The sequence below is a fragment of the Paenibacillus sp. FSL R5-0378 genome (genome assembly GCF_038009285.1).
GTDB lineage: Bacteria > Bacillota > Bacilli > Paenibacillales > Paenibacillaceae > Paenibacillus_AQ > Paenibacillus_AQ favisporus.
The window spans coordinates 57,672-742,500 of record NZ_JBBPAY010000001.1 but is presented as its reverse complement, the minus strand read 5'-3'; the positions used below and the strand labels follow the sequence as shown (position 1 = coordinate 742,500).

The 684,829-nt window shown below is 54.8% G+C and carries 581 protein-coding genes, 10 tRNA genes, 1 rRNA gene, 1 other RNA gene, 4 pseudogenes and 5 riboswitches (2 of these 602 only partly in view); of the genes and pseudogenes, 426 read left to right on the top strand and 171 right to left on the bottom strand.

The annotated features are described in order from the left end of the window. The 27 genes from MKY74_RS03245 to trxB all read left to right on the top strand — a co-directional run. A 23S ribosomal RNA gene (locus MKY74_RS03245) occupies nucleotides 1-1,549 on the top strand (it extends 1,380 nt beyond the left edge of the window). Between the two features lie 109 nt (nucleotides 1,550-1,658). Beyond that, nucleotides 1,659-1,750, top strand: a tRNA-Ser gene (locus MKY74_RS03240). Between the two features lie 30 nt (nucleotides 1,751-1,780). Next, nucleotides 1,781-1,857, top strand: a tRNA-Met gene (locus MKY74_RS03235). A 9-nt stretch (nucleotides 1,858-1,866) separates the two neighbouring features. Beyond that, nucleotides 1,867-1,942 (top strand) — tRNA-Val (locus MKY74_RS03230). Between the two features lie 6 nt (nucleotides 1,943-1,948). Then, nucleotides 1,949-2,024: transfer RNA gene (locus MKY74_RS03225), tRNA-Thr, on the top strand. 11 nt (nucleotides 2,025-2,035) lie between these two features. Then, nucleotides 2,036-2,112, top strand: a tRNA-Asp gene (locus MKY74_RS03220). A 115-nt stretch (nucleotides 2,113-2,227) separates the two neighbouring features. After that, nucleotides 2,228-2,300, top strand: a tRNA-Phe gene (locus MKY74_RS03215). An 8-nt stretch (nucleotides 2,301-2,308) separates the two neighbouring features. Then, nucleotides 2,309-2,394: transfer RNA gene (locus MKY74_RS03210), tRNA-Tyr, on the top strand. A 7-nt stretch (nucleotides 2,395-2,401) separates the two neighbouring features. Further along, nucleotides 2,402-2,474 (top strand) — tRNA-Lys (locus MKY74_RS03205). 147 nt (nucleotides 2,475-2,621) lie between these two features. Further along, the gene (locus tag MKY74_RS03200) at nucleotides 2,622-3,773 is read left to right on the top strand and encodes a PucR family transcriptional regulator (protein ID WP_076173199.1); all 1,152 of its coding nucleotides are present in this window, start codon (nucleotides 2,622-2,624) and stop codon (nucleotides 3,771-3,773) included. Nucleotides 3,774-3,878: 105 nt separating this feature from the next. Beyond that, nucleotides 3,879-5,003: an ABC transporter ATP-binding protein gene (locus MKY74_RS03195; RefSeq protein WP_076173198.1), complete on the top strand. Its 1,125-nt coding sequence runs from the start codon at nucleotides 3,879-3,881 to the stop codon at nucleotides 5,001-5,003. Nucleotides 5,004-5,191: 188 nt separating this feature from the next. Continuing rightward, nucleotides 5,192-6,133: an HPr(Ser) kinase/phosphatase gene (hprK, locus tag MKY74_RS03190; RefSeq protein ID WP_076173197.1), complete on the top strand. Its 942-nt coding sequence runs from the start codon at nucleotides 5,192-5,194 to the stop codon at nucleotides 6,131-6,133. Nucleotides 6,134-6,145: 12 nt separating this feature from the next. Then, nucleotides 6,146-7,177 carry a prolipoprotein diacylglyceryl transferase gene (gene lgt, locus MKY74_RS03185; protein ID WP_076173196.1) on the top strand — a complete coding sequence of 344 codons (1,032 nt, stop codon included), beginning with the start codon at nucleotides 6,146-6,148 and terminating at the stop codon, nucleotides 7,175-7,177. A 7-nt stretch (nucleotides 7,178-7,184) separates the two neighbouring features. After that, nucleotides 7,185-7,826, top strand: a complete 642-nt coding sequence (gene ppaX, locus MKY74_RS03180; RefSeq protein ID WP_076173195.1) for a pyrophosphatase PpaX — start codon at nucleotides 7,185-7,187, stop codon at nucleotides 7,824-7,826. A 7-nt stretch (nucleotides 7,827-7,833) separates the two neighbouring features. Continuing rightward, complete coding sequence (locus MKY74_RS03175; RefSeq protein ID WP_076173194.1) at nucleotides 7,834-8,373, top strand: acyltransferase; 540 nt, start codon at nucleotides 7,834-7,836, stop codon at nucleotides 8,371-8,373. A gap of 206 nt (nucleotides 8,374-8,579) precedes the next feature. Further along, entirely contained in the window at nucleotides 8,580-9,773 is a 1,194-nt protein-coding gene (locus tag MKY74_RS03170; protein WP_076173193.1) for an ATP phosphoribosyltransferase regulatory subunit, read from the top strand. 77 nt (nucleotides 9,774-9,850) lie between these two features. After that, a complete protein-coding gene (gene hisG / locus MKY74_RS03165; RefSeq protein ID WP_076173192.1) occupies nucleotides 9,851-10,483 on the top strand; it encodes an ATP phosphoribosyltransferase in 633 nt (210 codons plus the stop codon). A 57-nt stretch (nucleotides 10,484-10,540) separates the two neighbouring features. Continuing rightward, a complete protein-coding gene (gene hisD / locus MKY74_RS03160) occupies nucleotides 10,541-11,836 on the top strand; it encodes a histidinol dehydrogenase (protein WP_076173191.1) in 1,296 nt (431 codons plus the stop codon). Between the two features lie 3 nt (nucleotides 11,837-11,839). Next, nucleotides 11,840-12,442: an imidazoleglycerol-phosphate dehydratase HisB gene (gene hisB, locus MKY74_RS03155; RefSeq protein WP_076173190.1), complete on the top strand. Its 603-nt coding sequence runs from the start codon at nucleotides 11,840-11,842 to the stop codon at nucleotides 12,440-12,442. Nucleotides 12,443-12,444: 2 nt separating this feature from the next. Next, entirely contained in the window at nucleotides 12,445-13,065 is a 621-nt protein-coding gene (gene hisH, locus MKY74_RS03150; protein ID WP_076173189.1) for an imidazole glycerol phosphate synthase subunit HisH, read from the top strand. Between the two features lie 44 nt (nucleotides 13,066-13,109). After that, nucleotides 13,110-13,850 carry a 1-(5-phosphoribosyl)-5-[(5-phosphoribosylamino)methylideneamino]imidazole-4-carboxamide isomerase gene (gene hisA / locus MKY74_RS03145; protein ID WP_076173188.1) on the top strand — a complete coding sequence of 247 codons (741 nt, stop codon included), beginning with the start codon at nucleotides 13,110-13,112 and terminating at the stop codon, nucleotides 13,848-13,850. Nucleotides 13,851-13,950: 100 nt separating this feature from the next. Next, entirely contained in the window at nucleotides 13,951-14,709 is a 759-nt protein-coding gene (gene hisF, locus MKY74_RS03140) for an imidazole glycerol phosphate synthase subunit HisF (protein ID WP_076173187.1), read from the top strand. Beyond that, nucleotides 14,706-15,407: a bifunctional phosphoribosyl-AMP cyclohydrolase/phosphoribosyl-ATP diphosphatase HisIE gene (gene hisIE / locus MKY74_RS03135; RefSeq protein ID WP_076173186.1), complete on the top strand. Its 702-nt coding sequence runs from the start codon at nucleotides 14,706-14,708 to the stop codon at nucleotides 15,405-15,407. The genes hisF and hisIE overlap by 4 nt, the downstream gene beginning before the upstream one ends. A gap of 12 nt (nucleotides 15,408-15,419) precedes the next feature. After that, nucleotides 15,420-16,244, top strand: a complete 825-nt coding sequence (gene hisJ / locus MKY74_RS03130; protein ID WP_076173185.1) for a histidinol-phosphatase HisJ — start codon at nucleotides 15,420-15,422, stop codon at nucleotides 16,242-16,244. 165 nt (nucleotides 16,245-16,409) lie between these two features. Next, nucleotides 16,410-17,357: a ribose-phosphate diphosphokinase gene (locus MKY74_RS03125; RefSeq protein WP_076173184.1), complete on the top strand. Its 948-nt coding sequence runs from the start codon at nucleotides 16,410-16,412 to the stop codon at nucleotides 17,355-17,357. 466 nt (nucleotides 17,358-17,823) lie between these two features. Then, nucleotides 17,824-19,551: a tetratricopeptide repeat protein gene (locus MKY74_RS03120; RefSeq protein ID WP_076173183.1), complete on the top strand. Its 1,728-nt coding sequence runs from the start codon at nucleotides 17,824-17,826 to the stop codon at nucleotides 19,549-19,551. 40 nt (nucleotides 19,552-19,591) lie between these two features. Then, a complete protein-coding gene (gene trxB, locus MKY74_RS03115; RefSeq protein WP_076173182.1) occupies nucleotides 19,592-20,539 on the top strand; it encodes a thioredoxin-disulfide reductase in 948 nt (315 codons plus the stop codon). A gap of 156 nt (nucleotides 20,540-20,695) precedes the next feature. Here trxB and MKY74_RS03110 read toward each other — a convergent pair whose 3' ends face one another. After that, entirely contained in the window at nucleotides 20,696-21,280 is a 585-nt protein-coding gene (locus tag MKY74_RS03110; RefSeq protein WP_076173181.1) for a LysE family transporter, read from the bottom strand. 119 nt (nucleotides 21,281-21,399) lie between these two features. On the opposite strand from MKY74_RS03110, the gene MKY74_RS03105 reads away from it, so the two are divergent. Next, nucleotides 21,400-21,954 carry a helix-turn-helix domain-containing protein gene (locus MKY74_RS03105; RefSeq protein WP_076173180.1) on the top strand — a complete coding sequence of 185 codons (555 nt, stop codon included), beginning with the start codon at nucleotides 21,400-21,402 and terminating at the stop codon, nucleotides 21,952-21,954. A 139-nt stretch (nucleotides 21,955-22,093) separates the two neighbouring features. On the opposite strand, the gene MKY74_RS03100 is transcribed toward MKY74_RS03105, so the two are convergent. From MKY74_RS03100 to MKY74_RS03085, 4 genes are read right to left on the bottom strand one after another with little or no spacing between them, the layout of a single operon-like run. Further along, nucleotides 22,094-22,696, bottom strand: coding sequence for a response regulator transcription factor (locus MKY74_RS03100; protein WP_076173179.1), 603 nt, complete (start codon nucleotides 22,694-22,696; stop codon nucleotides 22,094-22,096). Further along, nucleotides 22,693-23,829, bottom strand: coding sequence for a sensor histidine kinase (locus tag MKY74_RS03095; protein ID WP_076173178.1), 1,137 nt, complete (start codon nucleotides 23,827-23,829; stop codon nucleotides 22,693-22,695). Before MKY74_RS03095 ends, MKY74_RS03100 begins: the two co-directional genes overlap by 4 nt. Then, the gene (locus MKY74_RS03090) at nucleotides 23,829-24,566 is read right to left on the bottom strand and encodes an ABC transporter permease (RefSeq protein WP_076173177.1); all 738 of its coding nucleotides are present in this window, start codon (nucleotides 24,564-24,566) and stop codon (nucleotides 23,829-23,831) included. The genes MKY74_RS03095 and MKY74_RS03090 overlap by 1 nt, the downstream gene beginning before the upstream one ends. Next, nucleotides 24,566-25,519, bottom strand: a complete 954-nt coding sequence (locus MKY74_RS03085) for an ABC transporter ATP-binding protein (protein WP_076173176.1) — start codon at nucleotides 25,517-25,519, stop codon at nucleotides 24,566-24,568. Before MKY74_RS03085 ends, MKY74_RS03090 begins: the two co-directional genes overlap by 1 nt. 288 nt (nucleotides 25,520-25,807) lie before the next feature. On the opposite strand from MKY74_RS03085, the gene MKY74_RS03080 reads away from it, so the two are divergent. From MKY74_RS03080 to MKY74_RS03025, 12 genes are all read left to right on the top strand, one after another. Further along, on the top strand, nucleotides 25,808-26,758 hold the full coding sequence (locus tag MKY74_RS03080) for an ROK family glucokinase (RefSeq protein ID WP_076173175.1): 951 nt from the start codon (nucleotides 25,808-25,810) through the stop codon (nucleotides 26,756-26,758). A gap of 96 nt (nucleotides 26,759-26,854) precedes the next feature. Next, the gene (rapZ, locus tag MKY74_RS03075) at nucleotides 26,855-27,754 is read left to right on the top strand and encodes an RNase adapter RapZ (RefSeq protein WP_076173174.1); all 900 of its coding nucleotides are present in this window, start codon (nucleotides 26,855-26,857) and stop codon (nucleotides 27,752-27,754) included. A gap of 14 nt (nucleotides 27,755-27,768) precedes the next feature. Further along, nucleotides 27,769-28,755 carry a gluconeogenesis factor YvcK family protein gene (locus MKY74_RS03070; protein ID WP_076173173.1) on the top strand — a complete coding sequence of 329 codons (987 nt, stop codon included), beginning with the start codon at nucleotides 27,769-27,771 and terminating at the stop codon, nucleotides 28,753-28,755. A gap of 5 nt (nucleotides 28,756-28,760) precedes the next feature. Next, nucleotides 28,761-29,690, top strand: a complete 930-nt coding sequence (gene whiA / locus MKY74_RS03065; protein WP_076173172.1) for a DNA-binding protein WhiA — start codon at nucleotides 28,761-28,763, stop codon at nucleotides 29,688-29,690. A gap of 100 nt (nucleotides 29,691-29,790) precedes the next feature. Continuing rightward, the gene (locus MKY74_RS03060; RefSeq protein ID WP_076173171.1) at nucleotides 29,791-30,060 is read left to right on the top strand and encodes an HPr family phosphocarrier protein; all 270 of its coding nucleotides are present in this window, start codon (nucleotides 29,791-29,793) and stop codon (nucleotides 30,058-30,060) included. A gap of 242 nt (nucleotides 30,061-30,302) precedes the next feature. Continuing rightward, nucleotides 30,303-31,841 carry a methyl-accepting chemotaxis protein gene (locus tag MKY74_RS03055; RefSeq protein ID WP_076173170.1) on the top strand — a complete coding sequence of 513 codons (1,539 nt, stop codon included), beginning with the start codon at nucleotides 30,303-30,305 and terminating at the stop codon, nucleotides 31,839-31,841. A gap of 186 nt (nucleotides 31,842-32,027) precedes the next feature. Next, nucleotides 32,028-32,783 (top strand): SIMPL domain-containing protein, encoded by a 756-nt coding sequence (locus tag MKY74_RS03050; protein WP_076173169.1) that lies wholly within the window; start codon nucleotides 32,028-32,030, stop codon nucleotides 32,781-32,783. A 284-nt stretch (nucleotides 32,784-33,067) separates the two neighbouring features. Continuing rightward, nucleotides 33,068-34,042 (top strand): ABC transporter ATP-binding protein, encoded by a 975-nt coding sequence (locus MKY74_RS03045; RefSeq protein ID WP_279628491.1) that lies wholly within the window; start codon nucleotides 33,068-33,070, stop codon nucleotides 34,040-34,042. Continuing rightward, nucleotides 34,039-34,890, top strand: coding sequence for an ABC transporter permease (locus MKY74_RS03040; protein ID WP_076173167.1), 852 nt, complete (start codon nucleotides 34,039-34,041; stop codon nucleotides 34,888-34,890). Before MKY74_RS03045 ends, MKY74_RS03040 begins: the two co-directional genes overlap by 4 nt. Then, nucleotides 34,887-35,693, top strand: a complete 807-nt coding sequence (locus MKY74_RS03035; protein WP_076173166.1) for an ABC transporter permease — start codon at nucleotides 34,887-34,889, stop codon at nucleotides 35,691-35,693. The genes MKY74_RS03040 and MKY74_RS03035 overlap by 4 nt, the downstream gene beginning before the upstream one ends. A 99-nt stretch (nucleotides 35,694-35,792) precedes the next feature. Then, on the top strand, nucleotides 35,793-36,830 hold the full coding sequence (locus tag MKY74_RS03030) for a polyamine ABC transporter substrate-binding protein (RefSeq protein WP_373319031.1): 1,038 nt from the start codon (nucleotides 35,793-35,795) through the stop codon (nucleotides 36,828-36,830). Between the two features lie 324 nt (nucleotides 36,831-37,154). Continuing rightward, entirely contained in the window at nucleotides 37,155-38,258 is a 1,104-nt protein-coding gene (locus MKY74_RS03025) for a PdaC/SigV domain-containing protein (protein ID WP_076173163.1), read from the top strand. A gap of 154 nt (nucleotides 38,259-38,412) precedes the next feature. Here MKY74_RS03025 and MKY74_RS03020 read toward each other — a convergent pair whose 3' ends face one another. The 6 genes from MKY74_RS03020 to MKY74_RS02995 all read right to left on the bottom strand — a co-directional run bounded on the left by MKY74_RS03020 (nucleotide 38,413) and on the right by MKY74_RS02995 (nucleotide 44,849). Then, on the bottom strand, nucleotides 38,413-39,855 hold the full coding sequence (locus MKY74_RS03020; protein WP_208629360.1) for an MFS transporter: 1,443 nt from the start codon (nucleotides 39,853-39,855) through the stop codon (nucleotides 38,413-38,415). A 222-nt stretch (nucleotides 39,856-40,077) separates the two neighbouring features. Continuing rightward, complete coding sequence (gene nrdF / locus MKY74_RS03015; RefSeq protein WP_076173161.1) at nucleotides 40,078-41,034, bottom strand: class 1b ribonucleoside-diphosphate reductase subunit beta; 957 nt, start codon at nucleotides 41,032-41,034, stop codon at nucleotides 40,078-40,080. 78 nt (nucleotides 41,035-41,112) lie between these two features. Further along, the gene (nrdE, locus tag MKY74_RS03010; protein WP_076173160.1) at nucleotides 41,113-43,197 is read right to left on the bottom strand and encodes a class 1b ribonucleoside-diphosphate reductase subunit alpha; all 2,085 of its coding nucleotides are present in this window, start codon (nucleotides 43,195-43,197) and stop codon (nucleotides 41,113-41,115) included. Beyond that, nucleotides 43,184-43,543 (bottom strand): class Ib ribonucleoside-diphosphate reductase assembly flavoprotein NrdI, encoded by a 360-nt coding sequence (nrdI, locus tag MKY74_RS03005; RefSeq protein ID WP_076173159.1) that lies wholly within the window; start codon nucleotides 43,541-43,543, stop codon nucleotides 43,184-43,186. Before nrdI ends, nrdE begins: the two co-directional genes overlap by 14 nt. A 426-nt stretch (nucleotides 43,544-43,969) precedes the next feature. Beyond that, nucleotides 43,970-44,566 (bottom strand): ATP-dependent Clp endopeptidase proteolytic subunit ClpP, encoded by a 597-nt coding sequence (gene clpP, locus MKY74_RS03000; protein WP_076173158.1) that lies wholly within the window; start codon nucleotides 44,564-44,566, stop codon nucleotides 43,970-43,972. Nucleotides 44,567-44,774: 208 nt separating this feature from the next. Beyond that, a tRNA-Arg gene (locus tag MKY74_RS02995) sits at nucleotides 44,775-44,849 on the bottom strand. A 240-nt stretch (nucleotides 44,850-45,089) separates the two neighbouring features. On the opposite strand from MKY74_RS02995, the gene MKY74_RS02990 reads away from it, so the two are divergent. The 12 genes from MKY74_RS02990 to MKY74_RS02935 all read left to right on the top strand — a co-directional run bounded on the left by MKY74_RS02990 (nucleotide 45,090) and on the right by MKY74_RS02935 (nucleotide 58,025). Beyond that, nucleotides 45,090-46,127 (top strand): sugar-binding transcriptional regulator, encoded by a 1,038-nt coding sequence (locus MKY74_RS02990; RefSeq protein ID WP_076173157.1) that lies wholly within the window; start codon nucleotides 45,090-45,092, stop codon nucleotides 46,125-46,127. Nucleotides 46,128-46,206: 79 nt separating this feature from the next. Further along, nucleotides 46,207-47,217, top strand: coding sequence for a type I glyceraldehyde-3-phosphate dehydrogenase (gene gap, locus MKY74_RS02985; protein WP_076173156.1), 1,011 nt, complete (start codon nucleotides 46,207-46,209; stop codon nucleotides 47,215-47,217). 196 nt (nucleotides 47,218-47,413) lie between these two features. Continuing rightward, nucleotides 47,414-48,595, top strand: coding sequence for a phosphoglycerate kinase (locus MKY74_RS02980; protein ID WP_076173225.1), 1,182 nt, complete (start codon nucleotides 47,414-47,416; stop codon nucleotides 48,593-48,595). Nucleotides 48,596-48,658: 63 nt separating this feature from the next. Then, complete coding sequence (gene tpiA / locus MKY74_RS02975; protein ID WP_076173155.1) at nucleotides 48,659-49,411, top strand: triose-phosphate isomerase; 753 nt, start codon at nucleotides 48,659-48,661, stop codon at nucleotides 49,409-49,411. A 1-nt stretch (nucleotide 49,412) separates the two neighbouring features. Continuing rightward, on the top strand, nucleotides 49,413-50,957 hold the full coding sequence (gpmI, locus tag MKY74_RS02970) for a 2,3-bisphosphoglycerate-independent phosphoglycerate mutase (protein ID WP_076173154.1): 1,545 nt from the start codon (nucleotides 49,413-49,415) through the stop codon (nucleotides 50,955-50,957). Nucleotides 50,958-51,159: 202 nt separating this feature from the next. Then, nucleotides 51,160-52,446, top strand: a complete 1,287-nt coding sequence (gene eno / locus MKY74_RS02965; protein ID WP_076173153.1) for a phosphopyruvate hydratase — start codon at nucleotides 51,160-51,162, stop codon at nucleotides 52,444-52,446. Between the two features lie 345 nt (nucleotides 52,447-52,791). Further along, on the top strand, nucleotides 52,792-53,025 hold the full coding sequence (gene secG / locus MKY74_RS02960) for a preprotein translocase subunit SecG (RefSeq protein ID WP_076173152.1): 234 nt from the start codon (nucleotides 52,792-52,794) through the stop codon (nucleotides 53,023-53,025). A 210-nt stretch (nucleotides 53,026-53,235) separates the two neighbouring features. Beyond that, entirely contained in the window at nucleotides 53,236-55,851 is a 2,616-nt protein-coding gene (gene rnr / locus MKY74_RS02955) for a ribonuclease R (protein WP_076173151.1), read from the top strand. A gap of 234 nt (nucleotides 55,852-56,085) precedes the next feature. Next, nucleotides 56,086-56,568 carry an SsrA-binding protein SmpB gene (gene smpB / locus MKY74_RS02950; protein WP_076173150.1) on the top strand — a complete coding sequence of 161 codons (483 nt, stop codon included), beginning with the start codon at nucleotides 56,086-56,088 and terminating at the stop codon, nucleotides 56,566-56,568. Nucleotides 56,569-56,800: 232 nt separating this feature from the next. Next, nucleotides 56,801-57,167: a transfer-messenger RNA gene (gene ssrA, locus MKY74_RS02945) on the top strand. Nucleotides 57,168-57,532: 365 nt separating this feature from the next. Next, nucleotides 57,533-57,733, top strand: a complete 201-nt coding sequence (locus tag MKY74_RS02940) for a cold-shock protein (protein ID WP_076173149.1) — start codon at nucleotides 57,533-57,535, stop codon at nucleotides 57,731-57,733. 28 nt (nucleotides 57,734-57,761) lie between these two features. Next, nucleotides 57,762-58,025: a cold-shock protein gene (locus MKY74_RS02935; RefSeq protein WP_373309600.1), complete on the top strand. Its 264-nt coding sequence runs from the start codon at nucleotides 57,762-57,764 to the stop codon at nucleotides 58,023-58,025. 155 nt (nucleotides 58,026-58,180) lie between these two features. Here MKY74_RS02935 and MKY74_RS02930 read toward each other — a convergent pair whose 3' ends face one another. Further along, a complete protein-coding gene (locus tag MKY74_RS02930) occupies nucleotides 58,181-58,924 on the bottom strand; it encodes an NADPH-dependent oxidoreductase (protein ID WP_076173147.1) in 744 nt (247 codons plus the stop codon). 169 nt (nucleotides 58,925-59,093) lie between these two features. Here MKY74_RS02930 and MKY74_RS02925 point away from each other — a divergent pair, with 169 nt between their 5' ends. The 5 genes from MKY74_RS02925 to MKY74_RS02905 all read left to right on the top strand — a co-directional run bounded on the left by MKY74_RS02925 (nucleotide 59,094) and on the right by MKY74_RS02905 (nucleotide 69,237). Next, a complete protein-coding gene (locus MKY74_RS02925) occupies nucleotides 59,094-59,582 on the top strand; it encodes a MarR family transcriptional regulator (protein ID WP_076173146.1) in 489 nt (162 codons plus the stop codon). Nucleotides 59,583-59,976: 394 nt separating this feature from the next. Next, nucleotides 59,977-63,090, top strand: coding sequence for a hybrid sensor histidine kinase/response regulator (locus MKY74_RS02920; protein WP_167372898.1), 3,114 nt, complete (start codon nucleotides 59,977-59,979; stop codon nucleotides 63,088-63,090). After that, nucleotides 63,068-64,171: a response regulator gene (locus MKY74_RS02915; protein ID WP_076173144.1), complete on the top strand. Its 1,104-nt coding sequence runs from the start codon at nucleotides 63,068-63,070 to the stop codon at nucleotides 64,169-64,171. The genes MKY74_RS02920 and MKY74_RS02915 overlap by 23 nt, the downstream gene beginning before the upstream one ends. Before the next feature lie 190 nt (nucleotides 64,172-64,361). Next, entirely contained in the window at nucleotides 64,362-66,302 is a 1,941-nt protein-coding gene (locus MKY74_RS02910; RefSeq protein WP_076173143.1) for a dockerin type I domain-containing protein, read from the top strand. A 4-nt stretch (nucleotides 66,303-66,306) separates the two neighbouring features. Beyond that, nucleotides 66,307-69,237, top strand: a complete 2,931-nt coding sequence (locus MKY74_RS02905; RefSeq protein WP_076173142.1) for an InlB B-repeat-containing protein — start codon at nucleotides 66,307-66,309, stop codon at nucleotides 69,235-69,237. Between the two features lie 73 nt (nucleotides 69,238-69,310). Here MKY74_RS02905 and MKY74_RS02900 read toward each other — a convergent pair whose 3' ends face one another. Next, nucleotides 69,311-70,135 carry an AraC family transcriptional regulator gene (locus MKY74_RS02900; protein WP_076173141.1) on the bottom strand — a complete coding sequence of 275 codons (825 nt, stop codon included), beginning with the start codon at nucleotides 70,133-70,135 and terminating at the stop codon, nucleotides 69,311-69,313. A 363-nt stretch (nucleotides 70,136-70,498) separates the two neighbouring features. On the opposite strand from MKY74_RS02900, the gene MKY74_RS02895 reads away from it, so the two are divergent. The 6 genes from MKY74_RS02895 (at nucleotide 70,499) to MKY74_RS02870 (ending at nucleotide 79,911) form a co-directional block, all read left to right on the top strand. Beyond that, nucleotides 70,499-72,682, top strand: a complete 2,184-nt coding sequence (locus MKY74_RS02895; RefSeq protein WP_076173140.1) for an alpha-galactosidase — start codon at nucleotides 70,499-70,501, stop codon at nucleotides 72,680-72,682. A gap of 109 nt (nucleotides 72,683-72,791) precedes the next feature. Next, the gene (locus MKY74_RS02890) at nucleotides 72,792-74,573 is read left to right on the top strand and encodes a cache domain-containing sensor histidine kinase (RefSeq protein ID WP_076173139.1); all 1,782 of its coding nucleotides are present in this window, start codon (nucleotides 72,792-72,794) and stop codon (nucleotides 74,571-74,573) included. After that, the gene (locus tag MKY74_RS02885; RefSeq protein ID WP_076173138.1) at nucleotides 74,570-76,120 is read left to right on the top strand and encodes a response regulator transcription factor; all 1,551 of its coding nucleotides are present in this window, start codon (nucleotides 74,570-74,572) and stop codon (nucleotides 76,118-76,120) included. The genes MKY74_RS02890 and MKY74_RS02885 overlap by 4 nt, the downstream gene beginning before the upstream one ends. Before the next feature lie 85 nt (nucleotides 76,121-76,205). After that, on the top strand, nucleotides 76,206-77,171 hold the full coding sequence (locus MKY74_RS02880) for an ABC transporter permease (protein ID WP_076173137.1): 966 nt from the start codon (nucleotides 76,206-76,208) through the stop codon (nucleotides 77,169-77,171). A 10-nt stretch (nucleotides 77,172-77,181) separates the two neighbouring features. Then, entirely contained in the window at nucleotides 77,182-78,120 is a 939-nt protein-coding gene (locus tag MKY74_RS02875) for a carbohydrate ABC transporter permease (RefSeq protein WP_076173136.1), read from the top strand. Nucleotides 78,121-78,204: 84 nt separating this feature from the next. Then, nucleotides 78,205-79,911, top strand: coding sequence for an ABC transporter substrate-binding protein (locus tag MKY74_RS02870; protein ID WP_076173135.1), 1,707 nt, complete (start codon nucleotides 78,205-78,207; stop codon nucleotides 79,909-79,911). Nucleotides 79,912-80,027: 116 nt separating this feature from the next. Here MKY74_RS02870 and MKY74_RS02865 read toward each other — a convergent pair whose 3' ends face one another. Beyond that, nucleotides 80,028-80,264, bottom strand: a complete 237-nt coding sequence (locus MKY74_RS02865) for a hypothetical protein (protein WP_076173134.1) — start codon at nucleotides 80,262-80,264, stop codon at nucleotides 80,028-80,030. A 356-nt stretch (nucleotides 80,265-80,620) separates the two neighbouring features. Then, nucleotides 80,621-80,740, bottom strand: a complete 120-nt coding sequence (locus tag MKY74_RS02860; protein ID WP_208629353.1) for a YjcZ family sporulation protein — start codon at nucleotides 80,738-80,740, stop codon at nucleotides 80,621-80,623. 450 nt (nucleotides 80,741-81,190) lie between these two features. Between MKY74_RS02860 and MKY74_RS02855 the strand changes: the two genes are divergently transcribed. Then, nucleotides 81,191-82,081, top strand: coding sequence for a cation diffusion facilitator family transporter (locus MKY74_RS02855; protein ID WP_076173133.1), 891 nt, complete (start codon nucleotides 81,191-81,193; stop codon nucleotides 82,079-82,081). Nucleotides 82,082-82,103: 22 nt separating this feature from the next. Here the strand turns inward: MKY74_RS02855 and MKY74_RS02850 are convergent, their stop codons facing one another. Continuing rightward, complete coding sequence (locus tag MKY74_RS02850; RefSeq protein ID WP_076173132.1) at nucleotides 82,104-82,949, bottom strand: WYL domain-containing protein; 846 nt, start codon at nucleotides 82,947-82,949, stop codon at nucleotides 82,104-82,106. After that, complete coding sequence (locus MKY74_RS02845; protein ID WP_076173131.1) at nucleotides 82,936-84,243, bottom strand: helix-turn-helix transcriptional regulator; 1,308 nt, start codon at nucleotides 84,241-84,243, stop codon at nucleotides 82,936-82,938. The genes MKY74_RS02850 and MKY74_RS02845 overlap by 14 nt, the downstream gene beginning before the upstream one ends. A 232-nt stretch (nucleotides 84,244-84,475) precedes the next feature. Here MKY74_RS02845 and MKY74_RS02840 point away from each other — a divergent pair, with 232 nt between their 5' ends. After that, complete coding sequence (locus MKY74_RS02840; RefSeq protein WP_076173130.1) at nucleotides 84,476-85,741, top strand: class I SAM-dependent methyltransferase; 1,266 nt, start codon at nucleotides 84,476-84,478, stop codon at nucleotides 85,739-85,741. Between the two features lie 5 nt (nucleotides 85,742-85,746). After that, nucleotides 85,747-88,332, top strand: a complete 2,586-nt coding sequence (locus MKY74_RS02835) for a metallophosphoesterase (RefSeq protein WP_076173129.1) — start codon at nucleotides 85,747-85,749, stop codon at nucleotides 88,330-88,332. A 66-nt stretch (nucleotides 88,333-88,398) separates the two neighbouring features. On the opposite strand, the gene MKY74_RS02830 is transcribed toward MKY74_RS02835, so the two are convergent. After that, the gene (locus tag MKY74_RS02830; RefSeq protein ID WP_076173128.1) at nucleotides 88,399-88,728 is read right to left on the bottom strand and encodes an ArsR/SmtB family transcription factor; all 330 of its coding nucleotides are present in this window, start codon (nucleotides 88,726-88,728) and stop codon (nucleotides 88,399-88,401) included. A 252-nt stretch (nucleotides 88,729-88,980) separates the two neighbouring features. Here MKY74_RS02830 and MKY74_RS02825 point away from each other — a divergent pair, with 252 nt between their 5' ends. The 3 genes from MKY74_RS02825 (at nucleotide 88,981) to MKY74_RS02815 (ending at nucleotide 92,023) form a co-directional block, all read left to right on the top strand. After that, the gene (locus MKY74_RS02825; protein ID WP_076173127.1) at nucleotides 88,981-89,610 is read left to right on the top strand and encodes an HD domain-containing protein; all 630 of its coding nucleotides are present in this window, start codon (nucleotides 88,981-88,983) and stop codon (nucleotides 89,608-89,610) included. Between the two features lie 288 nt (nucleotides 89,611-89,898). Then, nucleotides 89,899-90,915 carry a phosphodiester glycosidase family protein gene (locus MKY74_RS02820; RefSeq protein WP_076173126.1) on the top strand — a complete coding sequence of 339 codons (1,017 nt, stop codon included), beginning with the start codon at nucleotides 89,899-89,901 and terminating at the stop codon, nucleotides 90,913-90,915. Nucleotides 90,916-90,946: 31 nt separating this feature from the next. After that, nucleotides 90,947-92,023: a bifunctional glycosyltransferase family 2/GtrA family protein gene (locus MKY74_RS02815; protein WP_076173224.1), complete on the top strand. Its 1,077-nt coding sequence runs from the start codon at nucleotides 90,947-90,949 to the stop codon at nucleotides 92,021-92,023. A 132-nt stretch (nucleotides 92,024-92,155) separates the two neighbouring features. Here the strand turns inward: MKY74_RS02815 and MKY74_RS02810 are convergent, their stop codons facing one another. Then, nucleotides 92,156-92,848 carry a hypothetical protein gene (locus tag MKY74_RS02810; protein ID WP_076173125.1) on the bottom strand — a complete coding sequence of 231 codons (693 nt, stop codon included), beginning with the start codon at nucleotides 92,846-92,848 and terminating at the stop codon, nucleotides 92,156-92,158. A gap of 291 nt (nucleotides 92,849-93,139) precedes the next feature. On the opposite strand from MKY74_RS02810, the gene MKY74_RS02805 reads away from it, so the two are divergent. Beyond that, on the top strand, nucleotides 93,140-93,925 hold the full coding sequence (locus MKY74_RS02805; RefSeq protein WP_076173124.1) for a hypothetical protein: 786 nt from the start codon (nucleotides 93,140-93,142) through the stop codon (nucleotides 93,923-93,925). Nucleotides 93,926-94,004: 79 nt separating this feature from the next. Here the strand turns inward: MKY74_RS02805 and MKY74_RS02800 are convergent, their stop codons facing one another. Beyond that, complete coding sequence (locus tag MKY74_RS02800; RefSeq protein WP_076173123.1) at nucleotides 94,005-98,057, bottom strand: endo-1,4-beta-xylanase; 4,053 nt, start codon at nucleotides 98,055-98,057, stop codon at nucleotides 94,005-94,007. Nucleotides 98,058-98,437: 380 nt separating this feature from the next. Here MKY74_RS02800 and MKY74_RS02795 point away from each other — a divergent pair, with 380 nt between their 5' ends. Further along, on the top strand, nucleotides 98,438-99,325 hold the full coding sequence (locus MKY74_RS02795; RefSeq protein WP_076173122.1) for an ADP-ribosylglycohydrolase family protein: 888 nt from the start codon (nucleotides 98,438-98,440) through the stop codon (nucleotides 99,323-99,325). Nucleotides 99,326-99,395: 70 nt separating this feature from the next. On the opposite strand, the gene MKY74_RS02790 is transcribed toward MKY74_RS02795, so the two are convergent. After that, a complete protein-coding gene (locus tag MKY74_RS02790; RefSeq protein ID WP_076173121.1) occupies nucleotides 99,396-100,550 on the bottom strand; it encodes an epoxide hydrolase family protein in 1,155 nt (384 codons plus the stop codon). A 147-nt stretch (nucleotides 100,551-100,697) separates the two neighbouring features. Between MKY74_RS02790 and MKY74_RS02785 the strand changes: the two genes are divergently transcribed. From MKY74_RS02785 to MKY74_RS02770, 4 genes are all read left to right on the top strand, one after another. After that, nucleotides 100,698-101,639 (top strand): helix-turn-helix transcriptional regulator, encoded by a 942-nt coding sequence (locus tag MKY74_RS02785; protein WP_076173120.1) that lies wholly within the window; start codon nucleotides 100,698-100,700, stop codon nucleotides 101,637-101,639. Between the two features lie 199 nt (nucleotides 101,640-101,838). After that, nucleotides 101,839-102,285, top strand: coding sequence for an Hsp20/alpha crystallin family protein (locus MKY74_RS02780; RefSeq protein WP_076173119.1), 447 nt, complete (start codon nucleotides 101,839-101,841; stop codon nucleotides 102,283-102,285). Nucleotides 102,286-102,650: 365 nt separating this feature from the next. Then, nucleotides 102,651-104,039: an FAD-dependent oxidoreductase gene (locus MKY74_RS02775; protein WP_076173118.1), complete on the top strand. Its 1,389-nt coding sequence runs from the start codon at nucleotides 102,651-102,653 to the stop codon at nucleotides 104,037-104,039. 357 nt (nucleotides 104,040-104,396) lie between these two features. Beyond that, nucleotides 104,397-104,873, top strand: a complete 477-nt coding sequence (locus tag MKY74_RS02770) for an SgcJ/EcaC family oxidoreductase (protein WP_244169343.1) — start codon at nucleotides 104,397-104,399, stop codon at nucleotides 104,871-104,873. 200 nt (nucleotides 104,874-105,073) lie between these two features. Here MKY74_RS02770 and MKY74_RS02765 read toward each other — a convergent pair whose 3' ends face one another. Genes MKY74_RS02765 through MKY74_RS02755 form a run of 3 tightly spaced genes read right to left on the bottom strand, consistent with a single transcriptional unit; the run spans nucleotide 105,074 to nucleotide 108,214 of the window. Beyond that, entirely contained in the window at nucleotides 105,074-106,378 is a 1,305-nt protein-coding gene (locus tag MKY74_RS02765; RefSeq protein WP_084204017.1) for an MFS transporter, read from the bottom strand. A gap of 55 nt (nucleotides 106,379-106,433) precedes the next feature. Continuing rightward, nucleotides 106,434-107,579: a cysteine desulfurase family protein gene (locus tag MKY74_RS02760; RefSeq protein WP_076173117.1), complete on the bottom strand. Its 1,146-nt coding sequence runs from the start codon at nucleotides 107,577-107,579 to the stop codon at nucleotides 106,434-106,436. Continuing rightward, a complete protein-coding gene (locus tag MKY74_RS02755) occupies nucleotides 107,552-108,214 on the bottom strand; it encodes an ArsR/SmtB family transcription factor (RefSeq protein ID WP_076173116.1) in 663 nt (220 codons plus the stop codon). The genes MKY74_RS02760 and MKY74_RS02755 overlap by 28 nt, the downstream gene beginning before the upstream one ends. 375 nt (nucleotides 108,215-108,589) lie before the next feature. Here MKY74_RS02755 and MKY74_RS02750 point away from each other — a divergent pair, with 375 nt between their 5' ends. From MKY74_RS02750 to MKY74_RS02720, 7 genes are all read left to right on the top strand, one after another. Further along, nucleotides 108,590-110,041 (top strand): amino acid ABC transporter substrate-binding protein/permease, encoded by a 1,452-nt coding sequence (locus tag MKY74_RS02750; protein ID WP_076173115.1) that lies wholly within the window; start codon nucleotides 108,590-108,592, stop codon nucleotides 110,039-110,041. Next, on the top strand, nucleotides 110,034-110,762 hold the full coding sequence (locus tag MKY74_RS02745) for an amino acid ABC transporter ATP-binding protein (RefSeq protein ID WP_076173114.1): 729 nt from the start codon (nucleotides 110,034-110,036) through the stop codon (nucleotides 110,760-110,762). Before MKY74_RS02750 ends, MKY74_RS02745 begins: the two co-directional genes overlap by 8 nt. Nucleotides 110,763-111,007: 245 nt before the next feature. Next, a complete protein-coding gene (locus tag MKY74_RS02740; RefSeq protein ID WP_144025470.1) occupies nucleotides 111,008-112,117 on the top strand; it encodes a hypothetical protein in 1,110 nt (369 codons plus the stop codon). A 280-nt stretch (nucleotides 112,118-112,397) separates the two neighbouring features. After that, nucleotides 112,398-112,727 carry a PadR family transcriptional regulator gene (locus tag MKY74_RS02735; RefSeq protein WP_076173111.1) on the top strand — a complete coding sequence of 110 codons (330 nt, stop codon included), beginning with the start codon at nucleotides 112,398-112,400 and terminating at the stop codon, nucleotides 112,725-112,727. Then, a complete protein-coding gene (locus tag MKY74_RS02730; RefSeq protein ID WP_076173110.1) occupies nucleotides 112,727-114,022 on the top strand; it encodes an FtsW/RodA/SpoVE family cell cycle protein in 1,296 nt (431 codons plus the stop codon). Before MKY74_RS02735 ends, MKY74_RS02730 begins: the two co-directional genes overlap by 1 nt. 129 nt (nucleotides 114,023-114,151) lie before the next feature. Further along, nucleotides 114,152-114,490 (top strand): PadR family transcriptional regulator, encoded by a 339-nt coding sequence (locus MKY74_RS02725; RefSeq protein WP_076173109.1) that lies wholly within the window; start codon nucleotides 114,152-114,154, stop codon nucleotides 114,488-114,490. After that, nucleotides 114,477-115,091: a DUF2812 domain-containing protein gene (locus tag MKY74_RS02720; protein WP_076173108.1), complete on the top strand. Its 615-nt coding sequence runs from the start codon at nucleotides 114,477-114,479 to the stop codon at nucleotides 115,089-115,091. The genes MKY74_RS02725 and MKY74_RS02720 overlap by 14 nt, the downstream gene beginning before the upstream one ends. Before the next feature lie 57 nt (nucleotides 115,092-115,148). Here MKY74_RS02720 and MKY74_RS02715 read toward each other — a convergent pair. Next, nucleotides 115,149-116,004: pseudogene (locus MKY74_RS02715) on the bottom strand (LysR family transcriptional regulator). 130 nt (nucleotides 116,005-116,134) lie between these two features. Between MKY74_RS02715 and MKY74_RS02710 the strand changes: the two are divergent. From MKY74_RS02710 to MKY74_RS02685, 6 genes are all read left to right on the top strand, one after another. Beyond that, a complete protein-coding gene (locus MKY74_RS02710; protein WP_076173107.1) occupies nucleotides 116,135-117,124 on the top strand; it encodes a zinc-binding dehydrogenase in 990 nt (329 codons plus the stop codon). Nucleotides 117,125-117,295: 171 nt separating this feature from the next. Continuing rightward, nucleotides 117,296-118,357: a D-alanine--D-serine ligase VanG gene (vanG, locus tag MKY74_RS02705; protein WP_076173106.1), complete on the top strand. Its 1,062-nt coding sequence runs from the start codon at nucleotides 117,296-117,298 to the stop codon at nucleotides 118,355-118,357. Next, on the top strand, nucleotides 118,354-119,178 hold the full coding sequence (locus MKY74_RS02700; RefSeq protein ID WP_076173105.1) for a D-alanyl-D-alanine carboxypeptidase family protein: 825 nt from the start codon (nucleotides 118,354-118,356) through the stop codon (nucleotides 119,176-119,178). The genes vanG and MKY74_RS02700 overlap by 4 nt, the downstream gene beginning before the upstream one ends. Continuing rightward, nucleotides 119,175-120,386: a serine racemase VanT catalytic subunit gene (vanT, locus tag MKY74_RS02695; RefSeq protein ID WP_244169342.1), complete on the top strand. Its 1,212-nt coding sequence runs from the start codon at nucleotides 119,175-119,177 to the stop codon at nucleotides 120,384-120,386. Before MKY74_RS02700 ends, vanT begins: the two co-directional genes overlap by 4 nt. A 140-nt stretch (nucleotides 120,387-120,526) precedes the next feature. Then, the gene (locus MKY74_RS02690; protein WP_076173104.1) at nucleotides 120,527-121,261 is read left to right on the top strand and encodes a WD40/YVTN/BNR-like repeat-containing protein; all 735 of its coding nucleotides are present in this window, start codon (nucleotides 120,527-120,529) and stop codon (nucleotides 121,259-121,261) included. 555 nt (nucleotides 121,262-121,816) lie between these two features. After that, complete coding sequence (locus MKY74_RS02685; protein ID WP_076173102.1) at nucleotides 121,817-123,208, top strand: MATE family efflux transporter; 1,392 nt, start codon at nucleotides 121,817-121,819, stop codon at nucleotides 123,206-123,208. Nucleotides 123,209-123,319: 111 nt separating this feature from the next. Here the strand turns inward: MKY74_RS02685 and MKY74_RS02680 are convergent, their stop codons facing one another. The 3 genes from MKY74_RS02680 to MKY74_RS02670 form a co-directional block, all read right to left on the bottom strand. Next, nucleotides 123,320-124,084: a DeoR/GlpR family DNA-binding transcription regulator gene (locus tag MKY74_RS02680; RefSeq protein WP_076173101.1), complete on the bottom strand. Its 765-nt coding sequence runs from the start codon at nucleotides 124,082-124,084 to the stop codon at nucleotides 123,320-123,322. 186 nt (nucleotides 124,085-124,270) lie between these two features. Continuing rightward, nucleotides 124,271-125,209: an NADP-dependent oxidoreductase gene (locus tag MKY74_RS02675; RefSeq protein WP_084204016.1), complete on the bottom strand. Its 939-nt coding sequence runs from the start codon at nucleotides 125,207-125,209 to the stop codon at nucleotides 124,271-124,273. Between the two features lie 19 nt (nucleotides 125,210-125,228). Then, nucleotides 125,229-126,611 (bottom strand): MFS transporter, encoded by a 1,383-nt coding sequence (locus MKY74_RS02670; protein WP_076173100.1) that lies wholly within the window; start codon nucleotides 126,609-126,611, stop codon nucleotides 125,229-125,231. A 159-nt stretch (nucleotides 126,612-126,770) separates the two neighbouring features. Between MKY74_RS02670 and MKY74_RS02665 the strand changes: the two genes are divergently transcribed. The 11 genes from MKY74_RS02665 to MKY74_RS02615 all read left to right on the top strand — a co-directional run bounded on the left by MKY74_RS02665 (nucleotide 126,771) and on the right by MKY74_RS02615 (nucleotide 136,767). Next, nucleotides 126,771-127,664 carry a LysR family transcriptional regulator gene (locus MKY74_RS02665; RefSeq protein WP_076173099.1) on the top strand — a complete coding sequence of 298 codons (894 nt, stop codon included), beginning with the start codon at nucleotides 126,771-126,773 and terminating at the stop codon, nucleotides 127,662-127,664. 216 nt (nucleotides 127,665-127,880) lie between these two features. Continuing rightward, nucleotides 127,881-128,630: an ABC transporter ATP-binding protein gene (locus MKY74_RS02660; RefSeq protein ID WP_076173219.1), complete on the top strand. Its 750-nt coding sequence runs from the start codon at nucleotides 127,881-127,883 to the stop codon at nucleotides 128,628-128,630. Then, complete coding sequence (locus MKY74_RS02655) at nucleotides 128,623-130,242, top strand: ABC transporter permease (protein ID WP_076173098.1); 1,620 nt, start codon at nucleotides 128,623-128,625, stop codon at nucleotides 130,240-130,242. The genes MKY74_RS02660 and MKY74_RS02655 overlap by 8 nt, the downstream gene beginning before the upstream one ends. Nucleotides 130,243-130,538: 296 nt before the next feature. Then, nucleotides 130,539-131,537, top strand: a complete 999-nt coding sequence (locus MKY74_RS02650) for an extracellular solute-binding protein (protein WP_076173097.1) — start codon at nucleotides 130,539-130,541, stop codon at nucleotides 131,535-131,537. A gap of 54 nt (nucleotides 131,538-131,591) precedes the next feature. Continuing rightward, nucleotides 131,592-132,689 (top strand): 2-aminoethylphosphonate--pyruvate transaminase, encoded by a 1,098-nt coding sequence (gene phnW, locus MKY74_RS02645; protein WP_076173096.1) that lies wholly within the window; start codon nucleotides 131,592-131,594, stop codon nucleotides 132,687-132,689. Beyond that, the gene (gene phnX, locus MKY74_RS02640; protein WP_076173095.1) at nucleotides 132,686-133,525 is read left to right on the top strand and encodes a phosphonoacetaldehyde hydrolase; all 840 of its coding nucleotides are present in this window, start codon (nucleotides 132,686-132,688) and stop codon (nucleotides 133,523-133,525) included. Before phnW ends, phnX begins: the two co-directional genes overlap by 4 nt. A gap of 131 nt (nucleotides 133,526-133,656) precedes the next feature. Next, entirely contained in the window at nucleotides 133,657-133,935 is a 279-nt protein-coding gene (locus MKY74_RS02635) for an ArsR/SmtB family transcription factor (RefSeq protein ID WP_076173094.1), read from the top strand. Between the two features lie 58 nt (nucleotides 133,936-133,993). Further along, a complete protein-coding gene (locus MKY74_RS02630) occupies nucleotides 133,994-134,377 on the top strand; it encodes a VOC family protein (RefSeq protein ID WP_076173093.1) in 384 nt (127 codons plus the stop codon). A 101-nt stretch (nucleotides 134,378-134,478) separates the two neighbouring features. Then, nucleotides 134,479-135,075 carry a LysE family translocator gene (locus MKY74_RS02625; RefSeq protein WP_076173092.1) on the top strand — a complete coding sequence of 199 codons (597 nt, stop codon included), beginning with the start codon at nucleotides 134,479-134,481 and terminating at the stop codon, nucleotides 135,073-135,075. Between the two features lie 7 nt (nucleotides 135,076-135,082). Further along, nucleotides 135,083-135,868 (top strand): AraC family transcriptional regulator, encoded by a 786-nt coding sequence (locus MKY74_RS02620; RefSeq protein ID WP_076173091.1) that lies wholly within the window; start codon nucleotides 135,083-135,085, stop codon nucleotides 135,866-135,868. Nucleotides 135,869-136,173: 305 nt separating this feature from the next. Further along, on the top strand, nucleotides 136,174-136,767 hold the full coding sequence (locus MKY74_RS02615; RefSeq protein WP_076173218.1) for a YdhK family protein: 594 nt from the start codon (nucleotides 136,174-136,176) through the stop codon (nucleotides 136,765-136,767). 211 nt (nucleotides 136,768-136,978) lie between these two features. Here MKY74_RS02615 and MKY74_RS02610 read toward each other — a convergent pair whose 3' ends face one another. After that, on the bottom strand, nucleotides 136,979-138,055 hold the full coding sequence (locus MKY74_RS02610; RefSeq protein WP_076173090.1) for an LCP family protein: 1,077 nt from the start codon (nucleotides 138,053-138,055) through the stop codon (nucleotides 136,979-136,981). A gap of 262 nt (nucleotides 138,056-138,317) precedes the next feature. On the opposite strand from MKY74_RS02610, the gene MKY74_RS02605 reads away from it, so the two are divergent. The 4 genes from MKY74_RS02605 (at nucleotide 138,318) to MKY74_RS02590 (ending at nucleotide 141,106) form a co-directional block, all read left to right on the top strand. Further along, complete coding sequence (locus MKY74_RS02605) at nucleotides 138,318-138,656, top strand: antibiotic biosynthesis monooxygenase family protein (RefSeq protein WP_076173089.1); 339 nt, start codon at nucleotides 138,318-138,320, stop codon at nucleotides 138,654-138,656. A gap of 196 nt (nucleotides 138,657-138,852) precedes the next feature. Further along, the gene (locus MKY74_RS02600) at nucleotides 138,853-139,428 is read left to right on the top strand and encodes an NADPH-dependent FMN reductase (protein WP_076173088.1); all 576 of its coding nucleotides are present in this window, start codon (nucleotides 138,853-138,855) and stop codon (nucleotides 139,426-139,428) included. Nucleotides 139,429-139,633: 205 nt separating this feature from the next. Continuing rightward, on the top strand, nucleotides 139,634-140,212 hold the full coding sequence (locus MKY74_RS02595; RefSeq protein ID WP_076173087.1) for a TetR/AcrR family transcriptional regulator: 579 nt from the start codon (nucleotides 139,634-139,636) through the stop codon (nucleotides 140,210-140,212). Nucleotides 140,213-140,287: 75 nt separating this feature from the next. Next, nucleotides 140,288-141,106: an SDR family oxidoreductase gene (locus MKY74_RS02590; protein WP_076173086.1), complete on the top strand. Its 819-nt coding sequence runs from the start codon at nucleotides 140,288-140,290 to the stop codon at nucleotides 141,104-141,106. Between the two features lie 190 nt (nucleotides 141,107-141,296). Here the strand turns inward: MKY74_RS02590 and MKY74_RS02585 are convergent, their stop codons facing one another. Beyond that, on the bottom strand, nucleotides 141,297-141,614 hold the full coding sequence (locus MKY74_RS02585; RefSeq protein ID WP_076173085.1) for a winged helix-turn-helix transcriptional regulator: 318 nt from the start codon (nucleotides 141,612-141,614) through the stop codon (nucleotides 141,297-141,299). A gap of 310 nt (nucleotides 141,615-141,924) precedes the next feature. On the opposite strand from MKY74_RS02585, the gene zwf reads away from it, so the two are divergent. The 6 genes from zwf (at nucleotide 141,925) to MKY74_RS02555 (ending at nucleotide 150,727) form a co-directional block, all read left to right on the top strand. Next, nucleotides 141,925-143,427, top strand: a complete 1,503-nt coding sequence (gene zwf, locus MKY74_RS02580; protein WP_076173217.1) for a glucose-6-phosphate dehydrogenase — start codon at nucleotides 141,925-141,927, stop codon at nucleotides 143,425-143,427. 76 nt (nucleotides 143,428-143,503) lie between these two features. Further along, on the top strand, nucleotides 143,504-144,397 hold the full coding sequence (gene gnd / locus MKY74_RS02575; protein ID WP_076173084.1) for a phosphogluconate dehydrogenase (NAD(+)-dependent, decarboxylating): 894 nt from the start codon (nucleotides 143,504-143,506) through the stop codon (nucleotides 144,395-144,397). A gap of 232 nt (nucleotides 144,398-144,629) precedes the next feature. Continuing rightward, nucleotides 144,630-145,295, top strand: a complete 666-nt coding sequence (gene fsa / locus MKY74_RS02570; protein WP_076173083.1) for a fructose-6-phosphate aldolase — start codon at nucleotides 144,630-144,632, stop codon at nucleotides 145,293-145,295. A gap of 328 nt (nucleotides 145,296-145,623) precedes the next feature. Beyond that, on the top strand, nucleotides 145,624-147,918 hold the full coding sequence (locus tag MKY74_RS02565) for an ABC transporter ATP-binding protein (protein ID WP_076173082.1): 2,295 nt from the start codon (nucleotides 145,624-145,626) through the stop codon (nucleotides 147,916-147,918). Continuing rightward, a complete protein-coding gene (locus MKY74_RS02560) occupies nucleotides 147,915-148,478 on the top strand; it encodes a DUF1854 domain-containing protein (RefSeq protein WP_084204013.1) in 564 nt (187 codons plus the stop codon). Before MKY74_RS02565 ends, MKY74_RS02560 begins: the two co-directional genes overlap by 4 nt. Before the next feature lie 41 nt (nucleotides 148,479-148,519). Then, nucleotides 148,520-150,727 (top strand): ABC transporter ATP-binding protein, encoded by a 2,208-nt coding sequence (locus MKY74_RS02555; protein ID WP_076173081.1) that lies wholly within the window; start codon nucleotides 148,520-148,522, stop codon nucleotides 150,725-150,727. Nucleotides 150,728-150,908: 181 nt separating this feature from the next. Here MKY74_RS02555 and MKY74_RS02550 read toward each other — a convergent pair whose 3' ends face one another. Further along, nucleotides 150,909-151,193, bottom strand: a complete 285-nt coding sequence (locus tag MKY74_RS02550; protein WP_076173080.1) for a hypothetical protein — start codon at nucleotides 151,191-151,193, stop codon at nucleotides 150,909-150,911. Nucleotides 151,194-151,438: 245 nt separating this feature from the next. On the opposite strand from MKY74_RS02550, the gene MKY74_RS02545 reads away from it, so the two are divergent. Next, on the top strand, nucleotides 151,439-152,761 hold the full coding sequence (locus MKY74_RS02545) for an MFS transporter (RefSeq protein ID WP_076173079.1): 1,323 nt from the start codon (nucleotides 151,439-151,441) through the stop codon (nucleotides 152,759-152,761). Further along, entirely contained in the window at nucleotides 152,733-153,647 is a 915-nt protein-coding gene (locus MKY74_RS02540) for a polysaccharide deacetylase family protein (protein ID WP_076173078.1), read from the top strand. Before MKY74_RS02545 ends, MKY74_RS02540 begins: the two co-directional genes overlap by 29 nt. Before the next feature lie 193 nt (nucleotides 153,648-153,840). Here MKY74_RS02540 and udk read toward each other — a convergent pair whose 3' ends face one another. After that, entirely contained in the window at nucleotides 153,841-154,476 is a 636-nt protein-coding gene (gene udk / locus MKY74_RS02535; protein ID WP_076173077.1) for a uridine kinase, read from the bottom strand. A 293-nt stretch (nucleotides 154,477-154,769) separates the two neighbouring features. Here udk and MKY74_RS02530 point away from each other — a divergent pair, with 293 nt between their 5' ends. Both MKY74_RS02530 and MKY74_RS02525 read left to right on the top strand, forming a co-directional pair. Further along, the gene (locus MKY74_RS02530; protein WP_076173215.1) at nucleotides 154,770-155,741 is read left to right on the top strand and encodes an acetylxylan esterase; all 972 of its coding nucleotides are present in this window, start codon (nucleotides 154,770-154,772) and stop codon (nucleotides 155,739-155,741) included. 466 nt (nucleotides 155,742-156,207) lie between these two features. Continuing rightward, nucleotides 156,208-159,597: an S-layer homology domain-containing protein gene (locus MKY74_RS02525; protein WP_076173076.1), complete on the top strand. Its 3,390-nt coding sequence runs from the start codon at nucleotides 156,208-156,210 to the stop codon at nucleotides 159,595-159,597. Nucleotides 159,598-159,674: 77 nt separating this feature from the next. Here MKY74_RS02525 and MKY74_RS02520 read toward each other — a convergent pair whose 3' ends face one another. Next, nucleotides 159,675-160,418 (bottom strand): MBL fold metallo-hydrolase, encoded by a 744-nt coding sequence (locus tag MKY74_RS02520; RefSeq protein WP_208629344.1) that lies wholly within the window; start codon nucleotides 160,416-160,418, stop codon nucleotides 159,675-159,677. Nucleotides 160,419-160,622: 204 nt separating this feature from the next. Next, a complete protein-coding gene (locus tag MKY74_RS02515) occupies nucleotides 160,623-161,591 on the bottom strand; it encodes a hypothetical protein (protein WP_076173075.1) in 969 nt (322 codons plus the stop codon). A 237-nt stretch (nucleotides 161,592-161,828) separates the two neighbouring features. On the opposite strand from MKY74_RS02515, the gene MKY74_RS02510 reads away from it, so the two are divergent. The 3 genes from MKY74_RS02510 (at nucleotide 161,829) to MKY74_RS02500 (ending at nucleotide 164,695) form a co-directional block, all read left to right on the top strand. After that, nucleotides 161,829-162,887 carry a fatty acid desaturase gene (locus tag MKY74_RS02510; RefSeq protein WP_076173074.1) on the top strand — a complete coding sequence of 353 codons (1,059 nt, stop codon included), beginning with the start codon at nucleotides 161,829-161,831 and terminating at the stop codon, nucleotides 162,885-162,887. A gap of 69 nt (nucleotides 162,888-162,956) precedes the next feature. Continuing rightward, the gene (locus MKY74_RS02505; protein ID WP_076173073.1) at nucleotides 162,957-164,099 is read left to right on the top strand and encodes a sensor histidine kinase; all 1,143 of its coding nucleotides are present in this window, start codon (nucleotides 162,957-162,959) and stop codon (nucleotides 164,097-164,099) included. Continuing rightward, nucleotides 164,096-164,695, top strand: coding sequence for a response regulator transcription factor (locus tag MKY74_RS02500; protein WP_076173072.1), 600 nt, complete (start codon nucleotides 164,096-164,098; stop codon nucleotides 164,693-164,695). Before MKY74_RS02505 ends, MKY74_RS02500 begins: the two co-directional genes overlap by 4 nt. 41 nt (nucleotides 164,696-164,736) lie before the next feature. Here the strand turns inward: MKY74_RS02500 and MKY74_RS02495 are convergent, their stop codons facing one another. Continuing rightward, complete coding sequence (locus MKY74_RS02495) at nucleotides 164,737-166,146, bottom strand: sensor histidine kinase (protein ID WP_076173071.1); 1,410 nt, start codon at nucleotides 166,144-166,146, stop codon at nucleotides 164,737-164,739. Further along, entirely contained in the window at nucleotides 166,124-166,861 is a 738-nt protein-coding gene (locus tag MKY74_RS02490; protein WP_076173070.1) for a response regulator transcription factor, read from the bottom strand. The genes MKY74_RS02495 and MKY74_RS02490 overlap by 23 nt, the downstream gene beginning before the upstream one ends. 164 nt (nucleotides 166,862-167,025) lie before the next feature. On the opposite strand from MKY74_RS02490, the gene MKY74_RS02485 reads away from it, so the two are divergent. From MKY74_RS02485 to MKY74_RS02465, 5 genes are all read left to right on the top strand, one after another. After that, the gene (locus MKY74_RS02485) at nucleotides 167,026-167,928 is read left to right on the top strand and encodes a hypothetical protein (protein WP_076173069.1); all 903 of its coding nucleotides are present in this window, start codon (nucleotides 167,026-167,028) and stop codon (nucleotides 167,926-167,928) included. A gap of 238 nt (nucleotides 167,929-168,166) precedes the next feature. After that, on the top strand, nucleotides 168,167-169,267 hold the full coding sequence (locus MKY74_RS02480; RefSeq protein WP_076173068.1) for a threonine aldolase family protein: 1,101 nt from the start codon (nucleotides 168,167-168,169) through the stop codon (nucleotides 169,265-169,267). Nucleotides 169,268-169,406: 139 nt separating this feature from the next. Further along, nucleotides 169,407-169,913: a DedA family protein gene (locus MKY74_RS02475; protein WP_076173067.1), complete on the top strand. Its 507-nt coding sequence runs from the start codon at nucleotides 169,407-169,409 to the stop codon at nucleotides 169,911-169,913. A 22-nt stretch (nucleotides 169,914-169,935) separates the two neighbouring features. Continuing rightward, nucleotides 169,936-170,607 carry a peptide-methionine (S)-S-oxide reductase MsrA gene (locus tag MKY74_RS02470; RefSeq protein ID WP_244169341.1) on the top strand — a complete coding sequence of 224 codons (672 nt, stop codon included), beginning with the start codon at nucleotides 169,936-169,938 and terminating at the stop codon, nucleotides 170,605-170,607. 323 nt (nucleotides 170,608-170,930) lie between these two features. Further along, the gene (locus tag MKY74_RS02465; RefSeq protein ID WP_341011553.1) at nucleotides 170,931-172,109 is read left to right on the top strand and encodes an MFS transporter; all 1,179 of its coding nucleotides are present in this window, start codon (nucleotides 170,931-170,933) and stop codon (nucleotides 172,107-172,109) included. A 136-nt stretch (nucleotides 172,110-172,245) separates the two neighbouring features. Here MKY74_RS02465 and MKY74_RS02460 read toward each other — a convergent pair whose 3' ends face one another. Next, complete coding sequence (locus MKY74_RS02460; protein WP_076173066.1) at nucleotides 172,246-172,536, bottom strand: transporter; 291 nt, start codon at nucleotides 172,534-172,536, stop codon at nucleotides 172,246-172,248. 46 nt (nucleotides 172,537-172,582) lie between these two features. After that, nucleotides 172,583-172,900 carry a hypothetical protein gene (locus MKY74_RS02455; RefSeq protein WP_076173065.1) on the bottom strand — a complete coding sequence of 106 codons (318 nt, stop codon included), beginning with the start codon at nucleotides 172,898-172,900 and terminating at the stop codon, nucleotides 172,583-172,585. A 352-nt stretch (nucleotides 172,901-173,252) separates the two neighbouring features. Here MKY74_RS02455 and MKY74_RS02450 point away from each other — a divergent pair, with 352 nt between their 5' ends. The 4 genes from MKY74_RS02450 to MKY74_RS02435 all read left to right on the top strand — a co-directional run bounded on the left by MKY74_RS02450 (nucleotide 173,253) and on the right by MKY74_RS02435 (nucleotide 177,426). Then, on the top strand, nucleotides 173,253-174,392 hold the full coding sequence (locus MKY74_RS02450) for a serine hydrolase domain-containing protein (RefSeq protein ID WP_076173064.1): 1,140 nt from the start codon (nucleotides 173,253-173,255) through the stop codon (nucleotides 174,390-174,392). A 70-nt stretch (nucleotides 174,393-174,462) separates the two neighbouring features. Continuing rightward, nucleotides 174,463-175,311 carry a MurR/RpiR family transcriptional regulator gene (locus MKY74_RS02445; protein WP_076173063.1) on the top strand — a complete coding sequence of 283 codons (849 nt, stop codon included), beginning with the start codon at nucleotides 174,463-174,465 and terminating at the stop codon, nucleotides 175,309-175,311. A 190-nt stretch (nucleotides 175,312-175,501) separates the two neighbouring features. Further along, entirely contained in the window at nucleotides 175,502-177,100 is a 1,599-nt protein-coding gene (locus MKY74_RS02440; protein WP_076173062.1) for an ATP-binding protein, read from the top strand. Between the two features lie 50 nt (nucleotides 177,101-177,150). Continuing rightward, on the top strand, nucleotides 177,151-177,426 hold the full coding sequence (locus MKY74_RS02435; RefSeq protein ID WP_076173061.1) for a hypothetical protein: 276 nt from the start codon (nucleotides 177,151-177,153) through the stop codon (nucleotides 177,424-177,426). Between the two features lie 14 nt (nucleotides 177,427-177,440). On the opposite strand, the gene MKY74_RS02430 is transcribed toward MKY74_RS02435, so the two are convergent. Together MKY74_RS02430 and MKY74_RS02425 are read right to left on the bottom strand one after the other, a co-directional pair. Continuing rightward, on the bottom strand, nucleotides 177,441-177,992 hold the full coding sequence (locus tag MKY74_RS02430) for a GNAT family N-acetyltransferase (protein ID WP_076173060.1): 552 nt from the start codon (nucleotides 177,990-177,992) through the stop codon (nucleotides 177,441-177,443). A 153-nt stretch (nucleotides 177,993-178,145) separates the two neighbouring features. Continuing rightward, a complete protein-coding gene (locus MKY74_RS02425) occupies nucleotides 178,146-178,580 on the bottom strand; it encodes an Lrp/AsnC family transcriptional regulator (RefSeq protein WP_144025469.1) in 435 nt (144 codons plus the stop codon). Nucleotides 178,581-178,745: 165 nt separating this feature from the next. On the opposite strand from MKY74_RS02425, the gene MKY74_RS02420 reads away from it, so the two are divergent. The 8 genes from MKY74_RS02420 (at nucleotide 178,746) to MKY74_RS02385 (ending at nucleotide 187,999) form a co-directional block, all read left to right on the top strand. Continuing rightward, a complete protein-coding gene (locus MKY74_RS02420; RefSeq protein ID WP_076173058.1) occupies nucleotides 178,746-179,198 on the top strand; it encodes a VOC family protein in 453 nt (150 codons plus the stop codon). A gap of 175 nt (nucleotides 179,199-179,373) precedes the next feature. Beyond that, entirely contained in the window at nucleotides 179,374-181,704 is a 2,331-nt protein-coding gene (locus MKY74_RS02415) for a helix-turn-helix domain-containing protein (RefSeq protein ID WP_076173057.1), read from the top strand. Nucleotides 181,705-181,926: 222 nt separating this feature from the next. Then, on the top strand, nucleotides 181,927-182,889 hold the full coding sequence (locus MKY74_RS02410) for an ABC transporter permease (protein WP_084204012.1): 963 nt from the start codon (nucleotides 181,927-181,929) through the stop codon (nucleotides 182,887-182,889). Between the two features lie 12 nt (nucleotides 182,890-182,901). Further along, nucleotides 182,902-183,801, top strand: coding sequence for a carbohydrate ABC transporter permease (locus MKY74_RS02405; RefSeq protein ID WP_076173056.1), 900 nt, complete (start codon nucleotides 182,902-182,904; stop codon nucleotides 183,799-183,801). A gap of 13 nt (nucleotides 183,802-183,814) precedes the next feature. After that, the gene (locus MKY74_RS02400; RefSeq protein WP_144025468.1) at nucleotides 183,815-185,488 is read left to right on the top strand and encodes an ABC transporter substrate-binding protein; all 1,674 of its coding nucleotides are present in this window, start codon (nucleotides 183,815-183,817) and stop codon (nucleotides 185,486-185,488) included. A 16-nt stretch (nucleotides 185,489-185,504) separates the two neighbouring features. After that, on the top strand, nucleotides 185,505-186,878 hold the full coding sequence (locus tag MKY74_RS02395; RefSeq protein WP_076173054.1) for an alpha-L-fucosidase: 1,374 nt from the start codon (nucleotides 185,505-185,507) through the stop codon (nucleotides 186,876-186,878). A 208-nt stretch (nucleotides 186,879-187,086) separates the two neighbouring features. Then, the gene (locus MKY74_RS02390; protein WP_076173053.1) at nucleotides 187,087-187,401 is read left to right on the top strand and encodes an ArsR/SmtB family transcription factor; all 315 of its coding nucleotides are present in this window, start codon (nucleotides 187,087-187,089) and stop codon (nucleotides 187,399-187,401) included. A gap of 103 nt (nucleotides 187,402-187,504) precedes the next feature. Beyond that, nucleotides 187,505-187,999 carry an SRPBCC family protein gene (locus MKY74_RS02385; protein ID WP_244169340.1) on the top strand — a complete coding sequence of 165 codons (495 nt, stop codon included), beginning with the start codon at nucleotides 187,505-187,507 and terminating at the stop codon, nucleotides 187,997-187,999. A 94-nt stretch (nucleotides 188,000-188,093) separates the two neighbouring features. Here MKY74_RS02385 and MKY74_RS02380 read toward each other — a convergent pair whose 3' ends face one another. Then, nucleotides 188,094-188,939, bottom strand: coding sequence for an AraC family transcriptional regulator (locus tag MKY74_RS02380; protein ID WP_084204011.1), 846 nt, complete (start codon nucleotides 188,937-188,939; stop codon nucleotides 188,094-188,096). Nucleotides 188,940-189,203: 264 nt separating this feature from the next. Between MKY74_RS02380 and MKY74_RS02375 the strand changes: the two genes are divergently transcribed. After that, nucleotides 189,204-190,502, top strand: coding sequence for an alpha-glucosidase/alpha-galactosidase (locus tag MKY74_RS02375; RefSeq protein WP_076173052.1), 1,299 nt, complete (start codon nucleotides 189,204-189,206; stop codon nucleotides 190,500-190,502). Between the two features lie 143 nt (nucleotides 190,503-190,645). Here MKY74_RS02375 and MKY74_RS02370 read toward each other — a convergent pair whose 3' ends face one another. After that, nucleotides 190,646-190,813 carry a hypothetical protein gene (locus MKY74_RS02370; RefSeq protein WP_163880096.1) on the bottom strand — a complete coding sequence of 56 codons (168 nt, stop codon included), beginning with the start codon at nucleotides 190,811-190,813 and terminating at the stop codon, nucleotides 190,646-190,648. Between the two features lie 282 nt (nucleotides 190,814-191,095). Between MKY74_RS02370 and MKY74_RS02365 the strand changes: the two genes are divergently transcribed. From MKY74_RS02365 to MKY74_RS02345, 5 genes are all read left to right on the top strand, one after another. Next, nucleotides 191,096-191,485, top strand: coding sequence for an RsiV family protein (locus tag MKY74_RS02365; RefSeq protein WP_076173051.1), 390 nt, complete (start codon nucleotides 191,096-191,098; stop codon nucleotides 191,483-191,485). Nucleotides 191,486-191,649: 164 nt separating this feature from the next. Continuing rightward, on the top strand, nucleotides 191,650-193,608 hold the full coding sequence (locus MKY74_RS02360) for an acyltransferase family protein (protein ID WP_167372897.1): 1,959 nt from the start codon (nucleotides 191,650-191,652) through the stop codon (nucleotides 193,606-193,608). Between the two features lie 119 nt (nucleotides 193,609-193,727). Then, complete coding sequence (locus MKY74_RS02355; protein WP_076173050.1) at nucleotides 193,728-194,234, top strand: RNA polymerase sigma factor; 507 nt, start codon at nucleotides 193,728-193,730, stop codon at nucleotides 194,232-194,234. A gap of 1 nt (nucleotide 194,235) precedes the next feature. Next, entirely contained in the window at nucleotides 194,236-195,126 is an 891-nt protein-coding gene (locus MKY74_RS02350) for a DUF3298 domain-containing protein (protein WP_076173049.1), read from the top strand. 457 nt (nucleotides 195,127-195,583) lie between these two features. Beyond that, entirely contained in the window at nucleotides 195,584-199,429 is a 3,846-nt protein-coding gene (locus tag MKY74_RS02345; RefSeq protein WP_244169339.1) for a discoidin domain-containing protein, read from the top strand. Between the two features lie 238 nt (nucleotides 199,430-199,667). On the opposite strand, the gene MKY74_RS02340 is transcribed toward MKY74_RS02345, so the two are convergent. Next, nucleotides 199,668-200,909, bottom strand: a complete 1,242-nt coding sequence (locus tag MKY74_RS02340) for an MFS transporter (RefSeq protein ID WP_076173048.1) — start codon at nucleotides 200,907-200,909, stop codon at nucleotides 199,668-199,670. Between the two features lie 116 nt (nucleotides 200,910-201,025). On the opposite strand from MKY74_RS02340, the gene MKY74_RS02335 reads away from it, so the two are divergent. The 5 genes from MKY74_RS02335 (at nucleotide 201,026) to MKY74_RS02315 (ending at nucleotide 206,112) form a co-directional block, all read left to right on the top strand. Further along, the gene (locus tag MKY74_RS02335; RefSeq protein WP_076173047.1) at nucleotides 201,026-201,835 is read left to right on the top strand and encodes an AraC family transcriptional regulator; all 810 of its coding nucleotides are present in this window, start codon (nucleotides 201,026-201,028) and stop codon (nucleotides 201,833-201,835) included. Between the two features lie 168 nt (nucleotides 201,836-202,003). Further along, nucleotides 202,004-202,786: a TrmB family transcriptional regulator gene (locus MKY74_RS02330; protein ID WP_076173046.1), complete on the top strand. Its 783-nt coding sequence runs from the start codon at nucleotides 202,004-202,006 to the stop codon at nucleotides 202,784-202,786. A 91-nt stretch (nucleotides 202,787-202,877) separates the two neighbouring features. Further along, on the top strand, nucleotides 202,878-203,678 hold the full coding sequence (locus MKY74_RS02325; RefSeq protein WP_076173045.1) for an inositol monophosphatase family protein: 801 nt from the start codon (nucleotides 202,878-202,880) through the stop codon (nucleotides 203,676-203,678). A 93-nt stretch (nucleotides 203,679-203,771) separates the two neighbouring features. Further along, the gene (locus tag MKY74_RS02320) at nucleotides 203,772-204,680 is read left to right on the top strand and encodes a phosphotransferase family protein (RefSeq protein WP_076173044.1); all 909 of its coding nucleotides are present in this window, start codon (nucleotides 203,772-203,774) and stop codon (nucleotides 204,678-204,680) included. Between the two features lie 202 nt (nucleotides 204,681-204,882). Then, the gene (locus tag MKY74_RS02315) at nucleotides 204,883-206,112 is read left to right on the top strand and encodes a glycosyl hydrolase family 8 (RefSeq protein ID WP_076173043.1); all 1,230 of its coding nucleotides are present in this window, start codon (nucleotides 204,883-204,885) and stop codon (nucleotides 206,110-206,112) included. Nucleotides 206,113-206,205: 93 nt separating this feature from the next. On the opposite strand, the gene MKY74_RS02310 is transcribed toward MKY74_RS02315, so the two are convergent. After that, nucleotides 206,206-206,610 (bottom strand): MerR family transcriptional regulator, encoded by a 405-nt coding sequence (locus tag MKY74_RS02310; RefSeq protein ID WP_076173042.1) that lies wholly within the window; start codon nucleotides 206,608-206,610, stop codon nucleotides 206,206-206,208. A gap of 97 nt (nucleotides 206,611-206,707) precedes the next feature. On the opposite strand from MKY74_RS02310, the gene MKY74_RS02305 reads away from it, so the two are divergent. Beyond that, nucleotides 206,708-207,709 carry an NADP-dependent oxidoreductase gene (locus MKY74_RS02305; protein WP_208629341.1) on the top strand — a complete coding sequence of 334 codons (1,002 nt, stop codon included), beginning with the start codon at nucleotides 206,708-206,710 and terminating at the stop codon, nucleotides 207,707-207,709. A 150-nt stretch (nucleotides 207,710-207,859) separates the two neighbouring features. On the opposite strand, the gene MKY74_RS02300 is transcribed toward MKY74_RS02305, so the two are convergent. Both MKY74_RS02300 and MKY74_RS02295 read right to left on the bottom strand, forming a co-directional pair. Further along, nucleotides 207,860-209,665: an ABC transporter ATP-binding protein gene (locus tag MKY74_RS02300; RefSeq protein WP_076173041.1), complete on the bottom strand. Its 1,806-nt coding sequence runs from the start codon at nucleotides 209,663-209,665 to the stop codon at nucleotides 207,860-207,862. Then, the gene (locus MKY74_RS02295; protein ID WP_076173040.1) at nucleotides 209,662-211,407 is read right to left on the bottom strand and encodes an ABC transporter ATP-binding protein; all 1,746 of its coding nucleotides are present in this window, start codon (nucleotides 211,405-211,407) and stop codon (nucleotides 209,662-209,664) included. The genes MKY74_RS02300 and MKY74_RS02295 overlap by 4 nt, the downstream gene beginning before the upstream one ends. 444 nt (nucleotides 211,408-211,851) lie before the next feature. Here MKY74_RS02295 and MKY74_RS02290 point away from each other — a divergent pair, with 444 nt between their 5' ends. From MKY74_RS02290 to MKY74_RS02275, 4 genes are all read left to right on the top strand, one after another. Beyond that, complete coding sequence (locus tag MKY74_RS02290) at nucleotides 211,852-212,820, top strand: ABC transporter ATP-binding protein (RefSeq protein ID WP_076173039.1); 969 nt, start codon at nucleotides 211,852-211,854, stop codon at nucleotides 212,818-212,820. After that, a complete protein-coding gene (locus MKY74_RS02285) occupies nucleotides 212,821-213,618 on the top strand; it encodes an ABC transporter permease (protein WP_076173038.1) in 798 nt (265 codons plus the stop codon). Between the two features lie 111 nt (nucleotides 213,619-213,729). Further along, entirely contained in the window at nucleotides 213,730-214,404 is a 675-nt protein-coding gene (locus MKY74_RS02280; RefSeq protein WP_076173037.1) for a response regulator transcription factor, read from the top strand. Next, entirely contained in the window at nucleotides 214,401-215,750 is a 1,350-nt protein-coding gene (locus MKY74_RS02275; protein ID WP_341011550.1) for a sensor histidine kinase, read from the top strand. Before MKY74_RS02280 ends, MKY74_RS02275 begins: the two co-directional genes overlap by 4 nt. On the opposite strand, the gene MKY74_RS02270 is transcribed toward MKY74_RS02275, so the two are convergent. From MKY74_RS02270 to MKY74_RS02255, 4 genes are all read right to left on the bottom strand, one after another. Then, complete coding sequence (locus tag MKY74_RS02270) at nucleotides 215,719-218,358, bottom strand: LuxR C-terminal-related transcriptional regulator (RefSeq protein WP_076173036.1); 2,640 nt, start codon at nucleotides 218,356-218,358, stop codon at nucleotides 215,719-215,721. The genes MKY74_RS02275 and MKY74_RS02270 overlap by 32 nt on opposite strands. 338 nt (nucleotides 218,359-218,696) lie before the next feature. Next, on the bottom strand, nucleotides 218,697-219,359 hold the full coding sequence (locus tag MKY74_RS02265) for a DUF2642 domain-containing protein (protein WP_076173035.1): 663 nt from the start codon (nucleotides 219,357-219,359) through the stop codon (nucleotides 218,697-218,699). Nucleotides 219,360-219,372: 13 nt separating this feature from the next. Beyond that, a complete protein-coding gene (locus tag MKY74_RS02260; RefSeq protein ID WP_076173034.1) occupies nucleotides 219,373-220,716 on the bottom strand; it encodes an arsenic transporter in 1,344 nt (447 codons plus the stop codon). A 205-nt stretch (nucleotides 220,717-220,921) separates the two neighbouring features. After that, a complete protein-coding gene (locus tag MKY74_RS02255; RefSeq protein WP_341011549.1) occupies nucleotides 220,922-221,788 on the bottom strand; it encodes a hypothetical protein in 867 nt (288 codons plus the stop codon). 324 nt (nucleotides 221,789-222,112) lie between these two features. Here MKY74_RS02255 and MKY74_RS02250 point away from each other — a divergent pair, with 324 nt between their 5' ends. After that, nucleotides 222,113-223,162, top strand: coding sequence for a CotH kinase family protein (locus MKY74_RS02250; protein WP_076173032.1), 1,050 nt, complete (start codon nucleotides 222,113-222,115; stop codon nucleotides 223,160-223,162). Nucleotides 223,163-223,249: 87 nt separating this feature from the next. Here MKY74_RS02250 and MKY74_RS02245 read toward each other — a convergent pair whose 3' ends face one another. The 4 genes from MKY74_RS02245 to MKY74_RS02230 form a co-directional block, all read right to left on the bottom strand. Continuing rightward, entirely contained in the window at nucleotides 223,250-225,184 is a 1,935-nt protein-coding gene (locus MKY74_RS02245; protein ID WP_076173031.1) for an ABC transporter permease, read from the bottom strand. Continuing rightward, a complete protein-coding gene (locus MKY74_RS02240; RefSeq protein WP_076173030.1) occupies nucleotides 225,159-225,932 on the bottom strand; it encodes an ABC transporter ATP-binding protein in 774 nt (257 codons plus the stop codon). The genes MKY74_RS02245 and MKY74_RS02240 overlap by 26 nt, the downstream gene beginning before the upstream one ends. Nucleotides 225,933-226,201: 269 nt before the next feature. Continuing rightward, a complete protein-coding gene (locus MKY74_RS02235; RefSeq protein WP_179232164.1) occupies nucleotides 226,202-227,206 on the bottom strand; it encodes a sensor histidine kinase in 1,005 nt (334 codons plus the stop codon). A gap of 2 nt (nucleotides 227,207-227,208) precedes the next feature. Continuing rightward, nucleotides 227,209-227,904 carry a response regulator transcription factor gene (locus MKY74_RS02230; protein WP_076173028.1) on the bottom strand — a complete coding sequence of 232 codons (696 nt, stop codon included), beginning with the start codon at nucleotides 227,902-227,904 and terminating at the stop codon, nucleotides 227,209-227,211. 260 nt (nucleotides 227,905-228,164) lie between these two features. Between MKY74_RS02230 and MKY74_RS02225 the strand changes: the two genes are divergently transcribed. From MKY74_RS02225 to MKY74_RS02175, 11 genes are all read left to right on the top strand, one after another. Beyond that, nucleotides 228,165-231,764, top strand: coding sequence for a copper amine oxidase N-terminal domain-containing protein (locus MKY74_RS02225; RefSeq protein ID WP_244169346.1), 3,600 nt, complete (start codon nucleotides 228,165-228,167; stop codon nucleotides 231,762-231,764). 285 nt (nucleotides 231,765-232,049) lie between these two features. Then, nucleotides 232,050-234,656 carry an exo-alpha-sialidase gene (locus MKY74_RS02220; RefSeq protein ID WP_076173026.1) on the top strand — a complete coding sequence of 869 codons (2,607 nt, stop codon included), beginning with the start codon at nucleotides 232,050-232,052 and terminating at the stop codon, nucleotides 234,654-234,656. A 306-nt stretch (nucleotides 234,657-234,962) separates the two neighbouring features. Further along, a complete protein-coding gene (locus MKY74_RS02215; protein WP_076173025.1) occupies nucleotides 234,963-235,928 on the top strand; it encodes a LacI family DNA-binding transcriptional regulator in 966 nt (321 codons plus the stop codon). Nucleotides 235,929-236,019: 91 nt separating this feature from the next. Beyond that, nucleotides 236,020-236,433 carry a YugN-like family protein gene (locus MKY74_RS02210; RefSeq protein WP_076173024.1) on the top strand — a complete coding sequence of 138 codons (414 nt, stop codon included), beginning with the start codon at nucleotides 236,020-236,022 and terminating at the stop codon, nucleotides 236,431-236,433. Nucleotides 236,434-236,630: 197 nt separating this feature from the next. Beyond that, entirely contained in the window at nucleotides 236,631-237,092 is a 462-nt protein-coding gene (locus tag MKY74_RS02205; RefSeq protein WP_076173204.1) for a hypothetical protein, read from the top strand. A gap of 343 nt (nucleotides 237,093-237,435) precedes the next feature. Then, nucleotides 237,436-239,121, top strand: coding sequence for a sensor histidine kinase (locus MKY74_RS02200; protein WP_306433696.1), 1,686 nt, complete (start codon nucleotides 237,436-237,438; stop codon nucleotides 239,119-239,121). Next, nucleotides 239,099-239,917, top strand: coding sequence for a response regulator transcription factor (locus MKY74_RS02195; protein ID WP_076173022.1), 819 nt, complete (start codon nucleotides 239,099-239,101; stop codon nucleotides 239,915-239,917). The genes MKY74_RS02200 and MKY74_RS02195 overlap by 23 nt, the downstream gene beginning before the upstream one ends. Before the next feature lie 148 nt (nucleotides 239,918-240,065). Continuing rightward, a complete protein-coding gene (locus MKY74_RS02190) occupies nucleotides 240,066-241,400 on the top strand; it encodes an ABC transporter substrate-binding protein (RefSeq protein ID WP_076173021.1) in 1,335 nt (444 codons plus the stop codon). A 194-nt stretch (nucleotides 241,401-241,594) separates the two neighbouring features. Beyond that, entirely contained in the window at nucleotides 241,595-242,473 is an 879-nt protein-coding gene (locus MKY74_RS02185) for a carbohydrate ABC transporter permease (protein ID WP_076173203.1), read from the top strand. A gap of 26 nt (nucleotides 242,474-242,499) precedes the next feature. Beyond that, nucleotides 242,500-243,333: a carbohydrate ABC transporter permease gene (locus MKY74_RS02180; protein ID WP_076173020.1), complete on the top strand. Its 834-nt coding sequence runs from the start codon at nucleotides 242,500-242,502 to the stop codon at nucleotides 243,331-243,333. Between the two features lie 414 nt (nucleotides 243,334-243,747). After that, nucleotides 243,748-245,031: a multidrug effflux MFS transporter gene (locus MKY74_RS02175; protein WP_076173019.1), complete on the top strand. Its 1,284-nt coding sequence runs from the start codon at nucleotides 243,748-243,750 to the stop codon at nucleotides 245,029-245,031. 239 nt (nucleotides 245,032-245,270) lie between these two features. Here MKY74_RS02175 and MKY74_RS02170 read toward each other — a convergent pair whose 3' ends face one another. The 6 genes from MKY74_RS02170 to MKY74_RS02145 form a co-directional block, all read right to left on the bottom strand. Next, nucleotides 245,271-246,596: a 6-phospho-beta-glucosidase gene (locus MKY74_RS02170; RefSeq protein WP_076173018.1), complete on the bottom strand. Its 1,326-nt coding sequence runs from the start codon at nucleotides 246,594-246,596 to the stop codon at nucleotides 245,271-245,273. Between the two features lie 12 nt (nucleotides 246,597-246,608). Continuing rightward, the gene (locus MKY74_RS02165; RefSeq protein ID WP_076173017.1) at nucleotides 246,609-247,598 is read right to left on the bottom strand and encodes an N-acetylglucosamine kinase; all 990 of its coding nucleotides are present in this window, start codon (nucleotides 247,596-247,598) and stop codon (nucleotides 246,609-246,611) included. A gap of 70 nt (nucleotides 247,599-247,668) precedes the next feature. Then, nucleotides 247,669-248,667, bottom strand: coding sequence for a LacI family DNA-binding transcriptional regulator (locus MKY74_RS02160; protein WP_076173016.1), 999 nt, complete (start codon nucleotides 248,665-248,667; stop codon nucleotides 247,669-247,671). A 269-nt stretch (nucleotides 248,668-248,936) separates the two neighbouring features. Continuing rightward, nucleotides 248,937-250,322, bottom strand: coding sequence for an ABC transporter substrate-binding protein (locus tag MKY74_RS02155; RefSeq protein ID WP_076173015.1), 1,386 nt, complete (start codon nucleotides 250,320-250,322; stop codon nucleotides 248,937-248,939). Between the two features lie 179 nt (nucleotides 250,323-250,501). Next, complete coding sequence (locus MKY74_RS02150; protein ID WP_076173014.1) at nucleotides 250,502-251,386, bottom strand: carbohydrate ABC transporter permease; 885 nt, start codon at nucleotides 251,384-251,386, stop codon at nucleotides 250,502-250,504. After that, the gene (locus MKY74_RS02145; protein ID WP_244169338.1) at nucleotides 251,387-252,277 is read right to left on the bottom strand and encodes a carbohydrate ABC transporter permease; all 891 of its coding nucleotides are present in this window, start codon (nucleotides 252,275-252,277) and stop codon (nucleotides 251,387-251,389) included. Between the two features lie 557 nt (nucleotides 252,278-252,834). Here MKY74_RS02145 and MKY74_RS02140 point away from each other — a divergent pair. The 3 genes from MKY74_RS02140 (at nucleotide 252,835) to MKY74_RS02130 (ending at nucleotide 256,256) form a co-directional block, all read left to right on the top strand. Next, nucleotides 252,835-253,782, top strand: coding sequence for a helix-turn-helix transcriptional regulator (locus MKY74_RS02140; RefSeq protein WP_076173012.1), 948 nt, complete (start codon nucleotides 252,835-252,837; stop codon nucleotides 253,780-253,782). 149 nt (nucleotides 253,783-253,931) lie between these two features. Beyond that, the gene (locus MKY74_RS02135; RefSeq protein WP_076173011.1) at nucleotides 253,932-255,341 is read left to right on the top strand and encodes an MATE family efflux transporter; all 1,410 of its coding nucleotides are present in this window, start codon (nucleotides 253,932-253,934) and stop codon (nucleotides 255,339-255,341) included. A gap of 189 nt (nucleotides 255,342-255,530) precedes the next feature. After that, the gene (locus tag MKY74_RS02130) at nucleotides 255,531-256,256 is read left to right on the top strand and encodes a DsbA family oxidoreductase (protein ID WP_076173010.1); all 726 of its coding nucleotides are present in this window, start codon (nucleotides 255,531-255,533) and stop codon (nucleotides 256,254-256,256) included. Between the two features lie 153 nt (nucleotides 256,257-256,409). Here MKY74_RS02130 and MKY74_RS02125 read toward each other — a convergent pair whose 3' ends face one another. Beyond that, nucleotides 256,410-257,465, bottom strand: coding sequence for a serine hydrolase domain-containing protein (locus MKY74_RS02125; RefSeq protein ID WP_076173009.1), 1,056 nt, complete (start codon nucleotides 257,463-257,465; stop codon nucleotides 256,410-256,412). 251 nt (nucleotides 257,466-257,716) lie between these two features. Between MKY74_RS02125 and MKY74_RS02120 the strand changes: the two genes are divergently transcribed. Continuing rightward, nucleotides 257,717-260,101 carry an Ig-like domain-containing protein gene (locus MKY74_RS02120; RefSeq protein WP_244169337.1) on the top strand — a complete coding sequence of 795 codons (2,385 nt, stop codon included), beginning with the start codon at nucleotides 257,717-257,719 and terminating at the stop codon, nucleotides 260,099-260,101. A 115-nt stretch (nucleotides 260,102-260,216) separates the two neighbouring features. Here MKY74_RS02120 and uvrA read toward each other — a convergent pair whose 3' ends face one another. From uvrA to MKY74_RS02100, 4 genes are all read right to left on the bottom strand, one after another. Continuing rightward, nucleotides 260,217-262,760, bottom strand: coding sequence for an excinuclease ABC subunit UvrA (gene uvrA / locus MKY74_RS02115; RefSeq protein WP_076173007.1), 2,544 nt, complete (start codon nucleotides 262,758-262,760; stop codon nucleotides 260,217-260,219). Between the two features lie 218 nt (nucleotides 262,761-262,978). Next, a complete protein-coding gene (locus MKY74_RS02110; RefSeq protein ID WP_076173006.1) occupies nucleotides 262,979-264,769 on the bottom strand; it encodes a hypothetical protein in 1,791 nt (596 codons plus the stop codon). 15 nt (nucleotides 264,770-264,784) lie between these two features. Beyond that, complete coding sequence (locus MKY74_RS02105) at nucleotides 264,785-265,720, bottom strand: hypothetical protein (RefSeq protein WP_076173005.1); 936 nt, start codon at nucleotides 265,718-265,720, stop codon at nucleotides 264,785-264,787. Next, nucleotides 265,713-265,862, bottom strand: a complete 150-nt coding sequence (locus tag MKY74_RS02100) for a hypothetical protein (protein WP_167372896.1) — start codon at nucleotides 265,860-265,862, stop codon at nucleotides 265,713-265,715. Before MKY74_RS02100 ends, MKY74_RS02105 begins: the two co-directional genes overlap by 8 nt. Nucleotides 265,863-266,204: 342 nt before the next feature. On the opposite strand from MKY74_RS02100, the gene MKY74_RS02095 reads away from it, so the two are divergent. The 7 genes from MKY74_RS02095 (at nucleotide 266,205) to MKY74_RS02065 (ending at nucleotide 281,810) form a co-directional block, all read left to right on the top strand. After that, the gene (locus MKY74_RS02095; protein ID WP_076173004.1) at nucleotides 266,205-267,989 is read left to right on the top strand and encodes a vWA domain-containing protein; all 1,785 of its coding nucleotides are present in this window, start codon (nucleotides 266,205-266,207) and stop codon (nucleotides 267,987-267,989) included. 42 nt (nucleotides 267,990-268,031) lie between these two features. After that, nucleotides 268,032-271,421, top strand: coding sequence for a tubulin-like doman-containing protein (locus MKY74_RS02090; protein ID WP_076173003.1), 3,390 nt, complete (start codon nucleotides 268,032-268,034; stop codon nucleotides 271,419-271,421). Nucleotides 271,422-271,424: 3 nt separating this feature from the next. Beyond that, nucleotides 271,425-273,911, top strand: a complete 2,487-nt coding sequence (locus tag MKY74_RS02085; RefSeq protein WP_076173002.1) for a transcription initiation factor TFIID — start codon at nucleotides 271,425-271,427, stop codon at nucleotides 273,909-273,911. Nucleotides 273,912-273,948: 37 nt separating this feature from the next. Further along, nucleotides 273,949-275,229, top strand: a complete 1,281-nt coding sequence (locus MKY74_RS02080) for a vWA domain-containing protein (protein ID WP_076173001.1) — start codon at nucleotides 273,949-273,951, stop codon at nucleotides 275,227-275,229. 19 nt (nucleotides 275,230-275,248) lie between these two features. Beyond that, the gene (locus MKY74_RS02075) at nucleotides 275,249-275,914 is read left to right on the top strand and encodes a beta-mannanase (RefSeq protein WP_076173000.1); all 666 of its coding nucleotides are present in this window, start codon (nucleotides 275,249-275,251) and stop codon (nucleotides 275,912-275,914) included. A gap of 1,373 nt (nucleotides 275,915-277,287) precedes the next feature. After that, on the top strand, nucleotides 277,288-278,547 hold the full coding sequence (locus MKY74_RS02070) for a hypothetical protein (protein WP_076172999.1): 1,260 nt from the start codon (nucleotides 277,288-277,290) through the stop codon (nucleotides 278,545-278,547). After that, the gene (locus MKY74_RS02065) at nucleotides 278,547-281,810 is read left to right on the top strand and encodes a GAP1-N2 domain-containing protein (protein ID WP_076172998.1); all 3,264 of its coding nucleotides are present in this window, start codon (nucleotides 278,547-278,549) and stop codon (nucleotides 281,808-281,810) included. Before MKY74_RS02070 ends, MKY74_RS02065 begins: the two co-directional genes overlap by 1 nt. Before the next feature lie 103 nt (nucleotides 281,811-281,913). On the opposite strand, the gene MKY74_RS02060 is transcribed toward MKY74_RS02065, so the two are convergent. Continuing rightward, nucleotides 281,914-282,321: a VOC family protein gene (locus tag MKY74_RS02060; protein WP_076172997.1), complete on the bottom strand. Its 408-nt coding sequence runs from the start codon at nucleotides 282,319-282,321 to the stop codon at nucleotides 281,914-281,916. A gap of 254 nt (nucleotides 282,322-282,575) precedes the next feature. Further along, nucleotides 282,576-282,675: riboswitch (purine riboswitch) on the top strand. 55 nt (nucleotides 282,676-282,730) lie between these two features. On the opposite strand from MKY74_RS02060, the gene MKY74_RS02055 reads away from it, so the two are divergent. The 20 genes from MKY74_RS02055 to MKY74_RS01960 all read left to right on the top strand — a co-directional run bounded on the left by MKY74_RS02055 (nucleotide 282,731) and on the right by MKY74_RS01960 (nucleotide 310,734). Then, nucleotides 282,731-284,167, top strand: a complete 1,437-nt coding sequence (locus MKY74_RS02055; protein WP_076172996.1) for an NAD(P)/FAD-dependent oxidoreductase — start codon at nucleotides 282,731-282,733, stop codon at nucleotides 284,165-284,167. Nucleotides 284,168-284,373: 206 nt separating this feature from the next. After that, nucleotides 284,374-285,897 (top strand): stalk domain-containing protein, encoded by a 1,524-nt coding sequence (locus MKY74_RS02050; RefSeq protein ID WP_076172995.1) that lies wholly within the window; start codon nucleotides 284,374-284,376, stop codon nucleotides 285,895-285,897. Nucleotides 285,898-286,026: 129 nt separating this feature from the next. Further along, nucleotides 286,027-288,240, top strand: coding sequence for a FecR family protein (locus MKY74_RS02045; protein WP_167372895.1), 2,214 nt, complete (start codon nucleotides 286,027-286,029; stop codon nucleotides 288,238-288,240). Nucleotides 288,241-288,501: 261 nt separating this feature from the next. Continuing rightward, nucleotides 288,502-290,187: a response regulator gene (locus MKY74_RS02040; RefSeq protein WP_244169344.1), complete on the top strand. Its 1,686-nt coding sequence runs from the start codon at nucleotides 288,502-288,504 to the stop codon at nucleotides 290,185-290,187. Next, a complete protein-coding gene (locus MKY74_RS02035; RefSeq protein ID WP_076172992.1) occupies nucleotides 290,184-291,980 on the top strand; it encodes a sensor histidine kinase in 1,797 nt (598 codons plus the stop codon). The genes MKY74_RS02040 and MKY74_RS02035 overlap by 4 nt, the downstream gene beginning before the upstream one ends. Before the next feature lie 95 nt (nucleotides 291,981-292,075). Further along, nucleotides 292,076-293,491, top strand: coding sequence for an ABC transporter substrate-binding protein (locus MKY74_RS02030; protein WP_076172991.1), 1,416 nt, complete (start codon nucleotides 292,076-292,078; stop codon nucleotides 293,489-293,491). Between the two features lie 16 nt (nucleotides 293,492-293,507). Next, nucleotides 293,508-294,455: a carbohydrate ABC transporter permease gene (locus tag MKY74_RS02025; RefSeq protein WP_373309604.1), complete on the top strand. Its 948-nt coding sequence runs from the start codon at nucleotides 293,508-293,510 to the stop codon at nucleotides 294,453-294,455. Continuing rightward, a complete protein-coding gene (locus tag MKY74_RS02020) occupies nucleotides 294,452-295,282 on the top strand; it encodes a carbohydrate ABC transporter permease (RefSeq protein ID WP_076172990.1) in 831 nt (276 codons plus the stop codon). The genes MKY74_RS02025 and MKY74_RS02020 overlap by 4 nt, the downstream gene beginning before the upstream one ends. 37 nt (nucleotides 295,283-295,319) lie before the next feature. Beyond that, nucleotides 295,320-297,152, top strand: a complete 1,833-nt coding sequence (locus tag MKY74_RS02015; protein WP_076172989.1) for a glycoside hydrolase family 127 protein — start codon at nucleotides 295,320-295,322, stop codon at nucleotides 297,150-297,152. Between the two features lie 354 nt (nucleotides 297,153-297,506). Next, nucleotides 297,507-298,130: a flavin reductase family protein gene (locus MKY74_RS02010; RefSeq protein ID WP_076172988.1), complete on the top strand. Its 624-nt coding sequence runs from the start codon at nucleotides 297,507-297,509 to the stop codon at nucleotides 298,128-298,130. A gap of 440 nt (nucleotides 298,131-298,570) precedes the next feature. Next, nucleotides 298,571-299,929, top strand: coding sequence for an FAD-dependent oxidoreductase (locus MKY74_RS02005; RefSeq protein ID WP_234489547.1), 1,359 nt, complete (start codon nucleotides 298,571-298,573; stop codon nucleotides 299,927-299,929). 79 nt (nucleotides 299,930-300,008) lie between these two features. Next, nucleotides 300,009-301,301, top strand: a complete 1,293-nt coding sequence (locus MKY74_RS02000) for a citrate transporter (RefSeq protein WP_244169336.1) — start codon at nucleotides 300,009-300,011, stop codon at nucleotides 301,299-301,301. A 90-nt stretch (nucleotides 301,302-301,391) separates the two neighbouring features. Further along, a complete protein-coding gene (locus MKY74_RS01995) occupies nucleotides 301,392-303,539 on the top strand; it encodes a hydantoinase/oxoprolinase family protein (protein WP_076172986.1) in 2,148 nt (715 codons plus the stop codon). 60 nt (nucleotides 303,540-303,599) lie between these two features. Next, a complete protein-coding gene (locus MKY74_RS01990) occupies nucleotides 303,600-304,391 on the top strand; it encodes a hypothetical protein (protein WP_208629339.1) in 792 nt (263 codons plus the stop codon). 101 nt (nucleotides 304,392-304,492) lie between these two features. Continuing rightward, a complete protein-coding gene (locus MKY74_RS01985; RefSeq protein ID WP_076172985.1) occupies nucleotides 304,493-305,353 on the top strand; it encodes a MurR/RpiR family transcriptional regulator in 861 nt (286 codons plus the stop codon). Nucleotides 305,354-305,575: 222 nt separating this feature from the next. Further along, nucleotides 305,576-306,601: a Gfo/Idh/MocA family protein gene (locus MKY74_RS01980; RefSeq protein WP_076172984.1), complete on the top strand. Its 1,026-nt coding sequence runs from the start codon at nucleotides 305,576-305,578 to the stop codon at nucleotides 306,599-306,601. 19 nt (nucleotides 306,602-306,620) lie between these two features. After that, the gene (locus MKY74_RS01975; RefSeq protein WP_076172983.1) at nucleotides 306,621-307,559 is read left to right on the top strand and encodes a Gfo/Idh/MocA family protein; all 939 of its coding nucleotides are present in this window, start codon (nucleotides 306,621-306,623) and stop codon (nucleotides 307,557-307,559) included. A 214-nt stretch (nucleotides 307,560-307,773) separates the two neighbouring features. Beyond that, on the top strand, nucleotides 307,774-308,664 hold the full coding sequence (locus tag MKY74_RS01970) for a sugar phosphate isomerase/epimerase family protein (RefSeq protein WP_076172982.1): 891 nt from the start codon (nucleotides 307,774-307,776) through the stop codon (nucleotides 308,662-308,664). A 38-nt stretch (nucleotides 308,665-308,702) separates the two neighbouring features. Further along, the gene (locus MKY74_RS01965; protein ID WP_076172981.1) at nucleotides 308,703-309,476 is read left to right on the top strand and encodes a glucosamine-6-phosphate deaminase; all 774 of its coding nucleotides are present in this window, start codon (nucleotides 308,703-308,705) and stop codon (nucleotides 309,474-309,476) included. Nucleotides 309,477-309,486: 10 nt separating this feature from the next. Then, complete coding sequence (locus tag MKY74_RS01960) at nucleotides 309,487-310,734, top strand: N-acetylglucosamine-6-phosphate deacetylase (protein WP_076173200.1); 1,248 nt, start codon at nucleotides 309,487-309,489, stop codon at nucleotides 310,732-310,734. 1,343 nt (nucleotides 310,735-312,077) lie between these two features. On the opposite strand, the gene MKY74_RS01955 is transcribed toward MKY74_RS01960, so the two are convergent. Continuing rightward, nucleotides 312,078-314,342: a helix-turn-helix domain-containing protein gene (locus MKY74_RS01955; RefSeq protein WP_076172612.1), complete on the bottom strand. Its 2,265-nt coding sequence runs from the start codon at nucleotides 314,340-314,342 to the stop codon at nucleotides 312,078-312,080. A gap of 403 nt (nucleotides 314,343-314,745) precedes the next feature. Between MKY74_RS01955 and MKY74_RS01950 the strand changes: the two genes are divergently transcribed. The 12 genes from MKY74_RS01950 to MKY74_RS01895 all read left to right on the top strand — a co-directional run bounded on the left by MKY74_RS01950 (nucleotide 314,746) and on the right by MKY74_RS01895 (nucleotide 325,610). After that, complete coding sequence (locus MKY74_RS01950; RefSeq protein ID WP_144025463.1) at nucleotides 314,746-315,660, top strand: ABC transporter permease; 915 nt, start codon at nucleotides 314,746-314,748, stop codon at nucleotides 315,658-315,660. Further along, nucleotides 315,654-316,544, top strand: a complete 891-nt coding sequence (locus MKY74_RS01945) for a carbohydrate ABC transporter permease (protein WP_076172615.1) — start codon at nucleotides 315,654-315,656, stop codon at nucleotides 316,542-316,544. The genes MKY74_RS01950 and MKY74_RS01945 overlap by 7 nt, the downstream gene beginning before the upstream one ends. Nucleotides 316,545-316,581: 37 nt before the next feature. Then, nucleotides 316,582-318,132 carry an extracellular solute-binding protein gene (locus MKY74_RS01940; protein ID WP_076172618.1) on the top strand — a complete coding sequence of 517 codons (1,551 nt, stop codon included), beginning with the start codon at nucleotides 316,582-316,584 and terminating at the stop codon, nucleotides 318,130-318,132. A 240-nt stretch (nucleotides 318,133-318,372) separates the two neighbouring features. Next, entirely contained in the window at nucleotides 318,373-318,717 is a 345-nt protein-coding gene (locus MKY74_RS01935; RefSeq protein ID WP_076172621.1) for a GIY-YIG nuclease family protein, read from the top strand. A 2-nt stretch (nucleotides 318,718-318,719) separates the two neighbouring features. Further along, nucleotides 318,720-319,199, top strand: a complete 480-nt coding sequence (locus tag MKY74_RS01930) for a DUF6530 family protein (protein ID WP_076172624.1) — start codon at nucleotides 318,720-318,722, stop codon at nucleotides 319,197-319,199. 155 nt (nucleotides 319,200-319,354) lie between these two features. Next, nucleotides 319,355-320,683 carry an MATE family efflux transporter gene (locus MKY74_RS01925; RefSeq protein WP_244169330.1) on the top strand — a complete coding sequence of 443 codons (1,329 nt, stop codon included), beginning with the start codon at nucleotides 319,355-319,357 and terminating at the stop codon, nucleotides 320,681-320,683. Nucleotides 320,684-320,734: 51 nt separating this feature from the next. Then, entirely contained in the window at nucleotides 320,735-321,118 is a 384-nt protein-coding gene (locus MKY74_RS01920) for a hypothetical protein (protein ID WP_076172626.1), read from the top strand. 186 nt (nucleotides 321,119-321,304) lie between these two features. Further along, nucleotides 321,305-321,700: a VOC family protein gene (locus MKY74_RS01915; protein ID WP_076172943.1), complete on the top strand. Its 396-nt coding sequence runs from the start codon at nucleotides 321,305-321,307 to the stop codon at nucleotides 321,698-321,700. A gap of 325 nt (nucleotides 321,701-322,025) precedes the next feature. Beyond that, nucleotides 322,026-323,402, top strand: a complete 1,377-nt coding sequence (locus tag MKY74_RS01910; RefSeq protein ID WP_076172944.1) for an FAD-dependent oxidoreductase — start codon at nucleotides 322,026-322,028, stop codon at nucleotides 323,400-323,402. 93 nt (nucleotides 323,403-323,495) lie between these two features. After that, nucleotides 323,496-324,533 (top strand): zinc-binding alcohol dehydrogenase family protein, encoded by a 1,038-nt coding sequence (locus MKY74_RS01905; protein WP_076172631.1) that lies wholly within the window; start codon nucleotides 323,496-323,498, stop codon nucleotides 324,531-324,533. Nucleotides 324,534-324,638: 105 nt separating this feature from the next. Further along, the gene (locus MKY74_RS01900; RefSeq protein ID WP_076172945.1) at nucleotides 324,639-325,082 is read left to right on the top strand and encodes a winged helix-turn-helix transcriptional regulator; all 444 of its coding nucleotides are present in this window, start codon (nucleotides 324,639-324,641) and stop codon (nucleotides 325,080-325,082) included. An 81-nt stretch (nucleotides 325,083-325,163) separates the two neighbouring features. Further along, nucleotides 325,164-325,610, top strand: a complete 447-nt coding sequence (locus MKY74_RS01895) for a Dps family protein (protein WP_076172633.1) — start codon at nucleotides 325,164-325,166, stop codon at nucleotides 325,608-325,610. Between the two features lie 18 nt (nucleotides 325,611-325,628). On the opposite strand, the gene MKY74_RS01890 is transcribed toward MKY74_RS01895, so the two are convergent. Beyond that, nucleotides 325,629-327,698, bottom strand: a complete 2,070-nt coding sequence (locus tag MKY74_RS01890) for a HelD family protein (RefSeq protein WP_076172636.1) — start codon at nucleotides 327,696-327,698, stop codon at nucleotides 325,629-325,631. A 170-nt stretch (nucleotides 327,699-327,868) separates the two neighbouring features. Then, nucleotides 327,869-328,876: a helix-turn-helix transcriptional regulator gene (locus tag MKY74_RS01885; protein ID WP_076172639.1), complete on the bottom strand. Its 1,008-nt coding sequence runs from the start codon at nucleotides 328,874-328,876 to the stop codon at nucleotides 327,869-327,871. A 130-nt stretch (nucleotides 328,877-329,006) separates the two neighbouring features. On the opposite strand from MKY74_RS01885, the gene MKY74_RS01880 reads away from it, so the two are divergent. After that, nucleotides 329,007-329,414, top strand: coding sequence for a nuclear transport factor 2 family protein (locus MKY74_RS01880; RefSeq protein WP_244169320.1), 408 nt, complete (start codon nucleotides 329,007-329,009; stop codon nucleotides 329,412-329,414). Between the two features lie 82 nt (nucleotides 329,415-329,496). Here MKY74_RS01880 and MKY74_RS01875 read toward each other — a convergent pair whose 3' ends face one another. Next, nucleotides 329,497-330,096: a TetR/AcrR family transcriptional regulator gene (locus MKY74_RS01875; RefSeq protein ID WP_076172642.1), complete on the bottom strand. Its 600-nt coding sequence runs from the start codon at nucleotides 330,094-330,096 to the stop codon at nucleotides 329,497-329,499. A gap of 164 nt (nucleotides 330,097-330,260) precedes the next feature. Here MKY74_RS01875 and MKY74_RS01870 point away from each other — a divergent pair, with 164 nt between their 5' ends. Continuing rightward, nucleotides 330,261-331,925 (top strand): MFS transporter, encoded by a 1,665-nt coding sequence (locus MKY74_RS01870; protein ID WP_076172644.1) that lies wholly within the window; start codon nucleotides 330,261-330,263, stop codon nucleotides 331,923-331,925. Between the two features lie 190 nt (nucleotides 331,926-332,115). Here the strand turns inward: MKY74_RS01870 and MKY74_RS01865 are convergent, their stop codons facing one another. Continuing rightward, nucleotides 332,116-333,369, bottom strand: a complete 1,254-nt coding sequence (locus MKY74_RS01865; protein WP_076172647.1) for a peptidase — start codon at nucleotides 333,367-333,369, stop codon at nucleotides 332,116-332,118. A 223-nt stretch (nucleotides 333,370-333,592) separates the two neighbouring features. Between MKY74_RS01865 and MKY74_RS01860 the strand changes: the two genes are divergently transcribed. Then, nucleotides 333,593-334,057, top strand: a complete 465-nt coding sequence (locus MKY74_RS01860; RefSeq protein WP_076172650.1) for a GlcG/HbpS family heme-binding protein — start codon at nucleotides 333,593-333,595, stop codon at nucleotides 334,055-334,057. Between the two features lie 104 nt (nucleotides 334,058-334,161). On the opposite strand, the gene MKY74_RS01855 is transcribed toward MKY74_RS01860, so the two are convergent. Beyond that, nucleotides 334,162-335,391 carry an aminopeptidase gene (locus MKY74_RS01855; protein ID WP_076172652.1) on the bottom strand — a complete coding sequence of 410 codons (1,230 nt, stop codon included), beginning with the start codon at nucleotides 335,389-335,391 and terminating at the stop codon, nucleotides 334,162-334,164. Between the two features lie 206 nt (nucleotides 335,392-335,597). Here MKY74_RS01855 and MKY74_RS01850 point away from each other — a divergent pair, with 206 nt between their 5' ends. The 5 genes from MKY74_RS01850 to MKY74_RS01830 all read left to right on the top strand — a co-directional run bounded on the left by MKY74_RS01850 (nucleotide 335,598) and on the right by MKY74_RS01830 (nucleotide 343,435). After that, a complete protein-coding gene (locus MKY74_RS01850; protein WP_076172654.1) occupies nucleotides 335,598-336,518 on the top strand; it encodes a DoxX-like family protein in 921 nt (306 codons plus the stop codon). Beyond that, the gene (locus MKY74_RS01845) at nucleotides 336,515-337,159 is read left to right on the top strand and encodes a DUF4166 domain-containing protein (protein WP_076172655.1); all 645 of its coding nucleotides are present in this window, start codon (nucleotides 336,515-336,517) and stop codon (nucleotides 337,157-337,159) included. Before MKY74_RS01850 ends, MKY74_RS01845 begins: the two co-directional genes overlap by 4 nt. Then, a complete protein-coding gene (locus MKY74_RS01840) occupies nucleotides 337,149-338,777 on the top strand; it encodes a YndJ family protein (protein ID WP_076172657.1) in 1,629 nt (542 codons plus the stop codon). The genes MKY74_RS01845 and MKY74_RS01840 overlap by 11 nt, the downstream gene beginning before the upstream one ends. A gap of 96 nt (nucleotides 338,778-338,873) precedes the next feature. Continuing rightward, nucleotides 338,874-339,998: a GntR family transcriptional regulator gene (locus tag MKY74_RS01835; protein WP_076172660.1), complete on the top strand. Its 1,125-nt coding sequence runs from the start codon at nucleotides 338,874-338,876 to the stop codon at nucleotides 339,996-339,998. 212 nt (nucleotides 339,999-340,210) lie between these two features. Beyond that, nucleotides 340,211-343,435, top strand: a complete 3,225-nt coding sequence (locus tag MKY74_RS01830) for an alpha-mannosidase (RefSeq protein WP_076172663.1) — start codon at nucleotides 340,211-340,213, stop codon at nucleotides 343,433-343,435. Between the two features lie 108 nt (nucleotides 343,436-343,543). Here the strand turns inward: MKY74_RS01830 and MKY74_RS01825 are convergent, their stop codons facing one another. The 4 genes from MKY74_RS01825 to MKY74_RS01810 form a co-directional block, all read right to left on the bottom strand. Next, the gene (locus MKY74_RS01825) at nucleotides 343,544-344,194 is read right to left on the bottom strand and encodes an amino acid ABC transporter permease (RefSeq protein WP_076172665.1); all 651 of its coding nucleotides are present in this window, start codon (nucleotides 344,192-344,194) and stop codon (nucleotides 343,544-343,546) included. Between the two features lie 36 nt (nucleotides 344,195-344,230). Then, nucleotides 344,231-344,896 carry an amino acid ABC transporter permease gene (locus MKY74_RS01820; protein ID WP_076172668.1) on the bottom strand — a complete coding sequence of 222 codons (666 nt, stop codon included), beginning with the start codon at nucleotides 344,894-344,896 and terminating at the stop codon, nucleotides 344,231-344,233. Nucleotides 344,897-344,968: 72 nt separating this feature from the next. Next, nucleotides 344,969-345,850, bottom strand: coding sequence for an ABC transporter substrate-binding protein (locus MKY74_RS01815; RefSeq protein WP_076172670.1), 882 nt, complete (start codon nucleotides 345,848-345,850; stop codon nucleotides 344,969-344,971). A 37-nt stretch (nucleotides 345,851-345,887) separates the two neighbouring features. Further along, entirely contained in the window at nucleotides 345,888-346,616 is a 729-nt protein-coding gene (locus MKY74_RS01810; RefSeq protein ID WP_076172673.1) for an amino acid ABC transporter ATP-binding protein, read from the bottom strand. A 558-nt stretch (nucleotides 346,617-347,174) separates the two neighbouring features. On the opposite strand from MKY74_RS01810, the gene MKY74_RS01805 reads away from it, so the two are divergent. Both MKY74_RS01805 and MKY74_RS01800 read left to right on the top strand, forming a co-directional pair. Beyond that, nucleotides 347,175-347,375, top strand: coding sequence for a cold-shock protein (locus MKY74_RS01805; protein ID WP_076172675.1), 201 nt, complete (start codon nucleotides 347,175-347,177; stop codon nucleotides 347,373-347,375). A 156-nt stretch (nucleotides 347,376-347,531) separates the two neighbouring features. After that, nucleotides 347,532-347,765: a cold-shock protein gene (locus tag MKY74_RS01800; RefSeq protein WP_076172678.1), complete on the top strand. Its 234-nt coding sequence runs from the start codon at nucleotides 347,532-347,534 to the stop codon at nucleotides 347,763-347,765. A gap of 190 nt (nucleotides 347,766-347,955) precedes the next feature. Here the strand turns inward: MKY74_RS01800 and MKY74_RS01795 are convergent, their stop codons facing one another. The 3 genes from MKY74_RS01795 to MKY74_RS01785 form a co-directional block, all read right to left on the bottom strand. Then, entirely contained in the window at nucleotides 347,956-348,999 is a 1,044-nt protein-coding gene (locus tag MKY74_RS01795; RefSeq protein WP_076172681.1) for an NAD(P)/FAD-dependent oxidoreductase, read from the bottom strand. Nucleotides 349,000-349,075: 76 nt separating this feature from the next. Beyond that, entirely contained in the window at nucleotides 349,076-350,113 is a 1,038-nt protein-coding gene (locus tag MKY74_RS01790; RefSeq protein WP_076172683.1) for a FecCD family ABC transporter permease, read from the bottom strand. Beyond that, nucleotides 350,113-351,162 carry a FecCD family ABC transporter permease gene (locus tag MKY74_RS01785; RefSeq protein ID WP_076172685.1) on the bottom strand — a complete coding sequence of 350 codons (1,050 nt, stop codon included), beginning with the start codon at nucleotides 351,160-351,162 and terminating at the stop codon, nucleotides 350,113-350,115. The genes MKY74_RS01790 and MKY74_RS01785 overlap by 1 nt, the downstream gene beginning before the upstream one ends. A 330-nt stretch (nucleotides 351,163-351,492) precedes the next feature. On the opposite strand from MKY74_RS01785, the gene MKY74_RS01780 reads away from it, so the two are divergent. After that, nucleotides 351,493-352,509: an ABC transporter substrate-binding protein gene (locus MKY74_RS01780; RefSeq protein WP_076172688.1), complete on the top strand. Its 1,017-nt coding sequence runs from the start codon at nucleotides 351,493-351,495 to the stop codon at nucleotides 352,507-352,509. Between the two features lie 161 nt (nucleotides 352,510-352,670). Here the strand turns inward: MKY74_RS01780 and MKY74_RS01775 are convergent, their stop codons facing one another. Both MKY74_RS01775 and MKY74_RS01770 read right to left on the bottom strand, forming a co-directional pair. After that, a complete protein-coding gene (locus tag MKY74_RS01775) occupies nucleotides 352,671-353,372 on the bottom strand; it encodes a YcnI family copper-binding membrane protein (RefSeq protein WP_076172691.1) in 702 nt (233 codons plus the stop codon). Nucleotides 353,373-353,431: 59 nt separating this feature from the next. Next, a complete protein-coding gene (locus MKY74_RS01770) occupies nucleotides 353,432-355,099 on the bottom strand; it encodes a copper resistance CopC/CopD family protein (RefSeq protein ID WP_084203973.1) in 1,668 nt (555 codons plus the stop codon). Between the two features lie 415 nt (nucleotides 355,100-355,514). On the opposite strand from MKY74_RS01770, the gene MKY74_RS01765 reads away from it, so the two are divergent. After that, on the top strand, nucleotides 355,515-355,685 hold the full coding sequence (locus tag MKY74_RS01765) for a hypothetical protein (protein ID WP_163880247.1): 171 nt from the start codon (nucleotides 355,515-355,517) through the stop codon (nucleotides 355,683-355,685). A gap of 153 nt (nucleotides 355,686-355,838) precedes the next feature. Here MKY74_RS01765 and MKY74_RS01760 read toward each other — a convergent pair whose 3' ends face one another. Next, nucleotides 355,839-357,722 carry a bifunctional diguanylate cyclase/phosphohydrolase gene (locus MKY74_RS01760; protein ID WP_076172694.1) on the bottom strand — a complete coding sequence of 628 codons (1,884 nt, stop codon included), beginning with the start codon at nucleotides 357,720-357,722 and terminating at the stop codon, nucleotides 355,839-355,841. Between the two features lie 218 nt (nucleotides 357,723-357,940). Here MKY74_RS01760 and MKY74_RS01755 point away from each other — a divergent pair, with 218 nt between their 5' ends. From MKY74_RS01755 to MKY74_RS01745, 3 genes are all read left to right on the top strand, one after another. Continuing rightward, entirely contained in the window at nucleotides 357,941-358,282 is a 342-nt protein-coding gene (locus MKY74_RS01755; RefSeq protein ID WP_076172948.1) for a metal-sensitive transcriptional regulator, read from the top strand. A 47-nt stretch (nucleotides 358,283-358,329) separates the two neighbouring features. After that, nucleotides 358,330-358,530: a copper ion binding protein gene (locus tag MKY74_RS01750; RefSeq protein ID WP_076172696.1), complete on the top strand. Its 201-nt coding sequence runs from the start codon at nucleotides 358,330-358,332 to the stop codon at nucleotides 358,528-358,530. 185 nt (nucleotides 358,531-358,715) lie between these two features. Next, complete coding sequence (locus MKY74_RS01745) at nucleotides 358,716-361,154, top strand: heavy metal translocating P-type ATPase (protein ID WP_076172697.1); 2,439 nt, start codon at nucleotides 358,716-358,718, stop codon at nucleotides 361,152-361,154. A gap of 188 nt (nucleotides 361,155-361,342) precedes the next feature. Here the strand turns inward: MKY74_RS01745 and MKY74_RS01740 are convergent, their stop codons facing one another. Further along, nucleotides 361,343-361,726, bottom strand: coding sequence for a MerR family transcriptional regulator (locus MKY74_RS01740; protein WP_076172698.1), 384 nt, complete (start codon nucleotides 361,724-361,726; stop codon nucleotides 361,343-361,345). A 325-nt stretch (nucleotides 361,727-362,051) separates the two neighbouring features. Here MKY74_RS01740 and MKY74_RS01735 point away from each other — a divergent pair, with 325 nt between their 5' ends. Continuing rightward, entirely contained in the window at nucleotides 362,052-363,092 is a 1,041-nt protein-coding gene (locus tag MKY74_RS01735) for an NAD(P)-dependent alcohol dehydrogenase (protein ID WP_076172699.1), read from the top strand. A 127-nt stretch (nucleotides 363,093-363,219) separates the two neighbouring features. Here the strand turns inward: MKY74_RS01735 and MKY74_RS01730 are convergent, their stop codons facing one another. Further along, a complete protein-coding gene (locus MKY74_RS01730) occupies nucleotides 363,220-363,840 on the bottom strand; it encodes a histidine phosphatase family protein (protein ID WP_076172700.1) in 621 nt (206 codons plus the stop codon). Between the two features lie 291 nt (nucleotides 363,841-364,131). On the opposite strand from MKY74_RS01730, the gene nfsA reads away from it, so the two are divergent. Then, nucleotides 364,132-364,875, top strand: a complete 744-nt coding sequence (gene nfsA, locus MKY74_RS01725) for an oxygen-insensitive NADPH nitroreductase (protein ID WP_076172701.1) — start codon at nucleotides 364,132-364,134, stop codon at nucleotides 364,873-364,875. A 258-nt stretch (nucleotides 364,876-365,133) separates the two neighbouring features. Next, complete coding sequence (locus MKY74_RS01720; RefSeq protein ID WP_076172702.1) at nucleotides 365,134-365,964, top strand: hypothetical protein; 831 nt, start codon at nucleotides 365,134-365,136, stop codon at nucleotides 365,962-365,964. Nucleotides 365,965-366,099: 135 nt separating this feature from the next. Here the strand turns inward: MKY74_RS01720 and MKY74_RS01715 are convergent, their stop codons facing one another. Together MKY74_RS01715 and MKY74_RS01710 are read right to left on the bottom strand one after the other, a co-directional pair. Then, on the bottom strand, nucleotides 366,100-366,549 hold the full coding sequence (locus MKY74_RS01715; RefSeq protein WP_076172703.1) for a nuclear transport factor 2 family protein: 450 nt from the start codon (nucleotides 366,547-366,549) through the stop codon (nucleotides 366,100-366,102). A gap of 52 nt (nucleotides 366,550-366,601) precedes the next feature. Then, complete coding sequence (locus MKY74_RS01710; RefSeq protein ID WP_244169321.1) at nucleotides 366,602-367,294, bottom strand: VOC family protein; 693 nt, start codon at nucleotides 367,292-367,294, stop codon at nucleotides 366,602-366,604. 106 nt (nucleotides 367,295-367,400) lie between these two features. Here MKY74_RS01710 and MKY74_RS01705 point away from each other — a divergent pair, with 106 nt between their 5' ends. Beyond that, complete coding sequence (locus tag MKY74_RS01705) at nucleotides 367,401-367,856, top strand: SRPBCC domain-containing protein (protein WP_244169322.1); 456 nt, start codon at nucleotides 367,401-367,403, stop codon at nucleotides 367,854-367,856. 78 nt (nucleotides 367,857-367,934) lie between these two features. On the opposite strand, the gene MKY74_RS01700 is transcribed toward MKY74_RS01705, so the two are convergent. The 9 genes from MKY74_RS01700 to MKY74_RS01660 all read right to left on the bottom strand — a co-directional run bounded on the left by MKY74_RS01700 (nucleotide 367,935) and on the right by MKY74_RS01660 (nucleotide 375,886). After that, a complete protein-coding gene (locus tag MKY74_RS01700; RefSeq protein WP_084203975.1) occupies nucleotides 367,935-368,834 on the bottom strand; it encodes a TatD family hydrolase in 900 nt (299 codons plus the stop codon). Further along, entirely contained in the window at nucleotides 368,831-369,643 is an 813-nt protein-coding gene (locus MKY74_RS01695) for an ABC transporter ATP-binding protein (protein WP_076172704.1), read from the bottom strand. Before MKY74_RS01695 ends, MKY74_RS01700 begins: the two co-directional genes overlap by 4 nt. Nucleotides 369,644-369,673: 30 nt before the next feature. Next, complete coding sequence (locus MKY74_RS01690) at nucleotides 369,674-370,432, bottom strand: ABC transporter permease (protein WP_076172705.1); 759 nt, start codon at nucleotides 370,430-370,432, stop codon at nucleotides 369,674-369,676. Then, complete coding sequence (locus tag MKY74_RS01685; RefSeq protein WP_076172706.1) at nucleotides 370,429-370,722, bottom strand: thiamine-binding protein; 294 nt, start codon at nucleotides 370,720-370,722, stop codon at nucleotides 370,429-370,431. The genes MKY74_RS01690 and MKY74_RS01685 overlap by 4 nt, the downstream gene beginning before the upstream one ends. A gap of 54 nt (nucleotides 370,723-370,776) precedes the next feature. Further along, nucleotides 370,777-371,826 (bottom strand): ABC transporter substrate-binding protein, encoded by a 1,050-nt coding sequence (locus MKY74_RS01680; protein WP_076172707.1) that lies wholly within the window; start codon nucleotides 371,824-371,826, stop codon nucleotides 370,777-370,779. Between the two features lie 217 nt (nucleotides 371,827-372,043). Further along, a riboswitch (TPP riboswitch) is annotated at nucleotides 372,044-372,156 on the bottom strand. A 74-nt stretch (nucleotides 372,157-372,230) separates the two neighbouring features. Next, nucleotides 372,231-372,617, bottom strand: a complete 387-nt coding sequence (locus MKY74_RS01675; protein ID WP_076172708.1) for a VOC family protein — start codon at nucleotides 372,615-372,617, stop codon at nucleotides 372,231-372,233. Nucleotides 372,618-373,152: 535 nt separating this feature from the next. Then, nucleotides 373,153-373,752 (bottom strand): CGNR zinc finger domain-containing protein, encoded by a 600-nt coding sequence (locus MKY74_RS01670; RefSeq protein WP_076172710.1) that lies wholly within the window; start codon nucleotides 373,750-373,752, stop codon nucleotides 373,153-373,155. Between the two features lie 13 nt (nucleotides 373,753-373,765). Beyond that, nucleotides 373,766-374,506, bottom strand: a complete 741-nt coding sequence (locus MKY74_RS01665; protein WP_076172711.1) for an MBL fold metallo-hydrolase — start codon at nucleotides 374,504-374,506, stop codon at nucleotides 373,766-373,768. 150 nt (nucleotides 374,507-374,656) lie between these two features. Beyond that, a complete protein-coding gene (locus tag MKY74_RS01660) occupies nucleotides 374,657-375,886 on the bottom strand; it encodes an MFS transporter (protein ID WP_076172712.1) in 1,230 nt (409 codons plus the stop codon). A 173-nt stretch (nucleotides 375,887-376,059) separates the two neighbouring features. Here MKY74_RS01660 and MKY74_RS01655 point away from each other — a divergent pair, with 173 nt between their 5' ends. Next, a complete protein-coding gene (locus MKY74_RS01655) occupies nucleotides 376,060-376,518 on the top strand; it encodes a pyridoxamine 5'-phosphate oxidase family protein (RefSeq protein ID WP_244169323.1) in 459 nt (152 codons plus the stop codon). Nucleotides 376,519-376,759: 241 nt separating this feature from the next. Further along, on the top strand, nucleotides 376,760-379,024 hold the full coding sequence (locus MKY74_RS01650) for a bifunctional 2',3'-cyclic-nucleotide 2'-phosphodiesterase/3'-nucleotidase (protein ID WP_076172714.1): 2,265 nt from the start codon (nucleotides 376,760-376,762) through the stop codon (nucleotides 379,022-379,024). Between the two features lie 178 nt (nucleotides 379,025-379,202). On the opposite strand, the gene MKY74_RS01645 is transcribed toward MKY74_RS01650, so the two are convergent. From MKY74_RS01645 to MKY74_RS01625, 5 genes are all read right to left on the bottom strand, one after another. Next, complete coding sequence (locus tag MKY74_RS01645) at nucleotides 379,203-380,594, bottom strand: MFS transporter (protein ID WP_076172715.1); 1,392 nt, start codon at nucleotides 380,592-380,594, stop codon at nucleotides 379,203-379,205. A 265-nt stretch (nucleotides 380,595-380,859) separates the two neighbouring features. Next, nucleotides 380,860-381,450: a TetR/AcrR family transcriptional regulator gene (locus tag MKY74_RS01640; RefSeq protein WP_076172716.1), complete on the bottom strand. Its 591-nt coding sequence runs from the start codon at nucleotides 381,448-381,450 to the stop codon at nucleotides 380,860-380,862. A gap of 252 nt (nucleotides 381,451-381,702) precedes the next feature. Then, the gene (locus MKY74_RS01635) at nucleotides 381,703-384,036 is read right to left on the bottom strand and encodes a glycoside hydrolase family 65 protein (protein WP_076172717.1); all 2,334 of its coding nucleotides are present in this window, start codon (nucleotides 384,034-384,036) and stop codon (nucleotides 381,703-381,705) included. 142 nt (nucleotides 384,037-384,178) lie between these two features. Next, nucleotides 384,179-384,850 (bottom strand): beta-phosphoglucomutase, encoded by a 672-nt coding sequence (gene pgmB / locus MKY74_RS01630; protein WP_076172718.1) that lies wholly within the window; start codon nucleotides 384,848-384,850, stop codon nucleotides 384,179-384,181. Between the two features lie 92 nt (nucleotides 384,851-384,942). Then, entirely contained in the window at nucleotides 384,943-385,980 is a 1,038-nt protein-coding gene (locus MKY74_RS01625) for a LacI family DNA-binding transcriptional regulator (RefSeq protein WP_076172719.1), read from the bottom strand. Between the two features lie 459 nt (nucleotides 385,981-386,439). On the opposite strand from MKY74_RS01625, the gene MKY74_RS01620 reads away from it, so the two are divergent. The 28 genes and pseudogenes from MKY74_RS01620 to MKY74_RS01485 form a co-directional block, all read left to right on the top strand. After that, nucleotides 386,440-388,197: an alpha-amylase family glycosyl hydrolase gene (locus MKY74_RS01620; RefSeq protein WP_244169324.1), complete on the top strand. Its 1,758-nt coding sequence runs from the start codon at nucleotides 386,440-386,442 to the stop codon at nucleotides 388,195-388,197. 522 nt (nucleotides 388,198-388,719) lie between these two features. Continuing rightward, nucleotides 388,720-390,042 carry a sugar ABC transporter substrate-binding protein gene (locus MKY74_RS01615; RefSeq protein ID WP_076172721.1) on the top strand — a complete coding sequence of 441 codons (1,323 nt, stop codon included), beginning with the start codon at nucleotides 388,720-388,722 and terminating at the stop codon, nucleotides 390,040-390,042. 230 nt (nucleotides 390,043-390,272) lie between these two features. Then, the gene (locus MKY74_RS01610; RefSeq protein WP_076172722.1) at nucleotides 390,273-391,574 is read left to right on the top strand and encodes a sugar ABC transporter permease; all 1,302 of its coding nucleotides are present in this window, start codon (nucleotides 390,273-390,275) and stop codon (nucleotides 391,572-391,574) included. Beyond that, on the top strand, nucleotides 391,571-392,416 hold the full coding sequence (locus tag MKY74_RS01605) for a sugar ABC transporter permease (RefSeq protein WP_076172723.1): 846 nt from the start codon (nucleotides 391,571-391,573) through the stop codon (nucleotides 392,414-392,416). Before MKY74_RS01610 ends, MKY74_RS01605 begins: the two co-directional genes overlap by 4 nt. A 280-nt stretch (nucleotides 392,417-392,696) precedes the next feature. Continuing rightward, on the top strand, nucleotides 392,697-392,903 hold the full coding sequence (locus tag MKY74_RS01600) for a hypothetical protein (protein ID WP_076172724.1): 207 nt from the start codon (nucleotides 392,697-392,699) through the stop codon (nucleotides 392,901-392,903). Nucleotides 392,904-393,174: 271 nt separating this feature from the next. Continuing rightward, complete coding sequence (locus tag MKY74_RS01595) at nucleotides 393,175-393,804, top strand: hypothetical protein (protein ID WP_084203976.1); 630 nt, start codon at nucleotides 393,175-393,177, stop codon at nucleotides 393,802-393,804. Further along, on the top strand, nucleotides 393,794-394,342 hold the full coding sequence (locus MKY74_RS01590; RefSeq protein WP_341011514.1) for an accessory gene regulator ArgB-like protein: 549 nt from the start codon (nucleotides 393,794-393,796) through the stop codon (nucleotides 394,340-394,342). Before MKY74_RS01595 ends, MKY74_RS01590 begins: the two co-directional genes overlap by 11 nt. After that, nucleotides 394,320-394,460 carry an AgrD family cyclic lactone autoinducer peptide gene (locus MKY74_RS01585; protein ID WP_076172725.1) on the top strand — a complete coding sequence of 47 codons (141 nt, stop codon included), beginning with the start codon at nucleotides 394,320-394,322 and terminating at the stop codon, nucleotides 394,458-394,460. The genes MKY74_RS01590 and MKY74_RS01585 overlap by 23 nt, the downstream gene beginning before the upstream one ends. Before the next feature lie 19 nt (nucleotides 394,461-394,479). Beyond that, the gene (locus MKY74_RS01580) at nucleotides 394,480-394,857 is read left to right on the top strand and encodes a hypothetical protein (RefSeq protein ID WP_076172955.1); all 378 of its coding nucleotides are present in this window, start codon (nucleotides 394,480-394,482) and stop codon (nucleotides 394,855-394,857) included. A 174-nt stretch (nucleotides 394,858-395,031) separates the two neighbouring features. Next, the gene (locus MKY74_RS01575) at nucleotides 395,032-395,658 is read left to right on the top strand and encodes a TetR/AcrR family transcriptional regulator (protein WP_244169331.1); all 627 of its coding nucleotides are present in this window, start codon (nucleotides 395,032-395,034) and stop codon (nucleotides 395,656-395,658) included. Nucleotides 395,659-395,691: 33 nt separating this feature from the next. Continuing rightward, on the top strand, nucleotides 395,692-396,555 hold the full coding sequence (locus tag MKY74_RS01570) for a transporter substrate-binding domain-containing protein (RefSeq protein WP_076172727.1): 864 nt from the start codon (nucleotides 395,692-395,694) through the stop codon (nucleotides 396,553-396,555). Nucleotides 396,556-396,590: 35 nt separating this feature from the next. After that, entirely contained in the window at nucleotides 396,591-397,235 is a 645-nt protein-coding gene (locus tag MKY74_RS01565) for an amino acid ABC transporter permease (RefSeq protein ID WP_076172728.1), read from the top strand. 13 nt (nucleotides 397,236-397,248) lie between these two features. After that, nucleotides 397,249-398,001, top strand: coding sequence for an amino acid ABC transporter ATP-binding protein (locus tag MKY74_RS01560; RefSeq protein WP_076172729.1), 753 nt, complete (start codon nucleotides 397,249-397,251; stop codon nucleotides 397,999-398,001). Nucleotides 398,002-398,086: 85 nt separating this feature from the next. After that, nucleotides 398,087-399,301 carry a M24 family metallopeptidase gene (locus MKY74_RS01555; protein ID WP_076172956.1) on the top strand — a complete coding sequence of 405 codons (1,215 nt, stop codon included), beginning with the start codon at nucleotides 398,087-398,089 and terminating at the stop codon, nucleotides 399,299-399,301. A 231-nt stretch (nucleotides 399,302-399,532) separates the two neighbouring features. Beyond that, a complete protein-coding gene (gene sda, locus MKY74_RS01550; protein ID WP_076172730.1) occupies nucleotides 399,533-399,739 on the top strand; it encodes a sporulation histidine kinase inhibitor Sda in 207 nt (68 codons plus the stop codon). A 321-nt stretch (nucleotides 399,740-400,060) separates the two neighbouring features. Further along, the gene (locus MKY74_RS01545) at nucleotides 400,061-400,762 is read left to right on the top strand and encodes a response regulator transcription factor (RefSeq protein WP_076172731.1); all 702 of its coding nucleotides are present in this window, start codon (nucleotides 400,061-400,063) and stop codon (nucleotides 400,760-400,762) included. After that, on the top strand, nucleotides 400,759-401,748 hold the full coding sequence (locus tag MKY74_RS01540) for a sensor histidine kinase (protein ID WP_076172732.1): 990 nt from the start codon (nucleotides 400,759-400,761) through the stop codon (nucleotides 401,746-401,748). The genes MKY74_RS01545 and MKY74_RS01540 overlap by 4 nt, the downstream gene beginning before the upstream one ends. Before the next feature lie 90 nt (nucleotides 401,749-401,838). After that, nucleotides 401,839-402,609, top strand: a complete 771-nt coding sequence (locus MKY74_RS01535) for an ABC transporter ATP-binding protein (RefSeq protein ID WP_076172733.1) — start codon at nucleotides 401,839-401,841, stop codon at nucleotides 402,607-402,609. Continuing rightward, nucleotides 402,584-404,533 (top strand): ABC transporter permease, encoded by a 1,950-nt coding sequence (locus MKY74_RS01530; protein ID WP_076172734.1) that lies wholly within the window; start codon nucleotides 402,584-402,586, stop codon nucleotides 404,531-404,533. The genes MKY74_RS01535 and MKY74_RS01530 overlap by 26 nt, the downstream gene beginning before the upstream one ends. Before the next feature lie 38 nt (nucleotides 404,534-404,571). Then, the gene (locus MKY74_RS01525; RefSeq protein WP_076172735.1) at nucleotides 404,572-405,192 is read left to right on the top strand and encodes a DedA family protein; all 621 of its coding nucleotides are present in this window, start codon (nucleotides 404,572-404,574) and stop codon (nucleotides 405,190-405,192) included. A gap of 31 nt (nucleotides 405,193-405,223) precedes the next feature. After that, entirely contained in the window at nucleotides 405,224-406,051 is an 828-nt protein-coding gene (locus MKY74_RS01520; RefSeq protein WP_179232162.1) for an undecaprenyl-diphosphate phosphatase, read from the top strand. Nucleotides 406,052-406,182: 131 nt separating this feature from the next. Beyond that, nucleotides 406,183-406,653, top strand: a complete 471-nt coding sequence (locus MKY74_RS01515; protein WP_076172737.1) for a helix-turn-helix domain-containing protein — start codon at nucleotides 406,183-406,185, stop codon at nucleotides 406,651-406,653. Beyond that, the gene (locus tag MKY74_RS01510; RefSeq protein ID WP_076172738.1) at nucleotides 406,643-407,281 is read left to right on the top strand and encodes a type II toxin-antitoxin system VapC family toxin; all 639 of its coding nucleotides are present in this window, start codon (nucleotides 406,643-406,645) and stop codon (nucleotides 407,279-407,281) included. The genes MKY74_RS01515 and MKY74_RS01510 overlap by 11 nt, the downstream gene beginning before the upstream one ends. Before the next feature lie 277 nt (nucleotides 407,282-407,558). Next, a complete protein-coding gene (locus MKY74_RS01505; RefSeq protein WP_076172739.1) occupies nucleotides 407,559-408,380 on the top strand; it encodes a response regulator transcription factor in 822 nt (273 codons plus the stop codon). Between the two features lie 12 nt (nucleotides 408,381-408,392). Beyond that, nucleotides 408,393-409,499: a sensor histidine kinase gene (locus MKY74_RS01500; RefSeq protein ID WP_076172740.1), complete on the top strand. Its 1,107-nt coding sequence runs from the start codon at nucleotides 408,393-408,395 to the stop codon at nucleotides 409,497-409,499. 188 nt (nucleotides 409,500-409,687) lie between these two features. After that, complete coding sequence (locus MKY74_RS01495; RefSeq protein ID WP_076172741.1) at nucleotides 409,688-410,623, top strand: ABC transporter ATP-binding protein; 936 nt, start codon at nucleotides 409,688-409,690, stop codon at nucleotides 410,621-410,623. Between the two features lie 97 nt (nucleotides 410,624-410,720). Continuing rightward, a pseudogene (locus tag MKY74_RS01490) lies at nucleotides 410,721-411,698 on the top strand (ABC transporter permease); the annotation flags it as partial. Between the two features lie 83 nt (nucleotides 411,699-411,781). Further along, nucleotides 411,782-411,874 (top strand): annotated as a pseudogene (locus tag MKY74_RS01485) (ABC transporter permease); the annotation flags it as partial. Between the two features lie 58 nt (nucleotides 411,875-411,932). Here MKY74_RS01485 and MKY74_RS01480 read toward each other — a convergent pair. After that, nucleotides 411,933-413,678: an alpha-glycosidase gene (locus MKY74_RS01480; RefSeq protein WP_076172742.1), complete on the bottom strand. Its 1,746-nt coding sequence runs from the start codon at nucleotides 413,676-413,678 to the stop codon at nucleotides 411,933-411,935. 291 nt (nucleotides 413,679-413,969) lie between these two features. On the opposite strand from MKY74_RS01480, the gene MKY74_RS01475 reads away from it, so the two are divergent. Then, nucleotides 413,970-414,644 (top strand): response regulator transcription factor, encoded by a 675-nt coding sequence (locus tag MKY74_RS01475; RefSeq protein WP_076172743.1) that lies wholly within the window; start codon nucleotides 413,970-413,972, stop codon nucleotides 414,642-414,644. Further along, a complete protein-coding gene (locus tag MKY74_RS01470) occupies nucleotides 414,641-416,071 on the top strand; it encodes a HAMP domain-containing sensor histidine kinase (RefSeq protein WP_076172744.1) in 1,431 nt (476 codons plus the stop codon). Before MKY74_RS01475 ends, MKY74_RS01470 begins: the two co-directional genes overlap by 4 nt. A gap of 110 nt (nucleotides 416,072-416,181) precedes the next feature. On the opposite strand, the gene MKY74_RS01465 is transcribed toward MKY74_RS01470, so the two are convergent. Continuing rightward, nucleotides 416,182-416,631 carry a GNAT family N-acetyltransferase gene (locus MKY74_RS01465; protein WP_179232077.1) on the bottom strand — a complete coding sequence of 150 codons (450 nt, stop codon included), beginning with the start codon at nucleotides 416,629-416,631 and terminating at the stop codon, nucleotides 416,182-416,184. A 148-nt stretch (nucleotides 416,632-416,779) separates the two neighbouring features. Here MKY74_RS01465 and MKY74_RS01460 point away from each other — a divergent pair, with 148 nt between their 5' ends. From MKY74_RS01460 to MKY74_RS01325, 28 genes are all read left to right on the top strand, one after another. Then, complete coding sequence (locus tag MKY74_RS01460; RefSeq protein ID WP_285855349.1) at nucleotides 416,780-417,700, top strand: ABC transporter ATP-binding protein; 921 nt, start codon at nucleotides 416,780-416,782, stop codon at nucleotides 417,698-417,700. After that, nucleotides 417,700-418,419 (top strand): ABC transporter permease, encoded by a 720-nt coding sequence (locus MKY74_RS01455; RefSeq protein WP_076172957.1) that lies wholly within the window; start codon nucleotides 417,700-417,702, stop codon nucleotides 418,417-418,419. The genes MKY74_RS01460 and MKY74_RS01455 overlap by 1 nt, the downstream gene beginning before the upstream one ends. 2 nt (nucleotides 418,420-418,421) lie before the next feature. Continuing rightward, nucleotides 418,422-419,165: an ABC transporter permease gene (locus MKY74_RS01450; protein ID WP_076172746.1), complete on the top strand. Its 744-nt coding sequence runs from the start codon at nucleotides 418,422-418,424 to the stop codon at nucleotides 419,163-419,165. Between the two features lie 218 nt (nucleotides 419,166-419,383). Next, nucleotides 419,384-420,565 carry a GntR family transcriptional regulator gene (locus tag MKY74_RS01445; RefSeq protein WP_244169325.1) on the top strand — a complete coding sequence of 394 codons (1,182 nt, stop codon included), beginning with the start codon at nucleotides 419,384-419,386 and terminating at the stop codon, nucleotides 420,563-420,565. 253 nt (nucleotides 420,566-420,818) lie between these two features. Further along, a complete protein-coding gene (locus MKY74_RS01440; RefSeq protein ID WP_244169332.1) occupies nucleotides 420,819-422,060 on the top strand; it encodes a glycoside hydrolase family 125 protein in 1,242 nt (413 codons plus the stop codon). Between the two features lie 274 nt (nucleotides 422,061-422,334). Beyond that, nucleotides 422,335-424,044, top strand: a complete 1,710-nt coding sequence (locus MKY74_RS01435) for a response regulator transcription factor (RefSeq protein WP_076172748.1) — start codon at nucleotides 422,335-422,337, stop codon at nucleotides 424,042-424,044. 15 nt (nucleotides 424,045-424,059) lie between these two features. Continuing rightward, nucleotides 424,060-425,865, top strand: a complete 1,806-nt coding sequence (locus MKY74_RS01430; protein ID WP_076172749.1) for a cache domain-containing sensor histidine kinase — start codon at nucleotides 424,060-424,062, stop codon at nucleotides 425,863-425,865. Nucleotides 425,866-425,928: 63 nt separating this feature from the next. Continuing rightward, nucleotides 425,929-427,341, top strand: coding sequence for an ABC transporter substrate-binding protein (locus tag MKY74_RS01425; protein ID WP_084203979.1), 1,413 nt, complete (start codon nucleotides 425,929-425,931; stop codon nucleotides 427,339-427,341). Between the two features lie 397 nt (nucleotides 427,342-427,738). Beyond that, a complete protein-coding gene (locus tag MKY74_RS01420) occupies nucleotides 427,739-429,157 on the top strand; it encodes an ABC transporter substrate-binding protein (protein ID WP_076172751.1) in 1,419 nt (472 codons plus the stop codon). A 159-nt stretch (nucleotides 429,158-429,316) separates the two neighbouring features. Continuing rightward, nucleotides 429,317-432,247, top strand: a complete 2,931-nt coding sequence (locus MKY74_RS01415; protein WP_076172752.1) for an extracellular solute-binding protein — start codon at nucleotides 429,317-429,319, stop codon at nucleotides 432,245-432,247. 21 nt (nucleotides 432,248-432,268) lie between these two features. Then, a complete protein-coding gene (locus MKY74_RS01410; RefSeq protein WP_076172753.1) occupies nucleotides 432,269-433,219 on the top strand; it encodes a carbohydrate ABC transporter permease in 951 nt (316 codons plus the stop codon). A gap of 20 nt (nucleotides 433,220-433,239) precedes the next feature. Beyond that, complete coding sequence (locus MKY74_RS01405) at nucleotides 433,240-434,097, top strand: carbohydrate ABC transporter permease (protein ID WP_076172960.1); 858 nt, start codon at nucleotides 433,240-433,242, stop codon at nucleotides 434,095-434,097. A gap of 9 nt (nucleotides 434,098-434,106) precedes the next feature. Beyond that, on the top strand, nucleotides 434,107-435,531 hold the full coding sequence (locus MKY74_RS01400) for an NHL repeat-containing protein (protein WP_076172754.1): 1,425 nt from the start codon (nucleotides 434,107-434,109) through the stop codon (nucleotides 435,529-435,531). Then, entirely contained in the window at nucleotides 435,528-436,175 is a 648-nt protein-coding gene (locus tag MKY74_RS01395) for a Yip1 family protein (RefSeq protein ID WP_076172755.1), read from the top strand. The genes MKY74_RS01400 and MKY74_RS01395 overlap by 4 nt, the downstream gene beginning before the upstream one ends. 10 nt (nucleotides 436,176-436,185) lie before the next feature. Continuing rightward, nucleotides 436,186-438,435, top strand: coding sequence for a DUF5696 domain-containing protein (locus MKY74_RS01390; protein WP_076172756.1), 2,250 nt, complete (start codon nucleotides 436,186-436,188; stop codon nucleotides 438,433-438,435). Next, nucleotides 438,432-439,301 (top strand): carbohydrate ABC transporter permease, encoded by an 870-nt coding sequence (locus MKY74_RS01385; RefSeq protein WP_076172757.1) that lies wholly within the window; start codon nucleotides 438,432-438,434, stop codon nucleotides 439,299-439,301. Before MKY74_RS01390 ends, MKY74_RS01385 begins: the two co-directional genes overlap by 4 nt. 27 nt (nucleotides 439,302-439,328) lie before the next feature. Further along, nucleotides 439,329-440,315 (top strand): carbohydrate ABC transporter permease, encoded by a 987-nt coding sequence (locus MKY74_RS01380; RefSeq protein ID WP_084203981.1) that lies wholly within the window; start codon nucleotides 439,329-439,331, stop codon nucleotides 440,313-440,315. Nucleotides 440,316-440,368: 53 nt separating this feature from the next. Beyond that, on the top strand, nucleotides 440,369-441,424 hold the full coding sequence (locus MKY74_RS01375; RefSeq protein WP_076172758.1) for a glycoside hydrolase family 76 protein: 1,056 nt from the start codon (nucleotides 440,369-440,371) through the stop codon (nucleotides 441,422-441,424). Between the two features lie 192 nt (nucleotides 441,425-441,616). Beyond that, nucleotides 441,617-442,636 (top strand): LacI family DNA-binding transcriptional regulator, encoded by a 1,020-nt coding sequence (locus MKY74_RS01370; RefSeq protein ID WP_076172759.1) that lies wholly within the window; start codon nucleotides 441,617-441,619, stop codon nucleotides 442,634-442,636. A 128-nt stretch (nucleotides 442,637-442,764) separates the two neighbouring features. Continuing rightward, on the top strand, nucleotides 442,765-443,754 hold the full coding sequence (locus tag MKY74_RS01365; RefSeq protein ID WP_179232075.1) for an ABC transporter permease: 990 nt from the start codon (nucleotides 442,765-442,767) through the stop codon (nucleotides 443,752-443,754). 23 nt (nucleotides 443,755-443,777) lie between these two features. After that, entirely contained in the window at nucleotides 443,778-444,662 is an 885-nt protein-coding gene (locus MKY74_RS01360; protein WP_076172760.1) for a carbohydrate ABC transporter permease, read from the top strand. A 72-nt stretch (nucleotides 444,663-444,734) separates the two neighbouring features. Beyond that, a complete protein-coding gene (locus tag MKY74_RS01355) occupies nucleotides 444,735-446,381 on the top strand; it encodes a sugar ABC transporter substrate-binding protein (RefSeq protein ID WP_076172761.1) in 1,647 nt (548 codons plus the stop codon). Between the two features lie 46 nt (nucleotides 446,382-446,427). Beyond that, entirely contained in the window at nucleotides 446,428-447,771 is a 1,344-nt protein-coding gene (locus MKY74_RS01350; protein WP_076172762.1) for a glycoside hydrolase family 30 protein, read from the top strand. Nucleotides 447,772-448,055: 284 nt separating this feature from the next. Beyond that, the gene (locus tag MKY74_RS01345; RefSeq protein WP_076172763.1) at nucleotides 448,056-449,033 is read left to right on the top strand and encodes an ABC transporter ATP-binding protein; all 978 of its coding nucleotides are present in this window, start codon (nucleotides 448,056-448,058) and stop codon (nucleotides 449,031-449,033) included. Beyond that, nucleotides 449,026-449,781, top strand: a complete 756-nt coding sequence (locus MKY74_RS01340; protein WP_076172764.1) for an ABC transporter permease — start codon at nucleotides 449,026-449,028, stop codon at nucleotides 449,779-449,781. Before MKY74_RS01345 ends, MKY74_RS01340 begins: the two co-directional genes overlap by 8 nt. 43 nt (nucleotides 449,782-449,824) lie before the next feature. Then, the gene (locus MKY74_RS01335) at nucleotides 449,825-450,241 is read left to right on the top strand and encodes a GntR family transcriptional regulator (protein WP_076172765.1); all 417 of its coding nucleotides are present in this window, start codon (nucleotides 449,825-449,827) and stop codon (nucleotides 450,239-450,241) included. Then, nucleotides 450,219-450,917, top strand: coding sequence for an ABC transporter ATP-binding protein (locus tag MKY74_RS01330; protein WP_076172766.1), 699 nt, complete (start codon nucleotides 450,219-450,221; stop codon nucleotides 450,915-450,917). The genes MKY74_RS01335 and MKY74_RS01330 overlap by 23 nt, the downstream gene beginning before the upstream one ends. After that, nucleotides 450,914-451,657, top strand: a complete 744-nt coding sequence (locus tag MKY74_RS01325) for a hypothetical protein (RefSeq protein WP_076172767.1) — start codon at nucleotides 450,914-450,916, stop codon at nucleotides 451,655-451,657. The genes MKY74_RS01330 and MKY74_RS01325 overlap by 4 nt, the downstream gene beginning before the upstream one ends. Before the next feature lie 532 nt (nucleotides 451,658-452,189). Here MKY74_RS01325 and MKY74_RS01320 read toward each other — a convergent pair. Further along, complete coding sequence (locus MKY74_RS01320) at nucleotides 452,190-452,714, bottom strand: YbhB/YbcL family Raf kinase inhibitor-like protein (RefSeq protein WP_076172768.1); 525 nt, start codon at nucleotides 452,712-452,714, stop codon at nucleotides 452,190-452,192. A gap of 171 nt (nucleotides 452,715-452,885) precedes the next feature. Here MKY74_RS01320 and MKY74_RS01315 point away from each other — a divergent pair, with 171 nt between their 5' ends. The 10 genes from MKY74_RS01315 (at nucleotide 452,886) to MKY74_RS01275 (ending at nucleotide 461,662) form a co-directional block, all read left to right on the top strand. Beyond that, entirely contained in the window at nucleotides 452,886-453,551 is a 666-nt protein-coding gene (locus MKY74_RS01315) for a GntR family transcriptional regulator (RefSeq protein ID WP_076172769.1), read from the top strand. 380 nt (nucleotides 453,552-453,931) lie between these two features. After that, nucleotides 453,932-454,789 (top strand): MurR/RpiR family transcriptional regulator, encoded by an 858-nt coding sequence (locus MKY74_RS01310; protein WP_076172770.1) that lies wholly within the window; start codon nucleotides 453,932-453,934, stop codon nucleotides 454,787-454,789. Nucleotides 454,790-455,262: 473 nt separating this feature from the next. Then, nucleotides 455,263-455,478 carry a hypothetical protein gene (locus MKY74_RS01305; RefSeq protein WP_076172771.1) on the top strand — a complete coding sequence of 72 codons (216 nt, stop codon included), beginning with the start codon at nucleotides 455,263-455,265 and terminating at the stop codon, nucleotides 455,476-455,478. A 29-nt stretch (nucleotides 455,479-455,507) separates the two neighbouring features. After that, complete coding sequence (locus MKY74_RS01300; protein WP_076172772.1) at nucleotides 455,508-456,203, top strand: hypothetical protein; 696 nt, start codon at nucleotides 455,508-455,510, stop codon at nucleotides 456,201-456,203. After that, nucleotides 456,200-457,393, top strand: a complete 1,194-nt coding sequence (locus MKY74_RS01295; RefSeq protein WP_076172773.1) for a glutathionylspermidine synthase family protein — start codon at nucleotides 456,200-456,202, stop codon at nucleotides 457,391-457,393. Before MKY74_RS01300 ends, MKY74_RS01295 begins: the two co-directional genes overlap by 4 nt. Further along, entirely contained in the window at nucleotides 457,394-458,023 is a 630-nt protein-coding gene (locus tag MKY74_RS01290; RefSeq protein ID WP_076172774.1) for a hypothetical protein, read from the top strand. Next, nucleotides 458,023-458,412: a DUF350 domain-containing protein gene (locus MKY74_RS01285; RefSeq protein ID WP_076172775.1), complete on the top strand. Its 390-nt coding sequence runs from the start codon at nucleotides 458,023-458,025 to the stop codon at nucleotides 458,410-458,412. The genes MKY74_RS01290 and MKY74_RS01285 overlap by 1 nt, the downstream gene beginning before the upstream one ends. Before the next feature lie 81 nt (nucleotides 458,413-458,493). Beyond that, entirely contained in the window at nucleotides 458,494-459,471 is a 978-nt protein-coding gene (locus MKY74_RS01280; protein WP_341011513.1) for a potassium channel family protein, read from the top strand. A gap of 224 nt (nucleotides 459,472-459,695) precedes the next feature. Further along, on the top strand, nucleotides 459,696-460,229 hold the full coding sequence (locus tag MKY74_RS35660; protein WP_076172776.1) for a YrpD family protein: 534 nt from the start codon (nucleotides 459,696-459,698) through the stop codon (nucleotides 460,227-460,229). Between the two features lie 107 nt (nucleotides 460,230-460,336). Continuing rightward, nucleotides 460,337-461,662 carry a stalk domain-containing protein gene (locus tag MKY74_RS01275; protein ID WP_076172777.1) on the top strand — a complete coding sequence of 442 codons (1,326 nt, stop codon included), beginning with the start codon at nucleotides 460,337-460,339 and terminating at the stop codon, nucleotides 461,660-461,662. 49 nt (nucleotides 461,663-461,711) lie between these two features. On the opposite strand, the pseudogene MKY74_RS01270 reads toward MKY74_RS01275, so the two are convergent. Then, nucleotides 461,712-461,949, bottom strand: a pseudogene (locus tag MKY74_RS01270) (JAB domain-containing protein); the annotation flags it as partial. A 584-nt stretch (nucleotides 461,950-462,533) separates the two neighbouring features. Between MKY74_RS01270 and MKY74_RS01265 the strand changes: the two are divergent. Beyond that, entirely contained in the window at nucleotides 462,534-463,046 is a 513-nt protein-coding gene (locus MKY74_RS01265; protein WP_076172778.1) for an NUDIX domain-containing protein, read from the top strand. Between the two features lie 82 nt (nucleotides 463,047-463,128). Here the strand turns inward: MKY74_RS01265 and MKY74_RS01260 are convergent, their stop codons facing one another. Continuing rightward, nucleotides 463,129-463,545 carry a GNAT family N-acetyltransferase gene (locus MKY74_RS01260; protein ID WP_076172779.1) on the bottom strand — a complete coding sequence of 139 codons (417 nt, stop codon included), beginning with the start codon at nucleotides 463,543-463,545 and terminating at the stop codon, nucleotides 463,129-463,131. 65 nt (nucleotides 463,546-463,610) lie between these two features. Here MKY74_RS01260 and MKY74_RS01255 point away from each other — a divergent pair, with 65 nt between their 5' ends. Both MKY74_RS01255 and MKY74_RS01250 read left to right on the top strand, forming a co-directional pair. Further along, the gene (locus MKY74_RS01255; protein ID WP_076172780.1) at nucleotides 463,611-464,030 is read left to right on the top strand and encodes a VOC family protein; all 420 of its coding nucleotides are present in this window, start codon (nucleotides 463,611-463,613) and stop codon (nucleotides 464,028-464,030) included. A gap of 97 nt (nucleotides 464,031-464,127) precedes the next feature. Then, entirely contained in the window at nucleotides 464,128-465,615 is a 1,488-nt protein-coding gene (locus MKY74_RS01250) for an amidase family protein (protein WP_076172781.1), read from the top strand. Between the two features lie 20 nt (nucleotides 465,616-465,635). Here the strand turns inward: MKY74_RS01250 and MKY74_RS01245 are convergent, their stop codons facing one another. Beyond that, nucleotides 465,636-465,911 (bottom strand): hypothetical protein, encoded by a 276-nt coding sequence (locus MKY74_RS01245; RefSeq protein WP_076172782.1) that lies wholly within the window; start codon nucleotides 465,909-465,911, stop codon nucleotides 465,636-465,638. A gap of 93 nt (nucleotides 465,912-466,004) precedes the next feature. Between MKY74_RS01245 and MKY74_RS01240 the strand changes: the two genes are divergently transcribed. Next, a complete protein-coding gene (locus MKY74_RS01240; protein ID WP_076172783.1) occupies nucleotides 466,005-466,457 on the top strand; it encodes a hypothetical protein in 453 nt (150 codons plus the stop codon). 4 nt (nucleotides 466,458-466,461) lie between these two features. On the opposite strand, the gene MKY74_RS01235 is transcribed toward MKY74_RS01240, so the two are convergent. Further along, nucleotides 466,462-467,415: an L-lactate dehydrogenase gene (locus MKY74_RS01235; RefSeq protein ID WP_076172784.1), complete on the bottom strand. Its 954-nt coding sequence runs from the start codon at nucleotides 467,413-467,415 to the stop codon at nucleotides 466,462-466,464. 45 nt (nucleotides 467,416-467,460) lie between these two features. After that, entirely contained in the window at nucleotides 467,461-467,733 is a 273-nt protein-coding gene (locus tag MKY74_RS01230; RefSeq protein WP_076172785.1) for a hypothetical protein, read from the bottom strand. A gap of 382 nt (nucleotides 467,734-468,115) precedes the next feature. Here MKY74_RS01230 and MKY74_RS01225 point away from each other — a divergent pair, with 382 nt between their 5' ends. Continuing rightward, the gene (locus MKY74_RS01225; protein ID WP_084203982.1) at nucleotides 468,116-469,990 is read left to right on the top strand and encodes an FUSC family protein; all 1,875 of its coding nucleotides are present in this window, start codon (nucleotides 468,116-468,118) and stop codon (nucleotides 469,988-469,990) included. 96 nt (nucleotides 469,991-470,086) lie between these two features. Here the strand turns inward: MKY74_RS01225 and MKY74_RS01220 are convergent, their stop codons facing one another. The 5 genes from MKY74_RS01220 to MKY74_RS01200 all read right to left on the bottom strand — a co-directional run bounded on the left by MKY74_RS01220 (nucleotide 470,087) and on the right by MKY74_RS01200 (nucleotide 474,121). Beyond that, the gene (locus MKY74_RS01220; RefSeq protein ID WP_076172787.1) at nucleotides 470,087-471,265 is read right to left on the bottom strand and encodes an NAD(P)/FAD-dependent oxidoreductase; all 1,179 of its coding nucleotides are present in this window, start codon (nucleotides 471,263-471,265) and stop codon (nucleotides 470,087-470,089) included. A gap of 39 nt (nucleotides 471,266-471,304) precedes the next feature. After that, nucleotides 471,305-471,736: a DUF1641 domain-containing protein gene (locus tag MKY74_RS01215; protein ID WP_076172788.1), complete on the bottom strand. Its 432-nt coding sequence runs from the start codon at nucleotides 471,734-471,736 to the stop codon at nucleotides 471,305-471,307. Nucleotides 471,737-472,186: 450 nt separating this feature from the next. Then, entirely contained in the window at nucleotides 472,187-472,705 is a 519-nt protein-coding gene (locus tag MKY74_RS01210) for a CcdC family protein (RefSeq protein ID WP_076172789.1), read from the bottom strand. A 124-nt stretch (nucleotides 472,706-472,829) separates the two neighbouring features. Beyond that, nucleotides 472,830-473,396: a TetR/AcrR family transcriptional regulator gene (locus MKY74_RS01205; RefSeq protein ID WP_076172790.1), complete on the bottom strand. Its 567-nt coding sequence runs from the start codon at nucleotides 473,394-473,396 to the stop codon at nucleotides 472,830-472,832. Then, complete coding sequence (locus MKY74_RS01200) at nucleotides 473,396-474,121, bottom strand: MBL fold metallo-hydrolase (RefSeq protein WP_076172791.1); 726 nt, start codon at nucleotides 474,119-474,121, stop codon at nucleotides 473,396-473,398. Before MKY74_RS01200 ends, MKY74_RS01205 begins: the two co-directional genes overlap by 1 nt. Before the next feature lie 598 nt (nucleotides 474,122-474,719). Between MKY74_RS01200 and MKY74_RS01195 the strand changes: the two genes are divergently transcribed. Then, complete coding sequence (locus MKY74_RS01195; protein WP_076172792.1) at nucleotides 474,720-475,316, top strand: RNA polymerase sigma factor; 597 nt, start codon at nucleotides 474,720-474,722, stop codon at nucleotides 475,314-475,316. Continuing rightward, a complete protein-coding gene (locus tag MKY74_RS01190) occupies nucleotides 475,273-476,904 on the top strand; it encodes a DUF4179 domain-containing protein (protein ID WP_144025459.1) in 1,632 nt (543 codons plus the stop codon). The genes MKY74_RS01195 and MKY74_RS01190 overlap by 44 nt, the downstream gene beginning before the upstream one ends. A 101-nt stretch (nucleotides 476,905-477,005) precedes the next feature. Here MKY74_RS01190 and MKY74_RS01185 read toward each other — a convergent pair whose 3' ends face one another. After that, nucleotides 477,006-477,974 carry a putative RNA methyltransferase gene (locus MKY74_RS01185; RefSeq protein ID WP_167372890.1) on the bottom strand — a complete coding sequence of 323 codons (969 nt, stop codon included), beginning with the start codon at nucleotides 477,972-477,974 and terminating at the stop codon, nucleotides 477,006-477,008. A gap of 444 nt (nucleotides 477,975-478,418) precedes the next feature. Between MKY74_RS01185 and MKY74_RS01180 the strand changes: the two genes are divergently transcribed. The 3 genes from MKY74_RS01180 (at nucleotide 478,419) to MKY74_RS01170 (ending at nucleotide 480,214) form a co-directional block, all read left to right on the top strand. Continuing rightward, nucleotides 478,419-478,856 carry an RrF2 family transcriptional regulator gene (locus MKY74_RS01180; RefSeq protein ID WP_076172795.1) on the top strand — a complete coding sequence of 146 codons (438 nt, stop codon included), beginning with the start codon at nucleotides 478,419-478,421 and terminating at the stop codon, nucleotides 478,854-478,856. Nucleotides 478,857-479,021: 165 nt separating this feature from the next. Beyond that, nucleotides 479,022-479,819 (top strand): N-acyl homoserine lactonase family protein, encoded by a 798-nt coding sequence (locus MKY74_RS01175; protein WP_076172964.1) that lies wholly within the window; start codon nucleotides 479,022-479,024, stop codon nucleotides 479,817-479,819. A gap of 116 nt (nucleotides 479,820-479,935) precedes the next feature. Next, nucleotides 479,936-480,214 carry a DUF2277 domain-containing protein gene (locus tag MKY74_RS01170; RefSeq protein ID WP_076172796.1) on the top strand — a complete coding sequence of 93 codons (279 nt, stop codon included), beginning with the start codon at nucleotides 479,936-479,938 and terminating at the stop codon, nucleotides 480,212-480,214. 272 nt (nucleotides 480,215-480,486) lie between these two features. On the opposite strand, the gene MKY74_RS01165 is transcribed toward MKY74_RS01170, so the two are convergent. After that, nucleotides 480,487-481,521 (bottom strand): anthranilate phosphoribosyltransferase, encoded by a 1,035-nt coding sequence (locus tag MKY74_RS01165; RefSeq protein ID WP_076172797.1) that lies wholly within the window; start codon nucleotides 481,519-481,521, stop codon nucleotides 480,487-480,489. Then, nucleotides 481,518-482,141: an ANTAR domain-containing response regulator gene (locus MKY74_RS01160; RefSeq protein WP_076172798.1), complete on the bottom strand. Its 624-nt coding sequence runs from the start codon at nucleotides 482,139-482,141 to the stop codon at nucleotides 481,518-481,520. Before MKY74_RS01160 ends, MKY74_RS01165 begins: the two co-directional genes overlap by 4 nt. Nucleotides 482,142-482,485: 344 nt before the next feature. Between MKY74_RS01160 and nirB the strand changes: the two genes are divergently transcribed. The 11 genes from nirB (at nucleotide 482,486) to MKY74_RS01105 (ending at nucleotide 492,760) form a co-directional block, all read left to right on the top strand. Further along, on the top strand, nucleotides 482,486-484,921 hold the full coding sequence (gene nirB / locus MKY74_RS01155) for a nitrite reductase large subunit NirB (protein WP_076172799.1): 2,436 nt from the start codon (nucleotides 482,486-482,488) through the stop codon (nucleotides 484,919-484,921). A 12-nt stretch (nucleotides 484,922-484,933) separates the two neighbouring features. Continuing rightward, nucleotides 484,934-485,251: a nitrite reductase small subunit NirD gene (gene nirD / locus MKY74_RS01150; RefSeq protein ID WP_076172800.1), complete on the top strand. Its 318-nt coding sequence runs from the start codon at nucleotides 484,934-484,936 to the stop codon at nucleotides 485,249-485,251. Nucleotides 485,252-485,274: 23 nt separating this feature from the next. After that, nucleotides 485,275-486,144, top strand: coding sequence for a formate/nitrite transporter family protein (locus tag MKY74_RS01145; RefSeq protein ID WP_076172801.1), 870 nt, complete (start codon nucleotides 485,275-485,277; stop codon nucleotides 486,142-486,144). Beyond that, nucleotides 486,141-486,908, top strand: coding sequence for a uroporphyrinogen-III C-methyltransferase (gene cobA, locus MKY74_RS01140; protein ID WP_076172802.1), 768 nt, complete (start codon nucleotides 486,141-486,143; stop codon nucleotides 486,906-486,908). Before MKY74_RS01145 ends, cobA begins: the two co-directional genes overlap by 4 nt. Nucleotides 486,909-487,206: 298 nt before the next feature. Further along, nucleotides 487,207-487,617: a DUF4395 domain-containing protein gene (locus MKY74_RS01135; protein WP_076172803.1), complete on the top strand. Its 411-nt coding sequence runs from the start codon at nucleotides 487,207-487,209 to the stop codon at nucleotides 487,615-487,617. A 216-nt stretch (nucleotides 487,618-487,833) separates the two neighbouring features. Further along, nucleotides 487,834-488,892 carry a lactonase family protein gene (locus tag MKY74_RS01130; protein WP_076172804.1) on the top strand — a complete coding sequence of 353 codons (1,059 nt, stop codon included), beginning with the start codon at nucleotides 487,834-487,836 and terminating at the stop codon, nucleotides 488,890-488,892. Between the two features lie 128 nt (nucleotides 488,893-489,020). Next, nucleotides 489,021-489,209 (top strand): hypothetical protein, encoded by a 189-nt coding sequence (locus tag MKY74_RS01125; protein WP_076172805.1) that lies wholly within the window; start codon nucleotides 489,021-489,023, stop codon nucleotides 489,207-489,209. 278 nt (nucleotides 489,210-489,487) lie between these two features. After that, on the top strand, nucleotides 489,488-490,606 hold the full coding sequence (locus MKY74_RS01120) for a sulfate ABC transporter substrate-binding protein (RefSeq protein ID WP_076172806.1): 1,119 nt from the start codon (nucleotides 489,488-489,490) through the stop codon (nucleotides 490,604-490,606). Nucleotides 490,607-490,647: 41 nt separating this feature from the next. Continuing rightward, nucleotides 490,648-491,481 carry a sulfate ABC transporter permease subunit CysT gene (cysT, locus tag MKY74_RS01115; protein WP_076172807.1) on the top strand — a complete coding sequence of 278 codons (834 nt, stop codon included), beginning with the start codon at nucleotides 490,648-490,650 and terminating at the stop codon, nucleotides 491,479-491,481. 74 nt (nucleotides 491,482-491,555) lie between these two features. Beyond that, on the top strand, nucleotides 491,556-492,416 hold the full coding sequence (cysW, locus tag MKY74_RS01110; RefSeq protein WP_076172808.1) for a sulfate ABC transporter permease subunit CysW: 861 nt from the start codon (nucleotides 491,556-491,558) through the stop codon (nucleotides 492,414-492,416). A 125-nt stretch (nucleotides 492,417-492,541) separates the two neighbouring features. Then, nucleotides 492,542-492,760 (top strand): YezD family protein, encoded by a 219-nt coding sequence (locus MKY74_RS01105; protein ID WP_076172809.1) that lies wholly within the window; start codon nucleotides 492,542-492,544, stop codon nucleotides 492,758-492,760. Between the two features lie 235 nt (nucleotides 492,761-492,995). Here MKY74_RS01105 and MKY74_RS01100 read toward each other — a convergent pair whose 3' ends face one another. Beyond that, nucleotides 492,996-493,859, bottom strand: coding sequence for a hypothetical protein (locus tag MKY74_RS01100; protein WP_076172810.1), 864 nt, complete (start codon nucleotides 493,857-493,859; stop codon nucleotides 492,996-492,998). A 416-nt stretch (nucleotides 493,860-494,275) separates the two neighbouring features. Then, entirely contained in the window at nucleotides 494,276-494,926 is a 651-nt protein-coding gene (locus MKY74_RS01095; protein ID WP_076172811.1) for an MgtC/SapB family protein, read from the bottom strand. 173 nt (nucleotides 494,927-495,099) lie between these two features. Between MKY74_RS01095 and MKY74_RS01090 the strand changes: the two genes are divergently transcribed. From MKY74_RS01090 to MKY74_RS01080, 3 genes are all read left to right on the top strand, one after another. After that, nucleotides 495,100-495,822, top strand: a complete 723-nt coding sequence (locus MKY74_RS01090) for a DUF421 domain-containing protein (RefSeq protein ID WP_076172812.1) — start codon at nucleotides 495,100-495,102, stop codon at nucleotides 495,820-495,822. A 79-nt stretch (nucleotides 495,823-495,901) separates the two neighbouring features. Further along, nucleotides 495,902-496,534, top strand: coding sequence for an NAD(P)-dependent oxidoreductase (locus MKY74_RS01085; protein ID WP_076172965.1), 633 nt, complete (start codon nucleotides 495,902-495,904; stop codon nucleotides 496,532-496,534). A 160-nt stretch (nucleotides 496,535-496,694) separates the two neighbouring features. Beyond that, nucleotides 496,695-498,323, top strand: a complete 1,629-nt coding sequence (locus MKY74_RS01080) for an NAD(P)H-hydrate dehydratase (RefSeq protein ID WP_084203984.1) — start codon at nucleotides 496,695-496,697, stop codon at nucleotides 498,321-498,323. 25 nt (nucleotides 498,324-498,348) lie between these two features. Here the strand turns inward: MKY74_RS01080 and MKY74_RS01075 are convergent, their stop codons facing one another. Continuing rightward, nucleotides 498,349-498,819, bottom strand: coding sequence for a hypothetical protein (locus MKY74_RS01075; RefSeq protein WP_076172813.1), 471 nt, complete (start codon nucleotides 498,817-498,819; stop codon nucleotides 498,349-498,351). A gap of 362 nt (nucleotides 498,820-499,181) precedes the next feature. Between MKY74_RS01075 and MKY74_RS01070 the strand changes: the two genes are divergently transcribed. The 8 genes from MKY74_RS01070 (at nucleotide 499,182) to MKY74_RS01035 (ending at nucleotide 512,171) form a co-directional block, all read left to right on the top strand. Then, nucleotides 499,182-500,117 carry a carbohydrate ABC transporter permease gene (locus MKY74_RS01070; RefSeq protein ID WP_076172814.1) on the top strand — a complete coding sequence of 312 codons (936 nt, stop codon included), beginning with the start codon at nucleotides 499,182-499,184 and terminating at the stop codon, nucleotides 500,115-500,117. A gap of 21 nt (nucleotides 500,118-500,138) precedes the next feature. Further along, complete coding sequence (locus tag MKY74_RS01065) at nucleotides 500,139-500,975, top strand: carbohydrate ABC transporter permease (RefSeq protein ID WP_076172815.1); 837 nt, start codon at nucleotides 500,139-500,141, stop codon at nucleotides 500,973-500,975. A 273-nt stretch (nucleotides 500,976-501,248) separates the two neighbouring features. Continuing rightward, nucleotides 501,249-502,640, top strand: a complete 1,392-nt coding sequence (locus MKY74_RS01060; RefSeq protein WP_076172816.1) for an ABC transporter substrate-binding protein — start codon at nucleotides 501,249-501,251, stop codon at nucleotides 502,638-502,640. 71 nt (nucleotides 502,641-502,711) lie between these two features. Then, entirely contained in the window at nucleotides 502,712-504,517 is a 1,806-nt protein-coding gene (locus MKY74_RS01055) for a sensor histidine kinase (protein WP_076172817.1), read from the top strand. Further along, complete coding sequence (locus tag MKY74_RS01050; RefSeq protein ID WP_076172818.1) at nucleotides 504,510-506,153, top strand: response regulator transcription factor; 1,644 nt, start codon at nucleotides 504,510-504,512, stop codon at nucleotides 506,151-506,153. Before MKY74_RS01055 ends, MKY74_RS01050 begins: the two co-directional genes overlap by 8 nt. 33 nt (nucleotides 506,154-506,186) lie before the next feature. Beyond that, nucleotides 506,187-508,046, top strand: a complete 1,860-nt coding sequence (locus MKY74_RS01045; RefSeq protein ID WP_341011512.1) for a heparinase II/III family protein — start codon at nucleotides 506,187-506,189, stop codon at nucleotides 508,044-508,046. Between the two features lie 2 nt (nucleotides 508,047-508,048). After that, the gene (locus tag MKY74_RS01040) at nucleotides 508,049-509,188 is read left to right on the top strand and encodes a glycoside hydrolase family 88 protein (protein ID WP_076172819.1); all 1,140 of its coding nucleotides are present in this window, start codon (nucleotides 508,049-508,051) and stop codon (nucleotides 509,186-509,188) included. 442 nt (nucleotides 509,189-509,630) lie between these two features. Further along, the gene (locus MKY74_RS01035) at nucleotides 509,631-512,171 is read left to right on the top strand and encodes a LamG-like jellyroll fold domain-containing protein (protein ID WP_076172820.1); all 2,541 of its coding nucleotides are present in this window, start codon (nucleotides 509,631-509,633) and stop codon (nucleotides 512,169-512,171) included. A 206-nt stretch (nucleotides 512,172-512,377) separates the two neighbouring features. Here MKY74_RS01035 and MKY74_RS01030 read toward each other — a convergent pair whose 3' ends face one another. Beyond that, nucleotides 512,378-512,884 carry a DUF1572 family protein gene (locus MKY74_RS01030; RefSeq protein ID WP_076172821.1) on the bottom strand — a complete coding sequence of 169 codons (507 nt, stop codon included), beginning with the start codon at nucleotides 512,882-512,884 and terminating at the stop codon, nucleotides 512,378-512,380. A gap of 166 nt (nucleotides 512,885-513,050) precedes the next feature. Beyond that, a complete protein-coding gene (gene serS / locus MKY74_RS01025; protein ID WP_076172822.1) occupies nucleotides 513,051-514,346 on the bottom strand; it encodes a serine--tRNA ligase in 1,296 nt (431 codons plus the stop codon). Here serS and MKY74_RS01020 point away from each other — a divergent pair. Then, nucleotides 514,336-514,512, top strand: a complete 177-nt coding sequence (locus tag MKY74_RS01020; RefSeq protein WP_167372891.1) for a hypothetical protein — start codon at nucleotides 514,336-514,338, stop codon at nucleotides 514,510-514,512. The genes serS and MKY74_RS01020 overlap by 11 nt on opposite strands. 174 nt (nucleotides 514,513-514,686) lie before the next feature. On the opposite strand, the gene MKY74_RS01015 is transcribed toward MKY74_RS01020, so the two are convergent. Further along, the gene (locus MKY74_RS01015) at nucleotides 514,687-515,157 is read right to left on the bottom strand and encodes a MarR family winged helix-turn-helix transcriptional regulator (RefSeq protein ID WP_076172823.1); all 471 of its coding nucleotides are present in this window, start codon (nucleotides 515,155-515,157) and stop codon (nucleotides 514,687-514,689) included. 154 nt (nucleotides 515,158-515,311) lie between these two features. Between MKY74_RS01015 and MKY74_RS01010 the strand changes: the two genes are divergently transcribed. Further along, nucleotides 515,312-515,476, top strand: a complete 165-nt coding sequence (locus MKY74_RS01010; RefSeq protein WP_076172824.1) for a DUF1328 domain-containing protein — start codon at nucleotides 515,312-515,314, stop codon at nucleotides 515,474-515,476. Between the two features lie 122 nt (nucleotides 515,477-515,598). On the opposite strand, the gene MKY74_RS01005 is transcribed toward MKY74_RS01010, so the two are convergent. From MKY74_RS01005 to MKY74_RS00995, 3 genes are all read right to left on the bottom strand, one after another. Beyond that, on the bottom strand, nucleotides 515,599-516,297 hold the full coding sequence (locus MKY74_RS01005) for a M50 family metallopeptidase (protein ID WP_076172968.1): 699 nt from the start codon (nucleotides 516,295-516,297) through the stop codon (nucleotides 515,599-515,601). Nucleotides 516,298-516,440: 143 nt separating this feature from the next. After that, complete coding sequence (locus tag MKY74_RS01000) at nucleotides 516,441-517,472, bottom strand: ribonucleotide-diphosphate reductase subunit beta (RefSeq protein ID WP_076172825.1); 1,032 nt, start codon at nucleotides 517,470-517,472, stop codon at nucleotides 516,441-516,443. A 510-nt stretch (nucleotides 517,473-517,982) separates the two neighbouring features. Next, nucleotides 517,983-520,316 (bottom strand): ribonucleoside-diphosphate reductase subunit alpha, encoded by a 2,334-nt coding sequence (locus tag MKY74_RS00995; protein ID WP_076172826.1) that lies wholly within the window; start codon nucleotides 520,314-520,316, stop codon nucleotides 517,983-517,985. Nucleotides 520,317-520,550: 234 nt separating this feature from the next. Continuing rightward, nucleotides 520,551-520,773, bottom strand: a riboswitch (cobalamin riboswitch). 288 nt (nucleotides 520,774-521,061) lie between these two features. On the opposite strand from MKY74_RS00995, the gene MKY74_RS00990 reads away from it, so the two are divergent. Then, entirely contained in the window at nucleotides 521,062-521,364 is a 303-nt protein-coding gene (locus MKY74_RS00990; protein ID WP_076172827.1) for an MTH1187 family thiamine-binding protein, read from the top strand. 81 nt (nucleotides 521,365-521,445) lie between these two features. After that, nucleotides 521,446-521,517, top strand: a tRNA-Thr gene (locus MKY74_RS00985). A 230-nt stretch (nucleotides 521,518-521,747) separates the two neighbouring features. On the opposite strand, the gene MKY74_RS00980 is transcribed toward MKY74_RS00985, so the two are convergent. Continuing rightward, a complete protein-coding gene (locus MKY74_RS00980) occupies nucleotides 521,748-522,635 on the bottom strand; it encodes a glycosyltransferase family 2 protein (RefSeq protein ID WP_076172828.1) in 888 nt (295 codons plus the stop codon). A 203-nt stretch (nucleotides 522,636-522,838) separates the two neighbouring features. Here MKY74_RS00980 and MKY74_RS00975 point away from each other — a divergent pair, with 203 nt between their 5' ends. From MKY74_RS00975 to MKY74_RS00945, 7 genes are all read left to right on the top strand, one after another. Then, on the top strand, nucleotides 522,839-522,949 hold the full coding sequence (locus MKY74_RS00975) for a sporulation protein YjcZ (RefSeq protein WP_076172829.1): 111 nt from the start codon (nucleotides 522,839-522,841) through the stop codon (nucleotides 522,947-522,949). A 231-nt stretch (nucleotides 522,950-523,180) separates the two neighbouring features. Then, on the top strand, nucleotides 523,181-523,603 hold the full coding sequence (locus tag MKY74_RS00970; RefSeq protein ID WP_076172830.1) for a CBS domain-containing protein: 423 nt from the start codon (nucleotides 523,181-523,183) through the stop codon (nucleotides 523,601-523,603). 137 nt (nucleotides 523,604-523,740) lie between these two features. Next, a riboswitch (Fluoride riboswitch) is annotated at nucleotides 523,741-523,801 on the top strand. 123 nt (nucleotides 523,802-523,924) lie between these two features. Beyond that, nucleotides 523,925-525,268 (top strand): voltage-gated chloride channel family protein, encoded by a 1,344-nt coding sequence (locus MKY74_RS00965; protein WP_432206617.1) that lies wholly within the window; start codon nucleotides 523,925-523,927, stop codon nucleotides 525,266-525,268. A gap of 131 nt (nucleotides 525,269-525,399) precedes the next feature. After that, on the top strand, nucleotides 525,400-525,846 hold the full coding sequence (locus tag MKY74_RS00960) for a spore coat protein (protein WP_076172970.1): 447 nt from the start codon (nucleotides 525,400-525,402) through the stop codon (nucleotides 525,844-525,846). 221 nt (nucleotides 525,847-526,067) lie between these two features. Beyond that, nucleotides 526,068-526,538 (top strand): DUF523 domain-containing protein, encoded by a 471-nt coding sequence (locus MKY74_RS00955; RefSeq protein ID WP_076172831.1) that lies wholly within the window; start codon nucleotides 526,068-526,070, stop codon nucleotides 526,536-526,538. An 87-nt stretch (nucleotides 526,539-526,625) separates the two neighbouring features. Continuing rightward, the gene (locus MKY74_RS00950; RefSeq protein ID WP_094599702.1) at nucleotides 526,626-526,853 is read left to right on the top strand and encodes a phage holin; all 228 of its coding nucleotides are present in this window, start codon (nucleotides 526,626-526,628) and stop codon (nucleotides 526,851-526,853) included. 210 nt (nucleotides 526,854-527,063) lie between these two features. Further along, complete coding sequence (locus MKY74_RS00945; protein ID WP_076172833.1) at nucleotides 527,064-527,711, top strand: pyroglutamyl-peptidase I; 648 nt, start codon at nucleotides 527,064-527,066, stop codon at nucleotides 527,709-527,711. A 71-nt stretch (nucleotides 527,712-527,782) separates the two neighbouring features. On the opposite strand, the gene MKY74_RS00940 is transcribed toward MKY74_RS00945, so the two are convergent. Continuing rightward, nucleotides 527,783-528,454, bottom strand: a complete 672-nt coding sequence (locus MKY74_RS00940) for a DUF6022 family protein (RefSeq protein WP_076172834.1) — start codon at nucleotides 528,452-528,454, stop codon at nucleotides 527,783-527,785. Between the two features lie 154 nt (nucleotides 528,455-528,608). Here MKY74_RS00940 and MKY74_RS00935 point away from each other — a divergent pair, with 154 nt between their 5' ends. Continuing rightward, nucleotides 528,609-529,319, top strand: coding sequence for a TetR/AcrR family transcriptional regulator (locus tag MKY74_RS00935; RefSeq protein WP_076172835.1), 711 nt, complete (start codon nucleotides 528,609-528,611; stop codon nucleotides 529,317-529,319). A 28-nt stretch (nucleotides 529,320-529,347) separates the two neighbouring features. On the opposite strand, the gene MKY74_RS00930 is transcribed toward MKY74_RS00935, so the two are convergent. Continuing rightward, nucleotides 529,348-530,037, bottom strand: coding sequence for a class I SAM-dependent methyltransferase (locus tag MKY74_RS00930; RefSeq protein WP_076172836.1), 690 nt, complete (start codon nucleotides 530,035-530,037; stop codon nucleotides 529,348-529,350). Between the two features lie 284 nt (nucleotides 530,038-530,321). Between MKY74_RS00930 and MKY74_RS00925 the strand changes: the two genes are divergently transcribed. Beyond that, nucleotides 530,322-530,414 carry a sporulation protein YjcZ gene (locus tag MKY74_RS00925; RefSeq protein ID WP_084203986.1) on the top strand — a complete coding sequence of 31 codons (93 nt, stop codon included), beginning with the start codon at nucleotides 530,322-530,324 and terminating at the stop codon, nucleotides 530,412-530,414. Nucleotides 530,415-530,758: 344 nt separating this feature from the next. Continuing rightward, nucleotides 530,759-532,213 (top strand): SulP family inorganic anion transporter, encoded by a 1,455-nt coding sequence (locus MKY74_RS00920; RefSeq protein WP_084203987.1) that lies wholly within the window; start codon nucleotides 530,759-530,761, stop codon nucleotides 532,211-532,213. A gap of 96 nt (nucleotides 532,214-532,309) precedes the next feature. Here the strand turns inward: MKY74_RS00920 and MKY74_RS00915 are convergent, their stop codons facing one another. Beyond that, nucleotides 532,310-532,861 carry a GNAT family N-acetyltransferase gene (locus MKY74_RS00915; protein WP_076172837.1) on the bottom strand — a complete coding sequence of 184 codons (552 nt, stop codon included), beginning with the start codon at nucleotides 532,859-532,861 and terminating at the stop codon, nucleotides 532,310-532,312. Nucleotides 532,862-533,053: 192 nt separating this feature from the next. Here MKY74_RS00915 and MKY74_RS00910 point away from each other — a divergent pair, with 192 nt between their 5' ends. Next, on the top strand, nucleotides 533,054-533,770 hold the full coding sequence (locus tag MKY74_RS00910; protein ID WP_076172838.1) for a glycoside hydrolase family 73 protein: 717 nt from the start codon (nucleotides 533,054-533,056) through the stop codon (nucleotides 533,768-533,770). Nucleotides 533,771-533,785: 15 nt separating this feature from the next. Here the strand turns inward: MKY74_RS00910 and MKY74_RS00905 are convergent, their stop codons facing one another. After that, complete coding sequence (locus MKY74_RS00905; RefSeq protein ID WP_076172839.1) at nucleotides 533,786-534,124, bottom strand: L,D-transpeptidase; 339 nt, start codon at nucleotides 534,122-534,124, stop codon at nucleotides 533,786-533,788. Nucleotides 534,125-534,216: 92 nt separating this feature from the next. On the opposite strand from MKY74_RS00905, the gene MKY74_RS00900 reads away from it, so the two are divergent. Beyond that, nucleotides 534,217-535,209 carry a polysaccharide deacetylase family protein gene (locus tag MKY74_RS00900; RefSeq protein ID WP_076172840.1) on the top strand — a complete coding sequence of 331 codons (993 nt, stop codon included), beginning with the start codon at nucleotides 534,217-534,219 and terminating at the stop codon, nucleotides 535,207-535,209. 594 nt (nucleotides 535,210-535,803) lie between these two features. Next, a complete protein-coding gene (locus tag MKY74_RS00895; protein WP_076172841.1) occupies nucleotides 535,804-537,348 on the top strand; it encodes an HD-GYP domain-containing protein in 1,545 nt (514 codons plus the stop codon). Between the two features lie 97 nt (nucleotides 537,349-537,445). On the opposite strand, the gene MKY74_RS00890 is transcribed toward MKY74_RS00895, so the two are convergent. From MKY74_RS00890 to MKY74_RS00870, 5 genes are all read right to left on the bottom strand, one after another. Continuing rightward, nucleotides 537,446-538,591 (bottom strand): ABC transporter permease, encoded by a 1,146-nt coding sequence (locus tag MKY74_RS00890; RefSeq protein WP_076172842.1) that lies wholly within the window; start codon nucleotides 538,589-538,591, stop codon nucleotides 537,446-537,448. A 95-nt stretch (nucleotides 538,592-538,686) separates the two neighbouring features. Beyond that, nucleotides 538,687-539,658 carry an ABC transporter ATP-binding protein gene (locus MKY74_RS00885; protein ID WP_244169326.1) on the bottom strand — a complete coding sequence of 324 codons (972 nt, stop codon included), beginning with the start codon at nucleotides 539,656-539,658 and terminating at the stop codon, nucleotides 538,687-538,689. Between the two features lie 216 nt (nucleotides 539,659-539,874). After that, nucleotides 539,875-540,645: an ABC transporter permease subunit gene (locus MKY74_RS00880; protein ID WP_084203988.1), complete on the bottom strand. Its 771-nt coding sequence runs from the start codon at nucleotides 540,643-540,645 to the stop codon at nucleotides 539,875-539,877. Continuing rightward, nucleotides 540,645-541,358, bottom strand: a complete 714-nt coding sequence (locus MKY74_RS00875; RefSeq protein WP_076172844.1) for an ABC transporter ATP-binding protein — start codon at nucleotides 541,356-541,358, stop codon at nucleotides 540,645-540,647. Before MKY74_RS00875 ends, MKY74_RS00880 begins: the two co-directional genes overlap by 1 nt. Further along, nucleotides 541,355-541,762, bottom strand: coding sequence for a GntR family transcriptional regulator (locus MKY74_RS00870; RefSeq protein WP_076172845.1), 408 nt, complete (start codon nucleotides 541,760-541,762; stop codon nucleotides 541,355-541,357). The genes MKY74_RS00875 and MKY74_RS00870 overlap by 4 nt, the downstream gene beginning before the upstream one ends. Nucleotides 541,763-542,060: 298 nt before the next feature. On the opposite strand from MKY74_RS00870, the gene MKY74_RS00865 reads away from it, so the two are divergent. The 3 genes from MKY74_RS00865 (at nucleotide 542,061) to MKY74_RS00855 (ending at nucleotide 544,676) form a co-directional block, all read left to right on the top strand. Continuing rightward, entirely contained in the window at nucleotides 542,061-542,264 is a 204-nt protein-coding gene (locus tag MKY74_RS00865) for a CsbD family protein (RefSeq protein WP_076172846.1), read from the top strand. Between the two features lie 345 nt (nucleotides 542,265-542,609). Continuing rightward, complete coding sequence (locus MKY74_RS00860; RefSeq protein WP_076172847.1) at nucleotides 542,610-544,115, top strand: sensor histidine kinase; 1,506 nt, start codon at nucleotides 542,610-542,612, stop codon at nucleotides 544,113-544,115. A gap of 180 nt (nucleotides 544,116-544,295) precedes the next feature. After that, nucleotides 544,296-544,676 carry a RidA family protein gene (locus tag MKY74_RS00855; RefSeq protein ID WP_076172848.1) on the top strand — a complete coding sequence of 127 codons (381 nt, stop codon included), beginning with the start codon at nucleotides 544,296-544,298 and terminating at the stop codon, nucleotides 544,674-544,676. A 218-nt stretch (nucleotides 544,677-544,894) separates the two neighbouring features. Here the strand turns inward: MKY74_RS00855 and MKY74_RS00850 are convergent, their stop codons facing one another. Then, the gene (locus MKY74_RS00850; RefSeq protein WP_076172849.1) at nucleotides 544,895-545,656 is read right to left on the bottom strand and encodes a tryptophan-rich sensory protein; all 762 of its coding nucleotides are present in this window, start codon (nucleotides 545,654-545,656) and stop codon (nucleotides 544,895-544,897) included. A 161-nt stretch (nucleotides 545,657-545,817) separates the two neighbouring features. Between MKY74_RS00850 and MKY74_RS00845 the strand changes: the two genes are divergently transcribed. The 3 genes from MKY74_RS00845 to MKY74_RS00835 all read left to right on the top strand — a co-directional run bounded on the left by MKY74_RS00845 (nucleotide 545,818) and on the right by MKY74_RS00835 (nucleotide 548,924). Next, the gene (locus MKY74_RS00845) at nucleotides 545,818-546,699 is read left to right on the top strand and encodes a carbohydrate ABC transporter permease (protein WP_076172850.1); all 882 of its coding nucleotides are present in this window, start codon (nucleotides 545,818-545,820) and stop codon (nucleotides 546,697-546,699) included. 110 nt (nucleotides 546,700-546,809) lie between these two features. Further along, entirely contained in the window at nucleotides 546,810-547,595 is a 786-nt protein-coding gene (locus MKY74_RS00840) for a carbohydrate ABC transporter permease (RefSeq protein ID WP_076172973.1), read from the top strand. Between the two features lie 57 nt (nucleotides 547,596-547,652). After that, nucleotides 547,653-548,924 (top strand): ABC transporter substrate-binding protein, encoded by a 1,272-nt coding sequence (locus MKY74_RS00835; protein WP_076172851.1) that lies wholly within the window; start codon nucleotides 547,653-547,655, stop codon nucleotides 548,922-548,924. A gap of 12 nt (nucleotides 548,925-548,936) precedes the next feature. Here the strand turns inward: MKY74_RS00835 and MKY74_RS00830 are convergent, their stop codons facing one another. Together MKY74_RS00830 and MKY74_RS00825 are read right to left on the bottom strand one after the other, a co-directional pair. Then, nucleotides 548,937-550,565, bottom strand: a complete 1,629-nt coding sequence (locus MKY74_RS00830) for a response regulator (RefSeq protein WP_076172852.1) — start codon at nucleotides 550,563-550,565, stop codon at nucleotides 548,937-548,939. Nucleotides 550,566-550,570: 5 nt separating this feature from the next. Further along, nucleotides 550,571-552,442, bottom strand: a complete 1,872-nt coding sequence (locus tag MKY74_RS00825; protein ID WP_076172853.1) for a cache domain-containing sensor histidine kinase — start codon at nucleotides 552,440-552,442, stop codon at nucleotides 550,571-550,573. A gap of 140 nt (nucleotides 552,443-552,582) precedes the next feature. Between MKY74_RS00825 and MKY74_RS00820 the strand changes: the two genes are divergently transcribed. The 7 genes from MKY74_RS00820 (at nucleotide 552,583) to MKY74_RS00790 (ending at nucleotide 563,482) form a co-directional block, all read left to right on the top strand. After that, entirely contained in the window at nucleotides 552,583-553,464 is an 882-nt protein-coding gene (locus MKY74_RS00820; RefSeq protein ID WP_076172854.1) for a carbohydrate ABC transporter permease, read from the top strand. Then, nucleotides 553,464-554,300 (top strand): carbohydrate ABC transporter permease, encoded by an 837-nt coding sequence (locus MKY74_RS00815; RefSeq protein WP_076172855.1) that lies wholly within the window; start codon nucleotides 553,464-553,466, stop codon nucleotides 554,298-554,300. Before MKY74_RS00820 ends, MKY74_RS00815 begins: the two co-directional genes overlap by 1 nt. A 171-nt stretch (nucleotides 554,301-554,471) precedes the next feature. Beyond that, nucleotides 554,472-555,758: an ABC transporter substrate-binding protein gene (locus MKY74_RS00810; RefSeq protein ID WP_076172856.1), complete on the top strand. Its 1,287-nt coding sequence runs from the start codon at nucleotides 554,472-554,474 to the stop codon at nucleotides 555,756-555,758. 87 nt (nucleotides 555,759-555,845) lie between these two features. After that, nucleotides 555,846-558,296: a glycoside hydrolase family 31 protein gene (locus MKY74_RS00805; RefSeq protein WP_076172857.1), complete on the top strand. Its 2,451-nt coding sequence runs from the start codon at nucleotides 555,846-555,848 to the stop codon at nucleotides 558,294-558,296. Between the two features lie 375 nt (nucleotides 558,297-558,671). Further along, nucleotides 558,672-561,764, top strand: a complete 3,093-nt coding sequence (locus MKY74_RS00800) for a DEAD/DEAH box helicase (RefSeq protein ID WP_076172858.1) — start codon at nucleotides 558,672-558,674, stop codon at nucleotides 561,762-561,764. Nucleotides 561,765-561,866: 102 nt separating this feature from the next. Further along, a complete protein-coding gene (locus MKY74_RS00795; protein ID WP_076172859.1) occupies nucleotides 561,867-562,643 on the top strand; it encodes a hypothetical protein in 777 nt (258 codons plus the stop codon). Further along, the gene (locus MKY74_RS00790; RefSeq protein ID WP_076172860.1) at nucleotides 562,640-563,482 is read left to right on the top strand and encodes a M15 family metallopeptidase; all 843 of its coding nucleotides are present in this window, start codon (nucleotides 562,640-562,642) and stop codon (nucleotides 563,480-563,482) included. Before MKY74_RS00795 ends, MKY74_RS00790 begins: the two co-directional genes overlap by 4 nt. A 138-nt stretch (nucleotides 563,483-563,620) precedes the next feature. Here the strand turns inward: MKY74_RS00790 and MKY74_RS00785 are convergent, their stop codons facing one another. The 3 genes from MKY74_RS00785 to MKY74_RS00775 all read right to left on the bottom strand — a co-directional run bounded on the left by MKY74_RS00785 (nucleotide 563,621) and on the right by MKY74_RS00775 (nucleotide 567,236). Next, nucleotides 563,621-564,361, bottom strand: coding sequence for a GTP pyrophosphokinase (locus tag MKY74_RS00785; protein WP_076172861.1), 741 nt, complete (start codon nucleotides 564,359-564,361; stop codon nucleotides 563,621-563,623). A 245-nt stretch (nucleotides 564,362-564,606) separates the two neighbouring features. Then, complete coding sequence (locus tag MKY74_RS00780) at nucleotides 564,607-564,975, bottom strand: hypothetical protein (RefSeq protein ID WP_076172862.1); 369 nt, start codon at nucleotides 564,973-564,975, stop codon at nucleotides 564,607-564,609. Nucleotides 564,976-565,109: 134 nt separating this feature from the next. Beyond that, entirely contained in the window at nucleotides 565,110-567,236 is a 2,127-nt protein-coding gene (locus tag MKY74_RS00775) for an ATP-dependent helicase (protein ID WP_076172863.1), read from the bottom strand. Nucleotides 567,237-567,540: 304 nt separating this feature from the next. Here MKY74_RS00775 and MKY74_RS00770 point away from each other — a divergent pair, with 304 nt between their 5' ends. Both MKY74_RS00770 and MKY74_RS00765 read left to right on the top strand, forming a co-directional pair. Continuing rightward, complete coding sequence (locus tag MKY74_RS00770; RefSeq protein ID WP_076172864.1) at nucleotides 567,541-568,341, top strand: zinc ribbon domain-containing protein; 801 nt, start codon at nucleotides 567,541-567,543, stop codon at nucleotides 568,339-568,341. An 86-nt stretch (nucleotides 568,342-568,427) separates the two neighbouring features. Continuing rightward, entirely contained in the window at nucleotides 568,428-569,288 is an 861-nt protein-coding gene (locus MKY74_RS00765) for a TrmB family transcriptional regulator (protein ID WP_076172865.1), read from the top strand. A gap of 138 nt (nucleotides 569,289-569,426) precedes the next feature. Here the strand turns inward: MKY74_RS00765 and MKY74_RS00760 are convergent, their stop codons facing one another. Continuing rightward, entirely contained in the window at nucleotides 569,427-570,062 is a 636-nt protein-coding gene (locus MKY74_RS00760) for an NUDIX hydrolase (RefSeq protein WP_076172866.1), read from the bottom strand. Nucleotides 570,063-570,196: 134 nt separating this feature from the next. Between MKY74_RS00760 and MKY74_RS00755 the strand changes: the two genes are divergently transcribed. After that, nucleotides 570,197-570,502: a hypothetical protein gene (locus tag MKY74_RS00755; protein WP_076172867.1), complete on the top strand. Its 306-nt coding sequence runs from the start codon at nucleotides 570,197-570,199 to the stop codon at nucleotides 570,500-570,502. A gap of 129 nt (nucleotides 570,503-570,631) precedes the next feature. On the opposite strand, the gene mscL is transcribed toward MKY74_RS00755, so the two are convergent. Beyond that, entirely contained in the window at nucleotides 570,632-571,123 is a 492-nt protein-coding gene (gene mscL / locus MKY74_RS00750) for a large conductance mechanosensitive channel protein MscL (protein WP_084203989.1), read from the bottom strand. Nucleotides 571,124-571,293: 170 nt separating this feature from the next. Beyond that, nucleotides 571,294-571,393: riboswitch (purine riboswitch) on the top strand. A gap of 127 nt (nucleotides 571,394-571,520) precedes the next feature. On the opposite strand from mscL, the gene MKY74_RS00745 reads away from it, so the two are divergent. Both MKY74_RS00745 and MKY74_RS00740 read left to right on the top strand, forming a co-directional pair. Beyond that, complete coding sequence (locus MKY74_RS00745; RefSeq protein WP_076172869.1) at nucleotides 571,521-572,099, top strand: xanthine phosphoribosyltransferase; 579 nt, start codon at nucleotides 571,521-571,523, stop codon at nucleotides 572,097-572,099. A gap of 38 nt (nucleotides 572,100-572,137) precedes the next feature. Next, nucleotides 572,138-573,496: a nucleobase:cation symporter-2 family protein gene (locus MKY74_RS00740; protein ID WP_076172870.1), complete on the top strand. Its 1,359-nt coding sequence runs from the start codon at nucleotides 572,138-572,140 to the stop codon at nucleotides 573,494-573,496. Nucleotides 573,497-573,638: 142 nt separating this feature from the next. On the opposite strand, the gene MKY74_RS00735 is transcribed toward MKY74_RS00740, so the two are convergent. The 4 genes from MKY74_RS00735 to MKY74_RS00720 form a co-directional block, all read right to left on the bottom strand. Beyond that, nucleotides 573,639-574,538 (bottom strand): diacylglycerol/lipid kinase family protein, encoded by a 900-nt coding sequence (locus MKY74_RS00735; RefSeq protein ID WP_076172871.1) that lies wholly within the window; start codon nucleotides 574,536-574,538, stop codon nucleotides 573,639-573,641. A gap of 141 nt (nucleotides 574,539-574,679) precedes the next feature. Then, on the bottom strand, nucleotides 574,680-575,018 hold the full coding sequence (locus MKY74_RS00730) for a DUF4870 domain-containing protein (protein WP_076172872.1): 339 nt from the start codon (nucleotides 575,016-575,018) through the stop codon (nucleotides 574,680-574,682). 171 nt (nucleotides 575,019-575,189) lie between these two features. After that, the gene (locus MKY74_RS00725) at nucleotides 575,190-575,483 is read right to left on the bottom strand and encodes a transposase (protein ID WP_076172873.1); all 294 of its coding nucleotides are present in this window, start codon (nucleotides 575,481-575,483) and stop codon (nucleotides 575,190-575,192) included. A 93-nt stretch (nucleotides 575,484-575,576) separates the two neighbouring features. After that, nucleotides 575,577-576,596 (bottom strand): serine hydrolase domain-containing protein, encoded by a 1,020-nt coding sequence (locus MKY74_RS00720; RefSeq protein ID WP_076172874.1) that lies wholly within the window; start codon nucleotides 576,594-576,596, stop codon nucleotides 575,577-575,579. 381 nt (nucleotides 576,597-576,977) lie between these two features. Here MKY74_RS00720 and MKY74_RS00715 point away from each other — a divergent pair, with 381 nt between their 5' ends. The 16 genes from MKY74_RS00715 (at nucleotide 576,978) to MKY74_RS00640 (ending at nucleotide 591,273) form a co-directional block, all read left to right on the top strand. Then, on the top strand, nucleotides 576,978-577,166 hold the full coding sequence (locus MKY74_RS00715; protein ID WP_036651115.1) for a hypothetical protein: 189 nt from the start codon (nucleotides 576,978-576,980) through the stop codon (nucleotides 577,164-577,166). A 222-nt stretch (nucleotides 577,167-577,388) separates the two neighbouring features. Continuing rightward, the gene (gene map / locus MKY74_RS00710) at nucleotides 577,389-578,141 is read left to right on the top strand and encodes a type I methionyl aminopeptidase (RefSeq protein WP_076172974.1); all 753 of its coding nucleotides are present in this window, start codon (nucleotides 577,389-577,391) and stop codon (nucleotides 578,139-578,141) included. 414 nt (nucleotides 578,142-578,555) lie between these two features. Continuing rightward, nucleotides 578,556-579,599: a cytochrome c oxidase subunit II gene (gene coxB, locus MKY74_RS00705; protein ID WP_076172876.1), complete on the top strand. Its 1,044-nt coding sequence runs from the start codon at nucleotides 578,556-578,558 to the stop codon at nucleotides 579,597-579,599. Between the two features lie 73 nt (nucleotides 579,600-579,672). Then, a complete protein-coding gene (gene ctaD, locus MKY74_RS00700) occupies nucleotides 579,673-581,523 on the top strand; it encodes a cytochrome c oxidase subunit I (protein WP_076172975.1) in 1,851 nt (616 codons plus the stop codon). Next, nucleotides 581,520-582,146, top strand: a complete 627-nt coding sequence (locus MKY74_RS00695) for a cytochrome (ubi)quinol oxidase subunit III (RefSeq protein ID WP_076172877.1) — start codon at nucleotides 581,520-581,522, stop codon at nucleotides 582,144-582,146. The genes ctaD and MKY74_RS00695 overlap by 4 nt, the downstream gene beginning before the upstream one ends. Nucleotides 582,147-582,150: 4 nt before the next feature. Then, on the top strand, nucleotides 582,151-582,471 hold the full coding sequence (locus MKY74_RS00690; RefSeq protein ID WP_076172878.1) for a cytochrome C oxidase subunit IV family protein: 321 nt from the start codon (nucleotides 582,151-582,153) through the stop codon (nucleotides 582,469-582,471). A gap of 98 nt (nucleotides 582,472-582,569) precedes the next feature. Then, on the top strand, nucleotides 582,570-583,484 hold the full coding sequence (gene ctaG, locus MKY74_RS00685) for a cytochrome c oxidase assembly factor CtaG (RefSeq protein WP_076172879.1): 915 nt from the start codon (nucleotides 582,570-582,572) through the stop codon (nucleotides 583,482-583,484). Nucleotides 583,485-583,512: 28 nt separating this feature from the next. Continuing rightward, entirely contained in the window at nucleotides 583,513-583,977 is a 465-nt protein-coding gene (locus MKY74_RS00680) for a DUF420 domain-containing protein (RefSeq protein ID WP_076172880.1), read from the top strand. Nucleotides 583,978-584,380: 403 nt separating this feature from the next. Further along, the gene (locus MKY74_RS00675; RefSeq protein WP_167372892.1) at nucleotides 584,381-585,325 is read left to right on the top strand and encodes a DUF4850 domain-containing protein; all 945 of its coding nucleotides are present in this window, start codon (nucleotides 584,381-584,383) and stop codon (nucleotides 585,323-585,325) included. Nucleotides 585,326-585,531: 206 nt separating this feature from the next. Continuing rightward, nucleotides 585,532-586,248: a hypothetical protein gene (locus MKY74_RS00670; RefSeq protein ID WP_144025460.1), complete on the top strand. Its 717-nt coding sequence runs from the start codon at nucleotides 585,532-585,534 to the stop codon at nucleotides 586,246-586,248. A gap of 52 nt (nucleotides 586,249-586,300) precedes the next feature. Next, nucleotides 586,301-586,711 carry a GntR family transcriptional regulator gene (locus tag MKY74_RS00665; protein WP_076172883.1) on the top strand — a complete coding sequence of 137 codons (411 nt, stop codon included), beginning with the start codon at nucleotides 586,301-586,303 and terminating at the stop codon, nucleotides 586,709-586,711. Continuing rightward, nucleotides 586,712-587,650, top strand: coding sequence for an ABC transporter ATP-binding protein (locus MKY74_RS00660; protein ID WP_076172884.1), 939 nt, complete (start codon nucleotides 586,712-586,714; stop codon nucleotides 587,648-587,650). Further along, nucleotides 587,628-588,530, top strand: a complete 903-nt coding sequence (locus tag MKY74_RS00655) for an ABC transporter ATP-binding protein (protein ID WP_076172885.1) — start codon at nucleotides 587,628-587,630, stop codon at nucleotides 588,528-588,530. The genes MKY74_RS00660 and MKY74_RS00655 overlap by 23 nt, the downstream gene beginning before the upstream one ends. Continuing rightward, complete coding sequence (locus MKY74_RS00650) at nucleotides 588,523-589,812, top strand: ABC transporter permease (RefSeq protein ID WP_076172886.1); 1,290 nt, start codon at nucleotides 588,523-588,525, stop codon at nucleotides 589,810-589,812. Before MKY74_RS00655 ends, MKY74_RS00650 begins: the two co-directional genes overlap by 8 nt. 34 nt (nucleotides 589,813-589,846) lie before the next feature. Next, on the top strand, nucleotides 589,847-590,029 hold the full coding sequence (locus tag MKY74_RS00645; RefSeq protein ID WP_076172887.1) for a hypothetical protein: 183 nt from the start codon (nucleotides 589,847-589,849) through the stop codon (nucleotides 590,027-590,029). Nucleotides 590,030-590,067: 38 nt separating this feature from the next. Then, nucleotides 590,068-591,273, top strand: coding sequence for a TraB/GumN family protein (locus tag MKY74_RS00640; RefSeq protein WP_076172888.1), 1,206 nt, complete (start codon nucleotides 590,068-590,070; stop codon nucleotides 591,271-591,273). Between the two features lie 126 nt (nucleotides 591,274-591,399). Here the strand turns inward: MKY74_RS00640 and MKY74_RS00635 are convergent, their stop codons facing one another. From MKY74_RS00635 to MKY74_RS00615, 5 genes are all read right to left on the bottom strand, one after another. Continuing rightward, entirely contained in the window at nucleotides 591,400-592,494 is a 1,095-nt protein-coding gene (locus tag MKY74_RS00635; RefSeq protein WP_076172889.1) for a sensor histidine kinase, read from the bottom strand. Further along, nucleotides 592,487-593,167 (bottom strand): response regulator transcription factor, encoded by a 681-nt coding sequence (locus MKY74_RS00630; protein ID WP_076172890.1) that lies wholly within the window; start codon nucleotides 593,165-593,167, stop codon nucleotides 592,487-592,489. The genes MKY74_RS00635 and MKY74_RS00630 overlap by 8 nt, the downstream gene beginning before the upstream one ends. Nucleotides 593,168-593,291: 124 nt before the next feature. Then, nucleotides 593,292-593,858, bottom strand: coding sequence for a class I SAM-dependent methyltransferase (locus tag MKY74_RS00625; protein WP_076172891.1), 567 nt, complete (start codon nucleotides 593,856-593,858; stop codon nucleotides 593,292-593,294). A gap of 155 nt (nucleotides 593,859-594,013) precedes the next feature. Further along, nucleotides 594,014-594,550, bottom strand: a complete 537-nt coding sequence (locus MKY74_RS00620) for a WD40/YVTN/BNR-like repeat-containing protein (protein ID WP_144025461.1) — start codon at nucleotides 594,548-594,550, stop codon at nucleotides 594,014-594,016. A gap of 9 nt (nucleotides 594,551-594,559) precedes the next feature. Then, complete coding sequence (locus MKY74_RS00615; RefSeq protein ID WP_076172893.1) at nucleotides 594,560-594,922, bottom strand: hypothetical protein; 363 nt, start codon at nucleotides 594,920-594,922, stop codon at nucleotides 594,560-594,562. A gap of 173 nt (nucleotides 594,923-595,095) precedes the next feature. On the opposite strand from MKY74_RS00615, the gene MKY74_RS00610 reads away from it, so the two are divergent. Then, a complete protein-coding gene (locus MKY74_RS00610; protein ID WP_076172894.1) occupies nucleotides 595,096-596,586 on the top strand; it encodes a glycoside hydrolase family 43 protein in 1,491 nt (496 codons plus the stop codon). 89 nt (nucleotides 596,587-596,675) lie between these two features. On the opposite strand, the gene MKY74_RS00605 is transcribed toward MKY74_RS00610, so the two are convergent. Then, on the bottom strand, nucleotides 596,676-597,815 hold the full coding sequence (locus tag MKY74_RS00605; RefSeq protein ID WP_076172895.1) for a GntR family transcriptional regulator: 1,140 nt from the start codon (nucleotides 597,813-597,815) through the stop codon (nucleotides 596,676-596,678). 433 nt (nucleotides 597,816-598,248) lie between these two features. Between MKY74_RS00605 and MKY74_RS00600 the strand changes: the two genes are divergently transcribed. The 21 genes from MKY74_RS00600 to MKY74_RS00500 all read left to right on the top strand — a co-directional run bounded on the left by MKY74_RS00600 (nucleotide 598,249) and on the right by MKY74_RS00500 (nucleotide 634,743). Further along, a complete protein-coding gene (locus MKY74_RS00600) occupies nucleotides 598,249-599,634 on the top strand; it encodes an ABC transporter substrate-binding protein (RefSeq protein ID WP_076172896.1) in 1,386 nt (461 codons plus the stop codon). A gap of 88 nt (nucleotides 599,635-599,722) precedes the next feature. Continuing rightward, complete coding sequence (locus tag MKY74_RS00595; RefSeq protein ID WP_076172897.1) at nucleotides 599,723-600,616, top strand: carbohydrate ABC transporter permease; 894 nt, start codon at nucleotides 599,723-599,725, stop codon at nucleotides 600,614-600,616. Between the two features lie 13 nt (nucleotides 600,617-600,629). After that, nucleotides 600,630-601,448, top strand: coding sequence for a carbohydrate ABC transporter permease (locus tag MKY74_RS00590; protein ID WP_076172898.1), 819 nt, complete (start codon nucleotides 600,630-600,632; stop codon nucleotides 601,446-601,448). A gap of 65 nt (nucleotides 601,449-601,513) precedes the next feature. Further along, entirely contained in the window at nucleotides 601,514-604,270 is a 2,757-nt protein-coding gene (locus MKY74_RS00585) for an alpha-mannosidase (protein WP_084203992.1), read from the top strand. A 30-nt stretch (nucleotides 604,271-604,300) separates the two neighbouring features. Continuing rightward, nucleotides 604,301-605,512: an enolase C-terminal domain-like protein gene (locus MKY74_RS00580; protein WP_076172900.1), complete on the top strand. Its 1,212-nt coding sequence runs from the start codon at nucleotides 604,301-604,303 to the stop codon at nucleotides 605,510-605,512. A gap of 26 nt (nucleotides 605,513-605,538) precedes the next feature. Then, complete coding sequence (locus MKY74_RS00575; protein WP_076172901.1) at nucleotides 605,539-606,399, top strand: NAD-dependent epimerase/dehydratase family protein; 861 nt, start codon at nucleotides 605,539-605,541, stop codon at nucleotides 606,397-606,399. A 210-nt stretch (nucleotides 606,400-606,609) separates the two neighbouring features. Beyond that, a complete protein-coding gene (locus tag MKY74_RS00570; protein ID WP_144025462.1) occupies nucleotides 606,610-612,198 on the top strand; it encodes a glycosyl hydrolase family 28-related protein in 5,589 nt (1,862 codons plus the stop codon). A 373-nt stretch (nucleotides 612,199-612,571) separates the two neighbouring features. After that, a complete protein-coding gene (locus MKY74_RS00565) occupies nucleotides 612,572-614,254 on the top strand; it encodes a carbohydrate-binding protein (protein ID WP_084203994.1) in 1,683 nt (560 codons plus the stop codon). A 254-nt stretch (nucleotides 614,255-614,508) separates the two neighbouring features. Beyond that, on the top strand, nucleotides 614,509-615,627 hold the full coding sequence (locus MKY74_RS00560) for an ABC transporter ATP-binding protein (RefSeq protein ID WP_076172904.1): 1,119 nt from the start codon (nucleotides 614,509-614,511) through the stop codon (nucleotides 615,625-615,627). Continuing rightward, nucleotides 615,624-618,578, top strand: a complete 2,955-nt coding sequence (locus MKY74_RS00555) for an extracellular solute-binding protein (protein ID WP_076172905.1) — start codon at nucleotides 615,624-615,626, stop codon at nucleotides 618,576-618,578. The genes MKY74_RS00560 and MKY74_RS00555 overlap by 4 nt, the downstream gene beginning before the upstream one ends. Beyond that, nucleotides 618,575-619,546: a carbohydrate ABC transporter permease gene (locus tag MKY74_RS00550; RefSeq protein WP_244169327.1), complete on the top strand. Its 972-nt coding sequence runs from the start codon at nucleotides 618,575-618,577 to the stop codon at nucleotides 619,544-619,546. Before MKY74_RS00555 ends, MKY74_RS00550 begins: the two co-directional genes overlap by 4 nt. A gap of 4 nt (nucleotides 619,547-619,550) precedes the next feature. Next, a complete protein-coding gene (locus MKY74_RS00545) occupies nucleotides 619,551-620,417 on the top strand; it encodes a carbohydrate ABC transporter permease (protein WP_076172906.1) in 867 nt (288 codons plus the stop codon). Nucleotides 620,418-620,443: 26 nt separating this feature from the next. Beyond that, nucleotides 620,444-622,459 (top strand): YIP1 family protein, encoded by a 2,016-nt coding sequence (locus MKY74_RS00540; RefSeq protein WP_076172907.1) that lies wholly within the window; start codon nucleotides 620,444-620,446, stop codon nucleotides 622,457-622,459. Between the two features lie 64 nt (nucleotides 622,460-622,523). Next, nucleotides 622,524-624,677 (top strand): DUF5696 domain-containing protein, encoded by a 2,154-nt coding sequence (locus MKY74_RS00535; protein ID WP_076172908.1) that lies wholly within the window; start codon nucleotides 622,524-622,526, stop codon nucleotides 624,675-624,677. Beyond that, on the top strand, nucleotides 624,674-625,570 hold the full coding sequence (locus MKY74_RS00530; RefSeq protein WP_143811899.1) for a carbohydrate ABC transporter permease: 897 nt from the start codon (nucleotides 624,674-624,676) through the stop codon (nucleotides 625,568-625,570). Before MKY74_RS00535 ends, MKY74_RS00530 begins: the two co-directional genes overlap by 4 nt. After that, on the top strand, nucleotides 625,567-626,544 hold the full coding sequence (locus MKY74_RS00525; RefSeq protein WP_076172909.1) for a carbohydrate ABC transporter permease: 978 nt from the start codon (nucleotides 625,567-625,569) through the stop codon (nucleotides 626,542-626,544). The genes MKY74_RS00530 and MKY74_RS00525 overlap by 4 nt, the downstream gene beginning before the upstream one ends. A 120-nt stretch (nucleotides 626,545-626,664) precedes the next feature. Continuing rightward, nucleotides 626,665-628,032, top strand: a complete 1,368-nt coding sequence (locus MKY74_RS00520) for an ABC transporter substrate-binding protein (protein ID WP_076172910.1) — start codon at nucleotides 626,665-626,667, stop codon at nucleotides 628,030-628,032. Nucleotides 628,033-628,296: 264 nt separating this feature from the next. Beyond that, nucleotides 628,297-629,850 carry an extracellular solute-binding protein gene (locus MKY74_RS00515; RefSeq protein ID WP_076172911.1) on the top strand — a complete coding sequence of 518 codons (1,554 nt, stop codon included), beginning with the start codon at nucleotides 628,297-628,299 and terminating at the stop codon, nucleotides 629,848-629,850. A gap of 18 nt (nucleotides 629,851-629,868) precedes the next feature. Next, nucleotides 629,869-631,506: a response regulator transcription factor gene (locus MKY74_RS00510; RefSeq protein WP_076172912.1), complete on the top strand. Its 1,638-nt coding sequence runs from the start codon at nucleotides 629,869-629,871 to the stop codon at nucleotides 631,504-631,506. Then, nucleotides 631,499-633,316, top strand: a complete 1,818-nt coding sequence (locus MKY74_RS00505) for a cache domain-containing sensor histidine kinase (RefSeq protein ID WP_076172913.1) — start codon at nucleotides 631,499-631,501, stop codon at nucleotides 633,314-633,316. The genes MKY74_RS00510 and MKY74_RS00505 overlap by 8 nt, the downstream gene beginning before the upstream one ends. Nucleotides 633,317-633,423: 107 nt before the next feature. Next, nucleotides 633,424-634,743 carry a family 43 glycosylhydrolase gene (locus MKY74_RS00500; RefSeq protein ID WP_076172914.1) on the top strand — a complete coding sequence of 440 codons (1,320 nt, stop codon included), beginning with the start codon at nucleotides 633,424-633,426 and terminating at the stop codon, nucleotides 634,741-634,743. Between the two features lie 131 nt (nucleotides 634,744-634,874). Here the strand turns inward: MKY74_RS00500 and MKY74_RS00495 are convergent, their stop codons facing one another. Together MKY74_RS00495 and MKY74_RS00490 are read right to left on the bottom strand one after the other, a co-directional pair. Then, nucleotides 634,875-635,969: a substrate-binding domain-containing protein gene (locus MKY74_RS00495; protein WP_167372893.1), complete on the bottom strand. Its 1,095-nt coding sequence runs from the start codon at nucleotides 635,967-635,969 to the stop codon at nucleotides 634,875-634,877. Nucleotides 635,970-636,077: 108 nt separating this feature from the next. Continuing rightward, nucleotides 636,078-636,956, bottom strand: coding sequence for an AraC family transcriptional regulator (locus MKY74_RS00490; RefSeq protein WP_076172916.1), 879 nt, complete (start codon nucleotides 636,954-636,956; stop codon nucleotides 636,078-636,080). A 140-nt stretch (nucleotides 636,957-637,096) separates the two neighbouring features. Here MKY74_RS00490 and MKY74_RS00485 point away from each other — a divergent pair, with 140 nt between their 5' ends. Next, entirely contained in the window at nucleotides 637,097-638,068 is a 972-nt protein-coding gene (locus MKY74_RS00485; RefSeq protein ID WP_076172917.1) for an alpha-L-fucosidase, read from the top strand. A 24-nt stretch (nucleotides 638,069-638,092) separates the two neighbouring features. Here the strand turns inward: MKY74_RS00485 and MKY74_RS00480 are convergent, their stop codons facing one another. Next, nucleotides 638,093-638,923 (bottom strand): helix-turn-helix domain-containing protein, encoded by an 831-nt coding sequence (locus tag MKY74_RS00480; RefSeq protein WP_076172918.1) that lies wholly within the window; start codon nucleotides 638,921-638,923, stop codon nucleotides 638,093-638,095. Nucleotides 638,924-639,078: 155 nt separating this feature from the next. Here MKY74_RS00480 and MKY74_RS00475 point away from each other — a divergent pair, with 155 nt between their 5' ends. Both MKY74_RS00475 and MKY74_RS00470 read left to right on the top strand, forming a co-directional pair. After that, nucleotides 639,079-639,834 carry a sugar phosphate isomerase/epimerase family protein gene (locus MKY74_RS00475; RefSeq protein WP_076172919.1) on the top strand — a complete coding sequence of 252 codons (756 nt, stop codon included), beginning with the start codon at nucleotides 639,079-639,081 and terminating at the stop codon, nucleotides 639,832-639,834. Between the two features lie 18 nt (nucleotides 639,835-639,852). Continuing rightward, a complete protein-coding gene (locus MKY74_RS00470; protein WP_076172920.1) occupies nucleotides 639,853-640,983 on the top strand; it encodes a Gfo/Idh/MocA family protein in 1,131 nt (376 codons plus the stop codon). Between the two features lie 197 nt (nucleotides 640,984-641,180). On the opposite strand, the gene MKY74_RS00465 is transcribed toward MKY74_RS00470, so the two are convergent. Further along, nucleotides 641,181-642,707, bottom strand: a complete 1,527-nt coding sequence (locus tag MKY74_RS00465) for an FAD-dependent monooxygenase (RefSeq protein WP_076172921.1) — start codon at nucleotides 642,705-642,707, stop codon at nucleotides 641,181-641,183. Nucleotides 642,708-643,031: 324 nt separating this feature from the next. On the opposite strand from MKY74_RS00465, the gene MKY74_RS00460 reads away from it, so the two are divergent. Continuing rightward, nucleotides 643,032-643,163: a hypothetical protein gene (locus MKY74_RS00460; RefSeq protein ID WP_256993005.1), complete on the top strand. Its 132-nt coding sequence runs from the start codon at nucleotides 643,032-643,034 to the stop codon at nucleotides 643,161-643,163. A gap of 741 nt (nucleotides 643,164-643,904) precedes the next feature. Here MKY74_RS00460 and MKY74_RS00455 read toward each other — a convergent pair. From MKY74_RS00455 to MKY74_RS00405, 11 genes are all read right to left on the bottom strand, one after another. Next, complete coding sequence (locus MKY74_RS00455; RefSeq protein ID WP_076172923.1) at nucleotides 643,905-644,978, bottom strand: phage baseplate protein; 1,074 nt, start codon at nucleotides 644,976-644,978, stop codon at nucleotides 643,905-643,907. A gap of 43 nt (nucleotides 644,979-645,021) precedes the next feature. Then, a complete protein-coding gene (locus MKY74_RS00450; RefSeq protein WP_076172924.1) occupies nucleotides 645,022-645,810 on the bottom strand; it encodes a glycerophosphodiester phosphodiesterase family protein in 789 nt (262 codons plus the stop codon). A gap of 42 nt (nucleotides 645,811-645,852) precedes the next feature. Then, on the bottom strand, nucleotides 645,853-647,187 hold the full coding sequence (locus MKY74_RS00445) for an ABC transporter substrate-binding protein (protein WP_076172925.1): 1,335 nt from the start codon (nucleotides 647,185-647,187) through the stop codon (nucleotides 645,853-645,855). A gap of 46 nt (nucleotides 647,188-647,233) precedes the next feature. After that, a complete protein-coding gene (locus MKY74_RS00440) occupies nucleotides 647,234-647,974 on the bottom strand; it encodes a carbohydrate ABC transporter permease (RefSeq protein ID WP_084204006.1) in 741 nt (246 codons plus the stop codon). Between the two features lie 187 nt (nucleotides 647,975-648,161). After that, nucleotides 648,162-649,040 (bottom strand): carbohydrate ABC transporter permease, encoded by an 879-nt coding sequence (locus MKY74_RS00435; protein ID WP_076172926.1) that lies wholly within the window; start codon nucleotides 649,038-649,040, stop codon nucleotides 648,162-648,164. Further along, nucleotides 649,037-650,086: an ABC transporter ATP-binding protein gene (locus MKY74_RS00430; RefSeq protein WP_076172927.1), complete on the bottom strand. Its 1,050-nt coding sequence runs from the start codon at nucleotides 650,084-650,086 to the stop codon at nucleotides 649,037-649,039. Before MKY74_RS00430 ends, MKY74_RS00435 begins: the two co-directional genes overlap by 4 nt. 166 nt (nucleotides 650,087-650,252) lie before the next feature. After that, nucleotides 650,253-651,341: an alcohol dehydrogenase catalytic domain-containing protein gene (locus MKY74_RS00425; RefSeq protein WP_244169328.1), complete on the bottom strand. Its 1,089-nt coding sequence runs from the start codon at nucleotides 651,339-651,341 to the stop codon at nucleotides 650,253-650,255. Between the two features lie 111 nt (nucleotides 651,342-651,452). Continuing rightward, nucleotides 651,453-652,214 (bottom strand): DeoR/GlpR family DNA-binding transcription regulator, encoded by a 762-nt coding sequence (locus tag MKY74_RS00420; RefSeq protein WP_076172929.1) that lies wholly within the window; start codon nucleotides 652,212-652,214, stop codon nucleotides 651,453-651,455. Between the two features lie 86 nt (nucleotides 652,215-652,300). Next, the gene (locus MKY74_RS00415) at nucleotides 652,301-653,029 is read right to left on the bottom strand and encodes an MgtC/SapB family protein (RefSeq protein WP_076172979.1); all 729 of its coding nucleotides are present in this window, start codon (nucleotides 653,027-653,029) and stop codon (nucleotides 652,301-652,303) included. Nucleotides 653,030-653,384: 355 nt separating this feature from the next. Then, the gene (locus tag MKY74_RS00410) at nucleotides 653,385-653,885 is read right to left on the bottom strand and encodes a hypothetical protein (RefSeq protein ID WP_076172930.1); all 501 of its coding nucleotides are present in this window, start codon (nucleotides 653,883-653,885) and stop codon (nucleotides 653,385-653,387) included. A gap of 5 nt (nucleotides 653,886-653,890) precedes the next feature. Then, nucleotides 653,891-654,577: a TetR/AcrR family transcriptional regulator gene (locus MKY74_RS00405; protein ID WP_084203998.1), complete on the bottom strand. Its 687-nt coding sequence runs from the start codon at nucleotides 654,575-654,577 to the stop codon at nucleotides 653,891-653,893. A 106-nt stretch (nucleotides 654,578-654,683) separates the two neighbouring features. On the opposite strand from MKY74_RS00405, the gene MKY74_RS00400 reads away from it, so the two are divergent. The 20 genes from MKY74_RS00400 (at nucleotide 654,684) to MKY74_RS00305 (ending at nucleotide 678,471) form a co-directional block, all read left to right on the top strand. Continuing rightward, nucleotides 654,684-654,980 (top strand): hypothetical protein, encoded by a 297-nt coding sequence (locus tag MKY74_RS00400; RefSeq protein WP_076172932.1) that lies wholly within the window; start codon nucleotides 654,684-654,686, stop codon nucleotides 654,978-654,980. Between the two features lie 314 nt (nucleotides 654,981-655,294). Continuing rightward, a complete protein-coding gene (locus MKY74_RS00395) occupies nucleotides 655,295-655,906 on the top strand; it encodes a VC0807 family protein (protein ID WP_076172933.1) in 612 nt (203 codons plus the stop codon). A gap of 68 nt (nucleotides 655,907-655,974) precedes the next feature. Next, the gene (locus MKY74_RS00390; RefSeq protein ID WP_244169329.1) at nucleotides 655,975-656,571 is read left to right on the top strand and encodes a TetR/AcrR family transcriptional regulator; all 597 of its coding nucleotides are present in this window, start codon (nucleotides 655,975-655,977) and stop codon (nucleotides 656,569-656,571) included. Nucleotides 656,572-656,730: 159 nt separating this feature from the next. Beyond that, entirely contained in the window at nucleotides 656,731-658,206 is a 1,476-nt protein-coding gene (locus MKY74_RS00385; protein WP_076172935.1) for a spore germination protein, read from the top strand. Continuing rightward, entirely contained in the window at nucleotides 658,199-659,281 is a 1,083-nt protein-coding gene (locus MKY74_RS00380) for a Ger(x)C family spore germination protein (RefSeq protein ID WP_076172936.1), read from the top strand. The genes MKY74_RS00385 and MKY74_RS00380 overlap by 8 nt, the downstream gene beginning before the upstream one ends. A gap of 19 nt (nucleotides 659,282-659,300) precedes the next feature. Further along, nucleotides 659,301-660,413 carry a GerAB/ArcD/ProY family transporter gene (locus MKY74_RS00375; RefSeq protein ID WP_076172937.1) on the top strand — a complete coding sequence of 371 codons (1,113 nt, stop codon included), beginning with the start codon at nucleotides 659,301-659,303 and terminating at the stop codon, nucleotides 660,411-660,413. 155 nt (nucleotides 660,414-660,568) lie between these two features. Beyond that, the gene (locus MKY74_RS00370; protein ID WP_076172980.1) at nucleotides 660,569-661,018 is read left to right on the top strand and encodes a Dps family protein; all 450 of its coding nucleotides are present in this window, start codon (nucleotides 660,569-660,571) and stop codon (nucleotides 661,016-661,018) included. Nucleotides 661,019-661,094: 76 nt separating this feature from the next. Beyond that, entirely contained in the window at nucleotides 661,095-661,514 is a 420-nt protein-coding gene (locus MKY74_RS00365; RefSeq protein WP_076172938.1) for a pyridoxamine 5'-phosphate oxidase family protein, read from the top strand. Between the two features lie 193 nt (nucleotides 661,515-661,707). Further along, nucleotides 661,708-662,661, top strand: coding sequence for a helix-turn-helix domain-containing protein (locus MKY74_RS00360; protein ID WP_076172939.1), 954 nt, complete (start codon nucleotides 661,708-661,710; stop codon nucleotides 662,659-662,661). Between the two features lie 1,216 nt (nucleotides 662,662-663,877). Next, entirely contained in the window at nucleotides 663,878-664,801 is a 924-nt protein-coding gene (locus tag MKY74_RS00355) for an ABC transporter permease (RefSeq protein ID WP_341013865.1), read from the top strand. A gap of 15 nt (nucleotides 664,802-664,816) precedes the next feature. Further along, on the top strand, nucleotides 664,817-665,725 hold the full coding sequence (locus tag MKY74_RS00350) for a carbohydrate ABC transporter permease (RefSeq protein ID WP_076173532.1): 909 nt from the start codon (nucleotides 664,817-664,819) through the stop codon (nucleotides 665,723-665,725). Nucleotides 665,726-665,766: 41 nt separating this feature from the next. Next, nucleotides 665,767-667,386 carry an extracellular solute-binding protein gene (locus MKY74_RS00345; RefSeq protein WP_076175986.1) on the top strand — a complete coding sequence of 540 codons (1,620 nt, stop codon included), beginning with the start codon at nucleotides 665,767-665,769 and terminating at the stop codon, nucleotides 667,384-667,386. 280 nt (nucleotides 667,387-667,666) lie between these two features. Beyond that, a complete protein-coding gene (locus MKY74_RS00340) occupies nucleotides 667,667-669,967 on the top strand; it encodes a glycoside hydrolase family 3 N-terminal domain-containing protein (protein ID WP_076175984.1) in 2,301 nt (766 codons plus the stop codon). A gap of 23 nt (nucleotides 669,968-669,990) precedes the next feature. Next, complete coding sequence (locus MKY74_RS00335) at nucleotides 669,991-670,158, top strand: hypothetical protein (RefSeq protein WP_167372935.1); 168 nt, start codon at nucleotides 669,991-669,993, stop codon at nucleotides 670,156-670,158. Nucleotides 670,159-670,368: 210 nt separating this feature from the next. After that, nucleotides 670,369-671,001 (top strand): TetR/AcrR family transcriptional regulator, encoded by a 633-nt coding sequence (locus MKY74_RS00330; RefSeq protein ID WP_084204210.1) that lies wholly within the window; start codon nucleotides 670,369-670,371, stop codon nucleotides 670,999-671,001. A 47-nt stretch (nucleotides 671,002-671,048) separates the two neighbouring features. Beyond that, the gene (locus tag MKY74_RS00325) at nucleotides 671,049-672,530 is read left to right on the top strand and encodes a DHA2 family efflux MFS transporter permease subunit (RefSeq protein ID WP_076175981.1); all 1,482 of its coding nucleotides are present in this window, start codon (nucleotides 671,049-671,051) and stop codon (nucleotides 672,528-672,530) included. Nucleotides 672,531-672,729: 199 nt separating this feature from the next. Next, nucleotides 672,730-673,293, top strand: a complete 564-nt coding sequence (locus MKY74_RS00320; protein ID WP_076175978.1) for an NADPH-dependent FMN reductase — start codon at nucleotides 672,730-672,732, stop codon at nucleotides 673,291-673,293. Nucleotides 673,294-673,767: 474 nt separating this feature from the next. Next, nucleotides 673,768-675,078, top strand: a complete 1,311-nt coding sequence (locus MKY74_RS00315) for a hemolysin family protein (RefSeq protein ID WP_076175976.1) — start codon at nucleotides 673,768-673,770, stop codon at nucleotides 675,076-675,078. Between the two features lie 2 nt (nucleotides 675,079-675,080). Beyond that, nucleotides 675,081-676,256: an AI-2E family transporter gene (locus MKY74_RS00310; protein WP_076175973.1), complete on the top strand. Its 1,176-nt coding sequence runs from the start codon at nucleotides 675,081-675,083 to the stop codon at nucleotides 676,254-676,256. 259 nt (nucleotides 676,257-676,515) lie between these two features. Further along, complete coding sequence (locus MKY74_RS00305) at nucleotides 676,516-678,471, top strand: ATP-dependent DNA helicase (protein ID WP_076175970.1); 1,956 nt, start codon at nucleotides 676,516-676,518, stop codon at nucleotides 678,469-678,471. Between the two features lie 157 nt (nucleotides 678,472-678,628). Here MKY74_RS00305 and MKY74_RS00300 read toward each other — a convergent pair whose 3' ends face one another. After that, nucleotides 678,629-679,900: a serpin family protein gene (locus MKY74_RS00300; protein ID WP_076175967.1), complete on the bottom strand. Its 1,272-nt coding sequence runs from the start codon at nucleotides 679,898-679,900 to the stop codon at nucleotides 678,629-678,631. A 244-nt stretch (nucleotides 679,901-680,144) separates the two neighbouring features. Here MKY74_RS00300 and MKY74_RS00295 point away from each other — a divergent pair, with 244 nt between their 5' ends. The 3 genes from MKY74_RS00295 to MKY74_RS00285 are packed head-to-tail and all read left to right on the top strand — an operon-like array spanning nucleotide 680,145 to nucleotide 682,595. Further along, a complete protein-coding gene (locus MKY74_RS00295) occupies nucleotides 680,145-680,618 on the top strand; it encodes a MarR family winged helix-turn-helix transcriptional regulator (protein WP_076175964.1) in 474 nt (157 codons plus the stop codon). Between the two features lie 3 nt (nucleotides 680,619-680,621). Then, a complete protein-coding gene (locus MKY74_RS00290) occupies nucleotides 680,622-682,058 on the top strand; it encodes an FAD-binding oxidoreductase (RefSeq protein ID WP_076175961.1) in 1,437 nt (478 codons plus the stop codon). Between the two features lie 3 nt (nucleotides 682,059-682,061). Further along, entirely contained in the window at nucleotides 682,062-682,595 is a 534-nt protein-coding gene (locus MKY74_RS00285) for an MFS transporter (protein ID WP_076175958.1), read from the top strand. Between the two features lie 3 nt (nucleotides 682,596-682,598). On the opposite strand, the gene MKY74_RS00280 is transcribed toward MKY74_RS00285, so the two are convergent. Beyond that, nucleotides 682,599-683,333, bottom strand: a complete 735-nt coding sequence (locus tag MKY74_RS00280; RefSeq protein WP_116234355.1) for a ZIP family metal transporter — start codon at nucleotides 683,331-683,333, stop codon at nucleotides 682,599-682,601. Nucleotides 683,334-683,573: 240 nt separating this feature from the next. Next, the gene (locus MKY74_RS00275; RefSeq protein WP_076175953.1) at nucleotides 683,574-684,329 is read right to left on the bottom strand and encodes a peptidylprolyl isomerase; all 756 of its coding nucleotides are present in this window, start codon (nucleotides 684,327-684,329) and stop codon (nucleotides 683,574-683,576) included. Nucleotides 684,330-684,519: 190 nt separating this feature from the next. Here MKY74_RS00275 and MKY74_RS00270 point away from each other — a divergent pair, with 190 nt between their 5' ends. Continuing rightward, nucleotides 684,520-684,829 carry the beginning of a hypothetical protein gene (locus tag MKY74_RS00270; RefSeq protein WP_076175951.1) on the top strand. The gene runs 620 nt beyond the window's last position, so only the first 310 of its 930 coding nucleotides appear in the window; the start codon lies at nucleotides 684,520-684,522; its stop codon lies off the right edge, out of view.

Sequence of the window (684,829 nt, the reverse complement as noted above, 5' to 3'; positions counted from 1 at the left end):
AGGGTAAGTCGGGACCTAAGGTGAGGCCGACAGGCGTAATCGAAGGACAACAGGTTGAAATTCCTGTACCACCGTAAACCGTTATGAGTGATGGGGTGACGCAGGAGGGTAGTGACGCGAGCTGATGGATGCTCGTCCAAGCAGTGAGGCTGGTGTGTAGGCAAATCCGCACACTTTAAGGCTGGGCTGTGACGGGGAGGGAAAATTATAGTACCGAAGGTCATGATCTCACACTGCCAAGAAAAGCCTCTAACCAGGTGAAGGTGCCCGTACCGCAAACCGACACAGGTAGGCGAGAAGAGAATTCTAAGGCGCGCGGAAGAACTCTCGTTAAGGAACTCGGCAAAATGACCCCGTAACTTCGGGAGAAGGGGTGCCCCGGTAGTGTGAATAGCACGAGGGGGCCGCAGTGAAAAGGCCCAAGCGACTGTTTAGCAAAAACACAGGTCTGTGCGAAGCCGCAAGGCGAAGTATACGGGCTGACGCCTGCCCGGTGCTGGAAGGTTAAGGGGAGCGGTTAGGGAGTAATCCCGAAGCTGTGAACCGAAGCCCCAGTAAACGGCGGCCGTAACTATAACGGTCCTAAGGTAGCGAAATTCCTTGTCAGGTAAATTCTGACCCGCACGAATGGCGTAACGACTTGGGCGCTGTCTCAACGAGAGATCCGGTGAAATTTTAATACCTGTGAAGATGCAGGTTACCCGCGACAAGACGGAAAGACCCCATGGAGCTTTACTGCAGCTTGATATTGGATTTGGGTACGATCTGTACAGGATAGGTGGGAGCCTTTGAAACCTGAGCGCCAGCTTGGGTGGAGGCGCCGTTGGGATACCACCCTGATCGTATCTAGGTTCTAACCTGGTACCGTGATCCGGTATGGGGACAGTGTCAGGTGGGCAGTTTGACTGGGGCGGTCGCCTCCTAAAGAGTAACGGAGGCGCCCCAAGGTTCCCTCAGAATGGTTGGAAATCATTCGAAGAGTGCAAAGGCAGAAGGGAGCTTGACTGCGAGACCTACAAGTCGAGCAGGGACGAAAGTCGGGCTTAGTGATCCGGTGGTACCGCATGGAAGGGCCATCGCTCAACGGATAAAAGCTACCCTGGGGATAACAGGCTTATCTCCCCCAAGAGTCCACATCGACGGGGAGGTTTGGCACCTCGATGTCGGCTCATCGCATCCTGGGGCTGAAGTAGGTCCCAAGGGTTGGGCTGTTCGCCCATTAAAGCGGTACGCGAGCTGGGTTCAGAACGTCGTGAGACAGTTCGGTCCCTATCTGTCGTGGGCGTAGGAAATTTGAGAGGAGCTGTCCTTAGTACGAGAGGACCGGGATGGACGTACCGCTGGTGCACCAGTTGTTCCGCCAGGAGCATGGCTGGGTAGCTACGTACGGACGGGATAAGCGCTGAAAGCATCTAAGCGTGAAGCCCCCCTCAAGATGAGATTTCCCAGTATGTAAGACCCCTTGTAGACGACGAGGTAGATAGGTTGGAGGTGGAAGTGCAGCAATGCATGGAGCTGACCAATACTAATCGGTCGAGGGCTTATCCAATAAATATAAAGCGCAGATTCGTTTCGTATCTAGTTTTCAGGGAGTCAAATTCCTGAATGTGTTTTGAAATTACTCTTGGCTATACATTTTGTATACCGAGGTTATGCTTGGAGAGATACCCAAGTGGCTATAAGGGGACCCTCTGCTAAGGGGTTAGACTGCGTAAGCGGTGCGAGGGTTCGAATCCCTCTCTCTCCGCCATTTGAATCACATCTTAGCAAGTTTTAGTATGGCGGCGTAGCTCAGCTGGCTAGAGCGTACGGTTCATACCCGTGAGGTCGGGGGTTCGATCCCCTCCGCCGCTACCATACATACCTGGAGGCTTAGCTCAGCTGGGAGAGCATCTGCCTTACAAGCAGAGGGTCGGGGGTTCGATCCCCTCAGCCTCCACCATCATATGCCGGTGTAGCTCAATTGGTAGAGCAACTGACTTGTAATCAGTAGGTTGGGGGTTCAAGTCCTCTCGCCGGCACCATCTAATAATGCGGGACCGTGGTGTAGAGGCCTAACATGCCTGCCTGTCACGCAGGAGACCGCGGGTTCGAATCCCGTCGGTCCCGCCATTATTATTTACTTCATCTATATGCTTGATATAGATTGAAGATGATGTATTGCATAGTGAATTTCCACAGCGTAAAGTGGGAAGATTAAGATCACCCGCTTTATTTTTGCATGTATGGCTCGGTAGCTCAGTCGGTAGAGCAGAGGACTGAAAATCCTCGTGTCGGCGGTTCGATTCCGTCCCGAGCCACCTTATATGGAGGCTTAGCGAAGTGGCCAAACGCAGCAGACTGTAAATCTGTTCTCGTACGAGTTCGGTGGTTCGAATCCATCAGCCTCCACCAGTTGTAAGAGCCATTAGCTCAGTTGGTAGAGCACCTGACTTTTAATCAGGGTGTCGAAGGTTCGAGTCCTTCATGGCTCATCACAAAGACCATTAACCTTTCGGTTGATGGTCTTTTTGTTTTCTTTTTGGCTGACGATCTGATGTGCATAAGAAGTGTGGTTTTCGATTTTATATAGGAATATGGTAAGATGATTAATAAAAATGACAAAGTGGTGGATGACATCAATGGTGGAGATGGAAACATTACGAAGCAAGCTGGAGCAGGTCGTAGGCGGAACGTTACATATCAAGGAGCTGAGCAAACAGCAGTCGGAGGCGGTTTATTTACCTGTTTCGGTATCCAGCAAGGCTTCTTCGAAGAAAGGGAAGCAGACCGAGCATAGAAGCCTCCAGGATGTGGTGATGGTGGAGGACAAGGTTTGGTTCCCGCTGTTTATCAAGAACGGGCGGGTACACGTAATTGAAGCCGGTTCTGAGCTGGTCAATGATGAAGTATCCCGCTTGATCGGTGTACTGCTGTCTGCGGTAAGAGAGCAAACGGGTGATGCTGTGGAAGCCCAGGGCGATGAGGAACGGGATCTCCTGAGACTCAGTCAATGGATTCAAGAGCAGCTCGACCTGGGACACGACGATGCCGAATTGCCTGACGATTTGGAACTAAAACGTCTGCTTTCCGCAGAGATGACTCCCTTTTTGCTGACTTGTGAGAGTATCCATGCCTCCGATGTTAAGGGGAGCCAGCTGAAAAAGCTGCTGCGCAGCTACTTCGATGGAGAGGTGGTGCTTGCTGCTCTCCGCGACAACGAATGGCTCATCTTGGCCAGAAAAGAACTGGTGGCCGGCAGTAATGACGAGAAAGAAGAGGATAACGGCGAATCGGAAACAGACATGCTCTCCGCGTTCTGTATGGGGCTCTATGAGCTGATTGCAAGCGAATGGGTTGGTGCTTTTCATCTATCCGCCGCGCCTTCGTTCATCCCCTTGAAGTCACTGCCGGGCACGGTAGGCATGCTTCGGGAAACTATTTTCTTGGGACGGACGTTTCATGTGTCGGAGCATGTCCACTTTCCATGGGAGCTGCTCCTTGAGCGTTTAATCTACAGCATCCCGATGGAGCAGCGCCGCCGCTTTCTCGAACAGGCAGGAGACCACGGCGTATTGTTCAGCGACAACGAGACGTTGTCGACACTGGAGACTTTCTTTCAGCTCGACTGCAATGTCAGCGAGACGGCGAAGCGACTATATATTCACCGGAACACTCTTTTATACCGGCTCGATAAGATCAAACAAGAGACTAATCTGGACGTTAGAAGCTTTGGGGACGCGGTTTTGGTGAAGCTGACGATGCTATTGTATAAAGTGACGAAAAGAAAATAGGTTTTTTGTGCAGATTGTGTATAGCCAGTCTGCGAGATGTTGGGTAATATATAACTATCATAATGTATTCGATTTCATAACTATACACTAAGGGGGCAAATTCACATGGCAGGTGTACGTTTAGAGCATATTTTCAAAAAGTATCCGGGTTCTGACAAAGCAACAGTTATGGATATCAACCTTGATATCAAGGATAAGGAGTTTCTGGTGTTGGTAGGTCCTTCCGGTTGCGGTAAATCTACGACGCTTCGTATGATCGCCGGTCTGGAAGAAATCTCTGACGGTAAACTTTACATTGGCGACCGTGTCGTGAACGATGTAGCTCCTAAAGACCGCGATATCGCGATGGTGTTCCAGTCCTACGCTTTGTATCCACACATGAACGTATACCAAAACATGGCCTTTGGTCTGAAGCTGCGTAAAGTGAAAAAGGATGAAATTGATAAACGTGTACGTGAAGCTGCGAAAATCCTCGATATCGAGCATTTGCTGGATCGTAAGCCAAAAGCTCTTTCCGGTGGTCAACGTCAGCGTGTTGCCTTGGGACGTGCGATCGTGCGTGATCCTCAAGTCTTCCTGATGGACGAACCGCTTTCCAACTTGGACGCTAAACTTCGTGGTCAGATGCGTGCGGAAATCACGAAACTGGTGAAACGCCTTGAAACCACTTGTATCTACGTAACACATGACCAGACGGAAGCCATGACGATGGGTGACCGTATCGTGGTTATGCAGGACGGCATTATTCAACAAGCCGCTTCTCCGGAAGAGCTGTACAACAATCCAAACAACCTGTTTGTTGCCGGCTTTATCGGATCGCCTACCATGAACTTTATTAACGGAACACTCAGCGAGTCCAACGGTTCTGTACGCTTCAAATCCCAAGGACTTGACGTAGAGGTTCCAGGTGGTAAAGCGCAAATCCTGAAGAGCAAAGGCTACATCGGCAAAGAAGTGATCATGGGCGTTCGTCCGGAAGATATTCATGAGGAGCCTGTATTCTTGGAAGCTTCTCCGAATACGATCTTCACGGCCCATGTAGACGTAACAGAAAACCTTGGTCACGAGATGCTCCTCTACCTGAGCGGATTAGGTAACGACACCGTTATCGCCCGTGTAGACGGACGTTCTACGACTCGTGAAGGCAACAGCGCTCGTTTGGCTGTCGACATGAACAAAATTCATATCTTCGACAAAGAGTCTGAGCTGAACGTATTGTTGGCTGACTAATTCCAGGCGGAATGCCTGAAGATGAAGAGCCGCCCTTTCGGGCGGCTCTTTTGTATTTACCAGCGAATAGGCGGCTGACATTGCATTCACGGGAAATATCATTTACGATGGGTACATTAGAAAATTCATGGTTTGACCGGCGGCAGTCGGCTGACAGAAGAGCCAGCTGATAGAAAGGGAGACGTGAAATGGCTAAGAAAGTAAGAGTATCTGAATTGGTCCAGCAATTTCAGCTGGAGGTCATTTCAGGGGAACACGGCCTAAGACGGGCCATCACGACAGACGATTTAAACAGACCGGGTCTGGAAATGGCAGGTTATTTTGAATATCATCCTGAGGAACGGGTGCAGCTGCTGGGACGAACGGAGCTGGCCTTTTTTGCCATGCTTACGGCAGAAGAACGGAAAGAGCGGATGGAGCGCCTGTGCAGCAGCGAGGAAACGCCTTGTATTGTTGTCACGAGAGGGCTGGAAGTGCCCGAGGAATTGATCCATTTTAGCCAGGAAAAGAACCTGCCCATCCTGCGGAGCAATATGGCGACGACCATCCTGTCCAGCCGGATTACCGGCTTTCTGGAGAGAAAGCTGGCGCCGACCACTACCATTCATGGCGTACTGTGTGACGTCTATGGGGTAGGCATGCTGATTACCGGCAGCAGCGGCATCGGGAAGAGTGAAACTGCACTGGAATTGGTCAAACGGGGCCACCGGCTGATCGCTGATGATGCGGTGGAAATCCGGCAGACCTCGGACTTTCAGCTGCACGGATCGGCTCCTGAGCTGATTCGCCATCTGCTGGAGATCCGCGGTGTCGGGATCATCAACGTCATGACCCTGTTCGGAGCCGGAGCAATCCGGAACAACAAACGAATTACGCTTGTCGTCAAGCTTGAGGCCTGGCAGCAGGATAAGCAGTACGACCGGCTCGGACTGGATGAAGAAACGACCAAAATCATCGATACCGACATTCCTCTCGTGACCATTCCGGTACGTCCGGGACGTAACCTTGCGGTCATCATCGAAGTGGCGGCCATGAATTACCGGCTGAAGCAAATGGGTCTGAATGCGGCCCTGCAGTTTACGAATAAGCTCACAGCCACCATTGCAGAAGATATGGACGATATGGACTAGGAGAGTGGATACATGGCTACATTGCTAATTAATCCGATCGCTTTCTCGATTGGATCCCTGTCAGTTCACTGGTACGGTCTGATCCTGGGCTTGGGGGCGCTGGTTGGCCTCCTCCTGGCCATCCGGGAAGGCAGAAGATTCGGCATTATGCCTGAATTTTTCATGGACTTGCTGCTGCTGGGAGTACCGTCGGCTATAATCGGGGCGCGGATCTATTTCGTGGCCTTCATGTGGGACGATTACAAGAACAACCTGCTGGACATTTTTAAAATATGGAACGGCGGGATTGCGATCTACGGTGCGCTGATCGGAGCGATCATTTGCGCCATCATCTATTTCCGTTACAGAGGGTACAACTTCTGGCGCATTGCCGACATTTGTGCACCCAGCCTGCTTACGGGGCAAATGATCGGTCGCTGGGGCAACTATGTGAACCAGGAAGCGTACGGCGGTCCGGTGAATGAGTTTTTCCTGCGGAACAATTTGCATTTGCCTGCTTTTATCGTAGACCAAATGAACGTCGAGGGCGTATACCACCATCCGACCTTCCTGTACGAATCATTATGGAGCCTGGTGGGCATCATCATTTTGTTTATTCTTCGTCGTCAAAAATTTTTGCGCGCGGCTGAATTGTTCCTTTCTTATTTTATTTGGTACTCGATCGGGCGGTTCTTTATAGAAGGACTGCGGACGGACAGCCTTGCTTTTAAGGGTCCGGAATGGCTGGCATCGATGGTTAACGGTTTGTGGAAACCGATGGAGTGGATGGGATTCGAGCATGGTGCGCTTGACCCGAATTACGGAAATGTCCGTATTTCCCAGCTCCTGGCCATCCTGATTATCGTCGTCGCCATTGTATTGATCATTGTGCGCCGTACAACCGGTCAGGCGAAGGAGCACTATCTGGATCCGATCGTCTCGACGAAAGCGCCGAAAGATACGGTGCCGGAAGCAACCGCGCTGGATCATGATACTAAAGTAGAACCCGTTGCTACCCCTGAGCACCGCGAGGAGAACGCCGTAGTGGAGGACAAAAAGGAGTAACGACAGCATGATAGATACCGTACTGTTTGATTTGGACGGAACGATTATTGATACGAATGAATTGATTATCAGCTCGTTTATGCATGTACTGGAGAAGCATGTGCCGACTCCCCTGACTCGGGAAGTGATCATTCCGAAAATGGGGATGACGCTGGAGCAGCAGCTCCAGTTTTTCTCGGGGAGCGAGGATGTGACCCATTTTCACCAGGCTTACAGAACGTATAACGACGCTCATCACGACGAGATGGTGCAGCCTTTTCCGCATGTGCTGGAGGTAATCAAGGAACTGGACCGGCGCGGCATTACGATGGGAGTTGTGACCACCAAAAACAAGCCGGGCACGTTCCGGGTGCTGGAGATGTTCGGGCTGGACAAGTATATGAAGGCGATTGTAACGGTGATGGACGTCGAGCATCCCAAACCGCATCCGGAGCCGGTGCTGATGGCCATCAGCCAGCTTGGAGCGGATCCGGCAGCAACGTTGATGGTCGGGGACAGCCCGGTGGATATTCAATCCGCCAAGGCTGCAGGCGCCCGGTCTGCCGGGGTCGCTTGGTCGCTGAAAGGCGAGAAGGTGCTCCGCGAGTATAATCCGGATTACATACTGCATGATATGACCGATTTATATTCCTTGGTGGAACAGGAGTAAGGCGATTGTGAGCAGAAACGTGACCCGTTACCCTGTCGAAGGCCCGAACGCGCTGTGGCAAATCTATAGAACGGTCAGCCCTTGGAAAGGGGTTAAAAATTTCATATGTATACAGGCGGCCCGGTACTGCCCGATTCTTCCGCTAAAGAATTGGATCTACCGTCACCTGCTGGGGATGAAGGTGGGGGAGCATGCTGCCTTTGGCCTGATGGTCATGGTGGACGTGTTCTTTCCGGAGAACATTACGATCGGGGACAATTCGGTGATCGGGTACAACACGACGATTCTCGCCCACGAATATCTGATTAAGGAATACCGGCTGGGACAAGTCCTGATCGGCAGCAATGTGCTGATCGGAGCGAATACGACCATTTTGCCGGGAGTCACGATTGGAGACGGCGCTGTCATTGCCGCCGGGTCCGTCGTGCACAAGAGCGTACCGGCGGGTGCCTTTGTCGGCGGAAACCCGCTGCGTGAGCTGAGACGTTCGGATTCGAAAACGGAGGAGGATGCGCATTCCTCGTCAGTGCCGGCATCGGATGAATAAAGGCAGTGGGCGCACATACGAAAACATTCAAAAGCTTGGATTTTGAATGTTTTTTTTGTATCAAGCCGAGGCAAGTGCACGGAAGTGAAACGTATGGCAATTGACGAATCTGCCTTTTCATGTTAATATAGCCATTATTCTTTACTTTGGTAGTATGGTAGCACTTTAATGCGATGAAGAAATATAACTGTTCGAGGTGATGGGACGTGACCAAGCCGAAAGGTTTTGAAAAGCCTTCAGGCGTCCGCGATTATGTGCCTTATGCGGTCTCCAAGCTGCGCCGGATCGAGCGCGACGTGCTTGACTGCATGAGCCGCTGGGGTTACCGGCAAATCATGACGCCGACGATGGAATATTACGATACGGTAGGCGTGGCAAGCTCCACGTCGGACCGCAAGCTGTTTAAATTGTTGAATAACCGGGGCACCACACTGGTGCTTCGTTCGGATATGACGGCTCCGATTGCCCGGGTAGTCTCGTCGCTGCTGAAGGAAGAGCCTCTGCCCATTCGGCTGTCTTACCACGCGAACGTGTTCCGGGCCATTGAGGAAGAAGCCGGACGGGAAGCGGAATTTTTTCAGACCGGTGTCGAGCTCGTCGGTGACGATTCACCCGAAGCGGATGCCGAGGTCGTGGCGCTGGCCATCGAATCTTTGAAGGCGGCAGGAGTGTCCTCTTTTAAAATTGCCATGGGTCACGTCGGGTTTCTCAACGGGTTGTTTGATGAAATCCTCCCGGGATCAACCGAAGCTCAGCAATCACTGAAAGAGGGCCTGCTCAGCCGCGACTTCGTCGGTTTCCGTAAAACGATCAGCGAGCTGGGTGTAACGGATGAACAGCGGAATTGGCTCGAAGGACTTCTCCGTCTGCGCGGAGGCCAGGAAATTTGCGATCAGGCGCTGGAGCTGAGCGGTCATCCGCTCGCAAGAGCATCCATCAGCCATTTGTGCAAAGTATGGGAGGTGCTGGAGGCGTACGGCGTGTCGGAGCACGTGCTTATCGATCTGACGATGATCGGAGACTTTTCCTACTATACAGGAATGACGTTTGAAGGCTACGCCTCCGAGCTTGGCTTCCCGGTCTGCAGCGGCGGACGATACAACAATCTGCTGAAGCAGTTTGGACGGGATGTTCCGGCGACGGGATTCGCGCTGAAAACGAACCGTATTCTGGATGGCGTCAACGGCGTGCAGGAAGCGGCTGTGCTGCCTGTTCTCGTCCGTTATGACGCAGCTCATCGCAAGGAAGGCCTGGCGGAGGCAGCGAGGCTTCGTGCGCAGGGACAATCGGTTGTTACGCTGTTGATCGACGGAGATCATACCGGCACGGATGCGCCGCAACCAGGGGCGACCAGCCAAGCTTATGGAGAGGTTATTACTTATGGCGGGAGTTTGGGGTAAAGGGAACCTGGGGCAGGTTTAGAGAAACATAAACAGCGAATTTAGATAGATGAACATGAGAAGCAGGAGGGAGAACGTTGGCAGAAACTTTAAAAGTGGCGATGCCGAAAGGGCGGATCTATAAAAAAGCGTCGGCATTGTTCCGTGAAGCCGGTCTTCCGATCCCGGAAGAGGTCGATGAGTCGCGCAAACTGGTCATTCCGCTGCCGGAGCTGGACATGGAATTCATTCTGGCCAAACCGGTGGATGTGCCGACCTTCGTGGAATACGGCGCCGCGGACATCGGCATCGTCGGCAAGGACGTACTGATGGAAGAAAATCGCGATGTCTACGAGCTGCTGGACTTAGGTATCGCCAGATGCCGGATGTCCGTGATCGGTCTGCCCGACTGGAAGCCGGGCATTCAGCAGCGCGTGGCAACGAAGTACCCGAACGTGGCGTCGCAGTACTTCCGCGAACAGGGGCAGCAGGTCGAGGTGATCAAGCTGAACGGCTCCATCGAGCTTGCGCCGTTAATCGGGCTTTCCGACCGGATTGTCGATATGGTGGAAACCGGGCAGACGCTGCGGGAAAACGGTTTGGTGGAAATGAACAGCATCTTTGAAATAACGAGCCGTCTGGTGGCCAACCGGGTGAGCTATCGGATGAAGAACGGGCAAATCCAGTCGCTCTGCGACCGGCTTCAGAAAGTGATTTCCGCTTCGGAATAGTTCGGGATAAAGCCAAGCGGAGTGGATGGCGAAGAGATAGCAGAGGGGGAGAATGGGATGAAAATCGTACCGGTTGAGGATTTTGATCTGCGGCGGGAGGTCGAGTACGGCACGCCGGAGCAAAATGCAGCCGCCAAGCGGATCGTGCAGGACGTAAAGCAGGAGGGCGATGCAGCGCTGCTCCGGTACACGGAAGAGCTCGACCGCACGAAGCTGACGGCATCGGGCCTGCGCGTGACCGAAGAGGAGCTGAAGGCGGCCTACACAAAGGTTGAGCCATCGTTCGTCGAAGCGATTTCGGCGGCGGCGCGCAATATTCGCGCGTTCCACGAGAGAGAGAAAAGAAACTCCTGGATGGATCTGCAGCCGGACGGCAGCATCTTGGGGCAAATCATTCGTCCGCTGAAGCGGGTCGGCGTCTATGTGCCGGGCGGGAAAGCGGCCTATCCGTCGTCCGTGCTGATGAATGTCATTCCGGCCCAGGTGGCGGGCGTTCCGGAGATCGTCATGGTGACGCCGCCGGCGACGGGCGGAAAAGAGGGCATCAACCCGTATATTCTGGTGGCGGCCGCGGAAGCCGGCGTCCATGAAATTTACCGGGTTGGCGGCGCCCAGGCCATCGCGGCACTGGCGTACGGTACGGAGACGATCGCGCCGGTGGATAAGATCTGCGGGCCGGGCAATATTTATGTCGCGCTGGCCAAGCGGGAAGTGTACGGTGCGGTCGACATCGACAGCATCGCCGGGCCGAGCGAAATCGTCGTGCTGGCCGACGAGCAGGCCGACCCCGAATTCGTGGCGGCCGACCTGTTGTCCCAGGCCGAGCATGACGAGATGGCGTCCGCGATTCTGGTGACGCCTTCGCGGCAGCTGGCGGACGCGGTCGCTGCCGAGGTGAAGCGGCAGCTGGAGAGCCTGCCCCGCCGGGATATCGCGGCGGCTTCGGTGGAGGGCTACGGAGCCATCATCGTGGTGGAGTCGCTGAAGGAAGGCATATCGGTCGTCAACCGGCTGGCGCCGGAGCACCTGGAGCTGATGGTCCAGGATCCGATGGCGATCGTTGGGCTGATCGAGAATGCCGGGGCGATTTTCCTCGGAGCATACAGCTCGGAGCCGGTAGGGGACTATTTTGCCGGGCCCAACCACATCATTCCGACAAACGGCACGGCCCGGTTTTCTTCGCCGGTCGATGTCGATGATTTTATTAAAAAGTCCAGCATGATCTACTACAGCAAGGAAGCGCTCCTGAAAAACGGCGAAGCGATTATGGAGCTGGCGCGCGGCGAGGGGCTGGAAGCGCATGCCCGGGCCATTGAGGTCCGGCTGAAACGCGAAATCGAAGGGAGAGACTAGAACATGACTAATCAAAGCAGCGAACGCCGTGCAAGCATCAGCCGCAAAACGAACGAGACCGACATTCAGCTGACGTTTGGCGTAGATGGCACCGGGGTATCCGAACTGGAAACGGATGTGCCTTTTCTGAACCATATGCTGGACCTGTTTACGAAGCACGGCCAGTTTGATTTGAAAGTGAAGGCCAAAGGCGATATCGAAATTGACGACCACCATACGGTGGAGGACATCGGCATCTGCCTCGGCCATACATTAAGGGAAGCCCTCGGCGATAAAAAGGGCATCAAGCGCTACGCGAACGTGTTTATTCCAATGGATGAGGCGCTCGCGCAGGTCGTGATCGACGTGAGCAATCGTCCCCATTTTGAATACCGGGCGGAGTATCCTTCCAGCCAAGTCGGAAGCTTCTCCACCGAAATGGTGCATGAGTTTCTGTGGAAGCTGGCGCTGGAGGCACGCATCACGCTGCATGTCATCGTTCATTACGGCCAGAACACGCACCACATGATCGAAGCGGTGTTCAAGGCGCTGGGGCGTGCGCTGGATGAGGCGACCAGCATTGATCCACGGGTTACGGGGGTTCCATCAACGAAGGGAGTGCTGTAACCGTGACGATCGCCATTGTGGATTACGGCATGGGCAACCTGCACAGCGTCAGCAAGGCCGTCGAACGTCTTGGCACCGAGGCGCTTGTGACGGGCGACCGCGAAGCCATTCTTGGGGCTGACGGCGTCATCCTGCCCGGCGTTGGCGCGTTTGGCGACGCGATGGAGCACCTGCGCGAAACCGGGCTTGACCGGGTAGTTCAAGAGGCCGCTGAGGGCGGCAAGCCGCTGCTCGGCATCTGCCTCGGCATGCAGCTGCTGTTTGGCAGCAGCGAGGAGCATGGCCATCACGAAGGGCTCAACATCTTGCCGGGTCGGGTGGTTCGCTTCCCTGACGGGGAGCTGAAGGTGCCGCACATGGGCTGGAACCGGCTGGACTTTGTGCAAAAGGAAAGTCCGCTCTTCAGCGGCCTTACGGAGGGCCATGTATACTTCGTCCACTCGTACCATGTGCTGCCGGACGAACCCGCCGATTTGCTGGCGGTAACGGATTACGGCCGTCCGGTGACCGCGATCGTGGGCCGGGGGTCGGTGTATGGCATGCAGTTTCATCCGGAGAAAAGCGGTGAGCTGGGCGTGCAGCTGCTGCGCAGCTTTTTGCGGCTGACGGGAGCGAAGGTCTAACGCCTTCTTGACCGGCGTGGAATAACAGGAAAGCGGGGAGAACGATGTCTTCATTTATCATTTATCCGGCCATCGATATTCGCGGAGGCAAGTGCGTACGGCTGGTTCAAGGGGATTACAATCAGGAAACGGTATATAACGACAGCCCGCTCGAGGCGGCCAAGGCTTGGGAAGCACAGGGCGGTGCGTATATTCATTTGGTGGATCTGGACGGCGCCAAGGCAGGACGCCCGGTGAACGACGAGGTCATTGGAGCCATTGCCAAAGGCGTTCAAGTTCCCGTTCAAGTCGGGGGCGGACTGCGCACCCTGGATGACGTGAAGCGCCTGCTTGGCCTTGGCGTGAGCCGGGTCATTATCGGCACGGCGGCGATCGAGGACCGCGCCTTTACTGAGGCGGTGCTCGGCACTTACGGAGACCGCGTGGCAATCGGAATCGATGCGCGGAACGGTTATGTGGCGACCCGCGGCTGGCTGGAGACATCGGAGGTTAAGGCAGAGGAACTGGCTAAAGAGCTGGCGGCCAAAGGAGCGGAAACATTCATCTTCACCGATATCTCCCGCGACGGCATGATGCAGGGGCCGAACATCGAGGCCATCGTGTCACTGGCCAAAGCCAGCGGACGCACCGTGATCGCTTCGGGCGGCGTGACGGTCACCGAGGACCTGCTGAACCTCAGCGGACACCGCGGCGACGGCGTGGGCGGAGCTATCGTCGGAAAGGCGTTGTACACGGGCAGCATTCAGCTTGCGGATGCGCTGCGGCGGATCGCTGAACAAGCATAAGTGTGAGGATAGAGAGAGCGGAAGCTCTCTTTTGCAGATATAAAGGGATAAACGGTAGTCAGACTACCATGTGAGCACGAAAAGAGAGGGAGCGAGGCCCATGCTGGCAAAACGAATCATTCCCTGCCTGGACGTTAAGGACGGCCGTGTGGTGAAGGGTGTTAATTTTGAAAATTTGCGGGACGCGGGCGATCCGGTGGAACTCGCGGCGCTGTACGACAAGGAAGGCGCGGATGAGCTGGTATTCCTGGACATTTCGGCGTCGGTGGAAGGACGCGCCACCATGGTGGAGGTCGTGCGGCAAACCGCAGGGGAAATCGCGATTCCGTTCACGGTAGGCGGCGGCATTTCCCATGTCGATGACATGAAGCGGATTCTGCGCGCAGGCGCGGACAAAATCGGCATCAACACGGCGGCCGTCCTGAATCCCCAGCTCGTAGCGGAAGGGGCGCGCCGGTTCGGCTCACAGTGTATCGTCGTGGCTGTAGACGCCAAGTATAACGAGGCTTGGGGCGAGTGGGAGGTCTACACGCACGGCGGACGGAAAGCCACTGGCATCCGGGCGCTGAACTGGGTGAAGGAAGCGGAAGCCCTCGGAGCGGGAGAGATTTTGCTGACGAGCATGGACGCTGACGGCACGAAGGACGGCTTTGACCTTCCTCTCACCGCGGCGGTCGCGGACGCTGTCCGGATTCCGGTGATCGCTTCAGGCGGAGCGGGGACGAAGGAGCATTTTGCCGAAGTCTTCACGCAGGGGAAGGCGGATGCGGGCTTGGCAGCTACCATTTTTCACTACAAGGAAATATCGATACCGGAATTAAAGCAGGACTTAAAGCAAAAAGGGGTTGAAATCCGATGAACAGCAACATACAGCAATTCTCCCTGGAGCAGGTGCAGGGGCAAATCCGTTATGACGAGGCCGGCCTCGTACCCGCTATTATTCAGGACGCCACGACGCGTAATGTGCTGATGATGGCTTATATGAACGAAGAATCGCTCAAGCGGTCGATCGAAACCGGGGAGACCTGGTTCTGGAGCCGCTCGCGGCAGGAGCTGTGGAACAAGGGAGCGACATCGGGCAACACTCAGCGCATTGTGTCCGCCAGCTATGACTGCGACGGGGATACGCTGCTGTTCCTGGTCCATCCGAAAGGTCCGGCATGCCATACCGGCGAGGAAACGTGCTTTTACCGCGGCATTGCCGTTCCGGGACAGGATCAATCCGCTGATGGCGTCGATGCGGCAGGCGAAGGAAGACACCGCTTTGCGGTGCTGGAGGAGCTCGAGCAGGTGATCGCGGAACGCGAGAAAGAGCGTCCGGAAGGCGCGTATACGACCTATCTTTTTGACAAAGGCGTCGATAAAATTCTGAAAAAGGTCGGCGAGGAAACCGCAGAGACGATCATCGCGGCCAAAAACAAGGACAATGACGAGCTGCGCCTTGAGGTCAGCGACCTGATCTATCACCTTCTGGTGCTGCTGCAGGAACGCAAGCTGCCCCTGGATGATATCATGGCCGAGCTGGACCGCCGCCACGAGCGTCCCCGCCGGGATTAGGGGGAAACCGCTATGTACATCGATTACCATACCCACCATGTCCGGTGCGGCCACGCCGTAGGCGAGCTTGAGGAATATGTGCGCCGCGCGGTTGACATCGGGCTGGGACAGATCGGTTTGTCCGACCATATGCCGCTGCTTCATGTGGACCCGGCTTCGTATTACCCGGAGATGGCGATGCCGATGGAGGAGCTTCCGCGATATGTGGAGGAGTGCCTGTCGTTGAAGGAGCGCTACCGCGGCCAAATCGACATTCGGGTCGGCCTGGAGGGCGACTACATCGAGGGTTATGAGGCGGAAATTGAGAAGATCGTAAACGCATACCCTTGGGATTACATTATTGGCTCGGTACACTTTTTGGGCGAATGGGACATTACGGACCACCGTCAGGTGCAAGGCTGGGAAGGCAAGGATGTCCTGAAGGTATACGAAACGTATTATGATGCGGTGAAAAAGGCGGCTGCCACCGGCTTTTACGACATTATGGGCCATCTGGACGTGATCAAGCGGTTCGGATACCATCCAGTCCCTGAGGCGACAAGGGAAGTAGAAGCGCTGGAAAACGCCGCCCTTGCCGCTGTCGCGGCCAGCGGGGTAGCAATGGAGCTGAATGCGTCGGGATTGTCCAAGCCCTGCGCGGAAATGTTCCCGTCCCGGCGCATGCTGGAGGAGGCATACCGGCTGGGCATTCCGCTCACGGTGGGCTCAGACGCTCATGATCCGCTCAAGCTGGGCGAGAATTTGGAAGCCGCCCGGAACATGCTCTGGGAGGTTGGCTTCCGCGAACTCGTTGTTTTCGAAGGGCGGAAGCGCAGCCGGATTCCGCTGGAGGTATAAGCAGGCTTGTAAGTGTACGGTTTGCTGCAGGCTCAGGGCCGTCTGAAGTGGCGCCGATGACAAGGACGGAAACATTTTTTCCGCCGGACTCATCGGCGCGATTTCATTCCGGGAGCGAACCGATGTATAATCTAAGTATAGAAGACGGGTTATCAGGAGGGTCGTATGCAACATAAGCTGCGTATTTTTTCCGGATCATCGAATCCTGTTCTAACTGAAAAAATTTGCGACATGCTGGGTGCGGAGCTGGGCAGCGTTAAGCTTTCCCGTTTCAAAAGCGGGGAAATCTATGTGAACTATGAGGAAAGCATCCGCAACTGCGACGTCTTCCTCGTGCAGTCCCTGTCTCACCCTATTAATGAACTGTTCGTCGAACTGCTGGTCATGATTGACGCGGCCAAGCGGGCTTCGGCCCGTACGGTGAACATTATCGTTCCTTACTACGGGTATGCCCGCCAGGAACGCAAGTCTGCACCGCGTGAACCGATTACGGCCAAAATGGTGGCGGACGTGCTGACGACGGCCGGGGCGAACCGGGTCATTACTGTTGATTTGCATGCACCTGCTATTCAGGGCTTTTTTAATATTCCCGTCGACCATCTCACGGCGCTGGACCTCATCAGCGCTCATTTGAAATCGCTTCAAATCGACCGGCCGGTCATCGTGTCGCCGGACGCCGGAAGGGCGTCCACCGCGGAGAAGCTGGCGAATCACCTCGATTCTCCGTTTGCGATCATGATCAAGAAGAGACCTGCGCATAACGAGTCCGTCATTACGCATGTTATCGGCGATGTGAAGGGACGGACGCCGATCATCATCGAGGACTTGATCGATACGGGATCAACGATCGTCAATGTGGTCGAGGGCCTGAAGGAGCGCGGGGCGTCCGAGGCGATTGTATGCGCCACGCACGGCCTGTTCTCAGGAGACGCGCTGCAGCGGCTCGATCATCCCCATATCCGGGAGATCGTGGTGACGGATTCGATCGCCATCCCGGAAGCGCGGCCGGAGAAGCTGCACATCTTGACGATTGCGCCGATGCTGGCGCGGGCTACACGGATTATTATCGAGGGCGGGTCGATCGCCACTTTATTCAAGGACGCCGGGGTATAGCTGCCCCGGGGTCTTTTTGCGCTTACGCGGGGGGATGAACGCGGTCTGTCTTCAATGAATTTACGTCGGTGTACATTTTTCTTTAGATATAAGAAAGGATTAGCTACGAAGAAACGGGCTCCCTTATATCGCAAGAGAAATTTCCGCTAAACGCGGTCTGGCTTCCTTGAATAAACCTCGATTGTAGATTTCTCTTTAGATATAAGAAAGTTTAAGCTTCAAAGATGCTGGCCCCCTTATATCGCAAGAAAAACTACCGCTAAACGTGGTCTGGCTCCTGAGAATTACGTCGATGGGTGTTTTTAGTTATAGTAGATTATGGCTTAGATGCCCCTTGCATCTTATGGTATACTGTTCTGGATAGATTGAACTTAAAGTTCGGCGTATGTACTCTCTGATTCCAGAGGGGCGAAGCGGTGGCTTCAGTTCGTTCTATCCAGCAATCAAGGAGGTGCCTTGCTTAGGAATGAACGATTATCATCTGCGGGCGGAGGACCTACACCAAAAAGTAATACCCATTCAAATGGATGCCAATTTCTTTTTTGAACGAGCGGTTCGGTCTCTGGACCGGCACCGATACGATAAGGCATTAAAATATTTTCGCAAAGCTGTTGAATATGAACCGGAAAATCCGGTGAATCATTGCAATATGGCGGGTATATTATCAGAGATGGGCGATTATGAAGGATCAAACGCCGTTCTTGCGCACATTTTGGAGCATGTGGATGCGACCATGACAGAGTGTTACTTCTATATGGCCAACAATTACGCCAACATGGAGAACTTTGAGGAAGCGGAACGCGCACTGGTCACGTATTTGGAGGAGGACCCGGCCGGGCAATTTTTGGACGAAGCGGAAGAAATGATGGAGCTGCTTCAGTATGAGCTGAAGCGGCCGACCAAGCTGAGCCGGATCAAGAGCCGCGGGGGCATCGTGGAGCACGAGCGCGCGCGGTCCCTGATGGAAGAAGGCAAGTTTGCCCAGGCGGCCGAGCTGCTGGAAGGCATCGTGAAGGAAGACCCCGACTTTCTTGCGGCGCGCAACAACCTGTCCCTTGCTTATTATTACATGGGCTTGTTCCGCAAAGCCAAGGAGACCATCGGCGAAGTACTGTCCCTGGAGCCGGGAAATTTGCACGGACTGTGCAACCTGGCGGTTTTTTACCAGCATGAAGGGGATACTGAAGCTTTAGATGGCATGATGAAGATGCTGGAGGTTACGGTTCCCTTTCATCAGGAACATGTATTCAAGCTTGCGACGACGATGGGTATTCTGGGCCGGCATGAAGCGGCCTACGGTCATTTCCGCCGGCTGTTGAAGGATGACGAGCTCAACGATGATCCGAGCCTCTACCATTACACAGCGGTCGCCGCTTATAATAGCGGCAGAAGCAAGGAGGCGGCCCGTTACTGGAGCACGGCCATGAAGCTGGACCCGGAATCGGGAATTCCCCGGTTTTATCTGGACCAGCTGAAGGAGGGCTTTGGCGGAAGCGTCAAGCTCAGCTATCAATATCATCTGCCCTTTGAAGAGCAGCTGAAGCGGTGGGAGAAGGACGGGGAAGGCATGTCCGAGGAGATCAAGAACAACCCGCTGATCCGGTCTTCCTTCTCCTGGGCGCTCCGGTACGGAGATTCTGGTACCAAGCTGCAGGTCATCCGGGCCTTGGCCTGGATTGCCGATGACGAAGTCAAGGAGACGCTGATGACCTTCCTCGAAGACCCGGACGTGCTGAGCGAGCTCAAAGCTGAAGCGCGTCGGGTGCTTCGGGATCTCGGGGTTGAGAGCTCCGAACTTCCTGGTACGGCCGTCGGGGCAGCGGTATACCGTGAAGTGGCTGCGGGTCTGCCCAAGTGGAACGGGACGCTGCAGTCCGTCGTCGACAAGGCTCTGAAGAGCATGGAGACGGTGGCCGACCGCGCACAGAAAAACCATGTGCAGCAACTATGGCACCAGTTTATCAATAAGCTGTATCCCGAGACACCACTCATCAGGCAGGCGGAGGGCTGGTCGGCGGCTCTGGAATACTTGACGGCCAAGAAGCACGGACGCGCCCTGACTTACCAGGAGGTGGCCCAGCGCTATGGCGTTTCGGTCTCCACGGTAAGCCGCAACGTCAAGCGGATCGACAGCGTATGTTCACTGGATGAAGAAAGCGATGATATTTTCCGGCCATTTACGGAGAATATCTAAATAGACCCATTCATTTCCGTTCGAAAAGGAGGCAATTCTCATGTACAAATCCATCGTTATCGGAACAGGACCTGCCGGCCTGACGGCCGCAATTTATCTGGCACGTGCCAACATGAAGCCGCTGGTTATCGAAGGCATGCAGCCCGGCGGACAGCTGACCACCACGACTGAGGTAGAGAACTTTCCGGGGTTCCCTGAGGGCATTATGGGCCCTGAGCTCATGGACAACATGCGCAAGCAGGCGGAACGCTTCGGCGCTGAGTTTAAAACCGGCTGGGTCAACAAAGTCGATTTCTCCAAACGCCCGTTCAAGCTATCCGTGGAAGGCATGGGAGAGATTGAGGCGGAATCCGTAATTATTTCCACAGGCGCCTCGGCCAAATACCTGGGCATTCCGGGCGAGCAGGAAAACGTCGGACGCGGAGTCAGCACATGTGCGACCTGCGACGGATTTTTCTTCCGCGGCAAAAAGATCGTCGTGATCGGCGGCGGGGACTCCGCGATGGAGGAAGCCAGCTTCCTGACCCGTTTCGGTTCCAGCGTTACGCTGGTTCACCGGAGAGAAGAGCTGAGAGCGTCCAAAATTATGCAGGACCGCGCCCGCGAGAACGAAAAGATCATCTGGTCGCTTAACCGTACGCCGCTTGAAATTGTGGCCGGTGAGCATGGCGTGAAGGGACTGAAGGTCCGCAACAATGAAACGAACGAAGAAGAGCTGATCGAAGCAGACGGCGTCTTCGTGGCGATCGGCCATACGCCGAACACTAAGTTCCTCGACGGTCAGATTACGACCGACGAAATTGGCTACATTCAGGTGAAGCCGGGAACGACCGAAACGAACATTCCAGGCGTATTCGCCTGCGGCGATGTGCAGGACGTGCGTTACCGCCAAGCGATTTCCGCTGCCGGTACCGGATGCATGGCCGCCATGGACTGCGAGAAGTTCTTGGAAGGCAGCATGGTGCATGACTGGAGCGAAACGCTGTAAAGCGGATCCATACGAACATAGAAAAGGAGCCGGGGACGGCTCCTTTTTACATAAGAATGGGGGAACGGGCCGCTACCTGATCCTGCCGAGGAGAGGTTTCCTCCTGTATGCGTGCTAATTTCTGTGGATGCTATGCAGGCAGGCCGGGCTCCACATTTACTCGACCAGGATGGAAACGGCGCTGTATGCGAGAAGCAGGCCCATCGCGACGTTAAACGGGGTCTGGTATGCTGACAGCCATCGCTGAAATATGGAGCCGAACATGCTCCAACAGAAGGTGCTTATCACGCTCAAGAGTGCCAGAAACAAAGAGAAGCCGATCAAGGCCAGATGGGAAGAATGGTACGGGAGAATAAAGGTGGATACGGCCGTTATGGCGTACAAAATGCCTTTGGGATTGATAAACTGAAGCAGCGCCGCCGTCAGAAAGCGGTTGTTTTTGTCCTCCCGGCTGCTCGCGGCCTTTTTGCGGTGGAACATGATTTTAACGGCGAGATACAGCATGTAGGCCGCTCCAAGAATCGTCATCCACCACCGGATGCCGGGAATGAGATTTTTGAGCAGCAGATTGCAGTAACTGCACAGCAGTGCAACGACAAAAAAGCCGGCGCCAACGCCCAGACAAAATCGGATCGTTCGTCGAAAACCGTACCGGTGAGCAAACAGCATCGCCATAAAGTTGTTGGGGCCTGGGGTAAAGGTGCTTACTACAATATAGACAAGAAACGAAAATACAGGCATCTTGGGTCTCCTCCATTTGTATGTTATAATGTCCGAAAATTACGCTATAACGTATTTATACTTCATATTGTACATTGTGATCGTTATATTGTACATAATCGATTGAAAGAGGTGTGCCCATGGAAGAAATCAATCTGATTATCGCGCGGAATTTGAAGAGCATCCGTGACAATAAAAAGCTCAGTCTGGAAAAAGTAGCCGAGCTCACCGGGGTCAGCAAGACGATGATCGGCCAAATCGAGAGGGGCGAATCGAGCCCGACAATCACAACCATTTGGAAAATCGCCAACGGTCTCAAAATTTCGTTCACGTCGCTGATTAACCAGCCCCAGCCCGACACCAAAGTGATTCAGAAAAGCGAGGTCCAGCAGCTATCTGAAGACAACGGCAAATACCGGGTCTATCCTTATTTCCCGTTTGATGAAGAGCGGCGTTTCGAGATGTATGCGGTTGAGATCGATAAAGGGGGATTTCTCGCTTCGGAATCGCATGGTGAGGGAACGGAGGAGTACATTACGGTGTACGAGGGGGAACTGACCATCCGCGTGAACAACAGCGAGCATACTATCGGGAGTGGCGACTCGATCCGGTTCAAGGCCGACCGGCCGCATACGTACCATAATTCCGGCGGCTCGCTGACGAGATTAAGCATGGTCATCTATTATCCGGCTTGAAGCTGGAGGAAGGTGACGCGGGCGCAAATCACTCGGTTCCGAAAAGAAGAACTCAAGCTTACACCTACGGCAAAAAGACCGGCTGCATGAGCCGGTCCCCGTTCGTCTTTTTATAAATAATGAGGCCTTTCAGTCCTTCCTAGAGCCAACCCTTCTGTTCGGCGATCCCGATCGCCTCGATCCGGTTCTTGGCCGACAATTTGTTCAGCGTTTCGGAAATGTAGTTCCGAACGGTGCCGTGCGACAGGTGCAGGGTTGCCGCAATTTCGTTCGCTGTCCTGCCTTCCGCAATCAGCCGTAAAATGTCGCGCTCCCGCGCGGTGAGCGGGTTTTCCTGGCGGAACGAGCCAAAGACGAGCTCGGGTGAGACCTCGCGGTGGCCGGCCATGACCCGCCGGATGGCTTCGGCCAGCTTCTCGCTCGGCTCATCCTTCAGCAAATATCCGCAGGCGCCTGCTTTCACGGCCCGTTCAAAATATCCCGGCCGGGCAAACGTCGTTAATATGATGATTTTACAAGCCGCCATCTGCGCCTTGAGCCTCTCGGCGACCTCAAGCCCGGTAATAACGGGCATTTCAATGTCCAATAGGCAGACGTCCGGCTGTAATGACAGGATCTGGTCCAAGGCTTCCTGGCCGTCGCCGGCTTGGCCCACCACTTCCATATCCTCCTCCATATCGAGCAGCGAAGCGAGAGCGCCTCGCAGCAGACGCTGGTCTTCAGCGATCAGAATACGGATCATGCCGTAACACTCTCCTTCCCTTTAATAATAATCGGTACGGTAATGATGAGCTCGGTCCCGCCGGAAGAGGCCAGCTTCAGCGTTCCGTCGATCAGCGCCAGCCGCTCGGACATGCCTTTCAGCCCATTGCCCTGGCTTGTAGACAGCCCGCTGTCCTCCAGACCGACGCCGTTGTCCCGAATGACCATCCGGACGTCGGAAGTTCCCTTCCGAATAGTAATGGCGCATGCCGTGGCCCGGCTGTGCTTGATGATATTGGTCACTGCTTCCTTCAGGCACATGCTGAGGATGTTTTGCGTCAGATCGGGAATTCCGGTCAGTCGCGTATCCCCCTCGGATTCCAAGGTGATGTCAGCGCTGTGCAAAATCGAGCGCACTTCTTCGATCTCTTCCGCCACCGTCAAGGTCCTCATATCGGAAACCAGCTCACGCACCTGTCTTAAAGCCGCCCGGGAGGTCTCTTCCATTTCACGAGCTTCCAGCCGTGCCTTCTCCGGATCCTTGTCCGTCAGCCGCTGGACCAGCTGGCTTTTTAAGGTGAGCAGGGACAGCGTATGTCCCAGCGTATCATGAAGGTCACGGGCAATACGCAGCCGCTCCTCCTTTTTGACCAAAATTTCAATCTGCTCCCGGGCTTCGTTCAGCTGCAGCTCCAACTGCTTTCGCAGATTCATGGAACGCATGCCGAAGGGGGTCATCAACATAATCATAATAAAGGGAACGAGCGTTAAGTAGTCCGATACGGTCAGATGGCGAATGTTCCCCAGGATCGGGAGCAGGATGGACGCCACGAAGGCGGCGAAGGCGATCCTGAATTTCCGGTCATCCTGATAATTGCCGATAAAGTTGGCGGTAAAAAAGCCCATAAACGAATAAAAAGGGAGGTAGAGCAAAGACAACGTCACAATAATAATCATCTGAACGGCAAGCCAGAAGGCTGTTAACCTTTCGGAGAAAAAGAGCTGACGATACGACACGATAAAGATCGCAATCATGGCGTAGCCAAGCACCATTTTGATGCCGCGCTCATAGGCCATATTAAACAGCGGAATGACCATATACACGAGCCATACATAGGGGGAAAACCCGAGTGCTCTTGGGAAAATTTCTGTTTTTCGACGTGCCAATGGCATTACACCGCTTCCTGTTTCTTTCGTATATAGGTGGATAATACCATAAACAAGATGAGATATCCCAGCAAAATCAATACCGGCTGCCAGCTGGGGGAATGACCCGCGGCTATATCCCAGGCTCCGCTTCCGAAGTTATAGGAAGGAAGCCACTTGCCGATGCTCTGCAGGATGGCCGGGAAGCTGTCGATCGGAAACCACATGCCGCCCACGATCGCCAGAATCATATACACCATGTTGCTGACACCGCTGGCAGTGTCGACCCTTTTCATCGTCCCGACCAGGGTGCCCAGGGCCAGGAAGGGGATGGAGGCGAGCCATATCCACAGGCCGCTGCCGACCCACTGGCCGGCTGACAAATGGACGCCGTTCATAAGAAAGCCTGCAGCAAAAATAACAACAATGGAGAACATATGCATAACCATCTGGCCAAACATTTTTCCAAAGAAATAAATGCTGGAGGGCAGCGGGGTAATCCGCATAAAGACCGACCACCCGTGCGTGCGCTCCTGGACCATGCGGATGCCCAGCGTCATGATCGCTGAACCCATCACGCTGAAGGAAGTCATCGACATCAGGTAACGTGCCTGCCATTCGGAGGCGCCTTCAATGCCGGCATTCACGAGGCGGGTAAAAATGAAGTAGAACACGATCGGCATCAGCAAAGACCAAAAGACGTAGTACGGATTGCGGATAATCCGCAGCATTTCGGCCCGGCACTGCATGAATAACATGTGCATTAGGAAACAGCCCCCTGTGTGTCGTCATTATGAATCATGATTTCAAAAGCGTCATCAAGCCGGCCCTGCTGGGTCCGGATATCGTGGACCGGAAGTTGGTATCGGAAAATCGCGGCCAGCACCGTATCGGTATTGTCCGCCGTGACGGTCCAGCGTCCTTCCTGGCAGGTGCAGTTATGGACACCGGGAACCGGGAGCAGGCGCTCGCGGATGTGCTGTTCGGTATCGGCACTCATCAGAGCGTGGCCTTCGAGCGACCTTGTATCGGTCGTGAAGGTCACGGAGCGGCTCGTCAGCTGGGCCGTGATCGCCTGCGGCGTGCCGTCGGCGGCAATTTTGCCGCGATTGAACAGGATCACGCGGTCCGCGGCGTCCTCGGCCTCCTGCAGGTAGTGCGTGGAGAAGAGGATGGTCTTGCCCCGGTCCGAGAGCACTCGGACCTGTTCCCAAAAGGAGCGGCGCGCGGGTGTATCCAGGCCGACGGTCGGCTCGTCGAAGAACAGCAGATCGGGATTGCCCGCCAGCGCCAGCGCGAACCCGAGCCTCCGTTTCTGGCCGCCGGACAGCTTCTCCGCCCGTTTGCCCAGGTCCTCCTCGGTGAACCCGGCCAGGGCAGCCAGCTCCTCCAGCCTCATCGGCCGGGGGTAATAGCTGCGGATCAGGGCCAGCACCTCGCGCACCTTCAGGCCGTCGATCACGCTGACATCCTGGAGCATCGCCCCGATGCGCTGCTTGACCTGCAGCTGCTTCGGGGTTTGCCCAAACAGCCGGACAGAGCCGCTCGTCGGCTCGAGAAGCCCCAGCATCATCGAGATCGTCGTCGTTTTCCCGGCGCCGTTGGGCCCCAGGACGGCCACGATGGATCCTTTATCAATCGTGAATGAAACGTCATCGACCGCCGCTTTGCTTCCAAAACGTTTCGTGACATGCTGCAGTTCGGCAATATGTTCCATTTTGTCATTTCCTCCTATTGATCAGGTGAATCCGTATTTGATTGATCTATCGTTATCATAGACGAGGGGGCATCCCTTCGTTAGTGGACTCTGTCATGGAATGGAGGTGACAATTGTCATGTTTTTTGGCAGGGTTTTCATATAGGGGGTAGGTCCGTCAAGCCTTCTGACAGAAGCGCTGGACCCACTTTCGGGTAAGGCCCGCTTCTCTTGACCGGAGAGAGGGCTTCAATTATAGTTGGTACAGTAGGAGCAAACTATTATTGAGGGAAAAAGGTGGCTTGTAACATGTCTGAGCAAATCTACGTCGGTGTCGACTTGGGCGGAACGACCATTAAAGTGGGCATCTGCAATCAAGCGGGACAGCTGATTCAAACGTATGAAGGTCCCACGGAAACAGATAAAGGCGTCGATACGGTTATCAACAATATTGAGAAATATGTGCGCCATATCGTGGAGCAGTCCCCTTACAGCTGGGATCAGCTGGCGGGCGTCGGGGCCGGAGTTGCCGGATTTACGAACGTCCGTGAAGGGATCATCATCCTCGCGCCGAACGTAGGTTTCCGGGATGTACCGATTCGTTCCATTCTGGAGCAGAAGATTGGCAAGCCGATCAAAATAGATAATGACGCGAATGTGGCGGCCCTGGGCGAGGCTTGGAGCGGCGCCGGACGCGGCATAGACAACTGCGTATGCTATACGCTCGGAACCGGCGTTGGCGGCGGCATCATCATTAACGGCCGAATCTATCAAGGCTTCTCCGGACTTGCCGGTGAGCTAGGACATATCTCCGTCGTGCCGGATCTGGAAGCCATTCAATGCGGATGCGGCAAAATGGGCTGCCTGGAGACCGTCTCTTCCGCAACGGGCATTATCCGTATGGCCAAAGACGCCGTTGAGCGCGGGGACCGCACTTCCCTGTCGATGGTTGAGAACATCGCGGCGAAGGAAGTCTTTGATGCAGCCAAAGCAGGCGACGAAGTGGCGCTGCGGATCGTGAACCGCGCCGCCTTCTACCTGGGCAAGTCCATGGCTGCGGTTGCGGCGATTCTGAATCCGGAAGTATTCATTATCGGCGGCGGCGTATCGAAGGCTGGAGACATCCTGTTTAACGAAGTCCGGGAAGTTTATGCGAAGCTGACGCCGGAACCGCTGCAGCGCGGGGTATCGATCCTTCCTGCCGAGCTCGGCAACGATGCGGGTATCGTCGGTGCGGCCGGTTTGCTGCTCCGTTCGTAAGGAGATCCTGCGAGGTCGCCCATGGGTTAAAATGAGGGGTGACCTGGGTATACCAAGTATTAACGGGCCCATATTCCATAAGGGAGGGGAAAGCTGATGCTGGAGGAGAATAATACTGCGTCGGCCATGGCCACCCTGATTATTATTACAGGCATGTCGGGGGCGGGTAAATCCTTGGCCGTACGAAGCTTGGAGGATTTGGGATTTTTCTGTGTGGATAATTTACCGCCGGTGCTCATTCCCAAATTTGCGGAACTGATTGAACAATCGAAGGGGAAAATCGCCAAGGTGGCGCTGGTCATCGACCTGCGCGGCCGGGAGTTCTTTACGGCCTTATCCGAATCATTGAATTATATTAAGGACCATTTCACGATTCATTGCGAAATTCTGTTCCTGGAGGCGACCGATTCGGTCCTCGTGCAGCGTTATAAGGAGACCCGCCGGCGGCATCCGCTTGCGCCGGAGGGCATGCCGCTGGACGGCATCCGGCTGGAGCGCAAAATGCTGGAGGAGCTCAAGAGCTCGGCTACAGTGGTGCTCGACACGAGCAATATGAAGCCGGGACAATTGAAGGACAAAATTATCTCGAGATTTTCCCACTTGGAAAGCAATACCCTTTCGGTCAACGTAACCTCATTCGGATTTAAGTACGGTATTCCGATCGATGCCGATCTGATCTTTGACGTCCGCTTTCTTCCGAATCCCCACTATGTGGATAGCCTGCGTCCACACACCGGTCAGGACAGCGATGTGTATGACTATGTCATGAAGTGGCCTGAAACCCAGGCTTTTCTGACGAAGCTGCTGGATATGCTGCATTTCTTGATTCCCCAATACCGTAAGGAAGGCAAGAGCCAGGTGATCATCGGCATCGGCTGTACCGGCGGGAAGCACCGCTCGGTGGCGATCGCCGAGTACCTGGGCAAAATGCTGGGAGCCAGCGAGACCGAGACGGTCTCCGTCAGCCATCGGGATTCCGAACGTGATCGGCATTAAAGAGAGTGGAAGTGATGACAGTGGCAGAACAAAGAAGTGACCGTCCGCGGATCGTCGTGATGGGCGGGGGCACCGGACTGTCGGTCATGCTCCGGGGACTGAAGGAAATGCCGCTAGACATCACGGCTGTCGTCACCGTAGCAGACGATGGAGGGAGTTCGGGCATCCTTCGCAGCGAGCTGCAGATGCCCCCTCCCGGGGACATCCGGAACGTCCTGACGGCACTGGCCGACGTGGAGCCGCTGCTGTCGGAAATGCTGAGATACCGGTTCTCCAGCGGCTCAGGCCTGGCCGGGCACAGCCTGGGGAACCTGATTTTGGCAGCGATGACCGACATCAGCGGCGATTTTGTAACGGCTGTGCGCGAGCTCAGCCGCGTTTTTGCCGTGCGGGGGCGGGTGCTTCCGGCGGCAGGCGAAGCCGTGATCCTAAACGCGGAGATGGAGGACGGCACCATTGTGACCGGTGAGTCGAAAATTCCGGAAGCCGGCGGCCGGATCAAGCGGGTGTTTCTGGAGCCGGCCCATGTCGAGCCGCTTCCGGAAGCGACCGAGGCCATCCGGGAGGCGGATGCCATCCTGATCGGCCCGGGAAGCCTATATACGAGCATTCTGCCGAATCTGCTCGTTCCGAAGCTGGCCGAAGCGGTCATGTCGTCGGACGCGATCAAGATTTTTGTGTGCAACGTTATGACACAGCCCGGGGAGACGGACGGCTACACCGTAAGCGACCATCTTCAGGCGGTATATGACCATGTCGGCAAGCATTTGTTCGATTATGTCATCGTGAACAGCGGCGAAATTCCGCCTCAGGTGCAGGACAAATATGCCGAGAAGGGCGCGAAGCCGGTGGAGCTCGATTACGACGAGGTCACCAGTCTTGGCTATAAGGTCATCGCCGATACGCTGGTCCTGTTCCGGACCTATCTGCGCCATGACGCCGACAAGCTGAGCCGGCATATTTACCAGCTGGTTCAAAATTGGATTAAACGAAAGAGGTGAGTCCCGTGTCGTTTGCGGCGCTGACTAAAAAAGAACTGACCATGATCGAAGCAGAGCCCTGCTGCGAAAAGGCTGAACTGTCGGCACTGATCCGGATGAACGGGGCCGTCCAGCTTTCCAATAAAAAGGTGATTCTGGATATATCGACAGAGAACGCAGCCATCGCAAGACGCATTTACACATTGATCAAAAAGCATTTCCAGGCGCATACCGAGCTTCTTGTGCGTAAAAAAATGCGTTTGAAGAAAAATAATGTGTACATCGTACGTATTCCTGCACAGGTTCAGGAAATACTGAAGGAGCTGAAGATTGTCTCCGAGGGCTTCCTGTTCACCTCGGATATCCATCCGGATCTGGTCCGCAAACCATGCTGCAAAGGGGCGTATTTACGCGGTGCCTTTATGGCAGGGGGCTCCGTGAACAATCCGGAAGGGTCGTCATACCATCTTGAAATCGCCTCGATGTATGAGGAGCACTGCCAGGCCCTTGTAGACCTCGCCAATGAATTTCATCTGAACGCCCGTTGTATAGAGCGCAAGAAGGGGTTCATACTGTATATTAAGGAAGGCGAGAAAATCATTGAATTTTTAAGCCTGATTGGGGCCCATCAGGCCTTGTTCAAATTCGAGGACGTACGGATCATGCGGGATATGCGGAATTCGGTCAACCGGATCGTGAACTGTGAAACCGCGAATTTGAACAAGACAATCGGGGCCGCCGTCCGGCAAATCGATAACATCAAACTGCTCCAGAAGGAAGTGGGCCTTGATAATCTGCCGGACAAACTTCGGGAAGTGGCCGAAGTGAGATTGGCCCATCCCGATATGAACCTGAAGGAAGTCGGTGAACTGCTGAAGGGCACCGTCAGCAAATCCGGCGTGAACCACCGGCTGCGCAAGATTGACGAAATGGCCGAGAAGATTCGTGGCGGCTGAGCCTTTTTTCTTCTAGTTTCCTTCATGGTATAATGGTATAATGTTATAAAATGTGTTGTGTGTGAGCTATACAGATTGATCTAATAGGGGGTAAGTTTCCATGACAAAGCACCCGGTAGTTGTCCGTTTGAAAACGGGTCTCCATGCCAGACCGGCAGCATTGTTCGTCCAAGAAGCGAATAAGTACTCGTCTGAAATTTTCGTGGAAAAAGATGATAAAAAGGTGAATGCCAAGAGTATCATGGGAATTATGAGCCTTGCCATTAGCTCGGGTACGGAAGTAAACATCAGTGCTGAAGGTGCGGACGCAGAACAGGCTGTAACCGCTTTAGTCAACTTGGTGGGCAAAGAAGAGCTTGAAAACCAATAATAAACAATTATAGAATGGGCCCTGCGGCTGTGAATGATGCGGCGCTGAGGCCATTTTCTGCACAAAGCAGTCCGTTTCTCCTTGGGGAGGGCGGGCTGTTTTTTGCTGTCTGGCGGGATCTGGGACGATTTGGCTCATATAAAAATAAATCTGCCGTCCGATATCATAGCTATAGCCGTTCATGCAAGCGGCGGCAGCGGGGAAGCCCGGATGCATTTATTTTGATAAAGAGGGGTCAACGTATGGGGAAATGGAACAGTACCACAACCAACACAGATGATGCTGAAGGATCGGGGAAACGACGGAGGCTGACGATCGCGGAGCGGGACGCAATGGGCAGAAACCGGATTCTGCTGATCGCGATTCTGATCTCCACGCTGATGGCTGTGTCCACGGTCAAGCTGGGAAGCCTCGATAATCTGACGAGTCTCAACAACTTAAGCTTCTTGATTGATTTGGTAGTTCTGCTGGTAATGGTGTACAGCCAAGTCCGGCGTAAGCTGATTCATCAGGCGGCCGTTATTGCCATTACGGGGGTGGCCCTGACGATCCTCATTCAGGCGTTGGATTCCACCAGCCCGAGCAGCTTGTTTTCCATATACTATTTGCTCGTGTTGGCGCTGATCACCTTGCGTATTATATTAACCTCGATCACGATGCTGTACGGCTTGGGGTTGATGCTCTACCTGTGCCTGCAAAAGGCTGATGAGGTTCAGCTCGGAACCGGTTCGAAGGACGGACCTTTAACGGTCATCATTATGTATGCGCTTGTATGCGTCATGGTGTTCCTGCTGCTGCGGGTGACCCGGTCCTTGATGAACAATATGAAAGCGGCAAGCGATCAGACCGAGCGGCTGCTGGCCGAGCAGAAGGAACAAAAGGAACACGTGCTGGGCAGCGTGGCTGCGGTGACCGGCAGCATCGACGACCTGACGCAGGCGGTCGAGGATAATACCGCCTCGTTCCAGCAGATGAACGTCGCCTTTCAGGAGATATCGGGCGGGGCATCATCCCAGGTGGATTCCACCTATGCCATTAACGAGTCCATTAAGCAGATGAACGAGATGATCAAGCAGATGTCCAGCTCGACGGATACGCTGCTGAGCCAGACAGGTACGGCTAACCGGCTGTCGGAATCCGGTAAGGACAAAGTGGAGCAGCTGAATGAAGCGATTATCGAATTCAAGGAAGAAATCGGCGCCATGTCGCAGGATATCCAGAGCTTGACCGGAAAGGTTCATGAAACGACGCAGTTCAGCCAGACCATTCAGGAGATTGCGAACCAGACCAACCTGCTGTCGCTGAACGCCAGCATCGAGGCGGCACGGGCAGGCGAGCATGGACAAGGTTTTGCCGTGGTCGCCAGGGAAATCCGCAAGCTGGCGGAGAATGCCTCGGACTCGGCGGAGAAAATTTCGCTCCAGCTTCACAGCTTCTCCGAGCTGATGAGCGACACCCTGATGCGGATGGATCAGGTTGCGGAGCGGATGCAGAAGAGCAGCGAGATGACGCATGAGACGTACGAAGCCTTTGAATCCATAAAAGAATCGGTGGCCGGACTGCTCCAGATTTCCGACGGGTACCGCGGATTGCTTCACGAAGTGGAGACGTTCTCGGGTTCCATTGACGAGTCCACTTCGCATCTCGCGTCGGTGAACGAGCAAACGTCGGCGACGCTGCAGGAATTGTCGGCCACATTGCAGTCCCTCCTCGGCAACAATGAGCAGAGCCTGGCCGGCATTAAGGAAGCGCAGAGCCACTTGAAATCGATCGTCAGCTGACCGTTTCATAGGCAAAAGATTATTTTTCTAACATGTGCAACATTTAACAGTCCCCTACGTCTAGTAGACAAATACAGTTGGAAGGTGAGGGCGGCTGCGCAGGCGGTTTGACCTACAGGCTGCGTCCGTGCTTGCACTTTCGGCTATATGGATACACTGGAAGTATATAAAGGGAGGCTGAAGGTAATGAAAACATGGCTGAAACCGGTAGGTTCCGTGCTGATCGCAGGAGCGCTCTTGGCTGGAGGTGCGGGCGTCACCGGACTGGGTGGCTCGACCACCGTCTATGCGGACCAGGATGTACAGCGCAATGTCATCAATGTTGTGGGCAAAGGTGAGATTTCGGTCAAGCCGGATATCGCATACTTGTCGATTGGTGTGGACTCGCAGGCGGCAACGGCACAAAGCGCGCAAAAGGCAACGGCAGACAAAATCCAAAAGATCACCGCGCTGCTGAAGACGACGTGGAAAATCGAAGACAAAGATATCAAGAGCACCACGTTCTATGTGCAGCCGAACTACACCTACAACGAGAAGGACGGACAAAAAGTGACGGGCTATACGGCCCACCATACGCTGCAGGTATCGTACCGCGACCTGTCCAAGGTTGGACAGCTGCTTGACGCCGCTTCCGGTGCGGGTGCCAACAACATTGAAAGCGTACAGTTCTCTGTTGAGAACCGTGACCAATATGAGTCACAAGTGATTGAGAAGGCAATGGCTAACGCTGATCTGAAAGCGGGCGCCATTGCCAAGGCCGCCAAGCGTCAGCTGGGAGTGGTTCTGGTCGTGAGCCAGGGCGATGCGCAGAACCCAATCATTTATGCCGAATCTTCCATGGCCAAAATGGCTGCGGACAGCAACGCCGGCAACGCCACGTCGGTGGAGCCTGGCGAAGTAAAAGTATCGACGCAGCTGAGCGTGCAGTACGAAATGAAATAAGCACGGGCTGATTTGGTCCGAGCCAAGCCGCCGTTTCGGGGACAGACGTCCCTTGAAGCGGCGGCTTTTTGCGCAGATGTGGGTCCCGATCCCCCCTTTTCCAGCGGGAAAACACAGAAAGGTATTGTACCAAGGGTCAAAAAACGTTATAGTGAATATGCGAAAATTTGTACATGCAGCAACAGTTTAAACAACTTCCGTTGAATCGTAACGGGGAAAAATAATTTACCGAAAAAGCCATACCCATGGATATGGCTTTTTTCTTAGTAATGGATAAGGGGTTGATGCATATGATTGAACTTGTCCAGATTGAGAAGCAATTTGAAGGACAAGTTGTCGTGCATCCGCTGTCACTGAACATTGAAGAAGGGGAATTCCTGACTCTGCTCGGGCCTAGCGGCTGCGGTAAGACGACCATACTACGCATGATTGCCGGATTCGAACAGCCGACTCACGGCGAGATTATCCTGGAAGGGCAGAACGTCACGAAGCTTCCGCCTAACCAGCGGGATTTGAACCTGGTGTTCCAGCACTACGCGCTGTTCCCGCATATGACCGTCGGAGACAATATCGCCTTCGGTTTGAAAATGAAAAAGCTGCCCCAGGCAGAGCAAAAAGCACGGGTTGCTGAAGCCGTCCAGATGACGCAGCTAACCGCGCTTACTTCGCGTTATCCGCATCAGCTGTCCGGCGGACAGCAGCAGCGGGTGGCCATCGCGAGGGCAATCGCGAACAAGCCCAAAGTGCTCCTGCTCGACGAGCCGCTGGGCGCGCTCGACCTGCAGCTGCGCAAGAGCCTGCAGTCTGAGCTGAAGCATCTGCAGCGCTCGCTGGGCATTACCTTTGTGTATGTCACGCACGACCAGGAGGAAGCAATGATGCTGTCCGACCGGATCGTGATCATGAACAGCGGCAAAGTCGAGCAGATCGGCACGCCGAAGGACATCTATGCCGCGCCGAAGACGCTTTTCGCCGCGACTTTCGTCGGGGAGAACAACATTTTCAGTTCCGGTTCGGAGCTGTTTGCCGTACGGCCGGAGAAGCTGCGTCCAAAACGGGAAACCGAAGGGGTCCGCAAGACCGGAGTCATTCAGGATGTGCTGTATCTTGGCAACGTTCATAAGCTAACCGTCCAGCTCGATGGCGAACCGATGATGGTGACGATCGCTCTGGACTTCGAAGATGAGATCGTTTGGAAGGTTGGGCAGCGGATCGGGGTGGACTGGAATCAGCGGGATGAGGTGGTCATCGGGGCATGAGACGATCCAAGCTGCTGATTACGCCGGTTCTGCTGTGGCTGGCGCTGTTTCTGCTCGTCCCGATGGTGATCGTCGTGGTCATGTCATTGATGAGCCGCGACACACTGGGCAATGTTGTCTTTCATTTCTCGCTGAACGGGTATAAAACCTTTTTCGACTCTCTGTATCTCGGCATCTATTGGGATACGTTAGTGCTGTCGGTGGTGACGACCGTCGTATGCTTGTTGGTCAGCTACCCGCTTGCTTATTTTATCGCCAATGCCTCTCCAAGGGTGCAGACCTGGGGACTGGTGCTCATCACGATTCCGTTCTGGATCAACTTCCTGATCCGGACGTACGCCTGGGTGCTGCTGCTGCGCACGCAGGGCGTGGTGAATACGCTGCTGATCCATTTTGGATGGATTCAGGAGCCGCTGCAAATGCTGTATACCAAAGGCGCGGTGCTGCTTGGCATGGTCTACAACTTCATTCCGTTCATGGTGCTGCCGATTTACGTCGCGCTGGAACAGATGGACAAGCGGCTGCTGGATGCGGCCAGCGACCTGGGGGCTACCCGCTGGAAAGCGTTCCGGCACATCACGCTGCCGCAGAGTAAGTCCGGGATTATGACCGGCTGCGTGCTCGTCTATGTCTCTACAACGGGGATGTTCGTCGTCACGGATATTCTCGGCGGTGCCAAGTCGACGATGATCAGCAACATCATCCAGCAGCAGTATCTGGGAGCGCGCAACTGGCCGTTTGGCTCGGCGCTGTCCGTGATTTTCGTCATCACGTCCCTCATTCTGATCCTGCTGTTTAACCGGGCGATGCAGTCCCGGGCGGACCGAGCGAAGGAGGGGAAAGCATGAAGAGAAAAAGTCATCCCCTGCTGGGGATTCACTCCGTGCTGATGATGATCTTTATTTATGTGCCGATCCTGCTGATTATTATTTATTCATTTAATAACACGAGGCTCAGCGGGGACTGGGAAGGGTTTACGTTCGACTGGTACGCCTCGCTGATGACCGATGACCACGTGCTTGAAGCGCTCATGAACAGCTTGACCGTCGGGATCGTATCCACGATCGTAGCGACGCTGCTTGGAACCGTGGGAGCTTTGTCTTTGCGAGGGCTTGGCCGGCGATGGAAGGGCAGCATGAACGGACTCATGTACCTGCCCGTCATTATTCCCGACATCATCATGGGGCTGTCGCTGCTGGTACTGTTCAACCAGATGCATGTTCCGCTGGGTAAAGCGACGGTCATTATCGCCCATATCACGTTCAGCATGTCTTACGTCTATGTCGTGGTGACGGCCCGCCTTGCGGGAATGGGCAAGCAGCTGGAGGAAGCGGCCGCCGACCTTGGCGCCACCCCTTGGCAGACGTTCCGCCATGTAACGTGGCCGCAAATTTTCCCGGGCGTCATCTCGGGGGCGCTGATCGCGTTTACGATGTCACTGGACGACTTTATGGTCAGCTTCTTCGTAGCCGGGCCAAGCTCGACTACGCTGCCGATTTATATTTACGGCCAGGTGAAGCGGGGAATCTCGCCGGAAATTAACGCACTCTGTACGCTGCTGATCGTGGTGAGCGTCGTGCTGATTTTGCTGGCGCAGTTTTTCCTCAACCGCGGCAAGGGCCAGAAGAAGCATAAAATGCTGCCGATTTAACGCAGCTGCAAGATATGGAACTGTTGATTGAACTTCAGGATATGGACTACACGCTATAAGGAGAAAGAGAGGAGATATGTTACTGTGAAAAGAAAGGGTATCGCCGGTCTCGTACTGGCTGGGGCACTCGCCCTCGTGTCGGTTGCATCCCTGGGAGGATGCTCATCTTCCAAGGAGACGCTTCATATTTACAGCTGGGCTGATAATTTTGACGAGCAGGTGCTCAAGGACTTCGAGAGTAAATTCAACGTCAAGGTTACGTATGACAACTATGCGAACAACGAGGATTTGCTGGCCAAAATCAAGGCGGGCGGCGGCGGATACGATCTGATCCAGCCTTCGGACTACATGGTCCGGACGATGATCGAGAACAATCTGCTGGAACCGCTGGACAAGAACAACATTCCGAACTTCGAGAACATTCAGGAATCGCTGAAGAACCCTGATTTTGACCCGGGCAATAAATACTCGATCGTATACACTTCCGGCGTAACGGGTATCGCGTATAACAAAAAGTACGTAAAGGACACCATCGACAGCTGGGAGGATCTGTGGGACCCGAAATACAAGGGCAAGGTCCTTCTGCTGGACGACAACCGCGAAGTGATTGGCATGGCCTTGAAGAAGCAGGGGCACTCGAACAGCTCCCAGGATGAAGGCGAGATCAAGTCGGCCGTGGACGACCTGAAGAAGCTGCTGCCGAGCGTTCTTGCTTTCGACACGGATACCATCAAGCAAAAGATGATTCAGGAGGAAGGCTGGATCGGAACGGTATGGTCCGGCGACGCGGCTTTTATCGCGAAGGACAATCCGGATGTGGAATATGTCGTGCCAAAAGAGGGCGGGACGATCTTCTCGGATAACTATGCGATCCCGAAAGGGGCCGAGCATAAAGAGCTTGCCGAGAAGTTTATCAACTACATGCTTGATCCGCAGGTCAGCGCAAAGAACTATGAATCGATCGGATACAGCGATCCGAACGCCAAAGCGATGGAGTTCCACAGCGAGGAATACCGGAACAACCATATGATCAACCTCTCCGAAGAAGAGCTGGGCCGGACGGAATGGCTCGGCGACGTAAAGGATACCCTGCAGCTCTATGACCGTTACTGGACAGAGCTGAAGAGCGGACGGTAGTAAGCAGAGGCCTTACAACGACCGCTAATATCGTTTAAGAGTAATTGCCCTGTTTCGGGATCCATGCTTAAGCTGGATTCCGGAACGGGGCATTATTTTTATGACGACATGATCGCAAGGCCCGTGGCCGATCGGATGAAGAAACACAAAGTTAACGTAAAGGTTAAGAGAGTTATACTTTTGGCTGGCGTAAACGACAATACTGTAACCCCGGTTGTAAACAAATCGGCGGAGCTCTTTTTTATAATAGGGAAGTGGTGAATTTGGGTAATAAATCATATGACTAGCACAAGCAGCAATGTTTGGAGAGGAGATTGGATAGGGATGAACAAGGGAATGAAATGGGGAGCCGCGGTGCTGGCCGCAGGCGTATTGATCGGAAATGCCGGCGTGTTTGGGGGATCGCAGGTGTCGGCTGCAGCCTCAAAGCCGGTCGTAAAGCTGGCTACGCAGCCGGGAGTGGCGTTGAAATATAACGGCAAGGTGTTATCGCTGCAGGGGAAACTGGTTGACGGGGTCACCATGATTCCGGTGTCCATTTTGCGCGATGCCGCCGGTCTGCCGCTGTCTTATAATCCGGGTATCAAGACGTACACCGTCGGATCCGGGGTAACGAAGCTGAACCTGGAGGTTTCCGACTACGGGGTCAGCGCTTATATCAACGGAAGCTATGTCGGGGACAATTCGAACAACTACGAGGGCAAATTAATCGACGGCAAGCTGTACGTCCCTTTCAAGCTGCTGAACGACTATATGGGCTTCCAGGGCGTGTATAACGCGTCTTCCAAGACGTTGAGCCTGTCCAAGCGTCAGATGAACCAGGTGGCAATCTCCACCGAACTCATCAAGGCGAGCGACGCCAATGCAACGATTCTGATCCGTTATCCTCAGTTAAGCGGGCTGGCTAACGCGGACGCCCAGGAGGCGATCAACAAAGTATTTAAAGACAAGGCGGAAGCGTTCGCCACAGAAGCCAAGGCCAAGGCGAAAAAGCGCGACGCGAAGGTGGAGCACCCGTATGAGTTCGACGGAACGTTCCTGGTTACTTATAACCGCCAAGGCGTCCTGAGCATCGTGACGGATTCTTATGAATACACAGGCGGAGCTCACGGGATGACGGCTCGCGAAGGGTTTACGTTCTCGCTGAAGGACGGCAAACAGCTGACACTGGACAGCCTGCTCCACAATTCGGCCGACGCCAAGACCAAGCTGGACAAACTACTGAAGCAAAAAGCGACCAAAGACGGCTTCACAGACGGCTTCAACGGGCTGAAAAAGGACGCGGACTTCTATGTGAAGGAAAGCGGATTGACGATCTTCTTCCAACAGTATGAAATCGGGCCGTATGCCGCCGGCTTCCCGACGTATACGTTCAACTTCAGCGACCTGCTGCCGAAGGGAACGGATCCGTTCGAAGCAGCGAAATAATGGAGCCGATGCAGCTGAGATGATGTAAGCGAGTCTGATGATATAGAACATTTATCCCAACGAGCGTCGGTCAACGATCCTCAAGCGGATACTTTAAGCAGCCAAACCCCCGTTAAACCTATAACGGGGGTTTTTGCTGCGTGGCGGCAGCCGGTCATATTTTTCGTTTGCGGGGCAAAAACAAGGCGACAAGCGCGCCAAGGAGAATGCCGAGCGCCGCCAGATAAATGGCTGTCCGATTCCCCTCAGCTAATGCTTGGCGAAAAGCTTCACCCGTCAGTTGATGCGTACCCGAGTTCGCGATGGCGATCAATATGGCAAGCCCGATGGCATTGCCGATGTTTAAGGTAGTCGAGGCCATCCCGGACGCGACGCCTTGGTCCTCGGGGGCTACGCCGTCTGAAGCCGTGATCCACATGGCAGTCCAGGTGATGCCCTGGCCGATCCCGGAAATTACAAGGCCCGGAACGATCATTAGGTAGCTGCTATCCGTGTACGCACCTAATGGAATCAGTATGGTTCCGACAATTCCGATGATCATGCCGATAAGCAGTGTGCTTCGCGCCTCCAAACGGGACGCCAGCCGCTCGCCGAGCTGGGTGCCCGCGGCAATTGCCAAGGAAGGGATAATGAAGGCAAGCCCGGTTTGCAGAGCACTGTATCCGTGCACATTTTGAAATAAGGTTGTCAGGAAGTAAGGTAAGGCACCAAACGTCCCCATGTAGATGAATGTAATGACCATGCTGGCAGCCAAGCTGCGGTTACGGAAAAGATGGATCGACATTAAAGGAGCGGTACTGCGTATTTCGATCAGGGCAAAGATCGACAAGAGGATCAGGGAAAGGGCAGCACAGATGATCATTTCCGTGGAGGCCCAGCCCAATTCGGGCCCCTGGACAAGAACATATACCAAGAGAGTGGCGCCTGCGGTTACCGTGGCGGCGCCGGGAATATCGAAATAGCGCTTTTGATTCCGCCGTTTATCACGGGGAATGACGAACGGCGCGGCTAGTGCAACGATTCCTGCTAATGGAACATTCACCAAAAAGACCGCTTCCCAGCCGAATGCATTGGTCAATACCCCGCCCAGGATCGAGCCAATCGTCAGGCCGCTGGCTCCGGCCCCGCCCCATACGGCAAGAGCGCGGTTTCGGCGCGGACCTTCCTCAAACAATCGGTTGATCAGCGATAACGTGGCCGGAAACAGGAACGCCGCTCCGATACCCTGGATGGCACGGGCTATAATGATGACGAGCGGGTCCCAAGCCAAGCCTCCCAATAGCGACGAAAGGGCGTAAAGGACCAACGCAAAAATAAACATTCGCTTTTGTCCCAGCATATCGGCAGCACGCCCTCCAAGAAGCAGGAAGCCTCCGCAGAAAACCGTGTAAGCACTGACCACCCATTGCAGGGACTGTTCCGAGAAGCCAAGGCCATGTCCGATCTCAGGCAATGCGACGAAAACGATATTGATGTCGAGCCCGTAAATCAGCTGTGCTAGAGCAAGCAGTGCCAAACTCCATCCCATGCCCCGCTGCTTGACGGAAGCCATTTCGGATGTAGAGCCGCTTAGCCGAGTTTGTTGATCAGTAGACATTCGTAGTTCACCCCTATAATTCAAATTATTTTGAAATGATTGGATCGGGAACATTATATTTCAAAATAATTTGAAATGTCAACAAGAGAATTGCACTGCTGTGGATACGACAATCCCAGAAAAAAAATCCCCTCTGAGCAAACGGCAGTGGGCTTTCCTGCACTTGCCTGCTCAAAGGGGATTTTGTTATGGAGCGGAGCTCCTTCTGTTACTTGCCTGAACTTATACGTCAAACACGAAGTCGTCGTCGGACAGCGGCTCGATGTTGATCGCGCGGACGTAGCCGTTGCCTTTTTTCGAGAAGAAATCATGCTGCTTGGTGTGGGTGCTGATGCCATTGAAGACGATCGGGTTGATCGGCTCTTCCGGGAAATGCGGCTCGAAGCCGAGATTCATCAGCGCTTTGTTGGCGTTATAGCGGACATAAGTTTTCACTTCCTCCTGCAGTCCGATCGGGCTGTACAGGTCATCCGTATATTTCACCTCGTTCTGATACAGCGTCTCAAGCAGCTCGTACAGCTCCCGGCGCAGCTCCTCCTGCTCTTCGAAAGAGAACTCCTGGAACAGCTCCTGGGCCAGCGTGCCGACGTACAGGCCGTGAATGCTCTCGTCGCGGATGATCAGGTCGATGATTTCGCCGCTGCTGGTCATTTTGCCCTGGCCGGCCAGGTAAAGCGGATAGAAGAAGCCGCTGTAGAACAGATAGCTTTCCAGGAAGACGGAGGCGGCCATCGCCTTGTAGAGATCGCGCTTGGATTGAATGTTCGCGTACCAGGATTCGATGCTCTTCGCTTTGAACTGCAGCTGCTCGTTGTCCTCCACCCAGCGGAAAATGGCGTCGATCTCCTCCGTCGAGGCGAGCGTGGTGAAAATGCTGCTGTACGATTTGGCGTGGATTTGCTCCATCATCGACATGAAGCCGAGCACGGCTTTGCGCTGCAGGCCTTCCACATGCTCCAAAATTTTCGGCATGCCGACGCCGCCCTGCAGCGTATCCAGCAGCGTCAGTCCGCCAAGAACATGCTTGTAGGCGGTGCGCTCCTCGTCGGTCATTTTGATCCAGTCCATTTTATCGTCGGACAAAGGGATTTCGTCGTCGGTCCAAAACTGCATGATGTTCTGCTGCCAGAACATGAGCGTAAAATCGTCATCGGGCCGGTTCCAGTTTACTGCTTTCATCAGACCATTGCTCCTTTTATAGAAGAAGGCGACAGGGGCTGTTCAAGCCCCCGCCGTCGCCTTGCGTAATATTCGAATTTAGACAGCGCAGCTGGTGCACTCTTCGATGGACAATTTTTTCGTCCGGGTGTAGTACAGCGATTTCAGCCCTTTCTGGGCGGCGTAAATATAGAAACGGGACAATTCCCGGGTCGATACGGTGCTGTTGACGTGCAGCACGGTGGAAATGCCTTGGTCCACATGCTGCTGGATTTCCGCGATCATGTCGATCAGGCGGAACTGGTCGATATTGTAGGCCGATTTATAATACCACTGCGTTTCCGCGCTGAGGAACGGCATCGGGTAATATGTCGTCGAGTTCGCGTAGGTACGCGTTTCGATATGCTCGACGATTGGCATGACGCTGGACGTCGCGTTCTGGATGTACGAGATGCTCTGCGTCGGCGCGATCGCCAGACGGTAGGCATGGTACAGTCCGTGCTTCTGCACAAGCGCCTTGAGCTGCGCCCAGTCCTCAGGGGACGGGATCTCGATGCCTTCAAACAGCTGCTTCACACGTTCCGATTGCGGCCGGAAGTCCTTTTCGAGGTAGCGGTCAAAATAGGTACCCTTCGCGTACTCGGACTTGTCGAAATCCCGGAACGTTTCGCCGCGATCGCGCGCGATTTCCATGCTTTGCTCCAGCGAGTAGTAGTTCATCATCATGAAAAAGGTGCTCGCAAACTCGCGCGCTTCCGCGCTCTCGTATGCGATTTTGTTCTTGGCCAGGTAACCGTTCAGGTTCATGGCTCCAAGGCCGACGGAGTGCAGCTCCTTGTTGGCGAGGCTCACGCCCGGCGCGTTCTCCACGCGGGAGTGATCGCTGACGACGGTAAGGGCCTCGATGCCGACACGGACCGATTCTTTGATTTTTCCCTGCTCCATTACGTTCACGATGTTCAGCGAGGCCAGGTTGCAGCTGATGTCCCGGCGAATTACATCAGCGACACCGTAGTCGTTGATTTCCGAAGTCTCCTGCAGCTGGAAAATTTCCGTGCACAGGTTGGACATTTTGATCTGGCCGACATCCTTCAGCGCATGCACCTTGTTGGCGTTCGATTTGTTCACGATGTACGGATAACCGGACTCGAGCTGGATCGAAGCGATTTTCGTCAGCATGTCACGGGCGCTCATGACGGTTTTTTTCGTTACCTGGTCATTGGCGAGCAGCTCGTCGTACATTTCGTCCATGTCCAGGTCGTCCAGATGCTTGCCGTAGGCTTTGTACACCGAGTAAGGGCCAAAGACCACAAGCGGCTTGTTTTGGGCGGCGAGCTCGTAAAATTTATTCGGCACAATCAGCCCGATCGACAGCGTCTTGATGCGCAGCTTCTCGTCGGCGTTGATTTTCTTCGAATCAAGGAACTCGATGACATCCCAGCCGAAAATGTTATAGTATCCGGCACCCGAGCCTTTACGCTGGCCCATTTGGTCGGCATAGGAGAACGCGTCCTCCATCAGCTTCAGCACCGGCATGATGCCTTTGGCCGCTCCGGCCACGCCTTTGATCGGTTCGCCGCGCCCACGCAGCTTGGACAAATTGACGGCAACGCCGCCGCCGATTTTGGACAGCTGCATACAGGTGCCGAGCACGTAGTTGATCGAATTGAGCGAATCGTCCATTTCCAGCAGGAAGCAGGAGACCAGCTCACCGCGGCGGCTTTTGCCGGCGTTGAGGAAGGTCGGGGTCGCTGGCTGCAGCCGCTGCTCGATCATCGCTTCGGCGATACGGAGCGCTTTACCGATATTCCCTTCGCCCAAGTACAGCGCCACGATGGCGACGCGGTCCGGATACTGCTCCAGGTACTGCTTCTTGTCGTTAGTTCTCATCGCATAGTCCTTGTAGAACTTCGAGATCGCCATGTAGGACTGGAATTGGAAGTCGCTGCTCCCCGTCAGGTTGAACACGGACTCGACTTCGTCGTAGGTATAATGCTCAAACACGTTCTCATAGTAGTCGTTGCTGATCAGGTAATCCAGCTTCTCGCGCAGGGAGCCGAACTTCATCGTATCGCGCTCCACTTCCTCCATAAAGGCGGCAACCGCCTCCCGGTCCTTTTCCAATTGAAAGTAACCGTCCAATCCGCGCTGCATAATTTCGTTGTTGAGTTCAATATGCTTCAATGCTCCGCACCCTCTCTTTGAAAATCTCTGTATCCCGCATCGTTCCCGAAAGCTCAAACTTGGTGATGACCGGCACATGGTACATCTCCGATATCGTATCCGCGCTCTTGGCGAAACGAGGCCCCCAGTTCCGGTTGCCGCTGGCCGACACGCCGCGAAGCATGCGGTTGTTCTTCGACAGGAAGTTGGACACTTTCTCGGGCACCTGCCCAAAACCTGTTGTATACGTTACGAGCACGTAAGGCTCATTCACCTGCTCCTGCTCTTCGATCGGAATGGCTCTCATGTTCAGCTTGTTGACAAAGCGTCTGACATTGCCGGTCTTGGAATCATAGACGATCAGCATGATCCTTCACTCCTGAATAATGTTCTCTGCCGTGGTCACGGGCGCAAAAAAAACGTCTATTGACGTCATTGTAGATAACCACACCACATATCGTGGTCGTTATTCTTGTGATCACAGAATGGTTCAGCTTCGCTGAAAATGAAACCCCTTAATCCTAGAACTACACTGAATAGACTGGGATAGAGGGAAAATATGTTATATATACTATGCCGATGGAAATCAATATGTAGATGATATTTGGCATGTAGTAAGAATAATGCATCAATATATTGATGTGGTCAAGCCTATGAGAATCATGTTCATGGGTGCGCTTGCAGCCTGCTTGACGCCTTGAAAAACAAAAAAACAGGGAGCCTCCCGGCGATCCGTAAGCGGATCGATTCGGGGAGATTCCCTGTTTTTCTTCGGTTCCAAAGCCGCGAATATTTACACGCCTTGGATTGGAGTGCTTTCCAGAACTTTATCGATCAGTCCGTATTCCTGCGCTTCAGCTGCGCTCATGAAGTAGTCACGGTCGGTGTCTTTCTCGATGCGCTCCAGCGGCTGTCCGGTACGTTCGGACAGGATGCGGTTCAAGGTGTCGCGCATTTTCAGAATGCGGCGGGCGCGGATTTCGATATCCGTAGCCTGGCCTTGCGCACCCCCGAGCGGCTGGTGGATCATGATCTCACTGTTCGGCAGGCCGAAGCGTTTGCCCTTGGCGCCGGCGTTCAGCAGGAACGCGCCCATGGAAGCGGCCAAGCCTACGCAGATAGTAGATACGTCCGGTTTGATGAACTGCATGGTATCGAAAATCGCCATACCGGCCGTAATGGATCCGCCGGGGCTGTTAATGTACAAATGGATGTCTTTCTCCGGATCTTCGGCTGCGAGGAACAGCAGCTGGGCGATGATAGAATTGGCGACCACGTCATTGACTTCGGTGCCCAGGAAAATGATGCGGTCTTTCAGCAAACGGGAATAGATGTCGTAAGCCCGTTCACCGCGGTTGCTTTGTTCGACGACCATAGGAATATAACTCACGTGGAAAACCTCCCTTAATTGGCTCAAAATAGGTCATTCTATACATACTGTTACCGTATTAACCACATGATAAACAATTTCAAACAAAAAGTCAAAGAAAGTCAAACTCAAGGTAAAAAAAATAGCCATCTGATTGGCTGTGGTACGTTTGGTTAAAAACATAACGTAGAACGGTTACCGTTCTGCGTTCTCTTCTATTGAAGAAAAATGGCGCGCCCGCGAGGAATTGAACCTCGATCTCAGGCTTCGGAGGCCTACGTCATATCCATTGGACCACGGGCGCAAAATTCAATAGCAAGAGTTATTATATGATAGCTTGCCTCAAAATGCAAGGGTTAAGTTATTAATTTTTTTGAATCAGGAAAATGCTGTATAGGAGGAAAGGGTGATGTGAATTATAGTCAGTGGACTACTTGCAACCAGCGCCATTATTGAGTAGAATAGTGGTGGGACTTAAAACGTTGACCCGGGACATTTTAGGGCCAGGGGAGAGAGGGAAGCGAAGTTGCAGGAGTGGAAAGAAATGCGGGATATATTAGAGATACAAAAGCAGCTTCTGCCTGATCTCGTGGACGTTCTCAAGACCAGATACACCATTCTTCATCAGATCATGCTGTCGGAGCTGATCGGCCGGAGAACGCTCGCTGCATCCCTGCATATGACCGAGCGGGTGCTGCGGGCCGAGACGGATCTTCTCAAGTCCCAGGGCCTGATTGAGATCGAGAGCTCTGGGATGAGGGTCAGTGAGGCGGGAAGCAAGCTGCTCGAACAGATGGAGCCGATGGTGAAAGTGCTGTTCGGCCTCAATGATCTTGGCGAGAAGATCCGCCAGACGTACGGCTTGCGCAAAGTCGTGGTCGTGCCCGGGGATTGCGAATCGTCGCCCCTCACGAAGCGTGACTTGGGACGCGCGGGTGCCAAAGCGCTGCTTGGCGTCATGAACCAAGGGGACACCGTAGCGGTGACTGGAGGCTCAACGCTCGCCGAAGTGGCGGAGCAGCTAACGCCGCAGGCGGCCGTACCGATGAAGAACAGCTGGTTCGTGCCAGCTAGGGGCGGACTTGGCGAAAGCGTGGAGTTTCAGGCGAATACGATCGCATCCACCATGGCCAAGCGCGTCGGCGCGCAGTACCGGCTGCTGCATGTGCCGGACCTCCTGAGCGATGAAGCGTATCAGTCGCTGGTGCAGGACCGCAACATCCAGGAGATCGTGCAGGCGATCAGGCACTGCCGCATCATCATGCACGGCATCGGGGACGCGATGGAGATGACCCGCCGCAGAAGGCTGGATCCCGCCGCTGTGGAGGAGATCCGGTCGGAAGGAGCCGTAGCCGAATCCTTTGGCTACTATTTCAATGAACAAGGCGTTGTCGTTCATAAAATGATGACTTTGGGGCTGCGGCTGGAGGACATTATGCGGACCGAGACCGTCATCGGCATTGCGGGCGGCCGAAGCAAGGCCAAAGCGATCCATGCGGTGCTCAAGTTCGGCCACGAGGACATTCTGGTGGTTGACGAAGCGGCCGCTATCGAGATCTGCCGGGAAATCGACGGCGAGTAAACAACATTCTTTTTGATGTCATGACAGGTATTTACCTGTTTTGAATAAATAAAATACGAACTTTTGGGAGGACTATTCAATGAGTGTAAAAGTAGGCATTAACGGTTTTGGACGTATCGGACGACTCGCTTTCCGCCGTATTCAAAATGTGGAAGGCATCGAAGTTGTAGCCATCAACGACCTTACTGACGCTAAGATGTTGGCCCATCTGCTCAAATATGATACAACGCAAGGCACTTTCAACGGAGACATCGAAGTTCACGACGGCTTCTTCAAAGTGAACGGCAAAGAAGTTAAGGTTCTGGCGAACCGTAACCCTGAAGAACTTCCTTGGGGCGATCTTGGCGTAGACATCGTTCTCGAGTGCACAGGCTTCTTCACAACGAAAGAAGCTGCTGAGAAACACCTGAAAGGCGGCGCTAAGAAAGTTGTAATCTCCGCTCCGGCTACAGGCGACATGAAGACGATCGTATACAACGTTAACCATGAGACACTGGACGGAACTGAGACAGTTATCTCCGGCGCATCTTGCACAACGAACTGCCTGGCTCCTATGGCCAAAACGCTGAACGACAAGTTCGGTATCGTTCAAGGCTTGATGACAACGATCCACGCTTACACTGGCGACCAAAACACCCTGGACGCTCCGCATCCAAAAGGTGACTTCCGTCGTGCGCGTGCAGCTGCAGAAAACATCATTCCTAACTCCACTGGCGCTGCAAAAGCGATTGGTCTGGTTCTTCCAGAACTGCAAGGCAAACTGGACGGTGCCGCTCAACGCGTACCTGTACCAACAGGTTCCCTGACTGAGCTCGTTACAGTTCTGAACACCAAAGTAACGGCTGACGAAGTGAACGCAGCAATGAAAGAAGCTTCCGATCCAGAAACTTACGGCTACACTGAAGACGAAATCGTATCTTCCGACATCAAAGGCATCACGTTCGGTTCGCTCTTCGACGCTACTCAAACGAAAGTGTTGACTGTTGGCGACCAACAGCTGGTTAAAACTGTTGCTTGGTACGACAACGAAATGTCTTACACTTCCCAATTGGTTCGCACATTGGCATACTTCGCTAAGATCGCTAAGTAATATCGGCCATCCCATAGCGAAAACATCCCGAGCGGAAACAGGCATCCTATGTTTCCGCTCTTTAAAATATAGAATGCATAAATTTTCAGCGGAGCTGAGCCATTCTATGAATGCAAGATAAATGTCCTAACATGCTGAACTACGGGGCTGAGGAGACTGTCCCGTTAAAAATATGGGTGCGGAGGGAAACAATACGATGAACAAGAAGTCTGTACGTGATGTAGAAGTAAACGGCAAGCGCGTATTCGTGCGCGTTGATTTTAACGTGCCATTGGAAGACGGCAAAATTACTGACGATACACGGATCCGTGAAACGCTGCCAACGATCAACTACCTGATCGAGCATGGCGCGAAAGTGATTCTGGCCAGCCACATGGGACGCCCGAAAGGCGAAGTGGTAGAATCCATGCGTCTGACACCTGCGGCAGAGCGCCTGTCCGAGCTGCTCGGCAAACCGGTTGCCAAGGCTGACGAAGCAGTTGGCGACGCGGTCAAAGCGCAAGTGGAGAAGCTGAACAACGGCGACGTGCTGCTGCTTGAAAATGTCCGCTTTTACCCTGGCGAAGAGAAAAACGATCCGGAACTTGCGAAGCAGTTCGCTGAGCTGGCTGACCTGTTCGTAAACGACGCGTTTGGCGCCGCTCACCGTGCGCATGCTTCGACCGAAGGTATCGCTCATTACCTGCCGGCTGTTTCCGGCCTGCTGATGGAGAAGGAACTTTCCGTACTCGGTAAAGCACTGTCCAATCCGGAGCGTCCTTTCACAGCGATCATCGGCGGTTCCAAGGTTAAGGATAAAATCGACGTGATCGACAACCTGCTGAACATCGCGGATAACGTACTGATCGGCGGCGGCCTGTCCTATACGTTCATGAAGGCACAGGGCTATGAAATCGGTCTGTCTTTGTGCGATAATGAAAAACTGGATGTCGCGCTCGGATTTATCCAAAAAGCGAAGGATCTCGGCAAAAACTTCCTGCTTCCGGTCGACATCGTCATCGCGGACGATTTCAGCGCCAATGCGAACGTGGACATCGTAGAAGTCGGCAACATCCCAGAGAAATGGGAAGGCGTGGATATCGGGCCGAAAACCCGTGCCAAATATGCGGAGATCATCAAGAACTCCAAGCTCGTGGTATGGAACGGACCGATGGGCGTATTTGAAATCGATCCTTTCTCCAACGGTACACGTGAAGTAGCAGAAGCCTGCGCCCAAACCGAAGGCTACACCATCATCGGCGGCGGCGATTCGGCGGCAGCGGCAGAGAAATTCCATCTGGCTGACAAAATGGATCACATCTCCACCGGCGGCGGCGCATCCCTCGAGTTCATGGAAGGCAAGGCTCTCCCTGGCGTCGTGGCACTGAACGACAAGTAAGCAAGAAGCGCTGAAAGAGCGCGGAACGTACGGACCCGTAAGGACAAAAAAGGAGTGAAAAGTGTGAGAACACCTATCATCGCCGGCAACTGGAAAATGTTCAAAACCGTTCCGGAAGCCAAAACGTTTATCGAAGAAGTCAAAGGCAAAGCTGAAGTTGAAGGCGTGGAGAGCGTCATCTGCGCTCCGTTCACGAACCTTCCCGCTTTGGTGGAAGCCGTGAAAGGCACATCGATCAAAATCGGTGCGCAAAACCTGCATTTTGAAGATAACGGTGCGTTCACCGGGGAAATCAGCGGCGTGATGCTGAAAGACCTTGGCGTAGACTACGTCATTATCGGGCACTCCGAGCGCCGGCAGTACTTTGCCGAAACCGACGAGACCGTGAACAAAAAGGTTCAAGCGGCATTCCGTCATGACCTGACTCCAATCGTGTGCGTCGGCGAGAAGCTGGAAGAGCGCGAAGCCGGCCAAACGAAGGACGTCTGCAAAGTACAGACGGAAGCAGCGTTCCAAGGCTTGTCCGCAGAACAGGCGGCTCAAGTCGTTATCGCTTACGAGCCAATCTGGGCAATCGGAACCGGCAAGTCCTCGACAGCACAGGACGCTAACGAAGTGATCTCTTATATCCGCAGCCTGGTTGAAGGCCTGTATGGCAAAGAGGTAGCGGATCAGGTCCGTATCCAGTACGGCGGCAGCGTGAAGCCGGAAAACGTTAAAGAATACATGGGCCAAAGCGACATCGACGGCGCGCTCGTTGGCGGTGCCAGCCTGCAGCCGGCTTCGTTCATCCAGCTCGTTGAGGGGGCGAAGTAAGATGACCGCACCTAGACCCGTAGCACTGATCATCATGGACGGATTCGGGCTGCGCAGCACGGACGAAGGCAACGCAGTAGCGCAGGCCAAGAAACCGAACTACGACCGATTGATGGCGAAGTATCCGAACACGACGCTGACCGCTTCCGGCGAAGCGGTAGGTCTGCCGGAAGGGCAAATGGGCAACTCCGAAGTCGGCCATTTGAACATCGGCGCAGGCCGCATCGTGTACCAGGATTTGACCCGGATTTCGAAATCGATTCGCGAAGGGGAGTTTTTCAACAACCCGACGCTGGTCGAAGCGGTGCAAGCTGCAAAGAATAACAACAAGAAGCTCCATCTGTACGGCCTCTTGTCCGACGGCGGGGTACATAGCCATATCGAGCATATGTTTGCTATGCTGGACCTTGCGAAAAAAGAAGGACTGGATGAGGTTTACATCCATGCCTTCCTGGACGGACGCGACGTGGCTCCGGATTCCGGCAAGAAGTTCATCCAGGATCTGCAAGCAAAGATCAAGGAAGTCGGCATCGGCAAAATCGCCACGGTACAAGGCCGATACTATGCGATGGACCGCGATAAGCGCTGGGAACGCGTAGAGAAGTCCTACCGTGCGATTGTTTACGGGGATGGACCGAAATACACTGATCCGCTGGTTGCCGTAACGGAATCCTACAACAAGTCGGTATTCGACGAGTTTGTGGAGCCGACCGTCATCGTTGACGAGCAGGGCAACCCGGTATCGCTGGTGGAAAGCGGAGACTCCGTTGTCTTCCTGAACTTCCGCCCGGACCGCGCGATCCAGCTGTCTCAGGTGTTCACGAACAAGGACTTCCGCGGATTCGACCGCGGGCCGAAGTTCCCGGAAAACCTCCATTTCGTCTGCCTGACGCTGTTCAGCGAAACGGTGGAAGGCTACGTAGCCTACGAGCCGAAGAACCTGGACAACACGCTGGGCGAAGTGCTGGTGCAGAATAACAAGAAGCAGCTGCGCATTGCCGAAACGGAAAAATATCCGCACGTTACCTTCTTCTTCAGCGGCGGACGCGACGTCGAGCTGCCTGGAGAAACGCGCATTCTGATCAATTCGCCGAAGGTCGCCACTTATGACCTGAAGCCGGAAATGAGCGCTTATGAAGTGGCGGACGCCTGCGTGAAGGAAATTGAAGCCGAGAAGCATGATGCGATCATTCTGAACTTTGCCAACCCGGATATGGTCGGACACTCCGGTATGCTGGAACCGACGATCAAAGCGGTTGAAGTCACCGACGAGTGCATGGGCAAAGTAGTGGACGCCGTTATTGCCAAAGGCGGGGTAGCGATTATTATCGCTGACCACGGAAACGCCGACATGGTATTTGACGAAGCAGGACGCCCATTCACTGCTCATACGACGAACCCAGTGCCGTTTATTTTGACCGATGAGAACGTAACGCTGCGCGAAGGTGGCATTCTGGCCGACGTGGCGCCGACGATTCTCGATCTGATGCAGCTTCCGAAGCCTGCCGAAATGACCGGCGAATCGATGATCGCAACCCGTAAATAAGCGGAAAATTCGATTCCGGTGATCCGATACGTTATAATGGCTGTAGAAGCTGACAAGCAATATAGAATGAACTCAAGAAGTTCGTGTTGCAGGGCTTGGATAAGGTCGTTACAACAGGGTTCTCCATTCGAGACTTGAGTTCAATCTATATCATGTGGTCTGAATAACCAATTACGAATGTGGAAAAGGAGATTAGCACAAAATGACTATTATTTCTGACGTGTACGCACGCGAAGTCCTCGACTCCCGCGGTAACCCTACGGTTGAAGTTGAAGTATATCTGGAATCCGGCGGCCATGGCCGCGCCATCGTACCATCCGGCGCATCCACAGGCGCTCACGAAGCTGTAGAGCTTCGCGACGGCGACAAAGACCGTTACCTCGGCAAAGGCGTTCTGAACGCGGTGAAGAACGTGAACGAAATCATCGCTCCTGAAGTGATCGGCATGGATGCGCTCGACCAGCTCGGCATCGACAAGCTGATGATCAAACTGGACGGAACACCTAACAAAGGCAAGCTGGGCGCTAACGCCATCCTGGCTGTATCCATGGCCGTAGCCCGCGCGGCTGCTGACGCTCTGGACCTTCCGCTGTACGTATACCTCGGCGGATTCAATGCTAAACAACTGCCTGTACCAATGATGAACATCGTCAACGGCGGCGCTCATGCCGACAACAACGTCGACGTTCAAGAATTTATGGTACTGCCGGTTGGCGCTCCTACGTTCAAGGAAGCTCTCCGTACAGGTGCAGAAATCTTCCACAGCCTGAAATCCGTTCTGAAGGGCAAAGGCCTGAACACAGCGGTAGGTGACGAAGGCGGCTTTGCTCCGAACTTCACGTCCAACGAAGACGCATTGTCCTCCATTATGGAAGCTATCGAAAAAGCCGGCTACAAGCCAGGCGTTGACGTATTCCTCGGTATGGACGTTGCTTCCACTGAATTCTACAAAGATGGCAAGTACCATCTTGAAGGCGAAGGCAAATCCTACACATCCAGTGAATTCGTTGAGCTGCTCGCTTCCTGGGTTGACAAATACCCGATCATTACGATCGAAGACGGCTGCTCCGAAGACGACTGGGAAGGTTGGAAACTCCTTACCGCGAAACTCGGCGACAAGATCCAGCTCGTTGGCGACGACTTGTTCGTAACGAACACCGAGCGTCTTGAGAAAGGTATCGAAGAAGGCATCGGTAACTCCATCCTGATCAAAGTAAACCAAATCGGTACGCTGACAGAAACGTTTGATGCGATCGAAATGGCGAAACGTGCAGGATACACAGCAGTTGTCTCCCACCGTTCCGGTGAGTCCGAAGACAGCACGATCGCTGACATTGCCGTGGCAACGAATGCCGGCCAAATCAAAACCGGTGCGCCGTCCCGTACGGACCGTATTGCGAAGTACAACCAATTGCTCCGCATCGAGGACGAATTGGGCGAACTGGCGCAGTACAACGGCCTGAAGTCGTTCTACAACCTGAAAAAATAAGGCTGTACAGCCTTAAGCAAAGAGCGTTCCGGGTAACTCCGGGGCGCTCTTTTTTTTAAACACAAAGTATAAGTTTTAGCGGAGTAAGTTTCCTTGTTATGGGGTCCCCGCAAAGTATTTGGAATAGGCATCGAAGCATAAGCCTCACTTTGTGGGGCTATTTTAGCTTGTGATTGATGCCATAAACAGCGGTGCAGTGCGGGTTTAGCTTGTGTTCGCAAATAGGCTATGATACAATAAGAATGCTGTTTGTGCACGCTGGGCTGCAGTCTAAGACCGGCATAACGGAATCGAAATTTTGACATTCATATAATTGAGATGTTAAGCCATTGGGAGGTGGAACAAATGGAAATCTTGTTGAAGGTGCTGCTCGTGATTTTCTCCATCGCGTTGATCGCGATTGTTCTTTTGCAAAAAGGGAAAAGCGCGGGTCTTTCCGGGGCCATCTCCGGTGGCGCGGAACATCTATTCGGTAAAACGAAAGCACGCGGCATGGATCTCGTGCTGCAGCGCGTGACGGTTGTCGTCGCGGCATGCTTTTTTATCCTGGCCATTGTGGTGGCCGTCGTCGTCAAGTAAAGAATAGCAGCACACCAAAACCTCCGCTCTTTTTCGATTGGAAGATGAGCGGAGGTTTTTTAGGTTGATTAAGGCTTACGGGCAGGGATGCAACCGATTAAATTCGTGTATACTAGGGTATGTGTATATTACTGGACAAATACAACAAACGAACGATTACATAGTCACTTGCGGAAGGCATTCCTGCAAGTCACCTGAGGTGATGAAACGATGATTACGGAACAGATGATACTTGATTTGATGCAGGATCCCGAATATAAACCGATGACGTATCAGGAACTGGAACAGCATTTCGCGATTGACGATGCGCTGGATTTCAAGGATTTTCTGAAAACGCTGAACGCGATGGAGGAGGCAGGGACCATCGTGCGGACCCGGTCGGAACGGTACGGCGTGCCGGAACGGCTGGACCTCCTGAAGGGCCGTCTGCAGGCCCATGCGAAAGGCTTTGCATTCCTGATCCCGGAAGACCGGGAGCATCCGGATGTATATATTGGAGCAAATGATATGAAGAGCGCCATGAACGGGGATACCGTTCTGGTGCGGGTTACGGCCAAGAGCCCGGCAGGCGGCAAGCTGGAAGGGGAAGTGGTGCGGATCGTCAACCGGGCCATTACCCAGATCGTCGGGGTCTTCCAAGGGCATGAAGCGTACGGCTTTGTGCTGCCTGACGATAAACGGATCAACCGGGATATTTTTATTCCGAAGGATGCCTTTAACGGGGCGGTCGACGGCGAGAAGGTCGTCGTCAAAATCGTCAATTATCCGGAGGGCCGATCCGCCGCGGAAGGCGAAGTGGTCGAGATTCTCGGGCATAAGGATGATCCGGGTGTTGATATCCTGTCCATTATCCGCAAGCATCAGCTGCCGGAAGCTTTTCCGGAAGAGGTGATGGCAGAGGCGGAGCAGGCACCGGATTCGATCACCGAGGAGGAAATCGTCCAGCAGGGACGGCGTGACCTTCGCGGCAAAACGATCGTCACGATCGACGGAGAGGATGCAAAAGACCTCGACGACGCGGTGAACGTCGAACGTCTGCCGAACGGCAACTTCCTTCTGGGCGTTCATATCGCCGACGTCAGCTACTATGTCCGCGAGAACTCGGAGCTCGATAAAGAGGCGTACAACCGCGGATGCAGCGTCTATTTGGTGGACCGGGTCATCCCGATGCTGCCGCACCGCCTGTCCAACGGCATCTGCTCGCTGAATCCGCAGGTGGACCGCCTGACAATGTCCTGCGAAATGGAATTCGACGAGCATATGAAGCTTGTGAGGCATGACATTTTCACCAGCGTGATCAAGACGAAGGAACGGATGACGTACAACAACGTCCGGAAGATCCTCAACGACGAGGATCCGGAAGTGACGGAGCGGTACAGCTATCTGGTCGACACCTTCAAGCTGATGAAGGAGCTGGCGCTGCGCCTGCGGGCGAGACGGATGAACCGCGGTGCGGTGGACTTCGACTTTGTGGAGTCCAAGGTGATCGTCGATGAGAACGGCAAGCCGGTCGATATCGTGAAGCGCGAGCGCTCGATCGCCGAGCAGATCATCGAGGAGTTCATGCTGGCGGCCAACGAAACAGTGGCCGAGCATTTCTACTGGATGAAGGTGCCTTTTCTGTACCGGATTCACGAAAATCCGGATCCGGAGAAGCTCCAGACGTTCATGGCGTTTGCGGCCAACTTCGGTCACCATGTGAAGGGCCGGGGCAACTCCGTGCATCCACGGGCACTCCAGAGCCTGCTGGAGGACATCCAGGGCACGAAGGAGCAAAAGGTCATCAGCACGGTCATGCTGCGCTCGATGAAGCAGGCGAAATACGATGCGGAAATGTCCGGACACTTTGGACTGGCCGCCGAATACTATTCGCACTTTACGTCTCCGATCCGCCGCTATCCGGACCTGGTCATTCACCGGGTGATCCGGGAAGTGCTGGAGAACAAGGGCGTCCTGCCGGAGAACCGGCTGGAGTACCTGGCTTCCCGGATGGCGGACATCGCCCAGCAGTCCTCCGAGCGTGAGCGTGTGGCGGTGGATGCGGAGCGCGACACGGACCAGCTGAAGAAGGCCGAATACATGCTCGACAAGGTCGGCGAGGAATTCGAAGGCATCATCAGCAGCGTGACGAGCTTCGGCATGTTCATCGAGCTCGAGAACACGGTCGAGGGCCTCATCCGGCTGAGCGCGCTGACGGACGATTACTACCATTTCGATGAGGCCTCCATGGCCCTCATCGGGGAGCGCACGTCACGCGTGTTCCGGATCGGCGACGAAGTGAAGATCCGTGTCGAGCGCGTGAACATGGACGATCACACCATCGACTTCGAGATGGTGGACATGAAGCCGCGCAGCGAAGGCCGGCGCGGCGGAAGCTTTGGCGGCCGTGGTGGCGGCCGCGTGGGCAGAGGCGCCGCCATCCGTGAAGGCGGCGAGAATGGCCGCGGCGGGCGTGGTGCGGCCCGTGGCGGCGGCAAGGGCGCGCGGCCGGGCAAGAGCGCCCGCGAAGGCGGCGCCGGCGCAGCGCAGCAGGGCGCCGCGCGGGAAGGCGGCCGCAGCGGCGAAGCCAAGCGGCCGGTGAGCTTCGGCTTTGGCTCCGGCAAGGGCGGCTACGGCGCCCCGGCGCCTGGCGGAAGCCAGAGCGGCAGTAAGCCGTCCAGCGGCCGCAAGAAGAAAACGTCGCGCAGCGGTATTTTTGTCGGGGACGGGGCGGCAGCCGCCCGTGAAGACAATGCCGGCAGCGGCGAGAGCGTCGTCCGCAAGCGCAAGAAGAAGGGTGCGGCCAAGAATGGCACAGCCGCCTTCGTGCGCAAGAAGAAAAAGTAGAAGGGTTCCTGGGCAGTATCTTTTAAATCAGGCTTCGCCTGAAATGGGCGCCACACCGTGCGCCTTTTCGCCGAAATCTTGATTTTGCCCAGCCCAGTTGATACAATGGATTTCTGGTATACCGGCCGGGTTTGCGGCCTCTAGACGCTCTCTTTAGGGCGCTTGAGCTGCTTCCCCTTGTGCTGTATACTGGAAGTCCATTGCTGTTATAGCAAGTGTGGGAGGAGTGATAGCATGGGTGGTAAGAAGAGTGACGGGAAGGTCCTGGCCCAGAACAAAAAAGCTTCCCATGATTACTTCATCGAGGATACGTACGAAGCCGGCATGGTGCTGACCGGGACCGAGATCAAGTCGATCCGGAACGGACGGGCCAATATCGGGGATGCGTTTGCAACGATCCGCAATGGGGAAATTCATATTCATAACATGCATATCAGCCCGTTTGAGCAGGGCAACCGCTATAATCCGACGGATCCGACGCGGACCCGCAAGCTGCTGATGCACAAGGAACAGATCCACAAGCTGCTGGGACAGACCAAGCAGGAAGGTTACACGATCGTTCCGCTTAAGGTGTATATCCGCAACGGCTATGCGAAGCTGCTGCTCGGCCTTGGCCGCGGTAAGAAGCAGTATGACAAGCGGGAATCGGCCGCTAAACGCGACGCGCAGCGCGACATTCAGCGGGCACTCCGCGAGAAGCAGAAGATCGCGCGTTAATTTGGGGTTATGTGAAGTTACAGGCAAGTTTCACCTGCGTTTCCTTCAACCTCTGTGTCATTTTGGCCGGAATGTGTGATATACTATGTATGTAAGAGGTTATGGCTTGACCGGCCTTTTACGTGACAAATGCTTCTGATCATCCTTTCTTCATGGAGGGGAAGGATGCTGGATAGATTGCTTCTTATGCTTCAACGTTCTAATCTAATCCAATAGAAGCCCTTTTTAATAAGGGGGCGTTCTTGGATTCGACGGGGATAGTTCGAGCATGAGTAGCGGGTAGTGGGGACGCGTCCACTTCATCAACGCTAAAGCCAATAATAACTGGCAAACAACAAACTTCTTACGCTGTAGCAGCTTAATAACCTGCACACGTGCTCTCGCTCTGCATCGCCCATGTGCCGGGATGAGGGCTCAACTTTAGTGGGATACGCTGTCTAGTCTCCGCCTGGGGCTAGCTGAAGAAGACAAACAGGCTGACCCTATCGGGATCCGGTGACGGGGAGCCTGGTAGGGTGACATCAAAACTGTCACTACACCCGTAGAAGCTTATGTGGCGTTATCTTCGGACAGGGGTTCGACTCCCCTCGCCTCCATAACGAGTATCGGAAAGGCGGCCCGTAATGGGTCGCTTTTTTGCATCTCTTTATTTATTGGGATGGCTCACCCAATGTCTCTTGATCAATATTTTTCTCCACTTTAATTGTGGTTTACTTAGTATACTACCCGGGGAAGATTATACAGTGTCATACTGCAGATAAGTTGAGTTCCAATAAAATGGAAGCAAAATTCAAAAAAACTTGTTATTCAACTTCAGTTGTGTTATAGTTAATTTATTGGAATTTCGACCTGAGATCACATATTGTAGAGGGTTAGATTTTGATGATGTAACCTTGTACAATATGTGATTTTTTTTGGAAACTCGAAGATCATGTAAAAAATAGAATTATGGAGGTAATGAACTATGCAACAAGGAACAGTAAAATGGTTTAATGCAGACAAAGGTTTTGGTTTTATCGAGGTTGAAGGCGGAGACGACGTATTTGTACACTTCAGTGCAATCGTGAGCGACGGCTTCAAATCGTTGGATGAAGGTCAAAAAGTTGAATTTAATGTAGTACAAGGCAACCGTGGCCCACAGGCCGAGAATGTTGTAAAACTGTAAGTTTGTAATCAGAAAGGTCCCGCACATCGTGTCGGGGCCTTTTTTACTTAGGACTCCAGGGGAGAAAGAGGGATGCTGCTTGTACTATTCACGGAAAAGACTGATGATCGATCTTCCTGAGGAAATGACAACGATATGGTCGTGCACCAATGAAAAGTGCAACGGATGGATGAGGGATAACTTTGTTTTTCTGATCCAACCGATTTGTGGCCAATGTAACTCCTTCATGGAGAAAAGTGAGAAAATGCTGCCTATTTTAGCCAATACAAGCCCAAATCAGACAAAGCATTAAATAAAGTGAGACCAAGCAATTCATCACGTTGGTCACCATCTATACGCGGAAAAAAGATGGCGCTGTGTTCCGATAGGGGCTCAACTCCCCCTCGTCGATCACGTAAATGAAATCCACAACCTCATGGGGTTGTGGATTTTGCATTTCAGACGAGCCTATTTCAAATCAAACCCTTTGCTCTTCACATACTGCGTATACCCGCCCAGCGGCAAATCCCGATCCAGCTTTGAGATGAATTTCCCGGACCAGCTGACCTTCTGCTTGTTGTTGGTTCGAACGCCATAATACTCTTCTATTTCCCGGTCATACTTATCGACTTGTACCTTAAGATCACGATCATACTGGTTTTCAAAAAATACGGCGGACCGTGGCAGGCGCGGCTTTTGTTCTGGGAATTCATCGGGGACGCCTACCGCAAGACCGACCAAAGGAATGACAAAGTCCGGAAGGTCCAACCATTCGTCCAGCTCAGGCAGAGCACTGTTAATCCCGCCGATAATAACGGCCCCGAGACCCATCGATTGAGCCGCCAAGTTGGCGTTTTGCAGAGCAAGCGCGGCACTTAGCACACTGGTTTGATAAAAATAGGAGTAGTTCAGGTTGCGGCTCATTTTGTCCTGGTAGTCCGGGCCGGCAGCCAGCATCATGCGGTGAAAATCGGCGCAAAAGATAAAAAAGTAGCCGCATTCATCAATCCATGGATTTTCCGAATGCAACGCGATTTTCTTGCGCAATTCCCGATCCGTGACGCCGATGATCGAGAACGGCTGCATATGTGCCGAGGATGGCGCCATTTGCGCCGCTTCGACGATGGCTTCGATTTGCTCGCCGGTTAACGGCGTATTTGTAAACTTGCGGATGGAGCGATGCTGGCGGATCAATTGAATAACCTCATTCATAAAAATTCCTCCCGAATCAATGTGATGTGATTTCTACAGAAGCTGCATGAAGACCACGTTCCAATCAAATGGTTTCCATGGAAACCACAATATCAAGGAAATGATACTTTGTCAAATGGTTTCTGTGGAAACCATGATATAATGAAAAGAAAAAAGGTAGGCTTGCCTTATGCCTGATATGAATGATGATTTGCTTCAGTTCAAAAACCGCATCGAAAAATCCATATACCAGATCCTCGTCAGCGAAGCCGAGGATGACAGCGACCGGCTCTGGCTCATGGAGCGCATTTCCGACGACCGGCTGAAAAAGCTGCTGCCCCGTCTATCCGTCTCAAGCCTGCACGTTCTGGACGTCATCTATGTGAATGATGGCATTAAAGGGATCGATATCGCCCGCGAGATGGGTTTAACAAAAGGCGCCGTCTCCAAAATCACCCGCAAATTGCTGGAGCAGGACCTGATACGAAAAAACCAGCTGCCGGACAACCTGAAAGAAATTTATTACTCTGTGACACCACTTGGCGCCGAACTGGCTGAGCTGCACCGGGTTTTTCACAAGGAGAAGGATCATAAAGCGATGGAACTGTTGGCTAGTTTCGACGAGGCATCGCTGGAAATCGTGGCAGACTTTCTGGAGAAGCTGGCCCGTCTGCGGTAGATGGCGTAATTCAAAGCTGGCAGGGAGTGGCTGTCGTTGAGCGTATCGATCAGTATTTTCCGAGGATTATAACTTTAAGCCGCCACGGATCGCTTCCAACTAAAAACCCAGCCTTTGGGGGCTGGGTCTATTTGTGTGCAACGTTTATATACAAAGAAGAAGTAAATCTATAATTGGCATTCTCATCCGTTTGATGAACACTAAAAAAATATTTAACTCTGTATAAAATAATACCTTGTCGTGCCATCCCGGACAGAGCATACTTTTGGCAATGCAAGCAAAGGCGCGGGACATATACAACAAAACCGTAGCGCCGTGGTATGATAACCTTAACCATACCAAATTGGAAATAAAAGGGTTATTTTTCTCCTACGACAGGAAGGAATTACAGCTTATGAAAAGGCAATTGTCAGGTCTGATCGCAATGGTGCTGGTTTTTACCGTCGCTACCTCGATCTTTATTTATGAGTGGCTTCACCCAAATGTCAACTACCCGGAGGCGCGGGAAGGCGTGCTGGACGCCAGAGACTGGGACTTTTCGCAGCAGGGGATCATTCCGCTTCGAGGGGAATGGGAATTTTACAAGGACCAACTGCTAACGCCCCAGGACTTCGCTGATCAGGGAGCGGACCAGCAAACGGAGCGTCGTTTTCTCCAGGTACCCGGAGGATGGAAGGGGAAAGTATCGGACGATGGGTACGGCACGGGAACGTACCGGCTGCGCCTGCTGGTAAGCGACCTTGGCGATTACAGCCTTCGGGCTAAAAAGATTCGGATGTCGAGCCACATTTACATGGACGGGCAAGAGCTTGGCGGTACCGGACAAACCGCCTTGTCTGCCACCGGCTTTGTGCCCAGCAATTTTCCGTTCTTCGGAACAGTTGAAGTGAAGGACCAAACGATCGAAGTTATCATCCAGGTGGCGAGCTACAACAATGTGCAAGGCGGACTTGTGCAGGCTCCTGAATTTGGACGGACAGCCGATGTGCTGACCCGCCGGGACAACGCCCGTATGGCCGATGTGATCGTCATTACGACACTTCTGGTTTTTGGTATTTACTTTGCGGGCATGTTTAGACAGTGGCGGCGGGAGCCGTATCTGATTTTCTTCAGCTTGTTCTGTTGGGCGCTGGGGATTTTTTTCAGCATCGATAACGAAATCGTTATGGCGAACCTGGTTCCTTCCATGTCCTATCTTTTGCTGCAGAAGCTGTTGTTCATCCTTCCTTACTTGGCCATTTTGTTCTTCATTCACTATGTGCGCCTTTATCTAAGTGACAGGAGCGGGCACTGGTTCAAGGGATTTCGCTGGGTTTCCTACGTATATCTGGCTCTGCTCAGCCTGCTCCCGAATGATCGTCTGCTGGTTCTGCTGTGGCCCGGTGTTTTATTGCAGGTTGTGGCTTTCGGTTTCATTTTCACCTCAATTTTTCGCAATCGCCATCATGGGGTGCGGATCTATTATATTTTGCTCGGCGCCTTCTTTTTGATCATTAGTTGGATCTTTGCCCAGACCCGTTATCAGCTGGCGCTGGATAGTCCCTATTACATTATCGTCACGCTGCTGCTGGTCGTGCTGTCGCAATCGTTCCTCATGACGGATCGGATTCGCGGAGCTTTCCTGCGGAGTGAACGTTTGGCTCAGCAGCTGCTGGTCCATGACCGGCAAAAGGATGAATTTTTGGCGAAAACATCACATGAGCTGCGTACGCCCTTGCACGGCATCATCAATCTGTCGGAGACGCTGCTGGAAAACAAGACGACACCGCTTGCAGCGGAGCACCGTGAGAACATCAGGCTGCTGCATCTGATCGGGCGGCGGCTTGCCGGACTGGTTAATGACATCCTTGATATGAACCGGATTCGGTACGGTCAGCTCGATGTGCAGCCGAAGCCGGTCGATCTGTACGTGTCGACTCGCTTTGTCATGGAAACGTTGTCGATTGCGCCCATCAAGAATGGCGTCCGGCTTGCGGACGAGCTGCCTCCCGCGCTCCCCCTTGTCCTGGCAGATGAGAACCGGCTGCGGCAGATTTTGCACAATCTGCTCGAGAACGGATTAAAGTACACCGATAGGGGAACCGTCTCGATCTCGGCCGAAAGGCGGGGGGAGCTGCTGGCTGTTTCAGTAAGCGATACGGGGAGGGGGATCCCGGAAGAAGTCATGGACGATTTGTTTCAACCGTTCTTCCAGCATGACGAGGAAGGCTCCCATTCGCGTGATGGCATCGGGCTGGGGCTTAGCATTTCGAAGCAGCTGGTCGAGCTGCAGGGTGGTCAGATGCAGGTGGAATCCGAAGTGGGCCGGGGATCCCGGTTCACGTTTACATTGCCAATTGCCTGGAGCGGAGAGCATGAAGCGGCAGCGGCGGCGGAAAACGCCACAGCCCAAGCATATGCAGGGGATCGGCAGTACCCGGAGTACGGGAGAGGGAGATACACAGTACAACGAGATGACAAAGAATCTCCGCTGCCTCCCCAATCTACGCCAAGCGGACAGAAGGAGTTGTTCCATGTTCTCATCGTCGACGATGAGCCTTCCAACCTGAAGGTGGCCACGGACGCGATCGGCTCCATGGGACATGCCTATACAACCGCGGCCGGCGGGGCAGAGGCAATGGAGGCCCTTCGGCAAAGAAAACCCGATCTGGTGCTGCTCGACTTGATGATGCCCGGCGTATCGGGGCTCGACATTTGCCGGGAAATCCGCTCTCTGCACGGGCTGGCCGAGCTTCCGGTACTGATGCTGACCGCCTCGGGGCAGACACGCGATACTCTGGCGGCCTTTGCGGCGGGGGCAAACGACATTTTGCATAAGCCTTTTGAACTGGCGGAGCTTCGGGCCCGGGCACAGTCGCTGCTGGCGATGAAAAGCTCCTCTGAGCGCGCGGTGCGCCGGGAGATGGACTTCTTGCAGGCACAAATTCCCCCGCATTTTCTGTACAACAGCCTGAATGCCTTGGTTGGGCTTAGCTACAAAAATGTGGAGAAGCTGCGGGAAACGATTCACCATTTAACCACCTACCTGCGCGCCAAGTTTACGTTCGTTTTTCACGGAGATGAAGTTCCGCTGGAGCGGGAATTGGAGCTGGTTCGCGCTTATCTGGCGATTGAGCAGCTTCGATTCGGTCAACGGTTGGCCGTACGCTATACGATCGACGAGAACGCCCACTGCCTCCTGCCCCCGCTCACCCTTCAGCCTATTGTTGAAAATGCCGTCCGCCACGGGATCGGGCAAAAGCCCGAGGGAGGGACCGTGGACATCATCATTCGCCCTGCGGACAGGGGCGTCGAAATCATCGTCGAAGATGACGGGGCTGGAATGGATGAAGGTACGGTAAGATTGCTGGAGCAAGGAAAGGCTGGAGGAATCGGCATCGGCAATGTGAACCGGCGGCTGCAAATGAGGTACGGGCGAAGTCTGGAAATTCACAGCCGCCCGGGCAAAGGAACGAGAATAACGATTTTTTTGACGGAGGAGCGTTATGTGGAGAGCCATTCTGATTGACGATGAGGAGATCGCGCTTGACGTCATGGATATTATGCTGAATAGGGTTGGCGGGGTGAAGGTCGTCGGCAGATTTCAACTGGCTGGCGAAGCGCTGGCACAATGCGGCGCCCTTCAGCCGGATTTAATCTTTCTGGATATCGAGATGCCTGGGGTGAGCGGGCTCGATGCTGCAGGAGAGCTGGCTGCGAGCTGTCCGGATGCGGAAATCGTCTTTGTCACAGCCCATGATCAATATGCGATCGATGCATATGACACCGAAGCCATCGGATATTTGCTGAAACCCGTCGCGGAGGACAAGCTTGTTAGGGTATTGTCCCGCTATGCGAATCGGCAAGCTAAAAAGAAAAACCGTAGCAGCGATAATTCTGTCGTAGGGTCGCCGAGTGCCGCCGGTTCGGCAGCTGAGCCGGGAAACCGTGCGGAAGATAAGCCGGCACTGTCGCTCAAAGTGCTGGGCAGTATGGAACTGTATGCTCCGGACGGCCGGCTGTTGACATGGCGCACCAAGAAAACAAAGGAATTGTTCGCATTTCTCTGGCATCACCGGAGGCAGCCGGTATACAAATACGCCATCCTGGAGTATTTATGGCCGGATGATCCGGCGGAGCGGGGGCAAAAGCTGCTGCATACCTCACTCTATTATTTGCGGAGCTTGTTTAAGTCGGTTGGATATGAAGCGGTTGTGAAGTACGGAGATGATCGGTACTGGATTGATGCGTCGTCTGTTCGCAGCGATCTGGAAGATCTGCTTGGGGGATTGGAGCAGGGAGTAGCTGGAGCCGGCATCAAGGACATCCTTCAGCTATATGCCGGCGACTATTTGGAGATGGAGTATTACGATTGGGCAAGCGCCTATCGGATCGAGCTTCGCACTACCCTGTTGTCAACGATGATTGCAGCCTTGGACCAGGCAGCGGATGAATCCCGCATGCTGATCCTCTGGAAGCTGATCGAAGTGGAGCCAAGCCAAGGGCACTATTATGATTTGTTGGCGGATGTGTTAAGCAGGGCTGGGGATCAGGCTGGCGTCCGCCGGGTGCATGCCATGAAGGAGCAGGTGCGTTTAGACGAAGGTTAGAACGATAGAGTAATCGCTAAAAATGTCGAAAAACGGTCTTCAGACATGGGTCTGGAGGCCGTTTTTTGTCGTTTTTTGGGAGTAATGTTGTGAAAATGTTGAGAGCAGCTTGTTACAATGGGACGCAGAGCAGGAGACCTCATGACCATGAGGTCCTGTATTATACAAATTCAGAAAGAGGGGGTCAGAAATGAACGGACAGAAGAGGAACAACACCACTGGCAGGGCGGTCATATCCGTCGTTATAAGCCTGATCATGTTGTTCGGGGCGATTCTCCAACTATTGGTGGTGCCGGGACAAGCTTCCGCCGCCCCGGGAGTCGTATGGGAACCGATCGATGGAGGTGGGCTCAGGGCGGATGCGAGTGCAAACTCCAGCTCGAGGGACCCGAGCATCGCGACTTGGAACAACCATTTGTATGCTGCGTGGCCGCATCAAAAGGGCGGCTTCGGGCAACCGGAAATAAGAGTTATGCAGTGGGACGGCAGCGATTGGTCGCCGGCTGATGACGGGAGCGGTCTGAACTTTGGATCCAACAGCAGTGCAAGCAATCCTTCTCTTGCAGTATACAAAGGCTGTTTGTACGCCATCTGGTCGGAAAGGACTTCATCATCGGTCCCCCAGATTAGAGTCAAGAAAAATTGTGGAGACGGAGGCGGATGGGTTTCGACAAGCGGAAACGATCCGGTAAGCGGCAGCGGCAGAGGTGAAATGCCGGTGCTCCTCGTTTATCACGACGATTTGTATGCGACTTGGATAGGTACTTCGGACGGGAGTCCGGGCCGAAAAATTCAAGTGAAAAAATTTGACGGCAGCGTCTGGACCAACGAAGCGGTGGATATGACGTTCGTTCCTAACGGAACGGTATTTGGGCCGCGGCTCGCAGTCTATCAAGACGAGCTTTATTTAACGTGGAGCGAGCAAATGGTGGACAGCCCATATTACTCTTATATTCCTGTCATGAAAAGAACGGTCAACAGTGCAGGAAAGGTCACTTGGGCGAACGTATCGGGGAACTCGGGGATTACGAATACGACGACATCGGCAGGAAGCCCGGTTCTGCAAGCCTATAACGGGCTGCTATACGCGGTATGGAGGGATAACAATCCTGCGCAGTTGAAGGTAAGCAGCTTCGATGGAAGCACCTGGAGCCCTGTCGGCAGCGGGAATTTGGATAAACCGGAGGGGGTTCAATCGCAAAGCCCGAATTTATTTGTATACAATCAGAAGCTGGTTGCCGTTTGGAACGATGTGAAGTCGCAAGGGTTCCAGTGGAAACAACGGGTCGAGGAATACGACGGCACGAATTGGAGCTCGGCGGACCAGGGACTGGCGGGCACGAATCTCGGCAACGTTACTTCTTTTGCCACATTGAACAATGCAATGTATCTGGCCTGGTCCGACGTCTCGAAAATTTATGTGTCTGAGCGTCGGGAGCCGCCCGCGGCCCCTACAGGATTACAAGCCGTTGCAGGAAATAAGGAAGCGGAGCTTAGCTGGAATTTGGGGAGCGGGGTTGCGAATTACAAGATTTATCAAGGTACCGCCAGTGGGGTGTACCGCCCCGATCCGATCGCGACGGTAGATGGCACGACCGGTCATTATAAAGTTCAGGGGCTTGAGGGTGGAAAGACCTACTACTTCGTCGTGACGGCCGTTAACGGTAATGGGGAGAGCTCCTTCTCGGTGGAAGCGAGCGCACAGCTTACAAAGCAGCTGGCGACGGTGAGCTACGTGCCTGGAGATCACGGCACGATTAGCCGCACGAGCGAGCAGGTAGAGATCGGCGGGCATCCGGCATCGGTACCAACGGTTACGCCTGATGAGGGGTACCATTTTGCAGGATGGAGCAGCGATGGTGGCATTACGAAGTTCAGCAGTCAAGAGATAGCGGCTTCGACTGTGACGGCTGATGTGACGTATACCGCGTATTACACGGCGTTTGTCATGGGAGACGCGGATGGTGACGGCAAGGTGACGGCTGCGGACGCGCTTCTGTTAAGCAAATATATCAAAGGCAAAATTACGCTCACGCCGGAGCAATTGCAGGCGCTCGACATGAACGGCGACGGAAAATGGGACGATGAGGATGTCAAAGCGATTCTTGCCGTCTCCGTAGGAAAGGGGTGATTCTATGCGTTGGAAAAAATGGGTTTCGACAATGATGGTGGCTGTTATGCTTCTGCCTTTCGGAACGATGGGCTATGCCGAATCGGATACAGCTTCGAACTCGATGAGAGTAAGCAGTGAAGAGGGGTATGCCGGAGAGTCTGTGGACGTTTCGGTGTTTTTGACACCGGAGGACTTGATCAATCAATACGATATTTCGATCGGTTTCGATGCGGCTTCACTCGAACTGGTGCCTGGGAACGAAGTTACGGATGAATTGGATGTCCCTTCAAATGGGGGAAGCTTTGAAACGGATTTCTCCAGCAATGGGACAATCCAGGTAAAAGCCAATCCGGTTTTGATTATGGATGAGACAAAGGCGCTCACCCTTCATTTTAAAATCAAGGATTCTGTAGAGCCTGGTGATTTGGACCTGACCGTGCTCAAGCACGATCTCTACGAAGGTAATGAGATTGCCTCCACAACGGTGGAACCGGGCAAAATCACCGTAAAGGCAGCGAGTGCTAAACACACCGTGACGTTCGATTCACAGGGAGGCAGCGCGGTTGAGCCAGCTACCGGTGTGGTCAGCGGCACGATGATCAGCGAACCCCCGGCCCCGACAAAGGAGGGTTTTACCTTTGCAGGCTGGTACAAAGATACGCTTGGGACCGATGCGTGGAACTTTGCGACGGATGTGGTGACGTCCGATATGATGCTGTACGCGAAATGGATACCGGCCGCACAGGAGCAATATACAGTGACGTTCGACTCGCAGGGAGGCAGCGTAATTGAGCCTGCGACAGGCGTGGTCAGCGGCACGAAGATCGCCGAACCGCCGGCCCCGACGAAGGCAGGTTACACGTTCGAAGGCTGGTATAAGGATGCGGCTGGGACAGACGGGTGGAAATTCGCAGAGGATGCGGTAACGTCCGATGTAACGCTGTACGCGAAGTGGATGCGGCACGCGGTGCAGATTCAGATCGGCTCGGTGGACGGAACGCCGGGGTCTACGGTGGACGTACCGGTCACGGTGGCCGACTCCACCTATGGAATAGCAGCTTACGGCGTACAGCTTGATTTTGACACGGAGGGATTGGAGGTAACTCGCGTTACAGGAAATGCGGGAGATTACTTCGACTCCAATTACGATAACGACTCAGGCTGGCTCAAAACGGCATGGGTAGACAGCGATGCGGGCGATACGCCGATCAAGGCCGGAGATAAGCTGTTTACCGTGAGCTTCAAAATTAAGAGCGGGTCAGAGCTAGGCGTTAAGAAACTGACGGTGCAAACTGGAGAGCCGACGCTTTTCTCGATCTTGGATGCATTCGGGGCTGAGATGGACAAAACGTTAACCCCTGGCAAGGTAACGGTCAAAGAGGGACCGGTGCAGCACACCGTGACGTTCGATTCACAGGGAGGCAGTGCAGTTTCCAGCATCACCAATGTGGACAGCGGCACGATGATCAGCGCTCCGCCAGCGCCGACGAGAGCGGGCTACACATTCGCAGGATGGTATAAAGAGGCAGCGGGAATCAACGCTTGGAACTTCGCTGCGGATACGGTCACGTCCGATATGACGCTGTATGCGAAGTGGACGAGCAATGGTTCAAACGGTTCGAACAACTCGAACAATTCGAATAGCTCGGGTACGCCATCCATTCCAAGCACGACGACCCCTGAGAAGCCAGCCGGTCTCCAAGTCATTGTCGACGGAGTCGTGAAAGACCAAATTGCTGCTGGTTCGACCACTAAGGAGAACGGCAAATCGGTACTGACGGCGACAATCGACCCATCTAAGCTGGCTGATCAGCTCAAGCAGGCGGCAGATAAGTCCACTGTAGTTATTCCCGTAACCGCCAGTGTGGACAAGGTATCGGTGGTTCTGACAGGTGAAGCGGTGAAGAGTATGGAAAACAAGCAAGCGGTGTTGGAGATACAGACGCCAAGCGGTACCTACAAACTGCCTGCCGGGCAAATCGCCATCGACAAGGTTTCCTCTAAACTGGGCGTACAGCTCAAGCTTTCAGATATTGTCGTTCATGTGGAGATTACCAAGAGCGGTGAGGCTGTGGCGGTTCTTGCTGAAACTGCAGCGGCCCAAGGAAATTTTGAGGTTGCGGCTCCGCCTGTCGCTTTTGATGTAACGGCTTCCTACAATGGTAAAACAGTAAGCGTCGAGCAGTTCAGCAGCTACGTGGAGCGCGAAATTCCGCTTCCCGCCGGCGTTGATCCGAGCAAGGTGACAACGGCAGCTGTGCTGAACACGAACGGAAGCGTACGTCACGTCCCTACCTATATCACGACTCGTGATGGGAAGCATTATGCGGTCGTGAATAGTTTGACCAATAGCGACTACTTCCTGATCTGGAATGCAAAAACATTCGCGGATGTGGAAGGGCATTGGTCGAAGCAGGCCGTAAATGACATGGCTTCTCGTATGATTGTCAAAGGTAGCGATGAGAACCATTATAATCCCGATGCGGTTATAACACGTGCGGAGCTCGCAGCCATCGTGGTCCGGGCGTTAGGCTTGTCCGACAACGGCAGCGGCACCACGTTCAGCGATGTCAATTCTGCTGATTGGTATGCTGGCGCTGTAGCCAAGTCTGTGGAATACGGCTTGATCGAAGGCTACGACAACCGGACGTTTGCTCCGAACCGGACGATTACCCGGCAGGAAGCGTTGGTGATCATGTCCCGGGCGATGAAGCTGGCGGGTCTTGAAGCCGACGGAATCGATGCGGAGTCCCTGCTGTCTTCGTTTGCAGACCGGACAGCGGTCGCTTCCTGGGCAAAGCCAGCCATGGCCGCAGCCGTGAAGAACGGCCTCGTGGAAGGATCTGCAGGGGGCTTGAACCCGATCGGCAACCTGACCCGAGCTGAAACTGCGGCGATTGTACAGCGGTTTTTGATCAAGGCCAACCTTATCGATAGCCGGAACGCCAACTAGTTAAGCTGGCGAAAAGGCTTAAAAAAACCAGCCTCTCCTCCTTATCACTTGGAAGGGAAGGCTGGTTTTGTCTTTATGTTAATGCAGTGGCAGACCGATAATGTTTCGGCGAGGCCCCCTTCACCTTTTTGAACATTTTGGAGAAGAGCAGCGGGTCGGTATAGCCGACCGAGCGGGCGATATCGCCGATTGAAAGATCTGTGTTTCCCAGCATTTTAGCCGCCATATCCATTCTGTAGCGAATCAGGTAATCCTGAATGCTTATGTTCATTTGCTGTTTGAATAACGAGCATAAATAGCTTCGATTAAGCCCAATCAAATGCGCGATGTCCTCAATAGTAATTTTTTGAGAAAAGTTCATTTCGATAAAATCGATCACTTGCTCCACGTAAACCTCAGCCCGGCTTTCCCTTTGAACGGTGGGCGTTTCCGGACCGGATTCCACTAGCAGAGATAACATCAAATACAGCAGCCCCGTTAGTCTGGTTTCCCGGGCTTTATGGCTTTGTCTCGACTGGGCCATCAATTGCAAATACTGATAGATCATATCATCTCGATCATAATGCAGAATTGGAGATGAAGGGGTTAGCCCTGCTTGCATAAGGAGGGGTTCAGCCAGCGTGCCGTTAAAACCAACCCAGCCGTATGACCAAGGGTTAACTTCGTCGGCTTGATAATAGGTAACGATATGGGGACAAATCAGAAACCCCTGTCCTTTTCGAAGGTGGTGCCTCACTCCCCCTACCTCAAAAATCCCCTCCCCTTTGAATATATAATGGAGCAAATAGTGAGTTCTTACGGCGGGCCCAAAATAATGACCGGATATACAATCCTCCATGCCAAACTGCGTCAGATGCAGCTCGGTGTGCTGTTTACTTCGCGGCAGATACTCTAACACAAGAAAATCCCATCCCCTTAAAAATAGAATAGCTATATAGATGAACTAAAGAAATAATTGTTAATGGCCTCTACTAAAACTTGTTCAATATACCTAGCATAATAACATAACCAGTGAGCACCATGCCATGTACGACCTATCGTATGATCATATATGATTTTTGTATATAAGCCTGTATTTCTGGAATCGTAGATCAATCCTAAAGCCATGTTTCAAAGATAGGTTGAATACAAAGATGCCGGAGCATTGCCCCGGATGGCGGAGATGTAATGGTTCATAGATACGGATATGGCACAAGCCATTTTCTAGACCATGCTACGATGCATGAAGTACCGATGGGCAGGAAAGAAGGGATGTTTACCAATGGGCGTAATCGTTCAAGAGCAAGCAGGGTTGTTTCATCTGCAGTCGTCCGGCATGAGCTATTTGATTCAGATCGTGGACGGTTATCCTGTACATGGATATTGGGGAGAGAGACTGAAGCATCGGGAAACGATGGGCGATCTCCTGATACACACTCCCGCGAGGGCCGGGCTTGACCGGCTGCCGCAGGAATACCCGCAGTACGGCAGCGGAGACTTCCGGAATCCGGCGTACCAGGCCGAACTGGAGGATGGGACGAGGATTACGGAGCTCAAGTACGACGGTTACCGGATCCTAAAGGGAAAGCCGCCATTAAGCGGACTTCCGGCCGTTTATACGGAGGACGAGTCCGAAGCAGAGACGCTCGAGCTGGTATTAAAAGATGCCTACTCGGGACTTAAGGTTGTCCTGCTTTATTCCATCTTCACGGCTCGCAATGTGATCATTCGGTCAGCTCGTTTGATCAACGAAGGGGACAAGAAGCTTCGGCTTCGCCGTGCCCTTAGTGCCAGCGTCGATTTCTCCGGTCATAGCGATTTGGAGATGGTGTACCTTTCCGGGGCGTGGGCCCGGGAAGGAAATATGAAGCGAAGACCGCTTGAACAAGGCGAAACCCGGATCGACAGCAAAAGGGGCATGAGCAGCCACCAGTTTAACCCTTTTGCGTCTCTGGTCACACCTGAAACGACGGAACGACATGGGGAAGCTTTTGGCTTTAGCTTGGTGTACAGCGGCGGATTTGAAGCAGGGGCGGAAGTAGATTCCTTCGGCTCCACAAGGTTTAGCATTGGCATGAACTCTTTTGATTTCGCGTGGCAGCTGAATCCGGGGGAGAGCTTCCAGACGCCGGAAGCGGTCATGGTGTACTCCGCGCAAGGATTGGGAGAGATGTCGCGGACGTATCACCGCCTGTACCGGACCCGGCTGTGCCGGGGGAAATACCGGGACGAAGAACGGCCGATCCTGGTCAATAACTGGGAGGCCACCTATTTCGACTTCAATGCGGACAAGCTGGTTTCGATTGCGGAAGAGGGGGCCAAGCTGGGCATTGAGCTGTTTGTCTTGGATGACGGCTGGTTTGGCAAACGGGATGCGGACAATTCGTCGCTGGGGGATTGGTACGAGGACCGCCGGAAGCTGCCGGACGGACTGGCGGATGTCGCGGAGCGCATCAACCGGCTGGGCCTGAAATTCGGGCTTTGGTTCGAACCCGAGATGATATCGCCGGACAGTGAGCTGTACCGGAAGCATCCGGACTGGTGCCTTCACGTCCCGGGGCGTAGACGCAGCGAAGCCAGGTGGCAGCTGGTGCTGGACTACACGCGCCAGGAAGTGAGGGATTACATCTATGACTCGCTCTCTGCGATTTTCTCCACCGTGCCGGTTGCTTACGTGAAATGGGACATGAACCGCGCTTTGACGGAAATCGGATCAGCTGCCCTGCCGCCGGAGCGCCAAGCTGAGACTGCTCACCGCTATGTTCTTGGGTTGTACGAGCTGCTTGAGCGCATCACCACTGATTTTCCGCATATTTTGTTCGAGAGCTGCTCCAGCGGCGGTGGACGCTTTGATCCCGGCATGCTGTATTACATGCCTCAAACCTGGACCAGCGATAATACCGATGCGGTGGAACGGCTGAAGATTCAGTACGGGACCAGCCTCGTCTACCCCGTAAGTGCCATCGGAGCGCATGTGTCGGCGGTTCCGAACCATCAGGTCGGGCGGATCACACCGCTTGATTTTCGCGGCAATGTCGCCATGTCGGGAAATTTCGGATATGAGCTGGATCTCACCAAATTTACCGATGACGAAAAGGAGACGGTCAAACGCCAAGTCGCCGCCTACAAGCAGATCCGCGGTTTGGTGCAGCAAGGCGACTTGTACCGTCTGAAAAGTCCGTTCGAAGGGAACGAGTCGGCGTGGATGTTCGTTTCGGAGGATCAAAGGGCTGCCTTGGTCTACGCTTTTCAAGTGATGGCCGTGCCGAACGCACCCCAGCGGACCTTGCGCCTGGACGGACTTGACCCAGAACTGGAATACGAAGTGGAGCCCGGAACCGGCGGGGAGATTTCGATCTTTGGGGGAGACCGGCTGATGCAGCTCGGTTTGCCCCTTGCCTACGAGCATAAAGATTATCAAAGCCGATGGTTTAGACTGCGGGCCCTCAAGCCTGGCAAGGCGTAACGATTGATCTGAGCCCGAAAGAGCATCCATGGATGGAGTTTAAGCCCCTTTTTTAAGCGAAAAGGGGCTTTTTGCGCGCAGCAGAGCAGATAACACGGGAGGTAGCGCCATGTTTTTTATCCGGATGATGAATGATATGAAAATAAGGAAGAAGCTGGCCGTTACGTTTATATCGGTGGCCGTTCTTCCCTTACTGCTGTGCGGCCTTTTTTTGACCGGAAAGCTGCGCGAAATCGTTATTGAAAACGCTTTTGTGCAGGTCTCTACCAATGTGGAGCGTGTTCGGAAACGTACGGAAGAGCTGATCAAGGTTCCGCTGGACATTTCGAACCGGCTGATGAATGACAATCGAATGAAAAGGGTAGCTGGCCAGAAATACAACAGCTACGTTGAGGTCATTCAGGCTTACCGTGACTATACGGATATCCGCGACTACCTCCAGCTGTACAAGGAGATATCGGGGATCCGCGTGTATGCCGAGAATCCGGGGGCACTCGATAACTGGGAGTTTATCCAGCCGGACCGAACGGTCACGGCCCAGGATTGGTACCAAGAAGCCTTGGCGCAGAAGGGGCTGGTCGGCTGGAATCTGATTCAAGATGAACGAAAGGGCTCCGATGATCTAAGTTTGATTCGTTCGTTTCCTTTGGATGCTTCCGGACGAAAAGGGGTATTGGTCATCAATGTGGACAAGCGCCGGTTAAGCTCCATTCTGGAGCAGGAGTCGTTCCCGACCCTGATCGTGGATAACCGGAACCGGATCGTCGCGACCAATGAAGCGGGAGCGTCAGGAAAGGCTCTGTCGGATATTTATGCCGATCCCAATATACTGTCTCTTCAGGAGGGAAGCTACAATGCGTCCATCAACGGGAAAGCGTCCAAGGTAGTCATCGCCAGTCTGCAACCGCAGGACAGTTGGAATGGCCTTCGCACGATTTCGATTTTTTCCGTTGCCGAGATCACCCGTGATGCCAATCAAGTCATCCGTCTCGGTGTGGTCGTCATTGCGGCCAGTCTGATTGCTGCCGCCCTGCTCATTTATGCCTCCGCATCCTTATTATCCAGAAGGCTCCTCCGGTTAAGCAGGCATATGTCCAAAGTCCGGTCGGGTTCATGGGAAACCTTTCTGCATATCGACGGGAAAGATGAAATTGGCCTGCTGTCCAAGCAATTTAATGCGCTGGTCAGAGAGGTGAACCACTTGTTCAATGAAGTCCAGGAAACGAACCGGCAGAAAAGCCTGGTGGAGAAAAGGCAAAACGAGATGAAATTTAAAATGCTGGCCAGCCAGATCAATCCCCATTTTCTCTTTAACTCGCTCGAATCGATCCGGATGGAGGCCCATATTCGAAAACAAGACGGCATCGCGGAGGCGGTGTGGCTGCTCAGCACGCTGCTGCGCAGCAGTTTGGAAACCGGCAGCGGCAAGATTCCGCTGGGCCAGGAGCTTGAGCGGGTGCGCTGCTATCTTGATATTCAAAAGTTCAGATATGAAGAACGCTTGCAGTATCGATTGACGGTTGATGCAGGCCGGGAAGGGATGCTGGTACCTCCATTGATTATCCAGCCTTTGGTGGAGAATGCCGTCGTTCATGGCCTGGATCACCGCGCGGAGGGAGTGTTTATTAGCGTGGAAGTGAAGGCATTCCAGAGGGGGGTTCAAGTCAAGGTGAGCGACAACGGTGCCGGCCTTTCGGCGGATCGTCTTCATCTCGTGCGGCAGGAGCTTGCATCACCGGCTGAGGACGAGGGGGAGCAGCGGATCGGCCTGCGCAACGTGAATGAACGGCTGGTCCTGCTGTACGGGGAATCCAGTGCTTTACGGATCGACAGCGAGCCTGGAGCTGGAACTTTGATCACATTTTTCATTCCAGGAGGTGATTCCCAATGATGAAGGTCATCATTGTGGATGATGAACCGAAGCTGCGCCAAGGCCTGCAAACCTTGATTCCGTGGGACAGTCTGGGTCTTACCGTGACGGCCACGGCGGCCAATGGTCAAGAAGCACTGGCCGTGATTGATCAGGAACGGCCGGATATCGCCATCGTCGATATTCGCATGCCGCTTATGGATGGATTGCAGCTGATGCAATCCGTATCATCCAGCGGACTTGAGCTGCAAGTGATCATACTGAGCGGTTATGCCGACTTCGAGTATGCCAAACAAGCGATTAAATACGGGGTAGCTGGGTATCTCCTCAAGCCGGTGGACATCAAAGAGATGATCCATACCTTAACGCGGGTCCGAGAGCGGATCGAAGAGGAACGCCTGAAGAAGGGGCCGCGCCAAATCGAAGGTGTAAACCAGGAATGGCTGCTCCAGAGCCTTCTCGTACCGCAGGATACTACCGAAGATCCCGCCAAGCTGCGAAGCATGGCACAAGCAGCCGGACTGCTGTGGAGCAGCTATGAAGTCGTGGCTGTATTCCTGAGCGGACCTGAAGCGACCCGCCCCGATGCGCTGCAGCAGCTTGCGGATGCGCTGAAGCCTGACATCGAGCGCAGGGGTACCGGAGCGGTCACGGTTATACCCCCTTACGTCATCCTGCTTCTCCAAGAGCCGCTGCGCGGCAGGCAGCGAAGAGAGCAGTTGTACCGGTTGCTGCGGAACACTTTGGGGAATTTCCGGTTCGTTGCAGCCACCGGGGGAGTGGTGCCGGTACCGGAAGAGCTGAACATTTCCTTTATAAAGGCCCAGGATGCGTTAAAACAGGCTTTCTTCAGCGAGAAGGGACGGCTGCTGGGTCCCCATCCTTCGCGCTATCCTTTACAGGAATTCCCGCGTCTTCCCGGCGGCAGTCCGGAAGAAATAATGGAGGAATTCATCTCCCGCCTCTATTACAGTCTGGATGCGGGAAATCAGACGATGATCCGGCCATTGCTGGACGAGGTGGCGGCCTTTTTTGTCATGCAGGAGGCAAATGAAGGATTTGTCAAAGAATCGTTTTTCTATTTATCCAATGCCGTCATTCATAAGCTGACTGCGGGTTCCCGCAAGGAATGGAAAGGGACAGAGGAAGCTTCGCGTTTTTTGAAGGGGATTTTCGAATATGAGCATCTGGCGGATCTTTTGGAAGAAACACGCTCTTTTCTTCTAGCATTAGCAGAGGATGCGGAACCGGAGGGAAAGGAAAGAGAGCTGAAGATCATGATCAACATCATTCACCGGCACTATGCCGACAACTTGAAACTGGATACGCTGGCCGGGATGCTGAACTACAGTACGGCCTATTTAGGCCAGCTCTTTAAGAATAAGACAGGGGAGTACTTCAACACATACCTCGACAAGGTCCGGATCCGCAAGGCAAAGGAGCTGCTGGAGCAGGGCATGAAGGTATACGAAGTGGCGGAACGCGTCGGCTACACGAGCGTGAACTATTTTCACAGCAAATTTAAAAAATACGAGGGCCGTTCACCTTCCGACTTTAAAAATCCATAATTTGTGGATGATTTTTACCGAAATCCGTTGTATTTGCCGTTTCTCCCCGCTGATTTATGATGGAAGCCAGGAGAGGGGAGGAAACATGAAAACGATAACATTAAAGACGGAAAACGCATACAAACAGACGATGCGGACCCGAAAAAGTGCGTGGAAGGTATTGAAAAACCAAAAATATCTGTATTACATGTCCATTCCGTTCGTTCTTTGGGTCTTTGTTTTCCAGTACCTGCCTTTATGGGGCTGGACAATGGCCTTCCAAAAATATAGACCTGGCGTAAGCTTTTTTGAACAGAAGTGGGTAGGCTTGGAGCATTTCCGTACCTTGTTCCAGGATGACCATTTCTACCAGGTACTTCGAAATACGCTGGCCATGAGCTTTATGGGCCTGATTGCAGGCTTTATTGTACCGGTCGTCTTCGCCATATTGCTTAACGAGGTTCGGCTTCAGGTGATGAAACGGTTCGTGCAGACGGTGTCTTATCTGCCGCACTTTGTTTCGTGGGTCGTTGCTGCAGGCATCGTTACCAAAATGCTGTCAACGGACGGGGGCGTCGTAAACAGTATACTCCTCAGCCTGAACATCATCGATCAGCCGATTCAGTTCATGGCCCAGGGTCATTGGTTTTGGTGGATCGTCACCAGCGCGGACATTTGGAAGGAAACCGGGTGGAACGCCATTATTTATCTGGCGGCCATTTCCGGCATTGGCCCTGAGCTCTATGAAGCTGCCCGTGTTGACGGTGCGAGCCGGCTAAGGCAAATGTGGCATATCACGCTGCCCGGGATCCGGCCGACAATCATCGTGCTTCTGATTATGTCCATCGGCCACCTGCTCGGCACAGGCTTCGAGAAACAGTTTCTGTTAGGCAATCACCTGGTCATCGATTACTCCGAAGTGCTTGACTTGTATGCGCTTAACTATGGTTTGGCCATGGGACGCTACTCCTTCGGGACGGCGATCAACATTTTCAACTCGGTGATCAGCCTGATCCTGTTGTTTGCGGCTAACGGTATTTTTAAGCGCTTCACCAACGAAAGCATTATGTAAGGAGGAAGACATGGGAACTGCCAATAGTACTGCGCCAGCCGGCCGCATGAAGAGCAAACTGAAGTCAAAATCACCGCAGGACCGAATTTTGGAAGCAATCGTGTATCTGTCCATGATCGTGGTGACCGTCCTGACGATTTACCCGTTCTTAAACGTGCTTGCGATCTCCTTCAACGATTCGGTGGATACCGTCAGAGGGGGGATTACGATCTGGCCAAGGCAATTTACGCTGAAAAATTACGATTTGATCTTTACTTACAGCGGCCTCATTACCGGATTCAAGATTTCCGTCCTGAGGACGGTCATTGGAACCATAGCGGGTCTGCTCAGCGGTTCAATGCTGGCTTACGCGCTGGCCCGCAGCGATTTCCAAGCAAGACGATGGATCTCCATGTTTCTGGCCATCACCATGTATGTCTCAGGCGGGATGATTCCGGGCTTTATCCTGTTGAAGGAACTGCATTTAATTAATACGTTTGCCGTTTACATTTTGCCGGGGCTCGTGAGCGCCTTTAACGTCTTCGTCATTCGTTCCTTCATTGACGGCCTGCCCTATGCGCTGCAGGAATCGGCGAAACTGGACGGCGCCAACGATTTTACGATTTACTGGCGCGTGATTCTTCCCCTTTGCAAGCCGGCGCTTGCGACCGTGGCGCTCTTTCTGGCGGTAGGGCAGTGGAATTCATGGTTTGACACCTATTTGTTCAATGGGTCCAACGAATCGTTGACGACTTTGCAGTATGAGCTGATGAAAATTTTGCAGAGCACGACGACGGGTGCTACCAATTCCCAGGACGCTGCCAATATGGCTCAGCGCATGGCACAGGTATCGCCGGAATCCGTCAAAATGGCGATTACCATTATCGTGACGGTACCGATTCTGGTCGTCTATCCTTTCTTGCAGAAATATTTTGTGAAGGGTATGACGCTTGGAGCGGTCAAAAGTTAAAGACAGATGCTGGTGTGTCCAGGCCTCATCGCCTGTTCCATACAAATTCATCATTATTCATTATGACTTGGGGGGTTAAGCTTCATGAAGTCAGGTAAAAAGAGATGGGCGGCGTCTGTACTGGCGCTGACTTTGACGGCAACGCTCGCAGCGTGCGGCGGAAACGGCGGCTCGTCTGCAGCTGAGACAGAGGGAAGTGCTGCATCCGGAACGAAAAGTGATGACCTGAAGCCCATCACATTCACTTATTTTTCGGAAGATTCCAGCACGAATTGGAACAACATGAAAGACGAGGTCGGCAAGGTGATCACGGAGAAAACAGGGGTCACCCTGGATGCGGAGTTCGCTGTCGGCGACCCGGTGCAGAAAATTTCATTGATTGCGGCCACCGGCAACTATCCGGATTTGATCGCAGCCAAAGCGGATGTCGGCAAACTTGTCGACGCCGGCGCCGTCATCGATCTCACCGATTTGATCGACAAGTACGCGCCGAACATTAAGAAAATGCTCGGAGACAAGCTTGTTCGGACGAAGTACAGCTTGGATGACCAGGCGATCTACGCGATCCCGACCTGGTCGGCTGTCGAGGAGAAGAAGTTTAAAGCCGACGGAGGCTTTGAGCTACAGCATCGCGTCGTCAAAGAAGCGGGATATCCGGAAATTCGCACAGTGAAGGATTTTGAAAAAGTCATTCAGGACTACATCACTAAGCATCCGACGGACGAAAACGGCAATAAAAATATCGGCTTGTCCCTGAATGCGGACGATTGGCATATGTACCAGGTGACCAACTTGGGATTCCAGACGACAGGAGGGCCGGATGACGGCGAGTATTACATCGATCAGGAAACACACCAGGCCACATACCATTTCCGCCGTCCGGAAGAAAAGGAGTTCTTCCGCTGGTTGAACCACATGAATTCCATCGGACTGCTTGATCCGGAAAGCTTCGTGCAGAAAACCGACCAATTTAAGGCGAAAGTAGCTTCGGGGCGGGTACTTGGCCTTGCCGATCCGGAATGGGATTATGGCGACGGACAAAATGCGCTGAAGGCGGCCGGCAAATTCGACCAGACTTACGGTCATTACCCGGTCACGATGAGCACGGAATACAAGGATACGAGCTTCTGGCCCGCCGGCTTTGACGGAGGATACGGCATCTCGATCTCCAGCAAATGCAAGGATCCGGTACGTGCGATCAAGTTCCTCGACTTTTTAGCATCGGAAGAAGGACAGATCCTGAATAACTGGGGCATTGAGGGCAAGCATTACACGATGGAAAACGGCAAACGCACGCTGATCCCGGAGGTGCAGGAGCGGGCGAACAATGACGGCGCAGCGTTCCAGAAAGAAGCGGGCCTCGGACTATACTGGAACTTGATGGTTCATTATGGTGACGGCATCAAGGATTCCACCGGTAACTACTTCACCCGCAATTACCCGGAACTGCTGACTGCGAACTACAGCGAGGCCGAGAAGGAGACCCTGAAGGCTTATAAAGCGGAGCATTGGAAGGACCTCTTCCCTAAGGAAGAAGACTTTAAGCAGAGAGCCTACGGAGCGGCATACACGATGTCCTTGCCTAACGACGATCCGGCCGTGATTCTGGGAGCCAAGATGAAGGACATTACGTGGAAACGTATCCCGGAAGCGGTCATGTCCAAGCCGGAAGACTTCGACAACATTTGGGACGCCTATATGGCGGAGCTGGAGAAGGCCGGAGTTAAAGAAATGGAAGAGGCTTATACCAAGCATATCAAGGACCGGATCGAGCTCTGGTCGACCAACTGAGTAGAGTAAGGCAAAGAATCACCCCGAAAATCGGGGTGATTCTAAGTGTACGTAAAGGTAGCCAGTATGTTAGTCGCCTTGTGAATATGGTGAGAGATTTTTTATCGCTTAGGGATTTAGATTAAAGCAATCGCGAGCAGCGTGAACAGGCTTAACGTCAAAATGGAGTTGCGAGCCCTGAATCCGAAGGGTTGGAAAGCGGAGGTCGTTACAGGTCCATCTCTTCGATCTGTCTCCAAGTACACATGATCACGATCCACTTTTACGATTCTTCCTTCGTGCACATAACCGTCTCTTGTTATAATGCGGACTCTCTGGCTCATGAATCGCGTGCAGCTATAATAGGCATCCATCTCATCATTCCTTTCTTTGACAAAGCATCATATGAACGCGTTGGACAAGGGGTCACGGCAGTTATACCAATGTATGAGGCCGATTCCGCTAGTTTACGAAATTTTGAGAAACGAACGTTAAAGTGCACCTTTAAACCTTTAAAAAAGATTCAGAAATAAAATAAACCCTGCAGCACAGAGCTGTCAGGGTTTAAAAATGTTATTTGTTTAGAGAAAGAAAGATCTAATGCCTTCAGATCACAACGGCGCGTCCATCTATGTTGTAATTATATTACAAAAATTAATTTGCACCTGTAATACAAAAAAACCCTGCTAGCAGGTAGCCAGCAGGGTTTTCGTCAATCCTGATATTTGGTTTACCAACAAAATGCTGCCAAAATAATTACCAACAGAATGAACAACACAAGGATAGCACCAACATTGTTGTGCAAGCCGTAACCGTACCCTGCGCCAACTCCTCCTACAACTCCACTCATCCCTTACTACCTCCTTGAGTTTAAAGTACAATGTATCTTATGATTTAATTAGGATTGGGTATGGGCAAAGCGGTAAATAGATAATCATATCTTATGGATAATGAGCATTTGGGGAAGGGCAAACCTCTCAAGGGCAAACACTCATTTTTAAGTTTCGGACTATAAATTTAGAATGAATCAAAAAAACGACCCTGCCAGCTAATAGCCAACAGGGAAGAGGCGAGCTTACCGATGGCCGAGGTCGTCAACCGAATTTCAGATACGTCTCCTTGATAGGGGGCTTTTTTTGTTATGTAAAAATATTTTTCACCCGTACAACTCTTTATGCCAAGTCATACTTTTTAGGGACACACAAAAACTGTTTCTCTGGACCCACACGGTATTTGTACGCTACTATTAAAACCTATCGTTTCAACACTGATGCTACTGAATGTGTAAGGAGTTAAAAACGTGAACCATGAAGACAAACAATCGACATTTGCCATTTGGCTCAGCTTCATAAGTAATATCGTGTTAACCGCTATTAAACTCGGTGTTGGATTCTTATCCAATAGTCCAGTGCTCATTGCAGACGGTGTCCATAATGCAGGAGACGTCGTCGCCACAGGCGCAGCCCTCAGCTCCATGCGAATCTCCAAACAGCCTCCGGATGAGGATCATCCCTATGGTCATGGGAAGGCAGAGGTGCTGGGGGCAGGGGTCGTGGCCATCATTTTAGCGCTGGCCGCTCTATATATGGCCTATCACTCCGTCATGGTGCTGTTCGAACCCCCGCACAAAACAACCGTCGTCGCGCTGGCAGCAGCGGCTTTTTCTTTGATTTTGAAGCAAATTCTCTATGTTTATACCATGGCTATCGGAAAACGTCACCGAAGCAGCGGGCTCATTGCCACAGCTTATGATCATCTTGCAGATGTCTATGCTTCCATTGCCGCGGTCATCGGCATCGCATTGGGCATGCTCGGCGATCATTACGATATCGCGATTCTCTCCTATGGCGATCCTATTGCCGGAATCGTCGTCGCTTATTTGGTGTTAAAGCTGGCGATTCATATGGGAAAATCCTCGGTCGATGTTTTGATGGAAAAAAACGTGGACTTGGAGAAAATGAACGAGCTTACGGAGTTAGTCAAAACGGTTCCGGAAGTAAAGCGTCTGGATCGCCTGCGTGCGAGGGACCACGGCCATTATATTATTGTTGATATTCGAGTTGGGGTGGCGGCTGAGCTCAGTGTTCAGGAAGGGCATGATATTTCCCGAAATATTAAACAAACGATCATGAAGCATTGCTCCGATGTCGGAGAGGTTATGGTTCATTTAAACCCATGGTATGAAGAGTAGTCCGCAAATAGCTAAACCCCGCTCACTGAGCGGGGTTTAACGTTTCCTCATCCTTATCCGTAACTTCCTCCACCACGCCGTACCGCTCCAGCGCCTTCACCGAAGCCTCCAGCATACGTCTCTTCACATACTCTCCTTCAAGCACCCGCACCCGTTTGCCCAGGAAGCGCAGCTTGGACAGCAGAAATTCCCTCTCATCGCCCATAACGCATACCTTGACCGTATAGGTATCGGTTTGCACGTCATACTGCACTTCTTTGTCAAAGCAGCACAGCGCATACAGAATGCGCGACATCTCCTGGTTATACTGCGGGATGATCTGGACGAGCACCTCGGCTTTGCGGTTCTCCAGCGTCTCGCTGATCCGCGTCAAAATATCGCTCACCCGCTCAAGCGGCAGCTCCTGCTCGGTGACAGAGAGAATGTTATCCAGCTTCGTGCTCATGAAGGCGCGATTGCGGATATGGTGCCACAGCAGATACCATTCCCGCTTTACCATGGAATACTCCAGCCGGTAGGGCACGCCCAGTTGGTTGGAGTAGACTTGCCCGCTTTTCAGGGCGTGGGTGACGCGGATACCGCTCCGGTTCATGATCAAGCGGCGCAAGGGCCGCAGGAGGGGGTGGTATACCTGCTTTTCCCGGCTCCGCGCTTTCTCGATCAGGTGAGCGTCGGTGTCCATCGCTTCATCTTCGGCCAGCAGAGCCGCCAGCTTCGCCAGCGTTTCGGGCGTAAATGCTTCGGAAGCGGCGGGATGCTCCAGCACGGTTTTCAGCCAAGCGCGTTCGTGGGCGGTGACCATGAAGGTGCCGGAATCGTCGAGCCGCGAGATGATCTGGTAGTTAAAAATCTTTTCAAACAGATTCATAATAGGCGCGTATCTCCTTCCATTCCGCGATCATTTCGCGGCGCAGCCGGATCGGCTCAAGCACCTCGCAGCTGGAACCGAAGCTCCGCAGCCACGGCTTGATTTCCGTCGTGCCGTTTACGGTAATCTCGTAGATGAAGGCTTCGTCGTCTTCATCGACGATTTGCCCCCACTGACCCTGCAGCAGCACCCGCTCTTTGATGAAATTCGGTCCGTCGCCGGGATTGTAAAATTTAGCCCGGACCGTAACCGGTGCGCCGGTGTCGATCAGCCAACTGTAGCGGAGCTTCTCCAGCAGTTCCTGCTGCCTCTCCGCAAACCAGACGGGATCCGCCTCATCTGCCTCCTCAAACTGCGTGATGCCTTCCATCCGGTATTTCCGGATGCCTTCCCGGCCATAGGACAGCAGATACCAGCGGCCGTACTGATGGTCGTACACGACCTTTAACGGCAGCGTCTGTTCCAGCTTGCCCTGCGTTTTCCGTTCAAACAGCGGGTTGGTATTCTGGGAGGCGTAGCTTTTTTCCGCTTTGGGCGAGAAGTACAGGAACCGGACCTTCCGGTGCTTGCGGATCGCATCCAGAATGGAGAACAAATGGGCTTCGTCCAAAATCCGCGAGTGGTAGTGATATTTATATAAAAAGGGCTCGACCGCATGCTTCTCCGCATGGCTTCGCATCAGCTGCTTCTTCAGTCCGTCCCGCAGCAGGTAGCCCTGAACGGAAGGAATTTGGGTGCCCGCCATGACGTCCACAAAATCGTACAAATCCAGCAGCTCATCTTCGGTCAGCTCCTGAACGAGCTCTCCGCGAATGGCGTACCGGTAAGGGCGCGCTCCGCCTATTTTGCGGATCACTCCTACCTCTTCCAGGTACTTCAGGTCCTTGCGGATCGTCTTCTCATCCGGGAGCGGGAGATGGGCGGCCATCGCGTTCGTGCAGCAGTCTAGCAGCTCCAGCGCCGTAAGGGACTGCGTACCAAGCGCCCCAAGCAGCAGGGACAGCCGCTTACTTTCTGACTCTTTCAGCGACTTGGCGCGGAACAGGAACAGCAGCATCGGGTCGGCCGAATCGTAGTAGTTGTAACGCAGCCCTTCGCTGAACTCCTTGCCCTGTTCCTCCGGCAACTGCTGGTACGTGGCCTGGACAATTTCCTTGAGGCGGCGGATCGTCTTATCGAACGTGTTCACGGAAATCCCCAGCCGCTTGGCGAACTGCTGCCGGTTATACGCCCCGCTCGTCAGCACCAGCAAGCGCAAAAACTGGATTTCTTTATCAAAGCTCTCTTTGGCCATCTGGCGGTTCTCCTTTTCCGTATCGATCTCATTCTATTGTAGCAGGCGAACCGGGTGGTTAACACGTGAACCTTACCATGAGCGTGCCGTGATCGTGTGAGCGGAAACACGAATGACGCCTGTTTCACCAGATTTCTATGCCGGGTCGTAATACTTGCGCCATGTTCGTGCGCACGAAAATAAGCGATGATGACAGCAAGGAATTGAAACCCGCAAGCAAGGAGAGTGCAGTATGGCGATCGTGCAAATCAAGTCCACGAACCCGCAGTTTTCATTTTTGATCAAAAAGAACCCGCATTCCGGCATGATTCTCCGCAGCATCCGCAAAGGGATGGCCTACGGCTGGTATTCGGATGAGCAGACGTTCAACGTCTATTTCAAAGACGCCGATAATGAAATTTCCTATAAGCAGCATGCCGACGAGCAGTTTGAATATTTGAACGTGTCGCGTTACAACACGCCGTTATTTCCGCTCAACGCGATCGGCGAGTTTTTCGCTCATCCGCTCAAGCACCATGACGAACGTGATACGGAGGGGTATGAGCATACGTTGATGATCGGCATGATTCATATCGAGCTCACGCGCTACATCGATTTTTTCGAAAAACATCTCAAAGACTTCACGTTTCAGATTACGCATCAGGCGCATAAGAGCTACTCGCTCACGGTGACGACGCAGCGCAGCCTTTATGAACTCCTTCACGCCGTGAGCGTGCTGTGCCTGTTCCTGTCCATGTTCGGCAACGAATACATCGACATTTCCGAGCATGTGCTGGACAAATACATCCGCAGCATCAACGTGATCGACGCGCCGTTTTACATCCGCAGCCTGTTCGTCCGAAATTTCCTGGCTTCCCGGGAGCGGTATAACAAGTACAAGGCGGAGCTTGAAGCGTCGGCCCGATACCGCATCCAATTTGCGTACGGAGGTACGGCGCTGCAGCGCCGAAATTACATCGGCAGCGTGCTGCCTTTCGATAAGTCCATTCTCGATGTCGGATGCGGTGAAGGCTTTTATGCGCTGCCGTTTGCCGGCAAAATCGAAGGAAGCTATTACGCGGTCGATATCGACGAAGAGAGCCTGGCGGCCCTGACCCGCAAAGCGGAGTCCCGGCAAATCGATAACATTGCGCCCTTCCACTCGGTGGAGCATTTTCTCGAGGACTACAACGGCGAACGGGTCGATGTGATCCTGACGGAAGTGATCGAGCATATGAGCAGAGAGGAGGCGGCGCAGCTGATTCGGCAGATTGTGGCCGGGGTCGATTTTGATCATTTGGTGATCACGACGCCGAACGCCGACTTTAACCATTATTACGAGCTGTCCGGCTTCCGCCATGACGACCATAAGTGGGAGATGGGGCAGGAGGAGTTCCAGACGTGGATGCTGGATGTGATTCAGGGGCTCGGACTGTCGCATGAATTCGCGGCGATCGGGGATGAGGTCGACCAGATCCAGACGACGCAGGGCGTTATTTTGAAGAAAGAGGGGGCTTAAAGCTCATGGAAATCCGCACAAAAATGCATACCATCTTCATGCTCGTCGGTTCCACGGAATGCGGCAAAACGACGTTTGCCCAAGATGTGCTGATTCCGGGACTGCGGTTTGAGGATGTGACATCGAAATTAAAAGCAAACATTCAATATCTGTCCTCCGACCGGATCCGCCAGGAGGTGCTCGGATATGATTACGATAAATACGATCAAGTGATGCTGGAGGCGAGCGAGCAGGCTTTTCACCTGCTGTTTGAGCGGCTGAAGATGGTTACGTCGTTTCCGGTTAATGCCGATTTCGTGGTGGTGGATACGACGGGGCTGGCGGAGGATTTTCGCGAAAAGGTGCGGGAGATCGCCCGCAGCAATCACTACAATCTTGAGATCATCGTCTTCGATTACCGGAAAAGGGAGGACTACTACGCATCGGAGCGCTCCAAACGGCTCATCACGAATCATATCAACCGCCTGAAAAAAGACGTGCTCGGCGCGCTGCCGCGCGATGGCTATGAGAAGATCCATAAGGTACGGGCCAAGGACTTTTACCGGCCTGAAGAAAGCACGGCCAATCCCGACTACCGCGTGATGATCGAGGATTTGGAGGCTTACCGGGAGACGGTTCTCCCGCATGGCCCGCAGTACATCATCGTGGGGGATGTCCATGAGTGCGTGGAAGAGCTGAAGGGTCTGCTGCTGAGCTACGGCTTCCGGATGGAGGCAGGCAAGCTGTTCGCAGGGGAGAAGCTAAGGTCTACGAAGGTCATCCTGGCTGGTGACTGGATCGATAAAGGCAAGCAGACGCGTGAAATTATCGAATTTCTGTACGAGAATCAGGAGCATTTCTTGTTCGTGATGGGGAATCACGAAAATTTCGTCTACAAATACCTGCGGGGCGAGATCCAGGGCGTGGATCAGGAGCTGCTGCAGACGTATTTTGATTCCACCGAGACACTGGCAAACGATGATGAGCTGCTCCGGAAATTTAATGAACTGGTGGAAAAGGCAAAGCCCTTTTACCGCTATGTAGGAACGGACGGCCCTTCCTACTATGTAACGCATGCACCCTGCAAGAAGAAATACATCGGCAAGTTGGACGCCCAATCGGCCCGCCATCAGCGCAATTTCCGCATCGACCGGGAGGCGCCGCTGGAGGAACAGCTGTCCTTCCTGAAGGATGAGGCGGTCGGAAACCACCCGTATCATATCTTCGGTCATGTGGCCGCCAAGCAGGCTTTCCGGATCCGCAACAAAATCCATCTCGACACCGGCGCTGTGCATGGAAACGGGCTGACGTCCGTGACGGTTTCGTTCAAACCGTTCATGAAGTCGCATAAGTCGCGCACATCCGTGCTGACCGAGGAACTTCCGGCGCTGTTCCAGGAAAAGCGGAAGGTATCCGTACAGGATTTGGGGGAGGACGATATCCGCAGGCTGCATTACTGTTCCCGGCATAAAATCAACTTCATTTCCGGTACGATGTCCCCGGCGGATAAAGATATGGAGAGAAATGAGCTGGAGTCGCTGAAACGGGGCTTGGACTATTTCAAGGAGAACGGTGTCCTGAAGGTGGCGCTGCAGCCCAAATATATGGGATCGCGCTGCAACATTTATTTGCATCTCGACGTAGAGCAGTGCTTCGCGGTAAGCCGCAACGGTTACAAGGTGAAGCAGGTGGATCTGACGGTAGTCTACCATCGGCTGCTGGCCAAGTTCGGCCCTTATATGCAGGAGCGGGGAATCCGCATGCTCATCCTGGACGGCGAGCTGATGCCGTGGAACGCCCTCGGCGAAGGGCTGATCCAGCGGCAGTTCAAGCCGATCGAGAAGGCGCTGGAGGGCGAGCTTTCCTTTTTGCAGGACCATGGTTTTGAAACCGCTCTGCAGTCATTGACCGAGCAGTATCAGGCCAGCGGCTTCGAGCAGGATCAATACCGCATGCCTAAAAAAGACCTAAGCGACAAATACGGCGCCAACGTGTACCAGAACTACAAGCATATGCACGAAATTGTGGAGACGTCCGTATCGTTGGCACAGCATACCGAAGCTTACGAAACGTACAAAAGACAGCTGGAGCTGTATGCGGAAGCAGGGGAGATGGAGTATAAACCGTTCGCCATCTTGAAAATCGTCTTTGAAAACGGCGGGGAGGAATTGCCGCAGTGGACGACATCGGAGATGTACGGCTTCTTGTCGGACGATGAATCGGTTTCACTTGATTTGTCCGAACCGGAGAGTTATGCAGAGGCGGAGCGGTTCTTTGCCAAGCTGACGACGGAGAAGCACATGGAAGGCGTCGTTATCAAGCCTGAGGCTTGGGACGGCCGGACGGTGCCGTACATGAAGGTGCGCAACCCGGACTACCTGTCCATTATTTACGGCTACGACTACCGATTCCCGCATAAGTACCGGAAGCTGCTGAAGCAGAAAAGCATCGCCCGCAAGCTGCGGACCTCGCAGAACGAATACCGGCATGGCCTCCGGATGCTCGGCGTGAAATACGACGAGATCGAACCGATGCATGCGGCGTACCAGGAAGCGGCTGCCAATCTGCTGTTTGAGGTGGCCCAGGAGCAAGAGATCGATCCACGGCTGTAGGCGTTCGATTCTCCCTCATGCAGATCCATGAGAAAGACCACCTCTACGGGTGGTCTTTTTAAAAACTCATTCTTCTTCCTCCTCTAAAAGTTGCTTCAAGCGCAGCATATTTGTACTCCAGAACTGGGTATAATAAGCCACCCAATCTTGAATTTCTTGGAGCGGGGAAGCGTTCAGCCTGAATCGCGTTTCTCTGCCGACTTTCCGGTCAACGACCAGTCCGGCCTCTTTCAGGATGGTCAAATGCTTGGATACCGCTGTCCGGCCCATCTGGAAATGTGGCGTCAGTTCATGAAGCGGGAGCTCCTCCGCCTCGGATAATAGACGAATCAGTTGGCGTCTGGTTGGATCTGCAACGGCGTCAAATACATCCCGGTTCTCATTGTTCTCGCTCACAGCACTCTCTCCTAAGCCTTATTGTCGTCTCATGATGTGACACCTTTTGGTGACAACTAGATTGTATGACACCATTTGGTGTCATGTCAATGTTCTGCAATATGAAGTTGGAGCGTCACCGGGGTATCCCGTGCATAACCATCCGCTGGTTCCAATAACTTCTTGCGTCACTTTACGGTCCTTTTACAAACCGAATGTATACTAGAAATACAGCAGTATATCAACCATTTTACACAAAGAAAGGGTGCAGCTATGGGAATTCATACGTACTTTCAATCGCTGAACGACCTCGAACGGATCATTCGTTGTCCCGGCAAGTTCAAATTTGAGGAGCACAGCGTTTCCGCCCATTCCTGGAAGGTTGTCCAGTACGCCAAAACGCTGGCTGACATTGAGGAAACCAACGGAGTCACGGTGGACTGGAAGAAGCTGTACGAAATTACCAGCAGCCATGATTACGGCGAGATTTTTATCGGGGATATCAAAACGCCCGTGAAGCACCACTCCCTCGAACTGCGTGCAATGCTTCAGCAAGTGGAGGAAGGCATGGTCGCTCATTTCATTGATGAGCATATTCCGTCTGAGTTTCAGCCGATTTTTCGCAGGCAACTGCGTGAAGGCAAGGACGATTCCGTCGAAGGCAGAATCCTGGAAGTAGCCGATAAACTGGATCAAATCTACGAGGCCTTTACAGAACTGCAGCGCGGAAACACGGAAAAAGAGTTCGTCGTCATGTACAGAGATGCTCTCATCAAAATTAAAGGAATCCAGCTTCATTGCGTCGACTACTTTTTGCAGCATATTCTCCCCGATTTAGTCAGCGAAGGGTCCAGATCCCCGATCGATATCGAGAAAATTACGAAAGAAGCCTTAGCGACATAAGTCATGATTTGCATCATTGGTTGTATCCTCCTGCCTTTCAATCTTTTTGAACCTCAGTTCATCCTCTCAAGCTTTACAGCTTCAATAGATTTTTCCTCTCTTTTTAAAAAAATATTTCCCTACATATACGCTTCGAACCAAGATGAGGCCATGCCGCTCTATGGCCACCTTCGTCAGATCCCCGCTTTTTGCACCATTCCATCAGCTTCATATCCCATTTAAGTTCCATTTAAATATTCGGGTTTACTCTAGGGCTATCCCATTACAGCCACAAGGAGTAAATCATCCATGAACAATAAGAAAAAGAAGTCCAAGCGCATTCTGCTCATCAGTCTCACGCTGTCCATTGCCACAGTCGGCGGCATCCTGTACGGGCTGGCCGACCGGTATTTGATCCCGCATGTGGAGGAGGTTGTTGCCCAGCCCAGCACGGCAGCAGCCGTATCGTCGACCGCTTCCGGCAGGCAGTCGGCGGGTACAACGAAAACAGCTGCTGCGAATACATCGACGAATACAGAATCTGCGGCATCCACGGCCCCGGCGGTAAACGCAACCTCTGACGATTGGAACTACAAGAGCGATAACGTCGATATTTCGATCAAGCAAGTGGAGACCGGTACAGGTGCAGATAAAATGACGTATTACGTCGCCGATGTTCAGCTGAAGAGCGCGTCCAACCTCCGGACAGCCTTCGCGAATAATTCCTTCGGCCGTAACATTACCGAGCATACCTCGGAGATCGCCTCCGCCAACAATGCCATTCTTGCCATCAACGGGGACTATTACGGGTTCCGGAATGACGGCGTCGTCATCCGTAACGGCACCTTATACCGTGATGAGCCTGCGCGTGACGGGCTGGCGCTGTTCGGTGACGGCACGATGAAATCGTATAACGAGGAGGAGGTTTCCGCCGAGGATTTGCTTGCCCAAGGGGTAACGAATACCTTTTCGTTTGGACCGGTTCTGGTGAAAGACGGCACCGCGGTGCAGGACTTCGATAACGTCAAAATCGATACCAACTTCGGCAACCGCACGATCGACGAGGCCAATCCGCGGACGGGGATCGGCATCATTTCGCCGAATCACTACGTGTTTGTCGTGGTGGACGGGCGGCAGCAGAATTACAGCCGGGGCGTGACGCTGAACGAGTTTGCGAATCTGTTTGAGGACCTGGGAGCAACCGAGGCCTACAACCTCGACGGCGGCGGTTCATCGACCATGTACTTTATGGGCCGGGTCGTCAACAGTCCTGGGGGCAAAGGCCAGGAGCGCGGCGTCAGCGACATTATTTATGTTGGCGAATAACGGACCGACGAAGCTGAAGGAGGCTACCGACATGACAACCGTATTGATTCCGGCCTATGAGCCTGACGAGAGACTGCTGCAGCTGATTGCTGACCTAAAAGCGGCTTGCCGCTGCGGGATCGTCGTGGTCGATGACGGCAGCGGTGAGGCCTATGGGGAGCTGTTTCATTCGGCTCGCCAGGCCGGCTGCATCGTGCTGACCCACGACCACAACCTTGGCAAAGGGCGGGCCTTGAAGACCGGCTTCGCCTTCCTGAAGAAGGCGGGTGAGACGGGAGGGATCGTCTGCGCGGACAGCGACGGACAGCACCTTCCGGCCGATATCGTCCGGATTGCCGCGGCGGTCGACGAGCATCCGGACCATATCGTGCTCGGCTGCCGGCATTTTACCGGCAGGGTACCGCTGCGAAGCCGGTTCGGCAACCAAGCGACACGCTTAGTTTACACCCTGACGACCGGCCGCTTCGTCATGGATACGCAGACCGGCCTTCGTGGCTTCTCGTCAGCGATGCTGGACTGGCTGTGCAGCATTCCGGGCGACCGTTTTGAGTATGAAATGAACATGCTGCTGCAGGCACGCGGAGACGGCTACCCGATCCATGAGGTGCCCATTGATACCGTCTATTTGGAAAAGAACAAGTCGTCTCATTTCCGCCCGGTTGCGGACTCCATCCGGATTTATGCCCCTATCCTAAAGTTTTGCTCTTCATCCGTACTCTCGGCGGGACTGGACTTTCTGCTGCTCTTCGTGCTTCAGTTCGTTACCGGCAGCCTGCTGGCCGCCGTAGTCGGTTCGCGGTTGTGCAGCGCCATATTCAATTACGCCATGAACCGGCGATATGTATTTGTGAAAAAGGACGCCCCCCGGCTGATCGAATCGGCTCCGAAATATTTTGCGCTGGTCGCGCTTATTATGGGATTAAATTACGGGTTGTTGATATTGTTCCACGAAATGGTGGGGATTCCGCTTTTCATCGCCAAGCTGCTCACCGAGGGCTCCTTGTTCGTGTTCAGCTACTGGTGCCAGCGCAAATTCGTGTTCCGTTCCCGGTCGCAAGCCGGGGGCAGGCCGCCCAAAGCTTATGTTAAGAGATATAAGAAAGTGTGAGCCTCGCGAAATTCAGGTTCCTCATATCGCAAGAGGTAGTTCCGCTAAATACGGGCCACCGGATTTCTATAAAAAAAGAGCGATCCAATGCGGACCGCTCTTTTTCGTCTATTTATGCTTTTTCGAACAGGTTTAGCTTTTATTAAATTCCTCGTTTAAACGGCTCACGTAATGTTCCAGCACGTAGTCCCTCACAAATTTTTCCTTAGCCTCGCTGTCCTCTTTCCTTTGAAACAGCACGTTCCTTTTCGTTCGTTCCGGCGCAGGCTTGTTAAGCCAGAGCTCCAAGGCCTCGCTCTCCAGCTGACGCTTCACCCTTCGTTCCGTTAGGTGATCCGCCTGTTTCCGGCTCTGGGCCTGAACCGTTGGGGACAAGGACGCCGCCGCTTCGGTCTGCTTCATAAGGAGCTCGGTAAGACGTTCGACTTTTTCCTGCTCACGCTGCAGCAGTTCGAGCAGATGCTGATTAAATTGCTCCTGGTTGTTAAAGCGATCGATCATGGATTTCTCCAATTCGGACAAGGCTTCGGCAAGATTATCGCTCACGCGCTCATCCTTATGGACGCTGGTATCGCTCACGGTCGTGATCGTGGATGACTGGCCCAGCAGCACCTCCTCGACCTGCTCCCCGTTCAGCCCCTTGGAGTATTCGTCACGGATCCGGGCCAGCGCGGGAATAGACGCGGAAGATATCAGATAACTTTTATGCTGCTTTTTCGTATGCAAGTGATGTCCGTGCCGGTCCATGTATCGCCTGATTGTTGGCTGAGGGATTTCAAGCTGTCCCGCCAAATCGGAAACTTTCAGCCATTGCTCATCGCTCATGTGCGCTCACTCTCCCATCATCATACGCTCATAGCTGATATATTCTGGACGCGGGGGGCTTTTTCCTTCGAGCGTGGAGCAATTAGCTCACTCAATCGTTCATGGCTCGGGTGGCTGGACTTCAAGAGCCGGATTATTCTGTCCTCGGCATTCCCGGGGCGTTACTTCTTACGACTAGCAGCGTTTATAGATTAGAGGTTACGATATTTTCAAATCATAACAACCATTTCTTAAATTATATGGAAAATAGAACGTATATCATGATGTGCATCAACTAGCGAAAGTGAGAGGATGGTCATTAACAAGCTCACATTATTTTCGGCTTCGATTTTAATGTTCGGTTTTCTTGTGGGGTGCAGCAAAGATCAGATGATAAACAGTCCCTCAACAGGTACGGAAGCAACAACAGAATCTCGGGTAACAACGAATTCACAACTAGAGAATCATATGAATACGGCGAATCCGTCACTGGATGCGAAATCTTGGTCTTCGGAGAACAAAGAGGTAAAGCTGACGCCGGTTAAGGAAGGGCAATATTCGTATGAATCTGTAGCCGTTGATGTGAATGGTGTGGACAAGGCATTCGACTGGAGCTTTTCGACGATTGAGGACCCGCGGATTTACTATACGGATGTTACGGGCGACGGGAAGGAAGAAGCGGTGATCATCCTTAATAAGGGAAAAGGGACGGGACTGAATATTGATGAATTACATGTACTGAATGGGACGGATCTCTCCGAAATCCAAGTGCAAAGCTACCAGGAGATTGTCGCCGGCCAGATCGAAACGGGGGTTACCCGGAAAAATGATCAGACTTTGTCCATTAAGATAAAGTCACAGGGAAAAGAACATCAATTTGAATATCAGGTTGCCGGTATAAACTTTAAACAGGACAAGCTTAGTTTTGGCGGCGTCGTCTATTATTGGATGAAGAATCAACAAATCGTCACCACGTTAGGTGTGAGCGTTGGCATTTCTCCGCAATACGTAGGCGATTTTCAGATCACCTATAAATTCGATCAAGCAGAAAATAAATTGATTGCAGATCAAATCAGATTTGAACCTGTTCACAGATAAGATGATCTGGGGTTAAAAAAGGAGACACCGGTCAACTAACCGGTGTCTCCTTTCCATTTCAAAACATGACTCCCCAATGCTACAACTTCCAAATCCGATACAAAATGACCGCCGCCTCAGCCCGGGTAAGCGGACCTTGCGGCGTAATCTTACCGTTACTGCCGGTAACGATGCCGGCTTTCACGAGCGCAGCCGCACTATCCTTGGCGTAGCCGGCAATGCTTGCGGCGTCGGCGTATGCGCTCAGGCTTCCGCTGCCCTCAACTGTTTTTCCGGCCGCTGTTAACGCGCGTGCAGTGAGCACCATCATCTCCTGGCGGGTGATCGGGCTGTCTGGCTTGAAGGTACGGTCTGGTAAACCAACCGCAATGCCCAGCTCATTGGCAGTGTTCAACTCGCTACGATTATAAGCGATTGGATCGACATCGCTGAATGCGGTTTTCGGGATGCCTGTACCTTGGAGCTCCAGCGCCCGAACCAGAAGGGCTACGAAGTCGGCCCTTTTGATTATCGCTTCAGGAGAGAAGCGGCCCTCGGACATTCCATGGATGACTCCGCGGGCGGCCATGGCGTCAATGGCTGGCTTGGCCCAAGGGACGTTTTGCAGGTCTGCGAAGGCCGTGGACGCATAGGCGACCGCATAAGTACTGAAATGGTTGGTGTGGAAAACCACCGTTCTGGTGGCGGCATCATAGCGGCCGTTAGGAATAGGGGTCGCCTGGCCCTGGCCGTCGACATACCAAACTACAATCTGATCCGGATGGCTTAATTCCTCAGCAGTCGGCTTGTATGGAATTTCCACCGTCACAGGCGCTGCAGGATTACTCCATTCCAAGGTTCTGCCGCCTGCTGCAAGGCTCAGCTCGATCACCGGACGGCTGCCGATCCGTTCACGATCGGCTGCGGTTAGGTTCAAATGGTCCGTCGAGGCGGTTCCGATGCGAACGGATACTTGCCCGGATAGATCTGTCTGATTGGACAGCATGCCGCTTGGAATTCGAAGAACAGCGGAACCCGTCTTCAGCAGCAGCTCGAAGGATTCTTTTCCACTAAGGCTTTGAGCCGGGAGCTGGACTTCAACGGAACCGGTACCGGGTGGGTTTGCCGCCTCGATCACGATTAGCTTCTTCCCATTGGCGGGTACGGCCGCTTGCTCCAGCGCCTTTTTCAGGTTGTCGGCAGAAATGGTACTCACGGCACGTCCGTCTTGGATTTTCGCTTCCGGCTTGATTGTAACGGCACCATCGGTGCTTATGGTAATCCCGGTTTGCGGGCTGCCGCCGCCGTTGCTGTTATTGCCGCTGCTGTTGCTGCCATTACCGCTTCCGCTATTGCCGCCGTTTCCGTTACTTCCGCCGTTACCACCGTTGTTTCCGCCACCGCCCTCGTTGCCCGAGCCATTGTCGCCCGGATTGGCGGGTTTGCCGGTGAGGGTCAGTACGCCGAACACGGATGGATCCTGGTAGCCGTTGCCGGTCGTGTCGTTCCAGGCGGCGACGCTTTGGCGGGCGCCGTCTTTCGCGTCATTGACCTGGGCGTCGAAACCAAGCTTCAACTGATTGGCTGGCGTTACTGTTTTGAGCGGAATTTTCATTTCTACCGTGTAGTTTGTGCCGGCTGCTTTGGTCGCCGACTCGAAGCCATCTGCGATCTTGGGCGGATTAAAGGAAGTTTCGTTATCAAAGTTAATGCGGAACTGCCCGTCGTCATCCTGGTAGAACGTAGTTTTTGCGTTGTTCTCGTCCAGGAAAACTTCGACGGAGTCCTGCTCCCATGCGTTCGCGCTGGATTTGTCCAGCTGTGTGTCGCTGACCTGGATCAGCACGTACAGGTTGTGGTCGTCCCAGAGCGCTTTGGCTGTGCCCGTCGCGCCCTGCCACGCCATCTGATAGCGGTTGACCGGCATGGCGGCCGCTTGGTTCCAAACCGCGTCGACCGTCCCGTCAATCACCGGCGTGCCGTACGCCGCGATAGATTGGTTGGCATTGCCCGACTCGGGCGGATGCTCCGTAATAAATTTGTCCGGATCAATGACGCCGTAGTATGCCGGCTTGGCTTGAAGATTTTTATCAAACAACAGCGGATTTGATGAAGCTCTCCAGCTTGTACCGTCGTCCATTCCCCAGAAGGTGACCCGGCTGATGTCGGCGGCATGGTCCTTGAATATCTTCATCAATTGCGCGTACAAGTAGCCTTGGGCGTTGGCCAGCTTCTCGGGGAGCTCGTAGTTGCTGCCGGCTTGGATGTCCAGCTCGCTGATGCTGACCTCGACCCCTAAGGAGATGAACTTCTCAAGGGAAAGCTTCACATTTTCCGGATTCGTGTTCACATTGTAGTGCCCCTGCATGCCGACACCGTCGACCAGCTTCTTGCCGGGATGTGCTTCGGCATATCTGTCGTTCATGGCTTTGACCATGTTATAAATGGCCTGGGCCTTATTCTGGTTGTCCTCGTTATAATCGTTGTAATACAGCTTGATATCCCAATCCGGATGATCGTCCAGCACTTCCCTGGCCGCAAGGAACGCCTGCTCGACATAGTCTGGCCCGATCGCGTTATACCAAGGGGATTTGCGCAGCGACGCTTCCCAATCAGCCGGATTTGGCGGGTTGTCGTTCATCGCTTCGTTGACGACGTCCCAGGAAATTACCTTGTCGCCGAAATGCTCCATGACGGTTCGAATATGGGTCCGCAGGTTGACCAGTGCTTCCTCGCGGCTCAGAGGGACCGTGTTACCCTGCGCGTCCTGAGCCGTATTCATCCACGCCGGCGACTGCTGATGCCATACCAGCACATGCCCGTGCATCTGCATGCCTGCAGCCCGAACTTTATCGACCATTGCATCGGCTGCGGTGAACGTGAAGCTGCCCTTCGTCGGCTGCAGCGCATCCGGCTTCATGGCGTTTCCCGCCGTGGCGACGTTGTGATGCATGGTTAACAGCTCCAGCCGTACGCCTTCCAGATCCTCCGCCGAGATGGCGTTTCCGATCAGAAAATCGTTTTGGTACGCGTTCTTGAGAGGGACCAGATCCTTCTGGATTTCGACTGGCGTTGAGCCGGTTTTCTCGAAGCTGATATCGTCGATATAAAAGGAGGCTTCCGCGTTACTCGAACTTTCCACGTAAAGGGTCAAGTATTCGCCACCCACGCTGTTGTAACGGTACGTTCCTTCAAATTGGACCCAGCCGTCATCGGTGCTGATCGTTTTCGGGGCCAGGGTCGCATAATTTGCGCTGCCATCGCTGCCGATCTGGGTGGACAGCTGAATCTGGGAGCTGGCGGGGTTGATTAGCTTGACCCAAGCGGATATTTTATACTCGGCGCCTTTATCCACGTATTTCTCCACACGCAGCGATGGTCCATGCCAGGTAGCGGTCCGTCCTTCCACTTTGAGGGCGTACGCACCGTCCGGTGTGTGGTTGGCTTCATCGGTGACGGTTAGCTTCTCCGTGCCGGATCGGCCTTCAAAGCCACCGGGGGTCTGATCCTCAAAAGTGATCGTGCTGAAAGGCAAGGCAGGATCTCTAGGCAGTTCTTCGTTTCCGCCCCCGCCGGAGTCAGCCTTTTCAGTGATGAGGATGTCGCCTAGGTAGAAGGGGACTGTAGCACCGGCGCTGTTGGATTGAACACGCAGTCGAGTATCGCCGCTGCTGGTATCCAAGGTGAATTCTTTGGTCAACGTAAAATCTTCCCCAGCTTTAAAAGCTGCGCCGGCCAGCCAACCGTAGCTTTTGTCAACGGTTTGAAGATACGCTTGGGCGTCGTCAGGAACGGTGGCTTCAGCGTCCACATATCCTTTAACGGTGATCGTGTAAGTTTTGCCGTTTTTGATTCCTAAGTCGGTGTAGTTGAAATCAGCCGCATCGTAATCGTGGGTACGGTTGTTTACATAAAGAGCGCCTCCATCCTCATTCCCGTCAAAAACTTTGCCAGACACATGTGCGAGGTTGGCGCCTCCCGATTGAACGGCTTTGCCAGTCCCGTTCGCAAAGGTTTCATGGTATACCACCGTTACCGTACCGGCATCCGGCGACTCTGCATCCGCGCTTACATCCGAGGCCAGCCAGCCCGATGGCATGATCAGAGCCGCAGCGATTACGGCCGAAAAGGCTTGTTTCATCCATTTACTCATTCATTGCACTCCCCCTGCGTCAAATGTTATTTATTAAGCGCTTACATTTTTGCTCGGCGAATCCTCCTTTCCCGCCAAGATGATACCATTCGCCTGAAACGCGCGTCTTACAGCAAATGAAAGGAGATATCGTGCTTTTTTTATATAATTCTGAGAGCAGAAGAAAAGGGGAATCACGCGAAGTTCGGTCGGCCGGGCCGCAGGAAGTTCGCTGCATCTATGGAATGGATGATGTAGAATATGCATAGGCAGATTCGGGCAGAGGTGGGGAATTATTGAGGATTTTCTATTCGCTTATCCCACTAGTCTGCACTTGCTATAATCATAACTAATAGAACAGACTTCTTTTCAAATATCTCATTAGAACGCGGGGTGTTGGCATGCAGGACCAAATGCTCGACCGCTTGAAGGGCGGCCTCTTCGGCGTGGCTGTAGGTGACGCGCTTGGCGGAACGACGGAGTTTATGAGTGTCCGGGAAGTAAAAGCCCAGTACGGCTATTTGACGGAGATCATCGGCGGCGGAGTATGGCAGCTTGAACCGGGGGAAGTAACCGACGATACGATGATGACGCTCTGCGTGGCGGAAGGGATTCTGGAAAATCCCGCGGAGCCGCTGGAGGCGATCGGGCGTCATTTTCTCGAATGGTATCAATCGCGGCCCAAGGACATCGGGAACATCATCCGGCATGTGTTTGAAAAATATGAGGGAGATTGGCTCGAAGCCGCTTTTATTGCTCACGCAGACATGGGTCAGAGCGGCGGGAACGGCTCCTTGATGCGATGCCTCCCGGCTGCGCTGGCTTACAACGACCCGGCTGAGGTTGAGCGGGTAACGATCATGCAATCACGCATGACGCATTACGATCCAAGGTGTGCGGAAGCTTGCGTTATTTATAATCGCATTGCCGATCGTCTATTGCGGGGTGAGGACCTAAGCGAAGCCATCTTGGCTGAGATCAAGGGCAGCGAGTATGAAGGAATGATCGAAGACGAACCGGACTGTCCTCCCAGCGGGTTTGTGGTTCATACGTTCCGTTGGGTGCTGCATATCCTGCTTCACGCGACCGACTTCAGCGATGCGGTGCAGCGGGCGGCCAACCTGGGCGGCGATTCCGATACAATCGGAGCGATCGCCGGCGGGTTGGCGGGCATCTATTACGGCTATGAGGGGATCCCGGCGAAGTACACGGATACCATTCTGGTCAAGGATCGGCTAGACCGGGTGGTCTCGCAGCTGTATGCGTTGAGGAATTCATCGTTATCTTAAAAAGAAGCCGCAGCAATAAAAGGGAAAGGGCACCACTCAGGTGCCACCCTACATCTATCCACTTTAACTGTTACAGTACATTCCGAAAAAACGTACGGATGTCCTTGATCATCAGATCCGGAGCGTCGATCGCGGCAAAATGCGTACCCCGCTCGAACTCGCTCCAATGCACGATGCGGTTGCCCTGCTCGGCAAAGTGGCGGATCGCCACATCGGATAACTGGAATACCGCGACACCTACAGGAGTTGGCGACATGTCTTTCGGAGCCCAGGCACCCGGGTCGTGTGCGCCTTCGTAATACATGCGCGTAGAGGAGTTTGCCGTTCCCGTCAGCCAGTACAGCATAAGGTTGGTGAGGAACGTATCGCGGTCCACAGCATCGACCGTATCGCCAAAACCGTTAAACAATTCGCAGGTCCAGGCCAGAAGTCCGGCCGGAGAGTCGTGAAGCCCGTAAGCGAGCGTCTGCGGTCTGGTGGACTGGATCATGTTAAACCCGAATCTTTCCTTCATAAAATGCCCCAATCGACCGACCCGCACCTTCTCGGTATCGGTCAGCGATGCAAATACGTCGTCTTCGATAGCCCCGAACGGTACAAAGCCCATGGTCGCTGCGTTCACATGTACCCCGATGACGCGGCCGGCGGCGATGCGGCCGATTTCCGGTGCGATCATGGCGCCCATATCCCCGCCCTGCACGCCGTACTGCTCGTAGCCGAGGAGCGTCATGAGCGTATCCAGCGCTTGGGCTGCCCGCGATGGGCTCCAGCCCGTATCGGTTGTCGGGCCCGAGAGGCCAAAACCCGGCAGCGAAGGGATGACCAGGTGAAAGGCATCTGCGGCATCGCCGCCGTACGATGTCGGATCGGTCAGCGGACCGACCAGCTCCAGGAATTCCACAGGGGAGCTGGGCCATCCGTGAATGAGCATGAGCGGCACTGCACCCGGCTCGGAGGAACGAATATCAATCGTCGTCATAAATTGAGGATAGCTGTTGAGGCGCTGTTCCTGCTTGGTCCAATCAAAGGAATGCTCCCAGTAAGCCGCCATGTCCTTCACAAGCGAGAGCGGTGCACCGTAATTCCAGCCAGCCCCCGGAAGCTCATCCGGCCAGCGGGTCATGCTCAAGCGCTGCTTGAGGTCCTGGAGCTCGGCCTGCGTCGTTTCCAAGCGGAAGGGGCGGATCGTACCTGGATTGGTTTGACTACTAGCGAACGTTTTCATTTTTAACATCCTCCTTGGGGGTTCTTATGTCTTTATTGTAGGCGCCCCACCTTGACAACAGTATGTCAGCGAGAAATGCATGGATAATGGATATAAAAAGTGATCTTTTTGTGAATCGCCATTTCTTTGACAAAGGAGAGGGGTAGCTTGAAAGTAGAACGGCTGCTTGGCATTACGATGATCCTGCTGAGCCGGCGCAGGGTGAACGCCCAGACCCTTGCCGATAAGTACGAGGTATCGCTGCGCACGATCTACCGCGATCTCGAGACGATTAACGCTGCGGGCATTCCGATTGTGTCCTATGCGGGAACGGACGGCGGATATGAAATTATGGAGAAGTACCGGATTGAGCGGCAGATTGTCACCCTGGAAGACCTGAAATCGATCCTCGTCGCCTTAAAAGGCGTACAAGCTTCCCTGGATGACCGGGAAATGGACGATCTGCTGACCAAAATCAAGGCGCTTGTCGCCAAATCCGAGCAGGACCAAATGGAGGATGAGGGTGAAACGCTCGTGTTTGACACCAACCTGTGGCATGGAGGAGGAATCAAGGACAAGTCAGTCCTCGTTTCGCTAAGGCAGGCGTCAAAGCACCGGTCGGTTGTGTCCTTCCTATACACCAATACGGAAGGGACGGCCGAGCAGCGCGAAGTTGAGCCCATCGGCCTGGCTTGGAAGGGGTACGCCTGGTATTTATACGCCTACTGCCGGACCCGTCAGGATTATCGGACGTTTCGGGTTTCCCGATTGAGCGGCTTAAAGGTTCATCTGGAACAATTTCCGTCCCGCGGCGTGCGCATGGAAGAACTGGATGCAAGGTGGGGCAACCAGGAGACCGGACCTGCCGTTTCACTCCTTCTGCGTTTTAAGCAGCGACTGAGAGTACGGGTGGAGGAGGCTTTTGGCGCTGAGAACGTCGAGATAGAAGCGGACGGATCGCTGCTGGTCCGGGCGAGTTACCCGGATAATCATTGGATGTACGGCATGCTGCTGAGCTATGGGCCGGATTTGCGGGTGCTTGAGCCGGCTTATGTAGCCGAGAGGATCCGGCAGATGGCGGTGCAAACGGTGGGGAATTACGAGGAATAAGGCAGAAAATTTACATACGATTATCCGAAGGTCAAATAAGGTCAAAATAATAATTTTTACGATAAATCCACCATAAAACGAGTCAAATCAGGCTAGAATCGCGTGTAATCAGCTGTCATCGTTTTTGTCTTTTCACACCCACAGGCATATAATAAAGTCGTAAGGTCAAACAAGGTCAAATGGAAAGGGGAAATAAAGCATGTTTGACTTGATTCCTTTTGAAAAACGCAGAGAAGATGCCTTTGGACCATTGGTGAAATCCTTTAACGAAGTGTTCAGCGACGATTGGTTTACATCTTTCAAAGGATCGTTCACGTCCTTTAAGACCGATATCCGAGAAACGGAGCAATCGTATCTGGTGGAGGCGGAGCTGCCTGGTTTTCAAAAAGAAGATATCGAGATCAGCTACGCTGAGCCTTACCTGACGATCAAAGCCGTTCGCAAGGAAGACCATCGCGTGGACAACCAAGACGAACAAGTCATCCGTAGAGAACGCCGCTATGGGGAATACACGCGCAGCTTCTACGTTCCCGATATTCATGCAGACGGAATTAACGCGTCCCTGAAAGACGGCGTACTGAACATGGAAATTCCAAAACAACCTAACCAACGCACCAAACGCATTCAAATTCGCGAAGACATCTAATCATATAGTAAATTGATATGAAGCATCCCGTAGCATCCCGGACGGGGTGCTTTTTGCTTTTATAATGCTTGCGGGATGACCGCATCAGAAGCTGTTCAAGGTAGTTTAGGCAACCAAAAATTATTTTGAGATTTTTTTCACAAACCCCTTGCAAAGGTGAAAGGGAAGGTGTATGATTAAGTCATAAAGAGGTTGTGATATAAATCACAATCAGATCAAGGCAGCTAAATCATCGGAAATATTTTTTTAAAGTATATTGTGCATTATTTCACAAATGAGCAGTGTCCTCCATTCCGCTGCTTATCCATTAAGTTATCCATTCCGTTTCACATTATCCATTTCATTTCCTATAAGGAGGAATTACCATGAAAGTCGCAGTCATTGGATGTACCCATGCCGGAACCGCCGCTGTGAAAAGCATTGCCATGCAGCACCCGGAAGCCCAAATTACGGTGTACGAACGCAACGATAACATTTCGTTCCTGTCGTGCGGCATCGCCCTTCACGTCGGAGGCGTCGTTAAGGACGCTGGCGGATTGTTCTACAGCAATCCGGAAGAACTGGCAGGGCTCGGCGCTGTGACCCGGATGCGGCACGAAGTGCTGGCCGTCGACACCAACGCCAAGACGCTGAATGTCCGCAACCTGGTGACCGGCGAAGAATTTACAGACAGCTATGATAAGCTGGTGGTCACCACAGGCTCGTGGCCGGTTATTCCGAAAATGGAAGGAATCGATCTGGACAATGTCCAGCTGTGCAAAAACTACGCTCACGCGCAGGAAATCATTGCCCGCGCCGCGGATGCAGAGCGCATCACCGTCATCGGCGCCGGGTATATCGGCATCGAGCTGGTCGAAGCGTTCCGCGAGCTTGGCAAGCAGGTCACTCTGATCGATAACATGGACCGTGTCATGGCCAAGTACCTTGACCGCGATCTGACCGACTTGGCCGAGCAGACGCTGAAGGACCGCGGCGTGCAGCTGGCGCTGGGCCGGACGGTGGAAGGCTTCCGCGGCAGCGAAGGCAAAGTGCGCGAGGTGGTCACCACAGACGGCACGTTTGAAGCCGATATGGTTGTGCTGTGCATCGGCTTCCGCCCCGGCACAGATCTGCTGAAGGCCCAGGTTGACATGCTGCCGAACGGCGCGATTATCGTTGACGACTATATGCGCACCAGCAACCCCGATGTGCTGGCCGCTGGCGACAGCTGCGCCGTACGCTACAATCCGACGGGAACGGCGATGTACATTCCGCTGGCCACCAATGCGGTGCGGATGGGCACGCTGGCCGGTATGAATTTAGTGCAGCCGACCGTGCGCTACCAGGGTACCCAGGGAACGTCGGCCATCCGGCTGTTTGACTGGAACATCGCTTCGACGGGCATGACCGAGGCCGGCGCACTTGCTGCAGGTTTGAATGTGAAAACTGTAACAATCCATGAAAACAACCGTCCGGAGTTCATGCCGACCTACGATGATGTCATGCTGAAGCTGGTCTTCGAAGCGGACGGCGGCCGGATCGTCGGGGCCCAGGTGATGTCGAAGGCGGATATGACCCAAGCGGCCAATACGCTGTCGGTATGCATCCAGAACCGGATGACGGTGCAGGAGCTGGCTTTTGTGGACTTCTTCTTCCAGCCGCATTACAACAAGCCATGGAATGTGCTGAATACGGCCGGACTGGCCGCCATGGAGGAAATGAAGAAGGAGCAGACGGCTCCGGAAGCTGCGGTCCAAACGAAATTAGCCGTGTAATGTAATCACCAGTCATTTAATGAATCATTCGAACCACGAGGAATTCCATTCCGGCGGGAAGCGGGATTGCCAGCCTGCTTCTTGCCAACACCATAACTATGCTTGATTCCGGCCCGAAGGGGCCGGGATTTTTTTTGCTTTTTCGCTGACGGAACGGGATGTGCTTTATTATTTTTTTTTTTAAAACCTAAGGTATCTATTGACAAATCACCTCCGGCCGCATATTATCTTAATTAATCAAGATATTATATAAATCAAGATAATTAATGTGTCCAGTTAATGTTAGCGAACCGTTTCTTGAATAGCAAAGAAATCCGCCTAATCAGGTGGCCATTCAATCAAAGGAGATGAAGGAAGATGAACATGAATACAAATCAGGCGCAAGACCGGAAGGAAATTGAGCAGCTGTTTGAAAAGCTGAAATGGGCTTGGGGAAAAGGGGATGGCGAGGCTTACGGGGCATGCTTTACCGACCAGGCCGACTACGTTACTTTTCAAGGCGAGCATCTGAAAGGAAGAAAGGCGATTGCCGATGTGCATCAGGAGCTGTGGAACGGCGTATTGAGAGGGTCTACGCTGGACGGGGAGATTGCAAAAATCGATTTTATTACGCCGGAGCTGGCGATCTTTCACGGACTGGGCGCCGTCAAAATGAGATGGCAGAAGCAGGCGCCAAAGAAACGTGACTCCATTAACACCAATGTGGTTGTAAAGCAAAACGGCGAATGGCGCATCGCCGCGTTTCAGAACAGCCGGATTTCCGGACCGGGTCTGATGCAAAAAATATTCACGAAAATGAGCTCGCGGCGGGCTGTTCAGCAGCAGCTCCGTTGAGACAAGAACAGGAGGATGGCCTGATCGGCGCATCAGCCTGGGAACGATTGAAGCATAGAAAGAACCCCTTTCGTCCTGCCCGGCTGCCGTTGCAGCAAACCGAAACAAACGAAAGGGGAATCTATTGTAATGATCACCTTAATACCCAAACCCGGCGCTTCCTAATTAAAGCCACGAGGGAGTATCGGTTGAAGATCGCATCAGGCTTTCTTTTTCCGCGACCAGACAATAACCGGAATTAGAAGCAGGGACAGGAATCCTCCGGCCAAAGAAAGTGCGGAGTAGCTGGATTGGGCCACAACCATGCCGGATAACGCTCCTCCCGAAGCCCCGGCTAAGGCAATGAGCACATCCACCGTGCCTTGGGTCTTTGCCCGAGTATGGGGAGGCGTCGCGTCGACAATGGCTGCCGTTCCGCTAATCAGGCCAAAGTTCCAGCCCAGCCCAAGAAGGGCAAGCGCAAGAACGAGAAATACCATCGATTCTCCGGGCGCGAGCCCAGCCAACAAGCCTGCCGCAAGCAGGGTGATTCCGGAAGCATAGGACATCAGAGTGTGTCCGTACTTATCGACTAGAACGCCGGTAATCAGCGAAGGCAGAAACATCGCAGCCACATGGATGCCGATGACGAGGCCAACCTCGCCCAGCCCGTGTCCGTGATGCTTCATGTGGACCGGTGTCATGGTCATAATGGCCACCATCACGATTTGGGTCAGCACCATCACCGTCGCACCGATCATGATTCCCGTTTTATTCATGGCCGCGTCTTTTACTCCGGTGCTCTGCGTGCCATTCAGGCTTTCATCTGCCCGCTGTGCCTCCGCCATGGCCTTGGCCACGATCAGCGGGTCTGGCCGAAGGAAGATGAGGAGGACGACGCCGGCTATAATAAATGCTGCAGCAGCCAGCATGAATGGACCCGAAAGCGCTGGGAAACCTATGGAAGTGGCAAACCGTCCCGTGATATTGACCAGATTCGGTCCGGCCACTGCACCGAATGTGGTGAAGACCATAGCGGCGCTGATCGCTTTAGCCCGCTGCGTTGGCAAGGCCAAATCCGTTCCGGCATATCGAGCCTGTAAGTTTGTAGCCGTTCCGGCGCCGTACACCAGCAAAGAAATAAAGAGAAGTGCCAGATTGCTTATAAGGGCTGCCAAAACGACGCCCAGCGCACCAAGCCCACCCGCCAGGAAGCCCGCTGCCAGCCCCGTCCGGCGCCCTAACCGCTGGGACAGACGGCCGACGATCAGGGCGGACGCTGCTGATCCTAACGTAATTAAGGCAGAAGGGACCCCGGCATAGCTGTCGGATCCAAGCATGTCTTGGGCAAGCAGCGCTCCTACCGTAACCCCTGCGGCAAAACCGGCCCCGCCGAAAATTTGCGAAATGATGACGATCAACATCGTCCTTTTATGGAGCTGCCGCTGCCTCTCAGGCGATTCAACGTACTGCCTTAGAGGTGCAGGGAGGGGATTCACCCTTTCTACAACCGTGGTCTCTGACATCTATTGTTCCTCCCTATATTAGACGAACCGATTCGTAAAAGATTTGCTGTTACCCTCACTGCAGACGGTCCTGGAATAAAGAAATAACGGTCTCCACTTCTTCTTTGGTGGTGTACCGGCCCAAGCTGAACCGGATCGCTCCCAGCCCTTCGTAATCGCTAAGGCCCATCGCCCGCAGCACCGGTGAAAGGGTTGTGCTTCCGGAGTGGCAGGCGGATCCGGTGGAAGCGGCGATTTCCGGAAAACGACCCAAAATCTCCTGCCCGCTCAGCCCAAGGAAGCTTACGTTGAGCGTGTTGGGCAGATGGTTGCCGGGATCGCCATTAAACCGGACCTGGTCTCCAAAGGCTTCCTTGAGCCCTTCCTTCAATGCCTCCCGGAGGTTTCGGATTTCACGGGAACCGACCTTCTGCGCTGCCAGTGCTGCGGCTTTGCCCAATCCGACGATATAAGGCACATTTTCCGTTCCTGCCCTCCGGCCGGATTCATGGCCTGCCCCATGCACAAACGGGGCGAGTGTCGTGCCTTCACGCACATACAGTGCGCCGATACCCTTGGGCGCGTACAGCTTATGACCGGCGATAGATAACAAATCGACGCCCAAGGCATCGACGTTCACCGGGATTTTGCCAAAAGACTGTGCAGCATCCGTATGCACCAGGATACCGTAGCGTTTGGCGATACTGGCCACCTCTTCAATGGGCTGAATCGTTCCGACCTCGCTGTTGGCGTGCATGACCGAAATGAGAATGGTATCCTCGCGGATGGCACGCTCGATATCTGCCGGTGACACCCGGCCCCAGTGATCAACGGGAACGTAGGTCACTTCCGCGCCCAGCGTTTCGAGGAAGGCACAGGGATTGAGAATCGCCGGATGCTCAATGGTTGTCGTGATGATATGTCTGCGGGGCTGGTTGGATGCAAAGTAAACCCCTTTTAAAGCGTGATTGTTGGCTTCGGTTCCTCCGCTGGTAAAAATCACCTCACTGGATTTCGCCCCAATCGCTGCGGCGATCCGGCTTCTGGCGTGCTCGATCGTTTCTTTGAGTGAAGCTGCCGCCCAATGCGAGGAAGAAGGATTGCCATAGTGATGCTCGAAAAACGGCAGCATTTCCTGGAGCACTTCCGGATCTAACGGAGTGCTGGCGTTATAGTCCAGATAAATGCGTTTCGTTACCTCTGTGCTTGAAATTCCCGCCATTCGTAAACTCCTTCCTCCACCCGGAATGCTGTAAAGCCCTCACGCTGCAATTTCTCAACCGCCTCGGCCGCTGCAACGCAGTAAGGTCCGCGGCAATATGCAGCAATTGGGGTTTCCTTGGGCAGACTTTGCATATATTGATAAAGCTCCTCCATCGGAACAGAGATCGCCCCGGGAATGTGTCCTGCTTCAAATTCATCGGCCGGGCGTACGTCCAGTAAAATCATGCCTTCGTCCATTTTGCGCAATACTTCATTTAAAGACAGGGTCTGAACATCCTCGCACTGACTCAGAAAGTCGTTTTTTACCCGGGTGATGTCGGCCAGCTGCGTTTCGCTCATTCGCCATAGAGCATTCAAAAAGCCCTCAATATGGGGACCAGCCAAGCAGTAGATGACATACGTCCCCCGCTTGCTATACTTCACCAGGTTGGCATCCAGTAAAATTTGGAGATGCCGCGATACGTTGGCTAGGCTCATTTCTGTGGCCTCGGCCAATTTTTCAACAGACTTGGGTCCTTGGGATAACAAATGCATGAGCTCGAGTCGTTTATCGCTGGACAAGCATTTCCCGATTCGGGCAAACTGCCGGTACAAGTCGTCTTTGAAAGCACGAACGGGAAAATCGTGGTCCATATCTATTCCCACCTTGCTATAATATTCAATGAATTGATTGAATTATAGTCGTGGTTAACTTTGACCGTCAAGATCATACTGATCTTATAGCTTGACTATATTTTGCGAAAGTTCTAATGATGGTTAGGCAAACTTGTCTCGAATGGGTAATGAATGATAGCTAACTTGCTTCCTTTATCTGCAGACTGTGTTAGTCTTAGTAGTAAATTTCTTGGTTAATGGTTAGATTGAACTAAAGTAAATGGTTGAAAATGTATTTTTAGGAATGATTGGTTTTTTGGTAAAATAGGATATTAGGTGGGAGAATACCTGCCACCAAAAAAGAAAAAGTATGAAGGGGACAACATTCGGCGTTGACCGAGAAGGGGAGGACACATGAAATCATCTTTTAAGGTATCATTATTTTCATTAGCGCTGCTGCTCCTCGTGGTGACCGGATGGTCCGGTTGGACGGGAAGCGCCGCAGCTGCGCCGGATTCCGGCAAAACCTATGTCATCGGTACCGACATTACGTTTGCTCCGTTTGAGTTTCAGGACGTCAGCGGCAAGTTTGTCGGGATCGATATGGATCTGATGGAGGCCATCGCCAAGGATCAGAATTTTAAGTATGAGATCAAGCCACTGGGCTTTAACGCAGCCGTTCAAGCGCTGGAGTCGAACCAGGTGGACGGCGTCATCGCAGGGATGAGCATTACCGACGAACGGAAGCAGAAATTCGACTTTTCCGAGTCCTATTTCGAATCCGGCGTGGTGATGGCCATCAGCAAGAACAATGACACCATCAAGAGCTATGAGGATTTAAAAGGGAAGAAAGTAGCCGTAAAGACAGGTACAGAAGGCTACAGCTTCGCTGAATCCATCGCCTCAAAATACGGGTTCACGATCGTCCCGTTCGACGATTCTATGCAAATGTACGACGATGTCAAAACAGGGAACTCCGTGGCCTGCTTTGATGATTATCCCGTACTGGCTTATGGCGTGAACCAGAACAACGGTCTCAAAATCGTAACCGAGAAGGAAGCAGGCGGCTCCTACGGCTTTGCAGTCGGCAAAGGCAAGAACCAGGAGCTGATGCAAAAGTTCAATACCGGCCTGACTAATCTCAAAGCCAGCGGGGAGTATGACCAGATTCTCGAGAAATATCTGGGTGAAAATGCGTCCGGGCCGGCAAATCAAAGCCGCTGGGGACTGATTAAGGATTCGCTGCCGCCGCTGCTAACTGGTCTGGGCAAGACGCTGCTGTACACAATCGTATCGCTGTTCTTCGCCTTTATCCTGGGGTTGATCTTCGGCTTTATGAAGGTGAGTCGCAATAAGTTCCTTCGCGGTTTGGCAACGGTATTCGTCGATGTCTTCCGCGGCATTCCGCTGATCGTCCTGGCTTTCTTTATTTACTTTGGTATTCCTCAGGCGTTCGGCTTCACGATGCCGCTATTCCTGGCGGCCATTCTGACGCTGACCCTGAATGCCGGCGCTTATGTAACGGAAATCATCCGGGGCGGTATTCAGTCAATCGACCGCGGCCAAATGGAAGCGGCCCGTTCGCTCGGTTTGCCGTACCGCAAGGCGATGATGAAGATCATCATCCCGCAGGCGATCCGCGTTATGATCCCGGCATTCATCAACCAGCTGGTCATTACGCTGAAAGATACGTCGATTCTGTCGGCGATCGGTCTCGTCGAGCTGACGCAGTCCGGCAAAATTATTATCGCCAGAACGTTCTCGTCATTTGATATTTGGCTGGTTGTAGCCATCATGTATTTGATTGTGATCACGATCTTAACGAAACTTTCAGGCTTCTTGGAAGGGAGATTGCGCCGTGGGTAAAATCAGGGTTGAAGGATTAAAGAAGAGCTTCGGCGCCAATCAGGTGCTGAAAGGAATCGATATGCAGGTCAAGGAAGGCGAAGTCGTATGCGTAATCGGTCCTTCCGGATCGGGGAAAAGTACGTTTCTGCGCTGCATCAATCGGCTTGAGGACATCACTGCAGGCCGTGTCATCGTTGATGACCAGGATCTGAACGATTCGAAGACGGACATCAACAAAGCGCGGGAAAATATTGGCATGGTGTTCCAGCATTTTAACCTGTTTCCGCATTTCAGCGTCCTCAAGAACATCATGTTCGCTCCGATGGAGCTTGGCAAAATGAACGCGAAGCAGGCGCGCGAAACGGCGATGCGCCTCCTGGAGCGCGTCGGACTCGCCGACAAGGCGGATGCGTTCCCGAGCCAGCTGTCGGGCGGGCAGAAGCAGCGGGTGGCGATCGCCCGTGCGCTCGCGATGAATCCCGACGTCATGCTGTTCGACGAGCCGACGTCGGCGCTCGACCCCGAGATGGTCGGCGAGGTGCTCGGCGTCATGAAGGATCTGGCCCGCGAAGGCATGACGATGATGATCGTCACGCATGAGATGGGCTTCGCCCGCGAGGTGGCGGACCGGGTCATCTTCATGGACGGCGGCTACATCGTTGAAGAAGGTCCGCCGGAGGAAGTGTTCGGCCGGCCGAAAAACGAGCGTACGATCAGCTTCCTGGAGAAGGTACTGTAAGCACGCTATAAGCTTGAGTGAAGCCGCGTACGTGATGAACCGTTATTCGGTGATCACAGCGGTTTGGATGAAAGCCCGGACGGGCAGCGTTAGCTGCTTGGCCGGGCTTTTTGCATTCGTCCCTGCACATATGTTGGCTGTAACCGCTGAAAACGAAACCGAAAGGTACAGCGTTGCGATGAAACATTTTCTCCAGTTAGAGCGTAGAAATATTCCAGGAAAATCCACTTACGTACAGGAGGACGATGATGGTAGAGCTTCGTGAGGAAGGCCAACTGAAATATTCCAACCAGCCGTCCCGGACGGCTAAAGCGTTGAACTGGGGACTCGTTGGATTGATGGGAGCACTCGTTCTTGGATTTATGGGGTACGGTGTTTTTTGGCTGATCAAGGGAGATTGGGTGGTAGGCAGCTTTATCACAGTGATTGGACTATTCTTGACGGGTATGCTGTGGCTGATCTTCAGAATCGTCCGGATGCCGCAAAAGGTGCTGCTCCGGCACGAACTCCGGGAGGAAGGCTATTATACATACGTTAAGCAAATCAAGACCGGCGAAGAGTCCGAGCATCTGGTGCCGTTCACTCAAATGCAGGAGGTGCTGATCGGCAGGACGACAAGGTACCAGCCCAAGGGGGAAGGCAGCATCGGGTTTTATGTGATCGGTGCCAACATCGTCATGAAATGGGTTGATGAAGAGGGTCATATCCAATATTCCGTTTTCGGATTAGAGAATCCCAATGAATTGGAGGCCTGGGTAACGGAGTTCCGAAAGCACGGGATTCCGGTGTACGGGACAGAGGCGAACGTGAAGTTTGTTAGGGCGGAGAACTACCAAACCGCGTATGCCGAGCTGCCGAAGGCCGAGTATGAGCCGGGTGCCAACCCGCTGCAGATCGGAAGCCGTGAGCGGAGAGATATCCCCGCGTGGATCAGCCCGGACATGAAGGCCAGAATGGAAGCAGAAGAAAAACGAAGGGATAAGCGGTTGTTCAGGCCTGTTTTTCTAGGCGTCGCCGCAATTAACTTGATTTTGGCCGCATCGTGGATGCCTTCCTGGCCCATTTTAGACGGCGCATTCGCGGACAATTCCGCGTCGACGGCCGTTACGCTGGTAAATGTCGTGCTGTTGGTGCTGACCGGCGCATACTGGCGCCAACGTGTCCGGTGGTACCGTTCACTGCTGGATTCGGTATTGGTGATTGCAGCGCAGTTCGCTGGTGCGGGCATCGCTGCGCTTATTGGAAATGCGCCCTCCGGGCTGCTTGACTCCATCGTGGTGGAGGGACTGCTTTTAGTGGGCATCAGTGTTGTTTTGTTTGTGATTTTTAGATTGGTGCGGTGGATAGTAAAATAACGAAGCCTCACCTTCGTTTGGTTTGGAGCGACAGGAAGGCTTGGGTTTGGGGTTAGAAATGGGGCACCGTTATACGAAACACGAGGTCTCAGCGGCGGCTGAGCTATGCCTCAATATGGCACCCTTCTTCAGTATCCACTGGAGGAGGGGGCTTTTTTTGATGCGGATTATTGCCTGCCTCGTTATTTTGTCCCCATCTATTGCCAATCCAAATGCTGTTCGATATACTCATATACATAGTATTACGATGTATTGTAAATCTAGGTATTAGGAGAAGATCATGGCGATTAATAAAGAGCTGCTCAAGGGCAGCACGGTCATTTTGCTGCTGACGGTGCTGAACAAGAAGGAAATGTACGGTTACGAATTAATCAAGGAAATCGAGAAGAGCTCTGAGGGCGTTTTTTCCATGAAAGAGGGAACTTTATATCCCATCCTGCACACACTGGAGTCGGAAGGCTGGCTGGAAGCTTACTGGAGCACACATGACGGCCGCAAACGGAAGTACTACCGGATAACCGACCAGGGCCGGAGTCAGCTGAAAGAAAAGCAGCAGGAATGGGTTCGTTTCCGCACGGCGGTTGATACGGTGATCGGGGAGGGGATTTGATGCGGGCTGTGGAAAAGGATGCGGCGGTTCAGGAGTTTCTTGACCGGGTATGCCGGCATATCCGCGTTAGATCCATGCATGCTGAAATCCGTGAGGAGCTGGGAAGTCATATTGCGGAACGGATGGACATGCTGGCATCCGAAGGAGTTGCTGAAGAGCATTGTGCGCAGGAAGCGATTAAGCTGATGGGCGATCCCGACGACATCGGACGAAGCCTTCACCGGGCGCATAAACCTGTGTTTGACTGGAAGCTTGTTGTTCTATTGGGGCTGCTGACGATTGTGGGGTTGTTCGGATTACTGAATGTGCAGATGTCTGGCCGAAGGATTTGGATGCTCGCTCAGTTTTTTGAGAAGAAGCTGTTTTATGTTGCGCTAGGTTTTGCCGGTCTGTTTATTTGTTATTTCCTGGACTACCGAAAGCTGAGGAAGTTTTCCGGAGTAATATTCTGCGGGACCATCGCCTTAATGGCTTTAACGTTGAAGGTAGGCATCACGACGAATGGGCAGACGACCAGTCTGGCGATCGGTTCCTTTGCCATTAATGTGATGGCTGCATCCATATTGCCATTGCTTATTGCGGCTTCAGGACTGACCTATAGGTTCCGGCGCAGCGATATTGTCGGCTGGATCAAGTTCGCGGCCCAAATGGTCGTTCCGGTCGTACTGTATTGGCAGAGCGGCTCCTTGCTGTACGGCTGCATTTATTTAGCGGGATTCGGAATTATTGCACTGAGGCACAACCGGTTTCCTCTGATGGCCGTTGGACTGCCGATCCTTTCTTTGTACATATATAAACTAACGCAAACCCCTTACCTTGTGGAGCGGCTGCACTCCTTTTTGAGCGAAAAGGATAAGGATTACCAGACCTTGCAGACGATCGGAGCGATCCGCTCGGCAGGGTGGACGGGCCACGGATTTGCGGCGGCGAACGAAACCCTCCCTTTTATCTATGACGAATCGATGTATCCGTATCTTATTTACTGTTTTGGATGGGGTGCCGGGATCGTCATCGGGCTGTTGGTCATTGGATTCATGATACGAATTTGGAAGATGAGCGTGTCCATTAGGGATGAATATGCCACCTGTATATTTTCCGCGTTCATCGTCGTATTTGGCATTCGGCTGTTGTGGCCGCTGCTTATGGCGTACGGTGTGGTGCCCATCGTGGGGCAGAGCCTGCCCTTTGTCGGCTATGGCGGGTTCACGCAGGTGATTGATTTTTGCGCCATGGGGCTGCTGTTATCGATCTATCGGCGCAAGCAGATGCTTCCCGCAAGGATGGAGACCGTTTGAAATTAAGGCCAAGCCCGATTCTTCCGGGTTTTGGCCTTTTCGCTATTGCAATATACAGTTAAACTGTATATAGTGTAAATATACAGTTGAACGATATAAAGTGTGACTGAACAAAAGGGAGGCACTTCATTGAGCAGAGATAAACATTTACCGCTGACCGAAACGGTATATTATATTTTGTTGGCGCTGCTGGAGCCGGCGCATGGTTACCTGATTATGCAGAAGGTGGAGGAGCTCAGCGCGGGGCAGGTCCGGATGGCGGCCGGCACGCTGTACGGGGCGGTGGACAATCTGCTGAAGCAGAAATTCATCCAGCCGGCCGCGAGCGAGGACAGCCGCCGAAAGGTGTATGTCATCACGGATCTAGGACGGGAAATGCTGAGACAGGATTACGAGCGGATGCGCCATATGATCGAAGTAACCAATATGCAGTGGGGCAAGGAGGAGTTGCTGCATGAAAAAATATAAATTTTTCACAAACTTGGACCAGGAAGAACAGTGGCTGAATGACATGGCCCGGCAGGGCTATACGCTTGTCCGAAAGTCCTTCGGCTATCAATTCGAGCGAAGCGTACCGGAGGAAGCCAACTACCGGATCGACTTCCGCACGTTCAAGAATCAGCGGGACTTTGAGGATTATGTTGCCCTGTTCGAGGATAGCGGCTGGACGCATGTCGCCGGCACGAAGGGGTCGGGGGCTCAATATTTCAAGCAGAACGGTGACCAGGGGAACGAGGATATTTTCTCCGATGCCGACTCCAAGGCGGCCCGGTATAAGCGGATTTCCGACATGTGGATGACGCTGTGCTGCTGCTTTATCCCGATTTTCGCGGCGCTGATTTCGACCGATGCCATTGATGCATCCGTCATCCTGAAGCCCCAATCGCTGTATTACACGCCGGGATTGTGGGAAATGAGCGGCCCAAGATTTTGGCAGGCGTTACTGTTCGAGACGCCGTTTGCGCTGTTCCGCGGGATCGTCTGGATGGTCATTCCGGTTATGATTATCGTCTACTCGGTTTTCGCCTACAAAGCCAAAAAGGAATACGACAAGTCCCAGCAGCAGTAATGCCGAATGGGAGCCAATAGGGAGGATGCTGCGCTTGCCGGCATCGTCCCTTTTTTTTCAGGCAGACGGCCCGGCGTATTTCTCCGGCTCCAGAAAAGCGCGAAGCGCGCTGCTCAGCGGTACATCCCGGCGATAGATAAAATAGACCACGACCTCGCGGTAGGACTCCGGCAGGGTCAAGGCTTCAATGTTTTTCTCGTTGGGGATCTGAACTGTGTTCGACCTTGGGAGGAGCGCTACGCCGAGGCCCGAAGCCACACCCCCAAGCACGGCTTCAAGCGAGCCGAACTCCATGATTTGCGGATGCTGAACTCCGGCTTCGGCCAGCAGGCGCTCCACTCTGGAGCGGTGGGTGCAGCCTGTCGATAAAATGAGCATCGGCTTCTGCAGCTGTTCTTGCAGGCTGGCCGCTCCGGCCTCGGAGAGCAGCACGAGCTCTTCATCGTAGGAAGGAATCTGCTTCAGCTGGGAATGCGGGACAGGGCCGTACACAAAAGCGCCGTCCAGCTCGCGGTCCAGCACCTGCTGCATGAGCACGCGGGAATTGCCCGTGGCGAGGGACAGACTGACATGAGGGTAGCGGGCGTAGTAAGCGGCCAGACGTCCCGGCAGATGAGCTGCCGCGGCCGATTCAATCGCCCCGATCCGCAGCGGCCCCCGCGGGGCATCCTCCGCCTGCACGGATTTCTCCGCTTCATCGAGCAAGTTCAGAATTTGACGCGCGTATTCAAGCAGGCGCTCGCCAGCCGGGGTCAGCTCCATCCCCCGGTTGCTCCGGAGTCTGCAATCCTTCCTCCAGCTGGCGAATCCGGCCGGTGACGTTGGAGGGAACATATTGCAGCCTTTGGGCCGCCCGTGTAATGCTTCCTTCCTCCGCTACAGCCCGGAATATACGCAAATCTCCACTTTCCATTCGGCTCACCATCCTGACTTCATTTTGACTGAACGCCATATTCACTACTAATCATTTTACATGCTCTAAAGCGGCCTATACAATGAATCCCAAAACGGCTTCACAGAGGCCGGAAAAGGGAGAGATTCAATTGAGAGCAGCTATTCATCATGGCCGGAGCGGTCTGGACGGACTGCGGGTCAGCGACGCGGAAACGAAGCAGCCGAGCCCTGGGGAGATCAGGGTCCGTGTAAAGACGGCCGGGCTCAATCACCGTGATCTGTTTCTGATGAAGGGACGCCGTGCGGCGGATGCACCGCTCATCCTGGGCTCCGACGGCGCAGGCGTCATCGATGCTGTAGGCGAGGGAGTAGCTGGTCTGACCGCAGGAACGGAGGTCATCATCCATCCGACGATCGGTTGGGATCGAACCGAAGCGGTACCGGTGGTGCCGCAAATCCTGGGCGGGCCTACGGACGGGACGTTTGCCGAGACGGTTGTCATCCCCGCGGACAATGCATTCCGGAAGCCGACATACCTGACCTGGGAGGAGGCGGGAGTATTGCCCTTATCCGCGCTCACGGCCTACCGGGCGCTGTTTACGAGGGCGCAAATCAAGGCTGGCGAGCACGTGCTCATCCCGGGCATTGGAGGCGGGGTTGCAACCTGCGCCATGCTCATGGCCCAAGCTGCGGGGGCTGTCGTCAGCGTCACTTCCCGAAGCGAGGCCAAGCTTGAAGAAGCGCGGCGTTATGCTGTGCGGGGAGCTTTTGCCAGCAATGGAGACTGGAACGAGGGGCTGCAAGGGGAGAAGGTGGACGTGATCCTCGACAGCATCGGTCCGGCCACCTTTTCCAAATACTTGGAGGTGATCAAGCCGAACGGCCGGATCGTGAGCTTCGGGGCGAGCTCCGGTGACACGGTGGAGGTCCCGCTAAGGGCGTTGTTTTTTCCGCAGCTGTCATGGATCGGTACGTCGATGGGAAGCCGAGAGGAGTTCGGAGAGATGCTTCGGTTCATGGAGGGGCACGCCATTCGGCCTCTGATCGACCGGATGTATCCGCTGGACGAAGCGCCGGCTGCGTTCCGGAGAATGACTGCCGGCGAGCAGTTTGGCAACATCGGGCTCTGCATCGGTTGAGCATGGATGCCCGTTCATGCCAGCGGGACCGGCTCTTTAATCTTTCTTTAGATTTCCTTTAATATTAATTACTGTTTGCTTAACATCCTCTCCCTATAATCAAAAGCATCTTAGGTTCACGCTCAGGCGCTCACGCGGAGTGGGCACCGGACCGGAAATGGGGAGAAAGAGATGCAGAAAAAAACGATCGCCGTGCTGTTTGGCGGCTGCTCAACGGAATATGAAGTCTCGCTGCAATCGGCGGCTTCCGTCATAGATCATTTGGACAAGGCTAAATATGAGCTGGTGCTCATCGGCATTACCCGGGAGGGAGCCTGGCTGAGGTACCACGGAGATCCGGAGGAGATCCGCAGGGACCGCTGGCATCAGCATCCGGGTTGCATCCCCGCGTTTCTGCCACCAAGCAGGGAAACGGGCGGAATCGTGGAGCTGGTCGGGACGGAATACCGATTGACGCCGGTGGACGTCGTATTCCCGGTTCTTCACGGCAAAAATGGGGAAGACGGCACACTGCAGGGGCTGCTGGAGCTGTCGGGCATACCTTTTGTCGGCTGCGGCACACTGTCTTCTGCCCTTTGTATGGACAAGGAGGTTGCCAGCAAGCTGGTCAAAGCGGCCGGAGTGGAAGTGGCGGGTTCGGTCACGGTCCTCGCAGGAGACGACTTGTATGCGGCCGCCAAATCGGCTGAGACGCTGGGCTATCCCGTCTACGTCAAACCGGCCAAGTCCGGTTCCTCTTTCGGTATTACGAAGGCGTACGACAGGCTGGCGCTGATGGACGGCATCCGTGAGGCGCTGCAGCATGACGACAAAGTGGTGGTCGAACAGAACATTGCCGGATTTGAAGTGGGCTGCGCGGTCCTGGGTCATCGGGAACCGTTCATCGGAGAAATCGACGAGATCGAGCTGCAGGGCGAGTTTTTTGACTATACGGAAAAATACCAGCTGATTTCGTCTAAGATCCATCTGCCTGCCCGGATTTCGGAAGAAACGGCGAACCGGGTCAAAGAGACCGCGCGCCGCATCTATCGGACGCTTGGCTGCCGCGGCCTGGCCCGGGTGGACATGTTCATTACCGAAGGGGAGCGGATCGTATTCAATGAGGTGAACACGATGCCAGGTTTCACGGCCGCCAGCCGCTATCCGAACATGATGCGGGCCAGCCACCTGCCGTACCCGGACCTGATGGACCGGCTGATCCAGCTGGCCGAAGCGATGGAGGTGGTTCGATGATCGGGGTTGTAGGCACGGAAGGCCGCGTGATTCACATCCAGCCGAGCATGGTGTACCGGGGACACCTGGTCCTCATTAACAGCGAGTATCCGCTCCGCCAGGCGCCTTATTCCAAGAGCCTCGCTCCCGTGGAATCACTCGCTCATGCCAGCACTCATGAGCGGGTGATGCGTCTGGAACGCAGCTGCCTGCAGCAGCTGGAGGCGCTGCTGGACGCCTGCGGGGGCCGGGGAGGTATCGGAGTGGTTAGCGGCTACCGCACCGCGATGGAGCAGCAGCGCATCTACGACCGGTCGCTGGTGGAGAACGGGGAGATTTTTACCGCGAGTTACGTGGCTCGTCCCGGAGAAAGTGAACACCAGACCGGGTTGGCGGCCGATGTGGGCGATAAGCACACGGGGGTCGACTATTTATGCCCTTCGTTTCCGGAGGGTGGCGTTTATGCCTCTTTCCGGAAGCTGGCAGCGGAGCATGGCTTCATCCAGCGTTACAAGCAGGGCAAAGAGCATCTGACGCACATTGCCTGCGAGCCTTGGCATTTTCGCTATGTGGGCGTGCCGCATGCCATCATCATGGAGCAGTATGGGATGTGCCTCGAGGAATACACGGACTACTTGAAGCAGTTCACCCTAGATGGTCCGCATCTGTTCAAAAAGGTGAAGGAACATCTTGTGGAGATGTACTATGTTCCTGTTCATGAAGAAGAGCAGGTGCTGACGATTAAGGTCCGCCCCGAAACGAGGGTGGAGTGCTCAGGGAACAATGTGGACGGCTGCATCATCACCGTCTTTCATGATTTGCGGAAGGGGCTGGTGGGTTGAGGGCGCATCGTCTTCGGGCAGAAACGTTCCCTGTGAGATGGGGATACTCGCTTACTTCTCCAGGCGAAAAGAGAGAAGCCCGGCCTTCCTTATCCCACCGGGCGTGGGCGGAAATCAGCCTGGATCACTTGCGGCATAACGCTGCAGAGCTTCAGCGGCTTCTCCCTTCCGGGTGCCGCCTGATGGCGGTGGTTAAAGCTAATGCATACGGACACGGTATTACGGAGATCGCGGGGCATTTGAACCGTTCGGGGATGGATAGCTTCGCTGTGGCGGAAATCGGGGAAGGGATCCTTTTGCGGGAACAAGGCATCCAGGGGGAGATTCTAATCCTTGGCTACACCGATCCAGAGAGGGCCGCCGATTTAGCCAAGTACCATATGACGCAGACGATGGTAAGTTTGGAATACGGGCAGGCCTTGGAGGCGCTCGGTATCGACCTGGAGGTACATGTCAAAATCGATACCGGCATGAACCGGCTCGGCGTGCCCCACCAGGATACGGGGTCGATTTTGCGGTGCTACGACTTTGTCAATCTTCGGGTGACGGGCATGTTCAGTCATTTGTCCATGTCGGACGGACTTGGACCGGAGGAGACCGAATTTACGCGCCGGCAGATCGCTCACTTTGATGGTGTGGTCGCGCAAATCAAGGAAGCGGGCATCGATCCAGGCCTTGTTCATCTTCAGAGCAGCTACGGCATGCTGAATTACCCTGAGCTGCGCTATGACCGGGCCCGGCCGGGGATCGCGCTGTACGGCCTGCTCAGCCAGGAGGGCGACACCGTGCGGTGCCAAGCCGAATTGCGGCCTGTGCTGGCGCTCAAGGCGACCGTGACGCAGGTGAAGGAGGTGCAGGCCGGCCAGCCGGTCGGCTACGGCCGCCGCTTCGTGCCGGAAAGCGATATCCGGATCGCCACGGTGTCCATCGGCTATGCCGACGGCGTTCCAAGGATGCTGTCGGACGGGGGTGGACAAGTCCTGATCCGCGGGCAGCGGGCCTCCATCATCGGCAGCATCTGCATGGATCAGCTGACCGTCGACGTCACTGGTGTCGACGGCGTAATGCTAGGGGACACCGTCACGCTGATCGGTCAAGATGGTGATGAGCAGATCACCGCCGGCGAGATCGCCGCACGCTGCCATACGGTCACCAACGAAATCGTGAGCCGGATTGGCAGCCGGGTGCAGCGCATATATGTTGAATAGCCGCTGGGGACGGCGGCTCAGGCTGCCGAGATCGTTCTCGACAGCCTGAATAAGTAATAGCGGCACTTGTTTTATTGTTGAGAGAAACAATCCGGGTATACTTGGCATCTATATAGTAAAACCGGATTGGGGTGTTCTTAATGAGGCGATCTGTTTATTTTATCTCAATCGTCATGCTATCTCTAATTTTTACAGGGTGTTCGGGTAACTCCAACGTTAAAGAGAATGCGAATACTCCTTCCACGTTTTTTATTTCGGAAAAAACGAATTCTCAGGGCCAAGATCCCCAGTCAACAAAAGAAGAAACTGCCATTACGGGAAACATAACTTGGAAGGCTCAGTATGAACCCATCGGAACGTTTGCAGTAAACATGGTTTTATCTCAATCCACAGATCAAGGTAAAACGTGGACTATCGTGACAAGCAGTGACCAGGAAGGCAGCACAATACCTGGCGGGGCAGAGTCCTTCACATTTACCGATGCAAATACCGGCTGGATTGTAACGAACACACCGGCTGAAGGGAAGGTTGGGGCTTATAAGTCAATCGATGGAGGTAAGTCGTGGTTCGATCTTAGCCTGCCTGTTCCAGGCCAGTTAAAAAGCTCAAACATAAAGGCCGTTCTCCCTTACTTTTTGAATAAAGACATATGTGTTATGATGACAACTCAAACGGACGAATCAGCAGAATCATCGAAAGGCCTATTCTACGTTTCTATGGATGGTGGAGTTGAGTGGAGCCCTATTTTTAATCAAAGAGAAGGAACGGTCAAAAGCCTACACTGGAGTAGAGATGAAAACAACAACTACAGTTTTTTCATGGGTAAAGGAAAGTGGGAGTTTACAGGATCTCAATGGTTAAGAAACAGCAAATAGCCGGTTAGTCGTTCTATTTAGCGTACATAAGTGCTGTAGTGCCGCTGGAGACAGCGGCTTTTTTGCGTTTATAGCTGTGGTCGGGGTTACCGCCGTTACTTCGTTGTATTTCGGCGTTTGAACTCTTTTATGATGAAGTTTTTTGCGGAGACGATCAGCATTTCAGGGATGAGAACGCACCCGATATATAGCAGGATGATGAACGGAAGGGAGGCCGTGAAAATAGCGAAGGTTTGTTCTTCCATTGGTGCTCTGATGACCAACCATAGAGGAATTGCGATCACCCAGTTTAAAAACACAGAAATTAACCGTTGACAGGGGCCACCCCCGGTGATAACCTCAACCAGAGGAAAAAAGCCAACCTGCTATACGATATGTAAGATTGATTAACGCGGCAGACCTTTGAGGAGCCGTTTTTTCATGACGTTATGTCCTTTGTGGACCCATAGATCCGCATACCTGGCAAGCCGACTCTTCTTTCCGAAGGGTTTTTTCATTTTATAAAAACGTGGGCATACTGCCAGATGCCTAATCCGACAAAAAGAAAGTGATCCCTTGTATCAGCTAAAGTTTAAGGCGAACACCGAGCGCCTGCTAGACAAACATCTTACCGGTGAGTCGATCGATTACCGGCAGATTATTTCCCTGTTCATTCCGATTCTGATCGACCAGGCGTTTATTATTTCGCTGAACATGGTCAACGCTGCCATGATCAGTTCGGCCGGAGTCGCCGCCATCAGTGCCGTCAATATGGTCGACTCGCTTAATATTTTTTTGGTCAGCGTCTTTATCGCCATGTCGACGGGCGGAACGGTCGTCGTCGCGCAGTATAAGGGCAGCGGCAACGACCTGATGGTTTCCAAAGCGGCGTCCAGCACCGTCTCCGCCTGCGCGATTCTGGCGCTGGCTCTCAGTCTGATCCTGGTCTTGTTCCACCAACCGCTGCTCAGCGTGCTGTTCGGAGCGGCTTCGCCGGAAGTCATGGACAATGCCAAAGTATATCTGCTCGGAGGCGGCGTGTCTTTTGTGGGGATCGCCATTACTGAAGCGGTGTGCGGGGCGCTGCGCGGGATCGGCAAATCGAGGGCTTCGCTCATGCTGTCCCTGTTCATGAACCTGACCTACGTCGCGCTGAATTTGGTGTTTATTAACCTGCTGCACATGGGCGCGCTTGGCATGACGATCGCGATCAACATTGCCCGGTACCTGGCGGCCGCCTGCGCGCTGTACTTTCTGGTGAAAAGGGACACCGATCTGCATTTCCAGCTCCGGTCCATCGTTCAGGTGAACCTGAAGATGCTCCGCAAAATCTTTTCCATCGGCATCCCGTTTGCAGCGGAGCAGATGTTCTTTAACGGCGGTAAAATGCTGACCCAGATTTTCATCGTCGGCCTTGGCACATATGCCATCGCCACCAATGCGATCAGCGGGTCGCTGGCAGGCGTCTCCCAAATTCCGGCGAACGCGCTCTCGCTCACGCTGGTGACGGTAGTGGGGCAGTGCATCGGTCGGAGAAACGTGGAGGACGCGCGCAAGTTCACCAAGACGTTCCTGTGGCTGGCGTCCTTCTCCTTCGTGCTGACGGGTGTGATCATGATGGCCTTGTTCCATCCGCTGGTCAGCCTGTTCCACCCGCCGAAAGAGATCGTCGGGGACATCTTCACGGTCCTGCTCATCAACCTGATCGCGCAAGTACCGCTTTGGGCTATCAGCTTTATTATGCCATCGGCGCTGCGGGCCGCGGGGGACTCCAAGTTCACCTCGCTGGTCTCCATGCTGTCGATGTGGCTGTTCCGGGTCATCCTGGGCTATGTGCTCGGCATTGTGCTGCATTGGGGAATCGTCGGCGTCTGGCTGGCGATGAACTGTGAGTGGGGCGTGCGCGGCACCGTCTTCCTGCTGCGTTTCATGGGCAAGAAGTGGTATCAGCACCGCTTGATCGATTGAATATATACGATATCCATTCCGAATTTTACGATAAAAATAGGACTTTCCCCGGCTTGCCAGCCGATCAGGGAAAGTCCTTTTGCGTTAGGCGGTTGCTCCGTTATTCGGCCGCTATTCGTCCGCAATAATAAGCTTCGTCTGCGTCTTTTTAAATTTGGCGGCATAGCTGCGGTCCACCAGGTTGTCTGTCACGATCGCATCGATTTTGTCCAGCGGCGCGATCGCAATGGTGACATCCCGGCCGAATTTGCTGCTGTCGGCGGCGACAAAAACCTCTTTGGACAGCTCGATCATCTTTTTGCGCGTGGTCGCTTCCTCCAGGTTGTAGTCGGAAATTCCCCGTTCGGTTGTGATGCCGCTGCAGCAAATAAACGCCTTGAGGACGTTCAGTTCATGAAAGTTGAAAATATACTCAAACGTTACGACCGACTGCTCGTCCTTACGGATTTTTCCCCCGATGATCATCAGTTCGATGTCGGTGTTCATCAGCTCGGTAATGACCGGGATGGAGTTGGTAATGACCGTCAACTTCTTCTTGTCCTTGATGTATTTGGCAATATGGTATGTCGTCGAGCCGCTGTCGATATAAATACAATCCCCGTCCTGAATGTATTCGCAGCATTTCCGGGCGATGGTTTCCTTCTCCTCCAGCCGGTCGATCATGCGCTCATCCATGGAAGGCTCGCCATACTTGGGCTCGGCCAGCTTGATGCCGCCATAGATTTTGACGATTTTCCCCTGATTGGCCAGCACATTGATGTCCCTGCGCAGCGTGTCCACGGAGATGCCCAGTTCTTCGGTCAGCTCGTTCATCTTCAGCACCTTGCGGACGTTCAGCAGATCGATGATTTTCTTTTGTCGCTCTAATGGCAGCATGTTTTTCACCTGTATTTATGACGTGGAAGCCTAGATATTCAAGTTAAGTCAATACCAGTGTACTGATTACACCTTGCAACTTCAATACCGTTTATACCTTGGAGCCACAGGTTTCTGTTGAGCATCCTGCCCGAAACTGCATGGTCTTGCTCCAGCTAAAAAAGGCCGTTGCCGGCCCTTCTGAATTCAATCCGCGACCCGAAGCACGATTCGTCCCCGTCCATGGCCGGTTTGGCATAGCTCGTGAGCCTGCCTGATCTCATGCAGTGGAAATTCCCTTCCGACCGGTGCCTTTATTTGTCCGTCCGCGATCAACTGTCCTATTTGCTGGAAAACGGTATCGGGTGCGAGCTCATTGCTGAACCGCGCAGTAATGCCCAATTGCTGAGCCCGCTCCGTGGAGGGGACGTCTACAAGCGAGAGCAAGGTTCCCCCGCGTTTCACGATGGACCAGGAGCGCTCCAGCGTGTCACTGCCAACCCCGTCCAGAACCAAGTCCACGTCGTGCACTCTGTCCTCAAATCGGGTTGTTCGATAATCGATGACGGTGTCGGCACCCAGCGATTTGACGTAATCAATGTGGTCCCCCGAACATGTGCCGATGACTTCGGCGCCTTTCCATTTGGCCAATTGAACGGCATACGACCCGACCCCTCCGGCCGCCGCATGAACCAGAACACGCTGGCCTGGCTGCAAATGGCCATGAGCGAACAGCGCCATCCATGCCGTGGTAGCACCTCCTGAGATGGTGGCTGCTTCGCGGAAGGAGAGATTTGGCGGCAAGCTTGCGAGGGTATCCACCGTTGTTGTGACGAACTCCGCGCATGCGCCTTGACTGGCTCTGCCGAATACCGCCTGACCTTTCCGAAATTTCGATACACGGGAACCGACATCGGCGACGACTCCCGCTACAGCTGAACCCGAGATGAAAGGAAGCTGCAGCGGGACATGCTCCTTCATCAGTCCTTGACGATACGCCCAATCCACAGGCAGTACGCCGACGGCATGAACATGAATCAAAACTTCCTCCGGTTTAGGAACCGGTACAGGCAGTTGTTCCAGTCTCAGCTCCTCCGGTCCTCCATACTGGTGAATACGAACAGCTTGCATCAGGTTTGAAGTCATTCTTCCATCTCCTTCGAAATCATTTTTGTGTGCTGGATATTGAGGATCCAATGGTTTTACGGGCTCGCATCAGAATAGAATAAAGTGCGACAACCACGACCAGGACGGTGAACAGCAGGGAAAACGCGTTGCTGTAGCTCATCGCTTGCTCGTGATAGAGCAGCGGATTCAGCTGAACGGGTGCTCCCCAATCAAGTACTTTGCCGATCAAAGAAGTAGAGACCGCTCCGATGATGAATGTCATCATGGTAAGAAAGCCCATCCCGATACCCATATGCTCCTGTGACAAAGTGAGGGAAACGCTGTTTGACGTAGCTACCTGGATAAAGGTCTGCCCCGTGCTGGCTAGAATCAGGAAGATCCATATATAGGCGGGCGGCATCCCGGGGAATACGGACAAGATGCCAAAGGAAACCAAGAGCGGAGCCGCAGCCAGATAGAAGAGAAAGCCATTTCCCCTTTCATCGGCGAGTTTCCCGCCTGTTCTTCCCAGCAAAGCGGATGCCATGGCTCCCGGAAACATGACAAAACCAATGAATGCGGGTGATACATGGCTTATGTTCGTGAGCAGCTGCGGCATAATGAAGGGCATTCCTGAACTCAGGCTCGCCGCTAACAAAGCAATCCCTACGCCCAGGACATAACGCCGATTATGAAATAAGGCGGGCTGAACAAATGGCTCCTCTGCGGACCGGATGCGAAGGATGAATAGAGCAAAGAAGACGAAGCCGGTACCAAAGAACAGCCATGAACTGTAAGTGATAGCAAGAAGGATTAACGCAATGGTACCTGCGAGCAGAAATCCGCCGATCCAATCCAGCTTGCTCCCTGTCCGCTCCGGTTCTTCCTGCAAATATTTGCGGAATACAGGCAGAACCAGCAGGATGAACAAAGAGAAACAAAAAAGCATACGCCAATGAAGCATACCTGTCACCAGACTAGCCGCTATAGGGCTAATGGCCGTCCCAAGAGCCAGCCCGCTTACCATGGTGCCAATGGCCCGGCCTCTGTTTTCCGGGGGAAAATATTTGGCCGGTATAATCATGGATACGGCGGGGATCACCGCTCCTCCGGCAGCCTGCAGCATCCGTCCAGCCACCATCATCCCGTAATGCTGTGCCAACAGCCCTAAGAGCGAGCCCGTGACCATAAGGATGAAGCCGAAAGTCAGCAAATCCTTCAGCCGGTAACGGTCTGCCAATTTACCGTAGGTCACTGAACCGATCGCATACATGATTCCATAGCCCGTGGTCATCCAGCTCACCTGTGAAGCCGTCAGCATAAATTCCTCGCGAATGGATGTGAGCACCACGTTAAAAATCGTTGCGTTCATGACCGATATGATCAAGGTGAAGTACATGATATGAAGCAGCTTATTGGCCGCATCCTTTTGACCCTCCATCTCCGTAAGTCCCCTTTCCTTTGCGTTCCATCGTGAAGATGGAGATTCATCCACATTATAAAGTTGATAAATGACCGTTAAAAATATAAATTGGTCATAAGTTCATAACTCTAAAGATATAAACTTGATTCGGTCCATCAGAATGGAAGGGTGGAATCCATGGAATTATTGCAATTGAAGTATTTTCAAACCGTCGCCCGGCTGGAACACATGACGAAGGCAGCCGAGGAATTGCATATCGCCCAGCCAGCCCTCAGCAAAACGATCGCCCGGCTGGAGCAGGATATAGGAGTTCCGCTATTTGACCGCCACAAACAAAAAATCCGCCTCAATTCGTATGGCAGATTGTTTTTGCAGCAGGTTGAGCCGGCCCTGACGATGCTGGAAGAGGGGAGACGCCAGGTTGTCGATCAGGCTGGGCTTGAGCAGGGACGTATTGTGTTGGCCACAACGAACCACAAGTGTGACGCGGAGTTTATCAGTTCATTTTTATCGGCGCACCCGAAGGTCAATCTTCGCCTTACCCAAACGACCTCGCACGAGGAGAAGATCGAGCTCCTTCTTGACGGCGAACTGGACTTTTGCATTACTTCACTGCCGATTGAACATGAGGAGATCGAAAGTATTGAATTTTTGCGGGAGGAGATTTTTCTGGCAGTACCCTCCGGGCATCCTTTATCGAATCGCACCCGTATCTGCTTAAGCGAGTTGGCCGGGGAACCCTTTATCGGTTTGGACAGGAAACACAGCTACCGGGTGTTAACCGATCAATTGTGTAAATCGGCGGGTTTTGAACCAAAGATTTCATGCGAGGTGGATGATACGACCGTCATGAGTGCTTTTGTCAAAGCGGGTATGGGGGTTGCCTTATTAACCGAGGCTGCGAAATTAAAAGAACCCTCCCTTGTTCTGCTTCCGATTGAGCAGCCTGTGTGCCAGCGCGCTTTTCTGTTGGCCTGGTCGAGACATCATTACCTATCCAAAGCGGCTCATACGTTTCGTGATTTCCTGATCCGCTATTATGCGGACTTCACAACAGAATTAGCACAGTAAGCCTTGGTCAAACGCCAAAGCGCCGAATCGGTACTCCAAAGTACTGGTTTGGCGCTTTTTTTACGTATATATGAGAAGCAATGAAGTCGATTTAGGATAAAGTTAGTCAAAATATAAGAACAACATATGCATAATTTACTTCGGTTTTACACAATGGACGATTTGGATTGACATTCGCTTTTTATACTGGGGTTGTGTTTATGGGAGGTGAGCCGTCTGCTCAAGCTGCAGCATATTCGTAAACAATTCGACGAAAAGGTAGTTTTGGAAGACATCAGTCTCGAGATCGGCACGGGCGAAATTGTATCGCTCCTCGGTCCGAGTGGAAGCGGGAAGACGACCCTTCTCGGCATTATTCTCGGGTTAACCGATATGGATCAAGGCGAGATCCTGTTTAATGGCAACGACATCAGCCGGGTGCCTATGAACAAGCGCGGATTCAATATCGTGTTTCAGGATTATGCCCTGTTCCCGAATTTGAACGCTTACGACAATATCGTATACGGGCTTCGCAACAAGAAGGGCATCAGCAAGGAGGAGGTTCAGGAAACGATCGATTTTCTGGAGCTCGGGCCCCATCTGAAAAAAAGAATCAGCGAGCTGTCCGGGGGCCAGAAGCAGCGGGTGGCTTTGGCCCGAACGCTGGTCACCAAGCCGAAAATCCTGCTGCTGGACGAGCCGCTCAGCGCCCTCGACGGGGTGATCAAGGAATCGATCAAGCAGCGGATTCAGTCGATCGCGCGGGAGTTCAAGCTTACGACGATCATTGTGACTCACGATCCGGAAGAGGCGCTGACCCTGTCGGACAAAATTCTGATTATCAACCAGGGCCAAATCGCCCAATACGGCACGCCGCAGGACATCATCCAGCAGCCGGCGGATGCTTTCGTGGAACAGTTTATTATCCGGCAGCTGCAGATTAAACGGCAGAACATTTACCAGCTTTTTGGTGCGGCCCATGCATAAAGTCAAACCTGAAATGCGGGTGATCTTCATCCTGATCGTGCTGCTGTTCGCCGTGTTTCTGTTCATCCCGCTGGTGGTGCTGCTCATTCGCTCTTTGGAAAATGATCAGGGCTTTACGCTCACAAACTATATCGATGTGTGGAGCAACCGGGACCTGACCCGCTCCATTCTGAACAGCGTCAAAGTATCGGCGCTGACCGCACTCATCACGACGGTGCTCGGCTTTATTCTCGCTTATGGTATTCACTGTACCAACGTGTATCGGCCCATCAAGGGCGCAGTAAGAATATTGGTCGCGCTCCCGATGCTCCTGCCCACGATTACCTACGGATTCGCCATCATGTACTCCTTCGGCAACCAGGGGCTGATCACCCGGATTACGGGACGGAACTGGTTTGAAATTTACGGATTCAACGGACTGCTGCTCGGCTATGTCATTTACACGCTGCCGCCGGCCTTTCTGCTGATCCACAATGCGTTCCGCTACGTGGACCGGAAGTTCATCATCGTGTCCAGGCTGATGGGGGACGGCACGCTGCGCAGCTTCAAAAATACGGTGCTGCGGCCGCTGGCGGGAGCGCTGGGCGGCGCGTTGATCCTGTCGTTTATTTTGAGCTTTACCGATTTCGGGATTCCGGCGTCGGTCGGCGGCACCTACGAGGTCGTTGCAGGACAATTGTACCAGGTGATGCTCGGCTCCATTCCGGATTTCAACCAGGGGGCGGTCGTTGCGATCGTCATGCTGATCCCGGCGGTGTTTGGCATCTGGCTGCTGCAGGCGCTGGAGAAGCTCAATTTCCACGTCGATAAAATGGCCGATACGCCGCTCCCCAAGCACCGCGTACGGGATACGAGCTTCGGGATCCTCTCCCTGGTGGTCGTGTTCGGCATGCTCTCTATCTTTGCGGTGATGTTTATCGCACCGTGGATGAATGGATATCCGTACGATCTCACGTTTACCTTCAAGCATGTGGCGAGTGTGCTGGAATCCGGAGATCTCACAGGGGTGTACAAGCATTCGCTGTGGGTTGCGCTGCTGACGTCCGTCTTCGGCACCCTGGCTGCTTATGCCGCAGCGCTGCTCAATGTGCGTACGAACCTGCGGTGGCGGGGAATCACGGATACCATTTCGATGATCACCAACACGGTGCCGGGCATGGTGCTGGGGATTTCGTACCTGCTGTTTCTGAACGGGAGCAGTCTGAAGGGGACGTTTACGATTCTCGTGCTGTGCAACATCGTCCATCTGTTCACGACGCCATACCTGATGGCCAAAAACGCCCTTTCCCGGATGAACCCGTCCTGGGAAACGACCGGGGAACTGCTCGGGGACAGCTGGCTGAGGACCGTCCGGCGGGTGGTGCTGCCGAATTCGGCCGCCACGGTGGTCGAAATGTTCGGGTACTTCTTCGTCAACGCGATGGTGACGATCAGCGGAATCATCTTTCTGGTATCGGCGCAGACGTCGGTGGTGGCGAGCAAAATCAAGGAACTGCAGCATTTTGCCAAGTTTAATGAAATTTTCGTGCTGTCCATGCTGATCTTCGCAACCAACCTGATGATCAAGGTGCTGTGCGAAGTACTGCAGAGAAGGAGGGCGGTGCGGCGGTGAGCCCGGGGGGTTGACCTTCGCCTAGCGGGATTAACTGCTGGTATTTCACGATTTCTTAGTATAGCTCTAGAAGGTTACATGGCTAGCTATGAGCACACAGACGTTTTTGCGCTGATATTGCTTTCAACTGTTTCCATCATCATTCACTCTTTTCGCCAAGCCCAGCGGAGGGGCCGAAATCGGTTTGGAGAAGCGCAGCGATCGGAAACCCGATTCGGACCCGGAGCGGCCTCAGAAGGCACGCAAGCAGCAAGCTAGCATTACCATCATTTTATTTGAAGCGAGGGAATTTACCCATGTCCAAGTCCAAAACGTTCAAAGGCCTTCTGCTCACCCTGCTGGCCATCAGCCTCGTATTCGCTCTGGTCGGATGCAGCAGCAGTAAAGCGGAGGAATCCAAGAAGGTCGTCATCTACACCAACGGTGATGAAGAAGCGGTAGCCGCCATGGAGACCGCGCTGAAGAATGTCGGCTACGACGGCAAATACGTGCTGCAGTCACTCGGCACTTCCGAGCTCGGCGGAAAGCTGATGGCGGAGGGAAGCGATATCGAGGCCGATCTCATCACGATGAGCTCGTATTTTATCGACAGCTCCCAGAGCAAGTACCACATGTACAAGGACCTGTCTTTTACCACGAACGCCATGGATTCCTATCCGTCCTACTATACGCCGATTCTGGCCAATACCGGATCGATCTTCGTGAATACCGAGGTACTGAAGCAAAAAGGATTGGAGAAGCCGGCATCGATCAAGGATTTGACGAAGCCGGAATACAAAGGCCTGGTATCGATTCCGAACATTATGGACTCCTCCACCGGCTGGCTGCTCGTACAGGCCGTCATCACGCAGTATGGAGAAGAGGAAGGCAAGCAGGTGCTGCACGATCTGATCGCGAACGTCGGCCCGCATCTGGAGAGCTCGGGCTCCGGCCCGATCAAGAAGGTTGAAGCCGGCGAAGTTGCCGCAGGCTTCGGACTGCGCCACCAGGCGGTCAAAGCCAAGGCTTCGGGCGCGCCGATCGACTATGTCGACCCGTCGGAAGGCAACTTCTCGCTGACCGAATCGATCGCGGTCGTCGATAAGAAGAACGCCACGACCGACCTCGCCATGAAAATGGCCGAGACGATCATCAAGGATGCGCGCAAGGACCTGATCACGAACTATCCGGTCGCCCTCTACCAAGGGGAGACGGTGGAAGACATCAACAAGCCGGCCAAATCGATGAAGTTCGCCAAACCGCTGACAGTGGAGCTCCTTGAGGAGCACCAGAAGTTTTTTAACGATGCCAAATAACATATGACGACGACCCAAGAATGAACCCAATACACCGCAGGGAGTGACTTACCCATGAACCAATACAAGCTGTTAACCCCCGGGCCGCTGACCACGACCCGTACGGTGAAAGAGGAAATGCTCCTGGACCGCTGCACCTGGGACGATGACTATAAATCGATCACGCAGCGGATCCGGTCCCAATTGCTCGGCATCGCCGGCGCCGATCCCGCGGAATACACCGCCGTGCTGATGCAGGGAAGCGGCACGTTTGCGGTCGAATCGGTCATGACCTCGGCCCTTTCCGACCAGGATAAGGTGCTGATCATCACGAATGGCGCCTACGGCGAGCGGATCGTCCAGATGGCGCGGTATATCGGCTTGAACTATGCGGAATATCGCATCGACTATGACCGGCATCCCGACGAATCGGAGCTTCGCGGCTTGCTTGAAGCCGATCCTTCCATTACCCATATCGCGATGGTTCACTGCGAGACGACGACGGGCATATTAAATCCGCTCGAAACCGTATCTGCGCTGTCCCAAGCCTACGGCAAAACGCTGATCATCGACGCCATGAGCAGCTTCGGCGGCATCGCCATCGATGTGCCAGGCCTCGGAATCGACTATTTGATCAGCAGCGCCAATAAATGCATTCAAGGCGTACCCGGCTTCGGGTTTGTCATTGCCAGACTGGAGAAGCTGAAGGAACTCCAAGGCACGGCGCGCAGCCTATCGCTGGATCTCTATGACCAATGGAAGGGCATGGACAAGGACGGCAAATGGCGGTTTACCTCGCCCACCCATGTCGTGGCGGCCTTTGCGAAGGCGCTTGACGAGCTGGCGGAGGAGGGCGGCGTAACGTCCCGGTTTGAACGCTACCGCCGGAACAACCGATTGCTGCGAGACCGGCTGGCCGGCATCGGGCTGTACGCCTATATCGAGGAAGCGAAGCAGTCGCCGATCATTACGACGTTTTTGTTCCCTGAGGGGCAGCATTTCAGCTTTGCCGACTTTTACGCCTATGTGAAAGAAAGGGGCTTCGTCATCTACCCCGGCAAGCTGACGGACGTCGATACATTCCGCATCGGTAACATCGGGGAGATCTATGAGGAAGACATCGAGCAGTTGTGCGGTATAATCGAGGAATATATGGGAGGGATGAAGCGATGAACCGGATCGAGGGCGTGATTTTGGATTGGGCCGGAACGGCCGTGGACTTCGGCTGCTTTGCGCCGGTGAACGTATTTGTCGATATTTTCAACCAAGCTGGCATTGAGGTTACGATGGAGGAAGCCAGAGCACCGATGGGCATGCTCAAAATCGACCACATCCGCGCCATGCTGTCTATGCCGAGGATTTCTACTCTCTGGAAGGACAAGTACGGACGGGATTTCAGCGAAGAGGATGTGCACCGACTGTACGCCGCGTTTGAGCCTGCGCTGATGGCCTCCCTGACCGAATATACGGATCCGATACCCGGCGTGATCGAGGCGGTGGAAGCGCTGCGGGCGGACGGACTGAAGATCGGCTCCACTACAGGGTATACACGTTCCATGATGGACGTCGTCACTCAGGGCGCACGGGAAAAGGGGTATTCTCCCGACCATCTCGTCACCCCCGACGAAACGGGATCTTACGGGAGACCGTATCCGTACATGATTTACCGCAACATGGAGCATCTAAAGCTGTCCGCATCCTGGAAGGTGGTCAAGGCCGGCGATACGGCCTCCGATATCCAGGAAGGCATACAGGCCGGTGTATGGTCGATCGGCGTCGTCATCGGCAGCTCGGAGATGGGCTTAAGCCAGGAGGAATACGACCGCTTGTCCGCGGCCGAGCGGGCCGAGGCGATTGAGCGCACGAGACGGGCGTTCCTGGCGAACGGGGCCGATTTTACGATCGATACGCTGGCCGAGCTGCCGGCCCTCATCGGAACGATCAACCAGATGTTGGCCAAAGGCGAACGTCCCGGCCAAGCACAGCGGCTGCAGACCGCAGAGCTGTAATAGCATACAGTGCAGCTGTTATCTAACCGCGCTTCGGCGCGGTTTTTATATTGGCTTGCCCTGTTGAGTTCATGCAACCTCACAGTTGCTTATTGTTGACATGCAACCTCGGGGTTGCTTATAATGGGTTTATGAATTGGGACAAAGACGCTATATTCAAAGCTCTTGCCGACCCGACTCGACGGCTTATGTTAGACGAGCTATCCGAGCGTAACGAGCTGACGTTGTATGAACTTACGGTACGTCTCATTATGAAGCATGAGCTCTCCATTTCGCGGCAGGCGATTGCCAAACATCTTGCTGCATTGGAAGAGGCAGGGCTCGTCATGACAGAAAAGAAGGGAAAATATCGAGTCATTATTTTCAACAACGAGCCGCTTAAACATTTGCTGGAGGGATGGGTAGAGTAATGTAAAGGTGCCGATTGTAACGAGAGCACCCACACCAATTTCAAAGGAGGCACAAAGGATGAAAATCGTTGTGACCAGTATATTTGTATCAGACCAGGACCGGGCACTTCAGTTTTATTCAGAAAAGCTGGGGTTTGTTAAAAAGGAGGACGTTCCCGTCGGTGAATACAGGTGGATCACGCTTGTCTCTCCGGACGAGCAGAACGGCACCGAGCTCTTGCTCGAACCGAATAACCATCCTGCTGCCAAGGAGTATCAAACGAAGATATTTGCTGATGGCATCCCGGCAGCGATGTTTGGTGTGGAGGATATTCATACCGAGTATAAGCGGCTGTTGGAAAACGGAGTGAAGTTTACGATGGAGCCGACCCCAATGGGCGATCTTACGATAGCCGTCTTCGACGATACATGCGGCAACCTGATTCAGATTGTGCAGAAGTAAAACAGGAGAGCGGCTGAAGAAGCCCCTGCAATAATGTACTATCCGCCTGCCGGCCCCGCACCCTATAATGCTAAAAAACGACGGTGTGAGGAGTATCCAACATGAACATTGCTTCTTTTCTGCTGTACTGTGTCATTGTTACCTTTACGCCGGGGCCATCGAATATCGTCATTTTGGCGGCGGTCCGGCAGAAGGGCTTCAGGCAGGCGGCCAAATATATTGCCGGGGCTTCTATCGCTTACTCTTTGCTGGTGGCCGCTTCGGTCGTGGTGAACCGGGAGCTGGCTACGGGGATGCCCGTCGTTCTTACGGTACTAAGGATCGCCGGCAGCTTGTTTATTCTGTACCTGGCATACCAGATTTACCGCATGGACGTGTCCAAGGCGGCGGCCAAGCAGACGGCGTCATTTATGTCGGGATTTTGGATGCAGTTTCTGAACCCGAAGGTGGTGCTGTTCACCATTACCGTCATTCCCATTTACGTCATGCCCTATTATTCTTCAGGTTGGGTCTTGGCCCTTTTTGTGGGATTGGTCTCGCTGATTGGCGTTGCCGCCTATTTTTCCTGGGGGCTGTTCGGCACGCTGCTCAAGGGTATTCTGCAAAAATACCAAAAAATCTCGAATATCGTTTTCGCCCTGCTTCTGGTATACTCGGCCGTAATGGTATCCGGGATCACAGATATCGCGAGGGGGTGAGCGGAGGATGGAACGGTTCGAGTATAAGCAGGCGGCGGGCATTACCGCGCTGTCGGCGAGCATTGCCGATTTTACGTATAAAAAGCACTGCCACGAGGAGTACGCGCTCGGCGTCACCCTCCGCGGCGTTCAGCAGTACGACCTGGAAGGGAGCCTGCAGTCCTCCCACCGCAGCGGTGTGATGCTGTTTCATCCTGAGCAGACGCATGACGGCTGGTCGCAGGAACGCTCCGGCATCGATTATGTCATGCTGTACATTCACCCGGATCAATTCCTGGAGGCTTTGGGGAAAAAGGAAGTGCTCCGCTTTTCCGACCCGATCGTGTACGACGCGGGGCTGCGGCGCAGCATTCTCGATCTGTCCACCGCCATTGCCGGCGGCCAATCCGAGGATGTATGCAGCGAGCTGCTGTTTCGGGTTGCAGGCCACTTTTCGCAGGACATTTTGCGGCCGATGGACATCAAGGCCCCGTCGTTCACCCGCAAAGCCAAGGAGCGGATCCACGAGAACCTGGAGCATGTGCTTCGCCTGGACGAAATCAGTGGAGAGTTCGGGATGTCCAAATACCAGTTCATCCGGGCATTTAAGGCCAATACCGGGCTCTCACCCTACCAGTACTTCCTGAACTGCCGTCTGGAGCGGGCCCGGCAGCTGATTGAAAAGCACCGGGACATTTACCTGGCGGTGAGCAGCTGCGGGTTTGTGGATCTGGCCCATTTGAACCGCCATTACAAGCATGTGTACGGCACGACGGCATTCGAGTTTTTGTCTTACTTGGAGGGGAAGCTCTGACCTCGTTAGATTCGTTCTAATAAGTTCGTTATACGGCATGTCATCCGAAAGGATGGCATGCTTTTTTGCGTTTTGCGTTGGGGACACCGGACTGGCTCCCGGATAGTGGCCCTGTCTGAAAGGAAGGTTCTTTCGTCATTTCCCATGGATCTTCGGATTGAACGGCTGCTTATTGGAGCGGAGTTTTTAAAAGAAAACGTTATGGGCACAATGGATGTCATGCAATGTTCATGATTATAGTATAGGGTACTAGGGTATATTAAAAGAGGACAGTCATTCTGAAGACGAAAAGGAGTGCTGACATGATGAAAAAACAATGGCTTATGCTCATCGCCGCGGCCATGCTGGTGCTTGGAGGGTGCCAAAATAATGACTCCGCGTCGGAGCCGGCATCCGTGACCCCGTCGCAGCACGAGCAGGCAGCGGATGATTCGGACAAGAACATGGACCAGATGGACGAGATGCATCATTCCGGTTCCGGGGAAGTTCCCGCAGGGGTGAAAGAAGCGGCGAATCCGGCTTTCAAAGTTGGAAGCCAAGCGATCATCGAGGCCGGCCACATGAAAGGGATGAAGGGCGCCAAGGCTACCATTGTCGGTGCCTATGACACAACGGCCTATGCTGTCTCCTACACGCCGACAACCGGCGGGCCCAAGGTGACGAACCACAAGTGGGTAATTCACGAGGAGATCGAGAACGCCGGGGCCGAGCCGTTCAAGCCAGGGGACGAGGTCGTTCTGGAGGCGGACCATATGCCGGGAATGAAGGGCGCCAAAGCGACGATCGATTCCGCCGAGAAAACGACGGTGTATATGGTGGATTATGAGCCAACGACGGGCGGCGATCCGGTCAAAAACCATATGTGGGTTACGGGAAGCGAGCTGTCGGCTGCCAAATAACCGTCCCGAATACCTCCTATACCATCCAGGGCCACAAACAAGTGGCCCTTTGTTATTTTCCAGGCCGATGCTCGTAGAAGAATTTCTATTACGGATTCATCGCCCTCCTCGCAATATTGGATAAGCATCGAAAATAAAAAAGCACCCTCTAAGGGTGCTCACGCAAATTTGGGTCGGATCCCCATCCCTACTTTCCGGAAAGGCTAATGAGTTACTCTCCGGAATATAAGCCGATACGGTTCCCGAGGGTCGACAGCCTCTTCGGCTTTTGGTCCAGCTCACCGGCCAAGACGGTCAGTGCTTCTTTGAGCTGCTGCTCATTCCAATACACATAGGGGCTTTTCCACTGGCCCTCGACGGTCTGCATCTGGATTTGGTCCGGTTTCATTTTTTTGTAATTGAGGAGCCAACGTTCCATGTTCTTCGCGGGAATGTCCGTCTGGACCTGTTCCCCGATAATGTCCAGCACCTGCCCCCATTGGCTGATGCCTTTAAATGAAGTGAGCTTGTCCAGGACCTGGTTCAGCACCTGCTGCTGACGCCGGTTCCGGTCAAAATCCGAAGACGGCGACGATCCGTCGTTGGACTTCCGGTAGCGGACGAAGTCGAGCGCCTGCTTGCCGTCCAGATGCTGCATACCCTTGCGCAGATTGATATCCGTGCCGTCCGCCGTATCTTTGTAGCGCATGTCCATGTCGACGTCAACATCGACGCCGCCGACGGCATCGATGATCTGCCGGAATCCTTCAAAGTTGATCATAACCATGTAATCGACCGGAATGTGGAACAAGTCGCCAAAGAACTCCTTCGTGTCGGCCATGGCCGCCTTTTTGTCCTTGATATAGTAATGGGCGTAATAGTAGTTGGCTTTGTGCGTCCCCAGCTGGGATTGGCTGATTTTTAAATCCCGGGGGATGGATATTAAGCTGGCCGATTTCTTTTCAGGATTCAGCGCCCCCAAAATCATCACGTCGGTATTGATCGTTCCCCCGCTGCCTTCGCGGTTGTCAATTCCGGCGAGCAGAAAAGTCATCGGCTTCATGTCGGCCTCGGTTACGCTTTCAACCGGCGGTTCGCTGACGGCCTCCCCTTGTTCCTGCTGCTGGGACTGGGGTGCGTAATATTCGGCGGCAGCCGATATTTTATGTAAGGTTGATATCGCTTTATGATGCAAAAATCCAAGGAATCCGCCTACTCCGATCAGCAGGAGCGCGATTACAGCCGTGATGCTGAGCATCCACTTGCGGAGCCGGCTCATTTTCTTCTTTTTTTTGGAACGTGGTTGCATAACATCCTCCAATCCTGTTCTATCAAAAAAAGCACTATACATATGTATACTATAATTATTACAAGCGAGCAACTTTACATAGGTTTCATTATACAATGTACAAAACTTAGCGTTGAATACAGGCGGCAATGGACCTTCAACTGAAAGATGATTCGTTCTCTTGACAATCGGCATATTCTGGAATAAGATGGTTCCATAAATGACAGTAAGTACTGACAGTCATGATTAGCTTGGCATTGTTTAAAATAAAGGAGGAATGGAAATGGGAGATGATAAAAAGGGCGGAAAACCGGTCGTGTGGGTCAATGCCTTTCAAGTGAAGCCGGGCAAGCTGGACGAATTCATGCGGATTCAATCTGAGGAGCTGCGTTCTTTTGCAGAACAGGACACCGTAAATGGAGCTCTTGGGAGCCGCCTTCTGCGCGCATCCCATCGGGACCGGGCCATAGCCATTGCATTGTTCGAGAGTGTAGAGGCCCACCAATCCTGGCTTAAACAGGCGGATTTCTCAGTGCATTATGACAAGATCAAGGATCTGATCGAAGGGGCGGAAGGCGATTATTATACGGTTGAGGCCGCCTACGGGGCAACCATTGAGTAAACAAGGCGAGAGCCGGGTGACGGGATGGCTGTGAGTGAGTACCTGTGAATGAAATATACCCTGAATGACAGTAAGTACTTACTGTAACCTATGAATAAACTGCTAATCTATTTATGAGCTACTAATCTATTTATGAGCTACTAATCTATTTATGAGCTACTAATCTATTTTGAATCATGGAAGGGGTTATGAAGTCATGATGAATATTGGAATTATTATTGGGAGTACCAGACCGGGACGCAACGGGGAGGCGATCGGCCGCTGGGTGCATGAAATCGCAAGCAGTCGGAGCGACGCCAGATTTGAACTGGTCGATATCGCGGATTACCGGCTGCCGCTGTTTGATGAGCCGATGTCCCCGATTATGGGGCAGTACTCCAAGGAACATACGGTGGCATGGTCGAAGAAAATCGCCGAGTTTGACGGCTTCGTGTTCGTGACTCCCGAATACAACAAATCCATACCCGGAGCACTGAAGAACGCCATCGATTTCCTGTACTATGAATGGAACAACAAGGCGGCAGGCATTGTGGCTTATGGCGGCGGCGGAGGCTCGCGTGCAGCGGAGGCGCTTCGATTGATCCTTGGCGAGCTGATGGTAGCTGATGTTCGCGCACAGGTGGGGCTGTCCCTGCATACCGATTTTGAAAATTACACGGTTCTGAAGCCGGGCGCCCATCAGGAAGCGGCGGTTCATGCCATGCTGGATCAGCTTGTGTCCTGGAGCGAGGCGCTTCACACCGTTCGGCAGAAGGAGAAAGCCCACGCCTAAAAGGGCTCTCCATGTTATACTCTTTATAGCCAATCCGGAGGATGATGCCGGGTTGGCTTTTTTTCTACTATATAATGCGGTTTGGAGCAGGGTGTCTATCCTCCGTTCGAGTGTCCCTTGACAAGACGACCAGGGATCGTTAAGATTAGAATGAACGTTCTATCGTGATTCAAATTTCGAAAGCAGGCTGGAGGCTAAACCGATCATGTTTGAGAAATATAACAAAGTTCAGCAGGCAGTGCTGGAAACGACGCTGCGTATTATTATCGAAAAAGAGCTGCAGGCGACGTCGATGGCGCTGATCGCCAAGGAATCGGGCGTGTCTACCGGAAGTATTTATCATTATTTTTCAAGTAAGGAAGAAATTATAAACGAATTGTATCGAGCGATCGTTCTATACAACGGAGAGTATGTAACACGGGGGATGGACGCCAAGGAACCGATCCGGACCCGTTTTAACCGCGCCTGGGAGAAAGTGTTTCAAGTCAGCCTTACACATCCGGAAGGTTTTCAGTTTATCGAACAGTATTCGTTCTCTCCGTATATTAACGATGCCGTCAAAAGGGAATCGTATGATGGCGGTTGGTGTAAGCCGATGGCGGCTCTGTACGCGAAAGCGATCGAATACCAGCTGTTCATTGAGCAGGAGCCGGCCATGATGGTGCAAATGCATTACGGCACGATGGCTTACCTGGTCAAAGGGCATTTGCAAAAGCATTTTACGCTGACGGATGAAGTGATTGAGACGGTCATTAACTCCTGTTGGAAGTCGGTTGCCAAATAACGCCGCACCATAGGTGTGGTTTTTTCAGTCTGCTAGAATGAACGTTCAATATAATAATCGAAAGGAGCTTATACAATGAGCAAAACGTTATTAATTACCGGAACCAGCTCGGGTCTGGGTAAATTAACGGCCATCCATTTTGCGAAAATGGGCTGGAATGTAGCGGCAACGATGCGCACGCCGGAAAAAGAAACGGAACTGACGGCATACAGCAACATTCAACTGTTCAAAATGGATGTGACGGATGTAGACCAGGTTCAAACCGCCGCGAAGCAGGCGATCGATGCCTTCGGCACCATCGACGTTGTCGTTAACAACGCCGGGATGGGCACTTACGGGGCGCTTGAGCTGGCCGAAGAAGAGGCGATTGACTGGCAGTTTGCCGTAAACACACGGGGACCGATTAATGTGATCCGGGCGTTGCTGCCGCATTTTCGGGCGAACGGGGGAGGGATGTTCATCAATATCAGCTCCTTCATGGGCGTGACAAGCGCGGTTCCGCTGGGGTCCTTGTATAACATGTCCAAGTTTGCCCTTGAGGGACTGACGGAGGGCCTCTATTACGAACTGAAACCGCTGAATATCGAACTGAGGCTTGTGGAGCAGGGAGGATCGTCGGGGAACAACTTTATGAACAATATGGTCTGGAGCACGAATCCCGACATTCACGACTACGATGAGCTCACGGCCCGGCTGAAGAAGCGGTTGGAACAGCCGGAGGGAGCCGACGCGGATGATCCTCAAACGATCGTGGATGTCATTTCGGATCTGGCCACCGGCAAGAACAGGCAGTTCCGTACGCTCGTGGGGAATGCGGCCCATGAATTGATGCGTCTCAGACAGTCCGTGCCGATTGAGGAATACTTGGAGACAATGCGAAAGACATTTTTGTAAAAATCGATCCCCCTGTTCAACGCATGCGGCATGTCATGTATAAACAAAACTGTACGGCTTTGTTCCAACCAGATTAGAATGAACATTCTATCGGTAACAGCGGCCATTTCATATCTAAAAAAGATCAACTCCGGTGGGGTTGATCTTTTTCCTTTTCGCAAATGATAAGACATGATGATACCGGCTCGGGTTAGAACCATTTCTCGGCCCATTCTTCCACAGCTTGAAGCGCTCTGCCGAGTTCGGTTCCCTTGCGTGTCAGAGAATACTCCGTACGGATCGGCCGCTCGGTAATGACATTGCGGATAATGATCCCGTTATCCTCCAGCTCTTTAATGCGTTCGTTGAGCATGCGTTTGCTGAGATCAGGGATGTATGCATGAATTTCGCTAAAACGCTTTGGTTCCTCCATTAGGGTATGAACAATCAGGCTGACCCACTTCTTTCCCGTAATCTGGTGTGCGAGCTCGACCTTTTCGCATAAAAGCCTGGCGCGTTTCTCATCCATAGTGCTGACCCCCCTGTGTGCACTGGTTACTTAATATTAACAAGTTATGATCTCTGTAAGGATTCCAAAAGATTCCCAAATCCAGCCGTCAATGGTCATACATTGCCATTATAATATCATAGAAAGCGCTGTCATCAAAGGGATTTTATTTCCGTTCATAATTTGGACAAGAATCTGTTGACTAATCGCTTAAATGGGTTTATGATTGCCAATGTGAATTCAACAGGTTATTAAAAGTAACCTTGTTGCAACGGATTTATCTGCCAGCATGCGCATGGTTTTTGGTGGGAATGGAATGGAGGAGTCATACGTGGACAACATGACATTTGTCTTGTTTGGAGGAACAGGGGACCTGGCAAAGAGAAAAATATACCCTGCACTCTACAATCTGTTTATAGATAAAAAGATGCCTGAAGCGTTCTCGATTATCGCCTTGGGCCGCAGAGAACAATCTAGTGCAGATTTTCAGCAAAACGTAGCGAAATCGCTGCAAACTTTTTCAAGAAGAACCGTAAACGATCCGGCCACTTTGGAAGCTTTTCTCCAAACGATCCGGTTTACCGTCCTTGATGCCAATCAAGTGGAGGATTACCATAAGCTGCGGAGCCTAGTAGAGTCGCGTGAACAGGAATTGAACATTCCTCAGAATCGCATGTTTTATCTCTCGGTGGCGCCGGAGTTTTTTGACGTGATCGCCTTAAATATTAAAGACAGCGGACTTGGTTCGACAAGCGGATGGAAACGTCTGATTATCGAAAAGCCTTTCGGACACGACCTGCAGTCTGCGCGCCATTTGAACGAGCAGCTCAGCAAAGCGTTTGATGAAAGCGAAGTGTACCGCATCGACCACTACCTCGGTAAGCCGATGGTGCAAAACCTGGAAATCCTCGAGTCTTCCAACCCGATTCTCAAAGCGCTGTGGTCCAACCATCACATTGCCAACGTCCAAATTACGGCAAGTGAGACCGTCGGCGTCGAAGAGAGAGCTGGATACTACGACAACTCGGGCGCAATCCGCGATATGGTGCAGAACCATTTGCTGCAAGTGCTGATGATGGTTAGTATGCGTCTTCCAGGCAGAGGCGATGCGAACGAAGTCCGTATGAAGAAGAAGAACGTTATGCAGTCCCTTCGTCCGCTGCAGAAGGAAGATATCGCGAAGAACGTGATTCGCGGCCAATATGCCGCCGGTCAAATGCAAGGGAAGCCAGTTCCCGGTTATCTCGATGAGCCTGGCGTTCCTGCGGGCTCGAAGAACGATACGTTTATCGCTACACGCCTCTGGATCGATAACTACTTCTGGAGCGACGTTCCGTTCTACATTCGCACAGGCAAGAGAATGAAGGAAAAATCTACGCGGATCGTCATTGAATTTAAGGAGCCGTTGAAGGGACAAAATACCACCAACGATCCGAATCTTCTCGTGATTGAAATCAATCCGAACGAAGGCATCTTTATGCAATTGAACAAAAAGAATCCGCGGAACGATTCCAAGCTGGAGCCGATGCGTATCCACTTCCATGAAAATGGAAAGGATGTACCGGAAGCATACGAAAACCTGATTTTCGATGCGGTTCGCGGGGATTCCACGTTCTTTGCCCATTGGGATGAAGTCGAATTGTCCTGGCAGTACGTGCAGCCGATTCTGGATGCTTTCGAGGAGGACAGCGTTCCGCTTCATCAGTATCCTGCAGGTTCGAACGGACCTGAAGCGTCTGACCAGCTGCTGGCCGAGGACGGCTTCAAATGGTGGCTGGATACAGAGCCTGAAGTTGTGAAAGAAGAAGAGAAGGTACTTGTGGGTCAATCTTGATCCAGGTTGTAAACCATACTGGTAAAGGTTTCAATAAACAAAAATAGAGAAAATGCATGGTGTGGAGGGAATTATAATGAAAGTCGGATTGATTGGATTAGGTAAAATGGGTTTGAATTTGGGACAAAATTTGATGGATCATAACCACAGCGTCGTTGCATTCGATTTGAACACAGCCGCTGTTGAAGACATGAAGAGCAAAGGCGCCGAAGGCGCTGCAAGCATCAAAGAGCTTGTGTCCAAGCTGGAAACGCCAAGAATCGTGTGGATCATGGTGCCTCACTCCGTTGTAGACTCGGTTCTTGACGAGCTGAAACCACTGTTGTCCAAAGGCGACATCGTAATCGAAGCCGGCAACTCGCACTACAAAGAGTCGATTGAAAGATACAATCAAATGAAGGAATTCGGCGTAAGCTACCTCGACGTAGGTACTTCAGGCGGTATGGAAGGCGCTCGTAACGGCGCTTGCTACATGGTCGGCGGAGATCAGGAAGCATGGGACATCGTTGAACCGATCTTCAAGGACACCGCTGTAGAGAACGGCTATCTGTATGCTGGCAAATCCGGCAGCGGCCACTTCCTGAAAATGGTGCATAACGGCGTCGAATACGGCTTTATGGCAGCTATCGGCGAAGGCTTTGAAGTATTGGAGAAGAGCGATTTCGATTTTGACTACGAAAAAGTGGCCCGCGTATGGAACAACGGCTCCGTTATCCGTTCCTGGCTGATGGAATTGACGGAAAAAGCCTTTGCCAAAGACGCGAACTTGGACGAAATTAAAGGAATTATGCAATCTTCCGGCGAAGGTAAATGGACTGTGGAAACAGCTCTTGATCTGCAGACCGCTACACCGGTTATCGCTTTGTCCCTGCTGATGCGTTACCGTTCCCTGGAGAACGATACGTTCACAGGTAAAGTAGTTGCCGCGCTCCGTAACGAATTTGGCGGCCATGCTGTAGTCAAGAACTAATCTAAATAAATAAGTTGAACTAATGAATAGGATGCAGGCAAGGGAGTAAAAGGATTCCGAAGAAGCGAAGCGTTCGTGTTTGGCTTTCGGATTTCTACCTTAAGTTGGTTCTGTACTATCAAGAAATCCGAAAACAAGAGCGATCGTAGGAACATTTTACGTACTTGCCCCATTATCCATTTTAATGGTTCAACTTATATAAAAGAAAAAAATAAGTGGAGGTAGTGAAATCATGAAATTTTTCATCGACACTGCAAACCTGGACGACATTAAAAAAGCATATAAAATCGGCGTACTTTCCGGCGTGACGACAAACCCTTCTCTGGTTGCCAAAGAAGGCGTGAAGTTCGAAGACCGCATCGAAGAAATTTTGAAGGCTGTTCCTGAAGTAGAATCCGTATCGGCAGAAGTTACTCCGGATGCGGAAACTGCAGAAGATATGATCGCACAAGCCGATGAACTGATCAAAATCAACGGCGGAGACAAGAACATCACGATCAAGCTGCCAATGACGCTGGCTGGTCTTGAAGCTTGCCGTTACCTGACGAAAAAAGGCGTAAAAACGAACGTAACCCTGATCTTCACCGTGAACCAGGCTCTGCTGGCTGCACGCGCAGGTGCAACGTATGTATCCCCATTCCTGGGCCGCCTGGACGACATCTCGGAAGACGGCGTGCTGCTCGTGGCCAAAATCGCTGAGCTGTTCCGCGTTCATAACCTGGACACTCAAATCATCGCTGCTTCGGTTCGCCATCCAGACCACGTAACCCGCGTAGCGATGGCCGGTGCGCATATTGCTACCGTTCCATTCAGCGTCATCGCTCAACTGGTAAAACACCCGCTGACAGATCAAGGCATCGAGAAATTTGCTGCCGACTGGAAAAACGCAACGAAGTAATATTCAGCAGAGCAGATGAATAAGTATATATTAGGATAAAAAGGCTTCCTTCCTGCCGGGCCGCGGCGGAGGGGGGCCTTTTTAGCTTATTGAAATGGATGTGCTCAATAGGCCTGCGCTAAAGGATCTGAATCAAAGCCGGTGCAAACTCCCGCTAGTATGAGGGAATTTAGCAATCGTGTAAACCGAAGGGAGCTGGTGTTGCCCAAAATTCAGTGTGTAAAATTTTTGTGATAAGTAAATTTTCCCTTTCTTGGGAGGGGTAAAGGGTGTATGATATTTCGTACCTAATAAGACGACTGAAAAGACAACAGAATTTGGAGGACTCATGGATACACTTCCAAAGGCAATCATGAACGCACTGGCGCAGCACGGCGTGGCAAGTGAAAGCGTGCTCTGCTGGCTGCTGTGCGACCGGGCCCTGGAGAACGGGTTCAGGGATACGTATGTACTTTTGACCCGTGAGGAGCTGTTGATCTTATCCCATGACCAGGCGCCAGCGCGGGAGAAGACATACAGCGGGTATGCGGCAAACAATCCATTGAAAGGGCTTTCCCCGGAAAAAGAGGCCGACTGGGAGCTGGAGGCGCTGAAGATTCGGGACATCGAATCGCTGAGCATCGTCAATCTGGTAGCCTCCGGCATGGTCGTCATCAAGGCACCGGAGGAGAGGGCCGTTGCCGCGTTCACGAACGGCGGCATGCGGAGCGCAGCCAGGCTGGCCAAAATTTTCGAGAAGCTGAAGAAAAGCGAAGAGCTCGGTCCGGAAGAGCTGCGGGACGACCAGGAGCGGGCCACATGCCCGAAGTGTGGTATGATCTACCCCGAAGAGGGGCGCCAAGTTTGCCCCAAATGTATGAAGAAGCACGCCGTCTTCGGCAGGCTGCTGTCCTTTGCGGGCAAGTATAAAGTTTCAATGTTCTGGATCGTGCTGTTTATGCTGCTGAACTCGGCGGCGGGATTGGTCATTCCTTATTTTCAAGGTACGCTGCTGTTCGACCAGGCCTTGGGCGGCAAAGGCACGTTCGCAGGCCAAATCGGGCTGGTCATCGCACTTATTATCGTGTTCCGGACGCTCTCGCTGTTGTTTGGGGTCATCTTCGGCGTCATCAACGCCAAGATGGCGGCGAATATTGCCTTTGACCTGAAGTCGAGCGTGTTCCATGCCATGCAGCGGCTTTCCTTAAGCTTCTTTGAGAAGAAGCAGACGGGGCAGCTGATGACCCGCATCAACAATGATGCGACCGAACTGCAGTATTTTTTCGTTGACGGCATTTCGTATTTCGTGGTCAATGCCATGAATATCATCGGAATCGTCACCGTTCTGCTGATCATGGATTGGAAGCTGACCCTGCTGTGCCTGCTTCCTCTCCCCTTCGTGTTCCTGCTCGTCCGCAAAGTATTTCCCAAGCTGTGGAGGCTGTCCATCAGGCGGCATAAGCGGGTCAGCGCGATGAATGCCATCATCAGCGACACGATCCGCGGCACGCGGGTGGTGAAGGCGTTCGGGAAGGAGCAGATGGAGAATGCCCGTTTTCAGCGGGCCAGCGGGGCTTTTTCCGATGCGGAGCAGTCCTTTAACAAAATGGGCGTAACCTTGTTTCCCGTATTGAACATTCTGACGCAAATTGGCGGCATTCTCATTTGGGGCTTTGGCGGCTGGAAAGTCATGCAGGGGGATTTTACGTTCGGTAAAGTCATGACCTTTATGAACTACATGCTCCTGCTGTACGGTCCGATCCAGTTTATGAACAATATTATGAACTGGTGGTCCTACTGTATGTCCGCGGCACAGCGGATTTTTGAAATCCATGACGCGGTGCCCGACGTGGTGGAAAAGCCGAACGCGATGCAGCTTACGGAAATGCAGGGCGAAATCCGCATATCGAACGTCACCTTCGGCTACGAGCCGAACAAGGCGATCCTGAAAGGGGTGTCGCTGCATGCAAGGCCCGGTCAAATGATCGGCGTCGTCGGGCATTCGGGGGCCGGGAAATCGACGCTGGTCAACCTGATTCCGAGGCTGTATGACGTCACTGAAGGAGAGATCCGGATCGACGGCATCCCGATCAAGGATGTGTCCATGGCGTCCCTCCGGACGCATATCGGCATAGTATCCCAGGACGTCTATGTCATGTCCGGAAGCATCGCGGAAAATATCGCCTATGCCGATCCGGACTGCACCTTGGCCGACCTGATTCACGCTGCCAAAGTGGCCGGCGCACACGACTTCATCGAGAAGCTGCCGGACGGCTACGATACCATTGTCGGGACCGGAGGGCATAACCTGTCCGGGGGCGAGAAGCAGCGGCTCAGCATTGCCCGGGCCATTTTGCATAATCCGAAAATACTGATTCTGGATGAGGCCACCGCCTCGCTCGATACGAAGACCGAGCTGCAAATCCAGGAGGCGCTCGATACGCTGATCAAGGGAAGAACGACGATTGCGATTGCGCACCGCTTGTCCACGTTAAGAAACGCCGACTATCTGGTCGTGCTGGAGCAAGGCAAGATCGTGGAGGAGGGGACGCATGAACAGCTGCTGGTGAAGGAAGGGGCTTATTACGACCTGGTCAAAAAGCATGACGAGGCGCTGAAGATGAATGAGGTGATTACGGCATGACGCTTAAGGATGTAAGTGTTAGCGAGATTCTCCGGCCCGAGGACGGCGGGACCAGCCCCGGCCTCGCGGAGGCGGCGCAAATCCGTTATTTGTCCCCGGACGATACGGTGTTTACCCTGACGGAAGGCCATATGCTGAACGTGAAGGCGGGGGGCAAGGAGCACGCCGGAGTGTACGTGCACTGCTCTTTTCCGCATACGAATAAGCGGATCTATCTATCGATTCGAACCGTCGAGAATGAGGAGATCGGGATGATCCGCTCCCTGGACGAGTTCCCGGAGGAAACGCAGCGGATGCTGGAGGAGCAGGTGGAGCTGCGGTATTTTGCCCCTGAAATCTCGAAGGTTCTCTCCGTCAAAGAGGAGTTCGGATATTCGTATTGGGATGCGGAAACCACCTCGGGGCGCTGCCGCTTCACGGTTCGCGGCGGCGGCGGGAGCGTCAAGCTGATGACCGCAAACCGGCTGCTGATCGTGGATGTGGACGGCAACCGGTTTATTATCCCGCATCTGGACCGACTGAGCGACAAGGAATACAAGATGGTTGAGGTATGCATGTAGGTTGAACTTCGACGCCTGTCGATACAAGGACGGAGGTATTCATGAACCTTAATTTTACACTGCCGGAGCGCGAGCTGGAGGCCGCCTCGCAGGCTGTGGGGGAGCATATCCGTTACTGCGTGCCTGTCGATTTGACGCTGGGCGGGCAGCGAACGGAAGGTTATTTCGTAATTGGAGAGCAGAGATGGGCCCTGCTGCTGGAGGGCCGTGTGGTCGACAGCCGTCTGATTACCGACGCGAAGGAATACAAGGTGGTGCCGCTGATCGGCAGTGCCGTGCTGGAGGGGGACGAGGCCGGCACCAAATTTATTCTTACGAGGCTGTCCATGAAGCACGCGGCGAGGTACGGTTATATCGCCCAGATTTTGAACGATCTGTCGAGGCAGCGGACAATCCGCATATACAACGATGAAGAGGAGCCGGTCTGCGCCAGCTGCGGCGGTTCGCTCATACCGGGAACGAGGGTGTGCCCGAAGTGCATGAACAAGGCAGCAGCCTTCAAGCGGCTGGTCTCAGTGGCGATGAATCACAAAAAAACGTTCGCGATCGGGCTTGCAGTGACATTGGCGGCTTCCGCCATATCGATGGCCGGCCCTTACTTTCAAAAGCTGCTGGTGAATTCCTCGCTGCAGCCACCTCCCGGCCAATCACCGAGCGTTCCCGTGTTCATCTGGGCCATTCTCGGTCTGCTCTTCGTCCTTGTCGGCGGAGAGGGGCTCGGCATCATCAAAGGGCGGATCATGGCGGGGGTCAGCTCGCAAATTGCGGCCGACCTGCGCAAGCTGGTCTATGAGCGGATTCAGAGCTTGTCCCTCGGATTTCTGACCACGCAGCGGGCTGGGGACATCATGAACCGGGTCACCTCGGATACGGACCGGATCCGCAATCTGGTTCAGGAGCTTTTTACGACGGCTGTCTTTCAGCTCATTATTCTCGTGTCCGCGAGCGTGCTGCTCTTCTCAGCCGATTGGCGCCTGGCTTGCGTTGTGCTGCTGCCGGCGCCGCTCGTCGCCTACATCCAGCGGTATATTTGGAAAGGCGTGCTGTGGAAGCTGTTCCGCAAGCAGTGGAGGGTGTACGACAAGGCGAACTCCTTCCTGCATGACGTGCTAAGCGGGATCCGCGTCGTCAAGGCGTTCGGCAAAGAGGAGCGCGAGGTGAAGCGGTTCAAACAGTACAATGCCGAGTTTGCTGCGGCGACTATCCAGACCGAGAAAGTATTCAGTATCCTGTCGCCGATCTCGAACTATTTGATCCAGATGGGGCAGTATCTCGTGCTCCTCATCGGATGCAATATGATTCTCGGCAAGCAGATGTCCCTTGGGGAGCTGGTGCAATTCAGCGGCTACGCAGGGATGATATACGGTCCGATTGCGTGGCTGATGTTTATGCCGCGATGGCTGTCTAATGCCATTATTTCGGTGGACCGCATCTTCTCGGTGATCGATGAGCAGCCGGAGGTAATGGACTCCGAGGCGTCCGTCAAGCATTCGATTCAGGGAACGATTACATTCCGGAATGTGATATTCGGCTACAAATCGTATGAGCCGGTGCTGAAGGAAATTAATGTGGAGATCAAGCCGGGGGAAATGATCGGCTTGGTTGGACATTCCGGGTCAGGGAAGTCGACGCTGATCAACCTCGTCTCCCGGTTCTATGACGTCAATGAAGGCGAGATCCTCATCGACGGAGTGGACATCCGCCGGATCGAGCAGGCGCATCTGCGCTCGCAGATCGGCGTCGTGCTGCAGGAGACATTTCTGTTCAGCGGCACGATCCTGGACAATATCCGGTACTCGAAGCCGGAAGCGACGTACGAGGAAGTGCTTGAGGCGGCGAAGATCGCCAATGCGCATGATTTTATCCTGCGCCTGCCGGATGGCTATGATACACGCCTGGAGGAGAACGGCGGCAACCTGTCCGGCGGAGAGCGGCAGCGGCTGGCGATTGCCCGGGCGGTGCTGAACGACCCGCGGATCTTGATCCTCGACGAGGCGACGGCCTCGCTCGATATCGATACGGAGAGCGCCATCCAGGAGGCGCTGCAGCGGGTCACGCGCAACCGGACGACGCTGGCAATCGCGCATCGCCTGTCTACGCTGCGGCATGCCGACCGGCTAATCGTTCTCGACAAGGGCGAGATCGCCGAAGTCGGCACGCACGCCGAGCTTGTGGCTAAAAGAGGGATCTACTACAACCTCATCACCGCGCAGCGCAACATGTCCAAGAAGGCCGAGGCGGTAGGGTAGACCGGCGGGGGATGGCTGCGCCGGGTGGCCTAGATCGATGGTTGTGAAAAATGTATAGTTGTTCATTGCACTCCGACTCTACTACGTAGAGCCGGAGTATTTTTTTGTTTTAGTACGGGATGTCTTGGCAATTGTGCTTATTGCGAATGTATCCGAATGATTAGGGATAACAGCTAGTTATCTAGCTTTGTTTCTCCTTCTTGAAGAGACCGATCAGCAAAAGAATCACCCCGGTCAAAAAGAACAGCGGGATCAGGAGCATCATGAGGCCGATGGCGGCGAACCCGTCATGGGCGATCCAGTCCCCGTATATCAACGCAACAAGCCACGAAAATACAAATGCGATCGGCAGCATCGTCGTGATTCCCCACACCATGTATTTTCTTTTCGCCGATTTCCCCCTGCTGAGCTCAAAGGCTAAGCTTAACGCAGCGAGTACGATGATCGCTCCGACGACTAATGCCATTGGTATCCCTCCTGGTAGTTCATTGTCATATTTTTTTGCTTGTCATAGGTGAACTGCATGGCGACAAAGCATAGGACGACCTGCTGGTCCAAATTATAGCTTATGAATAGAACGCTCTAACATCCGAAGGGTTGGTTAAAAAATGGTTTTTCACTGAATCACAAAGGTAAAATCATCCATTTGTTGAATAGTATTTCAGTAAGGCCTTAGGCCAGGAAGCCTATTCTCGTAGGGGAGGAATACACATGGCGCGCCGATGGGTAAATTCGCCGTACGCCTTTGCGCTGGGGATGTTTGCGATGATGGTTCCGAGTCAGGCATTCAGTTCGTTTTACAGCTATTTTTACGTGGAAAAGCTGGGACTCGGCGTCGGGCTCGCCACGCTCGCCAGAACCATTTTCCTGATCTGGGATGCGGTGAACAATCCGCTGTTCGGCTATTGGTCGGACCGGACCGAAACGCGCTACGGTCGGCGCAGGCCGTGGGTATTTGCCTCCATTCCGCTGTTTATGCTTACCTTCGTGTTGGTCTTCTCCCCGCCGGGAGGATTATCGCAAAACGGGCTGTTCACCTGGTTTCTGGTGACGCTGGTGCTGTATGAGGCGGTGGCGACCGTTCTGTGGGTCAACTACGGGGCGCTGTTTCCCGAGCTGTTCCGCGGCGACCGAATCCGGGCCAAAGCCTCCGCCATCCAGCAGGGCTATCAGGTGCTGGCTCTTCTCATCGCCACTGCCCTGACGCCTATCATTTACGCGGCGATCAACTTCTCCAATATGGCGATCGTGTATGCTTTCGTGTTCGGCATCTGCATGCTCATCTGCATGCTTAGCGTGCGGGAGCAGCGGGACCCTGGCAACGCGGAACCGATGAAGCTTGGAGCCGCCTTTAAGGAAACGCTCAGCAACAAGAAGTTTTGGATCTTCAACGTATCGAACTCGTTCGCCCAAACCGTAAACGGGCTGGTTAGCTCCATGATCCCGTTCTACGCCAAATACGTGCTGCGGATTTCGGAGGGCCAGGTGTCGATTCTGCTGGCGGCCGTGTTTGTATCGGTCATTCCGCTCGTGGGCGTATGGTACTGGATCGTCCGCCGGATGGACGGCGTGAAAGCCTGGCGGCTGTCGCTCATCCTGTACGGTCTGTCGGTCATTCCGCTCTGGTTCGGCTACAACCTGGTGAGCGGCGTGGCGGCCGGCATCGCGGTAGGTTTTGGTTTGGCCGGTTTCCTCGTTACGCCGGCGATGGTCAGCGGACGTATTATCGACGAGGATGCGGAGCGGACCGGACGGCGGCGCGAGGGCATTTATACGGCAGTCAGCGGGTTCATTACCCGGTCAAGCGGGCTGATTTCGGCGCTGGCTTTTTACGTGGTCGGCCTGATCTTTGGTTATGAAAGCGGTGACAATCCGGGATCGAATCCGGAAGCGACGTTTCGTTACCTGATCAGTGTCGTGCCGTTATGCTTATTGGTCATATCGGTTGTGATATCTTTTATGGCCCGGTTTGATTTTCATATGACGGGGAAAGGAGAGGTGAAGCATGGCCAAGAGGCTCATCATCAACTGTGACGATTTCGGACAGAGCCCGGCGATGAACCGGGCCATCATGCATCTGCTCGAGGAGGGCAAGGTCTCCTCGGCGACGATCATGGCGGTGGCGCCCGGTTTTGAAGAGGCGGCCGACTGGGCTGCGCGCCGGCAGCAGCCTAATGTGGGGCTGCACCTGACCCTGACGAGCGAGTTCGACGCCCTGCGCTGGAGCAGTCTGACCGGGCACCCGTCGCTGCATGACGCCGAAGGCAAGCAGTACCGGACGGTCAGGGAATTTGAGTTGGGCGCAGAGACGGGCGCCGTCGTGAAGGAGATCGATGCTCAGTACGAACGGGTCAAGCAGGCCGGCATCCGAATCAGCCATGTCGACAACCACATGGGCAGCCTGTACGGTATGGAGACGGGGCGCAGCCTGCTGCCCCAGACCTTTTGGAAAATTTCACGCTGGGGCCTGCCTTCCCGCTTTTTCCGCTACATCCACCCCGATGACCCGCTCCTTCGTTCGCTGAGCGGCATTGAACGCCCGGTAGCCAAAGCGGCGGCGCTGGCGGACACCTTCGGAGTGCCGATCCCCGACTATCTGCTGTCCCATCCCTTCGGATTAGTGGAAGGGGAAACGTATGACAGCTTCAAACGGTCGATCATCGCCAAGCTGTACGCCCTGCCGGAAGGGGTATCAGAGACCTACATTCATCCCGGTGCGGAGGATGCGTGGATGCTGGCTAACATTCCGCAGTGGGAGAAGCGGGTGTGGGAGTTCCGGCTGCCCTTTGATGACGACTTTGCGTACGGCTTGAAGGACGCCGGCGTGGAGCTGACCCATTACGGCTATGTCCATGAGCATCTGAGACGGCCGCGCTTCAGGTCGGCTTTCCGGCTGATCCGGGAGCTGACCCGGAAATAGGGCGGCGGATTAGAGGGCACGGCTGCCGGTTGTACGGAGAGGCTAAGGCCTCAATTTTTTGGCATAAATATGATCCTTTCGTGCATAGAAAACAGCCCTTCGCACATGATTGCGAAGGGCTGTATTGGCTTGTCCGGTTTATTGTTCGCTGCCCGCTGGGAATCAACGGTTCTATAAACCGCTCAAGCCGAGTTTAGATGTCCGACCAGTTCCGGTCGCCCGTCAGGAACTTCTCCGTCAGGATCGACAGCAGCTGAATGCCGACTTCGTTTTCCCCGCCTTCGGGAATGATGAGGTCGGCGTATTTTTTGGATGGCTCGATAAAGGCCTCGTGCATCGGCTTTACAGTCGCCAGGTACTGCTGGTGAATCGACTGGATGCTGCGTCCGCGTTCCTCAATGTCGCGCAGGACGCGGCGCAGAATGCGGACGTCCGGATCGGTGTCGACGAACACCTTGATGTCGAGCATCTCGCGCAGCTTCTCGTCCGAGAGGACGTGAAGGCCTTCGATGATGACGATATTGTTCGGCGTCAGCTCCACCTTGTCGACCGAGGAGCGGGCGTGAACCGTAAAGTCGTACACCGGCGCGTAAGCGGTTTGGCCTTCTTTTAACTGGCACAAATGCTCGATAAGTAGTTCATTATCAAAGGCGAACGGATGATCATAGTTGATCAGCTCCCGTTCCGCCAGGCTAAGATGAGGGTTGTCCTTGTAATAATTGTCCTGGGAAATGAAGGTGACCTTTCCCGAACCGAGACGATCGATGACCGAACGGGCCACCGTCGTTTTGCCGGAGCCAGTGCCGCCGGCGATACCAATAATAAGCATGACGAGTCGTGTACCCCCTAAATGAAATACCACCTGCAACTACAACCCAAGTATTGTAGCACAGCTGCCGCTTTTTTTCACCTTATCGGGGTTATGAGAAAAATGGTAAGGTAGTTGAGTGAGCAAGGCGAGCGCAAGTGGAAAAAACTTGTTATGGATGGGTTAGCAAACCATGTCGAGGATAGCTTCTTTTTGGTTGCAGGCACGGGCAGGAATTAAAACGGTAACGGGCGAATGTAAGTAAGATTAAAAATGACTAAATTGACTTTGTAAACAAAGAAAGGTTGATGATTGTGCCACTCGTAGATATGCCGCTGTCCCAGTTGAAGCAGTATGAAGGAAGAAATCCGAAGCCGGATGATTTTGATACATACTGGTCGCAGGCACTAGAAGAAATGCGGGCTGTTGATTCGCAGGTGGAACTCGTTCCAGCGGATTTTGAAGTGCCGTTTGCCGAATGCTTTTCGCTGTATTTCACCGGGGTGAACGGCGCGAGAATTCATGCCAAGTATGCCAGGCCAAAAGGGGCTGCCCAGCCTCACCCGGCCGTGCTGCAATTTCACGGTTATACGGGAGACAGCGGGGATTGGATGGATAAAATGGTCTACCCGGCGATGGGCTTCTCCATCGCGTCGCTGGACGTCCGCGGTCAAGGCGGCTTGTCCGAGGATAAAGGCGGTGTGGTCGGCAACACGCACCATGGACATATTATCCGCGGCCTGAGCGACAAGGACCCGCACAAGCTGCTTTTCCGTGATGTGTTCCTGGACACCGCACAGCTGGCGGCGATCGTGATGGGCTTCCCGGAAGTCGATGCAGACCGCGTGGGGGCGACGGGCTGGTCGCAGGGCGGAGCACTGACGATTGCGTGCGCCGCGCTGGAGCCGAGAATCAAGAAGGCGGCCCCGGTATATCCGTTCCTGAGCGATTATAAGCGGGTATGGGAAATGGATCTCAGCGTTCATGCGTACGAGGAACTCCGTACCTATTTCCGTAAGTTCGACCCGCAGCATCAGCGCGAAGATGAAATTTTCACCAAGCTTGGCTATATTGACATTCAGAACCTGGCTTCGCGCATTGAGGCCGACGTTATGGTTGGCGTAGGACTGATGGACACGATCTGCCCGCCATCGACCCAGTTCGCCGCCATTAACAAAATGAAGTCGCCTGTGAAGCTTGAAATCTATCCGGATTTCGGCCACGAAGGTCTCCCTGGCCTGAACGACAAGATCGTGCAGTTTATGAAGGGGCTCCAGCAGGAATAGTCGCGTATCATAGCCGCAGATGGTAGCGGTGGATTGATTGGCTAGCTCTTAGGCTGTAAAAGAGGCTGCGTTTCATTCCGGCGTTGCTGTAATCGGATGCATGGCATCGTTCGACAACCGGCTGTCATAGAGCGGATTTTTTGCACTCCTTTGTTTTTCTAACCTACATGCTCCTTAATCAAAGGCATTCCTTGAGGCTAAATATCGGCCAGGGAATGCCTTTTGGCGTCTGTTTAATGGTACCGGTTACGGAAATGGATAGTTTTTAGAATGGGGGTACGACCGGATAGAAAAAAATATCGAATTTTGGCGGCCCAGTTAACTTTCGTTAATTGTTGGTGCCTGTTTGCCTTGCTACGATAGGGATGCCTTTTTGATCCCGATTCAAAAGACCTAGACGGAAAGACTTATGCCGGCTTGGGGTTGGGACAATTTTCATATCTGAAAGAGCAAGGAGAGATAGGAAATGCACCGATTAAGAAAGCTAAGTCTGGGAGCCGTGCTTATGTTCGGCCTGCAGCAGCTGTACCCGGTGGCGGCATTTGCCGAAATTGCAGTGGAGCCGCAGGAGGACCCGTTTGTTTTTTATGTTAGCGACAACGATTATGGCGAGGGATACAAGCTGAGGGTTAGCTCCTATAGCGATCAGGAAGACCTTTTGCACGAGGAGACCAGCGAGAACCCTCCGAATGAGCCTTTCGTCATTTCCATTAATCCGTACGAAAATCCATGGATTCCGCACGTTGATCTGGATGACCCGCGTCCAATTACATTCCGGGTGGAGACGATTAAAATGAACGGCAGCGGTTCGGAAGGGGATGGAGCATCCCCTGAGGCCTCTGGCGGCACCGGCGGATCGAGCGGAGCGGATAGCGGCATTGAAGAGCCGGGCAACCCTAGCGGCGAAGTCGGCGACGGCACGACCGGGGGCACGAGCAGCGGCAATGAGGGAACTGTAGGCTCGGATTCCGGAGAAACCGGCGGCACTGGCGGAAGTGAAACCGGAGATGCGGGGCAAGGCGATCCGATTCCCGGGAACTCCGGGGAGCCTGGGGGTTTGCCTGGAATCGGTATCGAATCGATTAGCACCGATGTACCCCAAGAGGATAGCACAAGTGTGGCGGCGGCTCCCGGCAATGAAAACAGCGAAGAGGTTGTGGACAGCGTCGATTATACGTGGAGCCCAATGGCGACCGTCGAAGGGGATATCCCTGCTGCACCCGGATCGGTGGACGACCTGAGAGTGCTGGTGGCGAGCATAGACAGCCTCGGGACCTCCGTAGGCGAAGGCGATGAAGGATTTAAATACGATGAAGAAACACACATGGTCCATTATAAGGTAAACCTGCCGAAGGGCGGACCTTACCTTGTGGAGGCCTCAGTTGACGGTGACCCTTATGGATCGGCTCTGGTGAAGCCGGTTACCGGGGTGAACCGTTTCCCAAGTAAAACGCTGCTCGAGGGCAACCAGATCCATACTTACTTTGAAGTAGACGCTGATCCTCTTGTCCCGTACACCGTAGAACAACTGAATGGGATGGACGAGAGCTTGAATGCGGACGATGGACAGGCGGTCGATTTCGGCGGGCAAACCTACAATACGTCCAAGGAGGTCGAACTTCCGTTCGAATTTCCGTTTTATGGGGAGAAGCATGGCCAGATCTGGATCGATATCAACGGAGGAATTTATTTTGACAATTATTCCACTCCGGGTCCAGAGAATTATCCAGATGTAGATGCACCGCCTGCTCTGCAGGCCTATGTATCCGGTCTGAGGCTGAATCCTACCGACCCAAACTCCAAAATCCTAACGAAAACGATTGGGGAGGAAGGGGACCGGAAGTTTATCGTACAATGGAACAATATGTATTTTTATAACGCCGATGCCCCGATTACGTTCCAGGCGATTCTATTCGAAAATGGGGATGTGCAATATCAGTATCCGAACATCACGATAGAAAACGGCGAATACGATGACGGCGAGGCTTCAACGATCGGCATTCAAGCCGCTCGGGGCTTGTCCCTAAATTACCTCCTCTATTCGCATCGCATGTCCATGATCGAAAGCAACCAGGCGATTCGCTTCAGTCCGGTAACGGTCTCGGACGAGAATCCCTCCGATCCGGGTCCCGGCCAGTACACAGTGACCTACAACGGTAATGGCAGCACAGAAGGCGTAGTCCCTGTGGACGGGCAAGCTTATGGTACTGAGGATAGCGTAACCGTTCAGGGGAACGCCGGCGGCCTTAAGAAGGATGGGTACGATTTTGCCGGATGGAGCCGGCATTCGGACGGAAGCGGCACGCTGTATAAGGAAGGCGACACCATTTCGGTCGGCTCGGAAAATATAACGCTCTATGCGGTATGGGCGCCGGTAACTCCTCCGGGTGGCGGTGGCGATAACGGAAACGGCGGAGGAGGAGATAACGGCTCCGGTGGAGATGGCGGCTCCGGCGGAGGGGATCATGGCTCCGGCAATAACGGCGGATCTAACGGCGGTGGAAGTAACGGTGGCAGCAATAGCTCGGGCGGCAGCGGCGGATCGAATAACGGCGGCGGCAGCACTGGCGGCTCAACCACGCCAGCGTCTTCGGGAAATTCGGCTGCCAGCGTTCCTTCGCCGATCGTGGTGAACGGTAAGTCTTACGATGGTGTGCTTCAAACGACGACTTCTACCAATAACGGGCAGACGTCCGTAACGGCGGTCCTTGATTCGTCAAAGCTGCAGGCTATGCTGAGCCAGGCGGGACCGGGACAATCCGTCACCATTCCGGTCATGCAGGCGGCAAATACAACGACGGTGGGGCTGACAGCAGAATCGCTGAGGGCTCTGGAAAACGGCGCCAGTCAGCTGGTGATCCAAACCGCAAACGGAAGCTATCAGATTCCTGTTTCTGAGATCAGCACGTCAAGACTAACCCGGATTTTCCAAGCTTCAGGTGATGTTACGGGCATGAACGTCCAGATCACCATCGCCGGGTATGAAGCGGCAAAGGCAGCACAGCTGCAGGCAGCCGCCCAAAAGATGGGGCTTCAGCTGGTGACCGGACCGGTCGATTTCCGGATTGCCGCTTCGTTCCAGGGTCAAACCTTGAACGTTAGCCCGTACAGCACTTATGTGCAGCACGTCCTGCCGATTCCGGCAGCAGGTGAAGGTATGGTGTCCACGGGAGTCATGCTGGACGAGAACGGAACCGTGCATCCGGTGCCCACCCGGTTGACCGGAGAGAACGGCAGCCGCAGTGCGGTCATGAGCAGCGTAACAGGCGGTACGTTCGCCTTGGTTGGCTACAGCACAAGCTTCAGCGATGTAAGCGGGCATATCCAAGAAGTCGTACAAAACCTCGCGTCCCGCTTGATTCTGCAGGGAACGGGGGATGGCCGATTCAATCCTGACCATACGACTACCCGCGCAGAATTTACGGCCATTCTGGTCCGCGCGTTAGGGCTTGCCGGCGGAGGCCAATCAAGCAGCTATGCCGATGTGAAGCCGGGCGACTGGTATACAGAGGCCGTCACGCTCGCCCAAAGATACGGTATCGTGAACGGTTACAGCGACGGCACGTTCCGTCCCGGTCATACGATCACCCGTGAGGAGGCGCTGGTCATGTTCAACCGGGCCGGTAAGCTGGCCCGCCTGAAATCCGGTGCCGATCAGGAAGGCTTAAGCCAAGCATTGTCCGCATTTACAGACAGCCAGGCTGTGTCGGGCTGGGCGGCTCAGGCCGTGGCCGAAGCGGCTCAGAACGAGCTCTTGAACGGCTTTGGCGCTCAGCTGCAGCCGAAAAAAGAGATTACCCGAGCGGAAACGGCCGAGATCCTTCAGCGTTTGCTGGAGAAGTCAGGCCTCATCTGATCGTATAAACACTATAGAACATGCAGAAGCAGCTGCCGGGAATATTCCGGCAGCTTTTTTGTTCCAGCCGATGAGGCTCAGTCTATACCCACCAGCGCTTCAAGTTGAGCCCGAATGGCGCCGCGGGCGAATCCGCCGTGATAACAAATGACGTTCTCGATTTCGTAATTCAGATACCTCTGCAGCGAACGTACCGCCGCGTCCATATCCGGCGTAGAAGGGCGGTGAGGTCCCATCAGCTTGCCGTTAACGCTCAACATCGCATCCCCGGCAACCAGCGTTTGGCTCCGGTGCAGATACAGACTGAGGTGTCCCGGCGTATGTCCCGGTGTATAGATCACCTCGATTCCTCCGCAATAGGGCAGCACCTGCCCGTCTTCCAGCGTGTGATCAACTCTGCCCTTAGGCAGGTTGGCGATCAGGAAGGAGACAATCTGCGTGCGCTCACCTTCCGGCAAGCCTTCCAGCTGCCAGGCCATGTGCTCCATTGTGGCCTTCATTAATGGGAGCTCGCCTTCGATATACGGCTTCTCCAACGGGTGGGCGTATACGTTGATGCGGAATCCGGCTTCCTCCAGAATCTCCGGCAGGCTGCCGATATGATCGATATCCTGATGGGTCAGCAATATGGCCCGCAGTTGCTCTGCCGGAACGCCGTGCCGCTCCATTTCGTTCCGGATCTGCCCCCACTGGCCGGGCGTACCGGTATCGATCAGCACCGCGTCTTGTCCGTCCCAAACAAGCGTAGGGTGTAACGTCTGGGGGCCGCCAAATCCGTCAATCTGCAGTTCCAGCATGATTGCACCATGTTCAATGATCAAGGGAACACCTCCTTTATAGTCAGTTCATAGCGAATGGGCTGAGAAGATACATCTCCCTACCAGAATAACGATCCAAGCGGGCGTAAGGATACGTGAACAGCGTGCCGCTCGAAGAAAACTTTCCCGGACCAGGCAGCGAAGGGACCGGACCCCACATAAAAAAAGCGGCAAGGCCCATGGGCCTCCCGCTATACTCGCAAAACGTTAGGATTTTTTCTTGTCGGAGCCTCCAAAGTTCAGGCCGAGCTCGCCGTCATGGCTGCCGACATTGCCGCCGACCTTAAAGCTGACACCTTTACCGCCGCCAACTTGCGCCCCGGCATGAGCCCCGAGACCGTGATCGCCGCCCACATGCGCACCTGCGCTGACGCCGGCCCCTTGCCCGCCGCCAACCTGGCTGTTCACATAGGCACCGATGCCGTGATCTCCGCCAAGCTGGGCTTCCGTATTCAAGCCGATTCCCTGCTTGATGCCGACATGACCGTCGGCATGGACGCCAAGGCCGTACTTGCCACCCAATTGGGCGCCGGTATCGAAGCTGAGGCCGTGGCTGCCGCTTACCCCGGCTTCACCTTGCATGCCAAGTCCGTAAGATTCGCCGCCGACATGTGTGCCGGCTTGGGTGCTGACGCCGGTGCTGTCCATCTGGCCGCTGGCGCTAACTCCAACGCCGTGCTTGCCGCCGATTTCCATGGAGGTGTTCATCTGAATCCCTTTGGTGGATTCGGCTTTTTGCTCACCCTTTACGGCTTCGCTTTTCACTGGCTCCTCTTTCTTGGCCTTTTCCTTGACGGGTTCGCTTTTGGCCGCTTCACTTTTCACGGGAGCTTCCTTTACGGCCTCAGGTTTGACTGCCGTATTCTCGGGCTTTGCCAGCTCCGTTTTCTCGGTAGCAGGATTAATCTTGAATTTGTAGCCTTGGGGCGTAGGTTCAACCCGGTTCCAATCATAGGGGAACGGCTGTGGAGTGATAGGAGCAAACGGATAAGGATAGGAGTTGAGCTGCCCGTTTGTGTCGTATGCGTAGTACGTGCGATAAGGAACCGGATAAACGTACTGGGGCCACGTATAGGGAAGGGCGTATGGATAAGAGGATCGCTGGTTGTAAGCATAAGCATACGGGTCCACGCATGGCTGCCAGCACGGCCCGTACGGATGTCCATTCGTAATCATGGGGAACCTCCATATTTGAATTTAATACTATAACCTATTCACATGGAGCCCGAGGTGACACCCGCCTACGGGTCGTTTCTTCGCAAGAGGAGATGTACTATTTCATATGACGTTTGTCATACTCCCTACCTGATGTTCATGACTACTCGGTGACGGTCTGGTTTTCTATACTTAGGCTAGAAGACGTCCTCGGAAGCCCCGAGTATGACGGCATGCTTCATTCAGGGAGGAAGACAGATGAAAACACAAACCAAGGTCACCAATCTAAAAAAAGAAATGGCCCCCTATGAGAAAAGCAATACGAAATCGAGCATCATACAGGTCGTGACAACCTTAGGACCTCTGTTATTACTCTGGTACGCCGCATATTTAAGCTTATCCGTATCATATTGGATAACAATTCCTATAACCCTGATTGCTTCCGGATTCGCCATTCGGACCTTTATTATTTTTCACGACTGCTGTCACTATTCTTTCTTTCAGAATCGGCGGGCCAATGAAATCATCGGTATGATTACGGGGATTCTGACGCTTGTTCCGTACCAGCAGTGGAAGAACGAGCACTCCATTCATCATGCCACGAGCAGCAACCTGGATAAACGGGGGATCGGCGATATGTGGGTGATGACCGTGGATGAATATGCCGCGGCGTCATGGACGAGGAGACTCGCTTACCGTTTCTATCGCCACCCGGTTGTTATGCTCGGACTCGGGCCGATCTTCGTGTTTGTCATATCGTACCGTTTTAACCGTAAAGGAGCGAAGCGGAAGGAACGCATCAACACCCATGTGACGAATGCAGCGATTGTCGGTTTGTATGCAGTGATGTGCTGGGCGGTAGGCTGGGAGGCGTTCCTGATGGTACAGCTCCCGATTTTATTCGTATCCGGGATGCTGGGCATTTGGCTGTTTTACGTGCAGCATCAGTTTGAAGATTCCTACTTTGAAAATGAGGACGAATGGAGCTACGTAAAAGCTGCGGTGGAAGGAAGCTCGTACTACAAGCTGCCCAAGGTGCTGCAGTGGATCACAGGCAATATCGGTTTCCATCATGTCCACCATTTGAGCCCGAAGGTGCCCAATTACAATTTGGAGAAGGCGCATAATTCGACGCCGCCGCTTCAGAAGGCTACGACAATTACGCTTGCGACGAGCTTGGCCTCTCTTAAATTCCGGCTGTGGGATGAGGAGAACAAAACATTTGTCAGCTTTAAGCAGATCAAACTTGGTCGGCAGCAAACCGAGCGTGGAGCTAAACCGATCAAAGCCAGCAGAGCAAGCATACAAGGGGAATAGCGCTGTTATCCGGCGTTTATGATAAACTACAAGGAAAAACTATCGTTCGCACGTCGGGGGGCATCGGCCTTGCAGAAATGGTACCAAATTTTTCACAGGAGCACAGGACTGAGTCCTTATGTATGGGTCATCTTTTATATTTTCCCTTTTTACTTCATATTTCGTTCTTCGTCCACGGTTCATGTAGTGTTTGGCACCCTGATGATTCTGGCGTTTTTCGGCTGCTATGTGTTGTCGTTTGTATCCAAGGGCTGGTGGTTGTATTTTTGGACGTCCATTCAGATTCTGATATCCTTGGCCATGACCCTGATCTTCGGATATGTCTATTTCGCGCTCTTCGTTGCGTTCTTTATCGGAAATATTCATCACCGGGTTGGATTCGTTACGCTGTATACGATTCACCTCGTTACGACAATGGTTACGGTGAATTATGAATATGTGACGCAGGATCCCGTCATGATTACCCAAATCCCGTTCGTTCTGATCAGTCTGATCGCGGTGATTCTGCTGCCTGTCACCACATACTATCGGAACAAACGAGGGAAGCTTGAGGTACAGCTGGAGGATGCGAATAAGCGGATTTCCGAACTGGTGAAGCTGGAGGAACGTCAAAGGATTGCCCGCGACCTTCATGATACGCTCGGTCAGAAGCTGTCCCTTATCGGGCTGAAGAGCGATTTGGCCGGCAGATTAATCAGCACAGACCCGGCTCAAGCGCAGTCCGAGATCAACGATGTGCGTCAAACGGCAAGAAATGCTTTGAAAGAAGTGCGGGACTTGGTCACGCAGATGCGCGGCACGCGCCTCGAAGATGAGATGTTCCGCATCAAGCAGATCCTTAAGGCGGCCGAGATTGAATTTGTTATAGCAGGAGACCCGATACTCAGCAATACCTCGCTTCTGGTTGAAAATGTGCTGAGCATGTGCCTGAAAGAAGCGGTGACGAATGTAGTCAAACACAGCGGCGCCACCGTCTGCTCGATTGTCATCGAGTCGTCTGCAACCGAGCTGACGATGAAGATCATCGACAACGGGATTGGAATCCAGACGGACTCGGCCCTGGTCAGAGGAAGCGGTCTGCGCGGAATGAAAGAACGGCTGGAGTTCGTAAACGGCAGTATGGAAATCGCCGCGGGCATCGATCCGGGCACGAAGGTGATCATTAAAGTGCCGAACGCTGTTAAACACCCGGATAAGGAGGTCATCATATGATCCGAATCGTTATAGCCGAGGACCAACGAATGGTGCGGGGCGCGCTTGCCTCGCTGGTCAATCTGGAACACGATATGCAGGTTGTGGGCCAAGCGAGCAACGGCGAGGATGCCGTGAAGCTGGTTCAGCAGCTGAAGCCGGATGTTTGTATCATGGATATTGAAATGCCGGGAAAAAGCGGTCTGGAAGCGGCCGAGGAACTGAAAGGCAGCGGCTGCAAGGTGATGATTCTGACGACCTTTGCACGCTTTGGCTATTTCGAGCGGGCCATCAAGGCCGGGGCATATGGATACTTGTTAAAAGACAGCCCCAGCGAAGAATTGGCAAGTTCCATTCGGAGTATCATGGCGGGCAGACGGATTTATGCGACAGAGCTCGTCGACGATGCGTCCGGTGAGGAGAACCCGCTTACCCCACGGGAAAAGGACGTGCTCGGCCTCATTGCCGATGGCAAGAACACAAAGGAAATCTCCAGTCAATTGGATATCACGCAAGGAACGGTCCGGAACTACATTTCCGTCATTCTGGATAAGCTTCAAGTCACGAATCGGGTGGAAGCCATCACGCGTTTTAAAGAGAAGGGCTGGTTCAAATGATTCGATCCCGATGGCCCCTTGGCATGGATTTTGGATGAACCTTAAGGTTTACCGGGTCCGTTTCCAGGGGGCATTTTTGTATTGGACCCTGCAGCCGTTGGAGCTGCCGGAAAGCTCATCGAGATCACAGCCCCGCCTTCCTGCCGGTTGCTTGCGGCAATGATCCCGCCGCAACGCTCCACAATCGCCCGCGAGATCGCCAGCCCCAGGCCGGACTCCCCGTCCTTGCCCTTTACGAACCGATGGAAAAGAAAAGGGAGAAGCTTATCCGGAATGCCGGGCCCGTCGTCGCTGATGGTCATTTCGATCCGACCCTCCAAGACCTTGGCGTGTACATTCATTTGCTCAACGGCATAGCGGGCAGCGTTGGACATGACATTCAGCAGCGCCTGAAGCAGCTTGTCCCGGTCGGCCACGACCTCGAACGGCCCGGACGGCGGGGCGTAATCGATCTGCAGCCGGATCCCTTTCTTGACCAGCAGCGGATTCATGCGTTCCGAAGCTTCGGTGATCAGTTCCTTCAAGGACACAGCGTTCTTGCGGAATACGTCCTCTTCGCTGTCCAGTTTTGCGAGCAGGGTCATCTCCGTCACCAGCTTCTTGAGCCTGCCGCTTTCGCTGATGATGATATCGAGGCCTTTGCGGATGCGCTCACCTTCAAATACCCCGTCACGAATGCCTTCCGCATAACCCGCGATGGACATCAGCGGGGTTTTCAGCTCATGCGACGCGTTTTGGAAAAACTGCTTCTGCACATGGTTAAACCGGTCCAACTCCCCGGCCATGTCATACACGGACTCCGCTACGGAACCGATCTCGCCCCCAGCTCTGATGAAGCGAACCTCGGAAAACCGGCGCTCCTTGACCTTGATCAGCTCCTCCTGCAGGCTCATGAGCGGCCGGATCAGCTTCTTTGTAATAAACAAGCTGAACGCGACCATGAACGCGCCTCCGACGCCAAAAATGATCAGCAGCCGTTTCAGCAGCGCTTGTTCAATCGACTTGACCCGGCTCACCGGCGTGAGCAGGGTAAGCGTCCCCTGGGGCACGATGCTTACGGATGTGATAAACCTTTTGTCCGTCCCCTCTACAATGTCCTTGAAAGCCTGCTCGCCGGAGACGCCCTTCACGGCCTCGGCGATCCTCATGGCGGGATTCGGGGCGGTCACGGGCATGCTTTTTCCCTGGATATCCGTGAAAATGGCCGCAACTCCGCTGGTTTCCGCCATTTTAACCGGCAGGGCAGGGGCTGTGGACAGCTCCGCCGCAACGGTTTGAATGCTGTCGACCCGCAGCTTGGCGGATATGACGGCGCCCATGGCCTTCAGGTCCTCCTTCTGGGAGCCGATTAGGTGGTCCAGCAGGACGAAATGGATCACCACGGCCGTAACGGACAGGACCAGCAGCAGTGCGATCCCGAAGGCCAAATTAATCTGATGCACGAGCTTCATCGTGAATGTCGCCTCCCTCATGTCTTAACCGGTAGCCATGTCCCCAGATAGCTTCGATCGGCACATGTTCCAGCTTTTTACGCATCCGTTTGATCAAGTGGTCGACCGCCCGGTCGCTGCCGAAATAGTCGTCGCCCCAGACCCGGGTCAGCAGCTCATCCCGCGTGAAGGCTCGGTTCGGATGCTCGGCCAGCACCTGCAGCATCGCGAACTCCTTGCTGGTCATGTCCACTTCTTCCCCGTGCCAGAATACGCGCCGTTCGTCGGGGATCAGCTGCAGCCCGCCCGTTTCGATCCGGGCCGGATGGGACAGGCCCGCTGCGGCATCGCCGGATCCGCTCAGCTTGTACCAGCGCTGGAGCTGCCGTCTGATACGCGCGACGAGCTCGCGGGGGCTGAATGGCTTGACGAGGTAATCGTCGCTGCCCAGCTCCAGGCCCAATATTTTATCGACCTCGTTGTCTTTGGCCGAGATCATGATGATCGGCACTTCCGCCTCCTGCCGGATCCGCCGGCAAAATTCGTAGCCGTCCATGCCCGGAAGCATGATATCCAGGACCCACATGTCCGGCGGTGACGTCCGCCATAGATTCCAGGCTTCCTCGGCGCTGCCGAGGCCAATCGTGCGGTAGTTTTCTTTTTGTAAATACGCCTCGACAAGATCCCTTATATGTACATCATCATCGACCACGGCGATGACGTAACTGTTGTTCATCCCATGTACCTCCCGGATTGGAAATTCATCTCCAGTATATCAAGCGGGCGCCTGCGTATGGAGCTCTGCCATTGTTTTTCCATAATTTCTCCCGCGGGCTGCCACAATCGTTCCGTAGACTGGGACATGTAACACCATATCCGAATTAAAGGAGTGCTGAATCAATGATTCGAAACGCATGGTTTAAAAAGACGGTCGCCTCTGCGCTGCTCATGTCCGCCGTAGCGGCCCCGGCCGTAACAAATGCAGACGCGAGTGAACAGCCCAAGGTTCCTTCCGATGTTCCAGCCAAGGTAGCTGCGATACCGGCAATCAAGGGAGCGGTTATGAAATCCGCCATTGCAGATCCGGTCGAGCTGGCCCAAAAATATGCGCCGGACACCGTAGAGGACTGGAAGCAGACATTGGAGCAGTTCAAAAAGGTGGCAGGAGAAGGCCAACGCTTCTTCAGCATAATCAAAGCGGTTCCGGTGGAAGATGCAGCGAAAGTAAAAGCGGGCGAAGCTTCTCCGGTTACGGAGACGCTTCAGCCGGCAGCGGCAATTCCGGGGGAGAAGATCCGGATCGAAATCCTGGATAAGCTGAAGGACAAGGCGGCCGAGGTGCTGGGTCAGGCCAAGGATCTGGAGCTGGCCGATGTGCCGGGTCAGATCAAGGTGTTCGATAAAGCCGAGGTGCCAGGCCAGATCCTGGAATTGGACAAAGCTGAGGTATTGGGCCAGATCAAGGAGCTGGTGAAATCCGAAGCGGCGGAACAAGCCAAACCTGTGGATGAGGCCAAGGCGCTCAGACCTGCCAAGGTCATCATCTCCAAGCTGGGGGACCTGAAGGTAGAGGCGGCTAAGACTGAGCCGGCGGCGGCAGGCGACTCAGAGCATTCCAAAACTGTGAGCATTGCTGTCAGCAAGGAAGCAAGCGAGTCCGCCATTGCGTTTATGAAGGCCCACATCGCTTTGCATGACGCCGTGGAGTCCAAGGACGAGGCGGCCATCAAGGACGCGCTCGCCAAGCTGCTCGTTCAATACAAGGCGCAGATCAAGGAGCTTGAAGCGGCGGCTAAATCTTAATTGTTTCGTTGAGCAGTCCGTACAGACACATAGAGGAGATATGAAGGCAGTCCCTGTTTCCAGCCCCGGCTGGAGCTGGGACTGTTTGCGCGTGCAAAAAATTTTGCATCTCCCTTTCAAGATTTAGTATGCTAAAGACAGCAAACAACGATCGTTGTTGAACATGTCACGTGAACGCCCGGACGTAAGTAATGGTCCGGTTGCAATGCGCGAGTTGAAAGGGAGTCGGTCCGGACGAATGAATACGGGTAAAATATCATTGGCAGAAGCAGGCAAGCAGGCAGAATATGTACTGGGAGGGCACGGTCCCCGAAATCTGGAGGTGCTGAAGGAGGCCTTCCGGGAGGTGGACGGGTCCCTCGGTGGCGATGCCTACGGCAAAGGCAAGGTGATAGAGGATTTTCAGGACAAAATGGCGGCGTATTTGGGCAAGGAATCGGCTGTCTTTTTCCCGAGCGGGACGATGGCCCAGCAGATTGCGCTGCGGATCTGGTGCGATGAGAAGCAGGTGAAGAAGGTGGCATACCACCCGCTGTGCCACCTGGAAATCCACGAAGAGGACGGTTTAAAAGAGCTGCATCATATTGAACCGGTGCTTCTGGCGGACAAGGATCGCCTGATCCGGCTGGAGGACGTTGAGCGGATGACGGAGGACGTTTCCTGTCTCCTGCTGGAGCTGCCCCAGCGCGAAATCGGCGGTCAGCTGCCGGACTACGGCGAGCTCGAAGCGATTTCCGCCTATTGCCGTGAAAAGGGCATCCGCCTGCATCTCGATGGAGCGAGACTGTTCGAGGTTACGCCTTACTATGGAAAAACCGCCGCGGAAATCTGCTCGCTATTCGACAGTGTCTACGTTTCTTTTTATAAAGGCATCGGAGGCATTTCCGGTGCGATCTTGGCGGGAAGCCCGGATTTTACAGAGCGGTCCAAGGTATGGAAGAGACGGCACGGCGGGGATCTGTTCAGCCTGTATCCGTATGTAGTCAGCGCCGATTACTATTTTGACCGGCGGATTGGACGAATGGAGCAGTATTATGAGGATGCCAAAGAGCTTGCCGCGCTCTATAACGAATGCCACGGCGTCAGCACAAGGCCGGCCGTTCCCGTTTCGAATATGTTTCACGTCCATATTCAGCTTGGCAAAGAGCGGCTCGAAGCGCTCTTGGTGGATATCATCAGCGAAACAGGCATTCAATTGAATCATTATGTGAAAGATAACGGGGATTCGGAGTCCTCCTATGAAGTCAGCATCGGGGACATGTATGCCAAGGTGCCCAAAGAACGGATCAGGGACGCGTTCCGGGCGCTTGACCGGAAGCTGAAGGAAGAGCTGGGCTAAGAAAGGGTCAAACTGTTGAGGATGGGATTCTCAACGGACCGGAAGGCGGCATAAGTTAAAAGGGGGGCCTGTCTGGCAGCGTGCCTTCAGGGCTTCAGCATGGACTATTTTTGCTGGGTATGGGAGGAACCGAAAGAGTATGGATACGTTGATGGGACTCATTGAGCAGGTGGGTTATTTTGCGTTCTTTTTCGTATTGTGCTTAGGCGTTATTGGCCTCCCGCTTCCGAACGAGGTGGTGGTCATGATCGGCGGGGTGCTTGCCGGGACGGGGCATCTGGCACCGGTCTCTTCGTTTATCACGATTTACCTGGGGATCTGTTCAGGCTTGACCGTCGGCTTTGTCGTCAGCCGTCTGGCGGCAAGCCGCCTGCTCGACCGTTTGACCAGGTCCAAGCGGATGGCCAGGTATATCGATAAAGCGGAGCTGCTGAACCGGAAATACGGCAATATGGCCATGTGCATCAGCGTATTCCTGCCTGTTCTGCGAAACGTGACGCCGTATGCCGTCGGCATGAAAGGGATGGCTTACCGCCGTTTTGCCCTGGTCTCTTACACGACGGCGTTCGTGTGGACGCTGCTGTATTTTCTGATCGGCAGCACACTTGGCCTCCAGGTCGACGATATCAGTACGATGTTCGCCTAAATGTTGAAGGGGGGTGAAACCATTGCGCATACAGGATTCCGGATCCGATCATTCTCAAGAGTCAGGTGTTGCTCCGGAGATAGTGACGCTGGGGATGGGCTGTTTCTGGAGCCCGGAGGCATTGTTCGGCCACATGCCGGGGGTGATCCGGACGCGGGTTGGCTATGGAGGAGGAACGACATCAGACCCAACGTACCGCAACATGGGTGATCATACAGAGACGGTCGAGGTCGTGTATGACCCTGGCGTCATTTCCTTTTCCGACATGCTGAACGCGTTCTGGGACAATCATAACCCTTTTAATATTAACGATTACAAAGGCAGGCAGTATTTGTCGCTGCTCCTCTATCGCGGTGATGGACAGCTGAAGGCGATTCACCAGGTTCTGGCCCGGCGCGGGGAGCAGGGCAAAGGACGGCCGGATACGGAAATCGCTCCCCTTACGGCCTGGTACCCGGCGGAAGACCGCCACCAGAAATACTACTTGAAAAGGCATCCGGATGCGATCGAGCAGTTGAGCCGGCTCTATCCGACGCATGAGGAGCTGGTGAGTTCCACGCTGGCCGCCAGGCTGAACGGACTAGCCAAAGGATACACGAGCCTGGAGCGAATACAAAAAGAGATCCATACCTGGCCACTCGCGGAAGAGGAGCGAAGCCTGCAACTGGAAACGGCCAAGCGGATTAAATGGTGATATATAACGGACATAAAAAACCGAAGGAGGACAGGCTCCTTTGGTTTTTTTGTATAAACGTATGATTCACTTACAAATTGTTAGTTAGTCAAAATGGTAGGATTATCTCCAAATCATTTGCGTTCTTACGATTTGTTTGTACCTTTCATATAATTCAATCAAGCGAAAAGAACGGTGCACGTTGATGTGCCAGACGTGGCCCGGCGCTGTACCGGTCTTGCGCTCATTGATTCTATGAGTATCGGCTTCAGGGTGCACCAAGGCATGTGCCGGCCATGCCTTGGATCCACCGGCTGCCGGTCGTATATATGGAGGGTATGAACATGATCCAACGAATGAATCGGTTCTATATTTATTTACTGACGCTGGGCGTTTTCCTGACGGCCACTTCGGAGCTGATCGTCAGCGGCGTGCTCAGTGAGATCGCCGGTGATATGAACGTTTCCGTCGGTGCGGCGGGGCAGCTGATTACGGCGTATTCTTTAGCTTTTGCGATCGGCACGCCGGTCTTGATTTCGCTGACCTCCCGTCTCGGGAGAAAAAAGGTGATGCTGGGTTCGCTGCTGGTTTTCGCAGCCGGCTGTGGACTGTCCTTCGCCAGCACCCATTTTGTCCTGCTGATCGCGTCGCGCATCATTCTGGGCATCGGATCGGGCGTGTACCTGGTGGTCGTGTTCAGCGCCGCCGCCAAGCTCGTCCCGGCGGAGAAGGTCGGCAGCGCCATCGGCACCATTATTCTGGGCTTCAGCTTGGCCATGGTGCTGGGGGTCCCGCTTGGCATCGCCATTACCGGCTGGATCGGCTGGCGAATGATCTTCGTCCTGCTGGGAGCGCTGAGCCTGCTGATCATGGCGGCGATTTACCGGCTTCTCCCGGCCGTGGAAGGTGATGAGCCCGTCTCCTTGGGACGCCAGCTGCGCCTGCTGGGCAGCGGAGTTATCGTGAGTGCTCTGTTCATTACGCTGTTCCGGGAGACCGGGAATTCGGTGATGTATACCTATATGACCCCGTTTTTGCAAAGCGTACTTCACATGAACGCCGCAGGCGTGGCGGTGACCATGCTGGGCTTCGGCATCCTCGGGGTGATCGGCTCCCGTCTGGGAGGCTACGCCGTGGACCGGTGGGGGGCCGTACGTATTCTGCTGGCCGGTCTGCTCGTCCATGCCGCGGCCCTGGCGCTGCTGCCAGCGTTTTCCTCCTGGCTCGTTCCGGACCTCATTCTGATCGGCGTGATGATGTTTGCCATGTTTGTAACCGCGCCAGCCATTCAAACTTACTTTATCCAGCAGGCGCCGGAATCCTCCGATCTCGTACTCAGCTTGAATACGTCGGTGACGCATTTAGGCCTGGCGGCGGGGGCAGGCATGGGAGGAGCCGTGATCAGCGCCACCTCCACCGTGCTGTACAATCCTTGGGTCGCGGGTCCGGTGGTAGCGCTGGGCCTGGGAGCCGCTATCGTCTGCTTCTTTCTTGGCAGGAAGGCATACCGGAGGCTGGCGTGACGGTAGCGGCTGCGGCTGCCATCCTGAGCGTGTATGATCTATGCTGAGCGTGTATGACCCATGAAAAAGCGGCGGTACGCCGGGAGCGTCAGGGACGCTTTCCGGATACCGCCGCTTTGTCGTGCAGCAGGCGTTTCTAGAAGCAGGTGAACGATTGGATGGTTCTGAGGTCGAGCCCCGAGTACATCCAGAAAAATCCGTTCCAGCGGAATCCGGCAACGGAGGTCCGGCCGACGAAGATGGGATAGAACCAGAAGCCCGGACCGCGTACGGGCCAAATGAACGTATTGCGGAAAAGGCAGCCGGAGATCGCGCCGGGATCAACGGCGAGCGCCGATGCGCCGGTTTGTGCAGGCGTAAATTGCGGCGGCGGGGATGAAGGCGGCTGCACCTGGCCTTGAGGGCCGAAGGGAGGCATGAATGCCATGGGAATGACTCCTTTCTTTGCTCATTTGAGCATAGTTATGGCGAGCTTACGCTAATAAGCTGATGACTAGCAGTTCGTACAGGACCAGAGGCAGGATGGTTTGGTTAAAGAAAGGGGGGCGTCCGGGGATGAAAGCCCGGTGTCCGGATGACTGCGGAATTTGGATATACACGATACCCTTGTCGCAGTGCAAGAGGGTTCCTTCAAATACATCGCCGTCCAGCGTTTCGATCCGGACATGCTTATTGACATGTTGGCGGCACAGCTGCTTGAAGCGTTCCCGAGCTGAATGAAGCGTTTGGCTCATATGAGGCTCTGCCTGGTACAGCGTTTGGTGCTGATAGCTTGAATATTGCACACTCATGACGTTGACCTCCGTTTGGAATTGACCTGCTGCATCCTATGCAGATGCCTAGACGGAAGTGTCTTAAAATGAACGAAATGTCATAAACATCAGTAGGGACGGTCCTTAATGGCTGTGGATCAATGGATGCCGCTGAGTTTTTAAATAAAAATTTCTAAATATACCACTTGTGTTGAAATAAAATTTCGCAAGCGATATAATAGGCACCAGAAATGTTAACATCTCAAGGCAGCATACAGGGCTTTTCGGCTCATTCGCGTGGCGGTTGCGGATTGCACCGTCTGTTCGGAGCATTTGCGCCTTTGAGTCTGCCGACGACCCTGGAGGGAGCCGAAAATCGGGAGGGAATATCATGTACGCTGGTATAGCGGAAGGCGCCAAGGCGCTTGGCCTGGACCCCAAAGGGCTCGAGGCCGCCGGGCGTGCCATTGAGCGGGAGATGGCCGCTGGGGTAATACCCGGGGCGGTGCTGGCCGTCACCCGGCACGGGAAGGAATGGGTTTATGCAGCGGGGAGCGCAGACCCGAGTCCGGATCCGGATCATCCGCTCCCGGCCGGGCCGGATGTCCTGTATGATTGTGCTTCGCTGACCAAGGTGAGCGTCACGCTGCCGCTTGTGCTCGGACTGATCGATGACGGCGTCCTGACGCTTGGTACAAAGGCTGCCGCCTGGATCCCTGAGTTTACCGGTGAGGGGCGGGAAGAGGTGACGATCGGGCAGCTGCTCACCCATACCTCCGGTCTGCCGGCGGATCGAAATATCCACGCGCACGGCTGGACGCAGCCCCAAATGTGGGAGGCGGTCACCGGCGTGGCGCTGCAGCATCCGCCGGGTACGGCCGCCGTCTACAGCGATCTCGGCTTCCTCCTTCTCGGCCGGATCGTCGAGAAGGCGGCCGGCATGCCTCTGGACCAGGCAGCCAAGGAGCGCATTTGGGAGCCGCTCGGCATGGCCGGCGCCGTCTTCGCCCCGCCAGCCGGGCTGCGGGCGCGGACCGCCCCGACGGAATATGACCGCGGTGCCGGCGGTCATCTCCAGGGGGTGGTCCACGACGAGAAAGCCCGAGCCCTCGGCGGCGTCTGCGGGCACGCCGGCCTGTTCGCCACCGCCGGCGACCTGGCGCGCTATGCGCGGATGTGGCTGGCCGGCGGCGCCGTGCCGGAGCCGGCCGCGCCGGGCGGCCAGCCGCGGCGCGTCCTGTCGGCGGCGGCCGTGAGGGCCGCGACACGGACCCATACCGCCGGCATCGCCGGGGCGAACCGGGGGCTCGGCTGGGTCCTGAAAGGGGACCGCTGGGACGCCTCCGGCGACTGGATGGGCCCGCGCAGCTACGGGCACACCGGCTTTACCGGGACCAGCCTGTGGATGGAGCCCGATCTGGACCTGGCGGTGGTGCTGCTCACCAACCGGGTCTATTACGGCCGAAGCGGCAGCGTCGGCGTGCTGCGGGCGGCGGTGCACAACGCGATTACCGCCGCCGCCAGAGATTGATAACGATGCGAACGAGAACGAGCAGGGATGAGATCTGCTACGATACGATACGGGCAAAGGAGAGAGCATCATGAACGGGGGACTAGTCAGACTGCGAGAGATTTTGGACGACCTTACGCCCTCAGAGCGCAAAGTGGCTGAATACATTATCAGCTATCCGCACAGCATACTCGACATGTCCGTAGCGCAGCTGTCTGCGGAAAGCGGCGGCAGCCAGGCGGCGATCATCCGCTTGTGCAAATCCATGGGGGTGAAGGGATACCCGGAGCTGAAGCTGAAGGTGGCCGGGGACCTGAATCAGAACGAGGAGCGCTATGAGTACCGGGAGATTCGTCCGGGCGATTCCATGGAGCAAATTATCCAAACCGTGTCCGCCAACAACATTCAGTCGATCCGGGACACGGTAACGATTCTTGATCCGAAAACCGTGGACCTTGCGGTGGAGGCGTTAAGCCAAGCCTCCCGAATTTTTTTCTACGGCCTCGGGGCTTCCCATCTGATCGCGCAGGATGCGCATCACAAATTTTTGCGGATTAACAAGACAAGCCATTCCTTTACCGATCCGCATTTGGAGCTGACCTCGGCGGTCATGCTGAATCCGGGCGACGTGGCGGTCGGCATTTCGTATTCAGGCGAGACGGCCCACGTCATCGAATGCCTGAAGGAGGCGCGCGCCTGCGGAGCCAAGACCATTTCCATCACCAAGTACGGCAACAATGCCGTGTCGGCACAGGCCGATTATCCGCTCTACACGTCATCGACGGAGAACGAAATCCGCAGCGGCGCGATGTCGTCGCGGATGACCCAACTGAACGTCATCGATATTTTATATTTGGGCGTGGCCAGCCGGGAATACGATCAATCGGTCCGGTATTTGAAAAAAAGCCGGGAGATTATCAAGCGCCTGACAGGCCGTTGATCGAAAATGGCTTATCCTTATCCTAATACATCCTCTTTCCTGGGGCATTGACGGCTCTGCGGGAAGGGGATGATTTATTTTCAGGTAAAATCTTCATATTATGCGGACGCTTTCGTCCCAAAGGATGATAGAATAGAGGGAATTGAACGTCATCTTGGGATGGAATATCGGCATAAATGGGGTATAGGCAATGGATAAAGAGATAGACCAAATGGATGATCAGCAGATCATTGCAGCTTTTAACGCGCATTACGGGCAGAGGGGCCTCGATCCCGCCAAGTTTCCCGTTCTCAGCAAGCGCTACACCACAGAGGAACTGGAGGAACGGTTGTCCTTTTATAAGGAATATATTGATATCATTCTTTTTTTCGTCAACAAGTTTCTGTCGACCATTCAAGGGACCCCGATCCTGGTCACGGTGACCGACCAATGGGGATATCTGCTGGAATGCTACGGCGAGCCGATGTTTCTCGAGGCCATCGCGGAGCTGGGCATTATCAAGGGGGTCCGCTACAACGAGGAAACCGGCACGGGCTCGGTCCCGCTGTGCCTGCGGTTTAAGCGTCCGTTCCAGACTTTGGGCGAAGAGCATTTCTTCGAGGCGCTCCACGGCATGGCCTGCTACTCGGCCCCTTTCCACCGGGAGGACGGGGCGGTGCTTGGAACACTCTCTCTGATGACCGGGGTCGATTCGGCCCATCCGCACCTGCTGACCCTGCTGTGTACCATGGTTGATTCCGTTGAGCGGGAAATGCTGCTTCGCCGGAACAACGCCCACCTTCACACGTTGAACCAAGTGCTGCTGGAGGCGAATTATCAGGGAGTTGTCGTGACGGACGCCGTCGGCCGGATTATCGACATGAACGATCAATACTTGAGGATGCTCCGCTTAGACGGCGGGGACAAACATCTATACCTGGGCACGCCGGTGCTGGAGCATCGCCTGGTTTCCCCCTATTTCGAGCGGGTGCTGGCCAGACAGGAGGAATGCATTGGCGTAGAGCTGCAGGACACCCGGATGGACGCCGACAACTATTATATGCTGGACGTTCTGCCGGTTTTTGATATGGGCGGCAGCTTCTGCCGCATTATCGGCACCCTGCGGGATATTACGGAAATGAAGAGGACCGAGGAGGTGCTGCGGAATACGGAGAAGCTGGTATTCGCCGGCCAGCTTGCGGTCGGCATTGCGCACGAAATCCGCAATCCCCTGACTACCGTCAAAGGCCTTATTCAGCTGGCGGGACCGACCTCAGGACTGCGGCATTATGACCTGATTATGTCGGAGCTGGACCGGATGAACCTGATCGTCGGCGAGTTCCTCATTTTAGGCAAACCGCAGGAAATTCGCTTCCGGGAAGATTGGTGCATGACGATTCTGCAGGAGGTGCTGAGCCTGATCGAAATCGAGGCGGCAAAGAACAATGTCCGCATCCGGTGCACCTGCATCCGGGAGGAGAAAATTTCCTGCGACCGCAATCAGATCAAGCAGGTGTTTCTGAACATCCTGAAAAATGCCATTCAGGCGCTGCCCGGCGGGGGCCGGATCGACATCGTGCTCGAGGCAGACGGCGGTTACCAGCGGATCCGGTTCATGGACAACGGAATCGGCATGCCCGAAGAGGTGCTGGAGCGGATCGGGGAACCATTTCATACGACCAAGCTGGAAGGTTACGGTCTGGGCATGATGATCGTGAAGAAAATTATCGCTTCCCACCGTGGCATCCTGAACATTACAAGCGAGCCCGGCAAGGGAACGACCGTGGAAATGGGACTGCCAATCGGCTGATCGAACAGTCCCTGATTGAATAGAAATGGAGTTAAGCGAGGTGTCGCGAGATGAAGGCCATTTGGAGTCTTGTGGAAATCGTTAGAAACGTCGTGTATTTATTCCTTGGTTTATGCGTGTGCGGGTTTGCAGAAAAAAACCTGACGGCGAGAATCGACGGCAGAATGGATCTGATGCTGCTGGTGCTGCTTGCAGATCTGGTGCTGCTGTTCGTCTTCTACCGTCAGGTCATCGGTCCGAAAGCCAACAAACTTCCCGTTAGAACGAGGAATTATTTAATCATAGCTGCGGTGCTGATCCTCATTGCGGTTTATATGCTGAGTTGACATCCCGTTGACCGCTAGAACAGCAGGTACCAAAAAACAGCCGTTTCCTGCGAATGCTCTTTAAAGCCCCGGTATAGATAAGAATCAAAGCCTCCAATAACAAATCCGCAGCTTTCATAAAATTGGCACGCCCGCACGTTGTTGCTCTGCGTCTCCAGCATGAGGCCGGGCGTGTGGCCGGCTTTGGCCCAAAGCACCGCCTGCTCGATCAATTTCCGGCCGATGCCGTGTCCCCGGGCGTTCCGATCCACCCGAAGATCCTCGATATAAGCGTATCCGTTCCAATTTTTCGTCAGCATGATCCGGCCAACGGCCCGATCTCCCGCTATGGCCAGGTAGACGGCACGGTCCGGACGGCCGATGTACTCTGACAAATTTCCGCTGTCGCCCTGGTCCGCCTCGTCGGGGTAGCTTTTTTGATAACTGGGCACGACGGGTTTAACCGTATAACCGATCCCTTGGTCCGTAACGGACAGGACGAGCTCGGAATCTACCGTAAAGCTGCCGTCGATCTGAATGTGCTCCGGGCGGTCCCGGTCTGTCATTTCCCTGATCTGAATATCCATTTATCGTATCCTCCTGATTCGCGGTTGGATTTTGAACATAGGCCAAAATGTTACCGTGCAATCCGGAGGCGGGGCTCTGACTTAACGAAATACAAGCTGTGCCGTCATTACGGTTCTCCTCCTATTGGGCAGAATAAGGACACACCGGCTCTATCACAGCAAAATCCGGTGATCCAATATATTTTTCAGGCTGATATGCGATTTCGACGGGCCGAACCTTGCCAGGGCATCCTGGAAGTCGGCTACCTCGTCGACGGACCCCGTCTGGACGTGAATGAGATAGTTATACTCCCCGCTGATACGGAACAAACCCGTCACTTGCTTGGACTGCGTGCAAAATTCCACCAGCTCGCTGCACTGCTCGGTCTTCATCAGGATAAAAGAGGTCGTTCCCCGCTGCAGCTCCCGCAAATTCAGATCCGTGCTGTACCCTATGATCACACCCCGTTCCTCGAGCTTAACGATCCGCTCCTTCACGGAAGGCTGGGACATGGCAATCTGCTTGCTGATCTGGGCGATCGGCATTCGCGCTTCATGCTGCAGAAGCTTTAAAATTTTCAGGTCGATCTCGTCAACTGCTGTGCTCAAATTCGCCATCTCTCCTGTAACTTGATCTAAAGATAAGGTAAGCATACGAAAATAACTTATTTTATGCAAATCGGGAAGGACCAATTCCTTATTCCATGCATGTCGATCTCGAAAATGAATCTATAAAATAAAAACGGTACGAAAAACACAAAGGGAGAGATGGTTATGAGCGTGAAAGGACTGGCCCATGCGGCCATTCAGGCAGAGGATTATGAAGGAACGCTTGATTTTTATATCCGGGTTCTCGGGTTTACGGTCGGTCACTCATGGAGCTTGCCTGCGTTTAAAATTAAGACGGCCTCGATGCTGGTTTCGCCTGACGGGCGGACCTGCATTGAGGTGTTCGACAGCGGCGCCGAGGTTCCGGCCGAGGGGGATAAGGCGCCTTCGCGCGAGGAAGTGAAGCACGGCGCCCTGCTGCATCTGGCATTCTACGTGGATAACGTGGACGAGATGGTGGACAAGGCGCTCGCTCACGGGGCGCGAATTTATGTGGAGCCGGGGAATCTGGAGTTGGGTGAGCCGCCGCTTAGGGTCCGCAATGCGGTCCTGCACAGCCCGAACGGCGAAATTATCGAATTGATCGAGGAAGTGGATTTTAACGTGGGAACCCGCTGAGGTTCTGTGTAAAATGGAGGCAGCCGAAGGTTTCGGCTGCTTTTTTGTATGTCATATAACCTTACAAACTCGTTGATAAAAAATATGAAAGCACTTACAATATGGTTATTTAGACATGTTTCGCGTTGCGTTTTGTCGAATCGGCATCCCAGAATAAAGAGAGGAGAAGTGATCCATGCGATGGGCCAATGGATGGAAAATCCAGTACATTTTCGTTCGCTTCATGATCCCCTATTTCTTGTTCATGTTGTTTACCCTGCTTGCAGGGGCCTTGTTTTACAGGCAAACCTATGACGTGGTGAAAAAGGAAGTCACGCACAGCAACCTGCAGATGCTGGATCAGGTGAAAGAAACGGTCGACAGCCGCTTCAACGAGATTAACCGGATTTCCCTGCAGCTGCAAAGCGATCCGGCCGTTCAAAGCTTCCAGCAGGTAAAGGAACCGTTCCGGGACACGACGGCGTACAAAGTGTACCGGACGCAAAAAAGCCTCTACAGCTACAATGCAGCCAATGGATTTATTCTTAACTACTATCTGATCTTCAAAAATAGCGATTTGGCGCTATCCCCGGACTCCACTTATGAACTTCCCTCGTTCTATCGTTACATGTTCTCTGAACCCAGCAAGGATTACACGACCTGGAGGAACGATCTCCTTGGCCATTTCCGCAACCGGGAAATCATGTCGTCCGGATCCACGGTGTATCAAGGCAAGACGACGGATCTGCTGACCTATGTCCAGTCTCTCGGGTACCCCGGCCATATTCAGGGGGCGCTGATGATTCTGGTGGACAACCAGCGCCTGCAGTCGCTTCTTCGTGGAATCGATATATCCGACGGGGGCTGGGTATCCATCGTGGATGAGAAAGGACGCCTGGTTACATCCCTGTCAAGCGGCGGGATGGTGACCCGGCAAAGCCTGCCGCCGGGAGCGAAGTCCGGAGTGATCGAAGCTTCAGCGGCTACCGGCGGCATGATGATGACCTATACCACCTCGTCCTATAACGGATGGTCCTATGTCGTCGCCCAGCCGCCCCATGTCGTCCTGAGCAAAGTGCTGGCCATCAAGCATACAACCGTAACCATTCTTCTTGCCTTCCTGATTTTTGGCCTCATCCTTGCCTATCTGTTCGCTACGCGGAGCGGCAGGCCGATCGTGAACATCACATCTGCCCTGACGTCCCGGCTGAACGGCGGGGAATTGAAGCGGCCGAAGGATATGTACGGCTATATCCAGCACTCACTCGCGCGCCTGATCGACAACAACGACGAACTGCAGCAGGAAATCGAGCGGCAGGCTCCGCTGCTGCGGGAGTCGTTCTTCGGGCGCCTTCTTCAGGGTGAATACCTGATGGCCGAACACGTCAAATCCCTGCTGAAGCATCAAAACGCCGATATTCAGGGCAGCGGCTGCGCCGTCGGAATCGTTCAGTTTCACCGCGGCGGGCACCGGTTTCAGGAGGAGGAGCTGCGCGAGCTCGATATCGAACGCGTGCTCATCCAGGATATGCTGGGCCGGACACTGAAGGGCTGTCCCTTCACCTACCCGGTCGCCGAGGATAAAATCGCCGTCCTGTTCGTCAACGGACAAGGCGATCCCGGCGCCTTCCGGAAGACGGTGGAACGGGAGCTGCAGCAGCTGACGCTGGAAATCAGCCGCCACGGGCTCCAGGCAGGCTTCGCGATGGGAGGCTACCGCACCTCGCTCCTTGAAGTGCCGGAATCCTTTGAAGAAGCGAGGCAGGCGCTCACCCGGGTGCAGGAAGCCGGGCCCAGCCAGTCTGTCTGGTTCGAGGATCTGGCCCATGATCACCGTGGTTTTTATTTTCCGGCGGAATCGGAAAACCGCCTGATGAATTACATCAAAGCAGGCGAGACGGAGGAGGTCCGGAAGCTGCTCGCCTCCCTGTACCGGGAAAATTTCGAGGAGCGGCACCTTCCCTTGGCGATGCAGCAGCTGTTCGTTCTTGACCTGGTCGGCTGCCTGGTCAAAGTGCAGGATCAGCTGATGGTGAAGGAGCAGGCGGACATGAGGCAGCTGCTGCAGCAGCTCGGCACGGCCAATCACCCGAAGCAGGCGTTTGATAACGCTACGGAGAGATTCGCGGAAATTTCGGACGGCATCGATCAGCGCAAGAAGAGCCGCAACGTCCAATTGATCCGCGATACGGTGGACTACATTCATCACCAGTACGGACAGGCTGATCTCAGCCTGGATGCCGCGGCGGATCATCTGAATATATCCAAGGGGTATCTGTCGCAATTTTTCAAAGAGCAGACAGGGGTCAATTTTTCCGAATACGTTGAGAATCTCCGGATGGACAAAGCCAAGCAGCTGCTGTCCGAGACCAGGCTGCCAATCCGGGATATTGCGCAGCAGGTCGGGTACCACGCGTCCAGCACCTTCTGCCGGGCCTTCAAGCGCGGCAGCGGCATCAGCGCAACGGCGTACCGCGATATCGCACATAAGAAACCGGCTTCCCCTCTTCACCGTCAGGATGCATAAGCGTTTTTGGGCCAGGGATTTCCTGGCCTTTTCGCTTTCACGAGAATACCTCGCCAGCGGCCGGCTGCCTAAGGCAAATACGCCCGAATCTAACCAAATGTATACAAGCCGGGCAAAGGTCAACGGCCTTTCTGAACGAGGGTAAACCCGCCGGGGAACAGGCAATTTACACCTTGGGCGGTCCCGGTCTATGCTGGGTCCATTCAAGGGGGTGAAAGTGAAATGAGCTTGTCGGTGACCGAGCGAAAGACCAGGGCAGCGCGCAGGACGGGAAGGAGACCCGCCGTAAAGAAGCTGATCCACAGCTGGCAGTTATACGTGCTGATGGCGCTGCCGCTCCTGTATTTGATCATTTTCAAGTACGTACCCATGTATGGCGCACAAATCGCTTTCAAGAACTTTATTGTGACCAAAGGCATTTGGGGAAGTGAGTGGGTCGGGCTGAAGCACTTTGAGCGCTTTGTCCATTCGTACGACTTCTGGAGGATTTTGAAAAACACCCTGATCCTCAGCTTTTACAACCTGGCTGCGAGCTTTCCGTTTCCCATTCTGCTGGCGCTCGGCCTCAACTATTTGCGGGGGCGGGTATTCAAGCGGGCGGTGCAGATGGTCACGTATGCCCCGCATTTCATCTCGATCGTCGTCATCGTCGGGATTATCCGGGAGCTGCTCGACCCGAGAACGGGCATCGTCAACAAGCTGCTCGGCTTTATCGGTGTGGGGCCGGTCAATTTTATGGGCGAGATTTCAATGTTCTCTTCCATTTATGTCTGGTCGGATGTCTGGCAGCATGCGGGCTTTAACTGCATCATTTTCATTGCGGCGCTTGCGGCAATCGACCCTGCCCTGCATGAAGCGGCCGTGGTCGACGGGGCCAGCAAGCTGCGCCGGATGTGGCATATCGACCTGCCCGGCATCATGCCCATGGCGATCATCCTTCTGATCCTGAGCACCGGGCATGTGCTCGACGTCGGCTTTGAGAAGGTGCTCCTTCTCCAGAATCCTATTAACCTGAAGGCATCCGAAATTATCGACACGTACGTGTACAAGGTCGGTCTGACCTCGCAGGTGGCGAATTACTCGTACTCAACCGCCATCGGTTTGTTCAAGTCGGTCATTAACCTGGTGCTGCTCATCGTTGTCAACAAGATCGCTCAGCAGTCGAAGCAGGCAAGTCTGTGGTAAGGAGGGAAGCCCATGAACGGCACTTTGCGCAATGATTCCCGGGGGGACAAGGTGTTCTCGCTCGTGAACGGCGCCATCGTCACCCTGTTTTTTATCAGCGTGCTCTATCCGATCGTGTACATCGTCAGCGCGTCTTTCAGCGACTCCAATGCCGTCGTGTCCGGCAAGGTATGGTTGTGGCCGGTTCGTCCGACGCTGGAAGGCTATGGCGCCGTGTTCGACTACAAGATGGTATGGACCGGATTTAAAAACTCCGTCGTCTACACCGTGACAGGCACCGCCCTCAATGTCTTCCTGACGGTGCTGGCCGCTTATCCGCTGTCCCGTAAAGACTTGTACGGCAAAAACGTATTCATGATTCTGTTCATGTTCACGACAATGTTTACGGGGGGACTGATCCCCAGTTATCTGCTGGTGCGGGAGCTCGGTATGCTCGATACGATCTGGTCCATGATCATTCCGGGAGCGCTGACCGTATGGAATGTCATCATCGCCCGGACGTATTTTCAAATGTCCATACCGGACGAGCTGCTGGAGGCGGCACGGCTGGACGGATGCAATGACTTCCAGTTTTTGTGGAAGGTGGTCATCCGGCTGTCGGGACCCATTCTCGCCGTGATTACGCTGTATTATGCGTCGGCCAACTGGAACCAGTATTTTAACGCGATGATTTATTTGAAATCCCAGGATCACTACCCGCTGCAGCTCGTGCTTCGCGATATTCTGATCCAGAACGATGTCGACACGGCGATGTTGGCGGCTGATCCGCAGGATGCGGCCCGCAGGGAGGCACTCAAAATTTTACTGAAGTATTCCTTGATTGTGATTTCCATCTTTCCGCTTCTGGTCGTGTATCCTTTCGTTCAGAAATTTCTGGTAAAAGGCGTCATGATCGGCTCATTAAAGGGATAAGGAGATGATCGGTGTGAAAAGAAAGTTCCTGTCTTTGCTACTCATATCCGCTGTCATGATCGGCCTTCTCGGCGCATGCGGCAGCGGGGATTCGGGGCGCGCGCCGGCGGCGGAGCCGGATGCCGGTGAAGCGGTGAGCGATGCGGGCGTGTTCCCGATCGTGAACGACAAATTGACGCTCAAGGTCATGATCGGCGCCAATCCGGCCGTCGAAGATTTTAACACGAACGAATTCACCAAATACTTCGAGGAGAAAACGAATATTCATGTGGAGTGGGAAATCGCCACTGCCGAGAAGCTCAACCTGGCGCTGGCGAGCGGCGACCTGCCGGACGTCATCATGAGCATGAACGTCACGCCGGAGCAGCAGGCGCTGTACGGAGAACAGGGGGTCATTCTTCCTCTGAACGATTACATTGAGAAATACGGCCTGAATACGAAAAAAATGTTTGAGGAAAGTCCTCTGGTCAAACCGACGATCACTTCGGCCGACGGGAACATTTACGCCCTGCCGGCTCCGAACGAATGCTACCACTGTTCCATGCGACAGAAGCTGTGGATCTACGAACCGTGGCTGAAGGCGCTCAATCTGGAGATGCCGACCACGATCGATGAATTTTATAAGGTGCTGAAGGCGTTCAAGACCCAAGACCCGAATAAAAACGGGAAGGCCGACGAAATCCCGTTCTCGGGAGCGCCGCAAACGACGCAAAATTCGACCCTGACGACGAGTGTAGAAAACTTTCTGATGAACTCTTTCACGTATGCACCGTATACGCGGATGTATGTGAATGATGAAGGTAAAGTCGATGTTCCGTTCGTCAAGGACGGCTGGAAGGAAGGGCTGGCCTTCCTGCACAAGCTGTACGCCGAAGGCTTGATGGATCCGCAATCGCTGACCCGGGATCCCGCGCAGCTCGTTCAGCTGGGGGAAAATCCGGACGTGCCGATTCTGGGCGCCGCCTCCGGCCCCAATATGAGCGTGCTCACCCAACTAAGCGGTGCTAGTGGCCGGTGGAAGGATTATGTCGCCGTACCTCCGCTGAAAGGCCCGGAAGGGCTTCAGGTGACGCAGTACGATCCTTACCAGGTGGCTCCGGGGCAGTTCGTGATCACGAACAAGGCGAAAAATCCGGCGGCGGCCTTCCGCTTCGCGGACGCCCTGTACGACCGGGAAACGACGCTGCGCTCAACGATCGGGGAGCCGGATAAGGACTGGAGATGGGCCAAAGACGGCGAAATCGGCTTAAACGGCAAGCAGGCGGTCTATAAAGACATGTCCCAATTCGGGGTGACGCAGAACAAGCACTGGGCGCAGACCGGCATCGCCTACCGTCCGAATTCGCTGCGCCTCGGCGCCGTGGAGGACAAGGAGAACCCGCTGGAATCAATCCTGTACAACGAGACGAAGACCAAATACGAGCCCTATCGCGTCAAGGTGGAGACGGTGCTGCCGCCGCTCAATTTTACGGTGGACCAATCGCAGGAGCTGGCTGACCTGTCCAAGACGATCTTCGATTACACGAACGAAATGATGGCGCGGTTCATTATCGGCGACGCCGACCTCAACGCCCAGTGGAACGAGTACCAGTCGACGCTGAAGAGCATGGGGCTGGACCGGTACCTGGAGATCTATCAGGAAGCGTACGATGCCCGTAAATCCGTGGCATCCGACACCCAATCGTAAGGAGGAAACTTCGATCATGACCGCTATTCAATCGCAAGCCTTTACTGTTCCGGACAAGTGGAAGTGGTTTACCGAGAGCCGTTACGGGATGTTTATCCATTGGGGGCCTTACGCGCAGTACGGGCGCGGGGAACAGGTTCTGTTCCGTGAGCATTTGGACCACAAGGAGTATGCGGAGCAGGCCTGCGCATGGAACCCGGAGCATTACGATCCCGAATTGTGGGCCTATACGGCGAGAAAAGCGGGGTTTAAATATGCCTGCTTTACGACTCGGCACCACGACGGCTATTGCATGTGGGACAGCTCTTATACGGACTACTCCAGCGCCAAGCAGGCTCCGCAAAGAGATTTTGTCCGTGAATACACCGAGGCCTTCCGCAAGGAGGGGCTGAGGATCGGACTGTACTATTCGTGGATCGATTGGCGGCTGCCGGCGTATTTCGACGGCCCGGCCAAGGATCCGGAGGGGTGGGAGAAGGTCCGTGCCTATCTTCACGCCCAAGTCAAAGAGCTGCTGACGAACTACGGAAAGATCGACCACTTCTTCTTCGATGGGGTATGGCCGCGGAATGCGGACGATCTGCAAAGTGTGAGGCTGGTGGAGGAAATGCGGGCGCTGCAGCCGGATATTCTTATCAATAACCGGCTCGGTTATTCCGCCGCTCATGACGGGTATCGGGCCGACGGGGGCGTGGGTGCCGGCGATTCCGATACGCTCGGCGACTTCGGCACCCCGGAGCATGTGATCCATGCCGAGCAAAAGCGGCTGTGGGAGTCATGCCAGGTGACGACGTGGCGGCTCTGGAGCCATGTAATCGGCGAGCGGTGGCGTCCGGCGGACGTGCTGCTTGATATGCTCTGCGAAAGCGCCGAGAAAGGCGGCGGCCACGGGGGCAACCTGCTGCTCAACGTCGGTCCGACGGCGGACGGTCAGCTCCCGCCTGAATTCGTGGAGCGGGGGCTGGAGATCGGGCGATGGCTGGAGGTACACGGCGAGGCGGTGTACGGCACGGACGGAGGCTCTGTCACCGAGTTTATCACCCGCGGACGGCAGACGACCCGCGGCAATAACTTGTATTTGATCATCCGGTTCTGGGATGGCCGCCCGGACATGAGGCTGGCCGACTTGACCACCCGGGTGAAGGGCGTCACGCTCCTGACCACAGGGCAGGAGCTCGCGTTCCAACAGAACGGCGATGAGCTGTGGATTCATGGGCTGCCGCGGGAGGCGCCGACGCGGCTCTTCCCGGTGATCCGCGTGGAATGCGAAGGCAAGCCCGAGGCGAATCAATGGGGCAGGGAGCGGCTGTGGGAAGGCGATCCCGCCCGGGTAGCTGACTGGGCGCGCTTGCGGGGCACATCGGTATTCGCCGATGGTGCCGAGCGGTAGCTCAGCCGGATTTAACTAAAATGCAAACCCTGACCCTGTAACCTAGGGCCATCTCATACTAGGCAGCCGCATGCTTTCCCTGGGAGCTTATTTCCTGGACAGCATGTGCTGAGCCTTGGAGGGATGGCTCTTTTGTGGTGGAAGAACGATACAGCATTATTCTTTATATTCCTTTACATTTATATAACCAAAAGGTAATATAATAAGCATGAACACGGACAAACTGTTTGAAGCGTTATCCGAACCGAACCGGCGGAGCATTCTGGAATACTTGCGAGCGCGGGACCGTTCTGTGGGCGAGCTTGTGGAGCTGTCGTCCTTAAGCCAGCCGGGGGTGTCCAAGCATTTGCGGATTCTGCGGGAAGCGGGGCTTGTGACCGTCCGCAGCGATGCCCAGAAGCGGATGTACAGCCTGAACGCGAAGCCGCTGGAGCAGCTTGACGATTGGCTTGGGCCCTACCGCAGGTTCTGGTCCGACAAGCTGGACGACCTGGAGCGATTTCTCGACGAAGAAGAGCCCTGAGCAGGAAATACCTGTTTGCAGGGATATGGCAGAATTTAAGTTGGATTGGGTATCCTGACGTAATGACAAACTTTAAGGAGCATGCGAAAAAGGAGGATCAGCCGTGAATTCTAATGAATTGGCCGTGGTTGAGCAGGACGAGCAGGGAACCCGGGTGCGGTTCGTGCGGCATTTGAAGCATCCGGTGGAAAAGGTGTGGGCGGCGCTGACCGAGAACGACCAGCTGAAGCAGTGGTTTGCGGAGCTTCGCGTCGAAGATTTGCGTGAAGGCGGAGTCATCTCATTCGATATGCAGGACGGTACTTATGAAAAGTTCGAAATTTTGGAGCTGAAGCCCCTGTCGGTACTTGAGTATACCTGGGCGGAGGACCGCGTCCGGTTTGAGCTGTATCCCGAGCCGCAGGGCTGCCGCCTCGTCCTGATCGAGACGATCGTCCGAGTCACCGATCATACGCCTAAGGACGTTGCCGGATGGGATGTCTGCCTGGACGTTATCGAGGCGCTGCTCGACGGCCGAACCATAGCTTCCCGGAAGGACATCTGGGAAGGGAAATACGAGCAATACCGCAATCAGTTTGCGGAGCTGCGTCAGGGATAAGCCATGAGTGGCAGGCAGCCGAGATGTAGAGCCAAGGAGCCCCCAGTCTAATAGGACTGGAGGGCTTTTTTTGGCGTGGCGTTGGGAACGATCTTCAGCTGCCAGAAGGAATCTGCTGCTCCCGGTAGGATCGGGGCGAGCAGCCAATCGTTTTTTTGAACATTTTGGAGAACAGAAACGGATCCGTGTAGCCGACCGAGCGGGACACGTCGCTTACCGACAGCTCCAGGTTGTGCAGCAGCACGGCGGCGCGCTTCATCCGGTACTCCAGCAGGAACGCCTGCAGCGACACGCCGAACTGGTCCTTGAACAGGCCGGACAGGTATGTCCGGTCCAGCCCGACGGAACGGGCGATGTCCTGGATGCTGATCTTCTGGCTGTAGCTGCTCTCGATATAGCCGACGGCCTTGCGGACGTAGGCTTCCTTCGAGGTGGTAGGCCGCGGGGCTTCGCCGTTGTCACGGCAGTCCCGAATCAGCTCGCCCAGCAGCCCGTACAGGATGCCTTGGCTAAGCACGTCGCCGCCGGGCCCTTCCATCGCGGCGCGCAGCTGTCCGTAAAACCGCGGAAAGCCGCCATCCGGACCTGCCTCGTAGACTGGATGAGACGCATTCAGGTGGGCGCGCTGCAGGAGCGTCTTGGCCAGCACACCTTGAAAGCCGAACCATGTATACGTCCACGGATCCGACTCGTCGGCCGTGTATTGCACCAGCATATCCGGCACGATCAGGAAGCCCTGCCCCGCGCCGAGCCGGTAGGTGGTCCCGCCGGTGGTGAAAGTCCCCGTGCCGCTGTGCACATAGTGCAGGATGTAGGCATCCCGCAGTCCAGGTCCCCACGAATGGTTCGGCAGGCATTCCTCCATGCCGAAAAAGTGCAGGCGGAGATCGGTTTGGCCCTGCAAGGCGGGCATATAGTAATCGACATTGATCCGGGTCATTTGCGCTCTGAGTCCCTCCCGTCTGTCTCGCAAGAAAAACTTCCGCTAAACGCGGTCTGTCTTCTATGAAGGTACGTCGATAAACGTTTTTTTATATTATAACAGGTAAAACGGCTGTAAAACGAGATGAAAGCGAATTCTAAAATGGGATTATGACAGGTAATGCAGGGGTTTCTCCATGTTATTTCCAGGGCCGGGCCTATATATTTAGGTCATGCGACGGGCTTGAAGAAAGCCAACATTTACGGGAGGGATTGAATCAATATGGCCAAAATTACGTTTATCGGTGCAGGCAGTACGGTATTTGTAAAAAACGTGCTTGGAGACGTCATGTCAACTCCGGCGCTGCAGGGGTTTGAGCTGGCCCTTTTCGATATCGACATGGAGCGGCTGAACGATTCGGAACGGCTTCTGAACAGCATCAAGGAGACGCTGGGCAGCACATGCCAGATCAAGGCGTACACGGACCGTAAAGAGGCGCTGCGCGGCGCCAAATATGTCATTAACGCGATCCAGGTAGGCGGGTACGACCCTTGTACGATCACCGATTTTGAGGTGCCGAAGAAATACGGCCTGCGCCAAACGATTGCCGATTCTCTGGGCATCGGCGGGATTTTCCGCAACCTGCGCACGATTCCGGTCATGCTGGACTTTGCGAAGGATATTCAGGAAGTCTGTCCGGACGCCTGGTTCCTCAATTACACGAATCCGATGGCGGTGCTGACCAACGTCATGAACACCGTGGGCGGTGTGAAAACGGTCGGTCTGTGCCACAGCGTGCAGCACTGCGTATCCGACCTGTTCAGAACACTCGAAATGGATCCGACCGGCGTAGAATCCAAAATCGCGGGCATCAACCATATGGCCTGGCTGCTCGAGGTCAAGAAGGACGGGGTGGACCTGTACCCCGAAATCAAGCGCCGTGCCGCCGAGAAGCAGAAGGAAAAGCATCATGACATGGTGCGCTTCGAACTGATGCTGCGTTTTGGCTACTATGTTACGGAATCATCCGAGCATAATGCCGAATACCATCCTTATTTCATCAAACGAAATTATCCCGAACTCATCGAAAGATACAACATTCCGCTCGACGAATACCTGCGCCGCTGCGTTAACCAGATCAACGGATGGAAGGAAATGCGCGAGAAGCTGTTTGCGAGCGAAAGCATCGGGCACAGCCGTTCCAAGGAGTATGCATCCTACATCATGGAAGCGATGGAGACGAACCAGCCGTTCAAAATTGGCGGCAACGTCATGAACACCGGCCTGATCACGAACCTGCCGAAGGAAGCCTGCGTCGAAGTGCCATGCCTGGTGGATGCCTCCGGCGTGACTCCGACGTACGTGGGCGATCTGCCGCCGCAGCTGGCCGCGCTGAACCGGACGAACATCAATACGCAGCTGCTCACCGTGGAAGCGGCCGTCACCGGGAAAAAAGAGCACATTTACCATGCGGCCATGCTCGATCCGCATACGTCTGCGGAGCTGTCCATCGACGATATCGTGGCGCTGTGCGACGATCTCATCGAGGCGCACGGCAGCTGGCTGCCTGAATTCAAATAAAGGCGTCGCTGTGATGTAAAAAATGAACAGGCTTACCTCTCTCTGCTGCTTCATGGCAGAGACGGGTAAGCCCGTTTTTGCATTCCTTCCGGTAGTCCGGGTGGCCGTCAGGCCCGGCGTCTCCCACCAATTCGTTCCGTACATCAAAACAGCCATACCAGCAGGATGATCACGGCCACAATGGCTAGACCTATCAGCAGATTGACCAGGTTCCAGAGAAATCCGCGGCCGGCACCTTGATTTACCTTTTCATCGTGGCGCTTCTTGTGAACGTCGGGGTCATACTGTCCGGGAGGGTTGCGAAAATCCATAACCATTCTCCTTTCGGTTGGAGATGATCCGGCCCTTGTTAGTGCCTGGCTCAGGCGACGGGAAGGGATATCCGGCATTTTTTCAATCGGTTGTTATTTATTATAACGTTTCCGGATACCGTTTTGTTGGAAGATTTCCTAACTCCTGGGTTATTTGGTTGTGCGCGGTGTCCTATACTTTATGCTGCACAAACTTTTTGCCTCCCTTTCTGCGTCTAGCTTGTGTCTCGGCAAAGACACTTTAAGAGAGAAGAGGTTGAAAGATATGAAAAAGAAGAACATTTGGCACCGGATGGCGTTTCCTACTATTTGAAGTCGGATGGAACCGGCAGCCCGGCTGGGATGATCTCGCTTGAGGTCATTACTGAGGGCAGTACGGGCGGGACGGACATGCCCCGAATCGATACGTACAACGTGTCAAATTCGGCTGCAGCCTCGCGCGTAACGCTGTCGGGCCTCCTTGGGGAAGGTTACAAGGACCGGCTTGACGCGGACATTCTCGCCCATATGAAGAAAGAACCGGAGAATTACTTTCTGAAGGATTACAAAGGGACTCTTCAAGAGCAAACGTTCTATATCGAGAATGGTGAGCTGGTGATTGTGTTTCCGAAATACAGCATCGCACCGGGTTACGTCGGTTCGCCGGAATTCCGTTTCAACCTGAAAGGGTAATCCGTTCAAAAGTAATGTATAACCAGAGTTTAAAAGGCATCCCGGGAGCATCCGGAGGTGCCTTTTTTGGCTTTTGTATCTCCAATAAGTGGAAACAACTTTATCCGCCCGTTACAACGTCTTGCCTATACATCAAAGAAAACGAGGTTAGGGTGAATTTTCAAATGAACGACAACATCAGGCTGCGCAGAAGTATAAATTCACGGGGAACGGCTGGTGAAATGCCGGAAGCGGAGAAACGGTATATGCCCGGACTCGACGGGCTCAGGGCCGTATCCGTCCTTGCTGTGTTGGCGTATCACCTGAATGCGAAATGGGCGCAGGGAGGGCTGATCGGCGTTGGCATCTTTTTCGTCATCTCCGGTTATCTCATTACGGACCAGATCATTCAGGAGTGGAAAAGGGAGGGAAGGCTGAATCTGCTCCGCTTCTGGACACGCAGAGCCCGCAGATTGCTGCCTGCCATGCTGGCCATGCTATTGTTCGTTGCCCTATGGCTGTTACGGATTGAGCCCGGCAGACTGCAGGCTCTGCGGGGAGCTTTTCTATCATCACTATTTTATGTGAATAATTGGTGGCTCATCTATCATAAAGTATCCTACTTCGAAAGTTTTGGGCCGCCTTCGCCAATCGGGCATTTGTGGTCGCTGTCCATTGAAGAACAGTTCTACTTGATTTGGCCGCTGCTGCTGGTTATCGGTTTGAAGGTTTTTCCCCGACGCGGCAAATTGGCGCTTATCATTTTCGGGCTGGCTGCCATCTCTGCGCTCAGCATGGCGATCATCTATGTGCCGGGTACGGACCCAAGCCGGGTCTATTATGGCACGGATACCCGGGCTTTCGCGCTCTTGGTCGGAGCTGCTCTGGCTGTCGTATGGCCAAGCGGGGAGCTGAAGGGTCAGGTATCGTCACGATCTCGCGGCCTGCTGGATTTGATTGGAGTTGTGGGGCTTACCGTTCTTCTCATTCTCATCTGCCGGACAAATGAATATGATGACTTCCTTTACCGGGGAGGGTTCCTGGTCATATCGCTCCTGTCCGCGGTTGTCATCGCCGTGCTTGCCCATCCTGCCGGTCGGATTGGCCAGTGGATGGGCTGCAAGGGTCTGCGCTGGATCGGGGTCCGGTCTTACAGTCTGTATATTTGGCATTATCCAGTTATTATCCTGACAAACCCGAGTGTCCAGACGGAAGGGACAAGCCTGCCGCGCATCCTGCTCCAGCTGTCCGCCAGCTTTCTATTAGCGGCATGCTCCTATCAATATATCGAAGAGCCATTACGTAGAGGAGGATTCAGCGTGAAAAGAAATCGATCGTTTTTCGCCGGAAAGGGAGCTATTCGCCCCATCTTGCTAAGTGTCCTTATTCCCGTGATTCTGATAACGGCCGCCTGCAGTCACTACATATGGAACAAGCCTGAGCCGGCTGTGAAGGTCGTCGAAGCCGGGGGAACAATGGCCCAGCCGGTGGAGCATACATATGAGTCCGATGAAGAAAAGACGGATGAGAACAAGAATCAAAAGGCCGACAACGAGCCGATCTCGCCGAATAACTCGGCGGATAAGCCGCTTCCGGCCCCTGGGGCCAAAGAACAAAACGGGCAGCTGGCTGCAGCCGCAACCAAGACCACTGATCCGCTGGTGCCTTCCGGCAAAGGCGTTAGCGCCATCGGCGATTCCGTCATGCTGGACGCTGCGCCTTTCCTGGAAAAGATGCTTCCCGGTATCGTCGTAGACGGCAAGGTCGGCCGGCAAATGCGCCAGGCAGGGGATACGATCGACCGATTGAAAGCCCAGGGGCGGCTCGGCGACCGGATTATCATCGAGCTCGGCACCAACGGTCCTTTTAACAAAAAGCAATTAAGATCCCTGCTGAAGTCACTGGGCGCGGACAAGCGGATCCTGTTGGTGAATACACGTGTTCCGCGCCAGTGGCAGGATACCGTAAACAGGGACATAGCAGAAGTTGCCAATGAATTCGGCAATGCCGCAGTAGTAGACTGGTATTCGGCCAGCGAAGGCAAAGAGGGCTTCTTTTCCCGGGATGGCGTGCATTTGAACCGCAGCGGAGCGGAATTCTACGCTTTCCTGCTTGTAAAGGCCCTTACGGCATACAACGAATAATTTATGAATGCTGCCGCCAAAACTTTTTGCTTCCCTTCGCTCGTCTTGTTTCTGTGAAGCGATCAGAAGCAAAGCTGTCCGGGTCAGCCGGTGATTAAACATAAGAAGGGTAATACGACATGCTGAAAAGGAAAAAGGAAAACGTGCTGACGCAGTGCATTAAAGAGCATCAGGCGAATGTGTACAGGCTCGCGTTCAGTTACGTGAAAAATAAGGAGGATGCGCTGGATATCGTGCAGGACTCCATTTATAAAGCGATGACGCACATCGAAGGGTTAAAGGATCCCGACGCCGTCAAAAGCTGGTTCTACCGCATTGTGGTCCACACCGCACTGGACTTTCTACGCAGGAACAAAAGGGTTCAGGCGATGGACCATGAAATGATCGAGGTACATGCCCCAGGTGTGGAGGATGAGTATACGAATTTCGATTTGATGAGAGTGCTCGAGGAGCTGCCCGAGAAATACCGGACCGTGGTCGTGCTGAGATATTTGGAAGATATGAAAATCGATGAAGTAGCCGCGGTTCTAGGGGAAAATGTGAATACGATCAAGACGAGGCTGTACCAAGCGCTTCGGATCATGCGAATGAAGACAGGTGTTGAACCTTTAAAGGAGATTAAATGAGATGAACAACCATATGGAACGGCTGCGGACAGAGTATCAGAATACACCGGTTCCGGAAGAGCTGGATCGGATCGTGGATCAGGCGATAGCCAAATCTTTGCACAGCAGCAGACGCAAACGCGTTAAATATACATGGGCTGCCGGAGCTTGCGCGGTGGTGCTCCTTTTTCTGGTGACCATCAATGCCAGTCCGGCGGTGGCCAATGCGTTATCGGCCATCCCTGGCGTAGACCGGATCATCAAAGTGCTGACATGGAAGGAATATGCTGTCGACGAACCCGGGGGCTATCATGCCAACATCAAGGTACCGGCCGTCACCAATCTGGACAATCAGCCGCTGGAACAGGGGTTGAATGAAAAGTATTTGAAAGAAAACAAAGCGCTCTACGACAAGTTCATGGCGGAGATAGAAGCGTTGAAGCAGCAAGGCGGCGGCCACCTGGGCTTAGATGCCGGCTACAAGATCAAGACGGACAATAATGACATCCTGTCTATCGAACGTTATGTCGACGAAAGCAGAGGCTCGACGTCCGAGAAATTGGAGCTGGACACGATTGATAAAAAGAACGAAATTCTCATTACGCTGCCAATGCTGTTTAAAGACGATCGATACATTCAGTTGATCAGCGACAACATCAAGGAGCAAATGAAACAGCAGATGAAGACGGATGCGGACAAATTCTATTGGGTATCGGGGTCTGCGGAGGTTCTGCCGACCGACGAATTCCGGGCAATCCAAAAGGACCACAGCTTCTATATCAACAACGACGGCAAGCTCGTCATCGTGTTCAACAAATATGAAGTAGCGCCGGGATATATGGGCTCTCCCGAGTTCATCATTCCGACCGAGGTGATTTCAGACGCTTTGGTAAGCCGCAAGTATATCAAGTAATGCGAAGACCGGTAAAGGGACGCCTTTTACCGGTCTTTATGTTTCCCGTACGGTTGAATTCACCAAAATCATAGGAACAGACACAAAAAGCTTACAAACACGCATCGTCATACGTAAGATTTTTCCAGTATAGTGAATGCGTAACTTGACATCTCCTTCCCAGAAACACAAATCCGGCACCAAGGCCCGGCCACAGACCCAACCATTTGTAGCGGTGGACTCTGCAAGCAAATCAAAACCCCTTCGCATTCCAACTATTCGTCCCAGCCTGTCTGCCCATACCATCCCATCCCGAGAAGGGCATCCGAACAAACGCCAATATTCGTTCACGCTGCTAAGGAGGTGAGCTCCAGAAATTACCGGGTTCCCAGAAAAATGAAAGCGGTTTATTTTTAAAGACGGAGCAGTTCCTGTCGCAGGTAGTCCAGGTCCAAGTATCCCATTCAGGAGGATGATTATGACGGCTCACCATTTTCAGGCTTTACGGAAAACGGCGGCTCTGTATGCGCTGATCTTCGTGTTTCTCATTTCGCAGTTTTTTTATTCCCCGTCTTGGAGTTTTGCAGAACCCGCGGGGGTTGTACCTGCCTCCGGGAGCCAGCAGTCGGGCGGTAATGACACTTCGGATCCGGCCGGCGGTAAAGGCCAGGCTGATTCTCCGGGTGAGGCTGCAGGCTCCGCAGACGCGGGCAATCCGGCCGATGGAGCTGCGGATACGGCGGATGGAAGCTCCGCCGGCGGGCTGAAGTCCCCAGAGCCTGTAGCCGAGGCAGAGGGCGCCGCTGCGGCCGCCGAGCCGGGCAATTTGGCGGCGGGCAAGAGCATGAGCGCGAGCTCTTCTACCCAGACCTACGCGCCGACGAATGCGGGCGACTCCAATCAGGCTACATACTGGGAGAGCAATAACAACGCTTTTCCGCAGTGGCTTCAGGTTGACCTTGGCGGGTCCTACAATGTTAACCAGGTGATCCTGAAGCTTCCGGTCAGCGGCTGGGAGAAGAGAACCCAAACGTTGTCGGTCCAGGGCAGCGCGGACGGGGCAAACTTTACGAATTTGGCCGCCTCGCAGAGCTACACCTTCGATCGGGCCGGCAACAATACGGTGACGGTCAGCTTTACCGCGGCTGCTGCCAGATATGTCAGGCTGGTCTTTACGGCGAACACGGGCTGGCCTGCTGGGCAGATTTCCGAGTTTGAGGTGTACGGCTCCGCCGCTGGTGGCGACACGCAGGCCCCGTCCGCCCCGGGAAACCTGGCCTTTACCGAGCCGGCTTCCGGACAGATCAAGCTGACGTGGACCGCTTCCACGGACAATGTGGGCGTAACCGGATATGATATCTACGCGAATAACGCCTTGCGTGCGAGCGTTGCCGGCAGTGCTCTGACGTATACCGACAACCAGCCGGCATCGGCTACCGTCTCCTATTATGTCAAAGCCAAGGATGCGGCGGGCAACGTATCCGCCGCCAGCAACACCGTGACCCGAACCGGCACGGGCGGGGGTACAGGCACGAATCTGGCGCTGAACAAGCCGATCACCGCTTCCTCGAACGAATACATTTACGTGCCGGCCAATGCCAATGACGGCAGCCTGACCACCTATTGGGAAGGAGCAGCCAATGCGTACCCGAATACGCTGACGCTCAGCCTGGGCGCGAATGCGAATATTTCGTCCATCGTGCTGAAGCTGAATCCGGACAGCGCTTGGGGACCACGCACCCAAACGCTTCAGGTGCTGGGCCATGACCAGAATTCGACCAGCTTCACGAATTTGGTCTCCTCTGCGCAGTACAGCTTCAGCCCGGCGTCCGGCAACACCGTGACGATTCCGGTGACGGCTACCGCCAGCGATATCCAGCTGAAATTCACCGCCAACTCGGATTCGACCGGCGGCCAAGTGGCGGAGCTGCAGGTCATCGGAACGCCTGCTCCGAATCCGGACCTGACGATCACGGGCATGTCCTGGACGCCGGCATCTCCGGTAGAGACCGATACGGTCACGCTGACGTCCACGGTCAAAAACGTGGGGACGGCTTCCTCCGGAGCAACGACGGTGAACTTTTACCTCGGCACGACCAAAGTCGGTTCCGCACCGGTGGGCGCTTTGGCGGCAGGAGCTTCCACGAACGTAACCCTGTCCATTGGTGCCAAAGACGCCGGAAGCTACCAATTGACCTCCAAGGTGGATGAAGATAAGTCGGTCATTGAGCAAAACGAAGACAATAACGCCTTCACCAATCCATCCCCACTGGTGATTGCACCGGTATCGAGCTCCGATCTGGTAGCTTCTTCGGTGACCTGGACGCCGGGCAACCCTTCGGCCGGCAACACGGTGAACTTTACGGTGACGGTTAAAAATCAAGGAACGGCCGCCTCGGCGGGAGGCGCTCATCATATCAAGCTGACGTTAACCGATGCGACGACCGGCGCGGTGATCAAATCCTTGACGGGCTCGGTTAGCGGCGTCATCGCCAGCGGGGCTTCAGCTGCACCGGTCAGCTTAGGCAGCTGGACAGCGGCGAACGGAAAGTATAACGTCAAGACGGAAATCGCCGTTGACGGCAACGAACTGCCGGTGAAGCAGGGCAACAACGTCACAACACAGTCCTTCTTTGTCGGCCGCGGCGCGAACATGCCGTACGACATGTATGAGGCCGAAGACGGCGTTATTGGAGGTGGCGCGGCAATCGTCGGTCCGAACCGGAACATCGGCGACCTCGCCGGCGAGGCTTCGGGACGTAAAGCCGTGACGTTAAACAGCACGGGCAGCTACGTTGAGTTCACGACCAAAGCCAATACGAACACGCTGGTGACCCGGTTCTCCATTCCGGATGCACCCGGGGGCGGTGGTATCGATGCGACGCTGAACGTGTACGTCAACGGCACTTTCACCAAGACGATCAATCTGACGTCGCGCTACGCCTGGCTTTACGGAGACGAAGCGAACCCGAGCAACAGCCCGGGAGCCGGTGCGCCAAGGCATATTTATGACGAGGCCAATATCATGTTCGACAGCACCATCCCGAAAGGCAGCACAATCCGGCTCCAGAAGGATGCGGCCAATACGACGAACTATGCGATCGATTTCGTCAGCCTGGAGCAGGTTGCGCCGATTCCGAATCCGGATCCGGCCAAATACGCGGTGCCGGCCGGCTTCACGCATCAGGACGTGCAGAATGCGCTGGATAAAGTGCGAATGGATACGACAGGCAATCTGGTTGGAGTATACCTGCCGCCGGGAACGTATCAGACCTCGAACAAATTCCAGGTCTACGGCAAGCCAATTAAAATCGTCGGCGCCGGCCCATGGTATACACGCTTCGTGGCTCCGGCGAACCAATCCAACACAGATGTCGGATTTACGGCCAACTCCACGGCCAATGGCTCCACGTTCGCGAACTTTGCCTACTTCGGCAACTATACCTCACGAATCGACGGTCCGGGCAAGGTGTTTGACTTCTCGAACGTGGCGAACATGACAATCGACAACATCTGGACTGAGCATCAGGTGTGCATGTATTGGGGAGCCAACACCGATTACATGACGATTACCAATTCGCGCATCCGCAACACGTTTGCCGACGGCATCAACATGACCAACGGCAGCACGAACAATTTGGTGCGCAACGTCGAAGCGCGGGCTACCGGCGACGACAGCTTCGCGCTGTTCTCGGCGATCGACGCGGGCGGGGCGGACGAAAAGGACAACATCTATGAAAACCTGACTTCGCTCTTGACCTGGCGTGCCGCCGGCCTCGCCGTCTACGGCGGATACGGCAACACTTTCCGCAACATTTACATTGCCGATACGCTGTGCTACTCGGGCGTGACGATCAGCTCGCTGGACTTCGGCTACCCGATGAACGGCTTCGGAGCCTCACCAACGACCAATTTCGAGAATATATCGATCGTCCGGGCCGGCGGGCACTTCTGGGGCCAGCAGACCTTCCCGGCGATGTGGCTGTTCTCGGCATCGAAAGTGTTCCAGGGCATTCGGGTAAGCGACTTGGATATCGTGGACCCGACTTATCACGGCATTATGTTCCAGACCAACTATTTTAACGGACAGCCGCAAAATCCGATCAAGGACACCATCTTCACGAACGTTACGATATCCGGCGCACAGAAGAGCGGCGATGCATTTGACGCCAAGTCGGGCTTTGGGATCTGGGCCAACGAAATGCCTGAGCCCAATCAGGGGCCAGCGGTCGGCTCGGTGACCTTCAACAACCTGAAAATTGTGAACACCGCCACGCCGATCAAAAACAATACGTCGACCTTCACCATTAACGTGAATCCTTGATATCAACGCTATATCAGTTGAAAAGTTGAAATTGAAACATTTTACTCCTTGCTTGTATCGGTATTCTCTAGTTCAAGGTATATAGCCAGTAAAAAGGACGTACAGCCCCATCCCGTTTCTTTGGGAATGGGGCCGTACGTCCTTTGCTGATTTTGTTAAGTAATAAAGAGCATGTCAGTATCAGTGACTTTGCTTCCTTATATCGCAAGAAAAATCTCCGTTAAGTGCGTATATCACCTCATGCCGAAGCTGAGCTGCTGCTGGCTTTACCGGCTGCGCCCATGATCACCGAGTCTTTAGGCAGAAGCAGCGCGAACAGGCCGAGCAGCGGGAGAAAAGCGCATACCTGTGTCATCAGCGCTACCCCGTGTGAGTCCATCAGCCAGCCCATGATGACCGAACCCAAGCCGCCCATGCCGAAGGCCAGTCCGAAGAACAGCCCGGCAACGGTTCCCACGTGTCCCGGCAGCATCTCCTGTGCATACACGATAATGACCGAGAAGCCGGACATCAGGATCAGGCCAATGGCCGCGCAGAGGATCACCGACCCGATCGGCCCGGCATAGGGCAGCAGGAGGGAGAACGGGGACGTGCCAAGGATGGAGAACCAGATAATTTTTTGACGCCCGAACCGGTCCGCCAGCGGACCGCCCAGGAACGTCCCGGCCATGCCGGCGAACTGCAGGGCAAAAATACTCAGCTGCGCGCTGGTTAGCGGAAGGTGGTATTGATCCATGTAATAGAAGGCGTAATAACCGGTCATGCTGGCGAGATATACGAACTTGGAAAACAGCATGAGGATCAAGATCGCGAGCACATACACAATAAACCGCTTGCTGAACCGGCTAGGCTCCTGGCGATGGGTACGATTTGCGGTCCGGGCGGGACGGGTCTGCCGGCCGTACCAGCGACTGACGCCGAGCTGCAGCGCGATGCCGAGTCCGGCCAGCACGATAAACCATAGAAAACCGAGCTGCCCCTGCGGGCTGATGATGAACGCGGCCATCAGCGGAGCAAAAGCCTGGCCGGTGTTTCCCCCGACCTGGAATACGGACTGCGCCAGTCCTTTCCGCCGGTTCATGGCCAGGTGGGCGACCCGGGACGACTCGGGATGGAGCACCGAGGAACCGATCCCGATCAGGGCCGCCGACAGCAGCAGGTACCAAAACGATGGTGCCAGGGCTAAACCTGCCATACCGAGCAGGGTGAACAACATGCCAAGCGGAAGGAGCAGCGGCAGCGGGCGGCGGTCAGTATAGTACCCGATGGCCGGCTGCAGAATGGAAGCCGTAATATTGAGCGTGAAGGCAACCCAGCCGATCTCGGTATAGCTCAAGTGCATCTGCTGCTGAAAGAGCGGAAACACTGCGGGAACGACCGACTGCATCGCATCATTCAGCAGGTGGGCGCAGCTGACGCCGAGCAGAACGGCCAAAGCCGTATTTTTCGCCGTATCCACGGTCATTTCAGATTGTGACATTTCCCCACATCCTCTTTTTTTCTACCCATCATAGCGGATCGAACACGCAGCTGTCGCAGCGAAAATTGCCTTTTGGACAGAGCACGATATGCTATACTGAAGCGGGGTGAGGGTACATGAGAATGCAGATCGTAATGCCGCAGCTGGAGGTTCACCGCTTCTCCAGCCCGTTCGAAAATACACCGCATGCACACGACGATCAATTCCAAATCACGATTCCGCTTCAAGGGACCTGCCATTTTACGCATGAGCATAAACAGCTGGCGCTCCCTCCCGGCGAAGGAATTGTGCTGCAGCCTAGCGACCGGCATTCCTTCTACATCGGCGACGGCACGGGCGTGGTGGTGATCCGGATCCGGCCGGAGAGCCTGTACCCGGGTGATTCCTCGGTTTACAGTGAGCCCCGGCACAGAAAGCAGTTCGACGTGAGCCGGGTATCGAGGGTGTTTCGGCAATGGACAGCGGACATGATGGCTCTCGACATGGCTGATCCGCTCGTGGAGGAGGAGCTGGAAGCCCGGATGATCTGCGATCTGCGGGAGCTGATTTGGGAGGGGACCGTTCCGGCCAGCCCCAAGATGGCCCATGCTGCCGCCGACCGGCATCTGGCACAGGTGCTCGAATATGTGCATGCGCATTTCACGGAACAGTTGAGCGTCAGCAGCCTCGCAGCGATGGCGATGCAGAGCCGGTACCATTTTATCCGGTCGTTCAAGTCTCTGACGGGCGTGCCCCCGTATCAGTATGTGCTGCAGCTCCGGGTGAGGGAAGCGATGGAGCAGCTGAAGAAGTCCGCGGACACTGTCACCGTTATCAGTTTCAACCTTGGGTTCTCGAGCACGAGCCAATTTTTCCGGGCCTTTGCCAAAATGACCGGCATGACGCCGGAGCAGTACCGGAAATCGGAAGGACGCCGCTTGATCTAAAAAACTTAAATTGGAGCTGTGAAATCGAACCGTATCCGAGAGGGATGCGGTTTTTTGAGCTTATCATCGAGACGGATTCTCCGTAATATATCGATACACGCTTGACAAGATATATAAGTAGTATTATAAAATAACACTACAGTACTTTAGCGAAAGGAGGAGCTAAAAATGATCGAACAACTGCGAAGCCTCGGTCTTTCGGATCTGGAAGCGCGCATCTACCTCGTGCTGCACGAAGAGCCCCATTTGTCCGGTTATGAAGTGGCGAAAAGGGTATCGGTATCACGGACGAACGTCTATGCGGCGCTGCGGGTGCTGACCGACAAGGGCTTCTGCCGCTCCATCGAAGCGGATCCGGTGCTGTACGATGCCGTCCCGATCGGGCAGCTCATCCGCATGCTCAAGTCGCAGTTTGAGCAGACGGCGAAGGCGCTTGTGGAAGAGCTGGATGCGCCGCCGAAGGCGGCACCTGCCTTTTACACCTGGAAAGGGGAACAAGCGCTGCAGACCGCCATCCGCCGGCTGATTGCCAATGCGGATAGGAGTATTGTCGTTGACATTTGGTCGGAGGATGTCCACTGGGTGGAGGAAGCACTGATGGAAGCCCAGCAGCGCGGGATTAACGTCATTCTGATCACGATCGGCGAGGCGGGCACCGGGCTTTCGAACGTCATCGTACATCAGCGGAGCGAGGAGTGGGCGCAGGTAATCTCGCGTAAATTTTCCGTTCTGTGCGACGGCAGGGCAGCCCTGATCGGCAGCTTCGGCAAATCACTGAAGCTGTCTGCACTGGAGACAGACCACCCGTCGGTGATCGAGCTGCTGAACAATGCGTTCTTCCACGATGTCATCGCCGACCGGATTGAGCAGGACTTCGGCCGGGAGCTGGAAGAGAAATACGGACGTCACTACGAGCGGATAATCGGTCCATATCGCGGGATGCTGGAATAGGAGGCGTCCCCCTTTTTTCGGAGACTCATTAGTAGTATTCAAGAATACTATTAAAAAAGCAATTCTCATATCAAAAGGAGATGGATGAAAGATGAAAACAAATCTGAATGTTGAAGAAATTCGCACTGTTCTTGAAGGGACCGGCGGACAGCTGCTGGTCAAATACGGCCAGGGGCCCGCTCCGGCGGACCGGGAGGCGATGATCGCCCGGTTTGTGGAGGCGAACTCGTGGGCCGAGAAGAACATCCGAAGCATACTCGAATCCCGTTACCCGGATATTCCATGGTCGGAGGCCGAATTGGATGCGGATCAGCAGCGTGAGCCGGAGTTTGGCGGGACTTATTGGGTGCTTGATCCGGTGGATGGCGCGGTGCATCTGCATCAGGGTTTTGCCTTCTGGTCGACCTCACTCTGCCTGATCGAGGAGGGGCAGCCGGTTTTTGCGGCAGTGTATGATGCGAACCGGCGTGAATTTTTTCATGCGATGCGGGGAAAGGGTGCCTTTCTGAACGGGGAACGGATGGCCGTGGCGCAGAAAACCAAACTTGCCGACGCCCTGCTGGTCACTGCGCCGCCGAACAAGGTGGAGAAGGAGCCCGAGAACGTGCGGCTGACCGCCTGGAGTACCGGGAAGCTCCTGCCGGAGACGACTGCAATCCGTATGCTCGGTTCGGTTGCGCTCCAGATGGCTTATGTGGCCTGCGGGCGGATGGATGCTTATTGGGAGCACGGGCAGGAAGTTTACGACTGGATGGCCGGAGCTCTTCTGATTGAGGAGGCAGGCGGAATCGCAACCGATATGGACGGCGGGCCGTTTGGATGGGGTGCCTCCGGCGTTATTGCGGGGAGCCGGGAACTATGCAGGGGCATTACCGGGGTGCTGGGCTATTAATGCGCTGAGGCTATGCATACCTTTTTAGTACTTGAAGCGGGGGAACATGGCTGGTAGACTGCTTGTAATCTGGTAATTAAAGGAGGAAGCCTCATGACTATTGATCTTCTTGGTGCAGTCCGGTTTATAAACAGCCGTTTTGGCAGCCGGGCCAAGGATATTGCTCCGGTGGGTGCCGGAGACTGGTCAACGGCTTACGGATTCACGCTGGACGGCCAGGAAATGGTGATCCGTTTCGGCGCTCATGTGGAAGATTTTCAAAAAGATCAGGTCATGGGTTCACTCGCCCCGCCGATGGTACCCGTTCCTGAGGTTACCTTGATCGGAGAGACATCCGAAGGTTTTTATGCCGTATCGAGGCGGGTCCGTGGCGGACATCTGGATGAGCTTGATGCTGGGGAAATGCGGCTGATCCTTCCGGGGCTGATTGATGCGCTCTTGGGACTTCAACAGGTAGATACAGGAAGTATAAGCCATGGTGGAGAGTGGCGTCTTGGGGGCCGTCGCGCAAGCTGGAGTGAGGAGCTGCTGTCCGTGACCGGACCGAGGGACCGGCTTCCCGGCTGGCGGGAGCGGCTGGATTTATTCCCCGCGGAGTCCAAAATTTTTGATAGCGGTGTCTCGGCTTTACAGCGGCTCGCCCCCCGTCTTCCCGAGTATAGAGGTATCGCTCACTGCGACCTTTTGAACCGGAATGTATTGGTGGACCGCGGCGGGTTGACCGGCATCATCGATTGGGGAAATGCCATTTACGGCGATCCCTTGTATGACATGGCCTGGCTTTTATACTGGTGGCCTTGGTATCCGCAGTGGCAGGAGATCGATCTGCAGCAGGTTCTGAATGATGTTTGGGAGCGGCAGGGAGGCATTCCTTCGCAGATGGAGGAGCGGCTCCGCTGCTGTTTGCTCCACATTGGCTTAGACCATATCGCCTACTGCGCTTTTAGGCAGCGGACGGAGGATATGCGGCGTAATGCCGTGCAGCTGTTGGATTACATATAAAAATATATTTTACAAATAATTGGAAATCAGGTAGACTAATAGAGAAACTAATATTAAAGCGCTTTAACTTTCGGAGGGGGTGGGACTGCGTTAATCCTGTGATCTGCTGCCCGCGCCGATGGCGTCCCGGGCGGTTACAGCTGAGATGAACCGAGGCATAACCTGTTTCCTAATCTATGAAATTAAAGGAGCGTAATGGGTGATGAAAAGAAATAAGAGATTTTCATTAAGCGGCAAAGCCGTTCTGATTTGTTGTCTCGCTTTTCTGATGGTTCCCGCCGGATTTGCGCTGGCGGCGCCGAACAAGCCTTTCCCTCAGCATACGACTTACACCAGCGGCTCGATCAAGCCGAGTCATGTAACCCAGACCACGATGGACGATGCAGTCAAATCCAAATGGGACAGCTGGAAATCAGCTTACCTGAAGCCGGCCGGGACCGGCAAATATTATGTGAAGTACGATTCAAGCGGCGCGACGGTGTCCGAAGCGCATGGCTACGGCATGCTGCTGACCGTGCTGATGGCCGGATACGACAGCAGCGCGCAGACCTATTTTAACGGACTGTATAAGTACTACACCGAGCATCCCAGCGACAATAATCCGTACTTGATGGCATGGAAACAGAACAGCAGCTTTCAGAATGTTGAAGGAGCCGATTCCGCCACTGACGGGGATATGGACATCGCTTATTCGCTCCTGTTGGCGGACAAGCAGTGGGGCAGCAGCGGCACAGTGAACTACTTGCAGGCAGCCAAAAATATCATCAATGCCATTATGCAAAACGACGTGAACCAGACGCAATGGACCCTCCGGCTTGGCGATTGGGCTACCGACGGTTCCTACGCTACGGCGACCCGTCCTTCAGACTTCATGCTGAACCATCTGAAGGCGTTCCAGCAGGCGACCGGTGATACCCGGTGGACTAAGGTCATTGATAAAACCTACTCCATTATCAATTCGATTTATACAAATTACAGTGCATCGACGGGATTGCTGCCCGACTTTGTCGTCTACTCGGGAGGCGCGTACAAGCCAGCGCCGGCCGACTTCCTGGAAGATACGACCGACGGCTCCTACGCCTATAATTCCTGCCGTACGCCTTGGCGGATTACGACCGATTACCTGATGACCGGCGACAACCGGGCGCTGAATCAGCTGAACCAGATGAACAGCTGGATCAAAGGCAAGGTGAACAGCAACCCGGGCGCCGTCAAGGACGGATACAAGCTGAACGGAAGCGTCATCGGTTCGTATAACAGCGGCGCCTTTTTCGCCCCGTTCGGCGTCAGCGCCATGACTTCCTCGTCGAACCAAACCTGGCTGAACTCTGTGTGGACATATACGGCCGGAAGCTCAAGCGAAGGATACTATGAAGACAGCATCAAGCTGTTCTCGCTCCTTGTGATGTCCGGCAACTGGTGGGCGTATTGATTTCTGGGGGTATTCGGATTTTGTAGCGGTAAAATAATCAAATCAACTCCCAGTGCCCATTCGAGGCACACCGGTACGACAAAATGGCCTTTTCTATATTTTGTCGTCAAACATGGTTTCCGTTCTTAAGTTGTTCATCAATGAAATTTTGGCTTCCAACATGTCATTAAGAGTTCTGTGAATCTGCTCAAATTCGATCTGTTTCTGCTCGATCTCACGTATCTTTTCACGAAAGAGGTCAATGAGTTCCATTCCTTTTGATATCGTAAGCTTATCCACAGTATATTCTTGAAAGAGTTCTGTCATTTCGTCTAGAGAAAAGCCAACGCTCTGCAGCCTCTTAATGATCTTCAAATGTTCGACTGTCTCCTCTGAATAGTCACGATAGTTATTTTTCCCCCTAAGAACATAACGACTGTCTAACAAACCTACCTTCTCATAAAATCGAATGGTAGGGGCTGTCAAGCCTGTTTTTATTGCTAACTCATGGATTTTCAATGTAAATCCCCTCTAAATGATTTGCCTTCAAGTTAACTTCATAGTTTATGATTCCATTGTAACACAGACTACCAAGACAAAATGGAGGGAAATCGAAATGAGGAGTTTTGATTCGTCGAGTAGTGATGTGAACAATTCAACATCAACCCCTGCAACAATGCGCGCGGTCCGTTTACATCAATACGGTGAACCGGCAGAAGTACTGCGCTTGGAACAGGCTGCGATCCCTAGCCCCGGTCTCGGGCGTATTCGTGTGAAAGTGCACGCTTGCGGGCTAAATCCAGCCGACTGGGGAATATGCAAAGGTCTGTTTCCCGGTGATCTGCCTCGCGGCATTGGTCTGGATGTGTCTGGGATTGTGGATGCGGTCGGTGAGGGTGTCAATGATGTCGCGATCGGCGACGCCGTCCTAGGCATCGCCGACTACGCCGGTGCCTTGAGCGGTGGCGCGGCTGAACAAGCAATTCTGGACCATTGGGCACGTATCCCGGAAGGACTCGACTTCGTGCGGGCTGCGGCACTGCCGCTCGCAGTCGCAACATCCTATCGACACATTGAAGTGCTGGGGGTGAAGTCGGATCATACCCTCCTTGTGCACGGAGCCGGAACCATGCTAGGCATTGCCGCCGTCCAAATCGCCCTGATGCGAGGTGCCCGAGTGATCGCTACCGCCGGGGATAGCTACGCCGATCAGCTCCGCGCGATGGGAGCGGAGGTGACCTCGTACGGCGACGGAATGGTTGAGCGCGTAGCCGAGTTGGTCGGACAGCCGGTGGATATGGTTCTGGATACAGCACCGCCGAGTGGAGCACTGCCTGCTCTTATCCAAATCGTCGAAGGTGATCCTCGTCGTGTCTTAACCATTAGCGACTTCACCGCAGCCGCCGAGCTCGGTGTCCGCACCACCTTCACAGAGCTCTCCATGGATGAGGCTCAGAACTACGATGTTCTCGGCGAGTTCGCCCAGTACACAGCGGACGGCAAGTTCACTGTCCCTGTTGCTCGGACTTTCGCGCTCGATGAATGGCGCACAGCACTCGACATCAGCCTGAGTGGGCGCGCCCGCGGCAAGCTGGTCCTGCTGCCTACCGGTAACTAATGTAGTTCGAAATCTGAAATGGAAAATTATTCAATCCACCACAAATCGGAATAGTCTTCTTGGGGAAACCCGTCTATGGGTAAATAACATGAACAGCCCCGGCCGCAATTTGGCCGGGGCTGTTTGGCTATCCCCAAGTGATGAAGTGGTTCAGACCTTCACCGTCTCGTTTTTGCTGTCAGTTTGCTCACCCGACTCCGATGAATCCGTCGGTTCACCCTGCCACAGCAGCTGCATTTCCGTGCTGGACTCCAGCAGTTCGGCAAGGCTGCCTTCCGCTTCGATGCGGCCGTCCTTCATCACGATGATGTGGTCGGCCTGCGCCAGCGCTGCCCGGCGGTGGGACACGGCGATGCAGGTGACGTCGCGCTCCTCAAAGAGACCCTCCCACAGCTTCTTCTCCGTTTCGACGTCGAGCGCGCTCGACAGATCGTCGAAGATAAACAGGTCCGACTCGGTCATCATCATGCGTGCTGTGGCAGCGCGCTGGATCTGGCCGCCGGACAGCATAACGCCTCTCGGGCCGACGAAAGTATCGAGACCTTTCTCCAGGTCCTCGATATCCTTCTCCATGACGGCCAGCCGGATCGCCCGGGCGAGCGCGTCCGCCTCGGGCGGGCTGCCCTGGACGATGTTCTCCTGCAGCGTGTCGCTGAACAGCCGCGGAACCTGCGGCGTATAAGCGGACCGCGGCGGAACCAGGAACGCCGCCGGATCGATGTCGCGGCCGTTCCAGCGCACATCACCGCCCGATTTGGGCAGCAGGCCGAGCAGCGTGCGGACGAGGGTCGATTTGCCGGAACCGATCCGTCCGGTGATCACGACGAACTGGCCTCTTGTCACCGCAAAGTTCACATCAGTAATTCCGTTCTCCGAGCCCGGATAGGTGTAGGAAAGGTTCCGGATTTCCAGCGTTTGCAGCCGGTCGTCGGAGCTGCGCTCGACCACGGGCAGCTCGGGCGGTTCGCCGTAAAGGTACGTTTCGCTGAAATCCATGATCCGCTCCTGCTCCCCTGGCCGGAAGAGAACACTCATACGGTCGAGGGACACCTTAAGTCTTTTATGCTGAAAAACCATATATCCGAACAGAGAAATACTGAACGCAATATTGGTCATGTATGAGGTAAACAGGGCGAAATCGCCGACGGTAAACTGTCCGGCCTTCATCGCCGAGGCACACATGAGCAAAATAATACCGGTACAAATGCTGAGCACATGCTGATTGAGCGAGCGCATCCACTGCTTGAACAGGTTATCCTTCAGCGCCGCCTGCCGCCGCGATTCATTCAGTTCCACAAAGCGGCGGTGGACATGCTCCTCGGCCTGCCCCAGCTTCAGCGCCTGCACCGCGCCGAAAGACTCGGCAATGAAGCTGGTGATGCGCCCGGTGGCTTCGCGGTTCTGCTGGCCGTAGCGTCTCGCCCGGTTGCCGGACAGATTGTTCAGCAGCGTCACCGCAACCAGCGGCAGAATCGCGACCAGAGTGATCTGCCAGTTGATGCGGGCCATGATGACCAGGGAGATGATCGCAAACGCAAACCGTCCCCAGAAGTCGACCCAGGACTCCACGTATTCGACCACTTCATCCACGTCTTCGCGGAACCGGCTCACGGCTTCGCCCGGTGAAGCGGGGAGGTTGCGTCCGGGCCAGCGCATGATGCCTTTCAGCATATTCGTGCGGAGAATCGCCTGGATGTCGTAAATATAGGTGACCCATTTAAAAAAGGCCCAGAAGAAGACGCCGGTCCGGGATATGCGGACGATAGCGATAAAAATGAGCGGGGCGACGAGCCACAAATAGTTATGCGACTCGCCGGTCGCTCGGTCGAAAAACCACTGCATACCAAGGCCCAGCAGCAGCGGCATGGAATGGAACAGCCCCCACAAGAGGCCGTTCACAATAAACAGCGAGATGTTATACATAAACAGGCGCTGGATAAACCAGGTTACGGTCATGCCAAGTCCTCCTCTCGTCCGGTAATCAGCAGCTGGGCGTAGTGTGAGGTTGGGTCTTTCGCCAATACCTCCCGTTCCCCGAATTCAAGAATCCGGCCGTCGCCCAGCACCATAATGTGGTCGACCTGCTCCAGCGTGGAGAGCCGGTGTGCGATCACGATGCCCGTACAGTTCTGCATGAGCTGATCCACGGCAGACTGCAGCATCGCTTCGGTAGCGGCATCCAGCCGGGACGACGGCTCATCCAGAATCACCAGGCTCGGCTGGGTCAGAAAGACCCGTGTCAGGGCGAAAAGCTGCGCTTCCCCGGCGGACAGCGAGGCGCCGCCGGCCTTCAGGTGCGTATCCAGACCTTCCGGCTGCGAGTCGATCCATTGCTTGAGTCCGAGCCTTTCGGTCGTGCCCAGAATATAGTCGTCCGATATGCTGCCGTCAAACAGCGTCAGATTGTCCCGGAGCGTGCCGTCAAACAGCTGCACGTCCTGTGTAACCATGCCGACCCGGCGGTACAGCGCCTCGAGCTTCAGGTCGCGGATGTCTATGCCCCCCACCCGGACGGTGCCGCTGTTGATATTGTACAGGCGCAGCAGGACCCGGCTGAGGCTCGACTTGCCGCTTCCGGTACGTCCGATGATGCCCAGACGCTCGCCGGGCCGGACGGTAAACGTAATATCGTGGAGTACCGGCTTATCCGGGTTATAGCTGAAATGGACATGGTCGAATTCCAGACCAAGCGCTCCGTCAGGCAGCGCCGTTTGCGTTCCTTCCATGATCTCGGTGCGGCTCGCCAGCAGCTCCTGGGAGCGCAGCATGCCGGATTTGGCCTTTTGGAATTCCTGAACCTGATCCCCGAGCTGCTCGATCGGATCGTTCAGCATTTGGGTGTATTGATAGATCAGGAATAGCGTTCCGAGCGATATTTGGTCAGTCAGAAAATAATGAACACCGAGCATCAGCACCGCCGTCACGGCGATGGCGAACAGCACGACCGTTGTATTCCAGGGAATGACGCGCAGCATCCAGGCTTTGCGACCTTTGAGGAACACATTTCGCATAGAGCGGTAGAAGCGGTTCATGACGTACGGCACGTTGCCGTTCGCCTGAACGTCCTCAATGCCGGCGATCCGTTCCTCGATCAGGCCGAACAGGGCCGCGCTGGCACCGCGTTCATCTTTGGAGGAAGTGACGCCCAGATTGCGGATGAACACCATGGCCCCAATAGATGCCAAAGTGAACAGGGTCATGACCGAGGCAATCGGCCAATTGATCGTAAACATATAGCCGAGAATGCCGGCAAGAAGCACGAAGCTGCCGATGACTTTAATGATAAACATGGCGAAAAAGTTCGACATGTTGGTGACGTCCCCGTCGATCCGCTCAATCATTTCGCCCGGCGTTTTCAAGTTGTGAAACCGCATGTCGAGCCGCAGGCAGTGCTTCAGCAGGTCGCCGCGCAGCTGGTTGGTGGCGCGCCAGGACACGTCGTTGCCGAGATAGCTGATCGCCACGGTCAGGATCTGGTTCAGTACGGCAAAAACCAGGTAAATCCCTGCCAGCACGAGCAGGCTCGAGACGATGCCGTTCGCGGCGGCCGTGTCGATAAAGCGCTGCACGATCTGTGGATTGACCAGCTGCGCCCCGGTCGAGGCGAGCAGCAGAATAAGCAGCAGGAGCAGCCGTCCCCGGACCGGCTTCAAATACTTCAGCAGCCAGGACATCGACGGCTTTGCGGATTGTTGCATGGTAAAACCCCCAATTCCAAACGAAACCTTATGTATGGTGACTTGCTTTCGCCCGGCTTTCATAATTGACCGGATGCAAATAATATCCATCATACAATAATTTGGAAGTGTTTCAAGATAAAGTTTGACTAAATCCAAACTTTATCGGCGTTTTGTCTCAGGGTGGCTGCAAGGCTTGCAGTGCGTGCCATCCCCCTTGCCTTCAGGCGTAGCAGGCGGATTCATGCTGAAGAAACGAAGTGGTCCCCTTTATTCCCGGATTTCAACCTTCTACCCGTTCCATGGAAATCTGGGAATAACAGGGATCGGAAGCATGATCCGCATGCGGAGCCCCTCCAGTTCATATTGAGTTCACATTACAGGTTTAATCTTAGTACCGTTCACAAGCTCGGCACTGCTTGTTACAGGCCTGGCCGGTGACCCAGAATTAAGGGAGGTATGAAGATGGAACCCATCATTCGCGTAGAACAATTGCGAAAACAATATAAAAACAGCAAACGTCCGGCCGTGGACGGGATCAGTTTCGAGGTGGGGCGGGGCGAATTTTTCGCCTTCCTGGGCCCGAACGGGGCGGGGAAAACGACCACGATTTCGATCCTGACCACCACGCTGTCCAAAAGCGAAGGCACGGTTATGATCGCCGGCTATGACGTGGAGAAGGAAGCGGCGAAGGTACGCCGGAATGTCGGCATTATTTTTCAGAACCCGAGCCTGGACCTCGATTTGACGGCGGAAGAGAACATCCGCCTCCATGTCAGCATTTACGGCGTTTATGCCTATCGGCCGTTCTACAGCATGATGCCGAAGGAATACAAGCAGCGGATCGAGGAGCTGGCCGCCATTGTCGGCATTCACGACAATTTGTTCAAGAAGGTCAAGGGCTTCTCCGGTGGGATGAAGCGCAAGCTGGAAATCATGCGCAGCTTGATGCACAAGCCGCAAATTTTATTTTTGGATGAGCCGACGCAGGGGCTGGACGCCTCTGCCCGCCAATCGCTGTGGGCTTATCTGCAGAAGATCCGCAAGGAAGAAAACATTACGATTTTCCTGACGACACACTATTTGGAAGAAGCGGAGGAAGCCGACCGGGTATGCATGATCACGCACGGCAAAGTGGCGGTGCTCGGAACGCCGGAAGAGATCAAGCACAAGCTGCTGGGTGACAAAAGTATGCTGATCGATGCCGGCGACCGGAAGGCGCTGCGGGCGGAGCTGGAGGAGCTTCAGGTTTCTTTTACCGAAGAGGAGCAGTGCTTCCGGGTCCGTTTTCAGGATAAAACGCCGCAGTCCCTCGTAGCCCGTCTGCAAACACCATTAAGCCGGATGGAAGTGCACCAGCAGACGCTGGAGGAAGCCTATCTGAGCCTGGTGCAGCAGAGTCAGAACGACGAATCGAGAAAGGGGGCGGTCTAAATGCTCATGACCAAAGCGCAAAAGGAAAGCAACGCGGTCGTGGCGATCGCCGCACGGGAAATTACGAAGGGAATCAAAAATCCGGTACTGATGATCGTGAGCATCGTCTTTCCGATCATTTTCATCGGCATCTTCGGTGGAAGCCTGTCGCAGAACATGGCCGGCAATCTCGGCTACAATTATTTGCAGTTCATGATGATCGGCATGATCGTGAACAGCGTGTTCACGGGCCTTATCACGGGGATGAGCTCCCTGATCGAGGAAAGGAACCAGAATTTGACGCAGGAGCTGTATGTGTCCCCGATCTCCAGGTATTCTATTATCCTCGGTAAAATGATCGGTTCCAGCTTCACCAGCATCGTAGGGCTGATCGGCATTCTGATCGTTGCACTCCTGATGCATATTCCATTAGGCGGCATGCATATTGTATGGCTGTTTCTCATTACGCCGCTGTTCTGCCTGATCGGCGGATCGCTGGGTATTTTCTTCATCGGGTTTGTCCAAGACAGTAAGACGGCGGATATCGGTTCGATGCTGCTCGTCATGCCGCAGATGTTCCTGTCGGGAGCGATGATTCCGATCCAGCATTCCACCGGCATTCTCGGCTTTCTCGCCCATATTATGCCGATGACGTACTGCATCGATTTGGCCCGGGCGGTGTTTTATTCCGGGACGCCGGTCTACTCGCAGATCGTGCTGTACCATCCGGTGACAGATCTGCTCGTGATGGCCGGATTCTTCCTGGTCTTCACGATCGTCGGCACATTGATGTTTACGAGATCGGAACGGAATCGGTAAAATGCAGGTAGGACGAAAATGGCCCCTCCGGTTGGGGCATGGACGCACGGAACGCATGAGCGCGAACTTTCGCGTTCATTTCATATCTATTATAGAAAGGAGTGGGGCGACTTGGCTCATATACTGGTTGTCGACGACGATCCTCATATCCGGGAGCTCGTCAGCCATCTGCTGAAAAATGAGGGCTATACGATAGCGGAGGCGGCGAACGGAAATGAAGCCTTGGAGGCGATGGAGTCGTTCAAGGCCGATCTGGTCATCCTCGATATTATGATGCCGGGCATGGACGGCTGGGAGCTGTGCCGTGAGCTGGATGCAGCCTATGACATTCCGCTGCTGATGCTGACGGCCAAAGGTGAGACTTCGCAAAAGGTCAAAGGGTTTGAGCTCGGGACCGACGACTATCTCGTCAAACCGTTTGATCCGCTCGAGCTGACCGTCCGGGTGAAGGCGCTCCTCAAACGTTATAAAATATCGGCCTCGCAGGAAATTCAGTTTGGCGACGTGCGTCTGAACCGCAAAACGTACGAATGCTACGCAGGATCGGCTGCGCTGACGCTCCCGCTGAAGGAATTTGAGCTGCTGTTTTTGCTTGGCAGCTACCCGGGCAAGACGTTTTCCCGGGATCAAATCATTGAACATATTTGGGGCTATGACTATGAAGGTGACGAACGGACCGTCGATGTGCATATCAAGCGGCTGCGGGAACGGTTTGCCGACCAGCAGGACCGCTTTCAGATCCGCACGATCCGCGGCCTCGGCTACCGGCTTGAGGTGCTGTCATGAAGGAGCGGGAGCAGGGGCCGGTTGATGCGTTCCAGGCTGACGGTACCGATGCCCGTTCCGGGAACCTGGAGCGAAACGGGCCGGATCGTTACAGCACACAGCGGGAACGGATTCAGCGCCGCCGTCTGGATCGGGAGCAGAACGAAACGTGGCAGCGCATGAATCACGCGAGGGGGACGAAGCCGGAGGACCGGCAGGAGGCTCGCCGGCTCAAGAAGGAAGAGCGGAGAAGAAAGCGGAAGGAAATTGCGAAGCGGAGAGAGGATGAGATTCGGGGCATGGACGGTGAGCCGCTGAACTTTTGGCTGCGCGTCCGGATCATCTTTTTCATGATCCTTTTGCTGTCAGCGCTCGTCGTCTGCTGGACTGCGGCGTTCTATATAACTCACGGCCTTCGCTGGCACATATCCCCGCTCTTGCGGCAGCTGCTGAATTCCGTGCTGGGATTCTTCATTTTCGGCGTTTCCATCTCGATTATTTCGCGGTTTGCGAAGCGGAGACAGTCGGAGTTTTACCAATTGGTCATCGATGCGCTGAAGCGGATCTCCAAAGGCGACTTCAAAGTGGAAATTCCGGTGTTCGGAGAAAACGGCCACTGGGGCGGGATTGTGAAGGGGATCAACAACATGGCCGCCGACCTGAACAACCTGGAGCATATGCGCCAGGAGTTTATATCGAACGTGTCCCACGAGACTCAATCCCCGCTGACTTCGATCAGCGGCTTTGCCCGCGTCCTGCGCGAGGAGAACCTGAGCCCCGGCCAGCGGGACCATTACTTGAACATCATTGAGGAGGAGAGCGTACGGCTCTCCCGGCTGTCGGAGAACATGCTGCGCCTGGCGTCGCTGGATTCCGACAAGCATCCGTTTCACGCTGAACCGGTCCGGCTGGACAAACAGCTGCAGATGCTCGTTCTCGCCTGTGAGCCCCAGTGGCAGGGCAAGGACCTCGATATGTCTGTAGAGTTTGAACCCGTGACGATCGAGGCGGATCGGGATTTGCTCAGCCAGGTCTGGGTGAATCTGCTCCACAATGCGATTAAGTTTACGCCGGAGGGCGGAACGGTCCAGGTTTTTCTCGAGGAAAGCGGGCAGGAAGCCGTCGTGCGCGTCAGGGACTCGGGCATTGGCATTTCGGCCGAGGACCTCGAGCATATTTTTGAAAGATTCTATAAAGCGGATAAATCAAGAACCCGCTCCGGCGGGGGAAGCGGGCTGGGACTATCGATTATTCAGAAAATCGTGCAGATGCACGGCGGCAGCGTCTCGGTCCAAAGCGCTCCGGGAGAAGGCACGGAGATGACGGTCCGGCTGCCTAAGACAGCAGACCGAGCTGCCGGGCCGTAACGAGCGCCTGGGTTCGCGAGGATACGCCGAGCTTTTCGTACAGGCGGGATAAGTAGACCTTAATGGTCCCTTCCGACAGAGCCAGCTCGGCGGCCATCTCCTTATTGCTCGCCCCTTGGCCGATCAGCCGGAGCAGCTCGGATTCGCTGCGGCTCAGCGGCTCGGCCGAGGCCGCCGGAGCTGCAGCCGCAGTCGCCGTCTCCTGCATGGCCACGGGGAATAGCCTCAGAAGCGTACGGACATAATCCCCGGATACTTCCCCCGGGAGCCCGGCCCCAATGTCCTCATGGCTTCCACCGGACTCTCCGCGAATGACGGCCGCCTCATACCGGCCAAGCAGCGACATCATCGGCTTGCCCTCATCCACAAAACTCCGGATATACCCGTTCTTTTCTCCCAGGAACAGGGCGGTATGGAGGTGGCGGAGGGCGGCCGTTTTTTGCCCCAGCTGTTCCTTCAGCAGCGCCTGCAGGGTATGGTTCTCCACGATGCCGGAAACGAGCTGCTCGCGCTCCGATTGGGGCAGCAGGTGCTCCAGAATCCGCAGCGCCTCGTTCTCCTTCCGCTGCTTGCCAAGCAGGCGCACAAGCGTCATCATTTCATACTCCCGCTGAAAAGTCGGCTTGTCCTTGGCGGTCAGCCCCAGCCGGGCCATCAGCTTCCTGGCGGCCGGCATTTGTCCGTCTGCAAGATGCATGCGGACTTTGAATGCCGTCAGCAGATGGACCCAGGGCGTGCCCCAGCCGGCAGAAGATGAGAGCGGGGCATCCAGCACTTCGTCGATGACGTCATGCGCCAGAGCGGTCCGGTCGTCCGCAATGAGCAGACGGGCCTTCATGAGCAGCATGGGAACGAGCAGTCCCGGTACGTTTAATTTTTCGGTCAAAGCTGTCATCTCCTGGAGCATCTGGCGGCACTCGCCGAGACGGTTCCATTCATAATATCCTTCAACGAGCGACTGCTTTACATAGAGATGAATGAGCGACCCCTGCCAGCCATGGGCGGCGAGCACACCCATAAACAGCGTGCCGATTTTTTCCGTGTCCGCCGACAGAACTCCTTTTAGCCCCAGAGCGGTCCGTCTCACAAGAGGCTCTGTTTTGTTGTAGTTAAACATATAATAAGTCGGGTCAGCCGGGAGGATATCGTCCAGCATGGTCCCGATGAAGGCAAACCAATTCGTGAAGTCTCCGCTGGCGAACATCAGATTGGAACGGACGAACAGGATGCCGCTCTGCAGCTGCTTCAGCCGTTCGGATTCCTTCAGCATCCGGGTCGACGCCTCCAGTGATCCGAGTCTGGTTTCAGCCTGGCCGAAGTGCCCGGTGAGCACCAGTACGAACGCGTACAGGAGCGACAGCTCCATAGACAGCTCATAGGCTGGCGGGAAGCCCTCGAACCAGCGCAGCAGGACGGAAACTTCACCGCGCTCCAGCACGGCTGGAATATGCTGCTCGAGCAGGCGGCCCGCCTCGGCGTAATCACCGGCAGCCATGGCGTGGTCTACGGCTTCGTCCAGCAATCCGCGGGACGCAAAGCCCCGGCTTGCCAGCCGGTTCAGCCGCAACCACTCATCGGGCTGATGCCGCTTGAGGTGTTCCCGGACAAATCCGGCGAATAAATGATGGTAGCGGAACCATTCATGCTTCAGGTCCAGCGGGATGAGAAATAAATTGAACCGGCGGGCCGCGTCAAGCTTGTCCCCGCTGGCAGGGTCGCCCGTGAGCAGGCTGCATATGCCTGCATCCATCCGGTCGAGAACGGCCGTCGTCAGCACGAACGATCTCAAGTCGGCAGGAAGCTGCGCAAGTACCTCCTGAAAAAGGTAATCGGCCACATCCCGGTGGTCCCCATAGAACCCTTCGATCCATCGGTCCACGTCTTCCGCCGCTCTTAAAGAGAGCGAGGCCAGCTGCAGACCGGCTGCCCATCCCTCGGTCCGTTCCGCAATCCGGTCGATCTGCCGCGGGGTCAGCCGCATGATGCCGGACTTGTGGTAGAACTGCTCGGACTCGTCCCGGGTAAACTGGAGCCTGTCGGCGTCAATGACGATGCATTCCCGCTTGGAGAGCCATTTGGATGCAGGAAAAGGTACTTCCTTGCGGCTCGCGACCGTCACATGGAGGGTGGGGGGCATATAGTCGATCAGGTAAGACAAGCCGTTATGGATGCGGTCATCCTCTATCCAATGATAATCGTCCAATACGAGCTTTACAGGCTCGGACAGTCCATAAAGCTCATTCATTAACGCATCCAGGAAGGCGTCTGCCGACAGGGACGGCAGGGCATCGGCCAGTTCCAGCATTCGCAGGGCTGCCGGGGCCGGCAGGACTTCCGCCAATGCAAACGCCGCATAGCGCCAGAACCGGACCGGATCGTTGTCACGGCCGTCCAGCGCCAGCCAGGCGCAGTTGACGCCTTCGCTTCGGGCCCACTGCGTCAACAGGGTGGTTTTGCCTGAGCCGGCAGGGGCGTAAATCAAGGTGAGTCTGCCATGAACTCCACCCGACAGAGATTGAAGCAGTCGTTCCCTCTCGACCAAGCCATCCTTCGGAAAGGGCAGGGTGATTTTTGTTTTTAAGATGATTGCATCGGTCCGCGTGATCATTGTATCCTCCAAATTTCCGACAAAATGGATGCCTTTTCCGTACTTTTTCTCTCATTATATAAAAAAACGGCCGATCCGTTAACTTTCGTTAATCGCCAAAGGCCTGTTCTTCGGTTAAAATATGCGCAGATCGGAACGTGAGACGATGAGCCGGTCACCCCAATTAACCAAACAACGCCAATCTCCCCAAACAGGGTCCCTGCTCCTGGGTCCTAGATCCCCCTCCCCCACAACTCTGCCGCGAAGCTCCCCGGAAACCGGAAACGGTCCCCCTGCCGGATTCCGGCGTTATGCAAAAACAGCCAATCAGAGCATGCTCTGCATTGGCTGTTTTTTGGTTAGGGAAGATGAATGGATTTGATATGATCCGTGTGAAGAAGGATGGTTTGGCCTCCCGCCTCGATCAGCTCTATAATATGACTGTCTACTTTTTTGAGGAGCCCGGCTTTGAGGGGAGATTCACCCAAATCGAACACGACCAGACCATTCTGGAATTTTTCAAGCTGCTGTTCCAAGTTCCGCGATAGGGCCGGTGTTCCTGGCTGCACGGGAAAATGCGAATCGCTCAAATCATAGGGGGTCATATTCGGAGGGTACGGAGACAAATATTTTACATGGTGCAGCGGGATATAGATGGTATGGTGAACAGGGGAGTAGAAAAGGAAATAATCATTCATAATGCTGGTTACATACCCATGAATCGAGCTGGCACCGCCAAGATGGATTTCCGTAAATATGCCTCTTGCATTCATCAGCATCTTGCGAAAAGAAATATGGGCATGGTCAAGAACGGGCTCTTTGTTGTCTTGAGACGAATCCTCGGCCTCCTCCATGACCTTCATGTGCTGAAGATGGTGTACCGGCGTGTAAATATATTTGTTTTCCGAGTAGAGGACCAAAATATCGCTGCCGACATCAATGAGTTCACCGATGATCGGGATTTTATAGCCCGAGATCTTTAATTCTATTGTTTTTCCAAGTAGAGAACGGATGGACTCCATAGCTTGCCTCCTTTCATATGACATATTGAGTCCAGAGATAAAGGCTGGCGAGGCTGACGATTAGACCGACAGGTATCACAATGAACGTAACGCGCATATACTGCTTCCATGTGATATGAATTTTGCTGCTTCTTAACATGAACATCCATATCAAGGTCGCGAGGGTTCCGACGGGCGTCAACAGCGAACCGATGTCGCTTCCGATAATCGTTGCCATATAAGCGAGATGGACATGCTGCGGATCAAGTCCCATGCCGAGCACCGCTAAGGTTCCGATCATGACGGACGGCAGGTTATTCACGATATTGGACAACAGGGTCAGCAACAGTCCGAATGCGGCGATCAGGCTAGCTTCACCCATGCCGGCAAATGGTTGTAATCCGTTGATTAAAGCAGCGGTTAACCCGGCGTTATCCAGGCTTTTGACGATAATATAGATGCTGAAGGCGAACAGCAGGATATGCCAAGGCGTCTTCGTGACGATGTCCTTGATCCCTGTTTTGGTCCGATACCAGCGGACGAAGACGATGAGGGCAGCCCCGGTGATTGCGACATACTCGAGCGGTATACTCAAGCTTGCTGCTAGAAAGAAACCTGCCCGGAAGAGGACTACGATGCAGATGCTGACACGAAACAGCCACCAGTCGATTTGGGTTCTGGATTCGGTTGGCTGTTGAAGCGGGTGTATGTTAACTAATGAAAAATCACGGGCGGGGTTACGGGAGATGGTAACGGGTATCTGTTTGCGGAAATAAAGGTAGAGCAGCATGGCGATCGTTGCGATCCCGATCATGGAGGGGACGAACATAATTAGGGTATAGCTGTTCAGGTCCAGGCCTACGATATTAAGCGCGATGAGATTCGCGAGGTTGCTCACGCCGATCGGTGCGCTGGATGCCGTTGCGATGAGTGCGCCGGAAAGGAGGTACGGTATTTTTTGATGCGGCTTTAATTTCAGCATCGAGCAGATTTGAATAATGATGGGCGTTGTGATCAGGATACTGCCATCGTTATTAAAGAAAATCGTCATTAGGAAGCAGAGCAGGATCACGTACCAGAACAGTTTCCGGCCGGAACCGTTTACCCGTTCAATCAGGTTAAGAGCAACCCAGCGAAAAACACCGACGCTGTCCAGCACCAGGGACATCACGATTGTAGACAGAATCGTCACAGCGGCTCCGGAAACGATGTTGAAGATGGTGATCAGGTCCGTTAAAGGGACGACCCCGGCGGCGAGCAGAATAAATGCTCCGGCAGTGGTTGAAATGGATTCGTTGATTCCGCGGGGACGCCACATCAAGAAAATGACGGTGATGGCAAATACGCCGACTGTTAGCCACATTTGGTAGTCAGACATTTACTTTGACTCACCTCCCAGGGGGAGAACACTGGATACTGGCTGAATGACTGGATCTGCGGTCCGTGTAGCTTTTCCTGGACGAATCATCCAGTACAACGGGATTCCGGCAAGTAAAACTGCAATAAATACATACATGGTTTATTCCCCCCTTTGTGGATTGGATTCAACGCGAAGGGTCTATTTGGTTGATTGCAGTCATGGCTTATTTACCGATTTTGCGCTTGCGTACCGTACGTTTAATCGTTTTGGTCTTTCTCCAGGATCTGTTAGCCCATTCCATGGCCCCTCTTGTCAGATTGCCTTTGGTATGGTTGCCGCGGGTTTTGTTGCCACGGGTTTGATGGCCACGAGTTTGATTGCCACGAGTTTGGTTGCCACGAGTTTGGTTGCCGCGGGTTTGATTACCACGAGTTTGGTTGCCACGAGTTTGGTTGCCGCGGGTTTGATTACCACGAGTTTGGTTGCCGCGAGTTTTGTTACCTCTAGTTTGATTGCCGCGGGTTTGGTTGCCTTTGGTTTGGTTACCTTTGGTTTGGTTGCCTTTGGTTTGGTTACCTTTGGTTTGGTTGCCTTTGCTTTGGTTGCCTCCAGACTGATTGCCTTTAGATTGGTTTTTGTTACCGCCGCTCTTGTTCTTGTTTCCTCCACTGGTGTTCGAGCCGATGACCATAACGGATTTTACATGGAATATCGGAATACTGATGACTTCATCTTTTTTGGCTACCACCGTCAATGTGGATTGGTTCACATCCGCAACCACACCTTCGACTTTTTCAGGGCCGCCGCGGTTAATCTGTACGCGTTGGTAGCGGAGCGCGTGCAGCAATCCAGCGAAGTTTCCTGCCATAATCGGGTTCACCGTCATGGCTTTTGCCCCTCCGGATTTGCCTGTGCTGCTGATGCTTTTGATATGGGTGCTGTTGACATAGACGATGCCTTCTTTCGTCGCAACGGCCAGGTAACCGTTTTGTATCCCCACCAGAACACCTACGATCGAGTCTTTCCCGCCGCGATTGATTTTCACCTCGCTCCCAATGGAGTTCATTGTGTTAAGACCTGCTAACGACATACCAATTACCCCTTCCAAGATAGTTTGGATAGTCTCATGAAGGGCTTTATTTGTCCTTCGAGTCTATCTGTAATCTATTTATATGTGTCTTGCAAAAAAGGGGACTAGCCGAAAATACTAGATTATCCAAAATCAAACCGGAGTCTATCTTTCTATGTCTGCCGAATAGTTTTTACACTAGAAAGGCGTCAGCCCTTACGTGAACTGCCGGCGCCGCATAGGTTGAACAAAGCCTAAATAGGGCAAATGATCACGCCGTGTTCAGCCCCAGTGGGCCGGGCAGGCCGTAGATCAGGCGATTCAATCTAGAAGGGCGGTTACGGCATGGGTCTGCCTGTATACCGGATCGAGTTAAAGGATTCGGCGATGAAAAAGCTGGAGAGCAACATATGGTCCGATTCGTTTGTCAGTGGAACGATGAGTATGGATGGCCGGAGGACTCCGATTCGCATTCGTTACCGCGGGGGCCATACCCGTGAATATCCGAAAAAATCCTATGAGATTCGGACGGCCAAGGCGACGTACCACTTTAACGCGGAGCACGATGATCCGTCCCTGATGAGAAACGCCCTTTCATTTCATTATTTTAATGTGCTTGGCGTTCCCAGCCCCTCGACGAAACACTGCGTGCTTTATATGAATGGAAAGAAAGAAGGGGTGTATTTAAGAATCGAGGCGGTGAAGTCTGCTTTTTTCCGCAAAAGGGGGCTCCACGCACGAAGCATCATCTATGCGGTCAATGATAATGCTGACTTTGCCATGCCGGAAAAAAATGCGAAGTCGAGCAGATTGCTGTCAGGATACGCTTTCATTAAAGGCGGCGAAACGGACAGGAACCGCCTCAGCGACTTCATCCGCAGCATTAACCGAAAAAAAGGGACCGAGCTAAGCGATTATCTTCGGCAGCGACTGGATATGGACAATTACTTGCGCTGGTTATGCGGGGCTGTGCTGACCGGAAATTACGACGGGTTCCTCCAGAACTATACGATATTCGAATACGTCAAACGCAATAAGTATGGAATGATCCCTTGGGATTACGAGGGCACATGGGGCAGAAACTGCTATGGTAAAGCTGTAAACTCCGACCTGGTCAGGATTAAGGGATACAACGTGCTGACTGGAAAAGTGCTGGCTTACAAGGCGAACAGACAGAAGTATAAGCGAATCCTTGAGCGGGCACTGGAATCCACCTTTACCGTATCCCGCCTGATGCCTGTGGTCAGGAAAATGCACAGCGCCATTGCTCAGGATATCTATGATGACCCTAAATATAAGTGGGATGTTGGTATATTTGATACGGAACCGGATGTCATCAGGGAATATATTGAAGACCGGCGCCGGGATATCAAGAATGAAATGGAGCAGCTTTGAGCGAGCCGTGGCTCCCCCGGCTACATAACACAAGCCCTGGCACGCTTACACGTACCAGGGCTTGCTTCCCAGGGATTTGACCCCGCTTCAGATCATTTTCTGATGTAAATGATTTAAATAGCGCCAGCGCGTGATCCAATAATAAACGACCTGGATCGCCAGGAACGTGGCGAAGATGGCCAGCGTATGCGAAGCGACGGAGAAGTCGACCAGCTGCTGCAGGGCCAGAAAGGCGACGCTGCTGTGGATAACCGCCACCAGCATTGGCAGGAAGAACATCAGCAGCAGCTGCCTCGAGACGGTTCGCCCCAATTCCCTCCGGCTTAATCCCACCTTAGAGATCATCCGGTACTGCTCTTCGTCCCGGGCCAGGTCGGCATAGAGCCGGAAGTAGATGAAGCTCGCAGCAAAGGTGAAGAACACGATCCCGACGAGCCCGCTGACGATCAGCAGCAGGCCGTTTAACTGCCGGGACTCGACCCAGTCAATGACGAGCGCCTGGAAGTTGTAATTCATATTTCCCGACTCATCGACGTCATTATTAATGGTGTCGCGGAGCTCCTGCGCGATGCGCAGCGTGTGGTGCCAGTCCGGAACGACAAACTGCACAGAGACGATCTTGAGCAGATTGCCGGCGTTCATCTTCGCATAGTCTGCGTCGGACACGACATACACGTTGGTGGTATTGGGTACGACGATATGAGGCAGCGCTTTGAGCAGATGCAGGGTCATTTCCGAGCCTTCCTTCGTCAGGGTCAGGCGGTCCTGGGTTAATCCGTCCAGCTTGAACTCGCTGGTTTGCGTGACCGTCGAGGGCGTGGCGAACGCTTCCCCTTCACGAAGCGTCTCCTGCTCGTAACCGAGGGCCTGCGCCAGTCGGTTGTAATCGTCCAGCTTGATCAGCATGAACCCGTTATCCGAATAAGTCGGGATATAAGATACTTTGCGGTAGTCAAAACCCTCCCTCCGCAGCGTATCTTCAATCAGGCGGACATGCTTCTGCTCAAACGAATTTTTATGGTCCGAATCATTATATGAATCATACGTGAACGCATACGGGTTCTTCATCGAAGCGAGCCCGGGGTCGCCAATGGCCAGCGCGGTGCCGATCCCGGTAAAAGCGGTAGCGGAAATGACCGCAACCATGAAGAACATCACGGCGTTGTCCCGCAACCGGTAAATCAGCTCGGAAATCGTCAGCAGGTTTGTCCGCTTGAGGAAGATGCGGGGCCGCTTCTTCATCGCTCTCATCACGTACACGCTGAGCTGGGTGAACAGGAAGTACGTGCCGACGATGACCAGCGCCACGCCGCCGAGCAGCAGCAGGAATGAGAACATCCGGCGCAGCACGAACAGGAACACGCAGGCGTAGCCGAGTATGATCAGCAGCGCCGACAGAACGGACAGCAGGACCGATGCTTTCGGCTCAGGCTTGGGCTTATCCTCCGCTTTGATCAGCTCGATGAGCGTGCCCTTCCGGGTCATCACCGACGTGAAGGAAGCGACCAGCAGGAAAAGAAGCAGGTACGCCCCGGCCGTCAGCAGGATCGCTTTTCCCGGCAGGTAAAAGGGCAGCCCGTCGACGATCGCCAGCATCGAGGCGGAGATGAGCAGGATCAGCTTCGAGAACACGGCCCCGACGATGATCCCGGCGATAATGGCTGCAACACCGATGGCGATATTTTCAATAAAAAGCATCCGATTCAGCTGTTTGCGGGACATGCCGAGCAGGAGCAGAATGCCGAATTCCTTTTTGCGCAGCTTGATAAACGAAGATGCTGAATACAGCAGGAAAAAGAACGAGAAAATGAACACGATACATTGGGATACCCGCAGCCCCATCGTGCCGAGCATGCTCAGCGTTCCGCTGGAGGACACGATGTTTCCCTTCAGATCGGGATGAAAGAGCAGCAGGGCATAGATGAAGAAAATCATGACCGAAAAGGCGCTGCTCAGAAAATGGGCGACGTACGCGCGCTTGTTCCGGAAGACGTTATTAAAGGCGAACTGGCGAAAATTCATGTCCGTTCCCTCCCAGCAGCGACAGCACGTTGATGATCTTTTGGTAGAACGCCGCGCGGTTATCCCCGTCATGGATTTCGTTGTACAGCTGGCCGTCTTTGATAAAAATAACGCGGTGACAGTAGCTCGCCGCCACCGGATCGTGGGTGACGAGCAGCATCGTGGCCCCGTCCTCCTGATTGCGCTTCTCGAGAATTTCCATCACGTCGCGCGCTGCCTTGGAGTCCAAGTTGCCTGTCGGCTCGTCGGCCAGCAGCAGCTTGGGCCGGTGGATTAGCGCCCGCGCGATCGCGGTTCGCTGCGCCTGCCCTCCGGATATCTCGTAGGTTCGCTTATCCAGGATCGGGGTAATGCCAAGTTTCTCAGCTAGAGCGGCGACCCGTTCGTTCATTTCCTGCACGCCGACGCCATCCAGCGTTAACGGCAGTATAATGTTCTCCTTCACCGTCAGCGTATGAAGCAGATTGAACGACTGAAAGACGAAGCCCAGCTCCCGGCGGCGGAACAGTGCCAGCTGATCCTGGGACAGGCGGTACGGATCCTCTCCGCCGATGCGGATTTCGCCCGAGGTCGGGCGGTCGATGGTCGACACGATGTTCAGCAGGGTCGTTTTTCCGCTCCCGGACGGCCCCATAATGCCGACAAACTCGCCTTCCTGAATCGTTAAATCGATATTGGACAGAGCCTCGTAGGAAACCATGCCTTTATAAATTTTGCCTATATTTTTGGCGGATAAAATGTCCGTCATCCGAAGCACTCCTTCTCTTCAACCCGGACACCTGCTCGCGCGCGGGAGAGCGGCGGAACCGGCGGTCCGTTCAATTTTAGGGTCCCCGCAAGATCAGTGATGGCGCATCGATGTAAAGGGATGCTTTGCGGGGTTCATCTAGGTCCAGTGTAAGCGATGGAGCCCAAATCTCCTATGGATGGACCTTTCAGCAATCTTACACGGATGTAAGCTTGCGTCACCGCCTGCAGGCTTGTCTTGTCCGGACGCGCGGCAAAAAGGCGCCGGAATCAGCGATTCCGCACCTGTACCTGCGAGCGCTCAAAATGGAGACGGACCGCCGTCCCTTCCCCGGGCGCCGATTCGATGCGAATGCCGTGGCCCAGCTTGTCCACGACCTCTTTTACGAGATACAGCCCCATACCCGTAGATTCCTTGAACCTGCGGCCGTTCTCGCCCGTGTAGAAGGGACGGAAGACCCGCCCGAGGTCCGCCTTCGGAATGCCGACGCCCCGGTCCCGGATTTCCAGGGTCAAGGAACGGTCGTCTTCAGTCCTGGCGGAAACCGTAATTTTGCTGCCGGTGCCGGCGGCATATTTGATGGCGTTGGACAGCAGCTGCTCGAGCATGAACCGCATCCATTTGGCATCGGTTTGCACCATAACCCCGTCGTCCACCTGAACTTCCGGATACACATGATTGCGGATAAAATACCGCTTGAGCTCATGCACCGTTTCGTTTACGGCCTGCCTGAGCCCTACGGGCTCCACGCTGAAGTCCTGCTCGAAGGTTTCGAGACGGGACACGTACAGCACCATCTCCAGGCCGCGCCGGATGCGGTCGGTTTCCTCCGATATGCTGAGCAGACGCTCATCGTCTTCACCCTGCGTAATCATCTCGATGACGGATACCGGCGTCTTCATCTGATGCACCCACTGGTTCATGAAGGTCAGGTGCTCCTGCTGCTTGCGTTCCCAGGTCTGAAGCAGGTTCTGGTAATGCCGGTACTGCGTCTCCAGCAGATGGTTGAAGGCTTGGGACACTGGTGCGGTACCGCCTGCGGCGATCGACTCGTTTAAGGCTTCGAATGGACGGGATAAGCGCATGTACAGCAGCCGCTGGCTGAAGAAACGAAAGATGAGATATCCGGCAAAAATAAACAGGCCGAGAAAAATGCCATAGAGCGCCGTGAGCGGATGGTCGTATCCGTCAAACCAGAACACAGCCACAACGGCCAGCAGTTCCAGCATCGTGAAGATCAGCAGCGGAATATGATCGCGAATGAAGAGCTTCAACGTCATGCCTCATCCTTCCATGCCATATTGAGACGGTAGCCCGAGCCGCGCACCGTTTCCAGCGCCTCCCCGATGCCCAGCTCCGCCAGCCTTTTGCGGACACGGGTAATATTCACGCTCAAGGTGTTGTCGTCCACGAACGTGTCGTCCCACAGCTTCTCGAGGATCGTTTCCCGGGAGACCAGCCGCGGACTGCGTTCCAGCAGGGTTTCAATCAGAATCGTTTCCTTCCGGGTCAGGGAGATCCGCTTGTCCCCCAGCTTCAGCTCCATCCGTTCGGGATACAGGACAAGCCCGGCTTGTTCGACCGTCCGCTCACCGCCGGCGGCATAATCCCCATAGACGCGCCGGAGCTGGCTGCGAATTTTGGCCATCACAATTTCGTAGTGAAACGGCTTGGTGATATAATCGTCGCCGCCGTTCTCCAGGGCCATGACCTGATCCATCTTTTCGTTGCGGGCCGAAATAAAAACGATCGGGCAGGTCGACACCTGTCGGATCTGCCGGCACCAGTAGTAGCCGTCGAAGCTCGGCAGGTTGACATCCAGCAGCACGATATGGGGGGCGGCCGCCGTAAACTCATCCAGCACACGGTCGAAATCGTGAATGACGATGGCCTCGTCTCCGTATTTTTGGATATGGGACTGAAGCAGACCGGCGATCTTGGGATCGTCCTCGACGATCAATATTTTATACATATCCGAATTCTCCTTATGAAAGCAGTACTCGTGTTCCTATAATCGTTAACTCAGTATCATTATACACGTAAACCGCTGCGGGATTCAGGGCGCACAGGTTCTGGTCGGGAAACGGGGGATATCGAATAAGGGTCCGGAGATCCCATTGAAAAAATATTTTTTCGGAGCAGATAACTTTTTGCTGTCTTCCTCCGTCAGATATTACACAGTCAATAATTTCCATATCAGGAAAAGCAAAAGGAGGCGCGTTTGTGAAAAAAATGTGGTTAACGCTTATGGCCGCCGTGATGATCTTCTCGGTCGCCCTCGGCGCCAATCAGGGGCAGGCAGCGGCCGCAGCCAGTCAAATCTCGATTTATATTGACGGCCAGAAGCTGTACTCCCCTCAGGCTCCCATTATGGTGAAAGGCAGGGCCATGCTCCCGATGCGAGCCATTTTTGAGGCGCTCGACGCCACGATCGACTGGAACGCGAAGACGAAAACCGTCACCGCGAAACGGGATCAAACGACGATCGTGCTGAAGATCGGCTCTAAGTCTGCGATCGTCAACAACCGGACATTGTCCCTGGATGTACCCGGCCAGATCTACAAGGGCAGCACGATGGTGCCTGTCCGGTTCGTCAGCGAGGCGCTGGGTGAAAAGGTAGACTGGAATGCTTCTAACAAGACGGTAACGATCACGACATCCGGCGGACCGGTTAATGCCGTGGACTATGTTTCGGCCCGGACCATTTCCAAAAACGGCGACGGACGCGATGTGGAAGTCAGCTTCCCGAAAGTTTCGCCGGAGTCCGGCGTAAGCGAATACCGGGTGCTGATGGTCAAATCGGGCAATGCGTACAATTTCAATCTTGCTCAGGCGCTTTCGACCAGCAGCTACACCTCGATCCGCCCGGACGGGGATGACGTGTCGATTACCTTGTCGTCCCAGACCCGCGACGTGAACGGCGATTTGCTCCGGTCGGGGCAGTCCTACGCGGCGTTTGTTCTGACCGTGGGCAAACGCGGGAACAGCGCCCTGTCCGGCGTATCCCAGACAATCACGCTGTCTCAGGCCCCGACCCTTCCATCCGTTGGAGCGGTTTCGAACCTCAAAGTATCCGATGCGAGTGACTACGGGGACGGCCGAGACCTGTCCGTCAGCTTTACCAAGGCCCAAACCGAGAACAATATTACGAATTACCGCATCTATGTGGTCAAAACCAAGGATAAGAACAGCTTTGACCTGACCGCTGCCAACAAGGTGTCGTCCTCAAACTTCACAGTGGTGAACAAGGCTGGAACGACCTTGTCCGGCAATCTTTCTTCTTCGGCAAGGGATACCTCCGGCGAGCTGATCCGGAACGGGGTTCCTTACACGGTGTTTGTGATGTCCGTCAGCAATACCGGCAGTTACACGTCGCAGCTGTCCGCCGCTTCATCGTCCATTACGCTGGCTGCCAATGCGGTATCTGCACCGGTCATTACCCGCGTGGATGACATCAGCAATTATGGCGACGGCCGGGATCTGCGCGTGAACTTCAATAGGGTATCCGACGAGTCCCGTATCGGTTCTTACCGGATCTTTGTCGTGAAGGACAGCAAGGCAGGCAGCTTTAGCCTCTCGGCAGCGAACAATGTTCCGAGCGCTTATTACACGCAGGTGGGCAAAACCGGTTATAACATCAGCCAGGTGCTGTCTTCCGGAGCGCGTGACGTCGACGGATCGTTGATCGCGAACGGCGTTGTATACCGCGTGTTCGTCATGGCCGTGGGAACGGGAAGCTATTCCGGCAGCAATGCGCTGTCCTCGGCGTCTTCTTCCATCGTGCTCTACGGCAATGGTAATGTCGATGCGGCAAGCAATGTGAATGTCAGCGACATTAGCGATTACGGCGATGGCCGCGATCTGCGGGTTACCTTTAACCGGGCATCCGACGAGAGCCGCATTTCCGGCTACCGGATCATGGTCGTGAAGTCGAACCAGGCAGGAAGCTTCAATCTGTCCTGGGCGAACTCGGTGTCCAGCTCGAACTACACGACGGTAGACAAAACCGGATATAACATTACGAAGGTGCTGTCTTCCGGAGCAAGGGACGTGGACGGCGACTATATCCGCAATGGCACCAGCTACCGGGTGTTCGTTCTGTCGATCGGTTCCGGCGGCTACTCCGGCAGCAACGCGCTGTCTTCCTATTCCCCGGCGATTACGCTGGGCACCAACGGCTACGTAGGACCGGCAAGCAACGTGAGCGTATCTGACGTTTCAGACTACGGCGACGGCCGGGACCTTCTCGTGAACTTTAAGCGTGCCGACGACGAAAGATATATCAGCCAGTACCGCATTCTCGTCGTGAAAAATGGAGATGCCGGACGTTTTGATCTGAATGACGCCAGCGCGGTGCGCAGCTCGAACTACACAGCAGTCACGCCGAATGGTGCCAACATCAGCAAGGCCCTCGCTTCGGGAGCGCGGGATGTGGATGGGGACGCCATCCGGAACGGCATCTCCTATCGAGTATTTATTCTATCGGTAGGAACGGGCAGCTACGCCGGAACGAATGCTCTCTCCTCGTATTCGCCATCCATCACACTGTCGGGCAACGTGAAGGTCGACCCGGCAACGAATGTGAAGGCGGCGGATATCGGCGATAACGGCGATGGACGCGATCTGCAAGTGACTTTCAATCGTGCCAAGGACGAAAGCAACATTAAAGGTTACCGGATTCTCGTCGTCGAGGCGGATTCGGCTCGTTTCTTCGGCCTTTCCGATGCTGAAAGCGTGCCTAGCTCACGTTATACCGCAGTGGATAAAACGGGATCGGACTTAATCGGCGCGCTGAATGTAGGGGCCCGCGACGTCGATAATAATGCCATCAAAAATGGCCTCAGCTATAAGGTGTTCGTTCTGTCTGTAGGAGCGAACGGTACCAATGCGCTGTCTGAACCATCTGCGCCGATCACACTGTCCACGAAGTCTGCAAGTCCCGTAACGGATGTCAGCGTGTCGGACGTAGGAGATAGAAACAACGGCAGTGACCTGGAGGTTGCCTTTACCAAAGCGGCGGATGAGAGCAATGTTTACGGATACCGTGTCTTGGTCGTGCCTGCCGATAAAGCAGACGGACTTAAGGCGGAAGCAGCAGCAGAGATCCGGAATTATACGGAGGCACGGAAGGGAGAGAACTTTAAACAAACGCTCAGTCCGGATGCCAGAGACATCGACGATAAACTGATTGAGAACGGAAAATCTTATAAGGTGCTGGTCTTGTCTATGATGACCACGTCCGGTAAAGGAAGCGTCCTGTCGAAACCTTCCAATGAAATCACACTGCAGTCCAACCCGACCCTGGTGACTCGCGTCACCGCCTCGGAGCTAAAGGATGAAGAGGTCAAAGTTACCTTTGCGAAGGCTGCGGACGAAAGCAGCATCGATTATTACAAGGTGTTTGCCGTGCCGGTTGGATCGACCACGTTCATGACGGCGAAGTCCGCCAAGGAGGAACCGGACAGCTTTAAGAAGGTCGATAAGGCCAACAAGGGTTCTTACGAGACGGCTTTCCAGGCGGGCGACAAAGATATTTACGGTCAGGAGCTTGATAAGAATGCCAGCTACCTGGTATACGTCCTGTCCGTGTTGAAAGGGGACCAGGCTTCCAAAAGCGTGCTTTCCTCCGAAACAGGTTTTATGTTTGTGACGGCTTTTAACAACGAGGAGGATGCGAAGAAATACACCAAAAACCAGCTGGTGAGCGATCAGGGCAGCATTTATCAAGTGCTAAAGGACTCGCCGCAGGGAACGCCGGGTAAATCTGGTGACTATAAACTGCTGAAGAAGGCGGAAGCCAAAACAGCCGTCTCCAGCAAAACAAAGGGCTAAGAAGGGTTTCACGTAAACCTGCCGATCATCGGCCCGCAAAACGCAGCTCCTGGATTATGGATTCCAGGGGCTGTTTTGATTGCATATGTCTAATTTCCACATGAAAAATCATCCAATTATTAGGGTATTCTTACGGGATTCTTTGCCCGTACAATAAATTTACCCATCACTGGTAACCGCTTACATGAAGTGCTGCAGCTGCAGCAATCCGCATGTCAGTCATCATCGATTTTTCCGAAAACGCTTTCGAAAAACCAGACCATTTTATGATTGAGGAGGGCAATGATGTTCAAGAAGACGTTAAGCTTGGTTCTCGCCGCTTCCATCGCGCTGCCGCTGGCCGGTGCGGGGGGCCCGGTGTCCGCTGACAAGGCGTACCATGGTAAAGGACCCAAGGCACCTGTCCAAACGTACAGCTGGGACCGGGTCAAGGTTGTCGGCGGAGGTTTTGTTCCGGGGATTGTTTACAACCCGAGTGAGAAGGATCTGATCTACGCACGGACGGATATCGGAGGTGCCTACCGCTGGGACCCGGCCACGAAGACCTGGAAGCAGCTGCTGGATTTTGTCAGTGCAAAAGAATGGAACATGCTTGGCGTGGACACCCTGGCGACGGATCCGGTGGAAACAAACCGTTTGTACGTAGCGGCCGGAACCTACACTAACGACTGGACCGACATGAACGGCGTGCTGCTGCGCTCTACGGATAAAGGGGAGACGTGGCAGCGCACGGAGCTTCCTTTTAAACTCGGGGGAAATATGCCGGGAAGGTCGATGGGCGAGCGGTTGGCGATCGATCCGAACAATAACCGCATTCTTTACATGGGTACCCGCAGCGGTAACGGGTTGTGGCGCAGCACTGATTATGGAGTCACCTGGAGCAAAGTCGACAGCTTCAGCGCCGCCGGCAACGTGAAGGACTCAACCAATGATCTCGTCGGCGTCGTGTGGGTAACGTTTGATCCGTCGACGGGGAGCCAAGGGAAAACCACCCAGACCATTTACGTGGGAGTCGCCGATACCGAGCACAGCATCTATCGGAGCACCGACGGCGGTCAAACCTGGGAGCCGGTGCCGGGACAGCCTGACCAAGGATTCCTCCCGCACCATGGCGTGCTTTCGAAGAACGGGAGCCTCTACGTGACCTACACCAAGGAAGTGGGTCCGTATAACGGCGGTGAAGGCTCGGTGTGGAAATACGATACGTTAACCGGACAGTGGACCGATATCAGCCCGACCGGTGCGGGTTCTACGGATAGTCCGTACGGCGGCCTTGCCGTCGATGCGCAGCACCCGGATACGATCATGGTCGCCACGATGAACAAATGGTGGCCGGATGAATTCATCTACCGGAGTACGGACGGCGGCAAGACGTGGAAGCCGTTCTGGACGCTGGATTATGCCAAAGACCCGGTAAGGACGAACAATTATACTATTGACTACTCCCTGTCTCCGTGGCTGGATTGGGGCGAAAAAAAGAATCTGCCTGAACAGAATCCGAAGCTCGGCTGGATGATCGGCGACTTGGAGATCGATCCGTTTAATCCGGATCGGATCATGTACGGTACAGGTGCGACGCTGTACGGGTCGGAGAACGTGACTGCCTTGGACAAAGGAGAAAACGTCAATATCTCCGTCATGGCCGACGGGATCGAAGAGACGGCGATTCTCGGCTTGATCAGCCCGCCGAGCGGTGCCCATCTGCTGAGCGCCATGGGGGATATCGGCGGCTTCCGCCACGAGGATTTGACCAAGGCGCCGTCCATGATTACGAATCCGTATATCGGGACAAGCACGGACATCGACTATGCCGAACTGAACCCGGACATCGTCGTCCGCGTCGGCAACAGCGACGGGGCGAACCCGAGAATGGGCGTGTCGACGGATAACGGCAAGACGTGGAAGCCGGCGGCCAACGCCTGGACATCGGCATCCGACGATGCTACGCAGGGCGGCTATGTCGCAGTCGGTGCAGACGGCTCTTCCATCGTCTGGAGCCCATCCAACTCGGCCGCTCCGAAGCCGGTGAGCTATTCGCGCGACCTGGGCGCCACATGGACGGCCTCGTCCGGGGTTCCAAGCGGCGCGAGAGTAGCCTCGGACCGGGTGAATCCGAATAAGTTTTACGCGATTGCAGACGGCACGTTCTATGTCAGCCAGGACGGAGGCGTCTCCTTCACCAAGGCAGCCGCGGGCCTGCCGACCAACCTGACAAGCAACTTCAAAGCCGTACCTGGCGTGGAAGGAGACATCTGGGTGGCCGCTGCCGCGGATAACAAGAACCAGGACAGCCTTTTTGGATTATGGCATTCCACGGATTCGGGACGGACGTTTACGAAGCTGGGACAGATCCAGGAAGCGGCGGCCATCGGTTCCGGCAAAGCCGCTCCCGGCCAGAAATACATGGCGCTGTATGCCCATGCCACCATCAACAATGTGGACGGCATTTACCGCTCCGATGACGCGGGCAAGACGTGGACACGCATCAATGACGACCAGCACCAGTTCGGTTCGGCCAACGCGGCGATCACCGGGGATCCAAGGGTTTACGGCCGCGTATATTTGGCGACCAACGGCCTTGGCATTGTTCTTGGAGATATCGCCGGCAGCCCGGATACGGCGACACCGGTCATCACGGTAGACGACAAAGGCAAACCGCAAAACAACCGGAACTATGTGCTCTCCGGCCGCGTTAACGAGGCTCTACAGGATTCCGCGATCAGCGTTTCCTTAAATGGCGAAAAGCCTTTTACCATAAAAGTCGTGAACGGCAAGTTCAATCATAAGCTGACCTTGGCCAGCGGGAAAAACCGGATTGTGCTGGAAGCATCCGACCTGGCAGGGAACAAGGCAAGCCTTGAGGTTACGGTCGAGTACAACGCCAAGAAGTAATTTGAAAATGACGCTCGGGGATCCATCTCAAAAGAGGGACCTGCTGCCGTCCATGCGGCGAGGACTGCCCACGATCGGCATCCTGCCCCTTTCCAAAGCAGTATAAATGAGGGACCGGCCCGGGACAGCAAATCTGCTGCCCGGGCGGTCCTTTTCTTTTTCAAGAACAGATCAGCGCCTTTGGTAGAAATGAATTTCAGCCTGCATGAAAGCGCTGTTGTGCAGGGGAACGGGGCACCGGTGTCGAAACGATTCAAACAGAATGATAAAATAAAATGATAAGCCAAACGATTGGAGTGAGAAGCCGTGGCCAGCATTAAAGATATCGCCAAAAAAGCCGGCGTATCCATATCAACGGTATCCTACGCGCTGAACGGAAGCCCGAAGGTGACGGATGAGACCTGCGCCCGGATTTTGGCCATCGCCAAAGAACTGAATTATGTACCCAATGCGGCGGCACGAAGCCTGAAGAAAAAGGAGTCGAAAATTATCGGGGCCTTTCTGCCGGACTTTAGCGGCGGTTTCTACGGAGATCTGCTTCAGGGAATGAAGGGCACGCTGATCCAAAAAGGATACGATCTGGTCGTATGCAGCGGCCCCCAGTCGCACCGGCTGCTGGCCGAGAAGCTGTTTGACGGGGCGCTGATCCTCGACCACACGTTCTCGGACGAGCAGCTGCTGAACTTTGCCGAGCTCGGGCATCGGCTGGTGGTACTGGACCGGGAGCTGAAGCATCCGAATATCAATCACGTTCTTCTTGATAATAAAGCCGGGGCCAGCCTGGCGATGGAGTATCTGATCGACCTGGGACACCGGAAAATTTACGTGGTTACCGGTCCCGAGGGCTCTTACGACTCGAAGCAGCGTATGGCTGCGGTCAGACAAACGGTCGAACGAAACAGCGACGTGGAATGCATTGAAATTCCCGGTGACTTTAACCGCATGGGCGGCGAGCGGGCCGGCAAACAGATTGCCGCGGAATTCGCGGGTCCGGTGGCGGTCTTTTGCCTGAATGACGAAATGGCGATCGGCATGTATGACTATATATCCGAAACGGATTTGGAGATGGGCAAGGACATTCACATCATCGGTTTCGATAATATCGAGCTGTCCGAGTATATCCGCCCAAGGCTTGCGACGATCGATTATTCCAAGAAAAAGTGGGGTTCGCTCGCATCCGAGCAGCTGATCAAAATCATTGAAGGCAAGCCGGTCGAAAATGAGCGGATTTATGTGACTTTGGTCAAGGCAGAATCGGTTAAGCCGCGCTAATCAGTCCAATCCCGCCGGGCGGCGGCCGCTGAAGTATAAAGAAAGATATTCCTGCTCATCCTGAAGGTAAACCGACAGGGAGGATGCAGGAATGATCAATTTGGAGTCCAGACTCGAAAACGTGGAAGACGAATTCGTCAATATTGACAGCTACCTATGCAAGCATGATTTTTCGCTGGCCGGCAACTGGGATTACAAGCACGGCTATCTGGATAAGCGCCTTGACCAGGAAAGAATGGTGTGGCTGCGGATCCCTTTTCATGTAACCAAAGGCAACCTGGACGGCGAATGCGGCGGCTGCCGGGCGACCGTTAAGCTGGGACGACCTTTCGTATTCAAGTACGTATACAACACGGGAACTGACAAGCATGCCATGCCCCATCTGCTCGGCGCCTTATTCGACCAGTTTCAGGCACCGCTCGATCCTGACGCACATCTGGAGGACGAGTGGGTGCAGCGCGCAAGAAGCGTTCTGCAGGAAGTGGAGCTGGGGTACTTACCCTAAGGATTTCGCCGTAAATTAGAGCAGCTTGGTCAAATTCGTTTGGCCGGGCTGCTTTTTGTTTTGTACAGGAAAGCGGGGCGATAACGGTGGAGGATCGTCTGAGCTTACGTTGTTTCTTTTTATACAGCCATCGTTTGTTTCATAGAGTACAATAGGAGAACTACAGGGAAGAAAGGAGGTGTCAGTCAATGAAATACATGGAGACGGCGGAACTTCCGGACGAGCTGTACGAGCTGCTGGACGGCAGGGAGCTGATCACGAAGCAGCATGAGGCGATGATCCTGATGACCGTAACGGAGGAGGGCTGGCCGCATACGGCCATGATCAGTGTAGGCGAGATCGTCGCCCTGGACCGGGGGCAGGTCCGGCTGGCCATGTGGAACGGAACCGCGACGACCCGAAACATGATTCGTACGGGAAAAGCGACGCTCGTTCTGGTCTACTCCGGTAAGGCCTATTACGTAAAGCTTGCGCTGAGACTTCTGCCGGTGCTTCCCGCAGCCAAGCATCCACGGGAGCGTTTTGAGGCGGATATCCTATCCGTACGAGCGGACGTGGCCGCGTATGCAGATATTAGGTCCGGCATCCAGGTCGACTTTAAGGAGCCCGAAGCCGTGCTCACCCGCTGGTATGAAACGTTAGCCGAGCTGAGGTTGTAGAAAGGCAGCCGAATGCGGATAAAGGCGCTTCCGCGCATCCCCGGACTGGGCAGCTGCCTGGTCTGCGGATGCCGTATAACGCGGTTCAGCTATCATGAGTTTACGCCGGTAGGGCTTTTCTTCTGATCTTTCGTGCTTTGTTCGGAATTTATGCAACATGTCTTTGAAAGCGCAATCATTCGTATATACAATAACATTACGAAATTCACACTTGGAAAAAGAGGGTGATTCGCATATGAGATCCTGGCTCCTCACGCGCTTTCCCCCGCTACACTCGATTGTCGTGCAGCTCTTCCTCTTCTTTTTCTTCGGGATGACTCTTCCTGTCCTTATAGGAGGTTTTTTGTCCTACCACAAATCGTCCTTGATCGTTGAACAGCAGGTCAGCAAGGTGGCCGCGCTAACGATCGTGCAGGTCAGCGACAAGCTGAACATGTTTTTTAAGAAACTGGATGACTCCTCGATGATGGTATTAAACAGCAAAATCGTCCACAACATTTTGGAGCAAAGGCAGGGCGACAACGCCTATGAAACGACGCTCAAGGTGAAGGACGGTAAAGATATGCTGACCTCGATTATGATCAATTCACCGGAAATTCTCGATATTTATATTTTTGATGTCAAAGGCAAAAACTCGGTGCTCAGCGCAGACTCGCTCATGTCGATTCCGAATCAGTGGGATTCCGACTGGTACAAAGCCATTTTGAAGGCGAACGGCAATACCGTATGGTTTGGACTCTCCGAAACCTCATACCTGAAAAAGACCGGGATGGGCTTCCCGGTGTTTGGTCTCGGCAGGGCTATCCGCAGCTGGGAGACCGGCGAAATTATCGGCGTCATGTTTGTCGAGGTGATGGGGAACGTGCTGATCGATGAGCTGAACCGCGTTCAATTCGGCGATACGGGATACGTCTACATCGTCAACGACCGGAATCAGTATTTCTACCATCCCGACCCGGACGAGTACGGCCAAACGTCGAAGCTGCCGCTGCCGGCCCGGAAGACGCAGCTGCGCGAAGGGCGGCGCAACACACTGATGATTCCCGAGCTGCTCGACAACGACTGGCGCGTCGTCGGCGTCGTGCCGCTGGAGGAGATGACAGCCGATTCGGCCAGCATCCGCAACCTGACGGTGTTAATTACCCTCTGCTCGATCGTGCTGGCGATCGGCATGGGCTACTACGTTACACGCAGAATCGGAAATCCGCTCGTCAACTTGAGCCGCTTGATGCGCAAAGGGGAAGCCGGCGACCTGACCATCCGCAGCCGCAGCGTCGGACGCAACGAAATCGGCCAGCTTGGGCGCAGCTTTAACAAGATGATCGAACAGATCGAGCTGCTCATCGAGCGGATTGCCAAGGAGGAATCCGAGAAGAAGAAGGCCGAAATCCGGGCGCTTCGGTACCAGATCAATCCGCATTTTCTGTACAACACGCTGAATTCGATCCGCTGGCTGGCCAAGCTGAACCGTACGAACGATGTCGACCAGGCCGTCACCTCGCTCGTCCAGCTGCTCGAGGTCAGTATGGGGCGCAGCGGCGTCTTTATCCAGTTAGGCGAGGAGCTGGACCTGCTGCAGAAATACATGGTCATTCAAGGGTATCGGTATGACAATGCCATCACCCTGCTTATCGATTGTCCCGATGAGCTGAAGCAAATTCCGATTCCGCGCATGCTGCTGCAGCCGATCGTGGAGAACGCGGTCTTCCACGGCATCGCGCCCAAAGACGAACCGGGCACGATTGAGATCCGTGCACGGCAAGAGGGGGAGGAGATCATCGTCAGCATCGCCGACGACGGTGTAGGTATGAGCGAAGAGCGGCTGGCCCACATCTTCGCCGACGAGCGTGCCCATCATCACCGGGGGATGACCAACATCGGGCTGCGCCATGTACACCAAACGATTCGGCTGTATTACGGCAGCGGATACGGGGTCAGCGTGACCAGCGAGCTCATGCAGGGGACGGAGGTCACGATTACTTTTTCAAATTTAAAGGGGGATCAGGATGTACAAAGTGCTGTTGGTTGATGATGAAGCCATCGCAAGAATGGGGATTCGGTCTACTTTTGAATGGGAAGTCAACGGATTCGAGCTGGTGGGAGAAGCCTCCAACGGCCAGCGGGCGATGAAATGGGTCGAAAGCAAGGAGATCGACATTCTGATTACCGATATTGCCATGCCGGTCATGGATGGGCTTGAGCTGGCGCGCAGGACCAGGGAAATCTGTCCTTGGGTCAAGGTGCTCCTGCTCAGCTGCCACAGCGACTTCGAGTATGTCCGCGAGGGGATCCGGCTGGGTGCCTTTGACTATATTTTAAAGCCGATGCTGAGTGCGGAATCGCTGAAAACGGTGCTGTATGAAATGCGCCACAGCCTGCAGAAGGAGAAGGAGGATCACCGCATTCTGGAGCAGTACAAGGAAAAAAACAGCGCAGATCCGGCGGTTGCCGTGATGCCGCTGCCCCTCCCTGCGGATTGTCCGCCTCCGGATAAATCGCTGCACCAACGGATTGTCCAGCAGGCGGTCGAGTATATTTCGGAGCATTTTACAGAGTCGATCTCTCTGCAGCAGGTTGCCGACAAGGTGTGCGTCAGCCGCAACTACTTCAGTGAAATGTTCAAGCGGGTCACCGGACACAATTTCATCGATTACTTGATTACACTGCGGGTGAACCGGGCCAAGGAGCTTCTGCAAAATCCAACGCTGAAAGTATATGAGGTCGCGGAGATGTCCGGCTTCAATGATACCAAGCATTTCAGCAAGCAGTTCAAAAAGGTCGTCGGACTGACGCCGGCGGAATTCCAGGGCATGCCGCGCAGGTGAGGTGTCCAAAACACAGGAAAACATGACACGATTTCGGAAATATGTGCCGTTCAAAAGGCGAAGGGCGCCGTTTTATAATAATCACGTAAGCGTTTTCACACCAAGGTGCTAATCCGATGACTACTCTTTTGAATGGGGGAGTAAAGAAATGAAGAAGCTCAGAAAGTCCTTGCTAGCGGTAGTATTGTTGGCGTCGGTTGTGCTGCAGGCATGCGGATCGGGTGGCGGCAGCGGCGATAACCAGGGAGCGGTGGCGGAAGACGGCAAAGGCAGCGGGGAGAAGGTCAAGATTAAATGGGCGACCTGGGGAAATCCCGGAGAACTGACCCGCTTCCAGGAGTTTACGAAGGATTTCAACTCGAGGCATCCGGACATTGAGGCGGAGCTGATTCCGATTCCGGGGGAATACGACCAGAAAATTTTGACACAGCTGACGGGAGGAACCGCCCCTGACGTGTTTTATGCCGGCGATGGCTTCGTCGTGAAGCTGATTGAGAACAAGAGCATTGAGGAAATGACGCCGAGAATGACGGCGGCAGACAGCAAAATCAAACCGGACGACTACTTCGAAGGGCTGTGGGGCGCGGCCAAGCGTGACGGCAAAATCTACGGCGTGCCGGTCGACTGCAATCCGATGGTGCTGTGGTACAACAAGAAAGTGCTGAACGACGCGGGAATTACGGAGATGCCGGCCGACCTTCAGGCGAAGGGTCAATGGACCTGGGACGCGTTCAAAGGTATGGTGGAAAAAATCCGCGACTCGAAAAAGTACGGATACGTGCTGGATAACTCCTGGAACAGCTATTACAGCTGGGTAACGTCCAACGGCGGCAAAGTTTACGACGACAATGGCAAGTTCATCGGCTATGACGATCCAAAGTCGAAGGAAGCTTTTCAGTTCCTGTACGATAACGTGAAGGAGAAAAATATTACGTTTGCCGGTACGCTGCCGAAGGGGCAGGGCGGTGACGCCATGTTTATGTCCAACCAAGTCGGATTCGTCGGAGCCGGACGCTGGTATCTGCCGCTGTTCAAGAAAAACTCCAGCCTGGAGTATGATGTCGTGACCTGGCCGACGAACACCGGGAACAAGATTGAACCGGCCGGAATTCCGACGGCATTTCTGGTCATGAACAGCGCATCGAAGCATAAAGACGCCGCCTATACCTTCTACTCCGAATTCCTGAGCTCGGATGGACAGAAGTTCCGTCTGCAAGGCGGGGGTAATGCCGTTCCGTCCGTTCAAGGCGTGGATGACGTCGTTCTGGAAGGTAATCTGCCGGAGCATGCGCAGCTGTTCCTCGATGCCCGTGAGGTAGGTTATTCGCTGACGCCGTTCGAGGCCGGGATCCCAGGATTGAGCACGGATATTACTTCCAAGTTCGAGGCATTGTGGCTCAAGAACGGCGAGTTGGACGCATCGCTTAAAGACATCCAGGAAATGGCCAACAAAAAAATCGACGATTATAAAAACGGCAAATAACGAAGGTCCGGAGGGAAGGAGCGCAGGGCACAGCGCAGCGTTCCTTCCCTCTTTCCATGCCGGCCGGCGGCTGGCGGCCAGCGCTTCATAAGGCGTAATTCGCAAGAGGAAGGTGGATGTTTATGCAGAATCAGACGGCCGATCGAACGGCTTCTGCGCCGGCCTTGCAGCCGGACAACAAACGGAAGACCGCTATGACGAGCAAGACATCGGATGGCATATGGGGCTACGTCTTTATTTTCCCCCAATTGGTCGGACTGCTGCTGTTCTCCTTAATTCCCCTGATTTCGGCTTTCGTGCTCAGCATGATGAAATGGGACGGGATGGGGGAGAAGCAGTTTGTCGGACTGGATAACTTCATCAACACGTTCAAGGATGAGGATTTCCGGATCGCCGTGGTCAACACCCTGTATTATACGGTGCTAACCGTGCCTACGGGCATTATTCTGGCGATGCTCATCGCGGTGGGCCTGAACCGGGTACAAGGCAAGCTGATCTACAGACTCATTTATTTTATGCCGAACATTACGATGTCCGTGGCGGTCGCCGTCGTCTTTATGTGGCTGTTTAACGCCGATTTCGGGTTGATCAACCTGTATTTGAAGGAATGGTTCGGGATCGACGGTCCCCGCTGGCTGACCGACACGCGGTTTGTCATGCCGTCGATCGCCATGCTCAGCGTGTGGATGGGGCTTGGCGGGAATATGGTCTTGTTCCTGGCCGGGCTGCAGGGCATATCCGCCAGCTATTACGAAGCGGCACAGATTGACGGCGCCAGCAAATGGCAGCAGTTTGTCAATATAACCGTTCCGCTGCTGTCTCCGACGACCTTTTTCGTGACGATTATGACGATCATCGGTTCGTTTCAGGTGTTCGACCAGTCGTTCGTCATGACCTCCGGCGGGCCCGCGAAAGCGAGCTATACGATCGTGTTTCATATTTACGATTCGGCGTTCGTGGACTTTACGTTCGGGAAAAGCACGGCGACCGCAGTCATTTTGTTCATCATGATCTTGGCGCTGACGCTGTTCCAAATGAAAATGTCCAAACGCTGGGTCCATTACGAGGACTAGAATCGACCGGATAAGGAGGAGAACGCATGCAGACCAGAGGACTACGTTTGTCCACCGTCCTGCTTCACATTATATTGCTGATCGGCGCGTGCATTATGGCATTGCCGTTTGTTTGGATGCTGCTCAGCTCGCTCAAGGATCTGTCTCAAGTTTTTATCGTGCCGCCCAAATGGATTCCCGATCCGTTCGTGTGGTCCAATTTCAAAACCTCGTTAACGGCTTTGCCCTTCGGAAGGGCGTATTTCAACAGCTTCTATATCAACATCATCGTCGTTGCTTCGCAGCTGTTCACCTGCTCGATGGCGGCTTACGCGTTTGCCAAGATCCGCTTTCCTTTCCGGGAGCCCCTCTTCGTCCTGTTTCTGGCGACGATGATGGTGCCAGGGCAAGTCACGATCATTCCCCTGTACTTGATGATGAAAAGCATCGGCTGGCTCGACTCGCACTTGTCGATCATTGTGCCCGCCGCGCTGTTTAACGCCTTTGGCGTGTTCCTGCTGCGTCAGTTTTTCAGAGGCATTCCGAAGGAGATGGAGGAGGCCGCCATCGTGGACGGTGCCAACCGCTGGACGATTTATGCGCGGATCATGCTGCCCCTGGTGAAGCCGGCTTTGTCGGCGCTCGGCATTTTCACGTTCCTCGGCATGTGGAACAGCTTCTTCTATCCACTCATTTTCCTGAACACTCCCGAAAAATTCACCGTCCCGATGATGCTGAACCTGTACCGCGGCATGTATTCCACGGACTGGACGCTCATGATGGCCGGCGCCTCGATTGCGCTGATTCCGGTGCTGATTGTGTATATTATCGGCCAGCGGTATATCATCGAAGGCGTAACGCTATCCGGGATTAAGGGTTAATGGGTTGTGTTTATGTTTGGAGATAAGAAAGCATTAACTTCCCGGGCAAAACTTCTTTATTTCGCAGGTAAAAACTTCCGCTAAACGCGGTTGGTCTTCTTAGAAAAGATGTCGTTAAACGTGTTTGTTAGCAAGTCGCCGCAGCGTGGCCAAATTTCTTTGGCCAGGCTGTTTTTCTTTGTAGACGTAAGCTGCCAAAAAGGCGGGGTGAACGAGCGCCAAGGACATGGGGATAGCGGTATGGGGAGACGGTTGAAGGGGAGGGCATGCTTCTGGAAATATAGGCAAGCCGCTCATTTTGCGGGGGAAATATGATACTCTATACTTTAGTTCAATCTTTCTAGTGAAGAGAATTTACTTTATAAGGGCCATGCATCGGAGCAGGGAACACAGAGGAGGAACAAGATAGAACTTATGAATAAACGTTCACATACGGATGCGAAGGCAGGCGGCTCTGCGGCCGCAGCTGCTTCCGGACCGGGCGCGAACCGGGTCTGGATGATTATTGTGCTGGGGGCGCTGTCGGCCTTCGGTCCGTTTTCGCTTGATATGTATTTGCCGTCTTTGCCGGAAATGGCCAAGTCGATGCACACGACGGCCTCGCTGACCCAGCTCAGCTTGACGTCCTGCCTCATCGGGCTTGCGGTAGGCCAGCTGCTGGCGGGGCCAATCAGCGATGTGAGAGGACGCCGCACACCGCTGATGATCGGGATGGTGGTGTACGGGGTTTCGTCGCTGCTGTGCGCCTTCAGCCCGTCGATTGAGCTGCTGATTCTGCTGCGGTTTATCCAGGGCATTGCCGGCTCGGCGGGCATTGTCATTTCGAGAGCGATCGTCAGGGATATGTATTCCGGGAGCGAGCTGACCAAGTTTTTCTCCATGCTGATGCTGGTGAACGGGGCGGCGCCAATTCTGTCGCCGATCCTGGGCGGGCAGCTGCTTCAGGTGACTTCGTGGCGCGGCGTATTTATCGTGCTGACCGCCATCGGGGTCGCCATGCTGCTGGCCATCATGCTCGGGCTGCCGGAAACGCTGGCGCCCGGCAACCGCTCCGGCGGCGGGACGCTGGGCACGGTGAAGACGTTCGGCAAGCTGCTGCGGGACGGCAAGTTCATGGGCCTGGCGCTAAGCTCAGGCTTTATTTCGGCCGCGATGTTTGCGTACATTTCCGGCTCGCCGTTCGTGCTGCAGGAAATTTACGGAGTATCCCCGCAAATGTTCAGCGTGATCTTCGCGACGAACGGGCTCGGGATCATTATCGCGGGGCAGATCACCGGCCGGTTGGCCGGACGCGTCAGCGAGAGAAAGCTGCTCGTGACCGGCATTACCCTGGCGACGATCGGCGGCGTGCTGCTGCTGAGCCTGCTCGCCGCCGGGGCGGGCCTTGCGGCGATCCTGCCGCCGCTGTTCGTGGTCGTATCCTGCGTCGGCATCGTCGGAACCGCAGGTTCCTCGCTGGCTCTGCAGGATTACGGCCACTCCGCAGGCAGCGCCTCGGCGCTGCTCGGGCTGCTCTCCTACATCTTCGGCGGGATCGTCAGCCCGCTCGTAGGCATCGGAGGCAGCACCTCGGCCCTGCCGATGGGCATCGTCATCGCCTGCGCGGACGTCGGCGCCGTGCTGTGCTACGTGCTGCTGGTGCGCCGGCACACGCGTGCCAGCCAAGCCGGCTCGGCGGACGCCTCGGCAGGGCTGTGACGCCGGGATCGCTGCGGGGCATGGCTGGGAGGCGGCCACCGGGCCGCCTTCACTGCGTGCCGCTGCGCGGCGCGGACTGAAAAAAAACCTTAAACGGGAACGTGCCGTTCAAGGTTTTTTTGTGTGCTTTGCAGCGGAAGTAATGCAAATCTGCATTTATTTTGGGGGAAACGGAAAAGGGCTTTTCCGCAGACAGGCGTCACGATCATCCGCTCATCCCTTGAGACCATCCCTCTGCCTCAGGGATGAGCCGGTGTTTTCCCGAAAAACTGCGGCAAATATTCTTTGTTGGCCTCCAGCATCTCATCCAGCATCTTGATGGCTACTTCGACCGACGGCACAAGCGGGTGATGGGCCAGCGCTTGGATCGCCAGCCCGCGGTCACCGGTGACCGCGGCGTCGATGGCGAGCTGCTCATAGGTTTTGACGGCCTGGATCAGGCCGACGGCCATCCGCGGGATGCGCGTCACAGGCAGCGGGAGCGGCCCGTTGTTCGTTACGACGCAGTTGACCTCAATGCTGGCGTCCTCGGGCAGGAACGGCAGTGTCCCGCGGTTGGCCACATTCAGCGTCTGGATGTCATTGGTGCCGTTATAGAGCGACCGCATCAGGTTGACGGCGGCTTCGGAGTAAAAGGCGCCGCCGCGCTGTTCCAGCTGCTTCGGCTTCTCCTTCAGATCCGGGTCGCTGTACAGCTCGAACAGCTCCTCTTCGACCCGCTTCACGACCTCGGCGCGGTTGATGCCCTGATGGAAGGACTCGAGCTGCTCCTCCAGCATCGCGTCCGTCATGTAAAAATATTTTAAATAATAGGAAGGCAGGGCGCGCAGCGACTGCAGGAACTCGGGATTCCATTCGCGGGCCGGCACATTCGAAGCGCTGTAGCCGGCGGTATCGGCGAGCAGTTCATCGAGTTTGTCTTCGCCTTCGACATCGACGCGGGTGACCCAGTGAAGATGATTCAGACCCACAAACTCAGCGTAGACCCGGTCAGGAGCGACCTGGTATTTGGCGGAAGTTTGCTTGATCAGGCCGATGGGCGCGTTGCATAACCCAATGCTGCGAACGTTGGAATACTTCAGGATGGCTTCGGTGACCATGCCGGCCGGGTTGGTAAAGTTAAGCAGCCAGGCGTTTGGCGCCAGCTCCTCCATATCCCGGCAAATATCGAGCAGGACCGGGATCGTCCGCAGCGCCTTCATCATGCCGCCGGGACCGGTCGTTTCCTGACCGATGACCCCGTACTTGAGCGGAATCGATTCGTCGCGTCCCCGGGCATCCAGCATGCCTACGCGCATTTGGGTGCTGACGAAGTCGGCGCCCTCGATCGCTTTGCGGCGGTCGGTGGTCAGATGCACCTCAATCGGCAGCCCGGATTTCTCAACCATCCGCTTCGCCAGGCTGCCGACGATGTTCAGCTTCCGGAGACCTGGCTCGATATCGACGAGCCACAGCTCGCGGACCGGAAGCTCGCGGTGATGAAGGATAAACCCTTCCACCAGCTCCGGCGTATACGAGGAGCCCCCGCCGATTACAGCTATTTTCAACCCCTGCTTTGAAGTCATGATCCTTCACTCCTATCGGGTAGTTTGGTGAATATGTTCAAAATCGCGGAACAGCCGCATCTGCTCATAGACCTGTTCCGGAATCGTTAGACCGTCCGCCTCCATGGCCGCCCACACGGCGCCGACGACCGGCTCTGTCGCGAGCGTTACGACCGAGGCCGCTGGTGCAACGGCTCGGACGGCCTGCTCAATCGGGCCGCGGATCCATCCGCGGTCACCCCGCGTCAGCAGGCTGCCGGCAAGCACCACATCAAAGGCCTCGTTCTCCATACCGAGCCTGCGGATGACGGCAGCGGCCGATTTGCCGAGCTCCACACCTTGGCGGTTCAAAATTTCCAGCGCCACCGCATCCCGACCGGCAGCAGCTGCAAACAGCAGGCGTGCGGCGTCTACCGGCACGCTGCGCTGGTTGTCGTAGAAATCGTCGAACATTTCGCCGACGGTATCGTAGCCCAGCAGGGGCAACAGCAGCTCCGTCAGCTGCGTCGGCTGCTCGCGTCCGTCCCAGGCGCGGATGACGGAGCGGAACACCTCGATGTTCAAGGCTCCGCCTCCGCCAAAATCGCCGTACATGTAATCGAAGCCGCCGCACTGCACATGCTCGCCTTGCGGATTCCGGCCGGCGGCATTGGTGCCTGTGCCGCAGATGAGGGCGACCCCGTACGGCCGCTTCGTCCCGGCCCGGAGTCCGATGACGGTATCACAGTCGACCGAATAATCCGTGAAGCCCATATTTCGGATCATGGGATGCAGGATCCGGTAGTCCGGCTCACGGTCGGCTCCCGCCAGGCCGAAAAAGGTGTGGCGGATGTCCGCAAGCTGCAGCCCGGCGTCGGCGATGGCACCGAAAGCGGCGCTCCGGATGCTCTCGGCGGCCACGGCGGCGTCAATCTGGTGATTCCCGTTGCCGCTTTGGCCTTTGCCGAGCACTTGCCCCTGCTCGTCGGTGAGCAGGGCATAGGTTTTGGTGCCTCCCCCGTCGATTCCCAAATAGTAAGCCAATAGTCGTCACTCCTATATGATCAATTCATGCTTTTGCTGTACATGATGATCCGGAGCCGGGTAACTAATGTCAGGCTCGACGCCCAGGAACGGACGACTCCCGGACGATGAGCTCCGGATCGATTTTTAAGTTGGCTCCGCGCTTCATCGTACCGTCGATCCGCTTCAGCAGCATGTCGGCTGCGGCGATGCCGATCCGGTCTGCCGGCTGGCGTACCGTCGTCAGATACGGATGAAGCTGGGAGGATATTGTCTGGTCGTCATAGCCAACGACGGCTACCTGGCCGGGCACCTGAACGCCCGCTTCCATCAGCGCGTTCACCACGCCGAGGGCGATATTGTCGTCGCCGGCGAATACCGCTTGCGGAAGCTGCCCTTCCTTCAGCCACCGTACGGCCGTTTCGTAGCCGAACCGGATTTCAAAGTCTCCGTTTACGATTTCAAAGGGGGCAAGCCCCCGTTCTGACAGCGCCTGCATAAATCCGTCGCGTCTCTCCCGGGTGCTTCGGAACATCTCCTGTCCGCACAAATGGGCGATGGACGTATATCCGTTATCGAGCAGATGGCTTGCTGCCGCATAGCCGCCCTTGAAGTTGTCGATCGTCACCGAGAAATTGTCGTTTTCAGGCTTCTGATTGTCGATCAGTACGTATGGAATGCCGCGCTTTTTTAATTCCACGATATAGTTGTCTTCTTCCATGGGGGAGAGCAGAATGAGCCCGTCCACCCGGTCCTCCTGAATCAGGTAATGGCTCTCGTCCGAACCGATGCCCGTCGAAACCGAAATGGCCAGGTAGTAGCCGTGAAGCGCTAACACTTCGTTCAGCTCTTTGACAACGGCATCGAAGAAAGAATCCTGCAGGGTCGTTACAATAAGGCCGATGATGCCGGTTTTTCCGCGGGCAAGGCTCCGGGCGGCGGCGTTCGGGTGGTATCCCAGCTCTTTGATCGCATCGAGCACTTTCTGCCGGTTTTTTTCCCGGACGGTTTCGGCTCCGTTCAACACACGGGATACCGTTACAACGGACAGTCCTGATTTTTTGGCAACGTCAAAAATACTTACTTTCATCTCTCATTTCTCCTTGGGCAGATTTTTCCGAACCTATAAACTTATCCCTAGTATACATGGACGGAAGTCTGTCCGCGAAGCATGGGATGGCATAAACCGGATACCGCCCCGCAGAGGACGGCATCCGATCGCCGATACGCCGTAAAAAGGTATACCGAATTGAATTGAATCGAATATCTACATTATAAAATGATGGCCCGCTCCACCGAGGAGGACATTTTTACGATGGAAGGGGAAATTTCTCTATTTATGTTCCACAAACTTTCCGTTTACCGCTTGATGATCTCCTGCAGCTTCTTCTGAATCGTCGGCATAACCTCTTCCACCGTCTTATGCCCGCTTTCGATCGGCTGCATCTCGTTAATGAACATGTCGTTGATTTGCGAGTAGTTTGTGATCAGGTGGTTATAGGACTCGAAACCGTATTTAATGGCGCCTTCGTATACGTTCTTAATATCTTGCGGGTCGACGCCCTCAAAATGTTGGTAATAAGCTTCTGCTGCCTGCGTGTTCACTGGCGGGTTGCCTCCGCTGAGCTCGATGGATTTCTCCTGCACGTCGGCGGTGACCAGATACTTGATCCATTCAAAAGCTTCCTTCGGATGCTTGGAACCTTTCAGGATCATGAGCGGATCGACGTACAGCGTGCTGCGCACCTTGTCGTTGCCGCCCCAAGGCACAGCCGCTACGCCCACTTTGAACGGAAAATCGTTGGCCCCGGCCAGGTTCCATGAACCGCCGACGGACATGCCGATTTTGCCGGCGACGAAGGGATCACCGTTCTGACCGGCGACGCTCTTGCTCCACTCGGTCGTCGGGGAGACCTTCTCTTTGAAAATCAAACCGAACAGCTTGTTATACGCCGCCATCACTTCCGGTGAATCGAAATGGGTAGCGGATGGAACGCCGCCGTTGGTCCAGGTGTCTTCCGAATAAGGCTCGGCCCCGAAGTAGAGAGGGCGGTTATCGCGCTCAGCCCAGGTAAAGTCCACGCCGTACTGGGTTTTGGCGATGTCGTCCGAAATAACGGTCAGCTTCTTGGCGTCTTCGACCATTTTGTCGAACGTCCAGCTCTTGTCCTCATAATCGCTTGGCGGATAAGGCACCTTCGCCGCGTCGAACATATCCTTGTTGTAGAGCATCAGCGTGACATACATATTGACCGGAATGCCGTAAGTGCGGTCCTTTACCTTGTAGATACTCATCAGGTTGTCCGGAATGCCGTAATCTCCGGCCTTGAAGCCGTCCTCCTGGATGATGTCCGTCAGATCCAGCAGCATATCCTTGTTGTAGTATTCCGCAAATCCACCGTAGCCGTAATGGCTGGTGACGTCCGGGGACTTGCCGCCAGCGATCAGCGTCTGCAGCTTGCTGTCAAACTGCTCGTAAGGCGCTTTTTCGACCTTGACCTTAATATTCGGGTGCTTTGCTTCAAAGTCGGGAATCAGCTTCTCGACGAACGTGCGGTCCTCCGAGTCGATCGTGTAGTGGGTAATCGTCACTGTGCCGCCTTTATCGCCGCCTGCGGAGCTCTCGCCTCCGGAAACCACATCGCCCGCCGATTTGCCGCCGCTGCAGCCGGACAGCGCGGCGGCAACCAGCATTAGCGTCGTCAGAAGAAGGGCAAAACCTGATCTTTTCCTGTTCTTGTTCATGAACCGATACCTCCATTGCCTTCATGTAATGGGTGCTGCTGCTGTCTGAACTTGTTGAAGTAAAGGCCGGCTTGCTAGTCCTGTGGGGAAGGTGCTTGCAGCATGCCGGCTTCGACGGCGCCCCGGTGGCGCTTGAGGATGACTGCCGGGACGACGGGGCTTCCAATAGATCCGTGCCATTACTTGATCCCGGTGAGCACGATGCCCTCGACGAACCGCTTCTGGGCTATGGCGAACAGCGTCACGATCGGCAGCATGGCCAGCACGGAGGCGACCATCAGCAGGTGCCACGGCGGAATCCGGAAGCGGGATGACGTCAGGGATGCCATACCGACCGGCAGCGTGAATTTCTCGGTGGAGCTCAGGTACAGCACCGGCGTCAGCAGTTCGTTCCAGCTGTAGATGAAAGCGAAGATCGCTACGGTGGCGAGCGCCGGTCCCGAAAGCGGGAGGGCGATTTGGCGCCACATGCGAAACTCGCTGCAGCCGTCGATGCGCCCGGCGTCGAACAGCTCTTCAGGGAGCGTCGAGAAGAATTGGCGCAGCAGGAAGATGTTGTACGCTGAGCCGAAGAACGCCGGGACGATCAGCGGCAGGAACGTGTCGATCCAGTTCAGCTTCGAGAAGAGGATAAACTGGGGAATCATGATGGCCGGGTAGGGCAGCATCATCGTGCTCAGCATGAGCAGGAACCACGTGTTGCTCCCCTTGCCGCGGTATCTGGCAAAGCCGTAGGCCGCGAGCGCTGAGGAGAGCAGCGTTCCGATCACGGTAAGAACGCCGATAATCAGGCTGTTCATGTACATCGTGCCGAAGGAGAGTGTATCGAAAATCTCCTTGTAATTGCTCCACTGCCAGCTTTCCGGCAGAAAGGTCGGCGGAAACTTCAGCATTTCCTTCTTCGACTTCAGCGATGTCGATACCATGAAGAACAGGGGCAGCAGCATCAGAAAGGTGGTAACGACCAGCGCGATAAAGCTGACAATGCCTACGGGGTCAGTGCTGCGCCGCCGCTTGGGGGCGGCGTTGTCCGCGTGCGGGCCGGCGGCCGGAAGGGTACTCATCTAGCGTTTGCCTCCTTCGTAGTGAACGTATCGGTTCGACAGCTTCATCACGAGCGCGGTAAAAAGCATGACGACGACGAGCAGCACCCAGGCCAAGGCGGAGGAATAGCCGGCGCGGTACTCTTTAAAGGCGCTGGTGTACAGGTTGTAGACGTAGAACCAGGTAGAGTAGTTCGGGCCGCCCTGGGTCATGACAAAAGCCTGGGTAAACACCTGGAAGGAATCGATCATGCCCATAATCAGCTGGAACAGCAGTACAGGCGAGATCATCGGCAGGGTGACATGGAGAAAAACTTTGAAGCGTCCCGCCCCGTCCAGCTTGGCGGCTTCCACGAGGCTCGCCGGAACGCCCTGCAGTCCCGCCAGAAAGAGGATCATGCCCGAGCCCGCCGTCCAGAAGGACATAATCATCAAGGCGTATAGAGCCGTGTCCGGGTTCATGAGCCAGGCCGGACCTTTGATGCCGAACCAGGAGAGCATGTAGTTGAACAGCCCGATCTGCGGGTTGAAAATCCAGTACCAGAGCAGCGACATCGCCACGCCGGATACCATGCTCGGGAAATACATCGCGGTCCGGAAAAATCCGCGCAGCGGGATCTTCTGGTTCAGCAGCAGGGCGAATCCAAGGGCCAGCAGCAGCTGGATCGGCACGCTGATAAACGTATACCTCAGCGTCACGGTGACGGATTTCCAGAACAGATCATTGCCGAACATCTCCGCATAATTGGCCAGGCCGATAAACTGGGGCGGGTGAATGATGTCGTAGTCCGTGAAGCTGTAATAAAGCGAGGACAAGATGGGATACAGGGCAAAAACCAGAAAGCCGATGAGCCAGGGGGAAATAAACAGATACATGTACAGCGTCTGCCGCCTGCTTTCGCGATGGGTCACGGGTGCATCAACCTTTCTCACAAAGTTTATAAAAGTTTAAACGCTTTAACTTATGGGACAAATCAACCCCAAATATTTATCTATAGTAGCGGGGTATAATTTTAAAAGTTAAAGTGCTTTAACTTTAATCTCCTGCCTGTTGCCATTATCATAGTGGATGGTCTGCAAATAATCAATACTAAATTTCTGACTTGTAAGCGTTACCTGTTATAAAAGATTACATTCGACATGGAAATCTTCATGATTTCAAGCGAAAAATCGGGTTTGTGCCGGTTAGCGATGTGATTTTCGGATTGAGAAAAGACATGTTTCACTTTATTAGCCCTGCCCAAGACCACAGTCTCCACTGTTGCGCAGTAAAATGTTATGAAATATAACATTAATATAACGGGAACATGGGCAGCCTTTACATGATCCTGGCGGGGTACGAGGAATCGGGGATGTGCCGATGTTTTGGGCAGATTCCTATAGTCGTTTATAATAATGACAAGGTCTGTCACCGACCCTATTTGTTTCCGATGGTGTGTACCGCCAAATCCAGTAACGGGAGTGCCGACATGTCCAAATCGAAAAGACTGCTCGACCTGATGATGACGATTAACCGGATGCGCCGTTTTAAAGTCAAGGAGCTGGCCGACGAATTCGGGGTGTCCACCCGGACGATCCTAAGGGACCTGCAGGAGCTGAGCGAGCTCGGCGTCCCTTTATATTCGGAAGTGGGGCCGCATGGCGGCTACCAAGTACTGAAGGAACGGATCCTGCCCCCGATCGCCTTTACGGAGGAAGAGGCGGTGGCGATTTTTTTCGCGGTGCACGGTCTCCGGCACTATGTCCATATCCCGTTTGAGACGGAGAGCTCGTCCGCGCTCCAGAAATTCTACCACTACATGCCTGGGGATGTGCGCGACCGGATCGACCGGATGAAGAACCGGGTCGACTTTATTACCCCGTCCAGGCGGGCGGGTGCACCCCATTTGTCCGTGCTGCTGGACGGGGCCGTGAACCAGAAGGTACTGCGCATCGTTTACGAATCCCGCGGCAGCAGCTCGGTTCGGCAGATCCAGCCGATCGGCATCTATGCCAGCCAGGGACTGTGGTACTGCCCGGCGTACTGCTTCCAGCGGAAGGACTTCCGCCTGTTCCGCTGCGACCGGATTACGGATGCCGCCGAGGATACAACCGGCCTTGAAGCGGCCGACCTCAGCCATGTGCATCTTGGGAATCGGAAGTCATTTCACGGGGAGGACTCGGCGGAGCTTCGCTGCTATGTGGAGCTGACCCCGGAAGGCGTGGAACGGTGCGAGGGAGAATTGTGGCTGGAGTCCAAGCTGCATATCCGTGAGGATGGGACCGGCTGGGTGGACGGGATGATTCCGGAGCATGACCTTTCGTTTTACGCCCAATTTTTTATCGGCTTGGGAACGAATGCGACTGTGAAAGAGCCTCAGGCACTGGTCGGTCTGATCCGCGAAAAACTCGCTGAGCTGCTGTCCCGGTACGAATAATGGTCATTTTTGGGGAAGTAAGGGCTTACCAAAAAAAGAATATTAAATTTTCAGTATTTTTCTGTTAAATGTCATGTATTTTCATGAAAACTGTGCTAACATACCTTTGTTTCAAAGAATACGTTTGAAAGAAAGGTGAATTCTGACTCATGACCGCAACTGTTCAAGAGCCTTCTGCACGGTCAGAAAAACGGCTCAGTCTTGTCCGCCTCACCTGGCCTATATTTCTCGAATTGTTCCTGTTCATGCTGATGGGCAGTGTCGATACATTGATGCTCAGTTCGGTTTCCGACAATGCCGTCTCCGGCGTCGGCGCCGCCAACCAAATTATATCCATCGCCATCCTCGTGCTGGAGGTGATCGGCAGCGGGGCGGCGATCGTGGTGGCCCAGTACCTGGGCTCCAAAAAGCTCAGCGACGCGGCGCAGGTGACCGGAAATGCAATCACGCTGAACCTGGCCGTAGGGGTGCTCCTAAGCGTTATTTTTCTCGCCTTCGGCGGAATGATGCTGCGCCTGCTTAACGTCACCGGGGAAATTTACGGGTATGCCCAGTCCTATATCCAGATCGTTGGAGGCGGCATTTTCCTGCAGGCACTCATTAACGCCCTTGCCGCAACGATCCGGACCCACGGGTTCACCAAAGAAACGATGGTCGTGTCGCTTCTGATGAACATCATTCACGTGGCAGGGAACTACGCGCTGATCTTCGGGCATTTCGGCCTTCCGGCGCTGGGCGTACAGGGGGCGGCCATCTCGACGGTATTCAGCCGCCTGGTCTGCCTGCTGATCTTCTTCTGGCTGCTGTACCGGGTCATGGAAGTGCACGTGGAATGGCGTTATTACATCCGTCTGTCGAAGAAATTTGTGCTTAAAATTTTGAATGTCGGCATTCCGTCGGCTCTGGAAAGCATCGTATACCAAATGTGCCAGCTGACCTTCACGCTGTACGTCACCTACCTTGGGGCAGAAGCGATGGCCACCCGGCAGTATGCCGTGAACATCTCGATGTACATCTATTTGTTCAGCATGGCGATCGGCATGGGCACGGCCATTATGGTCGGCCATTACGTCGGTGAAAGACGCAACCAGGACGCCTACACCCGGGTGTTCCAGAGCGTGAAGTGGGCGCTGGCCGCGACAATCGTCATCGACTTGATCATTATTCTGTTCCGCGTTCCGCTGATGGGCTTATTTACGGACGATGCACTCATCATCAAAATGGGGGCGCAGGTCATCCTGCTCAGCATCGTGCTGGAGACCGGCCGCACTGTCAACATCGTCATCATCAACTCGCTGCGCGCTTCGGGGGACGCCAAGTTCCCGGTCTACATGGGGATGTTGTCTATGGTATGCATGTCTCTGCCGCTGGGATACTTCCTCATATTCAAGCTTCACATGGGTCTTGCCGGCGTGTGGCTCGCCATTGCCGCGGACGAATGGGCCCGTGCCGTCATCATGTATTTCCGCTGGCGGAGCCGGGCGTGGGAGAAGCATGCGCTGATCGAACCGCAGGACGGACCGGAGGCCGTGCCGGCAACAGTGCCGACAACCGGTTAACCGGGAGGTTAAGGAAGCTGGATATAACGGGAGATCGGCGCAGGCAGGTTGCGCGCTCCCGGTAATCGCGATATAATGTACCTGATGCAGTTACAGCTGAGTGACTGCTTTTCTTTTGACTCTTACTGTGATGGAAAAAGTATCAGTTTACCAACCAATGAACATCACCCGAAAAGGAGAGGTTTGCATATGAAAATCGAAGTATGGTCGGACTTTGCCTGTCCGTTCTGCTATATCGGCAAGCGCCGTTTTGAGGCTGCCCTCGAGCCGTTCGCGCACAAGGATGAAGTCGAGGTTGTGTTCCGAAGCTTCGAGCTGGACCCGGGCGCACCGAAAGACAACGATAAGGACATTCACAGCATCCTGGCCTCCAAGTACGGCATGAGCTGGGAGCAGGCCAAGGCGGCCAACGACAATATGACCGAGCAGGCCAAGACGGTGGGGCTCACGTACAATTTCGATACGCTGGTCCCAACCAATACGTTTGATGCGCATCGTCTGACGCAGTGGGCCGGGGAGTTCGGCAAGAAGTATGAGATGACGGAACGGCTGTTCAAGGCGTACTTCACCGATTCGGAACATTTGGGAGACCGTGCGGTATTGGCGCGCTTGGCCGGCGAAGTCGGGCTGGACGCCTCTGCGGCAGCCTCCATGCTGGAGAGCGATGCTTACACGAACGATGTCCGCAAGGACGAGGGAGATGCGGGACGACTCGGCATCAACGGGGTACCGTTCTTCGTCATCAACCAGAAATACGGCATTTCCGGCGCCCAGCCGACACAGGTGTTTGCCGAAGCGCTGGACAATATCTGGAAAGAAGAGCATCCGCTGACGCTGCTGGGGAACAGTGCTGACGGGGATGACCTCTCCTGCACGGACGGCTCCTGCCAGGTGCCGACGGATAAAAAGGCGTAAACACTGCGTTTGCCGCAAGTCGCCCGAAATTGAATAAAGGCTGTTAGCTGAAGAAAGGCTGCCTACAACCGGGCTTGCGAGCAATCCGGGAGGCAGCCTTTTTGGCTGTATATTTTATTAAGGATTTTTTACATGAGGATACGGTTAGACCGGTTAATAGACCGTTTTGGTCAGCTGCTTGAACAGCTGGAAGCCGATCTCGTCCACATGCCGTTTCTGCGGCCTCATCATGGACAGCATTTTCATCGCAAAGCTGCCGTTGTTGGACAGCACGACGACCGCCGTGTTTTTTTCCATGTGAAAGCCCAGGAAGCTGCTTGAGCCGTACGTACCGCCGTTATGCCAGTGAATCCGGTCGTGGTAGATGCCGGTTTTGACCATCCATCCGAGGCTGACGTCCTCGCCGCGTCGTACCCGGTGGCGGGGTTTCTGCCCGTCGCGAAGCGCGGCCGTGATTGGGGCGGAGCCCATGCCGACGTTCGCTTTGGCAAATTGGAGCAGATCATGCGCCGTGGAACGCAAGCCTCCCGCGCCGGCGAGAACGCCCAGATCCCAATGGGGAACCGGCTTGCCGTTGGCCGTATACACCGGGAGGAGACGGGACTGCTGCTCATCGTTCAGTTCAAAGAGCGTGTCCTCCATAAATAACGGTCCGCAGATCTCTTCCCGCATAAGCTGTTCCAGACTCCGGCCGGTGCAGCGGCTCAAGATAAGCCCAAGCAGGCCTACGCCCAAATTGGAATACTCGAAGCTTCCGCTCGACGAAGGTCTGGTTTTCAGCAGGTCCTGCAGCAGATGCTGCTCGGTGTAGTTTTGGTACGGGTTCAGTTTGTCGGTGACGGTCTGCTTGAGACCGGCCGGCAGCCGTGGAAGTCCGGAGGTATGCGTGGCGAGCTGTTCCAGCGTGATGGCGCCGACTTTGGCGTTAGAGGCGATTTCAGGTATGTATTGGCCTACGGTATCCTTGAGCTGCAGTTTGCCCTGACGCTGCAGGATACACAGAAGTGAGGTCGTAAAAACTTTCGTTACGGATGCGATTTCATAGATGGCTGATGCGTAATCGAAGCCCGGAGGTTGTCCCCAGCCGGTGTAAAAATGGTCCCCGTTCTCCAAAATGCCGATGGTGACGCTCAGCGGGTTTCTTTCCCCGTAATGCTCCTGCACCAGGTAGTTGGCTTCTTCAATGATTTCATGGTCAGGAATGATCATGCGCTTATGGCACCTCCTATCTTAATTAGACGCCATGACCCCCTTACAGGTTTCGCTAGAAGGTTTACCAATTAGAGGATTACCCCTTTTTAGCGTGCGTGACGCGCAAATTCTAGAATCAAACGGCGGTTTTTATCGAAAAAATGCAGAAAATCTCCAAAAAACTAACATTTTTGGCTGGACTGACCGATATGGGAGGTAGGGTCTTTTTTTGTTTCTACTCAAAATAAGGGAATTGGAGGGAATTTACATTGCGAATCAGATTAAAAAGGGTACTGGTCATGTCCCTGGTTATGGTGCTGTGCATGGCCTATGCCGGAACGACCTGGGCCGCCACGGCGGATTTAACCAAACTGGTTTTGTCCAAAAATGAGCTTACCCTTGAAATCGGCGATACGGCGAAAGTAACCGCGACGGGTGTATATTCGGATAATTCAACGGCAGATTTGACGGTAAAGGCGAGCTGGAGCAGCTCGAACAACGTAGTCGCCACCATATATAACGGTACCGTAACCGCGAAGAGCGAAGGTACGACAACAGTAACAGCCGTATTCGGGGACGTATCCGAATCGGTGTCGGTGACTGTAACGAAGAAGGTCAAGGCGCTTACGAAAGATGTGCAGAGCCTGGATTTGAAGCTGGGGGACAAGCCCCAGATCAAGCTGACCGCAACCTATACAGACAACAATACGGAGGAAGTTTCCGGCAAAGCAGACTGGTCGACGGATAACGCCAGCGTGGCGACGGTCGTGAACGGAACGGTGACGCCGGTGGGTCCGGGTACGGCTACGCTGACGGCGGTGTACGGCAAGCAGACCGTAACGATTCCGGTGAGCGTAGAAGTGGTGAAGCGGCTCGATGCGGACCCTGCGCAGGTGTCCATGCTGCTGAGCGAGAAGACGCCGGTGCAAGTGACGCTGAAAGCGACTTATCCGGACGGCACAACCAAGGATAACGTTGCGGCCGACGCTGAATGGACGTCGAGCAACGAAGGCGTGGCGGACGTCATCAAGGGGCAGATTACTCCTTACGGTCCGGGAACCGCGACGATTACGGCGAAGTACGGTACGAAAACGGCAACGATTCAGGTCGATGTCGACAAGACGATCCGCCTGAAAGCGGACAAGCAGGATATTTTCCTTCATGCAGGGGACTCCACCACACAGCCGATCAAGGTTGAAGCGGTGTATCCGGACAAGGATCCGGTGGATATTACAGGAGACGCTGTATGGTCTTCCAGCGACGAGAAGGTCGCTTATGTAAACAAAGGCGTTATCACGGCCATCGCGCCGGGTGCAGTGATCATTACCGCCAAATACGGGGACAAGAGCGTGGCCATTAATGTCGACGTTGACGTGCCGCGCCACCTCGATCTGGTCGAGAAGGTTGCACTGAGCCTGACAGGTGAGAAGACGAAGCAGCTGGACCTGATCGCTACCTATGCGAATGGGGAAACCGAGAAGGTTCAGAGCAAAGCCGTTTGGAAATCCAGCAATGAGGACGTCGTTTTTGTCAGCGGCGGGAATTTGACGGCTTTCAAAAAAGGGGAATCCAAAGTCAGCGCCACCTATGGCGGAGTGACGGTAACGACATCGGTAGCGGTCGACATGCCGCTCAGCATCTCGCTGCCGGTGAAGAAGCTGTCCCTGAAGGTGGACGCCACCTACCAGGCGAGCATCGTGCTGGATTACGGTGCGGACCGTCCGGCCGAGACGATCTCGTCCAAGGACAAGGTGGAATGGAGCACAAACAAAAAGGATATTGCCGACATCGATGAAAATGGGCTCATCACTGGCGTGGCGACAGGCACCGCGACGATTACGGCCAAGTACGAAGGCAAATCGTACACGATGACCGTGGAAGTCGGATTGGTCAGCGACCTGAAAGCGTCGGATACGCTCGTGATTATGTCCGCCGGTGACAAGAAGCAGCTGACCTTGACCGCGAAGGATGCGACGGGTACGGTGGTGGACGTGACCAAGGAAGCGTCCTGGAAGTCGAGCAGTTCCACGGTTGCCGGGGTAGACAATAATGGCCTGGTATCCGGTCTGAAGAGCGGGAAAGCCAACATTACCGCTGAGTACGGCGGACAGAAAGTAACGATCCCGGTGGAAGTTGACGTCATCTCCGCCATTGAGGCGAGCGAGACCGCAGTATCGCTGAAGACGGTAGGCAAAGCCAAGGATAAAACGGCCACCGTCAAGCTGGAAGTGACGTTCAGCGACGGCAGCACCAAGGATGTGACATCCAAGGCGGAATGGAAAACCGGAAACTATAAAGTAGCGTCGGTTAACGACGGTGTCATTACCGCCGCTGCTTACGGCAAAACAACCGTGACGGCCAAGTACGGCAACAAGACGGTCCGGATTCCGGTCGAAGTGGATACGCTGAAATATTTGCAGACTGACAAGGTGAGCGTGACGCTGAACGTCGGCGACAAGCTGACGCTGGCGGCCACGGCGACCTACATGGACGGAACCGATGTGGACGTCTCCAAGCCGGCCCTTTGGAAGTCTTCCAAAATTTTAACGGCGACGGTGAAGGACGGCCAGATCACGGCTAACGGCAAAGGCAAAGCGACGATCACGGTCAGCTTCGGCGGCAAATCGACCAAGGTGGTCGTGACGGTACAATAGACATAATCGGATCAAAGCGATCCGGATATTAAGAATCACCCATAGTCCATGTGACTGTGGGTGATTCTTTTTTGCTTGCGCAAGCTGCAGGAGCAATGGCGAGTGGGAAGCACGATCAGCGTGACAGATGCTCGGCCAGATAGCGGCCTGTATATGAGGCCTGAACGGCCGCCACATCTTCCGGCGTACCCTGCGCGACCAACTGCCCTCCGGCATCCCCGCCTTCGGGTCCGAAATCGGCGATCCAGTCGGATGCGGCGATCAGATCGAGATGGTGCTCGATCACCATGACCGTGTTGCCGGCGTCCACGAGCCGGTTCAACAGACGGCACAGATGCCGGACATCACTGGGATGAAGCCCGGTCGTGGGCTCATCCAGCAAGTACAAGGTATGCCCTCTGGCTTTTTTGCCAAGCTCCTTCGCCAGCTTGATCCGCTGGGCTTCTCCGCCAGACAGCGTCGTCGTGGGCTGCCCCAGCTGCAGGTAGCCGAGCCCCACTTCACCCAGCAGGTTCAGCATGTCGGTTATTACAGGCTCCTCAAAGAGGGCGGCATTCTCCAGGACGGTCAGGTTCAGAATGTCCGAAATGCTAAAGCCCTTGTACTGAACGGCAAGCACATTCTCTTTGAACCGTTTTCCCAGGCAAACGGGGCAGCGCACCTCCACATCCGGCAGAAAGTGCATATCCAGCTGCAGGGTGCCCATGCCGCGGCATTTCTCGCACCGGCCGCCCGGCGTGTTAAAGGAGAAGTGCTTGGGACTCAGCCGTTGTTTCCGGGCCTCGGGCAGCTCCGCGAATAAGCTGCGGATCGGGGTAAACAGGTCGGTATAGGTCGCGATATTGGATCGCGAAATCTTCCCGACCGGGGCTTGGTCAACGGCGATGACCTTGTCGATAAGCTCCAGGCCGGTGATGCGTCCGTATTGGCCTGGCATATCGCCGGACAAACGAAGATGGGATTTTGCCGCAGGTTCGAGGATATCGAAGAGAAGGGTGGATTTGCCCGAACCTGAAACTCCCGTCACTGTAATCAGGCATCCGAGCGGAAAGCTGACGGTCAGCTGCTTCAGGTTATGGGCGGAAGCCTGCTCGATCGTAAGCTTGCTGCCGCTGCCCGCTCTCCGCGTAACCGGAGGGTGGGCGATGTCCACCTCGCGCAAATACCGCCCGGTAGCGGATCCGGGGATTGCTTTCAACTGTTCGAGCGTTCCGGTGCCGACGACGGTCCCGCCTTCTTTTCCGGAGCCGGGGCCAATCTCGATCAGATGGTCCGCAGCCTTCATTACCTCGGTGTCATGTTCGATGACCAGCACGGTATTTCCCAAATCGCGGAGCCGCTTCAGCACCCGGATCAGCTTGTGGGTATCCCGCGGATGGAGACCGGCCGTTGGCTCGTCCAGTACGTACAATACGCCGGTGAGGCCCGATCCGAGCAGCGAAGCGAGCCGGAGCCGCTGGGCTTCCCCGCCGGACAACGTGCTCGCCTTCCGGTCCAGCGACAAATATTCGAGCCCGACGTCGATCAGCCGCTGGATGCGGTCCGCCAACCCGTTGAAAATAGGCTCCCATACAGCCAGGCTTTCGCCTGGAAGCTCCTGTTTCAACTGCTTGAGCCAGGCATAGAGCGGGAGAAGGGTGTAAGAAGCCGCCTCGATGATAGTCGTACCCTTAATGGTAACGAGCCGGCCCTCTCTCCCCAATCTCGATCCCTGGCAATCGGGGCAGATCTGCTTCATAAAATACGGATCCCACTTTTTAGAGCCCGATTCTTCCGGATCCCCGTCATGTTCCCTGTACTTGCGCAGCAAATGGGTGATCAAGCCTTCAAAATTGCCCTTCCCCACAGTTTTGGGGGGCTTAACGCCGGGGAAGTGGCGCTGGAACTGCTCACTGGCTGCGCCATAGAGCAGCATGTCGCGTGCGATCGCGCCATAATCGCGGATGGGCAGGTGCGGCTCGTACGGGAAGCCGTAATGTTTAGATGCCGCTAACAGAACGTCGGCATAGTATTCGCGAACCCAGCCATCCCAGAGCGTTACGCCTCCTTCCAAGATACTGCGGTCTTCCTGCAAAAGCCGGTCCACGGCAATATCGGTCACGATGCCGATCCCCGTGCAGGTCGCGCAGGCTCCTTCAGGCTTGTTGAAGGAGAAGTGGGCCATCGTCAGCTTCGGGATTGAGGCATGGCAGTGCGGGCAGGGCATATGCTTAGGCTCCTCAATCGTATCTTCCGATGGTTCAAGAACTTCTTCGGACACCGCTGGACTGTCTTCGAAGACGGGGTGAATGCTTTGACCGCAAGCTGGACATACCCGCACGCCGAGCTTGGCGTACAGCACACGCAGGTACGTATAGATCTCCGTAACGGTCCCGACGGTGGACCGGGGGTTCCTGTTGGTCACATGCTGGCTGACGCTGATGGAAGGGGAAAGGCCGCGGATGGAATCCACCCGTGGTTTGCTGATGAAATCCGTCACCATCCCCATGGACTCCATGTACTGCCGTTGGCATTCCTTTTGCAGCGTATCCATCGCGAGCGACGATTTGCCCGACCCGGACAAGCCCGTCAGCACGACCAGCCTGCGTTTGGGAATACGGAGCGAAATATTCTTCAGATTATGCTCCCGGGCCCCTTCGATTTCGATATATTCATCCACGAATCCATCCCTCTCTTTCGTTTTGCTATACGGTACACTGGATGGTTTTAGAATAATTCATATATACGACAAAAGATGACGTAATTGGAGGGATGGCATAGTAAAAAGGCCTCACGCCGAAGCGGAAGCCTTTTAATGTTCACGGACGTTCCTAATAACTATGCTGGAAACGATTCATGCACGATATTCTTTTTAAAATTGGTCTTTGGCCGTCGAATCTACTCCAGCCGTTCCACGTCTACGACCGGTACGTTCACAGGCTCGACGGTTTGATCGCCGTCCGGGTACATCTCCTCGGATTCGTTATAGGTTCCGATGACGGTCACGCTGCCCTCGGTGAATTGGAAATTGCCCCTCAGTTTGATATACGACCCTTCCATTTCCGCGAGCGCTTCGCCCTGGCCGCCTTGGACGATATAGATGGTAAAGCGAACCTTCTCTCCCGGATGCGACGGCAGATCGGTCGCTACGATATCCGTAAAGTCCTGCTGGAAGCCCGTAAACTCATAGGCGTCGCCGCGCCGCTCATATATCACCTCCGGTGCCGTGCCTCCGGCAGCGTCCATCCCGCCGGTCACGCTGTCTCCGCCAATCTCCGGATTCGTCACCAGGAGCGACTTGTCCGATTGAACGCTATAGCCGTCCGCGCTCAATTGGAACAGCTGGACCATGCCGTTCTCCCGGACTTCATAAGCGGCATACAGCGCCTTCCGGGTCGTTGAGTCCGCTTCGACGAGAATGACCGGCGTGCTGCCCGTGCTGAGCGACGGTTCGATGGAGACTTTCCGGATGGCAGCTCCCTGCGGGAAATCGTGGCTGCTGTAACCTTGCACCGTCTCATCGCTGTTCATCCGGGTGAAATAGACGGTGTTGCTGCCGTCCGCCCCGATGGCATAGGCTTTGCCGCCGAAGCGATCCGCTCCTCCGCTGACGAAGTCGTAGGAGGGGGAGGGATCGGCGCTCTGCAGCAGGCGGACCGGATCGTGAACCGTCCAGGCCAGCTGGGCCGCCTTGATCTTGTCTTCCGTATCCTCGTAGCCGGATAAGGCCTGGTAAATCGCGATCGCCTCTTCATACTTATGGTTCTTCACTTTGCGGTCTGCGCCCTTCAGCCAGGTGCCGATTTGCCGGGTGATGTAATCCTGGACGGCGGACTGCTTCATGCCGGCGCCGGCCATGTAGGCGGCGTACATCTTGGCGTGGGCGGCAAAGTTTGCCGCCTGGTCTCCCTGCACGTCCTTTGTGAGCAGCGTGCGGGTGAGGGAGTCGGCCTTTTCTTTTACCCAATTCGCCTTAAAGCTGCGGCTCTTGTATTCGGTCATCATGGACAGCGACCAGTCCAGCATGTTCTGATACTGCCCGGCACCCGCCATGCGGGCCATCAGAGCCTCGTCATACGATTGAAATTTTCCGCTTAACTGCTTGCTTTTGGCTACCGCACCGCCGTAAAATTCCGCCGGAATGGCCAGCAGATTCCATTTAAAGGCGTTGTCGTTAACGTCCCCCTGGGCCAACTGATCCTTCGCCTGCTGGTAAAAGAGGGATTGGAACTGCTTGAAATCCTTGGTCAGATCCTCCGAAATGCCGTACATCGCGGAGATCTTCGGATAGTAGGCGGCCAGCGGCTGGCTCGCAGCCATATACTCCTTCTTGGCGGCAACCAAGTCGGCGTATACATTCATAAGCCCGTCAAAATCCCGGTTTCTGGCAGCAGTTTCCGCGCGTTGATCTAAACGGGACAGCGACTGCCTCATGGAGGTGATCGGCTCAAGCTCTTTCAGCCGGGAGGCGATCAAATCTTCCTTATAGCGTATGGACCGGTTTGCGGCGGCTTTTTGGTACCATTCCTCTGCATTGATCAGATCTTTACGGTCGTAGTACTGACCCGCTGTGGCGACCCAATCGATCTTCCGGTTCATGTCATAACCCTTGACTCCGATCAGGACCAAAGCTGCGGCGCAGAGCAAAATATACAAATTACGCAGGGTTAGCGCGTTTTTCATCGTCATATCTTTATGGCCTCTTTATTCCCATTTTTGAAAATCCGGGTCCCAGCGGTACTTTTCATTATAAATGGCGGATACCTCGTCGCGTAAGCCGTCCCAGGACTGGTCCGGATTGCGCCGCACGATCTGGTACAGGCGCAAAAACCGCTCCCGCGGCAGACCGCGCGCGTAGCGCCGGATGAAATCAGGATACATATCCACGTACTTCTTCATCCGTACAGCGGCGCCGGCCGCAGCCGTCATAATGCTGGCACCCTGCTTCATTTGCAGGATGTAACGCTCATGAATGAGCAGATAACGAATGGCGCTGGCCTTGATCAGCTCGCGTTTGACCTTGGCGATTTCGCCGATATAAGCGGCCAGATCGGAATCGAAGTCCTCGATCAGCAGCGGCTCTAGCTCGAGATCCATGTCTTTGCGCAGCACGAACGACTGGAGCAGCACGATTTGCTGCAGCCGGATCCGGTCGTTATGCACGATGGTGGCAATCTCCCGCAGAATCTCGTACCCGATCTGCTCGTCATCCTTAATGGCGGCCGAGGCGGTCGACAGATTCAAATAGATGCCTTCCAGGATCAGGCGCTGGCTGCCGTGGAGCAGCTTGTCCAGCTGGCGGCGCGTCTCGGACGGCAGCATGCGCCGCTGGAGCAGCCACAGCAGCACCGTCAGCAGGAGGCCCCCGCCCAGGCAGACGGCAATCTGCAGGAATGTCTGGCTTAGCAGCACGGCCACCAGCGTCAGCAGAAGGGCGGAAAGCCTTTCCGTCTGCATCGACCGCTTGGCGTTAATCGCCGCCTGGTCCATGACTGGGATCAGCGCGTGACGGCCGCAGTTGGCGCAAGTGTCTTCCCACAGGACGGTAAAATGATGGCAATGTTTGCAAACTCTTAACTTTTGATAGGCATATCTCGTTCTATAATAAGGGCGCAGACGTACCGGCTTCTTTTTAACCATGGCGGTCTCCCGGGTTGGCAATGGTGAGCAGCGTTTCGTCCAGCTCTTCCGGAAGCGGCGCGTTCTTCTGACGTCTGAAATAATTGACGGATTTGATCAAAACAAAAAGAAACAAAACGGCGAGACATCCGTAAGCAATCATATCAATATTCCTTTCTATCGGATGGATAATTATGCAAGTTAATAGTTAGGTCCTAATGCCTACAATCCGCGGAGCTCCTGTAAACATTGAACTTTGGCAGGTATAATTATATCATAATGTTATAGATTGGGATATTTTAGCGCTCGGCATGGAAGTTTCTACTGAATATGGAATGAAACTAGAAACGTCGCTTCACGTTTTTTTATCGTTTCTTAAGGAATATTTAAGACTTTTTGCCTAGAGTTAATAATGGCACTCTTACGGCTTGGAAAGGTCGAATTTTGCGGAATACTGGCCTCGAATATTGGAAACCGAAGACTAATGTTGTGAAGGAGAAACGCTATGCATTTAAAAAATAAATGGACGCTGTGCCTGCTGGCGGGGGTGCTGCTGCTTGTGTCATGGTGCGGCTTCCTGCCCGCGGTATCGGCTGCCGGGCAGCCGTCATCCCAGATTGACGCTGTACTGGTGATGGATGCCAGTAATTCGATGAAGGCTAGCGATCCCAACCGGATCAGCGGCGAGGCGATGAAGATGTTCATCGACATGCTGTCCGCCCAAGGGGACAAGGTCGGAATCGTCTCCTATACGGACAAGATCCAGCGGGAGAAGGCGCTGCTTGAAATCCAGTCTGCGGCGGACAAGGAAGATCTGAAGCAGTTCATCGACCAGCTTGACCGCGGCGCCTATACCGACATTTCGGTCGGCGTGGATGAAGCGGTGAAGGTGCTGAAACAGGGCATGGACAAGAGCCACGAGCCGATGATCGTCGTCCTGGCGGACGGCAACAATGAGCTTGACCCGAAATCGGGCAAGACGGAGCAGCAGGCCGACCAGCAGCTGAGCGCCGCCGTGCAGGAGGCGAAGCAGGCAGGCATTCCGATCTATACGATCGGGCTGAATGCCGACGGCAAGCTGAACAAGGCCGCCCTGGCGGATCTGGCCAGCCAGACCGGGGCCAAATCGTTCTCCACCAGCTCGGCGGATGATTTGCCGCAAATTTTGAGCGAAATTTTCGCCAGCCACCAGAAGCTGAAGATCGTTCCGGTGCAGTCGATCACCGCGAACGGCAGCTATCAGGAAGTGACCATCAGCGTTCCGAATGCGAACGTGCTGGAAGCGAACATTTCGATGATGTCCGGAAGCCCGGTTGACGTGAAATTAACCGATCCTGCCGGGACGGCACAAACCATTCCTTCGGCGAACGTGCTGAGCTCCAAGTCGAAGACGTACTCCCTGATCAAGCTGCTGAAGCCTAAGCAGGGCGACTGGAAGCTCCAGGTGAAGGGCGTTCCGAAGGACAAAATCGACATCAATCTCGTCTTTAACTATGATTTGGACCTGACGATGGATCCGCTGCCGTCCAAATCGGTGAAGCCGGGTGACACGATAGAGATCAAGTCGTATCTGGTCAGCAGCGGCCAGAAGCTTCAGGATCAGGCGCTGTATGGCAGCATGGCCGCCAAGCTTCTGGTGAAGGACCTCGATACGGGCAAGACCGAGGAAGTTAAGCTGACGAACCAAGGAGACCATTTCGAGGGTTCTTATAAAATTACCGATAAGCACCAGTACGAACTGAAGGTGCGTGCGGAAGACCAAAGCTTCTACCGCGAAACCCAGCCGGTTACCGTCAGCGCCAAGCCGGCGGCTGCGGGCACGGGGGCCGGGACAGCTGCTTCAGGAGCGTCCAAGGATAAACCGTTCCCTACGATGCTCGTCGTGATCGGGGTTATTGCCCTTCTGATCATCGCGGCCGCGGCGTATTTCATTTTAAATGCCGTGAAGAAGGCGAATCGGGGCTTTGTCGGGCAGATGGTCATCGAGATCCGCGACGAGAACACCGGGGAGAAGACGTACCCGCAATATAAGAAGCTGACCTCATTCCGGGGCAAGTTCAACCTGCACCAGCTGCTGCAGCTGGCGCCGGAACTGAAGGAAACCGACAAGATCATGTTTACGCCGGGCAAGAACGACCGCCTGGTGCTGAAAAATGCTTCGCCTTGCACGATTGAGCGGTCCGGCCGCGTGCTGGATGCTTCCGCCGGCGTGGAGCTGAAGAGCGGAGACCGCCTGAGTGTGTCTCTGCAGCAGATTGACAAAACGATACAATTTGAATATTTGGTGTAACGGGTTATTCATATCCGTGCACCTTTTCCAGGAGGGGAATTTATGAAACCGGTCGTTAGAGAACATATACAGCAGCTGGACGTGTCGCTGGGAGGCGGTATCGTCAGCGAAAAAATCCGGGTGGATACGATTGACAACCCGATTCTGATCATCGGCCTCGGAGGCACCGGCATCGATGCGCTGCTGCGTCTGAAATACCAGATCAACCGGCGCTTTAAGCTGCCGGAGGATCCGCTCTCCAAGAAGAAAATGGACAAGCCGGACAACGTCGAGTTCCTGGCTTTTGAAACGAACGAGCAGGACCGGAACAAGCGCTACAAAGGCGTGGGCCTCGATCCGATCAACGAATTCGTGCTGCTGTCGAACGCCGAGATCGGCGGACTGCTGCAGAACCGCAGCATTTTGGAGCCGTACATTACGGACTGGCTGTCGCCCGAGCTCAGCATCACCGACGGCATGAACGGAGCGGCGGGCGTCCGCCAGGCGGGACGCTTGCTGCTCTTCACGAAGATTAACCAGGTCGTGCAGGCCATCGACAAGAAGATCAAGACGCTCTCTGTAGGCACCAACAAGAAGCTGATGGTGTTCCTGCTGACCGGCCTCTCCGGCGGTACCGGAAGCGGCTGCTTCCTGGACATCGCCTATATCGTCCGCGGCATTATCGAGCGCGACCATGGCTCCGCCGGGATCGACCGGGTCAACACGCTCGGTTATCTGTTCACGCCGGATATCAACCTGGCGAACAAGAGCCTTAGCGAACATACGCGTGAGTACATCAAGAAGAACGGTTATGCGGCCCTCAAAGAGCTCGACTACTGGATGAACGTGGATGCGCGCGGGGAGCGGTTCAAACAGCAGTACGGCAACATTCTGACGGTCAACTCGCCGCTGCCGCCGTTTAACCTGTGCCATCTGATTTCGGCGACCAACACGGAAGGCAAGCTGCTGGAAAATGCCTATGATTACTGCATGAACGTCACCGCCGAGAACATTACGAACTTCATGGCGAGCGAGGAAAAGCAATCGGGCGAAGAATTCGCCATTCACGACTATATCAGCAACATCCGCACGAATATCGCCCAAATGAACAAGGCGTATCCGGCCAACTACGATTACAACATCATCGGCGCCTCGTCGGCCGTGCTTCCGATTGAGGAAATGACGACGTTCCTGGCGTACCGCCTTTTCGGCAAAATGGAGACGATGTTCGAAAAAGCGCCGAATCAGGAAGACGTGGAGAAGTTCGCCCGCAAGCTTGGCGTCGATCTCGACACGATGGTGAAGACGTTTGAATCGCGCGTGCCGGAGCCGCTGCCCGGCTACCAGAACAGCGAGCGCTTGAGCTACACGAACGTTGTTAAAAATCAGGTCATCAACATGGACACCGAGCTGGAACAAAATTTCCTGGCGCGGGCCCGTGAGGAATATATCAAGGCGAAGAAGCAGCTGCCAGGCGAAATCGTGGCGCAGTTCAGCGACCAGATCCGCCGCATGTTCCTGCACCCGCAGCAAGGGCCGTTCTACGTGTCTCGCCTGATCTACACAGAGAAGGGGTTCAGCCTGCTCAAAATGCTGCTCTCCTATATTGAGACGCTGCGCGAGAACCTGACCCGCATTCCGCGGGATATCGAGGTGGCCCGGGAGCAGGCGGATGAGCGTCTGGGCGATGCAAAGAGCGCCTTCGTATCCAAAGAAAAGAAGAAAAACGTCTACATCGAGGCCAAAATCAACGAATATTGGCTGATGGCGGACGTAGAGCGTACCGAGCAGATGATCGAGTTCTACGAGGATCTGTATGATCTGCTGAACAAGGAAAACAACCGTATTTATAACGTATATACCGAAATTTTGAACGCGCTGAACTCCATTTTCGCCAAAAACGGAGACATTCTCCTGAACGGGGAGGAGCAGCAGGATCACAAGGGCAACAAAACTTACTACTGGAATCTGGTCAGCGTGCCCGACATCTCGAAGGTCATTAACCGCATGATGGAGCAGAAGGATGTTGACGATCTGATCCGCGACTTTGCGCAGGAGCTGCTGGACCATTCCAATCGCTGGATTCGCGAGCAGGAGATCGACGTGGTCAGCTCCATTTCGGAGTTTCTGACCGACAAGTTCGGCGACCTCATTACCCGCTCGATGGAAGACTTCCTGATCATGAAGTTCGGCCAGGAGGAGTCGATCGAGAAGTTTGTGGAGCGGAACATCGCCAGCAAGCTGGACGAAGAGGCCGTGCCGGTTTTCCACTTGAGCAACAGCGCAGGCAATCTGTACTTCCCGTCCTGGGGCTTTGTCTCCGTGCCGGTGCAGGCGCCGAGCATCCTGAAGGGGATCCGCAATTATCAGAACAATTCGGTGGGCAAATCGCATTTTACCGTCAAAGAGAGCGAAGTGAAGAACCGGATCTTCTGGCTGAATACGAAAAATGGCGTGCCGCTGTTTGTGTATACGCCGCTTAAGGTGTACGAAGAAAGCTACGAACGCACGATTCTGGACAAAGAAGGCATCGGCCGCCACCTGGTGCAGACCGATCGTGTGAACTGGACGTACCTGCCTTCGCCGATTCCGGAAAAATCGTGGGGCGAGACCTACGTAAACCCGCGGGTGCAGAGCTATAACGCCCGTGTCCGCACCGAATTCGACCAGGCGCTGCAGCTGAAGGTGGTTCAGCTGAAGGATGCCGACCAGAACACCAGCAACCGCTACGCGGTGGTGTTTACGAAGCCGTTTGACGTGGAGTTTGCGCTGCGCGCGTACGACATGCAGCTGAATGCCGCCAAGCCGAATCTTGGCGAAGTGAAGCGGGCGCTGACCGAGCTGAAGCGTTACTTGAGCGAGGGCCTGGAGCGGGAAGGATCGAAGGATATCTTTGGCTCGATCAATGAGGAGCTGGCCAAGGAGAACCTGATCCGTTCGCCGGAGCTCATCGCCCGGGTACGGGCCGAATTGGCCAAATATACAGCCATTGCCGCCAAGGCTGCCGAGCTGGAAGACATCATCAGCCAGCATCAGGATGAGGAGAAATGGCTGGACCAGTTTATCGAAGCGATGTACACCGGTACGATCTGCAAGAAGGGCGCCTTGTACGTCTACGACCGCGACCCGGAAGAAGAAGCATGGCAGCCGTTCGCCAATCTGCTGAAAAGCGTCAATTACGTCGAATACGAAGTGTTCAAGCATTTCCGCGGGCTGGATGAGAAAAGCCGCAGCACCCTGCTGCGCAAATCGTCCCGCCGGGATGCCGAGCTGACCGCTTCGGAGGATATCACCCCGCTGCTCACCAAGCTGGAGGAGCTGTCGGCGACCTTCCTGGAAGCCCGCGACCGTCTCGAATACGAGAAGGTGGAGCTGGCGGACGGGGAAGACCGCTATCAGTTCTACAGACAGATTTCTTCCAAGCTGAACGATATCCGCAGAAGGCTGAAGTAGGCGATGAACGGCATTTTAGAGCGGTTTGCATCCAGCTATGCCGCGGCCCAGGAGAGCCTGACGGGTAAGGGAGACGACCAGAGCAGCATCCATTACCCGGCGGTGCTTCTGTTTATCGGCGACAAGACGGCGGACGCCATCGGGCCGATCATGAAGATCCACCGGCAAAAGTGGGATAACAGCGCCGGAGTGACGTATTTCCATGTCGGCACGGCATCCGGCAGCGACCGGGGGGCCGCCGCTTCAGACGAGACCCACGGCACTTTGGCGTCCACGGCCTCCCAGGAAAGTCATGCGAATGGACGGTTTGAAGCCAAAGGGTACGGGTTCGGCGAAGTGCGCTCCGAAGACGGCGGTTCCTTGCTGAGCCGCTTTCTGTTGGACGACTCCGCTGTGCCGGGTGATCCCAAAACGATACGCAAAGAGCTGTACCGGGCGTTCTACCGGAACGAAAAGCAGTTGTTCGAGCTGAATAAGGCGATCCGCCGGCTAGAGTCTCATATTGCGGGCTACGGCCGGATGTATTCCTCATTCGACCGGATCCATCTCTCTGTCATTACGCGGGTCGACGACCCGCTTAATGTGTTCATACCGGAAATTTCGCTGCTGGCCCAGTCGATCTTCAGCCAGTCCTTCAAGTCGGTTCAGATGGACCTGTACGCGCTGATCAGCGAACGGGAGCAGCTGGAGTCGTTCGGATACGCCAGCTCGGCAGGGATGGCTTTTCTGCGGGAGCTCGACATGATACAGCGCCCCGAGTACACGTTCTCCGCGCCGCTGCACGTCACGGAGGATGGACTGTCCATTCCGGTGACGCATCCGGCTTCGCCGCTCTTCGATCTGGTGTACGTGCTGTCGGACAAAAACGAGCGCGGCATCGCCGATCCTGGCGGCATGCAGGACAACTATGAGATCATCTGCCACCTCGGTCTGCTGAAGAACCGCAAGCAGAAGGAGCATCAGGTCGACGGTCAGGCAGGAAGCTATAACAATACCTCCTTCAAAAATAACATCATGACGGAGTCCGGCCGGCCGGGCTATGTCTCCGCCGGTTTCTCCAGGGTCAAGCGGCCGAACCAGCCGATTGCCCTGACGGTGCTGTACCATTTCTACAGCCAGCTGCTGCTGCGGATGAAGACAGGAAGAGAGCTCGGTATCAAGGAACGCCTGGCATTCTTCGGGCTGGATCCGGCGGCGGTTTCGTCGCGAGCGGACCATGTGGTGCCGGACGGCAGCCGGATCGAGGAAATGAACGGCATGATGACCCGGCCGGTCGGCTTCGCTTCGCTGAAAGGCATGTCCGTACGGGAAGCGGAGGAGGCGCTGTTCGGTGACGGATGCCGGCGGTATTTTCAAGCCAACTATGAGCAGGAGGCAAGCGAAGCGCTGGGCCGTCTGGACGGGGCGGAAGAGCTGGATTCCGTCATCCGGCAGCAGATGGCGGAGCATCCGGAGATCAGCGTGTTCCACATTGCGGCATGGACCGGCGGGAAAGACGGGGCAGGCGGTGTGCTGGAGGCGCTGCGGGCCCGGATCCGCGATATGGCCGGCCAGCTGGAGGCTGACCGGGCCGAGCTCGACCGGTATTACGGCGAGCAGGTGGGGAACCTGCCTTTTCCAAAACGGCTGCTGATGGACAAGCATAATGTGCGGAGCTTTATCCGCTATTTTCTGGAGACCATCTATCAGCGCAAGCTGGAATTGCTGCTTCTGGAGACTGAGCTGAAGCTGTACCGCCGCTATGAGGCGGAGCTGGAGCGTCTGCACGGCCACTACAAACGGCAGGCGCAGCGGCTGGAACAGCTGGAGGGTGAGCTGCATGCCTCTGCGCAGCAGAGCATTCGGGCTGCCGACGATTATATCGGGCAGAACATTATGGAGTATTACGGACTCGTGACCGAAGACATCATGCGCGACCTGGAGGCGAAGAGGGGGCCGTTTATCTTTTTCGAGGACCGTTATGTCGGGAACCTGTCCGCATTGGCAGCTGCAGGGACCGACAAACTGCTGGAGAGGCTCATTGCTGTCGTGGCGCGTGATTTGCTGACGGCGGAGCCTTTTGATCAGACCTTTGAGGATGAATTGCTGCGCCGGGCCAACGTAACGATCGATTACAGCAACAAGCAGGTGCTGTCGAAGGAAGACCTGTTCAAGATGCTGTACCGAACCCTTGAGGAGCATGCGGTCATTAACGTGCGGCTGTTCGACTACACGCAGGAGCACCGCTATGAGGAAAAGTATTTCTTTGGCGATGCCAGCAGCGAATTCGTCCGGTATGCCCTGGGGGCAGACGAGACCTCGCGCATCTACAAGCTCGGGGTCGTGCACGAGAAGCGCAGCAGCGGCGTCGAGAAGCTGAACCTGATGGGCGGATTCCATCTGGAGGACTTAATGTATTACCGCAACGGCAAAGCCTACTATGAGACGTACGTCCAGAACGGCTACGAATTTCACGGTGTGGACCCCGGGCAGCTGCCGGAGCTGCGGTAAGAGCCCGGGTGCCACTTAAGAAAGGAAGCATGGTATCATGCAGCGTAAAATCAATCTGCTTCTGCTGCTCCTCAGCCTGATTGGCGGCGCGGCCGGCTACGTCATCGGAGAGGTCGTGCTGCACGTGTGGGGCAGCGATCTTCCGCGAATCGTGGCCATTGGATTATATTTGGGAATACTGGCTCTCTGCATCGGCACCGGGTGCCTGATCGCGGAGATGATGTCACCCCGCCTGAATGGGCCGTCCTGGAGACAGCGGTATATGGGGACTTCCTGGAAACTGCTCGTGCCGGCCACACTGGTGCTGGTCTTCGTGCTTGGTTTGGTTTTGGAGTTCGTCTATGAAATCAATCCCGGTCATGCGAAGCCGGTCAAGGACATTGCTTTGGTCATCGACAACTCCGGAAGCATGGGGGAGACTGACCCGGACAACGACCGCTACACGGCAGCCAAAAACCTGATCAACCGGATGGACAGTGACAACCGGGTAGCGGTGATGGTCTTTAACGACCAGACGACCCTGCTGCAGCCGTTTATGAAGGTCAAAAATAAGGATGCCAAACATAAGGTCATCTCCGAAATTGACGGGCTTGAGGCAACCGACGGGGGAACGAACATCAGCCTGGCGCTGGCGGATACGATGAAGCATATCGAGGAAACGAATGACGCCAGCCGGAACACGATGGTTATCCTGCTGTCGGACGGCATCAGCGATGTCGACCTGAACAGCGCCCTCGCAGCGTACAAGCAGCGCCAAATCGCCGTCAACACGATCGGGCTCAGCCTGGTTCAGGCGGATGGGGCGCAGCTGCTGCAGGACATTGCCCGGGAGACGGGCGGGCAGTATTACGACGTGTCCAATGCAGGCGACCTGTCGCCGGTCTTCCAGCAAATCTATGAAGACGTAGGCGACAGGACGCTTCTGACCGAGCGGACCGGCCCGACGCAGGACAGCATCTATTACCGGATGCTGCACATCGCTTTCATCGCCATCATCGGCGGGGCGATCGGCTTGTCCCTCGGCCTGATCTTCGACAACCGGTATTTGGCCCGCAGCTTTGGTATTGGCGGCGTGGTGTCCGGCCTGATCGCCGGAGCCGTGCTCGAGTTCGGCCTGTCGGGCCACACCGTTGGCGACGAGATGGTCCGCCTGCTGTCGTGCCTGATCCTGGCCGGCGTGCTCGCTTTGTTCACCGGCGTCATTCCGGTGAAGGAGAACGGCAAGCTTGCGGCCGGTCTTCAGCGTCCGGGCCAGGCCGGACGGACGCAGTCCGGCTTCGATCGGCGCCAGAAAGACAACACGAGCAGAGGATTCTAAGCAGGGAGGCGCATGACTTATGCGGTTTATCGATGCACAGCCGGGCGACCCGGTCATCCGCGGCTTGTCCCACCAGCTGGACGAGGGCCGCTGCACCCTCCGTTGGCAGTGGCCGGAGGGGATTCAGGCCGTGTACATCGGCAGAGCTTTTGACATTCTTGCGGAAGACGCGGGAGAGGGCGGAGCTTCGGCTCCGTCCGATTCGCCTTCCGACAAGCTGAGGCTGTATACCCGAAACGAATATAAAGCGAACAATGGTTATCACGACCGGATCGAGGGCGTCGGACGCGTCATCTACACCGTCTATGCTTCGGTAACGGAACAAGGCGATGCCGTCCTGTTCCGCCAGCCTGACGGGGCCAATCGTGCCGTCTTCAGCACAGGCAGAGCCCGCGTGACCGTCTCCATCCGCGAGAAGGGCGGATGGCTGCAGAAGTTCAAGACCGTGGAAATTCGGGTGACGACCGAGGTCCCGATCCCGAAGGAAGCGCTCTGCTATGTCAAGAAGCAGGGGAGCTACCCCGCCCACAAGGAAGACGGAACGGTGTATCCGTTCGTCATGGATTTCGCGGCGGGGAAAAACGTGCTGCCCGCCATCGAGGTGGGCAAAAACGACTACGTGCGCCTGTTTTTTACGGACGGGAAGAAGTACGGGCAGCTGTTCGAGTTGGTGCAGGGACGCTAGGGTCGCTCCATATATGCCCCTGCGGCTTCTGTTGGGTCGCTCCATATATGCCCCTCCGGCTTCTGTTGCAATCGTGTTATTTTGATGAGATAGGAAGGGAATAACACGATTTCAAAGGAAGCACGTAAACTCTCCGGTCCATATATTCCGCTTGGCAGGGGGCAATTTGTGGGTAGACTCAGGATGTTCCATATCGACATGGCAAGGGGCAATTTGTGGGTGGACTCAGGATGCTTCATATCGACATGGCAGGGAGCGTTTGTTGGCGGACTCAGGGGGCTCCATATCGACATGGCAGGGAGCGTTTGTTGGCGGACTCAGGGTGCTCTATGTTCGCTTGGCTGGGAGCATTGTGGGCAGACTCAGAGGAGAAGGCAGAAGCTGGATAGCTCGAAGATGGCAGGTGCAAGCCGATTCAGGGATCCGGGGCATGCCGTACGGTGCTACCTTGTGGGCAGGAATGTGCGATAAAATATAGAGATTAAACATATGAACTATTAAACTAGTGAAATTAAGGGTTAGAGTGAACGGAATTGGATTCAAGGGCGGATTACTAGCTTTGAGGGGCGAATTACAGGACCAAAAGTGCGAAAGCTTGCGGAATTGACCTGTAAAGTTGCAGAATGGAGTTTGAAGGTTCGAGGTAGAGTTAAACGTTAGATTTGCAGAACAAATAGATTAGCAGAAATAATAGATGACCAGAACGAATAGATGAGCAGGACGTATACATTAAGGGAGCAGTGCTTCGAGAGAAGTGCTAGAAATGCTTAGAGAGAAAGAGCTTAGAGCCTAAGAGTGAGCTTAAAGATTAGGGCTTGGAACTTAATGAGCAGAGATTAGAATTTGCAACCTGGACCATCATAGCGCTAAGGGCAGGCTGGCCTGAACGGCTGAATACCAAAGTAACAGAACTCCATAGGGCATAAGCAGAGCGAGGCCCAGGGATAAAAATGCTGCCGGAGATGACCCAGCGGAGAGGACGGAATCATTTTGGAGAAGCGGCAGCGGTCGCCTTTGCCTCGGAATTTCCACCTTTAATAGGGTTAATCAAATCAGGAAATTTGGAGGCAACAGCGATCGGAAGAATGATCCGGCATCGGAGCGGGCTTTAGCTTCTCTGCCACGGTTCGAGGAAGCTTTTCTCGATGTTTTGCTTCCGCAAAACGAGAGATATCAGCGGCTCTTACGAGCCAGCTCACGAAAGAGCATCAGCGGCTCTTCGAGCCGGCTTACGATAAGGCATCAGCGGCTCTTCGAGCCAGCTCACGAAAGGTCATCAGCGGCTCTTCGAGCCAGCTTACAATGAGATTACTAGCGGCTCTTTGAGCCAGCTATTGAACATAGAAGTACGGGAAAGGGGGAACGACAGCATCATGGGCATTTTTGACAGGTTCAAGAGGAAGCCGGAACCGGAGCCCCGGCCATTGTTTTACGATATCGTATGTCCGTACTGCTTCAGCAAATTTTCGCCGGAGGAGGTCGTGTTCCGCGCTGCCCACCATCGGGAAGACGACGAGGATTACGCGCTCCGCGAGGATGAGGAGCTGAACCGCTACCGGGAACGCTTCGGCCTGGATTCGGTGTACGACATGGAGGCGATCCTCTATCCGCGGGACATTCCCGAGGAGCATCAGATCTACTCCGATCACGTGCTGATCGGGCTGAACGACCGCTACGGGGTGGTCACGCGCAGACGGCTGTGCCCGAAGTGCCATAACGAACTTCCGGTAACGGCGGGCAAAGTACCGAGCAACATCATCTCGATCATCGGCGCCTCGCAGGTCGGCAAGTCGGTGTATATGACCTCGCTGATCCATACACTTCAGCATATGACGGCGGACCATTTCAATGCGGCCTGTATGCCGCTGAATGCGGAGATCAGCCGCAAGTTCCGCACGATGTACGAGGAGCCGCTGTTTGAACGAGGGGACCTGCTTGCTTCCACGCAGAAGGAGAAGATGCAGGAGCCGTTTATTTTCCAATTCGTATTCAAGGACGAGACGAAACCGCCACTCACGCTGGTGTTCTTCGACGTGGCCGGCGAGGGCATGGTCGACGAGGATTACCTCGGCCTGCACGGGCAGCACATCAAAAACTCCGCTGGCATCCTGTTCATGATCGATCCGCTGCAGATCCGCTCGATCCGCGAGAAGATCCGCCTGAATTTAGGCGACCAGCCGGGGGAATGGGTGTCGCAGTACGATGAGCCGCGGGACGTGGTATTGACCCTGTTCGGCGACTTTATCGCCTACGAGGACAAGGGCAAAACCGATATACCGACAGCGGTGGTCCTGACCAAGAGCGATATGCTCCACTCGCTGAAGGATGAGGACGGCGAGTACGTGAAGCCGAACAGCAACATTTTTAACAACATGGTGCACCGCAAATATTTGAATCTGACCGAGTTCGAAAATATCGACGGAGAAATCCGCCGCTTCATCGAAAAGGTCGATCGGCCGTTTAAGGGGACGATGGACGTGTACTTTTCCAATACGGCTTATTTCGCGGTGTCTGCGCTGGGCAGCAATCCGGTGGGGCAGAAGCTGCAGAGCGTGGTCAGCCCAATCCGGGTGGATGAGCCCTTTATCTGGCTGCTGTACAAGCTGAAATACATTGAGGGGAGAGAAGACTAGTGCCTGATTTCACTCCCAAAAAGGTTCAGCAGCAAATGTATACCCGCGAACGGCGCGGGATTTTCCGCTCTACCGAAGGGTTTGATACGATCGCCAGATCGCTGGGGCTGGAGCATGGTTTTATTAAAAAGGTGCTGCATCCGTTCTGCCAATACGACGCACCGGCGGAGCTGACCGCACGGAGCGAGAAGGAAGCAGACGCTTATCCGGATGCCCTGCATCTGTTTCGGGCCGAGACCGGGGAAACGGTTCTAGGGCGAAGCGTGTACCAGCCGGCGGATTTTACCGGGCTGCGCAGCGCCTTTTTTACCCATAACTATGTACTCCCACCGGGTTGGATGGAGCAGACGGGTACAGATTACCGCAGGCTGCTGAACGCCCAGTTTGCCGATCATTACGACATTGAGCTGGGCCCGGACCTCCCCGAACTGGGGGATTTGCCGGTGGCGAAAGACGGGCAGAATCTAGCGGCGGCCGAGGTCATGGCGCTCCTGGAAGAGCTGCATATTGACGAGAAGGTGTTCAAACAGCTGCTGTTTGCAGCCATGTCGTCGGTATCGGGCAAAAAGAAGGTATACATCGTCTTGGACGTTCCGGTGGAGCAGTTGTCCGTCAAGGCGCGCGAACTGCTGCATGTGCTGTACGGCAGCCTGCCTTACGCGCTGCGCAGCGAGATTGGTTTTCTGACGTATGCCAAAGAGCCGCAGAGCAAAAAGGGCATCCACCTGAACTTCGTGGAAAAAGGGGGCCTGCGCCTCGGTGACCGCAGCGTAGAGAAGGATTATTTGTTTGAGCTGGCGGCGGGCCGCGTCATCAACGTGGACTTGGACTTGTCCAAGCAGCCGTATCTGGATTTTGCCTGGGCGAATCTGCGGAATCCGGAACGGTTGGAGGATTTTTATGCTTTTGCCGACCAAATGATGGAGGGCATGGAGCCGATCCGGCGGATTTCGGTTGCGGGCTACCATGAGCTTTGCGTGCTGTACCAGATCGATCAGGGACGGGAAGAGCTGTATACGGCGCAACCCGGCACGGTGCTTCGCTGCATCCTTGATTATCTGTCCACACCTGGGGCAATTCATGCCAAAGCCCGGCTGAATCAGCTGTTCTTGACGCGTTTTGACAAGGAGCTGGATCGGGTGAAGCTGGGCGAGGTGCCCGGAACGGACATCATCGAAAGCATCAAGGATTACTATGCCGTCGACGGCAAAAATTTTGGCCTGCGCATCGTGGAGTATTTCATCCGTACGATCAACAATGCGCTGTCGCAGCAGCGTGAGGATATTGCGCAAGCCGCGTACGGCATGCTGGAGAGCACACCGGCCTTGAGCCGCACTTTCTTCGCCCGTGTGCTGAGCAGCCCAGGGCTGCCCGCCCTGCTGTTCGAGCCTTACATAGAAAACAGGCTGAAGCAGGCAGCGACAGCCAGCGATCTGGTCGAGCTCGCCGGCGCCTGGGTGCAGAATCACCCGATCGTGCTGGAGAACGCGGTGTTCACCAAGCTTGCGGAAACGCAGCTGATGGACAAGCTGGGCCGGGAGTCCGATCCGGTCCGCGCCGTGAATGCGGTGATGGACCAGTTGGACGATCTCGAGCGGGATCCGGGCCGCGGACTGGGCCAAATCGAAGGCGGGTCGCGGTTTGTCGACCGGCTGGTGTATGCGGCCAATCTCTTTTTGCTGAAGGATCTGGATTTGGAGCGTCTTTCGAGAGAGCAGCTGCTGGATATTGGATTTCTGCGGGAGCCGAAGGAATTAAGATCGTGGGTATCCCGATTCGATGCCCGCATCCGCTCCAAAGCGAACGTCATGCTGGCGCTCTATCAATGGTTCGGTACGGACCATCCGAAAAGGGAGGACGTGCTGGACGGACTGTCCTTTGCGGAGAGGGACCAGGTGCAGTATATCGGCCGCGGCTGGCTGCAGCGGGAAGTGAAGCCGGAGGTGTTCGAGTGGATTACTCTGGCCTTCTGTCAGGACGTGGAGACCGGAGCGGTGGATTACGGATCCTTGCTGGATTTCGTGTATAAATACGGAGACAGCCCGGAGACGGTGTATGAGTACATCCAATGGTCGGCAGACCAGCCGCTGTTTGTGCGTCCGCGCGGCCTGGTTCCTGCGTATGCCGCGGCGATCGTGTCGTTTATGAAAAGAAATGACCCGGGCGCGTTCCGAAACAAAGACAAGGTGAAAAGATACTTTGACTCCGCTCCACCGGCACTTCAGCCGGCTTACGCCCGGGCACGGTCGGAACTGGCGCCATCGTGGATGAAGTTTTTCAGAAACAACCGCAAATCGATCATGCTCAGCTCGGTGCTGCTGGTCATCGTGATTGCGGCAGGCGTCACGATGCTGACGCTGCAGGCGAACGGTGCCTTTGACCGGAAGGCGGACCCGGTAGACGTCACGAAACCGCCGGTCGCTTCCCAGCCTCCGGCGACGGAGACGGCAACGGAAATTCCGCTGCTTACGGCGGAGCAGGTTAAGGATGGGGAGCAAGGGGAACTGACGGAGCTAACTTTCCACTTCAAGCAGCCGGAGGCGTGCCGGAATTTCAAAGCGGGCGAAGTGACCGTCCTGGACAAGGACGGTAACATCCTGTTTGAGGCGATTGATCCGCAGACGGTCAGCCAGTGCGCGGCGGATTCGGCCGGGGGAACGGATTCCACGTCCGGAGATACGGCAGGCAGCAAGGCAACCGACGGGCAGACCACCGATTCGGCAGGAACGTCAGGCACGGATGCGACGGAAGGCGGCCAGACCGGCGAAACGCCTGGCGGGTCCGATACGGATGCGACGAAGGACGGACAGGCGGATACCGGCGGGTCTTCCGGGAAGACGAACGCCGCGGATGGAACGGCGGGAACGGACTCGAACGGTGGGGGAGCGGACGCCGGTCAGTCGTCTGACAAGGCTGCCGATCCATCGGATGCATCGACTGGCACTGCCGGCGGAAAAGACGGTACAGCTTCAGGCAGCGGAGACATCAGTAACAGTGACACCGGGGGAGTAACGGACAGTGCCGGAACAACGGGAACTACAAGTGCACCCGGTTCCGGTAATACGTTGACGGACGAATACACCAGCACCGTAACCGTGAAGCTGGGCAAAAAGCTGGTCATTAGCCAGATTGATAAAGTCAATGCGGCCGGCGGGTCGTTTGTCTTGACCGCAAATCCTGGGCAAGGAAACACGGATCAGGAAACCGGCGATACGACCGACGAAAAGGCATCCGGCGATCAGCCGTCGACAGATGGGAAATAAGGATGAATTTCAGTGGCAGGACAGATTGGCCCCATTGATAGAAATTCATAAATGGATAAAAGGAAACCCCTTAATCACACGAAAGGTGCGATTAAGGGGTTTTTTAAGCCTTCATTTGCGGGGAATTCGGGTTAAGCTGCATAAATTCAATGCGGTTTCCGTCCGGATCCTTCACCCAGCACTGCCAATTGGAGTCTTTGCCCTGCTGGGGCTCCACGTCCAGCGGGACACCATGCCGTTTCAGGTGGGCGGCGATTTCTTCGATGCTGTCCACTTCCAGGCACAAATGCGAGAATCCGATGGGACGTTTCACCGCTTCAGGTTTATTTTCAGCCCCATAAAACAGCTCGATAAACTGGCCTTCACGCACCTTAATATACTCGATCCAGGGGTTGCCATGATCATCCTCAATCGAAAAGGCCTTTTTAAATCCGAGAATGCCGCAGTAAAAATCGATCGATTTGTTCATATCGGCTACATCAAAGGCCAAATGCCCAATCCCTCTAATCATCCGGTCTACCTCCCTTAGATTGATCTAGAATTCCGATTCGGTATGACTCGTCGTCCGACGGTAACGCTTTCATCTTATCCAATCAACGCGCTATTGGCAATTTGTATTTTCGAGCATCCATAATGTTCGTTTTTATAGGTATATTTGTAATATTGAAATGCTTTCAATCTAAATAATTATACTAAAATACGAACGATGTTGACTGTGGATGTTGACACATTCGTGTTTATCCATTACACTAACTCCTGTAAACGATAAATAACAGATACATTGTTCGTATAACCTCAATGATATGGTTTGAGGGTTTCTACTAGGGGCCGTAAATCCCTGGCTACGAATAGGCTGCTTTGCATACCTATTCTATGCCGGGGATTTTTTTGTTGACCTAACCCATTTCAGGAGGAACATGATGAGTAAATATGATGTCATTGTCGTTGGAGCCGGTCCGGCCGGTATTTTTGCCTGTTATGAATTTGCGTTAAAGGCGCCTCATCTGAAGGTGCTTTTGGTAGATAAAGGACATGATATTTACCGCCGCAGCTGTCCGATTCTGGAGGACAAAATCAAGTTATGTCCGCCCGCCGGCGGCCGTAAGGAGTTTGCCGGCTGCGTACCCGCCTGCTCGATCACAGCGGGCTTTGGCGGAGCCGGAGCTTACAGTGACGGAAAATTTAACATTACAACCGAATTTGGCGGCTGGATGACGGACTATCTGCCACCATCCAAAGTGCTTGAGCTCATCCGTTATGTTGACGAGCTGAACCTGCAGCATGGCGCTACGACGAATATTACCGATCCGACGACGGATGTCATCCGGGGCATTGAGCAGCGCGGTTATGCGGCGGGTCTGAAGCTGCTGCGGGCACAGGTACGGCATCTCGGCACGGAGCAGAACCTGGAAATTTTAAAATCGATCTACGAGTTTCTGAACACGCGCATCGACATGATGTTCAAGGCCGAGGTGGAGGACATCCTCACCGTCAAGGAAGACGGCGTCCACACGGTGCAGGGCATCGTCCTGAAGAACGGGGACAGTTACGAGGCGGACCGCGTCATCATTGCCCCCGGCCGGGACGGATCAGCCTGGCTGACAAGCATTCTGAAGAGGCGCCGGCTCAAAATGTACAACAACCAGGTCGACGTCGGCGTTCGCGTCGAAACCTCCGACGTGGTGATGTCGGAAATCAATCAGCATCTGTACGAGGGTAAATTCGTGTTCAACACCTCCGTAGGCACTCGGGTCCGCACGTTCTGCAGCAACCCTTCCGGCCACGTCGTGGTCGAGAATCACAGCGGAGCCATGGCGGCCAACGGCCATTCTTTCAAGGATCCGGCGCTGGGCTCGTCCAATACGAACTTTGCGCTGCTCGTCTCACATAAATTTACGGAACCGTTTGATAAGCCGAACGAGTATGCGCGTGAAATATGCAAACGGGCCAACGATTTGTCTAATGGCGGGATCATTGTCCAGAAGTACGGCGATATTTTGCGCGGACGGCGCTCGACCGAAGGGCGGATTCGGGAAGGATTTCTGGAGCCTACCCTGAAGGAGGCTGTACCGGGGGACCTGGGTCTCGTTCTGCCTTACAACACGATGAAAAGCCTGATCGAAATGGTTGAGGCGCTGAACCATGTCACGCCGGGCATCGCTTCGGAGCATACGCTTTTCTATGGCGTCGAAGCCAAGTTCTACTCCGCCCGTCCCAAGCTGTCGGAGACGCTGGAGACGGAAATCCGCGGACTGTACTGCGGCGGCGACGGAGCGGGGATCACACGCGGTCTGGCCCAAGCCGGGGCGGCCGGTGTGTGGATCGCACGCGGGATTGTGGAGTCGCTGTCCCGGTAAACAATAGCTTATAGAAATTGGTGAGATTCCTGCCTGAATGTTAGGCGGGAATCTTTTTTTCACTCCAAAGGAAGATACCCTGCCTGTCCGCGCCCTAAAATAGAAAAATTTTACTAGTCGGATGTCTTTAATCAGGATAAGATCGATGCAGAACAATTCAGCGTTGAGGCTTGCATCCATTCATAAATATGTAGGAGGAATGAAATTTGCAGGGGTACGGTAAAAGGTGGGTTACCGCCGCGTTGACGCTGTGCATGGCACTTGGTGTGCCTTCGCTGGCTTGGGGCGCAGGGGTCAGAGAGGACTCGGCATGGCTCAGCGTCAGCACTTGGCAGCCGGATGCTGCCGCCAGCACGAAGGGGGATTTGCTCACCGCGGGATGGGTTGGAAACGGCAGGGTGCTGGCCGCAAAGGACGGCAGCGTGCTGGTGTCCGACACGGTGAACCACGTGATATGGAAGGTCAGCGGCACGCAGCGGACTGTTTTTGCGGGAATGCGGTTTGCGGGTTATAAGGGGAACGACAAGCCGCTGGGCGGATTGCTGGATGGGGCTGCGAATACCGCGCTGTTTAATCAGCCGATGGGCATGGATACGGATGCCGCCGGCAATTTGTATGTCGCCGACTCGGGGAACCATGCGATCCGCAAAATTACCCCTACAGGGCAGGTCAGCACGCTGGCAGGAAACGGAGTGCAGGGGTTCAAGGATGGCACCGGTTCGGCAGCCGCGTTGAATACGCCAGAGGATGTGGCGGTGGCGAAGGACGGAACCGTGTACGTTGCCGATACGCTGAATCACGTGATTCGGAAAATCACCGCAGAAGGTACGGTCAACACGCTAACCGGCTCTTCCGACCGTGTAGTAGAGGTCTATTCGGGAGTGGCGGCATTCGCTGGCGACTACAAGGACGGGGCGCTGAAGGATGCGCGGTTTAACGAGCCTTCAGGGCTGGCGCTGGACGATGAGGGGAACCTCTACGTCAGTGACTCCGGCAACCAGGTCATTCGCTATATTAATCTGAAAACCGGTATGGTCACGACAGTCGCCGGATCGGTAGCGGGCGATGGCCAAGGGGCGGCATCAGGGAAACTCTACCGGGACGGAGGTTACCAAGATGGCGCGGCAGCTTCGGCGAAATTTAATCATCCCGTTGATGTGGCTTGGTCCTCCTCTCAGCATGAGCTGGTCATTGCCGATTCGCTCAATCAGGTCGTGCGAACGTTGAAAGACGGCCAGGTCCATACGCTCGTGGGCTCTTTGCAGGGAGAAGAAGGGAAGGCAGACGGTGTCGAGAGCACCTCTTTGCTTTCTTATCCGCAGGGCGTTGCTGTAAGCCAGGATGGGAGTGTCGGCTGGATTGCCGGAAACGGCTTGCGCCAGTGGAGCTTGTATCGGCAGCCGGATCATAAACCGATGAAACCGGCTGGTGCCGTTTACGTGGCCTATAACGCCAAATGGCTGCAGATCGATACGCAGGTGACCAAGGACGGCCAGACGCTGATTCCGCTGCGGTCTATCGCTTCCGAGCTTGGACTGAAGTTGGTATCGGCCTCGGCCAAGTCTGCCGTGGTTCAATCGGGAGACCGCAAGATTCAGCTGGAGGCCGGCAGCACCGCCCAGTCCATCGACGGAAAGCTGTATGTGCCGATCCGGACGCTGACGGACCTGCTGGACAAGGACGTGAAATGGCTGGCTTCGGAGAAAACCGTGGTTATCCGTGATAAATAAAGGAGAGGAGTTGAAAACAACGTGAGACGAGGAAAATTATGTTGGAAAATGGTCAGCTCGACGCTGATTCTGCTTCTTGCAGGCTCGGCGGCTTGGACGACGCAGGCTTCCGCCGACAGCGCACGCAGCATGACCATCAGCCGCATTGACGGACCGGCTTATATCCAGCAGAGCGGGGGCGCGCTGCGCATTCAGGCTTATCCAGGAATGCTTTTGCATGAGGGCGACACCCTTGTTACCGAATCCGGCGGTGCGGTGCTGGCCATTCAGGATGAAGGGGACGAAATCACGCTGGCTCCGAACAGCGAAATTCGGATCAAGGTGCTGACGGGTGGAGCAGTACAGTCGACAACCAAGCTGGAGCTGATGTCGGGCCAGGCGTATACGAGCGTCCATGATCTGCGTGAGTCCCGGGACGTGTTCGAGATGGATGTGCCCGGGCAGAAGCTGGAGGTCAGAGGAACGCAGTTTTTTGTCAATATCAATCCGTCGACAGGTATCCTTGATGTTGCAGCGGGTGCAGGTGTGGTCAAGGTTTCGGGTACGACCCCCCAAAGCTTTGCAGGCAAGGCCGAGTCACCCGTCATCTTATATCCAGCCCAACAAATCAGCTTAGTGCCCGGCTTGGATCCTCTCCTTCAAACTCCGACAGGTTTCGACGTTCCCGATTTTGTTCATCAGGCCTCACCGGACATCATTAAAGCCATCATCCAAAACAAAGCCCAGATCGACCGGGAAAACCAGGAGCTGATTGAACAGCAGAAAAGGCAACTGGAGCAGGGGCAGTCGAAGCCCTCTGATTCTTGGTGGAGCGGGTCAAATGATTCCTTCTCTGCATCATTGGAACTTTTGAAACAGAATATTTCCTCTTTAGTAGCTAACATTGCGCTTGAAACAGGTAAGCAAGGAAAGCTTGTGATGGAATTGTTGAATCAGTTAATCGCGGATGCGAACAGCAAAATAGGGGATCAGAACGGAAAAATTGACCTGAATCACGTGCCTCCGTTTGACCCGACCATCGGGATGAAGGTGCAGATGGGTTCTGAGAGCAAAAAGCGGGAAGAAGCCCGGCAGGAGCAGCAGAAAAAGCTGGAGGAACAGGTTAAGCAGCAGCAACAGATGCAGGAAATATTGCTCCAACAGCAGATGCAGCAATTACAGGCTATGATCGACAATATCCTGAAAACGATCGCCGAATTGCAGCAGGCCAACCAAAAGGCAGCAGAGCAAAGAGCTACGCAGGCCGTGATCCAGTATCAGCAGCAGCTGAGCACTGAAGAGATGAAGCGTTTTGAAGAAGAAGTTCGACGGCGCAATCAGGAGCGGATTCAAATGGGAGGCCAGCAGCCTGCTGCTCCTACGCAGCCGACTGCCCCTACGCAGCCAAATTCGCCGGGTGGGTCGATGACACCTCCGGTGAAACCGCCAGTGGATCCTCCGGTCGATCCGAAGCCTGTCGAAATTAAAGCTGTTTTTAGTCCGGATTTTCCGGAACAAGTGCCGCTCCATTCTTCACACAAGTTCACGTTTGGATTTAGCAGCGGGCAATCGAATCAAGATACGAAAGTAAAGGTACGAGTGACGTACAGCTCTAAAACGGGCATCAACTTGTCCGAGACGGATTACACCTATTCGTATGGGGAAGATGCTATCAAAGAGGGCCAGCTCAGCCCTGATGGCATTGTCATAACAAAGGAGGCCGGTCCAGACGAGGAAGAAGGGGAAGACTTTACCCTGGGCGAACTGAACGGCACGCCGATTACTTTTGAAACCAGGTTGCCGGAGGTCGGCGACTATCAGGTAAAGGTTGAGCTGCTGAAGGATGAAGAGGTTGCCGGCGATCCGCTCGTGACCGTGACCAAAGAGGTCCATGTTTTTGATGGTCTATCAACGGAGGTTAACCCGATAGAGGGCACCGACCTGGATAGAACGCTGAAAGTAAAGGCCGGGGGAATTACGCCCGAGACCGTTTTGGGTCTAGAGATCGACCTTAGAAGAGGAAGTGGCGAAGCCTCCGAGGCAGCACCCGGTGCAAAATTCATACTGGTGCATAATGGTAAGGAAGTTGCTGAAGGGGAAACGAATAGCGATGGGATCGCTGACGTTTTGCTTCCGCCACAATTGGCAGCGATAAATTTAGGACTTGTGAATGGAGACGGTACGACACCAGAGGGAACGGAATTCACCTTACGTATGGTTGCCCCGGCGGATGAAGGGAATGCGCCTATACCTGGAGAATACACTGCAGAACTTCAGTGGGTAAGACAAACAGGTGACATTGAACATTTAATCCCGCTTGGGCAGGCTTTCAAGGTTCACTACACCGTTCCTCCGACTCTCTGATTATTTCAAACAGAGACCATAAACTCCAACCAACCCGGACAGGATCCCTCCTGCCGGGTTGTTTTTTTAAGAGATCAGAAAGCATAAGATTCGGAGCCTCCGCTTCCGGATCTCGCAAGAAAAACTTCCTTTAAACGCGGTCGGTCTTCTTTGAAGGTACGTTGATAGACGTTTTTTTATATACCTACCTCATCTCCCATCTGATACGATGTTGTTGAATTTAATGCTATGAATATTCTGGGGGTGAACCGCTTGAAATTCATGATTGTAGACGATGAGCCGCGGCACCGCCGGGGCATGGCCGGGATGCTGCTGGCGAGCCGGCCCGGCTGCGAAGTGTTTACGGCCGGGGACGGAGCCAAGGCGCTGGAAATGGCCGGCATCGACCGGCCCGAGGTCATATTTACGGATATCCGGATGCCGCAAATGGACGGGCTTACGTTCCTGCGGCGGGCGAACGAAGCCTTGCCTTACAAGCCGCGGATCGTGATGCTGTCCGCGTACAACCTTTTCGAATATGCCCAGGAGGCATTGCGGCACGGGGCTTTTGATTATTTGTTAAAGCCGGTTGATGTCGACAAGCTGGGGGAGGTGCTGGAGCGGTTGGAACACATCTATCGTGAAGAGCGTGAGGCACGGGCTCGAACCATGGCGCTGGAGAAGCAAATGACGGCAGCTTCCTTGGCGCATCAAGGGCGTTTGATGCAGCAGTGGCTGTCCGGCAGCCTGAGCTTGGAGGAGGAACAGAGCTGGCTTTCGGCCGGAATCGTGGATGGCCCTGGAGTGGTCATCGTTTCAGAGCTGGAGCCGGCCAGCGGGGACGGGAGCGGCTCTGCCACGGAACATTCGGATCGCGGGATGTCAACTTGGTTCCACGTCCCATCACCTGACACTTACACCGAACCCCGCTCCGCCTCTCTGACAGCCGATAGGCTGCACCAAGCGCTGAAGCGCGCCTGCTCTGCCTTCGGCAAGGCCTTGACGATCGCCTGGGATGCGGCGGATTGGACGCGGCCGAGGTGGGTCACGATCCTACACACGGGTACAAGCTCTGGTGAAAAGCGGGAAGACATCCGCAGGGGGCTGATGAGCCTACAGGGAGAACTCACCGCTGTGGGGTATTCCGGCAGATGGGTACATGCGATCGGAGAAGAATGCGTTGATCTAGCCGAGGGGGGCCCTCAGTCTTACCGGACGGCTCTGGCTGCGCTGCCGTATCTGTTTTACGACCAGCATGGGGCCATCTTGTTTCATAGCGAGCTTCTGCCGATACATCCGGTTTTAATGTGCTCTGCCGCAGAATTGCTGGATCTCCTGAACGCCAGCGATACGGAAGGTGCAAAGGAATTGTGCCGTACAGCCGTGACCACTATGTCGGCTGACGGCATGGCCGAGCCGCAGTCCGTCAAGGACCAAACCTGCCTGCTTCTGCTGAAGCTGGCGGACAGCAAATCAGGGTGGGGGATGAACCCGCTGACGGAAGAAGCCGTACGGCAGATCCGCACCTGCCGGCGGTTTGGGGAGCTGCTGGAGATTTTGGATTCGGTGCTCGAGCAAATGGGCGTCACGCTGAAGGAGCAGAAAAAAAGCAAACGCGAGCTCGTGATCGACAGCTGTCTTGAGCTGATGCGTGAGCGGTACATGGAGGATTTATCGCTGGAATCGGTGGCGGAGTCGTTCCGCTTCAACCCGTCTTATTTCAGCACTTTGTTCAAAGAGGCGACAGGCCGTTCTTTCTCGGATGTTCTCATTGAGATCCGGATGCGCAAAGCCGAAGAGCTGCTGCGGGACGGCAGCGGACTAAAGGTGTACGAGATCGCCGAAAGGTGCGGCTTCCGCGATACGAAATACTTTTCCCGCAGCTTCAAAAAGCATGTCGGCGTTACGCCGGAGGCGTACCGTCATTGGGCCGGGCAGCAAAAATCAGGGGAGGGGAGGTCCAGATGAAATTCCGCTCCAGGCTTCTGGCCAGCTATGTCGTTCTCATTGCGCTGCCCCTGCTGCTCCTGAGCTTCATCTACTACCGGAACAGCTTGAGCTCGATGCGGGATCAGGCGCAAAACAACGTGCTCGAAATCGTCAAGAAGAGCAATGAAGTGATGGATACGAAGCTGAGGAAGGTAGACCAGGGCAGCTTGGCCTTGTTCGTCGACCGGGACCTTTTTCGGATCTTCAACCAGCTGGATCCTTCCGTCCCGTCGGAGCTGCTGAATGCGGACAGGCAGGTGTCCGCCATTCTGAGCAAGTATTTTACGCAAAATGAGGATGTGTACACGTACCAGTTGTGGACTTCCTATTACAGTTTCGGTTCACAGCGGAATCTTCCGCAGGGGGATCCGACCCGTACGGCGCTGTATCAGGAGGCGGAGAGGGCACATGGCAAAATGGTCTGGTATCCGACCTACGATTTCGTCCAAATGTTCGATCAGCCCTGGCTGCAAAACAGCGATATCGAATACCGGTACATGTTCTCCGCCACCCGTCTGATGGAATTTTCCTATGTCGATAATTCCACGATTGCCAGGCTGTGGCCGAACGTGGAGCGGCCGGTACTGACGATTGGCTTTAAAGCGGACTTTTTCAACTCCCAATTCGAGCAGAGCATTCCGACAGGATCGAGCTATTTGGTGATTGATCCGGATAACAAGGTCGTGGCCAGCTCGAACGCCTCCCAGGTAACCCGAGTGTTCAATGAACAATGGGTGAATGCCATTCGAAAGGCTGGAAGCGGAACGCAGCGATTGGTCCTGGACGGCCAAAAGACGATCCTGTGCTTCGACCGCTCTGCCGTAACCGGCTGGCTCTCGGTGGTCTTGATTCCGGAATCCACGCTCGTCCGCGGCTTTATTCCGACCATCCGCACGTCGACGATCCTGCTGGCTGCGCTCCTGGCATTGATTGCATACTTGTTCGCTTATTTTATCGTCCGCAAAATGACTGGCCCGATCCGGCAGCTCTTCACCGCCATGCGCTCGGTCGGCGAAGGGGACTTTCAGACCCGGGTAGAGGTCAAAACCCATGACGAGTTCGGGGTGCTGCTGCAGCGGTTCAACCGGATGAATTCGCGCATCGAAACGCTGGTGAAGGAAAACTACGAAATCCGGATCAAGGAGAAAGAAGCGGAAATCATGGCGCTCAATATGCAGATGAACCCGCATTTTCTCTATAATACGCTCAACATCATGAACTGGATGGCCATCGAATCGGGACAGAGGGAGCTGAACCGGATGCTCGTCCGCCTGTCCAATATGCTGCATTACACCTCGCGCAAGGACTGGGGAGCCGTAACGGTTGACGAGGAGCTCGAGTGGATGAAGGACTATTTTTACATTATGGAGGCCCGCTTTGAATCGAAGTTCACGGTTCATTTTGGCATCGCTCCCGAGCTGCTGGACACCCCGGTGCCGAGACTGCTGTTCCAGCCGTTCGTCGAAAATGCCATTCTCCACGGCTTCGAGCAAATGGAAGAAGGGGGACGCATTGAAGTTACCGGAGAGATCAAGGACGGGACTCGTGTGCTGGTTGTTTCAGATAACGGGCGCGGCATGAGCCGGGAAACGGTTCAGCGGATTTTGTATGCAGAGTCCGCCTCGATCGGCATCAAAAACACGATTTCCCGCATTCGTCTTGCGTATGGGGACGAGTACGGCATCGATATCGAATCCGCTGAAGGCCAGGGAACACGCGTAATCATCACACTGCCCCACTTTTCTAATCAAAGTCCACCATTCCAAAAATAATCCGGTTTTGAAAGCGCTGCCTAAAATCTATAATCAAAGGCAACATAGGCTGCAGCTATGAAATCATTCGTAAAGCAGGAGAGGGGTTACAGTTCATGATGAAAAAACACCGAAAGCCGCTGACGGCAGCGATTGCATTTCTGCTCACAGCAGGATTGCTGCTGAGCGCCTGCACCCGGTCGGAGGAAAGCGGCGGGCCTGCAGCCGGAAGCGCGGACAAGGGGGGAACCCAGGCGGCGGCCGGCGAACAGATCAAGCTCCGCCTCACCTTATGGGGAGCGCCTAATGAAATTGCCGTAAACAAAAAGGTCATCGCCCGGTTCGAAGCAGAGCATCCCAACGTGAAGGTCGAATTGCAGCAGATTCCTACCGATTACGACACCAAGCTGACGACCATGGTTGCCGGCAATGATGAACCGGACGTGGCGATGATGGAATCGGCGACGATCGCCTTTCCGCTTGCGGAACAGGGGAAATTCCTGAATCTTCAGGATTTCCTGGACAAGGACCCCGAAATTAAGACCGATACTCTGGTTCCGAATATCACCTATTCCTCGGAGCCCGGCAATATTATCGGTATAGCCCCCGGCCCGGAATCGTTTACGCTTTTTTATAACGAAGATGCTTTCAAGGAGGCTGGGTTGACGCCGCCGCCTTCCAAGGTATCGGAAGCGTGGACCTGGGAACAGTTCGTGGATACCGCCAAGAAGCTGACCTTGGACAACAAAGGACGGAATGCGGACGATCCGAATTTTGATCCGAAAAACATTAAGCAATACGGAGTGAACCCCGGCAACTGGTGGGGAGCGTACAGCAGCTTTATTTTTTCAAACGGCGGCGACTTTGTCTCTCCGGACGGCAAGACGTTTGCTTTGAACCAGCCGGAAGCCGTCGAGGCGCTGCAGAATATCGCCGATCTGATCAATAAGTACCACGTTGCTCCGTCACCGCTGCAGGCCAAGAATATTCCGGCAACCAATGTGGCTCTGCAGACGAGAAAAGTGGCGATGGTAATTGACGGACAATGGAATACCAGCACGCTTGCGGAATCGAAGGTTCACTTTAACGTCGGAGTGCTTCCTGTCATGAAAAAGCCGGCGACCACGGTAGTTTGCGCGATGTTTTCCATTTTTAAATCGACCAAGCATCCCCAAGAGTCCTGGGAGCTGCTCAAGGCGCTTATTGACCCAGATGCGTCAATCGAGATGCTGACTTACGGCACCTGGATGCCTTCGCTGAAAGACTGGTATACGGATGATGCCCTGCTGTCGAAATGGGCGGTGAATCAGCCTTCCCGGCCATCAGGTTACAAAGATGCGGTTATTGACGTCGTGCTCAATCATAGCCATGCTACGCCTACCGGTTACGTTAAGAACTTCAACAAGATCATGGATATCGTCAATCCTGCCATGGATAACGTATGGCTGGGCAAAACAACGGCCAAGGAGGCGATGGACAGCATCGCGGCCAAAGCTCAGGCACAGGTGCAGGGACGGCGAGACGTAAAATAGGGGGCTTGAAGTACACATGCAGACGAACATTCCGATGAACGCTCCGGTTCCTGTGCGCCGCAAGGCGGGTGTACGGGAACGCAAAGCTCTGTTCTACGGGCTGCTGTTTACGGCTCCGGCGGTACTCGGGTTTATTCTGTTTACCGCCGGTCCCATGATCGCGAGCTTTGTGCTGAGCTTGACCGATTACAACGTATTCAAGGAGTCGGTGTCCTTTATCGGCTTCGGCAATTATGCCCGGCTCTTCTCCGGCCAGGACGAGAGCTTCTACCGCTCGCTTGGCGTCACGTTTTATTTCGTCGTGCTGCGGGTGCCGGCCTGCATCATCATTTCCTTCATTATCGCCCTGCTGCTGAACATGAACATTAAGGCACGCGCCTTGTTCCGGACGATCATTTATCTGCCGAGCATCGTGCCGGCGGTAGCCTCGGCGATGATTTGGATGTGGCTGCTCAACCCGGACCTGGGGCTGATCAACATGATGCTGAAATGGCTTCATCTGCCGACGAGCGACTGGATTTTTTCCGAAAAGAGCGTTATCCCCTCCATCGTGCTGACGACGCTGTGGGGCATCGGAGGGACCGTCATCATTTTTCTGGCGGGCCTGTCCGGCATTCCCAAGCAGTACTACGAGGCGGTTGATGTGGACGGAGGCGGGTGGTACCACAAGCTGCGTCATATTACGATTCCGATGGTGACGCCGACGATCTTTTTCAACGCGGTGATGACCATCATCAGTTCCTTTCAGGTATTTAACGAGGCGTATATTTTGACCCAGGGTGGACCGAACGACAAAAGTTTGTTCTTCGTGTTCTACCTGTGGCGGACCGCGTTCCGGGATACGGAAATGGGTTATGCCTCGGCGCTGGCCTGGGTGCTGTTCGTGATTATTCTGGCGTTTACGTTCCTCGTGTTCCGATCGTCGAAATCCTGGGTTCATTACGAAGGAGGCGGACCGTCATGAGGGAATCCAGACTAAAGCTGGGCGCGGGCTATGTGGCGCTTGGTGTCATCTCGCTGCTGTTTATCATTCCGTTTATTTGGCTGATCCGAAGCTCGCTGATGGATTTATCGCAAATCTTCGTGATGCCGCCGGAATGGATTCCGCATCCCTTCCACTGGGACAATTATAAAAGGGCGCTTACGTCCCTCCCGTTTGGCACGTACTTCGTCAATACGCTGGTCATTGTGGCGAGCGTGCTGATCGGAACGGTACTGACGAGCACGATCTCGGCGTTCGGGTTTTCACGGATACGCTGGAAAGGGCGGGATGCCGTGTTCGCCGTCCTTCTATCGAGCATGATGCTGCCGGGAGCGGTGACGCTCATCCCGAGCTTTCTCGGCTGGAAGGAGCTCGGATTCTACGATACGTATTATCCGCTCATCGTGCCCTCCTTTTTCGGAGGCGGGATCTTCAACATCTTTTTGCTGCGGCAATTCTATATGTCGATTCCGAAGGACTTTGACGAAGCGGCATTTGTCGACGGGGCGGGTTACTTTCAAATCTATTGGCGCATCATTCTGCCGCTCAGCCGCTCCGCAGTGATCGTCGTTGCCTTGTTCACCTTCCTTGGCACCTGGAACGACTTTATGGGACCGCTCATTTACTTGAAGAGCGACAGCCGCTTCACGCTGGCGCTTGGCCTGCAGATGTTCCAGGGCAGCTACTCGGCCCAGTGGGATTTGCTCATGGCAGCCTCTGCGGTGGTCATCCTCCCGTGCGTAGTCATTTTTTTGCTGGGACAGCGTTATTTTCTGGAAGGAATTACCCTGACGGGGTTGAAAGGATAAGCATCGCAAGAAATTGCATGAAGGGAGAGGGTGCAGGATGACAACGACTCATTCGCAGCAGGGCTGGCAGGGCGTGCCTTTTACTCAAGTGAAGATCCACGATGAACTGTGGAAGCAGAGGCTGGAGGTGTGCAAGCAGGTGACGCTCCGGACCTGCCTGGACAAATGCGAATCGACCGGGCGGATCAGCAATTTCGCCAAAGCGGCCGGCCTTATGGAAGGAGAATTTGAGGGGATTTATTTTAACGATTCCGATGTGTACAAGGTGCTTGAAGGCGCGGCATACCTGCTGATGGCGGACCGGGACCCCGAGCTGGAAGCGGAGATCGACCGGATCATCGGCTTGATTGCAGCGGCGCAGGAGCCGGATGGATACCTGACGACGTATTACACGCTTGAAGCCCCGGACCAGAAGTGGACGGATATGGAAAAGCACGAAATGTATAACGGCGGCCACCTGATCGAAGCGGCGGTTGCGTACCACGCGGCTACGGGCAAGCGCACGCTGCTGGACGTGGCCTGCAAGCTGGCTGACCATTACGACAGCCTGTTCGGGCCGGGCAAGCGGCATTGGGTGGAAGGCCATGAGGAGATCGAGCTGGCGCTGATCAAGCTGTATCACGCGACCGGTGAGGAGCGTTATTGGAAGCTCGCCCTGTGGCTGCTCGAGGAGCGGGGTCACGGGCATGGCCATGGTGCGATATGGGACCGCGAGGAGTGGGGACCGGCGTACTGCCAGGACGATGTGCCTGTCCGGGACATCGAGAAGGTGACCGGGCACGCCGTCCGTGCGATGTATCTGTACACCGCCATGGCGGACGTGGTGCTGGCCTCCGGAGACCGGACCTACGAGGAAGCCCTGCGCAAAGTGTGGGCGCACACGGTCGAGCGGAACATGTACATTACCGGAGGCATCGGGCCGTCCCGGCATAATGAAGGGTTCACGCACGACTATGACCTCCCGAACGAGAGCGCTTACTGCGAAACCTGCGCCTCGATCGCGATGGTGTTCTGGAACCACCGGATGAGCCTGCTGTTTGGCGAGGCGAAGTACGCCGACGTCGTGGAACGCGCCATGTACAACGGGGCTTTGGCGGGGATTTCGCTGTCTGGCGACCGTTTTTTCTACGTCAATCCGCTGGCGTCACAGGGCGATCATCACCGGACCGAATGGTTCGACACGTCCTGCTGCCCGACGAATTTGGTGCGGTTTCTGCCTTCGATCGGCGGATACAATTACGCCGTGAACGAGGAAGGCCCCGTCATGCTGCAGTTCGTCGCCGGCACGGCCGACCTGGAACTGAAGGACGGCAGCCGGGTCTTGATGAAGACCGTAACCCGTTATCCTTGGGACGGGCATGTGCATGTCGAGGTGGAGCCGGCCCGGGAGGCCGAATTCGCGGTTCGGCTGCGCCTGCCGGGATGGTGCCGCGGGGCGAAGCTGTCCATTAACGGGGAGAGCGTGGCTCCTGCGGATTGGACCATAGACCGGGGATTCCTCGTGCTCAGCCGCCGCTGGCAGCCGGGCGACACGATTGACTACGTGATGGAGATGCCGGTTCAGCAGGTTCACGCACGGCCGGAGGTCGAGGCCGACCGGGACCGCGTCGCGGTTCAGCGCGGACCGCTGGTGTACTGCCTGGAGCAGGCGGATAACCCGGAACTTGTTTATGATGAGTTTGCGGTCCGGCCGGGCATTTCCTTTGGCCTGGAGCCGCGGGACGAGCTGGGCGGCATCGTTGCGCTCACCGGGTTCGACGGGCAGCGAGGGTACCGCTTCGTGCCGTACCATTTGTGGGACAACCGGGAGCCGGGATTTATGCAGGTCTGGCTGAAGGAAGAGGAGGACAGGCGGCTGTATTCGTTGTAAGGTAAAGTGTGTGTATAAGGGCAGTCCGGTGAGCGCAGGTTCACTATGGCGGCGCATGTCAAAGGTTCACCACATGTGCCGGGGGCCGGATAGGATCCGCATTGCTGTAGCTTTATATGATAGATTGAGGCACCGGGAGAGATCCCGGTGCTTTTTGGCTTGGGGCCCCGAATGGCCCCAAGCATCTGCGCCTGTTTGTGCGGTTTTGTTATCTTGCGCTTATACTTGGGAAGCCTTCCAAGCTCTCACCGGCAGCAGTATACTTAAGCCGAGATATTTCTTGAGGTGGCTGCAGCCCTGCAGGATATCCCTTGGTCAACGATTTTTTACAAATGGATAGGGGGAAGTAAGAGGATGCTTACAACGATTGAACCTAATATTCTCTACTTTGGTACGCCTGTAGTTCTGATCAGCACTTTGAATGAGGACGGTTCGGCCAATTTAGCCCCGATGTCTTCGGCCTGGTGGCTGAATCAGTCCTGCATGCTCGGCATGAGCGGCAAATCGAAGACGGTCCAAAACATCAAACGTGAGCGCGAGTGCGTGCTGAATCTGCCGTCGGCCGATCTGGTCAGTCAAGTGGATCGCCTGGCGCTGACGACAGGGGTGAACCCCGTCCCTGATCACAAGGCGGAGATGGGCTACCGGTACGAACCGGATAAATTCGGTCTTTCCGGGTTTACGCAAGTCCCGTCGGACCTGGTAAAAGCGCCGCGGGCCGGGGAGTGCCCGGTTCAATTGGAGGCGGAGCTGGTGCAGATCCACTCCTTTGAGGAGCCGAGCTCCATCGCGGCGATGGAGATGAAGATCAAGCGGATCCACATCGACGAGGAGCTGCTGATGGGGGAGAAAAACTACATCAACCCCGAGCGGTGGAACCCGCTGATCATGAGCTTTTGCGAGTTTTTCGGCCTCGGCCGCAAGCTGCACCCGTCGAGACTGGCGGAGCCGTTTATGGCGAAAAACTATGAAAAATAATTTGTGAAACCAACAGGCATATAGCAGGTCTGTTGAAGGGAGCATCGGATGGATTCCGGTGCTTTTTTGTTTCGAGTGTGCCTTTGAAGGGTGGCAATACGTGGGCAGGCGAGACTGACTTCCCCAAGCTACCTACTTTCTTCCCCACTGCTATCCACTACCACTGTGACTGTAATCTTCCTTATTACTCTATCTCCTATCACTTTCCCCTGACCACTTTCCCGTTCCAACAATGTCCGCAAACTCCTCCACTCATTCCCACTCCAAACTCATTGTTATATGCTGTGTAACCGCACAATAGAACTGTCGGAAAATAATTTACTAAAAATCCGGATATATAGAAAAATATTTTCTTAAAAGCGTTTACATAAACCTGTGGTTTTGATAGTCTATGAATCAAGAAGCAATCATACATCATTTACCGGAGGAGTGAGGACGAATTGGAGAACAAGCTGAAGTATGATGTGGTGGTTATGGGCGGCGGTATTTCCGGCTCGATGGCTGCGGTGGCGGCCGCAAGCTCGGGGGCCAAGACGCTGATCGTGGAGTCGCACGGGTTTCTCGGCGGTACGCTGACGGCGAACGGCGTCGGACCGATGATGACCTTCCATGCGGGGGATAAGCTGGCGATCCGGGGCTTTACCGACCAGCTGATCGAACGGCTGAAGCGGCAGGGGAAGTCGCCGGGGCATATTTTTGACACGGTCGGCTTTACGTATTCGGTAACCCCGTTCGACGCCGAGGCGATGAAGCATGAACTGGAGCTGATGGTGACCGAGAGCGGCGGAGAGATTTTGTACCACACGATGCTCGCCGGCGTGAAGGCGGAAGACGGACGCATCGTCAGCATCAAGGTGTGCAACAAGTCGGGCCTGACCGACATCGAGGCATCCGTGTTTATTGACGGAACCGGGGACGGGGACCTTTCCGTAGGCGCCGGAGCGGAGTTTACGAAAGGCCGGGAGTCCGACGGGGCAATGCAGCCAATGACGCTGAAAATGAAAATGTACAACGTGAACATCCCCAAAGTGAAGGAGTACATCCATGCGCATCCGGAGGATTTTCCGCTATACAACGGCGACACCTCCATCATCGAGAAGGCGCCGCGCCTGTCGGTCGGCGGCTTTGACAGCTTGTTCCGGAAGGCGAAGGAGCGCGGCGAAATTTCGATCCAGCGCGAGAACGTGCTGTTCTTCGAAACGAACAATCCGGGCGAAGTCATTCTGAACACAACCCGGATACTGGGCCACGATCCGACCGATGCGTTCAGCCTCAGCCTGGCCGAGATGGAAGGACGGAAGCAGTGCCGCGAGCTGGAGCTGTTTGTCCGCAAATACATTCCGGGCTTCGAGAACGCAGTTGTGGAGTCCACCGGTCCGAACATCGGGGTGCGCAGCTCCCGCCAGATCAAAGGGGTGTACACGCTGACCGCCGAGGACCTGCTGGAACAGAAGCTTTTTGACGATACCATTGCCCATTCCGGCTATCCGATCGACATTCACAGCCCGGACGGGGAAGGGACGAAGCATCAGAAGCTGGAGTGGGGCGGCATGTACAGCATTCCGTACTCCTGCATGATCACGAATTCTGTGAAAAATCTGATCGTCATCGGCCGCTGCATTTCGGCGACGTTTGAAGCGCAGGCGGCCATGCGAACGACCCCGACGACAGGGGCGATCGGCCATGCGGGGGGCGTGGCTGCGGCATACGCGGCCAAACATGGCGTTAACGTGCAGGATGTGGACATCAAAGCAGTGCAGGCTCAGCTCAAAGCGCAAGGGGCCCATTTGGAAATATAGCCCATGAATTATTAAGTATGTGAAGTAAATATGTGAATGAACCACGTGTAGGAATCTCATGACGAGAGGGGTAACCAAAGTGACTGGTGTAATGTGGGTGCAAGCGATCGGTATTTTGATTGTGTTTTTGGTGTTCGTCGGGCTGATGATGACGCGCAAAATCCCGGCAATTCTGGCGCTTCCGCTGATGGCGATCCTGTTTGCGATCATCGCCGGGGTACCATGGAACTCGAATAATCCCGATACGACAAGCATTGCCAAAACGATCCTGGCGTCCGGCTCGATGCGGCTGTCCGGGGCGATTGCCGGCCTCGTGTTCGGCGCCTGGTTCGGACAAATCCTGAACAAGGTCGGCATTACCAAATCGATTATCCGCAAAGCCGCCGAGCTGGCCGGGGATAAGCCGATGCTGATCGCGATTCTGTTTTTCGTGACCGCGTCCATTATTTTCTCCGCCGCAGGCGGGCTGGGCATGGTGATCCTGGTCGGTACGATCGTTATTCCGATCATGCTGACCGCCGGCATTTCGCAGTTCGTTGCGTCGATCGTTGTGCTGTCCGCGGTCGGGGTGGGCGCACTTTTCAACGTATCCAACTGGGCTGTGTATGTTGATGTGCTCGGACTCTCGGTTGAGCAGATCGCGGACTACACGATGGTGGCCGCGCTGCCGCTGATCGTGCTGTCCCTGGCCATGATCGTGTTCTATATCCGCAAGGACGGCAAGGGCCGCAGAGCGTGGGCGATGCCCGCAGCTACCGGCGGCGACGGCAAGAAGGTGCCGACCTATGCGCTGATCAGCCCGCTGGTGCCGGTTATTCTGGTGTTCGCTTTTAAAATCGATATCGTTCCCGCCGTCATCATCGGCGCGCTCGTCACGATCCTGCTGGCCTGGCCGAAGCGCCCGATCCACGTGCTCTCCAGCGCGCTGATCGAAGGCATCCAGGACGTCGCCGGCGCCATGGCACTGATGATCGGCATCGGCATCCTGCTTAATTCGGTTATGGCTCCGCAGGTTTCGGCGCTGATTTCCCCGCTCATTGAGGCGGTGCTTCCGGGCAATCCGATCATGTACATTCTCTTCTTCACCATCCTGTCGCCGCTGGCGATTTACCGAGGTCCGCTCAACGTATGGGGTCTTGGCAGCGGCATCGCCGCCCTGTTCGTGACGGCAGGTATGACGCCGGTCGCCGCCATGCTGGCGCTGCGCGTGGTCAGCAACGTGCAGGCCGTATCCGACCCGACAAACTCTCATAACGTATGGGTTTCGGATTTTACGAAGACCGACATCAACGAAATTTTGAAGAAGACGCTGCCTTGGATGATGGTCGCCGTCCTGATCTCGATGGTCATCGGTGCATTCATGGTATTTTGATAAAGACGGCTTTTACGGATGATTCCGGACGGGGAACGGACTGCGCGGCTTGATGCGGGCCTTCCCCTGTCCTGACTTCAGGAGGGTAACATGGAGAGAAAAAAAGTAAGGGTAGGCATCGACGTCGGCGGAACGTTTACGGACGCGGCCGTCATCGACAATGAAACGTTTGAAGTCATCGGCAAAATGAAAATCCCGACGACGCACCATGATGAGGACGGTGTGGCAAAGGGGATCGTGCAGATTTTGAACCGGATTCTGGAGAGCCAGGGCATTCTCCCGGAGGATGTCACGTTTATCGCCCATGGGACAACCCAGGCGACCAACGCCCTGCTTGAAGGGGATGTGGCCAGAGTCGGCATCATCGGTATGGGCACGGGACTCGACGGCATGAGCGCAAGGTCCGAGTCCAATCCGGGGGATATTGAGCTGGCGCCAGGCAAGTTTTTGAAAACATATCATACGTTCCTCGACTCCAAAAATCTCACTGACGCAGACATTGAAACCGCCATCGACGCCCTGGTTCAGCAGGGGGCCGAAGTCATCGTCGCCTCCGAGGCGTACAGCGTCGACGATCCGACCAATGAGCTGCGGGTCATTGAACTGGCGAACCGCAAGGGCATCTATGCCACCGGCGGCCACGAAATTTCCCAGCTGTACGGGCTGAAGACGCGGACGCGGACGGCGGTCGTTAACGCATCCCTGATTCCGAAAATGATGGAAACGGCCAACATGACCGAGAAGTCCGTCAAAAACGCCAATATCCAGTCCCAGTTGATGATCATGCGCTGCGACGGCGGCGTGATGAGCATCGATGAGGTACGGAAGCGCCCGATCCTGACCATGCTGTCAGGCCTCGCGGCCGGGGTGGCGGGCGCTTTGATGTATGAGAAAATTTCGGACGGCATTTTCTTCGAGGTCGGCGGAACGAGCGTGGACATTTCCGTCATTAAAAACGGCAAGGTCATGATCCAGAACGCCCAGGTCGGCGGCCACCGCACGTACCTGCAGTCGCTGGACGTCCGCACGCTCGGCATTGCCGGCGGCAGCATGATCAAGGTGTCCAGCGGCAAAATTACTGACGTCGGCCCGCGGAGCGCGCACATCGCCGGCAAGGAGTACGAGGCGTTTGCACCGGCGGACGAAATCGTCAGTCCGAAAGTGAAATTCGTCAGCCCCCGGGAAGGCGATCCGGCCGAATACGCCATCTGCGAGTGCGGAAATGGACGGGAGTTCTCGTATACGCTGGCGGGTGCAGCCAACATCCTCGGCTACGTGCCGGAGGGCGACTATGCATATGGTAACAAGGAAGCGGCAGTAAAAGCATGGGAAGCCCTTGCCGCACACGTCGGTCTGAGCGTGGAGGAAGCCGCGCGCAAGGTGATGGACATTGCAATCGATAAAACGATGAAAACCGTAAATGAAATGATCCAGGATTATGAGCTGGACCGGGCCTTTGTTACGCTCGTTGGCGGTGGTGGCAGCGGTGCGGTGCTGGTGCCGGCGATGGCCGAACGGGAAGGCTTTAAGAGTCAGATCGCCAGCAACGCGCCTTACGTCTCCACGATCGGGGTGGCGCTGGCCATGGTCAAGGAACAGCTGGAGCGGACCGTCGTCAATCCGACGGAAGAGGATATCAAGCGGATCCGGGCCGACATCGTGGAGCGGATCGTCCAATCGGGAGCCAGCGAGGAGACGGTTGAGGTTACGATAGAAATCGACAGCCAGAAGAACATTCTGCGGGCTATCGCAACCGGCTCGACCGAGCTGCGCTCCAAAGACCTCGGACAGCAGGCGATGCCGCTGGAAGAAATGACGGCGGTCGCGGCCAGCTCGGTCGACCAATCGCCGGAGAACACCCGGCTGGCGGCGCAGAGCGGACGGTGGAGTCTGTTCGAAGCGGAGCAGACGAAGAAGTCCCTGTTCGGCCTGATGAAGAAGAAGGTCAACTACGTCGCCGTGCTGGACCGCGAAGGGGTTGTCCGCTTCAAGAAGAGCGGCGTCCAATTTACGAAAGTCACGAAAGCTGCGGCTGATGACCAGCTTAACGAATTTCTGGACGACAATACGATCTACTCTGACGCCAACGCGACGATCCCGAAAGTGTTTGCCTTTTATAAAGAGAAAATGCTGGATCTGACCGGCATGCAGACGAAGGAGCAGCTGCTGTCGATTCTCACGCTTGAAACGGAGATGCTGAAGTCCGAGGACGAAATGATCGTCATTGCGTACCAATAGAACAGCTAAAGAGATGAAGAGATAGATCAAGGTTAGAACACGAGGAGGGGGATGAAAGGCATGCCGGAGTTCCAGGGATACGGTTTGAATGTTCAACAACTTGGACTGACCGATGAGCTGCTCGCCCATGCGGAGCTCACCAAGGACCCGCTGTACCGCAAAATTCCCCAGGACCGCCTGGCCTATTATGTGGACAGGTCGCTTCAAAGGGGCAGGGAAGCGGCACAGGCCTGCCGGGGCATGTCCATCCGCGAGCTGTACCGCAGGGAAGGCCTCCGCTACGAAATCACCGACCGCTCCGGTACGTTTCATCAGCTCTCTCTGCGGGCGCAGATCGATTTTAACAAAACACCGCCGGAGGTGGTCGTTTACGCCGCATCTCTCCGCGGTATGGCGGATGCATACCGGGCGGTCATGAGTCCGGGAGAACGGGCAAATCATTCGGCGGACGCGAAACCAGGCCCAGGCAATGCGCTGCAGCCGTCAGAGCGCACGCCAGATCCGCATTCGGAGCGCCCACCCGCCCCTCAGGACGATGAGCTGGAGCGGCTGGTCGATATCCACCTGGCGCATGAATTTTTTCACTATGTGGAGTACCGGGCCGGGCAGTTTACGAACGACATGCTGGAGCCGGTCGAGGTGTTCCGCTTGGGCAGGAGGCTGGTGAAGCGCTCGAGCGTTGTTCAGTGCAGCGAAATCGCTGCCCACGCCTTTTGCAAGGAGATGATGGGCTTGCCTTTCCTGCCGAACGTACTGGATTACGCCTTCCTGATCCAAACCGGTTCTTTAAGCGAAGAAGCCTTTTACCGGGAAGTCGAGGCTTGGAAGAGCGGCCATGCGGCGGCGTTGTGACATCGTTTTCTAAATACCTTCCCTTGTATGATATAATGGGGTGTGCTAGCGGGGGTTACCGGATTAGCTATTTTCCCACAGGTAGGTCAGGAGGAGGTCACATGTCTTCACAGGTTCCGGCCGTCATCGCCAAAATCGTATCGCAAACCCAAAAGTTAACCTACGGCGAAAATCAAATCGCCAACTTTGTCATTCATAATCCGGAGTTTATTACCCGCAATACCATCACGGCGATTGCGAATGAGATCGGCGTATCCGAGACGAGCATTAACCGCTTCTGCAAAAAGGTCGGCTACAAAGGCTTCAACGACTTCAAGATTGCCTTTGCCCAGGACGCGTTCTACCGGGATATGCAGGCGAAGAAGAAGGAAAGACGCGAGATCAATCCCATTGATGCGCTCGCTTTGGATTATAATGAGCTGATCGTGAACACATCCGCGCTCGTGACGGAGGAGCAGCTGAACCAGGTCGTGGATCTGCTGAAGAATGCCCGCCGGATCGTGGTCATCGGATTGTTCGATTCGTTTTTGGCGGCAATGGCGCTCCGCAACCGGCTGGCGATTATCGGCATGATGGCGGAAGCCATCAACGACAGCAGGGAAATGAAGATCGCCGCCTCCCAGTGCGGTCCGGACGATGTGGTCATCGCTTTTTCCCGTTCGGGTTCAACGAGGGAAATTATCGATGCGGTATCCATCGCGCGGGTCAATCAGGCGAAGGTGATCGCGATTACCTGCTACGACGCTTCGCCGATTACGGAGAACGCGGCCGTCGATATTATTGTCCCGGATAAAATATCCGTCAATAACAGCGCCTTTATGTCCAATCATATTACGTTCCTGTTCGTGGTCGATCTGATCATGAGCGTGTTTATTTCCTCGGATAAAAAGTATTTGAAAAAGAAGCTGGACAGCGAGGGCCTTTTGGCCAGCGACCAGTCGATCACGAATTATTTTTTGTAAGAAGAGCGTTTCCTGCCGGAGGGCAGGGGGCGCTTTTTTTGTTGGCTTACGGTCAAGTCCCGGAGAGCGCTGTCATATACATCTTTACGGATTCATCTTCGATCCTGCGGATGACGCCAAAGTTGTGCGCAAAGCCGCAGAATGGGCGATTGGCCGTGGAGACGGGTCCCACTAGAATGGGGTTGTAAACTTACAGGTGGTTCCCACCGGGAGGAGATTGGTATGAGCAAAAAAATGCGTTTTGCCATTATTGGAGCCGGCGTGATCGCCCCTCTGCACGCGAGAGCCATCGTGAGCCATCCGGAAGCGGAGCTGGCGGCGGTCGTAGACGCCGTTCCGGAAAAAGCGGCAAAAATAGCAGAGGAATTCGGAGCGGCCCACGTATATACGGATACCCGGCAAATGCTTCAGGAGTGTGACGTGGACGTGGTCTGCATCTGCGTGCCCAGCGGAGGCCACCGGGATGCAACCGTCGCCGCGGCGGAGGCAGGCAAGCATGTGCTGTGCGAAAAGCCCCTCGGCATTACCAAGGCGGACATGGACGAGATGATCGAAGCCTGCCGGAGTCATGGCGTCAAGCTGGCCACCGTATTCCAGAAACGCACCACGCCGCATGCACTGCTGACCAAAAAGGCCATTAACGAAGGCAAACTTGGTAAATTAGTGCTGGGTGACGCCTACTTGAAGTACTACCGCAGCCCGGAATATTACAAAAGCGCCGGATGGCGCGGAACTTGGGCCATTGATGGAGGCGGCGCCCTCATGAATCAGGGGGTGCACGGCATCGACATCATCCGCTGGATGATGGGGGAAGTAGACAGCGTCTTTGCCTATACTGCTCCGTTAATTCATGACATTGAGGTGGAGGATACAGCGGTTGCGGTTTTGAAATATAAGAATGGGGCGTTTGGGGTCATCCAAGGAACGACGTCGGTCAATCCCGGCCAGGAGCCGCGTTTTGAAATTCACGGCGAGCACGGGACGATCATTTACGGAGACAGCGGTTTTAAAGTATGGAAAACGGTTGACGGTGATGCAGCCCCGCTCGTGTCGGAAGGCTCCGCCGAAGGTGCGGATGACCCGAATGCCATTTCTTCCGACGGGCACTACATTCTGATCGACGACCTGATTCAGGCGGTGCGGGAGGATCGTGAGCCGCTCATTTCGGGAGAGGAAGCGAGGAAATCGGTGGACCTGATCCTGGCCATTTACGAGTCCTCGCGTACGGGCAAGGAAATCAAACTGTAGGAAGAGGCGATGAACGGAAATGAGTACAGAAGAGCTGAAGATCGCAATCATTGGGCTGGACACGTCGCATGCGCCGCTCTTTGCCGAGCTGCTGAACAACCCGGATCACCCGCACCATGTGCGCGGCGGGACAGTGACGGCCGCCTATCCGGGCGGATCGCCGGATTTTGAACTGAGTATCGGGCGGGTGGACAAATTCACGGCTGAAGTCAGGGACAATAGCGGCGTCCCCATCGTCCAGAGCATCCAGGAGGCAGCCGAAAACGCCGATGCCATCCTGCTGCTCTCAGTGGACGGGCGCGTGCACCTTGAGCAGTTCCGGAAGATCGTTCCTTATAGAAAGCCGGTTTTTATCGACAAGCCGTTTGCCGTCACGACCCGTGACGCCAAGGCGATTTACCGGCTGGCACAGGAGCACGGAATTCCGCTTATGAGCTGCTCCTCCGTCCGCTGGTCGGAAGGCCTGGGCCGGGCGCTGGACTCAGCCGGTCAGGGGAACATCATCGGGGTGGATACCTACGGCCCCATGGAGCTGCAGTCGACGCAGCCTGGCTTTTACTGGTACGGCATTCATGCCGCCGATATGCTGTACCGCAGCATGGGCAAAGGGTGTAAAGAGGTCACGGTCACCACGAATGCCGACCATGATCTGGCCGTAGGTGTATGGGAGGACGGCCGGGTCGGAACGCTGCGCGGCAACCGGAAGGGCAACCGCCGTTTCGGAGCGTTGATTCATCGTGAGCAGGGGACCGAACATGTCGACGTGTATGCGGACGGCAAGCCGTATTATGCCAGCATGCTGGAGGAAGTGATCCGCATGTTCCAAACGGGCGCGGCTCCGATCGACATGACGGAGACGCTGGAAGTCATCGCGTTTCTGGAGGCGGCCAACGAAAGCCGGGAGACCGGCAGAACCGTGAAGCTGGATACGGGCATCAGCCCGGTTGCCAGCTCCTGATTTTGCCGCTTGCTTCTTGCGGCGTGGTAAAAGCCGTCCAGGTTCGCTTCCGGCTCGGCGTCATAGATGCTGCTGCCGCATCCCGACTATGACGTCTGGATGAATCGAACCCTGGGAGTCTATAACGGGTTATCTGAAACATGCAAGAAGATTTGCAATGATCTGATTTTGCATAGACGACGAATGATGGTGATGAAAGGAGGGGAAGGGCGACATGAATGCGGCTTTTCAACTGGGCGTCATTACCGACGAAATCTCCCAGGACATCGCCGATGCGATCCGCATTGCCCACAGATACGGGCTGGCCGCGCTGGAACTGCGTTCCGTGGACGGAGAGCAGCTGTATCGGCTGAGCGATTCGCGCATAGAGGAGATCGGTGCAACGATCCGGGCGGCTGGCCTGAAGGTCAGCGGCTTATCTGCCCCGGTGTTTAAATGCAATCTCCGGAATGCGGAAGAAGTAGCCGAACACCGGGGAATTTTGACCCGTTATGCGGAATTGGCGCAGCGGCTCGGCACCCGGCATGTCCGCGGCTTCAGCTTCTGGGCCGAGGGCCCGCTGGAGGAGGCATTCGACGATATTGTCCGGGAATTAAAGGGCGTGGTGCCGGTCCTGGAGCAGCATGGCGTCATTTACGCGCTGGAAGCGGATCCGGCGGTCTACGCCTCCAATGCGGCTAAAGCAGCAGCTCTGATCCGGGCGGTGGATTCGCCTTATGTTCAAGGATTGTATGACCCGGGCAACGACCTGTGGGATCCGGACCAGGAGGTCCCTTATCCTGACGGCTATGATGCTTTGGAGGGGCGGATTTGCCACATCCATCTGAAGGATGCGGTGAAGCAGGGAGATCATACCGAAGCGGTGGCGATCGGAAAAGGTCAGGTGGATTACGCCGGCCTGCTGCGCCGCCTGGTGGAAGAGGGGTATGACGGCTATTTGGTGGTCGAAACCCACTACAGGCTTCAGTCGAGCCTGACGGAAGAGCAGCTCAAGCGCCCGGCCGGATATGCTTTTTCCGAGGGAGGGGAAGAGGCGACGATCGACTGCCTGAATTCCTTGTTTGAGTTGCTGGAGCGGAGCTCCATTTCAATTAGCAAGCAATAAGCAAGAGCGGTTCGTAAATTAATGGAGGAGGAATGATCATGCCCAGTCCCCGTTTGGCGGAGAAAAAGTGGTGGAAGGACCGTCTTCAGGTCCGGCAGTACGCGTCGAGAGACGAGATGGGAAGAGCGGCGGCAGCCGATGTCTCCCAAGCAATGAAGGCGATCCTGGCGGACCGGGGCAGCTTGCGGATCGTGTTTGCCGCGGCTCCGTCGCAGAACGAGCTGCTGGACTACCTCGCAGCGGATAAAGATATCGAGTGGAGCAAGGTGACCGCGTTTCACATGGACGAATATATCGGACTGGACGACGATGCTCCCCAGCGGTTCAGCACTTTTCTGGATACCCGGCTGTTCTCCCGGGTCCGCCCGGGAACCGTCCACCTGATCGACGGCTCCGCCGATCCCGCCGCGGAGTGCGAACGGTATGCGGCGCTGCTGCAGGAGGCCCCGATCGATATCGTCTGCCTCGGCATCGGGGAGAACGGCCATTTAGCTTTTAACGATCCGCCGGTAGCCGATTTCAACGACCCGAAGACGGTAAAAATCGTCGAGCTCGACGACATGTGCCGGGAACAGCAGGTTCGGGACGGCTGCTTTGACCGGTTCCGGGAGGTGCCTGAAACCGCAATGACGCTGACGATCCCTACACTGCTCTCCGGCGGCCGCCTGTTCTGCATCGTGCCGGGCCCGACGAAGCGCAGCGCGGTGACGCAGACGCTGGAGGGACCGATCACGACCGCCTGCCCGGCCTCCATTTTGCGGGAGCATCCGAACTGTACGTTATACCTGGATCGGGATTCGTATGGAGGCTGACCGCCGCGGCATGGAACCTACGGCAGCAGGCGGCCGTGACGCCCTGACCCGGCTGGAGGGCATTCATGCCCTGACCGGGGAGCATATCCGGCTCACCCTGGCAGGCGGGCTGATTGCCGGGTACGAAGTGCTCGGGACACCGGAGGAGGCGGAGATCCGGCGGGTTGCCGGGGCACAGGGGGGCGGGCAGGAGCTGCCCCTCATCGGACCCGGACTGGTGGACCTGCAGATTAACGGGTACGCGTGGCTGGATCTCAACACCCATCCGCTGCAGGCGGACACCGTCCGGCAGTTAAACGAGAGGCTGTGGGCGGAAGGCGTCACCTCGTATTTGCCCACGCTGATTACGAACAGCGATGAAGCGCTGCGCAGCGGACTCGGCACGATTGCCGAAGTGTGCGAAACGGACCCCAATCACAATATGGCGGGAATTCACCTGGAGGGGCCGTTTATCTCCCCGGAAGACGGGCCGAGAGGGGCCCATGACGCCCAGTATGTCAGGGCGCCGGATTGGGGATTGTTCCAGTCCTGGCAGGAGGCTGCCGGAGGGCGGATTCGGATCGTTACGGTATCGCCGGAGTGGCCGGAGGCCGTGGATTTTATCGAGCGGTGCACGGGCAGCGGCGTGCTGGTCTCGATCGGCCACACTGCGGCCAACTCGGCCCAGATCCAGGCGGCCGTTCAAGCCGGCGCGCGCATGTCCACGCATCTGGGCAACGGCGCCCACCCGGTGCTGCCCCGCCACCCGAATTACATATGGGATCAGCTGGCGGAGGAGCCCTTGTGGGCGAGCGTGATTGCGGACGGCTTTCACCTGCCGGACGCTTTTCTCCGCGTCGCCGCCAAGGTGAAGGGCGAGCGGCTGATCCTGGTCAGCGATGCCGTCAGCTTCGGCGGGATGCCGCCCGGCACGTACGACACGCACATCGGCGGCCGCGTCACGCTGACGCCGGCAGGGCGGCTGCACCTGGCTGGGCAGCCCGCGCTGCTTGCGGGCTCGGCGCTACCCATGACCGCCGGCATCGCGCACCTCGCGGGGCGGGGCATCGCCAGCCTCGGCGAGGCATGGGCGATGGCCTCGGTGCGCCCCGCGGGCCTGCTGGGCCTGCCCGCGGCCAAGGGCCTTGCGCCCGGCGCGCCCGCGGACGTGGCGCTCTTCACGAAGGATGCGGCGGGCATCCGCATCCTTCGCACCTATAAGCGCGGGCAGCTGAAGTACGACGCCCGCGATGCGCAAGACGCCGGCACCATGGGATGACGCCCGCACGGTGCAAGCTCTCCATCGCCACACGATAGCTCCAGCATCACGCGCCGTAGCCTCTCTCTATACGATAACGCCCGCAGGATGCACGCTGTTGCTCTCTCTACACGATGCTGTCCACACGATGCGCGCAGCTCTCTACACGATGACGCTCGCACAATACGCGCTGCTCTCTCTACACCATAACGCCTGCACGATGTGTGCGGCTCTCTCTACCTGATGACACCCGCGCGATACGCGATGCACTGCTCCACACGATATACCCACACCACACATCGCGGCCATCTCCACCCGATGACGTTCGCACCATGGGTCATGGCCATCTCTTCCCGAAGATGTACTCACCTCGCACCATACCCCTAGTCCACGCACCACGCACGCATCGCAGGCCAATACTCAGCCCCAAGCTTAGCGAGGGCTGAACCAAAACATGAACCCCCACCCGGATACGCAGACCGGGTGGGGGTTTTACTTACCCACATGTGATGGCAGCAGGCCCTGCTGAAGTTCGGCGGCCGTTCATGCCATTAATCTTTATGCACCGTAACTCCGACCTCGACCCAGCAGAGTGGGCGGAATCGATCTGGAGAAGCGAAGCGGCCGCCTTTGTCTTGTCCAGCCCCAAGCTTAGCGCGGGCTGAACCAAAACATAACCCCCACCCGGATACGCAGACCGGGTGGGGGTTTTTACTTTACCCACATGTGATGGCGGCAGGCCCTGCTGAAGTTCGGCGGCCGTTCATGCCATTAATCTTTATGCACCGTAACTCCAACCTCGACCCAGCGGAGTGGGCGTAATCGATCTGGAGAAGCGAAGCGGTCGCCTTTGTCTTATCCAGCCCCAAGCTTAGCGAGGGCTGAACCAAAACATGAACCCCCACCCGGATACGCAGACCGGGTGGGGGTTTTTACTTTACCCACATGTGATGGCGGCAGGCCCTGCTGAAGTTCGACGGCCGTTCATGCCATTAATCTTTAGCACCGTAACTCCAACCTCGACCCAGCGGAGTGGGCGGAATCGATCTGGAGAAGCGAAGCGGTCGCCTTTGTCTTTGGATTTCACCCTTGGTATGTTTCCGGTCAAGAAATCCAAAGACAACAGCGATCGGAAGAACGATCCGTACACGGAGCGTCACTCGAGCGCCAAGAACCACGAAGCATCAGCAAGCATTATGCCAACGGAGCGTCCACACGAGCACCCGAAGTAACATGAAGCATCAATGCCAACGGAGCGTCCACTCGAGCGCCGAGGTACCACGAAGCATCAGCAAGCATCAATGCCAACGAAGCGTCGACTCGAGCACCCGAAGTACCGGACGCCTGCCCGCCATCACTCCCCCCTACGATGCATATTTGCGCCGATACTCCCCAGGCGTAATCCCCGCATGGCGCTTGAACATGCGGATGAACGAGTTCACATTGCGGTAGCCGACCCGGGCCGCCACGTCCTGGATGCGCAGATCCAGGTTCTGCAGCAGCTCCTTGGCGGTCCGGATGCGCAGGTCGTTCAGATAGTCGCTGAAATTGACGCCCGTCTTCTCCTTGAAGTACGTCGACAGATAACCGGACGTAATGTTCAGCTTGTCGGCCATCATGTCGAGGTTGATGTCCTCGTCCAGATGCGTGCACATATACTCCGTCACGAACGATGTGATCGGATCATGCTCTTCCGTCTTGCGCCGGATGCCCTGCAGCACAGGGTGCAGCAGGTCAGCGAACCAGCGCTCGTACTGCGCCCGGCAGTAGAAGCGCCGGGTCTCCTCGAGCGCCGGGCGGCCGCCGGCATCGGCCGATGCGGCCGCGGGAAGCTGGCGCAGCGCTTTATCCAGCTCGCCCGCCACATCTTTGGCGAACTGCCGGTAGTCGCTGGCCACCGCCTGCTTCTTCTCGAGCTGGTCCAGGCTGCGCCGGACCCACTCCTGCATGCCTTCCTCACTGCCGCTCATCAGGCGGGTCTGGAACTCCTGCTCCCACATCGCTTTGAGGTAGCGCTCGCCTCGCGCTCCGCCGTCAGGGGCGTCCGGCCGAATCCACTGCGTTTCATCCACCAGGCGGCGCAGCTTCAGCACCTCCTGGACCTGCTCATACGCAGCCGTGAAGTCCGCCCCCGCCGGCTGAACGGCTCCATGGGCCATCGTGACGAGATAGCTGTCGCGGTCCACGGAGAACACCTGCAGCAGCCGCTGCATGTATGGGGTGAGATCCGCTTCCGGATCGGGCAGGAACAGCAGCGTCAGGATCTGATGGGGCTCGGTCTGGATCGTGACGGCATCGGGAAAAGCCTGACGCCATACATTGTCGACGTACACGCGGAGGTAATAAGAGCCTTTACCCGTTTTCTGCTGATAATGCTCGAAGGCATCCTTAAACAGCACCTGGTAGACCACCACCACGTAAGGCAGGCTCGTATCGGTCAGCTCCTGGATCTCCTTCAGGTTCATATGGATGTTCTTCAGCTTGTTGGTGTAGGCGTAATGCCGGAGCATGGAGTTTTTGCGTGCCAGATCGCGCGAAATGCTTTGGTGGGAGATGCGCATGTGGTGCATCTTTCGCGTGATCAGCTCGATTTCGCGAACGGGCTCGTTATCCGTGCCGCTGCCGGTGTCGGTCTCGTAGCCCTTCAGTTCGTCGACGATGAGCCGAATCGGCTGGTGCATGCGTCGGCTGAACAGGAAGGTGAGCACGATCAGGACGCCGACGATGGCGAGCAGCGACAGCAGGATCAGGTTCAGATTGAGGAGCTGGCCGGAAATGCTCTGGACCGGAACCCGGCTGACATAGGTGAAGCCCGTGCCGGCCCCCTTTTTATAAAAATAATAGTAATCCTTCGTTTGCATATAGGAACGGCCCGGGTCAAACGAAGTGACGAGACCCGAATTGATGTCGGCCGACGTCTGGTAGAGCGGCTGCCCGTCAGCATTCAAAATATAAAACTGGTCGCTGATCGACACATGCAGGTCCTGCGTCAGCTTTTGGGCATCGATCATGACGATGAAGTACATGTCGCGGTAAGGCATCATTTTAATGATCATGGGCATCAGCACGCCTTTGGACACGGTGTGGCCCGCCGTGTTCTCGGTAAAGGCGGCAGCCGGAAACACGCGGTAGGCGTACGATTCGTCAAACTGTCGGTCCCAAAACTCCGGCGGGTAGGAAGGGCTAATGTAATACGTGCTAAACATCGCTTTTGCGCCGCTTGTCCCGTCCTTCTCAATGACGTAGGCGTCGCTGCGGAAGTCAATGATGAGGTTGTCAATATAAAGGAAGGGATTCGTGTACAGCTGCTTCATCTCGGCAATGACGTCGTTGACGTAGCCGTAAGCCTTGTTGACTCTCGCATGCCGGAGCAAATTGATGTGGGTCGCCCAGAGGCTGTTCTGGTTCAGACCGAGCACCATTTCCCGGGTCAGCCGAAAATGATCCTCATAGCCCTCCACCGCGTGATTAATGCTCAGCTCGTTGTACTTGACGATCTCCTGGTGGATCTGGCGTTTTAAATAGAAGAAGGAAACCAGGTTGAAGGCGGCAAGAAGCAAGATGACGGCCAGAAATCCAAGCAGCAATTTTGTGAAAAGCGTCGTATACCCCAGTTTTTTCGTCAGCATGAGTGACATCTCTTGAACACCTCCGGCAATGTGCGCTCTGTTACCTATATAGATTGAACTAAAGTTTTGCATTGAACTTCCTGTTATAACGGCCCAATAGAGGTCTAGAACATTCCTTTCTTTAGTTCAATCTATGTATATCATAAGATTTATTTTCGCGTTCAAACAATATTCACCTTTTCGGGTATCTCTACAATCTTCCGGCTGACCCCGGAAAAAGGGGATATCCTCACAAACGTGCAGATTTATTTATGGAGAAGCGTTCAAGTATGATTCGGGTACAGGGTTTCACGGCCCATGACCAAAGAGGGAGGTGCGCATGTGGGTGAAACAAGCACAATCGGAAGTGTCGGGAATCGTTGAAGCAGGCCTGCCGGGCCTGAACGTAAAACGCCGCAGCGGCATGACCATGCAGAGCAGGCTGAAGCGGGCCTGGAGACGAAGCAAATACTTATGGCTGCTGTTTCTCCCGTGCCTGCTGTATTACGCGATTTTTAAGTATGCACCGATGTTCGGCCTCGTGATTACATTCAAAAACTACAACGTGTTCAAGGGCATTTGGGCGAGCGAGTGGGTGGGCTTCAAGTATTACCGGATGTTTTTCGAGAACCCGGATTTCTGGGTGCTGATGAAAAACACGGTGCTGCTCGGCGTTTACAAGCTGGTCTTCGGCTTCCCGGCGCCCATCATTCTGGCCCTGCTGCTGAACGAAGTCCGGAATGCCGTGTTCAAAAAATGGGTGCAGACCGTCAGCTATCTTCCGCATTTCATTTCCAACGTCATCGTGGCCAGCATGGTGATCATGTTCCTGTCCCCGAATGGGGGGATCATCAATGAGCTGATTACCGCGCTTGGCGGCAAGCCGGTCAACTTCATGATGGAGCCGGGATGGTTCCGGCCGGTCTATGTCCTGTCGGAAATCTGGCAGCACATCGGATGGGAGACGATCATTTTCCTGGCGGCGCTGACTGCGGTCGATCCGCAGCTGTATGAAGCGGCCAGCATCGACGGGGCGAACCGGTGGCGGAAGCTGTGGCATGTGACGCTGCCCGGCATTGCCCCAACCATCATGATCATCCTGATCCTCGATATCGGGAAGGTGCTTGAGATCGGCTTCGAGAAAATATTTCTGATGTATAACCCGGCCATTTACGATACGGCGGACATCATCAGCACCTATGTGTACCGGGTCGGGATGGAGCAGGGGAACTTCAGCTATGCCTCTTCCATCGATCTGTTCATGGGGGTCATCAGCTTCATCTTTATTTTTTCGGCCAACTTTATCAGCCGCAGACTGGGGGGAACCAGCCTATGGTAAGTGCAGGGGAGGTGCGCGGCCGCCGCAGGATCAGCCTGTTTACCATCGTCAATACGCTGATTCTGCTCGGTGTCGCCGCCGTGACGCTGTATCCGTTCGTTTACATGCTTGCGGTTTCGCTCAGCGGGGACGTGTACGTCATGAAGGGAGAGGTCACGCTGTGGCCGAAAGGCTTTAATCTCCGGATGTACGATCTGGTGCTGGGAGACCCAAAAATTTGGTCGGCCTACCGGAACACGATCATCTACACCGTGCTGGGCACGGCGATTGCGATGATCATTACGTCCATGGGCGCTTATGCGCTGTCCCGCAGCGACATGACGTTTCACAAGGGCTTTACGCTATTGATCGTGTTTACGATGTTCTTCAGCGGGGGCATGATCCCGACGTTTCTGGTGGTCCGCTCGCTCGGGCTGGTCGATACGATCTGGGGCATGGTGCTCCCGGGAGCGGTCAGCACGTGGAATCTCATTCTGATGCGGACGTTCTTCAGCGGCATTCCGAAGGAGCTGGAGGAATCGGGGCGGATCGACGGGCTGAACGACATCGGCATCTTCTTCCGCATCATCGTGCCGTTATCCAAGCCGGTGTTTGCTACGATTTCATTGTTCTATGCGGTAGGCATCTGGAATAACTTCATGAATCCGCTGCTGTATTTACGCAATCCCGACCTGTTCCCGCTTCAGGTCATCCTCCGCAATCTGGTGCTTGCCGGAAGCGTCAGCTCCGGGCAGGTGACGCAGATCGGCGGGGACAACATGGTGGTCGAGGATTCGCTGAAGTTTGCGACGATCATGGTATCCACCATTCCGATCCTGATCATATATCCGTTCGTCCAGAAATATTTTGTGAAAGGATCGATGATCGGCGCGGTGAAGGGATAACTGTGATGTTCCAATTTTGATCAAAGGGGCGAAACGAATGAAGAAAAGAAAGATCGCTTCAGCGCTGCTGGCCGCACTGCTGATCGTCATTGCCGCAGCCGGATGCACCAGCGGGAAGAAGGAAGAGACGAGTACGACACCAAATGCCGGAACCGGGGGACAGAAGGAGACGGTCACCTTAACGGCTCTCCTTGACAACAATGCGACCTTCCCGTACAGCAAGGATTGGCCGATCTGGAAGTGGATTCAGGAGAAAACCGGGGTCACGCTGAACGTGCAGACGCCTTCGGGCAAGCTGAGCGACACGCTGAACCTCGTCATGGCCTCGGCCAATCTCCCGGACCTCATGTATATGTCGAGCCGCAGGGACTCCAACAAATACGGGGACCAGGGCGCGCTGGAAAACATTTTGGACCATGTCGACCAAATGCCGAACCTGAAAAAGTGGATGGAGCAGTATCCGGAGGAAGCCAAGGCCGCGCTGTCTGCGGACGGCAAAATGTATATGTTCCCGAACCAGGGCTTTGGGGAGACGAACCGGATGATCTGGCTGTACCGCGAGGATGTGTTCAAGAAAAACGGACTGCAGCCGCCTAAGACTTATGAGGAGCTGCACCAGGTACTGAAAAAGCTGAAGCAGCTGTACCCGGACAGCTATCCGCTGTCGATGCGCTTCGGGCAAATTCCGGATGAGATGTACGCCAACCTGACGACCAACTTCGATACGGGCACGGACGTGTATTACGATTTTGACGACAACAAGTGGAAGTTCGGACCGACCGAGGACAACTACAAGAAAATGGTGGAGATGTGGCATACCTTCTACGAGGAAGGGCTGATTCCGCCGGATTTCCTGTCGATCCAGACGAAGCAGTGGCAGGACGTCATGTCCACGGGCCAATCCTTTGTGACAATCGATTACATCAGCCGCGTCGACTTCTTCAACAACGCGATGCGCAAGGATAATCCGGAGTACAGCCTGCAGTTCATGGCGCCGCCGGCCGGACTGCCGGGCATGAAACAGCTGAATCCGTATTTCCACTATCTTGAGGGCGGTCTGACCGTTGCCTCGAGCTCCAAGCATAAAGACGAAATTATGAAGTACATGGACTTTTTCTACAGTGAAGATGGGCGAAACTTAAGCAGCTGGGGCAAGGAAGGCGAGACTTATACGGTGGAAAACGGGGAAAAGAAATTTAAGCCGGAGTATACCGACGTGACGGAAATGCGGAAGCAGACCGGTCTGCAGACGAGCGGCACGTACACGTGGATCGACTTTAACGCGCACCTGTCGCTGTTCTCGGACGATTTGAAGAAGGCCTATGAGGAAGCGGCCAAATACGATCCGCCGGCGATGCAGCCGAAACCGGCCTTTACCGACGCGGAGAACGAGGTGCTGTCGGTGACCGGGCAGGCTGTGAAGAAATACCGCGAAGAGAATTTCTCCAAGTTCGTCCTGGGCACGCGGAAATTAAGCGAGTGGGATAAATATGTGGAGGAAATCAACGGCCTCGGCGTCCAAAAGCTGATCGACACCTATACGGCGGCGCAGCAGCGGGTGGAGCAGGCGAAGCTGGAAAATAAATAGGAAGGCGCGAGGCTGCGCCGATTCTCTGAGGCACCTGGCTAACGGCCGGGTGCTTTTTTTCTGCATTTGAATGCAATGCAATTTCCCTATCGCAAAAGGGCGGATGCCGATATTCCATCCCTAAGGTTTTCCAAATTCCTTGACAGGATACAATATCTGTAATATAAATGATCTAGTTATTTAGTAAATTACTGATTTAGTAAATTACTAAATATTAATCGGGAAAGTGAGATGAATCGGATGGATAAAAGCCGCAGGGCAGAGCTGATCGCCCAATACAAAGAAATGAAACCCCAAATGGGCGTATATATGCTCAAGTGTGTCCCTTCCGGACGCATCTATCTGGGTTTTACGCAAGATATGAAGAGCATGCTGAACCGGCATCAGTTTATGTTGAAATCTGGCCTGCACAAATGCAAGGAGCTGCAGCGGGAATGGAACGAATACGGGGAGAGCCAGTTTGAAGTGAAGGTTGTGGACACGCTCGCCTACGACAAGGATGAGTCCAAAACCGACTATACGGAGGACCTGGAGCTCCTGCGCGACATCTGGAAAGATAAATTAGAAAATGTGGAGATGATCTAACCATGAGGATCCCAACAACGTTAAAACATAAACCGGTCATCGTTTCCGAGAATTACGAAAACATCGACGGCAGAAAGGCGTACAGCACGGATGCCAAGGGATTGTCCCTGGGCCTTGCCCAGTGGAACGAGCGCGGAAAGGTGGACATTTCCGCCAAGGTATGGCGTTATACCGGCGAGAAGTGGTCGCGCCAATCCGAAGAGCTTCCGATGCATCGGGTGCTGGATCTGGCCATTCTGATCCTGCGCAGCAGCGCTTACTTCAGCGAGGCGTACCGCTATCCCAAGCTGTATGACCCGGAAGAGGCGACCATCGACCGGGTAGGGGTGCAGGGGGACGCCATGGAAGTGGCGGTATGCACGGACAATCCGATGATCGACGAGGATATCAAGCTGTTTGCCCAAGCGCTGAACGAAGACGGCGAGCTGCTGGGTGAGCGGTTCCGCATTTTGTCCCGCCTGCTCAAGGACATGGGATATTGAATGAGCATGCGGAAACCTTTCAAATGGATGATCATTAAAGGAGATGGTTTTACATGAGTTCTACCGAGCAAGGTTTAAAAGGCGCCTCCGGTGCCGTGCCATCCGAGAGGCCGGGGCCGGGTGCTCCCGAGAAGAAGGATACGGTACTGCGGGCCATGATCGCCTTCCTTATCCCCCTTATTCTGAGCAACGCCCTGCAGTCCGTCGGCCAGCTGGTCGGCAGCATCGTCGTGGGGCGCTGGATCGGGGTTGAGGCACTGGCAGCGATATCCGCGTTTTTCCCGTTATTTTTTCTGGTCATATCCTTTGTGATCGGGATCGGCTCGGGCAGTGCCATTCTGATCGGCCAGGCTTACGGTGCCCGCAACGAGGAGAAGCTTAAGGCGGTCGTCGGCACGACGCTGACCTTCACGGTCATCCTCGGCATCGTCCTGGCGGTGCTGGGGGGCATCTTTACCGAGGACATTTTGCTTCTGATCGGAACCCCGTCCAACATCATCGACATTTCCGTACATTATGCCCGCATCATGTTCTGGAGCCTGCCGTTTTTGTTCCTGTATGCAGTCTATACGACATTTATGCGCGGAACGGGCGATTCGAAAACGCCGTTTTATTTTCTGATCGTCAGTACGGCGCTGAACCTGATTCTGCTGCCCGTGCTGATCTTCGGCTGGATCGGGCTGCCCAAGCTCGGCCTGTACGGCGCGGCTTACGCGAATCTCGTCTCCACGATCGTGACCTTTATCGCGATGCTCTGGTATCTTCGCTGGAAGAAGCACCCGCTGCAGTTCGACGCTTCGGTGCGGAGGCACCTGAGGATGGACCGGGAAATGCTGAAGCTGCTGCTTCGTCTCGGCATTCCGTCCAGTATCAGCATGATTCTGGTGTCGCTGTCCGAGATAGCGGTCATTATTTTCGTCAACCGGTTCGGGTCCGACGCAACTGCGGCCTACGGCGCGGGGAACCAGGTGGCGAGCTACGTCCAGATGCCGGCGATCAGCCTGGGCATGACCGTATCGGTGCTGGGAGCGCAGTCGATCGGGGCCGGTCAGCTGGACCGGCTGAAACAGGTCATCCGCGTGGGCATTATGCTCAACTATATCATTGGGGCCATCATCATTATCCCGGTGTACCTGTTTTCGGAGCATATTTTGTCCTGGTTCATTACGAGCGGCGATACGCTGGACATCGCCCACCGGCTGCTCATGATCACGCTGTGGAGCTACCTTATCTTCGGCCATACGCAAATTTACGGGGCGACGATGCGGTCCAGCGGCACGGTGCTGTGGCCGACGGTCTTCAACATCGTGTCGATCTGGTGCGTAGAGGTCCCTGTGGCCTATGTGCTCTCGTACCACACAAGCCTTGACATCGAAGGCATTTGGATCGGGTATCCGGCGGCGTTCATTGCCAGCTTCATTCTGGTGTACAGCTACTACCGCTTCTCATGGAAAAAGAAGCAGATTACGCGGCTCGTTCACTAGCAGGGAGTACTTCAGAACTGCGGAACCTGGAATAACCAAGGGGGGACCGACATGAAGGGGAAAAGGCTAGCGTTATCGCTGATCATCGCTTTTGTGGCTGCGTACATCGGATTTGGGGCTTGGATCGCCCATGATACGAAACGGATATTGGTGGCAGCCATGAGCGGGGATCCGGGCTATACCGAATACATGGATGAGGCTGTCTATCATGACATCCATCCGGTCCAGCGAGGCATGACGGACAAGGATTATGCGTATGACCCCGCCGTTCACGACATCGGCTTCGTCTTTCCGCTGCATTTCTTCGGCGTATCTCTGGCTTATGTGACCCAGCAGTATACCGGTGAGCATTTCGGGTTCAGGGAGCCGGTCCGGCTGACACTGCAACTCAAATCCGGCAAATGGTATGCGACCGGTGCATCCATTCAACCTTAAAAATAAATCAGATGGTTAACTATAATTGAAGGGCTGCTCGAACGGGGCGAAGATGACCGTGGAAGCAGCTCTTTTTTTGTATTAAAAAATTTTTTGAATATTTTTTTGCTTCCGTGTCGATTTCGCCGACATGCATTCGTCGAATTAATGTAAAGACAAAAAACAGGTGAAAGGTTGTTGAACAATATGGGAGCACAAATGAACGCTTATCTGATGTCGGTGGATGCAAGAAGCCAGGCGAATTACTATATCGAGGCCCTCGGCGGAGAAATCCAGTTTGTCAGTACATACGGAGACGCGCCCGGAGCGCCTGAGGCGATGAAGGATAAAGTGATGCACTTGGCGGTAACGGTGGCGGGAACGAATCCGTTGATGCTGTCCGACGCGTTTGAACCGGTTTCGTATAACCGCAGCGTCAGCCTTTCTTTAACATATACCGATGAGGCGGAAGCCAGAGCGGCCTATGCCAAGCTGAGTGAGGGCGGAGAAAGCAAGTATCCTTTTGCCCTTCAGCCATGGGGCGCTTATTATGGTGAGGTCATTGACCGGTTCGGTGTAACGTGGATGATCACGAAATTGTAATGGCGGGAACGAAACCCGGCAAATATAACGATGGGAAGCAGCAGATAAAGCAGTTCAAGGAAGGCAGCCGCCATGAGGATCGGCTGTCTTTTTTTGCTGCAGTGAACAGCCGGGAACCGTTGATCAACCGGCCCTTCGTTAAGGGAACGAATGGGTTCCAAAAGCCAAAAAGAAAGTTTTTTTAAATTAGTGGGTTGTAAAAACTAACTAAGTATTGTATTATGACTTACATAGAAACGAGCACAACTGGTGAGCGCTCAGCAAAGCAGATCATGACGCGAAAAAAACAAGTAAGAGCTTCATTCGAGAAGGGATGGATCATCCGATGATCAAGGAAACGTTCGATGCGTTAATTATCGGCTTTGGCAAAGGCGGAAAAACGTTGGCCCCCTTTCTGGCCGAGCAGGGATTGAAAGTCGCCGTCGTGGAAAAGTCACCTCTGATGTATGGCGGAACCTGCATCAATATCGGCTGCATTCCCACAAAGGCGCTGGCCTATCAGTCGCATATCGTTTCGCAGGAGGAAGGGAACGGTCCGGAGTCCCGGCAGGCGAAGTATGCGCGCGCCCTTCAGGAGAAAGATGAGCTGGTTACCCTGCTGCGCGGCAAGAACTTCAATAACCTGAACAGCCATCCGGGGATCACGGTATTGACCGGGACGGCTTCGTTCCAATCCCCGCACGAGGTTCGGGTGGAAACGGAAGCTGGGAGCATTCTCGCCGAGGCCGAGCGGATTTTCATCAACACGGGGGCAAAGCCGGTCCTTCCCGACATTCCCGGGATTGACGGAGCTCATGTCTATACGAGCACGGAAATGCTGGACTTGGCGAAGCTGCCTTCCCGGTTGGCCATCATCGGCGGCGGCTATATCGGTCTGGAATTCGCCTCCATCTATGCAGGCTTCGGCTCAGAGGTGACTGTTCTTGAGAATGGCGGCGTATTTATGCCGAGAGAGGACCGGGAAATTGCCGAAGAGGTCAAAAAGGTGCTGGAGGCCAAGGGCATCCGCTTCCGGCTGCAGACCAAGGTGTCCCGGATTGCGGAACAAGGGGAATCCGTTCAGCTGCTGCTGTCCACGCCTGACGGTGAGGACACATTCCAAGCGGATGCCGTACTGGTCGCCACCGGAAGACAGGCCAATACGGACGGGCTGAATCTTGAAGCCGCAGGCGTTGAAGTGACGGGGCGAGGTTTCGTCCGGGTCGACGAGACGCTTCAGACCACTGTGCCGCATATCTGGGCGATCGGCGACGTGAACGGCGGTCCGCAGTTTACGTACATTTCGCTGGACGACTACCGGATTCTCAAGAATCAATTGTTCGGCGACCGGACGCGTACGACCGGCGACCGGCGATTCGTTCCTTACTCCGTGTTTATCGATCCTCCGCTGGCCCAAGTCGGGTATACGGAACAAGAGGCGCTGAAGCGGGGGCACACTGTGAAAACGGCAAAATTACCTGTTACCGCATCGACGAGGGCACGCCAGCTGAAACAGACCGAAGGTCTGCTGAAGGCGGTCGTCGACGCCGAAACGGACCGTCTGCTCGGGTTCACCATGTTCGGTGCGGAGTCCAGCGAGGTTGTGAACATCGTGTCCGTGTTCATGCAGTCCGGGCAGCCGTACTCCGTACTCCGCGATACCATTTTTACGCATCCGTCGATGGCGGAGACGATTAACGACTTGCTCGGCGCGATCCAGTGAGCTCTTCTACGAGCTCATCGCTTACATATTGACGGACACAGCGCCACTTAAGATTTAACACCATAAATCACATGTATAAGGGAGAGAACAACCATGACGAAAGTAAAAGAGACGATGAAAGCCGTAGGCCTGTATAAGTATTTACCGATTGATCATCAAGAAAGCCTGATTGACGTCGAGCTGGAAAAGCCGGTGCCAACAGGCAAGGATTTGCTGGTGAAAGTCCAAGCCATCTCGGTGAATCCTGTCGATTATAAAGTCCGTTCGCCTAAAGACCGCGTGGAAAGCGTACCGAAAGTGCTTGGATGGGACGTCGCGGGCGTCGTCGAGCAGGTAGGTCCGGATGTGACGTTGTTTAAGCCGGGCGATGAAGTGTACTATGCCGGCAGCATTACGCGTCCTGGCGGCAACAGCGAATTTCATCTGGTGGACGAACGCATTGTAGGCAAGAAGCCATCGACGCTGGATTTTGCACAAGCGGCGGCGCTGCCGTTAACGACCATTACAGCCTGGGAAAGCTTGTACGACCGGCTTGGAGTCTCCAAGAACCAGGCGGACAACACCGGCAAAACCATCCTGATTATCGGAGCAGCCGGCGGGGTCGGATCGATTGCGACACAGCTCTCCAAATATTCCGGCCTGACGGTCATCGGCACGGCTTCCCGCCCGGAATCGGCCGATTGGGTGAAAGGGCTGGGGGCGGACCACGTCATCAACCATTTTGAAGCGTTCCTGCCGCAGCTTAAGGCGGTCGGCATCGAGCAGGTCGATTACATCCTCTGCTTGAACAGCACGGAGAAGCATTGGGCGAACATGGCGGAAGCGATCGCGCCGCAAGGCAAGATCTGCTCGATCGTGGAGACGGATGAACTGCTCAACCTGACCCTGCTCAAGAATAAAAGCGTCACGTTCGTATGGGAGCTCATGTTTACCCGTTCCACGTACCAAACGCCGGATATGATCGAGCAGCACAAGCTGCTGGACGAAGTCGCACGCCTCGTGGACGAGGGCGTCATCCGGACCACTACAAGCGAGACGCTGACACCAATCAATGCCGCCAATCTTCGCAAGGCCCATGCTCTGCTGGAGACCGGCCGTACGGTGGGCAAGGTCGTACTGGAAGGATTCTGACGGGAGCCGAGCGGGGGCCGGTTTGCGTGAAGCGGTCATTTGTGGCACTGTAGGATTAGAAGGCAGTACCACATTTAAGGCAAAGAGACACGGGGGGTCATGGATATGCCGAAGAATATTTACAACCTGGATTGCAACATTGCGCAAACATTGAACATCGTTGGCGATCGATGGTCTTTGATGATCATACATGAAATTTTGGTCGGTAAAAAAACGTTCAACGAGATCAAACAGGGGCTGGCGACGATCTCTGCGAATGTGTTATCCGAGCGGCTCAGACAGCTGGAGGAGGATGGGCTGATCGTATCCAACCTGTACTCCGCGCATCCTCCGCGGTATGAGTATGAATTGACGGAAAGCGGACGGGATATGGAAATGATCTTTCATGCTTTTATCCTGTGGGGAGAGAAGCACCTGGATAAATGCTATAAAAGCCTGAAGCATACCGCCTGCGGCCACGAAGTCGAGCTCCGCCATTATTGCCCGCACTGCGAATCGAACGTGGATGACATTACCGTTGTCCCCGTAGAAGACGCCAAGCAGCCGTAACGAACGGCCGCCGCAAAAGCTTCTTAGTCAGCCGGATCGCCTAAGGCGGTCCATTACATATAAAGAAGGGATGGATGACAAATGGCAAACACGACAATCACGCTGGAACAGGTATTGAATCAGCAGGTGGCGAACTTCAGCATTCTTTACGTTAAAATCCATAACTACCATTGGTACGTAAAAGGGGAACAGTTCTTCACGCTCCACGCGAAGTTCGAAGAGCTGTACAACGACATTACGCAAAAAGCGGACGACATCGCCGAACGCCTCCTGACGATCAAGGGAAGACCGGCCGCGACGATCAAAGAATATCTTGAAATCGGCACGGTAACGGAAGCCACGGGAAAAGAGGATGCGCGCGGTATGGTGCAGTCGCTTATCCATGACTTCGCTGTAGTCAGCAAGGAACTGCAGGACGGGATCCGTTTGGCGGAAGACGCCGGCGACCATCCGACGGCAGATATGCTGATCGGGATGCAGGCGGACCTCGACAAGCACGTCTGGATGCTGGAATCTTATCTTGGATAAAAAGGAAGAGCCCGGGGGCTAAAGCTCCCCGGGCTCTTTTAATAACGTCGTCCGTTCCCCGCTGTGCGTCAGCGTCAGCTTATGCATCGCCCGGGTGCAGGCGATATAGAGCAGCGATCGGTCCATCTCGTTCCGGTAGACTTCGCTGTTCACGAAAGGAACGATCACCTCATCGAACTCCAGGCCTTTCGCCAGATGGGCGGACGTGACGATGATGCCCTCGCGGAACTCCTCGCTTTCGAAATCCAGCAGATACAGGTTGTCAAACGCATCCCTCAGGCTTTGATAGACCTCGTCTGCCTGAGCTTTCGTTTTGCAGACGATCCCCATGGAACGCGACTCGGAATGCACAAATTCTCGGAGGACAGACCGGATGCGCTCCATTTCCTCCTCCCCGTCTGCGCAGGCAACCATCCGCGGCAGCTCGCCGTGCCGTTCAATGGGTACGACGCTGCTGTTGTCTTTGAGCTGCTGGGCAAAGGTCGTTATTTCATAGGTGGACCGGTAGCTCTTTAACAGCTCTACCGTATCCGCGTTCGGGAACACCTTTTTGATCTCTGTAAGCGAAGAAGAGGAGTAGGGATTGACGGATTGGCCGGCATCGCCGAGGATCGTCTTGCGGCAGTTGAACAGTTTGGATAGGACGGCGTACTGGATGGGCGTGTAGTCCTGCATTTCGTCGACGATCAGATGCTTGACGAAATCAAATGGCGCCGTTCCTTCCCAGTACATTTTAAGGTAGACGAGGGGAAAGACATCCGAATATTCCAGCTTCTTCGGCCCTGCCATGCGAAGCAGATCCGGTCTGCCCAGCCAGTCGTAAAAATCCTTGTACAGCGCCAGCAGGGTGGAGGCACGGAACATTTTTTTAACGGCCGCCTTGATTTTGCGAATCCGGGGTGCGGACAACCTCTGTCCATCCTCGTCCCTGAGGTTTGCCGCCGCCTGGTTTGCGGCCCGCTCGAGCCTGGACTGTACGGGCATCCGGCGGGTGCCGTCATAGATGGCTCGCAGCTCTGCGGCAGAAATCTGCAGTCCGTCGACCTGCACATCCTCCGGCGCAAAATATTGCTGCTCTGCATAAGCGATAAACTCATCCAGCTTCCGGATGAAGTCGGCAGTCGCCTTAAACCGGATGCGTTCGACCATGCCCGGGTCTTCTTGGTCCATCAACACGGTGACCTGCTCGTAGAACGTCTGGAAGCCGGCGATCCCTTTGAGCTCCGCTTCCGCCAGCTCCTCGAGGCGCATTTCCATCATATTTTCTTCACCAAGCTCAGGCAGAACGCTCGAAATATAATCGGAGAACACGTTGTTCGGCGAGATGATCAGCACGTTTCTTGACGTCAGCGTCTCCTTGTAGCGGTACAGCAGGAAGGCGATACGGTGCAGGGCGACCGACGTTTTTCCGGAACCGGCCACGCCTTGAATGATGAGCTCATCGGAGGTTTCATTGCGGATGATGACGTTCTGCTCCTTTTGAATCGTGGCGACGATGTTTTTCATCTTTTCGTCCGATGTGCTGCTGAGCTCCTTCTGAAGGACGTCGTCGTCGATGTTGATCGAGCTTTCGATCATATATTCCATGCGGCCGTCCCTGATTTTGTACTGCCGCTTCACCGTCAGCTCGCCCTCGATCCGCCCCAGCGGAGCTAGGAAATAGGCAGGCCCGACGCCGAAATCGTAAAACATGCTGGCGACCGGCGAGCGCCAGTCATAAATCAGATTCGTATGCCCGTCCGACCCGGCAAAGGAATGAATCCCGATATAATAGGCATCGGCTTCTTTTAGGCCATTTTCCCGAAAGTCTACCCTGCCGAAATAAGGAGACTGGTACAGCTTGTGCAGCTTCCGCTCCTTGTCGATCGCTTTCTCACCCGAGTCGATCTGAAGCGAGATGTCGACCTTGTTCGCGGCCCGCTCCGCGGGATCCAGCTGGGAAATGTTTTCCCACATATATTTTTTCGCCTCGATGACGTCGCGGTAGGAAGCGGATATTTTCCCGCGGATGTCTTCCAGCGCCTGTCCCAGCTTGTCTGTCATCGCTTCGGCATAACGCCTTTCATCGGCTTCGCTTTGGTTCAACATCTTAGACCCTCCCTGTGAAAGAATAAGTCTAAGTATAGAAAAAATCCGCCAAAAATATAGACTTATACTTCCGGCTGTAGTATTATAACTTGCACGTGGGTCCAGAAATACTTATACGGCACCACTTTACAGTACCAAAGTAATTAATGGGATAAACTACAGCCAGGTCCTTAAGGGGCCTGGCTTTTTGGTATGTCCGTTACCTGCCTGGATTCAGATTCCGGAATGCTCTCCGCGTACTGCCGCTGCATGGCGGCCAGCCGGCCGTTAACCCATTCCCGGGCTTCGGGAGGCTCTATAATGACCGCTTCGGGCCCCAACATCCAGACCATATCGGCAAAGAACGCCACGTCCTTCCGGGGAATGGATATGCCGATCCTGCCGCTGCCATCGGGCTCGCATTCGATATGAGGCTGAAGCCGGCCGTTCCCCTCCAGCATTCGGACGCCTTCCGGAGTCAGTCGGACGATGAAGTCGGTCTTCGGCGCCTTCTTCAATTCCTCCTCATTCCAGTTAAACACCGTTTTCTCATCAACCTCGTCAAGGCAGCAGACCTCTTCATTCAGCACGGCTGAGCGGATACGGTCCGCCCGGAACAGGCGATAAGCTTTACGGGTAAAGCAGTAGGCAGGGCAGTACCAGTATCCTTGGTCCGAGTAGAGGCCGATCGGCTGAATGACTCTTTCGTCCGCGGATGTGCCGGATTGATAGACAATGGTTGCGGCGCTGCGAATCATAACCGCCTGCAGCAGCACTTCCAGACACTCGGCAGACATGCTGCGCCGGGGGCTCCAAATCGCCATTTTACCGGTTAAGCGGCTGATTCTCTCTTTCAGGTCCGGCGGGAGATAGTGATAGAACTTGTCGAGGGCGGAAGCGGCCGCTTTACCGAACGGGACGGAGCCAAAATAAGCCAGCGATTGGGAGGCGAAGAACAAGGCGGTCGCTTCGCTTTCGGTAAAAGCGATCGCGGGCAGCAGCCGCTCGTTTAACAGGCGGAAACCGCCGCCCCGTCCTTGGACGGAGTACACGGGGATGCCCAGCTCGCCAAGCTCGATGAGGTCCCTGGATATGGTCCGCTGGGACACGCCCAGCTCATCCGCAAGCTCGCGGAGAGTGAAGTTTTTCTTAGCATTGACGAGCATGATAAGCCGGATCAACCGCTGGGATTTATACATCGGCGTCCCGTCCTTTCATTTTTTTCTCAAGTGTATCACAAAAACAAGACAGTACCTGTCGTGTTTAAACGATATAATGAGTTCATAAGATTTGGAAAGGCATAATCAACCCTATAGAGGAGGATGCTGTATGGAACCAATGGAAAAGGGAAACGAGCGCAGTCTGCAGGCGTTTCATGCATTTCGCCGGGCGATTGAGGAAGGGGATACGGGGGCGTTTGAAGCGCTGGTGACCTCTGATTTTGGTTTTATCGTCCCGATCCCTTTTGAGGAATGGCAAGGAGAGCAGAGGGGAACCGGGAGGTTCCGGGAATTGGTCGAGCTTGAACGGGCAAGCATGAGTGCCAAACTAACGCCGGTCATCTGCGTAGAGCAGGAGGATACCGGGATCGTTATCTTTCAAGCGGAGGGGATCTTTAACGAAATGCCGTACACGAATGAGCTGGTAATCGTGTTCCGTTTCGAGCAGGAACGGATCCGCTCCTTCCGGGAGTATGTGGGCGTCACTTCCCACCTGCTTGCGATAGCGAAGTCGTAAGGCATGAAAACGGGCAAGGCCGGGAATAAGCACGAAGAGTGCCCTCGGTCTTGCCCGCATGTTTGCTGCCCGCGGCGCCATGTTATTCGGTTATCCGGCGGGACGGAGTGGGCTCATCAAACTGCCGGTTGATCAGCACTTGGCAGGCGTTCAGAAAATACTCGGCATGGTAATACCCCTTATCCATGTAGGCACTCATCATGGCGCCTTCCTTCAGCAGCTGAAGCTGGTAAGTGAGCTGAACCGGGTCGCGGGCGCCGGCCCGGCGGGCAATATCCTCAACATTTTTCCAAAGGGAGGAGCGGTGTGTCATGGCTGCCTGGTGTCCGGGATGGTCCTCATCCGGAAACTCGACGATGGCGTTCATAAAAGGACAGCCGCGGAACTTGGAACTCTTCATTCGTTCAACCAATTCCTCCAGGAGGGCGTAGAGCTGTTCCTTTGGCGAATCGGAGAACTGCCGCTTTATTTCTTCATATGCTTCCATCCTGGTCTTGGAATGCAGCTCCAAATAGGCCACGACCAAATGGTCCTTGGTCGGAAAGTTGCGGTAAAAGCTGGCCTTTGCGACCCCCGATTCCTCAATGATCCGGTCGATCCCCACGGCACGCACGCCTTCGCTATAAAATAAATCGGACGCCACCTTCAGTATCCGTTCTTTGGCGGATTCCTTCTTGGTCATTCTAATCACCTGTTCCTAAAATAAGGTAAATTCGCTGTTGACATGAGACAGATCTGTCTGTATCATACGATTATCAAACGAGACAGATCTGTCTCATTTATTTTAATGGCTGATTCCGGCTGCTGTCAAATATCCGGATCCGCCAGAGGAGGATGAAGCAAGCGATGAACCAACCGGTCAATTCCATTCCCGCGCCTCTTGCGCAGGCGGCGGCTGAGCCGCGCCAGAGGCCGCGTTTAATGCTGGCGGTGATGCTGCTGTCCGTATTTATGGCCGTAGCGAACATTTTTATCATCAATGTGGCAACCCCTTCGATTCAGCGGGGGCTTCACGCCGATTTCTACGGCGTACAGTTCGTCGTTTCGGCCTACACCTTGTCCTATGCCGTGGCCTTGATTATCGGCGGGCGGCTGGGCGACCGGTACGGACGGCGGAAGATGCTCCTGATCGGCGTGGCCGGCTTTACATTAACATCCTTGTTATGCGGCATTTCGGGCAGTGTCGGTGTGCTTACGGCCATCCGCGTGCTTCAAGGCTTTAGTGCGGCGCTGATATCGCCGCAGGTGCTGTCCCTTATTCAGGCGCAGTACCCGCCGGAGAAGAGGGGAATGATCTTCGGGCTGTATGGTGCAGCCCAGGGATTGGCCGCTTCGACCGGCCAGCTGATCGGCGGTTTGCTGCTCGGCTGGAATCCGTGGCATCTCGACTGGCGGCTGGTCTTTTTCTTCAGCGTCCCGATCGGATTGATCATCCTGGCGATGGCTCCGTTCGTTCCGGAATCGAGGGATTCGGACCGCTCGCGGATGGACTGGTTCGGTGCGGCCGTGGCGGCGGCAGGACTGCTCCTCCTCGTGTATCCGCTGGTCCAGGGGCAGAAGGAGGGGTGGCCGGCGCTGCTCGTCATCAGCCTGATTCTGTCCGGCCCTGTCCTCGCCGTATTCGTATGGACGCAGCGTAGGCTGCTTGCCAAAGGGCGCCGGCCGTTTATGAACGTGAGGCTGTTCGGACAGAAAGCATTCAGCTTGGGCCTGGCCGTGATCTTTCTCATGATGACCGCTCAAGCCGCCTTCTTTCTGATCACGGCCTATTTGCTGCAAATGGGGCATGGATTCAGTGCCCTGAAATCCGGATTGATCATCCTGCCCATGGGCATCGGGTATTTTCTGGCCTCGCTGTTGTCCCCGAAGCTGGCGGGCAAAATTGGAGCCCACGTCCTTACGGTCGGTTCGGTGCTGACCACCGTCGGCTATTTCGCGGTCGCGCTGACGATCTGGGCCACCGGATGGTCGCCGAATGTATGGTTCTGGCTGCCGGCTCTGGTCCTGCTGGGCATAGGCCAAGGCTTTATCGCCGCGCCGCTGACCAATGTGGTGCTGTCCAAGGTAGAGAAGCAGGATATCGGGTCGGGCTCCGGCATTTTGACGACGGGGATGCAGCTCGCCTCTGCCATCGGTATCGGCCTCATCGGCATTGTCTGGATGAGCTCATTAAGCCATTATGCCAATCAGGCGGAGGCGCGGACCGAGCTTGAGCTGCGGCAGCATCTGACATCCTACGCCTTGTCGGAGGAGCAGGGGCAGACGGCGCTGGCCAGGCTGCGCGATTGCTTCCCGGCAGCGGCCGGTCAGGCACAGGCGGCTCCCGGCGCATGCAAGGTTACCGCTTCCGCTGCCGGGGGTGCCGAGAGACTGGTGGCGGACGGCGTATCGCAGTCGAATGCGCGCAGCTACACGAGCGCTTTTATCCTCAGCATGACGGTGCTCGGATTCTACACGATGCTGATCATTCCGATGACGGTCGCGCTAGCCGGGAGAAAGCGAAAGAGATGAAGGCGCAGTGGACGATCCGGCAAGGGCTTCAAGATCGTCCGAGGCTCGCCAATTATCGGATGAACGGGTCCCGCCCGTGAATCCGGCAGCCCTAAGGTATAACATTCTTATCTCCCAAAAAACCCTGCCGATTCTTCAGGAGAATCGGCAGGGTTTGGGCGCTTTTATGCAAGCTGCGTATACGTTGATATTACTTAGGCTGTACCGTATCGGCGTCCGACGTCACAATGATCGCTTCGGCACTCGTGATGCCGGGAATCGATTTGGTCATGATCGGAGAATGATAGGCGATAATTTTGGTGCCCGGGAGAAGCTTGGTATCGCCGCCCATCGTAGGGATGACCGGCGTATCTTTCGAGATGTTCAGAATGACGTCGTTGTCGGTGGAATCATCGGACCCTACGTTTACATAGACCTGATCGGCTGAAGCGCGGTCTGATGCTTTAACGGTACCTTCAATTTTGACCGTTTCCGCTTTCTTCACCACGATTTTGCCGGCATGCGTTTGGGCCGGATAAATCATCGTCATGATATCGCTGTAGTAAGCGTCCACGCGGATATCCGCCTTCAGGGCATCCTTGGTCAGCGCCTTGCCGTCTTCGTCGACGATTTGGGTTTTGTCATCGACGGAGAGGATGACGTAGTTGACGCCGCCCTTGTCATGCGCCTTGCCGACGACCGTCACTTTGCCGTCCGCCGTATTGGTGACGATGCCGTCTGTGCCGGCTTTGAGTTCCTGATCCGTTTTGCCGGATTCACCGCTCCCGGTGTCTTCCGTGTTCACGATCACATAATTCGTTCCGGCTTGAGGCGGCAGGCTCATGGCCACTTCAGGACCATAGAAAGCGCGGATGCTCGTTCCCTCTTTAATGTCGCCGCTGGTCAGCGCCTTGCCGTCCTGGCTGAGGATGGTGGCTTTATCGGCCAGGTGCAGAAGAATCGTGTCCTCATTAGAGGTGTAAATATCGGTTCCTTTGACCAGGATGCCGTTCTCTCTCACTTCCGTTACGGTACCGTCAATGGCTGTAAAGCTCTTGTCCTGAACGACAAGCGTCAGCGCCGTGCCGCGGGCCGGAAGGCTTTTCGTAATATTCGGACCGTAGAACGCCTTCACGACTTTTTTCTCATCGATCACGGTTTTCAGGGGAACGCTTTTCCCGCGGGCATCGACGATTTTGGTCTCCGGCGTGATGGCCAGGGCGATCTGGCTTTGATCGCTTGGAGCCAGCCCCCGTCCCGTAACCGTAACGGATTTGCCGGTCTTGTCGTTCACGAAGTTCGTGATTTGTCCCCATGTGGCAGGAACCACTTTGGCCTCATTTTGAACCTGGCCTTGTCCGCTTTGAGCGGCTGCGGGCGGAACTTCCTGGGCGCTGGCCGCAACCGGAACGGCTGCCAGAGCGAAAATTGATGCGGTTGCCAATACTTTGTAAATTTTGTTCATCTGTCATTTTCCTCCTCTATATGGCGTTCTTGCGAGTGCGGATCGGAATGTTTCACCGTGCATGCAATTGGTAAATGATGCTTGCTCTTCATAGTTCCTGACGAGGCGGTCATGCCAAATGTTGCACATTGCAGGCAAATTCACAGCGTTCTCCGTCCAATAACACGCTTATGGGCTGGCGGCCATACAATGGGGAAAGAACATTGAAGCTGGAGGTAGCCTGATCATGAAAATGATGCTGGATCTTGCCAAAATGCTGCTCGAAGCAGCCGAGAAAAAAGCTAAGGAAATGGGGCTTGCAGAGGACATCGCCATCGTGGACGACGGCGCGAACCTGGTCGCCTTTCACCGGATGGACCATGCCCGGATCGGGGGCATCGATATCGCCCAGAACAAAGCCTGGACCAGCGTGGCCCTGCAGATGCCGACCTCGAATCTGACCAGAACGGCTCAGCCCGGGCAGCCATCCTTCGGGATCAATACGACGAATCAGGGCAGGGTGGTCATCCTGGGGGGAGGAATCCCGTTAAAAGCAGGCGATTTCATCATTGGGGGCATCGGGGTCAGCGGAGGGACGAGCGAGCAGGATATTCAGGTGGCGGAGGCCGCCGTGCAGGCTTTTGAGCGCTGGATGCAGCGGTCGGACCTTCGGAGCATCTCGTTTCGGATTGGATCGAATCCGTCGTAAAGGCTGCTCTCGCAGCACGGCTGGAATCGATGACAAGAAAAAAACCCTCCATCCGGCCTGCATGTAAGGCGGTTGGAGGGCTTTGGCTTAACTAGTATGGTAGATCAGAACGCCCAGTTGCCCTTACGAAATACAGGTTCTCTTTGGCCGTCCGCCGTGATGCCGTCGATGTCCATGTCCGCAGAGCCGATCATGAAATCCACGTGGATCATGCTGTGATTCAGCCCGGCACGGTCGAGCTCTTCCCGGGTGAGCGAGGTTCCGTTCTCGATGCAGGTCGGGAAGGCTTCGCCCAGGGCCAGATGGTTCGATGCATTTTCGTCAAATAGCGTATTGAAGAAAATAAGCCCGGTCTCCGAAATGGGCGAGTGGTGCGGTACAAGCGCGGCTTCGCCCAAATAGCGGGCCGACGCGTCCATGTCGAGCATGCCTTTTAAAAATTCGTAACCCTTCTCTGCCGTAAAATCGACGACTTTTCCGTCCTCAAACGTCAGGCTGAAGTTCTCGATCAAGTTTCCCTGGTAGCTGAGCGGTTTGGTGCTGCGGACGGTTCCCCGGGTCCCTTCCCTGCGGGGCGAAGTGAACACTTCTTCCGTCGGAACGTTCGGGTTGAACTCATTGCCCGCTTCATTCCGGGCGGTACCGCCGTTCCAGACATGATGCTCCGGAAGCTCGATCAGCAGGTCGGTGCCCGGAGCTTTATAATGAAGCTGCTTGTACTGCTTACGGTTCAAATATTCGCGCTTGCTGCGCAAATTCGCATTATGCTCGTTCCAAGCCTGGATGGGATCGCCGCCGCTCACACGGGCGGTTTGGAAGATCGCCTCCCACAGCGCCTCGACCGCAGCTTCCGGTGTTAGGTCCGGGAAGACCAGCTTCGCCCAGGCCTCGGACGGGACGCCTATAATGGACCAAGTCATTTTGCTTGCGGACATATATTCCCGCCATTTGGAGAGTGCGGCGCTTGCCGCTTTGGAATGGGCTGAGATCCGCTTGGGGTCCACGCCCTTCAGCAGCTCGGGATTGGCCGATTCGATAAAAAGAAATGCCCCGTCGTTCTCGGCGAATTCCTGAACCCACTTTGCTCTCCACACCGGGTACTCCTCAAAAGCCTCGTCAGGAGCGAGATGATACTTCAGCTGTGTGCTGATCTCGTCCTGCCACTCAATATGAACCAGCTTTGCCCCGGCTTGATAAGCCTGCTTGGCGATCATGCGCACGAATTCCGGCACATGGATCGGAGCGCTGATCCACAAGGACTGCCCCGGCTGAATATGAACCGCAACATGGACGGCGAGCTCGGCGTATTTTTCCAAACGGTCTAAAAAACTCATGGACTTTTTCCTCCCCAACATCGGCAGATTATAACAATCTATTAAGGATTCGCCCTTTCTTCGCCAGTTCCTTCCAGCTTTCGCGCCGCCGGAGGCCTCCGAACAAATGCCATCGGTGTATGATCTTGTCTAAACAGGAAGGAATTTAGAAGGACATCGGGCTTTTTCCGCGAATTAGGAAGGGAGCAAAGCAAGGGGGAGACGCCATGAAAAAGCAACGGCCCATCTATGTGCAAATCGATATCGACACAACGATGGATAAGCTATGGGAATATACCCAGAACCCGGATTTGCATACCGCATGGGATGCCCGGTTTACGGAAATTTCGTATTTGCCGCGGGCGCAGGATGAGCCTCAACGTTTTCGGTACCGAACCCGGATCGGCATGGGCATCGATATTGCAGGCGAGGGAGAATCGGCGGGACAAGTGGAGAAGGAATCCGGGGACCGGGTCTCCTCGCTGAAGTTTTGGACGCATGACCGGCTGTCGCTCATCCGAAAGGGCAGCGGGTATTGGAAGTATACGAAGAAAGACGGCGGTATCGGCTTCGAGACGCTGTACCAATATGAGTCGGCTTTCGGCGCGGCGGGGCGTCTTGCCGATGCCTACCTGTTCAGGCCGCTGCTCGGATGGGCGACGGCTTGGAGCTTTGACGCGTTAAAAATGTGGCTGGAGCAGGGATTTCATCCGAAGCTGCTGCTCCAGCGCTTTCTCACGTACTGGACCGTGTGCGGGGTGATCGCCTTTGTATGGCTGTACCACGGCCTCGTTCCCAAGCTAATCATGGCCCATCCGGACGAAATTCGCATGATGGAAGCCGTAACCGGGAGCATGGGCAGCGGCGTGGCGATGATCCGGATGGTCGGCATACTGGAAATGCTCTTTGGACTCGTGTGGCTGCTGCCGCTGTATAAGCTGAAGCGCCCTCTGTTTATTCTCCAGATCGTTGCCATCTGCGGTCTGACCGCCTCTGCGGGGATCGGGGATATCGGCAGTTTCGTTGCCCCGTTTAATCCCGTGACGCTAAACGGTATGCTGATCGTCCTGTCGCTGATCGGCTACGGGAACAGCCGACATCTGCCCAGCGCCGCCCGCTGCCGCCGAAAGAAGGCAGGTGACCTATGAAATCGATCTATGAACAGGCGCTCGGCGATACCTATCAGCTGCTGCATCCCAAGCTGCAGGAGCGTTACCGGCTGACGGGAGATGCGGTGTTTACCGGGGCCGGCCGGATGGAGGAAATCAGCGGCGGTTCGTTTGCCATACGGGCCATGATGGTGCTGGGCATTCGGGCCCGTCTGTTCTTTCCCGAGCGGGGCCGGAACATCCCTTTTGTGATCCACAACAAAGTATCCCGGGATACAAAGGGCCAGGAGACGGTACATTGGGATCGGACGTTTGATTTCCGGGGCAAAAAGCGCCATTTCGATGCCGTGATGAAATGGGACAGTGAGGAGGAGCAGATCCTAGACTTGTTCGGCAAGCCGGCACTGCTCGGCTCCTCCCTGTCCCTCCACGTGGACGACAAAGGAGCCATGCACATCTCCTCCAGAAGCCAGTGGCTGCCCCTGTTCGGCATGCGGATCCCGCTTCCCCGGGTTTTTCACGGGGCGGCCCAGATCGTGGAGTCCTACGACGAGGAGCGGCAGTGCTTCCGGATTCGGGTGCATGTGCGCAATCCGCTGTTCGGCACCCTTTTCGCCTATAAGGGGAGTTTTACGGGAACAAGGAAAGACGGGAGCGGAGGAAGCCGGGATGAAACGTAACGCATGGTTCGGATTGCTGCTGTATGTGATGTTTCTCGGCGTCAGCGGGCGGCAGCTTCAAGTGCTTGAAGCGGTGCTGATGCTGGCGGTGCTGGTGCTGGTACCGGGTTTCTTAATGCTCGTGGATGCTCGCCTGCGTAACGGGAAAACGATGGCTTTGTACAAAATCATGACGATCCTTTACCCCCCGGCTGCTGTTTGTGCGGCACTCTCCTTCATGGGAGATATCCCGCTGTTATGCCTTCCCTGGGTGGCTTTTACGGTGATTACGGCGCTGTATGGGCTGAGACGGCTGCTGGAGAGGGGACTGCATCCGCTTGCTGAAACCGCGGTGGATTTCGGACTGATGTACTTGGCCGGTGGCGGTTTCTGGTTCCTGGCTGCGTCGCTGCATTGGCGTATAATGGATTTTTCGGACGTGCTCATCATGCTGACAGCCGTTCATTTTCATTACTCTTCATTTATTATCCCGATCCTGGCCGGACTGCTGGGGCGAAAAATAACGGTTGGACGGAAGCTGTACTTAACCTCGACCGTCATCATCATGCTGGCCCCGGCCGGCATTGCGCTGGGCATTGCTTTTTCCACCGCCCTTGAGTTCATTCTGGTGGCGGCGTACCTGGCTGCCCTGTACGGCTACGGACTGCTTGTTTTCAAAGCTTCCTTTACCCGGCGGGAGGCCAAATACCTCATTTCTTTTTCGGCGCTCGTATTGATGGTGACGATTCTGTTCTCCCTGATTTACGCAGCCGGAAGGGCGATGGGGTTCGGGAGTCTCTCGATCAACCGGATGATCTGGATTCACGGCTTGATGAACGCGGTAGGCGTAGCTCTTCCGTCGCTTGCGGGCTGGCTGCTGGAGGGAAACTTCCCGAAGGAGAGCTATTATGGCAAACCGGTAAGCTCCATCACCGGCGGAAGGCATATCGGGCGCCACTTCTTAAGCAGGGAAGGACTCCTTGACGAAACGGCATCCTACTCAGGGCTGGTCGACCGGATCGACGGGTTTGACTCCGCCTCGTTCCGCGCCCGGAGGCTGTCGCCCGTCATTCGGGATTTCTACGAGCATACCGATCAGTACGCGATGCGGGCCGACATCCGCTGGGCCGGGTGGTTTAGGCCGCTGGCTGTGGTCTATCAAGTCATCAGCCGCCGGATCGGGCAGATCCATCTTGGCACATTTAAAGGGTGGCAGGGGATGTACGGCCGGGTTCTTCCGGTGGCGTCGGGCAGGGACGGCAGGCAGCGGGTTCGCGCCTGGCAGCGTTTGAACGGGCAGGGGGAGGCGATTTTCATTGCGCTCTATTCCCTGCATTGGTTCGGAGACGAGCCCTACATGAATATCGCCCTGCCGCTGCCGGGCACCAATATGACCGGGATGCTGCGCCTGTATAATGAAGGCTCCGGGCTCGTCTTAACCAGCGCCCACAGCCCGGCTCACCGGGGCGATGAGGGCATTTACCTGCATGCCTCATGGTTCACGATGCGTTTGCCCCTGAAGGAAACCTTCTGGATCCGGGAGGGGGAGTCCGGGCAGCGGCTGACGGCCCGCCACCGGATGTGGATTTTCGGACTCCGTTTCCTGGATATCCGGTACGATATTCAGCGGTCCGGATGAGCCTGCGGCTGGGCAGCGGCGTTGACATGTATGTCCCATGGGATATAATGCTAAAAGGAAGATGACCGAAAGATCAGGTATTGGAGGATTATTGTCATGAGCCAGGACAGGGAGCCGCTGTACATTCAAATACAAAACCATTTCAAGCAGTTGATTGCTTCCAGGCAGCTGAAGGAAGACGACCGGATTCCGACCGAGAAGGAGCTGATCGACCAGTTTCAGGTGAGCCGGATCACCGTGGCCAATGCGTTGGCCGAGCTGGCGGGCGAAGGCTGGATCTACCGGATTCCGGGCCGGGGAAGTTACGTCAAGGGCGTGCCTGAGAAGTACATATCGGGTAATCCGGTCTCCCTCGTCTCTGAGGCCAAATCGTCGTCGGCTCCCAAGATCGGGCTCGTGTTTCCTTCCATTGAAGATTATTTTGCGATCCAAATGGTACGGGGGATCCGCAGCGCGCTGTCGGGGAGCAAATACTCGCTGGTCGTCATGTTCACTTATAATTCCAAGGAACTGGAGAAGGAAGCGATCCGCGAGCTCCGCAGCACGACGGACGGGCTGATTATTTTTCCGGTGGATGCCGAGGTGTACAGTGAAGAAATTATCGCGCTGAAGATGCAGAATTACCCGTTTGTGCTCCTGGATCGGCATCTGCCCGGCGTAGAGACGAACGTGGTCCTGTCCGATCCGGCTCTGGGTTCCATCCTGGCGGTGGATCATCTGTGGGAGCTGGGACACCGGAACATTGCGATATGCTCGGATTCTCCAATACCGACGGTGACGGTCGATGAACGGATTCAAGGATATAACGAAGCGCTGAAGAACAAGGGCGCGATGATCAATCCCGCTTTAATTCTTACCGACTTCAGCATCCCAAAGGGGCCTTCCCGTACGGATCACCCGCTGTACCGCTTCCTCAAGAGCCGGATGGCGACGGCGTTTATCGCGCTGAACTGCAAGCTTGGGGTCAACCTGTGGTCCATGGCCAAGGAATTGGGGCTGGATGTCCCGGGTGACCTGTCCATCGTCACGTTTGATAACCCGAGTCCTATGCTCGAAGAGCTCAGCGTATTTACGTATATCGATCAAAGCGAGGAAGAAATGGGTCGCGAGGCGGCAAGCCTGCTGCTGGATATTTTGGAAGGGAACATCAAGGACGTCAAGTACACGAAGCGGATTTTTAAACCCCGTCTCGTCATTCACCATACGACAGGCCCGGTATAACCAGAGGAAACAAGAAACGGCATTTCTTGAAACAAGAGATGCTGTTTTTTTTGTTTTATATTATACATAAATGCTATATTATATATATTAATACGAGCAAACTTATTGCCGATGTGCTGTAACCGACGAAGCAGCAATTTATTACTCCGGAAATTCCGGGAGCATGCATGGCCGGAGACGGAAGGATGCAGAAGGGGAAAAGGTGATCATCCATGAGATTTATGATTGAAAAGCTGGAGCGGCGCATTCAGGAACTGGCCGGGCTGAGATACCGGGACCGCAAGCCGCTGGAGAACATGCATATCGTACCGGATGTGGAGAGTTTGGCGGAAGCGAAGGCCGCCGCAGGCAGCCAGCCGGTCGTGAAGGTAGGGGACCGCTGGGGAGGAAGGGATCGCTACGCCTGGTTCATCGCCGACGTGACGTTTCCCGCATCGTGGCGGGCGCAGGACGTCGTAGGACTGATCAAGCTTGGGGAAACCGGCGGGGGCAACTGCAGCGGGTATGAAGGCCAGGTGTATCTGAACGGGGAACCGGCGCAGGCCGTGGACCGCAACCATGCCGAGCTGTTCTTCCCGGCGCAGGCTGTGGACGAAGGCCGCGTGGAGCTGGCCATCCGCGCATGGAGCGGGCTGACGCCCCCGAATGGCAGCCATATGCCGTTTGATCATCGGGTTGATGTGCTGGAACTTGCAGTACTGGACGCGGCAACCGACGATCTGTACTATACGGCGCTGCACATGCTGCAGACGGTGAAGCTGCTGGACGAACGCGCCTTGGAGAAGCAGGCGATGACCTCTGCAATGGAGGAGGCGTTCCGGCTGCTGGACTGGAGCGCGCCGGGATCGGACCGCTTCTACTCCTCCACCGAGCAGGCGCTGTACGTGCTGAAGGAGCGGCTTGAGGCGATTCCGCGCGGCCCGCGGCCGCAGATCACCGCGGTTGGTCACTGCCATATCGACGTCGCCTGGCTGTGGCGGCTGAAGCATACCCGGGAGAAGTCCGGGCGCTCGTTCTCGACGGTGCTGACGCTCATGGACCGCTTTCCGGAGTATGTTTTCCTTCAGTCCCAGCCGCAGCTGTACGCTTATTTGAAGAAGGATTTTCCGACGCTGTACGAGAAAATCAAGGATCGCGTGAAGGAAGGCAACTGGGAAGCGACCGGGGCGATGTGGCTGGAGTCGGACTGCAACATTCCTTCCGGGGAGTCGCTGGTCCGGCAGCTGCTGACGGGCAAGCGCTTCTTCAAGAGGGAGTTCGGCGTCGACAACCGCGTATTATGGCTGCCGGACGTGTTCGGATACAGCTGGGCGCTGCCGCAAATTTTGAAGAAGAGCGGCATCGACTACTTCATGACGACCAAAATCAGCTGGAGCCAGTACAACCGCTTCCCGTATGACACGTTCATGTGGCGGGGCATCGACGGCACCGAAATGCTGACGCATTACATCACGACCCCGGACAACGACGGCAGCTGGTTTTATACGTACAACGGCAACATCACCGGCTCCTCGATTCAGGGGCTGTGGGATAACTACCGGCAGAAGGACATCAACGAGAATCTGCTGCTCGCCTACGGCTGGGGCGACGGCGGCGGGGGTCCGACCCGGGATATGCTCGAAGCGGCCCGCCGTTATGAAGACATGCCGGCGGCGCCGCAGGTGAAGCAGGGCGGAGCGGAAGCATTCTTCGAACAGCTGGAGGAACGGGTCAAGGATAATCCGCAGCTCCACTTGTGGGACGGGGAACTGTATCTGGAATACCATCGCGGCACCTACACGTCCCAGGCTTATAACAAGCGGATGAACCGCCGAATGGAGCAGCTGCTTCACAACGCGGAATTCGTGAACGCGCTGGCGCTGATGCTGAATCCGGGCTATGCCTATCCGGCCGCAGGCCTCGCGGACAGCTGGGAGATCGTGCTGCGCAACCAGTTCCACGACATCATCCCGGGCTCGTCCATTCACGAAGTGTATGAGGACAGCCGGGTCGAGTACGCTGAGGCCGAGCAGCTGGCCGTGCAGGTGCTGGAACAGGGGCTGTCGCAGTTTACCGCCGAGGGCCGCGGGGAAGCGGGCGCACAGCCGGATTCCGTCAAGGCGGAAGGAAAGGGCCTCCCTGTCCGGATTTTCAATCCGCTCGGCTGGGAACGCTCTTTCGTCAGCGAAGTTTCCGTGGAAGGGGCCGAACAGTTGGTGTGGTATTCTGCAGCCGGAGAAGAGCTGCCGACCCAGATCATTCCTGCGCAGGAGGATGGATCATCCCGCGTGCTGGTTACCGTGAAGGATGTGCCGGCCTACGGCTACACGACCATTTACGGCCGCAGCGGGGGATCGGGCACCCCAGGTTCGGCTTCCGCTGCAGCGGTTGAGACGGATTGGCAGATCACGGGGGACGTCGTGGAAACGCCGTTCTACAGCATCCGCTTGAACGAAGCCGGTCAGCTGGTATCGCTGTACGACAAGCAGGCGGACCGCGAAGTGCTGAAACCGGGCGAGCCGGCGAACGTGCTGCAGGTGTTCGAGGATAAGCCGATGGCGCACGACGCCTGGGACATCGATATTTTCTACCAGGAAAAAATGCGGACGGTCGAGGACCTGAAGAAACTGACGGTCCTGGAGGAAGGGCCGCTGCGCGGCGTGATCAAGATGGTGTATGCGTATCACAACTCCACCATCGAGCAGCGGTTCACGGTGTACCGGGACGACCCGCGGATCGATTTTGTGACCAAAGTGGATTGGCACGAGCACCAGCAGCTGCTCAAGGCCGCTTTTCCGGTCGACATCCGCTCCACCAAAGCCACTTACGAGATCCAGTTCGGCAACGTGGAGCGTCCGACCCACTGGAACACGAGCTGGGATTACGCCCGGTTCGAATCCGTGGCGCAGCGCTGGGTGGACCTCTCCGAGGGCGGTTACGGCGTCAGCCTGCTGAACGACTGTAAATACGGGCATGACATCCGCAACCACGTCATCCGCCTCAGCCTGATCAAGTCCGCCGTCTATCCGGACGGAACCGCCGATCAGGGTGAGCATGAATTTACGTATTCGCTGTATCCGCACCGCGGCGGCTGGTATGAAGGCGGAACCCATCAGGCGGCCTGCGGCCTGAACACGCCGCTGCTGGCCGTACCGGTACAGGAAGGCATTCTGCCGGAGGCGCTTGGCCTGGTGAAGGTGAATCAGCCGAATATTATGATCGACACGGTCAAAAAGGCTGAGGACAGCGACGATATCGTCATCCGCATGTACGAATACGGCGGCATCCGCACCCGCGTCCGGGTCGAGCTGGACCCGCAGGCCGGTGTGGTCAGCGCGGCGGCCGAGACGAATTTAATGGAAGAAGGCGGCGAGCCGTTGAGCGTGTCGGGCAACGGTACGGAGCTGCGCTTCAAGCCGTACGAAATCAAAACGCTGGTGGTATCGCTGGCGCGTTAACCACCCGCACCATATTTGATGCGATACGCACGAAGCACAAGCAAGCCCAGCCTCACCCATGAAGGGGAGAGCTGGGCTTGTTTTCTTTGTCCGGGCCGAGCAGCCGTATCAGAGCGTCTTGGCCTCCAGCCGCCGGGCGATGATCGAGAGAATGTAGTTCACGATGAAGTACAGGGCGGCGGCGAAGATGAGGGCCGGGATGACGTAGTTCGGGCTGTGTCCCTGCAGGATCTGCACGTTGTGCATGAGCTCGGGAAGCGAAATGATAACCGCGAGCGACGTATCCTTGAGCAGCGAGATGAACTGGCTGACCAAGGGCGGAACCATGCGGCGCAGCGCCTGCGGCAGAATGATATGCCGGAGCGTCTGCATATAGCTCAGCCCCGAAGAGCGGGCCGCCTCGATTTGTCCCCGGTCCACGGAATTGAGTCCGCCGCGGACGATCTCCGAAATCATGGCCCCTTCGAACAAGGTCAGGCCGACGACCGTCGCCCAGAAGGGGGACATCTTGATGCCGAGCTGGGGAAGCACGATGTACATGAAGAAGATGATCAGCAGCAGCGGCAGGTTCCGGATAATATCGACGATGGCTGCGACAATCCGGGACAATACGGGGATTTTGGCGTAACGCAGCGTCCCGAGAACGGTTCCCAGCACGAAGCTGAACACAATGGACAACACCGCGACCTCGATCGTAACGAGAAACCCCTCAAGCAGAAACTTGACGTTGGGTAGGGAATAGGCACCTATAAAATCCATGGCGGCATCTTCTCCTCTTGCCAGAATAAAGCCCCTTTATCGGTCAGCCGAGCGGAATCGGCGTTCCATGTAATGGACCGCAAAGCTGAGCGGAAGCGTAAGCACCAGGTAAAAGACGGCGACGATCGTATACACGGTCAGGGGCAGGAAGGTGTCGGAGTTGATCAGGTCGGCATAATACATCAGGTCCATCCCGGTCACGACGGCCAGAATGGACGAATTTTTAACGAGATTAATAAACTGGTTGCCGATAGCCGGCAGCACAATCTTGATCGCCTGGGGCAGCACGATGTGAAGCATCGTCTGGATATACGACAGTCCCGTCGCGCGGGCGGCCTCGGTCTGGCCGGCCGGTACGGACTGGATGCCGGCACGGATGGCTTCCGCGATGAAAGAGGCGGTGTAGACCATCAGCCCAAGCGTCCCCGAGGTAAAGCCGTCCAGCGGCAGTCCGAGCGACGGGATTCCCAGGAAAAAGAAAAACACGACGAGCAGGAGCGGGATGTTGCGGATAAACTCAACATACACCGTTCCGATCACATTCAGGGCCCGGATCGGGGAGATTCGCATCACGGCGATGATCACGCCGAGCACGAAGCTCCCGATCAAGGCGAGGACGCTGGCTTCGATCGTGTGGATAAAGCCTTCGGCAAAACGGTCCCAGTGGTTAAACAAGACGTGAATGTCAAATTTGCCCGGCATGGCCTTCGTCCTTTCTTAAAGGTTTTCAGGGCTCCCCGCAGCGTGCCGGGAAAGGCAGCGAAAGCCAAGGCCCTACTCGGGTTTGACACCCATCCACTGCTCATACAGCTTGTCGTATTCGCCGCTGTCCTTCATTTCCTTGAGCAGATCGTTGACGGTTTTCACAAACTCGGCGTCGCCTTTTTTGATGGCGATTCCGTAAGGCTCGTCGGTGAAGGTGCCGCCGACCAGCACGTAGTTCGGATCCTGTTTTTGCATGCCGAGCAGGATGGCGTTGTCGGTCGTCAGGGCTTCCCCTTGGCCGGCTTTCAACGCGGTAAATGCGTCCTGATAGTTTTCAAACTCCAGCACGGTAGCGTCCGGCGCCTTTTCGCGGATGTTTTTAGCCGAGGTGGAGCCTTTGACGGTCAGCACCTTCACGCCTTTTTTCAAGTCCTCCAGGCCTTGGATGGCGCTGCCTTTCTTCACGAGCAGGGATTGACCCGCTTTAAAATAGACGTCGCTGAAGTCGACCTGCTGCTTGCGCTCCTCGGTGATGGTCATCGTGGCGACGATAAGGTCGATGTCCCCGTTCTGCAGCAGCGGAATGCGGGTTTTGGACGTCACTTCCTTCAGCTCGATCTTGGTTTCATCGCCGAGTATTTTTTTGGCCAGCGCCTTGGCGATGTCGATGTCAAAGCCCTCTACTTTTCCGGAAGTCGGGTCTTTCAACCCGAACAGCTTGGTGTCGTATTTCACGCCGGCGATAAGCTTGCCGCGGGCCTTGATCGCTTCCAGCGTGCCGCCCTTGGCAGCCGTGTCTCCGCCGTCGTCCTTGTTCCCGCTTGCAGTCGTGTCGGTCGACCCGCCGCCGGTCGCGGCCGTGGGCTCGCTCTTCGAGCCTCCGCAGGCCGTGAACACCAGGCACATCGCCAACAGGACAAACGCAACACTCCACCTCAAAGGTTTTTTCATGAATTCAATAACCCCTTTCCATATGCTTCCACTGGATTTAATGATGAATCAGCCGGCTGAGAAACGTCCGCGCGCGCTCTTCCCGCGGATGGTCAAAGAAGCTTGCCGCCGGGCCTTCCTCAATGATCTGACCGTTGTCCATAAAAACGACACGGTCGGCAACCTCGCGGGCGAATCCCATCTCATGCGTAACGATGACCATCGTCATCCCGTCGTAGGCGAGAGAGCGCATCACGTCCAGTACTTCGCCGATCATTTCGGGATCGAGAGCCGATGTGGGCTCGTCGAACAGCATGATCTTCGGATGCATGGCCAGGCCCCGGGCGATTGCGACCCGCTGCTGCTGTCCCCCCGAGAGCTGGGAAGGGTAGCTGGATGCCTTATCCGCAATGCCGACGCGGGACAGATAAGAGGTCGCACGCTCGGCCGCTTCTTCTTTGGAGAGGCCAAGCACCTTGACCGGCGCAAGCACAATGTTGTCGATCACCGTTTTATGGGGATACAGATTAAAATGCTGAAAGACGATGCCGATCTCGCGACGGAACCGGTTAATGTCGATCTTTTTGTCATGCAGCGCCGTTCCGTTTACGTAGAGCTCGCCCGACGAGATTTTTTCCAGCCGATTGATGCAGCGGAGCAGGGTGCTCTTGCCGGAACCGGACGGCCCGATGATCACGACCACTTCGCCCTCTTCGATCCGAAGGTCGATATTCTGGAGGACATGAAAGCTGCCGTAAAATTTACTGACGTTCTTGAATTCGATCAGAAATATACCTCCCTTCCTATGTAACCTTTAAGTGCGTGCTTGTTCAAAAAGTTCAGTTTTCAGCACCGAGAAGATTGAATGAAGCAAGGGACTGAGGAGCAGAGCGTACGTAGTGGGTACGTGAGCACCGGAAATGTTTCCGAAGGAAACATACTACGCAAGCATCCACTTAGGCCCGGCTGAATTCAAGATTCGATGCCGAATCAGCTTCCCGATTTACTTCGTAATCAAAAGCGGACTTTTTGAACAACCTCTTTAAGGAGCATGTCGGCCCGACGTGCTCGTAACACTATATTGCTGTAAGCCCGATAAAATGATTAACCTGCCCAAATGCCGTCAGCTCGAAGTCATATCTTGGCATGGCATATCAACATTTCCCAAATCCTTGCATTTTGGTGATTTCCGTGGTACACTGTATTCAGTTCTAAAATTTGAAACCAATTCACATATTGAAAAGGGTATCATGTTTACGATGGAACTTTTTTCAATGTGTGAATTTTTTTTAGCTTTATTTAAAAGAAGGATCATATTAAATTTCAATTTTGGAGGTACAGCCCCATGCAAACAGGTACAGTTAAATGGTTTAATGCCGATAAAGGCTTCGGATTCATCGAAGTTGAAGGCGGAAACGATGTTTTCGTACACTACAGTGCAATCACTGGTGATGGTTTCAAAACGTTGGACGAAGGACAACGCGTCCAATTCAACGTGGTTGAAGGCAACCGTGGACCACAAGCTGAGAACGTAGTGAAACTGTAACATCAACAAGCGGCTGCCCTTAACAGATTCGTTAAGGGCAGTTTTTTCATATAGACCAAGCAGGCTTGTCCAAGATCCGTTCTTGGCGGAGGTTGACTGCTGCAGGGCGTCCGTTTATACAGTTTGGTTTTATACTTCATAAAAGGGGGACTGAGCATGAACTACCGCAAAAAGTCGATGGAGGAAATACCTGAGGAAAATACAGCGATCTGGTCCTGTACGAAGGAAGGGTGCAAAGGGTGGATGCGCGATAATTTCGCCTTTGAGCATGAGCCGACCTGCAGGTTGTGTAATTCCCCGATGGTGCGGGATACGAAAATGCTTCCTGTTCTGAACAATTCGAGTGCCGATCAGAAATCGGCCAAGAAGGGCGTCAAGATCGACTCCTAAGCAATGAACCCGTGTGAAATCATAGAATATCCGATATAAACGGCAAAAAGGTCTGCACCGATCATGCAGGCCTTTTTTCTATGGGATTCGGATTGAAGTATCCCCATTGAAGGTTCTGGTTCAGTTAATTTATCTTGTTAATGGTTCATGTCCTGAACCCTAGACAGTCTTTCCTGGCCGGTACCCGGTGTTAGTGGTCTTCGTCGATGACGCCAAGCGCCCGGTTTTTCTCTTTGAACCGCTCATTGTGCGAAGAAACATAAGCAACCTTGGGCGCTTCGGGATCCATGTAGAGCTTGGCGCTGTTCGTGGCAAGCACAGCATCGGTGAATGTGCCTGCGATCAGTCTCACTTTGCTGCTGTAATCCACAAAGTCTCCTGCGGCAAAAATTCCCGGCACATTCGTTTCCAGCTTGTCGCTGACGTTCGCCGTCCATTCGCCCATATCGATGCCCCAGTCGCGGATCGCCCCAAAGTTATACCGCATGCCGTGGTTGACGATGACCGCATCAACGTCCACGCGAAGGGTATCGCCGCTCTCTTCATGGCAGATCGAAACCTGGTTGATCGCGCACCCGTCACTGCTGTGCAGCTGGCGGACGGTATAGGGAACATGGATCTGAACGGAGGACTGCTTCATGCGAACCACGTTGCGCTCATGGCCGCCAAACTGCTCGCGCCGATGTACTACACAGACGCTGGCTGCGATCGGCTCGAGCTCATTGGCCCAGTCCACGGCGGAATCGCCACCGCCGGAGATGAGCACGCGCTTGCCGCGGAAGGGCTCGAGCTCCTGCACCGTATAGTGAAGGTTGCTCACTTCGAACCTGTCGGCACCTTCGATGTCGAGTTTCGCCATCTCCAGGATGCCGTAACCGATCGCCATGATGACCGTGCGGGTCCAGTGCTTTTCTCCGGTTGAGGAAGTAAGCAGAATAGTGCCGTCTTCCAGGCGCTCCTGGCCGACGATCTGCTGGCCCAGTACGACGGTCGGATCAAAAGTCAGCGCCTGCTGCTTCAACTGCTCGATCAGGTTGCGGCATAGGATCGGTCCCGTACCGCCGACGTCCCAGATCATTTTCTCCGGATAAATCAGCATCCGCCCGCCCAGTTCGTCCTTCGCTTCGATCAGCTTGGTCTTCAGGTCGCGCATCCCGCTGTAAAAAGCCGCATACATGCCGGCAGGGCCACCTCCGATGATGGTTACGTCGTACAGCTCCAATGATTCACTCATGGTTTTCCCTCCAAGTCCATTCAGGTATGATCCGATCCAAATGTCGGAAAAAATAATCTATATCAAGCACTGGCGTTTAACTTTTCGCTCTGGCGAGCAGATACAGAAAATAAGGTGCGCCGATGACGGCGACTACGATGCCCGTCGGTACGCCGGAAGGCTGCAGAATCCAGCGGCCGATTGTGTCGGCCGCGATAACGAGCAGCGCCCCGATGAGCGCCGAGACCGGCAGCAGCATCTGATGCTTCGGACCGACGAGGCGTCTGGCCAAATGCGGACCGACGAGCCCGACGAAGGCGATCCCGCCGCTGACGGCTACACTGGCCGCAGCAAGGGCGACGGCAGCGGCGAGCAGGCGGAACTGCTCTTTGCGTACATTTTCGCCAAGGCTGGTCGCCATCTGCTCTCCCATCTGCAGCACGTTCATCACCCGTGCCCGATAAATAATGTACGGCACCAGGACGACGATCCAGGGGAGAAGGGAGAGGACAAACTTCCAGTTCGTTCCCCAGATGCTCCCCGCGAGCCATGTCGCGACGAATTGATACTGCTCCGGCTTCAACCGGAGCGTCAGCACGATCATGGCCGCCTGAATGCCGGCGGCGACGGCGATGCCTGTCAGCATCAGCCGGATCGGGCGGATTCCCTTGTTGCGCGTGTAGGACAGGGAATAAATCAGTGCCGCCGTCAATCCTGCGCCCACAAAGGCTAAGAGAGGGAGCAGGAATACCGGCATCGCCTGCGTCGTCGGATAGAACGAGACGAGCAGCATGACCATCAGCCCCGCCCCCGAGTTGATGCCGAGGATGCCGGGGTCGGCCAGCGGATTGCGGAAAATCCCCTGCATGACCGCTCCGGACACCGCCAGTCCCGCGCCGATCAGCACCGAAATGACGATCCGCGGGAGCCGGAATTCGAAGAGAATCAGGTTCTCCTGATCCGATCCCTGCCCGAACAGCGTCCGGATCAGGTCGAGCGGGCTTAACCGTATGTAGCCGGTGTTCATGCTGATAATAAAGACCGCAACAATGAGCAGCGCGAGAATCAGCATGACGGTCATGCCGCGAAGCTTTCTCCGCTGTTCGTAAGTAGAAACCGCTTGTCGTTCGGACATTACAGATCCCCTACCTCTCTTCGTGCAAGATAGAGGAAGAACGGAACGCCGATCAGCGAGATGATCGCCCCGATCGGGGTTTCATGCGGCGGATTGATCATTCTTGCCGCCAAGTCGGCGAGGACCGCCAGAAGGCTGCCCAGCACCGCCGAGCAAGGGACGATCCAGCGGTAATCGACGCCGACGAGATAACGGGTGACGTGCGGGATAATGAGCCCGATGAAGCCCACCGATCCGACCACGGCTACCGAGGAACCCGCCAGAACGAGCACGATGAGCACGGCGGCCAGCTTGATTAGGGCGGTGCGCTGTCCGAGCCCCTTGGCGACTTCATCGCCGAGACTCAGCATTGTAATCGACCGCGAAATGAGCAGCGAGCCGATCAGAGCGCCGGCGATCCATGGGAACATGATCTTGAGCTGCACCCACTTCGTGCCGGCTACGCCGCCGGCATACCAGAAGGCCAGATCCTGGCCGATGTGAAAGTACAGCGCCACGCCTTCGCTGAGCGCGGTCAGCAGCAAGCTGAGCGCTGCACCGGCCAGAACGAGGCGTACCGGGGTAAGCCCTCCCGGAGCGAGCGATCCGACGCCGTAGACGAGCCCGGCACCAACCCCCGCGCCGAGAAAGGCGTACAGGATCAAGTACATAAAGGACAGACCGGGGAAGAAGGCAAAGCATAGCGCAAGGGCGAAGCCTGCACCCGCATTAATGCCAAGGAGTCCCGAGTCAGCGAGCGGATTGCGGGTCATCCCTTGCATCAGGGCTCCGGCTACCGCAAAGCTTGCGCCAATCATCGCGCTGGCAAGGACCCGCGGCAGGCGCAAATCCCGAATAATTTGGTGATTGACCACATCCGCATGGAAATTGAACACGGCCGACCATACTTCAGACAGCCGGATATTGGCCGCTCCGAAGGAGATCGATAATCCCATGCTCAGAACGAGCGCGGCAAGGCCGCCGATAAGGATCAGGCTGGCGGTCTTCGGACGGGAACGGAGGCGTTCCTTGGAGTCCGGGGTCATATTCGCTGCTGCCTGCTGATTCATATATTGTCACCTATTTCCATGAAATTGATTCTCATTCTCACTTCATTCTCAATTACTCATTTTATATGAACAGCAGGCCTCTTGGCAATGAGAAATATGAAATCGGCATAAATCTGGCACAATTGAGCGTTGGTTCTGCAATGCACTGGAAAAAGGCCATTCTCAATAAGGAAGTGCCTGGGTGAAACCTTACAGATATCGGGTAAATCTGCGGGCGGTGCTGAATTCCCGGCAAGAAAATAAAGATTGACAAGGGAACGGCGAGCTGTTAAGTTTTCAATTGATAATGATTATCATTACTGATGAATTACATACCTATGGGGGGTTATTATGTTTACAAGGTCCAAATCATTGTTTACGGTCATGATCCTGGTGGTCATGCTATCCATGCTGGTGACGGCCTGCGGCGGCAATAGCGGCGGCAGCGGGTCAGCGGCATCCGGCGGGACGGCAGCCGAAACTTCAGGCAAGGAGACAGCCGCATCGGATTCAAAGGAAACGGCGTCGGACGGAGGAACGCGTACGTACAAGACAGAAAAAGGCGACGTGGAGATTCCCGTAAAGCCGCAGCGCATCGTAACCGATTATTATGGCGGCGAGCTGCTGTCCGTCGGCGCCCCTGTAGTGGGCGCGGAACCGAGCATTTTCCAAAACCCGTTCCTGAAGGATAAGCTGAACGGAGTAGAGGATGTAGGCTATCCAATCAATACCGAGAAGGCGCTCTCGCTCAAACCCGACCTGATCGTCGTCATGTATGACGACAATTATGAGGCACTGTCCAAAATCGCACCGACAATCTACATTCCTTACGGCACAGCAACTAACGTTGACGATACGGTGCGCCTGTTCGGCGACATTGCCGGCGAAAAGGAAAAGGCGGAGGAATTCATCAAAGCGTTTGACGAAAAAGCAGCGGCTGCCCGCGAGAAGCTCAAAGGCGTCGTGGACGAGAACGCCACCTTCGGCATCTACGAGTTGACGGACAAGGGCGAGCTGTGGACATTTGGCGACAATGCCGGCCGCGGCGGCCAGGTGCTGTACAATGCACTTCAGCTGAAACGTCCTGCGAAGAACAGCAAGGAAAACCAGACGCTGCAGCTGTCCATGGAACTCCTGCCGGAGTATGCGGCGGATTACATGTTCCTGACGACCTACGATCCGGAGAAGAAGGGCGACAAGCTAAAGGAATTGAAGGCTTCCCCGGTATGGAACAGCCTGGCGGCCGCGAAGAACGACCGCATCTTCTATAACGACTTTGACACGTTCTACCGCTATGATCCGATTGCTATTATGGGCCAAATCGATTTGTTCGTAGATATGATCCTCGAACACAGTGGTAAGAAATAGGAATTTAGCGTATAGGGTGCCCAGGCGGCAACGCTTGATACCCGCCGGCAACGAAAAAGAAGCTGCTCCGCTTTGATGCGGTGCAGCTTCTTTTTGTCTTTAACATCGCTTTGTCGAGCTGTCATGGACAGTTCCTCTGATCAGCTGTTTTTACCGGTCGGTTATTGCCGTCTTTTCGTAAACGAAGTGATCAAGGACACGATGGACAGCAGCAGGGCAGCAATCGAGGCGACCAGCGTCGCGGTCTGAACGCCGCTGCTTCCGGAATCCGCCGTGGCCGGGGCAGGAGTCGATGCGGCAGCCTGGTCCTGAGCGGACGTGTCGGCCCCGGCTCCGTTATCCGTGGAGGCCGTGTCGTCATGGCCGTGATCGGCAGGCTCCGTGGATTCCGCGGCGGTGATTTTGGTGATGGAGTGAGGCGAATCCGCGCCTTCGTCACCCGTCCATTCTACGATGCTGCCGTCTTTGTAATATTGGTAGGCGTCCCAGGCGACATCGGCATCCTGGTCCGGGTTCTGCGCAACGAAGTTAAACTGCTGGAATTCTCCGGCATTAATGCCGACCCCGGTAGCGCTCCACGTAATGGTTTTGATTTTACCCGAGGCATCCTTTTCGGTCGTGACTTTCCACTCCGGCACCGGCTGGTACTGTTTAAGGTCCACATTTTCTGGAACCTTTAACGTTACCTTGGTAGTGGCCACTTCTTTCTCAGACGGAATCTTGATCGTGTACGTTTCCCAGGCTCCCGGAGCCGATGTGGCCGGCTTGACCGTCACATGGGCGCTGGCGATGCCGGAAAACAAAAGCAGGCCGGCGGCTGCCGTGATCAAGAACGGGATGCGTTTGCTCAACAATGTTTTCATGCTCAATACCCCTTTATATTGTATTTGTGATGAGGCCGATATCACTTGCCCCGCATGCTTCAGCTGCTTCCGACGGTAATCTGGAAGTCGGTATCCCAGGCGTCGAGGGACTCGGTCAAAATATGGACATGGACGTTCCAGCGGCCTGCCATGCTGATCAGGTCTTGGGCTTTATACGTCTTATCGGCGCCGGGAATCTCGATTTCGTATTTGCCCATATCCATGTCCAGCGAGGTCAGCGTCAGCTTGATTTGCTGAATGCCCTGCACCGGCTTGCCGCTGGCATCCTTCACGCCTACCTCGAAGGTATTCTCGCCCGCGATATTCGGGCTGATCTGCAGCGTGACGACGTTGCGGTTATCCAGCGTCTGCTGCACACTCACCGGCCCCGGATTGGAAGATGCCGGGGGCAGGTTCGAGAGGGCGGCGGCGAGCACCAGGGCCGCAATGCCGGCCGCGAATTCGATCCATACGCCGGCGCCAAGCGGCTTGCTGCGGCGCTGCCCGCGGATGAGGTGCACGGCGGCGAAGCCGAGCATCACCAGCAGCAGCACGCATTTCAGCAGCAGGATGCGTCCGTAGGCGGTGTGAAGGAGCGAATACCAGGTCGGTACATACGTCAGCGAGGCGTACACGCCGCTGATCAGCACAGCCGCCACCAAGGTGGTGCCCCATAGAGAGAAGCGCTCGATGACCGCGAAGTAACTCTTTTTACGAAGATCCGGTTCGTCTGGCAGCGATGCCTCCCTAGGCAGAATCAAGCCGAGTGCGAGCAGGCAGCCGAGCCAGATGGAAACCGACACGAGATGAAGGAAATCCATAAATACCGGCATCCATATCGACTCGGCCGAAGCGGCGTGCCCAATGAATGCCTTGGACAGCAGCAGCCCCACGCCGGTGAGCAGTGTGCCCGCATACAACGCACGGAGCCCTTTTTGCTCGGTGCTCTGGGTTGCGGCATAGAGCAGTGCGCCGAGGAACAGTACAAGGATCACCTGCACCAGCCAAATATGGCCGAAGCTCGTAATGCGCAGCATTTTGCCGAGGAGCTCTGCGTTCCACACCTCGCTCCAGCCGACTCCGGCTTCGATCGCCGTTTGCATCGGCAGGCTCAGGAGCACACCGAGGATCAGAGCGGCATAGGATATGCCCAGAAGCTTACGGCTCCGAGGAGATAACACCGGATGCCGGGACCCTCCGCCCGCAGGCAGCAAATATAGATAAAAGCATAAAACGCCAAGCAGAAAAGCCAAGCTTACATAAAAGACCCAGCGGATCAGGATTAGATCAGCGCCCGGCGTATAGCCCGCGTACACAATGTGGCTGGCCGTATTCTGGCTGCCTGTGCCGATTTGGAACGGAAACGTTCCGTTCACCGGATGGCCGTCGCCGGAGACGGCTTTCCACTGAACTGTATAATTACCGTCCGGAAGACCGGTCTTCAGGTCGACTTCCAGGACGGCCGGCTGTCCGGCCGGAACTCTGCTGCTGCCCTGGTTAACCTCTGCTCCGGACGAATCCATCACGATGATGGAGTGAAAGGCCGGCTGCAGCGCCTCGTTGAACTGAAGCGTCACTTTGGCTGGCGTCTGCGTCATCACTTCATTATCGGACGGGCTGGACTTGGTCAGATAGGCATGGGCCGAACTGGAGGCAGGATGAATGAGCACTCCGATGAAGATCACCAGCATCCACACCCATAGCGGTTTCATATTACGTTTGAACATATCAAGGATTCACCTACTTTGAATTCGGTGCCGTTACCGCCGCTTGCGGCCGGCACATTGGTAATTGTATAGCCATCGTTCCGAGATGAAAATGACCCTAATGGGCTATAGCGGACCACAGGATTCATCGATTTCGTGAACTTTCGCCATGAAGCTGGATGGATCTAGGCGATTCTTCTTTTTCGGAAGCTAAATTTTTCCATAAAATGGGATGTTTGGCGGCTGACTTGCCGGATACCGGAGGATACGGCAGGATTTCTCCGGCTGGGGGCTCTGAGCCCCGGTCATCGCGGTTCAGCCCGCGAGGGCCGGGATCAGCCATTTTCAGCACATTTTCAATAAGTTTCAGGTCTCGATATAATAAAAAGGGAGTTCCCAATGAACGAAAAAATTGAAATCAGGAGTGATGTTATTCATGAGTTTGGCTGTGTTGGAACGTCGGAGTGAGCTGCTGAAGAAACGGATTCAACAATTGATCATTAAAGATAACCAGTACGGAATCAGCCGTCAACAGAACATGTTCCTGCAGCACATGATTAAGGAATTACACCAAACATCATACGAGTTAAACACGGAGCGCGGGTAAGCCGGCTGGGCTTATCCGGACGGAGAGAAAAAGGGTACCCGCAAGGGTATCTTTTTAGATTAAGAAAGCAATGAAATCAAGTTGAAGAAACCCGGATCATGCTCGTAGACATGCGCCGGGTTTTTCGTTCATATAAATAGAATACGTGTGAAATCAAGACGTTGTTGGCGAACCCGCATAGAGAAGGTTCACATCCGCAGCAGGGAGGGCTTTGCCCTTCTGTCTGGCTTCGATATACCGGATGAACAGCTCGGTCAGGTCCGGGTCAAACTGGGTGCCGGCACAGGCGCGCAGCTCGCGGATTGCATCTTCGACCGATTTGGTGTTCTGGTATGGGCGCTCCGAGGTCATGGCGTCAAAGGAATCGATCACGGTGAGCATCCGGCACAGCAGGGGGATTTCCTCCCTCTGATACCCATGCGGATATCCCTTGCCGTCGTACCGTTCATGATGCAGCTCGATATAGGGCACCAGCGCTTTGAACTGCTCCTGAATGAGCGCGATTTCCTTGCCCCAAACGACATGCTTTTTCACTGTTTCCCATTCCGAAGGGCTCAGCTTGCCCTGCTTCCGGATAATGTCGCGCGGTATTTCGAGCTTGCCGATATCGTGGATGAGTGCCCCGAGCACGAACTGCTTCCGGCTGACCGGGTCCAGACCGAGTACTGTGCTCATATCCATGGCGTAGCGAAACACCCGCTTGGAATGCTTGAACGTATCGATATCCTTGTACAGAAACAGGCTGAGCAGCTGCTCGATGTTTTTGACGTCCTGGGCGATGTCCTGCTCATCCTGAACAGGCTGGGATTCCCCAAAGATTTGTACGGTGTTTTTACCCTGTTTTTTGGCACCGTAGAGGGCCTGGTCCGCCTGATCCACCAATAGCGATTTGTCGTGAATGTCGGGCTTGTATCCGGAAATGCCGGCTGAGAAGGACAAGCATCCATGCGGAAAAATTTCTACGCCTTCGTAAGGGGTGTCGTTGATCCGTTTGCGCAGACGGTTGATAAACTCGAGGGCTTGCTGCGTATCGTAACCGGGCATCAGCAGGGAAAACTCCTCACCGCCGTACCGGGAGGCGGAAATGCCGGCCGTTTCCGATTCTTCTTTTAAAATTTGGCCCATGAGACCCAGCAGCCGGTCGCCCTTCAGATGACCGAAGTGGTCGTTGTACTTTTTGAAATCGTCGATATCGACCATGGCCAGGGACAGCGGCTTGCCGGTATTTCTCGCCTGCTGCAGCTGCACGTCGAGAATTTGCTCGAAGTAGGTGTGATTGTACAATCCTGTCCGCTGATCCGTATTGGCGCGCTCCTGCACCTGCTGATACATGCCGAACTGCATCCGGAACAGGTGGGACAGCAGCAGGCTGATGCCGAGAAACAGCCCTAGTCCCGTCACGCCGTTATGAACGACCATGATCGTGAGCACGAGAGAGAGGATCAGGATGCATAAGTAGACAAGCATGGATTCCCGCAGCAACCCCTTCAGCAGGGCGTACAGGTTGTCCCGGTTGCGGTACATCAAGCAGTAGTACAAGCTGATACATATCAGGTTCAGTATAAAATAAGCAACGAGGGCGCCGACGTATGCCGGCAAATGAACGTTCTGAAGGTAGCCCAGACGGCCGCCCATCAGATGAAACATGCCGCCTGCACCGGAAATCATGATGGAATAGATGGAGAAGTTGAGAAGGTGCTTCCACCATGCTAATTTCCGTTCGATGAAGGCGAAGATGACCGCGCTGACCAGCAGCATGACCAGAGAAGCCGCGCTCCCATAAGTAAAGATGCACGCCAGATATACGACCGAGTCCATCGACTGCTTGCTCCCGTCCGGGGGAACCTGGAAGGTATACATATACAGAACCAGCGACGCGGCAAGCATGGAGCCGAGAAGAAGCCAGTCCGCTGAAGTATATTCGAGGGACAGGCTGCGCATATGGAGCAGGAACAGAAGGGTGCCAAGCAGGCAGAACACCATCGTGCCGACCAACCCGGGAATTTGCTGCTGCGTAATAAGACGTTTTTTGAACATAAGATTTATCTCCCTGCAGCAAAAAAATGGATATTCGAATCAGATGTTTATTTCGCCTTGTTAAATCTTAATTCCTTTAATTTTCAAGGCGGAATGGAAAACGAATCATCATCTGACGGTTCTGCGCTTGCATACTATTGGGGGGTATCGTATAATGATGGTATCAAAGCGGCATAGGAGGTGTCCTTATGGCGAAGGTCGAAATGAAGGTCGAAGGAATGACGGGCGATGCCCTGCTCTCCGCAGTCGGTCCTCACAGCTCCTGCGAAGGGGGATGCAGCGAGCGGCACAGCCACCATTCGGAACAAACCAAGAACAATTTGATTACCCGTTTGAACCGGATTGAAGGACAGATCCGCGGCGTGAAAGGCCTGATCGAGAAGGATACCTATTGCGATGATGTGCTGAACCAGATCGCGGCGATCCAATCGGCCCTGAACGGCGTAGGCAAGCTGCTCCTGGAGGGTCATATGAAGAGCTGCGTGGTCGAGCGGATCGAAGCCGGAGACCATGAAGTGATTGACGAACTGCTGGTTACGGTGAAGAAATTAATGAAATAATACCTGCATGAGAAGCAGGGATTATCCAACTTAAGGAGGAATATATGATGAAACAAGTTACGCTTAACGTTCAAGGCATGTCGTGCAACCACTGCGTCAATGCGGTAGAAGGCGCGGTGAAGAATGCCGGCGCCGCAGGCAAGGTTGACTTGCCGTCCAATACGGTGACTGTGGACTATGACGAGAACAAAGTAAGCCTGGACACCATTAAGGCGGCGATTGAGGATCAAGGCTACGATGTTGTCTAAACATTAGATCAGGCGGATGTTACGCCTCGAATACGAGTTTCAGAAGATGGCGGAGGCGAGGGTGTCCTCCGCTTATACCAGGCAGCGATGCGAATTTACGTGATTTGCGGGCGCTGCCTTTTTTGACTCTAGTTTATACCCCGCTGGGGTATGCCATAGACTTGGGGAAAGGAGGGGACGCGGCTATGGAACAGCATACGCCGGATCAATCGGAGAAGCATACGACCCTGCCCATTACGGGAATGACCTGTGCGGCCTGCGCAGCCCGGATCGAGAAGGGTCTAGGCCGGATGGAGGGCGTCAGCCGGGCGAACGTGAACCTGGCATTGGAGAAGGCCTCCGTTACCTATGATCCGAAGCAGACCAATCTGAAGCAGCTGGAAGACAAAATCGTATCGCTCGGTTACGGCACGATGAAGGAAACGATGGATTTTGACATTACGGGAATGACCTGCGCGGCCTGCGCGACCCGGATCGAGAAGGGGCTCAGCCGGCTGTCCGGCGTGACGGAGGCGAATGTCAATCTGGCGCTGGAAACGGCCCGGGTGGAATACATGCCGGGGACCGTGACCGTGCAGGACATGATGCATAAGGTGGAGCAGCTCGGGTACAAGGCGATTCCGAAGCAGGAAGCCAAGGATACCGCCGAGCTCCGCCGTCAGGAGATCCAGCACAAGCGGTGGAAGTGGATGATGTCGGCCATTCTCTCCCTGCCGCTTCTATGGGCGATGGTTGGCCACTTTTCCTTTACGGCATGGATCCCGGTGCCCTCGCTGTTTATGAACCCTTGGTTCCAGCTGATTGTGGCTACGCCGGTACAGTTCATCATCGGCGGGCAGTTCTATGTCGGAGCCTATAAAGCGCTGCGCAATTGGAGCGCCAACATGGACGTGCTGGTCGCTCTGGGTACATCGGCTGCTTATTTTTACAGTCTGTATCTGACGATTGCCTCCGCGGCGATGGGAATGAACCATTCGGTGGAAATGTATTATGAGACGAGCAGCATTCTGATCACGCTGATTCTGGTGGGCAAGTGGTTTGAGGCGCTTGCCAAAGGCCGGTCCTCGGAGGCCATCAAAAGCTTGATGGGGCTGCAGGCCAAAACGGCGCTCGTTCTGAGGGACGGGAAAGAGGTCAGCATCCCGGTCGCGGACGTGGCCGCCGGCGATACCGTGATCGTCCGTCCCGGGGAGAAGATCCCGGTGGACGGGCGGGTACTCGAAGGATCGTCCTCTGTGGATGAGTCGATGCTGACCGGCGAAAGCCTCCCGGTCGAGAAACGGGCCGGGGACAACGTAGTGGGCGCCACGCTGAACAAGAACGGCGTACTGCGCATCCGGGCGACGAAGGTCGGCAGCGAGACGGCGCTGGCCCAGATCATCAAGGTGGTGGAGGAGGCGCAGGGCTCCAAGGCACCGATCCAGCGGATCGCCGACGTTATTTCCGGCATCTTCGTACCGATCGTGGTCGGCATAGCGATTGTAACCGGGCTGGCCTGGTATTTCCTAGTGGACCCGGGCCACTTTGCCCCTGCCTTGGAGAAGGCCATCGCGGTGCTCGTCATTGCCTGCCCGTGCGCGCTCGGGCTGGCGACGCCGACCTCCATCATGGCCGGCTCCGGCCGGGCCGCGGAGTTCGGCATCCTGTTTAAGGGCGGGGAGCATCTGGAGTCGGCGCAGGACGTCCAGGTGGTGGTGCTGGACAAAACCGGCACCGTGACGAGCGGCAAGCCGCAGCTGACGGACGTGGTGCCCGCGCCGCTCATGACCGAACAGTCGCTGCTGCGGATGACTGCCGCGGTCGAGAAGCATTCCGAGCATCCGCTGGCGGAAGCCATCGTGGCGGGCGCGCAGGAGCGGAGCAAAGGGCTGCCGCTGCCGGAAGCGAAGGATTTTGCCAATCTGCCGGGCTACGGCGTCTCCGCCCGGGTCGATGGCCGCTTCGTGCTGATCGGCACCCGGAAGCTGATGGCCGAACGAGGAGTAGCGCTGGACAGCGCCATTCCGGTGATGAATCGGCTGGAGGAGGCCGGGAAGACGGCGATGCTGGTGGCGGTGGACGGCAGATATGCCGGGCTCGTAGCCGTCGCCGATACGATCAAGGAGACGTCGCGCGAGGCGGTGTCCCGCCTGCAGGAGATGGGCATCGAGGTCGTCATGATCACCGGCGACAACGAGCGGACGGCGCAGGCGATCGCGGCCCAGGCCGGCATCCGCCGCGTGCTGGCGGAGGTGCTGCCGGAAGGCAAGGCCGAGGAAGTGAAGAAGCTGCAGCAGGCCGGCCGCAAGGTCGCGATGGTCGGGGACGGCATTAACGACGCCCCGGCCCTAGCTACGGCCGATATCGGCATGGCGATCGGCACAGGGACGGACGTGGCGATGGAAGCTGCCGACGTCACCTTGATGCGGGGCGATCTGAACGCCATCGCCGACGCGATTCTGATGAGCCGCCGGACGATGGGCAACATCAAGCAGAACCTGTTCTGGGCGCTCGCCTATAACACGGTCGGCATCCCGATCGCCGCAGCGGGCTTCCTGGCGCCATGGCTGGCCGGCGCGGCGATGGCGTTCAGCTCCGTGTCCGTCGTGCTGAACGCGCTGCGCCTGCAGCGGGTGAAGCTGTGACTCTGCCGCCGATTAGACTTAAACGGCGGTGGCAAGGGTTATGCCGGTCGCCAGTGTAACTGCATATACTGCACATCAAATACGCCCAAGGGAACCGGATGAACGCCGGCCCCTTGGGCTTTTTGCGTGTAAATCATTTCCCATGGCTCCTGATCAGGACGGATGCCTGGCAATATGACCCGGGTCGGTCAAATTTTAATGTCCGCATGATTCCTTTGAGCTTCGAGCACGTCGTACAGCGCCAATTTATAATTGATTTTATCCAGATTGCGGTAGAGATCAGCTATTTTGTTTTCTATATCCTTTTTATGCTGGAGCATCATCCCTTTACGTTCCGAAATGGTGAAATCGCCCGCTTGATACAACCGGACGTATCTCTGTATCTGCACGATGGGCATGCCCGTTGCCCGAAGTGCGGTAATGAAATGGACCCATTCCAGGTCCTCATCATCGTATTGGCGTTTTCCGTTCTCATCGCGTTTGACATGAGGGAGCAGGCCTTCATTCTCATAGTACCGGAGCGTGGAAGCCGAAATTCCAGTCATCTGCGTGACCTCTTTTATACTGTTCATGGATACACCTCTCTGTATTTGTTGTTAAAGTTAACTTTAGCATAAATGATGTTCAGAGGTAACTGAAATGAGCGGCTGGATGGATCGAATGCCGATGGAAAAGGCAGCAGGTTGTTGGTTAAAACGGAACACATTATGAAAAGCAGAGGATGCCTGAGCAAAATCTGCGTAAAGAACTCAGGAATAGGAAGTGTTTATGCCAAAGGATCGTGGTTTCTGATGTGATGGAAAAATACCCTTGACTTAAAGTGAACTTTAAGATTTATGCTAAAAATGCAATCCATAAGGCAATCCAATTCCATGAGTAAAGGAGTAGTGAGAAAACATGTGTAAAACACGCGTGCTCAGCGCCCCAGGCGCAAAAAAGCCTTTTGAAAAAACAACGATTGAGCGGAGAGAGCTGCGGCCGGACGACGTTTTAATCGATATTCATTACAGCGGTATTTGCCATTCGGATATACATAGTGCCTACGATGAGTGGGGCGGGGGGATATTCCCGATGGTTCCCGGTCATGAAATCGCCGGCATCGTAGCGGCCGTAGGTTCGGAAGTAACCCAATTTGCGGTGGGTGACCGCGTTGGCGTGGGCTGCTTTGTAGACTCGTGCGGAGCGTGCGAATACTGCCTCATGGGGGAAGAACAGTATTGCACGAAGGGCGTCGTTCAGACCTATAATTCGCTGGACTATGACGGCAATCCGACCTATGGCGGGTACAGCCAAAAGATCGTCGTTACGGAAAGATTTGTAGTCCGGATCCCGGAAGGTCTGGAGTTGAGCGAGGCAAGCCCGCTGCTCTGCGCCGGCATCACCACGTATTCCCCATTGAAGCATTGGAACGCTGGTCCCGGCAAAAAAGTAGCCATTTTGGGGATGGGCGGACTCGGCCACCTGGCGATCCAATATGCACATGCCCTGGGTGCGGAAGTCACGGTTTTGAGCCGCTCCATGGGTAAAAAAGACGAAGCCCGGAGCTTCGGCGCAGACGATTACTTTTCTACCAGCGATCCGGATACGTTCAAAACGCTGGCCGGCCGTTTCGATCTCATCCTGAACACCGTATCAGCGAATCTTGACGTTGATGCGTATCTATCACTCCTTCGCGTCGACGGTACGCTTGTGAATGTCGGTGCACCGGGCAAGCCGGATCAGTACAATGTGTTCTCCTTAATTATGGGCCGCCGCAGCATTGCCGGATCGCTCGTAGGCGGCATTCGGGAAACGCAGGAGATGCTTGAATTCTCAGCGGAGCACGGCATTGCTCCTAAAATTGAGGTGATCCGCGCCGACCAAGTCGACGAGGCTTATGAACGCGTCCTTCGCAGCGACGTGCGGTACCGGTTCGTCATTGATATAGCTACACTGTAATGAGTCCATGTTTCGATGTGGAACTCGCTCAACAGATAACGGGTCGCCATGCGCTTCATGGACGGATCCATCTGAGCCCTGGCAGGGACTGTGCCACAATCCCCCTGCCGGGGCTTTGTGCTGCCGGTTACTTCTGAAAATGCTGGATGGAGGAGAACCCGGCCAGAACGAATCCGCCGTGCCCGCCGGACAGGACGGTCGTGATCGAGCACTCCGCCACCAGCTCGCTCTGCCTGGAGACAAAGGAGGGATGCCAGCGGTTCAGCTCGCTCTCGGGAAAGGCATTGAGCAGAAAATCTGTGATCAGTCCGCCGTGGGTGACCAAGGCGAGATGTTTGCCCGGATGCTGCAAAGCCTGCTCCGACAGCAGCGATGACAGCCGGTCACCGGCCTGCTGCGCGGAGTCGCCGACGGGAGGGACGTAATCCCGGTCGTTCGTGCATCGTTCCCACATGCGCACAAACGCTTCGAAGGTTTGGCCGGGAAGGTCGCCCCAGTTGGCGCGCTCCCTCAGGCGCACATCGGTGTGCACGGGAAGGCCGGACGCTTCAGCGATATATCCGGCCGTGTCCGCCGCCCGCCGGAGCGGGCTGGACACAATCGCGGCCAGGGGCAGCCGGCCTAAATGCCGGGCGGTCTGACGGGCTTCCAGTACTCCCTCGGGGGAAAGCGGGACATCGCCTATGGCGCGGACCTTGGTGCCGTGCCGGACGAGATAAAAGGTGGTGCTGGTGGCAATCGGATTCATAAAGGGGCCTCCTTGGCATAGACCGTTAGTGTTGCGGTTCAAATCGTTAACGTGATTAACAAACAATAATTGATTTAGCGTAAGTGAAATTAGATGTTTATCTAAATACACTCTAATGGATTTCTATGAAAAATAGAACAGGGGAAGCCACAGCGCATCCATTTTTTGAAAGGAAGAGGATTGGTTTATAATAAAAGGGTGCATGTCTGCCTGTATTCACGCGATTGCAGGTGCGGTACAAGTCATGAGGCGGCTAGACAATAACCACTCGCGTTAGGAGATGTATGACTGATGAACGAGGTTATATCCTTAATAAAAAACCACCGCTCCATCCGCAAGTTCAAGAATGAACCGGTCACGGAGCAGCAGCTGAACGAGATCATTTCTGCGGCACAGTGCGCTTCCACTTCCAGCAATGTTCAGGCCTACAGCGTTATCGCGGCCACGGACCCGGCCCTGAAGAAGCAGCTGGCCGAATTAGCCGGCAATCAGGCCTATATCGAGGAATGCCCGGTGTTTCTGATCTGGTGCGCGGATTTGCACCGTTTGGATCAGGTCACCGCCGGGCACATGGCCGGCCGGGAGTCGTACGTGGATTCGACGGAGAATTTTATCGTGGCCACGGTCGATGCGGCTCTGGCGGCCCAGACGGCGGCGGTCGCTGCGGAATCGCTCGGGCTTGGCATCGTCTATATCGGCGGCATCCGCAACCGGATCGCCGAATTGTCCGAGCTGCTGAACCTGCCGGAGCTTGTCTACCCGGTATTCGGCATGTGCCTGGGTGTGCCGGATCAGGAGCCGGGCATTCGTCCGCGTCTGCCGGTGGAGGCGGTTCTGCACCGCAACGGTTACAACGAGGAGCGGATTCAGGAGCCGGTGCAGGCATATGATCAAACGATGCAGCGCTACCTGTCCGAGCGTACCGGCGGAAAGCGGGATACGCCTTGGTCGCAGATTATGGCCGATCGTTTGGCCGAGCCAATCCGGCTGCATATGCGGGAGTTTTTGAGCGGTAAAGGCTTTATGAAAAAATAAACCGGCAGCCGCCGTAACTCGATTATGATAAAAAAGAGGCTTGCGTTTAAAATAGCGCAGGTCTCTTTTTTTATTGTGTCTGTTGTGCCAATTTTCCTTTTCCTGGGTAAATAACTTAGGAATGGTGACAAAACCTTCATCCAAAAGTAACGGAGCCGCCCTTTTATAGACAAGCAGGGGTCTCTATAATGCTTATAATCGCTATCCCAGATTGAAAGATATAGAAATGATTATTTTATGGAAAAGGAGCAGCCATACATGCGGACAAGATTCAAAATGGTACTGCCGGGATGCTGTATGCTTCTGGCTTTGGCGGGTTGCACGGAACCGGGCGGCTTGAATGACGGCCTTGGAAGGACTCCTGCTCCCATCAGCGCCGGCGAGGAGGCAGGAAAGCCTGGCAATGCGGAGAACGGGCATTCATCAGGTGGGGCAGCTGGAACAGCGGAGCAGGGGGTTCAGGGGAGTAACGCCTCTTTTGCCGATCAGATGAAGGCCCTGACGAACACGGGGACCGTGAAAAGCTTGAGCTATTCCCGGCTCACCCAAAAATACGTATACATCAAATCGACGGCCAGCAGCAGCTTCGAGGTCTATTTCGGAGACTTTCAGGCGAAAACGGAAAAGCTCGTCATCAAGCATACATACAGCGCCAAGGAGTCAAGCGTATCCCTAAGCCCCACCGGGCCTTACTTTATCGTCACCCGGGTAACGAGCCGCAATCCCGAACGTTATAAATCGGAGCTTTACTATACCGGTGATTTGAAGCCCTACGCTGTGCTGAACACCTTTGGCGAGCCCAGATGGGACGAGGATGGCAGGCTGATTCGGTCTTCGGAATATTTCGATAAGCATCCGAATACGTACCGAAGCCAGATCAGTGTAGATTCCTTGAAAGCCGTGCCGGATCCGGACGAAGTGTTCGCTGAGACCGTCACCGTGGTGAAGGGTCCCGAAACGTCCCGGAAGACCGGCGTTATCTTCAACGTGACCAAGGTGGACAAAAACATGATCTATTATCAGGAACTGAATCTGGATAACAAGCAGATTGAAAACAAGCAGATTGAAAACAAGCAGAAGCTGTATTAAGACGAGGCATCGTCTATATGTAAACAATCATTCTTAAAAAAGGGAGCTTCAACCCTTGATGGCCAATCAGCCCCGAATGGATACTTGTACTTTAAAAGCTGGCGCCCCGCAGCGGGGCGCCGGGAACTTCGATTTCTACTCATGTGATTCGATTTGCGCCGATCCCGAAAGCGGTGTGGCGTCGAGGTATCTGACCTCGTAGACGCGCTCGGCGAACTTCCAGCCGTCCTCTGTGCGCTGGTAGCGGTCATGGTACACGGCGTAGTTCAGTCCGCTCCTGCCGTCTTGCAGGCGGGCGAGCTCAGAGATGTAGGCACGGCCGGCCGCGGCATCGCCATCGATCTGGATCGTGCCCGGGTGTGTGGTTTGCACGAAAAAGTCCCACTGGCTTTGCAGCCGCTTGCTTCCGTCTCGAATCTGCTCCCGGCCGGTGAGTTCAACGCCCGCACCCGGAATCCGCCACAAGCCATCCTCTGTGAACAAGGACGCTAGACGGTCGGGGTCGCGCATCATCACCGAGTCGGTGAACTCGCCGCGCAGCGCTTCGATCTCGAAGCGATCAACAATACTCTGAATGCTGCTCATTGCTTTTATCCTCCTCTGTGTTTACAGGTACTTTTTTCTCAGACCTCAGCCTTTATATTGGAATCGAAGGTGTACCTTCGGCAAATTCGCCCGCGTAGGAACGTTCGTGTAACTCCGTGAGTGTTGCTCCCTCCTGCCAGGCTTTCAAAAAGGTTTCCGGATTCACCATGACTCCGAGTGCTTCGACGGGATTGGAACATTGCTGAAGCGCGCGCATGGCTTCCAGACCCTTGAGCAAGTCAGGTCCGTAGTTGTCGACTTGGAGTTCCAGGGCATTGTTGTCAGGATCGCGGTAATAGAATGACGTATTTGGACCATGGTTCATCGCCATGTACGGCAGCAGCCCCTTGTGTTTCAGACGTTGGTACGTCCGCATGAGATCGTCAATGCTGTAGAGGAACGCTACATGATGCATGCCCGCGCTTGCGGGTACCTGTTCGATACATGCGGGATCATGGAAGAGAACCAGGCGATGGTGAGCCAGATCGAAGGTGTAAAAACCACCGATACCTTCCACTTCCAGGGACGGTGTGACCCCGAGGAAGGTGCGATAGAACGCCCGCATCTCCAGAAACCTTGCCGTTTTAAACCCAATGTGGTGCAGCTGCATAGGCGGAATCCCTGCCTCATCAAGGCGGTCTGCCTCATGTTGTGGAGTGTTCATCATCTGTTCAGTCATATAGAAGATCAGCTCCCATTCATTTTTTATGCGATTTGCATGCCGCCGGCTGACAAACAAATCCATTTGCGCTATCATGTGACTATAAAGTCACTTATGATACCCTCATCATATGTTACCAAAAAGTAACGTGTCAAGCGAAACAAAACATTTTTTTGAACTGGAGCGTGAAATGAAAATGGAAAACAACCCCCGTCATGTAAGTCGGATCGCGATTAAGGCAACCCCCGAGCAGGTTTGGCAAGCGATTACGGATCCGGCCAAGACGTCAAAATTTTGGCACCATTGCGCCTTCCGTTCCGATTGGCAAATCGAGTCCCCATTCGAACTATGGAACGGGGAAGAGAAGAGGGCGGAAGGAATCATTCTCGACATCGATCCTCCGAGTAAACTCGTGATGAGTTGGCGGTATGTTGCGTTTCCGGGGGCGAAAAACGAGCCCCCGATACGCATCACGTGGGAGATCGGTTCACATGAAGACCTTATGGGCTTAACCCTCGTCACCGTTGTGCATGATGAAATGGAACAAGCCGGTGAAACCGCAAAAATTGTTGAAAGGGGATTTCCGATCGTGCTCTCAGGCTTAAAGACGCTGCTTGAAACCGGAGAGGCACTCGTTGGCGGATAACACCCGAAGATAGGTGAAATTGAATTTGGAGAGGGAAAAGAAAAAGGCCTGTCCGTAGCGGGCAGACCCTTTTTTGATTTAGCGTGGAAGGCCGTAAAAACGACAGGCATTGGCATGCAGCAGCGCCCTGGCTTTCGGCAGGGGGACGTCACGAAGACTGCTCCATACCGAGGCCACCTCTGCGGTCATGCGGGGATGGGTCATCTGACCGGCAAACGGCCCTTCGAACGGCCAAGGCCCGTCGGTCTCGGTCATCACCTGGGAGGCGGGATACCGGCGCGCGAGCTCCTGGATTTCCGCCTCATAGGCGATATCCGGCGAAAACGAAACGTAATATCCGCTATCAGCCATGCGCCGCACGATGTCCGCCGATCCTTTGAACCAGTGAAAATGGGCGCGGGAGACGCCGTGCTTTTCCAGCAGATCGCAGGCGATATCCGCATCCTCGTACACGGCGTGCAGCACGATCGGCTTGTCATGGTCCCGGGCAAAACGGACGAAGCGCTCAAGCAGCGCCTCGTACGGCCCGTTATCCCAAGGAAGCCCGGCTTTGGCAGCCTCCAGCCGCGAGTAGTACGGCAGGCCGACTTCGCCGACGGCGACCATGTCGTCCGCATGCTCCGCCATCCAGCCGAAGAGTGCGTCGATCTCGCGGTCGGCAGGGAGCGGCTGCTCGGGATGGAAGCCGAAGGCGGGATAGACCTGCCCGGGCCAAGCCTGGGCAAGCCTCAGATTGGCTTGGCTCGATACCAAATCCATGGACACGCCGATGACGGCTGCGACGCCTGCATCTTTCAGGCTCCCGAGCAGCGCCTGCGTCTCGTGCTCCTTATAAGTATCGAGATGAACATGGGCATCGATCAAGGGCGCGAGCGGCGGCAGGTTCGCCTCCGCCGGCGATGCGGATGCCGCTGCTGCCCGGTCGAGGACCAACTCATGGCCGTTTGAAGGGTTTACTTCGCTGTGGTTGCCGCTCATTGGCGTGAACCTCCTTGCTGTGCAGCCTGCATTTTTCGCTGCTCCTCGCGCATCCATTCGCTCAGCTGACGCTTCAGCTGCAGAAACTCGGGAGCCTCTGTCACTTCCTCGCGCCGCGGGCGCGGAAACGGTACGTCGATGGCGTGCAGCACCGCGGCCGGCCGGCTCGAGAAGACGTAAATGCGGCTCGAGAGCAGCAGCGCCTCCTCGATGTTGTGCGTAATGAAGAGAACCGAGCGGCGGTTCTCTTCCCAAATGTCGAGCAGCCAGCGCTGCATGTCGCTGCGGGTCAGCGCATCGAGCGCGCTGAACGGCTCGTCCAGGCACATCAGCTCCTGCGGGCTGAGCAGCGCGCGGAGAAAAGCCGCCCGCTGCTGCATGCCGCCCGACAGCGTATGCGGATGCGCCTTCTCAAAGCCGGCCAGGCCGACTTTGGCGAGCCAGCGCCGCGCGTCCTCACGGGCCTCCCGGCTGACAGGGCCGTGCACCTCCTGGGCCAGCAGCACATTGTCCTCGATCGTCCGCCAAGGGAACAGGGCGGGCTGCTGCGGCATGTAGCTGATATGCCCCTGCTGCCCGGTTACCTCGGCGCCGTTCATCCGGACGGTGCCGGCATCCGGGCGGGTCAGCCCGCCGATCACGTGCAGCAGCGTGCTCTTGCCGCTTCCCGACGGCCCGATGATGGACACGAATTCGCCTTGGCCCACGGTCAGCGAGATGTCGCTGAGTACCGGCAGTGTTCGGCGCTTCTCTTTGAAGCTTTTGCTGACGGAGACGATCTCCAGCGCGGGCGCGGTTTTTTTATTCATCACGGTATTTCTCCTTTCCGGCCTGGCCCGCTAGCCCTGCTTCGGCTTCCAGCGGACGAACCATTTTTCGAGCAGCGCAATCAGCCCGAACATCAGCAGGCTCAGCACGACGATGATCATGATCGCCACGAACATGCGGTCGGTGCGGTAGCCCGATTTCTGCAGCATCATATAATAGCCGATGCCCTTGTCGGCCCCCAGCCACTCGGCGATAATCGCACCCATGACACTGTAGGTGGCGGCAATTTTAATGCCGGAGAAGATGGAAGGGAGCGCGTGGGGCAGCTCCAGCTTGGCGAAGATTTGGCCCTTGCCCGCCCCGATCATGCGCATGTAGTTCATCATGACGGGATCGGTCTGCTTCAAGCCGCCCAGGGCGGCGACCGCCACCGGGAAAAAGCAGACGAGCGTGATGACGATCAGCTTGGGCAGGAGGCCGAAGCCGAACCAGATCATCAGCAGGGGGGCGAGGGCGATGGTCGGGATATTTTGGCTTAGAATAAGCAGCGGATACAGCGCCTGTTTTAAAAACGGAATCAAATGCAGAATCAGTGCGATGACCAGCCCGATGGCGGTTCCGATGGCGAAGCCGAATACGGTCAGCTTCAGCGTGGCCCACACATGCTCCCACAAGCCGCCGGAAGCGGCCGCGGCTTCCCGGGCGATGTCGCTCGGCGCAGGCAAAATCCATTGTTCAATATGGAACAGGGAGGTCAGCAGCTGCCATACGAGCAAAAAGAAGATGACCGCCACGAGGGGCGGCCATACGTTTTTCCACCAGCTTCTCATGGACGGTACTTCTCCGTCAGCTTGTCCATGCTGATTCCGCCGGGATTATGGGCGATTTTGACCTGGGAGATGATACTCGGGCTGCCTGCAGCCACCAGAGCTTCGTGCATTTTGCGCACGACGTCCAGCAGCTCCTCCAGCTCGCCCTCCATCGTCGTTTCCAGCGGGTGCACCTCATGCTTCACGCCGGACTGCTGAATGACCTCAATGGCACGATCGACGTAGGCGTATGAGTCTTCGTTGCCCGGCGTCTTCGGGATCACCTGAATGCTTAACAGCGTATTGGCCATGCGAATCTACTTCCTCTCTTCATAGGTTACGGTAACTCTTAGGTTATGTGCGGCTTATTGTTCCGGCAAAAAGTCGTTCGTGTACGCACTCTTCACGTCCAGCGGCTTGTCCAGCAGCTTGTGATCGTACATCCAGTCGGAATAGCCCTTCCAGATCTGTTCCTTCTGCTCGCCCCAGCGGGCTGCGTCGTCTTGATATTTAGGACTTAACCATTTCTGGCTTTCGATCACCAGCTGCTTATCGAGGTCCGGCACGTCCTTCAGCAGCAGGTTGGCAGCTTCTTCCGGCTTGTCGATCGCGTACTGATAACCTTTGGCGGTCGCGCGCATAAACGCTTTAACCAGCTCGGGGTCATCCTTGATCTGCTTCTCGTTCGTTACGAGAACCGGCGTGTAGTAGTCCAGCTTCTCGGAATAATCTTTGACATACAGCATGTCCAGCGGCTCGCCGCGCAGCTTCGCCTCGATTCCGGTCCAGCCGTAGAAGATCCAGGCGAAGTCGATGTCCCGCTTCACGGCGGTAAAATAATCGGCGTCGCCCATGTTGACGATTTTCACCTTCTTCACATCCGCCTTGTCGATCTCCATGATGGAGCCCATGACAGCTTCTTCGACAGGGGAACCCCAGCCGCCGTAGGTTTTGCCTTCAAAATCCTTCGGCGTCTTGATCCCCCGGTCCACCGGTGCGGCAAAGCCCGACGTATTGTGCTGGATGACCGCGGCGATCGAGACGAGCGGCACGCCCTGCGTGCGGGCCTGGGTCACGCTCTCCTGATAGCTTACGCCGAAGGGCGCTTTGCCGGAAGCGACCATGGCGTCGGCGCCGGTGGAGCCCGGCTGCACGATCTCGACGTTCAAGCCTTCTTCTTTATAATAGCCCAAGTCTTTGGCAGCATAGAGCCCAGTATGGTTCGTGTTGGGCGTCCAGTCGAGGACGACTTTGACGTCCTTCAGCGGCTTCGCTGCGGTGTTGTCCTGGCCTGCCGTGGTGTCGGAAGCGGATGTTCCTTCTCCGCCGCCCGTATTGTTTTGGCTGCCGCCGCATCCGGCAAGCGCCAGTACGAGCATGCAGACCAGCAGCAGGCCGATGGATTTGTTCTTCATGGCTTTCTCTCTCCTTTGATGTCCGGCCGTTCTTATTCTTTCTGTGGAAGCATCGACCGGTGATCCCCTCTCCCCGTTATATTTAGAATCGTAAGCCGATCTGAGTGACTGAATCATAGAAGCATTCGCAAGGCGTAATCCCGTTTTTCACTAGTATGAATGAAAAAAGCGCCCCGTAAACGGGACGCTTCATATGCGCAAGATCAGCACGGCTTGTAAGCCGTGACAAACGGTTTCCTACGCTGGCATTACCCAGATCAGGTTAAAAGGGTCAGTATCTTGAAGGGATACAATCTCAGCCGGCCAATTCCAGCACCCCGGATTCTATAAGGTTTTCGGGTTGTTTTCCTCCCATATTATAGTCCATCCCCATGGGGGTGTCCAGACATCCTCCCGATTCCAGATTATCTCTGGAAAAATTCGATCCATTCTTTTTCCGGACCATAGATAAAGAAATATTGGTATCCGTTCGGCAGGGTCACGATTTCCTGATCGATCAGCTCCACGCCGTCGAGCGCCTGAATCCGCTCAAATTCCTTCTGAATGTCGTCGACATGGATCGCAAAATGGTGCACCGTGCCCTCGGCCGGCAGGTCGTAGCTGTAGCCTTGAATGAGCTCGATTTCCGTCTCGTTACTGTCCCCGAAGCCGAGAAACGCCAGCTGGAACACGCCGTTGGTGTGCGTCAGCCGGCCTTTCAGCTCCAGGCCCACGATCTCGGTATAAAATTGAATGGTTGACTCCAAATCCCGTACGACGATGCCGACATGATCCAAACGTTTATTAGCCATATGTATAAGCTCCTTTTCATAGTACTTATAAGTAATGGGTTTGCCCTAAATTAAGGCCATTATAGCATTTAAATCCGAGTTGTAAGGCAACTTTATGCAAACATCATTGTTTATAAATGATAGGCTGTTTGGTGGTTTCGTTAGGTATTGAAATAGTCAGGAACGGGGGAGAGGGTCCTGAAAAAATAATTGCAGCATGGCTTTTCATGTGTATGTTGACAGCATGTACCGGGCCAACGTCTGGCGGAGGGGACATAACGATACTCGATAAGCAGCTCATTGGCTCGACATATTGGATTGTCGTCGAGAAAACCCATAGTAAAGAAGAATGGCCAGTTAAAATTAAAGTCGATAATGAAAACACTTGGAACTTGTTAGAGGTCGGAAGAACGTACCTATCGACATACTCCTACAAGTCGTTGGACAAAGGAGCTAAACTGGAGAGTGTCCGCCATATAAATCAAGGGCAGTGAACAAGGCAACAGGCTTATTTGACTAAAGCCCGGGATGTCCATCAGACGATCCCAGGCTTAATTTAGTGCCCGCGCTGCTTCTTCTTCGCATAAAATTCGGCCGCCTTATGGCGGTTGCCGCAAGTGTCCATGCTGCACCAGCGCCGCTTACCGCTCTTGGAGGTGTCCACAAAGTGCAGGATGCAGTCGTCATGCTCGCAAATCCGGATGCGGTCCGAAGATACGCTTGCCAGCGTCTCGAACAGGGAGCGGACGATGGGGTACAGCACGCCTTGGACGGCGGTTTGTCCGTAGGTGATGAGATGGGGGAGGCCTTGGGCATCCCGCTCAGCCCGGAGCGCCACGTCTAACCGCGAAGCTTCGGCCTCCATGGCGGCGAATGCCTCATCCGACAAGGCACCGCCATGGTCCAGGTCTTCTAGAACGAGCCGGCACACGCCGCGCAGACGGAGCAGTTCGGGCAGCAGGTCTTGCCGTCTCGCAGCTGAAGCTGCCCCTGCGGTATTGTTCAAGCCGTGCAATTCATTATCGTGGAGCCATTCGTCTAAATAACCTGGCTCCTCCAGCATATCCGTGACCCGGTGCTCCCGCATGCGCACCGTATTGGCGAGATTGATCCACAGGGCGCCCCCCAGCACGTTGCGGGAAGGGGATTTATCCATGATGCGTCATCCTTTATAGAGTAATCGTTTCCTTTGTGTTCAAGAATGCTATGTCCATTGTATCACCAACTGCAGCCCGCAGGCGATTTTGCCAATCGGGAGTCTGCAGGTATACAGGCGGATGGTGGATGGCGGTATGGTGGATCGGCACCAGCCGTTTGGCCCCGAGAACGCGTGCGGCCGCCGCCGTTTGTTCCGGAAGCAGCGTAATCGGCATGCCGCTGGGCGGCTGACGATCAGGACGTTCCAGAACGGCACCGTTCACCGGCAGGCATACCGCATCGAATGGGCCGTGGGCCGCGGCAATCTTCCACCAGTAACCGTGCCACAGCGTATCTCCGCAGTGGAGCAGGCGGTGCTCGCTGTCGCTCAGCGCCCAGGCGATCTGCACGTCTCCGACCCCGTCGACGGAGTACGTGGCGGCTGCGCTCAGCGCACCGATTTGGAAGGCATCGCCGACGGAAGCACCGATTACGCGGTTGAGGCCACTATTTTCGGCAAGGAGGACGCTCTCCTGCGGGAGGTACACGGGAATGTCAGCCCCGTAGGCATCGATGATGGCCCGGGGATCAAAGTGATCCGCATGCTCATGGGTGATCAGCACCGCATCTGCCGGGCCGTATTCGTTAAGCGGGAAGAGCGGTTCGTGAGACTTGGCGTATCTTTCCGGAAAATGATAAAGCGGGTCAATGACCACCGATGTGGCTCCTGCCGTCACTCGAATGCCTGCCCAGGGAAGCTTTTGAAGTTCCATGTCATCCATCTCCTTTGTATAACCTCTAAAATTTGTATTACAAGTTATAATTGGAGTATAGCTGTATTTTTATAACCTGTAAATATAATTTTAGAGGTTATACGAAAATAAAAAAAGCGGACCTGCTGGCCCGCCTTTAATTTGAATGGCTTATTTTCCTGCACCTGATGGCCCCTGCAGTCCGCTCTGGTGAACCAGCTTCCGCCGCTGCAGCTGGAAAGCAGCAAAGCTGAGCACGACCATGCCGGCAGTGAACACCGCGAGCATCCATGCCGACTGGTTCACTTCCAGATGGTCCAGGCTCCAGCCCATGATAAGCGGCAGGATGGCTCCGCCGACGCCGCCGGAGGCGATCAAAATGCTGGGTGTCGATTCTTCGCTGCCCTGCAGCAGCTTGCTCGCAAATACGAGCGCAATCGAAAAGATCCCCGACATGAACAGCCCGAGCAGCAGGATGATCGCGAAAGCCGACCATACCTGGCCCATCAGCGGGAACACGATCAGCAGCACCAGGGTGATGAGGCAGCTGAACAGCACGTAGACCCGGTAATGAATCTTTTCGGCGACGACGCCGGCAAAGATCCGGCCGACGGACATCGCGATCCAGAAGCAGGTGACGCTGAGCGCCGCGGCGGCTTCCTTCATGCCCATTTTCTCAATCAGGATGGCGGGCATAAAGTTGGCCAGGCTCATCTCGGTGCCGACGTACAGAAAGAAGAATACGATAAAGAGGACGAGAATGCCGAAAGCTCCGCCTTGATAAGGGAAGCGTTTGGGCGAGGCATGCTCTTGACCGGATACGGAAGCGGCAGGCCCTTTGGCGCTCAGCACGGCATCGATTTCACCGAAGGAGGCCTTCGACCAGAACAGCAGCGTGACGAGTGCGATCAGCGAAATGACGAGGAACGAAAACCTCCACCATCCTTCCGTAATGAATCCGCTTGCGATCAGCGGCATGACCATGGCCCCGACCCCGAAAAAGACCTCCAGGCGGCTCATCGCCACAGCGGTTTTATCGGTAATTGCCGCAATAATAATGGTGCCGATCACCGCTTCAATCATGCCGAAACCAAAGCCTGCGCACACGGCAATGGCGTACAGCCATTCCCAAGGCGGCAGCAGGGTATAGACCAGCTCGGCGGCCGTAAGCAGGCCGATGGCGATCAGCAGCCCGCCCCTTTTACCAAAACGGCGGTTCAGCCACGGGGATACGAGCACACCGGCCAGAAAACCGGCGAACTGGGTAAAGATCAGCGTCCCGCCTTCGCTGTATTCGCGGTGATAATGCTCCAGCAGCACGGGAAGGACCGATCCCAGCACGACATGCGCCAGGCCGATCAGAAAATAGGATAGGCATCCTATCCAAATGAGTCGTTTCATGAGGAACTCCTTTACAGTATTAAATTCTTGGTGCGGACAAGCCGGATGACGGCCGGTATCTCCATCATAACAAGGTATTCAGGGCACGTCATGCCTATTCTTGGATAAAAGCTGACGTGTTCCAAGGTTCATCCTATACCGGACAGGGTACACTATGGGTACGGGCTGCGCCCATGGACAACACGAAGCAGAAAGGAGCGGATCATCTAGAGATGGAAGCGAAAATCATCCTGGAACAAAATCTTGCCAAAATACTGGATCACAACCAGTTTTGCTCATTTGCCACAGTGGAAGGCAACCGGCCGAAGCAGCGGTATATGGCTTTATATAATCAGGGCCTCAGCATCCATCTGGTCACCGACCGCAAGACGCATAAAGTTGAGGAACTGGAGGAAAACCCTCACGTTTCCCTGCTGCTGGGCTATGAAATCGGGGGATCGCGGGAGGTTGTAGAGATCGAAGGAACCTGCAAAGTAACGGCTGAGGACTCCCTGCGTAAGCAGATCTGGAAGGAAGAATTCAAGAAGCGGTTTACCGGTCCCGATGATCCGGATTACGTCTTGCTTGAAATTACGCCCGTCCGTGTAGAATATACGGGGAAAGATGGGGAAAAGCACGAATGGATCGAGTAGATTTACTGTGTCCATAAGCAATTGGAACCATTTTCATAGATCCGTGATACGCCCTGATGCTCGAGACCTTGTTCTCGGGCATTATTTTTTGGGAATTGGATGTATTTGTCTTTATTTCATAGGTTACATCGATATAAACTACTCTTGTAGACAGAACTTAATTTAACAATGGTTAGTTAAATAAAGGGGTTAAATTTGTTCTGCCCACCGTACTCGATGTACATCTATTAGGAGGGGTAACATGTCGAAGTCCCGTAAAAAAGTCCTCAAAGGCATCACCGCCGCAGCCGTTGCGATCAACGTGCTCGCCGTTCCAATGGTGCCGGTATTTGCGGACAGCAGCAGCAACGGATCCAAGGTGAAGCTGCGGATCATGGAAACATCCGATTTGCACGTGAACATGGTCAACTATGACTACTATGCGGACAAGCCCACTGACGAATACGGGTTTGCCAAGACGGCCAGCCTGATCAAGGCAGCCAGAAACGAAGCGAAGAACAGCCTGCTGTTCGATAACGGGGACTTGATCCAAGGGAATCCGCTTGGCGACTACGTGGCCAAAGTGAAACCGCTTAAAGAGGGCGAAGTGCACCCGGTTTACAAAGCGATGGACCTGATGGATTACGATGCCGGCGGTGTCGGCAACCATGAATTCAACTATGGCCTGGACTTCCTGAAACTGTCGGAAGAAGGCGCCAACTTCCCGATTGTCAACGCCAACGTCTACAAGGACGACGGGGACAAGGATGACAGCAACGACGTGAACTATTTTACCCCTTATACGATTTTGGACAAAAAGGTTACGGACGAGAACGGTAAGGAGCAGACGATCAAGGTCGGTGTGATCGCATTCGTTCCTCCGCAAATTTCCCAATGGGATAAAGCCAACCTGGAAGGCAAAGTCATCGTGAAGGACATGGTGGAGACCGCCAAAAAGTTCATTCCGCAGATGAAGAAGGAAGGAGCCGACGTCATCGTCGCCATTCCTCATTCCGGCTTTGAGGATATTCCGGAGACGCCTCTGATGGAGAATACCGTTCTGTATCTGAGCAAGGTGGAAGGTATTGATGCCATCCTGTTCGGACATGCCCATAAAACGTTCCCGAGCGCAGAATTTAAAGGCAAAACCGGCGTCGACCTGGAGAAAGGCACGATTAACGGCGTCCCTGCGGTCGAACCTGGATTCTGGGGCGATCACCTCGGCATCATCGACCTGAACCTGGAGAACGTAGACGGCAAGTGGAAAGTAGTCGACTCGAAAACCGAAGCGCGCCCGATCTACGATACGGCAAACAAAAAGGCGCTCGTTGACGCCGATCAAGAAATCGTGAACGCAGTTAAAACGGAGCATGATGCAACAATCGATTATGTACGCGGACCGGTAGGCAAAACCAGTGCGCCGATCAACAGCTATTTTGCACTCGTACAGGACGATCCGTCCATTCAAATCGTCACCAACGCCCAGAAGTGGTACGTCGAGAAAAACCTGAAGGGGACCGAATACGAAAACCTTCCGGTGCTGTCGGCAGGGGCTCCTTTCAAGGCAGGCGGACGTAACGGCGCTTCGTATTATACGAATATTCCGGCCGGAACGATCGCGATCAAGAACGTCTCCGACCTCTATGTGTACCCGAACACCGTGCATGCCGTTGTCGTTACAGGAGCCGAGGTGAAGGAATGGCTGGAGTGGTCCGCAGGCCAGTTCAACCAGATCGATCCTTCCAAGACGACCGAGCAGCCGCTCGTGAACATGGACTTCCCGACATACAATTACGATGTCATCGACGGCGTAACGTATCAAATTGATGTGACCCAGCCGAACAAATACGATGCAAAGGGCACGGTAGTGAATCCTTCAGCAAACCGTATTAAGAATTTGCAGTTCGACGGCAAGCCGATCGATCTGAAACAGAAGTTTGTCGTAGCGACCAACAACTACCGCGCTTCGTCCTCGAAGCTCGCCAACCCGGACGGCAAGCGGATCATCATGGCCGCTCCGGACGAAAACCGTCAGGTCATCATCGACTACATCCGCGACAACGGAACCATCAACCCGTCCGCTGACGGCAACTGGACCTTTGCGCCGGTGGATGCCAAGCTGAACGTGACCTTTACCTCTTCCCCGGATGCGAAGGACCTTGCGGCCAGCAGCAAAAACATGAAATACATCGGCGCGGCCGAGGACGGCTTTGCCAAATACGGACTCGATTTGTCGGTCAGCACGGCGGGCACGGCACCAGTGACGCCTCCGGCTACCACACCGGAGACGCCTTCGAAGCCGTCTGAGCCATCGACGCCGGCGCAGCCTTCGAAACCGTCCACGCCGTCCAAACCGGCTCCGGCACCGGAAACGAAGCCTTCCGGCAAAGTATATGTCATCAAGAAGGGTGACAACCTGTACCGCATCGGCATCAAGTTCGGTGTGGACTGGAAGACCATCGCCCATGTCAACGGCATTACGAACGTGCATGGATTGAAGGTCGGACAGCAAATTATGATTCCGTAAGCTTTCAATTTATAGGCACGATTCGGGATTTACCGCGAAAGGACGAAAGAGCAGAGAAAGTACTGCTTTTCGTCCTTTTTTTGTTCAATAGAAAATTTATGAATGTCCAGGGAATCCCGCGAGGTTCCGGAATCGGCAAGGGGGTTTGCGGCGGAGCCAAGTGCATGAGCGGGACGAATTATGAGCCGACACCGGCGCGGTTGTTCTGCTGCGGTGCCGCGCTGCGTCCAAAGCGGAGCAGGTAGACGGCGGCGACGATGACCATCATGACGGCCAGCACCAGGAAAATGCTGCTGTACAAATAGCTGCCTGGATACGTGTTCAGCGGGTTCCAATGGGCAGAGGAGCCGGTGTCGAGAATGCTGCTGTACACGGACGTGGCAACCGCTGCTCCGATGAAGTTCAGCATGCTGAGCAGTCCCATCCCGACGCCGGTCTCTTCCTTGGCCAGTGTGCGGGAAACGGTGTTCGAGAGCGCGACCTGCATGAAGGTCTGGCCGACATTGCTGAAGATCAGCACGATGGCGATGATCCAGGCATTGATGCCGGCAAAGGCGGAGAGGAGAAAGAAGCCGATCATTTGAAGAAGGGCTGCGATGCAGACGACGAAGAGGTTGCCCTTCAGGTCGGCGAACTTTCCTCCCGCGAAGCCGAGCAGCGCGGAAGCCGCGGCACCCGGAATCATGATCAAGCCGATGACACTGGCGTCCAGATGATTGGACCCTGCCAGCAGCTGCGGGATCAGGAACGGGATCGAGAACGCGATACAGGAAATGACGAAGGCAATGCCGATGCCAAAAGTATAGTTTAGATTCCGGAACAGCCGGGGCTGCACGAACGGATCGGCTGCTTTGCGGATGCGGATGACGAACAGGATAAGCAGCAGCACTCCGGCGGCTGCCGGAATCCAGCCTCCACCGGTCAAGGCGAACAGGATCAGGCCGGTTGCGGCGGCGAGCAGTCCGCCGCCCAGAACGTCCATGCGTCCACGGCTTTCTTTGGCATCGTCAAGGTATTTCCGGTAAAAGGGCAGGGTGAGCAGAACGAGGACCGAGAAGCAGAAGAGCCAGCGCCATCCGGCGTAGCCCATAATAAGCCCGGAGACCACGGGGGCGAGCGTATTGCCGACGGCGAGGCCGATCGCCGACTTGCCGAGGGCGCGGCCCCGGGTCTCCGGCGGGAAATAGCGGACGGGGATGATCATGGCGGCCGCCGGGATCACCGACGATCCGGCCGCCTGAAATACCCGGCCGATGACGATCATCCAGTAGGCGCCGGCGGCGAGCCCGAAGACGGAGCCGAGCACGAACACAATCAGCCCGATGGTGATCAGTTTTTTCAGGGCATATTTGTCCGCCAACTTCCCGTAGGTCACTGAGCCGACCGCATAGACGAGCATGTAGGCGGAGGACACCCAGCTGACCTGGGCGGCGCTCAGGTGAAATTCCGCCCGGATGCCGGGCAGCGCGATATTGAACATGGAGACGTTCATGACCGAAATAACCAGTGTGAACATGAGAATCTGGATCAGTTTGTTGCCTTGATGGACGGACTCGGCTGTAGATTTCATCGTTATTCCCTTCTTTCGGATAAGTGATTAGCTGAGAAGCCATTCGGCGGCGAACAAAATGTCTGTCAGCACTTACTGACATATAGTGCGGAAAAGCGCTGCAATATGCGCTTTTTTAAGCTCAAAGCTTTTTTGACTGCAAAAGGGCACTAATATTTCCAAGGTATCCGCCCGATTTGAAGAAATAGATGCACTTATTGGCGGTCGAGCAGCGGATTCAACGCCACGCCGGGATAAATAGATGCACTCTTGCGAGCGATCAAAGCTAAGGAGTTAACGCCCGGGTGAACAGCCGGACGCTTTCCTCAATAAAGGCATCTATCTCGATATCCGTAAACGTTTGGACAACATGGGTCGTATTGAGGAATGCTCCGAGATTCATCCACATAAAGGAAACCGCCGTCAGTGACGGATCCTTCGTGAACAGCTTGCCTTGATCGGACATGTGCTTGAAGTAATTCGTCAAAATTTCATGAAGCTGTCGGGGGTGGTTTTGGGTGTTATTCCTAAAACCTGGCAAATGATCTCCGACCTGCATGCTGATCATCACCAGCTTCCGGTTACGGTTCATAATTTTATGATAGGTCCGGCTAATCATAAGCAGGTCTTCGTGTAAATTTCCCGTGAGATTTTCCTTGAAGATTTTCTGCATCTCGGCTGCGTACAAATAACGGTCATACGCCTTCTCCAGCAGGTTCTGTTTGCTGCCGAAATGACGGAAGAGCGTCTTCTCGCTCAGCCCGGCTTCAGCGGCGATTTCACGTGTGGACACCCCGTCATAGCCTTTGGCAGAGATGAGGTCGATCGCGGCCTGCATCAGCTTATCCTGGGTGCATAACTGGTTGTTTTCGTTCATGTGACTCTGCCCACTTTCCATGATCTGACTGTCAGTACTTACTGTCATCTTAATCTTCGGGTTTACTCTTGTCAAGGGCAAACGCCCGCTCTTTGCATAGGAAAAAGCAGCCCGGCTTCATAAAGCCAGGCCGCTTTTCGGCGGTGGAGTTGATGTTAGTCCAAGACAGTATTCTCATTTTAGTTTACATCTGCACTGTTCCATGTCAGTTACGCTGTATTGCTCAATGTCACCTGCGCTGCGCTGCCCATGTCAGCCTACAATCGCGCTGCTGCTCGGATTGCCGATGCCTACCTGGACATGACCCAGCCCGCCGAGCTGATAGCCGCGCCCGTAAACGCTGATGCTGACCGGAGTTTCGGTCTCATTGGTCACGGTCACATCCTGTTCGCCTACCGTCACTTGGAGACGCGCCCCGCGGAACATCACTTTGAAGGAGAAGGCGCTCCAATGTCCCGGATTGAACGGATTCAGGTGCAGCACTCCATCCTTGACGCGCAGTCCGCCGAACCCGTGCACGACGGACATCCAGGTGCCGGCCATGCTGGTAATGTGGCAGCCGTCCTCGGTGTCGTTGTTGTAATTGTCCAGATCGAGGCGGGATGTGCGCAGGTACATTTCGTACGCCTTCTCCCGGTAGCCCAGCTCACAGGCGATGATCGAGTGAACGCAGGGGGAGAGGGAGGACTCGTGCACGGTCAGCGGTTCGTAAAAGTCGAAGTTCCGCTTTTTCGTATCGAGGTCATATCGGTCCCCCAGGAAAAACAGCCCCTGCAGCACGTCGGCCTGCTTGATGTACGCCGAGCGCAGGATCCGGTCCCAGGACCAGTTCTGGTTCAACGGCAGGTTCGATGGGGCCAGGTCCTTGACCGGCGTCAGATCCTTGTCGAGGAAGCCGTCCTGCTGAAGGAAAACGCCGCGCTCCGCATCGACCGGATAATACATTTTCGCAAGGATGTCGCCCCATTTGGCCGTTTCTTCGGGCGCCAGCGCCAGCTTGGCCACCAGCTCCTCGTAGTGTGCCGGGTCGCTTGCCTGAAGGTCGGACAGCACCTGCAGCGTGTATTCCATCGTCCAGCAGGCGATCCGGTTGGTGTACCAGTTGTTGTTGACGTTGTTTTCGTATTCATTCGGCCCGGTCACGCCCAGAATCATGTACTGGTCCTTGGCTGGGACGTAGTTCACCCGTTCTTCCCAGAAGCGGGAAATTTCAACGAGCACCTCCACGCCGTATTGGGCAAGGTAGCTGTCATCGCCGGTGTAGTTGACGTAGTTGTAAATGGCGTAGGCGATCGCTCCGTTACGGTGGATTTCCTCAAATGTAATCTCCCACTCGTTATGGCACTCTTCGCCGTTCATCGTCACCATCGGGTAGAGTGCGCCTTTGGCAAAGCCGAGTTTACGGGCGTTCTCGCGCGCCTTCTCGAGGTGCTTATAGCGGTAAATCAGCAGGTTGCGGGCGATCGTGGCATCCGCCGTGCTCAGATAGAAGGGCAGGCAGTAGGCTTCGGTGTCCCAGTATGTGCTGCCGCCGTATTTTTCCCCGGTAAAGCCTTTGGGCCCGATGTTCAGCCGGTCGTCCTCGCCGGTGTACGTCTGGTTCAGCTGAAAAATGTTAAACCGGATCGCCTGCTGCGCCGCCACGTCCCCTTCGATCACGATGTCGCTCTCGCGCCACTTGGCCGCCCAAGCCTGCACCTGCTCCTCATAGAGCTGCCCGAAACCGGCAGCAGCAGCTTCCTGAAGCGCCGATCGTCCGGCGTCCAGCAGCTGGGCGTACCCGTAGTCACGCGACGTCACGTTCGCTACGTATTTGTAGATGACGGTCTCCTCATCCTGCTTGGCTTCCACCTGTACGCGGTAGCCGGCATACTTCTCCTGCTCGATCTGCTCCGGTTCCAGCGCCAGCTTGGCGCCGTTCTGATAGATTTCAAACGTCATGACCGAGGTGACGTGAAAATCGAGCTTTTTGGTCCGGACCGTTAATGCGGCGTTGTCCGCGGTCACTTCCTTGTGCACTTCGACCCAGAACTTCTCGTCATAGTTCGAATCTTTGTTCTGCACATCGCCGTCCAAGTACGGCGTGACGGTCAGCGTTCCGCTAAAGTTCAGCGGCGTTACCGCATAGCGGATCGCTCCGATCTCATGCCGGGCCAGGCTGACGAAACGGACCGCCTCGACGCGAATCTCCTTCCCGTCCGGCAGGGCGGCGGTAAAGCTGCGCGACAGCGTACCTTCCTTCATATTCAGCACGCGTCTGAAAGCCTTGACCTGACAGGCTGCGAGATCAAGCTCGGTGCCATTAACCGAGATGCAGATGCCGATCCAGTTGGTGCTGTTCAGCACCTTGGCAAAATACTCGGGGTATCCATTTTTCCACCAGCCCACCCGTGTTTTGTCGGGATAGTAGACACCGGCCATGTAGCTTCCCTGCAGAGACGGACCGCTGTAAGCCTCCTCAAAGTTGGCGCGCTGGCCCATATATCCGTTGCCGATGCTGAAGACACTCTCGGATATTTCCTGCTGCTGGGGATCGTACTGCTCCTCGATAATATTCCATGGGTCCAACGTTAGATATTGTTTCATAGTTAACTGGCTCCTTCGGGAAAAAGTGTTATTAACTCTTTGTTATGCGACGTATAATCATTGTGCTGCGCAGGACAGGGGAGTCCTGGTTTTCATCTCTGCCAGGACTCCCTGCTGCACGAACGCCGCCTGGTTCGGGAACCTAGCGGTGAGAAACGAGCTCAAGCAGGCGGACTGTCGTCATGTCCTGCAGCGAAGGTACCACGTCATCCGCCGCGCCCAGTACTTCCGGCGAGCCGATGCCGATGCTGCGCATCCCGGCCCGCTTGGCGGCTTCGATGCCGGCCTCGGCATCCTCGAACACGACGCATTCCTGCGGCTGTGCGCCAAGCTCCCGGGCACCAAGCAGGAAAACCTCCGGATCGGGTTTGGCGCTGGCCGTTTTGGTTCCGTCGATGATTGCGTCAAAATACGGAACAAGGCCGGTGTTGTTCAGGATGGTCATCGCATTTTTGCTGGCCGACCCCAGGGCAATGCGGATTCCGTTCTCCCGCAGCTCTCGCAGGAAGGCGAGCGCCCCTGGAAGGATCTCCTGTTCATCCATATGCGAAATATACTCGACATACCAGCGGTTCTTCTTGTCGGCCAGCGCGGATTTGGTCGCATCGTCCAGCTCAAGCCCGCCAACTTCAAGCAAAATGTCCAGCGACGCCATTCGGCTGACACCCTTGAGGCGCTCGTTATCCTCCGACGTAAATACAAAGCCGAGCTCTTCGGCTAGGCGTTTCCATGCAAGATAGTGGTATTTGGCTGTGTCGACCAGAACCCCGTCCAGATCGAACAGGCAAGCTTTAATGGGAGCTGCAGCTGTCATTTGTCATTCCTCCTTATGTAGTTGTGCAAACGTTTGAACAAACAGGTGAAAAGAAATGAAGCACCGGGATGCTCCACATGGTTTTGATACGTTTACGATGATTTAGGCGGCGTAAAAATGGACGACTCCCGAATCACCAGCCGGTGGGGAATAATGTGGCGCTTCTGGAACTGCCGGTCCCCGTCGTGCTGAATGGACTGAATCAGCGCCTGGGCTGCGGTGTAGCCCAAGTTATAGATGCCGATATCCATGCTGCTGATGGGCGGCGTGGACAGTTCGGCGATGGAAATGTTGTTGAAGCTGACGATGCACAAGTCGTCCGGAACACGGTAACCGAGCTCGTGAAGTCCACGCAGGACGCCAAGCGAGACGAGATCGTCCATGACCACGAGGGCAGTGGGACGCTCCGGCAAATTCATGAAAAACGACATCGCCCGGTAGCCGCTCTCCTGGAGAAACTCACCTTCGACGATCCAGTCCTTTCGCATCTCCAGACCGGCCTCTTTAAGAGCGTTCGTGTAACCTTTCAGCCGGTCGCGCGAGACGATGTGATTCGGAGGCCCGCTGACAAAACCAATCCGCTGGTGGCCGAGGGATATCAGATGTTTGGTCGCATCGTAAGCGGCCTGAATGTTGTCATTGTCCACGGACAGAATGTCCGGGTACTTCTCGCTGCGTCCGATCAGCACGAACGGATGGCCGTTCTGCTGCAGAAAATCGACCACCGGATCCTCTTTGCGCGAATAGAGCAGGATCGCCCCGTCAACGCGCTTGCCGTTCAGCAGCCGGGAGACGGCCTCGACCTCCTCCTTCTCACTGCCTCCGGAACTGATCAGCACATCGTATCCCGAGCGGTTGGCCTGGGTGACGATACCGCGGATCAATTCCATGAAGAACAGATTCAGGAACAACTCTTCGGCAGGCTTGGGCAAAATGACGCAAATACTGCTCGTCGTCTTGGAAACCAGACTTTTGGCCGTCATGTTGGGGTGGTATCCGAGCTCCTCCATGACATCCCGTACCTTCTGCGACGTTTCACGGCTGATTCTGGAGTTATTCGACAGCACTCGGGAGACGGTGGAGGGGGAAACGCCCGCTCGTTTGGCGACATCTTTAATCGTTACAGACATTTGTTACCTCCTGTGGAACCGTTTGCACTATATCGTAAATGAGAAACGGCCGTCTCATAGACGCTGGCTATTTTACAATTGCTATCTTAGCCGAAAGCCCCAAGCTTGTAAATATCCAACCTGTGGCGGCGAAAGAAGCCGGTGGGATCTGGCTTGAGGCACTTTTTACAAGCAGGAATAGGCGGCGATATTATAAAAAACCATGATATAAATAGAATCGTCAAGAAAATGAAAGATAATACAGTATGTATCGCTATATATTGCGGAAAATCGGGTATAAATCCAGCTTTTCATAGAAATTAAGCCGTCGTATTCTCCATACAGACCGGTGTCGTCCGAAAGCTGCCCAGGGTCAGTCCAGTTCGCCAGCAAATGTATCCGCTTTCTTTTCGGGTGATTGACGGGGCTGATCGGCAGTATTCTGCTCAAAGGATGCCGGATCAAGCAAAGGAGGATGTCATGAAAACAAACAAATGGGGCATGCGGGCAGGGCAACAACTGCGGAGGCTGGCAGCAAGCGTAACGGCGGTATTCATGGCGGTTGCCCTGCTGTCGGGATGCAGCAGCGCGGGAAACCATGCTGCGAATGACAACGGGGCTCAAGGCCGACCCGATGCAGGAGCTGGCAGCCAGACGGCAGTACAACAGGGGCAGCCGGGAACGGGAACCACAGCAGGGGAACAGCGTGGCGGAACTGCCGCCACGGCCGTTGATGAGCAGCCATCGACCGTGTTCTATGAGGTGTTTGTCCGCTCATTCTATGATTCGAACGGGGACGGCATCGGCGATTTAAAGGGGCTGACACAGAAGCTGGATTACCTGAACGACGGCAATCCGGATACGACGGATGATCTCGGTGTCGGCGGCATCTGGCTGATGCCGATCCAACCGTCGCCCAGCTACCATGGGTATGACCTTACCGACTACGAGGGCATTAATCCCGATTACGGGACGCTGGAAGATCTGAAGGAGCTGATCGCCGAGGCGCACAAGCGCGGGATCAAGGTTATCATGGATTTGGTGTTGAACCACACCAGCACGCAGCACCCCTGGTTTGTCAGCGCTGCGAAGGATCCGGGCAGCAAATATAGGGACTGGTACGTGTGGGCGGAAGACCAGAAGCTCAGTCCCACCGGGGTCAGTGCGGCCGGCAGCGGCAGTCCGTGGCATGTCTTGAACGGAAGCCACTATCTGGCCACGTTCTGGGAAGGAATGCCGGATCTGAATTACGACAATCCCGAGGTGCGGGCGGAAGCCGTCCGGATCGGGCAGTATTGGCTGAAGCTCGGCATGGATGGATTCCGGGTGGACGGCGCCAAACACATTTACGAGAACCTGCAGAGTGACCGGGGCCAGGCGGCCACAGCCAAAAACACGGCGTGGTGGCAGGAATTCCGGACCGGCATGAATCCGGTGAACAAGGATGCTTATATCGTGGGTGAGGTATGGGAGAATTCGGCCGCCGCCATCGCGCCGTATCTGGATCAGGCCTTTGATTCGGGGTTTAATTTCAGCCTGGCGGAGAGTATCCTGAGCGCGGTGAAGGACGAGAGGGACAACAACCTTGCCTTTACGCTGCAGCGGACACAGCAGTTCTACGGCAAACAATCGCAGGGACGGTTCACCGACGCCATTTTTCTGTCGAATCACGACCAGGACCGCGTAATGAGCCAGCTGGACGGAAATCCGGATCATGCGCGGATGGCCGGGGCGCTGCTGCTGACGCTGCCGGGCAACCCGTTTATTTATTACGGCGAGGAAATCGGTATGCGCGGCGTGAAGCCCGACGAGCGGATCCGGGAACCGATGGTGTGGAGCGATCTGTCCCCACAGCCCGGCCAGACGTCGTGGGAACAGCCGCTTCTCACCGGAGAAGCAGCGAAAGGAATCAGCGTCCAGTCGGAAACGGCCGACCCGAACTCGCTGCTGTCGACCTATCGGGACCTGATCCGCTGGAGAGAGGACGTTCCCGCATTGCGGGATGGCGACATCCAGAGCTATGACTCCGGCAATCCGGCCGTGGTGTCCTTTTTGCGCCGTAGTGCACAACAAACTGTGCTAGTGTTGCACAACTTGTCAGGCAAGGAGCAGCAAGTTCAGCTCGAGGCAGGGCAGGTAGGAGGATTCGCAAAAGTGCTTAAAAACAGCAGTAAATCCACGGTTTTAGAGCAAAACTTGCTTCGCCTCCCTCCATATTCCAGTGTGGTTCTGGAATAAAATTGACGAAATTAAAAGAAATAATGCGATATAGAAAGAATTATAAAGAGAACTGCTGTTTATGTTTTATAAATGGAATAAAACACATTGTGCAAACGTTTTTACAAAAATATAGACGTTGTGTATGATAAACGCATGTTTAAAGCGCTTACTTGGTAACTTCCGCAAAAGGAAATACCGACGATTCTTGATAAAAACTGCGGATTTATGCTGATCATGCCATGTGATTGCGTAGTCGATCATTGTAAGGGAAGGGCTTCATAACATGCATCCAATCATGCCGTGCCGAGAAAGGCGCTTGCAAATGGGAAGTTAGGCATGTTTATGAAATCGTTTGCGCAAGTGCGCAAGTGTGAAGGTCCTCAAGGAGAGTCGGCAGGGCATCAAGCGGCAGGCATCAGGTATTCATTGGAATCGGCGAGGTATCAGGCATGAATGGGAGTCAGCAAGAGCAGGTATTACAGGGAGTCAGCAAGGCAGTCGTGTTACGAAGTAAATGATCAGAGAGGGGTTCGTTTTGGAATGAAGATGAAAAAGGTTATGGCGCTGGTCGCAACGTTGACCATGGCATTCTCGATTACGGCGTGCGGCAGCTCCGGCAGCAAGGCGGAGGAGCAAACTCCATCGACTACAACAACTGAAACGGCGGCTACAGACGGCCAGTCGGATAACACAGCGGCTTCGGGCGACAGCCTCCAGCCGGAAGAAGGGGCTTCCCTCGTCGTATGGGAGTCCAAAGAGGAGCGCTCTTTTACGGATGAAATCGCCAAGCAGTTTACCGAAAAGTACAACGTACCGGTCAAGATTGAAGAGGTAGCGGCAACAGATCAGGTAACGAAGCTGTCCCAGGACGGTCCGTCGGGGCTTGCAGCCGACATCGTGATGTTCCCTCACGATAATCTGGGCAGAGCCGCGGCAGCGGGACTGCTGCTCGCCAACGATGCGTTCAAGGACGAAACAGTGAAAAACAACACGGAAGCTTCGATTCAAGGCGTTACCTATGACGGCGTGCTGTACGGGTACCCGAGAGCGGCCGAAACGTACGCCCTGTACTACAATAAGAGCCTTGTGAAGGAAGCGCCAAAGACGTTCGATGACGTCATTGCGTTCGGCAAAACCTTCACCGACAAAGCCAAGAAGAAATACGGCATCATGTGGGAAACAGGCAACATGTACTTCAACTATCCGTTTATCGCAACGACCGGCGGATACATTTTCGGTAAAGACGGTACGGATAAAGACGATATCGGCCTCAACAGCGAAGGCGCGGTCGAAGGCTTGAAAACCTATGTACAGCTGAAGGAAATCCTTCCGGTGAAGAGCGGCGACATTTCGCCGGACATCAAGCGCAGCTTGTTCAACGCGGGTGACGTGGCGATGGACATTAACGGTCCGTGGGAGCTTGCCGGCTACAAGCAGGCGCTGGGCGATAACCTTGGCGTAGCTCCGATCCCTACGATCGGCGGCAAAGCGGCAATCTCGTTCTCCGGCATCAAAGCCTGGTACGTCAACTCCTTTACGCAATATCCGAATGCAGCCCAACTGTTCGCGAACTTCGCCTCCAGCAAGGATGCTCAACTGCTGCTGAACACGAAGGTTGGTTCCATCCCGACGAACAAAGAGGCGCTGGAATCCGATCAAATCAAAAACGATCCGTACATTTCGGCTTTTGCGGAGCAGACGAAAAACTCCCAGCCGATGCCTTCCATCCCGGAAATGGGCAACGTATGGAGTCCGGTGAATGCGGCGCTGCCTGAAATTTGGGACAACAACGCGGATCCGAAGGCGGCGATGGATAAAGCGGCACAGCAAATCAAAGATCTGAACAACGGCGCAACCAAGTAAGGCATCGACGCACCGCTGTCAGGTAAGGCAAACGTTATGAATGGAAGTATGACCCGCCGCCATCAACCGCGGCGGGTCATTCCCTGACATACCGGTACCGCTGGAAAGCGCGCACGCTTCGGCTGCCGGTATTGCCAAGGAACAGGGCCGGGAAAGCGCGGCCTGTCTTCTTGGAAGCAGTACCCTCCGGGGGTGCTTCCGTTGACCCGGGGAGAGGAGAAGAGGATACGATGAACAGGCTCCGCGGCAAAGCCGCTTTACTGTCGATTATCAGCATGGGATTGGGACAAATCTATAACCGCCAATGGATCAAAGGCATCTTGTTCCTGCTGATCGAGGCTTTTGGCATTTACTACTTCATCAACAATTTGGGAAGAGCGCTTTGGGGGATTACGTCGCTCGGGGATACGCCGCGTCTGCTCGTGAAAGGCAAGTGGATCGATGGCGACCACTCCATCTTTATCATGATTCAAAGCTTGATCACGCTGCTGTTTCTGCTGATCTTTATCGTCGTATATGTCATGAACGTCAGAGACGCGTACCATACGGCGATCAAACGGGAAAACGGGCAAGTCCCGAACAGTTTCGCCAAATCCATTAAATTTGTGATGGATTATAAATTCGCCCAAGCCTTTTTGACACTGCCGGCGCTCGGCATCTTGTTCTTTACGATCATGCCGATCCTGTTTATGATCATGCTGGCTTTTACGAACTATTCCGCACCGAACCATATCCCTCCGGCGAAGCTGGTGGACTGGGTCGGATTCCAGACCTTCAAAGATCTGGTGTCGCTGAAAACCTGGAGCCATACGTTTTTCGGCGTATTAACTTGGACCATTATCTGGGCGGTTCTGTCCACGGCGACCACGTATTTGGGCGGCCTGCTCGTTGCGCTTTTGATCAACCAGCAGGGCATCAAATTCAAGGGCATGTGGCGGACGATCCTGGTTATCCCTTATGCCATTCCGCAGCTGATTTCGCTGCTCGTCATGAGGAATATGTTTAACGGCCAGTTCGGGCCGATCAACCAGTACCTCGGCTACTTCGGGCTCGGCGGTCTTCCTTGGCTGACCGATCCGTTCTGGGCCAAGGTGACGGTTATTCTCGTCAACATGTGGGTGGGCATTCCGGTCTCGATGATTCTGATCATGGGCGTGCTCACGACCATTCCGAAGGACATGTACGAAGCGGCTGAAGTCGACGGGGCAAGCGCGTATCAGAAGTTTCGCATCGTTACGCTGCCGATGATCCTCTTCTCGACAGCACCGACACTGATCATGCAGTTTGCCGGAAACATCAACAACTTCAACATGATTTTCCTGCTGACAAACGGGAACCCGGTGGTCGGAGACTACCAGTATGCGGGAGCGACGGACCTTCTCGTGACCTGGCTGTACAAACTGACGCTGGATCAGAACAAATACAATATGGCGTCGGCCGTCGGCATCATTATCTTCCTGATTATCGCCATATTCTCCATCTACAATTACCGGCGGACCAAATCATTTAAAGAGGAGGATATGATCCAATGAGCGGACGTCAAGGCAGAAAAGCAGTTCGGCTGACGGTCAGCTACATCATTCTCATCATCATGGCCATCGGCTCGATCTATCCGGCCCTCTGGGTCATTCTCGGCTCCTTCCGCCCGGGAAAATCGCTCTACAGCAAGACGCTTCTTCCGGAAGCGTTCACGCTGGACCATTATCGGGAGCTGTTTACGTCCAGCAGCATTTTGTTCGGACAGTGGTACATGAACACGCTGAAAATAGCCGTGTGCTCGATGATCATCGGCGTCTTCCTGACCCTGCTCACGAGCTATGCGGTGTCTCGTTTCCGCTTCAAGTGGCGCAAGACGGCTTTGTCGACCGTGCTCATCCTCGGCATGTTCCCGGGATTCATGAGCATGATCGCGATTTACCTGCTGCTGAAGGAGTGGCATTTGCTGGATACGCATCTTGCGCTAATTATCGTGTATGCGGCGGGAGCCCCGCTAGGCGGCACCTTTATCGCCAAGGGCTTTCTCGACACGATCCCGCGGACGCTGGACGAGGCGGCAAAGATCGACGGAGCGAGCAACTGGACGATTTTCAGCCGCATCATTCTGCCGCTGTCCCGGCCGATGCTGACCTATATGGCGCTGACGCAGTTCGTCGGCCCATGGGTGGACTACATCTTTGCCCGCCTCGTGCTGCGGACGAAAGAAAATTGGACGCTGGCGGTCGGATTGTTCGACATGGTCAGCACAAATCAGAATACGAATTTCACCACCTTCGCCGCAGGGGCGGTTCTGATCGCGGTGCCGATCACGATCCTGTTTATTTTCCTGCAGCGCCTGCTGGTAGACGGTTTAACATCGGGAGCGAGCAAAGGGTAAGCAGGGTGTGGAGGCTTCTCCCCCGCGGGCGATCTGTCCTGACGGGTTGGTTTTTTTGGAACAAAAGAAAAACAGAAAGGCACAGCTTTCGCATCATGCATGCAGGCTGTGCCTTTTTATTTGGAGGCTGGCTGTAGCTCCAGAGTGCACCGGGTCCAATTCACGTACAATCAGGAAAGGTTTCCCATGGATAAAAAGTACCGGATGGGCAGGGATTCGCATTCACATGAAGTATATGTTATAGAGGTGAAAAGAAATAGATCGAAGGGAGTTTACCTATATGAATCAATCATGTTTCGAAGACCGGATTTACTGTATGGGATGCGGCAAGCTCGTGAAGGAGCACCGGGCCAGACAGGTGCTGAAGACCGGATACTATATGCACACCCACCGGCTGGCGGCGGGATGCGATGAGTGCGGAGCGCATTACGTGGATTTGCTGCCGGATGAGACGGGCTCCAGAGCGGCAAGCTACCACCCTTTTTGAAAGCGTATTCAAATAAAAAGGGTGTGTGTCGATTTAACCGGGAATATGTCGTAAAAAAATTCGCTAAAACATAAAATTCCATCTTTCGTTTTTATCGACAACGTCGTATGTTTATAGTAAGTAGAAAATTCCAATTTATAAAATATATTAGGGAAGCGAAATGCACCGGGGAAGTCCCTCGGCGTATGGATGCTGGCCGCCGCCTGTGAACCGTGAGAATAACGGAAGAAAAGTCAAACATAGGAATGGTACGGTAGTAGGAGGAAGTTAGGTGGAAGCTCTCGGCTTCATGTTTTTTTCAACGCTGGAGACATTTGCGATCTATTCGCTGACGATGTCGCTGTTTAGGTTCAAAACCTCGGATTACTTGTGGCAGGCTCTGTGTATCACGCTGCTGGCGAATGTGCAGAGCTATGTGATGAGGGACGAGCTGTCGCTGGCATTTGCAGCACCGTTAATCACGATTCTGATTTACATTCTGCTGTACACGACCGTGATGAAGATTCCGTTGGCCTGGTCGGCGATCTGCACGATTCTGGGTTATGCGTTGTATGCGCTCATCCAGACCGTCTATGTGCTCTGGCTGTTTGGCTCGGTTCAGGAGGTCAACGCCACGGACGCCAACTCTTACAGCTTGCAGGTCGTCTCGGCGTTAACGGGACTTGGGGTATCGTGGCTCATGTACAAGTTTGGCATCGGGTTCGCCTTTGACTTTGAAAGGCTGCGCTTCAAGAAAGAGCACATCGTGCTGGTGCTGCTGATTATGGTCACGCTCGTCTCGGTGGAATTTATTTTCTATTACAACAAGGTATGGATCAACGTTCTGTTTTTCGCCTGCACGTTCGGCCTCTTTTTGTATTACACCATCCGCAAGGAGGAGGAGGATATCCATGCTGATTGAAACGGCCGCCGTACGAATCGCTGAAGGGATCAAGCGGCAGGTTCCGGATCATAAATCCTCGGTGAACATCCTCAAACATGCGATTGCCGTCATTCTGAACGTGGTGTTGATCGTCGCTCTGACCCTGCTGATTGCGTTCTTCACAGGGCATGTGGGCCGCGCGTCGACGGCGCTGATCGGATTTGCGCTGCTGCGCCAATTCACGGGCGGTATTCATCTGAAAACCGGGGAATGGTGCGTGCTTGTCACCACCGCCTTGTTCACCCTGGTGTCGTTCATCGAGCTGTCCACCTTCTATGTTCAAGTACTGAACGTTCTCAGCATGGTGCTTGTGGCTGTATTTGCTCCGAGCAAAATCGAAAAGCAATCCAGAATACCGCGCAGGCATTACCCCAAGCTGCGGGTGATCGGAGTCCTCATTGTACTGGCCAACGTCCTGATCCAGTCGCAGACGCTTGCCGTCGTCTTCTTCGTCCAAGCCCTCAGCCTGATCCACCGAAAGGAGGTGAAACGCCATGTCACTGATCAGCAAAGTTAAGCACAGCACATTCACAGCCATTGCTTCGGCATTAACGCTGGTAGCTGTGTATCTCGTAAGTGTTGCCAGTCCTGTGTATGTTTACAGCGGTGAGACGCCAGAGGAACTGCTGAAGTGAAATGGAGGAGCTGATTCAGATGCAATATCTTACGGTTTCACGAGATATTGAAGGGGAATCAGGCATCGTCAATCTTCGGGTACACGATATTTTGTTCATGGAATTCAGCATTCCGGCAGACCGGGTTGTCGTTCATACGATGGAAGAGCAGTTTTATATGAACGGCACGCTCAAATACTGGTCCGGCATGCTGAGCGCGAGCGGGTATACGTTTCGCAACGTGGACCGGAACCTCGTTAACGTGGACAGAATTATGCTGATCGACAGCGTGTACAAGAAGGCGTATTTTGAGCCGGAAATCCATAAAGGCTCCAAATGCTGCACCATGGCGTTTAAAAGGTACAACAAGATTAAAGAGGAGCTATTAGCCTATAACCCGGGAATATCGATCGTATGAAAGGAGCTGCGCTAAGCAGCTCTTTTTTTTTGCTTCTTCAACGCTTCTCAATAGGCGCAGAGCTGCTGGCGAGGAAGAAATTACGCTTGACCCCAAAGGCTTCATATACTATAGTAAACCCATCGGAATTAAATTAACTGACTCGTCAGTCAAGTGATGAAAGGGGTCTTGATTCTGCCATCGCAAACTAATGAAGAACCGCAGCGCGAGCAGGAGCTGAGGCAGGCCGCCCTCGAGCTGTTTGCACGCAAAGGTTACCATAATACAAAGATATCGGAAGTGGTGAAGGCGGCCGGCGTCTCGCAGGGGACGTTCTACTGGTATTTTGACGGGAAAGAGCAGATGGCCATCCGTTTGGTGGAGAACGGTCGGGACAAGCTGGTCGAGGTCATTGAACAGGGATACCGCAAGCATGCGGGATCTGTAGACGACATGGTGAATTCCTCAGCCAACCTGCTGACCAACCTGTTCGAGTTTGCCAATGAAAACCGGAATTTGATGGCCTTTCTGCTGATCAAGGGGCAGGGCGCCGATCCCAAGGTCCGTTCGGCGGTATCGGAAGTGTGGATCGCCTTTGAAGAGGCCTTTAAGAAAAATGTGCTTCGCGCTATTGAGTTGGGTATGCTGCCGCAGTTTACGGACGTTTCGCTGCGCGTGAACATTCTCGTGTCGCTCATCACAGGCGTTTTGACCAAATGGTTGTTCGGTCCGCTGCATGACGTGGACTACGAGCCGGTGTACACCGCCGCGCAGATTGCCGAAGAAACGGCCCGGTTCGAGTTCCGCGGGCTGCTCGGTTAAATATTAGAACCTATTCTAAGGGGGATTATAGAAATGAAGTTTAGAGTCAAATCACTATTTATGTCGCTGTCGCTGATCGCCGTTATCGCTTTGGTACTGGCCGGCTGCGGCAAAGATTCGGCGTCATCGGGCAGCAATGCTTCCGGTGGAAGCGGCAATCAGGCGTCTTCGTCGGCTGGCAATCTGCTTGAGCAGGTCAAGAAGAACGGAAAAATCAAGGTAGGTTTGATGGGTACGTATGCCCCGTATAACTTCTTGAATGACAAGAAGGAAGTAGACGGATACGACGCCGACATCGCCAAAGCGATCGCCAAGAAGCTCGGGGTTGAGGCTGAGTTCATTACCGGTGAATTTTCGGGCTTGATCGAAGGGCTGCAGCAGGGGAAATACGATGTGCTGATCAGCCAGGTGACGATCACGGATGACCGGAAGAAAACGATGGACTTCTCGGAGCCTTACATCAAGAACTCTGTGAATGTAGTTGTGAAGAGCGACAACAATACGATCAAGTCGATCGACGATTTTAAAGGCAAGAAGATCGGTGTCGGACTTGGCACCAATGACGAAAAATACCTGCGCGACGAAGCGATGCCTAAGGTTGGCAAGTTTGAAATCGCAACATACAACGACGTCATTTCGTCTCTGATGGATTTGAACACGGGCCGGATTGACGCAACGATCAACAACATGTTCGCCCTGAAGCCTCTTATCGACCAGAACCATCTGAAGATCAAAGCGGTCGGCGATTCCATCAAGGACGATTATGCCGGTGTCGCGATGCGCAAGAACAATCCGGAGCTGCTGGATGCGATCAACAAAGCGCTGGAAGAAATGAAGACCGACGGAACGCTGAAGGAAATCCACCAAAAATGGTTTGGTGTCGATCCAAGCTTCTAAGTTATGAGTCTTACAGCTGTGGGAGGCCGTTTTAAATGAAATTGGTAATGGATAATTTGGGTTTTCTGTTTACGGGAGCCTACTACACCCTGCTCATCACGATCGTCTCCATGTTTTTTGGGTTGTTTATCGGACTGTTCACAGCCATCGCCCGGTTAAAAGGAAACCGGCTGATCGCCGGCATCGCCAGGGTATATGTGTCCATCATCCGCGGAACCCCGATTATCGTGCAAATCTTCATCATTTATTTCGGCTTGCCCGATTATGGGATTACCCTGGGGCCGCTGACGGCAGCATATATTGCGCTTAGCATCAATATCGGCGCTTATTTGTCTGAAACTTTCCGCGGTGCGATTCTGTCCGTGGATAAAGGGCAGACCGAAGCGGCGCTGACTCTGGGGCTGACGCCATGGCAGACGATGCGCAAGGTCGTTCTGCCCCAGGCGGCCCGGGCGGCGATTCCGCCGATGGGCAACACGTTTATCGGGATCTTAAAGGAAACGTCGCTCGTTTCCATCGTTACGGTGACAGAGCTGCTGCGTTCGGCGCAGCTGCTGATCGCGCAGTATTACGTGGCGATGCCGTTCTACCTTGCTATCGCCGTCATGTACTGGGTGATGAGCACAGGCTTTTCGGCGATTTTGAACGTCATTGAGCGGAAGCTGTCCAAGGCTTATTAAGGAGGGAGAAGGCATGATCGAAGTCAGCCATTTAAGCAAAAGCTTCGGATCGTTATCGGTTCTGAAGGATGTGAGCCTGAACATTCGGCAGGGCGAAATCGTGGTGCTCCTGGGACCCAGCGGCTCGGGCAAAAGTACCTTGCTCCGGTGCCTGAACGGCCTGGAGCAGGCTGATGCCGGCTCGGTCCGCATCGACAGCGTCCACATCGAAGCTGCGATGCGCGTCAAAGAGCGAAAAAAGGCAATCCACGAGCTGCGCAGCCTGACGGGCATGGTGTTTCAGTCGTTCAATCTGTTCCCTCACCTCACCGTCCTGGACAATGTGATCATGGCCCCGATGACGGTGAAAAATATGCCAAAGGAGCAGGCGGTTGACATTGCCGAAAAGCTGCTTGGCAAAGTCGGTCTGGCAGAGAAGAGGGACGAGTATCCTTCGCGGCTGTCCGGCGGGCAGCAGCAGCGGGTGGCGATCGCCCGCGCTTTGGCGATGGAGCCGAAGATCATGCTGTTCGACGAGCCGACATCGGCGCTGGATCCGGAGCTGACCGGCGAGGTGCTGCAGGTGATGCGGCAGCTGGCGGAAGAAGGAATGACGATGGTCGTCGTTACGCATGAGATGAAATTCGCGCAGGAAGTGGCGAATCGGATCGTCTTTATGAGCGAAGGCATCATTCAGGAAGAAGGGGCGCCGGAGCATTTCTTTGCCGGACCGAAGACGGAACGGGCGCGCAAGTTCCTTCGCCAGATGGCGCAGGAGCCGGTCTAAAGCTGGAATATACACGATGATACACGGACTTAAGAACGGAAATACGGAGACAGGACAGCCTGATCCGAAGGAGTTGAAGCGCAGCATGAATGATCATCAGCAGCATCTGGACATGATTTCGGAGCGGGTACGGCGGATCATGGACAGTGAAAATATCGACGCGCTGGTCGCGACCAGCAGCGAAAATTTTTATTATCTCTCAGGGCATCAGAGTGCCTTTATGTATACCCTGCGCATGAGTGAGGTTGGGCTGGCGGTTCATTTCCGCGATCCCGGGCGGAAGGCAGTCGTTATCATGAACGATTTCGAAGCCGCCGGGTTTGCCGGGGATTCCGAGCGGTATGAGGTTCGCACCTACCCTACTTGGGTAGATGTAGATGATCCGCTTCATTTGAAAGGCGGCAGCTATCAAGGGAAGCGGCCGGTGTCCCCACAGGCGGAGGAGATGTTCGGCGTCCTTCAGCAGGTGCTGGAGGAGTACGGCATCTCCCGGGGGCGAATTGCGGCCGAGCTGGATTTGATGCGGCATTCTTCCGTGATGGCGCTACGCAAGGCGTGCCCGGACATTTCCGAGCTGGCCGAGGCGGGGCCGATCTTCACGCGGCTGCGGGCAATCAAGACGCCGTGGGAAATTCAGCAGCTGCGCCGGGCATGCGCTTATGCGGAAGCAGGCGTCGAGTACGCGGTCCGCGAAATCGAGCCGGGCGTTTCTGCCGCAGGGATCGTGGATGCGTTCCGGAGATCGCTGATGCGGAATCCGGACGGGTCGACGCCGCGGTTCCATATGATTTCGGTCGGGGACCACTTTGCCCCTGTACAAGTGTTTGATACCCGGCCAAGCCAGCCGGGGGACGTGATCAAGTTTGACGTAGGCGTCGAGGTGGCCGGCTACGGCTCGGACATCGCCCGCACCTTCGTGCTGGGCGAGCCTGCGGATGTCACGAAGCGGATCTATGAGGCCCTCCGGCGCGGGCATGACCGCCTGCTGCAGACGATCGAGCCGGGGATGCCAATGAAGGCGGCATTCCAAGAGGGGATGAGCGTCATCCGTGCGGCGGGGCTGGGCCAGTACAACCGGGGCCATCTGGGGCATAGCGCAGGGCTGAGCCTTGCCGCGGAGGAAGGGCCGTTCATCAGCCCGTCCGAGACGGCGGTTTTTGAGCCGAACATGGTCGTCTGCATCGAGACGCCTTACTACGGTTACGGGATTGGAGCCATCATGATTGAGGATATGCTTCTGATTACGGAGAACGGCGTGGAGCGGCTGAACCGTTTAAGCACGGATTTGGTATCTTTGTAATTAAGCGTAATGGGAGTAAAGTTTTGTCTAATTAGGGATTAATTTGACGAATTGATATTTTTGTGGAAAACATTCATCCCGATGAAAGTGCGTTTACAAACCGGCTGACTTGGTTTTAAATAGGGTAAGCCCATTTTCCTCGCAAAATCGGTTACTCATCATTAAGGGTTCCTTTCCTCCTGGAAGATCTCCAGGATTCTTAGGGAACCTTGGAAGATCGGGGGGATTGAAATGCAAATCTTGTCTGATGAACAGCTGCTGGAATGCGTGATGCTGGCCAAGCAGTTGGAACTGGACCCTGAATTTCTGGCCCTGCTGATGTCGGAGCTGCAGCGCCGGGGAATCGAGCTGCTGGATGAGGACGGTGTTCTCCTTCAGGAGAATTATCAGGTATCCGGAAACCGCGAGCTCGATGCAGCTGAAATGTACTTTGCATGATCGGGAGAGTCGTCATGAGACCCGTGAGAGCGCCGATGCAGCACTTGCTTCGGGCTCACCGGTTGAGCACCTGACTGAAGAGAATAAAGGCCTCAGCGATGCTGGACCATTCCATATTCGGTAACAAGATTTTCGCTGCAAGCAATCTGCTTTCAGTGAATGTATGCAATTGGATCGTTTGAGACAAGGAGCTGTGCCCTTTGGGGCTGCAGCTCCTTTTTTATGGCATACCGGTCTGGAATTCGGCCCGGCAGGCCGGACATGGTACAATACCAAAGGAGTGAGAAGACACCTTACCTTTTCCAAAGGAGATTTTTAGTCATGTTTAAAATTTTCATTGTCGAAGATGACAAGAAGCTTGTCAGCCTGCTGGAGGAGCATTTGCATAAATTCGAATATGACACGCGTTCCGTGACAGATTTCGCTGCGGTTCTGAGCGACTTCCGGAGCTACGATCCTCACCTGGTGCTGCTCGACATCAATTTGCCGAAATACGACGGATACTATTGGTGCCGGCAAATTCGCGGCCTGTCGACATGCCCGATTATTTTCATATCGGCCCGGGAGGGCAAGATGGACCAGGTGATGGCGCTGGAAAACGGGGCGGACGATTATTTGACCAAGCCGTTCGATTATGAAATCGCCGTGGCCAAAATCAGCAGCCAGCTTCGCCGGGCGTACGGTTCGTATGCCGCATCCCAGCAGACGCGGTCTGTCACGGTCTCAGGGCTTACGCTGGACGTGGACCGGCTCTCTCTGACCTTAAACGGGCAAAAGGTGGAGCTCAGCCATACCGAAGCCAAAATATTAGAGGAACTGCTCACCCGCCAGGAGCAGGTCGTCAGCCGCGACCGGCTGCTGGACCGGATCTGGGACGACCAGTCGTTCGTGGATGACAACACCCTGAACGTCTACGTCACCCGCGTCCGCAAAAAACTGTCGGGGCTCGGCGTGCAGGATGCCGTCCAGACCGTCAGGGGCCAAGGTTACCGGCTGCTTCCAAACTGGGAGGACGAAGCATGAAGCTGTATCTGAGAGACCAAGCCCCGCTTATCGCCCTTTATATTCTGCAATTATTTCTCATCACGCTGGTGTACCGGCTGGACGGGTACCGGAACGCAGAGGTCAGCCTATATGCGGCGCTGCTCAGCAGCTTCCTGTTCGCCGGGTACCTCCTCATCCGGTACTGGCGCAACCGGACCTTCTATGCGCGGCTGTCCGCGCCGTCCCCGACGACGGAAGAGCTGCTGAACAACAAGCAGCAGACTCCCTTGTCCCTGAGCCTGCACCGTCTGATCAAGGGGCAGTACCGACGCTATCAAACCGAGCTGCAGCAGTATAAGCACAAGCTCGATTCCCATATTCAATTCATCAACCAGTGGGTGCATCAGATGAAGACGCCTGTGTCGGTCATCCATCTGATCATTCAGCATCAGGACAAGCCGGAGTTCACCGCGATCGGCGATGAGCTCGACCGGCTTCGGAAGGGGCTGGACATGGTGCTGTACACCGCCCGGCTCGACACGTTCGAGAAGGATTTTTTTGTGGAGGAGCTGGATCTGGAGCAGGTGGTGCGTTCGGTGACGTCCTCCCAGCGCCGGCTGTTTATACGGAGCCGTATCTTTCCTGTCATCGAGTTCGAACGGACGCTTCGGATTACTTCGGACGAAAAGTGGCTGTCCTTTGTCATGACCCAGCTGGTCACGAACGCGGTCCGGTATTCCGCAGGGGAGGAGCACCGGCAAATCCGGTTCCGCGGATACCAAAGCGGCAGCGAGGCGGTTCTGGACATCCAGGACGAGGGCATCGGCATTCCGCAGGGGGATCTGCCGCGCGTGTTCGACCCGTATTTTACCGGCGAGAACGGCCGGTTGTACCAGGAATCGACCGGGATGGGACTGTACCTGGTCAAGCAGATTTGCAGCCGAATGGGACACGGCGTCGAGATCGAATCGGAGGAAGGACGGGGAACGACCGTCCGGATGAGGTTCAAGCTTACAAATGTGTAAGCTAGTGTAATGTTGCGCGATGGCAGGCTGAAGCAGGCACTGCCTATAATAAGCCTATGACAGAAATCAAAGCGGAGGAGCCTGGAGCACGTGACGATTCTGGAAGTGAAGCATTTGTCGAAAATCTATGAAGGCCGCGTACCGCTGCAGGCGCTCGACCATATCCAGTTCGCGGTCGCTGCCGGCGAATTCGTGGGTGTGATGGGCCCCTCGGGGAGCGGCAAGACCACGCTGCTCAACGTGATTGCGACCATCGACGAGCCAACCGCCGGCGAAGTCTGGATTAACGGGACCAACCCGCATCAGTTGAGCCGCAAACAGACCGCGCTGTTCCGCAGGCGCGAGCTGGGCTTCGTGTTCCAGCACTTCAACCTGCTCGATACGTTGAGCGTCGGGGAGAACATCGTGCTGTCCCTGTCGCTGGACGGTGTGCCCGTACGGGAGATGGAGCGCAGGCTGGAGGAAGTGGCGGAGAAGCTCGGCATTCGCGGGATTCTGGACAAGCGCACCTACGAGATTTCGGGGGGACAGATGCAGCGGACGGCCATCGCACGTGCGCTGATCCACCGGCCTTCGCTGATTTTGGCGGATGAGCCTACGGGCAATCTCGATTCCAAGGCGTCCAAGGACGTCATGGAGACGCTGGATCAGATGAACCGGCAGGAGCAGGCGACGGTGCTGATGGTGACCCATGATCCGGTCGCGGCGAGCTTCTGCCACCGGGTCATTTTTATCAAGGACGGCAAATTCTATAACGAAATCTATCAGGGCAGCAACCGGCAGGCGTTTTTCCAGAAAATCATCGACATGCTGTCGCTGCTGGGGGGAGACAGCCGTGTCCTTTCTACAGTTCGTTTATAGAAACGTCGCCCGCAGCAAGCGGACCTATGCGGCTTATTTTCTCAGCAGCGCCTTCTCGGTCATGATCTTCTTCATCTGCGCCCTGTTCCTGTTCAGCCCCTATATCCGCGGGCAGCTGATCTATCCGATCGTAATGCAGACGATGATCACCGCCGAATGCATCATGTATCTGTTCTCCTTTTTCTTCGTGCTGTATTCGGTAGGCTCCTTTCTGACCTCGCGGAAGCGGGAGATCGGAATCCTGCTGATGCACGGGATGACCAAGGGACAGTTGAACCGGATGGTCCTGATGGAGAACATGCTGATCGGCCTCGGGGCTATCCTAACCGGTATGGCCGCCGGCCTTATCACCGGCAAGCTCTTTTTGATGATCGGTTCCCGTGCCTTTGGCATGGCCCCGATTCCGTTTTACCTGCCCTGGCAGGCGCTGGCGCTGACACCGGGCGCATTCGTACTGCTGTTCCTGCTGATTTCGGTCTGCACCTCCGTCATGCTCCGGAACCGGACGCTCATCGAGCTGTTTCAGTCCGGGCAAAGGCCGAAGACGCCGCCGCGGGCGTCCGGCATCCAGTCGCTGCTGGCGGCCGTGCTGCTGCTTGCATCCTATGCGCTGGCCGCGACGACCACGGTGAATACGATCTACATCCGCATGCTACCGGTCGTCATCATGACCATCGCCGGCACGTATTTCCTGTACACCCAGCTTGGCGTTTGGGTCGTCCGGCTGCTGCAGAAGCGGAGGCTCTTTTTCTGGAAAAGGACGAATATCGTGACGGTCTCCAATCTGGCGTACCGGCTCAAAGACAACGCGAACATGCTGTTCATGGTGACGATCATTTCGACGGTCTCGTTCTGTGCTGTCGGCGTGTTTGCTTCCATTAATACGCTCTCCGGCCAGTTTCGGGAGGACTACCCGGCAGCGGTCAGCTATCTGTCCAAGGGCGGAAATTCTCTCGAAGCGCAGCATGTGCAGCAGCTTGAGGACGAACTTCGCGCGAAGGGGCTCGGTCCAGCGATCGTCAGCTTTCCGGTCAAAAACATTCAGGTCGGCCTGCCAGCCGGTGAAGGGGACAGCGCGCTGCTTCCGGTCATCTCTTATTCCAGCTACAAGCAGGCGGTGGAAGCCGCCGGGGACAGCGACCTGGAGAAGCCGCTGGAAGGCATTGACGCCCTGGTGATGATCAGTTCCGAGCGCGACCGTACCTACACCCGAATCCGGGAGATGGAGGTCTATACGCTGGCGGAAGAGAGGCTGCAAATCCGGGAGATCGGGTACACATCGCGGGTACCCGTGCCTGAGCATGTCCTGCGGGAGATGAAATGGAAGCGGGAGGGCGATTTCAGCGGCCTCGTCGTCAGCGACCGCTTGTTTGACCGTCTGACATCTCCCGTGTCAGTGGACCGGTATACCGGATTCTACGTAGACGATTTCGAGCGTACGCTGGGCCTTGGAGAGCGGCTCGCGCCGCGCGGCGAAGTCCGGTATGACGCCGGACAGCCGTACGCGATGACGGTGAGCGGCACGCTGTATGTGACGCAAATGACGTCTTACCGGGCGATGCTGTTTGCAGCGCTGCTGGTGGGGACGGTGTTTTTTATCGCAGCGGGCAGCTTCTTGTATTTCCGCCTCTATGCGGACCTGGACTACGACCGGCGCCAATACGACACGATCGCCAAGATGGGACTGACGGACCGGGAGCTGAACCGGATCGTGACCGGACAGCTCGCGATGCTCTTTTTCGTGCCGATATTACTAGCCGCTCTGCACAGTATTTTCGCTTTCATGGCGCTGCAGAGCTTCTATTATCTCTCCATCGCATGGGAAATGGGCGCGGTGCTGGCGTGCTTCGTTACGGCCCAGGTGGCGTATTTTTTCTTCATCCGTTACAACTATTTGCGGAACGTAAGAAAGACCCTGATTTAACGCAGGGCCTCACTATAAACCGTATGGGAGGGAATTCCATGGAGCAGTGGATTACCAGCGTCGTGGAACAGTTCGGTTATGTCGGTATTGCGCTCATTATTGCTCTTGAAAATATATTTCCCCCGATTCCGTCGGAGCTGATCCTTACGTTCGGGGGCTTTATGACAACGAAATCGCATCTGGCCATCCCGGGCGTCATCGCGGCGGCTACAGTCGGCTCCGTGATCGGAGCGGTCATTCTGTACGGCATCGGCCTGCTGCTGGATGTGAAACGCCTGGAGCGGATCGTGGCCAAATGGGGCCGCATCCTGCGGGTCAAATCCTCCGATATCGCCAAGTCGGAGAAGTGGTTCAGCCGTTACGGCTACTTTACGGTGTTCTTCTGCCGGATGATTCCGCTCGTGCGGTCCCTGATCTCGATTCCGGCCGGGATGGCCCGGATGAAGTTTGGTCTGTTTCTGCTCTTTACCACCGTCGGAACGCTGATCTGGAACACGGTACTCGTGTATTTGGGGGCGGCCCTGGGGGATTCCTGGGAGAGCATTCTGCACTATATGGACGTGTATTCGCATGCCGCATACGCCGTGATCGGCCTGGTTATTGTATGCGTGCTGTTCCTGTACCTCCGCCGCGCGCGGGGAATGCGGGTTGAAAAGTAAACTGAAGGAGTTGTGAAACGTTTTGGATTTGATGGAAATCATTAAAGCGGTGATTCTCGGGATCGTCGAAGGATTGACGGAGTTCGCCCCGGTATCATCGACCGGGCATATGATTATCGTGGACGATATGTGGCTGAAGACCGGGGAGTTTCTGGCTTCACCCGTAGCTAATACCTTTAAAGTCGTTATTCAGCTGGGCTCAATCCTGGCGGTGGTCGTCGTGTTCTGGAGCCGGTTTCTCGACCTGCTTGGCCTGCGGAGAAGAGAGCCGGAGGCAGGGGGCAGCCGGGCGCAGGGACGCCTGAAGCTGACTCAGGTCATCGTCGGCCTGATTCCGGCCGGCGTGCTCGGCCTGCTGTTCGATGACTATATTGACGAGCATCTGTTTTCGACCCGGACGGTGCTGATCGGGCTGGTCATCGGGGCGCTCCTGATGATCGCGGCCGACGTATGGCGGCCGAAGCGTCCGAAAGCCGAGACGGTGGACCAGATTACATACGGGCAGGCCTTTGGCATCGGACTGGTTCAGTGTCTGTCCCTGTGGCCGGGCTTCTCCCGCTCCGGTTCCACCATCTCCGGCGGGGTTCTGATGGGCATGAGCTACCGGGCGGCTTCCGACTTTACGTTTATTATGGCCGTGCCGATTATGCTCGGTGCCAGCGGGTTGTCGCTGCTGAAGAACTGGGAGTATTTTACGATGGATATGATGCCGTTTTTCTTGGCAGGCTTTATCAGCTCGTTTATCGTGGCGCTGATCGCCATCCGCTTCTTCCTGAAGCTCATCAACCGCATCAAGCTGGTACCGTTCGCCGTGTACCGGATCGTGCTGGCCGCTATTATTTTTCTCGTCATATGGTAACCGTCCGTTATAAGCCCCTCGCAGAGGGGCTTTTTTGAGATAAGAAATTATACATGGATTTACTTTTGGTTTAATGGTTTAATGAGTTTAAAGGTTTAACCGACGTGTTATAATAATGGTGGGTGATAAATATGTCGATGATTGAAAAAAATGAGCTGGTGAAGCGTTTAGAGCATATAAGTCACAATTCATACCTGCCTGAACAGGATCGAGAAACAATCAAAGATACCATCTCTGTTCTTCAGAGCATGATACAGAAGGATTTTCGGAAAACGGTCAGCTCTGTAGAGAAATTAAGGGAGACTATAAGTGGCGACTTTTACATTGTTGAGGAAGTTGCTGAAATGTTTGGCATCAGTGTGCAGAGCGTTTACAAATGGATTAAACTTGGAAAAATCCATGTTGAACAATTTGCGGCTCCTGGTGGGACAAAGTACCTGATACCCAAGGAACAATTCAAAACACCTAAGTATCAAAAGCAGATTGAATCTGTAAAACGTACCAAAGAAGCCTTGGCCCGAGTTAAACCTGTCGTTGACGAACCATCCGATCTTTACCCGGTAACGGCCGAAGATGATATGGAGGAGCTCGATGTTAAATAAGGTGATCTGCGACACGAACATTTATATCTATGCTTCCTGGGGATTTAATCCGGCTATGGAATTGATTAATGAATTGCGTTTTGATCCGGAAGTGGAACTGCTCCTACCCACTGTCATTCAAACGGAGCTGCAGTCCATTCCACGAGCGCATAAAGACCTGGCATATCAGGAAGTCATCCATGAATTTATTCGCTATCCCAAGGAAGAAGGACTCATCATAGATATTAGCGATGAGATTGCCAAGACGGCAGCCGATCTCCGCGTAACGTGGTCTGAGGAGGTGGGGAAGAAGCTCCCCCTTCCGGACGCCGTAATTGCAGCAACAGCAATCGAAATGAATGCGCAGCTCCTGAGCAATAACGATAAGGACTTCAGCTTTGCTGTAGATCGCTTTGGGTTGAAGTTTTTAAATCCTATTGATCGCACAGAATTAGATTTCTTCATGAAGGAAAATAATTTGGCAAAACCTGTTAAAAATTTGCAGCAAACCTTTGAAAAAGTCTGCTCGAAAATGCATGAAGATGATCTACGAAAACTTGCCTCTACTTTATTTAACATTGTTAATCAAGAATCCAAAAGCCAAATTTTAAGAATGGCTTTTAGTTTAAAAAGGAAAAGAGTAGAGTAACTTTTATTTATCTAGGCCTAAGCTTTGTTATGAGTCGGCTAAAGCAAAGGGACCCCTTCAGAAACAGGAGGGGTTCCTTTGCTTTAGGCATTATCGGAAAAACTGATCTGTGTAAAATACGCCCTCCTCAGCGAGATTCACAATGCTAATCGGTCTATCTTCGTAGCTCACCCCCTACGGAGATTTGATATGAGTTATTGTGCTTTGCTGATGTTTAGAAACTCCTTCCAATCCAGGCCGGCCATCAGGTACAATAGGTTCGACAAGGAGGCCTGGCATGAAAATTAGAGTGCTGATTGCGGATGATAATTCGTTTATCCGGGAAGGAATGAAGATCATCCTGAATACGTTCGGGGAGTTTGAGGTGCTGGCTACGGTGAACGACGGGCAGGAAGCGGTGGACTACTGCAGGACCCACGAGGTGGATGTGGCGCTCCTGGACGTGCGGATGCCGAATATGAACGGGGTGGAAGCGACCAAAATATTGACCGAAGAGACCGGAACCAAGCCGCTGATCCTGACGACCTTTGATGACGACGAATACATTCTGGATGCGATCCGTTACGGCGCCAAAGGGTATCTGCTGAAGAACAATGACCCTGAGCGCATCCGGGATGCGATCAAGAGCGTGCACAGCGGCAATAATGTGCTGCAGGACGTAGTGCTGGATAAGCTGAAGTCGGTGATGGACGGACTGCCTGCGGGCCAGGGGAGAAGGACGGAATCGGGTGCCCATCAGGAACATGGCGGAGCTCAGCAAGCGGGTGTGCAGGAGGCTGGCGGGAGAGGAGCGTCTGCGACCGCGGGGAGTACATCCGGCCGGGGAACAGCGGGGGTATGGGGCGCATCGGCGGCATCGGCGGCGCAGGCTAAGGGAGCCTCGTCTACCGATTGCCCGTTTGACCGCAGCGTATTCACCGAGCGCGAGCTGGAAGTGATGTCCCTGATCGCCCAGGGGCTGTCCAATAAGGAAATATCCAAAGAGCTGTTTATTTCGGAAGGGACCACGGCCAACTATATTACTTCGATCCTGAACAAAACGGCGCTGTCGCACCGCACCCAGATCGCCATCTATTATTTGACCGGCAAGGTCCGGTAGGCGGCGGATTGTATGGAACTGTGGACCGTCGGCAACAAAACGATACTGCTGCTCTTTGTCGTGATCGCCACCTATTTCTCAGCAGCCCAACCGGACCCGTGGATCGTGCTGCTGTTTCTCATTTACTCGGCGCTGAATCTGGTGCTGCATATCGTGAAGGGCAGCCGGCTGAAGCAGGGCGCCATCGTGCTGATCGAGCTGTTTTTGATCGGCTGTGCGATGTATCATCCCTTTTTCACGCTGCTGCTGCCCTTCGGATGTTATGAGCTGGCCACGTTTTATCCCCGGAAGAACGGGGTCGTGCTCCTCGTCATCCTGATACCGCTGATCTTCCTGCGGGATTCGATGATGGTTCTATATATGTTCGCGGCCGCGCTGAGCTATTTCAATTATGTGCTGGTCCGGCAGTATATGGGCAGGATCGTCCGCCAGGAAGACGAAAATGAGCTGATACGCAAGGATATGCACCGGCTGGCCCGGAGCTTGAATGAAAACAGGGACTTCGCCAGGGCCTCGGAATATATGGTGAAGCTGGAGGAACGCAGCCGGTTAACCCAGCAGATTCACGACGGGATCGGGCATGCCATGACCGGGGCCCTGATCCAGATGGAGGCCGCCAAGCGGCTGCTGCACAGCGACCCCCATACCGCGGAGAGTCTCCTCCAGAACGCCATCGGCATCTCGAAGGAAGCCATCGAGGAAATCCGCCTCACGCTGAAGAACAACAAACCCCCAGTGGAACAGCTCGGACTGAGCCGCCTGAAAACGGCTGTTGAAGCTTTTAGCGGCAAAACGGGGATGATGACCTCTGTCGTTCATGACGGGAACATGGAAATCATCACCCCTCTCCAATGGAAGATCATCTATGAAAATGTGACCGAGGCGCTGACCAACAGCGCCAAGTATTCCGGAGCTACGTCGGTGCATGTGGAAATCCGCGTGCTGAACCGCTTCATCAAAGCGGTCGTCTCCGATAACGGCCAGGGCTCGTCCAAGATCGTTAAAGGCCTGGGCTTGATCGGCATGGAAGAGCGGACGGCATCCGTGAACGGTACGGTCATCGCCGACGGCTCCCAGGGCTTCACGGTCACCACGCTGATTCCGTACGGCAAGGAATGATAAATTTCATATGACAGGTCATGCCCCCACGGCAAAGACATGAACTTTCTCATGGATCAAGGATGAACTTATGCACTGACATAAGGTCATCCTTTTTTATTAAGATAAGAGCATCAAGAGATGGAGCGGGCGAGATGCATGCCGCCCTGTCGATCTGTTAAAAGGACAACGAAACGGAGTGGGATGAAATGAACGTGCTCGATATTCGGGGGCTGACCAAAAAATTCGGCGAATTCGTCGCCGTGGACAATATGTCGCTGACGGTAAGGGAAGGGGAAATCTTCGGCTTTCTCGGGGCCAACGGCGCCGGCAAAAGCACAACCATCAATATGGTATCCTCACTGCTGCGCCCGAGCAGCGGGGAAATCCGGATTTTGGACCGGGACATCACGAAGCAGAGCCGGTTCGCCAAGCTGAACCTGGGCATCGTGCCGCAGGATCTGGCGATCTATGAAGATATGACGGCGTATGAAAACGTGAGCTTCTTTGCCGGATTGTACGGTCTGCGCGGCACCCAGCTTAAAGAACGGACGGAGGAAGCGCTCGAATTTGTCGGCCTCAGTGACAAGGCGAAGAGCCTGCCGAAGAACTTCTCAGGCGGAATGAAGCGGCGCTTGAACATCGCCTGCGCGATCGCTCATAAGCCGAAGCTTATTATTATGGATGAGCCGACCGTTGGCATCGATCCCCAGTCGCGGAACTATATCCTGACCTCGGTGCGGAATTTGAATGAATCGGGCTGCACGATTATTTATACGAGTCACTATATGGAAGAAGTCGAGGAAATCTGCTCGCGGATTGCCATTGTGGATCATGGCAAAATCATCGCCGAGGGTACGAAGGAGCAGCTGAAGTCAACGATTACCGACGTGAAAGACATCCGCATCGAAGTGAAATCGGCGCAGCCTGCGGCGGCAGGGGCGCTCAAAGCGATTCCGGGCGTGCGGACAGTCCTGCAGGAAGATAACATGATCCGGATTCACAGCGACGCGGCGGTCGATAATCTGAATCGGATCCTGAAGCAGCTTATGGATGACGGGATGGAAATCCGCTCGGTGGAAGAGCAGGAGCCCAATCTGGAGACGGTGTTTCTGACCTTGACGGGAAGAAATTTACGGGATTAATCGCTTAAGCGGGGAGGAGGTTCATGAGGTGAATATTTTATCGATTGCATTTAAAGAAATCAAACAGGATTTCCGGGATCGGCGCACACTGATATTTATGCTTGGCTTTCCGATCATTCTGATGCTGATTCTGGGCCTGGCCCTGACGAACGCATTCAGCGGCGATTTGAGCGTCGGTGACCTGAAGGTGGTCGTGAAGGACACCACCGGAGGAGGACCGCTGTCCGAAGCGTTTACTGCCTTTACCAAGGAGGCCGGAAAATCGGGGATCACGTTCGATTCGCTCCCGGCGGGGAAGAACGGCCGGACCGAAGTGGAGAACAACCGCTACGTGGATTATGTGGAGCTGAGTGGGCAGGGGATTTCCCTCTACGGCAGCAGCCGCAGTACGATTGAGAGCAATATCGTGCAGGGGATGCTGACATCCTTTGCCGATAAGTACAATGCGGCTGCGGCGGTTGCGCAGACCGAGCCTGCCCAGGTTCAGGCGGTGTTTGCTGGCGGAGCCGGGTCGGACTACATCAAGGAACTGTCAATCAACGCGGACCGGACGCCGGGGTCGATCGATTACTACGCGCTGGCCCTGACGGTAATGGTCGGTATGTGGGCGGCCATGCCGGCCGGAGGGCTGATCCAAAGGGAAATCTTGCGCGGAACGGCGGTGCGGCTGGTGACGGCGCCTGTACGCAAAAGCGAGATATTTGCCGGCAAGGTGCTGGGCGGCATCGTGACCAACTTTCTGTTCGTGATCGTCATTATCGTCTTCAGCAAGTACGTCTTCAAGGCGTATTGGGGGGAACATATGGGCATCGTCCTGATCGTGCTGCTGTCGGAAGTCATCATGGCGCTGAGCCTAGGCCTTGCCTTCAGTTATCTGCTCAAAGGCAGCGCATCGCGGGGCATTGTTTCTCTGATCGTTCAGCTGATGTCCTTCTTTGGGGGAGCGTACTTTCCGATCGGGGACGAAGCCGGGGGAGGCATCATGGGATTTCTCGTGAATTTGTCTCCGATCCGCTGGGGAAATCATGGATTGACCCAGGTGATTTACGGAAACGACGTATCCGCTGCCTGGCCGGCGGTCGGCCTGTATATCGGCTTTGCCATACTGTTTCTGGGCGCATCCATCGCCGTCATGAGACGCAGGGAGGCGTATGGTTCAACCTGTCGATTCTGTTTGCCTTCGCGGTGGTATTTTTCCTCATCGCGACCTACAAGTTCGGCAGAAACAACGATACGCGTAACTTTGTGTAAAACTAGCTTTGGCGAAAAATAAGGGACCCCAGGTACGAAACCTGGGGTCCCTTGCTTCTTATTTGTCCGCTTTAAGCATGGCGCAGCCGTATGCCGGCAGCTTTACTTCAAGCTTGCCCTGGCGGGCCGCCGCGGCTTGGCCTGTGCGGATATCCGTCCAGCTTGATTCCTCCACATCGACCGAGAGGGTATCCTCCTGGGCCGAATTGTTCATGAGGATGACGATCTTGTCGTTCTCGTCCTCGCGGGAGTAAGCCAGCTGCGTGCTTCCTTCCTCCGCGGACAGGAACGTCAGTCTTCCGGTGCGGAGCGCGCCGTACTGGTGGCGCAGAGCGATCAGGTCCTTATAGAACGCCAGCAGATCCTGGTCCTGTTTGGCGGCATCCCACTGCATGCACTGGCGGCATTCCGGGTCCTGACCGCCGATGAGGCCGACCTCATCCCCGTAGAAAATGCACGGGGTTCCGGGGAACGTGAACTGGAACTGGGCGGCCAGCTTCATTTTATCCTTGTTCCCTTTGCATTTGGTCAGCAGGCGCGGCGTATCATGGCTGTCCAGCAGGTTGAACGCCACTTCGTTCGCCTGGCGCGGATAGCGGGAGAGCTGCTTGCCGATCGCATTGGCGAATCCTTCGGCATCCGTAATTCCGTCGACGAAGAAGTCGAGCGCCGCGTTGGTGAACGGATAGTTCATGACGGCGTCGAACTGGTCTCCCTGCAGCCAAGGTGAGGACTCGTGCCAGATTTCGCCGAGAATATAGGCGTCCGGTTTAGCCTGTTTTACGACCTGGCGGAACTCGCGCCAGAACTGATGGTCGACCTCGTTGGCCACGTCCAGGCGCCAGCCGTCGATGTCGGTTTCCTTGATCCAGTATTCCGCGACCTTCAGGAGGTACTCCTTGACTTCAGGGTTTTCGGTATTCAATTTCGGCATGAGCGGCTCAAAAGCAAACGTGTCGTAGCTCGGTACGCCGTCCTCCACGCCGATCGGGAACTTGCGGATGTGGAACCAGTCCTTGTAGCGCGACTGCTCTCCTTTTTCCCGAAGGTCCAGGAAAGGGGCAAACGTACGGCCGGAGTGGTTGAACACCGCATCCAGCAGCACGCGGATGCCCCGCTCGTGGCAGGCGGCCACGACCTTCTTCAGCAGCTCCATATCCCCGAATTGGGGGTCGATCGTTAAGTAATCTTCGGTATCGTATTTATGGTTGGTCGTCGCCTTGAAAAGCGGCGTGAAATAAATCGCATTGACGCCCAGCTCGCTTAAATGATCCAGGTGGTCAAGCACCCCCTGCAGATCCCCGCCGAAGAAGTTGTCCCGCTCAGGCTCGCCGCCCCAGGGCAGCGTTCCTTTCGGATCCAGCGACGGATCGCCGTTTGCGAAGCGCTCAGGGAAAATTTGATAAAAGACCGCGTCCTTCACCCATGCCGGCACGGTGAAAATATCGACCGGATTGATGAAAGGATACTCGAACAAACGGTCCGGCGTCTCTGGCGGCTCCGGAAGGAAATCGTATTCGGTCATCCAGTACTTTTCCTTGCCGTCCTCGAGCAGAAATCCGTACTTCAGCCGGCGGTAGGGAGGCGTCACCTCGCATTCCCAGTAATCAAACAGTTCGTCGGAAACCAGCTTGATCATCGGGATATACTCCATCGACTCCTCCCAAATGTACTTGTCTCCGGCCATGGCCGATACCGAAGTCACGTCGTCTCGTTTGGTGCGGATTCTCAGGTGGATGGTACGTCCGTCATAGGCATAACACCAGTTTAGTTTGGGGCGGTGGTACACAGCTTCCAGCAGCATCTCATTTTCCTCCTCACGCAAAAAAGGCACAACCAGGGTCCATTACTTCAGCCCGAGGTTGTACCTTCATTTAGGGTAACATAGCCTTTAAATTGAAATACTGAGAACATCGGTTAAGGAAACGTCCGTGCTCAGGTAGCTAAAATATAGCATGATTCCTTCTGGGCTTCAACCTGTAAAATTGTGCGGCCGATCAGTGAACGCTCCTCCTCTTCCAGCGAAATAGGGTATAATCACAATGAAATTACCTTGGGAGCTTAGGCCTGAAACAGACAGAAAGGAACGATATCATTGAACGTATCACTGTTATATATCGAAGACGACGCCGAGATCGGCGAATGGGTCTGCCGGGACCTGACCGAACGCGGATATCAGGTGGAATGGCAGCGCAGCGGCGAAAGGGCTGCGGAGCTTGCGGCCAACAGCAAGCTGGTTATTCTCGATGTCATGCTGCCGGGCCTGGACGGATTTACGGTGGGACAAAGGCTGAAGAAGGCGTACCCGGAGCTGCCGATTCTGATGCTGTCCGCGCGGACGTCCATCGACGACAAGCTGGAAGGGTTGCAGTTTGCCGACGATTACCTCACGAAGCCTTTTCACCCCGACGAGCTGGCGGCCCGCATCGAAGTGCTGCTCCGCCGGTCGGGATCGGTCGCGTCCGATGTGCTGGAACTGAAGCACTTGTCGGTACACGAGCGGGAGAACCGGATTGTGAACCGCGAGACCGGGGAAGAGATCATCCTGACCGGCAAGCAGTATCAAATTTTCAAGTTTATGCTCCGGCATTTGGGCCAGATCCTGACCAAAGAGCAGATCTATGAGGGCGTGTGGGGCGAGCCTTATTTCGACGGAGACAAGACGCTGATGGTGCACATCCGCTATCTCCGCGAGAAGCTGGAACGTGACCCGGCCGCGCCCGAAATCATTGAAACGATCCGCGGTGTCGGCTACCGCATCAAGGCATGAAGACGGGCAGAAGCGGAAAGTTCCGCGGTTCGCTGCTGTCGAGATACCTTTTAATTATGGTCATCGCGCTGCTTTTTATTCCGGTGGTGTTTCCTGCGGCGCTGATCGGATATCAGCTCGTCAACTTGAATATCATCGATCCGCTGTTTCCCTCGGAGCCGGAGCGGGAAAATCCATACACCGGCTTGCGCCTTGAGAGAACGTGGCATCAGGAAGCTAAGCAGCTGAAGGACAAAACCCCGGAGGAGATCGATGCCAGGCTAAAAAAGCTTAGCCAGAAGTACGACAAGGCGGCCGTGTTCTGGGTTGACGGGCAGGGCAACCTCAGGGAGCCGGGGGGCAGCAAGCTGGACCTTCCGAAGCGGTGGAGCGCGTCGGATGCGATGGCCTATATGAAGAAGTACCGGGAATCCTACGGGAAGTTTACGGTGGTTGCTTTTATCGGGGATGCAGAGTCTCTGGGCAAGGGATTTATGGTCATCGAGGTGCCGAAGGAAGTGCAGAGCACCCGCAGCGACTCGGTGTCAGACCGGACATTTTACTTCGTATATGTACTTATTCTGCTGATGTTTGTGGCCTTTGTCGCCGTCTCATGGATGTTCTTCGTGAACATGAGAAGGCGGCTGCTGAGCCTGCAGTATGCCATGACGGTGCAGGGTCAGAACGGACTGCCGGAGCCGATCCAGGTCAAAAGGGAGGATGAAATCGGACAGCTGGAAAACGCATTTAACGGGATGGTGGCCAAGCTGGGCCGAAGTTTAAAGCGCGAGCGGGAAGAGGAGGAGCTGCGCAAGCGGCTGATCGCCAACCTGTCGCATGACCTGCGTACGCCGCTGACCGTCATCCGGGGCCATGTCCATACGCTGCAAAAGGAGCCCTTGTCCGATCGGGGACAGGAGCTGCTGAAGCTGACCGAATCCAAGCTCGGCGATCTGGGCGGGCTGATCGATAACCTGCTGTCGTATAATCTTCTGACGAGCGGAAGATACACCCTGCAGCCGGTGCAGGCGGATGTGCTCCGGATCGTGAGGGAAAGCGCGGCCGCCTGGTATCCGTTGTGGGAAAAAGAAGGCTTCGAGGTGGATGTCTCGCTGCAGGAAGAGCCGCTGTGGTGGCTTGTCGATATCCAGTGGTTCCGGCGGATTCTGGATAACCTGTTCCAGAACGTGCTGAGGCATGCCCATTCCGGTTTGTATATCGGCATCGCAACTGAGACGGCCGGGGGCAGGACGGCCATCGTCATTTCCGATCATGGCCAAGGCATGCAGTCGTCTTCCGGCGGCAAGGGTGCCGGGATTGGCCTCGCGATCATCGGCTTCCTGACGCGGGAGATGGGGCTGTCCATGCTGATCGAGAGCAGTTCGCAGGGGACAAGGGTCCTGCTGTACCCTGCGGGCTCGGAGAAACCGGGACTGATGATCAAGTGAAGCCTTGGTTTTGACCATAGAAAACTTACACCCCCTTGTTAGCCGAAGCCTAACAAGGGGGTGTAGTTTAATCAGAGTGGTTTTCTGTATACTTTCACGTGATGAATATTTCAGCTGTTAAAGGATTTGATGAAGTTTTTCTGATCCTTGGTGAACACGTATCCACGTCGTTCGTAGAATCGGTGGGCCTGGACGCGGCTCGGATGCGACAGCAGCTTGACTCCGGAAAACCCGTGTCTTCTCCCCCACTGTTCCAGATGGCTGATCAGCATACTGCCGACCCCTTGATTCCGGTGTGATTTTTTTACGACAAACCCCAGAACGTTGATCAGCGAGTCGGAAAAGAGCAGCTCATAAGGACTGCCGTGAATGTATCCGACGACTTCTTCATTTTGCTCGCACACAAAAATGACATCCTTCGTCTGAGCCGTGATGGCTTCAATCCTCTTCTTCACCCGGTCCTCGGTAAACAACCGCAGATCCGGGTTGAAATCCTGATTCAATACGTAAATATCGCGGTAATCCGCTGCTTCAATCTGCCTAACCGTGCAATCCGTCAATGTTACGCCTCCAATCGTCAAGAGATGACAGGTTTCTCTCATTTATGGTAGAGGCTGGCGCGGATTTTGGCAATGGAGTTTTAAACGAAATTTAAACTTGGAGCAGCCTGTCTTTTAACCTTGGCCCGGTAAGATGGGTATCGAGGTGATGATCGTGAGTGAACTCGTGATACAGACGAGAAATTTGAACAAAAAATACCGCGGCCGCTATGCCGTACGCAATTTGGATTTGGAAATCGCCAAGGGGGAAATTTACGGCTTTCTCGGACCGAACGGGGCCGGGAAGACGACGACGATCCGGATGCTGCTCGGCCTGATTCGCCCGACCGTGGGCTCGATCCAGATTTTCGGCAAGGATCTGAGGAAGGATAAAATGAATATCCTGCGCAAGGTCGGGTCGCTGGTCGAATATCCTTCGAACTACGGCCATCTGACCGCCGTGCAAAATCTGGAGGCGATCCGCCGCATCCTCGATGTGCCGAAGGCGCGCATCCACGAAGTGCTGGACATCGTGTCCCTCACGAAGGACGCGAAGCGCCCCGTCAAAGGGTATTCGCTCGGGATGAAGCAGCGGCTGGGCATTGCCGCCGCTCTGCTCGGAAGTCCGGAGCTGCTGATCCTGGACGAGCCGACCAACGGGCTGGATCCGGCCGGGATCCACGAAATTCGCGAACTGATCCGCAGCATGCCGAAGCAGCACGGGATTACCGTGCTCGTCTCGAGCCACCTTCTTTCCGAGGTCGAACAAATGGCCGGGACCGTCGGTATTATCCGCGAAGGGGAAATGGTGTTCCAGGATACGATCGACAATCTGAAGCAGCAGGCCTCAGGCGGATTCCGCCTGGTCGTATCGGAGCCGCAGGAGGCGCTGGTTCACCTGATCGGCCAAGGCTATACCGGCCGGATGGAAGACGGGGCGATCAAGCTGGACCAGCTGAGCGATCCGGAAGTGGCGCTGCTCGTCAAGCGCCTCGTAGACAACAACCATGCGATTTACCGTGTGGAGGAGAAGCGGCGCTCGCTGGAGGATATTTTCATGCAGGTGATCGAGCAGGGGGGATTCTCATGATGGTGGCGCGCGCGCTGTCGGCCGATTTTCTGAAAATGCGCCGCAAAGGGATCTGGCTCCTCGTTATTCTGGGCTCGGTCGGACTGCTGGCGATGCAGGGGCTGAATTTCGGCCTCCGGTACGACTACCTGCTGCAGCGCTATCAGGATGATCCGTGGGCCGGGCTGATCGGGGAGATCTTCTCGTTCGTGCCGATCGCCCTGTTCCTGGGCACGACGCTGATCGCTTCGCAAATTGCCAACGTCGAGCATGGCAGCAACTCCTGGAAGCAGCTGCTGGCACTGCCGATTTCGCGGGGCGCGGTGTTTACGGCCAAATATCTGCTGGGGATCATTGCCTTGGCGGCATCCTGCCTGATTTTGTCCTGCGGAACCGTCGTCCTGGGACTGGCCCTCAAATTCAGTCCGGACCATATTCCGTATTTGACGATTCTGAAGCTCAGCTTTGTGCCTTTTCTGGCGGCGCTGCCGCTGTTTGCCCTGGAGCTGTGGCTGTCCCTGACGTTTAAAAATCAGGCGCTGCCGATCACGCTCGGCATTACTGCAGCCATCGCTTCGCTGTTCGCGGGGAATTACCCGGAATGGTTCCCGCTGGCCTGGCCCCTGCTGTCGTTCTATGGAAAGGCGTCCCCGGCCCTGCCGGTAGGAGGAGGCATCATTTTGGCATTTATCATTTATTTGGCTGGCATGGGGCAATTCCGCGGAAAGGATGTGGACTAGAGATGCTGAGTTACTTTCGGGTGTTATCCGCCGAACGGCTGAAGATGTCCCGCTCTCTGATCGTGCTGCTTATCCTGGTCAGTCCGCTCGTCTCCGTCCTGGTCGGGATGCTGTCGGACGTCGACAGCCGACAGCAGCCATGGCTGGTGCTGCTCGGCGCCTTGAGCATGCTGCATGCGCTGCTGTTCATGCCGATCATGTCGGGAATCTTCGCCGCCTTCATCTGCCGCTACGAGCATCAAGGGGGCGGGTGGAAGCAGCTGCTGGTCCTGCCGGTGACCCGGTCCGGGGTGTTCCTGGCAAAGTATACGGTCATTATCGCTCTGCTGCTGATCATGCAGGTGCTCTTTCTCGGCGCACTGCTGCTGGTCGGCGCCGTGAAGGGCCTGCCCGGTCCGATTCCGTGGACGGAGATCGGCCGCAGCCTGCTGGGCGGCTGGGTCGCCTGCCTGCCGCTCGCGGCGCTGCAGCTGGCCGCCTCGCTCATGTGGAGCAGCTTCGCGGCTCCGCTGGCGCTGAACGTGATGTTCACCATTCCGAATATGCTGGTGGTGAACTCGGCCACCTATGGTCCCTACTATCCCTGGGCGCAGCCGTTTCTGGCAACCCTGCCGGCAGGCACGATGGAGGGAGGCGGATTCGGGGCGCTGAACCTGCCGTTTGAAAGTCTGATGATTACGGTCGTCGGCAGCTTCGTAGTCTTTTTCCTGATCGGGTGGATCTACTTCCGGATGAAGGAAGTATAGAAGGTTTGGATTGCTGAAAATAAGGGTAAAGCAACATAAGGGCGTCCCCGCTGGGGGCGCTCTTTTTTTGTGCTGGGGCAGGGTGAAGATGCCGTTCAACGGGGGTTCCAGTCCGGCGGCTATTCACAAAGCGAATATAACATGATATATTATTTAGAGATTGTAGAATGGTTCAGCTGAGCTGAACTTGTGGACCCAGAGACAGAGGAGGTTGCAACGTGTCGCATGAATCGTCGTCGAAGCCGATGTACGAACAAATTTTTGAAGAACTGCGCGATCAGATCGTAGCCGGAAAATATATGCCGGGGGAGCGGATCCCATCGGAAAAGGAGCTGGGCGAAGCCTACAGCGTCAGCCGGATCACCAGCAAGAAGGCGCTGGAGATGCTTACGCAGGAGGGATACATTGTCCGCCAGCCGGGGAGAGGCTCCTTTGTGGCCGAGGATTATGAAAGCGGGGGAGGAACACCGCCGTCCCGCGCGGGGGCAGCGTCCAAGCGGCGCCGGGAGAGCGGCAAGCTGCTGATCGGACTGGTCATGACCGACTTTGGGGACAGCTATGGAACGGGCCTCGTCTTCGGCATGGAGGAAGCATCCCGCGAGCATGACAGCTATTTGATTCTCCGCAGGTCGTTAGGAGAGACCGCCAGAGAGCAGGAAGCGATTCAGGGCCTTCTGGAGATCGGGGTGGACGGGCTCATTATTTTCCCGGCGCAGGGCGAATACTTCAATGCCGAAATTTTGAAACTGGTCATCAGCGAGTATCCGTTCGTGCTGCTGGACCGGCACCTGAAAGGCGTCTCCGCCAGCTCCATCAGCACGGACAACGTATCGGCGTCCAAGCAGCTGATCCATTACCTGTTCGGACTTGGGCATACCCATATCGGCCTTATGACCACCCCGCCCCGCGATACGACCGCCATCGAGGAGCGGATCGAAGGGTTTATCCAGGCCCATGCGGAAAGCGGCATTGCCGCCGACCGGAGCCTGTGGATGGAGAACATTACGGCGACGCTGCCGGCTGCCTTTGTACCGGAGAACAAGAAGAAGGAGAAGGAACATATCAAGCGCCATCTCGCGGCCCATCCGGAGATTACCGCTCTGTTCGCCATGGAATACAACATCGCCAGGCTTGCTTATGAGGCGGCGCTGGAGTCGGGGATCCGTGTGCCGGAAGACCTGTCGATTGTATGCTTTGACAGTCCGGATGACGCTGCCGGCTCCTTGTTCACCCATATGCGGCAGAAGCAGAATGAGATGGGGAGGCTCGCCTTTGAAAACGTGCTTAAATTGCGAAACGGCGAGAGCGTTCCCGGTAAAATTCTGCTGGATGCCGAGCTCGTCGAAGGCTTGTCGGCGGGACCTGTCCGGAACGGCGGGCTTGCCATGAAACACAAATAGAGCTGGAACCAAAGCGGCAGGCCTCAGCGGGAATGCCGTTTTTCTTTTAAATAATATAATATTTAACGATAGAATGTTATAAAAAGTATATTGACATGTTAACTTACCAACCAATATAATTTTTGTGTATTCATACGGTAGCATAGCTGATATATTCATTAACTTTCGACGCTTATGATGCCATAACCAAGGAGGAGAGCGCATGAAATCACTGGGTACGGAGCCTGTTACTTTGGAACGGTTGGCCGGGAGAATGTCCGAACAGCTGGCCGGAGAGACGCGTTTGCTGGACATTTTTCAAAATGCGATAAGGAATACTTGGGGGACGACGCTGAAACGGATGGAGGACGAAACGACTTTCGTCATTACCGGCGATATTCCGGCGATGTGGCTGCGCGACTCGGCCGCGCAGGTGCGGCCGTTTCTGGTGCTGGCGAAGGAGGATCCGGAAGCTGCCGACATGATCGAAGGCTTGGTGCGGCGGCAGCTGGATTCGATTTTGCTGGACCCTTATGCAAACGCCTTCAACGAGGAAGCCAACGGGCGCGGACACCAGGCGGACGAGACAGAGATGACCCCCTGGATATGGGAACGCAAATACGAAATCGATTCGCTCTGCTATCCGCTTCAGCTCAGCTACCTGCTCTGGAAGAACACGGGCAGAACCTCGCAATTCCAGGGCAGCTTCCGTCAAGCTGCGGAGGCCATATTGGATTTGTGGACGGTGGAGCAGCGCCATGAAGAGCGGTCGCCTTACCGGTTCCAGCGGAAGGACTGCGTGCCGAGCGATACGCTGGTGCGGGACGGCAAAGGCGCGGAGACGGCTTATACGGGCATGACCTGGTCCGGATTCCGGCCGAGCGACGATGCGTGCGAATACGGCTATCTGGTTCCTTCCAATATGTTCGCCGTCGTGGTGCTTGGCTATTTGCAGGAAATCGCCGTCGTGGTGCTGCAGGATGAAGAACTGCAGGGCAGGGCCGCCAAGCTTGCGCAGGAGATCGAGCAGGGCATCCGGGAGCACGGCATCGTGCAGCATCCGGAATTCGGCCCGATCTACGCCTACGAAACCGATGGTTTGGGCCATCACAATCTGATGGACGACGCCAACGTGCCGAGCCTGCTGTCGATTCCGTATCTCGGTTACCGGGACGCTTCGGATGAGGTATACCAGAATACACGGCGGTTTATTTTGAGCCGAAACAATCCTTACTATTTTGAAGGAACTGCGGCCGAGGGGATCGGCAGCCCGCATACACCGCAGGGCTACATTTGGCATATCGCCCTGGCGATGCAAGGGCTGACCGTGGACAGCCGTGAGGAGAAGCTGCGCCTGCTGCAGGTGATGAGCCGAACGGACGCGGGAACCGGGCTGATGCATGAGAGCTTTAAGGCCGACGATCCGGCGGAGTATACGAGACCTTGGTTCTCGTGGGCAAACATGATGTTCTGCGAACTGCTGATGGATTACTGCGGCATCCGCGTGATGCGCTAAGAGAGATAATCCCAGCTATCTAATAAAGTGCGGAGTTGGACGAAGGCTTTCCTGCACCTCGATATTACTTTCCTCCTACTTCCGTAGGGGGAATTTTTGTTTCATCGCCTTGGCAGGGGCCAAGAGCTTGTTGCATATGTGAGGAGACAGAGCGAAGTAAAAATATTACACTTAATCCAAAGATAAAAACATTATATTACTTTTGCTGCTTCTGTAATATTGGTGTAACACAGCCTGGTTTGTGTTGGGCTGATCGAAAAGGAGGGCATACACAGTGATAAAACTCATGGTAGTCGATGACGAGCACTGGATTCGGGAAGGCTTGAAAAGGACCATTGATTGGAGCTCACACGGAATCCAATTTATCGGTGACGCCGAGGATGGTTGCAAGGCGTTGGAATTAATCGAAGCCCATGTTCCGGAAATTATCATTTCGGATATCAAGATGCCCACAATGGATGGTATGGATTTAATGGAAGAAATTAAAAAGCGCGGAATCGATACAAAGGTTATTTTTATTAGCGGCTTCAGCGATTTTGCGTATGCGCAGAAGGCGGTCAAGCTAGGAGCGTTTGACTATATTCTCAAACCGGTTGAAGAACCGATTTTGCTTGAAATTATTGAACGCTGCATCAGCGAAATCAGACAGAAGCAGGAGCTGAACTCCCGCCTGCAGGAATTGTCGGGCCGCATTCGGGAAAGCTTGCCGCTCGCCAGACAGAAGCACCTGGAGATGTGTTTAACCCGATCTTTGACAGAGCGAGAGATGCAATCCGCATGGGAAGCCCTTCATATCAACCTCGATCCGAAACGGCTGATCGTTATGGCGATGGTCGTCCACGAGTGGGGAGACCGGGAGATGGACGAAAGCGGATGCTCGCTCATGAGGTACGCGCTCGGAAATTTGGTGGAAGAAATCCTGTCCCAAAAGGGCATCCGGTGCTTGGCTTGTCCTTTACAAGGGAATGATTTTGCGGACATTGCGCTGATTGCTTCGCTAAGTGAGCCCGATACCTCTTTCGGCGTCGAGGACTTGTACCGCTATATGGATGGCGTTATTGAAGATGCGCTTCAAGTGTTAGGCGTTCGAATCAGCATAGGGATCAGCGGCTTAAGAGAGCGGACGCAGCTTGCATCCTCTTTTAGGGAAGCGCTTACTATAAGCATGAACTATTTGGTTCACGGACCCGGGCAGGTCCACACTGCCCCGATGGACGGCAGTTCAGCAGGTCATGGATCCAAGCCCCGCCCGGCTGAGCAGCTGGACTACCGCATGGCTGCATGCATGGGGCAATTGGCGGCGGACGTTCTGCTCACGGATCACAAAGCGGACTCCCTTGACTCGGCATTGTCGAATCGGATTCTGCATGCCATGAAGCTGAAGGATGCGGGCAGATTGTCCGAACTGCTCGATGTACAAACCGGGCTGCTTCAAGAGCTCATCAAGCAGACGCCGGCCATTGCCGTGCGGTATGAAATGAATATGCACATCAGCATCCTTTTGTCCAAGTGGCAGGAGCTACTCCAGGCAAAGGATCATTCCAAGGCTTCCACCATTACGCATCAACACAAGCTTCAGCTCTACAGGTGTTCCATTGGCGATTGGAAGGCCATGATCATGGACACCTTCCTCATAAAGGATACTCATGCACCCTCAATTGCGCATAAGCGAACGATAGAAACGGCGCTGCGTTATATCCATGATAACTACCACCTTGGCATCAGCCTTCATAACGTGGCCGAAAAAATTTACATGAATCCCTCTTACTTCAGCAGAGTGTTTCACGAAGAGGTTGGCGAAACGCTCAGCCGCTATCTCATTCGAATCCGAATCGCGAAGGCGAAAGAATTGCTTGAACAGACCCCTCTAAAGGTATATGAAGTCGCAGACCGGGTCGGATATCGGGATTTTCGGCATTTCGTCAAAACCTTTAAGGAATGGGAAGGCATGACGCCCGCTCAATACCGTAATTACGGGGCATAAGAAGAGAGGGACCTCATGAGACTGCAGTTCATCGATAGAATCAAGTTCAATTCGGTCGGAATGAAGGTGTTCGGATTCTACGTAGCCAGCATGATCGTCATTATTACCGTTATGGGATATCTATCCTATGATAAATCCGCTCAGATGATGGAGAACAAAATCGGAGGCATGGCGCTTCAGAATGTTCAGCAGATGAGCAAGCGGGTCGATATCCTTCTGGAGGGATACGAGGACCGTTCCCTTCTTGTCGTCGGCAATAAGGATATTCAGAAGCAGCTCATGGGAGATTTTATGGACGAGAAGGAAAGGATTCAGACGAATAACGCGAATACCGCCTTTCTATCGAACCTGGTAAACTCCAGGAATGATATGAATAATATCTATCTGCTCAGCGAGAGGGGCTACTCCTACCGCTATTCACCCAAAGAATCCTTTCCGGTCTACAATTCTTACCCCTATGAATATTTCACGGAGGCCTGGTATCAACAAATCCGTCAGGCTGACGGCAGGCTCGTCTATTTCGGCATCATGCCTTCATTAATAAAAGGTCCGAGCTCCGAGCCTGTTTTTACCTTTGGCCGTGCCCAGAAAAATATGAAAGGCCGCGGAGAAATTATCGGCGTCGTGCTGTACGAAGTCGATCCGGCGGAGGTCCGGGAAATTTTGGCGGAAATCGATTATGACGGGTCGGGAATCAACGTCATGATTGACGATACCGGCCAGATCAAAGGGGATAAGGGTGGAATCCTATTGTCCAGCAAACTGGACATTCCGTTCAAGGAAGAGCGTCAGGGGACGCTAAGCTACTCCATAGACGGGCAAGAGATGCTGGTCGTCTACAGTCAACTGGAGACGAACCATTGGAGGCTCGTCGGCATGCTGCGCAGCGATGATTTGATGAAGGAAGCGATGGATATTCGCTGGTATATGCTGTCGCTGGGCATTGTTTTTTCCTGCATCGGTATCCTGCTCGCGATCATTATCGCTTCTGCCGTCCACCGGCCGCTTCAGAAGATGACGCATGCGATGCGCCGAGCCAGGGACGGCGATTTCAACATCCGGATTGTCGATAAACGAGAGGACGAATTCGGCTATTTGTTTACCCATTTTAACCAGATGGTGGCCCATATCAAAGAATTAATCAACGAACTGTATGTGCAGAAGCTGCTGGAACGGGATCTTCAGCTGAAAATGCTGGGATCTCAAATTAACGCTCATTTTCTGTACAACACGCTCGATTCCGTCCACTGGATTGCCCGCATACATAAAGTTGACGACATTAGCACGATGATCTTCGGACTGTCGAAGTATTTGCGGATCAGTCTGAGCGAGGGAAGGGATGAAGTGCCGGTCAGCCAGGTCGTCCATTTGATCGAGAGCTATATCATGATCCAGAAAGTCCGGTATAAGGATAAGTTTACGCTCTATGTGCAAGCGGACGAATCGCTGATGGATTATAGAGTGCTCAAGTTTATTTTTCAGCCGATCGTAGAGAATGCGATTTATCACGGGCTGGAGCGAAAATCAGGCAAGGGCCGGCTGGATATCGCCTTTACCCGGGAAGGCAGCTGCCTGAAATTCGTCGTTACGGACGACGGTGCCGGAATTGCGCCGGATAAGCTGGCTGAATTGCAGCACATTCTGGGCGGAGAACAGCCTGCGGAGGAAAGCAGCTTTGCGCTAAGAAATATTAACTCACAAATCAAAATCGCATATGGCGCCCAGTACGGGATCGAGATGGAGAGCAGCCTGGGGGAAGGAACGAAAGTAACCATGACGATTCCGCTCACGAAGCGAAGCCCTGCTCAGCAAGTCAGTTGAAACGAGTTTCATAGGACAGCGTGCGTAGATGATTACAAGAGAAAGTTAAAAGTGGAGGTAACGATGAAAGTGTTCTTGACTCGTCGAAAGATGCCTGTTCTTTTCATACTTGTACTCCTGGCCACCGTAATCATGGTATGGAACGCTTATGTCAGCAAGGGAGCGACATTCAACGTTAATTCGGAATTATTAGGCAAAAATGCTGCGAGCAGCTCGATTAGGCATAACGGCCCTGTAACGATAAGCTTCTGGTATTCGTGGGTCGGCGGATTTCAGGACGAATTCTACGATACGGTCGTGAAGCCGTTCGAAGAGGCAAACCCGGATATCAAGGTTGAAATGACCTTCATTGAGAACTCGGACAATTCACAAGGCTCGGATAAGCTGTTGACGGCGATTGCCGGAGGGAAGGCGCCGGATGTCGCGATGATCGACCGGTTTATTGTAGGCGAATGGGCGGCGATGGGCTCCATTGAAGACATTTCGGCTTATGCGAATCGTGAAGATATGGCGAGTATTTATTACAAAAGCGTGTGGGCGGAATCCCAATACGACGGCAAAACGTACGCCCTCCCTTGGAATATGGACAGCCGCGCCATGTATTATAACAAAACGATGATGAAGCAGGCGGGTTTTAACCCCGACAATCCCCCGAGAACCATTGCCGGCCTGGATGCCATGGCAGAGAGGATGTTTAAAACGAACGGGGACGGCGCATATGATCAAGTCGGATTCGTCCCGTGGATGGGTCAGGGCTTCTTGTATACGCATGGATGGAACTTCGGCGGTGAATGGGAGCGAGGCGGGAAGCTGACGCCGAACGATCCGCGGAACGTTAAAGCGCTGGAGTGGGTGCAGGGCTACGCCGAGAAGTACGATGTAAAGAAGCTGTTGAAATTTTCGGAGATGATGAGACAAACCGGAAGAAACTCCTTTTTGTCCGGCAAAGTCGGATTTGTCTATGAAGGCAACTGGCTTCTTAATGAGATGGAAGATTTGGATTTCGAGTGGGGTGTGGCGCCGATGCCTACAATTGATGGCAGCCGGCCGGTCACATGGTCAGGGGGGTGGTCGTTCGTCATGCCCAAAGGGGCGAAAAATAAAGAGGAAGCTTGGAGGTTTATGAAGTACGTAGCGGGCAAGGAAGGCTCGCTCCTATGGGCCGGCCGCGAGGGCGGCAGGAATGATCTGATGTGCATTCCGGAAGTGAATGCCAAGCTCGGCCTGGATCAGAAGGAACCGATGAAGGTGTTTACAGAGCTGCTTGGGAATGCCTACATCAGGCCCGTCACACCTGTGGGCGGATATATGTGGGATGAAATGCTCCGTGTGCAAACGCTGGCGATGAATCTGCAGGGGGAACCGGGAGAGCTCTTGAATGAAATGAAGAAGAACGTCGATGCTGAATTGGCCAAGGTCATGGGGTACGGAAACCGCAAAATGGAGCATCCCCAAGGCCGCGATGAGCAGCCGTAAGAGTGTCTGTCATGTATGACAGGCACTCTTTTTTTCTTGCCCCGGATTGAAACGCGAAGCCGATGGCTCCCCTTCCAAGATAGTAAAGATAGTACACGAAATACAAAAGCAGTCTCATTATCCCCTCTCATAAAAGCGTTTACACTAAAAAGGAATTAACTTCATTAGTACCATTTAAAACCTATATAAGATGAACTAAAGAATAGGATGCAGGCAAGGGAGTAAAATGATTCCGAAGAAGCGAAGCGGTCACATTTGGCTTTCGGATTTCTACCTCACATGGGTTCAAACAAATCAAGAAATCCGAAAACAAGAGGGATCGTAGGGACATTTTACGTACTTGCCCCCATTCCTAGTTCAATATTTCAACTTATATATGCAAAAAGGAGGCATGTAAGTGAGGAAAAAGAAGGGCGCCACTCATTTGAGAAGAGCGATGCTCAAGTATCTGGTTACCGCATTATCGGTATGTTTCGTATTAACAGGCTGCGGGGGCTCGGGCGGGTCCAGCGGAGAGAATGGAGCCAAGGATACAAAGGGAACGGACAGTACGAATCAACAGACGGATACCGCCAAGAAAAATACCGATACGGGTAAAGGCAGCGGTGAAAAAGTAACACTTGAACTCTGGGGTTGGGGAGGCAAATTCCAGACGGACTACACGAAAATTGTCATCAGCGAATTCGAGAAAGAGCACCCGAATATCAAGGTGAAATACATCATCGATCAAGGGGGCACGGATAAGCTGACGACGCTGATTGCCGGCGGTACGCCTCCGGACGTAGCGGTGCTCGACCGCTTCATGGTAGGGCAATGGGCGGCGAAGGGATCGCTGGAGAGCCTGCAGCCGTTCGTCGATGCCGGAGACGAAGTACGCGCCGACGATTATTATCCAGGCGTCTGGGCGGAAGCGAATTACAAGAACCAGCTCTATGCGATGCCGTTCACCACAGATAACCGGGCGCTTTATTATAATAAAACGCTTATGAAGGAAGCGGGTCTCGACCCGGAGAAGCCGCCGGTTACGATTGCGGAATTGGACGCGATGGCGGAGAAAATGTTCAAGAAAACAAGCAACGGCAGCGGCTATGAGCAGGTCGGCTTTATTCCATGGGCAAACCAAACCTACTTATACACGCAAAGCTGGAACTTCGGCGGAGAATGGACCAATGGCGAGGAATTGACGCCAAACCACCCGCAAATTGTGAAAGCGCTTGAATGGATGGTCAGCTACGCCAAAAAATACGATATGTCCAAAATCAACAAGTTCAACGATGTTATGGGCAAAACCGGCATCAATTCGTTCTGGACCGGCAAAGTCGGATTCGTCGTGGACGGCAACTGGGTGCTGAACGATTTGACCAGCAATGCGAAGGTGAAGCCTACCTTCGAGTGGGGCGTCGCGCCGATGCCTTCCGCGGAAGGCTATCCTCAAACGACATGGGCAGGCGGCCATTCCTGGGTCATGCCGAAGGGAGCCAAACATCCGCAGGAAGCATGGGAGCTCCTTAAGTTTATCGGCGGCTATAAGGGCACGCTGCTCTGGGCCAAGCGGGCGGATGCAGGCAACGATATTACGACGATGCCGAAGGTGAACGAAGAAATTAAGATCACCGAGAATCCCAAGCTGAAGGTATTCGTCGATTTAATGCCTGTGGCGCATTACCGCCCAGTTACGCCCGTCGGCCAGAAGCTGTGGGATGAAACCTTCCGCGTTCAGGATTTGGCCTTGAACGGAAAGGGCGAGCCGAAAAAGCTGCTGGACGAAGTCAAGAAGAACGTCGATAACGAGCTCAAAAAACTGGAATCGAAATAATCAAGGTGGACCGGTAAGGAGGGGGCGGCTGAATCACCTGTCCCCTTTCTTCATCAGAAGGAAAAGAACCGCTTAAGGGACATCCTGATGAATTGAACGACAAAGAGGTGACAGTGCTTGAAATGGCGTTGGAATGATGCACTAAAGTGGAAGAGAGTCATGCTTATATCGATCACTTTTCTTGTCTTTTCGCTGACCTTCGGTGAGAGCTTTCATTCTTATGCCAACAACGAACGTTTACGGGACCGGAATCAGAATCAGGGCGTTCCGCTGACGAATGACCAATTAGCCGTGAACAGTATTTTGGAGCCGACTTACGCGACGACGCTGGCCGGATATAAGAAAGAGGGCTATCCGCCTGCCGATCAACCGGACATTGTGATGAAAGCCGATCAGCATTCGGCGTTTGGAGGCACGAAGCCGGTCTTGGAAACGGTAGACGGCCTTTCCGCTCTTGTGTGGGACAGCAAGACAACGTGGATCGAATGGTCGGTAGATATCCCGCAGGACGGTCTTTACAACCTGGCCCTAAGTTATTATCCGATGCCGGGAAAAAGAATGCCGATTCAGCGGGAGCTGCTTATTGACGGAGAAAGCCCGTTTCGCGAGGCGCAGCGTATCTATTTCTACCGAAGCTGGGTCGACCGGGGCGATCCGGCCCAAAACAACCAGGGAGACGACATCAGACCCAAGCAAATCGAAAAGCCGCAGTGGATGGACCTTCCGGTTTCGGACGGGAATGGTCTGTACCCGGAACCCTTCCAATTTTATATGACCGCAGGCAAGCATGTCATTCGGATGAATTATTTGCTCGAACCGATGGCCATCGACGAGATCCGGATTACGTCACCGGAGCAGCTGCCCAGTTATGCCGAAGTAGAACAGGCCTACACCGCACAAGGCTATGAACCCGCCCAGCAGATCAATGTGAAAGTGCAGGCGGAGAACAATCCGACGAAATCCGATCCGACGATCCGCAGAGAATCGAATGGCGATCCGTTAATGGAGCCGGCAGGCGATGGGCGAATCCGGCTGAACGCATTTGGCGACTGGCGCTGGAGGAAAGGCGGTCAGAAGGCATCGTGGGCGTTTTCGGTTCCGCAGGACGGGTTGTATAAGATTGGGCTGAAATTTGGACAATGGTGGGGCGATGGGCTGCCGTCCTATCGTCAAATTCTTATAGATGGGAAAGTTCCGTTCAAAGAATTGGAGCTGTACCCTTTTACCTACTCGCGCAACTGGCGGATCGAAACGCTGCATAAGGACAATGAACAAACAGGCAAAGACGACCCCCTGCTCGTGTACTTAACGAAAGGCGAGCATACGCTGACGATGACCGCCCAGGTCGGGCCGTATCAACCGATCATGGAAGCTTTGACGGCCGATACCCAGAAGCTCTCTGATCTGTACAGACGCATTATTATGATCACGGGACCGACGCCGGATCCAAACTTCGAATACGAGCTGAACAAGAAGGTGCCGAAGCTGATTGAGGACTTGAAGGTCATCGCGGACGATCTGCTCGTTCAGATGGATGCGCTCAAGGCTCTGTCGGATGTAGAGCCGAGCACGGTGAACAGTCTGCGGATGATGAACCACACGTTCGAGAAAATGATCCGTAACCCCGATTCGATTCCAAGACAATTATCAGAGCTCAGCAACAGCCAAACGAACCTCAGCACGCTGCTGATGGATCTCCAGAATGTGCCGCTTGTTCTGGATTACATCCTGATCAGCGCCCCGGATACGAAATATCCGAAGGTAAAATCCAACGTTCTGCAAAAATCGGTCAGCACGTTCAAAAACTTCATGGCTTCCTTTACGAAGGACTATACGGGCGTAGGCAGCGTCTACGACAACGAAACGGGGGAGGAAGAGGGTCCGGTTATCGAGGTTTGGGTATCCCGGGGCAAAGAGTGGGCGGAAATTATGAAGGAAATGGCGGAGGAAGACTTTACGCCCAAAACCGGCATACGCATCAACATCAATACGCTCCCGGCCGGCCAATTGAACTCGGGCTCCGTCAACACGCTGCTGCTTGCGGCAAGCTCCGGCAGAGCGCCGGATGTCGCAACAGGCGTCGATGCGCATCTGCCTGTCGAATTTGCGATCCGGGATGCTTCCGTCGATTTAACGCAGTTTCCTGATTATGAACAAGTCAGCAAACGGTTCCTTGCGGGATCGCTCATTCCTTTCAAATACAACGGGGGGAACTATGCGCTTCCGGAAACGCAGGATTTCAACTTGCTGGTCTTCCGGAAAGATATCTTGAACGAGCTGGGCGTCAGCATCCCGAAGACATGGGATGAGGTCTATGCTCTGCTTCCGATTCTGCAGCAGAACGGGATGCAGATGTACTACCCGATCACGCAGCTTGGCTTCATGCCGTTTCTTTACCAGAATGGCGGCGACTATTACAAGGAGAACGGAACAAAGTCGGCGCTGGATTCACCGGAAGCCTTCCAGGCCTTCACGGAATGGACGGAGCTGTATACCAATTACAAATTCCCGGTCATGGCCAACTTTTTCAACAGGTTCCGTACTGGGGAAATGCCGATCGGGATCGCAGATTATCTCACGTATGTACAGCTCTCTACTGCAGCGCCGGAGCTGATCGGACGCTGGGGCGTCGCTCCGTCTCCCGGCCATCAGAAGGCCGATGGATCGATTGACCGCACGACCGGTGGAGCGGTACAGTCCGTTGCGATCTTCAAGCAATCGGAGCATCAGCAGGAATCCTGGGAGTTCCTGAAATGGTGGACGAGTACAGAGGTTCAGCTGCAGTTCGGCCAAGAACTGGAGGCGCTGCTCGGCGTCGAGGCCCGCTGGAATACGGCGAATATAGACGCTTTATCGCAGCTGCCATGGCCGGAGGACGACCTCAAGGCATTGAAGGACCAATGGAAGTACTACAAAGAGCAGCCGTACGTGCTCGGCGGCTACTTCACGGGGCGGAACATCGATAACGCCTGGAACCGCGTCGTTCTTGGCGGCATGAATATCAGGGAATCGCTGGAGAAGGGCATCAAGGATATTAACAAAGAGCTTAACGCCAAGCAGAAGGAATTCGGGTTCACGCCGAAAGACTAAGGCGGCGGAAGGAGGAGCAGTATGCAAAGCAGCGTGGAGGTTAAAGGGCCGCTCCAGCTGGCACCGCAGAAGGCACGTCGATTCAAATTGACTCACGCAAGAAAGAGGGCTGCGCTCGGTTATTTGTTTCTCAGCCCGTTCCTGATTCTCTTCATCGTGTTTACCGTCATTCCCGTCGTGCAGTCGGTCTATCTCAGCTTCACCTACTACAACATGCTCCAACCGGCGAGGTGGGTAGGCTTATCCAACTACAGCGTCTTGTTTCTGGAAGACGACATCTTTCTCACATCGCTAAAAAATACGTTTATCTTCGCTGTGATCGCCGGGCCGCTAAGCTATTGCTTATCCTTTTTACTCGCGTGGGTGATCAATACGCTGAAGGCCAAAATGATCTTCTCGTTGGCCTTTTACGTCCCTTCGATTACGAGCGGAATCGCTTTATCGATCGTCTGGCTGTACATATTCTCCGGAGACCGCTACGGGTTATTGAACAATGCGCTGCTCAACTGGGGCATGATCAGCGAACCGATTCTCTGGAATACGGATCCGAATACGATCATGCCGGTCATCATCATCGTTTCTTTGTGGATGAGCATGGGTACGGGATTCCTGGTATTCCTGGCGGGGCTGCAGAATGTATCGCCAGAGCTGTATGAAGCCGGTGCCATTGACGGGATTTCCAGCCGGTTTCAGGAATTGTGGTTCATTACGCTGCCGCTGATGAAGCCGCAGCTGCTGTTCGGCGCGGTCAACGCCATTGTCGGCGCTTTCGGGGTGTTCGACATTGCCGTGGCCATCTCCGGTATGCCGAGCCCGAACTATGCGGGCCATACGATTATTGCGCATCTGTTCGACTATGCCTTCATCCGGTTCGAGCTGGGATACGCATCGGCAATCGCCGTCTTCCTGTTTGTAGTCACGTTCGGCTTAGGCCGCATCGTGATGCGGTTACTATCGTCCAAAGATCAATAAGGGGGCTAAAGGACGTGACGATGAGCTTTACGAAATTTATCGCCCGTTTCAACAGGGGTTTGTTATACGCGTTTATGATCGCATTGGTCGGATTTACGTCCTTGCCGATCGTATATATGATTTCCACGGCTTTCAAACCGCTCGATGAGCTGTTTCTTTATCCGCCGAGATTTTTTGTGCAGAAGCCGACCCTGCGCAGCTTCTTTGATCTGCTTACCGCGACGGACAGCTCTGTCGTTCCTTTCTCGCGGTACATCTTCAACAGCTTGTTCGTCTCCGTTGGGGTCGTGCTCTCCAGCTTGGTTGTGTGCTGCCTGGGAGCGTACGTGTTATCCAAGTTCAAGCCGCCGGGTGCGGGCTTCATCTTCTCCGTCATCCTGTCCGCTCTGATGTTCTCGCCGCAGGTGACCCAGATCCCGACCTATATGATCGTATCGAGCTTAGGCTTGGTCAATACGTATTGGGCGTTAATTCTGCCGAAGATCGCCGTGGCCTTCAACATCTTCCTCATGAAACAGTTCTTCGACCAAATTCCCGATGCCCTGATCGAGGCTGCGCATATCGACGGCGCATCGGATTGGAAAATCTTCTGGAGGGTGATTATGGCGGTGAGCAAGCCGGCCTGGGCAACGTTGATTATTTTCTCTTTCATCGGGAACTGGAACGATTTCTTTTCGGCGCTCGTGTTTACGACAAGTGAATCGATGAAGACGCTGCCGCTGGCGATTCAGACACTGGCAGGAGGGCCTGGCGTCGTTGCGCGGACGGGTGCGCTGGCTGCCGGCACGTTCCTGATGACGCTTCCTCCGATTCTCATCTTCCTGCTGTTTCAGAAGCTGATTATGAATACGATGGTTCATTCCGGGATCAAATCATAGGGGGCGGATATGGTGTACAAACGAATAACGGCGAGTATACTCGGCGGTCTGCTGTTTCTGATCAGCAGCTTGCCTGCCCATGCGCTCCCGCAAATGTCTTATACGCTCGATCCGATGTATGGCCATCGGATGCCGATCCCCCTGACCTATACGGTAGACACGATCATTATGGATGTTGGCCAGCCCGGCTTGAATAAACCTAACGACTTGTTTATCGACGAGAAGGGGCTCTTATACGTAGCCGACACGGATAACAACCGGATTGTGAAATTGGACGGCCAAGGGAAAGTGCTGGGCATCTTCGGGAAAGAACAAGGCGTCGAGCTCAGCAGTCCGAGCGGTATCTATGTCGATAGCCTCGGTCATATGTTCGTAGCGGACACGGGCAGCGGCAGGATCATTCATCTGTCTCCAAAAGGGGAGTTAATCGAAGAGTTCGTCAAGCCGGAATCTTCCCTGCTGAGCGAAGATTTGGATTTTTCCCCGGATAAAGTCATCATGGACCGGCGCGGTTATCTCTATGCGCTCAATAAAAATGACTACAGCGGCTTCATGATGATCGACGCGATGAACCAGTTCCGCGGCTACATCGGCGCCAACCGCGTTCCGTTCGACTGGAAGAAGCTGCTCATCCGGTTACTGGCAACACCGGAGCAGCGGGAGCAGCTGAACAATGCGGTTCCTCCGCAAAATTCAAATATCACGATCGACGGTAAAGGATTTATTTATACGCCGACGGTTCTGATCGAAGCGGACCAGCTCAAGAAGTTTAATGCCATGGGTGAAAACATCTACAAGAAGGCATTTTTCGGCGAAGCCTCGATCGAAAGCGGGGCGCTGGAAAACCCATATTTCATCGATATGGCTGTCGATCAATACGGGGTCGTGAACGCGCTCGACGCGATGTCGCGGAAGATCTATCAATACGATCAGGAAGGCAATCTGCTTGCTGTATTCGGCGGACAAGGCGATGAGAAGGGGCGCTTTGAATACCCGACGAGCATCGTCGTCGATAAGGCGGGCAAAATCTACGTGCTGGACCGGGACCGCAATAACATTCAAATTTTTCAGCCGACACGCTTCGCTGAATTGGTCCACCAAGCGAGCCAGCTGCACTTCAACGGGCGTTACCAGGAAGCGATGGTGCCCTGGAAGGAAGTGCTGAAGATCGACGAGAACTATCCGCTTGCCCATCGCGGCGTGGCGAAAGCGCTGATGAAGGAAGAGAGATGGAAGGAAGCGATGCGGGAATTTAAGCTGGGCAATGACCAGGAAGGGTATTCACTCGCTTTTGCCGAGTACCGGCATGGCTTGTTGCGTGAGTATTTGGGCTGGATTATCTTGGCCGTCGTTCTCCTCGTGGTCGCCGTCTACTTTATCGTCAAATTCATGATCCGCGTCACGAATACCGTCATAAGGAGGTATGGCTATTGATCAGAACGGCGGATATCAAACAGTCGGGTCTCCGGTCACTGCGGCTGGGCATAGCAATACTGTTCCATCCGGTGGACGGTTTTGAGGAGCTGCAGAAAAACAAGCATCTGATCTCGGCATTCGTCTTAATCCTGCTGACCATCAGCGTCAGAATTATCTCGATCTATATGACCAGCTTTCATATGACGTCGCTTCAGCCGAAGGATGCCAATTTGAATTTGGAAATCATCCGCTTCGTCGTGCCGCTGATCTCGGGCGTGATTGCCTGTTATTTAATTACGGCGATTATGGACGGCGAGGCCTACTTCAGCCAAGTGCTGACCGCAATGTCCTATGCCTTGATTCCCTATATCGTATTTACCATCCCGCTGGCTGCCGTCTCCTTGGTGATGTCAAGGGGCGAACTGGGGCTGTACAACAGCATCAATTCGATCATATGGCTGTGGGTGGCCCTGCTCATCTTCATTCAACTGAAGGTGCTGAACGATTATACCTTTAAGAAGGCGGTCGGCGTCCTCCTTTTATCCATCTTTGCCTTTATTATTTTCTGGGGAACGGTAGGGCTTGTCTTCGCCTTGACGAACCACGTTCTTCAATTTGTGCGTGAAGTGGCCGTAGAAGTCAGATACTTACTGGAAAATTGAGGGGGGTACCATGAAAACGAGACTCGCCAAACGATGGATCTACTATTTAACCGTCAGCGTCATCATTGCTGCGCTCGTGCTTCTGGCGTTACCCTCCGTGCAAAGGGCCATGGAACGGGCCAAGGAGGAAATGCGGCCGAATAAGAACCAGGTCGTTGAGAGTGAGCAGATGCCGGCTCCGGAGGAGAGCGGACAGCCGCAGAAGCCAACCCATTATGAGAAGATCGCCGAGAACGACCGGCTTGAGCTGCAGTTCCGCTCATCCGATTCCGCCATCGCGGTGATCGACAAGAGCAGCGGGTACCGGTGGGAATCGGCAGTTCCGCTGCAGGATGTCGAAACGGACGGGAATGAGCTGTGGACCGCCAGCAGTCAGTCGATTTTTCATCTGACCTACACGGATCCCCATCTGCCTGCGCTGGAAACGCAGGAGACGAACTTTGCACTTGAGCGGCCGAAGATGACGACGACCTCACTGGAAAACGGGATATCGGTCCGTTACGAGCTGCCCAGGCTGAAAATCAGCTTCGATATGAGCTTCCAATTGAAGGGGAACGCCCTCGAAGTCACCGTACCCGGCCAATCGATCCAGGAAGGGGAAGACAACTGGCTCATGTCGGTTGCTCCGCTTCCCTTCTTCGGAGCGGCATCGGATCACGATCAAGGCTATGCGGTCTATCCCGACGGGCCGGGTGCGCTGTCTTATTTTAAGACGAACCACCCGAATTATTTGAATCCTTATCGTGCGAGCGTTTACGGCGCGGATACGATTACCTTCAATTTTTTCGGACGGGAACAAAACGCGATGCTGCCGATCTTCGGCTTGAAAGTGGGCAATAACTCCTTTATGGGGATCATCACCCAGGGAGAATACGACGCGAATATCCTCTATTCGCCGAGCGGCTATCTCATTAATTTGAACCGAATATCTTCCGAGCTCGTTTACAGGCGCGAGTATGAAGCGGTTAAGAAAGACGGCAATCTGACGAAGAAGCCCGAAAAGGACCTGATCCGCGAGGATCATACCATCCGCTACATGTTCTTTAGCGGCAAAGAAGCCGATTACAGCCATATGGCGACTGCCTACAGGGAGTATTTGCTCGACGAGCAAGGCGTGATTCCGAAGGTGAAGAAAGGGGAGGCGGTTCCTTTCGGGCTTGACCTGCTTATGGGCATTAAGAAGGACCAGATTCTGATCGATCATTTTATTCAAAATACGACGTTCTCAGAGGCGCAGGATATGATGGAGGACCTCAGCCAGCGCGGCGTTCAGTCGATTTCGGCGAACCTGCTCGGATGGACGGGCGAAGGCTACATGAGTTATCCGTCGGGATATAAGCCTTCCCGTAAGCTGGGCGGCACAAGCGGGCTGGCGAAGCTGAGCGAGTATGCGAAGGCGAAGAACTACCAGCTTTTTCTGCAGGACAACTATGTCGAGGCATGGAAGGGCAACGACGGGTTCTCGTCGCGTAAAGACGTCGTTGTCGGAGCCAATCATTTTGTCGTGACCGACCGTTACAGCGAGCTCTTCTACTTGAATGCAGGCAAGCAGAATGCGCATTTCCAGAAGAAAGTGCTGAATCCGCTGCGCAAGCTGGGCATTACCGGCATTAACTTCGACGGCATCGGCAGTCAGCTCTACTACGATTATAATGACGATTACCCGCTGAAGCGCGGGGGGACAGCCAAGCAGTGGACGGAAATGATGGAGAAATCGGTCCTGCAGTTCGGCGGTGCGGCCTCGGTTGGGGGCAATGGATACAGCCTGAAGCATTCCTCCCGCCTGTTCGGTATCCCGATGGAGGACAGCGGCTTTTTCTTTACCGACGAAACGATCCCGTTCTACCAGATGGCGCTGCACGGCATTATTCCTTACTCGGGCGATCCGCAAAATTTGTTCTACGATCCACAGCTGCAGTACCTCAAAATGGTGGAATACGGCTATATGCCGTACTACCAATTAACGATGAACCACTCTGAAGATTTGAAGGACACCATCTACAGCGATTTGTTCAGCTCGGCTTACAGCAACTGGGTGGATCAAGCGGTCCAATACTATAAAGAGATGAACGACAAGCTGAGGACGGTATGGTCGCAGACGATGAAGGAGCACCGCAAGCTGCAGGATGATGTCTATGAGGTTGTATATGAGGACGGGACTCGCGTCATTGTCAATTATACGCCGGGTGAGGTGACGGTCGATCATCATGTCGTTCCGGGCAAAAACTTCATCGTGGTGCCGAAGGGGGGATCAGCATGACAGGGAAAAAGTTGAGTCTGGAACGAAAAAAGATGCTGGCAGGCTATGTTTATATCGCTCCATGGGCGATCGGGTTCGCATTGTTCATGCTGTATCCTCTGATTTACTCCCTTTGGCTGGCCTTTCATGAAGTGGTCGGCGTCGGCAATTTCGACCTGGAGCCTGTCGGTTGGGGAAATTTCAACAAAGCGTTCGTGCTGGATACGCAGTTTATTCCGTTGTTCATTTCGGTGGTGCAGGATGCCGTCATCAATACGCCGCTGATTCTGGTCTTCTCTTTGTTTATCGCGATCCTGCTGAATCATAAGATCCGCGGGCGCGCCTTCTTCCGGGCTGCATTTTTCCTGCCTGTTTTGATCGGCTCCGGCCTTGCGATGCAGCAGCTGCTCTACGCAGGGGTCGGCAAAGACACGCTGGTGAACGGCATCGGCGTTCCGGAGGAAGTATTTCTGTATATGGGCCCGACGTTCTCGCAGATCGTCTTCGATATGCTGAGCAGGCTTACCGTGATCTTCTGGAAGACTGGCGTGCAGATCCTGCTCTTTTTAGCCGGACTTCAGGGGATTTCTCTGTCGCTCTATGAGTCGGCCAGATGTGACGGTGCAACCGAATGGGAGATGTTCTGGAAAATCACGCTGCCGCTGATCTCACCGATCATCCTGCTTAATCTCGTCTATACATGCGTGGATTCCTTTACGGATATCAACAACAGGATGATGGTCTATATCAAAGATACGGCCTTTACGAAGATCGAAATGGGTTACGCGTCCGGTATGGGCTGGATCTACTTCTTGTTTATCTTCCTGCTGCTCATTATCGTATTTGCTTCAACCAGACGCTTAGTCGTATACACAGGTGAAAAATGAGAATGAGGAGCAAGGAGGTGGTGCAGCGTGAAACCGATTCCGATGTCGAAGACCAAGCAGCGTGTGGCTGTGCAGCCCGAAAGTATCTCTCACCGGGCGAAAGCGTTAAGAAATAACAGCGTCATCAGCCGGATCAGCAGCAAAAGCCGCTGGTTCGCGCTCATTTACCGCATTTTCGTGTACGTCATTCTGATTGACTTGGCCTTTGTTTTTCTCTATCCGTTTATCTATATGATCACGACCTCGCTCAAGCATCCGGTGGATCTGATCGACTTCGCGATCAAGTGGATTCCGACAAGTCTGGCGTGGGAAAACTTCTACTACGGGATGAAGGGGCTGCAGTTTTGGACGCATTTCAATAACTCGGCCCTCATTTCCGTAGTGAGTGTGATCGGCCAGGTATTATCCTGCTCTTTCGTCGCCTATGGTTTCTCCCGCATTAGGTTTCCCGGACGGGAAGTCCTGTTCGTGCTGTGCATGTTCACGATGATCATTCCGCCGCAAACGATCATCGTCCCTTTGTATATGCAGTACAAGACGATCGGCTGGCTGGACAGCGTGATGCCGCTGATCGTGCCTTCTTTTTTTGCGAATGGGCTTAGGGGCGCCCTGTTCATCTTTATCTTCCGCCAGCTGTTCCGCGGGCTTCCGTGGGAGCTGGAGGATGCGGCGAGGGTGGATGGCTGCGGAAGCTTCCGCGTATACTGGAGAATTATTCTCCCGCTTACACCGCCTGCGATCGTCGTAACGACCCTGCTGTCCTTGGTATGGCACTGGAATGACTTCTTCGAGCCGTCGATCTTCCTGACGTCGGAGGAGAAGTTCACCTTGCCGATGATGCTTCCGCGGCTCTATCAATCTCTGGATACATTGACAGGCAGCAGCTTTGAAGTGTTCAGCCTGCCTGTCGTCATGGCCGCTACATTCCTTGCGCTGATTCCGATGCTTGTCGTCTATCTCTTTCTGCAGCGGTATTTCATTCAAGGTGTGGAGCGTTCCGGGCTGGTTGAGTAAGCGGAATGAAAAGCACTCCATTCGGGTGCCGTTGAAAGGGGAGAGAGGCCGCCATGCTGTGGTCAGAACGCGCGGACGCGGCGCAGGAAGCGCTGCGCCGGCATTATTGGAACCCGGGTATCGCCATGTTTAATATTGAAACGCCGTGCCCGAACGGCGATTGCAACACGATTTTTCATTACTGGTGGATGGCGCATGCCGCCGACGTGCTGGTGGACGGACTGCTGCGCACCGGCGAGGCGGTTTACGGGGAGACGCTCGCGGAGCTGCATGACGGCATCCGGCGCCGGAACGGCGGCGTGTACCCGAATGAGCTGTACGACGATATGGAATGGATGGCGCTCGCCTGGCTGCGCGCGTACGAGGCGACCGGCGAGGAGAAGTACAAGGAAACCGTCCACATCCTGTGGGAGGACATCCAGAGCGGATGGAACGACCATATGGGAGGCGGCATCGCGTGGCATAAATCCCAGCTGGCTTACAAAAACACCCCGGCCAATGCGCCCGCCGCCATTCTCGCGGCAAGGCTGTACCGGTGCTTTGGCAGCGCGGAGGATTTGGAGTGGGCCCGCAAAATATACGATTGGCAGCAGCGCTCCCTGGTCGATCCCGCCACCGGCTTCGTCTGGGACGGCATGAACCGGACCGGGGACGGAAGCATTGATAAGGACTGGAAGTTTACCTACTGCCAGGGTGTCTTTATCGGAGCTGGCGTGGAGCTGTGGCGGGTGAGCGGGGAGCTGGGCTTCCTCGTGGATGCTCTGCGCACGGCCGAGGCCGCCAAGGCGGAGCTTGCCGCGGATGATGGCGTGCTCCCGGACGAAGGAAGCGGGGACGGCGGCCTGTTCAAAGGCATCCTGGTCCGCTACCTGGCTGAGCTGAGCCTGGCCTCGGAGGAGGCGGCCCGGTTTGCCGTCCCGATGCTCGCCGTAAATGCCGGCGTGCTGTGGGACGCCGGGCGAAGCGCCGCATGCCTGTTCGGAACGGACTGGAGCCAGGCGCCGGCAGATCCGGTATCCCTGAGCACCCAGCTGAGCGGTGTGAAGCTGCTGGAGCGCATGGCGGTGCTGGAGAAACTAGGGTTTGCCGATCATGAGAATAAACCATAAGCATGTTTAACGATATCTTAAGCAGTAGAACTTCATCGTTGGTATGGAAGGCAGGCTCAGTGGACCGCTCACGTAAAGTGGGCGGTCTTTTGGTTTGTTTTCCCGCTTATTAAAAAAAGGATTGTGTTGAAAGCGCTTGTATGGTATTTTATGTACATAAAAACGTTTTTATAGCAAAGGAAGAATGGTTATATGGGTAAGGTAACGATCAAGGATGTAGCTAAAGCAGCCGGAGTCTCCATTTCAACGGTTTCGAATGCATTGAATGACGTGGATGTATTGACCCCGGAGACCAAATCACATGTTCTGAAGGTGGCAGAACAATTAAATTATGTACCGAACCTGAACGGGAAGCTGCTGAAGTCGGGGAAGACCAAGATGCTTGGCTTTTTTACAACAAGCGTGGCAGGGCCCTACTTCTACACACTGGTTGAGTCGATGTCACATGAATGCGACCGTTTGGGTTACGGATTGAATGTGTTTATTACGAAGGATAAGCAGGTTATCATGAGCAATATTATGGGCGGCCGGGTGGATGGCGTCATCATATTCGAAGAGCTGAGGATCGACGACAAAGACATCGCCGCTATGGAGAAGGACAAGATCAATGCCGTGTTCCTGGATCGCGAGATTCAGAAAGAGACGATGGGCAGCATCATTTTCGACTCCTATGAGGCCGGTTATGAAGCGACTAAATATTTGATCAGCCTGGGGCATAAGAAGATTGCCTATATTTCCGGCGTGGATACGATGTTTGACAGCGTTCAGCGGAAAGAAGGATATCTGGCTGCTCTGCGCGAGTGTCAGTTTCCCATCGATGGAGACTATATCCTGCAAGGTTATTTTGAGGAAGAAGGCTCCTATAACGCAGTGAAATCCTTTCTTCACCTGCACCCCGACAAAGTGCCCGATGCTTTTCTTGCCGGTAACGACGTGAGTGCCATCGGTTGTATTCGGGCCCTGAAATCCCTGGGATACGAGGTTCCCCAAGATATAAGCGTCGTGGGCTTCGATGATATTGATATTGCGCAGTATTTTACACCGCCTCTATCGACCGTACGCAATCAGATTGCAAGACAAGGCATTCTGGCCGTGGATCACCTGGTTCGCATGATTCAGAAGAAAGAGCAAGGCAAGACTCAGAAATTGCCTGGGGAGCTTGTCGTTCGCGGCACCAGTCATGTGAAGATCAATCGGAATAAACCGGTTTAAGTGAAAGGGCCAATGATTATTCCGATTCTTTTTTTAAAAATGATACAAAATAGGAGGATATTTTTTGTCAAAAAATAAAAACGTTTTTATTTGAGTCTGTCATTTTGTGATCAAAGGAGGCTTACCAGGTGGGCAAAACCGTTTTAGTTCAGCCAACCGGCACAGGCCCGGTTCAACCAACCGGAAAGAAGCCGCGAGGGCAGAGAATCAAGGAGTTTTTCATTGATTTCAAGCGGCAATGGGAGCTTCAATCGATGATTCTTCCCGGTATTATCTTTATGTTTATTTTTTGCTACATACCGATTTATGGTTTATCCATTGCTTTTAAAAATTACACCGTCATTGATACGCTGGATTCCGCTCCGTGGGTTGGCCTGGACAATTTCAAAATTATTATATCGGACAAGTATTTTTGGGATTCCGTAGTCAACACGCTGGGCATCAGCTTTTTGAAATTGGCGGTGGGCTTTGTCATTCCGATCATTTTGGCCATTATGATTTACGAGGTTAGCATGGGCCGGTTCAAAAAGTTCGTACAGACCATTTCGTATCTGCCTCACTTCTTGTCATGGATCGTGCTGGGCGGAATGCTCATTACCTGGTTCTCCACCTCCGGTTTACTTAACGAAGTGCTGCTTGGCTTAGGACTGATCTCGCAGCCGCAAAATATTCTGCTCGACCCGAGCAAGTATTGGTGGATTGCGACCTTATCGGATATCTGGAAAGAAGCTGGGTGGGGGACGATTCTGTATTTGGCGGTCATGTCTAAGATTGATCCTACTTACTATGAGGCCGCAAAAATCGATGGTGCGAGTCGCCTCAGACAAATCTGGAACATCACACTGCCTAACATGAAGATGATTATCAGCTTAAATCTGATCCTGACTGTAAGCGGTTTATTGGGGTCGAATTTGGATCAAACCTTGGTGCTCATGAATTCACAGAACCGGGAAAAGGCAGAAGTCATTAACTCGTACGTGTACCGGATGGGGATGACGCAAGGGGATTTCTCTTATGCCACCGCGGTTGGTTTGGGTGTATCCATCATATCGGTCATTCTGCTCGTTACGGCTAATAAGGTGACCAGCAAATTAAATGATAATCAATCCGTTCTATAGGCCATGCAGGGGGAGGCATTACGGTGAATTCGAAAGCAGCAAAAGGGGATCTCGATAGCAAGATCTTTGATACGATCAACATCATCCTATTGGTTGTATTTACGATTATTATTGTCGTTCCGTTATGGAACGTCGTCGTTTCATCCTTCAGTTCGGGCAGGGCCCTTGCCGAGGGCGGGTTTATCTTTTGGCCTAAAGAATTATCGCTTGAGAATTATCAGGCTGTGTTCAGAGATACAGGCATATGGCAGGCTTTTTTCATCTCGGTTGCCAAAACCGTGATCGGGGTTATCACCCATGTATTCTTCTGTGCCATGGTAGGTTACGGCCTGAGCAAAAAATACGTCCGCGGCCGCAAGTTCTACGTTGCGATGGGTGTCATCACCATGTTTTTCTCGGGCGGTATGATTCCGACCTACTTATTGATTAAAAGCTTGGGCCTGCTGAACACCTTCTGGGTTTATATTATTCCGGCTCTCTTAAGCTTCTATGATGTCATCATTCTGATGAATTTCTTCCGCAATGTGCCGGATTCGCTGGAAGAGTCGGCAAAGATCGACGGCGGTGGCGACTGGAGAGTTTTTCTGAGCATATTCATTCCTCTTTCTATGCCGGCCATGGCCACAATCGCCCTATTTAACGGGGTAGGGCAATGGAATGATTTTATGACCACGAAACTGTATATCACCGACCAATCGCTATATCCCTTACAGATGATGCTGTATGAAATTATTGTGCAGTCTCAGACGCAATCGATGCAAAATATCGGTTCCGTAGCGATTCAAACCACCACGAAAGGGGTCCAACTAGCAACAATCGTCGTAACAACGCTGCCGATTGTTGTGATGTATCCGATATTGCAAAGATATTTTATCTCGGGGATGATGCTTGGGGCAGTCAAAGAATAAGTGGAAATGAAGCTGGCTGTAAAAACACAGGCTCTATCAGGAAAGCGCTTTAATTAAAAGGGAGGGTATAGGATGTTTACGAACAAAGCTTTTGGAAAGAAAGGACTCACACTGATTACTGCATTGATGAGTGTTGTATTGGTTGTGAGCGGCTGCAGCGGATCGGGCGGCAAGTCCGGCTCCAAGAAGGAGAATTGGGTTTCAATCGAAGACCGTTATACACCGGATGCCGAGACTCCGGCCTGGAAGCTGGATAAAAAAGAAGAGGTAACCAACCTGACTTGGTATGTAAATGCGGATTGGTGGAATACGGATTTCGGCAAGGACGTTGTCACCAAGAAAATCAAGGAAGATCTGAATATCAATATCAAGTTCATCACGGGTGACGATACCAAATTGAACACGTTTTTTGCCGGCGGGGAAATGCCGGATTTGATCACAACGTTTGACTCCAACTCCCCGGTGGTACAAAAAGCGGCTACATGGGCGCTGCCGTTAAATGATCTGGCTGAGAAATATGATCCCTACTTCAATAAAGTCGCTGCACAAGACACGCTCAACTGGTTCAAGCTCAAGGACGGCAAAACCTACGGATATCCGAACTATTCCAATACACAAAAGGACTATGACAGCGGCAATATTCCTGCGAAAACGGCATTTATCATCCGTAAGGATGTTTACGAAGCCTTGGGTAAGCCGGTCATGGGCACACCAGAACAATTTCAGGCTGTCCTCCAGGATATCAAGAATAAATTCCCTGACCTGATTCCATTCGGGTTCAATTCCATTGGTGAAGGAACCGGATCGCTTGGCGATACGCTTCAGGACTTCATCGGCGTGCCGCTGGAAGACAAGAATGGCGGATTCTATAACCGTAACCTCGATGAAGACTATTTAACTTGGGTAAAGACGCTTAATTCCGTATACAGAGCCGGGGCGATCAGCGATGACAGCTTTGCCGATGACGGAACAGCTTTTGAAGAGAAGGTCAAGGCCGGCAAATATGCAACCATTCTACTGGATGGAACACCGCAGCAGGGCGGCAACCTGCAAAGCTTCTACAGTAATAATAAAGGCAAAGAGTATATCGCGATTGACGGACCCCAAAGCACGGCCTTGCATTCACCGACTCTGAACCAATCCGGGATCACAGGCTGGATGATCAGCTTTATTACGAAAAATAATGTGGATCCCGCTAAATCGATTCAGCTCTTCACCTACTTGTTAAGCGAAGAAGGACAAATGCTGATGAACTATGGTATTGAAGGCGAGACCTATAAAGTGAACGCGGATGGAAAGGTCGAGTTCCTGCCTGCAGTGAAGGAGCTTCAGTTGAACAACCCGGATTCCTTTAAAAAGGATTACCGCATGGGCGAATTCATGTTCTTTGGCCATGACCGCCACAAAGCGCTCAGTGGTGACGCATTCCCGGATGCCATCAAGCAAATGCAGGAATGGGGTAAAGGGAAGCTGGTACCACACTTTATTCTGGAAAATATCAATCCTGACCAAGGCACACCCGAAGCGCGTTCTTTGGCCGCAATCAATACCAAATGGAACTCAACACTCATCAGTATGATTCGTTCGAAGGATGATGCTGCGTTCGATAGCCTCTTGAATGAATACAAAAAGTTCCTGGACAGTAACAATTGGGACAAAATCGTGGAGGTTCGCAATGAGAAGATGAAAGCGAACAAAGAAAAGCTTGGGCTGAAATAAGCTTTCACGGATAGGAAACGATATATAGAAATCTGGAGGGAACAACATGCTGAACATGACAATCTACCAGTCGAATGGGGAAGAGGAATTATTCATTAAGAAAACGAAGGAGGAGCTTACGCCTGTATCTCCCACTGCGCCGCTGAATACGGTTGTTATCGATGAGGAGCGGACGTATCAGGAGATGGATGGCTTTGGCGCGTCCTTCACGGATTCCGCGGCTTATCTGATTCATCAAGTACTGGGGGCCGAGCAGCGTTCGGAGCTTATGACACAATTGTTCGATCCGAATGAAGGGATTGGTTTGTCGGTACTGCGCCAGCCCATGGGCGCGTCTGATTATGCACGTGACTTCTACAGTTATAATGATCTGCCGGAAGGCCAGTCCGATATGGAGCTGAAGCAGTTTTCCATTGCACATGATGAGGACGATATTATTCCACTCCTGCAGGAAGCGCTGCGATTGAATCCGGATATCAAGCTGATGGGTTCGCCCTGGAGCCCGCCTGGCTGGATGAAGACAAGCGGGTCGATGATCGGCGGAGAGCTGAAGCAAGAGTGCTATCCGGTTTATGCCCATTATTTCGTCCGTTATATTCAGGAGTATGCATCTAAAGGTCTGCCTATCTATGCGGTGACACCGCAAAATGAGGCCTTGTATTCACCAGGTCATTATCCCGGCATGATCATGCTGCCTGAGGCACAAAGTGATTTCATTAAGAATCACCTGAAGCCGCAATTCGTGAAGAATCATATCGATACGAAAATCCTCTGCTATGATCACAATTGGGATAAACCCGACTACCCGCTGACGGTGTTAGAGCAGGCCGGCGATGCGGTGGATGGTGTCGCTTGGCACTGGTACGGCGGGAAGCCGTCAGCCCAATCGGACGTATTCGAGGTTTTCCCTGATAAAGAGGTCCATTTCACGGAAGGGTCGGGCGGGGAGTGGATTCCGCCGTTTGAGCAAGCCTTCTCGAATGTCATGCGGACAGGTATCGAGATTCTCCGCAATCATAGCAAGTCTTACGTCTTGTGGAATATGGCACTGGATGAGAAAAATGGCCCTACCGTACCCGGCTTTGGTACAAGCACCTGTCGCGGTATTGTGACCGTGAATCAACATACGAAGGAACTAACCTATACGCTGGACTACTATGCGCTGGCGCATTTCAGCAAGGGGATCCGTCCAAAAGCGCGTCGTATTGCTTCGACCAGCAATGATCTGATCCGCTCCGTTGCCTTTAAAAATACGGATGGCTCTATTGCAGCCGTTATGTTTAACGACAGTGAAGCATCGGAGAGTGTAGCTGTTCAGCTGCACGGAAAAGAGGCATTGCAGCTTGAGATGCCGCCCAAGAGCGCTTTAACGGTAATGTTTGAAGCGTAACTAGTAGATGGGCCGTTTTATAATAAAAACCAGCTTGTTACATGAGAAAACGGCCTGCGCCGATTGAAAAGTATAAAAGAGGATCACACTGCACGGCGATCGCTTCCCGGTATTTTACCGGAGAGTGGTCGCCGAATTTTTTTTCTCAAATTTTCCTACAAACTGCGCGGCTTGGTCGGAGTGACACAAAGAAAATTTACTCCGAAACAACATGATTGGGCTTTACAATCTCAATGTTCTAGTGTACTATCCAACTATAACACTAATACAAGGGAGTTGTGAGCATGAACCATCGAACAAATATGCAGGCGGACGCCGATGCGCCGGTTCTTTCACTCCAAGGGGTATCGAAACGGATCGGAAGCAAGTGGATCGTCAGCCAGCTTTCTTTTGATGTGCATAAAGGCGAAGTGGTAGGCCTGCTGGGGCCCAACGGTGCGGGCAAGACGACAACCATCCGCATGATCGCCGGATTGATCGGGATGACGGAGGGAGATGTGCTGGTCCGCGGGAGCAGCATCCGCAACGACTGGAAGCAGGCGATCCGCCATATCGGGGCGATTATCGAGAACCCGGAGTTCTACCCGTATATGACCGGATACGATAATTTGAAGCAGTATCAGCGGATGAATCCCTGGATCAGCCGGGAGCGGATCGACGAGGTCGTCCGGCTCGTAGGGCTGGAGCAGGCCATGAAGAAGAAGGTCAAAGCCTACTCGCTCGGCATGCGCCAGCGGCTCGGCATCGCCCAGGCGCTGCTGCATGAGCCGTCGGTCCTGATTCTGGATGAGCCGACGAACGGCCTGGATCCGGCGGGCATCCGGGAGATGCGCGACTATCTCAAAAATATCGCCCGCGAAGAAGGCATCTCCATCCTGGTGTCGAGTCACCTCCTGCTTGAAATGGAGCAGCTGTGCAGCCGGGTCGTCGTCATTCAAGACGGCAAGCTGGTGACGGTCCGCTCCATTGGCGGAGGCAGCGGGGAAGCGGTGCAGCCGGGGCAGCAGGAAGCGATGCGCGTCATGTTCCGCGTCGGCCGCCTGGAAGAGGCGAAGAGGCTGCTCGAAGGGCTGGATCTGGCCGAGGTACTGGCGGTGAACCCGGAACAAAGCGAGATGATTCTTTCCTTGCAGTACAAGGACATTCCGGGGGTAGTGGAGCGGCTGGGCAGCGGCAGGATCCCGATTTACCTCATTACCGAGCTCAAGCAGTCTCTAGAAGACGAATTCCTGAAATGGACGGGAGGAAACCAAATTGCGTAGTTTTTCTTTGCTGGTGGTCAACGAATGGCTCAAGATGGCCAAGAAGCGCAGCTTCTTCATTCCTTATGCCATCGCTGCAGTGGCCGCAATCGCCCTGGGCTGGATTCTGAAGCGTTGGGGTGGCGAGATGCTGACAGGGGCGAGCGCCCTGGATTATACGGTGTTGATGGCGGGTATGAGCGGCTTTGGCCAAATGACGGCCATGCTGGCGATCATCTTCACGGCCGGCATCGTATCCGGGGAGCACGGCCAAGGAACGATCAAGTTCCTGCTGATCCGCGGGCAGAGCCGGTCCGCAGTTTTGGCATCCAAGTACACGGCGGCCGTCCTGTTTACGCTGTCGTTGGCCGTATGGCTGACGGTGCTGAGCTTCGCAGCGGGTGCGTTCTTCTTCGGCACGGATGCAGGGGAAGCCGGCTGGCGGGATGTGCTGGTGGCCGGAGGCAGCACGCTGGTGTACAGCATCATTTTCATGACACTGGCCTTTATGATGGGGGTGCTGACCCGGTCGACGGGAGCCGCGATGGGTGTAGGCATGGCCTCGGTGATGTTCAGCGGAATCGTTATTCCGAAAAGCTTCTATAAATACGTGCTGTTCCCGAACGCAGACCTGTCGGTGTACAGTCAGGGCGGTCACGCACCGATTCAGGGGATGAGCCTGGGCTTTTCCATCGCCGTTCTGGCGGCATATCTCGTCTTGTTTCTTGTCGCCAGCTTTGTTACGTTTAAGAAACGTGATATAGCCTGATGCGCGGGAACGTAAGCTGACGGCGAAAGGAGTCTGTCCTGAAGTGAGTATTGAATTCGACAACAATTTGCCGATCTATCTGCAAATCATGAACCATATCAAGAGACAAATTGTCTCAGGCATCCTGCAGCCGGGCGATAAAATCCCTTCCGTAAGGGAACTGGCGGCCGACCTGCAGATCAACCCGAACACGATCCAGCGCACGTTTCAGGAGCTGGAACGCGAGGAAGTCGTAGAGACCCGGCGCGGGCTGGGAAGATATGTGACAAGCGAGGAATCGAAGATTATGGCGATTAAAAAGGAAATGGCGGGCGAATTGCTTCACCAGTTTATCCATGGCATGCAGGAGCTGGGGTTCAAAAATCAAGACATCGTCTCCATCGTAAGCGAGGCGGTCGCGGAGGACCGAAAGCAAGGCGTAAAGGAGGGGGCTAAGGGTGGAAACACTGCTCAAAGTTGACGGCGTATCCAAGAAATACGGAGGCAAGCTGGCGCTGAACAGCGTGTCACTGCGCATCGGACCGGGCCGGATCGTCGGCCTGCTCGGGTCGAACGGCAGCGGGAAGAGCACGCTGATGCGGATCGCCGCCGGGCTGACGCCGCCTACCGCGGGAAGCATTTCCGTGCTGGGCAAGCCGGTGGGCAAGGAAACGCGCAGCCTGATCTCTTATATGCCGGACCTTCCGCTGACGGAGAGCTGGATGCGCGTGAAGGATGCGGTTGCTTTTTACCGGGATTTCTATGATGATTTCGACTTGGATAAGGCGCGCGAGATGCTCGACTTTATGAATTTGAAGGAGAACGACCGGGTCAGCTCCCTTTCCAAGGGCATGGGCGAACGGCTGCAGCTGACGCTGGCCCTCTCCCGCCAAGTGAACCTGTATCTGCTTGACGAGCCGATCGGCGGCGTGGATCCGGTGGCCCGGGGTAAAATTCTGGACGCGATCGTCCGCTTCTACAGCGAAGACAGCAGCCTGATCGTCAGCACGCATCTGGTGCGCGATATGGAGCGGATTTTTGATGAAGTCATGTTCATCCAAGACGGCGTCATCGTCCTGCACGAGGAAGTCGAGAGCATCCGCATCAACCGTGGAAAAGGCATTGACGATCTGTTTAAAGAGGTGTTTGGCGAATGATCAAGCTGTTAAAATACGATTTAAAGCGCAACGCGACGCTGCTGCTCGGCGGGATGGCGATTCTCCTCCTGTGCGAGTTCGTCCTCCTCTGGTCCAGGGCCACGGATGAAGTCAAAATTGTCCTCTCGGTCCTGTTCTTCGGCGCAGTCTCGGTGATTTACTTCATTTCCAGCCTCCGTGTGTTTGACTACAACATCTCTACGGTCAGCCGCCGGCTCGTACCGGTAGGTGCCTTGTCTTACGTGGGAGCTTCCCTGCTGTACGGATTGCTTAACTCGCTGGTGCTGACCGTAATTGGAGCGGCATTCACTGCCTATATGGTGGTCAACTTAGGGGGCGGATTCAGCTGGGCCGGCCAGATTCCGGTCTGGGCCATCGTGCTGATCGTTGTAGAATATCTGTTTCTGCTCGTATACGGCTTTTTGACCTTTTATATGACGATCGCCTTGGCGCGCAGCCTGGTAACCAAGGGCGTGTTTTGGGTCGGACTGCTGATTTTTATCGTCCTGACCATCGTCCTGTCTTATGTTGAAGACTTTCTGTTCGGCCAGGATTCGTCCGCGTTGTTCGGAAGCGTGGATCTGCAGTGGAGCTCTCAGTCCGGCGTGCTGGCCCGGGAGCTGCCGGGTCTCCTGTCTGCCTGGCAAACCTGGGGCTCCATCGTGTTTGAGGGGCTGCTGTGCGTCGCCTTTTTGTACGTGATCAAATGGTGTATAGAGAAAAAAATCGAAGCGAGATAAGGAAAAGGTTGGCCTTGAGCGGCGTTACGTTGAAGACCGAATGCAGGGGTAAACCGTGCCGCCGTTTGCTACAGAAAGAAAGGTTAGGGAACTGAAAAGGTACCCGTACACTGACACTTCAAAAAGTGTTTCGTGTACGGGTACCTTTTTTTGCTTACTGGGTTATTTGAATTTGATGGTGTTTTTAAAGATTATAGAATTTATAAATTTCAGCGAAGCTGAACCATTCTATAATCGCAAGAAAAACTTCAGCTAAACGCGGTCTGTCTTCTTTGAAGGTACGTCGATAGACGGTTTTCTTATTTTGCTCCCGCAGCCGCATATGATCGTGTGCTTCAAATCTTTAATTGGCTGATGGCACAGGGGGCATATGCTTTGATGAATTGGATCGTTCAATCTCACAGCCACCTCCGTACTTAACTCGGCTTCGCTCGGTGCATTTGTCGTGCCGTTCCTGCCTCGATGCTCTATACCGGCGGCAACAACACAAACAAACAAACTCTCTTTTCATTCCATCGACAAACGGTTTGGGTTACTTGCTTTCCCCTGTAGCCACGAGCACGGCTCTCCCCAGCGTATGACCCAGCATGGTGAATCCTAAGACGGCCGGCGTGGCGCTACGGTCAACGCCGATATCCTCGACATCCAGCGCATGAACGACAAAATAATACCGATGCGGACCATGTCCCGCTGGAGGCGCCGCACCGATAAACCGTTCGAGCCGGGCATCGTTCGGCAGCTGCAGGGCGCCTTGCGGCAAGCCGGTGCCATGCTCGTCGCCTGCACCAGTCGGCAGCTCGGTGACATTGGCAGGGATGTTGATGACGGCCCAGTGCCAGAAGCCCGATCCGGTCGGGGCATCCGGGTCATATGCGGTTACGGCGTAGCTCTTCGTCCCTTCGGGCGCACCGGACCATTTCAAATGGGGCGAAAGATCTTTACCGCCTTCCACTCCAGAAGCGTATTGCTGGGGAGGCAGGGGAAGACCCTCCGCAATATCATGACTCGTTAACCGAAAGGCTTCAACTTCCGGCAATTTGGCAAATGGGTTGTTCATTGTAAACTCCTCCTTTTTTGTATGAGTCGATTATATATTCAAGAATCGATTCTGTAAATAAAAATCTTTTTGTATGTGGATTATCGACTTATTATTGTATTTTTGTAGGTTTCGGTGTAAATTATTTAAACGTGTACAATCCCGATATGCATAAAGGATGGTGTCGGCTTCATGGCCAAAAGAAACGGTTCGTCCACTTTAAGTGAAAATGTCACAAAAAAACTGAGGTATGATATTTTGGACGGACAATATGAACCGGGCGCTCCATTAACCGTTTCGGAACTAGCCAAAGGTTTCGAAGTCTCGGTTGCCGTCGTTCGGGAAGCGCTAACCCGTTTAGCGACCCAAGGCCTCGTCATACAGAACCCGAATCACGGATTTTCCGTGAAGACGGCGTCGGAAGAAGAACTGAAAAGCATCATCGAAGCGCGGTTGATCAATGAATCGGCAGCCTTACGCCTGTCCATCGCTCACGGCGATCTCACATGGGAATCCAATGTCATCGCTGTTCACCATAAACTATCGCAAACACCCGAGTACGAGGATGGTCATCCAAAGCTCGTCGTTCGCGAAGAATGGTCCGACATTCACCGTCAATTTCATTACGAACTTATCGCTGCATGTCCCAATCCGGTGCTTCTGGATATTTGCAGACGCCTGTGGGATTTAAGCGAATTTTATCGGCATTATTCACCCCCGCAGCAGTCCGTTCGTGATGGCCGCGCCGAACATAAGGCATTAGCGGATGCCGTAGTAAGCCGTGATGGCGATCGTGCCGTCGAGATTTTTAAGACCCACATCCAACTCACTGCGGATATCCTGTTTGACCATCGATAAGCGGATCCCCTTCAAACCGCCACGTATCCTTTCTGAAATCAAAAAAAGGAGCTGTCTGCGCTATGGCAGACGGCTCCTTTTATAATGATGTCTACACTCATCTCAGCTCATCTCACCTTTCTCCTGGCTCAGCTCGTTCCAAAACCATACTGGTAAAATCAGGTGTATTCTACCATTAGACCCATCGGGCGACAACCAGGCCGGATCTCGGAGATGGAGGAACCTCGGATGCGTGCGGATATCTTTAAAAAATCACTTTATCTCGGGAGTATGATTCCTTTAAAATAGAGGGATAAGGTCTGTGAACATTTTCCAGTTTTGTGAAGGTCAGCGGATCCTAACGGATCCATATTTTCGAGCCAGCGAAAGTGAGGAATGACATGAACGGAGGAATAGTCCGACTGCGGGAAATTCTGGATGACATTACACCATCGGAGCGCAAGGTAGCCGATTTTATTCTGCAGCACCCGGGGGAGATGATCGGACTTTCGATCGCCGAGTTGTCCCGCCGGAGCGGGGGGAGCCAGGCCGCCGTCGTCAGATTGTGCAAATCGGCCGGATTTAAGAGCTACCAGGAGCTGATGCTCAAGGTGGCGGGCGACCTGCAGGAAGGCCAGGAGGAGCCCGGAGGGTATCAGGAGATCCGCCCGCATGACTCGGTGGATGCCATTATTCATAATGTGACGAATAACAATATTCAGTCGATCCGCAACACGGTTAAGGTGCTGGACAAGCACATGGTTGAGCAGGCGATCGAGGCGCTCGGCCGAGCGGAGCGGATTTTTTTCTTCGGGATCGGCGCTTCGAACCTCATCGCCCAGGATGCGCAGCACAAGTTTCTGCGGATCAACAAGCCTAGCTTTTCGTTTGCCGACCCGCATCTGCAGCTGACCTCTTCAGTGCTGCTCACGGAGCGGGATGCCGCCGTCGGCATTTCGTATTCCGGCAAAACGGACTATGTCATCTCCGGCATGAAAGCCGCCAAGGAGGCGGGGGCGGTGACGATCTGCATTACGAAATACGGAAATTCGCCGCTGAGCGAGATTGCCGACATCCAGCTGTACACTTCATCGACTGAAAACGATATCCGCAGCGGGGCCACCGCCTCCCGGATTACCCAGCTGAACATCATCGACATGCTGTACCTGGGTGTCGCCAGCCGCAGCTATGACCAGTCGGTGGACTACCTGGAGAAGAGCCGGGCGATGATCAACAAGACGAAACAAAAGGGAGGCTGAGCTCAAGGGAGCTGGGGCCCCGGTTGGAGCGTGCCATTCCGCGCTTGACCGCGTCCGCACCTGCGAGGACAGGCCCAATACGCATAAGAGTAACGCTGCAGCAAAAGGCTGCTCCGTTTAATCCGGGGCAGCCTTTTATCACGGGCAAAAAGACTCGCTAACGACTTTTTATTCCATCACGAGAGTTGTGTTCGATGCCTTGAATCATACCACCGTACTGCGATCTCTCCAATCGTTTCGGCAGGTAAGATTCGGAAAACAGCAAAAACCCCAAACTTTTGGTTTCCCTCCAGCAGCAGACAATTTATACTTAAATTTGACAAAATGCCATCAAGGCTTGAATGGAGAGCGTTTTGGGAGGATATGTACATCCTTTCATAGTCGGAAGTGAAAATCATTTGGAACCCGCTGGAAGATCCGACGTAAAAAAATGCTGTAAAGTACAAAGCAATGAAATAAGGGGTGTAACGAAAATGGGAAATGAGATGGATGTCATTTTGGTCGAGAAGATGTCAAACGGCAGCCTGCGGACGATGGAAGAGCGCAGATGGGGCATGAATATGGTGGCTGCGCTGGAGCATGTCAACTATATCGTCGTCGGCGGCAAGGAATACGAAACGATTGAGGGAAGGCTGAATGTCGATACCGGCAAGCTTGAGCTTTTGCTGGTGCAGATACGAAACGAGTAACAGGGAACTCGGCGAAAGGAGATGCGATCATGGCAAACGAAGAAAAGGCGAAGCGGAGCGACGAATCCGGATCAAGACGTTTTCCGGTGGAAGGGAAGGCTGCCCGGGTATTGTCCACGTCCCTGGGCGTAGCGCTGCTGGCCAATGCCTTTCTGATCCCGGGAGCGACAGCGGCCGGAGCGTCGGCCAATACATCAGGTGACCAGACCGCGGCGGATGAACCGATCCTGGTCTCCTGGTCGACAGAGGAAGTTAAACAGTATTTTGATAAAAACGCGGACTGGAACATTCCGCTTAAGGAGAAGCCGGAGGAAGACCAGGAGGGGCAATCGGCGTCGACAGGCTCCGGATCGTCAGGCGGCGGAACGACCGTCATTAACAATTACGGCTCGGCTCATTCCGGATTTGGCTGGGATGACCTGCTGCTGTACCACATGCTGTTCAACAGCGGATCCAGCTATTCTACCACCAACTATTACAACGGCCGGCCGACGTACTACACCGGCACCAGCCAAACGTATAAGCCGCGGTCCTATACCAGCGGCACGTTCCAGAACAAGCCGGTCGTCGGCTCAACGGTGCGCCCGAAGACGTCGACTTCGACCGGGTCGATCACCCGGAGAGGAACGTCGTCTTCGTCCGGCAGCATCGGCGGCAAGTCAAGCGGATTCAGCTCCTCTTCGAGCTCCCACTCCAGCTCCAGAAGCGGCGGTTTTGGCGGATGAGCAGCGTATTTAAGGTGCTTGCCCCGGGAACCGGCGAGCGCGCGGAGCGGGTGGAGCAGCTGCGGCAGCTGGGCTTTGCCTGGGCCGATCTGGAGGACGAGGAGTACTGGCTGGACCAGATCGTCGTCATGAACGGGGAGACGTACCGCGAACTCGAGGAGGCCTCCTCGAGGCTGTGGGGCGTGCTCGACAAGACGGTCCGCTATGTGCACAAGCGCCGCGACCTGTATGAACTGATCGGCATTCCGCAGATTTTGTGGGATATGCTGGACGACTGTCCGATTCCAGGGCAAGGTCTGATCAGCCGCTATGCCCGGTTCGATTACGCGGTCGGCCATGACGGAAGCATCAAGCTGTATGAGCTGAACGCCGATACGCCGACCGGCTATGTGGAAGCGTCGATCGCGACCCCTTGGCTATGCGGCGAAGCGGGAATTCCGACGCCGAACGGGCGAATGAAGGAGCTCGTGAAGGCAGCCTGGGCCGTGGAGCGCCCGGATACCGCCGCCTGCGTCGCCTATGGCAGCCACCTCGAGGACTCGGGAACGATCGAGGCGCTGGTGGAGCACAGCGGCCTTCCCGTGACCTGCGTCGACTGCCTCGATCTGTGGATCGACGAGGGGATCGTCAAGGACGCGACGGGCCGGGAAATCAAGCGGATGTTCGCGCTGTACCCGAAGGAGTGGATGGCCGTCGACGACGGCGGGGACGCGCTTGCCTATGCGATCGAGACCGGCAAGCTTGCGCTTTTTAACGGACCACACAGCATCCTGCTGCAGTCCAAAGGACTGCTGGCGGCGGCCTGGGGCCTGTATGAACTGGGCCTCCTGTTTGACGAACAGGAGCAGGAGACGGTGGAGAAATATATTTTGCCAACCTACAATAAGCCCGTGTTCTCGGGAAGCTATGTGTCCAAATCGATGTTCGGCCGCGAGGGCGGATCGGTGCGGATGTTTAACGAACAAGGAGAGATGGATATCCAGGACGAGGCCGGGTTCGACACGAGCGTCCTGTTCCCGTCCGTCTATCAGCTGCGGGCGGAGCTCCCGCGGATTGAGACCGCCGCAGGGCCGCGGCACCTGCTGACCGGTATGTTCGTGATCAACGGACAGCCGTGCGGGCTGCTCGGAAGAGCGGGCGGATTGATTACGGGGAATACGAGCCATTTTATCGCGATGGGAGTGAAATAAATGAAGACCTACCACAAGTTCTTCCGGACGGGTCTGGGACTGTTCCTGCTGGCGGCGCTCCTGCTGAGTGCATGCTCCTCCAATGAACCCTCCGTATTCGATACAACCACGTCGGAGGATACGAACGTATCGCGGGTTCCTTGGGATTACCGGATTGTCGAAGGAACGGTCGGCGATCTCATCGGCAGCGACATGACGGTCCTTCCGGACAACGAGCTGATGCCTAATGACGGCAACTATGCTACGGGGGACAAAATTTGGTCTTTGCAGTACATGGACGCCGAGATGACGACCGGTGCCAACCAGAAGACCGACGTCCGCCTGTCCTCCTGGGACACGATCAAGACGTTCAAGACGCAGGATGAGGCCAAGAAGGACTTGGCCAATCTGAAAGTTAACGTGACGACCGAAGTCGACCTGGTCGGCGTATACCAAACAAAATACAAGGATCAGACGCGGGACTTTGCGGTCGTGGAGCTGCCTTCCGGCAACCGGATCAAGCAGCCGATCGACGATGCGCGTTACAAGGAACTGGAGAAGAAGAAGAAAGTTTCCGTCAAACTCGAGGAAGTTCATGATTTCGCCGATTACGATTCGGCATACGCCAAATTCAGGGGGTGGGCCAGTTAATGGTCGTCGTTAATATTGTTGTCAGTGTCATCGTCATCATCATCCTACAGCTGCTCGGGATGGTGATCTTCAGCTGGATGACGCCGTTTAAGGACATGGAAGAGCTGAAGAAAGGCAATACGGCCGTGGGCATCGCGCTTGGGGGCAAATTTTTGGGGACGGCCATCATTCTCGGCGTGGCGGCTTATACGAACACGTCCATTTGGTTTTTGGCCATGTGGTTTGCCGTCGGGTACGTCTGCCTGATCGCCGTGTACTGGATTTTCGAGCTGGTGACCCCGGGCTTTAAAATATCAGAGCAGCTGAAAAAGGGAAATACGGCTGTTGCCGTCCTCTTGTCCATGGTGTTCGTCGGCATGGCTTTTGCCATCAGCAGCCTGATTGTATAAAGCTGTAGATCAAGCTGCCATGCTGAAGAGAGGGTGAGACCGCTGCATTTTTTCCTCCGGCTATCCGCCCGGATGATGCGGATGCGCAAAACGACGATTGGCCTGATTATTGTTATTTTTGTAACGGTGAGCGCAACGATCGCCTATCTGCTCGAGCCGTCTACCTTTCACAGCTGGTTTAATACCCTGTATTGGGTCATGACGACGATGGCCACGGTCGGGTACGGCGACTTCTTTGCTGCTACGGTAGCCGGTAAACTATTTACGCTGTTTTTATACATCTTCGGTATCGGGCTGCTCAGCTTGGTCATCGGTAAAATCATCGATTCGATCGCGGGCATTCAGCGCCAAAGGGAGGCGGGAACGTTGAATTTTCACGGAGGCAATCATGTCATCTTAATCAATTGGAGCCGAAAGGCGAAGTCCGCTATCGACGAGATCCTCACGTACGACCCGAAGGCGCAGATCGTCATCGTCGATGAGACGGACCGTCATCCGGCGCTGCAGATGCACCAGGTGCATTTTGTCAGCGGGGATCCTTCGTCCGCGGAGACGCTGATCAAGGCCGGGATTGAGCGGGCGCGGGCGGCTATTATTTTCGCCGACACCCGGATCGAGGAAACATCGCTGACCGACGGCAAGTCGCTGCTGATCGCCTCGAGCATCGAACGGATCGCGCCCGAGGTGCACACAACGGTGGAAATCATGCACGAGAAGCACATTCAGAACTTCCGGTTTGTCCAGGTCAACGAATTCGTGCTGTCCCACGATGCGATCTCCAGCCTGGCGGTGCGGGCTGCGCTGCAGGAGGGGAATTCGGCGGTGATCAGCCAGCTCATTAGCCGCGAGCACGGGGACGATATCTACGAAGTTCCGTGCAATCCGGCCTGGAAAACCTATGGCGAGGCGTTTCAGGCGCTGCTAGAACAGGGCGCCACCCTGCTGGCCGACCGGAACGACATGTCGATCAACCGGCGGTTAAGCGAGCTGATCCCGGCCGATGCGAGGTTGTATGTGGTTGCCGATGAGGCGACGTACCGGCGGATTGCTGGAAAATAAAGCCAAAGCACTAGTCGATAGAGATCATTTCCCGAAAGAACCGATGGCCTGCAAGAGCGGGCTGTCGGTTTTTTTTAGAAATAAGAACGTATAAATTTCGGAGACTCGGGCTTTCTTATTTCGCAAGCAGAGCTGCCGCTAAATGGGTCTGGCTTCTTAATCTAAGTTGAGCGAAAGAATACGATGTAAGCAAGGGAGTAAAATGATAGTTTAACTTATATAGAATGCACGTCGATGAACGTTATTACATAGGGGCGAAGGAGAGGACATGCCATGATCAGAGGGAGCAGCATAAACCGTCCTTTTTAATTTACTTTAACGGAAACCATAACAAGACGATGACCTATAAGACTGGATATGACCAAGTTCAGTATCAGAACGGCTATGTACCTGGAACGGAAGTGGGCTTTGCCATCTGGAGAAATTATTCAGACAGTACCATCAGTAACGCCGTCCGCTTTAAAACGATAGGTACTGCCAACTGCGCAAATTCGAGTTGCACAACAAAGCAACAAACGCCCCTCACATCCATCTTAGAAGTTGCTAATACTAATGTCACCTCGATTGGCAATTGGAAAGTACTTGCCACAATTGCAAAGGATCCCCTAGACACGTCAACTGTCGTACAAGGGAAAACACACGCCAAATTTTCCAACGTTCGAATTGACGGAGTCAATTATACACCAGGAAACACGATTGAGGATTACGCAACCGTAACGACCGGTAGCTACTACGCAACGATTTCTGTTTCCAAATAAGGAAGATACAATTGGAGGTCCTGTTTTTCAGGACCTCAGAAACATTTTCTGGGCTTTTTGAGTCTAGTAATAATAACCCAATTAAACTTGGAGAAGGAGTGAATTTTATGTTAAAAAAAACATTGCTTGCCGCTGTTATATCAACAGTAGCTGTTACAAGCATGATTGCTCCGAGTTATGCGGAACCAGGTAGTAATACATTAAAAGCCAGTCAAGTCTTTTCCGGCGAAGGCAAAACAACGTGGGCGAAACTCGACAACGGTCAGTTTACCGCTTGGGGTTCCAATTATACGGGGACTTTTGGCAACGGCTATGACGGAGTATATTCGATTGCTCCCGTGTATGTTCCACTTGATTTCAAACAAATCGTAGATGGCTTCAACCATGCGGTCGGCTTGAAAGAGGACGGAACCGTATGGACATGGGGAATGGATAGCATCAAGAATTCAGTATCCAAAACGCCAAAACAACTACCCGGTGTGGACAACGTGATTTCCGTGTCAGCTAGCCAAGAGAACACCTTCGCCTTAAAGAAAGATGGGACAGTATGGCAGTGGGGCAAGGATTCCGAGAACATGCCAGCCCCCGTATCAGGGATCCAAAACGCAAAAGTCATCGATAGTGGATCTTTCCACTCCCTAGCCCTGACAGCAGATGGCGAGGTTTACGAATGGAGCGCGGATAAGTCTGTCACAAAGGTCAACTTGAATCATATAAAAAGCATAAATGCCTTTCACTCAGCTAACGTTGCTGTGAAGGACGACGGGACAGTTTGGTTCTGGGCGTCCGATCAACCTGATAAGCCGGCGCAAGTTAACTCATTACACCATATTTCGGAGGTTGCGCTGTCTGAATTCGGATACCTCGCCCTTGACTCTGATAATCGCGTCTGGCTGTGGAAACCTGGAGACAACCATACAACTAATGTTGTTTTGGATGGCACTGCCAAGCATATCGGGGGAGGCCAGGATTACGTCTATGCCCTCCTTGGCGATGGGCGGGTACTCGCTTGGGGAAATAATGAGAACGGTCAGCTTGGAGTCGGCAGCCTAAAGAAAGTAATAGAGAAACCGACCCTTGTTGCAAAACCGATTGGGATTTCGATTAACGGAAAAGAAGCTGTCATGTCCCTGTCCCCCGTTATTATTAACGGAACGACTCTGATTCCGTTAAGGGGAGTATTCGAACAGTTGGGCGCGAAAGTAACCTACGACGCAAAGAAGAAATTAGCCACGATTGTAAAGGGGAAACTAAACATTCAAATCGGTCTCCAAGGCGCGAGCGCAACGGTAAACGGAGAGTCCAAACAACTTCCAGAACCAGCCCAATCATTTAGTGACAGCATCTTCATCCCCCTTCGTTTTATCGGAGAAACATTGGGATATCAAGTAGGTTGGGACCCGGCCAACAGAGTAATATCCATCGACGGATAGCTTAAGAATTAAGAAGCACAGGAGATCCACACTTCCTGTGCTTTTTGTATTATCGGTGAGCGTCTGGTAATGTCAAATAGCCCCGCCTAGCTGCTGAGCAGATGTGGGCTAAGTAATCTAGATCTTCACCGACAATGACATGATCGAGCACTTCAATGCCCATCATTTCACCGGCTTCTGCAAGCCGCTGAGTAAGTGTAATATCTTCCGGCGATGGCGTCGGTCCCCGCTCGGGTGGTTGTGAAAGCTTTGTAAACTTCTCGCGGGTGAACCGCTGTAGCGTTCAAGGGGGGGATCCTTCAGCGTAGACTCGATCAGCACATCGATCCCATTCCCGGTCTGGACGGCAATAGCCTGATCAGGAGCCGTTCCCTGGATGGAAAATATGCCGGTTCCCACCTTGTATTTATTGGAATAGGTTCCGTGGTATTCGTGGCCTTCGACATCGGCGTAGGTTTCTACGGTGCCGAGGCGGGTGCCGAGTTTGACGGAGTGCAGCTCGGTCAGCCGATACAGACGGCTATCCCAGCGGATAAACGGAAAAGCCCAGGAATGCGAGATGCCGGTTTGTACCGTCTTGTGTGCACCAGTGTTCCCTGATTCTCGGCTGCCGCATCCCGGCAGTGTCGTGAGCAGCAGAACAACGGCCAGGAGTGCGGAGGGCAGGATCAGAGCGCGGCGGCGGAGAAATAATATGAATAGTGGTTTACGAGGAATAGTAGTCACCTCCCAAGTATTCATTCCCATATTAAGGTACTTTGGGCAGTGTGGAAAGAGAATCAAATGCCGCTGCCCTCATCATTTTGTATTGAGGAAATGAGCGGAGGCTGACGGCAAACATCGTGCACTGCAATGAAGGAGGATTATATCTGTGAATCAAACGATACGCGTAGAATGGGGCGGCCAGCCGGTCAAGCTGACCTGGATCCCAACGAAGGATATGCCGGATCCGGCCAAAGTGACCAGCGTTCACGGCATCTGTATGCTGCGGGGCAACGTGCTGGCCGTCCATGTGGACGGGCGCGGTTTTGATATCCCCGGCGGGCATGTCGAGCCGGGCGAGACGCCGGAGGAGGCGTTTCACCGCGAGGTGCTGGAGGAAGGCAGCGTCCGCGGCCGTGCCGTGTACATCGGGATGATGGAAGTGAGCCACGAGGAGAACGAGCATTTTGACCCGAACGGCAAATATCCGCTGGTCGGCTACCAGCTGTTTTACCGGATGGACATTGAGGAATGCCTGCCGTTTAACCGGGAAAACGAGTGCCTGGCCCGAATTTGGGTGGAGCCTGAAGAGTTTCGTTATGTCATTGATCATGCCTTATTGGGACTGGTGCTGGAGGAGGCGCTGAAGCAGCCTGCCGGCGAATCGGGAGGGGAACGATGAGGGCGTGCAAACGCGCCTGTATCAGGAAGAAGTCGTCCATTGGGAATGCCTCCCCCTAGAGTTCGAAAGACCCGGAGACCGCCTATTGCTCGGCCCCTGATTGATGCTCGTAGTTCCTCATCAGCATGCCCGTCGCTTTTTTCATACCCAAACGGGCGTAGAACTCCTGCACATCCGGATCGCACAGCAGATCCACCATATACAGCCCCTTCAGTCTCTCCAGCATCCGTGCCGTCAGCTCCTTGCCGATTCCCCGGCCCTGATATTCCGGAATCACTTCAAGCAAAGGAATATAGGCCGTTAATACTTTGTCTGATAAACAATTAATAAAGCCAATCATTCGCTTGGTATCGGCATCGATAGCCAGTATGATAAAGGTAGAGTTCGCAAGCAGCCGGATCAGCACAGCGGGCGAGGGCGGGTTGGGCCAGCCGTCGAAAAAGCCGGGGGCAACCGACGACTCCGTGATTCCCTGCAGATGGTCCTGGTAAATAATCATTGAGTGTACCTTCTTTCCTGAAAATGAAATGAGTTGGTATGACTTTACTATATAGGAGGTCAATCATGGACAACAACCCTGTCTGGTCGGAGCAGATGCCGGCCGTTCAGTTCCGGGTGGCGCGCCCGACGCACCAAATCGAGAAAATCAAACAGTTTTACCATGAAGGGCTCGGACTGCCGGTCATCGGCTCATTTCAGCAGCATCAAGGCTATGACGGTGTGATGTTCGGCTTGCCGGATTCCGCCTACCATCTTGAATTTACGCAGCATGAACACGGGGTTCCCGTGCCGCCGCCTTCAGAGGACAATCTGCTGGTGTTCTACATACCAGATGCCGACAAGCGAAATGCCATCGCGCAGCGTCTTCAGGCGATGGGTTACCCGGCTGTCAAAGCCGAGAACCCGTACTGGGACGTTAACGGCATCACCATCTGCGACCCGGACGGCTGGCGCATCGTGCTGCAAAATACTAGCGGCCTATAGAATACAAAAGGAAAAAGCGGTTATACAGATCAAGTGTTACGAAAAATGGTAAGCAGATACATGCTGACGAAGGCAGCTTACCCAGGGGGCGATTATAATGAGCAGCAGTCCAATAAACCCGGCTGAGTGGATCGTGGAGGCCGATATCGCCGGCATGCAGGAAGCGATGAATACCGGCACCATCACCTCGGAAGAGCTGGTCCAGCTGTATTTGGAACGTATCCGGCAGTTTGACGGAAAACTGAAAACGATCATCGAAGTGAACCCCGAGGCGCTGGATATTGCGCGGGCGCTCGACGAAGAGCGGTACGAAATCGGCACCCGCGGGCCGCTGCACGGCATCCCGATTCTGTTGAAGGACAACATTGCTACGCGGGATGCGATGCATACCAGCGCAGGGACACTGGCGCTGGCGGATTCGATAGCCGTAAAGGACTCATTCGTGGCGGAAAAATTGCGGGCCGCCGGGGCGGTATTGCTCGGAAAAGCCAATATGACCGAGTGGGCCAACTTTATGTCCAGCACGATGTGGTCGGGATACAGCAGCCGTGCCGGGTTATGTCTGAACCCTTATGGACCAGGCGAACTGTTCGTCGGCGGCTCGAGCTCCGGCTCGGCCAGCGCGGTGGCGGCGAATCTGGCCGCGGCCGCCATCGGTACGGAGACCTCCGGGTCGATCATCAGTCCGGCCAGCCAGAACAATATCGTCGGGATCAAACCGACGATCGGGTTAGTAAGCCGAGCCGGCATTATTCCGATATCGCATACGCAGGATACGGCGGGCCCCATGGCCCGAACGGTGGCCGACGCGGCGGTGCTGCTGGGCGCTTTGACCGGCGTAGACCCCGAGGACGAGGTGACACACGGCAGCAGCGGTCAATTTTATACGGACTATACGCCGTTTCTGGATGCCGAATTTCTCCCGCAGGCGAGAATCGGGATTCCGAGGTTTTATTATCAGGATCTGGACGAGGACCGGCTGAATATTATCGAAGCCGCGATCAAGGTGCTGAAGGAGAAAGGAGCGGAGATCATCGACCCGGTTGAATTATCCTGCGAGCAGGCGGAGTGGAATGGGCATGTGCTGACCTATGAATTTAAAAAAGGGGTCAATGACTACTTGTCCCGCTTGCCGGAAACCGTGCCGGTGCATTCTCTCGAAGAGGTGATCCGGTTCAATGAGGAGCATGCGGATACCTGCCTCCGCTACGGGCAGGACGTTCTGATCCATTCGGAGGCTACCAGCGGCACGCTGACCGAAAAGGAGTATACCGACAGCCTGAAGCGCAGCGTCAGTCAGGCAAGGCAGGGGCTGAACGGGGCTTTCGATGAGCATAAGCTGGATGCCCTCTTGTTTTTGGGGAGTGAAGGGGGAGATGACCTGGCGGCACGGGCCGGTTTCCCGGTTATTACGGTGCCGGGCGGATTCGCCGAGCGCGGAGTCATTGCACCCGGCGGTTATACCACCAAAGGGCCTCAGGGGATTACTTTTATCGGCCGGGCTTTCAGCGAGCCGACGCTGATCAAGATCGCTTATGGCTATGAACAGGCCACCAGGCACCGGGTGCCTCCTGTCCTGGAGTAGGCAAGGGGGATAGTGAAAACTTAAAGCTGGTTTTTCAAGTAACGCCGCGGCGATGACCCGACCAGAAGGATGGAAACGAAAAGCATGATGAGACTTGCGGGCATAGGTTGGCCGTAAATCCAGCATTGGACGATCCGGGCGACGGCAGCCAGTCCAAGAACGAGTGACAACAGGATAAAAGGGTCCAGCCTGCGTTTTAGTCCCTTGCTGAACAGGAGCTTGATACCCCCGATCACTAGAGCGGACCAAAACAACACCATCAAGACAGCAGCCAAACCGATCAAGGCGAAATTCACGCGGGCTTCCCCCTTTCCAGAAAAGTGATGTATGATAGCAGTATAGCCTGCGTCCCATATTATGTAAAATAACACACGGAAAGGGGGCAGCTCATGCGTTCCCAGCTTGCCATTAAATATCCGCTGCGGGCAAAATTTTTGATCTGCATGGTTGTGATTCTAGCCATTATGATTCAATTGTTAATCAGTAATTCATTGGACGATAATATCAAGAAAATCAACTTTGTCATCGGCATCCTGGTGTTACTATTTATCGTAGGGGCCATTACGGTTGCACTCTTTCGCTCAGCAGGGAAACCCAAGTCACTGCTGCTTGAGCCAGGAAAGCTTGTTCTGGAAGGCAAGGAAGTACCCGCTGCGGACATTCAGGGCGTGTGGATCAACGAGCGCTGGTATGGAATCAAGCTGAAGCGGCGGCGGATTGTGCCGATGAAGCTGTGCTTTGTCCTGCAGCCCCGTCAGCCTGCCGGCGAGCCAGAGCTTCAGCAATGGGCAGAGGAGCATGAAATCCCCGTGGAACAGAGATTTTTTATCCGGTGGATGTAGCCGGCTAGACCAGATTCAGCTTCTCCAAATTGCTGCGGATCACGCCGCAGGACGCGGCAAACAGCCCGCGCTCATCTTCATTCAGATTCAGCTCGATAATTTCCTGGATCCCGTCGCTGTGAATAATCGCCGGGACGCCGGTACACACGCCGTGTTCGCTGTATTCTCCCTCGAGGATGGCCGACACGGCGATTATTTTATGCTCATCGTTCAGCACCGAGCGGGTGATGTGGGCAATGGCACTACCGATGCCAAAATGCGTAGATCCTTTGCGGGTGTAGATCTCCCAGCCGGCGTCCTTCGTTTTTCGGGCGATGTCCGTCAGGTCCACGTGCTTAAAGCGCTCCTTGTGTTGTGAGAGAATGTCCAGAACCGGTTTGCCGCCAATCGTGACATGCGACCAGGCGACGAACTGGGACTCGCCGTGTTCACCCAAAGCATACCCGTGAACGCTGCGGGGGTCGATCGAAAAAATGTCCGACAGCAGCGTTTTGAGGCGCGAAGAGTCGATGGACGTTCCGGTGCCGATGACCCGGTTCCGTGGAAAGCCCGACAACTGCCGGATCAGATAGGTGACGATATCGACCGGATTGGCCGCGGTGATGAATATGCCCTCAAAGCTGCTCTTCAAAATCGGCGTAACGATCTGCCGGGTGATAAGTACCGCCTCTTCAAGCACATCCAGCCGGGTCTGGCCCGGCTTCGGATTAGCTCCTGCCGTCAATATTACGACGTCCATATCCGAACAGTCCGCGTATGTTCCAGCGTAGACCGAAGTGCGCGTATGCGTAAAATCAATGCAGTGCGACAAGTCGAGCGCCTGCGCCAGCGCGCGGTCATAAGTGCGGTCGACCATCATGATCTCATCGCAGATCGATTGGTTGATCATGGAATAGGCTGCAGTTGCACCGACCATGCCCGAGCCGACGATGGCGACCCTGCGCTTTCTTCTTTTCATTTCCGCCACCTTCTTCTCCGTGAGCTAGAATTCTTTTAAATTACCCTAAGGGCGATTTGGCCAGGGAACAATATGGAGCTCCCGCCCGCGCCTCCACCAGGCCAGCGCATCCAGGCGAACCCACCTTTTACACATGGTCGTGCTGACCGAACTTCCCAGTATGGCGATCAGCTCATGCCCGTTGGCCCGCTTGAGGCCGGCATACACCGCAGAGCTGAGAATAATTTCGTAGACCACAAACGTAAACACATCGGATCGGGACACGACCCAAACCGTAAACTCGGAACGCCGCCTGGGGCGCCCTAGGTCCTTCTTCATTCCTTTCCTCCTGCCCTGTGCCCTGGGGTAAATTTGAAGCGGCACTTTGAATCGTGGAATCATATTATTTTATGGAAAATCAGGCTTGGGCTATTCGCTCCTCACGCGGAGTGGAAGGTTTCGGTCGCAGGGCGTCTTTTGTTCACGTACCCTATATCCATATCATTGCAAGAGGACATCAAAAATGGGCGGAGGAGCAAGCGGGCGTCAGCATATTGCGGATTACGGATGGCAATAAATATAGTACATGGTAAACCGGGAGCGGCCTTACAGGTGTAGGGCTGCTCTTTTGGCATGATCAGGTGGGGAAGGAGGGATCCAAGTTGGGGTAACGAAAAAGCAGCACCGGTTTTTATCGCAAACCATCAAACAAGCCTTTGAGATGAAGAAGGTTGCGCTCCCGTGGAACCGGGCTTTATGCGCCGGTTTGTGCGTTGGCCTGCCATCCCTGATCGGGTTTTGGCTTGGCCAATTTTCGTACGGGATGCTGGCAGGAACAGGCGGTTTCGCCTATCTGTACGTGGCGAGCGAGCCGTATGGGTTTAGGGCCAAAAAAATTCTGTTTGCCGCCCTGGGACTGACATTCTCTGTGGCAGCGGGCACCTTGCTGGCTCCTTACCCGCTTCTTGCCGCCTTTGTTCTGGGCTGCATCGGGGCAGCGGCGTCCTACCTGTTCGGCGTGCTGAAGTTTAAAGGTCCCGGAGCGTTATTCTTCGTGCTCAGCTTCACACTGGCCACGGGGATGCCGCCCGATCCTTCCCAGGCGTTCCTCCGCGGCGGCTTGGTGTTTCTAGGCGGAATGCTGGCCTGGTGCTTTGCCATGGCCGGCTGGCTGCTTCGGCCGCACGGTCCCGAAATCGGCGCCGTCCGCCAGCTGTATCTCGACCTAGGCTCCCTATTGAATGATGCGGGCACCCGGGAATACAGCCGGGCCCGGCATCAGACGCTGCTGTCCATGTACAGCGCGGAAACCACGCTCGCGACAGGCGGGTTCGATCGGCGAAGCGACGTAACACCGCGCCGGTTGTCGCAGATGTACTCGCTTGCGCACCACATTTATCTGATTACGGACAAAATTTCGTTAGCGGCGGGGGAGAAGCTTCCGCCCGAGCTCAGCGCCGCGGTCAGAAGGGTAGGGGAAGCGTGCGGGCAGCCGGATGTATGGGTTCGAACGCCGCTGCCGGACGACCTGGATCCCCGCATCCGGGATCTGAGGGACCTTGTTGGGCAGCTGGATGCTATTTTTAGCGATGCGGAACCCGAGGGGGAGCAGGACCGCCGCAAGCTGACCCGCACTCCGGTGCGAAGCATCCTGGAGGGCAATTTGGATAAGGACTCGATCGTATTTCTGCAGGCGATCCGGTTTGGCGTCATTTTGATGGTGGCTGCCGCTGCCGCATATGCGTTTCAGCTGAATCGGTCCTACTGGGTGCCGCTCTCCTGTGCCTCGGTGATGCTCGGCGCCACCGTCATCGCCACCTTTCACCGGGCGATTCAGCGTTCCCTCGGAACGATACTTGGCATCCTCATAGCGAGCGCGATATTGTGGACTCACCCGGAGGGCTTCGTCGTATCCATTGCGATCATGCTGTTCACCTTTTTTACGGAGCTGCTGATCGTGCGCAACTACGCCCTGGCTATGCTATTCATCACGCCCAACGCGCTGCTGATGGCGGAGACCAATACCCGGATACATAACTTCGGCTATTTTGCCGGCGCCAGGCTGACCGACGTGCTCGTCGGCAGCGTCATCGGCCTGATCGGCGTGCTGCTGGTCGGCAGCCGCTCAGCTTCCAGCCGGATTCCGTACCTTCTCGGCCGGACGATCCGCAGCCAGGCGCAGTTTCTGGCGCTGTTGTTCATTCGGCAGCCTGCGAGTGCCTCAGCGAAGCTGAGCCTCATCCTCCAGCAGCGCTCCATGCGGCGGCACCTGTCCAATCTGAGGACAGTGTACCAGACCGCACTCGGCGAGATTCCGCGCAGCGAGGAGGAGCTGGAGAAGCTGCTGCCCGTCATCTGGTCGCTGGATCAGTTCGGGTACGTGCTGAACTCCTACGCGCTGAGCGCCCTCCGGCCCGTCCTGCCCGACCCGGAGCTGGGAGCGGTGCTGCTCCATCTCGAGAAAATGGCCCAGTCCGCAGAGCAGCGGCGGGAGACGGAAGAGGGGCCAGAGGGAACCGACGGGCTGGAGCTGCCGCTGGTGCCGGATATCGGGCAGGAGCTCGCCGATCTCCGGCATGCGCTGAACGGTAGGTGAGCGGGCACCAATCCCAACAAAAAACAGCCCCCTTCCATGGCAAATGCCTTGGAAAGAGGGCTGTTTGGTTTAATGCGTCAAACGATGGTTTACAGATTAGTAAGCCAACGTGTAGAGAGCTTTGATGTGGGACAGGTAACGGATGTTACTTGCTTCCTTCATCAGGGATGCAGGCAGGCCTTTGAGGGACGTGTTGCTTTCGCCGATGGTAGCAACGGCATCTTTACGGCCAAGGCTTGCAAGCGTACCGGAGTTCACCGGAGCAAAAGTTTCGAACGCATGGTTTTCGAGCAGGGCATACAGGTTGTAGCCGATCAGCTCGCCCATTTGCCAAGCGATTTGCGCGGTTGGCGGTTGTGGACGTCCGCTTGGATCAAATACAACGGCGCTGTCCCCAGCCACAAACACGTCCGGATGGGAAGTGGATTGCAGGAATTCGTTGACAGTAGCGCGTCCGCGGTTCACTTCGAGGCCGGATTCGCCTACGAGCGGGTTGCCTTGCACGCCGCCTGTCCATACGAAGGTGTTGGTTACGATCTTTTGACCGTCTTTCAGGTCAACCACGTTGCCTTCCACGTTTGTTACAGGCAATCCTGTCAGGAAGGTTACGCCGCGTTTTTCCAGACTGCTTTGCGCGCGCTCGATGAGGTGATCAGGCAGTACAGGCAGGATTTTAGGGCCGGCTTCAACCAGAAGCAGCTTCACTTCGGCTGGATTTACGCCGTATTTTTTAGCCAGACCCGGCATAATATCAGCGATTTCGCCGACAAGCTCAACGCCGGTCAAGCCGCCGCCGCCGATGAGGATCGTTGCGTCAGCTTCGTTTTTAGTTTTGGAGTATTCACGGATGCGGTCTTCGATGTGCTTATGAATGTTCAGCGCGTCTTCAGCAGACTTCAGCACGAAGCTGTACTGTTCGAGCCCTGGAATGCCGAAGTAAGCCGTTTTACTTCCGAGTGCGACAACCAAAGCGTCGTAAGACAGGCTGGAACCGTCGGAAAGTTTGATTTCTTTGCTGTCTACGGAGAAAGAGTTGACCGTTGCGATCTTCAGGTCGACTTCTTTGCCCTTGAACAGTTTTTCGAGCGGCATAGCGATCGCTTTCTCAGCAATGCTGCCTGCAGCCAGACGGTGCAGCTCGGTAATGATTTGGTGTGTAGGGTATTGGTTCACGACCGTAACCCGTGCTTGATCTTTGTTCATATATTTGCGTACGGTCAGAGCGGCAAGCAAGCCGCCGTAACCGGCACCCAAAATGACAATATGTTTTGACATGGTTTTTCCTCCGTCCTTACTGGTTAGATGTATAAAAGATTATTGTTGTTTTGCTTTTTCCGCAGAGATTTGAAGGTAAGCGTTCAGGAACCGGAAGATTTTTTGAGCTTGCGGATCCTTCAGCATTTTAAGCAGACCAAAAAGACCGATCACTTCGTTGCTGTCTTCAGCGCGGTCTTTCGCTTCGATGACAGTAGCGGCGATGTTCTTCACCGAATGCTTCACAGGCTCCACAATTTCGGTGATCGCGCCTACGGTGTCGCTCTTCAGCACTTTGTCGGTAGCGACGGTTTGAGCGAAGTCATAAGACTTTGTCAATAGATTCACAAGCTCAGTCAGCTTTGGAAGCTGGTCGACCAGAATCGTAAGGGATTCCTGCACCTCAGGTTTGAGCAGCTGGTCCAGCACGTCGTTTTGTTCCTTGCCGACAGACACGTTTTGTGTCTCTTGTTCAGAAATTGCTTCTGACATGTCCATTTCTCCTTTGCGTAAGCAGTTGTGCTTAAGTATTTTTATAATGAAAAGGAGCTCATAGACTCCCTTCGAAGGAGTATCTACAAGCCACAAGACCTTTTCCGTCCGAAAAGGCCTAGTCACTATCGTCCTCCTAATGTTAACATAAATGATCGTAAAAAGGACCACTTTACGAAAGAAATGTGAAAAAATATACATGGTATCGCCGCCATCGATTGGAAAAGAGCTTGCAGGCCGGGCGTCCAGCGCAGCGGACCCGCTTATTTCATTCGTTTTAAGCATTTTCCAAACGGCTTGGCGCTATGCATAGGCGGGTTTATTTTTTGAGGAAAGTCTTATGGTATCAAAAAAGCCAATCTCCTTATCTTAAGGAAATTGGCTTATCGTTTGCCCCGGACAGGAAACCCTGCGTGGAAGACGTTATTTGGCTTAGTATCGATCATGGGATCATTCCGCCGGATTTAAGGGATCGGATACCGAATCTACGGCAGCGGGCGCATACTTCCGGTACTGTCTCAGCATGAAAATCCGCCAGCGGAGGATCATGCCAAAGGCCAGAATGAAGAACAGGGCGCCGGTCTGCGGAATCGATACATATTCCTCAATCACCTGGTGCAGCAGCATGCGGACGGCCAGCAGGGCGAAGAGGATAATGATAAAGCTCTTGGAGCGCTGTGCGAAGACCTGTCCTCCGCTTACTTCAAATTTGGTGCTGCGTATCAGCGGATAGGAAAACAGGAACCAGCCGACTAAAAAGGCGATGAGCGCCCACCACAGCGGAATTCTCACAGCCGGGGCGACGAACATCAAAAAACCGGTCGCCATGCCCATCGGCGGAATTAGTATTTTCTTTATCGTAACGGGTCTGTGGCTCGCCTTGAGACGGATGAATATGGTCATCAGGGCCAAAACCAACGTCCCCACGGTCGTTCCAATTTGCAAATACAAGGGACTGATATGAGGCACGTCAAGGACTCCCCTCTTGTCAATATAATTTATCACATCTAATAGTATATCACACAAATAGAGAAGTAAACTTGAACGTCATATGACATCTTTACCTGGCCTTGAGGGCAAGCCCGCCGGGTGGTTATGCGCCGGATTCCAGTCCTTTCAGAAAGGCTCTCATAACAAAATGCAGGCTCTCGTCAAAATCCAGCTTCATCTGGAAGCCGTTGTTCTGTTCCAGGGAGGCGAAGCCGTGCAGGAGGCTCCTCAGGCCGCGGATCGTATGAAATGTGTTCTGTTCCCCGAGACCGTAGGGTTCGAGAACCCGGATAAAGATGCTCAACAGCTGCTCACCCAGCTTTGCGGTTTCCGGGGAATCCGACGCTTCGATTTTGTAAAAGGCCTCATAGAGGCCAGGACGCTGGCGGGCAAACGCCAAGTAGCTTTTGCTCAAGCTCAGAATCGCTTCCTCGCCCGATTTGCCGATGACCGCGTCGCGCATCAAATCGACCAGATGCTGCATGCAGTAAGCGGCAAGCGCGCTGCGCAGGTCCGGCAGTCCGTTCACGTGGTTATACAGGGAAGGGGAGCGGACACCGAGCTTCTGGGCCAGTGCGGACAGCGTCAGGTTATCCAATCCCGCCTCATCGGCCAGTTCGGCCGCAGCAACCAGCAGGGTTTCGCGGTCAAGCCCCATGCGGCGCACCATTATACCGCCCCCTTCTTCAGGGCCTCCTCGGCCCGGGAAATGGCGACAGCCATCTTATCGGTCGGCTGCGGAATCATTTTGCCGTGGCCGACCGCCAGCCAGGTCGGATTCAGACCAGCCAGGCGTTTGGCGCTGGCGATAGAGGTCGCCTTGCTCCAGGTGGCCATCGCCGGGAAAGGGAACAGCGGCTGCATATGGCCCGATACGGCCAGAGCCGCGCGGGTCTGGAAGGCGTCGCCCGCGATAAGGACGCCGCTGCGCGTGTCGTAGAACGCCATATGTCCCGGCGTGTGCCCGGGGGAGGCGACGGCCAGCAGCGACCCGATGCGGTCTCCGTCTTCCAGCAGCACGTCAGGCTTCGTGGTGACCTTGCCCGGGGCGGGGATGTCTCCGCGGACCTGCTCCTGCGGCTCGCCGGGCTCGAGCTCCTTGCTGCCTGCAAGGAGGCGGCTGTCGCGGCGGGAAATATAAGTCGTCACTTGAGGAAGAGCCGCCTTCAGCAGGTCGAATGCCCCGATATGGTCGCCATGCGCATGCGTCAGAACGATCCTTACGATCGGTTTGCCTAAGCGGGCGGCGGCTTGCTGGATGCCTTTTATGCTAAAAGGCATACCGGTATCAATTAGGGTCAACCCGTCTTCTTCTTCAACGAGATACACATTAACGGGAAACAAGCGGGGCATAAAAGCAACCTGGGTTACTTGCTGAACGGTCGTCATTTTCATGGATAACTCCTCCTCAAACTAATCATATTAGTATAATAACTAATGACATTAGTTTTGGCAATACCCAATTTAAAATTAATTAGCGGATATGTGGAAAAGGCTTGGTAAACATGTGGTGAACAACATGTACTGAGAAACGTGTGGGATTAAGGACACGAGGTTATGAGGGTATGAGGGTGTGGGATACGAGGACATGAAGGTAATATGAGACGCGAGGTACAAAAGATATACGATACACAGTACACATGAGATAAAATGAAATTAAAGGATAAAAAAGCGTTTTCAATCAGGAAGATATATACTATAATACCTATTGTAAACCCTTTCATATGTCTAATCTGATTTGGAGCTCCTTCGCTGAAGGGCTCATTTTTTTGTTTATGGGGATTTTGGCTCCGAAAATCTCTCTCGAGTCCGCCGCTGTGATGTTCAATGTGGCGGACTTTTTTGCGCCTGATCGGGTAGTCGGGGAGAGTCGGGACAATCCGCTTTGGCATCTATTCGACCGATTAACAGATGTTTCTTCCAGAAAGTGAGAGCATTCGTCCTCATATGCCGTTTATAGATTCAGATGGCTATTAAAGCAGGGAGGATCGTCATGATAGACCCGAAACGGGAAAGCATGCTGATCGAGCAGGTGTTGGCGGGGCGTAAGGAGGTCTTTGCCGAGCTGGTCGATGCGCATAAAAACAAAATATACGGTCTGCTCCGCAGTATGGGGGCGGGTCATCAGGATGCCCAGGATTATACGCAGGAGGCTTTTGTCAAAGCGTACCGCAAGCTGGCCAGTTACCGCCTGGAATCGAGCTTTGCGTCCTGGCTGTATACGATCGCGGTGAATGTGCTGCGGGATGCGGGACGGCGGAAGTCGTTTCCGCAGGCCCCGGAGGAAGAAGCGTACCAGGCGGTACGGGATGAGAACACGCCAGAGAGGGCTCTCCTTCGCAAGGAAACTCGGCAGGAGGCTTTGCAGTTAGTTCGGGAACTGCCTGAACAATACCGGCTGGTGTTTTTGCTGCGGTACACCAACGAGCTGAGCTACGACGAAATCGGCAGCGTCACGGGCCTGACGGTGGATCAGGTTCGCAACCGGCTGCACCGGGCCAGAAAGCAGCTGCAAAAAAAGCTGAAGGGAAAGGAGGGGATCAGCCGTGAAATGCTTGAATCGTGCTCAGATGGAAGAATTCATTCTTGAAGAAACGTATGCTGGGGCTGGCTTAAATATCCATGTGCAGAACTGCTCTCGCTGTCAGGCATTGATGGCAGAAGTCCGACAGGAGCAGGAAGCCTGGAGCCAAGCGCTGTACCCTGAGCGGCTGACGGATGATTTCACCCGGCAGGTGATGGCTTCCCTGGCTGATGTCCCGATTGAGCCTGCAGCTGAGGAGAACGAGCCGGGCACGATTTTGTTGAGAAAAAAGAGACGTTCTCCGTTCATTCGCCGGGCCGCTCTGGCCGCAGTCTGCATACTGATCGTCGCCGCCGCACTCACGGTTTACGCTCAGCCTTCGATAGCGGATTGGGTGAGGTCGATTTTTGCGAGGGATAATACGGATATTGGGCTGTTGGACTCTCAAACACTCGGACTTGTCCAAAATCCGCATATCAAAGTAAAGGACAAAGGATATACATTAGAAATTAATGAAGTTGTTGTGGATGCGGCGCGGATTATGATGGGAGTCAAAATTACCGACCCGAACGGGAAGCCAGTGGTAAACAAGATAGACTGGAGCCAAGTTACAGTTAAGGATACCGAGGGCAAAGAAGTGGCAAAGCTTTATTCTTTAGGGGGATCCGCCGTAATTGAAAATGTTTCGTCACTTTTCCCGGATGGAGTTAAAACCGATACGCTCACTGTGGAAGGGAAGATCACCCAAATTGGGCGGAAGCTCTTTTCCCACAAGGTCGTTAAAGGGAATTGGAACTTCAAATTTTCCTTGGATATGAAAAAAGCGAATGAACTGACCAAAGTAACGCAATTGGATCAGCAGTATACTACACCAGATGGATTACGCGTTAAGATGGAACGGCTGGTACGAACGCCAAGTGCTGTACGGCTGGAGCTATCTACTTCATTAGATGGGAAGCTGGCTAAGCTGGTCCCGGAATCAGGTTTGGAGAATATGCTTCTCATGTACCATTTTGAGGATGAGAATGGAAATGACTTTTCAAGCGTCAATAACTATAGAAGTCCGCATGTGGAAACGTTGATTGCCCAACAACCACAGTTGGATGGAGATACGCTTCACTGGTACTACACGTTTAAGTATCTTCCCTATGACCGCGAGAAGGTAAGGTTTGTTTTGGACGGGTACTCCATTCCTGTGATAAGCGACGATTCGGTGCAATTTCATCCACTTGAATTGTCTTCGAAGCCAGCCAAATTTAAGGGCCAAGGGGATTCTTTAACCATCAGCAGCATGAAGATTGGCCAAGATCCGAATTCGCTCGAGAAAGAAATGGTTGGTTTGCTTCAGGTGGAAGGAAAATTCAGAAATATGTTTTCCCATGACGAATGGGTGATGAGAGACGAAAAATCAGGTAGGGAATTTCCAGCAAGCTTTAGGGGCTCTTATGGAGGCTTGACCGAGTTTCAGGACGTCAACGGCGACCCCGGCTTTATCGTCGGAGGCTTAACAACCCTTCCCGAAAAAGCGACCCTCATCCGCAAGGTCACCGACAAGTGGTACACCAACGTCAACTGGTCCTTCGACCTGCCGAAAGGCGAGCCCATCAAGGGACTGGAAAACGTGAATCCGGAGGATTATTGGGAAGCTCCATGACGATCTCCCAGCCCACCCCCATAACCGAAACTTTGTATGAAAAAAGCCCCTACCGGCCGCTGCTGGCCGATAGGGGCTTTGATGTCGATAAGACCGATCACTTATTCGTTCAAACGGCCACATAAAATTTCATAATCAAAGGTGACCGGCAGGGGGCCTTGCCCGGCAGCCTGCTGAATCGCTTCTTCCGGCGCGCCCCAGGAGAGCGGGGTCATGCGCAGAAGATGCTCCAAGGCTTCCCCGGCGACGAGCATGCTGTATTCCACATGCTGAACATCCACGCTGGCAAAATTCCTGCCGAACAACTCGGCGGTACGTCCAGTGGCAGGAACGGGCCGTCGGGTAGTGCTGTCGCCAGCAGGAGATGGGCGGTCGATAGTGCGTCCGTCGGCAAGTCCCTTGGCAGGAGATGGCTGGTTTGCAGCCTCACCTTGGAACAAGGCTCGGATTTCCTGCAGATATCGGCTCCCTGGGATGACTTTGATCACCAGGCCATCATGCCGGAGTAGGCGCTGGAACTCCTGGTAGTTTGCCGGAGACAAGATGTTCAGAATGACGTCGAACTGCCGGTCGGCAAACGGGCTGCCGGCCAGGTCGGCCGCACACCAGATCGCCGGTACGCCCGATTTGGCGGCCAGGCGAATCCCTTCTTTGGCGATATCCACGCCCACGCCCAGGATGTCTGGAGCATCCGGCTTCTGCAGGGCAGATAGAATCGCCGCCAAATGGGAGCCCTCGCCGCATCCCGCATCCAAAATGCGCAGCTCCCTCGATTGAGAAGGCGCCGTATCCTCAATTTTGTTGCGAATCGCATCGATCAGCGGGTCAAACAAGCCGTGGCGGCTGGTTTCCCGCCGTGAAGTAAACAGGTCTTTGTTGTATTTGGACCGCACGGCGTGCGGAATCAAGTTGATGTAACCGTCCTTGGACAAGTCAAAACAATGCCGACTGCCGCAGATCATGCTGCGAGATCCGTCCATTTTCAATGGGCGGGAGCAGATTGGGCAGCGAAACAGGTGCTCATGCCGGGATATCAGTCCGGCGAGCACGGTTAATTTAGCGTTGTGCACCAAAAACACCCCATTCATTCGTTTTCCGTTTGAATGAAAAAGGCACAGACAAATAAACCCTCGTCAGTATTTTTTAAAAACGGGGCTGTTGTTATCTGTACCTTACATTAACGGTAACGAATAAACTGAATGATCATGGTTTACACAACCTCTTTCACGCAGGATTTAGGGAGCCTGGAGCCTTAGAGCTAAAGGACAGGATCCCGCTCTAGTATAACAAACTTTTCAGAGCCGGGAAAACGATCGCTGGATCTATCAGGAGAGGAGGTTTAATCCAAGGGGAATTAAGTCAAACTAAGCATACTGGTCCCGAGGAAAAGCAGCCCCGGGAGTCTCGTTAACGTCCTTTATTTATTTTTCAGCGGAAAACGTTCCAAACCCTGGCAATCCGGTTGACACAAGCAACTGTAAACCATATAATTACAGTAATAAGGGGGAGCGAAAATGAATAGTGAGTTCAACATTGCCGTCCATTGTTTAACCCTTCTTAGCTTGAAAGAAGAACGAATGGCTAACAGTGAAGAGATTGCCAAGAGTGTCTGCACGCATCCGGCACGGATTCGGAAAGTGCTTGGACTGCTGCGCAAACAGGGGTATGTAACGACCAAGGAAGGTGTCGGCGGGGGCTATTTGCTGAATCCGGGCACCGAGAAGGTCACATTGGGTGATTTGTACCGTCTGCTTGCAAGAGGATCCTTGAAGCCGAGCTGGTGTTCAGGCGGAGAGGAGCTGCCTTGCGAAGTGGCTTCCAATATCGAGGGAATTATGGATCAGATATACAGCGGCGGAGAAGCCGCGCTGGAGCGGTATCTGGATGGCATTACGCTGACGGATGTCATTAAGCAGATCGAGGAAGCGGGCAGCGCGGCAAACCCCACGTGATGAACAGAATGGAACGACATGAAGTCCGGCGTAAGCCGGGCTTTTTTGTGCTGTTACGGAGTACAGCACGAACCTTCGGGTTCGTATATCACTAAAAAGTGCCGTCTTCACGAAATGAAGGGAACGCTGCATAATGCTGTTAACCGATCTAGGAGGCGAATGATGATGAACGATTTTGTTAAGGTAGAGGTGCTGCATACAGGCCGATTGAAATATGACCGCTCGCTCGCATTTAAGGAATTGGACAGCATACCTCCGGTGAATCAGCGGGGCGAATCCTTCCAGTCCGAAGTTCCGCTGTCCAGCTATTTGATTGAGCATCCCAGTGGACGGCGCGTTGTCGTCGATGCCGGATGGCATGAGGATATACGAACCCGGCCGGAACAGCACCTGGGCAGCGATTTATGGCAGTTCATCGAATACGATTTGCCTGCCGGCAGCTCTGTCAGGGAACAGCTGCAGGCGCGCGGGCTTACCCCAAAAGATATTGACCTTGTTGTCATCAGCCATCTGGATGTCGATCATATCAGCGGCCTTGAGCTGCTGAAGGGGGCGGGTCGTTTTCTTGTCAGCCAGCCGGAATGGGAGTTTGCGGCCGTGAGCCAGGAGGCATGGCACCAGGAAGTGCTCGTAACGCCATTTGCTCTCGAGCCGATCCCCTACGGCCCGTATCAAGCGGGTCTGGATGTATTCGGCGACGGCTTGCTGTATCTGGTTCATACCCCGGGACATACGCCAGGGCATTTGTCTATTTTGGCCAAAGTAGAGAAAGGGTGGCTGCTCCTGGCTTCCGATGCCGGGTATGCGGAAAGATCCTGGCAGGAGATGATTCTGCCGGGGATTACGTCGGATCCGGATCAGGCGATGAAATCGCTGCAGTGGGTGCGGGAATTCGCCGGGAGAGAGGACTGCGTTGCGGCGCTGGCCCATCATGAGGCGAAGCCGATTCCTATGCGGTTTTAAATGTCCGGGAAACAGACTTGATGCAGGAGAGCGTAGCCCTTTTCTTGGAAAACGGCAGCGGGTGCGTTATATTGGACATAAAACGCATTCGAAAAACATTCCAAAGGAGAAGGGCTATGTGCAGAAATATCAAAACGCTGTTTAATTTTGATCCGCCGGCTACCGATGAAGAGATTCAGGCTGCATCCCTGCAGTATGTGCGCAAGCTGTCAGGCTTCCAGAGCCCGTCGAAGGCGAATGAGGAAGCTTTTAATCTGGCGATAGCGGAGGTCGCCGCGGCATCCAGGAAGCTGCTGGACTCCCTGGTTACAAACTCCAGTCCCCGTGATCGCGAGATCGAGGCTCAGAAGGCGAAAGAGCGGTCAGCCAAGCGGTTCGGAACGGCAGAGGCGTAAGCGGCGGGGTTAGGCAGTACGAGGCTTAGACGGCGGTAGTCAACTAATGGGCGCATGCTTGGACCAGGCTGGAATGAAGAAGCCATAGGTTACGCCAAAGCTCATGGTCTGAGCAACCGGCCTTGGCATAAGCAAAGTGAGCCCGCCATGTAGACCGACGCCGCACCGAAGTTTAGACAAACCAAAGACAAACTGTAGACAAACCGAAGAACGCCCCGGAATTCCGGGACGTTCTTTATTCTTCCTCTACCGTCAGCAGGAAGACAGGGGATTCAGACTGTTAACGGCTGGTTTTTGAGCACCGCCTGCCACTTTTCGTACAGCTCCCGCGGCTTGCCGGATTCCAGCAGTGCCTTGCCCGTATACAGGCCTTCCTCGACAGACTGCACCCGATCCGCCAGATGCAGGCGCACTGCCGCGTTCAGCAGCACCTGATACATAAAAGCCATATTGCCCTTGCCCTGCAGCACCTGGCCGGTGACCGCCGCCTGCTCGGCCGGCGTCCAGTCGACCTCCGGCAGCGGCGTATCCAGGCCAAAGCTCTCCGGATCGATGATCTGAAGCGAAGCCTCCCCGTGTTCGATCCGGTAGGTCCGGGTCGGGCGGTGGATATACAGCTCATCCGAGCCTTCGCTTCCCTGGATAATCATGGCCCGCTCATAGCCAAGGTTCATGATGAGCCGGCCGAGCCGGTCAAAGACCGTGTTATGGTACACCCCGAATGTTAAGAAAGGGGAGTGCCCGTAATCCGCAAACTTCTCGGCCGTGTTAAGCACGGTCCGCATGCCGAGCTCCTCGCGAATGGGGCGAAGCTTCGCCAGCGGCGGACACCAAGTCTCGGCATGGGCGTACAGTACGCCCGTCTGGCGCGCTGCTTCCAGGCACAGCTCCCTGGACAGCGACGGATCGGAAATACCCATTGCGGCAAAAACATCGGCCAGCGTCATCCCCCACTTCGGCGGAAGGGACGCCGACCCGTGCAGGGTGACAGGCAGCCCGGCGGCAGCCAGCACAAACGAGGTGGCAATCGTGGACATAAAGGACGATTTTCGCCCATCATACGGGCCGGCGCAGTCGATGCCCTGCGGAAGGTCCGAACGGGCGGCGTGTTTGCGCAGGACCGACACGAAGGCTTCCAGCTCTTCTACGCTTTCCATTTTGATGCGTTCGGCGATAAAAAACGCCCCGATCTGGGCGGGCGAGGCCGTTAAACCGAGGATCGCTTCAGCCGCCTGGAGGGCTTCCTCATAGGTCAGGTCACGGGCGCCCCGCTTGCCCCGGCCGACTTCTTTTAATAAATGGATCATGATTTCTTGGCACCTCCCGAACCGGATTCCTGAAGCAGCTGATACAGCTTGACGATGGAGGTCGCGACGTCCACCATCCGTTTTCGTTCATTCATCGCCTGCTTGCGCAGGACGTCATAGGCTTCGGATTCCGATATATTTTTGAGTTCGCACAGAATCCCCTTGGCCATATCGATCCACTTTCGTTCCTCAATGCGGGCGAGAAGCTGCTTGCGCTCGTTCTTCCACTGCTGCCGCTCATAAAAGTGGGCGGAGCTGAAATGCAGCGACCAATGCAGCTCGTGCGCTTTCATGGTCGGAAATAAAAGCCCGTCAATAATAACATCATCCTCACATGCCTCGAGGGACATGGAAGCGGCCGTATCGCTGCACCACCAAAGAACTGGCGTTTGTTTGTGTTTCTCGAGCTTGCCGCACCAAGCCTTGATCTCGGAGACCGGAAGGTGAAGCACCGCACCGTCCGCATCTCCGATTCCGGCGATCGCCTGCTCCTCATTGCGCGCTAGATGGACTTGGTACCCGTAGGAACGAAGGATGTACTCCGGCAGAAGCGTCCTGCTATCTGAATCACTTCGCTCTGAAGGAGGGGTCTGGCGGTGGATAACCAGCAATGAACGCATGCATAGACGCTCCCTTCTTAATTCAGTCCAGTCAGAGTTTAAGATGAGTGCAACAGATTTGTATGTTAATTTATATAACATAAAACAAGGTGACATGTCGATAACCAAATCGAAATGGTTTTCTCATGTTAAATATGTTGACAAACATTCGCGAGGTAGTGTATATTTCCATCAAGAACTTGATAACAGCCGGATACAACGGTGTATCCTTTATAGCGGCAATGAAGCCTGCTTTCGACTCCTGAACCAGAGTGTGTCCACTCTGTCCGGGGCCTGAAGGCGGGCTTTTCTGGTTTTTGGTACAAGATTCAGAAGATTGGACTATTGAGGGGAGCGGAAGAGACATGGCGACGAAAAAGCTGGTCATGGTCGGTAACGGGATGGCGGGGGTAAGGGCGCTGGAGCATCTGCTGAAGCTGGCGCCGGATGCGTACGAAATCACGATTTTCGGGGCGGAGCCTTATCCCAACTACAATCGGATCATGCTGTCATCGGTCCTTGCGGGCGGTGCGGATATTCAGGAAATTGTGATCAACGACTGGGACTGGTACAAAGAGAACCGGATTCAACTATATGCCGGGCACATGGTGACCCGAATCGATACGAAAAACCGCGTCGTTTACTCCGATCAAGGTGCAGAGGCGAAATATGACGTGCTGATTATGGCGACGGGCTCCAATCCGTTCATGCTCCCGCTTCCGGGCGCAGATAAGGAAGGGGTCATCGCCTTCCGGGATATCAAGGACTGCGAAATGATGATGGAGACGTCCAAGAAGCACAAAAAAGCTGTGGTCATCGGCGGCGGACTGCTGGGACTCGAAGCGGCGAGAGGGCTGCTGCACCTCGGCATGGACGTCTCGGTCGTCCATATCCATCCTTATTTAATGGAGCGTCAGCTGGACGAAACCGCATCGCGGATGCTGCAGCGGGAGTTGGAAGCCCAAGGGATGACGTTTCTGCTGAGCAAACATTCCGAGTCCATTATGGGGCGCAAGCGGGTCAAGGAGCTTCGCTTCACCGACGGCACCCGGGTCGACGCCGATTTGATCGTCATGGCGGTCGGCATCCGGCCGAATGTGGCCTTGGCGAAGTCCGCCGGAATTGAGGTCAACCGGGGCATCGTCGTCAACGATTATATGGAAACGAACATTCCCGGCATCTATGCCGTCGGCGAGTGCGCGGAGCACCGGGGCATCGCCTACGGACTGGTCGCCCCCCTGTATGAACAAGGGGCGGTGCTCGCCAAACGGCTTGCGGGCGTCGATACCGCTGGTTATGCCGGCTCCGTGACTTCCACCAAATTGAAGGTGTCGGGCGTAGATGTATTCTCCGCGGGGCATTTTGCCGAGCCGGAGGGCACCAGGGCGTTGCGCTACCAAGATGAAGTGGAGGGTGTGTATAAAAAGATCGTCATCCACGACGACCGGCTCGTCGGCGCCGTTTTGTTCGGGGACACGGGCGACGGCTCCAAGCTGTTCTCGCTGATGAAGAGCCGGGAATCGGTCAAGGGCCGGGAAAAGGAGCTGCTGCTCGGCTTCGCTGTCGGCGCGGGAGCTTCCGTATCGCCGGAAGAACGGCTGGCCAGTCTGCCGGATGACGAGATCATCTGCGGCTGCAACGGCGTCACCAAAGAGACGATCAAGGACGCGATCCTGAACAAAAACTGCACGACCGTGTCGTCGGTCAAGGCTTGCACCAAAGCGTCCGGATCCTGCGGCGGCTGCAAGCCGCTCGTAGAGGGACTGGTTCAGCTCTATGCGGGTGATGCGGCAGGAGAGCCGGTCAAAGAAGGCATATGCGGCTGCACGACGCTGAACCGGGACGAAATCGTCGCGGAAATCTCCCGGATGGGACTGAAGTCCATCAAAGAAGTGATGAATGTGCTGGGCTGGAACAATCCCGAAGGCTGCTCCAAGTGCCGTCCGTCGCTGAACTACTATTTGGGCATGCTGTTCCCCGAGTCTTATAAGGATGAAAAAGAATCCCGGTTCACCAATGAAAGATACCACGGGAACATTCAGAAGGACGGAACCTATTCCGTAGTGCCGCGGATTTACGGCGGCGTCACTTCTCCGTCCGAGCTGAAGAAAATCGCCGAGGTTGCCGAGAAATTCGACGTGCCGATGGTCAAGATCACCGGCGGGCAGCGGATCGATCTGCTTGGCGTCAAAAAGGAGGATCTCCCGAAAATGTGGGAGGAGCTCGACATGCCTTCCGGTTATGCTTACGGCAAAGCGCTCCGCACGGTCAAAACCTGCGTCGGTTCCACCTTTTGCCGGTTCGGTACCCAGGACTCCATCGGCATGGGCATCCGGCTTGAAAAAGAGCTGGAACGTCTGAGTACACCGGCCAAGGTGAAGCTGGCCGTATCGGGATGTCCGCGGAACTGCGCGGAAGCGACGATTAAGGATTTCGGCGTGGTCGCCATCGATGGCGGCTGGGAGCTTCATGTCGGCGGCAACGGCGGCGTGCATGTGCGGGCAACCGAACTGCTCTGCGTCGTGAAAACCGAGGATGAAGTAGTGGAGTGGGCGAGTGCCTTTATTCAATATTACCGCGAGCATGCGCAGTGGAACGAACGGACTTCGGTCTGGATTGAGCGGGTCGGGCTGGACAGCGTGAAGAAGGCTCTGGAGAAGAAGGAAGACCGCGAGGCTCTCCATGCGCGGCTGAAGCTGGCGCTCAGCACGCAGAAGGATCCGTGGAAGGAGATTTTGTCCGACAAGGAACTCCGCAAAAACTTTGAACCTCTGCCGAATGCAGAGCCTGTGAAGAACTAAGGGGGAAACGGGATGGTTAAACATCTGATCGGAAATATAGCGGAAATCGATCCGAAAGGATCGCGAACGGTAGTGCTGGAGGGAACGGAGATTGCCTTGTTCCGCTTAAGCGACGGGGATATTTTGGCGGTGGAGAACAAGTGCCCGCACAAAGGAGGAAAGCTCTCCGAGGGCATGGTGTGCGGCAAGGATGTGCATTGTCCGCTGCACGACTGGAAAATCGACCTGCGCAGCGGTTGCGTGCAGGAGCCGGATACCGGCAAGGTCAGCACCTATGAGGTTGAGGTGGATCCGGTAAGCGGGGCAATTTATTGCCTGACGGAATCTTAAGCGAGAGGGAGGAGGAGCAGCCGATGGATTACGTAAAACCAGGCGAGGTTCTAAATGACATGATTGAGGGAGGTGCGAACAAAGCAAAGCTGAGTCCGGGGCAAATGCTGGTGCGCAGCATGCTCGCGGGGGCGATTCTGGCCTGTGCCACGACGCTGGCCTTTACCGCTTCATCCCAAACGAATATTCCGATGGCCGGTGCGCTTATTTTTCCCGTAGGCTTTGTGATTATCGTGCTGCTCGGGCTGGAGCTGGTGACGGGGAGCTTTGCGCTCATTCCGCTGGCGGTGCTGCAGAAAAAGGCCTCGGTCCGCTCTATGCTCGGCAATTATGGCTGGGTCATCCTCGGCCATGTGATCGGCTGCCTGGTCTATGCGGTGCTGTACGGCCTGACCATTACCAAAATGGGGCACGACATGAGCAGCCCGCTTGTCCAGACGATCATCAAGACGAGCGAAGCAAAGACGCTGGCCTATAAGGAGCTCGGCGGCGAAGGCCTGCTGCTGGTCGTGATCAAGGCGATGCTGTGCAACTGGATGGTGACGCTGGGCGTGGTCATGGCGTTCACGTCCAAGTCCACCGCTGGCAAAATCGCTGCGATGTGGCTGCCGATCCTCATCTTCTTCGGCCAAGGATTCGAGCACGCCGTCGTCAATATGTTCGTCATTCCGGCCGGGATGATGCTGGGCGCCAACGTCAGCTTTGCCGATTGGTGGCTGTGGAACCAGATCCCTGTGCTGATCGGCAACTTCATTGGCGGCGCTTTGTTTACGGGCGTAGCGTATTACGTGTCCATCCGCGGGTTTGGCAGAAGTAAATCCGGAGCGATCGGATCGGCCGGAGCCCGAGGCTCCATGGAGGCGGCGGCTGTGTCTGCCGAACGCGGCCGATGAAGCCGGGCATGGTGTCTATCGTCGGCGCCGGTCCCGGTGATCCGGAGCTCATTACGTTAAAGGCGCTCCGGCGGATCCAGGAGGCGGATGTCATCTTGTATGACCGCCTGGTGAACAAGGAACTGCTTGGGTACGCGAAGAAAGGCGCGGCGCTCGTCTACGTCGGCAAGGCGCCGGGACAGCATGCGGTGCCGCAGGCGGAAATCCATGAGCAGCTCGCCGCGTTCGCCATGAAGGGCAAACAGGTCGTGCGGCTGAAAGGCGGCGATCCGCTGATCTTTGGCCGAGGCGGCGAAGAGGCGCAGGAGATGGCGCTGCGCGGCATCCCGTTCGAGTTCGTGCCGGGCGTTACCTCGGCGATCGGCGCCGCCTCGTCGGCGGGTATCCCGCTGACCCACCGCGGGCGGAGCGCCTCGGTCGCCTTCGTCAGCGGCTCGAGCAGTGCCGGCCGAGAGCAGGGTCCCCGCTGGGACCTGCTCGCCCAGGGCGTCGACACCCTGGTCGTGTACATGGGTGTCGCCGGCATGGCCGATATCTGCCGCGAGCTGATCGCTCACGGCCGGCCGCATTCGGCCCCGGCTGCGATCGTCGAGCAGGGGACGAGCGAACAGGAGCGGGTCATTACCGGCACGGTGGGCAGCATCCACAAGCTGGCTTCCCTCATGCACGTCAAAAACCCGGCCTTGCTCATTTTCGGCGAGGTGGTGCATGTGCGGGAGCAGCTGCTCCGCCTGGCCGAGGAGGCTGAGGAGCGGATCGGGTAACTTTAGGAAAGCATTGAGAAGGGACAACCGAAAGGGGGCCGGTCTAAACCAGCGGCTGACTGATTATCCCGGCGAATAATCCTGCAGGATTTTAAAATCGAGATCAAGTAAGCTTCACGATGAGTAGGGCTCTGCCGCGGCGCAGGGCCTTTTTCATCGGATTCGGTAAACGTTTTAGATCATAAAAGATTCATTGCGTGAACCACATCTCGTTTTTATTCCTATTGTACTCATCGGATTAATATTCTATAGTAAGGTCAAAGACCCCTATCTCTTCTTTAAAGGACGGTGAACCCCGATGAAGGAAATTCCGGAACCCTATGTCAAAGCGAATCAGACCGGCATCGTGCTGTTTGTGATCCTGACCGCTGTGTTCAACCAGCCGTACATTTTGCTGGCGCTATGGATCATTCAGGTGCTTGGATTGCTGACAGGAAAAAATGCGTTCGTGCTCCTGGCCAAACCGTTTCTGCGTGTCCAAGGCAAACCGACTCAGGCACTGGAATTGCAGCGGTTCAACAATGTGCTGGCCGTGCTTTTCCTGACGCTGTCGCTGCTCTTTTTTGCGCTGCAGCTGCCGGTGTTCGGGTATATTTTTGCGGCGATGCTGTTTCTGGCGGCATTTGTGGCGCTGTGCGGTTACTGCATCGGCTGTACGGTGTATTTTCAATACAAGCAGTTTAAGGCGAGAAGACGGATTCATTCATAAACGGGTTTAATATACAGGAAAGTGGCCGCCCATCGGTCCGTTCATTTCCATTCCATCAGGCGCTCGCAGGAGCGCTTTTTTGCTGCGTCACGCCCGTTAATCAGCCCAAGGCAGTCGCCGAGAATAAAATAGGGTAATATATAGAATGAATTACAGAAATGAATCTATAATTTATTCAGATGAGGATCCTATTTTTGAATGGACAAGGAGTGGTGAATGGTGAACCCGGAAAATAAAAGCTTCTTCTATACAGGTACATACGCCCCTGAGGCGGAAAAGGGGATTTTCCTCTGTTCCCTCGACACGGAAACCGGAGAAATGGCCGTCGTGAACGGCCTGCCCGGCATTGCCAATCCCTCGTATCTGACGCTGAACGCGGCGGGGGACCGGCTGTATGCGGTGAGCGAAACGGGAAGCGGCGAAATCTTCGCCTATTCGATCGACAACGAAACCGGCGAGCTGCATCTGCTGGACCGGATGCCGACGGAAGGGGCGGACCCCTGCTATGTCTCCTTGACCCGGGACGGGCAGTTTGCGATGGTGTCCAATTATTCCAGCGGGCATATCAATGTGTTCCGGATCGGCGAAACCGGCGGGCTGGCGGAGATGAGCTCCATCGTCAAGCACAGCGGGCGCAGCATCCGGGACGACCGGCAGGAGGGGCCGCATCCGCACTCGATTTTTCAGGATCCGGAAGGTAGGTTTGTGCTGGTCTGCGACCTGGGGCTGGATGAAATCGTGCTCTACCGCCTGGAAGACGGCAAGCTGGTGACCCATGGGGAAGTAAAAACGACGCCTGGAGCGGGACCGCGGCACTTTGATTTTCATCCGTCCGGCAAGTGGGCGTACGGCATTAACGAGCTCGACAATACGGTAACGGTGTTTGCCTATAACGGTCAGGCCGGGGAATTGAAAGTGCTGCAGAACGTATCTACGCTGCCTGAGGATTTTACCGGGGAGAGCTTCTGCGCCGACATCCATATTTCCCCTTGCGGGCGTTTCCTGTACGGGTCCAACCGGGGAGATGACAGCATCGTCCTGTTCCATATTAACGAGTCGACCGGTGAGCTGACTCCGGTGGATTGGGTGTCGACGGGCGGCGAGTTTCCGCGCAATTTCGCGATCATTTCGGGATACCTAATAGCAGCAAACCAGAATACCGGCAATATGCTGTCGTACAAGATCGATTCGGATTCCGGGCGATTGACCCCGACCGGCTTTGCGCTGGAGCTGTCGAAGCCGGTATGCATCCAGCAGTGGGTGAAGGGAGAATAGCAGGCTAATTTCTTAACAACCAAAACCAGGGTTCCATTTTATGGTTCCCCTGGTTTTTTTGTTGTGATACATTGGGGTTAGGCTCCATTGCACATTTCCGATATGACGGAGCGATGAGAGGGGATAGGATGAGGAAGTTCCGATGGCTCGATTACGCGATTGTGTTTGTCCTCGTTTTTGGTCTGGGGATCATCAATATCGTCCCGCCGGCCCATTATGCTGCCGTTGTGGCCAGTCTCGCGGTATCCGCAATGCTGGTCAGTCTGGTGGTCGGCACCGTCACGAACCTGGCGTTCAGGTCCAGAAAGAGAAATTGATTTTTGTGAAAAAAAGGTTTGACAGGTACGTTTCGGCTCACTACAATATACCCATATAACATACTAATCAGGTAGGAATAATTACAAATTGCAGTTCTCACCGTACGGACGGAGGAACCTCTGGAACAGGAGCAGACAGGTCAATTCATGACCGTTTTGTCTGCAGGCTGTGCCGGATTTTCCTCTGTCCTTTTTTGCTTGGCGAACACCGGCCAAACCGAGAATTTCACGATGAATCATGGTCAGGCCGTACATTTTATCACTGGGGAGTGGGTCATATGGTACACGTATGGAGAAGAAAACAAATCGTAAGGCGGGGAGTGAGCGCAGGTCTGGCCCTGCTGCTGGCTGCATCGCTGGCGGCCTGCGGAAATGGAAGCGGCAGCGGAAGTACGGACAAAGAGGCGGGGGGCACCGCCGAAGGGAAAAGCACGGAGGCGCAGGCGGACAGCTCGGCCAAACCGGTTGAACTGCTGAACGTCTCCTACGACCCGACACGGGAGCTGTACGAGAACTACAACAAGGCGTTTGCGGCCTATTGGGAAAAAGAAAAGGGCCAGAAGGTCACAATTAAGCAGTCGCATGGGGGCTCGGGGGCGCAAAGCCGTTCCGTTATCGACGGACTCGAAGCGGATGTAGTCACGTTGGCACTCGGCTATGACATCGATGCGATTCAGAAGAAAGGCTTGATCAACGAAGGCTGGGAAAGCAAATTCGAGCACAACAGCACGCCGTACAGCTCGACGATCGTGTTTCTGGTGAAAAAGGGCAACCCGAAGAACATCAAGGATTGGGGCGATCTGATCAAAGGCGACGTGGAGGTCATCACGCCGAATCCGAAGACATCGGGCGGCGCCCGCTGGAATTACCTGGCGGCGTGGGGCTACGCCTTGAAGCAAAACAATAACGACGAGGCCAAAGCGCAGGAGTTCGTCAAGGAACTGTTCAAGCACGTACCCGTGCTCGACACCGGCGCCCGCGGAGCGACGACAACCTTCGTAGAGCGCGGCATCGGCGACGTGCTGCTTGCCTGGGAAAACGAGGCCATGCTGTCGGTCAAGGAGCTGGGTCCGGACAAATTCGACATCGTCTATCCATCGGTCAGCATCCTTGCCGAACCGCCGGTCGCCGTCGTTGACAAAGTCGTGGATAAGCGCGGAACCCGCGAGGTAGCCGAAGCTTACCTGAAGTACCTGTACTCGGAGGAAGGCCAAACGATCGCCGCGGAGAACTTCTACCGGCCGACACTGGATAGCGTCAAGGAGAAGTTCAAGGACAAATTCCACGACATCAATCTGTTTACGCTGCAGGATGTGTTCGGAACATGGGATGAGACGCAGCAGAAGCATTTTAGCGACGGAGGCATTTTCGATCAAATTTATACGCCTGGCAGCTGATCGGCGCACACAAGGCCGAAGGCAGGAAAGGATGAACGGTCATGAGTCAAGTGAATGCAGCCCGGCGGAGGGTGCTGCCGGGTTTTGGGCTGACGCTGGGATACAGCGTGCTGTATTTGAGCCTGGTGGTGTTGATCCCGCTGTCGGCGCTCCTCCTAAATTCCACAGGGCTGAGCTGGGACAAATTTTGGCATGTGGCTACCGACCCGCGGGTGCTGGCCTCTTACAAGATCAGCTTTTTGACCTCGGCGGCGGCCGCCTTGATCGACTCGATCCTGGGGCTGCTGATCGCTTGGGTGCTGGTGCGTTACGAGTTTCCCGGTAAAAGGCTGTTTGACGCGCTGATCGACCTGCCCTTTGCGCTTCCGACCGCGGTAGCGGGAGTAGCCCTTACGGCACTCTACTCGCAAAATGGCTGGATCGGCTCGCTGCTGGAGCCGCTGGGCATCAAGGTGGCCTTTACGCAGCTGGGCATTACGATCGCGCTAATGTTCATCGGCATTCCGTTCGTTGTGCGGACCGTGCAGCCTGTGCTGCAGGACGCGGAGCGGGATGCTGAAGAAGCAGCCGCCACGCTCGGGGCGAAGCGATTCCGGACGTTTCGGACCATCATTTTGCCGGAGCTGATTCCGCCGCTCCTGACGGGCTTTGCCCTGGCGTTTGCACGCGGCATCGGGGAATACGGCTCGGTCGTATTCATTTCCGGCAATATGCCGATGAAGACGGAGATCGCCCCGCTGCTCATCATGTCAAAGCTGGAGCAGTACGATTATGCCGGCGCCGCCGCCGTAGCGATCCTGCTGCTGCTGATCTCGTTTCTGCTGCTGCTCGTCATCAATTCGCTGCAGCGGTGGACACGGCGCTCGGTGCGTTAATGCCCCGTCAGGGTTTAATCTGGCCCGGACTATACCCTATGCTCAAGTGTCACTAAGAAAAGGAGGGCTTCCCTATGGCAGGTACCGTGCCCATGACTTCCGTTCAAACGAGTGCCCAGGCTTCGCCGGCCACGACAGAAGCGGCCTGGGTGAAATGGCTGCTAATCGCGGCGGCCGGGCTGGCGATGCTGTGGCTGATCGTGCTGCCGCTGCTCATCGTCCTCACCGAGGCGCTCAAGAAGGGATGGGATGTGTACGTCGTAGCTCTCGCCGATCCAGATGCGCTGTCCGCCCTGAAACTGACGCTCATCGTTGCGCTGGTGACCGTTCCGCTGACCACGGTGTTCGGCATCGCCGCGGCCTGGGCCATTACTAAATTCAAGTTTCGCGGCAAAGGGGCACTGATCACGCTGATTGACCTGCCCTTTGCGGTGTCGCCCGTCATCGGAGGGCTGATCTTCGTGCTCGTGTTTGGGGCGAACGGCTGGTTCGGCCCCTGGCTGAGCGACCACGATATCAAAATCATCTATGCCGTGCCGGGCATCATCCTGGCAACGCTGTTCGTGACCTTTCCCTTCGTGGCGAGGGAATTAATCCCGCTGATGGAGGACCAGGGCACCCAAGAGGAGGAGGCGGCCGTAACGCTGGGCGCACGCGGCTGGCATGTATTTACCCGGGTGACGCTGCCGAATATCAAATGGGGCCTCCTGTACGGGATGATCCTGTGCAACGCCCGCGCTATGGGGGAATTCGGGGCGGTGTCGGTCGTCTCCGGGCACATCCGCGGACAGACGAATACGCTGCCGCTGCATGTTGAAATTTTGTATAACGAATACCAATTCTCGGCGTCATTTGCAGTGGCATCGCTGCTCCTGCTGCTGGCGCTGGTCACTCTTCTTTTTAAAAGTTGGCTGTCGTGGAAAAATGCTCATTGACAGCGATTTTACCCGCGTGATAATGTTAAACCATACTAATTTGGTTGGAAAAGAAGGATTATTATTACATTCATCCCCAATGGCTCATATTCCTTAAAATCCAGGAACTAAAGGAGGCGTCAATTGTGGCAAAACCTCTTATCGTTGATGAAGTATGGAAGGAACGTATTGCGAGTCAGCTGAACGATATGGAATTCGGTTCGCTTCACATCGTTGTGCATGAGGGACAGATCGTGCAGATGGAGCGGACGGAACGCAAACGGTTCGAGAACACGCCGGGCAGCTCCGTGAAGGCGGCAGCAAGAGCCGAGCGGAGGACCGGAAGAGAGTCCGGGCTGCGCTAGCCGCGACGCCCCCCGTCAGCATGACGAACGGACAATAAATAACCCCGCTGAATGCCTTACCTTCCATCGTGGAAGGGGCAGGACAGCGGGGTTATTTTTTTAAGAGATCAGAAAGTATAAGTTTCGGAGCTCCTGCTTCCTGATCTCGCAAGAAAAAATTCCAACGGAAGAAGCGCCAACTCTATTCCACAAATGGAACGAGGGGGGAGGGCCGCAGGACGCAGGCTGTGGAGACTCAGCGATCCTTCGGATTCTCTTCGTTGTCTTGGGTTACTTCGCGGTGGCCGGCATAGGGCCGGTTCCGGCGGCTGGGCTTGGGGTTCAGGTTAAAGCCGAACAGGAACAGCACCACCTGGACGGCCAGTATGTAAGGTGCCGCGGTCAAACCGAGCAGATGCAGAAGCGCCACCGCGGCGATGATCAAGGCGAGCAGCCGGTACAGAATGCCCGGCGTATCCCTTCGGGTATCCATGATGACCCAGTACAGGAAGAGCGTGGCCGCGAGGCATGAAATGAGCCGCGTCCACAGCTCAAGGCTTGTCCACGACAAGGCGGCGGCGCCGCTGTCCTGAAAGCCGTTATACAGCTGGATGAACCAATACAGGGTGAGGACCAGAGCGGCGAAAGGAACCGCTGGACGGATCATTCTCCAGAAGCTGGTGCCCCAGCCGGGATTGTCTATTTTGCGGATCAGCACCGATTGTTCATGAATCCGCCGGTGGATTTCCCGGTCCAGCATTTTCTGCAGCATCAGGAGCCGGGAGAAATCCCGTTCGCGTATGTAAGCATCGATCATGTCCAGCAGCTCCGGAGTCATCAGCGGGGCCGCCTTGCATTCCTGGAGCAGCTGGACAAGCTGGTCCGGCTCCTGGGCGCCGACATGGGCGGCTTCCACTTCTTCGCCAAGGACGCCCTGCGCCCGGCTGTACAGGGCAAGGGTGCGCTGCAGCAGCTCCAGCCGCGCGGCGGCCTCGGCCCTCAAGGAACGGGATGTGCGGATGTACAGCCAGAGGAAGACGATGACCGCGAGCCCAGCTACGATCAAATTCGACTCCGTTCCGGTCAGCCGGTCAAGGCCGGCCTGTAGAGCAAGGGACAACAGCGCCACCTCCCTTCATTCATTATTATTTTATCAAGATCAGGAATTTCAAAGGTGAAGCTGAATGATTCAATGATCGCAAGAAAAACTTCCGCTAAACGTGGTCTGTCTCCTGTGGATTTGCATCAACAGCTGTTTTTCTTTAGATCATGGAATTTCAAACTTTAGGCGAAGCAAGAAAAACTCAATGATCGCAAGAAAAACCTCCGCTAAATGTGGTCTGTCTCCTGTGAAGTTTCATCAATAGCCGTTTTTCTTTAGATCATGGAATTTCAAACTTTAGGCGAAGCAAGAAAAATTCAATGATCGCAAGAAAAACTTCCGCTAAACGTGGTCTGTCTCCTGTGAAGTTTCATCAATAGCCGTTTTTCTTACTATTGCATAACCTTTCCGGGATTTCAACAGGTTAACCTGCGCTACTCGAGGTTTGCGGATAATATATGGGGCAGCTCATCGAGCTCCCGCAGCAGGTCCTGCAGCGTCCCGTTATGCTTGGCCCTGGCCTTGATGTTCAGATGATACAGGCTGCTGTCGCCCGGGTCTTGTTCGAGCTGGTAGGAGGTCACTGCGATTTTACGCGCCGACAGGCGCTCTAGAATCGGCTTCACGGACTCCTTGTCGTCCAGCTCAAATGAAATGCTGAGCGCTTTGCCGGTTTTGAATATGCTCAGCAGCTCCAGGCCGATCATGACGAGAATCGTGGCGCTGATCCCGGCGGCATACATGCCCGAGCCGATGGTCAGGCCGATGCCGGATGTAGCCCACACGCCGGCCGCGGTCGTCAGGCCGCGCACGCTTTTCCGCTCGATAATGATCATGCCAGCACCTAAAAAGCCGATGCCGCTGACGGCTTGGGCGGCGACCCGGCTCGGGTCGAGCGCCACGTGGTCGTGGTCCATAATGTCGAAGAAACCGTACTTGGATACCAGCATAATTAATGCGCTTCCAACCGCAACGAGAAAGTGGGTGCGCAGCCCCGCCTCCTTGGCCCTCAGCTCCCGCTCAAGGCCGATTACGGCTCCAAGCAGGCCAGCCACGGCCAGCCGGACGATAAATTCACCAATCATGTGACAACAGCTCCTCTCCATGCTACAAATGTTTTTGCAACCATCCACCGTCCCTAAAGTACTGCTCCCAGGTAACATTACCCATTCCGCCCGCCGATGCCAATCGGGATTTTCAGCCCCGCCCTGAATTGGGTAAGTATTGAGCAAACGATGAGACACGGGAGGCGGAGGTTATGGATTATGGCATGATCACCATAAAATTAATTACGGGATTCATCGGCTTGTGGCTGATGACCCGGATTCTCGGGAAAAAGGAAATTTCCCAGCTAACCCCCTTCGACTTCGTCTCCTCGCTTATGCTGAGCGAGCTGGTGGGGAATACGGTATACCAGAAGGACGTCCACTATGGCCAGCTCCTGTTCGGACTGGCGGTTTGGTTTATCCTATCGTATTTATTTGAAAAAGTCACCCAGTATGCACGCCGAACCAGGGGGCCTTTGGAGGGTACGCCTTCCATATTAATACACAACGGGAAAGTGGATATGCGGGAAATGAAAAAGAACCGGCTGGATTTTGAGCAGCTGCGCATGATGCTGCGTCAAAAGGATATTTTTTCCCTGCGCGAGGTTGCTTATGCCATCTTTGAAACGAACGGCTCGCTCAGCGTTCTGAAGAACGCGGATTTTGAGGCGGTCCAAAAACAGGATCTGGATCTGGATACGGATCCATCCGGCCTGACCTATAATCTGCTGGAGGATGGGGATTATAACGACGACAAATTGCAGCAGATCGGCAGAGACCGGAATTGGCTGGCGGCCATGCTGAAGGAAAAAGGCTTCAGCGATCCCGGCAAGCTGGCCTATGTCGAATGGGAGGAAGGGAAAGGATTATACGTTTTGCAGCATAACCGGGATGGGCAGACGGGGAGCGGACGGCTGCAAAAAGCGGAAGGATAGCATGCGGAAGACAGGTCATGTAGAATAATAACAGGCATAACAGCGAAGGAGACAATAACCTATGGAAACGATCAATGCAATGCATATTACGATATTTGGAGCCAGTGGACAGGTCGGAAAAGCCATCGTTCGTGAGGCGCTGAAGCGCGGGCACGGAGTCACGGCCGTCGTGCGGGATCCCGCCAAGCTGACCGAGGAGCATGAACGGCTGAACGTGGTGACCGGAAACATTCTGGACCCTGTTTCGGTGGCCAGCGTATGCGAGGGGCAGGACGCGGTCATCAGCGCGTACGGTCCGACGTTTGGCGAGGAGCAGGAGCTGCTGGAAGCCGCGCGTTCGCTCATCGAGGGCGTGCAGCGTGCCGGCGTGAAGCGGCTGCTCATCGTCGGCGGGGCGGGCAGCCTGAAGACCGGACCGGACACGCTGCTGATGGATACGCCGGAATTTCCGCAGGAGCTGGTGCCGCTGGCCAGGGCGCATGCGGATGCATACGATATTTACAGACTGTCAGATCTGGATTACAGCTATCTCAGCCCGGCGGCGGTGCTGGAAACCGGACGGCGCACCGGCAACTTCCGGATCGGCATGGACATGCTCATCACCGATGAGATGGGCAGCAGCCGGATTTCGGTCGAAGATCTGGCCGCGGCCCTGATCGACGAAATGGAAGACCCGTATTTCGTCCGCACCCGGTTTACGGTAGCTTACTAGGTTAGCGACGGTTCTCCGCGGACGGGCTGCTTCTATATTAAGCATCCGGGCGGAGGCTGCCTTAGAATTGAACAATACGAGGGTCCCTTTAAAACAGCTGGATGACATCGAAGACAACCCCACATCTGTGGGGTTGTTTCATATAAGGAGGAGACGGCAGATGTATATCGTGACATCCGACGAAATGAGAGAGCTGGATCGCCGAACGATCGAGGAGGTCGGCATCCCGGCGGTGGCGCTAATGGAAAACGTCGGCAGAGCCATCGCGGAGGAGGTGATCCGGTGGTGCCGGGAGCGCCGTGATGTCAGCAGCGGCAGCCGGCAAGGCGCCGGGTCCCAGAGTGAGAGCCCGGGCGATCTTGTGCCGGCGGTGCAAGGAGACGCCGCGCTCCGGCTGGAGGAACCGGAGCGCGAGCATTGGCTCGTCCTTGCCGGCAAGGGCAACAACGGCGGGGACGGCCTGGTCGCGGCGCGGTACTTGCGTGAAGCGGGCATGCGCGTCACGATCGTTTACGCTGTAGAGCCCGGCAGCCTCACCGGCGAGGCGGCCCTGCAGCGGGAAGCGGCCCGCGCATTGGGCATCCCGGTGCTCGTCCACGGCGAAGACGACGTGGACTTCACCGCCTGCACGGGCATCGTGGATGCCCTGCTCGGCACCGGCAGCCGCGGTGCGCCGCGCGGCGCCTACGCCGAGCTGATTGCCGCGGCGAACGGCAGCGGCAGGGACATCGTGTCGGCGGACATCCCGAGCGGGCTGGACGCCGACACGGGGGCCGTGCACGATCCCTGCATCCGTGCACGGCGGACCGTATGCCTCGCGTTCCTGAAGCGAGGCCTAGCGCAGTTCCCCGGCGCGGAAGCCGCCGGGGAGATCGTGGTGCGCGCCATCGGCATCCCCGCGCTGCTGTGCGCGCAGCAGAACGTCAGCACGTTCCTGCTGACGGAGGAGGTACTGCGCACGCGGCTTGGGGTCGATACGGCGCGCCGCCGCTCGCCGGACGGCCATAAAGGCACGTACGGCCACGTGCTTGTAGCGGCGGGCAGCCTGCCGATGAGCGGCGCAGGCCTGCTCTGCTCGCGGGCGGCCCTGCGCGCCGGCAGCGGCCTCGTCACCTGGGCGCTGCCCGGTCCGCTGCTGCCGCCTATGGCGGGCGCCGCGCCGGAGGTCATGCTCGCCTCGGCGACAGCCGCCGACTGGCACGAGGCCTCCGCCGCCCGCGTGCTCGAGCTGCTGGCCGGGCGCGACGTGCTCGCCGTCGGCCCCGGGCTGGGGCGCTTCGAGGGCGACGGACGCTGGCTGCGCACGCTCTGGGAGGAGGCGGCATGCCCGATGGTCGTCGACGCCGACGCGCTCAACATGCTGGCAGCCAGCGACGACCTGGACGCGTGGAAGCCGCGCCAGGCGGACACGGTGCTGACGCCCCATCCCGGCGAAATGGCGCGGCTGGCTGGCTTGTCCACCGCCGAGGTGCAGCGTGACCGGATTCGCCTGGCGTCCGAATACGCCAAGGCGCACCGGGTGACGCTGGTGCTCAAGGGCGCACGGACGGTCATCGCCACGCCGGACGGCGATGCGTTCGTGAACGCGACCGGCAGCCCGGGCATGGCGACCGGGGGCGCCGGCGACGTGCTGACCGGCATCATCGCCGGGCTGCTGGCCCAGGGCGCAAGCGGTCCGCAGGCCGCCGCGTTCGGCGTGTACCTGCACGGACTGGCCGGCGAAGCGGCGGCTCGGCGCCGCGCCCATCCGGCATCCCTCGTGGCGGGCGATATCATCGAAGCGCTGTAGCCGGCCGGAGCCGCAAAAGCAGCCGCTACAGAAAGCCCCAGCAGAGCAGGGGAACCAGCAGGGCGAAAATCAGCGTGATGAGCGAATCGCGCACAAACAGCTTTTTCCCGACGTAAAACAGCAGCACCGTACACATGCCCGCCACTGTGGAGGCGATATGGTCCGTTCCTGCGGCGTCATGTACATACAGCGCATAGAAGCACAAAAAACCGGCCGCCGCGTAGATCGAGATTTGTTTGTCCCTGGACAGGGGAGGCAGCACGTACAGCACAAAATCCGCCAGAATGGAGGCGGTCATCGCATAACCGTAGACCCAGTAGGACAAGGGAATGGGCAGATCGGTGTCCGATGCCAGAGGAAGCTGATCCTGAAGGGGCAGCATGCCGGAGAGTATCACCAGCAGGAGCAGGGTTAAGCCGGCCGATGCGAGCTTGTTCAGGGCGTACAGCCCCGATTTGAGCCTGGATGAGATAAAGGGGGAGCGGTCTGAATTCATCAAGTTTCTCTCCTTGCGATTCCATAGTACGTAGTACAGCATAATCGGATGCCGGAGCAAAGGTGACTGGGAATGTCACCTGCAGGCGGCAGAGGTTTTTAGCAGTGCAGGTTTGGAGTTCCGCTGCTGAAAAAAGTAAAAATTAGCGTGAATATGATCAAAATACCGTCAAAGCTGCTGACGGTATTTTTTTTATAATATCAAGTATAAAATCCTGAGCCATTGCTACCTGAGATTGCAAGAAAAACTTCCGCTAAACCCGGTCTGTCTTCTTTGAAGGCACGTCGATAGACGTTTTTCTTTTAATTAAATCAGGTTTTAAGGAATGCAGAAGAAACGGGGTGTGGAGCTTGGAACAACGAATGGAAACGGCCGCGGCAGCGCCGCCGGGCATAGGGAAACGCACCCGGAAGAGCGGCTCCCTTCAGCGGGGTGAAACGCTGTGGGGAATGCTGTTCGTCAGCCCGATGCTGCTCGGGGTATTCATCCTTGTGCTGTTGCCGATCGTCGCAACGATGGTGCTCGGATTCGCCGACTGGAACTTTGTGCAGGGGTGGAACGGCATCCGCTGGGTCGGGTTTGAAAATTTTCGAAATTTGCTTCATGATGACATGTTTATTAAATCGGTCCGCAATAATGTCATCTTTCTGCTGACCGTGCCGGTGTACATGCTCATTTCGATGGTGCTCGCCATCCTGATCGACCGGTTCGTATACATGAAGAGCTACTTCAAAGTCGCTTACTTCATGCCCTATATCTCGAGCGTCGTCGCGGTCGCCGTCGTCTGGCAGGTGCTGTTTCAGCCCTCCTACGGCCCGATCAACGAATTGCTCAAATCGATTGGGGTGGAGCATCCGCCAAAATGGATTGCCGATCCGCATTTTGCGCTGCTGTCGATCATGATGATTTCGGTCTGGATCTCCATCGGCTTCAACATGATCATTTATATCGCCGGGCTGCAGTCAATCCCGCGCGACCTGTACGAGGCGGCTGACATCGACGGCGCGAACGGTTGGACAAAATTCACCCGGATTACGGTGCCGCTGCTGTCGCCGACGTCCTTTTTCCTGATGGTAACGGGCATCATTTCGACGTTCAAAGTGTTCGATATTATAGCGGTGATGACACAGGGAGGCCCGGTGGGCTCTACGACGATGATGGTCTGGTACCTGTACGACACGGCATTCGTCAATTTGAAGGTGGGCTATGCTTCGGCGATCGCCGCCGTTCTGTTCGCCTTTGTTATGCTGATTACCCTTGGACAGTGGTCCGCCCAGAAGAAATGGGTCAATTACTAAGCGAAAGGAACTGAGCGGAAAATGACAACTACCGGGCCCGACTGGCGCAGGCTGGTCATCACCGCGGTCATGCTGGCGGTCAGCATCCTGTTTCTGATGCCGTTCATCTGGATGCTGGTCACTTCCTTCAAGATCGAAAAGGACGTCTTCGTCTACCCGATCCAGTGGATCCCAAGGAAATGGAACGCGGTGGCGAATTATAAAGAAGTATGGTTCGGCGATTACCCTTTTTATCTCTATTACTGGAACTCGATCAAAGTAAGCGTGCTGACGACGCTGATCTCCTGCACGGCGTCGGCCCTGGCCGCCTACGGCTTCTCCAAAATCCAGTTTGCCGCAGGGCGCTGGCTGTTCATGATCGTGCTGGTCACCTACATGATTCCGGGGCAGGCGATCCTGATTCCGCAGTTTATTTTATACCGCAACATCGGCTTGTTCGACAGCCATTTCGGCCTGATCATTCTGGGCAGCTTCAGCGTGCTGGGCACGTTCATGCTTCGTCAATTCTTTATGGGCATTCATCAGGAATTCATCGAGTCGGCGAAAATAGACGGCGCGGGCCATCCCCGCATCTTCTCCTCGATCGCGCTGCCGCTCGTAAAGCCGGCGGTGGCGACCTACGCCATTCTGCGTTTTATCTGGACATGGAACGATTATCAGAATCCGCTGATCTTTCTGCGGAGCGACCGGCTGTTTACGATTCCGCTGGCGATGCAGAAGTTTACGTCTTTAAGCGGGGAGTTCTACTCGCTGATTATGGCCGCGGCGGTATCCGCCATTTTCCCGCTATTGCTGATTTTTATCATTGGGCAAAAAAACGTCATCGCAGGTATCGCCCTCGGTGGAGTCAAGGGCTAGCATCCGTCAAAATAGCAGGATCAACGGTCAATTTAACGTCATGAGCCGGGGGAACGGCCCCGGTATAATCAAAGCGTCAGATACGGGAAAACGCAGCCGGCAAGCGGTGGGCATACGGAGGAGGTATACGGAGCACACCGAGGCATGCGGAGGCACACGGACGCAGGCGGATAAGCGGGCAAATGGCCCGAAGCCGGTGTCCTGTTAGCTGTATGGCAGTTGGCGGTAGAAGCATTTTCACGGCAAGCATAATCCAAGGGAGGTTATTGAGGGATGAAGAGAAAAAGATGGCTTACCGGCGCGGCAGCCGGCATGCTGCTGATCAGTTTGCTGTCAGGCTGCGGGGGAAGCAGCGGCGGCGGGGATAGCGAAGGGGCGGCGTCCGGCTCCGGCGGATCAAGCGGCGGCCAGGACAAGGTCAACCTGAGATTATACACCTATGGAACCGAGGAAGCTTACAATTGGAGCAAGACGCTCAAGGCCTACGAAGACGCCAACCCCGGCGTCACGATCGAGCTGGTGCAGCTCAGTGAAAAAGGCGATACGCAGGAGGCTTCCAAGAAGCTGGACCTGGAGGCGGCGTCCTCCGCACAGATGGACATCCTGATGTTCAGCGATCCGGCCGGATACGCTCAGCGCGTAGCTTTGGGCATGGCGGAACCGCTGGACGACTACATTGCCAAGGACGGTTATAAGGAAGAGACGGATTATAAAGTCGATACCCGCCTGAACGGCAAGGTGTATGCGCTGCCGGGCAAGTTCAACCCGTGGTATGTGCTGTTGAACAAGGACCATTTGGATGAAGCGGGCTTGAGCGTGCCGACAGATTGGACGTGGGACCAGTTTGCCGATTATGCGAAAAAGCTCACCAAGGGCGAAGGCGCAAGCAAGCGCTACGGCACGTACTTCCATGGCCCGCAGGGCGGGGGCTGGCTGGAATTCCTGAAGCTGAAGATGGAGAATCAGCCGGAAAACTCCGACTTTCTCAAGGCCGACGGCTCCTCGAATCTGGATGATCCCAATTTCCGGGCGACGCTGGAACTGCGGCTGAAAATGGAAAAAGAGGACCAGTCCTCCGTTCCGTATACCGATATGATTTCGCAGAAGCTCAATTACCGGACGCAGTTTTTTAACCAATCGGCGAGCATGATCGTGATCGGCAGCTGGATGAATACCGAAATCGGCGGGACGGATAAGGTACCGCTGGAGTTTAACGTCGCCGTGGCGCCGTTCCCGAAAAACAAAGAGGGCGATCCCACGGGCATCACCCCGGTCACGACCGATTATGTCGCTGTCGCCGCAAAGTCCAAGCATAAGGAAGAAGCCTACAAGTTTGTGCGCTGGTACACGACCGAAGGGCAGACGGTCCAAGGTAAAAATATTCCGGCCTGGAGTCAGGTGAAGAGCGACCAGGTGGAGCAGATCATCGATACGATCCTCGCCGGCACGAAAACCCCGGAGAAGGTCGACAAGAAGTCATTGGTCGACACGCTGGTCGCCTCGAAGGCATCGGCGATCGTACCGCCGGCGTCCTACCAGGCCGAAGTGTTCAAAGCGGTCAACGAGGAATACGAGAAGCTGATCCTCGGCAACCAGGATATCGATGCAACGGTGAAAAACTCGCAGGAGCGCGTGAACAAAATCATCGAATCCAACCAAAAATAATTTTGGTATAATATGATCCAAAAACGGGGGACGGCGATTTCGTCCCTTTTTTGTACCCTGGGGGGACCATCATGATCAACCGGCTGCGGCACTTGGCGCTGCGCTCGATCCGCCACAAGCTCATCTTTGCATCGATTGTCTGCATCGTCGTTCCCGCGGTCATCAGCCTGATCGTATACAACGGCTTATCGCGGGAGGCGGTGAAGCGGCAGGCCGTATCGAACGCGAGGGATTCGCTGCAGCTGGTGGCCGGATCCGTCACGAACCTGCTGTCCAGCAAGCTGAACATTGCCAATTACATTCAAGTCAATTCCGGTTTGAACACCTATTTCAAGCAGGTCGCCTCAGGCAATGAGGAGAAGGATCCGTACCGCCGGTTTACCGATGCGAACCGGGTGCTGGAGCAGCTCGACAGCCTGACGGTGGTCGGCGAGCAGACGTATGTGACCGTGCTGCTGACAAACGGGGCGTATTACATGAATTATTCCGTAAGCGATTACAATCCGCCGGACCTGACCCGGCAGCCCTGGTTCAGACAGATGAAGGAGCTGAGAGGGCTGGAGTCTTATTGGACCGGGCCTGAGCGAACCGTCTATGTGCAGGATCAAGCCGATCACCCTTACCAGCTATCCATAGCCCGGTCGCTGCGGCTGGCCAATTCGGAAATTTACGGCTATGTGGTGGTGTCTTGGGTGGAGGATCAGGTTAGCGGCATCTTTGACCGGCTCTCCAAGGGAAACCGGGTGCTGATGGTAGACAGCGCGGGCACGATCGTATCGGGACCGGCCGGCCAAATCGGCAGGAAGTTTGCTTATGTTGATCTGAACGAGGGAACCAAGCCGTATTCGATTGAACGGATCGACGGGGAGAAGTTCCTGGTAGTGGAGCAGGAGATTCCGATGAACGGCTGGCATCTCGTGCTGATGCAGCCGTATCAGGACGCAATCGTGGACCTGAATGCCATCTTCAGCAAAGTATTTCTGTTCGAAATGATCTCGTTCTTCGTGTTCCTTCTGCTGCTGATCGTGCTGGTGCGCAGGTTCACGACGCCGCTCGTCCGGCTTGGCAAGGTAACGAACGCGGTGCAGCGCGGCAACCTGGACGTGCGTTCAGGCGTTGCCGGCAACGATGAGATCGGGCGGCTCGGACTGCTGTTCGACCAGATGCTGGACCGGGTCAAAGAGATGATCGCCGAGGTGTCGGACCACCAGGCCCGCAAGCGAAGGGCCGAGCTTAAAATGCTGCAGGCGCAGATTCATCCCCATTTTTTGTTCAACGTGTTAAATTCCATCCGGATGAAGGTGATGAAGCGCGGCGATCCGGAGAGCGCCAAGATGATCGGCTCGCTGTCGGTCCTGCTCCGCATGACGATCAGCCGCGAGGACGACGAAATTTTGCTGCATGAGGAGATCGACCTGATTTCCCATTACGTCGCCCTGATGAACCTGCGGCAGAAGGAGGAGGCCGTGCTGCAGCTGGATATTGACCCGGAGGCGTTTCTGATCAAAGTGCCGCGCTTCTTCCTGCAGCCCCTGGTCGAAAATGCGATGATTCATGGGCTGAGCCGCCAAGCAGGCACGATATCGATCCGGGCGGTGACGGAGGCGGAGCGGATCATTCTGACGGTCGCTGACGACGGCGCGGGAACGGAAGAGGAGCGGAGGCAGGAGCTGATGCGGATCCTGAACGGAGCCGCCTATGAAGCGGAGCCTTCGCCGTCAAGTGGCTCCTTTTCAGGCATTGGCCTGCCCAATGTGGCGGAGCGGATGAACATGATGTTCGGCGATGGCTTCAAGGCTTGCGTGAACAGCGGGCCGGGGGCCGGAACCGTGATTGAGATGCATATTCCACGGAAGGAGGGGCTGCGGGATGTATAATGTCATGCTGGCTGACGATGATTACCCCGTGATTGAGCTGCTGTCAGAGACGATCCGCTGGGAGGAGCTCGGGCTGAGGCTGATGTCCACCCACGAGAACGGATGGAGCGCCTGGGAGCAGGCCCAGCGCCAGACCCCGGATATTCTCATTACGGATATCGGGATGCCCAAGATGGACGGCTTGGAGCTGTCGGGACGCATCCGGGAGCTGAATCCCGCCGTGCGTATCGCCATTTTGTCCTGTCACAGCGAGTTTCAGTATGCGCAGCAGGCCGTCCGTCTGAACGTACAGGACTATCTGCTGAAGGACACCCTTGACCCGGAGGATCTGGTACAGCGGCTCACCCGGTTCAAGCAGGCGATGGATGAGGAGAAGCAGGCCGGATGGGAGCACAGCCGGATGAAGCGCATGTATGATGAGGCGAAGGAGCTGCGGAAGGAACAGAGTCTGAAAAACCTCATCGATCTGCCCCTGCTGTCCCCGGAGAACTGGAGGAAGGAAGCAGCGGAGTACGGCCTGCTCCGGGAAGGCGAGCACACCCTGCCGGTCGCTGGATTTCTGGAGAACTACCGGCAGGTGAAATACCGCTTCTTTTCGGATCAAACGCTGCGCTTTGCCGTCGGCAACGTCATGAAGGAAGTGCTGGAGAACTTTGCACCATACGGGGTACACGCGGGTTACGATGCCAGAACCTGGCTGCTGTTTTTCTCCGGCAAGCCGGGGCTCCATCGGAATTTTTATGAGGAAACGGCGCAGATGCTGAAGGAAATCCAGTCCGCGCTGCGAAAAGTACTTAAGGTTGACATGTCGCTGTGCATCGGCGAGCCCTGCGCTTCGCCGGAGAGCTTGAAGCAGGCGCTCGGCGGTCTGCTGGCCTCGGGCGGGCTGCGTTTCTATCTGGAACCCGGAGAGACGGTGAAGCTGCGCGCATCAAGGCCGAAGCTGGAGCCGGAGCCGGAAGGGGATGACCTGCCGCCGCAGGATCTGTTCAGCTTCTACGATGAGGCACTTGGCGAGCTGCGCGGGGCCTTGCTGGACCGGGAGCCGCAGGCGATCCGGTCGGCGACGGCGGCCTGGACCGCGAGGATCCGCAAAGAGCGGTATCCGCCGGAGTCGGTGAAGGATTGGATCCTCAAGCTGCTGCTCGATTTGAAGCTGAAGCTTCAAGCCATCCCTTCCGTTTCGACGGCATCGTCCGCGGATACGCTCCACAAGGAAATCGCGGACATCGATTCGCTTGCAGATCTTCATGCCTGGCTGAACGGGCATTTGGAGTCGTGGGCGGCGACCGATTTTGGCGGACATAAGTCCGGCAGACGGCCCGAGATTACCGAAGCCTGCGTGTACGTCACGCGGCGGCTGCACAGCCGGATTTCGCTGGACGAGGTGGCGGAGCACCTCCACATGAACACCAGCTACTTCTGCCGGCTGTTCAAGAAGGAGACGGGCAGCACCTTTATCGAATACGTGACCCGGCTCAAAATGATGCGGGCCCAGGAGCTGCTGGACCGGACGGGAGCGACCGTCGGGGAGATTTGCGAGCAGCTGGGCTATGACAATCAAAGCTATTTCATTAAGACATTCAAATCTTATTCCGGCGTGACCCCGGTCGAATACCGGAGCCGGCTGCGGTGAGACTTGGACCGCATAAGAGAGGAGGATTCGCAATTGCTGGAATCATCATCCCGTCACGAGCAAGGAAGTCCGTCCCTGAAGGAAGTGGCTCATGACATGGTTCCCGCCGGGTTGGACCTGTATTATCCGGACGGCGACGCGGCCCGTTTCTGGCAGAAGGTCCGGACCTCGGACCTGTATGAAGCGGACCGGCGTGAAATTCAGGCGGAAGGTCAGCGGCTGCTTGGACTGCCGCTGCCAGTATTAACGTACTCGCTGTATGCCGACTTTGCCCGCACCGGGCGTCGGCTGGGGTATGAGCGGGTGTATTTCGAGCGGCGCCGCCGGCTGAACACCTTTGCGATTCTGACGATGCTTGAGCCGGAGCGGGATGAATACCGCGAGGCACTGTGCGATACGCTGTGGCTTATTTTGGAGGAGTATACCTGGTGCCTCCCCGCCCACCTGGGGGAAGGGGACGCCGGGGGAGAGATCGATTTGTTCAGTGCCGAAACCGGCTTTGCGCTCAGCGAGCTGCTGTACCTGGCGGGCGACGATCTGCCGCCCCTGATCCGGAGCCGAATTCGGGATGAAGTGCATCGCCGCCTGTTCGAGCCGTATTTGGCCCGGGAGTATCACTGGGAGTCGGCCGTACATAACTGGTCCGCCGTGTGCGCCGGTTCGATCGGCGCGGCGGCGCTGCTACTGCTGGAGGATGCGGACCGTTTGGCGGCCGTTCTGGCGAAGGCGGAGAGAAGCATGAACTGCTACCTGACGGGGTTCGGTGAAGACGGCGCCTGTCAGGAGGGGCTCGGGTACTGGAATTACGGATTCGGTTATTTTACGTATTACGCCGATCTGCTCCGGAAGCGGTCCCGTGGACGGCTGGACTGGTTCGCCAGCGACAAGGTCCGCCGCATCGCGCTGTTTCAGCAAACATGCTTTCTTGGCGGAAGCGCGGTGGCGAACTTCTCCGACTCCAGGCCAAGCGGCAGCATTCAGCCGGGGCTGTCGGATTATTTGGCCGGCCTGTATCCCGAGTTCCAGCGGCCGCCGGCCCGCCTCCGGGCTGCGTTTACGCAGGATCACTGCAGCCGCTGGGCGCCGGCCATCCGGAATCTGCTGTGGCGGAGCGGGGAGCCGGCCCAGAGCGAGTGGGGGCCGTTCTTCGGCTACCTGCCCGACGCACAGTGGCTCATCTGGCGGCATGCCGGCCCCGGCTGCGCGTTCGGCTTTGCAGCCAAAGGCGGGCATAACGCCGAGCCCCACAACCATAACGACCTCGGGCAGTTCATGCTGTACGGGGACGGCGAGTTTTTCCTCGCCGACCTCGGCAGCGGGGAATACACGAAGTCGTATTTCGGACCGGAGCGCTACACCTACGACTGCAACGGCTCGCAGGGGCACAGCGTGCCGATCGTCGGCGGCCAGTATCAGGCCGAAGGAGAGGACAGCCGGGCGGTGGTCGAAGAGGCTTATGCCGATGAGGCTGGAGCTGTGTTTGGCGTGGACCTCACGCAAGCTTACCGGTACGCGGGGCTGGAAAGCCTGCGCCGTGCGCTCCGCTGGGAGATGCAGGGCGGGCTGCCGAGTCTGGCCCTTACGGACGAGTATCGGTTTGCAGGAGCGCCAAGCTCGGTGGTGGAGCGTTTTGTCACCCGCGTCCGGCCGCGGCTTGCGGGGGACCGGATCGAGCTCCAAGGATCAGGAGAGCAGGGCTTGAAGCTGATTATGCGTTATGACGGCGGGATGCTCTCGCCGGAGATCACCCGGCGGATGTTTATGGACCATGACGGATGCGAAGCCGAATGGTACACGATCGATTTGACGGTCCGGAAGCCGGAGCCCTCCATCCGGGTCGCCGTCACCTTCGAGTTTGAGCCCAATGACAAGGAAAGCGGGGATCGGGAGTGAATATGACGGAACAGGCCGCGCAAGCGGTATGGGTAAATGAAGCTTGGGGCAAGGCGCTGGATAAAGTCCGGCGCACGAGCCAGCGCATCGGGGCGGGATTTCCCCATGCCAGCCCAAACGGCGAGTATGTGCTGGAACCCCCGCACTGGTGGACGGCGGGCTTCTGGCCGGGGCTGCTCTGGCTGCTGTATAACGGCAGCGGGGACGAGCGTCTGCGGGGAATCGCCGAGGAATGCGAGGCCCGGCTCGATGAAGTATTGGACGGCTACACCCGTCTCGACCATGACCTCGGATTTATGTGGACGCTGACGAGCCTGGCTTCCTACAAGCTGACGGGAAGCGAGGAGTCGAAGCGGAGGGCGCTCAAGGCGGCGAATTACCTGGCCGCCCGCTTTAATTTGAAAGGCCGGTTCATCCGCGCCTGGAATCCGTGGTCCGCAGGCGAGGACAATGCCGGCGTCGCCATCATCGACTGCGCCATGAACGTGCCGCTGCTGTTCCAGGCGTCCGCCATGACCGGCGATCCGCGGTACCGCCACGTCGCCGAGGCGCATATGGACACGGTGGCCGCCGACTTTGTCCGGCCGGACGGCTCCGTGTACCACATCATGCGCTACGACCCGGACACGGGCGAGCGCATCGGCGGCCTCGGCGGCCAGGGTTATGCGCCGGAGTCGGCCTGGTCCCGCGGCACGGCCTGGGCCATCTACGGCCTGACGCTGGCCTATCATCATACCGGCAAGCAAGCCTATCTGGACACCGCCAAGCGTGTCGCCCACTTCTTCCTTGCCAATCTGCCGGAGGACCACGTGCCGCACTGGGACTTCCGGGCGCCGCTGGAAGAAAGGCAGTACCGCGACTCCTCGGCCGGCGCGTGCGCGGCCAGCGGGCTGCTCCTGCTGTCGGACCAGGTGGGTGAGCTGGAAGCAGCCGTCTACCGTGAGCCGGCCGCGCGCATGCTGGAGTCACTGTACGTGAACTACGGCGCTTTTGACGATCATGCGCAGGAAGGCCTCATTTTGCATGGGACGAGCCATTATCCGAACCAAACGAATGTGAACGTGCCGCTGATTTACGGCGACTTTTTCTTCGTGGAAGGCCTCGCCCGGCTGCAGGGGAAAGGACCGTTTTATTGGGAATAAGCGGGCGTTGTATTGCGGCGTATGGGCGATTTGAACGTGCAAGGTTGAGCGGTCAAAGCCTGTTTTTTACAGCTGAATACTTGAACGGACGAAAGGAATGGGACTTTAGGGTCTCATTCCTTTTTTTTGTTTTAAACTTTCCTAAACTTAATGAAGGATGATAACTGTTATTTGAGCAGCGATAAGTTAAATATTTTCCAAAGACGATTGATATTTAATGATTATCATTATATGATTACTTAAAACATTTTAGTTTTATATAAATAAAATACGTGTTGAAATCGGTTTACAGGTCGACGAAAACGGTAACAAGGGAGGGATCGGTCGCCGGGCCGCGGCAGGGGTCACGATGAAGCAGCGCTGTGCGGATCAATGAATGCGTTTTCGCCAAAGGTTGAATGATCTTATTTTCTGAAAATTTTATTTGTTGGAGGGAGCAAACATGAACAGAAGGTGGGTTTCGGCATTTTTGATGATGATGCTGTTCGTCACGGTTCCGGGGCAGGTATTTGGTACCGGGCCGGACAGTACGGCGCAGAAAGGCGGCAAGACACAGGAGCAGCAGGGACAGGCGCCGGTGTATCAAAACGTATCCGTACACGATCCATCCATCGTGAAGGACGGGGATACGTATTACGTATTCGGTTCCCATATTGAAGCGGCCCGATCAAAGGACCTGCAGAGCTGGACCCGGTTTACGAACGGGTATACGACGCCGGGCAACGTGCTGTATGGCGATCTGGCGCAAAATTTGGCCGGGTCGTTCGCCTGGGCCGGACAAAATGATTCGGACAGCAAGGGCGGTTTTTCCGTGTGGGCTCCCGACGTGTTCTGGAATCCCGAATATGTGAATACGGACGGCACCAAAGGCGCCTATATGCTGTACTACTGCACGTCCTCGACGTATATCCGGTCGGCCATCGGGTTTGCCGTGTCGCCAAAGATCAAGGGGCCTTATCAGTATGTCGATACCCTGGTGTACTCCGGCTTTACGGAGGGCGATGCCACGGATAAGGACAGCGTGATCAATAAAAAGTGGACGAACACGAACATTCCGAAGCTGATCGACGCCGGACAGCTCAGCGGGGCAAGCGGTGCCTGGTTCAACGCTGACGGGTCGTTTGCCAACGGCACGTATCCGAATGCGATCGATCCGAACCTGTACTATGACAACAACGGGCGGCTCTGGATGTCTTACGGCTCCTGGTCCGGCGGTATCTTCGTCCTTCCCGTGGACCCGAAGACCGGCAAGGTGAAATATCCCGGCAAAGACGGCAAGACCGCCGACGGACGCCTGGTGGACCGGTATTTCGGCACGAAGGTGGCCGGAGGTTACGGCAAATCGGGCGAAGGTCCGTATGTGGTGTTTGATCAAGCTACCGGCTACTACTACCTGTACATGACCTACGGCTGGCTTGGAGCCGACGGAGGTTACAACATGCGGGTGTTCCGCGCGAAGAACCCGGACGGACCGTATGTGGATGCCCAGGGCCAGAACGCCGTTCTGCCCGGAGACACGGACAACGCGCCGTACGGCAACAAGCTGATGGGGAACTACCTGTTTGCCAGAGACGTGGGCGATCCGGGCACCGGCAACGGCGTAGGCTATGTGTCTCCAGGGCATAACTCCGTGCTGCTGGATGATGCGACCGGCAAGCGGTTCCTCGTCTTCCATACCCGTTTCCCGCAGATGGGCGAAGCGCATGAGGTGCGGGTGCATCAAATGTACATGAATGCGGACGGCTGGCCGGTGGTTGCCCCATACCGGTATGCAGGAGAAACGTTGAGCAAGGTGGACCGTCAGGACCTGATCGGGGAATATAAATTCATCAACCACGGAAAAGGGACGACCGCGGATATCCAGTCCTCCGTGTATATCCGGCTGAACAAGGACAACACGATTTCAGGCGATGTGACCGGCACTTGGAAAAAGACCGGGCACAACGAGGCGGAGCTTGTCATTGCCGGTTCCGTGTACAAGGGCGTCTTCGCCAGCGGCTGGGATCCGGTGTCCGAGCGTTATGTCATGACCTTCACCGCTTCTTCGCGGGAGGGCGTGGCGGTCTGGGGCAGCCGGCTTGAAGACAAAACCGATCAGGCGCTGGTTCAGGACGTATACGACGATCTGAGTCTGGGGGATACGGCGAAGGTCGTGTCGGACCTGGCCCTTCCGGCGGAAGGAGCCCGGCACACCGCGATTTCCTGGAAGAGCTCGGATGAAGCGGTCGTATCGTCCACAGGTGAGGTGCACCGTCCGGCGGGCGGCGCCTCGGCCCAAGCGGTGCTCACTGCGACAATCACCAAAGGCGGCACGTCGCTGACGAAGTCCTTTACGGTGACCGTTCTGCCGTACCAGGACGCCAAGCTGTCTGCTTATTACGGACTTGAGGGTAACTTTGCGGACAGTCAGGGGCGGTTTGCCGCAGGAACGGTGACCGGCGACCGGATTGACAAGTCCGGCGGCAGCATCACCTTCACCGAGGGCAGACAAGGCCAGGCCGCCAAGTTCGACGGAGCCTCCGGGATCCGGCTGCCGGACGGACTGATTTCAAGCAATGCCTATTCGGTTGCGCTGTGGATCAAACCGGAGGAGCTGACGACGTACACGACGGCCTTCTTTGGCGCGAAGGACGGCGACCATTGGGTGAGCCTTGTGCCCCGGGGAGCCGTCGCCAACAATACGATGGTCTGGTCGGGCAGCACGAGCTGGTATGACGGGGCGACCGGACTGACCATTCCGACCGGCGAGTGGTCGCATCTGGCCTTTTCTGTGGAGAATGGCACGCTGACTGTCTACGTGAATGGGGTGCAGAAGTTCAAGGGAGCGAACTTCCCGGACTGGTTTACCGGCACGAAGGCAAGCTTTAGCCTGGGCGTTAACTGGTGGGACCCGCCGTTTAAAGGGCTGATCGACGAGCTGCGCGTGTATGATGGCGCACTGACGCCAGCGCAGGCGGCGGATTTGGCCAAGAATCCGTCTTAAACATGAGCATACCCCAAGGCAGGCGGTAATAATAAGGGACAAAGTGAAAAGAGGAAACTCTTTTCACTTTGTCCCTTTTTGACGACTCACTGATGTCGGCCGGGGCGGCGAACCAGCAGGTTCCCATTCTCGGCATTATTGCGCTGCCTTTGCTTAGGCTAATGTTCTGTGGGCAAAATCACCCGATAGAGGAGGCCTTTCCTCCGCTAGTTCTTTCGGCGCGGGATCGTCAGTGTCTCCCAAGCGTCCGATTGAATCTGCTTGGCGATGTAAATGATCTGCCCGATATGGCTGGAATAGTGCGACATCTGCCGTTCGATCGCTTCCAGCACCGAATGCGGCTTTTCCCGGATGTAGACGGTCCGCAGCAGGTCATCGCTGCCGAGGGAGCCGAGCGCCTGCAGAAAGACGCCCCAGCCGCGGTTCCAGATGTCCAACAGTTCTTCTCTTGAGGCCACGGTGCCCTCGAACTCGCTGTCCCGGTCGCGGCCCTCTTTTTCCCCGTCGGAATCAAGGAAGTCCGTCCAGCGGGAGATCATATTCCCGCTCATATGATGGACGATAACCGCAATGCTGTTGGAGTCTTTGTTTAACGACCAATTCAGCTTATCGTCCGGAACCTGCGCGATCGCCTTCTCGGCGGAACGTTTCAGTTCGGCGAATTTCCCGTTAATCACCCGGAAATATTCGGTCCCGATATCGTTGGCGCTCATTCCAACCACCTCCGCTATAAAATGATTTCTTCACACCAGTATAGGGGCCGTCCTTCTTTCCCGGCAAGCAGGGAGGTGACTCAACAATATCTTTTCATTTTCGGGTCTTCCGGTTTTATCGCAGCTCCTGCCATTCCTGATCTCCCATATCCCCAATAGTCCGCGGTTACTCCTCTTTGGGGACGGGGGGGACCAGCTCGGCGATGCCGCCCATATAAGGCCGAAGGGCGTTCGGAATGTAAATCGAGCCGTCTTCCCGCTGATGGTTTTCGAGCAGCGGAATCAGAATGCGGGGCGAGGCCACGGCCGTATTGTTCAGCGTATGGCAGTACTGCAGCCTGCCTCCCGCATCGCGGTAGCGGATGTTCGAGCGCCGGGCCTGGAAGTCGAGCAGATTCGACGACGAATGGGTTTCGCCGTAGGCTCTGCGGCTCGGCATCCAGGTTTCGATGTCGTACTGCTTATACGTCTTCTGCGACATGTCTCCGGTGCAGACGGCCATCACCCGGTAAGGAAGCTCAAGCAGCCGCAGGATCTCCTCGGCATGGCCGGTAATTTCCTGAAGCATCGCCTCCGACGCCGCGGGATCGTTCTCGCAGAGAACGACCTGCTCGACCTTGGCGAACTGGTGGACGCGGTACAAGCCGCGTACGTCGCGGCCCGCCGAGCCGATTTCCCGGCGGAAGCAGCTCGACACGCCCGCGAGCCGGATAGGGAGGGCGGCGTCGATCACTTCGTCGCTGTAGTACGACACCAGCGACACTTCCGAAGTGCCGACGAGCCACTTGTCCTCACCGGCCAGCTCATAGGTCTGATCCTTCCCGGTAGGGAAGAATCCCGACCGGGCTAGCGCTTCGGGACGGACCATGACCGGCACGTCCATCGGCGTAAATCCGCGCGAGGCCAGGAGGTCAATCGCCAGCCGCTGTACGGCCAGATGAAGGAACAGGCCAGCTCCCTTCAAATAATAGCTGCGGCTGCCCGCCGTCTTGACCCCGCGCGGAATATCGAACAGATCGTGCAGCTCGCCGAGCGTGACATGATCCTTCATCTCAAAATCGAATTGCCGCGGCGTCCCGATCCGGCGGACTTCCACATTGTCGCTGTCGTCCTTGCCAATCGGCGTGTCCTCCGAGACAACGTTGGGGGCGAGCAGCATCAGTTCCTCAAATTTGCTGGTTGCCTCGCGCAGACCGGCTTCGCAGCCGTCCAGGCTGCGGTTAATCTCCTTCACTTGGCCCTTAAGCTGCTCCGCGGCTTCGTCCTTGCCCTGCTTCAGCAGTCCCGCGATGCTCTTGGTCAGCTCATTGCGCTGAGCCCTTAGCGATTCCGTCTCCTGCAGCAGCCTTCTCCGCTTCTCGTCCCATTCCAGCAGATCGTCCACCTGAAAGGGAATGTTTTTTTGCTCCGCGACTTGCTGTACCTGTTCCTGATGATCACGGATGAATTGAATGTTTAGCATCGATACCGTCTCCTTTGTCCTTTTGTCCTGTAAAAATACAAAAAGCGCCCTCATCCCTTGGGACGAGGAGCGCTTGCTCGCGGTGCCACCCAATTTGACCAGCCTGCCCGAAGGCAGTGCCGATCCGCTTGGTTCCGCGATAACGGACGGAGGCCGGTTAACTTAGAGAGAGAATGGAGGAGCCGCTGCACTGTCATGCTGCGTACACGCGGGAATCGCCATCCGCTCCGGTCGAAAACGCCTCACAGTTGGATGCTGTTCATCGGCGTAATGTCACTGTTCAGTTCTTTGCGGTTTAGTATAGCGTAAACCGATCAAAAGCACAATATACATACATCCCTTACCTGGATGTGTACTCCTCCAAAAGCTTTTGTATGTTTTGGTGAATGCGGAGCAGGCTCTCCACATCGGAAGCGGGGAGCTGCTCGAGGGCAAACGCCATGGCTTGGTAGGAGCGGGGCTTAGCCGCCGACTGAAGGGAACGCTCCCGTCCATCAGCGGTAAGGCTCAGTTTGACCTCCCTGCGGTCTGTCTCGGAGATAACACGGTCCACCAATCCCGATTGGACGAGGCCTTCCACTTGAACGCTAAGGGTGCTTTTAGGAGAAGAGAGACGCTCGGTTAATTCTCTTAGTGTCATGCCGGGCGCGGTATACAGCGTGTTCAGGATGGCGAGCTGCAGCACGGTTAATCCTAGTCCCTCCGCGTTGCTGCGGGTAAACTCCAGAAGGCGTTTTTGAATGCCAGAAAAGGATTGAACGACTTCAGCGGCCAGCTTGATTTGAGGATCTTGGCGTTCTTGGTGATCCATGGCTCAGGCAACCTTTCGCTTATTAATTTGTTCATTGATGAACAGTTCAAATATGGACAAATTATATGCGGATTTGGGGCATTTTTCAAGGTTCAAATCTCCGATTCAGGGTTAAAAACAAGTACCACATTCTAACGAAAGAAAGGTGATCACGATGATCGGACTCGCGATTTTGTTTTTGATCATTGCAATCGTAGCTGCGATTTTCGGCTTCTTCGGCATCGTTTCTGCGCTCGTTGGCGTCGCAAAGGTGCTGTTCTTCGTCTTCCTGATCCTGTTTATTCTGTCGCTGATTTTTGGCAGAAGACGTAGCAGTTGACGCATGCTGTGCCGCTGATCCCAGTTCATACGAACACTCGATAAGAGCAGAAAAGGCTTGCGCCCACATACGTGTGGGACAAGCCTTTTTTTGGGTTGAGAGAATTCGAAACGGTTTAAGTTTTATCCGGTCCGCATGCTGGTGTTTGCAGCAGGCTTTCGCGCGGGCTTCCGCCAAAACAAGGTAAGGCTTTGGGTGGTGCACCAAAGCGCAAACAGGAGAAACAGCACCGACCAGGCGATGGCAGGGAGCACCGTCATGTGAGCCAGGTTGGCCGCGTCACCGGCCTGCCGCGGATTGGTCAAGGAAGTGATCGCCAGGGTAAGCGGCCCAACAACCGATTCTTCCAGGCAAAGGAAGGCGAGCAGAAGGTAATAGAAATTGCGCACGGTGCTGCCCAGCAAATAAAACACGATGTTCAGCGCCATAAAGATGACGAGCCACCAAACCCCATAGCTGTTCCGGACAAAAAAGAGCAGGTTGACGGCAGCCAGCAGCGTGATCAGGATCAGCCCGGCGGCCTGCTTACGTTTGGCGTACCCGTAGAATAGAAGCACAGCGAAGATGGAAGCGATCGTATACCCCGACAGCGAGACGAGCACGGAGCTCCAGCCGGAGGATAAATAGGAGTAGGTGGTCCCGCTGTGATCGGCATTGAGTTCAATGCGCAGAACCCTACCGGAGAGCAGCAGGGTGACGACCGCATGGCCGAACTCATGAATCATCGTATCCAGGGTGCGGAACCAGGAGGAAAACGGGATCAGCCGGGTCAGAATCGCGGATGCGACAAGAAACAATACGGCCTTCAAGGATTTATTCACGGGCAACGGGCAGCTCCTTTCCAAACGGTAACATGCGGATCTAATATCTTTTGTTCCATCATACACGATCCAATAAAAAAGGGAAGCGCAGCGGAGCTGCACTTCCCGGTTGTTGCGAAACTAGTATATTGCAGGCGAGCGGCTTACAGATCGTCGAATCCGTTGTCGTCGCCGACCTTGCCGTAGTTGCGGGATTTGGCTTCGAAGAAGTCCGTTTTGGTGGCGTTGAGCGCCTCGTCGGAGAAAGGACGAATCCATGGCATGCAGTTGGAATCCACGCCTTCGTAACCTTTTTCCATCCCCATCATTTTCAGGCGTTTGTTGGCGATGTACTTGATGTAGTCGGACAGCTCATTCAGATCGATGCCTTTGACCTCGCTGAGCGTGTAGTGCGCCCAGTTCGTTTCCAGCTCAACCGCGCGGTCGATCGTGCGGTAGACGTAGTCCATGTTCTCCTTCGTGTTCAGCTCAGGGAAATCCTTGAGCAGCTGTTTGAACACTTCGCCGAAGAAGTAGCAGTGCTGGTTCTCGTCGCGCTGGATGTAGGAGATCATTTGGCTGGTCGCCATCATCTTCTGGTCACGGGCCAGGTTGTAGAAGAAGGCGAATGTGCTGTAGAAGAAAATGCCTTCCAGGATCAAGTCGGCCACAAGTGCTCTAAAGAACGTTTGCGGATTCTGCTCGTCGCGGAACTCCTGGTAAATTTCCGAGATGAAACGGTTGCGGTCGAGCAGCACCGGATCATGCTTCCAGTATTCGAAAATTTCTTTCTGCTCCTGCTCCGATACGATCGAAGACAGCACGTAGGAGTAGGATTGGTTGTGTACGACTTCCTGCTGCCCGATGATAGCCGAGATGGCCTCCAGCGAGGAATCGGTAAAATAACGCTTTACGTCGCCGATGAACATCGTCTGCATCGAGTCCAGCACGGCGAGCAAGGAAATGTTGATCTTGAAGGTGCGCTGCTCTTCCGGATCGAGGTTGACGAACTGCTGCGCGTCTTTGGCCATCGGAATTTCGTCGGCGATCCAGTGGTTCAGCAGCAGAACCTTATACAATTTGTACATATGGGGCATGCGGATATCGTTCCAGTTCAGGATGCCCGAGCATTCTCCTTCGATGATGCGGGTCGAGCGGTTCGGCGCTTCGGTGTTAAAAATCTTTTGCATTTGCATACTCGATTCCTCCTCGTAGTTCTGTTTTTACTTGCTCATTTATATCAACATCCATCGCAGAATGCTGTAATCCATATCAGTTGATCTAAATCATTCATCTCTTTCCCAAACAATCTGTCTAAATGGTTTTGTACTTATCATGCAGTAGTGTATTTATAAGGTTTGATACAGTAGCCCTTTCCCGTTTTTAGTGGGCAGTTTTATCGGACGCGTGGCGAGCTCCTGCATTTTGCGAAGCAAAACAGGGAGCAAAGCCGCGCGACGCAAGGGGTCTCCGAGAATCGAGGAGACCACCTCTCGCACCGCTCGAACGTAAAAGCGTGTCCCCCATAACCTGCAAAGCAGGAGGGGGACGAAAGCGACTCACAGCACATATTCACATCAAGAAAATCCGCCACCCGCCGGTCTTCCGCCAACATTCCGGGTGTCCAGAGGGCAGCGCCCTCGGGGCCCTCCCTTGGAAGGGAGGGTTTGGGAGGGATCGAAAAAGGTTTTAGGCTTTAATATCTTTTACGACGCACACGACTCGCACTCTTCAATCGTCAGCGCACGGCTGCGGACGTAGTACGTCGTTTTGATGCCGGCTTTCCAGGCGTGAAGGTGAAGCTCCAGGAATTCCGTCGCCCGGATATCAGGACGAACGTACAGGTTGAAGCTTTGAGCCTGGTCGATGTGGCGCTGACGCGCCGCGGCCATCTTGATGGACCAATGCTGGTCGATCAGGAATGCCGTTTTGTAATACCAGATCGTCTTCTCGGACAGGTCCGGAGCCGGGTTGGCGATCTTGTAGGTCGTTTTTTCCTCGTAAGACAGAAGGTCGTACAGCGGATCGATGCTGGCGGTGGAGCCGGCAATGATTGAAGTCGAACCGTTCGGCGCGATAGCGAACAGCCAGGCGTTGCGGACGCCGTTCTGCTGCACTTCCTGCTGGAGCTCTTTCCACTGCTCGGTGGTGACGAACTTGCCTTCATGCTCGCCGTCGACATAACCACGGCTGGTGAAGTAAGCGCCGTTCTCCCAGTCGGAGCCTTTGAACTTCGGATAGTGGCCTTTCTCCTTGGCCAGCTCCATGCTGGATTTGACGAGCAGGTAGTTGATTTTTTCGTACAAATTGTCGTTATATTCAACCGCTTCGTCGGACTCCCAACGGATGCCTTCAAGGGCGAGCAGGTGATGCAGGCCGAAGGTGCCGAGTCCAACCGCGCGGTATTGGCTGTTCGTATATTGGGCTTGCAGGACTTCAATGTTGTTAATGTCGATGACGTTATCCAGCATGCGTACCTGGATCGGCACCAGACGGTCCAGCACATTGTCTGGAACGGCACGGGCCAGGTGAATCGAGTTCAGGTTGCAGACGACGAAGTCGCCGGGAACCTTGGAAATGACGATCCGGGTTTGGCCGTCCTTGGTCACGAGTTCTTCTTTTTCCACCACGGTGGCGGATTGGTTCTGCATAATTTCGGTGCACAGGTTGGACGAGTAGATCATGCCATGTGCACGGTTCGGGTTCGCACGGTTGACGGTATCCCGGTAGAACATGTACGGCGTGCCGGTTTCCAGCTGCGATTTCATGATGCGCTTCATGATGTCGATCGCAGGCACCGTAATTCTTGGAAGCAGCGGGTGGGCAACCGCTTCGGCGTACTTCTCGCGGAATGAGCCTTGACCTACCGTTTCGTCATAATAATCCTCAAGACCCGCAGGACGGCCGTTGGCATCCTTCCAGCCCATGATTTTCTTCACTTCATGCGGGCAGAACAGGCTCCACTCGCTGCGGGCCTCAACTGCCTCCATGAACAGATCCGGCAGGCACACGCCATGGAACACGTCATGCGCTCTCATGCGCTCGTCGCCATTGTTCAGCTTCAGATCCAGGAAGGCCAGGATGTCTTTGTGGAAGACGTCCAGGTAGACGGCAACCGCACCTTTACGGGTACCGAGCTGGTCAACGCTGACCGCCGTGTTGTTCAGCTGGCGGATCCAAGGAATGACGCCGGAGCTGGTGTTCTTGTGACCGCGGATGTCGGAGCCGCGCGCCCGGACTTTACCGAGGTAAACGCCGATGCCGCCGCCCATTTTGCTGAGACGGGCCACGTCGGTATTGGAGTCGAAAATCCCTTCCAACGAGTCGTCCACCGTGTCGATAAAGCAGCTGGACAGCTGTCCGGCGACCTTCTTGCCGGCGTTGGACATCGTTGGCGTAGCGGCGGTCATGTACAGGTTGCTCATGGCCCAATACGCTTCCTTCACGAGCTCAAGGCGCTTGTCCTCTGGCTCAGTGTGCATCAAGTACATGGCGATGACCATGTAGCGCTCCTGCGGGAGCTCCATAACGCGTCCGTCGAAATCATGCGCAAGGTAGCGGTCGGACAGGGTCAGCAGACCGATATAGTCGAACAGCAGGTCGCATTTGTAATCGATGCAGCGGCCCAATTCTTCAATTTGCTCTTTTGTATAGCAGGTGAGGAGCTCCTCGCGGTAGATTCCTTTTTGCACCAGCTCGGTAATGAGAGGGTAGAACGCACCATATGGCTCGTCAGGATAGGCTTTGTAGCGGCGGTTGTAAGCGGCCTTCTTGTACAGGGAGGTCAGCAGCGAGCGCGCTGCGGCGAACTTCCAGTTCGGCTCCTCCTTGGTGACCAGCTCAAGCGCCGACATCGTGAACGCGCTGCTGATTTCGTCGCCGGTGACTTCCTCGCGGCGCAGTTTGCTCTGCACGCCCCGGAGGAGGCGCTCCTTGTCCAGGGTCTCCAGCCCCTCCAAGATTCGGTCGGCATAAACGGAGAGACGGATTTCATCAAAAGCCAGCTGGCGGTTGTTCGGTTTGGTAACGAGCTGCGGCATGGTGCAGATCTCCTTTCAAAGTTTGTATATTTGGTATAACGGAAAGTAGGACGATGCTGTTAAGAGGGAGCTCTTGCTGTGCTTGCCCATACAAAAGGCATTTCCGAAGAACCTGAAGCACAGGTACGAAAATGCCGCTAGATCCCGTATGCCCTATTTACGAGCATGGGAAAAAATATCTATCACCCTATGTATAGATATCAACTGGCATCACGCACCTATTCCTCGTAGGCCTTTCGTGAGACAAAACAGGCAGGTCTCCTGACTCCCGAAAATGCGATATTCGGCGCCTTCCCGTCCGCGTGACGGACAGTGGCCTTAGCCGATATCGTGCCGAAAGCTCGGAGCTCTCGGCCTTCCGGTTACAGTGGCGGGACCGTGACGGATTCACACCGTGCTTCCCTATTATGAACGCCTGGCAAATTCAGCCGTGTTCACCTGTTTCCACTATATTTGGTTGCTTTCATACTAATTTAACCCAATATATTGTGTTTGTAAACCTAGTTCCTCTTAAAAGACGAGCAATGAGAATTATACCAGATGGACCCCCGGGGCGCTACTGTGAACCATTGGAGATTAGCCTCTAGAGGGGGCTGAAAAGGTAGAAATCGGGCGGATTTTGCAGGAAAAACGCGAATAAAAAATTTTGCGGGCCATCCTTTTGCGATTCCGGGGGCGGTCGGGTAAAATAAAAATAGGAATAAAGTTCGATCCGCTTGCAAAAGGATAAAGGAGGCGCACGACCATGGCAATTGCAGAGGTAACGGTCATTCCGATCGGAACGGCCACGACCAGCCTGAGCTCCTATGTGGCACAGATGCAGCAGGTGCTGGCGGAGCAGAAGGGGATCAGCTACGAGCTGACATCGATGAGCACGATCATTGAAGGGGCTCTTCCGGATGTATGGCAGGCGATAGCAGCCCTGCACGAAGCACCATTCCTGGCCGGCGCGCAGCGCGTATCCACTTCAGTCAAAATTGACGATAGACGGGACAAAGCCTCATCCAGCGCCCAGAAGCTGCAATCGGTCCGCGACAAATTGAAATAAATTCCAATCGCAGTGAAGTATTGCATTTTGGAGAAGAAGTTGTATAATAGTTTTTGTTTGACGGAAAATTTCATTTTCCACGCTGGTGTAGCTCAGGGGTAGAGCAACGCACTCGTAATGCGTAGGTCGGGGGTTCAATTCCCTTCACCAGCATCTTTCATAAGCCTTGCAGGACGCGGGTTTCCGGATTTCGGAGACCGCGTCTTTTTTGTTGATTTTGCTAAACTTCTAACATGTCGAGCAAAGTACCAGGTTCCGGTGATCGAATCGCCAATGTTTTTAATCCCTATTCCTGAAGGTTTGGGAGGACGTGCGAATAGGACGACCAAATTCCTCTTTGGCCGTCCTTTTTTACTACCTAAAGGTGGGAACCCATTGCAGAACTAATACGGTGGCAACCTAGATAGACATCTAGAGAAAGCCATTTGCAGCGCTTCTTGATTAAAAGCCTTCACTTGAGAGTTCACTTGAACGATCCAATTCGCTAATATAGCCGCTGGCTGGTAACTCTCAATTTCATGCGGATTAACTCGAAACTCTGCAAGTTTAATTAGTTGTTCATAATCTGCTTCGGAAAGTTGAAGACCTAAATGGGAAAGATGTCTCTGCCGTATTCTTTTAGCTGAATGATCTTGGGCTAGTCTGTGAGTGTTGGACACTTGTCCAGGGTGCGAACGATAGTACATTAAATTGTGTGGGATGTTGGCCAACTTAGCTCCACTAAAAGATAATCTGGTCCACAGCTCAAAGTCTTCTGCATGCGGATAGTTTAGGTCATACCGGATTCCAACACGCTCAGTAGAGCTTTTGCGTATCATGACTGAAGGATGTAGGATACAGCAGTAAAATAATAGCCAGGCTTTAATTTCTTCATGGTCCAGAGGATTAACTCTTACTGGGCCCAAGTAATTTTGGGTGTAAGCTGTTCCGCAAACATCAATGTCTGGGTGTTGATCCATATAATAAGCTTGCACTTCCAAACGGTTTAAGGCTGCGATATCATCACCGTCCATCCTAGCAATGTACTCACCTTGGGCTATATCAAGTCCTTGATTGAGGGAGGCTGCTACGCCCAGAGATACCGGATGGAATATCTTCTTAACTCTTGCGTCATGAATATCGTAAATCATGCCAGTTGAACCATCAGTAGATCCATCATCAATAATAATAAGCTCCAGGTCGGCGTATGTTTGTCTGAGAATGGAAGATATTGACTCCTGTACAAAAGGAGCATTATTGTAGACCGGCATAATAACAGAGATTTTGGGCATGATTAAGCCTCCCTTATATTTGTCGTCTTCATACAGTATGTCTGGTAAAGATCAGAGGAAACGCTTTTTTTAAAAAAGGGCCTGCCGCGGACTCTATCATGACTGCCGAGCAAAATAGTCTTTTGAACCGCTGACTCTGTCCACAACGCTGCAAGGTTTCTTTCATAGGATAAACTGATCCTATCGAGAAAGGGGAATATCACATGAGCGAAGTTGCAGGAGTTGGTTATGGTGGCGGTATGTCTACAAGCGTTGGCATCATTCTCGTCCTCTTTATTCTGCTTGTCATCATCGCGAAAACTTGGGGATATTAATTTCTGAACGGTCCTTAGCCCGCCGGATAGATCCGGAGGCATGAGACCCACACAAGCGAAGCGCAGTGATCCGTTATGGATCCTGCGCTTTTTTTATATATTATCGGCGAAATATTCAGCGGACAGCCTGACCCATATTCGTGCAGTTCTTAGCACAGCGCGCCAATCCTGAATAATCCCGGTACCCCTGGGTAAAATACGGGGGATCATTCCTAGAGGAGGTAAACAGCAATGACGATGGTTCGCGACGTAATGACCAAAGACGTAAAGGTATGCGCACCCCATGATTCGATCACGGCTGCGGCGCAAATCATGCGCGATGTCAACTGTGGATCGGTTCCGGTCTGCGAAGGCAAAAAAGTGGTAGGTATGATTACCGACCGCGATATCGTGCTGAACTGCGTAGCTGCGGGTAAAGACCCGGGCAGCGTACACTGCCATGACTGCATGACAAGCGATGTCATTTCGTGCTCGCCGGACACCGATGCCCACGAGTGCGCGAAATTGATGGCCGACCATCAAATCCGCCGCATTCCGGTTGTAGAGAACGGAGAAATGGTAGGGATCTGCGCCATTGGCGACCTGGCGACGATGAACATCCACATCAACGAAGCCGGCGATGCCCTCAGCCAAATTTCTGAACCTCTCCATTAAGAGGACGGTGCGGCAGGGAAACTAGTTCGCTGCAGAAGCACCCGTAAAGCGAAAGCGCGATACGGGTGCTTTTTCGTCTATTGTGGCGTTCAGATTTTCTGTTGACTTCAGGCCAATCGCTCATTACAATAATTTGTAACAACATAGGCGATGGAGTTCGCCTTTAACCGCCCGTGAGCTAATGACTCCTACCAGTGCAGACACTGGTAGGAGTCTATTTTTTTGCAGACATTCCTGCACCGGGACAAGCAGGGGAGTGGTAATTTGCCCCTGATTGAGGAACAATAGGAAATACATCATAGCTGGGGGGAAACCGCTGTAATGGGAAAACGGATGACGAGGGGAAAACGCAGGTTATATGTATACGCAGGCAAATTCATGCATCTCACGCTGCTTGGCTATATCGTGAAGTGGTCGGTCATCGGGAGTCTGGTGGGGGTGCTTACAGGCTCCGGATCGGCCTTGTTTCTGGCAGCGCTGGATGCCGTTACGCAGCAGCGTCTGCAGCACCCGTGGCTCCTGTGGCTGCTTCCATTTGGGGGAGCCTTGGTAAGCTACCTGTATTGGAAATACGGCAAGGACGCGTCCAAGGGCAACAACTTGATACTGGAGCAGATTCATGACGGCGGCGGAGCTATTCCGCTGCGCATGGCTCCGCTCGTCCTGTTCGGAACGATTCTGACCCATTGGTTCGGCGGCTCGGCCGGACGGGAAGGAACGGCGGTGCAGATGGGTGGGAGCTTATCGGAATGGATCGGCAAGAGACTTCGGCTTAGCCCAGCCGACCGTCGCATCATTCTGATGTGCGGCATCAGCAGCGGCTTTGGCTCGGTCTTTGGGACGCCGCTCGCCGGAACAGTCTTCGGGCTGGAGGTGCTTGCGTTGGGGATGATCCGTTACGAAGCGCTGTTTGCCTGTTTTGTGGCGAGCTTTATCGGGGATCTGACCACGAAGGCCTGGGGAATTCATCATATTCATTATTCCGTAAACACGATTCCGGCGATCACGCTGATCACGGTGCTGAAGGTCGTGCTCGCGTCGATGGTGTTCGGCCTGGCCAGCATTTTGTTCAGCGAGCTGACGCATTGGCTGAAGGCGCGGTTCACCGGCTGGTTCCGGAATCCGGCGGTCAAGAGCTTTGCCGGGGGCTGCATCCTGATTGCCATTGTCTACGCGTTCGGCACAAGGGAGTACCTCGGGCTTGGCCTTCCGCTGATCAGCGATGCTTTTGAAGGGACGGCGCCAAAGCTGGCGTTTCTCTGGAAAACCGTGTTCACTTCGATTACGCTGGGGGCCGGATTTCAAGGCGGAGAGGTGACTCCGCTCTTCGTCATCGGCGCAACGCTGGGCAGCACGCTGGCGGACTTGCTCCATCTAGCGGTGCCGTTTATGGCAGCCCTCGGTTTTATCGCAGTGTTCAGCGGTGCGACCAATACCCCGATTGCCTGCTTTATTATGGGGATCGAGCTGTTCGGTTCGGGGAATTTGGTATACATGTTCATCGCCTGCGTCGTCAGTTATTATTTTTCCGGGCATACCGGCATCTATGTGTCGCAGCGGATCGGGGTGTCCAAGTCCAGGCTGCTGCGCCTGCCGGAACAGGCGACGCTGGCTTCGGTCCGAGGGAAGAAGGGAAGAAAGAAGGAGAAAAGGGAGCGCGCCTAATTTTTTTAGCAAGACATCTTCCCCTCTGGGCGCCCTGGGCATATGCTATCCCATCATCGATTGGAGGGATTGCATTGTCTTCTGGAAAGAAAGCTCAAGTGAAACACTTAGCATGGCATGAAACATTGGAAATGCATGAGCTGGTAGCAGCACAGTCCAACGACCTGATTTGCCTGAAAATGGACATCGGCAAGGTCACCGATCCGCAGCTGCACGCCCTGTATAAAGAGGCTATTATGAGCCTGGAGCAGAACATAAAGGACCTGCTGCAGTTTTATCCGCAAGCACCGGTCCCGGGAGCGAGAGGCGGCAAAGCCGAAGCGGCAGACATGACGGGCTTTTATGCCGGCCATTTGCTGGGCAAGGCAAAAGGTTGGGTTCGCAATTACGCGCTTGCGATTACGGAAACGGCAACACCGGCCTTAAGGGAGGTTTTCGTTAAGCATCTGAACAATGCGATTAAACTCCATGCCAAGGTTTTTGAATTCATGGAGGAGCGTTCGATGTATCCTGCTTACGATCTGGAGCGGCTCCTGGCCAATGATATGGAAAATGCGAAAAAGGCGTTAAGCATGTAACATCTGCACCTCTGGGGCAAGGGGAAAAAGAGATATCGAGGAAAGTCCGGGAGCCTGATCCCGGGCTTTCCTCGTTTTTTCGGCCCAATCCTACACCGTGAAGCCGGGCCTCCCCAGCAGTTCGCTTATGCAGTATACTTTCGTTAAAGTCATAAATAGTTTACGTGGGACAAATAAATAGTTTACGTGAAACGGATTAACAGTTCAGGAGGTGAACGGGTATGATTATGGTCAGTTCTTGTCTGGCCGGACTGAAGGTTCGCTATAATGGAACCGACAGTCTGAATGAAGTCATTCAGCAAATGGTGGCGCAGAACAGGGCAGTGACGGTCTGCCCCGAACTGCTGGGGGGATTCGTCACCCCGAGAGAGCCTGCGGAGATCGTAGGCGGGGATGGGAGGGACGTGCTGGAGGGCCGGGCAAGGGTTGTTGAGAAATCGGGCCGGGACGTCAGCGGCATGTATATTCAGGGGGCTCACCGGACGCTGGAAAAAGCCCGTGAAGTCGGTGCGTCCATGGTGGTGCTCAAAGAATACAGCCCCTCCTGCGGAAGCGCCATGATTTATAACGGTTCCTTCGCCAATGAGAAGGTGGCCGGCAGCGGGGTGACGACCGCTCTGCTGGAACGGGAGGGCATTCGGGTGATGTCCGAAGAGACGTTTCTGGAGGCTCTGGACTCAGGTCTCCTCTAAAATCGCTGGCATCGCTCGTCCATCCCGTGAAAGTTTCGGACAAGTTTGCCGGGGCGGATGAATATATATGACCTTAAAGGAGGTCATATGATGCTCAAGAAGAAACGGTTTCGCAACTATGCGCTTTGGATCAGTATGGTCTCGCAGGTGCTTCTGCTGGTGCAGCTGATCGGTCATCTCACCGGAGCGTTTGAACTGTCGGATATGAAGCGGCAAGAGCTTGTGGCGGCCGCAGACCTGGTGCTCGGAATTTTGGCGACGCTGGGGATTATCTCCAATCCGACCAAGCCGAACAGTGGCGGATATAATTTGTAGACGGGAACCCTGCCGTGCAGCCGTCAGCTGCCGGGCAGGGTGTTTTTTTGAGATGCAGGCTCCGGAGACTTTGGATTCCTTACGCATCGCAGGTCAAAAAGGAACGGAATCCGCGGGGAAGCAGCCCTTCTTGGCGGCGCGATTTCGGGTAGGAACGATCTGTCCCGTTTGATATGATGGAAAGAAAGACTTGCCGGGAGGAGAAGCTTCATGAAAATACTGGTATCAGGATTTGAGCCCTTTGGCGGAAATGCGGTCAATCCGACGGAGCAGCTCGTGCGGGATATCCGGGAGGAGACGTTTGCGGAGGCCGAGATCCGGACGGTTCTGCTTCCGGTCCATTATGACGAATGTGCCGAAAGGCTGCTTGAGGTGGTGCGTGACTATCAGCCGGACGCCGTAATCTGCTGCGGCCTGGCCGCAGGCCGGACGGCGGTAACGCCGGAGCGGATCGCGGTGAACGTCAAGGACGTGGCGCCGGAAGCGGCATACGCCGACAACAAAGGGGAGAGGCCGCAGGATCTGCCCATTAATCCGGCAGGACCGGACGGATTGTTCTCGCGGCTGCCGATCCGAGAGGCCGTGAACCGGCTGAAGGCGGAGGGGATTCCGGCTGCCGTGTCCGAGTCGGCCGGCACGTTTATTTGCAACAACACGATGTACGCCGTGCTGGATTATATCCGTGAGCAGAAGCTGCCCACGCTGGCGGGATTTGTCCATTTTCCGGCCTCCACGGAAATGGCGCTGCAGAAGCCGGGCCTGCCTTCGCTGCCGCAGGAAATGATGCTGCAGGCGCTGCGCGTGATCATCCATGCGACGATTGATGCGGCAAAGCAGCAGCGGCAGCCCGCGGTGTAACGGGTATCGCTCACCGCCTGACACCTCCAGGTGCTTGTTCAAACCAAGCACTTCGGGGGTGCTTTTTGCTGTTATTGCCCTTCGCCGGCTTGCTGAACGGGACGCTTGAAAAAACCGATCAGGCGGTCCTGATGCGGCACGATCTGTACGAGCTCCCAGCCATGGCGCCCCCACGAGGACAGCGCATAATTAAAGTCCACCGCCGTGTGGCCGCGGTATGATTGCACGTATTCGAGCAGCCCCGCGTCCGTCCCGTATTCCCATTCCCGCGGCTCGTCGCCGGCGGAATGACGGTAACGCTGGAGCAGTCCGCTTAGGCGCACGCCTGAGGTGCAGAGTGCTTGGAGAATGGCTTCTTGCTCCGTTTCTTCCAGGGCTAAAAAGCGAGGCGGCTGCGGGAGATGAAACCGGGCGTGAGAATGGAAAATTTGCAGCACTGCCGTGCCGCACGGATTACCGGTTTCGTCTCTGACCACATACCATACGCATCGCTCACGCTCCTCGGGCGGGCCCCAGTTCTCGACTGACTCCGACAAGCGGAATCCGGCGGGGACCTCGTATCCCGACTTCCGCACCTCCTCGCAGATCGGACCCATCAGCTGTTGAATATAGACGCCGTACGCGCGGTCGCCGAATTCCGCAAACATGCTGCTGAGTTCCTCCGCATGCTCTTGAAGAATCGCCTCCCAAATTTCGCCCAGGTGCCGGTTCATGGACCGGACTACCGAATAAATTGGATTCATATAAAACTCCCTTCACATCGTAAAATTTTGCCTAGGCTGTTCTGATTCCGTTGCAGAATACCACTGCCCATTAATCTAATGGGTTTAGATTAATCTAATGGGATTAGAATAATGGCATATGCTATAATTGTCAAGTGAAAAGGAGGGCTCTTCGATGGCCAGAAAACGAACGGTGCCCCAGCATCCCTTCTCCGGCACGGGGGAACAGGAGGAGCTGCACATTCCACTAGACCGTGACCGGATTGTCCGGACGGCGCTCCGCGTGTTGAACGAATTTGGCTTGAAGGAGCTGAGCATGCGTAAGATTGCCGATGAGCTCCAGGTAAAGACCGCTTCCCTGTATTATCATGTGAAGGATAAAGAACAGCTGCTCCAGCTTATCGGGGATAAAATAAGCGAAGAAATGGACAGGCCCGACCCGGACCTGTCTTGGCAGGAACAGCTGATCCAGTGGGGGCATGCATTCCGGCGCGTACTGCACCGCTACCGTGATGCGGTGGACCTGTTCAATGGCGGCATCGCCATGGGATACCACCGTCTGCTGCAGATTGAAAGACTGTACCAAATCTTTGCGTCGGCTGGATTCGCGGATGGTCACATCCCGTGGATGGCATCCATGGTGAAGAACCATGTGCTCGGCTTTGTGGCCGAGGAGGTGCGGCTGAAAGGGATGGCCGGTTCCGGCGAGGAAGCACAGGCTCAGCTCAGCGAGGAGTACGCCCGGTTCTTCCGCAGTTTGCCAAGCGAGCAGTTTCCGAATATGATCCGGCTGGCTTCCCATACGACCGATACCGGATGGCAGGAGGAATTCGAATTCGGGCTGGACGTCCTGATGGACGGCTTCCGGCAGAGGCTGACCGACTGATCCGGCGCTAAACAGAAAATCAGGGGGACTAAGAAGTCCGCCCTGATTTTTTTCCGTAAAACACCGCGAAGTCCAAATACTTGTACATACAGTCCACGTCTTCAAAGCCGGCCTCTTCCATCCACTGCATCTGGTCGGCGGCGGTAGCGTTGATATCCAGGCTTCTGCGTTCAATCGACGCCTGAATGGCTTCTTCCGGCAGACCGCTTGCCCTGATTTCTTCCAGCCAGCGTCTCCGGTAATATACGTCTGCCTGATCGGTATGGCCCTTCACCTGATCGGCATTGACAAAGATGCCACCTTCATTCAGCAGCCGATGGATCGTGGCGAACAGCTGCCTTTTTTCCGGATGGGACAGATGATGAATGGAGAGGGAAGAGACGACGGCATCGTAAGTTTGAGTAAACGGATAACTGCTGTAATCCCCGGTAACATAATCTACATTCGGTGCCCCGTGAAACCGCCGGCGGGCCTCCTGCAGCATGCTGTCGCTTAAATCCATCAGCGTAAGCCGTGCCTCAGGGTATTTGAGCAGTACCATGCTGGAGAACAGGCCTGTTCCGGCCCCCAGATCCAAAATACATGGAGTAGAATTGCCGCACTCCACCAGGGACAGGGCCATCCCGTAAAAGTCGTCGAAGCAGGGAATCAGTCCCCTCCGCTGCCGGTCATAGTCCTTTGCATTGGCGTCAAAAAGCTTGATCACAGATCTGTCCATCACCATTCTCCTTTACCCGTGGATTGTTGGAATTGACTTCATTGTACCGGCAGCCCGCTCATTATGGAAATATATAAACCGTATTATACTTATAGGTATTTCCTATATCGTTCCTTCCACGGAACAGCATTGATAAGCTCGATAGAGTTGTGGCGGCAAGGTCCTTTACCCCCGGGAACATCGCGCATTTTCATAGGGCAAATGGACTTGAATGATATTTGTCCAAACCGATTCTCCTTACGCGGCATACGATAGAGTATAAACAGGAGAGAGGGGGAGAAACCATGAGTGGTGTAGGAAACCCATTTACCTCAACGGGAGCCATCCTGGTTCTGTTTATTCTGCTCGTCATCATTACCAAATCCTTTATTTATTAATCCATGGGCCCAAGCGGTCCTTGGGCAACGAAGCTCCCGCCCTCCGGCGGGGCTTTCGCCATTTCATAAGAAAGGCAGATACCGCAGTATATACATATGGATTGAAAAAAGAAATATAGACGAGTAAATGGGAGAATGGATTAGTATACAGAGGGAAATAGCGCATACATGCAGTTTTGGGTTCAGACGATTATAACGCTATAATGAAAAACAGTGAACCATCGGACCCGGCGAACCTGAGAGTGGGGAGCCCGCTTGAAACACCCTGTAACATTTCATGAACGGATAGCAGCACGATCAGCGCTACAGATACAACTTTATATATCCACAGGAGGGATTATTTCTTGTTTTTGAACTGGATCAAACAAGGCTTCTTTAGCAATGTCAGAAAAGATATTTTGTCCGGTCTAACCGTTGCCTTTGCGCTTATTCCCGAAGCCATCGCGTTCTCCATTATGGCCGGTGTGGATCCGATGGTCGGTCTCTACGCATCCTTTGTGATTGCCGTCAGCATTTCGTTTTTCGGCGGACGCCCGGGGATGATTTCAGCGGCCACCGGTGCCATGGCATCCTTGATGGGACCGATCGTTGCCAAATACGGGATCGAGTATTTGTTTGCGACGACAGTGCTGACCGGCATTCTGCAGTGGATCATGGGGGCGCTGAAATTCGGGCGCTTCATCACATTTATCCCGCAATCGGTCATCGTGGGCTTTGTTAACGCGCTGGCGATCGTTATTTTTATGGCGCAGCTGCCGAATTTTGAAGGGGCTACCTGGATCATGTACTTGATGGTGGCCGCAACGCTGCTGATTATTTATCTGTTCCCGCTGCTCACCAAAGCGGTGCCTTCAGCGCTTGTCGCCATTATCGTCATGACGATCATTTCGGTGCTGACCCATGCCGATGTCCGTACGGTAGGCGATATGGGTACCATTACGCAGTCGCTTCCCGCATTTCATGTTCCGTCGGTTCCCTTGTCGTTTCATATGTTCCTGACGATTTTGCCTTATGCGCTGGCGCTCGCCGTCGTCGGCATGACCGAGACGCTCTTGACCGCCAACCTGGTGGATGAGCTGACCGATACCGGCAGCAACAAAAACCGCGAGATCAAGGGGCAGGGCATCGCCAACATCCTCACCGGCTTTTTCGGCGGGATGGCAGGCTGCGCCATGATCGGCCAGACGGTCATCAATGTGAAGTCGGGGGGCCGCTCCCGGCTGTCGACCTTCATTGCCGGCGCCTTTCTGCTGTTCCTGATCCTCGTGCTCGGCGATGTCGTCAGGCAGGTGCCGATGGCGGCGTTGGTGGGCGTTATGATCATGGTGTCGGTGGGCACGTTCGACTGGCATTCTTTACGAACGATGAACAAGGTGCCGCTGGGTGACACGATCGTCATGGTCGTGACCGTCGTAATCGTGGTGGCCACGTCCAACCTGGCGATTGGCGTTGTGACCGGAGTCATTCTGAGTGCCCTGAATTTCGGCTGGAAAATGGCGCGTATTCACGCGCAGACCCATATCGATGAACATGGGGTAAAGGTGTACGAAATCAAAGGACAGATGTTTTTCGGAACGATGAACCATTTTGTGCATCTCTTCCATTACCAGGAGGATCCCGAGCAGATTGCGATTGACTTTTCCCACTCCCACGTTTGGGATCAGTCGGGCGTGAACGCTGTGTCCAAGGTGCTGGCCAAGTATGAGGCGCTGGACAAAAAGGTGGCCGTCCGGGGATTGAATCCGGAGAGCCAGCGTATCATCGACAAGATTGGCGTAGCCTCGGTATCGTCCCATTAACCAACTCGTAAAACCTGCATTTTATATACGATATGAGAAAAGCCTTCCGGCATGCCGGAAGGCTTTTTGCGTGGTTATCCGCTTGAGGAGCGAATGCTATCTCACCATTTTCTCATAAATATTAAACCCGCTCTCATGCTGGCCCTTCAGCGTAAAGCCGGCCCCGCTGTACAACCGGTTCAAGCCGGGGTTGTTGGCGATGCAGTCGAGACGGATTCGGTCTTTGCCCTGGAACCTTATTCCGGTCAAGGCCCAGTGCAGAATGGCGCTGCCAAGACCCGTCCCCCCGAATTCGCGTTCAATGGCAAGCCGGTGCAGATAGACAGAGGTATCGTGCCCCTCCTCTCCCCACAGGTTGCGGTCCCATTCGCTTGCATGCTGCTGGAGGATGACGATGGCGGCAAGGCGCTCCTCCTTTTTGAACAGGAAGACGTCCCCTCGCAGGACCGCCTCGTCGATATGATGCCGATCCTCACCGGTCAGCAGCTGATTCCACTGCTTGGAGCCTATGCTCTGAAGCCACTGCGCCGTTCGAAACAGCAGTCCCTGCGCGGCTGCGACATCTTCCGGACCGGCCTGAACGGCACGGATTTCCGGGGTAACCCACTCCTGATTGATGATAAAATGATCTGCTTTTGCCTGCTTCATACATCCACCCTCCAAGCGTTACATATGTTCTTATTGTAAGAAGCCATGAAGAATTAGGCAAATGCTTCATACCGGAGCGGTTTGGAAATTTTTACAAGGCTCAGGTGCTCTGAAAACGTGGGGCGGCAGCTGCGTCCAGGCCGTTAGCAAGCGGTCAGCATTGTATGTACCCGAGGGTTGGGAGGGAGGATTATGAAGAAACAAAACTTTATCGCCAACATGGCACCGTTGGCTGAATTCGACCAGCTGCAGTCGGGTGTGCCGGCATCGCTCACGATCGCCCAGGCGGCCCTCGAATCCGCCTGGGGCACGAGCGAGCTGGCGGTGAAGGCCAACAATCTGTTCGGCATCAAGGGACAGGGCACCGCAGGAAGCATGCGCCTGCAGACCACCGAGTACGTTCGCGGCGTGGCCGGCCGGGTGATAGCCGACTTCCGCGCGTACAACAGCTGGGCCGAATCGGTGGCCGATCACTCAAGCCTGCTGGTAAACGGCGTGTCCTGGGACCGTGACAAGTATGCCGGCGCGCTCCGCACAGACGGGCGATCGGCCGCCGCCGCGATCGGCGCCGCCGGTTATGCCACGGACCCGGAGTATGCAGATAAGCTAATCCGGATTATTGATCAGTATAACCTGGACCAATACGATGCCTGGAAGGAGGGGGCGCATATGACTCCTGAGGAAAAGGCGGCATTTAGCGAGCTGCAGAACACGGTTGCGAAGCAGGCGGAATGGATCAAGCAGCAGCAGGCGCTGTTAAGCATGCCCTGCCCGGACTGGGCAAAGGAGGCTTACCGCTATTACAAGCCTTATATTGCAGATGAAACGGGAAGTTATGATTTCTGGCGGCAGCTGGTGATCCAGTACCGCAAAGAGAAGGGAATCAAGGTCGGTTCAGATCAAGACTGACGGCACTTACGGCCATTACGGCCGGATGGTCACCCTTGTATTCACAGGAACGTAGGAAGACAAATCCAGCACATCCTCATTGTGCATCCGGATGCAGCCGTGGGAGACTTCCCGTCCGATGGAGGCGGGATCATTGGTTCCGTGAATGCCGTAATGGGGCTTGGAAAGGCCCATCCACAGCACCCCGAACGGTCCGCCGGGATTTTCCTGTTTATTGACAATCGTGAACTCCCCGGTCGGGGTTTTCGTCACCATTTTTCCGATGCCTACGGGATAGGATTTGACGGTCTGATCGCCGTCCAGCAAATATAACGTGCGTTCCGACAGGTCGACGATGATCCGGTATTTTGGCATTTGCATCACTCCTTGCTTCCAGAGTATGTTTATAGAGCGGGGGATGCATCCCTCTGCAAGTGAATTTATGGAACGAAGGGGATTGGAACGTGATGCTGAGAAAAAAAATTATCCTCTACTGCACCTTTTCCGTGCTTGTGCTGTTCGCGGCATTTTTCGTCTGGAGGCAGGGCCCTTATGTGTATCATCTGGTTCGTTATCCCGGAAGGCCTCACATCAAAAAGGAAGAGGGCGGTGTTCCGGCTTACAGCTTTATTTCCACGAGACCGACGCCAGGTGCGGTGTATTATAAAAACAAAGTCATCACGCTGATGTACCATGATGTCTCCCCGCGTCCGATCAATGACAAGAGTCTGGATACCGCTGTATTCGAGGAGCAGCTCCAGGCCATGAAGGCAAACGGATTCCATTGGATTACGATGGAGCAGTACGCCGACTTCGTCACCCGGCATCAGCCGGTGCCGGACAACGCCGTGCTGATGACGTTTGACGACGGCTATGAGACGTTCTATACCAATGTGTTCCCGATCCTGAAGAAGTACCACGTGCCGGCAACGAATTTTCTGATCGTGTCGACGGTGGGGAATCCGAAGCATCCCGGACTGCCGAAGCTGACCTGGGCCCAGGTCAAGCTCATGCACCGGAGCGGTATCGACTTTTACAGCCATACGTTTGATTCGCACGCTTATGCTTATGTTCGCCCCGAAGGGAAAACCCATGACAGGCTGGAGCCGATGCTGATGGGACCGGAGCATAACAAAACCACCGGGCATGTGGAGACGGAGCAGGAGTATATCCGGCGGGTGAAGGGTGATTTAACCCGGGCGGATCAAATCCTCCGGAATGAAATCGGCAACCGCCGCGATATTCTCGCTTTTCCCTACGGCGGCTATACGCAGCAGGTGCTGGGTCTCTGCCGCAATCTCGGCATTCAAGTAGTCTTTACCGTCAAGCCGGGAATCGACGGCCCCGGGCAGTACATGGGATACCGGGTCAACGCTGGCGGCATGGACAATAACCCGATCGCGCTCATTGAATCGATGAAGCATGCGGAGTCGCTCCGCGGATACAGCAAAGCCGGCTAAGCCTCCTGACGAGAGAAGGAAGTGGCAGTAGGCCGTAAATACATTGGGAAATATGGATAACCCCCCGGACATTTCTCCGGGGGGTTTGGCTTTGGCGGCGCTGCGGCCGCCTCATATATTTAACCCCTGACAGCCGTTCAAGGCTGCAGTCTGGTTCCTTGTTCTAGTTCGTTAACAGAATAATGACTTCCAAAACAACAAAAGCCCTGCCTCTCTTTTGTCCTTGCGGCTCCGATGACCGCGCCAGCGTGAATCAGAAATAGCATCTTAAATCTCATACTTCGCATTGGGTTATTTCAAAATAGGAAATTAAGTCTTCGAGGTTGAAGATTTATTCTTTCTTGCGGGGAACGAAAAGGGTTAAATGAAGTTATATTCCTATAATATATCACATATTGTTTATAAATGCAATAGGAAATTATATCGCCCACCAGACTTGTATAAATGTGCAAAAGCACCATTTCATACGGAGGGATTTTATGATAAAAGTTGGTTTTTGTCGCTGGTTCATGTCACATTTTGGGATGAAATAACCGATATTCTTAATAGTGCTGCGCCGAACGGCCTATATTGATGAAAAAGGAAGGCTGGCTTATGGATACCGATTCTACCCGTTTGCAGGGGGTTGCCCTGTATTATGCTTTTCGGAACAAATTGGTACGGAATTATATTTTCGGATCGCTATTCGCGGTATGGATCGTGGGCAGCGCTCTCGTTCTGACCACGATCAGCATTTCTCCGCAGGAGATCAAACGGCTGGCGATCATCTTTGCTTGCTCCATGGCGGTCATGGTCGCGGTGGAATCCTGGATATTCACGCGGCACGTTCGGCCGATCCGGCAGGGCTTGTTCTGCCGGACCTGTACGGTTCAGACCATTGAAACAGCCTACCGTCAGGCACATAAGCTGCCGCAGCTGGCGGTGTTCCGGATTCTGGTCCCGCATTTCCTCGGGCTCGCCGTACCTGCGGCCGGCTTGACGCTGTGGCAGATGAGCCGTGGCCTTCTTCATTTCCCGCCGATTTATGTTGCGGCTGCGGCAGCCGGCGCCTTCCTCGTAGCCAGCATGCATGCGATGATCGAATTTTTTCTGACGACGGCGACGGTCCGGCCGCTGATGGAGGAATTTCATCGGCTCGCCCAGGAAACGCACCGCATTGAGCTGAATCCGGAGGGGCATGTCGTCTTGTCCATCCGTCCGAAGTTTCTGCTCAGCGCCATGCTGATCGGTACCTCGCCGCTCCTGCTGTTCACCCTGGCTGCCCAGATTCGGCTGGGCAATTTAAACGAGGAAATGATGACCGGGTACTGGGGCTGGGCGGGGCTGATCCTGCTGGTCGACATCATTTTTACGTATACGGGCGCCAGGCTGTTAACCCATGAGGTGGAGCGGCCGATCTCCCATCTGTACGACGCCATGAATCATGTCAAGGACGGCCGGCTGAAGACGGTCCAAAACGTGTATTCGGACGAGTTTTCCCGGCTGGCCACCGGGTTCAACATGATGGTCCGGGCGCTTCAGTCGCGTGAAGCCCAGACCCGGGCGATGCTGGACAGCTACTTTGTGACCCTCGCCGTTGCGCTCGATGCCAGAGACGCCTACACGGCAGGGCATTCCTTACGGGTGGCCGAATATTCGGAGCTGATCGGGCGGCTCAGCAGGATGACTGAGGAGGATATCAACGTGATCCGCCAGTCGGCGCTGCTGCATGACATCGGGAAAATCGGCATCCGGGACACCGTCCTGTTGAAGGAAGGGCGTCTGACGGAAGAGGAGTTCGACCAAATCAAGGCCCATCCGGTGCTTGGTGAGACGATTCTGAAGCAGATCGAGCCGAAGGATGCCATGGCGCCGCTCCTTCCCGGCGTAAGGTCCCATCATGAGCGATACGACGGGAAAGGGTATCCGGACGGACTGGCCGGGGACGATATCCCGCTGCTTGGCAGAATTATCGCCGTAGCCGACGCCTTTGATGCGATGACTTCGGATCGGCCATACCGTAAAGGCATGGATGTCGCCAAGGCGCTGTCCATTCTCGAAGAGGGCGGAGGGACGCAGTGGGATCCGGAATACGCCCGCATTTTTGTCGACTATATGAGAAATCAAAGGTTGGGAAAAGCGGCAGGCGACGATACATAAGCGATGACCAAGGATCGGAAACCAAGAAAACCTCCCGGCCGTGAAGGATGACTTCCGGACGGGAGGTTTTTTCGTCGTTTTGAACGTTGATAAGGAATCAGTTGGCAGCCGAGCGCAGGAACCCTGGCAGACGGAAGAATGCAACCAGGAGGCCGGCGGCCCCGAACGTCAGGAGAATAAGGGCAGGTCCCGCAACGTCGCCGAGATGGGCGCCATGAGCGATAATGTTCTGCAGCGAGTGCAGCGCCCAGTACTGCGGCAGAAAGTGCCCGACGGTCTGTACGGATTGCGGAAGCAGGTAAGACGGTACCCACAGGCCACCCAGCATGGCACCGCCCATGGCAATGACCTGGGTGATGACCATGGCGGCTCCCTCGCCGGGCACCAGGAAGGATAAGCCGAGCCCGATGCCGGTTCCGCAGATGCTGAGGCTGAGCACAATCAAGGTAAGGGCGGCGACGTCGCCAAGCTTCACGTCATAGACGAAGTGGCCGAAGGCGAACAGGACGACACACTGGGCGATAACCGTCAGGATGAAGGGCACCCACATCCCGACCAGGTACTGCAGCGGCTTTACGCGCGTGCTGCGAATGCGGGACAGAAGGCCGGTTTTCTTTTCGTCAAAGAAGCGGCGGGCCATCGTGATCATAATGTAGAAGACGAACATAACGGTCATGCTGGGGACCATGGAGTCCATATAGCTGATATGGTCGGACGTCGTCGCCACATCTTTAATCTGGATCGGGGAGGCCAGCGCCTGCTCTGCCTGCTCCTTGGAATCTCCCTTGGCCAGCAGGACATCCGTCAGCTTCTGCTCACGGTATTGGCTGGAAATGCTGCTGAGGATCGCCTGAATCGGCGCAAGCTCTGTCTGTGCGGTGGGATCCTGGTACAGCTGGATATCCGCGGGACTGCCTTCCTTCATGGCTTTTTCGAATCCGGAGGGAATGACGAGCATGGCCGAGAACTGGCCCTGCTTCATTCTGTCGACCTGGTCGTCCAGGCTGGATGCCGATTCCAGCTTCACGTCCATAATCCCCTGCATCTGCTTCACAAAAGCTTGGGACGCGGCGGATTGATCCTGGTCGATCGTGCGGATGGATACGGAGGAACTGTCACCTCCGGCACTGTTGAAAATCGTACCGAACATGGCGATGAACAGGATCGGCATCAGCAGCAGGAAGAAGAAGCTTTTGCGGTCTTTGCGGATCAGCCGCAATTCTTTGATAATCATGGCTCTCATGGGTTTTGCTCCTTTGCTTGTTCATTTCTTTGTTTGTTTCATACGATGAACGATTTATCACCTTAATGAGTGAGAGGGACGCTTGTGAAAAAGAATTAATCCCGGAGCGCGGTACCGGTTACCCGCAGGAATACGTTCTCCAGCGAGGGACGGACGATTTCCAGCTGCTTCACGTCCCAGCTGTGCTGGGAAGCGAGGCGAAGCAGTCGCTGCATCACGCCATGCAGATTTTCCGTTTCCAGCACGTATCCGGAGCCTTCCTTGCGGACCTCGGTTACATCCGGGTCTTCCGGGAGGTGATGGGCTCCTGCAATTTCCACGTAAATGGCCTTCTGTCCGTAATTCTCCAGCAGTTCCCCGAGCGGGCCCATCGCCTTGATCGTGCCCTGATCCATAATGGCCACTTCATCGCACAGCGCTTCGACTTCCTCCATGTAGTGGGTGGAGTAGATGATCGTCACGCCTTCGCGGTTCAGATCGCGGATCATTTCGAAGATGTGGTTCCGCGACTGCGGATCGATCCCAACCGTCGGCTCGTCGAGAATCAGCAGCTTGGGACGGTGGAGGAGCGCGGCGATGTTAATCCGGCGCTTCATGCCTCCCGAGAACGTGCCGACTTCCTCTTTGGCCCGGTCCAGCAGACCGGTCTGGGTCAGTACCTCGTGGATGCGCTGCTTCAGCATTTTGCCCCGGACACCGTAAGCCTCACCGAAAAACTCCAGATTGTCATAAGCGGACAGCTTATCGTACAGCGTAATTTCCTGCGGGACGTAGCCGATATATTTCGATACGGCGTCCGGATTTTTGGTCGCCTCCTTGCCGAGCAGCCGGACGGAGCCGCTGTCGGCCTGGACAATGCCGGTCAAAATTTTCATCGTGGTGGACTTACCCGCGCCGTTCGGTCCAAGGAAGCCAAACGAAGTGCCAGCTTTCAGAGAGAAGCTCACGTCCTGGAGCGCCTGTTTCTTCGGATAGGATTTGCGGAGCTGGGAAACCTCTAGCATATAATCGTTGTTATAAGAAGTCTGATTAGATTCGGCGGTGTTGCGGGCCGTCGTTTGGATCATAGGGACAACCTCCTAAAAGTTTTGTGAAGCATAACCTCAAAGCAAAATCATCGCAGCAAAACTAGCATCGGAAGCATCGGCTTAAGTTTTGTGAAGCAGCATGTTTGCAAAATGACGGGCCGCCGGCAGTACCGGCTCGTGCGGATGAACGAAAGGCTTCCGGCGGCCACGTTGAATATCCCGTTAAGTTTATAGAAGAAAAGCGTTTTGAACTTGCTACAGATCCAGCTTTTTATCCATGACGTATGTCACCGCCCGGATCAGGCCATAGGCTACCGCCCAGCTGCCGATGATGATTGCCGGAAGCTCCCATGGAAAGGGAAAGAACGTCGCCGGTCCTGCGGTTTCCAGCCTGCCTTCAGGCAGCAAATACTCGTTCATGTTGGAGTATACGATGCTGAAGCCTCCCATAAACAGAATCCAGAGCAGCGGTGTCAGCGGCTTGGCGGTGCTGTACATGACGCTAATGGTCAGCATGCCTGCGGCTATGATGAATGGGGTCAGGCCGGCGACGACGGTCAGCCAGTTAATGCCCGTAATCATAAAGGAGACGGCCATGTCGTAGGTGTAATGATCGATGGCCGAGGTCAGAATAAGCACGTACGCCGATAAGGCGATATAAATGGCGATCATTGCGATCCATACCTTCAAGCAGTTACCGAGCCATTTGGCGGCAATAAGGCGAAATCTCGGGATCGGGAGCGTCAGCCACCAGCCGTACGTATCGTTGGACCATTCTCTTTTTACAGCGCCGTATCCCAGGAAGAAGATCCAGTAAGGGAAGGCCAGCGTCATATACCAGAAGCTGCTCAGTTCTAGGTCGTTGCGTGCCGCCAGATAAGTGGTGACGATGACCACCGCTGCAGCAACAATCAGGATATAAGAGACACACCAGCTTCTGGATAAGCGGACGCGGTTCAGTTTTCTCCAGCTGCCCCGCACCATAAACTCATGCTGGACAAGGTCCATAAACGTGCCTGATGACATCAACGCTGCCACTCCTTTGCGTACATTTTACGGAATACATCGCGCAGTGAACCGTATTCCGCCCTCAAGCTTTCGGTGTCGCCGGACCAGATCGCCTGACCCTGCTTCATCATGACCGTGTAATCGAACAACCCTTCAACCTCCTGAATATCATGTGTGCTGATCAGGACGGACTGCCCGCTGTCCTCGAGGTAGTCGATGATGCCGGCCACAATCGCCTCCCGTGACATGACGTCGATGCCGGTAAAAGGCTCGTCGAGAATAATGAGGGACACTTCCCGGGCAAGGCACAGAATCAGCATAACGCGGGCTTCCTGGCCCTTGCTCATTCCGCCGATTCTCGCATCCAGTTCAACATCCATATAATCCGCCAGGCGGATGGCCTGTTCCATCGAGAAGCGAGGCAGGAAGGACTCTCCCCATTCGAACGCCTGCCGCACCGTATGGTTCGGATACCAGCGGGCCCGATCGGGGAGGTAGGCGATGTGGCGGTTGGTTTCCCAGCCGGGCTTCGAGCCGAGCACTTCCACGGTGCCCCGGTCTGGCCGGACGAGGCCGGTAAGCATCCGGAATAACGTGGATTTGCCGCAGCCATTCGGGCCCAGAATACCGGTGATCCGCCCTTCGGGAACGGTGATGTTCAGCCCGTTTAGCGCCTGCTTCTTCCCATAGGCCTTGCTTACTTGTTCACATCGCAGTATCGGTGCCGTCATCGCATGGATCCTCCTTCCTCCGCGTCGTATTTTTGTTCAATATAGGACTGGATATCGTTCCAGGTTAGTCCGAGGCTTTCCATTTGATCCATAAAGCTGTCGATATATTTGGCCGCGAGCGCTGTTCGGAACGACCGGACATGCTCCGGGGAAGAGGTGACGAAGGTTCCTTGACCCCGCCGTTTCTCGGTAAGTCCGTCCCGTTCAAGCTCCTGATAAGCCCGCATGACGGTGTTCGGGTTCACCCGAAGCTCTTGAGCCAGCTCGCGCACAGAAGGCATCTTGTCTCCCAATCCAATCTCTCCTTTGGCAATGGCGCTGCGCACCTGATCCAGAATTTGTTCATATAAAGGTTGGCTGAAGTCGATGTGGAACCGCAGCGGGCCAACCTGTTGGTCTTCCATGGCCTTCCCTCCTAAAAGCTCTGCTGGTCTGGAAGCACAGCTTTCCTTCTCGGCATAAGTGCAAACGTTCAGGTCACTTATGTGATTTAAGTGTATTATATCACTTAATACACTTAATGCAATAGGCGATCAATATGTTGGTTAAAATCTTTTTCGCACCGGTTTATGGCTATGAAGATTGGGGCAGCATTGCTGGTGCTCGTTGGATTCAGCCCGCGTTCCTGCGGGTAATAAAGAACTACAGGCGGAGCGGATAGTTCCGCCGGCCAACAACTTATACCGAGAGGAGCTGATCCTCATGGATCATAACGTATTCAAGGGAAAATGGAATCAACTGAAAGGCGAAGCCAAAAAGCAGTGGGGCGAGCTGACGGATGACGATTTGGATAAAATCGGCGGCGAAAAGGACAAGCTGATCGGCAAGCTTCAGGAGCGCTATGGCCATTCCAAGGACGCCGCGGAAAAAGAGTACCATGACTGGACGCGTTCGCGTCAGTTGTAGGCCTCTTCGTCCTGCGGTCGGCATGTGGAAATAACAAAAGGCGCAGCGAATCTCCGGCAACCGGGGGGCGCTGCGCTTCTTTCGGGTGTTCACCTACCTAACCCAAGTACGCCCTGCCCTCACCTGAATGACTTCAAGCACGCCATCCGCCATAGACTTACCTCAAAAGGTCTGACCGGCTTACCCACAAGAAGGTTCCCCATTTACCCGGTATGGGCCGCAACATCAGCGAGAATCCCCCAGCTTCGGCGGGCTGCCGCGGTAATCTATATAAATTCTGGATATATGGATCTGCCATGATATGATAAGAGAGCACGGCTAATATCCATCTTCAGGAGTGAGTATATGGATTTTTGCAAAATATTTCTTGGTAACACGGCCCTGCTCATAGCGGCTGCCTACTTGGCCAACCTGGTCTACAAATATGGACTTGCCCGTGCCCCTAAACATGTGAAATACACCTGCTCGGTGCTGTTGATCATCTTTTGCGGATGGCTGAGCATGGTTTTCGGATACAAGCTTAGCGAAAATGTGATTTTCGATCTCCGGATCATCCCCCTCATCATTGCGACGGTTACTTACGCTGAGCCGATGACGCTGGTCATTATCGGCATCGGCATCGGATTCGCGCGCCTTACGTTCGGCGTGAACGAGGCCTCGGTCGCCGGTTTGTTCAATCTGTGCATTTTGGGCGCTGCGGCGGCACTGCTCAATATGTGGATGAGACGCAAGGGATTCAGTCTTGTGACCCGCGGCTTCCTGGCCATTCTGGTCTTGAACGTACTGAATTGTATCGATATTGCCTTTTTAGGGGTTATTCCTGCCGCTCATTATTTTGAAACGATCATGCCGGCCACGCTTCCGCTCACCCTCTTGCTGAGTTTGATCTTTTCATTGATCCTCCGCGATTTTCAGCTTGAAGCAGCCCGCACCATCCAGCTCAAACAAAGCAACGTGCTGCTGTCGGCCCAGGCCGAAGAGCTGCATCAGGCCAAGCGCGTGCTGGAGGAACGGGCCAAAGAGCTGGCGAGGTCCTCGCGCTACAAAACGGAGTTTCTGGCGAACATGTCCCATGAGCTGCGCACTCCTTTGAACAGCATCATCAATTTTGCCGAGCTGATCAGCGACAACGACGACAGCCGCACCAAGGAGGAAATGGCCGAGTACGGTGAAATTATCCACCAGTCGGGCTATGAGCTTCTGCGCATTATCAACGACATTCTGGACTTGTCGAAGGTGGAGGCCGGTCGGCTGGAAATCATGCGTGAAGAGATGAATATCAGTGAAATTCCGCAGCTGCTGCAAATGCATTTTGAACTGGTCGCCCAAAAAGAAAACGTCGGCTTCTCCATCAAGCTGGATCCCTCGCTGCCGGAAACGTTCCGGACCGATCCGAGCCGGGTGCAGCAGATTTTGAGGAATTTGCTGTCCAATGCTTTCAAGTTTACCCATCAGGGAAAGGTGAGCCTCGTCATCCGTGCGGAGCATAACCCGGAGGGAAAGCTTGCGGGCTCATGGATCGTGTTCGACGTTCAAGATACCGGTATCGGTATTTCGCCGCCGCAGCAGCGGCGGATCTTTGAAGCGTTCGCCCAGGCGGACGGCTCCATCAGCCGGAAATACGGCGGGACGGGCCTCGGGCTCTCGATCAGCCGGGACCTGGCGCATCTTCTGGGAGGGTTTATCCGGCTGGAGAGCAAAGTGGGGAGGGGCAGCTGTTTTTCGCTCTATTTGCCGCTGGTAAGCGAAGCGGAGGAATGTGCCACCCTGGAAATCACCCCATCCGCCGGCGGAGTGGAGCAGAAGGCGCTGCTTCCGGGACGCACCGGAACGGTTCCGGGCCTGGAATAACCGTCTTTTCGCTGCTCATATACGCAGAGCGGTCCCTGGAGCCAGAGCTGGAGAAGGTGGGTGACGGGCAGCTTGCAATCGAGGCAGCCGCACGCCTGGAGCAGCGCGGTGCCGTATTGCAACTTGGCCAACCTCTGTTTACAATGAGAAGGATAGTACGAAGACGAAAGGGTGACTTCCATGAGTAAAAAGGTGATTTCGACCGAGTCCGCGCCAGGAGCGATCGGACCTTACAGCCAGGCCGTTCAGGTCGGCGACTTTATTTTCACATCGGGACAATTGGGGCTCGACCCGGCGACCGGTGAGTTCGGCAGCGGCGTTCAGGAGCAGGCCCGCCTGGCTCTGAACAACGTGAAGGCGATTCTTGAAGCAGCAGGGAGCAGCCTGGATCAAGTGGTCAAGACGACCGTGTTCCTGAAAGACATGAACGATTTTGCCGCGGTCAACGAGATTTACAGCTCCTTCTTCACCGAGCCTTACCCTGCGCGCAGTGCCGTTGAGGTCGCACGCTTGCCGAAAGACGGCTTGGTGGAAATCGAGACGATTGCCGCCGTTAAATAGATCGGAAGCTACATATCCTATAGAAAGCCGGACTTTGCCCGGGGCGCAGCCCCGTTCGCAAAGCCCGGCTTTTTTGTGTTGTTTATATCTCGGGGCTCCCCGCAAAGTATCTGATATACGCCTGAGTAGAGGTCTCCACTTTGTGGGGTGATTTTCGGGTCTCCCCGCAAAATACCGGATATACGCCGAAGCTGAGGCCGCGCTTTGCGGGGTTACATTCAGTCCCGATCCCGGCTCCGGGCGAAGAAAAGATAGATCGCATAGACGAACAGAATGATCGCCAGGATGAGTGCGGCTATAAACGCCCGCTCCACCTGATCCTGCTGCTCCAGGGCTATGGCGACATAGCCCCATACGAAGACCAGCGGATAGATGCTGTCCCGATAAGGGTAGCTGACCAGAATGGCGATCAGTGCACCGGCGAGCAGGAAAACCACGGCCCACACCAGCTCGCTCAATCCGAAGCCGTTCCAACCGTTCTTTTTCAGCACGATCGCGATATTAAGAATGACGGCTACGCTAAGCCAGCCGAAATACAGACTGAAGGGAAGCTTGATCAGCCACATCTCTCCGGATGTCGGATAATAGATGCTGCGTGTCCGCCGATAGATGACAAACAGCGAGAGCAGCAGCAGTACCATGGCGACGAGCGACAGCTCGATATATTCATACTGCCACAAGAGCAGCCACGCGATGTTCAGCACGCAGGAGATGATAAACCACGGACCGATGGACCGGACCGAATCCCGGGTTTCGGTGACCCGTCCGCTTTGATAGAGAAGAAAGCCAAGCAGCAGTACATAAATTAAGGACCAAATGGTAAAAGCATACCCTTCGGGCGTGATCATGGTTGGGTATTGGTCCGATATTTCCCCTGTCGTTTTTCCCCCGAGCACAGCAGTATTGGCCAGCGCGTTGACCACCATCGCGGCGACGAACGCGAGCCAGTTCCACCATTTATACGGATTGCTTCTAAGCATCGTACCAGCCTCCTGAAGTGATGTCTACGGCTTGCCGCAAAGCGGCCTTTTCCCTACAAATATACCCGAATTTGTCCCAAAAAGAACAAAATGATGCAGATTCAATCCTTGTCGATATAGGTAATTAAATGAAAAACCATGAAAGTGTAAGGAGTGAGGGCATGAACTCGAAAAAATCGTCTCAGCTGCTGCAGCAGCTCATTTTTGTCGGACCGTCGGCCCTGTGCTTCCTCGTCATTGTTGTCGTTCCCTTTCTTTTAGGACTGTATTATTCGTTTACCGACTGGAACGGGGTGTCGAGGCATGCGGGCTGGGTCGGATTCCGCAATTATATCCACATTTTCACGGAAGACCCGGCGTTTCTGAATTCGTTCTGGTTTACCGTCAAATTTACCGTACTTGGAGTCATCCTAACCAATGTGCTCGGTTTTATTCTCGCCTATGTGCTGACGCGGTCGCTGCGGACGCGAAACGTGCTGCGGACCGTATTTTTTGTACCTCATGTTATCGGGGGGCTGCTGCTCGGATTTATCTGGCAGTTCATCTTCGTGAAAGGGTTTTCTTCCGTCGGTGCGGCAACTGGGCTCTCCTTCTTCAAGCTGCCCTGGCTCGGCACCGAGGCGACGGCCTTCTGGGCGGTCGTCATCGTCTTTGTCTGGCAGAACGCCGGCTATTTGATGGTCATCTACATTTCCTCGCTGAACAATGTGCCGAAAAGCCTCATTGAGGCCGCTCAAATCGATGGTGCATCCAGGGGACAGGTTCTCCGGAAAATCACCGTTCCGCTGGTCATGCCGGCCGTGACGGTCTGTCTGTTCCTCGCCATTTCCTGGTCGTTCAAGCTCTTTGATTTGAATCTGTCGCTCACCAAGGGCGGTCCGTTCAAGTCAACCGAATCCGTCGCGCTGAACATTTACAATGAGGCGTTTAACATCAGCCGCTTCGGTATGGGTTCGGCGAAGGCGATTATCTTCTTTATCGTCGTGGCCCTGATTTCGATCCTTCAAGTGCGCGCCACGAAGCGCAAGGAGGTGGAAGTATGATGCACACAAGCACGAACACAGGCACAAACCGAGGCCCAAGCCCAAGAGCCGGCGCAAGCACAAGCACAAGCCACGGGTATCGCGCCAAACGGCTGATCCTTGAGCTGCTGATGATTCTGCTGGCCCTGGTGTTCCTGGTGCCGTTCTATTTTCTGCTCGTCAACTCGGTCAAGTCCTTCGGCGATATTCTGACCAACTCCGCGGGCTGGCCGCATGCCTTTCTATGGAACAACTATGCACAGGCGTGGAAAATTACCGCCTTCCCGAAAGTGTTCGGCAATTCCCTGCTGATCGCGGTTATCAGCAACGTGCTGCTGGCTTTGATCAGCTCGATGGCGGCGTACCGGATGGTGCGCAGGGACACGGTGTTCAACCGGCTGCTGTTCGCTGCGTTTGTAGCCGCGATGGTCATTCCGTTCCAATCGATCATGATCCCGCTCGTTAAGGTGGTCAGTACGCTCGGTTTGATGGACACGAGAACGGGGCTGATCATCTGCTACCTCGGATTTGGCGCGCCGCTGTCCGTATTTCTGTTCCACGGATTTGTCAAATCGGTGCCGCGGGAGATCGAGGAGGCGGGCCGGGTCGATGGCTGCTCCACGTACGGTATCTTTTTCCGCATCGTTCTGCCCTTGATGCAGCCGATCATCGTCACCGTCATCATCCTGAACGCGCTGTGGATCTGGAACGATTACCTGATGCCGTCGCTCATTCTGCAGAGCCCGTCGCGGCAGACGATCCCGATCGCGACCTATGCGTTCTTCGGCCAGTTTACGAAGCAGTGGGATCTGGCCCTGCCCGCGCTGGTGCTCGGCATTACGCCGATCGTCATCTTCTTCCTGGCCATGCAGAAGTACATTATCGAGGGCATCGCCCAGGGATCGGTGAAGGGCTGAACCAGCCCCAGCCCGTCCCGGCAGCTCAAGTATATTCCATAAAGGAGGTTATGCGGCATGAAGAAAAAGGCCTATGCCGTTGGAGCCCGCCTTGGCGTGCTGCTGGCCTCGTTCGCCCTGCTGGTCGGATGCGGCAACGGAAGTGGCAGCGGCGGGGTCAAGACCATTCATATTTTTCAGTTCAAGGTGGAAATTGCGGATGCATTAAATAAACTAAAAGCGGAGTATGAACAGTCCCATCCGGGAATCAAGCTGGATATACAGACCGTCGGCGGGGGCAGCGACTACGGCGCCTCGCTCCGGTCCAAATTTGCAGCTTCGAAAGAGCCGGACATTTTCAATATCGGTGGTTATGCCGAAATGGACATGTGGCAGGAATATTTGGAGGACTTGTCCGATCAGCCTTGGGTCAAGGACGTGAAGGACATCGCCAAAGAGCCGATGACCAAGGACGGCAAGCTGTACGGGCAGCCGATGAACCTGGAAGGGTACGGCTTCATTTATAACAAGGATTTGTTCAAGAAGGCGGGCATCACACAGCGTCCGACCACGCTCAGCGAGCTTGAAGAGGCGTGCAAGAAGCTGAAGGCGGCCGGCATTACCCCGTTTGCCAACGGGTATCAGGAAAACTTCGTGCTCGGCAACCATAACATCAACGTGGCTTTTGCCGACCAGAAGGACCCTGGCGCTTTTATCCAGCATCTGAATGACAAGACGGAAACGTTCGCGGACAACGAAGTCGTGAAGCAGTGGTCGAACCTGTTCGACCTGACGCTGAAATATGGCAATCCAGGTCCGCTTACGACGGACTACAACACCCAGGTCACGATGTTCGCCAGCGGGGAAGCCGCCATGATGCAGCAGGGGAACTGGACCCAGGTGCAGATTGACGGCATTAATCCGAAGCTGAACCTGGGCATCCTGCCGATGCCGATCAATGACGATCCGCAGCTGGGGGACAAGCTGTACGTCGGGGTGCCGAACAACTGGGTTATCTATAAGGATTCACCGGTCAAGGAGGAGGCCAAGGAGTTTCTGAACTGGCTGGTGACCTCCGATACCGGGAAGAAGTACATTACGAAGGAGTTCAAATTCATTCCGGCCTTCAAGTCCATTAAAGGTACGGACGAAGACCTGGGACAGCTGGGCATGGAAGTGCAGAAATACACCGACGAAGGCAAGACGCTGACCTGGAACTGGTTCCGGTTCCCGTTCGGCATGCAGCCCGAATTCGCCGCGGCCATGCAGGGATACATCGGCGGTAAAATCACGAAGCAGGAAATGTTTGAGCAGTTCCAGCAGAACTGGGACAACTTGAGCGTCCGCTAATGACCGCCGGGCTCAGTGCGTCTGAGCCGCGAGGTCCTTCCGGAATTCGTTCGGCGTGCGGCCTTCCTGCTTCTTGAACACCTTGCTGAAATATTTCTCGTCCTGATAACCGACCATTTCGGCAATCTGGGAGATGCGCAGCTGCGGATTGTGCAGAAGCAGCTTGGCCTTCTCAATCCGGATCCGGGCGAGAAAGTCGGAGAGGTTCACCTGGAATTCCTGCTTGAAGCGTCTGGAGATGTATTCCCGGCTGAGAAAAAAGCGCGCAGCCATTTCCTGCAGGGAAATATCCTCGGCATAATGGCTTTCCAGGTATGCGGCAATGTCGTGGATGATATGATTCTCCCGCGAGTGCTTCTGTGTCAAAATGCGGCTGGCTGCGGTCAGCCGCCCTTCGTATTGGGAAGTCCACAGGTCATAGGACAGCCGCCCATGCTTGTCGAGCGGAAGGGAGCGGGGCAGCTCCAGCAGGGCGTCCTTGTCGGGACTTGGCGCCGCTGCTTCGGCGCCTTGATCCATCCACTGCTTCAGCATCCAGTCCCACTCCGCGTTCCACTGCACCAGCTGCTCGGGCGTCACCCGATCGAGCTGCCGGACGGCCTGCATCCAGCCGTCCACGGCGGCGCTGATCTGCTCGCGGCTGCCGCTGAGCGCTGCAAGGCGGAACTGCTCCTCATGCGCGCTCAGGCGCAAGGGCCGGGGAGCTGCCGGGCCGGCGGCGCTCAGCGTATGGAGCCAGGCGGCGGGGTCCTGCAGGCTGCGCTGCCAGAGCGCCCGGTGCGCCTCCTGATAGGAGCGGGCGAGGCCCTCCGGGAACGGCTGGAAGGACCCGGCGCCGATATGCACGCTGCGGTGCAGGGTGGCGTCGATGCCTCGGTGAATGTCCTCCAGCAGGGAGGACAGCGGCATGGAGTCATCCCATAGGAGCAGCACGATTTCTTCGGGGTTCGCCAGATGATGGAAGGCGAACCCTTTTCGTTTGGCCGACAGCAGCTCGTTGCCGATATTCGTCAGCGTAAAATAGAGCAGCTGCTTCATACGGGCAAACTTCTCCAGCAGCTCGTCGTCCAGCTGCGCCGTGCTGATGACCGCCGCGGCGCAGCGGTCGATGTGCTCCGGCAGGCCGTATTCCTCCCGCAGCTGCTGAAGGATCTCCTCCCGGCGCCCGTGCCCGCCGATCAGGTCGGACAGCAGCTTGTCGGCATAATGCGGCCGCATCCGGTTCATCTCGATGCTCTGGCGGCTGCTCTGCCGCCGCTTCAGCTCCTCCTCCCGGCAGGCCGCCGCGGCTTTGGCGAGCGCCTCGTTCAAGGCGGCGGGGTCCACCGGCTTCAGGATGTAGTCCATCCCGCCGTGGCGGATGGCATGGCGGACCAGATCGAAATCGTCATAACCGCTGATGACGATCGTCTTTATCCCGGAATGGCTTCCGCTCAGCCATTCCATCAGCTGCGTGCCGTCCATGCGTGGCATGCGCATATCCGTCATCACGATCTGGGGAGCGTGCTCCTCGATCATCTCCGTCGCTGACTTCCCGTCGGCCGCTTCCAGAATGTCCGTAATGCCATGGCGCTCCCATTCCCCGAGCAGCTTGATAGCCTCCCGGACATGCTTCTCATCGTCTACAATTAACACTTTCATGGCTGTCAATTCTCCTCTGTATGAACTTCCCCCGGCCCGGCCCCTGTGCGGGCTTCGGCCGTTTTATTTTCTCCGGTGTGCATATCTTGCATATCTTCTGTATCGATTTCCAAGGAAATACGGACCCCATACGGCTCAAGGTTTTCGATCCGCATGCCGACGTCATGCGGCGTATACAGCTGCAGACGAAGCAGGACGTTGCGCACGCCGATTTCTCCGTTATCGCCTGCCCATTCGTCCTCCAGTTCGCCGTTTCTCCGGCCAGCCAGCTGTTCCTTCAGCGTGGCCAGCTTCTCCGGTTCGATCCGGCTGCCGTTATTTTCAATGACGATCTGCAGCACGCCGTCTTTCCGCATATGGCTTTCGATGCGAACCATGCCCTGACGGCCCTCGTGATCCATACCGTGCTTGAAGTAATTTTCGATCAGCGGCTGAAGAATCATTTTCGGCATGGGCTTATCCAGCGTATCCGGCGCCAGATCCAGCGTGTAGACGAGCTGGTCTCCGAAGCGTTCCTTCTGCAGCTCCAGATAGAGCCGGACGTGATCGGCCTCGTCCCTCAGCGTCACCAGCACATCGTTGTTTCGCATGCTGTAGCGCATAATTTTGGCCAGGGAAGAGAGCAGAGCATAAATCCGCGGAACGTTATTTTGCAGCGCCAGCGTTCCGATCGACTGCAGGGTGTTGTACAGAAAATGGGGATTGATCTGGGCCTGCAGCGCTTTGAGCTGATTGGTCTTGTTCGCCAGCTCCAGCCGGTATTCCCGCAGGATCAGGTTGTTGATCGTATCCATCATTTGCCTGAAGCGGGTGAACATGATGCCCGTCTCGTCCTGCCGGTTCCAGGATATGTCGACGTCGAGCTGGCCGGATTGAATCCGGTTCATGTAACTGGTCAGCTTCTTGATCGGCTCGGTGATCCGGATCGAAATGAACAGCGTGCCAAAGATGATGATTCCCAGGGCGATGACCGCAATGGCGGCGTTGATCTGGGTCAGCTGTCGCGCGCGCTCATACAGCGTGCTGTTCGGAATTCTTTTAATCATCGTCCATTCGGTATAAGGCGTCTGCATCTTCTCGAAGACGTTCATGGCCCCGCCGCTTTCGAAAAAGCCCTCGGTCTGCGTTCCCTTGATCCGCGCCAGCAGTTCTTTGTCCGTGATCTGGGTGCCGAGCTGGCTGTCCCGCCCGGAATAGACGACGGTACCGCCCTGGTCGACGACCAGCAGCTGCTCCTTGTCCTTGTTGAACAGCTGCTCGGTAATATCCGCCACCGAATCCAGGCTGACGTCAATCGCCAGCAGGGCCAGCACCTTCTCCGACGGCACATTGGTGATGGACCGGTGGAAGGTGAAGACCATTTTGTCCGAGTAGGAGGTCGGCGACGGGGGAAAACCATAGTCATGGCTTTTATGGGTCGGCTCGATGGCCGTCGTATATTTTTCATACCCTTGGGTCGAAATGTAGGGCTCGGTCCGGTACTCCCGCTTCGGGTAGATCGCTGGGGTGACCAAGGTGGACTGTCCGGACTGGGTGGCATGCAGGTAGATCCGCTCGATGCCGTGCACCGTATTCAAAATATTTTGCAAGGACGTGTACACCTCGGCCACCGCCCGGTAATCGTCCGGGATTTTCCGCAGGTTGCGCAGGAAGTTGGCGTCCGTGTACAGGGTGAGCGAAGCCTGGTTGATGCTGTTCAGATAGTTGGTCAAATTGACCTTTCCCTGGTAGATCAGGTTTCGATTCTCTTCGAGCGCCTGCTCTTTGATCGTTTCCTTGGTATGGATGTATGTGATCGTGATGGAGAGCAGCAGCGGGACGGTCGTCGCCAGCAGCATAAACAGAATCAGCCGCGAACGGATGCTGCGGAATTTCATGGAAACACCACTCTTTCGGGGTGCGTGAGGTATGTCATATCAATATTTTCCCCCTAACGGTTCACGATCCTCCGTGTTATTGAAGAACCGCTTCCCTCATACTGAAATAGTCATATACGAATCGTAAAGGGGAGATCAGGATGAATCGCCAAAAGTCATCCGGGCTGCTCCAGCAGCTGATATTCGTGGGGCCATCCACGATTTTTTTTCTCATCATCATTGTCGTTCCGTTCCTGCTGGGCTTATATTATTCCTTTACCGACTGGAACGGGGTATCCGGCGACGTCACCTGGGTCGGATTCGACAATTTCAAACAAATCATAACCAATGATCCCGATTTTGGGAAGGCTTTCTGGTTTACGGTAAGGTTCACGGTCATCGGCATTATTGTAACCAATGTGCTCGGATTTTTCCTTGCCTATTTCCTGACCAAGCCATTGAAGTCGCGCAATGTGCTGCGGACGATTTTCTTTATGCCGAACGTCATCGGCGGACTGCTGCTTGGTTTTATTTGGCAGTTTATCTTTGTAAAGGGTTTCTCGGCGCTCGGCAGCGCTACCGGCTGGCACTTCTTCAACCTGCCTTGGCTGGGGGACGAAACGACCGCCTTCTGGGGTATCGTTATCGTGTTCGTCTGGCAAACTGCGGGCTACCTGATGGTCATTTACATTTCTTCGATCAATAATATCCCTAAAGATATTCTAGAAGCGGCCGAGATCGACGGGGCCAGCAAGCTGCAAATTCTGAAATCGGTCATCGTGCCGCTGGTGATGCCTGCCGTTACGGTCTGTCTGTTCCTGGCCATTTCCTGGTCGTTCAAGATGTTTGACCTGAACCTGTCGCTGACGAAGGGCGGGCCGTTCCGCTCGACGGAATCGGTGGCGCTGAACATTTATAATGAAGCATTCCAGAACAACCGTTACGGGCTTGGAACCGCCAAAGCGATCATCTTCTTCGTCGTGGTTGCCATCATTACCAGCCTTCAGGTTAAAATCACGAAAAGCAAGGAGGTCGAATCGTAATGGAAGCATCCAAACAATACCGCTGGGGGACGCTCGTCACCGAAATCATTATGGTGCTGGTTGCGCTGCTCTTCCTGGTTCCGTTCTACTTTCTGTTCGTTAACTCGGTGAAAACATTTGGCGACCTGCTGACGAACTCCGCCAGCTGGCCGAAAACCTTTGAGTGGCACAATTACAGCCGGGCCTGGGACATTACCAACTTCCCGTCGGCGCTGTGGAACTCGCTGGTCATTACCGTGGTCAGCAACGTGCTGCTGGCGCTGTTCAGCGCCATGGCCTCGTACCGGATGGTGCGTCACAATACGCGGTTCAACCGCTTCCTGTTTATGATTTTCGTGGCTGCCATGGTCATCCCGTTCCAATCCATCATGATTCCGCTTGTCAAAGTCACCAGTACGCTGGGCCTGATGAACAGCATTCCGGGACTGATCGCCTGTTACCTCGGCTTCGGGGTGCCGATGACGGTATTCCTGTTCCACGGGTTCGTCAAATCGATTCCGCTGGAAATCGAGGAGGCCGCCACGGTGGACGGAACGAATATTTACGGCACGTTCTTCCGGATCGTCGTTCCGCTGATGAAGCCGATGTTCGTTACCGTTATCATTCTGAACACGCTCTGGATCTGGAATGATTACCTGCTGCCGTCGCTGGTGCTGCAAAGCCCGGACCTGCGGACGATTCCGATCGCGACCTTCGCCTTCTTCGGACAGTTCACAAAGCAGTGGGATCTGGCCCTGCCGGCGCTCGTCTTGGGCATTCTGCCGGTCATCGTCTTTTTCCTGGCTATGCAAAAATATATCGTCGAAGGCATTACGCAGGGAGCGGTCAAAGGCTGAAGCCTTCAGCTGCGAACAACAGGTCAATCCCGTCCCCCTGTTTGATCAATATCGTAAGTGCCGGGGGGACAGGCTGTTCCCTATAATGAGGGAGTAAGCGATTTCAACGAGAGAACTTTTAAATGAAGCATTCCGCTTGATATGCAAGAACAAAAGGGAGGATTCTTGATCATGAAAAAACGGACCAAAATGGCGCTGGCTTCGGTGCTGGCCCTTTCCGTAGTACTGGCCGGCTGCGGCTCCAAAACAGATAAAAGCGCCGAAGGCGCGAGCGGCGGCAGCGGCGGCACCAAGACGATTCACATTTTCCAATTCAAGGTGGAGATTGCCGAGGCACTCAACAAGCTGAAAGCCGACTATGAAGCCAGCCATCCGGGAGTGAAGCTTGACATTCAGACGGTAGGCGGCGGTTCGGATTACGGTGCGGCGCTGAAGGCGAAATTCGCATCGGGCGAGGAGCCGGATATTTTCAACGTAGGCGGTTATACCGATCTGGATACGTGGCAGGCCAAGCTGGAAGACCTGTCGGGTGAAAAATGGGTCAGCGATATGGTGGATGTCGCCAAGGACCAAATCTCCAAGGACGGCAAAGTGTACGGCATGCCGATGAACCTGGAAGGCTACGGCTTTGTCTACAATAAAGACTTGTTCAAAAAGGCGGGCATTACCGATATTCCGAAGACGTTAACCGAGCTTGAGGCAGCCGCCAAAAAGCTTCAAGACGCGGGCATCACCCCGTTCGTCAACGGATACCAGGAAGGCTGGATTCTCGGCCAGCACTCGCTGAACGTGGCCTTTGCCCATCAGAAGGATCCAGGCGCTTACATTGAAGGCCTCAACAACGGAACGGCCAAGTTTGCCGGCAATGAGCAAATGGACCAGTTCATGAATCTGTTTGACCTGACGCTGAAATACAGCAACAAAAATCCGCTGACGACCGACTACAACACGGAAATGACGATGTTTGCGAACGGACAGGCGGCTATGACGCAGCAGGGCAACTGGACGCAGGTGCAGATCGACGGCATCACGCCGAACATGAATATCGGGATTCTGCCGATGCCGATCAACGACAACGCGGAGGAGAATGACAAGCTGCTTGTCGGCGTGCCGAACAACTGGGTCATCAACAAAAACTCCAAGGTGAAGGATGACGCGAAGGAATTCCTGAACTGGCTCGTTACCTCCGACGAGGGCAAAAACTACATCACCAAGGAATTCAAATTCATTCCGGCCTTCAAGAGCATTAATGCCACTGAAGAGGATCTGGGCGCGCTTGGCGCGGAAGTGCTGAAATACAGCAAAGAGAACAAGCTGCTGAGCTGGCAGTTCGCGAGATTCCCGGAAGGCGCCTGGAACGAATTTGGCGCAAGCATGCAGGGGTATATCGCTGGCAAGACCGACAAGGCTAAGCTGTTCGAGGACTTCCAAAAAACGTGGGATAATTTGAAAAAATAATAGCTTAATCAGCATACGAATGACCTGGAGGCTTCCTTTTGAACCAATGAAAGGGAGCCTCTTCATCTTAGAGGAGGGAAGCAGGATATGGAGGGCAGCGAAGCAATCCGGCCGGATAAAGACGGACCTGTCATTGTGCAGGAGGCTTGGGAGAACCTGGGCATGTATACCGGCGTTGAGAAAAGAGAAGGAACCTACTGGGTACGAACGGAACGCGGGGGAGCGGCCGTGGAATTCGTCACGGACGACATGCTGCGCATTAAATATTTCCTCGGAAATGATCCGGAAATGTCGACTACGGTCGCCATCGATCCGGCCGCTGCGGCAGGGGGCGAGGTCCAGGCACAGCTGGAGGAGACGGAAGGGGGCGTTCGGTTCCGCACGGCGTCACTGGAAGTGACGCTGGACAAGCTGGGATTGTCCATGACCGTAAGAGACCGGGAAGGAAACGTGCTGGCCGAGCAGAAGAGCATCACCTTCAGCCCGGACGGATCGGCCTTCGGTGTGTACGACATGCCGCAGGATTCCCATTTCTACGGACTCGGGGAGAAATCGAGCTTCCTTGATAAACGCGGCGAGCGGTACACGAACTGGAACACCGACGTCTACGCTCCGCATATGCCGGAAATCGAAGCGCTGTACGAATCGATTCCGCTGCTGATTCATATGCACGGCGGCATCAGCTGCGGACTGTTCCTCGATAATCCGGGACGCTCGGATTTCGACATGCGCAGCCATGGCGTCGCCTTCACGGTCAGCTGCACGACAGGCAGCTATGATCTGTACTTCATCAACGGGCCGGAGCTGAAGGATGTCGTCAAGCGTTACACCGCTCTGACCGGGCGGATCAACCTGCCGCCGAAATGGGCGATCGGGTATCATCAGTCCCGTTACAGCTACATGAACCAGCAGGAGGTGCTGGAGCTCGGCAGGACGTTCCGTGCGAAGCAGATTCCGTGCGACGTCATTTATTTGGATATTCATTATATGGACGAATACCGGGTGTTTACGTTCGATCCGGTGCGGTTTCCGGATCCGGCAGGCATGATCCGCGAGCTGCGGGAGATGGGGATCCGGATCGTGCCGATTGTGGATCCCGGCGTCAAGAAGGATGCGAAATACCCGATTTATCAGGAAGGGATCCGGGAGGACCATTTCTGCAGGAAGCTGGAGGGGGACCTGTTCTTCGGCGAGGTATGGCCGGGGACAAGCGCCTTCCCGGATTTCACCGACGACCGCACGGCGAAGTGGTGGGCGGATCAGCATGCCTTCTATACCGAACTCGGCATCGAGGGCATTTGGAACGACATGAACGAGCCGGCGGTGTTCAACGAATCCAAGACGATGGATCTGGACGTGATGCACCGCAACAACGGCAAGCCGCTGACGCATGAGGAGCTGCACAACATCTACGGACTGCTCATGTCCAAATCGACCTTTGAAGGGTTGAAAGAGCAGCTGGACCGCCGCCGTCCGTTTGTGCTGACCCGCGCCGGGTACGCGGGCATCCAGCGGTATGCGGCCGTCTGGACGGGAGACAACCGGAGCTTCTGGGAGCATATGGCCATGGCCATGCCGATGGTGCTGAACATGGGGCTCTCCGGCCTGGCGTTCGCGGGTCCGGACATCGGCGGCTTCGCCCACCATACCTCCGCGGAGCTTCTGATCCGCTGGACGCAGATGGGCGTCTTCTTCCCGTACTGCCGGAACCACTCGGCGCTGGAAACGGTGCGGCAGGAGCCGTGGTCGTTCGGGGAGGAGGCCGAAGCTATCCTGCGGGAGTACATCGGCCTGCGCTACCGCTGGATGCCACAATTGTACAACCTGTTCCATGAGGCGGCTGTGACCGGGCTGCCGGTCATTCGCCCGCTCATTCTGGAGTATCCGCACGATCCGAACGTGACGAATCTGTGCGATCAATTCCTGCTCGGCGACAACGTGCTGATCGCGCCGGTCTATCGCCCGGATACCGACCATCGTGCCGTATACCTGCCCGAAGGAACTTGGCTGGACTACTGGACAGGCGAAGCGCATGAAGGCGGGCGGTATATCCTGGCCCACAGTCCGCTCTCCGTTTTGCCGGTCTACGTGAAGGCCGGCAGTATTATCGCGGAAGGTCCGCTGAAGCAGCATGCGGAAGATGGAGCGGATGATGCGGTGACATTCCATGTGTACGGCGCGGATGCGGAAGGTGACTTTGCGGCCTCTTACCGCCTGTATGAAGATGACGGGGTGAGCTACGGGTACGAAGTCGGAGCCTATAGTGAGCTGGAGCTGAAGGTGCGGGCCGAGCAAGGCCGGCTTGTCCTGTCGTGCGCTTACCCGCATCGGCAGTATGAAGCGAAGCGTGAAAGCCTCCGCTTTGTGCTGCGCCGTCCGAAGTTCCGCCCGGCTGAGGTCGAAGGGCTCGGGCAGGTGACGCTTGAGCAAATGGAGCAGGGGGCGCTCGGCTGGGCCGTCGATGGCCAGAGCGGCGACCTGATCATTCAGGTCCAGGATCGGCCCGAAGGCGGACAGTGGGCGGTCATCTCTGCCTGATCAGCCTATATACAGATCCATGGTGGATTCAAGCCGGAAACCGGTTCAGGGAGATTCATGCTCCCGGGACGGTTTCCGGCTTTTTTAGTTATTTTAGATATAAGGAAATTAATTTTCCGAGAGTCGTCTTTCTGGTATTTCCAGAAAAACGGCGTTAAATGCGGTCCGGCTTCGTTGAATGCTCGTCAATGAGACGCTTTTATTCTGATACTGCATGATCGGGTCAGGCAGAGGGCAGGCGGCCCCATGGTGGGCAAAAAGCATAAAAAAATAGTGAAAAATGCCTAAAAAAGACCCGGATCTCGTTTTTAAATTCATGCGTTTTCGTATAAGATGGAAGTATATGTGTAATTACGGATACGACAGGAGACTACCATGAATCAACCGCTTTATGGCGTATGGCTTGGCGATGTGTTTTTTTGTTTTTCAGGAGAGATGTCCGAACCGAGAGTGGATGCATGGAGCAAAGTGGTCAAGCAGCTGACGCTGACGGACGGGACGCGCCCTTTTGCTCAGGCTGCGCTCAGGCTGGCCGAGCTCAAGTACCCGTCCGCGCATGCGGCTCAGCGTACGAGCCGCCGGGGGGAACGGCGCCAGCTCATGGGCAGAACGCTGGAGGGACTTGCCCTGAGCGCCGCGGACGCCTTCAGCCTGCTTCTCGCATGGGATGAGCCTTATATTCGGCAGGCGGGAATGGAGCCCGGGGCGGAGATGGGGTACTGGGCCCAGGCGGCCCGGTTCGCCCTGGAGCTGATGCTGCGCGGCTGTATCGCACCGGGGACGGCCCCTGTGCCGACAAACGGCACCCGCCGCAAATCGGGCGAGCAGGCGCTGACGGCGGAATGGAAGCCGAGCCTGAACCAGCCGCAGGACGCGGAGCGGTTCCTGCTGCTGGCGGCGGCAATGCCGCCTGTGGCGCTTGGAGTACCGGTGCTATCCGGCAGGGATGCGATGACCAAGGAGGAAGCGGGGGCATTTTTGCTGCATTCGTTTATGGGCGCCATGATCCATGCACAGGTACGGGAAGTGATCCGTGAGAACGAGAGCAAATTTTCCCGCTACCATGCCGAATACCGGAGAGGATATTCCCCGGTGGCGGAGCTGTGGTGGAACAGTACCCTGACCGCCAGCCGGATGATCCCGGTTCAAGGGAGCACGGAAGAGATGGAGGAGCTGGCGTCCGCAGTTGGTGAGACGGGGGGGACCTTGATCCCGGCCGTGGAAAAGGGGGATGCTGCGGCACAGGGCCGGATGCAGCTGGGACTGCGGCTCGAGCCCTGCCATACCGAGGAAGAGGAACGCTGGTGCGTCTCGTTCTGGGCTGAATTTCAGGATGAGTTCGGGGCATGGATTCCCATCCGGGCCATCTGGTCGTATCGGGAACGGGATATCAGCCGCCGCGGCCGCGTCTTTCCGAATGTGCAGGAGCAAATGCTCCGTGCGCTCGGCGATGCGTCGAGGCTGTCCCCGGAACTGGCCGAAGCGCTGAGGGGCCCGGCTCCGGAGAGCCTTGAACTCACTACGGAGGAAATGATCGCCTTTGTCCGCCTCTCGGTTCCGAAGCTGACGAAAGCCGGAATCACGGTCCAGATGCCCTCCCGGTGGAGCCGGAAGGGTCGCCGCCGTGTGGGATTGTCGCTGAAGATGCTGGCGGAAAATGCAGGCGGAGGCGCGCCCGGCCATCCGGTCATCGGCCTGGAGCAGCTTGTCTCCTTCCGGGTGGAAGCCGCCCTTGAGGGCCACACCCTCACCCGGGAGGAATTGGCCGAGCTGGCCGAGTCGACCCTGCCGTACGTGAAATTCCGCGGGGAATGGATCGAGCTGGATTTGAAGGAAATCCGCCAGGTGCTGCGCTATATCAAGAAGCATGACGAAGGCGAAATGAACATGTCCGACTGGATGCATCTCAGTGCAGGAGAAGACGGGGAACGCACCTGGAAGGGCATTCCGGTGCTGGAGCTGGAGACGATGGGCTACCTGCAGTCCCTTCTTGGCGAGGAGGGGCCGAAGAAGGTGCCTGTCCGCCCGGTTCCCGCTTCGCTGCACGGCGTGCTCCGCCCTTATCAGGAGCGGGGCTACCAATGGCTGGCCGCGATGCGGGACATGGGCTTCGGCGTCTGCCTGGCCGATGACATGGGCCTCGGGAAGACGGTGCAGGTGATCACCTGTCTGCTGGAGCAGCATAAGGAGGGCAATCCTCCCGTGCTGATCGTGTGCCCGACCTCGCTGCTCGGCAACTGGCAGCGCGAAATGCAGCGCTTTGCCCCCGGCCTTGAGCTGTACATTCATCACGGCAACCGCCGCCTTCACGGGGACGAATTTCTGGAACAGGCGCTTCGGCATGACGTCGTGCTGACCACCTACCATTTGGCCGGAAGGGACGGCTCCGACCTGGCCTCAGTGCTGTGGTCCACCGTCGTGCTGGACGAAGCCCAGTACATTAAGAACTACCGGACCAAACAGGCGCAGAGCGTCATGAAGCTGTCGGCGCCTCACCGCATCGCGATGACCGGGACGCCGGTGGAGAACCGCCTCGGCGAGCTGTGGTCGATTTTCCAATTCCTCAATCCGGGTTATCTCGGTTCTTCCACATCGTTCCGGCAGCGGTACACGACAGGGGAGGTCGCGCCAGGGAAGCTGCAGGAGCTGCATAAGCTTGTATCGCCCTTCATGATGAGACGCCTGAAGAGCGATCCCGACATCCGCAAGGATTTGCCGGAAAAGCTGGAAATCAAATCTTACTGCACGCTGACCGAAGTGCAGGGAGCGATGTACCAATCGGTCGTGGACCAGATGATGGGCCAGATCGGACAGCAGACGGGGATCGCCCGGAAAGGGCTCGTGCTGTCCTCGCTGACGAAGCTGAAGCAGATTTGCGACTCGCCGCTTCTGCTCGGCAGGGAAGACGTGCGGGGCGCCAAAGCCGAGTCTTCCGGGAAAATGGAGCGGCTCCTCGATCTGCTTGACAACATCCGGGAAAACCAGGAGTCAGCGCTCATCTTCACGCAATACGTGGCGATGGGACATCTTCTGGTGTCCAGGCTGAAGGAGCGTTACGGCAGGGCGCCTTTCTTCCTTCACGGCGGCGTGTCCAAACAGGAGCGCGACGACATGGTCATGGCCTTTCAGGAGGGCGAAGGCCCGTCCTTCTTCGTACTGTCGCTGAAGGCGGGGGGCGTTGGTCTGAATCTGACCCGGGCCAATCATGTGCTGCATTACGACCGGTGGTGGAATCCGGCGGTGGAGAATCAGGCGACCGACCGGGTATTCCGGATCGGACAGCAGAAAAACGTGCAGGTTCACAAGCTGATCTGTCAAGGAACGCTCGAGGAGCGGATCGACGAGCTGATCGAGCATAAAAAGTCGCTCTCCGAGCAGGTCGTCGGTTCGGGAGAAACGTGGCTGACCGAGATGTCGGATCACGAGCTGAAGGAATTGATCATGCTGCAAGGGGAAGACTGGATGTAAATGTAAACCGGCGGCTTAGGGTTTCCTTAAGCAGGCTGCGGCTATCATGTTGATATTCGACGCTTCTGATTTTTTTGGGGCACTCCAAGGAGGGAACAAGGGATGAAGGCACAAGGTAACGACCGAACGGAGCTGATCGTGGAAGCGGAACCCGGATTGATCCGGGCCCAAGGGACAACCGCAGAAGGCCATGAGGAATGGACCCTCGGCATTCCGGTGACGGTAGACGGGGCTGTGCCCGCAGGCACCATCGTGGAGAGGCTGGCCGATTGCCCCGCCGACCTTTATTTACTGCTGCAGGATAGCCGGCTGCCTTGGCTGGATGAGCTGCTGGGGCAAACCGCCCTGACCTGGGGCGAGGCGGTCTGCAGCTGCGGCGCAGACGGATGCCCCCATGCTTCGGAGTCGATGCCGGCCATCCGTCAGCGCTTGGCGAATGAGCCGCTTCTCATGCTGGCACTGCTGGGGCTTCCCCGTGAGGAGCTGCTCGGCCGGGTCTTCGGCGACTGGGCTGATTCCCTGTCCCCGGGTGACGCCAAGCTGGCCGACGGCGACCTGTCCTCCCTGGAGGAGAAGAGCAAAGGCGGCCCGTCTCCCGGCGAATGGCTGGCAGAAGCGGCCCAGCAGGGCATGCTGCATGAACCGGGAGCGCCGTACCGGGAGGTGGCTGTCCATCTGAAGGCGGTGCCCGCCAAGGATATGCCGGAGGAGGATTGGTCGGGCCTTCTGCCCAAGGTGACGGCAGCCCGGCAGGTGATCCGCTCGATCAAGTCGCAGACTGCGGCGAGGGCCAAGGAGCTGCTGAAGCGGGTACCATCGGCTGCCGCTGGGCTGGCTTCAGCCCCAGCTCCGGCTTCGGCTTCGGAGAAGAGAACATGACCGGGCCAGCCCGCGCCGGAAGCCGGGGCGCCTGCCTTCTGGCGGCGCTGGTACTCTCGGCGTCCGCCGTGCTCAGCGGCTGCGAGCGGTCGGAAGGGGCAGGACGGGAGAGCGGACAAGCCCTGCACGCCCCCGGAGATTCGGGTGCTGGAGGGCAGGCGGGCCTGGAGCGGGTCGCCGATCCCGTACTGGCCAAGCGCAGCGAAAATTCGCTGCAGGCTACGGCCCGGACCATGAACGGGAAGCAGGTGGTGACCAATCCGGATGCGGTTACCGTGGTAGTCAACAAGCAGCGCAGCCTTCCGGAAGGGTATGCCCCTCCCGACCTCGTGGAACCGGACGTGCCTTTTACGTTCGACGGGCACCATGAGAAACGGCAGCTGCGGAAGGAGGCCGCCGCCGCGCTCGAAAGGCTGTTCGCCGGGGCGTCGCAGGCTGGCCTGGAGCTTCGGGCCGTCTCCGGTTACCGCTCGTATGAGCGCCAGCAGGCCGTTTACGGGCAGCATGTCCGCACCAAGGGGGCGGAGGAAGCCGCCCGTGTCAGCGCCGTCCCAGGGACGAGCGAGCATCAGACAGGCCTGACGATGGACGTTTCGAGCCCCAGCGTCGGCAACGTGCTGGGGGCTGTATTCGGCTCGTCTGAGGAAGGTCGCTGGCTTGCGGCGCATGCCGCGGAATACGGCTTTATCGTCCGGTATCCCGACGGAATGGAGAGCGTGACCGGCTACGTGTACGAGCCGTGGCACATCCGCTATATCGGAACGGACCTGGCACCGGACATCGCCCGGAGCGGGCTTGCGCTCGAGGACTATTTTGACGAAGCGAACATGAAGCTGTAATGGCGTTCCATCTAGATCCAGATATACGCCAAGAAGCCGTCTCCCTAGTTAGGGGACGGCTTATTTTCACTATTCAATCGTTATATAACTCGATCCATGGCCGCTGGTCTTATTCGCAATCTCAAATTCCACCCGGCATTAGCTTTCTCCCTCGTGCATTTCATGTAGGGCTCCCTCGATCAAATCGCCGTTCTCCGCAAGAATCTCCTGGCGGAGCCGGAGCATCTGGTGATCCAGCTTGTCGGCGGCCAGGGAAGCTTCTTTCAGCTCGGCCACCACATGAGGCGGAACCTGCTTGTCATATTTGTAGAAAATAATATGCTCCATGCTCGCCCAGAAATCCATGGCCAAGGTCCGCATCTGGATTTCAACCTTCATCCAGCGGGTGCCTTCGATCAGAATCAGCGGCACGGCCACGATGACGTGCAGGCTCTGGTAGCCGTTCGGCTTCGGATGGGCGATATAATCCTTGACCTCGATCAGCCGGATGTCGTCGCGGTGGGTTAAATGGTCAAGCAGCCGGTAAATGTCCTGGACAAACGCGCAGACGATCCGCATGCCGGCGATATCGTGGATATGATTCAGGATATTATCCATCGTCAGCTCATATCCTTTGCGCTCCATTTTGTTCATGATGCTCTTAGGTTCCTTGATCCGTACCTTGATATGTTCGATGGGGCTGTAACCGTCCTGCAGCTTCAGTTCGGTCTTGATCAGCTTGATTTTGCTCTGAAGCTCCTCCAGGGCCAGTTTGTACAGCATCGGAAGCTTCTTCCACTCTTCAAATTGACGGAGCAGGTTGTTATCTATATCGAGCTGATGGAGGTCTTTCAACGTTACGGGACTTACGACGAGCTGTTGGTTCTGCTGTTCGTTCATGCCAATCTCCTACCTATCTGCAAATTGGGTTGCTGTATAGAATGAATGAAAGAAATGGCTGCTTTAGTTCATTCTATGTATGTATACATTTTACCTGAAAATAGGAGGGTGAAGCAAAGCAAGACGGCAATGCAGCAATTCTGTAAAGGCCGTAAAAGCCCCTGCCATCCGCCCGAATTCCATGTACCGGAGTACCGGAAAGTCAGGCGGGGCAAGGGCCGGAAAGGGATATGGGGATCATCCCTTTATTTGTTCAGAGGAGATCCTTCATACCCTTCATCGTGGTAATCGGTATGCTGCATTTTACCTAAAATATTCATATCCTCGATCGTACGCCGCGTTTTTTCGTCCCCGATCTCATGCAGATAAGCATACACGGCGATCAGTCTATCGTTATACTCATCAGCCGCATCATCATGGTCGGCCGATTTATACGGAACAAAGGTACGCTTGAACGCATATTCGTCTTCCTTGGTGAGATCCTCCAGCAGATCCCGCAGCTTTGACACTTCCGTCTCGGTCATCAGGACCTCATACTCGGCGGAGTCATTGGGCACATCTTGAATCAGCTGATGGCTCACAGAAATATAGTAACGCTTCTTATCGGTATTCATAAGGCAGATTCCTCCCTTATCCATGGCATCCGCGCATCCCGTGTATTGGCAAGTCCCGGTGGATGCTCCGGACAGGCATGAACGCTTTTACTGCTTTTTACACGGGACCGGCCGGTTTGAATCAGGAAAACACCTCAGCGTTTGGGTGAAACGGGCTTGGGCGAGTCCTGATGGGGCAGGATGCCGAAAGCTTCATGCAAAAAGCGGGAAGGCGCCGACGGCTTGCCGTGGTAGTACGCGGGCGAGCTGATATACAGCCTCTCCTTGGCCCGCGTGACCGCGACATAAGCGAGCCGCCGTTCCTCCTCCAGCGCCGCGGCCGCCAGCTGCTGCTCGTCCGTCAGCGCTTGCCCGGCTTTGATATCGGCCGGAGGCTGCTTCTTCAAGGCGGAGCTGTGCGGCAGAATCCCTTCGCTGGCGCCGATGCAATACACCTGACGAAACTCCAGCCCCTTGGCCCGGTGGATCGTCATGAGCTGAACGGCGCTGCCGCTGCGTTCCTCCCGGGCCGCCTCCATCTTCTCATGGCGGGCTGTCAGCTCGTCCGCATAAGCCACGAACTCCTCAATCGTATCAAAGCGTCCCGCCGCGCTCTCGAACTCCTCCAGCGTATCGCTCACCATCTCTTTATACTGGGTATAAATTAGAGGATCGCCCGCCTGAAGGTACTTGTCGTAGAACTGTCTGCGCATTTCCTGAATGGCATAAGCCGGTTTGAGGGATTTCAGCGACTTGATGAACCGGATCCGCTCCTTGACCGCCTCCTGCTGAAAAGGCTGAAGCCGTTCCCACCGGGCGAGATGGATGAGCGGATACTTTTTGGCCTGGAGCTTCTCCTGCTGCCGGATATAAGCCATACCGTCCTCTTTCGGTACATACAACGGGCCCAGCACGCTCTGCAGCGATTCCTTCCGCCGGGGCGTCAGGCTCAGCCGCAGGTGATCCATCAGCGGTTTGATCAAGGTCTGGTCGTAGAACACCGGTGCGCTGCCGAACTGGACAAAAGGAATCCCGCACAGCAGCAGCTGCTCCAGTACGGCACGGCTGCTGTCGGACGTCCGGTGCAAAATGGCGATATCGCCATAGTCCAGCCCGTCCCGGCCGACATGCTCCTGGATATGCTGAACGACCCAGCGGGCCTCTTCATCCGGGGTTGCAGGGGTCAAGTACGCGGGCTTGAAGCCGCGTGCTCCTGCTGCGAGCAGCTCCTTGGGCCGGCGCTGCCGGTTATGCCGGACGAGGGCGCTCCCCAGGCCGAGAATCCGGCTGTCGCTCCGGTAATTGATGTTGAGATTCACGATTTTGGTGCCCGGATAGACGCGGTCGAACTCAAGGATCGATTCCTGCCGGGCTCCGTTAAACGAATAAATGGTCTGGTCATCGTCCCCGACGACCGCCAAATTGTGCCGGGGCTCGGCCAGCCGCCGGACCAGGTCGTACTGGATCGCGTTGGTATCCTGAAATTCGTCGACCATCAAATAATGAAAGCGGTCCTGCAGCCGTTTCAGCGTAGCCGGGTTGTCGAGCAGCTTCCGGGCATGCAGGAGGATGTCGTCAAAATCCCACTGGTTCCGCTGGGCCTTCCAATCTTCATAACCGAGCAGAATGCGTTTGACGGCGGATTCTTCTTTGGTTGCCTCAGGCAGGTCAGCCGGCCACATGCCCTGCATTTTCCAGGCGGACAGTGCCGCGAGCAGCGTCTCGGGCTGATAGGATCCGGTGTGATCCAGGCGGCGCAAAATCATTTTCATGATGGTGTGCTGGGCCGTGAATTCGCCAAAAATTTGCTCGGTATATCCGTGCTGGCGGAGCAGCAGCAGTCCGAAGGAATGGAATGTCCTCGCTTCTACGGCACGGGCCGCGGCTGCGGAAATGCCGGGCATGCGTCCGATTCTTTCCTTGATCTCCTTGGCGGCCTTGCTCGTAAAAGTGACCAGCAAAATCCGGGAACCCGGAATGCCGCGGACCGCGATCAGGTAAGCCGTCCGGGCGGCCAGAACGGTCGTTTTGCCGCAGCCGGCGCCCGCGAGGGCGAGCATTGGCCCGTCGCCGTGGCGTACGGCATCGATCTGCGGCGCGTTCAGCAGGATGCCCATCCGCTCCAGTTCGCGAAAGAAAAACGCGTCCGCGTCGCCTGCGCCCACCAGCTCCCGGCTGGTGGAGAGGGACGCGGGGCGTGCTTGGGGAACCGGTGAGGAAGAGGGCACCTTCGCAGGCACGCTATGTATCGAAACATTCAGATGTATGGGGGGCTGAGCCATCGATAGGACCTCCTTTTATGGCTGTAAGGGATTGCCTTTTTCACAAGTGCACTGTAAATTTGGTATGATATATGCACATCCGGAAAGGATGCGCCTGCAGCCGCTCGATTCCAAGCTCCAAGATTCAAGGCCGTTTGACGGCAGGCCCGGATTTCACAGGAAAGCTCCGGCATGGTATCTTGGTAATAGGCAGCCCGGGCAGCGGCCTGGGCAGATGATATGGGCTCAAGGGCACAGATTACTATTGTAAATGATCATTTGGAATGAATAAATGGGATGACATGGAAACTGGAGGAGAGAACTCATGAACATTATTCAGCGCCTCAAAGAAGGGGCTAACCGCGCAACGGAAAAAGCTCAGGGAACGCTGGAGGTCAGCAAGCTGAACAGCCAGATTGCCGACATCGAACGGGAAATGGGCATTCACTACAGAGAGATGGGAAAAGTGTTCTACGAAGGCTACCGCATTGGCGATATGAGCAAGGCCGAGAAGGAAATGGTCGACCTGTGCAAATCCTGCGACCTGCTTCAGGAAGAAATTGATGAGCTGCGTACCCGGATTGCCGAGCTGAAAAACGAGCGGCTGTGCAAATGCGGATACGTCGCCACGCTGGATGCCAACTTCTGTCCGTCCTGCGGAAGAAAGCTGGCGGATGATGGGGTGAAGCCGAGCGAGCCCGCCAAACCGGTCGGTTTTGCTTTTGATGAAGAAGCGATTTTCGGGAGCAAGGCCCAAGATGAGCCAACCTACCGGGAAGAACCGGAGGAGCGGGAATATTCCGGCCAGCAGGAAGCCGCAGCCGCGGTGGAACAGGATTATGACTATGAGTTTCCGATGAGGGAAGCGTGGGATGATCTTGACCTTACCGACGAAAATGATCCGGAAGCGGAGCGGGAGCGGCGCCAGGCCGAGGAGCTCGAACGCGAGCGGGAACGCCAGCTGGAGCTGGACCGCCGCATCCGCTATTGGAAGGAAAACAGCGGAGATGACGATACGGGGGCGCGTGAAGAAGGTCCGCGCGATACGGTCAAATGCCAGATTTGCCGTGCAGACCTGCCTAAGGGCTCGAAGTGGTGCCCGAGATGCGGTGCGGAACAGATTTAGTTGTACGAGAAACAAACACGATTACGCTTAATAGAAGCTTTTTTGGCGGGCAGCGGTTTTAGGCAGCTTTGGGAGGACAAAACGTAATGGAACAACTGCTACATCATCTGCGGAATCTGGGATTCACGGAGATGGAAGCGAAAATAATGGTGGAGCTGGCGGGCAAGGGCCCGTCCTCCGGATATGAGGTGGCCAAGGGGCTGGGCGTGTCCCGTTCCAATGTGTACTCTACGCTGCAGCGGTTATGCCAGCAGGGATACCTGCACCGCAGCGAAGGGGATCCGGTCCGCTACAGCATGCTGAAGACGGAGGAGCTCACCCGGATGATCGCCGGGCAGATGAAGGAATCGCTTTCGTTCATCGAGAACCGAATGCCGCGGGTGGAGCCGGATCAGCAGCCCTTCTATAACGTGGAAGGGGACCGGAACGTTATGGAGGCGCTGGCCCGAGAGCTTGAGCGGGCGGAGCACGAAATCGTCGTCGACGTTTGGCGCGAGGAAGCGGCTTTGATGCGCAGCGAGCTGGAGCAGGCCGAGCAGCGGGGGGTGAAGCTGCTCTGGTCCTGTATCGGCAGCGATACGGGCATGGAGCGGCTGCTTCCCTGGCCGGCGTGGAATCAGGACGCAGGGGACCGGCATGCCTTAAAAGGCCGCAAGTTCTCCTTCGTCATTGACCGCCGCTGGTGCATGCTGGGCATGCGCGGGGAGGATTGCGCGACGCAGGCGCTGGTCACCGAGCATCCTGTGATGGTGGAGCTGCTGCTGCATCATTTTACACAGGAAATGGTGCTCTACGAGGTGGAGCAGGACTTGGGCGGCGAGCTTGCGGAGCGGTACGGTCCGGCTTACGAGCGGATCTACCGCAAGTACGTGGAAGTCGATACGCGCGAGGCTGACTCGAAAGTCATCGGGGATTTTGACGGTACTGAGGATTCGGAGGAAGTATAAAACACGAAAACGGGTACCGTTGAGACGGGGCCCGTTTTGTCTAGTGAAGTCCGGCGTTAGATGGTTCATGGCATGAACGATTTTCTGCGACGGAGCGGCCGCAACGAGGTTTCGGGGTTTGGGGATGTGCTAATCCCGTTACAGTTCGCGCAGCTTCATAAAAACCGTGTGATAATAATCACTGTTATGCGGTACAAATTGCTGTAAGCTCACTGTACAGGCAAAGGTTTCGGCGTCGGAAGCAGACCGCGGTTCCGAAAGGATGCCGGTTGCCTGCATCTCCCCGATCTCGCCATTCGCCAGTTTGAGGGCATCGTCCAGGCCGGCTTCGTAGAGACCAGTCAGTTCTTCGGCCTGAAGCCGGTAGGCGGCTAACGGCAGATCCAGTTTGGCGCCGAAGATGAAGCATCTCTCCCTGTCGATAAAAGCTTTTCCCCCGGCTGTCCCCCGATTCTCATAATCGGCGGTTCCGAGCGGGATCAGCTGGTCCAGGCTGACGGTCACGCCGAGTTCTTCCTCGAGCTCCCGGACTGCATCTGCGACGGTTTCTCCAGCCGCCAGATGTCCGGCTGCGGTAATATCGTAATAACCCGGGAAGGTGTCTTTGGACGTCTGGCGCTTCTGGAATAGAACCTTGCGTCCATCCGGCGTATCGCGCACGATCCAGCAGTGGAACGTATGGTGGAGATAACCCTTGGCATGAACCTCTTCGCGCGGAGCGGTGCCGATCCATTCGTGGTCGTCGTTATAAATGTCGAAGAACTCTTTCTTCATGTGGCGAAAACCTCCATTCATATTTTTGAATTATGGAGGATTACCGGAAAAGTAGCAAGACTGGAGACAGGCTGCTGAAAATAAGCTTTTAAGTATAGCGTTTTGATCATGAACAGAGAAAGGAGGAAGCATTGATGGAATGCATCGTACGGTTTGAGGTCAAATATCCGGAAGGGAACAAGCAGCTGCGAGGCTTGATCTGGACGGGAGAGGACGGACACCCCACCGAAGACCAGCTTATTCAGATGTTTAAGGACATGAAATATAACGTGAGGGCATCCGAACGGGAGCAGCTGCAATTTGTTCCGCTCGATCCGGGCGCGGGGTATACGTCGATTCGGATCACGGAGCTGGACACCGGAAAAGAGAAGTACACGGAAGACCGTGATTTGAAAAACGTCATCAGCACGCTGATGCCAAAAGGACCGCTCGGCCTCTGATTCCGGAAGTGAATTCCGAAAGGGGCTGGCGGTCTTTTTTATAGAAAAGGATAACACCTGCAAACCATCAGGAGAGCAAGCTCTCCATCAAGTCGGCTCGGTTCAGTCTCTCTGCTTGAATGAGCTCTCTCAAGCCTGCTGCGGCTCGGGATCGGTATCCAGTACAGAGGTGCAGTGCGCACAGCGTGTAGCTGCTGCAGGAATTTCCGACAGGCAGTACGGGCACTCTTTGGTCGTTTTCTCCGGCTCGGGCTTTTCATGCTCCCGGTTTTTGATCCAGTTGATGCCCTTAACGAGCAGAAAAATACAGAACGAGATAATCAGAAAATCGATCACCGTGTTCAGAAACTGCCCGTAAGCAATGACGGGTGCTCCGACCTCTTTCGCCTCCGCGAGCGTGTTCACCTTACTACCGTCTTTCATGGTTTTTCCGGTCAGGCGGATAATGAGATCGGAGAAGTTCACACCGCCAAGAAGCACCCCGATCGGCGGCATAATAATGTCGCTCACAATCGAGGAGACGATTTTCCCGAACGCTCCCCCTATGATGACCCCGACAGCCAGATCGATCACGTTGCCGCGTACTGCAAATTCTTTAAACTCATGAATAAATCCTTTCATTTCACCAAACCTCCTGAGTGTCATGCATCTATTCTAGCAGATTTTCTATAGGGCATTGTAACATTGAAACTGGTATTTGTTTCTGAAATGTTTTCAAATTGTCCATCAAATACCTCTTTATTTTTCAGCCCATTATGCGTTATACTTCATGCATTGTCATTTCATCAGTCTATACATGAATATAGGTTTCTCGTATATGTGCAGGAATCGGCCTGCATGTCTCTACCCGATCACCGGAATGATCGGACTACGGGATGAACGATATGTTTCGGGCGCTTGTCCGGAATGTTTGAGTTTGTCCTGAGTCCGTCTGTTTCCGCCGATCAAGGCAGGGGAAGAGACGGGCTTTTTTTGTATTTTTACAGAGGAATGGAACGTCATCAAAGGGGGAAGCAAGTTGCAATTACTTAAGCAGAAAGTACTGGATGAAGGGATCGTGCTCAGCAATCAGGTGCTGAAGGTGGATTCGTTCCTGAACCATCAGATGGATCCTGTTCTGATGAAGGAAGTCGGCCGCGAGTTTACGCGCCGGTTTGCCGGGGAGGCCGTGAACCGGGTGCTTACGATCGAGTCGTCCGGGATTGCCCCCGGAATTATGACCGCCTTGGAGCTGGAAGTGCCGATGATCTTTGCAAGAAAGCAGAAGTCATTGACGCTTCGTGACGATATTTTCGTGGAAAAAGTATACTCCTTCACCAAGCAGGAAACGAACGAAATTACGGTGGCCAAAAAGTTCATCCAGCCGGGGGACCGGGTGCTGATCATCGACGACTTTCTGGCGAACGGCGAAGCGGCCTTTGGACTGGCCCGGATCGTAGAGCAGGCGGGCGCGACCGTTGCCGGAATCGGCATCGTGATCGAGAAGGCGTTCCAGCCTGGCGGGCGGCTCCTGAAGGAAGCCGGCTACCGCGTCGAGTCGCTGGTCCGCGTGGCAGCGCTGGATGACGGAAAAGTGACTTTTGCAGATCAAGACTAGCTCATTTATAAACAATACACGGGAGGAATGAAACCGGCATGGAACAGAATCATCAGGCTGACACGACTCAATTTTCAGGCAAACGCCATCCGCTTAAAACCTTTTCGCTTGGGATTCAGCATGTGCTGGCGATGTACGCCGGTGCTGTTCTCGTCCCCCTAATTGTCGGGAATGCACTGAATTTTACGACCGAACAGTTAACCTATCTGATCTCGATCGACCTGCTGGCCTGCGGCGTCGCCACGCTGCTTCAGGTATGGGGCAACCGGTTCTTCGGCATTGGGCTGCCGGTCATGCTGGGCTGTGCGTTCCAGGCGGTATCGCCGATGATCGCTATCGGTCTCAAGGACGGGGTCTCGGCCATTTACGGCGCGATCATCGCGTCGGGGATTTTCGTTGTTCTGTTCTCAGGGATATTCGGCAAGCTGATCAAGCTGTTCCCGCCGGTGGTCACCGGTTCGGTCGTCACGATTATCGGGGTGACGCTCATCCCGGTCGCGCTGAACGATTTGGGCGGCGGCCAGGGTGCCGAGGATTTCGGCAGTCCGCTGAATTTGTGCCTCGGCTTCGGCGTATTGATCTTTATCATTTTAATGAACCGTTTTGCTACCGGATTTCTGCGTTCCATCTCGGTGCTGATCGGCCTGATCGCCGGAACGGCCGCCGCGGCGATTTTCGGCCATGTGGATTTGGGGCCGCTGAAGGAAGCCGGCTGGTTCCATGCGGTCAAGCCGTTTAACTTTGGAAAGCCGACGTTCCATGCCTCCTCGATCCTGACCATGATTCTGGTGGCGATCGTCAGCGTGGCGGAGTCCACGGGCGTCTTTATGGCGCTTGGCAAAATTGTCGATAAAGACATTTCCTCCAAAGACCTGGCCCGCGGGTACCGTGCCGAAGGCTTGGCGATCGTGCTCGGCGGGATTTTCAATTCCTTCCCCTACACCACGTACTCGCAAAACGTCGGTCTGGTTCAAATGAGCCGCGTCAAGACGCGCGATGTCATCGTCGTGGCCGGCGGCCTGCTGATCGTGATCGGGTTTGTGCCGAAAATTGCGGCGCTGACCCAACTGGTGCCGACATCCGTGCTCGGCGGGGCGATGGTCGCCCTGTTCGGGATGGTCGTTTCCTCCGGCATCCGTATGCTTGGCGGACAGGTTGACCTGAACCGCTTTGAAAATCTGTTCGTTATCGCCTGCTCCGTCGGTATGGGGCTGGGTGTCAGCGTCGTGCCGGATTTGTTCAAGGCCATCCCGGAAGATCTCCGCATCCTTGTGGATAACGGCATCGTGGCCGGCAGCGTGACGGCGATTGTTCTGAATTTGATGTTCAACGGTTTTAAAGGCGGGGTCTCCTCAGCGGAAAAGGGAGAAGCCGCCCGGAATGAGCACGCCGCCTGATTCCTCATAATAAAATAGAAAATCAAAAGGCCCGCCCCGTAAGAACACGGGGCGGGCCTTTTGATTTGCTTCCTGATATCGCAAGAAAAACTTCCTCTAAACGCGGTCTGGCTTCTTGAGGTGTACGTCGATGACGTTTTTCTTACAGCGCCGAGAATACCCGGATGGCGCCAGGATCCGCCCGGAAATCCATCGGAAGGGCGGACACGTCTTCGCCGTCGCCCTGCGCCAGGCGCGGGCGGTCAAACCTGATGCCGACCGTGTCTCCGCGAAAGAGGGTCACGATCGGCAGCTTCACATGCGCTCCCTTCAGGACCGTCGGGAACAGGAACAGCAGCTGCAGCCGGGAGCAATCGTGCACTACGCAGACGTCCAGCATGCCGTCATCCACCTTCGCCTGCGGATTGATGAGCAGTCCGCCGCCGTAGCTGGGCACATTGCTGACCGCGGTCAGCCAGGCTGACGGATAGCTGACCGTCTGGCCGCCGCAGGTCACGCTTACGGGACCCGGCTTGAACGTGACCAGCGTATGCAGAACGCCGATGACGTAAGCGAGGCGCCCGGCACCGACGGCGTTGCAAATCTTTTTGTATCGGCTGCCGTTCACGTTCTCGCTCACCTGCGCATCGAAGCCGGCGGCCACCGCCGTCATGACGGGCACGCCCGCGACCGAGATGAGATCGGCCGCTCGGGCGCTGCCGGTAAGAATGAGCTCCAGCGCGGCGAGCGGATCGCGGGGAATGCCAAACCCCCGGGCGGTGTCGTTGCCTGAACCGGCAGGAATTACCCCGAGCGGGATGCCGGTCCGCTTCAATACCGGCAGGAGGCTGTGGATCGTGCCGTCGCCGCCGATGACGACGATAGCGTTCCAGCTGCCGTGCTGATCCAGCGTTTCCGTTACCATCGCATCAACTTCCTCCGCACTAGCAGTCAACAGCGTTGCGTGTGCAGTCTTTTTCAAATCGAGAGCCTCGCGCACCCGTTTCCAGGTACGGAGGCTCCTGCCGTTGCCGGACTTTGGATTAATGATGAATAAGTACATTGCTTTTTCCCCCAACGCCAACGTAAACCCTTCATTCTTATTGTAAGAAGTCCGGACCGAAAAGGGAACGGTTTAGTCGGGCCGTATCTATGCTGCATTAGATGGGGCATATAGATAGGGCTAGCTTAGTGATGGGGCATATTACAGGTGCCGCAGCTGCTTTTCCGCGATGTCGCCGATCCAGGGGAGCTTCAGCCATTTTCCCTGCAGGGAGGTAAACAGCATGACCACCCACACGACAAGCGTCAGGATGGACAGCAGGGCGGCAATAACCGGGCCGATCAGCGGGATCAGGCCGGACAGAATGTGGGCGATCATAATCGCGCCAAAAGTCAGAACGGACTGTAAGGCATGAAAGAGGACGAAACGGCTGCGCTTCTCAACGGCAAGGAAGACGATGCCTCCGACAAAAGCGAACAGGTAGCAGAGCGTGGCGGCCATATTTTCCGGCAGACCGGTGGATGATTTGAAAGGGGACAAGATAGACCACTCCTTCTATACGGCAGGATTGTCTTCTATCATATGAATCCCGGAGACAAGTTATGAGCAGTGAAAAAGGCACCCGGCCGCCTGGGGTTCAGGTAGCAGGATGCCCTTAGTGATCCACTCTGTCCATTTATAAAAGAGAGCATTAAGCGAGTGGAGCTGCTCTCATGCCTGGCCTCCGTGGCCGCCTTGGCCGAACTGGCGCCGCGGGCCGACGATTTTCTCGCGTTTGTTGGTGTCGTTTTCTTTGGGAACCAGGCGCGGGTCCGTACGGCCCTCATGATGGTTATCGAATGTAAATTCGCTCAGCTTCCACTCCGTCGAGCCTAAAATCAGGTCAGCCGGGAACTCGTCGCCCCGGTGAAGCACTTCCTCTCGGCCCGCTTCGTTGGTATATACGCCGTCGACCTCAACTTTATCGTGGGAAATCGGCAGCATGCGTTTATCTTCATTAGTCATGACAAGTCCTCCTTCGTTCCATAGGAATCCTTCAACGAACTGATTCTCATTTAAGTTACCCGGACCGGGAGCGGATTATCCCGCCGGGCCTAATCATTCCATGCTGCCGAGAATATGCTGCTGAAGGAGGGACCGCGGGTTTCTCCAGCGGCTGACCTTGCTGTCCGCAGTGAACACCACTACCGCATCCAGCTCTGGAAAAAGGTAAATTTGCTGCCCGCCGTGACCATGGGCACAGCTGAACGGCTGACCGCACATCCGGCCTGTCCACCACTGATATCCGTAGTCGCCAAAGGCGGGGTAACCGTCGAGCTGCCGGGTCAGCGCCTGTTCGAGCCATGCTTCGGGAATGACCGGTCGGTTCTGCCACAGGCCTTTATTCAGGCAGCACAGACCGAACTTGGCCATGTCACGGGCGGTCAGATACAAGCCGATATGGCCCATCGTATGGGCTTCGGGGCTGGAAGACCAGGCGGCATACTCGATCCCGAGCGGTCCGAACAGATGCTGGCGGGCGTAGCTGTATGCATCCGTGCCGCAGCATTCCGAGATCAGCACCGAGATCAGGTGCGAATCGATGCTTCTGTATTGGAAGACGCCGGCCATGTGCGCATCTACCGGCAGCGAGAGGGCGAACGATGTCCAGGCACGGCTGCGGTGAAATCGGTGGATCAACGGTTCGCCGAGCGTTTTGCCCGTCTGCCAGCGGAACCCCGTTGACATTGTAAGCAGGCGCCGAAGCGTCAGCACCTCCTCTAAGAGCGGGTCGGTCGTTTTCCGCGCATAGTCCCGCAGATAAGGCATCAGCGGTTCGTCCAGGCCGGGAAGCTCTCGTCTGCTCACGGCAATCCCTGCGAGGGTGGACGTGATGCTCTTTGTCGCCGAGCGGAGATCATGCAGGGTGCCGGGTCCTGCTTCATTATAGTACCGTTCATAAATAAGCCTGCCGTGTCTGACGACGAGAAAGCTGCGCATTTTCGGATAACGCCTCAAGATCTGGGCGTGTGCCTCTTCAAGCGGTTCAGGCCTGACGACTTCCTGCTCCGGCGAGGAGGTGGGGAAGGCAGGCGTGTGAAGCGGCGGGGAGGATAACAGCAGAACGGGACGATTCATTGGGACCGGCTCCTCTCTTCTGGATCGTTCTCCGGTACGGGCGATGGTTGACCGGTATCATTAACTTAACCCGAAATGCCGATATCCAAATAAACGGGCAGTCTGGAAAGTACTTTGATCCGGCAGGACTGCACTCGAAAAAAAGTAATTCCTTACATTTTTTTGGAAAGCTGTTTTCGGCATTAGAATATGATACAATGAAGGGAGTGATTCAATAACATCCTCTTAGGGTATTCTTAGTGTCAGATACCTTTAGCGGCAGCCGGGAGCGTTCAGCCCAAACCTATAACTGCAAATGACGACTTCACAGATGTCAGGTAAGGTCTTTTCGGCATTCTCAAACTGGAGCAATCCATTCAAGTGTTTTGGGAGGGAACTATCATGGCAACGAAAGGTCACAATGAAGTTAAAGAAAGTCTGCGCGAGATGACACGAATTTTCCGGCCCAAGGATCCGAAGAAGTTTGTTAAGGAGTACGTCCGGAAATATCATATTATGGGGGGATACGAAGAGGAATTAACCTCGGTTGTGGAACATGAGTTAGGGCGGATGAATTCGTCTGTTTCCTGACAAAGCTGGCCGTAACGAGCGTATCGCTTATTGAATTGCAGTTGAAGATTTGGACACGATTACGATGAAGCTGAAGAACAGCCTGATAACATGACCGTATTCCGCGGAACCTGCGCGGGATACGGTTTTTTGTATTTCCTGTACCTGCCTGCATGGCTCCGGGCATATACTAAACCACGGTCTGATTCATCATTCTTTAGCATCGGAAAGGACGTGCGGCGCTTGGAGATTACGCTGAAGAGCAGGGAAGAGATCGGATATATGCAGGAAGCAGGACGCATCCTTTCGTCCTGTCATCGGGGAGTTGCGGACAAAATCACGCCCGGCATAACGACAATGCAGATCAACGACTGGGTTGAGGAATATTTGGCCAGGCAGGGAGCCGTTCCTGAACAGAAGGGGTTTAAAGGATATCCTTACGCCACATGTGCTTCGGTGAACGATACCGTATGCCACGGCTTTCCCGACGAGGATCCCTTGGCGGAAGGGGACGTGGTCACCATCGACATCGTCGTCAACAAAGACGGCTGGCTGGCCGACTCCGGATGGAGTTATCCCGTCGGCAGGGTCGGCAAACCGCTAGAGCGTTTGTTGAAGCGCACCGAAAAGGCGCTGTACAAAGGCATCGCGCAGGCCGTCGCGGGCAACACGATCGGAGATATCGGCTATGCGTTGGAGAAGGTGGCCAGGCGGAGCCGATACGGCATCGTCAAGCCATTGGTAGGCCACGGCATCGGCCGGTTGCTGCATGAGCCGCCGGACGTGCCGGCGTTTGGGAATCGTCACGAGGGGCTGAAGCTTGTTGAAGGACTGGTCATCACCATCGAGCCGATTTTTACCCTCGGGCCTTCGGGGGCGGTGCTCTGGAATGATGACGGCTGGAGCGTGCAAACGGCGGACGGAAGCAGGGGTGTGCAGTTTGAGCATACGGTTGCCGTCACCCGGGAAGGCCCGTTGATATTAACGCAGCAGTGACCCGGAAGGATTCGCCACAATTTGTCATATTTCGATCGACAAAAAGAACCTGTCCGCAGGTTCTTTTTTGTTTGAATTTGACGATTCAAAAATTCCAGAACAGGTAAAAATGAATGTAATCGTTGAAACTTGGGTATACGAAGGAGGATGGACCGGGTTGCACGTAAAGGGGCTGGCAAGCGGGATGTAAACCCGCTGAAAACGATTGCAAAAGCTTTTGTGGCGCGACTTTCGGCACTTTTCGAACAATTTGTGAACTAGGTTGGAAACATTGACAAAATAGTACTGGAAACTTATATTTAATAGGTGATTGTTTTAATTGACAGTAGCAAATCATTCGTGATAGTGCAGGTGGATGGCCGTTGAATGTGCTTTCAGCGGAGCCTGCGAAAATGGAAAAAGTGGGGTAGATCAATGATGAAACGGTGGCAGGCTGTAAAGCGACTTCTTCCCTTGCTCGCAGTATTTTCTCTGCTTTTAGCCGGGTGCGGCCGCGAGGACTTGTCGGTTCTGAGACCACAGGGACCGGTGGCTCAAGAACAGCTGGGATTGATGAAGCTCGCAATCTCAATCATGATTGTGGTACTCGTAATCGTTTTCGCGATTGCGGCATACGTGCTTGTGAAGTTCCGCAGAAGAAAAGGGCAGAACGGTGTGCCTGAACAAGTTGAAGGCAACTTCAAGCTGGAAATCATCTGGACAGTGATTCCGCTCGTTCTGGTTATTATTTTGGCTGTTCCTACCGTACAGCAGATCTTTGCTTTCGGTGACGATCATTACAATGATAAGGACGCCGTACAGGTTAAGGTTACGTCGCACCAATACTGGTGGGAGTTCGAGTATCCGCAGTACGGTGTGAAAACGGCCCAAACCCTGGTCATTCCGACTGGGAAGAAGATTGCGTTTGAGCTGAAAACGGCGGATGTACTCCACTCGTTCTGGGTTCCTTCGCTCTCGGGTAAGATGGATACCAACCCGGATGGTACCATTAACAGATTCAGCTTCAGCGCCGATAAAGAAGGCGTTTACCGTGGTAAATGTGCGGAGCTCTGCGGACCTTCCCACGGTTTCATGGAATTCAAGGTTAAAGCGGTTAACGGAGATTCCTTCAATAACTGGGTGACTGCCATGAAGGCACCGGCTGTGCTTCCTGAAGATCCGGCTTTGGCAGAAACCTTCAAGAAACAATGCTTGTCCTGCCATGCTGTTGGCGACCAAGGTGGACCTGTAGGCCCTAACCTTACCGGCATCGGTTCCCGTGAATCGGTTGCAGGTATCTTGCTGAACGAAGGCCAAGATGGCGGGAAACCAGTCAAGGAGAACCTGAAAGAATGGCTCATGGATCCACAAGCCGTTAAGCCAGGCAACAAAATGCCTAATCCGAAGGATCTCGGTCTGACTGACGAACAAATCGATGGTATTGCCGATTACTTGGCCAACTATAAATTGAATTACTAGTAACAGCAAGATTGAATAAGAGGGGGTACCAACCTTGGCTCATGCTCACAGTGTCAAGCGTCATACGGGCTTGATGGACTGGCTCACCACCGTGGACCACAAGAAGATAGCCATCCTGTATTTGCTTGCAGGCGGCTTGTTCTTCGGATTCGGCGGCGTGGAAGCCTTGCTGATCCGTCTGCAATTGATTAAGCCTATGAATGATTTAGTATCAGCGCAAACCTTTAACGAATTGATCACGATGCACGGAACGACCATGATCTTCCTTGGTGTCATGCCAGTGATCTTTGCATTGATGAATGCGGTAATTCCGCTGCAAATCGGCGCCCGTGACGTCGCTTTCCCATTCGTCAACGCACTTGGCTTCTGGACGTTCCTGTTCGGCGGAATCCTGCTGAACCTGAGCTGGATTATGGGCGGCGCGCCTGACGCCGGCTGGACGGCCTATACGCCGTTGTCGACTTCAACGTACAGTACAACGCACGGTGTCGACTTCTATACGGTCGGTCTCCAGATCGCCGGTCTCGGTACACTGATCGGCGGCATCAACTTCCTGGCGACGATCATTACGATGCGCGCACCGGGAATGTCTTTTATGCGGATGCCGATGTTCACCTGGACATCTTTCATTACTTCCGCGATGATCCTGTTTGCTTTCCCTGCCATTACGGTAGGTCTGGTGCTGCTCTCATTTGACCGTATTTTGGGAGCGAATTTCTTTGAAGTATCCAATGGCGGTAACCCCGTTCTTTGGCAGCATATTTTCTGGATCTTTGGTCACCCTGAAGTATATATTCTCATTTTGCCTGCTTTCGGGGTTATTTCTGAAGTTATTCCGACTTTTGCACGCAAACGTCTTTTCGGTTACAGCTCGATGGTGTTCGCGACCATCCTGATCGCCTTCCTGGGCTTCATGGTTTGGGCTCACCACATGTTCACAACCGGTCTCGGACCGATTGCGAACGCGCTGTTCTCGATTGCGACAATGCTGATTGCCGTTCCTACGGGGATCAAGATTTTCAACTGGCTCTTTACGATGTGGGGCGGACAGATCCGCTTTACGAGCGCAAACCTGTTTGCGATTGGTTTCGTTCCTACATTCGTCATGGGTGGTGTTACCGGGGTCATGCTGGCATCCGCTCCTGCGGACTACCAGTTCCATGATACTTACTTCGTCGTTGCCCACTTCCACTACGTCATCGTAGGTGGTCTGGTATTCGGTCTCTTTGCGGGTCTGCACTACTGGTGGCCTAAAATGTTCGGCCGCGTACTCAACGAAACGATTGGTAAATGGACGTTCTGGTTCTTTGCAATCGGCTTCCATTTGACATTCTTCGTACAGCATTTCCTCGGACTCATGGGGATGCAGCGCCGTATCTTTACGTATCTGCCTAACCAGGACTTCGATACACTGAACTTGGTAAGTACAGTCGGGGCGTTCCTGATGGCTGTCGGCGTTCTGCTGTTCTTGTTCAACTGCTTTATAACAGCCGCCAAGCCAAAAGGCGTGGCCAACGATCCTTGGGAAGACGGACGTACGCTCGAATGGGCGATTCCATCGCCGCCACCTGAGTACAACTTTAAACAAATTCCGCTGGTACGCGGACTTGACGCTTACTGGAAAGAAAAAATGGCAGGCAACAAAGAGATGACTCCTGCAGAACCGCTGGGATCCATCCATATGCCTTCGCCAACGATTTTGCCTTTTGTAATGTCCGTCGGTATTTTCATCGCCGGTCTCGGACTGATGTTCAGCAGTGAGAAATTCAACAATTCCTTTATGAGCATGATCTTCAACAACTGGATCGTCGTCATCATCGGACTTGTCATTACGTTCGGATCGATGCTGCTTCGTTCGCTGTTTGACGATCATGGCTGGCATATCGAACCGGAAGAACTGGAAGAAGAGGGGGTTAAAGCATGACATCGGCACACGCAGAATCGGTAAACGGCTCATTGCCGCATGAACCGGAGAAAGCAACCCTGGAAGGCCGCAACAAAGTGCTTGGCTTCTGGCTCTTCCTTGGCGGAGAGTCCGTGCTCTTCGGTACCCTGTTCGCCACGTTCCTGGCGCTTCGCAACCAGACCAATGACGGCCCGACAGCCCATGAGCTCTTCTCGCTGCCAACGACGGCTGCAGCCACGTTGATCCTGCTTGTCAGCAGTTTGACGAGTGTATTCGCCGTACAGGCGTTGCACCGTCACAAAGTAGCTGCACTCAGATTGTGGTTGATCATTACGGTTATTCTGGGCCTTGGCTTCCTTGGCCTCGAGATTTACGAGTTCCACGAGTATGTCACCGCCGAGAAATTCGGCATGACGACAAGTGCCTTCAGTTCGGCGTTCTACACGCTGGTCGGTTTCCACGGAGCTCACGTTGCATTCGGTGTATGCTGGATCGGTATTCTGATCGGCCAGCTGTACAAAAAGGGGTTAACGGTCGTAACGGCTCCGAAGGTTTACGTGTCGGCCATGTACTGGCACTTTATCGACGTCGTATGGGTCTTCATCTTCTCGGTCGTTTACCTGCTTGGAAAGGTGGGCTAAGATTATGACTACGGTTGAACAGCATCAAGATGATACGGTAAAACACGGTCATCGTCATGAAGGACCGCAAAAGCATGTCATCGTATTTATTTTCTCCATTATCCTGACCGCCATCGCTTTTGCTTCGGTTATGGCTGGCGGGGTGAACGTCGCCTTCACGGTTATACTTCTCGTCGTGATGGCGGTGCTGCAGGCACTGGTTCAGTTGGGATACTGGATGCACTTGAAGGATAAAGGACATTTGATGCCGATTATCTTCATGTGCGGTGGCGCCTTTGTCGCATTTACTGCGATCGTCACAGCATTGTATTGGGTTTGGTGGTAAAATAAAAAGAGGCGGGCCGGATGCCCCCTCTTTTTTTAAATGGCATCAAGGTGTCACAATATCGACAGAAATTCCGCCCGGCGGGAGGAGGTTTTCATATGCTGGGGTTAGAATATTTTAGCTTTGCCGCCTTGTTCAGTCCGTTGTTTCTGGCGTTTATGCTGCTGGTAACGGCCGCGTATTTTGTTGTTATCGGCCCGCTCAGTGAGAAGTTCGCGGATGCCGAGCCCGTATCGATCGGCAAAAAGATCATGTTCGTCAGCGGTATGTTCTTCCTGTATCTCGCTCAGGGCGGACCGGTGAGTCTGCTGGGCCACATTATGTTTACGTTCCACATGACATCGATGGCGTTGTCTTACCTGGTGGCTACGCCGCTTATTATGCTGGGGATTCCAACCTGGCTGTGGCGTGCTTTTGACCGGATCAACCCGTTCAAAAAGCTAGGTTTTCTGACCAAGCCGGTGGTCGCAGCTGTCGTATTTAACGGATTGTTTTCGTTCTACCATATCCCTGCGATCCACGACTATGTCATGCTGCATTTTGCGGTGCACCGGCTGTACTATATTGTTTTGTTCATCGCTGCCGCGCTTATGTGGTGGACGCTCATTAATCCGCTGCCGGAGAAACACCAGGCATCGGGCCTTGCGAAGATCGGGTTTATTTTTCTGAACATGGTGCTGCTGACGCCTGCTTGCGGCCTGATCATTTTCTCAACGCAACCGATGTATGCGACCTACAGCGATCCTAATACGTGGGCCAAAGCGATGGGATACTGCGTATCGGGCGATACGTCGGCTCTGCTGCAGACTTTCGGCGGACCAAGCTTTTTCTATGGGCTGAGCACCAAGGTCGACCAACAACTGGGCGGCATCGTCATGAAGTTCATTCAGGAATTTATATTCGCTTCGATGCTTGCGAGGGTATTCTTCCGCTGGTACAAGAGCGAAAATAAAGAGGATGACGACGATATCATTCCAACCGATCTTTCTGACGGTTCTTTGAACCGGGCATGAGTTGGTCTAAGCGTTAAGGAGGATTTTCATGGATTTGTATACGCTGTTCCCTACGATCAGCACTTCATTCATCGTCATCAGTGCGATTCTGGTGGCCATCGGATGGGCCTTGATCGTTCAAGGCAAACGGGACGCCCATAAAAAAGTGATGATCTGGGGCGCTATTGCAGCGCTGCTGTTTTTCATTATTTACGTGTCCAGAACGGCCTTTGTCGGCAACACCTCATGGGGCGGCTCGGACGAAATGAAGATCTACTATCAGATCTTCCTGATCTTCCATATCGTTCTGGCGACGGTTGCCGCGGTATTCGGGATTACAACGCTGGTTCTGGCATTTCGGGAAAAGTTTGCGAAGCACCGGAAATGGGGCCGGGTTACGGCAAGTATTTGGTTTGTCACAGCCATCACCGGTGTTGTGGTTTACGTGCTGCTGTACATTCTGTATCCTGGCGGCCATACGAAGCCGGTATGGGATGTTATTTTGGGAGCATAACCCGAGTGGATCGGGTAATAAGAAAGTCCGGCGGATTAATCCGCTGGGCTTTTTTTATGAAAAGCCGCTGATTCTGCTGGAAAGCCAAGGTTTTTCGTGTTTGTTTAATAGGGTGAAATAACGCCAAGTTTTCTTTGCCGGATGCCAGTTCCGAAGTGCTGTATTGCATTGTTTAGGATACTGGCGTCAGGTACTGTTAAAATGGTTAAAAAGTTTTAGAAAGACGAGATATATAGATTGAACCAGAGTTATGCATTGAACTTCTTGTTATAACGGTCCCATACGGCCCTATAACAATTATTTCTTTAGTTTCATTCAATCTAGCGGAAACTTTTGTGCTTCTTCAAACGTTATTCATATATAAGGTTCAATGAACGAAGCTAAGAAAAGGTATGGGGATGACATGAGGCGAAGAAGGAATTTTATACATAGTAAAAAAATGGTGTGGGTCTTCATCATGCTGCTCTTTTGCGGCTTCATTGTCATGTTTACCACTTCGCTCATCCCGAAATACATACCGGCTGTGACCGACGGTGACCATACAGCCCAGGCCGGCGGAACAGACAGGGATCCGGCAGGGGGTCAAGGGACCGGCAGTCCCGGCGGAGGAACCACCGGCCAGCAGCAGGAAGCTGGCTTCAAACCAAGCCGCGTTCAATGCGGCGTGATGAAGCTGAGACATGGCGCTCGAAAGCCGCAGGATGATCAAATCCCGCTGTACTGCATCGAAGGGAAATATCATGTTGGAGACACACCTATGATGCAGCCGGCAAGCCCGCTGCAGGTGAAGATCGACACCGTCATCCCGGAGAAGATTCTGTCGGATCTGGGAGCGTTCTGGTTAAGCGATTCTTCCGGAACCTGGGGGCATCTGCTCCTCGCCCCGAAACACTGGGAAGTCGTCCGGGCCGATACCGGAGCCAACGGATCGGTGGGCCTTGAGCTTGCTGATCCGCAGCACCCGGACCGCAGGGCCGTGTACTTGGACGGCGGCCCCTGTCAGGGCTGCAACATTGCGTTAATCGGTTCCTATTTCACGGCATTAAAGAATTGGGCCGAAGAAAAGGGCTTTCCCGGGAAGACGATGAAGTTCCTGCATCATGCTTACGTTCGGAACCATGTCGTTACATATGTTTTACCACCGGGCAGCACGGCTTATAAGACGGTCGGCGCTGCGTTTGAGCGCCATGAACCCCAGGATGCGATGTTTACCCGTTACGAAATCAGCGTTCCGCCGGAGGATTTGGATATGGCGAACGTCATGCTGGATTTCTTTGCACGCTTTCCGAGTTCCGTTGCCGCCGATCTTTCGGTTCAGCCATACTTGGGAATTCCAAGCGTTTCCTAACTCAATATGCACGGCTTCAAGCGGCACCCGACAATGGGTGCTGTTTTTTTGTTAATATTTTCATTTCGCCGTTGCATCTCCGGTAAGCACACTGTATACTGTGTATAAACATATACACAATATACACACTGAGTGGTGAATAAGCACAGTGAACCTGTGCCGTAATACACCCTTATGGATTACGGAAAAAGCGAGGGCGATTGTTGTTGAACACCATAAAAGACGCTTGGATGATGGTACGAAAGGATCTGCGCAGCGAGAAAAGGTACCTCCTGTGGTCCATCATATTTGCTGCCTACATGGGAGGAACTACAGGGGTCATGATGCTGGGGCGCGAAGAGGCACGATCCCTTGGTCCGGTAGCTGATTTCATCCTGCTGATGTTAGTTCCGATGCTGGGGTTTTACTTTTCCCGAAGATCCTTCAAGTATTTAACGGAAGATTCCTATACGCGAATGCTGGCATTCTTCCGGGTGCTACCGATCTCTAACGGCGTGGTCCTGGTATACCGGGTGATGCAATCGGTGTTAGCCTTTGCCGCGAACGGCATCATTTTCTTCGTGATTATGTATATCGTGCAGGGGACCTTGCTGGATCATATGCGGTTTGACCATTACCTGGCCTTTGCGCTGACATGGATCGGTTACGGGCTTATGATGACTGGACCCTATATCTATTTTGAGTTTTCCAATCATGGCAAAGCTTATCTGCTGTCGACCCTCATTTTCCTCGTTGGCTCCGTAGTGGCAGCGGCAGCCGTTTATGCGGCGGGAGGGAACCTGCTGGTGTACACGGTGGAGGTATCCAAACAATGGAGCCTGCTATCGCCGGCGATGTGGGGGATGCTGCTGGCCGGAGTCATCAGCCTCGTGCTGTGCTCAATCGGAACGCTCCGCAAGCTGGAATCTAGAGATCTGGTGTAAGCTTTGAAACCAATAAGAGGATTGACGAGTATAGCAAGGTGAGGTGCGAAAGGTGTGGATACCTATACAAGTGAATGAGAACAGCGCTGAACCGCTCTATCATCAAATCGAATCCCAATTAAGATCGCTGATCATCAGCGGACAGATCGAGGAGGGAACCCTTTTGCCGTCAATTAGAGAGTTTGCCAACGGGCTGAACTGCAGCGTAATTACGGTTCGAAGAGTGTATCAGGATCTGGAGAGCGAAGGACTTCTGCGCACGAAGCAGGGAACCGGCACATTTGTCGCCAAGGTTGGTACTTCACAGCGTGAAGTATTCCGGCGGGAGGCGGTAGAAGAGGCACTCAGCCATGCGGTGGATGTCGGGATGTCCGTCAAATGCGAGGAAGATGAGCTGAGGGAGCTGTTTTTATCGATACTGAAAAGAAAGTACCATCCGGAGAAGGGAGAAGGTGAGTTATAAATGGAACAGCCCATCATACGAATGGAAGGCGTGACCAAGCAGAGACGGCATAAAACGATCGGACCGATCGACCTGACCCTGCCGAAAGGCTATGTGTACGGGCTGATTGGCGAGAACGGCTCCGGCAAGAGCACACTGATCCACATGCTGCTGCAGACCGTGTTTCCGGATTCGGGGCGCATTTCCTGGTTCGGCCACGCTTACAGTAAAGGCATTCCTATGGAAATGCGCAGACAGATCGGGTATGTGGCGGAAAAATCCAATCTGGAGGAGGATAACCTGACCGCCGAGGAAGCCGCTGCCTTTCGGGCGTACTGGTATCCGGAATGGGATCAGCCTTATTTTGAAAAGCTGTGCGATCTGTTCCAGGTACCGAAAGCGACGAGGCTGCGCAAAATGTCCAAGGGGGAGCGCCGCAAATACGAAATCGCCGCCGCTCTTGCGCCGCATCCGAAACTGCTGCTGCTGGATGAACCCTCTTCGGGTCTGGACCCTTTTGCTTGGAAAATGATGATTGAGGTGCTAAGGGAATGCCTGCAGACCGAAGATACGACGATTGTACTGTCCACGCACATTATTGATGAGGTGAAAAGGCTGGCGGACTACGTCATGCTGATTCACCACGGCAAGTGGATGGGGATGGCGGAGAAGGACAGTCTGCTGGATAACTGGAAGGAAGTGTGGGCAGGATGCCCCGAGGCCGATTTGGAAGAACTGCCGAACATGGTGCAGACGCAGCAGGAATCCCATGGCGTTACGCGTGTGGTGACGACGTCCTGCCGTGAGCTGGAACAGATCCTGTACGATTCAGGTATCAACGTGCTGAAGACACGGGCTTTGGAGCTGGACGAGATTTTAACGTTGTGGGTGCAAGGATATAAGCCTGCCGGCGTGCAGGAGGGGGAGGAGCAGACACATGGAACCATTAAAACTAGTTAACGTGGTCAAACAATACGGAGACAAAACCGCAGTCAACCAAATCTCGCTGGAGGTCGGCAGAGGAGAAATTTACGGGCTGCTTGGGGCGAACGGTGCCGGCAAAACGACGACGATGCGTATGGTGCTTGGCCTGATTTATCCGGACGGGGGAGAGATTCTGTATAACGGCAAGCCCTATCATGCGGGGCTTCAGCAAATCATGGGATACCTGCCAGAAGAAAGGGGACTGTATCCGAAAATCAAGGTCAGCGAGCAGATCGTCTATCTGGCCCGTCTTCGGGGCATGTCGCAGCAAGACGCGGATAAGAGCCTGCGCTACTGGCTGGAACGCTTTGACGTTCCGGAGTATCACGATAAGCGGATCGAGGAGCTGTCCAAGGGCAATCAGCAGAAAATGGGCTTTATCGCCGCCATCGTGCACAAGCCGCAAATCGTCATTTTGGATGAGGCGTTCAGCGGACTGGACCCGGTCAACGTTGAACTGCTGAAGGCAACTGTCAAGGAACTGCGGGACGAGGGAACCAGCATTCTATTCTCCACGCACCGGATGGAGCACGTCGAAGAGCTGTGCCAGCGCATTACGATTTTGCACAAATCCAATACGGTCGTTCAGGGAAATATCCGGGATATCAAGAGCCGTTATCCGCGTGAGGAGGTGCTGCTTCATACGACAGGCGATGTCGGCGGCCTGGATGCGATCCCGGGAGTGACGGCAGTGGAACGCATTGATCGGGGATACCACATCCGGATCGCTGCGCCGGAAACGGCACAGGCCATTCTGCAGAAAGCGATGCAGGAAACCACGGTGGAGCGCTTTGAAATCAAGGAGCCGACGCTGAACCAAATCTTTATTCAAGAGGTGGGTGATTCGCATGAATAAGCTCGGGACGATTATCGGCTTTACGTTTAAAAATAAAGCCAGAACGAAATCTTTTCTGATTACTACTCTGATTCTTGCACTGCTCATTACGATCGGCATGAACGTGCCTTATATCATTAAGCTGATCAAGGGTGACGACGCATCCAAGGCCGAGCAGATCGGAATTCTCTACGGCTCGCAGCCGGTCATTGCCGCGGAACTGGAGAAGTATGCCGCGCAGTCCGGCAATAAGGACTATACGTTCGTCAAATACGAAGGGACCGCTCCGGATCAGGCGAAAAAGGACCTGGAGGACGGGAAGATCGAGGGGTACCTCTCTTTTGACGGCGGGGAAGGGGCATTTCCTGCTGTCACCTTCACCGGCGGTGAAGACGGCATGGGGCAGGGAATCAACAGCTTTCTGATGCCCGCGCTGCAGACGGTCAAGACGACCGTAATCGCCAAGGATGCGCTGTCCGCGGAGCAGATCGCCGCTCTGAACGAACCGGTGAAGCTCGATACGGTGCGGATTAACGCGGAGGGTAAGACGGAGGCGGGGGGAGACACCCACCGCGAAGACATGCAGAAAGCCATGAACTATGTGGTCGTTTATGTGCTGCTGATTCTGTTCTTTACCTCCAATATGATGACAGGCAATATGATCGCAGCCGAAGTAACGTCGGAGAAAAGCTCGCGGATCATGGAAATCCTCATCACCAGCGTTTCGCCGCTGGCCCAGATGTTCGGGAAAGTGATCGGTATTTTCCTGGTCGGGATCGTACAAATTGCAGTGTTTGGCGTCGTGGTCGGGGCGAACCTGATGCTGCCGCATAACCAGGACATTCTGCAAGGATACAGCCTAAGCATCTCGGATATTAACCTGCCGGTGCTGCTCTACGGACTGGTGTTCTATATCTTGGGTTACTTCCTGTATGCGGTGCTGTACGCCGCCATCGGATCGATTGTCAGCCGTACCGAGGATCTCGGCCAAGCCGTAATGCCGATTACGATGCTGGGTCTGGCCTCGTTCTACATCGGACTGTTCAGCATCACTGCATCGGGCAGCATGCTGATCAAGGTGACGAGCTTCATTCCGTTCACCGCTCCTACCGCGATGCTCGTGCGGATCGGGATGGGGACAGTGCCGACCTGGCAGATCCTCATATCGCTCGTTTTGCTGCTGGTGTCCATTCTGTTTTTTGGATGGCTGTCCGCGAAAATCTACCGCACCGGCGTCCTGATGTACGGCAAGCGCCCATCCATCAAAGAGCTGCGCAAGGCCATGAAAGCTTACAAGATTTAGGCACGGATTCTAACTTGATAAGGAGAGAATCGGCATGAGTAAAAAGGCTTTTCCATACGTCATCTCGGCAGGCATGCTGCTGATCGTCGGTCCGCTGACCCTGAAGCATACGGGTGTGGCATTAAACGACTTTGCGGACGGCCTGCTGACTGGGGCGGGAATGGGCTGTACGCTGCTGGCGCTGATCAAGATGCCGCGGAAGACGGCAGAGCAGTAACAGCCCAGTCTATAAACTACAATAAGGGGAATTTCTAGATGAAAAGTTGGAAACGAACGCTCTTATCTCTTATGATTTCTGCAGGAATGCTCGCTACGGCGGCTCCGGCCATGGCTGCTCCGCTTGCGCCGGAACTCAAGGTCAATAACAAGACCATCGATTTTGCCACGAGTGCGCCTATTGTCGATCAGGGCACTACGCTGGTTCCGCTGCGTACGACGCTCGAAGCGCTAAACGTAAAGCTGACCGATGTAGAGAACGGAACCATTCATGCCGCTCAGGGTGATCAGAAGATCACGCTGAGCAGCAAGACGAAACAGGTTAACGGCGTGACTTACGTGCCGGTCCGGACCATTGGTGAAGCCGCCGGTTACACGGTCTACTGGGATCCGTCAACCCGCACGGTATTCCTGCTCTCGAAAGCAACGAAGGAAGCCGGCCGCGGCTTCATGTGGGAAGTGCAAAATAACGGGAACACGGTGTACCTGGTAGGGTCCATGCATATTGCGGACGACAGCTTCTACCCGCTTCGCCCGGAATTCGAGCAGGCCTTTGCCGAAGCCGATTATTTGGGCGTTGAGATTGACCTCAGCAAGGCAGCCGACGAAGAGCAGCAGAACATGATCATGAAGCTGGGCATGTACCAGGACGGCACGACGCTGAAGGACCATGTGTCCAAGGATACCTATGCAAAAGTGGGGGACATTCTGGAGCAAAACGGAATGAAACGGGATGCACTGGATGCCTTCAAACCATGGGTCGTGGAGACGACCATCAGCAGCCTGAAATCGGTCATGGCCGGATACGAGGCAACGGAAGGCATTGACCTGTACTTCATTCAAAAGGCGCTGGAGCGCAAAATTCCGATCGTGGAACTGGAATCCTACGAGTCCCAGCTGAGCATGTTCGATCAGTTCTCCAAAGAACTGCAGGAGAAGAACCTCAATGCAGCACTGGACAATTTCGACGTCCTGGACGACGGCGTTGACCAAATGGCGGACATGTGGAAAAAAGGGGACGAAAAGGCGCTGCTGGAGCTGACGAACAGCATGGCGGGAGACGCGGAGTATAACAAAGCGATGCTGATCGACCGCAACATCGGCATGGCCGATAAAATCGACGGATACCTGAAAAGCGACAAGAAAGCGGAGTACTTCATCGTCGTCGGCGCAGCCCACTATCTGGGTGAACATGGCGTGATTAAACTGCTGGAGGATAAAGGTTATACGGTTGTACGTAAATAATCATCCTGTAATGCGTGTTTCATGCAGCGGCATTGCCGGTTAGCCGGTTAATCTGGAAAAGAAAAAACTTAAGCCGGGGACTCCTGCGTCCCTACAGGCTTAAGTTTTTTTATATACCTAATGGACCTATTCATCTGTGTTATCCCTTAAAGGCAGTGTCAGATGAAAGGTAAACAATCGATTCCTATGCTGGAGCGTCAAAGTTCCTCCGTGCAGCTCCACAATGTTCCGGGCAATGGAAAGGCCAAGACCGGCGCCGGATTGAATGCCTTCACTGCTTCGGGAATGGTCTACTTTATAAAAACGTTCGAAGAGTTTATGTTCCTGCTCTTCCGTAAGGGGGGTTCCTTTATTTTCGATTTCAATGATGATATGCCGATGATCTGACTTCATCATGACGCGCACGGTCCCCGGTTTTTCCGAGTATTTCAAGGCGTTCATCAGCAGATTATCGATGGCTCTGGCTATCTTTTCACTGTCAATGAGGGTAATAGCAGGAGAACTGTCAATCTCTTTCACGATGGTGATTTCATTCTCCTGGGCAATCGGCTCAAATTCAAAAAGCAGCTGATCGAGAAGCTGAAGCACGTCGATCGGCTTTAAGTCGAGGCGAGGCTCAGTTGAGGTCAGCCGGGTATATTCAAACAGATCATCGAGCAGTTTTTTTAAATGTACAGCCTTGTTATAAGTGTTTTGCACAAACCGCGTGTACTCGTCTTGATCCTGGAAGGAATTTGTTCTTAAAAGCTCGATATAGCCGATAATGCTCGTAAGCGGCGTACGCAAGTCGTGGGAAATTCCCGTGATCATCTCCATTTTGGAGTTCTCCAGTTCCCGCTCCTTTTCAATCTGCTGCTGCAAACGCTGCGCCATCAAATTGATGTTGTGCGCAACCCTTCCGAGCTCATCTTTTCGCTTCACATCTACTCGATAATTTAAATCGCCCTCAGAGATCATTTGCAGTCCGTGTTCCAGATGAACCAGGTCTTTTACGATCCGCCGTGTCAACATAAAAAAGGTAAGGATAAAGATGATAAAAAAGAGGGGAGTAAGAAAGTAAGGAAAGATATCTCGGAGAATGTCCCATTTCAATATCTTTAAGAATAATAAAATGCACAGATCGTTTATGGCCGTAGCGATGATCAAACTGAGCACCATTTGGATTAAAATATGGATCTGGATCTTTTTCTTTCTTTTTGGCTCTTTTACGTGTTCATTCAATTTTATAGCCAACTCCCCAAACGGTTTTAATATATTTTGGCTCTCTTGGGCGATCCTCTATCTTCTCCCGTAGATTGCGAATATGAACCATCACGGTATTGTCCGAATAGCCGTAGGGCTCTTTCCAGACGCTTTCGTAAATCTTCTCGGAGCTGAATACCTGCCCAGGATGAGTCGCGAGCAGCTCCAGAATGGAAAACTCCAGAGGAGTCAGCGAAATGGGGTTCCCTTTTAAGGTGACGGCATGCTTAGCCTTATCTATGACAAGGTCTTTAAGGATGATCAGAGAATGAAATTCCTCTTTTCCGATTAAGGATTGCCGCCGCAGTTGAGCTTTGACCCGTGCAAGCAATTCCAGCGGATTAAAGGGCTTGACCATGTAATCATCCGCCCCGGTCGTCAGCCCCGTAATTTTATCGATATCTTCTTCTTTGGCCGACAGCATGATGATGGGGGTGCTGGATATTTCCCTGATTTTCATGCAAGCTTTAATCCCATCCATTCGCGGCATCATCACATCCAGGATGACCAGATGAACCGGGGTTGTTTGGATGATACTCAGCGCTTCCAGACCATCTGCCGCCTCCAGAACATGGTATCCTTCATTGCGTAAATAAACGTGGATGACGTCTCGAATTTCCGGATCGTCGTCTACGACAAGCACAGTGTTCATGGTATGCTGCTCCTTTATTTTCGGATTACGGGTGGTACAGCCGTTCAACATTTGCGGCCCATATTTATTCTACATAACGGGTTGGCCGAAACCAATTTCCAAGCTGATCCGGCGCCAAGATGTTTTACAGCATCTCCTTTTTGCGGCAGGTGTAAACAAAAGCCGGAGGGAAGTTGAGGGGGACAAACTCGATGTTTTCAATGGTGAATGCCTTGGCAAACTGCTTTTTCATTTGCAGGGAGTACTGGAAAGCGACAAAGACGCCTCCTGGTTTTAGCGCTTCAACCATTTGATGAAGTAAGGTTTCGCGCATTTCGCTCGTGAAATTAAAAAAGGGTAATCCGCTGATAATACAGTCAAGCTGGCCGATGCCTTCTTGATGGATGATTTTAACGAGCTGGCAGGCATTCGAATAACAAGGGAAATCCGGGTACTCGATCCTTAAATGATTTCTCATCTTTTTATCTCTTTCGAACAATAACACTTTTGCAGATTCATGTAACTGCGGCTTTATGAAACGTGTGATCGAGCCTGTACCTGATCCGAGTTCCGCAACAGCCTTTACCTCGTTCCAGGGTACGGACTGAACCATTTTAGCGGCAAGGAAGCGGGAACTCGGGATGACGCTCCCTACCCGTTTGGGCTCTTTAAAGAATCCCTGTAAAAATAGCAGATGTTCACTGATGCTCAAGCGGTGTTCCCCCCAATAAAGTGATCGGACAGTTATGAAAAGTCATGATTCATCAAGCTGTATCGCTTGTTGTTGGCATGAAACATCATAACGAAAAAATCTGAGGACTTTATGGGGGGAAATCTAAAGAAAATCTGAAGATTGCATAGAGGGCGTTATTTATCCCAATGTTCTCCGGCATCCTTTGTTGTATAGGTGAATGTCCGGTTCTCCATATCACTTACGAATTCTATGGCCAGGCTGCCGGTCTTGTTGTCAGCAGCATCGAATTGAGGCGGGGACACGTTCTCGTATTTAAAGCCTCCGGGGATATCGATGCGTTGCAGAGCCCAGCTTTTGCCCCCATCTGTCGTTCTGTATAGAGGGACGGTTACGCTGTCGTGGTAGCTTGCGGCAATCCAGCCATGCTGGGCATCAGCAAAAGTAACGCCGGATGCATAACCATCAACCTTATCGGACATGTCGGATACCAGGGAAAAGGATTGTAATTCGTTGTCTGAAAGGTACAGCTTCTTCGTCATTAACCCCGCGCCAGGATCCGAAGTGAGCAAGAGCCATATCTGATTCTTCCCACCTGTTTCAGCCATCGCGACAAAAATATTACTTTCGGTCATTTTTTGATTCAGATCGGGGTCCAACTTTAATGCTGACGATTGCCAGTTTGCTCCCCGATCCGGACTGTAAAAGGTCAATAAGCTGGCTCAGCTGCCTTGGAGGGCGGAATAGATAAACCAACCTTCAGAGCCTGTGGCATGGGCGTAAATCCGTTCGGCATTCTCCGGTACTTGGGCTGGTTCTGGGAAATCCTCAGTCGCTCGAGCTGTTGGTTCAATGCTGCGATTGTCTTTTGTCGTACTTGTTTCTGTTGTGAGATCATCTGGAGTGCCCGAATTGGCATTCTCTAACGCATTTGAATCAGGTGGGCCTTGTTCACTTAGCTTGCCTCCGGTTTCGTGTGCAGCAGCCTCTTGGGGATGAGATCCGGGATCATCCGTCCCCTGGGAGCAGCCAACCATTCCGGAAAGGAGAGTCATGGTCAGAGCAAGAATGGATAAACGCAGCATCTACATACCTCCTTTTTTAGCGATTATATCCAATGGATGCTCTGAACAAGTGACAGGATAATCATAAAGTTTTAATTTGACATGATTTTTCTGCTGATTTTTCGGGTATTTTTGTTCTTCGCGGTAAGGTAAAATTCAAACCATCTATGCAGATCTCCTACAGAGGTGAACCCATGAAATATGATAACCCGGTCATCAAAGGGTTTTATCCCGATCCCAGCGTTTGCAAGGTGAACGATACCTATTATCTCGTTTGCAGTTCGATGCAGTATTTTCCCGGCGTCCCTCTATTTGAAAGCAAGGATTTGATCAACTGGACCCAGATCGGCCATTGTCTGACGCGCAAGAGCCAAATTCAGCTGGACAAGGTCAACAGCTCGGGCGGTGTATTTGCTCCTACCCTGCGGTATAACGGCGGACGGTTCTACATGACCACGACCAATGATACGACGCGCCAAAACTTCTATGTATGGACGGACGACATCTACGGAGAATGGTCGGACCCGATCGGTGTGGATCAGGGCGGAATCGATCCGGATTTGTATTTTGAAGACGGCAAAGCTTATTTTATGAGCAACGGTGTGGACGATGATGGTATCGGCGGCATCGTGCAGTGTGAAATCGACATCGAAACCGGACGGAAGCTGACGCCAAGCCGTTCCATCTGGCAGGGGACGGGAGGACGCTATCTCGAAGCCCCGCATGTATACAAAATCGACGGACGCTATTATTTAGTAGCCGCAGAAGGGGGCACCGAGTTTGGCCATATGGTGACCTACGCGCGGGGGGATTCTCCTTCCGGACCGTTTGAACCGTATTCCCATAACCCTGTGATAACCAACCGGAATATGGGCGGCTATGAAGTGCAGGCGGTGGGCCACGGCGATCTCGTTCAAGACGAGAAAGGAAACTGGTGGCTGCTTCACCTCGGATTCCGGCAGATGGGACAGTGGATTCCTTATCATCATCTGGGGCGCGAGGTATTTTTGACACCGGTTACGTTCGGGGAGGACGGCTGGTTCACGGCAGGACATCATGGCACGACGCTGTCGTCCTTTGAAACCGACCGCATTCCGGATGAAGTCGTGCAGCAGGAGAAGAAGCGCTATACTTTTGAAAATATGGAATGGGACAAGGACTGGTGTTATCTGCGCCATCCGGATCTTGGCAACTACTCGTATGAGCAAGGCGTGCTGGAGCTGAGAGGCACCGAGATAACGCTCGATCAAGCGGATTCTCCCACTTTCATCGGGATTCGTCAAAAGGATTTTGAAGCGGCGATTTCCTGCGACGTAAGCCTCACTCAAGGCGAAGCCGGCATTACACTCTATATGGACGAGAATCATCATTACGATTTGGCGATACGTCAAGGCGGAAGCGGGTATGAGGTCATTGAGCGCCTGAATGTTGGGGATATTAAGTCCATTGAGAAGGCTGTCGATTTGAAAAATAGCAGCCGCGCCTCCCTGGTGATCCAGGCCAGCCCTACGCACTACCGGTTCCTTCTGCGAGCGGACGGCCAGGAAATACAGCTTGGCACCGCACAGACGAAATACCTTTCATCTGAAGTAGCGGGAGGATTTACGGGTGTCATCATCGGTTTGTACGCATGCGGCAAAGACGCTGCTGCCCAATTTTCGAATTTCACATGCGAATATCTATAATTTTTCAATCGATAGGGAGGGCCGTAAGGTTCTCTATCTATTAAAAAACCGACGTGAAAACGTCGGTTTTTTGCTTTTTAAATGCGTCGTCACAGCCCTCTTGGGGCAACGGAAACGCCAGAATGCATCGACGTCGAACGGCGCGGAATGAGGCGGGTCGGCAGCTTGATCTGCCTGTACTCGGGTTCGTCGTTTTCGATCTGCTCGATAATGAGCTTTCCGGCCTCCCGGCCCAACTCCCGTTCCTGCTGCACCACGGCTGTTGGGGGAACGATGCTGAAATCGGGGTATACGACGTCATCAAAGAAGACCACGGAGAGATCCTCAGGTACCCGCAGTCCCATAGCCAAGGCAGCTTGGATGACATGCGGACTGAAATTCGAAGAAAGGGCTGCGGTCATATGCGGGTTGGCCTGCAAAAACTGCTGGATCATCTCGATGACCTCTTCGTCGCTATTGTCCATCCCCAAACGGGTCATCTGCAGGCTGCGGTCGATGAGAATGTGGCGGTCTTCCAGTGCCTGCTCGTATCCGGCGAGCCGATCCTCAATACTCGAGGTTCCTTCCGATTTGGTGGAGATAAATCCGATATGCCGATGCCCCAGATCGTACAAATGCTGAACGGCCTGTTGGCCTGCTTCGTAGTTGTTGGAGCTGACCGAGTTGGTCTCCACTCCTTTCAGCAGCCGGTCCAACAGCACCAGCGGAAATCGGTTCAGTGTCAGCGACAGAATTTCGTTATTGTAATTTTCGCCTTCTACGGGATAGATGATCAGTCCGGCGACGCCGGCCTGCTTCATCTCGCGTATTTTCTGGATTTCACACTCCTGGGAGTCATTCGTTTTGGAAAAGAGCAGATGATAGCCTTTCTCCGCTAAAGAATCCTCAATACCGCTGAGCAAATTGGCGGTAAAACGGTTGTCCAAGCGGGGCAGCAAAAAGCCGACGGTCTTGCTTGCCGGCAGTGCCGCTTCGGTCGACAGCGGGGAAAACAGAGCTTCCGTTCTTTGTTCCGACACGAAGGTTCCTTTTCCCTGCATGCGGTATACGATGCCTCTTTCCACGAGGTCGGACAGCGCATTCTTGACCGTAATCCGGCTTACTCCGAATTGATCCGAGAGCTCATTCTCCGAGGGGATCCGGTTCATCGGCTTCCAGTTCCCGCTGCGGATCTGCTCCAGGATATAATTTTCGATTTTTTTATACATGGGAGTAAACTTTTTCGTCATGTTTGGCGCTCCATTCGAGAATAGGTCTGTTTAAAATATATTACAATTATCCAACCCGAACAAGTATAAAATACAAGTTATTATATCGAATGGTATGTTTTTATAGTTCCTTTCCCTAAATAACCTAGTGAAAAATACGAGTTATTTCAATGATTATTCGTGATAATATTCTTATCACTAACCAAGTTGTATAAAAAAATAAACATTTACATTAAAAAATAAGATGTTTATATTGTTATCATAAGTTGAGTCGAACATCGTGAAGGCATCGTGGAAAAGAAGGCTGGAAGCGATGCGGGGCAAGGTTGGCACTTGTCATATTTTAACAAGGGGGTGGTATCCAAATCCGCCATATTGAAAGGGATTGCAATCCGTATGATCCTTCAGAAATAAAAAAACATATTAACCGATTAAGCGAAAAGGTGGTTATCCCATGAAAAGAAAAGCAACCTTGATGGTAACGATGCTGTCCGTTCTTTGCTTGTTTGTGAGCGCTTGCTCAGGCGGACAGAAGCAGGAGGGCGGCAGCAGCGCGGAAGGCAGCAAGCATTTGACCATGTGGACCTGGAAGGTCGCTTACACGCCGGGAATCGAAGCGGCAGCCAAGCTGTACGAGGAGAAGACCGGAGTGAAAGTGGATGTCGAGACCTTTACGCCTGACGATACTTACAGACAAAAGTTTCAGGCGGCGGCCAACTCGAAAAATCTCCCCGACGTCGTCAACTGGTGGGCGACAGCGGGCGACTCCATCGAAGGCTCCGTGCTTGAGCTGTCGGGCGAAGTCGGCGACGACGTGCTGAGCAAGTATTACGGTACGGCCATGGATCCGATCAAGGTGACCCAGAGCCAAGTCGATTCCTGGCAGAAGGACAAAAACGCCACGACAGTACAAAAGTCGTTGAAGGCGGGGCAGTTCTACGGACTGCCGCTCGATATCGGCGGATTCTTTACCTTTTACGGCAACAAGCAGCTGATCGAGAAGGCGGGGCTTACCGCCGAAGCTCCGAAAACGTGGGAAGAGTTCGTCACGATGATGGAAACGATCAAGAGCAAGACGGGAACACCGGGACTTGTCTTTGGCGCCAAAACGTCCGACCTGTGGGAGAACTGGGCCGGATCCGCGCTGGCGATCATGTATGGCGGGCCTCAATCGTATATTGACCTGCTCGAACGAAAAGCGAAAATGAGCGACCCGGAACATTTGCCGGTTGTTCAGGCGGTACAGACGCTCGCTGACAAAGACTTGCTGATGCCGGGCATTTTGTCAACGGATATCGACGGTGCGGACCAGGCGTTCGCCGCGGGCAAAGCCGCATTTGACCTTGGCGGTTCGTTCACGATGTCCACGCTGCTCGCGATGGGCATGAAACCGGAGGATATCGTCACGTTCCCTGTGCCGCCGATTGACGGCTCGAAAATCACTTCCTGGACGACAGATCCGTTCACGCTGACGATGCTGTCCGTGAATAAAGATTCGAAGAACAAGGATGCCGCGCTTGATTTTATCAAGTATATGACCACGGATCCGGATGCGGCCGTTGCGTTCGCGAATGCGGCCTATACGGTTCCGGCCCTGAATTTGGGCGACCGTGCCAAAGATCTTGATCCGAACCTGAAGGCGATCGTTGACTCGTTCGCCACCGAGCCCGGACCGTATTCGGAAGCGCAGCCGGCGATCAGCGCTTACCGGGGCAAGAACAAGGAGTGGGAAGTGTATGCGCAGTCCATCCAATCCATGATTGAAAAGAAAATGACGGCCGAACAGGCTGCGAAAAAATTCGACGATACGATGAAGAGCCTGCAGGCCAGCGGCAACTGATAACCGGCTCTGGCTGTATGATGCAAACGGCGGCAGGGACACGCGCCTTTCCGCCGCTTGCTTAATCCAAATCCAAAGGTGATGGAAGATGATAACAACTAGAAATAAATGGGTACCGTATCTGTTTTTGCTGCCGGGTGTTCTCCTGTTTCTCGCCGTTGGCGTCTATTCGGTCGGCTTCTCGATTCTGCTCAGTTTTTACAACTGGTCGGGAATCGACTTTTCGACGGCCCGCTTCGAAGGCCTTGCTAACTTCAGGCAGTTTCTGCTCGGGGATGACCCGATCGTCACTCAGAACTTTTACAACTCACTGCTGCATAACGTCCTGATCGGTGCAGCCCAGGTCGTTATCGTCATCCCCATCGCGATCGTGCTGGCGTTCGTCCTGCAGAATACGAAGATGGCGTCGCTGTACCGCACGGTGTACTTCCTGCCGATGATCGCATCGGGCGTGGCGATTTTTTATGTATGGAAAGGACTGTTTGAGCCTACCGGCGCTTTTAACTCCCTGTTTCATGCGATCGGACTCGACTTTCTGACCGTACCCGGGGGGATGCTGGGGAGCTCGTCCACGTCGCTGATCGGCATCATTATTACTTCGATATGGGGCGGCCTTCCGGGCACGCTGATTCTGTATTATGCCGGATTAACCTCGATCGATCCTACCTTGTATGAGGCCGCGAACGTTGACGGAGCCAGCAAGCTGACGATGATCACGAAAATCACATGGCCACTTCTGAAGCCGATTACGCTGATCGCGGTCATCCAGATGGTCAACGGCGCGTTCCAGGCGTTCGAGAACGTGTTCATCATGACCGGCGGCGGACCCTCGGGCAGCTCGGAGGTCATCGGGACGCTCGTGTACCGGACGGCGTTCCTGAATAACGATTACGGGCTGGCCAGCGCGATCGGATGGATATCTTTCCTGATTACCGGAGCCATTGCCATGTTCAGTATCCGGTCGTTCAAAGTCGACATTTAGAGGAGGACCCGAGATGGTCAAGACTATCAAACACATCATTCTGGTTTTATACGGGCTGACCTGCGTGTATCCTTTCTTGTGGATGATCGGCACCTCTTTGAAAACATCCCAGGATGCACTGGCCAATCCGCAGTCCCCCCTCCCCAAAGGGGCGCCTGAGTGGTCCACGTTTGCAGAAGTGTGGAACAAGCTGAACTTTTACCGCTTTTTCGTCAACAGTGTGGTCGTCAGCATCATCGTCATTATTGGAGTCGTTCTGATTTATACGATGATGGCGTATTCGTTCGCCAAGTTCAGATTTAGAGGCAAAAAATTCGTGTATTACACGTTCATTGCGCTGCTGCTCGTTCCTGGCGTGACGACGCTCATTCCACTGTATATCAACATGACGAATCTCGGCCTGCAGAACACGTACGTCGGCATGATCCTGCCGATGATTAACGGGGCCGCGCCGTTTGCCATTTTCCTGTTTACAAGCTATTTCCGGACCATATCGCATGAGCTGTACGAGTGCGCCGTTCTGGACGGCTGCGGGAACTTCAAGATCTACTGGCGGGTCTATCTGCCGCTGGCCCTGCCGGCGATCGGAACGATCGCCATCCTGAACTTTATCGGAAGCTGGAACAACATTCTGTGGCCGATGATTATCGTCGACAAGCAGGAGATGTTCACGCTGCCGATGGGGCTGATGTACCTGGATTCCTCCTCATTTAAAAAATGGAACGAGCTGATGGCCGGAGCGCTGATCACCGTCATTCCGATCCTGATCGCGTTTCCGTTTATGCAAAAGATGTACGTTAAAGGCATGACCGTCGGTTCGGTCAAAATGTAATACGCATCATTCATGCCGTACCATCGATAGCGCACTAGAAAACATACAAGAATGGGATGAAAGAGATGACCATAAAAACAGCGCATATTATTGCGCATTCGCATTGGGATAGAGAGTGGTATTTGCCATACGAAAAACACCGGCTGAAGCTGGTCCGCCTGATGGAGGATTTGATCGAGGCCTTCGAACGGGACCCGGAGTTTGCCAGCTTTCATTTGGACGGCCAATATATCGTCCTGGAGGATTATTTGCAAATGATGCCGCACCGGGCGGAGCAAGTGCGTTCGCTGGTCGAACAGGGGAAGCTGATCGTCGGTCCCTGGTACATTCTGCAGGACGAATTTCTGGTCAGCAGCGAAGCGAATGCGCGCAACCTGCTGATCGGGATCCTCCTTTCGAAAAAGATGGGGGGATACGCGAAAATCGGTTATTTTCCCGACTCCTTCGGCAATATGGGGCAGGCACCCCAGCTTATTCGCCAGGCGGGCATCGATGTCGCCGTATACGGGCGCGGCGTCAAGCCGGTGGGCTTCAACAACGAGGTCCAGTCCGGTAACGAACATACGTCAAAATACTCCGAGATGTACTGGGAGTCTCCCGACGGGTCCCGGGTGTTGGCGATCCTGTTCGCCAACTGGTACAACAACGGGATGGAGATTCCGACGGATCCTGAAGCCGCAAAGGCGTATTGGGCGGAAAAGCTGGCAGCCGCCGAAGCATTCGCTTCGGGACCGGAGCTGCTCTTCATGAACGGCTGCGACCACCAGCCGCTGCAGAAGGATCTGTCCAGGGCGCTGCGCACCGCCGGCGAGATGCTGCCGGACGTGAAGTTCCTCCATTCCAGCTTCCCCGAGTATATTGAAGCGCTTCGTCAGGCGAACCCGGATGCCCTCGATGTCGTGCGCGGCGAGCTCCGAAGCCAGTGGACGGACGGGTGGATCACGCTTGTCAATACCGCGTCGGCCCGGGTGTACATCAAACAGCAAAACGTGCGGAGCCAGACCTTGCTGGAGAAGGTGGCCGAGCCGCTCGCCGTCATGGCCCATTTGACCGGTACGGCTTATCCGCGGCACGAACTGCTGTATGCGTGGAAGACGCTGCTGCAAAACCATCCGCATGACAGCATTTGCGGCTGCAGCGTTGACGAGGTGCACCGCGAGATGATGACGCGCTTTGCCAAGTCGCAGCAGGTGGCAGAGTCGATCGCTGCGGACAGCGCCGCGGCGGTAGCTGCTGCCGTGGACACCTCCGGCTTTGACCCGGAATCGGCGCGGCCTTTCGTCGTCTTTAACACGTCGGGCCACCCCCGTTCCGGCGCGGTTCGCATGACGGTGGACATAGAGCGCCGCTACTTCGATCATCAGGCTCCGCACGAGAAATACGAAGCGTTCAAAGAAGAGTACCGGGTTTTTGATCCGGAGGAATGGATCGTAGCGGACGAAGGAGGCAAGCCCGTTGAGGCTAACATCGAGCCGATCGGCCCGGTATTCGGCTATGACCTCCCGGATAACCGGTTCCGTCAGCCTTATTGGGCTTTTCAGGTGGATGTGGAGCTCTACGTCAAGGACGTCCCGGGAATCGGTTATCGGACCTACGCCCTTGTCCGCAAGGATTCCCTGGCCGAATCCGAATCCGTTTCGCCTGCTGTAGGCGGCGTGAATGCAGGTGGTAACGCGATGGAGAACTGTTATCTTCGGGTGGAGATCTCGGAAGACGGCTCCTTTACACTGTTGGATAAAGTGAATGGCCGGAAGTATGAAGGGCTTGGCATTTACGAGGACACGGGTGACATCGGGAACGAATACATGTACCGGCAGCCGGATGGAGAAGCGCCGCTGACGACGGAGGGCCTTTCGGCGGATATCCGGCTGGTAAAGCATACGCCGCTGGCCGCCATATACCGGATCGAGCGCGTCTGGAACCTGCCGCTTGGAGCGGATGCGCTGCTGGACGAAGAGATTCGCTCCATGGTCCCTTTCCGGTACCGGAAATCCCGCCGCGTTAGCGAGACGGCCGGGGTGAAGATCGTCACGGAGCTCACCCTGGGCAAGGACAGCCGCTCTGTCGGCATCCGGAGCATGATCGACAACACGGTGAAGGACCACCGCATCCGTATGCTGTTCAAGACCGGACTGCAAACGGGCCATGTGATGGCGGACTCCATTTATGAAGTGGCTCGGCGCTCGATTCAGCCTGAAGCCGCGTGGAGCAATCCGAGCAACGCCCAGCATCAGAACGCGTTCATCAGCTTGAGCGACGGCATCGCGGGACTTACCGTCGCGAATCAGGGGCTGAACGAATACGAAGTGCTTCCGGTGCATAACACGATGGCGGTCACGCTCGTGCGCGGCGTCAGAGAGCTTGGGGATTGGGGCGTATTTGCGACGCCTGAAGCGCAGTGCCTGGGAACGCATGTCCTGGAAATGGAGCTGATTTCCCATGATGCCGATGTGGTTGAATCGGGCGCATTTACCGAGGCTTATCAATTCCCGGTTCCGTGGACGGTTCGTCAGACGGGCGTTCACGGCGGCAAGCTGCCTGCCAATCATGCGTTTCTCGAATGGGAGGGCGACCGCCTTGCCTTCAGCGCACTCAAGCTTGGCGAGGAGAATGAGGATCTAATGTTCCGGGTATTTAACGTTTCATCGGCAGCGCCGACGACTCTGTCATTCGCGCCTTCATTCCAGGTGGACGGCGTCTATGAGAGCACCATCATTGAACAGCGCGGGGAAGAGATGGGGAAAAACGAGCAAAGCCGGTATACGGTAGAACTGGGGCCGGCAAAAATTCAGACAGTCGGCATTCGTCCGGCTCTGCGTTAATATAGTCCATTTTGGGGAGGGGAAAGCGGTATGGCCAAAATAACGGCAGTACGCTGCATTCGAACGAGACATGATGGAAGCTGGGTCATCGTTAAAGTCATGACGGACCAGGACGGATTGTACGGCATCGGCTCGGCCAGCGATATCTACCAGCCGGGAGCCGTGGTCAGCATCATAGAGGAACTGCTGGCACCGGTGCTTATCGGACGGGACGCCGGCCAGATCGAGGACCTGTGGCAGACGATGTATACGAGCGGTTACTGGCGCAACGGCTCCACGCTCCATACCGCCATGGGCGGTATCGACATGGCGCTGTGGGACATCAAGGGGAAGGAAGCGGGGATGCCCGTATACCAGCTTCTGGGCGGCGCGGTCCGTTCGGCCGTTCCTTGTTATGCGCATGCTAACGGTGCCACCTACGGGCAGCTGGAGGAAGAGGTGCATGCCTTTCAAGAGCAAGGCTTCGGTGTGATCCGCTGCCAGCTTGGGGGCTACGGCGGAGGCGGTTTCGTCGCTCCGCAGGGTGCATCGAAATTCCCTCCTGCCAGCGTGTTCGATGAAGCCAGCTACATCACGGCGATCCCGGACATGTTCGAGAAGCTGCGTGTACGGTTCGGCATGAACCTGGGCTTTACGCATGACGTTCACGAGCATCTGACGCCTTCCGGCGCCGTCAGCTTATCGAGAGCGCTGGATCCGTACCGCCTGTTTTTCGTGGAAGACTTGCTGCAATCGGAGCATACGGGATGGTACCGGCGGGTCAAAGAAACGAGCACCACGCCGCAGGCCGTCGGCGAATTGTTTGTTCACCCGCAGGAGTGGCTGCCGCTGGTGCAGGAGCGCTTGATCGACTTTGTCCGGATGCGCGTCTCCAAGGCCGGCGGCATTACCCCATGCCGCAAAATTGCCGCCGTCTGCGAAGCTTTCGGCGTACGCACCGCGTGGCAGGAAGGCGGGGAGAACGACCCGGTCAACCAAATCGCGGCCGCGCATCTGGACATGGCGATCATGAGCTTTGGCGTACAGGAGATCAACCATTTCCGCAGCGAGGAGAAGGAGGCCTTCCCGGGTCACGCGGTTTTGGAGCACGGGCATTTGAAGCTGAACGATAAACCGGGGCTTGGCATCGATATCGACGAGCATAAGGCGGCAGCCCTGGTAAAGGATCAAGGTTCCCTGGCAGCATACCATCACCCATACAAGCTGGACCGCAAGCCGGATGGAACGCTGATTCGTCCGTAAGGTCCGGCCGGAAGGAGGAAAAGATCATGAAACAAATCGTCGTGACCGGCTCGGAAGGAAAACTGGGCCACTACGTCGTTCAAGAGCTTAACCATGCAGGATACCGGGTCATCGGAACGGATGCCCGCCCGGCAAGCGGGAGAAACCGTTATGCCCGCTATGTCCAGGGGGATTTGACCCAGCTTGGCGAGGTGTACGGTATTTTGGCGGAGTCGGATGCGGTGGTTCACCTGGCTGCCGTGCCGAATCCTATCAACTTTTCGCCGGAGCGGATCTTCGCCAACAATGTCATGGCGACATACAACATCCTGGAGGCATCTTCGAAGCTCGGCATCCAGCGCGTCGTATTCGGATCGAGCGAATCGGCCTATGGATTCTGCTGGGCGAAGCATCCCTTTCCGCCGCATACGCTCCCCGTTGACGAGGAGCATGTGCTGCTGCCGCAGGAAAGCTACGGGCTGTCCAAGCAGGTGAACGAACAGACGGGCGATATGTTCGCCCGCCGTACCGGCATGGAGATCTATGCCCTCCGCTTCTCTTTGATTCTGGCGCCGAATGAATACGATCGGGAGATTGCTGCCTTCAGCGATACCGCCAGACATCACCGCATTCTATGGAGCTATGTCGACGCGCGCGACGCCGCTTCCGCCTGCAGGCTTGCGCTGGAAGCACCCGTGCAAGGCCAGGCAGAGGCATGCCGTTTGAACGTCACATCCAGCGACTTGCTGAGCGATGCAAGCGTCAGCGAGCTGGCTGCCAAGTATTATCCGCAGGTGCCTTTTCCAGGCAAGGACCCAGGTAAGTTGACGGCGCTCGTGTCCAACGCCCGGGCGAAGTCGGTCCTGAACTGGGAGCCTGCTCATTCCTGGAGGAACGCCGGCCGTTAAGGCCGGTATTCCTTAAGGTTCATAGATGAAGCAAGCCGCCTGCTGAAAGGGGGAGGTGCCGCAAGCTAAATTGGATACGGGACAAGCTCGGGTGTATTGCCGATGGTTTTTTTGCTGCAAAATTGAAAGCGAATACAATCATGATCCCGCAGCGAAGCAGCGTTGCTTTCGTGCAGCTTGATAAGCAAATCAAGCATGGGAGGAATAATCGTGAACAATCGATGGAGCTTTAGGCGCTTTATCGCGCAAATAACCGTCATCGTGATGGTCGTCTCCTTATTCTGGATGGCCCCGGATCCACTTAGAGCCGCCGCCGATGGTGAGGATGCGGATGGCGGAAGCCAGCTTCCGCCATCCGCCCCGGTAACGGTCACCGATTCCGTATACATTACGCTCGGGGAAACGCCGGAAGGGCAAGGCATGACCGCCCGTCCGGGGGACGGTCCGGAGGAAGGCCTGCAGGTGGGCGAAATGGACGGTAAAACGTACTGGAAAACCAATCAAGCGGTAAATCCGAATGATCCGGCACAGAACATCCTCTACTTTTATTTCAATGTGGATGACGACTTCGCGGGAGATCTTAGCGATCAGGACGTTTTGGTAACGGCCGAATATTATGACCAAGGCAATGGGGACATGGTGCTTCAGTATGATTCCAAGCAGTCCGCTTTTAAGGACGCCCCGCTGTTTTCGTACGTAAATTCGGGGACCTGGAAGACGCATACCTTCAAGCTGAGCGACGCGCGCTTTGAGAACCGTACAAACGGTGCGGATTTCCGGATCGGCGTCACCGGCGCCGGAGCGAAGGCACAGAATCCCGAGCTGTATTTGGCGAAGGTGACCGTGACGAAGCAGCCCCGTGAATCGTCGGGGACCCACGAAACCAAGGTCTATGACACGGTATATCCGACGGACGATATCGTCATTGCCGACCGCAGTGTGACGGATTATGGCGCCAAAGGGGATGGGAGCACGGATGACACCCGCGCCTTCCAGGAAGCGCTGGCCGATGCGGGAAGCCAAGGTGGGGGCGTCGTGTACGTGCCTTCAGGCATGTACAGGCTGACAAGCGAGCTTGTCGTCCCGACAGGAGTCACGCTCCGCGGCGATTGGGCGAATCCGGAAGCGCAGGGCGGCAAGGTTCTGGGCACCGTTCTTGCCGTCTACGCCGGTAAGGGACAGGAGACAGGCACGAGCTTCATCAAGCTGCAGCCCTCCAGCGGCGTGACGAACCTGTCCATCTGGTATCCGGAACAAAACGCATCCGATCCGTCACCATATCCGTGGACGATCGAACAGCTTCCCGGCGACAGTGCGACCGTCAAGAATGTCACGCTGGTCAATGCTTACCAGGGGATCAAGATCGGACCGGACTGGAACGAACTGCATTACGTCAAAAATCTCTATGGTACCACGCTGAAGACAGGCATTTTCCTCGATTATACGACGGATATCGGACGGCTGGAGGGGATTCATTTGTCCCCGGATCTCTGGTCCGGCTCGGGCCTCGCGGGATCGCCCGAACGCGGCGAACTGCATGATTACATGACGGGCCACGCCGAGGGTATCGTCATGGGCCGCTCCGATTGGGAATACATGTCGGACATCCATATTTCCGGATATGAGACGGGCATGCGGATGACGACAAGAACCGGCAGCCTTGAATCGGCCAATGCGCAGCTGTACAAGATCCAGGTCGAGGATTGCCATGTCGCGCTCAAGATTGAGGGCGTCAACAATTACGGCCTGCTGATTTCGGACAGCCGGTTCGAAGCTGGCGCCGGGCAGCATCCGATTGCCATTTACGCGACGCAGGGCTTCAATTCTATTGTTCAGTTTAACGGCGTTACAGTTGGCGGGCACCCCGATCAGGCGGTTCTGAACGAGGGCAGCGGCACCTTATCCTTCGAAAACAGCACGTTCGCAAACTGGGGGGACGGCAGCGAAGACTATGCGATCGTCGCCCGCGGCGGATCGCTGATACTGGGGGCTTCCAGCTTCGCCAAACCCGATCGGCATCTCCTGCTTGAAGGGAATGTCGGAACGGTAAATTCCATCAACTCGGGATATGACGGCAAGCTGTCCGTAACCAATCACAGCCAATCGACGGACCTGAATATCCGCCAAGACGACAAGTATGTCCTGGACCGCCTTCCTGAGGTGCCATCCGTGGATATCGCCGCACGTCCCAAGCCGGCGACGAGCCGATTGTTTAATGTGGTGAATGCTCCGTACTCCGCCGATCCGACCGGGAATGAGGATGCCTCTCAGGTGATCCAGCAGGCTCTAAGCGATGCCGGTGATGCTGGCGGCGGCACGGTGTATATGCCGGCCGGGATCTACCGGGTCGAGCAGCCGCTCGTTGTACCGGCCGGCGTAGAATTGCGCGGCAACTTTGATGTTCCGCATCATACGATTGGCGGCGGTACGGTCATTTTTACGAACTACGGGGAAAATGAACCGGATGCCCCGGCGTTGATCCAGTTAAAAGCGTCGGCGGGCCTCCGTGGGATATCCGTTTATTACGACCATCAAACCTGGACCGAGGCGAATCCGGTCAAGCCTTACCCGTGGACCGTTCAAGGCCAAGGGAAGGACGTTTACCTGATTGATACGACGCTGGTCAATCCATACCAGGCCGTCGATTTTGGAACATACGATACGAGCGGGCATTACATCGATTACGTGGCAGGTTCCCCGCTGAAGGAAGGGATTTACCTGGGCGGAGGTGCGCAGGGCGGATACTTGCGGAACGTCCAGTTCAATCCGCATTATTACGGGCGCAGCAATTACCCGAACCATCCATCCACCGGCGCGGACTCCGACATGGTCTGGAGTTACCAGAAGGACCATCTGGATGCTTTCCGCATCGGCAACGTGAAACAGGAGACCATTTTTAACACCTTCGTCTTCGGTTCGAAGTTCGGCATCCATTTCGAAGGACAGGACGGGCAGGGCCCTGAAGCCGTCGTGATCGGCCACGGCACGGACGGAAGCAAAAAAGGAGCCGTGCTGGAAGGCGCGGACAAGGCGGGACTCCAGTTCATCAACACGGAGCTGGTCTCGATCAGCACGACCGACAAAGTCTACGTTGAGGTCGGCAAAGACTTCGGCTCCAAAGCGGTGTTTTTCAATTCTTCGATGTGGGGCGATACGAACCGTTCCTTCGATATCTTCGGGGGCACCGTGCGGATTCAGCAGGCCAACTTCACCAAAGTCGGCGACATCGGCATTAACGCCGTCGGCGGTGACATCGGACTGTACGATTCCTATTTCCAGCAGTCCCAAACGACCCATGTGTATGCAGGGCCGGGCATCGACAAGATGGTCGTATCCAACAACCTGGCCAGCGGGGGACTTCAAATTCAGAACGATGCGCCGGGCAAAGTGTCGGGAAGCAATCTCTATCCTGTGACGCTGAAGTTAGAGAAGGCGCCCTTCGATCCTTCACACCCGGAAAATACAGGAACGGTGCTGTCGATAACCAATGCGGCCGGAGATGGAACGCTGAAGGGACAAATCGAATGGGTCAGCCCCGGCATGTATGAAGAAGCGCTGAAGCCGATCCGTTTTGACAATCTAAAAAAGGGCGAAACCCGCAGTGTGGCCATCCCTTACTTATCAGCCGATTCCCTGAAGTTCAGGGTTGCGCTGGATAACGGGGAACGTTATGAAACGTCGGTCAAGCTGTCCCAGTCCTTCGCATCGCGAAGCGAGACCGCGGACCACACGCCAACCATTGAAGTGTCCGGTCCGGAGCATTACTACAGCGTTGGCGGAAGCTGGGGAGGCGCCGATGATCTCGGGCTCACCTCCAAGGTCACCTGGGATGAAGCCCACTTGTACGTTAACGTAGATGTCAAGGACAACGTCCACAGCCAGACGTTTACAGGCGGCGATATATGGCAGGGCGACAGCCTGCAGGTCGGTATCGACCTGGCGAAGGAAGACGGCGCGGCCAGCCGCCAGGTGAACGAGCTCGGGTTTGCGCTGAACGAGGACGGCAGCGTGCAGAAATGGAGATGGCGTGCTCCGGATGGGATAACGCCGGGTCCGCTGGAATCCGTTCAGGCAGTCGTTACCCGCGACGAAACAGCCAAGGTAACGCATTATGAGCTGACCCTTCCATTTGAGGCGCTTCACGGTGCGGGCTACGATTTCCGCGCAGATAAACCGATTGGGCTTGCGCTGCTCGTCAACGAAAATGACGGGGACGGCCGGTCCGGGTTCATGGAGTTTAACGGAGGTATCGGCACAAGCAAGGATGCCGGATTGTTCGGCAATCTGTACCTCCTGCAGGACGATTATGTGAAACTGCTGGAGAAATCGGCTCAGGCCAGCGTGAAGTCGGCGGAGCAAAAGAAAGACGTCAGCACCGTCGATGCCGCTGCCAATTTCGTGCTTCTTCTGCCGGATGGCGGACTGAAGAAATCCTTGCAGGCCCGGCTCGCTGCCATTGGCACGAAGCCCGGAACGGATCCGGGCGGAGAAGAGCATCCCGGAGGACCGGGATCGAATGGAGGAGGGAACTCCGGTTCCGGCTCCAGCTCTGGTTCCGGGTCGGCAGGGAGCGGTACACCAACCGGCGGAGGCTCCAATCCAGATCCATCCGGAAAGAATAGCTTGACGTTATCGCCGGTATTGGATCAAGCGTCCAAGCTGGCGAGCGTCCGCCTGGACAGCAAGGAGGCTGAGCAGGCATTCGGCGGAATTCAGGCAGGCCAAGGCGGGACGAAGACGCTGGTCGTGCAGCTGAAGGCTGCTGCCGGGGCCGAAGGGTATGCCCTGGAGCTCCCAGCAGAGCTGGTTGCGGATAAACAGGCAGCACGCTCGCTGGACATTCATACGGAATTGGGGAATCTGTGGATTCCGGGCGATCTGCTGGCCGCGTCCAAGGAACAGCTTGGCGAATCCGTCGTCGTGAGCATCAGCAAGGTGAATCGCGCAGGAACGGGCAAGGATGCGGCATCCATCTTCGGCGAAAGACCGGCGGTCTCGGTGCAGCTCGCTACTGCCAAGGGAGTATCGCTCCAATGGACGGATGCGCCCGCGCCGATCAAGGTCATGCTGCCTTATCAGCCGGGCTCCGGCGAAGCGAAGAATCCGGAGAAGCTCGTCGTACGGCTGCCCGGAGAACAAGGGCAATATACACCGGTTCCAAGCGGCAAATACGTCCCGTCTTTGGGACACATCGTATTCAAGGCTTGGCAGCCTGGAGTGTACGCCGTTGGTTACGATGAGCATACGTTTCAGGATATCGGGAACCTCGCTTGGGCCCGTCAGGCCATCGAAGCTCTTGCGGCCAAAGGGATCGTTCACGGCGTATCCGAGTCGGCCTATCAACCGCAAGCGATGATCCGAAGAGCGGACTTTGCGGCTCTTCTGGTTCAAGCTTTTGAACTCAACCGGAATCACACCGAAAGCGCCGAGCGGTTTACGGATGTGCCGCAAGATGCTTATTATAACGAGGCCGTCGGCATCGCGAGAGCGCTCGGAATCGTTCAGGGGGGCGGGACCCTTTTCCTGCCGGACGCCCCGATCAAGCGGGAAGACGCGGCCGTCATGATCTACCGCGCCATGGATGCGGCAGGCATCCTGCCGGCAGCGGCTGGTAGCCAAGCCTCCGCGGGCGGATTCGCCGACTCGGATGCGATTGCAGCCTATGCCCGCGATGCCGTCCAAGCTTTGGCGGATGCGAAGCTGCTGCAGGGTGACGGCGGCAAGTTCCATCCGAAAGAACCGATCACGCGGGCGGAAACGGCGGTTCTGGTGTACCGCTTGTATAATCTGCTGCCTTAGGGCAAGTTGGCAATGACATGCCTGTGCACAGCATCGCTTGCGAGCGATCGTGCACAGGCTTTTTTTGCGTCCTTTCATCGGATGGGATTCAGGGGGGTGGTGAAGAGGCGGGAGTCGCGTTTTCTTTTCATAAGGCCTGAATAGTTTAAAATCGCCTCATGGAAGGCGGGTGGCGCCTAATCGTATGCTAGGGGAGTGGAGAGGAAAGAGAGACGGATCCACGGAAAGGAGGGACGCTCAACTTAAGTGTTCCGGCAGCGCAGCTCCGGGGTTTAAGACAGAATGATCCAGGCTGCCGAAAGGTCGGCATCAGGTTGAGTCCGCGCAAGGGGCGCGTATACAGCAGCTCAAATGAATCAAGGAGGGAAATTAGATGTACATTCCGCCAGTCCGAAAATATGTTTTCAGAAGTTTGTCTGCCATTATGCTGGTTGTCATGGTGCTGTCATTATTCCCCGGGGCGGTCTTGGCCGCATCGGCCTTCAGCCAAACGCCCGCTTCCAGCTTCAGCTCGCAATCCGGCATTCAATTGGAAAACTCCACCGAAGGCGGACAGAACGTGGCGTTTATCGATAACGGCGATTACATCGCCTTTTCGAACGTGGACTTCGGAAGCGGCGCTTCCTCCATCGATGTGAGGGTAGCCAGCAATAATAACGGGGGGCAGATTGAGGTACGGCTGGACAATCCGAACGGAACGCTGATCGGCACGGTGACGGTTCCGGGTACGGGAGGGTGGCAGTCCTGGGTGACCCGCTCGGCACCGGTCAGCTCCGTCACCGGGGTGCATACACTGTATTTAAAATTTACCGGTGGGACAGGCAATCTGTTTAATGTGCTGTGGTTTAAGTTTAACAGCGGCTCTTCCGGTGACGGAGACGTCGTGGGCCACCTCTTTGCCGGCTACCAAGGCTGGTTCAATGCAGCGGGGGACGGGTCGCCTAACAGCGGCTGGGTGCATTGGTCCAAAAACAGCAGCGCCCCGTCTGCGGGCGGAAACGTGAATTTCGAGCTGTATCCGGATACTCGCGAATATTCGAAGCTGTATCAGACCGACCTGGCCAATCTGGGCAACGGCAGCCCGGCCAAGCTGTTCTCTTCGTACGATCAGGACACGGTAAACAAGCATTTCGAATGGATGAAGACGTACAACATTGACGGTGCAGCGCTCCAGCGGTTCGGGGCCGACGAGAGCGATACTCCAAACGGCTGGAAGACCAACCGGGACAGCGTTGCCGTCAAGGTCAAAAATGCGGCCGAAACGTACAACCGCAAGTTTTATGTCATGTACGACATTACGGGGATGAATGCAGGCAACTGGGTCAACGCCGTTAAGCATGATTGGTCAACGAACGTGGTCAATACGATGCACCTGACCTCTTCCCCGGCCTATGCCAAACAGAATGGAAAAATCGTCGTCTGCATTTGGGGGATTGGCTTTACAGATCGTCCAGGAACGGCCGCAGAATCCGCCGAGCTGATCCAATGGTTCAAAAATCAGGGCGTGTACGTGATCGGGGGCGTTCCTACCTACTGGAGAACCGGAAATAGGGATTCTAAGCCGGATTTCATGAATGTCTACAAATCGTTCGATATGATCTCCCCTTGGTCGGTCGCGCGGTTCGGCACGCTGCAGGGTGCGGATGATTTCAAAAACGATACGTTGGGCCCGGATTTTACCTTCACCCAGCAAAACGGCATCGCGTATCAGCCGGTCATCTGGCCCGGATCCGCTTGGTCGAACATGACCGGCGGACCGCGGAACGAAAACCCCCGCTTGCACGGCGATTTCATGTGGAAGCAGGCGTATAACGTCAAGAGCACCGGGATTCAAACGGGGTACATCGCGATGTTCGACGAGTACGATGAAGGCACCGCCATCGCCAAAATGGCCGAGAACAGCTCCATGATTCCGACAAATCAGTATTTCCTGACGCTGGACGCCGACGGGGTATCGGTCTCATCGGACTTTTACCTGCGGCTGGCCGGCGACATCAACCGGTTGTTTAAAGGCCAGATTCCATTGACGGCCGAGCATCCGACAAGCCACCGGTAACCGCTCATTCATATTCAATACAGTACTTGTATGCCTGTGCAAAGGATCGCTTTAGAGCGATCTTGCGCAGGCTTTTTTGGCATCCTGGTCGGCGCAGCGGTTCCGGCATTCGGCAAATTTGTGGGCCAGCTACAGCCTAAATGCAGACACGTTAAAAATGGACTGCAAACATTAATTCCGCCTCATTTTGGCCCTGTGATGAATGCGCTACCATTAAAGAAGAAACGGCAGTTAGATAGCGTGAGGTGAGAACGGTGGGAAGCATTACATTTAATCATGTATTCAAACGGTACAAGGGCGAATCCCGCCCCGCCGTGAACGACTTCCATTTGTCCATTGAAGAAGGGGAATTTCTTGTTCTGGTCGGACCTTCCGGCTGCGGCAAATCGACGACGCTTCGCATGCTTGCGGGGCTTGAGGAGATCAGCAGCGGCGAGCTGTATTTGGACGGCAGATTCATCAATTATGTCTCCCCCAAGGATCGCGACATCGCGATGGTTTTTCAGAATTATGCCCTGTATCCCAATCTGTCCGTTTATGAAAATATCGCCCTCGGCCTAAAGCTCCGCAAGACGGCGAAGCATGAAATCGATGTGCGCGTGAAGCGGGTGGCGTCCATCCTGGAAATCGCCCATCTGCTGGACCGCAAGCCGAGTCAGCTGTCCGGCGGCCAGAAGCAGCGGGTCGCACTCGGCAGGGCGATCGCCCGCGAGCCTCAGGTGTTTCTGATGGACGAACCGCTGTCCAATCTCGATGCCAAGCTGCGCGCGCAGACCCGGGCCGAGCTGATCAAGCTGCAGAGCGATTTGAAGCGGACGACAGTGTATGTCACTCACGACCAAGTCGAAGCGATGACGATGGGCACGCGCATCGTGGTGATGAAAGACGGGGTCATTCAGCAGGTGGCCGCGCCGCGCAAGCTGTATGACGAACCGGCGAATGTTTTCGTCGCCGGATTCATCGGTTCGCCCCAGATGAACTTTCTAAACGGCACCATCGAGAAAAACGACGGAGATTACTATTTTTCCAACAAACGGATGAGGCTGCTCCTGCCTGAGGCCACTGGCAGAAATTTTGAACGGGCCCCGAAAACCGTCCGCAGCGTCATCTTGGGCGTGCGGCCGGAACACGTCATTCTGAAGCGCGGCAGCACGGAGGAAGCCGGTTTCATTACCGGGCTTGTGCAAATGACGGAAGCCACCGGCGCGGATTCCTATGTTTACGTGCAAATCGGCTCCTATCCATTGATCGCCCGTACCGATCCTGAACAGACGTACGCCGCCGGGGACGTAGTCTCTGTAGGCTTGCAGATGCACAAAATCCACTTTTTCGATGAGAGTACGGAGGAATTGGTGGGGAGAGGTGAGGTATGAAGAAACGCACCTTGCCCCGCTTCGCGCGCATTTCCCTGAGACTGCTGATCATTGCAGCGCTTCTGTTCGGACTCGTCCGCTGGCTGTCAGCCGATGAGCCTGTGGTTTACTCCACCAGCGTCACCGCCGCCGACCTGCTCGATCTGGCAAGCAAGGAAGGCGAGCTCCCTTACGCCCAGCTCATGAAGGGGCAGGAAGGCGAAAATGCCGCTGCGGAAGAGAAGTCTATTCGGCTCGATCCGGTCAATTACGAGGCGGCATCCACCGATGCGGACCTGGCCAAGGAGACCGAGAGCGGTCGAAACATGCTGAGCTGGAGCAACGAATCCGGCTGGGTAGAATGGACCTTTACGGTCCGTGAGGCTGGCTGGTATGAGCTCCATTTGGACTATAAGGCGCTGCCGGGCAGCGGAAGCTCCGTGATCCGCGGGGCCATGATCGACGGGCAATACCCTTTTCCGGAATCAGAGCGCATCGAGCTGGAACGGATGTGGAAGGACGCGAAATATCCGTACGAAGTCAACGAAATCGGGATGCAGGTCCGTCCCCAGCAGATTGAACTCCCCGAATGGACGGACAAGGCGGCAAGCGATTATTCGGCTTCTTCCCGGCCGCTTCTGTACCGGCTTGAGCCCGGGCAGCACACGCTCCGGTTGACCGGAGAGAGGGGGGCTGTCGCGATCCGGGACATTTATTTCCGGACCCAGCAGCCGATCCCGGCCTATGCGGAATATGTCAAGCAGCAGCCTGCGATGAAGGTCCAAGAGAGCTGGTTCAAGCAGACGGAAGCCGAGCAGTTCCAGCGCAAGTCGAGCCTGTCCATTCAGACGGACCGCTGGTCGGAGCCGTACATTTCACCGGATCCCAAGGGCCGCATCACCTATAATGTGCTCGGAGGGAACCGTTGGAAGCAGCCGGGCGAGTGGGTGGAGTGGAGCTTTGAAATTCCGGCCGACGGCTGGTACGTCATCGATCTGAAAAACTTCCAAAACTACAGATCGGGGTTCAAAGCGTATCGGACGATCGAAATCGACGGAAAAGTCCCGTTCGAAGAGCTGCTTCATTACGGTCTGGCGTATCACAAGGAATTTGAAATCTCGGCGATATCGGATGCGGAAGGCAGGCCCTATCAGTTTTACCTGAACAAAGGGACCCACACGATGCGAATGACGGCCGATTCAAGCACGATGCAGCCGATTCTGATCGCGTTGAAGGATACCCTGAAGCAAATTTCGGATTTCGACCGTCATATCCGGCTCATCACCGGCAATTACAGCAAAAGCGCCTCGGATGCCAACCTGGATGCCAGCCGCACCTGGGATATGAATAAATACGATCCCAATGCGGGCAAAACGCTTCAATCCTTGATCGACCGCCTGAAGCTGATCCGGGACTACATTAACCGCGTCAATGAAGGCAGCTCCGACCTGTCGCAAGCGATCGCTTCAGCGGTGAGCATGCTGGAAGAGATGGCGGCCGACGTCAACAACGTTCCGAACAAGGTGAACGATTTCTCCACGATCCAGGCCAACATCGGCACCTGGATGTCCACACTGACCCAGCAGCCGTTGATGCTCGATTATTTCGTGGTACGGACGCCGGATGCCAAAACCGGCCTCAAAGAGCCTACGGCGCTCTCCCGGATTCCGTATTCCATCGCCGACTTCGCCCGCTCCTTTACGATGGATTACGACCTGGACGGGGAGAAGAAGGACGGGGCACTGGAGATCTGGGTCGGCCGCGGCCGCGATTACGTTGACGAGCTGCGGGAGCTGGTGAGCCAGGATTTCACGCCGAAAACGGGGATTCAGGTCAACATCAATCTCATGCCGAATCCCAACATGCTGATTCTGGGCAATGCTGCCGGCGACGTGCCCGACGTGGCGCTCGGGCTGGCAGAGGCCACACCGGCTGATTATGCGATGCGGGACGCCGTTCAGGACCTGTCCTCTTATCCGGGATTTGCCGATGTCATGAAACGGTTCATCCCGGGAGCGTCGAGAGCCCTGACCTACAACGGCGGCACTTACGGCCTGCCGGAGGTGCAGAACTTCCAGCTGCTGTTTTACCGCTCGGATATTTTCGAGAGCCTGGGCTTGAAAGCACCGGACACTTGGGACGACGTGTTTGACATCCTGCCGACGCTGCAGGAGAACGGCATGACGATGAATGTTCCGAAGGCGGATTTCGCCACCCTTTTTCTCGAAAACGGCGCATCGCCGTATACGCCCGACGGGCTGAAGTCCAGCCTGTTCAGCGATTCGGGGCAAAAAGCGTTCAAGCAGTGGACGCAGCTGTACACCAAATTCAACCTGCCGATCGACATACCGGCTTTTTTCCAGCATTTCCGCGACGGAGATATCCCGATCGGCATATCCGATTTCAACACGTACGTGCAGCTGCAGGTGGCTGCGCCTGAGATTACGGGGCACTGGAAAGTCGCGCCCCTGCCGGGGATCAAGCAGCCGGACGGTCAAGTGGCCCGCTGGTCGCCGCAAGGACTGTCCACGGCCATGATCATGAAGAAGAGCGACAAGAAGGATGCGGCCTGGCAGTTTCTGAAATGGTGGACTTCGGCGGATGTCCAGTCGAGGTATGCCGGGGACATGGAGTCGTACTACGGCATCGAGTACCGCTGGAATACAGCCAATGTTGAGGCGATGAAATCGCTGAGCTGGCCGTCCGAAGACCTGAAAGCGATCCGGGAACAGGCCCGCTGGGCGGCGAACCTGCCCAATGTTCCAGGATACTACTTCCTGGCCCGTGAAATGGACTTCGCCTGGAACAAGACGGTATTTGACGGCGTGCCGGCGAGCGAATCGCTGGAAGAGGCCAGCCTGTCGCTGCAGCGGGAGATGGACCGCAGGCAGCGGAACTTCGGCATTGCGGGAGGAAACTTGCACGTGCCGCAGATTACCGAACCTTTTAACTGGGAGGAGGCTAAGCTGTGAAACCAGAAGTTACGCCCGCTTTGCCCGCTGCGAAGCCGCCATACCCGGCAGCGGTCAAGCTGAAACGGTTTGTGCTGGATTTGAAGAAGGATGCCTTCTGCTACGCGTTCCTGGCTCCTTTTCTCATCTGCTTTCTCGTCTTTATCGTCATTCCGGTCGTGATGGCTGCGACGCTCAGCTTCACGTCCTACGACGGATTCAGCAAGCTGCATTTTATCGGCTTTGACAACTTTATTGCGCTGTTTACGCAGGACATTATTTTTCTGACCAAGGCGCTTCCGAACACGTTCGTGTTCGCGCTGATCGTTGGACCAGGCGGGTATCTGTTGTCTTTCCTGTTTGCCTGGCTCATTCATCAGCTGCCGATGAAGGTTCGCGATTATTACACGCTGGTGTTCTATGCGCCGTCGATGGCGGGCAGCGTGGCGCTGACGGTCGTCTGGATTGCCGCTTTCAGCGGCGACCGCGTCGGTTATTTGAACAACTTCCTGCTGAATATGGGCTGGATCGATTCCCCGGTAACTTGGCTGCAGGATCCGAAGTACCTGCTGAACATCATGATTCTGGTATCCCTCTGGATGAGCTTCAGCGTAGGGTTCCTGGCGATGCTGGCGGGTCTGCAGACGGTCAACCGGGAGCTGTATGAAGCCGGACGGATTGACGGGATATCGAACCGGCTGCAGGAAGTGTTCTACATTACCGTGCCGTCCATGAAACCGCAAATGCTGTTCAGCGCCGTCATGACGATCGTTTCGACCCTGAAGGCCGGCAGCATTTCAACCCAGCTGACCGGGATGGCGATTACGCCGCAGTACGCGGGGCACCTCATCATCAACCATGTCGACGATTACGCGTTCATCCGGTTCGAACTGGGCTATGCTTCAGCGGTTTCGGTCATTCTGCTGCTCCTCAGTTACTTCGTGATGAGGTTTGCCTACCGGATGTTTAACTCGAAGGAGGAACTGTAAGCCCATGATGCACAAATTGCGCCGGCTCCGCACGGCGTCGCCCTTTCAGGTCATGTTGATCACGCTTTTTACCGCCTTGGCCTTGTTCATGTCGCTGCCGATCGTTTTCATCTTCAATCATGCGTTTAAGCCGCAAAACGAGCTGTTCCTGTTTCCGCCGCGGTTTTTCGTCCGGCATCCGACCCTGCACAATTTCGAAACGCTCTTTCTGCATGCGTCCAATGCGACGGTGCCGTTCACACGGTATTTGTTCAACAGCCTAATTGTCGTTTCGCTGACACTGGTCAGCGTCGTGGTGGTCAGTACGATGGCGGCTTATGTTCTGGCCAAATACCAGTTCCATTTCAAACAGCTCATCATGTCGCTGATTACCCTGTCCTTGATGTTCGCGCCCGAAACGGTATCCATTCCGAGATATCTCGTCATCAACGGCATCGGGCTGAACAATACGTATCTCGGGCATATCCTGCCGTCGCTTGCATCGCCCGTCGCGGTGTTTATGCTCGTCGGCTTCATCTCGCAAATTCCGAGCGATCTGATGGAGGCAGCCCGGATTGACGGCGCGGGGCATGTCGGCATCTTCGTGCGCATGATTCTGCCCTTGTCCGTCCCGGCGATCGCGACCATCTCGATTTTAACGTTCCAAGGCGTATGGGGAGACGTGGAGACTTCAACCCTGTTCATGCAAAAGGAGACGATGCGGACGCTCGCTTTCTACGTCAACAGCCTGCTGAGCGGTCTGCAGAACAACGTGGCGGGGCAGAACATGGCGGCGGCGGCCGGGCTGCTTATTTTCATCCCGAATCTGATCATTTTCCTGCTCTTTCAGCGCAGAGTGCTTGAGACGATGGTCCATTCCGGTATCAAGTAATGTCATCAGCAAAGGAAGTCGGAACGATGAAAAAATGGTTTCCATTACTGCTAGTCTTTATGGCCGTCTTGACGTCCCTGCCGGGTACCGCTATGGCCAAACCTCCATATATGACATCCTATTATGACTCGAACCAGTCGTCCTGGTTCCGCATCCAGCCGATATACCGTCCGGCCGGGGCCATCTCCGCCGATTTCGGGGAGCCGGCTGATCTCGATATCGCCGCCGACGACCGGGTCTATATCGCCGACAAGAAGAAAGACCGCATTGCGGTGCTGAATCCGGACGGCACGCTGCTCCGGACGATCGGCGACGCCGAGGGCCAGGGCCAGCTCTCGGGACCGGAAGGTGTATACGTTACTCCGGACAACGAGGTGTACGTGGCGGACTCCGGAAATCAGCGGATTGCCGTGTTTGACGGGAGCGGACGGTTTCAGAGGGAGTACAAGAAGCCGGAGACCCCGCTGCTCGGCTCGGAGCATTTTGTCCCTGTCAAGCTTGTCGTAGACCGGCGCGGCGTGATGTACATCCAGCTGAACTCCTCGTACCAGGGACTGGTCAGGCTGAATCCGAAAGGCGAATTCATGGGCTATTTCGGTGCGAACAAGGCGGATCAGTCGATGCTGAACTGGCTGAAGAAGCTGGTGCTGAACAAGGAGCAGCTGTCCAAGGAAAAGGGCGCGCTTCCCAAGCCGATTACGAATGTGGCGATTGATCCGGACGGATTTGTGTACACGGCCACCGCCGGCGGGGAAGGGAAGGGAGCGATCCGCAAGCTGAATGCAGGCGGGGTGGACGCTTTTAAAAACAAGACGCTGGTGAACGGACACGGCATCGTCGACGTTGCCGTTGATCCGGAAGGCTTTCTGTACAATATCGACCTCGACTCCATGAGCATCAATCTTTATGACCGCAGCGGCGAGGCCATGTTCGAGTTCGGCGACATCGATAAGGAGACGCAGCAGTACGGCGTGCTCGGTTATCCGACCGGGATCGGCATCGACTCGGATCATGCGATCTGGATATCCGACAGCGGTACCAATACGGTCCACAAATACGTCCGTACCGCTTTCGGCAGCAGCGCGCTTCAGGCGCTCGCACTGTATGCCGAAGGGAAATATGAAGAGAGCAAACCGTACTGGGAGGCGGTCTATGCCCGCAACGATATGTACAACGGGACCTTTCAAGGCTTGGGCAAAGTGTTTTTGCATGAGGACCGCAATGACGAAGCCTTGAGCTACATGAAAGCCGCTTTCGATACCGACGGCTATTCGAAGGCTTTTTGGCAGATCCGGATGGAATGGCTTCAGCGCCATTTTGTCGCCCTGGTGGCCGGACTGGCCGCGGTGATGCTTGCCCTTTACTTCGGCTATCGTCTTATCCGCTGGTTCCTGCGCAGGCGTCCGCTGCCGGCATCCTGGAAGGAGCCGCTGGCGTACATCCGTAATTTGGGCTACGTCCTGATCCATCCTTACGAGGGGTTCTACAAAATCAAGGAGGCGAGGATTCCCGCCTGGATCACGATTTCCCTGCTGCTCCTGGTCATCGGCATCAAGCTGTGCAGAGTTTATCTGACCGGGTTTTTGTTCCATCCTGTCGACCTCTCGGAAGTCAATCTGATGAAGGAACTCGGCCTGTTTGCCCTGCCATGGGTCACCTGGATCATCGCCAACTACCTGGTCTGCAGCATCAAGGACGGGGAGGGCCGGTTCCGGGAAGTCATCCAGGGCAGCGTCTATGCGCTGTCGCCCTATGTGTTCTTTTCGGTCCCGACGATCCTGCTGTCTAACATCGCATCGCTGGATGAGGCTGTCATCATTCATGCATTGAACACGATCATGACCGTATGGCTGCTCGTCATGTTCATCGTGATGACGCAGGTGATCCACAACTTCGATTTCCTGGAGACGCTGAAAAACTCGGCTATCTCGGTGTTTGCAATTCTGACGATCTGGATGTTCGGCTTCATCATTTTCGGATTGTCCTATAACCTGTATGACTTTTTCTATGAGCTTTACAAAGAGGTGAACATCTATCATTAACGCTGCCAAACGACGATTCCGCCAAGCAAAATGGCCTGCCGCCATCGTACTGGTTCTTCTGATCGTGCTTCTGCTGCTGGTGTTCAAGCCTTGGGAGCAAACGACAGCCGAACGATTCTCCCAAACGGGCATCGCCGCGAACCTTCCGACTCCGGACGCCCTGTATGAGGGCGATCCCTGGAAACCGGCCGCAGGGGCTGACGGGTATGCGCTGGCGCTTGAGAACGAACATTATGCGCTGTACGTCCGCCCGGATAACACCCAGATCGCCGTGCTGGATAAGGCATCCGACTACCGCTGGACCAGCAATCCGACCAAGGAGGAGCTGGCCGGTGAAACGGTCAAAGGACAGCTGCTGGCCAACCTGCAATCCCCTTTTCTGCTGACCCATGTCCGGACGCAAGGAGCCGATCAGACGGTCAGGGAGACGCTGAGCAACCAGACGGCCGGCATGCAAATCGCCATGATCCGCAAGCCTGAGGGGCTGCAAATCGAATACTTGTTTCCCGCCAAACAGCTGGGGTTTGTCATGCAGTATGAGCTGACGGACAGCGGCCTCAAGGTCAAGGTGCCTGCGGCCGGCATTCGGGAGGAAGGAGCGTCTGCGCTGTTCTCGCTCGACGTGCTGCCTTATTTTGGAGCCGCACCCGCCAAAGAGAATGGTTATGTGTTCGTTCCCGACGGCCCTGGAGGACTCATCCGCTTCGATCAGGAGCATGCGAGCCTTACCCGGGGTTACTCGCATCAGGTTTACGGCAGCGAGGTGACCAATGAGGAGAATGGGACGCGCACCGGAGAACGGAGGGAAGACATCGCTTACCCTGTGTTCGGGTTGAAGAAGGGCGACCATGCCTTTCTGGCCGTCATGACCAAGGGGGAAGATTCCGCCAACGTATCCGCCGTGGCGCCCGGACTCAAGTCGTCATTCTATCAGGTATTTTCCAGTCAAATCTATCGCGAAGAATATCTCTACCGGATGAGCCGGCTGGCCGCGCCGAGCAAGGCCGTTCAGAAGGAACGGCTGAACCGGGACCGGGAGGTCGAATACCGGTTCCTGAACGGCGCGGACGCGGATTATGTCGGTATGGCGGGAGCTTACCGGAGCTACCTGCAGGAGACCGGCCGTCTTACCGAGGCGCTGAAGCCGGTGGAGCATGTGCCGCTGTACCTGAAAATCATGGGCGGCAATTATGAAAAGGCCTTTGGCCGAATCCGGTATGTGGCCGCCACGACCTTCGAGCAGGCGGGCGATATCGTCAGCACCTTGCAGAGCAAGGGCGTCGCTTCATTACGCACTATATTCTACGGCTGGCAGAATGAAGGTGACTATAACATGGAGAAGCGGTTTCCGATCGATCCGGCGCTTGGCGGCGAAGCGGCCGCGAAGACGTTCATTTCCGGGATGAAGGAGCGGGGCGTCCCTGTCAGCTTCAGCGAGGACTTCCTTTGGGTCGACGGCCATTCCTCCTTCTCCGGCAAGACGGACGCCATCCGGGGGATCGACGGGACCGCCTATGTCGACGACGGCTGGTATATCGCCAAGCCCGCCTATACGGCGGTAACGGCGGCAGATACGGTAAACAGGCTGAAGAAGCTTGGCGTGGGCGGCATCCATTTCAGCGGAATCGGCGAGATGCTGCTGAACGATTACGAGCCTTCCGGCATCCAAACCCGGGAATATGCAAAAACCGTCTACGACGGGCTGCTGAAATATACCCGGGAGGCACTGGGAAGCGCGTCGGTCAACCAAGGGGATGCTTATGCGCTCGGCCAAACGGATTACATTGACGGGCTGCCGTCCGAATCGAGCTACGATTTCATGATCGACGAGACGGTTCCCTTTTACCCGATCGTGCTGCATGGCTTCGTTCCTTATACGTTCGGGGACGGCAACCTTCGCGACGATGAGGATGCCGAATTTTTGCGGGCGATCGAATACGGGGCGCTGCCCTCGTTCTTTGTGACCCATGACGATTCCCGCAAGCTGAAGGACACTCCCTCGAACTTTTTGTACAGCAGCCGTTTCGATAAATGGGAACGCCGGATCGAGGAGGAATACGCGAAGTTCGATTCACTGAGCCAGCTGTATGCCATGAAGATCATCGGTCATGAAAAGCTGTCCGGCCAGAAGTATGCCACCACTTATGAGGACGGCACGAGGGTTATCGTGGATTACGAAGTCAAGGACTTTACCGTGGAGAAAGGAGCGGGGAAATGAGCAGCGTTCCGGATTTTAAACGAAAAGCGGCCCAATATCATCTGAAGCGCTACGGCGTCGGACTGCTGTTTATGCTCCCCTGGATCATTGGATTCTGCGTGTTTGTGGCGATTCCGATCGGCTGGTCCATGTTCATGTCCCTGCACAAGGTCGCGGTGGTGCCGGGGGGATTCAAATATACGTGGCTTGGTCTGCAAAATTACCGCGATGCCTTTCTCAAGGACAACGTGTTTCCGATCGAGCTGATCACCTACTTTCAGGAAATGATCCTGATGGTGCCGATTATCGTCATCTTTGCCCTGCTGATTTCCCTGCTGCTGAACCAGCAGTTCCCCGGCCGGTTCGTGTACAGGGCGCTGTTCTTCCTCCCGGTCATCTTTGCGACAGGGCAGGTGCTGTCCGAGCTGTTTACGCAGGGCGCCGGCGATATACCGTTTCTGGACCAGTACAATCTGGAGCCTGTCGTCCGGCAGTATGTCGGGGGAGAATTGGCCAAAACGGTCATGGAAGTGCTTGGGCGTGTTGTTCTTATTCTCTGGTACTCGGGCGTGCAGATTCTGATCTTCATCGCTGGCTTCCAGACGATCTCTCCGTCAATTTACGAAGCAGTACGCATCGACGGCGCTTCTCCATGGGAGAGCTTCTGGAAGATTACGCTTCCGGCCAGCGTTCCGTTTATCAGCCTGAACGTGCTCTATACCATCATCGACCTGTTTACCTTCCCGCTGAATCCGGTCCTGAAGCACATTAAGGACAACATGTTCAAAGTCGACACCGGATATGGCTACGCCAGTGCGCTCGCTTGGATTTATTTCGGCTTTATTTTCGTCCTGCTCGCGCTCGTGACGGGACTATTCAGCCGCAGCATGCGGCTCAAGGGAGGAAGACCATGAATACGGAACCATGGGTTCAAAGGGCCAGAAATTACGCCACGAGCTTCTTGTGGAGCCGTAAGGCGCAGAAGTACAAGATGGTCATGCTGGGCAGGAATCTGTCGGACGGTCTCCTGGCGAAAATGGTCATTTATGTGCTGCTGTCCATCGTGGCCTATCTGTACTTGCAGCCGCTGCTCTATATGATCAGCACGATGCTGAAGACGGTCAGCGACTTGCTGGACCCCAGCGTCAAATGGATTCCCCGGGTCGTCACCTGGGAGAACCTGACCAAAGCCTACAAAGGGCTGCAGTATCCGGAAGCCCTCCGGAACACCGCTCTTATCGCCCTGAGCTGCTCGATTGTCCAGGTATTGATATGCTCGATGACCGGCTATGCGCTCGCCCGGCTGGCTGTTCCGTTTAAAGGGCTGATCACGGCGCTGGTGCTGCTGACGTTTCTGATCCCGCCGCAGGTGATCATTATTCCGCTGTATGTGATTTTCAGCAAGCTGGGCCTGCTCAACACGCTGTTTGTTTTCCTCGTGCCGGCGATTTTTGGGCAGGGGCTGAAGGGAGCGCTGTTTATCCTTATTTTCCGCCAGTTCTTCAGGGCGCAGCCGCCCAGCCTGGAGGAGGCCGCCAAACTGGACGGCGCTTCCGCTGCAAGGCTGTATTTCCGGATCATGCTGCCGCTTGCCCAATCGGCCTGTCTGGTCGTCTTTCTGTTCTCGTTCATCTGGTACTGGAACATGTACTATGAGCCTTCGATGTTTCTGGCCAAGGGCTTCACGCCGCTCTCCATCCGGCTGGACCAGCTGGAGGATGTGCTGAACCCGTCGCTGCTCGGCAGCAAAGACCTGGTCAGCAATCCGGTGACCGAAGGCACCAAAATGGGTGCCGCCTTCTTGATCATCCTTCCGCCGCTCGTGATCTTCATGTTTCTGCAGCGCTGGTTCATTACCGGCATTGAACGGACAGGGATCGTGGAATAGGCCTTGGCATGCCGTTCTGAAGGAAGCATTGAAAGGGGGAATGCCGACCTAGCAGGTATAGCTTGGGAACGAAGGGGTATCGTCAGCATCCGATGAAATCAAATTGGGGAGGAATAAGGATTGAAAAGAAAACGCATCGCGTCATCCATTTTATCGATGGTCATGCTCATGACCTTCACCCTTGCCGGGTGCAGCAGCAATAATGACAGCGCTTCACCGTCTGGAACAGGCAATGAACCTGCACCCACGCCTGCGCCGAACCAGCCGGCAGCAGAGGAAAAGCATGATCCGGTTACGCTCAAATTCATTTCCTGGAAAAACGGAACCTATGACGAGCTGTACGACTTGTTTCATCAGAAATACCCCTGGATCACCATTGAGCAGGTACCGGTGACCAATTCGCAGCCGATCATGGAAATCATCGCATCGCTGGAAGCAGCGGGCACGCCTGCCGACGTGACCGAGATTGACAGCGATCTGATCACCTTCGAGCAGAACAATCTCATCGAAGATTTGACGCCTTACATCGAGAAGAGCGATATTTTCAAGAACGCCAAATTCCCTGACGGCTTCTTTGAAACGATGATGTTTAACAACAAGAAGCTTGCCGTACCGATGGTTGACGTCCCGATGTGGGTGCTGGTGAACAAGGATCTGCTGGCCAAACACGGCGTGGATATGCCGGCAAACGACTGGAGTTACGACGACTTCCGTAACATCGCCAAGCAGGTGACCGACCCGAGCGCCGGCGAATACGGCATTACGACACAGCCTGAAATCCAAATGCGCCTGCTGTCCTCCAAAGCGATTGCCGACGGCCATGCGGCGAATCATCAATACATGAACGAAGACCTGACCCAGAGCATGCTCAGCACGCCGGACGTCATGAACGACGTGAAATGGTTCCAGGAGCTGGTCACGAAGGACGGGTCGATGCAGAGCAACGCAGCCGCGGAAGAAGGCGGCAACGTGACGAAGGATTTCATCAACGGGAAAACGGCTTTCGCCATCGGCGGCGACTGGGTTCTGCCGACCCTGAAGGAAAAAGCGACATTCGACTGGGACGTTCTTCCGTTCCCGAAAGGCAAGGTCAGCCAGCCGGGGTATTCGATTTACGGACCGCTGGCGCTTCTGTCCGGTTCGAAGCATAAGGAGGAAGCCTTCCTGTGGCTTAGCTTCCAATTCACGCCGGAAGCCCAAAAGTGGAAAATCGACCAGGGAGCCAATGCTTCCGTCATCGATCCCGAGCTGACGAGCTACTACGATCAGGCTCCGATCTGGCAGGGCAAAAATATCGAAGCCGTCAAGATTGCCCAAAAGAACGCCAAAATCCAATCCGGCCTGACCGTGCCGGGGTGGAACGACTACAATTATAACAACATCTTGAACGACATTATCTTCGGCGACCGGGATATCAATGACATCATTCCGGAAACGGAGACATGGAACAAGAAAACGCAGGAAGTGAGAGCCACCTTGAAGCAATAAGAGAGGGGAGGCTGCCGGGCAGACATCAGTCCGGCAGCTTTCTTTTTGAAGATATAAGAGAGCGATCGCTCCACTTTGTTGGGGCTATTTGCCGTGGGCGGACACATCGGCCAATATATGACGGGATTGTTTAATATCGTCCCATTGTCCATTGACAGCACTTCGTTTATATTAATCTTTGTAGATCGAAGAGAGAGCCGCACAATACATTTGGACTCTTTTGTGAAAACGGTTACAAAATAGATGCGGAAAGGAAGAGTAACTATGTCCTTTTGGCGAATTCGGGGATGGTTCGCCGCCTGTCTGCTGTGCATCACACTGGCATCCGGACTGGCGGGCTGCGCAGCCGGCGGCGATGTCCGCATGGACGGCCCCTCTCTTTTCGGCGATGCGGCCGCCACGTCCGGCGAGCCGGAAGCGACGCTAAAGTTTTATTTCGGCGGCGAGAAAAAGGCGGCGACGGATGAAGTTTGGGCGGCCGTGAGCGATTACGTCAAAACCAAAGGATTGAACGTCAAATTTTCCGTCAATTTCATTCCCTGGCCGGAATATTCGGGGAAATTGCTGGTCATGGCAGCGGCAGGAGACCGGTGGGACCTGAATTTCGATTCGGAAGGCTCGTTTAAGCAAATGGCGTCCCGGGGTTCCTATTTGAGATTAAATGATCTTCTTCCGGTGTACGCGCCCCACTTATATGACCGATACCGGCAGCAGCATAACCTGCCCTCTGCCACGATTGGCGGGGATATCGTCGGTTTGCCCTGGTCGATCAAGATGAATCAGCGGCCCTATGCCGGATGGCGGGTGGACCTGGCGGAGAAGGCGGGAATTTACCGCGAACCTGAATCGGTACGGACTGCCGAGGATGTCGATTCGCTTCTCCACGACCTGAAGAAAGCCTATCCCAATCAGAAGCTGAGCCGGATTCCGGCACTCCCCTTGTACGTGGTCCGGGACGAATGGGTGGACTTGGGTTTTCACGGCCTCGGTTTTTATCTAAATGACCCTCATTACAAAGTGCAGGCGATCGAAGATCAGCCTTTTTACGCGGATGCAGCCTTCATGAGCAAGGCATGGTACGAGGACGGAATTCTAAATCCCGATTCAAAGATCGATACCGAAGACGCTGCGGATCAATGGCGCAACGGAAAAATGCTGTTCACGCTCACTTCCCACGAGTGGGCCTATGCAGCCGATCCGGGTTTTGCCGATGCAAGCTACAGGCAGCAGATGTCGCTGTTGTACCCCGACAAAAAAACGGTCAACCGCAGCCCGATCGCAAACGTCGTGGCCATCAACCGGAATGCCGAGCATCCGGAGTTGGTGCTGCGGTTTCTTGATATGCTGGAGACGGACGAGAGGTTGTTTGATCTTGTCGTGTATGGGATTCAGGGGAAAACCTATGAGCTGGACGGAGGGAAGGTCAAGTACCCGGATAACCTGAACTTTTCCACCAGCAACTACATGGACTGGGGAGGACAGTGGGCGCTGTGGAAACCGCAATTTTTGCGCCCCACCGAAACGTACCCGGGGGACTTCTGGAAGGAGGAAGCCCGCTTTGCGGAGCTGCCCGTGAATGTGGATTCTCCCGTGGAGGGACTGCTGCTAAACGATCAGTCGATCAGTCCGCTGCTTGAAGAGCGCGACCAGATCTATGAGGACTACGGCAAATCGATCGAGTACGGCATGGTGCCGGATGTCGCCAAGGCGCTGTCGGATTACCGCATGCTGCAACAAGATAATGGGCTGGATACGATTATCCGGGAAGTGCAGCGTCAGGTCGACCAATTCCTGGCGGCACAGCATCAACATTCATGACAAGGGGAGGATGCCTTTATGATCAGCGTATTAATCGTGGACGATGAATTTGAAATTCGCGAGGGGCTCCGCAAGCGGGTCCCCTGGAATGAATACGGCGTTAGCGCCGTCATGGCCGCTTCGGATGGGGATGAGGCTCTGCAAATGGCCCGTCGCCATCAGCCGAATCTGATCGTGACGGACATCAAGATGAACCGGATGTCGGGACTTGAGTTTCTGGCGGAGCTGCATACTTTACCGGATTACCTGTGGAAAGCGGTGCTGATCAGCGGTTACGACGATTTCAGCCTGGTCAAGCAGGCGATCCAGCTTGGAGCGATGGACTATATCCTGAAGCCGATCAAACTGGATGAACTGGAGCGGATCGTCCGTAAAGCGGTGGATGCGATCGAACGGGAACGGCTGCAGCAGCAAACGCAAGACCGCCTCACGTACCAGGTGCAGTTTGCGGAGCCGAAGCTTCAGGAGGAGCTGCTGCGCGAAATGGTGGAAAACGAATACGATCCGTACCGCGAGACCCGCATCTCCCACCGCCTGCAGTCGTTGAGACTGGACTGGATGAGCCGGATGCCGCTGCTGCTGATGGCCATTGAAGGGGACGACCTAAGAGCGCTTCCCGCCCGGCCGGGCATGCCGGATGAGAAGGAGCTTGTCCTGTTCGGCATCGGCAATGTCGTCAGCCATACGCTTGCCGAGCAATTGAACATGCCGTCGGCCCTGTTTAAGGATACGCACGAGCGGTGGGTGGCCGTCATCGGCTGCCCCGATCCCGAGATGCTTGATTCATGCCGTACCATCGCTGAGACCTGCCTGCTTCGCATCAACCAATTCGTGAAGGTCAAGGCCAGCATCGGGATCAGCCCCGCACCCAAAGAGCTGAACAAACTGCATCAGCTCTACGTGGATTGCACCGAGTCCCTGGAGCAAAAGGTGGTCTGCGGGGGCAACCGGGTCTTCACCGGCAGCGTGGAGGACGGAGCCGCAGAGGTCGGCAGGCTGACGATCCGGGAGCCGGGGGCTGTGCTTGATCTGGTGAAGTACGGAACGGACGCCGACATTTCGGAATCCATGAGCGACTTTGAGGATATGGTCAAATCGTGGGAGCTGCCCAATCTAAAAGATATCCAGCAGCAGTTGTTCAAATGGCTGATGGGAATTTATCGTACGGCCGCGTCGGCCGGGTGGCCCGACCGTTCCTGGGAGCAGGACCCGATCGGTCTGTGGGAGCAATTGGAGCAGTACGACACGCTGCAGTCGCTTCAGGATCAGGTGGAGAGCCGGCTGCTGTCCCTGGCGGGAGACTTCCGCAAAATGGCGACCTCCTCCAGCCAGATCGTCCAGGAGGCCGAAAAGATGATCCGTACCCGCTACGCCGAAAATCTGTCGCTGCAGTCGGTGGCCGCGGCCGTTCACGTGACGCCGATCTGGCTCAGCAAGCTGTACAAAAAAGAAAAGGGCCGCACCTTCATCGAGGAACTGACGAGCGTCCGGATTGCCAGGGCCAAAGAGATGCTGGGCGATACGAAATATAAAATTTATCAGGTTTCCAATCAGGTGGGGTACAAGGATCCGGTCCATTTTACGAAGCTGTTCAAAAAGCTGGTCGGCGTAACGCCCAAAGAATTCCGCCGCCTGCAGGGGATTCTGGATGATTAGGTCTTTTCTCCGGCTGGCCTCCTCGCTGCGGAACCGGATGATACTGATCTTTCTCGCGATTACGATCGTTCCGTTCATTTTGTTCTCGGCCTACGCGCATACCAAGTCGGTGGAAGGAATCCAGCAGGCCAATGCTACCTTCTCCATGAGCTACCTGGAGCAGTCCAAGATCAATCTGGAGGCATACTTGGCAAAATTGAACGACCAGATGAACGAGCTGATCGGAGACAAGAAGCTGCAAGATTTGCTCGAGCAGCCGCCGGCCAGCAGCCAGGATGAAGTGTCGGCCTCGGTGGACCTCCTGAACATTGTGTACCAGAAGAAAAAGCAGATGGATGCCCTGCAGCTGCGCGTCTATCCGCTGAATTCCGAAGCTTATCCCACTTACTTGAGGGCGCTCGAAGTGACGACCTCGACCCGCAATGAAGACTGGTTTCAGAACGCGGCGAACAGTACGCTCCCGATCTGGCATCTATCGGTGGATGGAGGGCCGAACCGCGGTCCGCTGCTCTCCTATGTCAAAACGTTCACCAGCCTGCATAATCGAACGCCGAGGGGGCTGGTGGTTGCCGATCTGGCGGATAACCATTTCAGCCGCTTCTTCTCGCCGACCAAACGGCTGCAGGGGCAGAAATTCCTGATCGTCGACGAAACGGGGAAAATTGTATACGATTCGGCGGGAAGCGAGTGGACAGGAGAGCAGCTGCCGTCCCCCAAATTACTGGCGATGCGGAATGTCCGCAAAGAGGGCGTTGAGACGCTGTCCATTTATGACGAGAAAAATTTGATCGCCTTCGTCCGTATGGACAGCCTGCCCTGGACGATCGTCAGTCTGACGCCGATGCACGCTTTGACGGAGCCTATTACGGCGATGCAGAGACTGCTGATCTTTTTTCTGATCGCTTATATGCTCTGTGCCGTTGGGGTGGTCATCTATCTCACACGGAATTTTACCCAGCCGGTCTTCCAGTTGGTCCGGCTGATGCGCAAGCTGGAGGAAGGGGATTTCAGCATGCTCATTCCGCATCAGAACCGCAAGGACGAGATCGGCTGGCTGTACCGCGGCTTTGGCAGCATCGTCCGGAAAATTGAAGATCTCATCCTGCAGTCCACGCGCGCCGAGCGAACGAAAAGGGAGCTGGAATTTCAGGTGCTCAGCCACCAGATCAACCCGCATTTTCTCTACAACACGCTGGAATCGATCCGCTGGAAAGCGGAAAACCACGGGCGCAACGATATTGGGGAGATGGTATCGGCACTCGGTAATTTGCTGCGGCTCAGCTTGAACCAAGGCAAAGACATTACGACCGTCGGACGCGAGGTCGAGCAGGTGAAGGCCTACGTTCAGATCGAGCAGGCCCGCATCGGCATGCCGCTGCGCGTGCTGTATTTTTTTGACGAAGAGATGCTGGATATGACATTCATGCGCCTGCTGCTGCAGCCTTTGGTCGAGAATGCCATCCAGCACAGCATCCGCGGCAATTTCGAGAAGGGCAAGGTCATCCTCTCCGGCCGCGTGGAAGAGGGGGATCTGGTCATCGATATTAGCGATAACGGCAAGGGAATTCCGGAAGAGGTGCTGAAGGAGTTGAACGATACGGCCGGCAATCGAAAAATGGCGGGCAGATCCGGCGTCGGACTGCGCAATGTGAACGAACGGCTGAAAATTTATTTTGGCCCTGATTACCAGCTTCGGATCGAGACCCAGGAAGGCAAGGGAACCAAAATTACGATCCGTCATCCGATTCTCCCGCCCGGCGGGGAAGAGAGGACGACGCCTGAACGGGGTGCGGATCAGGAAGTCAGCTGAGCGATAAATCCGGTATTGCGGCAAGGAAAGGCACCGTGTACAATGTGGTTAGTCATATATCAAATAGTGAAGTATGATATATCATACAGATGAGGGGAGAACATACCATGACCACTCAGGGAATTCCAAAAGCCTTTATCAAACCGGCCGGCCATAATCCGGTCATCACCAGCATTTATACGGCGGACCCTTCTGCCCATGTGTGGGAGGACGGAAGAATATACATATACGCCTCCCATGATATCGATCCGCCGCGGGGATGCGATCTGATGGACGCATACCACGTATTTTCCTCAGATGACCTGGTGAATTGGGTCGACGAAGGCGAGATTCTCCATTCGCGGGACGTGGCCTGGGGGCGCCCGGAAGGCGGATTTATGTGGGCTCCTGACTGCGCTTACAAGGACGGCACGTATTATTTCTATTATCCGCATCCGAGCGGATCGGACTGGAACGATACCTGGAAAATCGGCGTGGCAACCAGCGATAAGCCGGCCAGCGGCTTTGTCGACCAAGGATATATCGAAGGGCTCGGCGGCTTCGCCATGATCGACCCTTGCGTCTTCGTCGATGACGACAGCAGGGCGTATATGTATTACGGCGGCGGCAGCAAATGCCAGGGCGGAGAACTGGGCGAGGACATGATGTCCATCAAAGGTTCGATGCAGGACATGACGGGGCTGGAGGACTTTCATGAAGCCGCCTGGGTGTTCAAGCGGGGCGGGCTGTACTACCTCACCTACGCCGACAATCTGGAGGACAACAACCGGATGAGATACGCGACAAGCCGGCATCCGCTCGGTCCGTGGACCTATCAGGGCATTTTCCTGGAACCGACCGGCTGCTCGACGACGCATGGCTCGGTGGTGGAGTATAAAGGACAGTGGTACCTGTTCTATCATAACCAGGACATTTCAGGACACGGGAACCTGCGCAGCGTGTGCATCGACAGCCTGCATTTTAACGAAGACGGGACCATTCAAACGGTGGTTCAGACCAAGAGCAGCGTCAAGCCTGTCGGTGAAGCGCCGGAAGCCGAAATTTCGGCCTACTATGCGGCGTCAGTAAGCACTACGGGAGGCGGTGCTGAAGTTACGGGCGGATCTGGAGCAGAAGCAGTCGTCCGAGGACTGGACGCCGGGGGGGCTTACTGCGAATTCGGCGGCGTCGACGGCGGCAGCGGCGGACGGGCCGCAATGTACATCCATTACAGCACGGACGAAGCCCTGGCCAAGCTGAACTTAACGGTCAACGGCCATGCTTACACGCTGATCAACGCCCCCGGAACAGGAAGCGGCAAGGAGGCGGTGGGCGTCGCGTCGTTCACGGTCCGTCTGCAGCCTGGAACGCAGAATACAATCCGGCTGACGGGCGGGCACGGCCGCATTGCGGTAGGCGGACTGTCGGTCAGCCGGTTCGAAGAATAAGAGATTTGGGCTTGGCTTAACCAAGCGGCCCCTGTACACCGGTCAGCTATTAAGCTTACCGGCGGCAGGGGCCGTTTATGGTTGTGCCAGGGATTAGGAAACCGCGTCTCCTGGGCGCTGCCTTCCTTCCGTTAATCCGCCGTTGCAGGCCCGGTCGAGGCCCTGGGAACGAGGCTTACGGGGACGGTCGTGATAACGGGGCGACGGTCTCCGTTCAGAATGAGGTCGGCGATCGTTTCGCCGATGACGCTGAAATTTTGGTCGATGGTGGTGATTTGCGCGCTGCCGGTCACCGCCCACTCGATATTGTCGAAGCCGGTAATGCTCATCTGCTCAGGTACCCGGATCGACAAACCGAGACAGCACATGTACACATTAAAGGCGACCTCGTCGTTCTCGCACTCGATGGCGGTGACGCCCGACCGGTAAAACCCGTTAATGATATGCTTCAGCATGTGGTAATCGGGCGTGACATTAAATTTGACGTACTCGGAGACCACTTCGAGCCCGTGGTCGTTCATGCATTTCGTAAACCCGCTGAAGCGTGCGGACAAGCTGGACATGTCACGGGGCGAGAAGCGGGAGACGTAGGCGATCCGGCGGTGCCCGTAATCGACCAGATGCCGGGTCAGCTGGTAGCTGCCCCCGAAATTGTCGCAGACTACGCTGCTTAAATAAGGAATATCATGCGGCTTATCCAGGATGATGACCTGCTTGCCCTGCTCGGTAAACTTCCTGAGCACGTCCAAATGCAGCTCGTTACCTGCCGGATACAGTATGAGGGTGTCCACGTCTTGAGCAAAGAGCCGGAGCAGCAGGCTTCTCATCTTATCCGGATCCGGCTCGCAAATATGGATCGCCAAATGAACATTGGCGCCGTCCAGCCGCGCGGTAGCCGCCTCGACAATGCGAAAGAAACCGCCCTGGTTGACGGCGAAAGGCAGGATGACCGGTATGGTCCTCCCCGGTGCCAGCCCCTTCGGAAGGGAAGTGACAGAGCTGGCCGGCTGAGCGGATAGAGGAATACGCCGCACGAAGCTCCCCACCCCGCGTTTGCGGTACAGGATGCCGGCCTGCTCCAAATCCTCGATAGCCCGCTTGGAGGTAATGCGGCTGACGCCGTACTGCTCGGACAAGCTTTTCTCCGTACAAATCGGCTTATCGTATTCGAACTGATGATTTTCAATTCTGGCGAGGATGTCGTCCTTAATCATTTGATATAACAATTTTGATGGGTCCTTCGGCATTATTATTCTCCGATTCTCGTTAACGTTCTTTGAAATGTGCACGCAAGCCTTGTGCAGCTTTCATTTAGTATATCAAACGCCAATATTTCAATCCACCCGGAACACCTGATACCGTTTCCTGTACTCGCCGGGAGTGAACGAGGTTTGGCGTTTAAACAGACGCGTAAAATAGTTGTTGTCCCGGAATCCGCATTGTTCGGCGACTTTGATCAGGGGCATCTCTGAATGCGCCAGCAGCCGCTTGGCCCGCTCCATCTGCAGATGATGCCGGTATTGAAGCGGACTCATTCCCGAATATTGTTTCAGGCAGCGCGCCAAGTAATCGAAATGGTAATGCAGATCACGCTCCATGCCGGCGGAGTCGAAGGGAGCTTCAAGGTTGTCCGCCAAATAGGCTGCGACCTGCTCTCCAATGAAAAACGAGCGGGCATGCGGGCTGCCTTTTCTCATGCTTCCCTGCAGCTCGATCAGGAACCTGCCGAATAACATGTGCAGTTCGTAGACTCCGTAGGGGGTAAGCATACCGTGCACTTTCAGCATGTCCTGCAGGATCGGCACCATCGTGCGTAAATCCACCTCGGCAAATTTGGGGATGTCCAACAGGCCCGGCTGGGCCTGGGTATCCTGATCCGACCGGTTCAGCAGCGGCTGATGCCAGTGGCTTTTCTCGGTCAGAACCGGCTGCTCCTCCGCCGGGTATTCAAAATGGATCCAATACACCTCGGTCTCGCGATCGGTCGGACGGCAGCCGCGGTGCGTTTTGCCGGGCTCCAGGACGAGCATCGTTCCTTCCCGGATATCATATGCGATCCCGTTCTCCTCCATATATAGCGTGCCCTTGGCGCAAACGATCAGGTCAAAGGCTTCGAATTGGCGCTCGGCGTGCATCACGCCCGCCTGCCACACCGTATGGCCGACCGCGGCCAGCAGCGGAAACGGCGGCACCTTGAGTTCAAGTACGAGCATATCGCTAAAGCTCCTTTTCGAAAAAACGAATGTAGAGATTGTACTATAAGAAGTCGCCATTGTCAGCTGTGTCAAGGGAGATGATCCTGTAGAGTGGTAGATATTATATGATCTAAGTGAAGTCAGGGAGGCAGTGAGTTATGGATCAACAGGCACTCATCCAAAGGCAGCAGTGGTTTGTGAATCAGCGGTTCGGGATGTTTATTCACTTCAACAGCGCAACGTTTCAGTTTGCCGATTCGGACATTATCGATTGGGAATACGATCACGAGAACGGGGATGAGCCCCGCCGGTTCCCTTTCGACCCGAAGGACTGGAATCCGGAGCAGCTGGACTGCTCGCAATGGGCGAAGGCCGCCAAATCGGCGGGGATGAGCTTTGCGGCATTGACCGCGAAGCATCATGAAGGCTTCAGCTTGTGGCCGACCGAGCATACGGAGCATTGCGTTCGCAACGCAGCGAGTCAGCGGGATGTCGTCAAGGAATACCTGGACGCGTTCCGGGCGGAAGGGATCGAGGCGGGGCTGTATTTTTCCATGCTGGACCTGCATCACCAAATCGGCCGGAGAAAATGCACGCCAGCGGATAAGCAGTTCATTAAAAACCAGCTTGAGGAGCTGCTGACGAACTACGGCGAGCTTCCATTCCTCATTATTGACGGCTGGAACGCCCATTGGGGCGGCCCTTCGTACGAGAATCTTCCGTTCGAGGAAATCGATGCATGGGTCAAGCAGCTCCAGCCCCAGTGCTTGCTGATGAACATCAGCTGCGAGACCAACCTGAATCATACGGACGTCGTGTTTTATGAAAATGCCGCAGGGCAGGAAGTGGAAGACGGCTTTGTGGGACCGGGCGCGAGCTGCAACGTGTTAACGAAAACCTGGTTCTGGAGAACGACGGATACGACCAGGGAGCTGAAAACAGTGGATTGGGCGCTGGACATGATTCAGGACTGCAACCGCCAGAACGTGACCTTTCTGTTGAACGGAGCTCCCAACCGGCAGGGACTGCTGGACGCGAACGTGCTGGAGCGCTTCCGGGAGATCGGACAGCGGTACCGGAAACCGGAAGACCTGACCGTCATTCCCGAAGGCTGGCTGACCCGGGGGTAAGCTGCTGCAAGCCCTTGAAGCGATTTAATGGAGCAGCATGGGATGACGTTTGGCCGATGGAGCGCAGCCCAGCACCTTTTTATACGCACGGAAAAAGGAAGAATAATCATGGAAGCCGACGGCGGCGGCCGCCGAACTCGCGGTATGCCCCTGAAGCATCAAGTTCTGCGCCATCACGACCCGTTTATGGATGATATAATTGCCGATGGTCGTGCCCGTCGCTCTGCGGAATATTTTGTTCAAATGATGCTTGCTGATGTAAAAGGCGGCGGATAAATCGTCGAGCGAGACCGATTCGGTGATATGGTCGTTGACGTAAGCAATAATCCGCGGGACTGAGGGTCCGGAGGAAGAGGCATCCGAGGTGCCTTTCAGCGCATAGCTGTGGATTAGAATCTGCGACAGCAGCGCCTCAAGACGCACCCGGAGCGCAAGATCGCGAATGGCGGCATCGGCGTGCCGGGCATCCATCAGCTGCTTGAAAAAAGTAAACATGACGCGGTTACCGTCATCCTTGTAATAGATCCCTGCCGGACCATCATCGGGATGGAAGGGAGATAATAAGGCGGACTGGTTTTCGGGCGGAAGAAATCCGGGCACAAAATGGAGCGATATCCTTTCATAAGGGATATCGCTTTCGATTTTTACGCCGTGGAACACGTGTGGGGCGATGAGCAGCAGGCTGTGCGGTTCCGGTACGTAGCGCTTGCCCTCGACCAGATAGCTGACGTCTCCGGCGATAAAATAGTACACCTCGTAAAAATTGTGGCAGTGCAGCGCATATTGGTCCGTCTTGCGCCGGTCGGCTGCATGGTGGAAATTCAATGAGTCGGTATGGATATTGGCGTACAGCATCCGTTCGCCTCCTCAACGATGTTGGGTTTAGTCTAACGAATGACCGCTATATTTGCAATGTTATGGCTTCGATTTACAATGGCGATTCCGGGTGCCGGGACTATAATTAAGGGGAGAATGCACTTTTGGAAATCTTGAAGGAGGGGCCATATTTCATGATTTTAGGCGCACAATTGTACACCGTCCGATCCTTTCTCCAGACAGAAAAAGATATTCGGCGAACATTGCAAAAAATTGCGGCTATGGGCTATACGTCGGTCCAGATTTCGGCCATCGGTTCCATCCGTCCCGAGACGCTTCGCGCCATTTGCGACGAGCTGTCGCTTGAAATTGCGCTGACGCATACGAGCCCGGACCGGATCCTGAACGAAACGGATCAAGTCATTGAAGAGCACCACATTCTGGGCTGCGATTACATCGGCATTGGATCGATGCCTGATAAATACCGCGGTCTCGACTGGTACGGGTATTTCGCGGAGGACTTCCGGGAAGCGGCAGGGCGGATCGCCAAGGCAGGCAAGCTGTTCATGTACCACAACCATCATTTTGAGTTCGAAAAAATCGGCGGCAAGCGCCTTATTGAGCGGCTGGTGGAGGACTTCGCGCCGGAGGAGATGGGCATTACGCTCGATACATATTGGGTACAGGCGGCCGGCGCCGACGTATGCGAATGGATTGGCAAGTTGAAGGACCGCCTTCACTGCGTGCATTTGAAGGACATGGCCGTCCAGGGAACGCAGCAGCTGATGGCCCCCGTCATGGAAGGGAACATGAATTTTCCGGCAATTTTGAAAGCGCTTGAACAAGCGAATACAAAATATCTGCTGGTTGAGCAGGACGTATGCCAGACAAGTCCGTTCGACTGCCTGCAGACGAGTTACAACAATTTGGCTTCCCTTGGCTACCGCTAAGGAGAATGGAGGGTCTTGATGTCTAAATTACGGATCGGCGTCATCGGGATGGGCAATATGGGGTCGGATCATGCCAAAAAATTAAACAAGGGTATCGTGCCGGAGGCCGAGCTGACCGCAGTGTCGGAAATGGACGGCAACCGGCTGGAGGACGCCAAAACGTATTTGCAAGGCGACATCGGCTACTTTGCAACGCCGGACGAGTTGATGGACAGCGGCCTATGTGATGCCGTGATTATTGCGACGCCGCACTACGACCATCCAAGGCTCGCCATTATGGCTTTCACCAAAGGGCTGCACGTTTTATGCGAAAAGCCGGCCGGCGTCTACACGAAGCAGGTGCGGGAAATGAACGAGAAGGCGCGGGAAAGCGGCCGCATCTTCGGCATGATGTTTAACCAGCGGACCAACCCGATGTACCGCAAAATGCATGAGCTCGTGCACAGCGGCGAGCTTGGCGCGATTAAGCGGGTGAACTGGATCATTACCGACTGGTACCGGTCGCAGGCCTATTATGATTCGGGAAGCTGGCGCGCCACCTGGGCCGGGGAAGGCGGGGGCGTGCTCATCAACCAATGCCCGCACAACATCGACCTCCTCCAATGGATTTGCGGCATGCCGGCCCAAGTTCGCGCTTTCTGTCATGAAGGCAAGTGGCATAACATCGAGGTGGAGGATGACGTCACGGCATATATGGAATTCCCGAACGGAGCCACGGGCGTATTCGTCACGACGACGGCCGACCTGCCGGGAACGAACCGTTTGGAAATTACGCTGGAAATGGGCAAGCTGGTGTGCGAAAACAATACGTTGACGCTACATAAGCTGGGTCAGAACGAGCGTGAATACTGTTTTACAACGAAGGACGGCTTTGCGAAGCCTCCCGTGGAAGTGTCCGTCATCGAGACGCAAGGTGACAACAGCCAGCATACCGGCGTCATCGCTTCGTTTGCCAAGGCCGTCCTGGACGGCACGCCGCTGATCGCTGACGGCGAGGAGGGCATCAACAGTTTAATGCTGTCCAATGCGATGCATCTGTCGAGCTGGATCGGCGACACCGTAGCGCTCCCCATCGACGAGGATCTGTTTTTAGAGGAGCTGAATAAGCGGATAGCGGCGTCGAAACACAAGGTGACTGCTGGGATCTAACGATAGAAAAGGTATGGCGAGTTGAAACCCGCGGAAGGATTGGATAATGTTTTGAGATCCGGACTGAATTCCAGCCGCCGTACCTCGCTGAGAGTTCAAGCAATATCCAAGCGACAAGCCGAATCCGCCACAGCTGCTGCAGCATGTCTCGGGTACAACCGCATCACAGCAACAAATGAAAAGAGCCGACGCCAGCGTCAGCTCTTTTCGCTTGTAAGCGGAGCGATATGAAATCGATTGAGGTATGCCTGAATCGCACCGGTATCCTGGTGAGGCTCCGCCAACGCGACGTATCCGTCCGGCCGGACCAGAAATGCCGAATCGGGATGCATGCCGGCTGCTTTCATGGATAGCGTCCACCCCATTTCATGCAAGGGGATGCCTGTCGTTTCGCTGAGCCGGCGCAGACTTTGCGAGGCCTGGCCGTACACATGCAGCTGCCAATCGACGGATTGCAGCGGTTTGAAGTTGTCCCCATGGGCGGTCTGAATCCAGGGCAGACGGTCGCCGCCGTGAACGGAGCCGGAAGCACCGCTGCTCAGCATGCTGTCCCGGTAACGGATTTGCGTTTGCGACAGCCGTTGGAAGGCCATTTTTCGTATAGGCGGGACGTCCAGAAGCAGGGGAACGATATGGGGAATGACCATGTCCTGAACCAGAGAGGTCATGATGCCTCCCCCTACGATCGATTGGAACAGCCGGTCTGTGGTGGCCACGAGCGTCCGGGCAAAAGCAATCCGCTCCGTCTCGTAGGAATCGAGAATGCCGGCCTCCGCTTTATCCAGAAGAACCGCGGCAAGCTTCCAGCCCAGATTCACGGCGTCCCCAATACCGGTATTCATGCCTTGCCCTCCGACCGGGCTGTGCACATGGGCCGCATCCCCGGCGATAAAGATTCGCCCCTTGCGGAAATGCCCGCATACCCGGTGATGGCTTTTATAAGTCGAATACCAGTTTACCTGGCCGATGTGCACTCCCGTATTTCTCTCCACATAAGGAATCAGAGGTTCCAATTCCGCGGGAACTCCCTGATTCAGGATCTTAGGCGGAATCAGTCCGATGAGCCGGACCTGTCCGCTCGTGCGGATCGGGAAGACCAGACAGAACCCTTCTTCAAAAAAGTTCATTGTCACGTTTGTCACGGGCTCTTTACTCCCCACATCGGCCACGAAAAACATCTGCTCATACGTTCCTCCGGGAAACTCCAGTCCCATCTCCTTGCGGACCGTACTATGCGCCCCATCGCACCCGCACACATAGGCATACGCTTGTTTCTCTTCGCTCCCTTGCCGGGTCGTGACGGCATGCACCGCTTCATTCCCTTCCTGAAGGGAAACGAGCCCGGTATTCCATTCCACATGGATTCCTTTGGAGTCGAGATGCTCGATGAGAAGGGCTTCATGCTCGTCCTGGGGCAGGCTGAGTACATAGGGATAGGGGCTGATTTCTTCTCCAAAATCACCAAAGTTGATGGTTCCCTTAAGCTTGCCATTCTTCATAATTTGGCCGGTATGCATAGGAATGCCGCGCTGCACAAATGAATCCGCTATGCCGAACTGCTGGTAGAACTCCAGGGTTCTGGCATGAACGACCATGGCTCTGGAGGCTTCCCCCGGTCCTGACCGTTGATCAATGATCCGAAAAGGGATTTCCTGCTTCTCCAGGGCCAGAGCCAAAACGAGACCGGTCGGACCGGCGCCGACAATCAATACCTGAGGTTGCATGATCGCTGCCTCCTTTTTTTGGAGCTTATGTGTACATTATAGTTTTTACCCTTCGAAATGCCATCAACAAAAGGGCTGGTTGTGATCAGTAAGCGGCACAAACCGGTGGAGTGTTCAGGGAGCCGGGGAATATGGTTTGGAAGCTGGGGCTGTTGAATCAGTTTATATCGAAAGAGAGAGGCATTTTCATGTGAAATGAGAGGATCCGGTGTCAGGATAAGTGAGAGAATTAGCAATTAGAAAATGGTAGATTGTGGTATAATCGAAAGGACAAAGTAACCGGTGGGAGGACGCGGCGAAGCAAACCCGAAAGGGGGTGACGCCGTGTCCATTCTTGAAGTGGCCTTAAAGCTTTTGGACGGACTGCTGAAGCTGGTCGGTATCATTACTGGCCTGAAAACTTTGGTCAGTGCCTGGAAGCAAGCGCGGCATAACAAGAAAAACCACCGGGATTAGGTTGGGAGCCTAGCAATCCGGTGGTTCTTCGGTTCTTGAACTGAATTTTCGCCGTGGTCGCCCGCCGGCCTTTGTCAAAAGTCACGATGTTACCAGCATCGTGGCTTTTTTAGTTTACGCTTGATCTATTTCAAGTATACCACAAAAAGCGGACCGCTACACGGTAAGCCTTAAGGTAACGGAGGGCATAGATAATAGCAGACAAACAACGGCTGGGAGAAACCCCTGGCTATTCTACTGAATTTCAAGACGCTCTCGATATAGGAGCAGGTACATATAAAATGGTAAATCCGAAAGAATGAAACTATTTCTAGTAACAGGGGTTTTAAATATGAACGAAAAAGTGAGTCGAGGTCTGCTGTCCTTCGTGACTATGGTTAATGATCCTAATTAGAAATGGGGTATAAAAATGACCTTAAAACGAGTGGTTGTGGCGATTAGTGTTATTGTGATCTTCTTGCTCGTTGCGTTCCTTACTTTGAAAAATTTCGGGAATCATCTAGGGGATGTTATGGAGCAAATGGGGTAAAGTGCTAGGGGCAACTGTCAAATGCATCCGCCAAGGATGGCGCGACGTATACTGATATTTCCTTCAAGCCGTAAAATATCAAACACATGAATATTTCCTTTACATTTGCTCTGGGCATAAACTTTTGAGGAATAGCCTTAGAACCTACCCAGAATACGGCTTCGTATAAAAAAGGAAGGCGGCCATACACGGCCGCCTTCCTCATTTGAACTTTAATCCTGCAGCGCCTGCTCGGGCAGGAGCCGATCAAAGGCGTAGATGCTGGCGAGCCGGTTAGGCGTAAAGGCGGACGCAAAGCCGAAGCACAGCTCGGCTTTCTGCGGGTGCCTGATGTCCGGAATCCGGATCGACATGCCCTCAGGCTCCCGGTAAGTCAGCTCCGGCGCGGTAAGGATCAGCTGCCGGTCTACGACCTCCCCGGTGCTCAGCTTCACGACAGTGATGTACGTATTGCCGGTGCCTTCGACCGAGCCGGCCGAACCGTAGGCGCTGCCCTCCAGGAGATACAGGTAACCGCCGTAGGAGGCGAAGCCCTGGAACGTGCCGAGGGAAGGCTGGAGGACGTCCACCACCGGCTCGTAGATGTGCTGCTTAACTTTCTCCAGCTCATATACGCCAAAATGGAAGGCTCCGTTCAGACGGTAACGCATCGTCAGCAGCCCGTTCGCCTGGTCGATATGGACCGTCGTCCGGTCGGCACCGGGGATCAGCCGGTACTTCTCAAGCTCCGACGACTCCGGCGTCAGGATGGCGCCGTCCTGGAAGGCGAACCGGGTCAGCTGGGTTCCCCAGCCGCTGCCCGACTCCGTCACCGAGTCGGTTTCCGTCCATAAGTAGGCCTGCGACCCGTCTGCCTCCACACCGATCTGCACGCCGTGGCCAAATCCCTTCAGGAACATGTGCCCCAGCTCGTTTCCGTTCATATCCAGCTGGGTCAGGGCCAGATCGCCGCTGCTGGAGCGGGCGGCTCCGCTCACTGGCGCGGTTTCGCCGGGTAGCTGCTGTCCGCCGGCCATGAGCTGAACGGTATAAATACGCCCGTTCGCATTATCGATGGCAAAGGACTGAAGCACGGTCCCGTTATGCAGCGGCTTCTCGCGGATCACTTCCTTCGCCTCCTGCGATAGGTCGAACATTTTGGACTTCAGCGGCGACGGCTGCGCATGAGCGCCGGAAGCGGAGAGAGGCAGGAGGGCGGCGATCAGGAAGCCTGCCGTTAATTTCATGAGTGTGCGGCGGGCCAATCCCTTCACGGCCCAACGGCTGTTAAATTTCGAATGATCCATGGACATCAATCCTCCAATCAAGGGTTGGGATGAAACCGGACATTCACGGCTGCGGCATGAAACTTGTGGGTAAGAGATCCATCTGCTCCCGAATCCGCATGGCGGGGAGCGGATTGTTCACCGTCATCAGCAGGGAACCGCAGCCAATCGCGTAGTAGACCTGCTGATCGTCATCCGGGCAGTAGCACCACGGCAGGATGCCCAGATCCTCGTATTCCTTCACCCGGGCAGGCGTCAGCAGCTTCATGCTGAGTCCCACCGCCCACATTTTCGAAATCGTCCCCTCGGGTCCAGGCACATAGTTATGCATCTGCTCACCGGGAAAGCCCTGCGTCTTAAGGCCATGTTTGTCGTGGATATGCGCCAGAACCGTGGCGTCAAAGCTGGTAAATACGCACCGGTGAAGCTCCCCGCGGGATGCCAGCTGGACAATGGCGGCGTCCGCGGTTTCCAGAGCACGTTCGTCCGGTTTGATCTCCACGTTCAGCAGGACGTCCGGATAAGGGGCGATCAACTCGCAGAATTCCTCGAAGGTCGGAACTTTAAGTCCCTCGAACACTTTGCCGAACCAGCCGCCGGCATCCAGCCGCTTCAGCTCCTCCAGCGTATAATCGCCGACCGGGCCCGATCCGTCCGTCGTCCGGTCGACGGTGGCGTCATGGATGACCACCACGACGTCGTCGCGGGTCATGCGCAGGTCCAGCTCCAGCATATCGACGCCGAGATCCAGCGCCTGTTGAAATGACAAGAGCGTATTTTCCGGATAAGCGGACTTCCAGCCGCGGTGTCCGGACACCACGATGGACTGCAGCTGCTGCAAATGCTCTAGCATAAGACAGTGTACCTCCTTGTTATTGGCGGGAATGGGGTCACGTTAATTTTTCAAGATCCGGTCCACTTCTTCCTTGTAGCTGTTCAGCGTGGCATCGACGTCCTTGTTATCGTACATGATCGCTTGGATCGCCTTGTTAAACTCCTGCTCGACCTGCGGCCACTGGACGCTCTTGTTGGTATCAACGGCATATTGGAGCTGCTCAAAAGCCACCTTCCGGTTCGGCTCCTTTTCCCACAACTGCTTGATGGCGTCCGAATCGACCATCTGCTTCGTGAAAGGAAGGTAGCCCGTATCGATAACGAACTGCTGCGCGCCTTCCGGACTGGTCATCAGCCAGTGCATGAACTCCCAGGCCGCATCCTTATGCTTGGAGGCCGCCATCATGGCCACGTTGCCGCCCCCGGTCGGAGTAGCGTACTGCTTATCCTGCGGAAGAAATGCCGTCACGTAATCGAACTTCGCACCTTGAGTCAGGCCGGAGATCGAACCGGTCGATTGGAAAAGAATCCCCACCTTGCCGCTCGTAAACATCTGGTTCGTAATGTTGCCGGAGTCCTGGCTAGGCGGATAGTAGAGGGCGCCGGCATTTTGCAGCTCCTTCAGATACTTAAAGGTCTTGGACGCTTCGGTCGTATAACCGACGGACGTGCCCTCATCGTTGAAGAACTTGCCTCCGGCCTGTGTGATCATGGCGATTGGATACCAGGTATCGTACGGCATCGTCAGCCCGTAGCGTTTCACCTCGCCGTTTTCCTTGACGACCAGCGCTTCGGCTGTTTTTTTCAATTCGTCCCAGGTTGTCGGGATGGACAAGCCCTTCTCGTCCAGCATTGACTTGTTGATGTGCATCACCGGCGTAGAGCGGTTAAACGGAAGGGAGACCAGCTTATCGTTAAAATAGGAATGCCCCATCAGCCCCTCCTCAAAATCGTCCTTGCTGAGGCCGGACTTTTCCATGTAGGGGGCCAGGTCTTCCAGAACTTCCGCGTCTGCAAACAGCTGGACGTTGGAACGCTCAAGCATCGTCACGTCCGGCGCGGTCTTGGCCGCAACGGCCTGCTGCAGCTTGGTTACCGTTTCCTGGTAGCTGCCCTGGAACGTTCCGACGACCTCGATTTTGTCCTGGGAGCTGTTGAACCGCTTGATCATGGCGTCCAGAAACTCACCGTTCTTGCCGCCGATCGAGTGCCAGAACTGGATGGTCTCCTTGCCGGAGCCGGAATTACCGGCATTGCTGGATGCCTCTCCCGAAGCGGCCTTGCTGTCCGTGCCTGCCGTTTCGCCTCCGGACCCGCTTCCGCCTCCGCTGCATCCTGCCAATAATGTCATGATCAGCGCCAGAGTCAGCGCGATGAATGGAAACTTGTTCTTCACAGAAACTCCTCCATTTTCAGGTGATTTAAATAGTAATAGCGACAGTTTATTTAATACCGGAGTATACAAAAGCCTTGACGATCTGCTTGGAAGCAAACAAATACACGATCAGGATCGGCAGGACGAGCACAACGTTGCCCGCCATGATGATATGCCAGTTGGATACGCCCTCGGATTCCCGGAGCATGGCGATCCCGATCGTCAGCGGCCGGACAGCGGTCGAGTCAGTGACGACGAGCGGCCAGAAGTAGTCGTTCCAATGGCTCACAAAGCTGAACAAGGCGACGGTGGCCAAGGCGGGAACGGCCATGGGGATCATGATCTTCTGCATGATTTTGAACTCGCTGGCATTGTCCAGCCGGGCGGACTCAATAATCTCCTGCGGGATTTGCATAAAATACTGGCGGAGCAGGAAAATCCCGAAGGCATTGGCCATGAACGGAATGATCTGGGGCAGAAGGGTGTTGTTGATGCCCCAGTCCGCCATCATCAGGTAGACGGGAATGAACGTCACCTGCCCGGGAATCATGAAGGCGAGCAGCACGATGCCGAACAGCAGGTTCCGGCCCCAGAAGCGGTATTTGGCAAATGCATACGCCGCCGGGATCATCACGATCATTTGCAGCACGATGACGGAGACGGTGATGATGACCGAGTTTTTCGCATAGGTCACGAAGGGAGCCGACCTCATGGCCTCGGCAAAGTTATGCCATTGCGGCGCGGCGGGAATCCACGTCGGCGGAAAGGCCAGCGTCTCCTCAAAGGTTTGCAGCGAAGTGGATATCATCCACAGGAACGGAAAAATAAACACGATCAGCACGGCGAGCTTGGCCACGAAGCCCAGAAGCCGTTTCAGAAGCCGGAGGGACGCATGGTCCCGGATCCGGTAACGCAGCTTCCCGCCGACTTGTTTCTTTTCCTGGATCAGCACGGGAAAAGCACCCCCTCAGGTTGTTGTCTGCCCATGGTGCGGCTCACTGGTAGTGAATCCGCTGGGCAAGGACTTTGAAGTAAACAAAGGTCAGCACCGCGATAATCGCCATCAGCACGACGCCGGTGGCCGAAGCGAAGCCGATGCTGGTCGTTCTGAACTCGTAGATGTAGTACACGAGCGTCGTCGTTGAGCCGTTGGGGCCGCCCCCGGTCATGATTTTGACCGTATCGAACACCTTGAAGGAGCCGATCGTCATGATGACGAGGATGAAAAACAACTGCGGCGAGATCAGCGGCAGCGTAATTTTCCAGAACACCTTGAATCTGCTGGCATTGTCCAGCGCAGCGGCTTCGTAGATGGTCGGGGGAATGCTCTGCAGCGCCGCCACCATAATGAGGGCGTAATAGCCGATGCTGTGCCACACCGAGACCAGGATCACGGAGATCATGGACGTGCTGGAGCTCTGCAGCCAGGGTGAATCCGGAAGTCCGAATGCCTTTAGCACATAATTGAGCAGGCCATGCCCCGGCTCCATAAGCCACATCCAGACGAGCGCGATGGAGACGATCGAAATGATATGCGGCGTGAACAGGCCGGCCTGCAGAATGGCGTTGAACCGCGACCGCTTCCGCAGCCATACGGCCACGCCGAGCGAGAGCAGCATGGTGCAGAGCACGACGCCCACCGTGTAGACGGCGGTGTTGGCCAGGGCGTGGTAGAAATCGTCCCGGGTGAAGATTTCCCGGTAGTTGTCAAGTCCGATAAACTTGCTTTTGTCCTTATTGAGCAGGTTGTATTTATACAGGCTTAATTTAATGAGGTAAAAGACCGGGTAGACCACGAACAGGAACAAGGCGATCATCGCCGGCAAAATGAGCGCGTACGGCCTGGTCGTCTCCCATACTTTGCGCCGGTTCATTGGAAACGTCCCCTTAGCGCATGAAGGTAGGTGTTATGCCGTCGGTCATCGCGGTAAATCCGCTTGTCATCCGCTCCGAAGAGAAAGAGCTTGGATTCGTCCACGGAGAGATAGATGTCCTGGTCTACGCTGAACAGGTCTTCGGTGCATTTAATCATAAAGGAATGGTCCCGGGTACGGACCTGGTAGATGGTCTCTGAGCCGAGCATTTCCCGGGTGGAGATGACGCCCTTGGCCGTAAAATGGGCATCCGCCGGCTCGGTGGACAGCAGCCCGTGCTCCGGACGAAAGCCAAAGCGGACTCCGTCCTGCCCCATGTCGCCGACGTTCATCGGAGGGACCCCGATAAACTGCGCGGCAAACAGATTATCCGGTTCGCGGTAAATTTCAGCCGGCGAAGCCTCCTGCTGAATCTCTCCCTGATTCATCAGCACGATGGTGTCGGCCATGGACATCGCTTCGACCTGATCGTGCGTGACGTAGACGAAAGTGGAGCCCAGCTTCTTGTGCAGCTCAATGAGCTCGACGCGCATCTGCACCCGGAGCTTGGCGTCTAAGTTGGACAGGGGCTCGTCCATCAGGAACACTGAAGGTTTCTTGACCATCGCCCGCGCGAGCGCCACCCGCTGCCGCTGGCCGCCCGAAAGGGTGGAGGGCTTGCGGTCAAGGTAAGGACGGAGTCCGACCGTCTCGCTGATGCTTTCCACGAGCCGTGTCCGTTCCTCCTTGGGTACTTTGTTGTTTTTCAGGCCGAATTCGATATTCTCGCGTACGGACATCGTCGGATAAATGGCGTAGTTCTGAAACACCATCGCGACGCCCCTTTGGCCCGGGGCAATGGCGGATACGTCGCTGCCGCCGATCAGAACCGACCCCGAAGTCTGGCGGTCGAGCCCGGCGATCATGCGGAGCAGGGTGGTCTTGCCGCAGCCCGAAGGACCGACCAGGACGGTGAATTTGCCGTCTTCGATCTTCAGGTTCAGACGGGGGATGATGGTGTTTTTGTCAAACGATTGGGATACATCGACCAACTCAATGGATGCCACACGGATTCCTCCTTCACCAGCGGTTGCTATGTGTTGTTTGGGTTCATCGTCCACGGCAAGCGCTTTCATATGATGAAGAACGGAGGGAGGAATGCCTGGGCATCCTCCAGCCGTTTTTACTTCAACCCGCTTGTGTGGTACACTATTGAACAAGATTTTCGCTCTCTCACCAGCGAAAATCGAGGTACATCTTTTTCCAGTCTCTGTGAGCCAGGGCAGATTCCATTGCGCCCGCAAAGTCTTCTGCCTTGCTCACCGGGATATAGTCATCCGGCACCAACTGCCGGAGCGTCTCCTGACATTCCTCCTGCTGCATCACTTCAAGCACCTTCCGAAAATCGCTATGCGAGCTGCGGCTGCTGCCGTGGATCGTAATGCCTTTCTCCAGCACATCCCGCGTATTGATAGGAACCAGATCCTCGCTGACGCCCATGGCGATCAGATGGCCTCCAGGGAGAAGTAAGTCGATCCCTTGATTGATGGCGCTTTCACTAAATCTTCCGCCTGTGCATTCCAGCACGACATCAACCTTCCAGCCGCCTTGAAAATCGTATTCCTGCACCATTTCGGTCCGGGCAAACGTGAAATGCTCCAGCTTCTCCTGGATGGCGCCGAATACCGTCAGGCGCTCCGTGCTGACACCAAAGGCATAATGGAGCATGGCGGCGGTCAGGAAGCCGACCGGGCCGTCTCCGAATACGGCGACCTGTGCGCTGTCCAGCAGATCGGCCACGGGGCGGATCGCCCGGTAGGATACGCTGCACAGTTCTGCCAGCACGGCAATGTCATCCGGAATCGAATCCGGGATCGGAATGGCGCATGCCTCCGGAATGACGAGCCGGCTCTGCGCGATACCGTCGATCGTACTCCCGAGAAACTTGCCGTTGTAGCAGTAATTCTCCGGAATGTCTCCCCGGCAGGCCGGACAGCACTCGTCGTGCTTGATGCCGTTCAGCAGATAGCCCGGAAGGTTCGGCACGATGGCGACCCGCTGTCCCGCTTGAAGCTTGGAGGAGCCGCCGACGACTTTCCCGATGCCTTCATGAAGCAGGGCCATCGGCAGCTTGCGGGCAAGGACTTCGGGTTTCCGAAGGCCTCCGAAATATCGAAGGTCGGCATGACAGATGCTGGCCAAAGTGGGCTCAATGACGACGAATCCTTCCGCGACGGTCCGATCCATCGTCATTTCTTCGACATGGTGGGGGTGGGTGAGCCGGAGCGACCGGGAGTCCACCGTTTGCGTAATCGTACTCAAATCAGGGAACACCTCCATGTGACGTTATTTGGTTTTTTTAATACTGGATTTCCTTATCATTTGTTCGGGCCTGACGTCATCGTCAGCTCCCCTGAAAGGAGCTGCGTTCCGTCAGACGGTTAAAATTTGGATGCCGGCGTCCTGAAACTGCTTAATGTCGTATTCCGCAACCTCGTTGCCCGTGATCAGGGTATGGATCGAGCTATTGGGAGCGACGTTGTACAGCGAAATTTTGCCGATCTTCGTTTCGTCGGCGACAACGATGACTTCCTGGGCGGCCGCGATCATGCCCTGCTTGGCGACAACCAGTTGGGCTTCCGGAAGCGTAAGGCCGTATTTGGGATGGATCGCGGTGGTCGCGATAAAAGCTTTGGATACGTGTACCGACCGCAGCACGTAATCCGTAAACATGCCGTTCAGCATGAAGCTGGACGGATACAGTTCCCCGCCGGTGACCGTCACTTTGACGCCGGGAGCGTCCCGAAGCTCGGCCGCCACGTTCATGTCGTTGGTAATGACGGTGATGTTGGAGCGGTGGACCAGGTTGCGGGCGATGTGCAGCGTGGTCGTGCCGGAATCTAAAATGATGTGATCCCCGTCTTCCACCAAGCTTGCCGCCTTCTGGCCGATACGTTCCTTCTGATCGAGCTGGATGCCTGATCTTTCGTTGAACGAAGGCTCGTGATGCGTGAGCTGTTCCACAATAACGCCGCCGTGCGTCCGTTTCAGAAGCCCTTCCTGTTCGACCTCAGCGAGATCGCGCCGGATCGTCGCTTCATGAACGCCGAATTCCTTGGCTAACGTGCCGACAGAAGCCGACCGATGCTGTCTGACAAATTCGACGATTCTCATTTTTCGTTCAGCTGCCAGCAATATAACCATCCTTTCCGCCAAATCGCATATACGATTGCTTACTTTTGTTCACTTTTGCTCATTTACCGGGATTGCCGTCAATTCGATTACATCTTGAAGTTGGAATACTTGTTGTTTGCGGAGAACTTTTGTGCGAATTCTGAGGAGATTCCCGACGATTCAATGCCGAGCACGTCGGGCAGGGAAGATATTTTGTCCATGGCGGCAACCACCTGCATCGGATTTGGGGAGCGGATATGGAATTTCAGTTCGACCATGGCATCCGCCAGCCCGTCGGGCGTGCGGATTTCGATATTGTTGATCTTGATGCCAAGCACATCCAGCTCGCTGGCGACCGTCACAAGCATGCCCGGCTTGTCGGGCACCCGGATGAGGAAGTCGAAGTTCCTCTTGCGGTGCATGATGAGCTTTTCCCATTTGTTCAGGGCAAACAGGCTGATAAAAGCAAGACCGGTCGTCAGAAGGGCCGAGTAGAGAAAACCGGCGCCGATCGACAGTCCGATCGCGGCCACGACCCATACCGAAGCGGCGGTCGTCAGTCCGGATACCGTCTGTCCCGAGCGGAGAATGGCTCCTGCGCCGAGAAAGCCGATCCCGCTGATCACCTGCGCAGCGAGCCGCGCCGGATCCAGGCGGACGTTCGTTTCGTCCACGAAGGCTTCAAAGCCGTACATGGACAGGATCATGATGGACGCCGAGCCGAGACAGACCAGGATATGGGTCCGAAAGCCGGCGGCGTGATTGTTCCATTCGCGTTCCATGCCGATCAATCCGCCCATGGCGACCGATAACAGCAGCCGGAGCGTCAAATCCATATTGCTGATATGCCACACACTGTCGATTCATCATTCCCCCTTAACTCAAGCGAAAATGAACATTCAATGCCCAAACCAAACATAAATGAGTATTATTTGCGTAATATATGCTCGTTTATGTTCACAATTTGTTCATTTGTCGCTATATTAACACGCGGATTTGCGGAAGACAATATATCTGGAGGAAATTTTTGAAATATTTTTTTAGAGGAGGGGCGTGGGCGACAGTGGGGCAGCTGAGGTTAGGAGCAGCAATTTCGATTTGCCCGAGTTCATTTGGAGAACTGACAACTAAAAACAGCGGAACGCTGTAGTAGATAGCGTACCGCTGGATCGTTAAAGGCCTCCCGGATAACTAATGAATCTTCGTCCATCTTTGTTTGTTTTGAAGCCGTAACAGTACCAAGCCGATCCCGTTGACTAACAGCAGTCCGAAAAGGGTGTTGCCAATGGGAGCCCAACCGTTATCTCCGGTCAACATCAGCGACAATACGACCTTTCCAATCAGGGTCACATTCAGAATAACCAGGCCGATTTTAAAAGAATGCTTCCAGAATGCAACGCCCATGGATACGACAAAAGCCATCATAAATGCCAGCGTGAATACGGCCGAACCTGGATCACTCAAAAGCATTTTTTCATAATCCAGTACGGCTTCCATCTGGGGATTGATCGTTTTCGGCGCAGGAAACCAAACCATGCTGCTCATCATAAGTAAGAAAGTGATCATCATACCTTTCCAGTTTCGTTTGTAAGCGAAAAAAGCCAATACGATTAAAAAAATGGGGCGGATATACCAACTTAACGGATTCAAGTGTCTTTGGAAAGCCCAATCTAAGAGTTGATGGAATTCCAATTGGATCACTCCTTTGTGGATACTGGCGATATCGTTAAAGCACTGGCAACCGCATGGAACATTATTTCTTCAATTTCGGCGTAAAGCTTCTCGTCAAATTCCTGTTTATGGACTTCGATCAGCATAGCTGCCCGCATCATACCTACAATGACTCCCGAGTCTTTGTTGATGATTTCTCCTTTGATTTGCTGCTGCTCGATATAATTCATTAAAGGGATAACGTTGCGCTGCAGTTTTCTTTCGATGAATTCAGGGGGCACCCTTCGACGCAATAGCTCCATTTCTTGGGGATGCATAATGAGCTTTTTGGTCAGCGGGTTGGTTTTTAACTCAAGAACCATTTGACGCAGATATGCGATAATTCCGTTATAAGCATCGGACTGTTTCTCTACAGCAGCCCATACTCTTTCCTCCATCCCGGCCGATTCCAACTCCAGCAGATCCAAGTACAGAGCTTCCTTGCTGTCGTAAAAAGCGTAAAAGGTGCTTTTAGCGATCCCGGTTGCGGCGGTTAACTGTTCCAGTGAAGTTTTTTTAAGGCCCTGTGCCGCAAACAACTTTTTACCGGCATCGATTAAATCCTGACGAAGTTTTTCTTTTTCAGCTGGAGAGAATTGAGGCAATTTAAAACCTCCTATAAAAACAAATTGTATTTTTGTTTTTATAATAATTCGCTTAGCATCATTTGTCAACGATTTCCACCAGAATACTTTGCTCTATTTCATCCATAATAAGGAGAATGATCGGGTCCAAATATGCCACGCAGCACGGAGCCGAAAACGCAGGGAGGAATCGCCCATGAGTCAAGAAATGAAGGATGAGAAGCGGGCCCTTTCGACAGACCTGTCGACCGTGGAGTCGCAGCGCAACGATCTGGCCTTCGAGGAGTTTCCGGACGGGCCCTACGGGTCGCCGGTCAACGCCGAGCAGCTGGGGAAAAGCACACCATGGCGGGTGGATCAGCGCAGCTCGGGCCGATTCGACTACGAGAATCATGAGCTGCACGAAGGCCATGTCCGGGATTTCCCGGGCCAGGACGTTTTCGATGAGCGGATTCCGGATGACGTGAATAAGCCGAGGGTTCCGGAGGAATGAGCTTGGGGATGAAATAAAAATTCATAACAAAAGCGTTAAAAATGACCGGTGCATCATGTACCGGTTTTTTCGTATGCATCTTGCGGATTGCGGGCTGCGGATTGGTTCAAGGAAATCAACCGGATGGAGGGAGATTGCAAGTTTGATTTTGATGTTGACATACCTACCGAAGGTAGGTACTATTATAGTCATAGAAAATACCTACCGAAGGTATGACTAACGAAGCAGCGGCCATATTATTGCAGTTCTATTCCCGATTGGATTTCACAGCCTGACACAAACGAATTATTTATTGGAAAGGACGGTTCAAACCAATGACCAAATCGAAAAATGCTATTATCGTGACGCTCATTGTCAACATTGTACTGCCGTACGTCGTGTATACCTTGCTGCTGCCGCACACGAGCAGCCTGGTGGCCTTATCGGCCGCCGCCATTGTACCGCTGATCGATACCGTGTACAGCCTAATACATACCCGCAAGGTCGATATGTTTTCCGGCTTCATTTTCCTCGGGCTTGTTCTCGGCATTGCCGCGGTTCTGCTGGGCGGCGACGAACGGTTCATTTTGCTGAGGGAGTCTTATGTTACAGGGATCATGGGCCTGGTATTCCTTGGATCCCTGCTTGCCGCACGCCCGCTGATCTTTTATTTTGCCGAACGGTTCGCCGGCCGCGATCCGGAAATGCATGACAAGTGGAACCGCCTGCCCGCCTATCGTCAGACCTTTCGCCGCATGACGGCGGTGTGGGGCGTCGCGCTTTTGCTCGAAGCTTGTGTTAAAGTAGGGTTGGTGTACACTTTGTCGATTCCTGCCTTTCTGGCAGTTTCCCCGTTTGCCACCTACGGCATCCTGGCGCTTACGATCTGGTGGAACGTTACCTACGTGAAACGGGTCAAGCGGGAGGCTGCTTTAAACCGTAAATAATTCAGCAATACAACATAAATCATTCAGCTTATGAATCAAATAATAACCCAAGCGATATGGAGGAATAGATGATGGACGACAAGTCGATGAATCCCAGCCTGAAGCTGCTGCTGGACACGGCCGAAGAGATGATCCTGGAGAGGGGATGCCGGGCGACGACGCTTCAGGATATCGCTGACCGCAGCGGTCTGACCAAAGGAGCCATTTATCATTATGTCAAAAGCAAAGACGAACTGTTCGCCCTGATCCTGCAGTCAGGGATGCAGAATACGAACCGACTCTTCTACGAGTCGGTATCCCGGGCGGTCGGAGAGGATGCGGGTCTTCAAGGGCCGCTGTCCGCCCTATCGGGAAGGATGCAGCATATGTCCAGCACGGAGACTGCTTCGAGCCTCATTTTTATTTACCTGCTGAGTCAAAAGGATAAGCCCGCCGTGGCCGACATCCTGAAGCGATACCAGGAGACGGCCATTCAAAATTCGGCTGAGTGGATCAAGGTTGGGCAGGAGCACGGCGTGATCCCGGCCCATGTGGACGCCGAGAAGGCAGCGCGGCTGCTGTCCATCTTCAAGAACGGCCTGCAGGTACAGCAGATCGTGTCTCCGGATGCCGCGGAAATGAGCGAAGAAGATATTTTTAGGTTTATGAAAAATGCGCTGAGCTAATCAAAGGACCCCCAAATGAGCCGATACGGACTGCCGGCTTTCCCTGGGGGTTCTTTTCGTTCTATTCCGTGAGCTGCAGCCGGGAAATGAGGTATGTTTTGACCGGGCGCCGAACATAATGGGATCTATGCTCATTTTCTCACAGGAAAGGAAATCGTCATGAAGCCTGATGCACCCAAGACCCTCCGTGAAATATTGGAGCAAGCCGCCAAGTCCAGCGATTTTCGGCAGTTTTCCCCCTTTGCGGAGAACGACCGGATCCGGATCAGCTACTATTCTTCTCTTGTGGATGCGGAGAAGGTCAACCGTTATCTTATCGCTGAAATCCAGCAGCATGATGATGATATTCATCGGCTGGCGGACATTCAGAACCGCATCCCGTTCGATGAAGCGCAAATCACCGAGGATACGTCGGAAGTCGAGTCCAAGCTGGTCAAAGGGTATGTGATCCTCCAGATCGTGTCGGAAGAGCCGGCTTTTTTGATCGTTAATATCAACCAGACCGAACAGGGGCACCGCCAAAGCAACGAGACCGAAAATGAATTCAGCGTCGTGGGACCCAAAATCGGCTTTGTGGAAAACATTCATGTTAACGTCCATTTGCTGAGACAGCAAATCGCCGTCACGAGGCTGGTGATCGAGGAGGTTTCGGTCGGCAGCCTGTCCAATACGAAGGTCATGATTGCTTATCTTGACGGAGTGACGAATCCGCAGCATATCGAAACGATGAAACAGCGGCTCGGCAGGATCGACTTCGAGGTCGTATTCGACACATCGATTCTCGATCAGATTATATCCGATCATACCAACTCCCCGTTCCCGCTTTTTCTGTCGACGGAAAGGGTAGACCGGGTGGCTTACGCCATTACTTCCGGACAGGTCGCGGTGTTCGCGGACGGATCACCCTATGTCTTTACGGGCCCTTCCACGTTTTTGGACTTTTTCGTATCGCCGGAGGACTATTATTTGCCCTGGATTATCGGGTCTTTCTTTCGCATCGTCCGCATTCTGAGCGTCATCTTCTCCATTTTTGTCACGCCTGTCTATGTCGCCGTATTAACGTATCATTTCGAGGTTATTCCGGAAAATATACTGGAGCCGTTAATCATGTCCCGAACCCATGTCCCGCTTCCTCCCGTGCTGGAGGCGCTCTTCCTGGAAGTGACGATCGAGCTGCTGCGGGAAGCCGGAGCCCGGCTCCCGACCAAAATCGGCCAGACGCTCGGCATCGTAGGCGGGATCGTCATCGGCCAGGCCACGGTGGAAGCCGCCCTGGCGAGCAGCATCCTGCTGATCATTGTGGCGTTGTCGGCGCTGGCCTCGTTTACGACTCCCATTTTTAAAATGGCCAATACGATCCGCCTCCTGCGTTTCCCGCTGATCCTGCTGGCCGGCCTATGGGGCGGGCTGGGGATTGTGGCCGGGCTCTTTTTGCTGCTTGGGCACCTGCTGCGGCTCAAATCTCTCGGCACCCCGTACTTGCTGCCGCTGTTCCCGCTGCGGACCGGCAATTTCGGTGACAGCTTCGTACGGCGATCGTACCGGTATATCACCAACCGGAACATTTACCTGAGGCCTCTGGATTCCAAGCGGTACACCCCGAGTGAAGACCAGGAGGATATTGAGCATGAGTAGCCTCGTAAGATGGCTGGGGATATTCGGTATCGTCTTTGCGCTTGGGGGATGCGGAAACGACCGAATGGTCGATAAGATCCGTATCGTCACGGTGCTCGGATTTGACGACGGCCGCCCAGGTTATATCGGGACCGCTCTCTACAGCGATTTTACACAGAGGGGGAAGGTCGGCACGCTGCAGGGGCGGGCGGGGCAGACCCAGCTCGTCCTGAATGAAATGAACGGCCAGTCAGCCCAGCCGGTCAAAATCGAGAAGCTGCGGCTGCTCCTGTTCAGCCGGGAGCTCGCGGAGAGCGGCCTTTCGTATTTCATCAATTCGATCTGCCGCAACCCGCTGATCAGTAATTATTTGACGGTGGCCGTATCGGAGGAGCCGGTCACGTCCCTGGCCAAGGTCATAGCCGAGCAGGGCAGCCGTGAGCTGCCGTACCATCTCATTGAGCAGAATATGAAATCGGGGAATATTCCGAGATCCAACCTCTCGACGATGTTGTTTGATTACCATGGCCTGGGGAGGGACGTTTCGCTTCCGGTCATCCGGTTAAACGCTGCGGGCAGATTGCAGGTATCGGGCTATGGCATTTTCAAAGGGGACTGTTTAAAACTCACCTTGAATCCGGAGGAAATGTTCTATTATAAGCTTCTTCAGGGATACTCCATGCGCGGGGAAATTCCTTTTACCCTGAAAAAGCACGGGCAGGAAGGAACAGCCCTTTTTTCGGTGAGCTATGGAAGGGAATCCAAGCATGCGGTCATGAGGGCAGATGGCTTGCATATTCAAGTCCAGCTCGCGATCAGCGGAATGGTGAAGGAGTATCCGAGATGGATGGACTTAAGGAAGGACTCCAATGACCGCGAGGTAGACCGCCAGCTGGAAAAGCAGATACGGGAACGCCTGATGTCGCTGCTCGCCAAACTGAGGGACAGCGGTGTGGATCCGCTGGGCGTAGGGGATCTGGTCAGGGCATATTCCCGGGACTGGGACGAGAAGGAATTTTACGAAAGGCTGTATCCGAAAACGGCTTTCGATATCGCTATCAACCTTCAACTGACCAAATCGGGAATCGGAGAATAATAAGGACAGGTGAATGAAGATGTCCAGACAGATCAAGGAAAGCTTAACCGTATCCCCTTATTTGCTGTGGTTCATGATTCACGGAACGCAGTCCGGCATCGCTATGCTGAGCTTTCAGAGCCGGAACATTAAGGGGGCGCAGCAGGACTCCTGGTTATCCTTACTGCTCGTCGGCCTCAGCCTGCACGCGGTCGTGTGGATCATTTATGCGATCATGAAGCACGCGGATGGAGGCGATATCCTCCACCTGCATCGGCAGTTGTTCGGCAAATGGCTGGGAGGAGCGATGAATCTCCTGTTCTACGGTTATATGCTGCTGTTTATTGTCTATCAAATCCGGTCTTACATGGAGGTCATCCATATTTGGGCGTTTCCCACGACGCCGCTCTGGTTCGTATGCCTGCTCATTTTGCTGACTGCCGTATATATCGTGACCGGGGGGCTGCGGGTGATCACGGGAATCTGCTTTTTCTGCGTCGTCATTCCCACCCTGCTCCTGGTATCGATTTATTTTCCGCTGCAGTATGCCCATTGGACGAATTTCCTGCCGCTGCTGAACCATTCGCCGCGTGAATATGCCCAGTCGGCGTTCCATTCGCTCAATTTATTTTACGGGGTGGAGTTTCTGCTTCTGCTGCACCCTTTTATCAAGCATCCAGAAAAGTCCCGGAAATGGGCTCATATCGCCGTAGCCCATTCCACAGCACTTTACTTGATCGTCGCTATAGTCACATTGGCGTTCTTTAACGTTCAGCAGCTGGAGCATACGATCTGGCCGACGCTGATTCTGTCGAAGGTGGCCCGGCTCCCGTTCATCGACCGGTTCGATTACGTGTATGTGTTCAATTGGTTTATCGTGATTCTGCCGCCGGTATGTATGGCAATGTGGGCGGGAACCAGAATTTTGAGACAGGTCACCCCATTGAGATCCAAGCCGCTGGTATGGTTCACATGCGGGATGTCATTTGTCATTATCGCCGTATTACAAGGACCCAAGACGATCGACAAGCTGGATTCTGTGGTAACCTGGGCCGGACTGGTCCTGCTGTACGTCTATCTTCCACTGCTGTGCCTCTGGGTGCATATTGTCCAACGGTATCAAAATCGAAGGGCGGCAGTGGAAGGGGGGTGAAATCGTACCCATGCCTGGTTGGGATTAAAATGATAGAAATGGCATATTGATTTACTGTAACTAAATTGTGTACAATTCAGTTACAGAAGAAAGCTTACGAACCGAAAGGCTTGCCGAAGGCCTTCACTGACTGATAATAAAGGATGGGATAAATGATGACAAACACAACGACATTAACATTGGAACAGGCATTGAACCAGCAGGTGGCAAACTTCAGCATCCTTTACGTGAAAATTCATAACTATCACTGGTATGTAAAAGGAGAACAGTTCTTTACGCTGCATGCGAAATTCGAGGAACTGTACAACGACGTTACGCAAAAAACGGACGAAATCGCCGAACGCCTTCTGGCGATCAAGGGCAGACCGTCTGCTACATTGAAAGAGTATATGGAAATCGCCACGATTGCGGAAGCTACAGGAAAAGAGGACGCGCGCGGCATGGTGCAGTCGCTCATCCATGACTTCTCGGCGGTAAGCAAGGAACTGCATGACACCATCAACTTGGCGGAAAGCGCCGGTGACCACCCAACCGCGGATATGCTGATCGCGATGCAGGCGGACTTGGATAAGCATGTATGGATGCTTGAATCCTACCTTGGCTGATTTCAACGATTTCCAATGAACGAGGGGCTCTGGCCCCTTCGTCGATGATGTCAGAAGAGAAGGGGTGTGATTATTAATGGAAGCTAAATTCGCCATGGAGCATGAGGTTGCCAAAATTCTGGATCACCACGAATACGCCGCCGTTGCGACGGTGGAGAATCAGAAGCCACGGCTGCGCCGGATGCCGAAGTACAACAAAGGACTGAGCATCTATCTTGTCGCAAATCGGAAAAGCCAAACCTGGGACCTGGAAAGCAAGACGCCGGTGTCGCTGCTGGTAGGGCATGGGGAGAACGACTCCCGGGAAACGGTGGAGATCGACGGAAAATTAACCGTGAACACGGAGGAAGCTCTTCGTCAGCAGATTTGGCGGGAAGAGTTCAGCGCGGATTTCTCCGGCCCGGATGATCCGGATTATGTGATCCTTCAGGTTAAGGCCATTCGTGTAGAGTTAACCGACAAGGACGGACAGAAGCACGAGTGGTTCGATTATTGATTGAATCCCGCGGCAGCGGTGAGAGCCGCCTTATCAGGTTGAAACCTAATAAGGCGGCTTTTTCGTGTGCTGACAACAATCCGTTGTTCTTACGGAGCTGCAGTGAATTGGCGGACTCAAGCAGCGCTTGATATACAAATGCCCGGCGAACCGATACACTTAAGCGCAAATAACCTTTGAAGGAGTGTTGAGGATGTTTGATATGGTCAAGATCGGGAGAACCATTGCCCGGCTTCGCAAGGAAACGGGTTTTACGCAAATGGAGCTGGCGGATCGGATGGGAATCAGTTATCAGGCGATCAGCAACTGGGAACGCGGGGAAACGATGCCCGATATATCGAAACTGCCGCAGCTCGCAGACATTTTCGGCGTCAGCATCGACATTATTTTGGAGAGTTCGAAAGGGACGCAGATCATCCAGACGATTGTCGAGGACAAGACATCCGAATTTTTGCAGGCGAACGAGGTATCCGTCGAGGAGTTCGCGAGTATCGCCCCGATTCTCAAGTCAGCCCAGGTAGACGAGGTGTTTGGGCACATTAAAAACAAGTTCAAACCGAAGGACATCCAGTCCATCGCTCCGTTTGTCAGTGAGGAAGTGGTCGATGAGGTCGCGCTGCAAGCCTTCGAGAGCGAAGGGATCGGTGCGCTGTCACCGATCGCACCGTTTATGAGCATTGATGCAATCGATGAGTGTGCGAGGAAAGCTTACGAGAGCGAAGGAATCGGAGCGCTAGCACCGATCGCACCGTTTATGAGCGATGAAGCGATCGATGAGTGTGCGAGGAAAGCTTACGAGAGCGAAGGGATAGGTGCACTGGCGCCGATCGCACCGTTTATGAGCGATGAAGCGATCGATGAGTGTGCGAGGAAAGCTTGCGAGAGCGAAGGGATCGGTGCGCTGTCACCGATCGCACCGTTTATGAGCGATGAAGCAATCGATGAGTGTGCGAGGAAAGCTTACGAGAGCGAAGGGATAGGTGCACTGGCGCCGATCGCACCGTTTATGAGCATTGATGCAATCGATGAGTGTGCGAGGAAAGCTTGCGAAAGGGAGGGGCTCGGGGCCTTGGCGCCGATTCTCCCGTTCATGGATCGCGAGCGGATCGACGTCTGGGTGAGGGAAGGAATCCGCCACATGTCCTGACCGAAAATACACAAGGCAATAATGAAATCAAGAAAGATGAAGACGTTCAAGGGAAGCCGAGAAGGACCGGCTGAGCTTGGACGTTTTTTTAGATATCAGAAAGTATAAGCGAGAAAAAGAGAAAGCAGGGCTGCAGCATCCAAAAGGCGGAAGTGAAATGACCAAACGCCATTGTCAGCCAGTTGTGACGGCAAAATCGATGTAAACGCATACATGTTATTTTTGACCTGTCGCAAAACCGCGCCCCATAAGGGCTCGTGCGGGAATTGTCATTTTTGATATATACACCTTAAAGGTTGTCCAAATCATCAAAAATGACATATTCGGCTCCTGAATCACAAGTGAATGTAACCACCGGAGCCAGATTTCAAGCCGATTTGATGAGGGGGCGAAAACGACATATTTACGCATGGCGGGGGCTCCGATATGTTTAGTGTAAGCGTTATCACACGCCGCTGAAGCGAGATGTGGGGGAACGGGCAGGCTTAACTAACGATCAAAAACCGTGGCCGAGAAACAGGGACATTTGGAGGAGGATCGGCCCGCCGATAGATGCGTTGAAGATGGAAGCTTCACCGAAGAAGGATGTTTCATTTAAAGAGAAGGTTTCATTGAAGAGGGATGTTTCTTCATTGTACGAAGCCATCGGAACCGATCGAAAGAACTCTCAGGATCCTGCTCGAAACGAGGGCGCTAAGCTGCTTGACTGGTTGAACGGCCCTCACCTTTCGAGGAAGGGCATCGCTTAGATGCTGGTCAGCTGAAATTTTTGTTCCCTTAGTAAAAGGAAGAACAGCGTAAGTCGGCTGGTAGGGAACATCATGATAGGGCTCACAAGGGGAAGTTTAACCACAACTCTTCCTTAGTCAGGTAGTATATCAAACATATTTGTGTAACTTAAGTTATCATTGTAGTGTTAAGTACTGGCTGATTCACCCGAATTCGATGCAAAAACAACATATTCCTCTGATCAAAACCGGTCGATTTTCTTCTTGTTCGTACGGGTTTTGCCCTGAATTTCAGGTTCATGTGGAAAATGACATATTTACGAAGGTTTTATCGATCGAATACGTTTAGATCACAAACCTTATTCACCCGCCTTTTTCGGGCTTTAACATCCGTCATCACGGAGAGATAAAGGCAACAAAGAATCTACCAGAGAAGGAGTGATACGATGCATGAGACAAAAGCTGCCATCGCAGGCACGCCGGCTGTGATGCCGAGAAAGAAAACCCACAAAAGCTTGTGGAAGCGCATCATTCTGAACTGGGAGCTGTACCTGTTTATTGCGCCGGCCTTTTTCTACTTTCTTATTTTCTGTTACGGGCCGATGTACGGTATCCAGATCGCGTTCAAGAACTTCATTCCGACAAAAGGAATCACGGGAAGCCCGTGGGTCGGCTTCGACCACTTCGTCCGCTTCTTTCATTCCTACTACTTCTGGGATCTGCTCTGGAACACGCTGAGCATCAGCTTGTACTCGCTGGCCATCGGGTTTCCGATCCCGATCATTCTGGCGCTGGCCTTCAACGAAGTCCGGAACGGCTTCTTCAAGAAGCTGTCCCAGACGGTGACGTACGCGCCGCACTTCATTTCCATGGTCGTTATGGCGGGGATGATTATCACGTTCCTTTCGCCGTCGACGGGGATCGTCACCCACATGATTGAGGGGCTGGGACTGAAAGCGCCGGACTTCCTCACCGACCCGCGCTGGTTCAAGACGATGTACGTCTTCTCGGACGTGTGGCAGAGTGCCGGCTGGGGCACGATCATCTATCTCGCCGCGCTCTCGGGCGTTGATCCGGGGCTGCATGAGGCGGCGATTATCGACGGGGCCTCGCGCTTCCAGCGCTTGCGGCACATCAACATCCCGGTGCTGGTCCCGACGATGACCATCCTGCTCATCCTGAATATGGGCAGCCTGCTCGGGGTCGGCTTTGAGAAAATCCTGCTGCTGCAAAACCCGCTCAACATGAGCTCGTCGGACGTCATTTCCACCTTCGTCTACCGCTCGGGTCTGGTGGATGCGCAGTACAGCTTCTCGACCGCCATCGGCCTGTTCAACTCGGTCATCAATGCGGTGTTGCTCATCGTCGTCAATCAGATCGTCCGCCGTACGAGCGAGAACAGTTTGTGGTAGAGAGGAGGGGCTTCGATGTTATCCGGAGTCAGAGAAACCCGGCGGGATAAAGTTTTTCTCGCCTTCAATTACCTGTATGTGTTTCTGGCGTTTCTAATCGTGTTCTACCCGCTGGTGTACATGGTCAGCGCCTCCATCAGCGACCCGAAAGCGGTCGGGTCGGGGGAGATGTGGCTGTGGCCGAAAGGCATTACGTTTGACGGCTACAAGCGGGTGTTCGAGAACACAAGCATCTGGACGGGGTATGGCAACACAATTCTGTACACCGTGGTTGGGACCGCGATCAACCTGCTCGTGACGCTGCCGGCGGCGTATGCGCTGAGCCGCAAGGACTTTGTCGGCCGCAACTTCTTTATGGGCATGTTCATGGTCACGATGTTTTTTGGGGGCGGCCTGGTGCCGACGTACCTCCTGGTGAAGCAGCTGGGCATGGTCAACACAATGTGGGCGATCGTCATTCCGTCGGCCGCGTCGATCTGGAATATCATCGTCTCGCGGACGTTCTTCCAGAGCTCGATTCCAAAAGAGCTGCAGGAAGCGGCGCAGATCGACGGGTGTACGAACATGCGGCTGTTCGTGAAGATTATCCTGCCGCTGTCGATGCCGATCATCGCGGTCATGGCCCTGTTCTACGGGGTGGGCAACTGGAACAGCTACTTCTCGGCGCTCATTTACCTGAACGACTCTGCGAAATACCCGCTGCAGCTGGTGCTGCGCCAGATTCTGGTGCTGCAGGAAATGGCCGCGCAGGGCGGAGGAGCGATCGACGCCTCCACGGCGGCCGCGATGAACAACAAGGCGGAAATCGCCGCTCTGGTGAAGTATTCCGTGATTATCGTCGCCACGATTCCGGTGATTGTCATTTACCCGTTCCTTCAGCGTTATTTTGTGCAAGGTGTCATGATCGGTTCGGTTAAGGGCTGATCTTGCCATAGATCAATAACTTTAAAAGGGGAGTTGTTGTCATGAAAAATCTTCGCAAAGCATCATCCATTCTGCTCTGCCTGACGATTTCCGCCAGCCTGCTTGCAGCCTGCGGATCTTCTAAGGGAGACGGAGGAAGCGGATCCGCATCATCCGATAGTTCGGCGACCGTGGAGGGAGTCAAGAAGGAAGGCTTTCCGATCGTGGATAAGCCGCTCACGCTGAAAGTGATGTCCCAGGACGCGGGCGTGGCCGACTGGAACAAAATGCCCGTGCTGCAAGAGATGGAGAAATTGTCGGGCATCCATCTGGAATACCAGCTTTCGCCGATCGACAGCTTTGAAACGAAGAAGAATCTGATGTTCGCCAGCGGCGATCTGCCGGATATGCTGTATGCGGCTGACCTGAAGCCGTCGGAGCAGGTGACGTACGGAACCCAGGGCGTCCTGATTCCGCTCGAAAAGTACATCGACGAAGGCTATGCGCCGAACATCAAGAAAATTCTCGACGAGCATCCGGATGTACGCAAGTCGTTTACGACGCCTGACGGTCATATGTATGCCCTGCCGTTTATCGACACGGCCGCCGTCTGGTACCGCAGCCCGATGTGGTATAACGGCAAGTTCCTGAAGGCGCTGAACGTAACCGAGCTGCCGAAGACGACCGACGAGCTGTACACGCTGCTCAAACGCTTTAAGGATGAAGACCCGAACGGCAACGGCAAGAAGGATGAAATTCCGCTGACTTCGGTTAAGCTGGACGATTTGCGGATGTATTTCTTCGGATTCTGGGGCATGTATGACGAGAAGATTTACGCAGACAAGGACGGCAAAGTACACTACTCCCCTCAAGAAGAAGGCTACAAGGGTTACTTGACCTTCATGAACAAGCTGTGGAAGGAAGACTTACTGGATCACGAGACGTTCTCGCAGACGGCCGACCAGAAAAAGGCCAAAGGACAAAACAACCAGATCGGCCTGTTTAATGACTACTTCCCTTACTTCACGCTGGGCGGCGAGCCAAGCTCGGACAACCCGCTCATGACACCGGTTGCCAGCGAAATTGCGGGAACGCCGGTTTACGGCAAACATCCGGGCATGTCGGCTAACGGCACGTTTGCGATCACAAGCAAGGACCCGGCGCCGGAAGCGACGATGCGCTGGATCGACTATCTGTACAGCTATGAGGGTTCGACGCTGTTTAACCAAGGACCGGAAGGCGTGCTGTGGAAGTACAAAGACAAGGAAAACCACGTCAAGGAATGGCTGCCTGTACCGGGCGGCGGCGACCGCGAAGAATACCGCGGCAAAATTACGCCGAACTTCGGCATCCTGACGCCGGGCGTCAACGATCCGGAAGTGACCAAAGGCCTCAGATCTGAGTTCGACGACTGGATTGACAAGGAGAATGCGGAGAAGCTGACGCCAATCGGCAAATCGCCGTTCCCGAACGTCTATCTGACGAACGAACAGCAGAGCGAAGCGTCCGCCTTGATGTCCGACCTCGATACCTACGTGCAGCAAATGGAAGCGAAGTTCATTACCGGACAGGAGCCGCTTTCCAACTGGGATAAATACTTGGCACAAGTGAAAAAGATGGGGTCTGACCGCATCGTGGAACTGTACCAAGCCGCATACGACCAGTGGAACACCGGCAAATAAGCCGATTCATACCAAGTGCAAGGAGCCAACATATCCCGGCCGAGAGGCCGGGGGTTGGCTAATTGTCATTTAAGGTGGGGATGAGGCAACTTGCCCCATCATCCATTTCAATTTTTAACCTATATAAATACATAAAAAACCGTAGCATTTCTGGAAGAAGGCGAATGAGGCGCTGCAGCTGCGGCCCAACGATTCCGTTTACGGGTTCGGCTCAGCCCTTGGTAAACCGTACGGAACCCAAGAGGGTGCAGCGGGAACAAGGGATACGGAGGGAAATCCATTGAGTTATCAAGATTCTGCTTTGAGCAGCGAGGAGAGGGCGGAGCATCTGCTCAGCCTCATGACGCTGGAGGAAAAGGTCGGACAGCTTGTGCAGCTGTTCGGCTGGAAAACGTACCGGCGGGAGGAAAACGGCGTCGCGCTGGACGAGGCGTTCAAGGATGCCGCCGAACGCGGCGGCATCGGTTCGCTGTACGGCGTGCTGCGCGCCGACCCGTGGACGGAAGTGACGCTGGCGACAGGACTGTCGCCTAAGGAAGGCGCGGAGACGATCAACGCGATCCAGCGGTATGCGATCGAGCGCTCGCGCCTCGGCATCCCGATCCTGTTCGGGGAGGAGTGCTCGCACGGTCATATGGCGATCGGGGCGACCGTGTTTCCGGTGCCGCTGACGCTGGCCAGTATGTGGAACCCGGCGCTGTATGAAGAGATCTGCCGGGCGATCGCTCTGGAGACGCGCAGCCAGGGCGGAGCGGCCACGTATTCCCCGGTGCTCGACGTCGTCCGGGACCCCCGGTGGGGGCGGACGGAGGAGACGTACGGGGAAGACCCGTGGATCGCTTCCGTGATGGCGGAAGCGGCGGTGCGGGGGCTGCAGGGCAAGCGGCTGGACGCCGACGACAGCGTTATTGCGACGCTGAAGCATTTTGCCGGCTACGGCAGCTCGGAAGGCGGACGCAACAGCGCGCCGGTTCATATGGGACTGCGCGAGCTGCACGAGGTGGACCTTCGGCCGTTCAAGGCGGCAGTCCGGGCCGGTGCGAAATCGGTTATGACCGCGTATAACGAAATCGACGGCGTGCCGTGCACCTCCGATAAATATCTGCTTACAGACCTGCTGCGCAAGGAGTGGGGCTTCGACGGATTCGTCATTACCGATTGCGGTGCCATCAATATGCTGGTGTGGGGGCATGACACGGCGGCGGACCCGCAGGAGGCATCCGCCATGGCGGTGAACGCCGGCGTGGATATGGAAATGTCCGGCGACATGTTCCGTGCGCACTTGGCAGCGGCTGTGCAGAGCGGGCGCACCCGGATGCAGACGCTGGACCAAGCGGTACTTCGCGTACTGAAAGCGAAGTTCGAACTGGGGCTGTTCGAGCAGCCTTACGTCGACCCGGAACGGGCAGCCCGCGTCATCGGCAGCGAGGAGCACATCCGGCTCGCCCGCCAGGCGGCCGTCGAAGGCATCGTCCTGCTGAAGAATCAGGGGGACACGCTGCCGCTGTCCAAGGAGTCGGGGTCGGTCGCGGTCATCGGCCCGAATGCCGACAACGTGTACAATCAGCTCGGAGACTATACCTCCCCGCAACCGCGGGAGCAGGTGTCGACCGTGCTGGACGGCATCCGGGCCAAGCTGGCGCATGCGCCGGAGCGGGTGCTGTACGCGCCGGGCTGCCGGGTCAAGGATGACAGCCGGGAAGGCTTCGACCTGGCGCTGAAGACGGCCGCCGCCGCGGACACGATCGTGCTCGTGCTCGGCGGGTCGAGCGCGCGCGATTTCGGCGAAGGCACGATCGACCTGCGCACGGGTGCGTCGGTCGTGACGGACCGCCCGCACAGCGACATGGACTGCGGCGAAGGCATCGACCGCTCCACGCTGGGCCTGTCCGGCGTGCAGCGGGAGCTGGCGGAGGAACTGGCCAAGCTCGGGAAGCCGCTGGTCGTGGTGTACATCAACGGCCGGCCGGTTGCGGAGCCGTGGATCGACGAGCATGCCGACGCCATCCTGGAGGCATGGTACCCGGGACAGGAGGGCGGCCACGCGATTGCCGATATCGTATTCGGCGACGAGAACCCTTCCGGCCGGCTGACGGTCTCCGTTCCGAAGCATGTCGGCCAGCTGCCGGTCCGCTATAACAGCAAGCGTACGACCGGACAGCGCTACCTGGAGACGGATTTGGAGCCGGCCTATCCTTTCGGGTTCGGGCTCAGCTACACCGAGTTCGAGTATGGCCCGGTGACTGTCTCGCCGGCGGAAATTACGCCGGAAGGACGGGCGGAGGCTGCGGTAACGGTGACCAACACCGGCAGCCGGGCCGGAGCGGAAACGGTCCAGCTGTACATCTCCGACAAGGTCAGCACGGTGACCCGGCCGAAGAAGGAGCTGAAAGGCTTCGCCAAGATTTGGCTGCAGCCGGGTGAGACGAAGACGGTCACGTTCGGGATCGGGCACGCGGAACTGTCTTTCATTGACCGTGATCTGAATCCGGTCGTCGAAGCCGGCGAATTTGAAATTCAGATCGGCCGGCATGCCCAAGACGTGCAGTCCGCTGTACTGACGGTCCGGGAACAAAATTAAAGCCGCGGAATACAAGCCCTTGTTTGCTGGATGACCCGGCCAAGCTCTCAGAAGTGCCGAGCCGGATCGCGTCGCGGCTGAACGGAAGCCGCCAGTTCCGGCTGGAGCTTCAGGCCGATGAAGGCGGGATCGCGCTGTATGGCCGGAATGCCGGCCGTTATCCGCTGGATATCGTGATCCACTGCCAATAACGCAGTCACTTAATAAAGCAATCGCACGATGAAATAGTTGGGAGGTCTGGCGGCATGATGCTGCCGGGCCTTTTTTTTGCGCCCGAGATCCCCGGTGCATCCTTATGTATTTTTTTACAGATAAATATTGACAAAGGGGGGCGGCGAGAGTAAATTAAACAACGTATTAAACACTGTTTAAATTTGCTGCATGACAGGAGAGGGGGGCAGGTGAAAGAACCGATGAAGGAAGACACCACAGGGCATACCTCAGGAACCGACACCAAACACGATATATTAAAAGCCACCGTCGAGTTGATTCGGGATGAAGGCATTGAGTGTGCCACCTTGCGCCGGATCGCGACCAAGGCCGACACCAACCTCGCGCTGGTCAATTATCACTTCGGCTCGAAGGAAAAGCTGATCACCCAGGCCATCCGTTCCCTCGTGCTGACGTTTAAGGACGTGTTTAACGCGCTGGAGGACGACACGATGCCGGCGAGGGAAAGACTTAAGCAGTTCTTTTACCGCTATGTCCGCCATCTGCAGGAATACCCGGGGCTGGTGAGACAGATGATCGATCAGACCCGCGTTATTTTCGAGTCGCAGCATGAGTACTCGCATTACTGCAAGGTGATGAAGACCCGGCGGCTGATCGGGACGGTCCGGGAAATTACCGGGGAGGAAGACGACGATAACATCCGGAAGATGCTGATGCAGCTGTACGGGGCGATCTTTTTCCCGGTCATCATGAAGTCCTTTCTGGCCGAAGGCGACGAGGATATGGCTTCAACCATCCATATCGCGCCGCTTGAAGAGCAGATTGACACGTTGTTTGAGCACTATTTTCACCAATACAGCTAGAGTGGAACGGGAAACCAAACTATATATAGAAATGAGTGGAGAGATTTATGTCTAAAACCTTGGCGGGCAATCCCGCCGCAGAAGTTCCATTCTCGCTGAAAAAGATCATTCCGCCCATGCTGGCCATTATCGTCGGTATGATCATGGTCATTCTGGACAGCACCGTGGTCAACGTGGCGGTGCCGAACCTGGTGAGCTATTTTCACACCGATCTGAAGACCATTCAATGGGCGATTACCGGCTATACGTTGGCTCTATCGGCTGTTATTCCGCTGGCGGGCTGGATGACCGATAAATTTGGCTCCAAGCAGGTCTTCCTGGCCACCATCATTATGTTTGTCATCGGATCGGCGCTCTGCTCCATGGCGCAGACGTCGACCCAGCTGATTATTTACCGCGTCATCCAGGGGCTTGGCGGGGGAATGGTCGCGCCGATCGGCATGGCGCTGGTCTTTAAGCTCGCTCCTCCGGAGCGCCGCGGCTCGATCATGGGGCTGCTCGGCATTCCGATGCTTCTCGCGCCGGCGCTTGGCCCGATTCTGTCGGGCTGGCTGGTGGAGTATGTGAACTGGCACTGGATCTTCCTGATTAACGTTCCGATCGGGATCGTCGGCGTCATCCTGGGCGTGAAGTTTCTGCCGACAGCGGATCGGCAGCAGACTCCGCACCTCGATTTGATCGGCATGATTCTGGCTCCGATTGCCTTCGCCATGCTGGCTTACGGCGTCAATGAGGGAGGCAGCGTAAGCTGGTCCTCGACCGGCGCATTGACCGGGCTCATCGTCGGCGGGGCAGCCCTGCTGATTTTTATCGCTGTGGAGCTTCGGCAGAAGAACCCGCTGCTGGAGCTGCGCGTCTTCGGCTCCTCGGATTTTACCCGGGGCATCATTCTCTCCTGGATCATGCAGGCGGCCTTGTTCGGCTCGATGCTGTTCGTTCCGCTGTACCTGCAGCAGATCCGCCAGTTTACGCCGCTGGAGACCGGCTTCATCCTGCTGCCGCAGGCGCTGGCTTCCGGGATCGGCATGCCGATCGGCGGGAAGTTCTTCGATAAATACGGCGCCCGTCCGGTGGCGATTATCGGCCTTCTCCTCATTTCGGCAGCGCTGTTCAGCCTGTCGCATATTACGGCCGACACGTCGCTGTGGAGTATCATGCCGCTGCTCTTCATGCTCGGATTCGGCATGGGCTTGTCGATGATGCCGCTCAATACCCACGTGCTGAATGCCGCACCGCGCAAGCTGGTGAACCGGGTGACGCCGCTGACCGCCGCTGCCCAGCAGGTCGTCGTGTCCTTTGCGGTCGCCGGCATGTCAGGCTACCTGATCAGCCGCACCACCGCTCACGCGAGCCATGGAGGCAATCCGCTGAACGCGGCAGTGCAGGGTTTTGACGATGTGTTCTTCCTGGCCTCCTGCTTTGCGATCGTCGGCGTGGTGCTGTGCCTCATTCTGCGCAGACCGAAGCCGGCCGCCGCGGATGCCACAGACGGAAGCCAGCCGGATCCGTCGCTGATGATCAGCCACTGATCGGCAAATCTTCGAATACATGTCTATACGGGAACCCGGAATCCTTCTTGATGAGAGAGGCCGGGTTCCCTCTTTTTTGGAAAAATTTGATGTTCACCCGTCGAATTCTGTCGTATCATGAAGCTAGGGCCTTTACGGGCACGGAGCGTGCTGCCATATCCCTTACTTCTATACTTACGATAAAAAGGAGAAATCGATCATGTCTGAACGTTTTCATATCGTGGGGATTTCCGGAAGTCTCCGCAAGCATTCCCACAATACACAGCTGCTTCATAACGCGGCAGCGCTTCTGCCGGAGGATTTTCGCTTCACGCTTGCCGATATTTCCGTACTTCCTTTATACAATCAGGATTTGGAAAGTGAACTGCCGGAAGCGGTGAAGCAGTTTGCAGAGCTGCTGCATTCGGGGAATGGCTTTTTGATCAGCTCGCCGGAATATAACGGGCAGCTGTCAGGCGCGTTGAAGAATGCGCTGGATTGGGCTTCAAGACCGGCCCTTCAAACGCCGCTTGCCCAAAAACCGGTAGCGCTTATGGGCGCCACGCCGGGCATGGGGGGTACGGGCAGAGCACAGGTTGGTATACGCTCACTTTTGTTTGCGCTCAATATGGATTCGGTGAACCGGCCGGAATTTCTGCTCCCGCAATCGCATACCAAATTTGACGAATCCGGTGCGCTGACGGACCCGATGGCCCAGCAGATTATGCAGCAGCTCGTGGACAATTTGGTCACCAAAATCAAGAAGCATGCCAGCGAGCAGTAAGTAAAGCCAGCCGGCCTTGTGCGTTGATTGCAAGGAAGCTGATATCGGCCTATTCCCGGTAAGCCCTTCCCGTTCAACGGGGCTTCGGGTTTCTACGCTGCGGTAAGCATTGGGAACGAAATACTTAACAACTTGCCGCTGACAAAGGCCTGTCCATCAAGGGATATGGATGAATCGCTTCGTGCACGCCGTAGGGGCGTCCGCTTACTGGGCGGAAAAGGCTTCGGTACACGGGAAGCGCCGTGATGGCTGGAGCCTTTTTTAGGAGTCGGTTGAAACCTGAACCCGGGCTTCTGCGTATTACCTAGTTATCCAGCAATATGCGATGGACCTGTTTCGGCGGGCCGCCACATGGTAAATGAATGGGGAAGGCTTAGTTCTGCCCCGTCTACTGCCTTAGCGGCAGAACGCGGAGCTTCCTGCAAAATGCCGGATGGAATCATCAAGACTACTTTATAAGGAGAAGATGTTGAAGTGGAAAGTGACAGGTATGTGTTAAATTTGGTTTTGGTTGCATTACTGATCGGTTTGTCGGCCTTTTTCGTTGCGGTAGAGTTTGCCGTGATCCGTGTACGGGGAAGCCGGGTCGATCAGCTGATCGCCGAAGGGCGCAAGGGCGCAAAGGCTGTGAAGAAGGTTATCGACAATCTGGACGGATATTTGTCCGCGTGCCAGCTCGGGATTACGATTACATCACTCTGTCTTGGTTTCCTCGGGGAGCCGACCGTGGAGAAGATCCTTACCCCGGTGTTTGAGAAATGGCATATGCCTGAAGCGTTAGGCCATTTTCTGTCTCTGCTGATTGCCTTTACGGTCATTACGTACCTGCACGTCGTTATTGGCGAATTGGCGCCGAAAACAGTGGCCATCCGCAAAGCGGAGACCATTGCCCTGCTGACGGCGACACCCATTATCTGGTTTAACAAAATCATGTACCCGTTCATTTGGCTGCTGAATGGATCGGCGAACCAGCTGGTCCGATTGTTTGGCGTAAAGCCCGCTTCCGAGCATGAGGAGGCCCACTCCGAGGAGGAGCTTCAGATTATTCTGAGCGAGAGCCATGAGAGTGGAAAAATCAACGATAACGAATTCGGTTATGTCAGCCGGATTTTCGCGTTCGACAACATGCTGGCTAAGGAAATTATGGTACCGCGTACGGACATGATCTGTTTGGACAAAGACAAGTCGCGGTCTGAAAATATGAAAATTATTAAAGAACAGCAGTACTCCAGGTTTCCGCTTATCGACGGAAGCAAGGATAATGTCATCGGCATCATTAATACGAAGCAATTTTTCCTGGCATATGAAGAAAACGAAGAGCTGGATGTGGCGAGCCTGATTCATCCGGTGATGGCGGTATCCGAAGTGACACCGGTCAATGTGCTGCTGCAGCGGATGCAGAAGGAAGCGACGCATATGGCGATTCTGATCGATGAATACGGCGGAACTTCCGGTCTTGTCACGATCGAGGACATTATTGAAGAGATCGTCGGCGAAATTCGCGACGAGTTCGACAAGGACGAAGTCGAGGACGTCCAGGAGATCGGCGAGCAGCATCTGATTGTGGACGGCAAAGTATCGATTTCAATGATCAATGATTATTTCTTTATGGATCTGGATACAAAGGAATGGGATACGATCGGCGGCTGGCTGTACAGCCAGATCAGCGAAATGGCGGAAGGCGAGACGTTCGTGTACGAAGGAACGGCCTTCACCCTGCTGGAGCGGGATCATAACCGCTACTGCCGCATCGAAATCAAGAAGATCAAGATGAGTGAGGAATAAATATGGACAATCCGGTGAATTGGGCAAGCCGTTTTAAGCGGTTTTTACTAAATAACAGATTTGTATTGTTTATGCTGGTGCTGCTGCTCCTGGGACTGAATATTCTGGTTCTCACCAAGATTTCATTCGTATTCGAGCCGGTGATCGTCCTGGTCAAAACCGTCGTGCTGCCGCTCATTCTCGCCGGAATTGCGTATTATTTGCTCAATCCGATTGTGGATTTTATGGAAAAGCGGAAGGTGAAGCGCCTGCACACCATTCTGCTGCTGTACGTCTTCATTATCGGCATGCTTGCCGCGCTCGTGACGCTGGTCATCCCGGTCATCCGGGAGCAGATTATGGATTTGGTGAACAATTTCCCGGGCTACGCCGAGATTGCCCGCATCAAGGTCGAAGAACTGATGGGAAGCAATCTGATCAGCAATCTGCAGGAGACCGTGTCGTTCGATCCGCAGGAGCTGATGAAAACCGTCTCGGAGAAAGGCTCGGAATTTCTGAACCGCACCTGGACGGGGCTTGGCGGATTCGTGGGCGGGCTGATTGAAGTGGTTCTGGCCATCGTGACACTGCCGTTCATTCTGTTCTACCTGCTCAAGGACGGCAAACGGCTGCCGGGTTACATTTTACACTTTGTGCCGACGCGGCTGCGCGGGGAAACCTCGCGGGTCATGAAAGAAATGAATCATCAGATCAGCTCTTATATCCGCGGGCAGATCATCGTCAGCTGCTGTATCGGGGTACTGCTGTTTGCCGGGTATATCATTATCGGCTTGAAGTATTCGCTGATTCTGGCGATCATCGCTGCATGCACCAGCGTCGTCCCGTATCTGGGACCGGCGATCGCCATTACGCCGGCACTCATCGTTGCGGTCGTCACCTCGCCGATCATGCTGCTCAAGATGGTGATCGTCTGGACCGTCGTCCAACTCATCGAAGGGAAGTTCATTTCCCCGCAAATTATGGGCAAGACGCTGAAAATTCATCCGATCACGATTATCTTCGTCATTTTGACGAGCGGCAACTTGTTTGGCGTCGTCGGCATTCTGCTTGCGGTGCCGGGATATGCCGTGCTGAAGGTCGTCGTATCCCATTTGTACCGCTGGTTTCGGGTACGCTCGGGGCTTTACGAGCCGGAACCCCCGCCGGCGGTTGCAGCGGGCGACTCCCGGGAGCCGTGATGGCGAGAGCCGATCGAGAGCCGCTATAGAGAAAATCAGGTTTTGCTGCAGATGTCGTACGTCATAAGGCGTGGAACGACTTTGCTTGCCTAAATCAAAGAAATTGGCCGTCCCCCGGATGAATGGGTCCGAAGGGGGCGGCTTTAATTTTTGACCGTCCCCATTGTAATTCGGGAGGGAGCATGTGATAATGGGTTGTTCGCCTTCCCGAAAGTGGGGGCGGCTGCATTTATGAGTAGCTTGGAGGGAACCAAAAGACGTGGAGCGGTATCCTTTTACGTATGATCCAAAGCGGCCTTTCGTCCAGCAAGCAGGCGAATGGGTCGCCGATGTGTTTTATGATGTGCTGCCGGAAGCGGGATTTGAAATCCGTGACGAGCAGATTTATATGGCTTTTCAGCTGGAGAAGGCTTTTGCCGAGAAGAAAACGATATTTGCCGAGGCGGGGGTCGGGACGGGCAAGACGCTGGTGTACTTGCTCTATTCCGTATGCTACGCGCGGTATACCCGCAGACCCGCGGTGATCGCCTGCGCCGACGAATCGCTCATCGAGCAGCTGGTGAAGCCGGAGGGGGATATTGCGAAATTAGCACGCCACCTTGGGCTTCACATTGATGCCCGGCTGGGCAAGTCGCCCGACCAGTACCTGTGCCTGCGCAAACTGGACGACGTCCGGCTGCGGGACGATGAAGGGGTGCGCTGGGACGACTTGGCCGCCGGCCTGCCGGATTTCGTGTATTCTACTGCGCCGATGCAGTCCTTTCATGCTTACGGGGACCGGAAGGGATACCCGGAGTTAACCGATGAGGAATGGAGCCGGATTAACTGGGATCCGTTCCAGGACTGCTTCACCTGCGACCGCCGCCACCGCTGCGGCCAGACGCTGTCGCGGGATCACTACCGCCAGGCGGCGGACCTGATCATCTGCTCGCATGATTATTACATGGAGCATGTATGGACTTACGAGGGCCGGAAGCGGGAGGGGCAGCTGCCCCTGCTGCCGGAGCACTGCGCCGTCGTCTTCGACGAAGGGCATCTGCTCGAATCGGCCGCCATGAAGGCCCTCAGCTACAAAATGAAGCATGTCGTGTTTGAGGAACTCATCACCCGACTGCTTCAGGGCGAGATCCGCGAATCGCTGGCGGTGCTGATCGACGAGGCGATCGTGCAGAGCGAAGCGATGTTCGCGGCATTCGGTCGGCAGAGCCGCAGCGTAGCCGGCTCCGACCGGAAGGAAATCGTGCTGGACGGCGCGCTGCTCACCGAGGTGCACCGGTTCCGCTCGCTCCTCACCTCGATCGAGGAGGAGCTCGTCTTTGAGAGCGAGCTGTACACGCTGAACGAGTACGAGCTCCGAATCGTAGAGGAGCACCTGGAAATGATGCAGAAGGCGCTCCATCTGTTCGAGCGCTCCGAGGCGCTGATCTGCTGGGCCGTCGACGGACCGGACGGGCTGACGCTTTCGATCATGCCGAGAACGGTCAAGGAGGTACTGCAGGAGCAGGTATTCGGCGCGAAGATGCCGATCGTGTTCTCCTCAGCTACCTTGTCGGTTCAGGGCGGGTTCGATTACGTGGCGGACAGCCTTGGCATCGAGAGCTTTCTCTCCTTCTCCGTACCTTCCCCGTACGATTACGCGGATCAGATGAAAGTGCTGACCCCGGCGGACTCCAGGTCGACGGCCGATTTTAACGGCAAGCTGGAAGCCGCTGCCCGCCTTCTTCGCGAATCCGGGGGCCGGGCACTGATCCTGTTTAACGGCAGGGAGGAGCTGCGGCGGTTTAAGCAGGAGCTGGCCGCAGGCACCGTCCAGGTGCCCGACGTTCCGTTTTACTTCGAAGGGGACCAGGAGATCAGCCATCTGATCTCCGCCTTCCAGCGCGAGGAGACCAGCGTGTTGTGCGCGGTCAGCCTGTGGGAGGGACTGGACGTGCCCGGCCCGGCGCTCTCGAACGTGATCGTCTGGTCGCTGCCGTTCCCGCCGCATGATCCGGTGTTTACGGCCAAGCGCAAAGAATCGGCAGCGCCATTCGAAGAAGTGGACATGCCGTATATGCTGCTTCGGCTCCGCCAGGGCATTGGCCGGCTGATCCGCTCCCGCGAGGACCGGGGCATCGTCGCCATCCTGGGCGAAGAGCTTGCCGGCAGCACGCCCGTACGGGAGCAAGTGCTGGCGGTGCTGCCCGAAGGCGTGACGCTGCATGCGTTGTCTTAACCTGCGGAGTCTTAGCCGGGTTCAAAGTCGCTCAGGAAACGCCAGCTGCCTCATGTTGTTGATCCCGTTAATTTTTCATGAGGTGAACCAACTGCCCATGTTTAAAAGCCAACCCTAGCCTATGAAGGGGTTGGCTTTTTTGTTGTGCGCGAGCCGGTCATTCGGGATCGTTCACCGAGCCGATAAACAGCCAGGCATGGGTCTGTGTGTCCTCAATTGCCAGGAAGAACGGCCGGTTCACCGTCATTTCGTGAATTTTTACCGGCATAGAGCCGGATTCTTCGCTGATGACCGTTGCCGCAGCAGCCTCGGTTCCCTTTTCGTTGACGTCGAGCACCATCCGATGCAGGACCTTGGACAGGAAGAGGGGGCGAATGTCGGCCATATGGGAAAAATCGGCCTCATCCGGTTGGAAGGCCTGCTTCATGCCGAGCCGGATGAGCGGATCATTCAAGTCGCTGCCGTACTCGGCCTTGAACCGGGGCAGTCCAAGCTGCACGGATGCCTCGTCAAAGGGCTGCTGCCACGGAGCAGGATCCGCCCAGAGCTGCTGTTCCAATTGGTCCAGCGAAGAGCCGGCGGGGGGAAGGATGATCAGCATATCCATGCGGCCGTCTCCGTAAGGAAGGCGGACGGCCTGCCAGTCAGGGGTCTCCTTGTACGGCAGCATGTTGGCGGTATGCATCATCGGCAGCGTCCGGACGCTGCCGTCAGCCAGCGTAAACGTTTCGTCTTTTGTGTATTCCGGATTGAACGGATCGCTCCATGATCCGTTGAAATAAATCGCGTTGGCCAGCACTGCAATGGTCGTTGGCGACAGCGGCTGCTCCAGCATTTTCTCGATTTTGCCCTCGGTTTCCTTGCTGATCCAGCGGTTGATCGTCTTCACGGATTTGTCGGAAGCAAAATCAACCTCTTGGACCTCGGCCCCATAGCTCTCCTTGCCTGCCTGGATAAAAGAGTTCTTGAACGGAACGCCCTGCTGATGCCAGATCGCATTGGCGATGTTCAGCCGGACGCCGGAGTCTTCCCCTTCCAGCAGCCTGGACAAAATCGCGTTCCCCTCGTTCATTTCGTTAAGCGGCATGTCCTTCACCCCCAATACGGAGGCCATTTCGCGTGCCGTCGTGCCGGCGCTGCCGTTGTATGCGATGGACAGGGCCGTCCAGATGCTGTAGGGGGAGAGAAGGACATTGTCTCCGGCTTCGGCCTGCCCGGCCAGTTCGCGGTGGAGCTGCAGTCCCAGTCGGTTGTGGGCGGAGATGAGGGCAGGATCGATTTTGCCTGCCTCCTGCTTTCGGGCCGTCAGCGAAATCGGAGGAGTCGGATTGCTGCGTTGGTTCCGGCTGCCGTCTTCCTGCTTCGAGCATGCCGGTAATACCAGCAGGAGTAGGGCGAGCAGCAGCGGCAGCGTTTTGGTTGTTGGCATGGATGGTTAGCCTCCTTATCGGTGGAATCAGCAACGCTTTGCACTAAATAGTGGAAAAAATCGGTGTTACCTACCAGACGTTTCCGGGCCGGCGGAAGTTGCGCCCAAAGCCCATTTCATGATGGAAGCGGTGCCACTTTCCGGAATTTGATTCACGCATCTCGGGAACGGTATAATGAGAATGCTTTGAAGTCAATCTAACTGACCAATTTATTCCTTTAAGACAGCAAGGAGTTGTACAACCATGTCCAAAACGTTCCCATATAATCAAGATTTGGCTTCCCTGTTATCGCTCTCCTTCAGCGCGATGAACCAGGAACTTCATAACCGCCTGAAGGAGGCGGGGTTCGGCGATGTGCGGCCGGCGCACAGCTTTTTGTTCCAGGGCTTGATGCCGGATGGGGCGACGGCCAAGACGCTCGTAGCGCACCTGGGCATATCGAAGCAGGCGGTCAGCCAAATGCTCGACTACCTGGAAGAGTGCGGCTATGTCGCGCGCAAGCCCCATCCTTCCGACGGCCGGGGTAAGATGGTTGTCCTGACCGAACGCGGCTGGTCGCTGGTACGGACGAAAGAGAATATCTACAAAGAGATTGAGCAGCGTTGGGCCCGGATGATCGGAAGCGACCATATGAAGACGCTGCAGCAGGATTTGAAGCACATTATCGAAAACGTCAACGAAGAGGATCTACAGCACCCACTGCGCCCCGTGTGGTAGGCGATGGCGAAGAGGGAAGCGGTGCTGCTGCTGTTAGTCATTCTTTGCGTGTATGAATATATCCGCACCGATACGCCGGACCAGAACCCTTATCTCATTACCGACTACAGCCGGCTTCATCCCGTTAAGGTTGACAGGGTGGTCAAAGGCAAGGAGGAGGAGCAGCTGGTCCGGCTGCTTCAGGAGGCAAAGGAGAAGCACCTTACCGTATCCATTGCGGGCCAGCGTCACAGTCAGGGAGGGCATACCTATTACAAGGACGGGATTGTCATCGATATGACCGATTATAATCAGGTCCTGTCGGTCGATCCGGATCAGCGGCAAATCCGTGTACAGGCGGGGGCCACGTGGGAGCAGGTCCAGAAAGCCGTTAATCCGTACCATTTGTCCGTGAAGACGATGCAGTCGCAAAATATTTTTACCGTTGGCGGCTCCATTAGCGTAAATGCGCATGGACGCGACATCCGAAGCGGTTCCCTGATCGGCAGCGTGGATTCGTTTCGGCTGCTGACCGCAGACGGTCAAATCCGCAGTGTCAGCAGAGAAGAGAACCCGGAATTATTTCGGCTGGCGCTCGGCGGGTACGGCCTGTTCGGCATGATCCTGGATGTGACGCTGAATTTGACGGAAGATGAAGTTTACCGGATGGAGAATGAGGCGATAAAGGTTGAGGATTACAGCCGGTATTTTCAGGAGAATGTACTTGGCGATCCCGATGTGAGAATGCATATTGCTAGAGTTTCAGTTGCCCCGGACCGCTTCTTGACGGACATGTATGCGATCAATTATACGGCAGATCCTGCGCTTCCGCTGGAAGATTACGATAAGCTCCGGACCCGCGAGCAGGGCGTCATTCCTAGCAAAATGATGTTCAGTCTGAACCGGAGCAGCGATTGGGGAAAGAACGCATTCTGGTCTTTGCAGAAGCTGTATTTTACCAAGCAGCAAAATAAGGCGATCAGCCGAAACAATGCCATGCGCTCCGAGAGCGAATTTATGGAATACGGCCAGCCCGGCGAGAATGATCTGCTGCAGGAGTATTTTATTCCGGTGGATCAGTTTGCGGATTTCGTTCACGGGATGAAAGATATCGTGCGCGATCACAAGCTTAATTTGCTGAATATTACCGTCCGTTATGTCCAGGAAGATCGCGAAGCCGTTCTCTCCTATGCCCAAAAAGACATGTTTGCCCTTGTATGCCTGTTTCACGTACCGTTATCGGAGCAAGGGCAGGCGCAAGTAAGGGAAGGAATCCGGGATCTGATCGATGAAGTGGAGTATGAGGGTGGAACCTATTATCTGCCTTATGCGGCATATCCTACGGTCGAGCAGTTTAGACGGGCCTATCCGGAGTACGACGATTTTTTTCGGAAAAAGGACGAGTACGATCCACAGCACCTTTTTATGAACTATTTTTATGAACAATACAAAGGGGAGTAGGCCATGAACATGAGGTGGCTGATCCGTTCCCAAAGCATGGTGACGCTTGCTTCCGGCATGATTTATCCTTATTATCTTTTGTTTCTGAAAAATCTGGGCAACAGCTATGCCAAATACGGATTGGCTTTTGCCGTGTTTACGATCAGCTCCGCGGCGTTCTCCCAATGGTTGGCTCCAAGGATCGACCATAGCGGACACCGGGTGCTGCTCATCAGCTCCCTTGGCATGATGCTGGCGATGCTGGCATTCCCCTGGGTTGAATCTTATGCGTGGGTACTGTTTCTCCAACTGATCATGGGGTGCTGCAGTGCGATGCAAAAGATGAGCGAACGCCAGCTACTTGCCGATCATACAGTCCAGGGGGAGCGGGGGCCTGTGATTGGTTCTTATCATTTCTGGACCTCAGCCGCATCCGGCTTCGCCGTCATTCTTGGCGGTTACCTGATCGATTGGCTGACGATCGACGCCTTATTTTATGCCAGTGCCGTCATGTATGGAATCAGTGCCTGGGCGGTTTGGAAAATGCGAAAGCCATGACGCTCACCCCAGCAAATGCGTCATGGCAATCATGGAGAGCAGGCCGAAAATAAAAGAAAAGGTCGAAGCCCGCTCGTTGCCGTCCCCGTGGCTCTCCGGGATGAGCTCTTTATATACGACGAACAGCATGGCGCCGGCGGCAAAAGCCAATCCGTACGGGACGATACCGGCGAAGGAAGCTGTAAATTTCAGCCCGGCCCAGCAGGAGAGAAACTCCAGCCCGCCCGTAAGCGCGGCGAGAAGAAAGGCGTACCGCCTTCGCATGCCGTGCGTAACGAGGTAGAGCGCGGTCAGAAAGCCTTCGGGGATGTTTTGCAGGCCGATGCTCAGCGCCACGATCGTTCCCAGCTCCTGGTTGGGACTGCCATAGCTGACGCCGACTGACAGCCCTTCGGGTAAATTGTGCAGCGCCATGGCCGACAGAAACATCCAGGATCCCGTCTGCGTGCTGTCGCTCCGCTTGATATCATGGGCCGGGTCCGTGTGTGGGATGAGCAGCTCCATCAGGGTCAAGGTCACCGTACCAAGGAGGATGCCGATCGTCAGCACCCATAGGTTCGACAGCTTGAGGGAGGACGGGATCAGCCCGTACGTCGAGGCGGCGACCATGATACCTGCCGTGAAAGCGAGCAGGCTGTCTCTGCCCCGGTGGCTGATATTCGAAAACAGCAGGGCGGGAAGGGCTCCCGCCGCCGTACATAGGGAAGTCGCGAGGCTTCCCAGAATCATTGCGTTCACACAGGCCTCCTGCTGCCAGCGGCTGAGATGCTTTGGTTTCTCCCGAGTTTAATCCGGTGAACCTCCGCAGCCGTCGGGCTTGTTCTTGTTTAATTTACAATATGAACAAGCCTGCTGAAGCATGACCTGGACAGGAGATTTAGCACGCTGAAACCAAAGAACCGTCCACCCTCAGGGGCGAACGGTTCTTTGTTGTATCATGATGTGCTGCGCCGTACAAGCGTGCGGTTTCGCACTGGTTTATTTTTCAGTAATCGTGACGCCGTCGATCGTAACTTTCTCGGTCGGGGTGCTTTCCTCGCCGCTAGGTCCGACGGTGACCGGTGTTTTGGCGATCTTCATCACGACATCCATACCCTTTGTGACTTTACCGAAAATGGTGTAGTTCGGCTGTTGGTTCAGATAATCGCTGTCCGCACCGGTACAGATAAAGAACTGGCTGCCGTTCGTATCCGGTCCGGCGTTTGCCATGGCGACGATGCCCGGCTCGTATTTATAATTCGTTTTCTCATCCTCGAAAGAGTATCCTGGTCCGCCGGAGCCTGTTCCGGTCGGGTCCCCGGTCTGTACCATGAACGTTTCGATGATCCGGTGGAAAATGACCCCGTTGTAAAAGCCTTCCTTGGACAGGAATACGAAGTTGTTGACCGTCTTCGGCGCGTCCTTGGCGAACAGCTCAATCGTAAACGTGCCTTTAGATGTTTTGACTTCTGCCTCGTACTTTTTGTTCTGGTCAATCTGCATGGCAGGCGGGCTTGTCCAGCTCTTCTGCTGCTGACCGGAAGCCGAGGTTGAGCTGTCCGTGGAGGAATCCGATCCTGTCGTGCCGGACGATGACGAATTGCCGGAAGTCTGGTCCGTCGTCTGCTCTGTAGCTTGTCCTCCGGATGTGTCCTTTGATGCGTCCTCATCGCTGTTTTTCTTGCCGCATCCGCCAAGCGCAAGCGCCGCTGTCAGCACGAGCACGAGCGGAAGCGTGAATGTCTTCAGTTTCATGAAATTGAGGTTCACTCCTTTGTGCAATCTGGTTTAATCATAGCGATTTTTGCGGATAAAATCCACTTTGGCAGCAGCTGCATCACGTAAGGCTTTTGCTGCATGCTGAACTTTCCATGAAACTTCGCGGCATGCTATGACGTTTATTACATATAACAACAGATCGCAGACTGGAAACGGAGGGAACGTTATGTTTGAAGAAGCCAACCGTCAGTTGACCAAGCTGAAAGAGGACATCCGGAACAAAACGAAGTATGAAAACCGGATGCAGGAACTGTCGCGGGAGCTGAGAGAGCAGCAGGACGAAGCCGAGCGCTGGAAGCTCAGGCTGGCCGATGAGGAGAAGGACGTGGAGCGCCTGACGGGGACTTCGCTCTCCGGTTTGTTTTACAGCATGATCGGCCGGAAAGAGGAGAAGCTGGAGCGGGAGCAGCTGGAAGTGCTGGAGGTCAAGGTAAAATACGATATGGCTGCGCGCAGCGTGGCTGATATCCAAAACG

Bases quoted from the DNA above. Each gene is read 5' to 3' on its own strand.
- MKY74_RS03200 (WP_076173199.1), top strand. From the start codon at position 2,622: ATGGTGGAGATGGAAACATTACGAAGCAAGCTGGAGCAGGTCGTAGGC.
- MKY74_RS03195 (WP_076173198.1), top strand. From the start codon at position 3,879: ATGGCAGGTGTACGTTTAGAGCATATTTTCAAAAAGTATCCGGGTTCT.
- hprK (WP_076173197.1), top strand. From the start codon at position 5,192: ATGGCTAAGAAAGTAAGAGTATCTGAATTGGTCCAGCAATTTCAGCTG.
- lgt (WP_076173196.1), top strand. From the start codon at position 6,146: ATGGCTACATTGCTAATTAATCCGATCGCTTTCTCGATTGGATCCCTG.
- ppaX (WP_076173195.1), top strand. From the start codon at position 7,185: ATGATAGATACCGTACTGTTTGATTTGGACGGAACGATTATTGATACG.
- hisD (WP_076173191.1), top strand. From the start codon at position 10,541: ATGAAAATCGTACCGGTTGAGGATTTTGATCTGCGGCGGGAGGTCGAG.
- hisB (WP_076173190.1), top strand. From the start codon at position 11,840: ATGACTAATCAAAGCAGCGAACGCCGTGCAAGCATCAGCCGCAAAACG.
- hisA (WP_076173188.1), top strand. From the start codon at position 13,110: ATGTCTTCATTTATCATTTATCCGGCCATCGATATTCGCGGAGGCAAG.
- hisF (WP_076173187.1), top strand. From the start codon at position 13,951: ATGCTGGCAAAACGAATCATTCCCTGCCTGGACGTTAAGGACGGCCGT.
- hisIE (WP_076173186.1), top strand. From the start codon at position 14,706: ATGAACAGCAACATACAGCAATTCTCCCTGGAGCAGGTGCAGGGGCAA.
- hisJ (WP_076173185.1), top strand. From the start codon at position 15,420: ATGTACATCGATTACCATACCCACCATGTCCGGTGCGGCCACGCCGTA.
- MKY74_RS03125 (WP_076173184.1), top strand. From the start codon at position 16,410: ATGCAACATAAGCTGCGTATTTTTTCCGGATCATCGAATCCTGTTCTA.
- MKY74_RS03120 (WP_076173183.1), top strand. From the start codon at position 17,824: ATGAACGATTATCATCTGCGGGCGGAGGACCTACACCAAAAAGTAATA.
- trxB (WP_076173182.1), top strand. From the start codon at position 19,592: ATGTACAAATCCATCGTTATCGGAACAGGACCTGCCGGCCTGACGGCC.
- MKY74_RS03110 (WP_076173181.1), bottom strand. From the start codon at position 21,280: ATGCCTGTATTTTCGTTTCTTGTCTATATTGTAGTAAGCACCTTTACC.
- MKY74_RS03105 (WP_076173180.1), top strand. From the start codon at position 21,400: ATGGAAGAAATCAATCTGATTATCGCGCGGAATTTGAAGAGCATCCGT.
- MKY74_RS03100 (WP_076173179.1), bottom strand. From the start codon at position 22,696: ATGATCCGTATTCTGATCGCTGAAGACCAGCGTCTGCTGCGAGGCGCT.
- MKY74_RS03095 (WP_076173178.1), bottom strand. From the start codon at position 23,829: ATGCCATTGGCACGTCGAAAAACAGAAATTTTCCCAAGAGCACTCGGG.
- MKY74_RS03090 (WP_076173177.1), bottom strand. From the start codon at position 24,566: ATGCACATGTTATTCATGCAGTGCCGGGCCGAAATGCTGCGGATTATC.
- MKY74_RS03085 (WP_076173176.1), bottom strand. From the start codon at position 25,519: ATGGAACATATTGCCGAACTGCAGCATGTCACGAAACGTTTTGGAAGC.
- MKY74_RS03080 (WP_076173175.1), top strand. From the start codon at position 25,808: ATGTCTGAGCAAATCTACGTCGGTGTCGACTTGGGCGGAACGACCATT.
- rapZ (WP_076173174.1), top strand. From the start codon at position 26,855: ATGCTGGAGGAGAATAATACTGCGTCGGCCATGGCCACCCTGATTATT.
- MKY74_RS03070 (WP_076173173.1), top strand. From the start codon at position 27,769: ATGACAGTGGCAGAACAAAGAAGTGACCGTCCGCGGATCGTCGTGATG.
- MKY74_RS03060 (WP_076173171.1), top strand. From the start codon at position 29,791: ATGACAAAGCACCCGGTAGTTGTCCGTTTGAAAACGGGTCTCCATGCC.
- MKY74_RS03055 (WP_076173170.1), top strand. From the start codon at position 30,303: ATGGGGAAATGGAACAGTACCACAACCAACACAGATGATGCTGAAGGA.
- MKY74_RS03050 (WP_076173169.1), top strand. From the start codon at position 32,028: ATGAAAACATGGCTGAAACCGGTAGGTTCCGTGCTGATCGCAGGAGCG.
- MKY74_RS03045 (WP_279628491.1), top strand. From the start codon at position 33,068: ATGCATATGATTGAACTTGTCCAGATTGAGAAGCAATTTGAAGGACAA.
- MKY74_RS03040 (WP_076173167.1), top strand. From the start codon at position 34,039: ATGAGACGATCCAAGCTGCTGATTACGCCGGTTCTGCTGTGGCTGGCG.
- MKY74_RS03035 (WP_076173166.1), top strand. From the start codon at position 34,887: ATGAAGAGAAAAAGTCATCCCCTGCTGGGGATTCACTCCGTGCTGATG.
- MKY74_RS03025 (WP_076173163.1), top strand. From the start codon at position 37,155: ATGAACAAGGGAATGAAATGGGGAGCCGCGGTGCTGGCCGCAGGCGTA.
- MKY74_RS03020 (WP_208629360.1), bottom strand. From the start codon at position 39,855: ATGTCTACTGATCAACAAACTCGGCTAAGCGGCTCTACATCCGAAATG.
- nrdF (WP_076173161.1), bottom strand. From the start codon at position 41,034: ATGAAAGCAGTAAACTGGAACCGGCCCGATGACGATTTTACGCTCATG.
- nrdI (WP_076173159.1), bottom strand. From the start codon at position 43,543: ATGCTGATCGTCTATGATTCCAAGACCGGCAATGTCAGACGCTTTGTC.
- MKY74_RS02990 (WP_076173157.1), top strand. From the start codon at position 45,090: ATGCGGGATATATTAGAGATACAAAAGCAGCTTCTGCCTGATCTCGTG.
- gap (WP_076173156.1), top strand. From the start codon at position 46,207: ATGAGTGTAAAAGTAGGCATTAACGGTTTTGGACGTATCGGACGACTC.
- MKY74_RS02980 (WP_076173225.1), top strand. From the start codon at position 47,414: ATGAACAAGAAGTCTGTACGTGATGTAGAAGTAAACGGCAAGCGCGTA.
- gpmI (WP_076173154.1), top strand. From the start codon at position 49,413: ATGACCGCACCTAGACCCGTAGCACTGATCATCATGGACGGATTCGGG.
- eno (WP_076173153.1), top strand. From the start codon at position 51,160: ATGACTATTATTTCTGACGTGTACGCACGCGAAGTCCTCGACTCCCGC.
- secG (WP_076173152.1), top strand. From the start codon at position 52,792: ATGGAAATCTTGTTGAAGGTGCTGCTCGTGATTTTCTCCATCGCGTTG.
- rnr (WP_076173151.1), top strand. From the start codon at position 53,236: ATGATTACGGAACAGATGATACTTGATTTGATGCAGGATCCCGAATAT.
- smpB (WP_076173150.1), top strand. From the start codon at position 56,086: ATGGGTGGTAAGAAGAGTGACGGGAAGGTCCTGGCCCAGAACAAAAAA.
- MKY74_RS02940 (WP_076173149.1), top strand. From the start codon at position 57,533: ATGCAACAAGGAACAGTAAAATGGTTTAATGCAGACAAAGGTTTTGGT.
- MKY74_RS02930 (WP_076173147.1), bottom strand. From the start codon at position 58,924: ATGAATGAGGTTATTCAATTGATCCGCCAGCATCGCTCCATCCGCAAG.
- MKY74_RS02925 (WP_076173146.1), top strand. From the start codon at position 59,094: ATGCCTGATATGAATGATGATTTGCTTCAGTTCAAAAACCGCATCGAA.
- MKY74_RS02920 (WP_167372898.1), top strand. From the start codon at position 59,977: ATGAAAAGGCAATTGTCAGGTCTGATCGCAATGGTGCTGGTTTTTACC.
- MKY74_RS02915 (WP_076173144.1), top strand. From the start codon at position 63,068: ATGTGGAGAGCCATTCTGATTGACGATGAGGAGATCGCGCTTGACGTC.
- MKY74_RS02910 (WP_076173143.1), top strand. From the start codon at position 64,362: ATGAACGGACAGAAGAGGAACAACACCACTGGCAGGGCGGTCATATCC.
- MKY74_RS02905 (WP_076173142.1), top strand. From the start codon at position 66,307: ATGCGTTGGAAAAAATGGGTTTCGACAATGATGGTGGCTGTTATGCTT.
- MKY74_RS02895 (WP_076173140.1), top strand. From the start codon at position 70,499: ATGGGCGTAATCGTTCAAGAGCAAGCAGGGTTGTTTCATCTGCAGTCG.
- MKY74_RS02890 (WP_076173139.1), top strand. From the start codon at position 72,792: ATGTTTTTTATCCGGATGATGAATGATATGAAAATAAGGAAGAAGCTG.
- MKY74_RS02885 (WP_076173138.1), top strand. From the start codon at position 74,570: ATGATGAAGGTCATCATTGTGGATGATGAACCGAAGCTGCGCCAAGGC.
- MKY74_RS02880 (WP_076173137.1), top strand. From the start codon at position 76,206: ATGAAAACGATAACATTAAAGACGGAAAACGCATACAAACAGACGATG.
- MKY74_RS02875 (WP_076173136.1), top strand. From the start codon at position 77,182: ATGGGAACTGCCAATAGTACTGCGCCAGCCGGCCGCATGAAGAGCAAA.
- MKY74_RS02870 (WP_076173135.1), top strand. From the start codon at position 78,205: ATGAAGTCAGGTAAAAAGAGATGGGCGGCGTCTGTACTGGCGCTGACT.
- MKY74_RS02865 (WP_076173134.1), bottom strand. From the start codon at position 80,264: ATGGATGCCTATTATAGCTGCACGCGATTCATGAGCCAGAGAGTCCGC.
- MKY74_RS02860 (WP_208629353.1), bottom strand. From the start codon at position 80,740: ATGAGTGGAGTTGTAGGAGGAGTTGGCGCAGGGTACGGTTACGGCTTG.
- MKY74_RS02850 (WP_076173132.1), bottom strand. From the start codon at position 82,949: ATGAATCTGTTTGAAAAGATTTTTAACTACCAGATCATCTCGCGGCTC.
- MKY74_RS02845 (WP_076173131.1), bottom strand. From the start codon at position 84,243: ATGGCCAAAGAGAGCTTTGATAAAGAAATCCAGTTTTTGCGCTTGCTG.
- MKY74_RS02840 (WP_076173130.1), top strand. From the start codon at position 84,476: ATGGCGATCGTGCAAATCAAGTCCACGAACCCGCAGTTTTCATTTTTG.
- MKY74_RS02835 (WP_076173129.1), top strand. From the start codon at position 85,747: ATGGAAATCCGCACAAAAATGCATACCATCTTCATGCTCGTCGGTTCC.
- MKY74_RS02825 (WP_076173127.1), top strand. From the start codon at position 88,981: ATGGGAATTCATACGTACTTTCAATCGCTGAACGACCTCGAACGGATC.
- MKY74_RS02820 (WP_076173126.1), top strand. From the start codon at position 89,899: ATGAACAATAAGAAAAAGAAGTCCAAGCGCATTCTGCTCATCAGTCTC.
- MKY74_RS02815 (WP_076173224.1), top strand. From the start codon at position 90,947: ATGACAACCGTATTGATTCCGGCCTATGAGCCTGACGAGAGACTGCTG.
- MKY74_RS02810 (WP_076173125.1), bottom strand. From the start codon at position 92,848: ATGAGCGATGAGCAATGGCTGAAAGTTTCCGATTTGGCGGGACAGCTT.
- MKY74_RS02805 (WP_076173124.1), top strand. From the start codon at position 93,140: ATGGTCATTAACAAGCTCACATTATTTTCGGCTTCGATTTTAATGTTC.
- MKY74_RS02800 (WP_076173123.1), bottom strand. From the start codon at position 98,057: ATGAGTAAATGGATGAAACAAGCCTTTTCGGCCGTAATCGCTGCGGCT.
- MKY74_RS02795 (WP_076173122.1), top strand. From the start codon at position 98,438: ATGCAGGACCAAATGCTCGACCGCTTGAAGGGCGGCCTCTTCGGCGTG.
- MKY74_RS02790 (WP_076173121.1), bottom strand. From the start codon at position 100,550: ATGAAAACGTTCGCTAGTAGTCAAACCAATCCAGGTACGATCCGCCCC.
- MKY74_RS02780 (WP_076173119.1), top strand. From the start codon at position 101,839: ATGTTTGACTTGATTCCTTTTGAAAAACGCAGAGAAGATGCCTTTGGA.
- MKY74_RS02775 (WP_076173118.1), top strand. From the start codon at position 102,651: ATGAAAGTCGCAGTCATTGGATGTACCCATGCCGGAACCGCCGCTGTG.
- MKY74_RS02770 (WP_244169343.1), top strand. From the start codon at position 104,397: ATGAACATGAATACAAATCAGGCGCAAGACCGGAAGGAAATTGAGCAG.
- MKY74_RS02765 (WP_084204017.1), bottom strand. From the start codon at position 106,378: ATGTCAGAGACCACGGTTGTAGAAAGGGTGAATCCCCTCCCTGCACCT.
- MKY74_RS02760 (WP_076173117.1), bottom strand. From the start codon at position 107,579: ATGGCGGGAATTTCAAGCACAGAGGTAACGAAACGCATTTATCTGGAC.
- MKY74_RS02755 (WP_076173116.1), bottom strand. From the start codon at position 108,214: ATGGACCACGATTTTCCCGTTCGTGCTTTCAAAGACGACTTGTACCGG.
- MKY74_RS02750 (WP_076173115.1), top strand. From the start codon at position 108,590: ATGAAATCATCTTTTAAGGTATCATTATTTTCATTAGCGCTGCTGCTC.
- MKY74_RS02740 (WP_144025470.1), top strand. From the start codon at position 111,008: ATGATGGTAGAGCTTCGTGAGGAAGGCCAACTGAAATATTCCAACCAG.
- MKY74_RS02735 (WP_076173111.1), top strand. From the start codon at position 112,398: ATGGCGATTAATAAAGAGCTGCTCAAGGGCAGCACGGTCATTTTGCTG.
- MKY74_RS02730 (WP_076173110.1), top strand. From the start codon at position 112,727: ATGCGGGCTGTGGAAAAGGATGCGGCGGTTCAGGAGTTTCTTGACCGG.
- MKY74_RS02720 (WP_076173108.1), top strand. From the start codon at position 114,477: ATGAAAAAATATAAATTTTTCACAAACTTGGACCAGGAAGAACAGTGG.
- vanG (WP_076173106.1), top strand. From the start codon at position 117,296: ATGCAGAAAAAAACGATCGCCGTGCTGTTTGGCGGCTGCTCAACGGAA.
- MKY74_RS02700 (WP_076173105.1), top strand. From the start codon at position 118,354: ATGATCGGGGTTGTAGGCACGGAAGGCCGCGTGATTCACATCCAGCCG.
- MKY74_RS02690 (WP_076173104.1), top strand. From the start codon at position 120,527: ATGAGGCGATCTGTTTATTTTATCTCAATCGTCATGCTATCTCTAATT.
- MKY74_RS02680 (WP_076173101.1), bottom strand. From the start codon at position 124,084: ATGCTGCCATTAGAGCGACAAAAGAAAATCATCGATCTGCTGAACGTC.
- MKY74_RS02675 (WP_084204016.1), bottom strand. From the start codon at position 125,209: ATGACTTCAAACCTGATGCAAGCTGTTCGTATTCACCAGTATGGAGGA.
- MKY74_RS02670 (WP_076173100.1), bottom strand. From the start codon at position 126,611: ATGGAGGGTCAAAAGGATGCGGCCAATAAGCTGCTTCATATCATGTAC.
- MKY74_RS02665 (WP_076173099.1), top strand. From the start codon at position 126,771: ATGGAATTATTGCAATTGAAGTATTTTCAAACCGTCGCCCGGCTGGAA.
- MKY74_RS02655 (WP_076173098.1), top strand. From the start codon at position 128,623: ATGCATAAAGTCAAACCTGAAATGCGGGTGATCTTCATCCTGATCGTG.
- MKY74_RS02650 (WP_076173097.1), top strand. From the start codon at position 130,539: ATGTCCAAGTCCAAAACGTTCAAAGGCCTTCTGCTCACCCTGCTGGCC.
- phnW (WP_076173096.1), top strand. From the start codon at position 131,592: ATGAACCAATACAAGCTGTTAACCCCCGGGCCGCTGACCACGACCCGT.
- phnX (WP_076173095.1), top strand. From the start codon at position 132,686: ATGAACCGGATCGAGGGCGTGATTTTGGATTGGGCCGGAACGGCCGTG.
- MKY74_RS02635 (WP_076173094.1), top strand. From the start codon at position 133,657: ATGAATTGGGACAAAGACGCTATATTCAAAGCTCTTGCCGACCCGACT.
- MKY74_RS02630 (WP_076173093.1), top strand. From the start codon at position 133,994: ATGAAAATCGTTGTGACCAGTATATTTGTATCAGACCAGGACCGGGCA.
- MKY74_RS02625 (WP_076173092.1), top strand. From the start codon at position 134,479: ATGAACATTGCTTCTTTTCTGCTGTACTGTGTCATTGTTACCTTTACG.
- MKY74_RS02620 (WP_076173091.1), top strand. From the start codon at position 135,083: ATGGAACGGTTCGAGTATAAGCAGGCGGCGGGCATTACCGCGCTGTCG.
- MKY74_RS02615 (WP_076173218.1), top strand. From the start codon at position 136,174: ATGAAAAAACAATGGCTTATGCTCATCGCCGCGGCCATGCTGGTGCTT.
- MKY74_RS02610 (WP_076173090.1), bottom strand. From the start codon at position 138,055: ATGCAACCACGTTCCAAAAAAAAGAAGAAAATGAGCCGGCTCCGCAAG.
- MKY74_RS02605 (WP_076173089.1), top strand. From the start codon at position 138,318: ATGGGAGATGATAAAAAGGGCGGAAAACCGGTCGTGTGGGTCAATGCC.
- MKY74_RS02600 (WP_076173088.1), top strand. From the start codon at position 138,853: ATGATGAATATTGGAATTATTATTGGGAGTACCAGACCGGGACGCAAC.
- MKY74_RS02595 (WP_076173087.1), top strand. From the start codon at position 139,634: ATGTTTGAGAAATATAACAAAGTTCAGCAGGCAGTGCTGGAAACGACG.
- MKY74_RS02590 (WP_076173086.1), top strand. From the start codon at position 140,288: ATGAGCAAAACGTTATTAATTACCGGAACCAGCTCGGGTCTGGGTAAA.
- MKY74_RS02585 (WP_076173085.1), bottom strand. From the start codon at position 141,614: ATGGATGAGAAACGCGCCAGGCTTTTATGCGAAAAGGTCGAGCTCGCA.
- gnd (WP_076173084.1), top strand. From the start codon at position 143,504: ATGAAAGTCGGATTGATTGGATTAGGTAAAATGGGTTTGAATTTGGGA.
- fsa (WP_076173083.1), top strand. From the start codon at position 144,630: ATGAAATTTTTCATCGACACTGCAAACCTGGACGACATTAAAAAAGCA.
- MKY74_RS02565 (WP_076173082.1), top strand. From the start codon at position 145,624: ATGGATACACTTCCAAAGGCAATCATGAACGCACTGGCGCAGCACGGC.
- MKY74_RS02560 (WP_084204013.1), top strand. From the start codon at position 147,915: ATGACGCTTAAGGATGTAAGTGTTAGCGAGATTCTCCGGCCCGAGGAC.
- MKY74_RS02555 (WP_076173081.1), top strand. From the start codon at position 148,520: ATGAACCTTAATTTTACACTGCCGGAGCGCGAGCTGGAGGCCGCCTCG.
- MKY74_RS02550 (WP_076173080.1), bottom strand. From the start codon at position 151,193: ATGGCATTAGTCGTCGGAGCGATCATCGTACTCGCTGCGTTAAGCTTA.
- MKY74_RS02545 (WP_076173079.1), top strand. From the start codon at position 151,439: ATGGCGCGCCGATGGGTAAATTCGCCGTACGCCTTTGCGCTGGGGATG.
- MKY74_RS02540 (WP_076173078.1), top strand. From the start codon at position 152,733: ATGGCCAAGAGGCTCATCATCAACTGTGACGATTTCGGACAGAGCCCG.
- udk (WP_076173077.1), bottom strand. From the start codon at position 154,476: ATGCTTATTATTGGTATCGCCGGCGGCACTGGCTCCGGCAAAACGACG.
- MKY74_RS02525 (WP_076173076.1), top strand. From the start codon at position 156,208: ATGCACCGATTAAGAAAGCTAAGTCTGGGAGCCGTGCTTATGTTCGGC.
- MKY74_RS02515 (WP_076173075.1), bottom strand. From the start codon at position 161,591: ATGATTACGAATGGACATCCGTACGGGCCGTGCTGGCAGCCATGCGTG.
- MKY74_RS02510 (WP_076173074.1), top strand. From the start codon at position 161,829: ATGAAAACACAAACCAAGGTCACCAATCTAAAAAAAGAAATGGCCCCC.
- MKY74_RS02500 (WP_076173072.1), top strand. From the start codon at position 164,096: ATGATCCGAATCGTTATAGCCGAGGACCAACGAATGGTGCGGGGCGCG.
- MKY74_RS02495 (WP_076173071.1), bottom strand. From the start codon at position 166,146: ATGAAGCTCGTGCATCAGATTAATTTGGCCTTCGGGATCGCACTGCTG.
- MKY74_RS02490 (WP_076173070.1), bottom strand. From the start codon at position 166,861: ATGAACAACAGTTACGTCATCGCCGTGGTCGATGATGATGTACATATA.
- MKY74_RS02485 (WP_076173069.1), top strand. From the start codon at position 167,026: ATGATTCGAAACGCATGGTTTAAAAAGACGGTCGCCTCTGCGCTGCTC.
- MKY74_RS02480 (WP_076173068.1), top strand. From the start codon at position 168,167: ATGAATACGGGTAAAATATCATTGGCAGAAGCAGGCAAGCAGGCAGAA.
- MKY74_RS02475 (WP_076173067.1), top strand. From the start codon at position 169,407: ATGGATACGTTGATGGGACTCATTGAGCAGGTGGGTTATTTTGCGTTC.
- MKY74_RS02465 (WP_341011553.1), top strand. From the start codon at position 170,931: ATGATCCAACGAATGAATCGGTTCTATATTTATTTACTGACGCTGGGC.
- MKY74_RS02460 (WP_076173066.1), bottom strand. From the start codon at position 172,536: ATGGCATTCATGCCTCCCTTCGGCCCTCAAGGCCAGGTGCAGCCGCCT.
- MKY74_RS02455 (WP_076173065.1), bottom strand. From the start codon at position 172,900: ATGAGTGTGCAATATTCAAGCTATCAGCACCAAACGCTGTACCAGGCA.
- MKY74_RS02450 (WP_076173064.1), top strand. From the start codon at position 173,253: ATGTACGCTGGTATAGCGGAAGGCGCCAAGGCGCTTGGCCTGGACCCC.
- MKY74_RS02445 (WP_076173063.1), top strand. From the start codon at position 174,463: ATGAACGGGGGACTAGTCAGACTGCGAGAGATTTTGGACGACCTTACG.
- MKY74_RS02440 (WP_076173062.1), top strand. From the start codon at position 175,502: ATGGATAAAGAGATAGACCAAATGGATGATCAGCAGATCATTGCAGCT.
- MKY74_RS02435 (WP_076173061.1), top strand. From the start codon at position 177,151: ATGAAGGCCATTTGGAGTCTTGTGGAAATCGTTAGAAACGTCGTGTAT.
- MKY74_RS02430 (WP_076173060.1), bottom strand. From the start codon at position 177,992: ATGGATATTCAGATCAGGGAAATGACAGACCGGGACCGCCCGGAGCAC.
- MKY74_RS02420 (WP_076173058.1), top strand. From the start codon at position 178,746: ATGAGCGTGAAAGGACTGGCCCATGCGGCCATTCAGGCAGAGGATTAT.
- MKY74_RS02415 (WP_076173057.1), top strand. From the start codon at position 179,374: ATGCGATGGGCCAATGGATGGAAAATCCAGTACATTTTCGTTCGCTTC.
- MKY74_RS02410 (WP_084204012.1), top strand. From the start codon at position 181,927: ATGAGCTTGTCGGTGACCGAGCGAAAGACCAGGGCAGCGCGCAGGACG.
- MKY74_RS02405 (WP_076173056.1), top strand. From the start codon at position 182,902: ATGAACGGCACTTTGCGCAATGATTCCCGGGGGGACAAGGTGTTCTCG.
- MKY74_RS02395 (WP_076173054.1), top strand. From the start codon at position 185,505: ATGACCGCTATTCAATCGCAAGCCTTTACTGTTCCGGACAAGTGGAAG.
- MKY74_RS02390 (WP_076173053.1), top strand. From the start codon at position 187,087: ATGAACACGGACAAACTGTTTGAAGCGTTATCCGAACCGAACCGGCGG.
- MKY74_RS02380 (WP_084204011.1), bottom strand. From the start codon at position 188,939: ATGACCCGGATCAATGTCGATTACTATATGCCCGCCTTGCAGGGCCAA.
- MKY74_RS02375 (WP_076173052.1), top strand. From the start codon at position 189,204: ATGGCCAAAATTACGTTTATCGGTGCAGGCAGTACGGTATTTGTAAAA.
- MKY74_RS02370 (WP_163880096.1), bottom strand. From the start codon at position 190,813: ATGGATTTTCGCAACCCTCCCGGACAGTATGACCCCGACGTTCACAAG.
- MKY74_RS02360 (WP_167372897.1), top strand. From the start codon at position 191,650: ATGAACGACAACATCAGGCTGCGCAGAAGTATAAATTCACGGGGAACG.
- MKY74_RS02355 (WP_076173050.1), top strand. From the start codon at position 193,728: ATGCTGAAAAGGAAAAAGGAAAACGTGCTGACGCAGTGCATTAAAGAG.
- MKY74_RS02350 (WP_076173049.1), top strand. From the start codon at position 194,236: ATGAACAACCATATGGAACGGCTGCGGACAGAGTATCAGAATACACCG.
- MKY74_RS02345 (WP_244169339.1), top strand. From the start codon at position 195,584: ATGACGGCTCACCATTTTCAGGCTTTACGGAAAACGGCGGCTCTGTAT.
- MKY74_RS02340 (WP_076173048.1), bottom strand. From the start codon at position 200,909: ATGTCACAATCTGAAATGACCGTGGATACGGCGAAAAATACGGCTTTG.
- MKY74_RS02335 (WP_076173047.1), top strand. From the start codon at position 201,026: ATGAGAATGCAGATCGTAATGCCGCAGCTGGAGGTTCACCGCTTCTCC.
- MKY74_RS02330 (WP_076173046.1), top strand. From the start codon at position 202,004: ATGATCGAACAACTGCGAAGCCTCGGTCTTTCGGATCTGGAAGCGCGC.
- MKY74_RS02325 (WP_076173045.1), top strand. From the start codon at position 202,878: ATGAAAACAAATCTGAATGTTGAAGAAATTCGCACTGTTCTTGAAGGG.
- MKY74_RS02320 (WP_076173044.1), top strand. From the start codon at position 203,772: ATGACTATTGATCTTCTTGGTGCAGTCCGGTTTATAAACAGCCGTTTT.
- MKY74_RS02315 (WP_076173043.1), top strand. From the start codon at position 204,883: ATGAAAAGAAATAAGAGATTTTCATTAAGCGGCAAAGCCGTTCTGATT.
- MKY74_RS02305 (WP_208629341.1), top strand. From the start codon at position 206,708: ATGAGGAGTTTTGATTCGTCGAGTAGTGATGTGAACAATTCAACATCA.
- MKY74_RS02300 (WP_076173041.1), bottom strand. From the start codon at position 209,665: ATGACCGTAACCTGGTTTATCCAGCGCCTGTTTATGTATAACATCTCG.
- MKY74_RS02295 (WP_076173040.1), bottom strand. From the start codon at position 211,407: ATGCAACAATCCGCAAAGCCGTCGATGTCCTGGCTGCTGAAGTATTTG.
- MKY74_RS02290 (WP_076173039.1), top strand. From the start codon at position 211,852: ATGGAACCCATCATTCGCGTAGAACAATTGCGAAAACAATATAAAAAC.
- MKY74_RS02285 (WP_076173038.1), top strand. From the start codon at position 212,821: ATGCTCATGACCAAAGCGCAAAAGGAAAGCAACGCGGTCGTGGCGATC.
- MKY74_RS02275 (WP_341011550.1), top strand. From the start codon at position 214,401: ATGAAGGAGCGGGAGCAGGGGCCGGTTGATGCGTTCCAGGCTGACGGT.
- MKY74_RS02270 (WP_076173036.1), bottom strand. From the start codon at position 218,358: ATGATCACGCGGACCGATGCAATCATCTTAAAAACAAAAATCACCCTG.
- MKY74_RS02265 (WP_076173035.1), bottom strand. From the start codon at position 219,359: ATGGAGTCCATCCGTTCTCTACTTGGAAAAACAATAGAATTAAAGATC.
- MKY74_RS02260 (WP_076173034.1), bottom strand. From the start codon at position 220,716: ATGTCTGACTACCAAATGTGGCTAACAGTCGGCGTATTTGCCATCACC.
- MKY74_RS02255 (WP_341011549.1), bottom strand. From the start codon at position 221,788: ATGTCGTTAGCAGGTCTTAACACAATGAACTCCATTGGGAGCGAGGTG.
- MKY74_RS02250 (WP_076173032.1), top strand. From the start codon at position 222,113: ATGGGTCTGCCTGTATACCGGATCGAGTTAAAGGATTCGGCGATGAAA.
- MKY74_RS02245 (WP_076173031.1), bottom strand. From the start codon at position 225,184: ATGAATTTTCGCCAGTTCGCCTTTAATAACGTCTTCCGGAACAAGCGC.
- MKY74_RS02240 (WP_076173030.1), bottom strand. From the start codon at position 225,932: ATGACGGACATTTTATCCGCCAAAAATATAGGCAAAATTTATAAAGGC.
- MKY74_RS02230 (WP_076173028.1), bottom strand. From the start codon at position 227,904: ATGTATAAAATATTGATCGTCGAGGACGATCCCAAGATCGCCGGTCTG.
- MKY74_RS02225 (WP_244169346.1), top strand. From the start codon at position 228,165: ATGTGGTTAACGCTTATGGCCGCCGTGATGATCTTCTCGGTCGCCCTC.
- MKY74_RS02220 (WP_076173026.1), top strand. From the start codon at position 232,050: ATGTTCAAGAAGACGTTAAGCTTGGTTCTCGCCGCTTCCATCGCGCTG.
- MKY74_RS02210 (WP_076173024.1), top strand. From the start codon at position 236,020: ATGATCAATTTGGAGTCCAGACTCGAAAACGTGGAAGACGAATTCGTC.
- MKY74_RS02205 (WP_076173204.1), top strand. From the start codon at position 236,631: ATGGAGACGGCGGAACTTCCGGACGAGCTGTACGAGCTGCTGGACGGC.
- MKY74_RS02195 (WP_076173022.1), top strand. From the start codon at position 239,099: ATGTACAAAGTGCTGTTGGTTGATGATGAAGCCATCGCAAGAATGGGG.
- MKY74_RS02190 (WP_076173021.1), top strand. From the start codon at position 240,066: ATGAAGAAGCTCAGAAAGTCCTTGCTAGCGGTAGTATTGTTGGCGTCG.
- MKY74_RS02185 (WP_076173203.1), top strand. From the start codon at position 241,595: ATGACGAGCAAGACATCGGATGGCATATGGGGCTACGTCTTTATTTTC.
- MKY74_RS02180 (WP_076173020.1), top strand. From the start codon at position 242,500: ATGCAGACCAGAGGACTACGTTTGTCCACCGTCCTGCTTCACATTATA.
- MKY74_RS02175 (WP_076173019.1), top strand. From the start codon at position 243,748: ATGAATAAACGTTCACATACGGATGCGAAGGCAGGCGGCTCTGCGGCC.
- MKY74_RS02170 (WP_076173018.1), bottom strand. From the start codon at position 246,596: ATGACTTCAAAGCAGGGGTTGAAAATAGCTGTAATCGGCGGGGGCTCC.
- MKY74_RS02160 (WP_076173016.1), bottom strand. From the start codon at position 248,667: ATGAAAGTAAGTATTTTTGACGTTGCCAAAAAATCAGGACTGTCCGTT.
- MKY74_RS02155 (WP_076173015.1), bottom strand. From the start codon at position 250,322: ATGAACAAGAACAGGAAAAGATCAGGTTTTGCCCTTCTTCTGACGACG.
- MKY74_RS02150 (WP_076173014.1), bottom strand. From the start codon at position 251,386: ATGAGTACCCTTCCGGCCGCCGGCCCGCACGCGGACAACGCCGCCCCC.
- MKY74_RS02140 (WP_076173012.1), top strand. From the start codon at position 252,835: ATGTCCAAATCGAAAAGACTGCTCGACCTGATGATGACGATTAACCGG.
- MKY74_RS02135 (WP_076173011.1), top strand. From the start codon at position 253,932: ATGACCGCAACTGTTCAAGAGCCTTCTGCACGGTCAGAAAAACGGCTC.
- MKY74_RS02130 (WP_076173010.1), top strand. From the start codon at position 255,531: ATGAAAATCGAAGTATGGTCGGACTTTGCCTGTCCGTTCTGCTATATC.
- MKY74_RS02125 (WP_076173009.1), bottom strand. From the start codon at position 257,465: ATGATCATTCCTGACCATGAAATCATTGAAGAAGCCAACTACCTGGTG.
- MKY74_RS02110 (WP_076173006.1), bottom strand. From the start codon at position 264,769: ATGACGATGAAAAACGCGCTAACCCTGCGTAATTTGTATATTTTGCTC.
- MKY74_RS02105 (WP_076173005.1), bottom strand. From the start codon at position 265,720: ATGGTTAAAAAGAAGCCGGTACGTCTGCGCCCTTATTATAGAACGAGA.
- MKY74_RS02100 (WP_167372896.1), bottom strand. From the start codon at position 265,862: ATGATTGCTTACGGATGTCTCGCCGTTTTGTTTCTTTTTGTTTTGATC.
- MKY74_RS02095 (WP_076173004.1), top strand. From the start codon at position 266,205: ATGCATTTAAAAAATAAATGGACGCTGTGCCTGCTGGCGGGGGTGCTG.
- MKY74_RS02090 (WP_076173003.1), top strand. From the start codon at position 268,032: ATGAAACCGGTCGTTAGAGAACATATACAGCAGCTGGACGTGTCGCTG.
- MKY74_RS02085 (WP_076173002.1), top strand. From the start codon at position 271,425: ATGAACGGCATTTTAGAGCGGTTTGCATCCAGCTATGCCGCGGCCCAG.
- MKY74_RS02080 (WP_076173001.1), top strand. From the start codon at position 273,949: ATGCAGCGTAAAATCAATCTGCTTCTGCTGCTCCTCAGCCTGATTGGC.
- MKY74_RS02075 (WP_076173000.1), top strand. From the start codon at position 275,249: ATGCGGTTTATCGATGCACAGCCGGGCGACCCGGTCATCCGCGGCTTG.
- MKY74_RS02070 (WP_076172999.1), top strand. From the start codon at position 277,288: ATGGGCATTTTTGACAGGTTCAAGAGGAAGCCGGAACCGGAGCCCCGG.
- MKY74_RS02060 (WP_076172997.1), bottom strand. From the start codon at position 282,321: ATGATTAGAGGGATTGGGCATTTGGCCTTTGATGTAGCCGATATGAAC.
- MKY74_RS02055 (WP_076172996.1), top strand. From the start codon at position 282,731: ATGAGTAAATATGATGTCATTGTCGTTGGAGCCGGTCCGGCCGGTATT.
- MKY74_RS02045 (WP_167372895.1), top strand. From the start codon at position 286,027: ATGACCATCAGCCGCATTGACGGACCGGCTTATATCCAGCAGAGCGGG.
- MKY74_RS02040 (WP_244169344.1), top strand. From the start codon at position 288,502: ATGATTGTAGACGATGAGCCGCGGCACCGCCGGGGCATGGCCGGGATG.
- MKY74_RS02035 (WP_076172992.1), top strand. From the start codon at position 290,184: ATGAAATTCCGCTCCAGGCTTCTGGCCAGCTATGTCGTTCTCATTGCG.
- MKY74_RS02030 (WP_076172991.1), top strand. From the start codon at position 292,076: ATGATGAAAAAACACCGAAAGCCGCTGACGGCAGCGATTGCATTTCTG.
- MKY74_RS02025 (WP_373309604.1), top strand. From the start codon at position 293,508: ATGCAGACGAACATTCCGATGAACGCTCCGGTTCCTGTGCGCCGCAAG.
- MKY74_RS02020 (WP_076172990.1), top strand. From the start codon at position 294,452: ATGAGGGAATCCAGACTAAAGCTGGGCGCGGGCTATGTGGCGCTTGGT.
- MKY74_RS02015 (WP_076172989.1), top strand. From the start codon at position 295,320: ATGACAACGACTCATTCGCAGCAGGGCTGGCAGGGCGTGCCTTTTACT.
- MKY74_RS02010 (WP_076172988.1), top strand. From the start codon at position 297,507: ATGCTTACAACGATTGAACCTAATATTCTCTACTTTGGTACGCCTGTA.
- MKY74_RS01995 (WP_076172986.1), top strand. From the start codon at position 301,392: ATGGAGAGAAAAAAAGTAAGGGTAGGCATCGACGTCGGCGGAACGTTT.
- MKY74_RS01990 (WP_208629339.1), top strand. From the start codon at position 303,600: ATGCCGGAGTTCCAGGGATACGGTTTGAATGTTCAACAACTTGGACTG.
- MKY74_RS01985 (WP_076172985.1), top strand. From the start codon at position 304,493: ATGTCTTCACAGGTTCCGGCCGTCATCGCCAAAATCGTATCGCAAACC.
- MKY74_RS01980 (WP_076172984.1), top strand. From the start codon at position 305,576: ATGAGCAAAAAAATGCGTTTTGCCATTATTGGAGCCGGCGTGATCGCC.
- MKY74_RS01975 (WP_076172983.1), top strand. From the start codon at position 306,621: ATGAGTACAGAAGAGCTGAAGATCGCAATCATTGGGCTGGACACGTCG.
- MKY74_RS01970 (WP_076172982.1), top strand. From the start codon at position 307,774: ATGAATGCGGCTTTTCAACTGGGCGTCATTACCGACGAAATCTCCCAG.
- MKY74_RS01965 (WP_076172981.1), top strand. From the start codon at position 308,703: ATGCCCAGTCCCCGTTTGGCGGAGAAAAAGTGGTGGAAGGACCGTCTT.
- MKY74_RS01960 (WP_076173200.1), top strand. From the start codon at position 309,487: ATGGAACCTACGGCAGCAGGCGGCCGTGACGCCCTGACCCGGCTGGAG.
- MKY74_RS01955 (WP_076172612.1), bottom strand. From the start codon at position 314,342: ATGCTGACGAAAAAACTGGGGTATACGACGCTTTTCACAAAATTGCTG.
- MKY74_RS01950 (WP_144025463.1), top strand. From the start codon at position 314,746: ATGACCATGCAGAGCAGGCTGAAGCGGGCCTGGAGACGAAGCAAATAC.
- MKY74_RS01945 (WP_076172615.1), top strand. From the start codon at position 315,654: ATGGTAAGTGCAGGGGAGGTGCGCGGCCGCCGCAGGATCAGCCTGTTT.
- MKY74_RS01940 (WP_076172618.1), top strand. From the start codon at position 316,582: ATGAAGAAAAGAAAGATCGCTTCAGCGCTGCTGGCCGCACTGCTGATC.
- MKY74_RS01935 (WP_076172621.1), top strand. From the start codon at position 318,373: ATGGATAAAAGCCGCAGGGCAGAGCTGATCGCCCAATACAAAGAAATG.
- MKY74_RS01930 (WP_076172624.1), top strand. From the start codon at position 318,720: ATGAGGATCCCAACAACGTTAAAACATAAACCGGTCATCGTTTCCGAG.
- MKY74_RS01925 (WP_244169330.1), top strand. From the start codon at position 319,355: ATGATCGCCTTCCTTATCCCCCTTATTCTGAGCAACGCCCTGCAGTCC.
- MKY74_RS01920 (WP_076172626.1), top strand. From the start codon at position 320,735: ATGAAGGGGAAAAGGCTAGCGTTATCGCTGATCATCGCTTTTGTGGCT.
- MKY74_RS01915 (WP_076172943.1), top strand. From the start codon at position 321,305: ATGGGAGCACAAATGAACGCTTATCTGATGTCGGTGGATGCAAGAAGC.
- MKY74_RS01910 (WP_076172944.1), top strand. From the start codon at position 322,026: ATGATCAAGGAAACGTTCGATGCGTTAATTATCGGCTTTGGCAAAGGC.
- MKY74_RS01905 (WP_076172631.1), top strand. From the start codon at position 323,496: ATGACGAAAGTAAAAGAGACGATGAAAGCCGTAGGCCTGTATAAGTAT.
- MKY74_RS01900 (WP_076172945.1), top strand. From the start codon at position 324,639: ATGCCGAAGAATATTTACAACCTGGATTGCAACATTGCGCAAACATTG.
- MKY74_RS01895 (WP_076172633.1), top strand. From the start codon at position 325,164: ATGGCAAACACGACAATCACGCTGGAACAGGTATTGAATCAGCAGGTG.
- MKY74_RS01890 (WP_076172636.1), bottom strand. From the start codon at position 327,698: ATGTTGAACCAAAGCGAAGCCGATGAAAGGCGTTATGCCGAAGCGATG.
- MKY74_RS01885 (WP_076172639.1), bottom strand. From the start codon at position 328,876: ATGTATAAATCCCAGCGGTTGATCCGGCTTATCATGCTCGTCAATGCT.
- MKY74_RS01880 (WP_244169320.1), top strand. From the start codon at position 329,007: ATGGAACCAATGGAAAAGGGAAACGAGCGCAGTCTGCAGGCGTTTCAT.
- MKY74_RS01875 (WP_076172642.1), bottom strand. From the start codon at position 330,096: ATGACCAAGAAGGAATCCGCCAAAGAACGGATACTGAAGGTGGCGTCC.
- MKY74_RS01870 (WP_076172644.1), top strand. From the start codon at position 330,261: ATGAACCAACCGGTCAATTCCATTCCCGCGCCTCTTGCGCAGGCGGCG.
- MKY74_RS01865 (WP_076172647.1), bottom strand. From the start codon at position 333,369: ATGAACAAAATTTACAAAGTATTGGCAACCGCATCAATTTTCGCTCTG.
- MKY74_RS01855 (WP_076172652.1), bottom strand. From the start codon at position 335,391: ATGAGTTTTTTAGACCGTTTGGAAAAATACGCCGAGCTCGCCGTCCAT.
- MKY74_RS01850 (WP_076172654.1), top strand. From the start codon at position 335,598: ATGAAAAAGCAACGGCCCATCTATGTGCAAATCGATATCGACACAACG.
- MKY74_RS01845 (WP_076172655.1), top strand. From the start codon at position 336,515: ATGAAATCGATCTATGAACAGGCGCTCGGCGATACCTATCAGCTGCTG.
- MKY74_RS01840 (WP_076172657.1), top strand. From the start codon at position 337,149: ATGAAACGTAACGCATGGTTCGGATTGCTGCTGTATGTGATGTTTCTC.
- MKY74_RS01835 (WP_076172660.1), top strand. From the start codon at position 338,874: ATGAGCCAGGACAGGGAGCCGCTGTACATTCAAATACAAAACCATTTC.
- MKY74_RS01830 (WP_076172663.1), top strand. From the start codon at position 340,211: ATGAGATTTATGATTGAAAAGCTGGAGCGGCGCATTCAGGAACTGGCC.
- MKY74_RS01825 (WP_076172665.1), bottom strand. From the start codon at position 344,194: ATGGATTTTATAGGTGCCTATTCCCTACCCAACGTCAAGTTTCTGCTT.
- MKY74_RS01820 (WP_076172668.1), bottom strand. From the start codon at position 344,896: ATGCCGGGCAAATTTGACATTCACGTCTTGTTTAACCACTGGGACCGT.
- MKY74_RS01815 (WP_076172670.1), bottom strand. From the start codon at position 345,850: ATGAAAAAACCTTTGAGGTGGAGTGTTGCGTTTGTCCTGTTGGCGATG.
- MKY74_RS01805 (WP_076172675.1), top strand. From the start codon at position 347,175: ATGCAAACAGGTACAGTTAAATGGTTTAATGCCGATAAAGGCTTCGGA.
- MKY74_RS01800 (WP_076172678.1), top strand. From the start codon at position 347,532: ATGAACTACCGCAAAAAGTCGATGGAGGAAATACCTGAGGAAAATACA.
- MKY74_RS01795 (WP_076172681.1), bottom strand. From the start codon at position 348,999: ATGAGTGAATCATTGGAGCTGTACGACGTAACCATCATCGGAGGTGGC.
- MKY74_RS01790 (WP_076172683.1), bottom strand. From the start codon at position 350,113: ATGTCCGAACGACAAGCGGTTTCTACTTACGAACAGCGGAGAAAGCTT.
- MKY74_RS01785 (WP_076172685.1), bottom strand. From the start codon at position 351,162: ATGAATCAGCAGGCAGCAGCGAATATGACCCCGGACTCCAAGGAACGC.
- MKY74_RS01780 (WP_076172688.1), top strand. From the start codon at position 351,493: ATGTTTACAAGGTCCAAATCATTGTTTACGGTCATGATCCTGGTGGTC.
- MKY74_RS01775 (WP_076172691.1), bottom strand. From the start codon at position 353,372: ATGAAAACATTGTTGAGCAAACGCATCCCGTTCTTGATCACGGCAGCC.
- MKY74_RS01770 (WP_084203973.1), bottom strand. From the start codon at position 355,099: ATGTTCAAACGTAATATGAAACCGCTATGGGTGTGGATGCTGGTGATC.
- MKY74_RS01765 (WP_163880247.1), top strand. From the start codon at position 355,515: ATGAGTTTGGCTGTGTTGGAACGTCGGAGTGAGCTGCTGAAGAAACGG.
- MKY74_RS01760 (WP_076172694.1), bottom strand. From the start codon at position 357,722: ATGTTCAAAAAACGTCTTATTACGCAGCAGCAAATTCCCGGGTTGGTC.
- MKY74_RS01755 (WP_076172948.1), top strand. From the start codon at position 357,941: ATGACGGGCGATGCCCTGCTCTCCGCAGTCGGTCCTCACAGCTCCTGC.
- MKY74_RS01750 (WP_076172696.1), top strand. From the start codon at position 358,330: ATGAAACAAGTTACGCTTAACGTTCAAGGCATGTCGTGCAACCACTGC.
- MKY74_RS01745 (WP_076172697.1), top strand. From the start codon at position 358,716: ATGGAACAGCATACGCCGGATCAATCGGAGAAGCATACGACCCTGCCC.
- MKY74_RS01740 (WP_076172698.1), bottom strand. From the start codon at position 361,726: ATGAACAGTATAAAAGAGGTCACGCAGATGACTGGAATTTCGGCTTCC.
- MKY74_RS01735 (WP_076172699.1), top strand. From the start codon at position 362,052: ATGTGTAAAACACGCGTGCTCAGCGCCCCAGGCGCAAAAAAGCCTTTT.
- MKY74_RS01730 (WP_076172700.1), bottom strand. From the start codon at position 363,840: ATGAATCCGATTGCCACCAGCACCACCTTTTATCTCGTCCGGCACGGC.
- nfsA (WP_076172701.1), top strand. From the start codon at position 364,132: ATGAACGAGGTTATATCCTTAATAAAAAACCACCGCTCCATCCGCAAG.
- MKY74_RS01720 (WP_076172702.1), top strand. From the start codon at position 365,134: ATGCGGACAAGATTCAAAATGGTACTGCCGGGATGCTGTATGCTTCTG.
- MKY74_RS01715 (WP_076172703.1), bottom strand. From the start codon at position 366,549: ATGAGCAGCATTCAGAGTATTGTTGATCGCTTCGAGATCGAAGCGCTG.
- MKY74_RS01710 (WP_244169321.1), bottom strand. From the start codon at position 367,294: ATGGATTTGTTTGTCAGCCGGCGGCATGCAAATCGCATAAAAAATGAA.
- MKY74_RS01705 (WP_244169322.1), top strand. From the start codon at position 367,401: ATGAAAATGGAAAACAACCCCCGTCATGTAAGTCGGATCGCGATTAAG.
- MKY74_RS01700 (WP_084203975.1), bottom strand. From the start codon at position 368,834: ATGAGCGGCAACCACAGCGAAGTAAACCCTTCAAACGGCCATGAGTTG.
- MKY74_RS01695 (WP_076172704.1), bottom strand. From the start codon at position 369,643: ATGAATAAAAAAACCGCGCCCGCGCTGGAGATCGTCTCCGTCAGCAAA.
- MKY74_RS01690 (WP_076172705.1), bottom strand. From the start codon at position 370,432: ATGAGAAGCTGGTGGAAAAACGTATGGCCGCCCCTCGTGGCGGTCATC.
- MKY74_RS01685 (WP_076172706.1), bottom strand. From the start codon at position 370,722: ATGGCCAATACGCTGTTAAGCATTCAGGTGATCCCGAAGACGCCGGGC.
- MKY74_RS01680 (WP_076172707.1), bottom strand. From the start codon at position 371,826: ATGAAGAACAAATCCATCGGCCTGCTGCTGGTCTGCATGCTCGTACTG.
- MKY74_RS01675 (WP_076172708.1), bottom strand. From the start codon at position 372,617: ATGGCTAATAAACGTTTGGATCATGTCGGCATCGTCGTACGGGATTTG.
- MKY74_RS01670 (WP_076172710.1), bottom strand. From the start codon at position 373,752: ATGGATAAATCCCCTTCCCGCAACGTGCTGGGGGGCGCCCTGTGGATC.
- MKY74_RS01665 (WP_076172711.1), bottom strand. From the start codon at position 374,506: ATGGAACTTCAAAAGCTTCCCTGGGCAGGCATTCGAGTGACGGCAGGA.
- MKY74_RS01660 (WP_076172712.1), bottom strand. From the start codon at position 375,886: ATGAAACGACTCATTTGGATAGGATGCCTATCCTATTTTCTGATCGGC.
- MKY74_RS01655 (WP_244169323.1), top strand. From the start codon at position 376,060: ATGGACAACACGAAGCAGAAAGGAGCGGATCATCTAGAGATGGAAGCG.
- MKY74_RS01650 (WP_076172714.1), top strand. From the start codon at position 376,760: ATGTCGAAGTCCCGTAAAAAAGTCCTCAAAGGCATCACCGCCGCAGCC.
- MKY74_RS01645 (WP_076172715.1), bottom strand. From the start codon at position 380,594: ATGAAATCTACAGCCGAGTCCGTCCATCAAGGCAACAAACTGATCCAG.
- MKY74_RS01640 (WP_076172716.1), bottom strand. From the start codon at position 381,450: ATGAACGAAAACAACCAGTTATGCACCCAGGATAAGCTGATGCAGGCC.
- MKY74_RS01635 (WP_076172717.1), bottom strand. From the start codon at position 384,036: ATGAAACAATATCTAACGTTGGACCCATGGAATATTATCGAGGAGCAG.
- pgmB (WP_076172718.1), bottom strand. From the start codon at position 384,850: ATGACAGCTGCAGCTCCCATTAAAGCTTGCCTGTTCGATCTGGACGGG.
- MKY74_RS01625 (WP_076172719.1), bottom strand. From the start codon at position 385,980: ATGTCTGTAACGATTAAAGATGTCGCCAAACGAGCGGGCGTTTCCCCC.
- MKY74_RS01620 (WP_244169324.1), top strand. From the start codon at position 386,440: ATGAAAACAAACAAATGGGGCATGCGGGCAGGGCAACAACTGCGGAGG.
- MKY74_RS01615 (WP_076172721.1), top strand. From the start codon at position 388,720: ATGAAGATGAAAAAGGTTATGGCGCTGGTCGCAACGTTGACCATGGCA.
- MKY74_RS01610 (WP_076172722.1), top strand. From the start codon at position 390,273: ATGAACAGGCTCCGCGGCAAAGCCGCTTTACTGTCGATTATCAGCATG.
- MKY74_RS01605 (WP_076172723.1), top strand. From the start codon at position 391,571: ATGAGCGGACGTCAAGGCAGAAAAGCAGTTCGGCTGACGGTCAGCTAC.
- MKY74_RS01600 (WP_076172724.1), top strand. From the start codon at position 392,697: ATGAATCAATCATGTTTCGAAGACCGGATTTACTGTATGGGATGCGGC.
- MKY74_RS01590 (WP_341011514.1), top strand. From the start codon at position 393,794: ATGCTGATTGAAACGGCCGCCGTACGAATCGCTGAAGGGATCAAGCGG.
- MKY74_RS01585 (WP_076172725.1), top strand. From the start codon at position 394,320: ATGTCACTGATCAGCAAAGTTAAGCACAGCACATTCACAGCCATTGCT.
- MKY74_RS01580 (WP_076172955.1), top strand. From the start codon at position 394,480: ATGCAATATCTTACGGTTTCACGAGATATTGAAGGGGAATCAGGCATC.
- MKY74_RS01570 (WP_076172727.1), top strand. From the start codon at position 395,692: ATGAAGTTTAGAGTCAAATCACTATTTATGTCGCTGTCGCTGATCGCC.
- MKY74_RS01565 (WP_076172728.1), top strand. From the start codon at position 396,591: ATGAAATTGGTAATGGATAATTTGGGTTTTCTGTTTACGGGAGCCTAC.
- MKY74_RS01560 (WP_076172729.1), top strand. From the start codon at position 397,249: ATGATCGAAGTCAGCCATTTAAGCAAAAGCTTCGGATCGTTATCGGTT.
- MKY74_RS01555 (WP_076172956.1), top strand. From the start codon at position 398,087: ATGAATGATCATCAGCAGCATCTGGACATGATTTCGGAGCGGGTACGG.
- sda (WP_076172730.1), top strand. From the start codon at position 399,533: ATGCAAATCTTGTCTGATGAACAGCTGCTGGAATGCGTGATGCTGGCC.
- MKY74_RS01545 (WP_076172731.1), top strand. From the start codon at position 400,061: ATGTTTAAAATTTTCATTGTCGAAGATGACAAGAAGCTTGTCAGCCTG.
- MKY74_RS01540 (WP_076172732.1), top strand. From the start codon at position 400,759: ATGAAGCTGTATCTGAGAGACCAAGCCCCGCTTATCGCCCTTTATATT.
- MKY74_RS01525 (WP_076172735.1), top strand. From the start codon at position 404,572: ATGGAGCAGTGGATTACCAGCGTCGTGGAACAGTTCGGTTATGTCGGT.
- MKY74_RS01520 (WP_179232162.1), top strand. From the start codon at position 405,224: ATGGAAATCATTAAAGCGGTGATTCTCGGGATCGTCGAAGGATTGACG.
- MKY74_RS01515 (WP_076172737.1), top strand. From the start codon at position 406,183: ATGTCGATGATTGAAAAAAATGAGCTGGTGAAGCGTTTAGAGCATATA.
- MKY74_RS01510 (WP_076172738.1), top strand. From the start codon at position 406,643: ATGTTAAATAAGGTGATCTGCGACACGAACATTTATATCTATGCTTCC.
- MKY74_RS01505 (WP_076172739.1), top strand. From the start codon at position 407,559: ATGAAAATTAGAGTGCTGATTGCGGATGATAATTCGTTTATCCGGGAA.
- MKY74_RS01500 (WP_076172740.1), top strand. From the start codon at position 408,393: ATGGAACTGTGGACCGTCGGCAACAAAACGATACTGCTGCTCTTTGTC.
- MKY74_RS01495 (WP_076172741.1), top strand. From the start codon at position 409,688: ATGAACGTGCTCGATATTCGGGGGCTGACCAAAAAATTCGGCGAATTC.
- MKY74_RS01480 (WP_076172742.1), bottom strand. From the start codon at position 413,678: ATGCTGCTGGAAGCTGTGTACCACCGCCCCAAACTAAACTGGTGTTAT.
- MKY74_RS01470 (WP_076172744.1), top strand. From the start codon at position 414,641: ATGAAGACGGGCAGAAGCGGAAAGTTCCGCGGTTCGCTGCTGTCGAGA.
- MKY74_RS01460 (WP_285855349.1), top strand. From the start codon at position 416,780: ATGATCGTGAGTGAACTCGTGATACAGACGAGAAATTTGAACAAAAAA.
- MKY74_RS01455 (WP_076172957.1), top strand. From the start codon at position 417,700: ATGGTGGCGCGCGCGCTGTCGGCCGATTTTCTGAAAATGCGCCGCAAA.
- MKY74_RS01450 (WP_076172746.1), top strand. From the start codon at position 418,422: ATGCTGAGTTACTTTCGGGTGTTATCCGCCGAACGGCTGAAGATGTCC.
- MKY74_RS01440 (WP_244169332.1), top strand. From the start codon at position 420,819: ATGTCCGAACAGCTGGCCGGAGAGACGCGTTTGCTGGACATTTTTCAA.
- MKY74_RS01430 (WP_076172749.1), top strand. From the start codon at position 424,060: ATGAGACTGCAGTTCATCGATAGAATCAAGTTCAATTCGGTCGGAATG.
- MKY74_RS01425 (WP_084203979.1), top strand. From the start codon at position 425,929: ATGAAAGTGTTCTTGACTCGTCGAAAGATGCCTGTTCTTTTCATACTT.
- MKY74_RS01415 (WP_076172752.1), top strand. From the start codon at position 429,317: ATGCTTATATCGATCACTTTTCTTGTCTTTTCGCTGACCTTCGGTGAG.
- MKY74_RS01410 (WP_076172753.1), top strand. From the start codon at position 432,269: ATGCAAAGCAGCGTGGAGGTTAAAGGGCCGCTCCAGCTGGCACCGCAG.
- MKY74_RS01405 (WP_076172960.1), top strand. From the start codon at position 433,240: ATGAGCTTTACGAAATTTATCGCCCGTTTCAACAGGGGTTTGTTATAC.
- MKY74_RS01400 (WP_076172754.1), top strand. From the start codon at position 434,107: ATGGTGTACAAACGAATAACGGCGAGTATACTCGGCGGTCTGCTGTTT.
- MKY74_RS01390 (WP_076172756.1), top strand. From the start codon at position 436,186: ATGAAAACGAGACTCGCCAAACGATGGATCTACTATTTAACCGTCAGC.
- MKY74_RS01385 (WP_076172757.1), top strand. From the start codon at position 438,432: ATGACAGGGAAAAAGTTGAGTCTGGAACGAAAAAAGATGCTGGCAGGC.
- MKY74_RS01375 (WP_076172758.1), top strand. From the start codon at position 440,369: ATGCTGTGGTCAGAACGCGCGGACGCGGCGCAGGAAGCGCTGCGCCGG.
- MKY74_RS01370 (WP_076172759.1), top strand. From the start codon at position 441,617: ATGGGTAAGGTAACGATCAAGGATGTAGCTAAAGCAGCCGGAGTCTCC.
- MKY74_RS01355 (WP_076172761.1), top strand. From the start codon at position 444,735: ATGTTTACGAACAAAGCTTTTGGAAAGAAAGGACTCACACTGATTACT.
- MKY74_RS01350 (WP_076172762.1), top strand. From the start codon at position 446,428: ATGCTGAACATGACAATCTACCAGTCGAATGGGGAAGAGGAATTATTC.
- MKY74_RS01345 (WP_076172763.1), top strand. From the start codon at position 448,056: ATGAACCATCGAACAAATATGCAGGCGGACGCCGATGCGCCGGTTCTT.
- MKY74_RS01325 (WP_076172767.1), top strand. From the start codon at position 450,914: ATGATCAAGCTGTTAAAATACGATTTAAAGCGCAACGCGACGCTGCTG.
- MKY74_RS01320 (WP_076172768.1), bottom strand. From the start codon at position 452,714: ATGAACAACCCATTTGCCAAATTGCCGGAAGTTGAAGCCTTTCGGTTA.
- MKY74_RS01315 (WP_076172769.1), top strand. From the start codon at position 452,886: ATGGCCAAAAGAAACGGTTCGTCCACTTTAAGTGAAAATGTCACAAAA.
- MKY74_RS01310 (WP_076172770.1), top strand. From the start codon at position 453,932: ATGAACGGAGGAATAGTCCGACTGCGGGAAATTCTGGATGACATTACA.
- MKY74_RS01305 (WP_076172771.1), top strand. From the start codon at position 455,263: ATGGGAAATGAGATGGATGTCATTTTGGTCGAGAAGATGTCAAACGGC.
- MKY74_RS01300 (WP_076172772.1), top strand. From the start codon at position 455,508: ATGGCAAACGAAGAAAAGGCGAAGCGGAGCGACGAATCCGGATCAAGA.
- MKY74_RS01295 (WP_076172773.1), top strand. From the start codon at position 456,200: ATGAGCAGCGTATTTAAGGTGCTTGCCCCGGGAACCGGCGAGCGCGCG.
- MKY74_RS01290 (WP_076172774.1), top strand. From the start codon at position 457,394: ATGAAGACCTACCACAAGTTCTTCCGGACGGGTCTGGGACTGTTCCTG.
- MKY74_RS01285 (WP_076172775.1), top strand. From the start codon at position 458,023: ATGGTCGTCGTTAATATTGTTGTCAGTGTCATCGTCATCATCATCCTA.
- MKY74_RS01280 (WP_341011513.1), top strand. From the start codon at position 458,494: ATGCGCAAAACGACGATTGGCCTGATTATTGTTATTTTTGTAACGGTG.
- MKY74_RS35660 (WP_076172776.1), top strand. From the start codon at position 459,696: ATGCACGTCGATGAACGTTATTACATAGGGGCGAAGGAGAGGACATGC.
- MKY74_RS01275 (WP_076172777.1), top strand. From the start codon at position 460,337: ATGTTAAAAAAAACATTGCTTGCCGCTGTTATATCAACAGTAGCTGTT.
- MKY74_RS01260 (WP_076172779.1), bottom strand. From the start codon at position 463,545: ATGATTATTTACCAGGACCATCTGCAGGGAATCACGGAGTCGTCGGTT.
- MKY74_RS01255 (WP_076172780.1), top strand. From the start codon at position 463,611: ATGGACAACAACCCTGTCTGGTCGGAGCAGATGCCGGCCGTTCAGTTC.
- MKY74_RS01250 (WP_076172781.1), top strand. From the start codon at position 464,128: ATGAGCAGCAGTCCAATAAACCCGGCTGAGTGGATCGTGGAGGCCGAT.
- MKY74_RS01240 (WP_076172783.1), top strand. From the start codon at position 466,005: ATGCGTTCCCAGCTTGCCATTAAATATCCGCTGCGGGCAAAATTTTTG.
- MKY74_RS01235 (WP_076172784.1), bottom strand. From the start codon at position 467,415: ATGAAAAGAAGAAAGCGCAGGGTCGCCATCGTCGGCTCGGGCATGGTC.
- MKY74_RS01230 (WP_076172785.1), bottom strand. From the start codon at position 467,733: ATGAAGAAGGACCTAGGGCGCCCCAGGCGGCGTTCCGAGTTTACGGTT.
- MKY74_RS01225 (WP_084203982.1), top strand. From the start codon at position 468,116: ATGAAGAAGGTTGCGCTCCCGTGGAACCGGGCTTTATGCGCCGGTTTG.
- MKY74_RS01220 (WP_076172787.1), bottom strand. From the start codon at position 471,265: ATGTCAAAACATATTGTCATTTTGGGTGCCGGTTACGGCGGCTTGCTT.
- MKY74_RS01215 (WP_076172788.1), bottom strand. From the start codon at position 471,736: ATGTCAGAAGCAATTTCTGAACAAGAGACACAAAACGTGTCTGTCGGC.
- MKY74_RS01205 (WP_076172790.1), bottom strand. From the start codon at position 473,396: ATGGTGCGCCGCATGGGGCTTGACCGCGAAACCCTGCTGGTTGCTGCG.
- MKY74_RS01200 (WP_076172791.1), bottom strand. From the start codon at position 474,121: ATGAAAATGACGACCGTTCAGCAAGTAACCCAGGTTGCTTTTATGCCC.
- MKY74_RS01195 (WP_076172792.1), top strand. From the start codon at position 474,720: ATGATAGACCCGAAACGGGAAAGCATGCTGATCGAGCAGGTGTTGGCG.
- MKY74_RS01180 (WP_076172795.1), top strand. From the start codon at position 478,419: ATGAATAGTGAGTTCAACATTGCCGTCCATTGTTTAACCCTTCTTAGC.
- MKY74_RS01175 (WP_076172964.1), top strand. From the start codon at position 479,022: ATGAACGATTTTGTTAAGGTAGAGGTGCTGCATACAGGCCGATTGAAA.
- MKY74_RS01170 (WP_076172796.1), top strand. From the start codon at position 479,936: ATGTGCAGAAATATCAAAACGCTGTTTAATTTTGATCCGCCGGCTACC.
- MKY74_RS01165 (WP_076172797.1), bottom strand. From the start codon at position 481,521: ATGATCCATTTATTAAAAGAAGTCGGCCGGGGCAAGCGGGGCGCCCGT.
- MKY74_RS01160 (WP_076172798.1), bottom strand. From the start codon at position 482,141: ATGCGTTCATTGCTGGTTATCCACCGCCAGACCCCTCCTTCAGAGCGA.
- nirB (WP_076172799.1), top strand. From the start codon at position 482,486: ATGGCGACGAAAAAGCTGGTCATGGTCGGTAACGGGATGGCGGGGGTA.
- nirD (WP_076172800.1), top strand. From the start codon at position 484,934: ATGGTTAAACATCTGATCGGAAATATAGCGGAAATCGATCCGAAAGGA.
- MKY74_RS01145 (WP_076172801.1), top strand. From the start codon at position 485,275: ATGGATTACGTAAAACCAGGCGAGGTTCTAAATGACATGATTGAGGGA.
- cobA (WP_076172802.1), top strand. From the start codon at position 486,141: ATGAAGCCGGGCATGGTGTCTATCGTCGGCGCCGGTCCCGGTGATCCG.
- MKY74_RS01135 (WP_076172803.1), top strand. From the start codon at position 487,207: ATGAAGGAAATTCCGGAACCCTATGTCAAAGCGAATCAGACCGGCATC.
- MKY74_RS01130 (WP_076172804.1), top strand. From the start codon at position 487,834: ATGGTGAACCCGGAAAATAAAAGCTTCTTCTATACAGGTACATACGCC.
- MKY74_RS01125 (WP_076172805.1), top strand. From the start codon at position 489,021: ATGAGGAAGTTCCGATGGCTCGATTACGCGATTGTGTTTGTCCTCGTT.
- MKY74_RS01120 (WP_076172806.1), top strand. From the start codon at position 489,488: ATGGTACACGTATGGAGAAGAAAACAAATCGTAAGGCGGGGAGTGAGC.
- cysT (WP_076172807.1), top strand. From the start codon at position 490,648: ATGAGTCAAGTGAATGCAGCCCGGCGGAGGGTGCTGCCGGGTTTTGGG.
- cysW (WP_076172808.1), top strand. From the start codon at position 491,556: ATGGCAGGTACCGTGCCCATGACTTCCGTTCAAACGAGTGCCCAGGCT.
- MKY74_RS01095 (WP_076172811.1), bottom strand. From the start codon at position 494,926: ATGATTGGTGAATTTATCGTCCGGCTGGCCGTGGCTGGCCTGCTTGGA.
- MKY74_RS01090 (WP_076172812.1), top strand. From the start codon at position 495,100: ATGGATTATGGCATGATCACCATAAAATTAATTACGGGATTCATCGGC.
- MKY74_RS01085 (WP_076172965.1), top strand. From the start codon at position 495,902: ATGCATATTACGATATTTGGAGCCAGTGGACAGGTCGGAAAAGCCATC.
- MKY74_RS01080 (WP_084203984.1), top strand. From the start codon at position 496,695: ATGTATATCGTGACATCCGACGAAATGAGAGAGCTGGATCGCCGAACG.
- MKY74_RS01075 (WP_076172813.1), bottom strand. From the start codon at position 498,819: ATGAATTCAGACCGCTCCCCCTTTATCTCATCCAGGCTCAAATCGGGG.
- MKY74_RS01070 (WP_076172814.1), top strand. From the start codon at position 499,182: ATGGAAACGGCCGCGGCAGCGCCGCCGGGCATAGGGAAACGCACCCGG.
- MKY74_RS01065 (WP_076172815.1), top strand. From the start codon at position 500,139: ATGACAACTACCGGGCCCGACTGGCGCAGGCTGGTCATCACCGCGGTC.
- MKY74_RS01060 (WP_076172816.1), top strand. From the start codon at position 501,249: ATGAAGAGAAAAAGATGGCTTACCGGCGCGGCAGCCGGCATGCTGCTG.
- MKY74_RS01055 (WP_076172817.1), top strand. From the start codon at position 502,712: ATGATCAACCGGCTGCGGCACTTGGCGCTGCGCTCGATCCGCCACAAG.
- MKY74_RS01050 (WP_076172818.1), top strand. From the start codon at position 504,510: ATGTATAATGTCATGCTGGCTGACGATGATTACCCCGTGATTGAGCTG.
- MKY74_RS01040 (WP_076172819.1), top strand. From the start codon at position 508,049: ATGACGGAACAGGCCGCGCAAGCGGTATGGGTAAATGAAGCTTGGGGC.
- MKY74_RS01035 (WP_076172820.1), top strand. From the start codon at position 509,631: ATGAACAGAAGGTGGGTTTCGGCATTTTTGATGATGATGCTGTTCGTC.
- MKY74_RS01030 (WP_076172821.1), bottom strand. From the start codon at position 512,884: ATGAGCGCCAACGATATCGGGACCGAATATTTCCGGGTGATTAACGGG.
- MKY74_RS01020 (WP_167372891.1), top strand. From the start codon at position 514,336: ATGTTTAGCATCGATACCGTCTCCTTTGTCCTTTTGTCCTGTAAAAAT.
- serS (WP_076172822.1), bottom strand. From the start codon at position 514,346: ATGCTAAACATTCAATTCATCCGTGATCATCAGGAACAGGTACAGCAA.
- MKY74_RS01015 (WP_076172823.1), bottom strand. From the start codon at position 515,157: ATGGATCACCAAGAACGCCAAGATCCTCAAATCAAGCTGGCCGCTGAA.
- MKY74_RS01010 (WP_076172824.1), top strand. From the start codon at position 515,312: ATGATCGGACTCGCGATTTTGTTTTTGATCATTGCAATCGTAGCTGCG.
- MKY74_RS01000 (WP_076172825.1), bottom strand. From the start codon at position 517,472: ATGCAAATGCAAAAGATTTTTAACACCGAAGCGCCGAACCGCTCGACC.
- MKY74_RS00995 (WP_076172826.1), bottom strand. From the start codon at position 520,316: ATGCCGCAGCTCGTTACCAAACCGAACAACCGCCAGCTGGCTTTTGAT.
- MKY74_RS00990 (WP_076172827.1), top strand. From the start codon at position 521,062: ATGGCAATTGCAGAGGTAACGGTCATTCCGATCGGAACGGCCACGACC.
- MKY74_RS00980 (WP_076172828.1), bottom strand. From the start codon at position 522,635: ATGCCCAAAATCTCTGTTATTATGCCGGTCTACAATAATGCTCCTTTT.
- MKY74_RS00975 (WP_076172829.1), top strand. From the start codon at position 522,839: ATGAGCGAAGTTGCAGGAGTTGGTTATGGTGGCGGTATGTCTACAAGC.
- MKY74_RS00970 (WP_076172830.1), top strand. From the start codon at position 523,181: ATGACGATGGTTCGCGACGTAATGACCAAAGACGTAAAGGTATGCGCA.
- MKY74_RS00965 (WP_432206617.1), top strand. From the start codon at position 523,925: ATGGGAAAACGGATGACGAGGGGAAAACGCAGGTTATATGTATACGCA.
- MKY74_RS00960 (WP_076172970.1), top strand. From the start codon at position 525,400: ATGCATGAGCTGGTAGCAGCACAGTCCAACGACCTGATTTGCCTGAAA.
- MKY74_RS00955 (WP_076172831.1), top strand. From the start codon at position 526,068: ATGATTATGGTCAGTTCTTGTCTGGCCGGACTGAAGGTTCGCTATAAT.
- MKY74_RS00950 (WP_094599702.1), top strand. From the start codon at position 526,626: ATGATGCTCAAGAAGAAACGGTTTCGCAACTATGCGCTTTGGATCAGT.
- MKY74_RS00945 (WP_076172833.1), top strand. From the start codon at position 527,064: ATGAAAATACTGGTATCAGGATTTGAGCCCTTTGGCGGAAATGCGGTC.
- MKY74_RS00940 (WP_076172834.1), bottom strand. From the start codon at position 528,454: ATGAATCCAATTTATTCGGTAGTCCGGTCCATGAACCGGCACCTGGGC.
- MKY74_RS00935 (WP_076172835.1), top strand. From the start codon at position 528,609: ATGGCCAGAAAACGAACGGTGCCCCAGCATCCCTTCTCCGGCACGGGG.
- MKY74_RS00930 (WP_076172836.1), bottom strand. From the start codon at position 530,037: ATGGACAGATCTGTGATCAAGCTTTTTGACGCCAATGCAAAGGACTAT.
- MKY74_RS00925 (WP_084203986.1), top strand. From the start codon at position 530,322: ATGAGTGGTGTAGGAAACCCATTTACCTCAACGGGAGCCATCCTGGTT.
- MKY74_RS00915 (WP_076172837.1), bottom strand. From the start codon at position 532,861: ATGAAGCAGGCAAAAGCAGATCATTTTATCATCAATCAGGAGTGGGTT.
- MKY74_RS00910 (WP_076172838.1), top strand. From the start codon at position 533,054: ATGAAGAAACAAAACTTTATCGCCAACATGGCACCGTTGGCTGAATTC.
- MKY74_RS00905 (WP_076172839.1), bottom strand. From the start codon at position 534,124: ATGCCAAAATACCGGATCATCGTCGACCTGTCGGAACGCACGTTATAT.
- MKY74_RS00900 (WP_076172840.1), top strand. From the start codon at position 534,217: ATGCTGAGAAAAAAAATTATCCTCTACTGCACCTTTTCCGTGCTTGTG.
- MKY74_RS00895 (WP_076172841.1), top strand. From the start codon at position 535,804: ATGGATACCGATTCTACCCGTTTGCAGGGGGTTGCCCTGTATTATGCT.
- MKY74_RS00890 (WP_076172842.1), bottom strand. From the start codon at position 538,591: ATGAGAGCCATGATTATCAAAGAATTGCGGCTGATCCGCAAAGACCGC.
- MKY74_RS00885 (WP_244169326.1), bottom strand. From the start codon at position 539,658: ATGATCCAAACGACGGCCCGCAACACCGCCGAATCTAATCAGACTTCT.
- MKY74_RS00880 (WP_084203988.1), bottom strand. From the start codon at position 540,645: ATGTCATCAGGCACGTTTATGGACCTTGTCCAGCATGAGTTTATGGTG.
- MKY74_RS00875 (WP_076172844.1), bottom strand. From the start codon at position 541,358: ATGACGGCACCGATACTGCGATGTGAACAAGTAAGCAAGGCCTATGGG.
- MKY74_RS00870 (WP_076172845.1), bottom strand. From the start codon at position 541,762: ATGGAAGACCAACAGGTTGGCCCGCTGCGGTTCCACATCGACTTCAGC.
- MKY74_RS00865 (WP_076172846.1), top strand. From the start codon at position 542,061: ATGGATCATAACGTATTCAAGGGAAAATGGAATCAACTGAAAGGCGAA.
- MKY74_RS00860 (WP_076172847.1), top strand. From the start codon at position 542,610: ATGGATTTTTGCAAAATATTTCTTGGTAACACGGCCCTGCTCATAGCG.
- MKY74_RS00855 (WP_076172848.1), top strand. From the start codon at position 544,296: ATGAGTAAAAAGGTGATTTCGACCGAGTCCGCGCCAGGAGCGATCGGA.
- MKY74_RS00850 (WP_076172849.1), bottom strand. From the start codon at position 545,656: ATGCTTAGAAGCAATCCGTATAAATGGTGGAACTGGCTCGCGTTCGTC.
- MKY74_RS00845 (WP_076172850.1), top strand. From the start codon at position 545,818: ATGAACTCGAAAAAATCGTCTCAGCTGCTGCAGCAGCTCATTTTTGTC.
- MKY74_RS00840 (WP_076172973.1), top strand. From the start codon at position 546,810: ATGATTCTGCTGGCCCTGGTGTTCCTGGTGCCGTTCTATTTTCTGCTC.
- MKY74_RS00835 (WP_076172851.1), top strand. From the start codon at position 547,653: ATGAAGAAAAAGGCCTATGCCGTTGGAGCCCGCCTTGGCGTGCTGCTG.
- MKY74_RS00830 (WP_076172852.1), bottom strand. From the start codon at position 550,565: ATGAAAGTGTTAATTGTAGACGATGAGAAGCATGTCCGGGAGGCTATC.
- MKY74_RS00825 (WP_076172853.1), bottom strand. From the start codon at position 552,442: ATGAAATTCCGCAGCATCCGTTCGCGGCTGATTCTGTTTATGCTGCTG.
- MKY74_RS00820 (WP_076172854.1), top strand. From the start codon at position 552,583: ATGAATCGCCAAAAGTCATCCGGGCTGCTCCAGCAGCTGATATTCGTG.
- MKY74_RS00815 (WP_076172855.1), top strand. From the start codon at position 553,464: ATGGAAGCATCCAAACAATACCGCTGGGGGACGCTCGTCACCGAAATC.
- MKY74_RS00810 (WP_076172856.1), top strand. From the start codon at position 554,472: ATGAAAAAACGGACCAAAATGGCGCTGGCTTCGGTGCTGGCCCTTTCC.
- MKY74_RS00805 (WP_076172857.1), top strand. From the start codon at position 555,846: ATGGAGGGCAGCGAAGCAATCCGGCCGGATAAAGACGGACCTGTCATT.
- MKY74_RS00800 (WP_076172858.1), top strand. From the start codon at position 558,672: ATGAATCAACCGCTTTATGGCGTATGGCTTGGCGATGTGTTTTTTTGT.
- MKY74_RS00795 (WP_076172859.1), top strand. From the start codon at position 561,867: ATGAAGGCACAAGGTAACGACCGAACGGAGCTGATCGTGGAAGCGGAA.
- MKY74_RS00790 (WP_076172860.1), top strand. From the start codon at position 562,640: ATGACCGGGCCAGCCCGCGCCGGAAGCCGGGGCGCCTGCCTTCTGGCG.
- MKY74_RS00785 (WP_076172861.1), bottom strand. From the start codon at position 564,361: ATGAACGAACAGCAGAACCAACAGCTCGTCGTAAGTCCCGTAACGTTG.
- MKY74_RS00780 (WP_076172862.1), bottom strand. From the start codon at position 564,975: ATGAATACCGATAAGAAGCGTTACTATATTTCTGTGAGCCATCAGCTG.
- MKY74_RS00775 (WP_076172863.1), bottom strand. From the start codon at position 567,236: ATGGCTCAGCCCCCCATACATCTGAATGTTTCGATACATAGCGTGCCT.
- MKY74_RS00770 (WP_076172864.1), top strand. From the start codon at position 567,541: ATGAACATTATTCAGCGCCTCAAAGAAGGGGCTAACCGCGCAACGGAA.
- MKY74_RS00765 (WP_076172865.1), top strand. From the start codon at position 568,428: ATGGAACAACTGCTACATCATCTGCGGAATCTGGGATTCACGGAGATG.
- MKY74_RS00760 (WP_076172866.1), bottom strand. From the start codon at position 570,062: ATGAAGAAAGAGTTCTTCGACATTTATAACGACGACCACGAATGGATC.
- MKY74_RS00755 (WP_076172867.1), top strand. From the start codon at position 570,197: ATGGAATGCATCGTACGGTTTGAGGTCAAATATCCGGAAGGGAACAAG.
- mscL (WP_084203989.1), bottom strand. From the start codon at position 571,123: ATGAAAGGATTTATTCATGAGTTTAAAGAATTTGCAGTACGCGGCAAC.
- MKY74_RS00740 (WP_076172870.1), top strand. From the start codon at position 572,138: ATGGAACAGAATCATCAGGCTGACACGACTCAATTTTCAGGCAAACGC.
- MKY74_RS00735 (WP_076172871.1), bottom strand. From the start codon at position 574,538: ATGTACTTATTCATCATTAATCCAAAGTCCGGCAACGGCAGGAGCCTC.
- MKY74_RS00725 (WP_076172873.1), bottom strand. From the start codon at position 575,483: ATGACTAATGAAGATAAACGCATGCTGCCGATTTCCCACGATAAAGTT.
- MKY74_RS00720 (WP_076172874.1), bottom strand. From the start codon at position 576,596: ATGAATCGTCCCGTTCTGCTGTTATCCTCCCCGCCGCTTCACACGCCT.
- MKY74_RS00715 (WP_036651115.1), top strand. From the start codon at position 576,978: ATGGCAACGAAAGGTCACAATGAAGTTAAAGAAAGTCTGCGCGAGATG.
- coxB (WP_076172876.1), top strand. From the start codon at position 578,556: ATGATGAAACGGTGGCAGGCTGTAAAGCGACTTCTTCCCTTGCTCGCA.
- ctaD (WP_076172975.1), top strand. From the start codon at position 579,673: ATGGACTGGCTCACCACCGTGGACCACAAGAAGATAGCCATCCTGTAT.
- MKY74_RS00695 (WP_076172877.1), top strand. From the start codon at position 581,520: ATGACATCGGCACACGCAGAATCGGTAAACGGCTCATTGCCGCATGAA.
- MKY74_RS00690 (WP_076172878.1), top strand. From the start codon at position 582,151: ATGACTACGGTTGAACAGCATCAAGATGATACGGTAAAACACGGTCAT.
- ctaG (WP_076172879.1), top strand. From the start codon at position 582,570: ATGCTGGGGTTAGAATATTTTAGCTTTGCCGCCTTGTTCAGTCCGTTG.
- MKY74_RS00680 (WP_076172880.1), top strand. From the start codon at position 583,513: ATGGATTTGTATACGCTGTTCCCTACGATCAGCACTTCATTCATCGTC.
- MKY74_RS00675 (WP_167372892.1), top strand. From the start codon at position 584,381: ATGAGGCGAAGAAGGAATTTTATACATAGTAAAAAAATGGTGTGGGTC.
- MKY74_RS00660 (WP_076172884.1), top strand. From the start codon at position 586,712: ATGGAACAGCCCATCATACGAATGGAAGGCGTGACCAAGCAGAGACGG.
- MKY74_RS00655 (WP_076172885.1), top strand. From the start codon at position 587,628: ATGGAACCATTAAAACTAGTTAACGTGGTCAAACAATACGGAGACAAA.
- MKY74_RS00650 (WP_076172886.1), top strand. From the start codon at position 588,523: ATGAATAAGCTCGGGACGATTATCGGCTTTACGTTTAAAAATAAAGCC.
- MKY74_RS00645 (WP_076172887.1), top strand. From the start codon at position 589,847: ATGAGTAAAAAGGCTTTTCCATACGTCATCTCGGCAGGCATGCTGCTG.
- MKY74_RS00640 (WP_076172888.1), top strand. From the start codon at position 590,068: ATGAAAAGTTGGAAACGAACGCTCTTATCTCTTATGATTTCTGCAGGA.
- MKY74_RS00630 (WP_076172890.1), bottom strand. From the start codon at position 593,167: ATGAACACTGTGCTTGTCGTAGACGACGATCCGGAAATTCGAGACGTC.
- MKY74_RS00615 (WP_076172893.1), bottom strand. From the start codon at position 594,922: ATGCTGCGTTTATCCATTCTTGCTCTGACCATGACTCTCCTTTCCGGA.
- MKY74_RS00610 (WP_076172894.1), top strand. From the start codon at position 595,096: ATGAAATATGATAACCCGGTCATCAAAGGGTTTTATCCCGATCCCAGC.
- MKY74_RS00605 (WP_076172895.1), bottom strand. From the start codon at position 597,815: ATGACGAAAAAGTTTACTCCCATGTATAAAAAAATCGAAAATTATATC.
- MKY74_RS00600 (WP_076172896.1), top strand. From the start codon at position 598,249: ATGAAAAGAAAAGCAACCTTGATGGTAACGATGCTGTCCGTTCTTTGC.
- MKY74_RS00595 (WP_076172897.1), top strand. From the start codon at position 599,723: ATGATAACAACTAGAAATAAATGGGTACCGTATCTGTTTTTGCTGCCG.
- MKY74_RS00590 (WP_076172898.1), top strand. From the start codon at position 600,630: ATGGTCAAGACTATCAAACACATCATTCTGGTTTTATACGGGCTGACC.
- MKY74_RS00585 (WP_084203992.1), top strand. From the start codon at position 601,514: ATGACCATAAAAACAGCGCATATTATTGCGCATTCGCATTGGGATAGA.
- MKY74_RS00580 (WP_076172900.1), top strand. From the start codon at position 604,301: ATGGCCAAAATAACGGCAGTACGCTGCATTCGAACGAGACATGATGGA.
- MKY74_RS00575 (WP_076172901.1), top strand. From the start codon at position 605,539: ATGAAACAAATCGTCGTGACCGGCTCGGAAGGAAAACTGGGCCACTAC.
- MKY74_RS00565 (WP_084203994.1), top strand. From the start codon at position 612,572: ATGTACATTCCGCCAGTCCGAAAATATGTTTTCAGAAGTTTGTCTGCC.
- MKY74_RS00555 (WP_076172905.1), top strand. From the start codon at position 615,624: ATGAAGAAACGCACCTTGCCCCGCTTCGCGCGCATTTCCCTGAGACTG.
- MKY74_RS00545 (WP_076172906.1), top strand. From the start codon at position 619,551: ATGATGCACAAATTGCGCCGGCTCCGCACGGCGTCGCCCTTTCAGGTC.
- MKY74_RS00540 (WP_076172907.1), top strand. From the start codon at position 620,444: ATGAAAAAATGGTTTCCATTACTGCTAGTCTTTATGGCCGTCTTGACG.
- MKY74_RS00530 (WP_143811899.1), top strand. From the start codon at position 624,674: ATGAGCAGCGTTCCGGATTTTAAACGAAAAGCGGCCCAATATCATCTG.
- MKY74_RS00525 (WP_076172909.1), top strand. From the start codon at position 625,567: ATGAATACGGAACCATGGGTTCAAAGGGCCAGAAATTACGCCACGAGC.
- MKY74_RS00515 (WP_076172911.1), top strand. From the start codon at position 628,297: ATGTCCTTTTGGCGAATTCGGGGATGGTTCGCCGCCTGTCTGCTGTGC.
- MKY74_RS00510 (WP_076172912.1), top strand. From the start codon at position 629,869: ATGATCAGCGTATTAATCGTGGACGATGAATTTGAAATTCGCGAGGGG.
- MKY74_RS00505 (WP_076172913.1), top strand. From the start codon at position 631,499: ATGATTAGGTCTTTTCTCCGGCTGGCCTCCTCGCTGCGGAACCGGATG.
- MKY74_RS00500 (WP_076172914.1), top strand. From the start codon at position 633,424: ATGACCACTCAGGGAATTCCAAAAGCCTTTATCAAACCGGCCGGCCAT.
- MKY74_RS00490 (WP_076172916.1), bottom strand. From the start codon at position 636,956: ATGCTCGTACTTGAACTCAAGGTGCCGCCGTTTCCGCTGCTGGCCGCG.
- MKY74_RS00485 (WP_076172917.1), top strand. From the start codon at position 637,097: ATGGATCAACAGGCACTCATCCAAAGGCAGCAGTGGTTTGTGAATCAG.
- MKY74_RS00480 (WP_076172918.1), bottom strand. From the start codon at position 638,923: ATGCTGTACGCCAATATCCATACCGACTCATTGAATTTCCACCATGCA.
- MKY74_RS00475 (WP_076172919.1), top strand. From the start codon at position 639,079: ATGATTTTAGGCGCACAATTGTACACCGTCCGATCCTTTCTCCAGACA.
- MKY74_RS00470 (WP_076172920.1), top strand. From the start codon at position 639,853: ATGTCTAAATTACGGATCGGCGTCATCGGGATGGGCAATATGGGGTCG.
- MKY74_RS00465 (WP_076172921.1), bottom strand. From the start codon at position 642,707: ATGCAACCTCAGGTATTGATTGTCGGCGCCGGTCCGACCGGTCTCGTT.
- MKY74_RS00455 (WP_076172923.1), bottom strand. From the start codon at position 644,978: ATGGATCATTCGAAATTTAACAGCCGTTGGGCCGTGAAGGGATTGGCC.
- MKY74_RS00450 (WP_076172924.1), bottom strand. From the start codon at position 645,810: ATGCTAGAGCATTTGCAGCAGCTGCAGTCCATCGTGGTGTCCGGACAC.
- MKY74_RS00440 (WP_084204006.1), bottom strand. From the start codon at position 647,974: ATGATATCCACTTCGCTGCAAACCTTTGAGGAGACGCTGGCCTTTCCG.
- MKY74_RS00435 (WP_076172926.1), bottom strand. From the start codon at position 649,040: ATGAACCGGCGCAAAGTATGGGAGACGACCAGGCCGTACGCGCTCATT.
- MKY74_RS00415 (WP_076172979.1), bottom strand. From the start codon at position 653,029: ATGGATTTGACGCTCCGGCTGCTGTTATCGGTCGCCATGGGCGGATTG.
- MKY74_RS00400 (WP_076172932.1), top strand. From the start codon at position 654,684: ATGAGTCAAGAAATGAAGGATGAGAAGCGGGCCCTTTCGACAGACCTG.
- MKY74_RS00395 (WP_076172933.1), top strand. From the start codon at position 655,295: ATGACCAAATCGAAAAATGCTATTATCGTGACGCTCATTGTCAACATT.
- MKY74_RS00390 (WP_244169329.1), top strand. From the start codon at position 655,975: ATGATGGACGACAAGTCGATGAATCCCAGCCTGAAGCTGCTGCTGGAC.
- MKY74_RS00385 (WP_076172935.1), top strand. From the start codon at position 656,731: ATGAAGCCTGATGCACCCAAGACCCTCCGTGAAATATTGGAGCAAGCC.
- MKY74_RS00380 (WP_076172936.1), top strand. From the start codon at position 658,199: ATGAGTAGCCTCGTAAGATGGCTGGGGATATTCGGTATCGTCTTTGCG.
- MKY74_RS00375 (WP_076172937.1), top strand. From the start codon at position 659,301: ATGTCCAGACAGATCAAGGAAAGCTTAACCGTATCCCCTTATTTGCTG.
- MKY74_RS00370 (WP_076172980.1), top strand. From the start codon at position 660,569: ATGACAAACACAACGACATTAACATTGGAACAGGCATTGAACCAGCAG.
- MKY74_RS00365 (WP_076172938.1), top strand. From the start codon at position 661,095: ATGGAAGCTAAATTCGCCATGGAGCATGAGGTTGCCAAAATTCTGGAT.
- MKY74_RS00360 (WP_076172939.1), top strand. From the start codon at position 661,708: ATGTTTGATATGGTCAAGATCGGGAGAACCATTGCCCGGCTTCGCAAG.
- MKY74_RS00355 (WP_341013865.1), top strand. From the start codon at position 663,878: ATGCCGAGAAAGAAAACCCACAAAAGCTTGTGGAAGCGCATCATTCTG.
- MKY74_RS00350 (WP_076173532.1), top strand. From the start codon at position 664,817: ATGTTATCCGGAGTCAGAGAAACCCGGCGGGATAAAGTTTTTCTCGCC.
- MKY74_RS00345 (WP_076175986.1), top strand. From the start codon at position 665,767: ATGAAAAATCTTCGCAAAGCATCATCCATTCTGCTCTGCCTGACGATT.
- MKY74_RS00325 (WP_076175981.1), top strand. From the start codon at position 671,049: ATGTCTAAAACCTTGGCGGGCAATCCCGCCGCAGAAGTTCCATTCTCG.
- MKY74_RS00320 (WP_076175978.1), top strand. From the start codon at position 672,730: ATGTCTGAACGTTTTCATATCGTGGGGATTTCCGGAAGTCTCCGCAAG.
- MKY74_RS00310 (WP_076175973.1), top strand. From the start codon at position 675,081: ATGGACAATCCGGTGAATTGGGCAAGCCGTTTTAAGCGGTTTTTACTA.
- MKY74_RS00300 (WP_076175967.1), bottom strand. From the start codon at position 679,900: ATGCCAACAACCAAAACGCTGCCGCTGCTGCTCGCCCTACTCCTGCTG.
- MKY74_RS00295 (WP_076175964.1), top strand. From the start codon at position 680,145: ATGTCCAAAACGTTCCCATATAATCAAGATTTGGCTTCCCTGTTATCG.
- MKY74_RS00290 (WP_076175961.1), top strand. From the start codon at position 680,622: ATGGCGAAGAGGGAAGCGGTGCTGCTGCTGTTAGTCATTCTTTGCGTG.
- MKY74_RS00285 (WP_076175958.1), top strand. From the start codon at position 682,062: ATGAACATGAGGTGGCTGATCCGTTCCCAAAGCATGGTGACGCTTGCT.
- MKY74_RS00275 (WP_076175953.1), bottom strand. From the start codon at position 684,329: ATGAAACTGAAGACATTCACGCTTCCGCTCGTGCTCGTGCTGACAGCG.